Source organism: Quadrisphaera sp. DSM 44207 (assembly GCF_900101335.1).
Lineage (GTDB): Bacteria > Actinomycetota > Actinomycetes > Actinomycetales > Quadrisphaeraceae > DSM-44207.
Genome location: NZ_FNKA01000002.1, coordinates 227312 through 922520, shown reverse-complemented (window position 1 = coordinate 922520; position 695209 = coordinate 227312). Strand labels below are relative to the sequence as shown.

Below are 695209 nucleotides of genomic sequence, written 5' to 3'. Positions count from 1 at the left end.
GTGGGGAGAGCATCGACCTGACCTCCTCCCAGCAGCAGGCGGCGGTGGGCTCCAGCGCGGGCGGCGAGCAGCAGGGCAGCCAGCAGCAGGGCAGCTGACCGGCACCCCTCACACCGCCTCCGGCGGGCGCCGCGCACCGCGTGCGGCACGGCGCCCGCCGGGAGCGGCACCTCGACCCGCTCCGATCCCGCTCCGATCCCGCTCCGATCCCGGCTCCAGGACGGCGGGGCCGGCGCGGGCGCCGGGGGAGCGGGCGCCGGAGACCCAGCCGCAGGAGGCGCCGCTCCCGACGGGGACGGCCGGATCGACTTGACCGGCACCGACCGCGCCCGCACCGCCCGCGGCTGAGCCCCGGCGTCCCGCAGGGGGCCAGAGGTCAGGTCAGGGGATCGACGACCGGGGTGCGCAGGTGCTCGTAGACGACGCTGGTGCGCACGTCGGCCACCTCGCGACGCTGGGTGAGCCGGTCGATGACGAAGGCGTACAGGGCGTCGGTGTCGGGCACGGCGACGTGCAGGAGGAAGTCCTCGGTGCCGGAGACGACGAAGACCCCGACGGTCTCGGGCAGCTGGCGCACCCAGTCGCGGAAGGCCTCGATCACCTCCCGCTTGGGCGGGCGGATGCGCACGGCGATCAGCGCCTGGACCGGGCGGCCGACGGCGGCCAGGTCCACCTCGGCGTGGTAGCCGCGCACCACCCCGCGCCGGCGCAGCGCCCGCACGCGCTCCAGGGCGGTGGACGGCGCCACGCCCACCGCCTCGGCGAGGTCGCGGTTGGTGCGCCGCGCATCGTTCTGCAGGTGGCGCAGCAGCGCCCGGTCCAGTTCGTCCAGCGCCACGGCACGAGCCCTCCTGCCGAAGGATGTTCGAGACGGACGCCGCGGACCCACCGGACCTCCTAGCGTCCAGGCCCATGACCGTACAGATCCCGGGGCCGGTGGGCGTGCGCAGCGCCATCGTCCTGGACCGCCAGCTGCCCGCCGGGCTGGCCGCCAACGCCGCCGCCGTCCTCGCCCTGACCCTCGGGGCCCTGGAGCCGGACCTGCCCGGACCGGACGTCCCCGACGCCGCCGGCGAGGTGCACCCCGGCCTGTTCCCGACCGGGCTGCCCGTGCTGGCCGCGGCGGCCGGCGACCTGGCGCCGCTGCGGGCCCGGGCGCTGCGGGCCGGGGTGCGGGTGGTGGACCTGCCGGCCGTCGGCCAGCAGACCACCGACTACGAGGCCTTCTGCGCCGCCGTGGCCGCCACCGCCGCGGCGGACCTGGCCTACGCCGGCGTGCTGCTGCACGGTCCGGCCAGGGCCGTGCGGTCCCTGACCGGCGGGCTGCCCCTGCTCCGCTGACCGCGTCAGGAGCTGCGCCGACCGCGTCAGGAGCTCAGCTGTCCGGTGCGGGTCAGGGCCGCGGCGACGTCGACCAGCTTGCGGTTGCCGTGCTGGCTCGCCCGCACCAGCAGGGCGAACGCCTGGTCGGCGGTGATCGTGAAGCGCTCCATCAGGATGCCCTTGGCCTGCCCGATCACGTCCCGGCTGCCCAGCGCCGTGCGCAGCTGGTCCTGCTCCTGGGCCCCGACCATCGCCACCGCCGCGTGGGCGGCGAAGAGCAGCGCGACGTGCTCGGACTCCTCGTCGAAGGCGTTCGCCTCCTCGCTGAGCAGGTTCAGCGAACCCAGGTCCCCGCCCTCGCCGTGGACGTACAGCTGGACGGCCAGCATGCTGCCCGCTCCCAGCTGGCGGGCCCGCGCGGCGAAGTCCGGCCAGCGCTCCTCGGCGTCCACGTCGGGGATCCGCGCGGTCTGCCGCTCGAACAGGGTGTCCAGGCACGGGCCCTGCTCGGTCTCGTACTGGGCGTGGTCGACGGCGCGGGGCAGGTCGCTGGTGGAGGCGCGGGTGATCACCTCCCGGCGGCGCTCGATGGAGGACAGGCTCGCGTGCTGGGCGCCGGGCACGGTGGCCACCACCGCCTGCACGATCGCGTCCAGGGTGGCCTGGACGTCGTCCTCCTGCTCCAGGGTCCGGGCCAGGTCCGCGAGCTGGGTGGCGAGGTCGTCCTGGTCGGCGGGCGGGCCCTGGTCGTCGCTCATGGGCGCATCGTCCCTGCTCGCGGGGGCGTCGTCGCCTCGAGCGGCCGCGCCGGCGGCAGGAGGTCGAGGGCGGTCCGGCATGCAGGGTCTTCGACATGCCGGACCTGACCCACCGCGGTGCCCGGGCGCTGCTGGCAGGCTCCCCCAAGGGCACCACCCCGACGGCCGGCCCGCTCGCCGAACCCGCTCAGCCGTCCTCGCCGGACCGGACCGGTCCTCCCCAGCCCTGCTCGACCGAGGCGCGGCACCGGTCGGGCTGGTCCCCCGCGCTGGTGAACAGCGCGGTCAGCAGAGCGGCGCCGTGGTCGAGCGTCCGGCGCGGCAGCGGGCCGTTGGCGACCAGGGAGACCACTCCGTGGCCGAGGGCCCAGCTCTGGATCGCCAGCTCCAGCGGGTCGGTGCCGGCGCGGAAGCGGCCGGCGTCCTGGGCCCGTCGCGCGGCTCGGACCAGGTGCCCCAGGGTCGCGTCGGCGGCCTCGAGGTCCTCGAGGCCGAAGGTGGCGTCGAACATGACTCGGTACAGGTCGGGGTGGTCCAGGGCGTTGCCGAGGTAGGCGGCGACCAGGGCGGTCAGGTCCCGCACCGGGTCCTCGGACGTCGGCACGGTCGTGAACCGGGCCGCCAGGCGGGTGAAGCCCTCCTGCCGCAGGGCCCTCCACACGCCGTCCATGCCGCCGAAGTGGGTGTAGACGGCCATGGTCGACACGCCGGTCCCCGGACCTCCAGGCCCTCACGAGGAGGAACCACCATGGCCGTCACCCTGGTCGACCCCGCAGGACTGCCCACGGTCGACCTCTACCGGCAGGTGTCGGTCGCCACCGGGTCGAGGCTGGTGTTCCTCGCCGGCCAGGTCGCCGTCGACGCCGACGGGAGCAGGGTCGGCGAGGGCGACCTCGCCGCTCAGGTCGAGCAGTGCTACCTCGACGTCGGCACCGCCCTGGCCGAGGTCGGCGCCTCCTTCGACGACGTGGTGAAGCTGACCGTCTACCTCGTCGACTGGGCCCCCGAGAAGATGCCCCTGTTCGTCGAGGAGGAGCCCGGCCTCCTGGTGGAGGTCGAGGCCACCGCGGTCCTCGACTGAACCGGGCGCCTCGCGGCGCGCCGCGCCTAGCGGACGGCGCCGGTGCGCCGCCGCTCGCGGCGCACCGAGGTGAAGGCGCGCACCGCGAGCGCGACGAAGGCCGCGCACAGCAGGAGGTTGAGCAGGCCTGCCACGCGCGCCGTCCCGGCGTTCTCCGAGCCGGCCGCCGGGCTCGCGGCGAGCTGGCCGACGGAGCCCAGGAACCCCAGCAGGGCCACGCCCGCGGCGGCGTGCATCGCGTGCCGGTGCGCCGCCGTCCCCTCGCGGCGCCCGACGACCCCGCACACCACGAGGACCGCGCCGATCACGGCCGGGATGAGCGCGGTCGGGCTCGCGCCCGGCATCGAGCTCAGGTAGGCCCACAGCCCCACGGCCACGAGGGCCGCTCCGATGAGCGCGGCTGTCTTCGGCACGGTCTCCTCCGGGGTGCTGCGGGCGTCGGCTCGGTCGCCGTCCAGTCTGCTGCGCCGCGCGCCGCGGCGCCCGTCCCCCAGGTCGGGCCGTGGTGGAGATCACCGTGGTGGAGGTCACCGTGGTGGAGGTCACCGCGCTGGGCGTCGTCCTCGCCGAGTCGGACGAACGGGGCCCCGTGGACGGCGCGGAAGGGCCCGTTCGTCCGACTCGGCGCGCCTCGCGCCCGAGGACGGGGATCGGCCGGACGAGGGACCCCGGCGCGTCGCCGGGTGCGCGGGCGGACGGGGCCGGGGTGTAGCGTCACCCGCGTCGAACACCCGTTCGACGCGGGCTGCCCTTCCCCCTGGCCCGTCGCAGCCCGGGGGCGGCGCCCAGCGCGCGGACCCCGGCCGGCCCAGGGGGTCCCGCGGTGGTCCAGCCGTTCCCGCACCTGCACGTGGCCTCCGGCGCCTCCCTGCGCCACGGCACCAGCTCGCCGCGCGCGCTGGTGGCCCGCGCCGCCGACCTCGGCCTCGACGTCCTGGCCCTGACCGACCGGGACGGCCTGTACGGCGCCGTCAAGCACGTGGCGGCCTGCGCCGACGCCGGCATCGCGCCCGTGCTGGGCGCGGACCTCGCCGTCGAGCCCTCGGGCCTGCTGGGGGCCGCGTCCGGGGGGCGGGGGAGCGGGCAGCGGCCGCCGCGCGCCGCGCCCGCGCGCGGCGGCGCCGTGGTCGACCCCCGGCTGCCGCGCGTGACGGTGCTGGCCCACGCGGGCGGGCTCGGCCCGGACGGCGCCCTCCTGCCCTCCGGGGCCGGGTACGGGGCGCTGTGCCGCCTGGTCTCCGCCACCCACCTGCGCGGGCGGCGCGGACGGCCGGTGACCACCCTCGGGCTGGTCGGCGAGCACGCGGTCGACCCCGCCTCCGGCGCGCCCGCCCTCACGGTGCTGCTGGGTCCGGCCTCGGAGCTCGGGTGCGCCGTCCTCGCCCGGCGCACCGACCTCGCCCGCGCGGTGCTGGCCCGCTGGTACGACGCGCTGCCGCTCGGCTGCCTCGCCGTCGAGGTCGTCTGCCACGGCGGCCCGCCCGGGAGCCCCGGCAGCGTCGACCACGCCGTCCGCACCCTGGCCCTGGCCCGCGAGGCGGGCCTGCCCGCGGTGCTGACGAACGCCGTCCGGCACGCCGACCCCGACGGCGCCGTCACCGCCGACGTCCTGGACGCCGCGCGCCGCCTCGTGCCGCTGTCCTCCCGCGAGCTCGACCGCACCACCGGGCAGGGCTTCCTCAAGGGCACCGCGCAGATGAGCGCCGTGGCCGAGCGGGTGGCCGCCGCCGCCGGCGCGCCGCGCCCGGGGGAGCGCGGCGGGGCGGGGGACCTGCTGGCCGCCACGCACGCCCTCGCCGCCCGCTGCCGCCTCGACCCCGCCCGCGACCTGGGCCTCGGCTCGGTGCACCTGCCCGAGCCGGAGGTGCTCGGCCTGGCCCCGGGCACCGACGCCGACGCCGTGCTGCGTCAGCGCTGCGAGGCCGCCGTCGCCACCCGCTACCCCGGCGCGGGCGAGCGGCTGCTGCGCGACGTCCGCCGCCGCCTGGAGGAGGAGCTGGCCACGATCGCCGCGCTGCGCTACCCGACGTACTTCCTCACCGTCGCCCAGGTCTGCGACCTCGTGCGCGGCATGGGCGTGCGCGTCGCGGCCCGCGGCTCGGGCGCCGGCAGCCTCGTCAACCACCTGCTCGGCGTCTCCGGCGTCGACCCCCTCGCCCACGGGCTGCTCATGGAGCGCTTCCTGACCACCGCGCGGGCGCAGCTGCCCGACATCGACCTCGACGTCGAGTCCGCCCGGCGCACCGAGGTCTACGAGCGGGTCATCGACCGCTTCGGCGCCGAGCGGGTGGCCGCGGTGTCGGTGACGGACACCTACCGCGTGCGCCACGCCGTGCGCGACGCCGGCGCCGCGCTGGGGATGCTGCCCTCCGAGGTCGACGCGATCGCCAAGTCCTTCCCGCACGTGCGCGCCCGCGACGCCCGCGCCGCGCTCGCCGACCTGCCCGAGCTGCGCGCCTCCGGCCTGGACGCCGAGCGGCTGGACCTGCTCTACGACCTCGTCGAGCGCCTCGACGGCCTGCCGCGCCACACCGCCCTGCACCCGTGCGGGGTGCTGCTCTCCGACGCCACGCTGCTCTCGCGCACCCCCGTGGAGGCCAGCTGGCTCGGCTTCCCGATGAGCCAGTACGACAAGGACGACGTCGAGGTGCTGGGGCTGCTCAAGCTCGACGTGCTCGGCATCCGGATGCAGTCGGCCATGGCGCACGCGGTCGCGGAGGTCGAGCGGGTCGACGGGGTGCGCGTCGACCTCGACGACCGCAGCCGCGTGCCGCTGGACGACGAGGCCGCCTTCCGGCTGGTCCGCTCCACCCGCACCCTCGGCTGCTTCCAGATCGAGTCCCCGGGCCAGCGCGAGCTCATCGGCCGGTTCGCCCCCCAGGACTTCGCCGACCTCGTGGTCGACATCTCCCTGTTCCGGCCCGGGCCCGTGAAGTCCGACATGGTCACCCCGTTCCTCGCCGCCCGGCAGGGGTGGGCGGCGCCGGACTTCCTCCACCCCCGGCTGCGCCCGGCGCTGGAGGAGACCGGCGGCGTGGTCGTCTTCCACGAGCAGGTGCTGCGCATCGTCGCCGAGACCGCCGGGGTGAGCCTGACCCAGGCTGACGAGGTGCGCCGCGCCATGGGCAGCCGCGACGGGCAGGCGGAGGTCGAGGCGTGGTGGCGCCCCCTCGCGCTCGCGCGCGGGTTCGCGCCCGCCGACGTCGACCGCATCTGGGAGGTGCTGCGCGCCTTCGCCTCCTTCGGCTTCTGCAAGGCGCACGCGGCGGCGTTCGCGCTGCCGACCTACCAGTCGGCGTGGCTGAAGGCCCACCACCCGGCGGCGTTCCTCGCCGGGGTGCTCACCCACGACCCCGGCATGTACCCCAAGCGCCTGGTCCTCGACGACGCGCGCACCCTCGGCATCGCCGTGCTGCCCCTCGACGTCAACGCCTCGACCGGCGCCTACCGGGTCGAGCGGGTGGACGCCGCGCACGCCCCGCCCCCGGGAGCCTCCGCGGCCGAGCCGGCGGAGCTGCTGGCCCGGTGGGGGCCGCTGGCCGCCGGGTACCGGCTGGACGCCGCGGTGCCGGACGGGCGCGGGTACGGCATCCGGCTGTCCCTGGCCGACGTCAAGGGCATCTCGGCCGCGGAGGTGGCCCGCGTCGTCGCCGGCCAGCCGTACCACTCCCTCGCCGACTTCTGGAACCGCGCGCGGGCCTCCCGCCCGGTCGTCGAGCGGCTCGTCGTCGCCGGTGCCTTCGACGCCCTGTACGGGATCGGCGCCCGGGCGCCCGTGCGCCGCCGCGGTGCGCTCACCCGGCGCGACCTGCTGCTGCAGGTCGCCGACCTCGACCGCCACGCCCGGGCCACCGCGTCCGGCTCCCGCCCCGCCGGAGCTGCTGCCCGCTCCGCCGCCCCCCGCGCCTGGCCCTCCCCCTCCCGCCGTGATCTTGCACGTCCGGACTCCGCCGGCCCGGACGTGCAAGATCACGAGGAGGTGGGCCGGGACGGGCGGTCGTGGCTCGGCGTGCGCGAGGCGGCCGCGCGGCAGTCGCAGGCCCCCGCACCCGCTGCGAGCGAGCAGCCGGTGCAGCTGGCGCTCGACCTCGGCGACGCCCCCTCCGAGACGACCTCCAGCGGGCTGCCGGAGATGACCGGCGCGGAGCGCGTGCGCGCGGAGCTGGAGGTGCTGGGCCTCGACGCCAGCCAGCACGTCGTCGAGGCCTACGAGCCGCTGCTCGCCGCGCTCGGCGTCACCCGCGGGCGCGACCTGCTGCGCCGCCGCAGCCGCAGCGACCTGCTCGTGGCCGGCGTCAAGGTCGCCACCCAGACCCCGCCGATCCGCTCCGGGCGCCGGATCGTCTTCCTCACCCTCGACGACGCCACCGGCCCGGTCGACGCCACGTTCTTCGAGGACGTCCAGGGCCCCTTCGCGGCGACGGTGTTCGGCTCGTGGCTGCTGCTCGTGCGCGGGGAGCTGCGCCGCACCGGCCCGCGCGGGGTCTCCCTGCGCGCCACCGGCGCCTGGGAGCTGCCCGTGGTCTGGGACGTCTGGCGCGAGGGCGGCCTGGACGCCGTCCAGCAGCTGCTCGCCACCGCCGCGGGTCACGACGAGCGCTCCGTCGCCGGGGCCGCGGCCAGCCGCGCGACCCGCCCGGTGGTCGCCCTCCCGCCCCTGGGTGCGCCGCGGGTGCTCGGCCAGGACCGCGATGACGGCGTCCTGCCGGGCGCGGACGGAGGCCGCAGCGGCCCCCAGCAGCACCGGGGCGCCGCGGCGGCCCAGCGCACCGCGGCGGCCGGACGCGCCGCCGAGCAGGCGGCCGAGCAGGCGGCCGCTCGGGCGCGCCGTCCGCAGCCGGAGGAGGTCGAGGAGTCGCGCGCCGGCGGCATGGGCGGCTCCCGCTCGCGCCGGGTGCTGGTGCACGCCAGCGGCTTCCGCCAGTCGCCGTACGCCGACGTCATGCCCGTCGGGGGGGACGTGCGCGACACCCGCTCGATGGCCGGGGCCGCCGGAGCGGGCCAGGAGCCCCGCCCGGAGCCGCGCCCGGAGCCGGACGAGGACGCCGAGCGCCGGGCCCGCCGCGAGGCCCCCCGCAAGGTGTGGCACTCCAGCTCGGGGAGCTCTGGTCGCTGATGGGGCGGCGCCAGCTGGAGCGCTCCGGGGCGGGCCGCGCTGGCGCGGCCGGCGAGGCGGACCGCGACGACGCGGGCTGCACCGTCCTGCACGTGGACATGGACGCCTTCTACGCCTCCGTCTCGCTGCTCGACCGACCCGAGCTGGTGGGCCGCCCGGTCGTGGTGGGCGGAGGCGGCACCCGCGGGGTGGTCCTGTCCGCGACCTACGAGGCGCGCCGGGTGGGGGTGCACTCGGCGATGCCGGTGGGCCGGGCGCGGCGGCTGTGCCCCGAGGCGGTGGTCCTGGAGCCCGACCACGCCCGCTACGCCGAGGTCTCCCGCGGCGTGATGGCGATCTTCGCCTCGGTCACGCCCGTCGTGGAGCCGCTGAGCCTCGACGAGGCCTTCCTCGACGTCTCCGGCGCCGTGCGCCGCCTCGGGCGACCCGCGCGCATCGCCGAGCTGGTGCGCGACCGCGTCGCCGACGAGCAGGGCGTCACCTGCTCGGTCGGGGTGGCCGCCACCAAGTCCGTCGCCAAGCTGGCCTCGGGCCGGTGCAAGCCCGACGGGATGCTCGTCGTGCCCGCCGCCCGGGCGACGGCCTTCCTGCACCCCCTGCCCGTCGGCGCGCTGTGGGGCGTGGGGGAGCACACCGAGGAGCAGCTGCTGCGCCTGGGCCTGCGCACCGTGGGCGACGTGGCCCACACCCCGGTGCCGACGCTGCGCCGCGCCCTCGGCGACGCCACCGGGACGTCGCTGCACGCCCTCGCGTGGGGGCGCGACCCGCGGCCCGTGGTCCCGGCCGCGCCCGAGCGCAGCACCGGCGCCGAGGAGACCTTCGCCCGCGACGTCAGCGACCCGGACGTGGTGCTGCGGGAGCTGCTGCGCCTGTCCGAGCGCACGGCCGCCCGGCTGCGCTCCGGGGGCCACGTCGGCCGCACCGTGGTGCTCAAGGTCCGCTTCTCCGACTTCACCACGATCACCCGCTCGCGCACGCTGCGCGAGCCCACGGACGTCGGCCGGGAGGTGTACGGCACCGCCGCCGCGCTCTGGCGCTCCCTGGGCCTGCAGCGGGCCCGGATCCGCCTGGTCGGCGTGCGCGTGGAGGGCCTCGCGGACGCCGTCAGCACCCCGCGCCAGCTGGTGCTCGGCGAGCGCCCCGAGGGGTGGCGGGAGGCGGAGCGGGCGGTGGACCGGGCCAGCGCCCGCTTCGGCGCCGGGGCGGTCCGACCGGCGGTCCTCCTGGCGTCACGAAGCAATCACAGGGTGTGACGACCGCCACCCTGCCACCCGGCTTTCCCCACACCTGCGGGCGACCTATCCTGGGGGCACTTCGTAGGCACGACCGCAGGAGGTCGCGGTGCCGCTGTCCGACCACGAGCAGCGCTTGCTCGAGCAGATGGAGCAGCAGCTGCTCTCCGACGACCCCCGCTTCGCCTCCACGATGCGGGGGCCGCGCTCCGTCCCCGCCGCTCGGCGGCGCATCGTCATCGGCGTGGTCGCGGTGCTCGTCGGCCTGGGCGTCCTGGTCCTGGCCGTCGTCCAGAGGAGCCCGTGGATCGGCGCCGGGGCGTTCGTCCTCATGCTCGGCGGGCTCGTGTACGCGCTGTCCGCTCCCACCGCGCGCTCCCGCCCGCTCGGCGTGGTTCGCGGCGGTGCCCGCCCGGCGGCGCACCCCTCCCGCGGCGGCCGCGGCAAGCGCCCGAGCCCCCGCTCTCCCCGCAGCGGCACCTTCATGCAGCGCCTCGAGCAGCGCTGGGAGCGCCGCCGCGACGACCGCTGGGGCTGATCAGCCCCCGACCGAACCCGACCGACGGAGCGGCCCGGAGCACCTCCGGGCCGCTCCGCCGTCTGCGCTCAGCGGCGTCGTCTGCGCCTCCGTCGTCTGCGCCTCAGCGGCGCAGCAGCCGCGTCCTGACCGCGCGAGCGGCGCGGCGCAGGTGCGCCACGCCCGAGGCGGGCAGCACCCGCCACCGCCAGGTCGCCGCGCGGGGTCGGTCGGCGACGATCGCCCCGACCACCGCGCGCACGTCCTGCGCCAGCGCGTCCTCGGCGCGCCCGGCGCCGCGCGCCGGCGCGTAGCGCGAGGCCTCCACCGCGGTCACCAGCCGGCCCAGCGCCTCCTCGCGGCCGTGGCCGGACAGCTGCCGGCCCACCTGGCGGGGCGTCGCCGAGGCCGCCAGCGGCACGCCGAGGTCGCCGACCTGCTCGACGAGGTCCGCCCAGGCGGCCTCCGCGCGCTGCGCGGGCGTGGCCGCCCGCTGCCAGCGGTGCCGGCGCACCACCGAGCGGCTGACCAGGGGCGCGGCCAGGACGCCGGCGACGAGCGCGGCGACCACCGGCACCTGCCACGGCAGCCCGGACGCCGCGGGCGCCGCCGAGGCGTCCGGGACGTCGGCCGCGCCGCCGCCCTCGTCGGCCCGCTGGGGTGCGGGAGCGGGCGCCGCGGCGCTGGGCGCGGCCGCCGCGCTGGGCACGGGCGCCGCCACGGGCGGCACGGTCCACCCCGGCACCGCTCCGCTGCGGGTGCCGGGCGTCGGCTCGAAGCGCACCCACCCGGCCCCGGCGAAGTACAGCTCCGGCCAGGCGTGGGCGTCGCGCAGGGTGATCTCCCACTCGCCGTCGTCGACCTCCTGGCCGGGCAGGAAGCCCACCGCCACGCGCGCGGGGATGCCCAGGGTGCGCGCCATCACCGCCATCGCGGAGGCGTAGTGCGTGCAGTACCCCTCCTTGTCGGCGAGGAAGTCGGCCAGCGCGCTGGAGGTGTCCGGCTCGGGGGCGTCGTGGGTGTAGGTGAAGCCGCCGCCGGAGCGGAAGTAGGTCTGCAGGGCCACGGCGCGCGCGTACGGGTCCTGCTCGTCGCCGGCGACCTCCTGCGCGGTCTGCGCGATCAGCGGCGGCAGGTCCGCGGGCGCGGCGCCGTAGGCGGCCACGACGTCCTCGGGCGCGGGCGGGGCGGTGGCCAGCTGCTCGGCGCTGGGGGTCACCTCCAGGTAGTCGACCACGTACTCCTGGCCGGCCCGGGTGCGCGTGCCGCTGGCACCGAGGACGTTCAGGGTGGCGGGGTCGAAGCGCCAGTCGCCGTCCACGTCGACCCGGGTGGGCGGGTACGGCACCGGCAGCCACTGCTGGCGCAGGGCCTCGACGTCCACCTCGTAGCGGCTGGGCCGGGTGGGCGTGGCCGGGTCCAGGCCCGGCGGGGGCGTCAGCGGGCTCCGCAGGTCCTGCTGCGCCGCGGGCTCCGGCGCCGTCGGCTCCCAGGTGTCGCCGTCGAAGGTGTCGACCGTGACGATCCGCAGCGGCTGGGGGGTGGGCACGTCCGTGCGGTAGCGCAGCACCCGCGCGTCCCGGTCGGCCTCCAGGTCGGCGCGCAGGTCCAGCAGCGGGTCGACGGAGTCCAGCGACCCGCCCCGGCCGCCCCCGCCCGCACCGGCCAGGACGGCGCCGCCGCTGACGGTGGGGACGAGCGCGGGCACGACCACGGCCGCTGCCACGGCCACCGCGGCCGCCGCCCGGGCGGCGCTCGGCCAGGACGGCGCGCTGTCGGCGCCCGCGCCCGCGCGCACCGGCACCCGGCGGCCCCACCGCCCGGTGCGCCCCGGCTCGTCGGAGGCGAGCAGCAGCAGGTACCCGACCGCGGCGAGGACGAACCAGCCCGCGCCGAGGCCCCCGGGCGCGAACACCGCGGCCGTGGAGTGCACGGCCAGCAGCGGCAGGCCGGCGAGGGCGGGGCGCCGCAGGCCCGCGGCGAGCAGGTCCACCAGCACGGCCACCAGGCCCGCGCCCGCGGTCGCGAACAGGCGGATGCCGGGCCCGGGCGCCACGGGCGCGCCCTGCGCCCACACCGCCTCGGCCCCCTCGCCGGCCACGCGGGCCAGCTCGGCCCAGGCCGACGGCCCGGGCAGCAGGCCCAGCACCGCCTGCGCGGGCGCGAACAGCAGCGAGAGCACCACCGCCAGGGCGGCCAGCTGCGCGAGGACGACGAGGCCGGGGTGGGTGGGCGGGCGGGGGAGGGCCTGCGCGCCCGCGCCGACCGCGGCGACCACCACGACGGCCGCGAGGGCCTCGAGCAGCCACGCGGTGCCCGAGATCACCGGGCGCAGGCCCACGGCCACGGCCGCCACCGCCAGGGCGCCGCACGCGCGCGGCCACCACCAGGAGCTCATGCCCGTCCTTCCAGCAGGGAGCGCCACACCCGCGCCACCGGCTCACCGTACGTCGCGGGTACGACGGACCAGCCCCCCGCGGCCAGCGCCGAGCGGGCGCGGGAGGCCTCCGCGCGCGGGTCCCGGTGCCGCGCGGCGGGCCGCCCGGGCCAGGTGCCCGTGTCCGCCAGCACCGCCAGGCCCCGCACGCCGCGTCCCGGCAGCGGCGCCAGCGGCGCGACGTCCGCGCCGTCGACCTGGCCCAGGACGGCCACGACGAGGCTCTCGCCGGTCGTGGGGCCCACCGCTCCCGCGGCCGCGGCCAGCACCTCCGCAGGGCCGGTGCCCACCACCGCGAGGGCGTCGAGCAGGTCCGCCGCGCTGGCGGCCCGGTGCACCTGCCACCCGGCACCGGAGCCCGCGCCGCCGCCCGCCGCGCCCTCGGCCGCCGTCCCGCTGACGACCCGCACCCCGTACCCGGCGGAGGAGAGCAGCACCGCCACCGACGCGGCGGCGCTGACCGCCCACTCGAAGGAGGAGTCCGGGCCGTGCCCGCAGTGCGCCTGCTCGCGCCGGTCGAGCAGCACGGTCGCGCGGCGCGAGCGGGGCTGCTCGTCCTGGCGCACCATCAGCTCCCCGCGCCGGGCGCTCGAGCGCCAGTGCACGCGCCGCAGGTCGTCCCCGGAGCGGTACTCGCGCGTGGTGACGTCGCGGTCCCCGGCGCTGACCAGCGCCCGCCGCGCGGCCTCCCCGGCCCCCGCCCAGCCGGGGTCTCCCGCCAGCGGGGCCAGGGCCTCCACGTGCGGGAGCACCAGGAGCGGCTGCTCGGCGCCGACGTCCCCGGGCACCTCGCACAGGCCGAAGGGGTCCCCGACGCGCACCTGCAGCGGCCCGAGGCGGTGCCGCCCGCGCACGCCGGGCCGCAGCGTGTAGGCGACGGCGGAGCGGGCGCCCGCGGGCAGCCGCTCGAGCGCGAAGCGGGGCGCGGTGCCGAGCGCCGCGGGGCAGCGGTCCTGGGCGAGCACCGCGCCGGTGGTGACCGAGGCGGTGTTCACCAGCTCCAGGCGCACGCGGGTGGAGCCGCCCGCGTGCACCCGCTCGGGCGTCGCGGTGCGCGCGACCCGCAGGCGCGAGCGGCTGCGGGCGGCGACGAGCAGCGCGGCCAGCGGCAGGACGACGAGCAGCACCCCGACGCGCAGCAGGTCGCGCTGGCCCAGGGCCAGGCCGCACGCGGCGGCGCTGGCCCCCGCGGCGAGGAGGCTGTGCCCGCGCAGGGTGAGCCCCCGCACGGCGCCGCGCCGGCTCACCGGCCCGGCGGCGCCGGGACGGGCACCCGCCCCAGCAGCTCCTCCAGCACGCCCGCGGGCGTGCGGCGCGCCAGCTGGGCGTCGGCCGTCAGCACCAGCCGGTGCGCCAGCACGCGCACCAGCAGGTCCTGGACGTCGTCGGGCAGCACGTGGTCGCGCCCGGCCAGCGCCGCCGAGGCCCGGGCGGCCCGCAGCAGGTGCAGGCTCGCCCGCGGGGAGGCGCCGAGGGCGACGTCGGGGTGCTCGCGCGTGGCGCCCACGAGGTCGAGCAGGTACTGCTTGACCGCCGAGGAGGCGTGCACGGCGGCCGCCGTGGCGACCGCGCGCCGGATCCCCTCGGCGTCCGTGACGGCCTCCAGGTGGCCCAGCGGGTCGCTCTCGCCGTGGGTGTCGAGCATCGCCATCTCCGCGGCGGCGGCGGGGTAGCCCATCGAGATCCGGGCCATGAAGCGGTCGCGCTGCGCCTCGGGCAGGGCGTAGGTGCCCTCCATCTCGCTGGGGTTCTGCGTGGCGACGACCATGAACGGCGGCGCCAGCAGGTGCGTGGTGCCGTCGACGGTGACCTGCCGCTCGGCCATGCACTCGAGCAGCGCCGACTGCGTCTTGGGCGAGGCCCGGTTGATCTCGTCGCCGACGACGACGTTGGCGAACACCGGCCCGGGCTCGAACCGGAAGGACTGCACCCGGGCGTCGTAGACGCTGACGCCGGTCAGGTCGCTCGGCAGCAGGTCGGGGGTGAACTGCACCCGCCGCACCGAGCAGCCGCTGGCGCGGGCGAGCGCCTTGGCCAGCAGCGTCTTGCCGACGCCGGGCACGTCCTCGACCAGCAGGTGGCCCTCGGCCAGCAGCACCGTCAGCGCGGTGCGCACGGCCTCGCTCTTGCCCTCCACCACCGACTCCACGGCCGCGCGCACGCGTCCGAGGACGTCGAGCAGCTCGGCGAGCCCGCCGCCGGGGTCGCCCAGCGCGCCGGCGGACCCGCCGGGGAGCCCGCTCTGCAGCCCGCTCGAGAGCCCGCCCCCCAGCCGGCCCTCGAGACCGTCCCCGAGCCCGTCCGAGTACCGCGGCTGCGCGACCGACACAGCGAGGACGCTACGTCACGCGGTGCCGGGGCACGCCGCCCGCGAGCCGCAGCGCGCCCGCGGGCCGCCCCCGGCGGCGCCCGCGGCAGCGCGTGCGGCCACGCAGCGTGACGACGCCGCGCGGCGCCGCGCGGGGCCCTCCCTCCACCCCCACCCCGCTGACCTGCGGCGACGCGTGCGCCGCGGCGCGCCGAGCGCCGACGATCATTGACGGTGGGGGGTTGTGGAGTAATGTGGAGACATGCGGAGCGCGGGAGGTGCTTCCGTCGCGGCGCAGGAGGTGGCGGCCGGTGTTCCTCGGCACCCACACCCCGCGCCTCGACGACAAGGGGCGCCTCATCCTCCCGGCGCGCTTCCGCGAGCAGCTGGCCGACGGCCTGGTGCTCACCCGGGGGCAGGACAGGTGCCTGTACGTGTTCCCGGTGGCGGAGTTCGAACGGATGCACGAGCAGCTGAGGCAGGCCCCGGTGACGAGCAAGCAGGCGCGGGACTACCTGCGGGTGCTGCTGTCCGGGGCCTCCGACGAGGTGCCGGACCGGCAGGGGCGCATCACGGTGCCCCCGGCGCTGCGCTCCTACGCCGGGCTGACGCGCGACTGCGCCGTCATCGGGGCCGGGCCGCGCGTCGAGATCTGGGACGAGCGGGCGTGGAACGCGTACCTGGCCGAGCAGGAGGGCGCGTTCGCCAGCACAGCGGAGGAGGTCGTGCCCGGCCTGTTCTGACCCCCTGACCACGGCCGCCTCAGCAGCGCCCGGCCAGCACGTCCGGCCAGGCCTCCAGCCGCTCCCGCGTCCTGACGCACCTTCCCCGGTGTCAGGCCGCAGCCCGCCCGGGCCGGTGGAGCGGATGGGGACCTGGCCGGACGGGCGTCCGGCGGCGCAGCCCCAGCGGCAGCAGCACCAGCACCGCAGGACCACGCGCCGCCGTCCTCCCGGCGCCGGAGCAGGAGGGAGACCGACGTGACGGGTCCCGTCCGCCACGTGCCCGTCCTGCTCGACCGGTGCGTGGAGCTGCTCGCCCCCGCCCTGCAGCGCCCCGGCTCCGTCGTCGTCGACGCCACCCTCGGCCTCGGGGGCCACAGCGAGGCGCTGCTGCGCCGCTGCCCCGCCGCGCGCCTGGTCGGCGTCGACCGCGACCCGCAGGCCCTGGCCAGCGCCTCCGAGCGCCTCGCCGAGCACGCCGACCGCACGACCCTCGTGCGCGCCGTCTACGACCAGCTGCCCGACGTCCTCGCCGACCTCGGCTTGGACGCCGTGCAGGGCGTGCTCATGGACCTCGGGGTCTCCTCCCTGCAGCTCGACGAGGTCGAGCGCGGCTTCGCCTACGCGCACGACGCGCGCCTGGACATGCGGATGGACCCCACCGGCGGGAGCACCGCCGCCGACGTCCTCAACACCTACCCGGCCCCCGAGCTGGCGCGCGTGCTGCGCGCCTACGGGGAGGAGCGGTTCGCGCGCCGCATCGCCGACGCCGTCGTGCGCGAGCGGGAGCGGCAGCCCTTCGAGCGCAGCGCCCGGCTGGTCGAGCTCGTGCGCGCCGCCGTGCCGGCCGCGACCCGGCGCACCGGGGGCAACCCCGCCAAGCGCACCTTCCAGGCGCTGCGCATCGAGGTCAACCGCGAGCTGGACGCGCTGCGCGCCGCGCTGCCGGCCGCCGTGGGGGCCCTGGCCGTCGGCGGCCGCATCGTCGTCCTCGCCTACCACTCCCTGGAGGACCGCATGGTCAAGCAGGTGCTGGCCGCGGGAGCCGCGAGCACCGCGCCTCCCGGGCTGCCGGTGGAGCTGCCCGAGCACGCGCCGCAGCTGCGGCTGCTCACGCGCGGCGCGGAGCAGGCGCCGGCCGAGGAGGTGGCCGCCAACCCCCGCGCCGCCTCCGTGCGCCTGCGCGCCGCGGAGCGGGTGCGCCCGCCGGCGAGGGCGGCGGCGTGAGCACCTCCGCCGTCCGCGCCCCGGCCCGGCGCGGGACGACGGCGCGCACCCGGGTCCGCCCGCGGCTGCGGCTGCTGGCGCCGCCGCCGTCGGCGCCCTCCCGCCTGCCCGTCGTGCTGGCCTGCGCCGCGGTGATGCTCACGACGCTGCTGACGGTGCTGCTGCTGCACATCCAGCTCTCGCACGGCAGCTACGCCGCCCACGACCTCGTCGCCCAGCACACCGCGCTCGCCGAGCAGGAGCAGGCGCTGCGCGAGGAGCTGGACGCCGTCTCCGCGCCCGGCGCCCTCGCCGAGCGCGCCGGGGACCTCGGCATGGTGCCGTCGTCCGAGCCCGGCTTCGTGCGCCTGGCCGACGGCACCGCCTCCGGCGACCCCAGCCCCGCCCCCGCGCCCGCGGGCCCGTCTCCGGCGCCTCCCGCCGACGGCGCGGGCGCACCCGCCCAGGACGGCGCACCGGCGGACGTCGACGCGCCGGCGGACGTCGACGCGCCCGCCGACGGGCCCGCCGACGCGCCCGCCGACGGGTCCGCGGAGGACGCCGCGGCCCGCTGAGCGCCCCCCGCCCGACCCCACCAGACCCCCCCGCCCGACCCGACGCACCAGGTGGAGGCCCCGTGCCGCAGGCACCGTCCGCACCGCCCCGGCAGGTCCGCACCCCCGCGCGCCCGGCCGGCGCGTCGCGCCAGCGCCCCGCCGCACCCGGCACCACACCGGGCCCGACACCACGCACGGCACCGCGGACGCCGCGCCCCGCGGGACCGCGCGCCGGGCGGATCGAGGGCCGCACCGCCGTGCTGCTGGCGGTGGTGCTCGCCGTCACGCTCGTCTTCACCACCCGCCTGCTGCAGCTGCAGGCCGTCGACGCCCACTCGCTGGCCAGCGCCGCGCTGGGCAACCGGCTCGTGGAGGTCACCACCCCCGCCGTGCGCGGCACGATCACCGACGCCGAGGGCGCCGTCCTCGCCGAGACCGTCGAGCGCCGCGACATCACCGCCGACCCCAAGCTGTTCGTGCCCGACGGCACCCGCACGCCCCTGACCCCGCAGCAGGCCGCCGAGCAGGTCGCGCCGCTGGTCGGGCTGCCGGTCGAGGAGGTGGCGGCGACCCTCACCTACGACGGCCGGAGCCGCTTCGCCTACGTCGCCCAGGGCGTGACGCCGCAGGTGTGGCGCTCGGTGCAGGCCCTGGACATCCCCGGCCTCTACAGCGAGAGGACGGGGCTGCGCACCTACCCGGCCGGGGACGTCGCCGGCAACCTCGTCGGCTTCGTCAGCGGCGACGGCCGCGCGCTCGCCGGCCTGGAGATGGCCCAGGACGACCTGCTCACCGGGACCGACGGGGTCGAGACCTACGAGCGCGGCCACGACGGCCAGCGCATCCCCATGGGCGAGGAGACCGGCACCGCGCCGGTGGACGGCACCGACGTCCGCCTCACCGTCGACCGCGACCTGCAGTGGTACGCCCAGCAGGCGATCGCGGCGAAGGTCGCGGAGACGGGCGCGCAGTGGGGCACGGTCGTCGCGATGAGCCCGCAGGGGGAGGTCCTCGCGCTGGCGGAGGCGCCCAGCCTCGACCCCAACGACCCCGGCGCCTCCGACCCGGAGGACCGCGGCAACCGCGCGCTGCAGGACGTCGTCGAGCCCGGGTCGACCGCCAAGGTGATCACCGCGGCGGCGGCGATCGAGGAGGGCCTCGTCGCGCCGGACACGCGCATGGTGGTCCCATACCGCTACACCACCCCCAACGGGCAGACCTTCCGCGACTCCCACCCGCACGAGGACGAGGAGCGCACGTTCGCGGGCGTGCTCGCGTCGTCGTCCAACACCGGCACGGTGATGGTCGGGGAGCGGCTGACCCCGCAGCAGCGCTACGACTACCTGCGCCGCTTCGGCATGGGCGAGCGCCACCTGGGGATGCCGGGGGAGACCGCGGGCATCCTCACCCCGCCGAGCGAGTGGGACGGCCGCCAGCAGTACACGGTCCTCTTCGGGCAGGGGTACGGCGTGAACGTGCTGCAGGCCGCGCAGGTGTACGCCACGCTCGCCAACGGCGGCGTGCGGATGCCGACCCGCGTGGTCGCCGGCACCACCGCACCGGACGGCACCTACGCGCCCGCCGACCCGGGCGAGGGCACGCGCGTGGTCAGCGAGGAGACCGCGCGCTCGGTCGTGAGCATGCTCGAGGGCGTCGTCAGCGCCGAGGGCACGGGGGCGAGCGCCGCGGTGCCCGGCTTCCGCGTCGCCGGCAAGACGGGCACCGCCCAGGCGGCGGGCGAGGGCGGGTACGCCGGCAACGGCTACACCTCCTCCTTCATCGGCGTGGCCCCGGCCGAGGACCCGCAGGTCGTCGTGGCCGTCACGCTGCAGCGCCCGCAGACCGACTACTACGGCGGCACCGTGGCGGCGCCCGTGTTCTCCGACGTGATGGCGTACGCGCTGGCCCAGCGCGGCGTGGAGCCCAGCAGCACCGAGCCCGACCTGGTGCCCCTGACGTACCCGTGACGGTGACGGCGACGGTGACGGCACCGGTGACCGGGACGGTGACCGGGACGGTGACCGGGAGCGCGACCCGCCCATGACGGCACGCGAGCCCCGTGCGCCCAGGTAGCCTCCGGCACGTGCCGAGCCCAGGGGACCTCGCCGAGGGCGCGCCGAGGCCGCAGGGCGTCCCCGGCCGCACGCTGGCCGACCTCGCGGCGCTGTTGGGCGTCGAGCCGGTCGCGCCCGGCGTCGTCGTCACCGGCGCCACCCTGGACTCGCGCGCCGTGCGCCCGGGCGACCTGTACGCCGCCCTGCCCGGCGCGCACGCCCACGGCGCCGACTTCGCGGCGCAGGCCGCCGCCGGGGGCGCCGTCGCCGCGCTGACCGACCCCGCGGGCGCCGCCCGGGCGGGCGCGGCGGGGCTGCCGGCGCTCGTCGTCCCCGACCCGCGCGCGGTGCTCGGGCGCCTGAGCGCCCGCGTGTACGGCGACCCGGCCGCGCACCTGCTCCTGCTCGGCGTGACGGGCACGAACGGCAAGACCACCACCGCCCACCTGCTCGAGGCGGCGCTGGCCGGCGCCGGGTGGCGCACGGGCCTGGTCGGCACCGTCGGCACCCGCGTCGCCGGCCGCTCCCTGCCGAGCGCGCGCACCACCCCCGAGGCGCCGGAGCTGCACGCCCTGCTGGCCCTCATGCGCGAGCGGGGCGTGCGCGCGTGCGCGATGGAGGTCTCCAGCCACGCCGTCGTCCAGCACCGCGTCGACGGGCTCGTGCTCGACGTCGCCGCCTTCACCAACCTCTCCCAGGACCACCTGGACTTCCACGGGACCATGGACCGCTACTTCGCCGCCAAGGCCGAGCTCTTCACCCCCGACCGCGCCCGCCGGGGGGTCGTCGTCGTCGACGACGCCTGGGGCGCGCGCCTCGCCGAGCGGGCCCGCGCCACCGGCCTGCCGGTCACGACCGTCGCCACGTCCGCCGCGGCCCCCGCGGGCGCCGACTGGCGCGTGCTGCCCGGCTCCGTGCGCCCGCGCCCGGACGCGCAGCCCGGCTCGGCCTTCGCGCTCACCGGCCCGGACGGCGAGGTCGCCGGGCTGACCAGCCCCCTGCCGGGCACCTTCAACGTCGCGAACACGGCGCTCGCCCACGCGGTGCTGCGCGCCGCCGGCGTGGGCGCGCGCGAAGCGGCCGCCGGCCTGGCCGCCGCCGGCGGGGTGCCCGGGCGCATGGAGGTCGTGCCGGGCCCGGGCGGCGGCCCGCGCGGGGTCGTCGACTACGCGCACACCCCGGACGCCGTGGCCGCGGCCCTGGCGGCGCTGCGCCCGAGCACCGCCGGCCCGCTTGTGGTGGTGCTCGGCGCCGGCGGGGACCGCGACCGGGGCAAGCGGGCGGGCATGGGCGCGGCCGCCGCGCGCGGCGCCGACGTCGTGGTGGTCACCGACGACAACCCCCGCTCCGAGGACCCGGCGCTCGTGCGCGCCGCCGTCCTCGCCGGCGCCCGCGAGCACGCCGGCCCCGGCACGGCCGTCCTGGAGGTCCCCGACCGCGCCCGAGCCGTCGAGGCCGCCGTGCGCGCCGCGGTCGAGCGCCGCGGCCCGGGCGGGCCGGGGACCGTGCTCGTCGCCGGCAAGGGCCACGAGCAGGGCCAGGAGGTCGCCGGGCGGGTGCTGCCCTTCGACGACCGCGAGGTGCTGCGCGCGGCCCTGGCCGCCGCGGGCGCCGCGCCCGCCGGCGCCCGGGCCGGGCGGGGGGCGCGCCCGTGATCCCGATCGCCCTGGGCGACGTGGCCGCCGCCACCGGCGGCCGGCTCGCCGGCGGCGCGGACGCCGAGGCGCTCGTGACCTCCGTCGTTCCCGACTCCCGGGCCGCGGCGCCGCAGGCCCTGTTCGTCGCCGTGCCCGGTGAGCACGTCGACGGCCACGACTACGCGCTGCCGGCGATCGGCGCCGGCGCGGTCGCCGTGCTCGCCGAGCGCGAGGTCGGCGTGCCCGCCGTCGTCGTGCCCGGCGCCGTCCGCGACGCCCTCGCGGCGCTGGCGCGCGAGGTGCTCGCGCGCCGCCGCGCCCTCGCCGCGAGCACCGCCGGCCCCTTCGACGTCGTCGCGGTCACCGGCAGCTCGGGCAAGACGAGCACCAAGGACCTCCTGGCGGCCGTCCTCGGCACCGCCGGGCCCACCGTCGCGCCGCCGGGGTCGTTCAACAACGAGCTGGGGGTGCCGCTGACCGCGCTGACCGTCGCGGAGGACACCCGCTTCCTCGTCGTGGAGATGGGCGCGCGCGGCGTCGGGCACATCGCCGCGCTGTGCGCGACCACGGCGCCGCGCGTGGGCGCCGTGCTCAACGTCGGCAGCGCCCACCTCGGGGAGTTCGGCGGCGTGGAGGCGATCGCCCGCGCCAAGGGCGAGCTCGTCGAGGCCCTGCCCGCGGCCGCCGACGGCGGGGTCGCCGTCCTCAACGCCGACGACGCGCGCGTGGCGGCGATGGCGCAGCGCACCCGCGCCGCGGTGCTGCGCTTCGGCGCGGGCGGGCAGGGCGACGTGCGCGCGCAGGACGTGCGCCTGGACGCCCTCGGGCGCGCCTCCTTCACCCTGCTCGCCCCCGACGGGAGCGCGCCGGTCGCGCTGCGCCTGCACGGGGAGCACCACGTCGCCAACGCCCTCGCCGCCGCGGCGGTCGCGCACGCGGTCGGCCTGCCCGTCGCGCAGGTCGCGCAGGCGCTGGGCGCCGCGGGCGCCGCCAGCCGCCACCGCATGGAGGTCACCGAGCGCCCGGACGGCGTCACGGTCGTCAACGACGCCTACAACGCCAACCCGGAGTCGGTGCGCGCCGCGCTGCGCGCGCTCGTCGCCATGGGCGGGCGCGGGCGCACCTGGGCGGTGCTCGGGGAGATGCTGGAGCTGGGGGACGCCGCCACGGCCGAGCACGACGCGGTCGGCCGCCTCGCCGTCCGGCTCGACGTCTCGCGCCTGGTCGCCGTCGGCGCCGGCGCGCGCGCGGTCTACACCGGCGCGCTGCTGGAGGGCTCCTTCGGGGACGAGGCCGCGTGGGTGCCCGACGCCGACGCCGCGGAGGCGCTGCTCGCGGCGGAGCTGCGGCCCGGGGACGTCGTGCTCGTGAAGTCCTCCCACGGCGCCGGACTGCGCCACCTCGGCGACCGGCTCGCCGCCGCGGGGGCGAGCGCATGAGGGCGATCCTCGTCGCGGGAGGGGTCGCGCTCGTCATCTCGCTGTTCGGGACGCCGCTGTACATCCGCTTCCTCGTCCGGCGCGGCTACGGCCAGTTCGTGCGCGACGACGGCCCGACCACCCACCACACCAAGCGCGGCACCCCCACCATGGGCGGCGCGGTGATCATCGCGGCGACCGTGCTCGGGTACGCCCTCGCGCACCTGACGACGTGGAACGGCCCGACCGTCTCGGGCCTGCTCGTGCTCGGGCTCATGGTCGGCCTGGGGTTCGTGGGCTTCCTCGACGACTTCATCAAGATCTCCAAGCAGCGCAGCCTGGGCCTGCGCTCGCTGCCGAAGCTGATCGGGCAGACCCTCGTCGCGCTCGTCTTCGCGGGACTGGCGCTGCAGTTCCCCGACGGCGGCAGCCGCACCCCGGCGTCCACGCACGTGTCCTTCACGCGCGACACCGCCGTGGACTTCGCGCTGGCGGGCACGACGGTCGGCGTGGTGCTGTTCGTGCTGTGGGCGCTGCTGATGATCGCGGCCACGAGCAACGGGGTGAACCTCACCGACGGCCTCGACGGGCTGGCCAGCGGCGCCACCGCGTTCGTCGCCGGCGCGTACGTGCTGATCGGCATCTGGCAGTCCAACCAGAGCTGCGGCATCACCTCGATCGGACCGCAGTGCTACCAGACCCGCGACCCGCGCGACCTCGCCGTCGTGGCCGCCGCCCTGCTCGGCGCCTGCGTGGGCTTCCTGTGGTGGAACGCCTCCCCGGCCAAGATCTTCATGGGGGACACCGGCTCCCTCGCCCTCGGCGGCGCGCTGGCCGGCCTGGCGATCACCAGCCGCACCGAGCTGCTGCTCGTCGTCCTCGGCGGGCTGTTCGTCCTCATCACCCTGTCGGTGGTCATCCAGGTGGGGTCGTTCAAGCTGACGGGGAGGCGGGTCTTCCGCATGGCGCCGCTGCAGCACCACTTCGAGCTGCTGGGGTGGGCCGAGGTGACCATCGTGACCCGGTTCTGGATCATCGCCAGCCTGTTCGTCGCCGTCGGCCTCGGGCTGTTCTACGCGGAGTGGGTGGTCGGGCAGTGAGCGGCGACGTGGGCGAGGGACCGGGCGGGGGACCGGGCGAGGAGCCGGGGGAGCGCTGGGAGGGGCGGCGCGTGGTCGTCACCGGCCTCGGGGTCTCCGGGACGGCGGCGGCCGTCGCGCTGGCCGAGCGCGGCGCGCGCGTGGTCGCCGTCGAGGCGCGCGACGGCGAGGCCGAGCGCGACCGCGCGGGGCTGCTGGAGGTCCTCGGCGGGCGCGCCCTGCTCGGTGCCGGCGCCGCCGCCGCGCTGCCCGCCGTGGACGGCGAGGCGCCCGAGCTCGTGGTGACCTCGCCCGGCTGGCGCCCGGACGCGCCCGCGCTCGTGCAGGCGCAGGCCGCCGGCGTGCCGGTGTGGGGCGAGGTGGAGCTGGCCTGGCGGCTGCGCGGGCCGGGCGCGGCGCCGTGGCTGACCGTCACGGGCACCAACGGCAAGACCACGACCGTGCGGATGCTCGCGGCGATCCTGGCCGCGGCGGGCCTGCGCACCACCGCCGCCGGCAACATCGGCACCCCGCTCGTGGAGGCCGTGCTCGACCCGCGCGGGCACGACGTCCTGGCCGTGGAGCTGTCGAGCTTCCAGCTGCACTGGACCCGCACGGTCTCCCCGCGCGCCAGCGCGTGCCTCAACGTCGCGCCCGACCACCTGGACTGGCACGGGTCGCTGCAGGCGTACGCGGCCGACAAGGGCCGCGTCTACGAGCGCACCGAGGTCGCGTGCGTCTACAGCGCGGAGGACCCGCTGACCGAGCGGCTCGTGCGCGAGGCCGACGTCGTCGAGGGCTGCCGCGCGGTCGGCACGACCCTGGGGGTCCCGGACGTCTCGATGCTCGGCGTCGTCGACGAGGTCTTGTGCGACCGCGCGTTCGTGCAGGAGCGGCGCACCAGCGCGGCGGAGCTGGCGACCCTGGAGGACCTGCGCGAGGCCGCCGGCGGCGTGCTCGCCCCGCACACCGTCCACGACGCCCTGAGCGCCGCGGCGCTGGCGCGCGCGCACGGCGTGCCGCCCGTCGCCGTGCGCGACGGCCTGCGCGCCACCGGCCCGGGCGAGCACCGCATCGCCGTGGTCGCCCGGGCCGGCGGCGTGACCTGGGTGGACGACTCCAAGGCGACGAACCCGCACGCGGCGGCGGCGTCGCTGGCCGGCGCGGAGCGGGCGGTGTGGGTCGCCGGCGGGCTCGCCAAGGGCGCCGCCTACGACGACCTGGTGGCCCGGCACGCGCAGCGCCTGCGCGCCGTCGTGCTCATCGGCGCCGACCGCGCCCCGCTGCGCGAGGCCCTGGCCCGCCGCGCGCCGGGGGTGCCCGTGGTCGAGGTCGCCGTCGAGGGCGGCGCCGAGGGCCGCGCCGGGAGCGGTGCGGCCGTGATGGCCGAGGCGGTGCGGGCCGCCGCGGCGGCGGCCCGGCCCGGCGACACCGTGCTCCTGGCGCCCGCGAGCGCCTCGATGGACCAGTTCGCGTCCTACGCCGAGCGCGGGGACGCCTTCGCGGCGGCCGTGCGCGCCCACCTGGGCGGCGCGCGGGACGGAGGTGCGTGAGATGGCCCTGACCCGTCCTCCCGGGCCGCGCGCGGCGTCGGGCGCGGCGCCGGGCGCGGCGCCGTCATCCCGGCCCGCGGCCGGCGCCCGCCCCGCGGCGGCCCGGCCCGCCGGCGCGCCCGCGGGCGAGCGGGGCCGGCGCCTGCGCGCGGCCGCCGACGCCCTGCTCGGTGGCCCGCTGCCCGGCCGCCTCGCCCGCTGGGACACCCCGACCACCACGTACACCGTGCTGCAGGGCGCCGTCCTGCTGCTCGTGGGCGTCGGCCTGGTGATGGTGCTGTCGAGCTCGAGCGTGGAGTCCCTCGCCGACAGCGGCAGCTCCTACGCCGTGGGCGCCGGGCAGGCGGTCTTCGCCGCCGTCGGCCTGGTGGCGATGGCGGTGGCCGCGCGCGTGCCCGTCGGCGTGTGGCGCCGCGCGGCCCCGGCGGCCGTGGTCGCCGCCGTGGCGCTGCAGGCCCTGGTCTTCGTGCCCGGCATCGGCTACGGCGTCTACGGCAACCGCAACTGGATCCTCGTCGGCGGGTTCAGCGCCCAGCCGTCCGAGGTCGGCAAGGTTGCGCTCGTGCTGTGGTGCGCGGCGGTGCTCGCGCGCAAGCGGCGCTCGCTGCACCGCCTCGCGCAGTGGGCCGTGCCCGTGGGCCTCGGGGCGGGACCGGTGATCGGGCTGGTCCTGCTCGGGCGCGACCTCGGCACCGTGCTCGTGCTGCTCGTCCTCGTCGCCGGGGCCGTGTTCGTCGCCGGCGTGCCGCTGCGCTTCTTCCTGCTCGCCGTGCCCGTCGGCGCGGCGGCCGTGGCCGCCTTCGTGCTGACGAGCAGCAACCGCATGGGCCGCGTGGCGGAGTTCCTCTCGGAGGGCACCGACGCCCAGGGCCTGGGCTACCAGACCCAGCACGGGCTGTGGGCGCTGGCCTCCGGCGGCTGGACCGGCCTCGGCCTCGGCGGCAGCCGGCAGAAGTGGAACTGGCTGCCCGAGGCCCACAACGACTTCATCTTCGCGATCATCGGCGAGGAGCTGGGCCTGCTCGGCGCCGTCGCCGTCCTGGCCCTGTTCGTGGTGCTGGCGTGGTCGTGCGCCCGCGTGGTGCGGCGCAGCGAGGACCCGTTCGTGCAGGTCCTCGTCGGCGCGGTCGTCGCGTGGGTGATCGGCCAGATGGCGATCAACGTGGCCGTCGTCCTCGGTCTGCTGCCCGTCATCGGGGTGCCCCTGCCGCTGATCTCCGCGGGCGGCTCCGCGCTGGTGTGCACGCTGTTCGCGCTCGGGATCGTGCAGGCGTGCGCCCGCAGCCTGCCCGGCGCCCGGGCCGGGCTGCGCCGCCGGCGGCGGCTGCTGCGCCGCTCCGTGCGCGGCGCGGTGGGGCGCTCGGTGCAGCGCTCCCTGGCCGTGGTGCCCCTGCCGCGGAGCGCCCGGTGAGCGCGGCCGCGGGCGGCGGCGCTACCGGCGGCGCGGGCGGCGCGGACGGCGCGGGCGGGCGGCGCCCGCTGTCCGTGCTGCTGGCGGGCGGCGGCACCGCCGGGCACGTCTCCCCGCTGCTCGCCCTCGCCGACGCCCTGTGCCGGCGCGACGAGCGCACCGCCGTGCTCGCGCTCGGCACCGCCGAGGGCCTGGAGTCGCGCCTGGTGCCCGCGCGCGGGCACCGGCTCGCGCTGGTGCCGCGCGCGCCCCTGCCGCGGCGGCCCTCCGGTGACGTGCTGCGCCTGCCGGGGCGGCTGCGCTCGGCCGTGCGCGCCGCCGAGGAGGCCCTGGACGCCGTCGGCCCGGACGGCGCGGACGTCGTCGTCGGCTTCGGCGGGTACGTGGCGACGCCGGCGTACCTGGCGGCGCGCCGGCGCGGGGTGCCCGTCGTCGTCCACGAGCAGAACGCCCGCCCGGGGCTGGCCAACCGCCTCGGCGCGCGGCTGACCCGGCACGTGGCCGTCACCTTCGACGGCACGCCGCTGCCGGGCGCGGTGACCACCGGCATGCCGCTGCGCCCGGAGGTCGCGCACCTGGACCGCGCCGCCCTGCGCGAGGAGGCGCGCACCCGCTTCGGACTGGATCAGCAGGCGCCCGTGCTGCTCGTCACGGGCGGCTCGCTGGGAGCCCAGCGGCTGAACACCGCGGTGTCCGCGGCGGCGGCGGACCTGGTGGCCGCCGGCGTGCAGGTGCTGCACCTGACCGGTGCCGGCAAGGCCGTCGCGCCCGCCGGGCTGCCGCCGGAGGGCGCGGGCCGCGCCGTCTACCGGGGCCTGGAGTTCACCGACCGGATGGACCTCGCCTACGCCGCGGCCGACCTCGCGCTGTGCCGGTCGGGCGCGGGCACGGTGTGCGAGCTGACGGCCGTGGGCCTGCCCGCGGTCTACGTGCCGCTGCCCATCGGCAACGGCGAGCAGCGCCTGAACGCCCTGCCGGTCGTCGCCGCCGGCGGCGGCCTCGTCGTCGAGGACGCCGCCCTGACCGCCACCTGGGTCGGCGGGCCGCTGCTCGACCTCGCGCTCGACCCCGGCCGCCTGGCGGCCATGGCGGCGGCCTCGGCGGCGGCGGGGGTGCGGGACGGCGACGAGCGGCTCGCGGACCTCGTCGAGCGCGCCGCGCAGGAGCGGGGCGCGCAGGAGCGGGGCGCGCAGGAGCGGGGCGCGCGGTGAGCCCCCGCTTCGACCTCGACGCGCCCGTGCCGCCCGCCGAGGAGCTGGGGGCCGTGCACTTCGTCGGCGTCGGCGGGGTCGGCATGTCCGGCGTCGCGCGCGTGATGCTGGCGCGGGGGCTGCGGGTGTCGGGCAGCGACGCCAAGGACGTGCCCGTGCTCGCGGCGCTGCGGGCCCTGGGCGGGCGGGTCGCGGTCGGCTTCGACCCGGCGCGCCTCGACGGCGTGAGCACCGTGGTCGCGGGCTCGGCGATCCGGGAGTCCAACCCCGAGCTGGCCGCGGCCCGCGAGCGCGGCCTGCGGGTGCTGCACCGCTCCCAGGCGCTGCAGGCGGTCATGCACGGGCGCCGGGTGGTGGCCGTGGCCGGCACGAACGGCAAGACCACCACCACGTCGATGCTCACGGTGGTCCTCCAGCACGCCGGGGCCGACCCCTCCTTCGCCGTCGGCGGCGAGCTCGTCGGGGCGGGCACCAACGCCCACGAGGGCACCGGCGACGTGTTCGTGGCCGAGGCCGACGAGAGCGACTCCTCCTTCCTCGTCTACTCCCCGCACGTGGCGGTGGTGACCAACGTGCAGCCGGACCACCTGGACCACTACGGCACCGTCGACGCCCTCGAGGCCGCCTTCGCCGCCTTCGTCGACCGCGTCGTGCCGGGCGGGGTCCTCGTCGCCTGCGCCGACGACCGCGGCTCGGCCGCCCTGGCCGCCCGGGCGCGGGCGCGGGGGGCGCGCGCGGTCACCGTCGGCTCCTCCCTGGACGCCGACGTGCGCCTGGGCGGCGTGCGCTCCGAGGGCGCGCGCACCTCCTTCGACCTCACCGACCTCACCGACCGCACCGACCCCACCGACCGCGCGGGCGGGACGGGCGCGAGCGGCGCCGCGCCCGTGCGGGTGCGGCTGCGGGTGCCCGGGTGGCACAACGTCCTCGACGCCGCCGCGGCCTACGCCGCGGCGACGACCCTCGGGGTCGCTCCCGCCCTGGCGGTCGAGGGGCTCGAGGCGTTCACGGGCACGCGCCGCCGCTTCGAGGCCCGCGGCGAGGCGGGCGGGGTGCGCGTCTACGACGACTACGCGCACAACCCGGCCAAGGTGGCGGCCGCCGTCGGCACCGCGCGCGAGGTCGCCGGCGCCGGGCGGCTGCTCGTCGTCTTCCAGCCGCACCTGTACAGCCGCACGCTGGACTTCGCGGAGGACTTCGCCCGGGCGCTGTCGGTCGCCGACGAGGTCTTCGTCATGGACGTCTACGCCGCCCGCGAGGACCCGGTGCCCGGGGTGACGGGCGCGCTGGTCGCCGACCGCGTGGACCTGCCCCCGGAGCGGGTGCGCTACGTGGAGTCCTGGTCGGCCGTCGCGCCCGCCGTGGCCGCCGCCGCGCGGCCGGGGGACCTCGTGCTCACCGTGGGCGCGGGCGACGTGACGATGGTCGCGGGGGAGGTCCTCAGCCTCCTGGCCGAGCAGCACCCCGTGGCCGGCTCGGGAGTCCCCCGGTGACGCGCCGCCCCGCCGCGCCCGTGCCGCGCCGCGCGCCCGCCGACCCGCGCGCCCGCGAGCGGGCCGCCGCCGCGCGACCCGCCTCCGAGCGCCCGGCGCCCGAGCGCCCGGCGCCCGAGCGCCCCGCTCCCGAGCGCCCCGCCCCCGAGCCGCCTCCTCCGCGGGAGCCGCTGCCGCCCGCGCCCGAGCCGCGCGCCGCCGGGCCGCGCGCCGTCCGGCGCCGCCGCCGGCGTCCCGGCACCCGCTCCGTCGTGGCGGTGCTGTCGGTGCTGGCGCTGGTCGGCGCGCTGGTCTGGGTCCTGCTCGGGACGCCCGTGACGGCGCTGCGCGAGGTCGTCGTCACGGGCACCGCGCGCACGGACCCGGCGGCCGTCGAGGCCGCCGCGCAGAGCCAGCTGGGGCGCCCGCTGCTGCGCGTGGACGAGGACGCCGTGCGCGCGGGCACCGCCGACCTGCCGTTCGTCGCGGACCTGCAGGTGCACCGGCGCTGGCTGCACGGCGTCGAGCTGGTCGTCACCGAGCGGGTGGCGGTCGCCGCGGTGCAGGCCGACGGGGGCTACGACGTCCTCGACGCCGCCGGGGACGTCATCACCACCGGCCCGGGCCTGCTCGAGGACGTGCCCCTCGTCGACGTCGACGTCGCCGCCGCGGGCACCGGAGCGCTGCGCGCCGCCGGGGAGGTCGCGCGCGGCCTGCCCGGCGAGCTGCGCGCGGAGGTGGCGCGGGTCAGCGCCTCCAGCGCGGACGACGTGCGCCTCGACCTGCGCGACGGCGCGACCGTGCGCTGGGGGAGCGCGGAGGCCCCGGAGCTGAAGGCGGACGTCCTGCTGGTGCTGCGCGAGCGGAGGGCCCAGGCCTACGACGTCAGCGCGCCCGCGGCGCCCGCGACGTCCGGGGAGGCGCCGCAGCCCTCCAGTGACGCTCCGTGACGAACAGGCGCGCAGCAGGCGCCGGGCGACGTCGTCCACCGGCGCCCGCGCGCCCCCGCCGCAGCAGGTCACGGCCTGCCTGGCGCATCCCGGACGGGTCGGGGCGTGGTGAGTTGTGGTGAGACCCTCCGCGCGCCTAGCGTGGTCGGGAGCACAGCAGGTGACATAACTATCACCCTCAACCTGAGGGTGAGACTCAGGCGGAGGCGCGCTGCGTCCGCGCCACCAGACCGGGGTCCCGCCGAGACCGGGACCCGACGAGCAGCGAGAGCGGGAGACCGGTGACAGCACCGCAGAACTACCTGGCGGTCATCAAGGTGGTCGGCGTCGGCGGTGGTGGCGTCAACGCCGTCAACCGGATGATCGAGGTCGGCCTGAAGGGCGTCGAGTTCATCGCCGTGAACACCGACGCCCAGGCGCTGCTCATGAGCGACGCGGACGTCAAGCTCGACGTCGGCCGGGAGCTGACCCGCGGTCTCGGCGCCGGTGCCGACCCGGAGGTGGGGCGCAAGGCCGCCGAGGACCACGCCGAGGAGATCGAGGAGGTCCTGCGCGGGGCGGACATGGTCTTCGTCACCGCCGGCGAGGGCGGCGGCACCGGCACGGGCGGGGCGCCGGTCGTCGCGCGCATCGCGCGCGGCCTGGGCGCCCTGACGATCGGCGTGGTCACCCGCCCGTTCACCTTCGAGGGGCGCCGGCGCGCCACCAGCGCCGAGTCGGGCATCTCCGAGCTGCGCGACCAGGTGGACACCCTCATCGTCATCCCCAACGACCGCCTGCTCTCGATCAGCGACCGCAACGTCAGCGTCCTGGACGCGTTCAAGTCCGCCGACCAGGTGCTGCTCTCCGGCGTCCAGGGCATCACCGACCTGATCACCACGCCGGGCCTGATCAACCTCGACTTCGCCGACGTGAAGTCCGTGATGAGCAACGCCGGCAGCGCCCTGATGGGCATCGGCTCCGCGCGCGGGGAGGACCGCTCGGTGCAGGCCGCGGAGCTGGCGATCTCCTCGCCGCTGCTGGAGGCCAGCATCGACGGCGCCCACGGGGTGCTGCTGTCGATCCAGGGCGGGTCCGACCTCGGCCTGTTCGAGATCAACGAGGCCGCGCGGATGGTGCAGGAGGCCGCGCACCCCGAGGCGAACATCATCTTCGGCGCCGTCATCGACGACGCCCTGGGCGACGAGGTGCGGGTCACCGTGATCGCCGCCGGCTTCGACGGCGGCTCTCCCCAGGCCCGTCGCGACGAGCGGCGCGCCGCGGGCCCGGCGCCGACGCCCGTGGAGCTGCCCGCCTCCCCGCCGCCGGTCGCCGCCCGCCCGGCGAGCCAGGCGCAGCCGGTCGGGGCGGCCGGCGGCGCCCGCGAGCGCGGCGGCTACGAGTACGGGCAGTACGCGGCGCCCGAGCGCGTCGACTGGCGCACCGCGGGCGCCGAGCCCGTGCCGTCCGCCCTCGACGACGGCGCCCCGAGCCCCTCGCCCGCCCCCGGCTACCTGCCGGGCCAGTACCCCTCGGAGGTGCAGCTGCCTGCCGAGCGCGAGCCGGTGCGCACCCGCTACGGGCGCGCCGTGGACGGGGACGACCTGGACGTCCCCGACTTCCTCAAGTAGCCCGCGGCGAGTGGTCCTCACCACCCGGCGTCAGCTGGACGGCGCCTGCGGGCGCGCCCTGGTGGCGCTGACCGGGCGCTGGGGCGGCGCCAGCAGCGGGGGCCGGCTGAACCTCGGCGACCACGTCGGGGACGACCCGGCCGCCGTCGCCGCCAACCGGGCGCGCGTGGCCGCAGCGCTCGACCTGCCCGCCTCCCGCGTGCTGTACGCGCGGCAGGTGCACGGAGCCGCGGTGGCCGTCGCCGACGGCCCGTGGCCGGGGCCGCCGCCGGAGGCCGACGCCGTCGTGACCGACCGGCCGGGCCTCGCCCTCGGCGTGCTCGTCGCCGACTGCGTGCCCGTGCTGCTGGCCGACGCGGACGCCGGCGTGGTCGGCGTCGCCCACGCCGGCCGGCGCGGCATGGACGCCGGGGTGGTCGCCGCGGCGGTGCGGGCCGTGCGCGACCTCGGCGGCCGCGCCCCGCGCGCCCTGCTCGGGCCGTCGATCTGCGCCCGCTGCTACGGCGTGCCCGCGCAGCTGCGCGACGAGGTGGCCGCGCGCTCCCCGGTGGCGGCCTCGGTGACCTGGCGCGGCGAGCCCTCCCTCGACGTCGCGGCCGGGGTCCTGGCGCAGCTGGCCGCGCTCGGGGTGCCCGCCGAGCAGCTGCCCGGGTGCACGGCCGAGAGCCCCGACCTCTCCTCGGCGCGCCGGGACGGTGCGGGCGCGGCCCGCACCGCCGGGCTGGTGCGCTGGGAGCCGCGCGCGTGAGCGAGCGGCGCGCCGAGCTGGCCGCCGGCCTGGGCGCCGTCCGCGAGCGCCTGGCGGCCGCCGCGACCGCCGCCGGCCGCGACCCGCGGCGGGTGGTCCTCGTCGTCGTCACGAAGACCTTCCCCGCCTCGGACGTGCGCCTGCTCGCCGGGCTCGGGGTCGCGGACGCGGGGGAGAGCCGCGAGCCGGAGGCGTCCGCCAAGGCCGCCGCGTGCGCGGACCTGCCCCTGCGCTGGCACCAGGTGGGCCGGGTGCAGACGAACAAGGCGGCCGCCGTCGCCGCGTGGGCCGACGTCGTGCACTCGGTCGACCGCTCCCGGCTGGCCGGCGCCCTCTCGCGCGCGGCCGCGCGGACCGGGCGCGAGCTCGGCTGCTTCGTGCAGGTCAGCCTGGACGGCGACCCGGCCCGCGGCGGCGTCGCGGCGCAGGACCTGCCCGCCCTGGTCGACGAGGTCGCCGCCGCGCCGGGGCTGCGCCTGGAGGGCCTCATGGCGGTCGCGCCGACAGGGGAGGACCCGGCGCGCGCCTTCGAGCGGCTGGCCCGCCTGGGCGAGCGCGTGCGCGCGGACCACCCCGGCGCGGGGGGGCTGAGCGCGGGCATGAGCGAGGACCTGGAGGCCGCGGTGGCGGTCGGCGCGACACACGTCAGGGTCGGGCGCGCCGTCCTGGGCAGCCGCCCGGCCGTGCAGTAGCGTTGGGGCTACGGATGCTGGTGTGATTGGTGTGACATCCGACGGGCACGGAGGAGCGAACATGGCTGGGGCGCTGCGCAAGACGATGGTGTACCTGGGGCTGGCCGAGGACGACCCTCGCTACCAGGAGCTGCACGACGTCCCGGACGGGGAGTGGGTCGAGGTGGACGAGCAGGTCGAGGTCGTCGAGCAGCGCCACGCCGAGGTCACCCCGATCACCCGCGACCGGCCGGTGGCGCGCCTGGTCAGCGGCCCGGCCACGACGGACCTGCGGCGGATCACCACGATCCACCCCCGCACGTACAACGAGGCCAAGAGCATCGGCGAGAGCTTCCGCGGCGGCGTGCCCGTGATCATGAACCTGACCGACATGTCGGACGCCGACGCCAAGCGCCTCGTCGACTTCTCCGCCGGCCTGGTCTTCGGCCTGCACGGGTCCATCGAGCGCGTGACGAACAAGGTCTTCCTGCTCTCCCCGGCCCACGTGGAGGTCACCGGCGAGGCGCCGGTCGCCTCCGCGACGCTGTTCAACCAGTCCTGACCTCCCCGCTCCCGCGCCGCCGCCCCCGCGGTCCCGGTCCCCACCCGGGCGCGGGGGCTGGGAGGATCGCCCCGTGAGCGCCGTCCTCTCCCTGCTGTACTTCGTCGTCCTGGCCTTCTTCGTCCTGCTGATCGGCCGCCTGGTGCTGGAGTGGGTGCAGGTCTTCGCCCGCGACTGGCGCCCGCGCGGCGTGGCGCTCGTGATCGCGGAGGTCGTCTACACCGTCACCGACCCGCCGCTGAGGGCGCTGCGCCGGGTGATCCGGCCGATCCGCATCGGCAGCGTCCAGCTCGACCTCGCCTTCCTCGTCCTCGCCCTGGGCTGCTCCCTCCTCATGAGCGTGCTGGGCAGCGCGGCCCGGAGCGCGGCCGCCTGAGCGCCCGCCCGGGCGCCCGTGCGGGCACCGCCCGGGCACCGTCCGGGCCCGGCGCGCCCTTCCCCATGTCCGCCCCTCGGCGGCTCCCGTCCGCTACGGTGGCTCCTGACGTGATCGCGAACCCGGCGCGGATCACCGCCAGGACTCCATGAGGTGACGCAGATGGCGTTGACGCCTGAAGACGTGGTCAACAAGCGCTTCCAGCCCACCAAGTTCCGCGAGGGCTACGACCAGGACGAGGTCGACGACTTCCTCGACGAGGTGGTCGGGGAGCTGCGTCGCCTGACGACCGAGAACGAGCAGCTGCAGCAGAAGCTCGTCGCGTGCGAGCGCCGCGTCACCGAGCTCGGCCGCGCCGGCGCCGCGGCCGCCGTGCCCGCCCAGGAGCGGCCGCCCGTGGTCGAGCGCCAGGCCCCGCCCGTCGTGGCCGCCGTGCCCGCGTCCGCGGCGGCGCCCGCCAGCGGGCCCGAGGCCGCCACCGGCATGCTCGCCCTGGCGCAGAAGCTGCATGACGACTTCGTGCGCAGCGGCGAGGAGCAGCGCGACAAGATCGTCGGCGAGGCGAAGGACCACGCGACGCGCCTGGTGCGCGAGGCGGAGGAGAAGCAGCGCCAGACCCTCGGCAGCCTGGAGCAGGAGCGCTCGCTGCTGGAGCGCAAGATCGACGAGCTGCGGGCCTTCGAGCGCGACTACCGCAACCGCATGAAGTCCTACCTGGAGTCCCAGCTGCGCGACCTGGAGAGCCGGGGCGCGGCGCTGCCGGGCCGCCCGGCGCAGCCGGCCGCGCAGGAGGCCGCCTACCCGTTCGGCGGTGGAGCGGGCTGAGCGCTCCCGCGCCGGACGCGTCGCAGCCGGCAGCGGCCCTCCAGGGCCGCCGCCGGCTCCTCGCGCTCCTCGCGGCCACCGCCGTCGCGGTGTACCTGATCGACCAGGTCACCAAGGTCCTCGCCGTCGCCCTGCTCGAGCCGGGCCGGGTCGTGCCCGTCCTGGAGCCCGTCCTGCAGCTGCGCCTCGTGCGCAACCCCGGCGCGGCGTTCTCCTTCGCCACCGGCGCGACCTGGGTCTTCACCGTGATCGCGGTCGTGGTCGTCGTCGCGGTCCTGCGCGTGGCGCGCCGCCTCGGCAGCCGGGGCTGGGCCGTCGCCCTCGGGCTCGTGCTGGCCGGGGCCGCCGGCAACCTCACCGACCGGCTGCTGCGCGCGCCCGGGTTCGCGCGCGGCCACGTCGTCGACTTCCTCGAGCTGCCGAACTGGCCCGTCTTCAACGTCGCCGACTCCGCCATCTGCACGGCCGCCGTCCTCGTCGTCGTCCTGGCCCTGCGCGGCACCGACGTCGACGGCCGCCGCGAGGCCCGGGCGCCCGCCCAGGACGCGGGCGGCGCGGAGGGCGCGGGGGACGCCGCGAGGAGGCCCCGTGCCTGAGCGCCGCTCCCTGCCCGTTCCCGACGGGCTCGACGGCGAGCGCGTGGACGCCGGGCTCTCGCGCATGCTCGGCCTGTCCCGCTCGCGCGCGGCGGAGGTCGCCGCCGCCGGCGGGGTGCTCCTGGACGGCGCGCCCGCCGGCAAGTCCGACCGCCTGCGCGCCGGCGCGTGGCTGGAGGTGCAGCTGCCCGACCCGCCGGCCGCGCCGGCGGTGGTCGCGCAGCCCGTGCCCGGCCTGCGCGTCGTCCACGACGACGACGACCTCGTCGTCGTCGACAAGCCCGTCGGCGTGGCCGCCCACCCCAGCCCGGGGTGGGCGGGCCCGACCGTGGTGGGGGGCCTGGCCGCCGCGGGGTACCGCATCGCCACGTCCGGGGCCGCCGAGCGCCAGGGCGTGGTGCACCGCCTGGACGTCGGCACCTCCGGGCTGATGGTGGTCGCCAAGACCGAGCGCGCGTACTCCCTGCTCAAGCAGGCGTTCCGGGAGCGCACCGTCGACAAGACCTACCACGCGGTGGTGCAGGGGCACCCGGACCCGTCGTCCGGCACCGTGGACGCGCCCATCGGGCGCCACCCGGGCGCCGACTGGAAGTGGGCGGTGGTCTCGACCGCCGCGGGCGGCAAGGAGAGCGTGACGCACTACGAGACGCTCGAGGCGTTCCCGGCCGCGAGCCTGCTGCAGGTGCACCTGGAGACCGGCCGCACCCACCAGATCCGCGTGCACTTCTCCGCGCTGCGCCACCCCTGCGTCGGGGACCTGGTGTACGGGGCCGACCCGGTGCTCGCGGCCCGGCTGGGGCTGACCCGCCAGTGGCTGCACGCGGTCGGCCTCGCCTTCGTCCACCCCGGCACGGGGGAGCGGGTCGCCTTCCGCAGCGACCACCCGCAGGACCTGGCGACCGCGCTGGAGAGGCTGTCGGCCGGCTCCTGAGGGCCTGCCGCAGCGGCCCGGCCGGCCCAGGAGGTCGCGCGGCGTCCGGCGCGCCGTCGGTGGCGCGACCTAGACTCGGCGGCGCCGCCGGGAGCGTCCGTACCGACGGCGGGAAGGATCCCTCGCATGCCCTCCGGCGCCGCCGACTCCTTCGTCCACCTGCACGTGCACACCGAGTACTCGATGCTGGACGGCGCGGCGCGGGTGGACGAGCTGTTCGCCGAGGCGGCGCGCATGGGCATGCCGGCCGTCGCGACCACCGACCACGGGTTCGTCTTCGGCGCCTACGACTTCTGGCGCACGGCGCAGAAGCACGGGGTCAAGCCCATCGTGGGCCTCGAGGCCTACCTGACGCCGGGCACGGCGCGCGGGGACCGCTCGCGCGTGCGCTGGGGCGACCCGGGCGCCGGGCGCGACGACGTCTCCGGCGGCGGCGCCTACACGCACATGACGATGCTGGCCGAGACGACGGCCGGCATGCACAACCTCTTCCGCCTCGCCTCGCTCGCGAGCCTGGAGGGGCACTTCTACAAGCCGCGCATGGACCGCGAGATCCTCTCCCGGTACGCCTCCGGCCTCATCGCCACGACCGGCTGCCCCTCGGGGGAGGTGCAGACGCGCCTGCGCCTGGGCCAGTACGAGCAGGCGCGGGCGGCCGCGGCGGAGTTCCGCGACATCTTCGGCGCCGGCAACTTCTACTGCGAGCTGATGGACCACGGCCTCGACATCGAGCGCCGCGTCCAGACCGACCTGCTGCGCCTGGCGCGCGACCTCGGCCTGCCGCTCGTGGCGACGAACGACCTGCACTACACCCGCCCCGAGCACTCCACCGGCCACGCGGCGCTGCTGTGCGTGCAGTCCGGCTCCACCCTGGCCGACCCGAACCGCTTCAAGTTCGACGCCGACGAGTTCTACCTCAAGTCCCCCGCCGAGATGCGGCAGCTGTGGCGCGAGCTGCCGGAGGCCTGCGACAGCACCCTGGCCATCGCCGAGCGGTGCGAGGTGGGGTTCACCGAGGGCATGGGCACCTACATGCCCCGCTTCCCCGTGCCGGAGGGGGAGAGCGAGACCTCCTGGTTCGTCAAGGAGGTCGAGCGCGGCCTGCAGATGCGCTTCAAGGGCGCCGTGCCGGAGGAGTCCCGGCGCGTCGCCGAGTACGAGACCGGCGTCATCACGCAGATGGGCTTCGCCGGCTACTTCCTCGTCGTCGCCGACTTCATCCGCTGGGCCAAGCGCAACGGCATCCGCGTCGGCCCCGGCCGCGGCTCCGGCGCGGGCTCGATCGCCGCGTACGCCCTGGAGATCACCGACCTCGACCCGCAGCGCCACGGCCTGATCTTCGAGCGCTTCCTCAACCCCGACCGCGTCTCGATGCCCGACTTCGACGTCGACTTCGACGAGCGCCGCCGCGGCGAGGTGATCAGGTACGTCACCGAGAAGTACGGCGAGGACCGCGTCGCCCAGATCGTCACCTACGGCACCATCAAGGCCAAGCAGGCCGTCAAGGACGCCTCCCGCGTGCTCGGCCACCCCTTCGCCATGGGCGACCGCATCACCAAGGCGATGCCGCCGACGGTCATGGGCAAGGACGTGCCGCTGTCGAAGATCTTCGACCCCGAGCACCCGCGCTACACCGAGGGCGGGGAGTTCCGCGCCCTGCACGACGCCGACGCCGAGGTCGCGAAGGTCGTCGAGACCGCCCGCCAGCTCGAGGGCCTCAAGCGCCAGTGGGGCGTGCACGCCGCCGGCGTGATCATGTCGAGCGAGCCCCTCATCGACCTGATCCCCATCATGCGCCGGGAGCAGGACGGCCAGGTCATCACGCAGTTCGACTACCCCAGCTGCGAGGCGCTCGGCCTGATCAAGATGGACTTCCTCGGCCTGAGGAACCTGACGATCATGGACGACGCGCTGCGCAACGTCGAGCGCAACCGCGGCGAGAGCATCGTCCTCGAGGAGCTCGAGCTCGACGACCGGGCGACGTACGAGCTGCTGGCCCGCGGGGAGACCCTCGGGGTCTTCCAGTTCGACGGCGGGCCCATGCGCTCCCTGCTGCGCCTGATGCGACCGGACGACTTCGAGGACATCTCCGCCGTCGGCGCCCTGTACCGGCCGGGCCCGATGGGCGCCGGCTCGCACACCAACTACGCGCTGCGCAAGAACGGCCAGCAGCCGGTCACCCCGATCCACCCGGAGCTCGAGGAGCCGCTGGCCGACGTCCTGGGCACCACGCACGGCCTGATCGTGTACCAGGAGCAGGTCATGGCCATCGCCCAGAAGGTCGCCGGCTACACCCTGGGCCAGGCGGACCTGCTGCGCCGGGCGATGGGCAAGAAGAAGAAGTCCGAGCTGGACAAGCAGTTCGAGGTCTTCTCCGGCGGCATGCGCGAGCGCGGGTACTCCGACGCCGCCGTGACGACGCTGTGGAACATCCTGCTGCCCTTCTCCGACTACGCGTTCAACAAGGCCCACTCGGCCGCCTACGGCGTCGTCTCCTACTGGACGGCGTACCTGAAGGCGCACTACCCGGCCGAGTACATGGCCGCGGTGCTCACGAGCGTGCGCGACGACAAGGACAAGTCGGCGCTGTACCTGAACGAGTGCCGGCGCATGCGCATCACGGTGCTGCCCCCCGACGTGAACTCCTCGATCGCCACCTACGCCGCCGTCGGCCCCGACATCCGCTTCGGCCTGGCGGCGGTGCGCAACGTGGGGGAGAACGTCGTCGACGCGATCGTGGCCGCCCGCGAGTCCAAGGGCGCCTTCACCTCCTTCCAGGACTTCCTCGAGAAGGTCCCGGCGGTGGTGTGCAACAAGCGCACGGTGGAGTCCCTCGTCAAGGCCGGGGCCTTCGACTCCCTGGGCCACACCCGCCGCCAGCTGCTGGAGGCGCACGAGCGCGCGGTGGACTCCGTCATCGACCTCAAGCGCAACGAGGCGATCGGCCAGTACGACCTCTTCGCCGGCATCGGCGGCGGGGACGACGGCGCGCCCAGCGGCGGCGGCCTGGACGTGCGGCTGCTGGACCTGCCGGAGTGGGAGAAGCACGAGCTGCTCGCGCGCGAGCGGGAGATGCTCGGCCTGTACGTCAGCGACCACCCGCTCTTCGGGCTCGAGCACGTGCTCTCGGACGCGGCCGACTGCTCCATCGCCTCCCTGGTCGCGGACGACGCGCGCCCGGACGGCAGCTTCGTCACCGTCGCCGGGCTGGTCACCGGCCTGCAGCGCAAGATGACCAAGCAGGGCAAGCAGTGGGCGATCGCCACGGTGGAGGACCTCGAGGGCGCCGTGGAGGTGCTCTTCTTCCCGCAGACCTACGAGGCCTTCGCCCACCAGCTCGCGCCCGACGTGGTCGTCTCGGTGCGGGGCCGGCTCAGCCGCCGCGACGACGTGCCCAGCCTGCACGCGCAGGAGCTGACCCTGCCGGACACCTCCGTCAGCACCGACGGGCCGGTCGTCATCGTGCTGCCTGAGTCGCGCGTCAACACCGCCATCGCCGACCGGCTCGCGGAGGTGCTGCGCGACCACAAGGGGCTGACCGAGGTGCACCTGCGCCTGGTGCAGCCGCAGAAGTCGCTGACGATGCGCCTGGACGACGCGCTGCGGGTGACGCCGTCGCCGTCGCTGTTCGGCGACCTCAAGGCGCTGCTGGGGCCGAGCTGCCTGGTGTGAGCCGGCCCGGGCGGGTTGCGGGCGCGCTGCGGCGCGCCGTGCCGGTGCTGGGCCCGGTCCTGGGCCCGGTCCTGGGCCCGGTGCTGGGTCCGGTGCTGCTCGCCGTGCCCGTCGGCGCCGCCTGGGCCGTGCTCGCGCCGACCGCGCCGGTGGTGCAGGTCGCCCCGGACCTGCTGTACGCGCCGTCGGCGCCGGAGCTGGCGGCCGCCCACGACGGCTCGCTGGCCCTGCTCGGGCTCGGCGCGGGCCTGCTCTGCGGCACGGCCGCCGTGCTGGCGCCCGGGTCCTCCCCGGCGCGCCGCAGCGCGGCGGTGGTGCTCGCCTGCGCGCTCGGGTCGCTGCTGGCGTGGGGCCTGGGCGTCGCGCTCGGCCCGCCGCCCGTGGCCGAGCAGCTGGCCGCGGCGCCGGACGCCGTCCCCACCAGCCCGCTGCGCCTGTCCAGCCCCGGCGTCGTGCTCCTGTGGCCGCTCGCGGCGGCCGCCGCCGCCACCGCCGGCCACCTGGCCGCGGCGTGGCAGCACAGCGGCCCTCAACCGGTCGAGGGGCCGGTCGAGGGGCCCGCCGCTGGCGGCTCGACCGTCGGCCCGCCCGCACCGGGTCCGGTCCCGGCGGACCCGCCCGCCGCGGACACCGGGGCGACCAGCGCGCCGGTCAGCCGCACGAGGTCCTGAGGCGCCAGCTCCACGTCCAGCCCGCGCCGTCCGGCGCTGACGAGCACCCCGGCGTGCTCCAGCGCCGCGGCGTCCACCACGGTGCGCAGCCTGCGGCGCTGAGCCAGGGGGCTGATGCCGCCGACGACGCAGCCGGTGGCCCGCTCGGCGGCCGCCGGATCCGCCATCGCCGCGCGCCGGCCCCCGACGGCGGCGGCCAGCGCCTTCAGGTCCAGGCGGGCGGCCACCGGCAGCACCGCGACCACCAGCTCGCCGTCCACCGCCGCCAGCAGCGTCTTCAGCACCCGGCGCGGGTCCACCCGAAGCGCCGCGGCCGCTTCCTGCCCGTCGCCGAGGCCGCGGGCCACGGCCGCGGCGTCGTGATCGTAGGCGCGCACGACGTGCGCCACCCCCGCGCGGGCCAGGACGGCGGTCGCCGGTGTCGCCGCGCCACCCCTCGAACTCGCCACCCCTCGACCCGCCCCGGCCCTGCGCCCCGGCCCTGCGACCCGGCCGGTCAGTTCGGGTCCGGCTCGGTGGTGGTGAGGTCCTGCGCCGGCAGGGAGCGCAGCGCCTCGACGAGCGCGAGCTCGCGGTGCAGCAGGCGCCGCTCCTCGCGCAGGCGGGAGGCCGTGTCGGGCACCTCGAGCAGGGCCTGGCGCTGCGGGACGTCCAGGACCATGCCGGCGACCACGAGGTAGGACAGCACCGCCGGGTCGGACGGGACGCCGCCCGGCACGCCGGTGGCGGTGATGCCCAGGCGCTGGCGGTACGCCGTCCAGCGCGCGGCCACGGCGGCGGCCAGGGCGGCCAGGTCGCTGCCGTCGCCCTCCGCCTCGGGCAGCGGGGTGACGAGCCCGGTCAGGTACGGGGTCCCGGCGTCCTCGTCGAGGCCGTCCAGGCGGAACCGCACGGCCCCGGAGGTGAGCAGCTCGTAGCGGCCCTCGTCGGTCTCGGTCACCGAGCGGACCACCGCGGTGCACCCGACCCGGTGCAGCGCGGCGAGGTCGTGCGGCCGCCCGGACTCCCGCCCGCTGCGCAGCGCGACCACGCCGAAGGTGCGCTCGTCCTCCGGGCGCGCCAGCAGGTGCTCGACGAGGGTGAGGTAGCGCGGCTCGAAGACCGTCAGCGGCAGCACGAGCCCCGGCACCAGCACCGCGTGCAGCGGGAAGAGGGGGAGTCGCTCCGGAGCAGCTGCGGGCACCGCCGCAGCCTAGGTGCGCCAGCTGTGCTCGGGCTCGTAGCCGAGCACGCGGCGAGCCTTCTCGATCGAGAGCAGCGTCTCGTGCTCGCCGACCTGCCGGGTCAGCGGCACGCCCGGGAAGACCTCGGCGAGCAGCTCGGCGCTCGACCGGCCCATCACGGTGTCGGCCGCGGCGATGATGAACACGTCCGCGCCCGGAGCGTCGAGCTCCAGGGCCCGGCGCACCGCCTGGGCGCCGTCGCGGGCGTCGATGTAGCCCCACAGGTTCCACTTGCGGGTGCTCGGGTCCGCGTCGAAGCCGGGGAAGGCCGCGTACTCGTGCGGCTCCATGACGTTGGAGAACCGCAGCCCGATGATCTTCAGGTCGGGCTCCCAGCGGCAGAACTGCCGCGCCATCTCCTCGCCGAGGTCCTTCGACAGCGAGTACGAGGTCTCCGGCCGCGGCGCGCACTCCTCGTCGACGGGCGCGTACGGCGGGGGGACGTCGAAGGGGAGCCCGAGGACGGTCTCGCTGGAGGCCCACACGACGTTGCTCACACCCGCTGCCCGAGCGGCGGCGAAGACGTTGTAGGTGCTCAGGGTGTTGGTGGCGAAGGTCGTCGCGTCGGGCAGGAGGCCGGGCGCCGGGATCGCCGCCAGGTGCACGACGGCGTCCACGGCGCCGGGGCCGCGGTGGTGCTCGTCGACGCCCAGCAGCACCTCGAGGGCCTGGCCGGGGTCGGTCAGGTCGGCGCGCAGGAAGCGGCCGACCGGCTCCGCTGGGGGCGCGAGGTCGACGTCGAGGACGTCGTGCCCGTGCTCGACGAGGTCGCGCACCACGGCGCGCCCGAGCTTCCCGCTGCCACCCGTCACGACGATCTTCACGTCCCCACCCAACCCGCTGCGCGCCGCGCGCGCCACCGCTGCCCCGACCCCGCCCGCTCCGGCGCACTGCGCGGGCGGAGTGCGCTCACGGGCCGGAGGACCCCCGCAGGGGGAGTCGGTCAGGCGTCGTCGCGGAGGGCGGCGGCGAGCGCCTCGACCAGGTGCAGCGGACGGCGCCCGGCGAGGTCGGAGGTCTGCGTGCGGCAGGAGAAGCCGTCGGCGAGCACGGGCGTGGCTGGGTCGGCGGCGCGCAGCGCGGGCAGCAGCTGGTGCTCGGCGACCTTCTGGGAGACCTCGAAGTGCCCGCGCTCGGCGCCGAAGTTGCCCGCCAGGCCGCAGCAGCCGGCGAGCACCTGCGCGTCGACCCCCGCCCGGGCCATGAGCGCGCGGTCGGCGTCGAAGCCCATCACCGCGTGCTGGTGGCAGTGCGGCTGCACCACGGCCGGCCCGTCGAGGCGCGGCGGCTGCCACTCGGGCCGGTGCTCGGCGATCAGCTCCGCGACCGTGCGCACCCGCCCGTGCAGGGCGCGCGCCCGCGGGTCGTCGGGCAGCAGCTCCGCGGCGTCGTCGCGCAGCAGCGCGGTGCAGCTCGGCTCCAGCCCCACGACCGGCACCGCAGCGCCGTCCGCGCCGTCCGCGCCGTCGACGCCGTCCGCGCCGTCGGCGCCGTCGTCCAGCCCCGCCACCGCGCCGTCGATCGCGTCGAGGGTGCGCCGCAGCTGGGCCTTCGCGCCGTCCAGCTGGCCGGTGGACACCCACGTCAGCCCGCAGCACACCTTCCCGACCGGCAGGCGCACCGAGAACCCGAGGTGCTCGAGCAGCTCCACCGCCGCCCGCCCGACCTGCGGGTCGAAGGCGTCGGTGAACGTGTCGACCCACAGCACCACCGGCTGCCCGGTCTCCTCCACGCCGTCGCGGCGCCGCTGGGCGGCGCGGGCCTCGAACCAGGCGCGGAAGGTCTGCTCCGCGAAGCGCGGCAGCGGCCGGCGCTGGTCGACGCCGCCGACCGCGCGGGCCAGGCGCGCGAGCACCGGCACGCCGGTCAGGGCGTTGACCAGCCGCGGCGCGTGCGCGGCCAGGCGCGCCCAGCGCGGCAGCCACCCGAGCAGGTAGTGGTTCACCGGGCGCAGCCGCCCGGCGTAGTGGTGGTGCAGGAACTCCGCCTTGTACGTGGCCATGTCGACGCCGGCCGGGCAGTCCACGGCGCACCCCTTGCAGGACAGGCACAGGTCGAGCGCCTCGTGCACCTCCTCCGAGCGCCACCCGTCGGTGACCAGGGTGCCGTTGGCCATCTCCTGCAGCAGGCGGGCGCGTCCGCGCGTGGAGTCCTTCTCGTCGCCCGTGGCCAGGTAGGAGGGGCACATCACACCGCCGGCGCCGGAGGTGTCGGCGCGGCACTTGCCCACCCCGACGCAGCGGTGCACGGCGGTGGTGAGGTCACCGCCGTCGTGGGAGTAGGCGAACTGCAGCGGCTGCGGCGGGCGCGTCCCGGGGAGCCCGATCTCGACGGCGGCGCGCGCGGCCGGCACCCGCAGGTCGGCCTCCAGCGGCCGCGGCCGCACGATCACGCCGGGGTTCAGGACGTCGTCGGGGTCGAAGACGGCCTTGACCTCCCCGAACGCGGCGAGCGCGTCCGCGGGGTACATCAGCGGCAGCAGCGCCCCGCGAGCGCGCCCGTCGCCGTGCTCGCCCGACAGCGACCCGCCGTGCGCGGCCACGAGCGAGGCGGCCGCCCGCAGGAAGTCCCCGGTGCGGGCGGCGCCGCCGTCCGCGGCGAGCGGGAAGTCGATGCGCACGTGGATGCAGCCGTCGCCGAAGTGCCCGTAGGACAGGCCGTCGAGGCGGTGCGCGCGCATCAGCGCCTCGAAGTCGCGCAGGTAGGCGCCCAGGCGCTGCGGCGGCACCGCGGCGTCCTCCCAGCCCGGCCAGGCCGGGCGGCCCTCGGGGGAGCGCCCGGCGAGCCCGGCGCCGTCCTCGCGGATGCGCCACAGCGCCCGCGCCTGCGCCGCGGTGGGGATCACCACCGAGTCCAGGGCCCCGGAGGAGGCCACCAGGCGGCGGGCGGCGGCGAGGGAGGCCGCGGCGTCCTCGCCGCCGACCTCCACGAACAGCCAGCCGTCGCCGCCGGGCAGCCCGGCGACGGCGCCGCCGCGGGCGCGCACGACCTCCACCAGGCGCCGGTCGATGCCCTCGACCGCCAGCGGGCGGTGCTCCAGCAGCGCCGGGGTGGCGTCCGCCGCGCTCGCCGTGTCGGGGTAGCCGAGGACGACGAAGGTCGTCGACGCCGCCTCGCGCACGAGCCGCACGCGCGCGGCCGTCATCACCGCGAGCGTGCCCTCCGAGCCGGTCAGCAGCCGGGCCAGGTTCGTGCCGCCGTCGCCGGCCGGGCCCCCGCCCTCGGGCAGCAGGTGCTCCAGGGCGTAGCCGGAGACCTGCCGGCCGAAGGTGGCGAAGCGCGTGCGCAGGGTGGCCAGGTGCGCGCGGGCCACGGCGTCGAGGTCGGCGACCAGCTGCGCCGGCGGGGCGTCGGTGGAGAAGCGGCGGCCGGTGCCGTCGAGGACGTCGAGGCCGAGCACGTTGTGGCTCGTGCGCCCGTACGCCAGCGCGTGGGAGCCGCACGCGTCGTTGCCGATCATGCCGCCGAGCGTGCACCGCGCGTGGGTGCTCGGGTCGGGCCCGAACCGCAGCCCGTGCGGGTGCGCCGCGCGCTGCAGGTCGTCGAGGACCACCCCGGGCTGCACCAGCGCCGTCTGCGAGGTCGGGTCGACCTCGAGCACCCGGCCCATGGAGCGGGAGAAGTCGAGCACCACGCCCGTGCCGACCGCGTTGCCGGCCACGGAGGTGCCCGCCCCGCGGGAGGTCAGCGGCACCCCGAGGGCCCGGCAGGTCGCCAGCGCCGCCTCGACGTCGTCCGCGTCGCGGGGGAAGACCACCGCGCTGGGCACGACGCGGTAGTTGGAGGCGTCGGAGGTGTACTCCGCGCGCCGGCGCCGGGAGGCGTCCACGCGCTGCGCCCCGCCGGGCCCGAGGGCGCCCGCCAGCGCCCGCGCCAGCTCCTCGCGCGGCACCTGCGGAACGGGCGCGGAGGACGGCGCCGGGGCGAGCGCGGGCGGGGAGGCGGTCACGCGCACCAGTGTGCACAGGCGGTGCGACAGCGCCGCCGCCCTACCCTGGGGGCCGTGATGCGACGACTGGACCTGCGCGGGCAGCGGCTCGACGCCCGCGAGCTGCGCGGCACCCTGCCGCGGGCGGCCCTGGACGTCGAGGCCGCGGTCGCCGCCGTCCGCCCGATCGCCGAGGACGTGCGCACCCGCGGCGCCGCCGCGCTGCGGGAGCTGGGGGAGCGCTTCGACGGCGTGCGGGTGGAGGCGCTGCGGGTGCCGGCGCCCGCCCTGGCCGACGCCCTGGCGCGCCTGGACCCGGCCGTGCGCGCGGCGCTGGAGGAGTCCGTGCGCCGCGCCCGCCTCGTGCACCGCGACCAGCGCCGCGCCGACGTCACCACGCGCGTGGTGCCCGGCGGCACCGTCACCGAGCGCTTCGTGCCCGTCCAGCGCGTGGGGCTGTACGCGCCCGGGGGCCTGGCGGTCTACCCCAGCAGCGTGGTGATGAACGTCGTCCCCGCCCAGGAGGCGGGGGTGGAGTCCCTGGCGGTGGCCAGCCCGCCGCAGCGCGACCACGGCGGCCTGCCGCACCCGACGATCCTCGCCGCGTGCGCCCTGCTCGGGGTCGAGGAGGTCTACGCCGTCGGCGGCGCCCAGGCGGTGGCGATGTTCGCCCACGGCGCCCGGGAGACCGACGGCCCGCACGCCGGGGCCCTGGTGTGCGCGCCGGTGGACGTCGTCACCGGCCCCGGCAACGTCTACGTCGCCGCCGCCAAGCGCCTGCTGCGCGGGCTGGTGGGCATCGACTCCGAGGCGGGCCCGACGGAGATCGCCGTCCTCGCCGACGCCACCGCCGACCCCGCGCTCGTGGCCGCCGACCTCGTCAGCCAGGCCGAGCACGACGTGCTGGCCGCGGCCGTCCTCGTCACCGACGCCCCCGGCCTGGCCGACGCCGTCGACGCCGAGCTGGCGGTGCGCGTCGCCGCCACCAAGCACGCCGAGCGGGTGCGCACGGCGCTGACGGGCGAGCAGTCCGTCGTCGTCCTCGTCGACGACGTCGAGGCGGGCCTGGCCGTCGTCGACGGGTACGGCGCGGAGCACCTGGAGGTGCAGACCGCCGACGCCGCCGCGGTCGCCGCCCGGGTGCGCAGCGCCGGCGCGATCTTCGTCGGCCCGTCCTCGCCGGTCTCGCTCGGCGACTACTGCGCCGGCTCCAACCACGTGCTGCCCACGGGCGGCACCTGCGCGCACACCGCGGGCCTGAGCGTGCAGACGTTCCTGCGCGGCATCCACGTCGTGGACTACTCCGCGGACGCGCTGCGCGAGGTCGCCGCCCACGTCGTGGCCCTCGCGAACGCCGAGGACCTGCCCGCGCACGGCGAGGCGGTCACGGCGCGCTTCTCGCGCTGACCCGCGGAACGGGCCGCGTCGCGGCAGGTCACGGGCGCGTCCGCGGCGGGTGACGGCGGGCGGCGAGGGCCCGCGGACCTGGGATGCTGTCGCGGCGCAACGACGCGTCCCCCCGCCGCCCGCCCGATGAAGGACCGCCATGGCCGACGCGCCCACGACCATCTCCACCGAGCCCGACGTCCCCCGCCCGCCCCGCAACGGGCTGGACCGCTACTTCTCCATCTCCGCGCGCGGCTCGAGCGTGCAGCGGGAGGTGCGCGGCGGCCTGGCGACGTTCTTCACGATGGCCTACATCGTCGTCCTCAACCCCCTCATCGTCGGCACCGCGCCCGACGCCGGCGGCCAGGTGCTCGGCGTGCCGACCGTGGCCGCCGCCACCGCCCTGGTCGCCGGGGTCCTGACGATCCTCATGGGCGTGGTCGGGCGCTACCCGTTCGCCATCGCCGCGGGCCTGGGCATCAACGCGTTCCTCGCCTTCGGCATCGCCTCGCAGATGGACTGGGCCGACGCCATGGGCCTCGTGGTCCTCGAGGGCCTCGTCATCACCGTCCTCGTCCTCACCGGCTTCCGCACCGCGGTCTTCCACGCCATCCCCGCGCAGCTGAAGACCGCCATCAGCGTCGGCATCGGCCTGTTCATCGCGCTCATCGGCTTCGTCGACGCCGGGTTCGTGCGCACGCCCGCCGGCGCCGCCGTGCCGCTGGAGCTCGGCGTGGGCGGCAACCTGCAGGGCTGGCCCACCACCGTCTTCGTCGTCGGGCTGCTCCTGACCGCCGTCCTCGTCGCCCGGCGCGTCAAGGGCGCGATCCTGCTCGGCATCGTCGGCACGACGCTGCTCGCGGTGCTCGTCGAGGCCTTCGCGGACGTCGGCCCGCGCGTCGGCGCGGACGGCGCGACCGACCCCGTCGGCTGGAGCCTCGTCGTCCCGCAGCTGCCCGAGCAGCTGTTCAGCGCCCCCGACCTGTCGCTGCTGGGGCGGTTCAGCCTCTTCGGCTCCTTCGCCGAGGTGGGCGTCGTCGCGGCCCTGCTGCTCGTCTTCACGCTCATGCTCGCCGACTTCTTCGACACCATGGGCACCGTCGTCGGCGTCGGCGCGGAGGCCGGCCTGCTCGACGAGCGCGGGCGCCTGCCCGGCGTGGACCGCGTCCTGCTCGTCGACTCCGTGGCGGCCGTCGCCGGCGGCGCCGGCTCCACGTCGTCGAACACCACGTACATCGAGTCCGCCGCGGGCGTCGGGGAGGGCGCGCGCACCGGCCTGGCCAGCGTGGTCACCGGCGTGCTGTTCCTGCTCGCGATGTTCTTCACGCCGCTGGTGCAGGTCGTGCCCTTCGAGGCGGCCACGCCCGCGCTCGTCATCGTCGGCTTCCTCATGATCACGCAGGTGCGCACGATCGACTTCACCGACTTCACCATCGCCATCCCGGCGTTCCTGACGATCGTCGTCATGCCGTTCACGTACTCCATCACCAACGGCATCGGGGCCGGCTTCGTCTCCTACGCCGTCATCCAGGCCGTCTCCGGCCGGGCGCGCACCGTGCACCCGCTGCTGTGGCTCGTCGCGGGGCTGTTCGTCGTCTACTTCGCCATCGCCCCGATCGAGGCGCTGCTCGGCGTGGTCTGAGTGCGCCTCTTCGTCGCGCTGGTGCCGCCGGCGTCCGCCCTCGACGCGCTCGAGGCGGACGTCGCCCGCGCCCGCGAGCGCGTTCCGCACCTGCGCTGGACCCCGCGCTCGCGCTGGCACCTCACCCTCGCCTTCTACGGGGAGGTGCCGGACCGCCTGCTCGGCGACCTGTCCGCCCGCGTGACCCGCGCGGCCGCCCGGCACGACCCGCTGGCGCTGGCGCTGCAGGGCGCGGGCCGCTTCGGCAGCCGGGTGCTGTGGGTCGGCGTGCGCGGGGACGTCACCGGCGCCGCGCGGCTGGCCGCCTCCTGCGCGGCGTCCGGACGGCGCGCGGGCCTGCCCGTCGAGGACCGCCCCTACCGGCCGCACCTGACCGTGGCCCGGGCGGGCGACCGGCGCCCCGGCGCCGGTGCGGTCGACCTGCGCCCGGCGGTCGAGGCGCTCGGGCAGCACGCCGGGCCCGCGTGGACGGCGTCCGCGGTGGACCTGGTGCGCAGCCGCCCGGGCCCGCAGCCGTCCTACGAGACGCTGCTGAGCGCACCCCTGGGCGGGTGAGGCCGCCGTCGCGCTGTGGTCCCCGGACCAGCGGGCCGGGCGCTCAGGCGCCGACGTCGTGCACGTGGTGGACGACGTCGTGCAGCACGTACTGCGCGAGCGTCGCCACCGTGAACTCCGAGCCGTTGCTGCGCCGCCCTCGCCGGGACCACTGCTCGCCGCGGACGCCGTCCAGCACCGCGGTCGTACCCGCCGCGGCCGCGCGCAGCTCCTCGGCCACGCGCGCCGGGTCCTGCTCGGCGTAGCGCTGCTCCAGCGCCGTCGCGTCCTGGTCCCAGTTCGCGAACAGCGGGTCGTCCTGGCTCAGCAGCAGGTGCAGCCGGGTGGTCGTGGTCGTGAACACGTCGCGCACGTGGGCGCCGTACTCCAGCGGGGACCACGTGCCGGGCGCGGGCCGCCGGCGGACGCCGGGACGGGCGAGGACGGCGGGCCACGGAGCTGCCGCCGCGCGCAGCGCCCCGGCGACCCGCTCGGGCGCGAGCGCGCCGACGTCCGCGCCGCACTCGGGGCAGGCGCGCTGCAGCACCCACGTCCAGTCCTTGCCGTCCGGGACGACGGGGTCCGGGACGACGGGGTCCGGGACGACGGGGTCCGGCACGGGCGCGGGTCCGCTCACGAGGGCTCTCCCGGGGGTGGAGGGAACAGGGGTCGAGGGCGAGCGGCGGCTCAGGCGATGCGGTCCTTCGCGCGCCCGGACACGACGGTCCAGCCGACGACGGTGCGCTCGGCGACGAAGCCCGCGCGCACGAACGGGTCCTGCTCCAGCAGCTCCTCGACCTCGGCGGCCGAGCCGGCCCGGAAGACCAGCACCGCGCCGTTCGCGTCGGTCGGGCCCGAGAGCACCAGCTGCTCGAGGGAGGCGAGGAACTCGCGGTGGGAGGGGCGCGCGGCGTCCCGCCCGGCGGTGTCGTCGGTGTAGGCGTAGGTGGCGACGAAGTGCGGCACGGGACCTCCCGGGTCGGTGGCGGACGACGCCATGGTGCCGCCCCGGGCCGCGCGGCGGCGCTCGGCCTCGGGCGCGCCCTGCCCGAGGAGGGCCGGCCTCAGCCGTCCGCGGCGGGCAGGCGCAGGGCGTGGACGACGAGCTGCCTGCCCTCGCGGACCCCGCGCGCCGCCTCGCGCATGCCCAGGCGGCGCATCACCGCCAGCGACGCCGCGTTCGCCGGCGCGGTGATCGAGATCAGCCGGCGCAGCCCGTGGTCGCGGTGCGCCGACGCCACCCACGCCCGCGCCGCCTCCGTCGCGAGCCCCGCGCCCCACGCCGTGCGGGCCAGGCGCCACCCGATCTCGACGTCCTCGGGGAACCAGCGCTGGCGGTGCAGGCCGACGAACCCGACGAACGCCCCGTCGTCGAGCCGCTCCACGGCCGCGAGCCCGAACCCGTGCACCTCGAAGCACGCGTCGCCGTAGCGGGCCACGGCGTCCGAGGCCGCCCGGTCCAGGGGCGCGGGGAAGTGCCGCATCACCTCCGGGTCGGCGCTCATCGCCGCGAACGGGTCCAGGTCGGCCTCGCGCCAGCGGCGCAGCAGCAGCCGCTGCGTGCGCAGCACGGGCTCCCCGGCCCCGAGCGCGTGGTGCTCGGCGAGCTCGCGGGCGCGGGCGGCAGCGGCGGCACCGGTCACGCCGCGATCATCCCTCGTAGACTGCCGCCCCGTGAGCGAGCCCACCCCGGGAGCCCTGGCGGACCTGCCGCTGCGCGAGGACCTGCGCGGCCGCAGCCCGTACGGCGCCCCGCAGCTCGACGTGCCCGTGCGCCTGAACACCAACGAGAACAGCCACCCGGTGCCGCCCGCCGTCGTCGAGGCGATCGTCGAGGCGGTGCGCGCGGAGGCGGGGCAGCTGAACCGCTATCCCGACCGCGAGGCGGTGGCCCTGCGCGCGGACCTCGCCCGCCACCTCGGCCACGGCCTGACCGCCGAGCGGGTGTGGGCGGCCAACGGCTCCAACGAGGTCCTCCAGCAGCTGCTGCAGGCCTTCGGCGGGCCGGGCCGCACCGCGCTGGGGTTCACGCCGTCGTACTCGATGCACCCGATCCTCGCCACCGGCACCGGCACCGCGTGGGTCGACGGGCGGCGCGACCCGGACTTCGGGCTCGACCCGTGGCGCGTGGCCGACCAGGTGCGCGAGCTCGCCCCGGACGTCGTCTTCCTCACCTCCCCGAACAACCCCACCGGGACGGCGCTGCCGCTGGACGTCGTCGAGACCGCGTACGAGCAGGCGCGCGGGATCGTCGTCGTCGACGAGGCCTACGCCGAGTTCGCCCGCCCCGGCACGCCGTCCGCCCTCACGCTGCTGCCGGGCCGCCCGCGCCTGGTCGTCACGCGCACGATGAGCAAGGCCTTCACCCTCGCCGGCGCGCGGGTCGGCTACCTGGCCGCGGACGCCGCCGTCGTCGACGCCCTGCACCTGGTGCGCCTGCCGTACCACCTCTCGGCGCTGACCCAGGCCGCCGCGCGCGCCGCCCTGGCCCACGCCGACCAGCTGCTGGCGACCGTGGACGCCGTCAAGGCCCAGCGCGACCGGATCGTCGCGGCCCTGCCGGGGCTGGGGCTGACCCCGGTGCCGAGCGACGCCAACTTCGTCCTCGTCGGCGGCCTGGACGACGCCCGCGCCGTCTGGGAGGGGCTGCTGGAGCGCGGCGTCCTCGTGCGCGACGTCGGGATCCCGCACCACCTGCGCGTGACCGCCGGCACCGCCGAGGAGACCACCGCCTTCCTCGGCGCCCTCGCCGAGGTGCTCGCCGCCGGCGGCGGAGCACCGGCCACCCCGACCACCGCGGCCACCCCGGCCAGCAGGAGCACGAGCGGGCAGGAGCAGCCGGCATGAGCCGCACCGCCAGGATCGAGCGCACGACGAGCGAGTCGAGCGTGCTGCTCGAGCTCGACCTCGACGGCACCGGCCGCAGCGAGGTCAGCACGGGCGTCGGCTTCTACGACCACATGCTCACCGCGCTGGCCAAGCACTCCCTGCTCGACCTGACCGTGCGGGCCACCGGTGACGTGCAGGTCGACGCCCACCACACGGTCGAGGACGTCGCCATCGTCCTCGGCCAGGCGCTGCGGCAGGCGCTGGGCGACAAGAGCGGCATCCGCCGCTTCGGCGACGCCACCGTGCCGCTCGACGAGGCGCTCGCGCACGCCGTCGTCGACGTCTCCGGGCGCCCCTACTGCGTGCACACCGGGGAGCCCGCGGGCCAGGAGCTCGCGCTCATCGGCGGCGGCGCGGGCGGCGTGCCGTACACGGGGTCGCTGACCCGGCACGTGTTCGAGTCGATCGCGCACCACGCCCACGTCGCGCTGCACGTGCGCGTGCTCGGCGGCCGCGACCCGCACCACGTCGTCGAGGCGCAGTTCAAGGCCGTGGCCCGCGCCCTGCGCGCCGCCGTCGAGGCCGACCCGCGCGTGAGCGGCGTGCCCTCCACCAAGGGCGCGCTCTGACCAGCGGCCCGGACGGCGGCCCGGACGGCGCGTCGGAGGACGCCCCGACCGGTGGGCTCGTGCGCTCGGGCCTGCTCCTGCCGATCGCCTCGGCCGCGCAGGCGGCGGCGCTCGCGGCGTCCCTGGGGATGTCCGCGGACGCCGTCCCGTGCTCGCGCGGCGCGCTCGTGCTGCCGCGCTCGGGCGCGCTGGAGGAGCAGCAGGTCCAGCGCGCCTCCCGCACCCTGCGCTCGGCCGACGTCCTCGCCCTGCGCCTGGCCGACGAGCGCGTCGCGGTGGAGCGCTGGCGCGCCGGTCGCCTGGTCGACACCCCGGCGTACGGTCTCGTCGGCGGCGTGGACGGCGACGCCGAGCGCGTGCTGCTCGGGTGGCTGCCGGTGCAGGAGGCCGCCGGGGTCGCGAGCACGGACGGCGTGGACCAGCGCACCGCCGCCCGCGCCGCCCTGGCCGCCGCCGTGGGGCCGGTGACGACCTGGCAGGTCGTCCTCGCGAGCGCGCTCGTCGTCATCGCCGTCCTGCTCTCCGCCGCCGCCGTCGCCGACGTCGTCCTCGGCGAGCGCGGTGTGTGGAGCTGGGTGCAGGCCGTCGCCTGGCCGCTCGTGGCGCTGTTCTGGAGCGCGAGCCTGCGCGGCCTGCTCCGGCGCCGCCGCGCGGAGCGCTCGTGAGCGCCGACCGAGCGCTGACGTCCGCCCCGCCCCCCGCGTGATCGTGGGCGCGGGAGGGAAGGGCGCTCGAGGTGGCACCAGGTGGGGTCTGGAGCCCTCGCAGACCCCGTCTGGTGCCACCTCGAGCGCCGCGGGCGGGCGGGGTGGCGCGCCGGAGCCGGTCCGTACCCTGGAGGCATGCGCACCGCCCCGAAGGTCGTCGTCCTCGACTACGGCTTCGGCAACGTCCGCTCGGCCGTGCGGGCCCTGGAGCGGGTCGGTGCGGACGTCGAGCTGACGGCCGACCGCCGGTCGGCCAGCGAGGCCGACGGCCTGGTCGTGCCGGGGGTCGGCGCCTTCGAGGCCTGCGTCGAGGGCATCGAGGGGGTGCGGGGCCACGAGGTGATCGGGCGCCGCCTCGCGGGCGGGCGCCCGGTGCTCGGCATCTGCGTCGGCATGCAGGTGATGTTCGAGGACGGCGTCGAGCACGACCGGCCCGCGAAGGGGCTGGGGGAGTGGCCCGGCACCGTCGAGCGCCTGGCCGCCCCCGTCGTCCCGCACATGGGCTGGAACACCGTGCAGGTGCCGCAGGGCTCGACCCTGTTCGCCGGCGTCGAGGAGGAGCGGTTCTACTTCGTGCACTCCTACGGCGTGCAGCGCTGGGAGCTGGAGGACGACGTCGCCGAGGACGGCTCGCTGCGCCGCCGCCCTCCGCTCGTCACGTGGTCGCAGCACGGCGGCCGCTTCGTCGCCGCGGTGGAGAACGGGCCGCTGTCGGCCACGCAGTTCCACCCCGAGAAGTCCGGCGACGCCGGCGCGGCCCTGCTGCGCAACTGGGTGCGCTCGCTGTGACCCGGCTCACCCGGCTGGCCCGGCGCCGCGCCAGCCCCGCGCCGTGGCGCTGACCCTGCTCGCCGTCGCGGTCGGCGGCGTCCTGCTCGGCGGCGCGCTGTCCCTGCGCGGCCAGCGCGCGCCGCTGCCGCTGGTGCTCCTCGTCGCCGTCCTGGCGCTCGGGTGCTTCGTGCTCGCTGCGATGATCGCCCCGTGAGCGAGAGCACCCCGCCGGCGTCCGCCGCCCCCCGCCTGCAGCTGCTGCCCGCCGTCGACGTCGCCGACGGGCGGGCGGTGCGCCTCGTGCAGGGCGAGGCGGGCAGCGAGACGTCGTACGGCTCGCCGCTGGACGCCGCGCTGGCCTGGCAGGAGGGCGGGGCGGAGTGGATCCACCTCGTCGACCTCGATGCCGCCTTCGGGCGCGGGTCCAACGCCGACCTGCTCGCCGAGGTCGTCGGCCGCCTCGACGTCGCCGTCGAGCTGTCCGGCGGCATCCGCGACGACGCGTCGCTGCAGCGCGCGCTGGCCACCGGCTGCCGCCGGGTCAACCTCGGCACCGCGGCCCTGGAGGACCCGGCCTGGACGGCGCGCGCGATCGCCGAGCACGGCGACCGGATCGCCGTGGGCCTCGACGTGCGCGGCACCACGCTCGCCGCGCGCGGCTGGACCCGCGAGGGCGGCGACCTGTGGGAGGTGCTCGCCCGCCTGGACCGCGACGGGTGCTCCCGCTACGTCGTCACCGACGTCACCAAGGACGGCACCCTGCGCGGCCCGAACACCGACCTGCTGCAGCAGGTGTGCGCCGCGACGCGCGCGCCCGTGGTCGCCTCGGGCGGCATCTCCTCCCTGGCCGACCTGGAGGCGCTGCGCGCGCTCGTGCCCACCGGCGTCGAGGGCGCCATCGTCGGCAAGGCCCTGTACGCGGGCGCCTTCACGCTGCCGCAGGCGCTCGACGTCGCCGGCCGCCCGTGACCGCCGCGCCCGGAGGGGTCAGGTGAGGGCCGGGACGCCGGACGGCGACTCCGCGGGCGTGCCGTGGGCCGGCCGCACCCTCACCCCGACGCCCTTCGCCGGGGACGACGGGCAGCCGGACCGGGCGCTCGCCGCGGCACTGGCCGCCTCGCCCCTCGACCCGGTCGCCGTGCTCGAGGCGCTGCGCGGCGCGCGCGTGTTCGTCCCCGTCGTGGCCCTCGCGGGCGGCACGGACGACCGCACCGGGGGCGACACCGGCGCCGACATGGCCCTGCCGAGCCTGCGCGCCCCCGACGGGCGCACGGCCCTGCCGGTCTTCTCCGGCGTCGCGGCGCTGGCCCGCTGGGACGCCACCGCCCGCCCCGTGCCGGTGCAGGCCCGGCGCGCCGCCGTCTCCGCCGTCGAGGAGGGCCACCAGCTGCTCGTCCTCGACGCCGCCGGCCCGGGCACCGCCGTCCTGCCGCGCCCGGCGCTGTGGGCGCTGGCGCAGGACCTGCCCTGGACGCCGTCCCCGCGCGACCCGCAGGTGCTCGCCGCCGTCGAGCGGGCCCTGCTCGCCGCCCTGCCCCCGGTGCGGGCGGTGCGCTGCGAGCCCGGGCGCCGCGCCGAGCTGCGCGTCGTCCTCGTCCTCGACGCCGGGCTCGACGCGCGCGGGCTCGAGGCGCTCGTGCGCTCGGCGTCCGCGGCGCTGGCGGCCGACGAGGTCGTCGCCGAGCGCGTGGACTCCCTCGAGCTCGCCCCGGAGGCCGCGGGCGCCGCCTGAGGCGCCGCCCGCACCACCCCGGCGACCGCACGCCGGGCGACGGCCCCCGGCGACCGCCCGCTGGCCACCGCCCCCGGAGCGATCGGGTCGCGTGCGACACGCCGCGCCGCCTCCCGCGCTCGCGGCCCTGCAGCGGCGATGGTGTCCGGGTCGCCGAAGGCGGCAGTCAGCGCTGCACGCCGACGTGCTCGACCGGGCCGGCGCCTGCAGCGACTCCTACGGGAACGAGGGTCGTGCATGTTCGGCAAGTCCTTGGTCGCAGACATGATCACCAGGAGCGCGGAGACACCCAGCGACCGCCGCCGCTTCCTGCGCAGCGCCGGCCTGATGGGCCTCGGGGTCCTCGGTGCCGGCGTCGCCGGCACCGCGACCGCCGCGTCGGCCGCCGCGGCCGCGAACGGCCTCGACGACGACGGCGTCAGCGACGCGACCGTCCTCAACTTCGCGCTCAACCTCGAGTACCTGGAGGCGGAGTTCTACTCCTACGCCGCCTTCGGGCACGGCCTGGAGAACGCCCTGACCACCGGCACCGGCACGCGCGGCGGGGTCAAGGGCGGGCGGCGGGTGCCGTTCGAGAGCCGCGTCATCAAGCAGTACGCCGAGGAGATCGCCGGCGACGAGCTGGCGCACGTGAAGTTCCTGCGCACCAACCTCGGCTCCGCGGCGGTCTCCCGCCCCGCGATCGACCTGCAGGACAGCTTCACCGCCGCCGCCCGCGCCGCGGGCCTGATCAAGGCGGGGGAGGCGTTCGACCCCTACGCGAACGAGAACAACTTCCTCCTCGCCGCCTTCCTCTTCGAGGACGTCGGCGTCACCGCCTACAAGGGCGCCAGCCCGCTCATCGACAACGACGTCTACCTCGAGGCGGCCGCCGGCATCCTCGCCGTCGAGGCCTACCACGCGGGGCTCGTCCGCGGCGTCCTGTACGAGCGCGAGCTCGGCGCCGCGACCCGGGCGATCTCCGACGCCCGCGACTCCCTGGACGGCACCAGCGACCTGGACCAGGGCGCCACCAGCGGTCCCGCGCGCACCAACCGGGCGAACATCGTGCCGACCGACGCCAGCGGCGTGGCCTTCAGCCGCAGCCCCGGCCAGGTGCTCAACGTCGTCTACCTCAACCCCGGCAAGGTCGACAAGGGCGGCTTCTTCCCCGCCGGCGTCAACGGCGACGTCAGGGTCAGCGGTTGAGCCGCCCCGCCCCCTCCCGCCCCCTCCCACCCGCTCAGGAGCCCTCTGTGACCTCGACCCCCTCCCGGCGGCGCGCCGCCCGCCTCGGCCTCGCCGTCCTGGCGGGCGCCGGTTGCCTCGGCGCCGTCGCCGCGCCGGCCCAGGCGGCCGCCGGCTTCGACTTCAGCACCCGCGTCGCGGGCGAGACCCGCGTCGACACCGCCGTGGCGGCGTCCGAGGCGCTCTACCCGGACGGCGTGCCCGCCACGGACGTCGTCCTCGTCAACCGCGACGCCCTCGTCGACGGCCTGACCGCCTCCTACGTGGCCGGCCTGAAGAACGCCCCCATCCTCTACACGGACGTCGACAGCGTGCCGGCGGCGACCGAGCGGGAGATGGACCGCCTCGGCGCGGAGAACGTGTGGATCATCGGCGGGACCGCGATGGTCTCCCAGCACCAGGAGGACGCGCTGGAGGCGGACCGCTCCGTCATCCGCTTCTGGGGCGAGGACCGCTACGCCACGGCCGCCGCGGTCGCCCGTGCCGGCGAGTTCGCTCCCGAGGAGGTCTACATCGCCTCGGGCACCGCCTACGCCGACGCGCTGGCCGCGGGCCCGGTGGCGTACGCCCGCACCTACCCGATCCTGCTGACCAGGGTCGACGGCGTGCCGGGCGCGACGGCGAAGGCGCTGGAGGACCTGGGCACGCAGACGCGCACCGTGCTCGGCGGCACGGCCGTCGTCTCCGAGAGCACCTACGCCGCGCTGAAGGGCACGGCCCGCCTCGGCGGGGCGAACCGGCAGGAGACGGCCGCACTGGTGGCCGACGACGCGATCGCGGACGAGCACTTCACCCGCTCCAACGCCGCGCTCGTCTCCGCCGGCGACGTGCCGGCCGACGCGCTGGTGGCGGCCCCCGCCGCCGGGGCCACCGGCACGCCGCTGCTGTTCATCGAGTCCAAGGACGAGCTCGGCGCGGCGACGTCGGGGTACCTGATGAAGCACGCCGCGGACCTGACCGGGCGCAGCTGGGTCTTCGGCGGCACCGCCGTGGTCCCGCAGAAGGTGGTCGAGCAGGCGAAGGCGGCCGCGCAGGGCTGACCGCGGCTGCGACGCCGGGCGCAGCGGCCCGGCACGACGGACGGCGCCGGCCACCGAGGACAGGGTCCTCGGTGGCCGGCGCCGTCCGTGCGCCGCGCGCTCACAGCCCCGGGACGCGCCCGTCGCGGAAGGCGACGAACAGCCGGGAGTCGTCGCGCACGAGCTGGCCGCAGGAGAGGCCGACGTCGACCAAGTCGACGAAGCCGTCGTCCCCGCCGGGGCTGGCGTCGACGACGTCGCTGACCGCCTCCTCGGTCTAGAAGCGCACCAGGGCCTGGTCGCTGCCCTCGTCCGAGACGCAGTGGATCTTCGCGGTGGCCCGGCCGAGGAGGTCGAGGACGCCCGCGACCTCGTCGGGCTCGGTCAGCGCCGACCAGTCCAGGTCCGCCTCGTGGAGGGAGACCTCGGCGACCACCCAGCCCTGCCCGCGCAGGGTGGTGTGCGTCCAGCAGCGTCGCCACGAGGGTCTCGGTGCGCTGGTCGGCGGTGAGGTCGCGGATGGTGTCGACGACGTCGCTCATCGGCGCAGCCTAGGAGCCTGCGCCTTCCCGCGGTGATCTTGCACGCCCGGTTCGCGGTCGGACGCCCGGCGACCGGCAGGACCACCACGCAGCAGGCCCGGCGACGACGGTCCCTCGGCGGGATGTCTTCACAGCCCGCTGGATGCGCCTCGACGAGGCAGGCTCGAGAAGGCTGCCGGCTGCGCCGTGACACCCTCTACGTGCAGCTGGACCGACGTCCCCGCCACGACCGCGGGGGTGATCCGATGCACCAGGGCGGAGCTGCATGTTCCCCGCGCACGCGGGGCTTTCCTGCTCGGCGCAGACCAACATGCACCAAGGGGGAGGGAGAGGGGGACTTCAGTCCCTATCCAGGGAGGCGGGAGTCTGCTTTGCTGCGCTGAGTGACCGGACGTATCGCAACGGTACGGATCAGGTCCGACAGTGGCTTGCGGTCGTCTGGAGGCGGCGATGGAGCTGAGCACAGCAGCGCAGAGCGTGTGGGCCAAGTCCAGCCCCGAGGACGACGCATGGCTGTCACTGCCCCAGCACCTCCATGATTCCGCGGCGGTGGCTGGCCTCCTCTGGGACCGGTGGCTCCCCACGGCAGTGCGCTACGAGATCACTCAGGCCCTCCCCGGTGGTGACGCGGACGGTCGGCTGCTCCTGACGTGGCTCGCCGGAGTCCATGACATCGGCAAGGCGACTCCGGCGTTCGCTGTCCAAGTCGAGAAGCAGGCTCCGTACCTGACCGCACGCATGAGGGCGGCGGGGTTGGACATGCCTCCCGTCCTAGCCGACCGGGCGCTCCTGCGTCACGACATGGCAGGTCAGCTCGTGCTCACCCGGTGGTTGCAGGCGTCAGGGTGGAGTCGGCGCGTCGCGAGCACGTACGCGGTCATCGTGGGTGGCCACCACGGCTCCCCGCCCGAGCGCGGACACTTGCAGGCGGCTGCCGAGCGCAGCAGCCTCATCGGCCGCGACGCATGGGTCTCGGTGCAGGACGAGCTGCTCGACCACATGACGAGGCTGACCTGCGTGGCCGACCGACTACCGGTGTGGTCGCAGACGCCGTTGCCCTATCCCGCTCAGGTGCTCCTCAGCGCGGCCGTCATCGTGGCGGACTGGCTCGCCAGCAACCGCGACCTCTTTCCGTACGGCGAGCACCGGTCCTCCCTCGAGCGGGCTGCCGCTGCATGGACTGACCTGGACCTGCCGGCGCAGTGGCACCCGGAGGCGCCACCCGAGGACGACGACCACCTGTTCTCCGACCGCTTCGACCTCCCGGCGGGTGCGAGCCTGCGACCGGTGCAGCGCGCCGCGGTGGTCGCCGCTCGCAACGCCGAGGTACCGGGACTGCTCGTGATCGAGGACCGGATGGGGGTGGGCAAGACCGAGGCGGCCCTCGCCGCGGCGGAGGTCTTCGCCCATCGCGTCGGCGCCGGAGGGGTCTTCGTGGCCCTGCCCACCATGGCGACGTCCGACGCGATGTTCAGCAGGGTGCGTCGGTGGGTGCAGCGCCTGCCCGTCGAAGGCCCGGACGCCGACCTCACCCTGTTCCTGGCGCACGGCAAGGCGGCGCTCAACTCCGAGGCGCAGGAGTTGTGGCGCACCGGCGGTCCTGCCGCGGTGGCACCGGACGAGGACTCGAGCGGCGGCGGAGGCCACCAGCGGGCCACGGCCATCGCCCACGCCTGGCTGCGCGGCCGGAAGAAGGGACCGCTGTCGTCCTTCGTGGTCGGCACCATCGACCAGGTCCTGTTCGCCGCCCTGCGCAGCCGCCACCTGGCGCTGCGCCACCTGGCGCTCGTGAGCAAGGTCGTCGTCATCGACGAGGTCCACGCCGTCGACGTCTTCATGGGCAGCTACCTGCATCGGGTCCTGCACTGGCTGGGCGCCTACGGCGTGCCGACCGTGGTGCTCTCGGCCACCCTGCCAGCTGCCCAGCGCCGCGCCCTCGTCGCCGCCTACGACCGGGGCCGCACGGTCGCTGGTCGCGGTCCACGAGTGGCGGAGGCGGCCTACGACGTGCTCGACGGGGACGTCGGGTACCCGGTCATCACGGCGTCCACCGGAGGCGTGCCGCAGGTCGAGGTGCCTCGGGACGGCGCCCGCACGCAGCGAGTCCGGTTGCAGAGGCTCGCCGACGACGACGAGTCGCTCCTGGCGGTCTTGACCGAGGCCCTCGCTGGCGGCGGGTGCGCAGCGGTCGTCCGCAACACCGTCGGTCGCGCTCAGGCCACGTACGACCTGCTGCGTGAGCGGCTGGACTGCGAAGTGCTCCTGCTGCACTCCCGGTTCATCGCCGTCGACCGCGCCACCCGCGAGCGGGAGCTCCTGCAGCGCCTGGGCCCGCCGCAGACGGTGGCGGCCGCCGGTCGACGGCGCCCGGAGCGCGTCGTCGTCGTGGGCACCCAGGTGATCGAGCAGTCCCTCGATGTCGACCTCGACCTCATGGTGACCGACCTCGCCCCGGTGGATCTCGTGCTGCAGCGCCTCGGGCGGCTGCACCGGCACGAGCGAGGACAGGACCAGAGCGAGCGGCCAGCGTCCGTGCGGCAGCCTCGGTGCCTCGTGACCGGCGTGTCCGACTGGACGGCGCGACCACCGGTGCTCGTGCGCGGCTCCGAGACCGTGTACCACCGCGCGCCGCTCCTGAGGTCCCTCGCCGTGCTCGAGGACCGCTTCGAGCGAGGACACCTCGACCTCCCCGGTGACATCGCGCCGCTCGTCCAGGCGGCCTACGCCCAGGACCTCGTGCCCCCGGACGGATGGGAGCAGGTCTACGCCGACGCTGAAGCTCGACGAGTCGAGCGCGAGGCGGATCAGGACAGAAGGGCGCGCGAGTTCCAGCTCGGTCCGGTGAAGAGGACGGGTGAGTCGCTGGTCGGGTGGCTGCAGGGGTCCGCCGGGGAGACGGACGACACCCCGCAGGGCCAGGGGCAGGTCCGCGACAGCGAGGACGGCATCGAGGTCGTCGTCGTCCACCGGGTGGACGGCGTTGTGCGGCTCCTGCCGTGGACGACCGACCACGCCGGTCAGGCGATCCCCACCGAGTTCCGACCCGGCGACGACGTCGCGCGCGCGGCGGCGACCTGCACGCTGCGGCTGCCGGTCCACCTGTCCAACGGCCGTCACGCGGACGCGGTGATCAGGGCCCTGGAGAAGACCTGGTACCCGGGATGGCAGGACTCGCACTGGCTGTCCGGCCAGCTCGTCCTGGAGCTGGACGCCGACCTGTCGGCTGAGCTGCCAGGCCACCGGCTGGAGTACCACCGCGACCGCGGACTGCTCGTGACGACCACCGGTGAGGAGCGCTGATGTCCCACGCGACGGCTGACGGCACGACGTTCGACCTGCGCACGCAGCCGTGGCTGCTCGTGCGGACCCTGGCCGGGGACCTCGAGGGGGTCTCGCTCCTGGACGCCTTCGTGCGGGCCCGCGAGCTGCAGGGGCTTACCGGTGAGGTGCCCACGCAGGGCGTCGCCCTGTACCGCCTGCTGCTCGCCCTCCTGCACCGGGCGGTGCCGTGGGACCGGGACGACCCGGTCGCCCACTGGGCTGCGGCCTGGAACGGGGAGGTCGATCTCGCCGAGCACGTCCGGGCCCACCTCGAGGGGCACGCCGAGCGCTTCGACCTGCTCTCGCCCACGACGCCCTTCTTCCAGGTCGCCGACCTGCGCACGGCCAAGGACGGGGCCTCGGGCCTGACGTCCCTGATCGCCGATGTGCCGAACAACGCCCAGTACTTCACCACGCGCGCCGGGCGGAGCCTGCGGAGCATCGGCCTCGCGGAGGCAGCGCGCTGGCTGGTGCACGCCCAGGCCTTCGACCCCTCCGGCATCAAGTCCGGCGCCGTGGGGGACCCACGGGTCAAGGGCGGCAAGGGCTACCCGATCGGCACTGGGTGGTCCGGCCAGCTCGGCGGCCTGCTGGTCGAGGGGGCCGACCTGCTCGAGACCCTGCTCCTGAACCTCGTCCTGGTCGACCGCGACGAGCAGCCGTGGTCCGCGAGCGACACCGCGGTGTGGGAGCGAGCGCCCCACGGCCCGGCGGTGGAAGCCGAGGGCCGCCATCCCGGTGGTCCCGCCGACCTGCTGACCTGGCAGAGCCGGCGCATCCGCCTGCTGCGGGACGGCGACGCGGTCACCGGAGTGCTCATCGCCAACGGCGACCCGTTGCGGCCTCAGAACCAGCACCTGCTGGAGACGATGACCGCCTGGCGGCGCAGCGAGGCGCAGGAGAGGACCGTCAAGAAGTCACCGGTCTACATGCCCCGGACTCACCAACCCGAGCGGGCCCTGTGGCGAGGACTGCCCGCTCTGCTACCGCAGACGGAACGAGGCGGCACGCCCGGTGACGCGTCACGGGACCTCGCGCCAGCGGTGCTGGACTGGCTCGCTCTCCTGCGCGACAAGGAGCACCTGTCCGATCGCTACAGCGTGCGCACTCGCGCCATCGGTGTCCGGTACGGCAGCAACAGCTCGGTCATCGACGAGATCGTGGACGACGCGCTGCTCGTCCACGCCGTCCTGCTCGGCCACGAGGGACGGGAGCTGCGGCGCGCCGCCATCGACGCTGTCGGCGCCGCGGACGCTGCCGCCCTCGCACTCGCGAACCTCGCCGGCAACCTCGCAGCGGCCGCCGGAGGTGAGCCTGAGGGGCCGCGCGACCGGGCGAGGGAGCAGGCGTACTTCGTCCTCGACGCCCCCTACCGGCTCTGGCTCGCTTCCCTGGAGCCGAGCGTGGATCCGCAGCAGCGACGCGAGGCCTGGGAGCGGTTCGTGTGGCACGCGGTGCGCGTCATCGGTGACGAGCTCCTCGCTGACGCCGGCTCGCCGGCGTGGGTCGGCCGCGAGGTGCGCGGACACCACGTCACCTCGGCCCTGGCCGAGGCCTGGTTCCTCGCGGCCCTGCGCAGAGCGCTCGTGCTCGCGGCCGGACCGAGCTCCGCACACGCCGACGCCGCCGGCGACGAGATCGTCGAGGAGAGGAGCACCCGATGAGCACGGTGAGGCCGCCAGCGGCTGCAGGAGCGCCTCCCGGCAGCAGGGACGAGCAGCTGGAGCGGTACGTCGGCGCTCGCGTGGCCGCCCTGCAGGCCGGGTACCGGGCCGACCGGTCCGCCGCGGTGGGAGCACTGGCCCGCCTGCGCCGGGCCGTGACCACGGACCCTGGCGCCGACCCCGCTGTGTGGGCCGAGACCCTGGCCGGCCTGCCCGAGCCGCTGATGGGTCGCGGCGACGAGCCGTCCGCCTACGAGCGGGCAGCCCACTCGGCGATCACGGTGTTCGCGCTCCACCAGCAGTCCCAGACCACCGACATGCACCGTGCCGATCAGGGCGTGGGCTCCGCCGTCCGGCAGCTCGGTCAGCGCACGGGGGCGGACGAAGCGGTGCGGCGGCGGTTCCACGCGCTGGGCACCGCGTCGTCGTTCGCGGAGGCCCTGCACCACCTGCGGGGTCTGGTGACCCAGTTCCGCGCCGCTGGCATCCCCCTGGACTACGGCCGCCTCGCCCGAGACCTGCGCCGGCTCCAGGACCCGCGCACCGCCGACCGCGTCCGTCTGGCCTGGGGACGGGACTACCACCGGGCGACGCGCCCCGAAGACCTCGACGCCTCGACCACGACAGGAGAGCAGTGATGCCGCGCACCTTCCTCGACGTCCACGTGCTGCAGACCGTGCCCCCGAGCAACCTCAACCGCGACGACACCGGCAGCCCCAAGACCGCCTACTACGGCGGGGTCCGTCGGGCCCGCGTCTCCAGCCAGGCGTGGAAGCGTGCCACCCGCAAGGCCTTCGACGAGCTGCTGGACCGCGACCAGCTCGGCGTTCGCACCAAGCGCGTGGTCGAGCTCGTGACCGAGGAGATCGTGGCGTTGTCGCCCGACCTGGACGAGCCGCAGAAGCATGCTGTCGCAGTCCTCAACGCCGCCATGCCGAAGCTCGAGCTGAAGAGGCCCGAGAGGAAGCGCAAGGACAGCGATGACGCGAAGGACGAAGTGGCGCAGTCAAGCTACTTGATCTTCCTCAGCCGGCGACAGGTGCAGAACTTGGCACGCTTGGCGGTGGAGGCCGCAGGATCCGGCACGAAGGTCAGTGCTAGCGCCGCCAAGGCCGCTGCGGACTCCAGCCACAGCGTCGACGTGGCGCTGTTCGGTCGGATGGTCGCTGACGCCACGGACATCAACGTGGACGCCGCCGCGCAGGTGGCCCACGCCATCAGCGTCCACGCCGTCGACAACGAGTTCGACTACTTCACGGCCGTGGACGATCGAGCGCCGGAGGACAACGCCGGGGCGGGCATGATCGGCACGGTGGAGTTCAACTCCTCGACCCTGTACCGGTACGCGACCGTCGACGTCGACGCCCTGCGCAGGAGCCTCGCCGGTGCGGACGGTGACGCGGACGCCACGTCAGCAGCCGTCGAGGCGTTCCTCCGCGCTTTCGTCACGAGCATGCCGACCGGCAAGCAGAACACGTTCGCCCACCGCACCCTGCCTGATGCGGTGCTGGTGCAGGTCCGCGAGAAGCAGCCCGTGAACCTGGTGGGTGCCTTCGAGGACGCTGTCCGCGCGGGTGAGGCCGGCGGCCGGCTCGCGCAGGCCGCCGCTCGACTGGCGCAGCACAGCCGCGATGTCGACGACGCCTACGGCGGTGCGCCCGTGGCCAGCTGGGTCGTGCGAGTGGGCACGGCGACCGAACCGCTGGAGGCACTGGGAGAGGTCGTCGGGATCGACGACCTCGTGACAGCGGTCGGCGACCAGGTGCGCGACCGCGCCGGGGCAGCCGTATGAGCGTCCTGCTCCTGCGCCTGGCGGCGCCGCTGCAGTCGTGGGGGGCCGCCAGCCGGTTCGTCCGTCGCGAGACGCGTCACGAGCCGACCAAGAGCGGCGTCCTCGGCCTGCTGGCTGCTGCCGAGGGCCGTCGACGGACCGACCCGGTCGAGGACCTGGCGCGCACCTCCTTCGGTGTGCGGGTGGATCAGCCCGGCCGCCTCGTCCGCGACTTCCAGACCGCGCGCAGCCTGGACGGCACACGCACGATGCCCCTGTCCTACCGCTTCTACCTCGCGGACGCCGTCTTCCTCGCCGGAGTGGAAGGGGGTCCGTCACTGCTGCACGGGCTCGACGAAGCGCTGCGAGCGCCAGTGTTCCCGCTGTTCCTGGGCCGGCGATCCTGTCCCCCCTCGGGGCAGGTCAGCCTGGGCGTCCGCGAGGGCGGCCTGCAGGAGGTGCTGCAGGGTGAGCCGTGGCAGGCGGCGCTGTGGTGGCGGAAGCGCCAGGGGCCCCGGCTAGACCTGCCGATCGTCCGCGACGCTGCGGACCCGGCGGAGCCCGGTGACCTCGTCCGCGACCAGCCGATCAGCTACGACCCCGAGCGCAGGGAGTACGGATGGCGCACCGTCGTCCACGGTGAGCCGGCACGGATCACGAACACGGACGCCGCTCCGGGGGCCCGCTCCCGGGTGGATTTCCTCGCTGCGCTCGGAGGCGCGTGATGTACCTGACGCGGTTCGCGATCAACCCAGCTCGTCGAGGGAGCTGGACGCTGCTGGCCTCCCCGCAGGCCATGCACGCAGCCGTCCTGGCCGCCTTCCCTCCGGGAGCGGCGTCCGGTGCCGCCCAGGACGGCAGGGTCCTCTGGAGAGTCGACCGAGGAGAGCAGCACAGGGCGGACCTGTACCTGGCCAGCCCGACCCAACCCGACCTGACGCACCTGGTGGAGCAGGCGGGGTGGCCCGCGACGCAGACGTGGCAGACCCGTGACTACCGACCGCTGCTGTACCGGGTGCAGGCCGGCCAGCGGTGGGTCTTCCGCCTCACGGCCAACCCCGTCCACAGCGCCAGGGTCCGGGACGGCGAAGACACCAAGCCGCTGGCGCACGTCACCGCCGCGCAGCAGCAGCAGTGGTTGATCGACCGCACCGAGCGTCTGGGGTTCCACGTCGCCGCAGGAGCACGAGGCGAGCCCGGCGTCGTCGTCCGCGACCGGCGGACGGCGCGCTTCACGCGGCAGGGCAAGACGGTCACCGTGGCCATGGCGACCTTCGACGGCGTTCTGGAAGTCCTCGACCCTGACGCCCTGAGGACTGCACTGGTCCGCGGCGTCGGCCGGGCCAAGGGCTACGGATGCGGCCTGCTCACGCTGGCTCCTGTGCCATGAAGCCGGTACCGGGCACGCCGCCGCCGAAGCTCAACGAGCTCGTCCGCGCGGAGGACCGACTCAGCTTCCTGTACCTGGAGCGGTGCGTCGTCCACCGGGACGCCAACGCCATCACCGCCACCGATGAGCGCGGGACGGTCCACGTGCCAGCGGCGTCTCTCGGCGCGCTGCTGCTGGGACCCGGCACCAGCGTCAGCCACCAGGCGATGGTCCTCCTGGCGGAGAGCGGGTCCACAGCGGTGTGGGTGGGGGAGCGGGGTGTCCGCTACTACGCGCACGGCCGCTCCCTCGCCCGGTCGTCCCGGCTCCTGGAGGCGCAGGCGGCAGCGGTGACGAACCAGTCCTCGCGCTTGCGCGTCGCTCGTGACATGTACGCCATGCGCTTCCCGGACGAGGACGTGTCGGCGTTGACCATGCAGCAGCTGCGGGGGCGTGAAGGGGCCCGGGTGCGCCGGCTCTACCGGGAGCACGCCGCGCGGACCGGGGTCGAGTGGCAGCGTCGGGACTACGACGTGGCGGACTTCGCCTCCGGTGACGCGGTGAACCAGGCCTTGTCGGCCGCGACCACGTGCCTGTACGGCATCGTCCACGCCGTCGTCGTGGCCCTCGGGTGCTCACCCGGGCTCGGCTTCGTGCACACCGGGCACGTCCGCTCCTTCGTCTTCGACATCGCCGACCTGTACAAGGCCGAGGTCGCCGTCCCGGTGGCCTTCGACGTCGCAGTCCGCGAGACCGAGGACCTGCCTGCCGAGACGCGCCGCGCCGTCCGCGACGCTGTGCACGACGGCGCGATCCTGAGCCGGTGCGCGCGCGACATCCGCAGCCTCCTCCTGCCGGGTGAGGAGCCTGACGAGGTTCAACCGGACATCGACGTGGTGCAGCTGTGGGACGGCGCCCGCGGGCGCGTCGCAGGCGGCGCCAGCTACGGGGACGACGAACCGTGGTGGTGATCGTCCTCACGGCATGCCCAGCCGGCCTGCGCGGTCACCTGACGCGCTGGCTCCTCGAGATCGGTCCGGGGGTCTTCGTCGGTGTCCTCACCTCGCGGGTCAGGGACCTGATGTGGGACCGCGTGGTGGAGCTCGCCAAGGACGGGCGGGCGATCATGGTCTATGCCACGCGGGGAGAGCAGCGCCTCGCCTTCAAGGTGCACCGGCACGAGTGGGAGCCCGTCGACGTGGACGGCGTCTACCTCATGCGCCGCCCGGCCGACGAGTCCGCGAGGCCCGCCGATGCAAGGCCGGGATGGAGCAGGACGAGCCGCTACCGTCGTGCTCGACGTTGACGCGTGCATTGAGAAGTGATGCCGACCTGGCCCCTCGGTCAGTGTCGTTGCAGCTCAGCAAGAGTGCTCCCCGCGTACGCGGGGATGAGCCGTACTGGATCACCAAGGCCAAGACCGAGGGCAAGTGCTCCCCGCGTACGCGGGGATGAGCCCAAGGCCGAGCCGCGGGTCTCCCAGCCGGGCACGTGCTCCCCGCGTACGCGGGGATGAGCCCCTCTGCGGGCAGGGAGGGCTGATGCGCGCGTAGTGCTCCCCGCGTACGCGGGGATGAGCCCCACCTCATCGCCGGGCAGATGAACGCCGTGCTGTGCTCCCCGCGTACGCGGGGATGAGCCCAGGGCCAGCGTCGGGACGCCGTCGAACTTCCCGTGCTCCCCGCGTACGCGGGGATGAGCCCGGTGCCCTCATCGACAACTTCAACAAGCTCGCGTGCTCCCCGCGTACGCGGGGATGAGCCCTTCGACGTCGCCCGCGCGCACGCCGAGGGCCTGTGCTCCCCGCGTACGCGGGGATGAGCCCGTGTCACCGTGGGAGCGAACAAGCGTCTCATCGTGCTCCCCGCGTACGCGGGGATGAGCCCGCCGCCGTGCACATGATGCAGCGCCACGGCCGGTGCTCCCCGCGTACGCGGGGATGAGCCCGCCCGGAAGCTGTTCGCGGCGAGCTGCCCGTCGTGCTCCCCGCGTACGCGGGGATGAGCCCGCCGCGTTCCGAGCACTGGCAGGAATCACCCGGTGCTCCCCGCGTACGCGGGGATGAGCCCCGTGCCGAACGAAGCAGCCGCCGCACGAGCAGGTGCTCCCCGCGTACGCGGGGATGAGCCCATCCTCGCCTCGATGCGCTACGCGCTCAAGCGGTGCTCCCCGCGTACGCGGGGATGAGCCCGTCCCCGCGCTCTTGTCCACCGCCCATGCGGCGTGCTCCCCGCGTACGCGAGGATGAGCCCGTCCCCGCGCTCTTGTCCACCGCCCATGCGGCGTGCTCCCCGCGTACGCGGGGATGAGCCCTGGAACGGCTCGTAGACCTTCTCGCGGTCGATGTGCTCCCCGCGTACGCGGGGATGAGCCTGCACAGCGTCTTGTTCTCGGCCTTGGCCTTGTGTGCTCCCCGCGTACGCGGGGATGAGCCCAGCGCCCACGTCTCCTCGCTGCAGCGCCGCACGTGCTCCCCGCGTACGCGGGGATGAGCCCTCGAGCTCGCCGACCCAGGTCAGGTACGCCAGGTGCTCCCCGCGTACGCGGGGATGAGCCCCTGCGCCGCATCGTGGACCTGGCCGCGGCACAGTGCTCCCCGCGTACGCGGGGATGAGCCCGTGATCTTCTCGTCCTCGTCGCCGAGGATCGAGTGCTCCCCGCGTACGCGGGGATGAGCCCTGGACCGGGATCGTGGCGTACTCGCTGCCCTTGTGCTCCCCGCGTACGCGGGGATGAGCCGCCCACGCCCGTGCTGCCCGGGCGGAGCAGGACGTGCTCCCCGCGTACGCGGGGATGAGCCCGCCGTCCTCGTCAACCCGAACCTGCCCACCCCGTGCTCCCCGCGTACGCGGGGATGAGCCCCTGTCCCTCGCCGAGTACGACGACCTCCTCGACGTGCTCCCCGCGTACGCGGGGATGAGCCCCATGCCCCGGTCGCAGCGACGTAGACGCCGTTGTGCTCCCCGCGTACGCGGGGATGAGCCCGGATCAGCCAGTCCAGGGCCAGGTAGGAGCGGGTGCTCCCCGCGTACGCGGGGATGAGCCGTCGCGGTGCTTGCTGGGGTCGCCGTCGGTGCAGTGCTCCCTGCGTACGCGGGGATGAGCCCTACGACCCCGCCACCGCGGTGCAGCGCTCCGCGTGCTCCCCGCGTACGCGGGGATGAGCCCTTCAACAAGCTCGCCGACGCCTTCGGCACCAAGTGCTCCCCGCGTACGCGGGGATGAGCCCATCCTCGGCAACGCCTACGCCTACAACATCGAGTGCTCCCCGCGTACGCGGGGATGAGCCTAATGAGAACGTGAGAGCCAACGCGACGCTCGAGTGCTCCCCGCGTACGCGGGGATGAGCCCAGCACCCTGTCCTCCGGGATCTCCGGGGTGCTGTGCTCCCCGCGTACGCGGGGATGAGCCCGGGATGTGGTGACGTGCCCGCCTCGGCTCGTCGTGCTCCCCGCGTACGCGGGGATGAGCCCGGGGACGCCGTCGAGCTCGAGTGCTGGGGCGCGTGCTCCCCGCGTACGCGGGGATGAGCCCGCAGCGCCCACTACGACCTCGGCACCTTCCACGTGCTCCCCGCGTACGCGGGGATGAGCCCAGGTCCGCCTCAGCCAGGCGCGTCGCGGCGATGTGCTCCCCGCGTACGCGGGGATGAGCCCACGGTGACCTGGAAGTCACGGGCGCCGCCCACGTGCTCCCCGCGTACGCGGGGATGAGCCCGGGAGGCAGCCGCTCGGCTGCCGGCGGAGGGGGTGCTCCCCGCGTACGCGGGGATGAGCCGGCGTGCCCGTTGCCGGTCAGGGACTGGCCCGTGTGCTCCCCGCGTACGCGGGGATGAGCCCAGCTGGCCCAGGCGGGGGTCGTGGAAGTCCTGGTGCTCCCCGCGTACGCGGGGATGAGCCCCGGACCCACCGGCCCTGCCGGTCCTGCTGGCGGTGCTCCCCGCGTACGCGGGGATGAGCCGTCCTCCACCTGCAGCCGCTCGGAGAGGGCGTCGTGCTCCCCGCGTACGCGGGGATGAGCCCTCCTGGGACCTGCTCGGGCAGCTCGCCGAGGGGTGCTCCCCGCGTACGCGGGGATGAGCCCAGCTCCGCGGCGCGCAGCCTTGTGGCCTGCACGTGCTCCCCGCGTACGCGGGGATGAGCCCTCACCGTGCTCAGTGCGGATGGTCGCGCTCATGTGCTCCCCGCGTACGCGGGGATGAGCCCCGTAGTGCCCGGCGGCGCGGGTGGGCACCTAGGTGCTCCCCGCGTACGCGGGGATGAGCCGGACAAGGCGCTGCTGCTGTCGATGGTTGAGCAGGTGCTCCCCGCGTACGCGGGGATGAGCCCGACGTCATGACCACGATCTTCGTCGGCCCCACGTGCTCCCCGCGTACGCGGGGATGAGCCCTCCCCGTCCAAGTCGTTCGCCTGCCATACCCGGTGCTCCCCGCATACGCGGGGATGAGCCCCTCACCGAGGAGGTCGCCCAGCTCGAGGGCAAGTGCTCCCCGCGTACGCGGGGATGAGCCCTGCGGCCCTACGGACCCGGTGGCGCCGACATCGTGCTCCCCGCGTACGCGGGGATGAGCCCCGGTAGCGATCACCCGATGGTCCTCGTCCACGGTGCTCCCCGCGTACGCGGGGATGAGCCCGGGTCCTCGGATTACCCGGCTGCCGGCTCGGAGTGCTCCCCGCGTACGCGGGGATGAGCCCCACCGGATGACCTCCTGCTCATCCTGGATCTTGTGCTCCCCGCGTACGCGGGGATGAGCCCCCGAACCTGCTCACCCCGCGCCGCCTGGTTGGGTGCTCCCCGCGTACGCGGGGATGAGCCCGCGCTGCTATACGCGCGCGCCTCCGTGAAAGGGTGCTCCCCGCGTACGCGGGGATGAGCCGCCGGTGAAGCCGCGGTCGCGGGCGAGGTTGGAGTGCTCCCCGCGTACGCGGGGATGAGCCGTTCGCGTCCGTGGCGAACGCCCACTGCAGGCCGTGCTCCCCGCGTACACGGGGATGAGCCCTCCTCCGCACTGCCCATCACTTACGGCCCGCCGTGCTCCCCGCGTACGCGGGGATGAGCCCCTGGGTCTCAAGTCGGCGCCGCCTCGGGCCGAGTGCTCCCCGCGTACGCGGGGATGAGCCCTACAACGAGCCGAACGGGAGCGCGTTGTTGTTGTGCTCCCCGCGTACGCGGGGATGAGCCCGCAAACACCCGCGCCACGGGGCAGTGGGGCAAGTGCTCCCCGCGTACGCGGGGATGAGCCGTCGAGGTGCTTCTCGGCGAGCACCTGCGCGACGTGCTCCCCGCGTACGCGGGGATGAGCCCACGGCCCATCCGGCGAGGACGGGGACGCCGTTGTGCTCCCCGCGTACGCGGGGATGAGCCCCTCCTCATCGCCGCATGCATGGCGGCGCCCTTGTGCTCCCCGCGTACGCGGGGATGAGCCCAGCCACCCGTCGGCGGCGGCGATCGCGGCGCGGTGCTCCCCGCGTACGCGGGGATGAGCCGGCTGCCGAGGCCCGCCGCAACCTCGCCTGGGGGTGCTCCCCGCGTACGCGGGGATGAGCCCGATCCGGTTCGCGCCCCACCCGGACTCCAGGGGTGCTCCCCGCGTACGCGGGGATGAGCCCATGGACACGGTGGTCATGCGGCCGGCTCCTCGGTGCTCCCCGCGTACGCGGGGATGAGCCCTGGTCCGGCCTCGGCGGGAAGTGGGCACCCTCGTGCTCCCCGCGTACGCGGGGATGAGCCCGCGCCGAGGGCGCGGGCAGCGGAGGCCGCGGCGTGCTCCCCGCGTACGCGGGGATGAGCCGCCGCGAGGCGGTGGTTGGCGATGACCTCCGCGGTGCTCCCCGCGTACGCGGGGATGAGCCCCGGATCAACGCCGCGCGCGCCTCCAGCGCTCGGTGCTCCCCGCGTACGCGGGGATGAGGGACCTCGCGCACGTGCTGCTGGCCGAGGGCAGCGGTGCTCCCCGCGTACGCGGGGATGAGCCCACCGCCGACACGTGGGTCCTGGAGGGTCCGGCGTGCTCCCCGCGTACGCGGGGATGAGCCCAGGCTGTCCCCGGGCAGGTCGACGGAAGAGACGTGCTCCCCGCGTACGCGGGGATGAGCCCATCCACGGCTGCGCCTGCTTCCGCTTGCGCAGGTGCTCCCCGCGTACGCGGGGATGAGCCCGAGCGGGACGGCCGGATGAGGATCTTCAACCGGTGCTCCCCGCGTACGCGGGGATGAGCCCCAGATCAGCGCGCCGACCGCGGCGGCGATCGCGTGCTCCCCGCGTACGCGGGGATGAGCCCGCTGGTGTGGCGTCGGTGACCCCGGCGCGGCTGTGCTCCCCGCGTACGCGGGGATGAGCCGCGCAGCTCGGAGGTGGTGCCCATGTCCACGACGTGCTCCCCGCGTACGCGGGGATGAGCCCGATGCAGGTCAATCGCGCTGGCCAGCGCGAACGTGCTCCCCGCGTACGCGGGGATGAGCCCCTCGGCGCGGTCGCCGATGGCCTGTCCCAGGTGTGCTCCCCGCGTACGCGGGGATGAGCCCTCCCCTTCGACGTAGGCGCTCCAGGACGGGTAGTGCTCCCCGCGTACGCGGGGATGAGCCCCTGCCGGTCGGGCTGCGGCTGGACCGCGCGCAGTGCTCCCCGCGTACGCGGGGATGAGCCCCGCACCGGCACGGCCGGGGCGGGGCCGGCGTCGTGCTCCCCGCGTACGCGGGGATGAGCCCAAGCCCGCGCCCATCGGCGCGCCGTCCGCCGCGTGCTCCCCGCGTACGCGGGGATGAGCCGGCGTCGGAGTCCTCCGCGGCGACCCCCCGGTGTGCTCCCCGCGTACGCGGGGATGAGCCTCCGAGCGATCTGAGCGCTCTTGTCGGCAGAGCGTGCTCCCCGCGTACGCGGGGATGAGCCCTGGGTCATGGTGCGGGTCCCCTCGGCAGTGGCGTGCTCCCCGCGTACGCGGGGATGAGCCGGCCGGGGACAGGGGCGGGTCGGGCTGGTCGAGGTGCTCCCCGCGTACGCGGGGATGAGCCGTCCACCGGCAGGCTCCCCAAGCCCGGCAGCCAGGTGCTCCCCGCGTACGCGGGGATGAGCCGCGGTAGCTGACCACGTCCCCGGCCCACGGCGCGTGCTCTCCGCGTACGCGGGGATGGGCGGTGCCATGACTGTGCCGCCTGCTCAAGGCAGCGCGCTGCCCGCGTACGCGGGGATGAGCCCGGGATCAACTGTTGGCGGGTCGGGGTGTCCTAGTGCTCCCCGCGTACGCGGGGATGAGCCCTGCACGATCGCCTGCGCGAAGTCCGTGGCGGAGTGCTCCCCGCGTACGCGGGGATGAGCCCTCGTCGAGCACTTCCGCGCCGACCACCGGCCCGTGCTCCCCGCGTACGCGGGGATGAGCCCGACGTCGACCCCTTGTCCCCGCTCAGGTTCGGGTGCTCCCCGCGTACGCGGGGATGAGCCCAGGTAGCCGAGGCCGACCATGCCGACCTTGCGGTGCTCCCCGCGTACGCGGGGATGAGCCCTCGACGCTGCTCGTGTTGCCGCGCGGGCTGTAGTGCTCCCCGCGTACGCGGGGATGAGCCCTCTTGAGCGGCTTGCCGTTCACGGAGCGGTAGTGCTCCCCGCGTACGCGGGGATGAGCCGGCGTCGAGGCCGGCCTCCTCGGGGAGGGCGGCGTGCTCCCCGCGTACGCGGGGATGAGCCCGCCGGCATCGGGGACGGCGCACCCGCCTACGGGTGCTCCCCGCGTACGCGGGGATGAGCCCGACACGCAGCAGCCGCGGCCCTGCCAGCAGGGGTGCTCCCCGCGTACGCGGGGATGAGCCCGGCGGCACGGTCCGGGCCCGCGGCGGCAACGCCGTGCTCCCCGCGTACGCGGGGATGAGCCGCCGGCCAGGAGGCGGTCCACGGCGTCCCCGAAGTGCTCCCCGCGTACGCGGGGATGAGCCCGGCCGGACGCTGAAGGACTGGACCGCCGGCTGGTGCTCCCCGCGTACGCGGGGATGAGCCCCCCTTGTAGGAGTTGCGTTGTACGAGGGGGTAGTGCTCCCCGCGTACGCGGGGATGAGCCCAAGCACAAGCCCGGTTGGGTTCTGTGGTTCCAGTGCTCCCCGCGTACGCGGGGATGAGCCGATGTTCATCTCACCGGTCTGGCGGATGAAGAAGTGCTCCCCGCGTACGCGGGGATGAGCCGGAGAGCGTGCTGCGCCAGCTGGCGCGTCTGACGTGCTCCCCGCGTACGCGGGGATGAGCCCGGCCCGATAAATCAACCGACAGGAGACCCTTCGTGCTCCCCGCGTACGCGGGGATGAGCCGCGGCCGATCCGCTCGGCGCGCCGGCGGACGCCGTGCTCCCCGCGTACGCGGGGATGAGCCGTCCCTGGAGCAGGCCGCGCGGATGAAGGGCGGGTGCTCCCCGCGTACGCGGGGATGAGCCCTAGTGGGCTCGCTCGCTCACTCGTCGATCGTGGTGCTCCCCGCGTACGCGGGGATGAGCCGACCGGGGCGAGGACGTTGGTCCACAGCCAGCGGTGCTCCCCGCGTACGCGGGGATGAGCCCGCCACCCTGACCCCGGCGCCCTCGAGTCCGAGGTGCTCCCCGCGTACGCGGGGATGAGCCCTTGGAGCCGTTGGCGACGACGATGTACAGCGCGTGCTCCCCGCGTACGCGGGGATGAGCCGGCGGGGTCCTTCAGCCGGGTGGCGTCCCGGGAGTGCTCCCCGCGTACGCGGGGATGAGCCCCCCCGGAACGCGCACATCTGGCTCGGCGGGGGGTGCTCCCCGCGTACGCGGGGATGAGCCGGGGTCACGCACCCATCCGGCGGCCTGCAGGTGGTGCTCCCCGCGTACGCGGGGATGAGCCCACCGCCGGAATCAAGGTGCGCCACCTCGGGTAGTGCTGCCCGCGTACGCGGGGATGAGCCCCTCGCCCACGCCGAGGACCGGGTCGACCTCCCGTGCTCCCCGCGTACGCGGGGATGAGCCCTCCCCGATCTCGCAGCTGGTGACGACGACCTCGTGCTCCCCGCGTACGCGGGGATGAGCCCACCGCCGGGATCAAGGTGCGCCACCTCGGGTAGTGCTCCCCGCGTACGCGGGGATGAGCCCGTGACCCTGGCCTCCCCGGGCACCACCCTCGAGTGCTCCCCGCGTACGCGGGGATGAGCCCGCGACCAGGGTCCCGTTCTCCTCCAACCATCCGTGCTCCCCGCGTACGCGGGGATGAGCCCTCCACCGCCCACAGCACGTTGGCGGGGGCGTCGTGCTCCCTGCGTACGCGGGGATGAGCCCGTGGCGAGGTCGTCGGCGTGGACGTAGACGACGTGCTCCCCGCGTACGCGGGGATGAGCCCCGCAGGGTGCACTCCTCGGCGTCGACCACGGCGTGCTCCCCGCGTACGCGGGGATGAGCCCGTGCAGCGGGCTCGGAAGGCGGCCTCGGGGATGTGCTCCCCGCGTACGCGGGGATGAGCCCAAGGCGCGGATGGGCCATGCCCACGCACGCCAGGTGCTCCCCGCGTACGCGGGGATGAGCCGCGGTAGCTGACCACGTCCCCGGCCCACGGCGCGTGCTCTCCGCGTACGCGGGGATGGGCGGTGCCATGACTGTGCCGCCTGCTCAAGGCAGCGCGCTGCCCGCGTAGGCGGTGCTCGTGTACCTAAGCGCGTGTGATGGCGAGCGTTCAGGTCAGGCCGGCAGCGGTTCCAGCGCTGCGAGCACGGCGGCCTGCACGCGCGGGTCGCTGAGCACCCGGAAGTGGCCCACCGCGCCGGGGATGCACACGTTGGTGGCCCCGGGCAGGTGGCTGCCGCCGGGGATGTTCGGGTCGACCTCGCTGAAGACGGACGTGATCGAGCCGTTGACGCCCGTGCTCGACGCCAGCTCCACCAGCAGCGGACCCCCTGGTGCGAACACGCGCAGGGTGCGTCCGGGCAGGAACCGGGCGTAGCGCGAGCCGGAGAAGGGCGTGTTGACCGCGACCAGGTGGCGCAGCGCGCCGTCGCCGTTGTGGTGCACCAGCAGGTGCTTGCCGATCAGGCCGCCCTTGCTGTGGGCGACGAGGGCCGCGCCGGTCAGGCCCTGGTCGTCGACGAAGCGCCGCACGGCCTGCGCCATGGCGGGCACCTCACCGGTGTTGTGGCCGAGCGCCTCCACCACGTGCACCGGGTGCCCGGCCGTGAACAGCGCCTCGGTCAGCGGCTCCAGGAACCGCCACGACTCGTAGACGCCCGGGACGAGGACGACGGGCAGGCGGTGCGGCCCGGGGCCCGGCGGCGTGCGGTACCGCTCGGCGGACTGTCCGCGCGCCAGGCCCACCGCCTGCCGCCGCACGGCGTAGACCCAGTCGGCGAGGAACCACCACGCGATCGAGGCGGCCCGCACGACGCGCCGGCTCACGCCCGCACCAGCTCCAGGCACGCCCGCGCCACCTCCTGCGGGTGGCTCCACTGGATGCCGTGGCGCCCGCCGTCCAGCTGCGCGGCGCGCCCGAGCGGGGCCCGCCGCGCCAGGTGCTCCGTCCAGTGCCGCGGCGCGATCGGGTCGTGGGCCCCGCGCAGGACCAGCACCGGCACGGCCGCCGCGGGCAGGACCTCCTCGATGCGGTCGGCGAGCATGTGCGCCGCGGTCGCCAGGTAGCGCCGGGGGCCGCAGCGCAGGTACTCGCGCACGAGCACGGCGTTGAAGGCGACCGGCTCGGCGGCGCTGTCGCGCAGCAGCCGCAGGGCCTGGCGCGGCGCCGAGCGCGCGCGCTCGTCGACGGTCGGCCCGATCAGGACGGCTCCGGCGGCCAGGTGCGGGTGCCCGCGCACCAGGTGCGCCACCACCTGGCAGCCCATCGAGTGGCCCACGAGCAGCGCGCCCCGCACGCCGAGGGGCTCCAGGGCCCGCCGCACCGCGCCGGCGTGCTCGGGAACGCTCAGCGAGAGCGGCCCCGGTGCGCCGCCGAAGCCGGGCAGGTCGACGGCGAGCACCCGCGCGCGCGTGGACAGCTCGCGCGCCAGCGGCGCGAAGTAGCGCCGGGAGACGCCGATGCCGTGCACGAGGACGACGGTCGGCCCGTCGGACCGGCCGCCGGCGACCACGCGCGCGACCGGCGCGGCCGCTCCGGCAGCGGGGGCGGCGGTGCTCAGCTGACCGGGCCCGTCAGCTTCTCGCCGGGCCCCTGGCCGGGGGCGTCGGGAAAGGGGGAGGCCTCGCGGAAGGCCAGCTGCAGCGTGCGCAGGCCGTCGCGCAGGGCCCGGGCGTGCTGGTTCCCGACCTCCGGGGCCGCCGCCGTGACGAGGCCCGCGAGCGCCGTGATGAGGATCCGCGCCTCCCCGAGGTCGAGGTGGCCGGCCTCCTGGGCGTCCTCGGCGAGCCCGCACTTGACCGCCGCCGCGCTCATCAGGTGCACCGCGGCGGTCGTGATGACCTCCACCGCCGCGACGTCGGCGATGTCGCGGGCGGCGTCCTCGGCGCCCTCGGGCTCGGGAATGGGAACGTGCGTGCTCACGCTGCTACTGTTGCAGAACGACCGACCAGTGCTGCTGTCGCCCGACCGGGACGACGCCGCACCGGTGCGCGAAGCGGAGGCCAGCCTCCCACCCGTCGCGGCCCCCGGGCCGTCGGGTTCCGGTCCGCCGCAGCGCCCCTCGCGGGGCGCTGCGGGCGCCTCCCCGGGCGCCGTCGAACGACGGCGCCGGAGGTCCGGGTCTGGCCTGCTCGCCGAGCGCTCGCGGGTGGGGGCCCCCTCCACCCCGCGGTGGTCCCGAGGACACCGTGAAGGAGCTCTTCCATCAGCGAACCGCGCATCAACGACCGCATCCGCGTCCCCGAGGTGCGGCTGGTCGGTCCCAACGGCGAGCAGGTCGGCATCGTGCGCGTCGAGGACGCGCTGCGGCTGGCCCAGGAGGCCGACCTCGACCTCGTCGAGGTGGCGCCGCAGGCCAAGCCCCCGGTCTGCAAGCTCATGGACTACGGCAAGTTCAAGTACGAGTCCGCGATCAAGGACCGCGAGGCCCGCAAGAACCAGGCCAACACCGTCCTGAAGACCGTCCGGCTGCGCCTGAAGATCGATCCGCACGACTACGAGACCAAGCGCGGGATGGCGCAGAAGTTCCTCGAGTCGGGGGACAAGGTCAAGGTCATGATCATGTTCCGCGGTCGCGAGCAGTCCCGCCCGGAGATGGGCTACCGGCTGCTGCAGCGCTTCGCCGGCGACGTGGACGAGCTCGGGTCGATCGAGTCGAACCCGCAGCAGGACGGCCGCAACATGGTCATGGTCATCGGTCCGCACCGCCGCAAGGCCGAGGTCAAGGCCGGCGCGAAGGCCGAGCAGCGGCGTCGCCGCGACAGCGCCGGCGGGCACCGGGTGCAGGAGGAGGCGGCGGGCCAGCTCGCCGACGAGGCCCGCGCCGCGGCCGCCGACGCGCAGGAGGCGGACACCCCCGCCCAGCAGCCCGCTCAGCCCGCTCCGGTCGCTGCGCAGCCCGCTCCGGCCGCTCCGGCCGCCCAGCCCGCTCCGCAGCCGGCCCAGCAGGCGCCCCGGCCGGGCCAGCCCGCACGACCGGCACCGGCGCCCACCCCGGCGCCCGCCGCCCGACCGGCCCGGCCCGCGCCGGCTCCGGCCGCGCGACCGGCCCCGTCCGCGCGGCCGGCCCAGCCGGCCCAGGCGCCGGTCCCGCAGCCGCCGGCCCGCACCACCGCCGCGCCCGCCCAGCCCGCTCCGCGGCCGGCCGCCCCCCGGCCCGGTCCGGCGCGACCCGGGCCGCGGCAGGGAGCACCGGGGCGCACCGCGCAGGTCTGACCCTGCGCGGGCCGGGCCCTGCGCGGCCCGGTCCTGCCCAGCACGCCCGCCCGGGAGCACCCTCCCCGGGCGGTCCACCGCAGCACGGCTGCCGGGCCTCGCCCGGCGCCAGGAAGAGGACGAGGCAGCCATGCCGAAGATGAAGACCCACAGCGGCGCCAAGAAGCGCTTCAAGATCAGCGGCTCCGGCAAGGTCGTGCGCGAGCGCACCAACCTGCGCCACCTGCTCGAGGGCAAGTCGAGCCGGCGCGTGCGGCGCCTGCAGGTCGACGCGGTGGCCGCGCCCGCGGACGCCAAGAAGATCAAGCGGCTGCTCGCCAAGTGAGCCCCCGCGGCGCCGCTCCCGGCGCCGCGCCCCGACGACAGCACGACCAGAGGAGCACCACGTGGCACGCGTGAAGCGGGCGGTCAACGCCCAGAAGAAGCGCCGCACCACCCTGGAGCGCGCCAGCGGCTACCGCGGCCAGCGCTCGCGGCTGTACCGCAAGGCCAAGGAGCAGGTCACCCACTCGCTCGTCTACGCCTACCGCGACCGGCGCGCCCGCAAGGGCGACTTCCGCCGCCTGTGGATCCAGCGGATCAACGCCGCCGCCCGCGCGAACGGCATCACCTACAACCGCTTCGTCCAGGGCCTGAAGGCCGCGGGGGTCGAGGTCGACCGCCGCATGCTGGCCGAGCTCGCCGTCAACGACGCCGCGGCCTTCTCCGCGCTCGTGGAGACCGCCCGCGCGGCGCTGCCGGCCCAGCCGGTGGCGCAGGCGCAGGGCTCGGCGGCCTGAGCCCCGCCGGCACCGCTCCTGCCGTGCCGGGCGTCCCGGGAGGCGACGCGCTGTCCAACCCCCGCTCCGAGCGGGTCCGGGCGGTGCGGGCGCTGGCCGGGCGCTCGGCACGGCTGCGTTCGGGCACCTTCCTCGCCGAGGGCCCCCAGGCCGTGCGCGAGGCCGTCCTGGAGGCGGCGCGGCTCAGGGCAGGAGGTGGCGCCGACGCCGGTGCGGCGCTGGTGCGCTGCGTGTACGCGACGGACGACGGCGCGTCCCGGCACCGCGACGTGATCGGCGCGGCGCTCGCCGCCGGCGTGCCGGTGCGCCGGTGCACCGAGGAGGTCCTCGCCGCCATGGCCGACACGCTCACGCCCCAGGGCCTGCTCGCGGTGTGCGCGCTCGTCAGCCGGCCGCTGCCGGACGCGCTCTCGCCCGCCCCGGCCCTGGTCGCCGTCCTGTCCCAGGTGCGCGACCCCGGCAACGCCGGCACGGTGCTGCGCGCCGCCGACGCCGCCGGCGCGGGCGCCGTCGTCCTCACCCGGGGCAGCGTCGACGTGCACAACCCCAAGTGCGTGCGCTCCACCGCCGGCAGCCTCTTCCACCTCGGCGTCGTCGAGGACGCCGACCCGGCCGCCGCCGTGGCCGCGCTGCGCGCCGCGGGCCTGGTCGTCCTCGCCGCCGACGGCGGGGACCCCGCCGCCCTCGACCTCGACGACCTCCTCGACGACGCCTCCGCCGGCCGCGGGCCCCTGGCCGGCCCGGCCGCGTGGGTGTTCGGCAACGAGGCGCACGGGCTGGCCGAGGACGAGCGCGCCCTCGCCGACGCCGTGGTGCGCGTGCCGCTGCACGGACGCGCGGAGAGCCTGAACCTGGCCACCGCGGCCGCGGTGTGCCTGTACGCCAGCGCCCGCGGGCAGCGCCGCCGTGGCGCTGCGACCGCGGCTGCAGCAGGATCATCGGCGTGACCGTCCGCGCCGTGCCCGCTCAGGCGGGCCCCCCGGACGGCCCGGCCGGCGCGGCGGCCGCCCGCCGCCTGCTGCCCTCGCCGGGCACCGGTGCGGCCATGGCCCGCCTCGGCGAGGTGGCCGCCCGCCTGCTCGGCGGCACCGCCGGCCGGGTGTGGCTGCTGCCCGAGGGCGTCGGGGACGGCGGCGCGGTGGCGGCCCTGTGCGCGGCCACTGCGGCGACCGGCCGGGTGCTGGCCGTCGGTGACCCTCCCGCCGACGTCCCCACCGACGCAGCCGGAGCGACCGGCGCCGGAGCAGCCGACGCCGCCGCCGACGCGGCGGCCCGCGCCCTGCTCGGCCGGGGCCGCGCAGCCCCGCGCGCCTTCCTCGGTGCGCCCCTGGTCGACCAGGACGGGCGGGTGGTCGGCGCCCTCGGGGTGGCCTGCGACGCGCCCCGCGCCTGGGGCACCCACGACCGCGGCTTGCTGGCCGAGCTCGCCCGCGCCGCCGTGGCCCAGCTGGAGCTGTCGGCCCTCACCGGCGAGCGGGAGGTCGACCGCGCGCGCCTGGAGCTGGTCCTCGCCGCGGCGCGCGTGGGCACCTGGGAGTGGGACCTGTTCGCCGACGCGGTGGTCTGGGACGCCCGCAGCCTCGCCCTGTACGGCGCGGGCGCCCCGGCGCAGGACCTGGGCCTCGACGACGTCCTCGGCCGCATCCACCCCGACGACGTCGAGCAGGTGCACGCCGCGCTCGCCGCGGCCGCCGCCTCCGGCGGGGGCCTGGAGGTGGAGTTCCGCGTCGTGCACGCCGACGGCGCGGTGCGCTCCCTGCTGGCCGCCGGCCGCACGGTCGCGGACGCCTCGGGACGGCCGCGGCGCATGCTCGGCGTCAACATCGACGTCACCGAGTCGCGCACCGGCGTGCGCCGCCGCCTGGAGGCCAGCCGCCGCGCGACCGGCCTGGCCCGCGTGGCCCTCGCCCTCACCGGCGCGCAGACCGAGCCCGACGTCCTCGAGGCCGTGCTCGGGCAGGGCACGGCCACCCTGGGAGCGGTGGGCGGCATCGTGGGCCTGCTGGACGAGGCGGCCGGGGTGGCGCGCCTGACCCTGACGGGCGACTTCGACGCCAGCGTGCGCGAGGACCTCGCGACCGCCCCGCTCGACGCCGACCTGCCCGTCGTCACCGCCGCCACGACCGGCGAGGTGCTCGCCTTCGGCGACCGCGAGCAGCTGCTGCGGCGCTACCCCTCCCTGGCCGACCTCGTGCGCCGCACCGGCACGCAGGCGCTGGTCGCCGCGCCCCTGCGCCACGCCGGCCGCCCCCTGGGGGCCCTGCTGCTGCGGTGGGCGCAGCCCCAGCCGCTGGAGGCGGAGGACCTGCAGGTCGTGGAGGGCCTGGCCGCGCAGGCCGCGCAGGCGCTCGCCCGGGTGCGGGCCGACGCGGCGCGGGAGGCGGCGCGGGCGGCCGCGGAGGCCGCGGCCCGCCGGCTCTCGCTGCTCGTCGAGATCGGGGAGGTGCTCGCCCCCCTCGACGACGAGGACGGCCGGCGGGGCCTGCGCCGCCTGGCCGAGGCGGTGGTCCCCGAGCTGGCCGACTGGAGCGTGCTGACCCTGGCCGACGACGCGGGGCGTCTGCACGACGTCGGCTGGTCGCACCGCGACCCCGCGCGGGGAGAGGCCGTTCGCCGCTGCGCGGCGCTGGGCACTGCGGTCGCCGCGAGGCTGGAGGGCCCGGTGGTCGAGCGCCTGAGCGCCGGGGAGCCGCTGGTGCTCCCGGCGCTGACCGACGAGGTCGTGCACCGGCTGCTGCCCGAGCCCGGCCTCGTGGACGCCGTGCGGGCCCTGGACCCCGGCGGCGCCGTCGTCCTGCCCCTGGTCGCCCGCGGGCGGCTGCTCGGGTCGCTGGCGCTCGTCACCACGTCCGGGCGCGGGCCGCACACCCCCGACGAGCTGGCCACCGCCCGCGAGGTCGCCCGCCGCGCCGCCGCCGCGATCGACGGCGCGCGGCTGCTGCACCGCACCCAGCGCGTGGCCGAGGCGCTGCAGCGCAGCCTGCTCACCTCCCCGCCGCGCGTGCCGGACCTGGACCTGCAGGTGCGCTACGTGCCCGCCGTGGCCGACGCGCGCGTCGGCGGGGACTGGTACGACGCCTTCACCACCCCCGACGGCACCACCCGCCTCGTCATCGGCGACGTCATGGGCCACGACACCGCGGCCGCCGCCGCCATGGGCCAGGTGCGCTCCCTCGTGCGCGCCCTCGCCAGCGACCGCCCCGAGGGCCCCGCCGCGGTGCTCAGCCGCGCCGACCGGGCGGCGCAGGTGCTGCAGGTCGGCACCTACGCCACCGTGCTGACCGCCGAGCTGCACCGGCCCTCGCCGCAGCGGCCCGGCGCGTGGCGCCTGCGGTGGCACTCGGCGGGCCACCCGCCGCCCCTGCTGCTGCTGCCCGACGGCGGCGTGAGGGTGCTCGAGAGCGAGCCGGGGCTGCTGCTGGGCCTGGACCCGACGACGGACCGCGCGGACGAGGAGGCGCTGGTGCCCCTGGGAGCGACGCTGATGCTGTTCACCGACGGGCTGGTCGAGCGGCGCTCGCAGCCGCTGGACGCGGGCCTGGAGCGCCTCGCGCGCATCCTGGGCGACCTGGCTGCGCTGCCGCTGGACGAGCTGTGCGACCGCGTGCTCGCGACCGTGCTCGCCGAGGACCCCGAGGACGACGTCGCCCTCGTCGCCGTCCGCCCGCGGCAGCCCCAGCACGAGGGCGAGCCCGAGGACGGGCCCGAGGACGAGCGCGAGGGCGAGCAGTGAGCGAGGTGACCCTGCCCTGCGGGCCCGAGGCGGCCGGGCAGGCGCGCCGCATCGTCGACGACGCCTGCGGCCGCGCGGAGCTGAGCGAGGACGGGCGCGACAGCGCGCTGCTGTGCACCTCGGAGCTGGTGACGAACGCCATCGTGCACGGGCGCAGCGAGGTGCGGCTGACCGTGACGACGAGCGCGGGGCGGGTGCGCATCGAGGTCGGCGACGACAACTCGCGCCACCCCACGCTGCAGCCGGCGGACGACGGCGCCCTCGACGGGCGCGGCCTGTTCATCGTCGACCTCCTCGCCACCCGCTGGGGCGTGCGCGACGACGCCATCGGCAAGGTCGTCTGGTTCGAGCTGTCCGCCGCGCGCCAGGAGCCGCGCCAGTAGGGTCGGGCCGTGGACGCAGCCCTCGCGGACGACCTGCCGGACGGGCTGGTGGTCGCCGGCCCGGACGCGCGCGTGCAGCTGGTCAACGCCGGCGCCGAGCGCATGACCGGGTGCTCGCGCGAGGAGCTGCTGGGCCGGGACGTGCGCGAGGCGCTGCCGCTGCAGGACACCACCGGGCGCGACTGGTGGGCCACCACCGACCCGTGGTCCGGCCTGGCGATCCGCACGGGCCACCGCGAGCGCATGCTCGTGCGCCCCGGCGGCCGGGAGCTGCTCGTCACCGCCCGCTACGCCCGGCCCGGGCGCGGCGCCCCGGTCAGCCGCGTGGTGCTGCAGCTGCGCGACACCGAGGCCCGGCGCCGGTTCGAGAACGACCACGCCGGGCTGATCTCCACCGTCGCCCACGAGCTGCGCTCGCCCCTGACCACCGTGAAGGGCTTCACCTCCACGGTGCTCAAGAAGTGGGACCGGCTCAGCGACGAGCAGAAGCGCTACATGCTCAGCACCGTCGAGGCGGACGCCGACCGCGTCACCCGCCTGATCACGGAGCTGCTCGACATCTCCCGCATGGACGCCGGGCGCCTGGAGGTCAGGCGGCAGCTGGTCGACCTCGAGGCGCTGCTGCGCCTGCAGGTGGAGCGGATGGTGGCCGCCGGGGAGGAGGAGGGCCGCTTCCTCGTGCACGTGCGCGGGCCCCTGCCGGAGGTGTGGGCCGACCCGGACCGCCTCGAGCAGATCCTGTCCAACCTCGTCGGCAACGCCGTGCGCCACGGGGAGGGCGCCGTGGACCTCAGCGTGCGCCCGGACCCGGACGGCGACGGCGTCGTGGTCCTCGTCGAGGACGAGGGGGAGGGGATCCCCGAGGAGCACCTGGGGATGGTGTTCACGAAGTTCTGGCGCGGCAACCGCCGCGGCGGAACGGGCCTGGGCCTGTACGTCGTGCGCGGCCTGGTGGAGGCGCACGACGGGCGGATCGCGGTCAGCCGCTCCCCGGCCGGCGGGGCGCGGTTCCGGATCGCGCTGCCCTCCGGCGTCCCCGACGCGCTGCGCGAGGGCTGAGGGGCCGGCGAAACCCCCGGGAGCCGCGGGCGGGGTGTCTGACAGGATCGCCCGCGTGCCCGACCCCACCGTCCCGCTCGGCGAGGAGGACGTCGCCCGCGCGGTGGACGACGCCCTGCGCGCCGTGTCCGACGCCGCCGACCTGCCCGCGCTGAAGGAGGCGCGGCTGGCGCACGCGGGCGACCGCAGCCCGCTGGCGCTGGCCAACCGCGAGGTCGGGTCCCTGCCGCCGGCGCAGCGGGCCGAGGTCGGCAAGCGCGTGGGGCAGGCGCGCGCCCGGGTGCGGTCGGCGCTGCAGGTGCGCACGGCGCAGCTGGAGGCCGAGCGCGACGCGCGGGCCCTCGTCGAGGAGGCCGTCGACGTCACCCTGCCGGTCGACCGCTGCCCGCGCGGCGCCCGCCATCCCCTCTCGGTGCTCCAGGAGCGGATCGGGGACGTCTTCACGGCCATGGGCTGGGAGGTCGCCGACGGGCCCGAGGTCGAGGCCGAGTGGTTCAACTTCGACGCCCTGAACTTCGGCGTGGACCACCCGGCCCGCCAGATGCAGGACACCTTCTTCGTGGACCCGCCCGAGGCCGGGCTGGTGCTGCGCACGCACACCTCCCCGGTGCAGGCGCGGGCCCTGCTGGAGCGGGGGGTGCCGCTGTACGTCGTCTGCCCCGGGCGCACGTTCCGCACCGACGAGCTGGACGCCACGCACACGCCCGTCTTCCACCAGGTCGAGGGCCTCGCCGTCGACGAGGGCCTGACCATGGCGCACCTGCGGGGCACGCTGGACCACCTGGCCACCGCCGTGCTCGGTCCCAGCGCCCGCACGCGCCTGCGCCCGTCGTTCTTCCCCTTCACCGAGCCCAGCGCCGAGCTCGACGTGTGGTTCGAGCGGCCCGACGGCTCCGGCAGCGGCTGGCTGGAGGTCGGCGGCTGCGGCATGGTCGACCCGCACGTGCTGCGCGCCTGCGGCGTCGACCCCGAGCGCTACACCGGATTCGCCTTCGGGTGGGGGATCGAGCGGATCCTGCAGATCCGCAACGGCGTCGCGGACATGCGCGACATGGTCGAGGGCGACGTCCGGTTCAGCCGGGCGTTCGGGACGGGGGTGTGATGCGCGCCCCGCTGAGCTGGCTGCGCGCCTGCGTCGACGTGCCGGTCGGCGCCACGGGCGAGCAGGTGGCGGCCGACCTGGTGCGCGTGGGCCTGGAGGAGGAGGGGCTGCACGGCGGCGGCGTGCGCGGCCCGGTCGTCGTCGGCCGCGTGCTCGCCGTCGCCGAGGAGCCGCAGAGGAACGGCAGGACCATCCGCTGGTGCTCCGTCGACGTCGGGGACGGCGCCGCCGACGGGCCCGCGGGCTCCGGGCGCGGCATCGTGTGCGGGGCGTCGAACTTCGCCGCGGGCGACCTCGTCGTCGTCGCCCTGCCGGGCGCCGTGCTGCCCGGGCCGTTCCCGATCTCCTCGCGGAAGACCTACGGCCACGTCTCCGACGGCATGATCTGCTCGGCGCGCGAGCTGGGCCTCGGCGACGACCACGCCGGGATCGTCGTCCTGCAGCGCCTCCTCGGGCCCGGGGCGGGCGGGGCGGCGCCCGGCCAGGACGCCCTGGCGCTGCTCGGCCTGAGCGACGAGGTCGTCGAGGTCAACGTCACCCCCGACCGCGGGTACTGCCTGAGCGTGCGCGGCCTCGCCCGCGAGTACGCCCACGGCGCGGGCCTGGACGTCGCCACCGCCTTCCACGACCCCGCGGACGTCGAGGTGCCGGTCCCGGGCGCCGGCGGCGTCGGCGAGGGCTTCCCGGTGCACCTGGCGGACGGCGCCCCGATCCACGGGCGCCCCGGCTGCTCCCGGCTCGTCACCCGCGTCGTGCGCGGCGTCGACCCCGCCGCGCCCTCGCCGTGGTGGCTGCGCCGCCGCCTGCAGCAGGCGGGCGTGCGCCCGATCTCCCTCGCGGTCGACGTGACCAACCACGTGATGCTCGAGGTCGGGCAGCCGCTGCACGCCTACGACCTCGCGGCCGTCGACGGGGCGCTGGTGGTGCGCCGGGCCCGGCCGGGGGAGCGGCTGACCACCCTCGACGGGGTCGAGCGCGCCCTGGACCTCGAGGACCTGCTCATCACCGACGGCGAGGACGCCTCCGGTCCCGGGGCCCGCGCGATCGGCCTCGCCGGCGTGATGGGCGGGGCGGCCACCGAGGTGCGCGAGGGCACCCGCGACGTCCTCGTCGAGGCCGCGCACTTCGACCCCGTGACGGTCGCGCGCACCGCCCGCCGGCACAAGCTGCCCAGCGAGGCCAGCCGCCGCTTCGAGCGCGGGGTCGATCCCCGGCTGCAGGCCGCTGCGGCCGAGCTGGCGGTGCGCCTGCTCGTCGAGCACGGCGGCGGGGTGGCCGACCCGGCCGTGACCGACGTCGTCGCCCCCGGCGCCGTGCCGGAGCCGGCGCCGGTGCGGATGCCCGCCGACGCGCCGTCCCGGCTGCTGGGGGTCGACGTGCCGGCCGGGCGCGTCGTCGCGCTGCTGGAGCAGGTCGGCTGCCGGGTGGCCGTCGAGGCCTCGCCCGACGGCGCGGACGCCCCCGGCGCGCAGCTGCTCGTCACGCCGCCGAGCTGGCGGCCCGACGTCGCCCGGGCGGCGGACCTCGTCGAGGAGGTCGGGCGCCTGCACGGGTACGCGGCGATCCCCTCGGTGCTGCCCGTCGCGCCGCCCGGGCGCGGGCTGACCCCCGCCCAGCGCGGACGGCGCGCGGTGGCCGCCGCGCTCGCCGAGGCCGGGCTCGTGGAGGTCATCACCCACCCCTTCACCTCTCCCCAGCGCGCCGACGAGCTGGGGCTGGACGCCGCCGACCCGCGCCGGCGGGCCCTGCGCGTGGCCAACCCCCTCTCGGAGGAGCAGCCGCTGCTGCGCACCAGCCTGCTCGCCGCGCTCGTGGACGCGCTGCGCCGCAACACCGGCCGGGGCGCGAGCGACGTCGCCCTGTTCGAGGTCGGGCGGGTGACGCGGCCGCTCGCCGGCGCCCCGCCCGCGCCGCGGCTCGGCGTGCAGGCGCGGCCGAGCCCGGAGCAGCTCGCGGCGCTGGAGGCTGCCGTGCCGCCGCAGCCCGTGCGGGTGGCCGGGGTGCTCAGCGGGCGGGCCGAGCGCGCCGGGTGGTGGGGGCCCGGCCGGGCCGCGGACTCCACCGACGCCCTCGCCGCGGCGCTGCGGGTCGCCGAGGTGCTGCGCGTGCCGCTGTCGGTGCGCGCCGACGTCCACGCCCCCTGGCACCCCGGCCGGTGCGCGGCGCTGTCCCTGCCCGACGGCACCCCGGCCGGGCACGCCGGGGAGCTGCACCCGGCGGTCGTGGCGGCCCTGGAGCTGCCGCCGCGGACGGTGGCGTTCGAGCTCGACCTCGACGCCCTCGTCGCGGCCGCTCCGGAGGCGGTGCCGGCGCCGCGCCTGTCGGCGTTCCCGCCCGCCAAGGAGGACCTCGCGCTCGTCGTCGACGCCGCCGTGCCCGCCGAGGAGGTGCGCTCCGCGCTGCTCGCGGGCATCGGCGCGGCCGGGCGCGCGGAGCTGGTGGAGGAGGTGCGCGCCTTCGACGTCTACACGGGCCCGCCGGTGCCCGAGGGCTCGAAGTCGCTGGCCTTCTCCCTGCGCCTGCGCGCCCCGGACCGCACCCTGACGGCCGCCGACACCGCGGCCGTGCGCGAGGCCGCGGTCGCCGAGGCCGCCCGTCGCACCGGCGCGGTGCTGCGCACCTGACGCCGGTCAGGGAGTCCGCGGTGGAGCGGTTGCGGGCGCAGGGGCGGCTCGTCGAGGCCACGGGCGACCTCCCGGACGTCGAACCCGCTCCCGCTCGGGAGGGGCCGACGCTGAGCGAGGTCCTGGCCGAGGTGCGCGCCGACGAGCGCTGCTGATGCTCTCCCTCGACACCTCGGCCCTCGTGGAGCTCGTCCTGCCGGAGGCGGAGGCCCCCGCCCTGCGCCGCGTCCTCGCGGACAGGCCCGCGACGGCCCGCACGGACCGCGGCCGCCGGACGCGATCCACGTCGCCACCGCGCTCGAGCTCGGCGAGGAGCTGGGGGCCGTCGTCACCCACGACGACCGGATGGCCGAGGCCGCCCGCCTGTCCGCGCTCGCGGTCCTGGCTCCTCGCTAGGGTCCCTGCGATGAGCGCGCCGCCGCCCGCCCGCACCGCCCTGGTCACCGGGGCCTCCAGCGGTCTCGGCCGCATCATCGCCGCAGGACTCGCCCGCGCCGGGCTCGCGGTGGCGGTGCACGGCCGGGACGCCGAGCGGCTGGCGGCCACCGCCGCGGACGTCGAGGGCGCCGGCGCCCGGTGCGCGGTGGTGACCGCCGACGTCACGGACGTCGAGCAGGTGCGCGCCGCCGTCGATCGGGCCGAGGCCGCCCTCGGCCCGATCGACCTGCTCGTCAGCAGCGCCGGGGTGATCGAGGCCGAGGAGGTCCCCCTCTGGGAGGCCGACCCGCAGCAGTGGCGCACGGTCGTCGAGGCCGACCTGCTCGGGCCGTTCCACTGCGCCCGCGCCGTCGTGCCCGGCATGCTCGAGCGCGGCGGCGGGCGGGTGGTCGACCTCAACTCCGGCGCCGGGGTCAAGGACAACGCGCTGTACTCCGCCTACGGCGCCGCGAAGGCCGGGCTGTTCCGCGTCGGCGGCGCGCTGCACGCCGCCGGGTACGAGCGCGGCCTGCGCGCCTTCGAGCTCGCACCCGGCGTGGTGCGCACCCCGATGACGGCGGCCATGCCGGTGCACGAGGGCCGCACCGAGTGGACCGAGCCCGAGGACGTCGTCGCGCTCGTCGTCGCGATGGCCCGCGGCCAGCTCGACCCCTGGTCGGGCCGGATGCTGCGCGCCGGGGTCGACACCGCCCCGGCGCTGCGCGAGCGCGCCGCGGCCGGGCTGCCCGAGCGCGCCCGCACCCTGGGCCTGCTCCCCTACGGCCCCGACGACCCGCTCGCCTGAGCGGGGCCGCGGCGCCGACCGGGCCGCCAGGCCCCCGAGTGGTGCTTCATGCAGCGCCATGTATGGTCATGCAGCATGGTGACGGTGGCGGTCGCGGGGGCCAGCGGCTACGCGGGCGGTGAGGCGCTGCGCCTGCTGCTCGCCCACCCCGAGGTCGAGGTCGGCGCCCTGACCGCCGGGTCCAGCGCCGGGGACCGGCTCGGCGAGCACCACCCGCACCTGCTGCCCCTGGCCGACCGCCGGCTCGAGGCGACGACCCCCGAGGCGCTCGCCGGGGCCGACGCGGTCGTACTCGCCCTGCCCCACGGCGCCTCCGCGGCCCTCGTCGCGCAGCTGCCGGACGACGTCGTCGTCCTCGACGCCGGAGCGGACTTCCGCCTCGCCGACGCCGGCGCCTGGAGCGCCTTCTACGGCACCGAGCACGCCGGCACCTGGCCCTACGGGCTGCCGGAGCTGCCCCTGGCCGGCGGCGGGCGCGGGCGCGACGCCCTGCGCGGCGCCCGCCGGGTCGCGGTGCCCGGCTGCTACCCCACTGCCGTCTCCCTCGCCCTCGCGCCCGGCTTCGCCGCCGGCCTGCTCGAGCCCGACGACGTCGTCGTGGTCGCCGCCAGCGGCACCTCCGGCGCCGGGCGCAAGACCGCGACCTCCCTGCTCGGCGCGGAGGTCATGGGCTCGATGTCCGCCTACGGCGTCGGCGGCGGCCACCGCCACACCCCGGAGGTGGAGCAGAACCTCTCCGCCGCCGCGGGGGAGGCGGTGCGCGTCAGCTTCACCCCGACCCTCGCGCCCATGCCGCGCGGCATCCTCGCCACGTGCACCGCGCGGCTGCGCGGCAGCGGCGGCGGCACGGCCACCGGCACCGGCGCTGCCGGCAGCCACGCGGCGGTGCGCGAGGCCTGGCAGCGCTGCTACGCCGACGAGCCGTTCGTGCACCTGCTGCCCGAGGGGCGGTGGCCGCGCACGGCCGACGTCCTCGGCGCCAACGCGGTCGCCCTGCAGGTGGCGGTGGACGAGCACGCCGGGCGCGTCGTCGTCGTCGCCGCCGTGGACAACCTCACCAAGGGCACCGCGGGCGCCGCCGTCCAGTGCCTCAACCTCGCCCTCGGGCTGGCGGAGACGACGGGCCTGCCCGTGGCGGGGGTGGCGCCGTGAGCGTCACCGCCCCCGCCGGGTTCCGCGCCGCGGGCGCGACCGCGGGCCTGAAGGCCAGCGGTCGCCCCGACGTCGCCCTCGTCGTCAACGACGGCCCCCGCCACGACGCCGCGGTCGTGCTCACCCGCAACCGGGTGCAGGCGGCGCCGGTGCTGTGGACCCGCCAGGCGCTGTCCGACGGCCGCTGCGACGCCGTCGTCCTCAACTCCGGCGGCGCCAACGCCTGCACCGGCCCGGCCGGCTTCGTCGACGCCCACACCACCGCCGAGCGCGCGGCCGAGCGCCTGGGCGCCTCCGCCGCCGACGTCGCGGTGTGCTCCACGGGCCTGATCGGGCAGCGGCTGCCGATGGACCGCCTGCTGGCCGGGGTCGACGCCGCCGCCGCCGCGGCGTCCCCGGACGGCGGGCACGACGCCGCGGTCGCGATCATGACCACCGACACCGTGCCGAAGCAGGCCGTGCGCACGGGCGCGGGCGGCTGGTCGGTCGGCGGCATGGCCAAGGGCGCCGGCATGCTCGCTCCCGGGCTGGCCACGATGCTCGTGGTGCTGACCACCGACGCCGTCGCCGAGCCGGGCGACCTCGACGCCGCGCTGCGGGCGGCGAGCCGGGTCACGTTCGAGCGCGTGGACTCCGACGGCTGCGCGTCCACCAACGACACCGTGCTGCTGCTGGCCTCCGGCGCCAGCGGCGCCCGCCCGAGCGCGCAGGAGCTCACCGAGGCCGTCACGGCGGTGTGCGCCGACCTCGCCCGCCAGCTCGTGGCCGACGCCGAGGGCGCCAGCCACGACATCGCCGTCGAGGTCGTCGGTGCCGCCGGCGAGGACGACGCGGTCGAGGTCGGCCGGGCCGTCGCCCGCTCGAACCTGCTCAAGGCCGCCGTCTTCGGCCGCGACCCGAACTGGGGCCGCGTGCTCGCCGCCGTCGGGACGACGTCCGCGGCCTTCGACCCCGCCGACCTCGACGTCTCCTTCAACGGGGTGCGGGTGTGCCGCGCCGGCGGCATCGGCGAGCCGCGCGAGGGCGTCGACCTCTCGGCGCGCGAGGTGCGGATCCTCGTCGACCTGCACGCCGGCCCGGCGTCCGCCACGGTGTGGACGAACGACCTGACCCACGACTACGTCCACGAGAACAGCGCCTACTCGACATGACCACCACCGCCCCCGCGGCCGCTCCCGCCCCGACCACCGCCGCCCCGTCGCCCCCGGCGCTCACCGCCTCCGACAAGGCCGCCGTCCTCGTCGAGGCCCTGCCCTGGCTGCAGCGCTTCCGCGGCGCCCTCGTCGTCGTCAAGTACGGCGGCAACGCCATGGTCGACGAGGAGCTCAAGCGCGCCTTCGCCCAGGACGTGACGTTCCTGCGCCTGGCCGGGCTGCGCCCCGTCGTCGTGCACGGCGGGGGTCCGCAGATCTCGGCGATGCTGGCCCGCCTCGGCATCCGCAGCGAGTTCCGCGGCGGCCTGCGCGTGACGACGCCGGAGGTGATGGACGTCGTGCGCATGGTCCTCACCGGCTCCGTCGGGCGCGAGCTGGTGGGGCTGCTCAACGCGTACGGCCCCCACGCGGTCGGCCTGTCGGGGGAGGACGCCGGCCTGTTCACCGCCCGGCGCCGCACCGCCGTCGTCGACGGCGCCCCGGTGGACGTCGGCCTCGTCGGCGACGTCGTCGAGGTCGACCCGGCCGCCGTCGTCGACCTCCTCGACGCCGGCCGGATCCCCGTGGTCTCCACCATCGCCCCCTCCGAGGAGGGCGAGGGCGTCCTGAACGTCAACGCCGACACGGCCGCCGCCGCGCTGGCGTGCGCCCTGAGCGCGCGCAAGCTCGTCGTCCTCACGGACGTCGAGGGCCTGTACGCCGACTGGCCCGACCGCACCTCGCTCGTCTCCTCCGTCACCGCCGCCGAGCTGGAGCGGCTGCTGCCCGGCCTGCAGTCGGGGATGGTGCCGAAGATGGAGGCGTGCCTGCGCGCCGTGCGCGGCGGCGTCGAGGCGGCGCACGTGGTCGACGGGCGCGCCGCGCACTCGCTGCTGCTGGAGGTCTTCACCGACTCCGGCACCGGCACCATGGTGGTCCCGTGAGCGCGCGCGGCACGGCGGTCGAGCCGGTGCCCGGCGCCTCCCCGCTGCCCGAGCTGGGCGGCCTGCGCGGCGCCGAGTGGATGCAGCGCTACGCGAGCTCGGTGCTGGGCACCTACGGCACCCCGAAGCGCGTCCTCGTGCGCGGGGAGGGCGCCCAGGTCTGGGACGCCGACGGGCGCCGCTACCTGGACCTGCTCGCCGGCATCGCGACGTCCGTGCTGGGCCACGCCCACCCGCTGCTGACCGCCGCCGTCACCAGCCAGCTCGCCACCCTCGGGCACGTGTCGAACTTCTTCGCCACGCCCGTGCAGGTGGCGCTGGCCGAGCGGCTGCTGGAGGTGCTGCGCGCCCCGGCCGGGTCGGGGGTGTTCTTCTGCAACAGCGGCGCGGAGGCCAACGAGGCCGCGTTCAAGATCGCCCGCCGCACCGGGCGGCCGCGCGTGATCGCCGCGGTCGACGCCTTCCACGGGCGCACCATGGGCGCGCTGTCCCTGACGTGGAAGCCCGCCTACCGCGAGCCCTTCGCCCCGCTCGTGCCCGGGGTGGAGCACGTGCCCTACGGGGACGTCGACGCCCTCGCCGCCGCCGTCGCGCAGGCTCCCTCGCAGGTCGCCGCGGTCGTGCTCGAGCCCGTGCAGGGCGAGGCCGGCGTGCGCCCGGCCCCCGACGGCTACCTCGCCGCCGCCCGCGAGGTCACCACCCGCGCCGGCGCGCTGCTCGTCCTCGACGAGGTGCAGACCGGCGTCGCCCGCACGGGCGCCTGGTTCGCCCACCAGCTGCCCGGCCTCGGCCTGCCCGAGGGCGTGCTCCCGGACGTCGTCACGGTCGCCAAGGGCCTCGGCGGCGGCGTTCCGGTCGGCGCCGCCGTCGCGCTGGGGGAGCGGACGGCGTCCCTGCTGTCCGCCGGCCAGCACGGCACGACGTTCGGGGGCAACCCGGTCGCCGCGGCCGCGGGCCTGGCGGTGCTGCACGCGGTCGAGCGCGACGACCTGCTGGCCGCCGCCACCGCCATCGGCGGGCGCCTGGCGACCGCCGCCGGCGCGCTCGAGCACCCGCTGCTGGTCGGCGTGCGCGGCGTCGGGGCGCTGCGGGCGCTGGTCCTGGCCCGCCCCGCGGCCGCCGCCCTCGCCGACGCCGCCCTGGCGGCCGGGTTCGTCGTCAACGCCGTCGCCCCCGACGCCGTCCGCCTCGCGCCACCGCTGGTGATCTCCCCGGAGCAGCTGGAGGAGTTCACGACCGCGCTGCCCGAGCTGCTGGACCGCGCCGACGCCGCCGACCGCGCCGACCCCGCCGGCTCCGTCCCCACCGCGCCGGGAGGCTCCCGGTGAGCGTGCGCCACTTCCTGCGCGACGACGACCTGAGCACCGCCGAGCAGGCGCAGGTGCTCGCCCTGGCGCTGGAGCTGAAGGCGCAGCGGGCGCAGGGCCACCTGACCGCGCGCCCGCTGGAGGGGCCCCGCTGCGTCGCGGTCATCTTCGACAAGCCCTCCACCCGCACGCGCGTGTCCTTCAGCGCGGGCGTCGCCGAGCTCGGCGGCCTCCCCCTCGTCCTCGACGCCGCCACCAGCCAGCTCGGGCGCGGCGAGCCCGTCGCCGACACCGCGCGCGTGCTCGAGCGCCAGGTCGCCGCCATCGTCTGGCGCACCTTCGCCCAGGCGGGCCTGGAGGAGATGGCCGCGCACTCGCGCGTGCCCGTCGTCAACGCCCTCACCGACCTGCTGCACCCCTGCCAGGTCCTCGCCGACCTGCTCACCGTCGCCGAGCGCCGCGGCGGCGTGGGCGCCCTGCCCGGCACGGTGCTCGCCTACCTCGGCGACGGGGCGAACAACATGGCGAACTCCTACGCCCTCGGCGGCGCCGTGGCCGGCCTGCACGTGCGCATCGGCACCCCGGCCGGGCACCAGCCGCACCCCGGGGTCCTCGACGCCGCGCGGGCGCTCGCCGCCGCCACCGGCGGCTCGGTCACCGTCGTCGACGACGCCGAGCGCGCCGTGGCGGGCGCGCACGTCGTGGCCACCGACACGTGGGTGTCGATGGGCCAGGAGGCGGAGGCGGCCGAGCGCTCCGCGCCCTTCGTGCCGTTCGCGCTCACCCCGCAGCTGCTGGCCGCCGCGGCGCCCGGCGCCGGCGTCCTGCACTGCCTGCCCGCCTACCGCGGCAGGGAGGTCGCCGCCGAGCTCGTCGACGGGCCCGCCTCCTGGGTGTGGGACGAGGCGGAGAACCGCCTGCACGCGCAGAAGGCGCTGCTCGTCTGGCTGCTCGAGCGCAGCGGGCAGGCCCGGCCCTGGAGCAGCGGCCCGCCGGCGAGCGGCCGGTGAGCATCCCCGCCACCCGCGCCGCCCGCCACGCCCGCATCACCGACCTGCTGGGGCGCACCGCCGTGCGCTCGCAGGCCGAGCTGGCCGACCTGCTCGCCGCCGACGGGCTCGCCGTCACCCAGGCCACGCTCTCCCGCGACCTCGTCGAGCTCGGGGCGGTCAAGGTGCGCTCCGAGCACGGCCTCGTGTACGCCGTCCCGGCCGAGGGCGGGGACCGCACGCCGCGCCCCGCCGTCGGCGCCGGCGTCGCCGACGCCCGGCTCGGCCGCCTGTGCGAGGACCTCCTCGTCACCGCCGAGGCCTGCGCCAACCTCGTCGTCCTGCGCACCCCGCCCGGGGCGGCGCAGTTCCTCGCCTCCGCCGTCGACCACGCCGCCGTGCCCGAGGTGCTCGGGTGCGTCGCCGGGGACGACACCGTGCTGCTCGTCGCGCGCACCGCGGACGGCGGCGCCGAGCTGGCGGCGCGCTTGCTCGCCCTCGCCGACGGGCGCGAGTCCGCACCGCACGGCGCGGACGACCCGTCCCTGCCTCCCGAAGGAGCCTCCCCGTGACCGATCGCGCCGCCCGTGGCTGAGCAGGACACCGGCCAGGACGCCGGCCAGGACGCCGGTCAGGAGGGCCGGCCGCTGTCGCTGTGGGGCGGCCGCTTCGCCGGCGGCCCCGCGGCCGCGCTCGCCGAGCTCTCGCGCAGCACCCACTTCGACTGGCGGCTGGCCCCCTACGACGTGCGGGCGTCGATGGCGCACGCGCGGGTCCTGCACGCCGCGGGCCTGCTCACCGACGACCAGCTGGCCGGCATGCTCACCGCCCTGCAGGAGCTGCTGGACGACGTGCGCTCCGGCGCGTTCGGGCCCGCACCGGACGACGAGGACGTGCACACGGCCCTCGAGCGCGGGCTGCTGGAGCGGGCCGGCACCGACCTCGGCGGCAGGCTGCGCGCCGGGCGCTCGCGCAACGACCAGGTCGCGACCCTGCTGCGGATGCACCTGCGCGACGCCGCGCGCCGCGTGGGCGCGCTGGTGGCCGAGCTCGTGGCGGTCCTGGCCGACCAGGCCGAGGCGCACCTCGGCGTCGCGGTGCCCGGGCGCACGCACCTGCAGCACGCCCAGCCGGTGCTGCTCAGCCACCACCTGCTCGCCCACGCCTGGGCGCTGCTGCGCGACCTCGACCGCCTCGCCGACTGGGACGACCGGGCCGCGCTGTCGCCCTACGGCTCCGGCGCCCTGGCCGGCTCCTCCCTGGGCCTGGACCCGCAGGCCGTCGCCGCCGAGCTCGGGTTCGCCGGCTCGGTGCCCAACAGCATCGACGGGACGGCCTCGCGCGACGTCGCCGCCGAGTTCGCCTTCGTCGCCGCGATGGTCGGCGTGGACCTCTCCCGGATCGCGGAGGAGGTCGTGCTGTGGGCCACGAGGGAGTTCGGGTTCGTCGAGCTGGACGACGCCTACTCGACCGGGTCGAGCATCATGCCGCAGAAGAAGAACCCCGACGTCGCGGAGCTCGCGCGCGGCAAGGCGGGCCGGCTGATCGGGGACCTGACGGGGCTGCTCGCCACCCTCAAGGGCCTGCCGCTGGCGTACAACCGCGACCTGCAGGAGGACAAGGAGCCGGTCTTCGACGCGGCCGACACCCTGGAGGTGCTGCTGCCGGCGGTCACCGGCATGGTCGCCACGCTGCGCTTCCGCACCGCTCGGATGGAGGAGCTCGCCCCGCAGGGCTTCTCCCTCGCCACGGACGTCGCCGAGCACCTCGTGCGCCGCGGCGTCGCGTTCCGCGTCGCCCACGAGGTCGCGGGGGCCTGCGTGCGCCGCTGCGAGGAGCTCGGGGTCGAGCTGCACGAGCTGTCCGACGACGAGCTGGCCGCGATCTCCCCGCACCTGGGCCCCGACGTCCGCGACGTCCTCACCGTCGCCGGGTCGCTGGCCTCCCGCGACGCGCGCGGCGGGACGGCGCCGGTGCGCGTGGCCGAGCAGCTGGCGGAGCTGCGCGCCGCCCTGGCCGCCGCCCGGCTCGCCTGAGCGCCCCGTGCCGCCGCCCGAGCCGACCGAGCACCCCGAGCCGCTCGAGCCGTCCGCCGTGCTGCCGCGCGCGTTCTTCGACCGCCCGGTGCTCGACGTGGCCGCCGACCTGCTGGGCCGCGTCCTGCAGCACCGGACGGTCGAGGGCGCGGTCGCCGTCCGCCTCACCGAGGTCGAGGCCTACGCCGGCGAGGACGACCCCGGCTCGCACGCCTTCCGCGGGCGCACGCCGCGCACGGCGGTGATGTTCGGCCCGCCCGGGCACGCCTACGTCTACCTCAGCTACGGCATGCACTGGTGCCTGAACCTCGTCTGCGGCCCCGCGGGCCGGGCGTCCGCGGTGCTCGTGCGCGCGGGGGAGGTCGTCGAGGGCCGCGCGCTGGCGCGGGCGCGGCGCCCCAGCGCGCGCACCGACCGCGACCTCGCCCGCGGCCCCGCCCGCCTGGCGGCGGCCCTCGGGGTCGACCGCGCGCTGGACGGCGCGGACCTGTGCGCTCCCGCGGCCGCGCTGCGCGTGCTGGCGGGCGCGGCCGTCCCGGGCGCCGCCGTGCGCACCGGTGCGCGCGTGGGCGTGGCCGGTCCCGGCGGGGACGCCGCCTCCTTCCCGTGGCGCTCCTGGCTCGACGGCGAGGCGACGGTCTCGGCCTACCGGGCCGCGGTGCCGCGTCGGCGCCCGCGCACCTGATCGGGCAGGCTGGTCGCCGCGCGGGCCGGCGGGCGGCCCGCCGGAGCGGAGGAGCACCGTGGCCGACATCCTGGAGGAGCTGCGCTGGCGGGGCCTGGTGGCGCACGCCACCGACGAGGCCGCGCTGGCCGCCGAGCTCGCCGCCGGGCCGGTCGCGTACTACGTGGGCTTCGACCCCACGGCGCCGAGCCTGCACGTCGGCCACCTGGTGCAGGTCCTCACCGCCCGCCGCCTGCAGGACGCCGGCCACCGCCCGCTCGCCCTCGTCGGCGGGGCCACGGGCCTGATCGGGGACCCGAAGGCCTCGGGGGAGCGGGCGATGAACAGCCCGGAGGTCGTGGCCGGGTGGACGCAGCGCCTGCGCCGCCAGATCGAGCCGTTCCTGGACTTCACCGGCCCGGCGGCCGCGCGGATGGTGGACAACCTGGAGTGGACGGCGCCGATGTCGGCGATCGAGCTGCTGCGCGACGTCGGCAGGCACTTCAGCGTCAACCGCATGCTCGACCGCGAGGCCGTCGCCGCGCGCCTGGCCGCGGGCGGCATCAGCTACACCGAGTTCAGCTACGTCCTCCTGCAGAGCAACGACTACCTGCAGCTGCACCGCCGGCACGGCTGCAGGCTGCAGCTGGGCGGCAGCGACCAGTGGGGCAACATCACCGCCGGCGCCGAGCTGATCCGCCGCGTCGACGCCGAGCGCGTGCACGCCCTGGCGACCCCGCTGCTGACCAAGGCGGACGGCACGAAGTTCGGCAAGACGGAGTCCGGAGCGGTGTGGCTGGACCCGGAGCTGACCAGCCCCTACGCCTTCTACCAGTTCTGGCTCGCCGCCGAGGACGAGCGCGTGGGCACCTACCTGCGGGCCCTGACCTTCCGCGGCCGCGAGGAGGTGGAGGCCCTCGAGGCCGAGGCGGCCGAGCGGCCCCAGGCCCGCGCCGCGCAGCGGGCGCTCGCCCGCGACGTCACGACCCTCGTCCACGGCGCCGAGGCCACGGCCCGCGCCGAGGCGGCCAGCGCCGCCCTGTTCGGCCGCGGGGACCTGCGCGCCCTCGACGCGCGGACCCTCGCCGACGCCGTGGCGGAGCTGCCCGTGGCCCGCGTCGGTGCGGGGGAGGCCCTGGAGGTGCCGCGCCTGCTGGCCGCGGCCGGGGTGGTCCCCAGCGTGTCGGCGGGGCGGCGGGCGGTGGCGGAGGGGGGCGCGTACGTGAACAACGACCGCGTGAGCGACGCCGACGCCCCGCTCGACGCCTCCGAGCTCCTCCAGGGGCGGTGGCTGGTCCTGCGGCGGGGACGGCGCACCCTGGGTGCGGTCGAGGTCGTCCCGTCCTGAGGGGTGCGCAGGGCCCGGCGCGGCCGGTCGCGGCCCGGCGCCGGGAGGAACACCGCGGCCCGGGAGGTGGTCGACCCACTCGTCACCGCACCGCCACCGGCAGGGCGCGGAGCGTGACACCCCGGTTTGACCCGGCGTCCGGGCTGGCGTAACGTACTCGTCGTTCGCACGGCAGGGAGGAACGGACACCACGAGGTGGCCGGTCCCCACGGAGCGGATCACCGACATGGAATGAACCGGCCTGAGGGGCCGTTAGCATCTGTGTCACCACATGAGCCATCGCGATCGGCTGGGAGGCCGTGGTCGGTGTGCGTCTGTTCCTTGAGAACTCAACAGCGTGTCACATGTCGATGCCATGGGTGTCGGTGCTTTGGTGCTCGGTTCCCTGGATGGGGCTGGGTGGGGAGTGTCGGGACTTTGTGTGGCATGGATCAGGTCTCTTCGGCCCGGGTGGGTCGGAGGGGCGTGTTTTCAGGCCAGATCGATCTCTGGTCCGCTTCGGTGGGCTGGTTCCAGTGTCCGGTCTCCGTGTCGTGCGGGGGCTGGTGCGGACATCAACGGAGAGTTTGATCCTGGCTCAGGACGAACGCTGGCGGCGTGCTTAACACATGCAAGTCGAACGGTGATCCTCCAGCTTGCTGGGGGTGATCAGTGGCGAACGGGTGAGTAACACGTGAGCAACCTGCCCCTGACTCTGGGATAACTCCGGGAAACCGGGGCTAATACCGGATACGACGCCACCGGGCATCCGGTGGTGTGGAAAGTCTTTTCGGTCGGGGATGGGCTCGCGGCCTATCAGCTTGTTGGTGGGGTGATGGCCTACCAAGGCGACGACGGGTAGCCGGCCTGAGAGGGCGACCGGCCACACTGGGACTGAGACACGGCCCAGACTCCTACGGGAGGCAGCAGTGGGGAATATTGCGCAATGGGCGGAAGCCTGACGCAGCGACGCCGCGTGAGGGATGAAGGCCTTCGGGTTGTAAACCTCTTTCAGCAGGGAAGAAGCGGAAGTGACGGTACCTGCAGAAGAAGCACCGGCTAACTACGTGCCAGCAGCCGCGGTAATACGTAGGGTGCAAGCGTTGTCCGGAATCATTGGGCGTAAAGAGCTCGTAGGCGGTCTGTCGCGTCTGCTGTGAAAACGCGGGGCTCAACCCCGCGCCTGCAGTGGGTACGGGCAGACTAGAGTGCAGTAGGGGAGACTGGAATTCCTGGTGTAGCGGTGGAATGCGCAGATATCAGGAGGAACACCGGTGGCGAAGGCGGGTCTCTGGGCTGTAACTGACGCTGAGGAGCGAAAGCGTGGGTAGCGAACAGGATTAGATACCCTGGTAGTCCACGCCGTAAACGTTGGGCGCTAGGTGTGGGGCTCATTCCACGAGCTCCGTGCCGCAGCAAACGCATTAAGCGCCCCGCCTGGGGAGTACGGCCGCAAGGCTAAAACTCAAAGGAATTGACGGGGCCCCGCACAAGCGGCGGAGCATGCGGATTAATTCGATGCAACGCGAAGAACCTTACCAAGGCTTGACATGCAGGGTAATCCGCCAGAGATGGCGGGTCCGCAAGGGATCCTGCACAGGTGGTGCATGGTTGTCGTCAGCTCGTGTCGTGAGATGTTGGGTTAAGTCCCGCAACGAGCGCAACCCTCGTCCTGTGTTGCCAGCGCGTGATGGCGGGGACTCATAGGAGACTGCCGGGGTCAACTCGGAGGAAGGTGGGGATGACGTCAAATCATCATGCCCCTTATGTCTTGGGCTTCACGCATGCTACAATGGCCAGTACAAAGGGCTGCGAGACCGTGAGGTGGAGCGAATCCCAAAAAGCTGGTCTCAGTTCGGATCGGGGTCTGCAACTCGACCCCGTGAAGTCGGAGTCGCTAGTAATCGCAGATCAGCAACGCTGCGGTGAATACGTTCCCGGGGCTTGTACACACCGCCCGTCACGTCACGAAAGTCGGTAACACCCGAAGCCGGTGGCCCAACCCCTCGTGGGAGGGAGCCGTCGAAGGTGGGACTGGCGATTGGGACGAAGTCGTAACAAGGTAGCCGTACCGGAAGGTGCGGCTGGATCACCTCCTTTCTAAGGAGCAGCTGGCGCGCATCCTGCGGGGTGGGCGTCCAGGCCCGCGTCCTCGGCGAGCGTTCGGGGAGCGGTGCTCACGGGTGGAACGTCGACATGGCGTCGCGGAGCTCTTCGTTGCGCGCTAGTACGACCCGGTGCCCGGCTTCGGCTGGGAGTGGGTGGGGAACGCGTGTGGTGGAGGGAGTCTGGGGCGTGGACACGCTGTTGGGTCCTGAGGGAACAGGTACTGCCTGCTCCTTCGGACCGGGCCTGCTGGCCATCCCGCCCCTGGTCGGGGTGGGTGGGAGCGGGTCTGGTGCGGGCCGTTGCACGGCTGGGTGAACCGCCCTCCTCGACCGCGGTGTGCGGTGGGGTGGGGTAGGCGCCAGCGCAGGTGCAGCGCGCCGCCCGTTGCTTGAGAACTGCACAGTGGACGCGAGCATCTTTAACGACTCCGCCTGCACGTCCTCTTCGTCTGCGCGTGCCGCAGCGGGAGGGGGTTCGGGTGGGGAAGCAGTGTGGTCAAGTTGATAAGGGCACACGGTGGATGCCTTGGCACCAGGAGCCGAAGAAGGACGTAGGAGCCTGCGATAAGCCTCGGGGAGTTGGCAACCGAACTGTGATCCGAGGATGTCCGAATGGGGGAACCCGGCTGGAGTCATGTCCAGTCACCCGCACCTGAACACATAGGGTGCGTGGAGGGCACGTGGGGAAGTGAAACATCTCAGTACCCACAGGAAGAGAAAGCAACAGCGATTCCGTGAGTAGTGGCGAGCGAAAGCGGAACAGGCCAAACCGGTCGCGTGGAACAGCTGGTAGGCGTTGCGCGGTCGGGGTTGAGGGACCTTTCAGTCCGAGCTGCCACTCGGGCGGGGAGTCAGAAAGCCGCGTCATAGTCGAAGGGTCTTGAAAGGCCCGGCACAGAGGGTGTCACCCCCGTAGACGAAATGGCGTGGCCTCCCGAGAGGGATCCCAAGTAGTACGGGGCCCGAGAAATCCCGTACGAATCTGGGGGGACCACCCCCTAAGCCTAAATACTCCCTGGTGACCGATAGCGGACGAGTACCGTGAGGGAAAGGTGAAAAGTACCCCGGGAGGGGAGTGAAATAGTACCTGAAACCGTGTGCCTACAATCCGTCGGAGCCTCCCTAGCAGGGGTGACGGCGTGCCTTTTGAAGAATGAGCCTGCGAGTTAGTGGTGCGTGGCGAGGTTAACCCGTGGGGGGAAGCCGTAGCGAAAGCGAGTCCGAACAGGGCGGTGTAGTCGCGTGCTCTAGACCCGAAGCGAAGTGATCTACCCATGGGCAGGTTGAAGCGCGGGTAAGACCGCGTGGAGGACCGAACCCACCAGGGTTGAAAACCTGGGGGATGACCTGTGGGTAGGGGTGAAAGGCCAATCAAACTTCGTGATAGCTGGTTCTCCCCGAAATGCATTTAGGTGCAGCGTCACGTGTTTCTTGCCGGAGGTAGAGCTACTGGATGGCCGATGGGCCCCACAAGGTTACTGACGTCAGCCAAACTCCGAATGCCGGTAAGTGAGAGCGTGGCAGTGAGACTGCGGGGGATAAGCTTCGTAGTCGAGAGGGAAACAGCCCAGACCACCAGCTAAGGCCCCTAAGCGTGTGCTAAGTGGGAAAGGATGTGGAGTTGCACAGACAACCAGGAGGTTGGCTTAGAAGCAGCCACCCTTGAAAGAGTGCGTAATAGCTCACTGGTCAAGTGATTCCGCGCCGACAATGTAGCGGGGCTCAAGCACACCGCCGAAGCTGTGGCATTCACACGGCGCCAGGCCTTCGTGGTCCAGGCGTGTGGATGGGTAGGGGAGCGTCGTGTGGGGAGTGAAGCGGCGGAGGGATCCAGCCGTGGACCCCACACGAGTGAGAATGCAGGCATGAGTAGCGAAAGACGGGTGAGAAACCCGTCCGCCGAATGACCAAGGGTTCCAGGGCCAGGCTAATCCGCCCTGGGTAAGTCGGGACCTAAGGCGAGGCCGACAGGCGTAGTCGATGGACAACGGGTTGATATTCCCGTACCGGCGAAGGACCGCCCATACCGAGCCCGGTGATGCTCAGCGCCCGAAGCTGGGTCTTCCTTCGGGAAGGTCTGGTGGAGCGCGCGACCCGATCCGGTAGTAGGTAAGCGCATTAACAGGGGTGACGCAGCAGGGTAGCCACCGCGTGGCGATGGTAGTCCACGTCCAAGGGTGTAGGGCGGGGTGTAGGCAAATCCGCATCCCATGCAGCCTGAGACCTGATGGTGACCGCGTATGCGGGAAGCAGGGTGATCCCATACTGCCGAGAAAAGCCTCGGCGCGAGGTTCGAGCCGCCCGTACCCCAAACCGACTCAGGTGGTCAGGTAGAGAATACCGAGGCGATCGAGAGAATCGTGGTTAAGGAACTCGGCAAAATGCCCCCGTAACTTCGGGAGAAGGGGGGCCCTAGGGCTGAAGCCTGCACAGGCTAGGTCCGACGGCCGCAGAGACCAGGGAGAAGCGACTGTTTACTAAAAACACAGGTCCGTGCGAAGTCGCAAGACGATGTATACGGACTGACGCCTGCCCGGTGCTGGAACGTTAAGGGGACGGGTCAGCTCTTCGGAGCGAAGCTCAGAACTTAAGCGCCAGTAAACGGCGGTGGTAACTATAACCATCCTAAGGTAGCGAAATTCCTTGTCGGGTAAGTTCCGACCTGCACGAATGGCGTAACGACTTCTCCGCTGTCTCAACCGCGAACTCGGCGAAATTGCACTACGAGTAAAGATGCTCGTTACGCGCAGCAGGACGGAAAGACCCCGGGACCTTCACTACAGCTTGGTATTGGTGTTCGGGACGGCTTGTGTAGGATAGGTGGGAGACTGTGAAGCCGGCACGCCAGTGTCGGTGGAGTCGCCGTTGAAATACCACTCTGGTCGTTCTGGACATCTAACCTCGGTCCGTGATCCGGACCAGGAACAGTGCCTGGTGGGTAGTTTAACTGGGGCGGTTGCCTCCTAAAAGGTAACGGAGGCGCTCAAAGGTTCCCTCATCCTGGTTGGCAATCAGGTGTCGAGTGTAAGTGCACAAGGGAGCTTGACTGCGAGACTGACGGGTCGAGCAGGGACGAAAGTCGGAACTAGTGATCCGGCCGTGGTTCGTGGAAACGCGGTCGCTCAACGGATAAAAGGTACCCCGGGGATAACAGGCTGATCTTGCCCAAGAGTCCATATCGACGGCATGGTTTGGCACCTCGATGTCGGCTCGTCGCATCCTGGGGCTGGAGTAGGTCCCAAGGGTTGGGCTGTTCGCCCATTAAAGCGGTACGCGAGCTGGGTTTAGAACGTCGTGAGACAGTTCGGTCCCTATCCGCTGCGCGCGTTGGAGACTTGAGAAGGGCTGTCCCTAGTACGAGAGGACCGGGACGGACGAACCTCTGGTGTGCCAGTTGTTCCGCCAGGAGCACGGCTGGTTGGCTACGTTCGGAAGGGATAACCGCTGAAAGCATCTAAGCGGGAAGCCTGCTTCGAGATGAGGTCTCCGTGGGGTTCGACCCCGAGAGGCTCCCAGAAGACGACTGGGTTGATAGGCCGGATGTGTACGGGCAGTGATGCCTGAGCTGACCGGTACTAATAAGCCGATGACTTGTCACACACTGCGTGCGGAACGGGTGTGTCGCGTCCACTGTGCGGTTCCCGAGGAACGGTCGGCCCTCGTCTGTCACCAGCCTGTCACCGGGTGAGTGGTGGTGGGTGGGGTGTCCGGTTCAACTCGAGAGTGTTTCGGCGGTCATAGCGGTGGGGAAACGCCCGGTCCCATTCCGAACCCGGAAGCTAAGCCCACCAGCGCCGATGGTACTGCGTGGGAAGCTGCGTGGGAGAGTAGGTCACCGCCGGACCCGATCTAGGATGTGGGCCATTCCTGGTCCCCTCACCGCTGAAGAGTGGTGAGGGGCCGGGGGTGGCCCACACCCATACCCCCACCACCCCACCGCCCCCACACCCGGCCAGCACCCGGCCAGCACCCAGCCAGCGGCAGCAGTCCCGCGGAGGACGACCACACACGGCGGCAGTCAGCCGGCCAGCCGGAACCACACCGCCTTCCCCTGCGCCTGGCGCGGCACGCGAGCGAGCACCTGGTCCACCGGTCCCGCGGAGGCGGCCTGCCCGTCATCGGGCGCCTGCGGAAGGCCCGCCTCGTGCACGCCCCAGGCGTCGCTGATGAGCTCCACCAGCGCCATGCCCCGCCCTCCCTCGTCGAGCGGGCCGGCGGAGCGGCTGACCGGCCAGGAGGGGCTGCTGTCTCTGACGGTCACCGCGATGCCCTGCGGTCCCTCGCAGTCCACCTCCATCGTGACCAGGGACCCGCCGTGGACCACGGCGTTGGTCACCAGCTCGGAGACGAGCAGCTCGACCTCGTCCCGCGCCTCGCGCGAGTGCTTCTCGCACATCGCGGTCCGCACGAAGGCCCGCGCCAGCAGGGGGGCCTTCGCGTCCTTGGGCAGCCTCAGTCGCACGGGCGCTCGTCCACGACCACCGGATCTCCTCGCTGTGTCCCGGCCCCAGCTCTCCTCGGTGCGTTCCCGAGCGGTGGAGCCTCCCGTCCGTTGCTGTGGCGTGTTGTTCCCCTACGCAGCGTGGTTGAACCCGTGATCGCGTCCTCGGCCTGGGCGGCCTCCTCGGCGGTCCGCGGCTGTGCGGTGACCATCCCGCTCGCAGACTCCTGCGCCACCGGTCGCGCCTCACCGCATCTGCTCTCCCGCTGACCCCGGTCGGAGCCCGCCGTCCTCAGGGCACTCGCCGTGGTTCGTGGGCGCCCGAGGGCGCTGGCATCCACGACTCTGTCGCTAGATTGATAACTGTTACCGTTAGCATGCTGCCCTGAGGGACCGGGACGATGGCGCGGAAGGCGGGTGCGACGGGTGCGACGACGGACGGGGCAGGGCGGAGCAGGAGCGACGGGCGCCGCCCTCGCGCTGGTGGCAGCGCTGACGGCCTGCACCGCGGGCGGGACCGGCGGGGACGGGACGGGAACGAGCGGCGCCGCCGGGGCCGGAGAGCTCTCCGCCGTCGGCCCGTTCGAGGTGCACAGCCTCGACCCGTCGACCAGCGGCGGCTTCTTCACCCGGCTCGAGGTCGCCGAGACGCTGGTCGACGCGGACGAGCGCGGGGACCTGCGAGCGGGACTGGCGACGGCGTGGGAGCCGGCGCCGGACGGGCTCTCGTGGACGTTCCGGCTGCGCGAGGGCGCCCGCTTCCACGACGGCACGCCGGTCACGGCCGAGGCGGTCGCGGCCTGCCTGGACGTCGCCCGCGAGAAGGCCGGGACGCCGCTGACCGAGGTGCCGGTCGCGACGGTGCGCGCCGAGGGCGGGAGCGTCGTGGTCGAGCTGTCCGAGCCGTTCGCGCCGCTGCCCGCGGTGCTGGCCCACACCAGCGCCCAGGTCCTGGCGCCCTCCGCCTACGGGCCCGACGGAGCCGTGCGGGAGGTCGTCGGTTCCGGGCCGTACCGGGTGGCGGACCTGCAGCAGCCGTCGCGCATCGACGTCGTCGCCTTCGACGGCTGGGACGGGCGGCCGCCGGCGGTCGAGGCGATCAGCTACCAGGCCGTCGGACGGGCGGAGAGCCGGGCGCTGATGGCCGAGAGCGGCCAGGCCGACGTCACCTTCGGCATGGACCCGGTGAGCCTGGCGCGCGTCCGGGACGCGGACGGCCTCGACGTCGAGTCCGTCACCCTGCCCCGCACGATCCAGGTCAAGGTGGACGGGGACCACCCCGTCCTCGGCGACGTGCGGGTGCGGCGGGCGCTGAGCCTGGCCCTGGACCGCGAGGCGATGGCCCGGGCGCTGCTGCGCGACCCCGAGATGGCCGCGACCCAGCTGTTCCCGCCGTCCCTGCAGCAGTGGCACTCGGACGCCGTCGCGCCGCTCCGGCACGACCCCGCAGCGGCCCGCGCCCTGCTCGCGCAGGCGGGCTGGACGCCGGGCGAGGACGGCGTCCTGCAGCGCGACGGTCAGCGGCTGGAGCTGGAGCTGCGCACCTTCCCCGACCGGCCCGAGCTGCCGGTCATCGCCACCGCGGTGCAGTCGGCGCTGGAGGAGGTCGGGATCGCCCTGGCCGTGCAGGTGGGCAGCTCCAGCGAGATCCCGGCCGGGCACCAGGACGGCTCCCTCGAGCTCGGCCTGTACGCGCGCAGCTTCGCGCTCGTGCCGGACCCCCTGGTCACGCTGCTGGAGGACTTCGGCCCCACCGGAGCCGGCTTCGGCGCGATGGGCTGGTCGGACCGCAGGGTCACCGCGGCGCTGGACGAGCTCGCCGCCGGAGCGCAGGGCGAGCGCGCGGCGGCGCTGCGCACCGAGGTCGCCGACGTCCTGCAGGAGCAGCTGCCGGTCATCCCCGTCGCCTGGTACCGGCAGAACGCGGTGGTCAGCGACCGCGTCGACGGCCTGGTCCTGGACCCGCTGGAGCGCAGCTGGCGGCTCAGCGACGTCCGGTGGGCGTCGTGAGCGGCGCGGCGCGGGTGCTCGCGCAGCGGGCCGCGCAGGGCGTCGCCGTCGCGCTGGCGGTCGCGGTGGCCTGCTTCGCGATCGTGCAGGGCCTGCCCGGCGACGTCGCCTTCCGCATCGCCGCGGGCCGCTACGGCTACGACCAGGTCAGCGCGGCGAGCGCCGAGGCCGTGCGCGCCGAGCTGGGCCTGGACCGGCCCGCCTGGCAGCAGCTGCTCGCCTGGCTCGGCGACCTCGCCCGCTTCGACCTGGGCACCTCGCTCGTCACCGGGGCGGGCGTCTGGCACGAGCTGTCCCTGGCGCTGGCCAGCACGGCGCACCTGGCGGCGGTGGCCCTGGCGACGGCGTTCGGCGCCGGCACCGTCCTCGGCGCGCTCGCGGCCCTGCGCCCCGGCGGTGCCCTGGACCGCCTGACGTCGCTGTGGGTGGCCGGGGCCCGGGCGCTGCCGCCGTTCCTGCTCGGGCTGGTCCTCGTGCTCGTCCTCGCGGTGCACCTCGGCGTCCTGCCCGTCGGGGGGCACGCGGAGCGCAGCAGCGTCGTGCTGCCGGCGCTGACGCTCGCCGTCGGCCTGTCGGGCCTGTTCGCCCGGATCGCGCGGGACGCCGTCGGGCAGGTGATGGCGAGCGAGCACGTCCGCTTCGCCGAGACCAAGGGGCTGCGGCCCCGTGCGGTGCTCGTGCGCCACGTGGCCCGCAACACCGGGGTGACGCTGGTCGCCTACCTCGGTGCCCAGGCGCTGGTGCTCGTCGAGGGCGTGGTCGTCGTGGAGAGCCTGTTCGCGTGGCCGGGCCTGGGGCACGCCCTGGTGCACGCGGTCTTCTGGCGCGACGTGCCGGTGCTGCAGGCGACCGCGCTCGCGCTCGCGCTGCTCGTCGTGGCGATCGACGCCGTGGTCGACCTGGCGACGCTCGCGCTCGACCCGCGACCGCGCGCCCGGGCCGGCATCGCGTGATGGGCCGCCGGACCCCCCCGCTGGTCCGGGCGCTGCCCCGGGCCGTGTCGCTGCGCCGGGCCGTGTCGCTGCCCCGGGCCACCGGGAGCCAGGTGCTCGCGGCGGCGGTGCTCGCCGGGCTCGTCCTGCTCGCGCTGCTCGGCCCCCTGGTGTGGCGCGACCCGACCGCGCAGGACCTCGCCCGCTCCCTGGAGGCACCGACCCTCGCCGAGCCCCTCGGGCGCGACCACCTCGGCCGCAGCGTGGCCGCGCGCCTGGTGTCCGCGACGCGCCTGTCCCTCTCCCTGGCCCTGCTCGCCGTGGCGGTCGCGGCGCTGCTCGGCGCCGGCGCCGGCGTGCTGGCCGCGTGGCGGCGCGGGGTCGTCGACGCGGCGCTGCGCGGGATCTCGGAGGTGCTCGTCGCGCTCCCGCTCCTGCTCGTCGTCCTGATCGCCTCAGCCGCCGCCGGGGGGAGCCTGTGGGCGCTGTTCGGCGGGCTCGCCCTGGCGCAGTGGGTGGAGTACTTCCGCGTCGTGCGGGCCCGCTCGGGAGCGGTGCTCGCCAGCCCGGCGGTGCAGGCGGCCGGGCTGCTGCGCCTCGGCCCCGCTCACGTCGTGCGCCGGCACCTGTGGCCGGACCTGCGCCCGGTGCTGGCCGCGATGGCCGCGTTCGGCGTCGGGACCTCGGTGCTCGCGCTGTCCACGCTCGGCTTCGTCGGCGTCGGTGCGCCACCGCCGACGCCCGAGCTCGGGCTGATGGTCACGGAGGCCTTCCCGTTCTGGTCCGAGGCGCCGTGGACGGCGCTGGCGCCCGTGCTCGTGCTGGCCGCCGTGCTGGTCGGGCTGCTCGGTCTGCGCGGGGACGTCCCGTGAGCGTGCACGTGCACGAGGTCCTGGTGCGCTCGCAGGGCCGCGTGCTCGCCGAGGTCGCCGACGTGCGCCTCGAGCCGGGGCGAGCGACGACGATCGTGGGGGAGAGCGGCTCGGGCAAGTCCCTGTTCGCCCACGCGGTCATGGGCACCCTCCCCCCGGAGCTGGCGGTCACCGGGCGCGCCGCCTTCGACGGCGCCGCCCACGACCTCGCCGACGCGGCGCGGCGGCGCCGGCTGTGGGGGCGCGAGCTGGCCCTGCTGCCGCAGGAGCCGGTCCTGGCCCTTGACCCCACGATGCGGGTGGGGTCGCAGGTGGCCGAGGGGGCCAGGGTGGTGCTGCGGGACCGTCGCACCGCGCGCGGACGCGCCCGCGATGCGCTCGCCGCGGTGGGCCTCGCCCGCGAGGAGCGGGCCTTCCCGCACACCCTGTCCGGCGGCATGGCCCAGCGGGTCGCCTTCGCCGCCGCCACCGCCGGCGGCGCCCGCGTGCTCCTCGCCGATGAGCCGTCCAAGGGCCTCGACGAGCTCGCCCGGGCGGACCTGCTCGCCCTGCTGCGCCGGCACGTCGAGCGCGGCGGCGCGCTGCTGACCATCACCCACGACCTGGACCTGGCGCGCGGCCTCGGCGGGGAGGTCCTCGTGATGCGCGACGCCGCCGTCGTCGAGCGCGGGGAGGCCTCCTCGGTGCTCGAGCGCCCGGAGCACCCCTGGACGAGGCGGCTGCTGGCCGCCGAGCCCGCCCGCTGGGCACCGGCCGACCGCAGCGCGGACGGCCGGAGCGCGGGGGAGGGCCGGGTGCTGGTGGCGGCGTCCGGGCTGACCGCGGCGCACGGCGACGAGGTCCTGTTCACCGACCTGGCGCTGCAGGTGCGCGCCGGGGAGCGGGTGGCGCTGACCGGTCCCAGCGGCTCGGGCAAGACGACGCTGGGCGACGTCCTGCTGCGCCTGCGGCGTCCGGACGCCGGAGGGGTGCACCACGACCCGGTGCTGGGCGGCGGGCGGGCGCAGAAGCTCTACCAGGACCCGGCGCTCGCCTTTCCTCCGCGGGTCGCGCTGCGGCACGCCCTCGGCGACGTCGTGCGCCGCCACCGGGTCGACCCCGCGCGCGTGGAGCAGCTGCTCGCCGCGCTGCGGCTGTCCGCGGCCCTGCTGGAGCGCCGCCCCGGCCAGGTCTCCGGCGGCGAGCTGCAGCGCCTGGCGGTCGTGCGCGCGGTGCTGCCGGACCCGGCGCTCGTCGTCGCCGACGAGCCGACCTCCCGCCTGGACCTGATCACCCAGGAGGAGACCGTCCGCTGCCTGCTCGAGCAGCTCGACCGCCACGACTGCGCCCTCGTCCTCATCACCCACGACGACGCGCTGGCGACCACCGTGACCCAGCGCCGGGTCCGGCTGCCGCAGGCGCAGCAGGCCGTCGCGGTGCGGTGAGCGGTGAGCGGCCCGGCGGGCCGGTGCTCCCGGGCCCCGTGCCGCGAACGTCCCGGTGCGGCGCTGGTGCGACGTCGATCCCGCTACAGGGTTTCGCGACACGCCTGCGTGCTCGGCGGGTCCGCCGCTGGCGCGGTCCCCGACCGTGTCGCGACGACGTCCGTCTCTGCGACAGCGTGCCTCGACGGCGCCGCGGCCGGGTGCTGCCGGTCCGGGTCCCGGCGCTGCCGGCCCGGGCCCGAGGTCAGCACCACCAGGCTGGCGAGCAGGACCGCCATCCCCGCCCAGCCCAGGGCCGGCAGCCGTTCGTGCAGGACCAGGACGGCGATGACCGCGGCCACGGCGGGCTCGAGCAGGGACAGGGAGGTGGCGGTGCTCGCGGGGACGGTGGCCAGGCCCCGGCCGAACAGCACGTAGCCGAGGAACATCGGCACGACGGCCAGGTAGGCCACGACCGCGAGGTTCGACCAGGACGCGACGACGGGAGCGCCGGTGAGCAGCAGCACCGGCAGCAGCAGGACGCCGCCGGACCCGAAGACCGCGCCCATGACCGGGCGGGAGGGCAGTCCGCGGCGCATCATCCGCGCGGCGGCCCAGGAGTACAGCGCGTAGGTGGCTCCGGCCAGCAGACCGAGCGCGATGCCCAGCACCGGCCGCGCGCCGGGAGCGCCAGGAGCGCCGGTCACCGCCTCCTGGCCGGCACGGGCGATCGCCAGCGCCAGGACGCCGAGCACGCCGGCAGCGGCGCCGAGCGCCCAGCGGCGCGACAGCGGCCTGCGGTCGACGACGCGCTCGACGAGGGCGGCCGCCACCGGCGCCGAGCCGATGGACACGACCGTGCCGACCGCGACCCCGGCCAGGCGCATCGAGGAGTAGAAGGCCAGCGGGTACACCGCCACCGCGGCGGCGGCCACCGCCAGCGTGCGCCGCTGCGCCGACAGGCCGGCGCGGTGGGCGCGCACCGCGCCGAGCGCGACCGCCGCCTGCAGCAGGCCGCCGACGCCCATCGCCGCCGCCCCGACCGCGAGCGAGCCGACACCGGGTGCCAGCACCGCCGCGGTGCCCGTCGTTCCCCACAGCACGGCCGCGGCCAGCACGCACCCGCTGCCGAACGCCGCGCCGTGGCCCGCGCCGTGCCTCGTGCTGCGCCTCACGCTGCGTCCCCGGCGGCGGCGTCCACCAGCCGCAGGGCCAGCTCGCGGACGCGGACCGGCCGCCGCGCTTCGCCGGCCTGCACGGTCGGACACCGGGATCCTCCTCGACGCACTGGGTGGACCAGTCTGCCCACTGGACGCCCGTCCGCGACGCGCGGCCCGGGTGCGGGGCTGTCGGACGCTCCTGGCACGGTCAGCGGCCATGGCGACACCCACGGGGCGACCGACGGGGCGACTCAGCGGGCACCTGCTCGGCTACGCGCGCGCCTCCACCGCGGAGCAGAACCTGGACCTGCAGACCGACGAGCTGGCCGCGGCCGGGTGCTGGCGCACCTGGAGCGAGTGCGCCAGCGGTTCCCTGCAGCACCGCCCGGCGCTGGAGCAGGTGCTGGAGGCGCTGCGTCCGGGGGACACCCTGGTGGTCTGGCGCCTGGACCGCCTCGGCCGCTCCCTGCGCCACCTGATCGAGGTGGTCACCGAGCTCGAGGCCCGCGGGGTGGGGTTCCGCTCCCTGCGCGAGTCCATCGACACCACCACGCCCGGTGGCCGGTTGGTCTTCCACCTCTTCGGCGCCCTGGCCCAGTTCGAGCGCGAGGTCATCCGGGATCGCACCCTGGCCGGCCTGGCGGCCGCCCGCGCTCGCGGCCGCACGGGTGGGCGCCCGGCCAAGCTCACCGGCGCCCAGCGGGCCGTGGCCCGGCGCCTGTACGAGGAGCGGGAGCACACCGTCGCCGAGATCGGGGCGCTGCTGGGGGTCTCGCGCAGCACCGTCTACCGCTCCCTCGGCCGTGACAGCGCCGGGACGGCTGCACCCGCGCCGTCCCGGGCCGCGCCGGTGGACGGTGCCCGTCCCGTCCGCTCGGGCGGTCGGCGGGCCCGCTGGTGAGCCCGCCGGACGCCGACCCGGGCGGACCTGCCGGCGGACCTGCGGGCGGGGCCGCCGACGGAGCGGCGGACCGGCCGCCGGAGCAGCGGCTGGTCACCGTGCTGCTCACCCTGGCGGTGCCGGCCGCGGCCGATCCCGAGGACGCCGCGGCCCTGGCCGCCGACGCCGCAGCCGCTACCGCCCTGCACGTGGTGCACGCCACCGGCGTCGAGGGGCACCTGCCCGCGCCCGGGGCCACCGTGGTGCGCGCCGGGCGCGCCCAGCCGTGGACCGTCGTCGCGCTCACCGCCCGGAGCGCCCGCCTGCGCGACCTCGCCGGTGACGTGGTCGAGGTCCCCCGCACCAGCGTGCTGCCGGACCCCCTGGCGCGTTGACCCCCGTCCGGACGCGCGGGGCGGTGCCCGGGCCGCGTCCGCGTGCCCGAAGGCCCGCGCAGTCCTGGAACACCGTGGATCGTCGAGTCCTGGCTGCGCCACGTGCGGGAGATCGGGTTCGACGAGGTGGTCCAGCGCGGCGAGCGGGCGGTGCAGGGGCTGCCCGCCGACCTGGTCTACGCCGGCTCCTCCCTCGGCGTGCTGCCGGCCCAGGAGCTGGCGCAGACCCGGCCCGGAGCGCGGGTGGCGTTCCTGCTCCACTCCTGCGTCCCGGCGTCGGCGTTCGGCCCGGCCTGGCCTGCGGGAGTGCCGGTGCAGGTGCACGCGATGGAGGCGGACCCGTTCTTCGTCGACGAGGGCGACCTCGAGGCCGCCCGCGCGCTCGTCGAGGAGGCCGAGGGCGCGCAGCTGTTCCTCTACCCCGGCGACCAGCACCTCTTCGCCGACCGCTCGCTGCCGTCGTACGAGCCGGCCGCCGCGTCGCTGCTCACCCGGCGGGTGCTCGACGCCCTCGACTTCCTCGACGCCCGGCCGGCGCCCGCTGAGGAGCGGCCGGCGTCCCGCGACCCTCGCCGCTTGACCACCGCGGCTGCACGGCAGATCGTCTACGCATGGCGGCGACGACGGGGGCCTCGGAGACCTGGCAGGCGAGGATCGGGCACGACCTGGCGGCGCAGCTGCGCGACGACGCGAAGGTGCTCGGCCTGGAGGGCCGCACCCAGATCGTCAGGGCCGCGCTGGAGCTGCTGCACCGCCGCGCGGCCGAGGAGCGGATGGCGCGCAGCGTGGAGGCGTTCTACGGGGACGAGACCCCGCCGCTGCCCGTCGGCGTCCGGCCGGCGCGCAGCGGCGAGGCCCCCGGTGCCCCTGCCTGAGCCGTTCCGCGGCGAGGTCTGGGACGTCGACTTCGCCGACTTCGGCATGCACCCGGCGGTCGTGGTCAGCATCAACGCGCTGAACACGCGCCTCGGCCACGTCGCGGTGGTGCCCGTGACGGGGACGCGGGGCCCCGAGGCGACGCACATCCCCCTCACCGGCGACGCCGGGCTGACCCGCTACGACGAGTCCTACGCCGACGTCACCGCGCTCCAGCCCGTCCACCGCAGCCGGCTCCTGGCGCGCAGGGGCCTGCTGGCGCGAGCCGAGCTGGGCCGCCTCGGGCGCCAGCTCGGCACCTACCTCGGGCTCTGAGCCGGCTGCGGACCGCTCACCGCTGGCCGGGTCGCCGCGCCGCACGGGTGACGGTCGCGCCCAGGTGCTGGCACAGCCGTCCCGCCCGCGCCACGATCGCCGCACGGGTGCTGGTGCTCGGCCGGGACGCCGGCCGCCGCGGCGGTCGGGCGCCGGCGGCGCGCTCGGGGTCGGTGGCCTCGCGGGCACGGCGGTGCGGGCGGCCTGGCTGAGCTGGGACCGCACGTCAGCACGTCGAGCGCGGGAACAACGGCGAGGGCCGCGGCGCTGAACACCCCGTCGGCAGTGCTCAGCACAGCCGCCGGGGCCGCTGCCGTCGGGCAGCAGCCCCGGACGGTTCTGGAAGGCCGAGGACCTCGACCTCGTCGAGGACGGCTCCCGCGGTGCGGTACTGTTGGTCCTACCGAGTCGGGGACCGGAACGGCGCAAGTCGTTGACGGAGCCGGACGACTCGGTTACGCTAGGGAAGTTGCCCCGCGATCGGCTGGGAGGCCGTGGTCGGTGTGCGTCTGTTCCTTGAGAACTCAACAGCGTGTCACATGTCGATGCCATGGGTGTCGGTGCTTTGGTGCTCGGTTCCCTGGATGGGGCTGGGTGGGGAGTGTCGGGACTTTGTGTGGCATGGATCAGGTCTCTTCGGCCCGGGTGGGTCGGAGGGGCGTGTTTTCAGGCCAGATCGATCTCTGGTCCGCTTCGGTGGGCTGGTTCCAGTGTCCGGTCTCCGTGTCGTGCGGGGGCTGGTGCGGACATCAACGGAGAGTTTGATCCTGGCTCAGGACGAACGCTGGCGGCGTGCTTAACACATGCAAGTCGAACGGTGATCCTCCAGCTTGCTGGGGGTGATCAGTGGCGAACGGGTGAGTAACACGTGAGCAACCTGCCCCTGACTCTGGGATAACTCCGGGAAACCGGGGCTAATACCGGATACGACGCCACCGGGCATCCGGTGGTGTGGAAAGTCTTTTCGGTCGGGGATGGGCTCGCGGCCTATCAGCTTGTTGGTGGGGTGATGGCCTACCAAGGCGACGACGGGTAGCCGGCCTGAGAGGGCGACCGGCCACACTGGGACTGAGACACGGCCCAGACTCCTACGGGAGGCAGCAGTGGGGAATATTGCGCAATGGGCGGAAGCCTGACGCAGCGACGCCGCGTGAGGGATGAAGGCCTTCGGGTTGTAAACCTCTTTCAGCAGGGAAGAAGCGGAAGTGACGGTACCTGCAGAAGAAGCACCGGCTAACTACGTGCCAGCAGCCGCGGTAATACGTAGGGTGCAAGCGTTGTCCGGAATCATTGGGCGTAAAGAGCTCGTAGGCGGTCTGTCGCGTCTGCTGTGAAAACGCGGGGCTCAACCCCGCGCCTGCAGTGGGTACGGGCAGACTAGAGTGCAGTAGGGGAGACTGGAATTCCTGGTGTAGCGGTGGAATGCGCAGATATCAGGAGGAACACCGGTGGCGAAGGCGGGTCTCTGGGCTGTAACTGACGCTGAGGAGCGAAAGCGTGGGTAGCGAACAGGATTAGATACCCTGGTAGTCCACGCCGTAAACGTTGGGCGCTAGGTGTGGGGCTCATTCCACGAGCTCCGTGCCGCAGCAAACGCATTAAGCGCCCCGCCTGGGGAGTACGGCCGCAAGGCTAAAACTCAAAGGAATTGACGGGGCCCCGCACAAGCGGCGGAGCATGCGGATTAATTCGATGCAACGCGAAGAACCTTACCAAGGCTTGACATGCAGGGTAATCCGCCAGAGATGGCGGGTCCGCAAGGGATCCTGCACAGGTGGTGCATGGTTGTCGTCAGCTCGTGTCGTGAGATGTTGGGTTAAGTCCCGCAACGAGCGCAACCCTCGTCCTGTGTTGCCAGCGCGTGATGGCGGGGACTCATAGGAGACTGCCGGGGTCAACTCGGAGGAAGGTGGGGATGACGTCAAATCATCATGCCCCTTATGTCTTGGGCTTCACGCATGCTACAATGGCCAGTACAAAGGGCTGCGAGACCGTGAGGTGGAGCGAATCCCAAAAAGCTGGTCTCAGTTCGGATCGGGGTCTGCAACTCGACCCCGTGAAGTCGGAGTCGCTAGTAATCGCAGATCAGCAACGCTGCGGTGAATACGTTCCCGGGGCTTGTACACACCGCCCGTCACGTCACGAAAGTCGGTAACACCCGAAGCCGGTGGCCCAACCCCTCGTGGGAGGGAGCCGTCGAAGGTGGGACTGGCGATTGGGACGAAGTCGTAACAAGGTAGCCGTACCGGAAGGTGCGGCTGGATCACCTCCTTTCTAAGGAGCAGCTGGCGCGCATCCTGCGGGGTGGGCGTCCAGGCCCGCGTCCTCGGCGAGCGTTCGGGGAGCGGTGCTCACGGGTGGAACGTCGACATGGCGTCGCGGAGCTCTTCGTTGCGCGCTAGTACGACCCGGTGCCCGGCTTCGGCTGGGAGTGGGTGGGGAACGCGTGTGGTGGAGGGAGTCTGGGGCGTGGACACGCTGTTGGGTCCTGAGGGAACAGGTACTGCCTGCTCCTTCGGACCGGGCCTGCTGGCCATCCCGCCCCTGGTCGGGGTGGGTGGGAGCGGGTCTGGTGCGGGCCGTTGCACGGCTGGGTGAACCGCCCTCCTCGACCGCGGTGTGCGGTGGGGTGGGGTAGGCGCCAGCGCAGGTGCAGCGCGCCGCCCGTTGCTTGAGAACTGCACAGTGGACGCGAGCATCTTTAACGACTCCGCCTGCACGTCCTCTTCGTCTGCGCGTGCCGCAGCGGGAGGGGGTTCGGGTGGGGAAGCAGTGTGGTCAAGTTGATAAGGGCACACGGTGGATGCCTTGGCACCAGGAGCCGAAGAAGGACGTAGGAGCCTGCGATAAGCCTCGGGGAGTTGGCAACCGAACTGTGATCCGAGGATGTCCGAATGGGGGAACCCGGCTGGAGTCATGTCCAGTCACCCGCACCTGAACACATAGGGTGCGTGGAGGGCACGTGGGGAAGTGAAACATCTCAGTACCCACAGGAAGAGAAAGCAACAGCGATTCCGTGAGTAGTGGCGAGCGAAAGCGGAACAGGCCAAACCGGTCGCGTGGAACAGCTGGTAGGCGTTGCGCGGTCGGGGTTGAGGGACCTTTCAGTCCGAGCTGCCACTCGGGCGGGGAGTCAGAAAGCCGCGTCATAGTCGAAGGGTCTTGAAAGGCCCGGCACAGAGGGTGTCACCCCCGTAGACGAAATGGCGTGGCCTCCCGAGAGGGATCCCAAGTAGTACGGGGCCCGAGAAATCCCGTACGAATCTGGGGGGACCACCCCCTAAGCCTAAATACTCCCTGGTGACCGATAGCGGACGAGTACCGTGAGGGAAAGGTGAAAAGTACCCCGGGAGGGGAGTGAAATAGTACCTGAAACCGTGTGCCTACAATCCGTCGGAGCCTCCCTAGCAGGGGTGACGGCGTGCCTTTTGAAGAATGAGCCTGCGAGTTAGTGGTGCGTGGCGAGGTTAACCCGTGGGGGGAAGCCGTAGCGAAAGCGAGTCCGAACAGGGCGGTGTAGTCGCGTGCTCTAGACCCGAAGCGAAGTGATCTACCCATGGGCAGGTTGAAGCGCGGGTAAGACCGCGTGGAGGACCGAACCCACCAGGGTTGAAAACCTGGGGGATGACCTGTGGGTAGGGGTGAAAGGCCAATCAAACTTCGTGATAGCTGGTTCTCCCCGAAATGCATTTAGGTGCAGCGTCACGTGTTTCTTGCCGGAGGTAGAGCTACTGGATGGCCGATGGGCCCCACAAGGTTACTGACGTCAGCCAAACTCCGAATGCCGGTAAGTGAGAGCGTGGCAGTGAGACTGCGGGGGATAAGCTTCGTAGTCGAGAGGGAAACAGCCCAGACCACCAGCTAAGGCCCCTAAGCGTGTGCTAAGTGGGAAAGGATGTGGAGTTGCACAGACAACCAGGAGGTTGGCTTAGAAGCAGCCACCCTTGAAAGAGTGCGTAATAGCTCACTGGTCAAGTGATTCCGCGCCGACAATGTAGCGGGGCTCAAGCACACCGCCGAAGCTGTGGCATTCACACGGCGCCAGGCCTTCGTGGTCCAGGCGTGTGGATGGGTAGGGGAGCGTCGTGTGGGGAGTGAAGCGGCGGAGGGATCCAGCCGTGGACCCCACACGAGTGAGAATGCAGGCATGAGTAGCGAAAGACGGGTGAGAAACCCGTCCGCCGAATGACCAAGGGTTCCAGGGCCAGGCTAATCCGCCCTGGGTAAGTCGGGACCTAAGGCGAGGCCGACAGGCGTAGTCGATGGACAACGGGTTGATATTCCCGTACCGGCGAAGGACCGCCCATACCGAGCCCGGTGATGCTCAGCGCCCGAAGCTGGGTCTTCCTTCGGGAAGGTCTGGTGGAGCGCGCGACCCGATCCGGTAGTAGGTAAGCGCATTAACAGGGGTGACGCAGCAGGGTAGCCACCGCGTGGCGATGGTAGTCCACGTCCAAGGGTGTAGGGCGGGGTGTAGGCAAATCCGCATCCCATGCAGCCTGAGACCTGATGGTGACCGCGTATGCGGGAAGCAGGGTGATCCCATACTGCCGAGAAAAGCCTCGGCGCGAGGTTCGAGCCGCCCGTACCCCAAACCGACTCAGGTGGTCAGGTAGAGAATACCGAGGCGATCGAGAGAATCGTGGTTAAGGAACTCGGCAAAATGCCCCCGTAACTTCGGGAGAAGGGGGGCCCTAGGGCTGAAGCCTGCACAGGCTAGGTCCGACGGCCGCAGAGACCAGGGAGAAGCGACTGTTTACTAAAAACACAGGTCCGTGCGAAGTCGCAAGACGATGTATACGGACTGACGCCTGCCCGGTGCTGGAACGTTAAGGGGACGGGTCAGCTCTTCGGAGCGAAGCTCAGAACTTAAGCGCCAGTAAACGGCGGTGGTAACTATAACCATCCTAAGGTAGCGAAATTCCTTGTCGGGTAAGTTCCGACCTGCACGAATGGCGTAACGACTTCTCCGCTGTCTCAACCGCGAACTCGGCGAAATTGCACTACGAGTAAAGATGCTCGTTACGCGCAGCAGGACGGAAAGACCCCGGGACCTTCACTACAGCTTGGTATTGGTGTTCGGGACGGCTTGTGTAGGATAGGTGGGAGACTGTGAAGCCGGCACGCCAGTGTCGGTGGAGTCGCCGTTGAAATACCACTCTGGTCGTTCTGGACATCTAACCTCGGTCCGTGATCCGGACCAGGAACAGTGCCTGGTGGGTAGTTTAACTGGGGCGGTTGCCTCCTAAAAGGTAACGGAGGCGCTCAAAGGTTCCCTCATCCTGGTTGGCAATCAGGTGTCGAGTGTAAGTGCACAAGGGAGCTTGACTGCGAGACTGACGGGTCGAGCAGGGACGAAAGTCGGAACTAGTGATCCGGCCGTGGTTCGTGGAAACGCGGTCGCTCAACGGATAAAAGGTACCCCGGGGATAACAGGCTGATCTTGCCCAAGAGTCCATATCGACGGCATGGTTTGGCACCTCGATGTCGGCTCGTCGCATCCTGGGGCTGGAGTAGGTCCCAAGGGTTGGGCTGTTCGCCCATTAAAGCGGTACGCGAGCTGGGTTTAGAACGTCGTGAGACAGTTCGGTCCCTATCCGCTGCGCGCGTTGGAGACTTGAGAAGGGCTGTCCCTAGTACGAGAGGACCGGGACGGACGAACCTCTGGTGTGCCAGTTGTTCCGCCAGGAGCACGGCTGGTTGGCTACGTTCGGAAGGGATAACCGCTGAAAGCATCTAAGCGGGAAGCCTGCTTCGAGATGAGGTCTCCGTGGGGTTCGACCCCGAGAGGCTCCCAGAAGACGACTGGGTTGATAGGCCGGATGTGTACGGGCAGTGATGCCTGAGCTGACCGGTACTAATAAGCCGATGACTTGTCACACACTGCGTGCGGAACGGGTGTGTCGCGTCCACTGTGCGGTTCCCGAGGAACGGTCGGCCCTCGTCTGTCACCAGCCTGTCACCGGGTGAGTGGTGGTGGGTGGGGTGTCCGGTTCAACTCGAGAGTGTTTCGGCGGTCATAGCGGTGGGGAAACGCCCGGTCCCATTCCGAACCCGGAAGCTAAGCCCACCAGCGCCGATGGTACTGCGTGGGAAGCTGCGTGGGAGAGTAGGTCACCGCCGGACCCGATCTAGGATGTGGGCCATTCCTGGTCCCCTCACCGCTGAAGAGTGGTGAGGGGCCGGGGGTGGCCCACACCCATACCCCCACCACCCCACCGCCCCCACACCCGGCCAGCACCCGGCCAGCACCCAGCCAGCGGCAGCAGTCCCGCGGAGGACGACCATGAGAGACGAACGGGACGATCCGCGCGACCAGCAGCGTCGAGCCCGCCAGGCGTCCACGGGGAGCCAGCGCGATCCCGGGGCGGGAGTCCCGAGGAGCGCAGCCGGAGGAGCGAGACGCGGACCTGGTCGTCCGGGTGCCGGGTCCGCCGGGGGCGCTGGTCGTGGGCGCCCCCAGCCCGGGTCCTCGGGGGACCGCCGCCCGGACCGGGCGCCGCAAGCGCGCGGGGACCAGCGCCCCGGAGGTCCGCGCGCGGATGGTCCCGGTGACCGACGAGGAGCCCCCGCGCCGCGAGGGGGCAGCAGCGGGAGACCACCGCGTCCCTGGGGCGCTGGTGGGCGCTCCGACGCCCCCGGCGACGCGGGCGGTAGCCCTGCCGGGCGCGGTGCGCCCCGGGCGCGCTCCGGCACGGCAGGTGACCGCGGCGCGGGCCGGATCGCCGGTCGGGACGGGACCCGGGACGGGGCTCGGGACCGGCGCCCGGACGCTCGCCCGCCGGGAGCGGCGGAGGACCGCCGGCCGCGGTGGGGGGACCGGCAGGACGCCGGGAACGGGGTCCGTGCACCGCGGTGGGGCGGAGGAGGCGGTACCGGGAACCGGAACAGCGGGCGGGCCGCCGGGGAGGAGGGGCGGCGCGCGTCGTCGCCCAGCGCCGGGGACCGCGCACGGTCCGATCGCAGGCCCGTCGACCGGTCGCCGTCGGAGCGCACCGGCGCCGGCCGCGGGCCCGCGGGCCGCGCCGCGACGGGCTCCGCGCGCCGGGCGCCGGGCGGGGTCGCCGGCAGCCGCCGGGAGGAGCCGCCGCTGCCGGACGAGGTGACCGGAGCCGAGCTGGACCAGGACGTGCGCAGCGACCTGACCACGCTCTCGCGCGACAACGCCGTGGCCGTAGCGCGCCACCTCGTCGCGGCGGGACGGCTGCTCGAGGAGGACCCGGAGACCGCGTACGCGCACGCCATGGCGGCGCAGCGCCGGGCCGGGCGGATCGGGTCGGTGCGCGAGGCGGCCGGGCTGGCCGCGTACGCGGCCGGCCGGTATGACGAGGCGCTGCGGGAGCTGCGCGCCGCCCGGCGCCTGACCGGCTCGGACGTCCACCTGCCCGTGATGGCCGACGCGGAGCGGGGCCTGGGTCGCCCCGAGCGGGCGCTCGCGCTCGCCGCCTCCCCGGAGGTCGCGCGGCTGGACCCTCAGGGGCAGGCGGAGATGCGGATCGTGGCCGCCGGCGCCCGCCTCGACATGGGCCAGCCGGAGGCCGCCGTGGTGACGCTGCAGGGTCCTCACCTGACCCCGCGCCGTCCGGAGCCGTGGCACGCGCGCCTCATGGCGTCCTACGCCGACACCCTGGAGGCCGCGGGCCGCGGTGAGGAGGCGCGCGCGTGGCGCGAGCGGGCCGCGCGCACCGACCCGAGCGGCACCGCTCGCGGGGTGCTCGCGGCGCCCGCGGAGGAGGTCGTCGTCTACGACCTGCTCGAGGACGCCGCCGAGGACGCCGCCGAGGACGCCGGGCGTCCCCGCGCGTGACCGCGGCGGTGCGCGGTGCGGCACCGGTCTCCGGTCGCGGCCGACCACGCCGTACCGTCGTGCCATGACGGAGCCGACCGCGGGGGCGGCCGGGGGAGCACCCGGCGGCGACGCCTACGAGTGGTTGCGCCGCGGCCTGTCCCTGCTCGAGCGGGGTGACGCGGCGGCGGCCGCCGTCCTGCTGGACCGCGCCGCGCGGGAGCAGCCGGACTCCGCCAGCGTGCTGGAGGCCCTGGGGCGCGCCCAGTACCAGGCCGGCCGGGCCCAGGAGGCGGCCGACGCCTTCGGGCGCGTGGTGCGCGCCTCCCCGGACGCCGACTACGCCCACTTCGGCCTCGGCGTCGCCCTGACCCGCCTGGGCCGGTTCAGGGAGGCCGTGGAGCACCTGGCCCTCGCCACGGCCATGCGGCCCGACCGGCAGGACTACGGCGAGCGGCTGCGCCAGGCGCGGGCGACGCTGCGGGCCCGCCGGGAGGCGGGGCGTGACTGACGCGCAGCGCGCGCTGCACGCCGATCACGACCTGCTCCTCCTCGACCTCGACGGGGTCGTCTACGTCGGCCCCCACGCCGTTCCGGGAGCCGTGCAGGCCCTCGCGGCCGTCACCCGGGACGGGGCGGTCACCGGGTACGCCACGAACAACGCCTCCCGCACCCCGCAGGAGGTGGCGGCGCACCTGGGCTCCCTCGGCGTCCCGGTGCAGCCGGAGCAGGTGACCACGTCCTCTCAGGCGGCGGCGCTGCTGGTGCGCGAGCGGCTCGGGTCTGGCGCGCGGGTGCTGCCCGTCGGGGGCCCGGGGGTGCGGGCGGCGCTGCTGGAGGCGGGCCTGGTGCCGGTCGGTGCGCCGGAGGAGCGCCCGGACGCCGTGGTGCAGGGCTTCGGCCGCCAGGTGGGGTGGACCGACCTCGCCGACGCCGCCGTCGCGGTGCGCGCCGGTGCGCTGTGGGTGGCCACGAACACCGACCCGACCCTGCCGACCGAGCGCGGCCCGGCTCCGGGGAACGGGTCCCTGGTCGGCGCCGTCCGCAACGCGGTGGACGTCGACCCGCTGGTCGCCGGCAAGCCCGAGCCGGGGCTGTTCGCCTCCGCGGCGCGCCGCGCCGCGGCGGCCGCGCCGCTGGTGGTGGGCGACCGCCTGGACACGGACGTCGCCGGGGCGCACCGCGCCGGGATGGCGTCCCTGCTGGTGCTCACCGGGGTGTCCACGCCGCTGGAGGCGCTGCTGGCGCCGGCGCACCAGCGCCCCGAGCACGTCGGCGCGGACCTCGGCGCGCTCCTGCAGCCGCCCGCCCGCGCCGAGCGGGAGGGGGACTGGTGGCGCTGCGGCCCGGCCGTCGCGCGCGTCGCCGACCGGGTCGTCACCGCCTCGCTGGACGACTCCGCGGCCCCGCGAGGCCCGGCGTCGACGGAGGACCTGCTCGCCCTGCTGCGGGCGGCCTGCGCCGCCGTCCGGGACGCCGAGGGCCGGGACGCCGCAGCCCCGGCGGACGGCGCCGCAGCCCCGGGGAACGGCGTCGCGGCCCTGCACGTCGACGGCGCGCTGGTGCGCGCGCTGGAGCTGCTGCGGGCGCGCTGCACCGCCCGCGGCTGAGCGGCCCTGCGGCGGCGCGGGAGCACCGCGCGCGCCCGGTAGCGTGGGCGGGGCTGGCAGCGGAAGGAGGCGCGATGTCCTGGGAGGGGCTGGGCGAGGCGGTGCGCGTCCCCGTGACGGGCGACGCCGCCGTGGACGAGGCGATGGCCCTGCTGCGCGCCCTGGTCACCGAGCCCGACGGGACCGGCGACGGTGCCGGTGACGCGGCCGCCGGCCGCCGCGACGCGGAGGTCCTCGCCGCGGTGCACGACGCGCTGCAGCGCCGTCTGACGGCGACCGCGGGGTGAGCGTGGCCGTGCGACGCCAGCGGCTGGACGCCGAGCTGGTGCGGCGTGGCCTGGCCCGCTCCCGCCAGCACGCCGGGGAGCTCGTGGCCGCCGGGCGGGTCAGCGTCGGGGGCGCGCCCGCCGCCAAGCCGGCCACGCAGGTCGACCTCGGCGCCGCCATCGTCGTCGCCCCCGACGACGCCGGCCCGGTGTGGGCCAGCCGCGGGGCGCACAAGCTGCTCGGGGCGCTGGCGGCCTTCCCCGACGTGCGGGTGCAGGGCCGGCGGTGCCTGGACGCGGGCGCGTCCACCGGGGGGTTCACCGACGTCCTGCTGCGCGCCGGCGCGGCGTCGGTGGTGGCCGTGGACGTCGGCTACGGGCAGCTGGTGTGGTCGCTGCGCCAGGACGAGCGCGTGCAGGTCCTCGACCGCACCAACGTGCGCGACCTGCGGCCCGAGCAGGTGGCCCCGCCCCCGCAGCTGGCCGTGGCGGACCTGTCCTTCATCTCCCTCGTCCTCGTCCTGCCCGCGCTCGTGCGCTGCTGCGCCCCGGAGGCCGACATGCTCCTGATGGTCAAGCCCCAGTTCGAGGTCGGGCGCGAGCGCCTGGGCAGCGGCGGCGTGGTGCGCGACCCCGCCCTGCGGGCGCAGGCCGTGCGCACCGTCGCGGCGGCGGCCGGTCAGCTGGGCCTGCGCTGCCACGGGGTCGCCGCCAGCCCCCTGCCGGGCCCGAGCGGCAACGTGGAGTACTTCCTGCGGCTGCGCGCGGGCGAGGCCCGCCCCGCTCAGGAGGTGGCCGCCCTGGTCGACGACGCCGTCGCGACCGGTCCCGGCGGCACCAGCGGCACCGGCGGCACCGGCGGGGTCGGCCGGTGAGCGACCGCCGGGTCCTCGTCCTCACGCACACCGGGCGCGCGGAGGCCGTCGTGGCCGCCCAGCAGGTGGTCCGCCTGCTCGACGACGCCGGCCTGCACCCCGTGCTGCTCGACGAGGAGGCGCAGGACATCCCCGGCTGCGACCTGGTCGAGCGGGTGCCCGTCGACGGCGCCACCGACGACCTCGAGCTGGTGCTCGTCCTCGGCGGCGACGGGTCGGTGCTGCGGGCGGCCGAGCTCGTGCACGGCAGCGACGTGCCGCTGCTGGGGGTCAACCTCGGTCACGTCGGCTTCCTCGCGGAGACCGAGCCGGACGCCCTGGAGTCCACCGTGCGCCACGTCGCCGAGCGCGACTACGAGGTGGAGGAGCGGATGACGCTCGGGGCCGACCTCGTCGTGGACGGGCGGGTGCGGGCCTCCTCGTGGGCGCTCAACGAGGTCAGCATCGAGAAGGGCAGCCGCGAGCGCATGCTCGAGCTCGTCACGGAGGTCGACGGCCGCCCGGTGTCCACGTACGGCTGCGACGGGGTGGTCGTGGCCACGCCCACCGGCTCCACCGCGTATGCCTTCTCCGCCGGCGGGCCGGTGGTCTGGCCCGCGGTGCAGGCGCTGGTGATGGTGCCCATCTCCGCGCACGCCCTGTTCGCGCGCCCGCTGGTCGTCTCCCCGGAGTCGGTGATGGCGGTGGAGGTGCTCGAGCGCAACGCCGCCGACGGAGTGATGTGGTGCGACGGGCGCCGGGCCGTCGTGGTGCCGCGCGGCGGGCGCATCGAGGTGCGCCGCGGGCAGGCTCCGGTGCGCCTGGCGCGCATCGCCACCGGTCCCTTCACGGACCGGCTGGTGGCCAAGTTCCGCCTCGCGGTGGGCGGCTGGCGCGGGCCGGACGAGCGCCGCCCGCACCTGTCGGGGGCGGGCTGAGCCGTGCTGGAGGAGGTGCGCATCCGCTCCCTGGGCGTCATCACGGACGCCACCCTCGAGCTCGGGCCGGGGCTGACCGTCATCACGGGGGAGACGGGCGCCGGCAAGACCATGGTCGTCACCGGGCTCGGCCTGCTGCTGGGCAGCCGCGCCGACCCCGGTGCGGTGCGCACGGGCGCCGACCAGGCGGTGGTGGAGGGCCGCTTCAGCGTGCCGGTCGACGGCCCGGTGGCCGCCCGCGCCGCCGAGGCCGGCGCCGAGCTGGACGAGGGGGACCTGCTGGTCGCCCGCACCGTGGCCGCCAGCGGGCGCGGGCGCACCCACGTCGGCGGGCGCGCCGTGCCCGTGGGGCTGCTGTCCGAGCTGGCCGATGACCTGGTCGCCGTGCACGGCCAGTCCGAGCAGGTGCTGCTGCGCTCCCCGGCCCGCCAGCGCCAGGCGCTGGACCGCTACGCCGGCTCGGACGTGGCGGACCCGACCCGCGACTACACCGCCGCGTGGCGGCGCTGGCAGCTGGTCCAGCGCGAGGTCACCGAGATCACGCAGGCCGCCCGCGAGCGGGCCGCCGAGGCCGAGCTGCTGCGCCGGGGGCTGGCCGAGGTCGAGCGCACCGAGCCCCAGCCCGGCGAGGACCGCGCGCTGGCCGCCGAGGCGCAGCGCCTCGAGCACGCCGAGGAGCTGCGCGCCGCCGCCGCCTCCGCGCACGAGGCGCTGGCGGGGGAGCCGGCCACGGGCACCGAGGCCGTCGACGCCACCTCGGTGCTGGACGCCGCCCGCCGCGCGCTGGAGCACGTGCGCTCCCACGACGAGGCCCTCGGCGCCCTGGCGGACCGCCTGGCCGAGGTCGGCTACCTCGTCGCCGACGTCGCCGCCGACCTGGCCGGCTACGCCGAGTCCGTGGAGGGGGACCCGCTGCGCCTGGGCGCGGTCCAGGAGCGCCGCGCGGAGCTGGCCGCCCTGGCCCGGGCCCACGGCGGCGACGTGGACGCCGTCCTGGCCTGGGCCGAGGCGGCGGTCCCCCGGCTGCTGGAGCTGGAGGGCGACGACGAGCGCGTCGAGGCGCTGCGGGCGGAGCGCGACGAGCTGGCCGCGCGCCTGGTGCAGCTGGCCGGCGCCCTGTCCGCGGCCCGCCGCGCGGCCGCCGCCGAGCTGGGCGCGGCGGCCACCGCCGAGCTGCCGGGCCTGGCGATGCCGCACGCGCAGCTGCTCGTGCAGGTGGACACCGCCGGCGGGGCCGACGGGCCGGCCGTGGAGGACCTCGGCCCCTCCGGCGCCGACGAGGTGGTGCTGCTGCTGGCGCCGTCCTCGGGCACCGCGCCGCGGCCGCTGGCCCGCGGCGCCTCCGGCGGCGAGCTCTCCCGCGTCATGCTCGCCCTCGAGCTCGTCCTCGCCGGCACGGACCCGGTGCCGACCTTCGTCTTCGACGAGGTGGACGCCGGGGTCGGCGGGCGCGCCGCCGTCGGCATCGGGCGCCGCCTGGCCCGCCTGGCCCGCGAGCGGCAGGTGCTCGTGGTCACCCACCTGCCGCAGGTGGCCGCGTACGCCGACCACCACCTGCAGGTGGCCAAGGCCAGCGACGGGCAGGTGACGGTCAGCGGCGTGCGCGCGCTCGACGACGCCCAGCGGGTCGCCGAGCTGGCCCGCATGCTGGCGGGCCAGGAGGAGTCCGGCTCGGCGCGGGCCCACGCGGAGGAGCTGCTGCTCGGCGCGCGCGCCGAGGTCGCCTCCCCGGAGGCGGCCCCGGAACGTGCGACCATGCAGCCGCGATGACTGTGGTGGAGCGGTGGCACCGGTGACGGGACCGGCGGGGCGGTGGCGGCTGGGCGGCCGGCGCCGGGAGGTCCAGCCCGGGCCGGGCGCCACCGGCACCGTGCGGGTCGACCGGCGCACCAAGGACCTGACCAAGCGGCTGCAGCCCGGCGAGATCGCCGTCATCGACCACATGGACATCGACCGGGTCTCCGCGGAGGCCCTCGTCGCCTGCCGGCCGGCCGCCGTCGTCAACGCCGCGGCGAGCACGTCCGGGCGCTACCCCAACCTCGGCCCGGAGATCATCGTCTCGGCGGGCATCCCGCTGGTCGACGCCGCCGGGCCCGCCGTGATGAGCGAGCTGCGCGAGGGCACCGCGGTGCGCCTGGACGGCGGCGCCGTGGTCGCCCTCGGCCGGGGCGGCGAGCGGGTCGTCGCCGAGGGCACCGTGCTGAGCGCGCAGGCGGTGGCCGAGGCGGCGGAGGAGGCGCGCGCGGGCCTGTCCGTGCAGCTGGAGTCCTTCGCCGCCAACACCATGGAGTACCTGCGCCGCGAGCGGGCCCTGCTGCTGGACGGCGTCGGCGTGCCCGACGTGCGCACCCGCATCGAGGGCCGCCAGGTCCTCATCGTCGTGCGCGGGTACTCCTACAAGGAGGACCTGGAGGCGCTGCGCTCCTACATCCGCGAGTACCGCCCCGTCGTCATCGGCGTCGACGGCGGGGCGGACGCCGTGCTGGAGGCGGGACACCGCCTGGACATGGTCGTCGGCGACATGGACTCCGTCTCCGACCGGGCGCTGACCTCCGGCGCGGAGGTCGTCGTGCACGCCTACCGCGACGGGCGCGCCCCCGGGCTCGAGCGCGTGCTCGCCCTCGGCGTCGACCCCGTGGTCTTCCCGGCCACCGGCACCAGCGAGGACGTCGCGATGCTCCTGGCGGACGACGAGGGCGCCAGCGTGATCGTGGCCGTGGGCACGCACGCGACGCTCGTGGAGTTCCTCGACAAGGGCCGCGCGGGCATGGCGAGCACGTTCCTGACCCGGCTGCGCGTGGGCAGCAAGCTCGTCGACGCCAAGGGCGTCTCCCGCCTGTACCGCCCCCGCATCTCCAACCTGCAGCTGGCCGCGCTGACGGTCGCCGGGCTGCTCGCCCTGGGCGCCGCCCTGGCCACGACCGCTGTCGGGCAGGCCTCCCTCTCGCTCGTCGCGGCGGCCCTGGAGGACGCCCTCGCCGTCGTGCGGGGCTGGTCCACCGGCCTGGCCGGCGGCTGACCCTCCCCGGACGGACCCATGATCGACTTCCGGTACCACATCGTCTCGCTGGTCTCGGTGTTCCTCGCCCTCGCCATCGGGGTGGTCCTGGGCGCCGGCCCCCTGCGCGAGAGCATCGGCGCGACGCTGACGGACCAGGTGGACGCGCTGCGCCAGGACACCGAGGACCTGCGCCAGGCGCTCGCCAACCGCGAGGCCGAGGTGGCCGACCGCGAGGCGTTCGTCCAGGCGGTCGCGCCGGCGCTGGTCTCCGGGCGGCTGGCGGGGCGCTCCGCGGTCGTCGTCACCCTGCCGGAGGCGGACGGCGAGCAGGTGGAGGCCGTCACCGAGGCGCTCACCGGCGCGGGCGCCACCGTGACCGGGCAGGTGGGCCTGGAGCCGGCGTGGGTGGACCCCGACCAGGCCGCGTTCCGCTCCAGCCTGGCCGCGCAGCTGGCACCGGCCGGCGAGCCGCAGGACATCGGGCAGGACGCTGGGCAGAACACCGGGCAGGACACCGAGCAGGAGGGCGCCGGGGCCGGTCGGGAGCTGGCCGACCTGCTGGCCGGGGCCCTCGTCGTCCCGCCCGGGCCCGGGCCCGACGGCGGCGCGGCGGCGCCCAGCGCCTCGGTGCTCGAGGCGCTGGCCGGCGGGGAGCTGGTCAGCGTGGAGGGCGAGCTGTCCGGGCGCGCCGACACCGCCGTCGTGGTCGGCGGAGCGCCGGTGGACGACGCCGGACAGGACGCCGCGGACACCGCGGAGGCCGAGGACGCCGAGGACGCCGCCGCGCAGGAGTGGCTGCCCGTGGTCACCGCCCTCGACGCCCGCTCCTCCGGCAGCGTCGTCACCGCCCCGCTCGCGTCCGAGGAGGGCGGCGTGCTCGCCGCGGTGCGCTCCGGGGACGGGATCGACGGCCCGTCGAGCGTGGACTCCCTCGGCACGACGATGGGCCCGGTCACGACCGTCCTGGCGCTGCGCGAGCAGCTGGACGGCGGCAGCGGGCAGTACGGCTCCGGCGACGGCGCCACGGCGGTCGTGCCGCCCCTGCCCGGGGCGGCGGACTCGTGAGGCGCGGGGCGCCGCCCGCTCCGACCGGCTCCGGCGGTGCGGGCGGGGTCCTGGGCGCCGCGGGTGCCGCCGCGGGCGCCGGCGGTGCCGCGTGGGCCCTCCTGCGCCGCCTGCCGCCCGCCTCCGCCCGGCGGTGGGAGCGGACCAACCACGCCGGGCGCCGCGTGACGCTGCTGGAGGGGCCGGCGTACGCCGCCGCCGTGGCCGCGGGCCTGGCCGCCGCCCGCCGCGCGCCCGCGCGCGCCCGCGGCGCCGCCGCGCTCGCCGTCACCGGCGCCGCGGTCCTCGGCGCCGTCGACGACCTGGCGGGCAGCGGCAGCGACCGGGGCCTGCGCGGGCACCTGGGGGCCCTGGCCGCCGGGCGCGTGACCACCGGCTCCGCCAAGGTCGCCGGCATCGGCCTGGCCGGGCTCGCGGCCGCGGCGACCGCGCTGCCGGCCGGCCCCGCACCCGCGGTGCGGGTCCTCGACGTGGTGGTCGCCGGCGGTGTCGTCGCGGGCGGCGCGAACCTGCTGAACCTGCTGGACCTGCGCCCCGGCCGGGCCCTGAAGGCGAGCCTGCTGCCGGCGCCGCTCGCCCTCGCCGGCGGGCCCGCGGCGCCGCTGCTGGCCGTGGCGGCGGGTGCGGGCGCCGCGCTGCTGCCCGCCGACCTGGGCGAGCGCGGCATGCTCGGGGACGCCGGGGCCAACGCCGCCGGTGCGCTGCTGGGCACGGCGCTGGTGGTGGGCACCGCGGGGCGGGCCGGCGGGTCCCGGGTGCGCGCGGGCGCCCTGGCGCTCCTCCTCGCCGCGACCCTGGCCAGCGAGCGGGTCAGCTTCACGCGCGTGATCGAGTCGACGCCCGGGCTGCGCGGGCTCGACCGGCTCGGCCGGCTGCCGCGGTGACCCGGCGCGCCGTGCTCGGCGGGCTCGCCGGCAGCGCCCTGCTGGTGGCCGTGCTGACCCTGCTGGCGCGCGCGGCCGGGTTCGGTCGCGTCCTCGTCTTCGCGCCCGCGGTCGGCAGCACGTGCGTGGGGGAGGCCTACCAGAGCGCCAACCTCGTGCCCAACGTCCTGTTCGAGGTGGTCGCCGGGGGCGCGCTGGCCGGGGCCGTGGTCCCGCTGCTGGCCGGTCCGCTGGCGCGCGGGGACGACGCCGGGCGCGCGGAGGCCGACCGCACCGCCTCGGCGCTGCTGACCTGGACGGTCGCGGCGCTCCTGCCCGTCGCCGTCCTCCTGGCCGCGGCGTCCGGGCCGCTGGCGCGGCTGCTGGCCGGGGACGGGTGCGCGGGGCAGGCGGAGCTGGTGCAGCGGATGCTCGTCGTCTTCGCCCCGCAGGTGGTGCTCTACGGGGTGGGCGTCGTCCTCGTCGGGGTCCTGCAGGCCCGCTCCCGCTTCGCCGCGGCGGCGCTCGCGCCGCTGCTGTCCAGCGCCGTCGTGCTGGTCTCCTACCTCCTCTTCGCGGCGGTCGGCGGGCCCGGCCGCGGACGCGCGGACGCGCTGGCGCCGGCCGCCGAGGCGGTGCTCGCCGGCGGCACCACGCTCGGGGTCGCGGTGCTCACGCTGCCCCTGCTCGTGCCCGCCCGGCGCGCCGGGGCCCGCCTGCGCCCCACCTGGTCCCTGCCGCCCGGGGTGGCCCGCCGCGCCGGGCGCCTGGCCGGCGCGGGCCTCATGGCCCTGCTCGCGCAGCAGGTCTCCGTGATCGCCGTGCTGCTGGCCGCGAACCGGCAGGGCGACGTCGGCGCCATCACCGTCTACACCTACGCCCAGGCCGTCTACCTGCTGCCGTACGCCGTCCTCGCCGTGCCGCTGGCCACGGTCGCCTTCCCGCGGCTGGCCGCGGCCGCGGCCACCGGCGACGCCGCCGGGTACGCGCGCACCGCCGCCACGACGACGCGCGCGGTGGTCCTGGTCTCCCTCGCCGGCGCCGCGGCGCTGGCGGCGACCGCCCGCCCGGTGCAGGCCTTCTTCACCGCCGTCGACGCCGCGACCGGCGCCGTGGGCGCCTCCGCGACCGGCGCCGCGGGCGCCACCACAGACGCCTCCGCGGGCGTCTCGGCCCTGGCGGGGCTGGCCCCGGCGCTGGTCGCGATGGCCCCGGGCGTGCTGGGCCTGGCGCTCGTGGCGCACGCCGGGCGGGCGCTGTACGCCCTGGAGCGGGGGCGCGCGGCGGCCGCGGCGACGGCGGCCGGGTGGCTGGTCGTCGCGCTCGTGGCCGCGGCCGGCGCGGCGCTGGCCGCCGACGGCACCGGGGTGCTCGTGGCCCTCGGGGCGGCCCACGGGATCGGGATGAGCGTGGCCGGCGCCGGCCTGCTCGTGGCGCTCGCGCGCGCGGCCGGTCCCGCGGCCCTGGCCGGGATGCCCCGCACCCTCGGCGTCGCCCTCGCGGCCGCCGCCGCCGGGGGCCTGGCCGGCGCCGCGCTGGGCGCGGCCGCCCTGGACGCCCTGCTGCCCGCGGCGGGCGGCACGGGGCCCGCGGCCGCCGCCGCGGCGGCGGCCGCGGCCGCCGCCGCGGCGGCGGCCGCCGCCGGGGGGATGGCGGTCGTCGTCGCGGTCGCGGACCGCGCCAGCGCGCGGGCCGTGCTGGCCCTGGCGCGCCGCCGCGCCGCGCCGGTGACCGCCCTGCCGCCCTCGGCGCCCGTGCCGTGAGCGCAGCGGAGGACGCACCGGGGAGCGCACCGGGGAGCGGGCGGCTCGGTGGTGCGGGCGCCGAGGGCGATCCCGCGCTGCTCGTCGTGGTCGGGCGCAGCGCCGGGGGCATCGGCGCCCACGTGGCCGACCTGGTCGCCGGCCTGGCCGCGCGCGGGCTGGCGGTGCGGGTGCTGACCGCCGAGGCCACCGCGCGCCGCTTCGACCTCGGCGAGCGGGTCGTGCTCGCGTGGCCGTCGCGAGGGCGCCGGGCGCCCGCGGACCTGGCCCGGGTGCGCCGGGAGCTCGCCGCCAGCGGCGTCGCGCACGCCCACGGGCACCAGGCGGGCCTGCTGGCGGTGCTGCTCGCGCGCACGCTGCCGCGGCGGCGCCGGCCGGCCGTCGTCGTCTCCTGGCACAACGCCGTCCTCGCCCGCGCCCCGCGCCGGTGGCTGCTGGCGCTCGCCGAGGCCGCGCAGGCCCGCGGCGCCGACCTGGTCACCGGCGCCTCCGAGGACCTCGTCGCGCGCGCGGAGGCCCTCGGCGCCCGCGCCCGGCTGGCCCCCGTGGCGTCCCCCGCGGCGGTGCGCCTGGCGGCGGGGCGGCGAGTCGCCGACGCGGGCGGCCGCGCCGCCGCCCGCGCGCAGGCGGCACCGCGGCTGGGGCTCGACGCCGGGCCGGACGCCGGGCCGGACGCCGAGCGCCCCTGGCTGCTCGCGGTCGGGCGGATCGCTCCGCAGAAGGACCTGCCCACCCTGGTGCGCGCCGCCGCGGCCACCCCGGTGCTCGCGCGCGGCGCGTGGGCCGGCCGGCGCCCCCTGTGGCTGCACGTCGGCGGCGGGGACGAGCGGGACGCGGCGGCGCTGCGGCGCCTCGTCGACGCCACGGGGGCGCCCGTGCGCCTGCTCGGGCCGCTGGCGGACCCGGCGCCGCTGCTCGCGCTCGCCGACGCGTTCGTGCTCCCCAGCACCTGGGAGGCCCGCTCGCTGGCGGTGCAGGAGGCTCTGGCCGCGGGGCTGCCCGTCGTGGCCGCCGCGGTCGGCGGCCTGCCGGGCCTGGTGCGCGACGCCGGCGTCCTCGTCCCCCCCGGGCGGCCGGACGCGCTCGCGGCGGCGGTGCGCGCGCTGCTCGAGGACGACGTCCGGCGGGCGCGCCTGGGCGCCCGGGCCGTGGAGGTCTTCGCGACCCTGCCCGCGCCGGAGCAGGTCCTGCAGCGGTGGCTGAGCACCTACGAGGAGCTGGCGCGCGCTCCGCGCGGCGCTGATCGGCACCGCGGAGGCCCCGCTCGCTGGTACCGTGGCAGTCCGTGGTCTCACGGACGCCGGCACGGGCATCAGCACAGCAGCGCGGGTCGTCGGTGACCCGCCACATCTTCGTCACCGGCGGCGTGGCGTCGTCCCTCGGCAAGGGGCTGACGGCCTCCAGCCTCGGGCACCTGCTGCGCGGGCGCGGCCTGCGGGTGTCGATGCAGAAGCTCGACCCCTACCTCAACGTCGACCCCGGCACGATGAACCCCTTCCAGCACGGGGAGGTCTTCGTCACGGACGACGGCGCCGAGACCGACCTCGACATCGGCCACTACGAGCGATTCCTCGACGTCGACCTCGACGCCGCCGCGAACGTGACGACGGGCCAGATCTACTCGGCCGTCATCGCCAAGGAGCGGCGCGGGGAGTACCTCGGGGACACCGTGCAGGTCATCCCGCACATCACCGACGAGATCAAGGAGCGCATGCGCGCCCAGGCGGTGCCCGGGCCCGACGGCGTCCCCGACGTGATCATCACGGAGGTCGGGGGGACGGTCGGCGACATCGAGTCCCTGCCCTTCCTCGAGGCCGCCCGCCAGGTGCGCCAGGAGATCGGGCGCGAGAACGTCTTCTTCGTCCACGTCTCCCTCGTGCCCTACCTCGGCCCGTCCGGGGAGCTGAAGACGAAGCCGACCCAGCACTCGGTGGCGTCCCTGCGCAGCATCGGCATCCAGCCGGACGCGATCGTGGTGCGCTCGGACCGCGAGGTGCCCGAGAGCACCAAGCGCAAGATCGCGCTGATGTGCGACGTCGACGAGGAGGCCGTCGTCAACGCCGTGGACGCGGCGTCGATCTACGACATCCCCAAGGTGCTGCACGGCGAGGGCCTGGACGCCTACGTCGTGCGCCGCCTGGACCTGCCCTTCCGCGACGTCGACTGGACCGAGTGGGACGAGCTGCTGCGCCGCGTGCACCGCCCGATCTCCGTGGTCGAGATCGCGCTCGTGGGCAAGTACGTCGACCTGCCCGACGCGTACCTGTCGGTGACCGAGGCGCTGCGCGCGGGCGGGATCGCCGTCGACGCGAAGGTGCGCCTGCGCTGGGTGGTCTCGGACGCGTGCTCCACCCCCGAGGGCGCGCAGCGGGAGCTGCACGGCGTGGACGCCGTGTGCGTGCCCGGCGGGTTCGGCGTGCGCGGCATCGAGGGCAAGCTCGGCGCGCTGCGCTGGGCGCGGGAGAACCAGGTGCCCGCCCTCGGCCTGTGCCTGGGGCTGCAGTGCATGGTGATCGAGTACGCGCGCAGCGTCCTGGACCTGCACGGGGCGAGCTCCACGGAGTTCGAGCCCGCCACCGAGCACCCCGTCATCGCCACGATGGAGGAGCAGAAGGCGTTCGTCGACGGCGCCGGCGACCTCGGCGGCACCATGCGCCTGGGGCTGTACCCGGCGGACCTGGTGCAGGGGTCCGTGGTCGCCGAGGCGTACGGGCTCCCCCGCACCGAGGAGCGCCACCGCCACCGCTACGAGGTCAACAACGCCTACCGCCAGCGCCTGGAGCAGGCCGGCCTGGTCTTCTCCGGGGTCTCCCCGGACCGCGCGCTGGTGGAGTTCGTGGAGCTGCCCCGCGACGTGCACCCGTACTACGTCGGCACGCAGGCGCACCCGGAGTTCCGCTCCCGCCCGCACCGCGCCCACCCGCTGTTCCGGGGCCTGGTGGCCGCCGCCGTCGAGCGCCAGGCCGGGGAGCGGCTGCTCGAGGTCGCCCCGTGAGCACCCCGCCGCGGGCCGCCGGGGCGCCGGTCGCCCCGCAGGTGCGCGACGAGCTGGCGCCGCTGCCCGTCAGCGCGTCCGAGACCGTCTTCACCGGGCGCATCTGGGACGTCGTGCGCGACACCGTCGAGCTGGATGGCGGCCCCGTGGTGCGCGAGTACCAGCGCCACCCCGGCGCGGTGGGCATCCTCGCCCTCGACGACGAGGAGCGCGTGCTGCTGCTGCACCAGTACCGCCACCCGGTGCGCCACCTGCTGTGGGAGCCCCCGGCGGGGCTGCTGGACGTCGAGGGCGAGCACCCGCACGCCGCGGCGGTGCGCGAGCTCGCCGAGGAGGCCGACCTGCGGGCGGGCACGTGGCACGTGCTGATGGACTGGTTCAACTCCCCGGGCGGCTCCGACGAGGCGTTCCGGCTGTTCCTGGCCCGCGACCTGACGCCCGTGCCGGAGGCCGAGCGGCACGTGCGCGAGCACGAGGAGGCCTCGATGACGGCGGTGTGGGTGCCGCTGGACGAGGCGCGCGACGCGGTGCTGGAGGGCCGCCTGGCCAACCCGACCGCCGTCGCGGGCGTCCTGGCCGCCTGGTCCGCGCGCGCGGCGGGCTGGTCCGGGCTGCGCCCGGTCGACGCGCCGTGGCTCCGGCACCGGGCCTACCGTTGACCCGTGCAGCAGATCCAGAGCCCTGACCACCTGGACGACGGGCCCCTGGGGCGGGCGTCGACCGAGCTGGTGCGCCGGCTCGTGGCCGCGGGCATCGACGGCGTCGGGCCGCTGCCCCCGGCCGCCCGGGCCGCCGCGGCCGCCCGCGCCCGCACGGGCAGCACCGAGGAGGCCGTGGACGCCCTCGTCGCCTCCGCCACGAAGGCGGCCGCGGTCGCCGGGTTCGCCACCGGCGTCGGCGGCTTCGTCACGCTGCCGGTGGCGCTGCCGGCCAACGTCGTCGGCTTCTACGTCGTCGCCGCGCGCACCGCGGCCGGCATCGCCGCGCTGCGCGGCTACGACCTGACCCGCCCGGAGGTGCGCACGGCGGTGCTGGTCTCCCTCGTCGACGCCGACGCCCAGCCGCTGCTCACGCTGCTCGGCCTCGGCACCAGCGCGGGGCTGGCCACGCGGCTGCTGAGCACCCAGCTGTCCGAGCCGGCGCTCATGGTCCTCGACAAGGGCGTCGCCTTCCAGGTCGTCTCCAAGCTCGGCAGCACCGCGCTCAGCCGGCTCGGGCGGGGCCTGCCGCTGGCGGGCGGCCTGGTCGGCGCGGCCTCCGACGCGTGGATGCTGCACCGCACGGCCCTCGCGGCGCGCGCCGACTTCCCGCAGCGGCCGCAGGAGCAGGAGACCGCGCCGTGAGGGCCGGGGGCCGCTGGGGGCGCCGCGGCGCGGCCGCGACGCTGTGGGCGGCGGTGCGCAAGGCCCGCACGCCCGGCTCCCCGAGCACCGGCACGATCCTCCGCACCCTGCCCCGCCTCGCCTCCGCCGTGGTCGCCGGGGAGTACACCGGCCTCAGCCGCTCCCGCCTGGCCCTGATGGGGCTGGCGGGCCTGTACGTGGCCTCCCCGGTGGACCTCGTGCCCTCCGCGGTCCTGCCCGTGATCGGGATGTTCGACGACGCCGTGGTGCTCAGCTGGCTCGCCGGCGCGGTGGTCACCGAGACCGCGGCCTTCCTGGACTGGGAGAGCTCGGGGCGGCCTGCCGGCTCCCCCGGCGCCCGAGCGGGCGACGGAGGAGGGGCCGGCCGCGGCGCCGGCCCGGGAACGGCGGAGCGCGACGGGACCGGCGGCACGGGGACCGGCACGGGCACTGGCACGGGCGGGCGCCGCCGCCCGCCGACCGACCCGGACGTCGTCGTCGGCGAGGTCATCGACTGAACCCCCGGCGCGGCGCGGCTCACCGAGCCGCGCCGCCCCGAGCCGCGCCACCTCCCGCCCACAGGCGCGGGCGGGCACCGCACCGTCCACAAGCGGCCTCGGCGGCCCGCCGCGGGCGCTCCGCGCGGGCCACGGTGGCGGGCATGACGACGACGCTGCGGGTCAGCGACCCGCGTGACCTCATCGCCCTGGCCGCCCACGCCCTCGGGTTCCACCCCCGCGACAGCCTCGTGCTCGTCAGCCTGCGCGGCGAGCGGCACGAGCCCGGCCTCGTCGCCCGCGTCGACCTCGCCGCCCGCCCCGGCGGCCCGCGCGCCGCGACCGGCGCCCTGGCGCAGCGGGTGGCGCGCGACGGGGCCACCGGCGCCGTCCTGTTCGTGCACACCGACCGCACCGGGCCGCCGGGGCGGCCCGAGCACGACGACCTCGTGCGCGCGGTGCGCCGCGACCTGGCCGCCGAGGGCGTGGCGCTCGCGGACGCCTGGCTCGTCGGCGCCGGCCGGCTGCGCTCCTACACCTGCCAGCAGGCGTGCTGCCCTCCGGAGGGCCAGCCCCTGGGGGACGTGGCCGCCACGCTCGTCGGCACCGAGATGGTCTGGCGCGGCAGCTGCGTCCTGGCCGACCAGGAGGAGCACCGGCGCGCCGTGCGGGCCCGCCTCGCCCCGGCCGGTGCCGCCGCCCGGCGCGCTGCGCAGCGCGCCGCCCGGCGTCCCGCCGGCCGCGCCGAGCGGCTGCGGGCGCTCGCGCGGTGGCGCGACCTGCTCGAGGCCACCACCGCGGGGGTGCGCGCCGGTCGCAGCGCCGACGACCTCGCCGCCGACCTGCTGGCCCCGCAGGCGGCCGGGCGCCTGCTCGCGGCGGTGGCCGACGTGCGCCTGCGCGACGCCGTCCTGCTGAGCACCGTCACCGGCGCCGGGTCGGCGCCGGAGCGGCTGGCGGCCGGGGAGGAGGACGCCGGCGAGCTGTCGCAGGCGCTCGACGCCGTCCTGTCCCGGCCCGGCGGGCCCGCACCGGACCCGGACGAGGCCGAGGCGGCCCGCGCGCTGCTGGAGGCGCTGGCGCGGCTGGCCTCCGGGCGGCGGCGCGCCGCGCCGCTCGCGGTGCTCGCGTGGACCTCCTGGTGGCGCGGTGCGGGCTCCGAGGCCGCCGTCCAGGCCGACCTGGCGCTCGAGGTCGACCCCGACTGCGGCCTCGCGCAGCTGGTGGCCGAGGCGGTCGGTCGCGGGGTGCTGCCGCCGTGGCGGGAGCGGGGGAGCGCGGGCGCCCGCCCGGACGGCGGGTCGTCCGCATGCTGAGACGATGTGGAGGCCGCCGCGGGCGCCCGCCTATCCTCCCCGCAGGTCATGAGCGCCAGCGCCAAGCCCCGGCTCGCTGGCCGGCAACCCCCGCCCGCGGTGGGGTGCCCCGGGTGATGACCGGGCCGCGGCACCGACCGGTGCCGCGGCAAGCGCGGGCCCCGCGGGGCCCAGCAGGAGAGGGCCGCCCCATGACTTCCCGACGCTGCCGCTGACGCGGCCGCCGCGACGCGCTGCGAGCACGCCGCCCGCGCCCGCGTCGAGCGGGCGGCGCGCCGTCGCGGACCCCTCCGACGCCCCCGGCGGCCCGGCCGCCCCACCAGCAGGAGAGCGCATGAACGACGGGTGGTCCTTCGAGACCCGCCAGATCCACGCCGGGCAGGTCCCGGACGCCGCCACGGGCGCCCGCGCGCTGCCGATCTACCAGACGACGTCCTACGTCTTCCGCGACAGCGCGCACGCCGCCGACCTGTTCGGCCTGCGCGAGCTCGGCAACATCTACACGCGGCTGATGAACCCCACCACGGACGTGGTGGAGCAGCGCCTCGCCTCCCTGGAGGGCGGGGTCGGTGCGCTGGCCGTCGCGTCCGGGCAGTCGGCGGAGGCGCTGGCCCTGCTCAACGTCGCCGAGGCCGGTGACCACGTCGTCGCCAGCCCCAGCCTGTACGGCGGCACGCACAACCTCCTCCGCCACACCTTCCCCAAGCTGGGCGTGCAGGTCTCGTTCGTGGCGGACCCCGACGACCTCGGCTCCTGGCGGGCCGCGGCCACCCCGCGCACGAAGGCGTTCTTCGGGGAGACCATCTCCAACCCCAAGCAGGACGTCCTCGACCTCGAGGGCGTGGCGGCGGTGGCCCACGAGGTCGGGGTGCCGCTGGTGGTGGACAACACCACCGCCACCCCCTACCTGGTGCGCCCGCTGGAGTGGGGCGCGGACGTCGTCGTGCACTCGGCGACGAAGTACCTCGGCGGGCACGGCACGGCCATCGGGGGCGTCATCGTCGACGGCGGCCGCTTCGACTACGGCGCGGACCCGCAGCGCTTCCCCGGCTTCACCACCCCCGACGCCAGCTACCACGGCCTCGTCTACGCCCGCGACCTCGGCGTCGGCAGCCCGCTCGGGGCGAACCTGTCCTTCGTCCTCAAGGCGCGCGTGCAGCTGCTGCGCGACCTCGGCGCCTCCCTCGCCCCCTTCAACGCCTTCCTCATCGCCCAGGGCCTGGAGACCCTCAGCCTGCGCGTCGAGCGCCACGTCGCCAACGCGCAGCGGGTGGCCGAGTGGCTCGAGCAGCGCCCCGAGGTGCTCTCCGTCTCCTACGCCGGGCTGCCCTCCAGCCCCTGGTACGAGCGGGCGCGCAAGTACGCCCCCCGCGGCGCCGGGGGCGTGCTCGCGTTCGAGGTCGACGGCGGGGCCGAGGCCGGCCGGCGCTTCGTCGAGGCGCTGGTGCTGCACAGCCACGTCGCCAACATCGGCGACGTGCGCAGCCTGGTGATCCACCCGGCGTCCACCACCCACAGCCAGCTGACCGAGGAGGAGCAGCGCGCCGCGGGCGTGACGCCGGGCCTGGTGCGCCTGTCCGTCGGGCTCGAGCACGTCGAGGACCTCCTCGCGGACCTGGAGACCGGGTTCACGGCGGCCAAGGGCGCGTGAGGCAGGCTGTTCCGGTGAGCGCCGCACCGTCCGTCCCGGTGAGCACCGCACCCCCCGTCCCCGCGAGCGCGGCCTGGCGCGAGGGCGACCCGGCCGGCGGCCGCCGCTTCGCCGACGTCGGCGCCCTGGACCTGGAGACGGGCGGGCACCTGCCGGCCGTGCGCGTGGCGTACGAGACCTGGGGCGAGCTGTCCCCGCGCCGCGACAACGCCGTCCTGGTGCTGCACGCCCTCACCGGCGACAGCCACGTCACCGGCCCGGCCGGGCCGGGCCACCCCACCGCGGGCTGGTGGAGCGAGCTCGTCGGCCCCGGCCGGGCCCTGGACACCGACCGCTGGTTCGTCGTGGCGCCCAACGTGCTCGGGGGCTGCCAGGGCACGACCGGGCCGGCCTCGCCCGCGCCCGACGGCCGGCCGTGGGGCAGCCGCTTCCCGTACCTGACGGTGCGCGACCAGGTGGCCGCCGAGGCCCGGCTGGCCGACGCGCTCGGCGTCGACGCGTGGGCCGCCGTCGTCGGCGGGTCCATGGGCGGCATGCGGGCGGTGGAGTGGGCGGTCACCCACCCCTCCCGGGTGCAGCGGCTGCTGGCCGTGGCGACCACCGCGCGCGCGACGGCCGACCAGATCGCCTGGTGCGCCCCGCAGCTGGCGGCCATCCGCGCGGACCCGGGCTGGCGCGGCGGCGACTACCACGACGCGCCGCCGGGGCGGGGCCCGCACACCGGGCTCGGCATCGCCCGGCGCATCGCGCACACCACCTACCGCTCGGCCGCCGAGCTCGACGCCCGCTTCGGCCGCGCCCCGCAGCCGGGGGAGGAGCCCCTGGGCGGCGGCGGGCGCTTCGCGGTGGAGTCCTACCTCGACCACCACGCCGAGAAGCTGGTCCGCCGCTTCGACGCCGGCTCCTACGTCGTGCTCACCGAGTCCATGGACTCCCACGACGTCGGCCGCGGCCGCGGCGGCGTCGCGGCGGCCCTCTCCCGCGTGCGCGCCGCCACCCGCGTCGTCGCCGTCGACACCGACCGCCTCTACCCCGTGCACCTGTCGGAGGAGATCGCCACCGGCGTCCCGGGCGCGCCGCCGCTGGACCTCGTCAGCTCGGCGTACGGCCACGACGGCTTCCTCATCGAGGTCGCGGCGCTGCAGAAGGTCACCGAGGAGCTGCTGGCCCTGGAGCCGGGCTCGCGCTGAGGGAGGCCACCGCCGCGCGCAGCCGCGGCCACGACGCGGCCAGGCCCGGGTGCAGCGGCAGCGCGGGCGCCTCCTCCAGCCCCACCCAGCGCACCTCGTCGCTCTCGGCGTTCGCCGCGTGCGGGTGCACCGGGCGCTCGGCCCGGGCCAGGACGACGGTGTAGGCCCAGTCGCCGTGGTCGGTGGCGACCACCTCGGCCAGCACCCGCACCGCCCGCGGGTCGACGCCGGTCTCCTCCCACGACTCGCGCAGCGCCGCCTCCGCGGCGCCCTCGTGGCTGTCGGCGGCCCCTCCGGGCAGGCCCCACGTGCCGCCGGCGTCGGTCCACCCCGCCCGCAGCTGCAGCAGCGCCTGCCACCCGTGCGCCGACGACCCGTGCGCCGGCGACTCCGACGCCCGCTCGCCGCGCGGCCGGACCTGCCGCAGCAGCATCAGCCCCGCCGCGCCGTGCAGGCCCCAGTGCCGGTGCCCGCAGCGGCAGGTCGTCCAGCCGTTCCCGTCCCCGCTCGCCACGCCTCGCACGCTACGCGGCGGGTGCGGCGCGGGCGGGTGCGGCCCGGCCCGTTCCGGTACCGTCCACAGCCACCCGGGACGGCCGGGCGGGCGCCCAGCGGCCCCGCGGCCGAGGACAGGAGCTGCGCCATGGCGATCGTGGTGGGGTACGTGGCCACGGACGAGGGCCGCGCCGCGCTCGCCCGCGCCCTGGACGAGGCGCGGCTGCGCGGTGCGCGCCTGCTCGTCGTCGACAGCAGCCGCAGCCCCGCCCGCACCGGCAGCCGCGAGCCCGAGCGCGCCGAGGCCGACCGGGCGGAGCTGGCGCAGCGGCTGGCGGCCTCCGGCGTCGCGCACGAGCTGCACCCGCGCTCCGGGCCGGACCCGGCCGACGACATCATCGGCGTGGCCGCCGAGCACGACGCCGAGCTCATCGTCATCGGGCTGCGCCGGCGCACCCCCGTCGGCAAGCTCATCCTCGGCTCCAACGCCCAGCGGATCCTGCTCGAGGCGCCCTGCCCGGTGCTCGCCGTCAAGGCCGAGCCGGCCCCGTAGCGCCCCGCCCGCACCCGCCCGCCGTCCGCTCCGGCGTCGCCCGCGCGGGGCTGCCGGCGCGTGCCGCCACCCCCGGCGTGGCACAATGGCTTGACCAGGTCCTTGGGGACCCATGCCCAAGACGGTCCGTGCATCGGGAAGGACCTCCAGGTTCGCGGCGTTGTCCTTTCCGGGACGACGACCGCTGGGGGCCACCGCAGCGGGTCGGCCCACCTGTTCGCCAGTCGACGGAAGGCAGTCCGTGTCGTCGGTCTCCACCCCCTCCCTGCCGCCCGAGTTCAGCCACCCGAGCCTGCAGGACCTGCTGCGCCAGGGCAGCGCCACCGGGTCCGTGGCCGCCGCCTCGCTGCGGTCGGCCTGCGAGGACGCCCAGGTGCCGATGAAGCGCATGAAGGCCGTGCTGCGCGCGCTGGAGGCCGCTGACGTCGCCGTCGTCGTGGAGGAGCCCGCCCAGCCCGCGCGCCCCGCCCGCGTCTCCGCGGCCGCCAGCCGCCGGGCGTCGTCCACCACCGTCGCCGCGCGCACCACCGCCACGCTGGAGCAGGACGGCGCCGCGACCGGCGGCGATCCCGCAGCCCCCGCCCCGCGCCGTCCCTCGGGGAAGGCCACCACCGGCACCACCACCAAGCCCGCGAGCCGGTCCGCGGCGAAGAAGACCGCCGGGGCGCCCGCCACGGGCCCCGCCGCGGGCGCCGCGGGCGCCGGTGCCGCCGCGCCCGCCGCCGAGGGTCCGGGCGCGGGCGAGGTGGAGGACGTCGACCTGGAGGAGAGCCCGGAGGACATCCAGGCGCTCGTCGGCGACGACGCCGAGGCCGAGGCCGCCATCGCGCAGGCCGACGGCGACCAGGAGGTCGCCGTGGACGTCGCGACCGACGTCGCCGACGAGCCCGAGGCCGCCGCCGGGCGGCCGGAGGAGTCCGGCTTCGTCGTCTCCGACGCGGACGACGACGACGCCCCGGCGCAGCAGGTGGCCACGGCCGGCGCGACCGCCGACCCGGTCAAGGACTACCTGAAGCAGATCGGCAAGGTCGCGCTGCTGAACGCCGAGCAGGAGGTCGAGCTCGCCGAGCGGATCGAGGCCGGCCTGTTCGCGGAGGAGAAGCTGGCCTCCGGGCAGGCCCTGGACCCGGCGTACGCCCGCGAGCTGCAGTGGATCGCCCACGACGGGCGCCGTGCGAAGAACCACCTGCTCGAGGCGAACCTGCGCCTGGTCGTCTCCCTGGCCAAGCGCTACACCGGGCGCGGCATGCTCTTCCTGGACCTGATCCAGGAGGGCAACCTCGGCCTGATCCGCGCGGTGGAGAAGTTCGACTACACCAAGGGCTACAAGTTCTCCACCTACGCCACGTGGTGGATCCGCCAGGCGATCACCCGGGCGATGGCCGACCAGGCCCGCACCATCCGCATCCCGGTGCACATGGTCGAGGTCATCAACAAGCTCGCCCGCGTGCAGCGCCAGATGCTCCAGGACCTGGGCCGCGAGCCCACCCCGGAGGAGCTGGCCAAGGAGCTGGACATGACCCCCGAGAAGGTGGTCGAGGTCCAGAAGTACGGGCGCGAGCCGATCTCGCTGCACACCCCGCTCGGCGAGGACGGCGACAGCGAGTTCGGCGACCTGATCGAGGACTCCGAGGCCGTCGTCCCCGCGGACGCCGTCAGCTTCACCCTCCTGCAGGAGCAGCTGCACTCGGTCCTCGACACCCTCTCCGAGCGCGAGGCCGGCGTGGTCAGCATGCGCTTCGGCCTGACCGACGGGCAGCCGAAGACCCTCGACGAGATCGGCAAGGTCTACGGCGTCACGCGCGAGCGGATCCGCCAGATCGAGTCCAAGACGATGTCCAAGCTGCGCCACCCCTCGCGCTCGCAGGTGCTGCGCGACTACCTGGACTGACAGCGCCGGACCGACAGCGCCGGACCGACAGCGCCGGACCGAGAGGGCCGGGACCCGCGGTGCGGGTCCCGGCCCTCTCGCGCGGCGGCTAGCCTCCTGCGGTGCCCACCGGTCCCCGCACGGCGCTCGGGCGCTCGCCGCGGCGCCCGGTGCACGGGCCGCGCACGCCCGCGCGCTTCCTGGTCCTCGCCTACTGCACGGTGATCGCCGCGGGCACCGCGGTGCTGGCGACGCCGCTCGCGCAGGCCGGCGCGGGGGAGAGCGACCTGCTGGCGGCCTTCTTCACGGCGGCGTCGGCGGGCACCGTCACCGGCCTGACCGTGGTGGACACGCCGTCGTTCTGGACCCCGCTGGGCCACGTGGCGATCCTCGTGCTCGTCCAGATCGGCGGGCTGGGCATCATGAGCTCCGCGTCGCTGCTGGGCCTGCTCACCCTGCGCCGCTTCGGGCTGCGCACGTGGCTGACGGCCACGGCCGAGACCCGCAGCATCGACCTCGGCGACGTGCGCACCGTCGTCGGGCGCGTCGCGGCCATCAGCTTCGCCGTCGAGGGCGCCATCGCGGTGGTCCTGGCGGTGCGCCTGGCGCGGGCGTACGACATGGATCCGCTGCGCGCGCTGTGGCACGGCGTCTTCCACGGCGTCTCGGCGTTCAACAACGCCGGCTTCGCCCTCTACAGCGACAGCCTGGCCCGCTTCGGCACCGACCCGTGGGTCCTCGTGCCGGTCGCGGTCGGCGTGCTGCTCGGGGGCTTCGGGTTCCCGGTGCTGTTCGAGCTCAGCCGGGAGCTGCGCCGTCCCCGCGCGTGGAGCCTGAACACGGTGCTGGTGCTGTGGGGCACGGCCGTGCTCGTCCCCGCCGGGTGGGTGCTCATCACGGCGCTGGAGTGGACGAACCCGCAGACCTTCGGCCCGTACTCGACGGGGCGCACCATCGGCACGGGCGCCTTCGAGGCGCTGATGCCGCGCTCGGCCGGCTTCAGCACCGTCGACTGGGCCGACGTCAGCCCCGCGACCCTGCTCGTCGGCGACGTGCTCATGTTCATCGGCGCGGGCTCCGGCGGCACCGGCGGCGGGATCAAGATCACCACCTTCGCCGTGCTGTTCTTCGTCATCTACGCCGAGGCGCGCGGGGAGTCCGCCGTCAACGCCTTCGGGCGCCGCCTGCCGCGCTCCGTGCACCGCCAGGCCATCAGCGTGGCGCTGCTGGCCATCGGGGCGGTGATCAGCGCCACCCTGGCGATGATCGTGCTCTCGGAGGCCTCGATGGAGCGGGCCCTGTTCGAGGTGATCTCCGCGGCCACGACCACGGGGCTGTCGACGGGGCTGAGCGCCGAGGCCCCGGTGCCCGCGCAGCTGCTGCTGGCCGTCGTCATGCTGCTCGGGCGCATCGGCCCCATCACCGTCGCCACGGCGCTGGCGCTGCGGCGCCGCACCCGCCTGTACGAGCTGCCCGAGGAGAGGCCGGTCATTGGCTAGGTACCCGCTCGGTCCCGGGCGGCGCGTCCCGCGCAGCGCCCACCGCCTCGCCGAGGCCGACTCCGTGGTCGTCATCGGCCTGGGCCGCTTCGGCCGCTCCCTGGCCCTGCAGCTGGTCGACTCCGGCGCGGAGGTGCTCGGCATCGACGAGGACGAGGACCTCGTGCAGTCCCTGCACGGGCAGCTCACCCACGTGGTGCGCGCCGACTCCACCCGCGAGGAGGCGCTGCAGCAGCTGGCGGTGCAGGACTTCGACCGCGCCGTGGTCGGCATCGGCAACGACGTGGAGGCCAGCATCCTCACCGCGTCGCTGCTCATGGAGTTCGGCGTCCCGCAGGTGTGGGCCAAGGCCACCAGCGAGGCGCACGGGCGGATCCTGCACCAGATCGGCGTGCACCACGTCGTGCACCCGGAGAGCGAGATGGGCAGGCGCGTCGCGCACCTGGTGCGCGGGTCGATGCTCGACTACGTCGAGGTCGGGCAGGGCTTCGCCATGGTGACCACGTCACCGCCCGCGGAGATCGTCGGCCGGCCGCTGGGGCAGACCGGGCTGCGCCAGCGGCACGGCGTCACGGTGGTCGCCGTGCGCCACGCCGGCGACGGGTGGACCCACGCCGGCACGGACACCGTCCTGGCGCCCGCCGACACGATCATCGTCGCGGGCCCCGTGCGCGACGCCGAGCGCTTCAGCCTGCTGCGGCGCCCCTGAGCGCGCCCAGCGGCGCGACGACGGCGCCGGACTCCTCGCACACCCAGTGCGGGTCCTCCCCGAGGTCCGGCGCGACGTGCAGCACGTGGGCGCCCTCCTGCCCGCACACGCGCGCGGCGCCGGTCACGGACGGGCACAGCGGCCAGCGCACGCCGAGGTCCTCGACGAGGACCTCCTGGACGTCCTGGGCGAGCTGGCCCGCCACGTAGCGCGCGCCGTCCGGCCACTCGCGCACCCACCACGCGCGCGCGGCGGCGGCGTCCTCCACGGCGCTGACGGCCGCGGCGGTGTCCAGGCCGCGCGCCCCGAGGTCGTGGACGAGCAGCGCGCGCGCCGCCAGGAGCGCGGCCTGCCCGGCGGGCGGCACGCTCACGAGCGCCACACCCCCCACAGCCAGGTGCCCGCGGCCGCCAGCGCGGCGGCCAGCTCCACCCCCACCTGGATCGCGATCGCGCGCAGCGCCAGCCACGTGCTGCGCCAGGAGCGCGCACCGGGGCCCAGGCGGGCGACCTCCCCCAGGTACAGGCCGACCACGCCGCCGAGCAGGAGGCCGAGGACGGGGACGACGAAGAAGCCCACGAGCGCCCCCAGCGCGGCCGCGAGCAGGGAGCGGCGGGGCACGCCGGCCGCCACGAGGCTGCGCCCGGCGAGCAGGTAGGACAGGACCTGGCCGGCGGCCAGGAGCACGAGGACGACGCCGAGGACCACCCAGGCGGTGACCGACCGCTCGGCGAGGGCCCACACGAGCACGCCGAGCGCGATCAGGGCGCTGCCCGGCAGGACGGGCACCACGACGCCCACGAGCCCCACGGCGACGAGGGCGCCGGCCAGGAGCGTTCCTGCGCTCATGCCGGCGCCCTCGTCGAGCGTCTGGTCAGGTCCAGCGGCCGGGGGCGGCCCGGGGGCTCAGCGCTCCCCGTCGGCGGCCACGGCCGGGGTCCCGGCGAGCCGCTGGGACTCGTCCTGGATCTCGGCGGCCACCTCCCGCAGCTTGGCCGCGTGCTCGCGGCCGTGGTGCGCGCAGAAGAGCAGCTCGCCGCCCGAGGGCAGCAGCACGCGGACGTAGGCCTGAGCGCCGCAGCGGTCACACCGCTCCGCGGCGGTCAGCTGAGGAGTCGCGAGAACAGCGGTCACGTCGCCCCTTCCGGAGTGCGATCGGGTGCGCTCGGCACCCGGGTGATGAGCACCAGTCGGCGTTCACCGGTTCCAACATCCAACCACCGGAGGCCGCTTCCCGGGGGGAGGTGGGCCGCGGTTCGCCGTCCGCGTAACCCGACCGGCTGCTCCCGGCCACCCGGACGGCGCCGCGGCCGCGGACCGGGCGAGTCCACCGCGGTTGTCGGACCCGCTGGTTACGCTGCGGAGCGTGTCTGTGGACAACCCGGTGGACAGCGACTACACCGCCCGCCACCTCTCGGTCCTGGAGGGGCTGGAGGCCGTCCGCAAGCGCCCCGGCATGTACATCGGCTCCACCGACTCCCGCGGCCTCATGCACTGCCTGTGGGAGATCATCGACAACAGCGTCGACGAGGCGCTGGCCGGCCACTGCACGCGCATCGACGTGGTGCTGCACGCCGACGGCTCGGTGCAGGTGCGCGACGACGGCCGCGGCGTGCCCGTCGACGTCGAGCCGCGCACGGGCCTGAGCGGCGTCGAGGTCGTCTTCACCAAGCTGCACGCCGGCGGCAAGTTCGGCGGCGGCTCCTACACCGCCTCCGGCGGCCTGCACGGCGTCGGCGCCAGCGTCGTCAACGCCCTGTCGGCGCGCCTGGACGTCGAGGTCGACCGCGGCGGGCGCACGCACGCGATGAGCTTCCGCCGCGGCGAGCCCGGCCTGTTCGACGGCCCGGCCAGCGCCGGCCCGGGCGCCCCCTTCACGCCCTTCACCGACCACTCCGAGCTGCGGGTGGTCGGCAAGGTGCGGCGCGGGGTCACCGGCACCCGGGTGCGCTACTGGTCGGACCCGATGGTCTTCCTGCGCGAGGCCGCCTTCAGCTACGACGAGCTGGTCACCCGCGCCCGCCAGACCTCCTTCCTCGTGCCGGGGCTGACCCTGCGGGTGCGCGACGAGCGCGGGCTGCCCGGCACCCCGGCCGAGCACGGCCCCCACGAGGAGGTCTTCCGCCACGACGGCGGCATCGCCGAGTTCGTCGAGCACCTGGCCACCGACCCCGCCGTGACCGACACCTGGCGCCTGGGCGGCTCCGGGCACTTCCGCGAGACCGTGCCCGTCCTCGACGAGCGCGGGCACATGGTCACCCGCGAGGTCGAGCGCGAGTGCGTCGTCGACGTCGCCCTGCGCTGGGGCACCGGCTACGACACCGAGCTGCGCAGCTTCGTCAACATCATCGCCACGCCCAAGGGCGGCACCCACGTGTCGGGGATGGAGCAGGCCCTGCTGCGCACCGTGCGCAAGGCGGTGGAGGCCAACGCCCGCCGGTTGAAGGTCTCCGCCAAGGAGGAGCGGCCGGAGAAGGACGACGTGACGGCCGGCCTGACGGCCGTGCTCACGGTGCGCCTGGCCGAGCCGCAGTTCGAGGGCCAGACGAAGGAGGTCCTCGGCACCGCCGCCGTGCGCGGCATCGTGGCCCGGGTGGTCGAGAAGGAGCTCACCGCGCTCCTCAACAGCCCGGCCAAGGGCACGAAGAACCAGGTCTCGACCCTCCTGGACAAGGTGGTCGCCGAGACCCGCGCCCGGGTGACGGCCCGCCAGCACAAGGAGACCCAGCGGCGCAAGAACGCCCTGGAGACCTCCTCCCTGCCCGCCAAGCTGGCGGACTGCCGCAGCACCGACGTGGAGCGCTCGGAGCTGTTCATCGTCGAGGGCGACTCCGCGCTGGGCACCGCCAAGCTGGCCCGCTCCAGCGACCACCAGGCGCTGCTGCCGATCCGCGGCAAGATCCTCAACGTCCAGAAGGCCTCGGTCGGCGACATGCTGCGCAACGCCGAGTGCGCCTCCATCATCCAGGTCGTCGGCGCCGGCTCCGGGCGCAGCTTCGACCTCGACGCCGCCCGCTACGGCAAGGTCATCTTCATGGCGGACGCCGACGTGGACGGCGCGCACATCCGCACCCTGCTGCTGACGCTGTTCTTCCGGTACATGCGCCCGCTGGTCGAGGCCGGGCGGGTGTACGCCGCGGTGCCGCCGCTGCACCGCGTGGAGGTCGTGCACGGGGGCCGCAAGGCCAACGAGCTCGTCTACACCTACTCCGAGGCGGAGCTGACGGCGCTGCTGGCGCGCCTGTCCGCCTCGGGCAAGCGCTGGAAGGACAGCATCCAGCGCTACAAGGGCCTGGGGGAGATGGACGCCGACCAGCTGGCGACGACCACCATGGACCCGCGCCACCGCACGCTGCGCCGGGTCAACATCCGCGACGCGGAGGCGGCGGAGAAGGTCTTCGAGCTGCTCATGGGCAACGACGTGGCACCGCGCAAGGACTTCATCGTCGACGGCGCCGCGGCGCTGGACGCCGACCGCATCGACGTCTGAGCCCCGCCACCCGCCCTCCTGAGCGCCCCGGACCCGTCAGCGCGGACCCCGGACCCGGATCCGCGCTGACGGATCCGGCGCCCGGGTCTGGCAGAGCGAGCGCGCGGTGGGCACAGTGGCCCCAGCGCCGGCGCACGTCGTGCCGCGCCCGTCCGCGAGGAGGTGCGCCGTGGCCACCACGACCAGCGGCAGCGAGTCGGTCGGCGAGGTCGAGACCCCGCTCCGGCGGGTCCTGGGCCCCCGCCTGCTGCTCCTGTTCATCATCGGCGACGTGCTCGGCACCGGCATCTACGCCCTCACCGGCCAGGTGGCGGGGCTCGTCGGGGGCGCGGTGTGGATCGCCTTCGCCTGCGCCTTCGCCGTCGCGCTGCTGACCGCCGCCAGCTACCTGGAGCTGGTCACCAAGTACCCCCGCGCGGCCGGGGCGGCGCTGTACTGCCACAAGGCGTTCGGGATCCACTTCCTCACGTTCCTCGTCACCTTCACGGTGATGAGCTCGGGCATCACCTCCGCGTCCACCGCGTCGCGGGCCTTCGGCACCAACGCGCTGACGTTCTTCGGCGTCGACGCGCCCGGCGCGGGCGTGGTCACGACCGTCGCGCTGGTGTTCATCGCGGCCGTGGCGCTGGTCAACCTGCGCGGGGTGGGGGAGAGCGTCAGGGCCAACACGGTGCTGACGCTGATCGAGCTGTCCGGCCTGCTCATCGTCGTCGTCCTGGGGGCCTGGGCCCTGCTCGGCGGCGAGGGCGACCTCGGCCGCGCCGCCTCCATCGACCTGCCGCAGGGCCAGTCGGCGCTCGCGGCGATCACCGCCGCGACGGCGCTGGCCTTCTTCGCGCTCGTGGGCTTCGAGGACTCGGTGAACATGGCCGAAGAGACCCACGAGCCGGTGCGCACCTTCCCCAGGGTCATGGTGCTGGCGCTGGCGATCGCCGGTGTGATCTACATCCTCGTCGGGATCGTCGCGGTGGCCCTCGTGCCGGCGGACGCGCTCTCGCAGACCACGACCCCGCTGCTGGACGCCGTCGAGATCGCCGCCCCCGGCTTCCCGATCATCGTCTTCGCCGCCATCAGCTGTTTCGCGGTCGCCAACTCGGCGCTGCTCAACATGCTCATGGCGTCCCGGCTCCTGTACGGCATGGCCCGCGAGGACGTCGTCCCGCGCTGGCTCGGGCCCGTGCTGCCGAACCGCCGCACGCCGTGGATGGCGGTGCTGTTCACCACGGCGCTGTCGATCGTGCTCATCACGATCGTCAGCGCGAACGCCGAGTCGACGGCCGTCGCCGCGCTGGGCAGCACGACCTCCTTCCTCCTGCTCGTGGTCTTCTCGATCGTGCACGTCGCCGTCCTGGTGCTGCGGCGCGACCCGGTCGAGCACGAGCACTTCCGGGCACCGACCCCCGTGCCGTTCCTCGGCGTCGCGCTGTGCGCCTATCTGGTCTTCTTCGCCGACCGGGACGCCGTGGTGTACCGGATCGCCGCCGCGATGATCGGGCTCGGCGTGCTGCTGTGGGCGCTGACGTGGGTCGGCAACCGCGCCCTGCGCGGGCGCCGCACGCTCGTGCGCGACCCCAGCCGGCTGCGCTGAGCCGCCTCCGCCTGAGCCGGCTCAGGCGGAGGCGCGGGCGCCGTCCACCGCCACCACCGGCTGGCCCAGCGGCGTGCCGGACCCGTCGCGGCGCCCGGTCGCCGGCGGCAGGTCCACCGGCTGGCCGCCGGCGGCGCACCCGCGCGCCGGCCCGGGGCCGACCCAGGCGAGGACCAGCTCGTCCTCCCCGCGCAGGAAGCGGTGGCAGCGCACCCCTCCCGTCGCCCGGCCCTTGGCCGGGTACTCCGCGAGGGGCGCGACCTTGGCCGTGCCAGGCCCGGTGCCCGCCAGGACGGCCGAGGCGCCGGCGATGGTGACCACGACCGCTCCGGCGGCGTCCTGCGGGGCGACCGCGCCGAAGGAGACCACGCGCGCGCCCGGCGCCAGGCGCACGCCCGCCACGCCGCCCGCCGCGCGCCCCTGCGGGCGCACCGCCTCGGCGGGGAAGCGCAGCAGCTGCGCGTCGCTGGTGACGAAGACGAGCTCCTCCGCGCCGGTGGCGAGCTCGACGGCGCCGACCACCCGGTCGCCGTCCTTGAGGGCGATGACCTCCCACGCCTCGCGGGCGCCGGCCGGCTCGGGCGCCACCCGCTTGACGACGCCCTGGGCGGTGCCGAGGGCCAGGCCCGCGCCGCCCGGCTCGGGCGCGAGCGAGCACAGCGCCACGACGTCCTCCCCGGGCGCGAGGGAGAGGAACTCCCGCAGCGGCGCGCCGCCGGACAGGGACGGCCGACCCGCCGTCGGCGGCAGCACCGGCGTGTCGACCACGCCCAGGCGCAGCACCCGCCCGGCCGAGGTGACCGCGCCGACGGAGGCGCGCGCGGTGGTGCGCACCGCGCTGCGCAGCACGTCGTGCGGGGCGCGGCACCCCTCGCCGTCCTCCGCGCCCGGCAGGTCCACCCCCGCCGTGCGCGCGAGCAGCCCCGTGCCCGACAGCAGCAGCCAGCAGGGCTCGTCGAGCACCTGCAGCGGCACCGAGGCCGCCGGCGCGGCCGCGGCCTCCAGCAGCACGGTGCGCCGCGCGTCGCCGTGCGCCCGCGCGACCTGCGCCAGCTCGTCGGAGACGGCCCTGCGCAGCAGCCGCTCGCTGCCGAGCAGCTCGGCGAGCTCGGCGATCTCCGCCTGCAGCTGGTCGCGCTCGGCCTCCAGCTCGATGCGGGAGAACCGCGTCAGGCGGCGCAGGCGCAGCTCGAGGATGTGGTCGGCCTGGACGTCGGAGAGGTCGAAGACCTCGACCAGGCGCGAGCGCGCGGCGCCCGCGTCGTCCGAGGAGCGGATGACCTGGATCACCTCGTCGATGTCGAGGATCGCCACGAGCAGGCCCTCGACCAGGTGCAGGCGCTCGCGGCGGCGGGCCAGGCGGAACGCGCTGCGCCGGCGCACGACGTCCAGGCGGTGGCCGACGTAGACCTGCAGCAGCTCCTTCAGCCCCAGGGTGCGGGGCTGGCCGTCGACGAGGCAGACGTTGTTGATGCCGAAGGAGTCCTCCAGCGGCGTGAGGCGGTACAGCTGCTCGAGCACCGCCTCGGGCGTGAAGCCGGTCTTGACCTCGACGACGAGGTGGGTGCCGTGCTCGCGGTCGGTCAGGTCGAGGATGTTCGCCACGCCCTGCAGCTTCTTGGCCTGGACGGCGTCCTTGACCTTGTCGATGACCTTCTCCGGGCCCACGGTGTAGGGCAGGTCGGTGAAGACGATGCCCTTGCGCCGGGGCGTGAGGTCCTCGATGCGGGCGCTGGCGCGGGTGCGGAAGGAGCCGCGGCCGGTGGCGTACGCCTCCCGCACGCCCTCCAGGCCCACGATGCGACCACCGGTGGGCAGGTCGGGCCCCGGCACGTAGCGCATCAGGTCGGCCAGGGTGGCCTCCGGGTGCGCGATGAGGTGGCGGGCCGCCGCGACGACCTCGACGAGGTTGTGCGGCGGCATGTTCGTCGCCATGCCCACCGCGATGCCGCTGGCGCCGTTGACCAGCAGGTTCGGCAGGGCCGCGGGCAGCACGCCCGGCTGCGTGAGGCTGTTGTCGTAGTTCGGGACGAAGTCGACGACGTCCTCGTCGAGCCCGTCGGTCATGACGACGGCCGCCGGCGCCATCCGTGACTCCGTATATCGGCTCGCTGCCGGACCGTCGTCCGGAGAACCGAAGTTGCCGTGGCCGTCGACGAGCGGCACGCGCAGGGAGAACGGCTGCGCCATGCGCACGAGCGCGTCGTAGATCGCCGCGTCGCTGTGCGGGTGCAGCTTGCCCATGACGTCGCCGACGACGCGGGCGCTCTTGACGTGCGGCCGCTCGGGCCGCAGCCCCATCTCCGCCATCTGGAACAGGATGCGCCGCTGCACGGGCTTCAGGCCGTCGCGGGCGTCGGGCAGCGCCCGCGAGTAGATGACCGAGTACGCGTACTCCAGGAAGGAGCCGCGCATCTCCTCGTCGACGTCGACGTCGAGGATGCGCTCGGTGCTCCTCCCGGCCGGAGGCGGGGTCGTGCGGCGTGCCATGGGACCCATCCTCGCCGACGGCACCGACAGGAACGGCCCGAACGCCGCGAGCGGAACGGCTGTCCACAGGCCTCCTCCGGCGCCGCCGCGGTGCTGCCACGCTCCACGGATGGCGGAGCAGGAGGGGCGCGCGGACGCCCCGTGGCCGTGGTGGACGCCGGGAGAGGTGCCGCCGCCCGGCCGGCCCGGCGCGCAGCGGGTGCTCCTCGCCACGGGCGCGCTCCTGGTCGCCGCGGCGGCCGTCGTCCTCGCCGGGGCGGTGCGGCCCCGCACCGGGGCCGCCGGCCAGGTGGCGGCGCTGGTCTGCCTGAGCGCCGCGGGCGCGGCCGCGGCCCGCGCGACCGGGGTGCGGGGGCTGCGCGCGAGCGCGGAGGCCCTCGCCGCCCTGGCCGTGGTGGTCCTGGTGGTGGCGCTGGCCGCCGCCGCGGCGCTCGACCTGTGGGGTCTCGGCCGGGTGGACCGCGCGGGCTACGGCGCCGCGGCCGGCGCCGGGGTCGTCGCGCTGGCGGTGGCCGCCGACCGGCTGCTGGCGCCCCGCCCGCACCGCGGCCCGCGCGCCTATCCGCTCTCGGCCGTCCTGGCCGCCTCGGCCCTGCCGTCCCTGCTCGTCGCCGCCGCGGACGGCGGCGCCCGCGCCTGGGCCGCGGCGGCCCTGGCGGCGGCCGTCGCCGGGGCGGTGGCCGCCCCCGCGCTGGGCCCCGCCGGTGCCCTGGTGCAGGGCGCGGCCGCGGTGGCAGCGCTGGCCCACCTGGTCCTGGCGCTGCCGGTCCTCGCGGTCGTCGTGCTGGTCGGGCAGGGCCCCGTCGAGGCGGCGCGGACGGCGGTGCAGCTGGCCGCCGTCAGTGCGGTGGCGCTCCGGCTGCGGCGCCGGGCGGGCGGGCGCGGCGGGAACGCGGTGCTGGCGGCGGAGGCGGTCGCCTGGGCGGCCGCCGCAGGCGCGCTGATCGTGACGGCGGTGCCCGGCGGGGCGCCCGCGCTGCTGGCCACCGCGGCCCTGCTGGCCGTCGTCACCGCGCTGGCCCGTGCCGAGCCGGCATCGCGCCGACCCGCTCGCGCGGTGCCGCGCCGCCTCGCCGTCGCCGGGCTCGCGACGGGGATCGCCGCGGCGGTGCTCGAGGCGGTGGGCGCGGGCAGCGGCCCGGCCGGGGTCCCGGTGGGCGCTCGGGTCGGCGCCTGGGCCGCCATGGCCGCGGCGGCGGGCGCGGTCGCCGCGGTGCGCCCGCGGTGGCGACCCGGGTGGGCGGCCGCTGCGGCGTTCTGCGCGCTCGTGGCCGCCGTGTGCGCCGCCGCGCCGCTGCCCGCGCTGCCGGCGGTGGTCGTGCTGGGCACCACGGGGGTGCTGCTCGTCGCCGCAGCGGCCGGCCGCCGCGGGCGCCCGGAGGAGGGCGTGCTCGCCGGCGCCGGTGCCGCGGGTCTGGGGACGGCGCTGCTGCCGGCGCTGCTCGGCGCCCCGCTGGCGGGGACGTCCGCTGCGCCGCCGGTCGCCGGGGTGCTGGCCGCCGGTGGCCTGGTGGCGCTCGGCTACGCCCTCCTGCCCGGCCGCGGGGCGGCCGGCGCCGTCGGCGTCGTCCTGCTCACGGCGTCGGCGTGGGTGCTCTGCGCCGAGGCCGGCGTCGTGCCGGTGGAGGCCGGCTCCCTACCGCTGGCGGCGCTGGCCCTGCTCGCGGGGGTCGGGCACCTGCGCCGGCGCCCGGGGGCGCCGTCGTGGGCGACGGTCGGGCCGGGTCTGGCGGTGGCGCTGCTGCCCTCCGCGGTGGTGGCCGTGGCGGACGAGGGCCTGCTGCGGCCGTTCCTCCTGCTCGTCGCGGCCGTGCTGGTCCTCGCGGCGGGCGCGGCCGCCGGGTGGCAGGCGCCCGTCGTGGTGGGCGCCCTCGCCGCGGGGGCGGTGGCGCTCTCGCAGCTGGCCCCCTGGGCCGTCGCGCTGCCGCGGTGGCTGGGCCTGGGCGTCGCCGGCGTCCTGCTGCTGGCGCTCGGCGTCCGCTTCGAGCAGGGCCGCCGCGGCACCGCCGCGGCGGCGGGGTGGGTCAGGGGCCTGCGGTGACGGTCCCGTCCGCGGCGGTGCCCGCGGCGTCGAGGGGCCTGCCGAAGCGCCCCTCGTGCGCGACCTCGGCCAGCGGGCGGCGAGGCCGGCGCGGGCGGCGGCGCCCGTCGGTCCGGTCCCCGCCGGCAGCGGCGGCCGGCGCCGGGTGGCCGAGGCCGACCGCCCCGACGACGCGGCGGTCGGAAGGCACCGCGAAGGCGTCGCGCACCGCGTCGACCCGGCCCGGGGGGACGCCGAAGAAGCAGGCGCCGAGGCCCGCGTCGACGGCGCCGAGCAGCAGGAGCAGCGCCGCCATGCCCGTGTCGACGTCCCACCAGGGCACGTCCCAGGCGTCGGGGTCGCGGTCGGCGGCGCGGGCGCCGGTCCGCTTGTCCGCCTCGGCGTAGCGGCGCCGGTAGGCGCCGGGCTCGGCCAGGCACAGCACCAGCACCGGGGCGGTCATCATCCCGGCCAGCCAGCGGTCCGGGGCGTCGACGTCGTCGGCGGTGGCGGCCCAGAAGCGCGCCCGGTCCTCCGGCTCGCGCAGCACCAGCAGGTCCCTGCCCTGCGCCCCGCCCGCCGACGGCGCCCGCACCGCGAGGTCCAGCAGCTCGCGCAGCACCCGCGGCGCCACCGGCCGCCCGTCGTAGGCGCGCACCATGCGCCGCGCCCGCACCGCGTCCCGCAGCTCCACGCCCACCAGCCTCCCAGGCGCACCGGTCAGCACGGGCGCGGCGGTCAGCACGGGCACGGGCGCGGCGGGCGCGGCGCTAGCCTTCGGGGCGTGGTCGCCGTCCAGCCCCCTCACGTGCGGGCGTGGGAGGCGGACGTCGTCCTGCGCGACGGGGGAGCGGCCCACCTGCGCCCCATCACCCCGGAGGACGCCGAGCGGCTGCAGGCCTTCCACCTGGCGCAGTCGCCGGAGTCGGTCTACCTGCGCTTCTTCGCGCCCATGCCGCGCCTGTCCGAGCGCGACCTGCGCCGCTTCACCACGGTGGACCACGTCGACCGCGTCGCGCTCGTCGTCCTCGTCGGCGACCAGATCATCGGCGTCGGCCGCTACGACCGCATCGACGCCGAGACGGCGGAGGTGGCGTTCAACATCTCCGACGCCCACCAGGGGCGCGGCGTCGGCTCCGTGCTGCTCGAGCACCTGGCCGCCGCGGCGCGCGAGAACGGGATCTCCCGGTTCGTGGCCGAGGTGCTGCCGGAGAACCGGCGCATGGTCCAGGTCTTCGTCGACGCCGGCTACGAGGTCAGCCGCCACTACGACGACGGCGTCATCTCCATGGCGTTCGCCATCGACCCCACCGATCGGTCCCTGGAGGTGATGGCCGCCCGGGAGCACCGCGCCGAGGCCCAGAGCCTGCGGGCCCTGCTGCACCCGGCCTCGGTGGTGGTCGTCGGCGCCAGCCGCCGCCCGGGCTCGGTCGGCGGGCGCCTGCTGGCCGACCTGCTCGACAGCGGCTTCACGGGCGACCTGCACGTGGTCCACCCGCAGGCCCGCGCGGAGGAGCTGCGCGGCGTGCAGCCCGTGCGCTCCCTGGCGCAGGTGCCGGCGCCGGTGGACCTCGCGGTCGTCGCCGTGCCCGCCCCCGCGGTGGTCGACGTCGTGCGCCAGTGCGCGCCCCTCGGCGTGCGCGGCGTGGTCGTCGTCTCCAACGGCTTCGCCGAGACCGGGCCCGAGGGCCTGCAGCGCCAGCGCGAGCTCGTGCGCGTGGCGCGGGCCAACGGCATGCGCGTGGTGGGGCCGAACTCCTTCGGGCTGGTCAACACCGACCCCGAGGTGCGGCTGAACGCCTCCCTGTACCCGACGGTGCCCGGTGCGGGCGGCCTGGCCCTCTTCAGCCAGTCCGGCGCGCTGGGCGTGGCGGTCCTGGACGCCGCCCGTCGCCGCCACCTCGGCGTCTCCAGCTTCCTCTCGGCCGGCAACCGCGCCGACGTCTCCGGCAACGACTGCATGCAGTACTGGCAGGAGGACGACGCGACCGTCGCCGTCGGCATGTACCTGGAGAGCGTCGGGAACCCCCGCAAGTTCTCCCGGGTGGCGCGCCAGCTGTCGCGGCGCAAGCCCGTCGTGGCCGTGAAGTCCGGGGTCAGCTCCTTCACGGTCCCGCCCGGGCACGCCGTGCGGGAGACCCGCGCACCGCGGGAGGCCCTGGAGGCGATGCTGCGCCAGGCCGGCGTGGTCCGCGTGGACAACATGCACCAGCTCTTCGACGTCGCCCAGCTGCTCGTGCACCAGCCGCTGCCGCACGGGGAGCGCATCGGCATCGTCGGCAACTCCGACGCCCTGGCGGCGCTGGCGGCGGAGGCGGCGCTCAGCTGGGGGCTGCAGGTCGCCGAACCGGTCACCGTGCACCCCGAGGCCGGCGCCGCGGAGGTGCGCGCGGCGCTCGAGCGCGTCTTCGGGGACCCCGCGGTGGACGCCGTCGTCGCCTGCTTCATCCCCGCGCTGGCCGCGGTCGACGTCGAGGTCGCCCGGGCGCTGCGCGACGTGGCCGCCTCCTCGGACGCGCCGTGCGTGGCGTGCCTCGTCGGCATGCGCGGCGTGCTGGGCGAGCTGGACGCCGCCCAGCCGCTGGGCTCGGTGCAGCCCCTCGGCGCCGACGCCCCCGCCGGCGCCCTCGCCGACGCCCTCGCCGACGCCTCCGCCGGCGGGCGCGTGCCGCGCGCGGTGCCGGCGTACCCCATGCCGGAGGACGCCGTGCGGGCCCTGGCGGCCACCGTGCGCTACGCCGCGTGGCGCCGCCGCGACCCCGGCCACCGCGTGGAGCCGGCCGGTCTCGACCGCCGCGGCGCGCGCGCCCTCGTCGAGGAGCTGCTGGCCGGCCGCACGCAGGAGGACGCGCCGCTGGAGCTCGCCGCCGAGGACGCCGCGGCGCTGCTGGCCTGCTACGGCGTGCGGGTGTGGCCCGCAGAGCGGGTCTCCTCCGTGCCCGAGGCCCTCCGGGCCGCCGAGCGCGTCGGCTGGCCCGTGGTGCTCAAGGCCACCCAGCGCAGCCTGCGCCGCCCCGGCATGGGCGGCGTGCGCGCCGACATCGCCGACGAGGCGGAGCTGCGCGCGGACGTGGCCACCATGCTCGCCGAGGCCCCGCCCGACGGGCGGGGCCGGCGCGAGCTGCTGCTGCAGCACATGGCGCCCGCCGGCGTCGCCTGCCTGGTGCGCACCCTGGAGGACCCGCTCTTCGGCCCCATCGTCTCCTTCGGCCTCGCCGGGGACACCAGCGAGCTGCTCGGGGACCTCACCCACCGCATCCCGCCGCTGACGGACGTCGACGTCGCGGACCTGGTGCGGGGGCTGCGCGCCGCGCCCCGGCTGCTGGGCGGGCAGGGCAGCCCGCCGGTGGACGTCGCGGCCCTGGAGGACCTGCTGGCCCGGGCGTCGGTCCTGGCCGACGACCTGCCCGAGGTGGCCTGGAGCGAGCTGTCCCCGGTGCAGGTCTCGCGCGCGGGGCTCGCCGTCCTGGGCGCCACGGTCGTGCTGGCGGTGCCCGCCGGGCGCTCGGACGCCGGCCGCCGGGCGCTGCCCTCCTGAGCCCGCCGCGCGCCGGTCGGGTGCGGCCGAGCGGTCAGGTGGAGCGCGGTCAGGTGAAGTAGAGCAGGCGCGCGGCGGGCAGGCGCTCGGCCAGGGCGTCCTGGAACCAGGTGCGCAGCTGGGCCATCACCTCGGGCCGGTGCACGTGCTTGGTGCTGCCGTGCTTGCCGCGCTTGAGCGCCCGCTGCTCGGGGTCCATCTCCAGCTGCGTGCGCGGGTACCAGCCGAGCAGCACCTCGCGGCTGCGCGGGGTGAACCGGTGCGTGATCACCTCGACGGTCAGGTCGAGGTCGGGGACGTCGGCGGTGGCCGCCGCGACGTCGTCCAGCAGCGCGCCGTAGCGCTCCTGCCAGCCCGGCTCCGGGACGACCGGGGCGATCGTCAGGCCCACGGGGTAGCCGGCCAGCGCCAGCCGGCGCAGGGCGCCGATCCGCTCGCGCACGCGCGCGGTGCCGCCCTCGTACCGCTCTGCGCCCTCGGGGCCGGCGCTGTTGACGGAGAAGCGCACCCGCGTGCGCCCGGCGTGCGGCAGGTCCAGCAGCGGGGAGACGTCGTCGAACTTGGTCGTGAACCGCAGCCCCACCGGCCCGGCCCACGAGTGCGTGCCGACGTGGGCGATCGTGGCGGCCAGCGACCCGGTCAGGTGCTCGATGCCCAGGGGGTCGGTGTAGCAGGAGACTTCGAAGGTCGTGCCCTCGCCCGAGCGGGCCGCGCTGCCGCTGGTCACGCGGCCGCGCCCGACGTGCTCGTCCATGGCGCCGAGCACCTGCGGCAGGTCGGCGAAGACGCGCGTGACGGGCGGGCCGGCCAGGGACCCGGCGAGGTAGCAGTACTGGCAGTGCGCGGGGCACCCGGTGGCCAGGTCCAGCCGCCAGTCGGCGCTCGGCGGCACCGGCTGCAGGCGGCGGGAGGAGGGCGCGCTCGTGACGACCGCGAGCGTGGACTTGGCCAGGGCGTAGGTGGCGCGCTCGTCGGCGCCGCGCAGCGAGGGCAGGCGGTCCGCGCGCAGCAGCTCGATGTCGGCCACCCCGGCCGCCTCGCACCGGCGCACGACGCCGAGGCCGTGCTCGGTCTCGGCCGCGGAGGCGGTCACCAGCACCCGCTTCGGCACCCACCGGCGGGGAGCGCGCAGGGCGGGGTCGGCGGGCGGCGCGGCGGAGGAGCCGGCGGCGAGGACGGCGGGGGCGGCGGCAGCGGTGCTCGTGCTCATCACCGGGATCAACGACGCAGGCGCCGGCGCGCGTCCCGCTGACCGGCGCGTCGGCGCGTGACGTGCGCCTCACCGCGGACCGCGCCCCGCGCCGGCGCCGCGGTGCGAGGATGAGCGGCATGTGGGACCGGAGCGGTGCGACCGCCGGACGCGGCGTGCAGGCGCCCGAGGAGCTGCCCCCGGCGCTCGTGGCGGAGCTGGAGCGCTGCGGGTACTACCCCGAGCTGGTCGGCGACGTCGTCCTCGTCGCGCTCGCGGGCGAGGCCGTGCGCGCGCACCTGGTGCACCTGGAGACCACGTTCGACACCGACGCGGTGCGCCGGCACGTGACGGTGCTGGCGCTGACGCCGACCCGCCTCGTCGTCGCGCACGTGGACGACCACGGGCCCGAGGCCGAGGGCGGCGCGCCGGTGGCGGTGGGCTCCTCCGAGTCGGTGCCGCTGTCCTCGGTGCGCTCCGTGGTGCTCGCCCACCGCTTCCCGGCGCCCGAGCGGCACCGCCGCGGCGGCCCGCCGCAGGAGCTGACGCTGACCGTCGGGTGGGGCACGCTCAGCCGCGTCGACCTCGAGCCCGCCGGGTGCGCCGACCCGGACTGCGACGCCGACCACGGCTACACCGGGTCGGTGACCGGCGACGACGTCTCCCTGCGCATCAGCGCCGACGCCGAGGGCCAGGACGCCGTGCGCGCCGCCCTGCGCTTCGCGCGCGCCCTGACCGCGGCCTCCTCCCCGCCTCCCGGTGCGCCGGGGTGAGCGGGCCGGCTCCCGCTCCCGCGCCCGGAGGGGTCGAGCCGTCCGCGGCCACCGGCTCCCTGGCCGACGTCCTGCCCGCCGTCGCTGCGGCCATGGGCTCCCCGCTGCGGCCGGTGCCCTTCGCCCTCCCGCAGGCGCCGCGGGTGTGCGTGCTGCTCGTGGACGGGCTGGGGGAGCGGCTGCTCGCCGCGCGCGGCGGGCACGCCCCGGCCCTGCGCTCCCTGGCGCCGGGCGCCCGGGTGCTCGCGGCGAGCTACCCGTCGACGACCGCCACGTCGATGGGCTCCTTCGGCACCGGCCGCCTGCCCGGCGCCCACGGCCTCGTCGGGTACCAGGTCCTCGACCCCGCCAGCGGGCGCCTGCTCAACGAGCTCTCCTGGGACGACGGCCCGGACCCGCGCCGCTGGCAGCCGCAGCCGACCGTCTTCGAGCACCTGGCGGCGTCCGGGGTGCTCGTCACGCGCGTCGGGCCCGCCCACTTCGACGGCTCCGGCCTGACAGAGGCCGCCCTGCGCGGGGGCCGCTACCGGGCCGCCGCCTCGCTCGAGGCGCGGGTGGACGCCGCGCTGGCCGCGCTGCGCGCCGCTTCCCGCTCGCTCGCCTACCTGTACTGGGGGGAGGTGGACAAGGCGGGGCACACCCACGGCTGGGGCTCCTGGCAGTGGGGCGAGGAGCTCGAGGCCGTCGACCGCGCCGTGCGCCGCCTCGTCGAGGGCCTGCCGGCCGACGCGCTGCTGGCCGTGACGGCGGACCACGGCATGGTCGACGTCCCGGCCGGCGCCCGCTGGGACCTCGCGCACGACGCCGAGCTGGCGCGCGGGGTGCGCCTGACCGGCGGCGAGCCGCGCGCGCCGATGCTCTACTGCGAGCCCGGCGCCGTCCCCGACGTCCTCGACACCTGGCGGGCGCGGCTGGGTCACGTGCTCAGCGCCGTCCCCCGTGAGGAGGCCGTCGACGCCGGGTGGTTCGGGCCCGTCGCCGACCACGTGCTGGCGCGCATCGGCGACGTCGTCGTGGCGATGACGGCGCCCGCGTCCGTGCACGACTCGCGCGTGCAGCGCTCCGCCCTCGCGCAGCTGGTGGGCATGCACGGCGCGCTGAGCGCCGACGAGGTGCGCGTGCCCCTGCTCCTCGCCGCGGGACGCGCCCTGGACCAGCCCGCCTGAGCCGGACCGCGCTCCCGGGCGCGAGCGGGCACCGACGAGTCCGGGGCGGCCCGGGCGCCTGACCGGGGACGGCGACCCCACCCGGGCGCCGCGGACCCGAGGGGACCCACCGTGCCACGGACGATCTTCGTCGACCTGCCGGTCGAGGACCTGGACGCCTCGAGGGCCTTCTCCACGGCCCTCGGGTCCTCCGTCGACCCCCGGTGCAGCGACGACAGCGCCGCCTGCGTCGTGGTCGACGAGACGATCTGCGTCATGCTGCTGACGCGGGCGCGCTCCAGCGACTCCATCACCGGCGAGGTCGGCGACCCGGGCGCCACCGAGGTGATCAGCGCCCTCAGCGCCTCCAGCCGCGAGGAGGTCGGCGACCTGCTCGCCCGGGCCCTGGGCGCGGACGGCCAGCCGTGGCGGCCCGTGATGGACGAGGACTCCGTGTACGGCGCGAGCGTGCAGGAGCCGGACGGGCACGTCTGGGAGTTCTTCGTCATGGGGGCGCCCGTCATGGAGGCGCCCGCGACCTGAGCGGTGCCGCCGGGCGGGTCAGTCGGTCTTCGGGCTGCCGAAGACGATCTCGTCCCAGCTCGGGACGCTGGAGCGCCGGTTGCGCGCGCGGGGCGCGGGGCGCCCCTGCTCGTCCACGCCGTCCTGCTCGACCCGCTCGACCCGGCCGGTGTCCGTGCGCGGGTCGGGCCGCTCGCCGTCCGTGCGCGCGGCGAACCGCCCGGTGTCCGCGCGCAGGTCGGCCCGCCCGGGACGGGGGCGCACCGGGTCGGCGGTGCGGGGCGCCTCCTCGCGCGCCGCCGGAGCGGCGGGCGCGGGCGGGACGGCGGCCGCCGGGGCCGCCGGGGGCGGGGCGAGCGGCGGCGGGCCCGCGGGGCGCGGGTGCTCGCGCGGGCCGGCGACGATGTCCTCCCACGCCGGCTCGGGCGCCGCGGGCGCCCGCTCGCCCGGGGACGGCGCGGCGGGCACCTCGTCCGTGGCCGGCGTCGAGGGGTCCGGCTGCCACGGCACGGCCCGCAGGCGCGGCTCGGAGGCGGGCAGCACGCCGGCGTCCACCGCCTCCTCCGGGGAGGACGCCGGCGGGTGCGCGGCCGGCGGCAGGTCGAGCAGCGCGCTGACGAGGTCGTCGTCCTCCTCGCCCTCCCACTCCTCGTCGGGGGTCTCCAGGTCCATCAGCGGCACGCGGCGCCCGCGCCGCTCGCGCAGCGCGTCGAGCAGCTCCATGGTGCGGGCGGCCACGTCGTCCGGCGGCGCGACGTCTGGCAGCAGCGGCGGGGCCGGCACCACCGGCACCTCCCGCACCCCGCCGTCGGTCTCGACGTCGTAGACGCGCACGGCCGAGAGCCGGCGCCCCGTGGCGGTGTCCGGGTCCTGCGCCGAGCTGAGCCAGCGGGCCTCGTCGTCCAGGGGCTCGAGCACCGTGCTGGCCGGGTCGAACGACCACTGCGCCGCGCGCTCGCGCCCACCCGCGCTGAAGGAGACCTGCACGGCCCACGCGTCCTCGCGCCGCCAGGCGTCCCAGACGGCGACGGCCGCGTCCACGCCGCGGGCGGCGAGGCGCTGGCGCACGAGGTCGTCCAGGACGGGGCGCGAGGCCGAGGCCGTCGAGCGCACGTGCGCCTCGCGGGCCAGGGCCGCCACGTGGGCGCGCTCGGCGAGCACCGGGCCCTCGTAGCGGCGCACCTGGTCCACCGGGACGCCGGAGCTCTCGGCGACCTCCTCTGCGGTCTCGCCGGCGCGGATGCGCGCCTGGATGTCGCGCGGGCGCAGCGGCTCGCGCACCTGCGGCACGGGGGCGGTCATGGGCCCCGCGCGGCGCACGGCGGCGCGCACGGCGGCGTCGACCGACAGGACGAAGCGGGTCCCGTCCGGCGCGGCGAGCACCAGCTGCGGCGCCCCGGAGGGGCCGTGGCCCTCGCTGACCAGGGCGAGCACCTGCGGGTCGGAGGACCCGCCGCCCTGCCGGCCCGGCTGTTGCGGCGCCTGCTGGCCCGGCTGCTGGTGCGGCTGCTGCATGGCCTGCTGGGCCCGGACCGGGTCGTCCTCTCCGCCGTCGCGCACGCCCGCCACCTCCTCGCGTCCACGCCCGTCGGCTGGTGCGCGCGGACCCGCGCCAAGACTGCCACTGCGCGCGCCGTCGGCCAAGCAGCGGCCCGGTCAGCGGGTCGCCGCGGGCCGCTTGGCAGGATGGGGCGGTGACCACCCCGCCCGCCGCCCCGGCTCCCGCGCCCGGGGCCGCCGCGCCGACCGCCCCCTACGACGCGCTGGTCCTGCTCTCCTTCGGCGGCCCCGAGCGCCCCGAGGACGTCGTGCCCTTCCTCGAGAACGTCACCCGGGGCCGCGGGATCCCCCGCGAGCGCCTCGAGGAGGTCGGCGAGCACTACTACGCCTTCGGCGGCCGCAGCCCCATCAACGAGCAGAACCTGGCGCTCCTGGCCGCGCTGCGCGCCGAGCTCGCCGCCCGCGGCGCCGACCTGCCCGTGGTGTGGGGCAACCGCAACTGGGACCCGTACCTGACCGACGCGCTGCGCGAGGCGCACGACGCCGGGGCGCGGCGCGTCCTCGTCCTCGCCACCAGCGCCTACGCCTCGTACTCCGGCTGCCGCCAGTACCGCGAGGACGTCGCGGCGTCCCTGATCGCCCTGGCGGGCGAGGGCCGCGCGCTGCACGCCGACAAGCTGCGCCACTACTCCAACCACCCCGGCTTCGTCGCGGCGAACACCGACGCCGTGGTCGAGGCCCTGGAGTCGCTGCCGCCGGACGCCCGCGACGGCGCCCGCCTGGTCTTCGTCACGCACTCGATCCCGACGGCGATGGCGCAGGCGGCGGGCCCGCGCGGCGGCGCCTACGAGGCCCAGCACGAGGACGTCGTCGCCGAGGTGACGGCGCGGGTGGGCGAGCGCACCGGCCGCGCCCTCGCGTCCTCGCTGGTGTACTGCTCCCGCTCGGGGCCGCCGAGCCAGCCGTGGCTGGAGCCGGACGTCAACGACCACCTGCGCGAGCTCGCCGGCGAGGGCGTGCCGGGGGCCGTGGTGGCGCCGATCGGCTTCGTCAGCGACCACATGGAGGTCAAGTTCGACCTCGACACCGAGGCCGCCGAGACGGCGCAGGAGGTGGGCCTGCCCGTCGCCCGCGCGGCCACCGCCGGCGTGCACGCCGCGTTCGTCGCCGGGCTCGTCGACCTCGTCCTGGAGCGGGCGGCCGTCGAGCGCGGCGAGTCGCCGCGGCGCCCGGCGACCGGCGCCCTCGGCCCCTCCCACGACGTGTGCCCCGTCGGGTGCTGCCGCAACCTGCGGGCCCCCGACCGCCCCGCGGCCTGCGGCCAGGACTGGACCGACCCCGCCGTCCCCGCGTGAGCACCGACGCGGGCCCCGGCGCGGGCGGTGCCGACCCGGGCGAGCTGGCCGAGCTGGCGGACCCGGGTGAGCTGGCCGGGCTGGCCGGGCTGGCCGAGGCGGTGGCGCGCGCCGCGGGCGACCTCGTGCGCGACCAGCGCCCGGACGACCTCGGCGTGGCCGCCACGAAGTCCAGCGCCACGGACGTCGTCACGGCCATGGACACCGCCGCGGAGGAGCTGGTCCGCCGCGAGCTGGCCCGGGCGCGCCCGGACGACGGCCTGCTCGGGGAGGAGGGCGGCCTGCGACCCGGCCGCAGCGGCCTGACGTGGGTGGTGGACCCCATCGACGGCACCGTGAACTACCTGTACCGCATCCCCGCGTACGCGGTGAGCCTCGCCGTCGTCTCCGGGGACCCGCACCCGGCCCGCTGGACGGCGCTCGCCGGCTGCGTGCACAACCCCGCCACGGGGGAGACGTGGACGGCGGCGCGCGGGGCCGGCGCCCGCCTCGACGGCCGGCTCCTGGGCCCCGTGCTCGCCCCGCCGCTCGAGCGCGCCCTGGTGGGCACGGGCTTCGGCTACACCGCCTCCCGGCGCGCCGAGCAGGCCGCCGTCGTGGCCGCGCTGCTGCCCCGGGTGCGGGACGTGCGGCGCATCGGCTCCTCCGCCCTGGACCTGTGCGCCGTGGCGAGCGGGCGGCTGGACGCCTACTACGAGCGGGGCCTGAACCCGTGGGACCTCGCGGCGGGCGCGCTCGTGGTCACCGAGGCCGGCGGTGCCGTCACGGGCCTGCGCGGCGCTCCCGCGGACGAGCGCATGCTGGTCGCCGCGGCGCCCGGCCTCGCGGACGCGCTGGGCGCTGAGCTGGCCGCCCTCGGCGCCTGAGGCCCCTCTCACCGCGCTCCCAGCCGCGTGCGTCACACTCCCCGCGCGACCGGGCATTCCGGAGCGCCCCCGTGCGTTCACCGTGCGCGGCTCACGCACCACCGACACCAGCGACCCGGGAGGGGCCACCATGGCGACGGACTACGACGCCCCCCGCAAGACCGACGACGAGCTCAACGAGGACTCCATCGAGGAGCTGAAGGCCCGGCGCAACGAGACCTCCTCCTCCTCGGCGGTCGAGGAGGACGAGGCCGAGGCGGCCGAGGGCTTCGAGCTGCCGGGCGCCGACCTGTCCAACGAGGAGCTGTCGGTGCGCGTCCTGCCCCGGCAGGCCGACGAGTTCACGTGCTCCAGCTGCTTCCTCGTGCACCACCGCAGCCAGCTCGCCAGCGACAAGGGCGGCCGGCTGATCTGCTCGGAGTGCGCCGCCTGACGCACCCGGGCCGCGCGACCGGCGGGTGGCCTCAGCCGCCCGCCGGCCCGTTGGCGCCGGGCGCACCGGGCGCACCGGGCGCACCGGTTCCCGGCCCACCGGCCCCCGGGGCGCGCCCGGAGACCGCCAGGACGGCGGCGAGGAGGTCCTCCGGGCGCCGGCTGGAGACCAGCCACGCCGGCGTCGGGTCCTGCGGGTCGTCCAGCTCCACCAGCACCACGCCGTCCACCCAGCCGCGCAGGCACAGGTGCGTGCGCGCGTCCAGGCGGGGCCCGCGCAGGTCGCGGGCGCGCGCACCGCGCGCCGCCTCCCCGCCGGCCACGAACCGGCCCGGCAGCACCGCGCGGCCCGCGCGCAGCCCGCTGCTCGTGCTCACCTCGACCCGGGGGCTGGCCCGCACCAGCAGCGCCGCGGCGGCGGCCGCGACGAGCAGCGCCGCGGTGCCCGCCACGGCCGTGCCCAGCGGCAGCAGCGCCAGCACCACGAGCGCGCTCGCCAGCGGCACCAGCAGCCACGTGGCGGGCGAGGGCCACAGCCGCTCGGAGTGCAGGACGCCGGGCACGCCGCCACCCTGCCACGTCGCCGTGCGACCCGGACGCCGCGCCGCCGGGACGCCGCACGGCGCTGCCGCGGGCGGCGGCCGGCCGCGGCGCCTGGCATAGGGTCGCCCCCGTGAGCGGACCCCAGGGGCCCGGCGGCGGGCCGGTGGGCGTGCAGGTGCTCCTGCGCCGCCTCGACCCGTCCCTGCCCGTCCCCGCCTACGCCCACCCCGGCGACGCCGGCGCGGACCTCGTGGCGGCCGTCGACGTCGTCCTGGCACCCGGGCAGCGGGCGACGGTGCCGACGGGCGTGGCGATCGCCCTGCCAGTCGGGTACGCGGCGTTCGTGCACCCGCGCTCCGGGCTGGCCGCGCGCTCCGGCGTGACGACGCTGAACGGCCCGGGCACGGTGGACGCTGGCTACCGCGGGGAGGTGATGGTGACCCTGGTCAACACCGACCGCGCGCGCACCGCGCGGCTCGCCCGCGGCGACCGCATCGCCCAGCTCGTGGTGCAGCGGGTCGAGCGCGCGCAGTTCGCGCTCGTCGACGAGCTGCCGGGCTCGGCGCGCGGTGCGGGCGGTCACGGATCGACCGGGGGCTGGGGCGCCCAGGACGGACCCATCGAGGAGGTGGCGACGAGGTGAGCTGGCTGCGTCGCGGCAGGGCCAGGTCGGACGCCGCGCAGGAGGCCCCGCCGGGGACGGCGCAGGACGACGCGCGGGACGACGCGCGGGACGGCGCGGCGGGCGACGGGGGAGGCGGCGCGCAGGGGGCGGCGCAGGACCCGACCCGCCAGCCGGGCGCGGAGGACGCCGCCGCGCCCGGGCGGCGCGCGGCGCAGCGGCGCGGCGGCGGTCCGTTCGACCTCTCCGAGGTGACCGACGCGCTGCCGCGGGTGGACCTGGGGGCGCTGCGGGTGCCGGCCCTCGCGGGCATGGAGCTGCGCCTGGAGCTGGAGGAGACCACCCGCCGGGTCGTCGCCGCGACCGTGGGCCTGGCCGGCTCCACGGCCCAGCTGCAGGCGTTCGCGGCCCCGCGCACCGAGGGCATCTGGGACCAGGTGCGCGAGGAGATCACCGCCTCCGTCGTCAAGCAGGGCGGCGCCGCGGAGGAGGTGCGGGGGCCCTTCGGCACCGAGGTGCTCGCCCGCATGCCCGCGCGCACGGCGGACGGGCGCACGGGCCACCGCCCGTCCCGGTTCATCGGCGTGGACGGCCCGCGCTGGTTCCTGCGCGCGGTGCTCAGCGGCCCCGCGGCCGTCGACCCGGCGGCCGCCCGCCCGCTGGAGCTGCTGGTGAGCGGGTGCGTCGTCGTCCGCGGCACCGGCGCCATGGCGCCGCGCGACCTGCTGGTGCTGACCCTGCCGCCGGGGCAGGCCGCCGCCGCGGCGGCGGCTGCCGCGCAGCGGCCGCCCCAGGTGCGCCAGGGCCCGGCGGGCCCGGTGCCCCCGGCGGACGCGCCCGACGGGCGGCGCTCGGAGCCCGGCGCGCCGGCCTGAGCAGCCGTCCGGGTGCTCCCGGGAGAACCCGCGCACGGTACGGGCGCGACGTGCCTACGCTGGTGCCATGCACGCGACGGTGGGGACGGGTGCGCGCCTGCGGGCGGCCCTGTCCCGGTGGACGGCGGGTCGGGCCGAGCTGGAGGCGCAGGACGCCCAGGAGCGGGCGGCGCGCATGGGCGGCACGCCCTGCGCCCAGCTGACCGGGCGCCAGCAGGCCAACGTGTCGGGCACGCTGCGCACGGTCACGCTGCGCCCCCGGGCCGGTGTGCCCGCGCTGGAGGCCGAGCTCTTCGACGGCACGGGCACCCTGTCGGTGATCTGGCTCGGGCGCCGGGAGATCCCGGGGATCGTGCCGGGGCAGGCCGTGCGCGTCGAGGGGTTCGTGGGCTGCACCGACGGCCGCAAGGTCGTCTACAACCCCCGCTACGAGATCGTGCCCGGCGCCGGGCGGTGACCGACCCCGCCGGGCCGGGACCGGCAGGCCCCGCGCCGTCCTCGGCGTCGTCGTCCTCGGCGTCGTCCGCGCGTCGCGGTGGGCTCGCCGCGGTGGCGACCCGGCCGAGCTTCTCCCTCGCCGACGCCGTCGGCGGTCCGCGCGGCGTGCTCGAGGCCGTGCTGCCCGGCGTCGCCTTCATCGCCGTCCTCACCCTGGCGCAGGACCTGCGCACGGCCCTCGTGGTCGCGCTCGCCGGCTCCGGCGTCCTCCTGCTCGCCCGCCTGCTCGCCCGCCTGCCCGTGGCGCCGGCCCTGTCCGGCGCGGCGGGGGTGGGGGTGTGCGCGCTGGCGGCGCTGCGCACGGGCGAGGCGGCGGACTACTACGCGCCCGGCCTGGTGGTCAACCTCGTCTACGCCGCGGTCCTCGCCCTGTCCACCGTGCGCTGGCCCGGGATCGGGACCCTGCCCGTGGTCGGGCTCGTGGTCGGGGCCCTGCGCGGCGAGGGCCTGGCGTGGCGCTCGGACCCGGCGCGCACCTCGCTGTACCGGCGGCTGACGTGGCTGTGGGTGGCGCTGTTCACGGCCCGCCTGGCGGTGCAGCTGCCGCTGTACCTGGCGGGGCTCGTCGGGGCCCTGGCGGTGGCCCGCCTGGGGATGGGCCTGCCGCTGTTCGCCGCCGCGGCCTGGCTGACCTGGCTGGCCCTGCGCCGCGCCGAGGCCCGCCAGCCCGTGCAGCAGCCCGTGCAGCAGCAGCCCGTGCAGCAGCAGCCCGTGCAGCAGCAGCCCGTGCAGGGGTCGGCGCAAAAGCCCCTCAGGCCGCCGGCGCCAGGAGCGCCTGCAGCGCCGCCTCGCTCTCCGCGACGGTGAGCAGCAGCAGCTCGTCGCGCCCCTCCAGCGCGTCGTCCGGCGTCGGCGCGATGGGGCGCCCGGCGCGGATGATCCCGACCAGCACGGTGTCCGCGGGCCAGGGCACGTCCCCGACCCGGGTGCCCGCCAGCGTCGAGCCCGCCGGCAGGGTCAGCTCCACCATGGCGGCCTGACCCTGCTGGAAGGTGAACATCCGCACCAGGTCGCCGACGGAGACGGCCTCCTCCACGAGCGCCGTCATGATCCGCGGGGTGGAGACGGCCACGTCGACGCCCCACGCCTCGTCGAACATCCACTCGTTCTTGGGGTGGTTGACCCGGGCGACGGTGCGCGGGACGGCGTACTCGGTCTTCGCCAGCAGGCTCATCACGAGGTTCGCCTTGTCGTCGCCCGTGGCGGCCACGACCACGTCGGCGCCCTGCAGCCCCGCCTCGCGCAGGGACGACGTCTCGCACGCGTCGGCCAGCAGCCAGTCGGCCTGCGGCACGGAGCCCATCTTCATGGCGCGCGGGTCGCGGTCGATGAGCAGCACCCGGTGGCCGTGGTCGAGCAGCTCCTGGGCGATCGAGCGGCCGACGTTGCCGGCTCCGGCGATGACGACGCGCATGCTCAGTCCTCCTCCGGCGGTGCGGCCAGCACCGCTTCGACGTCCCCGACGCGGCCGGTGGGCACCAGCAGGTGCACCTGGTCGCCGTCCTGGTGCACCGTGTCCGGCCGGGGCAGCTCCGCGCGGCCGAACCGGTCCAGGAAGGCGACCCTGCCGCCGGTGAGCGCCTCCACGCGCGTGAGGCGCACGCCGACCCAGGAGCGGTGCAGGTGCACCTGCACCAGGCTCAGCTCCCCGCTGGGGTCGCGGTACTCGCTGCGGGCCCCCTGCGGCAGCAGGCGCCGCAGCACCTGGTCGGCGACCCACGGCACGGTCGCGACGGTGGGGATGCCGAGGCGCTGGTAGACCTCGGCGCGCCCGGGGTCGTAGATGCGCGCCACGACGTTGGAGACGCCGTAGTTCTCCCGGGCCACGCGGGCGGCGAGGATGTTGGAGTTGTCGCCGCTGCTGACGGCGGCGAACGCGTCGGTGCGCTCGATCCCGGCCTCGCGCAGCACGTCGCGGTCGAAGCCGACGCCGGTGACGGTGGTGCCCTCGAAGGCCCCGAGGCGCCGGAAGGCGTCGGGGTTGGTGTCGATGACCGTCACCTCGTGGTCGTGCTCCTGCAGGCTCAGCGCCAGCGCGGAGCCCACCCGGCCGCAGCCCATGATCACGACGTGCACGCGCCCCTCCTCGGGTGGTCCGGCCGGGCGGGACGCTACACGGCCACTCGGCCCGCGACGGCGCCGCGCGACCTAGCATGGTCGTCCGTGTCCACCACCGACGCGGTGAAGCGGCTGCTCCTCGGCCGCCCCGTGCACAGCGACCGGCTGGCCGAGACGCTGCTGCCCAAGCGGATCGCCGTCCCCGTCTTCGCCTCGGACGCGCTCTCGTCGGTGGCGTACGCGCCCGACGAGATCCTGCTGACGCTCGCCATCGCCGGCGCGACCGCCTACGTCCTGTCCCCGTGGGTGGCGGTCGCGGTCGTCGTCGTCCTCGTCGTCGTCGTCTCCTCCTACCGCCAGAACGTGCACGCCTACCCCTCCGGAGGCGGCGACTACGAGGTGGTCACCACCAACCTCGGCCGCACGGGCGGGGTCGCGGTCGGCAGCGCGCTGCTCGTCGACTACGTCCTGACGGTGGCGGTCTCGATCTCCTCGGCGTCGCAGTACGCCACCTCCGCGCTGCCCGCGCTGCGCGACCACGAGGTGCTCGTCGCCGTGCTGCTCATCGCCGTGCTCACGAGCATCAACCTGCGCGGGGTCCGCGAGTCGGGCACCGCGTTCGCGGTCCCGACGTACCTGTTCATCGCGGCCGTGCTGGGGATGGCGGGCTTCGGGCTGCTGCGCCTGGCGCTGGGCGACCTGCCGCCGGCCCCCAGCGCGCAGCTGGAGCTGGTGCCCGAGCACGGCTGGGAGGCCGGCCTGACCGGGCTCGCGGGCGGGTTCCTCGTGCTGCGCGCCTTCTCCTCCGGCTGCGCGGCCCTGACCGGCGTGGAGGCGATCAGCAACGGCGTCCCGGCCTTCCGCAAGCCCAAGAGCCGCAACGCGGCGACGACGCTGGCGCTCCTGGCGCTGATGAGCTCCACGATGCTGCTGGGCATCATCGCCCTCTCCATCGCCACGGGCGTGCAGTTCGCCGAGCGCCCGGCCGAGCAGCTGCTGCGCGACGGGGTGCCGGTCGGGGACGACTACGTGCAGGACCCGGTGATCGGCCAGATCGCGCGCAGCGTCTTCGACGGCTTCCCGCCGGCGTTCTACCTCGTGGCGGCCGCCACCGGCGTCATCCTCGTGCTGGCCGCCAACACCGCCTTCAACGGCTTCCCCGTGCTCGGCTCGATCCTCGCGCGCGACGGGCTGCTGCCGCGCCAGCTGCACACCCGCGGGGACCGGCTGGCGTTCAGCAACGGCATCGTGGCGCTCGCCGCCGCCGCGGTCGTGCTCGTCGTCGCCTTCGACGCCGAGGTCACGCGCCTGATCCAGCTCTACATCGTCGGGGTGTTCATCTCCTTCACGATGAGCCAGACCGGCATGGTGCGGCACTGGACGCGCCACCTGGCGACGGAGGCGGACCCGGCCGCCCGCGCCCGGATGCGGCGCTCGCGGGTGATCAACGCGGTCGGGCTCGTGATGACCGGCACGGTGCTCGTCATCGTGCTGCTGACGAAGTTCTCCCGCGGCGCGTGGATCACGCTGGTGGCGATGGCGGTGCTCTTCGTGCTCATGCAGGGCATCCGCCGGCACTACGACGGCGTCGCGCGCGAGCTGGCGCTCGAGGACGGCCCGTCCGGCCGGGTGCTGCCCTCCCAGGTGCACGCCGTCGTGCTCATCTCCAAGCTGCACAAGCCCGCGCTGCGGGCCCTGGCGTACGCGCGCGCCTCGCGCCCCTCGGTGCTGGAGGCCCTGACCGTGGAGGTGGACCCGGAGGAGACCGCGCGGCTGCGCGCGCAGTGGGACGAGCGCGGCCTGCCCGTGCCGCTGAAGACCCTCGCCTCCCCCTACCGCGAGGTGACCCGGCCGGTCGTCGACTACGTGCGCGGCCTGCGCACGGAGAGCCCGCGCGACCTCGTCGTCGTCTACATCCCCGAGTACGTCGTGGGCCACTGGTGGGAGCAGCTCCTGCACAACCAGAGCGCCCTGCGCCTGAAGGGCCGCCTGCACTTCACCCCCGGCGTGGTCGTGGCCAGCGTGCCCTGGCAGCTGACGTCGTCCGCGGGCGCGGAGGACCGGTGGGAGGGCGCCGCGCCCGGCGACGTGCGCCAGGGCACCCCGGCCGCCCGGCCCGGCGCGGACAGCGGCGCCCGCGCGGGCTCGTGAGCGGCGCGCCCGCGAGGGGGCGGGGCGCCCGGACGGCGCCGCCGTCCAGGCCCGACCCCGTCACCAGCACCCCCGTGCTGCCGGCGCCGGACGAGGGCCCGGGGCCCGTCGGCCGCGAGCTCGTCATCGACGTCGGGCCCGTCGCGCACGGCGGGCACTGCGTCGCCCGCTCGCAGGGCAGGGTGCTGTTCGTGCGCCACGCCCTGCCCGGGGAGCGGGTGCGGGTGCGCGTGACCGAGGGCGGGGACGGCGACCGCTTCTGGCGCGCGGACGCCGTGGAGGTGCTGCAGGCCTCGCCCGACCGCGTGGAGGAGCCCTGCCCGTGGGCGAAGCCGGGCCTGTGCGGCGGCTGCGACTGGCAGCACGCCACCCCGCCCGCCCAGCGCGCGCTGAAGGCCGCCGTCGTGCGAGAGCAGATGGCGCGCCTGGCCGGGCTCGACGTGCCGGTCGAGGTCGAGGTGGTCGACGGGCCCGGCGTGGACGCCGCGGCGGGGCTGTCGTGGCGCACCCGGGTGCAGTACGCCGTCGGGCAGGGCGGGCGCGCGGGGCTGCGGGCGCACCGCTCCTCCCGGGTGGTGGCCATCGACTGGTGCCGCATCGCCCACCCGCGCGTGCGGGAGGTCGCCGTTCCCACGGCCGCGCGCTGGCCGGGCGCGAGCGGCGTGGAGGTCGTGGCCGCGGCCGCTGGCGAGGACCGCCTGGTGCTCCTCGAGCCCGCCGACCGCGCGCGGCGCGTGCGGGTGCCGTCCCTGCCCGCACAGGCCTCGGTGGGCGTCCACGGCGCCGAGGGGCTGCAGCGCGTGCGCGGGCGCACCTGGACCGCGGAGGACGTCGACCTGCCCGGGGGGCGGCGCACCTTCCGGGTCACCGGCTCCGGGTTCTGGCAGGTGCACCCCGGCGCGGCGCGCGCGCTGGTGGCGGCGGCCCTGGAGGCCGCGGCGCCCGCGCCGGGGGAGCGGGCGCTGGACCTGTACGCCGGCGCCGGGCTGTTCGCCGCCGCGCTGGCGCAGGCGGTCGGCGCGGGCGGGCGGGTCGCGGCCGTGGAGTCCGACCAGCGCGCGGTCGCCGACGCCCGGCGCAACCTGCGCGACCTGGAGCAGGTGCGGATCCTGCCCGGACGCGTCGACCGGGTTCTGGCCGGGAGCGCGCTCGCGCAGGAGCTGGGCGGGCCCGGCGCCGACGTCGTGGTGCTCGACCCGCCGCGCACGGGCGCCAAGCGCGAGGTCGTCGCGCGCGTCGCCGCCCTGGCGCCGCGGGCGGTGGCCTACGTCGCGTGCGACCCGGCGGCCCTGGCCCGCGACACGGCGACCTTCGCCGAGCACGGCTACGTCCTCGACGGCCTGCGGGCCTTCGACCTCTTCCCGCAGACGCACCACGTCGAGTGCGTCGCGCGGCTCGTGCCCGCCGGCTGACGCCGGCGGGCCTCACTCCCGCGCGGGCGCCTCGTGGGCCTCGTCGAGGAGCTGGTCCATGCGCTCCCTGGCGGCGGCGCGGGTGCCGCGGTCGCTGGAGCGGGTGTAGGCGGCGACGAGCGCGAGCGCGTCCACGGCGTCCTCCGGGGTCGACAGCGCCCCACCATCGCGCACGCGGCGCCCGCGCCGCCGGCGCCACGCGGCTGGGTCGCGCGACTGTGGCACGCGACTGGGCCGCCGCGTCAGGCGGCGGGCCCGGGGCGCCCGCCGACGAGGGCCTGCAGGGCCATCGCGTCGTAGGGCGCGCGCACCTCGACGTCGTTGTCGAAGAAGACGAGCACGTCCCGGCCGGTCGCGGCCTCCTCGCGGACGACGTCCGCCCACCGGCGCAGCGCCTCCTGGGAGTAGCCGCTGACGTACAGCTCCTCGTCGCCGTGCAGGCGCAGGTAGGCGAAGTCCGCCGTCCGCGCGCGCAGCGCCGGCCACCGCCCCGCCGTGTCGGCGAGCACGAGCGCCGTCCCGTGCTCGGCCAGGACCTCCTCGAAGGAGGGGTCGGCGAAGGAGTCGTGGCGCACCTCCACCGCGTGGCGCAGCGGGCGGTCGGCGTCCGTCGTCGTGTGGGCGCGGCCCTCCAGCCGCTCGTCGTGGCCCTGCGCGACCACCGCCGCCTGCGCGGTGGTGCGCGGCAGCGCGGCGAGGAAGGCCTCGACCCGCTCCCGGTCCCCGCCCGGCTCCCAGGTCAGGGTCGGCGGCAGCTGCCACAGCAGCGGCCCGAGCTTCGGCCCGAGCGCCAGCACCCCGGAGGCGAGGAAGTTCGCCAGCGCCGCCTCCGCGCCGCCCAGCCGCTTCAGGTGGGTGATGTAGCGGCTGCCCTTGACGGCGAGGGCGAAGCCGTCGGGCACCTGCTGCGCCCAGGCGCGATACGTCTCGGGGCGCTGCAGCCGGTAGCAGGAGGCGTTGACCTCCACGGCGCCCAGGCGCTGCGCGACGAAGGGCAGCTCGCTGCGCTGCGGCAGCCCGCGGGGGTAGAAGGCGCCGCGCCACCCGGCGTACGCCCACCCCGACAGCCCGACGAGCACGCGCCCCGGGCGGGGTCCCTCCGGCTCCTCGACCACGTGCCGCAGCGTGGCCCACGGCCGGCCCGCCGACCACCGGTGCGCCTGCCGGCCGGTCGGGAGGACCCGTGACGGGCGGCTCCGCCCCTGGTATCTTGACGTCGAGATACTTCGCGGACGACGGGCCCCGCGCCAGGGGGGTCGTCGCCCGCGACCCGGGTGCGCGAGGATGGGCGCGCCGGTCAGCGCAGACGACGGGCAGACGGGGAGGACCACCATGAGCACGGCACCAGACACCGGTCGCAGCGCGGACAGCTTCGGGGCGCGCGGGACCCTCCAGGTGGGCGACGCCTCCTACGAGATGTACCGCCTGGACGCGGTCGAGGGCTCCGCGACGCTGCCGTTCAGCCTCAAGGTGCTGCTGGAGAACCTCCTGCGCACCGAGGACGGCGCGAACACCACCGCCGACCACGTCCGCGCCCTGGCCGGGTGGGACCCCAGCGCCGAGCCGGACACCGAGATCCAGTTCACGCCCGCGCGCGTGGTGATGCAGGACTTCACGGGCGTGCCGTGCATCGTCGACCTGGCCACCATGCGCGAGGCCGTGGCCGACCTCGGCGGCGACCCGTCCCGGATCAACCCCCTCGCCCCGGCCGAGCTGGTCATCGACCACTCGGTCATCGTCGACGTCGCCGGGCGGCCCGACGCCTTCGAGCGCAACGTCGAGATCGAGTACCAGCGCAACGGCGAGCGCTACCAGTTCCTGCGCTGGGGCCAGGGCGCCTTCGACGACTTCAAGGTCGTCCCCCCGGGCACCGGCATCGTCCACCAGGTCAACATCGAGCACCTCGCGCGGGTGGTGCACGAGCGGGGCGGCGTCGTCTACCCCGACACCTGCGTGGGCACCGACTCGCACACCACGATGGTCAACGGCCTCGGCGTGCTCGGCTGGGGCGTGGGCGGCATCGAGGCCGAGGCGGCCATGCTCGGCCAGCCGGTGAGCATGCTCATCCCGCGCGTGGTCGGCTTCAAGCTCACCGGGGAGATCCCCGCCGGCACCACCGCCACCGACGTCGTCCTGACCATCACCGAGCTGCTGCGCCAGCACGGCGTGGTCGGCAAGTTCGTGGACTTCTACGGCGAGGGCGTCGGCGCGGTGCCGCTGGCCAACCGCGCCACGATCGGCAACATGAGCCCGGAGTTCGGCTCCACCGCGGCGATCTTCCCGATCGACGGCGTCACGCTGGAGTACCTGCACCTGACCGGCCGCAGCGCCGAGCAGGTGGCCCTGGTCGAGGCGTACGCCAGGGAGCAGGGCCTGTGGCACGACCCGTCGCTCGAGCCGCGCTTCTCCGAGCACCTCGAGCTGGACCTGTCGACCGTGGTGCCGAGCATCGCCGGCCCCAAGCGCCCGCAGGACCGCATCGCCCTGTCGGAGTCCAAGGAGGCCTTCCGCGCGGCCCTGGCGGACTACGTCCCCGAGGCGGCTCCGGCGGGGAACGCGCCGTCGTCCGCGATGAGCGACGCGATCGACGCCACCAGCGGCACCGGCCAGGACGAGGCGCTGGTGGAGACCTTCCCCGCCTCCGACGCCCCGACGGCCTCGGGGCTGGAGGACGACGTGGCGCCGCTGGAGCCGGGGCACGCCACCGACCGCCCCTCGAAGCGGGTGCCGGTCACCCTCGCCAGCGGCGCCACCACCGAGCTCGACCACGGCCACGTCGTCATCGCCGCGATCACCTCGTGCACCAACACGTCGAACCCGTCGGTGATGCTCGGCGCGGCCCTGCTGGCCCGCAACGCCGTGGACAGGGGCCTGGACGTCAAGCCGTGGGTGAAGACGTCGATGGCGCCGGGCTCGAAGGTGGTCACCGACTACTACGAGAAGGCCGGCCTGGTCCCGTACCTGGAGAAGCTGGGCTTCCACCTGGTCGGCTACGGCTGCACCACGTGCATCGGCAACTCCGGTCCGCTGGCTGAGGAGATCTCCGCCGCCGTGCAGGAGAACGACCTCGCGGTCGCCGCGGTGCTCTCCGGCAACCGCAACTTCGAGGGCCGGATCAACCCCGACGTGCAGATCAACTACCTGGCCTCCCCGCCGCTGGTCATCGCCTACGCCCTGGCCGGGACGATGGACTGGGACCCGGACACCGATCCGCTGGGCACGGGCACCGACGGGCAGCCGGTGTTCCTGCGCGACGTGTGGCCCTCGGACGCCGAGGTCGCCGAGACCATCCGCCGGGCGATCAGCCAGGACATGTTCACCAAGGACTACGCGGACGTCTTCGCCGGGGACGAGCGGTGGCGCTCCCTGCCCACGCCCTCCGGCGACGTGTTCGCGTGGGACCCGGAGAGCACGTACGTGCGCAGGCCCCCGTACTTCGAGGGCATGCCCGCGCAGCCGGCGCCGGTCGCGGACGTCTCCGGCGCGCGCGTGCTCGCCAAGCTCGGGGACTCCGTGACCACCGACCACATCAGCCCCGCCGGCTCGATCAAGGCCGACAGCCCCGCCGGCCGCTACCTCGCCGAGCACGGGGTGGAGCGCAAGGACTTCAACTCCTACGGCTCCCGCCGCGGCAACCACGAGGTGATGATCCGCGGCACGTTCGCCAACATCCGGCTGCGCAACCAGCTCCTGAGCGACGTGGCGGGCGGCTTCACGCGCGACTTCACGCTCGAGGGCGGCCCGCAGGCCACCATCTACGACGCCGCGCAGCACTACGCCGCCGCCGGCACCCCGCTCGTGGTGCTGGCGGGCAAGGAGTACGGCTCCGGCTCCAGCCGCGACTGGGCCGCCAAGGGCACGAGCCTGCTCGGGGTGCGCGCCGTGATCGCCGAGAGCTTCGAGCGCATCCACCGCTCGAACCTCATCGGGATGGGCGTGCTGCCCCTGCAGTTCCCCGAGGGCGAGTCCGCGGCGTCCCTGGGCCTCGACGGCACCGAGACCTTCGCGATCTCCGGGGTCACCGCGCTGGACGAGGGGAGCACGCCGCGCACCGTGCGCGTCACCGCCACCCGGGCCTCGGGCGAGGAGGTCGTCTTCGACGCCCGGGTGCGCATCGACACCCCCGGCGAGGCGGACTACTACCGCCACGGCGGGATCCTGCAGTACGTGCTGCGCTCGCTGCTCTGAGCTCCGCCCGTCGCGCTCTCCCTCCGCGGTGATCATGCAGTTCCGGTCCGGGCCGGAACTGCACGATCACCGCGGGGGGCGGTGGTCGGTGCCGGACCGGGGCGGGAGAGCGGCGGTCGCGGTGCCGGCGGCGGCGTCCACGGTGACGGGCGCGCCGTCCGGGAGGGGGAGCAGGTCGGCGCCGGCGCCGGCGACCACGGGCACCCCGCTCGCTCGCAGCACCTGCACGGCGTGGGACGTCGCGTCCCCGCCGGTCAGGACGACGGCCAGCAGGCCCTCGCTCCCCAGCGCCGCGACGGCCTCGGGGGAGAGGTCCTCCGCCACGAGAACCCGCGGTGTCCGCTCCGGCGCCAGGGCGGGCGCGGGCGGCGCGCGCCCCGCCAGCCGCCAGCGCACCAGCTCCCCGACGGCGCGCACGTCGGCGGCGCGGGCGCGCAGGTAGGGGTCCGCCAGCCCCGCGAGCCGCGCGGCGGCGTCCGCGACGGCCGCGGACCACGCCTCCTCCGCGGGGCCTCCCCGCGCCAGCGCCGCGACCGCCGCCCCGACCAGGGCGGGGTCGGCCAGCAGGGCCCGGTGGGCCTGCAGGACCTCTCCCGCGACCCGCTGCGCGCGCTCGGCGGCCGACCGCTGCCAGCGGTCGACGTCCTCGGTGGCGGCGGCGACGGCGGCGTCCAGGCGCGCCCGCTCCTGCGCGGGGGTGCCCGGGGCGGGCGGGGCCGGGGGCTGCGGCGCCCGCCACACCAGCGCCGGGCCGGTCACGGGCCCCGCGCCGGCGTCCGCACCGGCGTCGACACCGCCGTCCGCGCCGGGGGCGGCCTCGGCGGGCGCCTCGTCGAAGGAGCGCGCCGCGAGCTCGAGCCCGGCGCGGACGGCGGCCTGCGCGCCGGGGCCGGTGGCGCGCAGCTGCAGCTCCTCGCCGCGGCGCAGCGCCAGCCCGGCGAGCGCGGTGGCGCTGGTGGCCGGCACCCACGCGGCGTCCGGGCCGGACCCGCTCGCCCGGGCCCGCACGTCGGCGTCGTGAGCGGCCAGCGCGGCGACGAGCCGGGCCGCGGGGCGCGCGTGCAGCCCGTGCGGCAGGTCGACCACGAGCGTCGCGGTGACGGCGTCCTCCTCGTCCCCGCGGTCGGGAGCTGCATGATCACGGCGGGGTGGGGGTGGGGGTGAGGGCGCCAGGTGCTCCTGCTTGGGGCGCAGCCCGGCGTCCGCCTCGGCGGCCACGCGGTCCAGGCCGGCGCCCGTGCTGGCGGTGACGGCCGCCGCCACCAGCCCCTCGACGAGGGGGCCGGCGCTCAGGCGCACCCGCTCGCGCACGTCGTCGGCCAGCAGGTCCAGGGCCGTCTCGGCGGAGAGCACGGCGCTGCCGAGGTCGAGCAGCACGAGGACGCCGGCGGGGGAGTCCACCTCCTCGACCGCGCGCTGGACGGCGAGGGCGTCGGTGCCGAGGGAGCCGTCGTCCAGGCCCGCGGCCACGGCCAGCGCCACGTCGTCGCCGGGCACGACCTGGCGCGCGAGGTCCACGGCGGCCTGCGCCAGCGCCCGGCTGTGCGAGACGACGACGAGGCCGACCCCCGCCCGCTCGCTCACCCCGGCGCCGTCCCGGGCTGCTGCGCGCCGCCGAGGGCGCTCGCGGCGGCGCGCAGCAGCAGCACCGCGGACGTCGCCCCCGGGTCGGCGTGCCCGGCGCTGCGCTCGCCCAGGTAGCTGGCGCGGCCCTTGCGCGCCTGCAGCGCCACCGTGCTCTCTCGCCCCTGCTCCCCGGCCGCCACGGCCGTCGCCAGCGCCGCGCCGGCGTCCTGCCCGGACGCGACCGCGCCCTCCAGCGCCTCGACGGCGGGAGCCAGGGCGTCGACCATCGTCTTGTCCCCGACCTGCGCCTTCCCGCGCGCGACCACGCCTTCCAGGCCGGCGCGGAAGGCCGCGGCCAGGACGGCGGCGTCCAGCTCCTGCGCCTCGCCCGCGGCGGCGCCGAAGCGCAGGAAGAAGGTGCCGTACAGCGGGCCGCTGGCGCCGCCGACGCTGCTCACCAGCGTCATGCCCACCGCGCGCAGCAGGGCGGCGGGCGTGGCCGCCGACCCGGCCTCGCCGTCCAGGGCCGCCACCACGGCGCGCAGGCCGCGGTCCAGGTTGGCCCCGTGGTCGGCGTCGCCGATCGCCCGGTCGAGGTCGGTCAGCTCCCCGGCGCGCTCGTGGACGAGCGCGGCGAGCTCGCGCAGCCACGCCCGCAGGTCCTCCACGCCGGCGCTCACGCGCCCCACCGCAGCGCCGGGGTGCGCACGGGGGCGTCCCAGAGGTCGAGCGCCTCGTCGTCGACGCGCAGGAGGGTCACCGAGCAGCCGGCCATGTCCAGGGAGGTGACGTAGTTCCCGACCAGGGCGCGCACCGGCGTGACGCCGGCGCCCCGCAGGATGCGGTCCACCTCGGCGTGCACGAGGTACAGCTCGATCAGCGGGGTGGCGCCCATGCCGTTGACGAGGGCGACCACCCGGTCGCCGCGGGAGAACGGCAGGTCGGCCAGCACCGGCTCGACCAGCGCCTGCGCCAGCTCGCGCGCCGGGGCCATCGGCACCCGCCGGCGGCCCGGCTCGCCGTGGATGCCGATGCCGAGCTCGACCTCGTCCTCGCCGAGGTCGAAGGTGGGGCGGCCGGCGGCGGGCACGGTGCAGGACGTCAGCGCCAGCCCCATGCTGCGCCCAGCGGCGTTCGCGCGCCGGGCGACCTCGGCGACCTCGGCCAGCGGGCGCCCCTGCTCGGCGGCGGCGCCGGCGAGCTTCTCCACCAGCACGGTGACCCCCACGCCGCGGCGCCCGGCGGTGTAGAGGCTGTCCTGCACCGCCACGTCGTCGTCGAGGACGACCGAGACGACCTCGGCGCCGGCCTCCGCGGCCGCCAGCTCGGCGGCCATCTCGAAGTTCATCACGTCGCCGGTGTAGTTCTTCACCAGGTGCAGCACGCCCGCGCCGCCGTCCACGGCCCGCGTGGCCGCGAGCACCTGGTCGGGCACGGGGGAGGTGAACACCTCCCCGCAGCAGGCCGCGTCGAGCATGCCGAGGCCCACGAAGCCGGCGTGCAGGGGCTCGTGGCCGCTGCCCCCGCCGGAGACGACGCCGACCTTGCCCGGCCGCGGGGCGTCCCCGCGCACCACGACCTTCGAGTCGTGGTCGACCCTCAGCTCCGGGTGGGCGGCCGCCAGCCCCCGCAGGGACTCGGCGACCACGTCGGCGGGGTCGTTGATGAGCTTCTTCACGGACCTCTCCTCGAGCACGTCGTCGTACCGGTGGGAGTGCGTGGGGGTGCAGAGGGGGTGCAGAGGGGTGCGGGGCCTGCCTACGCCCGCGGGAGCGCGCCGTCAAGGTGCGCGGACGGCGCTAGGCTCGTACGCGTGTTCGACGACGAGGGGCGCGGGCGCCGCCGCCCCGGGCCGCCCGGCTGGCCCGCGGCGGTGCCGCCGCCGGGCGCCGAGGGCTGGGAGCACCGCGCGGCGTCCTGGCTGCTGGACCTGTGCCCGCCGGAGTACCGGGCGCAGCCGGTGCTGGTGCGCCACCCGGTCGTGCTGGCCCGCCTGGCGCACCACCACGTCGCGGCGCAGGCGCAGGCGCACCGGCGCGCCGTGGCCACCCTGCGCGCCGACCTGGACGGCGCGGTGGCGCCCGGCGTGGTCGAGCGGGCGCTGACCGCCCTCGACCACGAGCAGGCGCGCCTGCTGGCGGCGGTGCGCGGCGTCCGGCTCCTGGAGGAGGCCCTGCGCGGACGGCGGCACGTCCCCCGGCTCTGAGGCGCCCGGGGGCGCAGACGCAGGGCGCAGGGGCCGGCGCGGGAGGCCGGCGCGGGGCCTCTCCAGGGGCCGGGGGGAGCGCGTCGGGGACGCCGGGCTCGCGCGCTGGCGCGCCCGACCTAGACTCGACGGGGCCCGACCGGGTCACCGGGGTGTGCGAGGAGGAACCACCCGATGAGGCTGCTGCCCGGGATCACCAGCCCGCGCGACCTGGACCGCCTGAGCCCGACGCAGCTGGACCAGCTCGCGGGGGAGGTCCGCTCGTTCCTGGTGCACGAGGTCTCCCGCACCGGGGGCCACCTGGGCCCCAACCTCGGCGTGGTCGAGCTGACGATCGCCCTGCACCGCGTCTTCGACTCCCCGCGCGACACGGTCGTCTTCGACACCGGCCACCAGGCCTACGTGCACAAGCTGCTCACCGGCCGCCAGGACTTCTCGGGCCTGCGCCAGCGCGGCGGCCTGTCGGGCTACCCCTCGCGCGCCGAGTCCGACCACGACGTCGTGGAGAACTCCCACGCCTCCGCCTCGCTGTCCTGGGCGGACGGGATCGCGAAGGCGCGGATGCTCAAGGGCGAGGACGACCGCTACGTCGTCGCCGTCATCGGCGACGGCGCCCTGACCGGCGGCATGGCCTGGGAGGCCCTGAACAACATCGCCACGGCCCAGGACTGCCGCCTCGTCGTCGTCGTCAACGACAACGGCCGCTCCTACGCCCCCACCATCGGGGGCATGGCCCACCACCTGGCCACGCTGCGCACCACGCGCGGCTACGAGCGCTTCCTCGAGTGGGGCAAGACCACCCTGCAGCGCGGGGGGACGCCGGGCCGGCTGGCCTACGACACCCTGCACGGGATGAAGAAGGGCCTGAAGGACATCGTGGCCCCGCAGGGCCTGTTCGAGGACCTGGGCCTGAAGTACGTCGGGCCCGTCGACGGGCACGACGTCGTCGCGCTCGAGCACGCCCTGGCGCGGGCCAAGGCGTTCGGCGGCCCGGTGATCGTCCACGCCCTCACGCGCAAGGGCAACGGGTTCACGGCCGCCGAGGCCGACGACGTCGACCGCTTCCACGCCGTCGGGGTGATCGACCCCGAGACGGGCCAGTCGCTGGCCGCGCCCGGCGAGGGCACCGCGTGGACGTCCCTGTTCGCCGACGAGATGGTGCAGGTCGGGCGCCGCCGCGAGGACGTCGTCGCCCTCACGGCCGCCATGCTCGTGCCCGTGGGCCTGGACCGCTTCGCCGCGGAGCACCCCGAGCGCGTGGTCGACGTCGGCATCGCCGAGCAGCACGCCGTCACCAGCGCCGCCGGCATGGCGTTCGCCGGGCTGCACCCGGTCGTCGCCGTGTACGCCACCTTCCTCAACCGGGCGATCGACCAGGTCGTCATGGACGTCGCGATGCACCGCGCGGGCGTCACGCTCGTCCTCGACCGCGCCGGCGTCACGGGCCCGGACGGCTCCAGCCACCACGGCGCCTGGGACATGGCGCTGCTCGGGGCCGTGCCCGGCCTGCGCCTGGCCGCCCCGCGCGACGGGCGCCGCCTGCGGGAGCTGCTGGGCGAGGCCCTCGACGTCGAGGACGCCCCCACCGTGCTGCGCTTCCCCAAGGGCGTCGTCCCCGCGGACGTCGACGCGATCGAGCGCGTCGGCGGCGTCGACGTGCTCGCCCGCGGCGAGGGCAGCGACGTCCTCGTCGTCGCGGTCGGCTCGATGGTGGGCCTCGGCCTGGACGTCGGCGAGCGCCTGGCCGCCCAGGGCATCGACGCCACCGTGGTCGACCCGCGCTGGGCGCTGCCGGTGGCGCCGGCGCTGGTGGACCTCGCCCGCGGGCACCGCCTCGTCGTCACGGTCGAGGACGGCGTGCGCGCCGGCGGCGTCGGCAGCCAGGTCGCCCAGGCCCTCGCGGACGCCGAGGTGGTCGTGCCCGTGCACGTGGTCGGCCTGCCCGCGAGGTTCCTGCCCCACGGCAGCCAGGGTCAGGTGCTGGCCTCCGTGGGCCTGACGGGCCAGGACGTCGCCCGCGACGTCGCCGCGCGGGTCGCGGGCCTGGACGCCGCCCCCGTGGCGGGGGAGCCGGTCCCCGGCCACCGGGGCTGACCCGGCTGGGCCGGCCGCCCGGCCACCGCGACCTCCTCGGCCGTCACGAGCAGTGGGCGGGGGAACGCGCGCTGCTCCACGTCGCTGGCCGACCACGCGGCGCCGGCGAACGCGGGGTCCACGCGCGCCGGGTCCACCCAGCCGCGGGTGCGCACGGGCACGGCCACCGCGCGCAGGCCCGTGCCGTCCCCGGCGGCCAGGTGGGCGCGCAGCACCGGGGCCGCGAGCAGGGCCGGCACGTCGACGCCCCCGACCGGGCGCAGCACGAGCGGCCGGGCCCGCGGCCCGTCGGGCCCGGCCGGAGGCAGGCCCGCGGCCAGGTGGGCGTCGCGCGCCAGGCGCGCCACCGCGAGCTCCGCCATCCGGGCGCGGTGCTCCACCGCCCGCTGCCACGCCGCGTCGGCGTCGAGGCCGGCGGCCGCGGCGACGTCCGGCCACAGCGGCGCGGGCTCGTCCTCGCCGGGCAGCAGGTCCAGGGCGCCCAGGCCCACCTCCAGGGCGCCGCCGCGCACCCGCTCGCGCACCCACGCGGAGCCCGGGTGCAGCGCGCCGTCCACGGGCTGGCCCACCGCGCGGGCGCCGGCGAGCAGCGCGCCGGCCGCCCCGGCGCCGAGGTCGGCGACGGCGCGGTGCTGGCGCAGCCACGCGCGCAGGCGGGCGCGGGCGGCGGGCGAGCCGGGCGCGTGCCCGGCGACGACGGCGCGCACGGCCTCCCAGGACAGCCGCACCGGAACGGCTCCCGCGACGACGATCCCGGCGCCCGCTGGGTTCAGGTCCACGTCGTCCAGGACGGCGACGGCCAGCACGGCCTGCCGCAGCGCGAGGTCGGGGTCCGCGGTCATGTCACGGACGGTAGTGACCGATGGCGCCGGGGTCACGCCTAGTGCGGTGCCGGCGGGGCCGAGTGGGGCGCACCGTCACTGTGCGTGACACCACGCGACGTCCACGCAGCGGGGCGGGTCAGCGCGGGAACGACGGGACCACGATCCCGCGAGCACCAGCTCAGGCGGTCCTGGTCGCCGGCTCGGCGGCGGGGCGGTGCCGCGTCCGGGACGCCAGGCCCAGGACGACGGCGGCGTCGAGGAGGACCACGGCGAGCAGCGTGGCGGGGATGGCCGAAGGACCCCAGGTGTCGTGGCTCGCGCCGATGACGGGGGCGGTGAGCACCGGACCGGCGCTGGCGGCGGCGAGGACCAGGGCCCCGGCGCCGGGAGCGAGGGGACCTCGAGCCGCGAGCCAGGCGAAGGCGGTGGGGAAGACGGGCGCGAGGAACAGGCCGGTCAGGACGTAGCCGGTCCTGACCGCGGAGCCGGTGGAGGCGAGCACCAGGCCGGCGCCGGCGAGCAGCAGGCTGGCCAGCAGCAGCGGTGCGGGCGCCAGGCGCAGGCTGATCGGTGCGGCGAGCAGGCGCCCGAGGGTGAAGGCGATCCAGAAGCTGGAGGTGACGGCGGCCGCGCCGCCCGCGCCCGCGCCCGCGGCGTGGACGAGGTGCGTGCTCATCCACCCCGCCACCCCGGCCTCGGCGCCCACGTAGACCACCAGCACCGCGGTGAGGCCCAGCTGCACGCCGGTCAGGTGCGCACGGCGCGCTGGCCCGCTGGTCCGGTCCGCGCGGTGGCCCCCAGGGGCGGTGTCCGGGCGTGCGGAGTCCGGTGCGGTGGCCAGGAGCGGGATCGTGAGGGCGGCGACGGCAGCGCTGGCGAGCAGGACGCTCGTGCGGCCCGCGCCGACGGCGACCGCGGCGGGCGCCAGCACGGCGCCGAGCCCGAAGGCGGCGCTGACCAGGGTGAGCACGGCGGCGCTGCGGGTGCCGCGGGTGCTGGCGAACAGGACGTTGACGTCGAGCTCGAAGCCGCCCCAGCCCGACCCCGCCAGGACCACGCACGTCAGCAGGACCGGCCAGGTCGGGGCGAGGGCTGCTCCGGTGCATCCGGCCACCACCACCAGGGCTGCGACGAGCAGGCGCCACCGCACGGGCAGCCGCGCGCCCCCCAGCCCGGCGAGGAGGATGCCCACCACCCCTCCGGCGGCGTGGGCGCCGAGGAGCAGGCCCGCGCTGGAGGAGGAGACGCCGAAGTCCTCCTGCACCTGCGGCAGCAGCGGGCCGTAGGAGGCGACCAGCAGCCCCAGCAGGAAGAACGCGACCGCGCCGCCGAGCGTCACCCGCAGCCGCGAGCCTGCACGATCCGGTGACGAAGACACCGATTTCGCCGTTATCTCGGCAGGAGTGGCGGGAACGTCGGCGCGCATCGGTACAGTCAAGCATGATCTGGCACGCAGGAGGACGGTGATCGTGTTCGCGCACGAGCGGCAGGAGCGGATCGCCCGTCAGGTGGCCGAGCACGGCCGCGCTGCCGTCGCCGACCTGGCGGTGGCCCTGGCGGTCTCCGAGGACACCATCCGCCGGGACCTGCGCGCCCTGGCCTCTCGCGGGGTGGTGCACAAGACCCACGGCGGCGCGCTGGCTCCGGACACCGCCCGCCTGGGCTGGCGCGAGCGGGAGGGCGTCGAGGCCGACGCCAAGGCCGCCATCGGCGCCCTGGCCGCCGGGCTCGTGGCGCCGGGGCAGTCGGTGGTCCTGGACGCCGGCTCCACCGTGCTCGCCCTGGCCCGTCACCTGCGCGCCCGACCGCTCACCGTGCTGACCAGCTCGCTGGACGTCGCCGCCGTCTTCGACGCCGATCCCGACGTCGAGCTGAGCCTGACCGGCGGGGACTGGGACGCCCGCTCGCGCTACCTGACCGGGTCCACCGCCCTGCACGCCCTGGGCTCCCGCCGGGCGGACTGGGCCTTCCTGGGCACCTGCGCCCTGCACCGGACCGCCGGAGCCACCTCGGTCACCGACCGCGACGCCGCGGTCAAGCGCGCCATGCTCGCCGCGGCCGACCGCGGCGTCGTGCTCGCCGACCGCACCAAGCACGCCCGCATCCTGCCGCACCTGATCGCCCCGCTGGACACCCTGTACGCCGTCGTCACCGACGAGCCGGCCACCGCGAGCGACCTCGACGACCTCGCAGGCCTGCGGGTGCTCCGAGCCGACACCGCCGCATGAGCGCCGCTGGTGCCGGCGCGGGCGGCGAGGGGCCGACCGCGCGGACGCCGGGACGCGGCTCGGTCGGCGTACAGGTGATCATCCTCTCCAGCCGTGACGAGGTCCTCCTGCAGCACCGCGACGACGCTCCCGGCATCGCCTACCCGAACACCTGGGCCATCCCCGGCGGCCACCTGGAGCAGGCGGAGGCACCGCGTGACTGCGCCCTGCGGGAGCTGGCGGAAGAGCTGCAGCTGTTCCTCGCCCCCTCGGACCTGCTGCTGCTGTGCGCCCGGCAGCGCTCCTACGGCTACGAGCACACCTTCTGGACGCGCCAGGACCTCGTGGTCGAGGACCTCGTCGTCACCGAGGGCCGGGGGTTCGCCTGGTTCACGCACCAGGACACCAGGACCCTGCCGCTCGGCTACGAGGACGACGCCGTGCTCGAGCACTTCTTCGCCGTCCTGCAGGACCCGAGCGGCTGAGCGCGTCCGCAGCCGCGGAGCCTCGCACGGCCTCGAGGACGCCGGACAGGACGAGCACCGACCAGGACACCACCCGGCGACCCGGCCACCTGGCCACCCGGTCACCCGGGCCTCAGGGCGCTGGCAGCGAGGCCACCCCGGGCGGCAGGAACCGGGCGCCGGTGGCGCGCTGCGAGACCCCCGTGCGGTCCAGGTGGGGAGTGATGCCGCCGAGGTGGAACGGCCACCCGGCGCCGAGGAGCATGCACAGGTCGACGTCCTGCGGCTCGGCCACGACGCCCTCGTCGAGCATCAGCCGCACCTCTCGCGCCAGGGCCGCCAGGGCCCGCTCGCGCACCTGCTCGGCCGTGGACGGGTGGTCCCCGAGCTGGAGGACGGCGGCCGTCTCGGGGGCCAGCACGCGGCGTCCGCGCGCGTCGGGCGCCCAGACGCCCGGCAGGCCGGCCTCGACGATCCGCTGCAGGGTGCCCGAGACCCCGAAGCGGTCCGGGAAGGCCTCGTGCAGGGTCCGCGCGACGTGCAGGGCCACCGGTGGGCCGACGAGGCCGAGGAGGGCGAACGGGCTCATGGGCAGGCCGAGCGGGTCCGTCGCCGCGTCGGCGACCTCGGGCGGGGTGCCCTCGTCCACCGCCGCGAGCACCTCGCCTATGAGCCGCAGCAGCAGCCGGTTGACGACGAACGCCGGGGCGTCGCGGACCAGCACGCACGACTTGCCGAGCTGCCTGCCGAGCGCGAAGGCGGTGGCGAGCACGGCGTCGTCCGTGCCGGGCCGGCCGGCCTCGCCGGCGGTGCGGACGACCTCGACGAGCGGCATCCTCGCGACCGGGTTGAAGACGTGGAAGCCGACCATCCGCTCCGGGCGGCGCAGGACGCTCGCCATCGCCGTCACCGACAGGGAGGAGGTGTTGGTGGCCAGCACGCACTCGTCGGGAACGACCTGCTCGAGGGCGGTGAGGACCTGCTGCTTGACGCCCATCTCCTCGAAGACGGCCTCGATCACGATGTCGGCGCCGGCGAACGCCTCCTGGTACGACGTCGTGCCGGTCACCAGGCCCTTGAGCCCGGTCGCGGCGTCGGCGCTGACCCCGCCCCCGGCGGCCAGCTCGTCGACCTGGCCGTGGACCCAGGCGAGGCCGCGGGCGACCCGCTCGGCGTCCAGGTCGGTCATCACCACCGGCACGCCGAGGCGGCGGGCGAACAGCAGCGCCAGCTGGCTGGCCATGAGGCCGGCGCCGACGACGCCGACCCGCCTGACCGGGCGCGCGAGGGAGGCGTCCGGGGCGCCGGCGGGCCGCTTGGCGCGGCGCTGGACGAGGTCGAAGGAGTACGCGCCGGCGCGGAACTCCTCGCTCACGACCAGCTCGGCGAGGGCGTCGTCCTCGGCGGCGAACCCGGCCTCGCGGTCGTCGGTGCGGGCGCGGGCGAGGAGGTCCAGCGCGCGGTAGGGGGCCGGGGCGGCGCCGTGCAGGCGGGCGTCCAGCTGCGCGCGGGCGGCGGCGATCGCGCCGTCCCACGCGGCGGCGTCGCGGTCGACCTGCGGGCGCTCGACCACCACCTCGCCGGTGAGCACGCGGGCGGCCCAGGCGATGGACTCCTCGAGGAAGCGCGCCGGGTCCAGGACGACGTCCACGACGCCGTCGGCCAGGGCCCGCTCCGCCGTGCTCGTGCGCCCGCCGGCCAGGGGATCGCCGACCACCCAGCGCAGCGCCGTCGGGATGCCGACGAGGCCCGGCAGCAGGTGGGTGCCGCCCCACCCGGGCACCAGGCCCAGTGCGATCTCGGGCAGGCCCAGCGGGCGCGCGCCCGCCGCGGCGGTGCGGTGCGTGCAGTGCAGCGCGACCTCCAGGCCCCCGCCCAGCGCCGTGCCGTTGACGAACGCGAAGGAGGGCGCGCCGAGCTCGCCGAGGCGGCGCAGCGAGTCGTGCCCGTGGCGGGCGACGCCGAGCGCCTGCGGCCGGGTGCTGATGCGCACGACGTGCCCCAGGTCCGCCCCGGCGGCGAACGCGCTGCCGACGCCGGTGATCCCGACGGCTGCGACGGACCCCTCGGCGACCAGGGCCTCGACCTCGTCGAGGGTCGCGCGCAGCTCCAGCAGGCCCGCGGGGCCCAGCGTGGCCGGCTTGGCGCCCCCGGTGCCGTTGTCCATGGTGATCAGGGCCATCGCGCCGGCGCCGCCGGGCAGGGCGACCTGCCGCCAGGGGAAGCGGGTGACCCGCTCGGCGCCGGCCGGGTCGAGGAGGTCCTCCGGGTGCGCGGCGTCCTGCGCGCCGCGGGCGGGAGTGCTCGCTGGGGGAGTGGGACCGGTCACGCGCTCGTGCCCTCCTCGTCATCGTGGGGGTACCCGCGGTGCACAGTACCCGCGGTGCGCAGTACCGGCGGTACCGCCTGGACGGTGCCGGTGCGGCGGCGGAGGGCCGCGGCGGCACGCGGTCAGGCCAGGAGCGTCTCGCCCCACCACCCGCCCTCGCGCACCCCGGGCGGCACGGCCCACACGCCCGAGCCGGTGTGCACCAGGTACTCGCCCAGGGCGTCGGCCTCGGCCAGCGCGGTCTGCACGGGCACGAACGCGCGGCGCACGTCGCGCTGGTAGGCGAGGAAGAACAGCCCGGCGTCGAGGTGGCCGTAGCCGTCGGTGCCGCCGGTGTAGCTGAACCCGCGCCGCAGCATCCGCGCCCCCCCGTGGCGGGAGGGGTGCGCCAGTCGCACGTGCGAGGAGGCCGGCAGGGTGGCCGGGTCGAACGCCTCGTGCTCGGCGGTGCCGCCCAGGGGAGCGCCCTCGCCCTTGGTGCGACCGACGAAGGCCTCCTGCTCGGCCAGCGGCGCGCGGTCCCACGTCTCGATGCGCATCGCGACCCGGCGGGCGACGAGGTAGCTGCCGCCCGTCATCCACGCCCGCGCCTCGTCGCCGGCGTCCTGCGCGGCGACCCACACGTGCTCGTCCAGGGCCGCCGCGTCGCTGCCGGCGGGGTTGGCCGTGCCGTCCTTGAACCCGAAGAGGTTGCGCGGCGTGGGCTGGTCGGGGTCGACGGAGGCCGCGCGGCCGTAGCCGAGCTGCGCCCACCGCACCGCGGCGCGCCCGGCGGCCAGGCGGGTCAGGGTGCGGATCGCGTGGACGGCGACCTGCGGGTCGTCGGCGCACGCCTGCACGGCCAGGTCGCCGCCGCAGCGGGCCTCCTCCAGGGCGTCGCCGCGGAAGGCGGGCAGCTCCACGAGCGCCTCGGGACGCCGCTCGCCCAGCCCGAAGCGGTCGTCGAAGAGCGAGGGGCCGAACCCGACGGTCAGGGTCAGGCGCGAGGCGCCCAGGCCCTGCGCCTCCCCGGTGTCCGAGGGCGGCGCCGACGGCGAGCCGCCCGCGGCCCCGCCCTCGCCGACCTCCCGCCCGGCGCACAGGGCGACGGCGGCCCGCGTCCAGTCCCGCAGCAGCCCGGCCAGCTCGGCGCGGTCCTCGGCGAGGACGTCGAAGGCCGCGAAGTGCAGGTGCCCCTGCACGCTCGTGGCGATGCCGGCCTGGTGCTCGCCGTGGAACGGCACGACGTCGTCGCGGCCGTCGCCCTCCCGGGCGGCGGCCGCCGCCGCGGCGCCGGCGCCGATGAGCCCCGCCCCGGCCGCGCCCGTGCCGAGCGCGGCGAACAGGGACCGGCGGGAGAGGCCGCCCGGACCGCTCATGCCGCTCACGCCTGGCCGGCGGCCGCCGCTCCGAGGCGGGACAGCGGCTCGGAGAGGGCGTCGACGACGCGGGCGAGCTCTCGGCGCTGCTCCTCGGTCACGGTGTCGTAGGAGACGAAGCCGTCGGGGGTGCGGTAGGGGTCCAGGGCGGCCAGGACGTCGGCGAACTCGGCGTCCAGCGCGGTCACCAGCTCGGGGTCGGTCTCGGCGACGACGGGGCGCAGCGCCTCGAACGCCTGCTGGGCGCCGCGGACGTTGGCCTCGAAGTCGACGAGGTCGGTGTGGCTGAACGCCTCCTCCTCGCCGGTGATCTTGCCGGTGGCGACCTCGTCGAGCAGCTCCTTGGCGCCGTTGCCGATCGAGGTCGGCGTCAGGGCCGCGTTCGGGGTGCGCTGGGCGAGCTCCTGGACGTCGAGGAGCAGCTGGTCGGCGACCGCGGTCATCGGGGCCAGGTCCTCCCCGGTCCACAGCGCCTTCTCGATCCGGTGCCAGCCGGTGAGCTCCTCGCCCTCGAGCAGGTCGGCCTCCCGGGCGTCGATGCGCGGGTCCAGGTCCCCGAAGCTCTCCGCGACCGGCTCGATGGACTCCCACGGCACGCGCGAGGGGGCGTACAGGGCCATCGCGCGCTCGCGGTCCCCGGCGGCCACGGCGTCGCGCAGCTGCTGCACCAGCGGCACGCCGGCGTCGGCCTGCTGCTGGACGTAGGTCCGGTAGGCCGTGACGGCGGCCTCGGCGGCCGGGTCGGCCTGCTCCGCCCCGGCGGCCGGGGTGACGGTGATGTCCTCGCGGATGCCGTCGCCGACCATGCCCGGCTTGCACGCCACCTGGTACTCGCCCTCGGGGAGGTCGACGGTGAGGTCGTAGCTCGTGCCGGGGCCGATGTTCTCCTTCTCGGTGACGATCCGGTCGCCCGGCGCGTACACGTACACCTCGGTGACGTCGGAGCCGCCGTTGCTGATCGCGAAGGTGGTGATGCCGCTCTCGAGGTCGGTGCGCGAGACGTCGCAGGAGGAGTCCGTCGCCTCCACGGCGACCGCGCCGTCCTGCGTGCCGCCCTGCGCGCCGCCCTGAGCGGCGGTGCTGCTCGCGGTGGGCGCGTCGGTGCACGCGGTCAGCGACGCCAGCCCCAGCAGGGGCAGGGCGAGGGCGGGGGTCAGGGCGCGGGTGCGCACGGGAGCTCCAGGGGTCGGGAGGGATCGGGCGGGGTCGGGAGGGCTCGGGCGGTTCGGGAGGGCTCGGACGGTTCAGGCGGCGGCGCGGGACGGCGCGGCCGCGGGGTCGGACGACGCGCCCGCCGCGGGGACCACGGCCGCGGGCCGCGCCGGGCGCAGGTAGAGGGCCAGGACGGGGACGACGTAGGCGACCCACGCGGCGGCCTCCAGCCACGTGGTGGCGGGGGAGAAGTTCAGGGTCCCCTTCAGCAGCACCCCGTACCAGCTGGTGGGCGGCACCTGCTCGCTGACGTCGAAGGCGAGGGAGTGCAGCCCCGGCAGCACGCCGGCCTCCTGCAGGTCGTGCACGCCGTAGGCCAGCACGCCGCCGGCGACGACGACGAGCGCGGCCCCGGTCCAGGTGAAGAAGCGGCGCAGGTCGATGCGGACGGCCTGCCGGTACAGCAGCCAGCCGAGCGCGACGGCCAGGGCCAGGCCGGCGGTGGCACCCACGAGCGGCTGCCACGTCTGGCCGGTGGCCTGCACGGCGGCGTAGAGGAAGAACGCGGTCTCCATGCCCTCGCGCCCGACGGCGAGGAAGGCGGTGACCGCGACCGCGGTGGCGCCCAGCTCCACCCCCGTGCGCATCCGCGCGTCGAGGTCGGAGCGCAGGTGCCGCGCGGCGCCCTTCATCCAGAAGACCATCCACGTGACGAAGACGACCGCCACGACGGACAGGATCCCGCCGAGGAGCTCCTGCGCCTCGAAGGTGAGCACCTTGGAGGCGAGGGTGAGGCCGCCGCCGACCCCGAGGGCCAGCAGCACCGCGGCGGCCACGCCGGCCCACAGCGGGCGCAGCCGGTCGCGCCGTCCGGTCTTGACGAGGAAGGCGATGAGGATGCTGACGACGATCGTCGCCTCCAGGCCCTCGCGCAGGCCGATCAGCAGGTTGGCGATCACGCCGTGTCCCCTCGCGCAGCGCCGGCGCCCGGACGGCCCGACGGAGTGAGGCGAGGCTAACCTGCCGGATCGGCCGGGGGAACAGGTGTGGTGAGGCTCACCTCACCTGTGGAAGACACCGGGGCGCGGCTGCGCCCACCGGCGCCCACCGGGCGGGGCGCCGGTGGCCGTCAGCCGGAGAGCGCGTCGGCCAGGGCGTCGCCGACCAGCTCCCGCTGCCACGGCCGGGCACCGGCCGCGGCGAGCGCGTCGGAGACCTCCCGCGGGCCGGCGGGCGAGGGCGGGCTCCAGCACAGCCGACGCAGCAGGTCGGGGGAGAGGAGGTTCTCCACCGGCACCGCGTGCGCCTCGGCGACGGCGGCCACTGCGGCGCGCGCCCGCGCCAGGCGCTCGGCCGCGGCGGGGTCCTTGTCCTTCCACGCCCGCGGCGGGGGCGGGCCGTCACCCGGCGGGGCGGGCGCCGGCAGCTGGGACTCCGGCAGCGCCCGGGCGCGGTCCAGCGCCGACAGCCAGCGGTCGGCCTGCCGGCGGTTGGCGGGGCCGGAGAAGACCGGCAGCGCGGCGAGGGCCCCCGGCGTGGTCGGCATGGCCTGGGCGGCGGCGACGACGGCGCGGTCGGGCAGCACCCGGCCGGGGGCGACGTCGCGCCGGCGGGCGAGCTCGTCGCGGGCGAGCCACAGCTCGCGCACCGCGGCCAGGGCGCGCCGCCCGCGCACCGCGTGCAGGCCGGAGACGCGGCGCCACGGGTCCGTGCGCGGGGCGGGCGCCGGGGCGTTGCGCACGGCGGCGAACTCCTGGCGGGCCCACTCCAGCTTGCCCTGGCGCGCCAGGTCGGCGGCGAGCGCGTCCCGCAGCTCCAGCAGCACCTCGACGTCGAGGGCGGCGTAGACCAGCCACGGCTCGGGCAGGGGGCGGGTCGACCAGTCGACCGCGGAGTGCTCCTTGGCCAGCGTCATGCCGAGCAGGCGCTCGACGACGGCGGCCAGGCCCACGCGCTCGTAGCCGGCGACGCGCGCACCCAGCTCGGTGTCGAACAGCTTCCCACCGGGCGCCAGGCCCACCGCGGCCAGGCAGGGCAGGTCCTGGGAGGCCGCGTGGAGCACCCACTCGGCGTCCCCGAGGGCCTCGCGCAGCGCGGACAGGTCCGGCAGGGCGACCGGGTCGACGAGCAGGGTGCCGACGCCGGCGCGGCGCAGCTGCACCAGGTAGGCGTCCTGCCCGTAGCGGTACCCCGAGGCCCGCTCGGCGTCGACCGCCACCGGTCCGGTGCCCGCGGCCAGGGCGGCCGCGTTCCGCGCGAGCGCCTCCGGGGTGTCCGTCAGCGGCGGGAGGCCGTCGCGGGGCGCGCTGAGCAGCACCGGCTCGGGGCCCTCCGGGGCCTGCGAGGGCTCCTCCACCGGTGCGCTGCTCACGCCCGGAACCGTAGCCGCCCCGCGCGAGCGGGCGCGGCACCGCGTCAGGAGATGACGCCGGCCCGCAGGCAGACGAGCACCATCTCCGCGCGGTCGCCGGTGCCCAGCTTGCGCGCGATGCGGGCCAGGTGGCTCTTGACCGTCAGCGCGGACAGGCCCAGGGCGTCGCCGACCTCGCGGTTGGACTGCCCGTCGGCGACGAGCTGGAGCACCTCGACCTCGCGGCCGGAGAGGTTCTGCAGCCCCTCCGGCGTCGAGGGCAGCACGGGCGCGACGGTGCCGGAGGCCGGCGTGGAGACGAAGCAGCGCACGCCGGCGGCCAGGGCCGCGCGCACCATCCACGGGTCCTCGGTGGTCGAGACCACCACGGCCGGCGACCAGCCGGCCGCGCGCAGGTCGCGCACCAGGGAGATCCCCGCGCCGTCCTGCAGGCCCGCCTCGACGACGCACGCGTCCCCGGTGTGGGCGGCGGCCGCGCGGCGGGCCTCGAGCACCGTGCTGGCCGCGAGGACCTCGCTCGTGCCGAGCGCCCGCAGCACCCGGACGGCGATCTCGCGCGCCGCCAGGGTCTGCACCGCGACCAGGGCGGTGCTGCGCCGTCCCCGCGGCGCCGGCGCCGCACGCACGGCACCCCTCTCCACGACCGTGCTCATCCTGAGCCTCCGCTTCCTCGCGGCGCCCGTCCTGGGCACCGTCCGCAGGAGGTATCGGCTCGTGCGCGCCGACCTTGACCGATCAGGCGCGGGAGGCGGGAGGGCGGGAGGCGGGAGGGCGGGGCTCAGCGCCCCCGCGGGGGGAAGGCGACCACGCCGGACGGCAGGGGCGGCAGGCCGCCGGCCGCGCACATCACGTCCGCCCACGCCTGCAGGGAGGTGCCGACGTCGTCCGGGGGCGGGGTCCAGGACCCGCGGACCTCGACCTCGACGCTGGCGGGGCGCTCGGCCAGGCCCGCGAAGCTCTCCGAGACCACGCGCGTGACCGTCCCGGACAGGGCGCCAGCGCGCACGCCGCGGCTGGCCAGGGCCTCCTCCAGCCACGACCAGCCGGCCCGGCCGAGGAGGGGGTCGGTGGCCAGCTCCGCCTCCAGCGCGGCGCGGGCGAGCGTCACCACGCGCACGGTGCCCTCCCAGCCGTCCTGGCCGAGCGGGTCGTGCAGCAGCACGAAGCGGCCGCTGGCGACGTCCTCGCCGCCGGCGACGACGTCCGCGGACAGCGCCACCGCGGACGGCGCGAGGCGCCGGGGGGCGGGCACCTGCTCCACGAGGACGTCGGTGCGCAGCGGCGCGGCGCGCAGGTCCGCCAGCATGGCGAGGAACACCGGTGGTGCGTCGGCGGGGACGTCCAGCAGCTCCACGCCGCACATCCTCTCGCACGCTCCGCCCCGGGAGCCCGCCGGCGCACGCACGTCGGCGCGCCGCGCCGGGCCGCGACCGTGCTGCTGGCCCGAGCGGCGCTGGTCGGGGCGGCGCTGGTCGGGGCGGCGCTGGTCGCTGCCGGCCGGCCTGGGAGGATCGGGGGGTGTCCGACGCCGCACCGGCCCCCCCGGCTCCTCCGGCCGAGCGCCCCGCGCCCTCCGCCGCCGACTCGCCCCTGGTGCGCGCGTGCCGGCGCCTGCCGGTGCCGCACACCCCGGTGTGGTTCATGCGCCAGGCGGGCCGCTCGCTGCCGGAGTACCGCGCGGTGCGCGAGGGCGTGGCCATGCTCGAGGCCTGCCGGCGCCCCGAGCTCGTCACGGAGATCACCCTGCAGCCGGTGCGCCGCTACGGCGTCGACGCGGCGATCCTCTACTCCGACATCGTCGTGCCGCTGCAGGCCGCCGGCGTCGACCTCGACATCGTGCCCGGCGTCGGGCCGGTCGTGGCCTCGCCCGTGCGCACCGCGGCCGACGTCGAGGCCCTGCCGCTGCTGGACCCGGCGCAGGTGGAGCCCGTGGCCGCCGCGGTGCGGATGCTGGTCGCCGAGCTGGGCGCCACGCCCCTGATCGGCTTCGCCGGCGCGCCGTTCACCCTGGCCAGCTACCTCGTCGAGGGCGGGCCCAGCCGCAACCACGAGCGCACCAAGGCGCTCATGCACGGCGACCCGGGCCTGTGGGCGGCGCTCATGGCGCGCCTGGTGCAGGTGACGACGACCTTCCTGCGGGTGCAGGCGCAGGCCGGCGCGAGCGCGCTGCAGCTGTTCGACTCGTGGGCCGGAGCGCTGCCGCTGGCCGACTACGAGCGGTTCGTCCAGCCCTCCTCCCGCGCCGTGCTCGAGGGCGTCGCGGACCTCGGCGTCCCCCGCATCCACTTCGGGGTCGGCACGGGGGAGCTGCTGCGCGCGATGGGGGAGGCCGGCGCGGACGTCGTCGGCGTGGACTTCCGGGTGCCGCTGGCCGAGGCCTCCCGCCGGATCGGCCCGTCGCGCGCGGTGCAGGGCAACCTCGACCCCGCGCTCGTCTTCGCCCCCTGGCCGGTCGTGCGGGCCGCCGTGCGCGACGTGCTCGCGAGCGGTGCGCAGGCGCCCGGCCACGTGTTCAACCTCGGCCACGGCGTGCTGCCGACCACCGACCCCGACGTCCTCGCGCGCGTGGTCGAGCTCGTGCACGAGGCGAGCGCCGGCTCGGCCGGGTCCGCGGTGGGAGCACCGGCGGAGCGGCGAGCGGGATGACGGCGCCGGCCGAGCCCGTCGTCGCGGTCGTCGGCGCCGGGATCAGCGGCCTGGCCGCCGCCTGGCGCCTGGCCAGCGCGCCCGGGCGCCGCCGCGTGGTGCTGCTGGAGGCGAGCGGGCGCACCGGAGGGGCGCTGCAGCGCGTGCGGGTGGGCGCCGGCGCGAGCGCCGTCGTGGTGGACGGCGGCGCGGAGGCGCTGCTGGCGCGCCGCACGGAGGCGGTGCGCCTGGCCGCCGAGGTGGGCCTGAGCGGGGACCTCGTGGCCCCCGCCACCGCGCGCGCCGCCGTCGCCTCGCGCGGCGCGCTGCACCCGGTGCCGCCCGGCACCGTGATGGGGGTGCCGCGCGAGGCCGACGCCCTGCGCGGCCTGCTGGACGCCGGCGAGGTCGAGCGGGCCCGCTGCGAGGTGCCCGGCCCGCCCGTGGACGACGACGCGGCCGTCGGCGCGTGGGTCGCGCACCGGTTCGGCCCGGCGGTCGCGCAGCGGCTGGTCGACCCCCTCCTCGGCGGCGTCTACGCCGGGCGCGCCGACCTGCTGTCGCTGCGCGCGACCGCGCCCGCCCTGTGGCCGGCCGCCCGCGACGCCCGGCCCGTGCTCACCGGGGGCTCGGCGCCCCCGGCCGGAGGCGACCCGGACGGCGGCGGCGGGCTGGGCAGCGGCGCCGGCACGGCCGCCGGCGGCGCCGTCTTCGCCGGCGTGCGCGGCGGCGTCGGGCGCCTGGCGGAGGCGCTGACCGCCGCGCTGCCGCGCGCCGGCGTCGCGCTGCGCCTGGGCGCGCCCGTGCGCGAGCTCGTCCCCGCCGGCGGCGCCTGGCGCCTGCGCGGAGCGCCTCCCGGCCGCGCGGAGGAGGAGCTCCTCGCCGACGCCGTCGTGGTGGCCCTGCCCCCGCCCGCGGCGTCCGCGCTGCTGGCCGGCCCCGTGCCCGAGGCCGCGGCCGCCCTGAGCGGCGTGCCCACGGCGAGCCTGGCGCTGTGCACGCTGGTGCTGCCCCCCGGCGCGCTGGACGCGGTCGCGATCGAGGGTGCGCCCGGCCCGCTGTCCGGGGTGCTCGTCCCGCCCGTGGAGGGCCGCCTCGTGAAGGCGATGACGTTCTCCAGCGCCAAGTGGGCCTGGGTCGCGCAGGCCGCCGGAGGGCGCAGCGTGCTGCGGCTGTCGGTCGGCCGGTACGGCGACGACGGCGTCCTGGCGCGCTCCGACGAGCAGCTGCTGGCCGCGGCGGCCGCCGACGCGCAGGAGGTGCTCGGCGTGCCGCTGCGGCCGCTGGCCGCAGCCGTCACCCGCTGGGACGACGCGCTGCCGCAGTACCTCGTCGGCCACGTCGGGCGGGTGGAGGCCGTGCGCGCCGCCGTGGCCGCCCGCCCCGGCCTGGCCGTGGCCGGCGCCGCCTACGACGGCGTCGGCGTGCCCGCGTGCATCGCCTCCGCCGGGCTCGCCGCCGAGCGGGTGCTCGCGCACCTGGCCGCCTGAGCCCGGCGGTGCGGGCCGCGGGCGCCGCGGGCGCACCGCGCGGCCCCGGGGTGAGCGCGGGCGCCGCGCGCGCGAGGATGGGGCCATGACGCAGGCTCCCGAGCAGGAGCGGGCGGGCACCGCCGAGAAGCCGGCCACCCGCACGCACGCCGAGATCAACCAGACCATCCGCTACACGATGTGGTCGGTGTTCGCCCTCGACGGCGAGCTGGGCCCCGGCGCCGACCGCGCCGCGGTCGCGGCCGAGGTCGAGGCGCTGCTCGCCGGGCTCGGTGCGCGCGACCTGCAGGTGCGGGGGCTGTACGACACCTCCGGCATGCGCGCCGACGCGGACGTGATGGTGTGGTGGCACGCGCCGTCCGTGGAGGTGGTGCAGGAGGCCTACCGGCGCCTGCGCCGCACCGCGCTCGGGCGGGTGCTGAAGCCCGTGTGGTCCTCGGTCGGGGTGCACCGCCAGGCCGAGTTCAACGCCCGCCACGTCCCGGCGTTCATGGCCGGGGAGGAGCCGCGCCGCTACCTGAACGTGTACCCGTTCGTGCGATCCTACGAGTGGTACCTGCTGCCCGAGGACGAGCGGCGCACGATGCTCAAGGACCACGGCATGGCCGCCATGCCTTATCCGGACGTGCGCGCGAACACCGTCTCCGCGTTCGCGCTCGGCGACTACGAGTGGCTGCTCGCGTTCGAGGCCGACGAGCTGCACCGCATCGTCGACCTCATGCGCGACCTGCGGAACACCGAGGCCCGCCGCCACGTGCGCGAGGAGCTGCCCTTCTTCACCGGGCGGCGCGTGCCGCTGGCCGAGCTCGTCGACGCCCTGCCGTGAGCGCGCCGGGCGGAGGGCCGCTGCGGCTCCCGCAGCCGCCCGTTCCGGACGCCGAGCGGCTGCGCGGCGAGGTCGACCGGCTGCTGGGCTTCGCCGCCGGCGCGGTGCACCCCGACGGCGGCTTCGCGCTCCTGGACGACGAGGGCCGGCCGCAGCTGGACCAGCCGGTGCACGCGTACGTGACCGCACGGATGACGCACGTGTTCTCCCTCGGCCACCTGCTGGGCCGGCCCGGGGACGGCGCGCTCGCCGACGCCGGCGTCGCGGCGCTGAGCGGGCGGCTGCGCGACGGCGAGCACGGCGGCTGGTTCGGCGCGCTCGGCCCGACCGGCCTGGAGGACCCCGCCAGCGACCTGACCAAGGGCGCGTACGCGCACGCGTTCGTCGTCCTGGCCGCGGCCAGCGCCACCGCCGCCGGACGCCCCGGCGCGCCCGAGCTGCTCGACGACGCCCTCGGCGTGCTCGAGCGGCGGTTCTGGCGCGAGGACGACGGGATGCTCGTCGAGGAGTGGGACCGCGCCTTCTCGGCGCTGGACCCCTACCGCGGGGTCAACGCCAACATGCACGGCGTCGAGGCGATGCTCACCGCCGCCGACGTCACCGGCCGCGAGCAGTGGCGGGCGCGGGCGCTGCGGATCGCCGAGCGCGTCGTGCACGGCTTCGCCCGGGAGGCCGGGTGGCGGCTGCCGGAGCACTTCGACGCCGGCTGGAACCCGCTGCCGGACTACAACAGCGACGATCGGGCCCACCCCTTCCGCCCGTACGGGGTGACCACCGGGCACCTGCTGGAGTGGTCGCGCCTGTGCCTGCACCTGCGGGCCTCCCTCGGCGCCGGCGCACCGGTGTGGCTGCTCGACGACGCGGTGGCGCTGTTCGACACCGCCGTGCGGGAGGGCTGGCGCGCCGACGGGCACGAGGGGTTCGTCTACACCACGGACTTCGACGGCGCCCCGGTGGTGACGGCCCGCATGCACTGGGTGGTCACCGAGGGCATCGCGGCCGCGGCCGCGATGTACGCCGCGACGGGGGAGCCGGCCTACGCCGACCGCTACGAGGAGTGGTGGGACCATGCCGAGCGGCTCTTCGTCGACCGCGAGAAGGGCTCCTGGCGCCACGAGCTGGACGCGCGAGGGCGCCCGGCGACGGGCACCTGGTCGGGCAAGCCGGACGTCTACCACGCCGTGCAGGCGTGCCTGGTGCCGCAGCTGCCGCTGACCCCGATGCTCCCGGCGGCCCTGCGCGACGCGTCCGCGCCGTCCCCGCCGGCCTGACCCACACGATCACGGCGGGGTGGGGAAGCGGCGCATCGGCACGTGCGGGATGCCGTCCTCGAGGAAACCCGGCCCGGACGGCGCGAAGCCCCAGCGGGCGTACCAGTGCTCCAGGTGCGCCTGGGCGTCCAGCACCAGCGGCGCGCGCCCGTGCCGGGCCAGGACGTCGCCCATCAGCGCCCCCGCCAGGCCCTGCCCGCGCGCGGGGGCAGCCGTGACGACCCGCCCGACGCGGCGCGCGCCGTCGCCGTCGCCGTCGGCCAGCACCCGCAGGTACGCGCCGACCGCCAGCCCGCCGCCGGGGACCCAGCAGTGCTCGGCGTCCGGCTCCAGGTCGCGCCCGTCCAGCTCGGGGTAGGGGCACGCCTGCTCGACCACGAACACGTCGACCCGCAGCCGGGCGATCGCGTACGCCAGCTGCGGGTCGAGGTCGCGCCAGGCGGCGCGGCGGACGGCGGGCGCGGCAGGAGTGCTCACCCGCGCATCCTCGCCGGTCGGCTCAGGAGCTGGTGGTGGGATCCAGACGCAGGCTGACGGAGTTGATGCAGTACCGCTGGTCGGTCGGTGTGGGGAAGCCCTCGCCCTCGAAGACGTGGCCGAGGTGGCTGCCGCAGGACGCGCACCGGACCTCGGTGCGCACCACGCCGAGCGAGCGGTCGGGAACCAGCTCCACGTGGTCGTCGGCCGACGGCGCCCAGAACGCGGGCCAGCCGCAGTTCGAGTGGAACTTCGTGTCGCTGCGGAAGAGCTCCGCGCCGCACGCGCGGCAGGAGTAGACGCCCTCGGTCTCGGTGTCGGTGTACTCGCCGACGTAGGGGCGCTCGGTGCCGGCCTCGCGCAGCACGTGGTACTCGGCGCGCGACAGCTGCTGGCGCCACTCGGTGTCGCTCTTGGTGACCGGATACCGCGTGCCGGACTCGCCGGGCAGGCTCGAGGTGCTCATGCCGGGGTCAACACCGGTGCGCCGCGCGCCGTTCCCCGCCGGCTCGGCCGAGGAGCATCGGCTCAGCCGAGGAACGTCGTCCCGCCGTACAGGTGCAGCACCGGCACGCCGAGCTCCTCGCGGGCCCGCGACGCCCAGTCGCGGTGGAAGGTGTCCTCCAGGGCCCGCGGGCGCGTGACGACCACGACCTCGCGGGCGCCGTGCCCCCGCACGGCCTGCTCCAGCGCCGGCAGCGGGTCGTCGGCGGTCAGGGCGCCGTCGGCGTCCCGGCCGCGCTCGCGCAGCGAGAACAGCGTCGCGTCGAGCACCTCCTGCGCCTGCGCCCGCGCCCGCTGCGGATCGGGCCCGCGCACGGCGTCCAGGGCCTGGCGCAGCTGGCCCAGGCTGAGCCGGTCGACGACCTCGGCGAGCAGGTTGCGCTCGGTGTCCGTGGGCACGAGCACGCGGTAGAGGAGGTCCTCGCCCTCGTGCAGCGCGATGATCCGCTCGGCGTCGGCGGCCTGCACGGGCTCCTCGGTGAGCAGGACGACGGTCTCGCGCGGCTCGGGCACGGCGGCGAGGCTACCGGGCCGGCACCCGCGGCTCGGGCACGGCGCCGGCGCGCGGCGTCGGCTCAGCGCCCGGAGGAGCCCGTGAGCACGGCGTCGAGGTCGTAGGCCACCGGCACCTCGAGCTGCCCGAAGGTGCACGAGGCGGGGTCGCGGTCCGGGCGCCAGCGCCCGAACTGCGCCACGTGCCGGAACCGGTCGCCCTCCATCTGGTCGTAGCGCACCTCGAGCACCAGCTCCGGGCGCAGCACCACCCACGAGGTGTCCTTGTCCGCGGCGGCGAACCGGTTCCTCTCCCCGACCCCGCGCACGACCTCACCGCCCTCGTCGCGCGCCACGAGCGGGGCCAGCTGCTCCTCCAGCTGCGCGCGGACGGCCGTGGTGAACGCCGAGACCGCCCCGACCTGGCGCAGCTGCCCCGCGTCGTCGTGCAGGCCGAGCAGCAGCGACCCGACGCCGCGCCCGCTCTTGTGCACCCGGTAGCCGACGGCCACGACGTCGGCGGTGCGCGCGTGCTTGACCTTGAGCACCACCCGCCTGCCCGGCGCGTACGGGGCCGCGAGCGGCTTGGCCACCACGCCGTCCAGGCCGGCGCCCTCGAAGGCCTCCAGCCACCGCCGGGCCTCCTCGGCGTCGGCGGTCACCCGCGTCAGGTGCAGCCGGCCGTGGTCGCGGTCGTGGTCCAGCACGTCCTCCAGCCGGGCGCGCCGCTCGGCGAACGGGCGCAGCTGCAGGTCCTCCTCGCCCAGGGCGAGCAGGTCGAAGGCGACGAAGGAGACCGGCGTCCGCTCGGCCAGCAGGCGCACCCGCGAGCCGGCCGGGTGGATCCGCTGCGCCAGGGCCTCCCAGTCCAGCCGCTCCGCGCCCGGCTGACCGCGGCGCAGCACGACCTCCCCGTCGACCACGCACCGCGGCGGCGCGTGCTGCAGCACCTGCTCCACGAGCTCGGGGAAGTACCGCGTCAGCGGGCGCTCGCCGCGGCTGCCGAGGACCACCTCGTCGCCGTCGCGGAAGACGATGCAGCGGAACCCGTCCCACTTCGGCTCGTACACCAGCCCGCCGGCGACGGCGTCCGGTGCGGGCACCTGCGGCACGGGCCTCGCCAGCATCGGCGCGACGGGAGGCAGGACGGGCAGGCGCACGCGGCCATCCTGGCCGCGGGCTCTCCCGCACGACCCCCGCCCGGCGGCGCGGACCGCCGGGCGGGGGAGCGGTTCACCCCGTTCGGCGCAGCACCGTCAGGGACCGGTCGCGCACGAGCACCGTCGCCCCGGGTGCCAGGGGGCGCCGCAGGTGCTGCTCCGGGTCGGTGCTCAGCAGCAGCTCCCAGCGCTTGACGCGCTTCTTGCCGCGCCGCGGCTCGGCCGGGGTGCCGAACTCCACCGCGCCCTCCGAGGCGTTCAGGAGCACGAGCAGCTCGTCCGCGCCGCCGTCGCCCGCCGGCCCGGTCAGGTGGACGGCGAGGGCCTTGCTCACGGCGTCGCCCCAGTCGGCGTCCGTCATCCGCGGCCCGTCGGCGCGGCGCATGACGATCGCGCCGTCGGCGTCCTCGTCGGCGTCGTCGGGCGCGGGCAGGTAGTGGCGCGGGTGCAGCGCCGGGTGCGCCTTGCGCAGCGCGATCAGCTCGCGCGTGAAGGCCAGCAGGTCGGCGTCGGCGCCCTCCCAGTCGTACCAGGAGACCTCGTCGTCGTGGCAGTAGGCGTTGTTGTTGCCGCCCTGGGTGCGGGCGATCTCGTCGCCGCCGAGGAGCATCGGCACCCCGGCCGAGAGCAGCAGCGTGGCGAGGAGGTTGCGCCGCTGCCGGTCGCGCAGCGCGCACACGGCCGGGTCGTCGCTGGGCCCCTCGGCGCCGCAGTTCCACGAGCGGTTGTCGCTCTCGCCGTCCGCGCCGCCCTCGCCGTTGGCCTCGTTGTGCTTCTCGTCGAAGGCGGTGAGGTCGGCGAGGCTGAACCCGTCGTGGGCGGTGACGAAGTTGACGCTGGCCACCGGGTCGCGCCCGCCGCGCTCGTAGACGTCGGGGCTGCCCGTCATCCGCAGCGCAAGCTCGCCGAGCGAGCCCTCGGCGCCGCGCCAGAAGTCGCGCACGCCGTCGCGGTACTTCCCGTTCCACTCCGACCAGCGGGCCGGGAAGCCGCCGACCTGGTAGCCGGCGGTGTCCCACGGTTCGGCGATCATCTTCACGGGCGCCAGCACCGGGTCCTGGTGCACGAGGTCGAGGAAGGCGCTGTGCACGTCCATGTCACCGCCCTGGCGGGTCAGGGTCGTGGCCAGGTCGAAGCGGAAGCCGTCGACGTGCATCTCGGTCACCCAGTAGCGCAGCGAGTCCATGATCAGGTGCAGGGCGGCGGGGTGGCCGACGTTCAGGCTGTTGCCCGTGCCGGTGGTGTCGAAGTAGTGCTGGCGGTCCTCCCCGACCAGGCGGTAGTAGGAGCCGTTGTCGATGCCCCTCAGGGACAGCGTCGGCCCCAGGTGGTTGCCCTCGGCGGTGTGGTTGAACACCACGTCGAGGATCACCTCCAGGCCCGCGGCGTGCAGCGCCTTGACCATGGCCTTGAACTCGGCGACCTGCTGCCCGCCGTCGCCCGCGGAGCTGTACTCCCCGTGCGGGGCGAGGAAGCCGATGGAGTTGTAGCCCCAGTAGTTGCGCAGGCCCTTCTCCAGCAGGTGGGAGTCCTGGACGAACTGGTGCACCGGCAGCAGCTCGACGGCGGTCACCCCCAGGTCGGTCAGGTGCTGCGTGACCGCGGGGTGGGCCAGGCCGGCGTAGGTGCCGCGCAGCTCCTCCGGGACGTCGGGGTGGCGCTTCGTCAGGCCCTTCACGTGCGTCTCGTAGACGACCGTCTCCGACAGCGGCGTGCGCGGCGGCGCGTCGTCGCCCCAGTCGAAGGAGCGGTCGGCGACGACGCAGCGGGGCATCGACGCCGCGGAGTCCGCGTCGTTGCGCCGGGTCGGGTCGTCGAAGTGGTGGCCGAAGACGTCCTCGCCCCAGGACACCCCGCCCTCGACGGCCGTCGCGTGCGGGTCCAGCAGCAGCTTGGCCGCGTTGTGCCGCAGCCCGTTCGCCGGGTCCCACGGCCCGTGCACGCGCAGCCCGTACCGCTGCCCGACGCCGACGCCCGGCAGGAAGCCGTGGAAGACGTGCCCGGTGCGCTCGGGCAGCGCCACGCGCGTCTCGGTGCCGACCGCGTCGAACAGGGCCACCTCGACGGCCTCCGCCGTCTCGGAGTACACGGCGACGTTCGTGCCGCCCTGCAGCGGCGTGGCGCCGAGCGGGAAGGGCAGGCCGGCGTCCGCGGTCGGCGGCGCGGTGGGCGGGACGGGCCTCTTCTCGGTGGTGCCGAGCGCGGCGGGCGGGCCGGCGGTCGTGCTCGGTGCGGTGCGGGTGCGGGCGGAGGGAGGTGCGGAGGTCACCGCGGGAGCATGCGGGATGCCGCCGCCCTCGGCGAACCCCCCTGCGCCCGCCCGGGTGCACCCGCGCCGCGCACGACCGCGTCGCACACCTCGCCCAGCGCAGCCGCCTGGGCCGGGGTGAGCCGGTCGAAGAGCACCTGGCGCACGGCCTCCACGTGGCCGGGCGCCGCCCGCTGCAGCACCCGCAGGCCCTCGTGCGTCAGGACGGCGCTGGTGCCCCGGCGGTCGCTGGGGTCGGCGGTGCGGGCCACCCACCCGGCCTCCTCCAGCCGGGCGACGGCGTGGGAGGTGCGGCTCTGGCTGGCGCCCAGGACGGCGGCCAGGTCCTTCATCCGCAGGCTCGCGCCCGGGGCCTCCGAGAGCGCGACCAGGGCCCGGTAGTAGGCGTGCGGCATCCCGGCCGCCTGCTGCAGCTGGCGCTCGAGCGCCTCCTCCACGGTGCGCACCGCCGCCAGCCAGGCCCGCCAGACGCGCTGCTCGTCCTCGTCCAGCCACGGCGTCGGTGCTCCAGCGCTCACGGCCCGAGGGTAGGCGGCTGCCCAGGCGCCCTCCCGGCGCGCCGCCAGTGTTGCATGAGGATGCACGAACCTGCATCGTCATCCCTGTGTCCAAGGTGCTCACCTCCCTGCCCACCGGCGAGCGCGTCGGGATCGCCTTCTCCGGCGGCCTCGACACCTCCGTAGCGGTCGCGTGGATGCGCGAGCGGGGTGCGGTGCCGTGCACGTACACCGCCGACATCGGCCAGTACGACGAGCCCGACATCGCCTCGGTGCCCGGGCGCGCGACGGCGTACGGCGCGGAGGTCGCCCGGCTCGTCGACGGCAGGGCGGCCCTCGTGGAGGAGGGGCTGGCTGCCCTGACCTGCGGGGCGTTCCACATCCGCTCGGGCGGGCGCAGCTACTTCAACACCACCCCGCTCGGGCGGGCCGTCACCGGCACCCTGCTGGTGCGCGCGATGCTCGAGGACGGCGTGCAGATCTGGGGCGACGGCTCGACCTTCAAGGGCAACGACATCGAGCGGTTCTACCGCTACGGCCTGCTGGCCAACCCCGCCCTGCGCATCTACAAGCCGTGGCTGGACGCCGACTTCGTCAGCGAGCTCGGCGGCCGCAAGGAGATGTCGGAGTGGCTGACCTCGCACGGCCTGCCGTACCGCGACAGCGTGGAGAAGGCCTACTCCACCGACGCGAACATCTGGGGCGCGACCCACGAGGCGAAGGCGCTCGAGCACCTCGACACGGGCATCGAGATCGTCGAACCGATCATGGGCGTGCGGTTCTGGGACCCCGAGGTCGAGGTCGCCGCCGAGGACGTCACCATCGGCTTCGAGCAGGGGCGCCCGGTGAGGATCGACGGCCGTGAGTTCCCCTCCGCCGTGGACCTGGTGCTGGAGGCCAACGCGATCGGCGGCCGGCACGGCACAGGCATGTCCGACCAGATCGAGAACCGCATCATCGAGGCGAAGAGCCGCGGCATCTACGAGGCGCCGGGGATGGCGCTGCTGCACGCGGCGTACGAGCGGCTGGTCAACGCCATCCACAACGAGGACACCCTCGCCACCTACCACAGCGAGGGACGGCGGCTGGGCAGGCTGATGTACGAGGGCCGCTGGCTGGACCCGCAGGCCCTCATGCTGCGCGAGTCGCTGCAGCGCTGGGTCGGCACGGCGGTCACCGGGGAGGTGACGCTGCGGCTGCGGCGCGGGGAGGACTACTCGATCCTCGACACCTCCGGACCGGCGTTCAGCTACCACCCGGACAAGCTGTCCATGGAGCGCACCGCGGACTCCGCCTTCGGGCCCGGGGACCGGATCGGCCAGCTGACCATGCGCAACCTCGACATCGCCGACTCCCGCGCCAAGCTGGAGCAGTACGCCGGGCTCGGCATGGTCGGCAGCTCGCACCCGACGCTGATCGGCGCCGCGCAGGCGGCCTCGACCGGGCTGATCGGGGCGATGCCCGAGGGCGGGGCCGACGCCATCGCCTCGCGCGGGCGGGGCTCGAGCGCGGAGGAGCTGCTCGACCGCGCCGCGATGGAGCTGGGCACCGACTGACCGGCGCTCAGGACGCGTCGTCCCCGAGCGCCGCCTCGAAGGGCCTCACTCGAGGAGGCCGGCGCGCTGGGCCACCAGGAGCGCCTCGGTGCGCGTGCTGGTCCCCAGGTGCCGGTAGCAGCGGCTGAGCAGGCGGTACATCTCCCGCTCGGACCGGCTGCTGCGCGCTGCGAGGTCGGCCACGGTCACGCCCTGCGCCAGCTGGACCAGCCAGTGCTGCTCCTCCGGCGCGAGCTCGATCCGGACGACGCCGCTGGACGGCCCGCACAGCGCGCGCGCCACCGCTGCGGGCAGGACGGTCAGGCCGCGGGCGGCGGCGCGCACCACGGCGAGCAGCTCGGACAGGGGCGCGCCGACGTGCACCGCCGCGCGCGCTCCGGCTCGCACGGCGCCGGCGTAGGTGCTCGCGGTGGTGTCGGGGAGCAGCGCCACCACGGGCACCGGGCCGTGGTGGCCCTCCAGCACCTTCGTCACGGCGCCCACGAGCTCCTGCGGGCAGATGACGAGGTGGCGCGGCGCCGGAGCGGCCCCTCGCGCGCCGGCGGGCGGCCGGCCGTCGGCGCGGTCGGCGCCGTCGGCGCGGTCGGCGTGCTCGGTGCGGCCGGCGGGGCGGTCGGCGTGCTGAGCGGGGTGCTCGGCGTCGTACAGCTCCGCGGCGAGCTGGACCGGGCCCCGCAGCAGCTGCACGGAGGTGCCCGACTGCCGCTCCAGCGCGGCCCGCAGGCCGTGCGCCGCGACCGGGTTCATCCCGACGACCCGCACCGCCACCGCCCGTCCGTCGTGCGGGGCGGAGGAGGCGGGTGCGCCGGACGCGCCGCGCGGCGCGGGGGCCGGGGGAGCCAGGCCGACCCGGTCGCCGAGGCGGGGTTCGGGGCGCGCGGGCAGCCGCGCGGCGGACGGGCGGGTCCGCTCTCGGTCGGTGGCGGGCTTCAGTCCCACAGGACGCGGCAGGTCGGCAAGCACAGCGCTCCCCCTCGGCGGCTCGTCTCGACGGCAGGTCGAGGACGTGGCGCGGTCGGTGTGAGCCCTGGTCTGGACCCTGTAGGCCACCCCGGGCCGAGTGCCCGGTGATCGGTGACGTGCGCTAACTGTCAGTGCCTGCTGCGTGATCTGTCAACAGGGGGTGCCCTCGGTCACACGGTGCCCGGTGTCGAGGGTGCCGCGACGTCCCGTTCCTCCTCGACCTGTGCGAGCGGCTGGTCGAGCGCCTGTCCCGCGGCCGGCGCCGGGTCCGCCCGAGCCTCAGGGTCCGAGGAGCTCCGTGCGGTAGCGCGGAGCCAGCTCCTGCGCACGGCGCAGGAACGCCGCCCGCTGGTCGGCGTCGAGCACGGGCGGCGGCGTCGTCCGGCCGTCGACGGGGACGCCGACCTCCGCGAGGAAGCGCTCCTGCCCGGGGGGCGTGCACACGCACAGCAGCCGCGCCGGCTGGCGAGAGGCGTTGGTGAAGCGGTGCGGCGCGCCGGACGGGACGTGCATGTCGATGAGGGTGTAGCGCCCGCCGGTCTGCTCGCCCGTGAGCAGGAGGACCGTGTGGGTGTCTCCCGCCAGCCCGATGTGGGTCAGGCCGTGGTCGGCGTCCGGGCGGGCGACGGCGAGGTCGCGCTCGGGGTCGTCGGGCGGGACCGGCTGCGGGGCGGCCTCCTGGTCCTGGCTCATCTCGTCGCTCCTCCTCCCCGGGGGGTCCTGCGGCCCCGTGCTGCGAGGACCGGGCCCGGCAGCGTCGCGGCTCCTCCCCGGGGACCGGGAGCCTGCTGGCAGCAGTAGACCGGGCGCGGTCGGGATCGTCCGGCGCTGCGGCGGGTCGTGCGGGATCGGCACGGGCGCACGGGCCGCGGTGGTGCGGGCGCGCCCGCCGGGGCGGTCCGGCACCCCGGCGCGCGCGCTGGCAGGATCGGGCCATGCCTCTCCTCCCTCCCGGCCGGCGCGCCCTGGCCACCGCCGCAGCCCGCGGGGCCGTCGTCGGAGGAGCCGTGGGCCTGGCCGCGGCGGCCGTGGGCTCCGGCCTGGCGGCCCGTTTCGCGCGGGCCGTCGTCACCCCGCCGCGCGAGCGTCCCGACGACGTCGAGGTGCTCGCCGTGCGCGAGGGCGCCGTGGTGCTGCGCGCGAGCGAGGAGACCGCCGCGCCCGGGCGGTACGGGATCTGGCTGGCCGGCGGCACCGGCCACGCCCGCCTCGGCGCCGTGCTGGAGCGCGATGAGGCGGCGGGCACGGTCACCCGCGAGCTCCTCGGGGTCGACGAGGGCGTCCTGCGGCCGGGGCCGGCGCGGTGGAACAGCTGGTACTACGCCGGGGACCCGGCCTCCGCCCTCGGCCTGGAGCACGAGGACGTCGTCGTCCGCTCGCAGGTGGGGGACCTGCCCGCGTGGTTCGTCCCCGCGCCGCGGGGCCAGGGCGCCAGCGAGGTGTGGGGCGTGCTGGTGCACGGGCGGGGCGCGACGCGCGCGGAGTGCCTGCGCGCCGTGCCGCTGCTGCACCGCCTCGGGGTGCCCGCGCTCGTGCCCGCGTACCGCAACGACGTCGAGGCGCCGGCGAGCCCGGACGGGCGCTACGCCCTGGGCCACGCCGAGTGGCAGGACGTCGAGGCGGCCGTGCTGCACGCCGTGGACGCCGGGGCCCGGGAGGTCGTCCTCTTCGGCTGGTCGATGGGCGGCGCCATCGCGCTGCAGCACCTGGCGCGCTCGTGGACGGCGGACCGGGTGCGCGCCGTCGTCCTCGACGGGCCGGTGGTCGACTGGCGCTCCGTGCTCGACCACCACGCCAAGCTCAACCGCCTGCCCCTGCCGGTGGGCCGCTACGGCTCGGCGCTGCTGGCCTCCCCGCTGGCGCGGGCCCTCGTGGGCGTGCTCGAGCCGGTGGACCTGCGGCGCCTGGACTGGGTGGCCCGCGCCGAGGAGCTCGCCGTGCCGCTGCTGATCGTGCACAGCGACGACGACGAGTACGTGCCCGCGGGTCCCTCCCGCCGCCTGGCGCAGGCGCGCCCGGAGCTCGTGCGCCACGTCGCGGTGCCGGGCGCCCGGCACTGCAAGGAGTGGAACGTCGACCCGGACCGGTGGGAGCGCGAGGTCGCGCGGTTCCTGCTCGACCACCTGTGAGCGGCCGGCCCCAGCAGGGCCAGCCGGCCTAGGAGGGCCCGAACCGCTCCACGCGGACGTCGCCGGGCGCGACGCCGAGGCCGGCCAGCAGCCGCTCGGCGGTGCCCGCGAAGCCGGCGGACCCGCACACGTACACCGTGGCGCCGGGCAGCAGGGCCAGCGCGAGGTCCGCGGCGCTCAGGCGCCCGGGCGGTCGCGGCCACCCCGCGGGCACGGCGCGCGTGAGCACCACGGTGGTCTCTTCGCCGTACTCGTCGCGGTAGAGCAGGTCCTCCAGGCTGCGGGCGGAGACGACCATCCGCAGCGGCACGCCCAGGCCGCGGGCGCGCCGGGAGCGCAGCATCGCCATGAGCGGGACCACGCCCGAGCCGCCGCCGACGAGGACGGCGGGGCGCGCGCCGTCCCAGACGAACCAGCCGCCGAAGGGGCCGCGCACCTCCAGCTCGTCGCCGACCTCGACCGCGTCGTGCAGGTGGGGGGAGACCTCCCCGTCGGCGAGGCGCTCGACGGTCAGCTCGATGTGACCGGCGTCCTCGGGTGGGCTGGCGACGCTGTAGGAGCGCTCGGCGCGGTAGCCGTCGGGGGCCGTGAGCCGCACGACGTAGTGCTGGCCGGGCGCGTGCGGGTTCCACACCGGCAGGGCGAGGCGCAGGGTGCGCGCGTGCGGGGTCTCCGGGCGCACGGCCACGACCCGGCAGTGCTGCCACGGGCGCCGCGCGCCGCCGACGGGCGGCTGCCGCAGGGCGGGGCCGCTCATCGCCGGCAGCTCCGGCAGGCCCGGGAGCGCTGGGAGCGCCGGGAGCGCCGGGAGTGCCGGGAGCGCCGGGAGCCCGTCAGTCACCGTCGTAGCGCTGCTCGCGCCACGGGTCGCCGCGGTGGTGGTAGCCGCGGGTCTCCCAGAAGCCGGGGGAGTCGGCGTCCAGCACGCGCAGCCCGCCGACCCACTTGGCGCTCTTCCAGAAGTACAGGTGCGGCACGAGCAGGCGCACGGGACCGCCGTGGTCGGCGCTCAGCGGCTCCCCCTCGTGGGCCCACACCAGCCACGCCCGCCCGCCGGTGACGTCCTCCAGCGGCAGGTTCGTCGTGTAGCCGCTGACCGACCAGGCGAGCGCGTGCGCGGCGGACGGCGCGACGTCCACGGCGTCCAGCAGGACGTCGAGGCTGACGCCCGTGAACGACGTGCCCAGCTTCGACCACGTCGTCACGCAGTGGATGTCGCCCTGCCAGGTCTCCTCGGGCAGGGCGCGCAGCTCGTCCCAGGTCCAGCTGCGCGGCGCGCGCACGGAGCCGTCGACGCGGAAGCTCCACGTCTGCGTGCGCACGTCGGGCGTCGCCTCCGCGGTGAGCACGGGGAAGGACGAGCCGACGTCGTACTGGCCGGGGGGCAGCCGCGGGTCGCGCCCGCGCCGCCCCTGGAACACCCTGCTGACCACGGCTGACCTCCTGAGGACGTGGGACGACGGGCCCGCGGACGGGCGGCACCTAGCGCCGCGGCGGCTGCCGCTGCTCGCGCACCCGGTAGCCGCCGTAGGCGGCGACGCCCAGGCCCACCAGCACGGTCAGCGGCCAGAACGCGACCTCCCCGCGCTGGGTGAAGGACGACCACGCGAAGAGCAGGCCCGCGGCGACGAACAGCCACGGGTAGTTGCGGTTCCAGTTCTGGCGCTGCTGCTCCCGGCGCTCCTGCACGCGCCCATCCAACCCCAGGACCGGCACGCCGGCTCAGGCGCCGGTGCGCTCGCGCACCTGGCGCTTGATGCGCCCGAGCATGCCGGCCATGCCGCGCAGCCGCAGCGGGCTGACGGCGCGCTCCAGGCCCAGGCGCGCGCTGACGTCGTCCGGGGTGGCGAGCAGCTGCGCCGCGGGCAGGCCGTCCAGGCCCTCGCGCAGGATGCCGGCGAAGCCGCGGGTGGTCGGCGCCTCGCGCGGGGCGGAGAAGAACAGGCGGACCGTCGACGCCGCGTCGTCCCCGACCTCGGTGACGAGGAAGACCGGCGACTGGCACTCGGGCACCGGCTCGAGCAGCTCCGGGTGGTCGGCGTACCGCTGCGGCAGCGGCGGCAGCTCCTCGCTGAACTCCAGCAGCAGCTGCAGCCGCTCGCGCTCGCCGACGCAGGTGAAGTCCTCGACGATCTCCGCCAGCGCCGGTGGCAGCCCGTCGGTCGAGGGGCCGCCACCGGTGGAGGTCTGGCTCATGCCGCCCAGTGTGCACCCGCCGGCCGCGGCCGCCGCGGGGCCCCGGTGCGGTGGGAGCCGCCGGGGTGCGCCGGCGGCCTCCTCAGCGGCCGGGGGCGCTGCCCGGCTCCGGGCCGGTCGCGATCGGCACGCGCACGAGGCTGCCCCACTCCGTCCAGGAGCCGTCGTAGTTGCGCACGTCGTCGAAGCCGAGCAGGTACTTCAGCGCGAACCACGTGTGGCTGGAGCGCTCGCCGATGCGGCAGTAGGCGATGGTGGGCGCCGACGGCTCGAGGCCCTTCTCGCCCTGGTAGATCGCCTCCAGCTCCTCGCGGGGGCGGAAGCCGCCGTCCTCGGCCACGGCCCGGCCCCACGGCACGCTCTGCGCCGTGGGGATGTGCCCGGCGCGCAGGGCGCCCTCCTCCGGGTAGGCCGGCGCCGTGGTGCGCTGGCCCGAGTACTCCTCGGGGGAGCGGACGTCGACCAGCTGCCCGCCGAGGGAGGCGAGGACGTCGTCCCGGAAGGCCCGCACGGAGGAGTCGTCGCGCTGGACCACCGGGTACTCGCTCGGGGCGGGGGAGGGGACCTCCCTCGTCATCTCCCTCCCCTCGGCCTCCCAGCGGGCGCGGCCGCCGTCGAGGAGGCGCACGTCCTCGTGGCCGAAGAGGGTGAACACCCACAGGGCGTAGGCGGCCCACCAGTTGTTCTTGTCGCCGTAGATCACCACGGTGTCGTCGCGGGAGACGCCGCGCGAGGACATCAGCGCCGCGAAGCCCTCGCCGTCGACGTAGTCGCGCGTGACGGGGTCGTTGAGGTCGGTGTGCCAGTCGACCTTGACGGCGGTCGGGACGTGCCCGGTCTCGTACAGCAGCACGTCCTCGTCGCTCTCGACGACGGCCAGGCCGTCGGAGCCGAGGTGGCGCGCGAGCCACTCGGTGCTGACGAGGCGCTCGGGGTGGGCGTAGCCGGCGAAGCGGGGGTCGTCGTCCAGGGGCAGCGGCATGGTTCCTCCAACACGGGCGGGGGCGCGGTCGTTCCGGGCAGTGCTGCGGTCGTCCGGGGCCGCCGGCCCGGGAGCGCGGCGGCGTCGGGGTGCGGCGGGCGCCGCTCGGGGACGGCTCAGGGACAGGAGCCGCCGGCGGTGCGCCGCAGGTCGACGTGTCGCCGCCGCGCTGCGTGGAAGTGGCCCGCCATGGTGGTGGCGACCCTAGAGCACGCCCCCGCGCGCCGCCGCGCCGCGAGGGCTGACCTAGGCTCGACCTCCGTGAGCGGCTCCGTGCAGCACCTGGTGGACCGCGACCCCCGCCCCGACGCGCAGCGGCTGCTGGCCGACCTCGTGCCGCCGCCGCACTTCGCCGGGGTCTCCTTCGACAGCTACCGGCCCGACCCGGCGCAGCCGTCCCAGGCGGCGGCCGTGCAGGCGCTGCGGGGCCTCGCCGGGCGGGTGGCCGGCGACGGCGCCGGGCGCGGCGGCGGCCTGCGGGCCCTGTTCGGCGGGCGCCGCTCCAGCGCGCCGGCCGGCCGCGCGGGCGTGTACCTCGACGGCGGGTTCGGCGTCGGCAAGACGCACCTGCTCGCCTCCCTGTGGCACGCGGTCGCCGCGCAGCCGGGCCGCACGGGCGCCTTCGGCACGTTCGTGGAGTACACCAACCTCGTCGGCGCCCTGGGCTTCCGCCCGGCCGTCGAGGCGCTCTCGCGCCACCGGCTCGTGTGCATCGACGAGTTCGAGCTCGACGACCCGGGCGACACGGTGCTCATGGCCCGCCTGCTGCGCGAGCTGGCGGACGCCGGCACGCACCTGGCCGCCACCTCCAACACCCTGCCCGAGGCCCTCGGCGAGGGCCGCTTCGCCGCGGACGACTTCCTGCGCGAGATCCAGGCGGTCTCCGAGCAGTTCGACGTCGTGCGCGTCGACGGGCAGGACTACCGCCACCGCGGACTGCCCGACCCGCCGCCGCCCCTGGACGACGCCGCCGTCGCCGAGCGCGCGGCCGCCGCGGGCGAGGGCGCCGTCCTCGACGACTTCCCCGCGCTGACCGCGCACCTGGCCGCCGTGCACCCCAGCCGGTACGGCGCGCTGCTCGACGGGGTGCGCGCGGTGCACTGGCGCGGCGTCGCGCCGGTCGCGGACCAGAGCGTGGCCCTGCGCGTCGTCGTCCTCGCCGACCGCATGTACGACCGCGACCTGCCGCTCGTCACCAGCGGCGTCCCGCTGGACCGGCTCTTCCCCGCGGAGCTGCTGCGCGGCGGCTACCGCAAGAAGTACTACCGGGCGGTCTCGCGCCTGACCGCGCTGGCCCGCGAGGGCGCCCCCACCCCCTGACGCGCCGCCGTCCGGCCGGTCAGCGCGCGGCAGCGGTCGGCGTTCGCGGTGAGGTGTCACGACCGGGGCTCCGGTGCCCTGCTGGAGCCCCACCCGTGACACCTCACCAGCGCAGCCCGCGCTCGCGCAGCGCGCTGGCGACCAGGGCCGCGGTCTGCTCGGGACGGCGCAGCAGGTCGTCGGCCGTCAGGACCACGACGCGCCACCCGCACGCCTCGAGCAGCTGCTTGCGCCGCACGTCGCTGCGCCACTGGTGGGGGTCGGTGCGGTGGTGGTCCCCGTCGTGCTCGACCGCGACGCGCACCTCGGGCCAGCTGAGGTCCGGCCGCGCGACCCACGCGCCGTCCACCACGACGTCGCGCCCGCACACCGGCTCTGGCAGCCCGGCGCGGGTGAGCTGCAGGCGGGCCAGGGTCTCCATCGCCGAGTCGACCGGATGGCGCACGAGGGCCAGCACGCGGCGCAGCTGCTCGGCGCCCCGCTGCCCCTCGCGGGAGCGCACGGCCTCGGTCAAGGCCTCAGCACGCGCCCACCTGCGGCGCACGGCGTCCCCCAGCGCGACGGCGTCGTCGAGCGGGAGGTCCGGTGCCAGGTCGCACCAGAGGTGCACCGGGTGGAGCACGGGCAGGCCCCTGCGGGTCAGCCTGCTCGGAGCGAACCGCGACTGCGCCGCCTCGACGTCCGGCAGGCGCGGCGCGCGCCGCGGCGGCGGCACGACGACGTGCAGCGGTCCCTCGAGGACGTCCGGGGCTCCCAGCGGCTGCGGCAGGCCCCACAGCGCGACGCCCGTGGGCCCGCTGACCGCGGCGGCCTCGGGCAGCACCAGACGAGCCGCTGCGCACCGCACGCGGAGGGTGTCCGGCAGGGCGGCGGGCACCCGCACGCCGCGGTGCGGTGCTCGCAGGTGGGGCCCGCGCAGCTGGTCTCGGGTCATCCCGAGCTGCAGGGCCTCCAGCACCGTGAACGGGCGGCCTCGCAGCTCGAGCGGCAGGGGACGGGGCGGCGGCACCCCGGCAGACTGCTGCCCGGCGACGGGAGCGCGCCGACGCCGTCCACAGGCCGCACCGAGGTGTCACGAGCGGGGCTCTGAGCGCCTGCCAGAGCCCCGCTCGTGACACCTCGCGGCGCCCTGGCGCCCGAGGGGCCGCCGCTCAGGCGCGCACGACGGCCACCGCGTGGCCCGGCAGGGTCACCGACCCCTCGGCGACGGCGGCGCCGTCCCAGGCCAGCAGCACCCGCCCGCCCGCGCCCAGGCCCGCCACCGGCACCGCCTGCTCGGACGCCGCGAGGTTGACTACCACCCGCAGGCCCCCGCGCACCACGACCAGCCACGGGGAGTCCGATGCGTCCTCGGCGTGCGCGACCGAGACCCGGTCGAGCCGGTCGTCGCGCAGGTCCGCCTCGGCCCGGCGCAGCGCCGTCAGGTCCCGGTGCCAGGCCAGCAGGCGCGCCCCGCGCTGCGAGCCGGGCTCGGACCAGTCGAGCACGGACGCGTCGCGCGTGGACTCCGCCTGCGGGTCCGGCACCTCCTCGGCGTCCCACCCGTGCTCGGCGAACTCCCGCCGCCGGCCCTCGCTGACGAGCTTGCCGAGCTCGGGGTCGTGGTCGGTGAAGAACTGCCACGGCGTGCGCGCGCCCCACTCCTCGCCCATGAACACCATCGGCGTGAAGGGGCTCGTCAGCACCAGCGCCGCGGCGACCGCCAGCTGCCCGTCGTCCAGGGTGGCGCTGGGCCGGTCGCCGGTGGCGCGGTTGCCCACCTGGTCGTGGTCGGTGCTGCAGACGACGAAGGCCCCGCCGCGGTGGCGGGCGCGGTCCACCGGCGCGCCCCACACCTCGCCCCGGAACGACGAGTACGTCCCGGCGTGCAGGAACACCTCCTGCAGGGTCCTCGCCATTCCCGACAGGCTCCCGAAGTCGGCGTAGTACCCCTGGCGCTCGCCGGTGAGCAGCGCGTGCAGCGCGTGGTGGACGTCGTCGGCCCACTGCGCCGTCATCCCGCACCCGCCCGCCTCGACGGGCTCGACCGTCCTCGGGTCGTTCAGGTCGCTCTCGGCGATCAGCGACAGCGGGCGGCCCAGCTCGCGGGAGAGCTGCGCGACCTCGGTGGACAGCTGCGCCAGCAGGTGCGTGGGGGAGGTGTCGACGAGGGCGTGGACGGCGTCCAGGCGCAGCGCGTCGACGTGGAAGTCGCGGAACCAGCGCAGCGCGTTGTCGACGAGGAACCGGCGCACCTCGTGCGAGCCGGTGTCGTCGAGGTTGACCGCCTGCCCCCAGGGCGTGGAGTGCTTGTCGGTGAAGTACGGGCCGAAGGCGTGCAGGTGGTTCCCGGACGGGCCGAGGTGGTTGTAGACGACGTCGAGGGCGACGGCCAGGCCGCGCGCGTGCGCGTCGTCGACGAAGGACTGCAGCGCCGCCGGCCCGCCGTAGGGGTCGTGCACGGCGTACAGGTCCACCCCGTCGTAGCCCCAGCCCCACCGCCCGGGGAAGGCGGCCACGGGCATGAGCTCGACCACCTCGACGCCGAGGTCGACGAGGTGGTCCAGGCGGGCGCGGGCGGCGGCCAGGGTGCCCTCGGGCGTGAAGGTGCCCACGTGCAGCTCGTAGACGACGGCGCCGCGCGCGTCCCGCCCCGCCCAGGCGCCGTCCGACCACGCGTGCCGAGAGGCGTCGAAGAGGCGGCTGGGCCCGTGCACGTCGTGCGGCTGCCAGGCGCTGCGCGGGTCGGGCAGCGGGTCGCCGCCGTCGAGGCGGAACGCGTAGTCGGTGCCGTGCCCGGCGTCCGGGACCTCCAGGCGCCACCAGCCGCCCTCGCCGCGCTCCATCGGCGCGGTGCGCACCTGCGGGTCCGCTCCCGGGTCGCCGGTGCTCAGGTGGACGTCGAGGTCGACGCGGGAGGCCGCGGGGGCCCAGACGGTGAAGGCGTGCATCAGGACACCGTGCCGGTCGCGGTCAGCGTCCGCAGGTCCGCGCGGTCCAGGTACAGCGCGCCGTTCAGGTGGTCCGTCTCGTGCTGGACGATGCGCGCCGGCCAGCCGGTGAGGACCTCGTCGAGGGCGCGGCCGGTCTCGTCCTGCCCGGTCAGGCGGATCGAGCGCGGGCGGGCGACGACCGCCTCGTACCCGCGCACGCTCAGGCACCCCTCGGGGAAGGCGACGCGCTGCTCGCCCTGCACCTCGTAGCGCGGGTTGACGAGCACCCGGAACGGCAGCTCGTACCGCTCGCGGGGGTCGTCGTCGTCCCCGCGCTCGTCCTCGACGACCGCCAGGGCCAGGCCGAGGCCGACCTGCGGGGCGGCCAGCCCCACGCCCGGGGCGGCGTGCATGGTCGCGCGCAGGGCGGCCACGAGGTCGCCCAGCAGCTCGGGGGACAGCTCGCCGTCGTAGGGCTGGGCGACCCGGCGCAGCACCGGGTCGCCCGCCTGCACGATCGGCAGCGGCCGCGGGCCGCGCAGCAGCTGCCCGACCCGGCGGCGCAGCTCCCGGCTCGACACCACGGGGCCGTGCTCCGGCGCGGGCCCGCCCGGCGCGCTCACGCCCGCACCAGCAGCGCCACGGGCAGCGCGTGCAGCAGGTCCGCCAGGCGCACTCCGCCGCCGCGCACCTCGGCGCCGGTCAGCAGGTCGCGCCAGCTGCCCTCGGGCACGGCGACGGTGTGCCCGCCCCACCCGCCGAGGCGCTCCAGCGACACCGCCAGGCGCGTGGCGACCACCACGGCGCCCGGCCCGCCGGCGTCGCCGCGCGCGAAGGCGACCGCGTTGCCCGTGGACGTCGGCACCGCGGCGTACGCGGCGTCCTCGCCGACGAACCACTCCGGGGCGTCTCGGCGCAGCCGCAGCGCGCGGGAGGTGACGAGCAGCTTCTCGTCCGACAGGTCGCTCGGGCGCGCTCCGGAGTCCAGGCGGGCCAGGCGCGCGCGCCGGTCGGCGTAGTCCACGGGACGCCGGTTGTCCGGGTCCACCAGCGACAGGTCGACCAGCTCGGAGCCCTGGTAGACGTCCGGCACGCCCGGCATGCACAGCTGCACGAGCTTCTGCCCGAGCACGCCCGCCCGCACGGGCTCGGCGATGCGCTCGCAGAAGGCCCCCACGGCGTCGAGCACCCGCGCGTCGGAGAGCACCCCGGTGGCGAAGGAGCGCACGGCGTCCTCGTAGACCCGGTCCTGGGAGGTCCAGGTGGTGTGCACCTTCGCCTCCCGCACGGCCTTCTCCAGGTACCCGACGAGCCGCTCGGCGCTGATCGGGCCCTTCCCGTCCTCCGCGGAGCCCCACGTGCCGACCAGCGTCTGCCAGACCAGCTGCTCCGTCGCGCCGTCCAGCTCCGCCGCCCGGTGCTCGGCGGCCGCCTCGCGCCACGAGCGCACCGCCTGCGCCCACTCGCCCGGCAGCTCCGAGAGCACGGCCAGGCGGGCCCGCACGTCCTCGCTGCGCTTGGTGTCGTGCGTGGACAGCGTCGTCATCGCCACCGGCCAGGAGTGCGCCCGGGAGCTCGAGTACGCGTGGAACTCCTCCGGCGCGACGCCGAAGTGGTCCGGGTCGCCGCCGACCTCGTCGAGGGAGGACAGCCGGAACCAGCGGTAGAAGGCCGTGTCCTCCACGCCCTTGGCCATCACGGGCCCGCAGGTCTGCTGGAAGCGGACGACCAGCTCCGCGCGCTGGGCGTCGGTGGTGCGCCCGGCGCTGCCGGCCTCCAGGCCCAGCAGCAGGTCGCGGACGGCGTCCAGGGTGTCCCAGCGCTCGGCCGGCAGGTGGGAGCGCGCGACGGCCACCGCGTGGTCGACCGCCTCGACGGACACCGCGGGCGCCGCCTCGCCCGGCACGACGTAGGCGCGGTAGCGGTCGAAGGCGACGAGCAGCTCCACGACGCACTCGCGCAGCCCCCGCTCGGTGTGGTCGCGCAGGCGGACGTCGGCGTGGGTGATCTGGCGCAGCAGCTCGGTGAGGCGGTGCACCTCGGCGTACAGGCCGTGCTCGACGACCTCGCGCTTCGCCTGCTCGACCACCGCCGCGAAGCCGCGGGGATCGCCCGTCGTCTCGGCCCAGAACGCCGACAGCGGCGCCGCCCCGGCGGGGTCGACGAACAGCCCCCCGACGCGCAGCAGGGCGTCGTAGCCGGTCGTGCCGGCGCACGGCCAGTCCGGGGGCAGGTCCTCGTCGCCCTCGAGGATCTTCTCCACGACGACCCACACGCCGCCGGTGCGCTCGTGCAGGCGCCGCAGGTACCCGCGCGGGTCGGCCAGGCCGTCCGGGTGGTCGATGCGCAGCCCGTCCAGCTGGCCGACCGCCACGAGCTCGAGCAGCAGCGCGTGGGTGGCGTCGAAGACCTCCGGGTCCTCCACGCGGATCGCGGCCAGGGTGTCGACGTCGAAGAAGCGCCGGTAGTTCAGCTCCTCGTCCGCCACCCGCCAGTGCGCCAGGCGGTAGAACTGGCGGTCCACCAGCTCCGCCAGGGGCAGCGACTCCGTGCCCGGGCGCACCGGGAAGACGTGGTCGTAGTAGCGCAGCAGCGGCTCGGGGCCCGAGCCGTCCAGCCGCAGCTCGCCGGAGGCGAGCACCTGGCCGATGCGCGCGCCGAGCACCGGCATGAGCAGCGCGTGGTCCTCCCCGGACCAGTCGACGTCGAACCAGCGCCCGAAGGGGGAGTCGGGCCCGTCGCGCAGCACCGACCACAGCGCGGCGTTGAGGGTGGCCGGTGTCGGCACCGCCATGTGGTTGGGCACGACGTCGGCGACGGCGCCCATCCGCCGCTCGTGCAGGCGCGCCACCAGGGCGTCGAACGCCTCCCGCCCGCCGGCCTCGGGGTTCAGCCGCGAGTGGTCCACGACGTCGTAGCCGTGCGCGGACCCGGGCGCCGGGGCCAGGACCGGGGAGAGGTAGGCGTGGGTGACGCCGAGGCCGTGCAGGTGGTCCACGACGTCCGCGGCGGCCCCGAAGCCGAACTCGGAGCGGATCTGCAGGCGGTAGGTCGACACCGGCTGCGGCCTGCCGGGCGCGGGCCGGTGGCGCGGGTCGTGCGCGTGGCCGTGCGCGTGGCCGTGGGCGTTCACAGGGCCTCCACGGAGGGTCGGGTGAGCACGACGACGCTGCGCCCCAGCACGGACCGGGTGCCCTTGGCGGGCACCTCCTCGCCCGCGGCGAAGCCCTCCTGCGTGTCGATCACGACCGTCCAGGTCTGGCCGTACTCGGCGGCGGGCAGCATGAAGTCCACGGGCTCGTGACCGGCGTTGAAGAGCAGCAGGAAGGAGTCGTCGACGATCCGCTCCCCGCGCGGGTCCGGCTCCTGGATCGCCCAGCCGTTGAGGAAGACCCCCACCGAGCGGGCGTAGCCGGTGGCCCAGTCCTCCGGCGCCATGTGGCCGCCGCCGGGGCTGAACCACGCGATGTCGCCCAGGTGGCTCTCCCCGCCCTCGCCCGCCTGGCCCGCGAAGAAGCGGCGGCGCCGGAAGACCGGGTGCTCCATGCGCAGCGCGACGAGGCGCTGGGTGAAGCCGAGCAGGGCGCGCTGCTCGTCGGTGAGGTTCCAGCCCACCCAGGACGTCCTGTTGTCCTGGCAGTAGACGTTGTTGTTGCCGTGCTGCGTGCGCCCGATCTCGTCGCCGTGGGCGAGCATCGGCACGCCCTGGGAGAGCATCAGGGTGGTGAGGAGGTTGCGCTGCTGGCGGGCGCGCAGGGCGCGCACCTGCGGGTCGTCGGTCTCGCCCTCCGCGCCGCAGTTCCACGAGCGGTTGTGGCCCTCGCCGTCCGCGCCGCCCTCGCCGTTGGCCTCGTTGTGCTTCACGTCGTACGAGACGAGGTCGCGCAGGGTGAAGCCGTCGTGGGCGGTGACGAAGTTGATGCTCGCGATGGGCTTGCGCCCGTTGTGCTCGTACAGGTCCGAGGACCCGGAGATGCGCGAGGCGAACTCCGCCAGCGTCGAGGACTCCCCGCGCCAGAAGTCGCGTACGGTGTCGCGGTAGCGGCCGTTCCACTCCGTCCACAGCGGCGGGAAGTTGCCCACCTGGTAGCCGCCCTCGCCGACGTCCCACGGCTCGGCGATGAGCTTGACCTGGCTGACCACCGGGTCCTGCTGGATGAGGTCGAAGAACGCGGACAGGCGGTCGACCTCGTGGAACTGGCGGGCGAGGGTGGAGGCGAGGTCGAAGCGGAAGCCGTCGACGTGCATGTCGTTCACCCAGTACCGCAGCGAGTCCATGATCAGCTGCAGCACGTGCGGGGAGCGCATCAGCAGGCTGTTGCCGGTGCCCGTGGTGTCGTAGTAGTGGCGCCGGTCGGAGTCGACGAGGCGGTAGTAGGCCGCGTTGTCGATGCCGCGGAAGCACAGCGTCGGGCCCATGTGGTTGCCCTCGGCGGTGTGGTTGTAGACCACGTCGAGGATCACCTCGATGCCCGCCTGGTGCAGCGTGCGCACCATCGACTTGAACTCCATCACCTGCTGCCCGCGGGTGCCGGTGGAGGAGTAGGCGTTGTGCGGCGCGAAGAAGCCGATGGTGTTGTAGCCCCAGTAGTTCGACAGCCCCTTGTCGATCAGGTGGGTGTCCTGCACGAACTGGTGCACCGGCATCAGCTCCAGCGCCGTGACGCCCAGGTCGCTCAGGTGCTCGACCATCGCCGGGTGCCCGATGCCGGCGTAGGTGCCGCGCAGCTCCTCGGGGATGCCGGGGTGCAGCTTCGTCAGGCCCTTCACGTGGGCCTCGTAGATGACGCTCTCGTGGTACTCGCGCCGCGGCGGGCGGTCGGTGCCCCAGTCGAAGTACGGGTTGACGACGACGGAGAGCATCGTGTGCCCGGCGCTGTCGGCGTCGTTGAGCCGGCCCGGGTTCGCGAAGGTGTAGGAGAACAGCGACTCGTCGCCGTCCACCTGCCCGTCGACGGCCTTGGCGTACGGGTCCAGGAGCAGCTTGGACGGGTTGCAGCGGTGCCCGGCGGCGGGGTCGTAGGGCCCGTGCACCCGGTAGCCGTAGCGCTGCCCCGGCTGGATGCCCGGCAGGTACGCGTGCCAGACGAAGCCGTCCACCTCCGGCAGGTCCAGGCGCACCTCCGCGCCGTCGTCCTGGAGGAGGCACAGCTCCACCCGGTCGGCGACCTCGGAGAAGAGGGCGAAGTTCGTGCCGGCGCCGTCGTACGTGGCGCCGAGCGGGTAGGCGCGGCCGGGCCAGATCTGCATGGGTCTTCCTCAGGGGTGGGAGGTGCGCGAGCCATCCTGACGGAGCGGCGCACCGCGCGCGCACCCGGGCGCGGCGCCCCGGGGCCGCCGCCTCAGGGCTGCGGGTCGTCGTCCTGCGCGGCGCGGCGCGCGAACAGCTCCACGGCCGCCCGCCCCAGCGCGCTCGTGGTCAGCGGCCGGTCGTCGACGGCCGCCAGCGGCTGGACGTCGCGCGTGGAGGAGGTCAGCAGCACCTCCGGCGCGCGCCCGAGCTCCTCGTACGGCAGGTCCGCCTCCCGCACCGGCAGCCCCTCCTGCGCCGCCCAGCGCAGCAGCAGCAGGCGCGACGTGCCGGCCAGGCACCCCGAGGCCAGCGGCGGCGTCAGCAGCTCGTCGCCGACCGCGACGACGACGTTGCTGCCCGTGCCCTCGCACAGCTGCCCGCGCGTGTTCGCCAGCAGCGCCTCGGACGCCCCGCGCTCGCGGGCCCGCGCCAGGGCCACGACGTTCTCCGCGTAGGACGTCGTCTTCAGCCCCGCGACGGCGGACCGCTCGTTGCGGGTCCACGGCACCGTCACGGCGCGCGCCCCCGCCGGCCACGGCGACAGCGGCGCCGCCGCCACGACGAGGGTGCCCGCACCGGGGACGCGCTCGGACCCCAGCGGCCCCGGCCCGGAGGTGGCGGTGATGCGCAGGCGCGCGGACGCCGCCGCGGGCCCCAGCGCCGCGAGCACCTCCCGCACGGCCGCCCGGACGACGTCCTCCTCCGGCGCCGCCAGGCCCAGGCCCGCGGCCGAGCGCTCCAGGCGGCGCAGGTGGAGGGTGAGCGCGAAGGGCCTGCCGTCGACGACCTTGCACGTCTCGAAGACGCCGTCGCCGACGACCAGGCCGTGGTCGAGGGCGTGCACCGCGGGGTGCCCGTCGGGGACCAGCGCGCCGTCCACCCACACCGCCGCCGGCACGGCGGCGCCCGGGCGGCGTGCGGAGGGCGCGGGGGCGGAGGACACGGCGGCTCCTGGGGCGGTTGGACGCGCGGCGGCGGGGGCCAGTACAGTCTGGGACGTCGGCAGGGCCCGCGCACGGCATCTCGTGGCGGCCGGTCGCACGCGGACGTGGCTCAGTTGGTAGAGCATCACCTTGCCAAGGTGAGGGTCGCGGGTTCGAATCCCGTCGTCCGCTCGGATGCACCACCCCGGGGGTCGTTCATCTCGGTGGAGTGGCCGAGAGGCGAGGCAACGGCCTGCAAAGCCGTCTACACGGGTTCGAATCCCGTCTCCACCTCGCTCGCACCACCACCGGGCGATTGGCGCAGTGGTAGCGCGCTTCCTTGACACGGAAGAGGTCACTGGTTCGAACCCAGTATCGCCCACCAGCACGGAGGCCGGTCTCCTCGCGGAGGCCGGCCTCGTGTCGTCGCGCCCGCCCTGCTGGCGTCGCGCTCGGACGCCCCCCGCACGCGCCCCGCACGCGCCAGGGCCCGGCAGCCTCCCGGCTGCCGGGCCCTGGCGCGGGTCGCGAAGACCGCAGGGCGGGCGCCGCTCAGGCGGCGCGGCCGAGGATGCCGGCCAGCTCGGCGTCCAGGTGCACGTAGCGGCTCTCGGCGCCGGGCGGCACCAGGGCGTGGGTGCGGTCGAGGAAGCCGCGCACGTCGTCGGCGTCGGCCTCGAGGACGGCGTGCCCCTCGGGGGAGGTCAGCGACACGAGCAGCACCGCGCGCCCGTCGGCCTCGCCGGGCCACACCTGCACGTCGCCCTCGCCGGTGGGGCGGCGCAGGCCCTCGCGCAGCAGGTCGCGCGCGAAGACCCACTCGATCGTGCCGCCGTCGCCGCGGAAGGCGGCCGTGACGGCGAACGGGTCGTGGGTGCCGTACCCCAGGTCCACCGCGACCGGCACCTTGCCGGCCTCGGGCACGACGAGCCTGAGTTCGACCTCGGCGTCGACGTGTGCGTTGGGGCTGGGCACGGGGGACCTCCTGCGGTGCGGACGGCGACGTCCCCGACCCGACGGGTCGGTCGAAGGCGTCAGTTCCCCACCCTGTCACGGGCCAAACGCGCGCGCCCTCGATCGGGCGGGCACCCGCCGTAGCCTGGGGGCGTGGAGGGACCCTCGCCGGGAGCGGCGCCGGCGGCGGCGCCACCCGTCGGGCCGGAGCCTCTGCGGAGGCTGCGCCGCCGCGTGCGCGCCGACCCCCGCACGCACCGCCTGTACCGCGCCGCCATCGCCGTCAGCGGCGGCGCGCTGGTCCTCCTCGGCCTGCTCAGCGGGCCGCTGCCCGGCCCCGGTGGCGTCCCGCTGGTGCTCGCCGGCCTCGCGGTGCTCGCGAGCGAGTTCCCCTGGGCCCGGCGCCTGCTCGACCGCGCGAGGCTCCGCCTGCACGCGCTCAGCGCCTGGGCCGGCGCGAGGCCGGTGTGGCTGCGCTGGGCGGGTGGGGCGGCCGTGCTGGCCGCCGTGGTCGGCGCCGCCTACGCAGGGCTGGTGCTGGCGGGCGTGCCGCCGCTGCTCCCGGACGCCCTGAGCGACCGCCTGGCGGCCCTGCCCGGCGTCGAGGGAGTCGAGGGATGAGCCGCGCGTCCGGTATGGTCGTGCCCGCAGCCGGGCGATTGGCTCAGTGGTAGAGCGCCTCGTTCACACCGAGGAGGTCACTGGTTCGAACCCAGTATCGCCCACCGCGCCCGACGGGGACGGTCCCGCTCCGGGGCCGTCCCCGTCGGCGTTCCGGGCCCCTGCGCCGGCGGGGCGCACCGGCGGCACACTGGCGCGGTGCGCGTGGGGACGGTCTCGGTGCTGCGGCGCTTCCCGCTGCGGTCGGCGGCGGGGGAGCAGCCGGCCGAGGCGGTGTTGGACGCCGGCGGACTCGTCGGCGACCGCCGCTGGGAGGTCGTGGACGCCGGGGGCCAGGTGCTGACCGGCAAGCAGCTGCCCTCCCTGGCCGGGGTGCGCGCGGAGGTCGGGCGCGACGGCCTGGTCGCGGTCGTGGACGGCGTCCGGCGCGGCGGCGCGGACCTGGGCGCCGCGCTGTCCGCGCTCGCCGGGCGGCCGGTGTCGGTGCGGGACTCCGCGGCCGGGGGCGGACCGCACCGCGAGGGTGCGGCGGTGCACGTCATCAGCGCCGGCGCCGCCCTCGCACCCGACGCCCCCACCGGGTGCGACCCGGGCACCCGCGCCAACGTCGTGCTCGCCCTGGACGCGCCGGGGGAGCCCGCGGTGCGCCCCGGCGCCGAGCGCGGCTGGGAGGGGGCGCGCCTGCGCGTCGGCGAGGCAGAGCTGCTCCTGACCCGCACCCCGCGCCGCTGCCTGGGGATCTACGCCGACGTCGTCGTCCCCGGGCGGGTGCGCACCGGCGACGACGCCGTGCTGCTCGGCTGAGGCCCCGAGCCCCCGGACCTGCCGGGCCCGGGAATCCCGGCGGGGCCGTGCGCGCCGGTCGGTAGCATTCCCGACGCCCGCCGCACCCCCTCGCGGCGCCCGCACCCCCGCATCCCCCGCCCAGCCCGCCCGCAGCCCGCAGTCCGGAGGACCTCCGTGCCAGCCCAGCTCCACGTGACCGTCGACGGCGAGCAGCGGGCGGTCGAGCCGGGCACCACGGCCGCCGACCTGTACGCCTCCGACCGCGCCGTGGTCGTCGCCCGCGTCGGGGGGCAGCTGCGCGACCTGGCGACCGAGCTGGCCGACGGCGACGTCGTCGAGGCCGTGGCGGTCGGCTCCCCGGACGGCCTCGACGTGCTGCGCCACTCCACCGCCCACGTGCTCGCGCAGGCCGTGCAGGAGCTGCACCCGGACGCGCGCCTGGGCATCGGCCCGCCGGTGCGCGACGGGTTCTACTACGACTTCGACGTCGAGACCCCCTTCACGCCCGAGGACGTCAAGGCCCTCGAGAGGGCGATGCAGCGCATCGTCAAGGAGGGGCAGGCCTTCCGCCGCCGCGCGGTCTCCGACGAGGAGGCCCGCGCCGAGCTGGCCGCCGAGCCGTACAAGCTCGAGCTGATCGGGCTGAAGGGCTCGGCCGGGAGCGGCGCGGACGCCGCCGAGGGCGCCTCCGTGGAGGTCGGCGCGGGCGAGCTGACGATCTACGACAACGTGCGCCGCGACGGCACCGTCGCCTGGAAGGACCTGTGCCGCGGCCCGCACGTGCCGAGCACCCGCCTGCTCGGCAACGGCTTCGCGCTCACCCGCACCGCGGCCGCCTACTGGCGCGGGGACCAGGCCAACCGGCAGCTGCAGCGCGTCTACGGCACGGCCTGGCCGAGCAAGGAGGAGCTGCGCGCCCACACCGAGCGCCTGGCCGAGGCCGAGCGGCGCGACCACCGGCGCCTGGGCGCGGAGCTGGACCTGTTCTCCTTCCCCGACGAGATCGGCTCGGGCCTGCCCGTCTTCCACCCCCGGGGCGGCGTGATCCGGCGGGAGATGGAGGACTACTCCCGCCGCCGCCACGAGGAGGCCGGGTACGAGTTCGTCTACACCCCGCACATCACCAAGGCGCAGCTGTTCCAGACCTCCGGGCACCTGGACTGGTACGCGGAGGGCATGTACCCCCCGATGCACCTGGACGCCGTCCTCGACGAGCGGGGCGCGCCGGTCCGGCCGGGGCAGGACTACTACCTCAAGCCGATGAACTGCCCCATGCACAACCTCGTCTTCGCCGCCCGCGGGCGCTCCTACCGCGAGCTGCCGCTGCGGCTGTTCGAGTTCGGCACGGTCTACCGGTACGAGAAGTCCGGCGTCGTGCACGGCCTGACCCGGGCGCGGGGCTTCACCCAGGACGACGCGCACATCTACTGCACCCGCGAGCAGATGCGCGACGAGCTGGCCTCGCTGCTGCGGTTCGTGCTCGACCTGCTGCGCGACTACGGGCTGGACGACTTCCACCTGGAGCTGTCCACGCGCGACCCCGAGAAGTCCGTCGGCTCCGAGGAGGCGTGGGAGGAGGCGACCGCCACCCTGGCCGCGGTCGCCGAGGCCTCCGGCCTGGAGCTGGTGCCCGACCCCGGTGGCGCGGCGTTCTACGGGCCGAAGATCTCGGTGCAGGCGCGCGACGCGATCGGGCGCACGTGGCAGATGTCCACGATCCAGCTGGACTTCAACCTGCCCGAGCGCTTCGGGCTCGAGTACACCGCGGCCGACGGCTCCCGCCAGCGGCCCGTGATGATCCACCGGGCGCTGTTCGGGTCCATCGAGCGCTTCTTCGGCGTCCTCCTCGAGCACTACGCGGGAGCGATGCCGCCGTGGCTGGCACCGGTGCAGGTCGTCGGCGTGCCGGTGGCCGAGGACTTCGCACCCCACCTGCACGCGGTGGCCGCGCGGCTGCGCGAGCACGGCGTGCGGGTGGAGGTCGACGACTCCGACGACCGGATGCCGAAGAAGATCCGCACCCACGCGAAGGCGAAGGTGCCCTTCGTGCTCATCGCCGGCGGCGAGGACGTGGAGGAGGACGCCGTCTCCTTCCGCTACCGCGACGGCACCCAGGACAACGGCGTGCCGATCGACGAAGCGGTGCAGCGCATCGTGGAGGCGGTGCGCGAGCGGGTGCAGGTGTGAGCGCCCCCGAGCAGGCCGCCGAGCAGGCCGCCGAGGGCGTGGAGGACCTCGCCGGCGTCCCGGACGGCTACCAGCGGCTGTGGACCCCGCACCGGATGGCCTACCTCTCCGGGCAGGACAAGCCGGTGGACGAGGACGCCGGCGACCAGTGCCCGTTCTGCCGCGCCCCCACCAGGCCCGACGCCGAGTCGCTGGTCGTGGCCCGCGGCGAGCTGGCGTACGTCGTCCTCAACCTCTACCCCTACAACTCCGGCCACCTGCTCGTCTGCCCCTACCGGCACGTGGCCGCGTACGCGGACCTCACGCCGCAGGAGACGGTCGAGGTCGCGACGATGACGCAGTCCTCGCTGCGCGTGCTGGCGGCGTCCTCGCGCCCCCAGGGCTTCAACCTGGGCATGAACCAGGGCGCGGTCGGCGGTGCGGGCATCGCCGCGCACCTGCACCAGCACGTCGTGCCCCGGTGGGGCGGCGACGGCAACTTCCTGCCCATCATCGCCCGCACCAAGGCGCTGCCCGAGCTGCTGGACGACGCGCGCCGGCGCCTGGCGGCGGCGTGGGCGGACTCCGGCGAGCCGGGGACGACGAGCCCCGGCTGAGCCCCGGCTGAGCCCCGGCCGACGCCCCGGCCGGCTGCCGGGCTGCACCCCCGCTGAGCTCCGGGCGGGCCTCAGCGGCCCGGGGGCCGCTCGCGCAGGGCCAGCCAGGCGGTGGCGAGGGCGCAGGCCGCGGGCACGCCGAGCACCAGCGCCACGTCGCCCGCGCCGGCGGGGCCGGCCAGCACCGCGACGGCGGCTGCGGCCCCGGCGAGCAGCACCAGCGCGCTGGCGCCGAGCGACGTCGCCCGCGCCCGCGGTGCCGCGGGAGGAGCGCCGGCCACGAGGACGGCGACGAGCGCGGCCCCCAGCAGCACGGCGCCCGCCGAACGCTCCTGCGGCCGGTCGGAGACGGCGGAGAGCAGCCACCCGAGCACCCCCAGGGCCGTGGCCGCCAGCAGCCACGCCAGGGGCAGCGCCCGGCGGCGCGAGCGCCGGCGGGCGGGAGCGCCGGCCATGGCACGATCCTCCTCCCGCGCCCGGGCCGGCACCAGGGCCCCGCCCGGCGCGCGGACCGGTCGGCGAGCAGCCCAGGAGGCGACGTGGCCCGCAGCGTGCAGCTGTCCTTCGACGCGCAGGACCCTCAACGGCTGGTCGCCTTCTGGTGCGCGGCCCTCGGCTACGAGCCCGAGCCGCTGCCGGAGGCCGCGCGGGCGGAGCTGGAGGCGGCGGGGATCGACCCCGCCAGCAGCGGCCGCCTCTTCGCCGCGGCCGTCGACCCGGCCGGCGCGGGGCCCCGGCTGCTCGCCCAGCGCGTGCCGGAGCCGAAGACGGCGAAGAACCGGCTGCACCTGGACCTGCACCTGGGCAGCTGGGACGAGGTCGAGCAGGAGGTGCGCCGCCTCGTCGGGCTGGGGGCGCGCCACCTGGGGGAGCACGACGAGCACGGCAGCCGCTGGGCCGTGATGGCCGATCCTAAGGGCAACGAGTTCTGCCTCGGCACCCGCAGCGCCTGACCGGCCCTGACCGGCCCTGACCGGCCCCGATCGGCCCTGACCGGCCCTGACCGGCCCGGCGGGGCGCCGTCCCGGGCGGGGCGGGCTCAGCCGGGCGCCGCCGGGGCGCGCGAGCGCCCGCGCCGGCGGCGCCAGCGCTCGAGGAGGCGGTCGCGGTACTGCTCCAGCGGCAGGAACGCCAGCATCATCACCAGGTGGGGCCAGAAGGCGATGCCGATGCCGGCGTAGGTGGCGGCGTGGAAGGCGAACCACGCGCCCACGGCGCGGCGGCGCCACCGCTCGGAGAGCAGGAAGATCACCGGCGCCGTCAGCTCGGCCGTGAACAGCACCCACTGCAGGGCGTGCAGCGTCCACGGCACCTCGAGGGTCCACTGCACCCACTCGGCGCCCCGGCGCACCACCGCGCGGGCGATGGTCGCGCTGTTGACCCACTCCCAGCCGCCGAAGCGCACCTTGGCGACGGCGGAGAGGAAGTACGTCGCGATCGCCATCAGCTGCACCGCGCGCAGCGCGAAGCCGGCGGCCTGGCTGCGCCGGGCGTCGGACAGGTGCGCCAGGCCCGCGGTCGGCAGGAGGAACAGCGCGACGAGGAAGTCGGCGCGGTCGTGGTCGACCTTGCCGTAGGAGAAGGAGACGTACTGGAACCACGACCAGCACACGGCCGTCGCCCACCCGAGCAGCCGCGGGGCGCGCCCGCTCATCGCCGCGAGCGCGAGCAGCGCGCTGCCCCAGCGCAGGCCCTCGGCGAGCAGCACCGTCGCCGCCGGCAGGTGCAGCACCTCCCCGACGACCAGGGGGGTGTACCAGACCGGGTCCGCGGCGCCGTGGTGGCGCCCGTCGGCGTGCAGGTGCAGGACGTCGACGACGACGAAGGCGTAGACCACCAGCCGAAGCAGGGCCACGCGCGCCAGCGGGGCCTCCTCGAACAGCCACCGCGACAGTCGGCCCGCGAGCCCGCCGCGCCCCGCGGCCGCGGGGTCCGCCGCGGGCGCCGGCGCCCGGGCGCTCACGGGGCTTCCTCCTGCGCGACCAGGCGCCCGCCGCCGTCGGCGGTCCACTCCGCGAGGACCTCCTCGCGCACCTCGCCCGTCGGGCGGCGGTCCTGGAGCACCGTGGCGCGGCGCAGCAGCCGCACGCCCGTCCACGGCGCGTCGTCCGGGTGCAGGCGCGCGTGGGCCTGCGCGAGCGTGCCGAGGACGGCGGGGTCGGAGGTCACCAGCTCCGCGCGGCCCTCCAGCTCGGCGCGGTTCAGGCCCGCGTTCGCCAGCCCCAGGGACGTGTCGCGCCACGCGACGTCCCCGCCGGCGGACGCCGCCGCGGCGGGGGCGGGCGCCGTGGTCGCCTGCAGCGCGAACACCCGCACCTCGCCGGTGGGCGCGCTGGAGGTGGAGTACATCCGCCACGGGCCGAGCGGCCACCAGTGGTCGTCCCCGACCAGGCTGCCGGCGAGGCAGCCGGCCCCGAGGACGGCGAGGACCACCAGGCGCCGGGCCCGCCCCGCGCGGGTCAGGCGCACGGGCGCGGCGGGCGCCCGGTCCGGCGGGGGCCGCAGGAGGCGGGCAGCCCCGCCGGTGGTCACCACGGCACCAGTGTCACGGACGCGGCGGCTCCGCGGGCGCCGCCGCGGGCGACGACGGACGGGCGGGCAGCGCCCGCGCCGGCACGCCCGCCGCGCGCAGCTGCTCGTCGGTGCGCGGGGTGAGCAGCCAGTCGCGGAACCGCTCGTCGCCGCGGGGGACGGGGTGCTCGACGAGCTCGGCGTCCTGCACGAGGAACCACCGGTACCCCAGGCCGTCGAGGGCCTGCAGGACGGCGGGCACCTTGGCCTGCGCGGGCAGCAGCTCGCACAGGACGTCGGGGCGCCAGCGGCGCAGCAGCTCGCGCCCGCCCAGCAGGACGGCGTCCTCGGCGCCCTCGACGTCCACCTTGACCACCGCGCGCCGCCCCCGCCCCTGCGGGTCCAGCTGCGGCAGGAGGGAGTCCAGCGAGCGCACGGGCACGTGCACGCCGCGCTCGAAGTGCATCGCGGTCGACCAGTAGTCCGGCAGCGCCGAGCCGCCGCGGCCGGTGGGCACGACCACCGCGCCGCCGTCCGCGCCGACCGCGCCGACGGCGGCCACGTGCACGGTGATGCTGCGCAGCAGGTCGTTGGCGACGACGTTGGCCTGCGCCGCCGCGGCGTTGCCGGGCACGACCTCGAAGGCGTGCACGTCGGCGGCCGGTGCCACGCGCGCGCCGAGCAGCGAGAACACGCCCGTGTAGGCGCCGACGTCCAGGACGGTGTCGGCGTCGCGCGCCAGGGCGGCGAAGACGTCGAGGGCCAGCTGGTCCGCCGCCCCCGGGCGCCGGCCCCCGCCCCAGTGCAGCTCCTTGGCGACGACGTCGCGGGAGGGGCCGAGCATGACGAACTCGACGCCGGCCATGCGCGCCGTCACCCGGCGCACGGTCAGGGGCACGGGCAGGCGCTCGGGCCTCGCTCCGGGCCGCACCAGCGGGACGGCGCGGCGCACCACCCGGTTGACGCCGGGGACGCTGACGGCCGCCTTGACGAAGCGCTTGGCGCCGAACCAGGTCTGGCGGCGGCTGCGGGTGCTGCTGCGGAAGTCGGCACCGGCCTCGGTCGCGCTGCCCTGGAGGGTCACCGCGCGAGGATAGCGGCGGCGCCCCTGCCCGCCCCAGGCTCTGCGCGGGCCCTGCGCGGGCCCTGCGCGGGCCCCGTGCGGGCTCCGTGCGGGCCCTGTGCGGGCCCCGGGGCGGGCGTTCCCCACGGGGCAACCGCTGTCGCCGCAACGGCCGTTGTCGTGCTTGGCTCTCCTCCTCGCGGACGGCCCGCGGACGGCCCGCAGCGGGCCAGGGAGCGCAGGAGGCGCGGTGGCGGAGCAGCAGGCGCAGGACGGGGAGCGCGACGTCGCGCTCGAGAGCCTGGACGCGCTGTGCCGGGCGGTGCGCGCCAGCATCGCCGACGCCGAGGAGATCCTCGTGCGCGCCGGGCACCTGCGGGCCGAGCGCGAGGCCGGCCGCTCGTACGCGCAGATCGTCCCGGCCGAGGGCCGGCCCCTCATCGTGGAGCTGCTGACCTCGATCACCGCGCGCCTGTCGGAGACGGGCAGCCGGTGGCGGCGGGAGGAGGCCCGGGCCCTGCACGCGGAGGGCCTGACGATGGACCGGATCGCCGCCCTGTTCGGCGTCACCCGGCAGCGGGTCTCGGCGCTCCTGCGCAGCGGCGGCCCCGACCGCGGCGGAGGACCCGCGCGCGGCGCGGGCGGGCCGTGAGGACGGGGCCGCACCGGCCGCACGGATAGGCTGCCGCGCGCCATGCTCAACCGCTTCGCGCGCGCGCCGCTGACCCGTCTGCTCAGCCCGGTCGCCGCCGTCCTGCTGCGCCTGGGCGTCAGCCCGGACGCCGTGACCCTCGTGGGGACCCTCGGCGTCGTCGCCGGGGCGCTGCTGCTCTACCCGGCCGGCCACCTGCTGGCGGGCACCCTCGTCATCACGGCGTTCGTGTTCTCCGACGCCGTCGACGGCATCATGGCGCGCACGGCGGGGCGCTCCAGCGCGTGGGGCGCCTTCCTCGACTCCACCCTCGACCGCTTCGGGGACGCGGCCGTCTTCGGCGGCCTGGTGCTGTGGTTCACCGGCGGCGGCCAGCACCGGCCCACCGCCGTCCTCGCGCTCGCCTGCCTGGCCCTGGGCGCGATCGTCCCCTACGCCCGGGCGCGCGCCGAGGGCGTCGGGGTGCGCGCCGACGTGGGCATCGCCGAGCGCGCCGACCGGCTCGTGGCGGTGCTGGTCGCCACCGCCTGCGTCGGCCTCGGCGTGCCGCGCGCGGTGCTGACGGCGGTCCTGGCGCTGCTGGCGGTCGCCAGCCTCGTCACGGTCGCGCAGCGGGTGCTCCTGGTGCGCCGGCAGGTGCTGGCCGGCGCGAGCGGGTGAGCGTGGCACGGCGCAGCGCGGCGCGGCTGGGCGCGGCGGCGCACCTCGCCGCCTGGCGCGGGGTCCGGCTGCTGCCGGCGGGGCTGGCCCACGGCTGCTTCGCCCTGGCCGCGGACGCCGCCTGGCTGCGGCGCGGGCGCGGCGTGCGGCGCCTGGAGGCCAACCTCGCCCGGGCGCGCCCGGAGGCGGACCAGGTGCAGCTGCGGGCGCTGTCCCGCGCCGGCATGCGCTCGTACCTGCGGTACTGGTGCGACGCGTTCCGGCTGCCGTCGTGGTCGCCGGCGCAGGTCTCGGCCACGGTGCGCGCCGAGGGCGCGGAGCCGCTGCAGCGGGCGGTGGCCGAGGGGCGCGGCGCGGTGGCCTTCCTCGGGCACCTGGGCAACTGGGACCACCTGGGCGCCTGGGGCGCCCAGCACGTCGCGCCGGTGACCACGGTGGCCGAGCGGCTGGAGCCCGCGCAGCTGTTCGACGCCTTCGTCGACTTCCGCCGCCGCCTGGGCATCACGGTGCTGCCCCTGACCGGCGGCGGGACGTTCGGCGCGCTGCTGCGCGCGGTGCGCTCCGGCGGCGTCGTCGCCCTGCTGGCCGACCGCGACCTCACCGGCACCGGCGTGCCGGTGCGCCTGCTCGGCGAGCCCGCGCGCGCCGCGGGCGGGCCCGCCGCCCTCGCCCTGGCCACGGGCGCGCCGCTGCACCCGGTCACGTGCTCCTACGAGCGGCTGCCGCGCGGCGCGCCCGCCCGCTGGGGGCTGCACCTGGTCGTCCACCCGGCCGTGCCCGTGCCCGAGCGCACCGCCGAGGGCGGCCGCGCCACGCAGGTGGCGGCCATGACGCAGGCGTGCGTCGACGTCCTCTCGGAGGCGATCCGGGAGCACCCGCAGGACTGGCACGTCCTCCAGCGGGTCTTCGACGCCGACCGCCGGGCCGCGTCGTGAGGTCGCCGTGAGGATCGGCGTCGTCTGCCCCTACTCCTTCGACGTGCCGGGGGGCGTGCAGGGGCACGTGCGCGACCTGGCCGAGCACCTCATCGCCCGCGGCCACGACGTCTCCGTCCTCGCGCCGGCGGACGAGGAGACCCCGGTGCCCCCGTACGTGGCCCCGGCGGGGCGCGCGGTCGCCGTTCCGTACAACGGCTCGGTCGCGCGCCTGACGTTCGGGCCGGTCACCGCCCTGCGGGTGCGCCGGTGGCTCGCCGAGGGCGGCTTCGACGTCCTGCACCTGCACGAGCCGATCACCCCCAGCGCCGCCCTGCTGGCCCTGTGGGCGGCCGAGGGCCCGCTCGTGGCGACCTTCCACACCTCCCAGCTGCGCTCGCGCGCTCTGCAGGCGGCCTCCCCCCTCGTGCTGCCGAGCCTGGAGAAGGTCAGCGCCCGCATCGCCGTCAGCGAGGACGCCCGGCGCACCCTCGTCGAGCACCTGGGCGGCGACGCCGTGGTGATCCCCAACGGCGTGGACGTCGACGCCTTCGCCCGCGCCCGCCCGCGCCCGTCGTGGCAGGGCACGCCGGCGGCGCCCACGCTCGCCTTCCTCGGCCGCCTGGAGGAGCCCCGCAAGGGCTTCGCCGTCCTCGCCGCCGCCCTGCCCGCGCTGCGGGCGGCGCGTCCGGGGCTGCGCCTGCTCGTGGCCGGGCGGGGGGACCCGGAGCAGGCGCGGGCGCTCGCCGGGGAGCACGCGGACGCCCTGGAGCTGCTCGGCCCCGTCTCCGACGCGGACAAGGCGGCGCTGCTGTCCTCCGTCGACGCCTACGTCGCCCCGCAGACGGCCGGGGAGAGCTTCGGCATCGTGCTCCTGGAGGCGATGAGCGCGGGCACGGCGGTCGTCGCGAGCGCGCTGCCGTCCTTCGGGCGGGTCCTGGACGGCGGGCGCCTCGGCGCGCTCGCGCCCGTGGGGGACCCCCGCGGCCTCGCCCGCGCGGTGCTCGAGCTCCTCGACGACGTCCCGCGCCGGCGCGCCCTGGTCGCGGCCGCGTCCGCGGCCGTGCGCCGCTACGACTGGTCGCGCGTGGCCGAGGAGGTCCTCGCCGTCTACGAGACGGTGGCGGGCACGGGGGCGGGCACGGGTACGGGCGCGGGCGCGGCGGCACCGGCCGCGCGCGCCGGGGCGCGGGCCGGGGTGCGCGAGGACCCGCTGGCCCACCGGCTGCTCTCGCGCTGGCTCGGCCCGTGAGCCCCACGGCCGTCGCGACCCTCGTCGTCCTGGCGGTGCTCGCCGTCCTGGCCTGGGCCCTGACCGCCTACGCCGCCCGCCTCGACCGGCTCCACCACCGGGTGGAGACCAGCCGCGCGGCCCTCGACGCGCAGCTGCTGCGCCGGGCGGGCGCCGCCGAGCAGCTGGCGGTCTCGCGGGCGCTCGACCCCGCCACCTCCCTGCTCCTCGCCAGCGCCGCCGCCGAGGCCGTGGCCGCGGACGGCGACGCGGAGCGCGAGGCCGCGGAGTCCGACCTCTCCCGCGCCCTGCGCGCGGCGCTGTCGCCGCCGGCGGTGCGGGCGCTGCGCGCCGACCCGGGAGGGCGGGGCCTGCTGGCCGACCTGTCGGCGGCGTGCTCGCGCGCGGTGCTGGCGCGGCGCTTCCACAACGACGCCGTCACGCAGACGCGGGCGGTGCGCAGCTCGCGGGTGGTGCGGTGGGCCCGCCTGGCCGGGCGGGCGCCGCTGCCGCGCACGTTCGAGATCGACGACGAGCCGCCCGCCCTCGACGCGGCGGACCAGGACGGGCCCGGGCGGGACGGGCCGGGGAACGAGCGGGGGAGCGGGACGTGAGCGAGGACCCGGCGCAGGAGGCGCCCTACTGGCGCGAGTGGACCCGGGGCGAGGACGGCCTCTGGCACCGCCGCGGCGCCCGCGTGCTCGTGCTCGCCGGCGCCCCCGGCGACGGGCCGGACGAGGTGCGCCTGCTCCTGCTGCGCGGGCACGACGTCGACCAGCCGCAGCGGTCGTGGTGGTTCACCGTCGGGGGCGGCATCGGGGACGGCGAGGAGCCGGCGGCCGCCGCGGTGCGCGAGCTGGCCGAGGAGACCGGCCTGCTCCTCGCCGCGGAGGACCTGGTCGGCCCGGTGGTCGAGCGCACCGCCGTCTTCGACTTCTACGCCCGCACCTGCCGCCAGGACGAGCTGATCTACCTGGCGTGGGTGCCCGCGGGCGGGCCGGGCGGCCGGGAGCCGGAGCTCAGCCGCGCCGGGTGGACGGCGGTGGAGCAGGAGAGCGTGGACGAGCTGCGCTGGTGGCGGCTGGCGGACCTCGCCGCCGCGGAGGCCGCCGGCGTCGAGGTCTTCCCCGAGGGCCTGGCGGGGCTCGTCGCCGGGCTGCTGCCCGCCTGGGACGGCGTCGTGCGCCGCCTCGGCCGGGGACGCGGCTGATGGCGGGGCCCGGGCGCGTGGTGGCGCTGTACGTCGCCGCCGCCGGCGGGCAGCCGGTGCGCGCCGTGGCGCGGGCGGACGCCGTGGTCGGCGGCGGCCTGCTCGGGGACCGCTACCAGCGCGGCACGGGGCACTGGTCGTACCAGGAGCGGCTGCGCGACGACGTCACGCTGGTCGCCGCCGAGGCCCTGGCCGCGGCGGCCGCCGAGCACGGCGTCGCGCTCGGCGGCGGCGCCTCCCGGCGGAACGCCGTCACCGAGGGCGTCGACCTCGACGCCCTCGTCGGGCGCGAGTTCGCCGTGGGCGGGGCGCTGCTGCGCGGGGAGCGCCCGTGCGAGCCGTGCCGCTACCTGGACGGGCTGGTCGGCGGCCCGGCGCGGGCGGCGCTGGCCGGGCGGGGCGGCCTGCGCGCCACCGTGGTGCGCGCCGGCCGCCTCGCCGTCGGGGACGCCGTGCTCCCGGGCCCCCCAGGCCCCCCGGACACCGCGTCCTAGTCGTCCACGCCGCGGGCGGTCAGGGCCTCCCCGAGCAGGTGCGCGTGGCGCACGCTGCGGATCACCAGCGGCACCACGAGCGCCCGGGGGCTGCGCTCCAGGCCCCGGGCGCGGCGGGCGTCGCGGGCCTCGTCGAAGGCCGCCAGCAGCAGCGGCACCGACCGGATCGTCAGGGCCAGCACGAGCGCCACCCGCTCGGGGTCGACGCCGAGGCGGCGGGCGGGGCGCAGCAGCGCGACGAGGACGTCGAGGACGTCGCCGACCCGCGTCGTCAGGGTCACGAGCGCCGCGGCGAGGACGGCGAGCAGGAGCGTGCCGACCACGACGACCACCGCGCGCCACTCGCCGGCCCACCACTGGAAGGGCACGAGCAGCGCCGTGATCCAGCGCAGCGGCCACACCTGCGCCAGGGCCACCGCGGCCGGCACGCGCGCCAGCGCCACGAGGGAGACCACGACCAGCGCGCCGACGCCCACCGCGGCGGGCGTCGCGACCGCCACGAGCAGCGTCGTCCCGAGGGCGAGCAGCGCCAGCTTCGCCCACGCCGGGGCGCGGTGCAGCGGCGAGGAGCCCTCCCGGTAGAGCCCGATCACGCCATCAGCGCCCGGTAGGCCGCCACCGCTGCGGCCGGCGGCGCGTCGGCGACGACCCGGCCCTCCTCGAGGACGAGCACGCGCTCCACGTCGTCGAGCAGGTCCAGGTGGTGCGTGACGAGCACGACCTGCTGCGGCAGGTCGGCGACCAGGCGCGTGATGCGGCGGGCGTTGCGCAGGTCCAGCAGGGTCGTCGGCTCGTCGAGCACGAGCACGGAGGGCTCCAGGACGAGGACGGCGGCCAGCGCGAGCAGCTGCTTCTGCCCGCCGGAGAGCAGGTGCGCCGGGGAGTCCTCCAGGCCCGCCAGGCCGAAGCGCTCGAGCACCTGCGCCACGCGCCGGTCGGCCTCGGCCCGCGGCAGGCGGGCCCGGCGCAGGGAGAAGGCGACGTCCTCGGCCACCGTGGGCATGACGATCTGCGCGTCCGGGTCGCTGAAGACGAAGCCCACGCGGCGGCGCACCGCGGCGCCCTGCTCGCGGGTGTCCAGGCCGTCGACCTCCACGGCGCCCTCGGTGGGCACCACGAGGCCGTTGAGGGTGCGCGCCAGGGTGGACTTGCCCGACCCGTTGGCCCCGATCAGGCCGATGCGGCGCTCGGGCAGGTCGGCGCTGACGCCGTCCAGGACGGTGCGCCCGCCGTAGCGGTGGGTCACCGCGCGCAGGCGGATCACCCACCGCCCCCGTCCGCGCCCCCGTCCGCGCCGACGCGCTCGAGGAGCACGGCGACGCCCTGCCCGCCGCCGACCGCGCACGCGGCCAGCCCGTACCGGGGGCCGCCGGGCGCGAGCAGGCGCGCGAGGAGGCGGACGACGAGCACCGCCCCCGTGGCGCCCCACGGGTGCCCCAGCGCGAGGGCGCCGCCGTCGGGGCACACGCGCTCGGCGTCCGCGCCGAGGGGGTCCAGGCCGAGGGCGTCGGTGACGGCGAGCACCTGGGCCGCGAACGCCTCGCCGACCTCCACGACGCCGACGTCGTCGAGGGCGACGCCGGCGCGCTCCAGCGCGGCCCGCACCGCGGGCACGGGACCCAGGCCCGGGGTCGCCGGGTCCACGCCGGCCACGGCCGCGGCGCGCACGGCCGCCCCCGGCACGCCCAGGCGGGCGCGCACCCGCTCGCTGACCACGGCGACCGCCGCGGCCCCGTCGCTGACGCCGCTGGAGGTGCCCGCCGTCACGCTCCCGCCCGCCCCGAAGGCGGGCGGGAAGCGCGCCAGGCGCCGCGCGTGCAGGCGCCGGGGCCGGTCGTCGGCGGTGGCGCCGGCCACCGGCACGAGCTCGGCGACGAAGGCCCCGCGCGCGGCGGCGGCCAGCGCCCTCGCGTGGGAGCGGGCGGCGTAGGCGTCCTGCCGCTCGCGCGAGACGCCGCAGCGGCGCGCGAGGGCGTCGGCGGCCTCGCCCATGTCGGGGTCGGGGTGGCCGGGCGGGGCGAAGGGGGCGCGGGTGTAGCGCACCGCCTCCTCGCCCGGGGCGGTCGGCGGCCAGGCGCGGTGCGGGGCGGTGCTCGCGCTCTCGGCGCCCCCCGCGAGGTAGACCTGTCCGGCGCCGCCCGCGACCAGGCCGGCGGCCAGGCGCACGGCCTCCAGGCCGCTGCCGCACTGGCGGTCCACGGTCAGCCCGGGCACGGCGGCGCCCAGCCCGGCCGCCAGCGCCGCGACCCGGGCGGTGTTCCCGCCCGGTCCTCGGCAGTTGCCGAGGACGACGTCGTCCACGGGCGGGTCCGGCGGCAGCCGGTCGGCGAGCGCCCGCAGCACCGGCGCGGCCAGCGCGTGCACCGGGGTGCCGGCCAGGGCGCGGCCGGCCGTGGTGATCGGGGTGCGCAGGCCCGCGACGACGACGGGGGTGCGCGGGTCCGGGGTCACCGGCCCAGCCTCGGCAGGGCGCCGGCGCGCACGGCCTGCGCCAGCGCGGCGCGGTCGACCTTGCCCGCCGCCGTGCGGGGCAGCGCCTCGGCGGCGTGCCAGCGCACCGGGCGCGCCGGGCGCGGCAGCGCCCGGGCCGCGCGCGCCAGGGCCTCCCGCAGGCGCGCGCCCGGGCGGTCGGCGGGCACGACCACCGCCGCGACCACCGCGCCCAGCCGCGCGGAGGGCACGCCGACCACGGCGACCTCCGCGACGCCGTCCGCGCCCGCGAGCGCCCGCTCGACCTCCTCGACGACCACCGTGTGCCCGCCCGTGGTCACCGCGCTCCCGCCGCGCCCGCGCAGCAGCACCCCGCCGTCCCCCGTGACCTCGCCGAGGTCGCCGACGCCGGCCCAGGCGCTCCCGTCGTCCCCGTCGTCCTCGGGCCCGCTCCAGCGCAGCGGCCCGTCGTCGGCCGGGTCCAGGTAGCCGCGGGACAGGTACGGCGAGCGCACCTGGAGCACGCCGTCGCGCGCGCGCACCCGCACGCCCGGGAAGGGGCGCATCGCGGCCCGCCCGTCTTCGCGCCAGGCGACGAAGGACAGCTCGGCGGCGCCGTAGTACTCCACCACGCGCCATCCCAGCGCCTGCGCCCGCGCCCGCAGGGCCGGCGCCAGCGCGTCACCGGCCACGACGGCCGTGCGCACGCGCGGCAGGGCTCCGCCCTCCGCGGCGGCCACCGCGCGGGCGAGCAGCGCCGGAACGGCGTGCAGGGCGCTCGCGCGCTCCGGCGGGGCGGGCTGGGCGACCGCGCCGGCGCCCGCGGCGGCGGCGTGCCACGCGCCGTGCAGGAACAGGGAGGAGGACAGCGGACCCGGCAGCCACACGACGTCGTCCGCGCCGATGCCCGTCAGGGCGCTGAGCGCGTCGGTGCTGGCGTCCCACGACGCCGCGGTGCGCACGACGCCGCGCGGGCGCCCCGTGGAGCCGGAGGTGAAGAGCACGAGGTCGCCGCCGCGCAGGCGGCCCTCCTCCTGCGCGGCCGCCAGGTGCTCGCGCGCCCGGGCCAGCAGCGGCGCCGGCCACCCCGGGTCGGCGACCGCGGCCCACCCGCCGCCGCGCACGGCGTCCAGCACGGCGGGCAGCACCGCCGCACCGGCGCCGACCACGAGCCGGCCCGCCGGCGGGCCTGCCGCCGCCGGGGACGCGGACGGCGCCCGCACCGCTCCGTTCAGGCCCGGCCCGCCCGGCCGCGGGCGGACGCGGCGTCCGCCCGCGGGTCGAGCACGGGGTAGCCGCGGTGCACGGCGACGGCGATCGCGGCGGCGAGCGCGGCCTTGAGCAGGTCCCCGGGCAGGAAGACGGCGTTGCCGGCGGCGGCGGTGGCCAGCGGGACGTCGGTGCGCGCGGCGAGCACCGGGATGCCGAACGCGTACACGACGCCGATGCCGCCGACGACGCACGCCACCAGCGTCCACCAGAACGCGCCGCGCGCGGGGCGCCGCGCCAGCAGGGCGCCGATGACGAACGCGCCCACCGGCCAGCCGAGCAGGTAGCCGGCCGACGGGCCGGCGAGGACGGCCAGGCCGCCGCGCCCGCCGGCGAGCAGCGGCAGGCCCGCCACGACGAGGGCGAGGAGGACGAGCACGGCGAGCGCGCCGCGCCGGGCGCCGAGCAGCGCCCCGGCGAGCATCACCCCGAAGGTCTGCAGCGTGATCGGCACCGGCAGCCCCGGCACGGGGAAGGCGCCGGGCAGGCCCAGGGCGGCGATCAGCGCGGCGAAGACGGCGATCAGCGCCAGGTCGCGGGCGGGCGTGCGGCGGGGCGCGGTGCGGGACATGCGGCTCCAGGGGTGGACGGGCTGTCCGGAGCGCTCCGGCACGTCGCCGCATCGTAGAGGAGCGGGTTCCCGCCGGCACCGCGAGCGCGGACGGAGCACTAGACTGGGGGCGCGGCCGCACCGCCGTCCCCACGCCCTCCCAGGAGTCGCCCCCCATGTCCGAGCAGCCCTCGGCCCCCCAGCAGTCCGTCACGCCCGGCGCGAGCGAGCCCGTGGTCGGCACCGAGCGGGTCAAGCGCGGCATGGCCCAGCAGGTCAAGGGCGGCGTCATCATGGACGTCGTCACCGCCGAGCAGGCGAAGATCGCCGAGGACGCCGGCGCCGTCGCCGTCATGGCCCTCGAGCGCGTGCCCGCCGACATCCGCTCCCAGGGCGGCGTGGCGCGCATGAGCGACCCGGACCTCATCGACGCCATCCAGGCCGCCGTCTCGATCCCCGTGATGGCGAAGGTGCGCATCGGCCACTTCGTCGAGGCCCAGGTGCTGCAGAGCCTCGGGGTGGACTACGTCGACGAGTCCGAGGTGCTCACCCCGGCGGACTACGCCCACCACATCGACAAGAAGGCCTTCACCGTCCCGTTCGTGTGCGGGGCGACGAACCTCGGCGAGGCGCTGCGCCGCATCACCGAGGGCGCCGCGATGATCCGCTCCAAGGGCGAGGCCGGCACCGGCGACGTCTCCAACGCCGTCACCCACATGCGCACCATCCGCGCCGAGGTCAACCGGCTGCGCTCGATGAGCCCCGACGAGGTCTACGTCGCCGCCAAGGAGCTGCAGGCGCCGTACGAGCTGGTCCGCTCGGTCGCGGCGGCCGGCCGCCTGCCCGTCGTCCTGTTCACCGCCGGCGGCATCGCCACCCCGGCCGACGCGGCGATGATGATGCAGCTGGGCGCGGACGGCGTCTTCGTCGGCTCCGGCATCTTCAAGTCCGGCGACCCCGCCCGCCGGGCCGACGCGATCGTGCAGGCCACGACCTTCTACGACGACCCCGACGTGATCGCGAAGGTCTCCCGGGGCCTGGGCGAGGCGATGGTGGGGCTGAACGTCGAGGCGATCCCCGAGCCGCACCGCCTGGCCCAGCGCGGCTGGTGAGCTGACCCTCCCGCCCCTGCGCGGCGCCCCGATCGGCAGAGCCGGTCGGGGCGCCGCGCGTCTACGCTCCCGTCCATGGCGCAGGAGACCGTCTCGGCCGACCTCTCGGTGCCGCGCTGGCGCATGACCCGGGCGCTGTACGACGCGCTGGTCGGCACGGGAGCCCTCGAGGGCGAGCCGGTGGAGCTGCTGGAGGGGGTGCTCGTCGAGGTGGTGCCGCAGGGCCCTGAGCACGCCGACGTGATCCAGGTGCTGACGCAGCACCTCGTCCGCTCGCTGCCCGACCCGTGGCTCCTGCGGGTGCAGCTGCCCCTCGCGGCCACGACCGCGTCCGAGCCGGAGCCGGACCTCGCGGTCACGCGCCGCACGCCCGGTGAGCACCCCAGCACGGCGGCCCTCGTCATCGAGGTCGCCGGAACGACGCAGCGCACCGACCTCGTCCACAAGCCCCCGGTCTACGCCGAGGCCGGCGTCGAGCAGTACTGGGTCCTCGACCTGCCCCGCCGCGAGGTCGTCGTCCACACCGAGCCCGGGGAGGCCGGGTACGCGACCGTGCGCCGCCTGCCGTGGACGGCGCCGCTGGCGGCGCTCGGCGTCCCGGTCGACCTGGCGACCCTCCTCGCCGACGTCTGAGGCGGCGCGGCGCCGGCGGGGCTGCGGTTGCGGCCCGGCGGCGCCGCGGCAGGATGACGCCAGCCAGGGCCCGTCGACGTGCCTGCGGCCGCTGTCGTCGCCCGCGCCGACCAGCTCCGTCGACGGGCCGCCGTCCCGCCCTCCAGGAGCCCCTGCGTGACCACACCCACCGACAGCCGCCGCGACCTGCTGACCGTCGTCGCCACCATGCGCGCGAAGCCGGGTAAGGAGGACGAGCTGCGCGAGGCCCTGACCTCCCTGGTCGAGCCCACGACGAAGGAGCAGGGCTTCGTCAACTACGACCTGCACCAGAGCATCGAGGACCCGGCCGAGTTCGCCTTCTACGAGAACTGGGAGCGCGGCGAGGACCTCGACGCGCACCTGTCGGCGCCGCACCTGCAGCGGTTCGTGTCCGTCATGGGCGACCTGCTGGACGGACCGCTCGTCGTGCGCCGCATGCGCCGGATCGCCTGAGGGGGACCGGGCGCGCAGTCCTGGTCACCGCTCCGGGCGGGTCGTGACCAGGGCTCCGCGCCCGACGCCTCAGCCCGCGGCGGGCGCGGCGCCGGACGCCGGCAGCCGCCGCGCCACCACGGCGTAGAGCGGGTCGCCGCGGTAGCGCCCGCCGCTGCCGCGGCCCGGCGGGGTGCGCCGGGAGACCTCGGGCTCGGTGAAGCCGCCCGCGCGGCGCAGGTACTCGACGACGATCGCGCACCGCCCGGCGTCGTCGGCGGCCAACCAGCCGCGCACGGCCTTGGTCGGGAAGCACCGGTCCGAGAAGGTGATCACCACGGGCCCGCCCGGGCGCAGCACGCGGGCGACCTCGGCGAGCACCTCGACGGGGCGCACGAGGTAGTCGATCGAGACGCAGCACAGCACCGCGTCGACGTCAGCGTCGGGGAGGGGCAGCGCCGGGTCGGCGTTGAGGTCCTGGACGACGCGCTCGGTGGCCATCGCGTTCGCCGCCAGCTCGGCGGCGTTCAGGCCCAGGACGACCAGCTCCGCCGGCGCGGTGCGCAGGTGCGAGACCCACGAGGACATCAGGTCCAGCACCCGCCGCGGGCCCGGCGCGGAGCCGTCGACGCCCAGCTCGGCGTACAGCTCGCCCACGGCGGCGATCGCGCCGTCGTCGATGTGCGTGACGAGGCGCGGCGGGCCGTAGAAGCGGGGATCGGGCGAGGGGTCCTCGCGGTCGAAGAACCACGCGGGGAAGGGCTGGTGCTGCGACGCCGTCACGGGCCCAGCCTCGCCCGGCGCTCCCGCTCCGGCACGCGCAGCCGGCCCGAGCGGTCAGCGCCCTCGTCCGCGCGCGCTGGCGCAGGCGATGCAGGTGCGGGCGTCCGGACGCGCCTGCAGCCGCCCGGCGGCGATGGTGGTGCCGCAGACCTCGCACCGCCCGTGGGTGCCGTCGTGCAGCCGATCCAGCGCCCGCGCGAGGTCCCGGCCCGTGCGGCGCGCCCGCTCCAGCAGCGCCGCCACCTGCGCGCGCTCGAAGGCGATGGTCGAGCCCTCGGGGTCGTGCTCGTCGTCCGCGTTCGAGCCCTGCGATGCCGCGACGACGAGGGCGTGCTGGCGCTGCAGGGCCGCGACCTGCTCGTCGGCGCGCGCCAGCGCCTCCCGCAGCTGCTGCTCGACGTCGCTCACGGACGCTCCCCGCCCTCGAAGCCGGCGCTCGCGGTCACGGTGCCCGGCGCGACCTCGGTGAACCCGCCGTCGGCGACGTCCACCCGTTCGCCCGCCGGCAGCACCGGGGTGCCGGTGACCACCCGCACCGGCAGGCCGTCCGCGCGCCAGGCGGCCACGGCGGCCGGGTCGAGGCGCTCGAGGGCCAACTGCGCGGCGTGCCCCACCTGGGCGGCGGCCTTGCCCGTCGTCATCGGCACGCCGGGGGAGGTGCGCACGGTCAGGGCGGACGGCGGCACGTGCGGCGGCGCCCAGCCCTGCGGGTCGGCCAGGTCCAGGCCCCCGACCTGCAGCGGGGCCAGCTCGGCGGGCGCGGCGTCGCGCGGGTGCGGCGCGAAGACCCGCACGACGGCGCTGCCGACCCGCGCCTCCACGTGCGGCAGGGCGCCGGTGCGCTCCCAGCGGGTGCCGCGCGCCCGCCGGGCGATCTTGCGGATCCGGCCGGCCCGCCACCGCGCCACCGCCTCGTGCAGCTCGCCGTCCGGGTCCGTGACGCGGGGGTCGAGCAGGAGCGCCGCGACCGCCCGCGCGGCGGCGGCCAGGACGTCGGAGTGCGCCGGCGGCTGCGCCCTCTCGGTCCGCACGACGAGGGACAGCGCCCACGGGTCGGCCTCGTCCAGCCGCTGCTGCGCCGCGTCGTCCCGGACGACGGCGCCGAGCGAGGTGGTCGCGCCGATCGGGGTGGCGCCGCCGATCGGGGTGGGGGCGCCGCCGCTCACGTGACCGGGTTGTGCAGCGCGTGCACCGGGTCCAGGTGCTCGTCCGCGTCGAGGACGGCGCGCAGCGCTCCCACGGCGGCCAGCACGTCGGCGTGGCTCAGGTACAGCGGCGCGAAGCCCAGGCGCACGAGGTCGGGCTCGCGGAAGTCGCCGACCACGCCGCGGGCGGCCAGGGCCTGCACGACGCCGTACGCGTGCGGGGAGTGCAGCGACAGCTGCGCGCCGCGGCGGTGCTCCTCGCGCGGGGTGGCGAGCTCCAGCTCCGGCACGAGCGCGTCGAGGCACGCGATCGCGAAGCCCGTCAGCGACAGGGAGCGGGCGCGCACGTCGGCCACGGCCACACCGTCGAAGACGGTCAGCGCCGCCTCGAGCGCGAGCAGGGAGAGCACCGGCGGGGTGCCCGTGCGCGCCCGCGCGATCCCCTCGGCCGGTGCGTACTCGGGCGCGAAGGCGAACGGGGCGGCGTGCCCGTGCCAGCCGGCGAGGGGGTTCTCGAAGGCCGGCTGCAGCGAGCGGGCGACGTGCAGGTAGCCCGGCGCGCCGGGGCCGCCGCTGAGGTACTTGTAGCCGCACCCGACCGCCAGGTCCACGCCGTGCGCGTCGAGCCCGACGTCCAGGACGCCGGCCGAGTGGCACAGGTCCCACAGGGCCAGCGCGCCGGCGTCGTGGGCGGCCGCCGTCAGCCCCGGCAGGTCCCACAGCTCCCCGGTGCGGTAGTCGACGTGGGAGAGCGCGACCAGCGCCACCTGTCCGGGCCGCTGGGCGAGCACGCCCGGCACGGACGGCGGCGGGGCCAGGACCACCTCCAGGTCGGCCCGCCGCGCCGCGGCGCCGAGCACGTACAGGTCGGTGGGGAAGCTGGCGGGGTCGGTGACCACCACGCGCCGTCCCGGGCGGGCGGCCGCGGCGGCCAGGTAGGCCTTGTACAGCTGCACCGACGTGGACTCCCCGACCACGACCTGCCCGGGGCCGCTGCCGACGAGCGCCCCGACGGCGTCCCCGACGCGCGTCGGCGCGCCCCACCAGTCGGCGGTGTTCCACGAGGCCACGAGGTCGCGCCCCCACTGGCGGGTCACGGCGTCGGCGACGGCCGCCGGGACGGCGCGGGGCAGCGCGCCGAGGCTGTTGCCGTCGAGGTAGACCAGCCCGTCCGGCAGGTCGAAGGCGTCGCGCGCGCCGGCCAGGGGCGCGACGTCGTCCAGCGCGGCGGCCCGCTCGGCGAGCCCGGCGATCGCGTCGTCCATCCCGCCATCCTGCCGCCGCACCGGGGAATCCGGCGCCCGGCGGTGGCGCTGGGCCTGGCGTGAGCACCGCCTCCGCGCCCGTGGTCGGCGTCCTGGCCCTGCAGGGGGACGTCGGCGAGCACCTGCACGCCCTCACCGAGGCCGGGGCGCGCGCGGTGCGGGTGCGGCGCCCGCAGGAGCTGGCCGCCGTCGACGCCCTCGTCGTCCCGGGCGGGGAGTCGACGACGATGGACAAGCTGGCGCGCGCGGTCGGGCTGCACGAGCCCGTGCGCGAGCGCATCGCGGCCGGCATGCCGGTGTACGGCTCCTGCGCGGGGATGATCATGCTGGCCGACCGGCTGGCCGACGGGATCGAGGGCCAGCGCACCTTCGGCGGCCTCGACGTCCTCGTGCGCCGCAACGCCTTCGGCCGGCAGGTGGAGTCCTTCGAGGAGGACCTGCCGTTCACCGGCCTGGACGACGGGCCCGTGCGCGCCGTCTTCATCCGCGCGCCGTGGGTGGAGCGGGCCGGGGAGGGTGTGCAGGTGCTGGCGCGGGTGGCCGCCGGGCCGGCGGCGGGCAGCGTCGTGGCGGTGCGCCAGGGCCCGCTCGTGGCCACCTCCTTCCATCCGGAGATCACCGGCGACCTGCGGGTGCACCGCCTGTTCGTGGACCTCGTGCGCTCCTCCTGAGGCCCGTCCCGGCTCCGTCCGACCAGGAGCCGCCGCCGGGTGCGGCGGTAGGCTCGACCGCGATCCGACCTCGAGGGGGACTGGCATGTCCGGCCATTCCAAGTGGGCCACCACCAAGCACAAGAAGGCCGTCGTCGACGCCAAGCGCAGCTCGATGTTCGCCAAGCTCATCAAGAACATCGAGGTCGCGGCGCGCACCGGCGGCGGCGACCCGGCGGGCAACCCCACCCTCTACGACGCCATCCAGAAGGCGAAGAAGTCCTCCGTCCCGAACGACAACATCGACCGCGCCGTCAAGCGCGGCTCGGGCGCGGAGACCGGCGGCGCCGACTACCAGACGATCATGTACGAGGGGTACGGGCCCCACGGCGTCGCGGTCCTCGTCGAGTGCCTGACCGACAACCGCAACCGCGCCGCCTCCGACGTGCGCGTCGCGGTCACCCGCAACGGCGGCACCATGGCCGACCCCGGCAGCGTCTCCTACCTCTTCAGCCGCAGGGGCCTCGTGCTCGTGCCCGCCGCCGGCACCACCGAGGACGACGTCCTCGCGGCCGTCCTCGACGCCGGCGCGGAGGAGGTCGACGGCCTCGGCGACGCGTTCGAGGTCGTCTGCGAGCCGAGCGACCTCGTCGCCGTGCGCACCGCGCTGCAGGACGCCGGCATCGAGTACGACTCCGCCGAGGTCTCCTTCGTGCCCTCCACCCAGGTCGAGCTGGACGCCGAGGGGGCGAGCAGGGTGCTCAGGCTCGTCGACGCCCTGGAGGACCTGGACGACGTGCAGAACGTCTACACCAACCTCGAGGTGCCCGATGAGGTGCTGGCCGACGCCTGAGGCGCGCCGCGCGGGGCGCGATCGCGCGCTCTGCGCCCCGTATCGCGCGCTCTGCGCCCCGTCGGGCCGCAGCGGTGGCACGCTGGGGGCGTGCGCGTGCTCGGCATCGACCCCGGCCTGACCCGGTGCGGCCTCGGCGTCGTCGACGGCCTGACCGGGCGCCGGGCGGGCCTGGTCGCCGTGGGCGTCGTGCGCACGCCGGTCGAGGACGCCCTCGAGCAGCGGCTGCTCGCCGTCGGCGACGCCCTGACCGAGTGGGTCGAGCGGCACCGCCCGGACGTCGTCGCCGTCGAGCGGGTCTTCGCCCAGTCCAACGTCAGCACCGTGATGGGCACCGCCCAGGTCTCCGGCGTCGCGATGCTCGTGGCGGCCCGCGCGGGCCTGCCGGTCGCCTTGCACACCCCCAGCGAGGTGAAGAAGGCCGTCACCGGGGAGGGGCGCGCCGGCAAGGAGCAGGTGACCGCGATGGTCACCCGCATCCTCGGGCTCGACGAGCGCCCGCGCCCGGCCGACGCCGCGGACGCCCTCGCCCTGGCCGTGTGCCACCTGTGGCGCGCGCCCTCGCCCGGGGCCGTCGGCGCGCGCCCCGGCGCCCCGACCGCGGCGCAGAGCGCGTGGGCCCGCGCGGCCTCCGAGGCGTCGCGGGCGGCCGACCGCTCGCCCATCCTCCTCGCCGCGCGGGCGGCGCGCCGCGGCCGCGCCTGACCGCTCCTCGTACACCCGTTCGGTACTGTCGGCAGCGGTCGGTAGCGTCGGGGCCGGTCCATCGCGGGAGCGCGCAGCGAGAGGGGGACGCCGGTGATCGCGTCGGTGCGGGGCAGGGTCCTCGCGGTGCGCTTGGACGGCGCCGTCGTCGAGGTCGGCGGCGTCGGCCTCTTCGTGCAGGCCACCCCCACCACGCTCGCGGGGCTGCGCACGGGCGCCGAGGCCGAGCTCGCCACGAGCCTGGTGGTGCGGGAGGACTCCCTGACCCTCTTCGGCTTCGTCGACGCCGACGAGCGGGAGGTGTTCGAGACGCTGCAGACCGTCTCCGGCGTCGGGCCGCGCCTGGCGCTGGCCGCGCTCGCGGTGCACCCGCCGGAGGAGCTGCGCCGCGCCGTCGCCGCGGAGGACCTGACGGCGCTGACCCGCGTGCCGGGCATCGGGCGCAAGGGCGCCCAGCGCATCGTCCTGGAGCTGGGGGACAGGCTCGGCCCGCCCAGCACGCCCGTGCCCGCCGGCGCCCTCGCGCCGCCGGCCCAGCGCACGGAGGCGCCGCGCGCGCCCTCGCCCGTCGTCGAGGCCCTCGTGGGCCTGGGCTGGAACGCCAAGCAGGCGGAGGACGCCGTCGCGGCGGTGAGCTCGACCGACGGCGCCGCCGGCGCGGACGGCGCCGCCTCCCTCGACCTGCCCGCCCTGCTGCGGGCGGCCCTGCGGCACCTGGGGAGGCACTGACGTGGCGGCGCACGAGGTCCCGCAGCCGGGTCGAGAGCGGGAGCTGGACGGGTCGGTGGACCTCTCCCCGGACGACGAGGCCCTGGGCGCGCTCGCGGCGGAGCCGGCGGACCGGCTGGTCGGCACCGGCGCCGACGCCGCCGAGCGGGCGGCCGAGAGCGCGCTGCGGCCCAAGCGCCTCGACGACTTCGTGGGCCAGGCCGTCGTGCGCGAGCAGCTCTCCCTCGTCCTCGAGGCCGCCCGCGCCCGCCGGCGGCCGCCGGACCACGTGCTGCTCTCCGGGCCCCCGGGGCTCGGCAAGACCACCCTGTCCATGATCATCGCGGCGGAGATGGGCAGCACCCTGCGGCTGACCAGCGGCCCGGCGATCCAGCACGCCGGCGACCTCGCCGCGGTGCTGACCTCGCTGGAGGAGGGCGACGTCCTCTTCGTCGACGAGGTGCACCGCGTCGCGCGCCCCGCCGAGGAGCTGCTCTACGTCGCGATGGAGGACTTCCGCGTCGACGTCGTCGTCGGCAAGGGCCCGGGCGCGACGGCGATCCCGCTCGACCTGCCGCCGTTCACCCTGGTCGGGGCCACCACCCGCGCCGGCCTGCTGCCCGCGCCGCTGCGCGACCGCTTCGGCTTCACCGCCCACCTGGACTTCTACTCGGCCGGGGAGCTGCAGCGGGTGCTGCACCGCTCCGCGGTGATGATGGGCGTGCCGCTGACCACCGAGGGCGCCATCGAGATCGCCCGGCGCTCGCGCGGCACGCCGCGCATCGCCAACCGCCTCCTGCGGCGCGTGCGCGACTGGGCGCAGGTGCGCGGCGACGGCACCGTCGACCAGGCGGCCGCGCGCGCTGCGCTGGAGGTCTACGAGGTCGACCCTCTCGGCCTCGACCGCCTCGACCGCGCGGTGCTGCGCTCCCTGTGCCGCACCTTCGGGGGCGGTCCGGTGGGTCTGTCGACCCTCGCCGTCGCCGTGGGGGAGGAGCCGGAGACCGTCGAGACCGTCGTCGAGCCCTTCCTGGTGCGCGAGGGCATGCTCGGGCGCACGCCGCGCGGGCGCGTGGCCACCGAGGCGGGCTGGCGCCACCTCGGCCTGGAGCCGCCGCTGGCCGCAGGCCGCGCGGGCCAGCTGGGCCTGGACCTGACGGGCCGCTCGAGCACCGCGGCCGGCCCCGGGGCGGAGGAGGATCTGGGCGGGAACGCCGGGAGCGGCGCCTGACGCGGGTAGAGTTCGAGTGCGTCCGGTCCGGCCCGGTGGACCGGCGATCCCGTCGACGCGGGGCGCCACGAGCACCCGCGGAAGGACGTGCTTCCCGCATGGACCTCCTGATCCTCCTCCTCCCGCTGCTGCTGCTCTTCTTCATCATGAGCCGCGGCCGCAAGCAGCAGCGCCAGCTGGCCGACCTGCAGGCGAGCCTGGCCCCGGGCCAGGAGGTCATGACCACCGCCGGGCTGCACGCGCGGATCGCGGCCGTCCACGACACCACCGTCGAGCTCGAGGTCGCCCCAGGCGTGCGCACCACCTGGGCCCGCCAGGCGGTCGCCCGCCGGGTGGACGCCGTCGTCGCGGACGCCGCAGCCGTCGGGGACGACGCAGCTGTCGCGGACGGCGCGGCCGTCGGGGACCCGACGGGCCCGCGGACCGGCACCACCGCGGGGCCGACCGGCACCGCCGTCCCCGGCGCTGCGGTTCCCGGCACCACCGCCGACGCCCCGGGCGCCACCCCCCTCGGCGACGCGGACGGCCCGGGACGCACCGGGCGCTGACGCGCTCGCCCGCAGTCCCGCACCGCCGTCCGGCACCGCACCGCGCGGCGGCAGCACCGCGCACCGCACCCCGCAACGGAAGAGACCTCGTTGGCCCGATCCTCCGCGTCCCGCGCCCGCCGGACGCTCGCCTGGTTCGCCGCCCTGGTGGCGGCGACGACCGGTGGCCTGGCGGCCGCCGTGCAGTTCTCCGACGCCGAGTGGACGCCGGGCCTGGCGCTCGACCTCGCCGGGGGCACGCAGATCGTGCTCACCCCGGAGGTGACCGCCGGCGAGGGCGAGATCACCGACCAGACCATCGCCGACGCCATCGCGATCATCCGCCAGCGCGTGGACTCCTCCGGCGTCGCCGAGGCCGAGGTCACCAGCGAGGGCGGGCGCAACATCGTCGTGAGCCTGCCCGGAGACCCGGCCGAGCAGGCCGAGGCCCGGGCGCTGGTCGCCCAGGCCGCGCAGATGCGCTTCCGGCCGGTGATCGTCGAGCAGCCGGCCGACGCGGCGCCGGACCCGGCGGCCGAGGAGGCGGCGCCCGAGGTCCCCGAGACGCCGGCGGTCGAGCCGCCCGCCGAGAGCGCGCCGGCCCAGACCGCCCCGGCGGAGGAGACGGCAGCCGAGGAGACGGCGAACAGCGCGCTGCCGCAGGCGCTGCTGGGCACCGGCGCCGAGACCCCGGCGGCCGAGACCCCGGCGGCCGAGACTCCGGCGGCTGAGATTCCCGCTGCTGAGGCTCCCGCCGACCCGGCGGCCCCCGCGGCCCCCGCCGCGCCCGCCGACCCCAGCGACCTGGCGTGGGTGACCCCGGAGGTGCTGACCCAGCTCGACGCCCTCGACTGCTCCGACCCCACCGCCATCGGCACGAGCCTCGAGGACGACCCGACCCGGCCGATCGTCACCTGCAGCGACGACGGCGCGGCCAAGTACGTCCTCGGCCCCGTCGAGGTCGAGGGCACCGACATCGACACCGCCAGCGCGGGCCTGGAGACCACCGCCCAGGGCGCGACGACGAACAACTGGATCGTCCAGCTCGACCTCAGCGAGGAGGGCGGCGACGCCTTCCTCGACGCCACGAGCCGCCTGTCGACGCTGGAGCCGCCGCGCGACCGCTTCGCCGTCGTCCTCGACGGGGTCGTCATCACCAGCCCGTCGGTGGACAGCCCCATCCCCGGCGGCCAGGCGCAGATCAGCGGCGGCTTCACGCAGGAGAGCGCGACCACGCTGGCCAACCAGCTGCAGTTCGGCGCCCTGCCGATCTCCTTCACGGTGCAGACGGAGGAGCAGATCTCCGCGGTGCTCGGCTCCGAGCAGCTGCAGCGCGGCATCCTCGCCGGCCTGATCGGCCTCGTGCTGGTCGTCGTGTACTCCCTGGCGCAGTACCGCGCGCTCGGGCTGGTCACCGTCGCGAGCCTGGTCGTGGCCGCGGGCCTGAGCTACACCGCGATCACCCTGCTCAGCTGGTACCAGGGCTACCGGCTCAGCCTCGCGGGCGTCGCCGGCTTCATCGTCTCGATCGGCATCACCGCCGACTCGTTCATCGTCTTCTTCGAGCGGGTGCGCGACGAGGTGCGCGAGGGCCGCTCCCTCGTCGCCGCGGTCGAGACCGGCTGGGCGCGGGCGCGCCGGACGATCATCATCTCCGACGCCGTCAACTTCCTCGCGGCGGCCGTGCTGTACGTCCTCGCCGTCGGCGGCGTGCGCGGCTTCGCGTTCACCCTCGGCCTGACCACGCTCATCGACCTGCTCGTCGTCCTGCTCTTCACGCACCCGGTGGTCGCGCTGCTGGCGCGCACGAAGTTCTTCGGGGGCGGCCACCGCCTCTCCGGCTTCGACGCCGAGCACCTCGGGCGCACCGTCGCCTACGCCGGCCGCGGCCGGGTGCGCACCCCCGCCGAGCGCGGGGCCCGCCAGACCATCGCCGAGCGCCGCGCCGCCGAGCGGGCCGCGCGAGGAGCGCCGCACGAGGACGGTCAGCCCGACCCGCAGGTCGACGGCCGGCCCGGGCGCAGCGCAGCCGAGCACGCCACCGCCGGGGCCCACCCGGCCCGCCCGTCCCAGGAGCGCTGACCGTGCCCGACTTCGCCGCCTTCGGCAACGACCTCTACACCGGCAAGCGCTCCTTCGACTTCGTCGGCACGCGCAGGCGCTGGTACGCCGTCGCCGCGGTGCTCGTGCTGGCGTCGGTGGTGCTGCTGCTGACCCGGGGCCTGAACCCGGGCATCGAGTTCCGCGGCGGCTCGGAGTTCCGGGTCAGCGGCGTGAGCACCACGGACGGCGCGCCCGGCACCGACGCCGTCGTGTCCGTCGTCCCGGAGGCCGAGCCGCCCCGCACGTCGTCCATCGGCGACGACGCGGTGCGCATCCAGACCGAGCGCCTCGACGCCGACGAGACCGAGGAGGTCTCCACCGCCCTCGCGCAGGCCTACGGCGTGGAGCCGTCGGCGGTCACCTCCTCGTTCGTGGGGCCCACGTGGGGCCAGGACGTCACGGACAAGGCGGTCCGGGGCCTGGTCATCTTCCTGCTCCTCGCCGGCGCGGTGCTGGCGGTCTACTTCCGCACCTGGAAGATGGCCGTGACCGCCATGGTCGCCCTCGTGCACGACGTGGTGCTGACCGCGGGCGTGTACTCCCTCAGCGGCTTCGAGGTCACCCCCGCCACCGTGGTCGGCTTCCTGACGATCCTCGGCTACTCCCTCTACGACACCGTCGTCGTCTTCGACAAGGTGCGCGAGAACACCCAGCACGTCCTCACCGGCACCCGCCGCACCTACGCCGAGGCCGTCAACCTCGCCGTCAACCAGACCTTGGTGCGCTCCATCAACACCTCGGTCGTGGCGCTGCTGCCGATCGCCTCGATCCTGTTCATCGGCGCCTTCGTCCTCGGAGCGGGCACGCTGCGCGACATCGCCCTGTCGCTGTTCGTCGGCATCCTCGCCGGCGCCTACTCCTCGATCTTCCTGGCCCCGCCGCTGTTCGCGCAGCTGATGGAGCGCGAGCCGCGCATCGCCGAGCACGCCCGGCGCGTGCGCGAGCTGCGCGCCTCCGGCGGCCAGCGCCGCCCCCGCGCGGGCCGCCAGGCGGGTGCCCCGGCCGGTGCGGCGGCGTCGGGCAGCACGCCCTCGCGCGCGGCGACCGCCGTGCTCGAGCGCGTGGACGGCCCCGAGGACGGCGTCGAGGACGGCGTCGCGGACGGCGTCGCGGGCGGCGGGGTGGATGCGGACGGCGCCGGCCCGGTGCTGCGCCGCTCCTCGGGCGGGCAGCGCAGCCAGCCCGTGCGCCGGCCCGGAGGACGGCGCCGGTGACGGCGCCCGCCGCCCGCGCCGGCGACGGCGTCCCCGTCGACGTCGAGGTGCTGCGGCGCCACCTGCGGGAGGTGCCCGACTTCCCGCGGCCCGGCGTCCGCTTCGCCGACATCACCCCGCTGCTGGCCGACGCGTCGGCGCTGGCGGCCACCGTCGAGGCGCTCGCGGGGACGGTCCCGCCCGGCGGCGTGGACGTCGTCGCCGGCGTCGAGGCCCGCGGGTTCCTGCTCGGCACGCCCCTGGCCCTGGCCCTGGGGGCGGGGTTCGTGCCGGTGCGCAAGGCCGGCAAGCTGCCCCGGCGCACCGCGTCCCGCCGCTACGCCCTGGAGTACGGCGAGGCGGAGCTGCAGGTGCACGAGGACGCCGTGCGGCCCGGTCAGCGGGTCCTCGTGGTCGACGACGTCCTCGCCACGGGCGGGACGGCGGAGGCGGCGGCCGGCCTCGTGGAGCAGCTGGGCGGCCGGGTGGTCGGGCTGCGCTTCCTCGTCGAGCTCGCCGGCCTCGGGGGCCGCCGGGCCCTGGCGGGGCGAGACGTCGTGGCGGTGCTGCAGCACAGGGCGTAGTGTCACGCTAGGTAGCTCGATCTGACGCAGCGGAGGGCGGAGGGGTCCGTCCGGGCCACGGCCGTCGCGCACGCGCGCGCCGTCGATCATCGCCTGCATGGATCGCCCCCATCTCGGGTAGGACACGGCCGCACCCGAGACGGAGGTACACCCATGACGACATCTGCATCGCACCCGGTGGGCGGGGGCGGGGCGGCCGGAGGTTCCGGCTCCGGCTCCGGCACCGCCGGGGCGGCCAAGGACCAGGCCCGCCAGACCGCGAGCACCGCCGCCGACCAGGCGCGGTCGGTCGCGGGCACCGCCGCCGACCAGGCCCGCTCTGTGGCCGGCACCGCCAAGGAGGAGGCGTCCCACGTCGCCGGCGAGGCGAAGGCGCAGGCGCGCAACCTGCTCGGCGAGCTGAGCAGCCAGGTCAGCGACCAGTCCCGCACGCAGCGCGACCGCCTCGTCGGCCTGCTGCGCGACCTCGGCGACGAGCTGCAGGAGATGGCGGACAGCAGCACCCGCCAGGGGCCGGCGACGGACCTGGTCCGCCAGGTCGCCACGCGCACCCGCACGGTGGGCAGCTCCCTGCAGGACCGCGAGCCGGCCGAGCTGCTCGACCAGCTGCGCCGCACGGCCCGACGCCGCCCCGGCGCCTTCCTGCTGGGTGCCGCCGCCGCGGGCCTGGTCGCCGGCCGCCTGACGCGGGCCACCCGCGAGGCCCACAAGCCCGACACCGACGCGCGCGGCGTCCAGGGCCGGACGACCTACCCGGTCGGCACCGGCTACGGCGCGCCGACCTCCGCTGCGGGGAGGTACGCGGGCCAGGGCGGCCACGGCGCTCCCGGTGCGTCCACCACGGCGCCCATCACCCCCGCCACCGGCGGCTACGCCCCCGGTGGCGACGTCCTCCCGCCGACGACGGGCGGTCTGCGGTGAGCCACCCCGCTGCGCAGCCCCTGAGGACCCACGAGGAGGCCCCCACCCGCAGCATCGGGGAGATCGTCGGTGACATCGCCGGCGGCCTGAGCACCCTCGTGCGCCAGGAGATCGCCCTGGCCAAGACGGAGCTGAAGGAGGAGGCCGGCAAGGCCGGCAAGGGCGTGGGCATGCTCGCCGGCGCTGGCCTGGCCGGTTGGTTCACCCTCCTCTTCCTCTCCTGGGTGCTCATCTTCGCCCTGGACTACCTGATGCCCATCGTGCTCGCGGCGCTGATCGTGACCGCGCTGTGGGGCATCGCCGCCGCCGTGCTGGCCTCCCGGGGCCGCAAGGAGCTGAAGCGGGTCGACCCGAAGCTCGACCTGACCGCCAAGACCCTGAAGGAGGACGCGGAATGGCTGAAGACGCGCAGCGCCTGACGCACGAGATCGAGGACACCCGCCGCAACCTGTCCCGCGACGTCGACGAGCTGACCGACAAGGTCAGCCCCTCCCGCGTGGTGCAGCGCAAGACGCAGGGCGCGAAGAACGCCGTCGCCAGCGTGCGCGACCGCGTCATGGGCACGGCCTCGGAGGCCGCCGACACGGTGCGCCACAGTCTGCACTCGGTCGGGGACAGCGCCTCCGGCACGGGCCAGTCCGTCGCCGGCACCGTCTCCGGTGCGGGGCAGACCGTCGCCGAGACCGCCAGCGACGCCGCCACCACGGTGCGCCGCAAGGCGGAGGGCAACCCCCTGGTCGCCGGCCTCCTCGCCTTCGGCGTGGGCTGGCTCGTCTCCTCCCTCATCCCGACCACGGAGAAGGAGGAGCGCCTGGCCGCCCGCGCCGTCGACGCGGCCAAGGAGCACGCCCAGCCCCTGGCCGAGCAGGCCAAGCAGGTGGGCCAGCAGGTCGGCTCCCAGCTGAAGGAGCAGGCCACCGAGGCCGCCCAGCAGGTCAGGGCCACCGCCCAGGAGGCCGCCCAGAACGTGACCGAGCAGGGTCGCTCCTCGGCGCAGACCGTGGCGGAGGAGGGCCGCTCGTCCGCGGGCACCGTGGCCGACCAGGCCCGGTCCTCCAGCTCCGCGGTGGCCGACCAGGCCCGCTCCGGCGGGCCCGGCCGCTCCGGCGGTCCCGGTGGCTCGGGTGGCTCCGGCAGGTCCGGCGGCGGCAACCGGCGCTGACGCACCGGCCGCACCAGCGGCCGCACCGCAGGAGGGGACGGCGCCACGTGGCGCCGTCCCCTCCTGCGGTCCCACTCCCGCCCCGGTCCTCCTCGCCGGTCCTGCGCGCTGGTCCTGCGCGCTGGTCCTCTCGCCGATCCTCCGCGCGGCCGCCCCGGCGGCCGGCCGGCCCGCCGTAGACTGGGTGCTCCGGGCCCGGGCGGGAGCCGGAGCTGGGAGGTCGGCATGAGCGACGAGACAGCCACCGGTGCGCCCGGCGCCGCCACCGGTGTCGCCCCCGCTCCCGAGACCGTTCCCGGAGCCCGCTCCGAGGCCCGTCCCGAAGCCCGTCCCGACGCCGCCCCCCAGCCCCCTGCCTCCCCGGCCGCCGGCGAGGCGCCGGGCACGAGCATCCGCCGCCGCCTCGCGCGCCTGGGGACCCGCCAGAGCACGTCGTCGGCCGCCATCGAGCCGCTGATCAGCTCCGTGCGCTCCAACCACCCCAAGGCCGACGCGTCCCTGATCGAGCGGGCCTACGTCGTCGCCGAGCGCGCCCACCGGGGCCAGCGCCGCAAGAGCGGCGACCCGTACATCACCCACCCGGTCGCGGTGGCCACGATCCTGGCCGAGCTGGGCATGACGCCGCCGACGCTCGCGGCCGCGCTGCTGCACGACACCGTCGAGGACACCGGCTACGCGCTGGAGGACATCCGGCGCGAGTTCGGCGACGAGGTCGCCATGCTCGTCGACGGGGTGACGAAGCTCGACAAGGTCACCTACGGGGACGCCGCGCAGGCGGAGACCGTGCGCAAGATGGTCGTCGCCATGGCCAAGGACATCCGGGTCCTGGTGATCAAGCTGGCGGACCGGCTGCACAACGCCCGCACGTGGAAGTTCGTGCCCGCCGCCTCCGCGGAGCGCAAGGCCCGCGAGACCCTCGAGATCTACGCGCCGCTGGCCCACCGCCTCGGCATGAACACGATCAAGTGGGAGCTGGAAGACCTCTCCTTCGCCACCCTCTACCCGCGCATGCACGAGGAGGTCGTGCGCCTCGTGGCCGAGCGCGCGCCCGCGCGCGAGGAGTACCTGGCGACGGTGCGCGACCAGGTGACCAACGACCTGCGCGCCGCCAAGATCAAGGCGGTGGTCACGGGCCGGCCGAAGCACTACTACTCCGTGTACCAGAAGATGATCGTGCGCGGCCACGACTTCACGGACATCTACGACCTCGTGGGCCTGCGGGTCCTCGTCGACACGGTCCGCGACTGCTACGCCGTCCTGGGCGCGCTGCACGCGCGCTGGAACCCGGTGCCCGGCCGGTTCAAGGACTACATCGCGATGCCCAAGTTCAACATGTACCAGTCGCTGCACACGACGGTGATCGGGCCCGAGGGCAAGCCCGTGGAGATCCAGATCCGCACCCACGCGATGCACCGGCGCGCGGAGTACGGCGTCGCGGCGCACTGGAAGTACAAGGACGCCGCCGTGCGCGGCAGCGGCGACGGCTCCCTGGGGGACATGTCCTGGCTGCGCCAGCTCGTCGACTGGCAGCAGGAGACCCAGGACCCGGGCGAGTTCCTCGACAGCCTGCGCTTCGAGATCAACGCGCAGGAGGTCTTCGTCTTCACGCCCAAGGGCGAGGTGATCGGCCTGCCCGCGGGCGCCACGCCCGTGGACTTCGCCTACGCGGTGCACACCGAGGTCGGCCACCGCACGATGGGCGCCCGGGTCAACGGCCGCCTGGTGCCGCTGGAGTCCGCCCTCGACAACGGCGACGTCGTGGAGATCTTCACCTCCAAGGTCGAGGGCGCCGGCCCCAGCCGCGACTGGCTGACGTTCGTCAAGAGCCCGCGGGCCCGCAACAAGATCCGCCAGTGGTTCTCCAAGGAGCGCCGCGAGGAGGCCATCGAGCAGGGCAAGGACGCCATCGCCCGGGCGATGCGCAAGCAGCACCTGCCGATCCAGCGGCTGATGTCCCACGAGGCGCTCGTCGGGCTGGCCGCGGAGATGCGCTACGCCGACGTCTCCGCGCTGTACGCGGCGGTGGGGGAGAACCACGTCTCGGCGCAGTCCGTCGTCGAGCGGCTCGTCAGCGCCCTCGGCGGGGAGGAGGGCGCCCAGGAGGACCTGGCCGAGGCCACCCTGCCCACCCGCACGATGCGCCGTCCGCGCACCGGCGACCCCGGGGTCGTGGTCAAGGGCGCGGACGACGTGTGGGCCAAGCTCGCGCGCTGCTGCACGCCCGTGCCCGGGGACGCCATCATCGGCTTCGTCACGCGCGGGCAGGGCGTTTCGGTGCACCGGCAGGACTGCGGCAACGTGGCGGGGCTGCGCGCGCAGCCGGACCGCATCGTCGAGGTGGAGTGGGACCCGAGGTCGGCGAGCGTCTTCCTCGTGCAGATCCAGGTGGAGGCCCTCGACCGCTCCCGGCTGCTCTCCGACATCACGCGCGTGCTGTCGGACAGCCACGTCAACATCCTCTCGGCGACCGTGCACACCTCACGCGACCGCGTCGCGGTCTCCCGCTTCTCCTTCGAGATGGCCGACCCCACCCACCTCGACCACGTCCTCGCGGTGGTGCGCCGCGTCGACGGCGTCTTCGACGTCTACCGGCTGACGGGGAGCCGGCAGGGCTGAGCGCCCCGGCACCGCGCACGGCACCGGGGCGGCGGCCAGGGCCCGCGCCGCGGCGAGCACCTGGCGCCCGCGGCGCGTGCCGGGAGCGCGCGAGGGCCGGTCCAGGGCCGCCAGCACGGCGTCGGGGGAGCACCCGGCGCGCAGGGCGCGCACCACCAGGCCCACCGCCCGGCCCTCCGGGGCCCACCGGGCGGCGTCCGCGGCGGCGCGCGCCAGCACCGCGACGGCGAGGGCGCCGTGCCGCGCCACCTCCTCCGGGGCGATGAGCGCCCCGCGCAGCCGGGCGCCCGGCCGCACGAGGCGCGAGCCGCCGACGGCGCCCGGCGGCAGCAGGACGTCGACGACCGGGCAGCGCTCCAGCAGGCCGTGCACCCACAGCGCCGCCGCGGAGGTCACCACCCCGCCGGCGGGCACCACGTGCGCCAGCGCCGCCGCCCGGGCGGCCGGCACGTCGGCGAGGTCGGCGGGCAGCAGCACGCCGCCCGCGACCGGGACCAGCAGCCCCTCCGCCACCATGGCGTCGAGAACCGCCCGCGGGGCGTCGCGGCCGGTGACGAACGGGTCCGTGGCGGTGCGCGCGGGCTCGCGCACGAGCAGCCAGCGCAGCGAGGGGGTGACCACCCGCCCAGGATGCTGCACGCCGCCGCCCGGGCCCGTCGCCGCGGCCCGGCTGTGGACGGCCGCTCGTGTGGTCCCGCGCGAGCGGGGGTAGGAGCCGGTCATGAGGACGGACCGCACGCTGGGACTGCTGCGCCAGGGCTACCCGTGGGCCGGGAGGCTGCGCGCGGGGCGGGTCGCCGTCCCGGCGCGGGTCTTCGGGCGGTCGGCCGCCGTGGTCGGCGGCGCGGAGGGCGTGCGGCGCTTCTACGACGGGTCCCTGCGGCGGCGCCGCGCGGTCCCGCTGCCGCTCAAGCTCGTCCTGTTCGGCCCGGACGCCGTCCACGGCCTCGACGACGCCGAGCACCACCACCGCAAGGCGCTGCTGCTGCGGGTGCTCGCACCCGAGCCGGTGGCGCGGCTGGGCCGGCGCGCCGAGCGGGAGTGGTCCTCCGCCGCCCGCGGCTGGGCCGAGCGCGGCGGTGTCGTCCTCTTCGACGAGGCCGTGCACGTCATCGCCCGCTCCGTCGTACCGTGGGCGGGGGTGCCGCTCGCGCCCCGCCAGCTCGAGCGCCGCGCCCGGCAGATGGCCACCGTGGTCGACGGCTTCGGCAAGCCGGGGCCGGCGTTCCCCCGCGCCGCCGTGCAGCGGTGGCTCCTGGACCGCTGGGCGGCCGGCCTGGTGCGGCGCACCCGGCGCGGCCGCCTGGCGCCGCCGCCGGGCACCGCCCTGCACGAGCTGGCCTCGGGGCGCGACCGGCGCGGCCGCCTGCTGCCGGCGCGCACCGCCGGCGTGGAGCTGCTCAACGTCCTGCGCCCCACGGTGGCCGTCTCCTGGTTCGTCGCCTTCGCCGCCGTGGCGCTGCACGAGCACCCGCAGTGGCGCCGGCGCATCGCGGACGGCGACGAGGCGGCGCTGGAGGCGTTCGCTCAGGAGGTGCGGCGCCGCTACCCGTTCGTGCCCGCCCTGGCTGCCCGCGCCCGCCACGCCCAGGACGTGCTCGGCGTGCGCGTGCCCCGCGGCGGCTACGTGGTCCTCGACGTGCACGGCACCGACCACGACCCCGCGCACTGGCCCGACCCCGACCGCTTCGACCCCGAGCGCTTCCTCACCGGGCGCGTGGACCCGGACGCGCTCGTGCCGCAGGGCGGCGGGGACGTCGCGACCGGGCACCGGTGCCCCGGCGAGGGCGCGACGGTGGCGGTGCTCTCGGCCGCCGTGCGGGTGCTGGCCCGCACGCCGCACGCGCTGCCCGAGCAGGACCTCACGGTCGACCTGTCGGTCATGCCCACCCGGCCGCGCAGCGGGGTGCGGCTCGTCGCCGAGCGCGCGACCGCCTGAGCCGGACCCACCCGCGACCCCCGGGCCGGCCGGGCCGGCCGGGCCGGCCGGGTCAGCGAGGTCAGCCGGAGAACTCCTGCGCGGTGCGCCGCGCCGCCTCGAGCCACTGGCGGCGGGCCTCCAGGGAGGCCGTGGCCTGCTGCTCGGCGCGAGCGTCCCCGCGGGTGCGGGCGTCGGCGACGTCCCGCTCGAGGTCGGCCACGACGCGCTCGAGCTGCTCGACGGCGCCCTGCGCGCGGGCGCGGGTCTCGGGGTTGGAGCGCTGCCACCGCTCGCGGTCGGCGTCGGCCACCGCCTGCTCCACGGCGCGCATGCGCCGCTCGACGCGGCCGAGGTCCGCCCGCGGCACCTTCCCGGCCGCCTCCCAGCGCTCCTGGATCTCGCGCAGCGCGGCGCGCGCGGCGCGGGGGTCCTGCACGGGCAGCAGGGCCTCGGCCTCGGCGAGCAGCGCCTCCTTGGCCTTGAGGTTCTCTCCCTGCTCCGCGTCGCCCTCGGCCTGGGCGGCGTTGCGGGCGCTGAAGAAGGCGTCCTGCGCGGCCCGGAAGCGGGCCCACAGCGCGTCGTCGTCCTTGCGGGAGGCGCGCCCGGCGGCGCGCCAGCGGTCCATCAGGCGCCGGTAGGCCGTCGACGTCGACCCCCAGTCGGTGGACGTCGACAGTGCCTCGGCCTCGGCCACGAGCGCCTCCTTGGCGGCGCGCGCGGCGGAGTTGGCGTCCTCCAGGGAGGAGAACCAGGCACGGCGAGCGCGGTCGAAGGCCGTGCGGGCGGCGCTGAACCGCTTCCACAGCTCCTCCTCGCTGCGCCGGTCCAGGCGTGCGCCGGAGCGCTGCTGCTCCTTCCACGCCTCCAGCAGCTGGCGCAGCCGGTCGCCGCTGGGGCGCCACTGCATCTTCGCGGGGTCCGTCGCGGCGATCCGCTCGGCCTCCTCGACGATGCCGCTGCGCTGGGCCCGCGCGGCCTCCCGGGCGGCCTCGCGGGCGGCGTCCGCCTCGGCCCGCCGTTGGGCGGCGACCTGCTCGAGGTCGCGGGTGCGCTGGGCGAGCCCGTCGAGGTCCCCGACGGCGGCCGCGTCGGCCAGACCGGCCCGCAGGCCCCGCAGGGTGCCGACCGCGTCGGCGGGGGAGACGTCCGTGGCGGCCAGGCGCTGCTCGACGAGGTCGACCTGCGCGACGAGGTCGTCGTAGCGGCGCCCGAAGTGCGCCAGGGCCTCCTGCGCGCTCGCGCCGGGGAAGGAGCCCACGGCGCGCTCGCCCTCGCCGGTGCGCACGAAGACCGTGCCGTCCTCGGCGACGCGCCCCCACGGGGTGGGGTCGCTCGCGGCGCGCACGGCGACGGGCGCCTGCGCCGGGGCCGCCGCGCCCTCTGGCGCGGGACGCGCGGGAGCGGGCCTGGGCAGCGGGCGCGGCACGGGACGCGGCCGCGGCGCCGGGCGCGGAGCGGGCGCCGCGGCCGCGGAGGCCGGCTCGCTCGGGGCCTCGGTCGGGACCTCCGGCTCGACGGGCACCTCGGCGGGGGTGGCCGGCTCGGCGGGAGCAGCGACCTCGGCGACCTCGGCCAGGGCCTCGGCGGAGAGCTCGGCAGGGATCTCGGCAGCGGCCTCGGCAGGGGCCTCCGGCTCCTGCTCGGCTCGGGGGGTGGTCGGCTGCTCGCTCACTGGACGGTCACCTGCTCGATGCTGATCGGGGTCGTGGGGGCGCCGTCACCCGGGCCGTTGCTGCCGTCGTCGCCGGCGGCGGCCACCCGCTCGACGACGTCGAGGCCGCTGGTCACGCGACCGAAGACCGTGTAGCCGCCCGCGGCGTCGCTGGGGATGGCGGAGTCCTCGTAGACGACGAAGAACTGGCTGCCCATGCTCTGCGCGTCCCCGCCGCGGCGGGCCATCGCCAGCGTCCCGGCCGGGTAGACGTCGTCCGCGGGGGCGTTCTCGACCGGCCCGAAGGTGTAGCCGGGGCCGCCGGTGCCCGTGCCCGTGGGGTCGCCGCACTGCAGCACGGAGATGCCCTGGGTGGTGAGGCGGTGGCACGGCGTGCCGGCGAAGAAGTCCTGCTGGGCGAGGGTGACGAACGAGGCGACGGCGGCGGGGGCGGCGGCGCCGTCGAGCTCGGCGACGACGTCCCCGCAGGAGGTCGCGATCGTCGCCGTCCAGGTGCGCCCCTGCGCCGCCGAGGGGTCGGGCGCGGCGTCGAGCTGCACCGGCTCCGCCGGCGGCGCGGACGTCGGCGCCGGGCACGCGTCGACCGGCGGGGCGCTGGACGCCGCGGCCTGCGAGGCGCCGGCGGCGCTCGTCGCCGGGTCTCCGGAGCCGCCGGTGCCGATGGCGACGGCGGCCGCGAACAGGGCCACGACGAGGACGGCGGCACCGACCAGGCGGGCGATCGAGCGCCGGCGGGAGCGCTGCACCTCGCGGGTGTCCTGGCGCTGCTGCCACTCGGCGTGGCGGCGTCGCGCGTACTCGCGCTCGCGCTTGCTCGGCGACACCCGTCCTCCTCCTCGGCTCCCCCCGTGGAGCGCGCGCCAGCATACGGGCGCCGCCTGCGGGGCAGGCACGGCTAGGCTCCCGGGGTGCTGGTCAGCGGGATCCCGGACTCCGTCGTGGGCACGAACTGCTGGGTCCTCGCTCCCGCCGCGGGCGAGGAGTGCCTCGTCGTCGACCCCGGCTTCGACGTCGTCGACCGGCTCGACGCGGTGCTGGCCGAGCACCGCCTGCGCCCGGCCGCCGTGCTGCTGACCCACGGCCACGCCGACCACGTGTGGTCCGTCGCGCCCGTGTGCGGCGCGCGCGGCGTGCCCGCCCTCGTGCACGCCGACGACGCGCACCGCCTCGGCGACCCCCTCGCCGGGCTGGGCCCGCAGCTGCGGGCGATGCTGCAGGCGCGCTTCGGCGACGCCGCGCGCTGGAGCGAGCCGGACGACGTGCGCACCCTCGCCGACCGCCAGCACCTGGAGCTGGCGGGCCTGGGCCTGGAGGTGCTGCACGCGCCCGGGCACACCGAGGGCTCGGCCGTCTTCGTCCTCGACGACGTGCCCGAGGAGGTCTCCGGCGCCGCGGGCCCGGGGCAGCGCGCCGCGCTGACGTCGACCGTGCTCAGCGGGGACGTGCTGTTCGCCGGCAGCATCGGGCGCACCGACCTGCCCGGGGGCGACCCGGGGGCGATGCAGCGCTCGCTGCGCGACGTCGTCCTGCCGATGCCGGACGACCGGCTCGTGCTGCCCGGGCACGGCGGCGCGACCACCATCGCGCAGGAGCGCAGCGCCAACCCGTACCTGCGCCAGCTGTCCTGACGAACGACCTGGAGACCCGCTCGATGCCCCGTCCCGCGCCCCTGTCCGGCTTCCCCGAGCTGCTGCCCGCCCAGCGGGTCGTCGAGCAGCACGTGCTGGACTCCCTGCGCGCCACGTTCGAGCTGCACGGGTTCGCGTCGGTGGAGACCCGGGCCGTCGAGCCGCTGTCGGTGCTGCTGCGCAAGGGCGAGATCGACAAGGAGGTCTACGTCGTCCGGCGCCTGCACGCCGACCCCGACCAGGGCCCGGCCGGTGCTGGCGACGAGGACGCCCTGGCGCTGCACTTCGACCTCACCGTGCCGTTCGCGCGCTACGTGGTGGAGAACGCGGGCCACCTGGCGTTCCCCTTCCGCCGCTACCAGGTGCAGAAGGTCTGGCGCGGGGAGCGGCCGCAGGAGGGCCGCTACCGGGAGTTCGTGCAGGCCGACATCGACGTCGTCGGGCAGGACGTGCTCGCGCCCCACCACGACGCGGAGATGGCGCGCGTGATGGCCGCCGCCCTCGCCCGCCTGCCGCTGCCGCCCGTGCGGCTGCAGGTGAACAACCGCAAGCTCATCGAGGGCTTCTACCGCGGCCTGGGCGTGGGCGAGGGCCCCGGCGCGGAGGAGGACGGCGGCGCCGGTGCCGTCGCGGCCGTGATGCGGGCCGTGGACAAGCTGGAGAAGGTCGGGCGCGACGGCGTGGCCGCGCAGCTGCGCGAGGCCGGGCTGTCCGAGCAGCAGGCCGCCGCGTGCCTGGACCTCGCCTCGACCACCGCGGAGGACGCCTCGGTCGCCGACCGCGTCGCCGGCCTCGGGGTGCGCCACCCGCTGCTCGAGGAGGGTGTCGCGGAGCTCGTCGCCGTCCTGGAGGGCACCGCGGACCTGCGCAGCGACCGCGTGCGCGTCGTCGCCGACCTCTCGGTCGCCCGCGGACTCGACTACTACACCGGCACGGTCTACGAGACCCGCATGAGCGGCTACGAGTCCCTCGGCTCCATCTGCTCCGGCGGCCGCTACGACGCCCTCGCCTCCGACGGGCGGCACACCTACCCCGGCGTCGGCATCTCCCTCGGCGTCACGCGCGCCCTGGCCCCGCTGCTGGCCCGCGGCGCGCTCACCGCCAGCCGCCCGACGCCCACCGCGGTCGTCGTGGCCGTCGTCGACGAGGCCCGGCGCGCCGCCTCGGACGCCGTGGCGGCGGCCCTGCGCGCCCGCGGGGTCGCGACCGAGGTCTCCCCGAGCGCGGCCAAGCTCGGCCGGCAGATCCGCTACGCGGACCGGCGCTCCATCCCCTTCGTGTGGTTCCCCGGCGAGGACGGCGACCACGAGGTCAAGGACATCCGCTCGGGCGAGCAGGTGCCCGCCGACCCCGCCACGTGGAGCCCGCCCGAGCAGGACCTGCGGCCCGCCGTCGCGACGAGCTGGTGAGCGCGGCCGCTGCCGTCGCCGCTGCCGTCGACGCGGCCGCCGCCGTCGGGCGCCGGCTCGGCCTGCCGGACGGCGAGGCGGTGCTCCTGCACCAGGGCGCCAACGCGGTCGTGCACCTGTCGCCCTCGCCGGTGGTCGCACGCGTCGCCCTCATGACGGCGCGCGCCCGCCCCCGCCCCGCGGAGGCCCTCGCGCGCGAGGTGCTCCTCGCCGGGTGGCTCGCCGAGCGCGGGGCCGCCGTCGTCCCGCCCACGCAGGTCGTCGACGCCGGCCCGCACGAGCACGACGGCTGGGCGATGTCCCTGTGGCCGCACCTAGCCGTGCCCGCCGACGGCAGCGGGCACCCCTTCGACGCCCCCGAGGCGGTCGCGGCGGCCCTCGCCGCCCTGCACGACGCGCTGGCCGGCTTCGGGCAGGAGCTGCCTGGGCTCGAGGAGTCCGTGGGCGACGCCGCCCGGTGCCTGGAGGTCGCGGGCGGCTGGCTGCCCCCACCGCTGCTGGGCGCGCTGCTGGAGGGCGCGCGCGACGCCGCGGAGACGGCGTCGCAGGTGGACGTCGCGACCCCGGGCCGTCGCGCGCTGCACGGGGACCCGCACCCGCGCAACCTGCTGCTGGTGGGGGGAGCGGCCCTGTGGTGCGACCTCGAGGACACCCTCGCCGGGCCCGTCGAGTGGGACCTCGCGGTGATGGGCCGCAGCCAGCGCCACGACGGCGCGGCGGCCGTGCGCGCGTACGCGGCGGCGACCGGGACGGCGCCGGACGCCGACCTGCTCGCGGCGCTCAATGCCCTGCGCTGGTGGCAGGTGCAGTGCTGGTGGGTGCTTTACGCGTCGGTGCGCGAGGGGGACCGGCCGGACGCCCTCGCGAGCGTCGCGGCGTGGGCCTCGGCCAGGAGCGGGTCGCCGCGGGCCTGAGAGTCGCCGAGGGACGGTTGGAGAGGCTGTGCCTGACGGCGCGTCGAAGCGCCTGCGAGGTTCCAGGTCGCTCCCGTGCCCCGTGGTGATGCCGAGGGGGCCCTCGCACCAGTACGGCAAGGGCCCCCACGGCAGGTGGTCAACTGTGGAAGTCGACTGGTTCGGCCCGCGTCTGTTCGTGCTGCCTCCACCAGCTCCACGCATGGATCAGACCCAGCATCACGATCACCCCCACCATGGCGACGACAGCTGTGACCAGGGGTGGACGTATGATGATCAGGACGATCAGTGCCGCAAGGGTCCCAGTGACGTCGGCCTTCCAGGGCGAGCGCCCGTAGCTGCTCAACATGGTCTCACTTCCCGTCAGGAGCTGTGGCAGGTCGGGCTCGTGCTGTAACGCCGCCATCCTGCGACGACAGGAATCGGATGGCTGAACCTGATCTCCATGCACTTGTTCTCCGCCTTCGCGGCAGAGAAGGCGTTGTTCAGCGAGTTCCCGACCGCCCCGATGGCCCCTGCGCACGCTCCTGCGAGGAACCAGTTGAGCAGTCGGCCGCATGTTGCCGCTGCCAGCGATCCTACGAATGTGACTGTGTTTTGGCCGGCCTGGGTGCGCACCTCAGCACGAGAGTACCGCACGTAGATATAGATGCCGATGGAAATTCGCGGGTCGACGGTGATCGGGAAGGCGGCCCCCGCGGTGTCCACGGACTGCACCAGCTTGTCACCGTCGTAGGCGAAACTGGTCGTCAACGCTCTTCCGTTGGCATCGATGGCCCATGGTGCTTGCACCTGGCCCACCACGATGTCCTCGTCCACGACCACCTCGAAGCCCTGCCCCGACCTGGACAGCGTCGTACCGGGAGGAAGATCCAGGTCGAACGTGGCGCGTGACTCGCCGGAGCGCAGGAGACTGATCACCTGCGCCCCGTCGGGATGCTCCACGACCACAGAGTCAGCCGGGTCACCGGCGGCGAGACTGACCGCTGCGCCCGCAGGGGCTGTGATGCGAGCGGACGCCTCTGCGTGATCCGTCTCGACCGTGACATCGGTGTCGACCGACTTGATCGGAAACTTCTTCTCCGCGACCGCTGTCGCCTTCTCGATCTGCTTGAGCGTTGTGTCGTCGGGCTCAGCGGCGGCCCCGGGGGCCAAGGCCACGCCGGATGCCACCATCGCCATCAAGGACGTTGCTAGAACACCCTTACGGATGAAGTCCTTCACCGGGATTCCCCTCGTCGAACGGCCACGTTGCCGTGAGTGGACCCTTCCACCGGGATCTCGCGGCGTCAAGCGGTTCGTGGATGCAGAGCCGTCACCTCATAAGAGGCACAGGTCGATGGTCGATCGAGCCCATCGCTGTTACCACAGCGTAGGTAAAAATATCAATGACGAATCAGTGAGATGTGCCGGGGCCCGATCCCAACAGTCGGCGGCGTGGCTGATCCGCATCGTTCCAGCGAACCTGGCCCGGCGGATCAACCGAAGCGAACGGTTCCGCGACGTCCGGACTACTCGCTGTACCGCGCCACCTACGTGACGTAACAGCATGCGCGCCGTCCGTACAGTGGGCCGGTGCAGACGCTCGCCGCGGCCGTGGCGCACCGCCCGCTCGTCCTCGACGGGGGCCTGGGCACGCAGCTGGAGGCGCACGGGCACGACCTGTCCTCGCACCTGTGGTCCGCGCGGCTGCTCCTGGAGGACCCGGAGGCCGTCGTCGCCGCGCACCGCGACTTCCTCGCCGCGGGCGCGGAGGTGCTCATCACCAGCTCCTACCAGGTCTCCTACGACGGGCTCGCGGCGGTCGGGGTCGGGCCGGAGGAGGTCGACGTCCTGCTGCGCCGCAGCGTCGAGCTCGCGCGCCGGGCCGTCGCGGAGCACGCCGGGGCCAGCGGGGACGAGCGGCCGCGGTGGGTCGCGGCGTCGGTCGGCCCCTGGGGCGCGGCGCGCGGGGACGGCTCGGAGTACCGCGGCGACACCGCGCTGTCGGTGCGGCAGCTGCGCGCGTGGCACCGGCGGCGCCTGCAGGTGCTCGCGGCGGCGGGCGCCGACGTCCTGGCCTTGGAGACGGTGCCCGGCGCGGCGGAGGCCGAGGCGCTGCTCGCGGAGCTGGCCGACCTCGAGGGCGCGAGCAGCAGCGGCCCCGCGGCGTGGCTGTCGCTGACGTGCGCCGGCGGTCGCACCCGGGCGGGGGAGGCGGCGGCCGACGCGTTCGCGCTGGCGCGCGGGGTGCCCGGGGTCCTCGCGGTCGGGGTCAACTGCTGCGAGCCGCAGGACGCCGCCGCGCTGGTGCCGGTCGCGGTCGCGGCGTGCGACCTGCCGGCCGTGGTCTACCCCAACAGCGGGGAGGTCTGGGACGCGCGGGCGCGGCGCTGGCGCGGTGCGGCGGCGCCCGTGGCGGACGGCGTGGACACCTGGGTCGCCCACGACGCGCGGCTGGTGGGCGGGTGCTGCCGCGTCGGCCCGGACCAGGTCGCTGGGATCGCCGCCCGGGTGGCTCCGGCGTAGGGTCGCTGGGCGTGGAGCAGAGGACCCTCGGCCGCACGGGCCGCGCCGTCAGCGTCGTCGGACTGGGCTGCTGGCAGCTGGGGGGTGACTGGGGCGAGGTCTCCGAGGACGACGCCCTGGCCACCCTGCACGCCGCGGTGGAGGCGGGGGTCACCCTGCTGGACACCGCGGACGTGTACGGCGACGGCCGCAGCGAGCAGCTGATCGCGCGGTTCCTGCGCGACCTGCCGGAGGCGGACCGCCCGTTCGTCGCCACGAAGGCCGGGCGCCGCGCCGACCCGCACGTGCCCGAGCAGTACACGGCGCAGAACCTGCGCGCGTGGGTCGACCGCAGCCGGCGCAACCTCGGCGCGCAGACCCTGGACCTGGTGCAGCTGCACTGCCCGCCCACGCCCGTCTACGGCGCGGACGCCGTCTTCGACGCCCTCGACCAGCTGGTCGCCGACGGCGCGGTCGCCGCCTACGGGGTCTCGGTGGAGACCGTCGAGGAGGCGCTGACGGCCATCGCCCGGCCCGGGGTGGCGAGCGTGCAGATCATCCTCAACGCGTTCCGGCGCAAGCCGCTGGAGCGGGTGCTCCCGGCGGCGCGGGAGGCCGGGGTGGGGATCCTGGCGCGGGTGCCGCTGGCGAGCGGGCTGCTGACGGGCACGTACGACGAGGGCACGACCTTCGCGGCGGACGACCACCGCAGCTACAACCGCCACGGCGAGGCGTTCGACGTGGGCGAGACCTTCGCCGGCGTCCCCTACGAGGTCGGGGTGGCCGCGGCGAAGGAGGTCGCCGCCCTGGCCGCCGAGCAGGACGTGCCGACGTCCGCGCTGGCCCTGCGGTGGATCCTCGACCAGCCGGGCGTGACCTCCGTGATCCCGGGGGCGCGCAACCCGCGGCAGGCGCGGGCGAACGCCGCCGCGGCCGACCTGGCGCCGCTGGGCGCCGACGTCCTCGCGCAGCTGGAGCGCGTCTACGACCAGAGCGTCCGCGAGCACGTGCACGACCGCTGGTGAGCGGGCAGGGCGTGCGGTCCCGCCGTCCCCCGCGCGGCGGGACCGCACACCCGGCCGGGGGCGTCAGCCCCAGACCTCCTCGGCGACCTGCACGACCTGGCGCAGCTTCGCCCACTGCTGCTCCTGCGTGAGGTCGTTGCCCTCCTCGGTGGAGGAGAAGCCGCACTGCGTGCCGAGCGCCAGCTGCTCGACCGGCGCGTAGCGGGCGGCCTCCTCGATCCGGCGCAGCAGGGCGTCGCGGCCCTCCAGCCGCGGCGTCTTGGTCGTGACGAACCCGAGGACGACGCGCTTGCCGGGCGGCAGGAGGCGCAGCACGTCGAGGGAGCCGGAGCGGGCGTCGTCGAACTCGAGGACGTACCCGTCGACGTCGAGGGTGTTGAACAGCGCGTCGGCGACCACGTCGTACCCGCCCGACAGCGCCCAGGCGGAGCGGAAGTTGCCGCGGCACAGGTGCGTGGCCACCGTCAGGCCCTCGGGGCGCCCGGCCAGGGCGGCGTTGAACTGGGCGATGAAGCCGCCCAGCAGCTCCTCGCCGCGCCCGCGGTACTGCTCGTCGCCGAAGAAGGTCAGGCTCACGTCGTCGACCTGCAGGTAGGTCAGCCCGGCGGCGTGCACGCGCCGCACCTGCTCGGCGTAGGCGGCGGCGACGTCGGCGCGCAGCTGCTCCTCGTCGTCGTAGACGTCCTCGTACCGCAGCGGCGCGAACGCGTTGTGGACGTGGTTGGGCGAGGGGATCGTCAGCTTCGGCGTCGCGCCGGTGCCGGCCTCGGCCACGGCCCGCTGCAGGAAGGCGAGGTGGTCGGCGAAGACGGTCTCCGCCAGGTGCACCCGCCCGCTGGCGCGCGCCGACGTCAGGGGGACGTCGATGCGCTGGCCGTCCTGGCCGACGAAGGGGACCGAGAACGCCTGGTCCGGCTCGATCCCGCCCAGGGAGAAGACGAAGTCCTCGTGCCAGTAGTGGCGGCGCAGCTCCCCGTCCGTGGCCACGCGCAGGCCGACCTCGCCCTGGCGGCGCACGACCTCGCGCACGGCCTCGTCCTCGACGGCGCGCAGCTCCTCGGCGCCGATCCGCCCGGCGGCCGCGCGGGCGCGCGCCTCGCGAACGGCGGGCGGGCGCAGGAGGCTGCCCACGTGGTCGGCCGGGAACGGTGGCACGTGCGCGGTCGAGGTCGCGCCGGCGACGGTCGTGGGGGTGAGCCGGTCGGTGGTGCTCGTGCTCATGGCGTGCTCCTCGTGCGGAACGCCGCGCAGGCGGCGTCGACGACACGGCCGACGGGCGTCGTCCGCGCTTGACGCGCCCAGCCGGTGCCGGGTCGCGCCCCGGTCATCACCCGGGGCACCCCGCCGCGGAGGAGGGTTGCCGGCCAGCCACCCGGGGGTTCGCGCTGGCGCTCGTGACCTGGGACCGACGCTAGCGCCGGCCACTACGATCTGTCGACGTCCCCGCGCCGGACCTGGACCCCGGCGCGCTGCATCCCCCCGGAAGGACCACCGCGTGCTCCGCACCCACGAGGCCGGCACCCTGCGCGCCGACCACGACGGCCGCAGCGTCACCCTCGCCGGGTGGGTGGCGCGGCGCCGGGACCACGGCGGCGTGGCGTTCGTGGACCTGCGCGACGCCTCGGGCGTCGTCCAGGTCGTCGTCCGCGACGAGGTGCTGGAGTCCTCCGGCGCGCACGGGCTGCGCAACGAGTACTGCGTCCAGGTCGTCGGGGCGGTGCGCCTGCGCCCGGTCGGCAACGAGAACCCGGCGCTGCCCACCGGCGAGGTGGAGGTGGACGCCGCGCAGCTGGTCGTGCTGTCCGAGTCCGCGCCGCTGCCCTTCCCGATCGAGGCGGCCGGTGAGCAGGGCGAGCGCGCGCCGGGGGAGGAGGTGCGGCTGCGCTACCGCTACCTGGACCTGCGCCGTCCCGGGCCCGCCGCCGCGATCCGGCTGCGCAGCGACGTCAACCGCGCCGCCCGCGAGGTGCTCGCCTCCCACCGGTTCGTGGAGGTGGAGACCCCCACGCTGACGCGCTCGACGCCCGAGGGCGCGCGCGACTTCCTCGTGCCGGCGCGCCTGGCGCCGGGCTCCTGGTACGCGCTGCCGCAGAGCCCGCAGCTGTTCAAGCAGCTGCTCATGGTCGCCGGCCTGGAGCGGTACTTCCAGATCGCGCGGTGCTACCGCGACGAGGACTTCCGCGCCGACCGGCAGCCGGAGTTCACCCAGCTCGACGTGGAGATGAGCTTCGTCGGCCAGGACGACGTGATCGCCCTCGCCGAGGAGGTCCTCGTGGCGCTGTGGGCGCTGGTCGGCCACACCCTCGACACCCCGATCCCGCGCCTGACGTACGCCGAGGCCATGGCCCGCTACGGCTCCGACAAGCCCGACCTGCGCTTCGGCGTCGAGCTGGTGGAGTGCACCGGCTACTTCGCCAACACCCCGTTCCGGGTCTTCCAGGCGCCCTACGTCGGCGCGGTGGTGATGCCGGGCGGGGCGAGCCAGCCGCGCAAGCAGCTCGACGCCTGGCAGGAGTGGGCCAAGCAGCGCGGGCACCGCGGCCTGGCCTACGTGCTCGTCGGGGAGGACGGCGCGCTGTCCGGTCCCGTGGCCAAGAACCTCTCGCCGGCCGAGCGCGAGGGCCTGGCCCAGCACGTGGGCGCCGTCCCGGGGGACTGCGTCTTCTTCGCCGCCGGCCCGCGCTCGTCCGCCCGCGCGCTGCTGGGGGCGGCGCGCCTGGAGATCGGCCGGCGCTGCGACCTGATCGACCCCACCGCGTGGCAGTTCGTGTGGGTCGTCGACGCGCCGCTGTTCGAGCGCGCCGACGAGAGCGACGACGTCGCGGTCGGCACCGGCACGTGGACGGCGGTGCACCACGCGTTCACCTCGCCCAAGCCGGAGTCGACGGGCACCTTCGACACCGACCCCGAGCACGCCCTCGCCCACGCCTACGACATCGTCTGCAACGGCAACGAGATCGGCGGCGGCTCGATCCGCATCCACGACCGCGCCGTGCAGGAGCGGGTCTTCGCCGTGTTGGGCCTGTCGCAGGCCGAGGCGCGGGAGAAGTTCGGCTTCCTGCTCGACGCCTTCTCCTACGGCGCCCCGCCGCACGGCGGCATCGCGTTCGGCTGGGACAGGATCACGGCGCTGCTGGCGGGCGCGGACTCCATCCGCGAGGTGATCGCCTTCCCCAAGTCCGGCGGCGGCTACGACCCGCTGACCGGTGCGCCGGCGCCGATCACCGGGCAGCAGCGCGCCGAGGCCGGGGTGGACGCCGTCCCGGGCGCCGTCCCGGCGCGCGGCCCGAGGCCGGGTGGTGCGGGCGGGACGGGTGGTTCGGGTGGTGCGGGTGGTCCGGAGCAGCCGGTCGCCGCGAGCGCCCCAGCCTCGACCTGACCGGCCCCACCCTCCTCGTCGTGATCTTGCAGTTCCGGACCGCGGTCGGTCCGGAACTGCAAGATCACGACGAGAGGATGGAGGAGGGCACGACGACGGGGCGTCAGCGGCGGCTGAAGGCCCTCGCGCCGGCGCCGAGCGCGGTGGCCGCGGCCAGCCCGGCGGTCCCGGCGAGCGCCCAGCGCCCCGCCGCGCGCCGCGCCGTGCCGCGGGGGGCGACGTCGTCCACGACGTCCTTGACCCGGTCGCTGACCGACAGCCCCAGCGCCGCCAGGGCGTTCCACGGCGGGCGCCGGGAGATCTTCGGGTGGGGGCGCGTCGGGGACGCCTCGCGCGACGCCTCCCACGCGTCGCCGATGGCCCGCAGCTCGTCTGCGCTGACCCGCTGCTGCAGCCGGGGCAGCAGCACGTCCTCCTCGTGGCGGGCGTCGTCGTCGATCGCGGCGAACACCCGCCGGGCCAGCCCCTCGTAGCGGGGCGAGCGGGGATCGGCGTCCTGCAGCTGGGTCAGCAGGTCGTTGATCTCCTGGTGGTCGCCCTCGATGTGGGCGGTCAGCTCGTCGCCGTCCGGGCCGGGGAAGGAGCGGCGGTAGGCCGGGAAGAGGACGGTCTCCTCGGCGAAGGCGTGCCGCAGGGCCCGCTCGGCGAGCTCGGCCATGATCCGCCCGCGGGCGTCCGGGTCGCTCTCGGCGTCGAACGCCCGGCGGAAGCGGTGGAAGTCGACGTGGTCCGCCTGCTGGCGCGCCAGGATGCTGCGCGGGCCGCCCTGCTCGTCCTGGGACTGCTCGGCGACCGAGCGCAGGCCGCCCTGCGGTGCTGGTGACATGCCCCGGCCCTACCCGCACCCCGGCCCGGGCACGCGCGCGCCCGGGCCGGGGTGCGGGTAGGATCACGCGGTCAGCGCGCGCGGGCGCGGCTGACCGGCGCTCAGCCGGCCCGGCGGCGCGAGGCGCGCGAGCGCAGGTAGTCGCCGACGACGAACTCGCCGAGCCGGTCCGGCGACGGCGCGAAGACCCGGCCCCCGTTGCGGCGCGCGATCGCGTCGACGAAGCGGCGCAGCCCCGGGTCCTCCCCGAGCACGAACGTGTTGACGGCGACGCGCGAGCGCGTCATCGCGTCGACCTCCGTCAGGGTGCGCCGCAGCGTCTCCGGCGTCGTCGGCCAGTCGAAGAACGCGCCGCCGTCGTCCTCCAGGTGCGCGGTGGGCTCGCCGTCGGTGACCACGAGCACCACGGGCTCCGAGGACGGGTGGCGCCCGACGTGGCGGCGCGCCAGGGCCAGGGCGTGCTGGAGGTTCGTGCCCTGCATCCACGCCGGCTCGACGGCGGCGAGCTCGGCGGTGGTCAGGGTGCGGGCGACCCGGTCGAAGCCGATGACCTGCAGCGCGTCCTGCGGGTAGCGCGTGGCGACCAGGTGGGCGAGGGCCAGGGCGGTCTGCTTCATGGCCGCCCACCGGCCCTCGGCGTACATCGACCACGACAGGTCCACGCACAGCGCGACGGCGGCCGAGCCGCGCCGCTCGGTCTCGACGACGGCGAAGTCCTCGGCGCCCAGGCGCACGCCCCGGTCGGCGCGGGCGGCGTCCAGGCCACCGGCGGCCGCGGTGCGCAGCACGGCCCGCCGGGCCGTCGCGACGGCGTCGACGGGCTGCTCGTCGCCGAAGCGCCACTCGCGGGAGGTGCCGGTCGGCTCCCCGGCCGTGCCCGCCGCGCGCTCGTCGTGGTCGCCGCGGCGGGTGGAGCGCAGGTCGGCGAAGACCCGGCCCAGCGCGCTCTGGCCGAGGCGGCGCATCGCCTTGGGCGTCAGCGCCAGGTGCCCGGACGACGCGCCCGACAGCCAGCCCTGGCGGCGCAGCTCGCGCTCGAGCTCCTTCAGGGCCTCGACGTCGGCGGCCGCGCCGGGCCCGAGCTGCCGCTCGACGGCCTCGACGTCGACGTCGTCCAGCGTCGAGCCGGGACCGTCCTGCGCGAGCTGGTCCGCGAGGGCGTCGAGGTCGGCCAGCTCGGACAGCGCGCCGGTGCCCTCGTCGAAGCCCATCGGCTCCTCGCCGGTGAAGCGCTCCCGGCGGCCGGGCCCGAAGGCGCCCGGACGCAGGTCCTGCAGGTGCTGCTGCAGCGCCGCCATCTCCGCGCCCAGGTCGGCGTCCGCCAGCGCCGCCCGGATCAGCGCCGCGAGCTCCCGGCGCTGATCGGCGCTCATCGAGCGCAGCAGCCGCTGGGCGGCCGCGGCGCGCTGGGCCAGGGCGTCGAGCAGCTCGTCGACGTCGCGGGGCTGCTCGGGGAAGGCGTCGCCGTGCTTCGCCATGAACCGCTCGAAGTCCTCGGGCGCGTCCTGTCCGCGCGCGTGCTTCGCCAGCAGCGCGTTGAGGTCGCCGAGCAGCTCCTTGACGTCCTCGGACGCCGCACCGCCCCGCTGCCCCTCGCCGCCCTCGCCCGCCTCGGCCTCGCCGCCCCGGCCCTGCTGACCCCGCTGACCCTGCTGGCCGCCCTGGCCCTGCTGGCCCAGGCCCGGCAGGTGCGCGCGCAGCACCTGCTCGCGCAGCGCGTCGAGCACCCGCTGGTACGCCGCGCGCGCCTCCTGCGACTGCCAGTCGTAGGAGGCGAGCTCCTGCACGGCGCCCGCGGTGCTGCGCGGCAGCCCCTCCAGCAGCGACTCGCGGGCACGGGCGTCGTCGGCGGCCTCCTGGCCGGTGCTGTCCGGGGTGCGCTCCGCGAGCTCCTCCCGCTCGGCGGCGAGGGCGGCGTCCAGCTGCTCGCGGGCCTGCCGCAGGGGGCCGGCGAGGTCCCCGGAGCGGCGCAGCTGCTCGCGGCGGCGCCGCACGCGCTCGGCGAGGTCGTCCAGGCCCCCGCGCCGCCGCCCCTCCGGGCCCTGGCGCAGCAGGTCGCGCAGGGCGTCGGAGGCGCTGCGGCCCTCCATCACCGAGCGCCCGAGGGCGTCGACGGCCGCGCGCACGTCGTAGGGCGGCGCGAGCGGGTCCTCGCCCCCGCTCCACGCCCCGTACCGGAAGCCGCGCCCGGGACCCCGGCCGGGCCGGCCCGCCCTGCCCCCGGCCCTGTCCTCGGCCCTGTCCTCGGCCCTGTCGTCCGCCACGACGCCTCCGCTCAGCCGCCGTAGACGGTGCGCCCGCCGGCGACCGCGTCCTTGCCCAGGCGGCGGGTCAGGTGCAGGCCCTCCAGCACGGTCTCCACCCCGGACGCCGCCAGCGCCGGCGTGGGGGCGTCCCCGACGCCGAGGCGCTCGAGCACCACGGCCAGGCCCGGCACGGTGCCGACCTGCCCGAGCAGCTCGCGGGAGGTGACCAGCTCGCCCGTGGTGACGCTGCCGCCGTCCGCGACCAGCGCCGTGAAGCCCGACAGGTCCGCGCCGCCGAGGCGGGCGCGGAAGACCTCCGCGACCGCGGTGCGCAGCAGGTGCGCGAGCACCTCCAGCTCCCGGCCCTCCTCGCCCGCCTCGAACTCGACCTTGCCGCGCAGGGTCGGGACGACGGTGTCGAGGTCCCCGACGCGGGCGACCGGCTCGTCGCCCGTCAGCGTCGCGCGGCGCAGCGCGGCCGCGGCGACCGTCTCGGCGGCCGCGACGGCGAAGCGCGCGGAGACCCCGGAGCGCGCGTCGACGGCGGGGGAGTCGCGCACCGCGCGCGTGAAGCGCGCCACCGCCTCGAGCAGGTGGTCGGGCACGTGCGCGACCAGGTGCGCCTCCTGCGCGATGAGGTCGACCTCGTCGGCCAGGTCCAGCGGGTAGTGGGTGCGGATCTCCGCGCCGAAGCGGTCCTTCAGCGGCGTGATGATCCGGCCGCGGTTGGTGTAGTCCTCGGGGTTGGCGCTGGCGACGACGAGGACGTCCAGGGGCAGGCGCAGGGTGTAGCCGCGCACCTGCACGTCGCGCTCCTCGAGCACGTTCAGCAGGGAGACCTGGATCCGCTCGGCCAGGTCGGGCAGCTCGTTGACCGCCACGATGCCGCGGTGGGTGCGCGGGACGAGGCCGTAGTGGATGGTCTCCGGGTCCCCGAGGGTGCGGCCCTCGGCGATGCGCACCGGGTCGACGTCGCCGATGAGGTCGCCGACGCTGGTGTCGGGGGTGGCGAGCTTCTCCGCGTACCGCTCGCTGCGGTGCCGCCACGCCACGGGCAGGTCGTCGCCGAGCTGCTCGGCGCGGCGCCGCGACGCGGGGGTGATGGGCTCGTAGGGGTGCTCGCCGAGCTCGGAGCCCTCGATCACGGGCGTCCACTCGTCGAGCAGGCCCACGAGGGAGCGGATCAGGCGGGTCTTGCCCTGCCCGCGCTCGCCGAGCAGGACGACGTCGTGGCCGGCCAGCAGGGCGCGCTCGAGCTCGGGCAGCACGGTCTCGTCGAAGCCGACGATGCCGGGGAAGCGGTCGCGGCCCTCGCGCATGGCCGCGAGCAGGTTCTCGCGCAGCTCGTCCTTGACCGGCCGCGCGACGTGGCCGCTGGCGCGCAGGGCGCCGAGGGTGGTGGGCAGTGTCACCGCTCGACGGTACGTCGCCTCCCCGGCGGCCTCATCCCGGGGGGCGGGCGGGCACCGGCGCGTGCTCGGTGACGCCGACGCGCTCGTGCAGGCGCCGCAGCGGCGCCGGGGCCCACCAGTTCCAGCGGCCGAGCAGCGTCATGGTGGCGGGCACGAGCAGCATCCGCACGAGCGTGGCGTCGACCGCCACGGCCACGGCGAGCGCGAGGCCGACCTCCTTGATGGCCAGCAGGTCACCGGCCACGAAGCCGGAGAAGACGATGACGATGATCAGCGCCGCCGAGGTGATGATGCGCCCGGAGCGCTGCAGGCCCGCGACGACGGCGGCGTCGTTCCCCAGGCCCTCCTCGCGCGCCTCGAGGATGCGCGCGAGGAGGAAGACCTCGTAGTCCATCGCCAGCCCGAAGCCGAAGGCCAGCACGAGCGGGGGCACGAACGCCTCGAGGCCGCCGGTGGACGTGAAGCCCAGCGGTCCCTCCAGGTGCCCCTCCTGGAAGATCCACACCACCGCGCCGAGGGAGGCCCCGAGCGAGAGCGCGTTGACGACGAGGGCCTTGGCCGGCACGAGGACCGAGCCGGTGAGCAGGAACAGCAGCGCCGTGGTGGCCACCACCACCAGGCCCACCGCCCACGGCGCGCGGCCGGCGAGGTCGGCGGTGAAGTCCACGACGCTGGCCGCCTGGCCCGTCGTCCAGGTGGGGAACCCGGGCTCCTGCTCGCGCAGGTCCGCCACCAGCTGCAGCGCCTCCGGGCCGAGGGGGTCGCCGTCGACGCGCACGCCGAGGGTGACGAGGTCGCCCGCCTGCTCCGGCGGGTCCACGGAGGCCGCGCCGGGCAGGTCGGCGACCCGCCCGGACCAGGCGGCCACCTGCTGCAGCGGGGCGTCGGCGACGACGGTGACCGCGGGGGAGGTCGCGGCGGGGAAGCGCTCGGCGAGGTCGGTGAAGAACCGCCGCTCGGGGGAGGACGCCGGCAGCAGCTGCACGCCGTCCGAGCGCAGCTGCACCGAGGCCACGGGCGCGCCCGCGGCCAGCAGCACCGCGGTGACGCCGCCGAGCACCAGCCACGGCCGGCGCTGCACCCGGCGGGCCAGCGCCGCGAACCGGCCGTCCTCGGGGGAGACGTCCCCGAGGCGGCGCGCCACGGCGCCCAGGCCGGGCAGGCGCGTGACGGCCCCGGGGCGGGCCAGGCGGGCGCCGCCGAGCGCGAGCAGCGCCGGGACGAGCGTCAGCGCCACGAGCAGCGCGAGCACCACGACGGAGACCGAGGCCAGGCCCATCGAGCGCAGCACCTCCGCGCCGAAGACGAGGAGCCCCGACAGGCTGACGGCGATGGTCACCGCGGAGAAGAGCACCGTGCGCCCCGCGGTGGCCAGGGTGCGCTCCAGCGCCCGGTCGCGGGTGCGGCGCGGGTGCGGGCGCTCGGGCGCGGCGGTGCGCGCGGCCCTCAGCTCCTCGCGGTAGCGGGAGACGATCAGCAGCCCGTAGTCGATGCACAGCCCCAGGCCGAGCACCGAGACGACGTTGACGACCGAGGCGTCGAGGTCGATGACGGAGGAGAAGGCGAGCAGGGCGCCGAGCCCACCGGCGATGGAGACCGCGGCGCCCACCACGGGCACGCCGGCGGCGAGGAACCCGCCGAAGACCACCACCATGACCAGCAGGCTCACCGGCAGCGCGACGGCCTCGCCCGTGCGCAGGTCCTCCTCCACCTGCCCCGAGATCGCGGAGACGAGCCCCTCGACGCTGCCCACCGCCCCGCTCGCCCCCGGCAGCTGCGCGGCCGCGTCGTCGGCCAGCGCCTGCAGGCGCTGGCCGACGGCCGCCGCGACCTCGTCGGCGCGCGCCGTCGGCAGCGCCGGGTCGAGCTCGGCGGTGACGAGGACGGCGTCGCCGCCGGCGGAGACGAGCGCCGAGCCGGCAGCGCCGGCGCCCGGCAGCGGCGCGGCGACCCGCGTGACGCCGTCGAGGGCCGCGAGGTCGGCGGCGGCGCCGGCGAGCAGCTGCTGCAGCTGCGGGGACGCCGGGTCCACGCCCGCCAGCTGCAGCAGCACCCGGCGCGAGTCCGGCACCTGCTCGGCCAGCAGCTCCCGGCCCTCCTGGGCCTCCCCGGGCACCTGCACCGGACCGCTCTGCAGGCGCGCGAACAGCCCCTGGTTGCCGAACGCGCCCACGGCGGCGCCGCCCGCGCCGAGCACGAACAGGCCCCACAGCGCGAGGACGAGCAGCGGGTGGCGCGCCACCACCCGCCCGGTGCGGGCGAGCACTACGCCAGGTGGCGGTCGAGGAAGGCGAGCACCGGCTCGACCAGCCGCGCGGGCTCGGGGTGCCCGTCGAAGCAGTGGTCGTAGTCCTCGACGCGGTGGTACTCCACGGGGGCGCCGAGCTCGCGCAGCGCCTCGACGAGCTCGTCGGACTGCGCGACGGGCACCACGCGGTCCGCCGTGCCGTGCTGCACCAGCAGCGGCGGCGCACCGGCGGAGACGTGGTGCACGGGGCTGGCCGAGCGGGCGACCAGCGGCACCTCGGCGGCCGGTGCGCCGAGCAGCGCCGACTCGGGCAGCTGCGCCAGGTCCTGCGGCAGCTCCACGCCGCTCGCGCGGTCCTGCTCGACCAGGGTCGCGAAGTCCGTGACCGGGTACCACGCCACGGCCGCGCTCACGGCGCTGCTCGGCCCGCGCACGCCCACCGCGCCCTCCAGGTACGGGTCCTCGGCGTCGGGGGTCAGCGCCGCGAGGGCGGCCAGGTGAGCGCCCGCGGACTCGCCCCACACCGCGATCCGGTCGGCGTCCGCGCCCAGGTCGTCGGCGCGGTGCCGCAGCCAGCGCAGCGCGGCCTTGACGTCGTGCAGCTGCGCGGGGAAGGGGGCCTCGGCGGAGAGTCGGTAGTCGATGCTCGCCACGAGGTAGCCGTGCTCGGCGACGGCGCGGTGCACGTCGACCTCGCGCAGGACGGTCGGCAGGTCGTCCCGGGCGCCGCCGCGCCACCCGCCGCCGTGCACCCACAGCAGCACCGGGCGGCCGCGGCCGTCGGCGGGCGCGTCGCCGGCCGTGTGCAGGTCGACCTCGAGCGGGCGGTAGCCCGGCACGGCGGCGTAGACGGCGGCCCGCACCACGCGGGAGCCGTCGCCGAGGTCCTGTGCCGCGGGCAGGGGCCGCGACGCCCAGCCGTCCTCGCGCACGGGCTCGACCACGGGCTCGACCACGGGCTCGACGACGGGCTCGACCACGCGCCAACTGTGCCAGGAGGCGCCGACACCGACCCGCCGGCGGACGCGGCCCCGCGTGCCACCCTGGCGCCGTGGCCGACCTGTTCACCGCCGACGACGAGGTCTCGTCCTCGTCGTCCTCGTCGTCCTCGTCGTCCTCGTCGTCCTCGCGCGCCGGTGCCCGCGCGCCGCTCGCGGTGCGCATGCGCCCGCGGGGGCTGGACGACGTCGTCGGCCAGCAGCACCTCCTCGCGCCGGGGGCGCCCCTGCGCCGCCTCGTCGAGGGCGGTGACGGCCGGGCCGGGCCGGCGTCCGTGGTGCTGTGGGGGCCGCCCGGCACCGGCAAGACGACGCTGGCGCACGTGGTCTCGCGGGCCGCGGGCTGGCGGTTCGCCGAGCTGTCGGCCGTCACCGCCGGCGTGCGCGACGTCCGGCGCGTCGTGGAGGAGGCCCGCGACGCGCGCGACCTCCACGGGCGGCGCACGGTGCTCTTCCTCGACGAGATCCACCGCTTCACCAAGGCCCAGCAGGACGCCCTGCTGCCCGGCGTCGAGGACCGGTGGGTGGTCCTGATCGCGGCGACCACGGAGAACCCCTCCTCCTCCGTCGTCGCGCCGCTGCTCTCGCGCTCCCTGCTGCTGACCCTGCGCGAGCTGACCGGCGACGACGTCCGCGTGCTGCTGCAGCGGGCGGTGGCCGACGAGCGCGGCCTCGCGGGCGAGGTGGAGCTCTCCCCGGAGGCCCTGGACCACCTGGTGCGCGTGTCCGGCGGCGACGCCCGCCGCGCGCTGACGGCGCTGGAGGCCGCGGCGGGGGTGGCCCTGGACGAGCACGACGCCAGCGCCGGGGGCCCGGCGACCGTGTCGCTGGCGCACGCCGAGCGCGCGCTCGACGTCGCCGCCGTGCGCTACGACCGCGCCGGCGACCAGCACTACGACGTCGCCAGCGCCCTCATCAAGTCGCTGCGCGGCTCGGACGTCGACGCGGCGCTGCACTACCTCGCCCGCATGCTCGAGGCGGGGGAGGACCCCCGCTTCGTCGCCCGCCGCCTCGTGATCTCGGCCAGCGAGGACGTCGGGATGGCGGACCCCTCCGCCCTGCAGACGGCCGTCGCGGCGGCGCAGGCCGTCGCGATGATCGGCATGCCGGAGGCGCGCATCGTGCTGGCGCAGGCCGTCGTCCACCTGGCGACCGCCCCGAAGTCCAACGCCGCCCACCTCGGCATCGACGCCGCCGTCGCCGACGTGCGCGCGGGCCGCGGCGGGCCCGTGCCGGCGCACCTGCGCGACGCCCACTACGCGGGCGCCTCGGCGCTCGGGCACGGCAGGGGCTACCGGTACCCCCACGACGCCCCCCACGCCGTCGCCGCGCAGCAGCACCTGCCCGACGACCTCGACGGCCGCGAGTACTACGCGCCCACCGACCGCGGGTTCGAGCGCGACGTGCGCTCGCGCCTGGAGCGCATCCGCGCGCTGCTGCGCGCCCGCCGGTGATCATCGCGTCCGGGGGACGCGCCCGCTTCCGGTAGACTCGACCACCGGTCCTGGACGGCGCCCGCCGCCGTCCGCCCGGACCAGCCGGCTCCAGCCCCGTCGCTGGTGGCCCGTGTCAGTCGCCGCTCCGCCTCCCGCCCGGGACGTCGAGCGCGAACGCCCGCACCCACGAGGAGAACCGTTGTCCCACTCGGGTCGTAACCGTCGCACCGTCCGGCTCTCCCGCGCGCTGGGCGTGCCGCTGACCCCCAAGGCCGCGCGCTACTTCGAGGTGCGTCCCTACCCGCCGGGCGAGCACGGCCGCGCCCGCCGCCGCACCGAGAGCGAGTACGCCCTCGGGCTGCGCCAGAAGCAGCTGCTGCGCGCGCAGTACGGCATCCGCGAGGCGCAGATGCGCCGCGTCTTCGACGAGGCCCGCCGCTCCCCCGGCCGCACCGGCGACGTGCTGGTCGAGCTGCTGGAGATGCGCCTGGACGCGATCGTCCTGCGCGCCGGCCTGGCCCGCACCATCGCGCAGGCCCGCCAGCTGGTCGTGCACCGCCACATCCTCGTCGACGGCGTGCGCGTGGACCGCCCGTCCTTCCGCGTGAAGCCGGGCCAGGTCGTCTCCGTGCACCCCAAGAGCGCGCAGACCACGCCGTTCCAGGTGGCGGCCGCCGGCGCGCACCGCGACGTGCTGCCGCAGCTGCCCAAGTACCTCGACGTGGCGCTGCCCGAGCTGCGCGTCACCCTGACCCGCCGCCCGGCCCGCGAGGAGGTGCCGATCACCTGCGACGTGCAGAAGGTGGTCGAGCACTACGCCCGCTGAGGCACCCGCTCACCCGGAAGGGCCCCGCACGCTCGAGCGTGCGGGGCCCTTCCGCGTGCGGCTCAGGCCGCGGCCGGCGTCGACCGGGCCACGCGCAGGCTGAGCACGGCGGCCACCCCGCACAGCGCGCCGGCGCCGACCCAGGCGAGGGTGTACGCGCCCGTGGCGTCGCGCACCGCGCCGGCAGCCGACGCCGCGGCCGCCGCACCGAGCTGGTGCGCGGCGAAGACCCACCCGAAGACCACGGTGCCTCGCTCGCCGAACAGCTCCCGGCACAGGGCCACGGTCGGCGGCACGGTGGCCACCCAGTCCAGGCCGTAGACGACGACGAAGACGAGCACGCTGGGGTGCAGCGCGTCGTCCAGCAGCGACGGCAGCACGAACAGCGACGCCCCGCGCAGCAGGTAGTAGGCGCCCAGCAGCACCCGCGGGTCGAACCGGTCGGTCAGCCACCCCGAGGCGATGGTGCCGACGACGTCGAAGACCCCCACCACCGCGAGCAGGCCGGCCGCGGTCGTCGCCGCCATGCCGTGGTCGTGCGCCGCGGGCACCAGGTGGGTGGCGACGAGCCCGTTCGTGCTCGCGCCGCAGATCGCGAAGCCGACCGCGAGCGCCCAGAAGGCGCGCGTGCGGGCCGCGCCGCGCAGGGCGTCGAGGGCCGTGCCGGCCGGGCCGGGAGCGCGCTGGCCGGCCGCGTGCGGAACGGTCTCGGGCGCCGGGGTGCTCCCGGCGCCCGCCGCGCCGCCCGCCGCGCCGCCCGCCGTCCCGTCGTCGCCGTAGGGGCGCGCGCCCACGTCGGCGGGCCGGTCGCGCAGCACGAGCACCACCAGCGGGACGACGGCCAGCGCGGCGCCCGCGATCACCAGGGACGCCGCGCGCCACCCGGAGGCCTCCACGAGCCAGGCGGCGACCGGGAGGAAGACCAGCTGGCCCGTCGCGCTGCCCGCCGTCAGCACGCCCATGACCAGGCCGCGGCGGGCGACGAACCACCGCTGCGCGACCGTGGCCGCGAAGACCAGGGCCATCGAGCCGGTGCCGAGGCCGACGAGGACGCCCCACAGCACGAACAGGTGCCAGCGCGCGCTCATCAGGACGGCGCCGCCGCTGCCGAGGGCCACCAGCAGCAGGGCGCACGCGGTCACGCGCCGGATCCCGAACCGGTCCATCAGCGCCGCCGCGAACGGCGCCGTCAGGCCGAACAGCACGAGGTTGACCCCGACGGCCGCGGACAGCACCGAGCGCGGCCACCCGAACTCCGCCTCCAGCGGCACCATCAGCACCCCGGGCGCCGCCCGGAACCCCGCGGCGCCCACGAGGGCGACGAAGGCGACCGCGGCGACGAGCCAGGCGGGGTGGCGCCAGCCCGTGGCGCGCGCAGGAGCGGACGGGGCGGTGCTGCGGTCGGTGGCGGGGGACGACGTCACCGGAGCAGGGTGCCGCGCGCCGCGCCGTCCGGGCCAGCGGCACCGCCGCCCGGGGCGCGCCGGATCCCGCCGAGTGCTGGGTTCCGGCGCACCGCGACGGGCGTGTCCCCCGCGACCCAGCACCCGGCGAGAGCGGCGAGAGCGGAACGGGCGACGGCGGGCTCGGGCGCGCGAGGCGGACGTCGGCACCCACCACGCGCGGTCGTCGCTGCGCGCGCTGGTGCGTCGGGCGTGGTCCAGGCCGCTGCGCAGGCGCCGCACCAGCGCCCGCGGCACTCCGCGCCAGCGGCGGTGTGCGGTGGCGTGAGCGGCCAGCTCGTCCAGGCCCAGCCCGACCGGTGAGCGCAGCAGGGCGTCGACGGCGGCCACCCCGGCGTGCACGGACGGCGCCGCCCGGGCGAGGTCGAACGCCGTCCGCACCGGAGAGGTGACCAGGACGCCGTCCGCCTCCACCGCGTCGCCGTCCGCCGGCGCGCTGCGCAGCGGCCCGAGGCCCCTCCGCGGGGCGGGCCTGCGCGGCCGCACGGCGACGGGCTCGGCTGCGGCGCCGGGCTCGGCTGCGGCGCCGGGCTCGGCTGCGGCGCCGGGAGGGCGCGGGCCCGCGCGGTAGGGTTCGCGGGTCCACGGCCGCAGCTGAGGAGGGCCATGTCCGTCGGAGACGTCGCGGGGCTGCTCGCCGCCCTCGCGTTCGTCGTGCTGGTCGGCCTGCTCGCGGTGCCGCTGCTCAAGCTCGGCCGGGTCCTCGACGAGGCGCGCGCGACGATCCGCGGGCTCTCGGAGTCCACCGTGCCGCTGATCGGCGAGGTCACGGCGACCGTCGGCCAGGCGAACCACCAGATGGGCAAGCTCGACACGATCACGTCGAACGCCGCGCAGCTGACGACGAACGTGACGGCCCTGACGTCGCTGCTGGCCGCCGCGGTGGGCTCGCCGCTGGTGCGCGTCGCCGCGTTCACGTACGGCGTGCGCCAGGCGCTGTCGGGCCGGCGCCCGGGCGCCGGGCGCACCCGCGAGGGGGCCTGAGCCGTGCGCCCGGCCCTGTGGTTCGGCGCGGGCGCCGCGGTCGGTGCGGCGGCCGGCTCCCTCGCGCTCGGCCGCACCGCCCGTTCCGGCCGCACCCCCGCCGCCGGCCGCACTCCCGCCGCCGGCCGCCGCGCAGGCGCCCGGCCGCCGTCCGGGCGCCTGCGCGAGGCGGTGGCCGTGGTGCGCGAGGCCATGGCCGAGCGCGAGGCGGAGCTGCGCGCCGCCCTCGGCGTCGACACCGGCACGACGGACGACACCGGCACGACGGGCCAGACCGGCGCGACGGACGAGCGCAGCGCCCGCTCGCGGCTGCAGGGCCCGGCGGCGCCGAGGCGCTGAGGCCCGTCCGCGCGAGGCGCCGCGAGCGCCGCCGGGGACCAGCGCCGGCGAGCGACCCCCGTGCCGGCCCGCGCGCCCCGCAGACCACCCCACACCCCGCGGAGAGGTGCCATGGAGACCGCTGAGATCCGCCGCCGCTGGCTGCGCTACTTCGAGCAGCAGGGCCACACCGTGGTCCCGTCCGCGTCGCTGGTCAGCCCCGACCCGGCGCTGCTGTTCACGGTCGCCGGCATGGTGCCCTTCATCCCGTACCTGACCGGGCAGCAGATCCCGCCGTACCCGCGCGCCACGAGCGTGCAGAAGTGCGTGCGCACCCTCGACATCGACGAGGTCGGCAAGACCACGCGCCACGGCACGTTCTTCCAGATGAACGGCAACTTCTCCTTCGGGGACTACTTCAAGGAGGGGGCCATCGGCTACGCCTGGGAGCTCGTGACGGGCTCCCAGGACGACGGCGGGTACGGCTTCGACCCCGACACGATCTGGGTCACGGTCTACGAGGACGACGACGAGGCCGAGCAGCTGTGGCGGAAGGTCGCCGGCCTGCCGGGCGAGCGGATCCAGCGCCGCGGCCGCAAGGACAACTACTGGCACACCGGCGCGGCCGGCCCCGGCGGCCCGTGCAGCGAGATCTACGTCGACCGCGGCCCCCAGCACGGGCGCGAGGGCGGCCCCGTCGTCGACGAGGACCGCTACCTGGAGATCTGGAACCTCGTCTTCATGCAGTACCAGCTCGCCGACGTGCGGTCCAAGGAGGACTTCGCGATCGTCAGCGAGCTGCCGGCGAAGAACATCGACACCGGCATGGGCCTGGAGCGGGTGGCGTACCTGCTCCAGGGCGTGGACAACCTCTACGAGATCGACGAGGTCGCGCCCGTGCTGCGCCGCGCCGCCGAGCTGGCCGGCGCCCGCTACGGCGCCGACCCGGCCGCCGACGTGCGGCTGCGCGTGGTCGCCGACCACGTGCGCGCGGGCCTGATGCTCGTCGGCGACGGCGTCACGCCCACCAACGAGGGCGGCGGCTACGTGCTGCGCCGCCTGCTGCGCCGCGCCGTGCGCGCCATGCGCCTGCTGGGCGTCGGCGAGCCGGTGCTGCCCGAGCTGCTCACCGTCTCCCGCGACGTGATGTCCCGCTCCTACCCCGAGCTGCTCACCGACTGGGAGCGCATCGCCTCCGTCGTCGCGGCCGAGGAGGAGGTCTTCCTGCGCACCCTGTCCGCCGGCACGACGATCCTCGACGTCGCGGTGCGCGAGGCCAAGGAGGAGCGGGCCCAGCACCCCCGGCTGAGCGGCGAGCGCGCCTTCCAGCTGCACGACACGTACGGCTTCCCGATCGACCTCACCCTGGAGATGGCAGCCGAGCAGGGCGTGGAGGTCGACGCCGACGGCTTCCGCGAGCTGATGCGGGCGCAGAAGGAGCGGGCGCGCGCCGACGCCGTCGCCAAGCGCGGCGGCCGGGCCGACACCAGCGCCTACCGCGACCTGCTCACCGAGCACGGGCTGACCGAGTGGCTCGCGCACACGACGCTGAGCACCGAGTCCACCGTCCTGGGCGTGCTGGACGGCGGCGCGCCGGTGCCCGCGGCCGGCGCGGGCCGCGTGGTCGAGGTGGTCCTGGACCGCACGCCGTTCTACGCGGAGTCCGGCGGCCAGGACGCCGACGCCGGCGCGATCACCTGGGACGGCGGGCGCGCGGAGGTCCTCGACGTCCAGCGCCCCCTCAAGGGCCTCGTCGTGCACCAGGCGCGCGTGCTGGAGGGCGAGCTGGCCACCGGCGAGCGGGTGCTCGCGCAGGTCGACCCGGACTGGCGCCGCGACGCCCGCCAGGCGCACTCGGGCACGCACGTGGTGCACGCCGCGCTGCGCGAGGTCCTCGGGCCGCAGGCCCTGCAGTCCGGCTCCTTCAACCGGCCCGGCTACCTGCGCCTGGACTTCTCGTGGAAGGGCGCGCTCGCCCCGCAGCAGCGCTCCGACGTCGAGGACGTCGCCAACCGCGCCGTGCGCGACGACCTGCCCGTCGACGTGCGGGAGATGCCGCTGGAGCAGGCGCGCGCCGAGGGCGCCCTCGCCCTGTTCGGGGAGACGTACGGGGAGCGGGTGCGCGTGGTCGACATCGGCGGCCCCTGGTCGCGGGAGCTGTGCGGGGGCACGCACGTGTCCTCCAGCGCCCAGATCGGCCCCCTGGTGGTGACGGGGGAGTCCTCGGTCGGCGCCAGCGCCCGGCGCATCGAGGCCGCCGTCGGCATGGACGGCTTCCGCTACCTCGCCCGCGAGCGCGACCTCGTGCAGCAGGTGAGCGGGCTGCTGAAGGTCCAGCGCGACGACGTCGTCGACCGCGTCGGCCAGCTGCTCGCGCAGCTGCGCGAGGCCGACCGGGAGCTGGCGGCGCTGCGCACGGCGCAGGTGCTCGCGCGGGCGGCGTCCCTGGCCGCGAGCGCCGAGGACGTCGGCGGCGTCGCGCTCGTGGCCGCCGACGCGGGCCCGGTCGCCTCCGCCGACGACCTGCGCGCCCTCGCGCTCGACGTGCGCGGGCGGCTGGGGGACTCCCGCCCGGCCGCCGTGGCGCTGGTCGGCGTCGCGAGGGAGCGCCCGGTCGTCGTCGTGGCGACCACGGCCGCCGGGCGCGGCGCGGGCGTGAGGGCGGGGGCCCTCGTGCGGGCGGCCGCCCAGGCGCTCGGCGGCGGCGGCGGCGGCAAGGACGACGTCGCGCAGGGCGGCGGCTCCGACGCCACCGCGCTGCCGGCCGCGCTGCAGGCCGTGCGCGCGGCGGTCGCGGCGACCACCGGCTCGTGAGGCCACCGGCTCGTGAGGAGCGGCGGCTCGTGAGGAGGGGCGTGCGCCTCGGCGTCGACGTCGGCTCGGTGCGCGTCGGCCTGGCCCTCAGCGACGTCGACGGCCTCGTGGCCACGCCCCTGCAGACCCTCGCCCGCGACGCGCGCGGCGGCTCCGACGTCGAGCGCATCGCCGCCGAGGCCGCCGAGCGGGACGTCGTGGAGGTCGTCGTCGGGCTGCCGCTGTCCCTCTCGGGTCGCGAAGGCCCAGCGGCGGCCGCCGCGCGCGGCTACGCTGCAGCCGTGGCCCGCCGGGTCGCACCGCTGCCGGTGCGGCTCGTCGACGAGCGGCTGAGCACCGTCGGTGCGCACCAGGTGCTCACGGCCTCGGGCCGGCGGGGACGCCGGCACCGGGAGGTCGTGGACCAGGTGGCAGCGGTGCTCGTGCTGCAGACGGCCCTGGACGCCGAGCGGGCGTCGGGGCGGGCACCGGGCTCTCTGGTGGAGCCCGCGGCGGCGCCGGGGGGAGCGCCCGAGTGAGGCCGGAGCAGGGCCGGGCGGCTGCCCGCCGCGTCCGGCGCGGACGAGCACGAGGGAGGTGGGCGGCGTGAGCGGCCTGTCGTTGCAGGACCTGCCCAGCGCACCGCCGACCCGGTCGGGTCGCCGGTCGCAGGAGCGCCGCCGCTCCCAGCGCCGTCGCCGGCGCTTGCGCACCCTGGCCGTGCTGCTGGTGTGCCTGCTCGTCGTCGGGGGCGGCACGTACCTCGCCTCGGCCCAGCTGCGGGACGTCGTCGCCCAGCTGACCGAGCCCGACGACTACGAGGGCGCGGGCACCGAGGCGGTGCGGGTGCAGGTGACCGCCGGGGCCAGCGGGCGCACCATCGGGCGCGTGCTGGAGGAGGCCGGCGTGGTCAAGACCGCCGGCGCCTTCGTCGAGGCCGCCGCCGACGAGCCGCGCGCCGCGACGATCCAGCCTGGCACGTACGAGCTGCGCCGGCAGATGAGCGCCCGGGACGCCATGGCGCTGCTGCTCGACCCCGCCTCGCGCCAGTCCTTCCGCGTCACGGTGCCCGAGGGCTTCACCGCGGCCCGCACCTACGAGCGCCTCGCCGAGGCCACCGGCATCCCCGTCGCCGACTACGAGGCCGCCGCCGCCGACCCCGCCCTCGGCCTGCCGCCGGAGGCCGGCGGCGTCGTCGAGGGCCACCTGTTCCCCGCCACCTACGACTACGACCTCGACGTGAGCGCCCTGGAGGTGCTGCAGTCGATGGTGGCGCGCTCGCGGGAGGCGCTGGACTCCCTCGGCGTGCCCGCCGATCAGCGGCACGGCGTCCTGACCAGGGCCAGCCTCGTGCAGGCCGAGGCCAGCACGACGGACGACATGGGCAGGGTCGCCCGGGTCTTGGAGAACCGGCTCGCCGACGGCACCCCGCTGCAGCTGGACACGACCGTCAACTACGCCAACGGCAAGTCCGGCATCACCACCACGGCGCAGGACCGCGCCAACCCCTCCCCGTACAACACGTACCTGCACTCGGGGCTCCCACCGGGGCCGATCAACAACCCGGGGGAGGCGGCGCTGCGCGCGGTGCTCTCCCCGACGCCCGGCGACTGGCGGTACTTCGTGGTCGTCGACCCCGACACCGGCGAGACGCTGTTCGCGGTCACGGGCGAGGAGCACCAGCGCAACGTCCGGCAGTTCCAGCAGTGGCTGCGCGAGAACCCGCAGGGCTGAGCCGGCCGTGAGGGCCGCCGTCCTGGGCCATCCGGTCGCGCACTCGCTGTCGCCGGTGCTGCACACGGCGGCGTACGCGGCGCTGGGCCTGGTGGGCCGGTGGCGCTACTCGGCGCTGGACGTGCAGGAGCACGAGCTCGCGCCCCTGCTGGCCTCCCTGGACGTCGAGTGGGGCGGGCTGTCGCTGACGATGCCGCTCAAGCAGGTGGCGCTGCCCCTGCTCGACGAGGTCTCGCCCCTGGCCGCGGCCGTCGGGGCGGTCAACACGCTGCTGCCGATGCCCGGCCCGATGCCGGAGCCGGGCCAGCGGCTGCGCTGGCGCGGGGAGAACACCGACGTGCACGGCCTCGTCGCGGCGCTGCGCGAGGCCGGCGTGCAGCGCGCCACCTCGGCGGCGGTGCTCGGCGGCGGCGCCACCGCGGCGTCCGCCCTGGCCGCGCTGCGCGTGCTCGGGGTGCGCGAGCCGACCGTCCACGTGCGCTCGCCGCTGCGGGCGGCGGCGCTGCACGAGGTCGCCGACCGCCTCGGGGTCGCCCTCGACGTCGCGCCGTGGGAGCGCGCGCACCGCGCGCTCGGCGCGCAGCTGGTGGTCTCCACCGTGCCCGCCGGCGCGGCCGACGACCTGGCCGCGCAGCTGTCGCGGCCCAGCGCGGGCGCGGCGGGGGCGGGCGTGCTGCTGGACGTCGTCTACGCGCCGTGGCCGACGGCGCTCGCCCGCGCGTGGTCGGCGCGCGGGGGCGCCGTCGTCAGCGGCTTCGCGATGCTGCTGCACCAGGCCGGGGAGCAGGTGCGCATGATGACCGGGCACGAGGCGCCGCTGGAGGTCATGCGCCGCGCCGGCGAGGACGAGCTCGCCGCCCGCTCCCGCTGAGCGGCGCGCGCCCCCCGGGCGCCGGACCGCGCCGCCCGGGGCGCTCAAGGGCCCGGGCCCGCCTGCCGACACCACCACCGTGCACCGGCTGGAGCGGGAGGGGGTGGGCGCCGTGCGCCAGGTCAGGCCCCGCCGCACCGCGGACCCGCTCGACGTCGTCGCGCGCGTCCTGGAGCACCCCCGGTGCCTCGGCGTGCACGTGCAGCCCATCGCCGACCTCGCCCGCGGCGCCGTCGCCGGGTACGAGGTGCTCTCGCGCTTCGGGCCCGACGCCCCGCCCCCGGACGCCGTCTTCGCCGCCGCGGAGGCCGGCGGCCTCGGCGGCGCGCTCGACGCCGTCGTGCTCGAGCGCGCCGTGCAGCTGCTCGACGTCCTGCCCGGCTCGACGTTCCTGACCGTCAACACCGGGCCCGAGCGGTGGGTCGAGGACGGCTGGCGCCAGCTGGTCGAGGACCTCGCCGCCCGCCGCGGCGGGCTGCAGCGCCTCGTGGTCGAGCTGACCGAGCACGTGCCGTACACCGACCTGCCGCGGGTGCGCGAGGGCGTCGCCCGCGTGCGCGAGCTCGGCGCCATGGTGGCCCTCGACGACGCGGGCACCGGCTACTCGGGCCTGCTGCAGCTGGCGCAGCTGCGCCCCGACATCGTCAAGGTCGACCGGGCGCTGGTCTCCTCCCTCGACACCGACCCGGTCAAGGCGGCCCTGGTCGAGCTGCTCGGCAGCTACGCGGGCCGCCTCGACGCCTGGCTGCTCGCCGAGGGCGTCGAGACCGAGGGCGAGCTGACCGCCCTCGTCGGCCTCGGCATCCCGCTCGCGCAGGGCTACCTGCTCGGGCGCCCGGCCCCCGTCATGGCCGCCCTCGACCCGGCGGTGCGCGCGCGCGTGCGGGAGCTGGCCGATCGCGTCGTCCTGCAGGACGCGCTCGCGCCGCTGGTGCGCCCGGTCGCGCAGGCCCCGCTCGCCTCGCCGCCCGCCGCCGACGCGGCGGCGGAGGCGACCGTGCTGGTGCACACCGACGGCTCACCCGCCCAGGTGCTGCTGCAGCACCCCGGCGGCGCGCGCCGCGTGTTCGTCACCCTGCGCTGCCACCCCTCCGAGCCGGTCACCGAGGTGGCCCGCCGGGCCATGAGCCGCCGCCCGGAGCAGCGCTTCGACCCCGTGGTCGTCGTCGACCCGCGCGGGCTGTGCACCGGCGTCGTGCTCATGGAGGACGTCGTCCTCCACCTCGCCCGCACGGGCCAGGCCTGAGCCGCACCCGCACGCCCACGCGCCCGCACGCCCGCGCGCCCGCTGACCCGCTCGGCGCAGCGGCGCTCAAGCCCGGGCGCGGCCCGGCCGATCCACCGCCGGGAGCCGGACGCCGCGTCCGGGCCAGGAGGAGGAACCGATGAAGCTGTTCGCCTGCGGGGACGTCGTCCCCGGCTGCGACGCCGCGTTCGCCGAGCCGACCGAGGAGCTCCTCCTCCTGCGCGTCGGTGCCCACGCCGCCGAGGCGCACGGCGTTCCCGAGGTCAGCCCGGAGCTGCTGGGCGCCGTGCGCGCGCGCATCCGCACCGCCAGCCCCGCCTGAGCGCAGCACCCGCAGCACCCGCACCATCCGCAGCACCTGCAGCGCTCAGCGCCCGCGACGGCTCCGGCCCCTCCAGGGGACCGGAGCCGTCGCGCTCTCAAGACCGGCCCGCTACCGGCCGATGAAGACCCGTCGGAGGCGAACGCCCTCCGCTGGAGGAGGCACCGGTGGACCACCGAGGTGAGCACGCGCGCCCGAGCGGCGTGCCGTCCGTTCCGCTGGCGCCCCTGCCCGTGCCGCACCAGCCCGGCCTCGCGCCCGTGCTCGCGCCCGTGCTCGCGCCCGTGCTCGCGCAGCCGGCGCCCGCGGCGCCGGCCGACGCCTACGCCCGCGCCACGACCGAGCAGCGCGTGCAGGCGGACGACGTCGACCTGCCCGGGGTCCTCGCGCAGATGCTGGACGCCGGCGCCTCCGACCTGCACCTGACCACCGGCGCGCCGCCGACCGTGCGCCTGAACGGCGAGCTGACGACGCTGCCCGGCCACCCGCCGCTGACGGCTCCCGTGCTGCAGCGCGTGCTGTTCGCGATGCTCACCCAGAAGCAGCGGGAGCGGTTCGAGGACGCCCTCGAGCTCGACTTCGCCTTCGCCCTGCCGGGCCGGGCCCGCTTCCGCGTCAACCTCTACCGCCAGCGCGAGTCCGTCGGCGCCGCCTTCCGCGTGATCCCCTTCGAGATCAAGCCGCTGGAGGAGCTCGGCGTGCCCGGCGCCGTCGCCGCCTTCGCGGGGCTGCCGCGCGGGCTCGTGCTCGTGACCGGACCGACCGGCTCGGGCAAGTCCACGACGCTGGCCGCCCTGGTCGACCTGGCCAACCGCACCCGCCGCGACCACATCATGACCGTGGAGGACCCGATCGAGTTCCTCCACCGCCACAAGTCGTGCCTGGTCAACCAGCGCGAGGTGGGGGAGGACACGAAGTCCTTCGCCAGCGCTCTGAAGCACGTGCTGCGCCAGGACCCGGACATCATCCTCGTCGGCGAGCTGCGCGACCTGGAGACGATGTCGGTGGCCCTGACCGCCGCCGAGACCGGCCACCTGGTCTTCGCGACGCTGCACACGCAGGACGCCGCGCAGACCGTCGACCGCGTCATCGACGTCTTCCCGCCCGAGCAGCAGGAGCAGGTGCGCGTGCAGCTGGCCGGCGCGATCCAGGGCGTCGTCAGCCAGACGCTGTGCAAGACCTCCGACGGCTCCGGGCGCGTGGTCGCCACCGAGGTCATGGTCGCCACCCCCGCGATCCGCAACCTCATCCGCGAGGGCAAGACCCACCAGATCTACTCGGCGATGCAGGCCGGGGCCCAGCACGGCATGCACACCCTCGACCAGCACCTGGCCGACCTCGTGCGCACGGGGCGGATCTCGCCCGCCCACGGCCTCGAGAAGTGCCACCACGTCGAGGACTTCACCCGCATGACCGGCCGGTCCTGAGCAGGGCGCGGGAGAGGACGGCACGCATGGCCACCACCACGACGTTCGAGTACACCGTGCGCGACCGCGCCGGCAAGGTCGTCACCGGTCGCATGGAGGCCACCGACCAGGCCGCGCTCGTCGCCCGCCTGCGCCAGCTCGGCCACGCCCCGCTGTCGGTGGCGGTGGCCGGCACGGGCCTCAACCGCGAGATCACCCTGCCCTTCGGCCGCTCGGTCTCCCTCAAGGACCTCGCGGTGATGTCGCGGCAGTTCGCCACGATGATCGACTCGGGGCTGTCGCTGCTGCGCGCGCTGACCATCCTCGCCGCGCAGACCGAGAACAAGGCCCTCGCCGGGGTGCTCGCCAGCGTCCGCCAGGACGTCGAGACCGGGCAGTCCCTGTCCGTCGCCCTGGCCAAGCACCCCCGCGTCTTCCCGCCGCTGATGATGAACATGTGCCGCGCCGGCGAGGTCGGCGGGTTCCTGGACTCCACGCTGCAGTCGGTGGCCGCCAACTTCGAGGCCGAGGTCAAGCTGCGCGGGAAGGTGAAGTCGGCGATGACCTACCCGGTCGTCGTCTTCGTCATCGCCCTGCTCGCCGTGGTCGGGATGCTGCTGTTCATCGTCCCGATCTTCGCCTCGATGTTCGCCTCGCTCGGCGGAGAGCTGCCGGCGCCGACGCGCCTGCTGGTGTGGCTCTCGGGCCTGATGAAGGTCGGCGCGCCCCTGCTCGTCGTCCTCGCCGCCGTCGGGCTGGTGGTCTGGCGGCGGGTGCGCCACCACCACCGCGTGCGCTCGGTCGTCGACCCGCTCGTGCTGCGCGTGCCGGTCTTCGGGCCGCTGTTCCGCAAGGTCGCCGTCGCCCGGTTCTGCCGCAACCTCGGCACCATGATCCGCTCGGGGGTGCCGATCCTGCAGAGCCTGGACATCGTGGGCGGCACCGCCGGCAACCTCGTGCTCGAGCGGGCCGCCCGCGACGTGCAGGACAGCGTGCGCCGCGGCGAGTCGATGGCCGCGCCGCTGGCCCGGCACGGGGTCTTCCCCCCGATGGTCGTGCAGATGCTCGCCGTCGGCGAGGACACCGGGGCCACCGACACCATGCTGGAGAAGGTCGCCGACTTCTACGACGCCGAGGTCGAGGCGACGACCGAGGCGCTGACGAGCCTCATCGAGCCGATCATGATCGCCGTCCTGGGCGCCGTCGTCGGCGGGATGATCATCGCGATGTACCTGCCGATCTTCACCATCTTCGACCAGATCCAGTGACCCGCACCGCTGCGGGAGCGGCGCTGGACGAGCTGCTGGGCACCGTCGACTCCCTGGCGGCGCGCCGCCCCGTGGCGGCCCGCGTCGTGGCCATGACGGACGACGACGGCGTGGGCGCGAAGGAGCTGGCCGACGTCCTCGTGGCCGACGCCACGCTGTCGGCGCGCCTCATGCGCCTGGCCAACAGCGCCTACTACGGCCTCGGCGGCAGGGTGCGCACCGTCGCGTTCTCCGTCACGGTCGTGGGCTTCACCACCGTGCGCACGATGGCCGCGGTCGCGGCGGCGGGCGCGGACGACGAGTCGGTGCTGCCCGCGGACTTCTGGACGCGGTCGAAGACCACCGCCGTCGCGTGCGGCGAGCTCGCCGGCTGCTTCGGCCTGCCGACCGCGGAGTCCTTCTGCCTCGGCCTGCTCTCCTCCATCGGGCAGGCGGTGCTGTGCCAGCACGACCCCGAGGGCTACCCCGAGCTGCTGGCGCTGCCGGAGGTCGCCGACGGCGGCCGCGCGCAGCTGCTGGCCGCCGAGGCCGAGCGGTACGGCGTCCGGCACACCGAGGTCTCCGCGGCGGCGCTGTCGGCGTGGACGTTCCCGCGCGAGATGGCCCGGGCCCTGCACGAGGTCGACCGCGACGTCCCGGGCGCCTCGCCGTGGGCGCTGTGCCTGCGCACCGGCACCGCGATCGCCGGCGGGCTGCTCGACGCCGCCGCGGCGCCGCCGTCCGTGGTGGCCGTGTCCGCGGGAGCGGTGCCGGACGAGCGCCTGGCGGCGCTGCTGCCGCGGATCCGGGACGGGATCGCTGACTCGCAGTGGTGAGGCGTCCGGCCCGGCACCTCGGCTCGGCGCCTGCGCCGATCGGGTGAGCGCTAGCCGGCCGGGCGGGTCGCGGCTCAAGGTCCACCGCGCCGTTCCGATGGTCCAGGTGTCACGGGCCGCGCCCAGAGCGGGCCCTCGTCCTCACGAAGGGGAGCAGAAGGTGCTCGCTCGCGTCCGCACGTCCATGGAGGAGAAGGACCAGGGCTTCACCCTGATCGAGCTCCTCGTCGTCATGATCATCATCGGCATCCTCGCCGCGATCGCCGTCCCGGTCTTCCTCAACCAGCGCCAGAAGGCCGTCGACTCCAGCATCAAGTCGGACATCCGCACGGTGGCGACGACGGTCGAGACCGCCTTCGTCGACTCGCAGAGCTACCCGGTCACGTCGGGTTCCGCTTACGTCGACGTCTCCGCGACGGGCCAGACCGTCCTCGTCGGGCTGGGCAAGCTGACCAACGGCAACAAGATCGAGTACAAGCCGGTCACGGACGGCTTCTGCATCCGCGGCTCCAGCGCCAACGCCACGGCCAAGGGCGGTACCGCCGGCACCTTCTACATCTACGACTCGAAGCTCGGTGGCCAGCAGCCCGCTGCGGCTGCGAGCTCGACCAACTGCTGATCTCCAGCGGCACCGCAGGCTCGCACCGACCGGTGCGGGCCTGCGGTGCGTCCGCGGTGCGGCAGCCGGCTCAAGTCCGCTGCTCGCGCTGCCGATCAGACCCTGACCGACCCAGGAGGAGGACCGCCGTGCAGCGCCTGCGCCAGCCGCTCGACGGCGACGACGGCTTCACCCTCGTGGAGGTCGTCGCCGCGATGGCCGTGCTCGCCATCGCCAGCCTGGGCGTCCTCTACGGCGTCCTGACGACCGTCAGGCTCACCGACGACGGCCGGGCCCGGCTGGTCGCCTCCGGCATCGCCGACGAGGTGGTCAGCGAGGCGCGCGCCACGCCGAGCGACGAGCTCGGCGCCCTGGAGACCACCACGACGACGAGGACCGTCGGCGGCCGCGCGTACACGGTGCTGCGCTCCGCGGTCTGGCAGCCGCGCACCGGCGCGGGCTCGCCGTGCGACTCCGGCTCCGGGGCGGCCTTCCTCTACAAGCGGGTGTCGGTGCGCGTCACCTGGGCGGACATGGGATCGACCGCGCCCGTGCGCACGGACACCCTCGTCGCCCCCGCAGCGGGCGGCTTCGACCCCGCGAAGGGCAACATCGCCGTCAAGGTGCTCGACGCGCGCGCTCGCGCCAACGAGCTCGTCACCGTGACGGCGTCCCGCCCGGACGGCCCCCCGGTGACGGCCGCCACCGACGAGCAGGGCTGCGCCTTCTTCAACCAGCTGACGGCGGCCAGCGACTACGCCGTGACGATCTCCGAGGGCGGCTCGGTCGACTCGCAGCACGCGCTCACGCCCGTCAGGAGCCCCCTGACGGTCACGGCCGGGGCCACCACCGCCGTCGCCGTCGACTACGACCTCGCGGGCGCCGTGCGCCTCTCCGCGCCCAGCGCGGCGCACCCCGTGCCGTCGACGGTCGGGGTCGGCGTCGTCAGCACCAGCCTGCCCGGCCGGCGGCTCGAGCTCGGCGGGGGCACCTGGCCCGTGACCATCCCCTGGCTCTTCCCCTTCCCGGCCGGCTACCGCACGTGGCTCGGCACCTGCTGGGACGCCGACCCCGAGGCGAAGGACCTCAACGCCGACGGGTCCGAGGGCACGCCCTTCTGGCCGGGCGCGGTCACCGCGCCCGTCGCGGCGGTCACCGCCGGCACGACCACGCCGGCCACCGCGCGCGCGGCGCTCGTCGACGTGGTCGTCAAGCGCGCGGACGGCCAGCCCGCGGTCGGCGTCCAGGTCAGGGCCACGCACCCGGCGCAGACCGGCGGCCGCGGGTGCACGTCCGGCGAGACCCACGTCCTCGGCACCACCGACGCCACCGGCACCGTCAGGGCCACGATGCCCTACGGCGCGGGCTGGACGTTCACCGCCGGCACCAGCACCACCGGGACGATCCAGACGCTGGAGCCGTCGGCGACCTACCCGCTGACCGTGGCGGTGACCTCGTGACGCCGCGCGGCTCGACCGCGCCCCGACGCGCGCAGGCCGCGGACGGCGGGGAGGCCGGGCTGACGCTCGTCGAGCTGCTGACCACGACGGTCCTGCTGGGGATCGTCGGGACGATGGTGCTCTCGATGGTCGTCGGCACCACCCGGTCGCTGCAGGCCAGCGACCGGCGCGTGGAGGCGACGACGACGACGCAGGTGGCGCTGCAGACCATCACGCGCGCCGTCCGCTCCGCGGCCGAGGTCCCGCAGCCGGACCCCGCGGCGGCGCTGCCCGGCGTCGTCCCGACGAGCAGCACGTCGCTGCTCGTGCGCAGCTGGACCGCCGCCGGGCCGGCCCCCGTGCTGGTGGAGCTCTCCGTGGACCCCGCGGGCGCCCTCGTGGAGACCCGGACGCCGGCCACCGCATCGGCGGGCACCTGGAGCTTCTCCGGGACGGCGAGCACGCGCACCGTCCTCTCCGGCGTCGTCAACCCCGCGGGCACGCCGGTGTTCACGTACTACGACGCGGACGGGCAGGAGCTGCTCCCGGAGCCCGACACGACCGGCGTCGCCAGCGTCGGCGTCCGGCTGCTGGTGCAGACCGACCCGCTCGGCCGGGTCGCGCCGGCCGAGGTCAGCACCCGCGTCCACCTGCCCAACGAGAAGGTCACCGCCCCATGACCCGCACCCGCCCCACGCTGCTGGGCCGCCTGGTCGCCCGGCTGCACCGCTCCTCCCGCTCCTGCGGCCCCGCGCCCGGTGACCGCGGCGCCGCCATGGTCACCGTGCTGGGCACCGTGATGGTCCTCACGCTCCTGGTGGGCGGGACGCTGGCGTACGCGGCGGCCGGGCAGTCCTCCGCCCGCGGCGGCCAGGACTGGAACGCCGCCCTGGCCGCCGCCGAGGCCGGCGTCGACGACTACACGGCCCGCCTCAACGACCAGCCCGCCTACTGGCGGTACGGGAACCCCGCGGCGCCCTTCTCCGCCGGCAGCTCCGTCGCCCTGCCGACGCCGGCCAACCGAGCCTTCACCGAGTGGGTGACCGTGCCCGGCAGCGACGGCCGCGCCCGCTTCCGGTACGAGGTCGACACGCGCCAGTTCCCCACCAGCGGCGTCGTGCGGCTGCAGTCGACCGGAGCGGTGGGCCGCGAGGTGCGCACGGTGCAGGTGACGCTGGACCAGCGCGGCTTCCTCGACTACCTGTACTTCACCGACTACGAGACCAAGGACCCGGACGCCTACACCGGCAACGGGGAGTACACGCCGGAGCAGGCGCGCGCGAACTGCATGAAGCACTTCTACGAGGGGCGCCAGGACAGGGTGGGCTCGGACGCCCGGCCGACGCCCACCCCCGACCCTCCGCCCGGGTGCAGCGTCATCCGCTTCGTCTCCGGCGACGAGCTGTGGGGACCCATGCACAGCAACGACGCCGTCTACGTGTGCGGGCAGCCCGACCTCAACGAGGGGGCCACGACCAGCTACGACGGCAGCCTCACCGACGGCCGCCACTACCTGGTGCAGAGCGGCTGCACGAACACGTGGCCCGAGGACGAGACCGGCACGCAGATCGACCTCGGTCTCGAGCCGCACCTCGCCCTGCCGCCCAGCAACACCGCGCTCGCGGTGCAGACGGACGTCACCGCCACGGACGGGCAGCCGGGCTGCCTCTACACGGGCCCGACGAAGATCGTCCTGCGCCCGGACGGGCTGATGGACGTGACGAGCCCGTGGTCGAGGAACGGCGGGGCCGCGTGGTGCGGGGTGGGCGCCGGCAGGCCGCTGCCCGCCCGCGGCGTGGTCTGGGTGCGCGACGTGCCCGCCGTCGCGGACGCCTACAGCCAGGCGGCGCCGACCAGCCCGTGCACGGCCGGCGGCAACCCCGTCGGCTACCCCGTCGCCGAGGACCTCACGAGCTACGGGTGCAGGAGCGGGGACGTCTTCGTCCAGGGCGCGCTGCAGGGCCGGCTGACCGTCGGCGCGGCGAACGACATCGTCATCACGGACGACCTGACCTACGCCGCGGCGGGGTGCACGGCGACGCCGAGCTGCCAGAGCGTGCTCGGGCTCGTGGCCAACAACTACGTCGAGATCTACCACCCGGTGCGCTGCTTCGAGAAGGACGGCGGCTGCGACGTGGTCGGCCACATGTACGGCGTGCGGGTCGAGGCGGCGATCCTGGCGGTCAACCACTCCTTCCGGGTGCAGAACTTCTGGGCGGGCGACAGCAAGGGCGACCTGCACGTGCGCGGCGCGATCGGCCAGAAGTTCCGCGGCGTCGTGGGCCAGGGGATCGCGGGCTACAGCAAGGACTACCGCTACGACGCGCGCCTGCGCACCGTCAGCCCGCCGTACTTCCTCGACCCGGTGCAGTCGGCGTTCGCGGTGCGGACCTGGAGCGAGCAGACGTCCGCCCACCCGCTGCCGTGACCGCCGTCCTCGTCGGCGCGGCGGGCCTGCTGGGCCTGCTCGTCGGCTCCTTCCTCAACGTCGTCGCCCACCGGGTGCCGCGGGGGGAGTCCGTCGTGCGGCCCCCGAGCGCCTGCCCCGCCTGCGGAGCCCGGATCAGGCCGCAGCACAACGTGCCCGTGCTGGGCTGGCTCGTGCTGGGCGGGCGGTGCCGCGACTGCTCGGCGCCGGTCAGCGCCCGCTACCCGCTCGTGGAGCTGGCCACCGGCGCGCTCTTCGCCGTCGTGGCCTGGCGCACCGGGCTCAGCTGGGCGCTGCCGGCGCTGCTGTACCTGACGGCGATCGCCGTCGTCCTGGCGGTCATCGACGTCGACGTGCACCGCCTGCCCGACGCGATCGTGCTGCCCAGCTACGCCGTCGGGGGAGCGCTCATCGCCCTCGCCGCCGTCGCGGCCGGCGACCCGGCGGCGCTCGCGCGCGCCGCGGTCGGCTCGGCCGCGCTGTGGCTGCTCTACTTCGCCCTCGCCGTCGCCAAGCCGGGGGGGATGGGGTTCGGCGACGTCAAGCTCGCCGGCGTCCTCGGCCTCTACCTCGGCTGGCTCGGGTGGGCGGAGCTGGCCGTCGGCGCCGCGCTCGGCTTCCTGCTCGGCGGCGTCGCCGGCGTCGGGCTGCTGCTCGCGCGGCGCGCGAGCCGGCGCTCGGCGATCCCGTTCGGGCCGTTCATGCTCGCCGGCGCGCTGCTCGCCGTCCTCGCCGGGGACGCCCTGGCCGGGGCGTACCTGGCCGCCGTCGGCCTCTGAGGGCGAGCCGACGCTCCAGGGGAACGGGATCGACCGAACGGCTCAAGGACCCCCGCCGACCCTCCGATGACGCAGGAGCCACCCCGTCCGGGGCGGTCCGGACGCCGGTACGGCGGACGCAGCGGGAGGGGTGCACGTGGCCAGACGGACGGCCATCGGCCTGGACATCGGGAGCTCCGGCGTCCGTGCGGCGGAGCTCGCCTACGGCAGGGACGGCGCCAGGCTCCGGCGCTTCGGGCAGGTGCCCCTGCCGGACACGGCGGTGCGCGCCGGGGAGGTCGTGGACGCGCCGGTCGTCACCGCCGCGCTGCGCGAGCTGTGGCGCACCGGCGGGTTCAGCCACAGGGACGTCGTCCTCGGCGTGGCCAACCAGCGCGTGCTCGTGCGCGAGGTGGACCTGCCGGCGATGCCCCTGAGCGACCTGCCCCGGGCGCTGCCCTTCCAGGTCGAGGGCCTGCTGCCGATGCCGGTGGACTCCGTGGTGCTGGACTTCCACCCCCTGCGGTCGATGACGAGCTCCAGCGGCGGGCCCCTGGTGCGCGGCCTGCTGGTCGCCGCCTCCCGCGACATGGTGATGGCCAACGTGCGCGCCGCCGAGGCCGCCGGGCTGCACGTGGTCTCCGTCGACCTGACCCCCTTCGCCCTGATGCGCGCGCTCGGCTCCCGCCTCGACCTGGACGTCGAGACCGAGGCCCTCGTCGACATCGGCGCGCACGTGACCAACGTCGTGGTCCACTCCGACGGGGAGCCGCGGTTCGTGCGCATCCTGCTCACGGGCGGCCAGCACCTGACGGACGCGATCTCGGAGGGCACCGGGGTGCCGCCGGCCGAGGCCGAGGCGCTCAAGCACGAGCACGGCCTGACCGCGACCTCCCCGGAGCACGCGCGCGCGGCGCAGGCCCTGGTGCTCTCCACCCAGGCCCTCCTCGACGAGATCCGCAGCTCCGTGGACTACTACTCCGCCTCCACCCCGACCCACCCGGTGCAGCGCATCGTCGTCACCGGCGGCGGCGCCCAGCTGCGGGGCCTGACCGAGCGGCTGAGCGCCGCCACGCAGACGCCCGTCGTGCAGGGCAACGCCATCGCCTCGTTCTCGACGCGCCGCGCCGGCCGGGACGCCGAGCAGCTCGGGCTGCTCGGGCCGCTCAGCGCCGTGCCGGTCGGCCTCGCCCTCGGAGCGGCCCGATGACCACGCAGCCGTTCACCCCGATCACCGCTCCGGCGCCGACCCCGGCCGGCGCACCGAGCGCCCCGACCCTCGAGGACCTCCTCGGCGCCGCGCGCCCGCCCGTGCGGGTCAGCCTGCTGCCCCGCGAGGTCGTGCAGGCGCGCGCGCTGCGCCGCACCCGCCGCTGGCTGGCCGCCGGCCTCGGCGGCGTGGCGGCCGCTCTCGGCGCCGTGACGTGGCTGAGCGCGACGTCCGTGCACGCCGCCGAGGACGAGCTGGCCGCCGCGCAGCAGCGCACCGGGGTGCTGACCGCCGAGCAGGCGCAGTTCGCCGAGGTCCCCGCGGTGCTCGCGCAGCTGGAGGCGGCCCGCACGGCCCGCGCCGGCGCCATGGGCGCCGACGTCCTCTGGTACGAGTACCTCGACGGCCTGACCCGCTCCCTGCCCGCGGACGTGTGGCTGACCGACGTCACGGTCACCGTCGACGCCGCGGCCGGCGCGGCCGCGGCGGCCTCCGCGGCGGCTTCTGCGGCCGCCGCGGCACCGGCTGCGGCGGGGACGGCGCCCTCGGGCGCCGCCGCCGCGCAGGTGGCGAGCGCCACCTTCAGCGGCGTCGCGTTCGAGCACCCGCGCGTCGCGGACTGGCTCGACTCCCTCGACGCCACGCCGGGCTTCACCGGCGCCACCTACAGCACCAGCAGCCGCACCGAGAAGGAGGAGGAGGTGGTCGTCGAGTTCGAGTCCTCGGTCGCGGTGACCACCGACGCCCTCTCCCACCGCTTCGACGGCGCCACCGACGGGGAGGTCGGCTGACATGTCGCGCGACAGCACCAGGACCTGGGTCGCCGCAGCGGCGGCCGTCGCCGTCCTGCTCGTCGTGGCCGCCTGGTTCCTGCTCGTCGCCCCCCTGCGCGCGCAGGCCGGCGAGCTGCACCAGCAGGCCCTCGACACCGACGCCTCCAACGCCGCGCTCGCGGCCCGCACCGAGCAGCTGCGCGCCGAGCACGCGGAGCTGCCGCGGCGGCGCGAGGAGCTGGCCGCCCTCGGCCGGGCCGTGCCCGCCGAGGTCGCCCTGGCCGCCCTGACCCGCGACCTCGACCGCATCGCCGGGGCGAGCGGGGCGACGCTGATGTCCATCGCCCCGAGCGCGCCGCAGCCCGCCGCGGGCGCCGACCCGGCCGCGCCCGCAGCCGCCCCCGCAGCTGCCCCGGCGGACCCCGCCAGCGACCCGGCGGCCGCCGCGGCGACCACCGCGGCGACCGGCGCGGCGACCGGCGCGGCGACCGGCGCGGCGGCGGCCGTTCCCGGCGGGGCCGCGGTCACCGAGGTGCCCGTGGGCCTGGTGCTCGTCGGCGGCTACTCCGAGGTCGAGCTGTTCCTGAAGTCGCTGCAGACCGAGCTCGGTCGCGACTACCTCGTCACGGGCCTGTCCCTGACCGCCGAGGACCCCGCCGCGGCGTCCGGCGGCAAGCCGGAGACCGTGAACGGCGACGTCACCATGACGGTCACCGGCAGCGTCTTCGTCCTGCCCGAGGACGCCGAGGCGCTTCCCACGACGGCCGACCCCGCCCTCCCCGCGACCGCGGGGAGCGCCGTGTCGGACACGGCCTCCTGAGCACGGCAGCGGATCGGAGCCCTGCGATGACCACCTCGCCCTTCCCGAGCTTCCCCTCGCCCGAGCGCCCGCCCGCGACCGGCCCGTTCGGCGCGACCGGCCCGACCGGCGCGACCGGCCCGACCGGCCCTGCCGGTGCGCCCGGCCCGGCCGGCGCCCCCGACGGCTCCGAGCGGTCGCCGTCCGGTGCGGACCGCCGGCGCCTGGCCGTCCTCGTCGGCAGCGGCGTCCTCGCCGTCCTCGCCGGCGCGGGCGCCGCCGTCCTCCTCGCCGGCGGCCCCGAGGAGGACCTGGCCGGCCCCCTGCCGGTCGCGGTCCCGACGGGCTCGCCCACCACCCCGGCGGCCGAGCTCCCCGCTCCCGCCGTCCCGGGCGTCGCGAGCGGGCCGCGCAACCCCTTCGAGGCGCTCCTCGTGGCCGTTCCCGACGACGTCCCCGCTCCCGCGGCCACCGGCGCGCAGGCCGCGGCGGGCAGCGCCGCGGACCCCGGTGTGCCGGGCGGCGCGGCGGGCGGCGCGGCGGGTGGCGCGGTGGGCGGTGCGGACCCGGCGGCCGTGCCCGTGCCGGTGCCCGCCGCCGTGCCCGTGCCGACCGTGACGGTCACCGAGCGCCCTCGCGACGAGGCCGCGGCCGCGGCCACGGTCACGTGGGTGGGCCAGGACCCGGTGGACAGCACCGCCGACGCCTTCGTCCTCGTCGCGGGCGGCGAGGTCGCCTCCGTGACCGCCCGCGCGGGGGAGGCGCTCGGTCCCGAGGCGCCGCTGTCGTGGTTCGTCAACGCCGGCGCCGGCGCGGACGGCGTCCTCGTGCTGCGCGCCGGCGCGCAGGACTACCGCCTGACCAAGGGCCAGGTCGTCACGCTCGACTGAGCGCGCCCCTCCTCGGGGAGCGGGCCCGCGGGCCGTGGGAGACTGCGGTCCGTGCTGCGCTGGCTGACTGCGGGGGAGTCCCACGGCCCCGCCCTCGTCGGGATCCTCGAGGGGGTGCCGGCCGGCGTGCCGGTCACCACGGACGACGTGCGCGCCGCGCTGGCGCGCCGCCGCCTCGGCTACGGCCGCGGCGCGCGGATGGGCTTCGAGCAGGACCAGGTCACCCTCGTCGGCGGCGTGCGCCACGGCCTCACCCAGGGCGGGCCCGTCGCCGTCGAGGTCGCCAACACCGAGTGGCCCAAGTGGGAGACCGTGATGTCGGCCGACCCGGTCGACCCCGCGCTGCTGAAGCCCACCGGCCGCAACGCGGCGCTGACCCGCCCCCGCCCCGGGCACGCGGACCTGACCGGCATGCAGAAGTACGGCTTCGACGAGGCGCGCCCCGTGCTCGAGCGGGCCAGCGCCCGCGAGACCGCCGCCCGCGTCGCGCTCGGCGCCGTGGCGGCCTCCTTCCTGCGCGAGGCGCTCGGCGTCCGGCTGGTCAGCCACACCGTGGCCATCGGCCCCGTCTTCGCGCCGGACGACGCGCCGCTGCCGGGCCCGGACGACGTCGCGGCCCTCGACGACGACCCGCTGCGCTGCGCCGACGCGCCGACCTCGGCGCGGATGGTCGCCGAGGTCGACGACGCCCACAAGGCCGGGGAGACCCTCGGCGGCGTCGTGGAGGTGCTCGCCCACGGCCTCCCTCCGGGCCTGGGCAGCCACGTGCACTGGGACCGCCGCCTCGACGGGCGCCTGGCCGGCGCCCTCATGGGCATCCAGGCGATCAAGGGCGTCGAGGTCGGCGACGGGTTCCGCACCGCGACCCGCCGCGGCTCCGCGGCGCACGACGAGATCGAGGCGCGGCCGGACGGCGTGCTGCGCCGCCGCAGCGGGCGCGCCGGCGGCACCGAGGGCGGCATGAGCACCGGTGACGTGCTGCGCGTGCGCGCCGCCATGAAGCCCATCGCGACCGTGCCGCGGGCCCTGGCCACGGTGGACGTCGCCACCGGCGAGGCGGCGTCCGCCCACCACCAGCGCTCCGACGTGTGCGCCGTCCCGGCCGCCGGGGTCGTCGCCGAGGCGATGGTCGCGCTCGTGCTCGCCGACGCCGCGCTGGAGAAGTTCGGCGGCGACTCCGTGGCCGAGACGCGCCGCAACCTGCGGGGGTACCTGGACGCCGTCCCGGCGGCGCTGCGCTCCGAGGTCGCGTCCGCGTCGGCGCCCACCCCGGCGTCCGCTCCGGCCTGAGGCCGCCGTGCCGCCGCGCGTGGTGCTGGTCGGGCCCGCGGGGTCGGGCAAGAGCACCGTGGGCGCCCTGCTCGCCGAGCGCCTGCGGGTGGCGCTGCGGGACACCGACACCGACGTCGAGGAGCAGGCGGGCGCGAGCGTGCCGGAGGTCTTCGCCCACGAGGGCGAGGCGGGCTTCCGCATCCGCGAGCGCATCGCCGTCCACGCGGCGCTGGCGGGCTCCGACGGCGTGCTCTCCCTCGGCGGCGGCGCCGTGCTCGACCCGGCCACGCGCGCGGAGCTGGTCGGGCTCGCCGGGCGCGCGCCGGTGGTGCTGCTCGCGGTGACCTGGGAGGCCGCCGAGCCGCGCCTGGGCGCGGGCGCCGGGCGGCCGCTGCTGGCGGGCGACGCCCGCGGGCGCTGGAGCGCCCTGCTCGAGCAGCGCCGCCCGCTGTACGAGGAGGTCGCCTCGGTGGTCGTGCCCACCGACGGCCTGACCCCCGAGCGGGTGGCCGAGCGCGTGCTGGCCGCCACCGGCCTCGCGCCCGCGCGGTAGGGAGCCCGGCCGGCCGAGCCGGCTCAAGGCCGGGCCCGCTCCTGCCGAGACCAGGAGGGTGACCTCCGAAGCGGCCCTGCTCGAGCTCCTGCGCCCGCGCGCCCGGGGAGACCTGGAGCCCCTGGCCCCCGTCGCCGTCGTCCTCGAGGCGGGCACCCCCTGCCCGGTCGTGGAACGGGTGTTCGGCGAGGACGAGCGGCTCGACGCGGTCGTCGTGCGCGACGCCGGCGGCACCCGCCACGGGGTGCTCTCGCGGCGCGACTTCGAGCTCGTCATGGGGGGCCGCTTCGGCTACGGGCGCAGCCTGAACCACCGCCGCCCGGTCGGGGACCTCGCCACCTGGGACGTGCCCGTGCTCCCCGCCGGCAGCGACGTCGTCACCGCTGCCGCGGCCGCCGGAGCCCGCGCCGCCGAGCACCGCTTCGACGACCTGCTGCTCCAGGGCGCCGACGGCGCGCTGCGCGTGCTCCCCGCTGCCGCGGTGCTCGAGGCGCTCGCGGCCGACTACGCCCGCCGCGCCACGCACGACCCGCTGACGGGGCTGCCCAACCGCGAGCTGCTCTTCGGGCGCCTCGCCGAGGCGCTCGCCGTGCCCTCGCCGCGGGACGCCGTCGTCGTCAGCTACCTCGACGTGGTCGGGCTCGGGCCCGTCAACCGGCGCCTCGGGCACGACGCCGGGGACGCCGTCCTCGTGCGCGTCGCCGAGGCCCTGCGCGCCTGCGCCGAGGACGACGAGGTGGTCGCCCACGTGGGCGGCGACGAGTTCGCCGTGCTGACCCTCGTGCGCGGCGACCGGGCGTCCGACGCCGCCGCGCGCGCCGCCGCGCGGGCCACCCGCTTCGGCGCCGCCGTGCGCGAGGCGTTCACCGAGGACGTCGTCCCGGTGCGGGCCAGCGCGGGCGCCGCCGTGGCCCGGCCCGGGGCGCCCGGGGCGGACGCCGGCAGCCTGCTGCGCGCCGCGACGTCCGCGATGTCCACGGCGCAGCGCTGGGGCTCGCAGGAGGCCGAGGTCGTCGAGCTGGACGACGCGGGCCAGCCCACCGCCTGGACACCCACCCGCTGACCCTCCTGCGGTGATCGCGCGCGCCGGCCCTCCTCCGCGGCGGTCGTGCGCTCCAGGACCGTGCGGGCGGCCTCCTAGGATCGGGGGGTGGCACAGGCGAGCGCGCCCGAGGCGGCGACGAGGATCCGCGTCGAGGGGGACGCCCCCTACGACGTCCTGATCGGCACCGGCCTGCTCGGCGAGCTGCCCGGGCTGCTCGGCGAGCGCGTGCAGCGCGTCCTCGTCGTCCACCCGCGGGCCCTGGCCGCGACCGGCGACGCCGTGCGCGAGGACCTGGCCGCCTCCGGCTACGAGGCGTACCTGGCCGAGGTGCCGGACGGCGAGGACGCCAAGAGCGCCCAGGTGGCCGCCTTCTGCTGGGGCGTGCTCGGCCAGGCCGGCTTCACGCGCACGGACGCCGTCGTCGGCGTCGGCGGGGGAGCGGTCACCGACCTCGCCGGCTTCGTCGCCGCCACCTGGCTGCGCGGGGTGCGCGTGGTGCACGTGCCGACGACGCTGCTCGGCATGGTCGACGCCGCGGTCGGCGGCAAGAACGGCATCAACACCGCCGAGGGCAAGAACCTCGTCGGCACCTTCCACCCGCCGGCCGGGGTGCTGTGCGACCTCGCCGCGCTGCAGACCCTGCCGGTCAACGACCTCGTCGCGGGCATGGCCGAGGTGGTCAAGTGCGGCTTCATCGCCGACCCCGAGATCCTCGACCTCGTCGAGGCCGACCCGGCCGCCGTGCGCGCCTGGGACTCGCCCGTGGTGCGCGAGCTCGTCGAGCGCTCGGTGCGGATCAAGGCGGACGTCGTGGGGCAGGACCTGCGCGAGTCGGGGCTGCGCGAGGTCCTCAACTACGGGCACACGCTCGGGCACGCCATCGAGCAGGTCGAGCGGTACTCGTGGCGGCACGGGGCCGCCGTGAGCATCGGCATGGTCTACGCCGCCGAGCTGGCGCGCCTGGCCGGGCGGCTGGACGACGACGTGGTCGACCGGCACCGCTCGGTGCTGTCGTCCATCGGCCTGCCGCTGGCGTACCGCGGCGACCGGTGGCCGCAGCTGCTCGACGCCATGCGCAAGGACAAGAAGTCCCGCGGGGACCTGCTGCGCTTCGTCGTCCTCGACGGCCTCGCCCGGCCCTCCCGGCTCGAGGGCCCGGACCCGGCCCTGCTGCAGGCGGCGTACGGAGAGGTCTCCGCCTGACGCCGGTGCGCCTGCGCCGGCCCCTCCGGCGTCTGATGAGGCGCGGTCGCCGTTGACCCGTCCGGGGGGTCGTCCACAGGACGCGCTGCCGAGGTCCGCCGCCGGCGGCACGGGCTGGCTAGGGTCGCCGCCGTGCCGAAGGTCGCCGCCCGCATCGCCGTCGTCGGGGTGCTGGCGCTGTCGGCGTGCTCGGGCGGCGACGAGCCGGACCCCGCGCCGGCGCCGCCCAGCCCGAGCGCCGGCGCGCCCGCCGAGACGGCGACCCCGACCCCGACCGAGACTGCGACTGCGACGGTCGTGCCGCCCGTGATGCCACCCGAGGCCCGGGAGCGCACCACGGCGGGGGCGGAGGCGTTCACGCGCTTCTACTTCGACGCCGTCAACCACGGCTTCCGCACCGGCGACACGTCGCTGATGGAGGCGCACAGCATGGAGGAGTGCACCAGCTGCTCCTCGACCCGGGACTACATCCGTGAGCCGGTGGACCGCGGTGGCACCTGGGAGGGAACGGCCCTCGTCATCAGGGAGATGGCTGTCGCGCCGCTCGAGGAGGCTGGGGCGATCGTCGACGTCTACCTCGAGCAGCCGGCAGGCGTCGTCCACGACGCTGACGGGTCCATCACCGAAGAGCCCGCTCAACCCCCATGGGTCGCCAGCGTCTATCTGAGGTGGCGAGAGGGGGAATGGGCGACCTACGGTCTCGTGAACGCGGATGAGTGAAGGTCGACGCCGTGCAGTGGCCTCGGTGGCTGCCGTGTTGGTCCTCGCCGGTCCGGTAGGGGGTGCTGCCGCCGATCAGCAGGTGGACACGAGCTGGGGCGGTGGGAACGCTGTAGTGAACGGGTGGCGCGATGCGTCGGCCGCGGAAGTGGATGACCACGTGGTTCCACAGGCGTCGGCGCCCGCGTTCATCTACCGGTACGTGCTGGCGTGCACGGACAACGCTGACGTCGGGGGCGCCACGGACGCTGGATGCGGCCTGTCATCGACGTCGTGCCCGCCCGACCAGCTGAGGCACTGGCTCTACCGCTCGCCCGCCGACGCTGTGCTGCCTCGGTGGGACCAGTTCGGCAGTCGGTGCCTCACGCGCGTGGAGGCGGACGCGGCCGGCGTGGAGTTCCCCGGCTTCACGCTCGCCGACCTGCAGCGGTTGCCGCTGCCCGCCGGAGAGCCCGCGCTGGAGCCGGGCAACGGGTACGTGCTCATCAACGTCCCGGCCAATGTCTACGCCGATGCCGAGCCGGTGGAGCTCGCCACCGACGTCGTGGGCTTCCCCGTGCAGGTGCGCGCGACGCCCGCCCGCTACAGCTGGGCCTTCGGCGACGGCGCCGTCCTGGGCCCGACCGAGGACCCGGGCGCGCCGTACCCGGACCTGCGCGTCACTCACATCTACACCGCTCCGGGGCGCTACGACGTCGTCCTGACGACGCACTACAGCGGGGAGTACTCCGTCGCGGGCGGGCCGTGGCTGCCCGTCGAGGGCGAGGCGGAGGTCGTCTCGCCGCCTGTGCCGGTGGAGGCCCTCGCCGCCCGCAGCGCCCTGGTGTCGGGCGCCGCGCCGTCCTGAGGGCGCCGTCCCGCGCGGCGCCCGGGTCGTCCGTCCGTCGAGCGCGGCCTCGTGGACACCCGCATCGGCGTGTCGTGTCCACACGTCCGCGCTCGACGCGCCGCCGAGTGCCCTTCTCCGGAGGGCCCTCACCTTGACGCCGCTGTGTCAAGGCTTCAGCCTTGACGACGTGGTGTCATGGAGGTGGCGGTGTTCGTGCTGACCGTCGACCAGCGCAACAGCCGCGCCGAGCCGGACCGGGTCGAGGAGCTGCTGGAGCAGCTGGCCGGCGCACCCGGCCTCGTGCGCCCCTTCGAGCGCACCGCCGGTGACGAGGTGCAGGGCGTGCTCGACGACCCCGCCGCGGTCGTCGACCTGGCGCTGCGCCTGGTGCGCACGGGGCGGTGGAGCGTCGGCGTCGGTGCGGGTGCCGTCCGCGAGCCCCTGCCGGCGAGCACGCGGGCCGGCGCCGGGCCCGCCTTCGAGCACGCCCGCGACGCCGTCGAGCGCGCCAAGACCTCGACCCCGCACGTCGCCGTCTCGGGGGACGACCCGGCGTCCGCGGCGCACGCCGAGGCCGTGCTGCGGCTGCTGGGCGAGGTCGTGCAGCGGCGCACCGACGCCGGCTGGGAGGTCGTCGACCTCCTCCAGGGCGGCGCGACGCAGACGGACGTCGCGGCCCGGCTCGGCATCACCAAGCAGGCGGTCAGCCAGCGCGCCCACGCCGGCGGCTGGCCGCACGAGCGCGACGTGCGACCCGTCGCCGCCGCCCTCCTCGACCGCGCCCAGGACGCCCGGGAGGCTCCGTGACCGCCGCCGGCACCGTCCTGCTCGTCCTGGCGGCGCTGACCGCCACCGCCGCCTGGTCCCGCCGCCTGCCGCTGCGCGCGCGCACCGCGCTCGTGCTCGGCGCCGTCCTGCTGCTGCTCGCCGCCTTCGTGCTCGCGGCGGCCGCCCCGGACGAGGCCGGCCGGCTGCGGCGCCTCGGCGTCCGCGTCCCCCTGGACGCGCCCCAGGCCCTCGGCTGGCTGCTCGTCGCGTGGCTGGCGGCCGCCGGTGGCGGCCCGGTCGCCGAGGTCGTGCTGCGCCTGGCCGACGGCCGCCGGTTCTGGGCGGCGCTGCGCGGCGTGCGCCGCGCTCCCCGGGACGGTGCCGCGACGCCCCCTGCCGCGGCTCCCGCAGCGGGCCCCGCCCCGGAGGTCGTCGTCGACCCGCGCGAGCCGCCCCGGCCCCGCCAGGTGATCCGGCCCGGGGGCCTCGCGCGGGCCCGCCAGTCCGCGCTGGTCGAGGAGGCCGCCCGCGCCCACGAGGTCTCACGGGCCCTGGAGGCCGGCCAGGACGCCGCGGCGCAGGTGCTGCGCGGCGGCGCCGTGATCGGCGTCCTGGAGCGCCTGGCTGTCGCCGGGGCCCTGCTGGCCGGCGCCGCGGAGGGCGTCGCCCTCGTCGTCGCGGTCAAGGCCCTCGGGCGCTACCCCGAGCTGCGGGCCGCCGGCGCCTCCGAGCGGTTCATCATCGGCACCCTGGCCAGCCTGCTGTGGGCGGCGGCCGCGGCGGGGACCGGCCTGCTCCTGCTCGGCTAGCATGGACGCCGATCCCGCGGGCCGCTGACCCCTTCGCGCCCGCCGAGCGCCCGCGTCAGGGCGCCCTTGGACGACGACGGAGGAAGCCGACGTGGCGACGACGAACGACTTGAAGAACGGCATGGTGCTCAACCTCGACGGCCAGCTGTGGTCCGTGGTGGAGTTCCAGCACGTCAAGCCCGGCAAGGGCGGCGCCTTCGTGCGCACCAAGCTCAAGAACGTCCTGTCCGGCAAGGTCGTCGACCGCACCTTCAACGCCGGCACGAAGGTCGACACCGCGACCGTCGACAAGCGCGACATGCAGTACCTGTACCGCGACGCCGACGACTTCGTGTTCATGGACTCGAGCACCTACGACCAGGTCCACGTGCCGGCCGCGACCGTCGGCGACGCCGCGAACTTCCTGCTCGAGAACCAGGAGGCGACCGTCGCCCTGCACGAGGGCACGCCGCTGTACGTCGAGCTGCCGACGTCCGTGGTGCTCGAGGTCACCTACACCGAGCCGGGCCTGCAGGGCGACCGCTCCACCGGCGGCACCAAGCCGGCGACCGTCGAGACCGGCTACCAGATCCAGGTGCCGCTCTTCCTCGACACGGGCGTGAAGGTCAAGGTCGACACCCGCACCGGCGACTACCTCGGCCGCGTCAGCTAGTGGCCGCTCGCACCAAGGCCCGCAAGCGGGCCCTGGACGTCCTGTTCGAGGCCGAGCAGCGCTCCCTCGACCCGGTCGCCCTCGTCGGGCAGCGCCTCGCCGGCGGGGAGGTGCCGGTGCCGGAGTACGCCGTCGAGCTGGTGCAGGGCGTGCAGGCCCACCGCGAGCGCATCGACGAGCTGCTGACCACGTACGCCCAGGGCTGGACGCTGGAGCGGATGCCCGCCGTCGACCGCAACCTGCTGCGCATCGGCACCTACGAGCTGCTGTGGGCCGACGACGTGCCGGACGCCGTCGCGGTCAGCGAGGCCGTGGGCCTGGCCAAGGACCTCTCCACCGACGAGTCGCCGTCGTTCGTCAACGGCCTCCTCGGCCGCCTGGTCTCGCTCAAGCCGAGCCTGGTCGACTGACGGGCGCGGCGCCCGCCCGAGCACCCCGGGGGCCGTCCACCGCGGTGGACGGCCCCCGGTGGCGCCGGGGCGTCAGCTCGTCGGGTCGCTGGAGAGCCGGACGGCGCGGCGCGCGTCGGTGCCGAGCACGCCCCAGCCGATGAGCTCCTCGGCGAGGTCGGACGGCGGCAGGTCGTAGATGACGGCGAGCGCGCGCAGGTCGTCCGCGCGGATCGACAGCACCTTGCCGTTGTAGTCGCCCCGCTGGCTCTGGATGGTCGCCGCGTAGCGGGCGAGCGGACCGGCCTTCTCGCTCGGCACGGACTGCAGCTGCTCCAGGTCGAGCACGAGCTTCGGCGGGGGCTCGGCGTGGGCGGCCGGGCCGGCGTCGGGCAGCAGCGCCGAGACCGGCACCCCGTAGAAGTCGGCGAGCTCCGCGAGGCGCTGCACCGTCACCGCTCGGTCACCGCGCTCGTAGGAGCCGACGACGACCGCCTTCCACTGCCCGCCGGACCGCTGCTCGACACCCTGCAGCGACAGCCCCTGCTGGGTGCGGATGGCGCGCAGCCGGCTGCCCAGCGCCTTGGCGTAGCCGGATCCTTCCTCGGCCATGTCGGCACCTTCTCTCAACGATTCCACCCATGACGGGAGACCAGCTGTGATCGTCACGGGGAGTGACGTGCGAGTCAACTCCACCTGCGGCTCAACCGGTAATCTGTCACTCAGGGTGACTAGTCTTGTCGCTACGTCGACGTCCACCGGGCCCCCCCACGCGGCACGCCCAGCCTGCCACGTCCGGCCGCGATGGACGATCACCGTGTGGACGGCGCCGCGGGGCGTCGCCGGCACCGGCCGCGGGCCGGGGCGGGCCGGGGCGAGAGCGGGCGGCGGGAGGCACTAGGCTCGCGGGGACCGACGTCCTTCAACCTCCGTCCCGTGAGGCGGGGAAGGAGTCGCCAGATGGCGTCCGCGCGCCCGGTGCTCGAAGCGCCGGAGGTCTCCCGCGCCCTCACCCGCATCGCCCACGAGCTGCTCGAGCGCAACAGGGGCGCCGAGGGCCTGGTGCTGCTCGGCATCCCCAAGCGCGGCGTCGTCCTCGCCCGCCGCCTCGCCGAGCGCCTCGCCGCCGTCGAGCCGGGCGTGGACGCCGAGGCCCTCGCCGGTGCGCTCGACGTGACGATGCACCGCGACGACCTGCGCCGCCGGCCCGCCCGCACCCCGGCGCCGACCACCCTGCCGCCCGGCGGCGTCGACGACCGGGTCGTCGTCCTCGTCGACGACGTGCTCGCCTCCGGGCGCACCGTGCGCGCCGCGCTCGACGCGCTCTCCGACCTGGGCCGCCCCCGCGCCGTCCGGCTCGCCGTGCTCGTCGACCGCGGGCACCGCGAGCTGCCGATCCGCGCCGACCACGTCGGCAAGAACCTGCCCACCGCCGCCAGCGAGCGGGTGAGCGTGCTCCTGGAGGAGGTCGACGGGCGCGACGCGGTCGTCATCGAGGACGCGCGCGAGAGCGCCCCCGACGCCGCTGCCGACGGCGGGGGCGCCCGGTGAGGCACCTGCTGTCCGCGGGCGACCTCTCCCGCGACGACGCCGTGCGCCTGCTCGACGTCGCCGAGCAGATGGCCGCCACCCAGACCCGCGAGATCAAGAAGCTGCCCACCCTGCGCGGGCGCACCGTGGTCAACCTCTTCTTCGAGGACTCCACCCGCACCCGGATCTCGTTCGAGGCCGCGGCCAAGCGCCTGTCCGCCGACGTCATCACCTTCTCGGCCAGGGGCTCCAGCGTCTCCAAGGGCGAGAGCCTGAAGGACACCGCGCTGACCCTGGAGGCGATGGGCGCCGACGCCGTCGTCGTGCGCCACTCCGCCTCCGGGGCCCCGCACCGCCTCGCCGGCGCGGGGTGGACGCGCGGGTGCGTGCTCAACGCCGGCGACGGCACGCACGAGCACCCCACGCAGGCCCTGCTCGACGCCTTCACGCTGCGCCGCCACCTCGTCGGCGGCGGGGGCCCGGCGAGCGGGGCCGACCTGGCGGGCCTGCGCGTGGGCATCGTCGGCGACGTCCTGCACAGCCGGGTGGCCCGCTCGAACGTGCTGCTGCTGCACACCCTCGGCGCGCGCGTGACGCTCCTCGCGCCCCCCACGCTGCTGCCCGTCGGCGTCGAGGGCTGGCCGTGCGAGGTCGGCTACGACGTCGACGCCGCCCTGCCGCACCTGGACGCCGTGATGGCCCTGCGGGTGCAGCTGGAGCGCATGGACGCCGCCTACTTCCCCTCCGCGCGCGAGTACTCGCGCCGGTACGGGATCGACGCCAGGCGCCTGGGCCTGCTGCCCGAGCACGCGGTGCTGCTGCACCCCGGCCCGATGAACCGCGGCCTGGAGATCACCGCCGACGCCGCCGACAGCGCCCGCTCGCGCATCGTGGAGCAGGTCTCCAACGGCGTGGCGGTGCGCATGGCGGCCCTGTACCTGCTGCTCGCCGGGGAGGACTCATGACCACTGGTGCGTACGTCCTGCGCGGCGCGCGGCCCCTGGGCGGCGAGCCCGCCGACGTCGTCCTGCGCGGCGCGGAGGTCGCCGAGGTCGCCCCCGCCGGCACCGGCGACACCACGGGCGCGCGCGCGCTCGACGCCGACGGGCTGGTCGCCCTCCCCGGCCTCGTGGACCTGCACGCGCACCTGCGCGAGCCCGGCCGCGAGGACGCCGAGACCGTCGAGTCCGGCTCCCGCGCCGCCGCCCTCGGCGGCTTCACGGCCGTGCACGCGATGGCGAACACCCAGCCCGTCGCCGACACCGCCGGCGTCGTGGAGCAGGTCTGGCGCCTCGGGCGCGCCGCGGGGTGGGTGGACGTGCGCCCGGTCGGGGCCGTCACCGTCGGCCTGGACGGCGAGCGGCTGGCGGAGCTGGGGGCGATGGCCGACTCGCCCGCCCGCGTGCGCGTCTTCTCCGACGACGGGCGCTGCGTGCACGACGCGGTGCTCATGCGCCGGGCCCTGGAGTACGTCAAGGCGTTCGACGGCGTGATCGCCCAGCACGCGCAGGAGCCGCGCCTGACCGAGGGCGCGCAGATGCACGAGGGCGCGCTGTCCGGCGTCCTGGGCCTGCGCGGCTGGCCGGCCGTGGCCGAGGAGGCGATCATCGCCCGCGACGTGCTCCTGGCCGGGCACGTCGGCTCCCGGCTGCACGTGTGCCACGTCTCGACCGCCGGCAGCGTGGAGCTCCTCCGGTGGGCGAAGGACCGCGGGATCGACGTCACCGCCGAGGTCACCCCGCACCACCTGCTGCTCACCGACGAGGCCGTGCGCGGCTACGACCCGGTCTTCAAGGTCAACCCGCCGCTGCGCTCGGCGGAGGACGTGCAGGCGCTGCGCGAGGCCGTCGCCGACGGCACCATCGACGCGGTCGCCACCGACCACGCCCCCCACCCGGCGGAGGACAAGGACTGCGAGTGGGCCGCGGCCGCGATGGGGATGACGGGGCTGGAGACGGCCCTGTCCGTCGTCCAGCACGCCCTGGTGGACGCCGGGCACCTGGACTGGGCCGGCGTGGCGCGCGCGATGTCCGTGGCCCCCGCCAGGATCGGGCGCGTGGCGGACCAGGGGCGCACGCTCTCGGCGGGCGAGCCCGGCAACGTCACGCTCGTCGACCCCGCCGCGCGGCGCGTGGTCGACCCCGCGGCCATGGCCACGCGCGGGCGCAACAGCCCCTACCGCGGCACGCAGCTGCCCGGCCGCGTCGTCGCGACGTTCCTGCGGGGGCGCGCCACCGTGCTGGACGGCGCCCTCGTGGAGCCGGTCGCGGGCCGGGACGTCGCGGGCCGGGACGGCGGGACCGGGGGGAGCGGGCCGTGGAGCAGCTGATCGCGGTGGTCTCCGTGCTCGTGGTCGTGCCGCTGGCCTGGGCGCTGATGTGGCGCGGGTGGCGCTCGCGGGCGCGGCGGCAGTCCGGCGTGCCGGCCCCGCAGGCCCCGCCGCGCCCGCTCGAGCCCGGGGGCGCGGGCGTCGTCGAGGGCGTCTACGTCTCCACCACCGAGGCCGGGCAGCCGCTCGAGCGGGTGGTGGCGCACGGGCTCGGGATGCGCAGCCCGGTGCTGGTGGCGGTGGCGCCGGAGGGCGTGGTGCTGGAGCGCCGCGGCGCGCCGTCGGTGCTCGTGCCGCGCGCGGACCTGCTGGGCGTGCGGCGCTCGCGGGGGATGGTCGGGAAGTTCACAGTGGAGAGCGAGGGGCTCGTGGTGCTGACGTGGCGGCTGGGCGCGGCGGAGCTGGACACCGGGGTCAGGTGCCGCCGGCGCGCGGACGCCGACCGCCTGGTCGCCCAGGTGCAGGACCTGCTGGAGGGGGCCCGGTGAGCCGCGCGGTGCTCGTCCTGGAGGACGGCCGCGCCTTCGCGGGCGAGCCCTACGGGGCGCTCGGCACCGCGGTCGGCGAGGCGGTCTTCTGCACCGCCATGACCGGCTACCAGGAGACCCTGACCGACCCCAGCTACCACCGCCAGGTCGTCGTCATGACGGCCCCGCACGTGGGCAACACGGGGTGGAACGACGAGGACGACGAGTCCTCGCGGATTTGGGTCGCCGGCTTCGTCGTGCGCGACCCCGCGCGCCGCGCCTCCTCCTGGCGCTCGCGCCGGGAGCTGGCCGACGAGCTGCGCGAGCAGGGCGTCGTCGGCGTCAGCGGCGTCGACACCCGGGCCCTGACCCGCCACCTGCGCGAGCGCGGGGCCATGCGGGCGGGGGTGTTCTCCGGCCCGGACGCCGAGCGGCCGCTGGAGCAGCTGGTCGAGCGGGTGCGCAGCGCCCCGGCGATGACCGGCGCCGACCTGGCGGGCGAGGTGACGACGGCCGAGCCCTACCTCGTGCCGGCCGTGGGGGAGCGGCGCCTGACCGTGGCGGCCCTCGACCTCGGCATCAAGGCCACGACCCCCTCCCAGCTGGCCGCGCGCGGCATCGACGTGCACGTGCTGCCGGCGACCGCCGGCGTGGACGACGTGCTCGCCGTGCGCCCCGACGGGGTGTTCTTCTCCAACGGCCCCGGGGACCCGGCCGCCGCCGTGCACGAGGTGGGGGTGCTGCGCGAGGTGCTCGACCGGCGCATCCCCTTCTTCGGCATCTGCTACGGCAACCAGCTGCTCGGGCGCGCCCTGGGCCTGGGCACCTACAAGCTGCGCTACGGCCACCGCGGGGTGAACCAGCCGGTGCTCGACCGCGCCACGGGCCGGGTCGAGGTCACGGCGCACAACCACGGGTTCGCCGTCGACGCCCCCGTCGACGCGCCCGTGACCACCCCCTTCGGCACGGCCGAGGTCAGCCACGTCTGCCTCAACGACGACGTCGTGGAGGGCCTGCGCTGCGCCGAGGTGCCGGCGTTCAGCGTCCAGTACCACCCCGAGGCCGCCGCCGGCCCGCACGACGCCGGGTACCTCTTCGACCGGTTCGTCGCGCTGATGACCGACCCGGGCGCCGCGCTGCCGCCGCTCGTGGCGGTCCCGAGGGGCCCGCGGGCCAGCGGGGTGCGCGGCCCGGCGCCCTCCGACGTCGAGCACGGCCACCACGTCGAGCACGGCCACCACGACGAGCACGGCCAACACGGCCAGCACGGCCAGCACGGCCAGCACGCCCAGCAGCAGGGAGGAGCGCGCTGATGCCGCGCCGCACCGACATCTCCAGCGTCCTGGTCATCGGCTCGGGGCCGATCGTCATCGGGCAGGCGGCGGAGTTCGACTACTCCGGCACCCAGGCCTGCCGCGTGCTGCACGCCGAGGGGCTGCGCGTCGTCCTCGTCAACTCCAACCCCGCCACGATCATGACGGACCCGGAGCTGGCCGACGCCACCTACGTCGAGCCGATCACGCCCGAGGTCGTCGAGGCGATCATCGCGCGCGAGCGCCCGGACGCCGTCCTGGCCACGCTCGGCGGCCAGACGGCGCTGAACACCGCGATCGCGCTGCACGAGCGCGGGGTGCTGGAGCGGTACGGGGTGGAGCTGATCGGCGCCAACGTCGCCGCGATCCAGCTGGGGGAGGACCGCGAGGCGTTCAAGGGCGTCGTCGAGCGCTGCGGCGCGCAGAGCGCCCGCTCGCGCACCGCGCACTCGATCGAGGAGTGCCTGGCCGTCGCCGGCGAGCTCGGCTACCCCCTCGTGGTGCGCCCCAGCTTCACCATGGGCGGCCTCGGCTCCGGCTTCGCCCACGACGAGGCGCAGCTGCGCCGCATGGCCGGCGCGGGTCTGCACGCGTCCCCGACGACCGAGGTGCTCCTGGAGGAGTCGATCCTCGGCTGGAAGGAGTACGAGCTCGAGCTGATGCGCGACCGCGCCGACAACGTCGTGGTCGTCTGCTCCATCGAGAACCTCGACCCGATGGGCGTGCACACCGGGGACTCGATCACCGTCGCGCCGGCCATGACCCTCACCGACCGCGAGTACCAGCGCATGCGCGACGTGGGCATCGCCGTCATCCGCGAGGTCGGGGTGGACACCGGCGGCTGCAACATCCAGTTCGCCGTCGACCCGCGCACGGGCCGGATGATCGTCATCGAGATGAACCCGCGCGTCTCGCGCTCCTCGGCGCTGGCGTCGAAGGCCACCGGCTTCCCCATCGCCAAGATCGCCGCGCGCCTGGCCGTCGGGTACACCCTGGACGAGGTGCCCAACGACATCACGCGGGAGACGCCGGCCAGCTTCGAGCCGTCGCTGGACTACGTCGTCGTCAAGGTCCCGCGCTTCGCCTTCGAGAAGTTCCCCGCCGCCGACGCCTCGCTGACGACGACGATGAAGTCGGTGGGCGAGGCCATGGCGATCGGCCGCTCCTTCCCCGAGGCGCTGCAGAAGGCGCTGCGCTCGGTGGAGCAGCGCGGGGCCAGCTTCACCTGGGAGGGCCCGATCCCCACCCCCGAGCAGGTCGAGCAGCTGGTCGAGACCGCGCGGCGCCCCACCGACGGGCGCATCGTCACCGTCCAGCAGGCCCTGCGCGGCCGCGCGAGCGTCCAGGCGCTGCACGAGGCCACCGGCATCGACCCGTGGTTCCTCGACCAGATGGCCGGCATCGAGGAGGTCGCGACCGCCGTGCGCTCGGCGCCGGGGGAGCCCCTCGACCTCGACGAGGCGCTGCTGCGCCGCGCCAAGCGGCACGGCTTCTCCGACGCCCAGCTGGCCGTGCTGCGCGGCGCCACCGAGGCGCAGGTGCGCGCCCTGCGCTCCCGCCGGGGCGTGCGGCCGGTGTTCAAGACCGTCGACACGTGTGCCGCGGAGTTCGCCGCGACCACCCCGTACCACTACTCCAGCTACGACGAGGAGGACGAGGTCACCGCCTCCGGCGCCCGCAAGGTCGTCGTCCTCGGCTCCGGCCCGAACCGCATCGGGCAGGGGGTGGAGTTCGACTACTCGTGCGTGCACGCGGTGACGGCCCTGCGCGAGGCCGGCTACGAGACCGTGCTCGTCAACTGCAACCCCGAGACGGTCTCCACGGACTACGACACCTCCGACCGGCTGTACTTCGAGCCGCTGACCCTCGAGGACGTCCTGGAGGTGCTGCACGCGGAGTCCCGCTCCGGCGAGCTCGTCGGCGTCATCGCCACCCTGGGCGGGCAGACGCCCCTGGGCCTGGCCGCCGACCTGGAGGCCGCGGGCGTGCCGGTGCTCGGCACGAGCCCGGCCGCCATCGACCTGGCCGAGGACCGCGGGGCGTTCGGGCGGGTGCTGGCCCGGGCCGGCCTGCCGGCGCCGACGTTTGGCACGGCCTCCAGCGTCGAGGAGGCGACGCACGTCGCCGCGGACATCGGCTACCCGGTGCTCGTGCGCCCCTCCTACGTCCTCGGCGGGCGCGGCATGCAGATCGTCTACGACGAGGCGAGCCTGGCCGAGTACGTCCAGCGCGCCACCGTGGCCAGCCCCGACCACCCGGTGCTCGTCGACCGCTTCCTCGACGACGCCGTGGAGATCGACGTCGACGCGCTCTTCGACGGCGAGCAGATGCACCTCGGCGGGATCATGGAGCACATCGAGGAGGCGGGGATCCACTCCGGGGACTCCGCCTGCGTCCTGCCGCCGGTCACCCTCGGCGCCTCGGTGCTGGAGCGGGTGCGCGCCTCCACCGAGGCGATCGCCCGCGGCGTCGGGGTGCGCGGCCTGCTCAACGTGCAGTACGCGCTGGCCGCGGGCGTGCTCTACGTGCTGGAGGCGAACCCGCGCGCCAGCCGCACCGTGCCCTTCGTGGCCAAGGCCACCGGCGTGGCGCTGGCCAAGGCCGCCGCGCGCATCGCCGTCGGGGACACCATCGCCACCCTGCGCGCGGAGGGGCTGCTGCCGGCCGAGGGCGACGGCGGAGACCTGCCCCCGCACTCGCCCGTCTCCGTCAAGGAGGCGGTGCTGCCCTTCAAGCGGTTCCTGACCCCCGAGGGCACGGTCGTCGACAGCCTGCTCGGGCCGGAGATGCGCTCGACGGGCGAGGTGATGGGCATCGACGTCGACTTCCCGTCGGCGTTCGCGAAGTCCCAGGCCGCCGCCTACGGCGGGCTGCCCACCAGCGGGCGGGTCTTCGTCTCGGTCGCCGACCCCGACAAGCGGGCCGTCATCTTCCCCGTCAAGCGGCTGGCCGACCTCGGCTTCGAGGTCCTCGCCACCGAGGGCACGGCCGCGACGCTGCGCCGCAACGGCGTCGAGGCCACCGTGGTGCGCAAGCACAGCACCGGCGCCGGGCCGCACGGGGAGCCGACCGTCGTGCAGCGCATCCTCGCCGGCGAGGTCGACCTCGTGGTCAACACGCCCTCGGGGACGGCGGCGCGCGCCGACGGCTACGAGATCCGGGCGGCGACGGCCGCGGTCGACACCCCGCTGGTGACCACGGTGCAGCAGTTCGCCGCGGCCGTGCAGGCCATCGACGCCCGCCGCGCGGCGGCCGCGACCGGGGCGCCCGTGCGCGTGCGCTCCCTGCAGGAGCACGCCGCCGCCCTGCGCGCCCCCGCCGCACCGGACGTCCCCGCCGCGGCGGACGCCCCCGCCGCACCGGACGCCCCCACTGCACCGAGCGCTGCCGTCGCCGCGGGTTCGGCGCCGTGAGCGCGGGCGCGGTGCCGTTCGGGGCGCGCCTGGCGGCCGCCGTCGCCGAGCACGGCCCGCTGTGCGCCGGCATCGACCCGCACCCGGGGCTGCTGCGCGACTGGGGCCTGGACGACGACGCCGCGGGCCTGGAGCGCTTCGCCCTCGCGTGCGTGGAGGCCCTCGCCGGCGCCGTGGCGGCCGTCAAGCCGCAGGCGGCGTTCTTCGAGCGCCACGGGTCGCGCGGGCTCGCCGTCCTCGAGCGCGTCGTGGCCGACCTGCGCGCCGCCGGCACCCTGTGCGTCGTCGACGCCAAGCGCGGGGACGTCGGCTCGACGATGGCCGCCTACGCCGACGCCTACGCCTCCGACGCCTCCCCGCTGGCCGGGGACGCCGTCACGGCCACCGCCTACCTGGGGTGGGGGTCCCTGGAGCCCCTGCTGGCGGCGGCGAGCGCGAGCGGGCGCGGCGTGTTCGTCCTCGCCCTGACCTCCAACCCCGAGGGCGCCTCCGTCCAGCACGCGCGCGATCCCGGGACGGGGCGCAGCGTCGCCGCGCAGCTGGCGCGGGAGGCCGCGGCGCGCAACGCCGCCGAGGGCGCCGGAGCGCCCGGCGGGCCCGCCCTGGGCCCGGTGGGCCTCGTCGTCGGCGCCACCGTCGGCGACGCCCCCGCGCGCCTGGGCATCGACCTCGCCGCCGTGCGCGGCCCGCTGCTCGCCCCCGGCGTCGGCGCGCAGGGGGCCACCGCCGCCGACCTCGCCCGCGTCTTCGGCGCCGCGCGCCCCGCCGTGCTCGCCTCCTCCAGCCGCGAGGTGCTGCGCGCCGGGCCCGACCCCGCCGCCCTGCGGGCCGCCGCCCGCCGCACCGCCGAGGAGTGCCGTGCCGCCCTCGCCGCCTGAGCGCCCGCCGGCTCCCCAGGGCCTCGACGAGCGCCTCTACGGCGCGCTGTTCCGCCTCGTGCTGCGCCGCCTCGACCCCGAGCTGGCCCACCGCCTCGCCTTCGCCGCCCTGCGCGGCGCCGCGCGGGTGCCCGGGGTCTCTCCCGCGGTGCGCCGGGCGCTGGCCCCGCCGCCGGACGCCGGCGTCGAGGTCGCCGGCGTCCGCTTCCCCGGCCGCTTCGGGCTCGCGGCGGGCTTCGACAAGGAGGGGCGCGGCGTGCCGGGGCTGGGCGTGCTGGGCTTCGCCTTCGTCGAGGTCGGCACCGTCACCCCCCGCGCCCAGCCGGGCAACGAGCGGCCGCGCCTGTGGCGCGAGCCCGGCGGGCACCTGCGCAACCGGATGGGCTTCAACAACGACGGCGCGCCCGCGGTCGCCGCCCGCCTCGCCGCCCTGCGCGCCACGCCCCTCGGCCGCGCGGCGGTCGTGGGCGTCAACGTCGGGAAGTCGAGGACCACGCCCCACGATCGGGCCGCGGGGGACTACGCCGAGTGCGCCCGCCTGCTGGCCCCGCACGCCGACTACCTCGTCGTCAACGTCTCCTCGCCCAACACCCCGGGCCTGCGCGACCTGCAGGCCGTGGACGCGCTGCGGCCCGTGCTGGTCGCCGCCCGCGACGCCGCGCGCGCCGCCGCACCCGCCCGCCGCGTGCCGCTCCTGGTCAAGATCGCCCCGGACCTGAGCGACGCGGACGTCGACGCGGTGGCCGACCTGGTCGCCGAGCTCGGCCTGGACGGCGTCGTCGCGGTCAACACCACCGTCGCGCACGACCTCGGCCCGGGCGGGCTGTCCGGGCCCGCGCTGCGCGCGCGGGGGCTCGCCGTGGTCGCCCGGCTGCGCCGGCGCCTGGGCCCGCACGCGCTGGTCGTGGGCGTCGGCGGCGTGAGCGCACCGGCCGACGCGCTGGCCTACCGGCGCGCCGGCGCGGACCTGGTGCAGGGCTACACGGGGTTCGTCTACCGGGGTCCGGGCTGGGCCCGGCGCCTCAACCGCGCGCTCGCGAGCCCGTCGGGCCACTGACCGCCACCCGGCGTTGCTCTCGGTGGCGAGCACTCGCTAGGTTCGCTGCCGCCCCCCGACCCACCAGGCCCCCGCCGCTCCGAGACCCGAGGTGACACCCGTGCCGCTCCCCGACCTGACTCCCGAGCAGCGCACCGCAGCGCTGGAGAAGGCCGCTGCCGCGAGGCGGGAGCGCGCCGAGGTCAAGAACCGCCTCAAGTACTCGCAGGGCTCCCTCGGGGACGTGATCCGGGAGGGCCAGCGGAACGACGTCGTCGGCAAGATGAAGGTCAGCGCCCTGCTCGAGGCCCTCCCGGGCGTCGGCAAGGTGCGCGCGGCCAAGGTGATGGAGGAGATCGGGATCTCGGAGTCCCGCCGGGTCCGGGGCCTGGGCGCCAACCAGATCACCGCGCTGGTCCAGCGCTTCGACTCCTGAGCGCCGACCCGGACGCTGCCGGGGCCGACCGCGCGCGGCCCGGGGGACCCGCCCGGCTGACCGTCCTCGCCGGCCCCACCGCCGTCGGCAAGGGCACGGTCGCCGCCGACGTGCGCCGCCGCTACCCGCAGGTGTGGCTGTCGGTGTCGGCCACCACCCGCCCTCCCCGCCCCGGCGAGGTGGACGGCGTGCACTACCTCTTCGTCGACGACGCCGCCTTCGACGCCCTCGTGGCCGACGGGCAGATGCTCGAGTGGGCCGTCGTCCACGGCCGCCACCGCTACGGCACCCCCCGCCAGCCGGTGGAACGGGCCCTGGCCGCCGGCACCCCGGTGCTCCTCGAGATCGACCTGCAGGGCGCCCGCCAGGTGCGTCGGGTGCTGCCCGGGGCCCGGTTCGTCTTCCTCGCGCCGCCGAGCTGGCAGGAGCTGGAGCGCCGCCTGGTCGGGCGCGGCACCGAGGGGCCCGAGGAGCGCGCGCGGCGCCTGGCCACCGCGCGCGAGGAGCTGGCGGCCGAGTCCGAGTTCGACGTGACGATCGTCAACGACGACGTCCGGCGGGCCACCGACGAGCTCGTATCATGGATGGGACTGGACCCGCTCCCGCAGTGACCGGCCCCGCCCCGAGCGCCCCGCTCGAGCGGGGCGCCGCGGCCCGCGGGACCACCCCCGAGCGCAATGGAGGACCTGTGTCCGGTACCGCGGCCGCCCCCGAGGGCATCACCAACCCCCCCATCGACGACCTGCTCGAGGCCGCCGACGGCTCCAAGTACGGGCTGGTGATCTACGCCGCCAAGCGCGCGCGGCAGATCAACGCCTACTACTCGCAGCTGAACGAGGGCCTGCTCGAGTACGTCGGCCCCCTCGTGGAGACCCACGTGCAGGAGAAGCCCCTGTCCGTGGCGCTGCGCGAGATCGACGCCGGTCTGCTGAGCGTGCAGCCGGTGCACCCGGACGACGAGCCGCACCTGTCGCTGACGTCCACCGAGCCGCTCGAGGGCGCCGACCCGGACGACCTCGCCAACGGCCTGTGAGCCGGCCGCGTCGAGCCGCCCCGGGCCCGCGACCCTGAGCACCTCCGGTCCCGCCGCGCAGGGCCCCCGCACCGCGCAGGGCCCCCGCGTCGTCCTGGGCGTCGGCGGGGGCATCGCCGCGTACAAGGCGGTGCTGCTGCTGCGCCTGCTCACCGAGGGCGGCGCCCGTGTGCGCGTCGTCCCCACCGACGGCGCGCTGCGCTTCGTCGGCGAGGCGACGTGGGCGGCGCTGTCCGGCCAGCCCGTCGCCGCCGACGTCTGGACCGACGCCCACGAGGTGCCGCACGTGCGGCTGGGCCGCGAGGCCGACCTCGTCGTCGTCGCCCCCGCCACCGCCGACCTGCTGGCGCGCGCGGCCCACGGGCGCGCGGACGACCTGCTCACCTCCACCCTGCTCACCGCCCGGTGCCCGGTGCTGCTCGCGCCGGCGATGCACACGGAGATGTGGGAGCACCCCGCCGTGCGCGCCAACGCCGCGCTGCTGCGCGAGCGCGGCGTCGTGGTGCTCGACCCCGCCAGCGGCCGCCTGACCGGCGCGGACACCGGGCCCGGGCGCCTGCCCGAGCCGGAGGCCGTGCACGCGGCCGCGCTGCGCCTGCTCGCCCGGGGGAGCGCCGCTCCCGACCTGGCCGGGTGGCACGTCGTCGTCTCCGCCGGCGGCACGCGCGAGCCGCTGGACCCGGTGCGCTTCCTCGGCAACTCCTCCTCGGGCCGGCAGGGGTACGCCCTCGCCGCCACCGCCGCCGCCCGCGGCGCCCGCGTGACCCTCGTGGCCGCGCACACCGACGCCCTGCCCGACCCGGCCGGTGCGCGCGTGGTGCGCGCCGGCACCGCCCGCCAGCTGCGCGAGGCCGTGCTCGCGGCCGCCGCGGACGCCGACGCGGTCGTCATGGCGGCCGCCGTCGCGGACTTCCGGCCCGCGCAGGAGGCCCAGCACAAGATCAAGAAGAGCGAGGACCCCGCCGACGCGGACGACGCGCTGCTGCTGCGCCTGGTGCGCAACCCCGACGTCCTCGCCGACCTCGTCGCCGCCCGCCGCGCGGGGGGCGTGCCGCAGCGCGCCGTCCTCGTCGGCTTCGCCGCCGAGACCGGCGACGAGCGCGCGGGCGTGCTCGAGCACGCCCGGCGCAAGCTGGCGCGCAAGGGCTGCGACCTGCTCGTGGTCAACGACGTCAGCGCCGGGCGGGCCTTCGGCTCGCCCGAGAACACCGTCGTCCTGCTCCCGGCCGGCTCCGGCGGGGCCGACGAGCAGGAGGAGCGCGTCGGCCCGGCGGCCAAGGAGGTCGTCGCCGACGCCGTCTGGGACGCCGTGCGGCGGCGTGCCGGAGCCCTGCACCCGGCTGGCTAGAGTGGCCAGCCTGCCCGCAACGCCCCTGGGAGAGCCGTGACCACGCCCGACCTGCGCCTGTTCACCTCCGAGTCGGTGACCGAGGGCCACCCGGACAAGATCTGCGACCAGGTCAGCGACGCCGTCCTCGACGCCCTGCTCGAGCAGGACCCGGCCAGCCGCGTCGCGGTGGAGACCATGGTCACCACCGGGCTCGTGCACGTGGCCGGCGAGGTGACGACGCAGGGCTACGTCGAGATCCCCCGGATCGTGCGCGAGACGGTGCTGCGGATCGGCTACGACTCCTCCACCAAGGGCTTCGACGGCGCCTCGTGCGGCGTGGAGGTCTCGATCGGCCAGCAGTCCGTTGACATCGCCGCGGGCGTGGACAAGGCGTACGAGGCGCGCTCGGACGCCGCGGGCTCGGACGACCCGCTCGACTGGCAGGGCGCGGGCGACCAGGGCCTGATGTTCGGCTACGCCTGCGACGAGACCGCGCAGCTCATGCCGCTGCCGATCTGGCTGGCGCACCGCCTCTCCGAGCGGCTGGCCGCCGTGCGCAAGGAGGGCGTGCTGCCGCACCTGCGCCCCGACGGCAAGACCCAGGTGACCATCGGCTACGACGGCGACCGCGCGGTCACCGTCGACACCGTCGTGCTCTCCACCCAGCACGCCGGCGAGGTGCGCCTGGCCGAGCTGGAGGAGCAGGTGCGCGAGGAGGTCGTGCTGCCCGTCCTGTCCGCCGTCGCCCTGGACAGCTCCGCGACCCGGCTGCTGGTCAACCCCACCGGCCGCTTCGAGGTCGGCGGCCCCATGGGCGACGCCGGCCTGACCGGCCGGAAGATCATCGTGGACACGTACGGCGGCATGGCCCGCCACGGCGGCGGCGCCTTCTCCGGCAAGGACCCCTCCAAGGTCGACCGCTCCGCCGCGTACGCGATGCGGTGGGTCGCCAAGAACGTCGTCGCCGCCGGGCTGGCGCGCCGCTGCGAGGTGCAGGTCGCCTACGCCATCGGCGCGGCGCACCCGGTCGGCCTGTACGTGGAGTGCTTCGGCACCGAGGCGGTGCCGCTCTCCCGCATCACCGCCGCGATCACGGAGGTCTTCGACCTGCGCCCGGCCGCGATCGTGCGCGACCTGGACCTGCTGCGGCCGATCTACTCCCGCACCGCCGCCTACGGGCACTTCGGCCGCGAGCTGCCGGAGTTCACCTGGGAGGGCACCGGCCGCGCCGCGGCCCTGCGCTCGGCCGCCGGCGCCTGAGCACCCGTCGCGCCCCGGGGCTGTCCGGGGGGTCTGGTCGAATGGTGCGCGTGAGGCGGACGGCGTGAGCACCGGCGGCGCGGCCGGCGCGGCCGGTGCGGGCACCGACGAGCTGCAGCTGGACGGCGCGCCCCTGGCCGGGCGCGCCGCCGTCGCGGCCGTGCGCGCCCGCGCGCCGCGCGCGCCCCGGCCGCCGGAGCCGCTCGCCGCCGCGGACCCGGTCGCCGAGGTCGCCGTCGACGTCGGCCTGGCGCACCTGGACCGCCCCTTCGAGTACGCCGTCCCCGCCTCCATGGCCGAGCAGGCGCGCCCCGGGGTGCGCGTGCGGGTGCGCTTCGCCGGGCAGGACGTCGAGGGCTTCGTCCTCGCCCGCAAGGCCGCCGCCGAGCACGCCGGCCGGCTCGCGCCGCTGCGCCGCGTCGTCTCCGCCGAGCCCGTCCTCGACGCCGAGCTGCTCGGGCTGTGCCGCGAGGTCGCCGACCGCTGGGCCGGCACGCTGTCCGACGTCCTGCGCCTGGCCGTGCCGCGCCGGCACGCCGCCACGGAGAAGGCCGCCGTCCCGGCACAGCCGCCCGGGCCGGTGCCGCACCCGCAGCCCGGGCCCTGGGCCGCCTACCCCGCCGGGCCCGCCCTGCTCGAGCGCGTGCGCGCCGGCGACCCCGTGCGGGCGGTGTGGACGGCGCTGCCGGGGGAGGACTGGCCCGCCGCCCTGGCCGCGGCCGCCGCCGCCGCCGCGTCCGCGGGCCGCGGCGCGCTGCTCGTGGTGCCCGACCACCGCGACGTCGAGCGCGTCGACGCCGCCCTGCGCGCCGCCCTGGGCGCCGGCCGCCACGTGCGGCTGACCGCCGACCAGGGCGAGTCGGCCCGCTACCGCGCGTGGCTCGCGCTGCGCCGCGGCACCGTGCGCGTCGCCGTGGGCACGCGCGCGGCGATGTTCGCGCCCGTGCGCGACCTCGGGCTGCTGGGGGTGTGGGACGACGGGGACGACCTGCACGCGGAGCCGCACGCCCCCTACCCGCACGTGCGGGAGGTGCTGGCGCTGCGCTCGGCGCGCAGCGGCGCCGCCCTGCTCCTCGGCGGCACGAGCCGCACGGTCGAGGCCCAGCTGTGGTGCGAGCAGGGGTGGGCCCGCGCCGTGGAGGCCCCGCGCGCGGCCGTGCGCGCCGCCGCGCCGCGCGTGCTGCTGCCGGGCTCGCAGGCGGAGGAGGAGCGCGACGCGGCCGCGCGCAGCGCCCGCCTGCCCTCGCTGGCGTGGCGCACGGCGCGCGCGGCCCTGGACAGCGGCCCCGTGCTCGTGCAGGTGCCGCGGCGCGGCTACCTGCTGGCCCTCTCGTGCGCGCACTGCCGCGCCCGCGCGCGGTGCGCGCACTGCGCGGGCCCGCTGCAGCTGCACGGCGCCGGCGCCGTGCCGGACTGCCGCTGGTGCGGGCGCTCCGCCGCCGGGTGGCGGTGCCCCGCCTGCGCCGGCGACCGGGTGCGCTCCGTGGTCGTCGGCCAGCGCCGCACCGCCGAGGAGCTCGGCCGCGCCTTCCCCGGCGTCCCGGTGCGCACCTCGGGGGCGGGGGAGGTGCTCCCCGCCGTGCCCGCCGCGCCCGCGCTCGTCGTCGCCACGCCGGGCGCCGAGCCGGTCGCCGAGGGCGGGTACGCGGCCGCGCTGCTCCTCGACGGCTGGGCGCTGCTCGAGCGCGCGGACCTGCGGGCGGGGGAGGAGGCGCTGCGGCGCTGGACCGCCGCCGCCTCCCTCGTGCGCCCGGCGGGCGAGGGCGGCGCCGTGGTGCTGCTCGCGCCGCCCGGGCCCGCGCCGGTCGAGGCCCTGGTGCGCTGGGACCCGGCCTGGCACGCCGCGCGGGAGCTGGCCGAGCGCCGCGAGCTCGGCTTGCCGCCTGCCGTCGTCGTCGCGCGGGTCAGCGGCCCCGCCGCCGCGGTCGACCAGCTGCTCGCCCTCGCGCCGCTGCCGCCCGGCGCGCAGGTGCTCGGCCCCGCCCCCGCCGCGCCGGCGGGGCGCGCGGGTGCCGCCGGGGCCGCGGCGGAGGCGGAGCAGCCGGTGAGTGCGCTGGTGCGGGTGCCGCGCGCCGAGCGCGACGCCCTGGCCGCGGCGCTGCGCGCGGGCGCGGCCCTGCGCAGCGCCCGCAAGGCCCCGGGCGCCGTGCGCGTGCAGCTGGACCCCGAGCAGGTCGCCTGACGCCGAGCAGGTCGCCTGACGCCGAGCAGGTCGCCTGACCCAGGGCGGGTCGCCTGACCCAGGGCGGGTCGCCCGACCCGTGCGGGCCGCTCGCCCGCACCGGCGTCCCGGCGCGCCACCGTAGACTCGCCGGCAGGTCAGGACGAGGGGCGACGAGGAGCACCGCGCGTGGCGATCCAGCCGATCAGGATCTTCGGGGACCCGGTGCTGCGCACCCGGGCGGCTGAGGTCACCACCTTCGACAGGGAGCTGCGCCAGCTCGTCACCGACCTCGAGCACACCATGCTCGACGCGGACGGCGCCGGCCTGGCGGCCCCGCAGATCGGGGTGTCCCTGCGGGTGTTCACGTACTCCGTCGACGGCGTCGTCGGCCACCTCGTCAACCCGCAGCTGACCCTCTCGCAGGAGTGCCAGGACGGCGAGGAGGGCTGCCTGTCCTTCCCCGGCCTGGCGTTCGACACGCGCCGGGCGATGTCGGTCGTCGCGCGCGGGGTCGACCAGCACGGCGAGCCGGTGGTGCTGCAGGGCAGCGAGCTGCTCGCCCGCGCGATCCAGCACGAGACCGACCACCTCGACGGCGTGCTGTTCATCGACCGGCTCGACCGCGAGCAGCGCAAGCTGGCCATGAAGGCCGTGCGCGAGGCGCGGTGGGCGGGCCAGCCGGTGCCCGCCGTCCGGATCAGCCCCCACGCGACGTTCGGCACGGCCCGCTGAGGCGGGGCCGCCGCACCCGCCCGCCGTGCGCATCGTCTTCGCCGGCACGCCGTCGCCGGCGCTGCCCTCCCTCGAGGCCCTGCTCGCCTCCCGCCACGAGGTCGCCGGCGTGGTCAGCCGGCCCGACGCGCCCGCCGGCCGCGGACGCCGCGCCTCGCGCAGCCCCGTGACCGAGCGGGCGCTGGAGGCCGGGCTGCCCGTGCTGCAGCCGCACCGCGCGGGCGAGCCCGCCTTCCTCGCCGCCCTCGCCGAGCTCGCTCCCGAGTGCTGCCCGGTCGTCGCCTACGGCGCCCTGCTGCCGCCGCCCGCCCTCGCCGTCCCCGCGCGCGGCTGGGTCAACCTCCACTTCTCCCTCCTGCCCGCCTGGCGCGGAGCGGCCCCGGTGCAGCGCGCGGTCATGGCCGGGGACGACGTCACCGGCGCCACGACCTTCCTCCTCGAGGAGGGCCTGGACACCGGGCCGGTGCTGGGGTCGATGACCACGGCCATCGGCCCGCGCGAGACCGCCGGCGACCTGCTGGCGCGCCTCGCCGTCGACGGCGCCCGCCTCCTCGTCGCCACCCTCGACGGGCTCGAGGACGGCGCGGTGGTGCCGCAGCCCCAACCCGCCGACGGGGTCAGCTCCGCCCCGAAGGTCACCGTCGAGGACGCCCGCGTGCGCTGGGAGGAGCCGGCGAGCGCCGTCGACCGGCGGGTGCGCGGCTGCACGCCCGCGCCCGGCGCGTGGACGACGTGGCGCGGGGAGCGCCTGAAGCTGGGGCCCGTGGAGCCGGTGCTGGAGGTCGCGGCCAGCGAGGAGGAGGACGCCCCGCTGGTGCCGGGGGAGCTGCGCGCCGGCCGCGACGGCGTCCTGGTCGGCACCGCCACCGACCCGGTGCGCCTGGGGCTGGTGCAGCCGGCCGGCCGGCGGGCGATGCCGGCGGCCGACTGGGCCCGCGGGGTGCGCCCGCAGCCGGGGGAGCGGTTCGCGTGAGGGGCGCCGGGCGCTCCCCGGAGCGGGGCCCGCGCGGGGAGCGGCGACCGCGGGCCGAGCAGCCGCCCGCCGGGCGCGGCCCGCGCCGGCGCAGCGCCACCGCCCCCTCGGCGCGCCCGCGCTCGGGCGACGCCGCCCGGCGGGTGGCGTTCGAGGTCCTGCGCGCCGTCGAGGCGGAGGACGCCTACGCCAACCTCGTGCTGCCGCGCCTGCTGCGCCGGGCCGGGCTGTCCGGGCGCGACGCGGCGTTCGCCACCGAGCTGGCCTACGGCGCGCTGCGCGGGCGCGGCACGTACGACGCCGTGCTCGCCGCGTGCCTGGACCGCCCCCTGGAGCAGGTCGACGCGCCGGTGCTCGACGCCCTGCGCCTCGGCGCGCACCAGCTGCTCGCCCTGCGCGTGGCCCCGCACGCGGCGGTGTCCGAGACCGTCGCCCTCGTGCGCGGCGAGGTGGGCGCCGGCGCCGGGGGCTTCGCCAACGCCGTCCTGCGCCGGGTCGCCGAGCGCGACCTCGAGGCGTGGCTGGCGCAGGTGGCGCCCGACCCGCAGGCCGACCCCGTGGGTGCGCTGGCCGTGCGCTCCAGCCACCCGGCGTGGGTGGTGCGCGCGCTGCGCGAGGCGCTGCACGCGCACGGCCGGCCGCTGGCCGAGCTGCCGGAGCTGCTCGCGGCCGACAACGCCCGCCCCGAGGTGGTCCTGGCCGCCCGCCCCGGCCTCGCCGGCGTCGACGAGCTCGTCGCCGCCGGGGCACGGCCGGGGCGCTGGTCCCCGCTGGCCGCCGTCCTGGCCGCCGGGGACCCCGGCGGCCTGCCGGCCGTGCGCGAGGGCCGCGCGCGCGTGCAGGACGAGGGCAGCCAGCTCGCGGCGCTGGCGCTCCTGGCCGCCGACGTCGAGGGCGAGGCCTCCGACGACGCCGCGTGGGCGGACCTGTGCGCGGGCCCGGGCGGCAAGGCGGCGCTGCTGGCGGGCGCGGCGGCCGGGCGCGGAGCGCAGCTGCTCGCCGTCGAGGCGGCCCCGCACCGCGCCCGCCTCGTCGAGCAGGCCCTCGCCGGCACCCCGGGCTCCTGGTCGGTGCGCGTCGGGGACGGGCGCGAGGTCGGCGCGAGCGAGCCGGCCTCGCGCGACCGCGTCCTGGTCGACGTCCCGTGCACGGGGCTGGGCGCCCTGCGCCGGCGCCCGGAGGCCCGCTGGCGGCGCAGCCCCGCCGACCTCGCCTCCCTCGCGCCGCTGCAGCGGGCCCTGCTCCGCTCGGCGCTGGACGCCGTGCGCCCCGGCGGGGTGGTGGCCTACGTGACCTGCACCCCCCACCCGGCCGAGACCCTCGCCGTCCTCGACGACGTGCTGCGCCGCCGCGAGGACGTGGCGCGCCTGGACTCCCCGGCGCACGTGCGCGCCGCCGCCGGGCGCGACGTCCCCGACCTGGGCAGCGGCCCGAGCGCCCAGCTGTGGCCGCACCGGCACGGCACCGACGCGATGTTCGTCGCCCTGCTGCGCCGCACCTGACGCGCGGCCCCCGGGGCGCGAGGGCGCTGGCTAGGCTCGCCGACCGTGGCCGTGACGATCTCGCCGAGCATCCTGTCCGCCGACTTCGCGAACCTGCAGGCCGAGCTGGAGCGGATCTCCTCCGCCGACTGGGCGCACGTCGACGTCATGGACGCCCACTTCGTGCCGAACCTGACCCTCGGCCTGCCCGTCGTCGAGCGCCTGGCGCAGGTCAGCCCCCTGCCGCTGGACTGCCACCTGATGATCACCGACCCCGACCGGTGGGCGCCGGCGTACGCGGAGGCGGGCGCGGCCGGGGTCACCGTGCACGCCGAGGCGGTGGCCGCGCCCGTGCGCCTGGCCCGGGCGCTGCGGGCGCGCGGCGTGCGCGCGGGCCTGGCCGTCAGCCCCGCCACGCCCGTCGAGCCGCTCGTGGACCTCCTCCCCGAGCTCGACATGGTCCTCGTCATGACCGTCGAGCCGGGCTTCGGCGGCCAGGGCTTCCTCGACGTCTGCCTGCCCAAGCTGCGCCGGCTGCGCGCGGCGGTCGGCACCGCCGGCCTGCAGGTGCAGCTGCAGGTGGACGGCGGGGTCTCGGCCGCCACGATCGAGCGCTGCGCGGAGGCCGGGGCCGACGTCTTCGTCGCCGGCTCCGCCGTCTACGGCGCCGAGGACGCCGCCGCGGTGGTCGAGCAGCTGCGGGACCTGGCCGAGCGCGCCGCCGCGGCGGCGCGCGCCGAGGACCCCGTGCGCTGAGGACCCCGTGCGCTGAGCGGCCCGGGCGGGACCGTCCGCCGCTGCGCCGTATTGCCGTTCGGCAACATCTCTTGCCTGCGTGACCACGCGTGCCGATGCTCTCCACCGAGTCCTGCTGCGCTCAGCAGCTGGACGACCACCTGGTGCGGCGACGCCGAGCACAGCCTGGAGAGCCCGATGACGCACGACGGTCCCGAGCCGTTCGACGAGCAGCACCGACAGCGCCACCGGCACCAGGCGCACAGCCGCTGCGGCGCAGCGGCGGTCGAGCCCGACCCGCACCCGGTCCGCGAGACCAGCGGTCCGGCCCCGGGCACGGCCCTGGACCACCCGACCACCCGACCACCCGAAGGGGAGCTGTGAGCACCATCCCGTCCCTGCGACCGACCGACGTCGGCGCGGCCACGATCGACGATCCGCGACGGCGCCGGGCGGTCCTGCTCGGCGTGTGCCTCGCGCTGGTGGCGGTCATCGCCTCGGTGTCCGGCCTGAACGTCGCCCAGCCGGACGTCGCCGTCGAGTTCGGCATCTCCCAGGGCACCGTGCTGTGGGTCATCAACGCCTACACCGTCACCCTGGCCGCGCTGCTGCTCCCGCTGGGGGCGGTCGGCGACCGGTGGGGCCGCAGACCCGTGCTGCTGACCGGCCTGGTCGTCTTCGGGGTGGCCAGCGCCGCCGCGGGTCTGGCCCCGTCGACGGAGGTCCTGCTGGCCGCCCGGGTCCTCGCCGGGGTCGGCGCGGCGATGATCATGCCGGTGACCCTCGCCGTGATCACCTCGAGCTTCCCGGACGAGGCCCGCTCGCAGGCGATCGGCGTGTGGACCGCGGTGGCCGGCGCCGGTGGCCTGCTCGGCATGTTCCTCTCCTCGCTCCTCGTCGACGTCGCGAGCTGGCGCTGGTCGTTCCTCCTGCCGGTGGTCCTCGTCGTCACGGCCGTCGTCGTCGCCGTGCGGGCGGTCCCGGACTCCCGGGAGGCCCGCGACCACGGCTTCGACGTCGTCGGCGCGCTGACCTCCGTCGTGGCGGTGGTCGGGCTGACCCTCCTGCTGCACGAGGGTCCCGAGCGCGGGTGGACCGATCCGGTGACCCTGGGGAGCCTGGTCGTCGGCGTCCTCGGCGCGGCCGCGTTCCTGGGGTGGGAGCTGCGCCGGGGACGGCGCGGCGAGGGCCCGCTGCTGGACGTCGGGCTGTTCCGCGAGCGCGGGCTGGCCACCGGGTCGGGGACGCTGCTGACGGTCTTCGGCGTCCAGGCCGGGGTGTCCGTGGTGCTCTACCCCTTCTTCCAGGCGGTGCTGGGCTGGGGCGGGCTGCGGTCCACCGCGGCGCTGCTGCCGATGGCGCTGCTGATGATGCTCGCCTCGGGCCTGGCGCCGAAGGTCGCCGCCGGCATCGGCGGGCGCGCGACGATGGCGCTGGGGATCGGGGTGGGCGCGGTCGGCCTGGCGCTCATGGCCGGCCTGGTGTCCGTCGAGGGCGGGTACCCGTCGGTGCTGCCCGGGATCGCCGCGATGGGGCTGGGCATGGGCCTGTCGATGACGCCGGCCACCGAGGCCATCACCTCCTCGCTGCCGCGTTCGCGCCAGGGCGTGGCCTCCGCGCTCAACGACGTCACGCGGGAGTTCGGCACCGCGCTCGGGGTCGCCCTGCTCGGAGCGGTCCTGTCCGCCGGGTACCGCTCGGCGATCGACCCGCGCCTGGAGGGGATCCCCGCCGAGACCGCCGAGACCGCCCGCGACGGCGCGGCCAACGCCCTCGCGGTCGCCGAGGCGGCGGGCCCGCAGGCCGAGGCGCTCACCACCGCCGCGCGGGAGTCCTTCGTCGACGGCTGGCAGCACGGCATGTGGGTCGGTGTCGGCGTGATGCTCGCGCTGCTCGTCGTCGTCCTCGTGCGAGGACCACGGACCCGTGCGGGCGACGACGCGCCGGCGGAGCCGGTGGGCGCCCCGGCCGACCCCGCCCGGTCCCCCGACGCGGTCGACGCCTGATGCGGCCGCCCGCGCGGAGCGGAGAGGACGAAAGAGCTCCCACGACCACCTCGACCCGCGACCTCCCCGACGGCCTGCCGACCGGGACCGTCGACGCCGTCGTGATCGGCGGCGGCGCCGCCGGTCTCAGCGGCGCGCTGGTGCTCGCCCGCTCCCGCCGCTCGGTCGTCGTCATCGACAGCGGCGCGCCCCGCAACGCACCCGCCGACGGCGTGCACGGCCTCCTGGGCCTGGAGGGCACCGAACCGGCCGAGCTGCTGCGCCGGGGCCGAGCGGAGGTGCGCGGCTACGGCGGACGGATCGTGCCCGGCGAGGTGACCTCCGCCGTCGCGGACGCCCCCTCCGCCACCGGCGACCTGCGGTTCACCGTCACCACGGCCGACGGCGCGACGGTGCGCGCCCGCCGGCTGCTGGTCGCGACCGGACTGCGCGACGAGCTGCCCGACGTGCCCGGCCTCGCCCGGCACTGGGGGCGCGCCGTCGTGCACTGCCCGTACTGCCACGGCTGGGAGGTCCGCGACCGGGCCATCGGGGTCCTCGCCGTCGGACCGGCGTCGGTGCACCACGCGCTCCTGTTCCGGCAGCTGACCGACGACCTCGTGTACTTCACCCGCGGCACCGAGCTCGACGAGGCCACCCGTGCGCGCTTCGCCGCCCGCGGCATCGAGGTCGTCGACACCCCCGTCGCCGCGGTCGAGTCCCACGACGAGGACATCACCGGGGTGCGGCTGGTCGACGGCCGGGTCGTCCCGCGCCGGGTCCTCGCGGTGGCCACCACCACGCGGGCCCGCCTGGACGGCCTGGACGGGCTGGGCCTGCCGGTGCGGGACCTGCCCTCCGGCGCGGGACGCCACGTCGTCTCCGGCCTCGCCGGGACCACGTCGGTGCCCGGGGTGTGGGTGGCCGGCAACGCCACCGAGCTGAGCGCCCAGGTCGGCGCGTCCGCCGCAGCGGGCGCGCTGGCGGGAGCCCACCTGAACGCGGACCTGGCGACCGCGGACGCCGACGCGGCGCTGGCGGGCACGCGCACGGCGACGCAGCCGGGGACCGCGGACGCCGGCGCGGCGCTCGGCGCCGCGCTGGGCGCGGCGACCACCGCGTAGGAGGTCCCGGGCACCGCCGGTCCCGCAGGCCGGCGGTGCCCGCCCCGCGGCGCGCCACCTCCGAGGGACGTCTCAGGATCCGGACGCGGCGACCGCCTGCTGGACGGACGACGTAGCCTGCGCGGCGCCGTCCCCGATCCGCAGGAGCCCCGCCCGTGCCCGCTCGCAGCAGCCCGACCTCCGCCGCGCCCTCCGGGGCGCGGCCCACCGGCGCCAACCCGACCCGCCGGGTGCTCGTGGCCAGCCTCGTCGGCACGGCGATCGAGTTCTACGACTTCTACATCTACGCCACCGCGGCGGTGCTGGTCTTCGGGCCGCTGTTCTTCTCCTCCGACGACCCCACGACCGCGCAGCTGCTGTCGCTGTCGACGTTCGCCATCGCCTTCGTCGCCCGCCCCTTCGGCTCGGCGCTCTTCGGCCACTTCGGCGACCGCGCCGGGCGCAAGGTGACCCTCGTCGGGTCCCTGCTGACCATGGGCGTGTCCACGGTCCTCATCGGGGTGCTGCCCACCTACGCGCAGGCCGGCCTGCTGGCGCCGGTGCTGCTGTGCGTCCTGCGCTTCGGCCAGGGGCTGGGCCTGGGCGGGGAGTGGGGCGGCGCGGCCCTGCTGGCCACGGAGAACGCGCCCCCGGGCCGGCGCGCCCGGTTCGGCTCCTTCCCGCAGCTCGGGGCGCCGATCGGCTTCTTCTTCGCCAACGGCACCTTCCTCCTGCTCACGGCGGTGCTCACCGAGGAGCAGTTCCTCTCCTGGGGCTGGCGCCTGCCGTTCCTGCTCTCGGCCGTCCTCGTCGTCGTGGGGCTGTACGTGCGCTTCCAGCTGCACGAGACCCCGGCCTTCCGCCGGGTCCTCGAGGCCGGCGAGCGCGAGCGCGTGCCCGTCGCGGCCGTCGTGCGCCGCAGCCCGCGCTCGCTCGTCCTCGCCACGCTGATCATGCTGGCGACGTACGTGCTGTTCTACTTCATGACCGTCTTCAGCCTCAGCCACGGCACGACGCCGGTGGAGCAGGGCGGGCTCGGCTTCGACCGGCGCGAGTTCCTCCTGCTGCTCATGGCCGCCGTGGTCTTCTTCGGGCTCTTCACCCCGGTCGCGGGCCTGCTCGCCGACCGCTTCGGGCGCCGCCGCACCCTGATCGCGGTCACGATCGCGATCGCGCTGTTCGGCCTGCTCTTCACGCCGCTGTTCAGCCGCCCCTCCACGGCCCTGGTGCTGCTCTTCCTCGTCCTCGGCCTCTCCCTCATGGGCCTGACCTTCGGGCCCATGGGCGCCCAGCTGCCCGAGCTGTTCCCCACCGCCGTGCGGTACACGGGCGCGTCGGTCTCCTACAACCTCGCCAGCATCCTGGGCGCCTCCTTCGCCCCGACCATCGCCGCCGCCCTCGTGCTGCGCGGCGGCGTGGGGCTCGTCGGCCTGTACCTGACGGCGGCCGCGCTGGTCACCCTGGTCGCGCTGCTGCTGGTGCGCGAGACGCGGGACGTGGACCTGCAGGCGGTGGACGGGCGCGCCGCGCCGGCGCCCGTCCGGGGCACCGGCCCCTCCGGCGCGGGCGCCCGGCCCTAGAGTCGACGCCCGTGAAGACGTTCGACGAGCTGTTCGCCGAGCTGTCGGCCAAGGCCGAGCAGCGGCCGGCCGGCTCGGGCACCGTGGCCGCCCTCGACGCCGGCGTGCACGCCATCGGCAAGAAGGTCGTCGAGGAGGCCGCCGAGTCGTGGATGGCGGCCGAGCACGAGGGTCCGGAGCGGGCGGCCGAGGAGATCTCCCAGCTGCTGTACCACGTGCAGGTGCTGATGCTGGCGCGCGGGCTGAGCCTGCGCGACGTCTACGCGCACCTGTAGGGGGCCCCGTGCTGCGCATCGCCGTCCCGAACAAGGGCTCGCTCGCCGAGCCGGCCGCCCAGCTGCTCGGCGAGGCGGGCTACGCCACCCGCCGCGACGGGCGCGAGCTGGTCCTCGCCGACCCCGACAACGACGCGGAGTTCTTCTTCCTGCGCCCGCGCGACATCGCCCTCTACGTCGGCTCCGGCACCCTGGACGTCGGCATCACCGGCCGCGACCTGCTGCTCGACTCCCGCGCCGCCGCCGCCGAGGTCCTCCCGCTGTCCTTCGCCGGCTCGACGTTCCGCTTCGCCGCGCACCCGGGCACGGCCGCGGGCGCCGCGGACCTGCAGGGCGTGCGCGTGGCCACCAGCTACCCCGGCCTCGTCGAGGACCACCTGCGCGCCGCGGGCGTGGTCGCGGACGTCGTCCGCCTCGACGGCGCCGTGGAGACCGCCGTCCGCCTCGGCGTCGCCGACGTGATCGCGGACGTCGTGGAGACCGGCAGCACCCTGCGCGCCGCGGGGCTGGAGGTCTTCGGGGAGCCGATCCTGCGCTCGGAGGCCGTGCTCGTGCGCCGCCGCGACGCCCCGGAGCCCGACGGCCTGGGGGTGCTGGTGCGCCGCGTGCAGGGGGTCCTGGTCGCCCGCCAGTACGTGATGGTCGACTACGACGTGCGCCGCGAGCACGCCGAGGCCGCCTGCGCGATCACCCCCGGCCTGGAGTCGCCGACCGTCTCCCCGCTCGCGGACCCGGATTGGGTGGCGGTGCGCGCGATGGTCCCGCGCGCGGGCACCAACCGCGTGATGGACGAGCTGTACGACCTCGGCGCGCGCGCCATCCTCGTCACGACCATCCACGCCTGCCGGATCTGACCCGTGGCCGCCCGCGACCGCCCCGCCCGCGACCGCCCCGCCCGCGACCGCTCCGCCGGCCCTCCCGACGCCCTGCACGCGCCCTTCCGGCCGCGCCGCGGCCCGGCGGTCGCCCGCGTCACGGGCGTCGCGGCCGTGGCCATGGGCGTCGTCCTCGCGCTGCTCCTTCCGGGCGCCGGCGTCCTGGACCAGCTGGGCTTCGTCGCCGTGGGCGCCGCGATCGCGGGGTTCCTGCACCTGCAGGCGAGCGTGCGGGCGGTGCCCAGCGCGCAGGGGCTGTTCGTGCGCAACCTCGTCCAGCGCCGGCAGCTGGAGTGGGCCGAGGTCGTCGACGTCCACTTCGGCGGCGGCCGCCCGTGGGTGCAGCTCGACCTCGCGGACGGCGACACCCTCGCCGTGATGGGGGTCCAGCGCGCGGACGGGCCCTTCGCCGACCGCGAGGCCAGGCGCCTGGCCACGCTCGTCGCCCTGCACACGCGCACCGAGCGCGACGACTGAGCGCGACGACCGAGCGCGACGACCGAGGGTTCAGCCGGCTCGGGCGCTCAGCCGGCGAGCAGCTGCTGGCCGGCGGAGCGCAGGTCGTCGCACGCCTCGGCCGGCGGGGGCGCCGCCAGGGGCTGCTCGTCCAGCGCCTCCTGCACCAGGCCGACCACGAGCGGGTCGACCGGCAGCGCGCCGTGGCCCGTGCGGGCCCCGGGGCAGACGGCCTGCAGCTCCACGCCCACCGCGCCCTCGAGCCGGGACGTCACCGGCGGGGTGACCACCTCGTCGGTGGCGGTCCACACGCTCGTCCACGCGGCGCCGCCGTCGGCCAGGGTGCGCCCGGGGACCTCCGGCAGGGCGGTGAGCAGGTCGCTGCCCGGCGCCAGCTGCCGGCAAGCGGCCGGGCACTGCTCGGGCGCCAGGCCCGCGGCCAGCGCGGCCAGGCGGGTGCCGTGGTGCGGCGAGCCGAGGGTGACGACGCGGCGCACGGGCGCCTGCGCGCCCTCGCCGTCCCGCCACACCCGGGCCACCACCCCGCCGGCGGAGTAGCCGACGACGTCCACCGACGGCGCGCCGGCCGCCAGGGCGGCGGTCACGGCCCCGGTCAGCTGCTCGGCCTGCGCGGTCAGGTCGCCCGTGCCGCCGTCGACGACCGGCACGACGACGGCCTGCCGTCCCGCGGCGCGCAGGGCACCGGCCAGCTGCTCCAGGGGCGCCGCGCCGCCGCCGTAGCCGGTGACCAGCAGCACGGGCCCGGGGGCGTCCTGCGCGACGGCCGACGTCCCCGGCGCGGGAGGACCGGCCCCGCGCAGCCCCAGCACGAGGGCCGCGACCGCCGCGAGCACCAGCACGACCAGCACGGCCGGCACGGCCGGTCCCGCGGGCACCCGGGCGCGGGGACGGCGGGCGGGCACGGCCACGAGTGTGCGCCACGCCGGGACGTGCGCCGCGGGCGCCTCCTCTGAGAGGCTGAGGACTCCCGCTGCGCCCGCCGTCCGTGCGCCCGCCGCGGTCCCGCCCCGGTGAGCGCCCCGCGACTCCTCCCGGAGGCCCCGACCCCCCATGACCACCGCCCACCTCCTGTCCGCGCCCCCGGCCCTGCTCGCCCTGCTGGCGGGCACCGCGGGCACCGCGGGCGCTGCGGGCGCCGCGCACGACCTCGACGGCTCCGAGACCGCGGCGCTGCTCGCGCGCGCGGGGGTCGGGGTCGTCGCCGCGCTCGTCGTCGCGGTCGTCGTCGGCGTCCTCGTCCGCCGGGTCGGGCGCCGCTCGGCGGTGGTGCGCGACCTGTCCCGGCGCGGCCGCGCCCCGCTGCGCGCGCTGCTCGTCGTCCTCGTGCTGCACCAGGTGGCCGTGCGCGCGCCCGGCACGGACGACTGGCTCGACGTGAGCGAGTTCGTGCTCACGCTCGCGCTGATCGCCACGGCGGCGTGGCTCGTGGCGGTGCTCGCGTTCGTCGCCGAGGACGTGGTGGTGCAGAGGTACCGCGTCGACGTCGCCGACAACCGCCACGCGCGCCGCGTGCGCACGCAGGTGACCTTCCTGCGCCGGGTCACCGTCGTGGTCGTGGCGGTCCTCGCCGTGGCGGTGATGCTCACGACGATCCCGGGGGCCCGCAACCTCGGCGCCGGCATCCTGGCCTCGGCCGGTCTGCTCTCCGTCGTCGCCGGCCTGGCCCTGCAGCAGTCCCTCGGCAACCTCTTCGCCGGCCTGCAGCTGGCGTTCACCGACGCGCTGCGCGTGGACGACGTGGTCGTCGTCGAGGAGGAGTGGGGGCGCATCGAGGAGATCACCCTCACCTACGTCGTCGTCCACGTCTGGGACGACCGGCGCCTGGTGCTGCCCTCGACGTACTTCACCTCCACCCCGTTCCAGCACTGGACGCGCAAGGAGTCCCAGCTGATCGGCGTCGTCCTGCTCGACGTCGACTGGGCCACCGACCTCGACGCGATGCGCGAGGAGCTGCGCCGCGTGCTCGAGGCCGACCCGCTCTGGGACCGCCGGGTGAGCGTGCTGCAGGTCACCGACGCCGTGGGCGGCTCGGTGCAGGTGCGCATCCTCGTCTCCGCCCAGGACGGCCCGACCGTCTTCGACCTGCGCTGCCACGTGCGCGAGGCGATGGTCCGCTGGGTGCAGCAGCAGGACCCGGCGGGCCTGCCGCGCCTGCGCGTGGAGTCCGAGCGGCCCGCCCAGGACGGCGCCCGCGCACCGCGCCCCCTGCCCTCCGGGAGCGGGGCCGTGCCCTCCCGCGAGCGGGCCGGCGGGCACCCGAGCCGGGCGCCCCGCGTCGACACCCCGGCCACCGCGGTGCTGCCCGCGGTGTCGCCCGCGGTGCCCGAGCGCCGCGACGACTCGCTGTTCACCGGCAGCCTGGCCGCCGTGGAGCGCTCCCGGTACTTCACCGGCCCGCCGCCGGAGGAGCAGGCCGAGCGCGCCCGCGCGGACGGCGACGAGCCGGACGGGCGCACGCGCCCGCTGCCGCGCGCGGACGACGGCCCGCACCCGCGAGGTCGCCCGTGATCACCGGGCGCGCGGGAGCCCGAGGCGGCGCCCGACCGCGACGTCAGGCGTCGTCCGGCCGCGGGCGTGACCGCGCCGGTGGAGGGGGCGGGGCCTGGTCGGGCACCGGGACGCGGGCGCGCGCCTGCTCCTCGTCCAGGCCGGCGACCTCGAGGAGGTCCACCGCCGTCGAGCGGGCCTGCGCCAGGACGGCGTCGGCGGACAGCGAGGAGCGCGGCACGCGCGCCGACGCCCGGCCGGCCTCCGTCAGGGCGTCCACCGCGCCGCTGCGCGGCAGCCCGCGCTGCACGTCCTCGCTCAGGCGCAGCGCGGCCGCGGCCAGGTGGTCGAGCAGGTCCAGCAGCTGCGGCGGCACGTCCTCGCCGCGCTCGGTGGCCACCGACAGGCGCCGCGCCAGCACGCGCACGTTGCGCACGGCCCGGTCCAGGGGCTCCGCGAGCCGGGCGACCGCGCGCACCGCGGCGGCCTGCCGGCGGCGCAGCGGCGAGACCCGCAGCACGTCCAGCCCCTCGGTGGCCGCGGCGCGCAGCGCGTCCAGGCGGGCCTGGGTGCCGCGGGCGTGGGCGAGCGCGTCGTGCGCCCGCTCCGCGTCGCCGGCGCGCGCGGCGGTCGCCGCCTCCCACAGCAGGTCGGCGAGCTCGGCGAGCAGCCGGGAGGCGAGGTCCCGCGGGCGGCGCAGGGGGGTGGCGGGCACGATCGCTGCCAGCACCAGCGCCACCACCCCGCCCGTCAGCGCGTCGAGCCACCGGTCCAGGACGTCGACGCTGCCCGGCAGCACCGTGGCCACGAACAGCCCCTGCACCGCGGACTGGTTGACCATGACCGTGCCCGCGCGCAGGAAGACCGCCACCGACATCCCGAGCACGACGACGAGCACGAGCTGCCAGGCGCCGTTGCCGGCGAGGTGGACGACGAGGTCGCCGACCAGCACCCCGACGGCCACGCCCACGACGACCTCGACCACCCGCCGCAGCCGCTGCCCGTAGGAGATGCCGAGGCCGAGGACGGCCGCGACGCTGGCGAAGATCGGCTGCGGGTGGCCCAGGAGCGCCTGCGCCGCCACCCACGCCAGGCCCGCCCCGACCCCGCACTGGAGGATCTGCCAGCCGTGCTGGCGCACCCGCTGCGCCCGGGCCCGCGCGTCCGCCCCGATCCGCACGCGCCGATCCTGCCGCAGCCGCGCCCGCCCGGCGCCCCGCCGGCTCCCGCCCGGTGCTCAGCCCGTGTCGAGCACCAGGTCGGCGCGCTCGCGCGTGCCCTCGCGGGCGAAGTGGCGGCGCTCCTGGGCGGCCCACCGCTGCCAGTGCGGCCGGTACGCCTCCCCGTCCCGCGCCAGGGCCCGCGCCCGGCGCAGCGCGGCGGGCGTCTCCAACCACACCAGCAGCGCCAGGTGCGGGGCGCACGCGCGCGATCCCGACCCCGCGCCCTCCACCACGAGCACGTCGGCGGCCGGCACGACCAGCGGCTCGCCGGGGCGGTCGCGGGCCCAGTCCCAGCGCGGCGCGGCGCCCGGGCGCCCGGCGGCGAGGGGCTCCAGCACGCCGGAGACCAGCAGGGGCACCACGGGGTCCAGCCCGTCCCAGCCCGGGTACAGGTCGTCCAGGTGCAGCACCCGCGCGCCGGGCCCCAGCAGGGGCAGCAGGGCGGCCGCCAGGCTCGTCTTGCCCGACCCGCTGGGCCCGTCCAGGGCCACGACCCGGGGGCCGCTCTCGCGCTCCGGGCGCCGCGCCAGCGCCCGCGCCACCGCTCGCGCGGCGTCCCCGGGGCCGGCCGCAGAGCCGGCCCCAGAGCCGTCCGAGGGGCCGTCCGAGGGGCCGGCCGCGGGAGGAGGCACGGGTGGAGGGTAGGCGGGGGCCCCTAGCCTGGGGCCGTGAGCGTAGCCGTCCGCGTCATCCCGTGCCTGGACGTCGACGCGGGGCGGGTGGTCAAGGGCGTGAACTTCGCGCAGCTGCGCGATGCCGGGGACCCCGTCGAGCTCGCCGCCCGCTACGACGCCCAGGGCGCCGACGAGCTGACCTTCCTCGACGTGACGGCGTCCTCGGGCGACCGCAGCACCACCTACGACGTCGTCAGCCGCACCGCGGAGCAGGTCTTCATCCCGCTCACGGTCGGCGGCGGCGTGCGCACCGCGGCCGACGTCGACCGGCTGCTGCGCGCCGGCGCCGACAAGGTGGGCGTCAACACGGCCGCGATCGCGCGTCCCGAGCTGGTCGCCGAGGTCGCCGACCGCTTCGGGGCGCAGGTGCTCGTGGTCTCCCTCGACGCCCGCCGGTGCCCGCCCGGCACCGCCACGCCCTCCGGCTTCGAGGTGACCACGCACGGCGGGCGGCGCGGCACGGGCCTCGACGCCGTGGAGTGGGCCGAGCGGGTCGCCGCCCTGGGAGCGGGGGAGGTGCTGCTGAACTCCATGGACGCCGACGGCACCCGGGTCGGCTTCGACCTGGAGATGATCCGCGCCGTGCGCGAGCGCGTGGCGGTGCCGGTGGTCGCCAGCGGCGGCGCGGGCGCCGCCGAGCACTTCCCCCCGGCGGTGGCGGCGGGCGCGGACGCCGTCCTCGCCGCCAGCGTCTTCCACTTCGGCACCCTGAGCGTCGGGCAGGTCAAGGAGGCGCTGCGCGCGCACGGGCACCCCGTGCGCTGAGCCGGATCCTCCTCGCGGGGCCTCAGACGCTCAGCGGCGCCTGCGCCAGCGCCCGCACGGCCTGCGGCGGGCCGGTGACCTCCACGCGCGCGACGGAGCGGCGGCCGAAGGCGTGCAGCACGAGCTCCTCGGGCTGGCCGGTGACGACCACCGAGACCGGCCGGCGCAGCGCCACCGCCCGCGGCCCGGCCGGCACGGCCAGCACCACGCCCACGGGGCTGCGCCGGTAGAGCAGCCGGGACTGGCGGCGCAGCGCCTTCCACAGCGCCTCCCGCTGGCCCGGGCGCAGCGGCTGCGGCTGCCAGCCCTCCCGCGCCCGGTTCACGTCCTCGCCGTGGACGAAGAACTCCACCGCGTTCACGGCGGCCTCGGCGCCGGGCAGGGCCAGCGGGCTCCAGCGCGGCGGGCCCGCCCGGAAGCGGGCGACGAGCTCCTCGAAGGGCTGCCGCGCCGCCCGGCGCCGCACCGCCTCCGCGTGCCGGGCGAGCGCGGGGGACAGGCCCGAGGCCAGCAGCGCCAGGCCGGCGTCCGGGCGGCGCTCGCGGACCACCAGGTGCGCCGCGAGGTCGCGCACCGACCAGCCCTCGTCGAGCGTGGGCGCCTGCGGCCCGGCCTCGACCATCAGGTCCGCCAGCCGGGAGCGGTCGGTGCCGGTCATGGGCACATCCTGCGCCCGCCCGAGCGCCCCTGCCCGCCGGCGGGGCGGCGGGGCCGTCGCACCCCTGTGAGACGCTGCCCGCGTGCCAGGGACCTTCGCCTCCGGGATGAGGACCCTGGCCCGGGGGGCGCGGGAGGAGCCGCGCCCGTTCGTGCTCGCCGTCGCCCTCAGCGCCGTCTACGGCGCCGGGACGGCGGCCACGGGCTGGCTGGTCGGGCGCACCACCGACGAGGTCGTCGTCCCGGCGCTGACCGGCTCGCGGCCGGTGAGCGCGGGGGAGGTCTGGGCCGCGGGCGGGGTGCTGGCGCTGACCACGGCGGTCACGGTGGCGGCCGTGCTGGGGCGCCGGATCTTCGCCGGCGTGGCGATGTACGCCCTGCAGGCCCGCTACCGGCGCGCCGTCACCCGCCGCTACCTGGAGCTGCCGCTGTCGTGGCACCACGCGCACCCGGCGGGGCGGCTGCTCGCCACGGCGGGCGCGGACGTGGAGGCGATGTGGCAGGTCATGGCGCCGCTGCCGTTCGCGCTCGGCGTGCTCGTGATGCTCGTGGTCGCCGGCGCCGCCATGGTGGCCGCCGACCCGGTGCTCGCCGCGATCGGGCTGCTCGTGCTGCCCGCGGTCGCGGCCGCCAACGTCCTGTACCAGCGCCGCATGTCCCCGCGCGTGACGCGCGTGCAGGCCCTGCGCGGGGAGGTCTCGGGCACCGCCCACGAGAGCTTCGACGGCGCTCTAGTGGTCAAGACGCTCGGGCGCCAGGAGGAGGAGGCGCGCCGGTTCGCCGAGAGCGCGCGGCGCCTGCGCGACGCCAACGTCGCCGCCGGGCGCACGCGCGGCGCCTTCGAGCCGGTCATCGAGGCCCTGCCCAGCCTGGGCGTGCTCGCCGTGCTGGCCGTCGGCTCCGCGCGCGTGGCCTCGGGCAGCGCGGGGGCCGACGACCTCGTGCAGGTCTCCTACCTGCTCAGCCTCCTCGCCTTCCCGGTCCGCGCCGTCGGGTGGGTCCTCGCCGAGCTGCCCCGCACGGTGGCGGGCGACGAGCGCGTGCAGGCGGTCCTGCGCGCCCGGGCGGCCACCGCGTGGGGGACGGTGCAGCCGCGCGGGCGGGGCCCGGCGCACGCGTCCCTGCACGAGGCCACCTACCGGCACCCCCCGCCCGCCGAGGGCGCCGAGCCGCCGGCTCCCGACGGCGGGCCGGCCGCGGGCGCCGCGCCGCCCGCGGCGGGCCGGCCCGCCCTGGACGGCGTCACCCTCGAGGTCCCCGCCGGGCGCACCGTCGCCGTCGTCGGCGGCACCGGGGCGGGCAAGTCCACGCTGGCCGGCCTGCTCGTGCGCCTCGTGGACCCGACCTCGGGGCGGGTGCTGCTCGACGGCGTCGACCTGCGCGACCTGCGCGAGGGCTCCCTGGCCGAGGTGGCGGCGCTCGTGCCGCAGACGGCGTTCGTCTTCGACGACACCGTGCGGGGCAACACCACCCTCGGCCTCGACGAGCCGGACGTCCCGCAGCACCGGCGGGTCGGGGACGAGCAGGTGTGGCAGGCGCTGCGGCTGGCGCAGGCGGACGGGTTCGTCGCGGCGCTCCCGCACGGCCTGGACACCCGGGTGGGGGAGCGCGGCTCCAGCCTGTCGGGCGGGCAGCGCCAGCGCCTCGCCCTGGCCCGGGCGCTCGTGCGCCGCCCGCGCCTGCTGGTCCTGGACGACGCGACCTCGGCGCTGGACCCGGCCGTCGAGCGCGCCGTGCTCGACGGCGTGCGCGCCGCCGGTCAGGACACCACCGTCGTCGTCGTGGCCTCCCGGCCCGCGACCATCGCCCTGGCCGACGAGGTGGTGCACCTGGAGGCCGGGCGCGTGGTCGACCGCGGTCCCTCCGAGGAGGTCGCCGCCCGCGATCCCGGCTACCGCGAGCTCGTCACCGCCTACGCGCGCGCCGCGCGCGAGCGCAGCCTGAGCGGCGGAGGGCCCGCGTGAGCGCCGCGGCGCCCGCCGCGGCCCCGCCGTCCTCCTCGCCCCCGCCGGCCCGCGGCACCCTGCGCCGGGCGCTGGAGATCTCCCCGGAGCTGGTGCGCGGCGTCGGGACGACGCTGGCGCTGGCGGCGGTGACCACGCTCGGGCGCGTCGTGGTGCCGGTCGCGGTGCAGCAGACCGTCGACCGGGGCCTGCTCGCCCCCGGCGGGCCCGACCCCCGCCTCGTCGCCTGGCTGACCGGCTCGGCGGCGGCCGTGGTGGTGCTGACGGCCCTGCTGTCCTCGCGCGTGAACGTGCGCCTGTTCACCGCCTCGGAGGCCGGCCTGGCGACGCTGCGCACCCGCGCGTTCGACCACGTGCACGACCTGGCGGTGCTCACGCAGAACCGCGAGCGCCGCGGCTCGCTGGTCTCCCGGGTCACCAGCGACGTGGACACGATCTCCACGTTCCTGCAGACCGGCGGGCTGGTCCTCGTCCTCTCCCTGGGCCAGCTGGTGCTGGCCACCGCGCTGATGCTCGCGTACTCGTGGGAGCTGGCCCTGCTGGTGTGGGCCTGCTTCCTGCCGCTGCTGGTCGCGGGCCGGCCGATGCAGCGGCGCGTCCAGCGCGCCTACGCCCGCGTGCGCGAGCGGATGGGCGACGTCCTCGCCGCGGTCTCGGAGTCCGTGGTCGGCGCCGACACCATCCGCGCCCACGCCGCCGCCGCGCGCACGTGGCGCGCGGTGGACGCCGCCGTCGAGGCGCACCGGCGCGACGCCGTGCGCGCTCAGGTCGCCGTGGCCAGCACCTTCGCCACCGGCGTCCTGGTCTCCGGCCTCGTCGTGGCGCTGGTGCTGGTGGCGGGCACGCTGCTGGGGCTGGCCGGGCGCATCACGCTGGGCGAGCTGCTGGCCTTCCTCTTCCTCGTCCAGCTGTTCACCCAGCCGGTGCTCGTGGCCACCGAGGTCCTCAACGAGCTGCAGAACGCGCTCGCGGGCTGGCGGCGGGTGATCGCGGTGCTGGACACCCCGGTGGACGTGCCGGACCCCGGCGAGGACGGCGAGGACCTGCCGCCCGGGCCCGTGGACGTGCGCCTGCGCGGGGTCGGCTACGCCTACCCGCCCGCTCCCGGGGCCGGCGAGCTGCCGCCGCCCGTGCTGCGCGACGTGGACCTGCACCTGCCCGCCGGCTCGCGCGTCGCGGTCGTAGGGGAGACCGGCTCGGGCAAGACGACCCTCGCCCGGCTCGTCACGCGCCTGGTCGACCCCGCCGCCGGGCAGGTGCTGCTCTCGGGCGTGGACGCCCGCCGCCTGCGCGCCGCCTCGCTGCACCGGCGCGTCGTCGCGGTGCCGCAGGAGGGGTTCCTCTTCGACACCACCGTCGGGGACAACGTGCGACTGGGCCGGCCCGGAGCGGACGAGCGCGACGTGCGGGCGGCGCTGGCCGACCTCGGCCTGCAGCGGTGGCTGGACTCGCTCCCGCAGGGCCTGGCGACCCCGGTCGGGCAGCGCGGGGAGCGGCTGTCCGCGGGGGAGCGGCAGCTGGTCGCCCTCGCCCGCGCCCACCTGGCCGGCCCGGACCTGCTGGTCCTGGACGAGGCGACGTCGGCGGTGGACCCGGTCACCGAGGTGCGGCTGCAGCGGGCCCTGGAGCGGGTGCAGGCCGGGCGCACCTCGATCGCCATCGCCCACCGCCTGTCCACGGCGGAGGCCGCGGACCTCGTCGTCGTCGTGGCGGCCGGCCGGGTCGTCGAGGTCGGCCCGGCGCAGCAGCTGGCCGACGCCGGCGGCGCCTACGCCCGCCTGCACGCGGCGTGGACCGCCCAGCACGCCTGAGCCACCGGTGCCACCGGTGCCACCGGGCGCCGGCTCGGGCGCCGGCGCGCGGATCCGGCCCTCCGACCCGCCGCCGGCGCCCGGTCTCCGGCAGGATCGGCGGTGACCGCCGTCCACCCGCAGGACCCGGAGGAGACCATGGCCGACAGGGCCGACGCGCTCGTGCTGTTCGGCGCCACGGGAGACCTCGCCCGCAAGAAGCTCTTCCCCGCCATCTACGAGATGGCGCGCGCGGGCCGGCTCGGGGTGCCCGTGATCGCCGTCGCCCGCTCCGCGTGGGACGACGAGCAGCTGCGCGCCTACGCGCGCGAGTCCGTGCAGGCCGCCCGCCGCGGCGGCGTCGACCCCGCCGCGCTCGAGCACCTGGTGCAGAACCTGACGATGGTCGTCGGCGACTACGGCGACCGCGACCTGTACGCGCGCCTGGCCGGGCACCTGCAGGACGCCAAGCTGCCCGTCTTCTACCTCGCCGTGCCGCCGTCGGTCTTCCCGCGCGTGGTCAGCGGGCTCGCCGACGTCGGGCTGGCCGAGCGCGGCCGGGTGGTGGTGGAGAAGCCCTTCGGCCGCGACCGGGTCTCGGCCGGCGAGCTCAACGAGCACCTGGTCTCGGCGTTCGAGGAGCGCAGCATCTTCCGCATCGACCACTACCTGGGCAAGGAGTCGGTCGAGGGGCTGCTGGTCTTCCGCTTCGCCAACGCCTTCCTCGAGCCGTTCTGGAACCGCAACTACGTCGCCGGCGTGCAGGTCACGCTCGCCGAGGGCTTCGGCACGGAGGGCCGCGCGGGCTTCTACGACGGCGTCGGCGCCACCCGCGACGTGCTGCAGAACCACCTCCTGCAGGTCGTCGCGCTGCTCGCCATGGAGCCGCCGATCGCCGACGACGCCGACGCCTACCGCGACGAGGAGGTCAAGGTGCTGCGCCAGGTGCGCGCCCTCGACCCCGCCACCACCGTCATGGGCCAGTACGTCGGCTACCTCGACGAGCCGGGCGTCGCCGAGGGGTCCACGACCGAGACGTTCGCGGCCACGCGCCTGGCCATCGACTCCTGGCGCTGGGAGGGCGTGCCGTTCTCCGTGCGCACCGGCAAGCACCTGCCGGGCAGCGCCACCGAGGCCGTCGTGGAGCTGCGCCGCCCGCCGCGGCTGCTGTTCGCCGGCCAGGACAGCTCCCTGCCGCAGCCGAACCTCGTCAAGTTCCGCCTCGGCCACGACGACGGCGTCACGATGACCGTGCAGGCCAAGGCGCCCGGCGCCCGCACCGTGACGACCTCGGTGGACCTCGACGTCGACTTCGACGAGGCCCTCGGCCACCGGCGCGAGGCGTACGAGCGGCTGCTGGACGACGCGATGGACGGCTCCCGCCACCGCTTCGCGCGCGCCGACACCATCGAGGAGGAGTGGCGCATCGTCGAGCCGATCCTCGACCGCGACGCCCGTCCGGTGCCGTACTACAAGGGCACGTGGGGCCCGGCCGAGGCCGAGCACCTGGCCGGGCGGTGGCACCCGGTCTCCTTGCGCACCTGAGCGCCCCGTCCCCGCGGCCCCACCGCCTGCCCTTCCCCTTCGTCGTGATCGTGCAGTTCCGGTCCGCCGGCGGACCGGAACTGCACGATCACGACGGGGAGGCGGGGCCGGGTGCGGCGGTGCCGGTGGGAGGATGGGCGCGTGACCTCCACCCTCGACCCCGGGATCTCCGGGCAGCTGAAGCGGGACGCCGCCGGCCTGGTGTGCGCCGTCGTCCAGACCCACGACACCCGCGAGGTGCTCATGGTGGCGTGGATGGACGACGAGGCGCTGCACCGCACCCTGACCACCGGCCGCACGTGGTTCTGGAGTCGCAGCCGGGGCGAGCACTGGCGCAAGGGCGACACCTCCGGCGCGGTGCAGACCGTCCGCTCGGTCTCCCTGGACTGCGACGGCGACGCCGTCCTCGTGACGGTCGACCAGGTCGGCGGAGCCTGCCACACCGGGGACCGCACCTGCTTCGACGCGCGCCCCCTGCCGGTCGACCGGCAGGTCGACCGGCAGGGGGCCGCGCCCGCGGGCGAGGCGGTGCGCGCGTGAGCGAGCGTACCGCCGTCCCGAGCCCCGCCGCGCCCGGCCCCGCCGTCCCGGTCCTGGACGCCGGCAGCACGTGGCCGGACCTGCCGACCTTCCGCGAGCTGGCCCGCGACCGCCGCGTCGTGCCGGTCGTGCGCCGCCTGCTCGCCGACGCCGAGACCCCGGTGGGCCTGTACCGCAAGCTCGCCGGCACGGACGTCGGCACGTTCCTGCTCGAGTCCGCCGACCACGGCGGGGTGTGGTCCCGGTACTCGATCATCGGGGCCGCCTCGCGCGCCGTGCTGACCGAGCACGAGGGGCAGGTGCGCTGGATCGGCGAGCCGCCGGCGGGCGTGCCGGTGCAGGGGGACCCGCTGGCCGCCGTGCAGTCGGTGCTCGCGGCGCTGGCCACCCCCCGCCTGCCCGGCCTGCCGCCGCTGACGGGCGGCCTCGTCGGCGTCCTCGGCTGGGACGTCGTGCGCCGCTGGGAGCGCCTGGAGCACCCGCCGGCCGAGGACGCCGACCTGCCGGAGCTGGCCCTGTGCCTGGCCACCGACCTCGCCGTCGTCGACCACGCCGACGCCTCGGTGCTGCTCGTGGCCAACGCCGTCAACATCGACGGCACGGACGAGCGCGTCGACGAGGCGTGGGAGGACGCCGTCGCGCGCCTGGACGCCATGGTCGAGCGCCTGGCGCGGCCGTCGCCGTCCACCGTGGCCGTCAGCGCGCCCGTGCGCGCGCCCGAGCCGCGCCGCACCTCCACCGCCGAGGAGTACGAGGACGCCGTGCGCCTGGCCAAGCGCGCCATCCGCGACGGCGAGGTGTTCCAGGTGGTGCCCTCCCAGCGCTTCGAGGTCGACTGCCCGGCCGACGCGCTGGAGGTCTACCGGGCGCTGCGCAGCACCAACCCGAGCCCGTACATGTACCTGTTCCGCCTCGCCGACGCCGCCGGGCGCCGCTACGACCTCGTCGGCTCCAGCCCGGAGTCCCTCGTCAAGGTCGAGTCCGGCACGGTGATGACGCACCCCATCGCGGGCACCCGCCCGCGCGGGTCGAGCCCGGAGGAGGACGAGGAGCTGGCCGCCGAGCTCGCGGCCGACGAGAAGGAGCGCGCCGAGCACCTGATGCTCGTCGACCTGGCCCGCAACGACCTGGCCAAGGTGTGCCTGGCCGGCAGCGTCGAGGTCGTCGAGTTCATGCGCACCTGGCGCTACAGCCACGTCATGCACCTGGTCTCCACCGTCGTCGGGCGCCTGCGCCCCGGGCGCACCGCCTACGACGCGCTCGCCGCGACCTTCCCCGCCGGCACCCTCTCGGGCGCCCCCAAGCCGCGCGCCCTGGCCCTCATCGACGAGCTGGAGCCCGTGCGCCGCGGCCTGTACGGCGGCGTCGCCGGCTACCTGGACTTCGCGGGGGACGCCGACACGGCCATCGTCATCCGCAGCGCGGTGCTGCGCGACGGCACCGCGCGGGTGCAGGCCGGCGCCGGCGTGGTCGCCGACTCCGTGCCGGCCACCGAGGAGGCCGAGACGCGGGCGAAGGCGGCGGCGGTGCTCGCGGCGGTCGCGCGCGCCGGCGCGCTGCGCCCCGTCGCCGGGGGCTGAGCGGTGGCGCGGACGGCGCCGTCGGCCGGTGCGGCGCCGCGCCGGCCGCGCGGACGCGCGCGCACGGTGCTCCTCGCCCTCGTCCTGGCGGGGCTGGTGCTGCTCGCGGCCTCGCGCCCGTGGGTGGTCGCCGCGGTGGCCGGCGGCCCCGCGCTGGCCGGCCCGTTCCGGTCGCTCGCGGTGACGGGCGCGGACGCCGCCCCGGTCGTGCCCGCGCTCGCGCTCGTGGGCCTGGCCGCGTCGGCGGCGCTGAGCACCGTGCGGCGCGCCGGCGTGCTCGTCACGGCGGTGCTGCTCGCCGCGGCCGGTCTCGGGGCCGCCGCCGGGGCGGTCGCCGTCCTGCGCGACCCGGCCGCCGCGGCCGCACCGGCCGTCGCGCGGGCGACCGGGCTGGCGGGGGCGGCGAGCACCGCCCCCGCCGCCCTGACCGCCTGGCCCGCGCTGGCGCTGGCGGCCGCGGTGGCCCTGGCCGGCGCCGGGGTCCTCGCGGGGGTGCGCGGCCGGCGCTGGAGCGCCAGCGCCCGGTTCGAGAACCCGGCGGCCGAGGGCGCCGCCGTGCCGGCGCCCTCGCGCTCGGCGCTGTGGGACGAGCTCAGCCGCGGGGACGACCCGACCGATGACCCGACCGCGGGCGGGGGCGCCGGCGGACGGCCCTTGGCATGATGGGCGCCCAGCGCCGCTCCGGCGCTGCGACGCCGCACGCCCCGGGAGCGAGATGAGCCACCCCACCCCCACCTCCGGCCGCGCCTCCGCGGACCGCCGGCAGCAGCCCGAGGCGCACACCGAGAGCCACGGGCACAGCGTCGCCGCGTGGACCGGGGTGGCCATCGTCATCGTCGGGTCCCTCATCGGCGGGATCGGGATCATCCTCGCCGTCGTGTGGCTCGCTGCCATCGGCATCGCGCTCATGCCGATCGGCGGGATCGTCGGCCACCTCATGGGCAGGCGCTCGAAGTCCAGCTCCGGGTACGCCAGCTCCGACCCGGACGCCGGGCGCGCGGGCGGCTGAGCCCCGAGCACGGCGGACGGCGCGGCACCCGAGGAGGGTGCCGCGCCGTCCGCCGTGGCTGCCGGGCAGCGGTCGCGCTGCGCGGGTCAGGGCGCGGTCTGCGCCCCGAGCTGGTCCTCGAGGCAGGCCTGCTGCTCCGCCGCCGTCGGCAGCTGACTGCACTCGACCACCGCCGGCCCCACGAGGCGCCCGAACCAGATGCTGACGAGGACGGACACCAGCAGCGCCACGGTGCCGAGGATGACGCCGGCGAGGGCGGCGCCGCGGTTGGTCGCCTGGCGGTGGCGCACCCGGCGCAGGCCGACGACGCCGAGGACGATCGCGACGATGCCGATGAGGCCGAACAGGAGCCCGAAGATCGGGAGCCAGCACAGCAGCAGGGAGATCACGCCCAGCACCAGCGCCGCGGTGCCGAGGCCGTTGCGCGGGGCCGGCGGGTAGCCGCCGTAGCCGGACGCGTCGCCGCCGTAGGGCTGCGAGGCGCCGTACGGCGGCTGCTGGGAGCCGTAGGAGGGCTGCTGGGAGCCGTAGGAGGGCTGCGAGGCGCCGTACGGCGGCTGCTGCGAGCCGTAGGACGGCTGCTGCGAGCCGTAGGAGGGCGGCTGCGAGCCGTAGGACGGCGGCTGGGAGCCGTAGGGGGGCTGCGAGCCGTGCGGCGGCTGCCCGGGGCCGGGCGGGGGAGGCGGGTCCTGGCTGCTCACGGCTGCTCCTCGGGGGTCGCGTGCCTGCTCGGTGATCTCTCGCGACCACGGTACCGACCGGCGCGGACCGCCACCCCTCCAGCGGCCGATAGCATCGGCGGCGCCAGGAGGAGACCCGTCCCGGACCGAGGAGTGCGTGCGTGACCGTTCTGGACGACATCCTCGTCGGGGTGCGCGCCGACCTGGCGGAGCGCCAGGCCCGCACGAGCCTGGACGAGCTGAAGGACCTCGCCCGCCGCGCGCCGTCCGCCCGCGGCGCCCTGGAGGCGCTGCGCCCCAGCGGTGACGACGGCGGGGGCGTGACCGTCATCGCGGAGGTCAAGCGCTCCAGCCCCAGCCGGGGCCCGCTGGCCGCCATCGAGGACCCGGCGGCCCTGGCCCGCGAGTACGAGGCGGGCGGCGCCAGCGTGATCAGCGTGCTGACCGAGCAGCGGCGCTTCGGCGGCAGCCTGGAGGACCTGCGGGCCGTGCGCGCCGCCGTCGACGTGCCCGTGCTGCGCAAGGACTTCGTCGTCAGCTCCTACCAGGTCTGGGAGGCCCGCGCCTGCGGCGCCGACCTGGTGCTGCTCATCGTCGCGGCCCTGGAGCAGGAGGCGCTGGTCTCCCTCGTCGAGCGGGTGCACTCCCTGGGCATGACGGCCCTGGTCGAGGCCCACGACGTCGAGGAGGTCGACCGGGCGGTCGCCGCGGGCGCCCGGGTGATCGGCGTCAACGCGCGCGACCTGCGCACCCTGCAGGTCGACCGCGGCGCCTTCGCCGCGTGCGCCGACCGCATCCCCACCGCCGTGGTGCGCGTCGCCGAGTCCGGCGTGCGCGGCCCGCACGACGTCGTCGAGTACGCGCGCGCCGGCGCGGACGTCGTCCTCGTCGGCGAGGCTCTCGTCACCGGCCGCGACCCGCGCTCGGCGGTCGCCGACCTCGTCGCAGCGGGCGCCCATCCGTCCCTGCGCGCCGTCTCCCGGGGGTCGCGGGCGTGAGCGCGCAGCTGGCCGGCGAGCGCGGCCCCTACTTCGGCGCCTTCGGCGGGCGCTTCGTGCCCGAGGCGCTCGTCGCCGCGCTCGAGCAGCTCGAGCGCGAGCACCTGTCGGCCATGGCCGACCCCGCCTTCACGGCCGAGCTGGACTCCCTGCACCGCACCTACACCGGGCGCCCGAGCCTGCTGACCGAGGTGGGGCGCTTCGCCGAGCACGCCGGCGGCGCGCGCGTGCTCCTCAAGCGCGAGGACCTCAACCACACCGGGTCCCACAAGATCAACAACGTGCTGGGCCAGGCGCTGCTGACCCGCCGCATGGGCAAGACCCGGGTCATCGCCGAGACCGGCGCCGGGCAGCACGGCGTCGCCACGGCCACCGCCGCGGCGCTGCTCGGGCTCGGGTGCACCGTGTACATGGGCGAGGAGGACACCCGCCGCCAGGCGCTCAACGTCGCCCGGATGCGCCTGCTCGGCGCGGAGGTCGTGCCCGTCACCACCGGCTCGCGCACCCTCAAGGACGCCGTCAACGAGGCCTACCGCGCCTGGGTGGCGCAGGTGGACGACACCCACTACCTGTTCGGCACGGTCGCCGGCCCCCACCCGTTCCCCGTCATGGTCCGCGACTTCCACCGGATCATCGGCGTCGAGGCGCGCCAGCAGGTCCTGGACCTGATCGGGCGCCTGCCCGACGTCGTGTGCGCGTGCGTCGGCGGCGGCTCGAACGCGATCGGCATCTTCCACGCCTTCCTCGACGACGCCGGCGTGCGGCTGCTGGGCCTGGAGGCCGGCGGGTCCGGCCTGGACTCCGGCCGGCACGCCGCCGCCATCGCGGGCGGGTCCCCGGGCGTGCTGCACGGGTCCCGGTCGTTCCTGCTGCAGGACGAGGACGGGCAGACGGTGGAGAGCCACTCCATCTCCGCCGGCCTGGACTACCCCGGCATCGGCCCCGAGCACGCCTGGCTCGCCGACACCGGCCGCGCGCACTACGAGCCGGTCACGGACGCCGAGGCGATGGAGGCCTTCCGCCTCCTGTGCCGCACCGAGGGCATCATCCCGGCCATCGAGTCCTCCCACGCCCTCGCCGGCGCGCTGCGGGTCGGCCGCGAGCTGGGCCCGGACGGCGTGGTGCTGGTCAACCTCTCCGGCCGCGGCGACAAGGACGTCGACACGGCGGCCCGCTGGTTCGACCTGGTCAGCGACGAGGACCTCGTGCAGTCGGAGGTCGAGCGGGTCAGCGAGCCCGTCGGCGAGACCGAGGCGGGCGGCTGGTGACCAGCACCCCGTCCGCACCCGCGCCGGCGTCAGCGCCGGCGCCGGCGCCGCGTCCGTCGACCGCGGCGGCCGTCGACGCCGCGCGGGCGCGGGGGCGCGCGGCGCTCGTGGCGTACCTGCCCGTCGGGTTCCCCGACCTGGAGACCTCCGTGCGCGCCGCGACGGCGGTGGTCGAGGCGGGCGCGGACCTCGTCGAGCTGGGCCTGCCCTACTCCGACCCCGTCATGGACGGGCCCGTGATCCAGGCGGCCTCGGACGCCGCCCTGCGCGCGGGCACCCGCACCGCGCAGGTGCTCTCCGCCGTCGAGCGGGTCGCCGCCGCCGGCGCCCCCGTCGTGGTGATGACGTACTGGAACCCCGTCGTCCGCTACGGCGTGGCCGCCTTCGCCCGGGACCTCGCCGCCGCGGGCGGCGCGGGCCTGATCACGCCGGACCTCATCCCCGACGAGGCCGGGGACTGGCTCGCCGCCAGTGACGAGCTGGGCCTGGACCGGATCTTCCTCGTGGCGCCGTCCTCGAGCCCGCAGCGCCTGGCGTCCACCGCCGCCGCCTGCCGCGGCTTCGTCTACGCCGCCTCCACCATGGGGGTCACCGGGGCGCGCTCGGCCGTCGGCCCGGCGGCCCGCGGCCTCGTCGCGGCCACCCGCGAGGCGGGGGCGCAGCGGGTGTGCGTGGGCCTCGGCGTCTCCACGCCCGAGCAGGCCGCCGAGGTCGCCTCCTTCGCCGACGGCGTCATCGTCGGCTCGGCGCTCGTGCGCGCGCTGGACGAGGGCGGCGTGGACGCCCTGGCGTCCCTGACCGCGGGCCTCGCCGAGGGCGTGCGCGGCGCCCCGGCCCGCTCGTGAGCGCGCTCGCGCTGGCGGGCCCGGTGCTCGCGGAGATCCCCAGCCCCGCCACGGGCGTGTGGCACCTCGGCCCCGTGCCGCTGCGGGCCTACGCGCTGTGCATCCTCGCCGGCATCGCGGTGGCGATCGTCGTCACCGACCGCCGCTGGCGCGCCCGCGGCGGCCTGCCGGGCCAGGTCGCCGACGTGGCGCTGTGGGCGGTCCCGTTCGGGATCGTCGGCGGGCGCCTCTACCACGTCCTGTCCTCCCCGGACGCGTACTTCGGCGCCGGCGGCGACCCGGTGCGGGCCCTGTTCATCTGGCAGGGCGGGCTGGGCATCTGGGGCGCCGTCGCGCTGGGGGCCGTCGGGGCGTGGATCGGGTGCCGGCGCTCCGGCATGCGCTTCTCGGCCTTCGCCGACGCGCTGGCGCCCGGCCTGCTGCTCGCCCAGGCCGTCGGGCGCCTGGGCAACTGGTTCAACCAGGAGCTGTTCGGCCGCCCCACCGACCTGCCGTGGGGGCTGGCCATCGACCCGGCCCACCGCCCCGCCGGCTTCGCGGACGTCGGGGCCTTCCACCCGACCTTCCTCTACGAGGCGCTGTGGAACGTCGTCGCCGCGGCCGTGCTGGTGTGGGCGGACCGCCGCTGGCGCCTCGGGCACGGCAGGGTCTTCTGGGGCTACGTCGTCCTCTACACCCTGGGCCGGGGGTGGATCGAGACGCTGCGCGTCGACCCGGCCGAGCAGGTGCTCGGGCTGCGCCTGAACGTGTGGACGTCGCTGGGGGTCGGCGTCGTCGGCCTCGTCGGCCTGCTCTACGCCCGGCGCGGGCGCGAGGCCGAGGTGCTGCTCGCGCCGCACCCGGACGCCGCGACCGCAGCCGCCGCGGCCGGGTCCGCCGGAGCCCGTCCGGCGGACCCGCCGCGGCCCTGACCGCCCGCCCCCGAGCCGCGCCCGAGCGGCGCCCGAACCGCTCCGTCCCTCCCGCGCCGTCCCAGCATCCGGCCACGGCGTCCGGCATCTGGGACGGGTGGAATCCGTCCCACGACCCGTGCGCGGCCGTGCGGGTGCTAGCCTGAGCCGTTCGTGCCGGGCCGCCGTCGTCCCGCGCCGGAGGTACCACCAGAGCAACACCCTCCGCCACGCCGACCGCCACGCCTCACCACCACGTCGAACACTCCGCGCCGCCCGCGCAGCGGCCCGGCGCCACCGAGGACGGTGCCCATGGTCCAGCACGTCGCCCCCGCCCTGCAGCGCTTCTCCGCGCAGCCCGCCGACCAGGGGCTCTACGACGCCTCCGCCGAGCGCGACGCCTGCGGCGTCGCCTTCGTGGCGACCATGCGCGGCAGCGCGGGTCACGACATCGTCGACCACGCCCTGACGGCGCTGCGCAACCTCGACCACCGCGGCGCCACGGGCTCCGAGGTCGACACCGGCGACGGCGCCGGCATCCTCGTGCAGGTCCCCGACGCCTTCCTGCGCGAGGTGCTCGCCGAGCAGGGCACCGACCTGCCACCGGCCGGCGCCTACGCCGTCGGCCTGGGCTTCCTGCCGGACGACGACGCGGAGGAGGCGGGCGCGCGCGCCGCCGTGCAGGCCCTGGCCGAGCAGGAGGGCCTCGCCGTCCTGGCCTGGCGGCAGGTGCCGGTGGCCGCCGACCTCGTCGGGCGCACCGCGCGCGGGTGCATGCCGCGCTTCCGGCAGCTGCTGGTGGCCGGCGCCGGGCGCCACGAGGGCGCCACCGGCGTGGCGCTGGACCGCCTCGCCTTCGCGCTGCGCAAGCGCGCCGAGCGCGAGGCGGCGGTCTACTTCGCCTCCCTGTCCTCCCGCACGCTCGTCTACAAGGGCATGCTCACCACCGGCCAGCTGGAGCCGTTCTTCCCCGACCTGTCGGACCGGCGCCTGGCCACCGAGCTGGCGATCGTGCACTCGCGGTTCTCGACCAACACCTTCCCGTCCTGGCCGCTGGCGCACCCGTTCCGCTACATCGCCCACAACGGCGAGATCAACACCGTGCGCGGCAACCGCAACTGGATGAGCGCGCGCGAGTCGCAGCTGGCCACCGACGCCGTCGAGGGCGACCTGTCGCGCCTGTTCCCGGTGTGCACGCCGGGCGCGAGCGACTCGGCGTCCTTCGACGAGGTGCTCGAGCTGCTGCACCTGTCCGGCCGCTCCCTGCCGCACTCGGTGCTCATGATGATCCCGGAGGCGTGGGAGAACCACGCCGAGATGGACCCGGCCCGCCGCGCCTTCTACGAGTTCCACTCCACCTTCATGGAGCCGTGGGACGGCCCGGCCTGCGTGACCTTCAGCGACGGCACGCTCATCGGCGCCGTCCTCGACCGCAACGGCCTGCGCCCCTCGCGGTACTGGGTCTCCGACGACGGCCTGGTCGTCCTCGCCAGCGAGGTCGGCGTGCTCGACCTCGACCCCGCCAGCGTCGTGCGCAAGGGCCGCCTGCAGCCGGGCCGCATGTTCCTCGTCGACACCGCCGAGGGCCGCATCGTCGAGGACGAGGAGGTCAAGGGCGCGCTGGCCGCCGAGCACCCCTACGGGGAGTGGCTGCACGCGGGCATGGTGCGCCTGGAGGACCTGCCCGAGCGCGAGCACGTCCTGCACACCCACGCCTCGGTCACCCGCCGCCAGCAGGCGTTCGGGTACACCGAGGAGGAGATGCGGGTGCTGCTCGCCCCCATGGCGAGGGCCGGCGCCGAGCCGGTGGGGTCCATGGGCACCGACACCCCGATCGCGGTGCTGTCCACGCGCCCGCGGCTGCTCTTCGACTACTTCACCCAGCTCTTCGCCCAGGTGACGAACCCGCCGCTGGACGCCATCCGCGAGGAGGTCGTCACCAGCCTGTCCGTGACCATGGGGCCCGAGCGCAACGCGCTGGCCGCCACCCCGGCGCACTGTCGCCAGCTCACCCTGCCGTTCCCGGTGATCGACAACGACGAGCTCGCGAAGATCACCCACATCAACCGCGACGGGGACCTGCCCGGCTTCGCCACCGCCCGGGTGCGGGGCCTGTACCGGGTCGCGGGCGGCGGCGAGGAGCTCGAGCGGCGGCTGCGGGAGGTCTGCGCCGAGGTCTCCGCGGCCATCGCCGGCGGCGCCCGCTTCGTCGTCCTCTCCGACCGCGACTCGGACGCCGTGTGGGCGCCCATCCCCTCGCTGCTGCTGACCAGCGCCGTGCACCACCACCTGATCCGGGAGAAGACCCGCACCCAGGTGGGCCTCGTGATCGAGGCCGGCGACGTGCGCGAGGTGCACCACGTCGCCCTCCTCGTCGGCTACGGCGCGGCCGCCGTCAACCCGTACCTGGCGATGGAGTCCGTGGAGGACCTCGTGCGCAACGGCGTCCTGACCGGCGTGACGCCGGAGAGGGCCGTGCGCAACCTCATCTACGCGCTCGGCAAGGGCGTGCTCAAGGTGATGAGCAAGATGGGCATCTCCACCGTGGCCTCCTACCGCGGGGCGCAGGTCTTCGAGGCCATCGGGCTCTCGCAGGAGCTGGTCGACCGCTGGTTCACCGGCACCACCACCCAGCTCGGCGGCATCGGCATCGACGTCGTCGCCGAGGAGGTGGCCCAGCGCCACGCGCGGGCGTACCCGCCGGACGGCGTGCACCTGGCCCACCGGCGCCTGGACGTCGGCGGCGAGTACGCGTGGCGCCGTGAGGGCGAGCCGCACCTGTTCGACCCGGAGACCGTCTTCCGGCTCCAGCACGCCACGCGCGCCCGCCGCTACGACGTCTTCCGCCAGTACACCCGGGCGGTCGACGCCCAGTCGGAGCGGCTGATGACGCTGCGCGGGCTGTTCGCCTTCCGCGACGGCCAGCGCCCGCCCGTGCCGCTGGCCGAGGTCGAGCCGGTCTCGGAGATCGTCAAGCGCTTCTCCACCGGCGCGATGAGCTACGGCTCCATCTCCGCGGAGGCGCACGAGACCCTCGCCATCGCCATGAACCGCCTCGGGGCCCGCTCGAACTCCGGGGAGGGCGGCGAGGACGTCGAGCGCCTGCTCGACCCGGAGCGGCGCAGCCGGATCAAGCAGGTGGCCTCCGGGCGCTTCGGCGTCACCAGCGCCTACCTCACCTACGCCACCGACCTGCAGATCAAGATGGCGCAGGGCGCGAAGCCGGGCGAGGGCGGCCAGCTGCCCGGGTCGAAGGTGTACCCGAACATCGCCCGCACGCGGCACTCCACCCCCGGCGTGGGGCTGATCTCCCCGCCGCCGCACCACGACATCTACTCCATCGAGGACCTCGCCCAGCTCGTCCACGACCTGAAGAACGCCAACCCCGACGCGCGCGTGCACGTCAAGCTCGTCTCGGAGTTCGGCATCGGCACGGTCGCGGCGGGCGTGAGCAAGGCCCACGCCGACGTCGTCCTGGTCTCCGGGCACGACGGCGGAACGGGGGCCGCGCCCCTGACGTCCCTCAAGCACGCCGGGGCGCCCTGGGAGCTGGGCCTGGCCGAGACGCAGCAGACGCTGCTGCTCAACGGGCTGCGCGACCGGATCTCCGTGCAGGTCGACGGGCAGCTGAAGACCGGGCGGGACGTCGTCATCGCCGCGCTGCTCGGCGCCGAGGAGTACGGCTTCTCCACCGCACCGCTGGTGGTCTCCGGGTGCATCATGATGCGCGTCTGCCAGCTCGACACCTGCCCGGTCGGCGTCGCGACCCAGAACCCGGAGCTGCGGGCCCGCTTCGACGGCAGGCCGGAGTTCGTGATGACCTTCTTCGAGTACCTGGCGGAGGAGGTGCGCGAGCACCTGGCGGCGCTGGGCTTCCGCAGCCTGGACGAGGCGGTCGGGCGGGTCGACGTGCTCGACACCCGCCGCGCCGTCGACCACTGGAAGGCCTCCGGCCTCGACCTGAGCCCCGTGCTGCACGAGGTGGCCCTGCCCGAGGGCGCCTCGCTGCGCCGCAGCGCCGCGCAGGACCACGGCCTGGAGAAGGCCCTGGACCACCAGCTGATCGCCATGAGCCGCGACGCCCTCGAGCAGCGCGAGCCCGTGCGCGCGCGCACGGGCGTGCGCAACGTCAACCGCACCGTGGGCACGATGCTCGGGCACGAGGTGACCGCCCGCTTCGGACCCGACGGCCTGCCGGACGGCACCATCGACCTCACGCTGACCGGCTCGGCGGGCCAGTCCTTCGGGGCGTTCCTGCCTTCCGGCATCACGCTGCGCCTGGTCGGCGACGCCAACGACTACGTCGGCAAGGGCCTGTCGGGCGGGCGCGTCGTCGTGGCGCCGGACGAGCGGGCCGGCTTCGCCGCCGAGGACAACGTCATCGCCGGCAACACCATCGGCTACGGGGCGACGTCGGGGGAGGCGTTCCTGCGCGGCCGGGTCGGCGAGCGGTTCGCCGTGCGCAACTCCGGCGCCACCATCGTCGTCGAGGGCGCCGGCGACCACGGCTGCGAGTACATGACCGGCGGCACCGTGCTCGTGCTCGGGCCGACGGGGCGCAACTTCGGCGCCGGCATGTCCGGCGGCACCGCCTACCTCCTCGACGCCTCGCCGGCGCGCGTCAACGCCGCGGCGCTGTCCTCCGGCGAGCTGGTGCTCGACGACCTGGACGAGGCGGACGAGGCGCTGGTCTCGACCCTGCTGCGCCGCCACGCGGAGGAGACCGGCTCGACCGTGGCGCAGGCGCTGCTGGAGACCCCGGGCGCGGTCGCGTCCCGGGTGCGCCGGCTCGTGCCGCGCGACTACGCCCGCGTCACGCAGCTGCGGGCGCAGGCGGAGCAGCAGGGCCTGGACCCCGACGGGAGCCGGGTGTGGCAGCAGATCCTGGAGGTGACCCGTGGCTGACCCCCGAGGGTTCCTGGAGGTGCGCCAGCGCGAGACGGCGCCGCGCCGCCCGGTCCCCGTGCGGATCATGGACTGGCGCGAGGTCTACGAGCGCCCGGCCGAGGACCTGCTGCGCCGCCAGGCGGGCCGCTGCATGGACTGCGGCATCCCGTTCTGCCACAACGGCTGCCCGCTGGGGAACCCCATCCCCGAGTGGAACGACCTGGCCCGGCGCGGGGAGTGGCGCGAGGCGGTGAAGTGGGCCCACTCGACGAACAACTTCCCCGAGTTCACCGGCAAGCTGTGCCCGGCGCCCTGCGAGAGCGCGTGCGTCCTGGCGATCAACCAGGACGCCGTGACGATCAAGCAGGTCGAGGAGGCCATCGCCGACCGCGCCTGGGAGCAGGGCTGGGTCGCGCCGCAGCCGCCGGAGCGGCTGACCGGCCGCACCGTGGCCGTCATCGGCTCCGGGCCCGCGGGCCTGGCGGCGGCCCAGCAGCTGACCCGCGCCGGCCACACCGTGGCCGTCTACGAGCGCGACGACGCCGTCGGCGGCCTGATGCGCTACGGCGTGCCCGAGTACAAGATGGAGAAGCGGCACATCGACCGCCGCGTCGCGCAGATGAGCGCCGAGGGCACCCGGTTCCGCACCGGCGTGGACGTCGGGGTCGACGTGGACGCCGCCGCCCTCGCCGAGCGCTACGACGCCGTCGTCCTCACGGTGGGGGCCCTCGCGCCGCGCGACCTGCCCGTGGCGGGCCGGCAGCTGCGCGGGGTGCACCAGGCGATGGAGTACCTGCCGCAGGGCAACCGGGAGGCCCTCGGCCAGGCGGTGCCCGACCAGATCACCGCCACGGGCAAGGACGTCGTCGTCATCGGCGCCGGCGACACCGGCGCCGACTGCCTCGGCACGGTGCACCGCCAGCGCCCCCGCTCGGTCACGCAGCTGGCGATCGGCCCGCAGCCGCCCGAGGACCGCGCGAGCACCCAGCCCTGGCCGACGTACCCGCTCGTCTTCCGCACCTCCACCGCCCACGAGGAGGGCGGGGAGCGGCTGTACCAGGCCAGCACCACCGAGCTGGTCGACGACGGCACCGGCGCCGTGGCGGGCGTGCGGCTCGTGGAGGTGCGCCGCCTGCCGGACCGCACCTACGAGGTGGTCGACGGCTCCGAGCAGGTGCTGCCCGCCCAGCTGGTGCTGCTCGCCCTGGGGTTCACCGGCGTCGAGCCCATGCCGCTCGTCGAGCAGCTCGGCCTGGAGGTCGACCGCACCGGTGCGCTGGCGCGCGACGAGCGGTGGATGACCTCGCGCGAGGGCGTCTTCGTCGCCGGCGACGCCGGTCGCGGGGCCTCCCTCATCGTGTGGGCCATCGCCGAGGGCCGCGCCTGCGCCGCCGCCGTCGACGCCCACCTGCGCGGCGCGGAGAGCACCCTGCCGGCGCCGGTGACCCCGCGCACCCGCCCCCTGGCGGTCTGAGCCAGGCCATAGGCTCCCCGCATGCGCCGCGCGAAGATCGTCTGCACGCTGGGCCCGGCCGTCTCCTCCTACGAGCAGATCAGGGCGCTCGTGGAGGCCGGCATGGACGTCGCCCGCCTCAACCTCTCCCACGGCAGCCACGACGTCCACGCCGCCTCGTACGCGAACGTGCGGCGGGCCAGCGAGGAGACGGGCCGGCCGGTGGCGGTGCTCGTCGACCTGCAGGGCCCGAAGATCCGGCTCGGGCGCTTCGTCGACGGCCCCCACTTCCTCGCCGTGGGCGACCGGTTCACCATCACCGCGGAGGACGTGCCCGGCACGGCGGAGATCTGCTCCACCACGTACGAGGGGCTGCCCGGCGACGTCTCGCCCGGTGACCCGCTGCTCGTCGACGACGGCCGGGTCGCGCTGCGCGTGGTCTCCGTCGACGGCCCCCGCGTGCTCACCGAGGTCGTCGTCGCCGGGGCCGTGTCCAACAACAAGGGCATCAACCTGCCCGGCGTCTCGGTCAGCGTGCCCGCCCTCACCGACAAGGACGCCGAGGACCTGCGCTGGGGGCTGCGCCAGGGCGTCGACCTCATCGCGCTCTCCTTCGTGCGCAGCGGCGCCGACGTGTTCGACGTGCGCTCGATCATGTCGGAGGAGGGCGTGAGCGTCCCCGTCCTCGCCAAGGTCGAGAAGCCGCAGGCGGTGGAGGACCTGCGCGGCGTCGTGGACGCCTTCGACGGCGTCATGGTGGCCCGCGGCGACCTCGGGGTGGAGCTGCCGCTCGAGCAGGTGCCGCTGGTGCAGAAGCGGGCCGTGGAGCTGTGCCGGCGCAACGCCAAGCCCGTCATCGTCGCCACCCAGATGCTCGAGTCGATGATCACCGCGCCGCGGCCGACGCGCGCGGAGGCCTCCGACGTCGCCAACGCCGTCCTCGACGGCGCGGACGCCCTCATGCTCTCCGGCGAGACCAGCGTGGGGGAGTACCCGGTGCAGACCGTGCGCACGATGGCCCGGATCATCGAGAGCACCGAGGACCTGGGCCTGGACCGCATCCGCCCGCTCGGCACCACGCCGCACACGCAGGGCGGCGCCGTCACGTGGGCGGCGCGCGAGATCGGCGAGATGATCGGCGCGGACTACCTGGCGACCTTCACCGTCACGGGCGACTCCGCCCGGCGCATGGCCCGGCTGCGCTCCGGCATCCCGACGCTGGCGTTCACCCCCGAGCCCGCCGTGCGCAACCAGCTGTCCCTCACCTGGGGCATCCGGGCGTTCCTGGTGCCGTTCGTGCAGACCACCGACGAGATGGTCGCGCAGGTCGACCAGGCCCTGCTCGCCGCCGCCGACGTCACCGAGGGCCAGACGGTCGTCATCGTGGCCGGGGCGCCCCCGGGCACGCCGGGCTCGACGAACGCCGTGCGGGTGCACCGGATCGGCAACACGCAGGGCGGCTGAGCCCGCTCGACGTCAGTGCTCGGGCCCGACGTGCTGGCCCAGGACCGCCACGGACCCGCGCCGCGCGACGGAGACCTGGCGCTCGGCGGGCCGGGTCCACTGCTCCGGGCGGATCTCCTGCTCGTGCTTGCGCCCCGGCCCGTGCTGGGGGAAGACGCACGGCCAGTGCTCCCACATCGTCTCGACGCTGGTGCGCCCCGGCTCGGCGCACCGGAGGACCGCGCCCGCGTGGACGGCCCTCATGGACTCCTCGCACTCGTCCACGAGGCCCGGGTGGTCGTCGCAGCAGGCGACGCGCAGGGCGTGGACGCCGCGGGCGTGCGCGCTGGTGCAGCCGTCGCCGAGGTGGAGCCCGGCGGCTGGCGCGGCACCGTGCCGCGGAGGTCCGACGGTGCCCCGGGTGGGACTCGAACCCACACTGAATCGCTTTTGAGACGATCTTCTCTGCCGATTGGAATACCGGGGCTCGGGCGGGCGGTCGCCGCTGCCCTGCGCCTGGATAGGGTACCGGCGTGAGCGAGGAGCAGGAGCCCGGCGCCCAGTCCGTCCCGCCGCGGCGGCGCGTCGTGGTCGCCGAGGACGAGGCGATCATCCGCCTGGACGTCGTGGAGATCCTCCGCGACGCCGGCTACGACGTGGTCGGGGAGGCCGGGGACGGCGAGAGCGCCGTCCGGCTCGTCGAGGAGACCCTGCCCGACCTCGTGGTCATGGACGTGAAGATGCCGGTGCTGGACGGCATCAGCGCCGCCGAGCGGATCGGCCGCGCCCGCCTCGCCCCGGTCGTGCTGCTGACCGCCTTCTCCCAGCGCGAGCTGGTCGACCGCGCCCGCGACGCGGGGGCCATGGCCTACGTCGTCAAGCCGTTCACCTCCGCCGACCTGCTGCCGGCGGTGGAGATCGCCGTCTCCCGCTTCCAGGAGATCTCGGAGCTGGAGAAGGAGGTCTCCGACCTCACCGAGCGCTTCGAGACCCGCAAGCGCGTCGAGCGCGCGAAGGGCCTGCTGATGACCCGCATGGGCCTGACCGAGCCCGAGGCGTTCCGGTGGATCCAGAAGACGTCGATGGACCGCCGGCTGACCATGCGCGAGGTGGCCGACGCCGTCCTGTCGCAGGTCGGCTCCGCCTGACGGTCCGTCACCCGTCGTGATCCACGGTGGCGCGCCGGGTCCTCGCAGGTCACGACTCCACAACGACCGTCCCTCGGGTGTCCGCGCCCGCGCCGCGGCCGGTTAGGTTCCCCCCACCCTGAGCGGCGCAGGAGTCTCCTGCGCCGAGTCCCCAACGGAGGAGACCCCATGAACGGACCTCTGCGCGGTGCGCGCGCGGTCGCGGTCCTCGGCGTCGCCGGTCTCGCGCTCACCGCGTGCGGTGGCGGCGGCGAGGAGACGGCGGCGGAGCCCAGCGCGTCCGAGAGCGGCAGCAGCAGCAGCGCCCCGGCCGAGCAGAACACCGGCGACGGCGTCCTGACCATCGGCTCGCTGCTGCCGCAGACCGGCAGCCTCGCCTTCCTCGGTCCGCCGGAGTTCGCCGGCGTCGAGCTGGCCATCTCCGACATCAACGCCGCCGGCGGCTTCAACGGCCAGGACGTCGGGTACGTCGAGGGCGACTCCGGTGACGCCACCACCGACATCGCCTCCCAGACGGTGCAGCGCCTGCTGGGCGCGAACGCCGACGCGATCGTCGGCGCGGCGTCCTCCGGGGTCTCCCAGACCGTCATCGACGCCATCACCGGCGCCGGCGTCGTCCAGTTCAGCCCGGCCAACACCTCGCCGGTCTTCACCGACTACGAGGACGACGGCCTGTACTTCCGCACCGCGCCGTCCGACGTCCTGCAGGGCCGCGTGATGGGGGACCTGGTGGTCAGCGACGGCCACCTCGACGTGGCGCTGCTGACGATCGACGACCCGTACGGCTCGGGGCTGGCGGAGAACATCACCTCCTCGGTGGAGGCCGGCGGCGGCTCGGTCGTGGCGAACGTCGTCTTCAACCCCGACGCGCCGACCTTCGACGCGGAGGTCTCCGAGGTCCTCGCGGCGCAGCCGGAGGCCCTGGTCGTCATCGGCTTCGACCAGACGGTCCGGATCGTCAACGCGCTCGTCGCCCAGGGCTCCGGCCCGCAGGACCTGCCGACCTACTTCGTCGACGGCAACCTGTCGAACTACGGCGAGGAGTTCGCCCCCGGCACGCTCGAGGGCGTCAAGGGCACCCTGCCGGGCTCGGCGACGTCCGCGGAGTTCCAGGCCCGCCTCAAGGAGGTGGACCCGGCGCTGAACGGCTTCGAGTACGCCCCCGAGGCCTACGACGCGACCGTGCTGATCGGGCTGGCGGCCAATGTCGCGGGCTCCGACGCCGGCACGGCGATCGCCGCGGAGCTGCAGGGCGTCAGCCGCGAGGGCACCGCGTGCACCTCGTACGAGGAGTGCGCGGGCCTGCTCGACGCCGGTGAGGACATCGACTACAACGGCTTCTCCGGCCCGGTCGAGTTCGACGAGAACGGCGATCCGACGCGCGCGACGATCGGGATCTACCAGTACGGCCCCGACAACATGTACAGCAACATCGAGTACCGCGAGGGCTCGCTGGGCTGACCGCTCCGCTCGAGCGCGGAGGGCGTCACCCGGGACCGGGTGGCGCCCTCCGTCGTCCTGCGCCCGGCCCGGTGGGCCGCGCGCGCGTCAGACCTTCGCGAGCGTGCCCAGGTAGAGCTCGGTGACCTTCGGGTCGCTGGCCAGCTCCCGTCCGGTGCCCGTGTAGGCGTTGCGGCCCTGGTCGAGCACGTAGGCCCGGTCGCAGATCTGCAGGCACCGCCGGGCGTTCTGCTCGACCATCACCACGGAGACGCCGGCGCGGTTGATCTGGCGCGTGCGCAGGAACACCTCGTCCTGCATCACGGGGGACAGGCCCGCGCTGGGCTCGTCGAGCAGGAGCACCGAGGGGTCCATCATCAGCGCGCGGCCCATGGCGACCATCTGCCGCTCGCCGCCGGAGAGGGAGCCCGCCCGCTGGGCGCGGCGCGCACCGAGGGCCGGGAAGAGGTCGGTGACCGCCTCGAAGCGCTCCTTGAACCTCGCCGGGCTCTGGTAGGCGCCCATCTGCAGGTTCTCCTCGATGGTCAGGGAGGGGAAGACGTTGTTGGTCTGCGGCACGAAGCCGACGCCCTGGCGCACGAGCTGGTCGGCGCGCAGCCCCGTGATGTCCTCCCCGCGCAGGCGCACCGTCCCGCTGCGGATCTTCACCAGCCCGAACAGCGCCTTGAGCAGCGTCGACTTGCCGGCGCCGTTGGGGCCGATGATGCCGACGAGCTCGCCCTCGCGGCAGTGCAGGTCGGTGCCGTCGAGGATGTTGACGCCGGGGAAGTAGCCGGCGACGAGCTCGTCCGCGCGCAGCAGCGCGCCCTCGGCGGCCGCGACGTGCGCGGAGCGGTCGCCGGTCTGCACGGACGCCGGGTGGCTCATCGGTGCTCTCCCTCGATCTCGGCCTCGACGGCGCGCTCGACCTCGGCGAGCTGGGCGCGCTCGTCCTCCTCGGTCAGCGGCGCGTCGTGGTGGCTGCCCAGGTAGGCGTCGATGACGGCCGGGTCGGCCATGACGGCGTCCGGGGGGCCCTCGGCGACGACGGTGCCCTGCGCCATGACGACGACCCAGTCCGAGATGTCGCGGACCATGTCCATGTCGTGCTCGACGAAGAGCACGGTCATGCCCTGCTCGCGCAGGTCCTTCACGTGCCCGAGCAGCGACTGCGTCAGCGCGGGGTTCACCCCGGCCATGGGCTCGTCGAGCATGACCATCTGCGGGGAGCTCATCAGGGCGCGCGCCATCTCCAGCAGCTTGCGCTGGCCGCCGGAGAGGCTGCCGGCGAAGTCGTCGGCCTTCGCGTCGAGCTTGAAGCGGCGCAGCAGCTCGTGGGCGCGCTCGGTGTTGGCCCGCTCCTGGGAGCGCCAGGCGCCCGGCACCAGGGCCCGCAGCAGGCTCTCCCCGCGCTGCCCGGAGGCGCCGAGGAGCATGTTCTGCAGCACGCTCATGCGCGAGAGCGCCTTGGTGAGCTGGAAGGTGCGGACCATGCCGCGGCGGGCGACCTTGTGCGCGGGCACGCGCGCGAGGTCGCTGCCCTCGAAGGTCCACGTGCCGGCGTCCGGGCGGTCGAAGCCGGTAAGCAGGTTGAAGAACGTCGTCTTGCCGGCGCCGTTGGGGCCGATCAGGGCGGTGATCGCGCCCCGCTGGACCTCCACGTGGGCGACGTCGACGGCGGTGAGGCCGCCGAAGCGCCGAACGACGCCGTCGGCGACGAGGATCGGGTCGGGCTTGGGGGCCCCGGGCACGCGCGGGACGTCGGCCAGGGCGCGCGTGGCGGCGTCCTTGGCGGGGGTGGAGGACGCCGCGGTGTGGGGCGGGTCAGCGAGCATCGATCGCCAGCTCCTTGCGGTCGCCGAAGATGCCTTGCGGTCGGAAGATCATGAGCAGCATGAGGGCCAGGCCCACGAGCATGAAGCGCACCTGGCCGACCTGGGACGTCGTGAGCAGGGACTCGGGGACGACGCCGGAGCCGATGAGCCCGATGAGCACGTTCTCGGTCAGCGACAGGACGACCCAGAAGACCGCCGCCCCGACGACGGGGCCCAGCACGCGGGCGGCGCCGCCGAGCAGCAGCACCGTGTACATGAAGAAGGTGAACGCGGTGCCGTAGTTGTCCGGCTGCACCGCGGCGCGCCCGAGGGCGAAGACGAAGCCCGCGAGCGCCCCGACGACGCCGCCGAGGACGAGGGCCTGCAGCTTGTAGGCGTAGACGTTCTTGCCGAGCGCGCGCACGGCGTCCTCGTCCTCGCGGATGCCCTTCAAGACCCGCCCCCACGGGCTGCGCATGAGCAGCCAGGTGAGCAGGGAGGCGAGCGCGACCAGCGCCCAGCCGACGAGGAGGATCCACGCGGACCGCTCGGTGTAGGTGAACGGCCCGAACCCGTAGCTGCCGGGGGGGAGCGGGTTGAGGGCGTAGAAGCCCTCCGCGAACGCCGTGAGGCCGTTGGAGCCGCCCGTGTACTCCGTCATCGTGTTCGAGCGGGCCACCAGGCGCACGATCTCGGCGGCCGCGATCGTGGCGATGGCGAGGTAGTCGGCGCGCAGCCGCAGGGTGGGCACGCCGAGCAGCAGCGCGAACAGGACGGCGCCGGCGATGCCGGCCCCGACGCCGACCCACAGCGGCAGCCCGGCCACCGAGACCATGGTCGCGATGCCGTAGGCGCCGATGGCGGCGAAGGCCGACTGGCCGAAGTTCAGCAGGCCGGCGTACCCGAACTGGATGTTCAGGCCGATCGCGGCGAGGGCGTAGATGACGGTGTCGAGCCCCACGGCGGCGCCGACGGCGTTGGAGAGGATCGATCCCCAGTCCACGGGCGGACCCCTTCCTCAGCCGACCCGCTGGGCGCGGCCGAGGATGCCCTGGGGCCGCACGAGCAGGATGATGATCAGGATGGCGAGCGCGCCGACGTTGCGCAGCTCGGTGGGCACCACGAGGGTGCTGACCTCGACGAAGACGCCGACGACGATGCTGCCGAGGATCGCCCCGAACGCCGTGCCGAGGCCGCCGAGGGTGACCGCGGCGAAGACGAGCAGCAGGATCTGGAAGCCCATCTGGAAGCTCAGGCCCTGCTGGAGGCCGAGCATGATGCCGGACAGGCCTGCCAGGGCGGCGCCGACGATCCAGACCGTGCGGATCACGCGGTCGACGTCGATGCCGGACGCCGAGGCCAGCGCCGGGTTGTCGGAGACGGCGCGCGTGGCCTTGCCCAGGCGCGTGCGCAGCAGGGCGAGGGCGACGACGACGAGCACGACCGCGGAGACGGCCATGCTCACCACGTCGACGGGCCGCAGCCGCACCAGGCCGAGGCCGAGCAGGTCGACGCCGGCCTGCCCCTGGAAGCCGACGTAGTTGGCCGAGTCGCCGCCGAAGAGGAACAGGAACAGGTAGCGCAGGAACAGCGACAGGCCGATGGAGACGATCATCATGGCGATCAGGCCCGTGCCGCGCCGCCGCAGGGGCTGCCACAGGCCGCGGTCGTTGAGCCATCCGAAGGCCCCGCTGACCGCGATGCCGAGCACCGCGGCGAGCAGCACCGGCAGCCCCGCGACGACGTTGAAGAGGTACGTCGTCAGCGCCCCGAAGGTGATCAGCTCGCTGTGCGCGAAGTTCGTCAGCCCCGTGGTGCCGAAGATCAGCGACAGGCCGATCGCCGCCAGGGCGACCACGAGGCCGAAGCGCAGCCCGTTCGCGACCAGCTGCAGCACCCGGGTGCTGCCGCCGGCGGCCTCCGCGCCGGCCGCGGCGCCGGCCTCCTCGAGGCGGAACGCGACCGTGCGCGTCTGCCCGGCCTCGACCGTGGTGGTGATGGGGTTCTGCCGCGGCTGCAGGTCGGCTGCGGCGTCCGGCAGGGCGTCGACGTCGAGCAGCACCTCGTAGTCGCCGGGCGCGGGGACCGGCAGGTCCGCGGTGCCCTGCGCGTCCGTCTCGCCGGCGGCCACCTCCTGGCCGTCCTGCTCGACGCTGACCGCGACGCCGGCGAGGTCCTCCCCGGCGCCGGTGCGCACGCGGGCCCGCACCACCTCGGTCGCGGTCCCGGCGGCCGGCTCCGCTCCCGGCGGCGCGGACTCCGCCGGCGCCTGGTCGGACCCGGGCGACGCCGACGGGTCGGCGCCCGGCGGGGTCTCCGCGGGGGAGCCCGGCGTCGCGGCCGCCGCGGGGAGCGGGACGGCCGCGACGGGGGTGGCCGCGGCGGGGGCGGCGACCGCGCCGCCGGCTCCGAGCAGGAGGGCGGTGGCGGCGATCAGGGTCCCCAGAGCGCTGGCGGCGGCTCTGCGCACGCGGGCACCTCCGTAGGTGGTCGTCCGGGCGCCGCCGATCGGCGGGCGCCCTCCCGGCGAGGGACCGGCTGCGGGAGCATAGCCACGGCGTCCGCGCTGGTGGCGCCCTGCTGGGCGCCTCCGGGGCGCGCCGTGACCGTTCCGGGTCCTGCGGTGACCGGGTCGGTGACCGGGTGCGAGGAGCCCACCCGCGCCCCCGGACGACGACCTCGGCGGGCACCGCTCCTCCGCCGAGCGCGGTGCCCGCGCCGGGGAGCACGCCACGACCTCACCGACGGCCGCGCCTGACGTGCGCGGCGGAGCCCAGGCACTACGCTCGCGGCGGCGCCGGAGCCGACCGGCACGCCGGGAGGAGGCTCGCGGCCATGAAGCGACGGACGGTCGAGGTGCGCCGGGTCGGCGCCGACGACATCGACCTCGTGATCCTGCTCGCCGAGCGCGCCCGCGGCGCGGACGGCGCCGAGCGCGGGCCCGTCCACGCCGTCGTCAGCGCCCCTCGCGAGCGGGTGGAGGCCGTGCTCGCCCGCCCGGACGTCGAGGTGCACGTGGCGCTCGCGGACGACGGCCCCGTGGGCGTGGTGGTGCTGCGCCTGGGCGACCTGCTCGGGCTGACCGGGGGCGCCGCCGTCCACGTCGACCAGCTGTACGTCCACCCCGCGTGGCGCCACCGCGGTGTGGCGCGCCAGCTGCTCGCGGCGGCGGTGTGCTCCGCCGAGCGCGTGGGCGCCGAGGAGGTCGCCTGCGTCGTGCCGCCCGGCGGCCGCGAGGTGCAGCGCTTCTTCGCCCGGCTCGGCTTCGCGCCGCTGGTCACGCTGCGCGTGGTCGCCGCGGGCCGCCTGCGCGCCCGCCTGGCCGGGGACCACGAGGACGGCCGCCGCCGGGTGGCCCTGGACCAGCTCGTCGCGCGCCGCCGCCGCCAGCTGGCCGTGCCCGCCGGCACGCCCGGGGCCGATCCCGTCGGCGCGGCGGCGACCGTCGGCCTGCCGGTGGCCGTGGGCGCGGCCGGGGCCGTGGCGGCGCGCCCGGGCCTGCAGCCGGTGCCGGGGGCGCGGCTCAGCGCGGCCGGGCGGCGCGCAGCAGGCAGGTGATGCGGGCGGTGCACGCGCGCCGCCCGGCGTCGTCGGTGACGACGACCTCGTAGGTCACCGCCGTCCGCCCCTCGTGCACGGGCACCGCGGTGGCGGTGACCTCGCCGGTGCGCACCGCCCGGTGGTGCGTGGCGTTGACGTCGACCCCGACCGCGGTGCGCCCCGGGCCCGCGAGCAGCACGGCGCCGAGGGAGCCGAGGGTCTCGGCGAGCACGACGCTCGCCCCGCCGTGCAGCAGGCCGTGCGGCTGGGTGTTGCCCGCGACCGGCATGGTGGCGACCAGTCGCTGCGGGTCCGCGCTCACCAGGCGGATCCCCATCCGCTCGGCGAGGGCCCCCACGGGCACGGGGGTGCTGTCGTCCATGCGCCCTAGGCTGGCAGGCGTGAGCACGACGCCGGTCACCACGCCCGCCTCCGCCGTGCCGGAGCAGCCCGGGCCGCTGCCGGAGCTGGCGCCGGAGCTGGAGGACGAGCCGCTGCCGGAGCCGGGGGCCGATCTCCAGGGGGCCGGCGCGCAGCCGGGGGAGCGGCCCCGGCTGCTGCTCGTCGACGGGCACTCCCTGGCGTACCGGGCGTTCTTCGCCCTGCCGGCGGAGAACTTCTCCACCACCACGGGCCAGGTGACCAACGCGGTCTACGGGTTCACGGCCATGCTCATCAACGTCCTGCGCGACGAGGAGCCCACCCACGTCGCCGTCGCCTTCGACGTCTCCCGCCAGACCTTCCGCACGGAGGCGTACGCGGAGTACAAGGCCGGTCGGGCCAGCACGCCGTCCGAGTTCGCCGGCCAGGTGCCCCTGATCAAGGAGGTGCTGGCCGCGCTGCGCATCCCCGTGATCTCGGTCGAGGGCTACGAGGCGGACGACGTCATCGCCACCGTCGTGCGGCAGGCCCGCGCGCAGGGCTTCGAGGTGCTCGTGTGCACCGGCGACCGCGACGCCTTCCAGCTCGTCGACGAGCAGGTGACGGTGCTCTACCCCCGCAAGGGCGTCTCCGACCTCGCGCGCATCACCCCCGACGCCGTGGAGGAGAAGTACGGCGTGCGCCCCGAGCGCTACCCCGACCTCGCCGCGCTCGTGGGGGAGAGCAGCGACAACCTGCCCGGCGTGCCCGGGGTCGGGCCGAAGACGGCCGCCAAGTGGCTGTCCACGCACGGTGACCTGATGGGCCTGGTCGCCGCCGTCGACCAGCTGCCCGGCAAGGCGGGCGCCAGCCTGCGCGGGCACCTGGACCAGGTGCTGCGCAACCGGCAGCTGAACGGGCTCGTCGCCGACCTCGACCTCCCCGTCACCGTCGACGCCCTGGCGCGGCGGCCGTGGGACCGCGAGGAGGTGCACCGGGTCTTCGACGGCCTGGAGTTCCGCGTCCTGCGCGACCGGCTGTTCGCCACGCTGACCGTCGACGAGCCGACGGCCGAGGGCGGGTTCGAGGTCGTCGCCGAGCGGCCGGCCGGTGCGGCCCTGGCCGCCTGGCTCGCCGAGCACGCCGCCGGCCCGGGCGCCGCGGGCGTCTGCGTGCTCGGGCACTGGTCCGGCGGCCGCGGCGACGCCAGCGGCCTCGCCGTGGCGACGGGCGACGGCGCGGCCGCGTGGGTGGACCTGCGCGAGGTCGAGCCCGACGCCGAGGCGGCGCTGGCGGCGTGGCTGGCCAACCCGCAGCGGCCCAAGGTGCTGCACGACGCCAAGGGCCCGCTGCACGCGCTCGCCGGCCGCGGCCTGCCCCTGGCCGGCCTGGCCGACGACACCGCGCTGGCGGCCTACCTGTGCCGCCCGGACCAGCGCAGCTACGACCTCGCCGACCTCGCCGTGCGCCACCTGCAGCGCGAGCTGCGGGCCGAGGGCGCCTCGCCCGTGGCGGCGTCCGGGCAGCTGACCCTCGAGGTCGGCGACGACGCCGCGAGCGCGGAGGGCGACCTGGCCGCGGTGCGCGCCGCGGCCGTGCTGGAGCTGTCCGCCGTGCTCGCGCAGCAGGTGCGCGAGCACGGCGGCGAGCAGCTGCTGCACGAGCTGGAGCTGCCGCTGGTGGGCGTGCTCTCGACGATGGAGGACGTCGGCATCGCCGTCGACGTCGACCGGCTGGAGGCCCTGGAGTCGGAGTTCGCCGACGCGGTGGCCGCGGCCGCGGAGGACGCCTACGCGGCCATCGACGGGCAGCAGATCAACCTCGGCTCGCCCAAGCAGCTGCAGGTGGTGCTCTTCGAGCAGCTCGGCATGCCGAAGACCAAGCGCACCAAGACGGGCTGGACCACCGACGCGGACGCCCTCGCGGAGCTGTTCGCCCGCACCCAGCACCCGTTCCTCGAGGCACTGCTGCGCCACCGCGACGCCAGCCGGCTGCGCCAGACCGTCGAGGGGCTGCTCAAGGCGGTCGCCGACGACGGCCGCATCCACACCACCTACCAGCAGACCATCGCCGCCACGGGCCGCCTGTCCTCGACGGACCCGAACCTGCAGAACATCCCGATCCGGACGGCGGAGGGCCGCCGGATCCGGGAGGCGTTCGTCGTCGGGCCCGGCTACGAGCAGCTGCTGACCGCCGACTACAGCCAGATCGAGATGCGGATCATGGCGCACCTGTCCGGCGACGAGGGTCTCATCGAGGCGTTCCGCTCCGGGGAGGACCTGCACCGCTTCGTCGGCTCCCGCGTCTTCGGCGTCCCGCCCGAGCAGGTCACCCCCGACATGCGGGCGAAGATCAAGGCGATGTCCTACGGGCTGGCGTACGGCCTGAGCGCCTTCGGCCTCTCCCGGCAGCTGGGGATCTCCGGAGAGGAGGCCCGCACCCTGATGGAGGACTACTTCGCCCGCTTCGGCCGGGTGCGCGACTACCTGCACGGCGTCGTGGAGGAGGCCCGCTCCACCGGCTACACCGAGACCATCCTGGGACGGCGCCGCTACCTGCCCGACCTGACCAGCGACAACCGCCAGCGCCGCGAGATCGCGGAGCGGATGGCCCTCAACGCCCCCATCCAGGGCTCGGCCGCGGACATCATCAAGGTCGCGATGCTCGACGTCGACCGCGCGCTGAGCGCCGGCGGGCTGGCCTCCCGCGTGCTGCTGCAGGTGCACGACGAGCTGGTCGTGGAGGTGGCGGCGGGCGAGTCCGACGCCGTGCGGGCGCTGCTGCGCCAGCAGATGGCGGGCGCCGCGCAGCTGTCGGTGCCGCTGGAGGTCTCCGTGGGCGCCGGCACCTCCTGGCACGAGGCCGGCCACTGAGGCGCTGAGGCGCGCCCCCCGCCGGGGAGGCGCTCAGGCGGCGCGGCTCAGGGGCGGGAGCACACGAGCACCGCCGTGCCCGGCAGCAGGCGGCCGCGCAGGGCGCTCCAGCCGCCCCACGCCGGCTGGGGGCGCTCGGGCCACTCCGGCTCGACGAGGTCGACCAGGTGCATCCCGGCGGCGCCGACCAGGCGCACCCAGTCGCCGATCGTGCGGTGGTGCTCGGCGTACAGCAGGCGACCGTCGGCGTCCCGCTCGACGTAGGGGGTGCGGTCGAAGTAGGAGCGGTCGGCCGTCAGCCCGCCCGGCCCGGGGTCGTCGGGGAACGCCCACCGCACCGGGTGCGTGGTGGAGAACACCCACCGGCCGCCGGGCTGCAGGACCCGGGCCACCTCGGCCAGCACCCGGCCGGCGTCGGCGACGAACGGCAGCGCCCCGTAGGCGGAGAAGGCCACCGCGACCGCCGCGTCGGCCAGCGGCAGCGCCGCGGCGTCCGCCTGCAGCACCGGCACGCGCGTGCCCAGCTGCGCGTCCAGGGCGCGGCTGCGCGCCAGCATGCCGGCCGACAGGTCGACGCCGACGGCGCGGGCGCCCTGCGCGGCGGCCCAGCGCGCGCCCTGCCCCGCGCCGCACCCCACCTCGAGCACCGCGCGGCCCCGCAGCGCTCCGGGCGGGCCGAGCAGCCGCGCGTCCTCCTCGTCGAGGCCCTCAGGGCCCCACACCAGGCGGTCGCGGCCGAGCGTGGCGCCGTGGGCCTGCAGGTAGCCGGTCGACTCCCCGTCCCACCAGCGCCGGTTCGCCCGCGCGCTCTCGCGGGCGCCGGCGGGGCCGTACCCGGCCGACGCCAGCGCCCCGCCCGCCCCGTCGTCGTGCTCGTGCTCGTGCTCGTGATCGTGCTCGTGATCGTGCTCGGACACGCCGCCTCCTCCGCCCGCCCGCGTTGACCCTGCTCGTGCGCGCTGCGTACCCTGTAGGGTGGGTGCGCTGCGTGCCGTTCGCACGCCGCCCCCCGTCGCCACAGACCCGCCCCACGAATCCCTGTCCGCATCGGAGTCCACACCTACATGACCGTCACCGCCCCGCCGTCGGGTGCTCCCCAGGTCGCCGTCAACGACATCGGCACGGCCGAGGAGCTCCTCGCCGCCATCGACGCGACCATCAAGTACTTCAACGACGGCGACATCGTCTCCGGCACCATCGTCAAGGTGGACCGGGACGAAGTCCTGCTCGACATCGGCTACAAGACCGAGGGCGTCATCCCCTCGCGCGAGCTGTCGATCAAGCACGACGTCGACCCCAGCGAGGTCGTCGGCGTCGGCGACGAGGTCGAGGCCCTGGTCCTCCAGAAGGAGGACAAGGAGGGCCGCCTGATCCTGTCCAAGAAGCGCGCCCAGTACGAGCGCGCCTGGGGCACGATCGAGAAGCTCAAGGAGGAGGACGGCGTCGTCACCGGCACCGTCATCGAGGTCGTCAAGGGCGGCCTGATCCTCGACATCGGCCTGCGCGGCTTCCTGCCCGCCTCGCTGGTGGAGATGCGCCGCGTGCGCGACCTGCAGCCGTACGTCGGCCAGGAGCTCGAGGCGAAGATCATCGAGCTGGACAAGAACCGCAACAACGTGGTCCTGTCCCGCCGCGCCTGGCTGGAGCAGACGCAGTCCGCCGTGCGCCAGAACTTCCTGCAGACCCTGCAGAAGGGCCAGGTGCGCTCCGGCGTCGTCTCCTCGATCGTCAACTTCGGCGCCTTCGTCGACCTGGGCGGCGTGGACGGCCTAGTCCACGTCTCCGAGCTGTCCTGGAAGCACATCGACCACCCGAGCGAGGTCGTCGAGGTGGGCCAGGAGGTGCGCGTCGAGGTCCTCGACGTCGACATGGACCGCGAGCGGGTCTCCCTGTCGCTGAAGGCGACGCAGGAGGACCCGTGGCAGCAGTTCGCCCGCACCCACGCCATCGGGCAGGTCGTTCCGGGCAAGGTCACCAAGCTCGTCCCCTTCGGCGCCTTCGTGCGCGTGGAGGAGGGCATCGAGGGCCTGGTGCACATCTCCGAGCTGGCCGAGCGCCACGTGGAGCTGCCCGAGCAGGTCGTCAACGTCGGCGACGAGATCTTCGTGAAGGTCATCGACATCGACCTCGAGCGGCGCCGGATCTCCCTCTCGCTCAAGCAGGCCAACCAGGGCGTGGACCCGGACAGCGACGAGTTCGACCCGTCGCTGTACGGCATGGCGGCCGAGTACGACGAGCAGGGCAACTACAAGTACCCCGAGGGCTTCGACCCGGAGGCGAACGACTGGCTGCCCGGCTTCGAGCGCCAGCGCGAGGAGTGGGAGCGGCAGTACGCCGAGGCCCACGCCCGCTACGAGGCGCACCGCAAGCAGGTCGCCGACGCGCGCACCCGCGACGCCGAGGCGGCGTCCGGCGGCGAGGCCGCCCCGACGAGCTACAGCTCCTCGGGCACCGAGTCCGTCTCGGTCGGCGCCAGCGCCGGCGAGGGCACCCTGGCCTCCGACGAGGCGCTGGCGGCCCTGCGGGAGAAGCTCACCGGCGGCTGAGCACCGCCAGCACGACCAGCACCGACCGCAGGGCCCCGGCGCGCGCCGGGGCCCTGCGGCGTCCTGGGGCCCGAGCACGACCGCGCTGCTGTCGCACACGCGCGCGGCCCCGGTGTGGTCGTGCTGACACCCGGGGCGGGCGGGGCGCCTAGGCTCGCGGGCGTGCTGCGGGTGGGGCTGACGGGCGGGGTCGGGGCGGGCAAGTCCACGGTGGCGCGGCAGCTGGCGGCGCTGGGCGCCGTCGTCGTGGACGCCGACGCCCTCGCCCGCGAGGTCGTCGCCCCCGGCACCGAGGGCCTGGCCGCCGTCGTCGAGGAGTTCGGCCCCGGGGTGCTGCGCGCGGACGGCGCCCTCGACCGCGCGGCGCTCGCCCGCGTCGTCTTCGAGGACGCCGAGCGGCGGCGGGCGCTGGAGGCGGTCACCCACCCCCGCATCGCCGCGCGCACCGAGCAGCTCGTCGCCGCGGCGCCCGCCGACGCCGTCGTCGTGCACGACATCCCCCTGCTGGTCGAGCTGGGCCGCGGCGACCGCTACCACCTCGTCGTCGTGGTCGCCGCGAGCGCCGAGGAGCGCGTGCGCCGCCTCGTCACCGAGCGCGGCACGCCCGAGGACGACGCCCGGGCCCGGGTGGCCGCGCAGGCCACGGACGAGCAGCGCCGCGCCGCCGCGGACGTGGAGCTGGACAACGCCGGCGTCCCGGCCGGCCTCGCCGAGCGGGTGGAGCGGCTGTGGCGCGAGCGCCTGGTGCCGTTCGAGGCGAACCTGCGCGCCGGCGTGCGCGCCCCGCGCCCCGACCAGCCGGTCCTCGTCCCCGCGGACCCGGCGTGGGCCGCGGCCGGGGCGAGGCTGGCAGCGCGGGTGCGCCGCGCGGCGGGGGAGCGGGCGCTCGACGTGCAGCACACCGGCTCCACCGCCGTGCCGGGGCTGGACGCGAAGGACGTGATCGACCTGCAGGTCGTGGTCGCCGACCTGCCCACCGCGCGGGAGGTGGCCGCGGACCTGGCGGCGGCCGGGCTGGTCGCCGTGCCGGGGGAGTGGGCGGACGAGCCCGTGACGGCGCCGGGGCGGCCGGTGCCCAGGGCGTTCGCGGCGAACGCGGACCCGGGCCGGGCGGTGGACTGCTCCGTGCGGGTGGCCGGCAGCCCCGCGGTGGCCGAGGCCCTGGCGTTCCGCGACCGCCTGCGCGCCGACGCCGGCGAGCGGGCGGCGTACGCGGCGCTCAAGCACGAGCTGGCGGCGCGCACCTGGCCCAGCGCGGACGCGTACGCCCGCGCCAAGACGGCGTTCATCGCCGGCGTCCTGGCCCGCGCCGGGGCCTGAGACCGCCGCTCACCAGCGGGAACAGGACCGTCGGTGCCAGCGCTTACCGTCGTATCATGCGCCCCGTCACCGACATCCAGCGCCGCCTGGCGCCGTTCCACGTCGAGTCGGAGTTCTCCCCCTCGGGCGACCAGCCCGCCGCCATCGCCGAGCTGGCCCGCCGCGTCGAGGCGGGCGAGAAGGACGTCGTCCTGCTCGGCGCCACCGGCACCGGCAAGTCCGCCACCACGGCGTGGATGATCGAGCGGCTGCAGCGCCCCACCCTGGTGCTCGCGCCGAACAAGACCCTCGCCGCTCAGCTGGCCAACGAGTTCCGCGAGCTGCTGCCCGACAACGCCGTCGAGTACTTCGTCTCGTACTACGACTACTACCAGCCCGAGGCGTACGTCCCGCAGTCCGACACGTACATCGAGAAGGACTCCTCGGTCAACGAGGAGGTCGAGCGGCTGCGCCACTCGGCGACGAACAGCCTGCTCACCCGCCGCGACGTCGTCGTCGTCGCCTCGGTCTCGTGCATCTACGGCCTGGGCACGCCGCAGGAGTACGTCGACCGCATGCTGCGGCTGCGCGTGGGCCAGCAGATCGACCGCGAGGACATGCTGCGCCAGTTCGTGACGATGCAGTACACGCGCAACGACCTCGCGTTCACCCGCGGCACGTTCCGCGTGCGCGGGGACACCGTGGAGATCATCCCGGTGTACGAGGAGCACGCCGTGCGCATCGAGATGTTCGGCGACGAGATCGAGCGCATGTACACCCTGCACCCGCTGACCGGCGAGGTGCTGCGCGAGGAGGACGAGATGTACGTCTTCCCCGCCACGCACTACGTCGCCGGCCCCGAGCGCATGGAGCGCGCCATCGCCGGCATCGAGCACGAGCTGGCCGGGCGGCTGGCGGAGCTGGAGGCGCAGGGCAGGCTGCTGGAGGCCCAGCGGCTGCGCATGCGCACCACCTACGACATCGAGATGATGCGCCAGGTCGGCACGTGCGCGGGCATCGAGAACTACTCCCGCCACATCGACGGCCGCGGGCCCGGCACGGCGCCGAACACCCTCCTCGACTACTTCCCCGAGGACTTCCTGCTCGTCGTCGACGAGTCGCACGTCACGGTGCCGCAGATCGGGGCGATGTACGAGGGCGACATGTCGCGCAAGCGCACGCTCGTCGACCACGGCTTCCGCCTGCCCTCCGCCATGGACAACCGGCCGCTGAAGTGGGAGGAGTTCCTCGAGCGGATCGGGCAGACGGTCTACCTGTCGGCCACGCCGGGCCCCTACGAGCTCTCCCGCGGGCGCGGCGTCGTCGAGCAGATCATCCGTCCCACGGGCCTGGTCGACCCGAAGGTCGTCCTGCGCCCGACGAAGGGCCAGATCGACGACCTGCTGCACCAGGTGCGCGAGCGCGCCGCGCGCGACGAGCGGGTGCTGGTGACGACGCTGACGAAGAAGATGGCGGAGGACCTCACCGACTACCTGCTCGACCAGGGCGTGCGGGTGCGCTACCTGCACTCCGACATCGACACCCTGCGGCGGGTGGAGCTGCTGCGCGAGCTGCGCCAGGGCGAGTTCGACGTCCTCGTCGGCATCAACCTGCTGCGCGAGGGCCTGGACCTGCCCGAGGTCTCCCTGGTGAGCATCCTCGACGCCGACAAGGAGGGCTTCCTGCGCTCCGCCACCTCGCTGGTGCAGACCATCGGTCGTGCGGCGCGCAACATCTCCGGGGAGGTGCACATGTACGCCGACCGCGTCACCCCCTCGATGGCGCAGGCGATCGAGGAGACCGACCGGCGCCGCGAGAAGCAGCTGGCGTACAACCGCGAGCGCGGCGTGGACCCCCAGCCGCTGCGCAAGAGGATCGCCGACATCACCGACCTCATCGCCCGCGAGGACGCCGACACCGCCGCGCTGCTCGGCGGCGCCGGGCGCCAGCAGTCGCGCGGCAAGGCGCCGGTGCCGGGCATGCGCTCGCGCGGCGGGGACGGCGGGTCCGCCCGCCCGGCCGGGGCGCCGTCCGCGGACCTCGCCGAGCTGATCCAGCAGCTGTCGGACCAGATGCACGCGGCCGCGGCCGAGCTGCAGTTCGAGCTGGCCGCGCGCCTGCGCGACGAGATCGGCGACCTGAAGAAGGAGCTGCGCGGCATGCAGCGGGCCACGTCGGCCTGAGCGGGGCGGGGCCCCGGCCTCGACCCGCGCACGACCTCCAGCTGACCTGCGACGGGCGCGGGACCGGCGCCGCTGGGTACAGTCGAGCGATGGCTGGCACCAGCGCCCTGGCGTGGGGCACCACCATCGGCCTCGTCGTCGCCCTGCTGGTGCTCGACTTCGTCATCGCCGCGCGGCGCCCGCACTCCGTCGAGATCCGCGAGGCGACGGCGTGGTCGGTCTTCTACATCGGGGTGGCGCTGCTCTTCGGCGTGGTCCTGCTGTTCACCGCCGGCGCGCAGGCCGGCGGCGAGTACTTCGCCGGCTGGGTGGTCGAGAAGAGCCTGTCCGTCGACAACCTCTTCATCTTCGTGATCATCATGACGCGGTTCGCCGTGCCCGACGTGCTGCAGCAGCGCGTGCTGCTGTTCGGCATCGCCGCGGCGCTGGTGATGCGCGCGGTCTTCATCGCCCTGGGAGCCGCCGTCCTCAGCGCCTTTTCGTGGGCGTTCGTGGTCTTCGGGCTCTTCCTGATCTACACGGCGGTGCAGCTGGCGCGCCACCGCGACGAGGACCCGGACGGCGACAACGCGATCCTGCGGGCCGCGCAGCGCCGCCTGCCGCTGACGGCCGAGTACCACGGCACGAAGCTGTTCACGCGCGAGAACGGCAAGCGGATGGTCACGCCGCTGTTCATCGTCTTCCTCGCGATCGCCTCCACGGACCTGCTCTTCGCCCTCGACTCCATCCCCGCCGTCTTCGGCATCACGCAGGACCCGTTCCTCGTCTTCGCGGCCAACGCCTTCGCCCTGCTCGGGCTGCGCGCGCTGTACTTCCTCATCCACGGCCTGCTCGAGAAGCTCGTCTACCTCTCGCTGGGCCTGTCCGTGATCCTCGGCTTCATCGGCGTCAAGCTGATCCTGCACTGGCTGCACGTGGACGTCTCCGCGTCTGTGCCGGAGATCCCGACCTGGCTGTCGCTGGTCTTCATCATCGGCGTGCTCGTGATCACGACCGTGGCGAGCCTGCGCCGGGTGCGCGCCCACCCGCAGGAGCGGGCCCACGCCGGCCGCATCCACGGCCGGCCCCACCAGGACCACGAGTCGGCGGGTCGGTCGCTGTCCCGGTAGGGTTCGGTCAACTGCGGAGGGGAGTATCCCCGCGCGGCGCCCTCGTCAGCACGGAGCCCTCGAGCCTGAGGGGCCCCGGGAGCGCCGGCCCTCGGGTGGGAGAGACCTCCGGACGGTGCTACCGCCCCCTCTCGAGAGGTCCCCCTGTGGAACTGCCCGTGTGGTTCGAGGTCGGCACGTTCGTCGTCCTCGGCGTGCTCCTGATCGCCGACCTGCTCATCGTCACGAGACGCCCGCATGAACCCTCCCTGAAGGAGTCGGGGCTGTGGGTCAGCTTCTACGTCGCCCTGGCGCTGGTCTTCGGGCTCGCCATGCTCGCCTTCGCCGGCGGCCAGGCGGCGGGTGAGTTCTACGCCGGCTGGCTCACCGAGTACAGCCTGTCCGTGGACAACCTGTTCGTCTTCGTCATCATCATGGCGAGGTTCGCGGTGCCGCGGCAGTACCAGCAGAAGGTGCTGATGATCGGCATCATCATCGCCCTGGTGCTGCGCGGCGTCTTCATCGTCATCGGCGCCGCGGCCATCGAGCGCTTCTCCTGGGTCTTCTACATCTTCGGCGCCTTCCTCATCTACACCGCCATCCAGCTCGTCCGCAGCCACGGGCAGGACGAGGAGTACGAGGAGAACGCCTTCATCCGGCGCATGCGCAAGGTGCTGCCGATCTCCGAGGACTACGACGGCTCCAAGCTGCGCACCACGGTGGACGGCAAGAAGCTGTTCACCCCGATGGTGATCGTGCTCCTGGCCATCGGCTCGACGGACCTGCTGTTCGCCCTCGACTCGATCCCGGCGATCTTCGGCCTCACCCAGAGCCCGTTCATCGTCTTCACGGCCAACGTCTTCGCCCTCATGGGCCTGCGCCAGCTGTACTTCCTGCTCGGTGGGCTGCTGGACCGCCTCATCTACCTCTCCTACGGGCTCAGCTTCATCCTCGCCTTCATCGGCGTGAAGCTGTTCCTCGAGGCCCTGCACACCAACACGCTGCCGTTCATCAACGGCGGCGAGCACGTGGACTGGGCGCCGGAGATCCCGATCTGGCTGTCCCTGACGGTCATCCTCGGCACCATCGCCATCGCCACCGTCGCGAGCCTGGTGCGCAGCCGCCAGCTGGAGCGGCGCGGCGAGCAGCCGCACGCCGTCGAGGACCTGACCGACCGCCGCAAGAGCGTCACCCCCGGCGCCTTCGAGCGCGGCGGCGACGGTGGCGGCAGCGGCTCCGGCAGCTGAGGCCACCGGGCACCGAGCCGCGCCCGACGCGGGGCGCGCCCGCGGCCTCACCAGCCGCGGGCGCGCCACTCGGGCAGCGAGGGCCGCTCCGCGCCCAGCGTGGTGTCCCTGCCGTGGCCGGGGTAGACCCACGCCGCGTCGTCGTAGCACCCGAACAGGCGCTCCTGCACGTCCTGCAGCAGCGAGGCGAAGTCCTGGGGCGAGGTCGTGCGCCCCACCCCGCCGGGGAAGAGGCTGTCGCCGGTGAACAGGTGCGTGCCGCCCGCCCGCGCGACCAGGGCGACCGAGCCGGGCGTGTGCCCGCGCAGGTGCACGACGTCGAGGGCCACCCGCCCGAACTCCACCCGGTCGCCGTGGGCCAGGCGCTGCTGCACCGGCACCGGCAGGGCGTCCGCGTCGTCGGCGCCGGCGGCCGTGCGGGCCCCCGTGGCCGCCACGACGTCGGCGAGCGCGCGGTGGTGGTCCCAGTGCTGGTGCGTGGTGACCACGACGTCCAGGGCGTCCCCGGTGGAGCGCACGAGGTCCAGCAGCCGGGGGGCGTCGCCGGCGGCGTCCACGAGCGCCTGGCGGCCGGTCGCCGAGCACGTGAGCAGGTAGCAGTTGTTGTCGGTGTCCTCGACGCTGATCTTGCGCACCACCAGGCCCGGCAGCTGCCGGACGTCGGGCGGCCCGCCGGGGACGACGTCGCCGGTGTAGGTGGACACTCCGCTTCTCCTCCGGGTCGGCTGCGGGGTCGGCTGCGGGGTCGGCTGCGGGGTCGGCTGCGGGGTCGGCTGCTGCCGGCTCAGCGCAGCAGCCGCTGCGGGTCGGCGCACCGCAGGGCCTGCACCGCCCGCACCAGCGCGAGGTGGGAGAGCGCCTGCGGGGTGTTGCCGAGCTGGCGCCGCGCGGTGGTGTCGTACTCCTCCGACAGCAGCCCGACGTCGTTGCAGAGCGAGACCAGCCGCTCCAGGAGCGCGCGGGCGTCCTCGACCCGGCCCGACAGCGCGTACTGCTCGGCGAGCCAGAACGAGCAGGCGAGGAAGGGGTGCTCGCCGGGCGGCAGCCCGTCGGGGGCGGCGTGCGTGCGGTAGCGCAGCACGAGGCCGTCCTGCAGCAGGTCCTCCTCGATGGCGCGCACGGTGGCGAGCATCACCGGGTCGTCGGGGGCGACGAAGCCGACCTGGGGCAGCACCAGCAGCGAGGCGTCGACCTCCCGCGAGCCGTAGCGCTGCGTGAAGCAGCCGCGCTGCGGGTCCACGCCGCGCTGGAGGACCTCGTCGCGCACGCGGTCGCGCAGCGCCTGCCACCGGTCGACGGGGCCGTCGAGGCCGAAGGAGCGCACGGCCCGCACGCCGCGGTCGAGGGCCGCCCACACCATCACCCGCGAGTGGGTGAAGTGCTGCTCCGGCCCGCGCATCTCCCAGATGCCCGAGTCCGCCCGGTCCCAGTTGCGCTCCACGAAGTCCAGCAGCGCCCGCTGCAGCGGCCACGAGAAGGGGTCCTCGGCGATGCCGTCGCGCCGGGCGGCGTCCAGCGCGACGAGGACCTCCCCGATGACGTCGGCCTGGTACTGGGTGAAGGCGCCGTTGCCCACCCGCACCGGCCGGGAGCCCTCGTAGCCGGGCAGGTGCCCCAGCTCGCGCTCGGGCAGGTGCCGTTCCCCGGCGACGCCGTACATGATCTGCACGTCCTCGGGGTCGCCCGCGACGGCGCGCAGCAGCCAGTCCCGCCACTCGCGCGCCTCCTCGGAGTACCCGTGGCTGATCAGCGTCTCCAGCGTCAGCGCCGCGTCGCGCAGCCAGCAGTACCGGTAGTCCCAGTTGCGCACCCCGCCCGGCTCCTCCGGCAGGGACGTCGTCGCGGCGGCGACGATGCCGCCGGTGTCCTCGTGGGTCAGGGCCCGCAGCACGAGCAGGGAGCGGGCGACGGCGGCGGCGAACGGCCCGCCGTCCTCGCGCCGGTCCGCCCAGTCCTGCCACCACCGCACGGTCTCCGCCAGGCGCCGGTCGCGGTCCAGCGGCGGTGGCGCCGGGCGGTGGGAGGGGTACCAGGTCATCACCAGGTCCACGACCTCGCCCGCGCGCACGTCGAACTCCCCGACGTGGCGGTTGCCCTGCGGCCGCGGCAGCGGCACGTCGGTGCGCAGCAGGACGGCGTCCGGCCCGGCGCACGCCAGCAGCGCGCGCTCCTCCTCCGGCACGCGCAGCACCCACGGCAGCACGTCGCCGTAGCCGAAGCGGACCACGTACTCCTGCCGCATCCGCACCGTGCCGGAGACGCCCCGCACGCGCCGGATGACGTCGGCGCGGCGGTCGCGCAGCGGCATCGCGTCGACCACCTCGACGCTGCCGCCGTCCACCTCGTAGCGCGTGCTGAGCACGAAGCTGTCCCCCACGTAGGAGCGCTGCACCGAGCGGACCTCCCCGGCGGGGGCCAGCAGCCAGCGGCCGTGCTCCTCGGTGCCCAGCAGGGCGGAGAAGACGGCCGGGGAGTCGAAGCGGGGCAGGCACAGCCAGTCGATGCTGCCCGAGCGGCTGACCAGGGCCGCCGTGTGGCAGTCCCCGATCAGGGCGTAGTCCTCGATGGGAGCGTGCACGCGCCTCATCCTGCCCGCCGTGGCCGGCGCGCTCGCGCCGGCCACGGGGTGCGCGCCCGCGCCGGGGCGAGCAGCCTGGAGAGATGGGCCCTGCTCCCGTCGCCACGCTGCTCGTGCTCGGCGCCACCGGCGACCTGACCGCGCGCCTGCTGCTGCCCGGCCTGGGCAGCCTCCTCGCCGCCGGACGCGCCGAGCCGCTGCAGCTGGTCGGCGCCGGCACGGAGGACTGGGACGACGCCCGCTGGCGCTCGCGGGTGCACGAGGCCTTCGCCGGCGCACCGGGCGGCGCGCCGGCGGCCGTCGCGGGCGCCGCGCGCTACGTGCGCGCCGACGTGACCGACGGGGAGCAGCTGCGCGCCCTGCTGGCCTCGTGCCAGGGGCCGGTCGCGGTCTACTTCGCGCTCCCGCCCGCCGTCACGGTGCGCGCCTGCGAGGAGCTGCGGCGCGCGGGTGCCCCGGACGACGTCCGCCTCGTGCTCGAGAAGCCGTTCGGCACCGACCTGGCCTCTGCGCGGCACCTGAACGAGGTCGTGGCGGCGATCGCCCCGGAGGACCGCGTGCACCGCGTGGACCACTTCCTGGGCATGTCGACCGTGCTCAACACCCTGGGCCTGCGCTTCGCCAACCGGATCTTCGAGCCGCTGTGGAGCGCGGCGCACGTGGCCCGCGTCGACGTCGTCTTCGACGAGGACCTCGCGCTGGAGGGGCGGGCCGGCTACTACGACGCCGCCGGCGCGCTCGTGGACATGCTGCAGAGCCACCTGCTGCAGGTGATGGCGCTGCTGGCCATGGACCCGCCGTCCACCCTCGGCGAGCGCGACCTGCGCGACCGCAAGGGGGAGGTGCTGCGCGCGACGCGGCTGGCCGGGCCGCCGCAGCGCGCCAGCCGCCGCGCCCGCTACACGGCGGGGCGCATCGGGGAGCGGGACCTGCCCGACTACGCCGCCGAGCCCGGCGTGGACCCCGACCGCGGCACCGAGACCCTGGCCGAGGTGGTCCTGCACGTCGACAGCTGGCGCTGGGCCGGGGTGCCGTTCCGGCTGCGCTCCGGCAAGGCCCTCGGCTCCCCGCGGCAGGAGGCGGTGGTCACCTTCGCGGACGTGCCGCACGTGCCGGCCGGCCTGCGGGGCACCCCGCCGCCGAGCCGGCTGCGGCTCGGCTTCTCCCCGGACCGGGTGGCCCTCGACCTCGCGGTGAACAGCGAGGGCGACCCCTACGACCTCGAGGGCGCGCAGCTGGCCGCGGAGCTGGGCGCCTCGGAGCTGCTGCCCTACGGCGAGGTGCTCGCCGGGGTGCTGGCCGGGGACGCCACCCTGTCGGTGCGCGGCGACAACGTCGAGGAGTGCTGGCGCATCCTCGAGCCCGTGCTGGCCGCCTGGCGCGCCGGCGAGGTGCCGCTGGAGGGGTACCCCGCCGGCAGCGACGGGCCGGCGCCGCGCGAGGGCTTCCCGGCGCTGTGAGGCAGAGCACCCCGACGGGCTCCTCGTCCGCGGCGGGAGCTGTCCGGGGCGCCGCCTACAGTTGAGGCGTGGATCGCCTCGTCGTCCAGGGTGCCCGCGAGCACAACCTCAAGGACGTCTCCCTCGAGCTGCCCCGCGACGGCCTCGTCGTCTTCACCGGCCTGTCGGGGTCGGGCAAGTCCTCCCTGGCCTTCGACACCATCTTCGCCGAGGGCCAGCGCCGCTACGTGGAGTCCCTCTCCGCGTACGCCCGGCAGTTCCTCGGCCAGATGGACAAGCCGGACGTGGACTTCATCGAGGGCCTCTCGCCGGCCGTCTCGATCGACCAGAAGTCCACGAGCCGCAACCCGCGCTCCACGGTGGGCACCATCACGGAGGTCTACGACTACCTGCGCCTGCTGTGGGCGCGCGCCGGGCGGGCGCACTGCCCCGTCTGCGGGGAGCCGGTCGCGCGCCAGACGCCGCAGCAGGTCGTCGACCGCCTCCTCGAGCTGCCCGAGGGCACCCGCTTCCAGGTGCTCGCGCCCGTCGTGCGCGGCCGCAAGGGCGAGTTCGTCGACCTCTTCCGCGAGCTGCAGGCCAAGGGCTACGCCCGCGCCCGGGTGGACGGCGAGACCGTGCAGCTCTCGGAGCCGCCGGCCCTGGACAAGCGGCGCAAGCACACCATCGAGGTCGTCGTGGACCGCCTCGTCGCCCGCCCCGGCGTGCAGCGGCGCCTGACCGACTCCGTGGAGACCGGCCTGCACCTGGCCGAGGGAGTCCTGCTCGTCGAGCTCGTCGACGCCGACGCCGACGACCCGGGGCGCGTGCGCCGCTTCTCCGAGAGGCTGGCCTGCCCCAACGACCACCCCCTCGCGCTGGAGGAGGTCGAGCCGCGCACGTTCTCCTTCAACGCGCCCTACGGCGCCTGCCCCGAGTGCTCCGGCATCGGCACCCGCCTGGAGGTCGACCCCGACCTGGTGGTGCCGGACCCGGACCTCACCCTCGCCCAGGGCGCGATCGCCCCGTGGACGGGCGCGGGCACGGGCGAGTACTACCAGCGCCTGATGGCGGGCCTGGGGGAGCAGCTGGGCTTCTCGGTCGACGTCCCGTGGCGCTCCCTGCCCTCCCGGGCCACCGAGGCCCTGCTGCACGGGCAGGACTACGAGGTGCACGTGAAGTACCGCAACCGGTGGGGGCGCGAGCGCTCGTACACCACCGGCTTCGAGGGCGTGCTGCCGTTCATCATGCGCCGCCACGGGGAGACCGAGTCGGAGACCTCCCGTGAGCGCATGGAGGGCTACATGCGCGAGGTGCCGTGCCCGGTGTGCCAGGGCGCGCGGCTGCGGCCCGAGGTGCTCGCCGTCAGGGTCGGCGGGCGCTCCATCGCCGAGGCGTGCTCGCTGCCCGTCACCGAGCTGCGCGAGTTCCTCACCGGCCTGGAGCTGTCCGCGCGGGAGGCGCAGATCGCCTCCGCGGTGCTCAAGGAGATCCTCGCCCGCGTCCAGTTCCTCCTCGACGTCGGCCTGACCTACCTCTCCCTCGACCGCCCGGCCGGCACCCTCTCGGGCGGGGAGGCCCAGCGCATCCGCCTGGCCACCCAGATCGGCTCGGGCCTGGTCGGGGTGCTCTACGTCCTCGACGAGCCGAGCATCGGCCTGCACCAGCGCGACAACCGGCGCCTGATCGACACGCTGCTGCGCCTGCGCGACCTCGGCAACACGCTCATCGTCGTCGAGCACGACGAGGACACCATCAAGGTCGCCGACTGGGTCGTGGACGTCGGCCCCGGCGCCGGCGAGCACGGCGGCCAGGTCGTCTACTCCGGCGACGTCGCGGGCCTGCTGGCCGACGAGCAGTCCCTGACGGGCGCGTACCTGTCGGGGCGCCGCGCCATCGACGTGCCGGCCGCGCGCCGTCCCGTCGACCGCTCGCGCGTGCTGGCGGTCCTCGGCGCGCGCGAGCACAACCTGCGCGGCGTGGACGTCGAGGTGCCGCTGGGGTGCCTCGTCGCCGTCACGGGCGTGTCCGGCTCCGGCAAGTCGACCCTCGTCAACGACATCCTCTACAAGGTCCTCGCCAACCGCCTCAACGGCGCCCGCCAGGTGCCCGGCCGGCACACCCGCGTGACGGGCACCGACGCGCTCGACAAGGTCGTCCACGTCGACCAGAGCCCCATCGGGCGCACGCCGCGCTCGAACCCCGCCACCTACACCGGGGTCTGGGACGCCGTGCGCAAGCTGTTCGCGGAGACCACGGAGGCGAAGGTGCGCGGCTACTCCCCGGGCCGGTTCTCCTTCAACGTCAAGGGCGGGCGCTGCGAGCACTGCGCCGGGGACGGCACCATCCGCATCGAGATGAACTTCCTGCCCGACGTCTACGTGCCCTGCGAGGTCTGCCACGGCGCCCGGTACGACCGGGAGACCCTCGAGGTGCACTACAAGGGCAAGACCGTCGCGGACGTCCTCGACATGCCGATCGAGGAGGCCGCTGACTTCTTCGCCGCCGTCCCGGGCATCTCCCGGCACCTGCGCACGCTCGTCGACGTCGGGCTCGGCTACGTGCGCCTCGGGCAGCCGGCGCCCACGCTCTCCGGCGGCGAGGCGCAGCGGGTGAAGCTGGCCGCGGAGCTGCAGCGGCGCTCCACCGGGCGCACGGTGTACGTGCTCGACGAGCCGACGACCGGGCTGCACTTCGAGGACGTCCGCAAGCTGCTGCAGGTGCTGCAGGGCCTGGTGGACAAGGGCAACACCGTGGTCGTCATCGAGCACAACCTCGACGTCGTCAAGAGCGCGGACTGGATCCTCGACATGGGCCCGGAGGGGGGTTCCGGCGGCGGGCGGCTCATCGCCTCCGGCACCCCGGAGGACGTCGCGAAGGACCCGGACAGCCACACCGGGCGGTTCCTCGCCGAGGCGCTGGACCTGGTGCGCGCGTGAGCCGGCCGAGCCCCGTCCCGCCCGTCGTCCCCGGCGGCGCGACGCCCGCCGGCGGCGGGTGCAGCCGGCGCGCCCTGCTGCGCACGGCGGCCGGGGCGGGGGTCGTGCTGCTGCCCGGCGCGCTCGCGGCCGGGTGCGGCGGCGGCGAACCGGACGGCGGCGCCTCCGGCGGGCAGGACGCCGGCGGGTCCGACGCCGCGGCGGCCGCCGCGGTGCCGGTCGCCGAGGTGCCCGTGGGCCGTGCCCGCGTGGTGCAGGTGCGGGGCGACCGGCTCGTCGTCGCGCAGCCGAGCGAGGGCGAGTTCGTCGCCCACCCCGCCGTGTGCACCCACCAGGGCGGCGCCCTGACCGAGGACGAGGGCCTCGTCGTCCTGTGCACCCTGCACGGCAGCCGCTTCGACGCCGCAGACGGCGGGGCCGTCCTGAACGGCCCGGCGAGCGGCCGCTCAGCGCCGTCCCGGTGCGCCAGGAGGGCGACCAGCTGGTCCTCGGCTGAGCCCCGTGGCCCCCCACAGGGCGGGACGGCGAGGACGGACCGCGATCCGGGGGGTGGTGGGGGTGGCCCTGATCTACCACACCATCCGCTTCTCGCTGCGCTCGGACGCCGCCCGGGACCAGGTCGACGCCGCCATGGCGAACCTGCGCAGGCAGGGCGAGGAGATCGAGTCCGTGACGTCCTTCGTCGTCGGCCCCGACGTCGGTGGGTCGTACGACGTCGGAGCGACGTTCGTCCTCGAGGACCTCCCCGGCTACGTCGAGTACATGCTGCACCCGACCCACCGCAGGACCGACGAGCTCGGCCTGCCGCTCGTGGCCGACATGGTCTCCTTCGACATCGTCGACGACCCCGACCCGGACCTGCCCGAGAAGATCCGCAGGGTCCACACCGACCGCTTCGCCGGGGACGCCGACCTCGTCGCGCTCGTCGAGGGCCTGGACACCTGCTCCGGCAGCGCCCTCAGCCACGACCGCGCCGAGACCCAGGACGCCTGAGCCCGTCGGGCCCGACCCGCCGGAAGGACCTGCCACGACCCTTCGGACCACGGCGACCTCCGCGCCGTCCGGACCGGCCGCCGTGCCGGTCGCACCACCGGCAGCGACCGCCGAGCCGGACGACGCCCGCCGGGTGTCCTGGCTGCTGGGGGCGTTCACCGGCCTCGGGATCGCCGGCTCCTCCGCCGTGGCCGTCGTCCTGCCCACCGCCGCCGCCGACCTGCAGGTGAGCCGGTCCGCGGCGGCCTGGGTCCTCAGCGGCTACGCCCTGATGCTCGCGGTGCTCACCCCGGTCTTCGGTCGCCTGGGCGACCGCTTCGGCATCCGCCGGCCCCTGGTCGTCGGGCTGGTGGTGATGAGCGCCGGAGCCCTCGCCGCGGCCGCGGCGCCCGGCACCGCCGTCCTCGTCGGCGCCCGCCTGGCGCAGGGCGCCGGCGCGGCGTCCGTCACCGTCCTCGGCGCCGCCCTCGTCAGCCGGCGCTACTCCGGGCCGGTGCGGGCGGGCGTCCTGGCCTCCGTCGCCGGCATCGGCGCGGCCCTGTCCGCCGTCGCACTCCTGGCCGGCGGAGCGCTGGAGGCGGCCGTCGGCTGGCGGCCGGTGGTGGCGCTGCCGGCGCTGGCCCTGCTCCTGGTGGTGCCCGTGGCCCGGATCGCCCCGGCCGCGGGCGGCGGCGGCCGCATCGACACCGCCGGCGCCGCCTTCGTCACCGCCACCGCCGGCGGCGTGATCCTGCTGGCGCAGGCGCCGTCCAGCAGCGTCGCCGTCGCCGTCGCGGGTGCCGGGCTCCTCCTCGCTGGCCTCCCGCTGCTCGCGCACCGGGTGCGCCGGCACCCCGAGGGCTTCCTGCCGCGCCGGGTGCTCGGGGACCGCGCGGTGATCACCGCCGCCGTCGGCGCGGCCGGGCTGCCCGCGGCGTGGTTCGCCCTCCTGGTCGTCGTGCCCGACGCCCTGGCCGGGCGCGGCTGGAGCCCGCTGGCCATCGGCGCCGCGCTGGTGCCCGCGGCCGCCGCCGCCCTCGTCGCCACGCGCACCTCCCGGCCGGTGCTCACCCGGCTCGGGACCCGCACGACCCTGCTGCTCAGCGCGGTCGCCGCCGTCGCCGCGCTCCTGCTGGGAGCCCTGGGGCTGGCGACCTCCTCCCCGGTGCTGCTCGTGGCCGCCACCCTCGCCGTCGCGGTCGGCTTCACCCACGGCCAGCCCGCCATGCTCGCCCAGGTCGGCGCCAGCACCGGCGAGGACGTCCGCGGCGTCGCCCTGGGGGTGGCCGCCCTGGTCTTCCTCACCGGTGGTGCCACCGGCTCGGCGCTCGTCGGAGGGCTGCAGGGACTCGTCCCCGGGTGGGCCGTCCTGCTCGCCACCACGGCCCTGCCGCTCGTCGGGACGGCGGTCCTCGCCCGCACCGGGCTGCGCCGTCCGGCGCGCACCGCCGCCGGGGTGACCACCTGAGCCCCACCGCGGTCAGCGCGCTGCGGTCCGGGTGCGGGTCGCCGGGCCCGCGTCAGCCCCCGTGCACGAGGGGTTGACATCAGGCCGTAGTGACTGTGTACTCACACACATGCTGTGCTCCTTCTCGCCGACGTCCTCGGCCACGACGCCGCCCTGCCCGCCTCGCGCCGAGGAGGGGTGACGTGGCGTCGACCCGGCCTGCGGAGCGCCTCGCGCGGAGCTCCTACCAGGCGCTCGTCATCGGCACCGGGTTCGGAGGGGCCGTGGCCGCGTGCCGCCTGGCCCAGGCCGGTGTGGACGTCGCGGCGATCGAGCGCGGACGCCGCTGGCCCCTCGGCAGCTTCCCCCGCGACACCGGCAGGCTGGAGGACGGCTGGCTGTGGGCGTGCGAGCACGGCCTCTACGACGTCCGGCCGCGCGGCGACGTCCTCGCCGTGCAGGCCGCCGGCTACGGAGGCGGCTCCCTGGTCTACGCCAACGTCGCGGCGCGCCCGCCCCAGGAGGTCTTCGCGAGCTGGCCCGCCCCCTACGGCCGGGCGGCGCTGGAGCCGTACTTCGACCTGGCCGCGCACATGCTCGACGTCTCCCCGGCGCCGGCTGACCCTGGCACGGGGCAGGCGCCGCCGATGACCCGGCTGATGCAGACCGCGGCCGAGCGGGTGGACCGGGTCGACGGCTTCTTCCACCCCAACCTCGCCGTGACCTTCGCCGACCCGGACCCCTCCCGGCCACCGCGCCCGCGCGTCGGGCTGCCGCAGGCGGCCTGCACCTTCTGCGGGGAGTGCGACATCGGGTGCAACACCGGCGCCAAGAACACCCTCGACCGCAACTACCTCGCCGTGGCCGAGGAGCACGGCCTCGCGGTCGGCACGCGCACCGAGGCCGTCAGCATCGCCCGCGCCGGCGACGGCCCCGGCGACGGCTCCGGCGACCGCCCCGGCGGCGGCTCCGGCGGTGGGTACCGCGTGCGGGTGCGCGAGCACGGCCACGGGGACGACGGCAAGGGCGTGGTCGAGCGAGTGATCGCCGCCCGTTCGGTGTTCGTCTGCGCGGGCGCCCTGGGGAGCACCGAGCTGCTGCTGCGCAGCCGCGACCAGCACCGCACGCTGCCGGACCTGCCGGCCGCGCTGGGGGAGGGGTACTCCGGCAACGGGGACTTCCTGGGCTTCGGCTTCGACCTGCCCGACGCCGCCGAGCCGGTGGCCGGGCCCACGATCACCACCGCCTCCGTCGTGCGCGCCGACACCGCCGAAGGCGAGCGGTGGTTCGTCCTCGAGGACGGCGGGTTCTCCCCGCACGTCTCCCGCCTCGTGGCCGGGCTGGACCTGGCGACCCTGCCGGCCCAGGCGCTGCGGGCGATCGCGCCCCGGTCGCGCACCGCGCTCGCGGGGGCCCGCCGCCTGGCCGAGGCGATGCCCGACCGGCTCGCCGAGCGCACGAGCCGCACCGCGGTGCTGCTGGCCATGGGCCGTGACGTCGCCGACGGGCGCATCGAGCTGCGCGGGCGCGACCACCGGCTGCGGATCACCTGGGACACCACCCGCAACGACGCCCTGTACGCCGCCGAGGAGGCCGCGTCCGCCGAGGTCGTGCGGGCCCTCGGGGGGCGGCCGGCCTCGTTCCCGACCTGGCGGCTGTTCCGCCAGCCGGTGACCGTGCACAACCTCGGCGGCTGCCGCATGGCCACCTCCCCCGACGAGGGCGTGGTCGACGTCGACGGGCAGGTCTTCGGCCACCCCGGCCTGCACGTCCTGGACGGCGCTGCCCTGCCCGGCGCCACGGGCGGGAACCCCTCGCTGACCATCGCCGCGGTCGCCGAGCGCTGCGCGCAGGTCGCGGTGCGCCGGATGACCGGCGACGCCTCGTGGGAGCCGCCGGAGCGCGCCGCCGTGCGCCGCGGCGGCATCCCGGAGGACGTCGCGGTCGCCAGCACGCGGGCCCGGCGCCCGGAGCCGCCGCCCTGCGCCGGGGTCGTCTTCTCCGAGGTGATGGCCGGCCGGCTCGGGGACGACCGGGTCACCCTGCGGCTGACCGCGCGGATCGCCGACCTGCGGGCCTTCCTGCGCGACCCCCGCCATCCCGTCGCGCTCACCGGCACGGTGGACGTCGAGGGCCTGACCCCCGCACCGGCCTCGGTGCTCGAGGGGGTCCTGCACCTCCTGGTGCCCGCGGCCGAGGACCCGCGCGGTCGCACCATGGCCTACGAGCTGGTCTTCGCCGACGGCGCCGGGGTGCACCGGGTGCTGCGCGGGCGCAAGGACGTCCCGGGCACCGGGGGCGCGATGCCGTGGAGGACGACCACGCGCCTGGGCGTCGTCCTGGACCCCGCCGAGGACCCCGACGAGGGCTCCGTCCCGGGCTCCCGGGGCACCGCGGGGTCCCGCGGGACCTTTACCATCAGCCCCCTCGGGGTGGTGCGACTGGTGGCCAGCGCCCGGGCCACCGGCCTGGCGCCCGCGGGCGGGGTCGTCACCGCCGTCCGCGCCGGGGCGGTGCTGGCCCGCTTCGGCGTCTTCTTCACCCGCGAGGTGGCGGCGGCGCACCGGGTGCGGAGGCGAGCGCGGTCACGCTCCTGCAGGGGTGGACGTCGTCGTGGTGGACGGGTCCTGCGGATGGGTGGGGTGCTGCGACGAGGTGCTCACGCGGCTCCTCCGTTGGCGTGGAGCACCTGGCCGTTGACCCAGCGGCCGGGGCCGGCGAGGAAGGCGACGACCTCGGCGACGTCCTCGGGCGTGCCCAGGCGCTCCATCGGGTTCATCCGCGCCATGCGGTCGACGGTCGCCTCGTCCTTGCCCTCGAGGAACAGCGGCGTGGCGGTGGGGCCGGGCGCGACGGCGTTGACCGTGACGTCCCGCCCGCGCATCTCCTTGGCGAGGACCAGCGTCATCGCCTCGACGGCGCCCTTGGTGGCCGCGTAGGCGCTGTAGGTGGGCAGGGCGAGCCGGGTCACCGAGGTGGAGAAGTTCACGATCGCCCCGCCGGCGCGCACGCGGCGGGCGGCCTGCTGGGAGACGACGAAGGTGCCGCGCACGTTGGTGCGGTGCATGCGGTCGAAGTCGGACAGCGCCAGGTCCGCCAGGGGGGAGAGCAGCATGATCCCGGCGGTGTTCACGACGACGTCGACGCCGCCGTGCTCGCGCTCGACGGCGTCGAACAGGGCGGCGACCTGGTCCTCGTCGGCGACGTCCGCCTGCGCGGCGCTCGCCCGCCCTCCGGCCCCGGTGATCGCGTCGACGACCTCCTGGGCGCGGGCGGGCCTGCCGGCGTAGTGGACGACGACGCTCACGCCGTCGCGGGCCAGCCGCTCGGCGGCAGCGCGGCCGATGCCGCCGGAGCCGCCGATGACGACGGCGACGCGAGGGCCGGAGTGCTGGGTGGTGGGGTTGGTCATGGGACCTCCTCGGACGGGACTGCAGCACCGTCTATGTGGACGGCACGTACACTAGAGCATGATGTGTACGCTGTGTCCACTTCAGGTCGTTCCGGGGCGCGGGAGGCGAGCGGTGGAGGACCAGGGCGTGCTGGCGACCGGCGACCAGCCGGTGCGCCGCCGACGCGGGCGCCGGCCCGCCGACGTGGTCCGGCGAGAGGTCCTGGAGACGGCCGGGCGGCTGCTGCTGTCCGAGGGGATGGGCCCCTTCACGATCGAACGGGTCGCCGCCCTGTCGGGGGCCAGCAAGATGACGATCTACAAGTGGTGGCCGTCGAAGGGGGCCCTGGCGCTCGACGGCTACTTCACGAGCGTCGAGACCGCCCTGGCCCTCCCGGACACCGGTGACCTCGAGGCGGACCTGACGACCCAGCTGACCGCCTTCGTGCACCTGCTGCGCGACACCCGGGCCGGGCGCGTGATCGCCGAGCTCATCGGAGCGGCCCAGACGGACCCCGAGCTGGCGGCCGCGTACCGGCACCGGTACTCCGGTCCTCGCCGGGCCCTGGCCGTGGAGAGGCTGCGCCGCGCGCAGGAGCGCGGCCAGGTGCACCCGGACGTCGACCCGGAAGTCGTCGTGGACCAGCTGTGGGGCGCCTGCTACCACCGCCTGCTGCTGCCCGACCAGCCGCTCACCGACGCCTTCGCCGCCGCGCTCGTGCGCAACCTCGTCCACGGGCTGCGCTGACCGCCGCCGCCGCGGTCCGACCCGCGGCCCGGTGGCCCGGCGGGATGCGCGGCGGCGGGCGCGCCGACGTCCTGCGGGCGGTCAGGCGGGCTCGCTGGCGGCCTGGGCGATGCTCACGGCGGTGCGGCGCAGCTGCACGGTGACCGTGCGCTCGAGCAGGGGTCGCAGGAGCTTCCAGCTCCTGCCGCGGGTCACCCAGCGCTTGTGCAGGTCGATGGTGCAGCCCTGCTCGTGCTCCTCGAGGCGGACGTGCAGCGTCCAGCTCCCGCCACCGTCCACCGACCCGGCCCCACGCCCAGGCCTGGTCCCGGGCGCGTGGTGCGCCCAGGCGATCTCCGCGCCCGGCACCAGGCGGGTCACGACCTGGGGTGCGACCCGCTCCCGGTCGCCCGGGCTGGTGGTGGTGACCTCCTCGGTGCCGTCGGCTCCGACGTCGACGCCGGCGCAGTTCGGGTCCCACTCCGGGCGCCGCTGCGGGGAGGCGATCAGCGCCCACACCCGCTCGCGCGGGACCGGCAGGACCTGGGTGTGCCGTGCCTGCATCCGGGTCGACCCGGGCGGCAGCGGCGCGCCGTCGGCGTCGTCGAGGTCGGCGGCATCGAGGTCAGCGGGAGGCTGCTCGTCCTGTCCCTGCTGCCGCCCCGGGCGTGCGGCGTCGGCGCCGCCGTGGAGCCCGTCGCGGACGCCGCGCTCCAGCGCGGCGGGGTCGACGCCCGCCTGCTGCAGGAGGCGGCGCACCCGCGGGCCGTCCTCGAGCAGGGCGAGCAGGAGCGCCCGGTCGTCGGTGCGGAAGCCGAGTCCGCGCTCCTCCAGCAGCTCACCGGCCCGCTCGCTGACCGGCAGGTGCTGGTCGAGGACGTCGCGGGCGGAGCCGGCGGGCGGAGGCGCGGGGACGGCGTCGGGAAGTCCCAGGCTCGCGAGGTCCTGCTCCTGCAGCTGCACGAGCGCCCGGCGCAGCCCGGCGAGGTCCACCCCGGCGCCCGTGAGCGCTCGCGCGCTGGGCCCGCCGGTGGCCAGCAGCCCCAGCAGCAGGTGCTCGGCCTCGACCTCCGGGTGCCCGAACCGCGCGACCTCCGCGCGCGCCGCCGCGACGACGTAGGGGACCTGCCGGGCCAGGGACCGCTCCGGATCGGGACGCGGTTGAACGCTCATGCTCGCTCCTCTCCGCGGGGGCCGCGCCCCCGCAACCGCCGGGCGTACTTCTTGTGCACCGCCTGCCGGGTCACGCCCAGCTCCGCGGCGATGTCGGACCAGGAGGCCCCGTGGGCGAGGGCCTGCTCCACCTGGCGCAGCTCCAGGGTCTCCAGCAGGCGCCGCAGCGCCGCGACCGCGCGCAGCCCGGCGGCGTGGTCCTCGGGATCCGAGGCGGTCGCCGCCAGCGCCGCCGCGTCCACGGTGTCAACCGTAGTTGCTCGGGGGACCGGCGTCAACCCGAGTTGCTCACCGTGCCGCGGGTCGTCGCCGAGGTGCGCCTGCCCGCCGCGGGGCCAGGAGGCCGTCCGGGCGCGGTTCCCGCGCGTGCTTAGGCTGAACGGGTGGCCGATCCCGCGACCTACCGCCCTCGGCCGGGGGAGGTGCCCGACTCTCCCGGCGTCTACCGCTTCCGCGACGCCAGCGGGCGGGTGATCTACGTCGGGAAGGCCAAGAGCCTGCGCTCGCGCCTGGCGAACTACTTCCAGGACCTCTCGGCGCTGCACCCGCGCACCCAGACGATGGTCACCACCGCCGCGAGCGTGGAGTGGACCGTCGTCGGGTCCGAGGTCGAGGCGCTGCAGCTGGAGTACTCCTGGATCAAGGAGTTCGACCCCCGCTTCAACGTCAAGTACCGCGACGACAAGTCCTACCCCTACCTCGCGGTGACGATGGGTGAGGAGCACCCGCGCGTGCAGGTGCTGCGCGGGGCCAAGCGCAAGGGCACCAAGTACTTCGGGCCGTACACGCACGCCTGGGCGATCCGCGAGACCGTCGACCTGCTGCTGCGCGTCTTCCCCGTGCGCACCTGCTCGGCGGGCGTGTTCAAGCGCGCCCGCCAGGTGGACCGCCCGTGCCTGCTCGGCTACATCGACAAGTGCTCCGCGCCCTGCGTCGGGCGGATCAGCGCCGAGGACCACAGGGCGCTCGCCCAGGAGTTCGTCGACTTCATGGGCGGCAACACCTCCCGCTACCTGCGCCGCCTGGAGCGGGAGATGAAGGACGCCGCGGCGCGGATGGACTTCGAGCGGGCCGCCCGGCTGCGCGACGACCTCGGCGCCCTGCGCAAGGTCCTCGAGAAGAGCGCCGTCGTCCTGCCCGACGCCACCGACGCCGACGTCTTCGGCCTCGCGGAGGACGAGCTCGAGGCGGCCGTGCAGGTCTTCCACGTGCGCGGGGGCCGGATCCGGGGCCAGCGCGGCTGGGTCGTCGAGAAGGTCGAGGACGTCACTCCCGCCGACCTCGTCCAGCACCTGCTGCAGCAGGTCTACGGCGACGAGGCGAGCAGCGGGGACGGGCAGGACGGGCAGGACGGCGGCGCCTCGGGCTCCGGCGGCGTCCCGCGGGAGGTGCTCGTGCCGGTGGAGCCTCCCGACCTCGACCAGGTGACCACCTGGCTGAGCGGGCTGCGCGGCTCGCGCGTCGACGTCCGCGTGCCCCAGCGCGGCGACAAGCGCGCCCTGCTGGAGACGGTCGAGCGCAACGCCGTCGGCGCGCTGAAGCTGCACAAGACCCGCCGCGCCGGGGACCTGACCACCCGCAGCCTCGCGCTGCAGGAGGTCCAGGACGCGCTCGGGCTCGACGACGCCCCGCTGCGCATCGAGTGCTACGACGTCTCGAACCTGCAGGGCACCGAGGTCGTCGCCTCGATGGTCGTCTTCGAGGACGGCCTGCCCCGCAAGAGCGAGTACCGCCGCTTCGCCGTGCGCGGGACGAACGGCCTCGACGACACCGCGGCCCTGCACGAGGTGCTCGTGCGCCGCTTCCGCCGCGGCATCGAGGAGCGCGCCGCGGACGCCGCGCCGGAGCTCGGCGACGTCGGGCCGGTGCCGGCGTCCCGCGAGGTGCCCGCCGGCATCGACCCCGCCACGGGACGCGCGCGGCGCTTCGCCTACCAGCCGAACCTCGTCGTCGTGGACGGCGGCCCGCCGCAGGTGGCGGCCGCGGCGCGGGCCCTCGCCGAGCTGGGGGTCGAGGGCGTGGCGCTGTGCGGCCTGGCGAAGCGGCTGGAGGAGGTGTGGCTGCCGGGGGAGGAGTTCCCCGTCGTCCTGCCGCGCACGTCCGAGGGCCTGTACCTGCTGCAGCGGGTGCGCGACGAGGCCCACCGCTTCGCCATCACCTACCACCGCGCCAAGCGCAGCAGGACCATGACGAAGAGCGCGCTGGACGACGTCCCGGGCCTGGGCCCGGCGCGCAAGGCGGCGCTGCTGGCGAGGTTCGGGTCGATCAAGCAGCTGCGCACGGCCACGGCCGAGCAGGTGGCCGAGGTGCCCGGCGTCGGCCCGGCGACCGCCGCCGCGGTCGTCGCCGCCCTGGCCGCCGACGCGCCGGAGCCCGCCGTCGACCTCACGACGGGCGAGCTCGTCGACTGAACCGCCACGACCGGACGACGCGACCCGTGACGCCCTCGCGGCACGGGCGGCCCGGGCGGTCGCTCCAGGAGCACGCGCGCCCAGCTGACCGCCCTGGCCGAGCGACCCGGCCCAGAACCGCGCTCGGGACGCAGGCGGCGCTGGCACGATGGGCGCCGTGACCACCGCCGAGGCGCCGCAGGCCCCCGAGCTGCCGCAGGCCTCCGAGCTGCTCGTCGTCACCGGCCTGTCCGGCGCCGGCCGCTCCACCGCGGCCCACGTGCTGGAGGACCTCGGCTGGTACGTCGTCGACAACCTGCCCCCGCAGATGCTCGCGCCCCTCGCGGAGCTGGCCGCCGGGGCGTCGCGGACCGTGCCGAGGGTCGCCGTCGTCCTCGACGTGCGCGGCCGCGGCTTCTCCGCCGACCTGTTCTCCGCCCTCTCGGGCCTGGAGCAGCGCGGCGTGCGCCACCGCGTGCTCTTCCTCGAGGCGAGCGACGCCGTGCTCGTGCGCCGCTTCGAGTCGGTGCGCCGCCCCCACCCGCTGCAGGAGGAGGGGCGCGTCCTGGACGGGATCGTCGCCGAGCGGGAGCTGCTGCGGGACCTGCGCGCCGCCGCCGACGTCGTCATCGACACCACCGACCTCAACGTCCACCAGCTCGGCGCGGCCGTCACCGACGTCTTCGGGGACGTCGACCGCACGCGCCTGCGCCTGACGCTGGTCTCCTTCGGCTTCAAGTACGGCCTGCCCACGGACGCCGACCACGTCGTCGACGTCCGCTTCCTGCCCAACCCGCACTGGGTGCCCGCGCTGCGCCCCCACACGGGCAGGGACGCGCCCGTCAGCGACTACGTGCTCGGGCAGGAGGGCGCCGGGGAGTTCCTCGACCGCTACGCCGCCGCGCTCGAGCCCGTCCTCGCCGGCTACGCGCGCGAGAACCGCCGCTACGCGACCATCGCGATCGGCTGCACCGGCGGCAAGCACCGCTCCGTGGCGATGTCCGAGGCCCTCGCCGCGCGGCTGCGGGCGGCGACCGGCGAGGGCGGCCCGTCGGTGCGCGTGGCGCACCGGGACCTGGGCCGCGAGTGAGCGCCGCCGCCCCCCGCCGCCCCGGGCAGCTGCCGGGGCGGCGGCGCCGCGCCGGCGCCGGCCCCGCCGTCGTCGCCTGCGGGGGAGGTCACGGGCTGGCGGCGTCGCTGTCGGCCCTGCGCCACCTGTCCGAGCGGCTGACGGCGGTGGTCACCGTCGCCGACGACGGCGGCTCCAGCGGCCGGCTGCGCGAGGAGTTCGGCGTCCTGCCGCCCGGGGACCTGCGCATGGCCCTCTCGGCGCTGTGCGACGACACCGAGTGGGGGCGCACCTGGCGCGACGTGCTCCAGCACCGCTTCCACACCGACGGCGCCCTGCACGACCACGCGGTGGGCAACCTGCTCATCGTCGCCCTGTGGGAGCAGCTGGGGGACGCCGTGGCCGGCCTCGACCTCGTCGCCCAGCTGCTCGGCGCGCGCGGGCGCGTGCTGCCGATGTCGTCCGTGCCGCTGCGGATCGAGGCCGACGTCGCGGGCCTGCACCCGGACCCCGAGCGCCTGGAGGTCGTGCGCGGCCAGGTGGCGGTGGCCACCACCGAGGGTCGCGTGGCCGGCGTCCGGCTGCTGCCGGGCGACCCGCCGGCGCGCCCGGAGGCCGTCGAGGCCGTCCTGGCGGCCGACTGGGTCGTCCTCGGCCCCGGCTCGTGGTTCACCAGCGTCACCCCGCACCTGCTCGTGCCGGACCTCGCGGCGGCGCTGCAGGCCACGCCCGCCCGCCGCTGCCTCGTGCTCAACCTCTCGGCGCAGCGGGGCGAGGCCACGGGCCTGTCCGCCGCCGACCACGTGCGGGCCCTGACCGCCCACGCCCCGCGGCTGCGCCTGGACGTCGTCCTCGCCGACCCCAGCGCCGTCGAGGACGTCGAGGACCTCGCCACCTCCGCCGAGGCCGCCGGCGCGCGCCTGGTGCTGCGCCAGGTCGGGCGCGGCGGCGTGCCCGAGCACGACCCGCTGCGCCTGGCCGCCGCCTTCCGCGACGTCTTCGACGGCGCCTGGGGCGACGTCGGCTGACCCCTCCCGCCCGTCCGCGCGCCGGTGGCGTTTCGCCGGTTTCGCCCGCGCTCGGGCGTGTCGCGGTGGCAGGATTGGGCCATGGCTCTGACGGCACAGGTGAAGGACGAGCTCAGCCGTCTGCCGGTCCAGCGCTCGTGCTGCCGCAAGGCCGAGGTCTCCTCGCTGCTGCGGTTCGCGGGCGGCCTGCACATCGTCTCCGGGCGCGTGGTGGTCGAGGCCGAGGTCGACGCGGGCGCCACGGCGCGCCGGCTGCGCCGCGACCTGGCGGAGGTCTACGGCGCCGCCAGCGAGGTCCTCGTCATCGCTGGCGGCGGGCTGCGGCGCGGGTCGCGCTACGTCGTCCGGGTCGTGCGCGACGGGGAGGCCCTGGCCCGCCAGACCGGCCTGCTCGACGGCCGCGGCCGCCCGGTGCGGGGCCTGCCGCCGCACGTGGTCGCCGGCGCCGTCTGCGACGCCGAGGCCGCGTGGCGCGGCGCGTTCCTCGCGCACGGCTCCCTGACCGAGCCGGGCCGCTCCTCCGCGCTGGAGGTCACCTGCCCCGGCCCCGAGGCGGCCCTGGCCCTCGTCGGCGCCGCCCGCCGGCTGCAGATCAGCGCCAAGGCGCGCGACGTGCGCGGCGTCGACCGCGTCGTCATCCGGGACGGCGACGCCATCGCGGCCCTGCTCACGCGCCTGGGCGCCCACGACGCCGTGCTGGTGTGGGAGGAGCGGCGCATGCGCCGGGAGGTGCGCGCCACCGCCAACCGGCTGGCCAACTTCGACGACGCCAACCTGCGCCGCTCGGCGCGCGCCGCCGTCGCGGCCGGCTCCCGCGTCGAGCGGGCGCTGGAGATCCTCGGGGACGACGCCCCGGAGCACCTGCGCACGGCCGGCTCCCTGCGCCTGGAGCACAAGCAGGCCTCGCTGGAGGAGCTCGGCGCGCTCGCCTCGCCGCCGATGTCCAAGGACGCCGTGGCGGGGCGGATCCGCCGGCTGCTGGCCATGGCCGACCGCCGCGCCGCCGAGCTCGGCATCGCCGGCACCGACGCCAACCTGACCCCGGACATGCTCGACGCCTGAGCCGCTCCGGCCCGCCCGCCGCAGCGCGGCCCCTGTGTCCTGCGTCACGCTGCGTCCCCTAGGGTCGTGCCGCAGACCCAGTCATCCCCGCGGCTCGGTGGAGCCGCACCGACCAGGAGGCACCGTCGTGACCATCCGCGTGGGCATCAACGGCTTCGGCCGCATCGGGCGCAACTTCTTCCGGGCCGTGCAGGCCTCCGACGTCGACATCGAGATCGTCGGCGTCAACGACCTGACCGACAACGCCACCCTGGCGCACCTGCTCGCCTACGACTCGGTGCTGGGCCGCCTGGAGGGCGTGAGCACCAGCGGCGACGAGATCAGCGTGGACGGCAAGAGCTTCAAGGCCCTCGCCGAGCGCGACCCGTCCGCGCTGCCGTGGGGCGAGCTGGGCGCCGACGTCGTCGTGGAGTCCACCGGCATCTTCACCGACGCCACCAGGGCCCGCGCCCACATCGACGCCGGCGCCAGGAAGGTCATCATCTCCGCCCCGGCGAAGAACGAGGACTTCACCGTCGTCATGGGCGTCAACGACGACCAGTACGACCCGGCGTCGCACCACATCATCTCCAACGCCTCCTGCACCACCAACTGCCTCGGGCCGATGGCCAAGGTCATCCACGAGGCCTTCGGGATCCAGCGCGGCCTGATGACGACGGTGCACGCGTACACGCAGGACCAGAACCTCCAGGACGCCCCCCACAAGGACCTGCGCCGCGCCCGCGCCGCCGCGATCAACATCGTCCCGACCTCCACCGGCGCGGCCAAGGCGATCGGCCTGGTGCTGCCGGAGCTGCGGGGCAAGCTCGACGGCTACGCCCTGCGCGTGCCGGTGCCGACCGGCTCGGCCACCGACCTGACGGTCACCGTGGGCCGCGAGACCTCCGTCGAGGAGGTCAACGCCGCCGTCAGGGCCGCCGCCGAGGGCACCCTGAAGGGCTACCTGAGGTACACCGAGGACCCGCTGGTCTCCTCCGACATCGTCACCGACCCGGCGTCCTGCATCTTCGACGCCGGCCTGACCAAGGTGATCGGCGACCAGGTGAAGGTCGTCGGCTGGTACGACAACGAGTGGGGCTACTCCAACCGCCTCGCCGACCTGATCGCCCTGGTCGGCAAGGACCTCTGAGCACCCCCGCCCGGGAGGCACGCAGCGTGAGGACCATCGACGACCTGCTCGCCGCGCAGGGCGACCTGCGCGGCCGGCGGGTGCTGGTGCGCAGCGACCTCAACGTCCCCCTGGACGGCGCTCGGATCACCGACGACGGCCGGGTCCGGGCGTCGCTGCCGACGTGGCAGCGACTCCTGGACGCCGGCGCGCGGGTGGTCGTGTGCGCGCACCTCGGCCGCCCCAGGGGCGCGCCGGAGGAGCGCTACTCCCTGCGCCCGGTGCACGCGCGGATCGCCGAGCTGCTGGCGGGCACGACCGCGCGCTTCGCCGAGGACACCGTCGGCCCGTCGGCCCGCGCCGCGGCGCAGGCCCTCGGGGACGGCGAGCTGCTGCTCGTGGAGAACCTGCGCTTCGACGCGCGCGAGACCAGCGAGGACGACGCCGAGCGCGGCGCCCTCGCCGACGAGCTGGCGGCGCTCGTGGGCGGCGCGGACGGCGGCGGCCTGTACGTCTCCGACGGGTTCGGCGTCGTGCACCGCAAGCAGGCGAGCGTCTACGACGTCGCGCAGCGGCTGCCGCACGCCGCCGGTGACCTCGTGCTGGCCGAGACCCGGGTGCTGCGCCGCCTGGTGGAGGACCCGCAGCGCCCGTACGCCGTCGTCCTGGGGGGCGCCAAGGTCTCCGACAAGCTCGGGGTGATCGAGAACCTGCTCCGCACCTGCGATCGCCTCCTCGTCGGCGGCGGCATGGTCTTCACCTTCCTCGCCGCGCAGGGGCACGAGGTGGGCAGGTCCCTGCTCGAGGCCGACCAGGTCGAGGCGGTGCGCCGCTCCCTCGACGCGGCCGCCGAGCGCGGCGTCGAGGTCGTCCTGCCCGTCGACGTCGTCGCCGCGACCGCCTTCTCGGCCGACGCCGACCACGAGGTCGTCGGCGTCGAGGCCATCCCGGCCGACCGGATGGGCCTCGACATCGGCCCGCGCTCGGCGACGCTGTTCGCGCAGCGGCTCGCCGACGCGCGCACGGTCTTCTGGAACGGCCCGATGGGCGCCTTCGAGATGGCCCCGTACGCCGAGGGCACCCGTGCGGTGGCCCAGGCGCTCACCGAGGTCACCGCCCGCGGTGGCCTGACCGTGGTCGGCGGCGGCGACTCCGCCGCCGCGGTGCGCGGCCTCGGCTTCGCCGAGGACGCCTTCGGCCACATCTCCACCGGCGGCGGCGCCAGCCTCGAGCTCCTCGAGGGCGAAGCCCTGCCCGGCCTGACCGTCCTGGAACGACCGAGGAGCCCGCGATGGCCCGCACGCCCCTGATGGCCGGCAACTGGAAGATGAACGTCGACCACGTGCAGGCGACGGCGCTGGTGCAGCGCCTGGCCTGGACCCTGCGCGACGCCGGGCACGACCCCGCCGCCGTCGAGGTCGTCGTCCTGCCGCCGTTCACCGACCTGCGCACCGTGCAGACCCTCGTCGAGGGCGACCAGCTGACCGTCGGCTACGGCGCCCAGGACGCCTCGCACCTGGACTCCGGGGCCCGCACCGGCGAGGTCGCCCCGCCGATGCTCGCCCGCCTCGGCTGCCGCTACGTCGTGGTGGGCCACAGCGAGCGGCGCCAGTTCCACGGCGAGGACGACGCCCTCGTGGCGGCGAAGGCCGTCGCGGTGCGCCGCGCCGGGATGCGCCCGATCGTCTGCGTCGGGGAGCCGCTCCAGGTGCGCCGCGAGGGCCGCCAGGTCGCCCACGTCCTCGAGCAGCTGCAGGGCTCCCTCGCCGGGCTGCAGGCCGCGGACCTGCCCGAGGTCGTGATCGCCTACGAGCCGGTCTGGGCGATCGGCACCGGGGAGGTCGCCACTCCCGACGACGCGCAGGAGGTGTGCTCCGCGATCCGCCGGTGGCTGGCCGACTGGCACGGCAGCGAGGTGGCCGACGCGGTGCGCGTGCTCTACGGCGGCTCCGTGAAGTCGGGCAACGTCGCGGCGCTCATGGCGCGCCCGGACGTCGACGGCGCCCTCGTCGGCGGCGCGAGCCTGGACGCGGCGGAGTTCGCCGCCATCTGCCGTTTCGGCGACCACGTCGGGACCACCGCCTGAGCCCGGCCTCGGCACGGCGCCTCGGCACGGCCTGGCGGGCCTCGGTGACCGGTACCCTGCAGCCGTGACCGCGCTGCGCATCGTCCTGATGGTGCTGCTGGCCCTGACCAGCCTGTTCCTGACCCTGCTGATCCTGCTGCACAAGGGCAAGGGCGGCGGGCTGTCGGACATGTTCGGCGGCGGCATGTCCACGAGCGCCGGCTCCTCCGGCGTGGCCGAGCGCAACCTCAACCGCTTCACCATCGCGGTGGCCCTGGTGTGGGCCTCCGTGGTGGTCCTGCTGGGCCTGATCGAGCGGTTCGAGCCGACCACCCCGTCCTGACCGACCCCCGATCGGGCACCGCAGGCCCGATCCCGACCCGCTCCGGCACCGGCCGGGCACGAGCACGAGGGAGACTCCCGTGGCAGGTGGCAACGCGATCCGCGGCAGCCGGGTGGGCGCCGGACCGATGGGCGAGGCGGAGCGCGGCGACACCGCGCCGCGCCGGCGGGTGTCGTACTGGTGCGCCAACGGTCACGAGACCCAGCCGAGCTTCGCGCAGGAGGGCGGCTCGGACGTCCCCGAGACGTGGGACTGCCAGCGCTGCGGCTTCCCCGCGGGCCAGGACCGGGCGAACCCGCCGGCCCCGCCGCGCACCGAGCCCTACAAGACGCACCTGGCGTACGTGAAGGAGCGGCGCAGCGACGCCGACGGCGAGGCCATCCTCGCCACCGCGCTGGAGAAGGTCCGCGCCCGGCAGCGTCCCGTCGGCTGACGGGACGCGAGCGGCTCAGGCGGGCGGCAGCCCGCCGGCCGCGTCGGCGTCCACGAGCCACAGCGTGCGCTGAACGCCCCTGGCCCGGCTGGCGGGCAGCGCGCCCGGCCCGGCGAGGGCCCGAGCGGCGGCGTCCGCCTTGTCGGCGCCGGAGACCACGCACCAGACCTCCTCGGCCGTGGTGATGACGGGCATCGTCAGGGACAGGCGCGTCGGCGGCGGCTTCGGCGCGTCGCGCACCGCCACCACGGGCTCCCCGGCCTCCTCGGCCCCCGGGTGGCCGGGGAAGAGCGAGGCCACGTGCCCGTCCGGGCCGACCCCGAGCAGCAGGACGTCGAAGACGGGCACCGGGCCCGGCACGCCCGCCTCGCGGGCGACGCGCGCGAGCTCCTGCGCGTAGCGCCGGGCCGCGGCGTCCGGGTCGTCGCCGTCGGGGCCGTCGCTGGCCGGCATGGCGTGCACGCGGGCTGGGTCGAGCCCGAGGGGGGTGAGCGCGTCGAGCAGCGCCTCGCGCGCCTGCGTGGCGTTGCGCTCGCCGTCCCCGTCGGGCAGGAAGCGCTCGTCGCCCCACCACAGGTCCGCGCGCGACCAGTCGACGGAGCGCACGGCGGGGCTGGCCGCGACCTGGCGCAGCGCCTCGGTGCCCACCGTGCCGCCGGTGAGCACCACACCCGCCCGTCCGCGCCGGGCCTGCACATCGACCAGGCGCGTGACCAGGCGGCCGGCGACGGCGGCCGCCAGGGACGCGCGGTCGGGGGAGGTGAGGACCTCCACCGGCGCGGGGCTCACGGGGCGTCCGCGGACTCGCCGGACTCCCCGGACCGGTCGCCCCCCGGTGACGCGACCGCGTCGTCCTGGGGACGGTGGCCCTCGCCCGCGGGCCGGCCCTGCTCGTCGAGGGGGCCGCTGGGCCCCTCGAGCTCGATGCCGCTGGGCTCGGCCCCGGCGATGCCGCGGGCGACCTCGGCGGCGTGGGCGTCCAGCTCCTCCCCGCGCTGGCGCACCTGCTCGGCAGGGGTGATGGCGCCGCGCCGCTGCGCCTCGTCGACGCCGATGGCGTCCTCCTCCTCCAGGGCCGGCAGGCCCCGGGTGACGACGTCGCCGAAGATGTCGTCCGGGTCCAGGCGCCGCAGCTCCTCGGCGAGGCACTCGGAGTCCGCGCGCCGCGCCAGGGTGAGGCGGCGGTCCGGCTGCCCGGGCTGGGTGAGGGTGGCGACGCGGCCGTCGGGGCGCACCAGCTCCACCGCGCCGGACGCCCGCTCCAGGCGCACCCCGATGATGCCGCTGCCGGGATCGGCGTTCACCCGCGTGACCGGGCACTCGAGCGCCCAGGTCAGCCAGGCCGCGAGCAGGTCGCTGCTGGGGCTGTCGACGGCGCCGGTCACCGCCGCCGCGGTGATCGGCTCCTCGGGCCTCCCGTCCAGCGCCGCGGCCAGGTAGCCGCGCCACAGGGTCAGCCGGGTCCAGGCGAAGTCGGTGTCACCGGGGCCGTGGCAGGCGGCCAGGCGCCGCAGGGCGGCCGGCGGGTCCGCGCTCGCCGCGGAGTCGGTGATGCGGCGCTGGCCCATCGCCCCGATGGGGTCGGCGGCGGGGTCCTCCGGCGGCTCGCCGGGCCACCAGGTCACCACGGGGGCGTCGGGCAGCAGCAGCGGGATGACCATCGAGTCCGCGTGGTCGGACAGCGGGCCGTAGCTGCGCAGCACCACGACCTCGCTGGCGCCGGCGTCACCGCCGACGCGGATCTGGCCGTCGAGGCGGATGGTGCCCCGCCGCTCGCCGCGGGCCAGGACGATGATCCGGCACGGGTGCTCCCGGCTGGCCTCGTTGGCGGCGGCGATGGCCGCCTCGGCCCGCTCGTCGTCCGTGGGGACGACGAGGGTGAGCACCCGCCCCAGGGCGACCGCCCCGCCGGTCTCGCGCAGGTCGACCAGCCGCTTGGCGATCGCCCCGGTCGACGTGTTCGGCATGTCGACGATCACGGCCGCCTCCAGGTGCGGCCGGTGCGGGCCAGCATCTCGTCGGCCGACGCCGGCCCCCAGGTCCCGGACGGGTACGGCTGCGGCTGACCCTGCCCGGCCCAGTGCTCGATGACCGGGTCGAGGATCCGCCAGGACAGCTCGACCTCCTCGTGGCGGGGGAACAGCGGCGGGTCGCCGAGCAGCACGTCGAGGATCAGGCGCTCGTACGCCTCGGGGGAGGACTCGGTGAAGGCGTTGCCGTACCCGAAGTCCATCGTGACGTCGCGGACCTCCATGGCGGTGCCCGGCACCTTCGACCCGAACCGGAGGGTGACGCCCTCGTCCGGCTGCACGCGGATCACCAGGGCGTTGCGGCCCAGCTCCTCGGTCGCCGTGGACTCGAACGGCAGGTGCGGCGCCGGCTTGAAGACGATCGCGATCTCGGTGACGCGCCGGCCCAGGCGCTTGCCGGTGCGCAGGTAGAACGGCACCCCGGCCCACCGCCGGGTGTCGATCTCCAGGGTCACCGCCGCGTAGGTCTCGGTGGCCGAGTCGTCGGGGATCCCCTCCTCCTCCAGGTAGCCGCGCACCGGCTCGCTGCCCTGCCAGCCCGGCGCGTACTGCCCGCGGGCGGTGCCGGCGTCGAGGTCGGCGGGCAGCCGGACCGCGGAGAGCACCTTCTCCTTCTCCGCGCGCAGGTCGCGGGCGGAGAAGGAGACCGGCTCCTCCATGGCGGTCAGCGCCAGCAGCTGCAGCAGGTGGTTCTGGATCACGTCGCGCGCCGCGCCGATGCCGTCGTAGTACCCGGCCCGGCCGCCGATGCCGATGTCCTCGGCCATGGTGATCTGCACGTGGTCGACGTGGCTGGAGTTCCAGATCGGCTCGAACATCTCGTTGGCGAACCGCAGCGCCAGGAGGTTCTGGACCGTCTCCTTGCCCAGGTAGTGGTCGATCCGGAACACCGAGTCCGGCGGGAAGACCCGCTCCACCACGGCGTTCAGCTCCCGGGCGCTCTCCAGGTCGTGGCCGAACGGCTTCTCGATGACCACGCGCCGCCACTGGCCCTCCACGGGGGCCGCGAGCCCGGACTTCTCCAGCTGCTCGGTGACCACGGGGAAGAAGCGCGGCGGGATCGAGAGGTAGAAGGCGTGGTTGCCGCCCGTGCCCCGCTCCTCGTCCAGCTGGAGGACGGTCTCGGCGAGCTTGTCGAACGCGGCCGGGTCGTCGAACTCACCGGGCACGAATCGGAAGCCCTCGGCGAGGTTCTGCCAGACCTCCTCCCGGAACGGGGTGCGGGCGTGCTGGCGGACCGCGTCGTAGACGACCCGGCCGAAGTCCTGCTCGGCCCAGTCGCGCCGGGCGAAGCCGACGAGGGAGAACCCCGGGGGCAGCAGGCCGCGGTTGGCCAGGTCGTAGATCGCCGGCATGAGCTTCTTGCGCGCCAGGTCGCCGGTGACGCCGAACAGCACCATGCCGCAGGGCCCGGCGATGCGGGCCAGGCGCTTGTCGCGCGGGTCGCGCAGCGGGTTCGCCGCGACGAGCGGGTCCGCGCCCGCGCGGCTCACGAGGCGCCTCCCGCCTCCGCCGCCCCGACCCCCAGCAGGTCGAGCAGCTGGGCGGTGCCGGCAGCTCGGTCGGTCAGGTGCAGGCGCAGCACGGGACGGCCGTGGTCGGCGAGCACGGCGGCGTCGCCGCCGGCCTGCGCGCTGACCAGCTGCCCGAAGGTGAACGGCCGCCCGGGGACCTCCAGGTCGCCGCTCGGCGCGGCCGTGACCTGCAGGTACACGCCCGTGGCGGGCCCGCCCTTGTGGTACTGGCCGGTGGAGTGCAAGAACCGCGGCCCCCACCCGAAGGTGACCGGCCGCCCGGTGCGCCGGGCGAGCGCCGGGCGCACCCGCTCCAGCTCCGGGTGGCCCAGGCGGTCGAGGTAGGCCATGACCGCCAGGTAGCCGCGCTGCGGGTCCAGCCGCCCGAGCAGCGCCTCGACCGCGCCCGCGGCGTCGCTCACGCCGTCGAGCAGGCCGGGGGTGGCGCGCACCTCGATCGCGCCGTCGACCAGCTGCGCCGGCTCCGGCTCGGGCGTCGCGTCGAGCAGGCCGCGGGCAGCGGCCTTGGCGCTCTCGACGTCCGGCTGGTCGAAGGGGTTGATCCCCAGCACCTTCCCGGCGACGGCGACGGCGTGCTCCCACAGCTGCACCTGCGCGCCCAGGGTGCCCGCCACGGCCACCTCGGCGCGCTCGGGGCGGTGCGCGAAGTCGGGGGAGACGGAGCGCGTCAGGTGCACCACGAGCACGTCCGGGGGCGGGTCGAGGACCTCGGGGTCGTCCGCGGAGGCGACGACGACGGGGAGCAGGCCGGTGCCCTCCTTGCCCGTGGACTCGGCGATCAGCTGCTCGGCCCAGTCCCCGAAGCCGACGAGCCCGGAGCCGTCGTCGACGACGACGACCTTGTCGCGGCCCTCGCTGCCGCCGAGGGCGGCGCCGAGGACGAGCGCGGGGTTGAGCGGGTCGTCGGCGGCGAGCACCTCGGTGACCGCGGCGGCCTCCTCCAGCAGGACCCCGACGTCCGCGCCCGCCAGCCCGGAGGGCACGAGCCCGAACGCCGTCAGCGCCGAGTAGCGGCCCCCGACGGTCGGGTCGGCCTCGATCACGGCGCGGTAGCCGGCCTCGGTGGCGGCCTGCTGCAGCGGCGAGCCGGGGTCGGTGACGACGACGACGCGGCTCCTCGCGTCGATGCCCGCCTCGGTCATCGCGGCCTCCAGCGCCCGGCGCTGGCTGTCGGTCTCCACGGTGGAGCCGGACTTGCTGCTGACCACGACGACCGTGCGCTCGAGCCGGTCGTGCAGGGCGCGGGCGACCTGGTCGGGGTCGGTGCCGTCGAGGACCGTCAGCTCCACGCCGGCCGTCGCCGTGATCACCTCGGGCGCGAGCGAGGAGCCGCCCATGCCGCACAGCACGACGTGGTCGACGCCCTCGGCGCGCAGCTGCTCGCGCAGCGCGGTGATCCGCTCCACGAGCGGGCGGGAGGAGGTGGGCAGGTGCACCCACCCCAGCCGCTTCGACGCCTCCTCCTCGGCCGCCGGGCCCCACAGGGTCGCGTCACCGGACGCGAGCCGGGACGCGACGCGGTCGGAGAGCAGGGAGGGCAGGCGGGTGCGGACGGCGTCCTCGGCGGCGCCGGAGACCTCGACGCCGAGACCGGTGGTGGGACCGGTGCTGGGGGTGCTGCTCGTCACCGGTCACCGCCGGCCTGGATCGCGGCGCGCTCGAGCTCGTCGCGGACCGTGCCGGTCAGCTCGCCCCAGGACTTCTCGAACTTGCTCACGGCCTCGCGCTCGAGGCCCTCGACGACCTCGGAGTAGGAGATGCCCAGGCGCGCCAGGGCGTCGAGCACCTGCGAGGCCTCCTCGTACGTGCCGCGCACCGTGTCGCCGCGCACCTCGCCGTGGTCGGCGAACGCCTCCAGGGTGGATCCCGGCATGGTGTTGACCACGCCGTCCGTGACCAGCTCGGAGACGTAGAGGGTGTCCGGGTAGTCGGGGTTCTTCACCCCGGTGGAGGCCCACAGCGGCCGCTGCGGCGTGGCCCCGGCGTCCGCGAGGACCTGCCAGCGCGGGGAGGCGAGGACCTCCTCGTAGGCCTGGAACGCCAGGCGGGCGTTGGCGAGCGCCGCCTTCCCGCGCAGGGCGAGCGCCTCCTCGGTGCCGATCTCGTTCAGCCGCGCGTCCACGTCGGTGTCCACCCGGGAGACGAAGAAGCTGGCCACCGACTGGATCCGGGAGAGGTCCAGCCCCTTCTCGCGGGCCTGCTCCAGGCCGGTCAGGTGGGCGTTCATCACGGCCCGGTAGCGGTCGAGGCTGAAGATCAGCGTGACGTTGACGCTGATCCCCTCCGCCAGGGCGGTGGTGATGGCGGGCAGCCCGTCCTCCACGGCCGGGATCTTGATCATGAGGTTGGGCCGGTCCACGGTCCGCCACAGCGTGCGGGCGGCCTCCTCGGTGGCCCTGCGGTCGTGGGCCAGGCGCGGGTCGACCTCGAGGGAGACCCGCCCGTCCTGGCCCCCGCTCGCCTCGTAGACGGGGGCGAAGATGTCGCAGGCCCTGCGCACGTCGGTCGTGGTGACCTCCAGGACCGCCTGCTCCACCACCTGCTCGAGGTCGCCGCCGCGGGCGGCGACCTCGGCGAGCTGCTCGGTGTAGCGGTCGCCCTTGGCCAGCGCCGAGGCGAAGATCGTCGGGTTGCTCGTGACCCCGACGACGTTCTTGTCGTCGATCAGCTGCTGCAGCGCGCCCGAGTCGGTCAGCTCGCGGGAGAGGTCGTCCAGCCAGATCGACACGCCGGCCTGGCTGAGGGCGGTCAGTGCGGGGTTGCTCATGTCCGTGCTCCTTGTCGGGGGTCCCGGTCGGGAGGTGCCGGTCGGGAGGTCGGGAGGTCGGGAGGTCGGGTCAGCGGTCGGCGGTGCCGCCGGAGGGGGAGCTGGAGCCCGCCGCGCTGCCCGGGGTCGCGGAGTCCTGCTGCTGCAGGGACTCGCGGGCCGCCGCGGCCACGTGCTCGGCCGTGAAGCCCAGCTCGGCGTAGAGGGTCTGGTAGTCGGCGGAGGCGCCGAAGTGCTCCAGGGACACGGAGCGCCCGGCGTCCCCGACGACGTCGCGCCACCCGGCGGCCACCCCGGCCTCCACCGACACGCGCGCGCGCACGGACGGCGGCAGCACTGACTCGCGGTACTCGGCGTCCTGCTCGGCGAACCACTCGCGGCACGGCATGGAGACCACGCGGGTCGCGATGCCGTCGGCCTCCAGCTGCTCGCGCGCGGCGACCGCGATCTGCACCTCCGAGCCCGTGCCGACGAGCACCACCTGCGGGGTGCCGGTGCTGGCCTCGGCGAGCACGTACCCGCCGCGCAGCACGCCCTGCGCGGAGCCGAAGGACTCCGGCGTCGCGTCGCCGTCCCCGCGCTCGAACGTCGGCACGTTCTGGCGCGTCAGGGTCAGGCCGGCCGGCCCGTTCGTGCGCTCGAGGATCCCGCGCCAGGCGACGGCGGTCTCGTTGGCGTCGGCGGGGCGGACGACGGACAGGCCCGGGATGGCGCGCAGGGCGGCCAGGTGCTCGACCGGCTGGTGGGTCGGGCCGTCCTCGCCCAGGCCGATGGAGTCGTGGGTCCACACGTAGATCGTGGGGATCTGCATCAGCGCGGCGAGGCGGACGGCGGGGCGCATGTAGTCGCTGAAGACCAGGAACGTGCCGCCGTAGGCCCGCAGCCCGTCGTGCAGCGTGATCCCGTTGAGGATCGAGCCCATGGCGTGCTCGCGGATGCCGAAGTGCAGCGTGCGCCCGTGCTCGTTCCCGGCCCAGCTGCGGGTGGCGCGGTGCGCGGGGACGAAGGAGGGCTCGCCCTCCATCGTCGTGTTGTTGCTCTCCGCCAGGTCCGCGGAGCCGCCCCACAGCTCGGGCAGCACCGGGGCGAGCGCCGTGAGCACCGCGCCGGAGGCCTTGCGGGTGGAGACGTCCTTGCCGGCCGGGAAGGACGGCAGCGCCGACGTCCAGCCCTCGGGCAGGCGGCGCTCGCTGGTGCGGTCCAGGAACGCGGCCCGCTCGGGGTTCGCCTCGCGCCAGGCGGCGTAGGCGGCGTCCCACTCCTCTCGCTGCGGGCGCAGGCGCTCGGCGAGGCCGCGGGTGCGCTCGATCACGGCGTCCTCGACGGCGAAGGTCTGCTCGGGGTCGAAGCCCAGGACCTGCTTGGTCGCCCTGACCTCGTCCTCGCCGAGGGCGGAGCCGTGGGCCTTGCCGGTGTTCTGCGCCTTCGGCGCGGGCCACGCGATGATCGTGCGCAGGGCGATGATCGAGGGCCGGCCGGTCTCGGCGCGGGCCGCCTGCAGGGCGGACCACAGGCCCTCGACGTCCTCGGAGTACTCGCTGCCGCCGTGCGTCCAGTCCACCTCCTGGGTGTGCCAGCCGTAGGCCTCGTACCGCTTGAGGACGTCCTCGCTGAAGGCGATGTCGGTGTCGTCCTCGATGGAGATGTGGTTCTGGTCGTAGAGGACGACGAGGTTCCCCAGCTCCTGGTGGCCGGCCAGGGAGCTGGCCTCGGCAGTGACGCCCTCCTGCAGGTCGCCGTCGGAGGCGATGACGTAGACGGAGTGGTCGAACGGGCTCTCGCCGGTCGCGGCGTCCGGGTCGAGCAGGCCGCGCTCGCGGCGGGCGGCCATGGCCATGCCCACGGCGCTGGCCAGGCCCTGGCCGAGGGGGCCGGTGGTGATCTCCACGCCGGGGGTGTGCTGGTACTCGGGGTGGCCGGGGGTCTTCGAGCCCCACGTGCGCAGCGCCTGCAGGTCCTCCAGCTCCAGGCCGAAGCCGGCCAGGTACAGCTGGATGTACAGGGTGAGGCTGGAGTGCCCGGCCGACAGGACGAAGCGGTCGCGCCCAGGCCACAGCGGGTCGGACGGGTCGTGGCGCATGAGCTTCTGGAACAGCAGGTACGCGGCCGGCGCCAGGCTCATGGCCGTGCCCGGGTGGCCGTTGCCGGCCTTCTGGACGGCGTCGGCGGCCAGGACGCGGATCGTGTCGACGGCCCGCTGGTCGGTCTCGTCCCACTCCAGAGCGGTGCTGGTGGTGCTGACGTCCGTGCTGGTCACTCGGGGTCCTTCCCTCGCGCCGCGCGCAAGGGGCACGCGCGCGCGGCCCTGATGGCTGTCACACCGGCGGTCGTCGACTTCGCCGCCCGTCGTCGGAAGCCTACTCACCCCCTCCTGCCCCGCCACACCGCAGCGGCTGCGGCCGCGGGGCGTGGTCGTAGAGTGGAGCGCCAGCCCCTCGGGGACCCCTCGCGAGCGAGGACCACGACCGCCCGTGACCGCCGTCGAGCACGTCGCCCCGTCCCCGGCCCGGTGGACCACCGGCCAGCGCCTGCTCGGCTTCGTGGCGCTCACGAAGCCGCGGATCATCGAGCTGCTGCTCATGACCACCGTGCCGACGATGATGCTGGCCGACCGGGGCCTGCCGCCCCTGGGCCTGCTGGGCGCGACCCTCGTCGGCGGCACGCTCGCCGCGGCGAGCGCGAACGCCCTGAACTGCTACCTCGACCGCGACATCGACATGCGGATGCACCGCACCGGGCGCCGCCCGCTCGTGACCGGCGTGGTGCGCCCGGGCGAGGCGCTCGCGTTCGGCCTCGGGCTCGGGGTCGTGGCGGTCGCGTGGCTGGCCCTCGTCGTCAACGGGCTCTCGGCGCTGCTGGCCGGGCTGGCGATCGCGTTCTACGTGCTCGTCTACACCCTCGGCCTCAAGCGGCGCACGCGGCAGAACATCGTCTGGGGCGGCGCCGCCGGCTGCATGCCCGTGCTCATCGGGTGGTCCGCGGTCACGGGCAGCCTCTCGTGGACGCCCTGGGTGCTGTTCGCGGTGATCTTCCTCTGGACGCCGCCGCACTACTGGCCGCTGTCGATCAAGTACCGGGACGACTACGCCGAGGTCGGCGTCCCGATGCTGCCCGTGGTCGCCACCCCCACCGCCGTCGGGCGCCAGGTGGTCGCGTACACGTGGGCGACCGTCGCGGCGACGCTGCTGCTCGTGCCGGTGGCGGGCACCGGGCCGGTCTACGCCGGGGCCGCCGTCCTGCTGGGGGCCTGGTTCGTCGCGGAGGCGCACGGGCTGCTGCGCCGCGCGCGGCGCGTGGCCAGCGCTGACGAGGTGCGCGCGATGCGCCTGTTCCACGTCTCGATCAGCTACCTGACGCTGCTGTTCCTGGCCCTGGCCGTGGACGCCGTCCTGCCGCACCGCCTCCTCTGAGGCCGGGCGCGGCTCCTCGTCGACGCACCCACCTCCGACTCGACGCGCTTCGCGGGCGGAGTGCGCCCGGGACCACGGCCGCAGGTGCACTCCGCGGGCGGAGTGCACCCGGGGGGCGCCGCGCGAGGCGCTTCAGCGCGAGGCGACGAGGCCGCGCTCGTGCCGGGGCGGCAGGGGGCCCGTCGCCGCGTCGCCCGGGCCGTCGCCGCGCTCGCGCAGCGAGACCAGCAGCGCCGTGACGGCGACGACGAGCAGGCACGCGCCGAGCATGTGCAGCCACACCAGGGGGCGGGCGAGGTCGAGCGCGTACTGGGTGTAGCCCAGCGCGCCCTGGGCCAGCGTGACGCCGACGACGAGCAGGGCGCGCCGGGCGGTGACCGCGGGAGCGCCGACGACGCGCAGCGTCACCGCGAGCCCGACGACGAGGCCGACGAAGAGCAGCACGGCGTCGGCGTGCAGCCAGCTGAGCGTGCGCGGGTCCACGGCCAGGCGCGCGGGCTCGTCCGCGTCGCCGGAGTGCGGCCCGGCCCCCGTCACGAGCGTGCCGAGCACGAGGACGACGGCGGCGACGACGGCGACCAGCCGCCCCCACCACACCAGCGCGGGGTGCACGAGCGGGCGCGGCGGCCCGTCGCCCTCGCGCGCGCGCAGCACCAGCAGCGTCGAGACCGCGATCAGCGCCATCGAGACGAGGAAGTGCAGCGCGACGGTCAGCGGGTTCAGCCCGGTGCGCACGGTGATGCCGCCGATGACGCCCTGCGCCAGCACGCCGACCAGCGGCGCGGCCGCCAGCAGCCGCAGCAGCGGGCGCTGGGGGCGCAGGCGCCACACGGCGACGAGGGCGGCGACGGCGAGCGCGCCGACGACGAAGGTCAGCAGCCGGTTGCCGAACTCGATGTGCTTGTGGAACCCCTCGGCCTGCTCGACCGTCGGCACGTAGGAGCCGGGCACGCACTGCGGCCACGTGGGGCACCCGAGCCCCGAGCCGGTCAGGCGCACCAGGCCGCCGGTGAGCACGATCCCGATCTCCGCGACGAGCTGGGCCACCAGCACCGGCCCCAGCCAGCGGCCGGACGTCGTCCCGCGGCCCACGGGCCTGGCCGCCCCGCGGCCTCGCACAGCGCTCACGCCGCCAGGGTAGGTCGCGCCCGCGGCGGCGCCGACGCCGGCAGCGGCGGGTGTGGGGCGGCTCTCAGCGGCCCCCGGGCCCCGTCAGGTCCGGGTCAGGTCCGGGTCAGGTCCGGGTCAGGTCCGGGTCAGGTCCGGGTCGGCGCCGGGTCAGCTCCAGCGGAAGACGCGCACGACGAGGGCCGCGGCGGCCGCGGCCCAGGCGAGCAGCACCAGCACCGGGACGACGGCCACCGCGCCGTCGAGCAGCGCCGCGCGCGCGGCGTCGCCCAGGGCGCCGGAGGGCAGCACCGCCACCACCGCGGACAGCGGGCCGGGCAGCGCCGAGCGGGGCAGCAGCAGCCCGCCGCCCGCGACGAGGAGGAGGAAGACGAGGTTGGCCAGGGCCAGGACCGCCTCGGCGCGCAGCGTGCCCGCCAGCAGCAGCGCCAGGGCCACGAACGCGGCGGTGCCCGCGAGCAGGGCGAGGGCGAGCGCGGCCAGCCCGGCGGCGCCGGCGGCGAGCGGCCGCCAGCCCAGAGCGGCGCCGAGGGCGCCGAGGACCAGCACCTGCAGGACCTCCACGGCGAGCACGGCGAGCACGCGCCCGGCGAGCAGCCCGCCGCGCCCGAGCGGCGTCGTGGCCAGCAGCCTCAGGACGCCGTAGCGGCGGTCGAAGCCGAGCTGGATCGCCTGGCCGGTGAAGGCGGTGGAGACCACGGCCAGGGCCAGCACGCCGGGCACGACGACGTCGACGCGGGGCAGGGCCGCCAGCTCCGCCGGCACCCCGAGGTCCCCCAGCGGCAGGCGCACCAGCGCCACCAGCGCCAGGGCGGGGAGCACGAGGCTGACGAGCAGCTGCTCGCCGTTGCGCAGCAGCACGCGGGTGTCGAAGGCGGCCTGCGCGAGGACCCGGCGCGCGGCGGGCGCCGGCCCTCCGCCGGGCGCCAGGGCCAGCCCGGCCGCGCCGGGGCGGACCGCCCCCGGCGCCTGCGACCCGGCCTCGGCGCTCACGACCCGCTCCGCTGCCAGTCGGCCTCGCTGCCGGTCAGCTCCAGGACGACCTCCTCCAGGCTGCGCGCGCCCACCGTCAGGCCCGTCGGCATCACCCCGGCGGCCGCGCACCAGGAGGCCACCGTGGCCACGACCCGGGGGTCGACCGCACCGGGGCTGCCGTCGACGGCGCGCACCTCGTAGCGCCCCGGCGCCGGCTCGGCCACGGCCACCGCGGTCGGCAGCGCCCTGCGCAGCGGCTGCAGGTCCAGGCCCGGGGTGGTCGCGAAGCTCAGCCGCTCCTCGCCGCCGGCGCCGGTCAGCTCCGCCACGGTGCCGCTCGCCACGGCCCGCCCGGAGCGGACGACGACGACGGTGTCCGCCAGCCGCTCGGTCTCGGGCATGGAGTGCGTCGTCAGCACGATGGCGACGCCCGCGTCGCGCAGGCGCTCCAGCAGGTCCCACACCACCTGGCGGCCCTGGGGGTCCAGCCCCGCGCTCGGCTCGTCGAGGAAGAGCAGCTCCGGGCGGCCGACCACGGCCGCGGCCAGGGCGAGGCGCTGGCGCTGGCCGCCGGACAGCCGCCGCACGCTCGTGCGCGCCACCGGGTGCAGGCCGAGGAGGTCCGCCAGCGCGTCGACGTCCATCGGGTCCTCGTGCAGGGAGGCGACGTGGCGCAGCACGCCCAGCGCCGGCGCCCCGTTGGGCAGCCCGCCGTCCTGCAGCACGACGCCGACGCGCCCGCGCAGGGCGGCGCGGTCGCGCACCGGGTCCAGCCCGAGCACCCGCAGGGTGCCGGCGTCAGGGGAGCGCAGCCCCACGCAGCACTCCACCGCCGTGGTCTTGCCCGCGCCGTTGGGCCCGAGCACGGCCGTGACGGCGCCGCGCTGCGCGAGCAGGGACAGCCCGTCCACCGCGGCGCGGCGCCCGTAGCGCTTGACGAGCCCGGAGACGACCAGGGCGGGGACGGCGTCGCGCCCGCCGGGTGCGCCTCCCGCCGTGGCCGCTGCCCCCAGGAGCGCCGCGGCCGGCGCCGGGGAGCCCGCCGCGCCGGCCGACGCGGGCGGCGCGGCCCCGGCGGGACCCCGGGCGAGGCTCACGGGAGCAAGTCTAGGCGGGGGCGCGCGGCCGGCTCCCCTGTGCGCGAGTGAGGTCCGCCACCCCGGTTCGCCAGGGCGGATGCATTTCCGCGATGATGCCGTTGTGGAAAGCGTGGACGGGGAGAGCAGGACGCGCCGGCGCGTGCTGTCGGCCGTCCTCACCCGGGGCCCGGTGACGGCCGGCGCGCTCGCGGACGCGCTGGGCCTGACGCCCGCGGCGGTGCGCCGCCACCTCGACGCCCTGACCGCCGACGGCCTGGTCGCCGCGCACGACCTCGTGCGCACCGGCGGGCGCGGCCGGCCCGCCCGCACGGTCACCGCCACGGCCGCCGGCCGCGCCGCGGTGCGCCCGCGCGGGGGCGCCGGGGCCGGGGAGGAGCTGGCGGCCGCCGCGCTGCACCGCCTCGCGGCCCTGGGCGGGCGCGAGGCCGTGACCGCCTTCGCGGAGGACCGCGCGCGGGCCCTGGAGGTCCGCTGCGCCCCCGCCCTGGCCGCGGCCGGCCCCGGCCTCGCCGAGCGCGTCGACGCCCTCGCCGGAGCGCTCTCGCACGAGGGCTACGCTGCCTCGACCCGCCCGGTGGTCCCTCCCCGCGCCTCCGCGGCGCGGCGCGCACCGGGCCGGGCGCCGGGACGGCCCGCGGGTCGTGCGCCGTCCGCTGCCGGCGCCGTCCACGCCGTCCAGCTGTGCCAGGGGGCGTGCCCCGTGGCGCACGTGGCGGGCGAGTTCCCGGAGCTGTGCCGCGCCGAGACGGACGCGTTCTCGCGGCTGCTCGGCGTGCACGTGCAGCGGCTCGCCACGCTCGCCCACGGCGAGCACGCGTGCACCACCCACGTCCCCGTCGCCTCGCCCCGCAGCGGCACCAGCACCACCCGCGCCACCAGCCGCACCAGCACCTCCCCGACCAGCACCTCCCGCCAGACCCCCCGCACCACCGCCTCCCCGGAAGGGACGCATCCCGCATGACCGCCGAGCTGTCCGACATCGAGGCCCGCAACCCCGAGCTCCAGGGGCTGGGCACCTACCAGTACGGGTGGGCCGACGCCGACACCGCCGGCGCCACCGCGCGCCGCGGCCTGTCCGAGGACGTCGTCCGCGAGATCTCCGCCCTCAAGGGCGAGCCGGACTGGATGCTGCGCACCCGCCTGAAGGCGCTGCGCCTGTTCGACCGCAAGCCGATGCCGGACTGGGGCAGCGACCTGTCCGACATCGACTTCGACAACATCAAGTACTTCGTGCGCTCCACCGAGAAGCAGGCGACGTCCTGGGACGAGCTGCCCGAGGACATCAAGAACACCTACGACCGGCTCGGCATCCCCGAGGCGGAGAAGCAGCGCCTCGTCGCCGGCGTCGCCGCGCAGTACGAGTCCGAGGTCGTCTACCACCAGATCCGCGAGGACCTCGAGGCCCAGGGCGTGATCTTCGTCGACACCGACACGGGCCTGCGCGAGCACCCGGAGCTGTTCGCCGAGTACTTCGGCTCCGTCATCCCGCCGGGGGACAACAAGTTCGCCGCGCTGAACACGGCCGTGTGGTCCGGCGGGTCGTTCATCTACGTGCCGCCGGGCGTGCACGTGGACATCCCGCTGCAGGCCTACTTCCGGATCAACACCGAGAACATGGGCCAGTTCGAGCGCACGCTGATCATCGCGGACGAGGGCTCGTACGTGCACTACGTCGAGGGCTGCACCGCGCCGATCTACACGTCCGACTCGCTGCACTCCGCGGTCGTGGAGATCGTCGTGAAGAAGAACGCCCGCGTGCGGTACACGACGATCCAGAACTGGTCGAACAACGTGTACAACCTGGTCACCAAGCGGGCGACCGCCGCCGAGGGCGCGACCATGGAGTGGGTCGACGGCAACATCGGCTCCAAGGTCACGATGAAGTACCCGGCGATCTTCCTGCTCGGCGAGCACGCCAAGGGCGAGACGCTGTCCATCGCCTTCGCCGGCGAGGGCCAGCACCAGGACGCCGGCGCGAAGATGGTCCACGCGGCGCCGCACACGTCGTCCTCGATCATCTCCAAGTCGGTGGCCCGCAGCGGCGGGCGCGCCTCCTACCGCGGCCTGGTGCAGGTGCTCGAGGGCGCCGGCCACTCGGCGTCCACGGTGCGCTGCGACGCGCTGCTGGTGGACAGCAACTCCCGCTCCGACACCTACCCGTACGTCGACGTCCGCGAGGACGACGTCGTCATGGGCCACGAGGCCACGGTGTCCAAGGTCAGCGAGGACCAGCTGTTCTACCTGATGTCGCGCGGCATGGCCGAGGACGAGGCGATGGCGATGATCGTGCGCGGCTTCATCGAGCCGATCGCGCGCGAGCTGCCGATGGAGTACGCCCTCGAGCTGAACCGGCTCATCGAGCTGCAGATGGAAGGAGCGGTCGGCTGAGCATGGCGGACGCGCGCAGCACCACGGAAGCCGTCACCGCCGCGGTCGAGGACGCCGTGCGGGGCGTCGTCGAGGCGCTCCGCCCCGGCGACGCCCCGGACGGGGCCGGTGACGAGCGCCGGCAGGAGAAGGCCGTGGACCTGGCGGCCGCGGCTCCCGCGGACGTCGCCATCGACAGCTCGGTCGCGGCCGGCCCCGGGTACTCCCCGGCCGACGCGCGCCCGGGCACCCGCGACGAGCTCGACGCCCGTGCGAGCGGGGGCGGGCCCGACGGCGCGGCGGGGGGCGGGGCCCAGCACGGGCTGGGCGCCCACTCCCACGGCGCCGGGGTGCCGGAGGCCAGCCGCGCCGAGCGGCTGACCTCCTTCGCCGTCGACGACTTCCCCGTGCCCACGGGCCGGGAGGAGGAGTGGCGCTTCACCCCCCTCGGGCCGCTGGCGCCGCTCTTCGCCCCCGACGCCGGCGCCGCGGCGGGCCTGACCACCACCGTCGAGGCCCCCGACGGCGTCACGCACACCCGCGTCGGCGCCGGCGACCCCGCGCGCGGGGTCGCCTTCGTGCCCGGTGACCGGGCCGCGGCCGTCGCCTACGCCGACGCCGCCGGCGCGGACGTCGTCCGCATCGCCCCCGAGGCCTCCCTCGAGGCGCCCGTGCGCGTCGCGGTGCGCTCGAGCGGGGCCCGGGGCGCGGGCCACCTCGTGGTCGACGCCGGGCCGTTCAGCCGCGCCACCGTCGTGGTCCACCACGCCGGGTCCGGCGCGGTCGCCAGCGGCGTGGAGGTGCGCGTCGGCGACGGCGCGCAGCTGACCGTCGTCAGCGTCCAGCAGTGGGACGAGGACGCGGTGCACGCCAGCCAGCACGACGCCCTCGTCGGCCGCGACGCGACGTTCAAGCACGTCGTCGTCACCCTCGGCGGCGCCGTGGTGCGGCTGGGGGCGACGGTGCGCTACGCCGGCCCGGGCGGCGACGCGGAGCTGCTCGGCGTCTACTTCGCCGACGCGGGCCAGCACCTGGAGCACCGCTCGTTCGTCGACCACGCCGCGCCCAGCTGCCGCAGCAACGTCATGTACAAGGGCGCGCTGCAGGGCGCCACGGCCCACACCGTCTGGGTCGGGGACGTGCTGATCCGCGACGGGGCGCTGGGCACCGACACCTACGAGCTCAACCGCAACCTCGTGCTCACCCCGGGCGCGCGCGCCGACTCGGTGCCGAACCTGGAGATCGAGACGGGCGAGATCGTCGGCGCCGGGCACGCCAGCGCCACCGGCCGCTTCGACGACGAGCAGCTGTTCTACCTGCAGTCGCGCGGGATCCCGGAGGAGCTGGCGCGCCGCCTCGTCGTCCGGGCCTTCTTCGCCGACGTGCTGCAGAAGATCGGCGTCGCGGAGGTCACCGACGCGCTCATGGCGGCCATCGAGGCCGAGCTGGAGCAGGCGGCGCTGCCGGCCGTCGGCACCGGCGAGGCGCCCGTGCCCCTGACCGGCGCCGCGACGCTGGGGGCGGGGGCGTGAGCGCGCAGCGCGTGTGCGCCCTCGCCGACGTCCCGCAGGTCGGCGCCGTGCGCGTGAGCGCCACGAGCGCCGACGGCGCGGAGGTGCCCGTGGCCGTCGTGCGCGACGAGGACGGCGCCCTGCACGCCGTCTCGGACCTGTGCAGCCACCAGGACATCGCCCTGTCCGAAGGCGACGTCGAGGGCTGCGAGATCGAGTGCTGGCTGCACGGGTCGCGCTTCGACCTGCGCACCGGCGAGCCGAGCAGCCTGCCGGCCACCGCCCCGATCCCCGTCTACCGGCTGACCGTCTCCGGTGACGACGTCCTCGTGGACGTCGACGCCGAGCCGGCCGCCTGACCCCCTGGAGCCGACATGTCCACCCTGGAGATCCGCGACCTGCACGTCACGGTCGACACCCCCGACGCCGGCGCCAAGGAGATCCTGCGCGGCGTCGACCTGACCGTCCGCTCCGGAGAGACCCACGCGATCATGGGCCCGAACGGCTCGGGCAAGTCGACGCTGGCCTACTCCATCGCCGGGCACCCGAAGTACACCGTCACCAGCGGCTCCGTGGCGCTGGACGGCGAGGACGTCCTGGAGATGAGCGTCGACGAGCGCGCCCGCGCGGGCCTGTTCCTCGCCATGCAGTACCCGGTGGAGGTGCCGGGCGTGACGGTGTCGAACTTCCTGCGCACCGCCAAGACCGCGATCGACGGCACGGCGCCGAACCTGCGGCACTGGACCAAGGACGTGCGCACCGCCATGCAGGCCCTGCGCATGGACCCCGCCTTCGCCGAGCGCAACGTCAACGAGGGCTTCTCGGGCGGCGAGAAGAAGCGCCACGAGATCCTCCAGATGGAGCTGCTGCAGCCGAAGTTCGCCGTCCTCGACGAGACCGACTCCGGCCTGGACGTCGACGCCCTGAAGATCGTCTCCGAGGGCGTCAACCGGCTGCGCGCCACCGGGGAGTCCGGCGTGCTGCTGATCACCCACTACACGCGGATCCTGCGCTACGTGACGCCGGACTTCGTCCACGTCTTCGTGGCCGGCCGCGTGGCCGAGGAGGGCGGGCCCGAGCTCGCCGAGGACCTCGAGGAGAACGGCTACGACCGCTTCCTCACCCCGGCCTGAGACGAGCGGGCGCGCACCGGCCATGAGCACCGCAGGAGCGGCGCTGGACGTCGAGCGGCTGCGCGAGGACTTCCCCATCCTCGCGCGCCGCCTCGACGGGGGCGCACCGCTGGTCTACCTCGACTCCGCCGCGACCTCCCAGAAGCCGCGCGCGGTGCTCGAGGCCGTGGCCGAGCACGACAGCCGCTCCAACGCCAACGTCGCGCGCTCGGCGCACCAGCTGGGCGCCGAGGCGACGGCGGCCTACGAGGGCGCGCGCGAGGCCGTCGCCGGCTTCGTCGGCGCCGCCGGCCCGGACGAGGTGGTCTTCACCAAGAACGCCTCGGAGGCGCTGAACCTCGTCGCGGGCGTGCTCGCGTGGGCGCCGGAGCCGCTGCGCGTCGGGCCGGGCGACGAGGTGCTCGTCACGGCGCTGGAGCACCACTCCAACCTCGTGCCCTGGCAGCTGCTGTGCCAGCGCACCGGCGCGGTGCTGCGGTGGGTGGAGGTCACCGACGACGGGCGCCTGGACCTCGACTCCCTCGACGCGCAGCTGTCGCAGCGCACGAGGGTCGTCTCCCTGGCGTGGGTCTCCAACGTCCTCGGCACCGTCAACCCGGTCGCCGAGGTGGCCCGGCGCGCGCACGCCGTCGGCGCCCTCGTGGTCGTCGACGGCGCCCAGGCGGTGCCGCAGCTACCCGTGGACGTCGCCGCCCTCGGCGCCGACCTGCTCGCCTTCACGGGCCACAAGATGTGCGGGCCCACCGGGATCGGCGTGCTCTGGGGGCGCCGGGAGCTGCTGGCGCAGCTGCCGCCGTTCCTCGGCGGCGGGGAGATGGTCGGCGTCGTCGACCTCGCCGGCTCCACCTACGCCGAGCCGCCGCACCGCTTCGAGGCCGGCACGCCGCCCATCACCCAGGCGGTCGGGCTCGGCGCCGCGGTGCGGTACCTGCAGGGCGTCGGCATGGACGCCGTCGCCGCGCACGAGCGGGCCGTCACGGCCCGCCTGCTCGACGGCCTGGCGAGCGTGCCGGGCCTGCGGGTGCTCGGCCCCCGCGAGGCGCACGAGCGCGGCGGCGCGGTCTCCTTCGTCCTCGACGGGGTGCACCCGCACGACGTCGGGCAGGTGCTGGACTCCCTCGGCATCGCCGTGCGCACCGGCCAGCACTGCGCCCGGCCGCTGCACGTGCGCTTCGGCGTGCCGGCCACGACCCGGGCGTCGTCCTACCTGTACACCACCGAGGCGGAGGTCGACGCGCTCGTCGACGGCCTGGAGCGGGTGCGGCACTTCTTCGGCGCCCCGGGCCTGGCCCGGGCGGGAGGGTGAGGCGCCGGTGAGCGGCCTGCGGTCCCTCTACGGGGAGCTGATCCTCGACCACGCGCGCGAGCCGCACGGGGCGGGCCTGCGCGACCCGTTCGACGTCGAGGTGCACCACGTCAACCCCACCTGCGGCGACGAGGTGCGCCTGCGGCTGCTGCTCGACGGCGACGGGGCGGCGGCGCTCGTGCGTGACGTCTCCTACGACGCGCAGGGGTGCGCCATCAGCGTCGCCGGCTCCTCGGTGATGACCGACGAGGTCGTCGGCGGCACCGTCGCCCAGGCCCTGGCCCGCTACGACGGCGTCCTGGAGGTGCTGCAGGGGCGCGCCGAGCCCGACCCGCAGGTGCACGGGGACGTCGCCGCCTTCGCGGGCGTGCGCCGCTTCCCGGCCCGGGTCAGGTGCGCCCTGCTGGGCTGGGCCGCGCTGCGCGACGCCCTCGCGCGCACGGCGGGGAAGGGTCCCGCCCGCCCCGACGCTGGTGCCGGTGAGAGCCGGCCGACCCTGGAGGACCGATGAGCGAGCAGCTCACCACCCAGCCCGCGCAGGACGCCGCAGCGCCCGGCGAGACCGACGGCGCGGGCGCTGCGGGCGCGCCGCGCCTGGAGCTGGTCGAGGAGGCCCTCAAGGACGTCATCGACCCCGAGCTCGGCATCAACGTCGTCGACCTCGGGCTCGTGTACGGCCTGAGCGTTGAGCCCGACGGGCAGGCCGTCATCGACATGACCCTGACCTCGGCGGCGTGCCCGCTGACCGATGTGATCGAGGACCAGACCGCCCAGGCCCTCGCCGGGCTCGTTCCCGGCCACCGGATCAACTGGGTCTGGATGCCGCCGTGGGACATGGGCAAGATCACCGACGACGGCCGCGACCAGCTGCGCGCCCTGGGCTTCAACGTCTGAGCCGGCCGGCGACGCCCGCCTCGCGGCTGGTGGAGGTCTCCCCGGAGCGCCTCGCCGGCTGGGTGGAGCGGTTCAGCGCCGCCCACGGCGGCTGCGCCGCGGCGGTCGAGGCCGCGGCGGTCGAGGACGCGGTCGTGCGGCTGAGCGCGACCGACGGCGCCGTGGCGGTGCTGGAGGTCCCGCGACCCCCGCTGCCGCCGCCGGGCGAGGAGGGCCCCGTCGCGGCGCTCGCCCGCCACGCCGGCGCCTCGTGCACGGCGCTGCTGCTGCTGGTGCGCCGCGGCGGCGCCGCCGTCGGGCTGGCCCGCGACGGGGCCCTGCTCGACCACGCCTCGGCGAGCCGGTACGTGCAGTCCCGCACCGCGGCCGGCGGCTGGTCGCAGCAGCGCTACGCCCGCCGCCGCTCCGGGCAGGCCGGCGAGCTGGCGACGGCGGCCGCCGACGCGGCGGTGCGGGTGCTGCACCGGGCGCCGGGCGCTCCCCAGCTGCTCGTGCCGGGCGGCGACCGGCCGCTGCTGGCCGCCGTCCTGGAGGACCCGCGGCTGCGCAGCGCCGCCGCGCTGCCCCGGGCCCCCCTGATGGACGTGCGGGAGCCGCGCCTGCAGGTGCTCGCCGAGGCGGCGCAGCGGTGCCGCGCGGTGCGGGTGCGCGTCAGCGACGCACCCGGCTGAGGCCGTCGACGCGGGTGACCTCCTGCGCCGACAGCGAGAAGCCGAGGACGTCGGCGTTGGCCGCGATCCGCTCCGGCGAGGCGGACTTCGGGATCACCACGATCCCGTGCTCCAGGTGCCAGCGCAGCACCACCTGCTGCGGGGTGACCCCGTGCGCCGCGGCGACCTCGGCGAGCACCGGGTCGCCCAGGTCGGTGCTCTTGAACGGCGAGTAGCCCTCGACGACCACGCCGCGCTCGGCGCACTCGTGCAGGAACCGCGGGTCGTGCAGGGCTGGGCCCCAGCGCACCTGGTCCACCGCCGGCGCCTCGCCGGTGGCGGCGACCAGCTCGTCGACCTGGGCGGTGCTGTAGTTGCTCACGCCCACCGCGCGGGCCAGCCCCTGCTCGCGGGCGGCGAGGAACCGCTCCCAGGTGCTCGGCCGCGCCCGCCCGTCCGGCGGCCAGTGCACCAGCCACAGGTCCACGAAGGAGGTGCCCAGGGCGTCCAGGCTGGCCCGCAGCGTCTCCTCCTCCCGCCCGGCGCGCTGCGGCGGCAGCTTGGTGGTGACGAAGACCTCCTCGCGGGCCAGGCCGCTGTCGCGCAGCGCCCGCCCGACCTCGGCCTCGTTGCCGTACGTCGTCGCGGTGTCGATCGAGCGGTAGCCGGTCTCCAGGGCGGTGCGCACCGCCCGGTAGCCGGCCTCGCCGCTCAGCTGCCAGGTGCCGAGGCCGAGCAGGGGCATGGCGACGCCGCCGGGTAGCTGCGCGGCCGGGGTCGGGACGCTCATGGCACCCAGCGTGACCGGAGCGGCACCAGCCGGCACCCCGGGCGGGTCGTGCGGGTGCGGGAACAGCGCGGGGCCCTCGTGCGCTGAACCCCTCCGGCACGGACGGGGACGACGGGGTGGCGGGCCGCCGCCCGGTAGGATGATGACGACATGATCACGGCGACCGACGTGGAGCTGCGCGCCGGCGCCCGCCTCCTGGTGGAGGGCGCCACCTTCCGCGTCGGGCGCGGCGACCGGGTCGGCCTGGTGGGCCGCAACGGCGCCGGCAAGACCACCCTGACGAAGGTGCTCGCCGGCGAGGCCCAGCCGGCCGGCGGCACCGTGAGCAGCGACGGCCCGGTCGGCTACCTGCCGCAGGACCCGCGCAGCGGCGACCTGGGCCAGCTCGCCGCCGACCGCGTCCTGTCCGCGCGCGGCCTCGACGTCGTCGTGCGCAAGATGCGCGAGACCGAGCTGGAGATGGCCAGCGACGACCCGGCCGTGCGCGACGCCGCGATGGCGCGCTACCCGCGCCTGGAGGCCCGCTTCACCGCCGCCGGAGGCTACGCCGCCGAGAGCGAGGCCAGCCGCATCGCGAGCAACCTGAACCTGCCCGAGCGGGTGCTCGCCCAGCCGCTGCGCACCCTCTCCGGCGGCCAGCGCCGGCGCGTGGAGCTCGCGCGCATCCTCTTCTCCGACGCCGAGGTGCTGCTGCTGGACGAGCCCACCAACCACCTCGACGCCGACTCGATCGGGTGGCTGCGCGAGCACCTGCGCACCCACACCGGCGGCCTCGTCGTCATCAGCCACGACGTCGACCTGCTCGCCGCGGTGTGCACGCGCGTGCTGCACCTGGACGCCAACCGCGCCGCCCTCGACGTCTACAACGTCGGGTACCGCACCTACCTGCAGCAGCGCGCCACGGACGAGGAGCGGCGCCGGCGCGAGCGGGCGAACGCCGAGAAGAAGGCCGGGGCGCTGCTGGCGCAGGCGGACAAGATGCGGGCGAAGGCCACGAAGGCCGTCGCGGCGCAGAACATGGCCAAGCGCGCCGAGCGGATGCTCGCGGGCGTGGAGGGCGAGCGGCAGGCCGACCGCGTGGCCCGGCTGCGCTTCCCCGAGCCCGCCGCGTGCGGGCGCACGCCCCTGACGGCGGAGCGGATCAGCAAGTCCTACGGCTCGCTGGAGATCTTCGCCGGGGTCGACCTCGCGATCGACCGCGGGAGCAAGGTCGTCGTCCTCGGCCTCAACGGCGCCGGGAAGACGACGCTGCTGCGCCTGCTGGCGGGCCTGGAGACCCCCGACACCGGGGCGGTGCAGCCCGGGCACGGGCTCCGGCTGGGCTACTACGCGCAGGAGCACGAGACCCTCGACGTCGGCCGCACGGTGCTGGAGAACATGCGCAGCGCCGCCCCGGACCTCGACGACACCGGCGTGCGCAGCGTGCTCGGCTCCTTCCTCTTCGTCGGGGACGACGTGCACAAGCCGGCCGGGGTGCTCTCGGGCGGGGAGAAGACGCGCCTGGCGCTGGCGATGCTCGTCGTCTCCGCGGCCAACGTGCTGCTGCTCGACGAGCCGACGAACAACCTCGACCCCGCCTCGCGGGCGGAGGTGCTCGACGCGCTGCGCCGCTACTCGGGCGCCGTCGTCCTCGTCACGCACGACGAGGGCGCGGTGCACGCGCTCGAGCCCGAGCGCGTCGTCCTCCTGCCCGACGGCCAGGAGGACCTGTGGACCCCCGAGTACGCGGAGCTGGTCTCCCTCGCCTGAGCCCCGCCGCGGCGGCCGCTCGACCGACACCGGCCCGGCGGCGGGCGGCGGCCATGATCGGTCGAGTGGCCGTCCGGCGGCGACGAGCACACCATGGGCTCGTCCGGATCTGGTCGAGGGGGAGGCAGGGAGGGGTCGTGGCCGAGATCAAGAAGGGCGCGCGGATCACCGGCGGGGAGCGGAGCACGCTCGCCGAGGACCTGAAGGCGAAGTACGCACAGGGCGCGAGCATCCGCGCCCTCGCCGCGGAGACGGGCCGCAGCTACGGGTTCGTGCACCGCATCCTGAGCGAGAGCGACGTCTCGCTCCGCAGCCGCGGGGGAGCCACCCGCGGCGAGCGCAAGGCCAGCTGAGGCGCCGGAGAGCGGCGCCCGGACCGGCGCCGCTGGATCCCGGCGCGCCAGCAGGGGAGAGCCATGTCGATGTCCGGCATGTCGGCCGGGGGCGGCTGGCACGCGATGCGCTCGTTCCGCCAGGACGGCAGCGTCACCGAGCACCGGCTCGCCCCCGGCACCCTGCGGCGCGTCCTCGCCCTGGGCCGCCCCTACCGGCGCCAGCTGACCGCGTTCCTCGCCCTGGTCGTGCTGGACGCGGCCCTCGTCGTGGCCGTGCCGCTGCTGCTGCAGCGCCTGGTCGACCGGGGCGTCATCCCGGGGGACCGCGCGCTCGTCGTCGCTCTCGCGCTGCTCGTGGCCCTCGTAGCGATCGGGCAGGCCGTCCTCGCCCTGGTGCAGCGCTATCTGTCCGCGCGCATCGGCGAGGGCCTGATCTTCGACCTGCGCTCGGCGGTGTTCGACCACGTCCAGCGCCAGCCCCTCGCCTTCTTCACCCGCAGCCAGACCGGCTCCCTCGTCACGCGCCTGAACAGCGACGTCATCGGCGCCCAGCAGGCGTTCACCTCGACCCTGTCGGGCGTCGTCTCCAACGTCGTCTCGCTCGTGGCGGTGGTCACGGCGATGCTCCTGCTCTCCTGGCAGGTGACGCTGCTCGCCCTCGCCATGACCCCGCTGTTCGTGCTGCCCGCCCGGCGCGTCGGCCGCCGCCTGGCGGCGCTCAGCCGCGAGAGCATGCAGCTGGGCGCCGAGCTGGGCAACCGGATGACCGAGCGGTTCAACGTCTCCGGCGCGCTGCTCGTGAAGCTCTACGGCGACCCGGCCACCGAGTCCGCGGAGTACCGCGACCGCGCCGGTCGGGTGCGCGACATCGGCGTGCGCACCGCGATGAGCAGCCGCTTCTTCTTCATCGGCCTGACCGCGCTGGCGTCCCTGGCGACCGCCATGGTCTACGGCGTCGGCGGCCTGCTCGCCATCGACGGCGCCATCACGGTGGGCACCCTGCTGGCGCTGGCGGCGCTGCTGGGTCGCCTCTACGGGCCCGTGACGGGCCTGAGCAACGTGCAGGTCGACGTCATGACGGCGCTGGTCTCCTTCGAGCGCGTCTTCGAGGTCCTGGACCTGCAGCCCGGCGTCCAGGACCGCCCCGGCGCCCGGGACCTGCCGCCGGGCCCGCTCTCGGTGGAGCTGGACGACGTCGTCTTCGCCTACCCGGACCCGGCCACGACCACGCTGGAGTCGCTCGAGGAGCACGCCGGGGACCGCGGCGTGCCGGTGCGGGACGAGCCGGTGCTGCGCGGGGTGAGCCTGCGCGCCGAGCCCGGGCAGGTCGTGGCGCTGGTCGGCCCCAGCGGCGCCGGCAAGACGACGATCACCTCGCTGGTGGCGCGCCTGTACGACGTGACCACCGGCGCCGTGCGCCTCGGCGGGGTGGACGCGCGCGACGTGCGCCAGCGCGACCTGCACCGCCGCGTCGGCGTGGTCTCGCAGGACGCGCACCTGTTCCACGACACCGTGCGCGCGAACCTGCTCTACGCGCGCCCCGGCGCCTCCGACGAGGAGCTGTGGCGGGCGCTGCGGGCGGCGCAGGCCGAGGACGTCGTCGCGGGCCTGCCCGCGGGCCTGGACACCGTCGTCGGCGACCGCGGGCACCGGCTCTCCGGCGGGGAGAAGCAGCGGGTGGCGCTCGCGCGGCTGCTGCTGCAGGCGCCGTCCGTGGTGGTGCTCGACGAGGCGACGGCCCACCTGGACTCCGAGTTCGAGGCCGCCGTCCAGCGCGCCCTGGACGTGGCGCTGAGCGGGCGCACGAGCATCGTCATCGCCCACCGGCTGTCCACCGTGCGCGCGGCCGACCTGATCTGCGTCGTGGACGGCGGGCGCATCGTCGAGCGCGGGCGGCACGCGCAGCTGCTGGCCGCGGGCGGGCTCTACGCCGACCTGCACGCGACCCAGTTCGCCGGCCAGGACGACGCGTCCGCGCCCGGCGGGCCGCAGCGGGCGGGCGACCAGCTCGCCGGCCAGGCCTGAGCGCTCCGCGCCCGCCGGGCCTCAGGGCGCGCGCGGTCGCCGGCCGCGCTCACTCCCTCCGGGAGGCGGCGGCGTCGAGGAGGGCGTCCTCGTGCTCCTCGTCGGAGGGGCGGCGCGCCCGCGCCGGGCGCGGCGACGGGCGCGGCTCCTGCGGGTCGGCCGCGGAGCGGCGCAGCTGGACGCCGAAGAAGACCCAGGCGCCCGCGGCGAAGACGAACCACTGCACGGTGTACGCCAGGTGCGGGCCGCTGTCCCGGCTGGGCGCCGCCGCCGGTGCGGGCGCCTGCGCCGGCGGCGGGTCCTCGCGGACCAGGACGCCGTACGCCCCGGTCACCAGGCCCTCCGCCGCCGCGGCGGGGCCGGCGGCGGCGGCGGCCTCCAGCTCGGTGCGCACCGACCCGGCGAGGTCGATGCGCTGCACCTGCCCGGCCGGCGCGCTGCGGTCGTCCGCGGGCTCGGGCGGGCGCAGGCGGGCGAGCACCGAGACCTGCCCGGACGGCGGCGCCGGCACCTGCGAGGGCGCCTCGCCCGTGGGGCCGGCCGGGATCCAGCCGCGGTCGACGAGCAGGGCGGTGCCGTCGTCGAGGCGCAGGGGCACGAGGACCAGGTAGCCGTAGCGCTCGGCGCCGGGCAGCGGCCGGTTGCGCACGAGCACCGTCGCCTCGGGCTGGTACTGCCCGCGCACGAGCACGGGCGTCCACTCCTCGTCGGCGGCCAGGCGGTCGTCCGGGCCGGCCAGGACCTGCCGCAGGGCGACGGGGTCGCCGGCGTAGTTGGCCTGCACGCGCGCGATGCGCGCCAGGCGCTCCTCGCGGCGGTCCCACTGCCACAGCCCCAGCAGGACGCACGCCGCGGAGACCGCGGCGGTCAGGGCGAGGGCGCGCAGCCACTGCGGCCGGTGCAGGAGGGCGAGCACGCTACGACGCAGGGCCGCTGCCGGCGGCCCCCGCGGCGGAGGTGCTCAGCTGGCCGAGCGCTGCGGCACGGGCTGCTCGCCCGCGACCGCGGCCTCGGTCTCGCGCAGGAAGCCCCGCACGTCGAGGTGCTCGCTCAGGCCCGCCACGTGCTGCTCGCAGGCCAGCCAGGTCTTGCGGCGGTCCGGGGTGTGCAGCCGCGGGTTGTTCCACCGCAGCAGCCAGGAGGCCCGGCCGTGGCAGCCGCGAGCGCTGCAGACGAGGTCGGACGGGGGCTCGTGACGCTCGAGCGGCATGGGGAGGAGTGTGCTCCAGCCGCGGGTGCCGCGTCACCCCCGCACCGGCGTGGCCCGCGGCGGCGCGCCTCCCGCTCGTCCTCCGGACGCAGGACGCCGGGCGGCGGGGGCCGCCCGGCGTCGGGGCGCCCGGCCCGACGGGGGAGACGGACCGTGCGCGACCACTATGCAGACAACGGCTGTTTCCTGCAAGGATCAACGACCGCCGGCGCGTCGACGGCGCCCCGCACGGCCCACGGTGCGCGGTCATCGTGAGGAGCGGGTCACCGAGGGTGTCCGCCGCTGCGCACCCGCGCCACCGCGCGGCCGGGCACGACCTGGCCGTCGACGAGGATCGGCTCGACGACCACGGTCTCCGGAGCAGCGCCCGCGGGCGTCGCGGCCGGAGGGGCGGCGGTGGGCGCGGGGGCCGGCTGCGCGCCGAGCCCGGGGCGGTCGGCGCGGCCGATGAGGGTGTCGGGCACGGCCGGCGCCTGCTCGCGGCCGGCGTTGGCGATCAGCACGGCGATGTACGGCAGCACCACGGCGGCCGTGAGGAAGAGCCACTGCAGCCAGCCGGAGACGACGAACGCGAGGACGAAGCAGGCGGTGCGGATCGCCATGGAGACGGCGTACTTGACCATCCGCTCGCGCATCTCGTCGCCGTGCGCCCGCCGGGCGCCGGTGATGGAGTACACCTCGGGCTCAGGACGCCGTGCCGGCTGTCGTGCCACCCCCCAACGGTACGTCCGAACGGCCGACCGGGCCCGCCTGGGGACCATGAGGATCATCACGGCCGGTGTGTCGCCGCGACGGGAACACCGGCGCTGTGGTACGGCGACGCCGCCGCGCGCGGGCCCGGGCCCTGCTGTGGTGGCGCGCCGGTCGGCACTCGGTAGCGTCTCGGGTCGGCGTGGCCGGCGCAGGGCCGGGACGGGCGGGCGAGGAGGGCCGGTGGCAGGAGGACGCAGCGTGCTGGTGACGGGGGGCAACCGCGGCATCGGGCGGGCGATCGCGCAGGCGTTCGCCGCCGCCGGTGACCGGGTGACCGCCACCTACCGCTCCGGAGGCGGCGAGGGCGTGCCCGAGGGCGCCCTGCCCGTGCGCTGCGAGGTCACGGACCCCGCCAGCGTGGACGCCGCCTTCGCCGAGGCCGAGGCCGAGCACGGGCCCGTGGAGGTGCTCGTCGCCAACGCCGGCGTCACGCGCGACCAGCTCGTGCTGCGCATGTCGGACGAGGACTTCGAGGCCGTGGTCGACACCAACCTCACCGGCGCCTTCCGGTGCGTGCGGCGGGCGGCGAAGGGCATGGTGCGGCTGCGGCGGGGCCGGGTGGTGCTGATCTCCAGCGTGGTGGGCCTGTACGGCGGCCAGGGGCAGGTCAACTACGCGGCGAGCAAGGCCGGGCTCGTGGGGCTGGCGCGCTCGCTGACGCGCGAGGTCGGCGTCCGCGGCATCACCGCCAACGTCGTGGCGCCCGGCTTCATCGAGACCGACATGACGGCCGCCCTGCCCGAGGAGCGGCAGCGGGCCTACCTCGGCGCCGTCCCGGCGGGGCGGTTCGGCACGGCGGAGGAGGTCGCCCAGGTCGTGCGCTTCCTCGCCGGCCCGGACGCGGGGTACATCTCCGGGGCTGTCGTCCCGGTCGACGGTGGATTGGGGATGGGGCACTGATGGGACTGCTCGACGACAAGCGCCTGCTGGTCACGGGGGTGCTCACGGACACCTCCATGGCCTTCCACGTGGCGCGCCTGGCGCAGGAGGAGGGCGCCACCGTGGTGCTGTCCTCCTTCGGCCGCCAGATGAGGATCACCCAGGCGATCGCCAGGCGGCTGCCGCGGCCGGCGCCCGTCGTGCAGCTGGACGTCTCCAGCGAGGAGGACCTCGCGGCCCTCGCCGGGGCCGTCGGCGAGCACGTCGACGGCCTCGACGGCGTGGTGCACTCCATCGGCTTCGCCCCGCAGACGACGATGGGCGACAACTTCCTCAACGCCCCGTGGTCGGACGTCGCGGTCGCGCTGCAGGTCTCCGCGTACTCCCTGCAGAGCCTCACCGTCGCCTGCCAGCCCCTGCTGCAGGAGGGCGCCGGCGTCGTCGGCCTCACCTTCGACGCCTCCCTCGCCTGGCCGGTGTACGGCTGGATGGGCGTGGCCAAGGCCGCCTTCGAGTCGTGCAGCCGCTACCTGGCGCGCGAGCTGGGCCCGCGGGGCATCCGGTGCAACCTCGTCGCCGCCGGGCCGGTGCGCACCACCGCCGCCAAGGCCATCCCCGGCTTCGAGGCCTTCGAGACCACCTGGGACCAGCGCGCCCCGCTGCACTGGGACGTCAAGGACCCGGTGCCCCCGGCGAAGGCGTGCGTGGCGCTGCTGTCGGACTGGTTCCCCAAGACCACCGGGGAGATCGTGCACGTCGACGGCGGCGTGCACGCCGTCGGCGCCTGAGCGGCAGCGCCGGGGTGGCGGCGGAGGGTCGGCGGATCGTCCTGGTCCGCCACGCGCACGCCGAGCCGCCGCGGGCGGGCAGCGACGACGTCCACCGGGAGCTGACCGACCGCGGCCGGCAGCAGGCCGCGGCGACCGCCGCGTGGCTGGGCGGGCGCGGCGTGCGCCCCGACGCGGTGCTGTGCTCGGTGGCCGTGCGCGCGCGGCAGACGTGGGACGCGCTCGCGCCGCAGGTGCCGGCGGCTGCCGTGCGGTACGAGGAGGACCTGTACGGCGCCTCCGCGCCGGCGCTGGTGCACCGGCTCGCCGAGCTCGAGGACGGCGTCGGCACGGTGCTCGTCGTCGGGCACGAGCCCACCACCTCGAGCGCGGCGGGAGCGCTGGCCGGCGACGGCTCGGACGGCACGGCGCTCGCCCGGGTGCGGGCCGGCGTCCCGACCGCGGGCGCCGTGGTGCTGCGCGCGCCCGGCGCGTGGTCCGACCTGGCCGGCGGCACCTGCGTCCTGGAGGCGCTGCACGCCCCCTGACCCCGTGGTGGTCGATCGCGTGGTGGTCGCGCGCGCTCCGCTCAGCCCCTGCGGTGATCGTGCAGGTCCGGTACGACTCCGGCACACCGGACGTGCACGGTCACCGCAGCACCACTGCCGGGGCGGGGTCAGGCGCGGGGGAGGAGCAGCAGCTTGCCCGTCGTCCGGCGGCCCTGGAGGTCCTCGTGGGCGCGGGCGGCGTCCGCGAGGGGGTAGCGGCCGCCGATGCGCACCCGCAGGTCCCCGGCGGTGACGGCGCCGAGGACCTCCGAGGCGCGCCAGCGCCGCTCCTCGGCGTCCGCGGCGTAGTGCGCGAGCGTGGGCCGGGTGACGAAGAGCGACCCGCCGGCGTTCAGGCGCTGCAGGTCGACGGGCGGCACCTGCCCGGAGGACCCGCCGAAGAGCACGAGCATCCCGCGCCGGCGCAGGCTGGCCAGCGACGCGTCGAAGGTGTCCCTGCCCACCCCGTCGTAGACGACGTGGACGCCGGCGCCGCCGGTGCGGTCGCGCACGGCGGCGGGCAGGTCGGTGCCCAGGTCGCCGAGCTCGGTGTACCGGATCACCTCCGCGGCGCCGGCCTCGCGCGCGAGCGCCTCCTTTCCGGCCGTGGACACCGTGCCGATCACGCGCCCGCCTCGGGCGGTGGCCAGCTGGGTGACGAGCAGGCCCGTGCCGCCGGCGGCGGCGTGCACGAGGACGTCCTGGCCCGCCTGCACCGGGAAGGTCGACGCGGTCAGGTAGTGCGCCGTCATCCCCTGCAGCAGGACGGCGGCGGCCGTCTCGTCGTCCACGCCGTCGGGCACCGGCAGGGCGACCTCGGCGCGCACGAGCACCCGTTCGGCGTAGGACCCGGGCGCCTCCACCCACGCCACGCGGTCCCCGACCCCGACGCCGCTCACGCCGTCCCCGACGGCCGCCACGGTGCCGGCGCCCTCGCTCCCGGGCACGTGAGGGAACTCCATCGGGTAGACGCCGCTGCGCCGGTAGGTGTCGATGAAGTTCACGCCCGCGGCCGCGACGTCCACGAGCAGCTCGCCGGGCCCGGGCTGCGGATCGGGCAGCTCGGTGGCGCGCAGGACCTCCGGACCGCCGGCCCGCGCCGCCTCGACGGCGCGCATCAGGCCCCCGCGCCGGACGGCTGGACGTCGCCCGCGGCGGTGTGCTCGTGCGGGACGACCTCGTCGGGGCGCGGGGGCGGCGGCGGGGTGCCGTCGCCGAAGGGGCGCCCGCCGAGCGCCTCGCGCCCGTGCGGGGTCAGCCAGCCGGACAGGTCCGGGCCCTTCGGCACGATGCCGGTGGGGTTGACGTCCTTGTGCACGACGTAGTAGTGCCGCTTGATCTCCGCGAAGTCGATCGTGTCGCCGAAGCCGGGGGTCTGGTACAGGTCGCGGGCGTAGCCCCACAGCGCCGGCATCTGCGACAGCGTGTTCCGGTTGCACTTGAAGTGCCCGTGGTAGACGGGGTCGAAGCGGGCCAGGGTGGTGAACAGGCGCACGTCGGCCTCGGTGATGGTGTCGCCGACGAGGTAGCGCTGGCCGGACAGCCGCTCCTCGAGCCGGTCCAGCGCCGTGAAGAGCCGGTCGTAGGCGCGGTCGTACGCCTTCTGCGAGCCGGCGAAGCCGCACCGGTAGACCCCGTTGTTGACCTCGGTGAACACGCGCCTGGAGACCTCGTCGATCTCGTCGCGCAGCCGCTCGGGGTAGAGCTGCGGGGCGCCCTCGCGGTGGTGCGCGGTCCACTCCGTGGACAGGTCGAGCGTGATCTGCGGGTAGTCGTTGGTGACCACCTGCTTCGTCGTCACGTCGACGACCGCCGGGACGGTGATGCCGCGCGGGTAGTCCGGGAAGCGCGCGAAGTAGGCCTCCTGCAGGCGCTCGTAGCCGAGCACCGGGTCGCGGCCGCCGGGGGAGAGGTCGAAGGTCCAGCTGCGCTCGTCGTGCGTGGGCCCGCAGAAGGCGATCGAGATCGCGTCCTCGAGGCCGAGGAGGCGCCGCACGATGATCGAGCGGTTCGCCCACGGGCAGGCGCGGGCGACGACGAGGCGGTAGCGGCCGGGCTCGACCGGGTAGCCGTCGCGGCCGTCGGCCGTGATGCGGGTGCCGATGTAGTTCGTGTCCCGCGTGAACTCCTTGCCGGGGGAGGTGTAGACCCCGGGCTTGACGTGCTCTTCCTGCGCGGTGCTCATGGGGGACCTCGTGGTGTCGGTGCGCGGTGATCGGTCGCTCACGACCCTATGCGCGAGCGCGGCCCCCGGCACGGCCAGCGCCCGCGCTCCCCGGGTGGTGCCGCGCGGTCCGGTCGCGCACGATGCAGCCCTACCGCACCACCGGCCTCCCGGCCGGTGGACGCCGCTGCAGCGGTGCGCCGAGGAGGCCCACATGGCAGGCGCTCCAGCATGACGGCCCTGGAGTCCGGCCCGGGGCCGAGCGGCCGCGTGCCGCCGTCCGCCGACCCCTGGCGGCCCGTGCACCACCGGCCCAAGCGGCTCGCCGAGGTGGCTCGCGCCCTCGGCTGCCGGATCGAGGGGCCGATCGGCGCCGAGGCGGCGGACGCCGTCGTGACCGGGACCAGCCAGGACTCGCGCGCCGTCCTGCCCGGCGACCTCTACGCCGCCCTGCCGGGCGCCCGGGTGCACGGCGCCCGCTTCGTGCCCGAGGCCCTGGCCCGCGGGGCCGTCGCCGTCCTCGGCGACCGCGCCGTGCCCGGCGCCGCCACCCTGGTGGTCCGCGACCCCCGCGCGGTGCTCGGCCCGCTGTCCTCCTGGGTCTACGACCACCCCTCGCAGTCGCTCGACGTGTACGGGGTGACCGGCACCAACGGCAAGACGAGCACCACCCACCTGCTCGAGGCGGGGCTGGCCGCTGCCGGACGCCGTCCCGGCATCGTCGGCGGCGTGGTCACCCGCGGCCCGCAGGGCACCCGCCCCAGCCGGCGGACGACGCCCGAGGCCGACGAGCTGCACGCGTCGCTGGCCAGCCTGCGCGAGCGGGGCAGCAGGGCCGCGGCCGTGGAGGTCTCCAGCCACGGCCTGGTGCAGCACCGCGTCGACGGCGTCCGCTTCGCCGCCGCGGTCTTCACCAACCTCGGCCGCGACCACCTGGACTTCCACGGCGACCTGGAGAGCTACTTCGCCGCCAAGGCCGCCCTCTTCGAGCCCGAGCGCTGCGCCCTGGCCGTCGTCGGCACCGGCGACGAGCACGGTCGCCGCCTGGCCCGATCGGTGCGCACCCCCGTGGTCACCTTCGGGTGCGGCGCCGGTCCGCGCGCCCGCGCCGACTGGTGGGCCTGCGACGTGGCCGCGAGCGCGGAGGGCACCGCCTTCCGGCTGCGCGGTCCGGGCGTCGACGTGCCGGTGCGGATGCGCCTGCTCGGCGCCCACCAGGTGGACAACGCCGTCGGCGCCGTCGCCGCGCTCGCCTCGACGGGCGTGGACGTCGACGCCGCCGTCGCGGGGATCGAGGGGCTCGGCGGCGTCCCCGGCCGGCTGGAGCGGGTCGAGGCCGGCCAGCCGTTCCTCGCGCTCGTGGACTACGCGCACAACCCCGCCGGCCAGCGCCGCGTGCTGCCGTACCTGCGGTCCCTGGCGCGCGGGCGGCTGATCGTCGTCCTGGGCGCCACCGGTGGGCGCGACCCCGGCAAGCGCGCACCCCTGGGCCGCACCGCCGGCGTCCACGCCGACACCGTCGTGGTCACGGACGAGAGCCCGCACGGGGAGGACCCGGCGGCGCTGCGGGACGACGTCGCCGCCGGCGCGCGCAGCGCCGGCCGGGCCGAGGTGCTCGTCGAGCCCGACCGCGAGCGGGCGATCGCCCTCGCCGTCTCCCGGGCCCGGCCCGGCGACGTCCTCGTGGTCGCCGGGCGCGGTGCCGACCAGGACCTGGTCGCGGCGGGGCGCACCCGCCGCTTCGACGACCGGACGGCGCTGCACGACGCGCTGCGCCGACGCGCGGCCTGAGCGGCCGGCCCGAGCGCTCGGCCTGAGCGCACGGCCTGAGCGCACAGCCGGCTCAGCCGGGACCGGCGGCCTGCTCCTCCAGCGCCCAGGCAGGGGCCGGGCCCAGGCCGAGCCGCCACCGGGCCGCCTCCTCGGAGGGGCTGTGCGGGCCCAGGACGAGCGAGAGCCCCCGCAGCTGGGCGCGCACCAGCGCCAGCCGCGCGCGGCTGGCGCTGGTGCCGCCGCGGCCGGGCACGTCGGCCAGCGGCGCCAGCGCCGGGCAGAGCAGCAGCTGCGCCGCGTCCGCGATCCCGCGGTAGAACAGCCGCTCGGCGGGGCCCAGGCCCGGTGGCGCCGACAGGAACGCGCGGACCTGCTCCGGCACCGGCTCCAGCTGCGGGCCGTGCGCGGCGAGCGCCTCGACCAGCTCGCTCCTGGTCCCGGGCAGGTCGCGGGCGCCCAGCGCCGCGGCGCTGCGCGCCCACTGCGCCACGTACGCGTCGGGCCAGCGGCGGCCGAAGCGCGGCGCCAGGTCCCGCCCGACCCCCTCCTGGGCGGCGAGGAAGGCGTCGGTGAAGGCCAGGTGCACCCAGCGCAGCAGGTGCGGGTCCGATGCCGAGTACGCGCGACCGGCGGGGTCGACGCCCCGCACCACCACGTGCCTGGCCCGCACCCGGGCCGCCTCGCGCTCCGCGAGCTCCGCCGAGCCGAAGGTGCTGACCACGAGCCAGCGGGCCGTGCCGGCCAGCCGCCGCCACGGGTCCTCCACGTAGTCGGAGTGCCCCTGCACCCCGGCCAGGGCCAGCGGGTGGGTCGCCTGCCCCAGCAGGGCCGCGACCCCGCCGACGAGGGTCGACAGGTCGCCGTGCACCCGCCAGACGACGCCGTCCGGCTCGAACCAGCCCGGCCCGCGCCCGACGCGGGCGATGTCGCGCACCCACGCCGGGGCGCCCGTCGGGTCCCCGGACACCCGGGCGCGGAAGCGGGACCGCGCCGTCTCGGAGGCGGCGGTGAGGAGGTGCACGGCCCCAGCCTCGCAGCCGCGCCCAGCGGGCGCCGCGGGGCGGGCCCGAGCCCCGGGGGGCTCAGGCGGGCGGGGCGTCCTCGCCGGCCTCGGCGAGGCCCTCCTCGACCTCCTCGCGGGTGATCCCCAGCAGGTACAGCACGCTGTCGAGGTAGGGCGTCGTCAGCGCCACCTCGGCCTGCTCGCGCACCACCGGCTTGGCGTTGAACGCGACCCCCAGCCCGGCCGCGGCGAGCATGTCGAGGTCGTTCGCGCCGTCCCCGACCGCGACGGTGCGCGAGAGCGGCAGGCCCTCGGCGGCGGCGAACTCCCGCAGGGCCACCGCCTTCGCGGCGCGGTCGACGACCGGCCCGAGCACGCGCCCGGTCAGGCGGCCGTCGACGACCTCCAGGCGGTTGGCGCGCACGTGCGCGATGCCCAGGGAGGCCGCCAGGGGCTGGACCACCTCGGCGAAGCCGCCGGAGACCAGGGCGAGGGTGAAGCCGAGCCGGTGCAGCACCCGGCACAGCGTGCGGGCGCCGGGCGTCAGCTGCACGGCGTCGCGCACCCGCTCCAGCACGGCGGCGTCCAGGCCCGCCAGCGCCGCGACCCGCTCGTGCAGGGAGGCCGCGAAGTCGAGCTCGCCGCGCATCGCGCGCTCGGTGACGGCGGCCACCTCCGCCTCGCGCCCGGCGTGGGCGGCCAGCAGCTCGATCACCTCGTGCCGGATCAGGGTGGAGTCGACGTCCATGACCACCAGCCGGCGCCCGTGCCGGGCCAGGCCGGCGGGGGAGACCGCGACGTCCACGCCCTGGACGGCGGCCTCGGCCGCCAGCACGCGGCGCAGCGCCTCCGGCTCGGCGCCGGAGACGTCGAGCTGCAGGCTCGTGACGGGCTCTCGCGACAGGCGGCGGATGCGGTCGATGTTCGCCCCCGTGCCGGCGACGGCCCCGGCCACCGCCGCCACCGCGGCGGCGCTCAGCGGCCGCGCCAGCAGCGTCACGTGCACCCGCCCGCCGCGCCGCCGCTCCTCCGCGGCCCCCGGGGAGGAGACGAGCGCGAGGCCGAGGTCGTCCGCGACGGCCCGCACCCCCGCGGCCGTGGCGGCGCCGTCGTCCCCGGGCGTGGTGAGCAGGGCGAGGGTCAGGTGCCCGCGCACGACCAGCTGCTCGACGTCGAGGACCTCCACGCCGCGGGTGGCGAGGGTCGCGAGCACCGCCGCGGTCAGGCCGGGGCGGTCCGCGCCCGTCAGGTGCAGCAGCAGCGTCGGCGAGGCGGACGGCGAGGCGGACGGCGGCGCTGCCGGCGGCGCGGGAGGGCTCGGCGACGGTGCGCTCACCCGCGGTTCTTCTCGTCGCGCCAGGCCAGCCACTCGCGCAGGGCCCCCAGGTCGTAGTCCGGACCGGAGACGCCGACGGTGAAGAGGGTGACGCCGAGGTCGTGCAGCGCCTCGCCGTCCGTGGCGGGGTCGCCCTCGACGCCGACGGAGCGCTCCACCTCGCCCGGGTCGCGACCGACCTCGCGGCACCGCTCGTCGAGGACGGCGCTCTTGCGCGCGACCGTCTCGACGTCCCCGAAGCCGTGCCAGACGTCCGCGTGCCGCGCCACCAGCGGCAGCGTCTTGCGCTCGCCCGCGCCGCCGACGAGCACCGGGACGTTGCGGGTCGGCGGCGGGTTCAGCCGCGCCCAGCGGGCCTTGATGCGCGGCAGGGCCTCGCCGAGCGCGTCGATGCGCCGGCCCGCGGTGCCGAACTCGTAGCCGTACTCGTCGTAGTCGCGCTCGAACCAGCCGGCGCCGATGCCGAGGACCAGCCGCCCGCCGCTGACGTGGTCCACCGTGCGGGCCATGTCGGCCAGCAGGTCGGGGTTGCGGTAGCTGTTGCACGTCACCAGGGCGCCGATCTCGACGCGCTCGGTGGCCTCCGCCCAGGCGCCCAGCATCGTCCAGCACTCGAAGTGCAGGCCGCCCGGCTCGCCGTAGAGGGGGAAGAAGTGGTCCCAGTTGAAGACCACGTCGACGCCCGCCTCCTCCGCGGCGGCGACCGCCCGCCGGATCGCGGGGTAGTCGGCGTGCTGGGGCTGCACCTGCAGGCCGATCCGGACCGGGCGCTGGGAGACCTGGCTGCTCTGCTCGCTCACCCTGAGCAGCCTAGGCGCGCCCACCCAGGGCCACCCCGTCGTGCTGCGGTCAGCGCAGCCAGTCGCGCAGCCGCGACCACCACCCGGTGTGCTGCGGCTCGCTGCGCTGGCTGTGCCAGTCCTCGTGCGCCCACCCGCCGTCCTGCGCGGCCGGGGCTGCCGCCGGTGCCGCCGTCCTGGTCCGCGAGGAGGTCCTCCGGGCGGGTGCGGTCGTCGTGCTCGGAGCGGAGGCCGTCGCGCTCGGAGCCGGCGCGGTCGTGGTGCTCGGCGCGGACGTCGTCGCGCTCGGCGCGGGCGCCGTCGCCGTCGGAGCGGTCGCGGTCGCCGTCGCCGTCGGCGCGCTCGGAGCCGTGGCCGTCGTCGGGGCCGGCGCGCTCGGAGCAGTGGCCGTCGTCGTCGGCGTGGTCGGGACGGCCGGCGGCGCGGGAGCCGTGGCCGTCGGGGCCGGCGCGGTCGCCGCGGGCGCGGGGCAGTCCAGGACCGGCCAGCTGGCGGGCGCGGTGCCGAAGTCCTCGCTGTTGAAGACCACGCCCCTGCTGTCGTGCCAGACGCCGATGCCGACGGTGGTGAACGCGGGGTCGAGGATGTTCGCCCGGTGCCCCGGGGAGGCGAGGTACGCGGTGTGGATCGCGTCGATGCCGCGCGAGTTCAGGGCCACGTTCTCGCCGAGCTTCGTCCACCCGGCGGGCACGGCGGCCTTCAGGGCCGCCATGTCGTGCCACAGGCGCCCCTGGGCCGCCATCTCCTGCGCGTGCCGGCGCGCGTAGCCGGTCAGGTCCGCCTGCAGGCCCTTCAGGGGCGCGAGCCCGTGCTGGGCGCGGGTGGCGTTGATGTTCGCCAGGTCGCGGCACTCCTCCGCCTGGGTCGCGGCGGACTGCGGCGCGGTCGGGGCCGCGGCCTGGGCCGGCCCGGCGAGCAGCAGGGGAGCGGTGAGAGCGGCGGCCGCGGCGGCGGCCGAGGACGTGCGGTGCATGGGGGCCCTCCGGGGCGGGAGCGGTCGTCCCGGAGGGCTGTCGTCGCACGTCGCCGCGGGCCGCTCCGGAGGGAGCGGTGCGGTGGGCGGTGCTCCCACCGGCGACGTTACGTGCCGACCCGTGCACCCTGCGTGGTTTTGCGGAGATCGGGCGGGACCGCCCGGGCGCCCCGGCTCAGACCGGGACGGTCTGGCCCTTGCCGATCACGACGACGCCGGAGTCGGTCACCGTCAGGCCGCGGCGGCGGTCCTCCTCCGGGTCCATGCCGATGCGCGCCCCGCGCGGGACCACGACGTTCTTGTCGAGGATGGCCCGGCGCACCACGGCGTGCCGGTGCACCTCCACGCCGTCCATGAGCACCGAGTCGCTGACCGACGCCCACGAGTGCACCCGCACCTGCGGAGCGAGCACGGAGTTCTCCACGATGCCGCCGGAGACGACCACGCCCGGGCCGACGACGGCGTTCACCGCGTGCCCGATGCGCCCCTGCCAGCCGTGCACGAACTTCGCCGGCGGCAGCGGCGGCTGCTGCGTGTAGATCGGCCAGTCGTAGTTGTAGAGGTTGAACTCCGGGACGACGGAGATCAGGTCCATGTGGGCGTCGTAGTAGGAGTCCAGGGTCCCGACGTCGCGCCAGTAGCTGCGGTCGCTCTCGGTGGAGCCGGGGACGTCGTTGTCCTTGAAGTCGTAGACGCCGGCCTGCTGCTCCTCCACGAACCACGGGACGATGTCGCCGCCCATGTCGTGGCGGGAGCCCTCGAGCTCCGCGTCCTGGGTCACCGCGTCGACCAGGGCGGCGGCGTCGAAGACGTAGTTGCCCATCGAGGCCAGCACCTCGCCGGGGGAGTCGGTCAGGCCCTGCGCGTCCTTCGGCTTCTCCAGGAACGCCGAGATCCGCCGCGGGTCGGCCGGGTCGGTGGCGATGACGCCGAACTGGTCGGCCAGGGAGATCGGCTGGCGGATGGCCGCGACGGTGCACGGCAGCCCGCTCTCGACGTGGCGGGCCACCATCTGCGAGAAGTCCATGCGGTACACGTGGTCGGCGCCGACCACCACGACGATGTCGGGCCGCTCGTCGTTGATGAGGTTCAGGCTCTGGTAGATCGCGTCCGCGCTGCCGAGGTACCAGCGCGGCCCCAGCCGCTGCTGCGCAGGCACGGGCGTGACGTAGTTGCCGAGCATGGTCGACATGCGCCAGGTGACGGTGACGTGCCGGTCGAGGCTGTGCGACTTGTACTGCGTGAGCACGACGATCTTGCGGTAGTCGGAGTTGACGAGGTTGCTCAGCGCGAAGTCGACCAGGCGGTACGTGCCGCCGAACGGCACGGCGGGCTTGGCCCGGTCCGCCGTCAGCGGCATCAGCCGCTTGCCTTCCCCACCGGCCAGGACGATGGCCATCACCTTCGGTGCCATGGGCGCACCCTAGGCCCGCGCCGCACGCACCACCACGGGTGATCGCCACGGGTGATCGCCACGGCGGCCCGGACGCCGCCGGGCGACGGCTACCGCCCCGCCGCGCCGCGCCGCTACGGTGCCCGGGTGCGCGTCGACGTCCTGACCAAGGAGTACCCGCCGGACGTGTACGGGGGCGCCGGCGTCCACGTCGCGGAGCTCGTGCGCGTGCTGCGGCGCCTGCCGGCCGGCCCCGGCGGGGACGCCCTGGACGTGCGGGTGCGCTGCTTCGGCGCGGAGCGGGACGAGCCGGGCACGACCGGCTACCCCGAGCCGGGAGACCTCGCGGGCGCCAACGCCGCCCTGCGCACCCTGGGGGTGGACCTGCGGATCGCCGCGGACGCCGCGGGCGCGGACCTGCTGCACTCGCACACCTGGTACGCCAACCTCGCCGGGCACCTCGGCGGGCTGCTGCACGGGGTGCCCCACGTGCTCACCGCCCACAGCCTGGAGCCGCTGCGCCCGTGGAAGGCCGAGCAGCTCGGCGGCGGCTACGCGCTGTCGTCCTGGGCCGAGCGCACCGCCTACCTGGAGGCCGCCGCGGTCGTGGCGGTCAGCGCGGGCATGCGCCAGGACATCCTCAAGGCCTACCCGGACGTCGACCCGGGCCGCGTGCACGTGGTGCACAACGGCATCGACGCCGACGCGTGGGTGCGCGACGACAGCGAGGAGGCGCGCGCGCACGTGCGCGAGCTCGGGATCGACCCGGAGCGGCCGAGCGTGGTCTTCGTCGGGCGGATCACCCGCCAGAAGGGCCTGCCGCACCTGCTGCGCGCCGCCGCGCAGCTGCCGCCGCAGGTGCAGCTCGTGCTGTGCGCGGGCGCGCCGGACACCGAGGAGATCGCCGCCGAGGTCGCCGGGCTGGTGGCGGACCTGCAGGCGCAGCGCTCCGGCGTGCTCATGATCGACCGGATGCTGCCGCGCCCGGAGCTGTGCCGGGTGCTCTCGGCGGCCACCGCCTTCGTCTGCCCCTCGGTGTACGAGCCGCTCGGCATCGTCAACCTCGAGGCCATGGCCTGCGGGGCCGCGGTGGTCGGCACGGCCACCGGTGGCATCCCCGAGGTCGTCGCGGACGGCGAGACCGGCTGGCTGGTGCCCATCGAGCAGGTGGACGACGGCACCGGCACGCCCGAGGACCCGGCCCGCTACGAGGCGGACCTGGCCCGCGTGCTCACCGCCGCCACCGCGGACGCCGCGGAGGCCCGGCGCCGCGGGGAGGCCGGGCGCCGGCGCGCGGTGGAGCACTTCGCGTGGGAGGCCATCGCCGAGCGCACCGCCCGGGTGTACCGGGCCGCGCTGGAGGCCCCGCGCCCCTGACGCCCCTGAGCGCGAGTCAGCGCGGCTCAGCGCGCGGGCTCGCGCGCGCGGCGTTGACCGCGACCGCCAGCGCCCGCCGCGCCACCGCGTCGACGTCGCGCAGGGAGCGGGCCCGCGCGACGGCCTCGTACCCGCTCACGGCCGCGCCGTCGTCCTCGACCGCGAGCGCGACGACGGCGCGCACCCGGGCCGCGGACGCCGCCACGCGCGCCGCCCGCCCGTCGGTGCCCGGGGGCAGCGCGTCGCGGGGCAGCCCGCCGTCGCGCACGGCGGCGACGCGGTCGGCGGCGTCCTCGCGCCAGCGCGCGACGTCGAGGTCGGCCAGGGCGCGCGTCGCCTCCGCGAGCGCGGTGCGCAGGGAGCGCTCGGCGTCCGCGAGCGAGGTGGCCTCCGGGGCGCGCGGCGGCGCGGTGGCGGCCAGGTGCCACGTCACGCGCGTGCCGGGCTCGAGCACCGAGCCGAAGCCCTCCACGGCCGGCACGGCCCCCAGGTGCCCCGGCCCGGCGTGCAGCAGCACCTCCCCGTCGACGAGGACGGCCTCGCCGGCCTCCAGGGCGTCGGCGTTGAACGCCGCGGGCCCGGGCAGGCCGGACGGGTCGCCCGGCGCGGGCAGCACCACCCGCAGGCCGCGGGCGCCGGCCCGCTCCAGGGCGGTCAGCAGGTCGGGGACGTCGAGCACGGCGGCGAAGGGGCCCCCGACGCCGTCCAGGCCGGCGTCGGCGCCGCCGCCGACCGCGTGCGGCTCGTCGTCGCGGACGACGGCGCGCACGGCGTCGGCGGCGCGGGCGCGCCCGTCGAGGACGGCGCTGCCCCAGGCGGCCAGCCGGGCGGAGCGGGGCAGGTCGAGCACGCGCCCAGGGTAGGCGGGCGGCGCCGTCGGCGGCGGGCGTCCTCCCGGGGCGGGCGCGTCGGCCCCACTAGGGTGCGGCGCATGGCAGAGGTGCTCGCGCTCGCTGGCGTCACGGTCGAGCGGGGCGGGTCCCGGCTGCTGGACGGCGTCGACTGGACGGTGCAGGACGACGAGCGCTGGGTGGTCCTCGGCCCCAACGGCGCGGGCAAGACCACGCTGCTGCAGGTGGCGGCGACGCGCATCCACCCCACCCGCGGCACCGCGCGGGTGCTGGGCGAGCGCCTGGGGGCCGTCGACGTCTTCGAGCTGCGGCCGCGGATCGGGCTGGCGAGCGCGGCGGTCGCCGAGCAGGTGCCCCGCTCCGAGCGGGTCCTCGACGTCGTGCTGACCGCCTCCTACGGCGTGGTCGGGCGCTGGCGCGAGACCTACGACGCCGCGGACCGGGCCCGCGCGGGCGCGCTGCTGTCGGTCATGGGCGCCGGCCGCCTCGGCGCGCGCACCTTCGGCACCCTCAGCGAGGGGGAGCGCAAGCGGGTCCTCGTCGCGCGGGCCCTCATGAGCGACCCCGAGCTGCTGCTGCTCGACGAGCCGGCCGCCGGCCTCGACCTCGGCGGCCGCGAGGACCTCGTGCGCCGCCTGGGGCGCATCGCCGCCGACCCCGCCTCCCCGTGCGCGGTGCTCGTCACCCACCACGTCGAGGAGATCCCGCCGGGCGTCACCCACGCGCTGCTGCTGCGCCGCGGGCGCGTGGTGGCGGCCGGGCCGGTCGCCGAGGCGATGACGGCGGCGACCCTGGGCGAGGCGTTCGACGTCCCGCTGGTGCTCGAGCGCTCCGGCCAGCGCTGGACGGCGCGCGCGGCGGGGTGAGCCGCACCCGGGGCACGGGCCCGGAGGGCCCTGGTCGCCGTCGGTGGTGCCGCCTAGGGTGGTGATCATGTCGTGGCACTGGTGGGTCGTCGCGGCCTTCGTGCTGGGCGGTCTGGAGGTCTTCACGCTCGACCTCGTCTTCGGCACCCTCGTCGTCGCGGCGCTGGCGGGGGCGGTGGCCTCCGCGGCGGGCCTGGGCTTTCCCGGCCAGGCCCTCGTCGTCGCCGCCACCGCGGTGCTGATGCTCGCCGTGGTCCGGCCCCTGCTGGTGCGCCGGCTGAAGGTCGAGGGCGCCCTGGTGCCCTCCGGCACCGCCGCCCACGTCGGGCGCCCGGCCCGGGTGCTCGCCGAGGTCACCGAGCTGGGCGGCCGCGTGAAGCTGGCGGGGGAGGAGTGGTCGGCCCGCAGCGCCGCGCCGGGCCGGGCCTTCGCCGCCGGCGAGCCCGTGCGGGTGGTCGCCATCGACGGCGCCACCGCCGTGGTCGACGCCCCGCCGGCCGCTCCGCCGGGCGGGTCGTCAGGCGCCCCGCCCGCCGCCTCGACCCCTCCCGAGCCCTGAGGAGCCTCGCGTGGACCTGTCGCTGCCCCTGCTGGTCGTCCTGCTCCTGCTGCTCGCGTTCGTCGCGATCACGGCGGTCCGGGCGGTGCGGATCGTGCCGCAGGCCTCGGCGCTGATCGTCGAGCGCCTGGGCCGCTACTCGCGCACCCTCGAGGCCGGCCTGCACGTGCTCATCCCCTTCTTCGACCGGGTGCGCTCGCGCGTGGACCTGCGCGAGCAGGTCGTCTCCTTCCCGCCGCAGCCGGTGATCACCTCGGACAACCTCGTGGTGAGCATCGACACGGTCATCTACTTCCAGCCCACCGACCCGCGCGCGGCCACCTACGAGATCGCCAACTACATCCAGGGCATCGAGCAGCTGACCGTCACCACGCTGCGCAACGTCATCGGCTCCCTGGACCTGGAGCAGACCCTCACCAGCCGCGACCAGATCAACGGGCAGCTGCGCGGCGTCCTCGACGAGGCGACCGGGCGGTGGGGGATCCGGGTGAACCGGGTGGAGCTGAAGGCGATCGACCCGCCGGCGAGCGTGCAGGACTCCATGGAGCAGCAGATGCGCGCCGAGCGCTCCCGCCGCGCCGCGATCCTCAACGCCGAGGGCCAGAAGCAGTCGCAGATCCTCACCGCCGAGGGCGAGAAGCAGTCGCAGGTGCTGCGCGCCGAGGGCGCCGCGCAGGCGGCGATCCTGCGCGCGCAGGGCGAGGCGCGCGCGATCGTGCAGGTCTTCGACGCCATCCACCGCGGCGGGCCCGACCCCGCGCTGCTGGCCTACCAGTACCTGCAGGTGCTCCCGCAGATCGCCCAGGGCGCCAGCAACAAGGTGTGGGTCGTGCCCGCCGAGCTCACCGAGGCGCTGCGCGGCGTCGGCTCGGCGCTGGGCCAGGACGGCGCCCGCGGCGGCTCCGCGGACGGGGCCGCGCGCCCGCCCTCGCGCGAGCAGGTCCCGCACGACCTGGACGACGCCTTCCGCGAGACCCGGCTGCAGGACCCGGCCGAGGCGCTGGCCTCGGCCCGCGCCGAGGCGGCGGGCGCGACGCAGGAGGCCGAGCGCAGCACCACCGACGCGCGCGGTGCCGGCGGTGCGGCGCCGCTGGGGGGCGCACCGGCGGACGGCGGGGGCTGAGCGCGTGCACGCGGAGCAGGTCGACCTCGGGCTGAGGGTGGTCTCGGTGGCGGCGTGCGCCGCGGCGCTCCTGTGCGGCGGCGCGGAGCTGCGCGAGACGTGGCGATCCCCGCACCCGGACTGGACGGGCACCGACCCGCGCGTGCGCCAGCACGTCGACGAGGAGGTCACGCGCGGGCGCCTGCCGCGCGAGGAGCAGGAGCGGCGCCTGGCCGTGCAGGAGGCCCGCGCGCGCCGTCCGCTGCGCTGGCTGGCCGCCGGGCAGGTCGCGTTCGCGCTGCTCCTGGCGGCGCAGCTCGTCCTCGCGCTGCGGGACGCGCGCACCGGCACCGCCGTCCTGCTGGGTGCGGTGCTCGTCGCCGTGTGCGCCAGCACCGAGGTGCGCCTGAGCCGCTACCGCGCCGCCCGCCGGGTCCTGCACGAGGCCGGCGCCCGGTGAGCGACCCGGGAGGCCACCTGCGCACCGACGCCCCGCCGCAGGCCGCCGCGGCTGCGCGCCGGTGGCTGTTCGCCGACCAGCTCGGCCCCTCCTTCCTCGACACCGGCGACCAGGCCGCCGTGCTCGTCGAGGCCACCTCCGTCTTCCGCCGCCGGCGCTTCCACCGCCGCAAGGCGCACCTGGTGCTCTCGGCGCTGCGCCACCGCGCCGCCGAGCTGGGCGAGCGCGCGCAGCTGGTGCGCGCCGAGACCTACCGGGCGGGCCTGGCGGCGGCCGGGGTGGACGCCGCGCACCCGGTCTCCGTGACCGACCCCACCTCCTACGCCGCGCGCCGGTTCGTGCGCCGCCTGGCCGCCGAGGGCGCCGTGCAGGTGCTGCCCGACCGCGGCCACGCGATCGGCGAGGCCCAGTTCGAGCACTGGGCCTCCGGGCGCGGGAACGAGCCGGGGCAGCGGCGCCTGCTGATGGAGGACTTCTACCGCGACGTGCGCCGCCACCACCGCCTGCTCCTCGACGAGCACGGCGGCCCGGTCGGCGGGCGCTGGAACTTCGACGACGACAACCGCGAGCCGCCGCCGAGGGGCGCGGCGACGCTGTCGGGCGCGCACGGCCTGCCCGAGCCGTGGTGGCCCGCGGAGGACGACGTCGACGCGGGCGTGCGCGAGGACCTGGACCGCATGGTCCGCGAGGAGGGCGTGGACTTCGTCGGGGAGGACGGCCCGCGCCGCTTCGCCGTCACCCGCGCCGAGGCGAAGGCCGCGGTCGACCACTTCCTCGCCCACCGGCTGGAGGCGTTCGGCACCTACGAGGACGCCATGCTCGCCGGGGACCGGTGGATGGCGCACTCCCTCGTCTCCGTGCCGCTGAACCTCGGGCTGCTGCACCCGGTCGAGGTCGCCCGCCGCGCCGAGCGCGCGCACCGCGAGGACGGCGCCCGCCTGGCCAGCGTCGAGGGGTTCGTGCGCCAGGTCGTCGGCTGGCGCGAGTACGTGTGGCACCTGTACTGGCACCTGGGGGAGGACTACCGCGACCGCGACGCCCTGGGGCACGCGGAGCCGCTGCCGCGGTGGTTCGCCGACCTCGACGCCGCCGGCGAGGTGGAGGCCGCGTGCCTGGCCGACGTGCTGCGCGGGGTGCGCGAGGAGGGGTGGGTGCACCACATCCCGCGCCTGATGGTCCTCGGCGGGTACGCGCTGCAGCGCGGGTGGAGCCCGCGCGAGCTCGTGGCGTGGTTCCACGCCAGCTTCGTCGACGGCTACGACTGGGTGATGACCGCGAACGTGGTCGGCGTCTCCCAGCACGCCGACGGCGGGGTGCTGGCCACCAAGCCGTACACCTCCGCCGGTGCCTACATCGACCGGATGAGCGACTACTGCGGCTCCTGCCGCTACGACCCCAGGAAGCGCCTGGGGGAGGACGCCTGCCCGTTCACCGCCGGGTACTGGGCGTTCACGGCCCGGCACGCCGACGTGCTGGCGGCCAACCGGCGCACGGCGCGGGCGGTCAGCGGCCTGCGCCGCCTGCCCGACGCCGACGCCGTGGTGGCGCAGGAGGCCGAGCGCGGGTCCGCGGCCCCGTGAGCGGGCCCACCTACAGTGGCCCGTCGTGACGGAGGTCGTGCTGGTGCTGCTCGCCGGCCTGCTCGCGGGCGGCATCAACGCCGTGGTCGGCTCCGGCACCCTCGTCACCTTCCCCGTCCTGGTGGCGCTGGGACATCCGCCGGTGACGGCGACGACGAGCAACGCCGTCGGCCTCGTCGCGGGGGGCTTCTCCGGGGTGTGGGGCTACCGGCGGGAGCTGGCCGGGCAGGGCCGGCGGCTGCTCGCGCTGCTGCCGGCGTCCGTGATCGGCGCCCTGGTCGGCGCGCTGCTGCTGCTGCGGCTGCCGGAGTCCGCGTTCGAGGCGGTCGTGCCGGCGCTGGTCGTGCTGGCCGTGGTGCTCGTGCTGGTGCAGCCGGCGCTGCAGCGGCGCGTGCGCCGGCGCACGCAGGCCCGCGCCGCCAGCGGCCGGCGTCCCAGCCGCGTCGCGCCCGCGGTGCTGTGGGTGCTCACGCTGCTGATCGGGGTCTACGGCGGCTACTTCACCGCCGCGCAGGGGATCCTGCTCGTGGGGGCGATGGGGAGCCTGCTCGTGGAGGACCTGCAGCGGCTCAACGCGACGAAGAACGTCCTGAGCACGGCCGTCAACCTCGTCGCCGCCGTCCTGTACGCCACCGTCGGCGCCGACCGCGTCGACTGGGGCGTCGCCGCCCTGATCGCGGTCTCCTCCCTCGTCGGCGGCTTCCTCGGCGCCCACTGGGGCCGCCTGCTGCCCGCCGCGGCGCTGCGCGCGGTGATCGTCGTCCTCGGGGTCGTCGCGCTGGTGCGGATGGCGGTCACCGCGTGAGCGGGGCGGGCGGCGGGAGCGGCGCCCCGCCCGGGCGCGTGGTGCGCCTGGACGGCGCGGACGACCCGCGCCTGGCCGACTACGCGTCCCTCACCGACGTCGCGCTGCGCCGGCGCCTGGAGCCCGAGCGCGGCCTGTACATGGCCGAGTCCACGCAGGTGGTGCGCCGGGCGCTGGCCGCCGGGCACCGGCCGCGCTCGATGCTGCTCGCGCCGCGCTGGCTGACCGAGGCCGCCGACCTCGTCGCCGCCGTCCTCGCCGCCGGCGCCGACGTGCTCGTCGCACCGGAGCCGCTGCTGGAGGCGATCACCGGCTTCCACCTGCACCGCGGCGCGATGGCGGCGGTGCAGCGCCCGCCGCTGCCGGACGTCGAGGAGCTGCTGGACGGCGCGCGGCGCCTGGCGGTGCTCGAGGACGTCGTGGACCACACCAACGTCGGGGCGGTCTTCCGCGGCGCGGCAGCGCTCGGGGTGGACGCCGTGCTGCTGAGCCCGCGCTGCGCGGACCCGCTGTACCGGCGCAGCGTGCGGGTGTCGATGGGCGCCGTCTTCGCGGTGCCCTGGACCCGCCTGCAGCCGTGGCCGGGCGGCCTGGAGCGCCTGCGCGCGGCGGGGTTCGCCGTCGCGGCGCTCGCCCTGAACGACGACGCCGTGGACCTCGACGACTACGCCGCGCACCTGCCGCAGCGGCTCGCGCTCGTGCTGGGCACCGAGGGCGACGGGCTGTCCCGGCGCGCGCTGGCCGCGGCCGACACGGCCGTGAGGATCCCCATGGCCGAGGGCGTGGACTCCCTCAACGTCGCCGCCGCGGCCGCGGTCGCCTTCTGGGCGACCCGGGCGCACCCGACCGCAGGTGCATGACCACGGTGAGGGGGGCTCAGGCCGCGGGGACCGGCTGACCGAGGCCGGGCACGACCTCGGCGCCCGGCAGCGCCGCGACCAGGGCGCCGGGCAGGGCCAGCTTCGAGCGGCGCAGCCCCGACCCGACGACCACGACCGGCTCGGCCGCCACCGCGGCGTCCACGAGCAGGCGCCAGCCGCCGGGCAGGCCGACCGGGGTGATGCCGCCGTGCTCCATGCCGGTCGCGGCCACCGCCCGCTCCTGGGGCGCGAAGGACGCCTTGCGGGCGTCCAGCGCGCGGCGCACGAGCCCGTTGACGTCGGTGCGGGTCGTGGCGAGCACCACGCACGCCGCCAGGCGCTCCGCCTCCCCGCGCCGTCCGGCGACCACCACGCAGTTCGCGCACGCGGACGCCGGGACGGCGTGGGCGGTCACGAGCGCGGCGGTGTCCGCGACCGCGGGGTCGATGGCGGCGACCACGACGGCGCCGCCGTGCTCCCAGGCGGACAGCGCGGCGGCCACCGGCGGCGCGAGCAGGTCGGGCCGCTCGCGCGCCGGCTGCCAGGGCAGGTCGCCCGGCGCGGTGGGGACGCTCACCCGGGGATCTGGTAGGTCGGCGCGAGCACCGCCCGCGCCAGGGTGTGCCCCAGCATCGAGAAGGCCACGACCGTCGGGGAGGCGGAGGCGTCGACGCCGAGGTCGTCGGTGTCGAGGGCGTGCACCGCGAAGAAGTACCGGTGCGGGCGGTCCCCGGCCGGCGGGGCGGCGCCGGTGAAGCCGGGGGTGCTCATGTCGTTGCGCACGCTGAAGGCGCCCTCGGGCAGGCCCGAGCCGTCCTCGGCGCCCGCGCCGGTGGGCAGCTGCGTCACGGACGCGGGGATGCCCACGACCGTCCAGTGCCAGAACCCCGCGGGCGTGGGCGCGTCGGGGTCGAAGACGTTGACGACGATGCTGCGGGTGCCCTCGGGCAGGCCGCTCCACGCCAGGTGCGGGGAGGTGCTGCCCGCGGCCGCCGAGTGCCGCTCCGCCAGGGGCTGCCCGTCGGCGACGTCGTCGCTGCGCACGTCGAACGACGGGACGGTGGGCAGCAGCTCGTACGGGTGTGGGGCGAGCGGTCGATCGAGGTCCATCAGGCTCCTCCGGGGGTGGTGGCGTCCTGGGCGGGCGGGCCGACGGGCGGCTCCTGCGACGGGTCCCCCGGCCCGGCGACCGCGCCCTCGCCGGGCGCCGTCCGGTCGGCAGCGGCGTAGCCGGGCAGCTGGGCGGTCGCGCCGGCGTCGGGGTCGACCTCGCTGGCGTCGAGGCGCACGTCCTCGTCTCCTGCGCTCATCGCGCCACTGTGCCAAGCCGTCCCCTCGGGCGCGACCCGCGCCCCGGGAGCGGCGCGCCGCCCGCGGTCACGGCGCCGGGTAGACGTCGACCTCCGTGGCCTTGGCGGTCAGCCACACCGGCGAGCCCGCGCGCAGGCCCAGGTCCGCGACCGCGGCGGCGGTGAGGTCGACGAGCACCTCCGGAGGGCCGGCCACCTGCAGGCGCACGCGGTCGGGCAGCGGCTCGAGCGCGGTGACCGTCCCGCGCCAGCGGTTGCGCGGGCTGGAGCCCTCGGGCGGGGCCGTGTGCACGGCCACCGCGCTCGGGCGCAGCGCCACGAGCACCCGGCCCGCGGGCGCCGGCCCGGCGGGGGAGGCGAGCAGGCGCCCGCCGTCCTCCAGGTCCACCACGGCCCCGCCCGCGCCGTCCGGCGCGGCCCGCCCGGCCAGCAGGTTCAGGCCAACCAGCCGCGCCACGTAGGGGGTCGCGGGACGGCGCGCCAGCACGGCGGGGGCGTCGTCCTGCACCACCCGGCCGCCCTCGAGGACGACGACGCGGTCGGCGAGCACCACCGCCTCGACGGGGTCGTGCGTGACGAGCAGGCTGGGGCCGTCCAGGTGCGCCAGGTGCGCGCGCAGGGTCGCGCGCACCTGCAGGCGCGTGCTGGCGTCCAGCGCCGACAGCGGCTCGTCGAGCAGCAGCAGGCGGGGCTCGGCCGACAGCGCCCGCGCGAGGGCGACGCGCTGCGCCTGCCCGCCGGACAGCTGCGCCGGCCGGCGGGCGGCCAGGGCGGTCAGGTCCAGCCGCTCGAGCCAGGGCTGCGCGGCCGCGCGGGCGGCCCGGCGCCCGGCGCCGCGCGAGCGGGCCGCGAAGGCGACGTTGTCGCGCACGCTCAGGTGCGGGAAGAGCCGGTGGTCCTGGAAGACCAGGCCCACCCGCCGCTGCGGCGGCGGCACGAACGCGCCCGCGCCCGGGTCGTCGAGCACGGCGCCGTCCAGCTCCACCCGCCCGGCGTCCAGGGGGCGCAGCCCGGCCAGGACCCGCAGCAGCGTGGTCTTGCCGGCGCCGTTCGGGCCCACCACGGCGACCACCTCCCCGGGCGCGGCGGCCAGCTCCGCGTCGAGGTCGAAGCCGCCGGCGCGCACGCCGGCGCGCACGCGCAGGCCGCTCAGCTGCGGACCGCTCGTCCGCAGGCCGCTCACACCGCCCGCGCGTCCGCGGAGCGGCTCGTCAGGGGCCGCAGCCAGTGCGCCCGCAGCAGCGCCAGCACGCCGGCGGACACGGCCAGCAGCACCAGGCTGAGGGCGACCGCGGCGTCCGGGTCGGTCTGCAGCGCGAGGTAGGCGGCGGAGCTGAGCGTCTGCGTGGTGCCCGGCAGGTTGCCCGCGAAGGTGATGGTCGCGCCGAACTCCCCGAGCGCGCGCGCCCAGCACAGCACGGCCCCGGCGGCCGCGGACGGCGCCAGCAGCGGCAGGGTCACGCGCCGCAGCACCGCCAGGCGGCCGGCCCCCAGGGTGGCCGCGGCCTCCTCCAGGCCCCGGTCGGCGGCGCGCAGGGCCCCCTCGACGGCGACGACGAGGAAGGGCATGGCCACGAACACCTGCGCGAGGACGACGGCCGCGGTCGTGAAGGGCAGCGTGATCCCGGTCAGGGCGCGCAGCGGCTCGCCGACCACCCCTGCCCGCCCGTAGGCGAGGAGGAGGGCGATGCCGCCGACGACGGGCGGCAGCACGAGGGGGAGCGTGACGAGCGCGCGCAGCAGCGCCAGGCCGCGGAAGGACCCGCGCGCGAGCACCCACGCCAGCGGCACCCCCAGCAGCGTCGCGAGCACCGTGGCGGTGGTGGCGGTGAGCACGGACAGGCGCAGGGCCGCCAGGACGTCGGGCGCCGAGAGCAGGGCGGTCAGGCGCGACCAGGGGGTGACGGCGAGCAGGCCCGCCAGCGGCAGCAGCAGCAGCGCGGCCGCGACGGCCGCCGGGACGCCGAGCAGCGCCGGCACGGCGCGCTGGCGCGCCTCGGGTCGGGCGGCGGGCTGGGCGGCGGGCTGGGCGGCGGTGCGCGCGGGAGGCGGGCTCACGGCGGGGCGAAGCCCGCGTCGGCGAGCACCTGCTGCCCCTCGGGGGAGAGCACGGCGTCCACGAAGGCGCGCCCGCCCTCGGGCGAGGGCCCGTCGGGGACGAGAGCGACGGGGTAGGCGGTCGTGGCGTCCAGGCCCGCGGGCACCTCGACGCCGCGCACGTCGTCGCCCGCGGCCCGCACGTCGGTGGCGTAGACGAGGGCGGCGTCGACCTCGCCGAGCACGACCTTGGTGAGGGCGGCCCGCACGTCGGGCTCCTCGGTCACCGGTGTCACGGCGACGCCGGCCTCGGCGAGCACGCGCCGCGCCAGGGCGCCGCAGGGCACCTGCGGCTGGCACAGCGCCACCGCCACCTCGGGACGGGCGAGGTCGGCCAGCGACGCGACGCCGGCGGGGTCGTGCGCGGGGACGGCGACCTGCAGGCGGTTGCGGGCGACGACGGCCGGGTCGGTGGCCGCGCCCGCGTCCAGCACCGGCTGCAGCGGCTCCGGGCTGGCGGTGGCGATCACGTCCGCCGGGGCCCCGGCGAGGACCTGCTGCGCGACCTCGGAGCTGGCCGCGAAGCTGAAGCGCACGCTCAGGCCGGGCGAGCGCTCCTCCAGCTGCTCCCCGATGGCGGTGAACGACTCCCGCAGGCTCGCCGCCGCCAGCACCGTGACCTCCTGCTCCGCCGCGGCCGACGACGCCGCCGGGCTGGTCGCCGAGGTCGCCGAGGTCCCCGTCCCCGATGTCGTCCCCGCCGGCGTCCCCGCCGGCGTCCCCGCCGGCGTCCCCGGCGCCGCGCCGGAGCACCCGGCGAGCGCGAGAAGCCCGACGACCCCCCCGACGACCGCCCCGGGAACCGCCCGGGCAGCCGACCCGTGCCCCCTCCTGCGCCCCCTCCCGCGCCCCCTCCTGCCCGTGATCATGGGCGAGGTGCAGGTCGCGCGGCGATCAGGCTGCACGTCGCCCATGATCACGCGCACGTCGCCCATGATCACCAGCCGGTCCAGCCGGTCCAGCCGGTCCAGCCGGTCCAACCGGTCCGGCCGGTCGCGGCAGGTCGAGGCGCGGTCGCCGTCACCGCGGACCTGCCGGGACCTCGACGACGACCGCGGTCGACTTCACGGCCGCCACCGCCAGGACGCCGGGCTCCAGGCCGAGCTCGTCCGCGGCCTCCCGGCTCATGAGGGAGACCACGCGGTGCGGCCCGGCCTGCAGCTCCACCTGGGCCATGACGCCGTCGCGCACCACGCGCGTGACCAGGCCCGGGAACCGGTTGCGGGCCGAGCCCCCCGCGATGGGGCCGACGGCCGGCGGCGCGACCGCCAGCTCCCCGGCGAAGGCCGCCAGCTGCGCGCCGTCGACGACGAGGCGCCCGTCGGGACCGGTGCTCGCGGCCAGCCGGCCGGCGTCCGCCCAGCGGCGCAGGGTGTCGTCCGAGACGCCGAGCAGGGCTGCCGCCTCGCGGATGCGGAAGGTGGGCACGCCGCGGACGGTACCGCACCTGCGGCGAACGGATCCCCTCAGGGGCGCACCTGCGGCCACGAGCGCCCCGGCGCCGCGTCCGATGAGCGGGCTTTGCGCTTCGTTGACCATCGGCTACCGTGGCCGGACGCCATCCAGAGCGGCCGAGAGACCCGGCTCGTCGACGCCGCAGCAACCCTCTGCGAGCGCAGGCGCGGGTGCTCCCGCCGGGGCCGATGGAGGAGACGTGAGCGTTCCCGTGAGTCTGAGCAGACCCGGCGGTGCCGAGCGCACCAGCCCTGCCCACCGCCTGCTGACCGGGCTGGCCCTCGACCTGGCCGCCCGCGAGTCCCTGTGGCAGCCCGCCGTCCGGTTCGACGAGCAGCAGCGGGTGGTCACCCGCCTGCCCGGTCCCCCGGGCGTGGAGGTGTGGCTGTCCACGTGGCTGCCCGGGCAGGCGAGCGACCTGCACGACCACGGCAGCACCGCGGCGGCCCTGGCGGTGGTGCGCGGCACGCTCGTCGAGAGCGCCCTCGACGAGCACGAGCGGCCGGTGGAGCTGCACCTGGGCACCGGCTGCGTGGCCGCGCTGGAACCGGGCGCCCGCCACAGCGTGCGCAACGACGGCCCGCAGCCGGCCGTGAGCATCCACGTGCGCACGAGCACCGGCGGCTGACGCGGCAGCGGCCCGCGACGGGCCGCCGTCGGCGCCGGGGAGGACCATGGGGGCATGAGCGCCCCGGCCGTCCCCGACCCGTCGACCCCCGCGAGCGCCGCGGGAGCCGCCGCGGGAGCTGCCACGGGAGCCGCCGCAGGCCGCTTCGCGGACCTCGGCCTGCGCCCGGAGCTGCTCGAGGCGCTGGCCGGGCTCGGCTACGAGGAGCCGACGCCGATCCAGACCGAGGCCGTGCCCGTGCTGCTCACCGGCCGCGACGTCGTCGGCCAGGCGGCCACCGGCACGGGCAAGACCGCCGCGTTCGCGCTGCCCCTGCTGCAGCGGATCACCGAGGGCGGGCCGCAGCGGGCCGAGGAGGGCGCGCCGTCCGCGCTCGTGCTCGTACCCACCCGCGAGCTGGCGATCCAGGTCGCCGAGGCCGTGCAGCGCTACGGGCAGCGCCTTCGCGTGCGGGTGCTGGCCGTCTACGGCGGGCAGGCGATCACCTCCCAGCTGCGGGCCCTGCGCGCGGGCGTGGACGTCGTCGTCGCCACCCCCGGCCGGGCGCTGGACCACCTGCGCCGGGGCTCGCTGCGCCTGGACGCCGTGCGCGTCGTCGTCCTCGACGAGGCCGACGAGATGCTCGACATGGGCTTCGCCGAGGACATCGAGGCGATCCTGCAGGCGACGCCCGAGCAGCGGCAGACCCTGCTCTTCTCGGCCACGATGCCGCCGCGCATCGACGGCATCGCGCGCCAGCACCTGCGCGACCCCGTCCAGCTGCGCGTGGCGCGGGAGGCGCCCGCCGCGGGCGAGGCGCCCCTGGTGCGCCAGAGCGCCTACGTCGTCGCCCGCCCGCACCGCGCGGCGGCGCTGGGCCGGGTGCTGGACGTCGAGGCGCCCGCCGCGGCCATCGTCTTCTGCCGCAGCCGCGGCGAGGTCGACGAGCTCGCCGAGGTGCTCGGGGCGCGCGGGCACCGGGCGGAGGCGCTGCACGGGGGGATGAGCCAGGAGCAGCGCGACCGCGTGATGGGCCGCCTGCGCAGCCGCACCGCCGACCTCCTCGTGGCCACGGACGTGGCCGCGCGGGGCCTGGACGTGGAGCACCTGACCCACGTCGTCAACTACGGCGTGCCCGCGGCGCCCGAGTCGTACGTGCACCGCATCGGCCGCGTCGGCCGCGGCGGGCGCGAGGGCGTGGCGATCACTCTGGCGGAGCCGCGCGAGCGGCGGGCCCTCGCGGCGATCGAGCGGGCCACGGGCCAGCGCATCCCGGTGCACCGCGTGCCCTCGGTGGAGGACCTGCGCGCGGCGCGGCTGCGGCGCACCCGCGCCGCGCTCGTGGAGGCGGTGCGCACGGACGGCGCGAGCGCCGGCGCCCGCGCGGGCCTGGGCCCCTACCGGGAGCTGGCGGCGTCCGTGGCCGAGGCCGAGGGCCGGGACGGGAGCCTGCACGGGAGCCTGGACGCTGTGGAGCGCGAGGCGCTGCTCGACGTCGCCGCCGCCGCCCTCGCCCTGGCCGCTGCGGGCGGCGGGAGCCCCGAGGACGACGTGGAGATCCCGGAGGCGACGCAGCGCGGCGCGGCGCCCGCGCTGGGCGCCCGCCCGCCGCGCGCGGGCACCCCGCACCGGGCCGCCTCCGAGCGGGCGGGCGGTGCCCGCCCCCGCGTGGCCGGCCGCGGGCGCGGGCGCTCGGACAGCACCACGCGGCTGTTCATCGGGCTCGGCAGGGCGGCGGGGATCCGGCCGCAGGACCTCGTCGGGGCGATCGCGAACGAGTCGCCGGTCAGCGGCCGGGAGATCGGCGCGGTGGAGATCGCCGACCGGTTCTCCCTCGTGGAGGTGCCGGAGTCGACCGCCGACGAGGTGGTGCGCGCCCTGCGCGGCAGCATCATCCGCGGCCGCCGCGCCACCGTGCGCCGCGAGCGGTACGAGGCCCGGTGACGCCGGCGTGGGAGCGGGCCGCGCGGGGTAGGTCCCGGTCGTGAGCGAGCGCAGCGGCGAGCAGGTCAGCAGCCAGGTGGGCGGTCGGGTCCTCGGGCGCGTGCCCGAGGACGGCGTGCGCGTCGCCGTCGTCACGGGGTCGGACTCCGGGATCGGGCGGGCGGTCGCCGTCGCCCTGGCGCAGGCCGGCTGCGACGTCGGCGTGACCTACCGCTCGGACGAGGAGGGCGCCCGGGGCACCGCGGAGGAGGTGCGCGCGCTGGGCCGCCGCGCGGTCGTGCGCCGCCTGGACCTGACGCGGCTGCCGGAGGCCGGGGACGTCGTCGACGAGCTCGCCGAGGAGCTCGGCGGCGTCGACGTCCTCGTCAACAACGCCGGCACCGGCACCTCCACGCCGGTCCTGGACCTGGAGTACGAGGACTGGCGCCGGGTGGTCGCCACCGACCTCGACGGCGCGTTCGTGTGCCTGCAGCGCGCGGCGCGGCGCATGGTCGCCGCCGGCCGCGGCGGGCGGGTGATCAACGTCACGAGCGTGCACGAGCACGCCCCGCGCGTCGGCGCCGCGCCGTACTGCGCCGCCAAGGGCGGCCTGGGCCTGCTCACCCGCACGGCGGCGATCGAGCTGGCCGAGCACGGCATCACGGTCAACGCGGTCGCCCCGGGCGAGATCGCGACCCCCATGACCGGGCAGGAGGACGAGGCGCCGCAGACCTCCGGCGAGGAGCGCCCCGGCGTGCCGCTGCGCCGTCCCGGGGACGCCCGGGAGGTCGCCGCCGTCGTGGCCTTCCTCGCCTCCCCAGCCGCCTCCTACGTCACGGGCGCGTCCTGGGCCGTGGACGGCGGCATGCTGCAGATGGGTCCGATGGCCGGCTCGCACCTGACCTCGGACGACTGGCGGCGGCCCTGAGCACCCCGTCGCCCGCTCCCTCGCGCGCGCAGCGGCTGGACGCGCTGCCGGTCACCGGGGAGCACCGCCGCCTGGTGCTCGGCTCCGGCGTCGGGTGGGCCCTCGACGCGATGGACGTGGGGCTGGTCTCCTTCGTCGTCGCCGCGCTCGTGCAGCAGTGGTCCCTCGCCCCGACCCAGGCGTCGTGGATCTTCTCGGCGACCTTCGCCGGCATGGCGGTCGGCGCCGGTCTCGGCGGGCTGCTCGCCGACCGGATCGGGCGCCGGCAGGTCTTCGCCCTGACCCTGCTGGTGTACGGGCTGGCCACGGGCGCCTCCGCGCTGGCGTGGTCGCTGGCGTCGCTGGTCGTGCTGCGCTTCGTCATCGGCCTCGGCCTGGGCGCCGAGCTGCCCGTGGCGTCCACGCTGGTCAGCGAGTTCGCGCCCGCCCGCGTGCGCGGCCGCGTCGTCGTCGTGCTGGAGGGCTTCTGGGCGGTCGGCTGGCTGGCCGCCGCGCTGATCGGCTTCTTCGTCGTCGCGGGCAGCGACTCCGGCTGGCGCTGGGCCCTGGCGATCGGCGCCGTGCCGGCCCTGTACGCGGCCGTGGTGCGCCGCACCCTGCCGGAGTCGGTGCGCTTCCTCGAGCGCCGCGGCCGCGCCGCGGAGGCCGAGGCGGTGGTGCGCCGCTTCGAGGCGTCCGCCGGCGCACCGCCCCCTCCGGGGTCCGCGACCCCGCAGGCGGCTCCCGCGGCCGCGCAGGCCGTGGACGCGCAGGCCGTGGACGCGCAGGCCGTGGTCGCGCAGGCCGTGGTCGCGCAGGCCGTGCCGGGGCCCGGGGCGCTGTGGAGCCCGCGGCTGCGCCGGCGCACCGCCGCCCTGTGGGCGGTGTGGTTCGGGCTGACCTTCGCCTACTACGGGGCCTTCACCTGGCTGCCGTCGCTGCTGCTCGCCGACGGCTTCACCCTGGTCAGGTCCTTCGAGTACACGCTGGTCATCACGCTCGCGCAGCTGCCCGGGTACGCCGTGGCGGCCGTGCTGATCGAGACCTGGGGACGCCGTCCCACCCTGGCGGCCTTCCTCGCAGGGGCCGCCGGGTCGGCGTGGGCCTACGGGGCCGCGGACAGCGTCCCGGAGATCCTCCTGGCCGGGTGCGCGCTGTCCTTCTGCGCCCTCGGCGCCTGGGGCGCGGTCTACGCGGTGACCCCGGAGGTCTACCCGACGGTGCTGCGCGCCACCGGCGCCGGCTCCGCGGCCGGGTTCGGCCGGATCGCGTCCATCGTCGCGCCGCTGGCCGTGCCGTCGCTGCTCGACCGGGGCGGCACCGGCCTGGTCTTCGGCGTCTTCGCCGCCGCCTTCGCGCTCGCGGCCGCCGCGGCCTGGCTGCTGCCCGAGCAGCGCGGCGCGTCCCTGGAGCAGGCCGCCCCGGAGCGGGCGGTGCTCACCGCCTGACGGCGCCGGCGCCCACTCCGGCCTCGGAGCCCACACCGGCCTCGGTGCCCACTCCGACCTCGGTGCCCACTCCGGCCTCGGCGCCCACCTCGGCGGCGCGCGCACGCCCGGTGCCGTCGTCCGAGCCGGGCGCGGGCGGCCGCACGCGCCCGGCGAGCACGGCGATGCCGGCGGCCGCGACCACCAGCAGCCACAGGGCGCTGCGCAGGCCCGCCAGGCCGGCGAGGGCGCCGACCAGCGGCGGCCCGAGGAGGAAGGCCGGCCACATCCCGAGGGCGGCGACGGCGACCCCCTGGCCCGGTGCGGTGCCCGGCTGGTTGCCGGCCAGGCCGAAGACGGTGGGCACCACGCACGCCGAACCCAGGCCGACGAGCGCGAAGCCGGCGCCGGCGGCCAGGGGGGTGCCCACCCCGAGGGCGAGGGCGAGGCCGCACGCCGTGAGCACCGCGGACGCGCGGATGCTGCGGGCGCGCCCGAGCCGCTCGACGACGCGGTCCCCGACCAGGCGCCCGACGACCATGGCGAGCGAGAAGCACGCCAGCGCGGCCGCGCCCGCCGCGGCGCCGGCCCCCAGGGCGTCCGCGGCGTAGACGGCGCTCCACTGCACCGTGGTGCCCTCGACCAGGGCGGCGAGCAGCGCGATGCCCGCCAGCAGCGCCAGCTGCGGCGTCACGCGCAGGCGGGTGCGCTCGTGCGCCGGGACGACGTCGTCCGGCGGCTGCCACCGCGCCGTGACGGCGAGCAGCATGCCGAGCACCGCGCCGGTGGCCGCCAGCTGCACCGCGGGCACGAGGCCGGCGCTGGCGGCGACGACGCCGGCGAGCCCGCCGGCGAGCTGGCCGAGGCTGAAGCACGCGTGGAAGGTCGACAGGACCGGGCGCCCGGCGGCGCGCTCGACCTGCACCGCCTGGGCGTTCATCGGGGTGGAGAGCAGGTTCGTGGCGAAGCCCTGCACCACCAGGCCCGCCACGAGGGGCACGGGGTGGTGCGCGGACGCGAGCAGCGGCGCGTTGATCAGCAGCAGGGGAGCCGCCAGGCGCGTGAGGCGGCGGGGCCCGACGCGCGCGATGACCACCGCGACGAGCACGAGGGAGAGCAGGGACCCGCCCGTGGAGGCCGTCGTGGCCAGGCCCCAGCGGGCGTCGTCGAGGGAGACCTGCTCCCGCACGTCGGGGATGCGCGCCGCCCAGCTGCCCGTGGTGGCGCCCATGAGCGCGAAGAGCAGCGAGACCGCGGCCCGCTGGCGCCGCAGGACGGGGGAGGAGCTGTCGCGGCGGAGGACCGGGGTGGCGAGACGCACCGGCTCCAGGGTAGTGGCCTGCAGCAACGGGCGCGCTGCGAGCGGCACCCTCGGGCGGCAGCACCGAGCCGTCAGGCGGGCGGCAGCACCGAGGTCACGCGCACCGGCTGCGACCAGGGAGTGACCGTGCCGTCCGGGCGCACGGCGCGCACCCGGTAGGCGAGGTTCGCGGCGTCGGCCAGCGCGACCTCGCGGCCGGGCGTGCCGGCCTCCGCGGCGTTCACCCCGCGCGCCACGACGAGGTCGAGGCAGCCGCCGGGCACCTGCTCCACCGCGGGAGAGGCGCCCTCGGTGGTGACGGCCTGCGACTGCCAGCGGACGGCGTCCGGAGGCCCGGCCGCCGCGGGGTCGTCGGCGGCGAGGGCGAAGCAGGCCCGCCAGGTGGTGGACCACGCCGCGCGGCCCTCCTCGGCCGGCTGCGTCGCGTCCTCCAGGACGGCGCTGGCCACGTGCGGGGCCGGCCCGGCCTCCGCCGGCGCGCTCGAGGAGGCGGGGGTGGTGCCGGGCTCGGACGCCTGGTCCGCGGAGCACGCCGGCAGGAGGAGCACCAGCGCCACGAGGGCGCCGGCGCCGCGGCGGGCGCGGGCGGTGGGGCTCAGGACCTCACCACTCGACCTCGCCGAAGACCTCCCCGTTGAGGACGACCGTGCGCGGCGGGACGACGGCGCCGGGCGCCAGGTCGGTGCCGACGACGGCGCTGCGCTCGCCGACCGTCGCGCCGTCCCCGACGGTGCTGCGGAAGACGACGGAGCCGTCCTCGAGCACGACGTCGTCCCCGACGGCCGTGGGCGCCTCCGGCTGGCCCTGGAGCACGACGCGGCCGCCGCCGTGGACGACGACGCCCTCGCCGTAGCTCACGCCGTCGCCGACGGTCAGGTCGGTCCCCTCGAGGGCGTGGAAGGTCACGTCGTCGTCCATCGCGTGCACGTGGCCGACGGTGAAGTCCTCGCCCTCGTCGGCGCGCAGGGAGATGCGGTCGCCGCTGACGCAGGAGAACCGCTCGACGGTGTCGGCCAGGTCGATCTCGCCGATGATCCGGTTGCGGAAGTCCGGCAGGCGGACCTCCTCGCCGGCGAAGACCGGCAGGTCGCGGTCCTCGTTGAACTCGCTGCCGCCGGGGTCGACGTTGATGCCGCGCACGCTGCTGGGGCGCTCGCGGTGCAGGCGCGAGTACTCCTCGGCGAGGGCGAGGTTGACCTCGATGACGGCCTCGTTGAACGCGACGTCGGCCTCGGTGATGAGCCGGACCTCGCCGAGCGCGGGGTCGTCGGCCTCGGCCTGGGTGGTGACGTCCTTGCCGGGCAGCACCAGCGTGCCGCTGCGCAGCCGCACGCCCGGCCCGACGCGGGCGAGCGCGGAGACGCCGGTGTTCTTCTCGAGGACGGCGCCGTCGACCTGGCTGGAGAAGGAGAGGAAGACCTCCTGGTCGTCGTCGGGGTCGGCCTCGATGTCGCCGCCCTCGACGCCGATCTGGGCGGGGCCGATCACCTCGGAGCCGTGCGCCATGATCACGCGGTCGGCGATCTGCACGCCGGGCGCCGCGCGGCCCTCGCCGTCCCCGGCCCGCGGGGCGGCCTCGCCGCCGGCCCCGCCGGCTCCGTCGGCTCCGTCGGCTCCGTCGTCCCCGTCGGCCTCGTGGCGGCTGCCCTGCACCAGCGCGTTGTCCTGGATGTTCGAGCGGGCGCCGACGCTGACCGGGGCGTCCTCGCTGGCCCGCACCTGCGCGAAGGGGCCGACGTAGACCTCCTCGGCCAGCGAGACGTGCTCGGCGTCCTCGACCTGGGCGGTGGGGTCGAGGAAGGACGCCCGGGACAGCGGTCCCCGCCCCGGGCACACCGGCCGGTCCTGCGCGGTGGGGGAGCAGCCGTCCGACCCGGAGGCCGCGGCCTGCGGCACGAGCGCCGCGAGCAGGAGTGCCGAGGTCGCGCCGCCGGCCAGGAGTGCTCGTCGCATCGGAGACGTCCTCGTCCTCAACTGGGCCGCCCTCCCGCCGCGCGCACCCCCGCCAGGACGGCGGCCGCGACCTCCTCCGGTGCCAGCTCGGGCAGCCAGTGGCCGACGTCGAGCCCCTGCCCGCTCGCCGGGCCCTGCACGAGCGCGCGCGTGCCGCGCACCGCGGCGGGCGCGAACGACGGGTCGCGCCGTCCCCACAGGAACGTCGTCGGCACCCGCACCGGCCCGACCCGCAGGCCGGTGCCCAGGGGCAGGGCGCGGTACCAGCCGAGCGCCGCGGTGAGCGCGCCGGGCTCGAGCATCCGCTGCGCGTAGCGCTCGGCCAGGTGCTGCGGCAGGCCGCCGCGCACGAGCAGCCGGCGCAGCCGCCGCCCCCCGCCCCCCAGGAGCAGCGCCTCGGGCAGGCGCGGCAGCTGGAGGAACGCCATGTAGGAGGAGCGGAGGACCTGCGTGCTGCGCGGCAGCACGCTCGTCACCGCCCGCGGGTGCGGCGTGCTGAGGACGGTGACCGACCGCACGCGCTGCGGGTGCTGCGCGGCCAGCGCCCACGCGACGAACCCGCCCCAGTCGTGCCCGACCACGTGGGCGGACGCCGCGCCGGCCGCGTCGAGCAGCGCGAGGACGTCGGCGACCGCCTCATGCAGCCGGTACGGGCGGCGTCCGGGCGGGCGGGCGCCGGGGGAGTAGCCGCGCTGGTCGGGCACGAGCACCCGCAGGCCCTCGCGGGCCAGGCGCGGGGCCACCGCCCCGAACGCCTCGCCGTCCTGCGGGAAGCCGTGCAGGCAGACCACCACCTCCCCGTCGTCCGGCCCGCTCTCGCGGACGTCGAGGACCAGCCCGTCGCGCTCCCAGTGCTCCACCCCGGTGCCCTACCCCTCCCGCGCGGGCTCGCACGGGGCAGGACGGGGCAGGATGGGGCAGCTGGAGTCCGACGACGGGAGATCTCCGATGACGGTGCGCAGGTCCGCCCGGGTGGCGCTCGCCGTGACCCCGGCGCTCGCCGTGGCCCTCGGCGGGTGCGCCTCGGGGGCGAGCACGGGGACGGGCGCGGACGAGGACGGGGAGCCGACCTCGCAGGCGGTGTGCGTCGACGAGGACACCGGCGCCCGCGTCGACGACGACGAGTGCGACGACGACGGGACCCGCGTCGGCGGCTTCGGCTGGTACTTCCTGCCGCTGGGCGCGCGGATCCCGGCGGTGGGGAGCCGGGTCAGCGGCGGCAGCTACTCGCAGCCGTCCGGCACGGCGGTGCGCGGCGGCGCACCGCGCGCCGGGGGCACGGTCAGCGCCGACACGACCGGCCGCGGCGGCACGGTCGTGCGCGGCGGCTTCGGCGGGTCCGGGAGCTCGGGCGGGTGATCCGCGAGCCCAGCGCGGTGCGGCCGGACTGGCGCGAGCGCGTCGAGGCCGTCGGGCTCGTCTACCCCACGACGCCGCAGCCGGACGGCACCGAGCTGCCCTACTGGTACGAGGCGGCCGCGTACGTGCTCACCGAGGCGGAGGTCGCCGAGCTGGAAGCGGTCACCGAGCGCCTGCACGGCATGTGCGTGGAGGCCGCCGCCTTCCTCGCCTCGGGGGCCCTGGGCGACCTGGGCCTGCCGCCGGACGCGCTGGAGGCGGTGCGCGCCAGCATCGCGGAGGCGCCGCCGTCCCTGTACGGGCGCTTCGACCTGCGCCACGACGGCGCCGGGCCGGCGAAGCTGCTCGAGTACAACGCCGACACCCCGACCGGGCTGGTGGAGGCCGCCGTCGCGCAGTGGCACTGGCTGCAGGACCTCCACCCCGACCGCGACCAGTGGAACTCCCTGCACGACCGCCTCGTCGCCGCCTGGCAGCGCGTGGCCCGGCGCACCGGCCGCGGCACGGTGCACCTGGCGCACTCGGGCCAGGAGGAGTCCGGCGAGGAGTGGATGACGGTCGCGTACCTGCGCGACACCGCGATGCTCGCCGGGTGGCTGACCTACGGCCTGGAGGTCGAGCAGCTCGGCTGGGACCCGACGGCCCGGCGGTTCGTGGGCCTGTCGGACGAGCCCGTGGAGGTCTGCTTCAAGCTCTACCCCTGGGAGGACATGCTCCGCGAGCCGTTCGGGCGGCGGGCCGTGCTCTCGGACGTCGTGTGGATCGAGCCGCTGTGGAAGGTCGTGCTCTCCAACAAGGCGCTGCTGGCGGCGCTGTGGCACCTGTACCCGGGCCACGAGAACCTCCTGCCCGCCCACCTGCACGAGCCCGGCTCCCTGACCGAGTGGGTGGCCAAGCCGCTGCACGGGCGCGAGGGCGGCGGCATCCGGGCGCGCGCCGCGGGCGTGTCGATCGACCAGCCCGGCCGGTGGGGCGCCGAGGGGTACTGCTACCAGCAGTGGGCGCCGCTGCCCGACTTCGACGGCAACCGGGCCGTGGTCGGCTCCTGGGTCGTCGACGGGGTGGCGGCCGGCTGCGGGATCCGCGAGTCGGACTCCTGGATCACCGACGAGCGGGCCCGCTTCGTGCCCCACTGGATCGACGCCCCGGCGCCCGGCACCGCGCAGGTGCGCTCGTGGCTGGAGGAGGACCGATGATCGCCGCGATGCTCTACGCCGTCGCCTACACCGGGGTCGGCGTGGGCCTGCTGGCCCTCGGCTTCTGGGTGCTGGACCTGCTCACCCCAGGGCGGCTCGGACACCACGTGTGGGTCGACCACCGGGCCAGCGCCTCCGTCGTGGCGGCCGCGGGTGCCCTCGGCATCGGCGCCATCGCCTTCACGACCATCTGGACCAACGCCACCTCCGGCTTCGGCGCGGCGCTGCTGTGGACGGTCGCGTTCGGGGTGCTCGGGGTGGTGCTGCAGTCCCTCGCGTTCCTCCTGCTGGACCTGCTCACGCGGGCCCGGCTCGGGGAGGTCGTCACGGCGGAGCGGTGGAACCCGGCGTGCGCCGTCGTCGCCGCCTTCCAGGTGGCCGTCGCCGCGGTGATCGTCGCCAGCATCGCCTGACCCGCCGGCTCAGCCGGCGAGGGCGACCACGGGCTCGATCACGGGACCGACGACGGGCCCGAGCAGGTCGTGCAGCGCGGTGCGCCGGTACAGCAGCACGAGCGCCGTCGCGGCGAACGCCCCCGCGGCCCAGTGCTCCACGCGCGCCCCGGTGCGGAACAGGGACGCGGACACCCGCTTCGGGCGGTCGAGCAGCCAGGTCAGCGGCACGGGCACCCCGCCCACGGTCAGCCAGTCGCCGACGACGTGCACGACGACGCCGCCGGCCACGGCCCAGGGCAGCCACTCCAGCGCGGTGCTGCCCGTGCCGGTCAGCCACCAGGCCCCGCCGAAGGAGAGCGCGAGGTTGCCGACCACGGTGGTCTCGACCCTGCCCGGGACGACGACGTGGCACGCCTGCAGCGCCAGCCCGATCGCCAGGGCGAGGACCAGCAGCGAGCTCCACGCCCGGCCGCCGGCGAGCAGGGCGAGCCCGCCGAACGCGGCCGGCGCCAGGAGCAGGTCGTGCGTGCCGTTGCGGTGCCCCCGCGCGAGCACGCTGACGAGGCCCGCGAACGTCGTGGTCACCGGGCCCCACATGCGCGCCACGGTCGAGCCGGACAGGCGCGGCATCGCCCCGCGCCAGTGCAGCCCGCCCTGGTCGAGGTCGGGCAGCATCGCGAAGCCGCCCCAGGCCGCGACCCAGGCCACCTGCCCCGTGACGCCGGTGACGCCGACGGCCGGCGCCCAGGGCAGCGCGGCGGCCCCGGCGGCGAGCCCGGACATGGCGTGCGAGTGACCGAGCACGGCGGTCTCCTTCCCTCGCCGCCAGGCTAAGCAGGGGCGCCGACGCCGCCGGCCGCGCCGCGCCGGTCAGCGCGCCGGTCAGCGCGCCGGGCCCGCGGTGCACCGCGGTGCACCGCGGGCCCGGTCGTCTCAGGCGTCGAAGTGGGCCTTGGGGATCACCCCGTGCACGCCGACGGTGCGGTCGACCACCTGGGAGATCGTGAAGTCCACGGCCGCGGACAGGTAGGCGTAGCCGACCGAGCGGTCCATCCCGAGGTCGGTCTCGAGGAAGTCGAGCGCGTTGACGACGGCACGCCGCATCGCGACGTCGAGGTCGCCGCCCTGGCCGCCGACGGAGCCGTCGGGGTCGGACAGCCCGACGGGCGCCCACACCTGCGGGGTCTCCGCGAAGGGGTAGGAGAAGGCCACGGACGGGGCGTCCCCGGAGCCGGGCTTGCACGCGGTGAGCCGGAAGGTGGCGCGCAGCGATCCCTCCAGGGCCGTCAGCGCCACCTCGGCGCCGCCCATGGACATGTGCGGGTCGCCGACGAAGAACAGCGCCCCGGGGCTGGTGACCGGGACGTAGAAGGTGGAGCCGGCGCCGAGCAGGGCGATGTCGATGTTCCCGCCGCCCAGGGTGGGCGGGATGGAGTTCAGCGCCGGGTCGGTCTCGCTGGGCGCGGACGCGGAGGCCACGCCCATCATCCCCATGAAGGGCGCGATCGGGAACTGCACCTGTCCGCGCCGGCCACGGGGCAGGAAGGCGCTCGTCACCCCGCCCCGGCCGCGCCGGACCGGGGTGAACACCGAGACGTTGCCGTAGGACCGCGGGTCCCTCGTGGCGCGCCCGTCGGTGTCCACCGGCGGCATCACCTCCTCCAGCGCGATCCCCTCCGGAGCCGAGCCGTCGGGGCGGCGGGGCAGGGCCCCCTTGCCGTGCCGGCTGGAGACGACCCCGTAGGGCACGCGCGGCACCGCCGACAGCGTCTCGATCTTCAGGACGTCGCCGGGCTCGGCGCCCTCGACGCGCACCGGCCCGACCACCACGTGGGGGCCGTCGGCGTCGAAGTCGCGCCGGTGCCGGTCGTACTCGGCCGCGACGGCCACCGCGTCGTCCAGCACCTGGGAGCGGGGGACGCCCCTGCTGGCGAACCAGGCCACGGGGTCGCGGCCCTGGTCCTCCATGATCCCCTCGTGGGAGACGGTGTCGATGGTCACCGTGCGGCCCGAGCGCACGCTCAGCACGGGCTCGCTGCCGATCGCCGGCACGTACCCCCAGCGCACCTGGTCCGGCTCCGGGCGCAGGTAGTGGTCGCCGTCGATGCGTCCCCTCCCCGGCTGCAGCACCTCGCGCGGCAGCTCCACCGCCCCCGCGCCGGGCGCGCGGGCGCCCGCCGGTGCCGCGGCGGCCACTGCGGCGGCCGCCGCAGTGGCGCCGGCGGTGCCCACGCCGGCTGCCGCGCGCAGGAAGGTGCGGCGTCCGAGCCCGGCGACGAGCACGTCGCGGGCGTGGGCGGCCTGGTCCTGGTCCACGGGTCCTCCTCCGCGCCGGCGGCCCGCCGGTCCCTCCGGCGCCCGAGCCGGCGACGGGGCAGTCCTACGGTCCTGCGATGTCCGGGAGGTGACGTCCTGTTGCGCTGCGGTGACGAGAGGGGGCCGCTGGTGGTGGGACGGGGCCGCGGGTGGTGGGACGGGGCCGCACGAGGTGGGACGGGGCCGCGGGGGCCCGACGGCTCACCTCGGCGCGTCGGGGCGGGTGGCCAGGGCGGCCGCGGTGGCGCGCAGCAGGGGCACGACGCGCTCGGCGGACTCGCGGGTGACCCGGGCCGCGGGCCCGGACACGGAGACCGCCGCCGGCACCGCGCCGTCCGGCAGCGCCACCGCGAAGCAGCGGACCCCGACCTCCTGCTCGCCGTCGTCGAGCGCCCAGCCGCGCTCGCGCGTGGCGGCCAGCTCGGCCAGCAGCGCCTCCGGGTCGGCCAGCGTCGCCTCGGTGCGCGCCGGCATGCCCGTGCGGGCCAGCAGGGCGCGCACGGCGTCGTCCGGCAGGCGCGCGAGCAGGGCCTTGCCCACCCCGGTGCAGTGCGGGTGCACGCGCCGGCCCACCTCGGTGAACATCCGCATCGCGTGGCGCGAGGGGGCCTGCGCGACGTAGACGACGAGGTCGCCGTCGAGCACGGCCAGGTTCGCCGTCTCGCCGACGGCGTCGGCGAGCTGGGCCAGCGCCGGGCGCGCCCAGGCGCTGATCGCCCCGGAGGCGCCCTCCCCGAGGCGCACCAGCTGCGGCCCGAGGGCGTAGCGGCGCGAGGGCAGCTGGCGCGCGTAGCCGCGGCGCACCAGCGTGCGCAGCAGGCGGTGGATGGTCGGCAGGGGCAACCCGGTCGCCTCCGCGAGCTCGGTGAGCCCGACCTCCCCGCCGGCGTCGCTCATGCGCTCGAGCAGGTCGAGCGCGCGGTCGAGGGACTGGACCCCGTCCGGCCTCGCGGCGGCTGCGGGCACGGCGGCTCCTCCCTGCTGCACCCCTCTTGCACGGCCAACGGCCGCCCTCCTAGGCTGCCGCTGCGTGGAAAAGCACTTCCACGATGCGAAACCATAGCGCGTGCGCGCGCCGACGGTCGAGAGTGCGGAGACGGCGTGGACATCCCCGAGGGCGTGGAGATCACTGGACCGGTGCACCCCCGGTACGAGGAGGTGCTCACCCCCCGGTCCCTGGGCCTGCTCGCCCTGCTGCAGCGCGAGCTGGGCCAGCGGCGCCTGGACCTGCTCGCCCGGCGGGCCGAGCGCGTCGCGGAGCTCGCCGCGGGCGGCACCCTGGGCTTCCTGCCGGAGACGAAGGACGTGCGCGAGGACGAGAGCTGGCGCGTGGCCGACCCGGCGCCGGGCCTGGTCGACCGCCGCGTGGAGATCACCGGCCCGACCGACCGCAAGATGACGGTCAACGCCCTGAACTCCGGCGCCCGGGTGTGGCTGGCCGACCACGAGGACGCGAACACCCCGCTGTGGGAGAACGTCGTCGGCGGGCAGCTGAACCTGCTCGACGCGATCACCCGCCGCATCGACTTCACCAGCCCCGAGGGCAAGGCGTACGCGCTGCGCCCGGACGAGGAGCTGGCGACCGTCGTCGTGCGCCCCCGCGGCTGGCACCTGCCGGAGAAGCACGTGCGGGTCGACGGGCAGGAGGCCTCCGGCAGCCTGGTCGACTTCGCCCTGTACCTGGCGACCAGCGGGCAGCTGCAGATCGACCGCGGCCTGGGCCCCTACTTCTACCTGCCGAAGATGGAGTCCCACCTCGAGGCGCGCCTGTGGAACGACGCGTTCGTCCTCGCCCAGGACCACCTCGGCATCCCGCGCGGCACGATCCGCGCCACGGTGCTCATCGAGACCTACCCGGCCGCCTTCGAGATGGAGGAGATCCTCCACGAGCTGCGCGAGCACTCGGCGGGGCTGAACGCCGGGCGCTGGGACTACATGTTCAGCGTCATCAAGAGCTTCCGCACGCGCGGGCAGGAGTTCCTGCTCCCCGACCGCAACTCCGTGACGATGACGGTGCCGTTCATGCGCGCCTACACCGAGCTGCTGGTGCGCACCTGCCACAAGCGCGGCGCGCACGCCATCGGCGGCATGGCCGCGTTCATCCCCTCCAAGGACCCGGCGATCAACGAGCAGGCCTTCGCCAGGGTCCGCGCCGACAAGGAGCGCGAGGCCGCCGACGGCTTCGACGGCTCCTGGGTGGCCCACCCGGGCATGGTGGAGATCTGCCGGGAGGCGTTCACCGCCGTCCTGGGGGAGCGGCCGAACCAGCTGGAGCGGAAGCGCGAGGACGTGAGCGTCAGCGCCGAGCAGCTGCTCGACGTCGCCTCCGCGCAGGGGGAGATCACCGAGGCCGGGCTGCGCAGCAACGTCAGCGTCGGCATCCAGTACATCGAGTCGTGGCTGCGCGGCTCCGGCGCCGTGGGGATCAACAACCTCATGGAGGACGCCGCGACCGCGGAGATCTCCCGCAGCCAGGTGTGGCAGTGGCTGCACAACGACGTCGAGCTGTCGAACGGGCAGCGGGTGACCCGCGAGCTCGTCGAGCGGATCATCGACGAGGAGGTCGCGGCGATCCGCGAGCGCGTCGGGGAGGAGCGCTTCGCGGCCGGCCGCTGGGACGACGCGCGCGCCACCTTCGTCGAGAGCGCCCTGGCGGACGAGTACGCGGACTTCCTGACCCTGCCCGCCTACGAGCGCATGCCCTGAGCACCCCGCCCCGGCGCCGAGGACGGCGCCGGGGCCCTGCCAGCCCGCCTGGAGCGACGGAGGTCCAGCGCATGAGCACCAGCCACGGCACCACCACGACCGCGGGCCCGCACCTGGGGCCCACCCCTCCCGAGGAGACCGGGGCCACCGGCGAGCGCGGCGCGAACGCGGCCGCGATCGCGCAGGTCGCCCGCGCGGCGCGGGCCGTGCTCTCCGAGGACGGGGTCATCGACGACCACGCCCAGCTGCGCACCTACGAGTGCGACGGCCTGGCCCACTACCGCGTCACCCCCGCGCTGGTGGTGATGCCGGAGAGCACCGAGCAGGTGGCCGCGGTGGTGCGCGCGTGCGCCGAGCACGGCGTCCCGTTCGTCGCCCGCGGCTCCGGCACCGGCCTGTCCGGAGGAGCGCTGCCGCGCGCGGACGGCGTCCTGATCGTCACCTCGCGCATGCGGGGGATCCGCGAGGTGCGCCGCGACGACCAGCGCGCCGTCGTCGAGCCCGGCGTGATCAACCTGCAGCTGACGCGGGCCACGACGCCGCTGGGCTACTACTTCGCCCCCGATCCCTCCAGCCAGCAGGTGTGCTCCATCGGCGGCAACCTGGCCGAGAACTCCGGTGGCGCGCACTGCCTGAAGTACGGCTTCACCACCAACCACGTCCTCGGCGCCGAGCTGGTCACCCCCGGCGGGGACGTCGTGCTACTCGGCGGCCTGGCCCCCGACGCGCCCGGCTACGACCTGCTCGGCACCGTCGTCGGCTCCGAGGGCACCCTCGGCGTGGTCACCGCGGTCACCGTGCGCCTGGTGCGGCTGCCCGAGGAGGTGCGCACGGTCCTGGCGGGCTTCCCCTCCACGGACGACGCCGGCGCGGCGACGTCGGCGATCATCGGCGCCGGCATCGTGCCCGCGGCGGTGGAGATGATGGACGTCCTCGCCATCGAGGCCGCCGAGGCCGCCGTGCACGCCGGCTACCCGGCCGGCGCGGGCGCCGTCCTCATCGTCGAGCTGGACGGCGCGGCCGGCGACGTCGAGCACGAGCACGCGCAGGTGGACCACCTGTGCCGCCAGCACGGCGCCTTCGAGATGAGGGTGGCCACCGACCCGGCGGAGCGGGCCCTGGTGTGGAAGGGCCGCAAGTCCGCCTTCGCGGCCGTGGGCCGCATCAGCCCCGACTACATCGTCCAGGACGGCGTGATCCCGCGCACCGCCCTGCCGGAGGTGCTGCGGGCCATCGCCGAGCTGTCCGCCTCCTCGGGGGTGCGGGTGGCGAACGTCTTCCACGCCGGCGACGGCAACCTGCACCCCCTGGTGCTCTTCGACGAGCGCGTCGAGGGAGCCACGGAAGCCGCCGAGCGGGTCAGCGGCGCGATCCTCGACCTGTGCATCGGCCACGGCGGCTCGATCACCGGCGAGCACGGGGTGGGCATCGACAAGGCCGCCTACATGCCGCGGATGTTCACCGACGACGACCTGGACACCATGCAGCTGGTGCGCTGCGCCTTCGACCCGGGCGGCATCGCCAACCCCGGCAAGGTGTTCCCGACCCCGCGCCTGTGCGGGGAGGTGCCCGGCCGGCACAGGGGCGCCCACCCGCTGCAGCAGGCCGGGCTGGCGGAGGTCTTCTGATGGCGGTGCTGTCGGCCGACCGCGAGTCCGTGCGCCGCTCGCTGGCCGCCGCGTGCGCGGACGTGCGGGACGCCACCGCCGCCGACGCCGTCGACGGGGTGGCGCCGGCCCTGGTGGCCCGGCCCGCCTCCACGGAGCAGACCGCGCAGGTGCTGCGGGCCGCGGCCGCGCACTCCCTCGTCGTCGTCCCGCGCGGGCGGGGCACCAAGCTGACCTGGGGCCGCCCGCCGGAGCGGGTGGACCTGGTGCTCGACACCACGGCGATGGGCGCCGTCGTCGACCACGCCGCCGGCGACCTGATCGTGCAGGTGCAGGCCGGGGCCGCCCTGGCCGACGTCCAGGCCGCGGTCGCCGGGGCCGGCCAGCGCCTGGCGCTGGACGAGACCGCGCCCGGCGCCACCGTCGGCGGCACCCTGGCCACCGGTGCCAGCGGCCCGCTGCGCGTGGCCGCCGGCACCGCCCGCGACCTGCTGATCGGCGTCACGCTCGTGCGCGCCGACGGGGTCGTCGCCAAGGCCGGCGGCCGCGTGGTCAAGAACGTCGCCGGCTACGACCTGGGCAAGCTGCTCGTCGGCTCCTACGGCACCCTGGCGGTGATCACCGAGGCCGTGTTCCGGCTGCACCCGCTGCCGGCCGAGCGCCGCGTGCTCAGCGCCGGCGTCGACTCCCCGGGGCAGGCGCACCGCCTCGCGCAGGCGGTGGTCCACTCCCAGGTGGTGCCCTCCGCGCTCGAGGTGGACTGGCCCGCCGACGGCCCCGGCGTCCTGTCGGTGCTGCTGGAGGGCACCCCGGGCGGGGTGGAGGCCCGCACCGCGAGCGCCGCGGCCCTCCTCGGGGCCGGGGCGCGCGTCGGCGCCGACCTGCCGCAGGGGTGGGGCCGCTACCCGTGGGCGGTCGGCGGCACCGGGCTGAAGCTCACCTCCGCCCTCTCCGGGCTGGCGGCGGTCCTGTCCGCGGTGCAGGCGTGCGCGGAGGGTGCGGGGGTGCGCCCGGCGGTGCGCGGGTCCGCCGGCGCCGGCGTCCTGCACGCGGGCCTGCCGCCGGGCACCGCACCGGCCGCGGCCGCCGAGGTGGTCGCCCGCCTGCGCGCGGCCTGCGCCGAGCACGGCGGCGCGTGCGTCGTCCTGGAGGCCCCGCCCGAGGTCGAGGACGCCGTGGACGCGTGGGGCCCGGTGCCCGGCCTGGACCTCATGCGCCGCGTCAAGGAGCAGTTCGACCCCGAGCGCCGGCTGGCGCCGGGCCGGTTCGTGGGAGGGATCTGATGACCGACCTCGGCATGCCGCGCACCCGCGGGAAGGGCGCGAACCAGCACGGCCACGTGCCCACCGGCGGCGGGCCCGGGCAGCACGGCGCCTTCGACGACCACCGGCCACCGGACGCCGCGCTGGTCGGCGACTGCGTGCACTGCGGCTTCTGCCTGCCCACCTGCCCCACGTACGCGCTGTGGGGGGAGGAGATGGACTCCCCGCGCGGGCGCATCCACCTGATGAAGCAGGGGCTCGAGGGGGAGCCCCTGAGCGACGCGATGGTGCAGCACTGGGACGCCTGCCTGGGCTGCATGGCCTGCGTGACGGCCTGCCCCTCCGGCGTGCAGTACGACAAGCTCATCGAGACCACCCGCGCCCAGGTCGAGCGGCACCACACCCGCTCGCCGAAGGACCGCCTGCTGCGCGCCGGGATCTTCGCCCTCTTCCCCCACCCCCGGCGCCTGCGCCTGGTGCGCGGACCCCTGTGGGCCTACCAGCGCCTGGGCCTGGACCGCCTCGTGCGCCGCACGGGCCTGCTGCGCGCAGCGCCGCAGCTGGCGGCGATGGAGTCCATCGCGCCGCGGATCGGCCCGCGCGAGCAGCTGCCCGAGCGCGTGCCCGCGGTCGGGACCCGCCGCGCGGTGGTGGGCCTGCTCACCGGGTGCGTTCAGGGGGAGTTCTTCCCCGGCGTCAACGCCGCCACCGCCCGCGTGCTCGCCGCCGAGGGCTGCGAGGTCGTCATCCCGCGCGCCCAGGGCTGCTGCGGCGCCCTGTCGGCGCACAACGGGCGCGAGGCCGAGGCCCAGCGCTACGCGCGAGCCCTCGTCGACGCCTTCGAGGACGCGGGGGTCGAGCGCGTCGTCGTCAACGCCGCCGGCTGCGGGTCGACGATGAAGGAGTACGCCGACCTGCTCGCCGACGACCCGCGCTGCGCCGAGCGCGCCGCCGCGTTCTCGGCGCGCGTGCAGGACGTCACCGAGATCCTCAGCGAGCTGGGCCCGGTCGCCCCGCGCCACCCGCTCGACGTCACCGTCGCCTACCACGACGCCTGCCACCTCGCCCACGCCCAGGGCGTGCGCGCGCAGCCGCGCGAGCTGCTGCGCGGCGTCCCCGGCCTGCAGCTGCGCGAGATCGCCGAGGCGGACCTGTGCTGCGGCTCCGCCGGCATCTACAACATCCTCAACCCCGAGCCGGCCCGGGAGCTGGGCGACCGCAAGGCCGAGAACATCGTCGCCACCGGCGCCCGGCTGCTGGTGACGGCGAACCCCGGCTGCCTGATGCAGGTGAGCTCGGCGCTGCAGCGCTCCGGCGCCGACATCGGCATGGCCCACACGGTGGAGGTGCTGGACGCGTCCATCCGCGGCCTGCCCGCGTCCGCCCTCACCAGCGCCCCCTGATCCGACGCCGAGGACGGTCGATGCTCACCTACCAGCAGGACTTCACCCCCGTCGCGGACTCGCTCGCGCTCTCCGCGATCTTCGCCGCGCTGCCGCTCGTGACGATCTTCGTGCTCCTCGGGGCGCTGAAGGTCAAGGCGCAGTGGGCCGCCCTGGCCTCGCTCGCCGTGTCGGTCCTCGTGGCGGTCCTCGTCTACCGGATGCCGGTGGGCACCGCGCTGAACTCCGGCCTCGAGGGCGCCGCGTTCGGCTTCTTCCCGATCATGTGGATCGTCATCAACGCGATCTGGGTCTACAACCTCACGGTCGCCACCGGGCACTTCGACGTCCTGCGGCGCTCCTTCGGGTCGATCTCGGCCGACCAGCGCATCCAGGCCGTGATCATCGCGTTCTGCTTCGGCGGGCTCCTGGAGGCCCTGGCGGGCTTCGGCACCCCGGTCGCGATCTCCTCGGTGATGCTGCTGGCGCTGGGCTTCACGCCCCTGAAGGCGGCCTCGATCGCCCTGGTCGCCAACACCGCGCCCGTCGCCTACGGGGCGCTGGCGACCCCGATCATCACCATGGGCCGCGTCACCGGCCTGGAGGCGGACGCCATCGGGGCCGTCGTGGGACGCCAGACCCCGGTGCTGGCGCTGTTCGTCCCGCTCGTGCTGGTGTTCATGGTCGACGGGCGGCGGGGGCTGCGGCAGACGTGGCTGCCGGCCGTGGTCGGCGGCGTGGTCTTCGCGATCGGGCAGTTCCTGTGCGCGAACTACTTCGTCGTCGAGCTCACCGACATCGTCGCCTCCCTGCTCGCCGCCGCCGCCATCGTGGTCCTGCTGCGCTTCTGGCAGCCCGCCGAGGTGCTCACGGTGCAGACCCTGGACGAGCGGGAGATGCAGGGCCGCATCTCCTCCGCCGAGGACGCCGCGCACCGCGTCGAGGGCGTGCGGGGCCGGGGCGCCCGCTCGGGCTCCCGGGCCGCGGGCGCCAGCGTCGCGACCGGCGGCTCGCAGCTGGGCAGCGGCGCCACCGCGGCCAGCGGGCTCGGCGCCGACCGCGGCGGGCGCGGGGACGACGGCGCGGGCAGCCCCGCCCCGGTCGCGGCGGCCGACCGCGCGCCCGTGGACCCGCCGGCGGAGGTGCTGCGCGCCTACGCCCCCTACGCGATGATCATCCTGGTCTTCAGCATCGCGCAGGTCCCGGCGGTCAAGGCCCTGCTCGCCAACGGGGTCGTGACCTTCCCCTGGCCGGGGCTGGACGTGCTCAACCCCGCGGGCGAGCCGGTGACCACCACCACCTTCAACCTCAACTGGCTGCCCGCCGGCGGCACGCTCGTGCTCATCAGCGGCCTGCTGACCATCCCGGTCCTCAAGCTCTCCCCCGGCCGCGCGCTGCGGGCGTACGGGCAGACCTACGACCAGCTGAAGTGGGCCATCGTCACCGTCATGGCGGTGCTGGGCCTGGCGTACGTGATGAACCTGTCGGGCCAGACGATCACCATCGGCCAGTGGATGGCGGGCGCCGGCGGCCTGTTCGCGCTCCTCTCGCCCGTCCTCGGCTGGCTCGGGGTGGCGGTCACCGGCTCGGACACCTCCTCCAACGCCCTGTTCGGCTCGCTGCAGATCGCCGCGGCGGCCGACGCCGGGCTGGACCCGCTGCTGCTGGCCTCGGCGAACACCTCCGGCGGGGTGCTCGGCAAGATGATCTCGCCGCAGAACCTCGCCATCGCGGCGGCCGCGGTGGGCCTGGCCGGGCAGGAGGGCGTCCTCTTCCGCAAGGTCGTCTGGTGGAGCCTGGGCTTCCTCGTGGTCATGGCGCTGCTGGTCTACCTGCAGTCCACCGCGGTGCTGGGGTGGATGCTCCTGTGACGGGTCCGGGGGGCGAGCCCGGTCCCCTCCTCACCGCTCCGCGCCGTCCTGCAGCACCGTGATCGTCCCCGAGTAGCTGGCCACCCAGACCTGGCGCGCGGCGTCGTCCACGGTGATGCCGATGGGGTGGTGCGGCACGGGGGCGGTCTGGACGACCTGCATCCCGTCGGTCGCGACCTTCGCCACGGTGCCGGACTCGTAGTTGACGACGTACAGGGCGGTGCCGTCGGCGGACAGCGCGGCGCTGCGCGGCGCGGCACCCGTGCTCACCCGCGCCACCGTCTCGCCGGTGGCGGCGTCGACCTTCGTGACGAGCCCGTCGCGGTTGAGGGTGACGTACAGGTGCGCGCCGTCGGGGCTGGCCAGCACGTGCCGCGGCCCTCCGCCGACGTCCTCGACGCGGCCCACGGCCAGGGTCGCGAGGTCGAGGACCGCGAGGTGCGTCGAGCCCATGACGGCCACGTGGGCGGTGCGGGAGTCGGGGCTGACGGCGATGCCGCGCGGGTAGCGGCCCACCGGCACGCGCGCGACCTCGGTCGCGGCGGCGGTGTCCACGACGCTGACGTCGTAGGAGCACCAGTTGCTCACCAGCAGCGTCCGTCCGTCGGGGGTGAGCTCGAGGAACTTCGGCACCGCCCCGACGCGGACCACCTGGTCGATGCGCAGGGTGGCCGTGTCGATGCGGTACACGAAGCTGTCGGGCAGGTCGTCCTCCGGCGAGCAGGTGTCACGGCCCTCGCGGAACCCCGGCCCCTCCATCGAGTAGTTCGACACGTACACGTGGCGGCCGTCCGCGGTCACGACGGCCTCCACGGGCGCACCCCGGTACGCGCCCTGCTCCGGGTGCCCGAAGTCGGAGAGCACCACCTCGTCGGGGATCGTCGCGACCAGCGCGAACGAGCGGTCGTACACCGTGACCGTGTGCCGGTACATCATGTTCTGGGCGACGACGAGGCCGGTGCCGGTGGCGACGACGGACTTCGGCGAGATCTCCCCGCCGATGCGCGCCACCTCCACCAGCGACCCCTGCGCCGCCGGCGGCGGGGGCGGCGAGGGCGGCTGCACCGGGGACGGCTGGGCCGCCGTGGCGGCCGGCTCCTCCGCGGCCACGCCCGACGTCGTGCTGGACGTCGTGCTGGACGTCGTGCCGGCGCTCGCGCCGGGAGCCGGAGCGGTGCCCGGTGAGCAGCCGGTGAGGACGGCGCCCGCGCACAGCGCGACCGCCAGCAGGTGTGCGCGCGGGCCCATGGGCGCTCCGTCCGGCATCGGCGGGAGGCGCTGACCGTAGCCCCGCGCAGCAGGGGGCTGGAGGGGGTGCGGTCCCCTCCTGGGCCCCGTCGGGGAGGGGGACCGCCGTCCGCGCCGTCACCTGCGGTTCCTCGGGGGTGACCACCAGCCTCCGGTGCTGGCGCGGGCCGGTGAGCGAGGACCTCGGCGACAGACGGCGGCGGACCAGGAGGACACCGTGACCCACGACCGGTTCCAGGACGTCGGACTGCTGGCCCTGCGGGCCGGGGTCGGCTCGGTGCTGGCCGCCCACGGCGGGCAGAAGCTGTTCGGCTGGTTCGGCGGAGGAGGGGTGCAGGGCACGGCCGGGGTCTTCGAGGCCATGGGCTTCACGCCCGCCCGCCCGAGCGCCCTGCTCGCCGGCGCGGCGGAGTTCGGCGGCGGAGCGCTGATCGCCCTCGGCCTGGCCACGCCCGCCGCGGGCGCCGCGGCCGCCGGCACCGTGCTCGCGGCCGCCTCGGTGCACGCGCCCAGCGGCTTGTTCGCCACCCAGGGCGGCTGGGAGTACCCGGCGGTGCTGGGGCTGTCCACCTCCGCGCTCGCCCTCACCGGTCCCGGGGAGCTCTCCCTGGACGCCGTCCTCGGGCACCGCCCCCACCACGCCTGGCGCCGACCCGCCCGGCGCCCGGCACGACGGTGCCTGACCCGGCCGGTCGCGCCGGCGTCGGGGCCGCTCAGGCCGACCGGATCGCGGAGACGTCGAACTCGATCTGGATCTTGTCGCTGACCAGGACGCCGCCGGTGTCCAGCGCGGCGTTCCAGGTCAGGCCCCACTCGCTGCGCCTGATCACCAGCGAGCCCTCGAAGCCCACCCGCGTGTCGCCGAACGGGTCCTGCGCGGAGCCGGTCAGCTCGAAGTCCACGCTCGCCGGGTGCGTCACGTCCTTGATCGTCAGGTCCCCGGTGACCCGGTAGACGGCCTCGTCGACCTGCTTCACGGACGTGGAGGCGAAGACGATGTGCGGGTGCGTGCCGACGTCGAAGAAGTCGGGGGAGCGCAGGTGGTCGTCGCGGTCGGCCTGGCCGGTGTCGATGCTGGCGACGTCGATGTGCAGGACGACGCCGCTCTGCTCGGGGTGGGTGGCGTCCAGGTGCGCCCGGCCCTCGAAGCGGGTGAACGACCCGCGCACGGTCGTCACCATCGCGTGCCGGGCGCGGAAGCCGATGCGCGTGTGCACGACGTCCACGGTGTAGTCGCCGGTGACGTCGGCCAGCGCGCTGGTCGCGGCGTCGAAGTCAGTGCTCGAGGGGTCTGGTGCCCGGTGCTTCGCCACGGTGGTCCGTCCTCGTCGTCGGGTGCGACCGGCGCCCCATTGTGGCGGACGCCGCGCGGACTGACGCAGGGTAGTCGACATGTCGCACGATCGACACGGACGGAGGAGTGCGGCGACGCTCAGCCGTCGACGAGGGGAGCGGTGCTCGGCTGGCGCCGCAGGACGGCGCGGCGCGCGGCCGCCGTCTCCTCGTCCCACCGGGCCTCGTCGTCGACGAGGCGGTAGCCGTCGTGGACCTCGCCGTCGGGGGCGACCCAGCGCACCGTCTGGGGCTCGTGGGTGTCGTGGACGAAGAAGGCGTCGGGCACGTGCGTGTCCGGGGTGGCGAAGAGCCGCTCCACCACCGGGGTGGCGTAGCGCAGGCGCACCTTCTCCACGGCGGCGGTGTAGCGGTGGTGCGCCTGGTCGAACTGCTCGCTGCGCGTGGGGGGCGTCCCGTCGCTGCCCGTGCGCACGACCTCGCCCTGCAGGCCGACCCAGTAGCGGGCGTCGCCGAGGCCGTCGACGTAGTTCGCGCCGGGGACGTCGGGGTCCGGGTGCGCCTCCAGCGGGGCGTCGGGAGGCACGTCGTCCCGGGTGTGGACCTTGCGCAGCGCCTCCTGCGCGTAGCGACCGGACAGGCCCTCGGGGTCCTTCATGAGCGCCGACCGTAGGCCGCGGCGCGGGCCCGGCGGAAGGGGTGCCGATCCCTCCGCCGCTCCCGGCCGACGGCGCGGCCGCGCGCCCCACCACCGCCTCCAGCACCGGTGGCGTCCTGTCCTGAGACGCTGCGCAGGTGGGCGTGCAGGCGCTCCGGGTGGCCGGCGGGGCCCCGGAAGGCGATGTGCCCGTCGGGGCGCACGAGCACCAGCGCGGGGACGCCCTCCAGCCCGTAGGCGGCGTGGGAGAGCCCGTCCAGGTCGAACAGGCACGGCGTGGCACCGGCCCCGTCGTCCGACGCGAGCGGGTCGGCCAGGACCAGGTGGGGGCGCACCCAGGGCCAGGCGGACACCGCCTCGACCGCCCGCACCAGGGCCTCGCGCGAGCCCTGCTCGCGCCCGTCGAAGGCCAGCAGGCACCAGCCCCACGTCACCCCGTCGGGGTGGTGGATCCGGTCCAGCAGCGACGTGGTCGCGCCGGCGGGCGTGGTCACCGGGGCGTCGGGCGCGCGGGCCCCGGCCCTGGGTGCGCCCCTGCGCGCCGGGCCGAGCGCCGAGAGCGCCGGGAAGCGGTCCGCGCTCAGGTCGCTGTCGGGGTAGGCCACCGACAGCTGGGTGAGGTCCTCGCCGCCGAAGACCCGGGAGGCGAGGTTCGGGATCAGGTCGGCGACGGCGCCGACCACGACGTCGACGCCGCGGGGTCGGTGCACCAGCTGCCGGTAGCCCCTGACCTGCTGCGCCTCGAGCCGCTCGTGCGCCCCGTGCCGCTCCGGGCCGTAGCTGTCGAGCACGAGCGGACCGCCCTGGCCCGCCAGGGTCTTGGCCAGTCGCCACGCCAGGCCGATCGCGTCGTGCAGGCCCGCGTTCATGCCCTGCCCGCCGATCGGCAGGGTGCGGTGACCGGCGTCCCCGGCGAGGAAGACGCGCCCGCGCGCGTAGGCCGGTGCCACGCCGTGGCGGAAGCGTCCCCAGCTGGACCACGCCGGGTCGGACATCTCGAACGTCTCGTCGCCGGTCACCTCCCGGGCCCGCTGGACCATCTCGGCCAGGGTCGGCTCGCGCTCGGGCACCTCGGCCTCGTCCTCGACGAAGAACAGCCGGTGCAGCCCCTCCCACACCGGCAGGATCCCGGCGAAGCCGTTCGGGTGCAGGAAGAACCAGCTCCGGTCGGGCTCCGTGGGGCGCCTCCAGGACAGCTTCGCGTCGATCTGCCGCGTGGCGCGCTCCTGCAGGGCGGTGGGCGAGAAGCCGAGGCCGACGGCCTCGCGGACGCTCCCGCGCACGCCGTCCGCGCCGACGAGGTAGCGGCAGCGCACGCGCTCGTCCTCGGCGTCCTGCTCCTCCCCGCGGACGTCGGTGCGGCCCACCGCCACGGTGACGCCGTCCTCGTCGGGGGCGACCGCCCGCACCGGCCGAGCTCGCTCCACGCGACCGCCGCGCTCGGCGACCGCCTCGGACAGCACCGCCTCGATGGTGTCCTGGCCCGAGAAGAGCACGGAGTCGTAGGGGCTCCCGCACCCGCGCACGTCCAGCCGGGCGAGCGGCCTGCGGTCCAGGAGGACCTGGGTGTGGGGTGCGGAGTGCGCCCGCGCTGCGATCGCCGTCCGGACGCCGATGGTCTCGAGCAGCTCCTGGGAGCGCGGGAGCAGGTTGTGGCCCTTCGAGGCGCCCGAGCGCCCCGGCCCGCGCTCGAAGATCCTGACGCGGACCCCGTGGTGCAGGAGGGCGCAGGCGAGGGTCAGGCCGACCGGCCCGGCGCCCACGACGACGACGTCCACCTCGGCGTCGTCGGGCCTGCCCGGGGTCGCGGCGCCGTGTGTCGGGAGGTCGCTGGGGGCTGCTGCGCGGGTGGTGGTCATGGGGGCTCCTGCTCGGCGTCGGTGCGCGCGGGAGCGGGTGCACCCGGGCTGGTCGCCTCGGTGGGCGACCGAGACCATAAGGTTCCTTATGGTGGCGGGACGACGGTACGCCGCTCGTGCGCGCCCGGCAAGGGCTGGCCGGCCCGCCTCAGTCCACCGTGCGGATCACGGTGTGCAGCAGGGCGTTGAGCTGGGCGTCCTCGCCCTGGCTCAGGCCGAGCGCCTGCGGTCGCACCGCGTGCAGGACCGCCGGGGTCGCCCGGTCCAGCGCCCGGCGACCGTCGTCCGTGATCCGCAGGCGGATCGCCCGCCCCGGACCCGGAGGGCTGGCGCGGGCGAGCAGACCGCGCTCGGCCATGCCGCGCACGAGGTCACCGACGGACTGCGCCGTCGCGAGCACCCGGCGCGCCAGCGCCGCCTGGCTGAGACCGGGATGCCGCACCAGCTCGATCAGCACGCCGAACTGCTGGGGGGTCAGCTCGTGCTCGCGCAGGACCGAGGAGAAGATCCGCGTGACGGCGTGCTGGGCGCGGATGACGGTCCACGCCGTGAGGTCGTCGGGATCACCGCCGCTCCAGTCACGGGGTGGCGTCTGCATGGTCGGACCCTAGGGTCCTCGCTCCTCGCCGCCAGCCGCCCCGACGGACACCGGCCGGCGCAGGGGGCCGGAGCCGCTGGCCCTGGCGGGCCTCGTCGCAGCGGTGCTGCTGTGGCCGGTCGGGCTCCTGCTCAGCGTCCTGGCGCTGCGGCGCGCCGACCGCAGCGAGCGCCTCGTGCCCCTGGTCGGCGTCGCCCTGTCGGCTCTGGGGGCCGCGGCCACCGGCCTCGCGCTCGTGGTCGCGGTGGTCCTGCTGTCCTCCAGCGGGTTCCTCCTCGCCCTGCCGTGGACGGGCGACCACGCCTCGGTCGAGGCCCGACCCGTGCCCGAGGAGACCCTCGCGCCCGGGCAGAGCGCCGACGTCGGGCGGTTCGCGGTCGCCGTGACCGCGGCCGAGTTCGAGGCCGACGACTCCCGCCAGGGTTGGAGCCCCTTCGCCGAGCCGCAGCAGCGAGGCACCGTCAGCCTCGCGTTGACGAACCTGGACGACGACGCCCGCGACCCGTGGGCGCACCTGGGCGTCAGCGTCGTCGGCGGGAACGGCCGCGAGTACTGGACGGAGCCGTGCTCCTCCGGTCCGTTCGGCCCCGTGGAGGTCGAGCCCCACCAGCAGGTGACCCTCCTGCACTGCGTGTGGGTGCCGGAGGGCGCCGTGGCGGACGCCCACCTCCTCGTGGCGGGTGCGGACCTGCGCGAGCGGGCGTACTGGACGCTCGACGCGGGGCGGTGACGAGCCACGCGGCCCGTCGCACGGGGCCCGCGCCCCGGGACGGCGCCACCGGGGTGGTCCGGAGCCGTCGTCTGCCGCAGCCAGGCGTCGCTCGACCCGGCGCTCGCACCGTCCGCGACACTCCGCCATCGGCGTGAGCGGAGCACGGCACTGGCGAGCGGCGCTCGAGCCGCGCTCGAGCCGCACCAGCGGCCCCGACGGTGCTCGCGCCGATGACGTCGTTCCCGCACCGATGAGGATCGGCGTCGGCCATCGTCTTCCCTGCGACGAACACCACCGGCGGCGCGGGAGCCCGCGACCGGTCCGGACGAGCAGCTGAGGGAGCAGGCGATGGGCGCGATCACGGTGCACGAGTTCACCACCGTCGACGGGGTGGTGGACGCACCTCTGTGGACGATGGACTACGGCTTCCCCGACGACCTGGCCGCGTCCATCGGCGCGCTCACGGCCTCGGCCACCGGCATCCTGCTCGGGCGCACGACCTTCGAGATGTTCGCGCCGGCGTGGTCCACCCGCACCGTCGAGGACGACCCGGGCGCCCCGTTCTTCAACGACACCCGCAAGCACGTGGTCTCCTCCACCCTGACCGACGCCGAGGCCGTGTGGTCGAACTCCACCGTGGTCGGCGGCTACGACGCCGTCCGCCTCCGGGCGCTGAAGGAGGAGGCGGACGGCGACCTGTACGTCAGCGGCAGCGCCACGCTCGTGCGGGCCCTGCTCGCCGACGGCCTGGTCGACGAGCTGCACCTGTACGTGTACCCGCTCGCCGTCGGGACGGGCATCCGGCTCTTCCCCGACGGCGGGCCGCGCACGCCGCTGTCCTTCCTCGGCGCCGAGGGCCTGAGCAACGGGGTGGTGCACCTGACCTACGGCCCGGTGCCCGCCGCCGGCTGACCGCGCCGATCACCGGGCCGTCGAGCGGGGCCGGGCCTCAGCCCCGCTCGACGGTGCGCAGGAAGCGGCGCAGGGTCTCGGTGAAGACCTCCGGGCGCTCCGAGTGCACCCAGTGGCCGGCGTCCTTGATCCGCACCAGCCGCGCCGCCGGGAAGAGCGCGTCGATCCGCGCGCGGTCGCGGGGCAGGACGTAGTGCGAGGTCGCGCCCGCGATCCACAGCGCGGGCCCGTCGTAGCGGGCGCCGGGCGGCGGGTCGGGGAAGCCGCGCACGACGCCGAGGTCGCGCTCGAGCACCTCCAGGTTCAGCCGCCAGCGCCACCCGCCGTCCTCGCGGACGAGGCTCTGCAGCAGGAACGCGCGCACCGCGTCGCTGGGCACCGCCTCGCGCAGGGCGGCGTCGGCGTCCTCCCGGCCGCGCAGCGCCCGCAGGTCCAGTGCCCGCATCGCGGCGGTGAAGCGCGCGAAGGGTGAGGCCTCCTCCTGCGGGTCGTCGCTGCGGCGGCCGGTCTCCGGGTACTCCACCGGCGCGATGTCGACCACGACCAGCGCCCGCAGCAGCTCCGGACGGCGCAGCGCCACCTGCATGGCGACCTTGCCGCCCATGGAGTGGCCCACGAGCGAGACCGGCTCGCCCAGCGCCGCGACCTCCCCGGCCACGGCGTGCGCCATCTCGACCTGGTCGACCCGGTCGGTCCACGGGGAGGACCCGTGGTTCGGCAGGTCCAGCAGGGTGACCCGGCGGCCCTCGGCGGCCAGCGCCCTGCCGGTGCTCGTCCAGTTGCGGCCCTGGCCGAACAGGCCGTGCAGGAACACCACCCGCGGCCCGTCCTCGCCCAGCGTGCGGGCCGCGAGCCCGCTCCTGCTCGTCACGGGCCGATCCCACCACGCCCGGGACGGCGCCGGCGCGAGCGGGACCGCGCCGGACGGCGTGGAGATCGTCAGGTTCGTGTCGTCCCGCGCCGCGGCGCTGCCACCGCCCGCGCCGCGTGTGAGGAGATGGCTCCCGCCGCCGCGCAGCGCGGGGCGCGGGCGGGACGGTCGAGAGGGCGGGGAGGTCGCGGCGTGACGAGGGCGCTGGTCATCGGAGGGGGCGTCGCGGGGCCGGTCACGGCCGTGGCGCTGCAGAAGGCGGGCATCGACGCGACCGTGCACGAGGCGCGCACCGCGCCCGCGTCCGACGTCGGCGCGTGGCTGGGCCTGCAGACCAACGGCCTCGACGCGCTGCGCGCCCTCGACGCCGAGGACGCCGTCGCGGGCGTCGGCTTCCCCACGCCCGTGATCGAGCTGCGCAGCTGGACGGGCAGGGTGCTGGGCGCCCTGCCGACGAGCGGGCCCCGGCCCGACAGCCCGCCCGGGCTGTCGATGAAGCGCTCCGAGCTGTACCAGGCGCTGCACGCGGAGGCCCTGCGCCGCGGCGTGCGGGTCCGGCACGGCTCCCGGCTCGTGGACGCGCACGAGACCCCGGACGGGGTGACGGCGGTCTTCGCCGACGGCACGAGCGAGACCGCGGACGTGCTCGTCGGCGCCGACGGCGTGCGCTCGCGGGTGCGCTCCCTGGTGGACCCGGACTGCCCGCCGCCCCGCCACGTCCCGGTGCTCAACACCGCCGGGTACTCCGAGCACACCCCCGCCGGCGCGCAGGTGGGCCGCCTGACGATGGTCTTCGGCCGCCGCTCCTTCTTCGGCTACCTCGCCGCCCCGACCGGGCAGACCTGGTGGTTCGCCAACCCGCCGGCGCCGTCCGAGCCGACGGCCGAGCAGGTGGCCGCGACCTCGGACGCGCAGTGGCGGTCCCTGCTGCACGAGCTGCACGCGGGCGACCGCTGCCCCGCTCTCGCCCTCGTCGACGCCACCCCGGGGCCGCTGCGCGGGTGGACCACCCACGACGTGCCCACCGTGGGCCGGTGGCACCGCGGGCGCACGGTGCTCGTCGGGGACGCCGCGCACGCGACCTCCCCGGCCGCCGGGCAGGGGTCCTCCCTCGCCGTGGAGGACGCCGTCGTGCTCGCCCGCTGCTTGCGCGACCTGCCCGTGCCCGAGGCGCTCGCGGCCTTCGAGGCCGCCCGGCGGCCACGGGCCGAGCGCGTCGTCGCCCACGGCTGGCGCACCAGCAGCGCCAAGTCGCTCAACCCCGTGGCCCGCACGGTGCGCGACCTCGTGATGCCCGTGGGCCTGCGGGTCGCGGCCGCGCGCGGCCGCGACCCGCAGCTGTGGATGCGCGACCACCACCTCGACTGGGACGCCCCGGTGGCAGCGGCCTGAGGAGCACCTCGTCGAGCGAGACGGTCACGCGCCTCCTCCGTGCCGTCCTGGACCGCGCTCCGGCGGCGCTGCACCCCGACGTCGCGCTCCTGCTCGACGCCTGACCCGCCAGCCGCGGCGACGGGCGGGGTCAGGCGGCCGCGAGCCGCCGCAGGTGGCTCGGCCGCACCGAGCGGGTGCGGGCGATCGCGAGGACGGTGACGAGCAGCGCGCCGGCCGTCCACGCGAGCAGGGCCGCCGCGTCGCCGCCGGCGCCCCCGCTGCCCGTGACGACGGCGCGCACGCCGTCGAGCACGGGCGCCAGCGGCGTGGCCGCGAACAGGGTCGCGAGGGCCGGCGGCGTGGTGGACACCAGCGCCGCGGGGGCGCTGACCGCCAGCACCACGAGGGAGGCGAACCGCCCGATCCCGCCCGCGGCCGCGACGAGCGCCTGGTTGACGGCGCTGAGCGCGAGCCCGGCGAGCAGCAGCAGCCCGGCCAGCCGCAGGACCGCTCCGCCGTCGAGGTCGAGCACGACCTGCAGGACGCCGGTGAGCAGCACGGCCTGCGCCGCGGCGACGCCCGCCGCGGGGGCGAAGGAGCGCAGCGCCAGGCGCACGGACCCGGCGCTGCTGCTGACCGCGCGGGCCGGCACGGCCGCGAGCAGCAGGAACACCACCAGGGCGCTGACGCCGAGAGCCAGCGCCGTCAGGTAGGCGGCGCCGATGCCCGCGGAGGCGTCCGCGCCCGTGGTGGTCCTCACGGGCTCTGCGGCGACCGCGGCCACGGTCGCGCGCTCGTCCTCGTCCAGGGACGGGACGGCGTCCGCGCTCTGGTACAACCCCTGCGCCAAGCGGGCGGCGCCGTCGTCCACGCCGGTGGCACCGGCCTGCAGCTGCTCGGTGCCCTCGGCGAGCTCGCGGGCGCCTCCGGCGGCGTGCTCGGTGCCCTGCTGCAGGTCCGCCGCCCCGGAGGCGAGGGCCTGCGCGCCCCGGGCCAGCTCGGCCGTGCCCTCGGTGAGCGGGCGGGCGCCGTCCGCCGAGGCGGCGACGCCCTGGGCCAGGGCCGGCGCGCTGGCGGCGAGGGCCGACGTGCCGTCGGCGACCTGCTGGGCGCCCTGGGCCAGGGCGCCGGCGCCGGCGCTCGCCTGCCGCGCGCCCTCGGCGGCCGCAGAGACGCCGTCGACCGCGGGACGCGCTCCGGCGGCCAGGGCGTCCGCGCCGCCGGCCACCGCCCCCGCCCCGGCCGCCACCTCCGCGGCGGCGTCGTCGAGACCGGCGGCGGAGGTGGCGAGGGAGGAGAGCTGGCTGCAGTCGGCGCCCGGCTGCGCCTGGCAGGCGCTCACGGCCTGCGCCAGCCCGTCGGCGAGGGACGACGCGCCGCCCGCCACGGCCGTGGCGCCGTCCTGCACCTGGGCGCTGCCCGCGGACAGGTCCGCGGCCGCACCGGGCAGGGCGGCCAGGCCGCCGGCCGCCTCCTGCAGCCCGTCGCCGAGGCCGCCCAGGCTCTCGTGCAGATCCGCCGCGCCGGAGGCCACGCCGGCGGCTCCCACGGCGAGCTGCTCGGTGTGCCCCGGCAGCTCGCCGGTGCCGGCGCGCAGCTGCTCGAGGCCGTCGGCCAGCGCCGCGGCGCCCTCGGCGGAGCGGGCGGCGCCCGATGCCAGCGCGCTGCTGCCCCCGGCGAGCTCCGCCGTGCCGTCGGCGAGGTCGCCCAGGCCCACGACGAGGCGGTCGCTGCCGGCGCTCGCGCCGGCCAGGCCGGCGGCGAGCTGGGAGGTGCCCTCCTCCAGGGCCGTCGCGCCGTCCGCGGACTGCTGCAGGCCGTCGGAGAGGGTGGACAAGCCGATGTGGACGTTCTCGACGTAGGTGGTCGTCACCTGGTCGGCCAGCGCCGCGGCGGCCGCGTCGCTGACGGCGCGAGCGACCACGGCGTCGGCGACGGCGGACGCGGGGGAGGTGATGACCTCCAGGGTCGCGGCGGTGACCGCGGCCGGGTCCTCGCCCGCCAGGGAGGTCGCGGCGGTGGAGAAGCCCTCCGGGATGGTGACCGCGGCGGCGTAGGTGCCGTCCTGCAGCCCCGCGGCGGCCGTCTCGGCGTCGGTGAGGGTCCAGTCGAGGTCCGACCGGTCCTCGCCGCCGTCCGTCCCGGTGCCGGTGCCGCCGGTGCCGGTGCCGGTGCCGGTGCCGCCGGTGCCGGTGCCGGTGCCGGTGCCGGCGGTCAGGGCGGCGACGAGCTGGCGGCCGAGGGGCGCGGTCTGCCCGTCCACGGTCGCGGGGACGTCGAGGTTGACCACCGCCGCCCGCACGCGCTCGAGGTCGTCGGCCGGCCGCCACAGCGCCCACACGAAGGACGCGGCGAGGACGACGGGGACGAGCACGAGCCCGAGCACGGTCAGCCACCCGGCCCGGGCGCCGCGCCCGCTCCCGGCGGTGCCGGGAGCGGAGCACGGTGCGACGGCGGGTGCGACGGCGGGTGCGACGGCGGGTGCGCTGCTGCTGCGCTCGACGGTCAGGCGTGCCACGAGCGGGCCTCCTCCAGCGGGGCGGTGCGGGGAGCGCGGGACGAGAGGTCGAGGAGCGCGGCGTCGAGGGCGTCGAGGCGCAGCCCGGTCACCGCCTCCTCGGTGGCGGTGACCACCGCCGCGACGCCGCGCCCGGCGCAGGCGGCGCCCACGGCGTCCAGCGCGGCCTGCCGCGCGGCGGCGGTGGGCACGGAGTCCAGCCCGTCGAGGACGAGCACCCGGGTGCCCGGGCGGACGGCGCGGCGCACCGCGGCGGCGACGTCGTCCTCCTCGCCGCCCTCCTCGACGCAGCGCACGAGCGCGACCGACCGGCGGGCGGACCAGGCCTGCTGCGGCAGGACGGCGCCGGCGACCTTCAGGCGCCCGGACGTCGGGGCGGTGCGCGCGGCCAGGACCATCGCCAGCGCGGTGCGGGAGGTGCGGGTGCCGCTGGTGGCCAGGAGCACCCGGCCGGGTTCGACGGTCAGGTCCAGGCCGGCCAGCAGCGGCTCGCCGCCGAGGTCGAGGGCCAGGTCCTGCGCGTGCACGCCGGGCGCGGCGCCAGGGTGCGGCCAGTCGCGCAGGGCGATCTGGGAGCCCAGGCCCTCGCCCTCGACGTCGAAGGAGGGCAGGGCCCGCTCCAGCCAGCGCGGCAGCCACCACGCCCGCTGCCCGAGCAGCGCCATCACGGCGGGCACGAGCGTCATCCGCACCACGAAGGCGTCGACGAAGACCCCGACGGCCAGGCCGAGGGCGATCGGCTGCAGGGTCGCGTCGCCCTCGGGCACGAACGCGGCGAAGACCGCGAACATGATCAGCGCGGCGGCGGTGACGACCTTCGCCGCGGAGGTGAAGCCCCTGCGCACGGCGGCGCGGGCGTCGCGGGTGCGCACCCACTGCTCGCGCATGCCGGAGACGAGGAAGACCTCGTAGTCCATGGCCAGCCCGAACAGCACCGCCATGAGGATGATCGGCATGAAGCTGATCACCGGGCCGGTGGCCACGGTGTGCAGCGGGCCCTCCAGCCAGCCCCACTGGTAGACGGCGACGACGGACCCGAGCGCCGCGCCGATGGACAGCACGAACCCGACGGCGGCGGTGACCGGCACCCACACGGAGCGGAACACCATCGCCAGCAGCACCAGCGACAGGCCGACGACGAGGACGCCGAAGGGCGCCAGCGCGCCCATCAGCCGGGCGGAGATGTCGATCCCGACGGCGGTCTGACCGGTCACGCTGACCGCCACGCCGTGCTCGCGCTCGATCGCCGGCGCCAGCGCCCGGATCTCCTCCACCAGGCGCTGGGTCTGCACCGAGGTGGGCCCGCCCTCGGGCACGACCTGGACGACCATCGTGTCGGCGTCCTCGTTCGGGGTGGCCAGGGGCACCGAGGCGACGCCGTCCAGGGCGCGCAGCTCCTCGGCGACGGCCTCGACGAGCCCGAGCGGGTCGGTGCTGGCGACGACGTCCCCGGTGACCAGCAGGCGCCCGTTGTAGCCGGGGCCGAACTCCTCGCTGACCAGGTCGTAGGTGTCGCGGGCGGGGGTGCCGCGCTGCCCGGCGTCGGCGCCGGGCAGCGCCAGGCGCAGGTCGAGGGCCGGGACGGCGGCCAGGGCGAGGCCGGCCACGACGACCGCCGTGACCGCCAGCGGCGCGCGCAGCACCCCGGAGACCCAGCGGTCGGCGGCCCCGCGACGCCCGGCGGTGCCCGGACGGCGCCGGCGGCGAGGAGCGCGCGGGCGCGGGACGAGCCGGCGCCCGAGGAGGCCGAAGAGGGCCGGGAGCAGCGTCAGGTCCACGAGCACGGCGACGAGGACGGCGACCGCCGCGGCCAGGCCCATCACCGTGAGGAACGGGATGCCCGCCACGCCCAGCCCCGCCAGGGCGATCATCACGGTGAGCCCGGCGAAGACCACGGCCGATCCGGCGGTGGCGACGGCGCGGCCGGTGGACTCCTCGGGGTCCAGGCCGGCGGCCAGCTGGGCGCGGTGGCGGGCGAGGATGAACAGCGCGTAGTCGATGCCGACCGCCAGGCCGATCATCACCGCCAGCAGGGGCGCGGTGGCGGAGACGTCGACGACGGCGGTGGCCGCGAAGATCGCGCACGTCGTCAGCGCGACGCCCACCACCGCCGTGAGCAGGGGCATGCCGGCGGCGAGCAGCGAGCCGAACGCGAGCCCGAGCACGACGAGGGCCACGAGCAGCCCGAGCCCCTCCGTCGGGGTCAGCCCCGGCGCAGCGGCGGGGAAGGCGGCGCCGCCGGCGGTGACGCGGACGTCCTCGCCCGTGGCGTCCTCGGCGATCTCCAGCAGCCGCTCCTGCGTCGCCGCGCTGGCGTCCGGGGCGTTCAGCTGGACGGAGACGATCGTCGCGTCGCCGTCGTCGGAGACCTCGGCGTCGGGGGAGAGGGACCCGTCCTCGGCGAGCGGGGAGGCGACGGCGGCGACCTGGTCGATGCCCTCCAGCTGCGCCACCACCTCCGCGACGGCGCCGGTGACCTGCGGGGCGGAGACGTCGCCGTCCTGCGCGACCACGACCACCTGGGCCGAGGTGCCGCTGGCGGCGGGGAAGGTCTGCTCGAGCCGGTCCAGGGCCTCCTGGGACTCGGTGCCGGGCACGGCGAAGGCGTCGTCCGTGCCGCGCGAGAGCACGGCTGCGGCCCCGGCGGCCAGGCCGATCACGAGGACGGCGCAGACGAGGACGACGCCCCACCGGCGGTGCGCGGCGCGGCCGAGGGCGTAGAGCAGGGAGGACACGGGGCTCCGCAGCAGCGAGGGGGTGGGTCAGCGGGGGGCGGGGCTGAGGACGGCGCCGGAGAGCTCGACGACGAGGGCGCGCAGCTCCTCGGGAGCCAGGCGGGGGCCGTGCGGCTGCGCGGTCAGCAGCGAGGCGGCGTTGACGACGAGCTGCAGGGCCAGCAGCGCCCGCACCTGCTCGCGGGCGCTCGGGGCGTCGGCGGCCAGGGACTCCAGGAGCGCGGTGACCAGCTCCTCGACGCGCGCGCGACCCGGCAGGTCGGACGCCGGCCGGATCGACTCCAGGAGCAGCGAGGCGAGCCCGGGGCTGGCGAGCGCCGCCTCGGTGACCAGGTCGAGCAGCGCCTGGCGGCGGCCGGGACCGGGGGGTACCTGCTCCGCCGCCTCCACGACCGCCTCGCCCTCGCGGACGGCGGCGGCGAGCACGGCGTCGTAGAGGGTCTGCTTGCTGGCGAAGCGGCGCAGCAGGCCCGCCTTGGAGTAGCCGACGGCGTCGGCGACCTGCTGGACCGCGGTGCCCGCGAACCCGTGGCGGGCGAAGATCTCCGCCGCCGCGTCGAGGATGCCGCGGTCGATCTCCTCGCTGGAGGGGCGCACGCGACGCGCGGGCTGGACCGTCACGGTCACATCGTGGACCAGAACGGTCACATCGTCAAAGCGTGCGGTCCGCGCGTGGCGCGCCGGGCGGTCGGAGGGGTGGGGCGGGCGAACGGCACGTAGAACGCGATGCCCGGGCGGTCCAGGAGGTCCTGGAAGACCCACGTCGTCAGCCCCAGGGCCGACGCGACGGACAGGACGTTGCCGAGCAGGAGGTGGACCGGGGCGACGAGCGAGCGCAGGAGCAGCACCAGGACGACCAGGGAGACGGCGGAGGCGGCCAGGGCGACGCGGCGCTGGTCCGCCGCGGTGGCGGCGGCCACGCGCCGGCGGGTCAGGGCCCGGATCAGCCAGTGCGGCCGCAGGCCCAGGGCTCGCCGGCCGCGGCGGCGGCAGCGACGGCGACGGCCAGCCAGCCCAGGACGACGACCCAGCGCAGCGCCACCAGCAGGTCCGCCGCGCGGCGCCGCAGGCCGCGGCCCGGCGTCCTGGGCTGGTCCCCGCGCTCCGCTGCCAGCCGGCGTCGGGCGGGCACGGTCGTCCTGTCCCCGCCTCAGTCGACGTCGGCGGGCGCGGTGGAGGCGGGGACCTCCAGGTAGGGCGCGTACCGGTCGAAGGCGTCGGCGAAGACCTGCACGGGCACGTCCTGGGGCTGGGCTCCCTCGACGCCGATGGTCAGCGTCATCAGCTCACCCGGTTCGACGGGCACGGCGGGGATGACCACCGGGACGGAGCCGGGGAGACGCCGCCGAGGGCCAGGGTCTGGCGCGGTCCCACCTCGAAGACCTCCTCGAGCCCCTCGGCGGTGACCCTGATGTGCCGTTCCTGCAGGGAGGTGTTGACCAGCCGGGCGACCAGGGCGCCGGGTGCACCGGGGGCCTCGGCGACCACGACCAGGGAGTCGGCCTGCACGCCGCGGCCCAGGTCCGCGCAGCTGGCGTCCCCGGGGCAGTACGACACCGTGGTCAGCTGCGGGTCGGTGACGGTGCACCCGGACGCGGCGGCGGCGAGCAGCAGCACGGCCGCGGCCAGGGCCAGCCGGCTCGCGCGTCGGGCCGGGGTGCGCTCGTCCACGGTCGCGCTCGCCGTCAGGGGGGCGCGGTGTCGTGGGAGTGGAGGAGGCCGTCCGCCTCTCCCGGGGCGTGGACGTGCGGTGCCGCGGCCCCGGGGTCGCTCGGCGTGTGCCGTCCCGCGACGTGCTCCTCGCGCATCCACCGGACCCATGCGCGCAGCTGCTCCACGCTCTCCGGCTGGTGGCGCGACAGCGCCAGCACGGGCGCGCCGTTGCGGGCGGCCGTGGCGTCGGAGACCATCCGGGGCACGTCGACCCCGACGTGGGGTGCCAGGTCGACCTTGTTGACGACCAGCAGGGCGGCGCGGGCGATGCCCGGGCCGCCCTTGCGGGCGACGTCCCCGCCGCCGGCGACGTCCAGGCGGCTCACGAGATCGGCGCCGTGACGGTGATCAGCTTGGTGCCGTACGGGAACGTCGCCTCTCCCTGCAGCTGCCCCAGCATCTCCGGCACCCCCTCCATCACCTCGTCGCGGCCCAGCACGTCGCGGCCGGCGTCCGTCAGGTCCGCGACCTCCCGGCCGTCCTGGGCGCCCTCGAGGAGGAAGGAGGTGATGAGCGCGGTGGCCTCCGGGAGGTTGAGCTTCACCCCGCGGGCCCGGCGCTCCTCCGCGAGCTTGGCCGCGGTGCAGATCATCAGCCGTTCCCGCTCGTGCAGCGTCAGCAGCACCGCGCACTCCCCCCGTCGGGTGCATCGAGGGCCCGCACTCTCCTCGCGCGGCAGGGACATCACAAGGCGGCGCAGGTCGGCGAGCGACCCGGAGGACGTGCCGGATGACGGGCCGACGACGGCGACCGCAGGCGTGGTGACGGCGTGAGCGCTGGGGCGCTGGCCGGTGGTCCCGGTCGTGTGCGCCGCCTTCCTGGCCTGGCTCTACCAGGTCGGTCAGAGCGCGGACACGCGCTGGCGCGACGCGCTGCCCGGTGCGCTCCTCGCCACCGCCGGGCTCGTGGTCCTCCTGGTCGGGTTCCGGGTGTACGTCGACGTCGCTAGCCCTCAGGGGCCCGACGTCGAGACCGGCTCCGACGCGGTGCGCGTCGGAGGGCGGTTCGTCGGCACGGCGCTGGCGGCGATGCTGCTCGTCCCGGCCCTCCTCCGCGCCCTGACCCGGGCGGCCGCTCCGGTCGACCTGCCGCACCGGGGTGCCGCCGCCCGGGTCACCGGGGCGTAGCGCCCCGGACGGCGGGTAGGGCGGCGCGGTGACCTCCTCGATCGTGGCCCGGGACCCCGAGGCCGGGATGATGGGCGTGGTGACCCAGTCGCAGGCGTTCGCGGTGGGCAGCAGCGTGCCCTTCGCCGTGCCGGGGCTCGGCGTGGTGGCCACCCAGTCGATGGGCGAGCCGATGTACGGCGAGCTCGGGCTGGACATGCTGCGCGGCGGGCTGACCGCGCGGGAGGCGCTGACCGCGCTGCGCACCGTCGACCCCCACCCCGAGCGCCGCCAGGTCGCGGTGGCCGGGGTGACGGGGGAGGTGGTCGTCTACACCGGGTCCGGGTGCGTCGCCGCGGCGGGTCACCAGGTCGGCGAGGACTGCGCGGCCCTGGCCAACACGGTGGCCTCGCCCGCGGTGTGGGAGGCGATGGTGGCGTCCTTCACCGCCTCCACCGGGCTGCTGTCCCAGCGCCTGCTCGGCGCGCTGCACGCCGCCGAGGACGCCGGCGGTGACATCCGCGGGCGCCGGTCCGCGGCGGTGGCGGTGGTGCGGGCGCGCACCACCGGGCGGCCCTGGCACGACACCGTGGTCGACCTGCGCGTCGACGACTCCCCGGACCCGGTGACCGAGCTCGACCGGCTGGTCGCCAGGAGGGTGCGCTACCAGCAGGTCGTCCGCGCGTTCTCCCAGGCCCTGGACGACGAGGCCGGTGCCGCCGACCGCGCGCTGGACCAGCTGCGCGACCAGGACCCGCTCACCGAGCCGGACCAGGTGCTCTGGCGCGCCGTCGTCGCCGCCCTGGCCGGGCGCGAGGAGGTCGCCCGGGGGCTGCTGGAGGACCTGGGCGGCGTGGCACCGCAGTTCCTCGAGGTCGCCCGCCGCTTCTCCTCCGCCGGGCTGGTGCCCGCCGAGGTGGTGGAGCGCATCCTGCCCCCGGCAGGGCACGAGCGATGAGCACCGGCCGATGACCGCCGACGACCTGGTGTGGATCCCCGGCGGGACGTTCGCGATGGGCTCGGACGACGTCTACCCCGAGGAGCGCCCGGTGCACCGGGTGGCCGTCGACGGCTTCTGGATGGACCGGCACCTGGTCACCACCGCCGACTTCGCCCGCTTCGTGGCGCAGACCGGGCACGTCACCGTGGCCGAGCGCCGCCCGGACCCGGCGGACTACCCCGGCGTGGACCCGGCGCTGCTGGTCCCGGGGTCGCTGGTGTTCACGCCCCCGCCGCACCCGGTGGGCCTGCACGACCCCCGGGCGTGGTGGAGCTACGTGCCCGGTGCGTCCTGGAGGCACCCCGAGGGCCCGGGCAGCACCGTGGACGGGCGCGAGGACCACCCCGTGGTGCACGTGGCCTGCGAGGACGCCGAGGCGTACGCGCGGTGGGCGGGCGAGGATCTGCCCACCGAGGCGGAGTGGGGGCTCGCCGCCCGCGGAGGGCTGGAGGGCGCCGTCTACCCCTGGGGCGACGAGTTCGCGCCCGGCGGGCGGACGATGGCGAACACCTGGCAGGGGCGGTTCCCGTGGCAGGACCTGGGCAGCGACGGGTACAGCCGCACCTCGCCCGTCGGGGCCTTCCCCGCCAACGGCTACGGGCTGCACGACGCGGCCGGCGACGTGTGGGAGTGGACCAGCGACCTGTACCGGCCGCGCCACCCGGAGGAGGTCGCCTCCGCGTGCTGCGTGCCGCGCAACCCGCGCGTCGACGCCGCCGACCAGCCCTGGGTCCCGGGCCTGCCGGACGCCGCCGTCCCCCGCCGGGTGGTCAAGGGCGGCTCGCACCTGTGCGCCCCCGACTACTGCCTGCGCTACCGCCCGGCCGCCCGGCAGGGCGAGGCGGTCGACACCTCCACCGGCCACCTCGGCTTCCGCTGCGTCGTGCGCGCGGGTGAGCGCGCTCCCGCGGACACGGCGGGAGCGCCGCCCGGCTGAGGTTCCCGCGGCGCTCCGGGCGACGCCACCGGCGCGGGTCAGGACGCGCACGCTCGCTGCGCCGCGGTCGCGGGGCCGGGCTCGACCGGCTGCGCCCCGGGCGGTGCTCCCGCCTGGACCTCGTCGAGCCGGTAGCGGACCTCCCGGGTGCCGAACAGGTCGAGGTCGAAGGGAGGTGCGTCCTCGCCCAGCTCGGCGTCGACGAGCCCCACGAGCTTGGCCAGCATCGACGCGACGACCTGCTCGTCGTAGCCCGGGCGGGAGGGGTCGCCGAGGTTGCGCATCTCCCCGGGGTCCTCGACCAGGTCGTAGAGGGCCACGTCGGAGGTGGCGTGCAGCTCCTCCACCGTCCGGGGCACCTCGTACTGGGTGGGGGAGAACCAGCGCACGAGCTTGTGGCGCCCGTCGCAGACGGCCCGGAAGAACGTGCGCTTGTCCATGTCCGGCGCGCCGTAGGTCTCCCCGGCCCTCCGGCAGTCCTCCAGCGTCTTCTCCGGGCCGTCCCCCAGCTGCGCCAGCTCCCTCAGAGCGCCCTGGATGGCCCACTCCGGGTCGAGCGTGTTCAGGCCGTCCCAGGTGACCAGCGCGCCGTCGCCGGGGTCCGAGGCGGAGCCGCGCGGTGGGACGGTCCGCTCCGGGGCCTCGAACAGGTGCCGCAGGTTCCGCCCCTTCAGCGCCGGGTACCGCTCGCGCACGCCGGCGTCGTCGAGCCCCGCCCAGGACAAGAACGTCGTGGCGAGGTCCAGGTGCGACCCGACGGCGTCGGAGCGGACACCGCTGGGCCCGCGCGGGGAGACCACCGTCATGTTGACGACCGAGGCCTCCTGGAAGGGGATCGCTCCCTTCTGGGTCATCCGGTGCGCGCCGTTCATCTCCCCGTGGTCGGAGGTGAGCACCACGACGGTGTCGCGCCACAGGTCCTGCCGGTCGAGCTCGTCGAGGATCTTGCCGAACTCCTGGTCGACCATGCGCAGGCAGTTGACCAGGTAGTTCCGGCGGGCCCGCCACAGGTCCTCGCGGCCCTCGGGGATGCAGCCGTAGTTCCAGTCGGTGTTGCGCTTGTAGGAGCGCACCCCGAACGGCTGCGCGTCGAGGTCGTCGGCGAAGTTCGCGGGGAGCTCGACGTCGTACTCGCGCAGGAACCCGAGGTTCTGCGGGGGGTGGGTCAGTGCCGCCATCGCGCCGTTGGTGTGTGCCCGCTCGTCCTCGCCAGCGCGCAGGAACATGACGTCGTGGGGGTTGACCATCGAGGAGACGAGCAGCCAGGGCTGGTCCTGCGGCCGCTTGGAGCGCAGCCAGTCCACGGTCTCGAAGGCGACGGTGCCGTCGAGCGTCTCGCCGTGCAGCGGCGCGCCCCAGTTGTCGCCCCAGGACTGGTAGTCCGAGAAGCCGTAGTCCTCGAGCGCGTCGGAGGCGTGCCGCGGGTGGGACAGGTGCCACTTGCCCTTGAACGCGGTGTAGTACCCCTGCTCCCGCATCATCGTGCCGATCGTGGGGATGTCCGCGTCCAGCACGTCCGTCCACGCGAAGTTGGTGTTGTCCCACAGGCCGACGTTCTCGGCGTGCTGGCCCGTCCACATCGTGGCCCGCGACGGGGTGCACTGCGGCACCGTGCAGTACTGGTCGGTCAGGCTCACCCCCGCTCCGACGAGCCGCTGGATGGCCGGCAGCTCCACCCCGGGGGGCAGGTCCATGTGCACGTCCCACTGGTCCATGCACAGCACCAGGATGTTGGGCCGGCGATCGGGGCGTCGCTGGGCGCCGCCCGTCGTGCTCTGGCTCATGCTGCGGTCTCCTCCACGCGTCGGCGGTGCGGCGGGTCAGCGGGGGCGGGGTCACTGGACGGCGGAGGTCAGCCGGGTGAGGTCGTCGACGAGCCGGTGGCCGAAGGAGCGGCGCGACCACTCCTCCGGGGTCAGCTCCCGGGACAGGGCGCGGTACTCGTCCTCGACCGCTCGCATCTCGTCGGCGAAGGCCTTGCCGCAGGTCATGAGCATGAGCTCGAGGTTGAGGTTCAGCGAGCGCATGTCCATGTTGGACGAGCCCACCACGGTGACCAGCTCGTCGACGGACAGGTGCTTGGCGTGCAGGATCGAGGGCGCCGGGTAGAGCCAGATCCGCACGCCGGCGTCGAGCAGCGCCTGGTAGTACGAGTGCTGGGAGTGGTAGACGAAGAACTGGTCGCCGATCTCGCTCACGAACAGCTCCACGGCCACCCCGCGGCGGGCGGCGGTGGTGAGCGCGACCAGCAGGGACTCGTCGGGCACGAAGTACGGGCTGGTGATGCTCAGGCGCCGCTGGGCGTAGTGGATGAGGGTGTTGAACAGCGCCAGGTTGTTCTCCACCTCGAAGCCCGGCCCGCTGGGCGCGACCTGGCACAGCAGGTCCCCGCCGCGCTGGTCGGCGCTGGCCTGCTCGCGGGAGGTCGCCAGCAGCTCGTCGGTCTCGGAGAACCAGTCGGTGACGAACAGGGCGTCCACCTCGTGCACCGCCGGGCCGTGCACCCGCACCATCAGGTCGCGCCAGACCAGGCCGCGACGGCGGTTGGCCCGCTTCAGGTAGCTGGGGTCGATGAGGTTCAGCGACCCCACGAAGCCGACCTCGCCGTCGGCGACCAGCAGCTTGCGGTGGTTGCGCAGGTCCGGGCGCTGGTAGCGGCCCCGCAGCGGCAGCACGGGCAGCATCAGGTGCCACTGCGCGCCGATCCGGGTCAGCTCCCGTGTGGTGGCCCGGTACTCCGGGTAGCTGCGTGAGCCGAGGTGGTCCAGGAGGACCCGCACCTGCACCCCGCGCGCGACCGCGTCCTCCAGGGCGGCGAAGAACGGGGCCGTGGTGGCGTCCAGGGAGAGGATGTAGAACTCCACGTGCACGTACCGCCGGGCGCCGTGCACCGCGTCGACGAGCGCGGCCAGCTGCTCCGCGAAGTGCGGCAGCAGGTGGGCGTCGTTGTCCTCCAGCAGCGGCATCGCCGCGAGGTTCTCGTTCAGCCGCGCCACCGAGGGCAGCCACGGCGGGGTCTCGTGGTCGTCGCTGACCGGGCCCGCCTCGCGGGCGCGCTCGGCGATGCGCTCGTCCATGGTGCGCTGCTTGGCCCGCCGCGCCGCGGGCAGCTTGGGGTTGCCGATGACGGCGAAGAGCAGCGCGCCGATCACCGGCAGCAGCACGAACAGCAGGATCCACGCCAGCGCCGAGGACGGGCGCCGGTCGCGCGGCACCACCACCAGCGCGACGGCCAGCAGCACCACCTCCAGCGCGAGGAAGGCGCCCGACGCGCGGAACCCCACCAGCGACCAGTCCACGTCCGCCTACCGCCCCTTGTCCGCGCCCGACCGCGCGCTCACGCCGGCGCGCCCAGCGACCCCGGGTCGCGCCGCACCCAGGCGCCCAGGGCCTGCGCGTCCCCGGCGCGCGCGAGGAGGACGGCCGCCTCGACCAGGCCCAGGTGCGAGAAGGCCTGCGGGTAGTTGCCCAGCGCCGTGCCGTCGGAGTCCATCTGCTCGGCGTACAGGCCGTGCGGCCCGGCGTGCGCGAGCAGCCAGTCGAAGCGCCGCTGCGCCTCCTCCGCGCGGCCGGCGAGCACCAGCGCGGAGACCATCTCGAAGGAGCAGAGCAGGAAGGCGCCCTCGCTCCCGGCCAGCCCGTCGTCGACGACGTCGGTGTCGTAGCGGTGCACCAGCGCCGGGCCGACGCCCAGCCCCGTCGCGATGGCCTCGATCGTCCCGACCACGCGGGGGTCGTCCCCGGGCAGGAAGCCGACGAGGGACGTGCGCAGCAGGGAGGCGTCGAGGGCCGGCTCGCCGTAGACCATGGTGAACGCACCCTGCTCGGCGTCGAACCCGTGCGCGAGCACGTCCTCGCGCACGGCGTCGCGCTCGGAGCGCCAGCGCTCCAGCGGCGCGTCGCCGTCGCCCGTCTCCTCGGCGAGCCGGACGCCGCGGTCCAGGCAGACCCAGCTCATCACCTTGCTGTTCGTGAAGTGGCGCGGGGGACCGCGCAGCTCCCAGATGCCGTTGTCGGGCTCGCGCCAGCAGCGGGCGGCCGTCTCGACCACCTCCCGCAGGGCCTCCCAGTGCTCGGCGGGCAGCTCCCCGGTCAGCCGCCGGTAGGTGAACGCGGCGTCGAGGACCAGCCCGTAGGTCTCGTGCTGGACCTGCTCGAACGCCTCGTTGCCGACCCGGACCGGGCGGGAGCCGGCGTAGCCGGACAGCGACCCGAGCTCGGCCTCCTCCCCGGACTGCTCCCCGCGCAGGCCGGCCATGGGCCGGAAGCGGTCGACGCCGCGCACGCACCGGTCGATGAGGAACTCGCCGTAGCGCCGGCCGAGCGCGCCGTGCCCCAGCTGGTACAGGGCCTGCACGTGCAGGCTCGCGTCGCGGTGCCAGGTGAAGCGGTAGTCCCAGTTCCGCTCCCCACCGGGGTCCTCGGGCAGCGACGTCGTGGGCGCGGCCAGCAGCGCACCGGTCTCGTCGAAGGACAGCGCCCGCAGCAGCAGGGCGCTGCGCCGCACCGCCGCAGCGGCCGGGCCCTCGTACCGGATGTCCTCCGCCCAGCGCTGCCAGGCGGTGCGCGTGGCGTCGACGAGCTCCTCCGCGCGGGCCGCGGTGGCGCAGGAGGGGGCGTCCTCGGCGTACCCGAGGGCGAGGACGGCGCTCCCGCCCTCGGCGAGGTCGGCGGCCGCTCCCAGGCGGTCGCCGTCCGCGTGCAGCGGCACGGAGGAGGCCAGGCGGACGCCGGAGACCTCCTCCGCCCACGCCTCGCCGTCGCGGCGCCACCGCGGGCGGGCGCGGGCGTGGTCGGGTCGGGCGTCGACGTCCACGACGACGCGCACGGTGCCGCGCGTGGCGCGGACGACGCGCACCAGCAGGTGGTCGGGGTCCGGGTCCTCGGGGTCCTGCCCGGAGTGGACGGCGAGGAGGTCGAGCACCTCCGCGGCGCCGTCCGGGCCCTCCCAGCGGGTGCGCAGCACGAAGGAGTCCTCGACCTGCTCGGCGCCGGTGACGCGGCCGCCGTCCACGGCGACCCGCCAGGTGCCGCCGCGCTCGCGGTCGAGGATCCGGGCGAAGAGGCTCGGGCCGTCCGCGGCGGGCACGCACAGCCAGTCCACGCCGCCGTCGGGGCCGACGAGCGCGGTGGTGTGAGTGTCGGAGAGGAACCCGTGCGCGTCGATGGGCGGGAAGGTCATGACTGCTCCAGGGCGGGCAGCACCCGGCTGCCGTAGACGTCGAGGAACTCCTGCTGGTGCTGGCCGACGTGGTGGACGTAGACGTGCTCGAAGCCGAGGTCGGCCAGCTCCGCGAGCCAGGCCGCGTGCCGGCCCGGGTCGGCGCTGGCCAGCACGCTCGGGTGCACGTCCTCGGGCCGCACGTAGGCGGCGACGTGCTCGAAGTCGCGGGGCAGCGCCAGGTCCCACGCCACGGGGCTGCCGAGGATCGCCGGCGCCCACTGCTCGTGGGCCAGGTGCAGCGCCTCCTCGTCGGCGAGCAGCGCCCGGACGACCTCGACGCACTCGAGCAGGCGGGCCTCGCGCTCGCCCTTGCGCGGCCAGGGGTCGCCGGTGACGTGCTCGTCGAGCGCCTGCCCGCTGCCCAGCGCCGCCCAGAACCGGCCGGGGAACACGGCGGCCAGCGTGGCGATCGCCTGGGCGTGCACCGCGGGGTGGTAGCGCTGACCGGGCGCGGTGACCACCCCGGAGGGGAGGTCGGTGGTGGCCAGGACGGCCCCGAGCCAGGACCAGGCGAAGCCCGACTGCCCCTGCGCCGCGCTCCACGGCGCGAGGTGGTCCGAGCACACGGCCGCGGTGAAGCCCGCGTCCTGCGCGGCCCGGACGTCGCGCAGGAGGGGCCCGGGGGCGATCTGCTCGTGGGAGGCGTGGAAGCCGGACCGGGTCACCGGCTCCGCTTACCCATCCCGGGAGGAGCATCCCACCCCGGCAGGAGCGACCCGCACGTGCTCGTCCCGGCTGCGCTCACCCCTGCACGTGCTGCATCTGGCAGGCGAGGACGGCGACGTCGTCGTCGAGGCGTCCGCCGGCGTGCTCCAGCGCCGCACGGACCACCGCGTCGACCACGGCGTCGACGCCGTCGGCCCGCAGGGCCTCCGTCAGGACCCCCGGGGGCAGCATCGTGCCGCCGGCGTCCCGCGCCTCCAGCAGGCCGTCGGTGAGGAGCAGCAGGCAGTCCCCTGCTCCAGCGTGAAGGTGTCGGGCCGGCAGACCGGGTTCAGGCCCAGCGGCGTGCTGCAGCTCGTGGGTGTGAGCGCGCTGACCTGCCCGCCGCGGGCGGAGGACCGCAGGGGCGGTGGATGACCGCAGTTGACCACCTGCACCCACCCGCCGGGGTCGAGCTCGAGGAAGGCGGCGGTGACGAAGTCCTCGTCGCCCGCGGCGGCGCTCACGCTGCGGTCGACGAGCCGGACGACCTCCGGCAGGGGCAGGTCGCGGCGCAGGCTCGCCTCGCGGAACGCGGCCAGGGCGGTGGCAGCGAGCCGCACCGCGGGCAGGCCCTTCCCGCGCACGTCCCCCAGGACGGCGCGCACCCTCCCGTCGCCGACCTCGACGACCTCGAGGAGGTCACCACCGACCGCCGCGGCCCGGTGGGCCGACCGGTACCGCGCGGCGAACGACCAGGAGCCCGCCCGGGACGGCACGGGCTGCAGGATCGCGCTCTGGGCGACCCTCGCGACCTCGGCGACCTGGCGCAGCCGGGCCTCGCGGCGCTCGCGCACGAGGCAGTTCAGGACGGCGAACGCCGCCAGGGCCACCACCACCGCCCACCGCAGGACGCTGCCGGTGGGCGTGGCCCCGGGGTCGGTGACCATGAGGACGCCGGCAGCCAGCACGGCGCAGGCGCCCGCGAGGGCCGTGAGCCGCCACCCGAGGACGAGGGAGGCGACGAGCGGGAACACGCCGAGCCACCCCATCGCCTGCTCGTCGCCGAACCCGACGGCCGGCATCGCCGCGACGAGGAAGGAGCCGACGAGCGCGGTGACCGCCACCGCTGCGCGCAGCCGCGGCGGCGGGCGCACGTCGAGCACGGGGGGCGGCTGGCCGGGTGCCAGCGCGCTCGCCTCCCGCTCAGGCGCGCGACCCCGGCCCGCGCGCGCCCCGGGGAGCGCGCTCGCCGGGGACGGGGGACGGGCGGGGGACACGCTGGGACCCTAGTCCCGCCGGAGCGCGACGGGACGGGCCGCGAGGTGTCGGGACCGTCGCTGCGGCGTCCTCGCCGGTGCCTTCGTGCCGTCGTCGCGCGCTCGCGCGGTGCAGCGGGCCCACCTAGCCTCGGTCGTGGCGCCGGGACGAGCGCGCGTCGCCGACGAGCGGAGGACGGGATGGCGTCCGAGGCGGCGGGCGAGGGTCCCCGGGGCGAGGAGGACGACGCTCCCGTCGCCTCCCGCCCGGTGGCCGCCCTGGAGGCCGAGCGCGCCCGCGCTCCCGTGCCCGTGCCGCAGCTCGAGCACGCCCTGAGCCCTCGCCCGATGGGTCCTGCGCCTGGTCGTCGTCGTGGCGGGGGTGGCGCTGCTGGTCTGGGTGCTGGCCCAGGCGTGGTCCATCGTCCTGCCGCTGCTGCTGGGGCTGCTGCTGGCCACGGTGCTGCGCCCGCCCGCCCGCCTGCTCTCCCGGGTGATGCCGAACGCCCTCGCGGCCCTGCTCACGGTCGTGGGCGCGCTCGGCGCCGTGGTGCTGCTGGTGCGCCTGCTCGCACCGTCGGTGCGCGAGCAGGTGACCGGGCTGGTGCAGCGGGCCTACACCTCGCTGGAGCAGCTGCAGGAGTCCGACCTGCTGGGGTCGCTCCTGCAGTCGTCGCTGGTCGAGACGGTCGTCGACCGGGCGATCGAGCGTGTGCAGCAGAACGCCGGCCAGATCACGACGACCGTCGTCAACGGGGTGATCAGCGGCGTCGTCAGCCTCGGGTCGCTCGTCGTCACCGCAGCGCTGGCGCTGGTCCTGGCCTTCTTCCTCATCAAGGACGGCCAGAGGTTCCTGCCCTGGACGCACCGGTGGCTGGGGGCGAGGGCCTCGGGGCACGTCGACGCCCTGGGCGGGCGGCTGTGGACCACGCTCGCGGGCTTCATCTGGTCGCAGGCGGCGGTCTCGGCGGTGGACGCCGTCTTCATCGGCCTGGGCCTGGGTGCTGCTGGACGTCCCCTTCGCGCTCGTGCTGGCGATCCTCACCTTCGCCGCCGGGTTCGTCCCCATCGTCGGGGCCATCACGGCCGGGGCGCTGGCCGTGCTCGTGGCCCTGGTCAGCCAGGGGCTCGGGACCGCGATCGCCGTCCTGGCCGTCGTGCTGCTCGTGCAGCAGCTGGAGAGCAACCTGCTGCAGCCGGTGCTCGTCGGCCGGGTGCTCGAGCTGCACCCGGCGGTGGTGCTCAGCGCGGTCACGGTCGGCGGCACCCTGTTCGGCATCGTGGGCGCCTTCCTCGCCGTCCCCGTGGTCTCGATGACCGTGGTGGTGCTGCGCTACCTGCGGGAGGTGCTGGTCGGTGGGGTCGGGGCGCCAGCGGAGGCGGACCCACCGGACGACGTGCCCGAGCAGCCGGTGGACCCGACGGCGGCCGAGCGGCGCTTGGGGGTCACCGGCGGCTGACCGCCGGGCGCAGCGCGCCGCGGTCCTAGGATCGCCCCTCGCGTCCTGCAGGGAGGAGCGGACCATTCCCACGGCCACCACGGCGCTGCTGGTCCTCGACCTCGTCGGGACGTTCGCCTTCGCCCTCAACGGGGCGCTGACCGCGCTGCGCGCCACCCGGCTGGACGTCGTCGGGATCGTCACCCTCGGCATGATCACCGCGCTGGGGGGCGGGACGATCCGCGACGTGCTCCTGGACAGCCTGCCCCCGGCCACCTTCGTCGACTGGCGCTACCTGGCCGTGGCCGCCGCCGGAGGGCTGATCGCCTTCTCCTCCGGTCCCCACCTGGAGCGCGTCAACGGGGCGATCAACGTCCTGGACGCCGTCGGGCTGGGCCTGTTCGCCGTCACCGGCGCCCTCAAGGCGCTCGACCTCGGCTTCGGCCCCGCGCAGGCGGTCATCGTCGGCGCGATCACCGCGGTCGGCGGCGGCACGCTGCGCGACGTGCTCATCCGCCGCGTCCCGTCCGTGCTCACCAGCGGGCTCTACGCCATCCCGGCGCTCGTCGCCGCCACCGTCGTCGCCGTCGCGGACGCGGCGGGGGCCCGCGGCCCGGTCGTGACGGTCGGTGCCGCGGCCCTGTGCTTCGTCATCCGCATGGTCGGCGTCCGCTACGACGTGGACGCGCCCTTCCCGAAGGGCGCCCCCGGGCCGCAGGACGGCTGACCCGGCCCGCCGGGCGCCGCGCCGCGGCCCAGGACCCCCGTACCCGCTGCAGCCGCCGAGGTGGTCACGGCTCTCGGGGCGAGGCCCGCCCGGGCGCGCGAGGAGGGCTCAGGCGCGGCTGAGGATGCGCGCGGCCTCGTCGGCGTGGGCGGCGTCGACCTGCACGGAGTAGGTCTCGGCCTGCAGCGCCTTGACGCTGGCGAAGTCGCGCCGACCGCCGCTGGCCGCGTGGGCGATGGCCCCGAAGACGGCCCCGAAGACCGCACCGAGCAGCACGCTCCACAGCACGACGAACAGCCATCCCAGCCCGATGGTGAAGATGGCGAACAGCAGGCCGATGAGCAGCCCGAACCAGGCGCCGCTGGCCGCGCCGGCGAGGGCGGCGCGACCCACGGTCAGCCGCCCGGTCACCTGCTCGACGCTGTGGATGCCGGTGCCGACGATGCGCACGTGCTCGACGGGGAAGCCGGCGTCGGACAGGCGGTCCACCAGCTGCTGCGCGGCGGCGTAGTCGGAGAACTCCGCCAGGACCCGCGGACCGGCCGTGGAGGCCGGCGGGGTCGGTGCGGAGGCGCCCGTGGTCGGGGCTCGGCCGGAGGTGGGGAAGGACATGGTCACTCCTCGTGCTGCTGCTCGCATTCGGGTCCGGCCCTGCCACACCCCCGCGCCCGCGCTCCAGACCCCCGGCGCCGTCCCCGGGCCCAGGGCGCGAGCGCCCGTCCGGTTGTGGCCGGCCGCCGTCCGCTCCAAGGTGGGCGGGGGTCGCCGACGCGGACAGCGTGCCCGGCCGTCGCCGGCGGGCCGCGGACCCGCTCCGCGGTGCCCGCGAGAGTGCGAGCACGTCGGTCCGTCGGAGGAGGGAGCGCGGGTGGCGAGTGCTGCTGGCTCCGCGGTGGCAGCTCCGGCGCCCGCGCCCGAGCACCGGCCGCTCTCGCGGGACTGGCAGGGCTGGGCCTCGTGCGCGGCCGCGGCCGCCGGCTTCGTCGCCTGCCTCGTCGGCTGGCTGGCGGGGGGCGGGGGCCTCTCCCTGCCGTGGGCGCCGGCGCTGGGGCTGCGGCTGAGCTTCTCCCTGGACGGTCTCGGCGCGCTGTACGCGCTGCTGGCCACCGGCGTCGGTGTCGTGGTCTTCGCCTACGGCACCAGCTACCTGTCCCTGCACCTGGAGCACCAGCACCGCCCGGCGGCCGAGCGGTGGCGCTTCTGGCCCTGGATGGCGCTGTTCGCCGCCGGGATGGTGGGGCTGGCGACGGCGCAGGACCTCGTCCTCGTCTTCGTCTTCTTCGACCTCACCGCGGTGTGCTCCTACTTCCTCATCGGCTTCGACCGCCACCAGCACGGCGCCCGCACCGCGGCGATGACGGCGCTGCTCGTCACCGTCGTCAGCGCGGTCGCGATGCTGGTGGCCGCGGTGCTGCTGCACGCCGAGCACGGCACCTTCGCCATCCCGGTGATCCTGGCCGAGGCCGGCACCGGGACGACGACGACCGTCGCCGCCGCCCTGCTCGCCGTCTCCGCCCTGGCCAAGAGCGCTCAGGTGCCGCTGCACTTCTGGCTGCCGCGGGCGATGGCCGCGCCCACGCCGGTCTCGGCGTACTTGCACTCCGCGGCGATGGTCGCGGCCGGCGTCCTCGTCCTCGGGCGGGTGCACCCGCTGCTCGCCCGCAGCGACGCCGTCCTGACCGCCCTGGCGGTGGTCGGCACGGCGTCGATCGTCGTCGGCGGGCTGATGTCGCTCGTGCAGGACCAGCTCAAGCAGGTGCTCGCCTACTCGACGATCTCCCAGTACGGCTACGTCGTGCTGCTTTACGGCCTCGGCGGCGCGGCGGCCAGCGGGGCCGCGGCCTTCTACGTCCTCGCCCACGGGGTGGCCAAGAGCGCGCTGTTCATGACGGCCGGCGCGGTGACGACCGCCACCGACGAGGACCGCCTCTCCCGCCTGGGCGGGCTGGGGCGCCGCGCGCCCCTGCTGGCCGTCGGCGCCGGCGCGGCGGCCGCGACGCTGGCCGCCCTGCCCCTGACCGTCGGCTTCTTCAAGGACGAGCTGTTCTTCGCCGCGGCGCTCCAGGCCGGCCCGCTGGCCACCGGCGTCGCGGTGCTCGCGGCGACCCTGACGTTCGCCTACACGGGGCGCTTCTGGACCAGGCTCTTCCTCGGGCCGGTGCGCACCGAACCCGCGGTGCTGCCGCGCCTGCTCGTCGTCCCGGTCGTGCTCCTGGGGGCGGTGGGCGTCCTCGGGGGCCTGGTGACCGCGCCCTTCACGCGCCTGGCCGAGGACGCCGGCACCGTCACCGCCGCCGCTCCGGTGGCCCTGGCGCCGGCCTACCACCTCGACGCCCGCCCGGAGAACCTCATGGCGCTCGCGGCGTGGGTGCTCGGCGGCCTGCTCATCGCCGCGCCGGGCCTGACGCGGTGGGCCTCGCGCGGGCTCGTGGTCGCCGGGGACCGCCTCGGCCCCCGCCGCACGAGCAGCGCCGCGCTGCGCGGGCTGTCCGCGGCGTCCGCGGCGCTGCACTCGCGGGAGGTGCGCTCGGTGCGCACCTCCGTCGCGGCCGTCCTGGTGCCGGGGGGCCTGCTCACCGCCCTGGCCTTCTTCGCGACCCCGACCGCGGGCGCCTACGCCGTCGGGGACTTCGCGGGCAGCGACTGGCTGATCGTCCCGCTGCTGGCGCTGGTGGCCGCCGCGACGGTCGCCGCCGTCCGCGCGGCCCAGCGCCTGGTGCTCGTGCTCGCGCTGTCGGTGGTCGGCTTCGCCCTCGCCGTCGTCTACGCCCTCGTCGCGGCCCCGGACGTCGCGCTCGTCGCCGTCGTCGTGGAGACGATGCTGACCCTGGTCTTCCTCGGGGCCATGGCCCGCCTGCCGGCGGCCCGCGCCGTGCGCCCCGGGCGCCCGGCCCCCACCGGTGCCCGGCCGTGGCGCCGGCGGGTCGACGCCCTGGCGCCCGCGGAGCGGCGGTGGCCGGCCGCCCTCGCCGGCACGATCGCGGGCCTGGCGGTGTTCGGCACCGTGTGGGGATTCCTCTCCCAGCCCGCCGAGGGCCCCGGGGTCTCCGCCGAGCACGTGCGCCTGGCCCCGGCGGCGCACGCCGCGGACGTCGTCACCGTCATCGTCAGCGACTTCCGCGGCCTGGACACGATGGTCGAGATCACGGTGCTCCTCGTCGCCGGCGTCGGCGTCGCGACCCTGCTGCGCCGCGGGAAGCTGTGGTGAGGCGCCCGTGACGACGACCGGTGGGCGGAGCGCGAGGGGCGGCGCGAGGGGCAGCGCGAGGGGCAGCGCGGGAGGCGGCGCGGTGCGGACGCCGAGGAGCCCCGTCTTCGGGGCCGTGGCCCGCGAGCTGCTCGGCCCGAGCCTGGTGGTCGCCGCGACCCTGATCGTCAAGGGCTACCAGGACGTGGGGGACGGCTTCGCCGCCGGCGTGGTCGTGGCCCTGGTCCTCGCGCTGCACTACGTCGCCTTCGGCACGGACGGCGCCGAGGCGGTGCTGCCGGTGCTGCGCCGCGCCCCGGCCCTCCTCGTCGGGGGCCTGCTGCTGGCGCTGGGCAGCGGGTTCTTCCCCGTGCTCAGCGGCGGCCCGCCGTTCAGCCACTGGCCCCCGCCGGGAGAGCACGTCCCCACGGTCGGGGCCCTGGAGGTCTTCACGCCGCTGCTCTTCGACGTCGGCGTCTGCCTGCTCGTGGTGGGGACCCTGGTCGTCGTCGTGCACCAGCTCGGCCACGCGGATGACATCGGCGCGGACGACGGCGCGGACGACGGCGCGCACGACGGCGACGCCGGCGCGGCCGCCGCGCGGCCGGGGAGCGCGGAGCCGGGGAGGCGCCGGTGAACCTCGCCTTCGCCCTCGTGGCCGCCGTCCTCTTCGGCGGCGGCGCGTACCTGCTGCTGCAGCGCGACCTGCTGCGGGTCGTCGCCGGCGTCACGCTGGTCTCCCAGTCGGCGACGGTGACCCTCATCGGCTCCAGCCTCGTGCGCGGGCAGGCGCCGATCGACCCGGTCGCGGGCCAGCCGGTCGCGGACCCGCTGCCGCAGGCGCTGGCGCTGACCGCGCTGGTCATCGGCCTGGCGACGGTGTCGCTGCTGCTCGCCCTCCTGCACAAGGTGGCCGCCGTGACCCGCAGCGCGGCGCAGTCGGAGCTCGCCGCCACCGAGGAGCGGCACGAGGCCGGGCTGGCCGGGCAGCGCGCCCGGGACGAGAGCGAGGTCGGGTGAGCCCCCTGTGACCGCTCTGGTCCTCGCCCTGCTGGTCCCGTGGGTGGCCGGCGGCCTGCTCGTGGCGCTCGACGGGCGCCGGGCCGCGGTCGCCTGGGCGGGGGTGGCGGTCCTGGCCGCGGACCTGGTCGCCCTCGCCGTCCTCGCCGCGCGCGTGCTGCCCGACGGGCAGGTCACCGTGGCGACCGGCGGGTGGCCCGCCGGCGTCGGCATCGTGCTGCGCGCCGACGCCCTCGGGGTCACCTTCGCGATCCTGTCCGTGCTCGTGCTGCTGGCCTCGGCCGCCGCGGCGTGCGCGAGGCCCCGGGAGCGGACCTTCCCGGGCCTCGTGGTGCTCCTGGCCGCCGGGCTGGACGGGATCTTCCTCACCGGGGACGTGTTCAACTTCTACGTCTTCTTCGAGCTGGCGATGACGGCCTCGTACGTGCTCACCGCCTCCGGGGGCACCCGCCGCCAGATGCGGGCCGCCCTCGTCTTCGCCGCGGTGAACCTGCTCGGCTCCTTCATCTTCCTGCTCTCCATCGCCGGCACGTACCGCACCACCGGGTCCCTCGCGATGGCCGACGTCGCCGCCCGCGCCGCCGACGTCGAGCCCAACGCGGCCCTGCTCACCGCCACCGGGTTCTTCGTCGCCTTCGCGGTCAAGGTCGGCATCTTCCCGTTCCACTTCTGGCTGCCGACGGTCTACGCCGGCGCCCGTCCCGCGGTGGCCGCCATCCTGTCCGGGGCCGTGGCGAACATCGGCAGCTACGGCCTCCTGCGCTTCGGCGCGGGCATCTTCCCCGAGCAGCTGGCCCTGGGCGCCCCGGTGCTGATCGTCCTCGGCGCCGCCTCGATCGTCTACGGGGCGGTCCTGGCGATCTCCCGCGGCGACGCCGCGGAGATGCTCGCCTACTCCGCCATCGGCCAGGTCGGCTACGTCCTCGTCGCCCTCGGGGTGGGCGGGCCGGTCGGCCTGGCGGCCGCCGTGCTGTACAGCATCGTCAACGCGCTGAACAAGACCGTGCTCTTCCTCGGGGTGGGGCTGCGGGGCGCGCTCGTCGCGGCGTCCTTCGCGGTCGGGGCGCTCAGCGTGGCGGGGGTGCCGCCGGCGGCCGGGTTCATCGGCAAGCTCGCCCTGTTCCGCACCGGGGTCGCCGCCGGCAGCTGGGCCCTGGTGCTGCTGTTCGTGCTGGGCAGCGCCCTGTCGCTGGTGTACCTGTTCCAGGTCTACCAGCGCGACTTCTGGCGCGGGGACCGCTCGGGGTCGCCCAGCCCGCTGCCCCTGCGCGCGCTGACCGCGGGGGCCGCGCTCGTGGTGCTGGTGCTGGGGCTGTGGCCGCAGCCGCTGCTGGCGGCCGGGGACGCCGCCAGCGCCGCCCTCACCGGGGGGTGGGGGTGATGGGGCTCGTCCTGCGCGTCCTCGGGCTGACGGCGGTGTACCTGCTCGTGCTCACGAGCCTGGCCCCCGGGGACGTCCTCGTCGGGCTGGTGCTGTCCACCGCCGTCGCCCTGGCCGTGCGCCGCCTGGAGGGCCGCGACCCCTCCGCCCAGCCCGTGCGGCCCTCGGTCGCGAGCCGGCTGGCCGGTGTCCCCGCCCTCGTGCTCGGCACGGTGGTCGACGTGGCGGCGGGCACGGTGGAGGTCGTGCGCTACTGCCTGGCGCCGCAGCGGTGGCCGCACGCGGGGGTGGTCACCGTCCCCGTCGACCTCGGCTCCCCGTCGTCCGCCGCGGCGTGGGCCGTGCGGGTCGGGATCGCCCCCGACAGCATCGTCGTGGACGTCGACGGGGAGCGCGGGGAGCTGCTGCTGCACGTGCGCGACGCCAGCGACCCGGACGCCGTGCGGGCCGCGCAGCTGGACTCCTACCGGCGACGCCAGCAGCGGGTGTTCCCCTGATGCCCGCCCTCGTCGTCGTCCCGGCCCTGGTGTGGACCACGCTGCTGCTCATCGGCGCCGGGCTGCTGCTGCTGCGCTCGCAGGACGTCCTGCAGCGGATCATCGTGCTCGACATGCTCGCGACGATCGCCGTGGGGCTCCTGGCGCTGCTGTCCTACGCGCGGGGGGTGCCGTACTACCTCGACGCCGCGGTCGCCCTGGCCCTGCTGTCCTTCGTCGCCACCGTCGCCGCCGCCCGCTACCTGGGCTCCGGAGGGCCGTTCGAGTGATGCCCCGATGACCTCCCTCGTGCTCGACGTCGTCGGCGCGGCGCTGCTGCTGCTCGGCCTGCTGCTGCTGACGGTCAGCCTCGTCGGCCTGCTGCGCCTGCCGGACACCTACAGCCAGCTGCACGCGCAGGGGCTGGCCACCGGGCCGGGCGTCATCGCCGTCCTGGCGTCCTCGGTCGCCACCGAGGACGCCCGGACCATCACCTTCTGCGCGCTCGCCATCGCGTTCATGGTGCTCACCTCCCCGGTCTCCGGTCACGCCATCGCCCGCGCCGCCCACCGCCGCGGCGCCTCCGGGCAGCTCCCGCGCCGTCCGCCCCCGGACCGCACGGGCGGCCCCGGCCGGTAGCGGCGCCGGCGGGCATCGGCGAGGATCCCCTGGGCCCGGGCGCTGCGCGGCCCGGACGACGGCGAGGAGGCAGCCGGTGCCGGCACCGGGGACACCGCTGGAGCAGCTCGGCTTCCTGACGATCGGCACCTTCGACCCCGCCGACCCCGGCCCCGGTCACGAGGCGACGCTGCAGCTGGTCGAGCTGGGGGAGCGGCTCGGCCTCGACAGCGCCTGGGTGCGCCACCGCCACCTGCAGCCCGGCATCTCCTCCCCGGTGGCCGTGCTGGCCGCCGCCACCCAGCGCACCCGGCGCATCCAGCTGGGCACCGCCGTCACGCCCCTGGGCTGGGAGAACCCGCTGCGGCTGGCCGAGGACCTCGCCACGGTCGACGTCCTGTCCGGCGGGCGCCTCGACCCCGGCGTCAGCGTCGGCCCGCCGATGCACTGGGACGACGTCAAGACCGCCCCCTACCCCGACACCGCCGACGCCGAGGACTTCAGCTACGAGCGCGCGCTGCGGCTGCTGCGCCTCGTGCGCGGAGAGCGGGCCAGCACCTTCAGCGGCCGCGAGGGCGTGGTGGAGGAGTGGACGGAGCGGGTGCAGCCGCACTCGCCCGGGCTGGCGGGCCGCCTGTGGTACGGCGGCGGCAGCCTGCGCTCCGCGCGGTGGGCCGGTGAGCACGGGCTGAACCTGCTCACGAGCAGCGTGGTGCGGGCCGAGGAGTCCGAGGACTTCGCCGAGGTCCAGCGCTCCCACGTCCGCGCCTTCCGGGCCGCCCACCCCGCCGGGGACGCCGCCCGCGCCTCCCAGGGCCTGGTCGTCATCCCCACGGACGGCGCGACGCCGGCCCAGCGCGCGAAGTACGAGGCCTGCGTCGCGACCCGCACGCCCCGGACGGCGAGCCCGCAGGGGCCGGCCCGCACGCTCTTCGCCCGCGACCTGCTCGGCACCTGCGAGGAGGTCGCACAGGCCCTGTACGCCCACGCGGGGTTCGAGGAGGTCACCGAGGTCGTCTTCGCGCTGCCCTTCAGCTTCGAGCCCGAGGACTGCGTGCAGATCCTCACCGACGTCGCCGAGCAGCTGGGACCGCTGCTCGGCTGGCGGCCGGCGACGGGCGGCTGAGCGACGGGCGGCTGGGCGGCTGGCGGCTGGGCGGCTGGGCGGCTGGGCGGCTCAGACGATGCCGTGGGCGTGCATGGCCTCGGCGACGCGGATGAACCCGGCCGCGTTGGCCCCCAGGACGAGGTCTCCCGGCGCGCCGTACTCCTCGGCGGCCTCGGCGCACCGGGCGTGGATGTCGTGCATGATCTGCTGCAGCCGCGCCTCGGTGTGCTCGAAGGACCAGCTGTCCCGGGACGCGTTCTGCTGCATCTCCAGCGCCGAGGTCGCCACCCCGCCGGCGTTGGCGGCCTTGCCCGGCCCGAACGCCACCCCGGCGTCCTGGAAGACGGCGACGGCCTCGGGGGTGCACGGCATGTTCGCCCCCTCGGAGACCGCGACGCACCCGCCGCGCACCAGCGCGGCCGCGCGGGCGGCGTCGATCTCGTTCTGGGTCGCCGAGGGGATCGCCACCTCGCACGGCACGTCCCACACCGACCCGCCGGCGACGTGGCGCGCGGTGGGCACCCGCGCGGCGTAGTCGCTGACCCGCCCGCGCTCGACCTCCTTGACCTGCTTGAGCACCTGCAGGTCCAGGCCGGCCTCGTCCACCACGTACCCGTTCGAGTCCGAGCAGGCGAGGACGCGTCCTCCTCTCTGGGTGACCTTCTCCACGGCGTACAGGGCCACGTTGCCCGAGCCGGAGACGACCACCGTGCGGCCCTCCAGCGAGGTCCCGCGGGCGGCGAGCATCTCGGAGGCGAAGAAGGCCGCGCCGTAGCCGGTGGCCTCGGTGCGCACCCGCGCACCGCCCCAGGTCAGGCCCTTGCCGGTGAGGACGCCGGACTCGTAGCGGTTCGTGATGCGCTTGTACTGGCCGAACAGGTAGCCGATCTCGCGGCCGCCGACGCCGATGTCACCGGCGGGGACGTCGGTGTGCTCACCGAGGTGGCGGTACAGCTCGGTCATGAACGACTGGCAGAAGCGCATTACCTCCGCGTCGGAGCGGCCCTTGGGGTCGAAGTCGGACCCGCCCTTGCCGCCGCCGATGGGCATGCCGGTCAGGGCGTTCTTGAAGACCTGCTCGAACCCCAGGAACTTCACGATGCCCAGGTAGACGGAGGGGTGGAAGCGCAGCCCGCCCTTGTAGGGGCCGAGCGCGGAGTTGAACTCCACCCGGAAGCCCCGGTCGATCTGCACCTCGCCGCGGTCGTCGGTCCACGGCACCCGGAAGATGATCTGCCGCTCCGGCTCGCAGATCCGCTCGACGGTCTTCAGCTCCGCGTACTCGGGGTGGCGCGCCAGCACCGGCGCCAGCGACCCGAGCACCTCGCGCACCGCCTGGTGGAACTCCCGCTCGGCCGGGTTGCGCCGCAGCACGTCGGCGTAGATGGCCTCGATGGTGGCGCCGGCGTCCGTCGTCACGTGCCCGATCCCCTCGTCCTGTCTCCGGTGTCGCCGTGGACGGCGTCCGGCAGGAGTCCTGAGGTTACGGACGGTGCAGCGGCGCGCCACCCGGCGCCCGTGCGCAGGAGCGCTGCAGGAGGAAGACTCGAGGCACCCAGGAGGAGGACGCGATGCGAGCGATGGTGTACCGCGGGCCGTACAAGGTGCGGGTGGAGGAGAAGGACGTCCCGCCGCTCGAGCACCCGAACGACGCGATCGTGCGCGTGAGCCTGGCCGCGATCTGCGGCTCGGACCTGCACCTGTACCACGGGCTGATGCCCGACACGCGCGTCGGCACGACGTTCGGCCACGAGTTCGTCGGGGTGGTCGAGGAGGTCGGCTCCTCGGTGCAGCGCCTGCGGCGCGGCGACCGGGTCATGGTGCCCTTCAACATCTACTGCGGCTCGTGCTTCTTCTGCGCGCGCGGGCTGTACTCCAACTGCCACAACGTCAACCCCAACGCCACCGCCGTGGGCGGCATCTACGGCTACTCCCACACCGCCGGCGGGTACGACGGCGGGCAGGCCGAGTACGTGCGCGTGCCCTTCGCGGACGTCGGCCCCAGCGTCATCCCGGAGTGGATGGACGACGAGGACGCCGTCCTGCTCACCGACGCGCTCGCCACCGGGTACTTCGGGGCCCAGCTCGGCGACATCGCCGAGGGGGACGTCGCCGTGGTCTTCGGGGCCGGCCCCGTCGGCCTCTACGCCGCCCGCTCGGCGTGGCTGATGGGCGCCGGGCGCGTGATCGTCGTCGACCACCTGCAGGACCGCCTGGAGAAGGCGCGCGCGTTCGCCTACGCCGAGACCGTGAACTTCACCGAGCACGACGACGTCGTCGTCCTGCTGAAGCGGATGACCGACCACCTCGGCGCGGACGTCGCGATCGACGCCGTGGGCGCCGAGGCCGACGGCAACCTCCTCCAGCACGTGAGCGCCGCCAAGCTGAAGCTGCAGGGCGGGTCGCCGGTGGCCCTGAACTGGGCCATCGACGCCGTGCGCAAGGGCGCGACCGTCTCGGTGGTGGGCGCCTACGGCCCGGTCTTCAGCGCGGTCAAGTTCGGCGACGCGGTGAACAAGGGCCTGACCCTGCGCATGAACCAGACCCCGGTCAAGCGCCAGTGGCCGCGCCTGTTCGAGCACATCCGCAACGGCCACCTCAAGCCGAGCGAGATCGTCACGCACCGGATCCCGCTCGAGCACATCGCCGAGGGCTACCACATCTTCTCCGCGAAGCTGGACGGCTGCATCAAGCCGCTCATCGTCCCCGACGCCGCCTGACCGCCACCTCACCGCCGCCCGACCGCCGCCGCCCGAGGAGCCGAGACCATGGCCTACACCGCGGACAAGCCGCCGCTGCCGGAGACGCCCGAGCAGCTGAGGGCCCGCATCCCCGGGTGGGGGGTCGACCTGGACCCGAAGGACCGCCCCGCGGTGCCGAGGGAGCGCTTCGACCCCGCCGCCAGCGGTGCCCACTGGGACTTCCCCGAGCGCCAGGTGGAGCGGTGGCCGCGCGAGCGCTCGGTCGAGCACGCCTTCCTCCCGCCCGTCTTCGGCACCTCCTGCCCGCCCCGGGGCCTCTCGGGGGTGATGCGCAGGGCGGCGTACCGGTACAGCGAGGCCCGGGCCGCGCACTGGCTGGTGCTGCTGGCCGCCGACCGCGTGGACGCGGTGGAGCACCACCTGCGCTCGCTCGCCACGCTGCGGCCGGACGACCCGGTCACGCAGACCGGCGTGCTCAGCGAGCTCCGCCGCCACGGCGTCGCCTCCCGCGTCGGGCGCGGGCGCGCCGACGTGCGCCACCAGGCGCTGGACCCGGTGCTCGTCGCGGGCCCGTGGCTGCTGGCCGGCGGGCTCGGCTACGCCGCCGTGAGGGCGCTGGTCGGGTCGCGGCGCCCGTGACCGCCGGAACCCTCCCGCCGGCCGCCGTGGCGGGGCAGGATCAGCACAGGGGCTGGGGACGGCGGAGGCCGGAGGGGGCGAGGACCGGGGATGGGACCTGAGGCGGAGCTGGCAGCGGACACCCTGCAGAAGGCGCTGCGGATCAACCTGGACCCGCGCTGGTACGGCACCATCGCCGAGATCGGCGCCGGCCAGGAGGTCGCCCGCTGGTTCTTCCGCGCCGGCGGTGCCGCCGGCACCGTGGCCAAGACGATGTCCGCGTACGACATGTCCGTGTCCGACGCCATCTACGGCAGGTCCGAGCGGTACGTCTCGCGCGGGCGGCTGCAGGCCATGCTCGACCACGAGTACGCGCTCAACGTGGACCGCCTGACCGACGTGCGCGGCGACGACTCCTGCTTCTTCGCCTTCGCCGACACGGTCGTCGCCCGCAGCTACCGGGGCGGCAACGAGTGCCACGGCTGGATCGGCGTCCGCTTCCAGGCCCAGCCCCACGACGAGCCCAACCAGATCGTCATGCACGTGCGGATGCTCGACGACGACGCCGCGCTGCAGCAGGAGGCCCTCGGCGTCGTCGGGGTGAACCTGCTGCACGCCGCCTTCTTCCAGCGCCACGAGCCGGACCAGATCGTCGCCAGCCTGCTGGACCGGCTCTCCACCGGCCGCATCGAGATCGACGTGCTCCAGTTCAGCGGCATCGAGTTCCGCGGCGTCGACAACCGGCTGATGGCGCTGCGCCTGGTGCAGCTGGGCCTGAGCGGCGTGGCGATGTTCGGACCGGACCGGGAGGTGCTCCAGCCGAGCGAGGTGCTGCGCAAGCACGCCGTCCTCGTCGAGCGCGGCAGCTTCCGCCCGCCGACGGTCGTCAACATCGACATGCTCGACTGCGCCCGCAAGGAGTTCGAGCAGGACCCGGCCGTCGCCGGCAAGCCGGTGCTGCTGCTCACCGAGCTGACCATGCGCAACCTGCTGGCAGGCGGCGAGCAGGTGGACCGGCGCGACTTCCTGGCCCGCGCCGACCTGCTCGCCGCCTGCGGCACGACCGTGCTGATCTCCAACTACTACGCCTACCACCTGCTGGCGGCGTACCTGTCGGCGCGCACCAGCGAGCGCGTCGGCGTGGTCATGGGGGTGCCGAGCCTGATCACCCTCTTCGACGAGGGCGAGCACGCGCAGCTGCCCGGGGGCATCCTGGAGAGCTTCGGCCGGCTGTTCAAGAACGACCTCAAGCTGTACGTGTACCCGATGCTGGACCTCGAGACCGGCGACGTCGTCACCGTCGAGGACATGCAGGTCGAGCCCGGCCTGCAGCCGCTGTTCGACTACCTCGCCGGGCGCGGCAGCTTCGTGCACCTGGACGAGTACCGGCGCGAGTACCTGTCGATCCTGTCCCGGGACGTGCTCTCGCGGATCGCGACCGACGACGCCGAGTGGGAGGCGATGGTGCCGCCCGAGGTCGCCGAGGTCATCAAGCGCCGGCACTTCTTCGGCTACCGCAAGGACAGGACGCGGTAGCCGGCGACGGGCGGGATGCCGCCGCGCTCAGCGGACGCCCGGGCCGGCGGGTGCCCGCCGCGCGTCGGGCTCCGCCGTGCGCGGGCTCGCTGGGCCACCCGTCCCGCCTGGTCTGCGGTCGCGAGGTGACGTTCCCCTCCGAGCGCGGCCTGGCGGGCAGCCGGACCTGCTGCTGGGGATGCAGGCCGGCACCGCCCGCGGCGACCACACCGTCTCGCTCCCGGCGGGCTCGACGCTGGTCCTGCACAGCGACGGGCTCGTCGAGCGCCGCGGGGAGCACCTCAGCACCGGCGTCGACAGGCTGGCGCGCACGGTCCGGTCCCTGGCGGGGCCCTCCCTGCCCGAGCCGCTGCACGAGGCGGTGGGCCTGATGGTGGGCGCCACGGCCGAGGACGACACGGCCGTCCTCGGCGTCCGCCTCCACCCCGGGGGCCGCTGACTCGGCGCCGGGTCGCCGCGCCGCGCTGCGCCGCACCGTGCCGCTCCGGCGCTCCGGCGCTAGGTTGCGGCCATGACGGGCGCAGGCACCCCGGGAGGCGACGGCGCCGCGCGCGAGGTGGCGCGGCGGATGGCGGAGGCCGCGAGCGCGTGGCTGGACGGCCTCGACCCGGCGCAGCGCCGGGTCGCTGCCGGCGCCGTGCCTGCGGACGACGGCTCCGACGCCGAGCGCCGGCGCTGGTTCTACACGCCCACCGACCACGGCGGCCTGACGTTCCACGAGCAGCGACCCGCCCAGCAGCGGGCCGCGATGCGGCTGGTCGCCTCGGGGCTGTCCACGCCCGCGTACGTCACGGTGGCGACGATCATCGGACTGGAGAACGTCCTCGACCAGGTCGAGGGCTTCGTCACCCGCTTCGACCGCGAGCGCGGGCGGGACCCGGGCCTGTACTACCTGCGCGTCTTCGGCGAGCCCGGGGGCAGCGACCCCTGGGCCTGGCGGTTCGGCGGGCACCACGTCTCCCTCAGCAACCTGGTCGTGGACGGCGCGGTCGTGGCCACGACCCCGTGCTTCCTCGGCGCGGACCCGGCCACGTCGCCCCTGCTGGGCGGAGGGGTGAACCGGCCGCTGGCCCGGGTCGAGGACGCCGCCCGGGACCTGGTCCGGTCGCTGCGTCCCGAGCTGGCGTCGCGGGCCGTGCTGCTGCCCCGCGCGCCGTCGGACCTGGTCACCGCCAACCGCACGACGCTCGCCGAGGGGCAGCGGGTGATCCCGCTCGCCGGGATCTGGCGGGACGAGCGCTTCCCGGACCCGGTGGAGCAGGAGAAGCTGCAGGGCCTGAGCGACCGGATCGACGAGGCCGCCGGGTACGGCGACACCGACCACGCGGCCGTGGAGTACACCACCGCGCCGAAGGGGGTGGCGGCAGCGGAGCTGGACGCCGAGCAGCGCGAGCTGCTGCGGGTCCTGCTCGGCACCTACCTCGACCGCGTCCCCCCCGAGGTCTCCCCGGCGCGGCGCTACGACGACGAGGCCGCCCTCGACGCCGTGCACGTCGCCTGGGCGGGGTCCACGGCGCCCGGCGACCCGCACTACTACCGCCTGCAGGGACCCCGCCTGCTGGTGGAGTGGGACAACACGCAGCGGGGCGCCAACCACGCCCACTCGGTGTGGCGCGACCCCGGCGCCGACTTCGGCCTCGACGTGCTCGCCCGGCACCGCACGGCCCTGCACCGCGGAGCCTGACCCGGTCCCCTCGACGCACCGGGACGCCGCTGCTCCTGAGAGGTGACCTCCGCAGGTCGGCCCTATCGTCCTGGCAGGGGCTCCGCCCCACGCCGACGCAGGGGACTGATGGCCGCGCACCAGCAGCACCCCTCCACCCCGCCCGGCGGGGTCGGCACCGACACGCGGCGCGACGACGGTGGCGGCCTGACCGGCGCCGTGGTGGTCGTGGCGCTCGTCTCGGCGATCTCGGGACTGCTGTACGGCTACGACACGGGCATCATCTCCGGGGCGCTGCTGCAGATCACCGACGAGTTCGGCATCGGCACCGGCTGGGAGCAGGTGATCGCCGCTTCCATCCTGGCCGGCGCCGTGGTGGGGGCGCTGGTGTGCAGCCGCCTCGGCGAGCGGCGCGGCCGGCGCGGGACGCTGCTGGTCGTCGCGGTGGTCTTCGTCGTGGGCGCGCTCGCCGCCTCGCTGGCGCCCGACCCCGTCACGCTGTCGCTGAGCCGCCTCGTGCTCGGCTTCGCCGTCGGCGGCGCCACGCAGACCGCCCCCGTCTACGTCGCCGAGCTGGCGCCGACGAGGTACCGCGGCCGCCTGGTGCTGTGCTTCCAGATCGCCATCGGCGTCGGCATCGTCATCGCCACCCTGATCGGCGCCAGCCGGAGCATCGACTGGCGGGTGGCGGTCGGCGCGGCCTCGGTGCCCGCGGCGCTGATGCTCGCGCTGATGCTGCGCCTGCCCGAGAGCCCGCGCTGGCTCGTCGGGGCCGGCCAGGTCGAGCGGGCGCGCGAGTCGCTCGCGCGCGTACGCCCCTCGGGCACCGACGTCTCCGGCGAGCTCGACGACATCGGCACCCTGGTGCGGGCCGAGAGCGAGGCCAGCACCCGCGGCTGGCGGGGCCTGCGGGAGGCGTGGGTGCGCCCGGCCCTGGTGGTCGGGTGCGGCCTGGCGGTCTTCACCCAGCTGTCCGGCATCGAGATGATCGTCTACTACTCGCCGACGATCCTCACCGACAACGGGTTCTCCGACAGCGCGGCCCTGCGCGTCTCCGTCGCCCTCGGCCTGACGTACCTGATCACCCAGCTGATCGGGCTGGCCGTCATCGACCGCGTAGGCCGGCGGCGGCTGACCCTGCTCACCCTGCCCGGAGCCGCCCTGTCGCTGATCGTGCTGGGCACCTTCTTCGTCACCGGCAACGACGGCCAGGAGCAGGTGCCGTACATCGTCGCCACGCTGATCGCCTTCATGGCCTTCACCGCCGGCGGCATCCAGCTGATGGGCTGGCTCACCGGCTCGGAGATCTACCCCCTCGCCACCCGCGCCGCCGGTGCCGCGGCGCAGTCGGCGTCCCTGTGGAGCACGAACCTGCTCATCACTCTGACGCTGCTGAGCACCATCGAGACGATCGGCACCGGTCAGACCTTCTGGCTGTACGCGCTGTTCAACATCGCCGGGTTCGTCTTCCTGTACCGGCGGATGCCGGAGCTCACCGGCCGCAGCCTGGAGCAGATCGAGGGGCAGCTGGCGCAGGGCCGCTTCCGGCCCGCGGACTTCGCCCGGGCCCGGTAGCTCGGTACACCCACACCCCGGGACACGCACCCCAGCCGCGAGGCCGCGGGTCGGTGGTCACGGCCGGGCTCTGGGAGTCGACCGACGGCGCGACCGCCCTGGTGCTCACGTGGCACCACTGAGTCCGTGCCGGGCCGGCTCGTCCCCACGGGGGCCGGCGCGGGCGCCGCACGCGGTGGCGTGCGGGCCCCGCGGCAGGCGCGGTGACCGGGTGCCCGCAGATCGGGGTGCTGCAGCGGTCGCGTCCGCCGCCGGGTCGCCTCAGGTGTGCAGGGTGTCGCGAGGCAGGACGCCGTACCGGGAGCGGTGGGCGGCGCCGAGGTCGGTGACGGTGAGGGGTTCCTCGGCGTGGGCGTGCAGGTGTGCGACGGCGCGGCGCAGGGTGGCGGCCCGACGTTCCCGGCGCCGGGTGCGCAGTCGGTGCTCATCGTGGTGTTGGGCAAGCACACCAGGGCCGCGGCGGCCGGGGTGCGGGTCAGGTGGGCGCGCACCAGGGGGCTGGCGAGGGGGGATCGCGGTGCGGTGGCCTGGTCGTGGACCAGGCGCATCAGCCCGGCCCGGTACCGCTCGGCGCCCTCGTCGACGGCGACGTCGTCCCAGAAGCGCACCGCGGTGGCTCGTGCGCCGCCGGCCTGCGCGAGGTCGTGGGTGCTGGCGGCCTCGGCGATCGCGGACGAGGGCAGCGCGAGGGACCCGAACGTCGAGTCGGGGTCGAAGGTGGCGTGCAGGTCCTCTTCGGTGTCGTAGCGCCAGAGCCCACCGGCGGTGAGGAACGGCGGTCGCTGCCGGGGCGGGCGAAGGACGCCGAGCCGCTCAGCACGAGGGCGGTGATGAAGGTGTCCGCTGGCGCGGTGCGCACTCGTCCCTGCACGCCGTAGTGCAGCCGGGCGCTGGTCAGCGCCCCGGCGCTGACGCTGTCCAGGCGCAGCTCGAAGTCGGCGTCCGGGCGGCCGAGGTCGAAGCGGTTGTCCGCGTACGTGCGCGCGATCACCGCGCTGGCTCGCCCAGGTCGCGAGGTCCGGGCGGTCGAGCAGCCAGCCGCCCGGACCGCCGGTGGGCGCGGGGAGCTGCCCGGAGCGCGTGAGGCCGTCGGCGACCTCGCGCAGCCCGCGGGCGGTGTTCTCACCGGTCCGGGTCGGCGGGGTGGACGCCCGCTCAGGGGTGGGCTCGGACCTTCGGGGCAGCATCGCCGCTGGCCACGACGTGGTCGAGGAGTGTCCGAGGGGGGACTTGAACCCCCACCCTCTGTACGAGGACTAGCACCTCAAGCTAGCGCGTCTGCCTATTCCGCCACCCGGACCGGTGGCTCCGGAGCCTCCCGAGAGCGGTTCCGCAGCGGCAGCAGACTAGCACCGCTGCCTCGTCGCACCCCACTGCGTCATGCAGCGGACCCCGGCCCGACACGTGCAGTGGCTACCGTGCGGGCATGAGCGTCGACGTCGCCGAGAACGCGCCCACCGCCGCGGAGGTCGAGGTCGTCGACCTGTGCCGCGACCTGCTGCGCATCGACACCTCCAACTACGGCGACGGCTCCGGCCCGGGGGAGCGGGCCGCCGCCGAGCACGTGATGGGCCTGCTCACCGAGGTCGGCCTGGACCCGGAGCTGATCGAGAGCGAGCCCGGCCGCGCCAGCGTCGTCGTCCGCGTCGAGGGCGATCCCGCCGGCACCGCCGAGCGCGGCGCGCTGCTCGTCCACGGCCACCTGGACGTCGTCCCCGCCCGCGCCGCCGACTGGCAGGTCGACCCCTTCGCCGGGGAGGAGCGCGACGGCTGCCTGTGGGGGCGCGGCGCCGTGGACATGAAGGGGATGGACGCGATGATGCTCGCCGTCCTGCGCGAGGCGGTGCGCAGCGGGCGGCGTCCTCCCCGCGACCTGGTCGTCGCGTTCCTCGCCGACGAGGAGGCCGGCGGCCTCAAGGGCGCCCACTGGCTCGTGGACCACCGCCCCGAGCTGTTCGAGGGCGCCACCGCGGCGGTCAGCGAGGTCGGCGGCTTCTCCATCGACGTCGCGGGGCAGCGCTGCTACCTGCTGCAGACCGCGGAGAAGGGCCTGGCGTGGCTGCGCCTGGTCGCCTCCGGGCGCGCCGGGCACGGCTCGCAGGTCAACGACGACAACGCCGTCACCCGCCTGTGCCGGGCGGTCGCCCGCATCGGCGCCCACGAGTGGCCGATCGAGCTGACCCCGACCGTGCGCGCCTTCCTCGACGGCGTCAGCGAGATCACCGGCGTCGAGCTCGACCCGAGCGACCCGCAGCACCTGCTGGCCCAGCTCGGGACGACGGCCCGCTGGGTGGGCGCCACCCTGCGCGACAGCGTCAACCCCACGGTGCTGGAGGCCGGGTACAAGCACAACGTCATCCCCGGCACCGCGACCGCGCTCGTGGACGGGCGCTTCCTGCCCGGGCACGAGGAGCAGCTCGTGAGCACCGTGCGCGAGCTGGCCGGCGAGGGCGTGGCCGTGGAGGTCGTGCACCGCGACGTCGCCCTGGAGGCCCCCTACGACGCGCCGGTGGTCGACCGCATGGTCGACGCGCTGCTGGCGGAGGACCCGGGCGCCCGCGTGCTGCCGTACTGCCTCTCCGGCGGCACGGACAACAAGTCCTTCAGCCAGCTCGGCATCCCCGGCTACGGGTTCGCGCCGCTGCGGCTGCCGGCCGACCTCGACTTCGCCGGCCTCTTCCACGGCGTGGACGAGCGCGTGCCGCTGGACGCGCTGCGCTTCGGCACCCGCGTGCTCGACCGCTTCCTGCGCACCTGCTGAGCGGCGGGCCGCGGCGCTCGGGCGGCCGCCGCCCGCCGTCCGGCGCTCAGAGGGAGCGCTGGACCCGCAGGATCCGGCGGCGCAGCTGCACGGTGCGCGCGCCGCCGACGTACAGGCGCACGCGCGCCAGCTCCCAGCGGCCGTACTCGGCGTGCTCGGTGAGCAGCTGGCGCGCCTGCGCGCGGCTGGTGCCGCGGGGCAGGGTGATGGTGCGGTACTCGTACTCGGGCGCCGGTCGGCTCGGCTGCGGCAGGCTCGCGTCCCTCATCGGTGCCCATCATGCCCCCGGCCCGCTACGGTCTGCTGCATGGCGACCGACCCCCGCGCTGCGCTCGACCGATTCGTGGCCGCGCTGGAGGCGCACCTGCAGGCCGCCCAGCGCCGGCGCGGGGAGCAGGACCCGGCGGTGGAGGCCGCCTACCGCGCCCTGGCCGACGCCTTCGAGGCCTACGACGAGGCGCTGTACTCCGCGCACGACGAGGTCACCCCGTTCGTCCTCTACGACGACGTCGAGGACGCGGACGACGACGAGGACGCGGACGACGACGAGGACGCGGAGGACGAGGACGCCGACGAGGACCTCGAGGAGGAGGACCTCGACGACGCCGAGGACGACACCGAGGACGACACCGAGGACGACACCGAGATCGACGACGAGGCCGGGGACGACGCCCGCGGGGACGGGCCGGCCACGCGCCTGTGACCCGCGCGCCCACCTGTCGGCGCCGCGATCCCGGGGTCGTGGCCCGCGGACCCGGCGTGTCATCGGCACCGACCCCGAGACCGGCGCGGGGAACGGGCGCCGGCCCCGGGATCGACGGGGGAGCGGGCGGGCGCCCTCGACGCCGGGCCGAGCGTGACGAGGGCGTGCCTCATGCCGAGGAGGGGCGCGAGACGTCGTCCAGCGCCGCCCGGATCTCCGGGGGCAGGACGAGGTCCTCGACCTCCAGCGCCCCGAGCAGCTGCCCCGCCGTGCGCGCCCCGACCACGGCGGAGACGACGCCGGGGGAGTCGCGCACCCACGCCAGCGCCACCTCCAGCGGCGCGACCCCGAGCCCCTGCGCGGCCGTGCTCACCGCGTGCACCACGCGCCGGTGCTCGTCGCCGAGGTAGGGGCGCACCCACGGCGCCAGCTCGGCGGAGGTCGCGCGCGAGTCCGCCGGGGCGCCGCCGCGGTACTTGCCGGTCAGCACCCCGTGCGCCAGCGGGGCCCACGCCAGCAGCCCGAGGCCGTGGTGGGCGGCCGCGGGCACGACCTCGCGCTCGGCCGCGCGCTGCAGCAGGGAGAGCTCCACGGAGGCGGCCACGAGCGGGAGGCCGCGGGCGCCGGACGCGGCCGCCGCCGTCGCCAGCTGCCACCCGGAGTGGTCGGCCACGCCGACGTAGCGCGCCCGCCCCGTGCTCTCGGCCGCCTGCAGGGCGCGCAGCGTCTCCTCCACCGGCACCCACGGGTCCCACGAGTGCGCCAGCCACAGGTCCACGTGGTCGGTGCCCAGGCGCGCGAGCGAGCGGTCCAGGGCCGCGAGCATCGAGCGGGCCGAGCCGTCTGCGCGCCCCCAGCGCCCGCGCCGTCCCGCGTCGGGGCCGTGGCCGATGCCGGCCTTGGTGCACAGGACGACCTCGGAGCGGTCCACGTCCTCCGCGAGCAGGGCCCCCAGGACCGCCTCGGCGGCCCCGCCGCCGTAGCTGTCGGCGGTGTCGACGAGGGTGCCGCCGGCCTCGACGAAGGCCCGCAGCTGGTCGCGCGCCTCGTGCTCGTCGGTGTCGCGGCCCCACGTCAGGGTGCCCAGCCCCAGGGGTGACACCCGCAGGCCCGACCGCCCGACGTACCGCTCCTCCACGCCCGGCAGGCTAGCGGCGGCGACCGCAGCGCGTGGCGGATCGCCCCGGCCGCGACCTCGCGCTCGCGCAGCGCCGTAGGCTCGTGCGACGTGGAACTCGCCGTCACCCTCGGCTACTGGAGCGGGAGCCCCTCGACCGCCCGCCCCGGTGCCGAGGTGGCCTCGGGCCCCGCGCAGTCCCTCGCCCTGGCGCGCCGGGCCGAGGAGGTCGGCTGCTCCACCGCCTGGGTCGCCGAGGCGTACGGCTCCGACGCGCCGAGCGTGCTCGCGTGGCTGGCCGCGCAGACCACGCGCATCGGCCTGGGCAGCGCGGTGATGCAGGTGCCCGCGCGCAGCGCCGCCGCCACGGCGATGACGGCCGCGACCCTCGACACCCTCTCCGGCGGGCGGTTCCGCCTCGGCCTGGGCGTCTCCGGCCCGCAGGTGTCCGAGGGCTGGCACGGGGTGCGCTTCGACGCGCCGCTGGCGCGCACCCGCGAGTACGTGGACGTCGTCCGCCTGGCCCTGTCGCGCCGTCCCGTGGCCTACGACGGCGAGCACCTGCGCCTGCCGCTGCCCGACGGGCCCGGGGTGCCGCTGCGGCTGGCGCTGTGCCCGCCGCGCGAGCGGATCCCCGTGTACCTGGCCGCGGTCGGGCCCCGCAACGTCGAGCTCGCCGGGCAGGTCGCCGACGGGTGGCTGCCGGTCTTCTTCAGCCCCGAGCACGCTCAGGAGGCGCTGGCGGCGCTCGCGCGCGGGCGCGGGCGGCGCGACCCCGCGGCGGGCAGCGACGGCTTCGACGTCGCGCCGACCGTGCCGCTGGTCGTCACCGCCGACGGGCCGGCGCCGGCGCGCGCGGACGCCGCGGAGGCGGCCAGCGGCCCCGTGCGCGCCCACGCGGCGCTGTACCTGGGCGGCATGGGCAGCCGCGAGCAGAACTTCTACCGCCGCCTGGCGGAGCGGATGGGCTACGGAGCGGAGGCGGCGCGGGTGCAGGAGCACTTCCTCGCGGGCCGGCACCGGGAGGCGGCGGCCGCCGTGCCCCGCGCCTTCCTGCAGGCCACGTGCCTGATCGGCCCGGCGCCCGCGCTGCGCGACCGGCTGCAGGCCCTCGCGGGGGTCGGCGTCACCACCGTCTGCGCCGCGCCGATGGCGCCGGCGCTGGAGCAGCGGCTGGCGGACCTCGGCGTCCTCGCGGACGCCCTCGACGCCGCCGGGACGGGCGCGTGAGCGCCGGGCCGGGCTGGGTCGACGCCGCCATCCTGGGGCTGGTGCAGGGGCTGACGGAGTTCCTGCCGATCTCCTCCAGCGCGCACCTGAGCGTCGTCGGGCAGCTGATCGGCAGCGAGGACCCGGGCGCGGCGTTCACCGCCATCGCCCAGCTGGGCACCGAGGCCGCCGTGCTCGTGTACTTCCGGCGCGACATCTGGCGCATCGCGCGCGCCTGGGTGCTGGCCCAGGCGCGGCGCCTGCCGCAGAACCACCCCGACGCCCGCATGGGCTGGCTGGTGATCATCGGCTCGCTGCCGATCGGGTTCCTCGGCTACGCCTTCCAGGACGCCATCGAGGGCCCCGCGGTGCGCAACCTGTGGCTGACCGCCACGATGCTGTGGGTCTTCGCGGTCGTCCTGCACGTCGCCGACCGCCGCGCCCTCGCCCGGCGCACCCTCGACGAGCTCGGCTGGCGCGACGGCCTGCTCTTCGGGCTGGCGCAGTCCGCGGCCCTCGTGCCCGGCGTCTCCCGCTCGGGCGGCACCATCGCCGCGGGCCTGCTCATGGGGTATACGCGCGAGGCGGCCGCCCGCTACTCCTTCCTCCTGGCGATCCCGGCCGTCCTCGCCTCGGGCGGTCTGCAGGTGGCCAAGGGCCTGGAGGACCTCGCCACCGTCGCCTGGGGGCCGACGCTGCTGGCGACCGCCATCGCGGGCGGCGTCGGCTACGCCGTCATCGCGTGGCTGCTGCGCTACATCAGCAGCCACGACTTCCGCCCGTTCGTCCTCTACCGGGTCGCGCTGGCGGCCGTGGTCTACGCCCTGCTCGGCACGGGCGTGCTCACCGCGAGCGGCGCCTGAGCGGCGCGGCCGCCGTCCCCGACGGGCGTCACGACCGGGCGTCACGACCGGGCGTCACAGCCAGCCGGAGCGCTTGAACGCCGCGTACAGGCCGCCGGAGACCCCGAGGATCAGCGCCAGGGCCCACGCGTAGCCGTAGTGCCAGCCCAGCTCCGGCATGTGCTCGAAGTTCATCCCGTACACGCTGGCGACCAGCGTGGGGGCCGCGGCGATGGCCGCCCACGAGGAGATCTTGCGCACGTCCTCGTTCTGGCGCACCGACACCTGCGTCAGGTGCACGTTGAGCAGGTCGGTGAGGAGCTTGTCGTAGCCCTCGACGTGGTCGAGGGTGCGCACCAGGTGGTCCAGGACGTCGCCGAAGAAGGCCCGCGCCTTCTTCGGCACGAACGGCAGCTGCGCCCGCGCCAGCTGCGTGGCCGGGCGCACCAGCGGCTCCAGCGCCCGGCGCATCTCCTGCACCTCCCGCTTCAGGGCGTAGATCGCCGTCGTGTCGCGGCGGGAGGCGCCCGAGAACACCTCGTCCTCGAACGCGGCGAGGTCCCGCGCCACCTCCTCGTCGATCTCCGTGTAGCGGTCGACGACGGCGTCCATGACGGCGTGCAGCACCTGCGCCGGGCCGCCGCGCAGCAGCTGCGGCTGGGCCTCGACGCGGGCGCGCACGTCGCGCAGCGGGCGGGTGCGCCCGCGTCGGACGGTGACGACGAACCGGTCCCCGACGAAGACCATCAGCTCGCCGGTCTCGATCTGGGAGGTCTCCTCCACGTACTCCAGCGGGCGCAGGACGAGGAAGAGGGAGCTGTCGTAGACCTCCAGCTTGGGGCGCTGGCGCCCGCGCACGGCGTCCTCGACGGCGAGCGGGTGCAGCTGCAGCTCGTTCGCCAGGTGGGTGAGCTCCTCCAGCGTCGGGTCGTGCAGACCGATCCACACGAAGCCCTCGCCGGCCGCGCGGCGGGCCTGCAGCGCCTGCGACCAGTCCTGCGCCGCCTGCCGCTGGGCGTCCACGTAGGCCGCGGTGTCCACGATCACGGGGCCATCCTCGTCGGGCGGTGCCGCTCGTGCCCAGGAGGCCCGCCGGGCGGGGGAGCGGGCGGTGCGTACGGTGTGCCGGTGCCCACGCTGCTGCTCGTCCGCCACGGCCGCACGGCCGCCAACGCCGGCGGGGTGCTGGCCGGGCGCACCCCGGGGGTGGACCTCGACGACGCCGGGCGCGCCCAGGTGGCCGCGCTCGCGCAGCGCCTGGCGCCGCTGCCGCTGGCGGCCGTGGTCTCCAGCCCCCTGCAGCGCTGCCGCGCCACGGCCGCCGCGATCACCGGGGCGGGCGGCACCGAGGAGGCGCCGCGCCCGGGCGTGGACGTCGAGGACGACCTGTCCGAGTGCGACTACGGCTCCTGGACCGGCCGCCCGCTGAAGGAGCTGACCGAGGACCCGCTGTGGCCGGTGGTGCAGGCCCACCCCAGCGCGGTGACCTTCCCCGACGGGGAGTCGATGCGCACCATGCAGTCGCGCGCCCTCGACGTCGTCCGGCGCGTGGACGCGCGCGTGGCGGCCGAGCACGGGGCGCACGCGGTGTGGGTGGCCGTCTCCCACGGCGACGTCATCAAGGCCGTGCTCGCCGACGCGCTCGGCATGCACCTGGACGCCTTCCAGCGCATCGTCGTCGACCCCGCCTCGGTCTCCGTCGTCCGCTACACGCCGCTGCGGCCCTTCGCCGTGCGCGTCAACGACACCGGCGGCGACGTCTCGGGCCTGCTGCCGCCCGCCGAGGACGGCGCGGGCTCCGGCTCGGGCTCGGGCTCGGACGCCGCCGTCGGCGGCGGCGCGGGTCCCGGCACCGCGGGCTCCGGCACCACGGGCCCCGGCACCACGGGCCCCGGCGGCGCGGACGCCGGTGCCACCGGGCCCGCCGGGGCCCGCGGGTAGGGTCGCGCCCATGCCCCGGCAGGTCTTCGACTACGACCCCCCGGACCGGTTCGTCGCCGGCACCGTCGGCCCGCCCGGGTCGCGCACCTTCTTCCTCCAGGCCCGCTCCGGTGCCTCCCTGACCAGCGTGGCGCTGGAGAAGACGCAGGTCTCTGCGCTGGCCGAGCGGGTCGAGGAGCTGCTCGACGAGGTGGTGCGGCGCAGCGGCGGCTCCGCGCCCGTGCCCGCCGTCGCCCCGTCCGACGCCGGCGACACCGCCCCGCTGGACACGCCGATCGAGGAGGAGTTCCGGGTCGGCACCATGACGCTGGCCTGGGACGGCGACCGCCAGCTCGTGGTGATCGAGTGCTTCGAGGTCGACGAGGGCACCGAGGAGGCCGAGGGCGCCGGGGCCGCCACCGGCGGGGACGACGACCCCCGCTCGGTGCTGCGCGTGCACCTGTCGGGCGCCACGGCCCGCTCCTTCGCCAGCCGGGCCCTGGCCGTGGTCGCGGCGGGCCGCCCCCCGTGCCCGTTCTGCGGCGACCCCCTCGAGCCCTCCGGCCACGTCTGCCCCCGCGCGAACGGGTACCGGCGCTGACCACCCCCGCCCCCGGCGCGCCCGACCCGCTGGACCTGCTCTCCCGCGGGGAGCTGCAGGTGCTCGGCCGCGTCGCCGGCGCCTCCAACACCACCCTCGTCGCCGAGGTCGAGCTGGACGGCGCGCGCGCCCGCTGCGTGTACAAGCCCGTCGCGGGCGAGGCGCCGCTGTGGGACTTCCCCGACGGCACGCTCGCCGAGCGGGAGCTCGCCGCGTGGCTCGTCTCCTCCGCGGGCGGCTGGGACGTCGTGCCGCCCACCGTGCTGCGCGACGGCCCGCGCGGGGCGGGGTCGGTGCAGCTGTGGGTCGGCCCCCTGCTCCCGAGCACCCCGGTGCCCGGCGCCGGGCTGGTCGACGTCGTGCCCCCGAGCCGGGTGCCCCAGGGCTGGCACGCGGTCGTGGAGGGCTCGGGCACCGACGGGCGCTCGGTGCTGCTCGTGCACGCCGAGCACCCCGCGCTGCGCCGCATGGCGCTGTTCGACGCGGTCGTCAACAACGCCGACCGCAAGGGCGGCCACGTCCTGCGCGGCGCGCTGCGGGGCCCCGGCGCCGACGCCGCGGCGGCGGGCGCGGGCGGGGAGGAGCCGGTCTGGGGCGTCGACCACGGACTGACCTTCCACTGCGAGCACAAGCTGCGCACCGTGCTGTGGGGGTGGGCGGGCCAGCGCGTGGACGACGACGGGGCCGCCCGGCTGGCCGCGACCGCCGCGGCCCTGGCCGGGCCGCTGGCGGACGAGCTGAGCGACCTGCTCACCGCCGAGGAGGTCGACGCGCTCGGGGAGCGGGTGCAGCGCCTGGCCTCCCGCGGCCGCTACCCGCGGCCGCGGCCGGGCTGGCCGACCCTGCCCTGGCCGCCGTTCTGACCGCACGTCGGGCCGCACGTCGGGCCGCACGTCTGGCCGCACGCCCGTGGTGACGCCGTCGCCGGCGCTGGCCGGCGTGCTGGTGGCCCTGGTGGGCGTGGCGGTCCTGGCGCTCGCCCTGGCCCGCCTGCCGCTGCGCCGCGCCGTGGTGGCAGCGGCCCTGCGCGCCACCGCGCAGCTGGCGGGCGTGGCGCTGGTGCTCGCCGCGGTGCTGACGTCCCTGGCGTGGACGGCCCTGTGGGTCGCCGCGATGCTCGCCGTGGCCGCCGCGACGTCCTCGCGCCGCCTCGGCCTGCCGCTGCGCACGCCGTGGGCCGCCGTGCCGGTGGCCGCCGGCGCCGCCCCGGTGCTCGTGCTGGTGCTCGCCTCCGGCGCCGTGCCCGCGCAGCCGCAGAGCGTGCTGCCCGTCGCGGGGATCCTCGTGGGCGGCGCGATGACCGCCACGACCCTGGCGGGCCGCCGCACGGCCGACGAGCTCGGCGTCCGCACCGGGGAGTACGAGGCGGCCCTCTCCCTCGGCCTCCCGGCGCGCGAGGCCGCCCTGGAGGTGGCGCGCCCGGCCGCGGGGCTGGCCCTCGTGCCCGCCCTGGACCAGACGCGCACCGTGGGCCTGGTCACCCTGCCCGGCGCGTTCGTCGGCGTCCTGCTCGGCGGCGGGTCGGTCGTCTCGGCCGCCGCGGTGCAGCTGCTCGTGCTCGTCGGCCTGCTCGCGGCGCAGGCGCTCGCGGTGCTGGTCGTCGTCGAGCTCGTGGCGCGCCGCGTCCTGCTCGCGCCCGACCTCGCCGCCCGCCTGCCGACCTGAGCCCCCGCTCACCGCAGCGGCGCAGCGGCCCAGCGGCCCAGCGGCCCAGCGGAGCGGGGCAGGCGGGTGCGGGGCCGGGCCGCCGGTAGGGTCGGCCGGTGCGCTCCTGGCCCTCCCCGCCCGTTCCCGACCTGCCGGGCCGCGGGGGGCCGGTGCTGGTGCACGACACCGCCACGGGCGCGCTCGTGCCCGCCGCGCAGGACGTCGACGCCACCCTGTACGTGTGCGGCATCACCCCCTACGACGCCACGCACCTCGGGCACGCCGCGACCTACCTGGCGTTCGACCTGCTGCAGCGCGCCTGGCGCGACGCGGGGCACCGCGTGCGCTACGTGCAGAACGTCACCGACGTCGACGACCCGCTGCTGGAGCGGGCCCGCGCGAGCGGGGAGGACTGGCGCGAGCTCGCCGCCCGCGAGAGCGCGCTGTTCGCGCAGGACATGACCGCCCTGGCCGTGCTGGCGCCCGACGCCTGGGTGGGTGCGGTGGAGTCGATCCCGCTCATCGCGACGGCCGTGCGGCGCCTCCTCGAGGACGGGGCGGCCTACCGGGTGCCGGGCGCGGACGGCGAGCCCGACGGCGACGTGTACTTCGCCACCGCCGCCGACCCCCTGTTCGGCGGCGTCTCGCACCTGGACCGGGCCGCGATGGCGGTTCTGTCGGCCGAGCGCGGCGGCGACCCGGACCGGCCCGGCAAGCGCGACCCCCTCGACCCGCTGCTGTGGCGCCTGCAGCGCCCCGGGGAGCCGGCGTGGGACGGCGGGGACCTCGGGCGGGGGCGGCCCGGCTGGCACGTCGAGTGCACGGTGATCGCGCGCGAGCACCTGGGGCACCCGATCGACGTGCAGGGCGGCGGCTCGGACCTCGTCTTCCCCCACCACGAGATGGGCGCCTCCCACGGGCACGTCCTCGACGGGCCGCCGTTCGCGCGCCGCTACGTGCACGCCGGCATGGTGGGCCTGGACGGCGAGAAGATGAGCAAGTCGCGCGGCAACCTCGTGCTCGTCTCGCGCCTGCGCGCCCAGGGCACGGACCCGGCGGCGGTGCGCCTGGCCGTGCTGGCCCACCACTACCGCAGCGACTGGGCGTGGACGGCGCAGGGCCTGCGCGAGGCCGAGGAGCGCCTGGGGCGCTGGCGCGCGGCGCTCTCCCGCTCCGGCGGCGGGCCGGAGCAGGACGACGAGCCCGCCGTCCTGGCGGGGGTGCGCGAGCGCCTGGCCGAGGACCTGGACGCGCCCGGGGCCCTGGCCGTGGTGGACGCGTGGGCGCACGCGCGCCTGGCCGGCGGGCGGGGTGACGCGCCGCCCGCCGCGCCGCCCGCGGGAGCGCCCGGGCTGGTCGAGCGCGCGGTGGACGCCCTGCTCGGCGTGCGCCTGTGAGCGGTCAGCGGCGGCACGCGCCGCGGCGGCGCGACCGGCGCCCGCGCCCGCGCTGAGGCCGGAGCCGGCGAACAGCGCCCGCGTGCGGGCGGGCAGGTGCAGCGGGCAGGGAGCGGCCGGCTCACCCGCGGGAGGGCGGTCCGTCCTCGGGGCGGCGACGCAGGTAGCGCTCGAACTCGCGCGCGATGGCCTCGCCGGAGGCCTCCGGCAGGTCCGCGGTGTCCTTGGCCTCCTCCAGCTGGCGAACGTACTCGCCGATCTCGGCGTCCTCGCCGGCCAGCTCGTCGACGCCGTGCTCCCAGGCCCGGGCGTCGTCGACGAGGTCGCCGAGCGGCACCGGCTCGCCGAGCAGCTCCTCGACCCGGCCCAGCAGCGCCAGGACGGCCTTGGGGGAGGGGGACTGCCCCACGTAGTGCGGCACCGCGGCCCACAGGGACAGCGACGGCAGCCCGCTGGAGACCGCCGCGTCCGCGAGGACGCCGACGATGCCCGTGGGCCCCTCGTAGGTGGAGCGCTCCAGGGACAGGCGGCGCAGCAGGTCCTCGTCGTCCGTGGTCGAGGAGACCGGGATGGGGCGGGTGTGCGGGACGTCGGCCAGCAGCGCCCCGAGGGTGACGACGGTGCGCGCTCCGTGCTCGCGCGCGACCCCCAGCAGCTCGCGCGTGTAGGAGCGCCAGCGCATGGACGGCTCGATGCCGTGCACGAGCACCACCCGGCGCCCGGAGCGGGGAGCGGTGGCCACGCTGACGCGCGTGACGGGCCAGCTGATGCGCCGGTGCCCGTCCTCGTCGAGGCTGACCAGGGGCCGGTTGACCTGGAAGTCGTGGTAGTCCTCGGGGTCGAGCTCGCCGACCTGCTCGGCGCCCCACACCTCCTCCAGGTGCTGCACGGCCGTGCTGGCCGCCTCGCCCGCGTCGTTCCAGCCCTCGAAGGCGGCCAGCACCACCGGCCCGTCCAGTGCCGACAGCCCCGACGGATCGCTCGAGGTCACGCCATCCCCTCCTCGGCGGCCCCCGCGGACCGCTCCCGCTCCAGCCTAGGACCAGCGGCCGGGGGCGGGGCCGGGTGCTGGGGTGGGGGCGCCGCGTCATCCCCGGGGTGGACGGCGGGATCAGCCCGTGCTCCGACGCCCTCCGTCGCGCCGGCTCCCAGCATGGTCGGCATGCCGATCGACGCGACCCGCTCCGCCCGTCCCGACAGCGCCGTCGCGGCGCCCACCCCCTCGCGCGTCCCCCCACCGGTCCCCCCGCCGGTCCCCCGGGGCGGCGCCGCGGTGCGGTGCGCGGACCTGCACAAGACCTACGGGCGCGCCGAGGCCGCCGTCGCGGCGCTCAGCGGCGTGGACGTCGCCTTCGACCGCGGGCGCTTGACCGCGATCATGGGTCCGTCCGGCTCCGGGAAGTCCACCCTGCTGCACTGCCTTGCCGGCCTGGACGCGGCGACCAGCGGGCGGGTCTTCCTCGGGGACACCGAGCTGACCGCGCTGGACGACACCGCGCTGACGCTGCTGCGCCGCCGGCGCCTGGGCTTCGTCTTCCAGTCCTTCAACCTCCTGCCGATGCTGACCGCGGAGCAGAACGTGCTGCTGCCGCTGGAGCTGGCCGGACGCCGTCCCCGCATCGACCGGGAGTGGCTGGCCGCGCTCGTGGACGTCCTCGGCATCGAGGCGCGGATGGGTCACCGGCCCGGCGAGCTCTCCGGCGGGCAGCAGCAGCGCGTCGCCATCGCCCGCGCCCTGATCACCCGCCCGGAGGTCGTCTTCGCCGACGAGCCGACCGGGAACCTGGACTCCCGCTCGGGCGCGGAGGTGCTGGCGCTCCTGCGTCGCAGCGTGCGCGAGCTGGGCCAGACCGTCGTCATGGTCACCCACGACCCGGTGGCCGCCGCGCACGCGGACCGCGTGGTGCTGCTCGCCGACGGCCGCCTCGCCGGCGAGGTCGACCGGCCCACCCCGGAGTCGGTGCTCTCGGCGCTGGGCGCCCTGGAGGCCCCCTCCGGGACGGGGGGCGGGGCCTGATGCTCACCACGACGTGGCGCCTGAGCGCCGGCAGCCGCGGCCGCCTGCTCGCCGCCGGTCTCGCGATCGTCCTCGGGACGGCCTTCGTCACGGCCGTGCTGCTCGGCAGCGGGCTGCTGCAGCGCACCGCCTCCGCGTCCGTGGCCGCCGGCTACGCCGGCGCCGACGTCGTCGTGACCGGGCAGCCGCTGGACGAGGCCGCCGTGAGCGCCGTGCGGGCGCTGCCCGGCGCGGCGGGCGCCGACGGGCGGGCCAGCACCCACGTCGAGCTCCTCGCCGGCGGCCGCTCCCAGTACGCCTCCGTCACCGGTGTGCCGTCCGTGCCGGCCTTGCGCACCTCCGAGGTCCTCGAGGGCGCCCTGCCCGAGGGGCCGGGGGGCCTGGCGCTCGGCGCGGACGTCGCCGAGCGGCTGGGCGCCGGGGTCGGGGACGACGTGCTGGTGCGCACCTTCGACGTCGACCCGGCCGGCGGCGCGGTCGTGCACCGGGACGAGCCGGCCGTCGTGACGGGGCTGCTCGCCGTGCCCGGCGGCCCGGCCTCCGGCCTCGCGCCGGCCCTCGCCGCGCCCGAGCAGGTGCTCGCGTGGGCCGGCGACGCGACGGGGGAGGCGGGCGCGCCCTACGAGGCCGTCCACGCCGTCGCCGCCGAGGGCACCAGCCCCGAGGAGCTGCGCGCGCAGGTCGCCGGCGCGCTGGAGGGTCGCGGCGCCGTGGCCCGCACCGCGGAGGAGCAGGCCCGGGTCGCCGTCGACAGCCTCACCAGCGGCACCGACGTGCTCACCGGGGCCGTCCTCGCCTTCGCCGTCCTGGCGCTGTTCGTCGCCGGCCTCGTCATCACCAACACCCTCGCGGTGCTCGTGGCCCAGCGCACCCGCCAGCTGGCGCTGCTGCGCTGCGTCGGCGCCACCCGGAGGCAGGTGCGCGCGGGCGTGCTCGCCGAGGCCCTGGCCACCGGGCTCCTCGCCTCCTCCGCCGGCGTCGCCGTCGGCACGGGCCTGGCGGCCGCCGCCGCCGCGGTGCTCTCGCGCGCTCAGTCGAGCGTGCCGGTGCCCGGCTCGGTGGAGGTGACCGCCACCAGCGTCGCCGTGCCGGTGGCCCTGGGGGTCCTGGCGACGCTCCTGGCGGCCCTGGCCCCGGCGCGGGCCGCCACCGCGGTGGCGCCGCTGGCCGCGCTGCGCCCGCCGCAGGCCCCCGACCTGCGCACGCGCGCCTCGCGCTGGCGCGCGGCGAGCGCCGCGCTGCTCGTGGCGAGCGGCGCGGCGCTGCTGGGCGGCGGCCTGGCGCTGTCCCCGGGCGGGTCGGGCGCGGGCCTGCTGCTGGCCCTGGGCGGGGGGATGCTCTCCTTCACCGGGGTCCTGCTCGGCGCGGTGCTCGTCGTCCCGCGCGCCGTCGGCGCCCTGGGCCGCCTCGCGGCGCTCGTCGGCGGCGGGCCGGCCCGCGTCGCCGCGGCCAACGCCGTGCGCGACCCGCGGCGCACGGCGACGACGACCAGCGCGCTGCTGATCGGCGTCACCCTCGTCTCCTGCATGGCGGTGGGGGCCGCCAGCACGCAGGCGACCCTCGACGAGGCGCTGGACGAGCAGTGGCCCGTCGACGTCTCGGTCAGCTCGGCGGCCGCGCCGCCGACCGCCCTGGAGGCGGCCCTGGTGCGCGCCGTCGGCGCGGTGGACGGCGTGGAGCGCGCCGTGGGCCTGGCGGAGGCGCGCGCCGACGTCGTCCTGCCGGGCGGCGCCGGGGCCGAGGCCGCGGACCTGCCCGTGCGCGGCGTCGACCCCGCCGCTGCCCGCGCGGTGGTGGCCTCACCGGCGGCCCTGGCGCCGCTGGCGGACGGGGTCGTCGTCGTGCCCGAGGCCCTCGCCGCCGACCTGGGCATCACCTCCGGGCAGGACCTGGCGATCTCCACCGCTCAGGGCGCCGGAGCCGCCGCGGGCACCGCGCCCGGCACCGTCCTGCGAGCGCAGGTGACCCCGCTGCCCGGCGACGGCCTCGTCGCCACCGCCGCGGACCTGGCCGCGCTCGACCCGCAGGCGCCCACCACCCGCCTGTGGCTGCGCCTGGACGCGGACGCGGACGCGGTGCGGGTCGTGGACGCCGTCCAGGACGCCGTCAGCCGCGCTCCGGACGCCGCGGTGCTGGTCGAGGGCTCGGCGGCGGAGCGGGCGGGCTTCGAGCAGGTCATCGACACGATGCTGCTGGTCGTCGTGGCCCTGCTCGCGGTGGCCGTGCTCATCGCCCTGATCGGCGTCGCCAACACGCTGTCGCTGTCGGTGCTCGAGCGCACCCGGGAGTCGGCCCTGCTGCGCGCCCTGGGCCTCACGCGCCGCCAGCTGCGCGGCATGCTCGCCCTGGAGGGGGCCCTCGTCGCCGGCGTCGGAGCGCTGCTCGGCGTCGGCCTCGGCACCCTGTACGGCTGGGTGGGGACGGCCGCGGTCCTGGGCGACGCCGTCGGGGACGGGCCCGCCGCGCTCGCCGTCCCGTGGGCGCACCTGGGCGCCGTCCTCGCCGTGGCGGTGGCCGCCGGGCTGCTGGCCTCGGTGCTGCCCGGACGCCGCGCGGCGCGCACCCCGCCGGCCGCGGCGCTCGCGGGGTAGCGCCCGGAGCGGGTCAGGGCGGGGCGGCGGACGTACGCTCCCGGGACCGTGAGCAGCACCCCGGCCGCACCGCCCGGCCCGCCCGCCGCCGTCCTGTGGGACATGGACGGCACCCTCGTCGACACCGAGCCGTCCTGGGTGGAGGCGGAGTTCGCGCTGGTCCGCGAGCACGGGCGGTCCTGGTCGCTCGAGCTGGCCCGCAGCCTCGTCGGCAGCGACCTGCGGGTCTCCGCCGGCGTGCTGCAGCGCGAGGGCGGGGTGCGCCTGGGCACCGAGGAGATCGTGCAGGGGCTGACCGAGCGCGTCCTCGCCGCCGTGCGGGAGCGGGTCTCGTGGCGCCCCGGGGCGCTGGAGCTGCTGACCGCGGTGCTCGCGGGCGGCGTGCCCTGCGCGCTGGTGACGATGTCCTGGTCCTCCCTGGCGCACGAGGTCGTCCGCCGCGCGCCGGAGGGCGCCTTCGCCGCCGTGGTCACCGGCGACACCGCGGCCCGCCCCAAGCCGGCGCCGGACCCCTACCTGCAGGCCGCCCGCGCCCTCGGCGTCGACCCGGGCGCGTGCGTGGCCCTGGAGGACTCGCGCACCGGCGTGGCCAGCGCGCTGGCGGCCGGCGTGCCCACCGTCGGGGTCCCGCACGTCGTCCCCCTGGACCCGGCCCCCGGCCTGGTGCGCGTGCCGACCCTGCGGGGCCTGGACCTGCCGTGGCTGGCGCGGGTGGCCGCCGGCGACGCCGAGGACGCGCTCACCGGCGCGGGCGGCGCGGCCGGCGTGTCCGGATCGTGACCTGCCGGGGTCCTGGCGGGCCCGCGGCAGCGCTAGCGTGCCGGCACCGACACCCGTCCGGCGCTCGAGAGGCCCCCATGCGACCGATGAGGTTCCGACGTCCCCTGGCTGTCCTGGGCGCCCTGGCGCTCGGGGCGTCCCTGAGCGGCTGCGTGGCCAGCGAGCGCGACGCCGGCGGGGACGCCGCCGGCGCGGAGGGCGGCGGGGGCGGCGGGGGCGGCGCGTTCGTCTTCGCCGCGTCCTCGGACCCGGTCATGCTCGACCCGGCGTTCGCCTCCGACGGGGAGACCTTCCGCGTGGCCCGCCAGATCTTCGAGGGCCTGGTGGGCACGGTGCCCGGCACCGCGGACCCGGCGCCGCTGCTGGCCACCGACTGGACGAGCAGCGACGACGGCCTCTCCCACACCTTCACGCTGCAGGACGGCGTGACCTTCCACGACGGCACCGCGTTCGACGCCGAGGCCGTCTGCGCGAACTTCGACCGCTGGCACCAGTGGACCGGGGTCAACCAGAGCCCGAACCTGTCGTACTACTACGGCAAGCTCTTCCGCGGCTTCGCCACCAGCGAGGACCCGAGCCTGCAGGGCGGCGTCTACGGCGGCTGCACCGCCGACGAGGAGCTGCGGGCCACCGTCACCCTCACCCAGCCCTTCGCCGGGTTCGTCCAGGCCCTGTCGCTGCCCGCGTTCTCCATGCAGAGCCCCACGGCCATGGAGCAGCACGCCGCCGACGGCACCGAGGGCAGCGAGGAGGACCCGCGCTTCTCCGAGTACGCCACCGCGCACCCGACCGGCACGGGCCCGTTCCGCTTCGCCAGCTGGGAGCGCGGCCAGCAGGTCGTCCTCGAGCGCAACGAGGAGTACTGGGGCGAGGCGGCGAGCGTCGACGAGGCCGTCGTCCGCGTCATCCCCGACGGCAACGCCCGCCTGCAGGCGCTGCAGGCGGGGGAGATCGACGGCTACGACCTCGTGGCGCCCGGCGACCTCGCCGGCCTGGAGGACGGCGGGTTCACCATCGCCCAGCGCCCTGCCTTCAACATCCTCTACCTCGGCTTCAACCAGGCCGTCCCGGAGCTGCAGGACCTGCGGGTGCGCCAGGCGATCGCGCACGCGGTCGACCGCGACGCGCTCATCAGCCAGTCGCTGCCGGAGGGCACCGAGGCGGCGACGCAGTTCATGCCCGACCTCGTCAACGGCTACGACCCGGACGTGACGACGTACGAGCACGATCCCGACCGGGCGCGCCAGCTGCTCGCCGAGGCCGGCGCGAGCGACCTGACGCTGACGTTCAACTACCCCACCGACGTCTCCCGCCCGTACATGCCCACCCCGGAGGACACCTTCATCGCCCTGCAGGGGCAGCTGCAGGCCGTGGGCATCACGCTGGACCCGGTCGCCGACCAGTGGACGAACTACCTCGACCGCATCAACGGCACCCCGGACCACGGCATCCACCTGCTCGGCTGGACCGGCGACTACAACGACCCGGACAACTTCGTGGGCACGTTCTTCGGCACCGCCACGCCGGAGTGGGGCTTCGAGGACCAGCAGCTGTTCGACGCCCTGACCGCCGCGCGCGGCCTGCCGACCGTCGAGGAGCAGGAGCCGGCGTACCAGGCGATCAACCAGCAGATCGCCGAGCGCGTGCCGGGCGTGCCGCTGGCGCACCCGGTGCCGTCCCTGGCCTTCGCCCCGCGGGTGCAGGGCTTCGAGCCCAGCCCGGTGCAGGACGAGGTGTGGAACACCATCACCCTCGCCGAGGAGTGAGCACCGCGCCCTCCCGGCCCCGGGCCTCGCGCACCCGGGGGAGGTGAGCGGTGCTGCGCTTCGTCGTCCGCCGGCTGCTGCTGATGGTGCCCGTGCTGGCCGGCCTGGTGGTGCTGCTCTTCGTGTGGACCCGGGCCCTGCCCGGGGACCCCGCCCGGGCGCTGCTGGGCCAGCGCGCCACCGAGGCCGGGATCGCGCAGGTGAACGAGCAGTACGGCTTCGACGAGCCGCTGTGGGTGCAGTTCGGCATCTACGTGCGCAAGGTGCTCACCGGTGACCTCGGCACCTCCGGGTACACCGGGGAGCCGGTGGTGGAGAGCTTCGTCAGCCGCTTCCCCGCCACGATCGAGCTGGCGGTGGTGGCGCTGCTCTTCGCCGTCGCCCTCGGCGTGCCGCTGGGCTACCTGGCGGCGCGCCGGGCCGGCACGTGGCTCGACGGCCTGGCGGTCGGCGGCTCGCTGCTCGGGGTCACGATCCCCGTGTTCTTCCTCGCCTACCTGCTCAAGCTCGTCTTCGCGCAGTGGCTGGGCTGGCTGCCGACCGACGGGCGCCAGAGCGTGCGCATCGACGCCACGCACGTGACGGACTTCTACGTCCTCGACGGCCTGCTGACCGCCGAGTGGGACGCCGCGTGGGACGCGCTGGTGCACCTGGTGCTGCCCGGGATCGCGCTCGGCACCATCCCGCTGGCGATCATCGTGCGGATCACGCGCGCCTCGGTGCTCGAGGTGCTCGGGGAGGACTTCGTGCGCACCGCGCAGTCCAAGGGTCTGGCGGCGCGGGTGGTGCGCACGCGCCACGTGCTGCGCAACGCCCTCCTGCCGGTGATCACCACGATCGGCCTGCAGACGGGGCTGCTGCTCTCCGGCGCCGTGCTCACCGAGTCGGTGTTCGCCATCAACGGCATCGGCAGCTACCTGTTCGAGGCGATCAGCCAGCTGGACTACGCCGTCCTGCAGGGGTACATCCTGTTCATCGCCGTCGTCTTCGCGCTGGTCAACCTCGTCGTGGACCTGCTGTACGGCGTCGTCGACCCGAGGGTGAGGGTCTCGTGAGCACTCCCTCCCGCCCGCCGTCCCGCCCCGCGGCCGGCGGTGGTCCGCACGTGGCCGCCGGCCCGGCCCCGGGCGCGGCCCTGCCGCCGACCCCGGCCGGCGGCGTGCCCGCGCTCGAGGCCGCCGGCGCGGTGCCGGTGCCGGACGAGGCCGGCGTCTCGCTGCTGCGCGGGGCGCTGCGGCGCCTGCGGCGCGACCCGCTGGCGCTCCTCGGCGCCGTCCTCGTCGTCGCGTTCGTCGCCGTCGCGCTCGCCGCGCCGCTGGTCGCCGGGTACGAGCCCGGGCGGCCCCTGCCGGACAGCGGCGTGACGCCGTCCTCGGTGCCCGGCCCGTCCGAGCGCTTCCCCCTCGGCCTGGACCCCAGCGGCGTGGACCTGCTCACGCAGCTGGTGTTCGGCGCCCGCCAGTCCCTCGTCATCGGCGTGGTCTCCACCGCGCTCGGCCTGGTCGTCGGGATGGCGCTCGGCCTGGCGGCCGGGGCCGCCGGCGGGTGGGTGGACACCGCGGTCATGCGGGGCATCGACATCCTGCTCGCCGTTCCCAGCCTGCTGCTGGCGGTGAGCATCGCCGCGGTGCTCGGGCAGAGCGCGCTCTCGGTGATGATCGCCATCGGCATCGCGCAGGTGCCGGTGTTCGCGCGCCTGCTGCGCGGCTCCCTGCTCGCCCAGCGCGGCGCGGACTACGTGCTCGCGGCGACGTCGCTGGGGCTGCGCCGGCGCACGGTGGTGATGAACCACATGCTGCCCAACTCGGTGGGCCCGGTGATCGTGCAGGCGACGCTCGTGCTCGGCACGGCCATCATCGAGGTCGCGGCCCTGTCGTACCTGGGGCTGGGCGAGGCGAACCCCGCCGTGGCCGAGTGGGGCCGGCTGCTGGTGCGGGCGCAGGCGCGGCTGGCCACCGACCCGCACCTGGCGCTGCTGCCGGGCGCCTGCATCGCCCTGACCGCGCTCGGCTTCACGCTGCTGGGCGAGTCCCTGCGCGAGGCGCTCGACCCGAAGGGGCGGCGATGAGCGACCCGGAGGGGCGGCGATGAGCGCGCCGGCTCCCGCGAGCGCGGCCGCCGGCTCCGGCGCGGCGCCCCTGCTGAGCGTGCGCGACCTGCGCGTGGTCTTCGCCGCCCGCGGCCGGCGCCCGGTGCACGCCGTGGACGGCGTCTCCTTCGACGTCCGCCCGGGCGAGGTGATGGGGCTGGTGGGGGAGTCCGGCAGCGGCAAGTCCGTGACGTCCCTGGCCGTCACGGGGCTGCTGCCGCGCCGGGCGGCGCGCGTGTCCGGGCAGGCCCTGCTGGACGGGCGGGACCTGCTCGCCCTGCCGCAGCGCCGGCTCGACGAGCTGCGGGGCAGGGACGTGGCGATGGTCTTCCAGGACCCGATGACGTCGCTGAACCCCGTCGTCCCGGTCGGCCTGCAGATCACCGAGGTGCTGCGCCGGCACACCCCGGCCACGCGCGCCCAGGCGCGGGAGCGGGCCGTGGAGCTGCTCGCCCGCGTCGGCATCCCCGACCCGCGCCGGCGCGTGCGCGAGTTCCCCCACCAGCTCTCCGGCGGCATGCGCCAGCGGGTGATGATCGCCATCGCCCTGGCGTGCAGCCCGCGCCTGCTCATCGCCGACGAGCCGACCACGGCCCTGGACGTGACGATCCAGGCGCAGGTGCTGGAGCTGCTCAAGGAGCTCGTCGTCGAGCAGGGCACGGCCATGGTGCTCATCACGCACGACCTCGGCGTCGTCGCGGGCCTGTGCGACGCGGTGACGGTGATGTACTCCGGGCGGGTGGTCGAGCGCGCCGGGCGGCGAGAGCTGTTCGCGCACCCGCGCCACCGCTACACCGCCGGGCTGCTGGCCGCCGTGCCGCGCCTGGACGCGCCGCGCGACGCGCCGCTGCGGCCGATCCCCGGCACGCCGCGCGACGTGCTGGCCTGGGCGGACGGGTGCGCCTTCGCGCCCCGCTGCCCGGCGGCGGCCGCCGACTGCCTGCGCGCGGACCTGGCGCTCGTGCCCGACCCGGACGGCGGCGCGGACGGCGGCGCGGACGGCGCGGACGGCGGCGCGGACGGCGGCGCGGTGGGGCACGAGATGCGCTGCGTGCACCCGGTGCCCGAGCCGGGCCACGACCAGGGAAGGGGGCGCGCGGTATGAGCGCGCAGGAGACGGGCGACGACGTCCTGCTGCGCGTGCGCGGGCTGCGGGTGCACTACCCCGGCCGCGGCGGGCTGCTCGGCCGCGGGGGCGCGCCCGTGCGCGCCGTGGACGGCGTGGACCTCGACGTCCGCCGCGGCACGACCCTGGGCCTGGTGGGGGAGTCCGGGTGCGGGAAGTCCACGCTGGGCCGCGCGGTGCTGCGCCTGACCGAGCCGACCGCCGGGCAGGTGGTCTTCGACGGCACCGACGTCCTCGCGCTGGGGCGCGAGCCGCTGCGGCGGCTGCGCCGGCGCGTGCAGATGGTCTTCCAGGACCCGATGGCCAGCCTGGACCCGCGCCAGAGCGTAGAGGGTCTGCTGACCGAGCCGATGGCCGCGCACGGGATCGGCGGCGGGGGCGGCGCCGGGCGGGCGGCGCGCTCGGCGCGGGTGCGCGAGCTGCTCGACCTCGTCGGGCTGCCCGCCTCGGCCGCCGCGAAGTACCCGCACGAGTTCTCCGGCGGCCAGCGCCAGCGCCTCGGCATCGCCCGCGCGATCGCCGTGGAGCCGGACCTCGTCGTCGCCGACGAGCCGGTCTCGGCGCTGGACGTCTCGGTGCAGGCGCAGGTGGTCAACCTGCTCTCCGAGCTGCAGCAGCGCCTGGGCCTGACCTACGTGGTCATCGCCCACGACCTGGCGGTGGTGCGGCACGTCAGCGACACCATCGGCGTGATGTACCTGGGCACCGTGGTCGAGCGGGCGCCCAGCGACGCGCTGTACGAGCAGCCCCTGCACCCCTACACGATCGCGCTGATGTCGGCGATCCCCGTGCCGGACCCGGCCGTGGAGGACCGGCGCGAGCGGATCCTGCTGCCCGGGGACCTGCCCAGCCCCGCCGCCCCGCCCTCGGGGTGCCGCTTCCACACCCGGTGCCCGTTCGTGCAGCCCACGCGGTGCGGCGACGAGGTGCCCGCGCTGCGCGAGCTCGCGCCGGGGCGTGCGGTGGCCTGCCACTGGGCCGAGGAGGTCCGCGACGGGCGGATCACGGCTTCGCAGGTCGCGCACGACCCGACGGCGGTCGCCGCGGCGCGGTGAGGGGCGCCAGGCGCGGCGCTGCTCAGCGGTCGACCTCGAGGACGGCGTACACGCCGTCCTCGGGGATGCTGACCCTCGTGCGGCGGGTCGGCAGCCCGGCCCGCCGCACGAGGCCGACGAGCTGGTCGACGCTGCGCGGGTGCAGGCGGGGCCAGCCGGCGGCGCGCTGGTTGAAGTGCAGCTGGCGGCGGTCGGAGAGCATGTTGCCCACCACGAGCGCGCCCCCGGGGCGCAGCATCCGGTAGGCGTTGCGCAGCAGCCGGACGCAGGAGGCGTCGGTGAAGTACTCGAAGATCCCCAGCGCCTCCACGACCGTGGCGGCGCCCTCGCCGACCTCGTCGACGAGGGAGGAGCCGGCCACCGCGGTGCGCACCAGGTCGCGCCGGTGCAGCGCGTAGTCGACGCCCTCGACCAGGCCCTGCTCGGCGGCCAGCCGGGCGGCGAAGGCGAGCGCGGAGGCGTCGAGGTCGACCAGCTGCAGGTGCACCCGCGGGCCCCGCAGGGCCGCGACGGCGTCCAGGACGGGCACGGCGGCGCCGCAGGCGAGGCTCACCCAGGTCGCCGGCTCCGGCGCGCCGGAGCGCCACGACGCCTCGGTGACCCGGCGCACCGCCTGGCTCATGATGCGCGCGCGCGAGCGGATGCCGATGCCGTCGATGCTGTCGAGGAAGACCCGGCGCGCCGTGGCGTCCAGGGGGGCGCCGGAGGGCAGGTGGGAGGCCTGGCGCTGCACCGGGTACAGGGCCACGGCCCCCGGGACCAGCTCGCGCCGCCACTCGCGCATCGCGGCCGAGGCGTAGACCCACTCGCCCGCCGGGTTGCCGTGGGTGGCCACCTCGCCGTCCACGACCGAGGGGGCGCGCCACTGCGGGTGCGCCCGCAGCATCTCGTCGAGCAGGGCGAACATCGCGTGCGTGCTCTCGCGGCTGGGGGAGAGGTCGCTCTCGTCGGCCACGGCCACCCGCCGCACCCGCACCCCGGTGACCGGGTCGACGCGCTCGGCCAGCAGCTCCACCGGGAAGGCCGGCGCCGCCGGGGCGCCGGCGGAGGCCGGTCGCGCGCCCCTCGGCGGGCGGGCGGTGCAGCGGACCTGCTGCGCGAGGAGCCCGTCGGTCGATCCAGCGCCCATGGGCGCGCACCCTCCCGTCATCGACGTCCGCGCTTCTTACCAGAGCCGGTGCCCGCGGCACCAACCGGCTGCTCACAGCGCGTCCACCGATGCTCACAGGTGTCTCACAGGTCGCCGTCCGCGTCCGGTCGGCGTCCGGACGGCGTGCGGTCGGCGTGCGGTCAGGCGCTCGTCAGGGGCCGATGACCGTGCCGAAGCCGCGGTCCCGCGCCCGCGGCGGCGGCACCGGCCCGGCCACGACGCCCGTGGCCGTCGGCGGCTGCCCGGCCGCGGCGCCCCCCAGCAGCGCCCCCTGCCCATAGCAGCACCCGTGCCGCACGAGCCAGCGCGCCTGCTCGAAGGTCTCCACGCCCTCGGCGACGACGCGCAGCCCGAGGGCGTCGGCCATGGCCACCATGGCGAGCACGAGCGGCGCCTCCTGGTCCGCGCACGTGATGTCCGCGACGAAGGAGCGGTCGATCTTCAGCACGTCGACGCCGAGGCGGCGCAGGCGGTCGAGGCTGGAGTAGCCGACGCCGAAGTCGTCGACGGCCGTGGTGACCCCGAGCGTGCGCAGGTGGTGCAGGTTGGCGCCCAGGTGCACCGACGCGTTGTCGTAGTGGCTCTCGACGAGCTCGAGCAGCAGCCGCCCGGGCGGCAGCCCGCTGCTGCGCAGGGCCCGCTCGACCCGCGCCGAGTAGTCCGGCTGCTGCAGCTCGCGCCCGGAGGCGTTCACGGACAGGTACGCCGGGCCCCGCCCGGGCACCGCGGGCCAGGTGGCCGCCTGCCGGCACGCCTCCTGCAGCACCCACCCGCCGAGCTCGACGATCGCGCCGGTGCGCTCGGCCTCGGGCACGAAGGCCGCGGGCGGCAGCAGGCCGCGCTCGGGGTGCTGCCAGCGCACGAGCGCCTCGGCGCCCGCGACGGACCCGTCGCGCAGGTCGGCGATCGGCTGCAGGTGGACGACGAACTCCCCGCGCCCGACCGCCTCGCGGATCGCCCGCGCGCTGCTGCCCGTGCCGGGGTGCTGGTGGGTGCGCCCGCGCCCCTCCCGCTTGGCCGCGTACACGGCGGCGTCGGCGCGCGAGACGAGCATGGACGCGGACTCCCCGGGCTCCCACCCCACGGAGCCGGCGGAGCAGGAGAACTCGCGCGGCAGGGCGGTGCGCAGGCGCTCGGCCAGCGCGGTGCCCGCCGCGACGCCGGCGCCGGGCATGACGACGGCGAACCCGTCGCCGCTGAAGCGGCCCAGCACGTGCCCCTCGGGCACCAGCGGGCGCCAGGTCTCGGCCGCCACGACGAGCAGGCGGTCCCCGCCGCCGCGGCCGAGGTTCTCGTTGACGGCGCGGAAGTGGTCCAGCTCGAGGAGGACCAGGGCCACGCTGTCCGACGGGCCCGCGGCCGCCAGCGCCTCGCGGAGCACGCGCTCGACGCCGCGGCGGTTGGGCAGGCCGGTCAGGGCGTCGGACTCGGCCTCCTCCAGGGCGCCGATGAGCCGGTCCACGGCCGCGCACAGGATGACCAGCACGCCCCACAGCACCACCTGCTCCCCGAACCCGACGTCCGGGACGAGGGAGAGGGCGAGCACGCCCTGCACGACCGTCAGGGCCAGCTGGACGTTCGCGTCGCGGCCCTGGACGACGAAGCGGCAGAAGATCGGGCCCGCCAGGTAGGCGCAGGCGTACGCCACGGCGGTGCTGCCCCCGCCGGAGGCGAGCACCGCCGCGGTGATCAGGACGGTGCTGAACGCGATCGTCGGGTTCAGCAGGCGCCGGGGCAGGCGCCGGGCGAGCAGCGCCATGACGACGGCCGCGGCGACCGCCACGCCGTCGAGCAGCTGGACCGCCCAGGACAGGCGCGCGCCGGAGGCGGCCGGCAGCAGCGTCGTGGCGAGCACCAGCAGGCCGACCGCGGAGTACAGGGCGGCGAGCAGCCGCCAGGCCGCGGGCAGGCTGCTGATGGCCGGCGGGCGGTTCCACCGCCCGCCGCGGGGGCGCGGGCGCGCCGCGGGCGACGGGGCGGCGCTGCTGGTCACGGGCACGGGCACCTATCGGCATCGGGAGCCGGGGCCCGCTCGTCACAGGAGCGGTCGGGCTCCCTCGGGCAGCGGCGGTGGCGTGCCGCCGAAGAGGGGGCAGAGGGACTGGTGGGCGCACCAGTCACACAGCCTGCTGCGCCGGGGGCGCCAGTCCCCGGTCTCGGTAGCGCGCTGCACCGCCCGCCAGAGAGCTTCGAGCTTGCGCTCTGTCGCGCGCAACTCATCTTCGTGCGGAGAGTAGCGCAGCACCTGACCGTCGCCCAAGTACACGAGCTGGAGCACCCTGGGCACGACGCCGCGCAGGCGCCACAGCACCAGGGCGTAGAAGCGCATCTGGAACAGCGCCTTGGCCTCGAACGCCTCCTTGGGGGAGCGGCCGGTCTTGTAGTCGACCACCCGCAGGTCGCCCGCGGGGGAGACGTCGAGCCGGTCGACGTAGCCGCGCAGGCGCAGGCCCGAGTCGAGGTCGACCTCGACGAACAGCTCCCGCTCGGCCGGCTCCAGGCGCGTGGGGTCCTCCAGCTCGAACCAGCGGTCGAGCAGGACCGCCGCGGAGGTCAGCCACTGCTGCTCCTCGTCGTCCTCGAACAGGGCCGCCAGCTCCGGGTCCTGCTCGCGCAGGTGCTCCCACGAGGGGGTCAGCAGCGAGCGCGCGGCCTGCGGGGTGCGCTCGGCGGCGGGCAGGTCGAAGAGGCGCTCGAGCACCGCGTGCACCACGGTGCCGCGCAGCGCCGCCGGGCTCGGCGGCTCGGGCAGGCGGTCGATGACGCGGAAGCGGTACAGCAGCGGGCACTGGACGAAGTCGGAGGCCCGCGAGGGCGACAGGGAGCGGGGCGCGCCGGCGCGGCGGGCCGCCCGCTGCTCCTGCGGGCCCGCGACGCCGCCGGCCTCCGCCGCGCAGGGCTGCGCGGCCGTGCCGACGGCGCCGGCCGCGGGAGGAGCCGCCGCGGGGGTCGCGACGGCGGCGGGGAAGGACATGGGCTCCACGGTAGGCGTCGGGACCGACAGTCCGGGAGCCCCCGCGGGCCCCGAACGGGCCCGAGCGGGCCCCGAGCCGGCCCCGAGCGGGCCCCGAGCCGGCCCTGAGCCGGCTCCGAGCGGCCCCGAGCCGGCTCCGAGCGGCCCCGGTGCGGCGGCGGGCGGCCGTAGGCTGCCGGGGTGAGCACCTCGGCGCCGGGCACCGCGGGCGCGGCGGAGCGCCCGGAGGGCTGGCGGATCGGCACCCTGCTCGGGGTGCCCGTGCTCGTGGCGCGCTCGTGGTTCGTCATCGCCGCCGTGGTCACCTGGACCTTCGCGCCGCTGGTGGCGAGCACCGCCCCGCAGCTGGGGGCGCTGCGCTACGCCGTCGCCTTCGGCTACGCGCTCGTGCTGTGCCTGTCGGTGCTCGTGCACGAGCTCGCGCACGCGGCCACCGCCCGGGCCTTCGGCATCCCCGCCAGCCGCATCGTGCTCACCCTGTGGGGCGGGCACACGCAGTTCGAGCACGACCCGTCCTCGCCCGGGCGCAGCTTCGCCGTCGCCGTCGCCGGGCCCGCCTCCAACGCCGCCCTCGCCGGCGGCGCCTGGGCGGCCCTGGCCGCGCTCGACCCCGGGCCGGTCGCGCGCCTGCTGCTGGTCAGCCTCGCCCTGACGAACGCCTTCGTCGCCGTCACCAACGTCCTGCCCGGGCTGCCCCTGGACGGCGGCCGGCTGCTCGAGGCCGTGGTGTGGCGCACCAGCGGCGACCGCGAGCTGGGCACGATCGTCGCGGCCTGGGTCGGGCGCGCCGTGGCCGTGGGCGTGCTCGTCGCGGCGCTCGGCTGGCCCTGGCTGACGGGCGGCGGCGTCTCGCTGGTCACCGTCGTGGTCGCGGCCGCGATCGGGGCGCTGCTGTGGACGGGCGCCGGGGCCGCGCTGCAGGGCGCCCGGATCCGGCGGCGCGCGCCGTCCGCGAGCGTCGCGGCGCTGGCGCGCCCGGCGGTGGCCGTCCCGGCGGGCGCGAGCCTGGCCGCCGCGCTGCAGCGCAGCGGGCAGGTGCCCGGCGGGGCCTGGGTGGTGCTCGTGGACGCCGCCGGCGCGCCGTCCGCCGTCCTGGACCCGGTGGCGGTCGCCGACGTCCCGGAGCAGCGGCGCGACGCCGTGGCCGCCGCCTCCGCGGCCCGCGCCCTGCCGCCCGGGGCGGTCGTGGCGTCCTCGCTGCGCGGGGAGGACCTGCTGCGCGCCCTGTCGGCCGCCCCGGCGGAGGAGTGGGTCGCGCTCGACGCCGCGGGCCGCGTGAGCGGGCTGCTGCTGGCCCGCGACGTCGTGGCGGCCGTGATGGGCCCGCGGGCGGCCGCCCGGCGCTGAGGCGCGGCGTCGGCGGGCGCGGGGCGCGCCGTCCCTAGACTGCCTCCCCGTGGCAGAGCCCGAGCGCACCCCCGCCCCGAGCCTGGAGCCGACGGGCGCGGCGGTGCGGCGCGGCCCGTTCCGCGCCGGCGACCGCGTGCAGCTGACCGACCCGCGCGGGCGCCCGCACACGATCACGCTGCAGCCCGGCAGGCAGTTCCACACCCACCGCGGCCACCTCGCGCACGACGACCTGATCGGCGCCCCGGAGGGCACCGTGGTGGCGAGCACGGCCGGGATCGAGCACCTGGCGCTGCGCCCGCTGCTGAGCGACTACGTGCTCTCGATGCCGCGCGGCGCCGCCGTGGTCTACCCCAAGGACGCCGGCCAGGTCGTGGCGATGGCCGACGTCTTCCCCGGCGCCCGCGTCGTCGAGGCCGGCGTCGGCTCCGGAGCGCTGAGCATGTCGCTGCTGCGCGCGGTCGGGGACGGCGGCCGGCTGCACTCCTTCGAGCGCCGCGAGGACTTCGCCGCCATCGCCCGCGCCAACGCCGAGGCGTTCTTCGGCGGCCCGCACCCGGCGTGGACGATCACCGTGGGCGACCTCGCCGAGGAGCTGCCGCGCGCGGAGGAGCCGGGCAGCGTCGACCGGGTCGCGCTCGACATGCTCGCCCCCTGGGAGTGCCTGGACGCCGTCGCCGTCGCCCTGGCCCCCGGCGGCGTCCTCATCGCCTACGTCGCCACGGTCAGCCAGCTCTCCCGCCTGGCCGAGGACGTGCGCGCCGACGGCCGCTTCACCGAGCCGGCGGCGTGGGAGTCGATGGTGCGCGGCTGGCACCTGGAGGGCCTGGCCGTGCGCCCCGAGCACCGCATGGTCGGGCACACCGGCTTCCTGCTGACCACGCGGCGCCTGGCCGACGGCGTGCGCCCCCCGCAGCGGCGCCGGCGCCCGGCGAAGGCCGCCGCCCCCGAGGAGGGCCTCGTCTCGCCGTGGGCCGACACCGAGGACGGCGCGCCGCCGTGGGGCGAGGAGGCGCTGGGCGTGCGGGGGGTCTCGGACAAGAAGGTGCGCCGCGTGCGCCGGGCGGTCGACGGCCCGCACCGCGGCGCGCCGGACGGCGGGTCCGCCCCTCCCGCGCCGCAGGGGCGGAGTTAGGGTCGAGCACGGACTCGACGCCGCCCGCGCGGCGGCCACCGGGAGGTGCACCATGACCGACCACCCCCACGACCACCCTCGCGACCAACCCGCCGACCTCGGCCCGCAGCCCTCGGGCCGCTCGGAGCGGGCGATGCAGGAGGAGCTGAGCGTCCTGCGCCGCCGGCTCGCGACGTCCCCGCACCGGCTGCGCGCGCTGGAGGACGAGGTGGCCGAGCTGCAGCGCCAGCTCACCGCGTCCACCGCGCAGAACGACCGGCTGGTGCGCACCCTGACCGAGGCCCGCGAGCGCCTCGTCGAGCTCAAGGCCGAGGTCGAGCGCCTGGCGCAGCCGCCCAGCGGGTACGCGACGTTCCTGTCCCTGCACGAGGACGGCACCGCGGACGTCGTCCAGGCCGGGCGCAAGGTGCGGGTCGCCGTCAGCCCCGCCGTGGCGGCGCAGGCGCTCGGGCACGGGCAGGAGGTGCTGCTCAACGAGGCCATGAACGTCGTCGCCGCGGGCACCTACGACCGCATCGGCGAGGTCGTCACCCTCAAGGAGCTGCTCGAGGACGGCCGCGCGCTCGTCCTGGCCCACGCCGACGAGGAGCGCGTGGTGCGCCTGGCCGCGCCGCTGCAGCAGGCCCCGCCTCGCGTCGGCGATGCCCTCAACCTCGACCCGAGGTCGAGCGTCGTGTTCGAGCGCGTGCCCCGCTCGGAGGTCGAGGAGCTCCTGCTCGAGGAGGTCCCCGACATCGAGTACGCCGACATCGGCGGCCTCGGCTCGCAGATCGAGGCCATCCGCGACGCGGTGGAGCTGCCGTTCGCCCACCCGGACCTGTACCGCGAGCACGGCCTGAAGGCGCCGAAGGGGATCCTGCTCTACGGCCCTCCCGGGTGCGGCAAGACCCTCATCGCCAAGGCCGTGGCGCGCTCCCTGGCCACGCAGGCCGCCGAGCGGCAGGGCCTGTCGGAGGTGCGCAGCTACTTCCTCAACATCAAGGGCCCGGAGCTGCTGAACAAGTACGTCGGGGAGACCGAGCGCCACATCCGCCTGATCTTCGCCCGGGCGCGGGAGAAGGCGGGCGAGGGCACGCCGGTCGTCGTCTTCTTCGACGAGATGGAGTCGCTGTTCCGCACCCGCGGCTCGGGGGTCTCCTCGGACGTGGAGACGACGATCGTGCCGCAGCTGCTCGCGGAGATCGACGGCGTCGAGCGCCTCGACAACGTCATCGTCATCGGCGCCTCGAACCGCGAGGACATGATCGACCCGGCGATCCTGCGGCCCGGCCGCCTCGACGTGAAGATCAAGATCGAGCGCCCGGACGCCGAGGCGGCGCGCGACGTGTTCGCCAAGTACCTGACCCCGGACCTGCCGCTGCACCCCTCCGACCTCGCCGAGCACGGCGGGTCCCCGACCGCGACGGCCACGGCGATGATCCAGCGCACCGTGGAGCGGATGTACGCGGAGACCCCGGAGAACCAGTTCCTCGAGGTCACGTACGCCAACGGCGACAAGGAGGTCCTGTACTTCAAGGACTTCAACTCCGGCGCGATGATCCAGAACATCGTCGACCGCGCGAAGAAGATGGCGATCAAGGACCTGCTGACCACGCGACAGCGCGGCATCCGGATCGAGCACCTGCTCGCGGCGTGCGTGGACGAGTTCAAGGAGAACGAGGACCTGCCCAACACGACGAACCCGGACGACTGGGCGCGCATCTCGGGCAAGAAGGGCGAGCGGATCACCTACATCCGCACGATCATCCAGGGCAAGTCCGGCTCCGAGCCCGGTCGCGCGATCGACACCGTGGACGGCACCGGCCAGTACCTCTGAGGCGCCGCCCCTCCGAGCACGGGGCGCCCCCGTGCCCATCAGATGGGCACGGGGGCGCCCCGTGCTCACTGCATCCGGGTGCGGTGCCGCCCAGTCGGCCTCGGACCTGCGCCCGAGCGGCCCGCGCGCGCCAGCGACGAGGTGTCGCGAGACGGGGTCCGGGCGGCCGCCACGGCCCACCTCGTGACATCTCGCGGCGGCCGTGCAACCTCCAGTGATAACGGAAGCTTGCTCATGACATCCAGCTAGGTGAGGAAGACGCTCAGCGGCGCCCGGAGCAGCCCACCAGCGCGGCGACCACGCGCCAGCCCAGCAGCAGCGCAGCCAGCACGAACGCGGTCACGACCACGAAGCTCACCGGGGCGCCGTCCCCGGTCGTCGCGCGCAGCAGCACGCCGACGGCGACCGCGGCCGCCCACACCGCGGCGCCCGTGCGGCGCGAGGACGGCGCGCGCCACCCGCGGGCCGCGACCCAGCCGGTGGCCAGCCCTGCGAGGAACGGCCACGCCGTGCCCAGCGTCCCGGCGAGGTCGAGGCCCTCGGCGTGGGAGCGGCGTCCCACCAGGACGAAGGCCAGCACCGCGGCGACGTCCAGGACGGCCGCGGCGGGCGCGGGCACGCCCGTGCCGCGCAGGGCGCGGCGAGACGCGCCTCGGAGGGTGCGGCGCGGGGTGGGAGGGGCGGTGCCGGTCACCGCTCCACGGTAGGCGCCTAGGCTGGAGCCCGATGAGCGTGCGCCGCGTGATGGGCATCGAGACCGAGTACGGGGTCTCCTCGCCGGGGCACCCGGAGACCGACCCCGTGCTGCTCTCGAGCCAGGTGGTCACCGCCTACGCCGCGCCGCTCGGCCCGCGCGGGGGCCGCCCCCGGTGGGACTACGAGGACGAGGCGCCCCTGCGCGACGCGCGCGGCTTCGAGGTCGCGCGCTCCGCCGCGCACGCGAGCCAGCTGACCGACTCCGCGCGCGAGGAGAGCTGGGCCGAGCTGGAGGACCCGGGCTCGGCCAACGTCGTGCTCACCAACGGGGCCCGCCTCTACGTCGACCACGCCCACCCGGAGTACTCCAGCCCGGAGGTGACCTCGCCGCTGGACGCCGTGCGCTGGGACCGCGCCGGGGAGGTGGTGATGGCCACGGCCGCCGCCCGCATCGCCGCGACCCCGGGCCTGGGGCCGGTGCGCCTGTACAAGAACAACACGGACAACAAGGGCGCCTCCTACGGCACGCACGAGAACTACCTCATGGCCCGCTCGACGCCCTTCCCGGCCATCGTGCGGGCGCTGGTGCCCTTCTTCGTCGCGCGCCAGGTCGTCACGGGCGCCGGGCGGGTGGGCATCGGCCCGCGCGGGGAGGTCGCCGGTTTCCAGCTCTCCCAGCGCGCGGACTACGTCGAGACCGAGGTGGGCCTGGAGACCACCCTCAAGCGCCCGATCATCAACACCCGCGACGAGCCGCACGCGACCGCGGACCGCTACCGGCGCCTGCACGTGATCATCGGCGACGCGAACCTGTGCGAGGTCGCGACCTACCTCAAGCTGGGCACCACCGCCCTGGTGCTCGACCTCGTCGAGGCCGGCCGGGCCCCGGACGTCGCCCTCGAGACGCCGGTGGCCTCCCTGCACGCGGTCAGCCACGACCCGTCCCTGACGGCGCTGCTGCGCCTGGCCGACGGCTCCCGCCTGACCGCCGTCCAGCTGATGTGGCGCTACCTGGAGGCCGCGGCGGCGCTGGTCGCCGAGCGAGACGGGGACGACGCCGACGCCCAGACCCGTGACGTGCTGCGCCGGTGGGAGCAGGTGCTCACGGACCTGGAGGCCGACCCGATGCGCTGCGCCGGCCGGCTGGACTGGGTCGCCAAGCTGCGCCTGCTGCAGGGCTTCCGCGACCGCGAGGGCCTGGAGTGGGGCAGCCCGCGCCTGGAGCTGATCGACCTGCAGTACGCCGACGTCGACCCCGCCCGGGGCCTGCACTCCCGCCTGCGGGCGCGCGGCGCGGTCGAGCGGCTGGTGGACGAGAACGACGTCGAGGCGGCCACGAGCGCGCCGCCGGAGGACACGCGCGCGTGGTTCCGCGGGCAGTGCCTGGCCCGCTACGGCAAGGACGTCGCGGCGGCCAGCTGGGACTCGGTGATCTTCGACGTGCCCGGCCGCGGGGCCCTGCAGCGGGTGCCGATGCTCGAGCCGCTGCGCGGCACGCGGGCGGCGACCGAGGCGCTGCTGCAGCGCTGCCCGGACGCCGCGAGCCTGGTCGACGCCCTCAGCGGCGCCTGATCCGCCGCGCCTGACCGCGGCGCCTGACCGCCGCGCCACTCACCCCCTCAGGTGCCCGGACGGCGCGTCGTGGGCCTCAGGCATCCCGGCGCCCGCGCTCGCAGGCCGCGACCGCGCCGTCCAGGAGCGCGGCCAGGGTCTCGTCGTCCGCCCAGTCGTGCTCGCGCAGGCGCCGCAGCGCCGGCAGCAGGCGGGGGTCCGCGAGCGCGGCGGCGGCCTCCACCCACCCCTCGTCGACGTCGGCGGGGTCCTCGGCGCCCAGGTGCTGCAGCAGCGCCGGGAGGACCCGCGGCTCACCGCGCGCGGCGAGCCCGCGAGCGGCCTGCGCGGCGGTGTCGGGCCGCTGCGCGTCCTGCAACGCCCGCAGCAGCGCGCCCCGCACGGCGGGGGTGTCGGCCTCCAGCTGCACGGCGAGGCCGAACACGGCCTGGTCGCGCACCTCGGCGTCCGGGTCCTCGGCCGCCGCGAGCAGGGCCCGCAGGACCTCCCCGCCCGCCGCGCCGGGCCCGTCCGCGAGCAGCGGCAGGGAGGAGACGACCTGCCAGCGCACGTCGGGCTCGCGGTCGGCGGCCAGGCGCAGCAGCGCCGGCAGGGCGCCCGCGCCGGCGGAGGGCAGGACCTTGGCGGCCACCCAGCGCAGGTCCGCCTCGCCGGACCCGGCGGCCCGCTGCGCCTCCGCCAGCAGCTCGGCGCGCACCGGCGCGGGGGCGGGCGGGGACCACGGTGCGGTCAGGACGCCGAGCAGCTCCAGGGCCACCAGCCGCGCCGCGGGGTCGGGGGAGGCCGCCCAGGCGCGCGCGTCGGCGAGCGCGCCGTCCGCGCCGCGCGCCCGGGCGTGCGCGCTCAGCGCGGCGGGGAAGCCGCTGCCGGTGCCCTCCCGGGCGGCCAGCAGGCCCTCCAGCGCGGCGGGCGGGTCCTGAGGCGGTGCGGGCGCGGGGACCGGGCGGGGGAGGGCGGGATCGGGACCGGGCACGGCCGTCGATGCTGCCACGCGGCGCGTCGGAGCCCTCGCCTACGATCGGGGCTGCTCCTCAGAACCGCCCGGAACCCCACCCGAAGGGGGCACGATGCCCGGCCAGGAACAGCAGCGACCCACCCGGCGCGACAGCTCCGAGGTCGAGGAGCTCGACGAGGCCCCGCTGCCGACGAGCTCCTCGAGCACGAGCGAGGACGACGTCGACGCCCTCCTCGACGAGATCGACGACGTGCTGGAGTCCAACGCGGAGCAGTTCGTGCGCCAGTACACGCAGAAGGGCGGCCAGTGACCGACGCGCCCGGGTTGCCGGCGGCCTTCCGACGCCCCGGCTCGGCGTCCTTCACCGACTTCCTCGGCGACCACGCCCCCGAGCTGCTGCCCGGGCGGCGGGTGCTGCCCACCGGCGCCGCCCTCGAGGTGCCGCACGGGACGACCATCGTCGCTCTCACCCACCCGGGCGGTCTGGTGATGGCCGGTGACCGGCGCGCGACGGCGGGCAGCACGATCGCCAGCCGCGACATCGAGAAGGTCTTCCCCGCCGACGGGTGGTCCTGCGTCGGCATCGCCGGCACCGCGGGCCTGGCCGTCGAGCTGGTGCGCCTGTTCCAGGTGGAGCTGGAGCACTACGAGAAGATCGAGGGCGCCGTGCTGAGCGTGGACGGCAAGGCGAACCGCCTGGCCGCGATGGTCCGCGGCAGCCTGGGCCTGGCGATGCAGGGCCTGGCGGTGGTGCCGCTGTTCGCCGGCTACGACTTCGACCGCGAGGAGGGCAGGATATTCGGCTACGACGTGGCCGGGGACCGGCGGGAGGAGCGGGAGTTCGCCACCATCGGCTCCGGGTCGGTCTTCGCGCGCGGGTCGCTGAAGAAGCTGTGGCGCCCCGGGCTCAGCCGCGAGGAGGCCGTGCGCGTGGCCGTCGAGGCGCTCTACGACGCCGCGGACGACGACTCCGCCACCGGCGGCCCGGACCGCGTGCGCCGGATCTGGCCCGTGGTGGCCACGGTCGGCGCCGACGGGTACGCCCGCCAGGACGAGGAGGCCCTGGCCGAGGTCGTCGAGCAGGTCGTCACCGACCGCAGCCGCGCGCAGGAGGGCCGCCGGCGATGAGCATGCCCTTCTACGTCTCGCCCGAGCAGCTCATCCGCGACAAGGCGGACTACGCGCGCAAGGGCATCGCCCGCGGCCGCTCGGTGGTGGTCACCGAGTACGAGGGCGGCATCGCCTTCATCGCGGAGAACCCCTCCCGCACCCTGCACAAGATCAGCGAGATCTACGACCGGATCGCCTTCGCCGCGGCCGGCAAGTACAACGAGTTCGAGAACCTGCGCGTGGCCGGCGTGCGCTACGCCGACCTGCGCGGCTACTCCTACGACCGCGCCGACGTCACGGCGCGCGGCCTGGCCAACGCCTACGCGCAGACCCTGGGCACGAGCTTCACCACCGAGTCCAAGCCCCTGGAGGTCGAGCTCGTCGTCGCCGAGGTGGGCCCGACGCCGGGCACCGACCAGATCTACCGGCTGACCTACGACGGCTCCGTCTCCGACGAGCGGGGCGTGGTCGTCATGGGCGGGCAGGCGGAGCAGGTCGCGCCCGAGCTGCGCTCGCGGTGGCAGCCGGGCCTGGACCTCGCCGGCGCGCTGCGCCTGGCCCTCGTCGGCCTGGCCCCGGACGCCGCGGGCGGGGCCCCGCGCCAGCTCGGCCCGGAGGCCCTCGAGGTCGCCGTCCTCGAGCGCGACCGCTCGCGGCGCTCCTTCCGCCGCGTGCCCGCCGCTGCGCTCTCGCAGCTGCTCGGCACGCCCGTGACCTCCCCGGCCGACGGCGACGGCCACCCGCCGGGCGGGGGGTCCGGCACGCCGGGCGGGCACAGCGGCCTGCCCGACGACGTCCCGCCCCACACGCCCTGACCGGCTGCTCCGCCGGCGCTCCGCCCGGGTCCGCGACCGCGCCGGCGGCGGTGCGGCTGCGCCGGGACGCCGGCACGGGGCACGTGGGGCGCCTGGCGGTGGTCCCCGACGCCCGGGGCCGCGGGCTGGGCGCGGCGCTGCTGGGCGCCGCCGGGGCCGCGGCGCGCGGGGCCGGGGCTGCGCGGCTGGAGCTGTTCACCGGTGCGGCGTCGTCGGCGGACCCCGCGCTGCACCGCCGGTGCGGCTGCGCGCCGGGAGGCACCCGCCCCGACCCGCCCGGCCCGAGGGGCCCGTGCGCCGGGGCCCGTCCCCGCCGCGCAGCCACGACGTAGTGTTGACGGCATGGACCGCCGGATCCTCGGCCTCGAGACCGAGTACGGGGTCACCTGCGCCTCCGAGGGGCAGCGCCGGCTCTCGGCGGACGAGGTGGCCCGCTACCTGTTCCGCAAGGTCGTGTCCTGGGGGCGCTCGAGCAACGTCTTCCTGCGCAACGGCGCGCGCCTGTACCTCGACGTCGGCTCCCACCCCGAGTACGCCACCCCCGAGTGCGACGACGTGCGCCAGCTCGTCGTCCACGACCGCGCCGGCGAGCGCATCCTCGAGGGCCTGACGGTCGACGCCGAGCGGCGGCTGGCGGAGGAGGGCATCGCCGGGGAGGTGTTCCTGTTCAAGAACAACACCGACTCCGCCGGCAACTCCTACGGCTGCCACGAGAACTACCTCGTGCCCCGCACCGGGGAGTTCTCCCGCCTGGCCGACGTGCTCATCCCCTTCCTCGTCACCCGCCAGGTGCTCGTCGGCGCCGGCAAGGTGCTGCAGACCCCGCGCGGGGCCGTGTACTGCCTCTCCCAGCGCGCGGACCACATCTGGGAGGGCGTCTCCTCCGCCACGACGCGCTCGCGCCCGATCATCAACACCCGCGACGAGCCGCACGCGGACGCCGAGCGCTTCCGGCGCCTGCACGTGATCGTCGGCGACTCGAACATGTCCGAGACCACCACCATGCTCAAGATCGGCGCGGTGGACCTGGTGCTGCGGATGCTCGAGGCGGGCGTGGGCCTGCGCGACCTGAGCCTGGAGAACCCGATCCGCGCGATCCGGGAGGTCAGCCACGACCCCAGCGGGCGCCGCCCGCTGCGCCTGGTCTCCGGGCGCGAGGCCAGCGCGCTGGACGTGCAGGAGGAGTACCTCGAGCGGGCCAAGGCCTTCGTCGAGGAGGCCGGCGTGCGCACCCCCACCGACAAGCGCGTCCTGGACCTGTGGGAGCGCGGGCTGCGCGCCGTCCGCGAGGGCGACCTGGCGCTGGTGGAGCGGGAGCTGGACTGGGTGATCAAGCTGCGGCTGCTCGAGCGGTACCAGGCCCGGCACGGCCTGACCCTCGCCGACCCCCGCGTGGCGCGCCTGGACCTCGCCTACCACGACGTCTCGCGCCGGCGCGGCCTGTACAACCTGCTCGCCGCGCGCGGCATGGTCGAGCGCGTGACCAGCGACGTGGAGGTCTTCGAGGCCACCGCCGTGCCGCCGCAGAGCACGCGGGCGAAGCTGCGCGGGGACTTCGTGCGCGCCGCGCAGGAGCGCCGCCGCGACTTCACCGTGGACTGGGTGCACCTGAAGCTCAACGACCAGTCCCAGCGCACGGTGCTGTGCAAGGACCCCTTCCGCTCCGTCGACGACCGCGTGGACCGGCTGATCGCCAGCATGTGAGCCCGCGTCCTCGCGCCGCGGGCGCTGGACGTCGCGCAGCGGGCGGGCGGTGCGGGGGCGCGGTCGGCTCCCAGGGAGCGCCCAGGGTCGGCGGCTAGGGTCCTCGGGTGCGTCGATCCCTGCCCGTCCTGCTCGCCGTCCCCCTCGTCCTCGCCGGCTGCGGCTCCGAGGACCCCGCCGACCCGGCGCAGGTCCTGGAGCAGGTGGAGGTCTCCGACGCCGGCGAGGGCGAGGCGCCGCAGGTCGTGCTCGAGGAGACGCCGCTGTCGGTGGAGGAGACGGCCACCGAGGTGCTGCGCGACGGCGAGGGCCCGCCGGTGGAGGCCGGCCAGCTCGTCGGCGTCGACTACGTCGGCGTCAACGGCGCGGACGGGGAGCAGTTCGACGCCTCGGAGTGGTCCGGCACCCCTATCTCCTTCACCCTCGACGACAGCGTCATCCCCGGCTTCACCACGGCCCTGCAGGGCGTGCCCGTCGGCAGCCGCGTGCTCGCCGCCATCGCCCCGCAGGACGGCTACGGCCCGCAGGGCGGGGTGGAGGCGGCCGGCATCGGCGCCGAGGACACCCTGGTCTTCGTCATCGACGTCGTCTCCGCGAGCCCCGCCCGCGCCGCCGGCGAGGCGGTGACCCCGCCGGCCGGCCTGCCGGGCGTGACCCTCGCCGAGGACGGCGCCCCGACGATCACCATCCCGCAGGGCGCCCAGCCGCCGAGCGAGCTCGTCGCCCAGGAGCTGATCCGCGGCACGGGCCCGCAGGTGCAGTCCGGCCAGACCGTCACCGTGCACTACACGGGCGTGAAGTGGGCCGACGGGTCGGTGTTCGACTCCTCGTGGGAGAACGGGGCGCCGGTGCCGTTCCAGATCGGCACCGGGCAGGTCATCCCCGGCTGGGACACCGGCCTGGTCGGCAGGACCGTCGGCAGCCAGGTGCTCCTGGTGATCCCGCCCGCGCAGGGGTACGGGGAGGCCGGGGCGCCGGACGCCGGCATCAGCGGCACCGACACCCTGGTCTTCGTCGTCGACGTCCTCGCCGCCGCCTGACCCGCACCAGCCCGACCAGCCCGACCAGTCACCGACCCGGCCACCGACCCGGCCACCGAGCCCGTTGAGAGGACCCGCATGAGCGAGCCCGCGCGCCCCGAGATCGACTTCCCCGAGGGCGAGCCGCCGTCCGAGCTGCAGGTGAGCGACGAGGTCGTCGGCGACGGCCCGGAGGCCACGTCCGGTTCCACCGTCAGCGCCCACTACGTCGGCGTCGCGTGGTCGACGGGGGAGGAGTTCGACGCCTCCTGGAACCGGGGCCAGCCGCTGGACTTCCGCGTCGGGGTCGGGCAGGTCATCGCCGGCTGGGACCAGGGCATTCCCGGCATGCGCGTGGGCGGACGCCGGCGCCTCGTCATCCCGCCGCACCTCGCCTACGGCTCTCGCGGCGCGGGCGGCCCGATCGGCCCGGACGAGACCCTGATCTTCGTCGTCGACCTCGTCGGGGTGCGCTGACCCGTCGCTGTCGCCCGCGAGAGGCCCTCCGCGCACGCAGAGGGCCTCTCGTGCGCCGGCGCGCGACGCCTTCCCCGGCGCGCACCCACCCCCGCCATCGCCGGGCCGCCGGGTCAGGGCAGGGACGCCGCGTGCGCGCCGGCCGCGGCGGCGGCGAGGAAGGCGGCGGGGTCCTGCGCCAGGCCCCGGCCCATGGTGGACAGGCGCACCCCGCTGGAGCGCTCCCCGTCCGCCAGCGGCTGCAGCAGCCCGGACGTCTGCACGGGGACGAGGCGGTGGCGCCCGGCCGGGGCGCCCAGGGCGGCCGCGCTGCGCAGCACGAGCTCCTGCAGGGCGGCGTCGGGCAGGCCGAGCGGCACGACGACGTCGGCGGGGGCCAGCGCCACCCGCCCGTACGCGGTCAGGGAGTGGTGGGAGATCCCGCGGTGGCGCAGGCGGGCGTCGGCGCCGGAGACGCGCAGGGCCGCCACCGGGCGCCCGCCGAGGACGGCTGCGGCGTTGACGGCCTCCCCGGCCGCGACGCCGGAGAAGCCCCACCGGGTGCCCGTGCCCAGGTTGCCGGGCCCCTGCGCGACGACGGCGAGGTCGGCGCCGAGCACGGCGCGGGCGGCGAGCAGGCCGGTGTGCAGGGTCGCGGCCTCCAGGTCCCCGCCGAACGCCTGCCCGACGGTGACCACGCCGGCCAGCCACCCGGCCGCGCGCAGCCCGGCGGCGGCGCGGGAGAACCACGCCGGCAGCGCCCCGCCGTCGGTCATCACGTACACCGCGCGCGGTGCGCCCAGGCCGCGGGCGGCGCGCTCGGTGCGGGCCCCGGTGAGCACGGCCGGCAGGGAGGAGTGCAGGTCGGCCACCACGACCGGCAGGCCGGCGAGGTCGTCGGCGTCCGCGAGCGCGTCGTGGTGGGCGGAGTCCTGCTCGTCCACCCCGAGCACCATCGCCTGCAGCGGCGTGTAGCGGGCCTTGACCAGGTGCCCGGCGCCCTGCGGCGGGTCGGGCGGCAGCCGCTCGGGCAGGGCCACGACGAGCGCGTACCCGCCGGTGCCCAGCCCGCGCTGCAGGGCGGAGGTGTTCAGCAGCACCGCGTCGCCGGGCTGCGGCGCGCCGACCAGCGGCGGGTGCGCCAGGGCGGGCAGCACCCCCTCCCCGGGCACCTCCACGGTGCACTCGACGGCGCCGGGCCACACCCGCTGCACCGCCTCGACCACCCCGCGCCGCCACCGCACCAGCGGCGGGCCGGCGGGGGCCTCGGTCCACGCGGGAGCCGGCGTCCCCCACGCCGGCGTCGGGTCCGGTGTCCGGGCCGCGGTCCGGGCCGGTGTCCAGCCCGGTGTCCGGTCCGCCGTCCACGGGCCTGGCTGATCGCTCACGGCGCCGGACGCTACCGGGGGTAGCGTTCCGGGGGTGTCCGCCCGTCGCACCGAGCGCCTGCTGAACCTGGTGATCGCGCTGCTGTCGACGCGCAGCTGGCTGACCAAGGACCAGGTGCGCGCCGCGGTGCCCCAGTACGCCGAGTGCGCCACCGACGAGGCGTTCGACCGGATGTTCGAGCGCGACAAGGAGGAGCTGCGCGAGCTCGGCGTCCCGCTGGTCACCGGCGGCGGGTCGGCGTGGTTCGAGGACGAGCAGGGCTACCGCATCGACCGGGAGGCGTACGCGCTGCCGGAGGTCTCGTTCACGCCGGCGGAGCTGGCCGTCCTGGGCCTGGCCTCGCGGGTGTGGCAGCAGGCGAGCCTGGCGGGCCCGGCCGCGCGCGCGGTGGTCAAGCTGCGCGCGCTCGGCGTGGAGCCGGACGAGGAGTCCCTCGTCGGCCTGGAGCCGCGGGTGCGCACCACCGAGCCGGCGTTCCAGCCCCTGTACGCCGCGGCCCGCGACCGCGCGCCGGTGGCGTTCCGCTACCGCACCGCGCGCACCGGGGAGCTCGCGCGCCGCCGGGTGCAGCCGTGGCAGATGACCTCCTGGCACGGGCGCTGGTACCTCGTCGGCCACGACCTGGACCGCGACGACGTGCGCGTCTTCCGGCTCAGCCGCATCGAGGGGGCGGTCACCCGCACCGGCCCGTCCGGCTCCTACGAGGTGCCCCCGGACGTCGACGGGCGCGCCCTGGTCTCGCGCCTGGACCCCGCCGCGCCCGAGCGCACCGCCCGGCTGCGGCTGCGACCGGGCCGGGCGCTGGCGCTGCGCCTGCGCGCCGGGGCCCCGACCGAGGCCGAGGAGGTCGCCGTGGCCTTCCGGGACGTCGAGGAGCTCGCCGGCCAGGTCGCCTCCGCCGGGGCGGACGCCGTGGTGCTGGAGCCGCAGGACCTGCAGGAGGCGGTGCTGCGCCGGCTGCGCGGGGCGCTGGCGGCCCAGCAGGCGTCGGCGGAGGCGTCATGAGCAGCGGCCCCGCGCAGCGCGCTCCGCAGCCGCCCTCGGCGGCCGACCGCCTCTCCCGGCTGCTGGCGATGGTCCCGTGGCTGCTCGAGCACCAGGGGGTGCCGCTGGCCGAGGCCGCCCGCCACTTCGCCATCTCCGAGGCGCAGCTGGTGCGCGACCTGGAGCTGCTGTTCGTGTGCGGCACCCCGGGGCACATGCCTGACGACCTGATCGAGGCCGACTGGGAGTCGGGGAAGGTCTACCTCGGCAACGCCGACGCGATCGCCCGGCCGCTGCGCCTGGGCCTGGACGAGGCGCTCGCGCTGCTCGTGGGGCTGCGCACGCTGCTGGAGGTGCCCGGCGCGGGGGACCGCGAGGCCCTCGACGGCGCCCTGGCGAAGCTGTCCAGCGCGGCGGGGGAGGCTGCGGCGGCGGCCTCGGCGATCAGCGTGGACCTGCGCCCGGACGCGGGCCCGGTCGCGCGCCCGGGCGCGGACGCCGACGCGGGGCGCGCCGAGCGGGCGCTGGCCACGGCGCGCACCGCGCTGCGCGAGCGCCGCCGCCTGCACCTGCGCTACCTGGTGCCCTCGCGCGACGAGGCCACCGAGCGCGACGTGGACCCGATGCGGCTGCTCACCGCCGACGGGCGCTGGTACCTGGAGGGCTGGGACCACCGCTCCGGCGGCGTGCGCATCTTCCGCCTGGACCGGGTGCTGGAGGCCGCCGTCCTGGACGCCGACGGCACCCCGCCCCCGGAGGCCGTGGCCCGCGACCTGGACGACGGGCTGTTCCAGCCGTCGCAGGAGGACCTGCTCGTCACCCTCGACCTCGCTCCGGGGGCGCGCTGGGTGGCGGACTACTACCGGGTCGAGGGCGGCGAGGAGCGCCCCGGCGGGGGGCTGCGGGTGCGGCTGCGCACCGCCGACACCCGGTGGCTGCGCCGGCTGCTGCTCGAGCTCGGCGGGTCCGCGGCCGTCCTGCACCCGCCGGAGCTGGCGGACGCCGTGCGCGGGGCCGCCGCCGCGGCCCTGGCCGCCTACGGCGACGGCCCTGACGACGGCCCTGACGACGGCCCTGACGGCGGCCCTGACGGCGGCGGGGCCGGCGGGACGGGCGCGGCGAGCGGGTGAGTCCGGCACGGCGGAGGGGACGGCGCTCAAGGTCGTCCGCGGCGCCGCCGAAGCAGGAGCAGTCGGTCCCCACGGACGGGGACCCCGCTCCAGCGGAGGTAAGGGATGACCACGATCAAGGCCTCGTGCCCCACGTGCGGCGACGTGGAGCTGACGCCGCCGCAGGTCCGCCTGGTCGTGTGCACCGTGCAGGCGTGGTCCTTCTACGCCTTCGCCTGCCCCGCGTGCACCGACGAGGTCCGCAAGCACGCCAGCGAGGAGGTCGTGCGCCTGCTGACCACCGGCGGCGTGCCCGCCGAGACGTGGGTCGTGCCCGCCGAGGTGCTCGAGGAGAAGCTGGGCCCGGTCGTCGGCTGGGACGAGGTCCTCGACTTCGCGCTGTGGCTGGAGCGCACGGACGCCGTCGCCGCGGCCGCCGCCGACGCCGTCCTGCGCCCGCGCCACCTCGCCTGACCCCTCCCGCCGGCCTCGCCGTCCCCGCCGTCCCCGGCGGCGGCGGCGGCTGCCGCGTCCGCGGCGGCTAGCCTGCGCGGGTGCTCGGGTGGGTGCTGCTGTGGACCGGTCTCGTGCTCGGCGCCGTCGCCGTGCTGGGCGCGCTCGCGGTGGGCGTGGTGCGCCGGGGGATCGCGGTGGCCCGGGAGCTGGCCCGCGCCGGCGAGCGGGTGGGCGAGGTGGCCGCCCGGGTCGAGCAGCTGCCACCGCCGACCCCGCCCACGCCCACGGTCCTGCGGCCTGCGCGCCGCTGACCGCGCGCCGCTGGCCCTGCATCCCTGGCCGCCGCGGCGCCTTCCTCGCCGGGAGTGCAGCCGCCGCTGGGGTCCCGCGCCTACGATGGGCGCGACCCGACCGGTGGAGGCCGCGATGCGCAACCTGCTCGACAACCCGCTCCTGCTCCTCGTCCTGGTGCTCCTCGTCGTCGTCGTCTTCGGCGCGAAGCGGCTGCCGGACGCCGCGCGCAGCCTGGGCCGCTCGATGCGGATCTTCAAGTCCGAGGTCAAGGAGCTCAAGGAGGACGGTCGGGCACCGGAGCCCGGCACCGCCGGCGTCGCCACCACCACCACCACCGCCGCCGGCACCGTCGGCGCTGCGCAGCCGCTGGAGGGTCGCGTGGTGGGCGCCGACGGGCGCACCGAGCGGATCACCGAGCGGGTGACCGAGCAGGTCGTCGACCCCGTGACGGACCCCGTGACGGACCCCGTGACGGGCCCCGTGCGCGACCGCGCCGGTCAGCAGCGTCGCGACCAGCGCTCCGGCGCCTGAGCCGCCGCGGCGACGCCCCGCCCCCCGCTCGGCACCCGGCACCTGAGGTGGCGACCGCGACGCCCTCGCGACGGCGCAAGGACCCGGAAGGGCGCATGCCGCTGCGCGAGCACCTGGCCGAGCTGCGCAGGCGCGTCGTCCGCGCCGGCCTGGCGCTGCTGCTCGGGGCGGTCGCCGGGTGGTTCCTCTACGACCCCGTCTTCGACCACCTGACCGCCCCGATCGAGGAGCTGCGCGAGCGGGGCCAGGACATCACGATCAACTTCGGTGCGGTGGCGACGGCCTTCGACCTGCGGCTGAAGATGTCCGTCTGGATCGGCGTGCTCGTCTCCAGCCCGGTGTGGATCTACCAGCTGTGGGCGTTCATCACCCCGGGCCTGACCCGCCGCGAGCGCCGCTACGCGCTCGGCTTCGTCGCCACCGCGGTGCCGCTGTTCCTCTCCGGCGCGTACCTGGCGAGCCTGTTCATCCCCAACGCGGTGGCGTTCTTCACCAGCTTCACGCCCGAGGACGGGTCCAACATCATCGCCGCCCAGGACTACCTGGGCTTCCTGATGCGCACCATCCTCGCCTTCGGGCTCGCGTTCCTGCTGCCCGTCGTCCTCGTGGCCCTCAACCTCGCCGGCCTGCTGTCCGGGCGCGGGGTCCTCGGCGCGTGGCGCTGGGTGACGGTGGTCTGCTTCACCTTCGCCGCCATCGCCACGCCCACCCCGGACGTGACGGCGATGCTGGTGCTCGCCGTTCCCATGCTCGCGCTGTTCGCGCTCGCGATCGGGGTGTGCCTGCTCAACGACCGCCGCCGCGCCCGCCGCTCCGGGCGGTGGGGCGCCGTGGACGACGACACCGCCAGCCCCCTGTGAGGCGCCGCTGGGGCCGCGCCGGGAGCACCCCCGCCTGGCGGGGCCCCGCTCGCGGTGCTGACCTACGCTCGAGGCATGGCCTCGCCCGCTGAGCGGTACGCCGCCTCCCGCCGTCGAGCCGGCGAGGAGCGGTCGCAGCTGACCCGCTTCCGCCGCGACCTCGGCTTCGACCTGGACCCCTTCCAGGTGCAGGCCTGCGAGGCCCTCGAGGCCGGGCGCGGCGTCCTGGTCGCCGCCCCCACCGGGGCGGGCAAGACCGTGGTGGGGGAGTTCGCCGTCCACCTGGCCCTGGCCGCGGGGCGCAAGGCGTTCTACACCACCCCGATCAAGGCGCTGAGCAACCAGAAGCACGCGGAGCTGTCCGCCCGCTTCGGGCCGGAGCGGGTGGGCCTGCTCACCGGGGACACCGCCGTCAACGGCGACGCCCCGGTGGTGGTGATGACCACCGAGGTGCTGCGCAACATGCTCTACGCGGACTCCCCGGCGCTGGTGGGCCTGGGCCACGTCGTCATGGACGAGGTGCACTACCTCGCCGACCGCTTCCGCGGCGCCGTGTGGGAGGAGGTGATCATCCACCTGCCCGACGACGTGCTCATCACCTCCCTGTCCGCGACCGTGAGCAACGCGGAGGAGTTCGGCGCGTGGCTGGCCACCGTGCGCGGGCAGACCGAGGTCGTCGTCTCCGAGCACCGCCCCGTGCCGCTGTGGCAGCACGTGATGGTCGGCACCCGCCTGATGGACCTGTTCACCGACGACTCCGGCCTCGCCGTCGAGGCCGACGCCGGCACCGCGCCCGAGCTCGTCTCCGGCCTGAAGGTCAACCCCGAGCTGGTGCGCCTCGCGCGCGAGGACGTGCACCGCGACAAGTGGGCCGCGCGCGGCTCCACCGGCCGCCGCCCGGTGCGCGGGGCCAAGCGGCCCCCCGGGCGCTCGGGGTCCAGCGGGCCCTCGCGCGCCCAGGTCCTCGAGCGCCTCGACGACGCCGGCCTGCTCCCGGTGATCACGTTCGTGTTCTCCCGCGCCGGCTGCGACGCCGCGGTGCGCCAGTGCGTCGCCTGGGGGCTGCGCCTGACCACGGAGTCCGAGCGCCTGGAGATCCGCGCCCTCGTCGAGGACCGCTGCGCCGACATCCCCGACGCCGACCTGCAGGTCCTCGGCTACTGGGAGTGGGTGGACGGCCTCTCCCGCGGCGTCGCCGCCCACCACGCCGGGCTGCTGCCGACGTTCAAGGAGGTCGTCGAGGAGCTGTTCTCCCGGGGCCTGGTCAAGGCCGTCTTCGCCACCGAGACCCTCGCGCTGGGCATCAACATGCCCGCCCGCTCCGTCGTCCTCGAGAAGCTCGTGAAGTTCAACGGCGAGTCCCACGTCGACATCACGCCCGGGGAGTACACGCAGCTGACCGGCCGCGCCGGGCGCCGCGGCATCGACGTCGAGGGCCACGCCGTCGTGCTGTGGTCCCCGGGCCTGGACGCCGAGGCCGTCGCCGGCCTGGCCTCCACCCGCACCTACCCGCTGCGCTCGAGCTTCCGGCCCACCTACAACATGGCCGTCAACCTCGTGGCCCAGGTCGGGCGCTCGCGCGCCCGCGAGGTGCTGGAGACCTCCTTCGCCCAGTTCCAGGCCGACCGCGGCGTCGTGGGCCTGGCCCGCCAGGCCCGCAAGCAGGAGGAGGCGCTCGCCGGCTACGCCGAGGCGATGCGCTGCCACCTGGGGGACTTCTCCGAGTACGCCGCGATCCGCCGGCGCATCGGCGAGCTGGAGAAGGACGCGAACCGCTCGGCCGCGCGCCGGCGCCGCTCCGACGCCGTCGCCTCGCTGGAGGCCCTGAGGGTCGGCGACGTGATCCGGGTGCCGGCCGGGCGCCGCGCCGGCTTCGCCGTCGTCCTCGACCCCGGTCTGGCCGCCGGCCTGGAGGGCCCGCGCCCGACGGTGCTGACCGCCGACAAGCAGGTGCGCCGCATCACCGTCAGCGACGTCCCCACGGCCGTCGAGCCCGTCGCCCGCGTGCGCGTGCCCTCCTCCTTCGACCCGCGCAACCCCGCCTCGCGCCGCGACCTGGCCTCCTCGCTGCGCACCTCCCTGGCCGAGGGCGCCCTCGGGCAGGGCCCGCCGGAGCGTCGGCGCGGGCGCGCCGCCGCCGTCCGCGCCGCCACCGGCGACGCCGGCACCGGCGGCGGCGCGGACGGGGGTGCCGGGCCCCGGGTGGACGAGCTGACCGCGCTGCGGCGCAGCCTGCGCCAGCACCCGTGCCACGGCTGCCCCGAGCGCGACGACCACGCCCGCTGGGCGGAGCGGTGGTCGCGCCTGGAGAAGGAGACCCGCGGGCTGCTCGCGCGCATCGAGGGGCGCACCGGCAGCATCGCCCGCACCTTCGACCGGGTGTGCGACCTGCTCGTCGAGCTCGGCTACCTCGCGCCCGCGGACCCGCAGCACCGCCCCGGCGAGGCCGCCGACCCCCGCCCGCTGGCCCGCGGGGGGGAGCTGGAGGTCACCGCGGCGGGGGAGCGGCTGCGCCGCGTGTACGCGGAGAAGGACCTGCTCGTCGCGCAGTGCCTGGACGAGGGCACCTGGGACGACCTCGACGCCGCCGGCCTGGCCGCCGTCCTGTCCTCCGTGGTCTACGAGGCCCGCCGCGAGGAGGGGCCCCCGCACGCCCGGATGCCCGGCGGCCCCGAGGTCGGGGCCGCGCTGCAGCGCACGGTGGCCGTCTGGTCGCAGCTGACCGACGGGGAGGAGGCCCACCAGCTGCCCCCCACCGGGGAGCCGGACCTCGGCCTGGTCTGGCCCGTGCACCGGTGGGCGCGCGGGCAGGAGCTGCAGGACGTCCTGGACGCCGGCCCCGAGGGCCTGGCCGCGGGGGACTTCGTGCGCTGGTGCCGGCAGCTGCTGGACCTGCTCGACCAGGTCGTCGGCGTCGCCTCCGCCTCCGGTGACGAGCGCCTGGCGCGCACCGCCCGCCGCGCCGCGGGGCTGGTCGACCGCGGCGTCGTCGCCTACTCCGTCGGCTCCCGCGGCGCCGCCTGACCCCGCCGCTCGGCCCGCGCCGTCCTCGTGCGTCGCCGGTGCTCATCGTCCGTGCTCGTCGTCCGCGAGCGGGGGTGCGGTGATGACGGGAGCTCGCCCGGAACCAGGAGCGGGCCCCGGAGCAGCTCCCGCACGAGACGGACGTCAGTCGAGGGGGCGGGTGCCCTCCGGCAGCGCGCCGCCGCGCAGCAGGTCGGCGGCGGTCTGCGCCAGGGCGGTCAGGGCGACGCGCTGGGTCCACGGGCCGTAGGAGATCCGGGCGACCCCGAGCTCGGCCAGCCGCGCGACGGCGGGGGAGCCCGGCACGGCGATGACGCTGACCCTGCGCTCGCCGATGCCCTCGACGAGGCGGCCGACGGTGGCCTCGTCGAGCAGGCCGGGGACGAAGACGCACGCGGCGCCGGCGTCGAGGAAGGCCCGCCCGCGCTCGACGGCGTCGGCGAGGACCTCCTCGCGGTCGCGCTCGCCGGCGCGCAGGAAGGCGTCGGTGCGGGCGTTGAGGACGAACGGGACGCCTTCGGCCTCCCCGGCGCGCACGACCGCCTCCACCCGGGCCACGGCCTCGGGCAGGGGGCGCATGCGGTCCTCGACGTTGGCGCCCACGGCGCCGGCGCCGATCGCGCGGCGGGTGGTCTCACCCGGGTCCTCGCGGCCGTCGTCCAGGTCGGCGGAGACGGGCAGGTCCACGGCGGCGGCGATCCGCCCGACCACGTCGATCATCGCGTCGAGGGGGACCTGCCCGTCGGGGAAGCCGAACGAGGAGGCGATGGAGTGCCCGGCCGTGGCCAGTGCCCGGCAGCCGGGCTGGTCGGCGACGACTCGCGCGCTGACGACGTCCCAGACGTTGACCAGGACGAGCGGCTCGGGGTCGGTGTGCAGCCGCAGCAGCTCGGCGGCCTTGTCGGGGTCGGGAAGGGTCATGCGCCGACGCTAACGGCCCCGCCCGGGCGGTGCTCGGGCGCGAGTCCGCCCAGGACGGCCCGCCGCCGGCCGAGCGCGGGGGAGCGAGCTGCTTGGATCCATCGTGATAACGGAATCACGCAGTAACGATCATGAGCGGTAGGGAGCTGTCGCGACCCGAGGTCACTGACGCGGCGAACCTTGCACTCCGGGTCGCGGGTGGGTGGAGGCCGCGCCCACCGACTCGGCCTCGTGCGCATTTGTGCGCCCACATGTTCTTCGCAGCCCCCTGAGACCGCATGTGGGCGCACAAATGCGGTCCACGGCCCTCCGTTCCCAGACCTCCGGTCGTGGCCCCACGGGCGGCAGGGCGCCGAGCGGGCGCGGCCTCCACCCACCCGCGACCCCCGGGGGACCGGGAGCCGCACGCGGTGGTCAGCGGCAAGCACCGGCGCTCAGCCGCACTGAGCCAGGGACGCGCGCCACGGCTGATGCACGATGATAACGGAAGCGTGCAAAGTACACCATTGACGAGGGTCCAAAACCCACAGAAAGCTCACCCGGCCAACACGGCGAGGACCCGGTCGACGGAGGAGCGCAGGCCCCAGCGCTGCGCCAGCGCGTCCAGCGCGGCGTCGTCCACCGCGCCGCGCAGGGACGGCGGGGCCGGCGGCAGGGCGGGGACGTCGGCCTCGCGCAGCACCCGGACGACGCGGGGAGCGGCGGTGAGGTAGTCGCGGGCGTCGAGCAGGTGGCGGCGCTGGGTCGGGCTGAGCGCCGGGTCGCCGCGGTCGACGGCGCAGAGCAGGGCGGGCAGGTCGCCGTAGCGGGCGAGGAGAGCGGCCGCGGTCTTCTCGCCGATGCCGGCGACGCCGGGCAGGCCGTCGCTGGGGTCCCCGCGCAGCACGGCGAGGTCGGCGTAGGCGTCGCCGGCCCGGGCGGGGTCCAGGCCGTAGCGGGCGGCCAGCGCGGCGGCGTCGACGACCTCGGCGTCGCGCACCCCGCGGCCGATGTACACCACGCGGATCCCGGCGCCGCCGGCCGCGGCGTCGTCGACGAGCTGGAGCAGGTCGCGGTCGCCGGAGACGACGTCCGCGCCGGTGCCGGTCGCCGCGGCGCGGGTGGCGAGCACGCCGAGGACGTCGTCGGCCTCGCACCCGGGCGCGCCGACGCGGGGGACGCCGAGCGCGGCCAGCACCTGCGCGATGAGCTCGACCTGCGGGCCCAGCGCCTCGGGCACCTCCTCGGCGCCGTCGGCGGCCACGCGGTGGGCCTTGTAGGAGGGGATCAGCTCCACGCGCCACGCGGGCCGCCAGTCCTCGTCCCAACCGGCGACCAGCTGGCCCGGACGCAGCCGGTCGACGAGGACGGCGACCATGTCGAGGAAGCCGCGCACGGCGCCCACGGGCGTGCCGTCGGGGGCGGTGATGGTCGAGGGCAGGGCGTGGAAGGCCCGGAAGTACAGCGTCGCGGCGTCCAGCAGCACCAGGCGTCCAGGAGGAGTGAGCACGCGCGGATCCTGCCAGCCACCCGGCGCCGTGCGGCCGGGGAAGACCCGTCGGGTCCGGGGCGTCGCCCCGGCCGGTCCTGCAGGGGGCCCCCGCGCCGGGGCCGGGCGGGGTGGAGGAGGAACTCGTGCGCACCGGCCCGCTCGCCGACCTGGGGGCCGCGCCGAGGCGCTGCCGCGCGAGTTGGTCGCCGACCGCCCGGACGAGGGCTGCGCGCACCTGCTGCTCGGGCGGGTGCTGCAGCGGCGCAGCCGCCACGCAGGGGCCGCGCCGCACCTGCAGCTCGCCGCGGCGCTGGGCGCGAGCGCCTGAGCGCCCGGCACACTGGGGCCGTGACGTCCTCCCCGGGCCGGGTGCTCTACCGCGGCGGCAGCGTCTACAGCCCCGCCGACCCCTTCGCCACGGCCATGCTCGTGGACGGCGCCACCGTGGCGTGGGTCGGCTCGGACGAGGCGGCCTCCGCGCAGGCGGGCGCGGTGGACGAGGTCGTCGACCTCGACGGCGCCCTGGTCACCCCGGCGTTCGTCGACGCGCACGTGCACGTCACCGAGACCGGCCTGGCCCTGGCGGGGGTGGACCTGTCGGGTGCCGGCGGCCTGGCGGCCGCGCTGGACGCCGTAGCGGCGGCCGCGGCCGCGCACCCGGGGGAGCCGGTGCTCGGTCACGGCTGGGACGAGGACCGCTGGCCCGAGCGGCGCCCGCCGACGGCGGCGGAGCTGGACCGCGCCGCCGCCGGCGCGCCGGTGTACCTCTCGCGCGCCGACGTGCACTCCGCCGTGGTCTCCTCGGCCCTCGTGCGGAAGGCGGGCCTGGCGGGGCTGCCCGGCTGGACGTCGGACGGGCGCGTCGAGCGCGACGCCCACCACGCCGCCCGCGACGCGACCCGCCGCGTGGACCCCGCCCGCCGCCGCCGGCTGCAGACGGCCGCGCTGTCCGCGGCCGCGGCGGCCGGCATCGGCGGCGTCCACGAGTGCGCCGCCCCCCACGTCGGCTCTCCCGAGGACCTCGCCGCCCTCCTCGCCCTCGTCGACGGCGGGGGAGCCGGCGGGGGAGCGGGCGGGGGAGCGGGGGAGCGGGGACTGCCGCGCGTCCTGGCGCTGTGGGGGGAGCTGGCCGGCGACGAGGAGCACGCCCGCGCGATCGTCGCCGGCCTGGGCCTGCCCGACGGCGCGCCGCTGCTGGGCCTGGGCGGGGACCTCGTCGTCGACGGCGCGCTGGGCTCGCGCACCGCGGCGCTGCGCGACCCGTACGCCGACGCGAGCGCCGCGGGCCTGCCCGTCGATCACCGCGGGCACCTGTACCTGGACGCCGAGCGGGTGCGCGACCACGTCGTCGCCTGCACGCGGGCGGGTCTGCAGGCCGGCTTCCACGTGATCGGGGACGCCGCGGTCGCCGAGGTCCTCGACGGCGTCGAGGCCGCCGTGCAGGTCCTGGGGCCGGTGGCGGTGGGTGCGGCGCGCCACCGCCTCGAGCACGTGGAGGCCCTCGACGCCGACGGCCCGGCCCGGCTGGCCCGCCTGGGCCTGACCGCGAGCGTGCAGCCGGCCTTCGACGCGCGGTGGGGCGGGCCGGCCGGGATGTACGCGGCGCGCCTGGGCCCGCAGCGGGCGGGCGCGCTGAACCCCTTCGGTCCGCTCGCGGCGGCCGGGGTGCCCCTCGCGCTCGGCTCGGACTGCCCGGTGACGCCCTTCGCGCCGTGGGAGGCGGTGCGGGCGGCGGCCTTCACCACCGCGCGCGAGCACCGGATCTCCGCGCGGGCGGCGTTCCTGGCGCACACGCGCGGCGGCTGGCGCGCGGCGCGCCGCGACGGGCTCGGCGTGCTCGTGCCCGGCGCCCCGGCCACGTACGCGGTGTGGGAGGCCGCCGACCTGCTCGTCCAAGCCCCCGACGACCGGTTCGCGGCGTGGAGCACGGACGCGCGCTCGGGCACTCCCGGCCTGCCGGACCTGACGCCGGGCACGCCGGCGCCGCGGTGCCTGCGCACGGCCGTCGAGGGGCGGCTCGCCCACGACGTCGACGGCTGGGTGTCCTCGCGGCGACGTACGCTCCGCTCGTGAGCACGAGCACCGCCCGCCCGCGACCGGCACGGGCGGGTCGACCGGCAGCGCGACCGGTAGGGCGAGCGGCCGGGCGAGCGGCCGGGCGGCCGGCAGCGGCGCGAGCGCCGCAGGGCGGTCGGGCCCCGGCTGCGGCGCTGCCCCTGGCGGCCGCGCTGCCGCTCGCCGCCGCCGGGGGCCTGGCGGCGTTCTGCGCCTTCCCGGGCACCGGGGCCTGGCCGCTGGCGCCGGCAGGCGTGGCGGCGCTGGTGCTGGCCGTGGCCGGGCGGCGCGTCCTGCCGGCGGCGCTGGTGGGGTTCGTCTTCGGCCTGGCGCTGTGCGTGCCGCTGCTGTCCTGGGCCGGGGTGTACATCGGCCCGGTGGCGTGGCTGCCGCTGTCGGCGGCGGAGGCGCTGTTCTCGGCGCTGGTCGCGGCGCTGGCGGCGGTGGTGCTGCGCGCTCCGGGAGGGCCGCTGGTGCGGTCCCTGGCGGTCGGGGCGGTGTGGGCGGGCGTGGAGGCGCTGCAGGCCCGCTTTCCCTTCGGCGGCTTCGGGTGGACCCGGATCGCCTTCTCCCAGGCCGACGCCCCGACGCTGGGGCTGGCCGCCCTCGGCGGCGCGCCGCTGGTCTCCGCCGCCGTGGCCGCGGCGGGCGCGCTGGGAGCGCACGCGGTGATCGCGCTGCACCGGCGACGGGCGCGGTCCGCGGCCGCGCTGGCCGCCGGCGCGGTCGCGGCGGTGGGCGCCGGGCTCCTGGTGCCCGCGCCGACGGCCGCGCAGGCCGGGTCGCTGGAGGTGGCCGCCGTCCAGGGCGACGTGCCGCGCGCGGGGCTGGACTTCAACGCCCAGCGGCGCGCCGTGCTGGACAACCACGTGGACGGCACTCTGCGCCTGGCCGAGGAGGTGGCGGCCGGGCAGCGGGCGGCGCCGGCCCTGGTGGTGTGGCCGGAGAACGCCAGCGACATCGACCCGCTGCGCAACGCCGACGCCGCCGCGCAGGTCGAGCGGGCCGCCGCGGCCGCGGGGGCCCCGCTGCTGCTGGGCGCCGTGCTGCGCTCGGAGGACCCGGGCGAGCCGGACGGCGTGCGGCTGACGAACACGTCCCTGCTGTGGCAGGCCGGTGTCGGGCCGGTGGCGGCCTACGACAAGCGCGACGTGGCGCCGTTCGCCGAGTACATCCCGCACCGGGCCCTCTTCCGTGCGATCACCTCGGCGGTGGACCTGCGGCCGGTGGACTTCGACGCCGGCACGCAGGTCGGCGTGGTGGACGCCGCCGGGGCGCGCCTGGGGGTGCTGATCTGCTTCGAGGTCGTCGCCGACGACCTGGCGGCCGACGCGGTCGACGCCGGGGCGCAGCTGCTGGTGGTGCAGACGAACAACGCCACCTTCGGGTACACCGACGAGAGCGTGCAGCAGCTGGCCATGTCGCGGCTGCGGGCCGTGGAGCACGGGCGGGCGGTGGTGCACGCCTCCACCGTCGGGGTCAGCTCCCTGATCACCCCGGACGGCACCGCGCTGCAGCGCACCGCGCTGTTCGAGCCGGCGCTGCTGCAGGAGCAGCTGCCGCTGCGCACGTCCTCGACGGTGGCGGACCGGCTGCGCCGGGCGGGGGTGCCCGTCGAGGGCGTGCTGGTCGTGCTGGGCGCGGGCGCGGTGCTGGCCGGCGCCCTGGCGGGACGCCGGGCGCGCGCGTGAGGGCGCTCGGGTGAGGGTGCTCGTGGTCACCCCCACCTACCAGGAGCGGGAGAGCCTGCCGGGCACGCTGGCGCGGGTGCGCGCCGCGGTGCCGGACGCCGACGTCCTCGTCGTCGACGACGGCAGCCCGGACGGCACGGGCGCGGTCGCGGACGCCGTCGCCGCCCGCGACCGCGGCGTGCACGTGCTGCACCGCACCGCCAAGCAGGGCCTGGGCGCCGCGTACGTCGCGGGTTTCACCTGGGGGCTGGCGCGCGGCTACGACGTGCTGGTGGAGATGGACGCCGACGGCTCCCACCAGCCGGAGCAGCTGCCGGTGCTGCTGGCCGCGCTGCAGGCCGGGCCGGGCGCGGACGTCGTCCTGGGCTCGCGCTGGGTGCCCGGCGGCCGCGTGGTGGACTGGCCCCGGCGCCGCCTGCTGCTCAGCCGCGGCGGCAACGCGTACGCGCGGGTGCTGCTCGGCCTGCCGCTGGCGGACGCCACCGGTGGTTTCCGCGCGCTGCGCGCCGACGCGCTGCGCCGCCTGGACCTGGCCTCGGTGCACTCCCACGGCTACTGCTTCCAGCTCGACGTCGCCTGGCGCGCCGTGCGGGCGGGGCTGCGGGTGGTGGAGGTGCCGATCACGTTCGTCGAGCGCGCGCACGGGCGCAGCAAGATGAGCCGCGCCATCGTCGCCGAGGCCCTGTGGCGCACCACCGCGTGGGGCCTGGCGCACCGGGCCGACGCCGTGCGCGCGGCGCTGGGCGGCACCCGCCGCACCCCGCGGCCCCGGCGTGATCGGCGTCCGGAACCGACCGGGCGGCGCTGAGGCGCCCGCGCCGGTCCGCGCCGGTGCCGGCGGGTGCCGGCGGGTGTCGGCGGGTGCGAAGACAACGGACCGGCCGCACCGGATGGGTGCGGCCGGTCCGGCCGGGGAGGACCCGCGGGGTGGAGGTCCGTCGACCCGGGGGCGCAGCGCGGTGGGGGGCCCGCGCCGCGCCGCAGCGGCGGCGCTAGGCGCTGCGCCGCTGGTGCAGGGTGCCGTTGCGCAGCTTGGCCAGCCGCTCCTGCAGCAGCACCTCGAGGTCGTCCACGGAGCGGCGCTCGAGGAGCATGTCCCAGTGGGTGCGGGCCGGCTTGACCGCCTTGGCCTGCGGCACCTCGCCGTCGCGCAGCACCGCCTCGGCGCCGCACTGGCACTCCCACACCGCCGGGACCTCGGCCTCGACGGAGAACGGCAGCTTCGTCACGTGCCCGGCGGGGCAGTCGTAGACGGCCAGCTGGCGGGGGGCGAGCTCGACGCCCTCCTCGCTCTCCATGCTCGATCCGCCGAGGCGGGTTCCACGCAGGCTCCGGTCGCTCATGGTGTCCTCCGGCAGTCGGGATGCCGCGGGCTGGCGCGGCGAGGTCTGCGCGGCGTCCGCTCCGGGGGGTCACCGGGCAGGTCCGTCGCGCGCTATGGGTTCAACGGACGGCGGGCCTGCGGTGTTCCGCGGCGGCGCGCACCGTCGTAGTGGCGCAGTGTGATGTGCGCTACACCCTGCGCACTGGGCAGCGCAGCGCGCGAGGCGCGGCGGCGGCGCGGGAGGGGTCAGACGAGCGTCGGCTGGGGGTTGCCGGCGTCCGCGACGCCCCGGCGCACGTCCACGCGCCACAGCAGCACGCCGCCGACGAGGAAGAAGACCACCAGCGACAGGATCGCCGGCCGGTAGGAGCCCGCGAGCTGGAAGACGAGACCGAAGACGAAGGTCCCCAGCCAGCTGGTGCCCCGCTCGGCGGCCTGGTAGAGGCTGAAGTACTCCGCCTCCTGCCCGCGCGGGACGAGCTGGCTGTACAGGGACCGGGACAGCGCTTGCGTGCCGCCGAGCACCAGCCCGATCCCGGCGGCCAGCAGCAGGAACGGGCCGAAGCGCCCGGCGGGCAGCGCGAAGCCGGCGACGACGACGAGCAGCCACACCACCAGGCCGCCGAGCACCGTGCGCCGGGCGCCGGCGCGCCCGGCGATGCGCCCGAACAGCAGCGCGCCGCCGAGCGCGACGAACTGCACCAGCAGGATCGCGATGATCAGGTCCGAGGAGCGGAACCCCAGCTCGGCCTGCCCGTACAGGCTGGCGGTGCCGATGACCGTCTGCACCCCGTCGTTGAAGAACAGGTACGCCACGAGGAACAGCAGCGTCTGCGGATAGGCCCGCGCGTGGCGCAGGGTGACGCCCAGCTGGACGAAGGCCCGCGCGACCGCGCGCCCGCGCGACGCGCCCGCCGCGCCCACAGCACCGGCCACGTCGGCTACGTCCCGCCCGTCCTGCACGTCCTGCGGGGCGCGCCGGATCGCCGGGCCGCGCGCGTCGAGGCCGCGCAGCCCCCGGTAGGGCACGATCGTGAAGACCGCCCACCAGAGCCCGGCCGTGAGCAGGCTGGCGCGCACCGCCTGCGCCTCGCTCAGCCCCAGCGCGTCGTGGCCGAGCACCAGCGCCAGGTCCAGGGCCAGCAGCAGCCCGCCGCCGGCGTACCCCAGCGCCCACCCGCGGCTGGAGACCCGGTCGCGCTCGTCCGGGCCGGCCACCTGCACCAGCAGCGCGTCGTAGACGACGAGGGAGGAGGTCAGGCCCACGGTGGCCACCAGCTGCAGGACGGCGCCCAGCTGCCAGGCGCCGTCGGCGACGAGGACCATCGCCGCAGCCGCGGTCGCGCCGGTCCACGCGAAGCGCCCCAGCAGGCGCCGCGGGGCGGGGGAGCGGTCCGCGAGCGCCCCGACCACGGGCAGCAGCACCGCGGACAGCAGCGTCGCGGCGGTGACGACGTACAGGGCCAGGGACCCGGGCGCGACGGGCAGGCCGAGCACCGACAGCGGCGTGCGGCAGACCCCGTCCACCTCGCCGGCCCCGCCGGGGCAGGCCGCCTGCTCGGCGACGGCCGTCAGGTAGGGGGTGAACAGCACGGTGGCGGTGGTGGTCACGTACCCGGAGTTCGCCCAGTCGTAGACGTACCAGGCCCGCTGCTGGCGACGGCGGGCGGCCTCGCGGGTGCGCAGCGCGGGAGCGCTCACCGCGCCCGCCACTGGCCGCGCTGGACCAGGACGTCGCGCAGCAGGTCGGCGCGGTCGGTGACCAGCCCGTCCACGCCGAGGTCGAGGAGGCGGTGCATGTCGCCAGGGTCGTCCACGGTCCACACGTGCACGGGCAGGCGCGCCGAGGCGGCGGCGGCCAGCAGCGCGGGGGTGACCACGCGCACCCGCCCGGAGCGCTCGGGCACCTGCAGGCAGTCGGCGCCGACCGCCCGGCGCAGCACCGCGCCGCGCGCTCCGGCGCGGGCGGCGACCAGGAAGCGCACGACGCCGGCGCGGGCGGCGGAGCTGGTCACCGACCGCACCCCGCGCGCCCGCAGCCCCGCGAGCACCGCCCGGCGGCGCCGCTCGGAGAAGGAGGCCACGCACACCCGCTCACTCGCGCCGGGGGAGGAGGCCAGCAGGTCCACGAGCGGGGCGACGGCGGCCGGGTGCTTGACGTCGATGTTCAACCGCACGTGCGGCCACGCGGTCAGCACCTCCTCCAGGCGGGGCACCGGCTGCACCCCGGCGATGCGGGCGCGGGCGACGGTGGACCACGGCAGGTCGGCGATGGCGCCGATCCCGTCGGTGGCGCGCTGCAGCGTGGCGTCGTGGAAGGTGACCAGCGCGCCGTCGGCGGTGGCCCGCACGTCCGTCTCCAGGTACGTGAAGCCGAGGTCGACCGCGGCCGCGAACGCGGCCATGGAGTTCTCCAGGCGCTCGGGGGAGAAGCCGCGGTGGGCCAGGGCCACCGGGGCGGCGGCGTCCAGGAAGCTCACGCCGCGCAGTGTGGCGCACCGCGCCCTGGCGCCCCGCAGCGCAGCCGCCTAGCGTGCCCGCATGCCAGGGAGCCGCCGCCCGGAGGAGAAGTACACCGACCCCGCGCTGCGGGCCCGCCTGAAGGAGGAGATCCAGGCCGGGGACCGCGGCGGGCGCCCCGGGCAGTGGTCAGCGCGCAAGGCGCAGCTGCTGGCGCACGAGTACGAGGCCGCCGGCGGCGGCTACCGAGGGGAGAAGGACGCCACCCAGCAGCACCTGAGCGAGTGGACCGAGGAGGAGTGGCAGACCGCCGACGGCTCCTCGCGCGCCCGCACCGGGCAGGAGGGCGAGGGCGGCGGAGCCACCCACCGCTACCTGCCCAAGGCGGCGTGGGAGGCCCTCTCGGAGGAGGAGAAGGCCGAGGCCGAGGCCACCAAGCGCGCCGGCAGCGAGCACGGAGAGCAGTTCGTGCCCAACCCCCCGGCCGCGGCGCAGGCCAGCCGCGAGGCCCGCTCCTCCCCGCACGAGCAGTCCTGAACCAGCGGCGTTGACCCGGTGGTGCTGAGCCGAGGGCTCAGCACCACCGGGTCAACGCCGCTGCGACGGGGGCTACCGGCTCACCCGGCCGCCGTGCCGGTCCACGCCGCCGGGGTGGCCTGGGGGTAGACGGCGCTGGGGTCCAGACCCAGTGCGGCCTTGGCCTGCCGGCTGGCGTCGTCGACGAGCACCTCCAGCGCGTCGGCCTCGATGCCGTCCAGGGCGGCGCGCACGACGTCGGCGGGGTCGTTCTTGGGCACGTCCCAGCCGGCCATCATGTCCGTGTCCACGCTGCCGGTGTGCAGGCCGGTGACCAGGGTCCGCTGGCCGGCCAGCTCCAGGCGGATGCCGTTGGTCAGGGACCACTCGGCGGCCTTGGCCGCGGCGTAGGCGGTGGCGCCCTGGTAGGAGGTCCAGGACAGGGCCGAGAGGACGTTGAGGATCGCTCCGCCGCCCGCTCCGCCGCCGGTGGCGGCCAGGACGGGAGCGAAGGCGCGCACCACGGCCAGGGTGCCGAAGACGTGGGTCTCCACCTCCAGGCGGATCTTCTCCAGGTCGCCGGAGACCAGGTCGGTGTAGGTGGAGATCCCGGCGTTGTTGACCAGCAGGGTCACGTCGCCCGCCGCCTGCGCGGCGGCGGCCACGGAGGCGGGGTCGGTGATGTCGAGGGCGAGCACCCGCGCCCCGGGGACGTCCACGGCGTCGGGGTTGCGGGCGGTGGCGTAGACCGTCGCCGCGCCCCGGGCGAGCAGCTGGGTGGCGACGTGGCGGCCGATGCCGCGGTTGGCGCCGGTGACCAGGGCGATCGAGCCTGCGATGTCCATGGGAGTGCTCCTCTGGGAGGGGGCCGGTGAGCCGCGGGGCGGGCTCGGGAGGCCGGGGCATCCGCTACGCTAAGACTTGACGTTGACGTGAAGGTCAAGAGCGGACCTGCGGCGGACGGGTTCGATCGGGTCCGATCGGGTGCGGGGAGGGCGCGGTGCGCATCGGCGAGGTCGCGGCGGCGGCGGGAGTCAGTCCCCGGGCGCTGCGGTACTACGAGGAGCAGGGCCTGCTCGCCTCCGAGCGCAGCGCGGGCGGACAGCGCCGCTATCCCCAGGACGCCGTGGACCGGGTGCGCTGGATCCAGGCCCTGTACGGGGCGGGGCTGAGCAGTCGGGTCCTCGCGGGGCTGCTGCCGTGCGTGCACACCGGTGCGGCCACCCCGCAGATGCTGCAGCGCCTGGCGGCGGAGCGCGAGCGCATCGACGCGCAGGTGCACGACCTGGCCGCCACCCGCGACCGCCTCGACGCCGTGATCGCCGCCGCCGGTGGCACCGGCGGCGGCACAGCGCAGCCCTGCCCCGTGGAGCAGGGCTGCCCCGCGCCGACGGCTGGCGCTTCCTAGGATCGGCGCCGTGCTCGCGCCGCCGGACCCCGCCGCCCGCCTGCGGGTGGCGCTCTGGCAGGCCGCGGGCGCACCCGGGCAGGTGGAGGCGAACCTGCAGCGGCTGGACGCCGCGGCCGCCGCGGCCGCGCAGCGGGGAGCGCAGGTGCTGGTCTCCCCGGAGCTGTTCGCCACCGGGTACGCGATGGACGCCGGCGCGGGCGGGGAGCACGTGGAGGCCGCCGTGCGCGCCACCGCCGCCCGCACCGGGGTCGCCCAGGTGTGGTCCGAGCCGTGGGACGGAGCGATCACGGCGGCGGTGTGCGACGGGTCAGGGCGCCTGCTCGGGCGCTACCGCAAGGTGCACCTGTGGGGGCCGGGGGAGCGGGGGGCGTTCGCGCCCGGCGCCGCGGCGCCCCTGGTCGTGCGCCTCGGCGGGCTGCGGGTGGGCGTGGCGGTCTGCTTCGACGTGGAGTTCCCCGAGACCGCCCGGGCCGCCGGGCTGGCCGGCGTCGACGTCCTGTGCGTGCCGACCGCGATCGAGGAGCCGGCGGTCGCGCAGGTGCTGCTGCCCGCCCGGGCGCTGGAGAACGGGATGGCGCTGCTGTACGCCAACCACGCCGCCGGCCTGCGCGCCGACGGGCTGCTCTTCTGCGGCGGCAGCGTCGCGCTGGGGCCGGACGGTTCAGCCCTGGCCAGGGCCGGGCACGGCGAGGAGCTGCTCGTGGCGGACGTCAGCGGGCAGGAGGTCGCCGCGGTCCGCGACCGCTTCCCCTACCTCGCGCAGCTGCGCGAGCACGTCTACCGCGACTGGACCGACCGGACCGACCGGAGCGAGGGGAGCGGCGTCGGGGACGAGCCCGCGTGAGGGCTCCTCCGAGCGGGTACTGCAGGTGCGGGTGGCGACGCCGGCCCCGCAGGAGGAGGACACTGGTCGTCGGCCGCCGGCAGGACGCCGCGGCCGGGACGTGGCGCCGCCCGTTCGAGCAGTCGTTGCGAGCAGTCGTGGATGCAGGAGCAGAAGGATGCCTCAGGGCACGGTGAAGTGGTTCAACGCGGAGAAGGGGTTCGGGTTCATCGAGCCCGACGACGGGGGGCAGGACGTCTTCGTCCACTTCTCGGCCATCGCTGACACGGGCGGGTTCCGCAGCCTGGACGAGGGTCAGCGGGTGGAGTACCAGGCCAGCCAGGGGCAGCGGGGGCTGCAGGCCGACCACGTCGAGACCGTCGGCGGTGCTCCCCAGCGCCCCGCCGGCCGCGGCGGGTTCGACCGCGGTGGGGACCGCGGCTACGACCGGGGCTACGACCGCGGCGGGGACGACCGCGGCTACGACCGTCCCCGTGGCGGTGGCGGTGGCGGCGGTGGCGGTGGCGGTGCGGCCGGTTCGGGCACGGTGAAGTGGTTCAACGCGGAGAAGGGGTTCGGGTTCATCGAGCCCGACGACGGCAGCCCCGACGTGTTCGTGCACTACTCGGCGATCGCCGGCGGTGGTGGCTACCGCAGCCTGGAGGAGGGCCAGCGGGTGGAGTTCACCTCCAGCGCCGGCCAGAAGGGCCCGCAGGCGGACCGGGTGGAGGTCTCCGGCGGAGCCCCGGCGCGCGGCCACGACGACCGCGGTGGTCGCGGTGGCCACGAGCGCGGTGGCTACGACCGCGGCGGGGACGACCGCGGCTACGACCGTCCCCGTGGCGGTGGCGGCGGTGGCGGTGGCGGTGCGGCCGGCTCGGGCACGGTGAAGTGGTTCAACGCGGAGAAGGGGTTCGGGTTCATCGAGCCCGACGACGGCAGCCCCGACGTGTTCGTGCACTACTCCGCCATCAACGACCGGGGCGGGTACCGCTCGCTGGAGGAGGGCCAGCGGGTGGAGTTCACCTCCAGCGCCGGCCAGAAGGGTCCCCAGGCGGACACCGTCGACCCCCTCTGACACCGCTGAGGACCAGGGACGCGCCCGCGTCCTCAGCGCCTCAGCCTCCCCGAGCGGGCGGTGGCCTCCGGGCCACTGCCCGCTCGTCGTGCACCCGCGTCCTCGTTGGGGGAGCTCCGGCCGGTCCCCGACCTCGGTGGAACGCCGAGGGAGCCTTGCGCATGGCGGTGAGGGGGCGCGAGGGAAGTCCTCCCTCGATGCGACGTGCTGCGGCATCGCTTCAGGGAAGGGGAGTGCCGCGACGACACGGCGGCGTGGTGATCATGGATGGGTGGCGTCGGGGGAGTGCGGCAGCCGACGAACGCCGTCCGGCTCGGGGTGACCGCAGGTCGTCCCGGACGCTCGCGTGACTGCCGAGCGGGCCCTCGCGCGCCGGCGGTGCGGGTCGAGAACGGGGTGAGCCGCGGGGAGACACCCGGCTCGTCGTGGTGCGGACGACCGCCCACGGGCGCATGGTCCTCGCCGTCGTGCAGCGTCGAGGGCGGCCTCACGGCTGACGGGTCTCGCGGGCTGCAGCCGCTGCCGGGCGGTGACGCACTGCGGTGGCGCACTGCGGTGCGCGGGTGGTCCGTGTGCGAGGGTGGGAGCCGGAGCCGGCTGCTGGACCCGGTGGTACCTGGAGCGGCGCTGGCGGACGTCGTCCCGGCTCCGCGGCGCCCCAGCGCAACCGCCGATAATCGACGTTATGTCATTACGGGGGTGGCTGGGCCCTTCGCGGACCGCGCTGCACACCCGGTGCGGCGCCCGCTCCCCTGCAGGGCGCGTGGATGAGGCAGCACGGCGCTGGTGGAGTCCGCCGCGGACTCCACCAGCGCCGTGCCAGCGCCGTGGTCGTGCTGGAGTGCCGAAAGCCGTGCCTGGAGCCCGAGGCCGTGCCCGAAAGGCGTGCCCCCGGGCGTCAGGCGTCAGGCCGTGGTCGTCGCCGCGTCGGTCCTGGATGCGTCGTCCTCGGGGTTCCAGTCCTCGGCCTGCCAGCGGTAGAACGGCGTGGCCACCGAGTCCCTCGGGCTCTGCCAGGTCTCCGGGCGGTAGGGGCTGAGGTAGGGAGCCAGGTCGTGCATGATCTTGGCGAACGCCGGCCGGTGCGACTCGTGGTTGGCCCGCACGGCCGCGGCCTTCTCCTTGTCCTGCTCCAGCAGGTGCACGAAGACGTCCTCCATCGAGTACAGCCAGCGCCCGGTCACCCCGGTCTCGGTGGGCAGCCCTCCGGCGTCGGAGTCGGCGAAGACGCGGGCGACGTCGTCCTCGGCGCCGGGCTTCATCCGCTGCACGATCACGGTCAGCTCCCGGTCGGGTGAGACCTCCCCCTCGGGGACCCAGGAGTAGAACGGCTTGGCCACCGAGTGCGAGGGGTTCTGCCAGTAGCTCGGGTACGGCGTCACGTACGGGGCGATCTGCTCGGCGATGTCCTGGAAGGCGGGCAGCCCGCGACGCTGACCCGAGACCGCCGGGTCCTCCTTGCGCTCGATCACGTGCAGGTACAGGTCGTGGTGGGAGAGCAGGATCCGCCCGATGACCCCGAGGTCCTGCGGGCGGGTGAGCGGGTCGTAGTGGGCGAAGACGGGCCCGACCTCGTCCTCGCTGCCGGGGACCATGCGGCAGACGATCACGTTCCGGAACGGACGGAAGACCATGACTGCTCCTGTGGGTGGGATCGGTGCGGTCGGTGCGGTCGGTGCGGGGTGGGCTCTCAGGCGCTGGCTGCGGCGCCGACGGGCACCGGGGTGAAGCGCAGCGGCAGCTCCAGCAGCCCCCGGAACGGGGAGGCCCCGGGCAGGCGGCGCACCTGCTCGGCGGGCACGGCCAGGGCCAGGTCGGGCAGGCGGCGCAGCAGCCCGGCCAGAGCCACCTGGATCTCCATGCGGGCCAGGGAGATGCCCAGGCAGAAGTGGATGCCGTGCCCGAAAGCGATGTGGGAGGTGTCCTCGCGGTCCAGGCGCAGCACGTCGGGGTCCTGCGCGTGCGCCGGGTCGTGGTTGGCCGCGTTGATGGCCACGGTGACGATGGAGCCGGCGGGGATGTGCACTCCCCCGTACTCCACGTCCTCGGTGGCGATGCGGGGGCTGGCGATGGGCACCGAGCCGTCGAAGCGCAGCAGCTCCTCCACCGCGGCCGGCAGCAGCTGCGGGGAGGCCTTCAGCAGCGCCAGCTGCTCGGGGTTGGTCAGCAGCGCCACCACGGCGTTGCCGAGGAAGTCCGAGGTGGTCTGGTGCCCGGCGAACAGCAGCAGGAAGGCGGTGGAGACCAGCTCCCGCTCGGACAGGCGCGCCTGCTCGTCGCGGGCGGCGATCAGGGCGGTGAGCAGGTCGTCCTGCGGCTGCTCCCGCTTGCGGGCGATCAGGTCCGAGAGGTAGTCCGCCAGCTGCTGCTGGGCGTTCTGCACGGCGAGGCGGTCCTCCTCGGTGCCGCGCCCGGCGCCGCCGCGGCTGCGGATGATGTGGGTGACCTCGAAGAAGTGCGTGCGGTCCTGCTCGGGCACCCCGAGCAGGTCGCTGATCACGGTCACCGGCAGGGGGAAGGCGAAGTCCTCCATCAGCTCCGCGCGCCCGGTGGGCGCGAAGGCGTCGATGAGGTCGTCGACGACGCGCTCGACCTTCGGGCGCAGCGCCTCCACCCGGCGGGGGGTGAACGCCTGGGTGACCAGGCGGCGCAGGCGGGTGTGCTCGGGCGGGTCGGAGTTGAGCATGTTCTGGTTCAGCAGCGCGGAGTTGGGCCCGAAGAACTTCAGGTAGTCCTGGCGCGGCCCGTACAGGTCCTTGCTCAGGCGGGCGTCGGAGAGCGCGGCCTTGGCGTCGTCGTAGCGGGTGATGAAGAAGGAGTCGAAGCGCGGGGAGCGCACCGGGCACACCGGCGTGGACTCGCGCACCCGCGCCCAGGTCGGGTACGGGTCGGCGGTGAAGGCGGGGGTGAACAGCTCGCCGGCGTCGATGCCCGAGACCTCCTCGCCGCCCTCGCCGCTGCTGCTCGCAGCGTGCTCGGGCTGGGTGCCTCGGACGTCCTCGCTGGTGTTGGTCACGTGCTTCTCCCCTGTCGGCTGCGCCCTGCGGGCCCTGCTCGTACGGCTCGTTCTCGGCGTGGTGCGGGTCGTTCTCGGCGTGGTGCGGCGTCGCGGGCGCTGAGGACCGCCGCGGGGCCTGTGCCAACGGGCCGCGCGGCGGGCGGCGTCGTGGGCGGTGCGCCTGACCGGTGGGGATCACGCCACCACGCGCGCTGCGCGGGCGCTACCCCCGCGGCGGGCTGTGCGGGTCGGCTGGCGCAGGTGTGACACCGCCTGGCGCACGTCTGCAGGCCGCCGCGGCAGGGCTGCGCCGTGCTCCTCCCCCACCTCGAGGTCGACCTCTGAGACGTCCTTCCACCACGACCCCCCAACTGATAACGGAAGCATGGTGATCCTCCCCAGACGGTCCCACCAAAAGGACCCGCGCGGCGCTACATCCATCATCGACGTCGCCAGGTGGGTGGCGGTGGTAGTGGGGGGAGCACGAGCGGGGTGAGCAAATGTTGGACAGCATGGTTCCGTTATCATGAGGGGATGAGCGTGCCCGGTGATGCAGCCCTGGTCGAGCGGTACCTGGCCTCCTTGATCGGCGGCCCCGACTCCACCCGCCGCCAGCGCTCCTGGGCCCTGCGCGAGCTGCTGGACCACCAGGAGCTCGACGCGCACGGCGAGGACGACCCCGAGCTGCCCGAGCTGCCCGGCCTCCTCCCGGCGCCCGGACCGCTGGCCGGCACCGACCAGCCCCAGGACACCGGCCAGGACACCGGCCAGGACATCGGCCAGGACACCGGCCAGGACATCGGCCAGGACATCGGCCACGACGCCCAGGGCTCCCAGGGCGCACCCCGCAGCGGCCCCGGGCACGAGGCCTGGCGCAGGGCCGGGCGCAGGGCCGAGCGCAGCGTCCTGGACCCCGACCTCGTCGCCGACTGGCTCGCCTCGGCCGGCTCAGGGCCGCGTCCGGCCTCCCTGCCCGGGCTGCGCGCCCGCGCCTCCGCGGTGCGCGCCCTGGCCGCCTACGCCGAGCAGCACGCCGGCGCCGCCCCCGGCACCCTCGAGGCGCTGCGCCCGGTCCTGAAGCTCGGCACCCCGATCGGGCCCGCGCTGGCCGACTCCCCTCGCGTGCGCCAGCTGCTGTCCCTGGCCGACCCCGACGCGCTGCCCTCCGGCGTCCTGCCGGCCGTGTGGAGCCGCTTCTGCGCCCACGTGCACCTGCTGGCCCTGTCCGGCTCCCGCGAGGACGTCCTGGCCGCCGTGCCCGTCACCGCCGTCGCCGCAGGCCGCCTGAGCATCGACGTGCCCGAGCAGAGCGGCTCCTGGGCCCTGCCCTCCCCCGCCCAGCGCGCCGTGACCGCCTGGCTCGACGCCCGCCAGACCGTCCTGAGCTCGCTGCGCGGCGGCGAGCCCAGCGCCCTGTGGGTGCGCGTGCGCCCCTCTACCGACCACCGCACCGGCGCGCTGCGCCCCGCCGGCCTGCCCCTGAGCGCCCGCGGCCTGCGCCTGGCCTTCACCACCACCCTGGTCGCCCTGGACCCCCGAGCGCCGCAGCTGCACGGGCTGAGCACCCACGAGGTCCGCTCCTACGCCCGCTACCGCCAGCTCTGACGACGCCAGCTCTGACGACGCCAGCTCTGACGACGCCAGCTCTGACGACCGTCCGAGCACCCCGGCCCGCTCCTTCCCCTCGCAGGTCGTCGCCGCTTCCTCACCGCCTCTCCAGCCCGCGCGCTCGTCCCTTCGGACCGCGACGTCTTCTCTGCACCTCCCTCGCACCGGAAAGCACGCGTCTCGGATAGGTCCCCGGCCGTCGGTGCTGTTCTCTGACACCCCCAGGTGGAGGTTTTCTGGTGCACGGTTCCGTTATCAGTACAGCGCGGAGCCGGTCGCAGGACGCCCGGTGCGCTTCCCGGACGGAGCGTCAGGCTCCGACGTCGGCCGGTGCGCCGAGGGCTGCGGCGCGCACGCGCAGGTCGTGCAGGGTCGCGTGCGCGATCTCGGCGAAGGGCGGGGCGTCCTCGGCGGCCGCCCAGCGCGCGAAGGCGGTGGTGACGGCGAGGACGCCGAGCTCGGCGCCCAGGCGCGCGCTCATCTCCTCCGCTCCGCGGGCGCGCAGCGCGTCCGCGACCGCCGAGGACAGCCGGGCGAGCTTGAGCAGCTCCCGCTCCTGCAGCTCGCTGGTGGCCGCGACCACCGACCGGCGCTGGCGGGCGAGCGCGTGCCGCTCGGGGGTGAAGGCGAGAGCGGCGGTGTCCAGCGCCGCCGCCAGGCACTCGATCGTCCTCGCCGAGGCAGGAGCATCGCGCACGGCGCCGGCGAGGAGGTCGGCGAGCACGTCCTGCCCGCCGAAGACGACCTCGCGCTTGTCCGCGAAGTGGCGGAAGAAGGTGCTGCGGGTCAGCCCGGCGCGGTCCGCGATCTGGGCGATGGTCGTCTCCTCGTACCCCTGCTCGACGAACAGGGCCAGGGCCGCGCTCTCGAGGCGCTCGCGCGCGTTCGGATCCCACCGGCCCACCGCGCCATCCTACGCGAGCGCCCCGAGTGATGGCATCGAGTCCCGTCAACTGGTACGGTCACGGCACTCAGTCTCGTCACATCGTCGGTCTCGTCACCTCGCCGGTCTCGTCACACCGTCGATCTCATGGATCCGCTCGCCCGTCTCGGGCGAGCGAGCGAAGGAGCGGTCATGCAGGTCTTCGTCACGGGCGCGTCCGGGTGGATCGGCTCCGCCGTCGTCCCCGAGCTCCTCGGCGCGGGTCACTCGGTGCTCGGGCTCGCCCGCTCCGACGCCTCGGCCGCCACGATCGCCGCCGCCGGCGCCGAGGTCCTGCGCGGGGACCTGGAGGACCTGGACGTCCTGCGCACCGGGGCGAGGAGCACCGACGCGGTCGTCCACCTCGCGTTTGACCACGACTTCAGTCGGTTCGAGGCCTCGGTGCGCGCCGACGCGCGCGTCGTGCAGGCGCTGGGGGCCGCGCTCGAGGGCACCGGCAGGGCCCTGGTCATCGCGTCCGGAACCCCCGCGGTGCCCGGGCGTGCGGCGACCGAGCACGACGAGCCCGCCACCGGCGGCCCTGCCGCGGCCCGCATCGCCACCGCCCGGGCCGCGCGGGCCACGGCAGCGCGCGGCGTCCGCTCCAGCGTGGTGCGCCTGCCCCGCTCGGTGCACGGCGACGGCGACGCCTCCGGGTTCCTCCCCCGCCTGATCGCCATCGCCCGCGAGCAGGGCGTCGCCGGCTGCGTCGGCGACGGGTCCGCCCGCTGGCCCGCGGTGCACGTCCTGGACGCCGCGCGCCTGTTCCGCCTCGCGGCCGAAGCGGCCCCCGCGGGATCGGTGCTGCACGCGGTCGCCGACGAGGCCGTCGCGGTCCGCGACATCGCCGCCGTGATCGGCCGCCACCTGCACCTGCCGACGGCGCCCGTCCCGGCCGAGCAGTTCGGCTTCCTGGGAGCGCTGCTGCGCGTCGACCAGCCCGCCTCCAGCGCCCTCACCCGCGAGCTGCTCGGGTGGAGGCCGGTGCAGCCCGGGCTCCTGCAGGACCTGGACGCCGGCCACTACTTCGGCTGAGCCCGTCCCTGCCCGTCCGCGGCCCGCAGCCAGAGCAGGCCGAGCACCGGCAGCACCAGCGGCACGTAGCCGTACCCGCTGCCGAAGCCCGACCACACCGTCGCGTCGGGGAAGGAGGCCGGGTCCACCACGCTCCAGGCACCCACGCCGAGCACCCCGACCAGCTCCACGCCCACCGCGACCAGCGCCACCCGGCGGGAGGCCGGCGTGGCGCGGGCGAGGGCCACCGTGGCCACCACGTACACCAGCGCCGCCACCGCGGAGAGCGCGTACGCCAGCGGCGCCCGCGCGAGGTGCTCGACCAGCTGCACCCCCGCCCGGGCGCTGGCCGAGACCGCGAAGACGGCGTACACCGCGATCAGCACCCGCCCGGGCCCGTGCCGCAGCGCGCGGACGCCGCGCGACCCGGACGCCGGGGCCGAGCCGGACGCCGGGGCCGACCCACGCACCGGCTCTCGCGTCGGTTCGGGGTACGGCTCAGGCACCCGCGCTCCAGACCTGCACCAGACGCACCACCAGCACCGCCGTCGCCAGCGCCGCCACGGCGAGCACGCCGGTGCCCCACCGGGTGCGCTCCCCCAGCGCCCACAGCACGCCCACCGGCATCAGCACCACCGAGGTCGCCAGGTACCCCCCGAACAGCAGCGGGTCCACCTCCCGCTGCCCGCGCGCCAGCAGCACCGCGCCCACCACGCCCTGCGCGATCAGCGCCACCTCCAGCAGCGCCGAGGAGAGCAGCTGCACGTCGTCGATGCGCCGCCCGCGCACGGTGGCCACCAGCGCGAGCAGCCCCACACCGGCGGCGAGCAGCCCCGTGGTCCACGCCAGCCAGCCGGTCACCGCGCCCCCACGGCTGCGCATCGTACGGAGCGCGCCTAGCCTTCCCGCGGTGACTCCCGACGCCACCTCTCCCGACGCGAGCAGCGCACGACCACCGGCCGAGCAGCCACCGAGCGCGCACCCCCAGCAGGGCAGGCAGGAGGGCAGGCAGGAGGGCAGGCAGGAGGGCAGGCAGGAGGGCAGGCAGGAGGGCAGGCAGGAGGGCAGGCAGGAGGGCAGGCAGGAGGGCAGGGTGGTGCTCGTGCGCCACGGTCGCACCGCCTGGTCCGCCACCGGGCGCCACACCGGCCTCAGCGACGTCCCCCTCGATCAGACCGGCCAGGCCCAGGCCGCGGCCCTGCCCGCGCTGCTGCGCACGCTGTTGCGCGGACGCGCCCCCGCCGTGGTGCGCACCTCTCCCCTGCAGCGGGCGCGGCTGACCGCCGAGCTCGCCGGGCTGCTCACCCCCGGCGCCGACGGCGCGCTCGACCCGGACCTGCTCGACCCGGACCTGGTCGAGTGGGACTACGGCGCGTACGAGGGGCGCACCAGCGACGAGATCCGCGCCGAGAGCGGGGACGACTGGCGCGCCTTCCGCGACGGCGTCGCGCCCACCTCGCCGACGGCGACGTCGTCCTCGTCGGCCACGGGCACGCGCTGCGCGTGCTCGCCGCCACCTGGCTGGACCTGCCCCCGCAGGACGCCGCCCGCCTGCCCCTGGGCGCCGGGTCCGTCGGCGTGCTCGGCGCGGAGCACGGCGTGCCCGGCATCGAGCACTGGAACCTCACCCCGGCCCTCTGCCCCGGCCCCGAGCAGGCCTGAGCGCGACCTGAGCCCGGGAGCGGAGGCCTACCCCTCGACGACGAGGAGCAGGTCCCCGCCCTCGACCTGCTGCACCGACCCGACCGCCAGGCGCGCGACCGTGCCGGCCACCGGCGTGGTCACCGCCGCCTCCATCTTCATCGCCTCGATCGTCGCGACCGTCTGCCCCGCGGCGACGGCGTCGCCCTCGGCGACGGCCGGGGTCACCACCCCGGCGAAGGGAGCGGCCACCTGGCCCGGCACGGACGGGTCCGCCTTCTGCGCGGCCTTGACGTCGACCTGCAGGGAGCGGTCGCGCACCTGCACCGGGCGCAGCTGCCCGTTCAGGGTCGCCATCACCGTGCGCATGCCGCGCTCGTCGGCGTCCCCGACGGCTTCCAGGCCGGCGATCAGGTTCACGCCGCGGTCCAGGGGGATCGAGTGCTCCTGGCCCCGGCGCAGCCCGTACAGGTAGTCGCGGGTGTCGAGCACCGAGACGTCCCCGTGCGCCTCGCGCACCCGCGCCAGCTCCGCGGTGGGAGAGGGGAAGAGCAGCCGGTTCAGCGCGTCGCGGCGCACCCGGCCCGCCTGCGCCAGCAGCGCGTCGTCCCCGGCGGCCAGCGCGGTGGTGCGCTCCGGGGCGCGCCGTCCCGACAGCGCCTCGGTGCGGAACGGCTCCGGCCACCCGCCCGGGGGGTCCCCCAGCTCTCCGGAGAGGAAGCCGATGACGGAGTCCGGCACGTCGTACTCCTGCGGGGCTGCCGCGAACGCCGCCGGGTCCGCGCCCACCGCCACCAGGTGCAGCGCGAGGTCGCCGACGACCTTCGAGGACGGCGTGACCTTCACCAGGCGCCCGAGGATGCGGTCGGCGGCGGCGTACATCGCCTCCACCTGCTCGAACTTCTCCCCCACGCCCAGCGCGATCGCCTGCTGGCGCAGGTTCGACAGCTGCCCGCCGGGGATCTCGTGGTCGTACACGCGCCCGGTGGGGGCGGGGATGCCGGACTCGAACGGGGCGTACAGGCGGCGCACCGCCTCCCAGTACGGCTCCAGGTCCATCACCGCGCGCAGGTCCAGGCCGGTGTCGCGCTCGGTGTGGCGCAGCGCGGCCACCAGCGCCGAGGCCGGCGGCTGGCTGGTGGTGCCGGCCATCGGGGCGCTGGCGACGTCGACGGCGTCCACCCCGGCGTCGACGGCCGCCATCAGCGTGGCCATCTGCCCGCCGGCGGTGTCGTGGGTGTGCAGGTGCACCGGGGCCTCGAAGCGCTCGCGCAGCGCGGCGACGAGGCGGCGGGCCGCGGGCGGGCGCAGCAGCCCCGCCATGTCCTTGATCGCGATCACGTGGGCGCCGGCGGCGGTGATCTGCTCGGCCAGGCGCAGGTAGTAGTCCAGGGTGTACAGCGCCTCACCAGGGTCGGACAGGTCCCCGGTGTAGCACAGCGCGACCTCCGCGAGCGCGGTGCCGGTCTCGCGCACGGCGTCGATGGCCGGGCGCATCTGCTCGACGTCGTTGAGGGCGTCGAAGATGCGGAAGACGTCGACGCCGGTGGCGGCGGCCTCGGCCACGAACGCGGACGTCACCCGGGTGGGGTAGGGGGTGTACCCGACGGTGTTGCGCCCGCGCAGCAGCATCTGCAGGGCCAGGTTGGGCATCGCCTCGCGCAGGGCGGCCAGGCGCTCCCAGGGGTCCTCCCCGAGGAAGCGCAGCGCGACGTCGTAGGTGGCCCCGCCCCAGCACTCCACCGACAGCAGCTGGGGAACGGTGCGCGCCAGGTGCGGGGCGACGGCGAGCAGGTCGCGGGTGCGTACCCGGGTGGCCAGCAGGGACTGGTGGGCGTCGCGGAAGGTGGTCTCGGTCACGGCCACCGGCACCTGCTCGCGCAGGGCGGCGGCGAAGGCCTCGGGGCCGAGGTCGGCCAGGCGCTGGCGGGACCCGGCGGGAGCGGGGGCCTCGAGGTCGACGTCGGGCAGCTTCGTCGCCGGGGCCAGCGCGGTCGGCGCCTCCCCGTGGGGCTTGTTGACGGTGACGTCGGCCAGCCAGGTCAGCAGCTTGGTGCCGCGGTCGGCCGGGGCGCGGGCGGACAGCAGCTGCGGGCGCTCCTCGATGAAGGAGGTCGACAGGTTCCCGGTGATGAAGTCCGGGTCGTCGAGGACGGCCTGCAGGAAGGAGATGTTGGTGCTCACCCCGCGGATGCGGAACTCCGCCAGGGACCGGCGCGAGCGGCGCACGGCGGTGGGGAAGTCGCGGCCGCGGCAGGTGAGCTTGACGAGCATGGAGTCGAAGTGGGCGCTGATCTCGGCGCCGACCTCGACCGTGCCGCCGTCCAGGCGCACCCCGGCGCCGCCGACGGAGCGGTAGGCGGTGATGCGCCCGGTGTCGGGGCGGAAGCCGTTGGCGGGGTCCTCGGTGGTGATGCGGCACTGCAGGGCGGCGCCGTTGACGCGGATGCTCTCCTGGGCCAGGCCCAGGTCGGTCAGGCCCTCCCCGGAGGCGATGCGCAGCTGCGCCTGGACGAGGTCGACGTCGGTGACCTCCTCGGTGACGGTGTGCTCCACCTGGATGCGCGGGTTCATCTCGATGAACACGTGCTGGCCCGCGCGCTCGCCGGTGGTCTCGACGAGGAACTCCACGGTGCCGGCGTTGACGTAGCCGACGGCGCGGGCGAAGGCGACGGCGTCGGCGCACAGCGCCTCGCGCAGCGCCGGGTCCAGGTTCGGGGCCGGGGCGATCTCGATGACCTTCTGGTGGCGCCGCTGCACCGAGCAGTCCCGCTCGTACAGGTGCACCACCTGCCCGCCTGCGTCGGCGAGGACCTGCACCTCCACGTGCCGGGGCCGCTGGACGGCCTGCTCGAGGAAGACGGTGGGGTCCCCGAAGGCGCCCTCGGCCTCGCGCATGGCCGTGGCCAGGGCCTCGGGCAGGGCGGCCTCGTCGTCGACGCGGCGCATGCCGCGCCCGCCGCCGCCGGCGACGGCCTTGACGAAGACCGGGAAGCCGACGTCGGCGGCGGCGGCGACCAGGGTCGGCACGTGCGCGGACGGCGCGGAGGAGCGCAGGACGGGGATGCCGGCCTCGCGGGCGGCCGCGAGCGCGCGGACCTTGTTGCCGGCCAGCTCCAGCACGTGCGGTGGAGGGCCGACGAAGGTGATGCCGGCGGCCGCGCACGCCTCGGCCAGCCGCGGGTTCTCCGACAGGAAGCCGTAGCCGGGGTAGACGGCGTCCGCGCCGGCCTCCCGGGCGACGCGCACGACCTCCTCCACATCGAGGTAGGCGCGCACCGGGTGCCCCACCCGCCCGATCCGGTACGCCTCGTCGGCCTTGATCCGGTGGGTGGCGTTGCGGTCCTCGTGGGGGTAGACGGCCACGGTGCGGGCGCCGAGCTCGTAGGCCGCCCGGAAGGCGCGGACGGCGATCTCGCCGCGGTTGGCGACCAGGACCTTGCGGAACACGGGGGCCTCCTGCTGTGCCGGCTGCTCGGTCGGCGGGGTCGGCCGGGTCGGCGACCGTCGCGGAGGCTACCTGCCGGCCCGCGCCCGCGGGTGGGCGCGGTGCGTCCTCACCCGTCCGCGGCGCTGGGCCGCCCGCCGCCCGGCTCGCCGGCCTGCTCGCTGCCCGGCCCGCCGCCCGAGGAGTCGCTGGGAGGAGCGCCGGGTCCGGCGCCGGGTCCGGCGTCGCGCAGCTGCTCGACGGCGGCCAGCGCCCGGCGCAGGTCCGCCAGCCAGGTCTCGGTGTGCTCGCCGACCAGGCGCACGCACCAGGCGAGGGCCTCGCTGCGCGAGCGGGCGACGCCGGCGTCGACGAGGGTGTCCAGCACGATCCGCTCGGGCTGGCGCAGGCGCGTCATCGCCGGCACCGAGGCGCGGGTGAACACCTGCTCGTGCTGCCCCACCCGGGCGCCCCAGGCCACGGTGCGGCCCCAGCGCTCCTCGACCTCGCGGGCGATGCGGATCCGCTCGTCGCGGGTCTCCTCCCGAAAGCGCGCGATGCGGCCGGCCGCGGCCGCCCGCTCCAGCTCCTCCTGCCCACCACCGCCGCTCCCACCGCCGGCCTCGTGACCGGCCTCGTGACCGACGCCGTGGTCTGCGGCGACCGGCGGTGCGGGGGCGTCCAGGGGACCGACGACCGTGACCTCGTCGCGGTCCACGGTCAGCTGCACCGGACCGGTGAACCAGCCCTCGGGCAGGCGGCCGGTGAGCCAGGCGCGCAGGTCGTGCACGGGCGGCGGCGCTCCCTCGCGCCCACCGCGCCCCGCTCCCCCGACTCCTCCCGGCCCACCGGGTCCCCCCGGTCCGCCGCGTCCTCCTCGTCCGCCCGGCCCGCCCGGCCCGCCGGGTCCGTGCCCGTGCCGGCCGCCCGGGCCCGTCCTGATCATCATCGTCGTGGTCCCCCTCGGTCGTCCCCACGCCGCCCAGCGTGATGATTACAGCATTACGATGCGATGCCCGGATGTCCAGCGGCGCGCCCCGTCGCGTGCCCGCCGTGCCGAGGACCGCCGCCACCACCCGCACCGTCGAGCTGGCCGGGCTGCCCGAACTCCTGCCACCCGCGCCGCCTGACCGCCGCCCTCGCGGCGCGTTCCTCCTGAGGGGACCGGCTCAGGGCAGCGGCCAGGTGTGCACCGGCTCGTTGGCGTGCATGCCCTCCACGTAGCGGGCGAGCATCCCGCGCAGCGCGGCCACCCGGTCCGCGCCCCGCTCCTGCAGGGCCCGCACGGTGCGCACCTGCCAGACCGCGCCGGTCATCCCGCTCGCGGCGCGCGCCTGCGCGACGTCCAGGTAGCGGTCGATCGCCTCGCGGGGCACCCCGTAGCGGGCCAGGCCGTCGGCGGCCATCGGGATCACCCGCTCCAGCAGCAACCGGTCCACCGGCTGCTCCTTCGCCCGCCCGTCGCGTCCGGGCCAGGTCACGCGCGCTGCCAGCCCGTCGCGGGCGCAGTCCTGCAGGCCCGCCAGCGCCGCCTGCGCGGGGAGCACCTGCGGCAGCGGCGGGCCGTCCTCGACGAGGACCCGCACCGCCCCGTAGTACACGGCCGCGTTCGCCAGGACGTCGAGGACCGTGGGCCCGGCGGGCAGGACGCGGTTCTCCACCCTCAGGTGCGCCTGGCCCCCGGCGACGTCGTAGATGGGCCGGTTCCAGCGCCAGATCGTGCCCCCGTGCAGGCACAGCTCGTGCAGGGACGGCGGGCGGCCGGCCTCCAGCGCCGCGACGGGGTCCTCCTCGCCCAGGTCCGGCAGCAGGGGCGGGAACCAGCGCACGTTCTCGGCGAACAGGTCCAGCACGCTGCTCGCCCAGCCCTCCCCGGGGAAGACCCGCGGGCGCACCCCCTGGGCGACCAGCTCCACCGTGCGGGTGTCGGTGGACTGGGTGAACACCGGGATGCGCGTCTCCGCCCACAGCTGCCGGCCCAGGCCGAACGGGGAGTTCGCGCCCAGGGCGACCTGCGGGCCCATCAGCAGCTGCGCGGCGTTCCAGGTGGCGGCGAAGTCCTCCGGGGCGACCTTCAGGTGCAGCTGGGTGCTCGTGCACGCGGACTCGGGCGCGATGGAGGGGGTGCTCAGGCTCAGCCGCTCGCTGCCCGGCACGCCCGCCGGGCCGCTGATGTCGAGGACGACGTCCTCCCCGCGCGCGGCCAGGACCGCCTCCTGCAGCGCCCGGTAGCGCGGGGTGGGGGTCATCCACTCCCCGCTCAGGTGCTCGGGCAGCAGCGTGGGCAGCAGGCCGGTCATGAGGATGCGGGCGCCGGTGGCGGCCGCGGTGGCGTCGGCGGCGTCCAGGCGCTGGCGCAGCCGGGCCTCCAGGCCCGGCAGGCCCGAGGAGTCCAGCGAGCCCGGCGGCACGTTGAGCTCGAGGGTGTGCGCGCCGATCTCGGGCTGCAGGTCGGTGTCGTCGACGAGGTCGAGGACCGCGGCGTTGCCCGCCTTCGGCTGCAGGTCGCCGTCGACGAGGACGAGCTCGACCTCCATGCCGATCGTCGGCGGGGTCGCGTCGAAGCGGCACGGGGAGCCCGCCGGTGCGCTCGGGTGCTCCGCGAGCATCCGCTCGAGCACGCCCAGCTGCTGCACGAGGCGCTCCCGGAAGGCGGCGCGGTGCTCGCGGCCTGCGGCGTCGGCGGAGACCTGATGGCCCACGAGACCCCCTCGTCACCGGAGGCCCCCGGGCCTCCACCGGTGCGCACCGACGTCCGGGCGCCTAGCGTCGCGCGGGTGAGCACCCCGACCTCCGCCGCGCCCGATCCTGCCACCGGCGCGCCCGCGAGCGAGTCCCCGGTGGTCCCCGTGGTGGTGCTGGACCTGGACGGCGTGCTCGCCGACACCCGCCACCGCAGCCACCACCTGCGCCGGCGCCCGAAGGACTGGAACGCCTTCTTCGCCGCCGCGGCGCACGACCCGGTGCACCGCCAGGGTCTCGCGCTCGCGCACCGGGCGGTCGCGGACGGGGCGGTGGTGGTGTACCTGTCCGGGCGCCCGGAGCGCACCCGCGCGGCCACCGAGGCGTGGCTGCGCCGCGTCGGCGCGCCCACCGGGCCGGTGCTGCTGCGCGCCGACGGCGACCGGCGCCCCGCCCGGGTGGTCAAGGTCGCCGCCCTGCGCGCCCTGGCCCGCACCGCCGCCGCGGCGGTGCTCGTCGACGACGACCCGGACGTCGTGGCGGCGGTGCGCGCCGAGCCGGGGCTGGTGGGCGCGGTGGTGCACGCGGACTGGCAGCCGCGCGAACCCGAGGTGCACGCCGCCCAGGAGCGCGCCGGGCGCACCTGAGCCCGGCGCGCTCCTGGCGCTCAGCCGGCCAGCGCGGTGCCCTCCTCCGCGCCCTGCGCGGTGTGCTGCGCGCCGCCGTCCGCGGCGCCCTGCGCGGTGTCCAGCAGCGCCGTCAGGGGCGCGCGCAGGGACGAGCGACCCGCCTCCCAGCAGCTCAGGAAGTGCGCACCGGCCAGGTCGGCCACCGCCAGGCCCGCCGCCGCGCCGAACATGATGTCCCCGGTGCGCCACGGCTCCTGCGCGGCCAGGCCGGCGGCCAGGTCGCGCCCGACGATCTGCTCGTGCACGGCGTCGGCCTCCACGTGCTCGTCGAAGAACCACGTCACGTCCTTGTCGAAGCCGAGGCGGCGCAGGCCGTTGCCGTACAGGCGGTGCGGCAGCGAGGAGGTCATCTCGTACCCGGCCAGGTGGCCCACGACGGCGCCGAGCAGGCGCCGGTGCAGCCCGAAGAAGGTGACGGTGTTGACCACCGCGAGGCTGAGCGCCGGCACGGAGTCCAGGTGCTCGGTGTAGTCGTCCACGAGCCCGACGCCGCGCATGCTGCGCGCGAACAGCGCCGAGTGCATCCGCTCGGGCGACCCGCCGCCGTACTCGTCGGCCTGCACCTCCACCAGCGCCGCCTTCGGCGCTCCGGACAGGCGCGGGATCGCCCACGTGTGCGGATCGGCCTCGTTGAGCTGGTAGACGCTGCGGTGCACGAACCACTCGCGCCACTGATCCAGCGTCGCCCGGCGCGCCATGAACGCGGCCAGGCCCGGCTTGCCGTCCGGCGCGGTGAGCTCGAACAGGGCCTCGGCGACGTCCCCGGGCGCCACGTCCGGCGCCTGCACCAGCTCCCGCAGCGCCGCCTCCAGGTGCTCCTCGAGCACCGCGCGCGCGCCCAGCAGCTCCAGGTCCCACTCCCAGCGGTCCAGCAGCCCGCCCGCGCCGCGGTAGTGCGCTTCGTACAGCAGCCACAGCGCCAGCTGCAGGTCCTCGTCGCCGAGCACCTGCGCCGCCTCCCGCCCGGGCGCCACGGCGCGGGCGGCGGCCACCACGTCCGCGGCCGTCGCCCCCTGCCCCGCGACCAGGCGCAGCAGCGCCTCGCTGACGTCCCCGCGGGCCTGCGGCAGGCGCACCCGCGCCGCCTCCGGAGCCTGCACGCTCATCCTCGTCCGTCCTCCTCGATGTCCTCGTCCTGACCGGGCCGCAGCACCACCGCGGGTACCACCGCGGGTACCACCTCGGGCAGCGCCGCGGCCAGCGCCGCGGGCACCGCTGCGGGCACCGCCTCGCGCGGGGCGCCGCCAGCGGGTAGGCAGGTGCCATGCCCACCACGCACGACCCGCACGAACCGCACGACCCCCGCGCCGTTCCCACCGGCGACGCCGATGGTGACGCCGGTAGGAACGGCGCTGCGACGACCGCCGGTGCCACCGCCGGTGCGGTGCCGCCGGAGGTCAGCATCACCGTCTGCCCCGACGGGCCGCTGCTCGTGCGCGGCCCGGTCGTCGTCGCCGGCGCCGACGGCCGGCCGCTCGAGCAGCGCCGCCGCACGATGGCCCTGTGCCGCTGCGGCGCCACCGGCATCGCGCCGTTCTGCGACGGCTCGCACAAGGTGGTGCGCACCGGCCGCTGAGAGCACCCGCGTCCTCCCGCTGCCGCCGGACCACCCGCCGGAACCCCGGCCCCGCCCGACGCTAGGCGAGGGCGCACGCGTGCGCACCCCGTCGTCCTGCAGGACGACGGGGTGCGCACGCGGGAGGGGTCAGCCGGTGCGGCGCGCGGCGCGGCGGGCGGCCAGCTCGTCGGGGAGGTCGGAGGCGTCGTCGGCGCGCTCGCTCGGCAGGGACGCCAGGGCGCCCTCGACCTCGCTCCACACCCGGCCGACGGCGATCCCGAACACGCCCTGCCCGCCCTGGACGAGGTCGACGACCTCGTCGGCGGAGGTGCACTCGTACACGCTGGCGCCGTCGCTCATCAGCGTGATCCGCGCCAGGTCCTCCACGCCGCGCTCGCGCAGGTGTGCGACGGCGCTGCGGATCTGCTGCAGGGAGACCCCGGTGTCCAGCAGCCGCTTGACGACCTTGAGCACGAGGATGTCGCGGAAGCCGTACAGGCGCTGCGTGCCCGAGCCGGTGGCCGCCCGCACGCTGGGCTCCACCAGGCCGGTGCGGGCCCAGTAGTCCAGCTGGCGGTAGGTGATGCCCGCCGCCTTGCAGGCGGTGGGGCCCCGGTAGCCGACCTCCTCGTCCAGCGCCGGCCGGTCGTCGGCGAACAGCAGCCCCTGCGCCGCCGCGGTCGCCCCCCGGAGGCCTCCGCCGTCGCCCGTGCCGCTCACGCTGACCTCCCTCTCCCCGCCCCCCGGGCCGGCTGCCGTGCCGGCTCCGCAGGTGGAGCCGGCACCGCCGGCACCACCGGGAGGTCGTTCGAGCTCGACCGTACGGCCGCGCACGACCAGCGTCAATGCGCCCCGCCGGAGCCGATCGGGCGTGTCGCTCCCGGCGTGTCTCGACCTGAGGTCGAAGGTCAGGTACAGCTGGAGAAGGCCCTCACGGGCGGTCGGTGCCGGGCTGGTCCGGGCCCTCGGCCGGAGGGGCCTCGAAGTCCTCCGCGGAGACCTGGTCGAGGAACTCGCGGAACTTCTCGACCTCCTCCTCGTCCTCCTCCGGCACGGGCACGCCGCCCGCCTCCAGGACCGACTCGGCCCCGAGGATCGGGCACTGCACGCGCAGCGCCAGGGCGATCGCGTCCGAGGAGCGCGAGCTGATGGTCGTGCCGCCGTCGAGGACCAGCTCGGCGTGGTAGACGTTGTCCTGGACCGCGACGATGCGGACCTCGACCAGGCGGCGCCCGACCGCGGCGATCACGTCGCGCAGCAGGTCGTGGGTCAGCGGGCGGGGCGGGACGACGCCCTGCTGGGCGAAGGCGATGGCGCTGGCCTCCGGAGCGCCGATCCAGATGGGCAGGAAGCGGTCGCCGCCGCGCTCACGCAGCAGCACGATCGGGTTGTTGGAGGGCATCTCCACCCGGACGCCCACGACATCGAGCTCGCGCACCGCCCCACCGTAGCCCGCGCCGCGCGCGGGCGCGCCGGGCGCCGGCGATCTAGCCGCGCGGCCCCTCCAGGGCGCTGCGCAGCAGCGACTCGTGCAGGCGCAGCAGCGACCCGGCGATCTCGCGCCCGACCTCCTCCGCGCGCGCCCCTGCGCCGCCGCGCTGCTGGCGGCGCAGGGGGCTGACCACCTGCTCGACCAGGGCCGCCTCGCGCTCGGCGGCGGTGCGCAGCGGCCGCAGGTGGCGCGGCTCGATGCCGTGCTCGGCCAGCTCGCGCGCGCAGCGCACGACGTCCGCGGCATCCGCCGGGTACGTGCCCGCCGGGCTGCGCGCGAGCAGCCCGTGCTCCTCCAGAGCCTCCACCAGGCGCCCGTCGCCGCCGGCGAGGGCCACCAGGTCGGCGCGGGCGGCGCGCCCGCGCGCCGCGCCCGTCGGCGCCGCCTGCTCCTCGCGGCCCTCGCCCGCGGCGGCGTCCACGCGCCGCGGCGGGCGCACCGGCCCGCCGGGCAGCGCCGGGGGCTCCGCGCCGCGGTCCACGGCCGCCAGGTAGGCGCCGATCACCCGCAGCGGCAGGTACCGGTCGCGCTGGAGGGAGAGGACGAAGCGCAGCCGCTCGACGTCCGCGGGGCTGAACTTGCGGTACCCGCTGGGGGTCCGCTGCGGGGAGACCAGCCCCCGCTCCTCCAGGAAGCGCAGCTTGGAGTGGGAGACGTCGGGGAAGTCCAGCTGCAGCTCGGCCAGGACCTCCCCGATCGTCAGCAGCGGGGAGGGGACCGGGCGGCGCGCGGCAGCGTCCCCCGCAGGACCGGCCGTCACCGCCGCCTCACCGGTGCTTCCGGTAGGGGTGGAACGTCAGGCGGTACTTGCCGATCTGCACCTCGTCGCCGGCGTGCAGGACGACGTCGTCCACGCGGTCGCGGTTGACGTAGGTGCCGTTGAGGCTGCCGACGTCGCGCACCCGGAAGGCCTCGCCGTCGCGGACGAACTCCGCGTGCTTGCGCGAGACCGTCACGTCGTCGAGGAAGATGTCGCTGCTGGGGCCGCGCCCGGCGGTCGTGCGGTCGGCGTCGAGGAGGAAGCGGGCTCCGGCGTTCGGGCCCCGCTGGACCACGAGCAGCGCCGAGCCCTCGGGCAGGGCGTCGATGCTGCGCTGCTCGTCGGTGCTCAGGCCCGCCTCGAGGTCCTCGCCGCCGGGCGCGGCCGGGACCGCGGGGAACGACATGGTGGTGTCGGCGACCTCGCGGCGCGCCGGCAGGCCCTCGTCCTCGCGGTCGGCGCCGCGGCGCCTGCGCCGCAGCTCCTCGCCCTCGCTCACGGACCCTCCTCCGCTCGACCCGACAGCACCGACCTCGACAGCACCGACCTCGACGGCACCGGCGTGCAGCGCAGGTCCGCAGCCCGGACGATCATCAGGGTAGCGGTCGCGGACGGCGCCCACAGCCTCCACCGCAGCCTGAACCCGCCCTCACCCTCGACCTCAGGTGCAGACCCCGCCCGACTGACCCTCGCCGTGCCGGCTGACTCGGCTCACCCGCATCACCCGGCGCGGGTGATGCTGGCGCGGTAGCCGGCGGCGTCCAGCAGGCCCTCGACCGCCGCAGGGTCGTCCGGGCGCACCTCGAGCACCCAGCCGTCCCCGTACGGGTCGGAGTTGACGAGCTCCGGGCTGCCCTCCAGCGACTCGTTGCGGGCGGTGACGACGCCGCTGAGCGGCGCGTACAGGTCGCTGACCGTGGTCGTGGACTCCAGCTCCCCGCACACCGCGCCGGCCTCGACCCGATCGCCCAGCCGCGGCAGCGCGACGTAGACGATGTCCCCGAGCGCCCCCTCGGCGTAGGCGGTGATGCCGATCCGCACCAGCCCCTGCCCGGCCCGCACCCACCCGTGCTCCGGGGTGTACCGCAGGTCCTCGGGGCACTCCACGTCGGCCATCACGGACCCTTCGGGAAGCCAGGCCGGGGCCCGTGCCGCGCGCGGCGGAGCGAGGGCTACGAGCTGGAGGGGGGATCGGCCGGGCGAGCGTACTGAGGCTCGCTCGGCGCCCGCAACGCCGAGACCTCGACCACCTCGAGCTCCTCGACGGCGGCCGTGCCGCCCTCGCTGGTCACCGTGGGGATCACCCCGCCGGGGAAGTCCATGGCCGAGGCCAGGGTCTGCGCGCTGCCGATGGCGAGGAAGACGAACGGGGAGTCCAGCTCCTGCCCGTCGACGAGCACCGAGCCGTCCGCGGCGTCCACGAACGCGGTGCTGGCCACCACGCGCACGTCCCCGACCTGGATCGCCTCCGCGCCGGCGTCGCGCAGCTCCTGCACGGCGCCGAGCAGGACCGCCGCGTCGACCTCCGGGCCGGCCACGGTCAGGCGGATGCCCGGCCCGGTCGCGCCCGCGGTGCCGGCGAGGATCGACAGCTGCTCCAGGCGCTCCTGCGCCAGCTCGCGGGCGGCGGCGCTCTGGTCGCTGCTGCTGACCAGCTCGTCGCGGGTGCGCTCGAGCTCGCGCACCTCCCGCGCCAGCCGGTCCCCGCGGTCCCCGGCGTCGTCGAGCAGGCCGATCAGCTCGGACTGGCGCAGGGAGGTCAGGTCCTCCCCGGTGTTCGAGCGCACCTGCACCGCCAGGGCCAGGCCCAGCAGCAGGCACAGCAGGCCCGTGAACAGCTGCGCCCGCGTCGGGCGCGGCAGCAGGGCGGCCCGCAGCCGCGCCCGCCCGGCCGCCGACGGGTGCCGGCCACCGCCCCGCCGCACCTGCTCCTGCTGCCGCACCTGCGGGGCGGGGGGTCGCTGCTCGTGCTCGCTCATGCCCGGCTCACGCCTTGAACAGGTGCCGCCGGATCGCGGCGACGTTGGAGAAGATCCGGATGCCGAGGACGACGACGACGCCCGTCGACAGCTGGCTGCCGACGCCCAGCTGGTCGCCGAGGTAGACGATCAGGGCCGCGACCACGACGTTGGACAGGAACGAGACGACGAAGACCCGGTCGTCGAACAGGCCGTCGAGCAGGGCCCGCAGGCCGCCGAAGACCGCGTCCAGCGCCGCGACGACGGCGATCGGCAGGTAGGGCTGCAGCCAGGCGGGCACCGTCGGGTCGAGCAGCAGCCCGAGGACGATCCCGACCAGCAGGCCGAGCGCGGCGATCACGGGAGGGCCTCCTCGGCGGCGGGGACGTCGGCGGGCTCGGCGGCGGGGACGTCGACGGGGACGTCGACGCCGTCCGGCAGTGCCCGGGCGTAGGACAGCTGCTGCTGCTGGTGGGCGGGCAGGTCCAGCTCCTCGGCGGCCTGCAGCGCCACGCCGAGCCCGACGTCGCGCTGGGCCTGCGTCAGCCAGCTGCTGGCCCGGCTGAGCGCGAACCGCGCGGCGAGCGCGTTCGGGTCGCCGATCGCCTCGACCCGGTACGGCGGGGACAGCGGGCGGAAGTTGACCAGGACGGCGCTGCCGGCGTTGCGGATGGCCGTCGTCCCCGTCAGGCGCTCGCCGTTGATCGCCACCGCCTCCGCCCCGGCGCTCCACAGGCCGTTCGCGGTCACCTGCAGGTCCAGGTAGCTGACGCGGTGCAGCCCGTCCGAGGGCGCGCGCGGGTCGTCCGAGGCCGCGCCGTCCGGGGAGGGGCCGTCGTCCAGGGTCACCACCAGGCCCGGGCCGGTCACGGGCGCGGACCCCGAGGCCACCAGCAGCCCCGGATCGGCCTGCGGGGCGTCCGGCTCCCCCGCCAGCGCCCGCTCCTGCACCGCCGCCACCTGCGCGCGCAGGGCCTCCGCCTGCGCGGCGGCGCGGTCGGCGGCCGCGGTGCGCTCCTGGATCTGCTGCAGCAGCGCCGCGCGGTCCCCCGCCGGGGCCGGCACCCGCAGCTGCAGCACCGCCGCGGTCAGCAGCAGCCCGGCGAGCACGGCCGCCGCCGCGGTCCCGCCCGCCCGCCGCGACCAGCGCCACCCGGCGCCGGCACCGTCCCCAGCGCCGGCACCGGTGGTGGCCGCCTCGGCCCGGGCCGCGCGCTCGGCGGCCGCGGCCGCGTAGCCCGGGTCCAGGGGCCGCTCGGTGACCTCGCGCAGCAGCGTCATCGACGCGTCCGGGCGCAGCGCTGACCGGCCCCCCGGCGCCGCGTCGGCGGGCCGGCGCGGCGCGGGCGAGGGGGCGGGTCGGCGGGCGGGCGCGCTCACGAGCGGCCGACCTCGCTCGGGGCACCGGTGGAGGCGCGCGCCACCGGCGGGCCCGCGGCGCGCACGACCTGGCGCACCTGCCGCAGGTACAGCAGCCCCGCCCACCAGTACAGGCCGGTGCCCCACCACGCGAAGGCCCAGCCCAGGGCCCGGGCGACCTCCCCGACGCTGCCGGCGACCTCGCTGAGCAGGATCAGCGGGAACGCGTAGAGCAGGCAGAAGGTGGCCGCCTTGCCCAGGTAGTGCACCGGCAGCGGCCCGTACCCGGCGCGGGTGAGCACCGGCAGGGTGGCGAAGAGGAGGAAGTCGCGGGCGACGATGAGGACGACGACCCACCACGGCACCAGCTCGCGCCAGGCCAGGCCGAGCAGCGTGACGAGGATGTACAGCCGGTCCGCGGCCGGGTCCAGCAGCTGACCCAGGCGCGTCTCCTGGTGCCAGCGGCGGGCCAGGTAGCCGTCGACGTAGTCGCTGAGCCCGGAGGCGGCGAGCACCACCAGCGCCGCGACGTCGCGGTGGGTGAGGATCAGCCAGGCGAAGACGGGCACCAGGACGAGCCGCGAGAGGCTGAGCAGGTTCGGCACGGTCAGGACCCGGCTGCTGATCGCCGACTCGGGCACGGGCCCCCCTCCGCCACTCCGCTGGCGCAGGCGGTGGCGGCGGCCTCGCGAGGCCGCCGCCACCGCCTGCTCAGCACCGAGTCGGGACGGCGGGATTCGAACCCACGACCCCTTGACCCCCAGTCAAGTGCGCTACCAAGCTGCGCCACGTCCCGGAGCCCTCGCGGGCCTGCGCCCACCCTACCGCGACGACCGACCGCCCGGCGTCGGCTCCCTGCGCGCTGCGTCAGCCGCGCCCGCGGCGCTTCTCGCGCACCCGCACCGAGACCTCCACCGGCGAGCCCTCGAACCCGAACTCCTCGCGCAGGCGCCGCTCGAGGAAGCGGCGGTAGCCGGCCTCGAGGAACCCCGAGGCGAACAGCACGAAGCGCGGCGGCCTCGTCGACGCCTGCGTGCCGAAGAGGATCCGCGGCTGCTTGCCGCCGCGCAGCGGGTGCGGGTGGGCGGCGACGACCGCCCCGAGGAAGGCGTTCAGCCGCCCGGTGGGGATCCGCGCCTCCCAGGAGGCCAGCGCGGTGTCCAGGGCCGGGACCAGCCTGTCCACGTGGCGCCCGGTGCGCGCGGAGATGTTCACCCGCGGCGCCCAGCGCACCTGCACCAGGTCCTGCTCGATCTCCCGCTCCAGGTAGTACCGGCGCTCCTCGTCGATCAGGTCCCACTTGTTGAACGCCAGCACCAGCGCCCGGCCGGCCTCGACGACGGAGGAGATGATCCGGGTGTCCTGCTCGCTCAGGCGCTCGTTGGCCTCGAGCAGGACGACGGCCACCTCCGCCCGCTCCAGGGCCGCCTGGGTGCGCAGCGAGGCGTAGAAGTCCGCGCCCCTGGTCTGGTGCACCCGGCGGCGGATGCCCGCCGTGTCCACGAAGCGCCACGTGCGCCCCCCGAGCTCCACCAGCTCGTCGACGGGGTCGCGCGTGGTGCCGGCGGTGGGGTCGACCACGACCCGCTCCTCGCCGGCGAGCTTGTTGAGCAGGCTGGACTTGCCCACGTTCGGGCGCCCCAGCAGCGCCACCCGCCGCGGGCCCTGCTCGCTCGGCGCCGGCCGCTGCGGCGGCAGGGCGGGCAGCGCCGCGAGGACGGCGTCCAGCAGGTCGCCCGAGCCGCGCCCGTGCACGGCGGAGACCGGGTGCGGCTCCCCCAGCCCCAGGGACCACAGCGACGCCGCGTCGGCCTCCCCGCGCGCGTCGTCGACCTTGTTCGCGGCCAGCACCACCGGCTTGCCCGAGCGGCGCAGCAGCCGCACCACCGCCTCGTCGGTGGCGGTGGCGCCCACGGTCGCGTCCACGACGAAGATCACCGCGTCGGCGAGCTGGACGGCGACCTCGGCCTGCTCGGCCACCCGCGCGTCCAGGCCGGAGACGTCGACCTCCCACCCCCCGGTGTCGATGACCGTGAACGGCCGACCCGCCCACTCCGTGGTGTAGCTGACCCGGTCGCGCGTCACGCCCGGCACGTCCTGGACGACGGCCTCGCGCCGCCCCAGCACGCGGTTGACCAGCGTGGACTTGCCCACGTTCGGCCGCCCCACGACGGCGACCACGGGCAGCGGCCCGCTCCCCCCCTCCTCCGCCGCGCCGGGGGTGCCCTCGAGGACGGCGAGGTCCTCGGGGTTGAGGTCGTACTCCTCCAGGCCGGCGCGCAGCGCCCGCGTCGGGTCCGTGCCCGCGTTCCCGGCTGAGTCGTGCACGCTTCCGTTATCAGCTGCGGCCGGGGTGCTGCGGTCCTCGGTGCTCATGGTCGCCCTCCTGGCGCCGCGGGGTCGGGCAGCGCGCTCACGCCGCGGAGTCCTCGACCAGCTGCAGCACCGCCGCGACGGTCTGGTGCAGGTCCATCCCGGAGCTGTCCACCGTCACGACGCCGTCCGCGGCCACGTGGAAGGTCGAGACGGTGGAGTCGTCGCGGTCGCGGCGCAGCACCTCGTCGCGCGTGCGCTCGACCGCCTCCGCGTCGGTGCTCCCGTGCAGCTCGCGCGCCCGCCGGGCCAGGCGGGCGCCCTCGTCGGCGGTGAGCAGCAGCCGCACGTCGGCGTCCGGGGCCACCACCGTGGTGATGTCGCGGCCCTCGGCGACCACGCCGGGACGGCCCGGCGCGGAGGCCTCGGCGAGGATCTCGCGCTGGCGGCGCAGCAGCTCCGCGCGCACGGCCGGGTTGGTCGCGACGGCGCTGACCGCGGTCGAGATCCGGCTCTCCCGCAGCGCGGCGCTGACCTCCCGCCCGGCCACCAGCACGCGCGGGGCGGCGGGGTCGGGGACCATCCGCAGGTCCAGCGCCCGGGCCGCGCGCGCGACCGCCTCGGCGTCCTGCAGGTCGACGCCGGTCTCCAGGCACCACCAGCACACCGCCCGGTACATCGCCCCGGTGTCCAGGTACGCCAGCCCCAGGCGGCGCGCGACCTCGCGCGAGACGGTGGACTTGCCCGAGCCGGACGGGCCGTCGACGGCGACGACCAGGCCGCGGGGCTGCTCGGGCACGGGGGTCCTCCAGGAGGGACGGGAACGGGGGCGGGTGGGGCGGGCACGAGGGTAGTGCCCGCGCCGGACGCCGCCCGGATGGCTAGGCTCCCCGCACGTGAGCGCAGCCGAGGGCACCCCTGCGAGCGCGGCGGGCGCCGACGACGAGGTCCTGCAGGCCCTGGCCTTCGCCGGGGACCTGGTGACCCGCTCCGGGCACGAGGCCGCCCGGCGCCAGGTGGGCGTGGTCGAGCAGCGCAAGCCCGCGGCGGCCCTGACCGGGTCGGTGGTCACCGAGGTCGACCTCGACGTCGAGCTGGCCGTGGACGCCGCCCTGCGCGAGCGCTACCCGCACGACGGCCTCGTCGGCGAGGAGCGCGTGGACCGCGCAGGCACCAGCGGGCGCACCTGGGTGGTCGACCCGGTCGACGGCACCCTCAACTACGCGCGGCGCCTGGGGCCGTGGTCGGTGGTGCTCTCCGCCTGGCGCGGCGACGCGTGCGAGCTCGTCGCCGTCTGGACCGGCGGCGTCCTCTACACCGCCGCGCGCGGGCGCGGGGCGCACCGCGACGGCGAGCGGCTGCAGCTGCCGGCCACCGAGGTCGAGGCAGGCGGCATCGTGCGCGTGCCCGCCGCCCTCGTGCCGGCCGTGGTGCGCGCCGGCTGGCTGCCGAAGATCGTCGAGTCCTCGGCCGCGGAGGTCGCCTCGGTCGCGGACGGGCGCGTCGTGGGCTCGGTGCGCCTGCGCGGCGAGCGGCGCGACCTGCACGGCCCGGCGCTGCTCGTCGCCGAGGCCGGCGGCACGGTCACCGCCCCCGACGGCGGCCCGTGGGACGGCGCGACGCGGGGCCTGGTCCTGGCCGCGCCCGGCGCGCACGCGGCGCTGCTGGACCTCGTGCCGGCGCAGGCCGTTCCCAGCGCCGACTGACGCGCCCTCGCCGGAGGGCCCGCACCGGAGGGCCCGCACCGGGAGTCCCGCCCCGCCAGGGCCCGCCTCGACGGGGCGTCACCCGGCGTGGACGGCCCAGCCCCGCTCGCGCAGCACGTCCTCCAGGCGGGAGCGGGCCGCCGGCAGCACCGACAGCTCGGCCAGGCCGACCGGCTGGCCCGGGGAGTGCTCCAGGCGCAGGTCCTCGAGGTTGACCCCGGCCTCCCCCACCTCCCGCAGCAGGCGCGCCAGCTCCCCCGGCGCGTCGGGGACGAGGACGGCGACGACCGCGTACGCGGTCGGCGGCGCGCCGTGCTTGCCGGGGATGCGCGCCCGCCCCGCCCCGCCCTCGGCGATCACCCGCGCCAGCGCGGCCCGCGCCCCCGTGCGCGCCGGCCCGGCGCCGGACGCGGCCCCGTCCCCCGGTCCCCCGTCCCCCGCTCCCCCGCGCGCCAGGTCCTCCCCCGCCAGCTCCTCCAGGGCGGCGAGCACCGCGTCCAGCCCGTCGCGCACCGAGCGCAGCACGCTGGCGACCGGCGCCGCGTTGGCGCCGAGGATCTGCACCCACAGCGCCGGGTCGGAGGCGGCGATGCGGGTGACGTCGCGCAGCCCCTGGCCCGCCAGCGCCACCGCCCCCTCCGGCGCGCGGCGCAGCTGGGCGGCGACCAGGCTGGCCGCGACCTGCGGCACGTGCGAGACCAGCGCCACCGCCTCGTCGTGCTCGGCGGCGTCCATCACGAGCGGGACGGCACCGAGGTCGTCGGCGAGGTCGCGCACCGCGGCCAGCGCCTGCGGGGTGCTGCCCGGCGCGGGGCACAGCACCCACGGCCGGCCGGCGAAGAGGTCCCCGCGCCCGGCCACCGCCCCGGAGCGCTCCCGGCCCGCCAGCGGGTGCCCCCCGACGTAGCGGCGGACGTCCGCGCCGGCGGCGAGCAGCTGAGCCAGCACCGTGCGCTTGACGCTGGCGACGTCCGTGACCACGGCCCGCGGCCACGCCGCCAGCTCGGCGGCCACCACCTGCGCGGTCACGTCGGGCGGCGCGGCGACGAGCACCAGGCGCGGCTCGCCGTCCGCGCCGCCCGCGCCGCCCGCGCCGCCCGCGCTGTCCGTCCCGCCCGTGCTGGTGCGGGGGCCGGTGCGGGGGCCGGCGAGGCGGCCGGCGCCGAGGTCGCGGGCCAGGGCGGCGGCGGCCGGGGAGGGGTCGGACAGGACGACGTCGACGCCGCGCGCGCGCAGGCCCAGCCCGGCGCTCGTGCCCAGCAGCCCGGTGCCCACCACCCGCACCGGGCCGGGGGTGCGCGCCGGGTGCACCGGGCGCGGTGCGGGCGCGGTCACTGGGCGATGTCCCGGCGCAGGGCCGCGGCGCCGCGCAGGTACACGTGCTGCACCTGCGCGCGCGTCGCCGGCGTCTCCGCCAGGGCCATCAGGCGCACCACGCGCGGCAGGGCGCCGGCGACGTCGACCTCGACGCTGCACATCAGCGGCACGTCGCCCATGCCGAGCTCGCGGGCGGCGACGGCGGGGAACTCGCTGTGCAGGTCCGGGGTGCAGGTGAACTGGATCGAGACGAGGTCGTCCACGTGCAGGCCGTTGGCGCTCATCACCGCGGCCACCAGCTCCCGCGTGCTGGCGAGCAGGTGCTCGCGCTCGTCGGCGTCCAGCTGGACCGCGCCGCGCACCGCGCGCAGCGCCATCAGCGCTCCCCGCCCCGCCGCGCCGGACGCGCTGCCGGGGCCCCGCGCAGGCGACCGAGCTCCTCGCGCGTGAGCGGGCGCGTGGCGCCCGCGCGCAGGTCCCCCAGGTGCACCGGGCCGATCCGGGTGCGCACCAGGCGCAGCACCGGGTGCCCGACCGCGGCCAGCATGCGGCGCACCACGTGCTTGCGGCCCTCGTGCAGCACCACCTCCACCACCGCGCGCCCGGGCACGGAGTCGACCAGGCGGAAGGAGTCCGCGCGCGCCTCGCCGTCCTCGAGCTCCACGCCCGCGCGCAGGCGCCGGCCGACGTCGCGGGCCACGGGCCCGGCGACCTCCGCCAGGTACGTGCGCGGCACCTCGAAGGAGGGGTGCTGCAGGCGGTGCGCGAGGTCCCCGTCGTTGGTCAGGAGGATCAGCCCCTCCGTGTCGGTGTCGAGCCGGCCGACGTGGAAGAGGCGCTCGGGGCGGTCCGCGACGAACGCGGACAGGTCCTCGCGCCCCTGCTCGTCGCGCATCGTCGAGACGACGCCGCGCGGCTTGTTCAGCGCGAGGTAGACCTTGGAGGTGTCCAGCTGCAGCAGCAGCCCGTCGACCTCCACCTGCGCGGTGCCCGGGTCCACGCGCACGCCCAGCTCGCGCACCGCGCGCCCGTCGACGCGCACGCGCCCGGACTCGATCAGCGCCTCGCACGCGCGCCGAGAGCCGAGGCCGGCGCCGGCCAGCACCTTCTGCAGGCGCACGCCGTCCGGGTCGTGGACGTCGCCGCTGCGGTCGGGCTCCCGCTCGTCCCCGCCGCGTCCCCGGGTGGTCCTGGCCTGCCTCACCGGTCGCTCCCCATCAGGTCGTCGAGCTCGTCGAGCTGGTCGTCGGCGGGCAGGAACGGCGCCAGCGGCGGCAGCTCGTCCAGGCCGCCCAGCCCCGTCCGCTCCAGGAACGCCGCGCTCGTGCGGTACAGCAGCGCGCCGCTGGCCGGGTCGGTGCCCTCCTCCTCGACCAGCCCCCGCGCCACGAGGGTGCGCACCACGCCGTCGACGTCGACCCCGCGCACGGCCGCGACGCGCCCGCGGGTGACCGGCTGCCGGTAGGCGATCACCGCGAGGGTCTCCAGGGCGGCGCGCGAGAGCCGCGCGCTCTGCCCGTCGACGACGAAGCGCTGCACGAGCGGCGCGACGTCGGGACGGCTGTAGACGCGCCAGCCCGCGGCGGTGCGGCGCAGCTCGAAGCCGCGCCGGTCGGCCCGGTACTCCTGCGCCAGCTCCTCCAGCGAGCGCACCACCTCCGCCTCGGGCAGGCCCAGCGCGGACGCCAGCCGCGCCGCGGGCGCGGGCGCGTCGACGACCATGAGCACCGCCTCCAGCGCCGCGCGCACCCCGCCGGGCACGGCGCCGGGGTCGAAGCCCCGCTCCTCGGCGCCGTGCCCGGCGTCCTCGGGGACGGGGGCGCTCACGGCAGCACCGCCGGGGGCGGCGGGGAGGCCACGCCCGCGTCGGGGTCGGGGTCCCACCGCACGAGCAGCTGCCCGAGCGGCTCGGGCTGCACCAGCTGCACCCGCCCGCGGCGGTAGAGCTCCAGGACGGCGAGGAAGCGGCCGACGACCAGCGCCGCGCCGGCCCCCGCGCCGCCGTCCCCGCCGCCGGCCCTCGCGCCGTCCCCGGCGTCCTCGGCCGCGACGAGCTCGGCGAAGGTCGCGGCGCCGCGCCGCCGCAGGCGCTGCTCGAGCAGGGCCACCTGCTCGGGGACGCTCACGGCGGGCGCGTGCAGGTGCTCGGTGGTCACGCCGGGAGCGCGGGGGCGCGGGCTGAGCGCCGCCGCGGCGAGGGCGGCCAGCTGGTGCGGCGTCGTGGCCAGCACCAGCTCGGGCAGCGCCGCCGCCAGGTGCGGCTCGGGGGGCACCGAGCGGGGCACGCGACGGGCCTCGTCGGCCAGGCGCTCCCCCAGCACGGCCGCCACCTGGGCGTAGGCGCGGTGCTGCAGCAGGCGCGCGAAGAGCAGGTCGCGCGCCTCGAGCAGCGCCACGTCCTCGGCGTCCTCGACCTCCGCGGCGGGCAGCAGGCGCGCGGCCTTGAGGTCGAGCAGGGTGGCCGCGACGAGGAGGAACCCGCTGGCCTGCCCCAGGTGCTCCGCGGCGCCGGCGTCCTCGCCCTGGGACGCCCGGCGCAGGTGGGCGATGAACTCGTCGGTGACGGCGGCGAGCGCGACCTCGGTGATGTCGAGGCGGTGCTTGGCGATCAGCCCCAGCAGCAGGTCGAAGGGCCCGGTGAACACGTCGAGGTGGACCTCGAAGGACGGCGCGTCGCGCGAGGTGAGCACCCCTCCGGGCACGTCCCCGCCGGCGCCCCGGCCCGCGCTCGACGACGTGCCCGAGGACGCGCTCGAGGACGCGCCCGAGGACGCGCGGGGGGACGGGCTCGGGGACGTGCGCGCGGGCAGGGCGGCCACGCTCAGGCCGCGCCGCCGCGGGCGACGAGCTCGCGGGCCAGGCGCCGGTAGCTCTCCGCTCCCGCGTGGTCGGGCGCGTAGGTGGTGATCGGCTCGGCGGCCACGGACGCGTCGGGGAACTTCACCGTGCGGGCGATGAGGGTGTCGAAGACCCGGTCGCCGAAGGCCTCCACGACGCGGGCGACGACCTCGCGGCTGTGCAGGGTGCGCGGGTCGTACATGGTGGCGAGGATCCCGTCGATGCGCAGCGCCGGGTTGAGGCGGTCCTGGATCTTCTCGATCGTCTCCACCAGCAGCGCCACGCCGCGCAGGGCGAAGAACTCGCACTCCAGCGGGATCATCACCCCGTGCGCGGCGGTCAGCGCGTTGACCGTGAGCAGGCCCAGGGACGGCTGGCAGTCGACGAGGACCACGTCGTAGTCGTCCAGGACGGGGCGCAGGCTGCGCACGAGCGCCTGCTCGCGGGCGACCTCGCTGACCAGCTGCACCTCGGCCGCGGACAGGTCGATGTTCGCCGGCAGGATGTCCACGCCCGGCAGCCGGGTGGGGCGCACCACCTCGTGCACCGGGGTGCGGCGGTCCATGAGCAGCGTGTACACGGTCGCGTCGAGCTCGTGCGGGTTCACGCCGAGGCCCACGGACAGCGCGCCCTGGGGGTCGAAGTCGACGAGGAGGACCCTGCGCCCGTACTCCGCGAGCGCCGCGCCGAGGTTGATCGTCGTCGTGGTCTTGCCGACGCCGCCCTTCTGGTTGCACATCGCGATCACCCGCGCGGGGCCGTGCTGGTCGAGCGGCGGCGGCACGGGGAAGTCGACGAGGGGGCGCCCGGTGGGACCCAGCGCAGCCGGCGCCGCCGGCGCCTGCAGGTCGCTCGTCATGAGCAGCGAGGCTACCGCAGCGGGCACCTGCGCAGCCGGGCGCGGCAGGGGTGCGGTGAGCTGCGGCGGGGGTGCGGCGGGGGTGCGGCGGCCCTCAGGCCAGGGCCCTCGGGTGGGCCGCGGCGTACACCTCGCGCAGCGTGTCGGCGGTCACGAGCGTGTACACCTGGGTGGTCGTCACGCTCGCGTGCCCGAGCAGCTCCTGCACCACCCGCACGTCCGCCCCGCCCTCGAGCAGGTGCGTGGCGTAGGAGTGGCGCAGGGTGTGCGGGGAGACCGGCGCGCTCGCGCTGCCGACGCCCGCGCGCTCGGCGGCGCTGCGCAGCACCGCCCACGCGCTCTGCCGCGACAGCCGCGCCCCGCGCGAGTTGAGGAAGACCGCCGGCCCGGGGCGCACAGCGCAGGCCGCCAGCGCCGGGCGCGCCCGCACCAGGTAGGCCGCCAGCGCCTCCAGCGCGTAGCTGCCCAGCGGCACCACGCGCTCCTTGCCGCCCTTGCCGCGCAGGCGCACCACGGCCGGCTCCCCGACCCCGTCGGCCCCGCCGGCGGGCACGTCGTCCAGGTCGAGCCCGACGGCCTCGCTGATGCGCGCGCCCGTGCCGTAGAGCACCTCCAGCAGCGCCCGGTCGCGCAGGGCGGTCAACGCCTCCCCCGCGGAGGCCGCCTCCAGCAGCCGCTCCACCTCGCCCACCCCGATCGCCTTCGGCAGCCGGCGCGGGGCCGCCGGCGGGCGGACGGCGGCGGCGGGGTCGGCGGCCGTGGCGCCCTCGAGGACGAGGAAGCGGTGCCAGCCGCGCACGGCGACGACGGCGCGCGCGGCCGAGGACGCCGTCAGCGCCGGGCGCCCGTCCTGCCCCGAGCGCAGCGCGAGCACGAAGGCGGAGACGTCCTCCTCGCCCACCTGCGCGGGGTCGCTGCGCCCCGCGGCGCGCAGGTGCTCCGCGTAGCGGGCCAGGTCGCGCCGGTAGGCGGCCAGGGTGTTCACGGACAGCCCGCGCTCGACCCGCAGGTGCGCCAGGTACTGCTCCACCGCCCGCTCCAGGGCGTCCGCGCGCCGCGGGGGGGCCGGCGCCGCCCCGCTCAGGAGAGCACCCGCCCGGCGCGCCGCAGCCCGCGCGCGACCGGCTCGGCGCCCTGGGCCGGGGGAGCGGCGACCCGGCGCTCCTGGTCCTCCAGCTCCCGCGGGATGCCGACCCTCACCGCGCCGTCCTCTCGCTCGGGGCCGCCGCGGCGGCCCGACGGGCGCGCCCGCGCGCCGTCCGGGCAGCGACCGCGGCCGGACGGCGCCAGTCTAGGGTCGCGGGGGTCGCCGGCGAGGGAGGTCGCGATGGCCGCGCGGCGGCACGCGGGAGGCCCGCAGCGCAGGAGCGGGACGCGCCCGCTCCTGCGGGCCGGCCTGTGGACGACGAGCACGGGCTCGGTGGAGCTGGTGCCGGAGCGCGGGGACCCGCTGTCCTGGACGCTGTACGTCAACGGCGTGCCCAGCTCCCCGGTGCACCTGGGCGACCCCGCCGTGCTGGAGTTCGAGTACCTGCAGTGGATGGCCGACGCCGTCGACGTCGCCGCGCCCGCGCCGGCGCCCGCGCCGCTGCGCGCCGTGCACCTGGGCGGCGGGGCGTGCGCCCTGCCCCGGCACCTGGAGGCCGTGCGCCCGGGCTCGCGCCAGGTGGTCGTCGAGCTCGACGCGGAGCTGGCCCGCCTGGTGCGCGCGTGGCTGGACCTGCCGCGCTCCCCGCGCCTGCGCATCCGCGTCGACGACGCGCGCGCGGGCCTGGCGGCGCAGCCGGACGCCAGCGCCGACCTCGTCGTCCGGGACGTCTTCGCCGGCGACACCACGCCCGAGCACGTGAGCACCGTGGAGTTCCTCGCCGACGCCGCCCGCGTGCTGGCCCCCGGCGGCCTGTACCTGGCCAACGTCGTCGACCGCACCTCCCGCGTCGGCCTGCGGGCGGAGGTGGCCGCGGCGCAGCGGGTCTTCGCCTCCGTCGCCCTCGCGCTGGAGCCCGGCGTGCTGCGCGGGCGCCGGCACGGCAACGCCGTCCTGGTGGGCAGCGACGCCGCCCTGCCGGTGGCGGAGCTGGTGCGCCGCCTCGGCTCCGGAGCGGCCCGGGCCGCGGTGCTGCACGACGACGCGCTGCGCGCCCTGAGCAGCGGCGTCACCGCCCCGCGCGACGGCGGTGCCGACCGGAGGACGTGACCCGATCGTTATCACCGCGCGCTCGCCGCCGCGCACGCGGAGTGGTTGCATGCGAAGCCGCGCGGCGACGACGCCGCGACGGAAGGAGATCATGACCATGACCGCGAGGACGCGGCGCACCACGGCCCTGGCCGGTGGCCTGGGCGTGGCGGTGCTGCTGGCCGGCTGCGGCGCCGACGAGGTCGAGAGCGGCGGCAGCACGGGCGGCAGCGCGCAGGAGGCCGAGGCGGCGCAGGACTTCGACTGCAGCCCCTACGAGGAGTTCGGGGAGCTGGACGGGGAGACCGTCTCCGTCTACACCTCGATCGTCGACCCCGAGGACGCCGCGCACATCGAGTCCTACGCGCCCTTCGAGGAGTGCACCGGCGTCGAGGTGCAGTACGAGGGCTCGCAGGAGTTCGAGGCGCAGCTGGTCGTGCGCGTGCAGTCCGGCAACGCCCCGGACATCGCCTTCATCCCGCAGCCGGGCCTGCTGGCCACCCTGGTCGGCACCGGCGCCGTCGTCCCCGCCCCGGACGCGACCGAGGCGAACGTCGACGAGCACTGGGACGAGTCGTGGAAGACCTACGGCACCGTGGACGGCGAGTTCTACGCCGCACCGCTGGGCGCCAACGCCAAGTCCTTCGTCTGGTACTCCCCGTCCGCCTTCGAGGAGGCCGGCTACGAGGTGCCGCAGACGTGGGAGGAGATGATCGCCCTCTCCGACGAGATCGCCGCCACCGGCGCCAAGCCGTGGTGCGCCGGCATCGCCTCCGGTGACGCCACCGGCTGGCCGGCCACCGACTGGCTCGAGGACGTCGTGCTGCGCACGGCCGGCCCCGAGGTCTACGACCAGTGGGTCAACCACGAGATCCCCTTCAACGACCCGCAGGTCCTGGAGGCGCTGAACACCGCCGGCGAGATCCTCAAGAACCCCGCGTACGTCAACGGCGGCCTCGGCGAGGTGCAGTCGATCGCCACCACCGAGTTCGGCGACGCGGGCCTGCCGATCCTCGAGGGCTCGTGCTGGATGCACCGCCAGGCCTCCTTCTACCAGGCCAACTGGCCCGAGGGCACCGAGGTCGCCGAGGACGGCGACGTCTTCGCCTTCCCGCTGCCGCCGATCGGCTCCGAGGGCGCGGCCCCCGTGCTCGGCGGCGGCGAGTTCACCGCGGCGTTCGACGACCGCCCGGCGGTGCAGGCGTTCCAGACGTACCTGTCCTCGGACGAGTGGGCGAACATCAAGGCGCAGGTCTCGCCCGCGGGCTGGACCAGCTCCAACACCGGCCTGGACCCGGAGAACCTGACCTCCCCGATCGACCAGCTGGCGGCGGAGCTGTTCCAGGACCCGGAGGCGGTCTTCCGCTTCGACGGCTCCGACCTGATGCCCGGCGCCGTCGGCGCCGGCGCCCTGTGGGACGAGCTGACCAACTGGATCGCGACGGACAAGGCGTCCGAGGCGGTCCTGCAGGACGTCGAGAACGCCTGGCCGGCGTCCTGAGCAGCTAGTCGGGAACACGGCTCGACGGCACCGGCGCCGGCGAGCATGGTCCGTCCCACTCCGGAGCCGGGGGTTCGCGGGACCACCGCGGGCCCCCGGTTCCGCTGTCCGAAGGAGGTCTGAGCGGTGGAGTGGTTCCTCGACGCGCAGACCACGGGGCACAAGCTGGCCCTGATGGTCTTCGCCGTCCTGCTGTTCGCGGTCGTGATGGGCGTGATCCTGCTGGCCGTCGACCGGCCCAAGCGGGTGCCCACCTGGCTCGTCGTCGCCGGGTTCCTCGGGCCGGCCCTGGCGCTGCTGCTCGTCGGGCTCGTCTACCCGGCCCTGAGCACGATCAGGGGCTCGTTCTACAACGGCGACGGCTCGGCCTTCGTCGGCCTGGCCAACTACGCGACCGTCTTCACCCAGGACAACTTCCAGATCGTCCTGCGCAACACCGTGCTGTGGGTGGTCCTCGTCCCGCTCGTGACGACGCTGCTCGGGCTCGTCTACGCCTACCTCGTGGACCGCACGCGCTTCGAGAACCTCGCCAAGGCGCTGGTCTTCCTGCCGCTGGCGATCTCGATGGTCGGCGCCGGCATCATCTGGCGGTTCGTCTACGAGTACCGGCCCGACCAGCCGGGCGTGAACCAGATCGGCCTGCTCAACCAGCTGCTGGTCCTCGTCGGCGCGGAGCCGCGCCAGTTCCTGCTCAACGCGCCGGTCAACACCTTCTTCCTCCTCGCGGTGATGATCTGGATCCAGACCGGCTTCGCGATGACGGTGCTCTCGGCGTCCATCAAGGCGATCCCCGACGACATCATCGAGGCCGCCCGCCTCGACGGGGTCTCCGGGTTCGCGATGTTCCGGCACGTGACCGTGCCGAGCATCCGCCCCGCCCTGGTCGTCGTCGTCACCACGCTGGCGATCACGACGCTGAAGGTCTTCGACGTCGTCCGCGTCATGACGGGCGGGCAGTTCGAGACTTCCGTGGTGGCCAACGAGTTCTACACGCAGTCGTTCGTGCAGTTCAACTTCGGCCTCGGCGCCGCGCTGGCGGTGCTGCTGTTCATCATCGTCATCCCGATCATCGCCTACAACGTCCGCCAGCTGCGCCTGGCCGAGGAGGTCCGATGACCACCGCGACCCCGACCGTCCCCGTCGCCACCGACCCGCGGGCGGGGAAGCTCACGCGCGCGGAGCGCCGGGCCGTCGAGGCGAAGACGAAGCTGAGCTCGCCCGCCGCGTCGATCATCGCGATCGTCATCGCGCTCCTGTGGACGGTCCCGACGCTGGGGCTGCTCATCACGTCCTTCCGCCCCGAGGCGGACATCCGCAGGTCCGGCTGGTGGTCCGTGATCACCGATCCCACCTTCACGCTCGACAACTACAACCTCGCGCTCTACGGCAGCGAGAACCTGCTCACGTTCTTCGTCAACTCCCTCGTCATCACCCTGCCCGCGGTGGTCATCCCGATCACCCTGGCGCTGCTGGCCGCGTACGCCTTCGCGTGGATCCCGTTCAAGGGCAGCAACCTGCTGTTCGTCGCGGTCTTCGCCCTCCAGGTGGTGCCGATCCAGGTCACGCTCATCCCGCTGCTGAGCCTGTACGTCGACCTCAACCTCAACGGGTCGTTCTGGACGGTGTGGCTCTCGCACGCGATGTTCGGCCTGCCGCTGGCGATCTTCCTGCTGCACAACTTCATGAAGGACATCCCCGCTTCGCTCGTCGAGGCGGCCCGGGTGGACGGCGCGGGGCACGTGAAGATCTTCTTCCAGGTGCTGCTGCCGCTGCTGACGCCGGCGATCGCGGCGTTCGGCGTCTTCCAGTTCCTGTGGGTGTGGAACGACCTGCTCGTGGCGCTGACCTTCGCGGGCGGCGCCCAGAACGTGCGCCCCCTCACCGTGGAGGTGGCGCGGCTGGCGGGCGAGCGCGGCTCGGACTGGTACCTGCTCTCCGCGGGCGCCTTCATCTCGATGATCGTGCCGCTGGTCGTCTTCCTCGGGCTGCAGCGCTTCTTCGTCCGGGGCCTGCTGGCCGGCTCCGTCAAGGGCTGAGCCGGCCCCGATCTCGCTCAGCCGGTCAGCCGGCGCGGCCGGTGAGGGCGAGCAGCACCCGCTGCGCGTCCTCACCGGCCGCCGCCGCGTCCGGGGCCGGCGCCTGCGCCTGGGCGTCGGGGCCCGGCGCGCCGGCGCGCAGGTGGGCCACCGCGCGGGCGGCGCACACCGGGTCCAGCCGCTCCTCGAGCCCGCACGCGCGCGCGACGTCCCACGTGGCGAGCAGCAGCCCGAGCAGCAGCTGCTCGGCCAGCTCCCCCGCCGGCACCGGGCCGGAGCCCAGCGGCACGGGCGTGACCAGGTCCTCCAGCGCCGCCCAGCCGGTCAGGGACCCCTGCAGGGCCGCCTCCCACGCCGGCACCGCGTCCTCGTCCACCGGCGCGCCGGTGCCCGGGCGCAGCCCGGCGAGCACCTGCTGCGCCCAGCGGTGCTCGGCGGTCACGTCGGCCACGACGTCGCGCACGCGGGCGCCCCCGGGCGCGGCGGCCTCCCAGCACCCCCCGCTGCGCGGCAGCGCCCGCAGCCGGCGCGCCAGAGCGGCCGCGGCCACGGGCAGCAGGTCGCGGGCGGTGCGCGCCCGCACCGACAGCAGCGCGAGCGCGTACGCCTCCTCCACGTCCTCGTCGACCACGCGCCGCACCCCGGCGCCGTCCTCGACCACCACGGCCACCGCCCCGTCCTCGGGCCCGGAGCGCAGCCGCTCCAGGGAGCAGAACGCGGGCCCGAGCAGCTCGCGCAGCTGGGACTCGCGCGGCAGCCACAGCGCCTGCTCGGCCGCCACGGAGTCCAGCGCCCACTCGGTGGTGCCGTTGAAGCCGAGCACCCGCCCGCTCGGGTGGGCGTGGGCCTCGATGGTCATGTCCGAGAGGACGAAGACGTCGGCGTCCATGTCGCGGTCGAGGATGACGAACCGGTCCCCCCGGCCCGGCTCCCACGGCAGCCCGCTCGCGCGCAGCGCGCGGGCGGTGCGCAGGCAGATCACGCCGCGTCCGTCCCGCCGTCCTGCGCGTGGCCGTCCTCGGCAGCGTCCTCGGCACCGTCGGGACCGTCGGCGTCCTCGGCACCGTCGGCACCGTCGGCCCGGCCGCCGCGCACGAGCTCGGCGACCACCGCGAGGTCGGCCACGAGGGCCCGGTAGGCCTCCTCGCGCACGTCCTCGGGCACGCGCAGCACCGAGGACGGGTGGGCGGTGACGACGAAGACGACCCGCCCGCGGGAGGTCTCGCGCTCGATCGGCCGCCCGCGGTCGCGCATCACCTTCACCTCCGTGCCGAGCAGGGAGCGCACGGCGGTCGCGCCCAGGCACACGACGACGCGCGGGGCGACGGCGCGCAGCTCCTCCACCAGCCACGGCCGGCACGCGGTGATGTGGGCGGCCTCCGGGGTGGCGTGGATCCGCCGCTTGCCGCGCGGGGTGAAGCGGAAGTGCTTCACGGCGTTCGTGACGTAGGTGTCCGCCCGCTCCAGCCCGGCCTCGTCCACCGCGCGCTGCAGCAGCTTGCCGGCGGGGCCGACGAAGGGGATGCCGCGCTGGTCCTCCACGTCCCCGGGCTGCTCCCCCACGAGCACGACGGGGGCGGAGGGGTTGCCGGCGGAGAAGACCACCTGCGTGGCCGGCTCCCACAGCTCGCACCCCCGGCAGGACGGCGCGGCGGCGCGCAGCGCCTCCACGTCGCCGCCCGCGGGCACCCACTCCTGCGCGCCGGGGCGCTCGGCCTTCCCGGCCTTCCCGGCCATCCCGGCCTGCTCGACCTGCTCGCCCTGCTCCTCCTCGTTCGCCACTGCCCTCAGCTCCTCACGCCGTGCTCGACGGCTTCCACAGGTCGATGCCGGCCTCCACCGCGTGCTGGTCGATCTGCGCGGCCTCCTCGTCGGTGAAGCCCAGCTGCTGCGTGGCGCCCACGTTGTCCTCCAGCTGGCGCACGCTGCTGGCGCCGACGAGCACGGAGGTGACGCGCTCGTCGCGCAGCGCCCAGGCCAGCGCCATCTGGGCGAGGGTCTGCCCCCGCTGCCGGGCCATGTCGTTCAGGGCCCGCACGCGGGCCAGCGTCTGCTCGGTCAGCTGGTCGGCCGGCAGCGACCCCGGCCGCGAGGCGCGGGAGCCCTCGGGCACGCCGTCGAGGTACTTGCTGGTGAGCAGGCCCTGGGCCAGCGGCGAGAAGGCGATGCAGCCGACGCCCTCGTCGGCGAGGACGTCGAGCAGGCTCTCCCCGCCGTCGGCGCCCGGCTGCTCGATCCAGCGGTTGAGCATCGAGTACGAGGGCTGGTGGATCAGCAGTGGGGTGCCGAGGTCGCGCAGGATCGCCGCCGCCTCGCGGGTGCGCGCCGGCCCGTAGGAGGAGATCCCCGCGTAGGTCGCCCGCCCGGAGCGCACCGCGGTGTCCAGCGCCCCCATCGTCTCCTCCAGCGGGGTGCTGGGGTCGAAGCGGTGGCTGTAGAAGATGTCGACGTGCCCCAGGCCCATCCGGGCCAGGGACTGGTCCAGGCTCGCCAGGACGTACTTGCGCCCGCCGCCGCCCTGCCCGTAGGGCCCGGGCCACATGTCATAGCCGGCCTTGGTGGAGATCACCAGCTCGTCGCGGTGGGGCGCGAGGTCCTCGCGCAGCACCCGCCCGAAGTTGACCTCGGCGGAGCCGTAGGGCGGGCCGTAGTTGTTCGCCAGGTCGAGGTGGGTGACGCCGAGGTCGAACGCGCGCCGCAGGACGGCGCGCTGGGTCTCCAGGGGCGTGGTGTCCCCGAAGTTCTGCCACAGCCCCAGGCTGACCGCGGGCAGGTCCAGCCCGCTGCGCCCGGTGCGGCGGTAGGGCTGGACGTCGTAGCGCCCGGGGTCGGGGCGGTAGTCGGTGCGCGCGTCGGCACGGACGGTGCTGTCGGTCACGCGGTCATCCTGCCGGGCGGCGCCGCTGCGCGCCCGAGCAGCGGCGCCGCCCGCTCGGCGGCCGGGGGGCCCCGACCTCGGTCAGGGGCGCGCCCAGGTCCTGCACGACGTGCCCGAGGGGAGCGTGCGGGTGCGCCGGCACCACCAGCACCCGGCCGCGGCGCGTCGGCGGCGGCAGGTCCTGCAGGTCCTGCAGGTCCTGCAGGTCAGCGGGCACGCGCACCCGCAGGACGCCGGCGCGGGGCCCAGCCGGTCGCCCAGGCGCCGGGCCCAGGAGGTCGCCCGGCAGGGAGCTCAGGAGGTGGACTCGTAGCGGCCGCTCAGGAGCCGGCGCGGCCGCATCGCCGCGGTGCCGGTGCCCGTGCCGCGCTGCAGGCCGGCGACGAGGTCGGCGAGCGCCTGCTGCGCCGAGACGCTGGGGGACCAGCCGAGCTCGAGCACGGCGCGCCGGGTGGACAGCAGCGGCACGGCGGCCGCCAGGTCCACCCAGCCCTCGCTCGTCGGCTGCAGGCGCAGGCGCCAGGTGAGGGCGGCCAGGGCGCGCAGCGCGGGCAGGGGCAGCGGCGCGGCGCGGCGGGCGCCGAGGGCGCGGGCGAGGTCGTCCGGACCCAGCGGCGGGTCGGCGGCGACGTTCAGGCCTCCGGGCAGGCGCGCGGTCAGCGCGCGCCACAGGGCGTCGGCGAGGTCGTCGGCGTGCACCACGGGGACGGCCAGCCCCGGCGGCAGCGGCAGGGCGGGCAGGCGCAGGCGCCCGAGCAGCGCGACGGGCAGCAGCGGCCCGAGGAAGTAGCGGCTGATCTCCGCGCCGGCGTCGGCCTGCAGCACCAGGCCCGGGCGCACGCGCGTGACGACCGTGCCCGGGGACGCCGCCTCCGCCTCGTCCAGCACCCGCTCGGCCGCGACCTTGTGGCGGCTGTAGCGCGACGACGCCACCCCGGTCGTCGGCCAGTCCTCCCCCACCCGCTCGCCGCGGCCCGGGGCGTAGACCCCGACCGAGGACAGGTGCACCAGGTGCGGCACGCCCGCGGCGACCGCGGCCTGCGCGACGCGCCGGGTGCCGTCGACGTTGGTGGCGCGCAGGCGCGCCTCGTCGTGGCTGGGCTGGATCTGCCACGCGCAGTGCACGACGGCGTCGACGCCGTCCATCGCCTCGCGCAGCGCGGGCGCGGCCCAGTCGCGGGCGATGTCGACGGCGTGCCAGCGCGCCCGGGCCGCGGGCGAGTCCTCCGGGCGCGGCACGCGCCGCGCGACGCCGGAGACGGCCACGCCCTCGCGGGCGAGCCGGCGCAGCAGGGCGTGGCCGACGTTGCCCGTGGCGCCGGTGACGAGGACGCGCCGGGGTCGGGCTCGGGCATCGCGCACGGGCCCACCCGACCACGTCGGCGCGCGCGGCGCACGCGGGCGCTCTACCGTGCCGGGCATGAGCGAGAACGCCTCCACGAGCCCGGACACGCCCACCGGGAGCAGCACCGAGAAGGACCCGTCGGACTGGGTGACGGGTGACGAGCCGGCGACCGGCGCGCAGAGGAGCTACCTGAGCACCCTCGCCCGCGAGGCCGGCGAGCAGGTGCCCGAGGACCTGACGAAGGCGCGCGCCTCCGAGCTGATCGACGAGCTGCAGTCGCGCAGCGGCCGCGCCGGCGGCGGCCAGCAGGGCTGAGCCCAGCGGCTGGGGTGGAGCGAGCTCCTCTGACCGCCCGAGCGGGCGGTCAGAGGAGCTCGCCGACCTCCAGGACGACGTCCACGCGGTTGCCCGGCGGCGCGAGCGGGCACGCCCACGCCTCGTCGTAGGCGCACGAGGGGTTGTAGAGGAAGTTCAGGTCCAGGACGAGCTCCTCGGCCCCGCCCGGGCCGGGCGCGCTGCCGAGGTCGGCGCCCTTGACCGTGTCGAGCAGGTAGCGGCCGCCGCCGTAGCTGGCCGAGCCCGACCCGCCGTCGCGCACGGGCACCCACACGCCGCCGCCGTAGCCGGTCAGCCACCACACGTCGAGGTCGCCCACGGGGGTGCGCACCCGTCCCAGGCGCGCGAAGCGCACGGTGCCGTCGGTGCCGGTGCCCACCTCCAGCCGGTCCGGGGCGTCGCCGGTCGCGGGCTCCAGCGCGGCGGTGAAGCGCAGCCGCGGGTCGTAGGGGGCCACCGGCAGACCGGTGCGCCGGCGCGGGTCGTGCGGCGCCAGCGGGCTGTCGGGGTGCTCGGCGAACAGGGCGTCGCGGCCGGCGCGCCACAGGGCGTGCCCGTGCGCCGGGTCCGGCGCCGCGCGCACCTGCGCGTACAGCTCGGCGACGCGCCGGCGCCAGGCGAGCAGCGTCAGGGAGCCCTCACCCACGGGCGGGCTCGAGCAGGTCGTGCGCAGGGCGCGTCCGGTCCTCCAGCTCGCGGCTGGTCGCGGTCACCGCGCCGTGGACGGCTCCCCGCAGCTGCTCGACCTCGGGCTCGACGCGCCCCTCCTGCACCACGCCCGACCGCTACCCGCCCCCGGCTGCGGGAAACCGCGCCCGGCGCCAACCGCCCGCCCGGGCGGGCCGCTACATCAGGCCCGCGGCGCGCAGCCGCTCGGCCAGCCCCTCGCCGTCGGGAGCGCGGAACTCGGGAACGGCGCCGGGGCGGGCGGGGGCGCCGGGGCCGGGGCCGGAGGGGCTGGGCGCGGTGCTGCCGCGGGAGAGCACCTGCTCGGTCGGCGTCAGCTGCCGGATGGCGATGGCGCTCACGCGGTCCGGGTGGGCGTCGGCGAACTCGTGGTAGATCTCCGGGTCGTGCTGGCCGTCGTCCCCGACGAGCAGCCACCGCACCCGGGGCAGCTCCTCGGCCAGGCGCCGCAGCGCGGCGCGCTTGTGCTCGCGCCCGCTGCGGAACCAGCCGGTGTTCGTCGGCCCCCAGTCCGTCAGCAGCAGCGGCCCGGCGGGGAAGCCGTGGCGCGCCATGAAGCGGGTCAGTGTCGGCGCCACGTTCCACGCGCCCGTGGACAGGTAGAGCACCGGGGCTCCGGGCGAGCGTCGCGCGGCGTCGGTCAGCAGCGCCGCCATGCCGGGCACGGGCCGGCGGGCGTGCTCGTGGAGCACGAACGTGTTCCACGCGGCGATCAGCGGGCGCGGCAGGGAGGTGACCATCACGGTGTCGTCGATGTCGCTGACGACCCCGTGCTCCACGTCCGGGCCGACGACGACCACCGGGGCGCTGCCCCCCGCACCGCCGCCGGGCAGGCCGAGGGCGAGGGCGTGCACGCCCGGCGGCAGGTCGGCCTCCAGGACGGCGTCGACGTAGCCGCCGCGGTCGCTGGTCAGCTCGTGGGTGCGCCCTGCGACGTCCACGCGCACCCGCACCCCGTCCAGGGGGGCGCTGACGAAGCTGCGCCACCCCCGCAGCGCCTCGACCGCCTCGGCGGCGACCTGGCGCAGCTGGTCGGGCGTGCCGCCGGGCCGGCCGAGGCGCGAGGGCCAGGCGCTCGGGCGCCGTCCGCCGGCGGCCGGCGGGGACGCCGGCGCCCCGCCCGGCTGCGCGTCCTCCGGGTGCCCCGGGCGCGTGAGCAGCACCCGGGCCATCACCCGCACCCACCCCGGGCCCCCGTACCCCGCGTAGGCGACCACGCGCGGGGTCCAGCCGCGCCGGCGCAGCCGGGCGGCGAGCACCCGGTGCACGCGGTCCTCGATGCGCGCGGCCCGGTGCAGGCGCTGCTCGATCGTGTCCGCGAGGGTCTCCGCCAGGCTCTCCGCCCGCTGCCGGTGCTCCACGCTCCGGAGTCTGCCAGCCGCGGCCGGTCAGGCCGCAGGACCGGCCTCGCGGGCCAGGCGCCGCAGCTGCGAGGACAGGTAGGGGCGGGCGCGCCGCTGCCCGCCGCGGGCCTCGATCGCGTCCTGCAGCGACGCCAGCACGGCCGCCAGGGCGTGCGCGTCGGGCTGCCAGCCGCGGCGGCGGCACTCGAGCAGCCAGTCCACGGGCGCGGCGTGGCCGCGCTGGGCGTTGCAGCGCCGGCAGGCGGCGACCTCGTTCTCCGCCCACGACGGCCCGCCCTTCACGCGCGGCACCAGGTGGTCGGTGGTCGGCGGCACCAGGGAGCCGAACGCGCGCCCGCACCACAGGCAGCGGCCGCCCTGGCGGGCGACCGCTGCCTGCAGGCGCGCGGCGCGGTCCGGGGAGGCCGCGGGGCGCTCGGGGAGCGGGCTCAGGGCCGGAAGACCACCTTGACCGTGCCGTCCCGCTTCTCCTGGAACGCCTCGTAGGCGGCCGGCGCCTCCTCCAGCGGCACGTGGTGGGTGGCGAAGCCGTCCACGCCCAGGGGGTCCGCGTCGGTCAGCAGCGGCAGGATCTCGTCGACCCAGCGGCGCACGTTGGCCTGGCCCATCCGCAGCTGCACCTGCTTGTCGAACACGTACAGCATCGGCATCGGGTCCGCGGAGCCGCCGTAGACGCCCGAGAGCGAGACGGTGCCCCCGCGCCGCACGGCGTCCAGGGCCAGGTGCAGCGCCGCGAGGCGGTCCACGCCGGAGCGGCGCACGAGCCGCTGCGCGACCGCGTCGGGCAGGAACCCGACGAGGGTCTGGGCGGTCTTGGCGACCGGCGAGCCGTGCGCCTCCATGCCGACGGCGTCGACGACGGCGTCCGCGCCGCGCCCGGCGGTCAGGCCCTTCACGGCGTCGGTGACGTCGTCCACGGCCCGCGGGTCCAGCACGGTGGCGCCGCGCTCGGCGGCGCGGGCGCGGCGCTCGGGCACCGGGTCCACGCCGATGACGGTGGACACGCCCAGGTGCTGGGCGACGCGCACGCACATGTCGCCGATCGGCCCCAGGCCGAGGACGAGGAGGCTGTCCACGCGGGCGCCCGCCTCGCCCACGCCGGCGTAGCGCACGGCCTGCCACGCGGTGGGCAGGACGTCGGAGAGGTAGAGGTAGCGGTCGTCCGGCGGGCCCTGCGGCACGGGGATGGGCCCGTAGTGCGCCTGCGGCACGCGCAGGTACTCCGCCTGGCCGCCGGGCACCTGCCCGTACAGCTTCGTGTAGCCGAACAGGGAGGCGCCGAAGCCGGTGTCGCGGTTCTGGGTGGTCTCGCACTGGGTCTGCAGGCCCTGGGAGCACGTCCAGCAGGAGCCGCAGGAGATGTTGAACGGGACGACGACCCGGTCGCCGGGCCGGATGCGGCTCACAGCGCTGCCGACCTCCTCCACCACGCCCATGGGCTCGTGGCCGAGGACGTCGCCGGGCTCCAGGAACGGGCCGAGCACCTCGTACAGGTGCAGGTCGGACCCGCACAGCCCGCTGGAGGTCACCCTGATGATCGCGTCGGTCGGCTCCTGGATCTCCGGGTCCGGCACGGTCTCGACGGACACCGAGCGCTTGCCTTGCCACGTCAGGGCTCTCATGCGCCCCACCTACCCGGGGAGATCAACAGGCAAACGAGGACCGGCGGGCGCGCGCGCTCACCGCCGCCGCGGCGCGGGCCCGCGCGGGGGCAGGCGGTGCAGCTGCACGTCCGCCAGCGCGCCCGCGCGCACGGCGGCGGTCAGGTAGGTGCAGGCCGGCTGGCGGCGGCGGTCGGTCGGCGAGCCGGGGTTGAGCAGGCGCAGCGCGCCGCCGTCCGGGCGCGCCGCGGTGGTGTCCCAGGGGATGTGGCTGTGCCCGAAGACGAGCACGTCGGCGTCGGGGAAGCGCGCGGCGCAGCGCGCCTCGCGCCCGGCCGCGGCCCCGGTCTCGTGCACGACCGCCAGGCGCAGCCCGGCCACGTCCAGGCGGGCCACCTCGGGCAGGCGCGCGTGCAGGGCGGGGCCGTCGTTGTTGCCGGCCACCCCCACCAGGGCCCGCGCGCGCCCGGCGAGGGCGTCGAGCAGGGCGGCGTCCACCCAGTCCCCCGCGTGGACGACGACGTCGGCGGCCTCCACGGCCGCCCACACCGGCTCGGGCAGGTCCCTCGCGCGCTTGGGCACGTGCGTGTCGGCGAGCAGGAGCAGGCGGGTGGCGGAGGTCACCGGCCCAGGGTGGCGCACGCGCGGTCGGGGAGGGCCGGCGCGGTGCAGCACAATGCTGACCCGTGCCCACGGCCCTGCTGCTCGAGAACATCCACCCCCAGGCCACGACGGTGCTGGACGCGGCCGGGGTCGAGGTGCTCACCCGCTCCGGGGCCCTCGGCGAGGACGAGCTCACCGCGTCCCTGGGCGGCGTGCAGCTGCTCGGCATCCGCTCCACCACGCGCGTGACGCAGGCGGTGCTGGACGCCGCGCCCGACCTCGTCGCGATCGGCGCCTTCTGCATCGGGGTGAACCAGATCGACCTCGCGGCGGCCGCCCGCCGGGGGGTGGCGGTGTTCAACGCGCCCTTCTCCAACACCCGCAGCGTGGTGGAGCTGGCGCTCGCGGAGGTCATCGCCCTGACCCGGCGGCTGACGGAGTTCAACGCCGCCCTGCACGCGGGGGTGTGGGAGAAGTCGGCCACGGGCGCGCACGAGGTGCGCGGGCGGCGCCTGGGCATCGTCGGCTACGGCAACATCGGCAGCCAGCTGTCCGTGCTGGCCGAGGCGCTGGGCATGACCGTGGGCTTCTACGACACCGCCGAGAAGCTGGCCCTGGGCAACGCGCGGCGCTTCTCCAGCCTCGAGGAGGTGCTCGCCTGGGCGGACGTGGTGACCCTGCACGTGGACGGGCGCGAGGGCAACGGCGGCCTCTTCGGCGACGAGCAGTTCTCCCGGATGCGCCCGGGCGGCCTGTTCCTGAACCTCTCCCGCGGCTTCGTCGTCGACCACGAGGCGCTGCACGACCACCTGGTCTCCGGCCACCTCGCCGGGGCGGCGGTCGACGTCTTCCCCGAGGAGCCGGCCCGGCGCGGGGACCCGTTCTCCTCCCTGCTGCGGGGGCTGCCGAACGTCGTCCTCACGCCGCACATCGGCGGCTCGACCGAGGAGGCGCAGGAGGACATCGGCCGCTTCGTCGCGGGCAAGCTGCGCGACTACGCGACCAGCGGCAGCACCTCGCTGAGCGTGAACCTGCCGCAGGTGGTGCCCGACCGGGTGCAGGTGCACCGCCTGGCCCACCTGCACCGCAACGTGCCGGGCGTGCTGGCGAAGGCCAACTCCGTCCTGGCCGACCACGGGGTGAACGTGGTCGGCCAGCAGCTGACCACGCGCGGGGAGCTCGGCTACGTGCTCACCGACGTGCCCGGGCGCGTGGACGACGACGTCGTCGCGGCCCTGCAGGCCCTGCCGGAGACGGTGCGGCTGCGGGTGCTGCCCGCCTGAGCCCCGCGCGGCCGCTCAGCGGGTCCAGCGGCGCAGGCCCTTGCGGTCGGCCGCCTCCCACGCGCGCCGGGCCTCCTCCTCCGCGGCGCGCGCCCGCTCCTCCTCCAGGGCGTGCAGGCGCCCGTGCGTGAAGGACGCCTCCCCCGCCGCGGAGGCGGCCTGGGCGACCCGTCGCAGCAGCCGGCGCGTGCCCGCGGTGTCGTGGTGGGTGCCGAGCGCCCCCTGCAGCCGGGCCATCGCGGCCGCGTAGCGGGCGGCGTCCTCCCCTGCCACGGGCACGAGCGCCTCCGCGGCGTAGCGGGCGCGCTTGGCGGCCGTGCGGACGGCGTGCAGCAGCTCCTCGCGCTCCTCCGGCTGCGCCGCCGCGGCGGCCCGCGCCGCCGCGGCCACCCGCCGGTGGTCCCCGGCCACCCGGCGGGGCAGCACCTCGCGCGCGGGCCGCTCGGCCTGCGGCGTCAGGGGCGGCCGCTCGCGCAGGTCCGCGAGCGCGTCGAGCAGCCGCAGGTAGCGCCGGTCGTCGAGCGCGGCGCGCGCCGTGCGGCGCCCGGAGGCCACGGCCCGGTCCAGCTCCGCCTCCAGGCGGGCCCGCACGGGCCCGAGCACCAGCTCCGGCGGCTGCGCGCCGAGCAGCTCCAGCAGGTGCTCGCGGGCGACCTCGGCGTCGCGCAGGCGCCCGAGCCGCTCGCCCAGCCAGGCGACCTCCGCGCGCAGCGGGTCGGTGACCTCGCGGTCCAGCAGGGGCCTGCCCGTGGCCAGGGCGCTGCGCAGGCGGCGCGCGGCCACCCGCATCCGGTGCACGGAGTCCGGCTCGTCCTGGCGCACCGCGGGGTCGAGGGCGACCAGGGCGTCCGCCTGGGCGCGCAGGTGCGCCAGCCACACCTGACCGGCCGGGCTCCTGGGCTTCAGCGGCTTCAGCGGCTCCGGCGGCGGCGCGGTGCGCTGCCCGGGCGGCTCGGGCAGCTCGCTCAGGCGGTCCTCCAGCGCGCGCCGCAGCTTCGACTGCACGCGCGCCCGGCGGGCGCCGGCGGCCTCCAGCGCCGCGACGACGGCGCTCAGGAGCTGCTCGTCGCCGGCGACGAGCTCGACCTCCACCTCCCGCCAGGTCCGCGTGCTCACCGCGCCGTCGGGGCCCGGCACCTGCGCCTGCACGCGGTCGTCGGCGACCTCGGCGAGCACGAGCGGGCGCCCGTCCTCCCCCGGCGGGCCGAGGACCGGGCGCACCGAGCGCGCGGTGCGCAGGCGGGCGGCGGTGGTCAGGCGCTCGGTGCGCACGATGGCGCGCACGAGCCCGGTCAGCTCCCGCGGCCCCGACGGCGAGCGGGAGCCCAGGGGGGCGCGCACCTCCACCCGGTGCCCGTCCGGGCGCGGCAGCTTCAGGTGCCACCCGGCGTCCTGCCCGCCGGTGCGCCGGCGCAGGGTCGTGCGCGCGCGCAGCAGGCGCAGGTCCGGGGTGTCGAGGTAGCGGGCGTCGAGGACGTGCTCGACGACCTCGCCGACGCCCGTGACCCCGACCTCGCCGGCGCCGGTCAGGGCGCCGGCGAGGTCGGGGAGGGTCCAGTCCTCGGGGACGTCGAGGGCCACCTCGACCTCCGCGTGCCGCTGGGGCCGCGCCGCCGTCGCCATGATCCTCATCGTGCCCCACGCGCCCGCCCGCGGGCACCCACCCCGGTGTGGCGCGCCCGGCGCGGCTGGTCTTGACTGTGGGGGTGTCGCCGGGCGCGGACGCCCGGGCGGAGGAGGAGCGATGGTGCAGCAGGAGGTCCGCGGCCCCGCGGACGCCTCGGGCCGGGCCGGGCGGCTCGGCGCACGGGTGGGCGAGCGGGTGACGGGGCTGTGGCCCGTGCTGCGCCAGCTCACCGGCCCGGACCGGACCGGCCGCGGGGCCGCCGTCCGGTCCGCGCGCACGGACCGGATCAGCGCCCGCGTGACCTCGGCCGACCGCGTGGTGGACTCGGTGTGCCCGTTCTGCGCCGTCGGGTGCGCGCAGAAGGTCTTCGTCAAGGACGAGCAGGTCATCCAGATCGAGGGCAACCCCGACTCCCCGGTCAACCGGGGCCGGCTGTGCCCCAAGGGCAGCGCCAGCAAGTCGCTGGTGACCTCCCCCACCCGCGTGACGACGGTGCGCTACCGGCGCCCGGGGGGCACCGAGTGGGAGGACCTCGACCTCGACACCGCGATGGACATGATCGCCGACCGGGTGATCGCCGCGCGGCGCACGGGCTGGAAGGACGTCGACGAGCAGGGCCGGGTCCTGCGGCGCACCCACGGCTTCGCGAGCCTGGGCGGCGCGGCGCTGGACAACGAAGAGAACTACCTGATGAAGAAGCTGTTCACGGCCCTGGGCGCGATCCAGGTCGAGAACCAGGCCCGGATATGACACTCCTCCACCGTCCCCGGTCTGGGGACCTCGTTCGGTCGTGGCGGTGCCACCAGCTTCCAGCAGGACCTCGTCAACGCTGACTGCATCCTGATCGAGGGGTCGAACTTCGCCGAGGCCCACCCCGTGGGCTTCCAGTGGGTGATGGAGGCCAAGCTCCGCGGCGCGAAGATCATCCACGTCGACCCCCGCTTCACGCGGACGTCGGCGGTGGCGGACCAGCACGTGGCGATCCGGGCCGGCTCCGACATCGCCTTCCTCGGCGGCCTGATCAACCACGTCCTCACCAACGAAGCCGACTTCCGCGAGTACGTGCTCGCGTACACCAACGCCTCGGCGATCATCTCCGAGGACTTCCGCGACACCGAGGACCTCGACGGCCTGTTCTCCGGCTACGACGCGACCACGGACTCCTACGACGCGGCCACCTGGCAGTACGCCGGCGACGAGGCGTCCTCGCGGGACCACGCCGAGGACAGCGCCGGCCACGGCGACGAGCACCGCCCCGAGAGCGGCCCGGAGCACAGCGCCGCCAGCCAGGGCCAGGCCTACGGCAGCGGCGGCGCGAGCATCGCCGGCAAGGCCCGTCACCGGGACGAGACGCTGCAGCACCCCCGCTGCGTCTACCAGATCCTCAAGCGCCACTTCTCCCGCTACACCCCCCAGATGGTGGAGGAGGTCTGCGGCGTCCCCCAGGACCAGTTCCTGGAGGTCGCGCGCACCCTGGTGGAGAACAGCGGGCGGGAGCGGACCACATCGCTGGCGTACGCGGTGGGCTGGACCCAGCACACCACCGGCACGCAGTACATCCGCGCCGCGGCGATCCTCATGACCCTGCTGGGCAACGTCGGTCGCCCCGGCGGCGGGATCATGGCGATGCGCGGGCACGCGAGCATCCAGGGCTCCTCCGACATCCCGACGCTGTTCAACCTGCTGCCCGGCTACCTGCCGATGCCGCACGTGGAGAAGCACCCGGACCTGGCCTCCTACACCGGCCCGGACGGCGGTCGCACCGGCTTCTGGGGCAACATGCCCGCCTACACCGTCAGCCTGCTCAAGGCCTGGTGGGGCGACGCCGCGACGTCGGAGAACGACTTCTGCTTCGACTACATCCCCAAGATCAGCGGTGACCACGGCACCTACCGCACCGTGATGGACCAGATCGAGGGGATCGTCAAGGGGTACTTCCTCTTCGGGCAGAACCCGGCGGTGGCCTCGGCCAACGCGCGCATGCAGCGCCACGGCCTGGCGAACCTCGACTGGCTGGTCGTGCGCGACCTGCAGATGATCGAGTCGGCCACGTTCTGGCAGAACGGGCCGGAGATCGAGACCGGCGAGATGCGCACCGAGGACATCGCCACCGAGGTGTTCTTCATGCCGGCCGCCTCGCACGTGGAGAAGGCGGGCACCTTCACCCAGACCCAGCGGATGCTGCAGTGGCGCGACAAGGCCTTGGACGCACCGGGCGACGCCACCTCCGACCTGTGGTTCACCTTCCACCTGGGCCGGATCATCCGGGAGAAGCTCGCCGCCTCCACCGACGAGCGCGACCGCCCGATCCTGGACCTGACCTGGGACTACCCCCTCGACCACGAGGGCGACCCCGACCCCCAGGCGGTGCTGCGCGAGATCAACGGCACCGGCCCGGACGGGCGCGCGGTGCCCGACTACATCGCGCTGCGCGCGGACGGGTCCACCACGTCCGGGTGCTGGATCTACGCCGGGGTCTACAAGGACGAGGTCAACCAGGCGCGCCGGCGCAAGTCCCGCCACGAGCAGGACCTGACCGCCAACGAGTGGGGCTGGGCCTGGCCGATGAACCGCCGGGTGCTCTACAACCGCGCCTCGGCCGACCCGCAGGGCCGTCCGTGGAGCGAGCGCAAGAAGCTCATCTGGTGGGACGAGGACGCCGGGCGGTGGGTCGGGAACGACGTGCCGGACTTCGAGGTGACCAAGCGGCCGGACTACGTGCCGCCGGAGGGCGCGAAGGGCCCCGATGCGCTGGCCGGTGACGACCCGTTCATCATGCAGGCCGACGGCAAGGCGTGGCTGTTCGCGCCCTCGGGCCTCTCCGACGGCCCGCTGCCGGTGCACTACGAGGCCGCGGAGTCCGTGACGGGCAACCGGATGCACCCGGACCAGGTGTACAACCCGGCCCGGCGCACCTTCCCGGGCCCGGGCAACCGGGGGAACCCGACGGGCAGCGAGGTGTTCCCGTACGTCTTCACCACCTTCCGGCTCACCGAGCACCACACCGCCGGGGGGATGAGCCGCACGCTGCCCTACCTGTCCGAGCTGCAGCCGGAGATGACCATCGAGGTCTCCGCGGAGCTGGCGCGGGAGCGGGGGCTGGAGCACCTGGGGTGGGCCACGCTCGTCACGGCGCGCTCGGCGATCGAGGCGCGGGTCATGGTGACCCCGCGGCTGCGGCCGCTGCGCCTCGGCGACCGGGTGGTGCACCAGATCGGCGTGCCGTGGCACTGGGGCCCGAACGGGCTGTCCAAGGGCGACGCGGCCAACGAGCTGGTCGAGATCGCCCTGGACCCCAACTCCCACATCCAGGACAAGGTGGGCACGTGCGACGTCCAGCCCGGACGGCGCCCTCGCGGCCCGGAGCTGCTGGAGTTCCTGGCCGACTACCGCCGTCGCGCCGGCCTGCCGGCCGACACCGACGCCCCCAGTCCTGACGGAGGACACCCGTGACGAGCACCACCGATCCCGCCCTGTCCTCCGGGTACGGGGAGGACCACCCCCCGCGGATGGGGTTCTTCACCGACACCAGCGTCTGCATCGGGTGCAAGGCGTGCGAGGTCGCGTGCAAGGAGTGGAACCAGGTGCCGGCCACCGGCGACCTGGACATGACCGGGTGGTCCTACGACAACTCCGCGATGCTCGGCGGCTCCACCTGGCGCCACGTGGCGTTCGTGGAGCAGACCGTGCCCCGCAAGCCGGTCTCGCTCGGCATGCCGGGCGTGCGCCCCGACGACGGCCCCTTCGACGCCAGCACGGCCGTGGAGCTGATCGACGGGCCGCCGGTGTCCGCGCCGCCGGGCGAGGAGTCCGCCCAGGGGCCGTCGGGGTCGGTCGAGGGCGTGCGCTGGCTGATGTCCTCGGACGTGTGCAAGCACTGCACCAACGCCGCGTGCCTGGACGTGTGCCCCACCGGCGCGCTGTTCCGCACCGAGTTCGGCACCGTCGTCGTCCAGGACGACGTGTGCAACGGGTGCGGGTACTGCGTGGCCGCGTGCCCCTTCGGCGTCATCGGCAAGCGGGAGTCCGACGGCCAGGCCCACAAGTGCACGCTGTGCTACGACCGGCTGGGCGCCGACCTGGAGCCGGCGTGCGCGAAGGCGTGCCCCACGGACTCCATCCAGTTCGGGCCGCTGGACGAGCTGCGCGAGCGCGCCGACGCCCGCCTGGCGCAGCTGGTCGAGGCCGGGGAGCCGAAGGCGCAGCTGTACGGGCGCGACCCCGACGACGGCGTGGGCGGCGACGGGGCCTTCTTCCTCCTCCTCGACGACCCGGAGGTGTACGGCCTGCCGCCGGACCCGGTGGTCACCACGCGGGACCTGCCGTCGATGTGGAAGCACGCCGGCGCCGCGGCGCTGACGATGGTCGCCACCGTGGCCCTCTCCTTCGCCACGGCCGGACGGCGCCGGTGACCGGGGTGGCCGGTGACCAGGGGGCGATGCCGCAGAACGAGCCGGACCTGCCCGAGGTCCCCTCCGGGCGGGCGGGCGGGGGCTCGCAGGCCGTCGCCGAGGGGCTGCCCTTCGAGCGCCACAGCGAGCAGGGCACCGGGCGGCGCGGGGGCAGGAGGCGCCGCAGCGCCGAGACCCTGATGGTCCCCGAGGCGGACTTCACGTCCTACTACGGGCGCCAGGTCATCCACACCCCGGCGTGGAAGGTCCCCGACGTGCCCGCCTACCTGTACCTGGGCGGGCTGGCGGGCGCCTCCTCGGTGCTCGCGGCCCTCGCCGACGCGACGGGGCGGCCGTCGCTGCGCCGCGCGGGGCGCCTGGCGGCGTCGGGCGGGTCGGTGGCCTCCGTGGTCTTCCTCATCCACGACCTGGGGCGCCCCACGCGCTTCCTCAACATGCTGCGGGTGTTCAAGGTGACCTCGCCGCTGAGCGTCGGCTCCTGGATCCTCTCCCCGTTCTCGACCTTCGCGGGCGTGGCCGCCGTCGCCGAGCTGCCGCAGCTGGCGCTGCCGGTGGTCGAGAAGGTCGCCGGGCCCCGCCTGGCGGGCCTCGCGGGCGTGGTGCTGCCCTGGGCCGGGAGCGCCAGCGGCGTCGGCGCCGCGCTCTTCGGGCCGCCGCTGGCCACCTACACCGCGGTGCTGCTCGCCGACACCGCCGTGCCGTCCTGGCACGAGGCCTACCCGGAGCTGCCGTTCGTCTTCGCCGGCTCCGGGATGGCCGCCGCCGGTGGCGTGGGCATGATCGCCGCCCCGACGGCCGAGGCGGGCCCGGCGCGCCGCCTGGCCGCGCTCGGCGCCGGGCTGGAGCTGGCGGCGAGCACCCGGATGGAGCGGCGCCTGGGCCTGCTCGCGGAGCCCTACGAGCACGGCCGCGCCGGCCGGCTGCTGAAGCTGGCGCGGGCCGCGCTGGCCACCGGCGCGGTCGGCGCGCTGGTCGGCGGGCGCAGCCGGGCGGTCTCCGCCGTCGCCGGCGCGCTGCTGAACACCGGGGCGGCGCTGACCCGCTTCGGCGTCTACGACGCCGGCGTGGTCTCGGCGAAGGACCCCAAGTACACGATCATCCCCCAGCGGCAGCGCCTGGACGCCCGGCGCCGCGCGCAGGAGGAGGGCCGCGACCCCGCGAGCGCCGACGACATCGGCGCCGGCACGGGCAAGGGCGCGCACACCGGCTTCGCCGGCACGGAGACCGCTGCCGGCTCCGGCACGGGCACCGAAGGCCAGGCGTAGGGCCAGGTGTAGCGCCCGCCCCAGCGGGTACCCGTCCACGACCCCATCCCCGACCCGATCACCCGACTCCTGGAGGTCCCCCGTGGCCCGCAACACCCTGTCCCGCTCGCTGCACGACGTCGGCCTGGCGGCCTGGTTCGGCGGCACGCTGGCCAACGCCGTCGCCCTCAACGCCGCGGCCGCCGCGGCGGACGACGCCAAGGACCGCGGCGCGGTCGCCAACGCCGGCTGGGACCGCTGGACCCCCGTGAACGCCGCCGCGATCGGCGCGCACCTGATCGGCAGCGTCGGCCAGCTGCGCGGCAACCGCGACCGCATCGCCCGCCAGGAGGGCGTGTCGGAGATGTCCACCATCAAGACCCTCGTGACCGTCGCCGCGCTCGGGGTGACCGGCTACAGCCGCGTGCTCGGCCGCAAGGTCTCCGACTACGGCCCCGTGCCGGCGAAGTCGGGCACCAAGGCCGCCCGCCGCACTCCGCCGGACGTCGCCGTCGCCATGGCGCAGCTGCACACCCTGCAGTGGATCATCCCCGCGCTGACCGGCACCCTCGTGGTGATCAGCTCCTTCGCCGGGGAGCAGCAGCGCGCCAGCGAGCAGGCCAAGGGCTACGCGCAGAAGCTCGGCAGCTGACCGCAGGCCGCTGCACGCGTGCGAAGGCCCCGTCCCCTCCTCGGGGGGCGGGGCCTTCGCACGCGTGCAGCGGGTGCGGTGGGTGGGTGCGGTGCGCTGCGGCTGCCCTCAGCGCACGAGCAGGACGGCGTCCTGGCGCGGCACCAGCTCGCCGACCACCGGCGCCCCGGGCACCTCCCCGGCCACGAGCAGCCCTCCGGAGGTCTGCGCGTCGGCGAGCAGCAGCAGCTCCTCCTCCGGCAGCGACGAGGAGGTGTGGGGGCGCACCCAGTCCAGGTTGCGGCGGGTGCCCCCGGAGACGTAGCCGTCCGCGAGCGCCCGGCGCGCGCCGTCCAGGTAGGGCACCGCGGCGGCGTCCACCACGGCGCTGACGCCCGAGGCGCGGGCGAGCTTGTACAGGTGGCCGAGCAGCCCGAAGCCGGTGACGTCGGTCGCGCACCGCGCCCCGGCGGCGAGCGCGGCGCGCGAGGCGTCCCGGTTCAGCGTCGTCATGGCCGCCACGGCCTGCGCGAACACCTCGCCGGTGGCCTTGTGCCGGGAGTTCAGGACGCCGATGCCCAGCGGCTTGGTCAGGCTCAGCGGCACCCCGGCGCGTCCGGCGTCGTTGCGCAGCAGCGCGTCCGGGTCGGCCAGGCCCGTGACGGCCATGCCGTACTTCGGCTCGGGGTCGTCGACGCTGTGACCGCCCGCCACGACGCAGCCGGCCTCGCGCGCGACGGCCAGGCCGCCCTCCAGCACCCGGCCGGCGACCTCCATCGGCAGCACCCCGCGCGGCCAGCAGAGCAGGTTCAGCGCCACCAGCGGCTCGGCGCCCGTGGCGTAGACGTCGGAGAGGGCGTTGGCCGCCGCGATCCGGCCCCAGTCGTACGGGTCGTCCACGACGGGGGTGAAGAAGTCCGCCGTCGCGACGACGGCGCGGCCGCCCTCGACGCGCACCACCGCGGCGTCGTCGCCGTCCTCCAGGCCGACGAGCAGCTGCGCGCCCGGCACGGCCGGGGCGACCGCGGGCCCGAGGAGCCCGGCGACGACGGACTCCAGCTCCCCGGGCGGGATCTTGCAGGCGCACCCCCCGCCGTGGGCGTAGCCAGTCAGCCGCAGGACGTCGGGAGCAGCGCTCACACGACGATGCTAGGCGCCCTGCCCGCACGCCCCGCGCCGCGGCCGGGGTAGCGTTCTGGAGCGGCCCGCGGGCCGTGGAGGCGTCTGGGCACCTGGTGGTCCCCGCGGTCTTCAACACCGACGAGACCGAGCACCTCGGTCTGGCGGGTTCGATTCCCGTCCGCCTCCGCCGCGCTCCTCACCGTGCCCGCAGGGTCAGCCCCGCCCGGGCCCGTCCGGCTGCTGGCCCGGCTGCTGGGGCTGGGTCGGCTCGCCGGGGCCGGCCGGGTCCACGGCCAGCGCCCGGACGAAGGCGGCCAGGCGCGCGGCCTCCGCGGCGCTGAGGTCCTCGGGCAGGGCGAGGTCGACGCGCAGGCCGCGCCGCAGCGGGAACGGGTAGTGCAGCAGCGCCGCCCCGGCCGTCGCCCCGGCCGTCGCCCCCGCCGTCGCCCCCGCCGTCGCAGCGGACGCCGGGGCCGAGGGCTCGGCGGACCGCCGGGCGGGTGCCGGCGGTCCGCCGTCCCCGCTCGCGCGCGCGGCGTCGAGGATGGCACCGACGGCGGCACCGAGGGCGGGCACCGCCTGCAGCGGCGCGGGCGCCCGCTCGGGCGCCGCGCGGCGGCCGGCTCCGTCGCGGCGCGCGCGGGTCGCCGGGCGCCACGTGGGGTCGTCGACGAGCCACTTGCGGTACATCGCCACGCTGGTGCGGAACCGCTGGTCGTAGTTGGACAGGCTGCGCTCGGCCAGCTCGCCGCGGTGGCGGGCGCGAAAGCGCGCGAGGACGGCGTCGACGTCGAGGGAGCGCAGGTCCAGCTCCTCCCACCCCGGCTCGTCCTCGAGCACCCGGCGGCAGCCGGTGCGCAGCGCGTTGGCGGTGCCCTCGACGAGGGCGCCGGTGCGCACCAGGTAGGCGAAGAAGGCGATCAGCCCCGCGCCCGTCCCGGACCCGGGGCCGGCCGCTGCGGCCGCGTCTGCGCTCACGGCGCCCAGCATGGCAGGGCGCGGGCGGCTAGCGTCGGGCCGTGCTCGTCGTCGAGGAGCTGGCGCTGCTGCTGGTGGACGCGGGCTCCGGCGCGCCGGTCACCACAGCGGCCACCACGGGCCCGCTGCTGGCGGCAGGGGTGCTGCGCGAGCTGGAGCTGGCCGGGCGCGTGCGCGTCGAGCCCGCAAGGGCGCGGGGCGGCTCCCGCGTCGCGCTGCTCGACCCCGCCCCCGCCGGGTCCGCCGTGCTCGACCGCGCGCTGGCCGCCGTCGCCGAGCGCGCGCCCTGCCCGGCCTCCCGGCTGCTCACGCCGCTCGGCCCGCTCGCGCGCGGGCTGGCGCAGCGGGTGCTCGCGGACCTGGTCGCCGCGGGAGCGCTCGCCGAGGAGCGGTCGCGGCTGCTGGGTGTGCTGCCCGTCGTGCGCCACCGCGTGCTCGAGCCCGCCGTCCTCGACGCCGTGCGCGCGCGGATGGCCGCGGCGCTGACCCGGCCGCCGGGCCCCGACGCGCGCGCCGCGGCCCTGGTGGCCCTGCTCGCCGCCGCCGGCGCGCTGGTGCGCGTGCACGACCCGGGCGCGCTCGGCACGACGCGCCGCGAGCTGCTCGCCGCCGGGCGCGCGGCGATCGCCGCGGACCCCGTCGCCGCCGCCCTCGCCGACGTCGTGCGCGGCGCCGGCGCCACCGCCGGCAGCGGCAGCGGTGGTGGCGGCTGAGCGCGCGGAGCCACGACCTACGCTGAGGCGGTGACCAACCCCGTCGACCAGCGCCGGGCGGTGCCGCGCACCGACGCCGTGCTCGCGGACCCCCGGCTGGCCGACCCGCTCGCGCGCCTCGGGCGCAGCCTCGTCAAGGACGCCGTCGCGGCCGCGCAGCAGGGCGTGCGCACCGGCGCCGTCGACCCCGGCGCCGTGGTCGACGCCGTCCTCGCCGCCCTGCCGGCGCGGGCGTCGAGCCTGCAGCCGGTGCTCAACGCCACCGGCGTGCTGCTGCACACCAACCTCGGGCGCGCGCCGCTGTCCGCGGCCGCGGTGGACGCCGTGGTCGCGGCGTCCGGCACCACCGACGTGGAGCTGGACCTGGCCACGGGGCGGCGCGCCCGGCGCGGGCGGGAGGTGCTCGCCGCCCTGGCGGCGGCCGTGCCGGCGGCGGAGGCCGTGCACGTGGTCAACAACGGCGCCGCCGCGCTCGTGCTGGCCGCCACGGCCCTGGCCGCCGGCCGCGACGTCGTCGTCTCGCGCGGGGAGATGGTCGAGATCGGAGACGGCTTCCGCCTGCACGAGCTGGTCACCTCCACCGGCGCCCGGCTGCGCGAGGTCGGCACCACCAACCGCACCAGCGCCCGCGACTACGCCCGCGCCCTCGACGCGGACGGGGACCGGCCCGTCGGCATGGTGCTCAAGGTGCACCCGTCGAACTTCCTCGTCACCGGCTTCACCGCCGCCGCGACGGCGGGCGAGCTCGCGCCGCTGTGCCGCGAGCGGGACGTGCCGCTCGTGGTCGACACCGGATCGGGCCTGCTCGCCCCGCACCCGCTGCTGCCCGACGAGCCGGACGCCGGCAGCGCCCTGGCCGCCGGCGCCGACCTCGTGACCGCCAGCGGCGACAAGCTGCTGGGCGGCCCGCAGGCGGGGCTGCTGCTCGGCCGCGCCGACGTCGTCGAGCGCCTGCGCCGCCACCCCCTGGCCCGGGCGCTGCGCGTGGACAAGCTGACCCTGGCGGCCCTGGAGGCCACGCTGCGCGGCCCCCGGCCGCCCGCGCTCGAGGCGCTGGCCGCTCCCGCGGGCGCCGTGCGGGCCCGAGCGGAGGCGCTGGCGCGCGAGCTGGCCGCGCGGGGCCTCGACGCGCGCGCCGTGGACAGCACCGCCACCGTGGGCGGCGGCGGCGCCCCGGGCGTGCCGCTGACCAGCGCCGCGGTGAGCCTGCCGGGCGCGCTGGCGGCGCGGCTGCGGGCCGGGCGGCCGCCCGTGCTCGCGCGGGTGGAGAAGGACCGCTGCCTGCTGGACCTGCGCTCGGTGCCGCCGGCCCAGGACGCCGCCCTGCGCGGCGCGGTCCTGGCGGCCGGCTGAGGAGCGCGCGTGCACGTCGTCGCCACCGCCGGCCACGTCGACCACGGCAAGTCCACGCTGGTGCGGGCGCTGACCGGCATGGAGCCGGACCGCTACGAGGAGGAGCGCCGCCGCGGCCTGACCATCGACCTCGGGTTCGCGTGGACGGCGCTGCCCGGGGCCGCCCCGGGCGAGGACGCCGAGGTCGCCTTCGTCGACGTGCCCGGCCACGAGCGCTTCGTGGCCACCACGCTCGCCGGCGTCGGCCCGGTGCCCGCGGTGCTGTTCGTCGTCGCCGCGGACGGCGGGTGGATGCCGCAGTCCAGCGAGCACCTGGACGCCCTGGCCGCCCTCGGGGTCTCCTCCGGCCTGCTCGTGGTCACCCGCTGCGACCTCGCCGACCCCGCTGCGGCGACCGCCGCGGCGCGCGAGCACCTGGCCGGTACGCCGCTGGCCGGGGTGCCCGACGTGGCGGTCAGCGCCACCACGGGCGCGGGCGTGGACGAGCTGCGCGCGGCGCTGCTGGGCCTGGTGCGCTCGCTGCCGGCCCCCGACCCCGCGGCGCCCGTGCGGCTGTGGGTGGACCGCGCGTTCACCGTGCGCGGCGCGGGCACCGTGGTCACGGGCACGCTGCCGGCCGGGACGCTGCGCACCGGGGACGCCCTGGCCCTGCCGGGCGGGCGCACCGCCGTCGTGCGCGGACTGCACCAGCTCGGCCGCCCGGTCGGGTCGGCGTCCGCGGTCTCGCGCGTGGCGGTCAACCTGCGCGGGGTGCCCGCCGGGTCGCTGGGCCGCGGGAACGCCCTGACCACCCCGGGCACCGCGGTGGAGGCGGAGGAGGTCGACGTCCTCCTGCGGCGCACGGGCCGGTCGGGCCCGGGTCCGTCGGGCCTAGGCCCGACCGGCCCGGGTCCGTCGGGCCTGGGCCCGGGGAGCCGGGCCGGTGAGGTGCCGCGGCTGCCCGAGCAGCTGGTGCTGCACGTCGGCTCCGCCGCCGTGCCCGTGCGGGTGCGCGAGCTCGGCCCGGACAGCGCCCGGCTGCGGCTGCACACCCCGCTGCCGCTGCGCCTGGGCGACACGGGCCTGCTGCGCGACCCCGGCGCGCACCGCGTGGTGGCCGGGACCACGGTGCTGGACCCGGCGCCGCCGCCGCTGCGCCGGCGCGGTGCGGCGCGCGAGCGGGCGGCCGCGCTGGCCGGCCTGGACGGCACCCCGGACGCGGCCGGTGAGCTGGAGCGGCGCGGCACGGTGCGCGCGGGCGACCTGGTCGCGATGGGCATGGCCCCCGACGACGCCGCCGAGCTGGTGCGGCGCGCCGGCGCCGCGGGCTCCGGCGTCGTCACGGACGGCGAGTGGCTGCTCTCCCCCGCCGCGGCCGCGCGGCTGCGCACCCGCCTGCAGGGCGAGCTCGCGGCGCACGAGCGCGACCGCCCCCTCGAGCCGGGCCTGCCGGTGGAGGCGGCGCGCCGGCGCCTGGACCTGCCGGCCGCGAGCCTGGTGCCCGCCCTCGTCGCCGGCCTGGCGGGCGTGGCGGTGCGCGAGGGGCGCGTGGTGCGGGCGGACCGGCCGAGCGGGCCGAGCCTGCCGGGGCCGGTGCAGGCCTCCGTCGACGCCGTGCTCGCCGACCTGGCGCGCGCGCCCTACGCCGCCCCGGAGGCGCACCGGCTGCGCGAGCTCGGCCTGGGCGCGCGCGAGCTCGGCGCCGCGGTGCGCGCCGGCGCCCTGGCCCGGGTCGCCGACGGCGTGTACCTCTCCCCCGCCGCCGTCGCGGACGCCGCCGCGCCGCTGCGCGCCCTGCCGCAGCCGTTCACCCTCAGCGAGGCCCGCCAGGCGTGGGGCACGAGCCGGCGCGTGGCGGTGCCGCTGCTGGAGCTGCTCGACGCCCGCGGCGCCACGCGCCGGCTGCCGGACGCCCGCCGCGAGGTCGCCAGCTGACCGCTCGGTGCCAGCCGCGGCGCAACCGGACCGGGACGACGCGCCGGGGGTCGCAGCCGTGGTGGACATCGACACAGGTGTGCTGCCGCCGCTGCAGGCGTCGGCACCTACACCCATTAGATGCGGCCGAGGCCGTAAGAGCCCATCCGCACCTCCTTGTGCACGGCGCAAGCTCGCATTCCGGCGCTGGGGCGAACCGCACCTGCTCGCTCGCCTCGAGGCGCGATGACGAGTCCGCGCTCGCGATGGTCGTCGGTGACGTCACGGAGTGGGGAGAACAGATGAATCGGCGGCGTCAGCGCGTTGCACGCACAGCGGGCTTCGCGACACCGGTCGTACTGGTAGCCGGACTGGTCACCGGAAGCTCGGTGGCCTACGCCGAGGCTTCTGTCACCGAGGTGACCGAGGCCGACGCGATCGCCGAGGCGATCTCGGTGGTGGACCCCATCGCTGCGGACGTCATCACGCCGGTGCAGGAGGGCAACACGCTCTCGGTCGATTCTGGAGAGGCGGTCGTCGACATCCCCTGGCCGCGCCAGAGGGGGTGACCCTCAGCCAGGGAGCGCCCGGCGCGGACCCGCTGCCGATCACCATCGGCTTGCCGGAGGCGGCTGCGCTGGAGGAGGCCGCGGTCGCTGACGATGGCACCGTGGTCTTCGCCAGCGAGTCCGACCCGGTCGACGTCGCCGTGCAGGCCATCGACACCGGCGTGCGCCTTCAGACCGTCCTTGCCGACGCCTCGGCTCCTGCCCGTTTCGACCACCCCATCGACCTGCCTGCAGGAGCGACGATCAAAGTCGTCGGAGCTGCTCAGGCAGCTGCTGCGCTCGAGGCGGCGAAGACCGCTGACGCCATCGCCTCCGGTGAGGCTCCTCCGCCCGCCGAGGCGATCGTTCCTGCCGAGGATGCAGATGGCCAGCCCACGGTGGTCCTCTTCGTCGGCGCCGATGGCGACCTCCTCGGCGCTCTGGCCCCGGCGTGGGCCAAGGACGCTGCAGGCCAGGACGTTCCTACCCGGTACGAGGTGAGCGGCGACGTGGTCACGCAGGTGGTCGAGCACGCGGATGACTCGAGGGTGACCTACCCGGTCGTAGCCGATCCCTACGCCGGGCGCACCCTGTTCAGCTAGGCCCAGTACTACCCGACCGGGTACGAGAACCAGCCCAAGTACTCGATGAAGAAGTCGACGTTCGGGGAGAGGGTTCACATCGGGCAGGTCACCGGTGGCATCGTCAATCCCGCCCTGGGTCAGTGGATCTTCACGACGCAAGGCTGGTCCGAGATCACCTCTCGACTTCCGCGCATGACGAGCAAGGCCACGATCCGCCATCAGCACGACTGCCACGTGCTCGGAGGATACTTCCAGCGCTTCTCCGGCCCCACGTGGGACCTCGAGAAGATCCGGGCCGACAAGCCGAACTGGCGGTGGACCGTGCCGCTGCACACCTGCAACTGGTAATACCAAAGCTTCTCGACGTGGCAGGGTGAGTTCCGTGGACGGGGCTCACCCTGCCACCATGCTGGGAGGGTGATGAAAGCCAGGTTCGTCATGCCAGCAGCCGCCGTGGTGGTGGCAGTCCTGGTGGCGTAGACGCTCGGTGCGGCGTGGGTCGAGCGACGCCAGTTCATCGACGTCAGCGACGTCGTCGTCAGCCAGGTCCAGAATCAGCCACCCATGGTGCACGAGGACGGCACACCGATCTTCCGCGGGAGCGAGGACGTCACGCAGCGGCTGTGTGGAGCGCACGTGGATTGCACCGAGGCGATCGCCACGGACGGCGTGACCTTCTACAAGTTCGGCAACCGCAACGACGCGGCGGCGTTCTCCAGGTCGCTGGGGAGCGACGGCTACCAGTCCGACTGGATCGTGGTCGAGTTCACGGACCCGGCGTTCACCGCTCAGGACCGCCAGATGCTCGGGGGGTTCGTGGACGACCTGTGGGGCTCAGACTGAGCAGAAGCGGGAGTGCGGGAACCGCCGATGCGCCGGTGCCGCCGCAGGCATGGGCCTGGCGCGAGAGCAATGGGTCAGCAACGGCAGCGGGTGACGTCGCGCGCGGGCAGCCACACCCACCAGGTGCAGCCGCGCCCGTAGAAGCGCATGTGCACCGCCTCCCGAGTCCACTCGGTCGCCCAGGCCAGGCGCTCGTCGATGATGCCGTCCTCCCACAGGATGCCGCGTGCACCTCGTGCTCGGTGCTGCGCTCCCCACCGGCGGCCCGCCCGGTGGGACCACGCACGTGCCCGGTACCGATCCGGTTCAGCACCGCCGGCGGGAACTGCCCCGCCCTCGGGCACAGGATCGCCGCGGCCGTCGGCGGCAGCGGCGGCTCGTCTGGGTGCACCCGCAGGACCGTACGCATGTTCGATCCTCAGGGCGCGGCGGCTGGAGCCCAGTCGCCGCCCGGTGCCTGGGCCAGCCGAGCCGTGCGCCGGCGTTCAACCAGCCCGCTGCGCTGCTGTCGCCCACCGAGCCTCACCGAACCCCGACGCTGGGTTGCCGCGCTCTGAGCCGTCGCAGAGGACTACCCTCCATGACGCTGACGGCGCCCGCTCTCACGGACGCTCGTCCTGTCGGTGCCTGCGCACACCGTCATCTGCCGACGCCAAGAGCAGGGAGCCGGGATGTTTGAGCGCGACGTCGACTACCCGAAGGCCGTGGCCAGCTACGACGACGACGGCGTCGACGCGGCGATCGAATGGTGCTGCCAGTACCTAGGCGACGGCGACACGCTGACCGTGTGGACCAGCTTGACGTCCAACCTGCGGAACTGCCCGCAACTAGAGCGGCTCGTCACCCGGCATTCCAACGTCGAGCACGTCACCAGCAGAGGCGTCGGGCTCATCCGCAGGAAGGGCCCGGTGCTGATGGCATGGGCAGACATGGACGACCTCGGCGAGCTGACGCGCCATGGCGGTCACCACATCCGGGCGCTGTGCGTCATCACCGGGAACGAGGACACACTGAGGCCGTGGGTGTCAGCCGTCGGGCCAACGGTCCTTGGCGACGGATCGGCTTGGGAGCAGTCGACCCCTCAGCTGCATCCGGTTGTGGTAGAGGCGATGAAGGGCCTCACGATGACGATCAACCACAACAACACCATCTCAGCTGGCTTCGAGAAGGACATGGTGGTGAGCAGCCTGCTCGCGCTCCACAACGCCGGCATCGAAATGGACGGTGAGGCCATGCAGGGTTGGGCGCTGGCCAATGGATGGTCCGGCAAGAACCCCGAGCGGCTGGCGAAGTACGTCGAAGACATCAACGCCGGAAAGCGCCCCCGCTGTCGCTCTGGGCTACGCGCGGACTACGTCGACATCCTCCGACGCCGAGCTGCTGGAGACGAGTAACACCCGCCGGCCGTCCCGACAAAAACCTAGGGACCGCCGAGCAGGCGTGGCCTAGTCGCTGGAACCCGTAGGGGCTGTAGGGCCTGGCACATCCGGTACCTGGTCAGCTGTCCTTGGTCCTGTCGGGGGCAGCAGGAGCGTCCACCCCGCTCCGGGCGCTTGCCCTGGAACCGGTAGCCGCGGAGGGTCGACGTCGGGGTCAGCAACGAAGACTCGGGCGTGCTGGCGCATCAGGGGATCGGTGACGACGACCCCAGCGTCGAGCGCGGCCCGCGGCACCGGCAGGAGCCCGTTGGAGGCGAGGAGCTCGACGAAGCGCAGCGTGGAGACGGTGTGGATCATGACGCGGCAGACCAAGGGCGCGGCTGCGCGGTAGCGCTCGCGAACACCGGCGATCCCCGTGGCGGCGAGACGCTCGAGGTCGTGGTGAACAACGTCGCCGTACAGCCAAGCAAAGGCGAGCTGGTTGTCCGCCACGCTCGACGCCGCAGCTTCGGGCTGGCCGTCCTGAAGCGGCGCGACCTGCATGTTGTACGCGTGCAGCCCGGTGCCACGCGGATCGATGGCGCGCCAGGCGGCTCGCAGCCGCTCGAAGTGCTCGCCCCGTCCGGCATGCCCGTCACCTCGGAGGAAGAAGCCGATCGCCTTGAACACAGTGCCATAAAAGACGACCTCCTTTTCCAGGAGCAGTGGCCGGACGCGCGCGGCGGCGGACTCCACCTGCTCCTCGGGAGGCAGGTCCTGCACGAACACTGAGGTTTTCTCACCAGGATTGACGTTGGCTGCCTTGTCACCGATGTCCGCGGTCGAGGGTGATCAGGACCAGGACGGCGGCGGCGATGGTGGTGATGCGCCAGGGGTCGAGGCTGACGTGGCGCAGGGCGGCCCAGCGTTCGGTGAGCAGGGCGTGGGCGCGTTCGGCCGGAGCCCGCAGGGCGGTGATCAGCTGGTTGTGGGCCCGGTTGTCGGGATCGAGGTCCTGGTTGCCGGCGGGGCGGTGGAAGGGGGTGTGGATCCCGATGCCGGCGCCGCGGTAACCGGCGTCGGCCAGGACCGCCAGACGGCCGGGGCGCAGCGCGGCGTGGGGGTAGAGCGCCCCCAGGGCGTGGGTGCGGGCGGCGGCCAGGTCGTGGGTCGCGCCCGGCGAGACTGGTGAGATCCAGATCGGGAAGCCGCGGGAGTCGGTGATGACCTGCAGGTTCCCTCCGTGATGGCGGTGCTTGCCGGAGTACCAGGCGTCGTTGCCCCGCGGGGTGCGTGCGGCGACCCGGTCGGTGGGCACCAGCGTGCCGTCCAGGCACACGAACACCTCCCCGCTGCGGTGAGCCCGCTGGAGGACCTCATTCAGCTCAGGAGCTTGGTCGGCGATCGCCTCCAGACCTTCGTGCAGGTAGCGGTAGGCGGTGGCGATGCTGATCCCGGCGTCGCGGGCGAGGGTGAGCAGGTCGATGCGCCAGCGCAGCCAGCGCACCACCAGCAGCACCTGGACGTGGACGGTGGCCGCCCGCTGCCACGGACGCGCGCTCGGGCTGCGGCGGGCGCGGGCGACCAAGCCGGTGACGGCCTTCAGGGTCAGCGCGCAGATGCTCAGGCGGGCAGGATGGGACACAAGCGGGCTCCCGGGGAAGAGGGAACGGATCTTCGGCGAGACCACCCTCGCCTCGAGAGCCCGCCCTCTTCCACTCGATCACCGCGCCCACCTGCGACGATGCTTACCGAACCACGGCCCTCACCGGCAAAGCTGGTGAGAAAACCTCACTGTTCCACCGGTAGCCGGATCGGACTCGAGGCGGATCGTCACCTGAGCGACCTCGAACAACCGCCGCGGATCCGCAGCAAGCGAGTGCGCCGCGACACGGCGAGCGCGTAGCACGAACGCGGTCAAGCAGTGCTCGAAGCGCCGCCTCACCTCGCCTTCCGATGAGCTGGCAGAACTCGCTCCTCCGGCGTCGTCGGGCGTCGTCACGGACACCAGTGTGTGCCGCGGTCCTGAGCACCGGACGGCGGCTAGCGATGCAGTGCAGGCCGATGCACCACCACGCCGCCGTGGTGATCTTGAACAGGCGCGGATCACCAGGGAGCCGAAGTATCAGAGCATGCAGGCACACTCACCTCATGAGCGACAAGGCGCATCCGGCGCAGGACCAGCGCGAGACCTCATCGCTATCGGCTTCGCGCGAGAGCAAGGGTGCGGTGGTCGTCACCACCACCGGCTTGCCGGTGGGCTACACGCCGCCGTCCGCGGCGCTGATGCCGCGGTCGTCGGCGGGTGATGGCGGTACAGCAGCGGGCTCCGGCGATGCCGCCGCGGCCGGCAACTCCGGAGACTGAGTGGTCCCGGGCAGCGGGCTCGCGCTGCTAGCTCTACTGGCCCTGGTACCGGGGTGGCTGTTCCTGCAGCTGCGGCGGCGCCACGCACCACTGCAGCAGAGTGCCGGCCTGGGCCAGTTGCTGGAAGTCCTCGCCGTCGGGCTGGCCACGACTGGGATCGCCGGCGTCGTGCTTGCCTTTCTCCCGCACCGTTGGGTGCCGTTCTTGGTCGACCTTCAGGCTTGGGCCGACCTCGGTGGCTCCTACGCCACCGCCAACCCCCGCCGCATCCTGGCTACCGCCACCGTGCTGCTGGTCCTGGCAAGCCTGCTCGCCTGGACGGGTGATCGCGTGTTCCGGCGCCAACGCACCGAGCTGTACCTCGGCCCCGGAGCATGGGTACATGCACTCCGAGAGCGACCCAAGGGCACGGTGCCCTACCTCGGGCTCGCCCTACAAGACGGCACGCTGGTCGAGGGCCTCATGCACAGCTGCAGCCTCGAAGCGTCCGAGACCCGCGACGTGGCGCTGATGGCGCCGATCCGAGTCACCCCTCCTACGGCCACCGAAGCGAACACGGTGGACATGCAACGGCTCGTAGTGCCTGAGCGCGAGATCCGCTACATCACCGTGCTGCACCTCCCCGAAGCGTCACCGGCAGGCCGCTGACCGCTCCATCCGCAGCTGTGGATGGAGCGGTCAGCGGCGATGGATCGACAGCAACGTCATTATGATCAGCCTCGTCGTCGTCACTATCCTCAACACGTCAAGCTTGAGCCCGCCTCGACTCCCCAGTCGTCGACGGACAGTTCCTGGTCACAGGACCAGCCCGTCGGTGGCGTTGTCCCGGAAGAGGCTGTCTTCGCGGATGTAGCGGCGGACCATGGGCAGGCAGGTGTGCCCGGTCTGCTTCATGATCGCGCGTTCGGATTTCCCGGCGGCGGCGGCAGAGGTGGCGAACCCGGCGCGCAGGGAGTGCCCGGCCAGGTCCAGGTGGCCCAAGCGGGCGGCGGTGGCGGTGCGCTGGACGATCCGGGCAACCGCACGGTCCGACAGCCGGGCCCGGGCTATCTGGCCGTGACGGATGATCGGGCGGAACACCGGATCAGCCCAGCGGCCGCCCTCGAGCACCCGTCCCCGCTCCCCCGCGGTCGAGTCAGTGCCTGCGCTCAATGCTGCGGCCACGACCACGACGTCGAGCGCATCCACCCACCTTTGGTAGACCTCGACCGGGCAGGAGTCCGCGGATCCGGTGTGCAGCATTGCGATCCGCCGCCCGGCGGCGTCCTGGTCGGTCTTGGACCGGCGCAAGGTAACGACCAGACCGTGCTCGTCGACGCGCACGTCGTCGAGGTCGAGGCCGACGAGCTCGGAGCGGCGCAGCGCGCCGTAGAAGCCGAGCACGAGCAGCGCCCGGTCCCGGGCGGCGAGCACGGCCTTGGTCGGCTCCGGCTCAGGGTCGGGAAGGGCGTCGAGCAGGCGGCGCACCTGGTGCGCCAGCAGCGGGTCCTTCGCGTCGGCGGCGACACCGTGGACGCGGCGGATGCCGGCCAGGGTGGTGCGCACCAGCGGACTGCTCGTCGGCGAGGGATGGCCGGCGGCCTGGTGCACGGCGCTGATCGCGGAGCAGCGGCGCACCAGTGTGGCCACCTTCAGCCGCTCGGCGTGCTCGGCCAGGTACAGCGCCACCGCCTCCGCAGGGGCCGGCAGCGGCGGGTACGGCGCCCCGGCCCCGTCGCGCTGGGCGGCGCACCAGGAGGTGAAGTGCGCCCAGTCACTGGCGTACGCCCGCCGGGTGGACTCCGCGCGCGCCGCAAGCAGGTAGCGCTGAGCGGCGACCCGGCCGGCTGGCGCTACCGCGCCGGGCGGTACCAGGACGGCAGGGACCAGGGCACTGTCCTGTCCGGCGCCGGAGGCTGCCAGCCGCTCCCTTGAGCCCGCTCCCACCCTCAGCCCAGCACTCGGACTCGGGTGCGGTGGCGTGCTCATCGGCGCAGCGCCGCGCGGGCTTGGGCGAGCAGCTCCTCGTAGCGGCGCCGTCTCCGCGCCGGGCTGACCGGGTCCACGGGCAGGCCCAGGGCGCGAGCGTGCCAGTAGACCAGCTGCTGGTCGGCGGCCGCCGCGCCCAGCTCGTCCAGCACGCCGCCGTTGGTGAGGACGCTGGTGTCTTCCACTCCGAAGTGCTCGAGCAGCTCGACAGCCAGCTGGCGGGCGACGCGCACTTGGACCGCAGACTTCTCGAGGCTCCCCTTGGACATCGTGCCATCTGTGTGGTGGGAGTGAGCACGCCCACCGGTAGGTCCACCGCGCCGGCGGGAGGATGCTCCCCGGTGGGCTGGCCGTCCTGGTCGCGGTGCTCGTCGACGATGCGGACGCCGAGGGTCCTGGTGGGGTGCGTGCCGCGGCGGATCAGCCGATCCGGGAGCAGCAGGTGCGCCTGCACGCTGATGGCCGGCACCGGCTGCGCACTGGCGGCGCGGATGTGGTCCAGGATGAACTCGAGTTGGGTGAGCAGCCACATCTCTAACAGGTCCCGGGCACGAGCGTGTACGTCGGGCCGCGCGTGCTGCTGCTTCCGCTGCTGTTCGTCCTCGGCTGGGTCGCAACCTCCATGCTCTACCAGCTCTCGACACTGCTCCATGACGTCCCACTGCGTGAGCCGTCGGTGCGTGATGGGCTGACAGGCGTCGCGCTCTACCTCGCGTTCTACGTGCTCCACGAGGGCGCGCACGCGGTCACGGTGCGCGCCCTCGGCGGTCGGATCGTGCGCTTCGGCATCCGCGTGGGAGGTGCTCACGTCGTTCACGCCGGCCTGATGCACCGACCGGGAGCTCGAGCACTTGTCTCCCTTGCCGGGCCGGTGGTGCACCTGGTGGCAGCTGCAGCGCTGGCCGTGTTGGCCGTCGGGGATGACTGGAGCCGGACCGAGCACGCTGCGGTGCTCGCCGTCGCGGTGGCCAACATCGCCGAGGCGGTCGCCAACCTCGTGCCCTGGCGCGGAAGGCGGCGGTGCTCCGACGGGTGGAGGGCTCTTGCTCACACCCGCGAGCTAGTGACCAGGCGCCGTTCCCGCTGACGTCGATGAGGCGATGACCGCCCTGCGGCAATGCCTCGCCTGGGTGGTGGAGTGGACCCGCGACGCCGTGCACGTGGGCTTCTACGGCCGCGGCTGCACCCGGTGGGTGTAGCTGCCCCTCCAGGACGTCACTCGTTGCTGCTGTTGACCTACGCCCTCGCGCCAGGCCCATGCCTCCAGCGGCAGCGGCTCGGCGGACTCTGCCGCGGTGGCCGCGGCCGTTGGCACGTCATCCAGCGCCAGCATCGGCGAGGGGTCCGGGGCGGGTTCAAGCACGTGCCAGACCATCGGCGGTCGCACCGGCGCCGGGTGGGGCGAGTCCTTCACGCCGGCGAGCACGGCGATCAGCTCACGCCGCGCCTCGCCCCGGTCCCCACTCATGCTCGCCAGCGTGATCGCCCGTGACGAGGTGGGCAACGGCCCAGGCTGTTGCGCACCCGCGCGGTCAACCTGCAGGACCACGCCCGACAACGGGCGCGCCCTGAACGACCGGATGCGTGGCTAGTCGCTGCGGCCCTTGCGCTTGGCCAGGTCCGCCTGCAGACGCCGGCGCAGCGCGGCCAGGCGCTGCACGTCGGCCTTGGTCCTCAGCGGGATGGTGGCCCCGCGCAGGCGCTTCTGGGCGCGGTCGGCGGGGATGGCGCCGGCCGTGGCGGGTCGCTCCGGAGTGCTCATGTCGCCTCCGTCTGGTCATCGAAGAGTTCCGTCAGGCCGAGGGCGGCCTGGACCTCGAGGTCAGTGTGCGCCTCCTCGGCGAGGCGTTCAAACAGATCCAACGCCAGGCTGCCGTCCAGTCGGGCTTCCTCACGCTCTGCGGTCGCCCGGTCGTAGATCCACGTCAGGGCTTCCCACCACCGCTGCTGGCGTTGGTCCTCTCGGTCCTCGGCGGCTTTCTGTCGGGAGGCGAGGTAGACCAGCGCCGCGCCGAGCAGGGCCGCGAGACCACCGAAGCCGGGGGAGATGAGGAAGCGGCCGAAGCCGGCGTCCCAGAACCCCGGACCGGGCGTCGCTACGGCTGTTGCGGTGCTCAGCTGCCAGATCACCGGGGCGTGCACGTCTCGGAGGCTAGGGCACCGACCTCGCCGAGGTGGTGGCCGTGCTCGGGCCTCTCCGGAAGTGAGGGCCGGGGGTGGGGGCAGCGCCCCGCAGTGTTCTGCGGTGCCCGCAGGGCGCCGTCCACCACGGGTGAGGGATCGAGGCAGACTCGAGGGCACTGGTGAGCTTCTCCGTCGTTCGGGCGAGGCGCAGCCATGCCGCGCCGGTGGGTCGCCGAAGGAGGGCGGGGCCTCGTGATGGTCTCCGCCCGCTCTCAGACCCGGTGGTCGTTCTCGACCGCAGGCTGGCGCCGTCGCGCCGTCGAACATCGCTCCTACGGCGCCGTTGCCGGCTGGCCCGACGACCGAGGCCGTGTCGCGAGGGGATCCGCCTGCGAGGGGTCTTCCTCGAGCAGCTTGGTGCCGCGACGTCGCGGTGGACGGTGGTGAGGTCGCGCCCGAGCACGGACCACGCCCAGCGCCTGGTCCGCGGGTCAGCGGTCGCCTTCTGCGACCCTGGGCTCGTGGCTGGTGAGCTTGTGCTGGAGGAGTGGCTGCGCCAGCGGTGCGCGCAGTACGCCTAAGACCTGCGCGGGGTGTTCCGGCGGTGGGAGCCACCCGTGGTCGCTGGTCGCGGCCGACGAGGTCGAGCTGGAGGCACAGCTGGCCGCGGGTGGACATCAGCTGGCGCTGCCGAGGGAGCCGGCGGTGCTGGCCAACGTCCTGGAGATCAGCATCGTCGACTTCGTCCTGGCCGGGCTTGAGGAGCTGGACGGGGAGGAAGCGTGGTCGGGCGGTACATCGCCGTGAGCGGACCGATCATGCATGGGCGAGGGATCGATCGATGCCCCGTCGGCGATTCACCACAGATCACTTGAGTTAGAAGTGATTCTTGGGTTGCTGGACATGCCTCTACCTCTCGACAGACAGTGGAGCCTTGAGTTACTTCCAACTTCTGGAACTCACGTGACTCGGGTAACTCCGTGGTCCCCTAGGTTGCAAGCGTTCCTGGAGTCGCCAGAGTCCGATAATCCCTGGGAGGACTGGATGCCCCCGTCAGCCGCTGTGCGCCCTCGCGGGCAAGGAGAACGGGCGGGCCACCTTCGAGTTCGTGCGCATCGACGACGAAGTGCGGGTGCGGTGGCGCCGCATCGGCGACCACAGCATCTACTGCAACCCCTGACTCCTGCGTACGGCGGCCGCGACCGCCACCAGCGAGCCCAGCAGGGCGCCGTGGCGACGACCGCGCTGCCTCAGCAGGTCGTTGCGCTGAGCGCTTCCATCGAGGAGGAGACCGCCTCCGCGGACAGCCACCAGCACTCTGCGCCGAAGGGGTCAGATAGGGATGTCGACGTAGTCGGTCAGTGCCCGCCACGCTCCCGGCGCCCGCGCCGCTAGGCGAGCGGACCTGTCTGCCGGCGCCTCCGAGGCCGGTGAGGGTAAGCCGGTCCGCGGCTGGCAGCGGCCCGAGGTCCGGGCCGTTCAGGTCGGCGATGGCGGTGGTGGGCACCTGGTGAGTGCGGTAGGCGCCCAGCTGCGGCACCTGCCCGGCCAGGGTGTCCTGCCGCAGCGGGGAGAAGGCGTCGAGGTCGAGCAGGTCCTCGATCGAGCTGGTCCGGTCCAGCGCGTACCCGGTCGCGGCCAGCGCCCGTTTCCCGTCCGCTGGGTCGGGGTCGGGGTGGGCGGCGACCTCGTAGAAGCACAGCAGCAGCTGCACTCCGCGGCAGAGCGGGTCCTCGCCGTCCAAGATGGGCCCGGCGGTCGCGGCGCCGGCCAGGCCGGTCCACGCCCCGTCGTCGCGAGGGCGGCTGGCCGGTTCGGCGCGGTCCCAGTCGTGGCGGGCGAGGACGGCGTGGTGAGCGACGGCGTGCCACACCCGCCCGGTGGGGGTGGTCGCGGGCCGGCTGAGCAGGGAGCCGAGCGAGCACACCGGGCGGGGTCAGCGGTCCGGCTCAGCGGTCGGGGCCGGGGCCGGGCTGGCAGTGCGGGCACCACCACGTGCGCCGGCGCCCGGGGTCCCCGGGCACCTCCTCGACCATCCGGACGCTCGTCCCGCACCGCCGGCACGGCTTCCCGGCGCGCCCGGCGACCCAGTGGTCCTCGCCGCGGCGGGTGTTGCCGGTGGTGACCTGGTACCCGGTGGTCCCGGCGGCGGAGGCGCGCAGCGCGCGGGCGGCCAGGGCCACCAGCCGCGGCAGGTCCACCTCCCCCACCGGCGTCCACGGGCTGCGGCCGATCAGGAAGCACAGCTCGTTCGCCCACAGGTTGCCCAGGCCCGCGACGAGCCGCTGGTCCAGCAGCGCGGCGGCCAGCGGCCGCTGCGGGTCGGAGCCGAGGCGGCGCACCGCCTCCGCGGCGTCGAAGTCCGGGGCCAGCAGGTCGGGGCCGAGGTGGCCGACGACGTCGTGCTCGCGCGCGGTGGGCAGCAGCTCGACGACCGGCATCCGCAGCGCCGCCGCGGTGCGCCCGCCGCCGGGCGCCGCCGGGTCCTGCGCGGTGACGAGCACCGCGCGCACGTCCGGCACGAGCCGCGACGGCAGGCGCCGGCCCGGGTCCAGCAGCGCCCACTGCCCGTCCATGCGCAGGTGGGTGTGCAGCGTCAGCGGGGTCTCGCCGCCGCGGGCGAGGCGGGTCAGCAGGTGCTTGCCGTGCGTGGCGGTGCCGAGCACGCGCCACCCGGCGAGGTCGGCGGTGGCGTGGGCCGGCACCCGCAGGCGCCCCACGGCGAGCTCGCGCCCGGCCAGGGCGGTGTCGAGTGAGCGCGCCACCCGCGCGACGCTGTCCCCCTCCGGCACGGCCCGCTCAGCGCCCCGCCGCGGCCCCGACGGGGCCGCTCACCGCACGGCGCGCGGGGCGTGCGGCGACTGCGCGCCGCGGCCGCCGTGCAGCAGGGTGCGCACCTCGTCGGCCGTCGCGACGGCGCCGAAGACCGGCGTCCCGGGCTCCTGGTCCTCGCTGTCGGCCAGCGTGCCGCCGTCGACCGGCGTGAAGCCGAGGCGGTCCACCAGGCGGCTGACCAGCGCCTTGGCGTCCTCGTCGTCCGCGGCCACGGGCACCCCCAGGCGCTCGGGGTCCTCGGCGGGGCGCGCCCCGCGCTCGAGCTGCTCGGCCGGCAGGGTGTTGAAGGCCTTGACCACCCGAGCGCCGGAGAGGTGGGCGGCGACCAGCAGGGACGACGCCGTCGTGCCGCCCTCCACCTCCGGCGCCGGCCCGTCCCGCTCGGGCAGGTGGTTGGTGGCGTCGATCACCACGCGCCCGTCGAAGGCGCGGGCGGGCAGGTCGCGCACGGCGCCGAAGGGCACCGCGAGCACGACCATGTCGGCGACCTCGGCCACCTCCTCGACCGTGCCCGCGGCGGCGCCCGCCTGCGCGCCCAGCCGCGCCAGGGACGACGGCCCCCGCGAGTTCGCGACCGCCGCCGCCAGCTTCGCCGCCCGCGCGCGCCGCAGCAGCGCCGACCCGACGGCGCCCGACCCGATGATCCCGATCCGCACGCCCCCAGCAGACACCCGCGGGCCCGCGCGCGCACCCGCACCAGCCCCTCGCGGCTACTCGGCTCCTCCCGGCTGCTCCCGGCTGCGGGTGCGCCCGGCGGCGCAGCGCCTGGCGTGGACGCGGACCGGGCTCCCGTCCCGCACCCCTCCACCGACGAGCGGCTCGCGCGCCGCGGGGCGCTCCCGCACCGGCCACGGCCGGTGCGGGAGCGCCCCGCGGCGGGTGCGGGCCCGAGGCCCGCCCGCTCAGCCCTTCTGCCCGATGACCCCGTGGGGGTCGAGGACGTACTTGCGGGCCGCGCCGGAGTCGAACTCGGCGTAGCCGCGCGGGGCGTCCTGCAGGGAGATCGGCGTGGCGTTGACGGCCTTCGCGATCTGCACCCGGTCGTGCAGGATCGCCATCATCAGCTGCCGGTTGTACTTCATCACCGGGCACTGGCCCGTGGTGAAGGACAGCGACTTCGCCCAGCCGGTGCCCAGGTCCAGGGAGAGGGAGCCCTTCTTGGCCGCCTCGTCCACCCCGCCCGGGTCGCCCGTGACGTACAGGCCGGGGATGCCCAGCGCGCCGCCGGCCGCGGTCAGGCCCATCAGGGAGTTGAGCACCGTGGCGGGCGCCTCCTGCTTGGCGCCCTCGCCGTGCCCGCGGGCCTCGAAGCCGACCGCGTCGACGCCGCAGTCGACCTCCGGCACGCCGAGGATCTGCTCGACCTGGTCCTTCGGGTCGCCCTTGGAGACGTCGACCGTCTCGCAGCCGAAGCTGCGGGCCTGCGCGAGGCGGTCCTCGTTGAGGTCGCCGACGACGACCACGGCCGCGCCCAGCAGCTGCGCGCCGACCGCGGCCGCCAGGCCCACCGGCCCCGCGCCCGCGATGTAGACGGTGGAGCCGACGCCCACCCCGGCCGTCACCGCGCCGTGGAAGCCGGTGGGGAAGATGTCCGAGAGCATGGTCAGGTCAAGGATCTTCTCCATCGCCTGGTCCTTGTCGGGGAACACCAGCAGGTTCCAGTCGGCGTAGGGCACGAGCACGTACTCGGCCTGGCCGCCGACCCACCCGCCCATGTCGACGTACCCGTACGCCGAGCCCGGGCGGTCGGGGTTGACGTTCAGGCAGATGCCCGTCTTGCGCTCCTTGCAGTTGCGACAGCGACCGCAGGCGATGTTGAAGGGCACCGAGACGAGGTCGCCCTCCTTGACGAACTCGACGTCGGGGCCGACCTCGACGACCTCGCCGGTGATCTCGTGGCCCAGCACGAGGTCGGACGGCGCCGTGGTGCGTCCGCGCACCATGTGCTGGTCGGAGCCGCAGATGTTCGTCGAGACCGTCTTGAGGATGACGCCGTGACGCACCTGCCGGCCGACGTTGGCGGGGTTGACGCCGGGGCCGTCCTTCAGCTCGAAGGTGGGGTAGTCGGTGTCGATCACCTCGACCTTGCCGGGACCCTTGTACGCGACCGCCTTGTTGCCTGGCACTCGAAGCCCGCCTCCCTGCCCGCACCGGGGCGTCGTCGAGGGCGCGGTCCGGCCGAGGATCGGGTCAGGCGCGCCCGCCCGGGCGGCGGCGTCTCCTGTGACGTCGCTGTCCCGGGGTGCTCGCACGGTAGGCCGGGCGGGTGAACCTGGCAAGGCCGGTGGTCGCCGTCGCCGAGGCGGCGCATGCGCCGCCTCGGCGACGGGTACCCGGCGGGGATGGCGAAGGACGAGTTCCGCGAGGGCGACCACGTGAGCTGGAAGAGCCACGGCTCCACGACCTCCGGTGAGGTGGAGCAGGAGATCACCGAGGACACGAAGGCCGCCGGGCGCACGGTGCGGGCCAGCGAGGACGACCCGCAGTACCTCGTCGAGAGCGACAGGAGCGGCCGCGAGGCCGTGCACAAGCCGTCCGCGCTCGAGCAGGACTGAGGTCCCGGCCGCGGCCGCCGCCGCGGCGTAGCGTTCGGGCATGGACGACGCGCCCGCCCGACCCCGCGTCCGCTACTACGCCGCGCAGTCCCTCGACGGGTACCTCGCCGAGACCGATCACTCCATCGCGTGGCTGACCGGCTACACCGGGCACCCGGCCGACGGCGAGCCGCTGGACGGCGACTTCGAGCGCTTCGCCGCGGACGTCGGCGGCTGGGTCATGGGCGCGCGCACCTACGAGTTCCTGCTGGCCGAGATGGACGGCGGGGCCGCCTGGCCGCACCCGGACGGCCCGACGTGGGTGCTCACCTCCCGTGATCTGCCCGTGCCACCGGGCGCTGATGTGCGCCTGACCAGCCGGCCGGCGCGCGAGGTCGTCGCCGAGGAGGCGCTGCCCGCGTCGGGCGGGAAGGACGTGTGGCTCGTCGGCGGCGGGCCGCCCGCCCAGGACCTCGTGGACGCCGGGCTGCTCGACACCGTGGAGCTGACCGTCGTCCCCGTCGTGCTGGGCGCCGGCGTGCCGCTGTTCGCCGGCCGGGTCGAGGAGCCCTTCGCGCTGGAGCGGGTGCGCCCGTTCGCCAACGGCATGGTGCAGCTGGTCTACCGCGCGGTGCGCCCCGAGGCGTGACGGCGGCGGGCTCAGCCCAGCGGGCGCACGGCCCCCAGCAGGTGCACCCGCTCCCCCGCGCGCGAGCGCACCACGACGTCCCAGCCGCCCTGGGCCGGGCGTGCGGCGGCGAAGGCGAGCGCGGCGGGCAGCAGCACCGGGCGGCGGAACTGCACGTCGACGCGCACGGCCTGCGGCAGGCGCGGCTCGAGCGCGGCGAGGGCGCGGGCCGCCGTCCACATGCCGTGGGCGATGGCGCGCGGGAAGCCCAGCGCCCGGGCGGCGAGCGGGTGCAGGTGGATCGGGTTGACGTCGCCGCTGACGGCGGCGTAGCGCCGTCCGGTGTCGGCCGGCACGCGCCACAGGGCCGTGGTCGGCATCGGCGCACCGTCGTCGCGGGGGCCGGTGGGCGCCACCCCGGTCGCCCCGGCGGCGGCGTCGGCGGCGTCGCCGATGTCGGCGACCTCGGTGGGAGCGGCGTCCCCGGACGTGCGGGCGCCGCGGGCGAGGTAGGTGCTGCGCCCCTCCCACACCGCCTCCCCGCCGACGTCGACGCGCGCGAGCAGGTCCACCGTGGCCCCGCGCGGGTGCGGCACCAGGCGCTCGGCGCGCACCTGCACGCTCGGCCGGTCGGTGAGGCTCAGGCGCCGGTGCGCCACCACCTGCTGGCGCACGTGCACGAGCCCCAGCAGCCGGAACGGGAACGCCTCGGTGACCATGAGCTGCACCTGCAGGGGGAAGGCGAGCAGGTGGGGGTAGGGCAGCGGCACGGCGCCGGCGGCGGGGTAGCCGCAGGTGCGGGCGTAGGCCGCGACCCGCTCGGCGTCGACGTCCACCTGCCGGAGCACGAGCGTGCGCTCGCCCAGCCCGCCGCCGCGCCGGCCCCCGGCCAGCGAGCGCGCGTACAGGCGCGCCAGTGACGGCGGGGCGCTGACGAGCACCTGCTCGCCGGCCGCGGGCCCGCTCATGCGCCGATGAGGTTCTGGCCGTCCACGCGCACCACCTGGCCGGTGACGCCCGCCGAGGCGGGCTCGGCCAGCCACGCGACCGCCTCGGCGACGTCGACCGGCAGGCCGCCCTGGTGCAGGCTGCTCAGGCGGCGTCCCGCCTCACGGGTGAGCAGGGGCGTGCGCGCGGTCATCTCCGTCTCGATGAAGCCCGGCGCGACGGCGTTGACGGTCCCCGACCGCTGCGCGAGCGCGGGAGCGAGGGCGCGCACGGCGCCGATCAGGCCGGCCTTGCTGGCGGCGTAGTTCGTCTGGCCGCGGTTGCCGGCGATGCCGCTCATCGACGAGACGGCGACCACGCGCGCGCCCGGTCGCAGCGCGCCGTCCGCGGCGAGCAGCGCGTCCGTCAGCCGCAGGGGCGCCGCGAGGTTCACGGCCAGCACCGAGGCCCACCGCTGCGCGTCGAGGTTGACGAGCAGGCGGTCGCGCGTGATGCCGGCGTTGTGCACGACGACGTCCGCTCCCCCGTGGCGGGCGAGCAGGTGCTCGAGCAGGCGCGCGGGCGCACTCGGCGCCGTGACGTCCATCTGCAGGGCGGAGCCGCCGGTGCGGTTGGCCACGGCGGCGAGGGCCTCGCCGGCGGCGGGGACGTCGACGCCCACCACGTGCGCGCCGCGGGCGGCGAGGACCTCGGCGATGGCGGCGCCGATGCCGCGCGCGGCCCCGGTGACGACGGCCACGCGTCCGGCCAGCGGCTGCTCACCGGCGGGCGGAGGCGCCGCGGGCGCCGGCACGGGAGCCGCCGTGACCACCTGGCCGGAGACGAACGCCGAGCGGGCCGAGGCGAGGAAGAGCAGCGTGGACGCCGCGCCCGCCACCGCCGCGGCCGGGTCGGCCGGGTCCACCCGCAGCAGGTTCGCGGTCGCGCCCGCCCGCGCCTCCTTGGCGGCCGAGCGGCTCAGGCCCTCCAGCGCCTGCTGCACCGCGGCGCGCTCGACGGCGGCCGCGCTGCTGGCCGTGCCCGTGCCCCCGCTCGCGCCCCCGCTCGCGCCCCCGCTCGCGCCGGGTGCCGTCCCGGGCGGGACGGGCGCGCCGACGAGCAGCAGCCGCCCGCAGGGCCCGAGCCGCCGGAAGGCCGGCGCGAGGGCGGCGCGCACCTGCTCGAGGTCCTCGACGGTCGCGACGGCGGAGGCGTCGAGGACGACGGCGCCCAGGGCCGCGCCGGCGGCGACCCCGGACAGCTCGGGATGCACCTGCGCCCCGCCCGCCCGCAGCACGTCGGCGAGGCCGCCGGCCAGGGGCGCCGCGCCCGCGCCGAGCACGAGGGCGGGCCCGGCCAGCAGCGGCTGGCCCGGCTCGGTGCGGCGCAGGGCCACCGGGCGCGGCAGCCCCAGGCGGCGCGCCACCCACGCGCCGGGCCCGGCGGCGGTCAGCTCGCGGTAGCGGTCGACCGGGCGCGGCGCCGTCGCGGCGCCCTCGCCGCTCCTGTTCCGGGGACGGTGAGCGCGGCTCACGCGGCCTCCACGATCGCCACCACGCCCTGCCCACCGGCGGCGCACACGGAGATCAGCGCCCGGCCGTGCCGCAGCTGCCCGGCCGCCTTGCGCTCGGCGAGCAGCTTCGCGGTGGTGGCGAGGATCCGGCCGCCGGTGGCGGCGAAGGGGTGCCCGGTCGCCAGGGAGGAGCCGGTCACGTTGAGCCGGCTGCGGTCGACCGCGCCCAGCGGGGCGCCGAGGCCGAGCCGCTCGCGGCAGAACGCCTCGTCCTCCCACGCGGCCAGGGTGGCGAGCACGGTGGAGGCGAACGCCTCGTGGATCTCGTACAGGTCGAAGTCCTGCAGCGTCAGCTCGCGGCGGGCCAGCAGGCGCGCGGTGGCGTAGGCGGGCGCCATGAGCAGGCCCTCCTCGCCGTGGACGAAGTCGACCGCCGCGCTCTCGGCGTCCACCAGGTGTGCCAGCACCGGCAGGCGGTGCGAGCGGGCCCACTCGTCGCTGGCCAGCAGCACCGCGGACGCGCCGTCCGTCAGGGGCGTGGAGTTCCCGGCCGTCATGGTCGCCTCGCCCTGCGCGCCCGGGCCGGTGCCGAAGACGGGCTTCAGGGCCGCCAGCGCCTCGAGGCTGGTGTCGGGGCGCAGGGAGTCGTCGCGCGTGAGCCCCAGGTGCGGGGTGAGCAGGTCGTCGAAGAAGCCCCGCTCGTACGCGGCGGCGAGGTTGCGGTGGCTGGCGAGGGCCAGCTCGTCCTGCGCCGAGCGGGTGGTGCCCCAGCGGGCGGCGGTGACGGCGGCGTGCTCGCCCATCGACATCCCGGTGCGGGGCTCGCTGTTGCGCGGCGCCTCCAGCGCCAGCTGCCCCGGGCGCAGCCGCGCGAGGACCCTCAGGCGCTGGGCCGGCGTGCGCGCCGAGCGCAGGGCCAGCAGGGCGCGGCGCAGGTCGTCGCCGAGGGCCACGGGCGCGTCGCTGGCGCTGTCGACGCCGCCGGCGATCCCGGACTCCACCTGCCCGAGCGCGATCTTGTTCGCGACGAGGACGGCGGCCTCCAGGCCCGTGGCGCACGCCTGCTGGACGTCGTACGCGGGCGTCGCGGGCGAGAGCTTGGTGCCGAGCACGGCCTCGCGGGCGAGGTTCAGGTCGCGGCTGTGCTTGAGGACGGCGCCGGCGACGACCTCGCCGACCCGCTCGTCCTGCAGGGAGAACCGGGCGACCAGGCCGTCGAGGGCCGCGGTGAGCAGGTCGAGCGCCGAGGCGCCGGCGTAGCGGCGGTTCGCCCGGGCGAAGGGGGTGCGGTTGCCGCCGACGACGGCGGCGCAGCGCGGGGAGTCGGCCACGGGTCCTCCTGGGGTGCTGCGGTGCACGGGGAAGCGGACGGGCGCGCGGATCGGGCGCCGTTGCGCACAGTATCCGGAACGACGAGTATGCGGTACCAGGGGTAGCGCATACGCTGTCACCGACGGTAGCGTGCCGCGGGTGAGCACCCTGCAGGCGACGGACCGGCGCACCACGCGCTGGGAGCAGCACCGCCGCACCCGGCGGGCCGAGCTGGTCGACGCCGCGCTGCGGGCCATCACGCGCCACGGCCCGTCCGTGGGCATGGACGAGATCGCCGCCCTCGCCGGCACGAGCAAGACCGTCCTCTACCGGCACTTCGCCGACAAGGAGGAGCTCTACCTCGCGGTCGCCGCGCGCGTGGACCGGCGCATCGTCTCCGAGCTGCGCACCGCCATCACGGGCACGACCACCCCGCGCGAGGCCCTCGCCGCCGCCATCGCGACCTACCTGCGCCTGGTGGAGGCCGACCCGCACGTGTACCGCTTCGTCGTCCACCGCCCGGGCCTGGACCGCCTGCCGGCGAGCGACCCGGTCTCGGGGCTGTCCGCCGCGCTCGGGGACGAGGTGGCGCGCCTGATCACGACGCACCTGCGCGCCCGCGGCGCTCGCGCGGAGGCCACGGGCGCGTGGGGCCACGGGCTGATCGGCCTCGTGCGGGCCGCGGCCGACCACTGGTCCGGGCAGGTGGGGCGCCTGCCCGCCGCCGTCCTGGCCGAGCAGCTGACGGCCCTGGCCTGGGGCGGGCTCGCCGCCGTCCTGCCGGAGCAGGGCGGGCTCGGCGCACCGGGCTCGAGCGGCGCAACGAGCGGGTCGCTGAGCGGCGCGCCGAGCGGGGTGCCGTCCGGGCCCGGCACCGGGCTCAGCACCACCCCGGCGGGCACGGCGCCCGTGCCGGGCCTCGAGGAGGAGGAACGATGAGCACCACCGACGCAGGCGCCCCAGCCGCCGACGCGACCGCCGACGCGGCCGCCGACGCGGCCGCCGACGCGGCCGCCGACGCGCGGGTCGCCGCCCAGGTCGCCGAGCAGGCCGTCGTCGCGACGTCGGGAGCCGCGGCGCCCGGGACGGCGGTGCCCGTCCCGCGCCGGGGCTCGGCGACCGCCCGGGGCGCGGTGGCGGCCACCGCTCCCGATCTGGCCGCCGATCCCGACGTCCTGCGGCGGGTGATGGACGGGCACCGGCACGAGGTGCGCGAGCGCATCCGCGCGAGCCTGCCCGCCGAGCTCGCCCGCCCCACCGACCACCTGGGCACCGAGGAGCACCGGGCGCTGACGACGCAGCGCCTGCGCGCGCTGGCCGCGCTCGGGGACCACCTGGACGGGTTCTCCGCGGACGTCGGCGGGCGCGAGGACATCGGCGCGCAGACGGTCGACTTCGAGATGCTCGGCCACGTCGACCTGTCCCTGACGATCAAGTCCGGCGTGCAGTGGGGCCTGTTCGCCGGCGCGATCCAGGCCCTGGGCACCGAGCGCCACCGCCGCGCCCACCTGCCGGGCGCGCTCGACGGCTCGCTGCTCGGCTGCTTCGCCATGACCGAGACCGGCCACGGCTCCGACGTCGCGTCGCTGCGCACCACGGCGACCTACGACGCGCACACGGAGGAGTTCGTGATCCACTCCCCCGACCCGCAGGCGCGCAAGGACTACATCGGCGGCGCCGCCCGCGACGCCCGCGCGGCCGTCGTCTTCGCCCAGCTGCGCAGCCTCGGCGAGGCGCACGGGGTGCACGCCTTCCTCGTCCCGGTGCGCGACGAGGCCGGGGACCCGCTGCCCGGCGTGACGCTGCTCGACTGCGGGCGCAAGGCGGGCCTGAACGGGGTGGACAACGGGCGGATCCTCTTCGACTCCGTGCGCGTGCCGCGCGAGGCGCTGCTGGACCGCTACGGCAGCGTCGCCACCGACGGCACCTACTCCAGCCCGATGGCCAGCCGCAACGCGCGCTTCTTCACCACGCTCGGCGCCCTGGTCAAGGGCCGGGTCTGCATCGGCGGCGGCGCGCTGGCCGCGACCCGCACCGCGCTGGCCATCGCGGTCGGCTACGCCGAGCGGCGCCGGCAGTTCCCGCGCGCCGGCGGCGCCGGGGAGGAGGTGCTGCTGCTGGACTACCGCACCCACCAGCGGCGCCTGCTGCCGGCGCTCGCCACCACCGTGGCCCTCGGCTTCGCCCAGGACGAGCTGACCGAGCAGCTGCACGAGGTGCAGAACCCGGTGCTGCGCGGCGCGAGCGCGGACAGCGAGGCGCAGCGGCGCCTGGAAGCGCGCGCAGCCGGGATGAAGGCGACCGCCACGTGGCACGCGAGCGCGACGATCCAGGCCGCGCGCGAGGCGTGCGGCGGCGCGGGGTACCTCTCGGAGAACCGGCTCGGGCAGCTGAAGGCCGACACGGACGTGTTCACGACGTTCGAGGGCGACAACACCGTGCTCCTGCAGCTGGTCGCCAAGGGCCTGCTGACCGCCTACCGCGACTCCTTCGAGGACCTCGACACCCTCGGCACCGCGCGCGCGGCGACCGCGCAGCTCGTGGCGACCCTCGCCAGCCGCACGCAGGCGCGCCAGCTGGTGGGGCGGATCACCGAGGTGGCACCGGGCCGCGACGAGACCGCCGAGCTGCTGGACCGCGAGTGGCAGCTGCGCACGCTGCAGTGGCGCGAGCGGCGGGTGCTCGAGACCCTCGCCACCCGCATGCGGCGGGCGAAGAAGGCCGGCGCCGACGCCTTCACGATCAGCAACGACGTGCAGGACCACCTCGTGCTGGCCGCTCGCGCGCACGTGGCCCGGGAGGTCGCCGAGGCGTTCGACCGCGCGGTGCGGGCGTGTCAGGACCCGCAGGCGAGGGCGCTGCTCTCGCGCACCCTCGACCTGCACGTGCTCGCCGACCTCGAGGCCGACCGCGCCTGGCTGCTCGAGCGCGGCTGGATCACCCCGGCGCGCTCGAAGGCCCTCGTGCGGGCCGTGAACGACCTGTGCGCGCAGCTGCGCCCGCACGCCTCGCGCCTGGTCGCCGGGTTCGGCATCCCCGACGAGTGGCTGCAGGCGGCGGTGCTGCAGGACTGAGGCACCGGCTCCGCGCGCCCTGCACCTCTCCCGCGGTGGCCGCCCTCGAGGTGTCACGGGTGGGGGTGCGGGGGACCTCCGCACCCCCACCCGTGACACCTCACGCCCGGCCAGGAGCGCCGGGCGGGTCCCGCGTCTGCGGCGCGGCGCCGTCAGGGTCGTCAGCCGGCGAGGACGGCGCCGCGCCCGGGCCGCCCGACGCCTCTGCCGCCCTCAACTGCCTCGCCGCCCTCGACTGCCCCGCCGCCCTCAGCACCCGAGCCGTCGAGCGCCGCCAGCACCGCCTGCAGCGTCGGGGCCAGCGGCGCGTCGACCTTCAGGCTCGCCTCGCCGTCCCCGCGGGTGGCGCCGGCGTTGACGACGGCCACCGGCTGCCCCGCCTTCGCCGCCGCCCGCACGAACCGGTACCCGCTCATCACCGTCAGGGACGAGCCCAGGACCAGCAGCGAGCGCGCCGAGGCCAGCAGGTCGAAGCAGCGCCGCACCCGCTCGCGCGGCACGCTCTCGCCGAAGAAGACGACGTCGGGCTTGAGCACGCCGCCCTCGCACACCGGGCACGGCACCACCTGGAAGCAGCGCACGACGTCCTCGGGCAGCTCCACGTCGCCGTCCGGGTTGACCTGCCGGCCCGCGACCAGCTCGGCCGCGCGGGCGTCGAACTCGGCGTTCGCCGCGCGCAGGCGCCGGTCCAGCTGCGCGCGCGGCAGCAGAGCGCCGCAGTCGAGGCAGACGACGCGGTCGAGCGCGCCGTGCAGCTCCACCACGAGCGGCGACCCCGCGGCCTGGTGGAGCCCGTCGACGTTCTGGGTGACCACCGTGCCGACGAGGCCCCGCTCCTGCAGCGCGGCGACCGCCTCGTGGGCCGGGTTGGGGCGGGCGGCGGCGACCTGGCGCCAGCCGACGAACCCGCGCGCCCAGTACCGCCGCCGCGCCTCGCGGTCGCCGATGAACTCCTGGTACGTCATGGGCGTGTGGCGTCGCAGCGCGCCGGTCGGGCCGCGGTAGTCCGGGATGCCGGAGCCGGTCGACATGCCGGCTCCCGAGAGGACGAGGACGCGGCCGGCGGCGACGAGCCCGGTCAGCTGCTCCAGATCGCGCTGCGTCGCGCCGTCCGCCCCCGCCACGTCACCAGTGTGCGGCAGCGCTCACCGGTCGCGCGGCGCCTGGGTGTCCGACTCCTCCGTCGGCATGACCTCGGCCGCCTGGTCCGCGGCCAGCTCCGCGGTGCGCGGGTCCGCGTTCGCCCCCGGCAGCCCGCCGGTCTTGCCCTGCCCGCTCTGCGCCTGCTCGCTCATGGCGCCGCCCTACCCGGCGCGCCGCTCCCCACACGCGACGGCGAGGCTCCTCCCCCGCAGGACACCGTCGCAGCCCCGCGCCGACGGGCGCGCGGACCGGGACGAGATCGGGGCGCGCCTACGCTGTCCTGAGCATGGACACCGCCTCGGCCGTCGACCTCGCCCCGCCGCTGGACGCGCGGGCGCTGGTGCAGCGGCTCGAGGGCGTGATGCTGCGCGACGAGCAGCGCCTGCGCCGGCGCCTCGACGCCCTGCACCGCACCCGCGACCCCCGCGAGCGCGAGCGGGCCCTGGCGAGCGTCGCCGCCGCCGTGGCCGCCAGCGAGGAGCAGGTCGCCCGCCGGCGGGCCTCGGTGCCGGCGATCCGCTACCCCGAGCAGCTGCCCGTCAGCCAGCGCCGCGACGGCCTGGCCGCCGCGATCCGCGACCACCAGGTCGTCGTGGTCGCCGGCGAGACCGGCTCGGGCAAGACGACGCAGCTGCCGAAGATCTGCCTCGAGCTCGGCCGCGGCGTGCGCGGCATGGTCGGCCACACCCAGCCGCGCCGGATCGCGGCGCGGTCGGTTGCCGAGCGCGTCGCGGAGGAGCTGGGCACCCGGGTCGGCGGCGCCGTCGGCTACGCCGTGCGCTTCACCGACGAGGTCGGCCCCGACAGCCTCGTCAAGCTCATGACCGACGGGATCCTGCTCGCGGAGGTCCAGCGCGACCGCGACCTGCGCGCCTACGACACGATCGTCGTCGACGAGGCCCACGAGCGGAGCCTGACCATCGACTTCCTCCTCGGCTACCTGCACCGGCTGCTGCCGCGCCGCCCGGACCTCAAGCTCGTCGTCACCTCCGCGACCATCGAGCCGGCCCGCTTCGCCGAGCACTTCGCCGCCGTGGCCGGCGAGGTCCCCGTCGTCGAGGTCTCCGGGCGCACCTACCCCGTGCAGGTCCGCTACCGCCCGCTCGTGGAGGAGGTCCCCACCGCCGCGACCGCCTCCAGCGGCTCGAGCGACGCGGACGACGACGCGGACGACGACGCGGAGGACCCCGACCACGACCGGCCGGCGACCACCGTGGTGCGCGACCAGGTCGAGGCCGTCGTGGACGCCGTCCAGGAGCTGGCCGCCGAGGGACCCGGCGACGTCCTCGTCTTCCTCTCCGGGGAGCGGGAGATCCGCGACACCGCCGACGCCCTGGGCGGCGCGGCGCTGCGGGGCACCGAGGTGCTGCCGCTGTACGGGCGCCTGTCGGCGGCCGAGCAGCACCGCGTCTTCGCCCCGCACACCGGGCGCCGCGTCGTGCTGTCGACGAACGTGGCCGAGACGTCGCTGACGGTGCCGGGCATCCGGTACGTCGTCGACGCCGGGACGGCGCGCACCAGCCGCTACAGCCTGCGCACCAAGGTCCAGCGCCTGCCGATCGAGCCGATCTCCCAGGCCTCCGCGGACCAGCGGGCGGGGCGCTGCGGGCGCGTGGCCGAGGGCGTCGCGATCCGGCTCTACAGCGAGGAGGACTACCTCTCCCGCCCCCGCTACACCGAGCCGGAGGTCCAGCGCACCAACCTCGCCTCGGTCATCCTGCAGATGACCTCCCTCGGCCTCGGCGAGGTGGAGTCCTTCCCCTTCCTCGACCCGCCCGACCGGCGCCAGGTGCGCGACGGCGTCGCGCTGCTGCACGAGCTCGGCGCCCTCGACCCCGCGCGCACCGACCCGCGCGAGCGCCTGACCGAGACCGGACGGCGGATCGCGCAGATCCCCCTCGACCCGCGGCTGGCGCGCATGCTGCTGGCGGCCGACGGGCTCGGCGTGCTGCCCGAGGTCCTCGTGGTCGTCGCGGCGATGTCGGTGCAGGACGTGCGCGAGCGCCCGGCGGACGCGCAGGAGGCCGCCGCGGCCTCGCACCGCCGCTTCGCCGTGGAGGGCAGCGACTTCCTCGGGCACGTGGCGCTGTGGGACCACCTGCGCACCCAGCAGCGCGAGCTGTCCTCCAGCGCCTTCCGGCGCGCGTGCCGCGCGGAGTTCCTCCACTTCCTGCGCATCCGCGAGTGGCAGGACCTGCACGCCCAGCTGCGCCGGGTGACGAAGACCCTGGGGCTGGGCACCGGCACCTCCGGCGGCGCCCCGGTGCGCACCGGGGAGGAGCTGGAGGCGGTGCGCGACGCCGTCCACCAGGCCCTGCTCGCGGGCCTGCTCTCGCACGTGGGCCTGAAGGACACCGCCTCGACGTCGCGGCCGCAGGAGTTCCTCGGCGCCCGCGGCGCCCGGTTCGCCCTCAGCCCCGGCTCGGTGCTGGCGAAGAGGCCGCCGGCGTGGGTGGTCGCCGGCGAGCTGGTGGAGACCTCGCGGCTGTGGGCCCGGACGACGGCGCGCATCGACCCCCTGTGGGTGGAGCAGCTGGCCGGGCACCTGGTCAAGCGGCAGCACAGCGAGCCGCGCTGGGAGCGCAAGCGCGGCGCGGTCGTGGCCACCGAGCGCGTCACCCTCTACGGGCTGCCGGTGGTGACGGGCCGCACGGTCGGCTACGGGCGCATCGACCCGCAGCTGTCGCGGGAGCTGTTCATCCGCCGGGCCCTCGTCGAGGGCGACTGGACGTCGCACCACCGCTTCCTGGCGCGCAACCGCGAGCTGCTCGAGGAGGTCGAGGAGCTGCAGGCGCGCACGCGGCGGCGCGACCTGCTCGTCGACGACGAGACGCTGTTCGCCTTCTACGACGCGCGCGTCCCGCAGGACGTCGTCTCCGCGCGCCACTTCGACGCCTGGTGGAAGGCCGAGCGGCGCCGGCGCCCGGACCTGCTGGTCTTCGACCCCGCCGCGCTCGTGCGCGACGAGGCGGCGCCGGTGGCCGAGGAGGACTTCCCGCTGCACTGGCGCGAGGGCGACCTCGTGCTGGACCTGACGTACCGCTTCGAGCCGGGCGCGCCGGACGACGGGGTGAGCGTGCACGTGCCGCTGGCCGTGCTCAACCAGGTCTCCAGCGCGGGCCTGGACTGGCAGGTGCCCGGGTTCCGCCTCGAGCTCGTCACCGCGCTGCTGCGGGGCCTGCCCAAGCCGCTGCGGGTGCAGCTGGTGCCCGTGCCCGACACCGCCCGCGCGCTGCTGGCGGCGCTGCCGCGCACGCCGCCGCGCCAGCCGCTCGTCGAGGCGCTGGGCGAGCTGCTGCGCGCCCGGCGCGGCGTCGTGGTGCCGCGCGAGGCGTGGTCACCGGACGCCGTGCCCGCGCACCTGCGCCCGACCTTCGCGATCGAGGACGAGCGCGGGCGGGTGGTGGCGTCGGGGAAGGACCTCGAGGGGTTGCGGGCCCGGCTGCGCGGGCAGACGCGCTCGGCGGTCTCGCGGGCGGTCGCCCGGGCCGGGGACGCCCTGGAGCGCACGGGCCTGACGCGGTGGCCGGACGTCGACCCGATCCCGCAGACCGTGGAGCGGGTCGGCCCCGACGGGCGCCCCGTCGTCGGCCACCCCGCGCTGGTCGTCGAGGACGGCGGCACCAGCAGCACCGGCGGGCGCGCGGCGGTGGCGCTGCGGGTGCTGGCGACGCCGGCGGAGCAGGTGGCCGCCCACCCGGCGGGCGTGCGGGCCCTGGTGCGCGCCGCGCTGCCCTCGCCCGCCCGGGCGGTGCTCGACGGGCTCTCCAACGCCGACAAGCTCGCCCTGGCCACCGCGCCGGGCGGGGTGGAGGCGCTGCTGGACGACGTCGCGGCCGCCGCCGTGGACGCCCTCGTCGCCGAGCACAGCGGCAGCGGCGGCGGCGACGTGCGCACCCGCGCCGCCTTCGACGCGGTGGTCGCCGCCGTGCGCCCGCGCCTGGTGCCGACCGCCGCGCAGGCCCTCGGCGTCGTCCGGCGCGTGCTGGCGACGGCCGCGGACGTGCGCCGGCGCCTGGAGGGGACGGCGGACCTGGCGCTGCTGCCCTCCCTGACCGACGCCCGGGCCCAGCTGGACGGGCTCGTGCACCCCGGCTTCGTCGCCGAGACCGGCCTGCAGCGCCTGCCGGACCTGCTGCGCTACCTGCACGGCATCTCCCGCCGCCTCGACGCGCTGCCGCGCGACCGCGTGCGCGACCGGGACCGCACCGGCGTGGTGCAGCGGATGACCCAGGAGCACGAGCGCACCCTCGCGGCGCTGCCGCCGGCGCGCCGGTCGGGCGAGGACGTGCGCGCGGTGCGGTGGATGCTCGAGGAGCTGCGGATCAGCCTGTTCGCGCAGACCCTCGGCACGCCGTCCCCGGTCTCGGAGAAGCGCATCCTCGCGGCGCTGCGCGCCCTGCGCGGCTGACCGCGCGCGGACCCGTCAGAACACCCGGACCGGGACCTCCGCGGGCGCCGCGAGGAGCTCCTCGACCTCGTCGTCCAGGCGCACCAGCGTCAGGGACGCGCCGGCCATCTCCAGGGAGGTGCAGTACTCGCCCACGTAGCTGCGCCCGACCGCGACGCCGCGGTCGGCGAGGCGCTGGTGGGCGATGCCGTAGAGCAGGTACAGCTCGCTGATCGGCGTGCCGCCGAGCCCGTTGACCATCAGGGCGACCCGGTCGCCCTCGGCGAAGGGCAGGTCCTCCACGACCGGGGTGAGCAGGAGGTCGACGACCCCGTTGGCGTCGGTGACCCCCTCACGGCTGCGGCCGGGCTCGCCGTGGATGCCGATGCCGACCTCCATCTCGTCCTCCCCGATCTCGAACAGGGGGGAGCCCTTCGCCGGCGGCGTGCAGGAGCTGAGCGCGAGGCCCATGGTGCGCGTGACGGCGTTGACCCTCCTGCCGACCTCGACGACCTCCTCCAGGGAGGCGCCACGCTCGGCGGCGGCCGCCACCGCCTTGATGACGAAGAAGTTGCCGGCCACGCCGCGGCGCCCGACGGTGTAGGTGGAGTCCTTCACCGCGACGTCGTCGTCGACGACGAGGGTGGCCACCTTGATGCCCTCGGCCTCCACCATCTCGCGGGCCATGTCGAAGGCCATGCGGTCACCGGTGTAGTTGTTCACCAGCAGCAGGACGCCGGCGTCGGTGGCCATGAGCTTGGCGGTCTCGTACACGTAGTCCATGGGCGGGGCCGCGAAGACGTCGCCGGGGCAGGCGGCGTCCAGCATGCCGCGGCCGACGATCATCACGTGGGCCGGCTCGTGGCCGGATCCCGAGCCCTGGATGATCGAGACCTTGCCCTGCACGGGGGCGTCGGCGCGGTGGATCAGGTTGTGCTCGGGCACGTAGCGCAGGGTGTCCGGATTGGCCAGGGCCAGGCCGCGGAGCATCTCCGGGACGAACTGCTTGGGGTCGTTGACGAACTTCTTCACGAGGGCCTCCACGGCGCTGCGGGTGGACGGACGCGGTGCGGGGTCAGGACGACTGCGGGGATCACGACGACTGCGGGGTCAGGACGACGCCGGAGGTCAGGACGACGAGGACGCGGACTCCTCCTGGGCCACGGCCTCGGCGAGGATCGCGACGGCGGTGGCGCCGGCGTCCACGGAGCCGATGCTGCGCTCGCCGGTGTAGCTGGCCCGGCCGCGCCGGGCCTGCAGGGACGCCGTCGCGTCGGCGCTGGCGCGCGCGGTCTCGGCGAAGACCGCGAACAGCCGGGCCCGCGGCGAGCCCGCCGCGACCTCCCGCTCGAGGGCGTCGGTGGCCGGCACGAGGGAGTCCAGCAGGGTCTTGTCGCCGAGGTCCGCGCCGCCGCGGGCCTTGATGCCCTCGGCGGCGGCGCGCAGGGCGGCGACGACGTCCTCCCCGGTGACGGCGTCCTCGCCCTTCAGCGTCGTCCCGGCCCGCAGGAAGGCCGTGCCCCAGATCGGGCCGGAGGTGCCCCCGATCCGGCTGGTGATGGTCATGGCGACCTTGGTGAGGAAGGTGCCGGCGTCGGTGCGGTCGAAGGCGTCCCAGTCGGCGAGGACCTTCTCGAAGCCGCGCGCCATGGAGAACCCGAAGTCCCCGTCCCCGGCGACGGCGTCGAGGTCGCCGAACTCCTCCTCGTGCGCGACGACGGTGCGCGCGACGCACCGCACCACCCGCTCGACGTCCTCCTGGCCGGCAGGGCTCATCGCTCCTCCTTCGTGGTGGTCGCGGGGCCGGCGTCCCGGGGGACGGCGGCGCCGGGGGCAGGGGGTGCGGGCCGCTGCAGGACCCGCTGGAGCTCGGCGAGGCCGACCACGGGCCCCGGCTCGACGCCGGCGGGGTCGGCGAGCACGCGCGCGGCCGGCCCGCCCGGGTCCCCCAGCTCGGTGACGACCAGGGAGGCGCCCGTGAAGTCCTCCTCGGTCGTGTAGCTGCTGACCGTGACGACGCAGCGCAGCCCCGCGCCGCGGGCGGCGAGCAGCCCGTTGCGGCTGTCCTCGACGACGACCACGTCGTCCGGGTCGACCCCGAGCCGCTCGAGGGCCAGCAGGTAGATCGCCGGGTCGGGCTTCTTCGCCGGGACGACGTCCCCGGCGAGCACCTCGAACGACGCCGCCCGCTGCGGGCCGACGACGTGCTCGAGGACGGCGCGCACCGACGGCTCGGCGGAGGTGGAGGCCACCGCGAGCTGCCAGCCGGCGGCCGCGGCCTCCTCCACGACCCGCGCGACGCCGGAGCGCGGCGGCACGATCCCGCGCTCGATCGAGTCCGTGTACACCGCGGTCTTGCGCCGGTGCCAGGCGGCCAGGGCCTCCTTCTGCCCGGCCGCGTCGGCGGGCAGGCCCGCCGACGCGACGAGCTCGGGGGTGAACAGGGTCGCCATGCGCTCCTTGCCGCCGCCGACGCGCAGCTTCTCGGCGTACTCCTCCTCGCTCCAGCGCACGGGGAGGCCGAACTCGGCGAAGGTCGCGTTGAACGCGGGCAGGTGCCCGTCGCGCTCGGTGTCGGCGAGGACGCCGTCGCAGTCGAAGACCAGGGCGGGCACGGCTCAGGCCGCCCTGCCGGCGCTGCCGAAGATGCGCGCCAGGCCGGTGGTCAGGTCGACGACGTCCTGCTGGACGGCGCTGAACAGGGTGGGCGGGTCCCACGTGCCCTTCTCCTCGGCCGCGCGCAGGTTCGCCAGCGAGGAGCGCATGAACGTCGTCTTCAACGCCGTGGAGATGTTGACCTTCGCGCAGCCGCGGGCGATCAGGTCCGTGAACGCCTCGTCGCTCAGGCCCGTGCCGCCGTGCAGGGCGATCGGCACCGGCACCTGGGCCACGATGTCGCTGACCCGGTCGACGTCCAGCACCGGCGCGCTCCTGTACTCCCCGTGCGCGTTGCCGATGGCCGGGGCGAAGACGTCCACGCCGGTGGCGCGGACGAAGCCGACCTGGACCTCCACGGTCTGGCGCGCGGACGCCTCGTCGGAGCCGACGCCGTCCTCGATCCCGGTGATCCCCTCGATCTCGCCCTCCACGCTCGCCCCGTACCGGCGGGCCTCGGCGACGACCTCGACGGTCTGGCGCTGGTTCTCCTCCACGGGCAGCTCGTGGGCGTCGAAGAGCACCGAGTTCCAGCCCTTGGCCAGGCACTCGCTGATCACCGCGCGGTCCGGGCAGTGGTCCAGGTGGAGGCTGACCGGCACCTCGATGCCCGCCGTCATGGCCTTCCACGTCGCGATGAGCACATCGGAGCCGATCGCGCGCACCGTCTTCACCGACGTCTGCACGATCAGCGGCGAGCGGGCCTGCACGGCCCCGGCGAGGACGCCCTCGAGGGTGAGGTCGTTGACGACGTTGATCGCAGGGACGCCGTAGCGCTCCGCGAACGCGGCGTCGACGATCTCCTTCAGCGGCACGACCGGCACGGGGCCTCCGGGGCTGCGGGCGCGCCGGAGCCGGCGCGGGCGGACAGGACCCCTGCACGCTAGGCGGGCGCGGACCGGGCGCGGATCGGGCGGATCCCCCATCTGCGGGTGGGGGATCCCACCCCCGCTCACCCGGGCAGGAGCAGGCGGCTGCGCTGGGCGACGAGCGCGGCGCGGCTGTGCACGCCGTGCTTGCGCAGCAGCGCGCCGACGTGCTTCTCCACCGTCTTGCGGGAGATGACGAGCTCCTCGGCGATCCGCCGGTCCGAGCAGCCGCGCTCGAGCAGGTGCAGCACCTCCAGCTCGCGCGGGGTCGGGGCCCGTCCGTCGCCGCCGGCCGGCGCCGCGGCGGCGGACGGCGCGTCGGCCGCCCGCACCACCGCCTGCACCAGCTCCGGGCCGGTGGCCTCGGCGCTGACGCGCCCGCGCAGCCCCGCCACGGGCACGGCGGCCCCGGCCGGCTCCTCGACGAGGACGACCGCGGCCCGCGGGTCCTGCTCCAGCAGGGCCGCCACCACCTGGGCGGGGGCGGCGTCGGCCAGCCGGTCGCCGAGGACGACGACGTCCGGGCGCAGCAGCCGCACGGCGTCCGGGACGTCGCCGGCGCGCCCGACGTCGCCGAGCACGCGCACGGCGGGGCCGCCCTGGCCGATCAGCGCGGCGAGCCCGCTGCGCACCGCGGGCCGCCCGTCGACGACGAGGACGCCGGTGCGCGCCGGGCGGTGCTCCCCCGCCAGCCGGTACGGCAGCTGCACGCGCAGGGTGGTGCCCCACCCCGGCGTCGTGGTCAGCTCCGCCGCGCCGCCGAGCGCCCGGGTGCGCGCGACGACCCGCGCGAGGCCGTCGTCGCCGGCCTCCCCGCTGCCGTCGTCCTCGACCAGCAGCACGACGCCCTCCGCGCCGTGCACCAGCCCCACGCGCAGCACGGCGGCGCGGCTGCGGGCCACGGCGCGCACCACGGCGCAGCGGGTCGCGCGCAGCAGGTGGCCGGCGACCTCCGCGTCGGGCGCCCGCACCTGGCCGGCGACGACGAGGCGGCCGTCCAGGCCCGCCGCCGTCCGCGCCCACGCGACCTCCGCCGCGACCGCGTCGTGCAGCGTCAGCCCCTCCGGGAGGTCGTCGGGCTGCGCGCCGGCGGAGCGGGCGATCGCCAGCGCCGAGCGCGCGACCGCCGCGGCCGCGCCCAGCGCCTCCCGCGGGCCGTCCGCGCCGCCGTCCGCGCCGCCGTCCGCGCCGCCGTCCGCGCCGCCGTCCGCGCCGCCGTCGCCCGCGGCGCGCTCGAGGTGCACGAGGAGGGTGGCCAGCTGGCGGCTGAGGCGCTCCTGCACCTGCCGCGCCGAGCGCTCCCGCTCGCGCGCCGCGGCCTCCGCCCACCCCCGCTCGGCCGCGACGGCGTGCAGGCGGGCGTTGGTGATCGCGATGGCGGCGTGGCGGGCGAACAGGCTCAGCAGCTCCACGTCCGCCGGCCGGAAGCGCCGCGCCGGGTCGGCGGAGAAGACGACGACGGCCCCGAGCACGGCGGGCCCCCAGCGCACCGGGACGCCGACGGCGGCGTGCAGGCGCGCGCGGTCGGCGGGGTGCAGGTGCCCGCCGCGCACCTGCCGGTAGTCGTCGACGACGACGGGCCCGCCGGCGCGCACCACCTCACCGGTCAGGCCCTCCACCAGCGGGAAGGAGCGGCCCGACTGGCAGGCCACCCCGACGTCCGCCTCCTTGCGGTAGGTGCCGCTGCTGTGGTCGACCAGGCTGATCGAGCCGTCCGAGCAGCCCAGCAGGGCCACGGCCGAGCGCAGCACCCGCTCCAGCAGGGGTCGCAGCGAGAACTCCCCCGCCAGGCCCTCGGCCAGGTCGGCCAGCGCCTGCGCCTGCGCCGCGCGCTCGCACGCTGCCGCCATCCGTCCTCCACGTCGTCGTGTCGGTCGGCACATCCTGCCCCACGCCGCCCGCCTCGCGCCCCGTCCGCCGGCTCGCCTCCTCCGCCGGCTCGCCCCGTGCCTCAGCCGGCCTCGTCCTCCGGCAGCGTCATCTCGGCGCCCGTCAGGCCGCGGCGCTCCAGCAGCGGCTCGATGCGCGGGCCGCGACCGCGGAAGGCCGCGTAGGCGGCCATCGGGTCCACCGTGCCGCCGCGCGAGAGCAGCGCGGCGGCGAAGGCGGCGCCGTTGGCGCGGCGCAGCCCGCCGTGCTCGCGGAACCACTCGACCGTGTCGGCGTCGAGCACCTCGCTCCACAGGTAGGAGTAGTACCCGGCGCTGTAGCCGCCGCCGAAGACGTGGTTGAAGTAGGTGCTGCGGTAGCGCGGTGGCACGGCCTCGAGCGCGACGCCGAACCGCTCCAGGGCCGCCGCCTCGAACGCCTCCACGTCCTGCACCGCCACCTCCTCCGCCGGGTCGAGCTGGTGCCAGGCCTGGTCGAGCAGCATCGCGGCGAGGATCTCCGTGGTCGCGTGCCCCTGCCCGTACGACTGCGCCGCCCGCAGCCGCTCCACCTGCTCGCCCGGCAGCGCCTCGCCCGTGGCGTGGTGGCGGGCGTAGCGGGCGAGCACGACCGGCTCCCAGGCCCAGAACTCGTTGACCTGCGAGGGGTACTCGACGAAGTCGCGCGGCACGGTGGTCCCCGACAGGCGCGGGTGGCGGACGTCGGAGAGCAGCCCGTGCAGCGCGTGCCCGAACTCGTGGAAGGCGGTGTCGACCTCGTCGACGCTCAGCAGCGCCGGCTCCCCGGGCGCGGGCGGGGGGACGTTGAGGGTGACGACGACGACGGGCAGGGTGCCCAGCAGGTGCGACTGGTCGACGTAGGTGCTCATCCACGCTCCGCCGCGCTTGGACTCGCGGGCGAAGAAGTCGCCGAGGAACAGGCCCCGCTCGCGCCCGTCCTCGTCGCGCACCTCCCACACCCGCACGTCGGGGTGCGGGACGGGCAGGTCCGTGCGCTCGGTCAGCTCCAGCCCGTACAGCTGCTGCGCCGCCCAGAAGACGCCGTCGGTCAGGACGGCGTCGAGCGGGAAGTACGGGCGCAGCGCCGCGGCGTCCACCGCGAACCGCTCGCGGCGCACGCGCTCGGCGTAGTGCGCCCAGTCCCACGGGCGCAGCGGGCCGGTGTGGCCGTCGGCGTGCAGGGCGGCCGTGAGCTCCGCCTGCTCCCCGCGCGCGTTGGACGTCGCCGCCGGCACCAGCGAGGTCAGCATCGTCATGACCGTCTCGCGCGAGCCCGCGGTCTGGTCCGCGACCACCCAGTCGGCGTGCGCAGGAAAGCCCAGCAGGGCCGACCGCTGCGCGCGCAGCGCCGCGATCCGCACCACGAGGGCGCGCGTGTCGTGCTCCCCGCCGCGCGCGCCGCGCGTCACCGACGCGGTGTGCACGCGCTCGCGCAGGTCCCGGTCGCGC

At 76.5% G+C, this 695209-nt stretch carries 629 protein-coding genes, 8 tRNA genes, 6 rRNA genes, 8 pseudogenes, 1 CRISPR repeat array and 2 riboswitches (1 of these 654 only partly in view); of the genes and pseudogenes, 406 read left to right on the top strand and 245 right to left on the bottom strand.

Annotation, left to right across the window (positions count from 1 at the left end; genetic code table 11):
- Positions 1-376: 376 nt before the first annotated feature.
- Positions 377-832: an Lrp/AsnC family transcriptional regulator gene (locus BLS82_RS10395; protein ID WP_092865352.1), complete on the bottom strand. Its 456-nt coding sequence runs from the start codon at positions 830-832 to the stop codon at positions 377-379.
- An 80-nt stretch (positions 833-912) separates the two neighbouring features.
- Here BLS82_RS10395 and BLS82_RS10390 point away from each other — a divergent pair, with 80 nt between their 5' ends.
- Positions 913-1341 carry a DUF2000 family protein gene (locus BLS82_RS10390; protein WP_092864827.1) on the top strand — a complete coding sequence of 143 codons (429 nt, stop codon included), beginning with the start codon at positions 913-915 and terminating at the stop codon, positions 1339-1341.
- Between the two features lie 26 nt (positions 1342-1367).
- On the opposite strand, the gene BLS82_RS10385 is transcribed toward BLS82_RS10390, so the two are convergent.
- Both BLS82_RS10385 and BLS82_RS10380 read right to left on the bottom strand, forming a co-directional pair.
- Complete coding sequence (locus BLS82_RS10385; RefSeq protein ID WP_092864824.1) at positions 1368-2081, bottom strand: GAF and ANTAR domain-containing protein; 714 nt, start codon at positions 2079-2081, stop codon at positions 1368-1370.
- A 187-nt stretch (positions 2082-2268) separates the two neighbouring features.
- Positions 2269-2796: pseudogene (locus BLS82_RS10380) on the bottom strand (TetR/AcrR family transcriptional regulator); the annotation flags it as partial.
- A 33-nt stretch (positions 2797-2829) separates the two neighbouring features.
- Between BLS82_RS10380 and BLS82_RS10375 the strand changes: the two are divergent.
- Positions 2830-3162 carry a RidA family protein gene (locus tag BLS82_RS10375; RefSeq protein WP_092864822.1) on the top strand — a complete coding sequence of 111 codons (333 nt, stop codon included), beginning with the start codon at positions 2830-2832 and terminating at the stop codon, positions 3160-3162.
- A 26-nt stretch (positions 3163-3188) separates the two neighbouring features.
- Here the strand turns inward: BLS82_RS10375 and BLS82_RS10370 are convergent, their stop codons facing one another.
- Positions 3189-3575 (bottom strand): hypothetical protein, encoded by a 387-nt coding sequence (locus BLS82_RS10370; RefSeq protein ID WP_092864819.1) that lies wholly within the window; start codon positions 3573-3575, stop codon positions 3189-3191.
- A gap of 410 nt (positions 3576-3985) precedes the next feature.
- Here BLS82_RS10370 and BLS82_RS10360 point away from each other — a divergent pair, with 410 nt between their 5' ends.
- The 3 genes from BLS82_RS10360 (at position 3986) to BLS82_RS10350 (ending at position 10048) form a co-directional block, all read left to right on the top strand.
- A complete protein-coding gene (locus BLS82_RS10360) occupies positions 3986-8278 on the top strand; it encodes a DNA polymerase III subunit alpha (RefSeq protein ID WP_143028803.1) in 4293 nt (1430 codons plus the stop codon).
- Entirely contained in the window at positions 8278-9531 is a 1254-nt protein-coding gene (dinB, locus tag BLS82_RS10355; protein ID WP_092865346.1) for a DNA polymerase IV, read from the top strand. Before BLS82_RS10360 ends, dinB begins: the two co-directional genes overlap by 1 nt.
- A gap of 88 nt (positions 9532-9619) precedes the next feature.
- Positions 9620-10048: a DUF3040 domain-containing protein gene (locus BLS82_RS10350; RefSeq protein ID WP_092864813.1), complete on the top strand. Its 429-nt coding sequence runs from the start codon at positions 9620-9622 to the stop codon at positions 10046-10048.
- A gap of 103 nt (positions 10049-10151) precedes the next feature.
- On the opposite strand, the gene BLS82_RS10345 is transcribed toward BLS82_RS10350, so the two are convergent.
- From BLS82_RS10345 to BLS82_RS10335, 3 genes are read right to left on the bottom strand one after another with little or no spacing between them, the layout of a single operon-like run.
- Positions 10152-12425, bottom strand: a complete 2274-nt coding sequence (locus tag BLS82_RS10345; RefSeq protein ID WP_092864810.1) for a transglutaminase TgpA family protein — start codon at positions 12423-12425, stop codon at positions 10152-10154.
- Positions 12422-13711 (bottom strand): DUF58 domain-containing protein, encoded by a 1290-nt coding sequence (locus BLS82_RS10340; RefSeq protein WP_092864807.1) that lies wholly within the window; start codon positions 13709-13711, stop codon positions 12422-12424. Before BLS82_RS10340 ends, BLS82_RS10345 begins: the two co-directional genes overlap by 4 nt.
- Entirely contained in the window at positions 13708-14676 is a 969-nt protein-coding gene (locus tag BLS82_RS10335; protein ID WP_369811076.1) for an AAA family ATPase, read from the bottom strand. The genes BLS82_RS10340 and BLS82_RS10335 overlap by 4 nt, the downstream gene beginning before the upstream one ends.
- 407 nt (positions 14677-15083) lie before the next feature.
- Here BLS82_RS10335 and mraZ point away from each other — a divergent pair, with 407 nt between their 5' ends.
- From mraZ to BLS82_RS16785, 22 genes are all read left to right on the top strand, one after another.
- Entirely contained in the window at positions 15084-15515 is a 432-nt protein-coding gene (mraZ, locus tag BLS82_RS10325; protein WP_092864801.1) for a division/cell wall cluster transcriptional repressor MraZ, read from the top strand.
- 237 nt (positions 15516-15752) lie between these two features.
- Positions 15753-16721: a 16S rRNA (cytosine(1402)-N(4))-methyltransferase RsmH gene (rsmH, locus tag BLS82_RS10320; RefSeq protein WP_092864798.1), complete on the top strand. Its 969-nt coding sequence runs from the start codon at positions 15753-15755 to the stop codon at positions 16719-16721.
- Positions 16718-17275: a cell division protein FtsL gene (locus BLS82_RS10315; protein ID WP_092864795.1), complete on the top strand. Its 558-nt coding sequence runs from the start codon at positions 16718-16720 to the stop codon at positions 17273-17275. The genes rsmH and BLS82_RS10315 overlap by 4 nt, the downstream gene beginning before the upstream one ends.
- 239 nt (positions 17276-17514) lie before the next feature.
- Positions 17515-19224: a peptidoglycan D,D-transpeptidase FtsI family protein gene (locus BLS82_RS10310; protein WP_218123781.1), complete on the top strand. Its 1710-nt coding sequence runs from the start codon at positions 17515-17517 to the stop codon at positions 19222-19224.
- 116 nt (positions 19225-19340) lie between these two features.
- Entirely contained in the window at positions 19341-20966 is a 1626-nt protein-coding gene (locus tag BLS82_RS10305; RefSeq protein WP_176819030.1) for a UDP-N-acetylmuramoyl-L-alanyl-D-glutamate--2,6-diaminopimelate ligase, read from the top strand.
- A complete protein-coding gene (gene murF, locus BLS82_RS10300; RefSeq protein WP_092864789.1) occupies positions 20963-22387 on the top strand; it encodes a UDP-N-acetylmuramoyl-tripeptide--D-alanyl-D-alanine ligase in 1425 nt (474 codons plus the stop codon). Before BLS82_RS10305 ends, murF begins: the two co-directional genes overlap by 4 nt.
- Positions 22384-23466, top strand: a complete 1083-nt coding sequence (mraY, locus tag BLS82_RS10295) for a phospho-N-acetylmuramoyl-pentapeptide-transferase (RefSeq protein WP_092864786.1) — start codon at positions 22384-22386, stop codon at positions 23464-23466. The genes murF and mraY overlap by 4 nt, the downstream gene beginning before the upstream one ends.
- Before the next feature lie 8 nt (positions 23467-23474).
- Positions 23475-24998, top strand: coding sequence for a UDP-N-acetylmuramoyl-L-alanine--D-glutamate ligase (gene murD, locus BLS82_RS10290; RefSeq protein ID WP_255378263.1), 1524 nt, complete (start codon positions 23475-23477; stop codon positions 24996-24998).
- A gap of 1 nt (position 24999) precedes the next feature.
- Entirely contained in the window at positions 25000-26409 is a 1410-nt protein-coding gene (gene ftsW / locus BLS82_RS10285) for a putative lipid II flippase FtsW (RefSeq protein WP_092864780.1), read from the top strand.
- 68 nt (positions 26410-26477) lie between these two features.
- Positions 26478-27620 carry an undecaprenyldiphospho-muramoylpentapeptide beta-N-acetylglucosaminyltransferase gene (murG, locus tag BLS82_RS10280; protein ID WP_092865337.1) on the top strand — a complete coding sequence of 381 codons (1143 nt, stop codon included), beginning with the start codon at positions 26478-26480 and terminating at the stop codon, positions 27618-27620.
- The gene (gene murC / locus BLS82_RS10275) at positions 27617-29113 is read left to right on the top strand and encodes a UDP-N-acetylmuramate--L-alanine ligase (protein WP_092864777.1); all 1497 of its coding nucleotides are present in this window, start codon (positions 27617-27619) and stop codon (positions 29111-29113) included. Before murG ends, murC begins: the two co-directional genes overlap by 4 nt.
- On the top strand, positions 29110-30042 hold the full coding sequence (locus BLS82_RS10270) for a cell division protein FtsQ/DivIB (RefSeq protein WP_092864774.1): 933 nt from the start codon (positions 29110-29112) through the stop codon (positions 30040-30042). Before murC ends, BLS82_RS10270 begins: the two co-directional genes overlap by 4 nt.
- A 281-nt stretch (positions 30043-30323) precedes the next feature.
- Positions 30324-31652, top strand: coding sequence for a cell division protein FtsZ (gene ftsZ, locus BLS82_RS10265; protein ID WP_092864771.1), 1329 nt, complete (start codon positions 30324-30326; stop codon positions 31650-31652).
- A 10-nt stretch (positions 31653-31662) separates the two neighbouring features.
- Positions 31663-32400 (top strand): purine nucleoside phosphorylase YfiH/LACC1 family protein, encoded by a 738-nt coding sequence (locus BLS82_RS10260; protein ID WP_218123780.1) that lies wholly within the window; start codon positions 31663-31665, stop codon positions 32398-32400.
- Entirely contained in the window at positions 32397-33092 is a 696-nt protein-coding gene (locus BLS82_RS10255) for a YggS family pyridoxal phosphate-dependent enzyme (RefSeq protein ID WP_092864768.1), read from the top strand. The genes BLS82_RS10260 and BLS82_RS10255 overlap by 4 nt, the downstream gene beginning before the upstream one ends.
- Before the next feature lie 61 nt (positions 33093-33153).
- A complete protein-coding gene (locus tag BLS82_RS16790; protein WP_092864765.1) occupies positions 33154-33633 on the top strand; it encodes a cell division protein SepF in 480 nt (159 codons plus the stop codon).
- A gap of 73 nt (positions 33634-33706) precedes the next feature.
- Entirely contained in the window at positions 33707-34009 is a 303-nt protein-coding gene (locus tag BLS82_RS10245; RefSeq protein ID WP_092864762.1) for a YggT family protein, read from the top strand.
- Between the two features lie 162 nt (positions 34010-34171).
- On the top strand, positions 34172-34834 hold the full coding sequence (locus BLS82_RS10240; protein WP_092865331.1) for a DivIVA domain-containing protein: 663 nt from the start codon (positions 34172-34174) through the stop codon (positions 34832-34834).
- 89 nt (positions 34835-34923) lie between these two features.
- Positions 34924-35430: a signal peptidase II gene (lspA, locus tag BLS82_RS10235; RefSeq protein WP_369811062.1), complete on the top strand. Its 507-nt coding sequence runs from the start codon at positions 34924-34926 to the stop codon at positions 35428-35430.
- Positions 35423-36361, top strand: coding sequence for an RluA family pseudouridine synthase (locus BLS82_RS10230; RefSeq protein ID WP_092864756.1), 939 nt, complete (start codon positions 35423-35425; stop codon positions 36359-36361). Before lspA ends, BLS82_RS10230 begins: the two co-directional genes overlap by 8 nt.
- A 126-nt stretch (positions 36362-36487) precedes the next feature.
- Positions 36488-40033 carry a DNA polymerase III subunit alpha gene (dnaE, locus tag BLS82_RS10225; RefSeq protein WP_092864753.1) on the top strand — a complete coding sequence of 1182 codons (3546 nt, stop codon included), beginning with the start codon at positions 36488-36490 and terminating at the stop codon, positions 40031-40033.
- A complete protein-coding gene (locus BLS82_RS16785; protein ID WP_369811061.1) occupies positions 40030-40704 on the top strand; it encodes a hypothetical protein in 675 nt (224 codons plus the stop codon). The genes dnaE and BLS82_RS16785 overlap by 4 nt, the downstream gene beginning before the upstream one ends.
- Here BLS82_RS16785 and BLS82_RS10220 read toward each other — a convergent pair.
- From BLS82_RS10220 to BLS82_RS10205, 4 genes and pseudogenes are all read right to left on the bottom strand, one after another.
- Positions 40662-41153: pseudogene (locus BLS82_RS10220) on the bottom strand (aminoacyl-tRNA deacylase); the annotation flags it as partial. The gene BLS82_RS16785 and the pseudogene BLS82_RS10220 sit on opposite strands and share 43 nt — an antisense overlap.
- Before the next feature lie 47 nt (positions 41154-41200).
- Positions 41201-41887: an LON peptidase substrate-binding domain-containing protein gene (locus BLS82_RS10215; protein ID WP_092864747.1), complete on the bottom strand. Its 687-nt coding sequence runs from the start codon at positions 41885-41887 to the stop codon at positions 41201-41203.
- 9 nt (positions 41888-41896) lie between these two features.
- A complete protein-coding gene (locus tag BLS82_RS10210; protein ID WP_092864744.1) occupies positions 41897-42751 on the bottom strand; it encodes an NAD-dependent epimerase/dehydratase family protein in 855 nt (284 codons plus the stop codon).
- A gap of 119 nt (positions 42752-42870) precedes the next feature.
- Positions 42871-45876 (bottom strand): FAD-binding and (Fe-S)-binding domain-containing protein, encoded by a 3006-nt coding sequence (locus BLS82_RS10205; protein WP_218123779.1) that lies wholly within the window; start codon positions 45874-45876, stop codon positions 42871-42873.
- Between the two features lie 57 nt (positions 45877-45933).
- Here BLS82_RS10205 and hisD point away from each other — a divergent pair, with 57 nt between their 5' ends.
- The 3 genes from hisD (at position 45934) to thpR (ending at position 49438) form a co-directional block, all read left to right on the top strand.
- Positions 45934-47262: a histidinol dehydrogenase gene (gene hisD / locus BLS82_RS10200; RefSeq protein WP_176819044.1), complete on the top strand. Its 1329-nt coding sequence runs from the start codon at positions 45934-45936 to the stop codon at positions 47260-47262.
- Between the two features lie 139 nt (positions 47263-47401).
- The gene (locus BLS82_RS10195) at positions 47402-48883 is read left to right on the top strand and encodes an NCS2 family permease (RefSeq protein WP_092864739.1); all 1482 of its coding nucleotides are present in this window, start codon (positions 47402-47404) and stop codon (positions 48881-48883) included.
- Positions 48884-49438, top strand: coding sequence for an RNA 2',3'-cyclic phosphodiesterase (gene thpR, locus BLS82_RS10190; protein ID WP_092864736.1), 555 nt, complete (start codon positions 48884-48886; stop codon positions 49436-49438).
- Between the two features lie 43 nt (positions 49439-49481).
- Here the strand turns inward: thpR and BLS82_RS10185 are convergent, their stop codons facing one another.
- From BLS82_RS10185 to BLS82_RS10175, 3 genes are all read right to left on the bottom strand, one after another.
- Positions 49482-50054 (bottom strand): DinB family protein, encoded by a 573-nt coding sequence (locus BLS82_RS10185; protein ID WP_255378260.1) that lies wholly within the window; start codon positions 50052-50054, stop codon positions 49482-49484.
- A gap of 50 nt (positions 50055-50104) precedes the next feature.
- On the bottom strand, positions 50105-50383 hold the full coding sequence (locus BLS82_RS10180) for a YciI family protein (protein ID WP_218123778.1): 279 nt from the start codon (positions 50381-50383) through the stop codon (positions 50105-50107).
- Positions 50384-50481: 98 nt separating this feature from the next.
- Positions 50482-51060, bottom strand: a complete 579-nt coding sequence (locus BLS82_RS10175; RefSeq protein ID WP_255378259.1) for a GNAT family N-acetyltransferase — start codon at positions 51058-51060, stop codon at positions 50482-50484.
- A gap of 31 nt (positions 51061-51091) precedes the next feature.
- Here BLS82_RS10175 and BLS82_RS10170 point away from each other — a divergent pair, with 31 nt between their 5' ends.
- From BLS82_RS10170 to BLS82_RS10135, 9 genes are all read left to right on the top strand, one after another.
- The gene (locus tag BLS82_RS10170) at positions 51092-52264 is read left to right on the top strand and encodes a histidinol-phosphate transaminase (protein WP_176819029.1); all 1173 of its coding nucleotides are present in this window, start codon (positions 51092-51094) and stop codon (positions 52262-52264) included.
- Positions 52261-52875: an imidazoleglycerol-phosphate dehydratase HisB gene (hisB, locus tag BLS82_RS10165; RefSeq protein ID WP_092864726.1), complete on the top strand. Its 615-nt coding sequence runs from the start codon at positions 52261-52263 to the stop codon at positions 52873-52875. The genes BLS82_RS10170 and hisB overlap by 4 nt, the downstream gene beginning before the upstream one ends.
- Before the next feature lie 59 nt (positions 52876-52934).
- A complete protein-coding gene (locus tag BLS82_RS15735; protein ID WP_092864723.1) occupies positions 52935-53540 on the top strand; it encodes a hypothetical protein in 606 nt (201 codons plus the stop codon).
- Between the two features lie 177 nt (positions 53541-53717).
- A complete protein-coding gene (gene hisH / locus BLS82_RS10155; protein ID WP_092864720.1) occupies positions 53718-54371 on the top strand; it encodes an imidazole glycerol phosphate synthase subunit HisH in 654 nt (217 codons plus the stop codon).
- 43 nt (positions 54372-54414) lie between these two features.
- Positions 54415-54567 (top strand): hypothetical protein, encoded by a 153-nt coding sequence (locus BLS82_RS15730; RefSeq protein WP_176819028.1) that lies wholly within the window; start codon positions 54415-54417, stop codon positions 54565-54567.
- Positions 54564-55322, top strand: a complete 759-nt coding sequence (gene priA, locus BLS82_RS10150) for a bifunctional 1-(5-phosphoribosyl)-5-((5-phosphoribosylamino)methylideneamino)imidazole-4-carboxamide isomerase/phosphoribosylanthranilate isomerase PriA (protein WP_092864717.1) — start codon at positions 54564-54566, stop codon at positions 55320-55322. Before BLS82_RS15730 ends, priA begins: the two co-directional genes overlap by 4 nt.
- Before the next feature lie 22 nt (positions 55323-55344).
- Positions 55345-56085 carry an SseB family protein gene (locus BLS82_RS10145; RefSeq protein ID WP_218123776.1) on the top strand — a complete coding sequence of 247 codons (741 nt, stop codon included), beginning with the start codon at positions 55345-55347 and terminating at the stop codon, positions 56083-56085.
- 237 nt (positions 56086-56322) lie between these two features.
- On the top strand, positions 56323-57273 hold the full coding sequence (locus tag BLS82_RS10140) for a ferritin-like domain-containing protein (protein WP_092864714.1): 951 nt from the start codon (positions 56323-56325) through the stop codon (positions 57271-57273).
- Between the two features lie 47 nt (positions 57274-57320).
- Positions 57321-58352, top strand: a complete 1032-nt coding sequence (locus tag BLS82_RS10135; protein WP_176819027.1) for a cell wall-binding repeat-containing protein — start codon at positions 57321-57323, stop codon at positions 58350-58352.
- A gap of 256 nt (positions 58353-58608) precedes the next feature.
- Here BLS82_RS10135 and BLS82_RS15340 read toward each other — a convergent pair whose 3' ends face one another.
- Positions 58609-58767, bottom strand: a complete 159-nt coding sequence (locus tag BLS82_RS15340) for a hypothetical protein (protein ID WP_176819026.1) — start codon at positions 58765-58767, stop codon at positions 58609-58611.
- A gap of 556 nt (positions 58768-59323) precedes the next feature.
- Between BLS82_RS15340 and BLS82_RS10130 the strand changes: the two genes are divergently transcribed.
- Genes BLS82_RS10130 through cas2e form a run of 8 tightly spaced genes read left to right on the top strand, consistent with a single transcriptional unit; the run spans position 59324 to position 68304 of the window.
- Positions 59324-62173, top strand: a complete 2850-nt coding sequence (locus BLS82_RS10130) for a CRISPR-associated helicase/endonuclease Cas3 (protein ID WP_092864708.1) — start codon at positions 59324-59326, stop codon at positions 62171-62173.
- A complete protein-coding gene (gene casA / locus BLS82_RS10125; protein WP_092864705.1) occupies positions 62173-63858 on the top strand; it encodes a type I-E CRISPR-associated protein Cse1/CasA in 1686 nt (561 codons plus the stop codon). The genes BLS82_RS10130 and casA overlap by 1 nt, the downstream gene beginning before the upstream one ends.
- Positions 63855-64496: a type I-E CRISPR-associated protein Cse2/CasB gene (gene casB, locus BLS82_RS10120; RefSeq protein ID WP_092864702.1), complete on the top strand. Its 642-nt coding sequence runs from the start codon at positions 63855-63857 to the stop codon at positions 64494-64496. Before casA ends, casB begins: the two co-directional genes overlap by 4 nt.
- A complete protein-coding gene (cas7e, locus tag BLS82_RS10115) occupies positions 64496-65650 on the top strand; it encodes a type I-E CRISPR-associated protein Cas7/Cse4/CasC (protein ID WP_092865316.1) in 1155 nt (384 codons plus the stop codon). The genes casB and cas7e overlap by 1 nt, the downstream gene beginning before the upstream one ends.
- Positions 65647-66354 (top strand): type I-E CRISPR-associated protein Cas5/CasD, encoded by a 708-nt coding sequence (cas5e, locus tag BLS82_RS10110; protein WP_092864699.1) that lies wholly within the window; start codon positions 65647-65649, stop codon positions 66352-66354. Before cas7e ends, cas5e begins: the two co-directional genes overlap by 4 nt.
- A complete protein-coding gene (gene cas6e, locus BLS82_RS10105) occupies positions 66354-67019 on the top strand; it encodes a type I-E CRISPR-associated protein Cas6/Cse3/CasE (protein WP_092865313.1) in 666 nt (221 codons plus the stop codon). Before cas5e ends, cas6e begins: the two co-directional genes overlap by 1 nt.
- Positions 67016-67969 carry a type I-E CRISPR-associated endonuclease Cas1e gene (gene cas1e, locus BLS82_RS10100; protein ID WP_092864696.1) on the top strand — a complete coding sequence of 318 codons (954 nt, stop codon included), beginning with the start codon at positions 67016-67018 and terminating at the stop codon, positions 67967-67969. The genes cas6e and cas1e overlap by 4 nt, the downstream gene beginning before the upstream one ends.
- Positions 67960-68304, top strand: a complete 345-nt coding sequence (gene cas2e / locus BLS82_RS10095) for a type I-E CRISPR-associated endoribonuclease Cas2e (protein ID WP_092864693.1) — start codon at positions 67960-67962, stop codon at positions 68302-68304. Before cas1e ends, cas2e begins: the two co-directional genes overlap by 10 nt.
- 63 nt (positions 68305-68367) lie before the next feature.
- Positions 68368-76571: a CRISPR direct-repeat array (repeat unit 28 nt; unit sequence GTGCTCCCCGCGTACGCGGGGATGAGCC).
- A 91-nt stretch (positions 76572-76662) separates the two neighbouring features.
- Here the strand turns inward: cas2e and BLS82_RS10090 are convergent.
- From BLS82_RS10090 to BLS82_RS10080, 3 genes are read right to left on the bottom strand one after another with little or no spacing between them, the layout of a single operon-like run.
- Complete coding sequence (locus BLS82_RS10090) at positions 76663-77373, bottom strand: esterase/lipase family protein (protein ID WP_092864690.1); 711 nt, start codon at positions 77371-77373, stop codon at positions 76663-76665.
- Positions 77370-78059 (bottom strand): alpha/beta fold hydrolase, encoded by a 690-nt coding sequence (locus tag BLS82_RS10085; RefSeq protein WP_176819025.1) that lies wholly within the window; start codon positions 78057-78059, stop codon positions 77370-77372. Before BLS82_RS10085 ends, BLS82_RS10090 begins: the two co-directional genes overlap by 4 nt.
- 44 nt (positions 78060-78103) lie before the next feature.
- Positions 78104-78469, bottom strand: a complete 366-nt coding sequence (locus BLS82_RS10080) for a DUF1844 domain-containing protein (protein WP_218123775.1) — start codon at positions 78467-78469, stop codon at positions 78104-78106.
- A 324-nt stretch (positions 78470-78793) separates the two neighbouring features.
- Here BLS82_RS10080 and infC point away from each other — a divergent pair, with 324 nt between their 5' ends.
- The 23 genes from infC (at position 78794) to rrf (BLS82_RS09970) (ending at position 106168) form a co-directional block, all read left to right on the top strand.
- Positions 78794-79762, top strand: a complete 969-nt coding sequence (gene infC / locus BLS82_RS16780; protein ID WP_218123774.1) for a translation initiation factor IF-3 — start codon at positions 78794-78796, stop codon at positions 79760-79762.
- A 130-nt stretch (positions 79763-79892) separates the two neighbouring features.
- Positions 79893-80087: a 50S ribosomal protein L35 gene (gene rpmI, locus BLS82_RS10070; RefSeq protein WP_092864680.1), complete on the top strand. Its 195-nt coding sequence runs from the start codon at positions 79893-79895 to the stop codon at positions 80085-80087.
- A 61-nt stretch (positions 80088-80148) separates the two neighbouring features.
- On the top strand, positions 80149-80541 hold the full coding sequence (rplT, locus tag BLS82_RS10065) for a 50S ribosomal protein L20 (RefSeq protein ID WP_092864677.1): 393 nt from the start codon (positions 80149-80151) through the stop codon (positions 80539-80541).
- Positions 80542-80564: 23 nt separating this feature from the next.
- Positions 80565-81488 (top strand): TrmH family RNA methyltransferase, encoded by a 924-nt coding sequence (locus BLS82_RS10060; RefSeq protein ID WP_255378258.1) that lies wholly within the window; start codon positions 80565-80567, stop codon positions 81486-81488.
- Positions 81485-84274 (top strand): PP2C family protein-serine/threonine phosphatase, encoded by a 2790-nt coding sequence (locus BLS82_RS10055; RefSeq protein ID WP_092864674.1) that lies wholly within the window; start codon positions 81485-81487, stop codon positions 84272-84274. Before BLS82_RS10060 ends, BLS82_RS10055 begins: the two co-directional genes overlap by 4 nt.
- Positions 84271-84657 (top strand): ATP-binding protein, encoded by a 387-nt coding sequence (locus tag BLS82_RS10050; RefSeq protein ID WP_176819024.1) that lies wholly within the window; start codon positions 84271-84273, stop codon positions 84655-84657. The genes BLS82_RS10055 and BLS82_RS10050 overlap by 4 nt, the downstream gene beginning before the upstream one ends.
- Before the next feature lie 9 nt (positions 84658-84666).
- Positions 84667-85716: a sensor histidine kinase gene (locus tag BLS82_RS10045; protein ID WP_218123773.1), complete on the top strand. Its 1050-nt coding sequence runs from the start codon at positions 84667-84669 to the stop codon at positions 85714-85716.
- Between the two features lie 55 nt (positions 85717-85771).
- Positions 85772-86818 (top strand): phenylalanine--tRNA ligase subunit alpha, encoded by a 1047-nt coding sequence (gene pheS / locus BLS82_RS10040; RefSeq protein WP_176819023.1) that lies wholly within the window; start codon positions 85772-85774, stop codon positions 86816-86818.
- Positions 86818-89442: a phenylalanine--tRNA ligase subunit beta gene (pheT, locus tag BLS82_RS10035; RefSeq protein ID WP_092864665.1), complete on the top strand. Its 2625-nt coding sequence runs from the start codon at positions 86818-86820 to the stop codon at positions 89440-89442. The genes pheS and pheT overlap by 1 nt, the downstream gene beginning before the upstream one ends.
- Positions 89443-89462: 20 nt before the next feature.
- A complete protein-coding gene (locus tag BLS82_RS16440; RefSeq protein WP_255378256.1) occupies positions 89463-89597 on the top strand; it encodes a hypothetical protein in 135 nt (44 codons plus the stop codon).
- A 251-nt stretch (positions 89598-89848) separates the two neighbouring features.
- Positions 89849-90664, top strand: a complete 816-nt coding sequence (locus BLS82_RS10030; RefSeq protein WP_092864662.1) for an SDR family NAD(P)-dependent oxidoreductase — start codon at positions 89849-89851, stop codon at positions 90662-90664.
- A gap of 75 nt (positions 90665-90739) precedes the next feature.
- Positions 90740-91816, top strand: coding sequence for an N-acetyl-gamma-glutamyl-phosphate reductase (gene argC / locus BLS82_RS10025; RefSeq protein ID WP_092864659.1), 1077 nt, complete (start codon positions 90740-90742; stop codon positions 91814-91816).
- The gene (argJ, locus tag BLS82_RS10020; protein ID WP_092864656.1) at positions 91813-92967 is read left to right on the top strand and encodes a bifunctional glutamate N-acetyltransferase/amino-acid acetyltransferase ArgJ; all 1155 of its coding nucleotides are present in this window, start codon (positions 91813-91815) and stop codon (positions 92965-92967) included. Before argC ends, argJ begins: the two co-directional genes overlap by 4 nt.
- Positions 92964-93893: an acetylglutamate kinase gene (gene argB, locus BLS82_RS10015; protein WP_092864654.1), complete on the top strand. Its 930-nt coding sequence runs from the start codon at positions 92964-92966 to the stop codon at positions 93891-93893. The genes argJ and argB overlap by 4 nt, the downstream gene beginning before the upstream one ends.
- Positions 93890-95221: an acetylornithine transaminase gene (locus BLS82_RS10010; RefSeq protein WP_255378255.1), complete on the top strand. Its 1332-nt coding sequence runs from the start codon at positions 93890-93892 to the stop codon at positions 95219-95221. Before argB ends, BLS82_RS10010 begins: the two co-directional genes overlap by 4 nt.
- Positions 95218-96210 carry an ornithine carbamoyltransferase gene (gene argF, locus BLS82_RS10005; RefSeq protein WP_092864651.1) on the top strand — a complete coding sequence of 331 codons (993 nt, stop codon included), beginning with the start codon at positions 95218-95220 and terminating at the stop codon, positions 96208-96210. The genes BLS82_RS10010 and argF overlap by 4 nt, the downstream gene beginning before the upstream one ends.
- Complete coding sequence (locus BLS82_RS10000) at positions 96207-96761, top strand: arginine repressor (RefSeq protein ID WP_092864648.1); 555 nt, start codon at positions 96207-96209, stop codon at positions 96759-96761. The genes argF and BLS82_RS10000 overlap by 4 nt, the downstream gene beginning before the upstream one ends.
- A gap of 75 nt (positions 96762-96836) precedes the next feature.
- A complete protein-coding gene (argH, locus tag BLS82_RS09995; RefSeq protein WP_092865301.1) occupies positions 96837-98225 on the top strand; it encodes an argininosuccinate lyase in 1389 nt (462 codons plus the stop codon).
- A 7-nt stretch (positions 98226-98232) separates the two neighbouring features.
- Complete coding sequence (locus tag BLS82_RS09990) at positions 98233-98910, top strand: DNA-3-methyladenine glycosylase (protein WP_255378252.1); 678 nt, start codon at positions 98233-98235, stop codon at positions 98908-98910.
- Positions 98911-98968: 58 nt separating this feature from the next.
- Entirely contained in the window at positions 98969-100237 is a 1269-nt protein-coding gene (gene tyrS / locus BLS82_RS09985) for a tyrosine--tRNA ligase (protein ID WP_092864645.1), read from the top strand.
- Between the two features lie 554 nt (positions 100238-100791).
- Positions 100792-102316, top strand: a 16S ribosomal RNA gene (locus tag BLS82_RS09980).
- Between the two features lie 502 nt (positions 102317-102818).
- Positions 102819-105923 (top strand): 23S ribosomal RNA (locus BLS82_RS09975).
- Between the two features lie 128 nt (positions 105924-106051).
- Positions 106052-106168 (top strand): 5S ribosomal RNA (gene rrf, locus BLS82_RS09970).
- Together the 16S, 23S and 5S rRNA genes form the textbook arrangement of a ribosomal RNA operon.
- Positions 106169-106342: 174 nt before the next feature.
- Here rrf (BLS82_RS09970) and BLS82_RS09965 read toward each other — a convergent pair.
- On the bottom strand, positions 106343-106786 hold the full coding sequence (locus BLS82_RS09965) for an ATP-binding protein (RefSeq protein ID WP_092864643.1): 444 nt from the start codon (positions 106784-106786) through the stop codon (positions 106343-106345).
- A 462-nt stretch (positions 106787-107248) separates the two neighbouring features.
- Between BLS82_RS09965 and BLS82_RS16085 the strand changes: the two genes are divergently transcribed.
- Genes BLS82_RS16085 through BLS82_RS09950 form a run of 4 tightly spaced genes read left to right on the top strand, consistent with a single transcriptional unit; the run spans position 107249 to position 112003 of the window.
- A complete protein-coding gene (locus BLS82_RS16085) occupies positions 107249-108775 on the top strand; it encodes an ABC transporter substrate-binding protein (protein ID WP_218123772.1) in 1527 nt (508 codons plus the stop codon).
- On the top strand, positions 108772-109728 hold the full coding sequence (locus BLS82_RS16080) for an ABC transporter permease (RefSeq protein ID WP_218123771.1): 957 nt from the start codon (positions 108772-108774) through the stop codon (positions 109726-109728). Before BLS82_RS16085 ends, BLS82_RS16080 begins: the two co-directional genes overlap by 4 nt.
- Positions 109728-110579 carry an ABC transporter permease gene (locus BLS82_RS09955; protein WP_092864640.1) on the top strand — a complete coding sequence of 284 codons (852 nt, stop codon included), beginning with the start codon at positions 109728-109730 and terminating at the stop codon, positions 110577-110579. Before BLS82_RS16080 ends, BLS82_RS09955 begins: the two co-directional genes overlap by 1 nt.
- The gene (locus BLS82_RS09950) at positions 110576-112003 is read left to right on the top strand and encodes an ABC transporter ATP-binding protein (RefSeq protein ID WP_176819022.1); all 1428 of its coding nucleotides are present in this window, start codon (positions 110576-110578) and stop codon (positions 112001-112003) included. Before BLS82_RS09955 ends, BLS82_RS09950 begins: the two co-directional genes overlap by 4 nt.
- An 83-nt stretch (positions 112004-112086) precedes the next feature.
- Here the strand turns inward: BLS82_RS09950 and BLS82_RS09945 are convergent, their stop codons facing one another.
- On the bottom strand, positions 112087-113157 hold the full coding sequence (locus BLS82_RS09945) for a DMT family transporter (protein ID WP_218123770.1): 1071 nt from the start codon (positions 113155-113157) through the stop codon (positions 112087-112089).
- A 202-nt stretch (positions 113158-113359) separates the two neighbouring features.
- On the opposite strand from BLS82_RS09945, the gene BLS82_RS09940 reads away from it, so the two are divergent.
- The 27 genes and pseudogenes from BLS82_RS09940 to BLS82_RS09815 all read left to right on the top strand — a co-directional run bounded on the left by BLS82_RS09940 (position 113360) and on the right by BLS82_RS09815 (position 142746).
- Positions 113360-114043 (top strand): recombinase family protein, encoded by a 684-nt coding sequence (locus tag BLS82_RS09940; protein ID WP_092864634.1) that lies wholly within the window; start codon positions 113360-113362, stop codon positions 114041-114043.
- A complete protein-coding gene (locus BLS82_RS09935) occupies positions 114040-114417 on the top strand; it encodes a hypothetical protein (RefSeq protein WP_092864631.1) in 378 nt (125 codons plus the stop codon). Before BLS82_RS09940 ends, BLS82_RS09935 begins: the two co-directional genes overlap by 4 nt.
- Before the next feature lie 42 nt (positions 114418-114459).
- Positions 114460-114930: pseudogene (locus BLS82_RS16775) on the top strand (dienelactone hydrolase family protein); the annotation flags it as partial.
- A 98-nt stretch (positions 114931-115028) separates the two neighbouring features.
- Positions 115029-115292, top strand: coding sequence for a hypothetical protein (locus tag BLS82_RS16435; protein WP_255378251.1), 264 nt, complete (start codon positions 115029-115031; stop codon positions 115290-115292).
- On the top strand, positions 115279-115608 hold the full coding sequence (locus BLS82_RS16430; RefSeq protein ID WP_092865289.1) for a type II toxin-antitoxin system PemK/MazF family toxin: 330 nt from the start codon (positions 115279-115281) through the stop codon (positions 115606-115608). Before BLS82_RS16435 ends, BLS82_RS16430 begins: the two co-directional genes overlap by 14 nt.
- 749 nt (positions 115609-116357) lie before the next feature.
- Positions 116358-117882, top strand: a 16S ribosomal RNA gene (locus BLS82_RS09920).
- 502 nt (positions 117883-118384) lie between these two features.
- Positions 118385-121489: ribosomal RNA gene (locus tag BLS82_RS09915) — 23S ribosomal RNA — on the top strand.
- Between the two features lie 128 nt (positions 121490-121617).
- A 5S ribosomal RNA gene (rrf, locus tag BLS82_RS09910) occupies positions 121618-121734 on the top strand.
- 976 nt (positions 121735-122710) lie between these two features.
- Positions 122711-123415, top strand: a complete 705-nt coding sequence (locus tag BLS82_RS09905; RefSeq protein ID WP_092864628.1) for a tetratricopeptide repeat protein — start codon at positions 122711-122713, stop codon at positions 123413-123415.
- Positions 123416-123479: 64 nt separating this feature from the next.
- Positions 123480-123905: a tetratricopeptide repeat protein gene (locus BLS82_RS09900; RefSeq protein ID WP_092864625.1), complete on the top strand. Its 426-nt coding sequence runs from the start codon at positions 123480-123482 to the stop codon at positions 123903-123905.
- On the top strand, positions 123898-125004 hold the full coding sequence (locus BLS82_RS09895) for an HAD-IIA family hydrolase (protein ID WP_092864623.1): 1107 nt from the start codon (positions 123898-123900) through the stop codon (positions 125002-125004). Before BLS82_RS09900 ends, BLS82_RS09895 begins: the two co-directional genes overlap by 8 nt.
- Positions 125005-125078: 74 nt before the next feature.
- Positions 125079-125291: a hypothetical protein gene (locus BLS82_RS09890; RefSeq protein ID WP_092864620.1), complete on the top strand. Its 213-nt coding sequence runs from the start codon at positions 125079-125081 to the stop codon at positions 125289-125291.
- 2 nt (positions 125292-125293) lie between these two features.
- Positions 125294-126145: a TlyA family RNA methyltransferase gene (locus BLS82_RS09885; protein ID WP_218123768.1), complete on the top strand. Its 852-nt coding sequence runs from the start codon at positions 125294-125296 to the stop codon at positions 126143-126145.
- Positions 126142-127062 (top strand): NAD kinase, encoded by a 921-nt coding sequence (locus tag BLS82_RS09880; protein WP_092864618.1) that lies wholly within the window; start codon positions 126142-126144, stop codon positions 127060-127062. The genes BLS82_RS09885 and BLS82_RS09880 overlap by 4 nt, the downstream gene beginning before the upstream one ends.
- Positions 127063-127065: 3 nt before the next feature.
- Entirely contained in the window at positions 127066-128832 is a 1767-nt protein-coding gene (gene recN / locus BLS82_RS09875) for a DNA repair protein RecN (RefSeq protein ID WP_092864615.1), read from the top strand.
- A gap of 22 nt (positions 128833-128854) precedes the next feature.
- A complete protein-coding gene (steA, locus tag BLS82_RS09870) occupies positions 128855-130081 on the top strand; it encodes a putative cytokinetic ring protein SteA (protein ID WP_255378250.1) in 1227 nt (408 codons plus the stop codon).
- Positions 130082-130099: 18 nt separating this feature from the next.
- Positions 130100-131128: a copper transporter gene (locus BLS82_RS09865; protein WP_092864612.1), complete on the top strand. Its 1029-nt coding sequence runs from the start codon at positions 130100-130102 to the stop codon at positions 131126-131128.
- The gene (locus BLS82_RS09860; RefSeq protein WP_218123767.1) at positions 131125-132012 is read left to right on the top strand and encodes a hypothetical protein; all 888 of its coding nucleotides are present in this window, start codon (positions 131125-131127) and stop codon (positions 132010-132012) included. Before BLS82_RS09865 ends, BLS82_RS09860 begins: the two co-directional genes overlap by 4 nt.
- Positions 132009-133754 (top strand): lipid II flippase MurJ, encoded by a 1746-nt coding sequence (locus BLS82_RS09855; RefSeq protein ID WP_218123766.1) that lies wholly within the window; start codon positions 132009-132011, stop codon positions 133752-133754. The genes BLS82_RS09860 and BLS82_RS09855 overlap by 4 nt, the downstream gene beginning before the upstream one ends.
- Positions 133751-135094, top strand: coding sequence for a glycosyltransferase family 4 protein (locus BLS82_RS16615; protein ID WP_218123765.1), 1344 nt, complete (start codon positions 133751-133753; stop codon positions 135092-135094). The genes BLS82_RS09855 and BLS82_RS16615 overlap by 4 nt, the downstream gene beginning before the upstream one ends.
- Positions 135091-136749, top strand: coding sequence for a CTP synthase (locus BLS82_RS09845; protein ID WP_176819020.1), 1659 nt, complete (start codon positions 135091-135093; stop codon positions 136747-136749). The genes BLS82_RS16615 and BLS82_RS09845 overlap by 4 nt, the downstream gene beginning before the upstream one ends.
- A complete protein-coding gene (locus tag BLS82_RS09840) occupies positions 136746-137408 on the top strand; it encodes an NUDIX domain-containing protein (protein WP_092864606.1) in 663 nt (220 codons plus the stop codon). The genes BLS82_RS09845 and BLS82_RS09840 overlap by 4 nt, the downstream gene beginning before the upstream one ends.
- A gap of 3 nt (positions 137409-137411) precedes the next feature.
- Entirely contained in the window at positions 137412-138092 is a 681-nt protein-coding gene (locus tag BLS82_RS09835; RefSeq protein ID WP_092864603.1) for an EcsC family protein, read from the top strand.
- The gene (locus BLS82_RS09830) at positions 138089-138610 is read left to right on the top strand and encodes a YkvA family protein (protein ID WP_218123764.1); all 522 of its coding nucleotides are present in this window, start codon (positions 138089-138091) and stop codon (positions 138608-138610) included. Before BLS82_RS09835 ends, BLS82_RS09830 begins: the two co-directional genes overlap by 4 nt.
- A 143-nt stretch (positions 138611-138753) precedes the next feature.
- The gene (locus tag BLS82_RS09825; RefSeq protein ID WP_092864600.1) at positions 138754-139905 is read left to right on the top strand and encodes a DUF4192 domain-containing protein; all 1152 of its coding nucleotides are present in this window, start codon (positions 138754-138756) and stop codon (positions 139903-139905) included.
- A gap of 44 nt (positions 139906-139949) precedes the next feature.
- Positions 139950-140066, top strand: a riboswitch (SAM riboswitch).
- Positions 140067-140239: 173 nt separating this feature from the next.
- Positions 140240-141556 carry a bifunctional o-acetylhomoserine/o-acetylserine sulfhydrylase gene (locus tag BLS82_RS09820; RefSeq protein WP_092864597.1) on the top strand — a complete coding sequence of 439 codons (1317 nt, stop codon included), beginning with the start codon at positions 140240-140242 and terminating at the stop codon, positions 141554-141556.
- Between the two features lie 38 nt (positions 141557-141594).
- Complete coding sequence (locus tag BLS82_RS09815; protein WP_218123763.1) at positions 141595-142746, top strand: homoserine O-acetyltransferase MetX; 1152 nt, start codon at positions 141595-141597, stop codon at positions 142744-142746.
- On the opposite strand, the gene BLS82_RS09810 is transcribed toward BLS82_RS09815, so the two are convergent.
- Positions 142706-143260, bottom strand: a complete 555-nt coding sequence (locus BLS82_RS09810; protein ID WP_218123762.1) for an NUDIX domain-containing protein — start codon at positions 143258-143260, stop codon at positions 142706-142708. The two genes, BLS82_RS09815 and BLS82_RS09810, sit on opposite strands and share 41 nt — an antisense overlap.
- 129 nt (positions 143261-143389) lie before the next feature.
- On the opposite strand from BLS82_RS09810, the gene BLS82_RS09805 reads away from it, so the two are divergent.
- The 4 genes from BLS82_RS09805 (at position 143390) to BLS82_RS09790 (ending at position 147872) form a co-directional block, all read left to right on the top strand.
- Positions 143390-143794: a universal stress protein gene (locus BLS82_RS09805; RefSeq protein WP_092864591.1), complete on the top strand. Its 405-nt coding sequence runs from the start codon at positions 143390-143392 to the stop codon at positions 143792-143794.
- Between the two features lie 241 nt (positions 143795-144035).
- Positions 144036-145685: an RNA polymerase sigma factor gene (locus BLS82_RS09800; RefSeq protein ID WP_304442014.1), complete on the top strand. Its 1650-nt coding sequence runs from the start codon at positions 144036-144038 to the stop codon at positions 145683-145685.
- A gap of 101 nt (positions 145686-145786) precedes the next feature.
- Positions 145787-147163, top strand: a complete 1377-nt coding sequence (locus tag BLS82_RS09795) for a TrkH family potassium uptake protein (RefSeq protein WP_218123761.1) — start codon at positions 145787-145789, stop codon at positions 147161-147163.
- On the top strand, positions 147156-147872 hold the full coding sequence (locus tag BLS82_RS09790) for a potassium channel family protein (RefSeq protein WP_218123760.1): 717 nt from the start codon (positions 147156-147158) through the stop codon (positions 147870-147872). The genes BLS82_RS09795 and BLS82_RS09790 overlap by 8 nt, the downstream gene beginning before the upstream one ends.
- On the opposite strand, the gene BLS82_RS09785 is transcribed toward BLS82_RS09790, so the two are convergent.
- From BLS82_RS09785 to BLS82_RS09775, 3 genes are read right to left on the bottom strand one after another with little or no spacing between them, the layout of a single operon-like run.
- Positions 147850-148245 carry a hypothetical protein gene (locus tag BLS82_RS09785; protein WP_092865261.1) on the bottom strand — a complete coding sequence of 132 codons (396 nt, stop codon included), beginning with the start codon at positions 148243-148245 and terminating at the stop codon, positions 147850-147852. The genes BLS82_RS09790 and BLS82_RS09785 overlap by 23 nt on opposite strands.
- Positions 148242-148721: a DUF456 family protein gene (locus BLS82_RS09780; protein ID WP_092864586.1), complete on the bottom strand. Its 480-nt coding sequence runs from the start codon at positions 148719-148721 to the stop codon at positions 148242-148244. Before BLS82_RS09780 ends, BLS82_RS09785 begins: the two co-directional genes overlap by 4 nt.
- Positions 148722-148778: 57 nt before the next feature.
- Positions 148779-149006: a DUF7455 domain-containing protein gene (locus tag BLS82_RS09775; protein WP_092864583.1), complete on the bottom strand. Its 228-nt coding sequence runs from the start codon at positions 149004-149006 to the stop codon at positions 148779-148781.
- A 232-nt stretch (positions 149007-149238) separates the two neighbouring features.
- Between BLS82_RS09775 and BLS82_RS09770 the strand changes: the two genes are divergently transcribed.
- Complete coding sequence (locus BLS82_RS09770; RefSeq protein WP_092864580.1) at positions 149239-151362, top strand: DNA gyrase/topoisomerase IV subunit B; 2124 nt, start codon at positions 149239-149241, stop codon at positions 151360-151362.
- 169 nt (positions 151363-151531) lie between these two features.
- Positions 151532-152950, top strand: a complete 1419-nt coding sequence (locus BLS82_RS09765) for an APC family permease (protein ID WP_218123759.1) — start codon at positions 151532-151534, stop codon at positions 152948-152950.
- 21 nt (positions 152951-152971) lie between these two features.
- Here BLS82_RS09765 and BLS82_RS09760 read toward each other — a convergent pair whose 3' ends face one another.
- Positions 152972-155440, bottom strand: a complete 2469-nt coding sequence (locus BLS82_RS09760; protein ID WP_092864577.1) for a DNA gyrase/topoisomerase IV subunit A — start codon at positions 155438-155440, stop codon at positions 152972-152974.
- 109 nt (positions 155441-155549) lie between these two features.
- On the opposite strand from BLS82_RS09760, the gene BLS82_RS09755 reads away from it, so the two are divergent.
- Positions 155550-157481, top strand: coding sequence for an SCO7613 C-terminal domain-containing membrane protein (locus tag BLS82_RS09755; protein ID WP_092864574.1), 1932 nt, complete (start codon positions 155550-155552; stop codon positions 157479-157481).
- Here BLS82_RS09755 and BLS82_RS09750 read toward each other — a convergent pair.
- A complete protein-coding gene (locus BLS82_RS09750) occupies positions 157465-158154 on the bottom strand; it encodes a nitroreductase family protein (RefSeq protein WP_092865253.1) in 690 nt (229 codons plus the stop codon). The genes BLS82_RS09755 and BLS82_RS09750 overlap by 17 nt on opposite strands.
- A 90-nt stretch (positions 158155-158244) precedes the next feature.
- Between BLS82_RS09750 and BLS82_RS09745 the strand changes: the two genes are divergently transcribed.
- Positions 158245-160998, top strand: coding sequence for a bifunctional acetate--CoA ligase family protein/GNAT family N-acetyltransferase (locus BLS82_RS09745; RefSeq protein WP_092864572.1), 2754 nt, complete (start codon positions 158245-158247; stop codon positions 160996-160998).
- 49 nt (positions 160999-161047) lie between these two features.
- Here the strand turns inward: BLS82_RS09745 and BLS82_RS09740 are convergent, their stop codons facing one another.
- Complete coding sequence (locus BLS82_RS09740; RefSeq protein ID WP_255378247.1) at positions 161048-162208, bottom strand: SPL family radical SAM protein; 1161 nt, start codon at positions 162206-162208, stop codon at positions 161048-161050.
- Between the two features lie 119 nt (positions 162209-162327).
- On the opposite strand from BLS82_RS09740, the gene BLS82_RS09735 reads away from it, so the two are divergent.
- The 3 genes from BLS82_RS09735 to BLS82_RS09725 all read left to right on the top strand — a co-directional run bounded on the left by BLS82_RS09735 (position 162328) and on the right by BLS82_RS09725 (position 164648).
- Positions 162328-162960, top strand: a complete 633-nt coding sequence (locus tag BLS82_RS09735) for a DUF5998 family protein (protein ID WP_218123757.1) — start codon at positions 162328-162330, stop codon at positions 162958-162960.
- On the top strand, positions 162957-164126 hold the full coding sequence (locus BLS82_RS09730) for an alkaline phosphatase family protein (protein ID WP_255378246.1): 1170 nt from the start codon (positions 162957-162959) through the stop codon (positions 164124-164126). The genes BLS82_RS09735 and BLS82_RS09730 overlap by 4 nt, the downstream gene beginning before the upstream one ends.
- A gap of 111 nt (positions 164127-164237) precedes the next feature.
- Positions 164238-164648 carry a VOC family protein gene (locus BLS82_RS09725; RefSeq protein ID WP_092864569.1) on the top strand — a complete coding sequence of 137 codons (411 nt, stop codon included), beginning with the start codon at positions 164238-164240 and terminating at the stop codon, positions 164646-164648.
- Positions 164649-164666: 18 nt separating this feature from the next.
- Here the strand turns inward: BLS82_RS09725 and sepH are convergent, their stop codons facing one another.
- Positions 164667-166187 (bottom strand): septation protein SepH, encoded by a 1521-nt coding sequence (sepH, locus tag BLS82_RS09720; protein WP_143028801.1) that lies wholly within the window; start codon positions 166185-166187, stop codon positions 164667-164669.
- A gap of 134 nt (positions 166188-166321) precedes the next feature.
- Between sepH and BLS82_RS09715 the strand changes: the two genes are divergently transcribed.
- The 3 genes from BLS82_RS09715 to BLS82_RS09705 all read left to right on the top strand — a co-directional run bounded on the left by BLS82_RS09715 (position 166322) and on the right by BLS82_RS09705 (position 168781).
- Positions 166322-167482 carry a ferrochelatase gene (locus BLS82_RS09715; protein WP_092864563.1) on the top strand — a complete coding sequence of 387 codons (1161 nt, stop codon included), beginning with the start codon at positions 166322-166324 and terminating at the stop codon, positions 167480-167482.
- On the top strand, positions 167479-168348 hold the full coding sequence (locus tag BLS82_RS09710; protein WP_255378244.1) for an inositol monophosphatase family protein: 870 nt from the start codon (positions 167479-167481) through the stop codon (positions 168346-168348). The genes BLS82_RS09715 and BLS82_RS09710 overlap by 4 nt, the downstream gene beginning before the upstream one ends.
- 130 nt (positions 168349-168478) lie before the next feature.
- Complete coding sequence (locus BLS82_RS09705; protein ID WP_092864560.1) at positions 168479-168781, top strand: DUF4193 domain-containing protein; 303 nt, start codon at positions 168479-168481, stop codon at positions 168779-168781.
- 31 nt (positions 168782-168812) lie between these two features.
- Here the strand turns inward: BLS82_RS09705 and BLS82_RS09700 are convergent, their stop codons facing one another.
- Positions 168813-169343 carry a DUF3093 domain-containing protein gene (locus BLS82_RS09700; RefSeq protein WP_092864557.1) on the bottom strand — a complete coding sequence of 177 codons (531 nt, stop codon included), beginning with the start codon at positions 169341-169343 and terminating at the stop codon, positions 168813-168815.
- Between the two features lie 110 nt (positions 169344-169453).
- Between BLS82_RS09700 and dut the strand changes: the two genes are divergently transcribed.
- The 4 genes from dut to BLS82_RS09680 all read left to right on the top strand — a co-directional run bounded on the left by dut (position 169454) and on the right by BLS82_RS09680 (position 172125).
- Positions 169454-169966, top strand: coding sequence for a dUTP diphosphatase (dut, locus tag BLS82_RS09695; protein ID WP_218123756.1), 513 nt, complete (start codon positions 169454-169456; stop codon positions 169964-169966).
- On the top strand, positions 169963-170820 hold the full coding sequence (locus tag BLS82_RS09690) for a DUF3710 domain-containing protein (RefSeq protein ID WP_255378243.1): 858 nt from the start codon (positions 169963-169965) through the stop codon (positions 170818-170820). Before dut ends, BLS82_RS09690 begins: the two co-directional genes overlap by 4 nt.
- 67 nt (positions 170821-170887) lie before the next feature.
- Positions 170888-171277, top strand: a complete 390-nt coding sequence (locus tag BLS82_RS09685; protein WP_092864554.1) for an OB-fold nucleic acid binding domain-containing protein — start codon at positions 170888-170890, stop codon at positions 171275-171277.
- Between the two features lie 92 nt (positions 171278-171369).
- Positions 171370-172125, top strand: a complete 756-nt coding sequence (locus BLS82_RS09680; RefSeq protein ID WP_176819019.1) for a DUF3159 domain-containing protein — start codon at positions 171370-171372, stop codon at positions 172123-172125.
- On the opposite strand, the gene BLS82_RS09675 is transcribed toward BLS82_RS09680, so the two are convergent.
- Both BLS82_RS09675 and BLS82_RS09670 read right to left on the bottom strand, forming a co-directional pair.
- Positions 172070-172732, bottom strand: a complete 663-nt coding sequence (locus BLS82_RS09675) for a potassium channel family protein (protein WP_092864551.1) — start codon at positions 172730-172732, stop codon at positions 172070-172072. The two genes, BLS82_RS09680 and BLS82_RS09675, sit on opposite strands and share 56 nt — an antisense overlap.
- 2 nt (positions 172733-172734) lie before the next feature.
- On the bottom strand, positions 172735-173394 hold the full coding sequence (locus BLS82_RS09670) for a potassium channel family protein (RefSeq protein ID WP_092864548.1): 660 nt from the start codon (positions 173392-173394) through the stop codon (positions 172735-172737).
- 87 nt (positions 173395-173481) lie between these two features.
- On the opposite strand from BLS82_RS09670, the gene BLS82_RS09665 reads away from it, so the two are divergent.
- Together BLS82_RS09665 and BLS82_RS09660 are read left to right on the top strand one after the other, a co-directional pair.
- Positions 173482-175527, top strand: coding sequence for an APC family permease (locus BLS82_RS09665; protein WP_092864545.1), 2046 nt, complete (start codon positions 173482-173484; stop codon positions 175525-175527).
- A 74-nt stretch (positions 175528-175601) separates the two neighbouring features.
- A complete protein-coding gene (locus BLS82_RS09660; protein ID WP_092865229.1) occupies positions 175602-176939 on the top strand; it encodes a class I SAM-dependent RNA methyltransferase in 1338 nt (445 codons plus the stop codon).
- Between the two features lie 12 nt (positions 176940-176951).
- Here the strand turns inward: BLS82_RS09660 and BLS82_RS16420 are convergent, their stop codons facing one another.
- A complete protein-coding gene (locus tag BLS82_RS16420) occupies positions 176952-177074 on the bottom strand; it encodes a hypothetical protein (RefSeq protein WP_255378242.1) in 123 nt (40 codons plus the stop codon).
- A gap of 107 nt (positions 177075-177181) precedes the next feature.
- Complete coding sequence (locus tag BLS82_RS09655; RefSeq protein WP_255378241.1) at positions 177182-178054, bottom strand: DUF72 domain-containing protein; 873 nt, start codon at positions 178052-178054, stop codon at positions 177182-177184.
- A 217-nt stretch (positions 178055-178271) separates the two neighbouring features.
- Between BLS82_RS09655 and BLS82_RS09650 the strand changes: the two genes are divergently transcribed.
- Positions 178272-181127, top strand: coding sequence for an aconitate hydratase (locus BLS82_RS09650; RefSeq protein ID WP_092864539.1), 2856 nt, complete (start codon positions 178272-178274; stop codon positions 181125-181127).
- Between the two features lie 66 nt (positions 181128-181193).
- On the opposite strand, the gene dhaM is transcribed toward BLS82_RS09650, so the two are convergent.
- The 3 genes from dhaM to dhaK (BLS82_RS09635) are packed head-to-tail and all read right to left on the bottom strand — an operon-like array spanning position 181194 to position 184371.
- On the bottom strand, positions 181194-182711 hold the full coding sequence (gene dhaM / locus BLS82_RS09645) for a dihydroxyacetone kinase phosphoryl donor subunit DhaM (protein WP_092864536.1): 1518 nt from the start codon (positions 182709-182711) through the stop codon (positions 181194-181196).
- Positions 182708-183373, bottom strand: coding sequence for a dihydroxyacetone kinase subunit DhaL (gene dhaL / locus BLS82_RS09640; RefSeq protein ID WP_092865226.1), 666 nt, complete (start codon positions 183371-183373; stop codon positions 182708-182710). The genes dhaM and dhaL (BLS82_RS09640) overlap by 4 nt, the downstream gene beginning before the upstream one ends.
- Entirely contained in the window at positions 183370-184371 is a 1002-nt protein-coding gene (gene dhaK / locus BLS82_RS09635; RefSeq protein WP_092865223.1) for a dihydroxyacetone kinase subunit DhaK, read from the bottom strand. The genes dhaL (BLS82_RS09640) and dhaK (BLS82_RS09635) overlap by 4 nt, the downstream gene beginning before the upstream one ends.
- 135 nt (positions 184372-184506) lie before the next feature.
- On the opposite strand from dhaK (BLS82_RS09635), the gene BLS82_RS09630 reads away from it, so the two are divergent.
- Both BLS82_RS09630 and dxs read left to right on the top strand, forming a co-directional pair.
- Positions 184507-184899, top strand: coding sequence for a hypothetical protein (locus BLS82_RS09630; protein WP_255378240.1), 393 nt, complete (start codon positions 184507-184509; stop codon positions 184897-184899).
- A 174-nt stretch (positions 184900-185073) separates the two neighbouring features.
- The gene (gene dxs, locus BLS82_RS09625) at positions 185074-186993 is read left to right on the top strand and encodes a 1-deoxy-D-xylulose-5-phosphate synthase (RefSeq protein ID WP_092864533.1); all 1920 of its coding nucleotides are present in this window, start codon (positions 185074-185076) and stop codon (positions 186991-186993) included.
- 1002 nt (positions 186994-187995) lie between these two features.
- Here dxs and BLS82_RS09620 read toward each other — a convergent pair.
- The gene (locus BLS82_RS09620; protein ID WP_176819018.1) at positions 187996-189156 is read right to left on the bottom strand and encodes an MFS transporter; all 1161 of its coding nucleotides are present in this window, start codon (positions 189154-189156) and stop codon (positions 187996-187998) included.
- A 124-nt stretch (positions 189157-189280) separates the two neighbouring features.
- Between BLS82_RS09620 and BLS82_RS09615 the strand changes: the two genes are divergently transcribed.
- The gene (locus BLS82_RS09615) at positions 189281-190045 is read left to right on the top strand and encodes a DeoR/GlpR family DNA-binding transcription regulator (RefSeq protein ID WP_143028800.1); all 765 of its coding nucleotides are present in this window, start codon (positions 189281-189283) and stop codon (positions 190043-190045) included.
- Positions 190042-190509, top strand: a complete 468-nt coding sequence (locus tag BLS82_RS09610; RefSeq protein ID WP_092864524.1) for an NUDIX domain-containing protein — start codon at positions 190042-190044, stop codon at positions 190507-190509. The genes BLS82_RS09615 and BLS82_RS09610 overlap by 4 nt, the downstream gene beginning before the upstream one ends.
- 112 nt (positions 190510-190621) lie before the next feature.
- Here BLS82_RS09610 and BLS82_RS09605 read toward each other — a convergent pair whose 3' ends face one another.
- The 7 genes from BLS82_RS09605 to BLS82_RS09575 form a co-directional block, all read right to left on the bottom strand.
- Positions 190622-192817 (bottom strand): 3-hydroxyacyl-CoA dehydrogenase NAD-binding domain-containing protein, encoded by a 2196-nt coding sequence (locus BLS82_RS09605; RefSeq protein ID WP_255378239.1) that lies wholly within the window; start codon positions 192815-192817, stop codon positions 190622-190624.
- Between the two features lie 122 nt (positions 192818-192939).
- The gene (efeB, locus tag BLS82_RS09600; protein WP_092865214.1) at positions 192940-194175 is read right to left on the bottom strand and encodes an iron uptake transporter deferrochelatase/peroxidase subunit; all 1236 of its coding nucleotides are present in this window, start codon (positions 194173-194175) and stop codon (positions 192940-192942) included.
- Positions 194176-194180: 5 nt separating this feature from the next.
- The gene (gene efeO / locus BLS82_RS09595; RefSeq protein ID WP_218123755.1) at positions 194181-195347 is read right to left on the bottom strand and encodes an iron uptake system protein EfeO; all 1167 of its coding nucleotides are present in this window, start codon (positions 195345-195347) and stop codon (positions 194181-194183) included.
- A 72-nt stretch (positions 195348-195419) separates the two neighbouring features.
- Entirely contained in the window at positions 195420-196286 is an 867-nt protein-coding gene (gene efeU, locus BLS82_RS09590; protein WP_092864521.1) for an iron uptake transporter permease EfeU, read from the bottom strand.
- Between the two features lie 170 nt (positions 196287-196456).
- Positions 196457-197698, bottom strand: coding sequence for an HRDC domain-containing protein (locus BLS82_RS09585; RefSeq protein WP_092864518.1), 1242 nt, complete (start codon positions 197696-197698; stop codon positions 196457-196459).
- A 44-nt stretch (positions 197699-197742) separates the two neighbouring features.
- Positions 197743-198351: a helix-turn-helix transcriptional regulator gene (locus tag BLS82_RS09580; protein WP_092864515.1), complete on the bottom strand. Its 609-nt coding sequence runs from the start codon at positions 198349-198351 to the stop codon at positions 197743-197745.
- Between the two features lie 125 nt (positions 198352-198476).
- Positions 198477-199061 carry a DUF3000 domain-containing protein gene (locus BLS82_RS09575; RefSeq protein ID WP_092864512.1) on the bottom strand — a complete coding sequence of 195 codons (585 nt, stop codon included), beginning with the start codon at positions 199059-199061 and terminating at the stop codon, positions 198477-198479.
- A 155-nt stretch (positions 199062-199216) separates the two neighbouring features.
- On the opposite strand from BLS82_RS09575, the gene hemE reads away from it, so the two are divergent.
- From hemE to BLS82_RS09555, 4 genes are all read left to right on the top strand, one after another.
- Complete coding sequence (gene hemE, locus BLS82_RS09570; protein WP_092864509.1) at positions 199217-200344, top strand: uroporphyrinogen decarboxylase; 1128 nt, start codon at positions 199217-199219, stop codon at positions 200342-200344.
- Positions 200341-201813: a protoporphyrinogen oxidase gene (gene hemG, locus BLS82_RS09565; RefSeq protein ID WP_092864506.1), complete on the top strand. Its 1473-nt coding sequence runs from the start codon at positions 200341-200343 to the stop codon at positions 201811-201813. The genes hemE and hemG overlap by 4 nt, the downstream gene beginning before the upstream one ends.
- A gap of 85 nt (positions 201814-201898) precedes the next feature.
- Positions 201899-202639 (top strand): hydrogen peroxide-dependent heme synthase, encoded by a 741-nt coding sequence (gene hemQ / locus BLS82_RS09560; RefSeq protein ID WP_092864503.1) that lies wholly within the window; start codon positions 201899-201901, stop codon positions 202637-202639.
- 20 nt (positions 202640-202659) lie between these two features.
- Positions 202660-203910, top strand: coding sequence for an AGE family epimerase/isomerase (locus BLS82_RS09555; protein ID WP_092865208.1), 1251 nt, complete (start codon positions 202660-202662; stop codon positions 203908-203910).
- 9 nt (positions 203911-203919) lie between these two features.
- On the opposite strand, the gene BLS82_RS09550 is transcribed toward BLS82_RS09555, so the two are convergent.
- The 6 genes from BLS82_RS09550 to BLS82_RS09525 all read right to left on the bottom strand — a co-directional run bounded on the left by BLS82_RS09550 (position 203920) and on the right by BLS82_RS09525 (position 209330).
- Positions 203920-204387 carry a GNAT family N-acetyltransferase gene (locus BLS82_RS09550; RefSeq protein ID WP_092864499.1) on the bottom strand — a complete coding sequence of 156 codons (468 nt, stop codon included), beginning with the start codon at positions 204385-204387 and terminating at the stop codon, positions 203920-203922.
- Between the two features lie 22 nt (positions 204388-204409).
- A complete protein-coding gene (gene msrB, locus BLS82_RS09545; RefSeq protein ID WP_092864496.1) occupies positions 204410-204853 on the bottom strand; it encodes a peptide-methionine (R)-S-oxide reductase MsrB in 444 nt (147 codons plus the stop codon).
- Positions 204854-204915: 62 nt separating this feature from the next.
- Positions 204916-205404, bottom strand: a complete 489-nt coding sequence (locus BLS82_RS09540; protein ID WP_092864493.1) for a hypothetical protein — start codon at positions 205402-205404, stop codon at positions 204916-204918.
- A gap of 62 nt (positions 205405-205466) precedes the next feature.
- The gene (locus tag BLS82_RS09535) at positions 205467-206537 is read right to left on the bottom strand and encodes an ATP-dependent DNA ligase (protein WP_092865205.1); all 1071 of its coding nucleotides are present in this window, start codon (positions 206535-206537) and stop codon (positions 205467-205469) included.
- A gap of 79 nt (positions 206538-206616) precedes the next feature.
- On the bottom strand, positions 206617-208683 hold the full coding sequence (glgX, locus tag BLS82_RS09530; protein ID WP_092865202.1) for a glycogen debranching protein GlgX: 2067 nt from the start codon (positions 208681-208683) through the stop codon (positions 206617-206619).
- A 125-nt stretch (positions 208684-208808) separates the two neighbouring features.
- A complete protein-coding gene (locus BLS82_RS09525) occupies positions 208809-209330 on the bottom strand; it encodes a MarR family winged helix-turn-helix transcriptional regulator (RefSeq protein ID WP_092864490.1) in 522 nt (173 codons plus the stop codon).
- An 86-nt stretch (positions 209331-209416) separates the two neighbouring features.
- Here BLS82_RS09525 and argG point away from each other — a divergent pair, with 86 nt between their 5' ends.
- Positions 209417-210865 (top strand): argininosuccinate synthase, encoded by a 1449-nt coding sequence (argG, locus tag BLS82_RS09520; RefSeq protein ID WP_092864487.1) that lies wholly within the window; start codon positions 209417-209419, stop codon positions 210863-210865.
- A gap of 45 nt (positions 210866-210910) precedes the next feature.
- Here argG and BLS82_RS09515 read toward each other — a convergent pair whose 3' ends face one another.
- Together BLS82_RS09515 and BLS82_RS09510 are read right to left on the bottom strand one after the other, a co-directional pair.
- Positions 210911-211627 (bottom strand): response regulator transcription factor, encoded by a 717-nt coding sequence (locus tag BLS82_RS09515; RefSeq protein ID WP_176819017.1) that lies wholly within the window; start codon positions 211625-211627, stop codon positions 210911-210913.
- Between the two features lie 480 nt (positions 211628-212107).
- Positions 212108-212521 carry a cupin domain-containing protein gene (locus BLS82_RS09510; RefSeq protein WP_092864481.1) on the bottom strand — a complete coding sequence of 138 codons (414 nt, stop codon included), beginning with the start codon at positions 212519-212521 and terminating at the stop codon, positions 212108-212110.
- A gap of 242 nt (positions 212522-212763) precedes the next feature.
- On the opposite strand from BLS82_RS09510, the gene BLS82_RS09505 reads away from it, so the two are divergent.
- Positions 212764-213957, top strand: a complete 1194-nt coding sequence (locus BLS82_RS09505) for an alpha/beta hydrolase (protein ID WP_092864478.1) — start codon at positions 212764-212766, stop codon at positions 213955-213957.
- 28 nt (positions 213958-213985) lie between these two features.
- Here the strand turns inward: BLS82_RS09505 and BLS82_RS09500 are convergent, their stop codons facing one another.
- The 5 genes from BLS82_RS09500 to BLS82_RS09480 form a co-directional block, all read right to left on the bottom strand.
- Complete coding sequence (locus tag BLS82_RS09500) at positions 213986-214714, bottom strand: FAD-binding oxidoreductase (RefSeq protein ID WP_092864475.1); 729 nt, start codon at positions 214712-214714, stop codon at positions 213986-213988.
- 76 nt (positions 214715-214790) lie between these two features.
- Entirely contained in the window at positions 214791-215390 is a 600-nt protein-coding gene (locus BLS82_RS09495) for a sulfite oxidase-like oxidoreductase (RefSeq protein WP_092864472.1), read from the bottom strand.
- Between the two features lie 49 nt (positions 215391-215439).
- Entirely contained in the window at positions 215440-215646 is a 207-nt protein-coding gene (locus tag BLS82_RS09490; RefSeq protein ID WP_092864470.1) for a hypothetical protein, read from the bottom strand.
- Between the two features lie 33 nt (positions 215647-215679).
- Positions 215680-216153 (bottom strand): SufE family protein, encoded by a 474-nt coding sequence (locus BLS82_RS09485; protein ID WP_092864467.1) that lies wholly within the window; start codon positions 216151-216153, stop codon positions 215680-215682.
- A gap of 82 nt (positions 216154-216235) precedes the next feature.
- Positions 216236-217135 (bottom strand): sulfurtransferase, encoded by a 900-nt coding sequence (locus BLS82_RS09480; protein ID WP_092864464.1) that lies wholly within the window; start codon positions 217133-217135, stop codon positions 216236-216238.
- Between the two features lie 261 nt (positions 217136-217396).
- Here BLS82_RS09480 and zapE point away from each other — a divergent pair, with 261 nt between their 5' ends.
- Positions 217397-218455, top strand: a complete 1059-nt coding sequence (gene zapE / locus BLS82_RS09475; protein WP_255378234.1) for a cell division protein ZapE — start codon at positions 217397-217399, stop codon at positions 218453-218455.
- Between the two features lie 103 nt (positions 218456-218558).
- Here the strand turns inward: zapE and BLS82_RS09470 are convergent, their stop codons facing one another.
- The 6 genes from BLS82_RS09470 to BLS82_RS09445 form a co-directional block, all read right to left on the bottom strand.
- Positions 218559-219464 (bottom strand): endonuclease domain-containing protein, encoded by a 906-nt coding sequence (locus tag BLS82_RS09470; protein WP_092864459.1) that lies wholly within the window; start codon positions 219462-219464, stop codon positions 218559-218561.
- Positions 219465-219606: 142 nt separating this feature from the next.
- Positions 219607-221385, bottom strand: a complete 1779-nt coding sequence (gene treZ / locus BLS82_RS09465) for a malto-oligosyltrehalose trehalohydrolase (protein ID WP_092864456.1) — start codon at positions 221383-221385, stop codon at positions 219607-219609.
- A complete protein-coding gene (locus BLS82_RS09460; RefSeq protein ID WP_218123753.1) occupies positions 221385-221990 on the bottom strand; it encodes a peptide deformylase in 606 nt (201 codons plus the stop codon). The genes treZ and BLS82_RS09460 overlap by 1 nt, the downstream gene beginning before the upstream one ends.
- Positions 221987-224500 carry a malto-oligosyltrehalose synthase gene (treY, locus tag BLS82_RS09455; protein WP_092864453.1) on the bottom strand — a complete coding sequence of 838 codons (2514 nt, stop codon included), beginning with the start codon at positions 224498-224500 and terminating at the stop codon, positions 221987-221989. Before treY ends, BLS82_RS09460 begins: the two co-directional genes overlap by 4 nt.
- On the bottom strand, positions 224497-226617 hold the full coding sequence (gene glgX, locus BLS82_RS09450) for a glycogen debranching protein GlgX (RefSeq protein WP_092864450.1): 2121 nt from the start codon (positions 226615-226617) through the stop codon (positions 224497-224499). Before glgX (BLS82_RS09450) ends, treY begins: the two co-directional genes overlap by 4 nt.
- A gap of 92 nt (positions 226618-226709) precedes the next feature.
- Positions 226710-227603 (bottom strand): aminotransferase class IV, encoded by an 894-nt coding sequence (locus BLS82_RS09445; protein WP_176819016.1) that lies wholly within the window; start codon positions 227601-227603, stop codon positions 226710-226712.
- A gap of 99 nt (positions 227604-227702) precedes the next feature.
- Between BLS82_RS09445 and BLS82_RS09440 the strand changes: the two genes are divergently transcribed.
- From BLS82_RS09440 to BLS82_RS09430, 3 genes are all read left to right on the top strand, one after another.
- Positions 227703-227775 (top strand) — tRNA-Gly (locus BLS82_RS09440).
- Between the two features lie 31 nt (positions 227776-227806).
- Positions 227807-227877: transfer RNA gene (locus tag BLS82_RS09435), tRNA-Cys, on the top strand.
- 16 nt (positions 227878-227893) lie between these two features.
- A tRNA-Val gene (locus BLS82_RS09430) sits at positions 227894-227968 on the top strand.
- 167 nt (positions 227969-228135) lie between these two features.
- Here the strand turns inward: BLS82_RS09430 and BLS82_RS09425 are convergent.
- Positions 228136-228558, bottom strand: coding sequence for an SsgA family sporulation/cell division regulator (locus BLS82_RS09425; RefSeq protein WP_092864444.1), 423 nt, complete (start codon positions 228556-228558; stop codon positions 228136-228138).
- Positions 228559-228690: 132 nt separating this feature from the next.
- Between BLS82_RS09425 and BLS82_RS15725 the strand changes: the two genes are divergently transcribed.
- The 5 genes from BLS82_RS15725 (at position 228691) to BLS82_RS09400 (ending at position 232727) form a co-directional block, all read left to right on the top strand.
- A complete protein-coding gene (locus tag BLS82_RS15725; RefSeq protein WP_218123752.1) occupies positions 228691-229158 on the top strand; it encodes a PGPGW domain-containing protein in 468 nt (155 codons plus the stop codon).
- A gap of 32 nt (positions 229159-229190) precedes the next feature.
- A tRNA-Val gene (locus BLS82_RS09415) sits at positions 229191-229262 on the top strand.
- Between the two features lie 94 nt (positions 229263-229356).
- Positions 229357-229962, top strand: a complete 606-nt coding sequence (locus BLS82_RS09410; protein WP_218123751.1) for an MOSC N-terminal beta barrel domain-containing protein — start codon at positions 229357-229359, stop codon at positions 229960-229962.
- 156 nt (positions 229963-230118) lie between these two features.
- The gene (thrS, locus tag BLS82_RS09405; protein ID WP_092864438.1) at positions 230119-232131 is read left to right on the top strand and encodes a threonine--tRNA ligase; all 2013 of its coding nucleotides are present in this window, start codon (positions 230119-230121) and stop codon (positions 232129-232131) included.
- Complete coding sequence (locus BLS82_RS09400; protein WP_255378233.1) at positions 232128-232727, top strand: HIT family protein; 600 nt, start codon at positions 232128-232130, stop codon at positions 232725-232727. Before thrS ends, BLS82_RS09400 begins: the two co-directional genes overlap by 4 nt.
- 71 nt (positions 232728-232798) lie before the next feature.
- Here the strand turns inward: BLS82_RS09400 and BLS82_RS09395 are convergent, their stop codons facing one another.
- Positions 232799-233182, bottom strand: a complete 384-nt coding sequence (locus BLS82_RS09395; RefSeq protein WP_092864435.1) for a hypothetical protein — start codon at positions 233180-233182, stop codon at positions 232799-232801.
- A gap of 84 nt (positions 233183-233266) precedes the next feature.
- Between BLS82_RS09395 and BLS82_RS09390 the strand changes: the two genes are divergently transcribed.
- Positions 233267-233680, top strand: coding sequence for a VOC family protein (locus BLS82_RS09390; protein ID WP_092864432.1), 414 nt, complete (start codon positions 233267-233269; stop codon positions 233678-233680).
- A gap of 86 nt (positions 233681-233766) precedes the next feature.
- Here BLS82_RS09390 and BLS82_RS09385 read toward each other — a convergent pair whose 3' ends face one another.
- Genes BLS82_RS09385 through BLS82_RS09375 form a run of 3 tightly spaced genes read right to left on the bottom strand, consistent with a single transcriptional unit; the run spans position 233767 to position 236322 of the window.
- Entirely contained in the window at positions 233767-234690 is a 924-nt protein-coding gene (locus BLS82_RS09385) for an HTTM domain-containing protein (protein WP_092864429.1), read from the bottom strand.
- Positions 234687-235262, bottom strand: a complete 576-nt coding sequence (locus tag BLS82_RS09380; RefSeq protein ID WP_143028798.1) for a hypothetical protein — start codon at positions 235260-235262, stop codon at positions 234687-234689. The genes BLS82_RS09385 and BLS82_RS09380 overlap by 4 nt, the downstream gene beginning before the upstream one ends.
- Before the next feature lie 10 nt (positions 235263-235272).
- The gene (locus BLS82_RS09375; protein WP_092864423.1) at positions 235273-236322 is read right to left on the bottom strand and encodes an FkbM family methyltransferase; all 1050 of its coding nucleotides are present in this window, start codon (positions 236320-236322) and stop codon (positions 235273-235275) included.
- A 229-nt stretch (positions 236323-236551) separates the two neighbouring features.
- Here BLS82_RS09375 and BLS82_RS15720 point away from each other — a divergent pair, with 229 nt between their 5' ends.
- From BLS82_RS15720 to BLS82_RS09340, 7 genes are read left to right on the top strand one after another with little or no spacing between them, the layout of a single operon-like run.
- Positions 236552-236953, top strand: a complete 402-nt coding sequence (locus tag BLS82_RS15720) for a hypothetical protein (protein WP_092864420.1) — start codon at positions 236552-236554, stop codon at positions 236951-236953.
- A gap of 42 nt (positions 236954-236995) precedes the next feature.
- Positions 236996-237613, top strand: a complete 618-nt coding sequence (gene pgsA / locus BLS82_RS09365) for a phosphatidylinositol phosphate synthase (RefSeq protein ID WP_092864417.1) — start codon at positions 236996-236998, stop codon at positions 237611-237613.
- Positions 237614-237615: 2 nt separating this feature from the next.
- A complete protein-coding gene (locus BLS82_RS09360) occupies positions 237616-238548 on the top strand; it encodes a phosphatidylinositol mannoside acyltransferase (protein WP_092864414.1) in 933 nt (310 codons plus the stop codon).
- 7 nt (positions 238549-238555) lie between these two features.
- Positions 238556-239779, top strand: a complete 1224-nt coding sequence (locus tag BLS82_RS09355; RefSeq protein ID WP_092864410.1) for a glycosyltransferase family 4 protein — start codon at positions 238556-238558, stop codon at positions 239777-239779.
- Complete coding sequence (locus tag BLS82_RS09350; protein WP_092864407.1) at positions 239776-240372, top strand: LemA family protein; 597 nt, start codon at positions 239776-239778, stop codon at positions 240370-240372. Before BLS82_RS09355 ends, BLS82_RS09350 begins: the two co-directional genes overlap by 4 nt.
- Positions 240369-240968, top strand: coding sequence for an NUDIX hydrolase (locus BLS82_RS09345; RefSeq protein WP_092864404.1), 600 nt, complete (start codon positions 240369-240371; stop codon positions 240966-240968). The genes BLS82_RS09350 and BLS82_RS09345 overlap by 4 nt, the downstream gene beginning before the upstream one ends.
- Positions 240968-241462: an MOSC domain-containing protein gene (locus BLS82_RS09340; protein WP_092864402.1), complete on the top strand. Its 495-nt coding sequence runs from the start codon at positions 240968-240970 to the stop codon at positions 241460-241462. The genes BLS82_RS09345 and BLS82_RS09340 overlap by 1 nt, the downstream gene beginning before the upstream one ends.
- On the opposite strand, the gene BLS82_RS09335 is transcribed toward BLS82_RS09340, so the two are convergent.
- Genes BLS82_RS09335 through BLS82_RS09315 form a run of 5 tightly spaced genes read right to left on the bottom strand, consistent with a single transcriptional unit; the run spans position 241459 to position 245732 of the window.
- Positions 241459-242055, bottom strand: a complete 597-nt coding sequence (locus BLS82_RS09335) for a CbiQ family ECF transporter T component (RefSeq protein ID WP_092864399.1) — start codon at positions 242053-242055, stop codon at positions 241459-241461. The two genes, BLS82_RS09340 and BLS82_RS09335, sit on opposite strands and share 4 nt — an antisense overlap.
- Positions 242052-242678: an energy-coupling factor ABC transporter ATP-binding protein gene (locus BLS82_RS09330; RefSeq protein WP_369811075.1), complete on the bottom strand. Its 627-nt coding sequence runs from the start codon at positions 242676-242678 to the stop codon at positions 242052-242054. Before BLS82_RS09330 ends, BLS82_RS09335 begins: the two co-directional genes overlap by 4 nt.
- 44 nt (positions 242679-242722) lie before the next feature.
- Entirely contained in the window at positions 242723-243913 is a 1191-nt protein-coding gene (locus tag BLS82_RS09325; protein ID WP_092864393.1) for a thiolase family protein, read from the bottom strand.
- Positions 243910-245115 (bottom strand): AMP-binding protein, encoded by a 1206-nt coding sequence (locus BLS82_RS09320; protein ID WP_176819015.1) that lies wholly within the window; start codon positions 245113-245115, stop codon positions 243910-243912. Before BLS82_RS09320 ends, BLS82_RS09325 begins: the two co-directional genes overlap by 4 nt.
- 8 nt (positions 245116-245123) lie before the next feature.
- Positions 245124-245732 carry a biotin transporter BioY gene (locus BLS82_RS09315; RefSeq protein ID WP_092865189.1) on the bottom strand — a complete coding sequence of 203 codons (609 nt, stop codon included), beginning with the start codon at positions 245730-245732 and terminating at the stop codon, positions 245124-245126.
- A gap of 155 nt (positions 245733-245887) precedes the next feature.
- On the opposite strand from BLS82_RS09315, the gene pdxS reads away from it, so the two are divergent.
- The 3 genes from pdxS to BLS82_RS09300 all read left to right on the top strand — a co-directional run bounded on the left by pdxS (position 245888) and on the right by BLS82_RS09300 (position 247930).
- On the top strand, positions 245888-246823 hold the full coding sequence (pdxS, locus tag BLS82_RS09310; RefSeq protein ID WP_092864387.1) for a pyridoxal 5'-phosphate synthase lyase subunit PdxS: 936 nt from the start codon (positions 245888-245890) through the stop codon (positions 246821-246823).
- A gap of 75 nt (positions 246824-246898) precedes the next feature.
- Positions 246899-247456 (top strand): Uma2 family endonuclease, encoded by a 558-nt coding sequence (locus tag BLS82_RS09305; protein ID WP_092864384.1) that lies wholly within the window; start codon positions 246899-246901, stop codon positions 247454-247456.
- A 156-nt stretch (positions 247457-247612) separates the two neighbouring features.
- Positions 247613-247930 carry a putative quinol monooxygenase gene (locus tag BLS82_RS09300; RefSeq protein WP_092864381.1) on the top strand — a complete coding sequence of 106 codons (318 nt, stop codon included), beginning with the start codon at positions 247613-247615 and terminating at the stop codon, positions 247928-247930.
- 69 nt (positions 247931-247999) lie between these two features.
- On the opposite strand, the gene BLS82_RS09295 is transcribed toward BLS82_RS09300, so the two are convergent.
- Genes BLS82_RS09295 through kynU form a run of 4 tightly spaced genes read right to left on the bottom strand, consistent with a single transcriptional unit; the run spans position 248000 to position 251102 of the window.
- Positions 248000-248692 carry a methyltransferase domain-containing protein gene (locus tag BLS82_RS09295; RefSeq protein WP_092864378.1) on the bottom strand — a complete coding sequence of 231 codons (693 nt, stop codon included), beginning with the start codon at positions 248690-248692 and terminating at the stop codon, positions 248000-248002.
- Positions 248693-248746: 54 nt separating this feature from the next.
- A complete protein-coding gene (locus BLS82_RS09290; RefSeq protein ID WP_176819014.1) occupies positions 248747-249100 on the bottom strand; it encodes a TraR/DksA family transcriptional regulator in 354 nt (117 codons plus the stop codon).
- Positions 249097-249858 (bottom strand): aminoacyl-tRNA hydrolase, encoded by a 762-nt coding sequence (locus BLS82_RS09285; protein ID WP_218123750.1) that lies wholly within the window; start codon positions 249856-249858, stop codon positions 249097-249099. Before BLS82_RS09285 ends, BLS82_RS09290 begins: the two co-directional genes overlap by 4 nt.
- On the bottom strand, positions 249855-251102 hold the full coding sequence (kynU, locus tag BLS82_RS09280) for a kynureninase (protein ID WP_092864375.1): 1248 nt from the start codon (positions 251100-251102) through the stop codon (positions 249855-249857). Before kynU ends, BLS82_RS09285 begins: the two co-directional genes overlap by 4 nt.
- Before the next feature lie 59 nt (positions 251103-251161).
- Here kynU and pdxT point away from each other — a divergent pair, with 59 nt between their 5' ends.
- The 14 genes from pdxT to BLS82_RS09210 all read left to right on the top strand — a co-directional run bounded on the left by pdxT (position 251162) and on the right by BLS82_RS09210 (position 266294).
- On the top strand, positions 251162-251773 hold the full coding sequence (pdxT, locus tag BLS82_RS09275) for a pyridoxal 5'-phosphate synthase glutaminase subunit PdxT (RefSeq protein ID WP_092864372.1): 612 nt from the start codon (positions 251162-251164) through the stop codon (positions 251771-251773).
- 85 nt (positions 251774-251858) lie between these two features.
- Positions 251859-252605 (top strand): YebC/PmpR family DNA-binding transcriptional regulator, encoded by a 747-nt coding sequence (locus BLS82_RS09270; RefSeq protein WP_092864369.1) that lies wholly within the window; start codon positions 251859-251861, stop codon positions 252603-252605.
- 90 nt (positions 252606-252695) lie between these two features.
- Positions 252696-253310 (top strand): crossover junction endodeoxyribonuclease RuvC, encoded by a 615-nt coding sequence (gene ruvC / locus BLS82_RS09265; protein WP_092864365.1) that lies wholly within the window; start codon positions 252696-252698, stop codon positions 253308-253310.
- A gap of 93 nt (positions 253311-253403) precedes the next feature.
- Positions 253404-254039, top strand: coding sequence for a Holliday junction branch migration protein RuvA (ruvA, locus tag BLS82_RS09260; protein WP_092864363.1), 636 nt, complete (start codon positions 253404-253406; stop codon positions 254037-254039).
- A 55-nt stretch (positions 254040-254094) separates the two neighbouring features.
- On the top strand, positions 254095-255249 hold the full coding sequence (ruvB, locus tag BLS82_RS09255) for a Holliday junction branch migration DNA helicase RuvB (protein ID WP_092865180.1): 1155 nt from the start codon (positions 254095-254097) through the stop codon (positions 255247-255249).
- Positions 255250-255347: 98 nt separating this feature from the next.
- A complete protein-coding gene (yajC, locus tag BLS82_RS09250; protein ID WP_092864360.1) occupies positions 255348-255797 on the top strand; it encodes a preprotein translocase subunit YajC in 450 nt (149 codons plus the stop codon).
- A 90-nt stretch (positions 255798-255887) separates the two neighbouring features.
- Complete coding sequence (secD, locus tag BLS82_RS09245) at positions 255888-257858, top strand: protein translocase subunit SecD (RefSeq protein ID WP_092864357.1); 1971 nt, start codon at positions 255888-255890, stop codon at positions 257856-257858.
- 2 nt (positions 257859-257860) lie between these two features.
- Entirely contained in the window at positions 257861-259093 is a 1233-nt protein-coding gene (gene secF, locus BLS82_RS09240) for a protein translocase subunit SecF (RefSeq protein ID WP_092864354.1), read from the top strand.
- Positions 259090-259656, top strand: coding sequence for an adenine phosphoribosyltransferase (locus BLS82_RS09235; RefSeq protein ID WP_092864351.1), 567 nt, complete (start codon positions 259090-259092; stop codon positions 259654-259656). The genes secF and BLS82_RS09235 overlap by 4 nt, the downstream gene beginning before the upstream one ends.
- Before the next feature lie 153 nt (positions 259657-259809).
- On the top strand, positions 259810-260577 hold the full coding sequence (locus BLS82_RS09230) for a hypothetical protein (protein ID WP_143028795.1): 768 nt from the start codon (positions 259810-259812) through the stop codon (positions 260575-260577).
- Positions 260574-260996, top strand: coding sequence for a phage holin family protein (locus BLS82_RS09225; RefSeq protein WP_092864345.1), 423 nt, complete (start codon positions 260574-260576; stop codon positions 260994-260996). The genes BLS82_RS09230 and BLS82_RS09225 overlap by 4 nt, the downstream gene beginning before the upstream one ends.
- Positions 260972-261739, top strand: coding sequence for a DUF3618 domain-containing protein (locus tag BLS82_RS16610; RefSeq protein WP_143028794.1), 768 nt, complete (start codon positions 260972-260974; stop codon positions 261737-261739). Before BLS82_RS09225 ends, BLS82_RS16610 begins: the two co-directional genes overlap by 25 nt.
- A 225-nt stretch (positions 261740-261964) precedes the next feature.
- Positions 261965-264355, top strand: a complete 2391-nt coding sequence (locus BLS82_RS09215) for a RelA/SpoT family protein (RefSeq protein ID WP_092864342.1) — start codon at positions 261965-261967, stop codon at positions 264353-264355.
- Between the two features lie 721 nt (positions 264356-265076).
- Positions 265077-266294: a cytochrome P450 gene (locus BLS82_RS09210; RefSeq protein ID WP_092864339.1), complete on the top strand. Its 1218-nt coding sequence runs from the start codon at positions 265077-265079 to the stop codon at positions 266292-266294.
- 61 nt (positions 266295-266355) lie between these two features.
- Here the strand turns inward: BLS82_RS09210 and BLS82_RS09205 are convergent, their stop codons facing one another.
- Both BLS82_RS09205 and BLS82_RS09200 read right to left on the bottom strand, forming a co-directional pair.
- Positions 266356-267948, bottom strand: a complete 1593-nt coding sequence (locus BLS82_RS09205; protein WP_255378231.1) for a DUF349 domain-containing protein — start codon at positions 267946-267948, stop codon at positions 266356-266358.
- On the bottom strand, positions 267945-268772 hold the full coding sequence (locus BLS82_RS09200; RefSeq protein WP_092864336.1) for a peptidylprolyl isomerase: 828 nt from the start codon (positions 268770-268772) through the stop codon (positions 267945-267947). The genes BLS82_RS09205 and BLS82_RS09200 overlap by 4 nt, the downstream gene beginning before the upstream one ends.
- Positions 268773-268856: 84 nt before the next feature.
- On the opposite strand from BLS82_RS09200, the gene BLS82_RS09195 reads away from it, so the two are divergent.
- The 3 genes from BLS82_RS09195 to BLS82_RS09185 are packed head-to-tail and all read left to right on the top strand — an operon-like array spanning position 268857 to position 271899.
- Positions 268857-269576 (top strand): MBL fold metallo-hydrolase, encoded by a 720-nt coding sequence (locus BLS82_RS09195; RefSeq protein WP_092864333.1) that lies wholly within the window; start codon positions 268857-268859, stop codon positions 269574-269576.
- 23 nt (positions 269577-269599) lie between these two features.
- Positions 269600-270985, top strand: a complete 1386-nt coding sequence (gene hisS, locus BLS82_RS09190) for a histidine--tRNA ligase (protein ID WP_092864331.1) — start codon at positions 269600-269602, stop codon at positions 270983-270985.
- Entirely contained in the window at positions 270982-271899 is a 918-nt protein-coding gene (locus BLS82_RS09185) for a phosphotransferase (RefSeq protein ID WP_176819013.1), read from the top strand. Before hisS ends, BLS82_RS09185 begins: the two co-directional genes overlap by 4 nt.
- A 363-nt stretch (positions 271900-272262) precedes the next feature.
- On the opposite strand, the gene BLS82_RS09175 is transcribed toward BLS82_RS09185, so the two are convergent.
- Positions 272263-273123, bottom strand: a complete 861-nt coding sequence (locus BLS82_RS09175) for a hypothetical protein (protein ID WP_092864322.1) — start codon at positions 273121-273123, stop codon at positions 272263-272265.
- Positions 273124-273474: 351 nt separating this feature from the next.
- Between BLS82_RS09175 and mmuM the strand changes: the two genes are divergently transcribed.
- Both mmuM and BLS82_RS09165 read left to right on the top strand, forming a co-directional pair.
- On the top strand, positions 273475-274407 hold the full coding sequence (mmuM, locus tag BLS82_RS09170) for a homocysteine S-methyltransferase (protein WP_092864319.1): 933 nt from the start codon (positions 273475-273477) through the stop codon (positions 274405-274407).
- An 11-nt stretch (positions 274408-274418) separates the two neighbouring features.
- Positions 274419-275411, top strand: a complete 993-nt coding sequence (locus BLS82_RS09165) for an aldo/keto reductase (protein ID WP_092864315.1) — start codon at positions 274419-274421, stop codon at positions 275409-275411.
- Positions 275412-275474: 63 nt separating this feature from the next.
- On the opposite strand, the gene BLS82_RS09160 is transcribed toward BLS82_RS09165, so the two are convergent.
- Entirely contained in the window at positions 275475-276632 is a 1158-nt protein-coding gene (locus BLS82_RS09160) for a 5-methyltetrahydropteroyltriglutamate--homocysteine S-methyltransferase (protein WP_092864312.1), read from the bottom strand.
- 59 nt (positions 276633-276691) lie between these two features.
- Positions 276692-276811, bottom strand: a riboswitch (SAM riboswitch).
- Between the two features lie 95 nt (positions 276812-276906).
- Between BLS82_RS09160 and aspS the strand changes: the two genes are divergently transcribed.
- Positions 276907-278790: an aspartate--tRNA ligase gene (aspS, locus tag BLS82_RS09155; RefSeq protein ID WP_092864309.1), complete on the top strand. Its 1884-nt coding sequence runs from the start codon at positions 276907-276909 to the stop codon at positions 278788-278790.
- A 103-nt stretch (positions 278791-278893) separates the two neighbouring features.
- On the opposite strand, the gene BLS82_RS09150 is transcribed toward aspS, so the two are convergent.
- The 5 genes from BLS82_RS09150 to BLS82_RS09130 all read right to left on the bottom strand — a co-directional run bounded on the left by BLS82_RS09150 (position 278894) and on the right by BLS82_RS09130 (position 286502).
- Positions 278894-279616, bottom strand: coding sequence for a hemerythrin domain-containing protein (locus BLS82_RS09150; protein ID WP_092864306.1), 723 nt, complete (start codon positions 279614-279616; stop codon positions 278894-278896).
- A 101-nt stretch (positions 279617-279717) separates the two neighbouring features.
- Positions 279718-281880, bottom strand: a complete 2163-nt coding sequence (locus BLS82_RS09145; RefSeq protein ID WP_218123749.1) for a vWA domain-containing protein — start codon at positions 281878-281880, stop codon at positions 279718-279720.
- Between the two features lie 11 nt (positions 281881-281891).
- Entirely contained in the window at positions 281892-283274 is a 1383-nt protein-coding gene (locus BLS82_RS09140; protein WP_255378230.1) for a sigma 54-interacting transcriptional regulator, read from the bottom strand.
- A 31-nt stretch (positions 283275-283305) separates the two neighbouring features.
- On the bottom strand, positions 283306-285540 hold the full coding sequence (locus tag BLS82_RS09135; protein WP_092864303.1) for an MMPL family transporter: 2235 nt from the start codon (positions 285538-285540) through the stop codon (positions 283306-283308).
- Positions 285540-286502, bottom strand: a complete 963-nt coding sequence (locus BLS82_RS09130) for an alpha/beta hydrolase (protein ID WP_092864300.1) — start codon at positions 286500-286502, stop codon at positions 285540-285542. Before BLS82_RS09130 ends, BLS82_RS09135 begins: the two co-directional genes overlap by 1 nt.
- Positions 286503-286573: 71 nt before the next feature.
- On the opposite strand from BLS82_RS09130, the gene BLS82_RS09125 reads away from it, so the two are divergent.
- Together BLS82_RS09125 and rpsD are read left to right on the top strand one after the other, a co-directional pair.
- Positions 286574-287974 (top strand): replication-associated recombination protein A, encoded by a 1401-nt coding sequence (locus BLS82_RS09125; protein ID WP_092864297.1) that lies wholly within the window; start codon positions 286574-286576, stop codon positions 287972-287974.
- 181 nt (positions 287975-288155) lie between these two features.
- A complete protein-coding gene (rpsD, locus tag BLS82_RS09120) occupies positions 288156-288782 on the top strand; it encodes a 30S ribosomal protein S4 (RefSeq protein ID WP_092864294.1) in 627 nt (208 codons plus the stop codon).
- Between the two features lie 62 nt (positions 288783-288844).
- Here the strand turns inward: rpsD and BLS82_RS09115 are convergent, their stop codons facing one another.
- A complete protein-coding gene (locus BLS82_RS09115; RefSeq protein ID WP_092865171.1) occupies positions 288845-290206 on the bottom strand; it encodes an MFS transporter in 1362 nt (453 codons plus the stop codon).
- 645 nt (positions 290207-290851) lie between these two features.
- Here BLS82_RS09115 and BLS82_RS09110 point away from each other — a divergent pair.
- The 30 genes from BLS82_RS09110 (at position 290852) to nusB (ending at position 319158) form a co-directional block, all read left to right on the top strand.
- On the top strand, positions 290852-291229 hold the full coding sequence (locus BLS82_RS09110) for a DUF948 domain-containing protein (RefSeq protein WP_092864291.1): 378 nt from the start codon (positions 290852-290854) through the stop codon (positions 291227-291229).
- A gap of 3 nt (positions 291230-291232) precedes the next feature.
- On the top strand, positions 291233-291568 hold the full coding sequence (locus tag BLS82_RS09105; RefSeq protein WP_092864288.1) for a hypothetical protein: 336 nt from the start codon (positions 291233-291235) through the stop codon (positions 291566-291568).
- Between the two features lie 111 nt (positions 291569-291679).
- Positions 291680-294361, top strand: a complete 2682-nt coding sequence (alaS, locus tag BLS82_RS09100; protein ID WP_092864285.1) for an alanine--tRNA ligase — start codon at positions 291680-291682, stop codon at positions 294359-294361.
- A gap of 29 nt (positions 294362-294390) precedes the next feature.
- Positions 294391-294879 (top strand): Holliday junction resolvase RuvX, encoded by a 489-nt coding sequence (gene ruvX / locus BLS82_RS16605; protein WP_176819012.1) that lies wholly within the window; start codon positions 294391-294393, stop codon positions 294877-294879.
- A gap of 67 nt (positions 294880-294946) precedes the next feature.
- On the top strand, positions 294947-296074 hold the full coding sequence (mltG, locus tag BLS82_RS09090; protein ID WP_218123748.1) for an endolytic transglycosylase MltG: 1128 nt from the start codon (positions 294947-294949) through the stop codon (positions 296072-296074).
- 7 nt (positions 296075-296081) lie between these two features.
- Entirely contained in the window at positions 296082-296945 is an 864-nt protein-coding gene (locus BLS82_RS09085) for a shikimate dehydrogenase (RefSeq protein WP_092864276.1), read from the top strand.
- A 79-nt stretch (positions 296946-297024) separates the two neighbouring features.
- Entirely contained in the window at positions 297025-298191 is a 1167-nt protein-coding gene (locus BLS82_RS09080; protein WP_092864273.1) for an EAL domain-containing protein, read from the top strand.
- Between the two features lie 139 nt (positions 298192-298330).
- Positions 298331-298513, top strand: coding sequence for a DUF1059 domain-containing protein (locus tag BLS82_RS09075; RefSeq protein WP_092864269.1), 183 nt, complete (start codon positions 298331-298333; stop codon positions 298511-298513).
- A gap of 167 nt (positions 298514-298680) precedes the next feature.
- A complete protein-coding gene (locus BLS82_RS09070) occupies positions 298681-299940 on the top strand; it encodes a type IV pilus twitching motility protein PilT (protein ID WP_304442012.1) in 1260 nt (419 codons plus the stop codon).
- A gap of 26 nt (positions 299941-299966) precedes the next feature.
- A complete protein-coding gene (locus tag BLS82_RS09065; protein ID WP_092864266.1) occupies positions 299967-301187 on the top strand; it encodes a type II secretion system F family protein in 1221 nt (406 codons plus the stop codon).
- Positions 301184-302002: an HDOD domain-containing protein gene (locus tag BLS82_RS09060; protein WP_092864263.1), complete on the top strand. Its 819-nt coding sequence runs from the start codon at positions 301184-301186 to the stop codon at positions 302000-302002. The genes BLS82_RS09065 and BLS82_RS09060 overlap by 4 nt, the downstream gene beginning before the upstream one ends.
- Positions 302003-302162: 160 nt before the next feature.
- Positions 302163-302621 carry a type II secretion system protein gene (locus tag BLS82_RS09055; RefSeq protein WP_092864260.1) on the top strand — a complete coding sequence of 153 codons (459 nt, stop codon included), beginning with the start codon at positions 302163-302165 and terminating at the stop codon, positions 302619-302621.
- 128 nt (positions 302622-302749) lie between these two features.
- A complete protein-coding gene (locus tag BLS82_RS09050) occupies positions 302750-304060 on the top strand; it encodes a type IV pilus modification PilV family protein (protein WP_092864258.1) in 1311 nt (436 codons plus the stop codon).
- Complete coding sequence (locus tag BLS82_RS09045; RefSeq protein ID WP_092864255.1) at positions 304057-304719, top strand: hypothetical protein; 663 nt, start codon at positions 304057-304059, stop codon at positions 304717-304719. Before BLS82_RS09050 ends, BLS82_RS09045 begins: the two co-directional genes overlap by 4 nt.
- Positions 304716-306467, top strand: a complete 1752-nt coding sequence (locus BLS82_RS09040) for a hypothetical protein (protein WP_092864252.1) — start codon at positions 304716-304718, stop codon at positions 306465-306467. The genes BLS82_RS09045 and BLS82_RS09040 overlap by 4 nt, the downstream gene beginning before the upstream one ends.
- A complete protein-coding gene (locus BLS82_RS09035) occupies positions 306464-307246 on the top strand; it encodes a prepilin peptidase (RefSeq protein ID WP_092864249.1) in 783 nt (260 codons plus the stop codon). Before BLS82_RS09040 ends, BLS82_RS09035 begins: the two co-directional genes overlap by 4 nt.
- Positions 307247-307382: 136 nt before the next feature.
- Positions 307383-308435, top strand: coding sequence for a type IV pilus assembly protein PilM (pilM, locus tag BLS82_RS09030; RefSeq protein WP_092865165.1), 1053 nt, complete (start codon positions 307383-307385; stop codon positions 308433-308435).
- Positions 308432-309226: a PilN domain-containing protein gene (locus tag BLS82_RS09025; RefSeq protein WP_092864246.1), complete on the top strand. Its 795-nt coding sequence runs from the start codon at positions 308432-308434 to the stop codon at positions 309224-309226. The genes pilM and BLS82_RS09025 overlap by 4 nt, the downstream gene beginning before the upstream one ends.
- Position 309227: 1 nt before the next feature.
- A complete protein-coding gene (locus tag BLS82_RS09020; RefSeq protein ID WP_092864243.1) occupies positions 309228-310028 on the top strand; it encodes a hypothetical protein in 801 nt (266 codons plus the stop codon).
- Between the two features lie 26 nt (positions 310029-310054).
- Complete coding sequence (locus BLS82_RS15715) at positions 310055-310897, top strand: hypothetical protein (protein ID WP_092864240.1); 843 nt, start codon at positions 310055-310057, stop codon at positions 310895-310897.
- 51 nt (positions 310898-310948) lie between these two features.
- The gene (gene aroC, locus BLS82_RS09010) at positions 310949-312187 is read left to right on the top strand and encodes a chorismate synthase (RefSeq protein ID WP_092864237.1); all 1239 of its coding nucleotides are present in this window, start codon (positions 310949-310951) and stop codon (positions 312185-312187) included.
- A 7-nt stretch (positions 312188-312194) separates the two neighbouring features.
- Positions 312195-312722 carry a shikimate kinase gene (locus BLS82_RS09005; RefSeq protein ID WP_092864234.1) on the top strand — a complete coding sequence of 176 codons (528 nt, stop codon included), beginning with the start codon at positions 312195-312197 and terminating at the stop codon, positions 312720-312722.
- A gap of 58 nt (positions 312723-312780) precedes the next feature.
- The gene (locus BLS82_RS09000; RefSeq protein ID WP_092864231.1) at positions 312781-313785 is read left to right on the top strand and encodes a GGDEF domain-containing protein; all 1005 of its coding nucleotides are present in this window, start codon (positions 312781-312783) and stop codon (positions 313783-313785) included.
- Between the two features lie 87 nt (positions 313786-313872).
- Positions 313873-314970, top strand: a complete 1098-nt coding sequence (gene aroB, locus BLS82_RS08995; RefSeq protein WP_218123747.1) for a 3-dehydroquinate synthase — start codon at positions 313873-313875, stop codon at positions 314968-314970.
- A gap of 132 nt (positions 314971-315102) precedes the next feature.
- Entirely contained in the window at positions 315103-315690 is a 588-nt protein-coding gene (locus tag BLS82_RS08990; RefSeq protein WP_092864224.1) for a DUF6318 family protein, read from the top strand.
- Positions 315691-316060: 370 nt separating this feature from the next.
- Complete coding sequence (locus BLS82_RS15710; protein WP_176819011.1) at positions 316061-316537, top strand: PKD domain-containing protein; 477 nt, start codon at positions 316061-316063, stop codon at positions 316535-316537.
- Between the two features lie 189 nt (positions 316538-316726).
- On the top strand, positions 316727-317326 hold the full coding sequence (locus BLS82_RS08980) for a hypothetical protein (protein WP_092865159.1): 600 nt from the start codon (positions 316727-316729) through the stop codon (positions 317324-317326).
- Positions 317323-318096 carry a hypothetical protein gene (locus BLS82_RS08975; RefSeq protein ID WP_218123745.1) on the top strand — a complete coding sequence of 258 codons (774 nt, stop codon included), beginning with the start codon at positions 317323-317325 and terminating at the stop codon, positions 318094-318096. Before BLS82_RS08980 ends, BLS82_RS08975 begins: the two co-directional genes overlap by 4 nt.
- A gap of 91 nt (positions 318097-318187) precedes the next feature.
- Positions 318188-318748 carry an elongation factor P gene (gene efp, locus BLS82_RS08970; RefSeq protein WP_092864218.1) on the top strand — a complete coding sequence of 187 codons (561 nt, stop codon included), beginning with the start codon at positions 318188-318190 and terminating at the stop codon, positions 318746-318748.
- Complete coding sequence (gene nusB / locus BLS82_RS08965) at positions 318748-319158, top strand: transcription antitermination factor NusB (protein ID WP_092864215.1); 411 nt, start codon at positions 318748-318750, stop codon at positions 319156-319158. The genes efp and nusB overlap by 1 nt, the downstream gene beginning before the upstream one ends.
- Positions 319159-319230: 72 nt before the next feature.
- Here nusB and BLS82_RS08960 read toward each other — a convergent pair whose 3' ends face one another.
- Positions 319231-319749 carry a transcriptional regulator BldD gene (locus BLS82_RS08960; RefSeq protein ID WP_092864213.1) on the bottom strand — a complete coding sequence of 173 codons (519 nt, stop codon included), beginning with the start codon at positions 319747-319749 and terminating at the stop codon, positions 319231-319233.
- A gap of 348 nt (positions 319750-320097) precedes the next feature.
- On the opposite strand from BLS82_RS08960, the gene pyrR reads away from it, so the two are divergent.
- The 24 genes from pyrR to BLS82_RS08840 all read left to right on the top strand — a co-directional run bounded on the left by pyrR (position 320098) and on the right by BLS82_RS08840 (position 346542).
- Positions 320098-320688, top strand: a complete 591-nt coding sequence (gene pyrR, locus BLS82_RS08955) for a bifunctional pyr operon transcriptional regulator/uracil phosphoribosyltransferase PyrR (protein ID WP_092864210.1) — start codon at positions 320098-320100, stop codon at positions 320686-320688.
- Positions 320685-321632, top strand: a complete 948-nt coding sequence (locus BLS82_RS08950) for an aspartate carbamoyltransferase catalytic subunit (RefSeq protein ID WP_092864207.1) — start codon at positions 320685-320687, stop codon at positions 321630-321632. Before pyrR ends, BLS82_RS08950 begins: the two co-directional genes overlap by 4 nt.
- Positions 321629-322996: a dihydroorotase gene (locus BLS82_RS08945; protein ID WP_092864204.1), complete on the top strand. Its 1368-nt coding sequence runs from the start codon at positions 321629-321631 to the stop codon at positions 322994-322996. The genes BLS82_RS08950 and BLS82_RS08945 overlap by 4 nt, the downstream gene beginning before the upstream one ends.
- Positions 322984-323484: a PH-like domain-containing protein gene (locus BLS82_RS08940; RefSeq protein ID WP_092864201.1), complete on the top strand. Its 501-nt coding sequence runs from the start codon at positions 322984-322986 to the stop codon at positions 323482-323484. The genes BLS82_RS08945 and BLS82_RS08940 overlap by 13 nt, the downstream gene beginning before the upstream one ends.
- A complete protein-coding gene (gene carA / locus BLS82_RS08935; RefSeq protein WP_218123744.1) occupies positions 323481-324776 on the top strand; it encodes a glutamine-hydrolyzing carbamoyl-phosphate synthase small subunit in 1296 nt (431 codons plus the stop codon). Before BLS82_RS08940 ends, carA begins: the two co-directional genes overlap by 4 nt.
- Entirely contained in the window at positions 324776-328189 is a 3414-nt protein-coding gene (gene carB, locus BLS82_RS08930; protein WP_092864198.1) for a carbamoyl-phosphate synthase large subunit, read from the top strand. The genes carA and carB overlap by 1 nt, the downstream gene beginning before the upstream one ends.
- Positions 328186-329067: an orotidine-5'-phosphate decarboxylase gene (gene pyrF, locus BLS82_RS08925; protein WP_092864195.1), complete on the top strand. Its 882-nt coding sequence runs from the start codon at positions 328186-328188 to the stop codon at positions 329065-329067. The genes carB and pyrF overlap by 4 nt, the downstream gene beginning before the upstream one ends.
- Complete coding sequence (locus tag BLS82_RS08920; protein ID WP_092864192.1) at positions 329048-330124, top strand: quinone-dependent dihydroorotate dehydrogenase; 1077 nt, start codon at positions 329048-329050, stop codon at positions 330122-330124. Before pyrF ends, BLS82_RS08920 begins: the two co-directional genes overlap by 20 nt.
- Before the next feature lie 100 nt (positions 330125-330224).
- On the top strand, positions 330225-330539 hold the full coding sequence (mihF, locus tag BLS82_RS08915) for an integration host factor, actinobacterial type (RefSeq protein ID WP_092864189.1): 315 nt from the start codon (positions 330225-330227) through the stop codon (positions 330537-330539).
- Positions 330536-331150 (top strand): guanylate kinase, encoded by a 615-nt coding sequence (gmk, locus tag BLS82_RS08910; RefSeq protein WP_092864186.1) that lies wholly within the window; start codon positions 330536-330538, stop codon positions 331148-331150. Before mihF ends, gmk begins: the two co-directional genes overlap by 4 nt.
- 77 nt (positions 331151-331227) lie before the next feature.
- On the top strand, positions 331228-331572 hold the full coding sequence (gene rpoZ / locus BLS82_RS16405; protein WP_092864183.1) for a DNA-directed RNA polymerase subunit omega: 345 nt from the start codon (positions 331228-331230) through the stop codon (positions 331570-331572).
- Positions 331573-331606: 34 nt separating this feature from the next.
- On the top strand, positions 331607-332920 hold the full coding sequence (gene coaBC, locus BLS82_RS08900; RefSeq protein WP_092864181.1) for a bifunctional phosphopantothenoylcysteine decarboxylase/phosphopantothenate--cysteine ligase CoaBC: 1314 nt from the start codon (positions 331607-331609) through the stop codon (positions 332918-332920).
- A gap of 36 nt (positions 332921-332956) precedes the next feature.
- Positions 332957-334162 carry a methionine adenosyltransferase gene (metK, locus tag BLS82_RS08895; protein ID WP_092864179.1) on the top strand — a complete coding sequence of 402 codons (1206 nt, stop codon included), beginning with the start codon at positions 332957-332959 and terminating at the stop codon, positions 334160-334162.
- A 64-nt stretch (positions 334163-334226) separates the two neighbouring features.
- Positions 334227-336344 (top strand): primosomal protein N', encoded by a 2118-nt coding sequence (locus BLS82_RS08890; protein WP_092864176.1) that lies wholly within the window; start codon positions 334227-334229, stop codon positions 336342-336344.
- Between the two features lie 168 nt (positions 336345-336512).
- A complete protein-coding gene (gene def / locus BLS82_RS08885; RefSeq protein ID WP_092864173.1) occupies positions 336513-337058 on the top strand; it encodes a peptide deformylase in 546 nt (181 codons plus the stop codon).
- Positions 337059-337083: 25 nt separating this feature from the next.
- Complete coding sequence (fmt, locus tag BLS82_RS08880) at positions 337084-338031, top strand: methionyl-tRNA formyltransferase (protein ID WP_092864170.1); 948 nt, start codon at positions 337084-337086, stop codon at positions 338029-338031.
- Complete coding sequence (locus BLS82_RS08875; protein WP_218123742.1) at positions 338028-339533, top strand: RsmB/NOP family class I SAM-dependent RNA methyltransferase; 1506 nt, start codon at positions 338028-338030, stop codon at positions 339531-339533. The genes fmt and BLS82_RS08875 overlap by 4 nt, the downstream gene beginning before the upstream one ends.
- A 45-nt stretch (positions 339534-339578) precedes the next feature.
- Positions 339579-340268, top strand: coding sequence for a ribulose-phosphate 3-epimerase (gene rpe, locus BLS82_RS08870; RefSeq protein ID WP_092864167.1), 690 nt, complete (start codon positions 339579-339581; stop codon positions 340266-340268).
- A 359-nt stretch (positions 340269-340627) separates the two neighbouring features.
- Positions 340628-342253: an MFS transporter gene (locus BLS82_RS08865; RefSeq protein ID WP_218123741.1), complete on the top strand. Its 1626-nt coding sequence runs from the start codon at positions 340628-340630 to the stop codon at positions 342251-342253.
- Between the two features lie 101 nt (positions 342254-342354).
- Complete coding sequence (locus tag BLS82_RS08860) at positions 342355-343356, top strand: NAD(P)/FAD-dependent oxidoreductase (protein WP_255378229.1); 1002 nt, start codon at positions 342355-342357, stop codon at positions 343354-343356.
- Positions 343357-343511: 155 nt separating this feature from the next.
- On the top strand, positions 343512-344915 hold the full coding sequence (locus BLS82_RS08855) for an MFS transporter (protein WP_092864158.1): 1404 nt from the start codon (positions 343512-343514) through the stop codon (positions 344913-344915).
- Between the two features lie 11 nt (positions 344916-344926).
- Positions 344927-345190, top strand: a complete 264-nt coding sequence (locus BLS82_RS08850; RefSeq protein WP_092864155.1) for a phosphoribosyl-ATP diphosphatase — start codon at positions 344927-344929, stop codon at positions 345188-345190.
- Between the two features lie 8 nt (positions 345191-345198).
- The gene (gene hisG / locus BLS82_RS08845) at positions 345199-346044 is read left to right on the top strand and encodes an ATP phosphoribosyltransferase (protein ID WP_092864152.1); all 846 of its coding nucleotides are present in this window, start codon (positions 345199-345201) and stop codon (positions 346042-346044) included.
- Positions 346045-346047: 3 nt separating this feature from the next.
- Positions 346048-346542, top strand: a complete 495-nt coding sequence (locus tag BLS82_RS08840) for a PH domain-containing protein (RefSeq protein ID WP_218123740.1) — start codon at positions 346048-346050, stop codon at positions 346540-346542.
- Positions 346543-346589: 47 nt separating this feature from the next.
- Here BLS82_RS08840 and BLS82_RS08835 read toward each other — a convergent pair whose 3' ends face one another.
- Positions 346590-347444, bottom strand: coding sequence for an esterase/lipase family protein (locus BLS82_RS08835; RefSeq protein ID WP_218123739.1), 855 nt, complete (start codon positions 347442-347444; stop codon positions 346590-346592).
- Positions 347445-347592: 148 nt separating this feature from the next.
- Here BLS82_RS08835 and BLS82_RS08830 point away from each other — a divergent pair, with 148 nt between their 5' ends.
- A complete protein-coding gene (locus BLS82_RS08830; protein ID WP_092864149.1) occupies positions 347593-349050 on the top strand; it encodes a mechanosensitive ion channel family protein in 1458 nt (485 codons plus the stop codon).
- Between the two features lie 43 nt (positions 349051-349093).
- Here BLS82_RS08830 and BLS82_RS08825 read toward each other — a convergent pair whose 3' ends face one another.
- Both BLS82_RS08825 and BLS82_RS08820 read right to left on the bottom strand, forming a co-directional pair.
- Positions 349094-350209: an FUSC family protein gene (locus tag BLS82_RS08825; protein WP_092864146.1), complete on the bottom strand. Its 1116-nt coding sequence runs from the start codon at positions 350207-350209 to the stop codon at positions 349094-349096.
- Between the two features lie 57 nt (positions 350210-350266).
- The gene (locus tag BLS82_RS08820) at positions 350267-350884 is read right to left on the bottom strand and encodes a nucleoside/nucleotide kinase family protein (protein ID WP_143028791.1); all 618 of its coding nucleotides are present in this window, start codon (positions 350882-350884) and stop codon (positions 350267-350269) included.
- A gap of 36 nt (positions 350885-350920) precedes the next feature.
- Here BLS82_RS08820 and hisF point away from each other — a divergent pair, with 36 nt between their 5' ends.
- A complete protein-coding gene (gene hisF, locus BLS82_RS08815; RefSeq protein WP_092864139.1) occupies positions 350921-351691 on the top strand; it encodes an imidazole glycerol phosphate synthase subunit HisF in 771 nt (256 codons plus the stop codon).
- Between the two features lie 22 nt (positions 351692-351713).
- Here the strand turns inward: hisF and BLS82_RS08810 are convergent, their stop codons facing one another.
- Positions 351714-352349, bottom strand: coding sequence for a TIGR03085 family metal-binding protein (locus tag BLS82_RS08810; protein ID WP_092864136.1), 636 nt, complete (start codon positions 352347-352349; stop codon positions 351714-351716).
- Between the two features lie 82 nt (positions 352350-352431).
- On the opposite strand from BLS82_RS08810, the gene BLS82_RS08805 reads away from it, so the two are divergent.
- The 7 genes from BLS82_RS08805 to BLS82_RS08775 all read left to right on the top strand — a co-directional run bounded on the left by BLS82_RS08805 (position 352432) and on the right by BLS82_RS08775 (position 360776).
- Positions 352432-354312, top strand: a complete 1881-nt coding sequence (locus tag BLS82_RS08805) for an ABC transporter ATP-binding protein (protein ID WP_218123738.1) — start codon at positions 352432-352434, stop codon at positions 354310-354312.
- The gene (locus tag BLS82_RS08800; protein ID WP_092864133.1) at positions 354309-356123 is read left to right on the top strand and encodes an ABC transporter ATP-binding protein; all 1815 of its coding nucleotides are present in this window, start codon (positions 354309-354311) and stop codon (positions 356121-356123) included. Before BLS82_RS08805 ends, BLS82_RS08800 begins: the two co-directional genes overlap by 4 nt.
- A 102-nt stretch (positions 356124-356225) precedes the next feature.
- On the top strand, positions 356226-357647 hold the full coding sequence (gene zwf, locus BLS82_RS08795) for a glucose-6-phosphate dehydrogenase (RefSeq protein WP_218123737.1): 1422 nt from the start codon (positions 356226-356228) through the stop codon (positions 357645-357647).
- A gap of 141 nt (positions 357648-357788) precedes the next feature.
- Entirely contained in the window at positions 357789-358187 is a 399-nt protein-coding gene (gene hisI / locus BLS82_RS08790; protein WP_092864130.1) for a phosphoribosyl-AMP cyclohydrolase, read from the top strand.
- The gene (locus BLS82_RS08785; RefSeq protein ID WP_255378228.1) at positions 358184-359767 is read left to right on the top strand and encodes an anthranilate synthase component I; all 1584 of its coding nucleotides are present in this window, start codon (positions 358184-358186) and stop codon (positions 359765-359767) included. Before hisI ends, BLS82_RS08785 begins: the two co-directional genes overlap by 4 nt.
- A gap of 66 nt (positions 359768-359833) precedes the next feature.
- Complete coding sequence (locus BLS82_RS08780) at positions 359834-360430, top strand: Trp biosynthesis-associated membrane protein (RefSeq protein WP_176819010.1); 597 nt, start codon at positions 359834-359836, stop codon at positions 360428-360430.
- Between the two features lie 52 nt (positions 360431-360482).
- On the top strand, positions 360483-360776 hold the full coding sequence (locus BLS82_RS08775; RefSeq protein ID WP_092864125.1) for an HGxxPAAW family protein: 294 nt from the start codon (positions 360483-360485) through the stop codon (positions 360774-360776).
- An 86-nt stretch (positions 360777-360862) separates the two neighbouring features.
- Here BLS82_RS08775 and BLS82_RS16070 read toward each other — a convergent pair whose 3' ends face one another.
- The gene (locus BLS82_RS16070; RefSeq protein WP_092864122.1) at positions 360863-361477 is read right to left on the bottom strand and encodes a DUF4190 domain-containing protein; all 615 of its coding nucleotides are present in this window, start codon (positions 361475-361477) and stop codon (positions 360863-360865) included.
- Between the two features lie 140 nt (positions 361478-361617).
- On the opposite strand from BLS82_RS16070, the gene trpC reads away from it, so the two are divergent.
- The 7 genes from trpC to pyk all read left to right on the top strand — a co-directional run bounded on the left by trpC (position 361618) and on the right by pyk (position 373261).
- Complete coding sequence (gene trpC / locus BLS82_RS08765) at positions 361618-362454, top strand: indole-3-glycerol phosphate synthase TrpC (RefSeq protein WP_092864119.1); 837 nt, start codon at positions 361618-361620, stop codon at positions 362452-362454.
- The gene (gene trpB, locus BLS82_RS08760) at positions 362451-363722 is read left to right on the top strand and encodes a tryptophan synthase subunit beta (RefSeq protein WP_176819009.1); all 1272 of its coding nucleotides are present in this window, start codon (positions 362451-362453) and stop codon (positions 363720-363722) included. Before trpC ends, trpB begins: the two co-directional genes overlap by 4 nt.
- Positions 363719-364567, top strand: a complete 849-nt coding sequence (trpA, locus tag BLS82_RS08755) for a tryptophan synthase subunit alpha (RefSeq protein ID WP_176819008.1) — start codon at positions 363719-363721, stop codon at positions 364565-364567. The genes trpB and trpA overlap by 4 nt, the downstream gene beginning before the upstream one ends.
- Complete coding sequence (gene lgt, locus BLS82_RS08750; protein ID WP_092864116.1) at positions 364564-365478, top strand: prolipoprotein diacylglyceryl transferase; 915 nt, start codon at positions 364564-364566, stop codon at positions 365476-365478. The genes trpA and lgt overlap by 4 nt, the downstream gene beginning before the upstream one ends.
- A gap of 291 nt (positions 365479-365769) precedes the next feature.
- The gene (gene gltB / locus BLS82_RS08745; RefSeq protein WP_092864113.1) at positions 365770-370362 is read left to right on the top strand and encodes a glutamate synthase large subunit; all 4593 of its coding nucleotides are present in this window, start codon (positions 365770-365772) and stop codon (positions 370360-370362) included.
- Positions 370355-371818 (top strand): glutamate synthase subunit beta, encoded by a 1464-nt coding sequence (locus BLS82_RS08740; protein WP_092864110.1) that lies wholly within the window; start codon positions 370355-370357, stop codon positions 371816-371818. Before gltB ends, BLS82_RS08740 begins: the two co-directional genes overlap by 8 nt.
- A gap of 21 nt (positions 371819-371839) precedes the next feature.
- Positions 371840-373261 (top strand): pyruvate kinase, encoded by a 1422-nt coding sequence (gene pyk / locus BLS82_RS08735; RefSeq protein WP_092864107.1) that lies wholly within the window; start codon positions 371840-371842, stop codon positions 373259-373261.
- Between the two features lie 12 nt (positions 373262-373273).
- Here pyk and BLS82_RS15305 read toward each other — a convergent pair whose 3' ends face one another.
- On the bottom strand, positions 373274-373504 hold the full coding sequence (locus tag BLS82_RS15305; RefSeq protein ID WP_143028790.1) for a hypothetical protein: 231 nt from the start codon (positions 373502-373504) through the stop codon (positions 373274-373276).
- 149 nt (positions 373505-373653) lie between these two features.
- Positions 373654-373727: transfer RNA gene (locus tag BLS82_RS08725), tRNA-Leu, on the bottom strand.
- Positions 373728-373773: 46 nt separating this feature from the next.
- Here BLS82_RS08725 and BLS82_RS08720 point away from each other — a divergent pair.
- Positions 373774-374388 (top strand): ANTAR domain-containing response regulator, encoded by a 615-nt coding sequence (locus BLS82_RS08720; RefSeq protein WP_092864100.1) that lies wholly within the window; start codon positions 373774-373776, stop codon positions 374386-374388.
- Between the two features lie 168 nt (positions 374389-374556).
- Positions 374557-375849 (top strand): ABC transporter substrate-binding protein, encoded by a 1293-nt coding sequence (locus BLS82_RS08715; protein ID WP_092864098.1) that lies wholly within the window; start codon positions 374557-374559, stop codon positions 375847-375849.
- 87 nt (positions 375850-375936) lie between these two features.
- On the opposite strand, the gene BLS82_RS08710 is transcribed toward BLS82_RS08715, so the two are convergent.
- Genes BLS82_RS08710 through BLS82_RS08695 form a run of 4 tightly spaced genes read right to left on the bottom strand, consistent with a single transcriptional unit; the run spans position 375937 to position 380112 of the window.
- Entirely contained in the window at positions 375937-376716 is a 780-nt protein-coding gene (locus tag BLS82_RS08710; RefSeq protein ID WP_092864095.1) for an ABC transporter ATP-binding protein, read from the bottom strand.
- A complete protein-coding gene (locus BLS82_RS08705) occupies positions 376713-377663 on the bottom strand; it encodes an ABC transporter ATP-binding protein (RefSeq protein ID WP_092864092.1) in 951 nt (316 codons plus the stop codon). The genes BLS82_RS08710 and BLS82_RS08705 overlap by 4 nt, the downstream gene beginning before the upstream one ends.
- On the bottom strand, positions 377653-378645 hold the full coding sequence (locus BLS82_RS08700; protein ID WP_092864089.1) for a branched-chain amino acid ABC transporter permease: 993 nt from the start codon (positions 378643-378645) through the stop codon (positions 377653-377655). The genes BLS82_RS08705 and BLS82_RS08700 overlap by 11 nt, the downstream gene beginning before the upstream one ends.
- Positions 378646-378660: 15 nt before the next feature.
- Positions 378661-380112: a branched-chain amino acid ABC transporter permease gene (locus BLS82_RS08695; RefSeq protein WP_218123736.1), complete on the bottom strand. Its 1452-nt coding sequence runs from the start codon at positions 380110-380112 to the stop codon at positions 378661-378663.
- A gap of 365 nt (positions 380113-380477) precedes the next feature.
- On the opposite strand from BLS82_RS08695, the gene BLS82_RS08690 reads away from it, so the two are divergent.
- The gene (locus BLS82_RS08690) at positions 380478-381200 is read left to right on the top strand and encodes a GNAT family N-acetyltransferase (RefSeq protein WP_092864086.1); all 723 of its coding nucleotides are present in this window, start codon (positions 380478-380480) and stop codon (positions 381198-381200) included.
- On the opposite strand, the gene BLS82_RS08685 is transcribed toward BLS82_RS08690, so the two are convergent.
- Positions 381166-381564, bottom strand: a complete 399-nt coding sequence (locus BLS82_RS08685) for a hotdog fold thioesterase (protein ID WP_092864082.1) — start codon at positions 381562-381564, stop codon at positions 381166-381168. The two genes, BLS82_RS08690 and BLS82_RS08685, sit on opposite strands and share 35 nt — an antisense overlap.
- A gap of 112 nt (positions 381565-381676) precedes the next feature.
- Between BLS82_RS08685 and polA the strand changes: the two genes are divergently transcribed.
- On the top strand, positions 381677-384415 hold the full coding sequence (gene polA / locus BLS82_RS08680) for a DNA polymerase I (protein WP_369811074.1): 2739 nt from the start codon (positions 381677-381679) through the stop codon (positions 384413-384415).
- 47 nt (positions 384416-384462) lie between these two features.
- Here the strand turns inward: polA and BLS82_RS08675 are convergent, their stop codons facing one another.
- On the bottom strand, positions 384463-385263 hold the full coding sequence (locus tag BLS82_RS08675) for a class I SAM-dependent methyltransferase (protein ID WP_369811073.1): 801 nt from the start codon (positions 385261-385263) through the stop codon (positions 384463-384465).
- A 216-nt stretch (positions 385264-385479) separates the two neighbouring features.
- Here BLS82_RS08675 and rpsA point away from each other — a divergent pair, with 216 nt between their 5' ends.
- The 5 genes from rpsA to BLS82_RS08650 all read left to right on the top strand — a co-directional run bounded on the left by rpsA (position 385480) and on the right by BLS82_RS08650 (position 392778).
- On the top strand, positions 385480-386961 hold the full coding sequence (gene rpsA / locus BLS82_RS08670; RefSeq protein WP_092864076.1) for a 30S ribosomal protein S1: 1482 nt from the start codon (positions 385480-385482) through the stop codon (positions 386959-386961).
- Between the two features lie 162 nt (positions 386962-387123).
- Positions 387124-388281: a dephospho-CoA kinase gene (coaE, locus tag BLS82_RS08665; protein ID WP_176819007.1), complete on the top strand. Its 1158-nt coding sequence runs from the start codon at positions 387124-387126 to the stop codon at positions 388279-388281.
- Positions 388282-388337: 56 nt separating this feature from the next.
- Positions 388338-390443, top strand: coding sequence for an excinuclease ABC subunit UvrB (gene uvrB, locus BLS82_RS08660; RefSeq protein WP_092864071.1), 2106 nt, complete (start codon positions 388338-388340; stop codon positions 390441-390443).
- 89 nt (positions 390444-390532) lie between these two features.
- Entirely contained in the window at positions 390533-391552 is a 1020-nt protein-coding gene (locus tag BLS82_RS08655) for a TerC family protein (protein WP_092864068.1), read from the top strand.
- A gap of 146 nt (positions 391553-391698) precedes the next feature.
- A complete protein-coding gene (locus BLS82_RS08650) occupies positions 391699-392778 on the top strand; it encodes a TerC family protein (RefSeq protein WP_092864065.1) in 1080 nt (359 codons plus the stop codon).
- Between the two features lie 47 nt (positions 392779-392825).
- Here BLS82_RS08650 and BLS82_RS08645 read toward each other — a convergent pair whose 3' ends face one another.
- Positions 392826-393482: an MBL fold metallo-hydrolase gene (locus BLS82_RS08645; protein WP_092864062.1), complete on the bottom strand. Its 657-nt coding sequence runs from the start codon at positions 393480-393482 to the stop codon at positions 392826-392828.
- Between the two features lie 80 nt (positions 393483-393562).
- Positions 393563-395365 carry a glycoside hydrolase family 15 protein gene (locus BLS82_RS08640; protein WP_092865120.1) on the bottom strand — a complete coding sequence of 601 codons (1803 nt, stop codon included), beginning with the start codon at positions 395363-395365 and terminating at the stop codon, positions 393563-393565.
- 74 nt (positions 395366-395439) lie between these two features.
- Here BLS82_RS08640 and BLS82_RS08635 point away from each other — a divergent pair, with 74 nt between their 5' ends.
- The 6 genes and pseudogenes from BLS82_RS08635 to BLS82_RS16400 all read left to right on the top strand — a co-directional run.
- Complete coding sequence (locus BLS82_RS08635; protein WP_092864059.1) at positions 395440-396816, top strand: glucose-6-phosphate dehydrogenase; 1377 nt, start codon at positions 395440-395442, stop codon at positions 396814-396816.
- Positions 396817-396884: 68 nt separating this feature from the next.
- The gene (gene uvrA, locus BLS82_RS08630) at positions 396885-399734 is read left to right on the top strand and encodes an excinuclease ABC subunit UvrA (RefSeq protein ID WP_092864056.1); all 2850 of its coding nucleotides are present in this window, start codon (positions 396885-396887) and stop codon (positions 399732-399734) included.
- Positions 399731-400117: pseudogene (locus BLS82_RS16770) on the top strand (Rieske 2Fe-2S domain-containing protein); the annotation flags it as partial. The gene uvrA and the pseudogene BLS82_RS16770, both read left to right, overlap by 4 nt.
- A gap of 175 nt (positions 400118-400292) precedes the next feature.
- Positions 400293-400727 carry a Dabb family protein gene (locus BLS82_RS08620; RefSeq protein WP_218123735.1) on the top strand — a complete coding sequence of 145 codons (435 nt, stop codon included), beginning with the start codon at positions 400293-400295 and terminating at the stop codon, positions 400725-400727.
- An 82-nt stretch (positions 400728-400809) separates the two neighbouring features.
- Positions 400810-402174 carry an MFS transporter gene (locus tag BLS82_RS08615; RefSeq protein WP_092864053.1) on the top strand — a complete coding sequence of 455 codons (1365 nt, stop codon included), beginning with the start codon at positions 400810-400812 and terminating at the stop codon, positions 402172-402174.
- An 89-nt stretch (positions 402175-402263) separates the two neighbouring features.
- A pseudogene (locus BLS82_RS16400) lies at positions 402264-403988 on the top strand (GMC oxidoreductase); the annotation flags it as partial.
- Positions 403989-404812: 824 nt separating this feature from the next.
- On the opposite strand, the gene BLS82_RS16395 reads toward BLS82_RS16400, so the two are convergent.
- The gene (locus BLS82_RS16395) at positions 404813-405565 is read right to left on the bottom strand and encodes an SDR family oxidoreductase (protein ID WP_092864047.1); all 753 of its coding nucleotides are present in this window, start codon (positions 405563-405565) and stop codon (positions 404813-404815) included.
- Between the two features lie 151 nt (positions 405566-405716).
- Here BLS82_RS16395 and BLS82_RS08600 point away from each other — a divergent pair, with 151 nt between their 5' ends.
- Positions 405717-406292 (top strand): TetR/AcrR family transcriptional regulator, encoded by a 576-nt coding sequence (locus BLS82_RS08600; RefSeq protein WP_369811072.1) that lies wholly within the window; start codon positions 405717-405719, stop codon positions 406290-406292.
- 81 nt (positions 406293-406373) lie between these two features.
- Here the strand turns inward: BLS82_RS08600 and BLS82_RS08595 are convergent, their stop codons facing one another.
- Both BLS82_RS08595 and BLS82_RS08590 read right to left on the bottom strand, forming a co-directional pair.
- Positions 406374-407444 carry an SRPBCC family protein gene (locus BLS82_RS08595; RefSeq protein ID WP_092864044.1) on the bottom strand — a complete coding sequence of 357 codons (1071 nt, stop codon included), beginning with the start codon at positions 407442-407444 and terminating at the stop codon, positions 406374-406376.
- Complete coding sequence (locus BLS82_RS08590; protein ID WP_092864041.1) at positions 407441-407686, bottom strand: hypothetical protein; 246 nt, start codon at positions 407684-407686, stop codon at positions 407441-407443. The genes BLS82_RS08595 and BLS82_RS08590 overlap by 4 nt, the downstream gene beginning before the upstream one ends.
- Positions 407687-407827: 141 nt before the next feature.
- Between BLS82_RS08590 and uvrC the strand changes: the two genes are divergently transcribed.
- The 9 genes from uvrC to BLS82_RS08545 all read left to right on the top strand — a co-directional run bounded on the left by uvrC (position 407828) and on the right by BLS82_RS08545 (position 416942).
- Positions 407828-409855 (top strand): excinuclease ABC subunit UvrC, encoded by a 2028-nt coding sequence (gene uvrC, locus BLS82_RS08585; protein WP_092864038.1) that lies wholly within the window; start codon positions 407828-407830, stop codon positions 409853-409855.
- A 148-nt stretch (positions 409856-410003) separates the two neighbouring features.
- A complete protein-coding gene (rapZ, locus tag BLS82_RS08580; protein ID WP_092864035.1) occupies positions 410004-410924 on the top strand; it encodes an RNase adapter RapZ in 921 nt (306 codons plus the stop codon).
- Positions 410921-411931: a gluconeogenesis factor YvcK family protein gene (gene yvcK / locus BLS82_RS08575; RefSeq protein ID WP_255378224.1), complete on the top strand. Its 1011-nt coding sequence runs from the start codon at positions 410921-410923 to the stop codon at positions 411929-411931. The genes rapZ and yvcK overlap by 4 nt, the downstream gene beginning before the upstream one ends.
- An 81-nt stretch (positions 411932-412012) precedes the next feature.
- Positions 412013-412993 carry a DNA-binding protein WhiA gene (gene whiA / locus BLS82_RS08570; protein ID WP_092864032.1) on the top strand — a complete coding sequence of 327 codons (981 nt, stop codon included), beginning with the start codon at positions 412013-412015 and terminating at the stop codon, positions 412991-412993.
- 127 nt (positions 412994-413120) lie between these two features.
- On the top strand, positions 413121-414122 hold the full coding sequence (gap, locus tag BLS82_RS08565; protein ID WP_092864029.1) for a type I glyceraldehyde-3-phosphate dehydrogenase: 1002 nt from the start codon (positions 413121-413123) through the stop codon (positions 414120-414122).
- Between the two features lie 26 nt (positions 414123-414148).
- The gene (pgk, locus tag BLS82_RS08560) at positions 414149-415411 is read left to right on the top strand and encodes a phosphoglycerate kinase (RefSeq protein ID WP_092864026.1); all 1263 of its coding nucleotides are present in this window, start codon (positions 414149-414151) and stop codon (positions 415409-415411) included.
- A complete protein-coding gene (gene tpiA, locus BLS82_RS08555; RefSeq protein WP_092864022.1) occupies positions 415393-416187 on the top strand; it encodes a triose-phosphate isomerase in 795 nt (264 codons plus the stop codon). The genes pgk and tpiA overlap by 19 nt, the downstream gene beginning before the upstream one ends.
- Positions 416188-416251: 64 nt before the next feature.
- Complete coding sequence (gene secG, locus BLS82_RS08550; RefSeq protein WP_092864019.1) at positions 416252-416509, top strand: preprotein translocase subunit SecG; 258 nt, start codon at positions 416252-416254, stop codon at positions 416507-416509.
- A gap of 79 nt (positions 416510-416588) precedes the next feature.
- Positions 416589-416942: an RNA polymerase-binding protein RbpA gene (locus BLS82_RS08545; RefSeq protein WP_092864016.1), complete on the top strand. Its 354-nt coding sequence runs from the start codon at positions 416589-416591 to the stop codon at positions 416940-416942.
- Positions 416943-416957: 15 nt separating this feature from the next.
- Here BLS82_RS08545 and pgl read toward each other — a convergent pair whose 3' ends face one another.
- From pgl to tkt, 6 genes are all read right to left on the bottom strand, one after another.
- On the bottom strand, positions 416958-417731 hold the full coding sequence (gene pgl / locus BLS82_RS08540; RefSeq protein ID WP_092864013.1) for a 6-phosphogluconolactonase: 774 nt from the start codon (positions 417729-417731) through the stop codon (positions 416958-416960).
- A complete protein-coding gene (locus BLS82_RS08535) occupies positions 417728-418921 on the bottom strand; it encodes a glucose-6-phosphate dehydrogenase assembly protein OpcA (RefSeq protein ID WP_092864010.1) in 1194 nt (397 codons plus the stop codon). The genes pgl and BLS82_RS08535 overlap by 4 nt, the downstream gene beginning before the upstream one ends.
- Positions 418918-420465 carry a glucose-6-phosphate dehydrogenase gene (gene zwf / locus BLS82_RS08530; protein WP_092864007.1) on the bottom strand — a complete coding sequence of 516 codons (1548 nt, stop codon included), beginning with the start codon at positions 420463-420465 and terminating at the stop codon, positions 418918-418920. The genes BLS82_RS08535 and zwf (BLS82_RS08530) overlap by 4 nt, the downstream gene beginning before the upstream one ends.
- Positions 420462-422135 (bottom strand): glucose-6-phosphate isomerase, encoded by a 1674-nt coding sequence (locus tag BLS82_RS08525; protein WP_092864004.1) that lies wholly within the window; start codon positions 422133-422135, stop codon positions 420462-420464. The genes zwf (BLS82_RS08530) and BLS82_RS08525 overlap by 4 nt, the downstream gene beginning before the upstream one ends.
- Positions 422132-423274, bottom strand: a complete 1143-nt coding sequence (gene tal, locus BLS82_RS08520) for a transaldolase (RefSeq protein ID WP_092864001.1) — start codon at positions 423272-423274, stop codon at positions 422132-422134. Before tal ends, BLS82_RS08525 begins: the two co-directional genes overlap by 4 nt.
- Before the next feature lie 70 nt (positions 423275-423344).
- Entirely contained in the window at positions 423345-425531 is a 2187-nt protein-coding gene (gene tkt / locus BLS82_RS08515; RefSeq protein WP_255378223.1) for a transketolase, read from the bottom strand.
- A 214-nt stretch (positions 425532-425745) separates the two neighbouring features.
- On the opposite strand from tkt, the gene BLS82_RS08510 reads away from it, so the two are divergent.
- Entirely contained in the window at positions 425746-426684 is a 939-nt protein-coding gene (locus tag BLS82_RS08510; protein WP_092865106.1) for a heme o synthase, read from the top strand.
- Positions 426685-426816: 132 nt separating this feature from the next.
- Here BLS82_RS08510 and BLS82_RS08505 read toward each other — a convergent pair whose 3' ends face one another.
- From BLS82_RS08505 to BLS82_RS08495, 3 genes are all read right to left on the bottom strand, one after another.
- A complete protein-coding gene (locus BLS82_RS08505) occupies positions 426817-427812 on the bottom strand; it encodes a COX15/CtaA family protein (protein ID WP_218123733.1) in 996 nt (331 codons plus the stop codon).
- A gap of 150 nt (positions 427813-427962) precedes the next feature.
- Positions 427963-428805 (bottom strand): ABC transporter permease, encoded by an 843-nt coding sequence (locus tag BLS82_RS08500; RefSeq protein ID WP_255378222.1) that lies wholly within the window; start codon positions 428803-428805, stop codon positions 427963-427965.
- The gene (locus tag BLS82_RS08495) at positions 428802-429800 is read right to left on the bottom strand and encodes an ABC transporter ATP-binding protein (protein WP_092865100.1); all 999 of its coding nucleotides are present in this window, start codon (positions 429798-429800) and stop codon (positions 428802-428804) included. The genes BLS82_RS08500 and BLS82_RS08495 overlap by 4 nt, the downstream gene beginning before the upstream one ends.
- A gap of 187 nt (positions 429801-429987) precedes the next feature.
- Between BLS82_RS08495 and BLS82_RS08490 the strand changes: the two genes are divergently transcribed.
- Genes BLS82_RS08490 through BLS82_RS08450 form a run of 9 tightly spaced genes read left to right on the top strand, consistent with a single transcriptional unit; the run spans position 429988 to position 437769 of the window.
- On the top strand, positions 429988-430848 hold the full coding sequence (locus BLS82_RS08490; RefSeq protein WP_218123732.1) for a helix-turn-helix transcriptional regulator: 861 nt from the start codon (positions 429988-429990) through the stop codon (positions 430846-430848).
- A complete protein-coding gene (sufB, locus tag BLS82_RS08485; protein ID WP_092863992.1) occupies positions 430845-432275 on the top strand; it encodes a Fe-S cluster assembly protein SufB in 1431 nt (476 codons plus the stop codon). The genes BLS82_RS08490 and sufB overlap by 4 nt, the downstream gene beginning before the upstream one ends.
- A 2-nt stretch (positions 432276-432277) precedes the next feature.
- The gene (gene sufD / locus BLS82_RS08480) at positions 432278-433786 is read left to right on the top strand and encodes a Fe-S cluster assembly protein SufD (RefSeq protein ID WP_092863990.1); all 1509 of its coding nucleotides are present in this window, start codon (positions 432278-432280) and stop codon (positions 433784-433786) included.
- Positions 433783-434124, top strand: coding sequence for a non-heme iron oxygenase ferredoxin subunit (locus BLS82_RS08475; RefSeq protein ID WP_092863988.1), 342 nt, complete (start codon positions 433783-433785; stop codon positions 434122-434124). Before sufD ends, BLS82_RS08475 begins: the two co-directional genes overlap by 4 nt.
- Before the next feature lie 15 nt (positions 434125-434139).
- Positions 434140-434898: a Fe-S cluster assembly ATPase SufC gene (sufC, locus tag BLS82_RS08470; RefSeq protein ID WP_092863986.1), complete on the top strand. Its 759-nt coding sequence runs from the start codon at positions 434140-434142 to the stop codon at positions 434896-434898.
- A gap of 22 nt (positions 434899-434920) precedes the next feature.
- Positions 434921-436204, top strand: coding sequence for a cysteine desulfurase (locus BLS82_RS08465; protein WP_092863983.1), 1284 nt, complete (start codon positions 434921-434923; stop codon positions 436202-436204).
- Positions 436205-436211: 7 nt separating this feature from the next.
- Entirely contained in the window at positions 436212-436715 is a 504-nt protein-coding gene (gene sufU / locus BLS82_RS08460; RefSeq protein WP_255378220.1) for a Fe-S cluster assembly sulfur transfer protein SufU, read from the top strand.
- A complete protein-coding gene (locus BLS82_RS08455) occupies positions 436712-437098 on the top strand; it encodes a metal-sulfur cluster assembly factor (RefSeq protein ID WP_092863980.1) in 387 nt (128 codons plus the stop codon). The genes sufU and BLS82_RS08455 overlap by 4 nt, the downstream gene beginning before the upstream one ends.
- Before the next feature lie 29 nt (positions 437099-437127).
- Positions 437128-437769: an acVLRF1 family peptidyl-tRNA hydrolase gene (locus BLS82_RS08450; RefSeq protein WP_218123731.1), complete on the top strand. Its 642-nt coding sequence runs from the start codon at positions 437128-437130 to the stop codon at positions 437767-437769.
- Here BLS82_RS08450 and BLS82_RS08445 read toward each other — a convergent pair.
- Positions 437750-438538, bottom strand: coding sequence for an aldo/keto reductase (locus BLS82_RS08445; RefSeq protein WP_218123730.1), 789 nt, complete (start codon positions 438536-438538; stop codon positions 437750-437752). The two genes, BLS82_RS08450 and BLS82_RS08445, sit on opposite strands and share 20 nt — an antisense overlap.
- A 150-nt stretch (positions 438539-438688) precedes the next feature.
- Between BLS82_RS08445 and BLS82_RS08440 the strand changes: the two genes are divergently transcribed.
- From BLS82_RS08440 to BLS82_RS08430, 3 genes are all read left to right on the top strand, one after another.
- Positions 438689-440287 carry an ABC-F family ATP-binding cassette domain-containing protein gene (locus BLS82_RS08440; protein ID WP_092863977.1) on the top strand — a complete coding sequence of 533 codons (1599 nt, stop codon included), beginning with the start codon at positions 438689-438691 and terminating at the stop codon, positions 440285-440287.
- A gap of 53 nt (positions 440288-440340) precedes the next feature.
- A complete protein-coding gene (locus BLS82_RS08435) occupies positions 440341-440640 on the top strand; it encodes a helix-turn-helix domain-containing protein (RefSeq protein ID WP_255378219.1) in 300 nt (99 codons plus the stop codon).
- A gap of 63 nt (positions 440641-440703) precedes the next feature.
- The gene (locus BLS82_RS08430) at positions 440704-442647 is read left to right on the top strand and encodes an ABC transporter ATP-binding protein (protein ID WP_092863974.1); all 1944 of its coding nucleotides are present in this window, start codon (positions 440704-440706) and stop codon (positions 442645-442647) included.
- A 49-nt stretch (positions 442648-442696) separates the two neighbouring features.
- Here BLS82_RS08430 and BLS82_RS08425 read toward each other — a convergent pair whose 3' ends face one another.
- The 3 genes from BLS82_RS08425 to BLS82_RS15705 form a co-directional block, all read right to left on the bottom strand.
- Positions 442697-443563 (bottom strand): SURF1 family cytochrome oxidase biogenesis protein, encoded by an 867-nt coding sequence (locus BLS82_RS08425; protein WP_176819004.1) that lies wholly within the window; start codon positions 443561-443563, stop codon positions 442697-442699.
- Between the two features lie 45 nt (positions 443564-443608).
- Positions 443609-443857 (bottom strand): hypothetical protein, encoded by a 249-nt coding sequence (locus BLS82_RS08420; RefSeq protein ID WP_092863968.1) that lies wholly within the window; start codon positions 443855-443857, stop codon positions 443609-443611.
- A 263-nt stretch (positions 443858-444120) separates the two neighbouring features.
- Positions 444121-444570 carry a DUF3099 domain-containing protein gene (locus tag BLS82_RS15705; protein WP_176819003.1) on the bottom strand — a complete coding sequence of 150 codons (450 nt, stop codon included), beginning with the start codon at positions 444568-444570 and terminating at the stop codon, positions 444121-444123.
- Between the two features lie 220 nt (positions 444571-444790).
- On the opposite strand from BLS82_RS15705, the gene fabG reads away from it, so the two are divergent.
- The 3 genes from fabG to BLS82_RS08400 are packed head-to-tail and all read left to right on the top strand — an operon-like array spanning position 444791 to position 446804.
- A complete protein-coding gene (fabG, locus tag BLS82_RS08410) occupies positions 444791-445510 on the top strand; it encodes a 3-oxoacyl-ACP reductase FabG (protein WP_255378218.1) in 720 nt (239 codons plus the stop codon).
- Positions 445510-446277: an enoyl-ACP reductase FabI gene (fabI, locus tag BLS82_RS08405; protein ID WP_092863960.1), complete on the top strand. Its 768-nt coding sequence runs from the start codon at positions 445510-445512 to the stop codon at positions 446275-446277. Before fabG ends, fabI begins: the two co-directional genes overlap by 1 nt.
- Before the next feature lie 14 nt (positions 446278-446291).
- Positions 446292-446804, top strand: a complete 513-nt coding sequence (locus tag BLS82_RS08400; RefSeq protein WP_176819002.1) for a SixA phosphatase family protein — start codon at positions 446292-446294, stop codon at positions 446802-446804.
- A gap of 128 nt (positions 446805-446932) precedes the next feature.
- Here BLS82_RS08400 and BLS82_RS08395 read toward each other — a convergent pair whose 3' ends face one another.
- Complete coding sequence (locus BLS82_RS08395; protein ID WP_092863954.1) at positions 446933-447922, bottom strand: quinone oxidoreductase family protein; 990 nt, start codon at positions 447920-447922, stop codon at positions 446933-446935.
- Entirely contained in the window at positions 447922-448989 is a 1068-nt protein-coding gene (locus BLS82_RS08390) for a glutathione S-transferase family protein (protein WP_092863951.1), read from the bottom strand. The genes BLS82_RS08395 and BLS82_RS08390 overlap by 1 nt, the downstream gene beginning before the upstream one ends.
- A 210-nt stretch (positions 448990-449199) precedes the next feature.
- On the opposite strand from BLS82_RS08390, the gene BLS82_RS08385 reads away from it, so the two are divergent.
- Positions 449200-450759 carry a UDP-N-acetylmuramoyl-L-alanyl-D-glutamate--2,6-diaminopimelate ligase gene (locus tag BLS82_RS08385; protein WP_092863949.1) on the top strand — a complete coding sequence of 520 codons (1560 nt, stop codon included), beginning with the start codon at positions 449200-449202 and terminating at the stop codon, positions 450757-450759.
- Between the two features lie 52 nt (positions 450760-450811).
- Here the strand turns inward: BLS82_RS08385 and BLS82_RS08380 are convergent, their stop codons facing one another.
- The 5 genes from BLS82_RS08380 to glgC form a co-directional block, all read right to left on the bottom strand.
- Positions 450812-451762 carry an oxygenase MpaB family protein gene (locus BLS82_RS08380; protein ID WP_092863946.1) on the bottom strand — a complete coding sequence of 317 codons (951 nt, stop codon included), beginning with the start codon at positions 451760-451762 and terminating at the stop codon, positions 450812-450814.
- 61 nt (positions 451763-451823) lie between these two features.
- Positions 451824-453080, bottom strand: coding sequence for a phosphoserine phosphatase SerB (gene serB, locus BLS82_RS08375; protein WP_218123729.1), 1257 nt, complete (start codon positions 453078-453080; stop codon positions 451824-451826).
- Entirely contained in the window at positions 453077-453880 is an 804-nt protein-coding gene (locus BLS82_RS08370; RefSeq protein WP_092863943.1) for an LLM class F420-dependent oxidoreductase, read from the bottom strand. The genes serB and BLS82_RS08370 overlap by 4 nt, the downstream gene beginning before the upstream one ends.
- A 49-nt stretch (positions 453881-453929) precedes the next feature.
- Complete coding sequence (locus tag BLS82_RS08365; protein ID WP_092863940.1) at positions 453930-454853, bottom strand: CAP domain-containing protein; 924 nt, start codon at positions 454851-454853, stop codon at positions 453930-453932.
- A 175-nt stretch (positions 454854-455028) separates the two neighbouring features.
- Positions 455029-456267: a glucose-1-phosphate adenylyltransferase gene (gene glgC / locus BLS82_RS08360; protein WP_092863937.1), complete on the bottom strand. Its 1239-nt coding sequence runs from the start codon at positions 456265-456267 to the stop codon at positions 455029-455031.
- A 126-nt stretch (positions 456268-456393) separates the two neighbouring features.
- Here glgC and glgA point away from each other — a divergent pair, with 126 nt between their 5' ends.
- Complete coding sequence (gene glgA / locus BLS82_RS08355; RefSeq protein ID WP_092865080.1) at positions 456394-457623, top strand: glycogen synthase; 1230 nt, start codon at positions 456394-456396, stop codon at positions 457621-457623.
- Between the two features lie 16 nt (positions 457624-457639).
- Here glgA and BLS82_RS08350 read toward each other — a convergent pair whose 3' ends face one another.
- Complete coding sequence (locus tag BLS82_RS08350; RefSeq protein ID WP_092863934.1) at positions 457640-458473, bottom strand: hypothetical protein; 834 nt, start codon at positions 458471-458473, stop codon at positions 457640-457642.
- An 81-nt stretch (positions 458474-458554) separates the two neighbouring features.
- On the opposite strand from BLS82_RS08350, the gene BLS82_RS08345 reads away from it, so the two are divergent.
- From BLS82_RS08345 to BLS82_RS08315, 7 genes are all read left to right on the top strand, one after another.
- A complete protein-coding gene (locus tag BLS82_RS08345) occupies positions 458555-459340 on the top strand; it encodes an ABC transporter ATP-binding protein (protein ID WP_092863931.1) in 786 nt (261 codons plus the stop codon).
- Between the two features lie 67 nt (positions 459341-459407).
- Positions 459408-459899: an NfeD family protein gene (locus tag BLS82_RS08340; RefSeq protein WP_092863928.1), complete on the top strand. Its 492-nt coding sequence runs from the start codon at positions 459408-459410 to the stop codon at positions 459897-459899.
- A 10-nt stretch (positions 459900-459909) separates the two neighbouring features.
- The gene (locus BLS82_RS08335) at positions 459910-461022 is read left to right on the top strand and encodes an SPFH domain-containing protein (protein ID WP_218123728.1); all 1113 of its coding nucleotides are present in this window, start codon (positions 459910-459912) and stop codon (positions 461020-461022) included.
- Between the two features lie 4 nt (positions 461023-461026).
- Positions 461027-461461 carry a hypothetical protein gene (locus tag BLS82_RS08330; protein WP_143028787.1) on the top strand — a complete coding sequence of 145 codons (435 nt, stop codon included), beginning with the start codon at positions 461027-461029 and terminating at the stop codon, positions 461459-461461.
- A complete protein-coding gene (locus BLS82_RS08325; RefSeq protein WP_218123727.1) occupies positions 461458-463041 on the top strand; it encodes a cryptochrome/photolyase family protein in 1584 nt (527 codons plus the stop codon). Before BLS82_RS08330 ends, BLS82_RS08325 begins: the two co-directional genes overlap by 4 nt.
- A 25-nt stretch (positions 463042-463066) precedes the next feature.
- Complete coding sequence (locus BLS82_RS08320; RefSeq protein ID WP_092863922.1) at positions 463067-463846, top strand: sulfite exporter TauE/SafE family protein; 780 nt, start codon at positions 463067-463069, stop codon at positions 463844-463846.
- A gap of 38 nt (positions 463847-463884) precedes the next feature.
- Complete coding sequence (locus BLS82_RS08315) at positions 463885-464706, top strand: TrmH family RNA methyltransferase (protein ID WP_369811071.1); 822 nt, start codon at positions 463885-463887, stop codon at positions 464704-464706.
- Positions 464707-464722: 16 nt separating this feature from the next.
- On the opposite strand, the gene BLS82_RS08310 is transcribed toward BLS82_RS08315, so the two are convergent.
- The 7 genes from BLS82_RS08310 to BLS82_RS08280 form a co-directional block, all read right to left on the bottom strand.
- Positions 464723-465283 carry a YbaK/EbsC family protein gene (locus tag BLS82_RS08310; protein ID WP_092863919.1) on the bottom strand — a complete coding sequence of 187 codons (561 nt, stop codon included), beginning with the start codon at positions 465281-465283 and terminating at the stop codon, positions 464723-464725.
- The gene (locus BLS82_RS08305) at positions 465280-465816 is read right to left on the bottom strand and encodes a YbhB/YbcL family Raf kinase inhibitor-like protein (protein WP_092863916.1); all 537 of its coding nucleotides are present in this window, start codon (positions 465814-465816) and stop codon (positions 465280-465282) included. Before BLS82_RS08305 ends, BLS82_RS08310 begins: the two co-directional genes overlap by 4 nt.
- The gene (locus tag BLS82_RS08300; protein ID WP_143028786.1) at positions 465816-466016 is read right to left on the bottom strand and encodes a hypothetical protein; all 201 of its coding nucleotides are present in this window, start codon (positions 466014-466016) and stop codon (positions 465816-465818) included. Before BLS82_RS08300 ends, BLS82_RS08305 begins: the two co-directional genes overlap by 1 nt.
- A 67-nt stretch (positions 466017-466083) precedes the next feature.
- The gene (locus BLS82_RS08295) at positions 466084-467199 is read right to left on the bottom strand and encodes an ABC transporter ATP-binding protein (RefSeq protein WP_218123726.1); all 1116 of its coding nucleotides are present in this window, start codon (positions 467197-467199) and stop codon (positions 466084-466086) included.
- On the bottom strand, positions 467196-468074 hold the full coding sequence (locus BLS82_RS08290; protein WP_092863910.1) for an ABC transporter permease: 879 nt from the start codon (positions 468072-468074) through the stop codon (positions 467196-467198). The genes BLS82_RS08295 and BLS82_RS08290 overlap by 4 nt, the downstream gene beginning before the upstream one ends.
- Positions 468071-468727 carry a molybdate ABC transporter substrate-binding protein gene (modA, locus tag BLS82_RS08285; protein WP_218123725.1) on the bottom strand — a complete coding sequence of 219 codons (657 nt, stop codon included), beginning with the start codon at positions 468725-468727 and terminating at the stop codon, positions 468071-468073. The genes BLS82_RS08290 and modA overlap by 4 nt, the downstream gene beginning before the upstream one ends.
- Before the next feature lie 406 nt (positions 468728-469133).
- Complete coding sequence (locus tag BLS82_RS08280) at positions 469134-469541, bottom strand: TOBE domain-containing protein (protein ID WP_092863907.1); 408 nt, start codon at positions 469539-469541, stop codon at positions 469134-469136.
- 238 nt (positions 469542-469779) lie between these two features.
- On the opposite strand from BLS82_RS08280, the gene BLS82_RS15700 reads away from it, so the two are divergent.
- From BLS82_RS15700 to BLS82_RS08260, 4 genes are all read left to right on the top strand, one after another.
- A complete protein-coding gene (locus tag BLS82_RS15700) occupies positions 469780-470196 on the top strand; it encodes a cysteine dioxygenase (RefSeq protein WP_176819001.1) in 417 nt (138 codons plus the stop codon).
- Positions 470197-470250: 54 nt separating this feature from the next.
- Positions 470251-472119 (top strand): DEAD/DEAH box helicase, encoded by a 1869-nt coding sequence (locus BLS82_RS08270; protein WP_092863901.1) that lies wholly within the window; start codon positions 470251-470253, stop codon positions 472117-472119.
- A 115-nt stretch (positions 472120-472234) separates the two neighbouring features.
- Positions 472235-473026: an SDR family oxidoreductase gene (locus BLS82_RS08265; protein WP_092865059.1), complete on the top strand. Its 792-nt coding sequence runs from the start codon at positions 472235-472237 to the stop codon at positions 473024-473026.
- 74 nt (positions 473027-473100) lie between these two features.
- On the top strand, positions 473101-474453 hold the full coding sequence (locus tag BLS82_RS08260; RefSeq protein ID WP_255378213.1) for an MFS transporter: 1353 nt from the start codon (positions 473101-473103) through the stop codon (positions 474451-474453).
- Here BLS82_RS08260 and BLS82_RS08255 read toward each other — a convergent pair.
- The 4 genes from BLS82_RS08255 to BLS82_RS08240 all read right to left on the bottom strand — a co-directional run bounded on the left by BLS82_RS08255 (position 474443) and on the right by BLS82_RS08240 (position 478566).
- The gene (locus BLS82_RS08255) at positions 474443-475753 is read right to left on the bottom strand and encodes an MFS transporter (protein ID WP_092863898.1); all 1311 of its coding nucleotides are present in this window, start codon (positions 475751-475753) and stop codon (positions 474443-474445) included. The genes BLS82_RS08260 and BLS82_RS08255 overlap by 11 nt on opposite strands.
- A gap of 71 nt (positions 475754-475824) precedes the next feature.
- Positions 475825-476310: a hypothetical protein gene (locus tag BLS82_RS08250; protein WP_092863895.1), complete on the bottom strand. Its 486-nt coding sequence runs from the start codon at positions 476308-476310 to the stop codon at positions 475825-475827.
- Between the two features lie 46 nt (positions 476311-476356).
- The gene (locus BLS82_RS08245) at positions 476357-477706 is read right to left on the bottom strand and encodes an LbetaH domain-containing protein (RefSeq protein WP_092863892.1); all 1350 of its coding nucleotides are present in this window, start codon (positions 477704-477706) and stop codon (positions 476357-476359) included.
- Between the two features lie 17 nt (positions 477707-477723).
- A complete protein-coding gene (locus BLS82_RS08240) occupies positions 477724-478566 on the bottom strand; it encodes an alpha/beta fold hydrolase (protein ID WP_092863889.1) in 843 nt (280 codons plus the stop codon).
- Positions 478567-478618: 52 nt separating this feature from the next.
- Between BLS82_RS08240 and BLS82_RS08235 the strand changes: the two genes are divergently transcribed.
- From BLS82_RS08235 to BLS82_RS08225, 3 genes are read left to right on the top strand one after another with little or no spacing between them, the layout of a single operon-like run.
- On the top strand, positions 478619-479065 hold the full coding sequence (locus tag BLS82_RS08235; protein ID WP_143028785.1) for a tRNA-dihydrouridine synthase: 447 nt from the start codon (positions 478619-478621) through the stop codon (positions 479063-479065).
- Positions 479062-480261, top strand: a complete 1200-nt coding sequence (locus BLS82_RS08230) for a glutathionylspermidine synthase family protein (RefSeq protein ID WP_092863882.1) — start codon at positions 479062-479064, stop codon at positions 480259-480261. Before BLS82_RS08235 ends, BLS82_RS08230 begins: the two co-directional genes overlap by 4 nt.
- On the top strand, positions 480258-480674 hold the full coding sequence (locus BLS82_RS08225; protein ID WP_092863879.1) for a DUF350 domain-containing protein: 417 nt from the start codon (positions 480258-480260) through the stop codon (positions 480672-480674). The genes BLS82_RS08230 and BLS82_RS08225 overlap by 4 nt, the downstream gene beginning before the upstream one ends.
- Positions 480675-480683: 9 nt before the next feature.
- On the opposite strand, the gene BLS82_RS08220 is transcribed toward BLS82_RS08225, so the two are convergent.
- The 3 genes from BLS82_RS08220 to BLS82_RS08210 form a co-directional block, all read right to left on the bottom strand.
- On the bottom strand, positions 480684-481460 hold the full coding sequence (locus BLS82_RS08220) for a metal-dependent hydrolase (protein WP_092863876.1): 777 nt from the start codon (positions 481458-481460) through the stop codon (positions 480684-480686).
- Positions 481461-481589: 129 nt separating this feature from the next.
- A complete protein-coding gene (locus tag BLS82_RS08215) occupies positions 481590-482972 on the bottom strand; it encodes an acetamidase/formamidase family protein (RefSeq protein ID WP_176819000.1) in 1383 nt (460 codons plus the stop codon).
- Positions 482973-483173: 201 nt separating this feature from the next.
- Entirely contained in the window at positions 483174-483938 is a 765-nt protein-coding gene (locus BLS82_RS08210) for an IclR family transcriptional regulator (RefSeq protein WP_255378212.1), read from the bottom strand.
- 135 nt (positions 483939-484073) lie between these two features.
- On the opposite strand from BLS82_RS08210, the gene aceB reads away from it, so the two are divergent.
- From aceB to BLS82_RS08185, 5 genes are all read left to right on the top strand, one after another.
- On the top strand, positions 484074-485678 hold the full coding sequence (gene aceB / locus BLS82_RS08205) for a malate synthase A (RefSeq protein WP_092863870.1): 1605 nt from the start codon (positions 484074-484076) through the stop codon (positions 485676-485678).
- A 71-nt stretch (positions 485679-485749) separates the two neighbouring features.
- Positions 485750-487306, top strand: a complete 1557-nt coding sequence (locus tag BLS82_RS08200) for an FAD-linked oxidase C-terminal domain-containing protein (RefSeq protein WP_092863867.1) — start codon at positions 485750-485752, stop codon at positions 487304-487306.
- Entirely contained in the window at positions 487306-488568 is a 1263-nt protein-coding gene (locus tag BLS82_RS08195) for an FAD-binding oxidoreductase (RefSeq protein ID WP_092863864.1), read from the top strand. The genes BLS82_RS08200 and BLS82_RS08195 overlap by 1 nt, the downstream gene beginning before the upstream one ends.
- Positions 488568-489950, top strand: coding sequence for a (Fe-S)-binding protein (locus BLS82_RS08190; RefSeq protein ID WP_218123724.1), 1383 nt, complete (start codon positions 488568-488570; stop codon positions 489948-489950). Before BLS82_RS08195 ends, BLS82_RS08190 begins: the two co-directional genes overlap by 1 nt.
- Before the next feature lie 20 nt (positions 489951-489970).
- Entirely contained in the window at positions 489971-491800 is a 1830-nt protein-coding gene (locus tag BLS82_RS08185) for an L-lactate permease (RefSeq protein ID WP_092863862.1), read from the top strand.
- Between the two features lie 30 nt (positions 491801-491830).
- Here BLS82_RS08185 and BLS82_RS08180 read toward each other — a convergent pair whose 3' ends face one another.
- Positions 491831-493048 carry a YncE family protein gene (locus BLS82_RS08180; protein ID WP_176818999.1) on the bottom strand — a complete coding sequence of 406 codons (1218 nt, stop codon included), beginning with the start codon at positions 493046-493048 and terminating at the stop codon, positions 491831-491833.
- A 217-nt stretch (positions 493049-493265) separates the two neighbouring features.
- Between BLS82_RS08180 and BLS82_RS08175 the strand changes: the two genes are divergently transcribed.
- A complete protein-coding gene (locus BLS82_RS08175) occupies positions 493266-493814 on the top strand; it encodes a DoxX family protein (RefSeq protein ID WP_176818998.1) in 549 nt (182 codons plus the stop codon).
- Here BLS82_RS08175 and BLS82_RS08170 read toward each other — a convergent pair.
- The 4 genes from BLS82_RS08170 to BLS82_RS08155 all read right to left on the bottom strand — a co-directional run bounded on the left by BLS82_RS08170 (position 493762) and on the right by BLS82_RS08155 (position 497456).
- Complete coding sequence (locus tag BLS82_RS08170) at positions 493762-494361, bottom strand: YceI family protein (protein ID WP_092863856.1); 600 nt, start codon at positions 494359-494361, stop codon at positions 493762-493764. The genes BLS82_RS08175 and BLS82_RS08170 overlap by 53 nt on opposite strands.
- A gap of 119 nt (positions 494362-494480) precedes the next feature.
- On the bottom strand, positions 494481-494999 hold the full coding sequence (locus BLS82_RS08165) for a hypothetical protein (protein ID WP_092863853.1): 519 nt from the start codon (positions 494997-494999) through the stop codon (positions 494481-494483).
- The gene (locus tag BLS82_RS08160) at positions 494996-496858 is read right to left on the bottom strand and encodes an FAD-dependent monooxygenase (RefSeq protein WP_092863850.1); all 1863 of its coding nucleotides are present in this window, start codon (positions 496856-496858) and stop codon (positions 494996-494998) included. Before BLS82_RS08160 ends, BLS82_RS08165 begins: the two co-directional genes overlap by 4 nt.
- A 148-nt stretch (positions 496859-497006) precedes the next feature.
- Positions 497007-497456 (bottom strand): MarR family winged helix-turn-helix transcriptional regulator, encoded by a 450-nt coding sequence (locus tag BLS82_RS08155; protein WP_092863847.1) that lies wholly within the window; start codon positions 497454-497456, stop codon positions 497007-497009.
- A gap of 103 nt (positions 497457-497559) precedes the next feature.
- Between BLS82_RS08155 and BLS82_RS08150 the strand changes: the two genes are divergently transcribed.
- Complete coding sequence (locus BLS82_RS08150; protein WP_092863844.1) at positions 497560-498186, top strand: hypothetical protein; 627 nt, start codon at positions 497560-497562, stop codon at positions 498184-498186.
- 330 nt (positions 498187-498516) lie between these two features.
- A complete protein-coding gene (locus BLS82_RS08145; protein WP_092863841.1) occupies positions 498517-499080 on the top strand; it encodes a dihydrofolate reductase family protein in 564 nt (187 codons plus the stop codon).
- Positions 499081-499117: 37 nt separating this feature from the next.
- On the opposite strand, the gene BLS82_RS08140 is transcribed toward BLS82_RS08145, so the two are convergent.
- A complete protein-coding gene (locus BLS82_RS08140; protein WP_092863838.1) occupies positions 499118-499951 on the bottom strand; it encodes an alpha/beta fold hydrolase in 834 nt (277 codons plus the stop codon).
- A gap of 192 nt (positions 499952-500143) precedes the next feature.
- Here BLS82_RS08140 and BLS82_RS08130 point away from each other — a divergent pair, with 192 nt between their 5' ends.
- On the top strand, positions 500144-501343 hold the full coding sequence (locus BLS82_RS08130; RefSeq protein WP_092863832.1) for an FAD-dependent oxidoreductase: 1200 nt from the start codon (positions 500144-500146) through the stop codon (positions 501341-501343).
- A 130-nt stretch (positions 501344-501473) separates the two neighbouring features.
- Here the strand turns inward: BLS82_RS08130 and BLS82_RS08125 are convergent, their stop codons facing one another.
- The 9 genes from BLS82_RS08125 to BLS82_RS08090 are packed head-to-tail and all read right to left on the bottom strand — an operon-like array spanning position 501474 to position 508916.
- Positions 501474-503843, bottom strand: a complete 2370-nt coding sequence (locus BLS82_RS08125; protein WP_092863829.1) for a YhgE/Pip domain-containing protein — start codon at positions 503841-503843, stop codon at positions 501474-501476.
- A complete protein-coding gene (locus tag BLS82_RS08120; RefSeq protein ID WP_092863826.1) occupies positions 503831-506578 on the bottom strand; it encodes an MMPL family transporter in 2748 nt (915 codons plus the stop codon). The genes BLS82_RS08125 and BLS82_RS08120 overlap by 13 nt, the downstream gene beginning before the upstream one ends.
- Positions 506579-506605: 27 nt before the next feature.
- Positions 506606-507199, bottom strand: coding sequence for a TetR/AcrR family transcriptional regulator (locus BLS82_RS08115; RefSeq protein WP_218123723.1), 594 nt, complete (start codon positions 507197-507199; stop codon positions 506606-506608).
- A 23-nt stretch (positions 507200-507222) separates the two neighbouring features.
- Positions 507223-507498, bottom strand: coding sequence for an MMPL family transporter (locus tag BLS82_RS15695; RefSeq protein ID WP_092863823.1), 276 nt, complete (start codon positions 507496-507498; stop codon positions 507223-507225).
- Between the two features lie 23 nt (positions 507499-507521).
- Positions 507522-507710, bottom strand: coding sequence for a hypothetical protein (locus BLS82_RS15690; protein ID WP_092863819.1), 189 nt, complete (start codon positions 507708-507710; stop codon positions 507522-507524).
- Between the two features lie 18 nt (positions 507711-507728).
- Positions 507729-507860: a hypothetical protein gene (locus tag BLS82_RS16390; protein WP_255378211.1), complete on the bottom strand. Its 132-nt coding sequence runs from the start codon at positions 507858-507860 to the stop codon at positions 507729-507731.
- A complete protein-coding gene (locus BLS82_RS08100) occupies positions 507860-508249 on the bottom strand; it encodes a hypothetical protein (RefSeq protein ID WP_092863816.1) in 390 nt (129 codons plus the stop codon). Before BLS82_RS08100 ends, BLS82_RS16390 begins: the two co-directional genes overlap by 1 nt.
- 14 nt (positions 508250-508263) lie before the next feature.
- Positions 508264-508617 carry a GTP-binding protein gene (locus BLS82_RS08095; protein WP_176818995.1) on the bottom strand — a complete coding sequence of 118 codons (354 nt, stop codon included), beginning with the start codon at positions 508615-508617 and terminating at the stop codon, positions 508264-508266.
- Positions 508614-508916: an urease subunit gamma gene (locus BLS82_RS08090; protein ID WP_092863813.1), complete on the bottom strand. Its 303-nt coding sequence runs from the start codon at positions 508914-508916 to the stop codon at positions 508614-508616. Before BLS82_RS08090 ends, BLS82_RS08095 begins: the two co-directional genes overlap by 4 nt.
- Before the next feature lie 151 nt (positions 508917-509067).
- Here BLS82_RS08090 and BLS82_RS08085 point away from each other — a divergent pair, with 151 nt between their 5' ends.
- Genes BLS82_RS08085 through BLS82_RS08075 form a run of 3 tightly spaced genes read left to right on the top strand, consistent with a single transcriptional unit; the run spans position 509068 to position 511334 of the window.
- Positions 509068-509418 carry a YhjD/YihY/BrkB family envelope integrity protein gene (locus BLS82_RS08085; RefSeq protein ID WP_092863810.1) on the top strand — a complete coding sequence of 117 codons (351 nt, stop codon included), beginning with the start codon at positions 509068-509070 and terminating at the stop codon, positions 509416-509418.
- Positions 509419-509446: 28 nt separating this feature from the next.
- On the top strand, positions 509447-510355 hold the full coding sequence (locus tag BLS82_RS08080; RefSeq protein ID WP_092863807.1) for a DUF1028 domain-containing protein: 909 nt from the start codon (positions 509447-509449) through the stop codon (positions 510353-510355).
- A 10-nt stretch (positions 510356-510365) separates the two neighbouring features.
- A complete protein-coding gene (locus BLS82_RS08075) occupies positions 510366-511334 on the top strand; it encodes a formylglycine-generating enzyme family protein (protein ID WP_092863804.1) in 969 nt (322 codons plus the stop codon).
- A gap of 38 nt (positions 511335-511372) precedes the next feature.
- Here the strand turns inward: BLS82_RS08075 and BLS82_RS08070 are convergent, their stop codons facing one another.
- The 6 genes and pseudogenes from BLS82_RS08070 to BLS82_RS16380 all read right to left on the bottom strand — a co-directional run.
- Positions 511373-513118, bottom strand: coding sequence for a sulfatase-like hydrolase/transferase (locus BLS82_RS08070; protein WP_092863801.1), 1746 nt, complete (start codon positions 513116-513118; stop codon positions 511373-511375).
- A 51-nt stretch (positions 513119-513169) separates the two neighbouring features.
- The gene (gene cls, locus BLS82_RS08065) at positions 513170-514618 is read right to left on the bottom strand and encodes a cardiolipin synthase (protein WP_255378210.1); all 1449 of its coding nucleotides are present in this window, start codon (positions 514616-514618) and stop codon (positions 513170-513172) included.
- Positions 514619-514671: 53 nt separating this feature from the next.
- Positions 514672-516516 (bottom strand): glycoside hydrolase family 15 protein, encoded by a 1845-nt coding sequence (locus BLS82_RS08060; RefSeq protein ID WP_092863795.1) that lies wholly within the window; start codon positions 516514-516516, stop codon positions 514672-514674.
- Positions 516513-517223, bottom strand: a complete 711-nt coding sequence (locus BLS82_RS08055; protein ID WP_092863792.1) for an LLM class flavin-dependent oxidoreductase — start codon at positions 517221-517223, stop codon at positions 516513-516515. The genes BLS82_RS08060 and BLS82_RS08055 overlap by 4 nt, the downstream gene beginning before the upstream one ends.
- Positions 517224-517299: 76 nt before the next feature.
- Positions 517300-517662 carry a SpoIIE family protein phosphatase gene (locus BLS82_RS16385; RefSeq protein ID WP_255378209.1) on the bottom strand — a complete coding sequence of 121 codons (363 nt, stop codon included), beginning with the start codon at positions 517660-517662 and terminating at the stop codon, positions 517300-517302.
- Positions 517641-518150, bottom strand: a pseudogene (locus BLS82_RS16380) (PP2C family protein-serine/threonine phosphatase); the annotation flags it as partial. The pseudogene BLS82_RS16380 and the gene BLS82_RS16385, both read right to left, overlap by 22 nt.
- Before the next feature lie 682 nt (positions 518151-518832).
- Between BLS82_RS16380 and BLS82_RS16765 the strand changes: the two are divergent.
- The 3 genes and pseudogenes from BLS82_RS16765 to BLS82_RS08035 all read left to right on the top strand — a co-directional run.
- Positions 518833-519417 (top strand): annotated as a pseudogene (locus BLS82_RS16765) (AI-2E family transporter); the annotation flags it as partial.
- Between the two features lie 43 nt (positions 519418-519460).
- Positions 519461-519919: an AI-2E family transporter gene (locus BLS82_RS08040; RefSeq protein ID WP_092863786.1), complete on the top strand. Its 459-nt coding sequence runs from the start codon at positions 519461-519463 to the stop codon at positions 519917-519919.
- Positions 519920-519983: 64 nt separating this feature from the next.
- On the top strand, positions 519984-520625 hold the full coding sequence (locus BLS82_RS08035) for a trimeric intracellular cation channel family protein (RefSeq protein WP_092865044.1): 642 nt from the start codon (positions 519984-519986) through the stop codon (positions 520623-520625).
- Positions 520626-520733: 108 nt separating this feature from the next.
- Here the strand turns inward: BLS82_RS08035 and BLS82_RS08030 are convergent, their stop codons facing one another.
- Positions 520734-521237 (bottom strand): YflT domain-containing protein, encoded by a 504-nt coding sequence (locus BLS82_RS08030; RefSeq protein ID WP_092863783.1) that lies wholly within the window; start codon positions 521235-521237, stop codon positions 520734-520736.
- A gap of 256 nt (positions 521238-521493) precedes the next feature.
- On the opposite strand from BLS82_RS08030, the gene mbhE reads away from it, so the two are divergent.
- From mbhE to BLS82_RS07990, 8 genes are all read left to right on the top strand, one after another.
- Complete coding sequence (mbhE, locus tag BLS82_RS08025) at positions 521494-523833, top strand: hydrogen gas-evolving membrane-bound hydrogenase subunit E (RefSeq protein ID WP_218123722.1); 2340 nt, start codon at positions 521494-521496, stop codon at positions 523831-523833.
- 82 nt (positions 523834-523915) lie between these two features.
- Positions 523916-524449, top strand: coding sequence for an MnhB domain-containing protein (locus tag BLS82_RS08020; protein ID WP_092863778.1), 534 nt, complete (start codon positions 523916-523918; stop codon positions 524447-524449).
- Positions 524446-524832 (top strand): sodium:proton antiporter, encoded by a 387-nt coding sequence (locus tag BLS82_RS08015; RefSeq protein WP_092863775.1) that lies wholly within the window; start codon positions 524446-524448, stop codon positions 524830-524832. Before BLS82_RS08020 ends, BLS82_RS08015 begins: the two co-directional genes overlap by 4 nt.
- Positions 524833-524839: 7 nt before the next feature.
- On the top strand, positions 524840-526213 hold the full coding sequence (locus tag BLS82_RS08010) for a complex I subunit 5 family protein (RefSeq protein WP_092863772.1): 1374 nt from the start codon (positions 524840-524842) through the stop codon (positions 526211-526213).
- Positions 526213-526710 carry a Na+/H+ antiporter subunit E gene (locus BLS82_RS08005; protein WP_218123721.1) on the top strand — a complete coding sequence of 166 codons (498 nt, stop codon included), beginning with the start codon at positions 526213-526215 and terminating at the stop codon, positions 526708-526710. Before BLS82_RS08010 ends, BLS82_RS08005 begins: the two co-directional genes overlap by 1 nt.
- The gene (locus tag BLS82_RS08000) at positions 526710-526979 is read left to right on the top strand and encodes a monovalent cation/H+ antiporter complex subunit F (protein WP_092863769.1); all 270 of its coding nucleotides are present in this window, start codon (positions 526710-526712) and stop codon (positions 526977-526979) included. Before BLS82_RS08005 ends, BLS82_RS08000 begins: the two co-directional genes overlap by 1 nt.
- A gap of 7 nt (positions 526980-526986) precedes the next feature.
- Positions 526987-527328 (top strand): cation:proton antiporter, encoded by a 342-nt coding sequence (locus BLS82_RS07995; protein ID WP_092863766.1) that lies wholly within the window; start codon positions 526987-526989, stop codon positions 527326-527328.
- Positions 527329-527404: 76 nt separating this feature from the next.
- A complete protein-coding gene (locus BLS82_RS07990) occupies positions 527405-528433 on the top strand; it encodes an LLM class flavin-dependent oxidoreductase (protein WP_092863763.1) in 1029 nt (342 codons plus the stop codon).
- Between the two features lie 51 nt (positions 528434-528484).
- Here BLS82_RS07990 and gdhA read toward each other — a convergent pair whose 3' ends face one another.
- On the bottom strand, positions 528485-529834 hold the full coding sequence (gene gdhA / locus BLS82_RS07985; RefSeq protein WP_092863760.1) for an NADP-specific glutamate dehydrogenase: 1350 nt from the start codon (positions 529832-529834) through the stop codon (positions 528485-528487).
- Between the two features lie 152 nt (positions 529835-529986).
- On the opposite strand from gdhA, the gene BLS82_RS07980 reads away from it, so the two are divergent.
- From BLS82_RS07980 to BLS82_RS07955, 6 genes are all read left to right on the top strand, one after another.
- Positions 529987-531135, top strand: a complete 1149-nt coding sequence (locus tag BLS82_RS07980; protein ID WP_092863757.1) for a zinc-dependent alcohol dehydrogenase — start codon at positions 529987-529989, stop codon at positions 531133-531135.
- Between the two features lie 48 nt (positions 531136-531183).
- Positions 531184-531756, top strand: a complete 573-nt coding sequence (locus tag BLS82_RS07975) for a hypothetical protein (RefSeq protein ID WP_092863754.1) — start codon at positions 531184-531186, stop codon at positions 531754-531756.
- Positions 531757-531846: 90 nt separating this feature from the next.
- Complete coding sequence (locus BLS82_RS07970) at positions 531847-533271, top strand: nicotinate-nucleotide adenylyltransferase (protein ID WP_092863751.1); 1425 nt, start codon at positions 531847-531849, stop codon at positions 533269-533271.
- A gap of 76 nt (positions 533272-533347) precedes the next feature.
- Positions 533348-533710, top strand: a complete 363-nt coding sequence (locus tag BLS82_RS07965) for a SpoIIE family protein phosphatase (RefSeq protein WP_092863748.1) — start codon at positions 533348-533350, stop codon at positions 533708-533710.
- 72 nt (positions 533711-533782) lie between these two features.
- Positions 533783-534955 (top strand): DUF3500 domain-containing protein, encoded by a 1173-nt coding sequence (locus tag BLS82_RS07960; RefSeq protein ID WP_092863745.1) that lies wholly within the window; start codon positions 533783-533785, stop codon positions 534953-534955.
- 108 nt (positions 534956-535063) lie between these two features.
- Positions 535064-536509 carry a sugar porter family MFS transporter gene (locus BLS82_RS07955; protein WP_092863742.1) on the top strand — a complete coding sequence of 482 codons (1446 nt, stop codon included), beginning with the start codon at positions 535064-535066 and terminating at the stop codon, positions 536507-536509.
- A gap of 547 nt (positions 536510-537056) precedes the next feature.
- On the opposite strand, the gene BLS82_RS16760 is transcribed toward BLS82_RS07955, so the two are convergent.
- Together BLS82_RS16760 and BLS82_RS07945 are read right to left on the bottom strand one after the other, a co-directional pair.
- The gene (locus BLS82_RS16760; RefSeq protein ID WP_176818992.1) at positions 537057-537500 is read right to left on the bottom strand and encodes an AraC-like ligand-binding domain-containing protein; all 444 of its coding nucleotides are present in this window, start codon (positions 537498-537500) and stop codon (positions 537057-537059) included.
- A gap of 224 nt (positions 537501-537724) precedes the next feature.
- Positions 537725-537809: transfer RNA gene (locus tag BLS82_RS07945), tRNA-Leu, on the bottom strand.
- 126 nt (positions 537810-537935) lie between these two features.
- On the opposite strand from BLS82_RS07945, the gene BLS82_RS07940 reads away from it, so the two are divergent.
- Positions 537936-539270, top strand: a complete 1335-nt coding sequence (locus BLS82_RS07940) for a M20/M25/M40 family metallo-hydrolase (protein ID WP_092863736.1) — start codon at positions 537936-537938, stop codon at positions 539268-539270.
- 46 nt (positions 539271-539316) lie between these two features.
- On the opposite strand, the gene BLS82_RS07935 is transcribed toward BLS82_RS07940, so the two are convergent.
- Positions 539317-539538: a DUF5703 family protein gene (locus BLS82_RS07935; protein WP_092863733.1), complete on the bottom strand. Its 222-nt coding sequence runs from the start codon at positions 539536-539538 to the stop codon at positions 539317-539319.
- Positions 539539-539577: 39 nt separating this feature from the next.
- Between BLS82_RS07935 and BLS82_RS16375 the strand changes: the two genes are divergently transcribed.
- Positions 539578-539973 carry a primosomal protein gene (locus tag BLS82_RS16375; RefSeq protein ID WP_176818991.1) on the top strand — a complete coding sequence of 132 codons (396 nt, stop codon included), beginning with the start codon at positions 539578-539580 and terminating at the stop codon, positions 539971-539973.
- 169 nt (positions 539974-540142) lie between these two features.
- On the opposite strand, the gene BLS82_RS07925 is transcribed toward BLS82_RS16375, so the two are convergent.
- Positions 540143-541111 (bottom strand): aldo/keto reductase, encoded by a 969-nt coding sequence (locus BLS82_RS07925; RefSeq protein WP_092863730.1) that lies wholly within the window; start codon positions 541109-541111, stop codon positions 540143-540145.
- Between the two features lie 156 nt (positions 541112-541267).
- On the opposite strand from BLS82_RS07925, the gene BLS82_RS07920 reads away from it, so the two are divergent.
- Together BLS82_RS07920 and BLS82_RS07915 are read left to right on the top strand one after the other, a co-directional pair.
- Positions 541268-542320, top strand: coding sequence for an LLM class F420-dependent oxidoreductase (locus BLS82_RS07920; RefSeq protein WP_218123799.1), 1053 nt, complete (start codon positions 541268-541270; stop codon positions 542318-542320).
- Complete coding sequence (locus BLS82_RS07915; RefSeq protein WP_092863724.1) at positions 542317-543162, top strand: undecaprenyl-diphosphate phosphatase; 846 nt, start codon at positions 542317-542319, stop codon at positions 543160-543162. The genes BLS82_RS07920 and BLS82_RS07915 overlap by 4 nt, the downstream gene beginning before the upstream one ends.
- Before the next feature lie 54 nt (positions 543163-543216).
- On the opposite strand, the gene corA is transcribed toward BLS82_RS07915, so the two are convergent.
- Positions 543217-544188, bottom strand: a complete 972-nt coding sequence (gene corA, locus BLS82_RS07910; RefSeq protein ID WP_092863721.1) for a magnesium/cobalt transporter CorA — start codon at positions 544186-544188, stop codon at positions 543217-543219.
- An 81-nt stretch (positions 544189-544269) separates the two neighbouring features.
- On the opposite strand from corA, the gene BLS82_RS07905 reads away from it, so the two are divergent.
- The 5 genes from BLS82_RS07905 to mshC all read left to right on the top strand — a co-directional run bounded on the left by BLS82_RS07905 (position 544270) and on the right by mshC (position 548706).
- Entirely contained in the window at positions 544270-545082 is an 813-nt protein-coding gene (locus BLS82_RS07905; RefSeq protein ID WP_092865036.1) for a histidine phosphatase family protein, read from the top strand.
- 10 nt (positions 545083-545092) lie between these two features.
- Entirely contained in the window at positions 545093-545662 is a 570-nt protein-coding gene (locus BLS82_RS07900; RefSeq protein WP_092863718.1) for a DUF3090 domain-containing protein, read from the top strand.
- Positions 545632-546525: an SCO1664 family protein gene (locus BLS82_RS07895; protein ID WP_369811070.1), complete on the top strand. Its 894-nt coding sequence runs from the start codon at positions 545632-545634 to the stop codon at positions 546523-546525. The genes BLS82_RS07900 and BLS82_RS07895 overlap by 31 nt, the downstream gene beginning before the upstream one ends.
- 49 nt (positions 546526-546574) lie before the next feature.
- Positions 546575-547327, top strand: a complete 753-nt coding sequence (locus BLS82_RS07890; RefSeq protein WP_092865030.1) for an ABC transporter permease — start codon at positions 546575-546577, stop codon at positions 547325-547327.
- Between the two features lie 98 nt (positions 547328-547425).
- Complete coding sequence (gene mshC / locus BLS82_RS07885; protein WP_092863715.1) at positions 547426-548706, top strand: cysteine--1-D-myo-inosityl 2-amino-2-deoxy-alpha-D-glucopyranoside ligase; 1281 nt, start codon at positions 547426-547428, stop codon at positions 548704-548706.
- 121 nt (positions 548707-548827) lie between these two features.
- Here mshC and BLS82_RS07880 read toward each other — a convergent pair whose 3' ends face one another.
- Positions 548828-549697 carry a PAC2 family protein gene (locus BLS82_RS07880; RefSeq protein WP_304442011.1) on the bottom strand — a complete coding sequence of 290 codons (870 nt, stop codon included), beginning with the start codon at positions 549695-549697 and terminating at the stop codon, positions 548828-548830.
- A 171-nt stretch (positions 549698-549868) separates the two neighbouring features.
- On the opposite strand from BLS82_RS07880, the gene BLS82_RS07875 reads away from it, so the two are divergent.
- From BLS82_RS07875 to BLS82_RS07840, 8 genes are all read left to right on the top strand, one after another.
- A complete protein-coding gene (locus BLS82_RS07875) occupies positions 549869-550723 on the top strand; it encodes an ABC transporter ATP-binding protein (RefSeq protein WP_092863712.1) in 855 nt (284 codons plus the stop codon).
- Entirely contained in the window at positions 550723-553314 is a 2592-nt protein-coding gene (locus BLS82_RS07870) for an FtsX-like permease family protein (RefSeq protein WP_092863709.1), read from the top strand. Before BLS82_RS07875 ends, BLS82_RS07870 begins: the two co-directional genes overlap by 1 nt.
- Before the next feature lie 48 nt (positions 553315-553362).
- Positions 553363-554094 carry an HAD family hydrolase gene (locus BLS82_RS07865; protein WP_255378205.1) on the top strand — a complete coding sequence of 244 codons (732 nt, stop codon included), beginning with the start codon at positions 553363-553365 and terminating at the stop codon, positions 554092-554094.
- A gap of 86 nt (positions 554095-554180) precedes the next feature.
- On the top strand, positions 554181-555860 hold the full coding sequence (locus BLS82_RS07860) for an ABC transporter substrate-binding protein (RefSeq protein ID WP_092863706.1): 1680 nt from the start codon (positions 554181-554183) through the stop codon (positions 555858-555860).
- Between the two features lie 50 nt (positions 555861-555910).
- Positions 555911-556915, top strand: a complete 1005-nt coding sequence (locus BLS82_RS07855; protein ID WP_092863703.1) for an ABC transporter permease — start codon at positions 555911-555913, stop codon at positions 556913-556915.
- 50 nt (positions 556916-556965) lie between these two features.
- Entirely contained in the window at positions 556966-557928 is a 963-nt protein-coding gene (locus tag BLS82_RS07850) for an ABC transporter permease (RefSeq protein ID WP_092865021.1), read from the top strand.
- A gap of 19 nt (positions 557929-557947) precedes the next feature.
- A complete protein-coding gene (locus tag BLS82_RS07845) occupies positions 557948-559054 on the top strand; it encodes an ABC transporter ATP-binding protein (protein WP_092863700.1) in 1107 nt (368 codons plus the stop codon).
- A complete protein-coding gene (locus BLS82_RS07840) occupies positions 559051-560130 on the top strand; it encodes an ABC transporter ATP-binding protein (RefSeq protein WP_092863697.1) in 1080 nt (359 codons plus the stop codon). The genes BLS82_RS07845 and BLS82_RS07840 overlap by 4 nt, the downstream gene beginning before the upstream one ends.
- A gap of 22 nt (positions 560131-560152) precedes the next feature.
- On the opposite strand, the gene BLS82_RS07835 is transcribed toward BLS82_RS07840, so the two are convergent.
- From BLS82_RS07835 to BLS82_RS07825, 3 genes are all read right to left on the bottom strand, one after another.
- Positions 560153-561259 (bottom strand): class I SAM-dependent methyltransferase family protein, encoded by a 1107-nt coding sequence (locus BLS82_RS07835; protein WP_092863694.1) that lies wholly within the window; start codon positions 561257-561259, stop codon positions 560153-560155.
- A gap of 172 nt (positions 561260-561431) precedes the next feature.
- Positions 561432-563273, bottom strand: coding sequence for a putative bifunctional diguanylate cyclase/phosphodiesterase (locus BLS82_RS07830; RefSeq protein WP_143028780.1), 1842 nt, complete (start codon positions 563271-563273; stop codon positions 561432-561434).
- Between the two features lie 42 nt (positions 563274-563315).
- Positions 563316-564254, bottom strand: a complete 939-nt coding sequence (locus BLS82_RS07825) for a RecB family exonuclease (protein ID WP_092863688.1) — start codon at positions 564252-564254, stop codon at positions 563316-563318.
- Between the two features lie 180 nt (positions 564255-564434).
- On the opposite strand from BLS82_RS07825, the gene BLS82_RS07820 reads away from it, so the two are divergent.
- The 3 genes from BLS82_RS07820 to arc are packed head-to-tail and all read left to right on the top strand — an operon-like array spanning position 564435 to position 568552.
- Entirely contained in the window at positions 564435-565601 is a 1167-nt protein-coding gene (locus BLS82_RS07820; protein ID WP_092863685.1) for a site-2 protease family protein, read from the top strand.
- 49 nt (positions 565602-565650) lie between these two features.
- Complete coding sequence (locus BLS82_RS07815; protein ID WP_092863682.1) at positions 565651-566736, top strand: tRNA (adenine-N1)-methyltransferase; 1086 nt, start codon at positions 565651-565653, stop codon at positions 566734-566736.
- Positions 566737-566788: 52 nt separating this feature from the next.
- Positions 566789-568552, top strand: coding sequence for a proteasome ATPase (gene arc, locus BLS82_RS07810; RefSeq protein ID WP_092863679.1), 1764 nt, complete (start codon positions 566789-566791; stop codon positions 568550-568552).
- A gap of 262 nt (positions 568553-568814) precedes the next feature.
- On the opposite strand, the gene BLS82_RS07805 is transcribed toward arc, so the two are convergent.
- Complete coding sequence (locus tag BLS82_RS07805; RefSeq protein WP_218123717.1) at positions 568815-569246, bottom strand: DUF3054 domain-containing protein; 432 nt, start codon at positions 569244-569246, stop codon at positions 568815-568817.
- A 32-nt stretch (positions 569247-569278) separates the two neighbouring features.
- On the opposite strand from BLS82_RS07805, the gene dop reads away from it, so the two are divergent.
- On the top strand, positions 569279-570820 hold the full coding sequence (dop, locus tag BLS82_RS07800) for a depupylase/deamidase Dop (RefSeq protein ID WP_092863676.1): 1542 nt from the start codon (positions 569279-569281) through the stop codon (positions 570818-570820).
- Between the two features lie 76 nt (positions 570821-570896).
- On the opposite strand, the gene BLS82_RS07795 is transcribed toward dop, so the two are convergent.
- The gene (locus BLS82_RS07795) at positions 570897-571793 is read right to left on the bottom strand and encodes a HEAT repeat domain-containing protein (protein WP_176818990.1); all 897 of its coding nucleotides are present in this window, start codon (positions 571791-571793) and stop codon (positions 570897-570899) included.
- Between the two features lie 94 nt (positions 571794-571887).
- Here BLS82_RS07795 and BLS82_RS07790 point away from each other — a divergent pair, with 94 nt between their 5' ends.
- The 7 genes from BLS82_RS07790 (at position 571888) to BLS82_RS07760 (ending at position 576900) form a co-directional block, all read left to right on the top strand.
- Entirely contained in the window at positions 571888-572085 is a 198-nt protein-coding gene (locus BLS82_RS07790; RefSeq protein WP_092863671.1) for a ubiquitin-like protein Pup, read from the top strand.
- The gene (prcB, locus tag BLS82_RS07785; protein WP_092863668.1) at positions 572082-572903 is read left to right on the top strand and encodes a proteasome subunit beta; all 822 of its coding nucleotides are present in this window, start codon (positions 572082-572084) and stop codon (positions 572901-572903) included. Before BLS82_RS07790 ends, prcB begins: the two co-directional genes overlap by 4 nt.
- The gene (gene prcA / locus BLS82_RS07780; RefSeq protein ID WP_092863666.1) at positions 572900-573700 is read left to right on the top strand and encodes a proteasome subunit alpha; all 801 of its coding nucleotides are present in this window, start codon (positions 572900-572902) and stop codon (positions 573698-573700) included. Before prcB ends, prcA begins: the two co-directional genes overlap by 4 nt.
- A 50-nt stretch (positions 573701-573750) precedes the next feature.
- The gene (locus tag BLS82_RS16755) at positions 573751-574032 is read left to right on the top strand and encodes a GNAT family N-acetyltransferase (protein ID WP_369811055.1); all 282 of its coding nucleotides are present in this window, start codon (positions 573751-573753) and stop codon (positions 574030-574032) included.
- Positions 574033-574042: 10 nt separating this feature from the next.
- On the top strand, positions 574043-575404 hold the full coding sequence (pafA, locus tag BLS82_RS07770) for a Pup--protein ligase (RefSeq protein ID WP_092863663.1): 1362 nt from the start codon (positions 574043-574045) through the stop codon (positions 575402-575404).
- 107 nt (positions 575405-575511) lie between these two features.
- On the top strand, positions 575512-576444 hold the full coding sequence (locus BLS82_RS16060) for an FKBP-type peptidyl-prolyl cis-trans isomerase (protein WP_092863660.1): 933 nt from the start codon (positions 575512-575514) through the stop codon (positions 576442-576444).
- Between the two features lie 78 nt (positions 576445-576522).
- Positions 576523-576900, top strand: a complete 378-nt coding sequence (locus BLS82_RS07760) for an FKBP-type peptidyl-prolyl cis-trans isomerase (RefSeq protein WP_092863657.1) — start codon at positions 576523-576525, stop codon at positions 576898-576900.
- Between the two features lie 113 nt (positions 576901-577013).
- Here BLS82_RS07760 and BLS82_RS07755 read toward each other — a convergent pair whose 3' ends face one another.
- Entirely contained in the window at positions 577014-578126 is a 1113-nt protein-coding gene (locus tag BLS82_RS07755) for a DUF3866 family protein (protein WP_092865011.1), read from the bottom strand.
- A 175-nt stretch (positions 578127-578301) separates the two neighbouring features.
- On the opposite strand from BLS82_RS07755, the gene BLS82_RS07750 reads away from it, so the two are divergent.
- The 7 genes from BLS82_RS07750 (at position 578302) to BLS82_RS07720 (ending at position 585526) form a co-directional block, all read left to right on the top strand.
- On the top strand, positions 578302-579273 hold the full coding sequence (locus BLS82_RS07750; protein WP_092863654.1) for a helix-turn-helix transcriptional regulator: 972 nt from the start codon (positions 578302-578304) through the stop codon (positions 579271-579273).
- Positions 579270-580382, top strand: a complete 1113-nt coding sequence (locus BLS82_RS07745) for a WYL domain-containing transcriptional regulator (RefSeq protein ID WP_092863651.1) — start codon at positions 579270-579272, stop codon at positions 580380-580382. The genes BLS82_RS07750 and BLS82_RS07745 overlap by 4 nt, the downstream gene beginning before the upstream one ends.
- Before the next feature lie 105 nt (positions 580383-580487).
- Positions 580488-580835 carry a hypothetical protein gene (locus BLS82_RS15675; RefSeq protein ID WP_176818989.1) on the top strand — a complete coding sequence of 116 codons (348 nt, stop codon included), beginning with the start codon at positions 580488-580490 and terminating at the stop codon, positions 580833-580835.
- A gap of 80 nt (positions 580836-580915) precedes the next feature.
- Positions 580916-581128 (top strand): hypothetical protein, encoded by a 213-nt coding sequence (locus tag BLS82_RS07735; protein ID WP_092863649.1) that lies wholly within the window; start codon positions 580916-580918, stop codon positions 581126-581128.
- 85 nt (positions 581129-581213) lie between these two features.
- Positions 581214-581642, top strand: coding sequence for a Sec-independent protein translocase subunit TatA (gene tatA / locus BLS82_RS15290; RefSeq protein WP_255378202.1), 429 nt, complete (start codon positions 581214-581216; stop codon positions 581640-581642).
- Positions 581643-581689: 47 nt separating this feature from the next.
- Positions 581690-582502, top strand: coding sequence for a twin-arginine translocase subunit TatC (gene tatC / locus BLS82_RS07725; protein WP_255378201.1), 813 nt, complete (start codon positions 581690-581692; stop codon positions 582500-582502).
- A gap of 75 nt (positions 582503-582577) precedes the next feature.
- Positions 582578-585526: a DEAD/DEAH box helicase gene (locus tag BLS82_RS07720; protein WP_092863643.1), complete on the top strand. Its 2949-nt coding sequence runs from the start codon at positions 582578-582580 to the stop codon at positions 585524-585526.
- 144 nt (positions 585527-585670) lie between these two features.
- On the opposite strand, the gene BLS82_RS07715 is transcribed toward BLS82_RS07720, so the two are convergent.
- A complete protein-coding gene (locus BLS82_RS07715; protein ID WP_092863640.1) occupies positions 585671-586447 on the bottom strand; it encodes an isocitrate lyase/PEP mutase family protein in 777 nt (258 codons plus the stop codon).
- Between the two features lie 535 nt (positions 586448-586982).
- Positions 586983-587936: a 5'-3' exonuclease gene (locus BLS82_RS07710; RefSeq protein WP_218123716.1), complete on the bottom strand. Its 954-nt coding sequence runs from the start codon at positions 587934-587936 to the stop codon at positions 586983-586985.
- Between the two features lie 181 nt (positions 587937-588117).
- Between BLS82_RS07710 and BLS82_RS16370 the strand changes: the two genes are divergently transcribed.
- Genes BLS82_RS16370 through BLS82_RS07695 form a run of 4 tightly spaced genes read left to right on the top strand, consistent with a single transcriptional unit; the run spans position 588118 to position 592472 of the window.
- Positions 588118-588246 carry a hypothetical protein gene (locus tag BLS82_RS16370; protein ID WP_255378200.1) on the top strand — a complete coding sequence of 43 codons (129 nt, stop codon included), beginning with the start codon at positions 588118-588120 and terminating at the stop codon, positions 588244-588246.
- Positions 588247-588266: 20 nt separating this feature from the next.
- Positions 588267-589991: an amidohydrolase gene (locus BLS82_RS07705; RefSeq protein ID WP_255378199.1), complete on the top strand. Its 1725-nt coding sequence runs from the start codon at positions 588267-588269 to the stop codon at positions 589989-589991.
- Positions 589988-591664 carry an apolipoprotein N-acyltransferase gene (lnt, locus tag BLS82_RS07700; protein ID WP_092863634.1) on the top strand — a complete coding sequence of 559 codons (1677 nt, stop codon included), beginning with the start codon at positions 589988-589990 and terminating at the stop codon, positions 591662-591664. Before BLS82_RS07705 ends, lnt begins: the two co-directional genes overlap by 4 nt.
- Positions 591665-591674: 10 nt before the next feature.
- Positions 591675-592472, top strand: coding sequence for a polyprenol monophosphomannose synthase (locus tag BLS82_RS07695; RefSeq protein ID WP_092863631.1), 798 nt, complete (start codon positions 591675-591677; stop codon positions 592470-592472).
- A gap of 184 nt (positions 592473-592656) precedes the next feature.
- Here BLS82_RS07695 and BLS82_RS07690 read toward each other — a convergent pair whose 3' ends face one another.
- From BLS82_RS07690 to BLS82_RS07680, 3 genes are all read right to left on the bottom strand, one after another.
- A complete protein-coding gene (locus tag BLS82_RS07690; RefSeq protein ID WP_092863628.1) occupies positions 592657-593007 on the bottom strand; it encodes an RNA polymerase-binding protein RbpA in 351 nt (116 codons plus the stop codon).
- A gap of 227 nt (positions 593008-593234) precedes the next feature.
- Entirely contained in the window at positions 593235-594689 is a 1455-nt protein-coding gene (locus BLS82_RS07685; RefSeq protein WP_218123715.1) for an MFS transporter, read from the bottom strand.
- Positions 594686-595468: a glycerophosphodiester phosphodiesterase family protein gene (locus BLS82_RS07680; protein ID WP_255378198.1), complete on the bottom strand. Its 783-nt coding sequence runs from the start codon at positions 595466-595468 to the stop codon at positions 594686-594688. The genes BLS82_RS07685 and BLS82_RS07680 overlap by 4 nt, the downstream gene beginning before the upstream one ends.
- A 61-nt stretch (positions 595469-595529) precedes the next feature.
- On the opposite strand from BLS82_RS07680, the gene BLS82_RS07675 reads away from it, so the two are divergent.
- Complete coding sequence (locus BLS82_RS07675; protein WP_092863625.1) at positions 595530-595985, top strand: hypothetical protein; 456 nt, start codon at positions 595530-595532, stop codon at positions 595983-595985.
- 80 nt (positions 595986-596065) lie between these two features.
- Here BLS82_RS07675 and BLS82_RS07670 read toward each other — a convergent pair whose 3' ends face one another.
- Complete coding sequence (locus BLS82_RS07670; RefSeq protein WP_092863622.1) at positions 596066-596809, bottom strand: SDR family oxidoreductase; 744 nt, start codon at positions 596807-596809, stop codon at positions 596066-596068.
- Positions 596810-596964: 155 nt separating this feature from the next.
- On the opposite strand from BLS82_RS07670, the gene BLS82_RS07665 reads away from it, so the two are divergent.
- The 3 genes from BLS82_RS07665 to BLS82_RS16750 all read left to right on the top strand — a co-directional run bounded on the left by BLS82_RS07665 (position 596965) and on the right by BLS82_RS16750 (position 599276).
- Positions 596965-597372: a MerR family transcriptional regulator gene (locus BLS82_RS07665; protein ID WP_092863620.1), complete on the top strand. Its 408-nt coding sequence runs from the start codon at positions 596965-596967 to the stop codon at positions 597370-597372.
- 10 nt (positions 597373-597382) lie between these two features.
- Positions 597383-598219, top strand: a complete 837-nt coding sequence (locus tag BLS82_RS07660) for a nitrilase-related carbon-nitrogen hydrolase (RefSeq protein ID WP_176818988.1) — start codon at positions 597383-597385, stop codon at positions 598217-598219.
- A gap of 157 nt (positions 598220-598376) precedes the next feature.
- A complete protein-coding gene (locus BLS82_RS16750) occupies positions 598377-599276 on the top strand; it encodes a cold-shock protein (protein WP_369811054.1) in 900 nt (299 codons plus the stop codon).
- Between the two features lie 905 nt (positions 599277-600181).
- Here BLS82_RS16750 and BLS82_RS07650 read toward each other — a convergent pair.
- Both BLS82_RS07650 and BLS82_RS07645 read right to left on the bottom strand, forming a co-directional pair.
- Positions 600182-600910 (bottom strand): TcmI family type II polyketide cyclase, encoded by a 729-nt coding sequence (locus BLS82_RS07650; protein ID WP_092863614.1) that lies wholly within the window; start codon positions 600908-600910, stop codon positions 600182-600184.
- A 56-nt stretch (positions 600911-600966) separates the two neighbouring features.
- On the bottom strand, positions 600967-602292 hold the full coding sequence (locus BLS82_RS07645) for a cytochrome P450 family protein (protein ID WP_218123714.1): 1326 nt from the start codon (positions 602290-602292) through the stop codon (positions 600967-600969).
- A 516-nt stretch (positions 602293-602808) separates the two neighbouring features.
- Between BLS82_RS07645 and BLS82_RS07640 the strand changes: the two genes are divergently transcribed.
- Positions 602809-603879: a hypothetical protein gene (locus tag BLS82_RS07640; protein WP_092863611.1), complete on the top strand. Its 1071-nt coding sequence runs from the start codon at positions 602809-602811 to the stop codon at positions 603877-603879.
- A 313-nt stretch (positions 603880-604192) separates the two neighbouring features.
- Here BLS82_RS07640 and BLS82_RS07635 read toward each other — a convergent pair whose 3' ends face one another.
- Positions 604193-604786, bottom strand: a complete 594-nt coding sequence (locus BLS82_RS07635; RefSeq protein WP_092863608.1) for a TetR/AcrR family transcriptional regulator — start codon at positions 604784-604786, stop codon at positions 604193-604195.
- Between the two features lie 171 nt (positions 604787-604957).
- Between BLS82_RS07635 and BLS82_RS07630 the strand changes: the two genes are divergently transcribed.
- On the top strand, positions 604958-605839 hold the full coding sequence (locus BLS82_RS07630; RefSeq protein ID WP_092863605.1) for an SDR family oxidoreductase: 882 nt from the start codon (positions 604958-604960) through the stop codon (positions 605837-605839).
- On the opposite strand, the gene BLS82_RS07625 is transcribed toward BLS82_RS07630, so the two are convergent.
- Both BLS82_RS07625 and BLS82_RS07620 read right to left on the bottom strand, forming a co-directional pair.
- Positions 605827-606204, bottom strand: coding sequence for a hypothetical protein (locus tag BLS82_RS07625; RefSeq protein WP_255378196.1), 378 nt, complete (start codon positions 606202-606204; stop codon positions 605827-605829). The genes BLS82_RS07630 and BLS82_RS07625 overlap by 13 nt on opposite strands.
- 112 nt (positions 606205-606316) lie before the next feature.
- Complete coding sequence (locus BLS82_RS07620) at positions 606317-606679, bottom strand: hypothetical protein (protein WP_218123828.1); 363 nt, start codon at positions 606677-606679, stop codon at positions 606317-606319.
- Between BLS82_RS07620 and BLS82_RS15670 the strand changes: the two are divergent.
- A pseudogene (locus BLS82_RS15670) lies at positions 606591-607480 on the top strand (histidine phosphatase family protein). The gene BLS82_RS07620 and the pseudogene BLS82_RS15670 overlap by 89 nt on opposite strands.
- A gap of 27 nt (positions 607481-607507) precedes the next feature.
- On the opposite strand, the gene BLS82_RS07610 reads toward BLS82_RS15670, so the two are convergent.
- The 3 genes from BLS82_RS07610 to BLS82_RS07600 all read right to left on the bottom strand — a co-directional run bounded on the left by BLS82_RS07610 (position 607508) and on the right by BLS82_RS07600 (position 613588).
- Complete coding sequence (locus BLS82_RS07610; protein ID WP_092863599.1) at positions 607508-610909, bottom strand: pyruvate carboxylase; 3402 nt, start codon at positions 610907-610909, stop codon at positions 607508-607510.
- A 107-nt stretch (positions 610910-611016) separates the two neighbouring features.
- Positions 611017-611676: a hypothetical protein gene (locus BLS82_RS07605; RefSeq protein ID WP_218123713.1), complete on the bottom strand. Its 660-nt coding sequence runs from the start codon at positions 611674-611676 to the stop codon at positions 611017-611019.
- Positions 611677-612055: 379 nt separating this feature from the next.
- Complete coding sequence (locus tag BLS82_RS07600; RefSeq protein WP_092863596.1) at positions 612056-613588, bottom strand: glutamate-cysteine ligase family protein; 1533 nt, start codon at positions 613586-613588, stop codon at positions 612056-612058.
- A gap of 75 nt (positions 613589-613663) precedes the next feature.
- Here BLS82_RS07600 and BLS82_RS07595 point away from each other — a divergent pair, with 75 nt between their 5' ends.
- The gene (locus BLS82_RS07595) at positions 613664-614215 is read left to right on the top strand and encodes a phosphatase domain-containing protein (protein ID WP_218123712.1); all 552 of its coding nucleotides are present in this window, start codon (positions 613664-613666) and stop codon (positions 614213-614215) included.
- A gap of 20 nt (positions 614216-614235) precedes the next feature.
- On the opposite strand, the gene BLS82_RS07590 is transcribed toward BLS82_RS07595, so the two are convergent.
- Positions 614236-615363: an iron-containing redox enzyme family protein gene (locus BLS82_RS07590; RefSeq protein ID WP_218123711.1), complete on the bottom strand. Its 1128-nt coding sequence runs from the start codon at positions 615361-615363 to the stop codon at positions 614236-614238.
- Complete coding sequence (locus BLS82_RS16365; RefSeq protein ID WP_255378195.1) at positions 615360-615482, bottom strand: hypothetical protein; 123 nt, start codon at positions 615480-615482, stop codon at positions 615360-615362. Before BLS82_RS16365 ends, BLS82_RS07590 begins: the two co-directional genes overlap by 4 nt.
- Before the next feature lie 39 nt (positions 615483-615521).
- On the opposite strand from BLS82_RS16365, the gene BLS82_RS07585 reads away from it, so the two are divergent.
- Complete coding sequence (locus BLS82_RS07585; RefSeq protein WP_092863593.1) at positions 615522-615833, top strand: CDGSH iron-sulfur domain-containing protein; 312 nt, start codon at positions 615522-615524, stop codon at positions 615831-615833.
- Between the two features lie 129 nt (positions 615834-615962).
- Here BLS82_RS07585 and BLS82_RS07580 read toward each other — a convergent pair whose 3' ends face one another.
- The 12 genes from BLS82_RS07580 to cmk all read right to left on the bottom strand — a co-directional run bounded on the left by BLS82_RS07580 (position 615963) and on the right by cmk (position 624496).
- On the bottom strand, positions 615963-616535 hold the full coding sequence (locus BLS82_RS07580) for a MerR family transcriptional regulator (RefSeq protein ID WP_092863590.1): 573 nt from the start codon (positions 616533-616535) through the stop codon (positions 615963-615965).
- Between the two features lie 211 nt (positions 616536-616746).
- Positions 616747-617253 (bottom strand): bifunctional nuclease family protein, encoded by a 507-nt coding sequence (locus BLS82_RS07575; protein WP_092863587.1) that lies wholly within the window; start codon positions 617251-617253, stop codon positions 616747-616749.
- A 49-nt stretch (positions 617254-617302) separates the two neighbouring features.
- A complete protein-coding gene (locus BLS82_RS07570) occupies positions 617303-618067 on the bottom strand; it encodes a transcriptional regulator FtsR (RefSeq protein ID WP_255378194.1) in 765 nt (254 codons plus the stop codon).
- Between the two features lie 7 nt (positions 618068-618074).
- Positions 618075-618473 carry an FHA domain-containing protein gene (locus tag BLS82_RS07565; protein ID WP_092864981.1) on the bottom strand — a complete coding sequence of 133 codons (399 nt, stop codon included), beginning with the start codon at positions 618471-618473 and terminating at the stop codon, positions 618075-618077.
- A 314-nt stretch (positions 618474-618787) separates the two neighbouring features.
- Positions 618788-619183: a glycine cleavage system protein GcvH gene (gene gcvH / locus BLS82_RS07560; RefSeq protein WP_092863584.1), complete on the bottom strand. Its 396-nt coding sequence runs from the start codon at positions 619181-619183 to the stop codon at positions 618788-618790.
- A 56-nt stretch (positions 619184-619239) separates the two neighbouring features.
- Positions 619240-620046 carry a DUF881 domain-containing protein gene (locus BLS82_RS07555; protein ID WP_092863581.1) on the bottom strand — a complete coding sequence of 269 codons (807 nt, stop codon included), beginning with the start codon at positions 620044-620046 and terminating at the stop codon, positions 619240-619242.
- Between the two features lie 7 nt (positions 620047-620053).
- Positions 620054-620386, bottom strand: a complete 333-nt coding sequence (locus BLS82_RS07550) for a small basic family protein (RefSeq protein ID WP_092863578.1) — start codon at positions 620384-620386, stop codon at positions 620054-620056.
- The gene (locus tag BLS82_RS07545; RefSeq protein ID WP_092863575.1) at positions 620383-621405 is read right to left on the bottom strand and encodes a DUF881 domain-containing protein; all 1023 of its coding nucleotides are present in this window, start codon (positions 621403-621405) and stop codon (positions 620383-620385) included. Before BLS82_RS07545 ends, BLS82_RS07550 begins: the two co-directional genes overlap by 4 nt.
- Positions 621402-622025, bottom strand: coding sequence for a CDP-alcohol phosphatidyltransferase family protein (locus BLS82_RS07540; protein ID WP_092863572.1), 624 nt, complete (start codon positions 622023-622025; stop codon positions 621402-621404). The genes BLS82_RS07545 and BLS82_RS07540 overlap by 4 nt, the downstream gene beginning before the upstream one ends.
- Before the next feature lie 81 nt (positions 622026-622106).
- Positions 622107-622180, bottom strand: a tRNA-Pro gene (locus BLS82_RS07535).
- Positions 622181-622251: 71 nt separating this feature from the next.
- Positions 622252-623760, bottom strand: coding sequence for a ribosome biogenesis GTPase Der (gene der / locus BLS82_RS07530; RefSeq protein ID WP_092863569.1), 1509 nt, complete (start codon positions 623758-623760; stop codon positions 622252-622254).
- A gap of 37 nt (positions 623761-623797) precedes the next feature.
- Complete coding sequence (cmk, locus tag BLS82_RS07525; RefSeq protein WP_092863566.1) at positions 623798-624496, bottom strand: (d)CMP kinase; 699 nt, start codon at positions 624494-624496, stop codon at positions 623798-623800.
- Positions 624497-624593: 97 nt separating this feature from the next.
- Here cmk and BLS82_RS07520 point away from each other — a divergent pair, with 97 nt between their 5' ends.
- Positions 624594-625403, top strand: a complete 810-nt coding sequence (locus BLS82_RS07520; RefSeq protein WP_092863563.1) for an inositol monophosphatase family protein — start codon at positions 624594-624596, stop codon at positions 625401-625403.
- Positions 625404-625481: 78 nt separating this feature from the next.
- Here the strand turns inward: BLS82_RS07520 and BLS82_RS07515 are convergent, their stop codons facing one another.
- The 7 genes from BLS82_RS07515 to BLS82_RS07490 all read right to left on the bottom strand — a co-directional run bounded on the left by BLS82_RS07515 (position 625482) and on the right by BLS82_RS07490 (position 631501).
- Complete coding sequence (locus BLS82_RS07515) at positions 625482-626738, bottom strand: prephenate dehydrogenase (RefSeq protein ID WP_255378192.1); 1257 nt, start codon at positions 626736-626738, stop codon at positions 625482-625484.
- Entirely contained in the window at positions 626735-627097 is a 363-nt protein-coding gene (gene aroH / locus BLS82_RS07510) for a chorismate mutase (RefSeq protein WP_092863560.1), read from the bottom strand. Before aroH ends, BLS82_RS07515 begins: the two co-directional genes overlap by 4 nt.
- Positions 627097-627924 (bottom strand): pseudouridine synthase, encoded by an 828-nt coding sequence (locus tag BLS82_RS16045; RefSeq protein ID WP_255378191.1) that lies wholly within the window; start codon positions 627922-627924, stop codon positions 627097-627099. Before BLS82_RS16045 ends, aroH begins: the two co-directional genes overlap by 1 nt.
- The gene (gene scpB / locus BLS82_RS16040) at positions 627921-628547 is read right to left on the bottom strand and encodes an SMC-Scp complex subunit ScpB (protein ID WP_218123710.1); all 627 of its coding nucleotides are present in this window, start codon (positions 628545-628547) and stop codon (positions 627921-627923) included. The genes BLS82_RS16045 and scpB overlap by 4 nt, the downstream gene beginning before the upstream one ends.
- Positions 628544-629539, bottom strand: a complete 996-nt coding sequence (locus BLS82_RS07500; protein ID WP_255378190.1) for a segregation and condensation protein A — start codon at positions 629537-629539, stop codon at positions 628544-628546. The genes scpB and BLS82_RS07500 overlap by 4 nt, the downstream gene beginning before the upstream one ends.
- Before the next feature lie 2 nt (positions 629540-629541).
- A complete protein-coding gene (locus tag BLS82_RS07495; RefSeq protein WP_092863555.1) occupies positions 629542-630417 on the bottom strand; it encodes a ParA family protein in 876 nt (291 codons plus the stop codon).
- A gap of 94 nt (positions 630418-630511) precedes the next feature.
- Positions 630512-631501, bottom strand: coding sequence for a site-specific tyrosine recombinase XerD (locus BLS82_RS07490; RefSeq protein ID WP_092863552.1), 990 nt, complete (start codon positions 631499-631501; stop codon positions 630512-630514).
- A 243-nt stretch (positions 631502-631744) separates the two neighbouring features.
- Between BLS82_RS07490 and BLS82_RS07485 the strand changes: the two genes are divergently transcribed.
- From BLS82_RS07485 to BLS82_RS07470, 4 genes are all read left to right on the top strand, one after another.
- The gene (locus tag BLS82_RS07485) at positions 631745-632614 is read left to right on the top strand and encodes a spermidine synthase (RefSeq protein WP_218123709.1); all 870 of its coding nucleotides are present in this window, start codon (positions 631745-631747) and stop codon (positions 632612-632614) included.
- Between the two features lie 91 nt (positions 632615-632705).
- Complete coding sequence (locus tag BLS82_RS07480) at positions 632706-634094, top strand: ABC transporter substrate-binding protein (protein WP_092863546.1); 1389 nt, start codon at positions 632706-632708, stop codon at positions 634092-634094.
- 126 nt (positions 634095-634220) lie between these two features.
- On the top strand, positions 634221-635210 hold the full coding sequence (locus tag BLS82_RS07475; RefSeq protein ID WP_092863543.1) for a carbohydrate ABC transporter permease: 990 nt from the start codon (positions 634221-634223) through the stop codon (positions 635208-635210).
- Complete coding sequence (locus BLS82_RS07470; RefSeq protein WP_092863540.1) at positions 635207-636130, top strand: carbohydrate ABC transporter permease; 924 nt, start codon at positions 635207-635209, stop codon at positions 636128-636130. The genes BLS82_RS07475 and BLS82_RS07470 overlap by 4 nt, the downstream gene beginning before the upstream one ends.
- Positions 636131-636155: 25 nt before the next feature.
- Here BLS82_RS07470 and BLS82_RS16035 read toward each other — a convergent pair whose 3' ends face one another.
- The 5 genes from BLS82_RS16035 to BLS82_RS07445 all read right to left on the bottom strand — a co-directional run bounded on the left by BLS82_RS16035 (position 636156) and on the right by BLS82_RS07445 (position 640370).
- Positions 636156-637112 (bottom strand): DinB family protein, encoded by a 957-nt coding sequence (locus tag BLS82_RS16035; protein WP_218123707.1) that lies wholly within the window; start codon positions 637110-637112, stop codon positions 636156-636158.
- Complete coding sequence (locus BLS82_RS07460; RefSeq protein WP_255378189.1) at positions 637109-637912, bottom strand: UdgX family uracil-DNA binding protein; 804 nt, start codon at positions 637910-637912, stop codon at positions 637109-637111. The genes BLS82_RS16035 and BLS82_RS07460 overlap by 4 nt, the downstream gene beginning before the upstream one ends.
- A 13-nt stretch (positions 637913-637925) precedes the next feature.
- Positions 637926-639008, bottom strand: coding sequence for an L-glyceraldehyde 3-phosphate reductase (mgrA, locus tag BLS82_RS07455; RefSeq protein ID WP_092863537.1), 1083 nt, complete (start codon positions 639006-639008; stop codon positions 637926-637928).
- 4 nt (positions 639009-639012) lie between these two features.
- Entirely contained in the window at positions 639013-639231 is a 219-nt protein-coding gene (locus tag BLS82_RS07450; RefSeq protein ID WP_092863535.1) for a hypothetical protein, read from the bottom strand.
- Positions 639232-639302: 71 nt separating this feature from the next.
- Positions 639303-640370, bottom strand: coding sequence for an NAD-dependent epimerase/dehydratase family protein (locus tag BLS82_RS07445; RefSeq protein ID WP_218123706.1), 1068 nt, complete (start codon positions 640368-640370; stop codon positions 639303-639305).
- Positions 640371-640428: 58 nt separating this feature from the next.
- On the opposite strand from BLS82_RS07445, the gene BLS82_RS07440 reads away from it, so the two are divergent.
- A complete protein-coding gene (locus BLS82_RS07440) occupies positions 640429-640668 on the top strand; it encodes a DUF3072 domain-containing protein (protein WP_092864969.1) in 240 nt (79 codons plus the stop codon).
- Positions 640669-640717: 49 nt separating this feature from the next.
- Here the strand turns inward: BLS82_RS07440 and BLS82_RS07435 are convergent, their stop codons facing one another.
- From BLS82_RS07435 to BLS82_RS07415, 6 genes are all read right to left on the bottom strand, one after another.
- Entirely contained in the window at positions 640718-641335 is a 618-nt protein-coding gene (locus tag BLS82_RS07435; protein ID WP_092863527.1) for a DUF1684 domain-containing protein, read from the bottom strand.
- Positions 641328-641465, bottom strand: a complete 138-nt coding sequence (locus BLS82_RS15665; protein WP_176818987.1) for a hypothetical protein — start codon at positions 641463-641465, stop codon at positions 641328-641330. Before BLS82_RS15665 ends, BLS82_RS07435 begins: the two co-directional genes overlap by 8 nt.
- 69 nt (positions 641466-641534) lie before the next feature.
- On the bottom strand, positions 641535-642710 hold the full coding sequence (locus BLS82_RS07430; protein WP_369811069.1) for an App1 family protein: 1176 nt from the start codon (positions 642708-642710) through the stop codon (positions 641535-641537).
- A 54-nt stretch (positions 642711-642764) separates the two neighbouring features.
- Positions 642765-643172: an HNH endonuclease gene (locus BLS82_RS07425; protein ID WP_092864963.1), complete on the bottom strand. Its 408-nt coding sequence runs from the start codon at positions 643170-643172 to the stop codon at positions 642765-642767.
- The gene (locus tag BLS82_RS07420) at positions 643169-644362 is read right to left on the bottom strand and encodes an alcohol dehydrogenase catalytic domain-containing protein (RefSeq protein WP_092863524.1); all 1194 of its coding nucleotides are present in this window, start codon (positions 644360-644362) and stop codon (positions 643169-643171) included. Before BLS82_RS07420 ends, BLS82_RS07425 begins: the two co-directional genes overlap by 4 nt.
- Positions 644363-644419: 57 nt before the next feature.
- Positions 644420-644965: a metallophosphoesterase family protein gene (locus BLS82_RS07415; RefSeq protein ID WP_092863521.1), complete on the bottom strand. Its 546-nt coding sequence runs from the start codon at positions 644963-644965 to the stop codon at positions 644420-644422.
- A gap of 62 nt (positions 644966-645027) precedes the next feature.
- On the opposite strand from BLS82_RS07415, the gene serA reads away from it, so the two are divergent.
- Positions 645028-646227, top strand: coding sequence for a phosphoglycerate dehydrogenase (gene serA / locus BLS82_RS07410; protein WP_092863518.1), 1200 nt, complete (start codon positions 645028-645030; stop codon positions 646225-646227).
- A 15-nt stretch (positions 646228-646242) separates the two neighbouring features.
- Here the strand turns inward: serA and BLS82_RS07405 are convergent, their stop codons facing one another.
- Positions 646243-647850, bottom strand: a complete 1608-nt coding sequence (locus BLS82_RS07405) for a CYTH and CHAD domain-containing protein (RefSeq protein WP_176818986.1) — start codon at positions 647848-647850, stop codon at positions 646243-646245.
- A gap of 187 nt (positions 647851-648037) precedes the next feature.
- Between BLS82_RS07405 and fdh the strand changes: the two genes are divergently transcribed.
- The 4 genes from fdh (at position 648038) to BLS82_RS07380 (ending at position 654162) form a co-directional block, all read left to right on the top strand.
- Positions 648038-651307, top strand: a complete 3270-nt coding sequence (gene fdh, locus BLS82_RS07395; RefSeq protein WP_255378268.1) for a formate dehydrogenase — start codon at positions 648038-648040, stop codon at positions 651305-651307.
- A 56-nt stretch (positions 651308-651363) separates the two neighbouring features.
- A complete protein-coding gene (locus BLS82_RS07390; protein WP_092864957.1) occupies positions 651364-652266 on the top strand; it encodes a 4Fe-4S dicluster domain-containing protein in 903 nt (300 codons plus the stop codon).
- Between the two features lie 26 nt (positions 652267-652292).
- Complete coding sequence (gene nrfD, locus BLS82_RS07385) at positions 652293-653531, top strand: NrfD/PsrC family molybdoenzyme membrane anchor subunit (RefSeq protein ID WP_092864960.1); 1239 nt, start codon at positions 652293-652295, stop codon at positions 653529-653531.
- A gap of 82 nt (positions 653532-653613) precedes the next feature.
- Entirely contained in the window at positions 653614-654162 is a 549-nt protein-coding gene (locus BLS82_RS07380) for a hypothetical protein (RefSeq protein ID WP_092863506.1), read from the top strand.
- 108 nt (positions 654163-654270) lie between these two features.
- On the opposite strand, the gene selD is transcribed toward BLS82_RS07380, so the two are convergent.
- The gene (selD, locus tag BLS82_RS07375) at positions 654271-655281 is read right to left on the bottom strand and encodes a selenide, water dikinase SelD (RefSeq protein ID WP_092863503.1); all 1011 of its coding nucleotides are present in this window, start codon (positions 655279-655281) and stop codon (positions 654271-654273) included.
- 76 nt (positions 655282-655357) lie between these two features.
- Between selD and BLS82_RS07370 the strand changes: the two genes are divergently transcribed.
- Positions 655358-655450, top strand: a tRNA-Sec gene (locus BLS82_RS07370).
- 26 nt (positions 655451-655476) lie between these two features.
- On the opposite strand, the gene BLS82_RS07365 is transcribed toward BLS82_RS07370, so the two are convergent.
- Entirely contained in the window at positions 655477-656241 is a 765-nt protein-coding gene (locus BLS82_RS07365; RefSeq protein WP_143028778.1) for a hypothetical protein, read from the bottom strand.
- Positions 656242-656282: 41 nt separating this feature from the next.
- Between BLS82_RS07365 and BLS82_RS07360 the strand changes: the two genes are divergently transcribed.
- From BLS82_RS07360 to BLS82_RS07325, 8 genes are all read left to right on the top strand, one after another.
- Positions 656283-656954 carry a GOLPH3/VPS74 family protein gene (locus tag BLS82_RS07360; RefSeq protein ID WP_092863497.1) on the top strand — a complete coding sequence of 224 codons (672 nt, stop codon included), beginning with the start codon at positions 656283-656285 and terminating at the stop codon, positions 656952-656954.
- 30 nt (positions 656955-656984) lie between these two features.
- Positions 656985-658307 (top strand): L-seryl-tRNA(Sec) selenium transferase, encoded by a 1323-nt coding sequence (gene selA, locus BLS82_RS07355; RefSeq protein WP_218123703.1) that lies wholly within the window; start codon positions 656985-656987, stop codon positions 658305-658307.
- A gap of 9 nt (positions 658308-658316) precedes the next feature.
- A complete protein-coding gene (locus BLS82_RS07350; protein WP_092863494.1) occupies positions 658317-660221 on the top strand; it encodes a selenocysteine-specific translation elongation factor in 1905 nt (634 codons plus the stop codon).
- Positions 660222-660466: 245 nt separating this feature from the next.
- Positions 660467-660769, top strand: coding sequence for a hypothetical protein (locus tag BLS82_RS07345; protein ID WP_143028777.1), 303 nt, complete (start codon positions 660467-660469; stop codon positions 660767-660769).
- Positions 660766-661350 carry a hypothetical protein gene (locus BLS82_RS07340; RefSeq protein ID WP_092863488.1) on the top strand — a complete coding sequence of 195 codons (585 nt, stop codon included), beginning with the start codon at positions 660766-660768 and terminating at the stop codon, positions 661348-661350. Before BLS82_RS07345 ends, BLS82_RS07340 begins: the two co-directional genes overlap by 4 nt.
- Before the next feature lie 174 nt (positions 661351-661524).
- Positions 661525-661680 carry a hypothetical protein gene (locus tag BLS82_RS15660; protein WP_176818985.1) on the top strand — a complete coding sequence of 52 codons (156 nt, stop codon included), beginning with the start codon at positions 661525-661527 and terminating at the stop codon, positions 661678-661680.
- A 288-nt stretch (positions 661681-661968) separates the two neighbouring features.
- Complete coding sequence (locus tag BLS82_RS07330; protein ID WP_143028776.1) at positions 661969-662175, top strand: hypothetical protein; 207 nt, start codon at positions 661969-661971, stop codon at positions 662173-662175.
- A gap of 671 nt (positions 662176-662846) precedes the next feature.
- Positions 662847-663569, top strand: a complete 723-nt coding sequence (locus tag BLS82_RS07325; protein WP_092863478.1) for a hypothetical protein — start codon at positions 662847-662849, stop codon at positions 663567-663569.
- A 51-nt stretch (positions 663570-663620) separates the two neighbouring features.
- Here BLS82_RS07325 and BLS82_RS07320 read toward each other — a convergent pair whose 3' ends face one another.
- Positions 663621-664322, bottom strand: coding sequence for a hypothetical protein (locus BLS82_RS07320; RefSeq protein ID WP_092863475.1), 702 nt, complete (start codon positions 664320-664322; stop codon positions 663621-663623).
- Positions 664323-664359: 37 nt separating this feature from the next.
- Positions 664360-665208 carry a transposase family protein gene (locus tag BLS82_RS07315; RefSeq protein ID WP_369811067.1) on the bottom strand — a complete coding sequence of 283 codons (849 nt, stop codon included), beginning with the start codon at positions 665206-665208 and terminating at the stop codon, positions 664360-664362.
- A gap of 476 nt (positions 665209-665684) precedes the next feature.
- On the opposite strand from BLS82_RS07315, the gene BLS82_RS07310 reads away from it, so the two are divergent.
- Both BLS82_RS07310 and BLS82_RS07305 read left to right on the top strand, forming a co-directional pair.
- Positions 665685-665900 (top strand): hypothetical protein, encoded by a 216-nt coding sequence (locus BLS82_RS07310; RefSeq protein WP_092863469.1) that lies wholly within the window; start codon positions 665685-665687, stop codon positions 665898-665900.
- Complete coding sequence (locus BLS82_RS07305) at positions 665901-666548, top strand: DUF6338 family protein (protein WP_092863466.1); 648 nt, start codon at positions 665901-665903, stop codon at positions 666546-666548.
- Positions 666549-666695: 147 nt separating this feature from the next.
- Here the strand turns inward: BLS82_RS07305 and BLS82_RS07300 are convergent, their stop codons facing one another.
- Entirely contained in the window at positions 666696-667568 is an 873-nt protein-coding gene (locus tag BLS82_RS07300; RefSeq protein ID WP_176818983.1) for a tyrosine-type recombinase/integrase, read from the bottom strand.
- Positions 667569-667864: 296 nt separating this feature from the next.
- Positions 667865-668137, bottom strand: coding sequence for a hypothetical protein (locus BLS82_RS07295; protein WP_143028775.1), 273 nt, complete (start codon positions 668135-668137; stop codon positions 667865-667867).
- Between the two features lie 305 nt (positions 668138-668442).
- Here BLS82_RS07295 and BLS82_RS07285 point away from each other — a divergent pair, with 305 nt between their 5' ends.
- Complete coding sequence (locus BLS82_RS07285) at positions 668443-668955, top strand: hypothetical protein (protein ID WP_143028774.1); 513 nt, start codon at positions 668443-668445, stop codon at positions 668953-668955.
- A 501-nt stretch (positions 668956-669456) separates the two neighbouring features.
- Here the strand turns inward: BLS82_RS07285 and BLS82_RS15655 are convergent.
- The 5 genes from BLS82_RS15655 to fdhA form a co-directional block, all read right to left on the bottom strand.
- Positions 669457-669630, bottom strand: coding sequence for a hypothetical protein (locus BLS82_RS15655; RefSeq protein WP_176818982.1), 174 nt, complete (start codon positions 669628-669630; stop codon positions 669457-669459).
- Entirely contained in the window at positions 669627-670010 is a 384-nt protein-coding gene (locus BLS82_RS07275) for a hypothetical protein (RefSeq protein ID WP_143028773.1), read from the bottom strand. The genes BLS82_RS15655 and BLS82_RS07275 overlap by 4 nt, the downstream gene beginning before the upstream one ends.
- Before the next feature lie 1931 nt (positions 670011-671941).
- Positions 671942-672757, bottom strand: coding sequence for a DNA-formamidopyrimidine glycosylase family protein (locus BLS82_RS07270; RefSeq protein ID WP_218123702.1), 816 nt, complete (start codon positions 672755-672757; stop codon positions 671942-671944).
- A gap of 66 nt (positions 672758-672823) precedes the next feature.
- The gene (locus BLS82_RS07265; RefSeq protein ID WP_092863442.1) at positions 672824-673483 is read right to left on the bottom strand and encodes an NADPH-dependent F420 reductase; all 660 of its coding nucleotides are present in this window, start codon (positions 673481-673483) and stop codon (positions 672824-672826) included.
- A gap of 246 nt (positions 673484-673729) precedes the next feature.
- Entirely contained in the window at positions 673730-674953 is a 1224-nt protein-coding gene (gene fdhA, locus BLS82_RS07260) for a formaldehyde dehydrogenase, glutathione-independent (RefSeq protein ID WP_092863439.1), read from the bottom strand.
- A 216-nt stretch (positions 674954-675169) separates the two neighbouring features.
- On the opposite strand from fdhA, the gene BLS82_RS07255 reads away from it, so the two are divergent.
- Positions 675170-675382 (top strand): hypervirulence associated TUDOR domain-containing protein, encoded by a 213-nt coding sequence (locus BLS82_RS07255; RefSeq protein ID WP_092864951.1) that lies wholly within the window; start codon positions 675170-675172, stop codon positions 675380-675382.
- Between the two features lie 40 nt (positions 675383-675422).
- Positions 675423-676010: a dihydrofolate reductase family protein gene (locus BLS82_RS07250; RefSeq protein ID WP_092863436.1), complete on the top strand. Its 588-nt coding sequence runs from the start codon at positions 675423-675425 to the stop codon at positions 676008-676010.
- Between the two features lie 11 nt (positions 676011-676021).
- Here BLS82_RS07250 and BLS82_RS16360 read toward each other — a convergent pair whose 3' ends face one another.
- The 3 genes from BLS82_RS16360 to BLS82_RS07235 form a co-directional block, all read right to left on the bottom strand.
- A complete protein-coding gene (locus BLS82_RS16360; RefSeq protein ID WP_092863433.1) occupies positions 676022-676957 on the bottom strand; it encodes a MaoC/PaaZ C-terminal domain-containing protein in 936 nt (311 codons plus the stop codon).
- On the bottom strand, positions 676954-678369 hold the full coding sequence (locus BLS82_RS07240; RefSeq protein ID WP_176819034.1) for a 3-oxoacyl-ACP reductase: 1416 nt from the start codon (positions 678367-678369) through the stop codon (positions 676954-676956). Before BLS82_RS07240 ends, BLS82_RS16360 begins: the two co-directional genes overlap by 4 nt.
- A gap of 77 nt (positions 678370-678446) precedes the next feature.
- Positions 678447-679760 (bottom strand): acetyl-CoA C-acetyltransferase, encoded by a 1314-nt coding sequence (locus BLS82_RS07235; RefSeq protein ID WP_255378187.1) that lies wholly within the window; start codon positions 679758-679760, stop codon positions 678447-678449.
- A 139-nt stretch (positions 679761-679899) separates the two neighbouring features.
- Between BLS82_RS07235 and BLS82_RS07230 the strand changes: the two genes are divergently transcribed.
- Positions 679900-680679: a TetR/AcrR family transcriptional regulator gene (locus BLS82_RS07230; RefSeq protein ID WP_218123700.1), complete on the top strand. Its 780-nt coding sequence runs from the start codon at positions 679900-679902 to the stop codon at positions 680677-680679.
- Positions 680680-680927: 248 nt separating this feature from the next.
- Positions 680928-682814 (top strand): acyl-CoA dehydrogenase family protein, encoded by a 1887-nt coding sequence (locus BLS82_RS07225; RefSeq protein ID WP_092864948.1) that lies wholly within the window; start codon positions 680928-680930, stop codon positions 682812-682814.
- A gap of 161 nt (positions 682815-682975) precedes the next feature.
- Here BLS82_RS07225 and BLS82_RS07220 read toward each other — a convergent pair whose 3' ends face one another.
- On the bottom strand, positions 682976-683938 hold the full coding sequence (locus BLS82_RS07220; RefSeq protein WP_092863425.1) for an NAD-dependent protein deacetylase: 963 nt from the start codon (positions 683936-683938) through the stop codon (positions 682976-682978).
- Positions 683939-683959: 21 nt separating this feature from the next.
- Positions 683960-684109, bottom strand: coding sequence for a hypothetical protein (locus BLS82_RS15650; protein ID WP_176818981.1), 150 nt, complete (start codon positions 684107-684109; stop codon positions 683960-683962).
- Positions 684110-684243: 134 nt separating this feature from the next.
- On the opposite strand from BLS82_RS15650, the gene hrpA reads away from it, so the two are divergent.
- Entirely contained in the window at positions 684244-688368 is a 4125-nt protein-coding gene (gene hrpA, locus BLS82_RS07215) for an ATP-dependent RNA helicase HrpA (RefSeq protein ID WP_092863422.1), read from the top strand.
- Positions 688369-688383: 15 nt separating this feature from the next.
- On the opposite strand, the gene dhaK (BLS82_RS07210) is transcribed toward hrpA, so the two are convergent.
- From dhaK (BLS82_RS07210) to BLS82_RS07185, 6 genes are all read right to left on the bottom strand, one after another.
- A complete protein-coding gene (gene dhaK / locus BLS82_RS07210) occupies positions 688384-689379 on the bottom strand; it encodes a dihydroxyacetone kinase subunit DhaK (RefSeq protein WP_092863419.1) in 996 nt (331 codons plus the stop codon).
- Positions 689380-689475: 96 nt separating this feature from the next.
- Positions 689476-690123, bottom strand: coding sequence for a dihydroxyacetone kinase subunit DhaL (gene dhaL, locus BLS82_RS07205; RefSeq protein ID WP_092863416.1), 648 nt, complete (start codon positions 690121-690123; stop codon positions 689476-689478).
- Positions 690120-690962: an HAD-IA family hydrolase gene (locus BLS82_RS07200; protein WP_092863413.1), complete on the bottom strand. Its 843-nt coding sequence runs from the start codon at positions 690960-690962 to the stop codon at positions 690120-690122. Before BLS82_RS07200 ends, dhaL (BLS82_RS07205) begins: the two co-directional genes overlap by 4 nt.
- Positions 690963-690965: 3 nt before the next feature.
- The gene (locus BLS82_RS07195) at positions 690966-691826 is read right to left on the bottom strand and encodes a class II fructose-bisphosphate aldolase (RefSeq protein WP_092863410.1); all 861 of its coding nucleotides are present in this window, start codon (positions 691824-691826) and stop codon (positions 690966-690968) included.
- Positions 691827-691954: 128 nt separating this feature from the next.
- The gene (locus tag BLS82_RS07190; protein ID WP_176818980.1) at positions 691955-693721 is read right to left on the bottom strand and encodes a GAF domain-containing protein; all 1767 of its coding nucleotides are present in this window, start codon (positions 693719-693721) and stop codon (positions 691955-691957) included.
- 101 nt (positions 693722-693822) lie between these two features.
- Positions 693823-695209 carry the 3' portion of a M3 family metallopeptidase gene (locus BLS82_RS07185; RefSeq protein WP_092864945.1) on the bottom strand. The gene runs 707 nt beyond the window's last position, so 1387 of the gene's 2094 nt are visible here — the last part of the coding sequence; the start codon falls outside the window, past its right edge; it ends in the stop codon at positions 693823-693825.

What these genes read in the sequence shown, in the direction of transcription:
- BLS82_RS10390 (WP_092864827.1), top strand. Translation starts at nt 913, where the DNA reads ATGACCGTACAGATCCCGGGGCCGGTGGGCGTGCGCAGCGCCATCGTC.
- BLS82_RS10385 (WP_092864824.1), bottom strand. Translation starts at nt 2,081, where the DNA reads ATGAGCGACGACCAGGGCCCGCCCGCCGACCAGGACGACCTCGCCACC.
- BLS82_RS10375 (WP_092864822.1), top strand. Translation starts at nt 2,830, where the DNA reads ATGGCCGTCACCCTGGTCGACCCCGCAGGACTGCCCACGGTCGACCTC.
- dinB (WP_092865346.1), top strand. Translation starts at nt 8,278, where the DNA reads ATGGGGCGGCGCCAGCTGGAGCGCTCCGGGGCGGGCCGCGCTGGCGCG.
- BLS82_RS10345 (WP_092864810.1), bottom strand. Translation starts at nt 12,425, where the DNA reads ATGAGCTCCTGGTGGTGGCCGCGCGCGTGCGGCGCCCTGGCGGTGGCG.
- mraY (WP_092864786.1), top strand. Translation starts at nt 22,384, where the DNA reads ATGAGGGCGATCCTCGTCGCGGGAGGGGTCGCGCTCGTCATCTCGCTG.
- ftsW (WP_092864780.1), top strand. Translation starts at nt 25,000, where the DNA reads ATGGCCCTGACCCGTCCTCCCGGGCCGCGCGCGGCGTCGGGCGCGGCG.
- BLS82_RS16790 (WP_092864765.1), top strand. Translation starts at nt 33,154, where the DNA reads ATGGCTGGGGCGCTGCGCAAGACGATGGTGTACCTGGGGCTGGCCGAG.
- BLS82_RS10240 (WP_092865331.1), top strand. Translation starts at nt 34,172, where the DNA reads ATGGCGTTGACGCCTGAAGACGTGGTCAACAAGCGCTTCCAGCCCACC.
- dnaE (WP_092864753.1), top strand. Translation starts at nt 36,488, where the DNA reads ATGCCCTCCGGCGCCGCCGACTCCTTCGTCCACCTGCACGTGCACACC.
- hisD (WP_176819044.1), top strand. Translation starts at nt 45,934, where the DNA reads ATGCGACGACTGGACCTGCGCGGGCAGCGGCTCGACGCCCGCGAGCTG.
- BLS82_RS10195 (WP_092864739.1), top strand. Translation starts at nt 47,402, where the DNA reads ATGGCCGACGCGCCCACGACCATCTCCACCGAGCCCGACGTCCCCCGC.
- hisB (WP_092864726.1), top strand. Translation starts at nt 52,261, where the DNA reads ATGAGCCGCACCGCCAGGATCGAGCGCACGACGAGCGAGTCGAGCGTG.
- hisH (WP_092864720.1), top strand. Translation starts at nt 53,718, where the DNA reads ATGCGCACCGCCCCGAAGGTCGTCGTCCTCGACTACGGCTTCGGCAAC.
- BLS82_RS10140 (WP_092864714.1), top strand. Translation starts at nt 56,323, where the DNA reads ATGTTCGGCAAGTCCTTGGTCGCAGACATGATCACCAGGAGCGCGGAG.
- BLS82_RS10130 (WP_092864708.1), top strand. Translation starts at nt 59,324, where the DNA reads ATGGAGCTGAGCACAGCAGCGCAGAGCGTGTGGGCCAAGTCCAGCCCC.
- casA (WP_092864705.1), top strand. Translation starts at nt 62,173, where the DNA reads ATGTCCCACGCGACGGCTGACGGCACGACGTTCGACCTGCGCACGCAG.
- casB (WP_092864702.1), top strand. Translation starts at nt 63,855, where the DNA reads ATGAGCACGGTGAGGCCGCCAGCGGCTGCAGGAGCGCCTCCCGGCAGC.
- cas7e (WP_092865316.1), top strand. Translation starts at nt 64,496, where the DNA reads ATGCCGCGCACCTTCCTCGACGTCCACGTGCTGCAGACCGTGCCCCCG.
- cas5e (WP_092864699.1), top strand. Translation starts at nt 65,647, where the DNA reads ATGAGCGTCCTGCTCCTGCGCCTGGCGGCGCCGCTGCAGTCGTGGGGG.
- cas6e (WP_092865313.1), top strand. Translation starts at nt 66,354, where the DNA reads ATGTACCTGACGCGGTTCGCGATCAACCCAGCTCGTCGAGGGAGCTGG.
- cas1e (WP_092864696.1), top strand. Translation starts at nt 67,016, where the DNA reads ATGAAGCCGGTACCGGGCACGCCGCCGCCGAAGCTCAACGAGCTCGTC.
- rpmI (WP_092864680.1), top strand. Translation starts at nt 79,893, where the DNA reads ATGCCGAAGATGAAGACCCACAGCGGCGCCAAGAAGCGCTTCAAGATC.
- pheT (WP_092864665.1), top strand. Translation starts at nt 86,818, where the DNA reads ATGCGCGCCCCGCTGAGCTGGCTGCGCGCCTGCGTCGACGTGCCGGTC.
- BLS82_RS10030 (WP_092864662.1), top strand. Translation starts at nt 89,849, where the DNA reads ATGAGCGCGCCGCCGCCCGCCCGCACCGCCCTGGTCACCGGGGCCTCC.
- argC (WP_092864659.1), top strand. Translation starts at nt 90,740, where the DNA reads ATGGTGACGGTGGCGGTCGCGGGGGCCAGCGGCTACGCGGGCGGTGAG.
- argB (WP_092864654.1), top strand. Translation starts at nt 92,964, where the DNA reads ATGACCACCACCGCCCCCGCGGCCGCTCCCGCCCCGACCACCGCCGCC.
- BLS82_RS09955 (WP_092864640.1), top strand. Translation starts at nt 109,728, where the DNA reads ATGGGCCGCCGGACCCCCCCGCTGGTCCGGGCGCTGCCCCGGGCCGTG.
- BLS82_RS09940 (WP_092864634.1), top strand. Translation starts at nt 113,360, where the DNA reads ATGGCGACACCCACGGGGCGACCGACGGGGCGACTCAGCGGGCACCTG.
- BLS82_RS16435 (WP_255378251.1), top strand. Translation starts at nt 115,029, where the DNA reads ATGGCGGCGACGACGGGGGCCTCGGAGACCTGGCAGGCGAGGATCGGG.
- BLS82_RS09900 (WP_092864625.1), top strand. Translation starts at nt 123,480, where the DNA reads ATGACGGAGCCGACCGCGGGGGCGGCCGGGGGAGCACCCGGCGGCGAC.
- BLS82_RS09890 (WP_092864620.1), top strand. Translation starts at nt 125,079, where the DNA reads ATGTCCTGGGAGGGGCTGGGCGAGGCGGTGCGCGTCCCCGTGACGGGC.
- BLS82_RS09865 (WP_092864612.1), top strand. Translation starts at nt 130,100, where the DNA reads ATGATCGACTTCCGGTACCACATCGTCTCGCTGGTCTCGGTGTTCCTC.
- BLS82_RS09825 (WP_092864600.1), top strand. Translation starts at nt 138,754, where the DNA reads ATGACGACGACGCTGCGGGTCAGCGACCCGCGTGACCTCATCGCCCTG.
- BLS82_RS09820 (WP_092864597.1), top strand. Translation starts at nt 140,240, where the DNA reads ATGAACGACGGGTGGTCCTTCGAGACCCGCCAGATCCACGCCGGGCAG.
- BLS82_RS09805 (WP_092864591.1), top strand. Translation starts at nt 143,390, where the DNA reads ATGGCGATCGTGGTGGGGTACGTGGCCACGGACGAGGGCCGCGCCGCG.
- BLS82_RS09780 (WP_092864586.1), bottom strand. Translation starts at nt 148,721, where the DNA reads ATGAGCGCAGGAACGCTCCTGGCCGGCGCCCTCGTCGCCGTGGGGCTC.
- BLS82_RS09760 (WP_092864577.1), bottom strand. Translation starts at nt 155,440, where the DNA reads ATGGCACGCCGCACGACCCCGCCTCCGGCCGGGAGGAGCACCGAGCGC.
- BLS82_RS09755 (WP_092864574.1), top strand. Translation starts at nt 155,550, where the DNA reads ATGGCGGAGCAGGAGGGGCGCGCGGACGCCCCGTGGCCGTGGTGGACG.
- BLS82_RS09740 (WP_255378247.1), bottom strand. Translation starts at nt 162,208, where the DNA reads ATGAGCACGAGCACCGCTGCCGCCGCCCCCGCCGTCCTCGCCGCCGGC.
- BLS82_RS09735 (WP_218123757.1), top strand. Translation starts at nt 162,328, where the DNA reads ATGTGGGACCGGAGCGGTGCGACCGCCGGACGCGGCGTGCAGGCGCCC.
- BLS82_RS09705 (WP_092864560.1), top strand. Translation starts at nt 168,479, where the DNA reads ATGGCGACGGACTACGACGCCCCCCGCAAGACCGACGACGAGCTCAAC.
- BLS82_RS09685 (WP_092864554.1), top strand. Translation starts at nt 170,888, where the DNA reads ATGCACGCGACGGTGGGGACGGGTGCGCGCCTGCGGGCGGCCCTGTCC.
- BLS82_RS09675 (WP_092864551.1), bottom strand. Translation starts at nt 172,732, where the DNA reads ATGCGCGTCGTCATCGCCGGAGCCGGCAACGTCGGCCGCTCGATCGCC.
- BLS82_RS09650 (WP_092864539.1), top strand. Translation starts at nt 178,272, where the DNA reads ATGAGCACGGCACCAGACACCGGTCGCAGCGCGGACAGCTTCGGGGCG.
- dxs (WP_092864533.1), top strand. Translation starts at nt 185,074, where the DNA reads ATGAGGCTGCTGCCCGGGATCACCAGCCCGCGCGACCTGGACCGCCTG.
- BLS82_RS09610 (WP_092864524.1), top strand. Translation starts at nt 190,042, where the DNA reads ATGAGCGCCGCTGGTGCCGGCGCGGGCGGCGAGGGGCCGACCGCGCGG.
- efeB (WP_092865214.1), bottom strand. Translation starts at nt 194,175, where the DNA reads ATGAGCGGTCCGGGCGGCCTCTCCCGCCGGTCCCTGTTCGCCGCGCTC.
- BLS82_RS09580 (WP_092864515.1), bottom strand. Translation starts at nt 198,351, where the DNA reads ATGAGCACGGTCGTGGAGAGGGGTGCCGTGCGTGCGGCGCCGGCGCCG.
- BLS82_RS09575 (WP_092864512.1), bottom strand. Translation starts at nt 199,061, where the DNA reads ATGTGCGGCGTGGAGCTGCTGGACGTCCCCGCCGACGCACCACCGGTG.
- hemG (WP_092864506.1), top strand. Translation starts at nt 200,341, where the DNA reads ATGACGGCGCCGGCCGAGCCCGTCGTCGCGGTCGTCGGCGCCGGGATC.
- hemQ (WP_092864503.1), top strand. Translation starts at nt 201,899, where the DNA reads ATGACGCAGGCTCCCGAGCAGGAGCGGGCGGGCACCGCCGAGAAGCCG.
- msrB (WP_092864496.1), bottom strand. Translation starts at nt 204,853, where the DNA reads ATGAGCACCTCGAGCCTGCCCGGCGAGTCCGGCACGCGGTATCCGGTC.
- BLS82_RS09510 (WP_092864481.1), bottom strand. Translation starts at nt 212,521, where the DNA reads ATGAGCCAGGACCAGGAGGCCGCCCCGCAGCCGGTCCCGCCCGACGAC.
- BLS82_RS09505 (WP_092864478.1), top strand. Translation starts at nt 212,764, where the DNA reads ATGCCTCTCCTCCCTCCCGGCCGGCGCGCCCTGGCCACCGCCGCAGCC.
- BLS82_RS09500 (WP_092864475.1), bottom strand. Translation starts at nt 214,714, where the DNA reads ATGAGCGGCCCCGCCCTGCGGCAGCCGCCCGTCGGCGGCGCGCGGCGC.
- BLS82_RS09485 (WP_092864467.1), bottom strand. Translation starts at nt 216,153, where the DNA reads ATGAGCCAGACCTCCACCGGTGGCGGCCCCTCGACCGACGGGCTGCCA.
- BLS82_RS09480 (WP_092864464.1), bottom strand. Translation starts at nt 217,135, where the DNA reads ATGCCGCTGCCCCTGGACGACGACCCCCGCTTCGCCGGCTACGCCCAC.
- treZ (WP_092864456.1), bottom strand. Translation starts at nt 221,385, where the DNA reads ATGCACGCCTTCACCGTCTGGGCCCCCGCGGCCTCCCGCGTCGACCTC.
- glgX (WP_092864450.1), bottom strand. Translation starts at nt 226,617, where the DNA reads ATGCAGATCTGGCCCGGCCGCGCCTACCCGCTCGGCGCCACGTACGAC.
- BLS82_RS09395 (WP_092864435.1), bottom strand. Translation starts at nt 233,182, where the DNA reads ATGGCCGGCGCTCCCGCCCGCCGGCGCTCGCGCCGCCGGGCGCTGCCC.
- pgsA (WP_092864417.1), top strand. Translation starts at nt 236,996, where the DNA reads ATGCTCAACCGCTTCGCGCGCGCGCCGCTGACCCGTCTGCTCAGCCCG.
- BLS82_RS09340 (WP_092864402.1), top strand. Translation starts at nt 240,968, where the DNA reads ATGGCGGGGCCCGGGCGCGTGGTGGCGCTGTACGTCGCCGCCGCCGGC.
- BLS82_RS09315 (WP_092865189.1), bottom strand. Translation starts at nt 245,732, where the DNA reads ATGTCCCGCACCGCGCCCCGCCGCACGCCCGCCCGCGACCTGGCGCTG.
- pdxS (WP_092864387.1), top strand. Translation starts at nt 245,888, where the DNA reads ATGTCCGAGCAGCCCTCGGCCCCCCAGCAGTCCGTCACGCCCGGCGCG.
- BLS82_RS09305 (WP_092864384.1), top strand. Translation starts at nt 246,899, where the DNA reads ATGGCGCAGGAGACCGTCTCGGCCGACCTCTCGGTGCCGCGCTGGCGC.
- kynU (WP_092864375.1), bottom strand. Translation starts at nt 251,102, where the DNA reads ATGGACGACGCGATCGCCGGGCTCGCCGAGCGGGCCGCCGCGCTGGAC.
- BLS82_RS09270 (WP_092864369.1), top strand. Translation starts at nt 251,859, where the DNA reads ATGTCCGGCCATTCCAAGTGGGCCACCACCAAGCACAAGAAGGCCGTC.
- yajC (WP_092864360.1), top strand. Translation starts at nt 255,348, where the DNA reads ATGGACCTCCTGATCCTCCTCCTCCCGCTGCTGCTGCTCTTCTTCATC.
- BLS82_RS09230 (WP_143028795.1), top strand. Translation starts at nt 259,810, where the DNA reads ATGACGACATCTGCATCGCACCCGGTGGGCGGGGGCGGGGCGGCCGGA.
- BLS82_RS16610 (WP_143028794.1), top strand. Translation starts at nt 260,972, where the DNA reads ATGGCTGAAGACGCGCAGCGCCTGACGCACGAGATCGAGGACACCCGC.
- BLS82_RS09215 (WP_092864342.1), top strand. Translation starts at nt 261,965, where the DNA reads ATGAGCGACGAGACAGCCACCGGTGCGCCCGGCGCCGCCACCGGTGTC.
- BLS82_RS09210 (WP_092864339.1), top strand. Translation starts at nt 265,077, where the DNA reads ATGAGGACGGACCGCACGCTGGGACTGCTGCGCCAGGGCTACCCGTGG.
- hisS (WP_092864331.1), top strand. Translation starts at nt 269,600, where the DNA reads ATGCCCCGTCCCGCGCCCCTGTCCGGCTTCCCCGAGCTGCTGCCCGCC.
- BLS82_RS09160 (WP_092864312.1), bottom strand. Translation starts at nt 276,632, where the DNA reads ATGAGCACGAGCACCACCGACCGGCTCACCCCCACGACCGTCGCCGGC.
- BLS82_RS09150 (WP_092864306.1), bottom strand. Translation starts at nt 279,616, where the DNA reads ATGTCACCAGCACCGCAGGGCGGCCTGCGCTCGGTCGCCGAGCAGTCC.
- BLS82_RS09110 (WP_092864291.1), top strand. Translation starts at nt 290,852, where the DNA reads ATGTCCGTCGGAGACGTCGCGGGGCTGCTCGCCGCCCTCGCGTTCGTC.
- alaS (WP_092864285.1), top strand. Translation starts at nt 291,680, where the DNA reads ATGGAGACCGCTGAGATCCGCCGCCGCTGGCTGCGCTACTTCGAGCAG.
- BLS82_RS09075 (WP_092864269.1), top strand. Translation starts at nt 298,331, where the DNA reads ATGAAGCTGTTCGCCTGCGGGGACGTCGTCCCCGGCTGCGACGCCGCG.
- BLS82_RS09065 (WP_092864266.1), top strand. Translation starts at nt 299,967, where the DNA reads ATGGCCACCACCACGACGTTCGAGTACACCGTGCGCGACCGCGCCGGC.
- BLS82_RS09040 (WP_092864252.1), top strand. Translation starts at nt 304,716, where the DNA reads ATGACCCGCACCCGCCCCACGCTGCTGGGCCGCCTGGTCGCCCGGCTG.
- BLS82_RS09025 (WP_092864246.1), top strand. Translation starts at nt 308,432, where the DNA reads ATGACCACGCAGCCGTTCACCCCGATCACCGCTCCGGCGCCGACCCCG.
- BLS82_RS09020 (WP_092864243.1), top strand. Translation starts at nt 309,228, where the DNA reads ATGTCGCGCGACAGCACCAGGACCTGGGTCGCCGCAGCGGCGGCCGTC.
- BLS82_RS15715 (WP_092864240.1), top strand. Translation starts at nt 310,055, where the DNA reads ATGACCACCTCGCCCTTCCCGAGCTTCCCCTCGCCCGAGCGCCCGCCC.
- BLS82_RS08960 (WP_092864213.1), bottom strand. Translation starts at nt 319,749, where the DNA reads ATGGCCGAGGAAGGATCCGGCTACGCCAAGGCGCTGGGCAGCCGGCTG.
- pyrR (WP_092864210.1), top strand. Translation starts at nt 320,098, where the DNA reads ATGGCGTCCGCGCGCCCGGTGCTCGAAGCGCCGGAGGTCTCCCGCGCC.
- BLS82_RS08945 (WP_092864204.1), top strand. Translation starts at nt 321,629, where the DNA reads ATGACCACTGGTGCGTACGTCCTGCGCGGCGCGCGGCCCCTGGGCGGC.
- carB (WP_092864198.1), top strand. Translation starts at nt 324,776, where the DNA reads ATGCCGCGCCGCACCGACATCTCCAGCGTCCTGGTCATCGGCTCGGGG.
- BLS82_RS08830 (WP_092864149.1), top strand. Translation starts at nt 347,593, where the DNA reads ATGACCACCGCCCACCTCCTGTCCGCGCCCCCGGCCCTGCTCGCCCTG.
- BLS82_RS08810 (WP_092864136.1), bottom strand. Translation starts at nt 352,349, where the DNA reads ATGACCGGCACCGACCGCTCCCGGCTGGCGGACCTGATGGTCGAGGCC.
- BLS82_RS08775 (WP_092864125.1), top strand. Translation starts at nt 360,483, where the DNA reads ATGAGCCACCCCACCCCCACCTCCGGCCGCGCCTCCGCGGACCGCCGG.
- gltB (WP_092864113.1), top strand. Translation starts at nt 365,770, where the DNA reads ATGGTCCAGCACGTCGCCCCCGCCCTGCAGCGCTTCTCCGCGCAGCCC.
- pyk (WP_092864107.1), top strand. Translation starts at nt 371,840, where the DNA reads ATGCGCCGCGCGAAGATCGTCTGCACGCTGGGCCCGGCCGTCTCCTCC.
- BLS82_RS15305 (WP_143028790.1), bottom strand. Translation starts at nt 373,504, where the DNA reads ATGAGGGCCGTCCACGCGGGCGCGGTCCTCCGGTGCGCCGAGCCGGGG.
- BLS82_RS08715 (WP_092864098.1), top strand. Translation starts at nt 374,557, where the DNA reads ATGAACGGACCTCTGCGCGGTGCGCGCGCGGTCGCGGTCCTCGGCGTC.
- BLS82_RS08710 (WP_092864095.1), bottom strand. Translation starts at nt 376,716, where the DNA reads ATGAGCCACCCGGCGTCCGTGCAGACCGGCGACCGCTCCGCGCACGTC.
- BLS82_RS08705 (WP_092864092.1), bottom strand. Translation starts at nt 377,663, where the DNA reads ATGCTCGCTGACCCGCCCCACACCGCGGCGTCCTCCACCCCCGCCAAG.
- BLS82_RS08690 (WP_092864086.1), top strand. Translation starts at nt 380,478, where the DNA reads ATGAAGCGACGGACGGTCGAGGTGCGCCGGGTCGGCGCCGACGACATC.
- BLS82_RS08685 (WP_092864082.1), bottom strand. Translation starts at nt 381,564, where the DNA reads ATGGACGACAGCACCCCCGTGCCCGTGGGGGCCCTCGCCGAGCGGATG.
- rpsA (WP_092864076.1), top strand. Translation starts at nt 385,480, where the DNA reads ATGACCGTCACCGCCCCGCCGTCGGGTGCTCCCCAGGTCGCCGTCAAC.
- uvrB (WP_092864071.1), top strand. Translation starts at nt 388,338, where the DNA reads ATGCGCCCCGTCACCGACATCCAGCGCCGCCTGGCGCCGTTCCACGTC.
- BLS82_RS08655 (WP_092864068.1), top strand. Translation starts at nt 390,533, where the DNA reads ATGGCTGGCACCAGCGCCCTGGCGTGGGGCACCACCATCGGCCTCGTC.
- BLS82_RS08640 (WP_092865120.1), bottom strand. Translation starts at nt 395,365, where the DNA reads ATGAGGCGCGTGCACGCTCCCATCGAGGACTACGCCCTGATCGGGGAC.
- BLS82_RS08635 (WP_092864059.1), top strand. Translation starts at nt 395,440, where the DNA reads ATGGGCCCTGCTCCCGTCGCCACGCTGCTCGTGCTCGGCGCCACCGGC.
- BLS82_RS16395 (WP_092864047.1), bottom strand. Translation starts at nt 405,565, where the DNA reads ATGACCAACCCCACCACCCAGCACTCCGGCCCTCGCGTCGCCGTCGTC.
- BLS82_RS08595 (WP_092864044.1), bottom strand. Translation starts at nt 407,444, where the DNA reads ATGAGCGTTCAACCGCGTCCCGATCCGGAGCGGTCCCTGGCCCGGCAG.
- rapZ (WP_092864035.1), top strand. Translation starts at nt 410,004, where the DNA reads ATGGGCGCCGTGACCACCGCCGAGGCGCCGCAGGCCCCCGAGCTGCCG.
- whiA (WP_092864032.1), top strand. Translation starts at nt 412,013, where the DNA reads ATGGCTCTGACGGCACAGGTGAAGGACGAGCTCAGCCGTCTGCCGGTC.
- tpiA (WP_092864022.1), top strand. Translation starts at nt 415,393, where the DNA reads ATGGCCCGCACGCCCCTGATGGCCGGCAACTGGAAGATGAACGTCGAC.
- tal (WP_092864001.1), bottom strand. Translation starts at nt 423,274, where the DNA reads ATGAGCAACCCCGCACTGACCGCCCTCAGCCAGGCCGGCGTGTCGATC.
- sufB (WP_092863992.1), top strand. Translation starts at nt 430,845, where the DNA reads ATGACCGCCGAGCTGTCCGACATCGAGGCCCGCAACCCCGAGCTCCAG.
- sufD (WP_092863990.1), top strand. Translation starts at nt 432,278, where the DNA reads ATGGCGGACGCGCGCAGCACCACGGAAGCCGTCACCGCCGCGGTCGAG.
- sufC (WP_092863986.1), top strand. Translation starts at nt 434,140, where the DNA reads ATGTCCACCCTGGAGATCCGCGACCTGCACGTCACGGTCGACACCCCC.
- BLS82_RS08465 (WP_092863983.1), top strand. Translation starts at nt 434,921, where the DNA reads ATGAGCACCGCAGGAGCGGCGCTGGACGTCGAGCGGCTGCGCGAGGAC.
- BLS82_RS08455 (WP_092863980.1), top strand. Translation starts at nt 436,712, where the DNA reads ATGAGCGAGCAGCTCACCACCCAGCCCGCGCAGGACGCCGCAGCGCCC.
- BLS82_RS08445 (WP_218123730.1), bottom strand. Translation starts at nt 438,538, where the DNA reads ATGAGCGTCCCGACCCCGGCCGCGCAGCTACCCGGCGGCGTCGCCATG.
- BLS82_RS08440 (WP_092863977.1), top strand. Translation starts at nt 438,689, where the DNA reads ATGATCACGGCGACCGACGTGGAGCTGCGCGCCGGCGCCCGCCTCCTG.
- BLS82_RS08435 (WP_255378219.1), top strand. Translation starts at nt 440,341, where the DNA reads ATGATCGGTCGAGTGGCCGTCCGGCGGCGACGAGCACACCATGGGCTC.
- BLS82_RS08430 (WP_092863974.1), top strand. Translation starts at nt 440,704, where the DNA reads ATGTCGATGTCCGGCATGTCGGCCGGGGGCGGCTGGCACGCGATGCGC.
- BLS82_RS08420 (WP_092863968.1), bottom strand. Translation starts at nt 443,857, where the DNA reads ATGCCGCTCGAGCGTCACGAGCCCCCGTCCGACCTCGTCTGCAGCGCT.
- fabI (WP_092863960.1), top strand. Translation starts at nt 445,510, where the DNA reads ATGGGACTGCTCGACGACAAGCGCCTGCTGGTCACGGGGGTGCTCACG.
- BLS82_RS08395 (WP_092863954.1), bottom strand. Translation starts at nt 447,922, where the DNA reads ATGCGCGCCGTCGAGGCGGCGCGGGCCGGCGGTCCGGAGGTCCTGCGC.
- BLS82_RS08390 (WP_092863951.1), bottom strand. Translation starts at nt 448,989, where the DNA reads ATGAGCACCGCGCAGGAAGAGCACGTCAAGCCCGGGGTCTACACCTCC.
- BLS82_RS08385 (WP_092863949.1), top strand. Translation starts at nt 449,200, where the DNA reads ATGACGGCCCTGGAGTCCGGCCCGGGGCCGAGCGGCCGCGTGCCGCCG.
- BLS82_RS08365 (WP_092863940.1), bottom strand. Translation starts at nt 454,853, where the DNA reads ATGCACCGCACGTCCTCGGCCGCCGCCGCGGCCGCCGCTCTCACCGCT.
- glgC (WP_092863937.1), bottom strand. Translation starts at nt 456,267, where the DNA reads ATGGCACCGAAGGTGATGGCCATCGTCCTGGCCGGTGGGGAAGGCAAG.
- BLS82_RS08345 (WP_092863931.1), top strand. Translation starts at nt 458,555, where the DNA reads ATGGCAGAGGTGCTCGCGCTCGCTGGCGTCACGGTCGAGCGGGGCGGG.
- BLS82_RS08340 (WP_092863928.1), top strand. Translation starts at nt 459,408, where the DNA reads ATGTCGTGGCACTGGTGGGTCGTCGCGGCCTTCGTGCTGGGCGGTCTG.
- BLS82_RS08305 (WP_092863916.1), bottom strand. Translation starts at nt 465,816, where the DNA reads ATGGACCTCGATCGACCGCTCGCCCCACACCCGTACGAGCTGCTGCCC.
- BLS82_RS08300 (WP_143028786.1), bottom strand. Translation starts at nt 466,016, where the DNA reads ATGAGCGCAGGAGACGAGGACGTGCGCCTCGACGCCAGCGAGGTCGAC.
- BLS82_RS08270 (WP_092863901.1), top strand. Translation starts at nt 470,251, where the DNA reads ATGAGCGCCCCGGCCGTCCCCGACCCGTCGACCCCCGCGAGCGCCGCG.
- BLS82_RS08245 (WP_092863892.1), bottom strand. Translation starts at nt 477,706, where the DNA reads ATGCGACGAGCACTCCTGGCCGGCGGCGCGACCTCGGCACTCCTGCTC.
- BLS82_RS08235 (WP_143028785.1), top strand. Translation starts at nt 478,619, where the DNA reads ATGGGGCAGCTGGAGTCCGACGACGGGAGATCTCCGATGACGGTGCGC.
- BLS82_RS08225 (WP_092863879.1), top strand. Translation starts at nt 480,258, where the DNA reads ATGATCGCCGCGATGCTCTACGCCGTCGCCTACACCGGGGTCGGCGTG.
- BLS82_RS08200 (WP_092863867.1), top strand. Translation starts at nt 485,750, where the DNA reads ATGAGCACCAGCCACGGCACCACCACGACCGCGGGCCCGCACCTGGGG.
- BLS82_RS08195 (WP_092863864.1), top strand. Translation starts at nt 487,306, where the DNA reads ATGGCGGTGCTGTCGGCCGACCGCGAGTCCGTGCGCCGCTCGCTGGCC.
- BLS82_RS08190 (WP_218123724.1), top strand. Translation starts at nt 488,568, where the DNA reads ATGACCGACCTCGGCATGCCGCGCACCCGCGGGAAGGGCGCGAACCAG.
- BLS82_RS08185 (WP_092863862.1), top strand. Translation starts at nt 489,971, where the DNA reads ATGCTCACCTACCAGCAGGACTTCACCCCCGTCGCGGACTCGCTCGCG.
- BLS82_RS08180 (WP_176818999.1), bottom strand. Translation starts at nt 493,048, where the DNA reads ATGGGCCCGCGCGCACACCTGCTGGCGGTCGCGCTGTGCGCGGGCGCC.
- BLS82_RS08165 (WP_092863853.1), bottom strand. Translation starts at nt 494,999, where the DNA reads ATGAAGGACCCCGAGGGCCTGTCCGGTCGCTACGCGCAGGAGGCGCTG.
- BLS82_RS08160 (WP_092863850.1), bottom strand. Translation starts at nt 496,858, where the DNA reads ATGACCACCACCCGCGCAGCAGCCCCCAGCGACCTCCCGACACACGGC.
- BLS82_RS08155 (WP_092863847.1), bottom strand. Translation starts at nt 497,456, where the DNA reads ATGCAGACGCCACCCCGTGACTGGAGCGGCGGTGATCCCGACGACCTC.
- BLS82_RS08145 (WP_092863841.1), top strand. Translation starts at nt 498,517, where the DNA reads ATGGGCGCGATCACGGTGCACGAGTTCACCACCGTCGACGGGGTGGTG.
- BLS82_RS16390 (WP_255378211.1), bottom strand. Translation starts at nt 507,860, where the DNA reads ATGACGCTGACCATCGGCGTCGAGGGAGCCCAGCCCCAGGACGTGCCC.
- BLS82_RS08075 (WP_092863804.1), top strand. Translation starts at nt 510,366, where the DNA reads ATGACCGCCGACGACCTGGTGTGGATCCCCGGCGGGACGTTCGCGATG.
- BLS82_RS08070 (WP_092863801.1), bottom strand. Translation starts at nt 513,118, where the DNA reads ATGAGCCAGAGCACGACGGGCGGCGCCCAGCGACGCCCCGATCGCCGG.
- BLS82_RS08060 (WP_092863795.1), bottom strand. Translation starts at nt 516,516, where the DNA reads ATGACCTTCCCGCCCATCGACGCGCACGGGTTCCTCTCCGACACTCAC.
- BLS82_RS08030 (WP_092863783.1), bottom strand. Translation starts at nt 521,237, where the DNA reads ATGTCCTTCCCCACCTCCGGCCGAGCCCCGACCACGGGCGCCTCCGCA.
- BLS82_RS08005 (WP_218123721.1), top strand. Translation starts at nt 526,213, where the DNA reads ATGGGGCTCGTCCTGCGCGTCCTCGGGCTGACGGCGGTGTACCTGCTC.
- BLS82_RS08000 (WP_092863769.1), top strand. Translation starts at nt 526,710, where the DNA reads ATGCCCGCCCTCGTCGTCGTCCCGGCCCTGGTGTGGACCACGCTGCTG.
- BLS82_RS07995 (WP_092863766.1), top strand. Translation starts at nt 526,987, where the DNA reads ATGACCTCCCTCGTGCTCGACGTCGTCGGCGCGGCGCTGCTGCTGCTC.
- BLS82_RS07980 (WP_092863757.1), top strand. Translation starts at nt 529,987, where the DNA reads ATGCGAGCGATGGTGTACCGCGGGCCGTACAAGGTGCGGGTGGAGGAG.
- BLS82_RS07975 (WP_092863754.1), top strand. Translation starts at nt 531,184, where the DNA reads ATGGCCTACACCGCGGACAAGCCGCCGCTGCCGGAGACGCCCGAGCAG.
- BLS82_RS07970 (WP_092863751.1), top strand. Translation starts at nt 531,847, where the DNA reads ATGGGACCTGAGGCGGAGCTGGCAGCGGACACCCTGCAGAAGGCGCTG.
- BLS82_RS07960 (WP_092863745.1), top strand. Translation starts at nt 533,783, where the DNA reads ATGACGGGCGCAGGCACCCCGGGAGGCGACGGCGCCGCGCGCGAGGTG.
- BLS82_RS07955 (WP_092863742.1), top strand. Translation starts at nt 535,064, where the DNA reads ATGGCCGCGCACCAGCAGCACCCCTCCACCCCGCCCGGCGGGGTCGGC.
- BLS82_RS07940 (WP_092863736.1), top strand. Translation starts at nt 537,936, where the DNA reads ATGAGCGTCGACGTCGCCGAGAACGCGCCCACCGCCGCGGAGGTCGAG.
- BLS82_RS07935 (WP_092863733.1), bottom strand. Translation starts at nt 539,538, where the DNA reads ATGAGGGACGCGAGCCTGCCGCAGCCGAGCCGACCGGCGCCCGAGTAC.
- BLS82_RS16375 (WP_176818991.1), top strand. Translation starts at nt 539,578, where the DNA reads ATGGCGACCGACCCCCGCGCTGCGCTCGACCGATTCGTGGCCGCGCTG.
- BLS82_RS07900 (WP_092863718.1), top strand. Translation starts at nt 545,093, where the DNA reads ATGCCCCGGCAGGTCTTCGACTACGACCCCCCGGACCGGTTCGTCGCC.
- BLS82_RS07875 (WP_092863712.1), top strand. Translation starts at nt 549,869, where the DNA reads ATGCCGATCGACGCGACCCGCTCCGCCCGTCCCGACAGCGCCGTCGCG.
- BLS82_RS07870 (WP_092863709.1), top strand. Translation starts at nt 550,723, where the DNA reads ATGCTCACCACGACGTGGCGCCTGAGCGCCGGCAGCCGCGGCCGCCTG.
- BLS82_RS07860 (WP_092863706.1), top strand. Translation starts at nt 554,181, where the DNA reads ATGAGGTTCCGACGTCCCCTGGCTGTCCTGGGCGCCCTGGCGCTCGGG.
- BLS82_RS07845 (WP_092863700.1), top strand. Translation starts at nt 557,948, where the DNA reads ATGAGCGCGCCGGCTCCCGCGAGCGCGGCCGCCGGCTCCGGCGCGGCG.
- BLS82_RS07840 (WP_092863697.1), top strand. Translation starts at nt 559,051, where the DNA reads ATGAGCGCGCAGGAGACGGGCGACGACGTCCTGCTGCGCGTGCGCGGG.
- BLS82_RS07835 (WP_092863694.1), bottom strand. Translation starts at nt 561,259, where the DNA reads ATGGGCGCTGGATCGACCGACGGGCTCCTCGCGCAGCAGGTCCGCTGC.
- BLS82_RS07825 (WP_092863688.1), bottom strand. Translation starts at nt 564,254, where the DNA reads ATGTCCTTCCCCGCCGCCGTCGCGACCCCCGCGGCGGCTCCTCCCGCG.
- arc (WP_092863679.1), top strand. Translation starts at nt 566,789, where the DNA reads ATGACCGACCACCCCCACGACCACCCTCGCGACCAACCCGCCGACCTC.
- dop (WP_092863676.1), top strand. Translation starts at nt 569,279, where the DNA reads ATGAGCGTGCGCCGCGTGATGGGCATCGAGACCGAGTACGGGGTCTCC.
- BLS82_RS07790 (WP_092863671.1), top strand. Translation starts at nt 571,888, where the DNA reads ATGCCCGGCCAGGAACAGCAGCGACCCACCCGGCGCGACAGCTCCGAG.
- prcA (WP_092863666.1), top strand. Translation starts at nt 572,900, where the DNA reads ATGAGCATGCCCTTCTACGTCTCGCCCGAGCAGCTCATCCGCGACAAG.
- pafA (WP_092863663.1), top strand. Translation starts at nt 574,043, where the DNA reads ATGGACCGCCGGATCCTCGGCCTCGAGACCGAGTACGGGGTCACCTGC.
- BLS82_RS07760 (WP_092863657.1), top strand. Translation starts at nt 576,523, where the DNA reads ATGAGCGAGCCCGCGCGCCCCGAGATCGACTTCCCCGAGGGCGAGCCG.
- BLS82_RS07745 (WP_092863651.1), top strand. Translation starts at nt 579,270, where the DNA reads ATGAGCAGCGGCCCCGCGCAGCGCGCTCCGCAGCCGCCCTCGGCGGCC.
- BLS82_RS15675 (WP_176818989.1), top strand. Translation starts at nt 580,488, where the DNA reads ATGACCACGATCAAGGCCTCGTGCCCCACGTGCGGCGACGTGGAGCTG.
- tatA (WP_255378202.1), top strand. Translation starts at nt 581,214, where the DNA reads ATGGGCGCGACCCGACCGGTGGAGGCCGCGATGCGCAACCTGCTCGAC.
- BLS82_RS07720 (WP_092863643.1), top strand. Translation starts at nt 582,578, where the DNA reads ATGGCCTCGCCCGCTGAGCGGTACGCCGCCTCCCGCCGTCGAGCCGGC.
- BLS82_RS07715 (WP_092863640.1), bottom strand. Translation starts at nt 586,447, where the DNA reads ATGACCCTTCCCGACCCCGACAAGGCCGCCGAGCTGCTGCGGCTGCAC.
- BLS82_RS07690 (WP_092863628.1), bottom strand. Translation starts at nt 593,007, where the DNA reads ATGAGCGACCGGAGCCTGCGTGGAACCCGCCTCGGCGGATCGAGCATG.
- BLS82_RS07675 (WP_092863625.1), top strand. Translation starts at nt 595,530, where the DNA reads ATGCCAGGGAGCCGCCGCCCGGAGGAGAAGTACACCGACCCCGCGCTG.
- BLS82_RS07670 (WP_092863622.1), bottom strand. Translation starts at nt 596,809, where the DNA reads ATGGACATCGCAGGCTCGATCGCCCTGGTCACCGGCGCCAACCGCGGC.
- BLS82_RS16750 (WP_369811054.1), top strand. Translation starts at nt 598,377, where the DNA reads ATGCCTCAGGGCACGGTGAAGTGGTTCAACGCGGAGAAGGGGTTCGGG.
- BLS82_RS07650 (WP_092863614.1), bottom strand. Translation starts at nt 600,910, where the DNA reads ATGGTCTTCCGTCCGTTCCGGAACGTGATCGTCTGCCGCATGGTCCCC.
- BLS82_RS07640 (WP_092863611.1), top strand. Translation starts at nt 602,809, where the DNA reads ATGAGCGTGCCCGGTGATGCAGCCCTGGTCGAGCGGTACCTGGCCTCC.
- BLS82_RS07630 (WP_092863605.1), top strand. Translation starts at nt 604,958, where the DNA reads ATGCAGGTCTTCGTCACGGGCGCGTCCGGGTGGATCGGCTCCGCCGTC.
- BLS82_RS07590 (WP_218123711.1), bottom strand. Translation starts at nt 615,363, where the DNA reads ATGAGCGTGCAGGCTCCGGAGGCGGCGCGGGTGCGCCTGCCGCAGGCC.
- BLS82_RS07585 (WP_092863593.1), top strand. Translation starts at nt 615,522, where the DNA reads ATGCCCACCACGCACGACCCGCACGAACCGCACGACCCCCGCGCCGTT.
- BLS82_RS07565 (WP_092864981.1), bottom strand. Translation starts at nt 618,473, where the DNA reads ATGTCGTTCCCCGCGGTCCCGGCCGCGCCCGGCGGCGAGGACCTCGAG.
- gcvH (WP_092863584.1), bottom strand. Translation starts at nt 619,183, where the DNA reads ATGGCCGACGTGGAGTGCCCCGAGGACCTGCGGTACACCCCGGAGCAC.
- BLS82_RS07555 (WP_092863581.1), bottom strand. Translation starts at nt 620,046, where the DNA reads ATGAGCGAGCACGAGCAGCGACCCCCCGCCCCGCAGGTGCGGCAGCAG.
- der (WP_092863569.1), bottom strand. Translation starts at nt 623,760, where the DNA reads ATGAGCACCGAGGACCGCAGCACCCCGGCCGCAGCTGATAACGGAAGC.
- aroH (WP_092863560.1), bottom strand. Translation starts at nt 627,097, where the DNA reads ATGGCGCTGCGCGCGGTGCGCGGCGCGGTCCAGCTGGACGCCGACGAG.
- BLS82_RS07495 (WP_092863555.1), bottom strand. Translation starts at nt 630,417, where the DNA reads ATGACGAGCGACCTGCAGGCGCCGGCGGCGCCGGCTGCGCTGGGTCCC.
- BLS82_RS07485 (WP_218123709.1), top strand. Translation starts at nt 631,745, where the DNA reads ATGGCCGCGCGGCGGCACGCGGGAGGCCCGCAGCGCAGGAGCGGGACG.
- BLS82_RS07480 (WP_092863546.1), top strand. Translation starts at nt 632,706, where the DNA reads ATGACCATGACCGCGAGGACGCGGCGCACCACGGCCCTGGCCGGTGGC.
- BLS82_RS07470 (WP_092863540.1), top strand. Translation starts at nt 635,207, where the DNA reads ATGACCACCGCGACCCCGACCGTCCCCGTCGCCACCGACCCGCGGGCG.
- BLS82_RS07440 (WP_092864969.1), top strand. Translation starts at nt 640,429, where the DNA reads ATGAGCGAGAACGCCTCCACGAGCCCGGACACGCCCACCGGGAGCAGC.
- BLS82_RS07420 (WP_092863524.1), bottom strand. Translation starts at nt 644,362, where the DNA reads ATGAGAGCCCTGACGTGGCAAGGCAAGCGCTCGGTGTCCGTCGAGACC.
- BLS82_RS07405 (WP_176818986.1), bottom strand. Translation starts at nt 647,850, where the DNA reads ATGGCGACGGCGGCGCGGCCCCAGCGGCACGCGGAGGTCGAGGTGGCC.
- BLS82_RS07390 (WP_092864957.1), top strand. Translation starts at nt 651,364, where the DNA reads ATGGGGTTCTTCACCGACACCAGCGTCTGCATCGGGTGCAAGGCGTGC.
- nrfD (WP_092864960.1), top strand. Translation starts at nt 652,293, where the DNA reads ATGCCGCAGAACGAGCCGGACCTGCCCGAGGTCCCCTCCGGGCGGGCG.
- BLS82_RS07345 (WP_143028777.1), top strand. Translation starts at nt 660,467, where the DNA reads ATGGTCGTCGGTGACGTCACGGAGTGGGGAGAACAGATGAATCGGCGG.
- BLS82_RS15660 (WP_176818985.1), top strand. Translation starts at nt 661,525, where the DNA reads ATGACGAGCAAGGCCACGATCCGCCATCAGCACGACTGCCACGTGCTC.
- BLS82_RS07325 (WP_092863478.1), top strand. Translation starts at nt 662,847, where the DNA reads ATGTTTGAGCGCGACGTCGACTACCCGAAGGCCGTGGCCAGCTACGAC.
- BLS82_RS07310 (WP_092863469.1), top strand. Translation starts at nt 665,685, where the DNA reads ATGAGCGACAAGGCGCATCCGGCGCAGGACCAGCGCGAGACCTCATCG.
- BLS82_RS07295 (WP_143028775.1), bottom strand. Translation starts at nt 668,137, where the DNA reads ATGTCCAAGGGGAGCCTCGAGAAGTCTGCGGTCCAAGTGCGCGTCGCC.
- BLS82_RS15655 (WP_176818982.1), bottom strand. Translation starts at nt 669,630, where the DNA reads ATGAGCACTCCGGAGCGACCCGCCACGGCCGGCGCCATCCCCGCCGAC.
- BLS82_RS07255 (WP_092864951.1), top strand. Translation starts at nt 675,170, where the DNA reads ATGGCGAAGGACGAGTTCCGCGAGGGCGACCACGTGAGCTGGAAGAGC.
- BLS82_RS07250 (WP_092863436.1), top strand. Translation starts at nt 675,423, where the DNA reads ATGGACGACGCGCCCGCCCGACCCCGCGTCCGCTACTACGCCGCGCAG.
- BLS82_RS16360 (WP_092863433.1), bottom strand. Translation starts at nt 676,957, where the DNA reads ATGAGCGGGCCCGCGGCCGGCGAGCAGGTGCTCGTCAGCGCCCCGCCG.
- BLS82_RS07225 (WP_092864948.1), top strand. Translation starts at nt 680,928, where the DNA reads ATGGACGGGCACCGGCACGAGGTGCGCGAGCGCATCCGCGCGAGCCTG.
- BLS82_RS15650 (WP_176818981.1), bottom strand. Translation starts at nt 684,109, where the DNA reads ATGAGCGAGCAGGCGCAGAGCGGGCAGGGCAAGACCGGCGGGCTGCCG.
- hrpA (WP_092863422.1), top strand. Translation starts at nt 684,244, where the DNA reads ATGGACACCGCCTCGGCCGTCGACCTCGCCCCGCCGCTGGACGCGCGG.
- dhaL (WP_092863416.1), bottom strand. Translation starts at nt 690,123, where the DNA reads ATGAGCCCTGCCGGCCAGGAGGACGTCGAGCGGGTGGTGCGGTGCGTC.
- BLS82_RS07190 (WP_176818980.1), bottom strand. Translation starts at nt 693,721, where the DNA reads ATGGCGGCAGCGTGCGAGCGCGCGGCGCAGGCGCAGGCGCTGGCCGAC.